Annotated in this window: 822 protein-coding genes, 2 tRNA genes, 17 pseudogenes, 1 riboswitch and 1 other annotated feature; of the genes and pseudogenes, 441 read left to right on the top strand and 400 right to left on the bottom strand. The window is 69.5% G+C overall.

Features of this window, described 5'->3' with window-relative positions; genetic code table 11:
* Positions 1-201: 201 nt before the first annotated feature.
* The 10 genes from rpmH (at position 202) to IM777_RS17030 (ending at position 7,633) form a co-directional block, all read left to right on the top strand.
* Complete coding sequence (rpmH, locus tag IM777_RS17075) at positions 202-339, top strand: 50S ribosomal protein L34 (RefSeq protein ID WP_071044216.1); 138 nt, start codon at positions 202-204, stop codon at positions 337-339.
* The gene (rnpA, locus tag IM777_RS17070; protein ID WP_390466724.1) at positions 278-682 is read left to right on the top strand and encodes a ribonuclease P protein component; all 405 of its coding nucleotides are present in this window, start codon (positions 278-280) and stop codon (positions 680-682) included. Before rpmH ends, rnpA begins: the two co-directional genes overlap by 62 nt.
* A complete protein-coding gene (gene yidD, locus IM777_RS17065) occupies positions 679-1,035 on the top strand; it encodes a membrane protein insertion efficiency factor YidD (RefSeq protein WP_194384127.1) in 357 nt (118 codons plus the stop codon). Before rnpA ends, yidD begins: the two co-directional genes overlap by 4 nt.
* An 8-nt stretch (positions 1,036-1,043) precedes the next feature.
* Positions 1,044-2,153: a membrane protein insertase YidC gene (yidC, locus tag IM777_RS17060; RefSeq protein WP_194384126.1), complete on the top strand. Its 1,110-nt coding sequence runs from the start codon at positions 1,044-1,046 to the stop codon at positions 2,151-2,153.
* 23 nt (positions 2,154-2,176) lie between these two features.
* Positions 2,177-2,692 carry a Jag family protein gene (locus tag IM777_RS17055; protein WP_194384125.1) on the top strand — a complete coding sequence of 172 codons (516 nt, stop codon included), beginning with the start codon at positions 2,177-2,179 and terminating at the stop codon, positions 2,690-2,692.
* A gap of 26 nt (positions 2,693-2,718) precedes the next feature.
* Positions 2,719-3,345 carry a 16S rRNA (guanine(527)-N(7))-methyltransferase RsmG gene (rsmG, locus tag IM777_RS17050; RefSeq protein WP_194384124.1) on the top strand — a complete coding sequence of 209 codons (627 nt, stop codon included), beginning with the start codon at positions 2,719-2,721 and terminating at the stop codon, positions 3,343-3,345.
* 502 nt (positions 3,346-3,847) lie between these two features.
* Positions 3,848-4,171: a GIY-YIG nuclease family protein gene (locus IM777_RS17045; RefSeq protein ID WP_194384123.1), complete on the top strand. Its 324-nt coding sequence runs from the start codon at positions 3,848-3,850 to the stop codon at positions 4,169-4,171.
* A gap of 1,129 nt (positions 4,172-5,300) precedes the next feature.
* Positions 5,301-6,239, top strand: coding sequence for a ParA family protein (locus IM777_RS17040; RefSeq protein ID WP_071044211.1), 939 nt, complete (start codon positions 5,301-5,303; stop codon positions 6,237-6,239).
* A complete protein-coding gene (locus IM777_RS17035) occupies positions 6,239-7,225 on the top strand; it encodes a ParB/RepB/Spo0J family partition protein (RefSeq protein WP_194384122.1) in 987 nt (328 codons plus the stop codon). Before IM777_RS17040 ends, IM777_RS17035 begins: the two co-directional genes overlap by 1 nt.
* A gap of 66 nt (positions 7,226-7,291) precedes the next feature.
* On the top strand, positions 7,292-7,633 hold the full coding sequence (locus tag IM777_RS17030; RefSeq protein ID WP_071044209.1) for a tryptophan synthase subunit alpha: 342 nt from the start codon (positions 7,292-7,294) through the stop codon (positions 7,631-7,633).
* An 86-nt stretch (positions 7,634-7,719) separates the two neighbouring features.
* Here the strand turns inward: IM777_RS17030 and trxA are convergent, their stop codons facing one another.
* The 4 genes from trxA to IM777_RS17010 all read right to left on the bottom strand — a co-directional run bounded on the left by trxA (position 7,720) and on the right by IM777_RS17010 (position 13,057).
* Complete coding sequence (trxA, locus tag IM777_RS17025; protein ID WP_194384121.1) at positions 7,720-8,043, bottom strand: thioredoxin; 324 nt, start codon at positions 8,041-8,043, stop codon at positions 7,720-7,722.
* Positions 8,044-8,080: 37 nt separating this feature from the next.
* Positions 8,081-9,109 (bottom strand): thioredoxin-disulfide reductase, encoded by a 1,029-nt coding sequence (gene trxB, locus IM777_RS17020; protein WP_194384120.1) that lies wholly within the window; start codon positions 9,107-9,109, stop codon positions 8,081-8,083.
* Between the two features lie 100 nt (positions 9,110-9,209).
* The gene (murJ, locus tag IM777_RS17015; RefSeq protein WP_194384119.1) at positions 9,210-10,829 is read right to left on the bottom strand and encodes a murein biosynthesis integral membrane protein MurJ; all 1,620 of its coding nucleotides are present in this window, start codon (positions 10,827-10,829) and stop codon (positions 9,210-9,212) included.
* Positions 10,826-13,057 carry a DUF6049 family protein gene (locus tag IM777_RS17010; RefSeq protein WP_083336456.1) on the bottom strand — a complete coding sequence of 744 codons (2,232 nt, stop codon included), beginning with the start codon at positions 13,055-13,057 and terminating at the stop codon, positions 10,826-10,828. Before IM777_RS17010 ends, murJ begins: the two co-directional genes overlap by 4 nt.
* A 121-nt stretch (positions 13,058-13,178) precedes the next feature.
* Here IM777_RS17010 and IM777_RS17005 point away from each other — a divergent pair, with 121 nt between their 5' ends.
* Both IM777_RS17005 and IM777_RS17000 read left to right on the top strand, forming a co-directional pair.
* Positions 13,179-14,696 (top strand): DUF7059 domain-containing protein, encoded by a 1,518-nt coding sequence (locus tag IM777_RS17005; RefSeq protein ID WP_071044206.1) that lies wholly within the window; start codon positions 13,179-13,181, stop codon positions 14,694-14,696.
* 35 nt (positions 14,697-14,731) lie between these two features.
* Positions 14,732-16,159: a CCA tRNA nucleotidyltransferase gene (locus IM777_RS17000; protein ID WP_071044205.1), complete on the top strand. Its 1,428-nt coding sequence runs from the start codon at positions 14,732-14,734 to the stop codon at positions 16,157-16,159.
* Between the two features lie 125 nt (positions 16,160-16,284).
* Here IM777_RS17000 and IM777_RS16995 read toward each other — a convergent pair whose 3' ends face one another.
* The gene (locus tag IM777_RS16995) at positions 16,285-17,328 is read right to left on the bottom strand and encodes an NAD(P)-dependent alcohol dehydrogenase (RefSeq protein WP_194384117.1); all 1,044 of its coding nucleotides are present in this window, start codon (positions 17,326-17,328) and stop codon (positions 16,285-16,287) included.
* A 133-nt stretch (positions 17,329-17,461) separates the two neighbouring features.
* On the opposite strand from IM777_RS16995, the gene IM777_RS16990 reads away from it, so the two are divergent.
* The 11 genes from IM777_RS16990 to IM777_RS16940 all read left to right on the top strand — a co-directional run bounded on the left by IM777_RS16990 (position 17,462) and on the right by IM777_RS16940 (position 29,969).
* Positions 17,462-18,775 (top strand): GAF domain-containing protein, encoded by a 1,314-nt coding sequence (locus IM777_RS16990; protein WP_194384116.1) that lies wholly within the window; start codon positions 17,462-17,464, stop codon positions 18,773-18,775.
* A 90-nt stretch (positions 18,776-18,865) separates the two neighbouring features.
* Positions 18,866-20,416: an acetaldehyde dehydrogenase ExaC gene (gene exaC, locus IM777_RS16985; RefSeq protein WP_071044202.1), complete on the top strand. Its 1,551-nt coding sequence runs from the start codon at positions 18,866-18,868 to the stop codon at positions 20,414-20,416.
* A 233-nt stretch (positions 20,417-20,649) separates the two neighbouring features.
* A complete protein-coding gene (locus IM777_RS16980; RefSeq protein ID WP_194384115.1) occupies positions 20,650-21,051 on the top strand; it encodes a DUF779 domain-containing protein in 402 nt (133 codons plus the stop codon).
* Between the two features lie 88 nt (positions 21,052-21,139).
* Complete coding sequence (locus IM777_RS16975; protein ID WP_194384114.1) at positions 21,140-22,372, top strand: ROK family transcriptional regulator; 1,233 nt, start codon at positions 21,140-21,142, stop codon at positions 22,370-22,372.
* A gap of 46 nt (positions 22,373-22,418) precedes the next feature.
* Positions 22,419-23,276, top strand: a complete 858-nt coding sequence (locus IM777_RS16970) for an ABC transporter permease (protein WP_083336468.1) — start codon at positions 22,419-22,421, stop codon at positions 23,274-23,276.
* The gene (locus tag IM777_RS16965) at positions 23,273-24,091 is read left to right on the top strand and encodes an ABC transporter ATP-binding protein (RefSeq protein WP_143003678.1); all 819 of its coding nucleotides are present in this window, start codon (positions 23,273-23,275) and stop codon (positions 24,089-24,091) included. The genes IM777_RS16970 and IM777_RS16965 overlap by 4 nt, the downstream gene beginning before the upstream one ends.
* A 20-nt stretch (positions 24,092-24,111) precedes the next feature.
* Complete coding sequence (locus tag IM777_RS16960; protein WP_071044198.1) at positions 24,112-25,131, top strand: aliphatic sulfonate ABC transporter substrate-binding protein; 1,020 nt, start codon at positions 24,112-24,114, stop codon at positions 25,129-25,131.
* A 7-nt stretch (positions 25,132-25,138) separates the two neighbouring features.
* Positions 25,139-26,656 (top strand): sulfatase family protein, encoded by a 1,518-nt coding sequence (locus tag IM777_RS16955; protein ID WP_194384113.1) that lies wholly within the window; start codon positions 25,139-25,141, stop codon positions 26,654-26,656.
* A 17-nt stretch (positions 26,657-26,673) separates the two neighbouring features.
* Positions 26,674-28,050: a sulfatase family protein gene (locus tag IM777_RS16950; protein ID WP_237673313.1), complete on the top strand. Its 1,377-nt coding sequence runs from the start codon at positions 26,674-26,676 to the stop codon at positions 28,048-28,050.
* Between the two features lie 31 nt (positions 28,051-28,081).
* Positions 28,082-28,711 carry a TMEM175 family protein gene (locus IM777_RS16945; protein WP_071044195.1) on the top strand — a complete coding sequence of 210 codons (630 nt, stop codon included), beginning with the start codon at positions 28,082-28,084 and terminating at the stop codon, positions 28,709-28,711.
* Between the two features lie 85 nt (positions 28,712-28,796).
* A complete protein-coding gene (locus tag IM777_RS16940) occupies positions 28,797-29,969 on the top strand; it encodes a mechanosensitive ion channel family protein (RefSeq protein WP_194384111.1) in 1,173 nt (390 codons plus the stop codon).
* On the opposite strand, the pseudogene IM777_RS16935 reads toward IM777_RS16940, so the two are convergent.
* A pseudogene (locus IM777_RS16935) lies at positions 29,946-30,572 on the bottom strand (hypothetical protein); the annotation flags it as partial. The gene IM777_RS16940 and the pseudogene IM777_RS16935 sit on opposite strands and share 24 nt — an antisense overlap.
* 247 nt (positions 30,573-30,819) lie before the next feature.
* Here IM777_RS16935 and rpsF point away from each other — a divergent pair.
* From rpsF to rplI, 4 genes are read left to right on the top strand one after another with little or no spacing between them, the layout of a single operon-like run.
* A complete protein-coding gene (rpsF, locus tag IM777_RS16930; protein WP_071044193.1) occupies positions 30,820-31,200 on the top strand; it encodes a 30S ribosomal protein S6 in 381 nt (126 codons plus the stop codon).
* A 5-nt stretch (positions 31,201-31,205) separates the two neighbouring features.
* Positions 31,206-31,709: a single-stranded DNA-binding protein gene (locus tag IM777_RS16925; RefSeq protein ID WP_194384110.1), complete on the top strand. Its 504-nt coding sequence runs from the start codon at positions 31,206-31,208 to the stop codon at positions 31,707-31,709.
* Positions 31,710-31,753: 44 nt separating this feature from the next.
* Positions 31,754-32,008 (top strand): 30S ribosomal protein S18, encoded by a 255-nt coding sequence (gene rpsR, locus IM777_RS16920; RefSeq protein WP_071044191.1) that lies wholly within the window; start codon positions 31,754-31,756, stop codon positions 32,006-32,008.
* Positions 32,009-32,018: 10 nt separating this feature from the next.
* Positions 32,019-32,471, top strand: coding sequence for a 50S ribosomal protein L9 (rplI, locus tag IM777_RS16915; protein ID WP_194384109.1), 453 nt, complete (start codon positions 32,019-32,021; stop codon positions 32,469-32,471).
* Between the two features lie 76 nt (positions 32,472-32,547).
* Here the strand turns inward: rplI and add (IM777_RS16910) are convergent, their stop codons facing one another.
* Complete coding sequence (gene add, locus IM777_RS16910; RefSeq protein ID WP_194384108.1) at positions 32,548-33,585, bottom strand: adenosine deaminase; 1,038 nt, start codon at positions 33,583-33,585, stop codon at positions 32,548-32,550.
* Between the two features lie 49 nt (positions 33,586-33,634).
* A complete protein-coding gene (locus IM777_RS16905) occupies positions 33,635-34,180 on the bottom strand; it encodes a helix-turn-helix domain-containing protein (RefSeq protein ID WP_194384107.1) in 546 nt (181 codons plus the stop codon).
* Positions 34,181-34,248: 68 nt separating this feature from the next.
* Here IM777_RS16905 and IM777_RS16900 point away from each other — a divergent pair, with 68 nt between their 5' ends.
* Entirely contained in the window at positions 34,249-35,622 is a 1,374-nt protein-coding gene (locus tag IM777_RS16900) for an NtaA/DmoA family FMN-dependent monooxygenase (protein WP_194384106.1), read from the top strand.
* Positions 35,623-35,679: 57 nt separating this feature from the next.
* Here IM777_RS16900 and IM777_RS17345 read toward each other — a convergent pair whose 3' ends face one another.
* Together IM777_RS17345 and IM777_RS16890 are read right to left on the bottom strand one after the other, a co-directional pair.
* Positions 35,680-37,182: a hypothetical protein gene (locus IM777_RS17345; protein WP_228480875.1), complete on the bottom strand. Its 1,503-nt coding sequence runs from the start codon at positions 37,180-37,182 to the stop codon at positions 35,680-35,682.
* Positions 37,183-37,271: 89 nt separating this feature from the next.
* On the bottom strand, positions 37,272-38,318 hold the full coding sequence (locus IM777_RS16890) for a hypothetical protein (protein ID WP_194384105.1): 1,047 nt from the start codon (positions 38,316-38,318) through the stop codon (positions 37,272-37,274).
* Positions 38,319-38,888: 570 nt separating this feature from the next.
* Between IM777_RS16890 and dnaB the strand changes: the two genes are divergently transcribed.
* The 3 genes from dnaB (at position 38,889) to IM777_RS16875 (ending at position 42,676) form a co-directional block, all read left to right on the top strand.
* Positions 38,889-40,256, top strand: a complete 1,368-nt coding sequence (gene dnaB / locus IM777_RS16885) for a replicative DNA helicase (RefSeq protein ID WP_071044187.1) — start codon at positions 38,889-38,891, stop codon at positions 40,254-40,256.
* A 234-nt stretch (positions 40,257-40,490) separates the two neighbouring features.
* The gene (locus IM777_RS16880; RefSeq protein ID WP_171024262.1) at positions 40,491-41,534 is read left to right on the top strand and encodes a helix-turn-helix domain-containing protein; all 1,044 of its coding nucleotides are present in this window, start codon (positions 40,491-40,493) and stop codon (positions 41,532-41,534) included.
* Positions 41,531-42,676: a hypothetical protein gene (locus IM777_RS16875; RefSeq protein WP_138174616.1), complete on the top strand. Its 1,146-nt coding sequence runs from the start codon at positions 41,531-41,533 to the stop codon at positions 42,674-42,676. Before IM777_RS16880 ends, IM777_RS16875 begins: the two co-directional genes overlap by 4 nt.
* On the opposite strand, the gene IM777_RS16870 is transcribed toward IM777_RS16875, so the two are convergent.
* From IM777_RS16870 to IM777_RS16860, 3 genes are all read right to left on the bottom strand, one after another.
* Complete coding sequence (locus IM777_RS16870) at positions 42,627-43,265, bottom strand: hypothetical protein (RefSeq protein WP_171024261.1); 639 nt, start codon at positions 43,263-43,265, stop codon at positions 42,627-42,629. The genes IM777_RS16875 and IM777_RS16870 overlap by 50 nt on opposite strands.
* Complete coding sequence (locus tag IM777_RS16865) at positions 43,255-43,581, bottom strand: MarR family transcriptional regulator (protein ID WP_138174612.1); 327 nt, start codon at positions 43,579-43,581, stop codon at positions 43,255-43,257. The genes IM777_RS16870 and IM777_RS16865 overlap by 11 nt, the downstream gene beginning before the upstream one ends.
* A 177-nt stretch (positions 43,582-43,758) precedes the next feature.
* Positions 43,759-44,082 (bottom strand): hypothetical protein, encoded by a 324-nt coding sequence (locus IM777_RS16860; protein ID WP_138174610.1) that lies wholly within the window; start codon positions 44,080-44,082, stop codon positions 43,759-43,761.
* A 314-nt stretch (positions 44,083-44,396) separates the two neighbouring features.
* Here IM777_RS16860 and IM777_RS16855 point away from each other — a divergent pair, with 314 nt between their 5' ends.
* From IM777_RS16855 to IM777_RS16830, 6 genes are all read left to right on the top strand, one after another.
* Positions 44,397-45,086 (top strand): TnsA-like heteromeric transposase endonuclease subunit, encoded by a 690-nt coding sequence (locus IM777_RS16855; protein WP_228480874.1) that lies wholly within the window; start codon positions 44,397-44,399, stop codon positions 45,084-45,086.
* Positions 45,083-45,394: a hypothetical protein gene (locus IM777_RS16850; RefSeq protein ID WP_138174608.1), complete on the top strand. Its 312-nt coding sequence runs from the start codon at positions 45,083-45,085 to the stop codon at positions 45,392-45,394. Before IM777_RS16855 ends, IM777_RS16850 begins: the two co-directional genes overlap by 4 nt.
* A 60-nt stretch (positions 45,395-45,454) precedes the next feature.
* Positions 45,455-47,590 (top strand): DDE-type integrase/transposase/recombinase, encoded by a 2,136-nt coding sequence (locus IM777_RS16845; protein WP_171024260.1) that lies wholly within the window; start codon positions 45,455-45,457, stop codon positions 47,588-47,590.
* Positions 47,587-48,744: an AAA family ATPase gene (locus IM777_RS16840; protein WP_138174604.1), complete on the top strand. Its 1,158-nt coding sequence runs from the start codon at positions 47,587-47,589 to the stop codon at positions 48,742-48,744. The genes IM777_RS16845 and IM777_RS16840 overlap by 4 nt, the downstream gene beginning before the upstream one ends.
* Positions 48,741-50,831: a TniQ family protein gene (locus tag IM777_RS16835; RefSeq protein WP_138174602.1), complete on the top strand. Its 2,091-nt coding sequence runs from the start codon at positions 48,741-48,743 to the stop codon at positions 50,829-50,831. The genes IM777_RS16840 and IM777_RS16835 overlap by 4 nt, the downstream gene beginning before the upstream one ends.
* A 252-nt stretch (positions 50,832-51,083) precedes the next feature.
* Positions 51,084-51,473 carry a hypothetical protein gene (locus IM777_RS16830; protein WP_175987719.1) on the top strand — a complete coding sequence of 130 codons (390 nt, stop codon included), beginning with the start codon at positions 51,084-51,086 and terminating at the stop codon, positions 51,471-51,473.
* 153 nt (positions 51,474-51,626) lie between these two features.
* Here IM777_RS16830 and IM777_RS17640 read toward each other — a convergent pair whose 3' ends face one another.
* From IM777_RS17640 to IM777_RS16805, 5 genes are all read right to left on the bottom strand, one after another.
* On the bottom strand, positions 51,627-52,262 hold the full coding sequence (locus IM777_RS17640; RefSeq protein ID WP_171024259.1) for a metallophosphoesterase: 636 nt from the start codon (positions 52,260-52,262) through the stop codon (positions 51,627-51,629).
* Between the two features lie 80 nt (positions 52,263-52,342).
* Positions 52,343-52,804, bottom strand: a complete 462-nt coding sequence (locus IM777_RS16820; RefSeq protein ID WP_138174597.1) for a zinc ABC transporter ATPase — start codon at positions 52,802-52,804, stop codon at positions 52,343-52,345.
* A 128-nt stretch (positions 52,805-52,932) separates the two neighbouring features.
* On the bottom strand, positions 52,933-54,138 hold the full coding sequence (locus IM777_RS16815; RefSeq protein WP_138174595.1) for a Wadjet anti-phage system protein JetD domain-containing protein: 1,206 nt from the start codon (positions 54,136-54,138) through the stop codon (positions 52,933-52,935).
* Positions 54,135-57,545, bottom strand: a complete 3,411-nt coding sequence (locus tag IM777_RS16810) for an ATP-binding protein (protein ID WP_138174593.1) — start codon at positions 57,543-57,545, stop codon at positions 54,135-54,137. Before IM777_RS16810 ends, IM777_RS16815 begins: the two co-directional genes overlap by 4 nt.
* Positions 57,545-57,844, bottom strand: a complete 300-nt coding sequence (locus IM777_RS16805; RefSeq protein ID WP_194384104.1) for a DUF4194 domain-containing protein — start codon at positions 57,842-57,844, stop codon at positions 57,545-57,547. Before IM777_RS16805 ends, IM777_RS16810 begins: the two co-directional genes overlap by 1 nt.
* Before the next feature lie 91 nt (positions 57,845-57,935).
* On the opposite strand from IM777_RS16805, the gene IM777_RS16800 reads away from it, so the two are divergent.
* Entirely contained in the window at positions 57,936-59,342 is a 1,407-nt protein-coding gene (locus IM777_RS16800; RefSeq protein ID WP_082157222.1) for an IS1380 family transposase, read from the top strand.
* 97 nt (positions 59,343-59,439) lie between these two features.
* On the opposite strand, the gene IM777_RS16795 is transcribed toward IM777_RS16800, so the two are convergent.
* The 3 genes from IM777_RS16795 to IM777_RS16785 all read right to left on the bottom strand — a co-directional run bounded on the left by IM777_RS16795 (position 59,440) and on the right by IM777_RS16785 (position 64,126).
* Positions 59,440-59,883, bottom strand: coding sequence for a DUF4194 domain-containing protein (locus IM777_RS16795; RefSeq protein WP_194384103.1), 444 nt, complete (start codon positions 59,881-59,883; stop codon positions 59,440-59,442).
* A complete protein-coding gene (locus tag IM777_RS16790; RefSeq protein WP_171024258.1) occupies positions 59,880-61,316 on the bottom strand; it encodes a DUF3375 family protein in 1,437 nt (478 codons plus the stop codon). The genes IM777_RS16795 and IM777_RS16790 overlap by 4 nt, the downstream gene beginning before the upstream one ends.
* 242 nt (positions 61,317-61,558) lie before the next feature.
* On the bottom strand, positions 61,559-64,126 hold the full coding sequence (locus IM777_RS16785) for an AAA family ATPase (protein WP_138174587.1): 2,568 nt from the start codon (positions 64,124-64,126) through the stop codon (positions 61,559-61,561).
* A 638-nt stretch (positions 64,127-64,764) separates the two neighbouring features.
* Here IM777_RS16785 and IM777_RS16780 point away from each other — a divergent pair.
* From IM777_RS16780 to IM777_RS16765, 4 genes are all read left to right on the top strand, one after another.
* A complete protein-coding gene (locus IM777_RS16780; RefSeq protein WP_138174582.1) occupies positions 64,765-65,784 on the top strand; it encodes a PIN domain-containing protein in 1,020 nt (339 codons plus the stop codon).
* A gap of 191 nt (positions 65,785-65,975) precedes the next feature.
* Positions 65,976-67,346 carry a hypothetical protein gene (locus tag IM777_RS16775; RefSeq protein ID WP_194384102.1) on the top strand — a complete coding sequence of 457 codons (1,371 nt, stop codon included), beginning with the start codon at positions 65,976-65,978 and terminating at the stop codon, positions 67,344-67,346.
* Between the two features lie 227 nt (positions 67,347-67,573).
* The gene (locus tag IM777_RS16770) at positions 67,574-68,089 is read left to right on the top strand and encodes an LD-carboxypeptidase (protein ID WP_138174578.1); all 516 of its coding nucleotides are present in this window, start codon (positions 67,574-67,576) and stop codon (positions 68,087-68,089) included.
* Positions 68,086-68,430: a hypothetical protein gene (locus IM777_RS16765; RefSeq protein ID WP_138174576.1), complete on the top strand. Its 345-nt coding sequence runs from the start codon at positions 68,086-68,088 to the stop codon at positions 68,428-68,430. The genes IM777_RS16770 and IM777_RS16765 overlap by 4 nt, the downstream gene beginning before the upstream one ends.
* 228 nt (positions 68,431-68,658) lie before the next feature.
* On the opposite strand, the gene IM777_RS16760 is transcribed toward IM777_RS16765, so the two are convergent.
* Positions 68,659-69,195, bottom strand: coding sequence for a CGNR zinc finger domain-containing protein (locus IM777_RS16760; protein WP_138174574.1), 537 nt, complete (start codon positions 69,193-69,195; stop codon positions 68,659-68,661).
* Between the two features lie 48 nt (positions 69,196-69,243).
* Here IM777_RS16760 and IM777_RS16755 point away from each other — a divergent pair, with 48 nt between their 5' ends.
* Together IM777_RS16755 and IM777_RS17335 are read left to right on the top strand one after the other, a co-directional pair.
* Positions 69,244-69,906 carry a LysE family translocator gene (locus IM777_RS16755; protein ID WP_228480872.1) on the top strand — a complete coding sequence of 221 codons (663 nt, stop codon included), beginning with the start codon at positions 69,244-69,246 and terminating at the stop codon, positions 69,904-69,906.
* A gap of 236 nt (positions 69,907-70,142) precedes the next feature.
* Complete coding sequence (locus IM777_RS17335; RefSeq protein ID WP_212743497.1) at positions 70,143-70,538, top strand: peroxiredoxin-like family protein; 396 nt, start codon at positions 70,143-70,145, stop codon at positions 70,536-70,538.
* A 722-nt stretch (positions 70,539-71,260) separates the two neighbouring features.
* Here the strand turns inward: IM777_RS17335 and IM777_RS16745 are convergent.
* On the bottom strand, positions 71,261-72,121 hold the full coding sequence (locus IM777_RS16745) for a sulfite exporter TauE/SafE family protein (RefSeq protein WP_228480871.1): 861 nt from the start codon (positions 72,119-72,121) through the stop codon (positions 71,261-71,263).
* Positions 72,122-72,184: 63 nt separating this feature from the next.
* Here IM777_RS16745 and IM777_RS16740 point away from each other — a divergent pair, with 63 nt between their 5' ends.
* The gene (locus IM777_RS16740) at positions 72,185-73,135 is read left to right on the top strand and encodes a LysR family transcriptional regulator (protein ID WP_138174572.1); all 951 of its coding nucleotides are present in this window, start codon (positions 72,185-72,187) and stop codon (positions 73,133-73,135) included.
* A gap of 481 nt (positions 73,136-73,616) precedes the next feature.
* Here the strand turns inward: IM777_RS16740 and IM777_RS17330 are convergent, their stop codons facing one another.
* The 4 genes from IM777_RS17330 to IM777_RS16725 all read right to left on the bottom strand — a co-directional run bounded on the left by IM777_RS17330 (position 73,617) and on the right by IM777_RS16725 (position 75,771).
* Positions 73,617-73,826 (bottom strand): hypothetical protein, encoded by a 210-nt coding sequence (locus tag IM777_RS17330; RefSeq protein ID WP_212743496.1) that lies wholly within the window; start codon positions 73,824-73,826, stop codon positions 73,617-73,619.
* Positions 73,827-73,844: 18 nt separating this feature from the next.
* Positions 73,845-74,024, bottom strand: a complete 180-nt coding sequence (locus tag IM777_RS17325; protein ID WP_212743495.1) for a hypothetical protein — start codon at positions 74,022-74,024, stop codon at positions 73,845-73,847.
* A 75-nt stretch (positions 74,025-74,099) separates the two neighbouring features.
* Complete coding sequence (locus IM777_RS16730; protein WP_138174570.1) at positions 74,100-74,711, bottom strand: LysE family translocator; 612 nt, start codon at positions 74,709-74,711, stop codon at positions 74,100-74,102.
* Positions 74,712-74,892: 181 nt separating this feature from the next.
* Complete coding sequence (locus IM777_RS16725; protein WP_138174568.1) at positions 74,893-75,771, bottom strand: AraC family transcriptional regulator; 879 nt, start codon at positions 75,769-75,771, stop codon at positions 74,893-74,895.
* A gap of 247 nt (positions 75,772-76,018) precedes the next feature.
* On the opposite strand from IM777_RS16725, the gene IM777_RS16720 reads away from it, so the two are divergent.
* The 3 genes from IM777_RS16720 to IM777_RS16710 are packed head-to-tail and all read left to right on the top strand — an operon-like array spanning position 76,019 to position 78,073.
* Positions 76,019-76,501 carry a GyrI-like domain-containing protein gene (locus IM777_RS16720; RefSeq protein WP_138174566.1) on the top strand — a complete coding sequence of 161 codons (483 nt, stop codon included), beginning with the start codon at positions 76,019-76,021 and terminating at the stop codon, positions 76,499-76,501.
* Positions 76,488-77,318 carry a TrmH family RNA methyltransferase gene (locus IM777_RS16715; protein WP_212743493.1) on the top strand — a complete coding sequence of 277 codons (831 nt, stop codon included), beginning with the start codon at positions 76,488-76,490 and terminating at the stop codon, positions 77,316-77,318. The genes IM777_RS16720 and IM777_RS16715 overlap by 14 nt, the downstream gene beginning before the upstream one ends.
* Positions 77,319-77,326: 8 nt before the next feature.
* Positions 77,327-78,073, top strand: coding sequence for an rRNA methyltransferase (locus tag IM777_RS16710; protein ID WP_175987716.1), 747 nt, complete (start codon positions 77,327-77,329; stop codon positions 78,071-78,073).
* Between the two features lie 516 nt (positions 78,074-78,589).
* Here the strand turns inward: IM777_RS16710 and IM777_RS16705 are convergent.
* The 7 genes from IM777_RS16705 to IM777_RS16675 are packed head-to-tail and all read right to left on the bottom strand — an operon-like array spanning position 78,590 to position 83,987.
* Entirely contained in the window at positions 78,590-79,423 is an 834-nt protein-coding gene (locus tag IM777_RS16705) for an aldo/keto reductase (RefSeq protein WP_194384101.1), read from the bottom strand.
* A 16-nt stretch (positions 79,424-79,439) separates the two neighbouring features.
* On the bottom strand, positions 79,440-80,219 hold the full coding sequence (locus IM777_RS16700) for an IclR family transcriptional regulator (protein ID WP_419538866.1): 780 nt from the start codon (positions 80,217-80,219) through the stop codon (positions 79,440-79,442).
* A 39-nt stretch (positions 80,220-80,258) separates the two neighbouring features.
* A complete protein-coding gene (locus tag IM777_RS16695) occupies positions 80,259-81,482 on the bottom strand; it encodes an NAD(P)/FAD-dependent oxidoreductase (protein ID WP_194384100.1) in 1,224 nt (407 codons plus the stop codon).
* A 1-nt stretch (position 81,483) separates the two neighbouring features.
* Positions 81,484-81,678 (bottom strand): ferredoxin, encoded by a 195-nt coding sequence (locus IM777_RS16690; protein WP_194384099.1) that lies wholly within the window; start codon positions 81,676-81,678, stop codon positions 81,484-81,486.
* A 13-nt stretch (positions 81,679-81,691) separates the two neighbouring features.
* Complete coding sequence (locus IM777_RS16685; protein ID WP_005050731.1) at positions 81,692-82,006, bottom strand: hypothetical protein; 315 nt, start codon at positions 82,004-82,006, stop codon at positions 81,692-81,694.
* Positions 82,003-82,596, bottom strand: coding sequence for a 3-phenylpropionate/cinnamic acid dioxygenase subunit beta (locus IM777_RS16680; RefSeq protein ID WP_194384098.1), 594 nt, complete (start codon positions 82,594-82,596; stop codon positions 82,003-82,005). Before IM777_RS16680 ends, IM777_RS16685 begins: the two co-directional genes overlap by 4 nt.
* Positions 82,593-83,987, bottom strand: coding sequence for a Rieske 2Fe-2S domain-containing protein (locus IM777_RS16675; protein ID WP_194384097.1), 1,395 nt, complete (start codon positions 83,985-83,987; stop codon positions 82,593-82,595). The genes IM777_RS16680 and IM777_RS16675 overlap by 4 nt, the downstream gene beginning before the upstream one ends.
* A gap of 145 nt (positions 83,988-84,132) precedes the next feature.
* Here IM777_RS16675 and phtC point away from each other — a divergent pair, with 145 nt between their 5' ends.
* On the top strand, positions 84,133-84,879 hold the full coding sequence (phtC, locus tag IM777_RS16670; protein WP_194384096.1) for a 3,4-dihydroxyphthalate decarboxylase: 747 nt from the start codon (positions 84,133-84,135) through the stop codon (positions 84,877-84,879).
* Positions 84,880-84,912: 33 nt separating this feature from the next.
* Here the strand turns inward: phtC and IM777_RS16665 are convergent, their stop codons facing one another.
* The 4 genes from IM777_RS16665 to IM777_RS16650 all read right to left on the bottom strand — a co-directional run bounded on the left by IM777_RS16665 (position 84,913) and on the right by IM777_RS16650 (position 88,113).
* On the bottom strand, positions 84,913-85,743 hold the full coding sequence (locus IM777_RS16665) for an alpha/beta fold hydrolase (protein ID WP_228481151.1): 831 nt from the start codon (positions 85,741-85,743) through the stop codon (positions 84,913-84,915).
* A gap of 80 nt (positions 85,744-85,823) precedes the next feature.
* Positions 85,824-86,537, bottom strand: coding sequence for an alpha/beta fold hydrolase (locus tag IM777_RS16660; protein ID WP_194384094.1), 714 nt, complete (start codon positions 86,535-86,537; stop codon positions 85,824-85,826).
* Between the two features lie 420 nt (positions 86,538-86,957).
* Entirely contained in the window at positions 86,958-87,137 is a 180-nt protein-coding gene (locus IM777_RS17320; protein WP_005050722.1) for a LysE family transporter, read from the bottom strand.
* 541 nt (positions 87,138-87,678) lie between these two features.
* Entirely contained in the window at positions 87,679-88,113 is a 435-nt protein-coding gene (locus IM777_RS16650) for a hypothetical protein (RefSeq protein ID WP_101305219.1), read from the bottom strand.
* Between the two features lie 482 nt (positions 88,114-88,595).
* Here IM777_RS16650 and IM777_RS16645 point away from each other — a divergent pair, with 482 nt between their 5' ends.
* From IM777_RS16645 to IM777_RS16630, 4 genes are all read left to right on the top strand, one after another.
* Positions 88,596-89,507 carry an alpha/beta hydrolase gene (locus IM777_RS16645; RefSeq protein WP_194384093.1) on the top strand — a complete coding sequence of 304 codons (912 nt, stop codon included), beginning with the start codon at positions 88,596-88,598 and terminating at the stop codon, positions 89,505-89,507.
* A gap of 41 nt (positions 89,508-89,548) precedes the next feature.
* Positions 89,549-91,162 carry a flavin-containing monooxygenase gene (locus IM777_RS16640; protein ID WP_194384092.1) on the top strand — a complete coding sequence of 538 codons (1,614 nt, stop codon included), beginning with the start codon at positions 89,549-89,551 and terminating at the stop codon, positions 91,160-91,162.
* A 50-nt stretch (positions 91,163-91,212) separates the two neighbouring features.
* A complete protein-coding gene (locus tag IM777_RS16635; RefSeq protein ID WP_228179554.1) occupies positions 91,213-91,668 on the top strand; it encodes an acyl-CoA thioesterase in 456 nt (151 codons plus the stop codon).
* 69 nt (positions 91,669-91,737) lie between these two features.
* A complete protein-coding gene (locus IM777_RS16630) occupies positions 91,738-93,453 on the top strand; it encodes a sigma-54-dependent Fis family transcriptional regulator (protein WP_135950163.1) in 1,716 nt (571 codons plus the stop codon).
* Positions 93,454-93,535: 82 nt separating this feature from the next.
* On the opposite strand, the gene IM777_RS16625 is transcribed toward IM777_RS16630, so the two are convergent.
* A complete protein-coding gene (locus IM777_RS16625) occupies positions 93,536-94,906 on the bottom strand; it encodes an NAD-dependent succinate-semialdehyde dehydrogenase (RefSeq protein ID WP_135950162.1) in 1,371 nt (456 codons plus the stop codon).
* A gap of 212 nt (positions 94,907-95,118) precedes the next feature.
* On the opposite strand from IM777_RS16625, the gene IM777_RS16620 reads away from it, so the two are divergent.
* The gene (locus IM777_RS16620) at positions 95,119-95,871 is read left to right on the top strand and encodes an enoyl-CoA hydratase/isomerase family protein (RefSeq protein WP_135950161.1); all 753 of its coding nucleotides are present in this window, start codon (positions 95,119-95,121) and stop codon (positions 95,869-95,871) included.
* The gene (locus IM777_RS16615) at positions 95,868-96,716 is read left to right on the top strand and encodes a 3-hydroxyacyl-CoA dehydrogenase family protein (protein ID WP_005054991.1); all 849 of its coding nucleotides are present in this window, start codon (positions 95,868-95,870) and stop codon (positions 96,714-96,716) included. Before IM777_RS16620 ends, IM777_RS16615 begins: the two co-directional genes overlap by 4 nt.
* 28 nt (positions 96,717-96,744) lie before the next feature.
* Here the strand turns inward: IM777_RS16615 and IM777_RS16610 are convergent, their stop codons facing one another.
* From IM777_RS16610 to IM777_RS16595, 4 genes and pseudogenes are all read right to left on the bottom strand, one after another.
* Positions 96,745-97,842: an alcohol dehydrogenase gene (locus IM777_RS16610; RefSeq protein WP_228480869.1), complete on the bottom strand. Its 1,098-nt coding sequence runs from the start codon at positions 97,840-97,842 to the stop codon at positions 96,745-96,747.
* A gap of 206 nt (positions 97,843-98,048) precedes the next feature.
* Positions 98,049-99,453: pseudogene (locus tag IM777_RS16605) on the bottom strand (IS1380 family transposase).
* 121 nt (positions 99,454-99,574) lie between these two features.
* Positions 99,575-100,474 carry a LysR family transcriptional regulator gene (locus IM777_RS16600; RefSeq protein ID WP_135950159.1) on the bottom strand — a complete coding sequence of 300 codons (900 nt, stop codon included), beginning with the start codon at positions 100,472-100,474 and terminating at the stop codon, positions 99,575-99,577.
* A 96-nt stretch (positions 100,475-100,570) separates the two neighbouring features.
* Positions 100,571-101,326: an SDR family NAD(P)-dependent oxidoreductase gene (locus IM777_RS16595; RefSeq protein WP_135950158.1), complete on the bottom strand. Its 756-nt coding sequence runs from the start codon at positions 101,324-101,326 to the stop codon at positions 100,571-100,573.
* A gap of 151 nt (positions 101,327-101,477) precedes the next feature.
* Between IM777_RS16595 and IM777_RS16590 the strand changes: the two genes are divergently transcribed.
* The 3 genes from IM777_RS16590 to IM777_RS16580 are packed head-to-tail and all read left to right on the top strand — an operon-like array spanning position 101,478 to position 105,212.
* Complete coding sequence (locus IM777_RS16590) at positions 101,478-102,800, top strand: CaiB/BaiF CoA transferase family protein (protein WP_228179441.1); 1,323 nt, start codon at positions 101,478-101,480, stop codon at positions 102,798-102,800.
* Between the two features lie 3 nt (positions 102,801-102,803).
* Positions 102,804-104,006 (top strand): acyl-CoA dehydrogenase family protein, encoded by a 1,203-nt coding sequence (locus IM777_RS16585; protein WP_194384091.1) that lies wholly within the window; start codon positions 102,804-102,806, stop codon positions 104,004-104,006.
* Positions 104,007-104,036: 30 nt separating this feature from the next.
* On the top strand, positions 104,037-105,212 hold the full coding sequence (locus IM777_RS16580; RefSeq protein WP_005055005.1) for a thiolase family protein: 1,176 nt from the start codon (positions 104,037-104,039) through the stop codon (positions 105,210-105,212).
* Between the two features lie 213 nt (positions 105,213-105,425).
* Here the strand turns inward: IM777_RS16580 and IM777_RS16575 are convergent, their stop codons facing one another.
* The gene (locus IM777_RS16575; RefSeq protein WP_046746337.1) at positions 105,426-106,661 is read right to left on the bottom strand and encodes an IS256 family transposase; all 1,236 of its coding nucleotides are present in this window, start codon (positions 106,659-106,661) and stop codon (positions 105,426-105,428) included.
* Between the two features lie 279 nt (positions 106,662-106,940).
* On the opposite strand from IM777_RS16575, the gene IM777_RS16565 reads away from it, so the two are divergent.
* Positions 106,941-108,337, top strand: a protein-coding gene (locus IM777_RS16565) for an IS3 family transposase (protein ID WP_370428832.1) whose coding sequence is annotated in 2 segments (ribosomal slippage) — positions 106,941-107,277 and positions 107,277-108,337 — 1,398 coding nt in all. Because the reading frame shifts where the segments join, the coding sequence is not laid out codon by codon here.
* Here the strand turns inward: IM777_RS16565 and IM777_RS16560 are convergent.
* The 7 genes and pseudogenes from IM777_RS16560 to IM777_RS16530 all read right to left on the bottom strand — a co-directional run bounded on the left by IM777_RS16560 (position 108,321) and on the right by IM777_RS16530 (position 114,649).
* Complete coding sequence (locus tag IM777_RS16560; protein WP_194384090.1) at positions 108,321-108,506, bottom strand: hypothetical protein; 186 nt, start codon at positions 108,504-108,506, stop codon at positions 108,321-108,323. The genes IM777_RS16565 and IM777_RS16560 overlap by 17 nt on opposite strands.
* Before the next feature lie 489 nt (positions 108,507-108,995).
* Complete coding sequence (locus IM777_RS16555; protein ID WP_194384089.1) at positions 108,996-110,063, bottom strand: IS110 family RNA-guided transposase; 1,068 nt, start codon at positions 110,061-110,063, stop codon at positions 108,996-108,998.
* A 471-nt stretch (positions 110,064-110,534) separates the two neighbouring features.
* Positions 110,535-110,780, bottom strand: a pseudogene (locus IM777_RS16550) (transposase); the annotation flags it as partial.
* Between the two features lie 59 nt (positions 110,781-110,839).
* The gene (locus tag IM777_RS16545) at positions 110,840-111,688 is read right to left on the bottom strand and encodes a hypothetical protein (protein ID WP_194384088.1); all 849 of its coding nucleotides are present in this window, start codon (positions 111,686-111,688) and stop codon (positions 110,840-110,842) included.
* Positions 111,667-112,332 carry a helix-turn-helix domain-containing protein gene (locus IM777_RS16540; RefSeq protein ID WP_194384087.1) on the bottom strand — a complete coding sequence of 222 codons (666 nt, stop codon included), beginning with the start codon at positions 112,330-112,332 and terminating at the stop codon, positions 111,667-111,669. The genes IM777_RS16545 and IM777_RS16540 overlap by 22 nt, the downstream gene beginning before the upstream one ends.
* Before the next feature lie 181 nt (positions 112,333-112,513).
* Positions 112,514-112,642, bottom strand: coding sequence for a helix-turn-helix domain-containing protein (locus IM777_RS17635; protein WP_194384086.1), 129 nt, complete (start codon positions 112,640-112,642; stop codon positions 112,514-112,516).
* A 339-nt stretch (positions 112,643-112,981) separates the two neighbouring features.
* Positions 112,982-114,649 (bottom strand): hypothetical protein, encoded by a 1,668-nt coding sequence (locus tag IM777_RS16530; RefSeq protein ID WP_194384085.1) that lies wholly within the window; start codon positions 114,647-114,649, stop codon positions 112,982-112,984.
* 473 nt (positions 114,650-115,122) lie between these two features.
* Here IM777_RS16530 and IM777_RS16525 point away from each other — a divergent pair.
* The 4 genes and pseudogenes from IM777_RS16525 to IM777_RS16510 form a co-directional block, all read left to right on the top strand.
* Positions 115,123-115,863: pseudogene (locus IM777_RS16525) on the top strand (aldehyde dehydrogenase family protein); the annotation flags it as partial.
* A 39-nt stretch (positions 115,864-115,902) separates the two neighbouring features.
* Positions 115,903-116,664 carry an SDR family NAD(P)-dependent oxidoreductase gene (locus IM777_RS16520; RefSeq protein ID WP_228480868.1) on the top strand — a complete coding sequence of 254 codons (762 nt, stop codon included), beginning with the start codon at positions 115,903-115,905 and terminating at the stop codon, positions 116,662-116,664.
* A 173-nt stretch (positions 116,665-116,837) separates the two neighbouring features.
* Positions 116,838-117,308 (top strand): helix-turn-helix domain-containing protein, encoded by a 471-nt coding sequence (locus IM777_RS16515; protein ID WP_194384083.1) that lies wholly within the window; start codon positions 116,838-116,840, stop codon positions 117,306-117,308.
* A gap of 132 nt (positions 117,309-117,440) precedes the next feature.
* Positions 117,441-118,023, top strand: a pseudogene (locus IM777_RS16510) (IS5 family transposase); the annotation flags it as partial.
* 91 nt (positions 118,024-118,114) lie between these two features.
* On the opposite strand, the gene IM777_RS16505 reads toward IM777_RS16510, so the two are convergent.
* The 3 genes and pseudogenes from IM777_RS16505 to IM777_RS16495 form a co-directional block, all read right to left on the bottom strand.
* The gene (locus IM777_RS16505) at positions 118,115-119,629 is read right to left on the bottom strand and encodes a carboxylesterase/lipase family protein (protein ID WP_194384082.1); all 1,515 of its coding nucleotides are present in this window, start codon (positions 119,627-119,629) and stop codon (positions 118,115-118,117) included.
* A 128-nt stretch (positions 119,630-119,757) separates the two neighbouring features.
* Positions 119,758-120,123, bottom strand: a pseudogene (locus IM777_RS16500) (IS110 family transposase); the annotation flags it as partial.
* A 368-nt stretch (positions 120,124-120,491) separates the two neighbouring features.
* On the bottom strand, positions 120,492-121,457 hold the full coding sequence (locus IM777_RS16495; protein WP_228481145.1) for an alpha/beta fold hydrolase: 966 nt from the start codon (positions 121,455-121,457) through the stop codon (positions 120,492-120,494).
* 296 nt (positions 121,458-121,753) lie between these two features.
* On the opposite strand from IM777_RS16495, the gene IM777_RS16485 reads away from it, so the two are divergent.
* The 4 genes from IM777_RS16485 (at position 121,754) to IM777_RS16470 (ending at position 125,151) form a co-directional block, all read left to right on the top strand.
* Positions 121,754-123,150 (top strand): IS3 family transposase gene (locus IM777_RS16485; RefSeq protein WP_370428832.1). Its coding sequence is split into 2 segments (ribosomal slippage): positions 121,754-122,090 and positions 122,090-123,150, totalling 1,398 coding nucleotides; the frame shifts between segments, so codons are not numbered across the junction.
* 91 nt (positions 123,151-123,241) lie between these two features.
* Positions 123,242-124,045: a polysaccharide deacetylase family protein gene (locus tag IM777_RS16480; protein ID WP_203225534.1), complete on the top strand. Its 804-nt coding sequence runs from the start codon at positions 123,242-123,244 to the stop codon at positions 124,043-124,045.
* On the top strand, positions 124,042-124,707 hold the full coding sequence (locus tag IM777_RS16475) for an N-carbamoylsarcosine amidohydrolase (RefSeq protein WP_005050795.1): 666 nt from the start codon (positions 124,042-124,044) through the stop codon (positions 124,705-124,707). Before IM777_RS16480 ends, IM777_RS16475 begins: the two co-directional genes overlap by 4 nt.
* A 51-nt stretch (positions 124,708-124,758) precedes the next feature.
* Complete coding sequence (locus tag IM777_RS16470) at positions 124,759-125,151, top strand: SDR family oxidoreductase (RefSeq protein ID WP_005050794.1); 393 nt, start codon at positions 124,759-124,761, stop codon at positions 125,149-125,151.
* 85 nt (positions 125,152-125,236) lie between these two features.
* Here IM777_RS16470 and IM777_RS16465 read toward each other — a convergent pair whose 3' ends face one another.
* Entirely contained in the window at positions 125,237-125,680 is a 444-nt protein-coding gene (locus IM777_RS16465; RefSeq protein WP_082157159.1) for an SDR family NAD(P)-dependent oxidoreductase, read from the bottom strand.
* On the opposite strand from IM777_RS16465, the gene IM777_RS16460 reads away from it, so the two are divergent.
* Positions 125,608-125,826 carry an Lsr2 family DNA-binding protein gene (locus IM777_RS16460; RefSeq protein ID WP_082157160.1) on the top strand — a complete coding sequence of 73 codons (219 nt, stop codon included), beginning with the start codon at positions 125,608-125,610 and terminating at the stop codon, positions 125,824-125,826. The genes IM777_RS16465 and IM777_RS16460 overlap by 73 nt on opposite strands.
* Before the next feature lie 5 nt (positions 125,827-125,831).
* Here the strand turns inward: IM777_RS16460 and IM777_RS16455 are convergent, their stop codons facing one another.
* Both IM777_RS16455 and IM777_RS16450 read right to left on the bottom strand, forming a co-directional pair.
* Positions 125,832-126,890 (bottom strand): nucleotidyl transferase AbiEii/AbiGii toxin family protein, encoded by a 1,059-nt coding sequence (locus tag IM777_RS16455; protein WP_005050776.1) that lies wholly within the window; start codon positions 126,888-126,890, stop codon positions 125,832-125,834.
* A complete protein-coding gene (locus IM777_RS16450) occupies positions 126,883-127,542 on the bottom strand; it encodes a type IV toxin-antitoxin system AbiEi family antitoxin domain-containing protein (protein ID WP_005050774.1) in 660 nt (219 codons plus the stop codon). Before IM777_RS16450 ends, IM777_RS16455 begins: the two co-directional genes overlap by 8 nt.
* Positions 127,543-127,694: 152 nt before the next feature.
* On the opposite strand from IM777_RS16450, the gene IM777_RS16445 reads away from it, so the two are divergent.
* Genes IM777_RS16445 through IM777_RS16425 form a run of 5 tightly spaced genes read left to right on the top strand, consistent with a single transcriptional unit; the run spans position 127,695 to position 130,350 of the window.
* Positions 127,695-128,579 (top strand): hypothetical protein, encoded by an 885-nt coding sequence (locus IM777_RS16445; RefSeq protein ID WP_005050771.1) that lies wholly within the window; start codon positions 127,695-127,697, stop codon positions 128,577-128,579.
* Complete coding sequence (locus IM777_RS16440; RefSeq protein ID WP_005050769.1) at positions 128,579-128,830, top strand: hypothetical protein; 252 nt, start codon at positions 128,579-128,581, stop codon at positions 128,828-128,830. The genes IM777_RS16445 and IM777_RS16440 overlap by 1 nt, the downstream gene beginning before the upstream one ends.
* A complete protein-coding gene (locus tag IM777_RS16435) occupies positions 128,823-129,125 on the top strand; it encodes a hypothetical protein (protein WP_005050767.1) in 303 nt (100 codons plus the stop codon). Before IM777_RS16440 ends, IM777_RS16435 begins: the two co-directional genes overlap by 8 nt.
* Positions 129,125-129,601, top strand: a complete 477-nt coding sequence (locus IM777_RS16430) for a hypothetical protein (RefSeq protein WP_005050765.1) — start codon at positions 129,125-129,127, stop codon at positions 129,599-129,601. Before IM777_RS16435 ends, IM777_RS16430 begins: the two co-directional genes overlap by 1 nt.
* Positions 129,598-130,350 (top strand): HNH endonuclease family protein, encoded by a 753-nt coding sequence (locus tag IM777_RS16425; protein WP_005050763.1) that lies wholly within the window; start codon positions 129,598-129,600, stop codon positions 130,348-130,350. The genes IM777_RS16430 and IM777_RS16425 overlap by 4 nt, the downstream gene beginning before the upstream one ends.
* A 5-nt stretch (positions 130,351-130,355) precedes the next feature.
* On the opposite strand, the gene IM777_RS16420 is transcribed toward IM777_RS16425, so the two are convergent.
* Entirely contained in the window at positions 130,356-130,889 is a 534-nt protein-coding gene (locus IM777_RS16420; protein WP_005050761.1) for a helix-turn-helix transcriptional regulator, read from the bottom strand.
* Positions 130,890-130,982: 93 nt separating this feature from the next.
* Between IM777_RS16420 and IM777_RS16415 the strand changes: the two genes are divergently transcribed.
* The 5 genes from IM777_RS16415 (at position 130,983) to IM777_RS16395 (ending at position 134,631) form a co-directional block, all read left to right on the top strand.
* Positions 130,983-131,219 (top strand): hypothetical protein, encoded by a 237-nt coding sequence (locus IM777_RS16415; RefSeq protein WP_043340519.1) that lies wholly within the window; start codon positions 130,983-130,985, stop codon positions 131,217-131,219.
* A 100-nt stretch (positions 131,220-131,319) separates the two neighbouring features.
* Positions 131,320-132,948 (top strand): hypothetical protein, encoded by a 1,629-nt coding sequence (locus tag IM777_RS16410; protein WP_005050756.1) that lies wholly within the window; start codon positions 131,320-131,322, stop codon positions 132,946-132,948.
* Positions 132,948-133,772, top strand: coding sequence for a hypothetical protein (locus IM777_RS16405; protein ID WP_047801722.1), 825 nt, complete (start codon positions 132,948-132,950; stop codon positions 133,770-133,772). Before IM777_RS16410 ends, IM777_RS16405 begins: the two co-directional genes overlap by 1 nt.
* A complete protein-coding gene (locus IM777_RS16400; protein WP_005050751.1) occupies positions 133,769-134,170 on the top strand; it encodes a hypothetical protein in 402 nt (133 codons plus the stop codon). The genes IM777_RS16405 and IM777_RS16400 overlap by 4 nt, the downstream gene beginning before the upstream one ends.
* Before the next feature lie 35 nt (positions 134,171-134,205).
* Positions 134,206-134,631, top strand: a complete 426-nt coding sequence (locus IM777_RS16395) for a hypothetical protein (RefSeq protein ID WP_005050749.1) — start codon at positions 134,206-134,208, stop codon at positions 134,629-134,631.
* Positions 134,632-134,899: 268 nt separating this feature from the next.
* On the opposite strand, the gene IM777_RS16390 is transcribed toward IM777_RS16395, so the two are convergent.
* The gene (locus tag IM777_RS16390) at positions 134,900-135,985 is read right to left on the bottom strand and encodes an SAM-dependent methyltransferase (protein ID WP_039712022.1); all 1,086 of its coding nucleotides are present in this window, start codon (positions 135,983-135,985) and stop codon (positions 134,900-134,902) included.
* Between IM777_RS16390 and IM777_RS16385 the strand changes: the two genes are divergently transcribed.
* Together IM777_RS16385 and IM777_RS17630 are read left to right on the top strand one after the other, a co-directional pair.
* On the top strand, positions 135,972-136,196 hold the full coding sequence (locus IM777_RS16385) for a hypothetical protein (RefSeq protein WP_039712023.1): 225 nt from the start codon (positions 135,972-135,974) through the stop codon (positions 136,194-136,196). The two genes, IM777_RS16390 and IM777_RS16385, sit on opposite strands and share 14 nt — an antisense overlap.
* A gap of 159 nt (positions 136,197-136,355) precedes the next feature.
* Positions 136,356-136,763 (top strand): AMP-binding enzyme, encoded by a 408-nt coding sequence (locus IM777_RS17630; RefSeq protein WP_005050745.1) that lies wholly within the window; start codon positions 136,356-136,358, stop codon positions 136,761-136,763.
* Here the strand turns inward: IM777_RS17630 and IM777_RS16375 are convergent.
* From IM777_RS16375 to IM777_RS16365, 3 genes are all read right to left on the bottom strand, one after another.
* The gene (locus tag IM777_RS16375; protein ID WP_005050743.1) at positions 136,684-137,238 is read right to left on the bottom strand and encodes a putative antibiotic biosynthesis monooxygenase; all 555 of its coding nucleotides are present in this window, start codon (positions 137,236-137,238) and stop codon (positions 136,684-136,686) included. The two genes, IM777_RS17630 and IM777_RS16375, sit on opposite strands and share 80 nt — an antisense overlap.
* A gap of 218 nt (positions 137,239-137,456) precedes the next feature.
* Positions 137,457-138,725, bottom strand: a complete 1,269-nt coding sequence (locus IM777_RS16370) for an IS256 family transposase (protein ID WP_194384080.1) — start codon at positions 138,723-138,725, stop codon at positions 137,457-137,459.
* Positions 138,726-139,249: 524 nt separating this feature from the next.
* The gene (locus IM777_RS16365) at positions 139,250-139,489 is read right to left on the bottom strand and encodes a hypothetical protein (protein WP_194384079.1); all 240 of its coding nucleotides are present in this window, start codon (positions 139,487-139,489) and stop codon (positions 139,250-139,252) included.
* A gap of 88 nt (positions 139,490-139,577) precedes the next feature.
* On the opposite strand from IM777_RS16365, the gene IM777_RS16360 reads away from it, so the two are divergent.
* Positions 139,578-140,360, top strand: a complete 783-nt coding sequence (locus tag IM777_RS16360) for an IclR family transcriptional regulator (RefSeq protein ID WP_039712028.1) — start codon at positions 139,578-139,580, stop codon at positions 140,358-140,360.
* A 99-nt stretch (positions 140,361-140,459) separates the two neighbouring features.
* On the opposite strand, the gene IM777_RS16355 is transcribed toward IM777_RS16360, so the two are convergent.
* Genes IM777_RS16355 through IM777_RS16330 form a run of 6 tightly spaced genes read right to left on the bottom strand, consistent with a single transcriptional unit; the run spans position 140,460 to position 145,090 of the window.
* Entirely contained in the window at positions 140,460-141,299 is an 840-nt protein-coding gene (locus tag IM777_RS16355; protein WP_005050739.1) for an aldo/keto reductase, read from the bottom strand.
* Complete coding sequence (locus tag IM777_RS16350; protein WP_062633832.1) at positions 141,296-142,534, bottom strand: NAD(P)/FAD-dependent oxidoreductase; 1,239 nt, start codon at positions 142,532-142,534, stop codon at positions 141,296-141,298. The genes IM777_RS16355 and IM777_RS16350 overlap by 4 nt, the downstream gene beginning before the upstream one ends.
* A 10-nt stretch (positions 142,535-142,544) precedes the next feature.
* A complete protein-coding gene (locus IM777_RS16345; RefSeq protein ID WP_062633830.1) occupies positions 142,545-142,739 on the bottom strand; it encodes a ferredoxin in 195 nt (64 codons plus the stop codon).
* On the bottom strand, positions 142,720-143,064 hold the full coding sequence (locus tag IM777_RS16340) for a hypothetical protein (RefSeq protein WP_085603657.1): 345 nt from the start codon (positions 143,062-143,064) through the stop codon (positions 142,720-142,722). The genes IM777_RS16345 and IM777_RS16340 overlap by 20 nt, the downstream gene beginning before the upstream one ends.
* Positions 143,061-143,651 carry a 3-phenylpropionate/cinnamic acid dioxygenase subunit beta gene (locus IM777_RS16335; protein ID WP_062633826.1) on the bottom strand — a complete coding sequence of 197 codons (591 nt, stop codon included), beginning with the start codon at positions 143,649-143,651 and terminating at the stop codon, positions 143,061-143,063. Before IM777_RS16335 ends, IM777_RS16340 begins: the two co-directional genes overlap by 4 nt.
* Positions 143,648-145,090: a Rieske 2Fe-2S domain-containing protein gene (locus tag IM777_RS16330; protein WP_228164524.1), complete on the bottom strand. Its 1,443-nt coding sequence runs from the start codon at positions 145,088-145,090 to the stop codon at positions 143,648-143,650. The genes IM777_RS16335 and IM777_RS16330 overlap by 4 nt, the downstream gene beginning before the upstream one ends.
* A gap of 265 nt (positions 145,091-145,355) precedes the next feature.
* Here IM777_RS16330 and IM777_RS16325 point away from each other — a divergent pair, with 265 nt between their 5' ends.
* The 16 genes from IM777_RS16325 (at position 145,356) to IM777_RS16245 (ending at position 161,971) form a co-directional block, all read left to right on the top strand.
* Positions 145,356-146,810 carry an aldehyde dehydrogenase family protein gene (locus IM777_RS16325; protein WP_062633835.1) on the top strand — a complete coding sequence of 485 codons (1,455 nt, stop codon included), beginning with the start codon at positions 145,356-145,358 and terminating at the stop codon, positions 146,808-146,810.
* Positions 146,811-147,101: 291 nt separating this feature from the next.
* Entirely contained in the window at positions 147,102-148,289 is a 1,188-nt protein-coding gene (locus IM777_RS16315; RefSeq protein WP_139833214.1) for a thiamine pyrophosphate-dependent enzyme, read from the top strand.
* Between the two features lie 95 nt (positions 148,290-148,384).
* The gene (locus IM777_RS16310; RefSeq protein WP_062633823.1) at positions 148,385-149,101 is read left to right on the top strand and encodes a class II aldolase/adducin family protein; all 717 of its coding nucleotides are present in this window, start codon (positions 148,385-148,387) and stop codon (positions 149,099-149,101) included.
* A gap of 498 nt (positions 149,102-149,599) precedes the next feature.
* Complete coding sequence (locus IM777_RS16305) at positions 149,600-149,809, top strand: heavy-metal-associated domain-containing protein (RefSeq protein WP_067119704.1); 210 nt, start codon at positions 149,600-149,602, stop codon at positions 149,807-149,809.
* A complete protein-coding gene (locus IM777_RS16300; protein WP_067119702.1) occupies positions 149,809-150,771 on the top strand; it encodes a heavy metal-binding domain-containing protein in 963 nt (320 codons plus the stop codon). Before IM777_RS16305 ends, IM777_RS16300 begins: the two co-directional genes overlap by 1 nt.
* Positions 150,772-150,806: 35 nt before the next feature.
* The gene (locus tag IM777_RS16295) at positions 150,807-153,080 is read left to right on the top strand and encodes a heavy metal translocating P-type ATPase (protein WP_067119698.1); all 2,274 of its coding nucleotides are present in this window, start codon (positions 150,807-150,809) and stop codon (positions 153,078-153,080) included.
* Positions 153,081-153,129: 49 nt separating this feature from the next.
* Entirely contained in the window at positions 153,130-153,372 is a 243-nt protein-coding gene (locus tag IM777_RS16290; protein ID WP_067119694.1) for a YHS domain-containing protein, read from the top strand.
* A 55-nt stretch (positions 153,373-153,427) separates the two neighbouring features.
* A complete protein-coding gene (locus IM777_RS16285) occupies positions 153,428-153,724 on the top strand; it encodes a metal-sensitive transcriptional regulator (protein WP_067119691.1) in 297 nt (98 codons plus the stop codon).
* Positions 153,725-153,779: 55 nt separating this feature from the next.
* The gene (locus tag IM777_RS16280; protein WP_067119688.1) at positions 153,780-154,931 is read left to right on the top strand and encodes an FAD-dependent oxidoreductase; all 1,152 of its coding nucleotides are present in this window, start codon (positions 153,780-153,782) and stop codon (positions 154,929-154,931) included.
* On the top strand, positions 154,928-156,175 hold the full coding sequence (locus IM777_RS16275; RefSeq protein WP_184214646.1) for an MFS transporter: 1,248 nt from the start codon (positions 154,928-154,930) through the stop codon (positions 156,173-156,175). The genes IM777_RS16280 and IM777_RS16275 overlap by 4 nt, the downstream gene beginning before the upstream one ends.
* Complete coding sequence (locus IM777_RS16270; RefSeq protein ID WP_101305190.1) at positions 156,172-157,692, top strand: multicopper oxidase family protein; 1,521 nt, start codon at positions 156,172-156,174, stop codon at positions 157,690-157,692. The genes IM777_RS16275 and IM777_RS16270 overlap by 4 nt, the downstream gene beginning before the upstream one ends.
* 143 nt (positions 157,693-157,835) lie before the next feature.
* Positions 157,836-158,048, top strand: a complete 213-nt coding sequence (locus IM777_RS16265; RefSeq protein WP_067121084.1) for a YHS domain-containing protein — start codon at positions 157,836-157,838, stop codon at positions 158,046-158,048.
* Between the two features lie 62 nt (positions 158,049-158,110).
* Positions 158,111-159,316 carry an FAD-dependent oxidoreductase gene (locus IM777_RS16260; protein ID WP_067121082.1) on the top strand — a complete coding sequence of 402 codons (1,206 nt, stop codon included), beginning with the start codon at positions 158,111-158,113 and terminating at the stop codon, positions 159,314-159,316.
* Between the two features lie 18 nt (positions 159,317-159,334).
* The gene (locus IM777_RS16255; RefSeq protein WP_067121080.1) at positions 159,335-161,509 is read left to right on the top strand and encodes a heavy metal translocating P-type ATPase; all 2,175 of its coding nucleotides are present in this window, start codon (positions 159,335-159,337) and stop codon (positions 161,507-161,509) included.
* Positions 161,510-161,527: 18 nt separating this feature from the next.
* Positions 161,528-161,842, top strand: coding sequence for a metal-sensitive transcriptional regulator (locus tag IM777_RS16250; protein ID WP_067121078.1), 315 nt, complete (start codon positions 161,528-161,530; stop codon positions 161,840-161,842).
* 58 nt (positions 161,843-161,900) lie between these two features.
* Positions 161,901-161,971: transfer RNA gene (locus IM777_RS16245), tRNA-Cys, on the top strand.
* Between the two features lie 29 nt (positions 161,972-162,000).
* Here the strand turns inward: IM777_RS16245 and IM777_RS16240 are convergent.
* The 3 genes from IM777_RS16240 to IM777_RS16230 all read right to left on the bottom strand — a co-directional run bounded on the left by IM777_RS16240 (position 162,001) and on the right by IM777_RS16230 (position 164,028).
* Positions 162,001-162,840, bottom strand: a complete 840-nt coding sequence (locus IM777_RS16240) for a F510_1955 family glycosylhydrolase (protein ID WP_082914452.1) — start codon at positions 162,838-162,840, stop codon at positions 162,001-162,003.
* A gap of 71 nt (positions 162,841-162,911) precedes the next feature.
* A complete protein-coding gene (locus IM777_RS16235) occupies positions 162,912-163,562 on the bottom strand; it encodes a DUF305 domain-containing protein (protein ID WP_473743250.1) in 651 nt (216 codons plus the stop codon).
* Between the two features lie 40 nt (positions 163,563-163,602).
* Positions 163,603-164,028, bottom strand: coding sequence for a DUF6153 family protein (locus IM777_RS16230; RefSeq protein ID WP_067121074.1), 426 nt, complete (start codon positions 164,026-164,028; stop codon positions 163,603-163,605).
* A 129-nt stretch (positions 164,029-164,157) separates the two neighbouring features.
* On the opposite strand from IM777_RS16230, the gene IM777_RS16225 reads away from it, so the two are divergent.
* Positions 164,158-164,544, top strand: a complete 387-nt coding sequence (locus tag IM777_RS16225) for a four-helix bundle copper-binding protein (RefSeq protein WP_067121088.1) — start codon at positions 164,158-164,160, stop codon at positions 164,542-164,544.
* 45 nt (positions 164,545-164,589) lie between these two features.
* On the opposite strand, the gene IM777_RS16220 is transcribed toward IM777_RS16225, so the two are convergent.
* On the bottom strand, positions 164,590-165,531 hold the full coding sequence (locus IM777_RS16220) for a cation diffusion facilitator family transporter (protein WP_067121073.1): 942 nt from the start codon (positions 165,529-165,531) through the stop codon (positions 164,590-164,592).
* 93 nt (positions 165,532-165,624) lie between these two features.
* Here IM777_RS16220 and IM777_RS16215 point away from each other — a divergent pair, with 93 nt between their 5' ends.
* From IM777_RS16215 to IM777_RS16205, 3 genes are read left to right on the top strand one after another with little or no spacing between them, the layout of a single operon-like run.
* Positions 165,625-166,230, top strand: a complete 606-nt coding sequence (locus IM777_RS16215; protein ID WP_067121071.1) for a TetR/AcrR family transcriptional regulator C-terminal domain-containing protein — start codon at positions 165,625-165,627, stop codon at positions 166,228-166,230.
* Positions 166,231-166,278: 48 nt separating this feature from the next.
* The gene (locus IM777_RS16210; protein WP_067121069.1) at positions 166,279-166,659 is read left to right on the top strand and encodes an ArsR/SmtB family transcription factor; all 381 of its coding nucleotides are present in this window, start codon (positions 166,279-166,281) and stop codon (positions 166,657-166,659) included.
* A complete protein-coding gene (locus tag IM777_RS16205; RefSeq protein ID WP_101305188.1) occupies positions 166,656-167,879 on the top strand; it encodes an MFS transporter in 1,224 nt (407 codons plus the stop codon). The genes IM777_RS16210 and IM777_RS16205 overlap by 4 nt, the downstream gene beginning before the upstream one ends.
* Positions 167,880-168,392: 513 nt before the next feature.
* Here the strand turns inward: IM777_RS16205 and IM777_RS16200 are convergent.
* On the bottom strand, positions 168,393-169,628 hold the full coding sequence (locus tag IM777_RS16200; protein WP_046746337.1) for an IS256 family transposase: 1,236 nt from the start codon (positions 169,626-169,628) through the stop codon (positions 168,393-168,395).
* A gap of 633 nt (positions 169,629-170,261) precedes the next feature.
* Between IM777_RS16200 and IM777_RS16195 the strand changes: the two genes are divergently transcribed.
* Both IM777_RS16195 and IM777_RS16190 read left to right on the top strand, forming a co-directional pair.
* Positions 170,262-172,016 carry a hypothetical protein gene (locus tag IM777_RS16195; protein WP_194384078.1) on the top strand — a complete coding sequence of 585 codons (1,755 nt, stop codon included), beginning with the start codon at positions 170,262-170,264 and terminating at the stop codon, positions 172,014-172,016.
* A 204-nt stretch (positions 172,017-172,220) separates the two neighbouring features.
* On the top strand, positions 172,221-173,342 hold the full coding sequence (locus IM777_RS16190) for a hypothetical protein (protein ID WP_194384077.1): 1,122 nt from the start codon (positions 172,221-172,223) through the stop codon (positions 173,340-173,342).
* Between the two features lie 165 nt (positions 173,343-173,507).
* Here the strand turns inward: IM777_RS16190 and IM777_RS16185 are convergent, their stop codons facing one another.
* The 5 genes from IM777_RS16185 to IM777_RS16165 all read right to left on the bottom strand — a co-directional run bounded on the left by IM777_RS16185 (position 173,508) and on the right by IM777_RS16165 (position 176,654).
* Complete coding sequence (locus IM777_RS16185; protein WP_194384076.1) at positions 173,508-174,065, bottom strand: DEAD/DEAH box helicase family protein; 558 nt, start codon at positions 174,063-174,065, stop codon at positions 173,508-173,510.
* 127 nt (positions 174,066-174,192) lie between these two features.
* Positions 174,193-174,951: a YidC/Oxa1 family membrane protein insertase gene (locus tag IM777_RS16180; protein WP_194384075.1), complete on the bottom strand. Its 759-nt coding sequence runs from the start codon at positions 174,949-174,951 to the stop codon at positions 174,193-174,195.
* Between the two features lie 103 nt (positions 174,952-175,054).
* Positions 175,055-175,333, bottom strand: a complete 279-nt coding sequence (locus IM777_RS16175; RefSeq protein ID WP_194384074.1) for a DUF6412 domain-containing protein — start codon at positions 175,331-175,333, stop codon at positions 175,055-175,057.
* Between the two features lie 80 nt (positions 175,334-175,413).
* A complete protein-coding gene (locus tag IM777_RS16170) occupies positions 175,414-175,776 on the bottom strand; it encodes a DUF2255 family protein (protein WP_194384073.1) in 363 nt (120 codons plus the stop codon).
* The gene (locus tag IM777_RS16165; RefSeq protein ID WP_194384072.1) at positions 175,773-176,654 is read right to left on the bottom strand and encodes a helix-turn-helix transcriptional regulator; all 882 of its coding nucleotides are present in this window, start codon (positions 176,652-176,654) and stop codon (positions 175,773-175,775) included. Before IM777_RS16165 ends, IM777_RS16170 begins: the two co-directional genes overlap by 4 nt.
* Positions 176,655-176,824: 170 nt before the next feature.
* Between IM777_RS16165 and IM777_RS16160 the strand changes: the two genes are divergently transcribed.
* Together IM777_RS16160 and IM777_RS16155 are read left to right on the top strand one after the other, a co-directional pair.
* The gene (locus IM777_RS16160; protein ID WP_071045274.1) at positions 176,825-177,679 is read left to right on the top strand and encodes an aldo/keto reductase; all 855 of its coding nucleotides are present in this window, start codon (positions 176,825-176,827) and stop codon (positions 177,677-177,679) included.
* Between the two features lie 44 nt (positions 177,680-177,723).
* Entirely contained in the window at positions 177,724-178,743 is a 1,020-nt protein-coding gene (locus tag IM777_RS16155) for an aldo/keto reductase (protein WP_071045273.1), read from the top strand.
* A gap of 55 nt (positions 178,744-178,798) precedes the next feature.
* Here IM777_RS16155 and IM777_RS16150 read toward each other — a convergent pair whose 3' ends face one another.
* The 3 genes from IM777_RS16150 to IM777_RS16140 all read right to left on the bottom strand — a co-directional run bounded on the left by IM777_RS16150 (position 178,799) and on the right by IM777_RS16140 (position 180,966).
* The gene (locus tag IM777_RS16150; RefSeq protein ID WP_194384070.1) at positions 178,799-179,848 is read right to left on the bottom strand and encodes a zinc-binding dehydrogenase; all 1,050 of its coding nucleotides are present in this window, start codon (positions 179,846-179,848) and stop codon (positions 178,799-178,801) included.
* A gap of 276 nt (positions 179,849-180,124) precedes the next feature.
* Positions 180,125-180,511 carry a hypothetical protein gene (locus tag IM777_RS16145; RefSeq protein ID WP_194384069.1) on the bottom strand — a complete coding sequence of 129 codons (387 nt, stop codon included), beginning with the start codon at positions 180,509-180,511 and terminating at the stop codon, positions 180,125-180,127.
* The gene (locus tag IM777_RS16140; RefSeq protein WP_194384068.1) at positions 180,508-180,966 is read right to left on the bottom strand and encodes a MarR family winged helix-turn-helix transcriptional regulator; all 459 of its coding nucleotides are present in this window, start codon (positions 180,964-180,966) and stop codon (positions 180,508-180,510) included. Before IM777_RS16140 ends, IM777_RS16145 begins: the two co-directional genes overlap by 4 nt.
* 134 nt (positions 180,967-181,100) lie before the next feature.
* Here IM777_RS16140 and IM777_RS16135 point away from each other — a divergent pair, with 134 nt between their 5' ends.
* Entirely contained in the window at positions 181,101-181,472 is a 372-nt protein-coding gene (locus IM777_RS16135; protein WP_194384067.1) for a DUF2834 domain-containing protein, read from the top strand.
* A 64-nt stretch (positions 181,473-181,536) separates the two neighbouring features.
* Entirely contained in the window at positions 181,537-182,145 is a 609-nt protein-coding gene (locus tag IM777_RS16130; RefSeq protein ID WP_194384066.1) for a LysE family translocator, read from the top strand.
* A gap of 25 nt (positions 182,146-182,170) precedes the next feature.
* Here the strand turns inward: IM777_RS16130 and IM777_RS16125 are convergent, their stop codons facing one another.
* The gene (locus IM777_RS16125) at positions 182,171-183,151 is read right to left on the bottom strand and encodes an endonuclease/exonuclease/phosphatase family protein (protein ID WP_194384065.1); all 981 of its coding nucleotides are present in this window, start codon (positions 183,149-183,151) and stop codon (positions 182,171-182,173) included.
* Positions 183,152-183,288: 137 nt separating this feature from the next.
* On the opposite strand from IM777_RS16125, the gene IM777_RS16120 reads away from it, so the two are divergent.
* Complete coding sequence (locus IM777_RS16120; protein WP_194384064.1) at positions 183,289-184,218, top strand: NAD(P)/FAD-dependent oxidoreductase; 930 nt, start codon at positions 183,289-183,291, stop codon at positions 184,216-184,218.
* 42 nt (positions 184,219-184,260) lie between these two features.
* Here IM777_RS16120 and IM777_RS16115 read toward each other — a convergent pair whose 3' ends face one another.
* The gene (locus IM777_RS16115; protein WP_194384063.1) at positions 184,261-184,764 is read right to left on the bottom strand and encodes an Lrp/AsnC family transcriptional regulator; all 504 of its coding nucleotides are present in this window, start codon (positions 184,762-184,764) and stop codon (positions 184,261-184,263) included.
* Between the two features lie 190 nt (positions 184,765-184,954).
* Here IM777_RS16115 and ald point away from each other — a divergent pair, with 190 nt between their 5' ends.
* From ald to IM777_RS16090, 5 genes are all read left to right on the top strand, one after another.
* The gene (ald, locus tag IM777_RS16110; protein ID WP_194384062.1) at positions 184,955-186,052 is read left to right on the top strand and encodes an alanine dehydrogenase; all 1,098 of its coding nucleotides are present in this window, start codon (positions 184,955-184,957) and stop codon (positions 186,050-186,052) included.
* Positions 186,053-186,650: 598 nt separating this feature from the next.
* On the top strand, positions 186,651-187,661 hold the full coding sequence (locus IM777_RS16105; protein WP_071045264.1) for an immunoglobulin domain-containing protein: 1,011 nt from the start codon (positions 186,651-186,653) through the stop codon (positions 187,659-187,661).
* A 137-nt stretch (positions 187,662-187,798) separates the two neighbouring features.
* Entirely contained in the window at positions 187,799-188,452 is a 654-nt protein-coding gene (locus tag IM777_RS16100; RefSeq protein ID WP_194384061.1) for a hypothetical protein, read from the top strand.
* Between the two features lie 237 nt (positions 188,453-188,689).
* Entirely contained in the window at positions 188,690-191,779 is a 3,090-nt protein-coding gene (locus IM777_RS16095; RefSeq protein WP_194384060.1) for an immunoglobulin-like domain-containing protein, read from the top strand.
* 165 nt (positions 191,780-191,944) lie between these two features.
* Positions 191,945-197,389 carry a glycoside hydrolase domain-containing protein gene (locus tag IM777_RS16090; RefSeq protein WP_194384059.1) on the top strand — a complete coding sequence of 1,815 codons (5,445 nt, stop codon included), beginning with the start codon at positions 191,945-191,947 and terminating at the stop codon, positions 197,387-197,389.
* 453 nt (positions 197,390-197,842) lie between these two features.
* On the opposite strand, the gene IM777_RS16085 is transcribed toward IM777_RS16090, so the two are convergent.
* Positions 197,843-198,979, bottom strand: a complete 1,137-nt coding sequence (locus tag IM777_RS16085) for a serine hydrolase domain-containing protein (protein ID WP_194384058.1) — start codon at positions 198,977-198,979, stop codon at positions 197,843-197,845.
* A 648-nt stretch (positions 198,980-199,627) separates the two neighbouring features.
* On the opposite strand from IM777_RS16085, the gene IM777_RS17625 reads away from it, so the two are divergent.
* Entirely contained in the window at positions 199,628-200,287 is a 660-nt protein-coding gene (locus tag IM777_RS17625; RefSeq protein ID WP_194384057.1) for an NAD(P)-dependent oxidoreductase, read from the top strand.
* Positions 200,288-200,464: 177 nt separating this feature from the next.
* Here IM777_RS17625 and IM777_RS17620 read toward each other — a convergent pair.
* Positions 200,465-201,403, bottom strand: a pseudogene (locus IM777_RS17620) (DUF4407 domain-containing protein); the annotation flags it as partial.
* A 469-nt stretch (positions 201,404-201,872) separates the two neighbouring features.
* Positions 201,873-202,868, bottom strand: coding sequence for a nucleoside hydrolase (locus IM777_RS16070; RefSeq protein WP_194384056.1), 996 nt, complete (start codon positions 202,866-202,868; stop codon positions 201,873-201,875).
* 196 nt (positions 202,869-203,064) lie between these two features.
* On the opposite strand from IM777_RS16070, the gene IM777_RS16065 reads away from it, so the two are divergent.
* Positions 203,065-204,108 (top strand): isopenicillin N synthase family dioxygenase, encoded by a 1,044-nt coding sequence (locus tag IM777_RS16065; protein WP_228480866.1) that lies wholly within the window; start codon positions 203,065-203,067, stop codon positions 204,106-204,108.
* A gap of 42 nt (positions 204,109-204,150) precedes the next feature.
* Here the strand turns inward: IM777_RS16065 and IM777_RS16060 are convergent, their stop codons facing one another.
* Together IM777_RS16060 and poxB are read right to left on the bottom strand one after the other, a co-directional pair.
* Positions 204,151-204,534 (bottom strand): hypothetical protein, encoded by a 384-nt coding sequence (locus tag IM777_RS16060; RefSeq protein WP_194384054.1) that lies wholly within the window; start codon positions 204,532-204,534, stop codon positions 204,151-204,153.
* Between the two features lie 70 nt (positions 204,535-204,604).
* The gene (gene poxB, locus IM777_RS16055) at positions 204,605-206,335 is read right to left on the bottom strand and encodes a ubiquinone-dependent pyruvate dehydrogenase (protein ID WP_194384053.1); all 1,731 of its coding nucleotides are present in this window, start codon (positions 206,333-206,335) and stop codon (positions 204,605-204,607) included.
* Positions 206,336-206,425: 90 nt separating this feature from the next.
* Between poxB and IM777_RS16050 the strand changes: the two genes are divergently transcribed.
* The 11 genes and pseudogenes from IM777_RS16050 to IM777_RS16000 all read left to right on the top strand — a co-directional run bounded on the left by IM777_RS16050 (position 206,426) and on the right by IM777_RS16000 (position 214,545).
* Positions 206,426-207,460, top strand: a complete 1,035-nt coding sequence (locus tag IM777_RS16050) for a zinc-dependent alcohol dehydrogenase family protein (RefSeq protein ID WP_194384052.1) — start codon at positions 206,426-206,428, stop codon at positions 207,458-207,460.
* On the top strand, positions 207,457-208,221 hold the full coding sequence (locus IM777_RS16045) for a YqjF family protein (RefSeq protein WP_194384051.1): 765 nt from the start codon (positions 207,457-207,459) through the stop codon (positions 208,219-208,221). Before IM777_RS16050 ends, IM777_RS16045 begins: the two co-directional genes overlap by 4 nt.
* A 292-nt stretch (positions 208,222-208,513) precedes the next feature.
* Positions 208,514-209,194 carry an HAD family hydrolase gene (locus IM777_RS16040; protein ID WP_228480865.1) on the top strand — a complete coding sequence of 227 codons (681 nt, stop codon included), beginning with the start codon at positions 208,514-208,516 and terminating at the stop codon, positions 209,192-209,194.
* Positions 209,195-209,227: 33 nt separating this feature from the next.
* A pseudogene (locus IM777_RS16035) lies at positions 209,228-209,398 on the top strand (phosphonate ABC transporter, permease protein PhnE); the annotation flags it as partial.
* Positions 209,376-210,239 carry a MurR/RpiR family transcriptional regulator gene (locus IM777_RS16030; RefSeq protein ID WP_228480864.1) on the top strand — a complete coding sequence of 288 codons (864 nt, stop codon included), beginning with the start codon at positions 209,376-209,378 and terminating at the stop codon, positions 210,237-210,239. The pseudogene IM777_RS16035 and the gene IM777_RS16030, both read left to right, overlap by 23 nt.
* Positions 210,240-210,278: 39 nt before the next feature.
* Complete coding sequence (locus tag IM777_RS16025) at positions 210,279-211,088, top strand: hypothetical protein (protein WP_194384047.1); 810 nt, start codon at positions 210,279-210,281, stop codon at positions 211,086-211,088.
* Positions 211,034-211,579 carry a copper resistance CopC family protein gene (locus IM777_RS16020; RefSeq protein ID WP_228480863.1) on the top strand — a complete coding sequence of 182 codons (546 nt, stop codon included), beginning with the start codon at positions 211,034-211,036 and terminating at the stop codon, positions 211,577-211,579. Before IM777_RS16025 ends, IM777_RS16020 begins: the two co-directional genes overlap by 55 nt.
* A gap of 32 nt (positions 211,580-211,611) precedes the next feature.
* Entirely contained in the window at positions 211,612-212,184 is a 573-nt protein-coding gene (locus tag IM777_RS16015) for a copper chaperone PCu(A)C (RefSeq protein WP_194384045.1), read from the top strand.
* The gene (locus tag IM777_RS16010) at positions 212,184-213,407 is read left to right on the top strand and encodes a Dyp-type peroxidase (RefSeq protein ID WP_194384044.1); all 1,224 of its coding nucleotides are present in this window, start codon (positions 212,184-212,186) and stop codon (positions 213,405-213,407) included. The genes IM777_RS16015 and IM777_RS16010 overlap by 1 nt, the downstream gene beginning before the upstream one ends.
* Positions 213,408-213,535: 128 nt before the next feature.
* Positions 213,536-214,231 (top strand): acyl-CoA synthetase, encoded by a 696-nt coding sequence (locus IM777_RS16005; RefSeq protein ID WP_194384043.1) that lies wholly within the window; start codon positions 213,536-213,538, stop codon positions 214,229-214,231.
* Positions 214,228-214,545, top strand: a complete 318-nt coding sequence (locus IM777_RS16000; protein WP_071045244.1) for an amino acid transporter — start codon at positions 214,228-214,230, stop codon at positions 214,543-214,545. The genes IM777_RS16005 and IM777_RS16000 overlap by 4 nt, the downstream gene beginning before the upstream one ends.
* Before the next feature lie 5 nt (positions 214,546-214,550).
* On the opposite strand, the gene purB is transcribed toward IM777_RS16000, so the two are convergent.
* The gene (purB, locus tag IM777_RS15995) at positions 214,551-215,933 is read right to left on the bottom strand and encodes an adenylosuccinate lyase (protein ID WP_194384042.1); all 1,383 of its coding nucleotides are present in this window, start codon (positions 215,931-215,933) and stop codon (positions 214,551-214,553) included.
* A gap of 36 nt (positions 215,934-215,969) precedes the next feature.
* On the bottom strand, positions 215,970-216,476 hold the full coding sequence (locus tag IM777_RS15990; protein WP_194384041.1) for a low molecular weight protein-tyrosine-phosphatase: 507 nt from the start codon (positions 216,474-216,476) through the stop codon (positions 215,970-215,972).
* A gap of 154 nt (positions 216,477-216,630) precedes the next feature.
* Between IM777_RS15990 and IM777_RS15985 the strand changes: the two genes are divergently transcribed.
* Both IM777_RS15985 and IM777_RS15980 read left to right on the top strand, forming a co-directional pair.
* Positions 216,631-216,924: a hypothetical protein gene (locus IM777_RS15985; RefSeq protein ID WP_194384040.1), complete on the top strand. Its 294-nt coding sequence runs from the start codon at positions 216,631-216,633 to the stop codon at positions 216,922-216,924.
* Between the two features lie 7 nt (positions 216,925-216,931).
* Positions 216,932-218,254, top strand: coding sequence for a serine/threonine-protein kinase (locus IM777_RS15980; RefSeq protein ID WP_194384039.1), 1,323 nt, complete (start codon positions 216,932-216,934; stop codon positions 218,252-218,254).
* A 12-nt stretch (positions 218,255-218,266) separates the two neighbouring features.
* Here IM777_RS15980 and IM777_RS15975 read toward each other — a convergent pair whose 3' ends face one another.
* The gene (locus tag IM777_RS15975; RefSeq protein WP_071045239.1) at positions 218,267-218,659 is read right to left on the bottom strand and encodes a phage holin family protein; all 393 of its coding nucleotides are present in this window, start codon (positions 218,657-218,659) and stop codon (positions 218,267-218,269) included.
* Positions 218,660-218,722: 63 nt separating this feature from the next.
* Here IM777_RS15975 and IM777_RS15970 point away from each other — a divergent pair, with 63 nt between their 5' ends.
* The 20 genes and pseudogenes from IM777_RS15970 (at position 218,723) to IM777_RS15880 (ending at position 237,409) form a co-directional block, all read left to right on the top strand.
* Positions 218,723-219,841: a histidinol-phosphate transaminase gene (locus IM777_RS15970; protein WP_194384038.1), complete on the top strand. Its 1,119-nt coding sequence runs from the start codon at positions 218,723-218,725 to the stop codon at positions 219,839-219,841.
* The gene (locus IM777_RS15965) at positions 219,838-220,992 is read left to right on the top strand and encodes a thiamine pyrophosphate-dependent dehydrogenase E1 component subunit alpha (RefSeq protein ID WP_194384037.1); all 1,155 of its coding nucleotides are present in this window, start codon (positions 219,838-219,840) and stop codon (positions 220,990-220,992) included. Before IM777_RS15970 ends, IM777_RS15965 begins: the two co-directional genes overlap by 4 nt.
* Positions 220,993-221,054: 62 nt before the next feature.
* A complete protein-coding gene (locus tag IM777_RS15960) occupies positions 221,055-222,020 on the top strand; it encodes an alpha-ketoacid dehydrogenase subunit beta (protein WP_071045290.1) in 966 nt (321 codons plus the stop codon).
* A gap of 22 nt (positions 222,021-222,042) precedes the next feature.
* On the top strand, positions 222,043-223,395 hold the full coding sequence (locus IM777_RS15955) for a dihydrolipoamide acetyltransferase family protein (RefSeq protein WP_194384035.1): 1,353 nt from the start codon (positions 222,043-222,045) through the stop codon (positions 223,393-223,395).
* 171 nt (positions 223,396-223,566) lie between these two features.
* Positions 223,567-224,559: a metal ABC transporter solute-binding protein, Zn/Mn family gene (locus IM777_RS15950; RefSeq protein ID WP_194384034.1), complete on the top strand. Its 993-nt coding sequence runs from the start codon at positions 223,567-223,569 to the stop codon at positions 224,557-224,559.
* Positions 224,556-225,362, top strand: coding sequence for a metal ABC transporter ATP-binding protein (locus IM777_RS15945; protein ID WP_194384033.1), 807 nt, complete (start codon positions 224,556-224,558; stop codon positions 225,360-225,362). The genes IM777_RS15950 and IM777_RS15945 overlap by 4 nt, the downstream gene beginning before the upstream one ends.
* Positions 225,359-226,225, top strand: coding sequence for a metal ABC transporter permease (locus tag IM777_RS15940; protein WP_194384032.1), 867 nt, complete (start codon positions 225,359-225,361; stop codon positions 226,223-226,225). The genes IM777_RS15945 and IM777_RS15940 overlap by 4 nt, the downstream gene beginning before the upstream one ends.
* A 44-nt stretch (positions 226,226-226,269) precedes the next feature.
* Positions 226,270-226,683, top strand: coding sequence for a Fur family transcriptional regulator (locus tag IM777_RS15935; RefSeq protein ID WP_071045233.1), 414 nt, complete (start codon positions 226,270-226,272; stop codon positions 226,681-226,683).
* A pseudogene (locus tag IM777_RS15930) lies at positions 226,670-227,702 on the top strand (permease). Before IM777_RS15935 ends, IM777_RS15930 begins: the two are co-directional and overlap by 14 nt.
* Positions 227,695-228,681, top strand: a complete 987-nt coding sequence (locus tag IM777_RS15925; RefSeq protein ID WP_194384031.1) for a TIGR03943 family putative permease subunit — start codon at positions 227,695-227,697, stop codon at positions 228,679-228,681. Before IM777_RS15930 ends, IM777_RS15925 begins: the two are co-directional and overlap by 8 nt.
* Positions 228,671-230,077: a hypothetical protein gene (locus IM777_RS15920; RefSeq protein ID WP_194384030.1), complete on the top strand. Its 1,407-nt coding sequence runs from the start codon at positions 228,671-228,673 to the stop codon at positions 230,075-230,077. Before IM777_RS15925 ends, IM777_RS15920 begins: the two co-directional genes overlap by 11 nt.
* Complete coding sequence (locus IM777_RS15915; protein WP_194385612.1) at positions 230,074-230,760, top strand: DNA-3-methyladenine glycosylase; 687 nt, start codon at positions 230,074-230,076, stop codon at positions 230,758-230,760. Before IM777_RS15920 ends, IM777_RS15915 begins: the two co-directional genes overlap by 4 nt.
* A gap of 166 nt (positions 230,761-230,926) precedes the next feature.
* Entirely contained in the window at positions 230,927-231,163 is a 237-nt protein-coding gene (gene rpmB / locus IM777_RS15910) for a 50S ribosomal protein L28 (RefSeq protein WP_071045229.1), read from the top strand.
* A complete protein-coding gene (gene rpmG, locus IM777_RS15905) occupies positions 231,163-231,333 on the top strand; it encodes a 50S ribosomal protein L33 (RefSeq protein ID WP_013584775.1) in 171 nt (56 codons plus the stop codon). Before rpmB ends, rpmG begins: the two co-directional genes overlap by 1 nt.
* A gap of 2 nt (positions 231,334-231,335) precedes the next feature.
* A complete protein-coding gene (gene rpsN / locus IM777_RS15900) occupies positions 231,336-231,641 on the top strand; it encodes a 30S ribosomal protein S14 (RefSeq protein ID WP_071045228.1) in 306 nt (101 codons plus the stop codon).
* A 428-nt stretch (positions 231,642-232,069) separates the two neighbouring features.
* A pseudogene (locus IM777_RS17475) lies at positions 232,070-232,756 on the top strand (alpha/beta hydrolase); the annotation flags it as partial.
* The gene (locus IM777_RS17470) at positions 232,639-233,193 is read left to right on the top strand and encodes an alpha/beta hydrolase fold domain-containing protein (protein WP_272872955.1); all 555 of its coding nucleotides are present in this window, start codon (positions 232,639-232,641) and stop codon (positions 233,191-233,193) included. The pseudogene IM777_RS17475 and the gene IM777_RS17470, both read left to right, overlap by 118 nt.
* A 248-nt stretch (positions 233,194-233,441) precedes the next feature.
* Positions 233,442-233,729 carry an HU family DNA-binding protein gene (locus IM777_RS15890; protein WP_071045226.1) on the top strand — a complete coding sequence of 96 codons (288 nt, stop codon included), beginning with the start codon at positions 233,442-233,444 and terminating at the stop codon, positions 233,727-233,729.
* An 87-nt stretch (positions 233,730-233,816) separates the two neighbouring features.
* A complete protein-coding gene (locus IM777_RS15885; RefSeq protein ID WP_228480862.1) occupies positions 233,817-235,802 on the top strand; it encodes a bifunctional copper resistance protein CopD/cytochrome c oxidase assembly protein in 1,986 nt (661 codons plus the stop codon).
* The gene (locus IM777_RS15880) at positions 235,799-237,409 is read left to right on the top strand and encodes a DHA2 family efflux MFS transporter permease subunit (protein WP_194384029.1); all 1,611 of its coding nucleotides are present in this window, start codon (positions 235,799-235,801) and stop codon (positions 237,407-237,409) included. Before IM777_RS15885 ends, IM777_RS15880 begins: the two co-directional genes overlap by 4 nt.
* 2 nt (positions 237,410-237,411) lie before the next feature.
* On the opposite strand, the gene IM777_RS15875 is transcribed toward IM777_RS15880, so the two are convergent.
* The gene (locus tag IM777_RS15875; protein WP_228480861.1) at positions 237,412-238,398 is read right to left on the bottom strand and encodes a hypothetical protein; all 987 of its coding nucleotides are present in this window, start codon (positions 238,396-238,398) and stop codon (positions 237,412-237,414) included.
* A 195-nt stretch (positions 238,399-238,593) separates the two neighbouring features.
* Between IM777_RS15875 and IM777_RS15870 the strand changes: the two genes are divergently transcribed.
* Positions 238,594-239,961: an ATP-dependent DNA helicase gene (locus IM777_RS15870; protein WP_071045222.1), complete on the top strand. Its 1,368-nt coding sequence runs from the start codon at positions 238,594-238,596 to the stop codon at positions 239,959-239,961.
* Between the two features lies 1 nt (position 239,962).
* Here IM777_RS15870 and IM777_RS15865 read toward each other — a convergent pair whose 3' ends face one another.
* Both IM777_RS15865 and IM777_RS15860 read right to left on the bottom strand, forming a co-directional pair.
* The gene (locus tag IM777_RS15865) at positions 239,963-240,616 is read right to left on the bottom strand and encodes a biliverdin-producing heme oxygenase (RefSeq protein WP_194384028.1); all 654 of its coding nucleotides are present in this window, start codon (positions 240,614-240,616) and stop codon (positions 239,963-239,965) included.
* Positions 240,617-240,676: 60 nt separating this feature from the next.
* Positions 240,677-240,988, bottom strand: coding sequence for a DUF2470 domain-containing protein (locus IM777_RS15860; protein ID WP_194384027.1), 312 nt, complete (start codon positions 240,986-240,988; stop codon positions 240,677-240,679).
* Positions 240,989-241,121: 133 nt separating this feature from the next.
* Between IM777_RS15860 and IM777_RS15855 the strand changes: the two genes are divergently transcribed.
* The 6 genes from IM777_RS15855 to ppsA all read left to right on the top strand — a co-directional run bounded on the left by IM777_RS15855 (position 241,122) and on the right by ppsA (position 249,748).
* Positions 241,122-242,357 carry a serine hydrolase domain-containing protein gene (locus IM777_RS15855; RefSeq protein ID WP_228480860.1) on the top strand — a complete coding sequence of 412 codons (1,236 nt, stop codon included), beginning with the start codon at positions 241,122-241,124 and terminating at the stop codon, positions 242,355-242,357.
* A gap of 7 nt (positions 242,358-242,364) precedes the next feature.
* Positions 242,365-243,315, top strand: a complete 951-nt coding sequence (locus tag IM777_RS15850; RefSeq protein WP_194384025.1) for an EamA family transporter — start codon at positions 242,365-242,367, stop codon at positions 243,313-243,315.
* 73 nt (positions 243,316-243,388) lie between these two features.
* Positions 243,389-245,182: a cellulase family glycosylhydrolase gene (locus tag IM777_RS15845; RefSeq protein ID WP_194384024.1), complete on the top strand. Its 1,794-nt coding sequence runs from the start codon at positions 243,389-243,391 to the stop codon at positions 245,180-245,182.
* Positions 245,183-245,375: 193 nt separating this feature from the next.
* Entirely contained in the window at positions 245,376-246,686 is a 1,311-nt protein-coding gene (locus IM777_RS15840) for an ISL3 family transposase (protein ID WP_194384023.1), read from the top strand.
* Positions 246,687-246,704: 18 nt separating this feature from the next.
* Positions 246,705-247,334, top strand: coding sequence for a kinase/pyrophosphorylase (locus IM777_RS15835; RefSeq protein WP_336510678.1), 630 nt, complete (start codon positions 246,705-246,707; stop codon positions 247,332-247,334).
* On the top strand, positions 247,331-249,748 hold the full coding sequence (ppsA, locus tag IM777_RS15830; RefSeq protein ID WP_194384022.1) for a phosphoenolpyruvate synthase: 2,418 nt from the start codon (positions 247,331-247,333) through the stop codon (positions 249,746-249,748). Before IM777_RS15835 ends, ppsA begins: the two co-directional genes overlap by 4 nt.
* Positions 249,749-249,776: 28 nt before the next feature.
* On the opposite strand, the gene IM777_RS15825 is transcribed toward ppsA, so the two are convergent.
* Positions 249,777-250,796, bottom strand: a complete 1,020-nt coding sequence (locus tag IM777_RS15825) for a zinc-dependent alcohol dehydrogenase (protein WP_194384021.1) — start codon at positions 250,794-250,796, stop codon at positions 249,777-249,779.
* 73 nt (positions 250,797-250,869) lie between these two features.
* Between IM777_RS15825 and IM777_RS15820 the strand changes: the two genes are divergently transcribed.
* The 3 genes from IM777_RS15820 (at position 250,870) to IM777_RS15810 (ending at position 253,070) form a co-directional block, all read left to right on the top strand.
* Complete coding sequence (locus tag IM777_RS15820) at positions 250,870-251,466, top strand: TetR family transcriptional regulator (protein ID WP_194384020.1); 597 nt, start codon at positions 250,870-250,872, stop codon at positions 251,464-251,466.
* 191 nt (positions 251,467-251,657) lie between these two features.
* Positions 251,658-251,942 carry a hypothetical protein gene (locus IM777_RS15815; RefSeq protein WP_194384019.1) on the top strand — a complete coding sequence of 95 codons (285 nt, stop codon included), beginning with the start codon at positions 251,658-251,660 and terminating at the stop codon, positions 251,940-251,942.
* Between the two features lie 39 nt (positions 251,943-251,981).
* On the top strand, positions 251,982-253,070 hold the full coding sequence (locus IM777_RS15810) for an HNH endonuclease signature motif containing protein (RefSeq protein ID WP_194384018.1): 1,089 nt from the start codon (positions 251,982-251,984) through the stop codon (positions 253,068-253,070).
* 108 nt (positions 253,071-253,178) lie between these two features.
* On the opposite strand, the gene IM777_RS15805 is transcribed toward IM777_RS15810, so the two are convergent.
* Positions 253,179-253,252 (bottom strand) — tRNA-Gly (locus IM777_RS15805).
* Between the two features lie 79 nt (positions 253,253-253,331).
* Here IM777_RS15805 and dcd point away from each other — a divergent pair.
* Positions 253,332-253,937 (top strand): dCTP deaminase, encoded by a 606-nt coding sequence (dcd, locus tag IM777_RS15800; protein WP_071045473.1) that lies wholly within the window; start codon positions 253,332-253,334, stop codon positions 253,935-253,937.
* 168 nt (positions 253,938-254,105) lie between these two features.
* Here the strand turns inward: dcd and IM777_RS15795 are convergent, their stop codons facing one another.
* The 3 genes from IM777_RS15795 to IM777_RS15785 form a co-directional block, all read right to left on the bottom strand.
* Positions 254,106-256,415: an alpha-galactosidase gene (locus IM777_RS15795; protein ID WP_194384017.1), complete on the bottom strand. Its 2,310-nt coding sequence runs from the start codon at positions 256,413-256,415 to the stop codon at positions 254,106-254,108.
* Entirely contained in the window at positions 256,373-257,419 is a 1,047-nt protein-coding gene (locus IM777_RS15790; protein ID WP_194384016.1) for a LacI family DNA-binding transcriptional regulator, read from the bottom strand. The genes IM777_RS15795 and IM777_RS15790 overlap by 43 nt, the downstream gene beginning before the upstream one ends.
* 179 nt (positions 257,420-257,598) lie before the next feature.
* Positions 257,599-258,228 carry a MarR family winged helix-turn-helix transcriptional regulator gene (locus tag IM777_RS15785; RefSeq protein ID WP_194384015.1) on the bottom strand — a complete coding sequence of 210 codons (630 nt, stop codon included), beginning with the start codon at positions 258,226-258,228 and terminating at the stop codon, positions 257,599-257,601.
* A 91-nt stretch (positions 258,229-258,319) separates the two neighbouring features.
* On the opposite strand from IM777_RS15785, the gene IM777_RS15780 reads away from it, so the two are divergent.
* Positions 258,320-258,913: a MarR family winged helix-turn-helix transcriptional regulator gene (locus tag IM777_RS15780; protein WP_194384014.1), complete on the top strand. Its 594-nt coding sequence runs from the start codon at positions 258,320-258,322 to the stop codon at positions 258,911-258,913.
* A gap of 183 nt (positions 258,914-259,096) precedes the next feature.
* The gene (locus IM777_RS15775; RefSeq protein WP_228481140.1) at positions 259,097-260,869 is read left to right on the top strand and encodes a BCCT family transporter; all 1,773 of its coding nucleotides are present in this window, start codon (positions 259,097-259,099) and stop codon (positions 260,867-260,869) included.
* Between the two features lie 18 nt (positions 260,870-260,887).
* On the opposite strand, the gene IM777_RS15770 is transcribed toward IM777_RS15775, so the two are convergent.
* On the bottom strand, positions 260,888-262,294 hold the full coding sequence (locus IM777_RS15770) for an MFS transporter (RefSeq protein WP_194384013.1): 1,407 nt from the start codon (positions 262,292-262,294) through the stop codon (positions 260,888-260,890).
* An 81-nt stretch (positions 262,295-262,375) separates the two neighbouring features.
* On the opposite strand from IM777_RS15770, the gene IM777_RS15765 reads away from it, so the two are divergent.
* Together IM777_RS15765 and IM777_RS15760 are read left to right on the top strand one after the other, a co-directional pair.
* Positions 262,376-262,864: a cation:proton antiporter regulatory subunit gene (locus tag IM777_RS15765; RefSeq protein WP_194384012.1), complete on the top strand. Its 489-nt coding sequence runs from the start codon at positions 262,376-262,378 to the stop codon at positions 262,862-262,864.
* Positions 262,865-262,871: 7 nt separating this feature from the next.
* Positions 262,872-264,062 carry a cation:proton antiporter gene (locus IM777_RS15760; RefSeq protein ID WP_194384011.1) on the top strand — a complete coding sequence of 397 codons (1,191 nt, stop codon included), beginning with the start codon at positions 262,872-262,874 and terminating at the stop codon, positions 264,060-264,062.
* A 6-nt stretch (positions 264,063-264,068) separates the two neighbouring features.
* Here the strand turns inward: IM777_RS15760 and IM777_RS15755 are convergent, their stop codons facing one another.
* Positions 264,069-264,872: a response regulator transcription factor gene (locus IM777_RS15755; protein WP_194384010.1), complete on the bottom strand. Its 804-nt coding sequence runs from the start codon at positions 264,870-264,872 to the stop codon at positions 264,069-264,071.
* A gap of 240 nt (positions 264,873-265,112) precedes the next feature.
* Between IM777_RS15755 and IM777_RS15750 the strand changes: the two genes are divergently transcribed.
* From IM777_RS15750 to IM777_RS15740, 3 genes are read left to right on the top strand one after another with little or no spacing between them, the layout of a single operon-like run.
* Complete coding sequence (locus IM777_RS15750) at positions 265,113-266,777, top strand: GspE/PulE family protein (RefSeq protein ID WP_194384009.1); 1,665 nt, start codon at positions 265,113-265,115, stop codon at positions 266,775-266,777.
* Positions 266,764-267,960 carry a type IV pilus twitching motility protein PilT gene (locus tag IM777_RS15745; protein WP_272872941.1) on the top strand — a complete coding sequence of 399 codons (1,197 nt, stop codon included), beginning with the start codon at positions 266,764-266,766 and terminating at the stop codon, positions 267,958-267,960. Before IM777_RS15750 ends, IM777_RS15745 begins: the two co-directional genes overlap by 14 nt.
* A 1-nt stretch (position 267,961) precedes the next feature.
* On the top strand, positions 267,962-269,188 hold the full coding sequence (locus IM777_RS15740) for a type II secretion system F family protein (protein WP_194384008.1): 1,227 nt from the start codon (positions 267,962-267,964) through the stop codon (positions 269,186-269,188).
* 30 nt (positions 269,189-269,218) lie between these two features.
* Here IM777_RS15740 and IM777_RS15735 read toward each other — a convergent pair whose 3' ends face one another.
* From IM777_RS15735 to IM777_RS17465, 8 genes are all read right to left on the bottom strand, one after another.
* Positions 269,219-269,878 (bottom strand): hypothetical protein, encoded by a 660-nt coding sequence (locus IM777_RS15735; RefSeq protein ID WP_194384007.1) that lies wholly within the window; start codon positions 269,876-269,878, stop codon positions 269,219-269,221.
* Between the two features lies 1 nt (position 269,879).
* Positions 269,880-270,527 (bottom strand): PilN domain-containing protein, encoded by a 648-nt coding sequence (locus IM777_RS15730; protein ID WP_194384006.1) that lies wholly within the window; start codon positions 270,525-270,527, stop codon positions 269,880-269,882.
* Positions 270,524-271,528, bottom strand: coding sequence for a type IV pilus biogenesis protein PilM (pilM, locus tag IM777_RS15725; protein WP_071045463.1), 1,005 nt, complete (start codon positions 271,526-271,528; stop codon positions 270,524-270,526). The genes IM777_RS15730 and pilM overlap by 4 nt, the downstream gene beginning before the upstream one ends.
* A gap of 8 nt (positions 271,529-271,536) precedes the next feature.
* Positions 271,537-272,358 (bottom strand): prepilin peptidase, encoded by an 822-nt coding sequence (locus IM777_RS17310; protein WP_228480858.1) that lies wholly within the window; start codon positions 272,356-272,358, stop codon positions 271,537-271,539.
* Complete coding sequence (locus tag IM777_RS17305) at positions 272,355-274,007, bottom strand: bactofilin family protein (RefSeq protein ID WP_228480857.1); 1,653 nt, start codon at positions 274,005-274,007, stop codon at positions 272,355-272,357. Before IM777_RS17305 ends, IM777_RS17310 begins: the two co-directional genes overlap by 4 nt.
* Complete coding sequence (locus IM777_RS15715; RefSeq protein ID WP_194384005.1) at positions 273,998-274,651, bottom strand: PilW family protein; 654 nt, start codon at positions 274,649-274,651, stop codon at positions 273,998-274,000. The genes IM777_RS17305 and IM777_RS15715 overlap by 10 nt, the downstream gene beginning before the upstream one ends.
* Positions 274,648-275,070: a type IV pilus modification PilV family protein gene (locus IM777_RS15710; RefSeq protein ID WP_194384004.1), complete on the bottom strand. Its 423-nt coding sequence runs from the start codon at positions 275,068-275,070 to the stop codon at positions 274,648-274,650. The genes IM777_RS15715 and IM777_RS15710 overlap by 4 nt, the downstream gene beginning before the upstream one ends.
* Positions 275,071-275,146: 76 nt before the next feature.
* Positions 275,147-275,566, bottom strand: a complete 420-nt coding sequence (locus IM777_RS17465; RefSeq protein WP_194384003.1) for a prepilin-type N-terminal cleavage/methylation domain-containing protein — start codon at positions 275,564-275,566, stop codon at positions 275,147-275,149.
* 273 nt (positions 275,567-275,839) lie between these two features.
* Here IM777_RS17465 and dnaK point away from each other — a divergent pair, with 273 nt between their 5' ends.
* The 6 genes from dnaK to IM777_RS15675 all read left to right on the top strand — a co-directional run bounded on the left by dnaK (position 275,840) and on the right by IM777_RS15675 (position 281,851).
* Entirely contained in the window at positions 275,840-277,711 is a 1,872-nt protein-coding gene (gene dnaK, locus IM777_RS15700; RefSeq protein ID WP_194384002.1) for a molecular chaperone DnaK, read from the top strand.
* Positions 277,712-277,713: 2 nt separating this feature from the next.
* Entirely contained in the window at positions 277,714-278,319 is a 606-nt protein-coding gene (locus IM777_RS15695) for a nucleotide exchange factor GrpE (protein ID WP_071045457.1), read from the top strand.
* 8 nt (positions 278,320-278,327) lie between these two features.
* The gene (locus IM777_RS15690; RefSeq protein WP_071045456.1) at positions 278,328-279,332 is read left to right on the top strand and encodes a DnaJ C-terminal domain-containing protein; all 1,005 of its coding nucleotides are present in this window, start codon (positions 278,328-278,330) and stop codon (positions 279,330-279,332) included.
* 131 nt (positions 279,333-279,463) lie between these two features.
* Positions 279,464-279,922 (top strand): heat shock protein transcriptional repressor HspR, encoded by a 459-nt coding sequence (locus tag IM777_RS15685; protein WP_071045455.1) that lies wholly within the window; start codon positions 279,464-279,466, stop codon positions 279,920-279,922.
* Between the two features lie 57 nt (positions 279,923-279,979).
* A complete protein-coding gene (locus IM777_RS15680; RefSeq protein ID WP_071045454.1) occupies positions 279,980-280,726 on the top strand; it encodes a potassium channel family protein in 747 nt (248 codons plus the stop codon).
* A gap of 9 nt (positions 280,727-280,735) precedes the next feature.
* On the top strand, positions 280,736-281,851 hold the full coding sequence (locus IM777_RS15675; RefSeq protein WP_228480856.1) for an AI-2E family transporter: 1,116 nt from the start codon (positions 280,736-280,738) through the stop codon (positions 281,849-281,851).
* 3 nt (positions 281,852-281,854) lie between these two features.
* On the opposite strand, the gene IM777_RS15670 is transcribed toward IM777_RS15675, so the two are convergent.
* From IM777_RS15670 to IM777_RS15660, 3 genes are all read right to left on the bottom strand, one after another.
* Positions 281,855-282,214: an SHOCT domain-containing protein gene (locus tag IM777_RS15670; RefSeq protein WP_071045453.1), complete on the bottom strand. Its 360-nt coding sequence runs from the start codon at positions 282,212-282,214 to the stop codon at positions 281,855-281,857.
* A gap of 18 nt (positions 282,215-282,232) precedes the next feature.
* Entirely contained in the window at positions 282,233-282,646 is a 414-nt protein-coding gene (locus tag IM777_RS15665; protein ID WP_071045452.1) for a DUF6325 family protein, read from the bottom strand.
* A gap of 81 nt (positions 282,647-282,727) precedes the next feature.
* Positions 282,728-283,387 carry a transaldolase family protein gene (locus IM777_RS15660; RefSeq protein ID WP_071045451.1) on the bottom strand — a complete coding sequence of 220 codons (660 nt, stop codon included), beginning with the start codon at positions 283,385-283,387 and terminating at the stop codon, positions 282,728-282,730.
* 89 nt (positions 283,388-283,476) lie between these two features.
* Here IM777_RS15660 and IM777_RS15655 point away from each other — a divergent pair, with 89 nt between their 5' ends.
* Genes IM777_RS15655 through IM777_RS15640 form a run of 4 tightly spaced genes read left to right on the top strand, consistent with a single transcriptional unit; the run spans position 283,477 to position 286,672 of the window.
* The gene (locus tag IM777_RS15655; RefSeq protein WP_194384001.1) at positions 283,477-284,448 is read left to right on the top strand and encodes a ribokinase; all 972 of its coding nucleotides are present in this window, start codon (positions 283,477-283,479) and stop codon (positions 284,446-284,448) included.
* The gene (gene rbsD, locus IM777_RS15650) at positions 284,445-284,849 is read left to right on the top strand and encodes a D-ribose pyranase (protein WP_194384000.1); all 405 of its coding nucleotides are present in this window, start codon (positions 284,445-284,447) and stop codon (positions 284,847-284,849) included. The genes IM777_RS15655 and rbsD overlap by 4 nt, the downstream gene beginning before the upstream one ends.
* Before the next feature lies 1 nt (position 284,850).
* Positions 284,851-285,642 carry a GntR family transcriptional regulator gene (locus IM777_RS15645; RefSeq protein WP_194383999.1) on the top strand — a complete coding sequence of 264 codons (792 nt, stop codon included), beginning with the start codon at positions 284,851-284,853 and terminating at the stop codon, positions 285,640-285,642.
* Positions 285,626-286,672 carry a LacI family DNA-binding transcriptional regulator gene (locus tag IM777_RS15640; RefSeq protein ID WP_194383998.1) on the top strand — a complete coding sequence of 349 codons (1,047 nt, stop codon included), beginning with the start codon at positions 285,626-285,628 and terminating at the stop codon, positions 286,670-286,672. Before IM777_RS15645 ends, IM777_RS15640 begins: the two co-directional genes overlap by 17 nt.
* A 58-nt stretch (positions 286,673-286,730) precedes the next feature.
* Here the strand turns inward: IM777_RS15640 and IM777_RS15635 are convergent, their stop codons facing one another.
* Positions 286,731-287,798 carry an FAD-dependent monooxygenase gene (locus IM777_RS15635; RefSeq protein ID WP_194383997.1) on the bottom strand — a complete coding sequence of 356 codons (1,068 nt, stop codon included), beginning with the start codon at positions 287,796-287,798 and terminating at the stop codon, positions 286,731-286,733.
* On the opposite strand from IM777_RS15635, the gene IM777_RS15630 reads away from it, so the two are divergent.
* Together IM777_RS15630 and IM777_RS15625 are read left to right on the top strand one after the other, a co-directional pair.
* Entirely contained in the window at positions 287,770-288,021 is a 252-nt protein-coding gene (locus IM777_RS15630) for a hypothetical protein (RefSeq protein ID WP_194383996.1), read from the top strand. The genes IM777_RS15635 and IM777_RS15630 overlap by 29 nt on opposite strands.
* 206 nt (positions 288,022-288,227) lie before the next feature.
* Entirely contained in the window at positions 288,228-289,862 is a 1,635-nt protein-coding gene (locus IM777_RS15625) for a fucose isomerase (protein WP_194383995.1), read from the top strand.
* 4 nt (positions 289,863-289,866) lie between these two features.
* Here the strand turns inward: IM777_RS15625 and IM777_RS15620 are convergent, their stop codons facing one another.
* Positions 289,867-290,736, bottom strand: coding sequence for a sugar phosphate isomerase/epimerase family protein (locus tag IM777_RS15620; protein ID WP_071045446.1), 870 nt, complete (start codon positions 290,734-290,736; stop codon positions 289,867-289,869).
* Between the two features lie 200 nt (positions 290,737-290,936).
* Here IM777_RS15620 and IM777_RS15615 point away from each other — a divergent pair, with 200 nt between their 5' ends.
* The 3 genes from IM777_RS15615 (at position 290,937) to IM777_RS15605 (ending at position 294,588) form a co-directional block, all read left to right on the top strand.
* The gene (locus tag IM777_RS15615) at positions 290,937-292,442 is read left to right on the top strand and encodes a sugar ABC transporter ATP-binding protein (protein ID WP_071045445.1); all 1,506 of its coding nucleotides are present in this window, start codon (positions 290,937-290,939) and stop codon (positions 292,440-292,442) included.
* Positions 292,439-293,473 (top strand): ABC transporter permease, encoded by a 1,035-nt coding sequence (locus IM777_RS15610; protein WP_083336607.1) that lies wholly within the window; start codon positions 292,439-292,441, stop codon positions 293,471-293,473. Before IM777_RS15615 ends, IM777_RS15610 begins: the two co-directional genes overlap by 4 nt.
* Before the next feature lie 125 nt (positions 293,474-293,598).
* Positions 293,599-294,588 (top strand): ABC transporter substrate-binding protein, encoded by a 990-nt coding sequence (locus IM777_RS15605; RefSeq protein ID WP_194383994.1) that lies wholly within the window; start codon positions 293,599-293,601, stop codon positions 294,586-294,588.
* Between the two features lie 100 nt (positions 294,589-294,688).
* Here IM777_RS15605 and IM777_RS15600 read toward each other — a convergent pair whose 3' ends face one another.
* The 7 genes from IM777_RS15600 to IM777_RS15570 all read right to left on the bottom strand — a co-directional run bounded on the left by IM777_RS15600 (position 294,689) and on the right by IM777_RS15570 (position 300,982).
* Positions 294,689-295,624: a phosphotriesterase family protein gene (locus IM777_RS15600; protein WP_194383993.1), complete on the bottom strand. Its 936-nt coding sequence runs from the start codon at positions 295,622-295,624 to the stop codon at positions 294,689-294,691.
* A complete protein-coding gene (locus IM777_RS15595) occupies positions 295,621-296,544 on the bottom strand; it encodes a shikimate dehydrogenase (protein ID WP_194383992.1) in 924 nt (307 codons plus the stop codon). The genes IM777_RS15600 and IM777_RS15595 overlap by 4 nt, the downstream gene beginning before the upstream one ends.
* Complete coding sequence (locus tag IM777_RS15590) at positions 296,541-297,197, bottom strand: bifunctional 4-hydroxy-2-oxoglutarate aldolase/2-dehydro-3-deoxy-phosphogluconate aldolase (RefSeq protein ID WP_194383991.1); 657 nt, start codon at positions 297,195-297,197, stop codon at positions 296,541-296,543. Before IM777_RS15590 ends, IM777_RS15595 begins: the two co-directional genes overlap by 4 nt.
* An 11-nt stretch (positions 297,198-297,208) precedes the next feature.
* The gene (locus tag IM777_RS15585; protein ID WP_194383990.1) at positions 297,209-298,162 is read right to left on the bottom strand and encodes a phosphoglycerate dehydrogenase; all 954 of its coding nucleotides are present in this window, start codon (positions 298,160-298,162) and stop codon (positions 297,209-297,211) included.
* Positions 298,162-299,649 (bottom strand): xylulokinase, encoded by a 1,488-nt coding sequence (gene xylB / locus IM777_RS15580; RefSeq protein ID WP_194383989.1) that lies wholly within the window; start codon positions 299,647-299,649, stop codon positions 298,162-298,164. Before xylB ends, IM777_RS15585 begins: the two co-directional genes overlap by 1 nt.
* A 7-nt stretch (positions 299,650-299,656) precedes the next feature.
* Positions 299,657-300,232: a glucose-6-phosphate isomerase family protein gene (locus IM777_RS15575; RefSeq protein ID WP_194383988.1), complete on the bottom strand. Its 576-nt coding sequence runs from the start codon at positions 300,230-300,232 to the stop codon at positions 299,657-299,659.
* Positions 300,233-300,295: 63 nt separating this feature from the next.
* Entirely contained in the window at positions 300,296-300,982 is a 687-nt protein-coding gene (locus tag IM777_RS15570) for a FadR/GntR family transcriptional regulator (protein WP_194383987.1), read from the bottom strand.
* 64 nt (positions 300,983-301,046) lie between these two features.
* Here IM777_RS15570 and IM777_RS15565 point away from each other — a divergent pair, with 64 nt between their 5' ends.
* Positions 301,047-301,886, top strand: coding sequence for an amidohydrolase family protein (locus IM777_RS15565; protein WP_194383986.1), 840 nt, complete (start codon positions 301,047-301,049; stop codon positions 301,884-301,886).
* A 46-nt stretch (positions 301,887-301,932) separates the two neighbouring features.
* Here the strand turns inward: IM777_RS15565 and IM777_RS15560 are convergent, their stop codons facing one another.
* Entirely contained in the window at positions 301,933-302,688 is a 756-nt protein-coding gene (locus tag IM777_RS15560) for an SDR family NAD(P)-dependent oxidoreductase (RefSeq protein ID WP_419538865.1), read from the bottom strand.
* Entirely contained in the window at positions 302,685-303,542 is an 858-nt protein-coding gene (locus tag IM777_RS15555) for a fumarylacetoacetate hydrolase family protein (protein ID WP_071045436.1), read from the bottom strand. The genes IM777_RS15560 and IM777_RS15555 overlap by 4 nt, the downstream gene beginning before the upstream one ends.
* A gap of 133 nt (positions 303,543-303,675) precedes the next feature.
* Here IM777_RS15555 and IM777_RS15550 point away from each other — a divergent pair, with 133 nt between their 5' ends.
* The 3 genes from IM777_RS15550 to IM777_RS15540 are packed head-to-tail and all read left to right on the top strand — an operon-like array spanning position 303,676 to position 306,358.
* Positions 303,676-304,965: an L-fuconate dehydratase gene (locus tag IM777_RS15550; protein WP_071045435.1), complete on the top strand. Its 1,290-nt coding sequence runs from the start codon at positions 303,676-303,678 to the stop codon at positions 304,963-304,965.
* Entirely contained in the window at positions 304,952-305,923 is a 972-nt protein-coding gene (locus IM777_RS15545; protein WP_071045434.1) for an aldo/keto reductase, read from the top strand. The genes IM777_RS15550 and IM777_RS15545 overlap by 14 nt, the downstream gene beginning before the upstream one ends.
* A gap of 15 nt (positions 305,924-305,938) precedes the next feature.
* Complete coding sequence (locus IM777_RS15540) at positions 305,939-306,358, top strand: RbsD/FucU family protein (protein WP_071045433.1); 420 nt, start codon at positions 305,939-305,941, stop codon at positions 306,356-306,358.
* A 21-nt stretch (positions 306,359-306,379) separates the two neighbouring features.
* Here IM777_RS15540 and IM777_RS15535 read toward each other — a convergent pair whose 3' ends face one another.
* Entirely contained in the window at positions 306,380-306,973 is a 594-nt protein-coding gene (locus tag IM777_RS15535) for a hypothetical protein (RefSeq protein ID WP_071045432.1), read from the bottom strand.
* Positions 306,974-307,163: 190 nt separating this feature from the next.
* On the opposite strand from IM777_RS15535, the gene IM777_RS15530 reads away from it, so the two are divergent.
* Together IM777_RS15530 and IM777_RS15525 are read left to right on the top strand one after the other, a co-directional pair.
* Positions 307,164-308,360 (top strand): glycosyltransferase, encoded by a 1,197-nt coding sequence (locus IM777_RS15530; RefSeq protein WP_071045431.1) that lies wholly within the window; start codon positions 307,164-307,166, stop codon positions 308,358-308,360.
* Positions 308,361-308,364: 4 nt separating this feature from the next.
* Positions 308,365-309,570 (top strand): glycosyltransferase family 4 protein, encoded by a 1,206-nt coding sequence (locus IM777_RS15525; RefSeq protein ID WP_071045430.1) that lies wholly within the window; start codon positions 308,365-308,367, stop codon positions 309,568-309,570.
* On the opposite strand, the gene IM777_RS15520 is transcribed toward IM777_RS15525, so the two are convergent.
* Positions 309,552-309,782, bottom strand: a complete 231-nt coding sequence (locus IM777_RS15520; protein ID WP_071045429.1) for a hypothetical protein — start codon at positions 309,780-309,782, stop codon at positions 309,552-309,554. The two genes, IM777_RS15525 and IM777_RS15520, sit on opposite strands and share 19 nt — an antisense overlap.
* Before the next feature lie 98 nt (positions 309,783-309,880).
* On the opposite strand from IM777_RS15520, the gene IM777_RS15515 reads away from it, so the two are divergent.
* From IM777_RS15515 to IM777_RS15490, 6 genes are all read left to right on the top strand, one after another.
* On the top strand, positions 309,881-310,873 hold the full coding sequence (locus tag IM777_RS15515) for a GlxA family transcriptional regulator (RefSeq protein WP_176759447.1): 993 nt from the start codon (positions 309,881-309,883) through the stop codon (positions 310,871-310,873).
* A gap of 45 nt (positions 310,874-310,918) precedes the next feature.
* Positions 310,919-311,317 carry a response regulator gene (locus tag IM777_RS15510; RefSeq protein ID WP_176759444.1) on the top strand — a complete coding sequence of 133 codons (399 nt, stop codon included), beginning with the start codon at positions 310,919-310,921 and terminating at the stop codon, positions 311,315-311,317.
* Positions 311,318-311,324: 7 nt separating this feature from the next.
* On the top strand, positions 311,325-311,681 hold the full coding sequence (locus tag IM777_RS15505; protein WP_071045426.1) for a response regulator: 357 nt from the start codon (positions 311,325-311,327) through the stop codon (positions 311,679-311,681).
* Positions 311,678-313,423, top strand: a complete 1,746-nt coding sequence (locus IM777_RS15500; RefSeq protein ID WP_071045425.1) for an ATP-binding protein — start codon at positions 311,678-311,680, stop codon at positions 313,421-313,423. Before IM777_RS15505 ends, IM777_RS15500 begins: the two co-directional genes overlap by 4 nt.
* 120 nt (positions 313,424-313,543) lie before the next feature.
* Positions 313,544-315,757, top strand: a complete 2,214-nt coding sequence (locus IM777_RS15495; protein WP_194383984.1) for an ATP-dependent Clp protease ATP-binding subunit — start codon at positions 313,544-313,546, stop codon at positions 315,755-315,757.
* A gap of 176 nt (positions 315,758-315,933) precedes the next feature.
* Positions 315,934-316,803 (top strand): UbiA family prenyltransferase, encoded by an 870-nt coding sequence (locus IM777_RS15490; protein WP_194383983.1) that lies wholly within the window; start codon positions 315,934-315,936, stop codon positions 316,801-316,803.
* Between the two features lie 72 nt (positions 316,804-316,875).
* Here the strand turns inward: IM777_RS15490 and IM777_RS15485 are convergent, their stop codons facing one another.
* The 4 genes from IM777_RS15485 to IM777_RS15470 are packed head-to-tail and all read right to left on the bottom strand — an operon-like array spanning position 316,876 to position 321,157.
* A complete protein-coding gene (locus IM777_RS15485; RefSeq protein WP_194383982.1) occupies positions 316,876-318,018 on the bottom strand; it encodes an FAD-dependent oxidoreductase in 1,143 nt (380 codons plus the stop codon).
* Positions 318,011-318,712, bottom strand: a complete 702-nt coding sequence (locus IM777_RS15480; RefSeq protein ID WP_194383981.1) for a methyltransferase domain-containing protein — start codon at positions 318,710-318,712, stop codon at positions 318,011-318,013. The genes IM777_RS15485 and IM777_RS15480 overlap by 8 nt, the downstream gene beginning before the upstream one ends.
* The gene (locus IM777_RS15475; RefSeq protein ID WP_194383980.1) at positions 318,709-319,812 is read right to left on the bottom strand and encodes a type III polyketide synthase; all 1,104 of its coding nucleotides are present in this window, start codon (positions 319,810-319,812) and stop codon (positions 318,709-318,711) included. Before IM777_RS15475 ends, IM777_RS15480 begins: the two co-directional genes overlap by 4 nt.
* Positions 319,813-319,864: 52 nt before the next feature.
* Positions 319,865-321,157: an MFS transporter gene (locus IM777_RS15470; protein ID WP_194383979.1), complete on the bottom strand. Its 1,293-nt coding sequence runs from the start codon at positions 321,155-321,157 to the stop codon at positions 319,865-319,867.
* A gap of 67 nt (positions 321,158-321,224) precedes the next feature.
* Here IM777_RS15470 and IM777_RS15465 point away from each other — a divergent pair, with 67 nt between their 5' ends.
* The gene (locus tag IM777_RS15465; RefSeq protein WP_194383978.1) at positions 321,225-321,791 is read left to right on the top strand and encodes an ArsR/SmtB family transcription factor; all 567 of its coding nucleotides are present in this window, start codon (positions 321,225-321,227) and stop codon (positions 321,789-321,791) included.
* A 51-nt stretch (positions 321,792-321,842) separates the two neighbouring features.
* On the opposite strand, the gene IM777_RS15460 is transcribed toward IM777_RS15465, so the two are convergent.
* Entirely contained in the window at positions 321,843-322,427 is a 585-nt protein-coding gene (locus IM777_RS15460) for a nitroreductase family protein (protein WP_194383977.1), read from the bottom strand.
* 102 nt (positions 322,428-322,529) lie between these two features.
* Between IM777_RS15460 and rraA the strand changes: the two genes are divergently transcribed.
* Together rraA and IM777_RS15450 are read left to right on the top strand one after the other, a co-directional pair.
* Positions 322,530-322,991, top strand: a complete 462-nt coding sequence (rraA, locus tag IM777_RS15455) for a ribonuclease E activity regulator RraA (protein WP_071045418.1) — start codon at positions 322,530-322,532, stop codon at positions 322,989-322,991.
* A 66-nt stretch (positions 322,992-323,057) separates the two neighbouring features.
* Positions 323,058-323,432 carry a VOC family protein gene (locus tag IM777_RS15450; RefSeq protein WP_194383976.1) on the top strand — a complete coding sequence of 125 codons (375 nt, stop codon included), beginning with the start codon at positions 323,058-323,060 and terminating at the stop codon, positions 323,430-323,432.
* A gap of 21 nt (positions 323,433-323,453) precedes the next feature.
* On the opposite strand, the gene IM777_RS15445 is transcribed toward IM777_RS15450, so the two are convergent.
* Positions 323,454-324,851, bottom strand: a complete 1,398-nt coding sequence (locus IM777_RS15445; protein ID WP_228480855.1) for a glucose-6-phosphate dehydrogenase — start codon at positions 324,849-324,851, stop codon at positions 323,454-323,456.
* 46 nt (positions 324,852-324,897) lie between these two features.
* Here IM777_RS15445 and IM777_RS15440 point away from each other — a divergent pair, with 46 nt between their 5' ends.
* A complete protein-coding gene (locus IM777_RS15440) occupies positions 324,898-326,691 on the top strand; it encodes a glycoside hydrolase family 15 protein (RefSeq protein ID WP_228480854.1) in 1,794 nt (597 codons plus the stop codon).
* Positions 326,692-327,281: 590 nt separating this feature from the next.
* Here the strand turns inward: IM777_RS15440 and IM777_RS15435 are convergent.
* The 4 genes from IM777_RS15435 to IM777_RS15420 form a co-directional block, all read right to left on the bottom strand.
* Positions 327,282-328,394, bottom strand: coding sequence for an ABC transporter permease (locus IM777_RS15435; protein WP_194383974.1), 1,113 nt, complete (start codon positions 328,392-328,394; stop codon positions 327,282-327,284).
* Positions 328,391-329,275, bottom strand: a complete 885-nt coding sequence (locus IM777_RS15430) for an ABC transporter ATP-binding protein (protein WP_194383973.1) — start codon at positions 329,273-329,275, stop codon at positions 328,391-328,393. The genes IM777_RS15435 and IM777_RS15430 overlap by 4 nt, the downstream gene beginning before the upstream one ends.
* Positions 329,276-329,384: 109 nt before the next feature.
* Positions 329,385-330,098 (bottom strand): response regulator, encoded by a 714-nt coding sequence (locus IM777_RS15425; protein ID WP_390178516.1) that lies wholly within the window; start codon positions 330,096-330,098, stop codon positions 329,385-329,387.
* A 32-nt stretch (positions 330,099-330,130) separates the two neighbouring features.
* The gene (locus IM777_RS15420; RefSeq protein WP_194383972.1) at positions 330,131-331,390 is read right to left on the bottom strand and encodes a sensor histidine kinase; all 1,260 of its coding nucleotides are present in this window, start codon (positions 331,388-331,390) and stop codon (positions 330,131-330,133) included.
* Positions 331,391-331,494: 104 nt separating this feature from the next.
* Between IM777_RS15420 and IM777_RS15415 the strand changes: the two genes are divergently transcribed.
* Positions 331,495-332,112 (top strand): hypothetical protein, encoded by a 618-nt coding sequence (locus IM777_RS15415; protein ID WP_228480853.1) that lies wholly within the window; start codon positions 331,495-331,497, stop codon positions 332,110-332,112.
* Between the two features lie 6 nt (positions 332,113-332,118).
* Here IM777_RS15415 and IM777_RS15410 read toward each other — a convergent pair whose 3' ends face one another.
* Together IM777_RS15410 and IM777_RS15405 are read right to left on the bottom strand one after the other, a co-directional pair.
* Positions 332,119-332,613, bottom strand: coding sequence for a PNPOx family protein (locus IM777_RS15410; RefSeq protein ID WP_071045412.1), 495 nt, complete (start codon positions 332,611-332,613; stop codon positions 332,119-332,121).
* Positions 332,614-332,661: 48 nt separating this feature from the next.
* Positions 332,662-333,501 (bottom strand): exodeoxyribonuclease III, encoded by an 840-nt coding sequence (locus IM777_RS15405; protein ID WP_194383971.1) that lies wholly within the window; start codon positions 333,499-333,501, stop codon positions 332,662-332,664.
* 46 nt (positions 333,502-333,547) lie between these two features.
* Here IM777_RS15405 and pyrE point away from each other — a divergent pair, with 46 nt between their 5' ends.
* Both pyrE and IM777_RS15395 read left to right on the top strand, forming a co-directional pair.
* Positions 333,548-334,126, top strand: coding sequence for an orotate phosphoribosyltransferase (pyrE, locus tag IM777_RS15400; protein ID WP_194383970.1), 579 nt, complete (start codon positions 333,548-333,550; stop codon positions 334,124-334,126).
* Between the two features lie 48 nt (positions 334,127-334,174).
* On the top strand, positions 334,175-335,254 hold the full coding sequence (locus IM777_RS15395; protein WP_194383969.1) for an alkene reductase: 1,080 nt from the start codon (positions 334,175-334,177) through the stop codon (positions 335,252-335,254).
* Positions 335,255-335,364: 110 nt separating this feature from the next.
* Here the strand turns inward: IM777_RS15395 and IM777_RS15390 are convergent, their stop codons facing one another.
* The 4 genes from IM777_RS15390 to IM777_RS15375 form a co-directional block, all read right to left on the bottom strand.
* Positions 335,365-335,937, bottom strand: coding sequence for a YdeI/OmpD-associated family protein (locus IM777_RS15390; RefSeq protein WP_194383968.1), 573 nt, complete (start codon positions 335,935-335,937; stop codon positions 335,365-335,367).
* A 178-nt stretch (positions 335,938-336,115) separates the two neighbouring features.
* Positions 336,116-336,961, bottom strand: a complete 846-nt coding sequence (locus IM777_RS15385; protein WP_194383967.1) for a carbohydrate ABC transporter permease — start codon at positions 336,959-336,961, stop codon at positions 336,116-336,118.
* Positions 336,954-337,871, bottom strand: a complete 918-nt coding sequence (locus IM777_RS15380) for a carbohydrate ABC transporter permease (RefSeq protein ID WP_228480852.1) — start codon at positions 337,869-337,871, stop codon at positions 336,954-336,956. The genes IM777_RS15385 and IM777_RS15380 overlap by 8 nt, the downstream gene beginning before the upstream one ends.
* Positions 337,864-339,189 carry an ABC transporter substrate-binding protein gene (locus IM777_RS15375; RefSeq protein WP_194383966.1) on the bottom strand — a complete coding sequence of 442 codons (1,326 nt, stop codon included), beginning with the start codon at positions 339,187-339,189 and terminating at the stop codon, positions 337,864-337,866. Before IM777_RS15375 ends, IM777_RS15380 begins: the two co-directional genes overlap by 8 nt.
* Before the next feature lie 221 nt (positions 339,190-339,410).
* On the opposite strand from IM777_RS15375, the gene IM777_RS15370 reads away from it, so the two are divergent.
* Genes IM777_RS15370 through IM777_RS15360 form a run of 3 tightly spaced genes read left to right on the top strand, consistent with a single transcriptional unit; the run spans position 339,411 to position 343,361 of the window.
* Positions 339,411-340,832, top strand: a complete 1,422-nt coding sequence (locus IM777_RS15370; protein WP_143003762.1) for an LLM class flavin-dependent oxidoreductase — start codon at positions 339,411-339,413, stop codon at positions 340,830-340,832.
* A 10-nt stretch (positions 340,833-340,842) separates the two neighbouring features.
* On the top strand, positions 340,843-342,072 hold the full coding sequence (locus IM777_RS15365; RefSeq protein WP_194383965.1) for an acyl-CoA dehydrogenase family protein: 1,230 nt from the start codon (positions 340,843-340,845) through the stop codon (positions 342,070-342,072).
* Positions 342,069-343,361 carry an acyl-CoA dehydrogenase family protein gene (locus IM777_RS15360; RefSeq protein ID WP_228480851.1) on the top strand — a complete coding sequence of 431 codons (1,293 nt, stop codon included), beginning with the start codon at positions 342,069-342,071 and terminating at the stop codon, positions 343,359-343,361. Before IM777_RS15365 ends, IM777_RS15360 begins: the two co-directional genes overlap by 4 nt.
* Here the strand turns inward: IM777_RS15360 and IM777_RS15355 are convergent.
* Positions 343,345-344,169 carry an HAD-IIA family hydrolase gene (locus IM777_RS15355; RefSeq protein ID WP_194383964.1) on the bottom strand — a complete coding sequence of 275 codons (825 nt, stop codon included), beginning with the start codon at positions 344,167-344,169 and terminating at the stop codon, positions 343,345-343,347. The two genes, IM777_RS15360 and IM777_RS15355, sit on opposite strands and share 17 nt — an antisense overlap.
* A gap of 105 nt (positions 344,170-344,274) precedes the next feature.
* On the opposite strand from IM777_RS15355, the gene IM777_RS15350 reads away from it, so the two are divergent.
* The gene (locus tag IM777_RS15350; protein ID WP_194383963.1) at positions 344,275-345,237 is read left to right on the top strand and encodes an SDR family NAD(P)-dependent oxidoreductase; all 963 of its coding nucleotides are present in this window, start codon (positions 344,275-344,277) and stop codon (positions 345,235-345,237) included.
* Here IM777_RS15350 and IM777_RS15345 read toward each other — a convergent pair.
* Both IM777_RS15345 and IM777_RS15340 read right to left on the bottom strand, forming a co-directional pair.
* Entirely contained in the window at positions 345,227-345,859 is a 633-nt protein-coding gene (locus IM777_RS15345) for a metal-dependent transcriptional regulator (RefSeq protein ID WP_194383962.1), read from the bottom strand. The two genes, IM777_RS15350 and IM777_RS15345, sit on opposite strands and share 11 nt — an antisense overlap.
* Positions 345,860-345,960: 101 nt before the next feature.
* The gene (locus IM777_RS15340) at positions 345,961-346,992 is read right to left on the bottom strand and encodes a DUF2332 domain-containing protein (protein WP_228480850.1); all 1,032 of its coding nucleotides are present in this window, start codon (positions 346,990-346,992) and stop codon (positions 345,961-345,963) included.
* Between the two features lie 500 nt (positions 346,993-347,492).
* Here IM777_RS15340 and IM777_RS15335 point away from each other — a divergent pair, with 500 nt between their 5' ends.
* Complete coding sequence (locus IM777_RS15335) at positions 347,493-348,152, top strand: TrmH family RNA methyltransferase (RefSeq protein WP_071045178.1); 660 nt, start codon at positions 347,493-347,495, stop codon at positions 348,150-348,152.
* Between the two features lie 21 nt (positions 348,153-348,173).
* Here the strand turns inward: IM777_RS15335 and IM777_RS15330 are convergent, their stop codons facing one another.
* On the bottom strand, positions 348,174-349,499 hold the full coding sequence (locus IM777_RS15330) for an MATE family efflux transporter (RefSeq protein ID WP_194383961.1): 1,326 nt from the start codon (positions 349,497-349,499) through the stop codon (positions 348,174-348,176).
* 93 nt (positions 349,500-349,592) lie between these two features.
* Here IM777_RS15330 and IM777_RS15325 point away from each other — a divergent pair, with 93 nt between their 5' ends.
* Together IM777_RS15325 and IM777_RS15320 are read left to right on the top strand one after the other, a co-directional pair.
* Positions 349,593-351,581 carry a M13 family metallopeptidase gene (locus IM777_RS15325; protein WP_194383960.1) on the top strand — a complete coding sequence of 663 codons (1,989 nt, stop codon included), beginning with the start codon at positions 349,593-349,595 and terminating at the stop codon, positions 351,579-351,581.
* A 30-nt stretch (positions 351,582-351,611) separates the two neighbouring features.
* A complete protein-coding gene (locus IM777_RS15320; protein WP_194383959.1) occupies positions 351,612-352,544 on the top strand; it encodes a serine hydrolase in 933 nt (310 codons plus the stop codon).
* Between the two features lie 19 nt (positions 352,545-352,563).
* Here IM777_RS15320 and purU read toward each other — a convergent pair whose 3' ends face one another.
* Positions 352,564-353,445, bottom strand: coding sequence for a formyltetrahydrofolate deformylase (purU, locus tag IM777_RS15315; protein WP_071045181.1), 882 nt, complete (start codon positions 353,443-353,445; stop codon positions 352,564-352,566).
* Between the two features lie 175 nt (positions 353,446-353,620).
* On the opposite strand from purU, the gene IM777_RS15310 reads away from it, so the two are divergent.
* The 3 genes from IM777_RS15310 (at position 353,621) to IM777_RS15300 (ending at position 357,239) form a co-directional block, all read left to right on the top strand.
* Positions 353,621-354,634 (top strand): sodium:calcium antiporter, encoded by a 1,014-nt coding sequence (locus IM777_RS15310; protein ID WP_228480849.1) that lies wholly within the window; start codon positions 353,621-353,623, stop codon positions 354,632-354,634.
* A 68-nt stretch (positions 354,635-354,702) separates the two neighbouring features.
* A complete protein-coding gene (locus tag IM777_RS15305) occupies positions 354,703-355,506 on the top strand; it encodes an SDR family NAD(P)-dependent oxidoreductase (protein WP_194383958.1) in 804 nt (267 codons plus the stop codon).
* A gap of 140 nt (positions 355,507-355,646) precedes the next feature.
* Positions 355,647-357,239 (top strand): catalase, encoded by a 1,593-nt coding sequence (locus tag IM777_RS15300; RefSeq protein WP_194383957.1) that lies wholly within the window; start codon positions 355,647-355,649, stop codon positions 357,237-357,239.
* 68 nt (positions 357,240-357,307) lie between these two features.
* Here the strand turns inward: IM777_RS15300 and IM777_RS15295 are convergent, their stop codons facing one another.
* From IM777_RS15295 to IM777_RS15285, 3 genes are all read right to left on the bottom strand, one after another.
* On the bottom strand, positions 357,308-358,438 hold the full coding sequence (locus tag IM777_RS15295; protein WP_194383956.1) for a PQQ-dependent sugar dehydrogenase: 1,131 nt from the start codon (positions 358,436-358,438) through the stop codon (positions 357,308-357,310).
* A gap of 88 nt (positions 358,439-358,526) precedes the next feature.
* The gene (locus IM777_RS15290; protein ID WP_194383955.1) at positions 358,527-360,047 is read right to left on the bottom strand and encodes a SulP family inorganic anion transporter; all 1,521 of its coding nucleotides are present in this window, start codon (positions 360,045-360,047) and stop codon (positions 358,527-358,529) included.
* A gap of 124 nt (positions 360,048-360,171) precedes the next feature.
* The gene (locus tag IM777_RS15285) at positions 360,172-361,509 is read right to left on the bottom strand and encodes a peptide synthetase (RefSeq protein ID WP_194383954.1); all 1,338 of its coding nucleotides are present in this window, start codon (positions 361,507-361,509) and stop codon (positions 360,172-360,174) included.
* A gap of 82 nt (positions 361,510-361,591) precedes the next feature.
* On the opposite strand from IM777_RS15285, the gene IM777_RS15280 reads away from it, so the two are divergent.
* From IM777_RS15280 to IM777_RS15270, 3 genes are read left to right on the top strand one after another with little or no spacing between them, the layout of a single operon-like run.
* Complete coding sequence (locus IM777_RS15280) at positions 361,592-362,377, top strand: alpha/beta fold hydrolase (RefSeq protein ID WP_071045186.1); 786 nt, start codon at positions 361,592-361,594, stop codon at positions 362,375-362,377.
* Positions 362,378-362,430: 53 nt separating this feature from the next.
* Positions 362,431-362,670, top strand: coding sequence for a DUF3072 domain-containing protein (locus tag IM777_RS15275; protein ID WP_071045187.1), 240 nt, complete (start codon positions 362,431-362,433; stop codon positions 362,668-362,670).
* 30 nt (positions 362,671-362,700) lie between these two features.
* Positions 362,701-363,420, top strand: coding sequence for a GNAT family N-acetyltransferase (locus IM777_RS15270; RefSeq protein WP_071045188.1), 720 nt, complete (start codon positions 362,701-362,703; stop codon positions 363,418-363,420).
* 36 nt (positions 363,421-363,456) lie between these two features.
* On the opposite strand, the gene IM777_RS15265 is transcribed toward IM777_RS15270, so the two are convergent.
* Together IM777_RS15265 and IM777_RS15260 are read right to left on the bottom strand one after the other, a co-directional pair.
* Complete coding sequence (locus IM777_RS15265; RefSeq protein ID WP_071045189.1) at positions 363,457-363,645, bottom strand: multidrug transporter; 189 nt, start codon at positions 363,643-363,645, stop codon at positions 363,457-363,459.
* Entirely contained in the window at positions 363,645-364,445 is an 801-nt protein-coding gene (locus IM777_RS15260; protein ID WP_194383953.1) for an SDR family oxidoreductase, read from the bottom strand. Before IM777_RS15260 ends, IM777_RS15265 begins: the two co-directional genes overlap by 1 nt.
* A gap of 115 nt (positions 364,446-364,560) precedes the next feature.
* Here IM777_RS15260 and menC point away from each other — a divergent pair, with 115 nt between their 5' ends.
* Together menC and IM777_RS15250 are read left to right on the top strand one after the other, a co-directional pair.
* Positions 364,561-365,694 carry an o-succinylbenzoate synthase gene (gene menC / locus IM777_RS15255; protein WP_194383952.1) on the top strand — a complete coding sequence of 378 codons (1,134 nt, stop codon included), beginning with the start codon at positions 364,561-364,563 and terminating at the stop codon, positions 365,692-365,694.
* A gap of 134 nt (positions 365,695-365,828) precedes the next feature.
* Positions 365,829-366,707 (top strand): hypothetical protein, encoded by an 879-nt coding sequence (locus tag IM777_RS15250; RefSeq protein ID WP_194383951.1) that lies wholly within the window; start codon positions 365,829-365,831, stop codon positions 366,705-366,707.
* Positions 366,708-366,826: 119 nt separating this feature from the next.
* Here IM777_RS15250 and IM777_RS15245 read toward each other — a convergent pair whose 3' ends face one another.
* Positions 366,827-369,430 (bottom strand): MMPL family transporter, encoded by a 2,604-nt coding sequence (locus IM777_RS15245; protein ID WP_194383950.1) that lies wholly within the window; start codon positions 369,428-369,430, stop codon positions 366,827-366,829.
* A gap of 82 nt (positions 369,431-369,512) precedes the next feature.
* Between IM777_RS15245 and IM777_RS15240 the strand changes: the two genes are divergently transcribed.
* Positions 369,513-370,100, top strand: a complete 588-nt coding sequence (locus tag IM777_RS15240) for a TetR/AcrR family transcriptional regulator (RefSeq protein ID WP_194383949.1) — start codon at positions 369,513-369,515, stop codon at positions 370,098-370,100.
* A gap of 105 nt (positions 370,101-370,205) precedes the next feature.
* Positions 370,206-371,594, top strand: a complete 1,389-nt coding sequence (locus IM777_RS15235) for a glycine--tRNA ligase (protein WP_194383948.1) — start codon at positions 370,206-370,208, stop codon at positions 371,592-371,594.
* A gap of 14 nt (positions 371,595-371,608) precedes the next feature.
* Here the strand turns inward: IM777_RS15235 and IM777_RS15230 are convergent, their stop codons facing one another.
* Complete coding sequence (locus IM777_RS15230) at positions 371,609-372,031, bottom strand: DUF1801 domain-containing protein (protein WP_194383947.1); 423 nt, start codon at positions 372,029-372,031, stop codon at positions 371,609-371,611.
* Entirely contained in the window at positions 372,028-372,594 is a 567-nt protein-coding gene (locus IM777_RS15225; protein ID WP_194383946.1) for an HhH-GPD-type base excision DNA repair protein, read from the bottom strand. Before IM777_RS15225 ends, IM777_RS15230 begins: the two co-directional genes overlap by 4 nt.
* Before the next feature lie 88 nt (positions 372,595-372,682).
* Between IM777_RS15225 and IM777_RS15220 the strand changes: the two genes are divergently transcribed.
* From IM777_RS15220 to IM777_RS15190, 7 genes are all read left to right on the top strand, one after another.
* Complete coding sequence (locus IM777_RS15220) at positions 372,683-373,126, top strand: helix-turn-helix domain-containing protein (protein ID WP_194383945.1); 444 nt, start codon at positions 372,683-372,685, stop codon at positions 373,124-373,126.
* Positions 373,123-373,473 (top strand): HepT-like ribonuclease domain-containing protein, encoded by a 351-nt coding sequence (locus IM777_RS15215; protein ID WP_194383944.1) that lies wholly within the window; start codon positions 373,123-373,125, stop codon positions 373,471-373,473. The genes IM777_RS15220 and IM777_RS15215 overlap by 4 nt, the downstream gene beginning before the upstream one ends.
* 138 nt (positions 373,474-373,611) lie before the next feature.
* Positions 373,612-373,944: a hypothetical protein gene (locus IM777_RS15210; protein WP_194383943.1), complete on the top strand. Its 333-nt coding sequence runs from the start codon at positions 373,612-373,614 to the stop codon at positions 373,942-373,944.
* Between the two features lie 11 nt (positions 373,945-373,955).
* On the top strand, positions 373,956-374,267 hold the full coding sequence (locus tag IM777_RS15205) for a pore-forming ESAT-6 family protein (protein WP_071045283.1): 312 nt from the start codon (positions 373,956-373,958) through the stop codon (positions 374,265-374,267).
* 16 nt (positions 374,268-374,283) lie between these two features.
* Positions 374,284-374,628 (top strand): DUF6507 family protein, encoded by a 345-nt coding sequence (locus IM777_RS15200; protein WP_194383942.1) that lies wholly within the window; start codon positions 374,284-374,286, stop codon positions 374,626-374,628.
* A complete protein-coding gene (locus tag IM777_RS15195) occupies positions 374,628-376,838 on the top strand; it encodes an ADP-ribosyltransferase (protein WP_194383941.1) in 2,211 nt (736 codons plus the stop codon). Before IM777_RS15200 ends, IM777_RS15195 begins: the two co-directional genes overlap by 1 nt.
* Positions 376,835-377,656 (top strand): ADP-ribosyltransferase family protein, encoded by an 822-nt coding sequence (locus IM777_RS15190; protein WP_194383940.1) that lies wholly within the window; start codon positions 376,835-376,837, stop codon positions 377,654-377,656. The genes IM777_RS15195 and IM777_RS15190 overlap by 4 nt, the downstream gene beginning before the upstream one ends.
* 27 nt (positions 377,657-377,683) lie before the next feature.
* On the opposite strand, the gene IM777_RS15185 is transcribed toward IM777_RS15190, so the two are convergent.
* Genes IM777_RS15185 through IM777_RS15155 form a run of 7 tightly spaced genes read right to left on the bottom strand, consistent with a single transcriptional unit; the run spans position 377,684 to position 386,318 of the window.
* The gene (locus tag IM777_RS15185; protein WP_194383939.1) at positions 377,684-378,064 is read right to left on the bottom strand and encodes a hypothetical protein; all 381 of its coding nucleotides are present in this window, start codon (positions 378,062-378,064) and stop codon (positions 377,684-377,686) included.
* The gene (eccCa, locus tag IM777_RS15180; RefSeq protein WP_194383938.1) at positions 378,054-382,076 is read right to left on the bottom strand and encodes a type VII secretion protein EccCa; all 4,023 of its coding nucleotides are present in this window, start codon (positions 382,074-382,076) and stop codon (positions 378,054-378,056) included. Before eccCa ends, IM777_RS15185 begins: the two co-directional genes overlap by 11 nt.
* Complete coding sequence (locus tag IM777_RS15175) at positions 382,073-382,849, bottom strand: hypothetical protein (protein ID WP_194383937.1); 777 nt, start codon at positions 382,847-382,849, stop codon at positions 382,073-382,075. Before IM777_RS15175 ends, eccCa begins: the two co-directional genes overlap by 4 nt.
* Complete coding sequence (locus IM777_RS15170) at positions 382,846-384,201, bottom strand: EsaB/YukD family protein (RefSeq protein WP_194383936.1); 1,356 nt, start codon at positions 384,199-384,201, stop codon at positions 382,846-382,848. The genes IM777_RS15175 and IM777_RS15170 overlap by 4 nt, the downstream gene beginning before the upstream one ends.
* The gene (locus tag IM777_RS15165; protein ID WP_194383935.1) at positions 384,198-384,464 is read right to left on the bottom strand and encodes a hypothetical protein; all 267 of its coding nucleotides are present in this window, start codon (positions 384,462-384,464) and stop codon (positions 384,198-384,200) included. The genes IM777_RS15170 and IM777_RS15165 overlap by 4 nt, the downstream gene beginning before the upstream one ends.
* Positions 384,448-385,551 (bottom strand): DUF6177 family protein, encoded by a 1,104-nt coding sequence (locus IM777_RS15160; protein WP_194383934.1) that lies wholly within the window; start codon positions 385,549-385,551, stop codon positions 384,448-384,450. The genes IM777_RS15165 and IM777_RS15160 overlap by 17 nt, the downstream gene beginning before the upstream one ends.
* Positions 385,548-386,318, bottom strand: coding sequence for an FHA domain-containing protein (locus IM777_RS15155; RefSeq protein ID WP_194383933.1), 771 nt, complete (start codon positions 386,316-386,318; stop codon positions 385,548-385,550). The genes IM777_RS15160 and IM777_RS15155 overlap by 4 nt, the downstream gene beginning before the upstream one ends.
* 110 nt (positions 386,319-386,428) lie before the next feature.
* On the opposite strand from IM777_RS15155, the gene hemG reads away from it, so the two are divergent.
* The 7 genes from hemG to IM777_RS15120 all read left to right on the top strand — a co-directional run bounded on the left by hemG (position 386,429) and on the right by IM777_RS15120 (position 391,778).
* Positions 386,429-387,901, top strand: coding sequence for a protoporphyrinogen oxidase (hemG, locus tag IM777_RS15150; RefSeq protein ID WP_228480848.1), 1,473 nt, complete (start codon positions 386,429-386,431; stop codon positions 387,899-387,901).
* A gap of 102 nt (positions 387,902-388,003) precedes the next feature.
* Positions 388,004-388,387, top strand: a complete 384-nt coding sequence (locus tag IM777_RS15145; protein ID WP_071045208.1) for a hypothetical protein — start codon at positions 388,004-388,006, stop codon at positions 388,385-388,387.
* 1 nt (position 388,388) lies between these two features.
* Positions 388,389-388,790 carry a phage holin family protein gene (locus IM777_RS15140; RefSeq protein WP_071045209.1) on the top strand — a complete coding sequence of 134 codons (402 nt, stop codon included), beginning with the start codon at positions 388,389-388,391 and terminating at the stop codon, positions 388,788-388,790.
* Positions 388,780-389,052: a hypothetical protein gene (locus IM777_RS15135; protein ID WP_071045210.1), complete on the top strand. Its 273-nt coding sequence runs from the start codon at positions 388,780-388,782 to the stop codon at positions 389,050-389,052. Before IM777_RS15140 ends, IM777_RS15135 begins: the two co-directional genes overlap by 11 nt.
* A gap of 178 nt (positions 389,053-389,230) precedes the next feature.
* A complete protein-coding gene (locus IM777_RS15130) occupies positions 389,231-390,025 on the top strand; it encodes a uroporphyrinogen-III synthase (protein WP_071045211.1) in 795 nt (264 codons plus the stop codon).
* A gap of 2 nt (positions 390,026-390,027) precedes the next feature.
* On the top strand, positions 390,028-391,035 hold the full coding sequence (gene cofD / locus IM777_RS15125; RefSeq protein ID WP_228480847.1) for a 2-phospho-L-lactate transferase: 1,008 nt from the start codon (positions 390,028-390,030) through the stop codon (positions 391,033-391,035).
* On the top strand, positions 391,035-391,778 hold the full coding sequence (locus IM777_RS15120) for a sulfite exporter TauE/SafE family protein (RefSeq protein WP_194385603.1): 744 nt from the start codon (positions 391,035-391,037) through the stop codon (positions 391,776-391,778). The genes cofD and IM777_RS15120 overlap by 1 nt, the downstream gene beginning before the upstream one ends.
* Positions 391,779-392,033: 255 nt before the next feature.
* On the opposite strand, the gene cofC is transcribed toward IM777_RS15120, so the two are convergent.
* From cofC to IM777_RS15060, 12 genes are all read right to left on the bottom strand, one after another.
* Complete coding sequence (cofC, locus tag IM777_RS15115) at positions 392,034-392,759, bottom strand: 2-phospho-L-lactate guanylyltransferase (protein WP_194383931.1); 726 nt, start codon at positions 392,757-392,759, stop codon at positions 392,034-392,036.
* 91 nt (positions 392,760-392,850) lie between these two features.
* A complete protein-coding gene (gene fgd / locus IM777_RS15110) occupies positions 392,851-393,870 on the bottom strand; it encodes a glucose-6-phosphate dehydrogenase (coenzyme-F420) (RefSeq protein ID WP_194383930.1) in 1,020 nt (339 codons plus the stop codon).
* On the bottom strand, positions 393,867-395,393 hold the full coding sequence (locus IM777_RS15105) for a flavin-containing monooxygenase (RefSeq protein WP_194383929.1): 1,527 nt from the start codon (positions 395,391-395,393) through the stop codon (positions 393,867-393,869). Before IM777_RS15105 ends, fgd begins: the two co-directional genes overlap by 4 nt.
* Entirely contained in the window at positions 395,390-397,831 is a 2,442-nt protein-coding gene (gene cofG, locus IM777_RS15100) for a 7,8-didemethyl-8-hydroxy-5-deazariboflavin synthase CofG (RefSeq protein ID WP_228480846.1), read from the bottom strand. The genes IM777_RS15105 and cofG overlap by 4 nt, the downstream gene beginning before the upstream one ends.
* Before the next feature lie 202 nt (positions 397,832-398,033).
* Complete coding sequence (locus IM777_RS15095) at positions 398,034-399,443, bottom strand: HNH endonuclease signature motif containing protein (protein WP_194383927.1); 1,410 nt, start codon at positions 399,441-399,443, stop codon at positions 398,034-398,036.
* Positions 399,444-400,050: 607 nt separating this feature from the next.
* A complete protein-coding gene (locus IM777_RS15090) occupies positions 400,051-400,431 on the bottom strand; it encodes a hypothetical protein (RefSeq protein WP_194383926.1) in 381 nt (126 codons plus the stop codon).
* Positions 400,432-400,753: 322 nt separating this feature from the next.
* The gene (locus tag IM777_RS15085; protein WP_194383925.1) at positions 400,754-401,554 is read right to left on the bottom strand and encodes a class E sortase; all 801 of its coding nucleotides are present in this window, start codon (positions 401,552-401,554) and stop codon (positions 400,754-400,756) included.
* A 78-nt stretch (positions 401,555-401,632) separates the two neighbouring features.
* Positions 401,633-402,052 carry a GntR family transcriptional regulator gene (locus IM777_RS15080; protein WP_194385602.1) on the bottom strand — a complete coding sequence of 140 codons (420 nt, stop codon included), beginning with the start codon at positions 402,050-402,052 and terminating at the stop codon, positions 401,633-401,635.
* A gap of 333 nt (positions 402,053-402,385) precedes the next feature.
* Positions 402,386-402,721, bottom strand: a complete 336-nt coding sequence (locus tag IM777_RS15075) for a YciI family protein (RefSeq protein ID WP_194383924.1) — start codon at positions 402,719-402,721, stop codon at positions 402,386-402,388.
* 335 nt (positions 402,722-403,056) lie between these two features.
* Positions 403,057-403,572 (bottom strand): hypothetical protein, encoded by a 516-nt coding sequence (locus tag IM777_RS15070; RefSeq protein ID WP_194383923.1) that lies wholly within the window; start codon positions 403,570-403,572, stop codon positions 403,057-403,059.
* A gap of 26 nt (positions 403,573-403,598) precedes the next feature.
* A complete protein-coding gene (locus IM777_RS15065; protein ID WP_194383922.1) occupies positions 403,599-404,171 on the bottom strand; it encodes a dihydrofolate reductase family protein in 573 nt (190 codons plus the stop codon).
* Positions 404,172-404,284: 113 nt separating this feature from the next.
* On the bottom strand, positions 404,285-405,151 hold the full coding sequence (locus IM777_RS15060) for an AraC family transcriptional regulator (protein WP_194383921.1): 867 nt from the start codon (positions 405,149-405,151) through the stop codon (positions 404,285-404,287).
* A 142-nt stretch (positions 405,152-405,293) separates the two neighbouring features.
* On the opposite strand from IM777_RS15060, the gene IM777_RS15055 reads away from it, so the two are divergent.
* From IM777_RS15055 to IM777_RS15035, 5 genes are read left to right on the top strand one after another with little or no spacing between them, the layout of a single operon-like run.
* The gene (locus tag IM777_RS15055; protein ID WP_071045478.1) at positions 405,294-405,731 is read left to right on the top strand and encodes a hypothetical protein; all 438 of its coding nucleotides are present in this window, start codon (positions 405,294-405,296) and stop codon (positions 405,729-405,731) included.
* Positions 405,732-405,763: 32 nt separating this feature from the next.
* The gene (locus IM777_RS15050; protein ID WP_194383920.1) at positions 405,764-406,843 is read left to right on the top strand and encodes an enoyl-CoA hydratase/isomerase family protein; all 1,080 of its coding nucleotides are present in this window, start codon (positions 405,764-405,766) and stop codon (positions 406,841-406,843) included.
* Between the two features lie 4 nt (positions 406,844-406,847).
* Positions 406,848-407,732 (top strand): LssY C-terminal domain-containing protein, encoded by an 885-nt coding sequence (locus IM777_RS15045; RefSeq protein ID WP_194383919.1) that lies wholly within the window; start codon positions 406,848-406,850, stop codon positions 407,730-407,732.
* On the top strand, positions 407,729-408,328 hold the full coding sequence (locus IM777_RS15040; RefSeq protein WP_071045481.1) for a hypothetical protein: 600 nt from the start codon (positions 407,729-407,731) through the stop codon (positions 408,326-408,328). The genes IM777_RS15045 and IM777_RS15040 overlap by 4 nt, the downstream gene beginning before the upstream one ends.
* Before the next feature lie 48 nt (positions 408,329-408,376).
* Positions 408,377-409,327, top strand: coding sequence for a J domain-containing protein (locus tag IM777_RS15035; RefSeq protein ID WP_194383918.1), 951 nt, complete (start codon positions 408,377-408,379; stop codon positions 409,325-409,327).
* A 12-nt stretch (positions 409,328-409,339) separates the two neighbouring features.
* Here IM777_RS15035 and IM777_RS15030 read toward each other — a convergent pair whose 3' ends face one another.
* Positions 409,340-410,881, bottom strand: coding sequence for a D-alanyl-D-alanine carboxypeptidase family protein (locus tag IM777_RS15030; protein WP_194383917.1), 1,542 nt, complete (start codon positions 410,879-410,881; stop codon positions 409,340-409,342).
* A gap of 39 nt (positions 410,882-410,920) precedes the next feature.
* Positions 410,921-411,031, top strand: a riboswitch (TPP riboswitch).
* Between IM777_RS15030 and IM777_RS15025 the strand changes: the two genes are divergently transcribed.
* The 3 genes from IM777_RS15025 (at position 411,024) to IM777_RS15010 (ending at position 414,111) form a co-directional block, all read left to right on the top strand.
* Positions 411,024-411,650, top strand: coding sequence for an ECF transporter S component (locus tag IM777_RS15025; RefSeq protein ID WP_071045484.1), 627 nt, complete (start codon positions 411,024-411,026; stop codon positions 411,648-411,650). Its footprint overlaps the riboswitch before it by 8 nt.
* Positions 411,650-413,335 (top strand): ABC transporter ATP-binding protein, encoded by a 1,686-nt coding sequence (locus IM777_RS17295; protein WP_228480845.1) that lies wholly within the window; start codon positions 411,650-411,652, stop codon positions 413,333-413,335. Before IM777_RS15025 ends, IM777_RS17295 begins: the two co-directional genes overlap by 1 nt.
* Entirely contained in the window at positions 413,332-414,111 is a 780-nt protein-coding gene (locus tag IM777_RS15010; protein WP_194383916.1) for an energy-coupling factor transporter transmembrane component T family protein, read from the top strand. The genes IM777_RS17295 and IM777_RS15010 overlap by 4 nt, the downstream gene beginning before the upstream one ends.
* Positions 414,112-414,290: 179 nt before the next feature.
* Here IM777_RS15010 and IM777_RS15005 read toward each other — a convergent pair whose 3' ends face one another.
* On the bottom strand, positions 414,291-415,025 hold the full coding sequence (locus IM777_RS15005) for an aminoglycoside 3'-phosphotransferase (RefSeq protein ID WP_194383915.1): 735 nt from the start codon (positions 415,023-415,025) through the stop codon (positions 414,291-414,293).
* A gap of 295 nt (positions 415,026-415,320) precedes the next feature.
* Between IM777_RS15005 and IM777_RS15000 the strand changes: the two genes are divergently transcribed.
* From IM777_RS15000 to IM777_RS14990, 3 genes are read left to right on the top strand one after another with little or no spacing between them, the layout of a single operon-like run.
* Entirely contained in the window at positions 415,321-416,082 is a 762-nt protein-coding gene (locus IM777_RS15000; protein WP_071046010.1) for an SDR family NAD(P)-dependent oxidoreductase, read from the top strand.
* Positions 416,083-416,126: 44 nt separating this feature from the next.
* Entirely contained in the window at positions 416,127-416,927 is an 801-nt protein-coding gene (locus IM777_RS14995) for an enoyl-CoA hydratase/isomerase family protein (protein ID WP_194383914.1), read from the top strand.
* Positions 416,924-417,760, top strand: a complete 837-nt coding sequence (locus IM777_RS14990) for an SDR family oxidoreductase (protein ID WP_194383913.1) — start codon at positions 416,924-416,926, stop codon at positions 417,758-417,760. The genes IM777_RS14995 and IM777_RS14990 overlap by 4 nt, the downstream gene beginning before the upstream one ends.
* A gap of 125 nt (positions 417,761-417,885) precedes the next feature.
* Here the strand turns inward: IM777_RS14990 and IM777_RS14985 are convergent, their stop codons facing one another.
* Together IM777_RS14985 and IM777_RS14980 are read right to left on the bottom strand one after the other, a co-directional pair.
* The gene (locus IM777_RS14985) at positions 417,886-418,350 is read right to left on the bottom strand and encodes a GNAT family N-acetyltransferase (protein ID WP_071046005.1); all 465 of its coding nucleotides are present in this window, start codon (positions 418,348-418,350) and stop codon (positions 417,886-417,888) included.
* A 201-nt stretch (positions 418,351-418,551) separates the two neighbouring features.
* Positions 418,552-419,388, bottom strand: coding sequence for a Cof-type HAD-IIB family hydrolase (locus IM777_RS14980; RefSeq protein ID WP_194383912.1), 837 nt, complete (start codon positions 419,386-419,388; stop codon positions 418,552-418,554).
* A 209-nt stretch (positions 419,389-419,597) separates the two neighbouring features.
* Between IM777_RS14980 and rlmN the strand changes: the two genes are divergently transcribed.
* Genes rlmN through IM777_RS14960 form a run of 4 tightly spaced genes read left to right on the top strand, consistent with a single transcriptional unit; the run spans position 419,598 to position 424,431 of the window.
* Positions 419,598-420,839, top strand: coding sequence for a dual-specificity RNA methyltransferase RlmN (gene rlmN / locus IM777_RS14975; RefSeq protein WP_194383911.1), 1,242 nt, complete (start codon positions 419,598-419,600; stop codon positions 420,837-420,839).
* Positions 420,840-420,851: 12 nt separating this feature from the next.
* The gene (locus IM777_RS14970; RefSeq protein ID WP_194383910.1) at positions 420,852-422,828 is read left to right on the top strand and encodes an ABC1 kinase family protein; all 1,977 of its coding nucleotides are present in this window, start codon (positions 420,852-420,854) and stop codon (positions 422,826-422,828) included.
* A 54-nt stretch (positions 422,829-422,882) separates the two neighbouring features.
* The gene (locus IM777_RS14965) at positions 422,883-423,896 is read left to right on the top strand and encodes an aldo/keto reductase family protein (protein WP_194383909.1); all 1,014 of its coding nucleotides are present in this window, start codon (positions 422,883-422,885) and stop codon (positions 423,894-423,896) included.
* A gap of 28 nt (positions 423,897-423,924) precedes the next feature.
* Positions 423,925-424,431 carry an NUDIX domain-containing protein gene (locus IM777_RS14960; protein ID WP_194383908.1) on the top strand — a complete coding sequence of 169 codons (507 nt, stop codon included), beginning with the start codon at positions 423,925-423,927 and terminating at the stop codon, positions 424,429-424,431.
* Between the two features lie 28 nt (positions 424,432-424,459).
* Here the strand turns inward: IM777_RS14960 and IM777_RS14955 are convergent, their stop codons facing one another.
* Positions 424,460-424,990: a ribonuclease H family protein gene (locus tag IM777_RS14955; RefSeq protein ID WP_071045995.1), complete on the bottom strand. Its 531-nt coding sequence runs from the start codon at positions 424,988-424,990 to the stop codon at positions 424,460-424,462.
* A 168-nt stretch (positions 424,991-425,158) separates the two neighbouring features.
* On the opposite strand from IM777_RS14955, the gene IM777_RS14950 reads away from it, so the two are divergent.
* From IM777_RS14950 to IM777_RS14930, 5 genes are read left to right on the top strand one after another with little or no spacing between them, the layout of a single operon-like run.
* The gene (locus tag IM777_RS14950; RefSeq protein WP_194385600.1) at positions 425,159-425,806 is read left to right on the top strand and encodes a GntR family transcriptional regulator; all 648 of its coding nucleotides are present in this window, start codon (positions 425,159-425,161) and stop codon (positions 425,804-425,806) included.
* Complete coding sequence (locus IM777_RS14945) at positions 425,803-427,329, top strand: MmgE/PrpD family protein (RefSeq protein ID WP_194383907.1); 1,527 nt, start codon at positions 425,803-425,805, stop codon at positions 427,327-427,329. The genes IM777_RS14950 and IM777_RS14945 overlap by 4 nt, the downstream gene beginning before the upstream one ends.
* A complete protein-coding gene (gene prpB, locus IM777_RS14940) occupies positions 427,329-428,228 on the top strand; it encodes a methylisocitrate lyase (protein ID WP_071045991.1) in 900 nt (299 codons plus the stop codon). The genes IM777_RS14945 and prpB overlap by 1 nt, the downstream gene beginning before the upstream one ends.
* Positions 428,229-428,269: 41 nt before the next feature.
* Positions 428,270-429,508, top strand: a complete 1,239-nt coding sequence (locus IM777_RS14935; RefSeq protein ID WP_390178513.1) for a bifunctional 2-methylcitrate synthase/citrate synthase — start codon at positions 428,270-428,272, stop codon at positions 429,506-429,508.
* Between the two features lie 37 nt (positions 429,509-429,545).
* Positions 429,546-430,724: a thiolase family protein gene (locus IM777_RS14930; RefSeq protein ID WP_194383905.1), complete on the top strand. Its 1,179-nt coding sequence runs from the start codon at positions 429,546-429,548 to the stop codon at positions 430,722-430,724.
* A 188-nt stretch (positions 430,725-430,912) separates the two neighbouring features.
* On the opposite strand, the gene IM777_RS14925 is transcribed toward IM777_RS14930, so the two are convergent.
* Positions 430,913-434,734, bottom strand: coding sequence for a choice-of-anchor I family protein (locus IM777_RS14925; protein ID WP_194383904.1), 3,822 nt, complete (start codon positions 434,732-434,734; stop codon positions 430,913-430,915).
* A 246-nt stretch (positions 434,735-434,980) separates the two neighbouring features.
* On the opposite strand from IM777_RS14925, the gene IM777_RS14920 reads away from it, so the two are divergent.
* From IM777_RS14920 to IM777_RS14910, 3 genes are read left to right on the top strand one after another with little or no spacing between them, the layout of a single operon-like run.
* Positions 434,981-436,165, top strand: a complete 1,185-nt coding sequence (locus IM777_RS14920; RefSeq protein ID WP_228481137.1) for an acyl-CoA dehydrogenase family protein — start codon at positions 434,981-434,983, stop codon at positions 436,163-436,165.
* Entirely contained in the window at positions 436,162-437,079 is a 918-nt protein-coding gene (mmsB, locus tag IM777_RS14915; RefSeq protein ID WP_194383903.1) for a 3-hydroxyisobutyrate dehydrogenase, read from the top strand. The genes IM777_RS14920 and mmsB overlap by 4 nt, the downstream gene beginning before the upstream one ends.
* The gene (locus tag IM777_RS14910) at positions 437,076-437,852 is read left to right on the top strand and encodes an enoyl-CoA hydratase (protein WP_071045983.1); all 777 of its coding nucleotides are present in this window, start codon (positions 437,076-437,078) and stop codon (positions 437,850-437,852) included. The genes mmsB and IM777_RS14910 overlap by 4 nt, the downstream gene beginning before the upstream one ends.
* Before the next feature lie 98 nt (positions 437,853-437,950).
* On the opposite strand, the gene IM777_RS14905 is transcribed toward IM777_RS14910, so the two are convergent.
* Complete coding sequence (locus IM777_RS14905) at positions 437,951-438,487, bottom strand: MarR family winged helix-turn-helix transcriptional regulator (RefSeq protein WP_071045981.1); 537 nt, start codon at positions 438,485-438,487, stop codon at positions 437,951-437,953.
* Between the two features lie 92 nt (positions 438,488-438,579).
* Here IM777_RS14905 and IM777_RS14900 point away from each other — a divergent pair, with 92 nt between their 5' ends.
* From IM777_RS14900 to IM777_RS14875, 6 genes are all read left to right on the top strand, one after another.
* Positions 438,580-439,356: an electron transfer flavoprotein subunit beta/FixA family protein gene (locus IM777_RS14900; RefSeq protein ID WP_194383902.1), complete on the top strand. Its 777-nt coding sequence runs from the start codon at positions 438,580-438,582 to the stop codon at positions 439,354-439,356.
* A 10-nt stretch (positions 439,357-439,366) separates the two neighbouring features.
* Positions 439,367-440,335 (top strand): electron transfer flavoprotein subunit alpha/FixB family protein, encoded by a 969-nt coding sequence (locus IM777_RS14895; protein ID WP_194383901.1) that lies wholly within the window; start codon positions 439,367-439,369, stop codon positions 440,333-440,335.
* A gap of 824 nt (positions 440,336-441,159) precedes the next feature.
* Positions 441,160-442,080 carry a cytochrome b/b6 domain-containing protein gene (locus IM777_RS17290; RefSeq protein WP_228480844.1) on the top strand — a complete coding sequence of 307 codons (921 nt, stop codon included), beginning with the start codon at positions 441,160-441,162 and terminating at the stop codon, positions 442,078-442,080.
* A gap of 88 nt (positions 442,081-442,168) precedes the next feature.
* The gene (locus IM777_RS14885; RefSeq protein ID WP_071045974.1) at positions 442,169-443,431 is read left to right on the top strand and encodes a sensor histidine kinase; all 1,263 of its coding nucleotides are present in this window, start codon (positions 442,169-442,171) and stop codon (positions 443,429-443,431) included.
* On the top strand, positions 443,419-444,105 hold the full coding sequence (locus IM777_RS14880) for a response regulator (protein WP_194383899.1): 687 nt from the start codon (positions 443,419-443,421) through the stop codon (positions 444,103-444,105). Before IM777_RS14885 ends, IM777_RS14880 begins: the two co-directional genes overlap by 13 nt.
* Entirely contained in the window at positions 444,102-444,965 is an 864-nt protein-coding gene (locus tag IM777_RS14875; protein ID WP_194383898.1) for a hypothetical protein, read from the top strand. Before IM777_RS14880 ends, IM777_RS14875 begins: the two co-directional genes overlap by 4 nt.
* 368 nt (positions 444,966-445,333) lie before the next feature.
* On the opposite strand, the gene cofE is transcribed toward IM777_RS14875, so the two are convergent.
* Positions 445,334-446,098 carry a coenzyme F420-0:L-glutamate ligase gene (cofE, locus tag IM777_RS14870; protein WP_194383897.1) on the bottom strand — a complete coding sequence of 255 codons (765 nt, stop codon included), beginning with the start codon at positions 446,096-446,098 and terminating at the stop codon, positions 445,334-445,336.
* A gap of 5 nt (positions 446,099-446,103) precedes the next feature.
* Entirely contained in the window at positions 446,104-446,610 is a 507-nt protein-coding gene (locus IM777_RS14865) for a GNAT family N-acetyltransferase (RefSeq protein WP_071045967.1), read from the bottom strand.
* Between the two features lie 197 nt (positions 446,611-446,807).
* On the opposite strand from IM777_RS14865, the gene IM777_RS14860 reads away from it, so the two are divergent.
* The 5 genes from IM777_RS14860 (at position 446,808) to rocD (ending at position 455,012) form a co-directional block, all read left to right on the top strand.
* Positions 446,808-447,368 (top strand): thioesterase family protein, encoded by a 561-nt coding sequence (locus tag IM777_RS14860; protein ID WP_194383896.1) that lies wholly within the window; start codon positions 446,808-446,810, stop codon positions 447,366-447,368.
* Between the two features lie 52 nt (positions 447,369-447,420).
* Complete coding sequence (locus tag IM777_RS14855) at positions 447,421-451,149, top strand: proline dehydrogenase family protein (protein ID WP_194383895.1); 3,729 nt, start codon at positions 447,421-447,423, stop codon at positions 451,147-451,149.
* Between the two features lie 183 nt (positions 451,150-451,332).
* The gene (locus IM777_RS14850; protein WP_194383894.1) at positions 451,333-452,577 is read left to right on the top strand and encodes an FAD-binding protein; all 1,245 of its coding nucleotides are present in this window, start codon (positions 451,333-451,335) and stop codon (positions 452,575-452,577) included.
* 321 nt (positions 452,578-452,898) lie between these two features.
* Positions 452,899-453,786: a dimethylargininase gene (ddaH, locus tag IM777_RS14845; RefSeq protein ID WP_194383893.1), complete on the top strand. Its 888-nt coding sequence runs from the start codon at positions 452,899-452,901 to the stop codon at positions 453,784-453,786.
* Positions 453,783-455,012 carry an ornithine--oxo-acid transaminase gene (rocD, locus tag IM777_RS14840; protein ID WP_194383892.1) on the top strand — a complete coding sequence of 410 codons (1,230 nt, stop codon included), beginning with the start codon at positions 453,783-453,785 and terminating at the stop codon, positions 455,010-455,012. The genes ddaH and rocD overlap by 4 nt, the downstream gene beginning before the upstream one ends.
* A gap of 51 nt (positions 455,013-455,063) precedes the next feature.
* Here the strand turns inward: rocD and IM777_RS14835 are convergent, their stop codons facing one another.
* On the bottom strand, positions 455,064-456,620 hold the full coding sequence (locus IM777_RS14835) for a molybdopterin-dependent oxidoreductase (RefSeq protein ID WP_228480843.1): 1,557 nt from the start codon (positions 456,618-456,620) through the stop codon (positions 455,064-455,066).
* A gap of 160 nt (positions 456,621-456,780) precedes the next feature.
* On the opposite strand from IM777_RS14835, the gene IM777_RS14830 reads away from it, so the two are divergent.
* The 4 genes from IM777_RS14830 (at position 456,781) to IM777_RS14815 (ending at position 460,835) form a co-directional block, all read left to right on the top strand.
* On the top strand, positions 456,781-458,547 hold the full coding sequence (locus IM777_RS14830; RefSeq protein WP_228480842.1) for a circularly permuted type 2 ATP-grasp protein: 1,767 nt from the start codon (positions 456,781-456,783) through the stop codon (positions 458,545-458,547).
* Positions 458,541-459,473 carry an alpha-E domain-containing protein gene (locus IM777_RS14825; RefSeq protein ID WP_071045031.1) on the top strand — a complete coding sequence of 311 codons (933 nt, stop codon included), beginning with the start codon at positions 458,541-458,543 and terminating at the stop codon, positions 459,471-459,473. Before IM777_RS14830 ends, IM777_RS14825 begins: the two co-directional genes overlap by 7 nt.
* The gene (locus IM777_RS14820; protein WP_071045030.1) at positions 459,470-460,315 is read left to right on the top strand and encodes a transglutaminase family protein; all 846 of its coding nucleotides are present in this window, start codon (positions 459,470-459,472) and stop codon (positions 460,313-460,315) included. The genes IM777_RS14825 and IM777_RS14820 overlap by 4 nt, the downstream gene beginning before the upstream one ends.
* Before the next feature lie 139 nt (positions 460,316-460,454).
* Positions 460,455-460,835 (top strand): hypothetical protein, encoded by a 381-nt coding sequence (locus tag IM777_RS14815; RefSeq protein ID WP_071045029.1) that lies wholly within the window; start codon positions 460,455-460,457, stop codon positions 460,833-460,835.
* A 168-nt stretch (positions 460,836-461,003) separates the two neighbouring features.
* Here IM777_RS14815 and IM777_RS14810 read toward each other — a convergent pair whose 3' ends face one another.
* The 4 genes and pseudogenes from IM777_RS14810 to tkt all read right to left on the bottom strand — a co-directional run bounded on the left by IM777_RS14810 (position 461,004) and on the right by tkt (position 465,529).
* Positions 461,004-462,008: a LacI family DNA-binding transcriptional regulator gene (locus IM777_RS14810; protein ID WP_071045028.1), complete on the bottom strand. Its 1,005-nt coding sequence runs from the start codon at positions 462,006-462,008 to the stop codon at positions 461,004-461,006.
* A 33-nt stretch (positions 462,009-462,041) separates the two neighbouring features.
* Positions 462,042-462,290, bottom strand: coding sequence for a carbohydrate ABC transporter permease (locus tag IM777_RS14805; protein ID WP_194383891.1), 249 nt, complete (start codon positions 462,288-462,290; stop codon positions 462,042-462,044).
* An 82-nt stretch (positions 462,291-462,372) separates the two neighbouring features.
* A complete protein-coding gene (locus IM777_RS14800; protein ID WP_228480841.1) occupies positions 462,373-463,437 on the bottom strand; it encodes an NAD(P)-dependent alcohol dehydrogenase in 1,065 nt (354 codons plus the stop codon).
* Positions 463,434-465,529, bottom strand: a pseudogene (gene tkt / locus IM777_RS14795) (transketolase). The gene IM777_RS14800 and the pseudogene tkt overlap by 4 nt, the downstream one beginning before the upstream one ends.
* 203 nt (positions 465,530-465,732) lie before the next feature.
* Here tkt and IM777_RS14790 point away from each other — a divergent pair.
* The 9 genes from IM777_RS14790 to IM777_RS14750 all read left to right on the top strand — a co-directional run bounded on the left by IM777_RS14790 (position 465,733) and on the right by IM777_RS14750 (position 475,045).
* Positions 465,733-466,764: a zinc-dependent alcohol dehydrogenase family protein gene (locus IM777_RS14790; RefSeq protein ID WP_194383890.1), complete on the top strand. Its 1,032-nt coding sequence runs from the start codon at positions 465,733-465,735 to the stop codon at positions 466,762-466,764.
* Positions 466,761-467,420: a DUF2291 family protein gene (locus IM777_RS14785; protein ID WP_228480840.1), complete on the top strand. Its 660-nt coding sequence runs from the start codon at positions 466,761-466,763 to the stop codon at positions 467,418-467,420. The genes IM777_RS14790 and IM777_RS14785 overlap by 4 nt, the downstream gene beginning before the upstream one ends.
* The gene (locus tag IM777_RS14780) at positions 467,417-468,946 is read left to right on the top strand and encodes a sugar ABC transporter ATP-binding protein (protein WP_194383889.1); all 1,530 of its coding nucleotides are present in this window, start codon (positions 467,417-467,419) and stop codon (positions 468,944-468,946) included. The genes IM777_RS14785 and IM777_RS14780 overlap by 4 nt, the downstream gene beginning before the upstream one ends.
* A 22-nt stretch (positions 468,947-468,968) precedes the next feature.
* Positions 468,969-470,105: an ABC transporter permease gene (locus tag IM777_RS14775; RefSeq protein WP_194383888.1), complete on the top strand. Its 1,137-nt coding sequence runs from the start codon at positions 468,969-468,971 to the stop codon at positions 470,103-470,105.
* A 53-nt stretch (positions 470,106-470,158) separates the two neighbouring features.
* On the top strand, positions 470,159-471,145 hold the full coding sequence (locus IM777_RS14770; protein WP_194383887.1) for a D-ribose ABC transporter substrate-binding protein: 987 nt from the start codon (positions 470,159-470,161) through the stop codon (positions 471,143-471,145).
* Positions 471,146-471,234: 89 nt separating this feature from the next.
* On the top strand, positions 471,235-472,947 hold the full coding sequence (locus IM777_RS14765) for a dihydroxyacetone kinase family protein (protein ID WP_194383886.1): 1,713 nt from the start codon (positions 471,235-471,237) through the stop codon (positions 472,945-472,947).
* A 20-nt stretch (positions 472,948-472,967) separates the two neighbouring features.
* Complete coding sequence (locus IM777_RS14760) at positions 472,968-473,441, top strand: ribose-5-phosphate isomerase (protein WP_194383885.1); 474 nt, start codon at positions 472,968-472,970, stop codon at positions 473,439-473,441.
* Positions 473,434-474,216 carry a triose-phosphate isomerase family protein gene (locus IM777_RS14755; RefSeq protein ID WP_194383884.1) on the top strand — a complete coding sequence of 261 codons (783 nt, stop codon included), beginning with the start codon at positions 473,434-473,436 and terminating at the stop codon, positions 474,214-474,216. Before IM777_RS14760 ends, IM777_RS14755 begins: the two co-directional genes overlap by 8 nt.
* 16 nt (positions 474,217-474,232) lie before the next feature.
* Entirely contained in the window at positions 474,233-475,045 is an 813-nt protein-coding gene (locus tag IM777_RS14750; RefSeq protein WP_194383883.1) for a DeoR/GlpR family DNA-binding transcription regulator, read from the top strand.
* 121 nt (positions 475,046-475,166) lie between these two features.
* Here the strand turns inward: IM777_RS14750 and IM777_RS14745 are convergent, their stop codons facing one another.
* The 5 genes from IM777_RS14745 to IM777_RS14725 all read right to left on the bottom strand — a co-directional run bounded on the left by IM777_RS14745 (position 475,167) and on the right by IM777_RS14725 (position 481,306).
* Positions 475,167-476,543, bottom strand: coding sequence for a rhamnulokinase (locus tag IM777_RS14745; protein WP_228481134.1), 1,377 nt, complete (start codon positions 476,541-476,543; stop codon positions 475,167-475,169).
* A gap of 232 nt (positions 476,544-476,775) precedes the next feature.
* Positions 476,776-478,812, bottom strand: a complete 2,037-nt coding sequence (locus IM777_RS14740; protein ID WP_194383881.1) for a bifunctional aldolase/short-chain dehydrogenase — start codon at positions 478,810-478,812, stop codon at positions 476,776-476,778.
* Between the two features lie 55 nt (positions 478,813-478,867).
* Positions 478,868-479,755, bottom strand: coding sequence for an alpha/beta hydrolase fold domain-containing protein (locus tag IM777_RS14735; protein ID WP_071045021.1), 888 nt, complete (start codon positions 479,753-479,755; stop codon positions 478,868-478,870).
* A 4-nt stretch (positions 479,756-479,759) separates the two neighbouring features.
* Positions 479,760-480,926, bottom strand: a complete 1,167-nt coding sequence (gene rhaI / locus IM777_RS14730; RefSeq protein ID WP_194383879.1) for an L-rhamnose isomerase — start codon at positions 480,924-480,926, stop codon at positions 479,760-479,762.
* Positions 480,923-481,306: an L-rhamnose mutarotase gene (locus IM777_RS14725; RefSeq protein WP_194383878.1), complete on the bottom strand. Its 384-nt coding sequence runs from the start codon at positions 481,304-481,306 to the stop codon at positions 480,923-480,925. The genes rhaI and IM777_RS14725 overlap by 4 nt, the downstream gene beginning before the upstream one ends.
* A gap of 255 nt (positions 481,307-481,561) precedes the next feature.
* On the opposite strand from IM777_RS14725, the gene IM777_RS14720 reads away from it, so the two are divergent.
* A complete protein-coding gene (locus IM777_RS14720; RefSeq protein WP_194383877.1) occupies positions 481,562-482,968 on the top strand; it encodes an IS1380 family transposase in 1,407 nt (468 codons plus the stop codon).
* Between the two features lie 477 nt (positions 482,969-483,445).
* Here the strand turns inward: IM777_RS14720 and IM777_RS14715 are convergent, their stop codons facing one another.
* The 6 genes and pseudogenes from IM777_RS14715 to IM777_RS14700 form a co-directional block, all read right to left on the bottom strand.
* Positions 483,446-486,271: an FAD-binding and (Fe-S)-binding domain-containing protein gene (locus IM777_RS14715; RefSeq protein WP_194383876.1), complete on the bottom strand. Its 2,826-nt coding sequence runs from the start codon at positions 486,269-486,271 to the stop codon at positions 483,446-483,448.
* Complete coding sequence (locus tag IM777_RS14710) at positions 486,268-487,560, bottom strand: four-carbon acid sugar kinase family protein (protein ID WP_194383875.1); 1,293 nt, start codon at positions 487,558-487,560, stop codon at positions 486,268-486,270. The genes IM777_RS14715 and IM777_RS14710 overlap by 4 nt, the downstream gene beginning before the upstream one ends.
* Positions 487,553-488,383: a RuBisCO large subunit C-terminal-like domain-containing protein gene (locus tag IM777_RS14705; protein ID WP_237673308.1), complete on the bottom strand. Its 831-nt coding sequence runs from the start codon at positions 488,381-488,383 to the stop codon at positions 487,553-487,555. Before IM777_RS14705 ends, IM777_RS14710 begins: the two co-directional genes overlap by 8 nt.
* Positions 488,383-488,808: a hypothetical protein gene (locus IM777_RS17285; protein ID WP_228480839.1), complete on the bottom strand. Its 426-nt coding sequence runs from the start codon at positions 488,806-488,808 to the stop codon at positions 488,383-488,385. The genes IM777_RS14705 and IM777_RS17285 overlap by 1 nt, the downstream gene beginning before the upstream one ends.
* Positions 488,809-488,813: 5 nt before the next feature.
* Positions 488,814-489,449 carry a glycoside hydrolase family 127 protein gene (locus IM777_RS17530; RefSeq protein WP_336510692.1) on the bottom strand — a complete coding sequence of 212 codons (636 nt, stop codon included), beginning with the start codon at positions 489,447-489,449 and terminating at the stop codon, positions 488,814-488,816.
* 48 nt (positions 489,450-489,497) lie between these two features.
* A pseudogene (locus IM777_RS14700) lies at positions 489,498-490,802 on the bottom strand (glycoside hydrolase family 127 protein); the annotation flags it as partial.
* Positions 490,803-490,916: 114 nt separating this feature from the next.
* Between IM777_RS14700 and IM777_RS14695 the strand changes: the two are divergent.
* Entirely contained in the window at positions 490,917-491,576 is a 660-nt protein-coding gene (locus tag IM777_RS14695; protein WP_194383874.1) for an aspartate/glutamate racemase family protein, read from the top strand.
* Between the two features lie 35 nt (positions 491,577-491,611).
* Here the strand turns inward: IM777_RS14695 and IM777_RS14690 are convergent, their stop codons facing one another.
* The 4 genes from IM777_RS14690 to IM777_RS14675 all read right to left on the bottom strand — a co-directional run bounded on the left by IM777_RS14690 (position 491,612) and on the right by IM777_RS14675 (position 500,857).
* Entirely contained in the window at positions 491,612-493,108 is a 1,497-nt protein-coding gene (locus tag IM777_RS14690) for an HNH endonuclease signature motif containing protein (protein ID WP_194383873.1), read from the bottom strand.
* Positions 493,109-493,151: 43 nt separating this feature from the next.
* Positions 493,152-496,814, bottom strand: a complete 3,663-nt coding sequence (locus IM777_RS14685; RefSeq protein WP_194383872.1) for a DUF5979 domain-containing protein — start codon at positions 496,812-496,814, stop codon at positions 493,152-493,154.
* 296 nt (positions 496,815-497,110) lie between these two features.
* Positions 497,111-499,729 carry an alpha-L-rhamnosidase gene (locus IM777_RS14680; RefSeq protein ID WP_194383871.1) on the bottom strand — a complete coding sequence of 873 codons (2,619 nt, stop codon included), beginning with the start codon at positions 499,727-499,729 and terminating at the stop codon, positions 497,111-497,113.
* A 144-nt stretch (positions 499,730-499,873) separates the two neighbouring features.
* Complete coding sequence (locus IM777_RS14675) at positions 499,874-500,857, bottom strand: sugar-binding transcriptional regulator (RefSeq protein WP_194383870.1); 984 nt, start codon at positions 500,855-500,857, stop codon at positions 499,874-499,876.
* 110 nt (positions 500,858-500,967) lie between these two features.
* Between IM777_RS14675 and IM777_RS14670 the strand changes: the two genes are divergently transcribed.
* From IM777_RS14670 to IM777_RS14660, 3 genes are read left to right on the top strand one after another with little or no spacing between them, the layout of a single operon-like run.
* Entirely contained in the window at positions 500,968-501,798 is an 831-nt protein-coding gene (locus IM777_RS14670) for an NAD-dependent epimerase/dehydratase family protein (protein WP_194383869.1), read from the top strand.
* 42 nt (positions 501,799-501,840) lie between these two features.
* Positions 501,841-502,860, top strand: coding sequence for a LacI family DNA-binding transcriptional regulator (locus IM777_RS14665; RefSeq protein WP_194383868.1), 1,020 nt, complete (start codon positions 501,841-501,843; stop codon positions 502,858-502,860).
* Positions 502,857-503,861 carry a LacI family DNA-binding transcriptional regulator gene (locus tag IM777_RS14660; RefSeq protein WP_071045009.1) on the top strand — a complete coding sequence of 335 codons (1,005 nt, stop codon included), beginning with the start codon at positions 502,857-502,859 and terminating at the stop codon, positions 503,859-503,861. The genes IM777_RS14665 and IM777_RS14660 overlap by 4 nt, the downstream gene beginning before the upstream one ends.
* A 22-nt stretch (positions 503,862-503,883) precedes the next feature.
* Here the strand turns inward: IM777_RS14660 and IM777_RS14655 are convergent, their stop codons facing one another.
* From IM777_RS14655 to IM777_RS14640, 4 genes are all read right to left on the bottom strand, one after another.
* Positions 503,884-504,795, bottom strand: coding sequence for a carbohydrate ABC transporter permease (locus IM777_RS14655; RefSeq protein ID WP_071045008.1), 912 nt, complete (start codon positions 504,793-504,795; stop codon positions 503,884-503,886).
* A 14-nt stretch (positions 504,796-504,809) separates the two neighbouring features.
* Positions 504,810-505,691, bottom strand: a complete 882-nt coding sequence (locus tag IM777_RS14650; RefSeq protein ID WP_071045007.1) for a carbohydrate ABC transporter permease — start codon at positions 505,689-505,691, stop codon at positions 504,810-504,812.
* A 126-nt stretch (positions 505,692-505,817) separates the two neighbouring features.
* Positions 505,818-507,140: an ABC transporter substrate-binding protein gene (locus tag IM777_RS14645; RefSeq protein WP_194383867.1), complete on the bottom strand. Its 1,323-nt coding sequence runs from the start codon at positions 507,138-507,140 to the stop codon at positions 505,818-505,820.
* Positions 507,141-507,271: 131 nt separating this feature from the next.
* Positions 507,272-508,573: an MGH1-like glycoside hydrolase domain-containing protein gene (locus IM777_RS14640; protein ID WP_194383866.1), complete on the bottom strand. Its 1,302-nt coding sequence runs from the start codon at positions 508,571-508,573 to the stop codon at positions 507,272-507,274.
* 121 nt (positions 508,574-508,694) lie between these two features.
* Here IM777_RS14640 and IM777_RS14635 point away from each other — a divergent pair, with 121 nt between their 5' ends.
* Both IM777_RS14635 and IM777_RS14630 read left to right on the top strand, forming a co-directional pair.
* Complete coding sequence (locus tag IM777_RS14635) at positions 508,695-509,747, top strand: nucleoside hydrolase (protein ID WP_194383865.1); 1,053 nt, start codon at positions 508,695-508,697, stop codon at positions 509,745-509,747.
* On the top strand, positions 509,744-511,204 hold the full coding sequence (locus tag IM777_RS14630) for a DUF1593 domain-containing protein (RefSeq protein WP_194383864.1): 1,461 nt from the start codon (positions 509,744-509,746) through the stop codon (positions 511,202-511,204). The genes IM777_RS14635 and IM777_RS14630 overlap by 4 nt, the downstream gene beginning before the upstream one ends.
* A gap of 52 nt (positions 511,205-511,256) precedes the next feature.
* Here IM777_RS14630 and IM777_RS14625 read toward each other — a convergent pair.
* The 10 genes and pseudogenes from IM777_RS14625 to IM777_RS14580 all read right to left on the bottom strand — a co-directional run.
* Positions 511,257-511,925: pseudogene (locus tag IM777_RS14625) on the bottom strand (IS30 family transposase); the annotation flags it as partial.
* A gap of 42 nt (positions 511,926-511,967) precedes the next feature.
* The gene (locus tag IM777_RS14620) at positions 511,968-513,314 is read right to left on the bottom strand and encodes an IS256 family transposase (RefSeq protein ID WP_228481089.1); all 1,347 of its coding nucleotides are present in this window, start codon (positions 513,312-513,314) and stop codon (positions 511,968-511,970) included.
* A complete protein-coding gene (locus IM777_RS17615; protein ID WP_194383863.1) occupies positions 513,251-513,820 on the bottom strand; it encodes a helix-turn-helix domain-containing protein in 570 nt (189 codons plus the stop codon). Before IM777_RS17615 ends, IM777_RS14620 begins: the two co-directional genes overlap by 64 nt.
* A gap of 248 nt (positions 513,821-514,068) precedes the next feature.
* Positions 514,069-516,843: an alpha-L-rhamnosidase gene (locus tag IM777_RS14610; RefSeq protein ID WP_194383862.1), complete on the bottom strand. Its 2,775-nt coding sequence runs from the start codon at positions 516,841-516,843 to the stop codon at positions 514,069-514,071.
* On the bottom strand, positions 516,840-518,348 hold the full coding sequence (locus IM777_RS14605; RefSeq protein WP_194383861.1) for a glycoside hydrolase family 43 protein: 1,509 nt from the start codon (positions 518,346-518,348) through the stop codon (positions 516,840-516,842). Before IM777_RS14605 ends, IM777_RS14610 begins: the two co-directional genes overlap by 4 nt.
* Positions 518,345-520,771 (bottom strand): beta-glucosidase family protein, encoded by a 2,427-nt coding sequence (locus tag IM777_RS14600; protein ID WP_194383860.1) that lies wholly within the window; start codon positions 520,769-520,771, stop codon positions 518,345-518,347. The genes IM777_RS14605 and IM777_RS14600 overlap by 4 nt, the downstream gene beginning before the upstream one ends.
* On the bottom strand, positions 520,768-521,613 hold the full coding sequence (locus tag IM777_RS14595; RefSeq protein ID WP_071045002.1) for an ATP-binding cassette domain-containing protein: 846 nt from the start codon (positions 521,611-521,613) through the stop codon (positions 520,768-520,770). Before IM777_RS14595 ends, IM777_RS14600 begins: the two co-directional genes overlap by 4 nt.
* The gene (locus tag IM777_RS14590) at positions 521,610-523,472 is read right to left on the bottom strand and encodes a dipeptide/oligopeptide/nickel ABC transporter permease/ATP-binding protein (protein WP_194383859.1); all 1,863 of its coding nucleotides are present in this window, start codon (positions 523,470-523,472) and stop codon (positions 521,610-521,612) included. Before IM777_RS14590 ends, IM777_RS14595 begins: the two co-directional genes overlap by 4 nt.
* Positions 523,469-524,410, bottom strand: coding sequence for an ABC transporter permease (locus tag IM777_RS14585; protein ID WP_071045000.1), 942 nt, complete (start codon positions 524,408-524,410; stop codon positions 523,469-523,471). The genes IM777_RS14590 and IM777_RS14585 overlap by 4 nt, the downstream gene beginning before the upstream one ends.
* A 62-nt stretch (positions 524,411-524,472) precedes the next feature.
* Positions 524,473-526,002 carry an ABC transporter substrate-binding protein gene (locus IM777_RS14580; protein WP_071044999.1) on the bottom strand — a complete coding sequence of 510 codons (1,530 nt, stop codon included), beginning with the start codon at positions 526,000-526,002 and terminating at the stop codon, positions 524,473-524,475.
* A 195-nt stretch (positions 526,003-526,197) separates the two neighbouring features.
* Here IM777_RS14580 and IM777_RS14575 point away from each other — a divergent pair, with 195 nt between their 5' ends.
* Both IM777_RS14575 and IM777_RS14570 read left to right on the top strand, forming a co-directional pair.
* Positions 526,198-526,866, top strand: a complete 669-nt coding sequence (locus IM777_RS14575; protein ID WP_071044998.1) for a TetR/AcrR family transcriptional regulator — start codon at positions 526,198-526,200, stop codon at positions 526,864-526,866.
* Entirely contained in the window at positions 526,863-529,283 is a 2,421-nt protein-coding gene (locus IM777_RS14570; protein WP_194383858.1) for a glycoside hydrolase family 2 TIM barrel-domain containing protein, read from the top strand. The genes IM777_RS14575 and IM777_RS14570 overlap by 4 nt, the downstream gene beginning before the upstream one ends.
* 135 nt (positions 529,284-529,418) lie before the next feature.
* On the opposite strand, the gene IM777_RS14565 is transcribed toward IM777_RS14570, so the two are convergent.
* Genes IM777_RS14565 through IM777_RS14535 form a run of 7 tightly spaced genes read right to left on the bottom strand, consistent with a single transcriptional unit; the run spans position 529,419 to position 536,566 of the window.
* Complete coding sequence (locus IM777_RS14565) at positions 529,419-531,143, bottom strand: D-apionate lactonase family protein (protein ID WP_194383857.1); 1,725 nt, start codon at positions 531,141-531,143, stop codon at positions 529,419-529,421.
* Positions 531,143-531,898 (bottom strand): SDR family NAD(P)-dependent oxidoreductase, encoded by a 756-nt coding sequence (locus IM777_RS14560; protein WP_071044995.1) that lies wholly within the window; start codon positions 531,896-531,898, stop codon positions 531,143-531,145. Before IM777_RS14560 ends, IM777_RS14565 begins: the two co-directional genes overlap by 1 nt.
* 23 nt (positions 531,899-531,921) lie before the next feature.
* Positions 531,922-532,794: a phosphogluconate dehydrogenase C-terminal domain-containing protein gene (locus IM777_RS14555; RefSeq protein WP_194383856.1), complete on the bottom strand. Its 873-nt coding sequence runs from the start codon at positions 532,792-532,794 to the stop codon at positions 531,922-531,924.
* A complete protein-coding gene (locus IM777_RS14550) occupies positions 532,791-533,585 on the bottom strand; it encodes a sugar phosphate isomerase/epimerase family protein (protein ID WP_194383855.1) in 795 nt (264 codons plus the stop codon). Before IM777_RS14550 ends, IM777_RS14555 begins: the two co-directional genes overlap by 4 nt.
* Positions 533,582-534,355: a triose-phosphate isomerase family protein gene (locus IM777_RS14545; protein ID WP_194383854.1), complete on the bottom strand. Its 774-nt coding sequence runs from the start codon at positions 534,353-534,355 to the stop codon at positions 533,582-533,584. The genes IM777_RS14550 and IM777_RS14545 overlap by 4 nt, the downstream gene beginning before the upstream one ends.
* Positions 534,355-534,831: a ribose-5-phosphate isomerase gene (locus IM777_RS14540; RefSeq protein ID WP_194383853.1), complete on the bottom strand. Its 477-nt coding sequence runs from the start codon at positions 534,829-534,831 to the stop codon at positions 534,355-534,357. The genes IM777_RS14545 and IM777_RS14540 overlap by 1 nt, the downstream gene beginning before the upstream one ends.
* 1 nt (position 534,832) lies before the next feature.
* Complete coding sequence (locus IM777_RS14535; protein ID WP_194383852.1) at positions 534,833-536,566, bottom strand: dihydroxyacetone kinase family protein; 1,734 nt, start codon at positions 536,564-536,566, stop codon at positions 534,833-534,835.
* Positions 536,567-536,695: 129 nt separating this feature from the next.
* Between IM777_RS14535 and IM777_RS14530 the strand changes: the two genes are divergently transcribed.
* A complete protein-coding gene (locus IM777_RS14530; RefSeq protein WP_071044989.1) occupies positions 536,696-537,424 on the top strand; it encodes a FadR/GntR family transcriptional regulator in 729 nt (242 codons plus the stop codon).
* Positions 537,425-537,522: 98 nt separating this feature from the next.
* The gene (locus IM777_RS14525) at positions 537,523-538,968 is read left to right on the top strand and encodes an MFS transporter (protein ID WP_176759430.1); all 1,446 of its coding nucleotides are present in this window, start codon (positions 537,523-537,525) and stop codon (positions 538,966-538,968) included.
* Here IM777_RS14525 and IM777_RS14520 read toward each other — a convergent pair.
* Both IM777_RS14520 and IM777_RS14515 read right to left on the bottom strand, forming a co-directional pair.
* Positions 538,907-540,313, bottom strand: coding sequence for an MFS transporter (locus tag IM777_RS14520; protein ID WP_194385594.1), 1,407 nt, complete (start codon positions 540,311-540,313; stop codon positions 538,907-538,909). The genes IM777_RS14525 and IM777_RS14520 overlap by 62 nt on opposite strands.
* Positions 540,314-540,315: 2 nt before the next feature.
* Positions 540,316-540,789, bottom strand: a complete 474-nt coding sequence (locus tag IM777_RS14515) for a MarR family winged helix-turn-helix transcriptional regulator (RefSeq protein WP_071044986.1) — start codon at positions 540,787-540,789, stop codon at positions 540,316-540,318.
* Positions 540,790-540,861: 72 nt separating this feature from the next.
* Between IM777_RS14515 and IM777_RS14510 the strand changes: the two genes are divergently transcribed.
* The gene (locus IM777_RS14510; RefSeq protein ID WP_194383851.1) at positions 540,862-541,710 is read left to right on the top strand and encodes an alpha/beta hydrolase; all 849 of its coding nucleotides are present in this window, start codon (positions 540,862-540,864) and stop codon (positions 541,708-541,710) included.
* Between the two features lie 18 nt (positions 541,711-541,728).
* Here IM777_RS14510 and IM777_RS14505 read toward each other — a convergent pair whose 3' ends face one another.
* The 3 genes from IM777_RS14505 to IM777_RS14495 form a co-directional block, all read right to left on the bottom strand.
* The gene (locus tag IM777_RS14505; RefSeq protein WP_194383850.1) at positions 541,729-543,183 is read right to left on the bottom strand and encodes a DEAD/DEAH box helicase; all 1,455 of its coding nucleotides are present in this window, start codon (positions 543,181-543,183) and stop codon (positions 541,729-541,731) included.
* Positions 543,184-543,389: 206 nt separating this feature from the next.
* Positions 543,390-544,868, bottom strand: a complete 1,479-nt coding sequence (locus IM777_RS14500) for a DHA2 family efflux MFS transporter permease subunit (RefSeq protein WP_194383849.1) — start codon at positions 544,866-544,868, stop codon at positions 543,390-543,392.
* The gene (locus tag IM777_RS14495) at positions 544,865-545,485 is read right to left on the bottom strand and encodes a PadR family transcriptional regulator (protein WP_071044982.1); all 621 of its coding nucleotides are present in this window, start codon (positions 545,483-545,485) and stop codon (positions 544,865-544,867) included. Before IM777_RS14495 ends, IM777_RS14500 begins: the two co-directional genes overlap by 4 nt.
* An 87-nt stretch (positions 545,486-545,572) precedes the next feature.
* On the opposite strand from IM777_RS14495, the gene IM777_RS14490 reads away from it, so the two are divergent.
* The 4 genes from IM777_RS14490 to IM777_RS14475 all read left to right on the top strand — a co-directional run bounded on the left by IM777_RS14490 (position 545,573) and on the right by IM777_RS14475 (position 550,011).
* On the top strand, positions 545,573-546,622 hold the full coding sequence (locus IM777_RS14490) for a lipoate-protein ligase LplAB (RefSeq protein ID WP_071044981.1): 1,050 nt from the start codon (positions 545,573-545,575) through the stop codon (positions 546,620-546,622).
* Entirely contained in the window at positions 546,619-547,743 is a 1,125-nt protein-coding gene (locus IM777_RS14485; RefSeq protein WP_228480838.1) for a DNA-methyltransferase, read from the top strand. Before IM777_RS14490 ends, IM777_RS14485 begins: the two co-directional genes overlap by 4 nt.
* Before the next feature lie 9 nt (positions 547,744-547,752).
* Positions 547,753-548,739: a TIGR03560 family F420-dependent LLM class oxidoreductase gene (locus IM777_RS14480; RefSeq protein WP_071044980.1), complete on the top strand. Its 987-nt coding sequence runs from the start codon at positions 547,753-547,755 to the stop codon at positions 548,737-548,739.
* A 417-nt stretch (positions 548,740-549,156) separates the two neighbouring features.
* Positions 549,157-550,011, top strand: coding sequence for a DUF559 domain-containing protein (locus IM777_RS14475; RefSeq protein WP_228480837.1), 855 nt, complete (start codon positions 549,157-549,159; stop codon positions 550,009-550,011).
* A 179-nt stretch (positions 550,012-550,190) separates the two neighbouring features.
* On the opposite strand, the gene IM777_RS14470 is transcribed toward IM777_RS14475, so the two are convergent.
* The 7 genes from IM777_RS14470 to galT all read right to left on the bottom strand — a co-directional run bounded on the left by IM777_RS14470 (position 550,191) and on the right by galT (position 556,502).
* The gene (locus tag IM777_RS14470; protein WP_194383848.1) at positions 550,191-551,669 is read right to left on the bottom strand and encodes a carboxylesterase/lipase family protein; all 1,479 of its coding nucleotides are present in this window, start codon (positions 551,667-551,669) and stop codon (positions 550,191-550,193) included.
* Positions 551,666-552,259: a TetR/AcrR family transcriptional regulator gene (locus IM777_RS14465; protein ID WP_194383847.1), complete on the bottom strand. Its 594-nt coding sequence runs from the start codon at positions 552,257-552,259 to the stop codon at positions 551,666-551,668. The genes IM777_RS14470 and IM777_RS14465 overlap by 4 nt, the downstream gene beginning before the upstream one ends.
* 76 nt (positions 552,260-552,335) lie before the next feature.
* Positions 552,336-552,677, bottom strand: coding sequence for a DUF202 domain-containing protein (locus tag IM777_RS14460; RefSeq protein ID WP_194383846.1), 342 nt, complete (start codon positions 552,675-552,677; stop codon positions 552,336-552,338).
* Positions 552,674-553,048 (bottom strand): YidH family protein, encoded by a 375-nt coding sequence (locus tag IM777_RS14455; protein ID WP_071044975.1) that lies wholly within the window; start codon positions 553,046-553,048, stop codon positions 552,674-552,676. Before IM777_RS14455 ends, IM777_RS14460 begins: the two co-directional genes overlap by 4 nt.
* Positions 553,049-553,132: 84 nt before the next feature.
* Entirely contained in the window at positions 553,133-553,984 is an 852-nt protein-coding gene (locus IM777_RS14450; RefSeq protein WP_071044974.1) for an alpha/beta fold hydrolase, read from the bottom strand.
* A gap of 146 nt (positions 553,985-554,130) precedes the next feature.
* On the bottom strand, positions 554,131-555,330 hold the full coding sequence (gene galK, locus IM777_RS14445; RefSeq protein WP_194383845.1) for a galactokinase: 1,200 nt from the start codon (positions 555,328-555,330) through the stop codon (positions 554,131-554,133).
* Positions 555,327-556,502: a galactose-1-phosphate uridylyltransferase gene (gene galT, locus IM777_RS14440; RefSeq protein ID WP_071044972.1), complete on the bottom strand. Its 1,176-nt coding sequence runs from the start codon at positions 556,500-556,502 to the stop codon at positions 555,327-555,329. The genes galK and galT overlap by 4 nt, the downstream gene beginning before the upstream one ends.
* A 126-nt stretch (positions 556,503-556,628) precedes the next feature.
* Between galT and IM777_RS14435 the strand changes: the two genes are divergently transcribed.
* From IM777_RS14435 to IM777_RS14420, 4 genes are all read left to right on the top strand, one after another.
* Entirely contained in the window at positions 556,629-557,687 is a 1,059-nt protein-coding gene (locus IM777_RS14435; RefSeq protein ID WP_194385591.1) for a LacI family DNA-binding transcriptional regulator, read from the top strand.
* Positions 557,688-557,792: 105 nt separating this feature from the next.
* A complete protein-coding gene (locus tag IM777_RS14430; protein ID WP_194383844.1) occupies positions 557,793-557,963 on the top strand; it encodes a hypothetical protein in 171 nt (56 codons plus the stop codon).
* 114 nt (positions 557,964-558,077) lie between these two features.
* Entirely contained in the window at positions 558,078-559,070 is a 993-nt protein-coding gene (locus IM777_RS14425; protein WP_194383843.1) for an IS481 family transposase, read from the top strand.
* A gap of 88 nt (positions 559,071-559,158) precedes the next feature.
* Positions 559,159-560,307, top strand: coding sequence for a glycerate kinase (locus IM777_RS14420; protein WP_194383842.1), 1,149 nt, complete (start codon positions 559,159-559,161; stop codon positions 560,305-560,307).
* An 860-nt stretch (positions 560,308-561,167) separates the two neighbouring features.
* Here IM777_RS14420 and IM777_RS14415 read toward each other — a convergent pair.
* The 24 genes from IM777_RS14415 to IM777_RS14305 all read right to left on the bottom strand — a co-directional run bounded on the left by IM777_RS14415 (position 561,168) and on the right by IM777_RS14305 (position 589,812).
* A complete protein-coding gene (locus tag IM777_RS14415) occupies positions 561,168-562,613 on the bottom strand; it encodes an aldehyde dehydrogenase (NADP(+)) (RefSeq protein ID WP_194383841.1) in 1,446 nt (481 codons plus the stop codon).
* Between the two features lie 26 nt (positions 562,614-562,639).
* A complete protein-coding gene (locus tag IM777_RS14410) occupies positions 562,640-563,755 on the bottom strand; it encodes a mandelate racemase/muconate lactonizing enzyme family protein (protein WP_228480836.1) in 1,116 nt (371 codons plus the stop codon).
* On the bottom strand, positions 563,752-564,651 hold the full coding sequence (locus IM777_RS14405; RefSeq protein ID WP_194385589.1) for a 5-dehydro-4-deoxyglucarate dehydratase: 900 nt from the start codon (positions 564,649-564,651) through the stop codon (positions 563,752-563,754). The genes IM777_RS14410 and IM777_RS14405 overlap by 4 nt, the downstream gene beginning before the upstream one ends.
* Positions 564,652-564,659: 8 nt before the next feature.
* On the bottom strand, positions 564,660-565,619 hold the full coding sequence (locus tag IM777_RS14400; protein ID WP_194383840.1) for an NAD-dependent epimerase/dehydratase family protein: 960 nt from the start codon (positions 565,617-565,619) through the stop codon (positions 564,660-564,662).
* Positions 565,616-566,962, bottom strand: a complete 1,347-nt coding sequence (locus IM777_RS14395) for a Gfo/Idh/MocA family protein (RefSeq protein ID WP_194383839.1) — start codon at positions 566,960-566,962, stop codon at positions 565,616-565,618. The genes IM777_RS14400 and IM777_RS14395 overlap by 4 nt, the downstream gene beginning before the upstream one ends.
* Positions 566,963-567,037: 75 nt before the next feature.
* A complete protein-coding gene (locus IM777_RS14390) occupies positions 567,038-568,039 on the bottom strand; it encodes a LacI family DNA-binding transcriptional regulator (RefSeq protein WP_194383838.1) in 1,002 nt (333 codons plus the stop codon).
* Between the two features lie 395 nt (positions 568,040-568,434).
* Positions 568,435-569,469 (bottom strand): LacI family DNA-binding transcriptional regulator, encoded by a 1,035-nt coding sequence (locus IM777_RS14385; RefSeq protein ID WP_071044964.1) that lies wholly within the window; start codon positions 569,467-569,469, stop codon positions 568,435-568,437.
* A gap of 32 nt (positions 569,470-569,501) precedes the next feature.
* A complete protein-coding gene (locus tag IM777_RS14380) occupies positions 569,502-570,431 on the bottom strand; it encodes a sugar phosphate isomerase/epimerase family protein (RefSeq protein ID WP_083336538.1) in 930 nt (309 codons plus the stop codon).
* Positions 570,377-571,687: a dihydrodipicolinate synthase family protein gene (locus tag IM777_RS14375; protein ID WP_071044962.1), complete on the bottom strand. Its 1,311-nt coding sequence runs from the start codon at positions 571,685-571,687 to the stop codon at positions 570,377-570,379. Before IM777_RS14375 ends, IM777_RS14380 begins: the two co-directional genes overlap by 55 nt.
* 3 nt (positions 571,688-571,690) lie before the next feature.
* The gene (locus tag IM777_RS14370; protein WP_071044961.1) at positions 571,691-572,902 is read right to left on the bottom strand and encodes a Gfo/Idh/MocA family protein; all 1,212 of its coding nucleotides are present in this window, start codon (positions 572,900-572,902) and stop codon (positions 571,691-571,693) included.
* A gap of 468 nt (positions 572,903-573,370) precedes the next feature.
* A complete protein-coding gene (arfA, locus tag IM777_RS14365) occupies positions 573,371-574,891 on the bottom strand; it encodes an arabinosylfuranosidase ArfA (protein ID WP_194383837.1) in 1,521 nt (506 codons plus the stop codon).
* A 68-nt stretch (positions 574,892-574,959) separates the two neighbouring features.
* Positions 574,960-575,898 (bottom strand): ABC transporter substrate-binding protein, encoded by a 939-nt coding sequence (locus IM777_RS14360; RefSeq protein ID WP_237673307.1) that lies wholly within the window; start codon positions 575,896-575,898, stop codon positions 574,960-574,962.
* Entirely contained in the window at positions 575,820-576,236 is a 417-nt protein-coding gene (locus tag IM777_RS17460; RefSeq protein ID WP_272872940.1) for an ABC transporter substrate-binding protein, read from the bottom strand. The genes IM777_RS14360 and IM777_RS17460 overlap by 79 nt, the downstream gene beginning before the upstream one ends.
* Before the next feature lie 10 nt (positions 576,237-576,246).
* Positions 576,247-578,316: a beta-galactosidase gene (locus IM777_RS14355; protein WP_228480835.1), complete on the bottom strand. Its 2,070-nt coding sequence runs from the start codon at positions 578,314-578,316 to the stop codon at positions 576,247-576,249.
* Between the two features lie 32 nt (positions 578,317-578,348).
* The gene (locus IM777_RS14350; protein WP_194383835.1) at positions 578,349-579,026 is read right to left on the bottom strand and encodes a hypothetical protein; all 678 of its coding nucleotides are present in this window, start codon (positions 579,024-579,026) and stop codon (positions 578,349-578,351) included.
* Between the two features lie 5 nt (positions 579,027-579,031).
* Positions 579,032-579,970, bottom strand: coding sequence for a carbohydrate ABC transporter permease (locus IM777_RS14345; protein WP_083336659.1), 939 nt, complete (start codon positions 579,968-579,970; stop codon positions 579,032-579,034).
* Positions 579,967-580,905: a carbohydrate ABC transporter permease gene (locus tag IM777_RS14340; protein WP_071045948.1), complete on the bottom strand. Its 939-nt coding sequence runs from the start codon at positions 580,903-580,905 to the stop codon at positions 579,967-579,969. The genes IM777_RS14345 and IM777_RS14340 overlap by 4 nt, the downstream gene beginning before the upstream one ends.
* Positions 580,906-581,033: 128 nt before the next feature.
* Entirely contained in the window at positions 581,034-582,332 is a 1,299-nt protein-coding gene (locus IM777_RS14335) for an ABC transporter substrate-binding protein (RefSeq protein WP_071045913.1), read from the bottom strand.
* A gap of 219 nt (positions 582,333-582,551) precedes the next feature.
* On the bottom strand, positions 582,552-583,853 hold the full coding sequence (locus IM777_RS14330) for a Gfo/Idh/MocA family oxidoreductase (RefSeq protein ID WP_194383834.1): 1,302 nt from the start codon (positions 583,851-583,853) through the stop codon (positions 582,552-582,554).
* A gap of 50 nt (positions 583,854-583,903) precedes the next feature.
* On the bottom strand, positions 583,904-584,659 hold the full coding sequence (locus IM777_RS14325) for a cupin domain-containing protein (protein ID WP_228480834.1): 756 nt from the start codon (positions 584,657-584,659) through the stop codon (positions 583,904-583,906).
* Entirely contained in the window at positions 584,656-585,555 is a 900-nt protein-coding gene (locus IM777_RS14320; protein ID WP_194383833.1) for a DUF6807 domain-containing protein, read from the bottom strand. Before IM777_RS14320 ends, IM777_RS14325 begins: the two co-directional genes overlap by 4 nt.
* Positions 585,552-586,670 (bottom strand): Gfo/Idh/MocA family protein, encoded by a 1,119-nt coding sequence (locus IM777_RS14315; protein ID WP_228480833.1) that lies wholly within the window; start codon positions 586,668-586,670, stop codon positions 585,552-585,554. The genes IM777_RS14320 and IM777_RS14315 overlap by 4 nt, the downstream gene beginning before the upstream one ends.
* Positions 586,671-586,698: 28 nt before the next feature.
* Entirely contained in the window at positions 586,699-588,474 is a 1,776-nt protein-coding gene (locus tag IM777_RS14310; protein ID WP_194383832.1) for an ABC transporter ATP-binding protein, read from the bottom strand.
* Positions 588,475-588,750: 276 nt separating this feature from the next.
* Positions 588,751-589,812 (bottom strand): LacI family DNA-binding transcriptional regulator, encoded by a 1,062-nt coding sequence (locus IM777_RS14305; RefSeq protein ID WP_228480832.1) that lies wholly within the window; start codon positions 589,810-589,812, stop codon positions 588,751-588,753.
* Between the two features lie 131 nt (positions 589,813-589,943).
* Here IM777_RS14305 and IM777_RS14300 point away from each other — a divergent pair, with 131 nt between their 5' ends.
* Positions 589,944-590,930, top strand: a complete 987-nt coding sequence (locus tag IM777_RS14300; RefSeq protein WP_194383831.1) for a serine hydrolase domain-containing protein — start codon at positions 589,944-589,946, stop codon at positions 590,928-590,930.
* 28 nt (positions 590,931-590,958) lie between these two features.
* Here IM777_RS14300 and pgm read toward each other — a convergent pair whose 3' ends face one another.
* Complete coding sequence (gene pgm, locus IM777_RS14295) at positions 590,959-592,602, bottom strand: phosphoglucomutase (alpha-D-glucose-1,6-bisphosphate-dependent) (RefSeq protein ID WP_194383830.1); 1,644 nt, start codon at positions 592,600-592,602, stop codon at positions 590,959-590,961.
* Positions 592,603-592,745: 143 nt separating this feature from the next.
* Between pgm and pheA the strand changes: the two genes are divergently transcribed.
* A complete protein-coding gene (pheA, locus tag IM777_RS14290; RefSeq protein ID WP_071045932.1) occupies positions 592,746-593,711 on the top strand; it encodes a prephenate dehydratase in 966 nt (321 codons plus the stop codon).
* 4 nt (positions 593,712-593,715) lie between these two features.
* Here pheA and IM777_RS14285 read toward each other — a convergent pair whose 3' ends face one another.
* Together IM777_RS14285 and IM777_RS14280 are read right to left on the bottom strand one after the other, a co-directional pair.
* Positions 593,716-594,234, bottom strand: a complete 519-nt coding sequence (locus IM777_RS14285) for a GNAT family N-acetyltransferase (protein ID WP_194383829.1) — start codon at positions 594,232-594,234, stop codon at positions 593,716-593,718.
* Positions 594,227-594,787, bottom strand: a complete 561-nt coding sequence (locus tag IM777_RS14280; RefSeq protein WP_194383828.1) for a hypothetical protein — start codon at positions 594,785-594,787, stop codon at positions 594,227-594,229. The genes IM777_RS14285 and IM777_RS14280 overlap by 8 nt, the downstream gene beginning before the upstream one ends.
* 229 nt (positions 594,788-595,016) lie before the next feature.
* Between IM777_RS14280 and IM777_RS14275 the strand changes: the two genes are divergently transcribed.
* Complete coding sequence (locus tag IM777_RS14275; RefSeq protein WP_228480831.1) at positions 595,017-595,595, top strand: 2-phosphosulfolactate phosphatase; 579 nt, start codon at positions 595,017-595,019, stop codon at positions 595,593-595,595.
* Here IM777_RS14275 and IM777_RS14270 read toward each other — a convergent pair.
* The 3 genes from IM777_RS14270 to IM777_RS14260 all read right to left on the bottom strand — a co-directional run bounded on the left by IM777_RS14270 (position 595,555) and on the right by IM777_RS14260 (position 597,765).
* Positions 595,555-596,043 (bottom strand): SprT-like domain-containing protein, encoded by a 489-nt coding sequence (locus IM777_RS14270; protein WP_194383826.1) that lies wholly within the window; start codon positions 596,041-596,043, stop codon positions 595,555-595,557. The genes IM777_RS14275 and IM777_RS14270 overlap by 41 nt on opposite strands.
* A 37-nt stretch (positions 596,044-596,080) precedes the next feature.
* Entirely contained in the window at positions 596,081-596,608 is a 528-nt protein-coding gene (locus IM777_RS14265) for a hypothetical protein (RefSeq protein ID WP_194383825.1), read from the bottom strand.
* 293 nt (positions 596,609-596,901) lie between these two features.
* Positions 596,902-597,765: a spermidine synthase gene (locus IM777_RS14260; protein ID WP_194383824.1), complete on the bottom strand. Its 864-nt coding sequence runs from the start codon at positions 597,763-597,765 to the stop codon at positions 596,902-596,904.
* A 52-nt stretch (positions 597,766-597,817) separates the two neighbouring features.
* On the opposite strand from IM777_RS14260, the gene IM777_RS14255 reads away from it, so the two are divergent.
* Both IM777_RS14255 and IM777_RS17280 read left to right on the top strand, forming a co-directional pair.
* A complete protein-coding gene (locus tag IM777_RS14255; protein ID WP_194383823.1) occupies positions 597,818-598,573 on the top strand; it encodes a 5-oxoprolinase subunit PxpA in 756 nt (251 codons plus the stop codon).
* Positions 598,570-600,816 (top strand): 5-oxoprolinase/urea amidolyase family protein, encoded by a 2,247-nt coding sequence (locus IM777_RS17280; RefSeq protein ID WP_272872939.1) that lies wholly within the window; start codon positions 598,570-598,572, stop codon positions 600,814-600,816. Before IM777_RS14255 ends, IM777_RS17280 begins: the two co-directional genes overlap by 4 nt.
* 7 nt (positions 600,817-600,823) lie before the next feature.
* On the opposite strand, the gene IM777_RS14240 is transcribed toward IM777_RS17280, so the two are convergent.
* Positions 600,824-603,445, bottom strand: coding sequence for a DUF4062 domain-containing protein (locus IM777_RS14240; protein WP_194383822.1), 2,622 nt, complete (start codon positions 603,443-603,445; stop codon positions 600,824-600,826).
* 248 nt (positions 603,446-603,693) lie between these two features.
* On the opposite strand from IM777_RS14240, the gene rpoB reads away from it, so the two are divergent.
* From rpoB to IM777_RS14225, 3 genes are all read left to right on the top strand, one after another.
* The gene (rpoB, locus tag IM777_RS14235) at positions 603,694-607,185 is read left to right on the top strand and encodes a DNA-directed RNA polymerase subunit beta (protein ID WP_194383821.1); all 3,492 of its coding nucleotides are present in this window, start codon (positions 603,694-603,696) and stop codon (positions 607,183-607,185) included.
* Positions 607,186-607,265: 80 nt separating this feature from the next.
* On the top strand, positions 607,266-611,138 hold the full coding sequence (rpoC, locus tag IM777_RS14230) for a DNA-directed RNA polymerase subunit beta' (protein WP_194383820.1): 3,873 nt from the start codon (positions 607,266-607,268) through the stop codon (positions 611,136-611,138).
* Between the two features lie 92 nt (positions 611,139-611,230).
* Positions 611,231-611,851, top strand: coding sequence for a hypothetical protein (locus IM777_RS14225; protein ID WP_194383819.1), 621 nt, complete (start codon positions 611,231-611,233; stop codon positions 611,849-611,851).
* Here IM777_RS14225 and IM777_RS14220 read toward each other — a convergent pair.
* Positions 611,848-612,468 carry a hypothetical protein gene (locus IM777_RS14220; RefSeq protein ID WP_194383818.1) on the bottom strand — a complete coding sequence of 207 codons (621 nt, stop codon included), beginning with the start codon at positions 612,466-612,468 and terminating at the stop codon, positions 611,848-611,850. The two genes, IM777_RS14225 and IM777_RS14220, sit on opposite strands and share 4 nt — an antisense overlap.
* A 150-nt stretch (positions 612,469-612,618) precedes the next feature.
* On the opposite strand from IM777_RS14220, the gene IM777_RS17455 reads away from it, so the two are divergent.
* The 38 genes from IM777_RS17455 (at position 612,619) to IM777_RS14030 (ending at position 647,468) form a co-directional block, all read left to right on the top strand.
* Positions 612,619-613,584 carry an ABC transporter gene (locus IM777_RS17455; protein ID WP_194383817.1) on the top strand — a complete coding sequence of 322 codons (966 nt, stop codon included), beginning with the start codon at positions 612,619-612,621 and terminating at the stop codon, positions 613,582-613,584.
* Positions 613,585-613,588: 4 nt separating this feature from the next.
* Entirely contained in the window at positions 613,589-614,092 is a 504-nt protein-coding gene (locus IM777_RS14210; RefSeq protein ID WP_228480830.1) for a hypothetical protein, read from the top strand.
* 53 nt (positions 614,093-614,145) lie between these two features.
* On the top strand, positions 614,146-614,799 hold the full coding sequence (locus IM777_RS14205; RefSeq protein WP_071044905.1) for a spermidine/putrescine ABC transporter substrate-binding protein: 654 nt from the start codon (positions 614,146-614,148) through the stop codon (positions 614,797-614,799).
* 108 nt (positions 614,800-614,907) lie between these two features.
* Positions 614,908-616,038 carry a serine/threonine-protein kinase gene (locus IM777_RS14200; protein ID WP_194383816.1) on the top strand — a complete coding sequence of 377 codons (1,131 nt, stop codon included), beginning with the start codon at positions 614,908-614,910 and terminating at the stop codon, positions 616,036-616,038.
* 1 nt (position 616,039) lies between these two features.
* Positions 616,040-621,988, top strand: coding sequence for an Ig-like domain-containing protein (locus IM777_RS14195; RefSeq protein ID WP_194383815.1), 5,949 nt, complete (start codon positions 616,040-616,042; stop codon positions 621,986-621,988).
* 21 nt (positions 621,989-622,009) lie between these two features.
* Positions 622,010-622,975, top strand: a complete 966-nt coding sequence (locus tag IM777_RS14190) for an AAA family ATPase (RefSeq protein ID WP_071044908.1) — start codon at positions 622,010-622,012, stop codon at positions 622,973-622,975.
* A complete protein-coding gene (locus IM777_RS14185; protein WP_194383814.1) occupies positions 622,972-624,354 on the top strand; it encodes a DUF58 domain-containing protein in 1,383 nt (460 codons plus the stop codon). The genes IM777_RS14190 and IM777_RS14185 overlap by 4 nt, the downstream gene beginning before the upstream one ends.
* Positions 624,351-626,837 carry a transglutaminase domain-containing protein gene (locus tag IM777_RS14180; protein WP_194383813.1) on the top strand — a complete coding sequence of 829 codons (2,487 nt, stop codon included), beginning with the start codon at positions 624,351-624,353 and terminating at the stop codon, positions 626,835-626,837. Before IM777_RS14185 ends, IM777_RS14180 begins: the two co-directional genes overlap by 4 nt.
* A complete protein-coding gene (locus tag IM777_RS14175) occupies positions 626,834-628,573 on the top strand; it encodes a DUF5684 domain-containing protein (protein ID WP_194383812.1) in 1,740 nt (579 codons plus the stop codon). Before IM777_RS14180 ends, IM777_RS14175 begins: the two co-directional genes overlap by 4 nt.
* Positions 628,570-629,079, top strand: coding sequence for a hypothetical protein (locus IM777_RS14170; protein ID WP_071044912.1), 510 nt, complete (start codon positions 628,570-628,572; stop codon positions 629,077-629,079). Before IM777_RS14175 ends, IM777_RS14170 begins: the two co-directional genes overlap by 4 nt.
* 292 nt (positions 629,080-629,371) lie before the next feature.
* On the top strand, positions 629,372-629,740 hold the full coding sequence (rpsL, locus tag IM777_RS14165) for a 30S ribosomal protein S12 (protein ID WP_071044913.1): 369 nt from the start codon (positions 629,372-629,374) through the stop codon (positions 629,738-629,740).
* Positions 629,741-629,745: 5 nt separating this feature from the next.
* Entirely contained in the window at positions 629,746-630,216 is a 471-nt protein-coding gene (gene rpsG, locus IM777_RS14160) for a 30S ribosomal protein S7 (RefSeq protein WP_050722490.1), read from the top strand.
* Positions 630,217-630,344: 128 nt separating this feature from the next.
* Positions 630,345-632,459, top strand: a complete 2,115-nt coding sequence (gene fusA / locus IM777_RS14155) for an elongation factor G (RefSeq protein ID WP_071044914.1) — start codon at positions 630,345-630,347, stop codon at positions 632,457-632,459.
* A 143-nt stretch (positions 632,460-632,602) separates the two neighbouring features.
* The gene (tuf, locus tag IM777_RS14150; RefSeq protein WP_071044915.1) at positions 632,603-633,796 is read left to right on the top strand and encodes an elongation factor Tu; all 1,194 of its coding nucleotides are present in this window, start codon (positions 632,603-632,605) and stop codon (positions 633,794-633,796) included.
* A gap of 587 nt (positions 633,797-634,383) precedes the next feature.
* Positions 634,384-634,692 (top strand): 30S ribosomal protein S10, encoded by a 309-nt coding sequence (gene rpsJ / locus IM777_RS14145; RefSeq protein WP_039403048.1) that lies wholly within the window; start codon positions 634,384-634,386, stop codon positions 634,690-634,692.
* 10 nt (positions 634,693-634,702) lie between these two features.
* Positions 634,703-635,362, top strand: a complete 660-nt coding sequence (rplC, locus tag IM777_RS14140; RefSeq protein WP_071044916.1) for a 50S ribosomal protein L3 — start codon at positions 634,703-634,705, stop codon at positions 635,360-635,362.
* Between the two features lie 4 nt (positions 635,363-635,366).
* Positions 635,367-636,029, top strand: coding sequence for a 50S ribosomal protein L4 (rplD, locus tag IM777_RS14135; RefSeq protein ID WP_071044917.1), 663 nt, complete (start codon positions 635,367-635,369; stop codon positions 636,027-636,029).
* Entirely contained in the window at positions 636,026-636,346 is a 321-nt protein-coding gene (rplW, locus tag IM777_RS14130) for a 50S ribosomal protein L23 (protein ID WP_194383811.1), read from the top strand. The genes rplD and rplW overlap by 4 nt, the downstream gene beginning before the upstream one ends.
* Before the next feature lie 25 nt (positions 636,347-636,371).
* Positions 636,372-637,211, top strand: coding sequence for a 50S ribosomal protein L2 (gene rplB, locus IM777_RS14125; RefSeq protein WP_194383810.1), 840 nt, complete (start codon positions 636,372-636,374; stop codon positions 637,209-637,211).
* Positions 637,212-637,224: 13 nt separating this feature from the next.
* Positions 637,225-637,506 carry a 30S ribosomal protein S19 gene (gene rpsS / locus IM777_RS14120; protein ID WP_045246805.1) on the top strand — a complete coding sequence of 94 codons (282 nt, stop codon included), beginning with the start codon at positions 637,225-637,227 and terminating at the stop codon, positions 637,504-637,506.
* 26 nt (positions 637,507-637,532) lie between these two features.
* Entirely contained in the window at positions 637,533-637,931 is a 399-nt protein-coding gene (rplV, locus tag IM777_RS14115) for a 50S ribosomal protein L22 (RefSeq protein WP_071044920.1), read from the top strand.
* The gene (gene rpsC / locus IM777_RS14110; RefSeq protein WP_071044921.1) at positions 637,931-638,677 is read left to right on the top strand and encodes a 30S ribosomal protein S3; all 747 of its coding nucleotides are present in this window, start codon (positions 637,931-637,933) and stop codon (positions 638,675-638,677) included. Before rplV ends, rpsC begins: the two co-directional genes overlap by 1 nt.
* Positions 638,677-639,096, top strand: a complete 420-nt coding sequence (gene rplP, locus IM777_RS14105; RefSeq protein ID WP_071044922.1) for a 50S ribosomal protein L16 — start codon at positions 638,677-638,679, stop codon at positions 639,094-639,096. The genes rpsC and rplP overlap by 1 nt, the downstream gene beginning before the upstream one ends.
* Positions 639,096-639,401, top strand: a complete 306-nt coding sequence (rpmC, locus tag IM777_RS14100) for a 50S ribosomal protein L29 (protein ID WP_194383809.1) — start codon at positions 639,096-639,098, stop codon at positions 639,399-639,401. Before rplP ends, rpmC begins: the two co-directional genes overlap by 1 nt.
* A complete protein-coding gene (gene rpsQ / locus IM777_RS17450; RefSeq protein WP_228480829.1) occupies positions 639,401-639,739 on the top strand; it encodes a 30S ribosomal protein S17 in 339 nt (112 codons plus the stop codon). The genes rpmC and rpsQ overlap by 1 nt, the downstream gene beginning before the upstream one ends.
* On the top strand, positions 639,736-640,104 hold the full coding sequence (rplN, locus tag IM777_RS14090; protein ID WP_071044924.1) for a 50S ribosomal protein L14: 369 nt from the start codon (positions 639,736-639,738) through the stop codon (positions 640,102-640,104). Before rpsQ ends, rplN begins: the two co-directional genes overlap by 4 nt.
* 2 nt (positions 640,105-640,106) lie before the next feature.
* Positions 640,107-640,454: a 50S ribosomal protein L24 gene (gene rplX / locus IM777_RS14085; protein WP_071044925.1), complete on the top strand. Its 348-nt coding sequence runs from the start codon at positions 640,107-640,109 to the stop codon at positions 640,452-640,454.
* 2 nt (positions 640,455-640,456) lie between these two features.
* Positions 640,457-641,074: a 50S ribosomal protein L5 gene (gene rplE / locus IM777_RS14080; protein ID WP_228480828.1), complete on the top strand. Its 618-nt coding sequence runs from the start codon at positions 640,457-640,459 to the stop codon at positions 641,072-641,074.
* Between the two features lie 97 nt (positions 641,075-641,171).
* Positions 641,172-641,570, top strand: coding sequence for a 30S ribosomal protein S8 (gene rpsH, locus IM777_RS14075; protein ID WP_071044927.1), 399 nt, complete (start codon positions 641,172-641,174; stop codon positions 641,568-641,570).
* A gap of 6 nt (positions 641,571-641,576) precedes the next feature.
* The gene (gene rplF, locus IM777_RS14070) at positions 641,577-642,113 is read left to right on the top strand and encodes a 50S ribosomal protein L6 (RefSeq protein ID WP_071044928.1); all 537 of its coding nucleotides are present in this window, start codon (positions 641,577-641,579) and stop codon (positions 642,111-642,113) included.
* Positions 642,114-642,115: 2 nt separating this feature from the next.
* Positions 642,116-642,475: a 50S ribosomal protein L18 gene (rplR, locus tag IM777_RS14065; RefSeq protein ID WP_194383808.1), complete on the top strand. Its 360-nt coding sequence runs from the start codon at positions 642,116-642,118 to the stop codon at positions 642,473-642,475.
* Positions 642,472-643,158, top strand: coding sequence for a 30S ribosomal protein S5 (rpsE, locus tag IM777_RS14060; RefSeq protein WP_071044930.1), 687 nt, complete (start codon positions 642,472-642,474; stop codon positions 643,156-643,158). Before rplR ends, rpsE begins: the two co-directional genes overlap by 4 nt.
* A complete protein-coding gene (rpmD, locus tag IM777_RS14055) occupies positions 643,158-643,343 on the top strand; it encodes a 50S ribosomal protein L30 (protein ID WP_023954062.1) in 186 nt (61 codons plus the stop codon). Before rpsE ends, rpmD begins: the two co-directional genes overlap by 1 nt.
* The gene (rplO, locus tag IM777_RS14050; RefSeq protein ID WP_194383807.1) at positions 643,343-643,894 is read left to right on the top strand and encodes a 50S ribosomal protein L15; all 552 of its coding nucleotides are present in this window, start codon (positions 643,343-643,345) and stop codon (positions 643,892-643,894) included. The genes rpmD and rplO overlap by 1 nt, the downstream gene beginning before the upstream one ends.
* A 100-nt stretch (positions 643,895-643,994) precedes the next feature.
* The gene (gene secY / locus IM777_RS14045) at positions 643,995-645,317 is read left to right on the top strand and encodes a preprotein translocase subunit SecY (protein ID WP_071044931.1); all 1,323 of its coding nucleotides are present in this window, start codon (positions 643,995-643,997) and stop codon (positions 645,315-645,317) included.
* Positions 645,314-645,919 (top strand): adenylate kinase, encoded by a 606-nt coding sequence (locus tag IM777_RS14040; protein ID WP_071044932.1) that lies wholly within the window; start codon positions 645,314-645,316, stop codon positions 645,917-645,919. Before secY ends, IM777_RS14040 begins: the two co-directional genes overlap by 4 nt.
* A 1-nt stretch (position 645,920) precedes the next feature.
* Positions 645,921-646,766 carry a type I methionyl aminopeptidase gene (gene map, locus IM777_RS14035; RefSeq protein ID WP_228480827.1) on the top strand — a complete coding sequence of 282 codons (846 nt, stop codon included), beginning with the start codon at positions 645,921-645,923 and terminating at the stop codon, positions 646,764-646,766.
* A gap of 15 nt (positions 646,767-646,781) precedes the next feature.
* Positions 646,782-647,468, top strand: coding sequence for a DsbA family protein (locus IM777_RS14030; protein WP_228480826.1), 687 nt, complete (start codon positions 646,782-646,784; stop codon positions 647,466-647,468).
* 120 nt (positions 647,469-647,588) lie between these two features.
* Here IM777_RS14030 and IM777_RS14025 read toward each other — a convergent pair whose 3' ends face one another.
* Complete coding sequence (locus tag IM777_RS14025; protein ID WP_194383806.1) at positions 647,589-648,563, bottom strand: hypothetical protein; 975 nt, start codon at positions 648,561-648,563, stop codon at positions 647,589-647,591.
* A gap of 408 nt (positions 648,564-648,971) precedes the next feature.
* Between IM777_RS14025 and infA the strand changes: the two genes are divergently transcribed.
* The 8 genes from infA (at position 648,972) to IM777_RS13985 (ending at position 654,353) form a co-directional block, all read left to right on the top strand.
* Complete coding sequence (gene infA / locus IM777_RS14020) at positions 648,972-649,193, top strand: translation initiation factor IF-1 (protein ID WP_028496510.1); 222 nt, start codon at positions 648,972-648,974, stop codon at positions 649,191-649,193.
* A 79-nt stretch (positions 649,194-649,272) separates the two neighbouring features.
* Positions 649,273-649,389 (top strand): 50S ribosomal protein L36, encoded by a 117-nt coding sequence (gene rpmJ / locus IM777_RS14015; RefSeq protein WP_055821300.1) that lies wholly within the window; start codon positions 649,273-649,275, stop codon positions 649,387-649,389.
* A gap of 130 nt (positions 649,390-649,519) precedes the next feature.
* Complete coding sequence (gene rpsM / locus IM777_RS14010; RefSeq protein WP_194383805.1) at positions 649,520-649,894, top strand: 30S ribosomal protein S13; 375 nt, start codon at positions 649,520-649,522, stop codon at positions 649,892-649,894.
* A gap of 31 nt (positions 649,895-649,925) precedes the next feature.
* Positions 649,926-650,324 carry a 30S ribosomal protein S11 gene (gene rpsK, locus IM777_RS14005; RefSeq protein ID WP_071044935.1) on the top strand — a complete coding sequence of 133 codons (399 nt, stop codon included), beginning with the start codon at positions 649,926-649,928 and terminating at the stop codon, positions 650,322-650,324.
* Positions 650,325-650,477: 153 nt separating this feature from the next.
* Positions 650,478-651,467, top strand: coding sequence for a DNA-directed RNA polymerase subunit alpha (locus IM777_RS14000; RefSeq protein ID WP_071044936.1), 990 nt, complete (start codon positions 650,478-650,480; stop codon positions 651,465-651,467).
* A 62-nt stretch (positions 651,468-651,529) separates the two neighbouring features.
* Positions 651,530-652,099, top strand: a complete 570-nt coding sequence (gene rplQ / locus IM777_RS13995) for a 50S ribosomal protein L17 (protein WP_071044937.1) — start codon at positions 651,530-651,532, stop codon at positions 652,097-652,099.
* Between the two features lie 116 nt (positions 652,100-652,215).
* Positions 652,216-653,241 carry a GNAT family N-acetyltransferase gene (locus IM777_RS13990; RefSeq protein WP_194383804.1) on the top strand — a complete coding sequence of 342 codons (1,026 nt, stop codon included), beginning with the start codon at positions 652,216-652,218 and terminating at the stop codon, positions 653,239-653,241.
* 71 nt (positions 653,242-653,312) lie between these two features.
* On the top strand, positions 653,313-654,353 hold the full coding sequence (locus IM777_RS13985) for a GNAT family N-acetyltransferase (protein ID WP_194383803.1): 1,041 nt from the start codon (positions 653,313-653,315) through the stop codon (positions 654,351-654,353).
* A 10-nt stretch (positions 654,354-654,363) separates the two neighbouring features.
* Here the strand turns inward: IM777_RS13985 and IM777_RS13980 are convergent, their stop codons facing one another.
* Positions 654,364-656,331 (bottom strand): acyltransferase family protein, encoded by a 1,968-nt coding sequence (locus IM777_RS13980; protein ID WP_194383802.1) that lies wholly within the window; start codon positions 656,329-656,331, stop codon positions 654,364-654,366.
* A gap of 107 nt (positions 656,332-656,438) precedes the next feature.
* On the opposite strand from IM777_RS13980, the gene truA reads away from it, so the two are divergent.
* Positions 656,439-657,284, top strand: a complete 846-nt coding sequence (gene truA / locus IM777_RS13975) for a tRNA pseudouridine(38-40) synthase TruA (RefSeq protein ID WP_194383801.1) — start codon at positions 656,439-656,441, stop codon at positions 657,282-657,284.
* Between the two features lie 8 nt (positions 657,285-657,292).
* Here truA and IM777_RS13970 read toward each other — a convergent pair whose 3' ends face one another.
* Positions 657,293-657,910, bottom strand: coding sequence for a hypothetical protein (locus IM777_RS13970; protein ID WP_071044942.1), 618 nt, complete (start codon positions 657,908-657,910; stop codon positions 657,293-657,295).
* A 76-nt stretch (positions 657,911-657,986) separates the two neighbouring features.
* Positions 657,987-658,148 carry a hypothetical protein gene (locus IM777_RS13965; RefSeq protein WP_194383800.1) on the bottom strand — a complete coding sequence of 54 codons (162 nt, stop codon included), beginning with the start codon at positions 658,146-658,148 and terminating at the stop codon, positions 657,987-657,989.
* Between IM777_RS13965 and IM777_RS13960 the strand changes: the two genes are divergently transcribed.
* Positions 658,126-658,851, top strand: coding sequence for a fructose 1,6-bisphosphatase (locus IM777_RS13960; protein ID WP_071044943.1), 726 nt, complete (start codon positions 658,126-658,128; stop codon positions 658,849-658,851). The two genes, IM777_RS13965 and IM777_RS13960, sit on opposite strands and share 23 nt — an antisense overlap.
* Positions 658,852-658,898: 47 nt before the next feature.
* On the top strand, positions 658,899-660,356 hold the full coding sequence (locus IM777_RS13955) for a glycosyltransferase family 2 protein (protein ID WP_071045038.1): 1,458 nt from the start codon (positions 658,899-658,901) through the stop codon (positions 660,354-660,356).
* 69 nt (positions 660,357-660,425) lie between these two features.
* Here IM777_RS13955 and IM777_RS13950 read toward each other — a convergent pair whose 3' ends face one another.
* Positions 660,426-661,487 carry a response regulator transcription factor gene (locus tag IM777_RS13950; RefSeq protein ID WP_194383799.1) on the bottom strand — a complete coding sequence of 354 codons (1,062 nt, stop codon included), beginning with the start codon at positions 661,485-661,487 and terminating at the stop codon, positions 660,426-660,428.
* A gap of 111 nt (positions 661,488-661,598) precedes the next feature.
* Positions 661,599-662,621, bottom strand: coding sequence for a glycoside hydrolase family 6 protein (locus tag IM777_RS13945; RefSeq protein WP_228480825.1), 1,023 nt, complete (start codon positions 662,619-662,621; stop codon positions 661,599-661,601).
* A gap of 114 nt (positions 662,622-662,735) precedes the next feature.
* Here IM777_RS13945 and IM777_RS13940 point away from each other — a divergent pair, with 114 nt between their 5' ends.
* On the top strand, positions 662,736-663,452 hold the full coding sequence (locus IM777_RS13940) for an endonuclease/exonuclease/phosphatase family protein (RefSeq protein WP_194383798.1): 717 nt from the start codon (positions 662,736-662,738) through the stop codon (positions 663,450-663,452).
* 16 nt (positions 663,453-663,468) lie between these two features.
* Here IM777_RS13940 and IM777_RS13935 read toward each other — a convergent pair whose 3' ends face one another.
* The 7 genes from IM777_RS13935 to IM777_RS13905 all read right to left on the bottom strand — a co-directional run bounded on the left by IM777_RS13935 (position 663,469) and on the right by IM777_RS13905 (position 671,482).
* Positions 663,469-664,014: an LPXTG cell wall anchor domain-containing protein gene (locus IM777_RS13935; RefSeq protein ID WP_071044946.1), complete on the bottom strand. Its 546-nt coding sequence runs from the start codon at positions 664,012-664,014 to the stop codon at positions 663,469-663,471.
* Positions 664,015-664,082: 68 nt separating this feature from the next.
* Positions 664,083-665,879: a DUF4012 domain-containing protein gene (locus IM777_RS13930; protein WP_228480824.1), complete on the bottom strand. Its 1,797-nt coding sequence runs from the start codon at positions 665,877-665,879 to the stop codon at positions 664,083-664,085.
* Positions 665,880-665,888: 9 nt separating this feature from the next.
* Positions 665,889-667,073, bottom strand: coding sequence for a hypothetical protein (locus IM777_RS13925; RefSeq protein ID WP_194383797.1), 1,185 nt, complete (start codon positions 667,071-667,073; stop codon positions 665,889-665,891).
* Positions 667,070-668,713 carry a sensor histidine kinase gene (locus tag IM777_RS13920; RefSeq protein WP_194383796.1) on the bottom strand — a complete coding sequence of 548 codons (1,644 nt, stop codon included), beginning with the start codon at positions 668,711-668,713 and terminating at the stop codon, positions 667,070-667,072. Before IM777_RS13920 ends, IM777_RS13925 begins: the two co-directional genes overlap by 4 nt.
* A 5-nt stretch (positions 668,714-668,718) precedes the next feature.
* Entirely contained in the window at positions 668,719-669,486 is a 768-nt protein-coding gene (locus IM777_RS13915) for a response regulator transcription factor (RefSeq protein WP_071044949.1), read from the bottom strand.
* Positions 669,487-669,636: 150 nt separating this feature from the next.
* Entirely contained in the window at positions 669,637-670,482 is an 846-nt protein-coding gene (locus IM777_RS13910; protein WP_228480823.1) for a hypothetical protein, read from the bottom strand.
* 298 nt (positions 670,483-670,780) lie between these two features.
* Positions 670,781-671,482, bottom strand: coding sequence for a hypothetical protein (locus tag IM777_RS13905; protein WP_194383794.1), 702 nt, complete (start codon positions 671,480-671,482; stop codon positions 670,781-670,783).
* Positions 671,483-671,729: 247 nt separating this feature from the next.
* On the opposite strand from IM777_RS13905, the gene IM777_RS13900 reads away from it, so the two are divergent.
* Positions 671,730-672,080, top strand: a complete 351-nt coding sequence (locus tag IM777_RS13900; protein WP_071044952.1) for a DUF7882 family protein — start codon at positions 671,730-671,732, stop codon at positions 672,078-672,080.
* A gap of 13 nt (positions 672,081-672,093) precedes the next feature.
* Here IM777_RS13900 and IM777_RS13895 read toward each other — a convergent pair whose 3' ends face one another.
* Positions 672,094-672,516: a hypothetical protein gene (locus IM777_RS13895; protein WP_194383793.1), complete on the bottom strand. Its 423-nt coding sequence runs from the start codon at positions 672,514-672,516 to the stop codon at positions 672,094-672,096.
* On the opposite strand from IM777_RS13895, the gene IM777_RS13890 reads away from it, so the two are divergent.
* Positions 672,503-673,351 carry a universal stress protein gene (locus IM777_RS13890; RefSeq protein WP_194383792.1) on the top strand — a complete coding sequence of 283 codons (849 nt, stop codon included), beginning with the start codon at positions 672,503-672,505 and terminating at the stop codon, positions 673,349-673,351. The genes IM777_RS13895 and IM777_RS13890 overlap by 14 nt on opposite strands.
* Before the next feature lie 32 nt (positions 673,352-673,383).
* On the opposite strand, the gene IM777_RS13885 is transcribed toward IM777_RS13890, so the two are convergent.
* The gene (locus IM777_RS13885; protein ID WP_194383791.1) at positions 673,384-675,108 is read right to left on the bottom strand and encodes an ATP-binding protein; all 1,725 of its coding nucleotides are present in this window, start codon (positions 675,106-675,108) and stop codon (positions 673,384-673,386) included.
* Between the two features lie 121 nt (positions 675,109-675,229).
* Here IM777_RS13885 and IM777_RS13880 point away from each other — a divergent pair, with 121 nt between their 5' ends.
* Both IM777_RS13880 and IM777_RS13875 read left to right on the top strand, forming a co-directional pair.
* Complete coding sequence (locus tag IM777_RS13880) at positions 675,230-675,595, top strand: response regulator transcription factor (protein WP_071044956.1); 366 nt, start codon at positions 675,230-675,232, stop codon at positions 675,593-675,595.
* Positions 675,596-675,997: 402 nt separating this feature from the next.
* Positions 675,998-676,534: a LacI family DNA-binding transcriptional regulator gene (locus tag IM777_RS13875; protein WP_071044957.1), complete on the top strand. Its 537-nt coding sequence runs from the start codon at positions 675,998-676,000 to the stop codon at positions 676,532-676,534.
* 9 nt (positions 676,535-676,543) lie between these two features.
* Here IM777_RS13875 and IM777_RS13870 read toward each other — a convergent pair whose 3' ends face one another.
* From IM777_RS13870 to IM777_RS13860, 3 genes are read right to left on the bottom strand one after another with little or no spacing between them, the layout of a single operon-like run.
* On the bottom strand, positions 676,544-677,245 hold the full coding sequence (locus IM777_RS13870; RefSeq protein ID WP_194383790.1) for an aspartate/glutamate racemase family protein: 702 nt from the start codon (positions 677,243-677,245) through the stop codon (positions 676,544-676,546).
* A 53-nt stretch (positions 677,246-677,298) separates the two neighbouring features.
* The gene (locus tag IM777_RS13865) at positions 677,299-678,117 is read right to left on the bottom strand and encodes a polyphosphate polymerase domain-containing protein (protein WP_194383789.1); all 819 of its coding nucleotides are present in this window, start codon (positions 678,115-678,117) and stop codon (positions 677,299-677,301) included.
* The gene (locus tag IM777_RS13860; protein WP_194383788.1) at positions 678,114-678,761 is read right to left on the bottom strand and encodes a DUF4956 domain-containing protein; all 648 of its coding nucleotides are present in this window, start codon (positions 678,759-678,761) and stop codon (positions 678,114-678,116) included. Before IM777_RS13860 ends, IM777_RS13865 begins: the two co-directional genes overlap by 4 nt.
* Positions 678,762-680,287: 1,526 nt before the next feature.
* Here IM777_RS13860 and IM777_RS13855 point away from each other — a divergent pair.
* Both IM777_RS13855 and IM777_RS13850 read left to right on the top strand, forming a co-directional pair.
* Complete coding sequence (locus IM777_RS13855; RefSeq protein ID WP_194385577.1) at positions 680,288-681,034, top strand: alpha/beta fold hydrolase; 747 nt, start codon at positions 680,288-680,290, stop codon at positions 681,032-681,034.
* A gap of 170 nt (positions 681,035-681,204) precedes the next feature.
* Complete coding sequence (locus IM777_RS13850; protein ID WP_194383787.1) at positions 681,205-681,810, top strand: hypothetical protein; 606 nt, start codon at positions 681,205-681,207, stop codon at positions 681,808-681,810.
* A 5-nt stretch (positions 681,811-681,815) separates the two neighbouring features.
* Here the strand turns inward: IM777_RS13850 and IM777_RS13845 are convergent, their stop codons facing one another.
* The 7 genes from IM777_RS13845 to IM777_RS13815 all read right to left on the bottom strand — a co-directional run bounded on the left by IM777_RS13845 (position 681,816) and on the right by IM777_RS13815 (position 688,081).
* The gene (locus tag IM777_RS13845; RefSeq protein WP_194383786.1) at positions 681,816-682,220 is read right to left on the bottom strand and encodes an alpha/beta fold hydrolase; all 405 of its coding nucleotides are present in this window, start codon (positions 682,218-682,220) and stop codon (positions 681,816-681,818) included.
* A gap of 244 nt (positions 682,221-682,464) precedes the next feature.
* Entirely contained in the window at positions 682,465-683,847 is a 1,383-nt protein-coding gene (locus tag IM777_RS13840) for an NtaA/DmoA family FMN-dependent monooxygenase (protein WP_194383785.1), read from the bottom strand.
* On the bottom strand, positions 683,844-685,205 hold the full coding sequence (locus tag IM777_RS13835) for an NtaA/DmoA family FMN-dependent monooxygenase (protein WP_194383784.1): 1,362 nt from the start codon (positions 685,203-685,205) through the stop codon (positions 683,844-683,846). Before IM777_RS13835 ends, IM777_RS13840 begins: the two co-directional genes overlap by 4 nt.
* Before the next feature lie 66 nt (positions 685,206-685,271).
* Positions 685,272-685,847 carry a TetR/AcrR family transcriptional regulator gene (locus IM777_RS13830; RefSeq protein ID WP_194383783.1) on the bottom strand — a complete coding sequence of 192 codons (576 nt, stop codon included), beginning with the start codon at positions 685,845-685,847 and terminating at the stop codon, positions 685,272-685,274.
* Positions 685,844-686,839, bottom strand: coding sequence for an adenosine deaminase (gene add / locus IM777_RS13825; protein WP_228480822.1), 996 nt, complete (start codon positions 686,837-686,839; stop codon positions 685,844-685,846). Before add (IM777_RS13825) ends, IM777_RS13830 begins: the two co-directional genes overlap by 4 nt.
* Positions 686,840-686,992: 153 nt before the next feature.
* Positions 686,993-687,520: a flavin reductase family protein gene (locus IM777_RS13820; protein WP_194383782.1), complete on the bottom strand. Its 528-nt coding sequence runs from the start codon at positions 687,518-687,520 to the stop codon at positions 686,993-686,995.
* Between the two features lie 21 nt (positions 687,521-687,541).
* Positions 687,542-688,081: an NADPH-dependent FMN reductase gene (locus IM777_RS13815; protein ID WP_194383781.1), complete on the bottom strand. Its 540-nt coding sequence runs from the start codon at positions 688,079-688,081 to the stop codon at positions 687,542-687,544.
* A gap of 408 nt (positions 688,082-688,489) precedes the next feature.
* Between IM777_RS13815 and IM777_RS13810 the strand changes: the two genes are divergently transcribed.
* Positions 688,490-689,038, top strand: a complete 549-nt coding sequence (locus IM777_RS13810; protein ID WP_194383780.1) for a flavin reductase family protein — start codon at positions 688,490-688,492, stop codon at positions 689,036-689,038.
* Positions 689,035-689,739: a riboflavin kinase gene (locus IM777_RS13805; RefSeq protein ID WP_194383779.1), complete on the top strand. Its 705-nt coding sequence runs from the start codon at positions 689,035-689,037 to the stop codon at positions 689,737-689,739. The genes IM777_RS13810 and IM777_RS13805 overlap by 4 nt, the downstream gene beginning before the upstream one ends.
* Before the next feature lie 25 nt (positions 689,740-689,764).
* On the opposite strand, the gene pgi is transcribed toward IM777_RS13805, so the two are convergent.
* Positions 689,765-691,444, bottom strand: a complete 1,680-nt coding sequence (gene pgi / locus IM777_RS13800) for a glucose-6-phosphate isomerase (RefSeq protein ID WP_194383778.1) — start codon at positions 691,442-691,444, stop codon at positions 689,765-689,767.
* 171 nt (positions 691,445-691,615) lie between these two features.
* The gene (locus IM777_RS13795; protein WP_194383777.1) at positions 691,616-692,458 is read right to left on the bottom strand and encodes a helix-turn-helix transcriptional regulator; all 843 of its coding nucleotides are present in this window, start codon (positions 692,456-692,458) and stop codon (positions 691,616-691,618) included.
* A gap of 100 nt (positions 692,459-692,558) precedes the next feature.
* On the opposite strand from IM777_RS13795, the gene IM777_RS13790 reads away from it, so the two are divergent.
* On the top strand, positions 692,559-693,320 hold the full coding sequence (locus IM777_RS13790) for an SDR family oxidoreductase (RefSeq protein ID WP_194383776.1): 762 nt from the start codon (positions 692,559-692,561) through the stop codon (positions 693,318-693,320).
* Positions 693,321-693,567: 247 nt separating this feature from the next.
* Here the strand turns inward: IM777_RS13790 and IM777_RS13785 are convergent, their stop codons facing one another.
* From IM777_RS13785 to IM777_RS13760, 6 genes are all read right to left on the bottom strand, one after another.
* Positions 693,568-694,680 (bottom strand): LacI family DNA-binding transcriptional regulator, encoded by a 1,113-nt coding sequence (locus tag IM777_RS13785; protein WP_194383775.1) that lies wholly within the window; start codon positions 694,678-694,680, stop codon positions 693,568-693,570.
* Positions 694,681-694,705: 25 nt separating this feature from the next.
* Positions 694,706-696,592 carry a glycoside hydrolase family 3 protein gene (locus IM777_RS13780; protein ID WP_194383774.1) on the bottom strand — a complete coding sequence of 629 codons (1,887 nt, stop codon included), beginning with the start codon at positions 696,590-696,592 and terminating at the stop codon, positions 694,706-694,708.
* Positions 696,593-696,654: 62 nt separating this feature from the next.
* Complete coding sequence (locus IM777_RS13775; protein ID WP_194383773.1) at positions 696,655-697,551, bottom strand: carbohydrate ABC transporter permease; 897 nt, start codon at positions 697,549-697,551, stop codon at positions 696,655-696,657.
* Between the two features lie 4 nt (positions 697,552-697,555).
* The gene (locus tag IM777_RS13770) at positions 697,556-698,512 is read right to left on the bottom strand and encodes a carbohydrate ABC transporter permease (protein WP_071045604.1); all 957 of its coding nucleotides are present in this window, start codon (positions 698,510-698,512) and stop codon (positions 697,556-697,558) included.
* A gap of 8 nt (positions 698,513-698,520) precedes the next feature.
* Complete coding sequence (locus tag IM777_RS13765) at positions 698,521-699,792, bottom strand: extracellular solute-binding protein (RefSeq protein WP_194383772.1); 1,272 nt, start codon at positions 699,790-699,792, stop codon at positions 698,521-698,523.
* 238 nt (positions 699,793-700,030) lie between these two features.
* On the bottom strand, positions 700,031-700,390 hold the full coding sequence (locus IM777_RS13760; RefSeq protein ID WP_194383771.1) for a hypothetical protein: 360 nt from the start codon (positions 700,388-700,390) through the stop codon (positions 700,031-700,033).
* 155 nt (positions 700,391-700,545) lie between these two features.
* Between IM777_RS13760 and IM777_RS13755 the strand changes: the two genes are divergently transcribed.
* Positions 700,546-701,982, top strand: a complete 1,437-nt coding sequence (locus tag IM777_RS13755; RefSeq protein ID WP_194383770.1) for a coiled-coil domain-containing protein — start codon at positions 700,546-700,548, stop codon at positions 701,980-701,982.
* 359 nt (positions 701,983-702,341) lie between these two features.
* Here the strand turns inward: IM777_RS13755 and IM777_RS13750 are convergent, their stop codons facing one another.
* Complete coding sequence (locus IM777_RS13750; protein ID WP_071045608.1) at positions 702,342-703,667, bottom strand: UDP-glucose dehydrogenase family protein; 1,326 nt, start codon at positions 703,665-703,667, stop codon at positions 702,342-702,344.
* Positions 703,668-703,725: 58 nt separating this feature from the next.
* Entirely contained in the window at positions 703,726-705,435 is a 1,710-nt protein-coding gene (locus IM777_RS13745) for a bifunctional NAD(P)/FAD-dependent oxidoreductase/class I SAM-dependent methyltransferase (RefSeq protein ID WP_228480821.1), read from the bottom strand.
* A gap of 76 nt (positions 705,436-705,511) precedes the next feature.
* Here IM777_RS13745 and IM777_RS13740 point away from each other — a divergent pair, with 76 nt between their 5' ends.
* Positions 705,512-706,066, top strand: a complete 555-nt coding sequence (locus IM777_RS13740) for a helix-turn-helix domain-containing protein (protein ID WP_071045609.1) — start codon at positions 705,512-705,514, stop codon at positions 706,064-706,066.
* A gap of 156 nt (positions 706,067-706,222) precedes the next feature.
* The gene (locus tag IM777_RS13735; RefSeq protein WP_194383769.1) at positions 706,223-706,672 is read left to right on the top strand and encodes a DUF805 domain-containing protein; all 450 of its coding nucleotides are present in this window, start codon (positions 706,223-706,225) and stop codon (positions 706,670-706,672) included.
* Between the two features lie 83 nt (positions 706,673-706,755).
* Here IM777_RS13735 and IM777_RS13730 read toward each other — a convergent pair whose 3' ends face one another.
* Entirely contained in the window at positions 706,756-706,911 is a 156-nt protein-coding gene (locus IM777_RS13730; RefSeq protein WP_176759454.1) for a hypothetical protein, read from the bottom strand.
* A gap of 123 nt (positions 706,912-707,034) precedes the next feature.
* On the opposite strand from IM777_RS13730, the gene IM777_RS13725 reads away from it, so the two are divergent.
* The 7 genes from IM777_RS13725 to IM777_RS13695 all read left to right on the top strand — a co-directional run bounded on the left by IM777_RS13725 (position 707,035) and on the right by IM777_RS13695 (position 714,511).
* Positions 707,035-707,952, top strand: a complete 918-nt coding sequence (locus IM777_RS13725; RefSeq protein ID WP_194383768.1) for an aldose 1-epimerase family protein — start codon at positions 707,035-707,037, stop codon at positions 707,950-707,952.
* Between the two features lie 317 nt (positions 707,953-708,269).
* A complete protein-coding gene (locus IM777_RS13720) occupies positions 708,270-709,343 on the top strand; it encodes an IS110 family RNA-guided transposase (protein ID WP_194383767.1) in 1,074 nt (357 codons plus the stop codon).
* Positions 709,344-709,414: 71 nt separating this feature from the next.
* A complete protein-coding gene (locus tag IM777_RS13715) occupies positions 709,415-710,017 on the top strand; it encodes a TetR-like C-terminal domain-containing protein (RefSeq protein ID WP_194383766.1) in 603 nt (200 codons plus the stop codon).
* Entirely contained in the window at positions 710,014-711,156 is a 1,143-nt protein-coding gene (locus IM777_RS13710; RefSeq protein ID WP_194383765.1) for a GDSL-type esterase/lipase family protein, read from the top strand. Before IM777_RS13715 ends, IM777_RS13710 begins: the two co-directional genes overlap by 4 nt.
* 276 nt (positions 711,157-711,432) lie before the next feature.
* Positions 711,433-711,753 carry a hypothetical protein gene (locus IM777_RS13705; protein ID WP_194383764.1) on the top strand — a complete coding sequence of 107 codons (321 nt, stop codon included), beginning with the start codon at positions 711,433-711,435 and terminating at the stop codon, positions 711,751-711,753.
* Between the two features lie 79 nt (positions 711,754-711,832).
* On the top strand, positions 711,833-712,396 hold the full coding sequence (locus IM777_RS13700; protein WP_228480820.1) for a VanZ family protein: 564 nt from the start codon (positions 711,833-711,835) through the stop codon (positions 712,394-712,396).
* A 387-nt stretch (positions 712,397-712,783) separates the two neighbouring features.
* Entirely contained in the window at positions 712,784-714,511 is a 1,728-nt protein-coding gene (locus tag IM777_RS13695; RefSeq protein WP_194383763.1) for a helix-turn-helix transcriptional regulator, read from the top strand.
* A 474-nt stretch (positions 714,512-714,985) separates the two neighbouring features.
* Here the strand turns inward: IM777_RS13695 and IM777_RS13690 are convergent, their stop codons facing one another.
* Positions 714,986-715,738, bottom strand: a complete 753-nt coding sequence (locus IM777_RS13690) for an alpha/beta fold hydrolase (protein WP_194383762.1) — start codon at positions 715,736-715,738, stop codon at positions 714,986-714,988.
* Positions 715,739-716,008: 270 nt separating this feature from the next.
* Here IM777_RS13690 and IM777_RS13685 point away from each other — a divergent pair, with 270 nt between their 5' ends.
* Complete coding sequence (locus tag IM777_RS13685; protein WP_194383761.1) at positions 716,009-717,445, top strand: PqqD family peptide modification chaperone; 1,437 nt, start codon at positions 716,009-716,011, stop codon at positions 717,443-717,445.
* Here the strand turns inward: IM777_RS13685 and IM777_RS13680 are convergent.
* From IM777_RS13680 to IM777_RS13635, 10 genes are all read right to left on the bottom strand, one after another.
* Positions 717,356-718,315, bottom strand: a complete 960-nt coding sequence (locus IM777_RS13680) for a nucleotidyltransferase family protein (RefSeq protein ID WP_194383760.1) — start codon at positions 718,313-718,315, stop codon at positions 717,356-717,358. The genes IM777_RS13685 and IM777_RS13680 overlap by 90 nt on opposite strands.
* A gap of 5 nt (positions 718,316-718,320) precedes the next feature.
* Positions 718,321-719,313, bottom strand: a complete 993-nt coding sequence (locus tag IM777_RS13675; protein ID WP_194383759.1) for a glycosyltransferase — start codon at positions 719,311-719,313, stop codon at positions 718,321-718,323.
* A gap of 17 nt (positions 719,314-719,330) precedes the next feature.
* Entirely contained in the window at positions 719,331-720,665 is a 1,335-nt protein-coding gene (locus IM777_RS13670; protein WP_194383758.1) for a wax ester/triacylglycerol synthase domain-containing protein, read from the bottom strand.
* Positions 720,666-720,674: 9 nt separating this feature from the next.
* Positions 720,675-721,331: a 4'-phosphopantetheinyl transferase superfamily protein gene (locus IM777_RS13665; protein ID WP_194383757.1), complete on the bottom strand. Its 657-nt coding sequence runs from the start codon at positions 721,329-721,331 to the stop codon at positions 720,675-720,677.
* A gap of 18 nt (positions 721,332-721,349) precedes the next feature.
* A complete protein-coding gene (locus IM777_RS13660; RefSeq protein ID WP_194383756.1) occupies positions 721,350-721,622 on the bottom strand; it encodes an acyl carrier protein in 273 nt (90 codons plus the stop codon).
* Between the two features lie 43 nt (positions 721,623-721,665).
* Entirely contained in the window at positions 721,666-723,384 is a 1,719-nt protein-coding gene (locus IM777_RS13655) for an AMP-binding protein (RefSeq protein WP_194383755.1), read from the bottom strand.
* Between the two features lie 99 nt (positions 723,385-723,483).
* Entirely contained in the window at positions 723,484-725,208 is a 1,725-nt protein-coding gene (locus IM777_RS13650) for a fatty acyl-AMP ligase (protein WP_194383754.1), read from the bottom strand.
* Positions 725,209-725,245: 37 nt separating this feature from the next.
* Positions 725,246-726,220, bottom strand: a complete 975-nt coding sequence (locus tag IM777_RS13645; RefSeq protein WP_194383753.1) for a glycosyltransferase family 2 protein — start codon at positions 726,218-726,220, stop codon at positions 725,246-725,248.
* The gene (locus tag IM777_RS17445) at positions 726,217-726,762 is read right to left on the bottom strand and encodes an acyltransferase (protein ID WP_272872938.1); all 546 of its coding nucleotides are present in this window, start codon (positions 726,760-726,762) and stop codon (positions 726,217-726,219) included. Before IM777_RS17445 ends, IM777_RS13645 begins: the two co-directional genes overlap by 4 nt.
* Entirely contained in the window at positions 726,759-727,727 is a 969-nt protein-coding gene (locus tag IM777_RS13635; protein WP_194383752.1) for a glycosyltransferase family 2 protein, read from the bottom strand. The genes IM777_RS17445 and IM777_RS13635 overlap by 4 nt, the downstream gene beginning before the upstream one ends.
* Positions 727,728-727,989: 262 nt before the next feature.
* Between IM777_RS13635 and IM777_RS13630 the strand changes: the two genes are divergently transcribed.
* The 4 genes from IM777_RS13630 to IM777_RS13615 are packed head-to-tail and all read left to right on the top strand — an operon-like array spanning position 727,990 to position 733,043.
* Positions 727,990-728,955, top strand: a complete 966-nt coding sequence (locus IM777_RS13630) for a hypothetical protein (protein WP_194383751.1) — start codon at positions 727,990-727,992, stop codon at positions 728,953-728,955.
* 10 nt (positions 728,956-728,965) lie between these two features.
* Complete coding sequence (locus IM777_RS13625) at positions 728,966-730,519, top strand: O-antigen ligase family protein (protein ID WP_194383750.1); 1,554 nt, start codon at positions 728,966-728,968, stop codon at positions 730,517-730,519.
* Complete coding sequence (locus tag IM777_RS13620) at positions 730,516-731,370, top strand: glycosyltransferase (protein WP_194383749.1); 855 nt, start codon at positions 730,516-730,518, stop codon at positions 731,368-731,370. The genes IM777_RS13625 and IM777_RS13620 overlap by 4 nt, the downstream gene beginning before the upstream one ends.
* The gene (locus tag IM777_RS13615) at positions 731,367-733,043 is read left to right on the top strand and encodes a lipopolysaccharide biosynthesis protein (protein ID WP_194383748.1); all 1,677 of its coding nucleotides are present in this window, start codon (positions 731,367-731,369) and stop codon (positions 733,041-733,043) included. Before IM777_RS13620 ends, IM777_RS13615 begins: the two co-directional genes overlap by 4 nt.
* 9 nt (positions 733,044-733,052) lie before the next feature.
* On the opposite strand, the gene IM777_RS13610 is transcribed toward IM777_RS13615, so the two are convergent.
* The 8 genes and pseudogenes from IM777_RS13610 to IM777_RS13575 form a co-directional block, all read right to left on the bottom strand.
* Positions 733,053-734,279, bottom strand: coding sequence for a hypothetical protein (locus IM777_RS13610; RefSeq protein ID WP_194383747.1), 1,227 nt, complete (start codon positions 734,277-734,279; stop codon positions 733,053-733,055).
* A gap of 8 nt (positions 734,280-734,287) precedes the next feature.
* Positions 734,288-735,265: a glycosyltransferase gene (locus tag IM777_RS13605; RefSeq protein WP_194383746.1), complete on the bottom strand. Its 978-nt coding sequence runs from the start codon at positions 735,263-735,265 to the stop codon at positions 734,288-734,290.
* 49 nt (positions 735,266-735,314) lie between these two features.
* A complete protein-coding gene (locus tag IM777_RS13600; protein ID WP_194383745.1) occupies positions 735,315-736,499 on the bottom strand; it encodes a glycosyltransferase in 1,185 nt (394 codons plus the stop codon).
* 55 nt (positions 736,500-736,554) lie between these two features.
* A pseudogene (locus tag IM777_RS17610) lies at positions 736,555-736,642 on the bottom strand (DapH/DapD/GlmU-related protein); the annotation flags it as partial.
* Positions 736,643-737,049: 407 nt separating this feature from the next.
* Complete coding sequence (locus IM777_RS13590; RefSeq protein ID WP_194383743.1) at positions 737,050-738,177, bottom strand: glycosyltransferase; 1,128 nt, start codon at positions 738,175-738,177, stop codon at positions 737,050-737,052.
* A gap of 144 nt (positions 738,178-738,321) precedes the next feature.
* Complete coding sequence (locus IM777_RS13585; RefSeq protein WP_194383742.1) at positions 738,322-739,392, bottom strand: alpha/beta hydrolase family protein; 1,071 nt, start codon at positions 739,390-739,392, stop codon at positions 738,322-738,324.
* A gap of 53 nt (positions 739,393-739,445) precedes the next feature.
* Positions 739,446-740,921, bottom strand: a complete 1,476-nt coding sequence (locus IM777_RS13580) for a tyrosine-protein kinase domain-containing protein (RefSeq protein WP_194383741.1) — start codon at positions 740,919-740,921, stop codon at positions 739,446-739,448.
* A gap of 46 nt (positions 740,922-740,967) precedes the next feature.
* Positions 740,968-741,108 (bottom strand): hypothetical protein, encoded by a 141-nt coding sequence (locus tag IM777_RS13575; protein WP_194383740.1) that lies wholly within the window; start codon positions 741,106-741,108, stop codon positions 740,968-740,970.
* A gap of 186 nt (positions 741,109-741,294) precedes the next feature.
* On the opposite strand from IM777_RS13575, the gene IM777_RS13570 reads away from it, so the two are divergent.
* Both IM777_RS13570 and IM777_RS13565 read left to right on the top strand, forming a co-directional pair.
* Complete coding sequence (locus IM777_RS13570; RefSeq protein ID WP_194383739.1) at positions 741,295-742,968, top strand: hypothetical protein; 1,674 nt, start codon at positions 741,295-741,297, stop codon at positions 742,966-742,968.
* A 120-nt stretch (positions 742,969-743,088) separates the two neighbouring features.
* The gene (locus IM777_RS13565; RefSeq protein ID WP_194383738.1) at positions 743,089-744,372 is read left to right on the top strand and encodes a hypothetical protein; all 1,284 of its coding nucleotides are present in this window, start codon (positions 743,089-743,091) and stop codon (positions 744,370-744,372) included.
* A 91-nt stretch (positions 744,373-744,463) separates the two neighbouring features.
* Here the strand turns inward: IM777_RS13565 and IM777_RS13560 are convergent, their stop codons facing one another.
* The 9 genes and pseudogenes from IM777_RS13560 to rfbA form a co-directional block, all read right to left on the bottom strand.
* Entirely contained in the window at positions 744,464-744,625 is a 162-nt protein-coding gene (locus IM777_RS13560; RefSeq protein WP_194383737.1) for a hypothetical protein, read from the bottom strand.
* A 163-nt stretch (positions 744,626-744,788) separates the two neighbouring features.
* Complete coding sequence (locus tag IM777_RS13555; RefSeq protein WP_194383736.1) at positions 744,789-745,523, bottom strand: hypothetical protein; 735 nt, start codon at positions 745,521-745,523, stop codon at positions 744,789-744,791.
* A gap of 327 nt (positions 745,524-745,850) precedes the next feature.
* Positions 745,851-747,284, bottom strand: coding sequence for an HNH endonuclease signature motif containing protein (locus IM777_RS13550; RefSeq protein ID WP_194383735.1), 1,434 nt, complete (start codon positions 747,282-747,284; stop codon positions 745,851-745,853).
* A gap of 272 nt (positions 747,285-747,556) precedes the next feature.
* Entirely contained in the window at positions 747,557-748,099 is a 543-nt protein-coding gene (locus IM777_RS13545; protein WP_194383734.1) for a hypothetical protein, read from the bottom strand.
* A 199-nt stretch (positions 748,100-748,298) separates the two neighbouring features.
* Positions 748,299-749,711 (bottom strand): sugar nucleotide-binding protein, encoded by a 1,413-nt coding sequence (locus IM777_RS13540; RefSeq protein WP_194383733.1) that lies wholly within the window; start codon positions 749,709-749,711, stop codon positions 748,299-748,301.
* 58 nt (positions 749,712-749,769) lie between these two features.
* Positions 749,770-750,543: a dTDP-glucose 4,6-dehydratase gene (locus IM777_RS13535; RefSeq protein WP_228480819.1), complete on the bottom strand. Its 774-nt coding sequence runs from the start codon at positions 750,541-750,543 to the stop codon at positions 749,770-749,772.
* Between the two features lie 31 nt (positions 750,544-750,574).
* Positions 750,575-751,920: pseudogene (locus IM777_RS13530) on the bottom strand (IS256 family transposase).
* A gap of 61 nt (positions 751,921-751,981) precedes the next feature.
* Positions 751,982-752,224: pseudogene (locus IM777_RS13525) on the bottom strand (NAD-dependent epimerase/dehydratase family protein); the annotation flags it as partial.
* Complete coding sequence (rfbA, locus tag IM777_RS13520; protein WP_194383732.1) at positions 752,221-753,093, bottom strand: glucose-1-phosphate thymidylyltransferase RfbA; 873 nt, start codon at positions 753,091-753,093, stop codon at positions 752,221-752,223. The gene rfbA and the pseudogene IM777_RS13525, both read right to left, overlap by 4 nt.
* 177 nt (positions 753,094-753,270) lie before the next feature.
* Between rfbA and IM777_RS13515 the strand changes: the two genes are divergently transcribed.
* The gene (locus IM777_RS13515) at positions 753,271-754,590 is read left to right on the top strand and encodes an ISL3 family transposase (protein ID WP_473743249.1); all 1,320 of its coding nucleotides are present in this window, start codon (positions 753,271-753,273) and stop codon (positions 754,588-754,590) included.
* Between the two features lie 143 nt (positions 754,591-754,733).
* Positions 754,734-756,053, top strand: coding sequence for an ISL3 family transposase (locus IM777_RS13510; RefSeq protein ID WP_473743249.1), 1,320 nt, complete (start codon positions 754,734-754,736; stop codon positions 756,051-756,053).
* On the opposite strand, the gene IM777_RS17265 is transcribed toward IM777_RS13510, so the two are convergent.
* The 12 genes from IM777_RS17265 to IM777_RS13450 all read right to left on the bottom strand — a co-directional run bounded on the left by IM777_RS17265 (position 756,008) and on the right by IM777_RS13450 (position 769,035).
* A complete protein-coding gene (locus IM777_RS17265) occupies positions 756,008-756,370 on the bottom strand; it encodes a transposase (RefSeq protein ID WP_228480818.1) in 363 nt (120 codons plus the stop codon). The two genes, IM777_RS13510 and IM777_RS17265, sit on opposite strands and share 46 nt — an antisense overlap.
* Positions 756,371-756,582: 212 nt before the next feature.
* The gene (locus IM777_RS13500; RefSeq protein WP_194383731.1) at positions 756,583-756,864 is read right to left on the bottom strand and encodes a Dabb family protein; all 282 of its coding nucleotides are present in this window, start codon (positions 756,862-756,864) and stop codon (positions 756,583-756,585) included.
* Positions 756,865-756,868: 4 nt separating this feature from the next.
* Positions 756,869-757,852 (bottom strand): GDP-L-fucose synthase family protein, encoded by a 984-nt coding sequence (locus tag IM777_RS13495; protein WP_194383730.1) that lies wholly within the window; start codon positions 757,850-757,852, stop codon positions 756,869-756,871.
* A complete protein-coding gene (gene gmd / locus IM777_RS13490; protein ID WP_194383729.1) occupies positions 757,849-758,898 on the bottom strand; it encodes a GDP-mannose 4,6-dehydratase in 1,050 nt (349 codons plus the stop codon). Before gmd ends, IM777_RS13495 begins: the two co-directional genes overlap by 4 nt.
* Before the next feature lie 44 nt (positions 758,899-758,942).
* Positions 758,943-760,166 carry a glycosyltransferase gene (locus IM777_RS13485; RefSeq protein ID WP_228480817.1) on the bottom strand — a complete coding sequence of 408 codons (1,224 nt, stop codon included), beginning with the start codon at positions 760,164-760,166 and terminating at the stop codon, positions 758,943-758,945.
* A 214-nt stretch (positions 760,167-760,380) separates the two neighbouring features.
* Positions 760,381-761,424 carry a polysaccharide pyruvyl transferase family protein gene (locus tag IM777_RS17605; protein ID WP_419538863.1) on the bottom strand — a complete coding sequence of 348 codons (1,044 nt, stop codon included), beginning with the start codon at positions 761,422-761,424 and terminating at the stop codon, positions 760,381-760,383.
* Positions 761,421-762,395: a glycosyltransferase gene (locus IM777_RS17600; RefSeq protein ID WP_194383727.1), complete on the bottom strand. Its 975-nt coding sequence runs from the start codon at positions 762,393-762,395 to the stop codon at positions 761,421-761,423. Before IM777_RS17600 ends, IM777_RS17605 begins: the two co-directional genes overlap by 4 nt.
* A gap of 3 nt (positions 762,396-762,398) precedes the next feature.
* Positions 762,399-763,493, bottom strand: a complete 1,095-nt coding sequence (locus IM777_RS13470; protein WP_194383726.1) for a polysaccharide pyruvyl transferase family protein — start codon at positions 763,491-763,493, stop codon at positions 762,399-762,401.
* Positions 763,490-764,734, bottom strand: a complete 1,245-nt coding sequence (locus tag IM777_RS13465; RefSeq protein ID WP_194383725.1) for a lipopolysaccharide biosynthesis protein — start codon at positions 764,732-764,734, stop codon at positions 763,490-763,492. Before IM777_RS13465 ends, IM777_RS13470 begins: the two co-directional genes overlap by 4 nt.
* Entirely contained in the window at positions 764,731-765,480 is a 750-nt protein-coding gene (locus IM777_RS13460) for an O-antigen ligase family protein (protein ID WP_194383724.1), read from the bottom strand. Before IM777_RS13460 ends, IM777_RS13465 begins: the two co-directional genes overlap by 4 nt.
* 524 nt (positions 765,481-766,004) lie before the next feature.
* Positions 766,005-766,850, bottom strand: a complete 846-nt coding sequence (locus IM777_RS13455) for a glycosyltransferase family 4 protein (RefSeq protein ID WP_194383723.1) — start codon at positions 766,848-766,850, stop codon at positions 766,005-766,007.
* Between the two features lie 700 nt (positions 766,851-767,550).
* Entirely contained in the window at positions 767,551-769,035 is a 1,485-nt protein-coding gene (locus IM777_RS13450) for a sugar transferase (protein ID WP_194383722.1), read from the bottom strand.
* A gap of 513 nt (positions 769,036-769,548) precedes the next feature.
* Between IM777_RS13450 and IM777_RS13445 the strand changes: the two genes are divergently transcribed.
* Positions 769,549-769,692: a hypothetical protein gene (locus IM777_RS13445; RefSeq protein WP_194383721.1), complete on the top strand. Its 144-nt coding sequence runs from the start codon at positions 769,549-769,551 to the stop codon at positions 769,690-769,692.
* A gap of 12 nt (positions 769,693-769,704) precedes the next feature.
* On the opposite strand, the gene IM777_RS13440 is transcribed toward IM777_RS13445, so the two are convergent.
* Positions 769,705-770,969 (bottom strand): IS3 family transposase gene (locus tag IM777_RS13440; RefSeq protein ID WP_228480816.1). Its coding sequence is split into 2 segments (ribosomal slippage): positions 769,705-770,666 and positions 770,666-770,969, totalling 1,266 coding nucleotides; the frame shifts between segments, so codons are not numbered across the junction.
* A gap of 55 nt (positions 770,970-771,024) precedes the next feature.
* On the opposite strand from IM777_RS13440, the gene IM777_RS13435 reads away from it, so the two are divergent.
* Positions 771,025-772,527 (top strand): sensor histidine kinase, encoded by a 1,503-nt coding sequence (locus IM777_RS13435; protein ID WP_194383720.1) that lies wholly within the window; start codon positions 771,025-771,027, stop codon positions 772,525-772,527.
* A gap of 368 nt (positions 772,528-772,895) precedes the next feature.
* Positions 772,896-774,389 carry an HNH endonuclease signature motif containing protein gene (locus IM777_RS13430; RefSeq protein ID WP_194383719.1) on the top strand — a complete coding sequence of 498 codons (1,494 nt, stop codon included), beginning with the start codon at positions 772,896-772,898 and terminating at the stop codon, positions 774,387-774,389.
* Between the two features lie 69 nt (positions 774,390-774,458).
* Here the strand turns inward: IM777_RS13430 and IM777_RS13425 are convergent.
* Positions 774,459-775,759 (bottom strand): IS3 family transposase gene (locus IM777_RS13425; RefSeq protein ID WP_390178949.1). Its coding sequence is split into 2 segments (ribosomal slippage): positions 774,459-775,480 and positions 775,480-775,759, totalling 1,302 coding nucleotides; the frame shifts between segments, so codons are not numbered across the junction.
* Positions 775,329-775,481, bottom strand: a sequence feature (AL1L pseudoknot). It overlaps the preceding gene by 153 nt.
* A 173-nt stretch (positions 775,760-775,932) precedes the next feature.
* On the opposite strand from IM777_RS13425, the gene IM777_RS13420 reads away from it, so the two are divergent.
* Positions 775,933-776,550, top strand: a complete 618-nt coding sequence (locus IM777_RS13420; RefSeq protein ID WP_194383717.1) for an alpha/beta fold hydrolase — start codon at positions 775,933-775,935, stop codon at positions 776,548-776,550.
* Here IM777_RS13420 and IM777_RS13415 read toward each other — a convergent pair.
* Positions 776,534-777,930, bottom strand: a protein-coding gene (locus IM777_RS13415; protein WP_370428832.1) for an IS3 family transposase whose coding sequence is annotated in 2 segments (ribosomal slippage) — positions 776,534-777,594 and positions 777,594-777,930 — 1,398 coding nt in all. Because the reading frame shifts where the segments join, the coding sequence is not laid out codon by codon here. The genes IM777_RS13420 and IM777_RS13415 overlap by 17 nt on opposite strands.
* A gap of 57 nt (positions 777,931-777,987) precedes the next feature.
* Here IM777_RS13415 and IM777_RS13405 point away from each other — a divergent pair.
* Positions 777,988-778,140, top strand: a complete 153-nt coding sequence (locus IM777_RS13405; protein WP_194383716.1) for a hypothetical protein — start codon at positions 777,988-777,990, stop codon at positions 778,138-778,140.
* Positions 778,141-778,159: 19 nt separating this feature from the next.
* Here IM777_RS13405 and IM777_RS13400 read toward each other — a convergent pair whose 3' ends face one another.
* The 4 genes from IM777_RS13400 to IM777_RS13385 all read right to left on the bottom strand — a co-directional run bounded on the left by IM777_RS13400 (position 778,160) and on the right by IM777_RS13385 (position 783,111).
* The gene (locus tag IM777_RS13400; protein WP_194385570.1) at positions 778,160-779,725 is read right to left on the bottom strand and encodes a sugar transferase; all 1,566 of its coding nucleotides are present in this window, start codon (positions 779,723-779,725) and stop codon (positions 778,160-778,162) included.
* A 323-nt stretch (positions 779,726-780,048) separates the two neighbouring features.
* On the bottom strand, positions 780,049-780,705 hold the full coding sequence (locus IM777_RS13395) for a DUF4760 domain-containing protein (protein ID WP_194383715.1): 657 nt from the start codon (positions 780,703-780,705) through the stop codon (positions 780,049-780,051).
* Positions 780,706-780,853: 148 nt separating this feature from the next.
* On the bottom strand, positions 780,854-781,597 hold the full coding sequence (locus IM777_RS13390; RefSeq protein ID WP_194383714.1) for a hypothetical protein: 744 nt from the start codon (positions 781,595-781,597) through the stop codon (positions 780,854-780,856).
* A 254-nt stretch (positions 781,598-781,851) separates the two neighbouring features.
* The gene (locus tag IM777_RS13385; RefSeq protein WP_194383713.1) at positions 781,852-783,111 is read right to left on the bottom strand and encodes a wax ester/triacylglycerol synthase domain-containing protein; all 1,260 of its coding nucleotides are present in this window, start codon (positions 783,109-783,111) and stop codon (positions 781,852-781,854) included.
* A gap of 194 nt (positions 783,112-783,305) precedes the next feature.
* Between IM777_RS13385 and IM777_RS13380 the strand changes: the two genes are divergently transcribed.
* Genes IM777_RS13380 through IM777_RS13365 form a run of 4 tightly spaced genes read left to right on the top strand, consistent with a single transcriptional unit; the run spans position 783,306 to position 788,228 of the window.
* The gene (locus IM777_RS13380; protein WP_228480813.1) at positions 783,306-785,018 is read left to right on the top strand and encodes a fatty acyl-AMP ligase; all 1,713 of its coding nucleotides are present in this window, start codon (positions 783,306-783,308) and stop codon (positions 785,016-785,018) included.
* The gene (locus IM777_RS13375) at positions 785,015-786,685 is read left to right on the top strand and encodes an acyl-CoA dehydrogenase family protein (protein WP_194383711.1); all 1,671 of its coding nucleotides are present in this window, start codon (positions 785,015-785,017) and stop codon (positions 786,683-786,685) included. The genes IM777_RS13380 and IM777_RS13375 overlap by 4 nt, the downstream gene beginning before the upstream one ends.
* Positions 786,682-787,977, top strand: coding sequence for an acyl-CoA/acyl-ACP dehydrogenase (locus IM777_RS13370; RefSeq protein WP_194383710.1), 1,296 nt, complete (start codon positions 786,682-786,684; stop codon positions 787,975-787,977). The genes IM777_RS13375 and IM777_RS13370 overlap by 4 nt, the downstream gene beginning before the upstream one ends.
* The gene (locus tag IM777_RS13365; protein WP_194383709.1) at positions 787,974-788,228 is read left to right on the top strand and encodes an acyl carrier protein; all 255 of its coding nucleotides are present in this window, start codon (positions 787,974-787,976) and stop codon (positions 788,226-788,228) included. The genes IM777_RS13370 and IM777_RS13365 overlap by 4 nt, the downstream gene beginning before the upstream one ends.
* Before the next feature lie 250 nt (positions 788,229-788,478).
* Here the strand turns inward: IM777_RS13365 and IM777_RS13360 are convergent, their stop codons facing one another.
* The 4 genes from IM777_RS13360 to IM777_RS13345 are packed head-to-tail and all read right to left on the bottom strand — an operon-like array spanning position 788,479 to position 793,482.
* Positions 788,479-789,780, bottom strand: a complete 1,302-nt coding sequence (locus tag IM777_RS13360) for an ABC transporter substrate-binding protein (protein ID WP_194383708.1) — start codon at positions 789,778-789,780, stop codon at positions 788,479-788,481.
* A gap of 23 nt (positions 789,781-789,803) precedes the next feature.
* Positions 789,804-791,810 carry a glycoside hydrolase family 43 protein gene (locus tag IM777_RS13355; protein WP_194383707.1) on the bottom strand — a complete coding sequence of 669 codons (2,007 nt, stop codon included), beginning with the start codon at positions 791,808-791,810 and terminating at the stop codon, positions 789,804-789,806.
* Positions 791,810-792,607 carry a carbohydrate ABC transporter permease gene (locus IM777_RS13350; protein WP_194383706.1) on the bottom strand — a complete coding sequence of 266 codons (798 nt, stop codon included), beginning with the start codon at positions 792,605-792,607 and terminating at the stop codon, positions 791,810-791,812. The genes IM777_RS13355 and IM777_RS13350 overlap by 1 nt, the downstream gene beginning before the upstream one ends.
* Before the next feature lie 2 nt (positions 792,608-792,609).
* Positions 792,610-793,482, bottom strand: a complete 873-nt coding sequence (locus IM777_RS13345) for a carbohydrate ABC transporter permease (protein ID WP_228480812.1) — start codon at positions 793,480-793,482, stop codon at positions 792,610-792,612.
* A gap of 152 nt (positions 793,483-793,634) precedes the next feature.
* Between IM777_RS13345 and IM777_RS13340 the strand changes: the two genes are divergently transcribed.
* From IM777_RS13340 to IM777_RS13330, 3 genes are all read left to right on the top strand, one after another.
* Entirely contained in the window at positions 793,635-794,648 is a 1,014-nt protein-coding gene (locus IM777_RS13340) for a LacI family DNA-binding transcriptional regulator (RefSeq protein WP_390178892.1), read from the top strand.
* 40 nt (positions 794,649-794,688) lie between these two features.
* Positions 794,689-796,176, top strand: a complete 1,488-nt coding sequence (locus IM777_RS13335) for a sulfatase family protein (RefSeq protein WP_194383704.1) — start codon at positions 794,689-794,691, stop codon at positions 796,174-796,176.
* A gap of 354 nt (positions 796,177-796,530) precedes the next feature.
* Positions 796,531-797,868, top strand: a complete 1,338-nt coding sequence (locus tag IM777_RS13330) for an HNH endonuclease signature motif containing protein (RefSeq protein ID WP_194383703.1) — start codon at positions 796,531-796,533, stop codon at positions 797,866-797,868.
* Between the two features lie 87 nt (positions 797,869-797,955).
* Here IM777_RS13330 and IM777_RS13325 read toward each other — a convergent pair whose 3' ends face one another.
* The 4 genes from IM777_RS13325 to IM777_RS13310 all read right to left on the bottom strand — a co-directional run bounded on the left by IM777_RS13325 (position 797,956) and on the right by IM777_RS13310 (position 799,628).
* The gene (locus IM777_RS13325; RefSeq protein WP_228480811.1) at positions 797,956-798,354 is read right to left on the bottom strand and encodes a type II toxin-antitoxin system VapC family toxin; all 399 of its coding nucleotides are present in this window, start codon (positions 798,352-798,354) and stop codon (positions 797,956-797,958) included.
* Entirely contained in the window at positions 798,351-798,605 is a 255-nt protein-coding gene (locus IM777_RS13320) for a type II toxin-antitoxin system VapB family antitoxin (protein WP_071045522.1), read from the bottom strand. Before IM777_RS13320 ends, IM777_RS13325 begins: the two co-directional genes overlap by 4 nt.
* 127 nt (positions 798,606-798,732) lie before the next feature.
* Complete coding sequence (locus IM777_RS13315; protein WP_071045523.1) at positions 798,733-799,311, bottom strand: hypothetical protein; 579 nt, start codon at positions 799,309-799,311, stop codon at positions 798,733-798,735.
* Positions 799,308-799,628: a hypothetical protein gene (locus tag IM777_RS13310; RefSeq protein ID WP_194383702.1), complete on the bottom strand. Its 321-nt coding sequence runs from the start codon at positions 799,626-799,628 to the stop codon at positions 799,308-799,310. Before IM777_RS13310 ends, IM777_RS13315 begins: the two co-directional genes overlap by 4 nt.
* A 79-nt stretch (positions 799,629-799,707) precedes the next feature.
* On the opposite strand from IM777_RS13310, the gene IM777_RS13305 reads away from it, so the two are divergent.
* Entirely contained in the window at positions 799,708-801,579 is a 1,872-nt protein-coding gene (locus tag IM777_RS13305) for a hypothetical protein (RefSeq protein WP_194383701.1), read from the top strand.
* A gap of 237 nt (positions 801,580-801,816) precedes the next feature.
* On the opposite strand, the gene IM777_RS13300 is transcribed toward IM777_RS13305, so the two are convergent.
* The 4 genes and pseudogenes from IM777_RS13300 to IM777_RS13290 all read right to left on the bottom strand — a co-directional run bounded on the left by IM777_RS13300 (position 801,817) and on the right by IM777_RS13290 (position 803,912).
* Positions 801,817-802,284, bottom strand: a complete 468-nt coding sequence (locus tag IM777_RS13300; protein WP_194383700.1) for a DUF805 domain-containing protein — start codon at positions 802,282-802,284, stop codon at positions 801,817-801,819.
* A 170-nt stretch (positions 802,285-802,454) separates the two neighbouring features.
* A complete protein-coding gene (locus IM777_RS17260) occupies positions 802,455-802,760 on the bottom strand; it encodes a HipA domain-containing protein (protein WP_228481223.1) in 306 nt (101 codons plus the stop codon).
* 97 nt (positions 802,761-802,857) lie between these two features.
* A pseudogene (locus IM777_RS13295) lies at positions 802,858-803,679 on the bottom strand (type II toxin-antitoxin system HipA family toxin); the annotation flags it as partial.
* Complete coding sequence (locus IM777_RS13290) at positions 803,676-803,912, bottom strand: helix-turn-helix domain-containing protein (protein ID WP_071045529.1); 237 nt, start codon at positions 803,910-803,912, stop codon at positions 803,676-803,678. The pseudogene IM777_RS13295 and the gene IM777_RS13290, both read right to left, overlap by 4 nt.
* Before the next feature lie 296 nt (positions 803,913-804,208).
* On the opposite strand from IM777_RS13290, the gene IM777_RS13285 reads away from it, so the two are divergent.
* Complete coding sequence (locus IM777_RS13285; protein ID WP_194383699.1) at positions 804,209-805,693, top strand: HNH endonuclease signature motif containing protein; 1,485 nt, start codon at positions 804,209-804,211, stop codon at positions 805,691-805,693.
* Between the two features lie 14 nt (positions 805,694-805,707).
* Here IM777_RS13285 and IM777_RS13280 read toward each other — a convergent pair whose 3' ends face one another.
* Positions 805,708-807,003, bottom strand: a complete 1,296-nt coding sequence (locus IM777_RS13280; RefSeq protein ID WP_194383698.1) for a cellulase-like family protein — start codon at positions 807,001-807,003, stop codon at positions 805,708-805,710.
* Complete coding sequence (locus IM777_RS13275) at positions 807,000-810,332, bottom strand: DUF5107 domain-containing protein (RefSeq protein ID WP_194383697.1); 3,333 nt, start codon at positions 810,330-810,332, stop codon at positions 807,000-807,002. The genes IM777_RS13280 and IM777_RS13275 overlap by 4 nt, the downstream gene beginning before the upstream one ends.
* A gap of 133 nt (positions 810,333-810,465) precedes the next feature.
* Between IM777_RS13275 and IM777_RS13270 the strand changes: the two genes are divergently transcribed.
* Positions 810,466-811,344 (top strand): AraC family transcriptional regulator, encoded by an 879-nt coding sequence (locus tag IM777_RS13270; protein ID WP_194383696.1) that lies wholly within the window; start codon positions 810,466-810,468, stop codon positions 811,342-811,344.
* 386 nt (positions 811,345-811,730) lie between these two features.
* Here the strand turns inward: IM777_RS13270 and IM777_RS13265 are convergent, their stop codons facing one another.
* From IM777_RS13265 to IM777_RS13250, 4 genes are all read right to left on the bottom strand, one after another.
* A complete protein-coding gene (locus IM777_RS13265; protein ID WP_071045534.1) occupies positions 811,731-812,621 on the bottom strand; it encodes a carbohydrate ABC transporter permease in 891 nt (296 codons plus the stop codon).
* On the bottom strand, positions 812,615-813,532 hold the full coding sequence (locus tag IM777_RS13260; protein ID WP_228480810.1) for a carbohydrate ABC transporter permease: 918 nt from the start codon (positions 813,530-813,532) through the stop codon (positions 812,615-812,617). The genes IM777_RS13265 and IM777_RS13260 overlap by 7 nt, the downstream gene beginning before the upstream one ends.
* An 82-nt stretch (positions 813,533-813,614) precedes the next feature.
* Positions 813,615-814,940: an ABC transporter substrate-binding protein gene (locus tag IM777_RS13255; RefSeq protein WP_194383694.1), complete on the bottom strand. Its 1,326-nt coding sequence runs from the start codon at positions 814,938-814,940 to the stop codon at positions 813,615-813,617.
* Positions 814,941-815,257: 317 nt separating this feature from the next.
* The gene (locus IM777_RS13250) at positions 815,258-816,004 is read right to left on the bottom strand and encodes a carboxypeptidase-like regulatory domain-containing protein (RefSeq protein WP_071045537.1); all 747 of its coding nucleotides are present in this window, start codon (positions 816,002-816,004) and stop codon (positions 815,258-815,260) included.
* Between the two features lie 204 nt (positions 816,005-816,208).
* On the opposite strand from IM777_RS13250, the gene IM777_RS13245 reads away from it, so the two are divergent.
* On the top strand, positions 816,209-818,656 hold the full coding sequence (locus IM777_RS13245) for a winged helix-turn-helix domain-containing protein (protein ID WP_194383693.1): 2,448 nt from the start codon (positions 816,209-816,211) through the stop codon (positions 818,654-818,656).
* Positions 818,657-818,843: 187 nt separating this feature from the next.
* On the opposite strand, the gene IM777_RS13240 is transcribed toward IM777_RS13245, so the two are convergent.
* Entirely contained in the window at positions 818,844-820,073 is a 1,230-nt protein-coding gene (locus tag IM777_RS13240; RefSeq protein WP_071045540.1) for an ROK family protein, read from the bottom strand.
* Positions 820,074-820,181: 108 nt separating this feature from the next.
* Here IM777_RS13240 and IM777_RS13235 point away from each other — a divergent pair, with 108 nt between their 5' ends.
* From IM777_RS13235 to IM777_RS13220, 4 genes are read left to right on the top strand one after another with little or no spacing between them, the layout of a single operon-like run.
* Entirely contained in the window at positions 820,182-821,513 is a 1,332-nt protein-coding gene (locus IM777_RS13235) for an ABC transporter substrate-binding protein (RefSeq protein ID WP_390178780.1), read from the top strand.
* Positions 821,510-822,424, top strand: a complete 915-nt coding sequence (locus IM777_RS13230) for a carbohydrate ABC transporter permease (protein WP_071045542.1) — start codon at positions 821,510-821,512, stop codon at positions 822,422-822,424. Before IM777_RS13235 ends, IM777_RS13230 begins: the two co-directional genes overlap by 4 nt.
* Positions 822,421-823,341, top strand: a complete 921-nt coding sequence (locus IM777_RS13225) for a carbohydrate ABC transporter permease (RefSeq protein WP_194383691.1) — start codon at positions 822,421-822,423, stop codon at positions 823,339-823,341. The genes IM777_RS13230 and IM777_RS13225 overlap by 4 nt, the downstream gene beginning before the upstream one ends.
* A gap of 47 nt (positions 823,342-823,388) precedes the next feature.
* Positions 823,389-825,089 (top strand): glycoside hydrolase family 13 protein, encoded by a 1,701-nt coding sequence (locus IM777_RS13220; RefSeq protein WP_228480809.1) that lies wholly within the window; start codon positions 823,389-823,391, stop codon positions 825,087-825,089.
* A gap of 27 nt (positions 825,090-825,116) precedes the next feature.
* On the opposite strand, the gene IM777_RS13215 is transcribed toward IM777_RS13220, so the two are convergent.
* Entirely contained in the window at positions 825,117-825,602 is a 486-nt protein-coding gene (locus IM777_RS13215) for a BLUF domain-containing protein (protein WP_071045543.1), read from the bottom strand.
* Complete coding sequence (locus IM777_RS13210; protein WP_071045544.1) at positions 825,599-825,874, bottom strand: hypothetical protein; 276 nt, start codon at positions 825,872-825,874, stop codon at positions 825,599-825,601. Before IM777_RS13210 ends, IM777_RS13215 begins: the two co-directional genes overlap by 4 nt.
* 107 nt (positions 825,875-825,981) lie before the next feature.
* Between IM777_RS13210 and IM777_RS13205 the strand changes: the two genes are divergently transcribed.
* The 3 genes from IM777_RS13205 (at position 825,982) to IM777_RS17520 (ending at position 827,138) form a co-directional block, all read left to right on the top strand.
* Entirely contained in the window at positions 825,982-826,236 is a 255-nt protein-coding gene (locus IM777_RS13205; protein ID WP_194383689.1) for a hypothetical protein, read from the top strand.
* 75 nt (positions 826,237-826,311) lie between these two features.
* Complete coding sequence (locus IM777_RS17525) at positions 826,312-826,815, top strand: tryptophan-rich sensory protein (protein ID WP_336510677.1); 504 nt, start codon at positions 826,312-826,314, stop codon at positions 826,813-826,815.
* Entirely contained in the window at positions 826,812-827,138 is a 327-nt protein-coding gene (locus IM777_RS17520; RefSeq protein ID WP_336510676.1) for a hypothetical protein, read from the top strand. Before IM777_RS17525 ends, IM777_RS17520 begins: the two co-directional genes overlap by 4 nt.
* Before the next feature lie 59 nt (positions 827,139-827,197).
* Here the strand turns inward: IM777_RS17520 and IM777_RS13195 are convergent, their stop codons facing one another.
* From IM777_RS13195 to IM777_RS13185, 3 genes are all read right to left on the bottom strand, one after another.
* Positions 827,198-828,139, bottom strand: a complete 942-nt coding sequence (locus IM777_RS13195) for a diacylglycerol/lipid kinase family protein (protein ID WP_194383688.1) — start codon at positions 828,137-828,139, stop codon at positions 827,198-827,200.
* A gap of 90 nt (positions 828,140-828,229) precedes the next feature.
* Positions 828,230-828,400: a CsbD family protein gene (locus IM777_RS13190; RefSeq protein WP_194383687.1), complete on the bottom strand. Its 171-nt coding sequence runs from the start codon at positions 828,398-828,400 to the stop codon at positions 828,230-828,232.
* Positions 828,401-828,672: 272 nt separating this feature from the next.
* Positions 828,673-828,984 (bottom strand): hypothetical protein, encoded by a 312-nt coding sequence (locus tag IM777_RS13185; RefSeq protein ID WP_194383686.1) that lies wholly within the window; start codon positions 828,982-828,984, stop codon positions 828,673-828,675.
* 104 nt (positions 828,985-829,088) lie between these two features.
* Here IM777_RS13185 and IM777_RS13180 point away from each other — a divergent pair, with 104 nt between their 5' ends.
* Together IM777_RS13180 and IM777_RS13175 are read left to right on the top strand one after the other, a co-directional pair.
* Entirely contained in the window at positions 829,089-829,484 is a 396-nt protein-coding gene (locus IM777_RS13180) for an ester cyclase (protein WP_194383685.1), read from the top strand.
* 32 nt (positions 829,485-829,516) lie between these two features.
* A complete protein-coding gene (locus IM777_RS13175; protein ID WP_194383684.1) occupies positions 829,517-831,340 on the top strand; it encodes a sensor histidine kinase in 1,824 nt (607 codons plus the stop codon).
* Here the strand turns inward: IM777_RS13175 and IM777_RS13170 are convergent.
* From IM777_RS13170 to IM777_RS13145, 6 genes are all read right to left on the bottom strand, one after another.
* Complete coding sequence (locus IM777_RS13170) at positions 831,297-832,568, bottom strand: MFS transporter (RefSeq protein WP_237673306.1); 1,272 nt, start codon at positions 832,566-832,568, stop codon at positions 831,297-831,299. The two genes, IM777_RS13175 and IM777_RS13170, sit on opposite strands and share 44 nt — an antisense overlap.
* A 38-nt stretch (positions 832,569-832,606) precedes the next feature.
* The gene (locus IM777_RS13165) at positions 832,607-833,074 is read right to left on the bottom strand and encodes a VanZ family protein (RefSeq protein ID WP_194383682.1); all 468 of its coding nucleotides are present in this window, start codon (positions 833,072-833,074) and stop codon (positions 832,607-832,609) included.
* Between the two features lie 64 nt (positions 833,075-833,138).
* A complete protein-coding gene (locus IM777_RS13160; protein WP_194383681.1) occupies positions 833,139-834,473 on the bottom strand; it encodes a HupE/UreJ family protein in 1,335 nt (444 codons plus the stop codon).
* Between the two features lie 65 nt (positions 834,474-834,538).
* The gene (locus IM777_RS13155; RefSeq protein ID WP_194383680.1) at positions 834,539-834,793 is read right to left on the bottom strand and encodes a DUF3500 domain-containing protein; all 255 of its coding nucleotides are present in this window, start codon (positions 834,791-834,793) and stop codon (positions 834,539-834,541) included.
* Complete coding sequence (locus IM777_RS13150; RefSeq protein WP_194383679.1) at positions 834,738-835,307, bottom strand: DUF3500 domain-containing protein; 570 nt, start codon at positions 835,305-835,307, stop codon at positions 834,738-834,740. The genes IM777_RS13155 and IM777_RS13150 overlap by 56 nt, the downstream gene beginning before the upstream one ends.
* 84 nt (positions 835,308-835,391) lie before the next feature.
* The gene (locus tag IM777_RS13145) at positions 835,392-835,796 is read right to left on the bottom strand and encodes a four-helix bundle copper-binding protein (protein WP_194383678.1); all 405 of its coding nucleotides are present in this window, start codon (positions 835,794-835,796) and stop codon (positions 835,392-835,394) included.
* Positions 835,797-835,906: 110 nt separating this feature from the next.
* On the opposite strand from IM777_RS13145, the gene IM777_RS13140 reads away from it, so the two are divergent.
* Entirely contained in the window at positions 835,907-836,209 is a 303-nt protein-coding gene (locus IM777_RS13140) for a YrhK family protein (RefSeq protein ID WP_194383677.1), read from the top strand.
* Positions 836,210-836,257: 48 nt separating this feature from the next.
* Here the strand turns inward: IM777_RS13140 and IM777_RS13135 are convergent, their stop codons facing one another.
* Both IM777_RS13135 and IM777_RS13130 read right to left on the bottom strand, forming a co-directional pair.
* The gene (locus IM777_RS13135) at positions 836,258-837,148 is read right to left on the bottom strand and encodes an SDR family oxidoreductase (protein ID WP_194383676.1); all 891 of its coding nucleotides are present in this window, start codon (positions 837,146-837,148) and stop codon (positions 836,258-836,260) included.
* Positions 837,149-837,159: 11 nt separating this feature from the next.
* Complete coding sequence (locus IM777_RS13130) at positions 837,160-837,711, bottom strand: Dps family protein (protein ID WP_071045554.1); 552 nt, start codon at positions 837,709-837,711, stop codon at positions 837,160-837,162.
* A gap of 192 nt (positions 837,712-837,903) precedes the next feature.
* Between IM777_RS13130 and IM777_RS13125 the strand changes: the two genes are divergently transcribed.
* From IM777_RS13125 to IM777_RS13105, 5 genes are all read left to right on the top strand, one after another.
* The gene (locus IM777_RS13125) at positions 837,904-839,727 is read left to right on the top strand and encodes a glycoside hydrolase family 15 protein (RefSeq protein ID WP_194383675.1); all 1,824 of its coding nucleotides are present in this window, start codon (positions 837,904-837,906) and stop codon (positions 839,725-839,727) included.
* The gene (locus IM777_RS13120; protein ID WP_194383674.1) at positions 839,717-840,676 is read left to right on the top strand and encodes an SMP-30/gluconolactonase/LRE family protein; all 960 of its coding nucleotides are present in this window, start codon (positions 839,717-839,719) and stop codon (positions 840,674-840,676) included. Before IM777_RS13125 ends, IM777_RS13120 begins: the two co-directional genes overlap by 11 nt.
* A gap of 32 nt (positions 840,677-840,708) precedes the next feature.
* Positions 840,709-841,509, top strand: coding sequence for an SDR family NAD(P)-dependent oxidoreductase (locus IM777_RS13115; RefSeq protein WP_194383673.1), 801 nt, complete (start codon positions 840,709-840,711; stop codon positions 841,507-841,509).
* Positions 841,510-841,519: 10 nt separating this feature from the next.
* Positions 841,520-842,716 carry an NAD(P)/FAD-dependent oxidoreductase gene (locus IM777_RS13110; protein WP_228480808.1) on the top strand — a complete coding sequence of 399 codons (1,197 nt, stop codon included), beginning with the start codon at positions 841,520-841,522 and terminating at the stop codon, positions 842,714-842,716.
* A 241-nt stretch (positions 842,717-842,957) separates the two neighbouring features.
* A complete protein-coding gene (locus IM777_RS13105) occupies positions 842,958-844,580 on the top strand; it encodes a sensor histidine kinase (protein ID WP_194383672.1) in 1,623 nt (540 codons plus the stop codon).
* A gap of 636 nt (positions 844,581-845,216) precedes the next feature.
* Here IM777_RS13105 and IM777_RS13100 read toward each other — a convergent pair.
* Positions 845,217-845,606, bottom strand: coding sequence for a DUF7882 family protein (locus IM777_RS13100; RefSeq protein ID WP_071045559.1), 390 nt, complete (start codon positions 845,604-845,606; stop codon positions 845,217-845,219).
* A gap of 118 nt (positions 845,607-845,724) precedes the next feature.
* Here IM777_RS13100 and IM777_RS13095 point away from each other — a divergent pair, with 118 nt between their 5' ends.
* The 3 genes from IM777_RS13095 (at position 845,725) to IM777_RS13085 (ending at position 848,364) form a co-directional block, all read left to right on the top strand.
* Positions 845,725-846,282 carry a MarR family winged helix-turn-helix transcriptional regulator gene (locus IM777_RS13095; protein WP_336510675.1) on the top strand — a complete coding sequence of 186 codons (558 nt, stop codon included), beginning with the start codon at positions 845,725-845,727 and terminating at the stop codon, positions 846,280-846,282.
* Positions 846,279-846,461, top strand: a complete 183-nt coding sequence (locus IM777_RS13090; RefSeq protein ID WP_071045560.1) for a hypothetical protein — start codon at positions 846,279-846,281, stop codon at positions 846,459-846,461. Before IM777_RS13095 ends, IM777_RS13090 begins: the two co-directional genes overlap by 4 nt.
* A 91-nt stretch (positions 846,462-846,552) precedes the next feature.
* Positions 846,553-848,364: a glycoside hydrolase family 35 protein gene (locus IM777_RS13085; RefSeq protein ID WP_194383671.1), complete on the top strand. Its 1,812-nt coding sequence runs from the start codon at positions 846,553-846,555 to the stop codon at positions 848,362-848,364.
* A gap of 18 nt (positions 848,365-848,382) precedes the next feature.
* Here the strand turns inward: IM777_RS13085 and IM777_RS13080 are convergent, their stop codons facing one another.
* The gene (locus IM777_RS13080) at positions 848,383-849,369 is read right to left on the bottom strand and encodes a TerC family protein (RefSeq protein WP_194383670.1); all 987 of its coding nucleotides are present in this window, start codon (positions 849,367-849,369) and stop codon (positions 848,383-848,385) included.
* 195 nt (positions 849,370-849,564) lie between these two features.
* Between IM777_RS13080 and IM777_RS13075 the strand changes: the two genes are divergently transcribed.
* Positions 849,565-850,563, top strand: coding sequence for an NADP-dependent oxidoreductase (locus IM777_RS13075; RefSeq protein ID WP_194383669.1), 999 nt, complete (start codon positions 849,565-849,567; stop codon positions 850,561-850,563).
* A gap of 20 nt (positions 850,564-850,583) precedes the next feature.
* Here the strand turns inward: IM777_RS13075 and IM777_RS13070 are convergent, their stop codons facing one another.
* The 3 genes from IM777_RS13070 to IM777_RS13060 are packed head-to-tail and all read right to left on the bottom strand — an operon-like array spanning position 850,584 to position 853,793.
* Positions 850,584-851,504: a hypothetical protein gene (locus IM777_RS13070; RefSeq protein WP_194383668.1), complete on the bottom strand. Its 921-nt coding sequence runs from the start codon at positions 851,502-851,504 to the stop codon at positions 850,584-850,586.
* Positions 851,505-851,510: 6 nt separating this feature from the next.
* A complete protein-coding gene (locus tag IM777_RS13065; protein WP_194383667.1) occupies positions 851,511-853,145 on the bottom strand; it encodes a tyrosine-protein kinase domain-containing protein in 1,635 nt (544 codons plus the stop codon).
* A 57-nt stretch (positions 853,146-853,202) separates the two neighbouring features.
* The gene (locus tag IM777_RS13060) at positions 853,203-853,793 is read right to left on the bottom strand and encodes an arsenate reductase/protein-tyrosine-phosphatase family protein (protein WP_194383666.1); all 591 of its coding nucleotides are present in this window, start codon (positions 853,791-853,793) and stop codon (positions 853,203-853,205) included.
* Positions 853,794-853,844: 51 nt separating this feature from the next.
* Here IM777_RS13060 and IM777_RS13055 point away from each other — a divergent pair, with 51 nt between their 5' ends.
* The 6 genes from IM777_RS13055 (at position 853,845) to glmM (ending at position 858,919) form a co-directional block, all read left to right on the top strand.
* Positions 853,845-854,663, top strand: coding sequence for a CPBP family intramembrane glutamic endopeptidase (locus IM777_RS13055; protein ID WP_228480807.1), 819 nt, complete (start codon positions 853,845-853,847; stop codon positions 854,661-854,663).
* A 221-nt stretch (positions 854,664-854,884) separates the two neighbouring features.
* Positions 854,885-855,415: an LPXTG cell wall anchor domain-containing protein gene (locus IM777_RS13050; RefSeq protein WP_071045565.1), complete on the top strand. Its 531-nt coding sequence runs from the start codon at positions 854,885-854,887 to the stop codon at positions 855,413-855,415.
* A gap of 119 nt (positions 855,416-855,534) precedes the next feature.
* The gene (locus tag IM777_RS13045) at positions 855,535-856,170 is read left to right on the top strand and encodes a CPBP family intramembrane glutamic endopeptidase (protein ID WP_194383665.1); all 636 of its coding nucleotides are present in this window, start codon (positions 855,535-855,537) and stop codon (positions 856,168-856,170) included.
* A gap of 420 nt (positions 856,171-856,590) precedes the next feature.
* The gene (gene rplM / locus IM777_RS13040) at positions 856,591-857,037 is read left to right on the top strand and encodes a 50S ribosomal protein L13 (protein WP_194383664.1); all 447 of its coding nucleotides are present in this window, start codon (positions 856,591-856,593) and stop codon (positions 857,035-857,037) included.
* A 26-nt stretch (positions 857,038-857,063) separates the two neighbouring features.
* A complete protein-coding gene (gene rpsI / locus IM777_RS13035) occupies positions 857,064-857,546 on the top strand; it encodes a 30S ribosomal protein S9 (RefSeq protein ID WP_071045568.1) in 483 nt (160 codons plus the stop codon).
* A gap of 17 nt (positions 857,547-857,563) precedes the next feature.
* Positions 857,564-858,919: a phosphoglucosamine mutase gene (gene glmM / locus IM777_RS13030; protein WP_071045569.1), complete on the top strand. Its 1,356-nt coding sequence runs from the start codon at positions 857,564-857,566 to the stop codon at positions 858,917-858,919.
* 143 nt (positions 858,920-859,062) lie between these two features.
* Here glmM and IM777_RS13025 read toward each other — a convergent pair whose 3' ends face one another.
* Both IM777_RS13025 and IM777_RS13020 read right to left on the bottom strand, forming a co-directional pair.
* Positions 859,063-859,350 (bottom strand): GIY-YIG nuclease family protein, encoded by a 288-nt coding sequence (locus tag IM777_RS13025; RefSeq protein WP_194383663.1) that lies wholly within the window; start codon positions 859,348-859,350, stop codon positions 859,063-859,065.
* A 229-nt stretch (positions 859,351-859,579) separates the two neighbouring features.
* Complete coding sequence (locus IM777_RS13020; RefSeq protein ID WP_194383662.1) at positions 859,580-860,314, bottom strand: TetR/AcrR family transcriptional regulator; 735 nt, start codon at positions 860,312-860,314, stop codon at positions 859,580-859,582.
* Positions 860,315-860,397: 83 nt separating this feature from the next.
* Between IM777_RS13020 and IM777_RS13015 the strand changes: the two genes are divergently transcribed.
* Positions 860,398-861,660 carry a S1C family serine protease gene (locus IM777_RS13015; protein WP_194383661.1) on the top strand — a complete coding sequence of 421 codons (1,263 nt, stop codon included), beginning with the start codon at positions 860,398-860,400 and terminating at the stop codon, positions 861,658-861,660.
* Between the two features lie 34 nt (positions 861,661-861,694).
* Here IM777_RS13015 and IM777_RS13010 read toward each other — a convergent pair whose 3' ends face one another.
* Positions 861,695-862,639, bottom strand: coding sequence for a Ppx/GppA phosphatase family protein (locus tag IM777_RS13010; protein WP_071045593.1), 945 nt, complete (start codon positions 862,637-862,639; stop codon positions 861,695-861,697).
* Between the two features lie 57 nt (positions 862,640-862,696).
* Here IM777_RS13010 and coaA point away from each other — a divergent pair, with 57 nt between their 5' ends.
* The 6 genes from coaA to tsaE all read left to right on the top strand — a co-directional run bounded on the left by coaA (position 862,697) and on the right by tsaE (position 870,176).
* Complete coding sequence (gene coaA / locus IM777_RS13005; RefSeq protein WP_071045573.1) at positions 862,697-863,653, top strand: type I pantothenate kinase; 957 nt, start codon at positions 862,697-862,699, stop codon at positions 863,651-863,653.
* Between the two features lie 201 nt (positions 863,654-863,854).
* Entirely contained in the window at positions 863,855-866,056 is a 2,202-nt protein-coding gene (locus IM777_RS13000; protein WP_194383660.1) for a S8 family serine peptidase, read from the top strand.
* 70 nt (positions 866,057-866,126) lie between these two features.
* Entirely contained in the window at positions 866,127-867,974 is a 1,848-nt protein-coding gene (gene glmS / locus IM777_RS12995; RefSeq protein ID WP_194383659.1) for a glutamine--fructose-6-phosphate transaminase (isomerizing), read from the top strand.
* Between the two features lie 191 nt (positions 867,975-868,165).
* Positions 868,166-868,555: a holo-ACP synthase gene (locus IM777_RS12990; RefSeq protein WP_194383658.1), complete on the top strand. Its 390-nt coding sequence runs from the start codon at positions 868,166-868,168 to the stop codon at positions 868,553-868,555.
* A gap of 20 nt (positions 868,556-868,575) precedes the next feature.
* Entirely contained in the window at positions 868,576-869,679 is a 1,104-nt protein-coding gene (gene alr, locus IM777_RS12985; protein ID WP_194385566.1) for an alanine racemase, read from the top strand.
* A 50-nt stretch (positions 869,680-869,729) separates the two neighbouring features.
* Positions 869,730-870,176 (top strand): tRNA (adenosine(37)-N6)-threonylcarbamoyltransferase complex ATPase subunit type 1 TsaE, encoded by a 447-nt coding sequence (tsaE, locus tag IM777_RS12980; protein ID WP_228481108.1) that lies wholly within the window; start codon positions 869,730-869,732, stop codon positions 870,174-870,176.
* Here the strand turns inward: tsaE and IM777_RS12975 are convergent.
* Positions 870,160-871,089 (bottom strand): alpha/beta fold hydrolase, encoded by a 930-nt coding sequence (locus IM777_RS12975; RefSeq protein WP_071045578.1) that lies wholly within the window; start codon positions 871,087-871,089, stop codon positions 870,160-870,162. The genes tsaE and IM777_RS12975 overlap by 17 nt on opposite strands.
* A gap of 74 nt (positions 871,090-871,163) precedes the next feature.
* Between IM777_RS12975 and tsaB the strand changes: the two genes are divergently transcribed.
* The 4 genes from tsaB to IM777_RS12955 are packed head-to-tail and all read left to right on the top strand — an operon-like array spanning position 871,164 to position 873,986.
* A complete protein-coding gene (tsaB, locus tag IM777_RS12970; RefSeq protein ID WP_194383657.1) occupies positions 871,164-871,811 on the top strand; it encodes a tRNA (adenosine(37)-N6)-threonylcarbamoyltransferase complex dimerization subunit type 1 TsaB in 648 nt (215 codons plus the stop codon).
* Positions 871,808-872,467: a ribosomal protein S18-alanine N-acetyltransferase gene (rimI, locus tag IM777_RS12965; RefSeq protein WP_228480806.1), complete on the top strand. Its 660-nt coding sequence runs from the start codon at positions 871,808-871,810 to the stop codon at positions 872,465-872,467. The genes tsaB and rimI overlap by 4 nt, the downstream gene beginning before the upstream one ends.
* A complete protein-coding gene (tsaD, locus tag IM777_RS12960; RefSeq protein ID WP_194385565.1) occupies positions 872,464-873,552 on the top strand; it encodes a tRNA (adenosine(37)-N6)-threonylcarbamoyltransferase complex transferase subunit TsaD in 1,089 nt (362 codons plus the stop codon). Before rimI ends, tsaD begins: the two co-directional genes overlap by 4 nt.
* Positions 873,549-873,986 (top strand): hypothetical protein, encoded by a 438-nt coding sequence (locus tag IM777_RS12955; RefSeq protein ID WP_194383656.1) that lies wholly within the window; start codon positions 873,549-873,551, stop codon positions 873,984-873,986. The genes tsaD and IM777_RS12955 overlap by 4 nt, the downstream gene beginning before the upstream one ends.
* A gap of 22 nt (positions 873,987-874,008) precedes the next feature.
* Here IM777_RS12955 and IM777_RS12950 read toward each other — a convergent pair whose 3' ends face one another.
* Positions 874,009-875,196 (bottom strand): class I SAM-dependent methyltransferase, encoded by a 1,188-nt coding sequence (locus tag IM777_RS12950; protein WP_194383655.1) that lies wholly within the window; start codon positions 875,194-875,196, stop codon positions 874,009-874,011.
* Positions 875,197-875,408: 212 nt separating this feature from the next.
* Here IM777_RS12950 and IM777_RS12945 point away from each other — a divergent pair, with 212 nt between their 5' ends.
* From IM777_RS12945 to IM777_RS12935, 3 genes are read left to right on the top strand one after another with little or no spacing between them, the layout of a single operon-like run.
* On the top strand, positions 875,409-876,479 hold the full coding sequence (locus IM777_RS12945) for a hypothetical protein (protein WP_194383654.1): 1,071 nt from the start codon (positions 875,409-875,411) through the stop codon (positions 876,477-876,479).
* A gap of 52 nt (positions 876,480-876,531) precedes the next feature.
* The gene (locus IM777_RS12940; protein ID WP_228480805.1) at positions 876,532-878,499 is read left to right on the top strand and encodes a dynamin family protein; all 1,968 of its coding nucleotides are present in this window, start codon (positions 876,532-876,534) and stop codon (positions 878,497-878,499) included.
* Positions 878,496-880,019 carry a dynamin family protein gene (locus tag IM777_RS12935; RefSeq protein WP_194383653.1) on the top strand — a complete coding sequence of 508 codons (1,524 nt, stop codon included), beginning with the start codon at positions 878,496-878,498 and terminating at the stop codon, positions 880,017-880,019. The genes IM777_RS12940 and IM777_RS12935 overlap by 4 nt, the downstream gene beginning before the upstream one ends.
* On the opposite strand, the gene IM777_RS12930 is transcribed toward IM777_RS12935, so the two are convergent.
* From IM777_RS12930 to IM777_RS12915, 4 genes are all read right to left on the bottom strand, one after another.
* Positions 879,948-880,619 (bottom strand): hypothetical protein, encoded by a 672-nt coding sequence (locus IM777_RS12930; RefSeq protein ID WP_071046024.1) that lies wholly within the window; start codon positions 880,617-880,619, stop codon positions 879,948-879,950. The genes IM777_RS12935 and IM777_RS12930 overlap by 72 nt on opposite strands.
* 97 nt (positions 880,620-880,716) lie before the next feature.
* The gene (locus IM777_RS12925) at positions 880,717-881,520 is read right to left on the bottom strand and encodes an IniB N-terminal domain-containing protein (RefSeq protein ID WP_194383652.1); all 804 of its coding nucleotides are present in this window, start codon (positions 881,518-881,520) and stop codon (positions 880,717-880,719) included.
* A 121-nt stretch (positions 881,521-881,641) separates the two neighbouring features.
* Positions 881,642-884,140 carry a LuxR C-terminal-related transcriptional regulator gene (locus IM777_RS12920; RefSeq protein WP_194383651.1) on the bottom strand — a complete coding sequence of 833 codons (2,499 nt, stop codon included), beginning with the start codon at positions 884,138-884,140 and terminating at the stop codon, positions 881,642-881,644.
* Between the two features lie 15 nt (positions 884,141-884,155).
* Entirely contained in the window at positions 884,156-886,177 is a 2,022-nt protein-coding gene (locus IM777_RS12915; RefSeq protein ID WP_194383650.1) for an Hsp70 family protein, read from the bottom strand.
* Positions 886,178-886,504: 327 nt separating this feature from the next.
* On the opposite strand from IM777_RS12915, the gene groES reads away from it, so the two are divergent.
* Both groES and rarD read left to right on the top strand, forming a co-directional pair.
* Positions 886,505-886,801 carry a co-chaperone GroES gene (gene groES, locus IM777_RS12910; RefSeq protein WP_071046031.1) on the top strand — a complete coding sequence of 99 codons (297 nt, stop codon included), beginning with the start codon at positions 886,505-886,507 and terminating at the stop codon, positions 886,799-886,801.
* 268 nt (positions 886,802-887,069) lie between these two features.
* Positions 887,070-887,963, top strand: coding sequence for an EamA family transporter RarD (gene rarD / locus IM777_RS12905; protein WP_228481106.1), 894 nt, complete (start codon positions 887,070-887,072; stop codon positions 887,961-887,963).
* A 9-nt stretch (positions 887,964-887,972) separates the two neighbouring features.
* Here rarD and IM777_RS12900 read toward each other — a convergent pair whose 3' ends face one another.
* The 4 genes from IM777_RS12900 to IM777_RS12885 all read right to left on the bottom strand — a co-directional run bounded on the left by IM777_RS12900 (position 887,973) and on the right by IM777_RS12885 (position 891,900).
* A complete protein-coding gene (locus IM777_RS12900) occupies positions 887,973-888,290 on the bottom strand; it encodes a metal-sensitive transcriptional regulator (RefSeq protein WP_194383648.1) in 318 nt (105 codons plus the stop codon).
* Complete coding sequence (locus tag IM777_RS12895; protein ID WP_194383647.1) at positions 888,287-890,506, bottom strand: heavy metal translocating P-type ATPase; 2,220 nt, start codon at positions 890,504-890,506, stop codon at positions 888,287-888,289. Before IM777_RS12895 ends, IM777_RS12900 begins: the two co-directional genes overlap by 4 nt.
* Complete coding sequence (locus IM777_RS12890) at positions 890,506-890,727, bottom strand: heavy-metal-associated domain-containing protein (protein ID WP_194383646.1); 222 nt, start codon at positions 890,725-890,727, stop codon at positions 890,506-890,508. The genes IM777_RS12895 and IM777_RS12890 overlap by 1 nt, the downstream gene beginning before the upstream one ends.
* A 99-nt stretch (positions 890,728-890,826) precedes the next feature.
* Complete coding sequence (locus IM777_RS12885) at positions 890,827-891,900, bottom strand: IS110 family RNA-guided transposase (RefSeq protein ID WP_194383645.1); 1,074 nt, start codon at positions 891,898-891,900, stop codon at positions 890,827-890,829.
* Positions 891,901-891,922 lie beyond the last annotated feature (22 nt).

Raw genomic sequence — 891,922 nt, 5'->3', positions numbered from 1 at the left:
CAAACTCCACTGTAGTTCCGGGCCGCGTGTCCTGACCAGCGGCTTCCCAGCCTTTGTGGATAATGTCGCTTTCGCGCGCGCAGGTTTGAGTCCTGAACGCTGTCGACGTATCCTTACTCAGTTGACTTATGCCCTCGCGGCAGTACTGATACCCCGTCCCCGGAAGAGCGTCCCGAGGACACCCCATCCGGAAGAGATCTCATGAGCAAGCGCACTTTCCAGCCCAACAACCGTCGTCGTGCCAAGAAGCACGGCTTCCGCGCCCGCATGCGCACCCGTGCCGGCCGTGCCATCCTCTCGGCTCGTCGCGCCAAGGGCCGCGACGCCCTCTCGGCCTGATCACACGGTGCTCGCGAGGCAGAACCGACTGACCCGCGGAGCGGAATACAAGGCCGTCGTCCGCCGGGGTGCGCGGTGCGCCGGGGCGAATTCCATCACCTACGTGGTCCAGTCGGGAGACGACAGGGCTGCGCGTTTCGGTTTCATCGTGAGCAAGCAGGTCGGTTCAGCCGTCGTCCGAAACACCGTGCGGCGACGGCTGAAGGCTGTCTGCGCGGGGGCGCTGACCGATGTCCGGCCCGGTGCTGACGTGGTCATCCGTGCGCTCCCGGGCTCGGCGAAGGCCGACTTCGCACAACTGCGTGACGAGGTCGCACGGTGCCTGGCGAGGCGGGCGGCATGAGTGTTCTGCCCTCGTATGCCGTCGGTGCCGGCCGTTGGACCGCATCCGATTCACTTCGTGCGATACCGCTTCTGCCCCGGAACGCCGCTCTGGCGTTGCTTCACGGCTACCGGGCGACCATCTCGCACACGTACGGTGACGTGTGCAAGTACTACCCCTCATGCACCGCCTACTCGGTGGCCGCGGTACAGCAGTACGGCGCCGTGGTGGGAAGTGCGATGACCGCCGCGCGCCTCGCGCGGTGCCACCCCTGGGCGAAGGGCGGCGTCGACGACGTGCCGCTTCGTGAGGACTTCCGTCACGACATCACCCCGCAGGGTTTCGTCGTTCCTGGCTCCACCGGAAAGGACTGATCCCGCGCATGGATCTTCTGAGCTTCGCTTCGTCGGCGACCGAGACATCGGGCGGCGGTGGTTTCGATCTGATCGGCACCATCCTCTGGCCCCTGAAGTGGCTGGTCGAGCTCGTGCTCGTCGCCTGGCACTGGCTGTTCACCGCGATGGGCCTGCCGGCAGCCGAGGGTCTCACGTGGGTGCTCTCGATCGTCGGTCTCGTGATCGTCGTGCGCTCGGCGATGATTCCGCTGTTCGTGCGGCAGATCAAGAGCCAGCGGAAGATGATGGAAATCGCCCCTGAACTGCGAAAAGTTCAGGAGAAGTACAAGGGAAAGCGCGATCAGCTCTCGCGGGAGGCGATGAGCCGGGAGACGATGGCGCTGTACAAGAAGCACGGCACCACTCCGGTGTCGAGCTGTCTGCCGCTCCTGGTGCAGATGCCGGTGTTCTTCGCGCTGTTCAGCGTGCTGAACGACGTCACACGGCACGCACAGGCCGGCATCGGCGGTGTGGGCCTGCTCAATGCGGAGCTGACACAGGAGTTCTACGACGCGAAGCTCTTCGGCGTCGCATCGCTCCACGAGACCCTGATCGACGCCATCAACTCGGGCAACACCACGGCGATCATCATCCTGGTGACCCTCGTGGTGCTCATGATCGCCTCGCAGTTCTTCACACAGCTCCAGATCATCTCGAAGAACCTCTCCCCCGAAGCCAAGACCGGCCAGGCGTACCAGATGCAGAAGATCATGCTGTACGTGCTGCCGTTCGCGTTCGTCTTCTCGGGCGTGTTCTTCCCGCTCGGTGTCGTCATCTACTGGTTCGTGTCGAACCTGTGGACGATGGGGCAGCAGTTCCTCGTCATCCGAGAGATGCCCACCCCCGGGTCGGACGCGGCGAAGGCCCGCGAGGAGCGGCTGGCCCGCAAGGGCAAGGCCATCGACTCCTCCGGCAAGGTGGTGTCGATGGAGAAGTACCAGGCGGAGCAGCAGCGTCTCGTCGAGGAGGCCGAGCGGGCCAAGGCCGCACAGCCCAAGCGGCAGCAGCCGGTCGGCAAGCAGCGGGCGAAGAAGCAGGCGCAGAAGCAGTCCGGACCGTCGGGCGGCAACGGCCCATCGGGTAACGCGAAGTCCTGATCACGGAACGACCCAGAGGAATGATGAGCAGCAACTCCGACACCGCCACCACGTCCGCTCCGGACCGCTCCCCCGCGACGGTCGAGCAGCTCGAGCAGGAGGGTGACGTCGCCGCAGACTTCATCGAGGAGCTCCTCGACATCGCCGACATCGACGGCGACCTCGGACTCGACGTACGGGCCGGGCGAGCATACGTCTCTGTCGAGGCTGAGGAAGAGGATGCCGTGCGCGTTCTGTCTGCGCCGGACACGGTGCAGGCTCTTCAGGAGCTGACGCGCATCGCGGTACAGAACAAGACAGGTCGGTTCTCCCGTCTCATCCTCGACATCGGCGGCTCCCGCGACGCGCGCCAGACGCAGCTGGAGCAGCTCGTGGATCGCGCTGTCGAGCGCCTGGATGAAGGTGCCTCACAGGCGTCCCTTCCCTCGATGTCCAGCTACGAGCGCAAGCTGGTGCACGACATCGTCGCGGAGCGCGGGCTGGTCTCGGAGTCGTACGGTGAGGGAGCGGACCGTCATACGGTCATCCGTCGCCACTGACGGTCGCCGTTTCACGTGAAACATCCATGACCGAACTGGAACCCGAACCGTCGGCTGCCGAGCCCTTGTTCGGCGATCGCATCGGCGCCGCCCGCGCCTTCACTGCCGCACTCGCTGTCCACGGCGAGGAGCGAGGGCTCATCGGACCGCTGGAACTGCCGCGCCTGTGGACGCGTCACATCCTGAACAGCGTGGTCGCCGCACCGCTGTTCTCCGGTCGCGTGGGAGACGTGGGCTCCGGGGCAGGCCTGCCCGGAGTTGTACTGGCGATCGCCCGCCCTGACGTGAAATGGGTGCTGATCGAGCCCATGGAGCGTCGCGTCGCGTGGCTGAACGAGCAGGTGGCAGCGCTGGGCCTCGACAACGTCGAGGTCGTTCGTGGTCGTGCGGAGGAGTGGGCGGATGGTCCGGTGCTCGACCAGGTGACGGCCCGCGCCGTGAGCGCCTTCCGTACACTGATCCCTCTCACCGCTCCCCTCGTCCGTGACGGTGGCGAGTTGATTCTGCTCAAGGGCGCGAACGCGTCGAACGAGATTGCGGCGGCTGAGAAGCAGATTCGTCGCTTCAAGCTGCGCGATGTGCGCGTGGAGACGGTGGGCGAGGGTGTCATCTCCGAACCGACGCGTGTGCTTCGCGCCACGGTCTCCCGCTGACACTCCGCGCCCGCCGATCGAGTAGCGCGCGCCGCGCGCGTATCGAGATCCCGGCCCCACCGGGTGCCGGTGTCGATACGCCGGCTCCACCGCCTACTCGACCACCGCACCGGAATCATCCCGCCGATCGAGTAGCGCACGAAGTGCGCGTACCGAGATCCCGCACAACCGGGTGCCGGTCTCGATACGCCGGCTCCACCGCCTACTCGACCACCATGATGCACCACCCGCCGATCGAGTAGCGCACGGAGTGCGCGTATCGAGATCTCGCCCCACCGGGTGCCGGTGTCGATACGCCGGCTCCACCGGCTACTCGACCACCGCACCGGAATCATCCCGCCGATCGAGTAGCGCACGAAGTGCGCGTACCGAGATCCCGCACAACCGCCGTGCCGAGGCCGTCCTCGTTGTCCGTCCCTCCCCGACGGCTTCATTGCGCACTTTCTCAACGGATGCGTGCATGGTCATCCCATCCCACCCCCGGCAGCGTCACGCTGGTGGTATGCCATACATGTACATCCTCGAATGCGCGGATCGCTCCTTCTACGTAGGGAGTACCCGTGACCTCGACCTGCGAGTCGCTCAGCACAACTTCGGGGAAGGCGCGGAGTACACATTCCACCGTCGCCCGGTGCGGTTGGTGTACTTCGAGGAATACGAACGGATGGATGATGCCTTCCTCCGCGAGAAGCAGGTGCAGGGCTGGGGTCGCGCGAAGCGCATCGCCCTGATCACCGGCCACGTGTCAGCGCTTTCTGCGCTGAGCAAGAAGAGTCGGTTCGCGGGTCGAGATGCCGCTGGCGAACAAGAGGTGGCTGGCGCGTGAGCGTTTCACGTGAAACGGATGCTCCGGATCCCGGTACGCGCTGCGCGCTACTCGACCGGCCGGGGGTGGTGCATCCCGGTGGTCGAGCATGCGGCGGAGCCGCCGTATCGAGACCCTCGGGGTTCGGGATCTCGATACGCGCACTGCGTGCGCCACTCGATCGGCGGGTGGCTCCTCCCGGTGGTCGAGTAGGTGGCGGAGCCGCCGTATCGAGACCCTCGCGATGTGGGATCTCGATACGCGCACTAGGTGCGCTACTCGATCACCGGGAAGGCGTTCCCAAAGGGCGTTTCACGTGAAACTAAACCTTGATGGGATGAAGGATCTCGGTACGCGCTGCGCGCTACTCGATCGGCGGGTGGCTCCCTCCGGCGGTCGAGTAGGTGGCGGAGCCGCCGTATCGAGACCCTCGGGGTTCGGGATCTCGGTACGCGCACTGCGTGCGCCACTCGATCACCGGGAAGGCGTTCCCAAACGGTGTTTCACGTGAAACTAAACCTTGATGGGATGAAGGATCTCGGTACGCGCTGCGCGCTACTCGATCGGCGGGTGGCTCCTCCCGGTGGTCGAGTAGGTGGCGGAGCCGCCGTATCGAGACCGGCGCGGTGGGAGGCACGATCTCGATAGGCGCACTCGCGTGCGCTACTCGATCGGCGGGAAGGCGTTCCCAAAGGGCGTTTCACGTGAAACGAGCCCGTGACGGCGGCTCGGATCTCGGTACGCGCTGCGCGCTACTCGATCGGCGGGTGGCTCCTCCCGGTGGTCGAGTAGGTGGCGGAGCCGCCGTATCGAGACCCTCGGGATTCGGGATCGGTACGCGCACTGCGTGCGCTACTCGATCGGCGGGAAGGTGTTCCCCGCTGGGCCGTTTCACGTGAAACGAGCCCGTGACGGCGGCTTGGATCTCGGTACGCGCTGCGCGCTACTCGATCGGCGGCGTGGCGCTTTCCGGTGGTCGAGTAGGCGGCGGATCCGCCGTATCGAGACCGGCGCGGTGGGAGGCACGATCTCGATAGGCGCACTCGCGTGCGCTACTCGATCGGCGGGAAGGGAGGTGGGCGGGTGGAGTCGGGGGTGCGGGTTAGAGTGGAGTGATGCTCGAACGAACGCGAAAGAGAGAGCGTTTCACGTGAAACAGCCCGATGAATCGGCCGCGGAATCCCCTTTCTCGTTCGACGACACTCCTCTCGCGCGCGAACTAGCTGATCTGTCCGCGCGCCGCCGCACTCTCGCGAGCGTCGACATCTCCCTGAGTGGCAACACCCGTGTGATCACGGTGTCGAACCAGAAGGGCGGGGTGGGCAAGACCACCAGCACCGTGAACCTGGCGGCGGCTCTCGCATCTATGGGGGCTCGCGTGCTCGTCATCGACCTCGACCCGCAGGGAAACGCGTCGACAGCTCTCGGCGTTCCCCATGACTCCGACACGCCGAGCGTCTACGACGTGCTCATCGACGACTTCCCCATCGCCGATATCGTGCAGAACAGCCCGGAGTCACCGAACCTCTTCTGCGCCCCCAGCACCATCCATCTCGCGGGCGCCGAGATCGAACTCGTCTCGCAGGTCGCGCGAGAGCATCGTCTCAAGACGGCGCTGGACACGTATCTGGCCGAACTCACCGAGCGACTCGACTTCGTCATCATCGACTGCCCACCGTCGCTCGGTCTGCTCACCATCAACGCCTTCACCGCTGCGCAGGAGCTCCTCATCCCGATCCAGTGCGAGTACTACGCACTCGAGGGTCTCAGCCAGCTGCTCGGCACGGTGCGGATGATCCAGAAGCACCTCAACACGGCGCTGTACCTCTCGACGATCATGCTGACGATGTACGACGGCCGCACACGCCTCGCGCAGCAGGTGGCGGAGGAAGTGCGGGAACACTTTCCCCGCGAGGTCCTGCGGACGATGATCCCGCGCTCGGTGCGCGTCTCGGAGGCGCCGAGCTTCGGCCAGACCGTCATCGCTTACGATGGACAGTCGGCCGGCGCCGTCGCCTACCGCGAAGCCGCGGTCGAGATCATCGGGCGAGACAAAGACAGTTCGGTATCGATCGAAGGGACACCCTGATGCCCAAGCGCACGGGACTCGGACGAGGCATCGGGGCTCTCATCCCCACCATCGAGGCGACGGAGGATCGCCCCTCCGACGTGTTCTTCCCCAAGTCGGCGACAGAGGATGACGCCCCCGCCTCGAGCACGGCCGACGTGGTCGACACAGCGGACGAATCTCACGAACTCGTGGCGGTGCCGGGTGCGCGGCTCGCACACGTGGATCCGCACGCAGTCGTGCCGAATCCGCGCCAGCCCCGCACCCACTTCGATCAGGACGACCTCGACGAACTGATCCACAGCGTTCGGGAATTCGGCGTCCTGCAGCCGGTCGTCGTCCGTGACACCGGGGGCGGAAGCTACGAGCTCATCATGGGTGAGCGCCGCACCCGAGCGGCCCGGGCCGCGGGACTCACCTCGATTCCTGCGATCATCCGGGAGACCGCCGACGAGCACCTGTTGCGGGATGCGCTCCTGGAGAACCTGCACCGGTCGGAGCTCAATCCCCTGGAAGAAGCCTCCGCCTATCAGCAGCTCCTCGACGACTTCGGCATCACCCAGGAGGAGCTCGCCACACGGATCGGTCGTTCCCGTCCGCAGATCAGCAACACGATCCGCCTGCTGAAGCTCCCCGTGCCGGTGCAGCAGCGCGTCGCCGCGGGGGTGCTCAGCGCCGGACATGCTCGCGCGATCCTCTCGCTCGACTCCCCCGAGTCCATGCAGAGGCTCTCCGACAAGATCGTGAACGAAGACCTCTCCGTGCGTGCCGCGGAGGCTGCGGCGAAGACCACGGACGCGACTGCCACCAAGAGCGTCAAGCCGCAGGCCGGTGCCCGCAAGGCCTACCTCGACGAGGTGGCCGAGCGACTGGGTGACCGCCTCAACACGCGCGTCAAAGTCAGCCTTGGTATGCGAAAAGGCCAGATCAGCATCGATTTCGCCAGCATCCAGGACCTGAACCGCATTCTCGATGACCTCGGCGAGAGCGGATACGGCGCGAACTAGAAGCCGATCTGTCCACAGGATGGCACGCACGATGCCCGTGTCGGACGCGCGGCGTACCCTGGATGGGTGACCCACGACGAGAGCACCCCGCGGCGAGCCAGTCTCGAACTGCTGCGCGCGGAGGCAGCGGACGAGTTGTCCGTGCTCGTCGATGAGCGTCTGCACGGCGGCGAAGACCCGTGGGACTTCATGGAAGACCTCCCGACCGTCGACGAACTCGTCGTGCTCACCTTGCGCGCGGAGAACATCGCCGCGAACGGCGGCGTCCGCCCCTCCCAGGCCCGGCACTACCGGGTGCTGCGGCAGATCGCTCTGGACTACCCGCCGCTGACCAAGGCGGTGTGGCGTCTGCTCGGCGAGGAGAAGCACCGACGGTGGGATGCCTCCGCCCACGCCGACGCATCCTGACGACCTTCCCGACCGACAACCCGGAACAGAACGAGACCCCGCCGGCCCGGAGGCCAGCGGGGTCTCGGCGTCTCACGACGCGCAGGTCACCTGAGGAACTCTGCGAGATCCTGCTCGAGAGCGAACTTGGGCTTCGCGCCGATGATGGTCGACTTGACCTCGCCGCCCTGGAAGACCTTCATCGCGGGGATGGACGTGATCTGGTACTTCATCGCGAGGTCGGGGTTCTCGTCGACATTCAGCTTCAGCACGGTGATCTTGTCGGAGTTCTCCGACTGGATCTCGTCGAGCACGGGCGAGACCATGCGACACGGGCCGCACCACTCAGCCCAGAAGTCCACGAGCACGGGGCCGTCGGCCTGCAGGACATCCTGCTCAAAGGTCGCCGACGTGGTCGCCTTGGCGGTCATTTCCACTCTCCTTCTCAGAATTCTTGCGTCTATCGGGTCAACGTGCGACGGCGGGGGAATGTTCCGCGGCCGCGAGGGGCTCCTCGTCATCCGCGCCCGGGCGGTCTTCGATCGGGTCGGCCGTGGCGTCGGGCGCGCCGGCTTCACCGAGCGATGCGAGGTAGTGCTCCACGTCGAGGGCGGCGACCGTTCCGCTGCCGGCCGCGGTGACGGCCTGGCGATAGGTGGGGTCGACGACATCACCGGCGGCGAAGATCCCGGGGACCGACGTGCGAGAGGAGCGACCGTCGACCCAGACGGTGCCAGCCTCGGTGAGGTCGAGCTTGCCGTGCACGAGGTGGGTGCGGGGGTCGTAGCCGATTGCGACGAACAGGCCCTGGAGCGCGAGCTCGCGGCGGCTGCCGTCGACGGTGTCCTCGAGCACGACGCCGGTGACGGCATCCTCGCCCAGCACGTCGACAACCTCGGCGTTCCACACGAACTCGATCTTGTCGTTCCTGAAGGCTCGCTCCTGCATGATCTTGGATGCGCGAAGCTCGTCGCGACGGTGGATGACGTAGACCTTCGACGCGAACTTCGTCAGGAACGTCGCCTCTTCGATTGCCGAGTCACCGCCTCCCACGACCGCGATCTCGCGCTCGCGGAAGAAGAACCCGTCGCACGTCGCGCAGTACGAGACGCCGCGCCCGGAGAGACGCTGCTCACCCTCGATGCCGATCTTGCGCGGGGCGGAGCCGGTCGCGAAGACGATCGAGTCTGCCTCGAAGGACTTTCCGCTGCCGAGCGTGACCTTCTTGCTGCGCCCGGCGACATCGAGGTCGACGACGTCGTCGTACAGCACCTCGGCGCCGAACTTCTCCGCCTGCTCCTGCATCTTCGCCATGAGCTCAGGACCCTGGATGCCTTCCGGGAACCCGGGGAAGTTCTCGACCTCGGTGGTGTTCATGAGCTCGCCACCGGCTTCGACCGAACTGGCGACGACGAGGGGTTCGAGGTTCGCACGCGCGGCATAGATCGCCGCCGTGTAACCCGCGGGACCCGAGCCGATGATGATGACCTGACGCACTGCGCCTCCTTCGTTGTTCTGCCAGCCGTGACAACACATGGTAACGGCCTGGAATTCCCCGCAGGTGAACGGCCCCGCGCCGGACGGGCAGCCGGTCGCGTCAGCGGCCGCCGGGGAGGAATCGCCGCACGAGGCCGAAGGCGCCGTGCAGCTCCGGGGCGCGCAGCACGGCGAGCATCCCCACATAGACGACGAGCACGCCGAGGCCGATGATCCCGGTGCCGACGGCGGCGAGGAGCGGGTTCGACGTCGTCCACCCGACGGGGCCTCCGAGAAGCAGATACACCCCCCACCCCGCGGCCGCCGCCGGGAGCGCGGCGAGAACGAATCGGCCGAGCGAGAGCATCCACTCCCCGACTCGCAGACCACCGAGCCGGCGCTGCAGCAGCCAGGTCGCGAGGATCACCTGCACCACGGAGGCGAGCGACTGCGTGAGGGCGACCGAGGACGCCAGCTGGGGGAGCGCGATCACGTCGGCGTCGACGAGGGCCCCCGAGACGAGCGCTCCCGTGACGACCAGGGCAACCTGCGCGAGGGTGAAAAGGAATGGCGTGCGGGTGTCGTCGTAGGCGTAGAACGTCCGCTGGATCACGAACAGCACGGCCAGCGGCACCAGGCACACGAGGAAGGCCAGAAGCACGGGCGCTGCCTGCAGGGCGCCGGCGGCGTCGGTGGTGAAGATGCGGCTCGCGGGCACCGCCGCGACGGCGAGGGCGGCGGTGGCGAGCACCACGAACAGCCCGAGGGTGCGGATGCTGCTGACGATGTCGTCGCGCACCTCGACATCGCGTCCGGCGGAGGCGTGCTCGCTGAGCCGCGTGTAGTAGGGCGTTCCGATCGACAGGACGATGATCGAATACGGCAGCATGAACAGCAGCCACGCGTTCTGGAAGGCGAAGACCGACGGACCGTCGCTCGAGGCCTCGGACAGCACCCGGGTCTGCACGAGTCCCGCGACCTGTCCGGCGAGCATCATGAGGAAGGTCCACCCGGCGAGGCGGCCGATCTGCGCGAGACCGACGCCCTTCCACCGGAAATCCGGCCGGACCCGCAGCCGGGCGGAGCGCCAGAACACCAGCAGAAGCGCCGCCTGCACCACGATGCCGGTCGTCGCCGTACCGGCCAGCAGTGCGATCATGTCGGGCGTCCAGCCGGCGACCTGTGTGACCGGACCGGAGAACAGAGCGATGAAGGCCAGGAAGCCGGCGATCGAGACGATGTTGTTGACGATCGGGGCCCACGTGAACGGACCGTAGACGCGTCTTGCGTTCAGCGTCTCGCCGACCAGCGCGTAGAGACCGTAGAAGAAGATCTGCGGCAGGCACCAATACGCGAAGGCGGTGGCCAATGCGGTCTGAGCCGGGGTGTAATCCGGCGCGTACAGCTGAACCAGCCACGGTGCGGCGGCGGTGGCGAGGGCCGTGGTGACCAGCAGGCCGACCGTGCCGAGCGTGAACAGCTTCGATACGAAGGCGCTGCCGCCGTCTGTGTGGGCTGCCGCCTTCACGATCTGCGGCACCACGACGGCGCTCAGCAGGCCCGCCGAGATGATCGCGTAGATGTTGTTGGGGAGCTGATTGGCGACGGCGAAGGCGTCGGCCGCAGCACTCGGCACCGAGCCGACGGCGGCGACCAGCACGACCGTGCGCAGGAGGCCGGTCAGTCGCGAGACCACGGTGCCCGCACCGATGAGCACGCTCGCGCGGCCGATGCCGCTCATCGATCGTCCTGCGGTGTCGCGGATGCCGCGTCTTCGGCGTCGTCCTCGTCAGCCTCGAGCGCCTCGCCCTCGCCGTCGCCGTCGGTCGCGGCGCGCCGGCGGTGGCGGATCGTCCGCACGAGGCCGATCACGAGGAGACCCCCGACGAGGAACGCCAGCACCGTGATGCCGATGCCCTCCCATTCGGCACGCACGTAGACCTCGGCGCGTTCGGTGGACCCGATCTGCACCCCCGCGGGACTGCGCAGATCGAGGGTGACATCGACCTCACCGTTGCCGATGCGCGCCTGCACGGGCACCTCGATGCGGGTGTTCGACGCGGGACTGGCCACCACGGTGACGGCGTCTTCCACGTCGAGGCGCAGATCCTCGGGCTGGGAGTAGAGGGTGAGGTTCACCGGGTACGGGAGGTCGTTGCGCACCCAGACGGGCAGTGTCGACGACGAGCCGAGCAGCTGGACGGTGCTCGGCGGGAGCAGCCCGACGGAATCGATCGTCTCGATCGTGCCCTGCCGCTGCGCCGAGACGACGGCGGGCCACGACTCGTCGCCGCGCCAGGCGGTGCCGAGCACCTGGAGGATCTCGTCACGGTTCGGTCCGGTCAGCAGCTCCGGGTCGTCGAGCACCGTGGCGAAGCGAGCGAGAGCGTCTTCGTCCGCGTGCATGTCCGCCGCGGCATATGCCCGATCTTCGTCGGGCACACCGGCGACGAGCTGCACCGGCGCCGGGTCGTGGGCGACCAGTCCGGCGAACGGGGATGCCGCGGTCGACGGCGCCTGCGTGGCGGCGAGAACCGCGGCGCGCAGGGCGAGACGAGAGCGCTCCGTCGACGCGCGGTCCACGGTGACCAGGAGCGGATCCTCCCCGGCGTCTTCGGCGGCGAAGTGCAGGTAGGCGCTCGCGGCGGCCAGCGGCGCCGCTCGGAGGGTGGTGTCGCTCTCGACCGAGGCGGCATTCAGCTCGCGGGAGATGTCGGTGTCGTACACCAGCAGCTGCGTGTCGGTGGCGGATGCGCGGGCCGGCACGGTCGCACCGGTGCCCGTCACGAGCGCGGACTCGGTCAGGATGAGCGCCGACGCGTCGTCGTCTCCGTTCGCCTCAGCCAGCGCATCCGCCACGAGGGAACCGCCGGTGCCGGTTGCGGGCCAGTACACGCGCTCGTGCGAGGCATCCACTGACAGGAGCTCCTCGAGCGAGGGGATCCCGAGGGTCTCCGGGTCGGTGTCGGTGTCGTCGGACGAGGACTCGGTCGGCGTCGGGGTGGCCGCCTCCGACGGCTCGACGGTCTGCTGCTCGACCGGTGCGGTGAAGTCCTCGTCGCGCATGAGAGCGGTGAGAGCGCCGGGTTCGAGGAGTGTCTCGAACCCGGCTTCCATCTGTGCCGCGACGTCGGCGTCGCCGTACTGCAGGGCGAACCGTGCGTTCGGGAGAGCGTCGAGCTCGGTGAGCCACGCGACGGCGGACTCGGGGGCGGAGGTTCCGAGGAGCCGGATCGACGCGAGGATCGCCGGATCGATCGCGAGCACGACCGGGGTGCCGGCCACCGCATCCAGCTGTGATGACAGCGACCCGCCTTCCGCGGTGAGCTCCTCGAGCTGCGCGGCCGTCAGCACCGGCGTGTCGATCGCCGGAGCGGTGATCGGGACCACGACGGTCAACGGGGTCACATCGCCGTCGTCGGGCACGGTCACCGCGCTTCGCACCTCGACCGAGTCGTCGCCCCGTGTGAAGGTCGCGGCGAGCGGGTACACACCCGGTTCGCGGTCGGCGAGAGCATCGTCGTCGGCGTCGATGGTCAGGCGCGCCGTCTGCTCCGCGCCGGAGAGGGTGGCGCCGAACGACGTCGTGCCGATCTCATCGGTCTGCGCCGACGAGTCCCCCGCGAGCCACGACGACAGTGAGGTGCGGCTGGCGAGGGCGTCGTCGGAGAGGCCGAGGGACACGTCGACGCCCTCGGCGGCTTCGAGCGTGCCGTTGTTCACGACGAACGACACCGTGAGGGAATCGCCCTCATCGACGATCCCGTTCCCCGCCGGTGCCATCGCGTAGGTGACCTCGCCGCTGAGCACCGGTGCGTCGGTCGCGTCGGGGTCGGGGTCGACGGGTGCCGCCCACGCGGTCGCCGGTGCGAGTGCGACGGCGCCCGCGAGCGCGGCTGCGGCCGCTGCGCGCAGGGTGCCGCGCCACGGGCGGTGAACGGCGCGCGAGAAGGAAGAGGTGTCGGTCATGGGGAACTCCCGTGCGACGCATGACCGCACGATCGGTGCGATTCTACGGTTCGCCCCTGCAGAGACCTGGGAGCCGAGCCGTGTGACGCCGCCCGCGGCCGCAACGCGGTTGAATGGGCGCGTGCTGCCTGAACCGGATGCCGCCACCTGCGCCGCCCTCGCCGATGACCTCCGCGGGGCCGGGTTCGCCTCGGAGAACCTGCGCGCAGCGTGGGGCGCTACCGCCGACGACGCGACCGGCCGGGAGCTGAGGGCCCCCGCGCTCCGCGCGCTCGGAGCCCGCACCGACCCGCTCGCCGTGCTGGGGCGCCTGCTCGTGCTCGGCGTGGCCCAGCCCGCCCCCGACGTCGCCGCTGCGCTGCCGACGTGCGGCGTCGACGGGCTGCGCCGCCTCGGCCTTGCGTCCGTCGCCGCCGGCCGTGTCTCGCCGGCGGCGCTCATCCGGCCTCATTCCTTCCAGGACGACGCCGGCGAGGGTGAGTGGTGGGTGGCGAGCGACCTCGACGAGATGGCGCTCGGCGGTCCGCTCCCCGAGGATCACGTGCTCGGCGTCGGCGGGGCGTCGCTCACGCTCGCGGCGATCCAGATGCCGACCCCCGCCCGCCGGGTGTTCGACCTCGGCACCGGATGCGGCATCCAGGCGCTGCGTGCCCGTCGCTTCGCGGACGGCGTCGTGGCCACCGACGTGTCCGAACGCGCGGTGCGCTTCACCCGCCTGAACGCGCTGCTGAACGGCTGCGACGGCATCGAGACACGGGTCGGCAGCCTCTTCGAGCCCGTCGTCGGCGAGCGGTTCGACCGGATCGTGTCGAACCCGCCGTTCGTCATCACGCCTCGCGCGGCGGGGGTTCCCTCCTACGACTACCGCGACGGCGGTCTCGTCGGCGACGCCCTCGTCGAGGCGGTCGTCGCCGGAGTCGGCGACGTGCTCGCGCCCGGCGGCGTCGCACAGTTCCTGGGCAACTGGGAGACGCGCGACGGCGTCGACGGGCTCGAGCGGATGCGCGCGTGGGTCGAGGCGTCGCCGGTGCCGCTGGATGCGTGGGTCGTCGAGCGCGAACAGCTCGACCCCCTCGCATACGCCGAGCTGTGGATCCGCGACGGTGGAACGGTGCCGACCAGCGATCGCTTCGGGGAGCTCCTCGCCGCGTGGCTCGACGACTTCGAGCGGCGCGGGGTGACGGCGATCGGCTTCGGATCCGTGCTTCTGCGCCGTGCCGAGGTGCCGACGCTGTCGCGTTACGAGCGCATCGGTACGGCGCCCGGCGGCGGTGGCCTGGGCGGGCACATCGCTGCCTGCCTCGCGGGTCACGACCGCATCGCCGAGCTCGATGACGAAGCCCTCGGCAGCCGGGTGCTGCGCAGCGCATCCGATGTGTCCGAGGCCCGTCATCATCGGCCCGGGGCCGAGGATCCGAGCGTGATCGAACTGCGTCAGGGCGGCGGATACGCGCGCGTGATCGAGGTCGATCCGGGCCTTGCCGCCCTCGTCGGTGCGTGCGACGGCGACCTCGCGGTCGGGGTGCTCATCGATGCGATCGCCCATCTCATGGAGGTGGATGCGCACAGCCTGCGCGATGATCTCCTCCCCCGGGTGCGCGAGCTGGTGCTCGCCGGGCTCCTCACCGTCGTCGACTGATCGGGCCCGCGAGTCGGATCGGTAGGCTCGAGCCCATGCTGAACATGGCCGAGGGTGTCGTGCGCCTCGGCGCGCTCGCCGAATCCCCGATCGTCGCGACGCTCGCCGACGCCTTCGCGAAAGCGGGCCGCGAGCTGGCGATCGTCGGGGGTCCGGTTCGCGACGCGCTGCTCGATCGCCCGGTTCACGACCTGGACTTCACCACCGACGCGCATCCGGACGAGATCCTGAAGATCGTCACGCCGATCAGCACGGCGCAGTGGGACGTCGGGCGTGAGTTCGGCACAATCGGTGCGCGCGTCGGCGGCGAGCAGGTCGAGGTGACCACCTACCGTGCCGACAGCTACGACGGCACCACCCGCAAGCCCGTCGTCGCTTTCGGCGACAGCCTCGAGGGCGACCTCGTGCGTCGCGACTTCACCGTGAACGCCATGGCCATGCGCGTTCCCGAGCGCACCCTGATCGACCCGACCGGTGGCGTCGAGGATCTCGTCGCCGGGCGTCTGCGCACCCCGATCGACCCGCGGGTGAGCTTCGGCGACGATCCGCTGCGCATGCTGCGCGCCGCGCGCTTCGCCTCGCAACTCGAGTTCGAGGTCGACCCCGCCACCACGGAGGCGATCACCGCCCTGCGCGAGACGCTGAGCATCGTCAGCCCCGAGCGCGTTCAGGGCGAGGTCGTGCGGCTGCTCGCAACCGACGACCCGGTGCGCGGCATCCGCCTTCTCGTCGACACCGGGCTCATGGGCGAATTCCTCCCCGAGGTGCCCGCGCTGCGGCTCGAGGTGGATGAGCACCATCACCACAAAGACGTCTACGAGCACTCGCTCACGGTGGTGAACCAGGCGATCGCGCTCGAGAAGACGCGGCGCCCGGATGCGGTCCCCGACGTCGCGCTGCGCCTCGCGGCCCTGCTGCACGACATCGGCAAGCCGGCCACGCGCCGGCTCGAACCCGGCGGCGGGGTGACCTTCCATCATCACGACGTCAAGGGTGCGAGGCTTGCCCGCAAGCGCCTGCGCGCGCTGCGCTTCGACGCGGCGACGACGGATGCGGTGTGCCTGCTCATCGAGCTGCATCTGCGGTTCTTCGGCTATGCCGAGGGGGCATGGACCGACTCCGCCGTGCGCCGCTACGTGCGTGATGCGGGCGATCAGCTGGAGCGGCTGCACATCCTGACGCGGGCGGATGTCACGACGCGGAACAAGCGGAAGGCGAACCGGCTGCGCAGCGCCTACGACGACATCGAGTCGCGGATCGCGGCCCTGCGGGAGCAGGAGCAGCTCGACGCGATCCGGCCGGACCTCGACGGCAACGACATTCAGCGCATCCTCGGCATTCCGCCGGGACGCGACGTGGGCGCCGCCTACCGGTTCCTGCTCGACCTGCGCCTCGACGAGGGCGTTCTCGGCGCGGACGAGGCCGAACGGCGCCTGCGCGCCTGGTGGGACGCGCGCGCCTGACGGCTGCGTTTCGTCTCGCTGCGCTCGCTCGACGACCGGCGGGCGACCGGGGGTGCGACCGGGGTGGGACGCCTCCTCCCGGTCGCCCCGCGAGGGAGCGGAGCGACCGAGACGAAAGGCGGGCGTCAGGAGCCGTTCGGCACGACGACGGCGCGACCGCGGACGGTGCCCTCGTGCAGCTTCGCGTACGCCTCGACGGCGTCGTCGATGCCGAAGCGCTCGACGTGCACGCCGACCGCGCCGGTGCGCGCGAGTTCGAGCACCTCCTTCAGCTCCGATCGCGTGCCCCAATACGGAGCGCGGACGGCGGCGCCCATCGGCGTCGAGAAGAAGCCCGTCGCAAGGGTGCCCCCGCCGATGCCGACGATGTGGATGTAGCCGTCGGTCGCGACGACGTCGCGGGCGAGGTCGAGCGTCGGCTGCGCGCCCACGAAGTCGAACACGGCCGACGCGCCCAGCCCGCCGGTGAGCTCCCGCACGCGCTCCGCGGCGTTCTCGTCCGAGATCACCGTGTGGTGCGCACCGACCTCCTTGGCGAGTTCGAGTTTCTCGTCGCTGACGTCGAGCGCGATCACGTTGGCGCCGCTGATGGCGCGGATGATCTGCACACCGACGTGGCCGAGGCCGCCCACGCCGATCACCACCGCCGTCGAGCCGGGGCGGAGCTTGTGCTCGGCGGCCTTGATCGCGTGATAGGGCGTGAGCCCTGCATCCGTCAGCGAGACCGTCTCGACCGGGTCGAGGTCGCCGAGCGGGGTCAGGTGCCGCTTGTCGTCGACGATGACGTATTCGGCCATGGCGCCGGGAGCGCCGAGGCCGGGAGGAGCGATGCCCATCTCGGCCGCGTGCGGGCAGTAGTTCTCCGCACCCTGGGAGCACGCGTGGCACTGGCCGCACCCCCACGGTCCGTAGATCGCGTACGACCCCCCGACCTCGATCCCCTCGACACCGTCGCCGAGCATGTCGACGACGCCCACGCCCTCGTGACCGAGGGTGAGGGGCAGGCCGTAGGTGTACTGGTCCTCGGGAAGGTCCATCACGAACCAGTCCGAGTGGCACAGACCGGCGGCGGTCACGCGCAGTCGGATCTGCCCGGGGCCGGGCTCGGGCGTGTCGATGTCGACGACTTCCGGTCCTTTTCCGATCTCGCGATATTGCACAGCTTTCATGGGTCCTCCTCATGCTCGGGGTCGAGGGACGGTTTCAGCCTGACACCGCCGGAATCGGCGCACCAGGGGGATGACCGGCGCCGTCATGCGACCTACACTGGCCCTACGCTCCCTCATCGCCGATCGGAGCAGGATGACTTCTGCGTGGTCGCGTCAGCGCGGGGTCTCGCCGGAGACATCCCGTCTGCTCATCGAGCGCGCCCATGAAGAACTCGTCGCCGGCAACCGGGGTGACACACGCCTCGCCGATGTGCGACCGCTCGTGCGGGACTCGTGGGAGCGTTCGCTGGCGAGTCTCGTCGGCGCCGAGGGACTCCCGCCGATGGCGCTGTCCCGCGAAGAGCTCGAGGAGTATCGCCGCGCGCATCCGCTCGCGACCGTGATGGACATGATCCGCGGACTCCTGCTGCCCGGCGAGGCGAGCGAGTCCGGTGTCGTCGTCGCCGTGGGAGACGCATCGGGCCGACTGCTGTGGGTGGAGGGCGACCTCGACATCCGTCGCCGCACCGGCGACATGGGCTTCGTCGAGGGCGCGAACTGGGCTGAGGATGCGGTGGGCACCGCCGCTCCCGGCACCGCCCTGCGGCTGGACCGGTCGGTGCAGATCCATGGTGCCGAGCATTACAACCGGCTCGTGCAGCCGTGGTCGTGCACGGCCGCGCCGTTGCACGACCCCGAGACGCGCCGTCTGCTCGGCGTGATCGACGTGACCGGTGGCGCCGAGGCCGTGACGCCGCAGGCGCAGCTCCTCGTGGACGCCGCCGCCCGCGCCATCGAGAGCGAGCTGCTCGTGGCGCGCCTGCGCCGGCGCGCCGAGGCCCCGAAGCGCCGGGCGAGCCGCCGCGCCCCCGTGCGCGCGACGCTCCGGGTGCTCGGCCGGGACCGCGCGGTGCTCGAGACCGGCGGCGCGAGCGACCCGACCGCATCCGTCCAGCTGAGCGCCCGTCACGCCGAGATCCTCCTGATGCTCGCCACCCACCGTGCGGGGCTGTCCGCCGAGAGGCTCGGCGAGCTCGTCTACGGCGACGGCGCGACCGAGTCGCTGCGCCCCGAGATGGTGCGGCTGCGCAGAGTGCTCGAGTCCGTCGCCCCGGCGCTGGTGCCGGCATCCCGCCCCTATCGACTCACCGTCGACCTCGACACCGACGCGCAGCACGTCGTCTCCCTTCTCGACCGCGGGGCCCACCGCGTCGCGCTCGCCGCCTACGCCGGCGCGGTGCTGCCGGACTCCGTGGCACCCGGAGTCGAGCAGGTGCGGGCGTCGGTGAGTGCGGCGCTGCGTGAGGCGCTCATCGAAGACGCGAGCGTGGATGTGCTGCTCGCCTACGCCGACACCGACGAGGCCGCCGATGACGCGGAGGTGCTGCGGCTGTGCCTGGAGCTCCTGCCGGCCCGCTCTCCCAAACGCGCCGGCCTCGTCGCGCGTCTGGATCGCCTCGCTCCCTGAGGGTGCAACCGGATGCAACGTAGCGCCGCCTAGCGTCGACGGCATCGCGCGACAGTGTTCGTCGCGCAGCCAGTCGAAGGAGACAGGACTATGACCATCGTTGAAGAAGGCGTCTCGAGCGTCTACGCGGCTCCGGGCCAGCGGGGAGCGCTCGCCGACTATCGCGCACGCTACGGCCACTACATCGGCGGGGAGTTCGTCGAGCCGGTCAAGGGGCAGTACTTCGAGAACATCTCGCCGGTCACGGGCAAGCCGTTCTGCGAGGTCGGACGGGGCACCGTCGAAGACGTCGACCGGGCCGTCGAGGTGGCGTGGAAGGCGTTCGAATCCTGGAAGCGCACCACGCCCGCCGACCGGGCCGTCATCCTCAACAAGATCGCCGACCGCATCGAAGAGAACCTCGAGAAGATCGCCGTCGCCGAGACGTGGGAGAACGGCAAGCCGGTGCGCGAGACGCTCGCCGCCGACATCCCGCTCGCTGTCGACCACTTCCGCTACTTCGCCGGTGTGCTGCGCGCTCAGGAGGGATCGCTCAGCCAGCTCGACGATGACACCGTGGCGTATCACTTCCATGAGCCGCTCGGCGTGGTCGGGCAGATCATCCCGTGGAACTTCCCGATCCTCATGGCGACGTGGAAGCTCGCCCCGGCGCTCGCCGCCGGCAACTGCGTCGTGCTGAAGCCCGCCGAGCAGACCCCGGCGAGCATCCTCTTCCTGTTCGAGATCATCGGCGACCTGCTGCCGGCGGGCGTCGTGAACATCGTCAACGGGTTCGGCATCGAAGCCGGTGCCCCCCTCGCGCAGCACAAGCGCATCCGCAAGGTCGCGTTCACGGGCGAGACCACCACCGGGCGCCTCATCATGCAGTACGCCTCGCAGAACCTCATCCCGGTGACCCTCGAGCTCGGGGGGAAGTCGGCGAACGTCTTCTTCGAGGACGTCGCGCGCGAGACCGACGACGCCTACTACGACAAGGCGCTCGAGGGCTTCACGATGTTCGCGCTGAACCAGGGCGAGGTGTGCACGTGCCCGTCGCGCGGGCTCATCCAGCGATCGATCTACGACCGGTTCCTCGGTGACAGCCTGGAGCGGGTCGGCAAGATCAAGCAGGGCAATCCGCTCGACCCAGACACGATGATCGGCGCCCAGGCGTCGAACGATCAGCTGGAGAAGATCCTCAGCTACATCGACATCGGCAAGGCCGGCGGTGCGAAGCTGCTCACCGGCGGCGAGCGGGTGGACCTCGGCGGCGACCTCAGCGAGGGCTACTACGTGGCGCCGACCGTGTTCGAGGGCACCAACGACATGCGGATCTTCCAGGAGGAGATCTTCGGACCGGTCGTCTCGGTCACGTCCTTCGACGACTTCGACGACGCGATCTCGATCGCCAACGACACCCTCTACGGGCTCGGTGCCGGGGTGTGGAGCCGTTCGGGTGACATCGCCTACAAGGCCGGCCGCGCCATCGAGGCCGGACGCGTCTGGACGAACACCTATCACCAGTACCCCGCCCACGCCGCCTTCGGCGGCTACAAGCAGTCGGGGATCGGCCGCGAGAACCACCTGAAGATGCTCGACCACTATCAGCAGACGAAGAACCTGCTCGTGTCGTACGCCGAAGGCGCGATGGGCTTCTTCTGAGCCACCCTCGCCACCCCCGGGTGTGCCCTGACTCAGGCTGAGCGGGCGGTGCGGGCCGCTTCCGGCCCCGTCCAGCCCCCTGGCCCTGAGTTAGGGCGCACCCATCCCCAACACCCGGCCACCGACGGCCGTGGACCGAGCCCGGCGGCACCTTCCGGTCGTTGACCGAGCCCGGCTCCCCCCGGTCGTTGAGCGAGCCGGAGGCGAGACGAAACGCACGAGAGGACGCACCGATGGATGACACGACGTACAGCCGGGTCGCGGTGACGGATGAGGCCGCCGGGTTGCTGCGCGAGCTCACGACCACCCACGGCCCGCTGATGTTCCACCAGTCGGGTGGATGCTGCGACGGCAGCGCACCCATGTGCTACCCCGTCGGGATGTTCCTGACCGGCCCGTCGGACGTGCATCTCGGCTCGCTCGAGGTCGGCCTGGACGACCCCATCGAGGTCTACATCTCGGAGGCGCAGTTCGAGTACTGGAAGTACACGCACATCACGATCGACGTGGTGCCCGGCCGTGGCGCCGGCTTCAGCGTGGAGGGCCCGACGGGCAAGCGGTTCATCATCCGGTCGCGGATGCTCGACGACGCCGAGCTCACCCACTTCGGATTGGGGCCGGCCGCCGCCGTGTGACCCTCTGTTCGGTCGGCTGTCGACCGAATGACCAAGTTTTTCTGTCGGAGTGTTGACGGAAAAATTCGGCGCTGACACGGTTGCTCTCATGTCGACGGCGACCGGTGTCCACGCCCTGGTGCGACGCACCCACGAGGAGCGCGTTCTCAGCGCGCTCCGCACCCACGGTGCGCTCAGCCGCAACGAGCTTGCGCGGCGCACGGGCCTGTCGCGCACGACGTTGTCGGAGATCGGTTCCGAACTCCTGCGTCGCGGCGCGATCGTCGTCGCCGACACCGACGCGGCGACGCGGTCCGGCAGCGGGCGACCGGCGGAGCGCCTCGCCCTTGACCCCGCCTCCGGTCAATTCCTCGGCGTCGACTTCGGCCACCGCCGGGTGCACGTGGCAGCCGCCGATGCGTCGCACGACGTGATCGCGCAGGCCGTCGACCGGTACCCCGAGGACACGCCCTGGGAGGAGCGGATCGAGCGCGCCTTCGCCCTCATCCAGCGCATGAGCGACGAGACCGGGGTGCACTTCGGCGCGCTGCAGGGCATCGGCATCGGTGTGCCCGGGCCGTACACGAATACCAACGGCGAGGTCCCGGCTGTCAGCTGGAAGAAGCTGCCGGCACCCGTCGGGGTCGACGTCGCCTTCTCGACGAGGTTCGGGGCGCCCGTCGTCGTCGACAACAACACGCGCCTAGCCGCCCTCGCCGAGGCGATCGCCGGCCCCGACGCCGTGGACAATCTCGTGTACCTGCGCCTGTCCGACGGCGTCGGCGGCGGGCTGGTCGTCGCGGGAAGGCTGGTCACCGGATCACGCGGCTTCGCCGGCGAGATCGGCCACATCACCGCCGACCCGCAGGGCATCCCGTGCCGGTGCGGCAAGCGGGGATGCCTCGAGACGGTCGCGTCCGCGTCCGCCATCCTGCGTGCGTGCCGCGACGCGGGAGCCGACGTCGACAGCATCGAGGCGCTGGGCCGCGCCGTCGCCAAGGGCGACCCCGTCGTCGACCGCGTGGTGCGCCAGGTGGGCACGACCATCGGGCACGTGCTCGGCGGTGTCGCGATGACCCTCAATCCGCGGGAGGTGGTCATCGGTGGCGAGATCGTCCACGCCGCCCCCGTGATCATCGAGCAGGCGGCGGCCACCCTGCGCTACGAGGTGTACTCGATCCCCACCGACCAGCCTCACATCGTGCGACCCGGGCAGCTTCGCGACACCGATGGAGCGCTCGGTGCGATCGCCGCGATCTTCCACCAGTCCCCGCTTCTCGCCGGCTATCCCGAGCCGTCGGGCCACTCATCCCCTGTGTCACAGCAAAGGAGCGCACCGTGACCCCCTCTCCCCGACCAGACCGAGGCTCCCGATGGAGGCGATGAAGATGACCGATGCGCAGGAGCAGGCCGCCGACCGCGCCGTCGCCTCCGGCGGCAACGCCACCACCGCGCTCGCGGTGCCCACCGGAGCGGGCCGCCCGCAGCGTCGGCGCCTCGGCAAGCGAACGAAGCTGATCATCCTCAACGCGATCTCGATCGTCGGCGGGATCGGCATCTGGTGGGTTCTGGCCCTCTCGGGATTCCAGCTGCCCACCCCGCCCGAGGTCGTCGAGCGCGCCGCGCAGCTGTGGAGTGCGGGCATCCTCCAGGAGGACATCCTCGCGAGCCTCGGCCGCGTGCTCAGCGGGTTCCTGCTCGGATCGGCGGTCGCGATCCCCGTCGGTTTCCTCATGGGCTGGTACACGGTCGCTCGCGGACTGTTCGAGCCGTGGATCCAGTTCTTCCGCACGATCCCGCCGCTCGCGCTGCTGCCCCTCGTGCTGGTGCTGCTCGGAATCGGCGAGATCCCCAAGATCGTGGTGATCTTCCTCGCCGCGTACCTCGCGTGCGTGATCTCCACGTACCAGGGCGTCGTGAGCGTCGACCGCACGCTCATCAACGCCGCCCGCGTGCTGGGCGCCAAGGACGGCACGATCTTCGCCCGCGTCGTCGTGCCCGCCTCGACCCCGTTCATCCTCGTCGGGATGCGCGTCGGGCTCGGATCCGCCTGGGCGACGCTGGTCGCGGCCGAACTGCTCGCGGCGCAGGCCGGTCTCGGCCGCCGCATGCAGGAGGCGCAGATCTACTACGACCTGGCGACGATCTTCGTCGGCATCGTCGTGATCGGAATCCTCGGCTTGGTGATGGACCGTCTGCTCCTGTTCGCCGAGACGAAGCTGACCGGATGGCAGGAGCGACGATGAGCACGGCAACCACGACCGCCAAGATCTCCGTGAGGGAGGTCAGCAAGACCTTCCCGCTCAAGGGCGAGGACTTCGTCGCCCTCGACCGGGTCAGTCTCGACATCGCCGACAACGAGTTCGTCACGGTCGTCGGACCGTCCGGATGCGGCAAGTCGACTCTCATGAACATCCTCGCCGGGCTCGAGGAGCCGAGCGGCGGTGAGGCCCTGGTCGATGGGCGCTCGGTGTCAGGACCCGGGCCTGAACGCGGGGTGATCTTCCAGCAGTACGCGCTCTTCCCGTGGCTGAGCGTGCGCAAGAACGTCGAGTTCGGCCTGAAGGTCGCGGGCGTTCCGAAGCGGGAGCGCCGCGAGCGGGCCGAGCACTTCATCGAGATGGTCGGCCTGCAGCAGTTCGCGGACGCGCTGCCGAAGATGCTCTCCGGGGGCATGAAGCAGCGCTGCGCCATCGCCCGCGCCTATGCGGTGAACCCGTCGATCCTGCTGATGGATGAGCCGTTCGGCGCGCTCGACGCGCTCACCCGGGTGCGCCTTCAGGAGCAGCTCCTCGACACGTGGAGCAAGGAGAAGCGCACGGTCATGTTCATCACGCACGACGTCGACGAGGCCGTCTTCCTCGCCAACCGCGTCATCGTCATGGCGGCGCGACCCGGACGCCTGTTCGACGTCGTCGACGTCGACCTTCCCTATCCGCGAACCGAAGAGGCGCGCCTGAGCCCGGAGTTCGCCGAGCTGCGCAACCGCGTGTGGCACGCCGTCTACCACCAGACCCCCGGTGAGTCCGGGACCTCGTCGACCGCGACCCGGTCGGCCTGACGATCAAGGAGATCACAGCAATGAGAAAGCACACGACACTCGCGGGCACCGTGGCCCTCGGCGTGACCGCTGCTCTGGCACTGGGCGGATGCGCCTCGGGTTCCACGACCGCCGGCTCTGAGCAGGCGGGGGCCGAAGAAGAGGTCATCAGCGTCAACTTCGGCTACATCCCCGACTTCAACGGCACCAGCCTGCTGGCCATCGCCGACGATCAGGGCTACTGGGAGGATCACGGACTCGAGGTCGAGACACCGTCGTTCACCAACGGTCCCCTGCAGATCCAGGCACTCGGCACCGGCGACTTGGACTTCGGCTACATCGGCCCGGGCGCGTTCTGGCTGCCGGCCAGCGGCGAGGCGAAGATCATCGCGATGAACACCCTGGGCCAGTCCGACCGCGTGGTCGCCCAGCCCGGCATCGACAGCATCGAGGAGCTCGCCGGCAAGACCGTCGCGGTGCCGGAGGGCACCTCGGGCGACATGATCCTCACGCTCGCGCTCGCCGAGGCGGGCATGACCAAGGACGACGTGGAGCTCGTGCCGATGGAGCCGTCGGCGATCGTCGCGGCGCTGTCGTCGGGTCAGGTGGATGCGGCGGGCCTGTGGTACCCCGCGCTCGCGACCGTGAAGGAGCAGGTGCCCGATCTTGTCGAGCTCGCCGAGAACTCCGACTTCGAAGACACCGTGGCCTTCCCGACGGCGTTCGTCGCGGGGAACGACGTGCTGGAGAACGAGCCCGAGAAGGTGGAGCGGGTGCTGCAGGCGCTGCGGGATGCGATGGTCTTCCGCTACGAGAACCCCGAAGAGGCCATCGCGCTGACCGCGGCCTACAACGCGCTCGCCGAAGAGGACGTCGCGGCGGACGCATCCAACAACAAGGTGCTCTCGCTCGAGGAGCTCGACTCGCTCACCCTCGACGGCACGGTCGACTCGTGGCTGAACGGCATGGTCGACTACTTCGTGGAGTCGGGCAAGCTCAGCGAACCGGTCGAGCCGGCGGAGTTCTACACGGGTGAGATGTTCGTCGAGGCGGGCGAGTAAGACGAACATGGCGCCGAGAAACATCCTCTTCCTGATGACCGACCAGCATCGGGCCGACACCCTCGGCTCGTACGGCAACGCCCTCGCGGCGACGCCGGTGCTCGATGAGCTCGCCGCGACCGGCACGCGATTCGACAGCTGGTACACACCCACCGCCATCTGCACCCCCGCGCGGGCGAGCCTGCTCACCGGGCAGGCGCCGTTCCGTCACCGCGTGCTCGCCAACCACGAGCGCAACGTGGGATATCTCGAGGACATCACCCCGGGAACGTTCACGTTCGTGGAGGCGCTGCGCGAGAAGGGGTACAACACCGGTCTCGTCGGCAAGTGGCACGCCGGCACGGAGAAGAACGCCGCGGACTTCGGGTTCGACGGTCCGGATCTTCCCGGGTGGCACAATCCGGTCGACAACGAGGACTATCTCGGCTTCCTGCGTGAGCGGAACCTTCCGCCCTACGCGATCAGCGACCGCATCCGCGGCACGCTGCCCAACGGTGGGCCGGGCAACCTGCTGGCTGCCCGGCTCCACCAGCCGGTGGAGGCGACGTTCGAGTACTACCTCGCGACGCGCACGATCGAGCTGCTCGAACGCTATGCGGCCGACGTCGATCGCGACGGCACGCCGTTCTTCCTCGAGCTGAGCTTCTTCGGCCCGCACCTGCCCTACATCGTGCCCGACGAGTTCTTCGACATGTTCGATCCCGCCGACGTCGAGCTGCCCAAGTCCGTGATCGAGACGTTCGAGGGAAAGCCCCCGGTGCAGCGCAACTACAGCGCCCACTGGACCTTCGACACCATGCCCATCGAGGTCACCCGCAAGCTGATCGCGGTCTACTGGGGATACGTCGCCCTCATCGATCAGCAGATCGGGCGGGTGATGGATGCGCTGCGCCGGCTCGGGCTCGTCGACGACACAGCCGTGTTCTTCACGTGCGACCACGGCGAGTTCACGGGTGCGCACCGCCTGCACGACAAGGGTCCGGCGATGTACGAGGACATCTACCGCACGCCGGGAATCGTGCGCGTGCCGGGGGCGCCCGCGGGTCAGGTGCGCGGGGAGTTCGTCTCGCTCGTCGATGCGACGGCGACGATCCTCGACATCGCCGGCATCGATCCGTCGCCCGCGGTGGACTCGCGCAGTCTGCTCCCGCTGGTGCACGGCGAGAGCCCGGAGTGGCCCGAGGAGATCGTGTGCGAGTTCCACGGACACCACTTCCCCTATCCGCAGCGCATGCTGCGCGAGCGCCGCTACAAGCTCGTCGTGAACCCCGACTCGGTCAATGAGCTCTACGACCTGCAGGTCGACCCCGACGAGTTGATCAACGTGTACGCGCATCCGGAGATGGCGGAGGTGCGCGGGCGCATGATGCGGCGGCTCTATGTCGCGCTGCGCGAGCGGGGCGACAACTTCTACCACTGGATGACGACCATGTACGACGTCGGAGAAGTCGACTACGATCCCACTCAGTCCGGTCTGGATGAGACGACGTACCAGGCGCCGTCGGCGGGGGCCCCCGTCTCGTGACGCGCCCCAACATCTGCGTGATCCTCACTGACGACCACGCAGCACACGCGATCGGCGCGTACGGATCGGTGGTCAACCGCACCCCGCGCATCGACGAGTTGGCCGACCACGGCGTCCGGTTCGACAACTGCTTCGCGACGAACTCGCTGTGCTCGCCGAGTCGAGCGTCCATCCTCACGGGCACCTACAGCCACGTCAACGGGGTGACGACGCTGGTGACGCCGATCGACGCGGGCCAGCCGACCTTCGTGTCGACGCTCAAGGCCGCGGGCTACCGCACCGCCATGGTCGGCAAGTGGCACATGGGCGACGGGGAGGGTCACGATCCGCAGGGCTTCGACTACTGGGATGTGCTCATCGAGCAGGGCGAGTACCACGACCCGCGGTTCCTCAGCGAGGACGGACTGCGGATCGAGCCCGGGTATGCGACCGACGTCATCACCGATCTCGCGCTGGGGTGGCTGGAGTCGCTCGAGGGCGACGCACCGTGGTGCGTGCTCATCTGGCACAAGGCACCTCATCGGCCATGGCAGCCTGCGCCGCGCCACGCTGAGCTCTACAGCGACCCCATCCCGGTCCCGGCGACGTGGGACGACGACTACAGCACCCGCACGTCGTCGGCCCGCCGCGCAGCAATGCGGATAGCCGAGCATCTCAACGCCGAAGACCTGAAGGTCGATCCGCCGGTCGGGATGACCTACGAGGAGGAGGCGCTCTGGAAGTACCAGCGCTACATGGAGGATTACCTCCGCTGCGTCGCGGCGGTGGATGAGAACGTCGGTCGCGTGACCGACTGGCTGCGCGCGCGCGGCGCGTTCGACGACACCGTGATGATGTACGCATCCGACCAGGGATTCTTTCTCGGTGATCACGGTTGGTTCGACAAGCGCCTCATGTACGAGGAGTCGATTCGCATGCCGATGATCCTGAGCTATCCCGCGCGCCTGGCGGCGGGATCGTACGACGGCATCGTCACGAACGTCGATGTCGCGCAGACCCTTCTGGACGCCGCCGGCGTGGCGGCGCCCGAGCGGATGCAGGGACGCAGCTTCCTCGAGCGGATGGCGTCGACCTCCGACCGGCCCGACGGGTTCTACTACCGGTACTGGGAACACGACGACGTGTTCCACCGCGCCCCCGCGCACTACGGATACCGAACGGAGCGCTACAAGATCGTCTACTACTACAACGACGGGCTCGGCCTCGCGGGAACCGGACCGTTCACCTACCCCGGGGAGTGGGAGCTGTTCGACCTCGCCGAAGACCCACAGGAGCTTCGCAACGTCGCCCACGATCAGGCTTACGCAGAGGTCTTTGTCGAGATGAGGAGCCGGTTGCGTCACGGGCAGCGCGCCGTTGCGGATGTCCCCCATCCGTCCGAGCCTTCGCTGTGACGATCGGCTGACGGGGCGCTACCGTGTGGGCATGGCGGGCACACGGGAACCGGTCGGACTTCCGACGGCGGAGCGGCTGAAGGCGTTCACCGATGCGGTCGTGGCCATCGCCATGACCCTCCTCATCCTGCCGCTCATGGAGAGCGTCAGCGATGCCGGCGCGGGATCCGGCTCCGTGGAGACGTGGCTGCGTGAGGAGTGGTCGGCTCTGGTCACCTTCGCGCTGAGCTTCGTGCTGATCGCGAACTTCTGGATCACGCATCACCGGCTGTTCAAGCGCGTGGACAGCGTCGACTCGTCGCTGCTCTGGCTGTCGGTGGCGTGGATGTTCACGATCGTCTGGCTGCCGGTGGCGACGGCGATAACGACGGCCTTCGACGACGATCCGCTCCAGGAGACCATCTACATCGGGTCTCTCGCGGTGACCTCCATCGTGCTGAACCTGACCCGGGTGTATCTGGCGCGGCATCCGATGCTGCACTCGGAGTCGAAGGACGACCTGCGCCGCGGTCTCGTGACGGGTTGGGTGATTACGGCGCTCTTCCTCGTGGCGCTCGCCGTCGCGCTCGTGGTGCCGGTGATCGGCTACTCCGCCCTGTTCCTGCTCTTCCTCACCCAGCCGATCAGCGCGTTCCTTGTCCGCCGCATCGGCGACGCCTGAGTGATCGGTCTGAGTATGCGCGACGATTTGGTCAGCGCCCTGGCCGCCTGCCTACCGTGGCAGACAGGCAACGGAAGGGAGTGGTGTGTTCCTCACCACCGATGACGGCAACCTCGGCGAGAACGTGACCGAGGTCCTCGAAGAGGGCTGGCGCACCTGGACCGGGTTCGGTATGGCCCTGGCGATCGCGGTCGGCATAGCTATCGGTGTCGCCATCGTGGTGGCGATCATCCTGTCCCTCGTCGGCAGGAGAATGCCGTGGGCTCTTGATCTTCATGCTCGTCTGGCGTGGCCGTTCCGCACGACGCTTCTGATCATCGCCGCCATCGTCGCGTGTATCGCCCTCCCCGGGGACGACCTGCGGCGCGGGGTGCAGCACACGCTCGCCATCGCGTTGATCGCCTCCGCCGCCTGGCTGCTGGCGCAGGTCTTCCTCTTCTTCGTCGACAGCGGCACCAAGCGCTACAAGCTCACCGAGAGCGACAGCTTCTCGGCGCGGAAGGCGCGCACGCAGCTGCAGATCATCCGCCGGCTCGTCGTCGCGGTGATCGTGATCTTCGCGCTGGGCGCCATTCTCATGACCTTCGACGAAGTGCGTGCGGTGGGAGCGAGCGTTCTCGCGTCGGCCGGCGTCGCCTCGATCGTCGCCGGTCTTGCCGCGCAGTCGATCCTCGGCAACCTGTTCGCCGGGGTGCAGCTCGCCTTCAGCGAGGCCATCCGCGTGGGCGACGTCGTCGTCGTGCAGGGCGAGTGGGGCAAGATCCGCGAGATCACCCTCAGCTACGTCGTGCTCGAGGTGTGGGATCAGCGCACCCTCGTGCTGCCGTGCACCTACTTCACCACGACCCCGTTCGAGAACTGGACCAAGCTCGGCAAGGCCCTGCTCGGCACGGTCTACTTCGACCTCGACTGGCGGGTCGACGTCGACGGGATGCGCGCGGAGCTCGATCGCGTGCTCGCCGAGACCGACCTGTGGGACGGAGTCGGCAGCGGCGTGGTCGTCACCGACGCGGTCGGCGGGCTCCTGCAGGTGCGCGTGATGGTCAGCGCCGCCGACTCCGACAAGATGTGGTCGCTGCGCTGCCTCGTGCGCGAGAAGCTCGCTGCGTGGGTGCGGCACGAGAATCCCGGGGCTCTCCCGCTTCAGCGGGTGCGGATGGACGAGCCGCCCGAGCCGATCGGCGTCTCCGCGGAGGAGCGCAATGCGCGTGACGCGTCGCGTCCCGGCGCGGCGCTACCGACCGAACAGCAGGGGTAGGACCCCGGTCAGCACCCACCACCCGAGCACGACGCCGACCAGCGCGATCGTCCACCAGCGCACACCCCGGCTGAGGCGGCGGCCGGGTGCGGCGACGCCGGGCGGAGGGCGCAGCATCCCCGTCGGCGCGTCGAACGGCACGGTCGCGGTCGCGCCGCCGGCGGGATCGTCGAAGCCCGCGGCGACGGTCGCCGGCGCATCGGCCGTGGCCGCACGGCTCTCGGCGCGAAGGCGATCGTCACGCCAGCGCTCCCACTGCGCGAGTTTGTCGAGCGTCGCCGCCACGGCACCGAACATCCACGCCCAGCTGGCCGGGTCGAGGGTCACCGCGTCGCGCTTGGTGTAGAGGAAGAGCCAGTCGTCGACGATCTCGACATCGAGGGCGGCGGCATTGTCGATGAACCGCGCCATGATGTCGGGCGTGAAGAGGTAGAGGGCGTCGGTCTCGTAGGCCTCGGGACAATACAGCGAGAAGTACCGGTCGAAGTCCCCTTCCAGGCTCAGCCGCTGCGATCTGGCGAAGGTGGAGGGCAGGTTCGAGCCGAACAGGCCGTTGTTGCTGGTGGCATCGAGCACGATGTGGGGCAGCGGCACATCGAGCTGCCGAAGGTGCCGAGGAAGACCAGCGTCGTCACCGCGAACACGATGGGCGAGCGTCGAACGACATGCGCCCACGCTACTCACGGTGAGACCTGCACCGCGGCAAGGATTCGGCCGGGGGAGCCCGATCGGCTACCATAGGAGGGTTGTCCGCGTGTTGCACCATGCCGCGCGCCGTGACGACGTGCAACACACCCTCCTGCTGATGGGAAATGCCCGTCAGCCGTTCTAGTCCGAAGGAGGTGGGTAAGTGACGCACCAGTACGAACTCATGGTGATTCTGGACCCCGAGGTCGACGAGCGCCAGGTCGCCCCGAACCTCGACAAGTTCCTGAAGGTCATCACGAACGATGGTGGCTCGATCGACAACGTCGACATCTGGGGCCGCCGCCGTCTGGCCTACGAGATCCAGAAGAAGACCGAGGGCATCTACGCCGTGGTCAACTTCACCGCGTCGAGCGAGGCCACTCAGGAGCTCGATCGTCAGCTGAAGCTCGACGAGCGCATCATGCGCACCAAGGTCCTGCGCGCTGAGGAGGCGATCGCTCTGGTCGCCGCCGAGCAGAAGCGCTCCGAGGAGAAGGCGGCCCGCAAGGCCGCTGCTCCCGCGAAGGCCAAGAAGGACGCGTAAGGCTTATGGCCGGTGAGACCGTCATCACCGTCGTCGGCAACCTGACCGCCGACCCGGAGCTGCGCTACACGCAGAACGGACTTCCCGTCGCGAACTTCACGATCGCGTCGACGCCGCGCACCTTCGACCGCCAGGCGAACGAGTGGAAGGACGGCGAAGCGCTGTTCCTCCGCGCGTCCTGCTGGCGCGACTTCGCCGAGCACGTGGCCGGTTCGATGACCAAGGGCATGCGCGTCATCGCCCAGGGTCGTCTGCGCCAGCGGTCCTACCAGGACCGCGAGGGCAACAACCGCACCGCGATCGAGCTCGAGGTCGATGAGATCGGCCCGTCGCTGCGCTACGCGACCGCCCAGGTCACCCGCACGCAGGGTGGCGGCGGCGGAGGCGGCGGCGGACAGTCCCGTCCGCAGGTGTCGGATGAGCCGTGGTCGACCCCCGGGTCGAACCAGGGCGGCGCCGACGCATGGAGCGCTCCCGGTACCTCGTACGGCGACGACACGCCGTTCTGATCGAGTACCGCAACCTGACTCAGATTCACACGTAAAGGAAAACCATGGCTGGAAAGTCGAGCGGCGACCGCCGCAAGACGCGGAAGGGCGCGAAGAACGCCGCTCCCGCGAAGTCGATCCGCGTGGGCGTCATCGATTACAAGGACGTCGCCACGCTTCGCAAGTTCATCTCCGAGCGCGGCAAGATCCGTGCCCGTCGTATCACCGGTGTCTCGGTGCAGGAGCAGCGTCTGATCGCCAAGGCGATCAAGAACGCGCGCGAAATGGCGCTCCTGCCTTACGCCGGCGCTGGCCGCTAAGGAGCATCCGATGGCAAAGCTGATTCTCACGAGCGAGGTCTCCGGGCTGGGTAGCGCCGGTGACGTTGTCGAGGTCAAGAACGGGTACGCCCGCAACTACCTCATTCCCCAGGGTTTCGCAGTGGCATGGAGCCGCGGTGGCGAGAAGCAGGTCGCGTCGATCCGCGCTGCTCGTGACGCCCGCGCGATCCACGACCACGAAGAGGCCGTGGCGCTGAAGACGGCCCTCGAGGCCGCCACCGTCAAGCTGTCGGTCAAGGCCGGCGCTGAGGGCCGCCTGTTCGGTTCGGTGAAGACCACCGACGTGGCCAACGCCGTGAAGGACGCCGGTCTCGGCGAGCTCGACAAGCGCAAGATTCACATCACGTCGCCGATCAAGTCGGTCGGCGAGCACGAGGCCACGGTTCGTCTGCGTGACGACCTGACCGCCGTGATCGCTCTCCAGGTGGTCGCCGCCAAGTAACGCGCCACAGCGCACACGCGAATGCCGCGGTTCATCACGAACCGCGGCATTCGCGTGTGCGGACTCCGGGATGGCGTCAGCCGCGCGTTCCGGTGAGCGCGAGCACGGCGGCGTCGAAGTCGGCGAGCAGGCGTTGCCGTCGGGTGTCGTCGCACCAGGCCGCTTCGAATCCCGCGCGAGCGATGCGGACGGCCCCGTCGACGTCGACGCCCATCGCGGGCAGCGCCACGGTGTACTCCCGAGCGATGTCGGTGTGGAACAGCGTGGTGTCGTCGGTCGCGAGGGTGACCACCAGCCCCGAACGAATCATCTGCGCGATGCGGTGATTCTCGTCGAAGTCCCACTGCGAGAGCATCCGGGTGGAGTGCGGGGTGCACGTGAAGGCCACACCGGACGCGCGGGCGTAGTCGAGGGTGTCCGGATCGTCGACGACGCGGTAGCCGTGATCGACGCGGTCGACGTGGAGGTGCTCGATCGCCTCATGCACGTGGGATGCCGGAGCCGTCATGGTCTCTCCGACGTGTGCGCTGCGACGCAGCCCGTTCGCTTCGGCCAACGCGTAGGCGGCGCGAAAGCGGAGCGGGTCTTCGGTGAGCTCGGGTGTCAGGTAGTCCTGACCGATGCCGAGCACGGCCGGGTGCGGGTGCGCGAGCATCGTCTGGACCATCTCGACCGCGGTCTGTGCCGGCAGGGAGCGGTTGATGGCGCAGATGATCCCGAAGCCCACACCGTACTCCCGTTCGGCGCGCTCGAAGCCGGAGACCAGGGCTTCGATGAGGTCGGGGTAGGGGATGTCGAGTTCGGCGAAGTTGTCGGGATTGACGAAGTACTCCCGGTACCGCAGATTGCCCGCGCGCACCGCATCCACGACGCTCTCGTAGGCGACCCGTGAGATGGATTCCGTCGTGCGGAGGACCTGCTGCGCGGCGTGGAACACGTCGAGGAAGTCGGGCAGCCCGCGGTACCGCAGCAGGTCGTCCATGTCGGTGGTCCGAAGCGGCACGTCGTGGGCGTCGGCGAGTTCCATCAGCGTCTCGACGCGCATCGTGGCGACGAAATGGCAGTGCAGTTCGGCCTTGGGAAGCAGGCGCAGGAAGTCGTTGTCGTCGAGCATGAGGGGTCGCTTTCCGGGGTCGGGGCGGCTGCTGGGGTCGGCCGCGTGGTCAGGTGGGGGAGACGAGCAGGAACTCCGCGTTCTGCACGGTCGCCCAGCGGTGCGGAATCTCGCTGTCGTACGTCAGGTACTCCCCAGCCGCAAGGGTCACGGGAGGGTGTTCGGGGCGCTGCAGCTCGACGACGCCGATGAGCACCTGGACGAACTCCGGACCGGCGTGGCGGAAGAATCCGCCATCGTCGTCTCCGACACGGCCGGTCACCCGATAGACGTGGAACTGCGCGTCCGCCCCGCCCGAGATGAGCCGCGCCCGGGAGTGCGCCGAGGCGTCGCCGACGCCGAAGTCGAGGGTCTGATCGAGTGAGGCGACCGGGGGCAGCATCCGCGACGCGGGGATCTCCAACGCGGCTGCCAGGGCGTAGACGGTCGTGAGGCTCGGCAGGATCTGACCGTTCTCGAGCTTGGACAGCATCGGCTGGGAGATGCCCGCGCGCGCTGCGAGAGCGCGCATCGATTCGCCGCGTGCCGTACGGCCGGCGCGGATGGCTTCGCCGATCGCCGCGGGAAGGTCCGGGGTGGGCGAGGATGCTTGCATCGCGTGATTCCTCTGAGTTATCGTGCTCGTGATTCCTACAAGTTATCACCCGCGACAGGACGGTGCACGTGACCAAGCAGATCATCCTCGGTGCGTTCGAGGAGTTCACGCCCAACTTCATCAGCAACGCGTGGCACCACCCGAAGAGCGACACCCGCGACTTCGCCACGCTTCCCTACTGGCAGCACATGGCCCGCGAGCTGGAGGCGGGAGGGTTCGACTTCCTGTTCCTCGCCGAAGCCCTCGGTTACCCGATGAGCGGTGACGACATTCCCGAGGTCGTCGTGCGCGAGGCGGTGCAGGTGCCCGTTCACGATCCGATGACCCTCGTCAGCGGCCTCGCCGCCACCGTCGACCGCCTCGGTTTCGTCGTCACCGCCTCGACGACCGCGCAGCAGCCCTACCTGAACGCGCGGACCTACACCTCGCTCGATCACCTCACCGCGGGACGCATCGCCTGGAACATCGTCACGAGCGACAACCAGGTCGCCCTCACGCGTCTGCTGGGCCTGCACGGCATCACCCCGCACGATGAGCGCTACCGTCGCGCGACCGAGTTCGTCGAGCTCAACCTGAAGCTGTGGGAGGGTGCGTGGGAGGACGACGCGGTCGTCTACGACAAGGCGACCCGGACGTATGCCGACCCCGAGAAGGTGCACCGCATCCGTCACGAGGGCGAGTACTTCCGGTACGACGGGTACTTCCCGGCGATCCCCAGTCCGCAACGGACGCCGCTGCTGCTGCAGGCGGGTACGTCGTCGGCGGGACGCGCCTTCGCCGGCCGATTCGCGGAGTGCGTGTTCATCCAGGATCGCGACCTCGACGTGGCCGCCCGGGTGGTCGCCGACCTGCGCGAGCGCGCCGTGGCCAATGGACGCCGCCCGCAGGACATCAAGGTCATCGATGCCGTCTCGATCATCGTCGGTGAGACGGAGGAGGAAGCCCAGCGGCTGCGCGCGGAACTCGACGCGACACCCTCGATGGAGGCCGCCGCCGCATTGTTCATGGGGTGGAGCGGTGTCGATCTCATGAGCTTCCCCCTCGACGCGACGCTCGCCGAGGTCAGCACCGAGGTGGGCAAGTCGATGCTGGGACTGTTCCAGCGCGGAGACGAGAGCCCGACCGTTCGGGAGATCCTGCAGCAGATCACGACGTCGATCGGCGGTATGCGGGTGACCGGAACCGCGCAGAGCGTGGCCGATCAGTTGCAGGAGATCGTCGACCGCACCGACATCGACGGATTCCTCATCGAGTACACCTACGGCGGCATCGCGACCTACCGCGACGTGATCGATCAGGTGGTGCCGCTGCTGCGTCAACGCGGGATGGTGCCGGAGGTGCCCCGCTCGGGCACCATGCGGGAACGGATCGTGGGGACGGGGCCGCGCCTGCCCGAATCCCACCCGGGCGCCGCGTACCGCTCGGTGCCCGCGCAGGCCTGAATCCGGTGGGTGTCGGAGCGAACGGCCCGACACCCACCGGATGGGTTCACGCGCGGGTCAGCCGATCGTCGCCCGGCGGCGTGCCAGCAGCAGACCGCCGAGGAGCATCAGCAGGCCGAGACCCGCAGCCCACGGCGTGACTCCCCCGCCCGTGGCGGCCAGCGCCACGGCGGTGCCCGTCGAGGCCGGCATCGCCGTGACCGTCACCGGGTCACCCGACGACGCCGGGGTCACCGGAGTCGAGGGGATGGCCGGATCGATGGGCGTGCTGGGGTCGGTGGGCGTGCCCGGGTCCGTCGGGTCGACTGGGTCCGTGGGGTCGACCGGGTCGGTCGGGTCGGTCGGGTCACCGGAGTTCCCCGGCGTGGAAGGCGACGTCGTCTCCGAGTCGCCGATGACCGAGATCGCGTTCCCGCCCACGGTGATCGGCAGTGAGATCGGCAGCAGCACCTGCGTGCCCCCGAGGATCGAGTCCGATCCGCCGGTGACCGCCTCGCCCCCGTTCGATCCCCCACCGGTGCCGGTGGTGGCGTTGGTGGACTGGCTGTCGCCGATGACGGAGATGGCGTTGCCGCCGACGGTCACGGGGATGTCGATGGGTGCGGTGACCTGAGTTCCACCGGCGACGCTGTCGTCTCCCGACGTGCTCGCCGCGGTGTGGTCCCCGCCGTTGCCGTTTTCGGTGGCGCCGGTGGACGCATCCGTCGACTCGCTGTCACCGAGCACCGAGATCGCGTTTCCGCCAACGGTGACCGGGAGGTCGAGCGGTGCGATGACCTGGGTGCCGCCGAGGAGGCTGTCGTCTCCGTTGGTGGTGCCTGCCGTGTCGCCGCTGCCGTTGCCGGTGGTGCCGGTGGTGGCGTCGGTGGATTCGCTGTCGCCGATGACGGAGATGGCGTTTTCGCCCACCGTCACGGGAACGTCCACCGGTGCGACGACCTGCGTGCCCCCGGTGACACTGTCGTCACCCGAGGTCATTGCCGCGGTGTGATCTCCGCTGGTGTCGTCGCCGGTGGTGCCGGCGGACGCATCCGTCGACTCGCTGTCACCGAGCACCGAGATCGCGTTTCCGCTTACCGTGACCGGCGCATCGACCGAGATGACACCCTGCGTGCCGCCCGCGACACTGTCATCCCCCGAGGTGGAGGCTTCGGGCGCCGGCTCCGACGAGCCGCCCGACGACGTCTCTGCGCCGTTGGAGTGGCTGTCACCGGCGACGGAGACGGCGTTGCCCGAGACGGTGACCGGCACCTCGACGGTGACGATCGCCTGCGCCCCGGCTGCGGCCCCGTCGTCTCCGGAGGTCGAAGCCGCCGGGGCGGGCGCAGGTGCCGCTGCGGGAGCCTGGGTGTCGGCGTCATCCGAGTGGGAATCACCGAGAACCGAGATGGCGTTGCCGGCCACGGTGACCGGTGCCTCCACGTCGAGGATGGCTTGGGTGCCCGAGAGCAGCCCGTCCTCTCCGGATGTGTCGGCGGCCTGGGCGACCCCGGCTCCGAGGAGGGAGATTCCCCCTCCGATGAGCACACCCCACAGGGCGCGCTTGATGATCGTGTGCATGACTATGACTCCTTGATTGAGGTATCGACAGCACGCCGGATGGCGTGCCGGATCGTCTGCCGCACGCGAAGAGGTGCGGCTCGATACCGTCAGTCAGGAGTCGAGTCGGTGGCGTAGATCGGCGCCCCGGGCAGAGCGTCGTCGACGAGCGTTCGCGGAGGGCCCGCGAGAAGTAGGCTGCGCCAGGTATCCCCGAGCATGCCCGCGATCGGCTGGGCACCCGACGCGGAAGCGACGCCTCCGTTGCCGCCGGCGGACACGGGCGAGCCGTACGGTGCCGTCGGAGAGGTCAGCAGACGCGCGGCGGCGGCACCGGCGACCGCGGCGGTACCCATCGCGGTGGCGATCGCAGAAGCCGCCCAGGAGCCGTCCTGGGCCCACCAGGCCGCTGTCATCGCGGCGGCGACACTCGCCACCGCCGCCACCGTAGACGCCTCCGCCGTGGCGGTGCCGACCGCGATCAGCTCAGAGACGGGCACCGCGGGAGCAGGCACCACGGGAGCCTCGAGATCGGGGATGGTGACGACCAGCGGCGGAGCAGGAGGTGCGACGGCGTCGCCGACGACCACGGTTCCGACGGTCGTGTCGATCGCGGTGGTGGTGTCGGTGATCGCTCCGGCGAGGCCAACCCCTTCGGCGACCTCACCGACGATCGGCACCTCGGAGACGAGGTCGACGACCGGGCTCGTGACGCCGGATACCGGGCCGGAGTTGACGACGGTCTCGACGGTTCCGGTGACCGCGCCGGTACCGGTGTCGACGACCTCGGTGGTGGCGGTCACGGTCTGCTTCACGGACTCGACGACCGGGGTCACGACCTCGGGAACGGCTTCGACGACGTCTGCGACCGGGGCGGGCGCCTGCTTCGCGATGGGTTCGGTGACCGTCTCCATGACCGGTGCCACGACGGTCGCGGCCGTATCGAGCGTCGTCTCCGCGACCTCGTCGACCGCGCCCGTCGCGCCCTCGACGACCGACGTGGCCGTGCCGAGCAGGCCTCCGTCGTCGTCTTCTGCGGCGCCCGCAGCGGGGATGTGCAGGAAGAATGCGGCGGCGGTCCAGAGAAGACCGAGCCCGAGGGCGAGCAGGAGGAGGCGCTGTGCGTGCGGCAGCATCCGTGCCGTCGATTCACGCATCAAGGTCACCCCCTTCGCGCCATCCCTGCTCCCCCCCCGGAGCGGCGTTGCTTGCGTCGGAGATGCCGCGGTGTGCCAGGCACGGTACTCCTGGGACGCGTACCTGTAAAGACCTTCGACGCGCGAAATCGGCGTGTCGTTCGATTGCGGAAACCACGGATTTGTGCACAGTCGCGCTTTGCGCGGCAACTCTCAACGCCAACTTCAAACACAATCTCTGTCCACAGCCCGTGGATAAAGAAAGACCAGCTCAGAAGCCATAAAAAAGTTTGAACTCACCCAGTGGTTGGGAGTTTTCCACAGGTGTTGTGCACACCCGTGTCCGAGTTGTTCTCACCCTTTCCACAGAGTTATCCACAGGCCGTTTTGCACGGGGGAGAACCTGTCTCTAGCGTGAAGTCCTGCCCATCGGGGGTGGGTGTGGATTCGTCAGCGCCGACGGCCGTGTCGGGGGTTCGTGCTCCCATCGGAACACGGGAACGGGTGCTGATCCGTTCGTCATGCCATCCCAGCGTGCGCGTCGTCCAACGGGCGGTGGTGGGGTGCTGAAGTCAATCTGGAGGGACGCCCGTGTCGATCGCCGACATCTCACCCGACCGACTTGGCGGACCCCGCGAGAACGAGCGCACGCCCCCTCATGACTTCCTCGCCGAGCAGAGCGCCCTGGGGGGCATGCTGCTGTCGAAGGATGCCGTCGCCGACGTCATCGAGACCCTCCGCGGCACCGACTTCTACGTGCCCAAGCATGAGCTGATCTTCGAGGCCATCCTCAGCCTCTACTCGCACGGTGAGCCCACCGATGTGGTCGCCGTCACCGACGAGCTCATCAAGACCGGCGAGCTGCAGCGGGCCGGTGGCGCCGACTACCTGCACACGCTCACCTCGATCGTGCCGACGGCGGCCAACGCCGGCTACTACGCCTCGATCGTCGCCGAGCGCGCCCTGCTCCGCCGACTGGTGGATGCGGGCACCCGCATCGTGCAGATGGGGTACGAGGGGCAGGGTGATCCCCTCGACCTGGTGAACAACGCGCAGGCCGAGATATACAACGTCTCGGGCGATGACACGGCCGAAGACTACGTTCCGCTGACGATCGCCGTCGACGCGGCGGTCGAGGAGATCGAGGCTGCGCGCGGTCGAGACGGTCAGATGACCGGCATCCCGACCGGGTTCTCGGGTCTCGACCAGCTGACCAACGGCCTGCACCCCGGGCAGATGATCATCATCGCCGCCCGCCCCGCGATGGGTAAGTCGACGCTCGCGCTCGACTTCGCCCGCGCCGCGGCGATCAAGCACGATATGCCCACGATCTTCTTCTCGCTCGAAATGGGGCGAAGCGAGATCGCGATGCGTCTCATGAGCGCCGAGGGTGCGATCCCGCTGCAGTCGATGCGCAAGGGAACCCTCGACAACCGCGACTGGACGACCATCGCCGCCACCCGCGGCAAGATCAACGACGCCCCGCTCTACATCGACGACAGCCCCAACATGACCCTCGTCGAGATCCGCGCGAAGTGCCGACGGCTGAAGCAGCGGGCGGGGCTGAAGATGGTCGTCATCGACTACCTGCAGCTGATGACGAGCGGTAAGCGTGTCGAGTCGCGCCAGCAGGAGGTCAGCGAGTTCTCGCGTGCGCTGAAGCTGCTCGCAAAGGAACTCGGTGTACCGGTGATCGCGCTGTCGCAGCTGAACCGTGGTCCGGAGCAGCGTCAAGACAAGAAGCCGGCCCTGAGCGACCTGCGTGAATCGGGATCGATCGAGCAAGACGCCGACATGGTGGTGCTGCTGCACCGCGAGGCCGCCTACGAGAAGGACAGCCCCCGCGCCGGCGAGGCTGACCTGATCGTCGCCAAGCACCGAAACGGCCCCACCGACACCATCACCGTCGCCTTCCAGGGCCACTTCTCCCGCTTTACCGACATGGCCCCCGAGGTCTGACGCAGCTGTAGGTTCCACGTGAAGATGGCCGTTTCTGTGTCAACTTGGCCCGCACTTGGCCATTCGGCCAAGTGCGGTGGATGGATTTGGCATCGACGTGATCGGGCGGCTCATCTCCGTCGACCCGGTCTGGCGTGGGGTCGCGGTCAGAGTGGGCTGTTCACATCCAACACGCGAGAATATTTCTGCACATGGATCGCGCGATTGTCGGAGGCGCTGACTAAGATGGGAGTCATGGCAGAGTTTGCTTCTGATCGCCGGACCGGCCGGGTGATGCTCGGCACGGTCCGAGTTGCGCGTGGGTGGACGCAGGGTGCGTTGTCCGAAGCCACGGGGATCTCGCAAGCGGTGCTGTCGAAGGCGGAATCCGGGCTGGTGGAGTTGGACCCCGACCGCCTGGAGAAGCTGAGCGGTGTGCTGCGTGTTCCACCGGTGCTGCTGACGGTCCCGGTGGATGAGGGAGCGGCGCCGTATGTGTTCCATCGCAAGCGCTCCACGTTGCCCCTGTCGGTGGCGAACCGGTTGCGGGCAGAACTGGAATTGCTGCACTTGCAAGTGACGGGGCTCGTCGCGGGAGACACGCCGGTGCGGCTGGTGCGGCACCCGCTTCCGCCCGATGGCTTCGATACTCCGGAGGAGATCGCGCAGGAGGTGCGTGCGTCGATCGGTATCGCGTCCGGTCCGCTGGAAGACCTCGTGCGCTCGCTGGAGGATGCCGGGGTTGTGGTGGTGAAGCGATCGTTGGGGTCGGAGCGGATCGATGCGATGGTGAGCTGGCCGGAAGGACAGCGACCAGTGGTGCTGCTGGGAGATCACATTCCGCCGGATCGGCAGCGGTTCTCGCTGGCGCATGAGCTTGCGCACGCGGTGATGCATCAGGTGCCGTCGGAGACGCAGGAGTCTGAGGCGGATCGGTTCGCGGCGGAGTTCTTGATGCCGGCGCAGGATGTGCGCATGGATCTGGCGGCGGCACCGGTGACGATCCCGGGCTTGGCACGGTTGAAGTCGAAGTGGCGGGTGTCGATCGCGGCGCTGCTGCGGCGTGCGGTGGATCTGGATGTGATCAGCGAGGGCCGTTACCGGCAGTTGAACATCGAGCTCTCCCGCGCCGGATATCGGAGCGTAGAGCCGGTAGCGATCGCCGAGGAACATCCTGGTCTGATCGACCGGGTGGTGCAGCAGCGGCTGAATGAGGGTGAGAGCGTCGCAGAGCTCGCGCGCGACGCGTTCCTGGTTCAGGACGAGTTCGAAGACCTTTACGTGAGGAGCGCAGCATGACCGATCGGGCCAACATCGAGGTGGTCGACAGCTCTCTGGTTTCGCGGACGACGCGTGAGTCGCTCGCCGGTGCCACGCTGGTCGAGCGCACTTTGGGCGGGCGAGTGTTCACGATGGCTGGCGGTGAGACGATGCAGACCGCCCCGCACGTGAACATGGAACACGGCGGCATGGTGTTGTCGGGGCCGACGGCTCTTCAGACCGCCTGGCGCCTGCGGGCGCGGCATCAGGATTTGGTTTTCCTTATCGAGCCGACTTCGGTGCTCGCTCCGGCGACGGCCGAGCGCCCGTTGATTATCGATGAACCGGTGGATGCGCTCATCGCGCCCACGGTGGAGGAGACTCTCCAGGCGCAGCGCGATGCAGGCGCGGCGGTCGCGGTGATCCCAGCGGGGTTTGTGGACGTCGCAGACCCGGGGGCGCTTAAGGCGGTCCTCGCGGCTGCGGACAATATCGACCGCGACGACGTGATCCTCCCGTTGGCCGTCCATCAGAAGTGGTCGACGCCGGATCACATCTCGCAGTTGATCGCGGTCGCCGCGCGGAGCCGTCATCCGGTGGCGTTGGCGCTGGGAGCGAAGGCGGGTGATCCTCTGAATCTCAAGGGGGCGCCGGAGTCGTATCGCCGGTTCTTCGGCGAGGTGAAGGGTGCGGTGCCGTGGCGGGCGGACTTCGCTGGCATCGATGCGTTCGCGTCCGGCGCTCGCGCGGCCGTGATCGGGCAGATCCCGAGCCTGCGGCGCCTGCCGGTGCCGGGCAGCCGACCGTACTCGAGTCGCCCTGGTGATCGCACGCCGCACGTGCTGATGCCGGAGCTGATGCGATTCGCCCGGTCCAGCGAGATGCACCTGAAGTGGTTCGCCAGCGCGACTCCGTGGCCGTGCCCGTGTCGCCACTGTGAGGGACGCGCGGTGGACTCGTTCACCGGCTCCGATGAGGATCGGCTCCGGGCTCACCTGCACAATCTGGCCGCGCTGGACGAGATCGCAGGTATCGTCACCTCGATGGGGACCTCTCAAGTGGCACGGTGGTGGAATCAGCGTCTGGCGGAGGCTGAAGCGGAGCATGTTCGGCTCGCCCAGCACACGGGTGTCATGATCTCGATGCCGCCGACACTTGCCCGGTGGCGGTCGCTGAGCTGAGCGCCTGGCCGTAGATGCGCTCAGCGAACAGCCAGGAGGCGCCAGTGAACCGGGCGGGCTGGAAGGGCGCCGACGCGGCGACGGTCCGCTCGCCGTTGGCGTCGGCCACCGTAACGCCGACACCGTAGAAGGTTGCTTCGAGCAACAATATCTCGTCGAGCCGTCCAGAGGGGACGACGAGTCGACGACGCCCGTAGGGGGCGAATGTCGTCGCCAACTGCAGGGTGCTGCGACGGAACGGGCCGAACACCGATATCAGCCGCACCGTCACGGGAGGCTCCGCTCTTCGGATGAGAGTGGACTGGCTGCGGGCGACGGCGCGCTCTTCGGCGAACCCGCAGCGGACGGCTCGCCGAGCCAGGCGCCGCTCGTACGCATCGAGGCCCGCGAGGGCGGTGGGCTGATCGACGGGGAGCGTCAGCAGGAACCGCAGAGTGTCCAGGTCTTGTACAGACCCCGCCGCGTTTGTGGCGCGGCGGCGCTGGATCTCCGGGAGGTGAAGCTCGAGGTCGACGTGGACGCGATGGGCACCGGTTTGCCAACTCACCCCGGACGTCCCGGCGACGGTCGTGGAGGGGCTAGCTGTCATAGGGGCCTCCGATGCCCAGGGTGTCAGTCACCTCGGACGTGAGTTGAGATGCCGCCTGCCATACGAGATGGTCGCGACGCTGGTAGGCGAGGGTGCGTTCTCCCTCGAGATGGCCCACGACCTCGATGAGGCCGGCGCGTTTGAGTCGTGCGAGCATGCCGTGCACGATGCTCCCGGCCAGGCCCGTGGCCCGTTCGATGGCGGGAGCGTTGAACGTTGCGTCCGGTGCCTGCGAGATCTGCCACATCACGGAAAGCATGTGCTCGCTGCCGAAGACCGCCTTCGACAGCTCGGCCGCGCGGGCAAGGGTTGGCACCTACCCAGTCTAGATCAAATTCAAGATTCATGAAACATGGAGAACGCACCAGTGTGTGCTCTGGACGCCGCACCTTGCGAATTCGGCAGCGGTGGCACGTGGTGGCGCGACGCACGTCGAACACGTCGCTCACCGGTCGTCGCGACCGAGCTGTGGGTCGATCCGGGGCGCCGTGGGTTAGCTGGCGGCTCGATGCTGCGGGATCTCGGGCGCAGCTTCGGCGTACTCGCGGGCGGCGCGCATGTAGGGGTTGTCGCGGACCTGGTACAGCGTGGTCTTCTCCCCGGGCACACGGCCCAGGTACTCGATGAAATGCCTGGACTTCAGCCTCTTGATGAGCGGGTGGATGATCCCGCCGGGCAGTCCGGTGGCGTCGATGATCTGCTTCGGGGAGAACGGTTCATCGCCGTGCCGGGTGATCTCGACCAGCACGGTGTGCATGTAGCTGTTCCCGAAGAGCGCTTTGGAGTCTTCGGGGGCAATCGGGTGGATCGCCGTCATGCTCCGAGTGTCTCATATGCGTCGGACGCCGCCGACTGGTCGGCGGAGGTTTGTTGTGTATCTGACAGGCGCAACATCGAGCTTGGTAGTGAATGTGACATTTACTAGTGATTAGCTGTTTAGTGATTTAGTACAAAGCTGCTCACTTCTTTCTGTGGCGTCGGTGAGTTCCGCTGCGCGGTCGCGGGGCAACAGCATGTGTTCATGCGCACGCACCGCTGTCAGGTTCCGACCGGGGACACGGGCGATGGTGAGCTGCGGGCCGGGGAGCCGGGTCGGGGATGATCGCGGTGGCGTCGACGATCCGGATCCGTATGATGCAGGATCACGTCGACGTCGTTTCGCTGCCGGATGCCCGGTTGGGGGTGTTCGCGGCGGCGGTGCCGTGGCGTGAGTTCCGCTGGTACCGCAAGCAGCGTCACTTCTCCGGCTCGTACTGGTCCGCGACGATGCAGGCGCCCGTGGGGTACGAGTCGCGGCTGGAGTACGCGAACCTGCTGCTGTGCGACTTCGACCCGCGAGTGGACTGGATCCTGTCCCAGCCGTTCCTGATGGAGGGCGACGATCACGGCACGACCCGCAGGCACATCCCGGACTATCTGATCTCGCACACAGACCGGTTGGTGTGCGTTGTCGATGTGAAGCCGGCGGCGAAGCTGCAGGTCCCGGCGGTGCGGGACTCGCTGGACTGGACGCGGCGGGAGGTCGAGGCGCATGGCTGGGAGTACCGGGTGTGCTCCGAGCCCGATCCGGTGCTGCTGGCGAATGTGCAGTTCCTCGCCGGGTACCGGCGCAGCTTCCAGTTCGATCCCGGGCAGGTCGATGCCGCGGCGACCGTGCTGGGAGCCGCTGTGACGTTCGGGGAAGCGGTGCGTGCCGTGACTCCGATCGCGGGAGAGCAGCGGTTCGCCCGTTCCCTCGTGCTGCACCTGCTGTGGACACAGCGTTTGCGCACGGACCTGTCCCACCTGTTGAGCACGACGAGCGTATTGGAGCTGACATGAGCGCACGAGACGACCTTCGACCTGGCACTCCCTCCCTGCTCTTCGAGGAGGCTGGCCCGGAGCGGTCGACGAGATCGGAGCGCGACCGCGAGGCCGACACGGCGCGAGCATGCGAGGCGCTGGGCATCCCCGTGGCCCTGCCGGTGCCCCCGCAGTCACCGAGAGCGGACAAGGAAGCGGCAGCCCAGCTGCTGCGCGCCGTTGAGGAGTACCTGCGGCAAGTGCTCGGTACGCGCGTCGTGCAGCCACCGGCGCGGCATCTTCGCGTGACGGCGGAGAGCGGCTCATCCCTCCGTGACACGGCCTGAGTCCCGGCACCCGATCCCCGACTACTCACTTTGAGAGGAAGCATGATGATGGATAGCTGGATGCTGCGACCTGGGATGGACTTCGTCTACGACGGGGAGGCGTGCACGGTCGCGGAGATCGCTGACGGGGCGGTGATCATCCGCGACCGCACGGGCCGGCACCGCCGACTCCGGATGGTCGACGTGCTGCGCCCCGCCGCCGAGGGCGGCAAGGCCCACATCCCTGGCCACACGCGGGAAAGGGATGCTACTCCGCTGGGGGTGCTGTGGGCGGACGCTACCGACTCCGCGAAGGCACGCACCATGGAGCGCGCCGACCACGTCCGCGAGGTGCTCACCGGATACAAGTCCGGCACTCCGCAGATCCCGCGGGAGGGTGAGCCGCGCCTGGAATACCACCCGCAGCACAGTCTGCGACAGCGGACTGCGGCGAAGGCGACCGAACTCGGGAAGGGCGAACGGACCGTGCGCCGCTGGGTGGCGCAGTACCGGGAGTCCGGGGAGGCGGGCCTGATGGACTACCGGTCCTCCCAAGCCGGAAACGCGCTGACCGGGTTCGACCCGCGGTGGATCGCTACCGCGCAGACGGTCCTGGATGAGCAGACCCCCGAAGCGAAGGTCTCCAAGAAGATCATCATCGACCGGATCAATGCACGCACCGAGCGCGTCCACGGCCCGGGGACAGTGAAGCGCCCCTCGCGCGCGAGCGCGTACAACGCGCTGGCTGAGCTGGATCGAGGCCGGGCCACATTCACCGGCCCCACCAAACGCAAACGGTCGACCGCGAACCGACCCTCCGCACCCTACGGGCGGTTGTCGGCGGTCCGGCCGGGCGAGTACGTGCTGATGGACACCACGCCGCTGAACGTGTTCGCCGTCGCCCCGGTGACCGGGAAATGGGTGTCAGCGGATCTCACGATCGCGATGGACCTGTACTCGCGGTGCATCCTCGGACTGCGGCTCACGCCGGGTTCGACGAAATCGATCGACGTCGCCGGCGTGCTGATGGAGGCGCTGCAACCGTTTGATACGCCCACGGATTGGGGCACGTCCGCTCGCTGGCCGTACCACGGTCTGCCCGACACGCTGCTGGTAGACCCGACCCGTACGAAGGTGTCCCGGTTCACCCGCGCCGGCATCCTGCCGGAGACGCTGGTCGTCGACCACGGCGCCGCCTACCTGTCGGAGCATCTCACCAGCGGGTGCGCCCGGTTGGGGATCTCGATCCAACCCGCCCGGATCTACCAGCCCACCGACAAGAGCCCCGTGGAACGATTCTTCCGCACCCTCGACGACCTGCTGCAAGAGCTGCCCGGCTACAAGGGCGCGGACGTCGCCGGACGCGGCGAGGACCCCGAAGCAGAGGCCGTCTACACGGTGCCGCAGCTGGAGCAGATCATCCGGGAATGGGTAGCCACCGTCTACCACCTTCGTCCCCACAGTTCGTTGGAGGATCCAAACCTGCCCGGGGTAAAGCTCAGCCCCGCGCAACGATACGAACAGGGCCTGGCTGTCGCGGGACAGCTGCGTCTGCCCACCGACCGGAACGTGCTGCTGGAGCTGCTGCCGGTGGTGAAGCGGCAGTTCAACCACTACGGGGTGGAGATCCACAAACTCCGCTACACCGGCGAGTCGGTCGCGAAGTACCGCAACCGGGCCCGGTCGATCCACCGCGACAAGGGTACGGAGTGGCCATTCTTCGTCAACCCCGACGACCTCACCAGAATCTACTTCCACGACCCCGAGGACCACACCTGGCACACCCTCGAATGGGAGCACAAGGGCAGCTTCGACACCCCGTTCAGCCTGGACGCGTTGGAGTACGCGAAGAAGATCGCAATCCGGCAGGGTCGCCCCTCCCAGGTTGACGACGTCGCCGCGCAGCTGCTGGAGGACTGGGGCGCCGGCCGTGGTCTGACGCCATCGGAGCGGCGGATGAGCGCCCGGATGGCCGCACAGCTGAACGACAAGGAACCGGACCCGGACGGGGTGTGGTCGCTACGCACCGTGCAACGGATGCTCGACGCGGAACTGACCGCCTCGTCTGATCTCGGAACCGAGCTCACCGGCTCCGTCCGCGACCCGCGCCGACGCGTCGACACGCCCGAGACCGGTGATGATGACGACGAGGACGACATCGACGAGCCCACCATCCGCGGCGACTACCACTTCGAACCGATGGAGATGCTCCGATGACCAGCCCGACGAGCGCCCCGCAGCAGCCGCCCCGCCAACGGAGCCTCTCCACCTACGAGGGCTGGACAGACTTCGCCGAACGGCCTCCCCGCGCTCGCCCTGAGGAGCTCTCGCGCGCCCAGCTGGAGTCGTTGCCTGCTCGCGATCGCGTCGTCTACGACTTGGAGCGGCGGGTGTGGCACGCGAACATCCTGCTGCGCACACGGCAGGTAGAGGACATCGAACTGCAGCTGGCGGACATCCTCGACTCCAACCTGCAGGACTCCGACCGGGTGAAGTCAGCCGCAGCGATCGACGCCCCGCCGGCGCTCGGGAAGTCGACCGTGGTGAACAACTTCGGCCGCGTGTTCCACCAGCAGCGGATCGCGGAGGCCGGGGGATGGCTGGACGCGGACAGGGACGTGCGGCACCTGCCGGTGTGTCATGTGACGCTGACGGGGCGGCTGACGATCAAGGGCCTGCACATGATGATCCTCGGCTTCTACGCCCACCCCGCCACCGCCGGCATCCTGCACCGCTCCATGGCCGGCCGGGACCTGGCCCGGGCGGCGGCGGAGTGCATCGAACGGCATGACACCCGGCTGGTGATCGTTGACGACCTGCACTTCTTGAACATGCGCACCCGCGACGGGGTCGAAGTCGCCAACCAGCTGAAGTGGCTCGCAAACGAATACAACGCGACGTTCTTGTTCGCCGGCGTCGCCCTCCGCGCCCGCGGCCTGGTGGGTGAAGGGGAGACCGGCCGGGAGGCGGCGATGGCGCAGACCTTCCGCCGATGGACCGTCCTCGGGCTCAGCCCCTTCACGCTTACCCACAAGAGGGGCAGGGAGGAGTGGGACCGGCTGCTATTCGGCGTCGAACAAGCTCTCGTCCTCACCGGTGCTCGCCCCGGGATGCTGGTCGACCTGTCCCGGTACCTGTTCGCCCGCACCACCGGCAACATCGGATCCCTCATGGACCTGATCCGTCGCGGCGCGTCCCGCGCGATCCGCACAGGGCGGGAGGTCATCGATCGGGAACTGCTCGACGACATCCGCATCGATGAGGGCGCGGAGACGGAGCGCCGCGAGCTTGAGGCGAAGCTGGATCAGCAGCTGCGAAACCACCAGGCACGCCGCCGCAAGAACCAGGACGGCGAGGCGGCCGCCGCATGACCACGACGTCGACGATTTCCTATGAGGTGCGGGTGCTGCCGTTTCGGGTGCGGCCGCTGCCTGATGAGCCGTTCGACTCTTGGCTGGAGAAGATGGCGGCCACCTATGGGGCGACGATGAACGAGATGGCCTGCGCGCTCGGCCTCATCGAGCAGCAGGAGGGTGTGGCGGTGTCGGCGACCGCGTGGATGGCGGACAGTTGGGCCACCGCGCTGACTGATGAGCAGGCGTCGCGGCTCGAGGCGTCGACGGGCATTCCGGCGGATCAGTTCCAGGAGATGACGAGAATGCGGTTCGCGCACCATGCGATCCGGTACACCCGGCGGGGGCGGATCAGTTCGCAATGCCCGGCGGCGGGGACCGCGGGACGCTACTGCCCGGAGTGCCTGGTCGATTCGGGTGGCCGGTGGCGGATGTCGTGGCAGTTCCCGTTCGGGTTCGCCTGTTTTCGCCACCGCCGCCTGCTCGTGGACCGGTGCCCCGTGTGTGATCGTCCTGCCCGGTACCGTGCCCACCCGCTCGCGCTTGTTCCCGTTCCTGGCCGGTGCCACAATCCCGTCCAAGGGCCGGGACGGGGCCCGCAAGCGAACCGGTGTCGGGCCGACCTCACGGCCGACCCGACCCGCACTCCAGTGTCGCGGGCGGTCCTGGATGCGCAGCGGGCGTTGATGCGGATCGTTTCCACCGGCGGGGCAGGGTTCGGGATCTATGCGGAGGCGCCGCAGCCGGCGGTCGCGGTGCTGGAAGACACTCGGTTGCTGTCCCGTACCGCCCGGCACGCGATTGCCGCCGGCGATCGCCTCGACATCAGTCCGCTTGGTGAGGAGCTCGTGGCGCTGTTTAGGGCGAGCGAGGATTGGACGACGGCAGTACGGGCACGACCGGATTCTGCCGTCGGGGCCGCCGTCGGCACCACCCTCGCCGTCACCGCACTGGCGAAGCCGGGCAGTGTCGCCGCGCTGCTGCAGGGGCGGCTGGCTCAGAGTTCGTCGTACACGGCGCACACGCCGCAACTGCAGACCCTGATCGCGGCCGCGCTGGGGCGTCGTCGCCGGCCGACGGTGTTCCTGCAGTCCGCACCACCGTCAGGGGTCAGCCCGGTCGAACGAGCGCGAAAGGTACCGGCACAGTTGTGGGGCGAGTGGATCACCCGGTACGCGCCGCAACGGGTCGGCAGTGAGGTGGTGGCGTCGGCGTTGGCGGCGGCGGTGGTGTTCACGGGCACGAGGCTCACACACTCCGCCGCTCTTGCATTGCTCGATCCGCAGGCGCCGGCCCGCCAGGTGACCCATGTGATGCGTGACCTCGGTCGCAGCTCTCATGACGTGGGCACCCTGCACGCGATCCTCCGGCTGGCCGCGTTCCTCGATACGCATGACGTGCCCGTTGACTACGCCCGACGTCGCGCCCTCGACTACAGCGGGATCCTCCTCGAATCCCAGTGGCAGGAGGTGTGCCGGGTGGCGGGGGTATCGGCTGGGGGTGGACGACGATGGCGTTTGGCCCGGGCGCTCCTGCACCGGACACTGTCGGGGAATCCGATCCATTCGATCCCGCCGGAGTGGGATCAGGCAGGGGTGACCGCGCCGGCCGTCGCCCGCTTCGCCGATGGACTGCCGTCAGCGGTGCGGACGGGACTCGACCAGCTCGCCGCGGACTTCCTTCTCGTCAACGGCATCGATGAGCCCGTCACATGGACACCCGAGCCTTCGGACGGTGTCCCGGACGCGCCTGCGGCGTGGGCGCGGAGCCGCCCAGCACGATCAACGGCCGCGGACGTGATGCCTCCCGATGTGTTAGCGCGGGCGTATGCGGCGGGGGCGTCGACGTACGAGATCGCCGCGGACGTGAACGTGTCCCGGCAGACCGTGGGCCGCATCCTCGCCGACACGGGCACCAAGTCGCGTCGCGGACGACCCCCCACCTTCACCCTCGATTCCGATTGGCTACGCGACCACTATGAGACGCAAGGGAGGACTATGGCACAGATCGCGCACCTTGCCGGATGCAGCGAGATGACCATCAACCGGCACCTGCACGCCGCCGGCATCACCGTCCGCCCCCGCGGGAAAGCAGGGACGTCATGACAACTGAGAAGCGAACCTCCCGTCGGCTGCAGCAAGCCGCCAGGGAACGCATGAAGGCGACCGGAGAGAAGTACACCACGGCACTGCAAGCACTCATCGATGCGGCGCCGTTGCCGAGCACATCCTCGCCGACCGCCCCACGCGAGACACTGACATCCTCCCCTGGCGAGGATCATCCTTCTGACGACGCCCGCGCCCCTGGCTGGGCTCGGCGGCGGTATATCTGGGATGACCGCTGAGGGGAGCTGCAGGGTGGTGTCGAACGACGGTGAAGTGTACGAGAAGCCGTGGTCGGCACCGCACCTCGTGCCGCTGTTCACTGAACTCACCGCTGATGAGACAGCGCCGGTGTGGGCGCGCCGCGCCGTGAGGTTCATCCACCGCCACACCCGCGAGCGTGGTCAGCCGCCGACCTTCCGTGAGGTGTTCGCGGAGCTCGCCGCCCACGACCCCGACGCCGCGGAGCGTCAGGAGGCGTGGTCTTCGGCGTCGGTGCGGTACCTGACGATGGTGCACTGGCGGCGTCGCGGATGGATCCGCTTCCGACGGGAACCGCGTACCCTCCGATCAGGTCCCGCGGCAGGCGAACTGTTTACACTCGGGCCCACGCGGTATACGCCGACGCGGAAGTCCCGCGCCTAGACAGTCCCCGGGGGCGAGTCGGGGTGGGCGGAGTCGAACGCGCCGAGGAGTTCTTCCAGCGCGACCCGTAGCTCGTTGTAGCCCATCGTGTAGAACAGCGCGTCGGAGTTTGAGGTTTCGCTGCCGTCGAGGTCGGTAATGGTCTGGCGGGCCTCACGGATTGCGATGTCGAGCCATGGTTCGGCGTCTGGGAGGCCGCGGATCCACGCGTCGATTTCGGTGAAGGGGACGGGCGTGTAGCCGTGGGCGTCGACGCCGACGTGGAACTGGTGCCCGTTCGGTCCGTGGTCGCGGGCGTGGGTGTAGGAGTGGGATCCCGTCGTCCCAGCGCGGTCGATGGGTGGTGTGCCGATCCGACTCCTGCGAGTCGCCCTTGTATGGGTAGTGAGAAGCGAGGATCCGATACCCGCGTCGGGTGCCTTCGATGACCTCCGGCAGAATCGTCCAACCGGCCGCTTCGTAGAGCGCCGCGAACCGTTCGATCGCCTTCTTCGACTGCGTCGCCGGTGACACCCGGTCGTGGTTTCCGGGGACCAGGAATCGGCGGCCGTGCAGTTGCGCGGTGATACCGATCGATTCCTCGATCGGGCCGAGCGCGACATCTCCGAGGTGGAGCACCACCTCTGTCGGACTGACCGTTTCGTTCCAGCGGCGGATGAGTTCAGCGTTCATCTCGTCGACCGTTGCGAACGGGCGATCCGCGAGTTCGCTGATCCGCGCGTGGCTGAAGTGGGTGTCCGCGGTGACGAAGTCGACCTGGTCGAAGTCGAACCGCGGATACAGGTTCACGACGACGCCCCTCTCGCAGGTGATCGGTGTCTCGCATGATCTGGTGTCTCTAGCGTGCCAGTAGGCGACGACAGGTATCGCTAGAGCTCGTCGAGATCGATCCCGAACTTCCGAGCGACATCGGCGAGCGGGACGTCCGGGCTGTCGGCGGGACGTTCCCGGGCGATGCGGGCGATCTCCTCCGCCTCGGCCGCGTCCTCCACCGCGGCGATCGCCGCCAGCTGCTCGACCAGCACCTCGACGGGCGTATCGTCGGCGGTCGCGCGGCGTCGGATCTCGGCGGCGGCGTGGCCGAGGGTGTACATCCGCTCCCACGGGTGGTCGCCGTGCCGGTCGATGGCGACAGTGTCGCGAGTGTAGCTGCGCTCGTCGCCGGGGACGAGCCAACTTTCGGTGCCGTCCGAGGTGCGGAAGAAGTCGACGTAGCAGTTCCCGCACGGCATCCGGTACACGCCTGGCTCGGTAGGTGCGGATTCGCTGCTCCGCGCGATCATGTCGCGGATGATCTGTTCCCAGTCGGTGTGGTCGTCTGTGTGCGGCACGGTGGTTCCCCTTCCAGCAGAACAGAGCAGTCTGTCATGCCGATGACGCGGTGTCCACGGCATCGGGGATCAGAGCCCGTCCACGTCGGGGTGTCCTCGAGGTGGTCTGGGATGGTGCCACACGAGCGCTAATCGAGGACAGCGGCCTGGTCGATCGCCAGGTTGATGGTGGTTTGCGCTGTGTGCCATGGAATGCGTTCTTGTTCGAGGCGGAGCGGCGGCTGTCCAGCGTCGAGATATTCCAGCGCGGCACGTTCATCTTGCGTGAGGACTGGTTCGGGTGGGTCTACGCGACCGCTCGGGTCGGCGTTCGCGAGTGGTTCGAACTCCCGGACAGTGTCGGCGTGCATGAGTAGGGAGGCGATCTCGGGCACCCTAGCCCGGGCACGCGACAGCAGTGTGATCCCGGCTCGATCGAGGTCTCCCCAGTACCAGGTGCGTGCGGACCGCAGCCATGGGAGCGCGTCGAGCACGTCGAGAAAGTTGCCAAGCGAATGAATCACTACAAGCCCTGCTCGGTCCTCTATTGGCGTCGCGGCCTCCTTGTTCTCGATGATCAGGACGTCATCGGGGGTGAGGGGGAGGCCGGCGACTTCTTCGACGGGTGCTCGGAGTTGGCGGATGCCGCCCACGAGTCGGCGGTCGGCGGGGTCGGCGAGGATGACGTCGACGTGGTTCGGCAGTCGCCGCAGTCCGAGTAGATCGAGGTCGTTGATGTCGAGTTCAGGGTCGACGGCTTCTGCGCCAAGATCAGCCACCCGGTTGGGGATGTCGGTTCGAAGCAGGCAGATGACGATCGCCTTGTGCCGTCCCAGCCACTTGGTGTGGAGACCTGTGACAGGGACTTGGCGGGCGGTGAGCCCGGATGCGGGGTTGTTGCGGAACCATTCCACGACGCGCAGGAGCAGTTCGAAGTCGTAATCGTCGAGGTCGACAATGCGGGGCAGGATCGGCCGCAGCTGGTCGGTGGAGACGTCGAGGTCTGCCAGTTGGGGGTAGCGGGAAATCGCGGTCTGCCAGTGGTTAGCGGTCGCGGGGTCGAGTCCAGCGAGCGCTGTTGGCCCAGGGATGTCGATGTGTGTGTAGACGACCTGAGCGCCAGCGGCCGTGCGGACGGTCGCGGTTCGCAGGCTGGTAGCGGGGTGCAGGTCGTGCCAGGCACGCCACGCATGTAGCCACGTCCGGACGGCCTCTTCTTGTGCGGGGATGGTTGACGCGGTGGGTGGCTGGAGGGGGAAGGTGATCTGTTCAGGGGAGGATTGTGTGAGCCAGGCGCGCCAGGACGACTTGTAGCGGGTGGTGATAAGACGTTCAACGTCTGCGGGGCTCCTCACGCGGCTTCCTCGATACTGAGCGCTTCGCTGATCGTCATCTCGAAGATGCGCACGCCCTGCGGGTTGGCTGGGTCGGAGTTGATGTATGCGACGGTTTCCACGTGGGACTCGAACGCCGTTGCCTTCTCACGCGGCGCGCCGATGATGAGCTGGAACCCGAGCGCGGACAAGGCGGCGAGGGCCCGTCCGGTGTAGTCGCTATCGGCTTTGACAAATCCTTCATCGAGCACGATCGACGCGTAGGTGGGAGGGGCGTCCGTTCCTTCGCCCAGCCGATATCTCAGGGCTGCGCCGAGGATGAATGCGATGAGTTCCTGCCCCTCCCCGCCGCTCATCCCGGAGACACCGTCGTGCACGATTTCGACGCCGTCGGCTCTCTTCTCGATTGCCTTGAACTCGACGTGTTCGCGCGCGTCGAATACGCGGCGACGCCAGCTCTCGCCGGTTCGGGTGAGGTCGTCGAGGAGGGCCAGTTTGCGGCGCAGCCGGTTGAAGTCGCGTTCGATCTTCTCCGCGTCGCGTTCGATGGATTGGTGGAGGGTGTTGCTGGTGTACTCCGAGATCGTGGAGCGGAACTCGTTGAGCTCACCGCTGGGTTTGTCGGAGACGTCGATCGTGAGGGTGGAGTCGACGCGGAACGCCACACGCTCGAGAACCCTATCGATGGGGGCGAGGCCTCGGACGATTGAGCGGCGATCGTCATCGATCTGGACGAGAAGTCCTCGCAGCTGTGTGTTCATGTCCTGGTCGACCTGCTCGAGCCAGCGTTGCTTGGTGCGGGGGAGGTCATCGGTGAGCAGCTGGTCGTGAATGGAGAGCAGCGCCGGCAGGCTGTCGATGCTCTCGTCGATTTCCCTCTGGTTTCGATCCTCCAGGCCGCGGAATGCACGGATGGTGGCGAGGACAGCGGTCTCGAGTGCTTCGCGTTCCTTCCTGAGTGAGACGAGCTGGTTCTGCAGATCCGTGGCCGCTTGCCCGTAGCTGGCTTCGATTGCCGCACGGAGCGCGCGACCCGTCGCCGTCGTGACATCGACGGGAGGTGCGAGGAATCCGAGTGTGCCGGTGGCCTCGCGTTCGTCGGCGTCCAACACGGCGGAGTCGTCGATGAGAAGAGATGACTCGTCTTCCAGGTCGACCAGCACTCCCCACGCTGCGTTCAGAGTCGTGAGCTTCGTCTCGATCTCGCGTGCGTGCAGCTCCGACTCGGTCATTTCTGTTCGCGCGTCGTCCAGTTGCTTCTGGAGTTCGGTGACTTCGGGGGTGTTGGCCTCGGCGATCTCCTCTTGGAGCTGTCGCACCTGGTCGGCTGCAGGTGCCGTATCGATGGATGACCAGTCGAGTTCTTCGAGGAGTGTCGTGAGGCGCTGTGCCCGATCGCGTGCGTCGTCGCGTGTGGCTTGAGCGGTGTTGGACGCGGCGTCAGCGGGTGCCAGTTCCGCGGTAAGCGACGCGAGGTTCTGCTCAAGGTCGCGGCGTAGATCGGCGGTGTCCCAGCCGATGAACGAGTACCTCTGTACCGAGTCGTCCTTCGCGAACCGTCCGAATGCTGCGGTGCGCATCCCTGCGCGGGTGACGGCGCCGTTGAGGTGTGACGCACGTTTGGTGTCCAGATCCGAGTCGCGTTCCACGAGCTGGTAGGAGAATCGGTCGACGAGCTCGTTGAGTACCCACGGGGCGAACGGTGAGTCCGCCAGTTCGACAATCGCCGGTACGGTGCCGGGTACCGGCTCGCGCTGAGAGCCCTGTTCGCGAACGGGAACGAGCGACACGTGCATCCGGGTGTCATGCTCATTGATGAATCGCCGAACGGTGATGAAGTGTTCCTGATCGACGACGAGATCCTTGGCGACGCCGCGCAGAACACTGAAGACGGCAGCCTCCCATGATTGGTGCTCGGCCTTGATCTGGATGAGTTCACCGAAGAAATGCAGCCGGTCCAGCGGCACGTTGGTAGCTGCGGCGATGTCGGCGCGCAGCTGAGCCGCCTCGGGAGAGATGTTGGATCGTCGGGAGCTGAGTTGATGCAGCTCGTGTGCGACCGACTTCCGTTGTCCGGCGATCATGCCCGCGCGGAGCACCGCAGCCTTGGCCTCGGCGTCAAGAGCGATCTGTTGGGTCTCCAGTTGGGTGCGCATATCGCTGAGGTCGTCCTGCAGAAGCAACAGATCACCCTGCGAGGCGGGCAGGGTGCGGTCGAACTCAGATAGGCGACGGGAGACGGCTGCGCGGTGAATGCCGATCCGGTCCAGGTTGTGCTGGGCGGTGTCGAGTTGGACCTTGAGGAGGGGTGCTTTGTCTCCGCCGGCCGAGGTGAGGCTGAGCAGGAGGTTGTCGAACGTTGTCTTCGCGTGTGTCCTTCGCGTGTTCGCTGCCTGCAGATCTTCGTTGGTCTCTGCCGTCGTCAGGCGATTGTCATCGATCCGTGCGCGCAACCAGTCGAGGAGCTTGTGGGCGTGCCAGATCCGTAGGCGCGCGGGGGTCCCTTCGGCCCGCTCCAAGAGGAGTGAAGTCTTGCGTGTGTGGTCTTTGCCCGCGTGCTGGTACTTCTCGGCGAGCTGAGGGAGGCGGGTGAGGGTCTCCAGCTGGCGTCGGGTGGCTTCGTACTCGTCATACAGACGTGACGCCTCTCGGTACGCCTCGAGCGCGGTTCCCCACCGGTCGAGCGCGAGCGGCTCGGTGAGCACAAACTCCTTGAACAGCGCGTTGATGTTGAAAATGCCTTTGGAGGCCTGGGCGCGGCGCAGCAGGTGCATGGCAAGGCGCTGGGATTCGTCGGACTTGCCCATCTCCATCACGGAGCGCATCTTCGCGTGGATCTTGCTCTGTGAGGAATCGACGAGATCACCGCGGCTGGTGTCGATCAGGCCGCTGAGCGTCGTCTTGGTCAGGGGCGATGAGCCGGAGCGGACACCGGTGAGCCCGTTCAGGCGGTCCAGGTCGAAGTCGCCGGAGACGAACCCGTAGATCGTATTCGCGTTGATCGCGTCGGCGCCGGTGGTGTCGCTGGCAACCCATGCGAGTCGAAACACCGTGACCCGTCGGCCATCGTCATGAGCCCACGTGATCGCAGCGCCGCTGGCGAACCCGTTTGTGCCGGGTGGACGCACGTAGGTGGTTGTGCCGGAGCGTCGGTTCTCGTCACGCCGCCGGTCAGTGAGCCCACGCGCGTACGTGTATACGGTGCGCTCGCGCTTCTGGCCTTTGTCGTCGCGTGCGGCCTGGTTGAACTCTTGCGGGTTGGGAAGGATGACCGAGGCCATCGCATCGAGCAGGGTGGACTTGCCGCGTCCGGACGGTCCGAGGATCGCGGTGCCGGCACGTTCGACATGCATGACCTGTAGGTCGGAGTATCCGCCCCAGTTCAGGACCTGGACCTTCTCGATGCGGAACTGCCCATTGATTAGCATCAGGACTCCTCGTCAAGGAGCTGGGCTGAGTTTTCGGTGCCATTCCCGTCATTTGCGGTGGCGCCTGCCCCGAGCCGGTATGCCGCTTCCAGCCGCGTCAGTTCATCGACACCGACAAGAGGTACCACGACTGGCGAGATCGTGTAGAGGTAGTCGGCGTCAGGGTCCTGGTTGAGCAGCCGCAGATCCTGCAGCTGCCGGATGGCGGCGGTGACGCGACGATCGAACTTCGCCTGGTCGCCGTCGTCATCCTGGCGGTAGGCGCTAAGCCTCGATCCACCGATGAGCTTGGGTGACAAGCGGGTGCCGTGACGCAGAAATGCCCCTCTGATCAGGAAGAATAGAGCTTGCTAAAGATTCTGTTCGACCGATCCGAGAGGCATCTCGTAGGTGCAATTCAAGCATGCTCCCGCTGCGGTGTCAGCGAAGTTCGATGACCCGAATCTTGTGTCGGCCGCAGGGCTGGTCCCGATGCTCCGCCTGGCCCGCACCGCAGGGCTCGATCAGCTCGCGCAGGTCCGGTTGACGGTCCCGTCGGATAAGGGCGCGAACGCGGGCAGCAAGGTGATGGCGCTGGTGGCGGGGATGCTCGCCGGGGCGGACTCGATCGACGACATGAACGTGCTTCGTCACGGCGGGATGGGCAGGTTGTTCGACCGGACGTATGCGCCGTCGACGCTGGGCTCGTTCCTGCGGGAGTTCCGGTTCGGGCACGTCCGCCAGCTCGACGCCGTCGCCTCCCGGACCCTGGTGAACGTCGCGCAATCCGCGCCGCTGCTGCGGGCGTCGAACGGCGAGCGGGTAATGGTGGATCTGGACGACACGATCATCGAAGTCCACGGATACCAGAAGCAGGGCGCGTCGTTCGGGTACTCCGGCGTCCGCGGCCTGAACGCCCTGTTCGCCACGGCGTCGACATCGCAGTCGGCGCCGGTGATCGTGGGGCAGCGGCTGCGGCAGGGGAAGACCGGTTCCCCGAAGGGTGCCGCACGGATCGTCGGCGACGCTCTCGCCACCCTCCGCCGCATGAACCCCGGGACCAGCGCCCGGCCGCTGCTGCGGGCAGACTCCGCGTTCTACGGTCACGCCACCATCGGCACGGCGATCAAGGCCGGCGCGGACGTATCGGTGACCGTCCGGATGGACCCCGCGGTGAAGGCGGCGATCGCGACGATCCCCGAGGATGTGTGGGAGATGATCGAGTACACCGACTCGATCCGTGACGAGGCCACCGGGCGACTGATCTCCAAAGCAGAAGTCGCCGAAGTGCCCTTCGTCGCGTTTCGGTCGAGGAAGATCGTTGAGCGGGTTGAAGGTCGTCTAGTGGTGCGGCGGATCCCGGACCTGAACCCGAAGCAGGTCGAGCAGCCGACACTGTTCGACATCTACCGGCACCACGCGTTCTTCACAACCACCGACAAGACAGTGATGGGCACCGTGGTGGCGGACAAGACCCACCGGGCACACGCGATCATCGAGCAAGTCCACGCCGACCTGAAGAGCGGCCCGCTCGCTCACCTGCCCTCCGGGGTGTTCACCGCGAACAGCGCCTGGCTCGTCCTCGCGGTGATCGCGTTCAACCTCACCCGCGCCGCCGGACTCATCGCCGACCACGCCGGCCGGCTCGCCAGAGCGACGACCGCGACGATCCGCCGCACTCTCATCTCCGTGCCCGCGCGGCTGGCGCGGTCCGCGCGCCGGGTCACACTGCACCTGCCCGAGGCCTGGCCCTGGCAGGCCCCGTTCGAGCAGCTCTTCACCGCGACGCACGCACCACCACCGGCCGCGACCAGCTGACCACCGCCGCGCCCGCGGCACGACCAAGGACCAAGTGGACGACCGGGATGCGACGCCCGGAACACACCCCTGCCCGCGGCGCATCATCTCGCACCGATCACGCCAGGACGGCCAGCCGAAGGCTCATCGGTGGATCGAGGCTAAGGAACTCGTCGATCTGAGCCCGGGTGACCACGACGAGCTCGTCCTGGGGGTCGGCGTGGGCGCACTCCTGGCAGAGAAAGATGAGCAGGAACGAGGCGTCGCGACTGAGCGGGCGATCTTTGCGGAGGATGCGGGGAGTGTCCTCCTCCATGATCTGCCGTTTGAATGCGACGCCGTGGTCGTGGTCGATCTCCAGTGTCAGGTAGAGATCTGCGAGGCGGCCGCGGATCTCTTCTTCATACCCACGCAGGATGTCCCACACGGCGCGATTCCTCGTCCGGGTGATGAACCGGTTCGTGAGAAGCACGACGAGCGCGCGGCGGGCACCGTCAGGGAAATCCTCGGGGGCGTCAGGCGCTAGCTCTCCTGTATCGGTGGTGCCGTGTCCGTCGCTCATTCGTGCTCACCGATCATGATGGGTGTGTCGAAGCGTAGATGGGGGAGCGCGACGTGGAGTGCACGTTCCTGCGCGGGCTGGAGTGCGACGCGATCTCTGATGTGGTCTGATACCTGGCCGTAGGTGATGGCTAGATCAAGGAGGGAGACGAGTGCTCCCAGCCGTCGGAAGTCTGGCGGCGTCGCGTCGAAGACTTCGCTGCCGGTCACCGCACCGCGCTCACGGATCAGCCGGTTCACGGTCCGGGCGACGACTCTCGGGCTCGTCCCAGCCGCCAGCCGCAACGCCTCACGATCCGCAGTCGGGAGGTCTGCGTGCGGCGAGATCGCGCGGACCTGAACCTCTTGAGGTCCCCGGTCGATCCAAAACTGGGTCTGGGAGATGTCGGTGGTGTCGATCGTTCCGATGCCGAGCACGTCGCTGTCGATCACCGCGGGGCCGGGGTGCCGTTCGACCCATTCGGCGCCGGCGCTGAGCGCCCGGTCAGCGAGGGCGAGGAGGCGCCGGTGCTTCTCGTGTGTGCTCCTGGTGAGGAAGCGCCGCAGTGACGAGGTCCATTTGACGTAGCTCTGCTGTACGCGAAGTTGCGCGGCGAGCAGGGTCGAGAACATCGTCTCGAGCTGCGCCCGCTCGGTCACAGTCATGTGCTCGCGGGCGAACTCCTGGGAGAGGATCTGATCGATGTCGTCCGGGATGGATTGGGCCTGCTTGGACGTCAACAGCCTCGAAAACCCTTGGTAGGAGCGGCCCTCGGGGGTGTCGCCGAGGAGGTCGTGCTCGTGGAGGTAGTCCTCGACGAGCTCTGCTTTGGTAGGACCGTCGGCCATCGCTCGTCGGGCGACTCGCTGGTGACGGTCCTCGACAAGGGTGCGCAGTTGCCGGAAGTCCGCAGGCAGCGTGCGGGTCATCGCCAAGATCTCACGCAGCTGCTGTTGCTGCTCCTCCACGGTAGACAGCCGGGTCCGACCAGACTTGATGTCGTCCCGCTGCTTCTTGAGCCGGGAGATCTCCCGATCGATCCGACGAACCTGCACGCGCCGGTCGGGGTTGGTCATATCCGCGAGCGTGTGGACGGCATGCGCGATGCTCTCTAACCGAGCCGTGGTGACAGTGGTTTCACCGTCGACGATCTCACGGACGAACTGCAGGGCTCGCAGCGAGTAGGCGGAGAGCCGGTATCGCAGGCGGCCAGCGTCCATCTCCGTTTCCAGCCACCGGTCCTCGACCCACTTTTTACAGTGCTCGGCGGGAGTACGATCTCCCGTCATGCTCGGCAAGGCGTCGATGGTCTCAGCGACCCGCTCATGGAACCACTCCGCGGAGACGGAACCATCGATGGTCCCCAGGTGGGTGGCGAACAGCGGCAGGACCCAGTCGCGACTGTATGCGCCGAGAAGACGAAGAGTCGGGTTGGTGTCGACGGCTTCAGCCAACTGCTGTGGTGTTGCTGTCAACGGGTCCCCCCTGCCGGCCTCAGGTGTCGCCAGTATCTCCTATACCGACGACACGGTGCCGCTTTGGCGGGCGGACGGGGGCTCGAGGAGGGCGAGGATGCGTGCGCCTGGGCACCCTCATCCGCCAGATGCCCTCGGCGGTATGTGGTCGGGGTCGGCAGCCCGGGGTACGTAGCGTTCTTGTCGAGGCCGGGGTCTCCTCCCACCCGAACGACGGCCAATCACGCGCCGGCGCTGAGGTACGCGGCTCTGGCCTCGCTCAACTCTGCCCAGTGCGCCTCGAGGCCGGCCAGAGTGGGGCTGACGTTCAGGGTGGGGAGCGGCTGGGAGTGTCCGTCGATGTAGCGGCAGGCTTCTTCGAACACGCGGTTCACAGTCTCGATAGCGGCAGGCAGGGCGGCCGTCTTGATGTTCGGTAGCGCGGTCATCCGCACGTTGGGCTGGTAACGCTGCGTCACCCCCTGCAGCAGCTCAGTTTCGGTGAACACCTCGCACCAGGCCCGGATCCAGTCGTAGCCGGTGCGTACGAGCGCGGCGCGCGCATCACCCTGCTGGGACTTGGCGGCCTGGATGGTCTCGTTGATGTTCTTCTTCAGATTGCTGATGCTGTCCCAGCGGGGCCCGGTAGCTCGGGTGACCTGCCCCTTGCCGTCCTCGTCGGTGATGTGGAAGTACGAGCATCGTTTGGACGCTGCCATCAGGTTCAGCAGTGTGGTGGCGAAGAAGATGTCGTGGGTGAACACGATCACCTGGGTCGTGTCGGCGAGTGCCGCGACACGCTGCGCGACCTCGTTGATGCGGCGATGATCGAGACTGGAGACCGGGTCGTCGAAGATCACCGGTGCGGTGATGCCGGCGAGGCGTGCTTCGGCGAGAAAGTCCGCCATCGCGAGAACCTTCTGCTCGCCCTCGGAGAGGACCTTCGACGGCTTGTGCTTGCCGGTGAGGACCTTGCGGCGGTGCGCTCGTCCCTGACGGCCCACGAACTCGACTTGAAGTTCGGGTGCACGGAGCGCGGTGCGTTCTTCGGCGAACAGCGCGTCGAAGCTTTCGTTGATCATCTGGTCGCTCGCGGTTTTGGCAAGGCCAGTGACCGCGCGTAGTAGCGCAGGCATGGGCTTGGCGAGCAGTGCGAGGCGGTCGGCTTGTTTCGCGTCGCGCACCTGTTGTTCGATGATCGCCCAGGACCGGGCGAGTTCGGCGGCAGCTTCGAGTTCGACCAGTTCCTTCTTCTTCTCAGCGAGTGTTTCCGCGCGCCGCGCGGCTTGTCCTCGCAGTTCCACCAGGGCGCCGCTGGTGGTCTCGAGTGCTTCGGTGAGGCCATCTGCGTCGGCGGCCACGTGAGCCAGGAGGTCGGCTGTGACGGGGGTGTTGTCGCGGAGGTGGTCAAGGAGCGCGGTGGCAGTGCTGAGCGTGCGTTCCAGCAGTGGCAAGAACACGGGCTGCGGGTTGCTCGTGGCGTGGTCGCGCGCGTAGGCGTCGACATCGCTGGTCCGGATGCCGAACACGGGTGAGGTCAGGGCGCTGAGCCGCCCCTTGGCGGCTTCGATGTCGCCGGCGATCTTTTCCTCGAGGAACTCGGAATACTTTCCGATCAGCGCCCGTGCCGGGTCACTGAGCGGTTGGCGGCAGTAGAGGCACCGGTCTGCGTCGTGCGCGTCGTGTGCGCTCAGGTGTGCTTCGTACTCCTCACCGGCCTGGATGAACCGGGTCCAGGTGTCGTCGGGGGCGGCGGGCAGGTCCGCCGCTTCGAACAGCGCCGCGCGGAAGGCTCGATACTCCTCCTGCAGGTACGCCAGGGCGGTGAGCTCGCTGCTGTACGTGGCGGGGCTGAACCGACCGAGAATCTGTGCGGCCGTGCTCGCCTCGGCTAGGACACGCTCGGCGCGTTGTTGCAGGGTGATCTCGGCGCTGATCGTGTCGGCCTCCAGCGCGGCCACGGTGCGGCGCAGTGTCCCGATGCGGGTATCAGCGTCGGTGTGGTGGTCGGCCATCGCCCTGAGCTGGTCCAGGTCTGTCGCGGCGCCGAGCGTCTCGATCAGCGGGTACACCGACGCCGCTCGCGGGAATCGGCCCAGCAGTCCTGTGGGGCCGGATCGCAGGTCGCTGATTGCCGCATCAATGCGGGCCTGGACGGCCTTGATTCCGGCGATGACGTGGTTGAACAAGGCAAGCGCGGCGGGGACGTACACATACTCGAGGTCTTCGTCGACATGGAAGCTCACCGATGGGCTGTCGAAGATCGAGATGCGCGTGAACGGGGCAACCCCCCGTTGCCCTGTCCAGGCGTACGTCTTCGCTTCCGCTCCGAGTTGGTAGCCGATCGTCGCGGACGGGGATTGCGGCGCCGTCGCCTCGATATCCCCGAGGATGACGTCCGCGGTGCGGCTGGCAGCAAGCGCTTTGAAGATTCTCGAGTACCCGGTCTTGCCGGTGCCGTTCTCACCGAACAGAATGGTGAGGCCCTGATGCGGTTCGATGACCCCACCACCGATCAGAGCGTTCACCCCCGCAACCTCTGACAGTGAGGTCACGGTCAAAGGTTCGAGCGCCTCGTCCTCCCCGTCGATCATCGCGAGCTGATCCTCGGTCGACAGTTCCCGGGCGTCCAGCGCCTTCTCTTGCCGGAACAGCGTGTACGCGTGGTCCTCTTCGTCGGAGTTGAGAGGGCCAGCTCCGGTGAGTACGACGCGCACGATGTACCGCACCCATTCGTCGGAACTGTTCGCCCACGCGCCAAGAAGCTGACGGGGGTCCACCCGTGTGTCCGCTTGCACCGCGTCCGTCATCGACCGACCTCCGTCGCGACAGCGGTGTCCATGGAACGCGCTGCTCACCGCCGACTCTATCGTCGCCCTGACAGGACGCCGAGCTGTGCGTCGCGCGGGCCGCTGGAGTTGGTGCGGGAGATGGGGCACGCTGATCGGATGACTGAACGAAACACCTGGCCACGCAACCGGTCGACGCTTCCTGGCGGTGGCCTGTCGACGCTTCCTGGTGGCGGCTTGTCCACCCTGCCGGGTGACGGGGCCTCTACGCTTCCCGGCGGTGGTCTGTCGACACTCCCAGGTGGTGGCCTGTCGACCCTTCCTGGTGGCGGTTTATCCACGCTCCCTGGTGGCGGTATGTCGACGCTTCCTGGCGGTGGTCTGTCGACGCTTCCCGGGGGCGGCTTGTCTACGCTTCCTGGCGGAGGTCTCTCCTCGCTGCCTGGGGGTGGGCTGTATGACGGTGCAGACCCGAACCCGTACCGCTCGAATCAGCCACCCATGACCCACTTCATCCCCTACCTCCGCCATCAGGGGCTGAACGATGTCGCCGATCTGCTGGCGCGTGCTCACGGGCTGAACCTGTAACGAATCACGAGCTCTGCTTCATCGGAGCGGCCCCACGTTCACCTTGACACTCCACCGGGTACCGTCGAGCTGTGTTCTTGCTGCTTGACGCCAACGTGATCGTCGGCAATCCGCTTCTGCGCGGGCGGCAGTGGGACGCCGTCGCGGATGCGGTCGCTTCCGAAGCGCTCGATCTTTATGTGCCCGAGCTTGCGGTCGATGAAGCCGTGGCACGGTACCGCGACAGTGCAGCATTGCGTGAACGCGAGGCGAAGAAGGCTCTCAAGACATGGCCGCCGAGGTCACGGGAACTCGTCCAGGAAGCCATCAACGCTTCAGAGTCCTTCGCCGCCGAGTACGAGAGTCTTCTGCGGGCGCGCCTCGAACAGATGGGTGCAGAGATCGTCGGCTACCCGGAGGTAGAGCATCGTGAGGTCGCGTTGCGGGCGATCTCACGGTCGGCACCGTTCGACAGGGAGGGCAACGGATACCGTGACGCGCTGCACTGGTACGTCTTTGTCGATCTGCTTCTCACGTGCGAACCCGAAGATCCGCACGCGTTTCTTCTGTCGGCTGACAAGCGTGCGTTCGGACCAGCGCGACGGCGCGAACTCTTGGCCGAGATCGAGAAACTCGATGTGGAGTGGGAGGTGAAGATCCTTGAAAGCATCTCCGATTTCAAGGTTCCCGGGCAGTTCCTCGATGACGAGGGCTCATTGGACTACGAGCAGGAGCGACAGCTTCACGACGCGGTACAGGATGCGGTGCTGGCAGGCGGAACACCCAAGGACTTCACTCACTCGCTGGCAGCGAAGACCGAGTTCGACGTTGCTGATGTGCTTGAAGTCTTGTTACTGGATGTGAACGTGGAAGGGGTGCAGATCGAGCGAAAGTCGCGCGATCTATGGATCAACTACACCGCCCAGGCAACGTGCCTCGTGAAGCTCGAGAGCGTCGAGATCCTCGACGAGGACGCCGGCGACTACGCCACCCATCGGGACACCGCCGTATGGGTCCTGGATCTCAGCGGCAATGCTTACTCGTCAGGGAACCGCATCGACGAGGTCGCCTCCCTGCGTCTCGACACCATCGAAGGAGACGCACCGGCATAGATCGAAGGAGACGCACCGGCATAGACAGTGGGCGGGTAGGAGCTACCTCGAGGGCCGCCGGCGCGGCCGCCGCTGTTCAGGTGGGGCGTGCATCTGATCGGCACTCGGCTGTCCTCGCTTTATGTCGGCGGCCTTCGCGGTTCGGCGGTGACGCTCGGCAAGTCATCATGGACTTCGTGTACCGACGCCGAGTGTTCGAGGTTGCAAATGAGCTCGGCGTTGACGTGCGCACCGTGCTCGACGCGCTGCGGAGCCTGGGTGAGGCGGAAGTGCGCCCTGAGGCGCAGCTGAGTGAGTCGCTCGCTCGCAAGGTGCGAGTGCATTTGAATGGTGGCGGGGCTGTGCCGGAGCGGCGGCGGGGTGTGGAGCCAGCGCGCCGCCGGTCGAGGTTTGCTCAAGGCATTCGGGAGCAGCATGACGACGCAATCCGTCGCGTCATCCCCACCATCGCGGCGGGCTTGACCGTTGCCGCTCGGCTGCCCGAGGGTAACGAAGTCATCGTCGCATTCCACAACCGTGACGCCGTCGCGCGGTACGGGTTCTGCACCCTGTCGGGCGGGCCGCTGCCACCCACTGTGCTCAACGCTTCGGATGCACGGAGGCTGTTGGCGCCGTTGCGGGACGTTGACCGCGACTATGTCGCTCGCGGGTGGACGCCACCCAATCTCTACATCGCCTTCGACCTCGCCCATCAACACGTCTGGCTAGGAAGGTCGCTGAAGACGATCGGGCATCCTGGTGAACGATTGGCTGCGGACTCGCTCGTGCGGGTGCCACCCCCTAGCGCCGGTGAACCGCCCCGCATCAACCCTCGCGCACAGCTCTTCACCGCCAACAAAGTGCCGTCCGTCGTCGCGGCGGTCGGCGAGGGGTCGGATCGTCCCGAAGAAGCGTTCCTCCTTCACGAAGAGCTTCTGCGTCTGGCTGTCGACAGCCTCGTCGACGCGGACGTTCTCGATCCGCTGCCCGTGCATATCAACGCGATCTGGTTCTTCGCGCGCCCGATCGTGATGCAGCGGGCGGGCGACAGCGACCGCCATGTCCGCGCGGTCTGGTACCGGCAGGGCGGCTCGATGTGGCGCATACGCACATACGTTGCTGGCGTTGCGGGATCCGGCGCGGTCAATGTCAAACAGGTCGGGCCGCAGCTGTCCGGCCGCGTGCCATTCGTCCCGGTCTGGGATGACACCCGACCGGAACAGAAACTGCTTGCCGCGGTGTGGGCGTTAATGGCCCAGGGCGGCATAACTGAGTCGGAACGCGTCACAGGCGTCGTCGTGCCCAGCGGCGAGCCGCAGGGCGAGCTGACGATCGTGCGCGTGCAAGCGGGCAGCGATCACGTATCCGTCTATCGAGAGGGGAGCGACGGCGAGCCGCCCGATCGTGCGGCCTGGTCGGTTCGCGGCCACTGGCGGCGACAGCCCTACCCCTCACTCGGGCTCGACGACGACGGCCACGTGCGCACCCGACTGATCTGGATCGCGTCGTATGTGAAGGGTTCCCACGGAGCACCAGTCGAACCCAAGGTAATCGTGGTCAGTTCAAGGCCGGGAGAGGCCTGAGGGCCGACACGACCGGCAGTTGAAGGTTCTCGATACGAGATGCCAATTCCACGAGGTCTTTCGAGCGAGTTGCGAATTGCAGTGTCGTGGGGACGTAATCGCCGCCGCCGCCGCTGCCCGCCGCCCGCCGCCGCTGGCGCGCCAGCCAAGGGGCCGCGTGTAGATACGCTCGAAGTGGGCGTATTCTCCGACGAACGGGGCCGCGGTGCGGGAGTCTGGTCTAATCGGTGGATGGTCGCAGCTTCGTTGAAGCCGTTCCCAAAGTCCGTCCGGGTGATCGTGTCGCCGTGATCTCGCCGGCATTCGCCGCCCCAGCGATTTCGCCCGTTCTCCACGAGCAAGCGATGCGGCGTCTGAAGGAGGCGACCGGGTTCATCCCGGTCGAGTACCCCACGACGCGGCAACTCGGCGCGAGCGCGGAAGCCCGTGCGGCAGACGTGAACGCGGTGTTCGCGGATCGGAGCATTCGCGCGGTGCTGGCCGCCATCGGTGGTGATGACCAGATCACTGTCATTCCGCACTTCGATGCCGCCGTGATCGCGGCGAACCCGAAGCCGTTCCTCGGGTACAGCGATAACACGAACCTGCACAACCTTCTTTGGAACCTCGGCGTGCGGAGCTTCTACGGTGGATCCGGTCGACCTCGTCTACCCGTTCACGGGGAGGTGGCTCGTGCAGAACAGTCCGGCGAACCACGACCGACTCTGACCAGTCGCTCGCCTGTGCGCATCACGGAAGCATGACGTCCCCGGTTCGGTTCACCGAGCTCGCTGGGTGGACGCCGCAGCCCTACCGCTCCGTGTTCGTCTGGGTCGCGTTCGAGGAGCGCCTCGTCGCGACCGGCGAGAGGTACGGTCCCGACGATCACGCGGGAGTCTGGACGGCGGACGGGTTCCTGTCGCGGTGGTCCAGTCGGCTCGTCGATCAGGGATGGGAATGGATGGCTCCGCTCATCCGCCGACTCGCGGACGGCGAGGACCCGGAGCACGTGCGCACGGACGCGCTCCATGAGTACGCCGCTCGCCACGACGGCGCGGAACCGAACGTGACCATCTGGAACCTGGGCGTCGACCGACTCCGGTGAGGGCGAGTCAGCCGCGTTGCCGCCCCGCTCGTGGAGCCACGGCATGCGACGTTGGTGCCGTACTTTCCCCGGCGTCGGCGCCTTCCTCGAGGAGGTCGAGAGGCGTAGTTCCGTTTCTGAGCGGGCCAGCGGGAGGCGACGATGCCGCTACCGGCGTGTGGGATCCGGTGCTGCTGGCGATGAGGCTCATTGCGATGTGGGTGGCCGGGCGTAGTCAGGTCTCCATGTTCACGCGTGTCGCGCGCGGTGCCGACGTACTGCAGCGCGGTTGGCGCAGCGGACGCTGCAGTACCGCTGGCGGCCGTTGCGCGTGACGTCTACCACGACGTTGTGGCACGGGTCACCCGGGACTTTGCCGGCGTCGCATCGGTGAAGGCGGTGCATTCCCCGCGTTGTCAGGTGGAGTGCGGTGCCGACGCTGATGACGGCCTCCAGCACATGCGGCAGGGCTTGGTCTTGGTCTCGATAGTGGAGGTGCCAGCCTTCATCATGGTGGTCGGTTAGGCGCGGGTAGGCGGCCGCCTCTGCGAGGTGTTGGTTGAGGAGGTCGGCGCGTCGTTGCGGCAAAGGTTCATCAACGACTTCGAGCCATCGGTCGATTACCCTGCGGACACCGGTGTAGTCGTCCGCTTGCGGATTCGCGAACGGCGTCTGCATCCCATAAGACTCCGCACGGTCGACAATGCCCGCTCGATCTTCGGGCCAGTCGTTTGCCAGTGACGCGGCGAGCAGGACCGCGTACTCGCCGTAAGGGTTGAGATGCATAAGGGCATTACATCACACTGGAACGTGAATCGTTGGAAGGAACTGACTATGACGGTGCTGGGTACTGGACTCCCGTGGGCCGCGGTCGGCGGGATGGGGTTGGCGGCGTTGGTGATGGTGCTCACGCCTGGGCCGAACATGATCTATCTCGTGTCGCGCAGTATCGCTCAGGGGCGAATCGCAGGTCTGGTCTCGCTGGCGGGGACGGGCGTGGGATTCCTCACCTACATGACGATGGCGAACCTGGGGCTCAGTGTCGTGTTCGTTGTGGTTCCGTGGCTCTACATCGGTCTGAAGGCCGCAGGAGTGCTGTACCTCGCCTGGCTCGCGTTCAAGACGTTCCGCCCAGGAGGGACAGGACTGTTCGAACCCGGACCGCTCACCCGCGATACGCACGGGAAGCTCTTCCGGATGGGGCTGTTTACCAACCTGCTGAATCCGAAGGCGGCGGTGATGTACCTGGCGATCATCCCGCAGTTCATCGACACATCGCACGGCAACCCGATTGCGCAGGGGTTCACGCTCGGCACAGTCCAGATCACTGTCAGCGTGATCGTCAACGCAGCAATCGTGCTGGCCGCCGGGACGATCGCAGGATTCATCGGAACCCGCCCGTCCTGGCTCAAGTGGCAGCGCCGCATCACCGGCAGCCTTCTTGCCGCGGTCGCCGTCATGCTGGCCAGGGAAGTTCCCCAGGCTGCCCGCGCGTAGACAACCTGCAGGTGGTCGCGCGCGTGTGGCCAGCGCGCCAGCCATCGCAGCGCCGATGTAACCTGAAATGGACGAATCCGTTCAACCGATTCGTTGCGACATCGACTGATCGCTCTCGCGGCACACGTCGTGAGTGCCACGTGCGCACGAGCGCCGACGACGGCAACCCCGTACATCAGAAGCCGAGGGCGTGGACAGCTGAGCGTGTATGTCAACGGCCGCAGAATGGGAGCGAGATGAACCTGCGGGAAGAGCTTCTGCGTGTCTACGAGGACGCGCGGTCCAACCGGTCCTCCGAGGAGAACGAGACGACGGATCGTGCGGCTGCGGAGCTCTTCGACGCCGGTACGGCAGACCGCGCGAAGGCCGTCGGAGATGTGGCGCCGGTGTTTTCTCTCCCCAGCGCCACTGGCGAAACGGTGACCTTGAGTGATCTGCTTGAGGATGGCCCCGTGGTGCTGAGCTTTTACCGAGGCAGCTGGTGCCCGTATTGCAATCTCGAGCTGCGGGCGCTTCAAGCGAACATCATGGAGTTCAAGGCGCGCAACGCGCGGCTCGTTGCGATCTCGCCGCAGGTGCCTGACGAGTCATTGTCGACCGCTGAGAAACACAGCCTCACTTTGACGTTCTGAGCGACGTGGGGGCCACTGTCTCCCAAAGCTACGGCCTGTCCTTCGTCATTCCTACGGAGCTGGCTGCGCTCTACGAGCGACGAGGTCACGATCTCATCCGTCGAAACGGTGGCGATGGTCGAACGCTTGTGATCCCCGCGACCTATGTGATCAGGCAGAGCGGGTCTATATCGTGGTCGTTCGTGGACAGCGACCACACCAGACGTGCGGAACCGCGGGACATCATCGCAGCGCTCGATGCGATCCGCTGACTGCTGCAGAGGCGACGGACGGAGGAGTCACGCGCCTCTCGTGCGACCGTGCGCGCTGCGACGCAACTCCCGGCTGGTTGTGGACGGAGATCGGTCATGCAGCGCGGCGATCTCCGTTGGCCGCGCACCTCGGCTCGCGAGATCGCGATCAGAACGCGCTCCTCTTCGAAAAGAAGCCTCGAGGAGATGGGGAGAAGCGAAAGCGGGCCAGGGCTGTGGCACGACCTTCACCGCGCTATCCTTGCGCCGCACCGCGGTGCCATCGCGCCGGGGGTACGCGGCCGTCCGCATCGCGCCGACCTCGCGGGCGGCGGCCGCCAGCGGCTGCACTGAGCGAGCAACTCCGTGAACCGGTTCCACGTCAACGAGTTCGGCCTACGCCCGGGGCCCGGACGGGCAGATCGATCGTCGCGTGCCGGGGTGATTCCGGCGCTGACATCTGGCTCGACCGTTCCTGCCGACCGAGGGTGGTCAATGGCTTAAGACCGTTGCCGTGACGGTGGTGATGCCGACGATGACGACGAACCCGCGGAACAGGCCTGCGGGGAGTCGTCTTGCGAACCTGCCGCCGACCAATCCTCCCAGGATCGAGCCGAGAGCAACGAGGGCGACGATGGGCCACGAGATCAGTTCTGGTGAGACGAAGATGAAGACCGTGGCGGCGATGATGTTGACCGCGGCGACGCTGGCGTTCTTCACGGCGTTGAGTTCTTGCATCAGCAACGTCGTCGTGATCCCGAGCAGGGCGACGAGGAGGATCCCCTGCGCTGCACTGAAGTAGCCACCATAAACTCCGAGCAGGAACGCGCCGACCACGGAGGCGACTTTCGAACCTCGGCGAGGGAATGGCGTCGCGTCGACGTCGTCGGTTGCCGCCACGCGGCCGATGCGGTTCTTGATGGCGGGTCCGCTGAGTACCAGAAGCGTACCGATACCAATCAGCCAAGGGATGACGGCAGCGAAGATGTCGGCGGACAAGTGCAGGAGGAGGAGCGCGCCGGTGACGCCGCCGGCGCTGGATGAGGGAAGCAGTAGGCGAGTAACGCGGTAGTGTGCGCGCAGCTCGCGTCGGTAGACGAATACCCCCGACAGGCTGCCGGGCACGATGCCGACCGTGTTCGCCATCGTCGCCGTCAACGGCGGAAACCCCAGCAGAACGAGGATGGGGAAGGACGCCAGTGTCCCCGCGCCTACGACGACGTTCAGACCTCCTGCAAGGAAGCCTGCGCCGACGACCGCCGCTCCTCGCAGAAGCGGCGCGATTTCTATCAGCACGTTGGCCTCCTCCTCGCCCGGGTCACAAGATGTCCCGGAGGCCTTCAAGGCTTCCAAAAGTGCGCTGGACGCAGGTTGATAGAATCGGAAGGGATGTACGCGAAATCCGAAAGCTAGTTCGTGGCGCCCAACTTGCGGGATCTGGAGCTGTTCGTCGCGATCATCGACGCCGGCTCGATCACGGCGGGCGCCCGCGCCGTGGGGGTCTCGCTGTCGTCGGCCAGCAGCCGGATCGCTCTACTGGAACGGCAAGAGCGAGTCGAGCTGTTGTCGCGTCGACGAGGTGGGATCGTGCCGACCACGGCCGGCACGACCCTGGCGATACATGCCCGTGCCCTTCTCGAACGTGCTGATGAACTGCGGCAGGCGATGGACGGGCTGCGCGGGGACTCTGCCCACGAGATCCGGCTCGCCAGCAACACATCAGCCGTCGATACCTTGACCGAGTTCCTGGCCGCGACTCTCGCACGATTCCCTACGATGCGGATCGCGGTGGTCGAGACAAGCAGCGTCGAGGTCGCGTCTCGGGTCCGCGAGGGGGGTGCTGACCTCGGGATCGTTTCCCTCCCACCGACGGGCGACGGTTTGATCGCTCGTGAGTTATGGGCGGATCCCCTTGTCGTCGTTCGTGGCTCGGTGTTCCGCGGAGACGACGTGGCTCCTTCCTTCGAGGAGGTGATGCGGGGGCCGCTGATCGGGTTGCCAGCGGCAAACCCGCTTCAGACACTCATCGACGAGCAGGCGCGCATCCTCGGTGTGTCACCGGCGTACCGCGTGCGGTTGCCAACCCTCAACGCGGTGTACGCCGTCGCCAGCACTGGGGCTGGCGCGGCGATCGTCCCGTATGGGACCGTCAGCCGCTCTCCCACACTGCCTGCTGCCATACATCCGGTGGCAGAGGAATGGGCCGACCGCCGCGCACTCCTCATCACTCGGTCTACCTACGTTCCGTCCCCCGCGCAGCAGGAGTTCATCGACGCGCTTCTGCGCTACCGGGATGAAGTCGATGTCACCGAGCCGCTCGGAGTCGTCATCCTCGGCTCGCCCCCTGAGCAAGCCCGCCGCGGGTAGCGAACCCGATACGAGATCCACCCCGGTCGGTGATAGAGCTGTACGCCAAGCTCGGAAAGGACCTCGGCACCAGTTAGTGAGCGTTGCCGAGCGTAACGACTCGCTGGCGCAGCGCGGCAAGATTCCGGCTGGCCCAAGCAACCCAGACCGCACCGAGAGCGTCTGTTACTGGAATGCAAGGTCGGCTACCGATCGGCGATCCTCCCCTCACCCCCTCCGAACGGGAGCAGATGCTCAGCGCACCGATGTTGTTGACGACCACGAGTGCATGGAACAACGCGCGTAGGCAGTCTGCCGTGGCCCGTGCCAATTCCACTCATCGTGGCCGGATTCATATCCGGAGCCCGCGACGATGATCGTGAAGCAAATGGCCGACACCACGAGCGCCACAATGACGGGCACGAGCGCCCTGAACTATCGATAACAACTCGTGGGCGCAGCGAGGACCCCGGCGTTCACGTCCGGCGCTGTCAGAGCTCGATCACGTACTTGACTCCGCGTGAGCGGCCGCCGGCGCCAAGCCGTCGGGCACGCGCGCGACGTGGGCACTGGTCACGAGAACCTTCTCCGCCCAGGTGCCGCTGCCACCGGGCAGGGGCGCCTCGTGGACGAGGTCGAACACGGCGATGGGAATCGCGTAAGCGAGTGAGACGGCGTTGCACAGGTCGACGAGCGGGTGGATCGAGGGCAATTCCCCGTCGCTCTTGAATCAGCGTGGCAGCGCTTCCGACGCGCACCGGTACTGGGTGGGTTTGAGTCCCATCTGACTGAATGCGCGCCGCCAGGCGACGATCTCGGGGAACTCGCTCTCCGGTCGTTCGGAGAGGCGCATGGAGGCCCGCTCGCGGAATGGTGCCGCGGTCGCCGAGACGTCCGCCGTGTCGGTCACGCCATCGAGGGTGAGTGTCGCGACGGCGAGCTGAGGGAAATGAGCGCGCAGCGCCGAGTCATGAACTGAGCTGCATCAGCGGGTTTCGAGGGCGAGACGGCCGGCGAGCAGCCCATACGTGCCCGCGAAGGTGCGACGCAGCCACGCCATGACCTTCGGGCGCGTGATGACCTGGTTGCGCATCCCCGCGGCGAACACCCCATACAGCGCAAACACGACGAACGTCAACGCCATAAACACAAGGCTGAGCCAGATCATGTGCCACGTGCCTTTCGCCTCGCCCGCGGGAACGAACTGAGGGAGGAACGCGAAGAAAAAGATGGTCAGCTTCGGATTAAGCAGGTTGATGAGCACGGCGGTACGGATGACCCGCCAGAACGAAACCGGGGCGGGGTTCGCGTCGCCGTCGATCATCGTCTTGTCGCGGAATGTCTGCCAGGCGAGGTAAAGCAGATAGGCGACACCGAGCCACTTGATCGTCTGGAACGCGATCGCGGAGGCATTCAGGATCGCGGCCAGTCCGGTGATCGCGGCCACCATGTGAGGGATGACCCCGAGGGTGCAGCCGAACGCCGCAATAATGCCAGCCTTTGCGCCGCGGGAGAGCCCAGCGGCGATCGAGTAGACGGCGCCGGTGCCGGGGGTGGCGACCACCACGAGGGTGGTCAGCAGGAATGCAATGCTCATCGTCGTCCTTCGAGAGTCGTTGCTTCCGCACAGTACCGCGTCCGCGTAATCCCGAAATACACGAGCGATCAGCCGAAGACGAGCGAATCGCCCAGATGGACACCGTGTAGACATTCGTCCGCGAGATCGGGATGGCATGAAGTCGCGCCCCTCGGGTAGCGAGGTCATGGTCGTGTCGCGGTTACACGTCATCACGCTGGCGGACGATCGGCAGCCACAACTCCGTCGTCGCGGAACGGAAGTCTTCAGCGCGATCGAGGATCGCGACGATCGAGGGGCCTGGTCGCAGCAGCCACGGGTTCGACGGAAACCACTCGGATGCCGATGCCGCATACGTCTCCTGCAGAGCCGCGGGATATGGTCCAGATGCCCGGAACACAGCCCACGTGCCGGCAGGAACCTCGATCACGTCGAGTCCTTCCGGCGTGGTCGTCGCGGCGTCCCGGGCAACGCCGTGCAGATAGGTCAGTGTGCTTCCCTCGGTGTAGTCGGAATCGACATCTGCGCTTATCTGAAGCAGTCCGTGAGGATCCGTGTTGCCGAGCGCCGTCAGTCGCGCGTGCTCGTGCGCCGGCAGAGAAGCGACGTGCGCTTGGATGTGAGGATTCGCGCTCCGGTGGATGAGCGGAACGCGTGCAGCATGGCCGACGAGCCGGAACGCGGGTCGATCCACGATACGCGTGTCCATCGACGTGGCGCCGTGGACAGTCAGTCGCAGCGTGAGTTGCGGCTGTGACCGAAGCGGGCCGCCGTTCGTCCGCACCTCGATAGGCGCCGCACCGTGGACCGCCCGGAACGCACGTCCGAATGCCTCGGCCGAGCCATAACCAAATCGAACCGCAACCTGGAGAAGCGGATCGCCCGCGATGACGTCGGCCGCGGCGACCGTCATCCGCCGACGCCGCACATACTCGGACAACGGCATGCCGACAAGCGATGCGAACATCCGCCGCAAGTGGTACTCCGTGGTGCCGAAGGAAGCAGCCAGCGCACCGATGTCGAGGTCGTCGGACAGATCCGCTTCGACGACCTCGATGAGCCTGTTGAGCTCACTGATCACACAAGCCTCCCTTCATTCCAATTCTGCTTGCCGGGGTGCAGTGGTTTGTCCGAACGTGCGACTCCGATCCGAGCGGGCCGGCTCGTGACGGCCGGCGACGTCCGACGACACGCAACACCACACACCATCAGGCGTCCCGGGCGCCTTCACCCGACTTGATCGGTCTCCAATTGTCGGGCGCTGGACCCGGCGTGACGAACACCCTGGAAATCGTCTCGCACCACGAGAGTCCAAGCTGAAGGGAAGCATGTTAGACGCCCGTATCGTCGAGCGGACGGCCTTCCGCCTGATCGGTTACGCCGCGTGCGTCCCGGTCGTGTCGGAATTCCGGAATCCTCATGTCGAGGCACACATCACGGCGCTGTCTGCGGAGAACGTGGAGCGGCTCCGAGCACTGGGCTGCTCGGAGCCCTCGGGTCTGCTTCAGGTGAGTACGGAGGTCGACGCCGACTACGCAGTGAACAGTCGGTTCACGTTCATGGTCGGTGTCGCCCTCGATGCGGCTCCGCCCGCACCTGAGCGCCTCGATGTGATCGAGGTTCCTGCCGGCAAATGGGCGGTGTTCCGCACGGGCGCTCCTTTTGCGTCGGCCTGGATGGACATTGTCAGCGAGTGGTTTCCGTCACACCCGTGGCGCCTGCGTCCGGGGCCGTCGATCGTCACTGAGCGCCGACCAGGCGAGCAGCGCGCCGCAACCGCCGAGGTCTGGATTCCCGTTGAACGCGCGTAAGCCAACTCTGCGCGTCTCCCGGCCGAACGCAAGATTCCAACAGTGGGAAGCTCTGCTCCACAACCGCAACAAGCGCCAGCGGGCCGGCGAGTTCATCGTGCAGGGTGTGCGCCCCATCAGCCTCGCACTCGAGCGGGGCTGGCCGATCCGCGCAGTCCTCTATGACGCGGATCGGCCGCTGTCGCGGTGGGGTGCACAGGTTATCGAAGGATCAGGAGGCGAGCGGGTAGCCGTCGCGGCTCAGCTGCTGCATCAGTTGAGCGACCAAGACGACGGCTCCCCCGAGCTGATCGCCGTAGCCGCCGTGCCGGACGATCAGCTGTCTCGCATACCTATGGGGCCGTCGTTCCTCGGGATGGCATTCGACCGCCCCTCCCTGCCCGGCAACATCGGCACGATCATCCGTTCATTGGATGCCTTCGGCGGGTCGGGCCTGATCGTCACCGGACACGGCGCAGATCCGTACGACCCCAGAGCCGTCCGCGCCTCCACTGGGTCGCTGTTCGCGGTGCCGGTGATCCGACAACCATCTCATCAACCACTGGTGACCTGGGTACGGGAGCAACGCGCTGCGGGCATCCCCCTCACGATCGTCGGAACCGACGAGAACGGGTCCGACGACATCGCCGACGTGGATCTGACAGGCCCCGTCCTGCTCGCGATCGGCAATGAGAACGCCGGACTCAGCGCGGGATGGCGCGATGCGTGCGATGTCGTCGCACGCATCCCCATCGGCGGCGCCGCCAGCTCGCTGAACGCTGCCAACGCGGCATCGATCGCTCTCTACGAGGCCGCGCGCCAGCGCGGACGGGCATAGGCACGCGAATGGCCTACCGCTACGCCGTCACGCGAGAGAGTTACGCCGACCTCTCCGGCGGCGTGCTCCACTCTGCCCCCGGGTTCCCCGCCTTCCCCGCACGCCTCGCCAGCGAGATGTTCCAGCGAGCATTGGCGCTCACCCCGAACCCCACCGCCCAGGTATGGGATCCATGCTGCGGCAGCGGCCACCTCCTCACCACTCTCACACTCCTGCATAGAGACAGAATCACCAGCGTCCTCGGCTCCGACGTCGATCACGCGGCGCTGGAACTCGCCCGGAAGAACCTCGCCCTTCTGAGCAAGCACGGCATGACCGCCCGCGCGAATGAACTGCAGGCCCGCGCCGAGCGCCTGAGCAAACCCGCCTACCTCGATGCCGCCGCCGCTGCACAGCGACTCGCTCGCCGGCTCGCGTCAGGCGACGGCTCATTCGACTACAACATCGCACCAGCCGACGTCTTCGACCCCGCACAACTCCGGCGCGCGTTGAACGGGCGACGCCCCAATGTCGTGGTCACCGATATCCCCTACGGCGAGCAGACAGCGTGGCACGGACCGGATGCTGCACGAGGCCTCGACGGCATGCTGAATTCGCTGGAAGAGGTACTCGACGAGGGAACCGTGATCGCAGTGACGACCCGCGCCCGCAAGGTGCGCCTAACCGGCCCCCGGCGACCTCTCGCATGGTTCCGAATCGGAAGCCGAGCAGTCATCCTCTGCCGCATCGCCAGCCGACTCCAGCATCGAGTTTGAATCTTCCGTGTAGCTCGTCAGCATTGTTCCTTCGGGCAGAAAATTCGTGGGGCTGCATAGAGCCCGGTTACAGCGTTGAGCACTGTCTTGGTTCCGACCGTACTGGCCGGCGACGTTGTTGGAAGCTAGCAGCGATTATCGCCCAAGCACCATCGGACCACGGATCAGATCGGCTACGCAGCGAAGTGTTCTTCGTAAAGGATCCCCTCACGGCCGAAGCGGCGTTTGCAGATCTTCCCGAAATGCGCGAGGGCGTCGACGCGATGGCAATCGGGCCGGGTGTCCTGTACTTCTCGCGGGTAGCCGCGCAAGCGACCAAGACCCGCGTTCAGCGCGTACTCGCTATGCCGATGTTTCAACAGATGACAGTCCGAACCTGGCGCGTAACTACACGGCTGCTCGAACTGCTCGACAACGGTTAGCCTCCGCACGCATCCCGAAATTGATCGTTTCCGGATTCGACGTGATCGCTCGGCCCCTGAAACTTGAAACGCGATCGAGTCGGGGAGAAACGCGCTAATGTCCGTTCTCTTTTGAGTCGGAATCTCGTGCCGCTGATTCACCGCGATCGAGGTTCCTCAGCTCCGCAAGGTCGTCGTGAGTGAGGTTGAAATCGAAGATCTGTGCGTTCTCCCGCAGCTGTCTGGGGTCGTCCGCGCGCGGAATCGGGACGATGTTGTGCTGCACATGCCACCGCAACAACACCTGCGCGGGGGTGCGACCGACCCGGTCTGCGATGTCTACCACGACGGGATGTGTGAGCAAGGGGCCTCCGCGCCCGAGCGGACTCCAGGCCTCGGTCACGATGCCCCACCGCTTGTGCAGATCACGGATATCGTCGCGCGCCAGGTCGGCACTCAGTTGGATCTGGTTGACGTCGGGCACGCGTCCGGTAGCGGCGACGATCCGTTCCAGATGTGGTCGTTTGAAGTTTGAGACGCCGATTGCTCCGACCCGCCCCTGCTCGACGAGTCTTACAAGACCCCGCCACGCCGCAACGTAGGTGTCGAGCCAAGGCACTGGCCAGTGAATGAGGAATAGATCGAGGTAGTCGAGCCCGGTCCGTCGGAGGCTCTCGTCATAGGCGCGCTGGACACCATCTACGCTGTGATTCTCCTTGTTGAACTTGCTGGTGACGAAGATCTCCTCGCGAGCGATCCCGCTCTCTCGGATCGCCGCGCCAACCGGTTCCTCGTTGAGGTACTTGTGAGACGTGTCGATCAGTCGATAGCCGATGTCGAGCGCCAGCGCGACCATCTCGTGCACCGCGTCGCCCTTGAGCGGCCACGTGCCGAGACCCAGACGCGGAATCGAGTGTCCGTGGAGGAGGGGGATCGGGGCGGGGTTCACTGGAGCACCCCCGTGATTAGCCCAACGCCTCGCTCAGCCGCATCGAGGCGTCCTTGAGTGCTCGCCCGAAGGTCGCGACTTTCGAGACCGGAAGACGATGGACTGGGGCAGCGAGGTTGATGGCGAGATTGATGCCTGCTGAGTTCGCGACCGAGACTGCGACCGATGCCACACCGTCCTCGCTCTCCTCGCGGTTCGTCGAGTAGCCCTGGCGCCGAACGGTTTCGAGTTCCTTCTCGAGGTCCGCAAGGGACTGAACGGTGTGCGAGGTCACCGCGGGGAGTGAGTCCGTTGGGAACAAGCGCCCGAGCTGTTCTGCCGGCAGGCTGGCAAGCATCGCCTTGCCGGTCGAGGTCGCGTACGCCGGGATCTCCCGTCCGAGGCGTGAGGCGACGCGGACTGCCGCCGCCGGCTCGGACGCCGCGATGAAGCGGACGTTCGCGCCTTCGAGGGTGCCGAGATGGCTCGTCTCGCCCATCGAGGAACTGAGATCCTCGAGGATCGGCTGCGCCAGGCGCGGAAGATCCATGCGCCGGAAAATTGAGAAGGCCACGCTCGTGAGTGTCGGACCCGGACCGTAGGTCTTCGTGCGCGGATCCTGACGGGCGAATCCGCGCCAGATGAGCATTGCGAGGATGCGGTGCGCCGTCGAAGACGCCACCCCGAGTTCGGCGCTGACGTCGGTCAGCCTTACCTCCTCCGTACGCTCGCCAAGAAGGAGGAGCAACCGCAGTGCGTTGTCCACTGACTCGATCGGGTATTGGGGCGCTACACCGTCGCCGGGCGATTTCTGCACAACAGAAATCGTATCCTCTTGTGGTCACGGGGACCATCCTCAGACCGCGGGCGTGACCGACCGCGCGCCGTCGCCGCTCAGGCGCGCCGCGACCTCGGCTCGATCGGTTCTCGTAGCCACCGCTCGCCGCGTGTTAACGAGCGCCCGCGGCCAGTTGACGACGAGCGCGCCGGTCAGCGAGTCGCCACTCTCCGAGTAGAGCACGGCGAAGCGCTGGTCCTCCTCGGACCCGATGATGACGATGTCGTCGGCGCCGGTGCGCCCGACCACCTGGATCTTCCAGTCGTACTGGTCGCTCCAGACATACTCGGTCGTGTCGTAGTCCTCGCAATCATCAGGGTGGACGATGTTGTGTGCGACGACGCGAGCCTGATCAACGGCATTGGTCCAATGTTCGAGGCGCAGCGAGACGTTGCGCGACGCACTCGCCCAACGTGCGATATCGCCGACGGCAAAGATCTCAGGATGCCCGATGGCCCGCAGCCCAGAGTCGCAGATCACCCCGTTGTCGAGTTCGATGCCGGAACCCTCGAGCCACTCCGTGTTGACCACAGCTCCGATACCGACGAGAGCTGCATCGGCCTCGATGATCTCGCCGCCATCGAGCACCACGCGCACCCCGTCTGCCGTCTGTTCGACGCCTTCGACTGTCCTTCCGAAGTACTCCTCGACGCCCTCATGCGCATACTTGCGGCTGAAGATCTGGCCGACCTCGGCATTGAGCACCCGCGACATCGGCGCCGGGAACGGGTCAACCATGCTGACCCGCACGCCCGCCGTGATCGCGGTCGCGGCAGCCTCACCCCCGATGAAGCCTGCGCCGATGACCACAAGGTGCCTCGCTGTGGCCAGCTCATCCCGCAAGCGCTCGGCATCGCCGCTGGTACGCAGCAAGTGAATATGCTCACCTTCACCCCACGGAGAGCGACGGGCGCGTGACCCGGTGGCGATCACGAGTGTGTCGTATGAGACGGCTGTACCGTCCGCGAGCGTCACAACCTGGCCTTCGAGGTCGACGGATGCCGCGGGCGTGCCGAAGATCGAGATGGCTCCGATCCCCCGCGTCTCGTGCTCGGAAAGAAGTTCGATCTCGTGTCGCGCCGTCTCACCGGTGAGGTACTTCTTCGAGAGCGGAGGTTTGTCGTAGGTGGGATGGCGCTCCTGGTCAATCAGGACGATCTCGCCCTCGAACCCCTCGCTTCGAAGAGCTTGGGCGGTCTTGAGCCCACCAACAGAGGCGCCGACGATGACGACCCGGGACACGTCAGTCCTCCACAACCAAGGCGGAGACGGGGCAGCTGCGCGCCGCCTCCTCTACTCGCTTGCGCTCACTGTCGGGCAGGTCCTCGCGCAGAACGATCACCAGGGCGTCGTCATCGAGGTCGAAGTAGTCGCCCGCGGCGACAACGCAATTGGCGTAGCCCTGACAGGCGCTGCGGTCTGCGATGATCCGTGCCATCGGTCTCTCCTTTCTACTGCGGTCGCATTTCGGGGAACATCGGCTGGTCAGGCCGCGCGATCATCTCGGAGAACGTCTGCGTGGTCTGCCAGGTGAGGGCCTCGAGCTCCATGGGGTCGATTGCGATCCACTGGCCAGTTTTCGGGGCGTCGATCAGAAGCCTCGTGCCGTTGTGAGTTTCCACACGGCGCACTTCGATCTCCGAAAACTCGTTGGCGATGACGAGCGGCTCCCCGACGGTGCGGGCAATAAGACGCTCGCGCTCCGCAGCCGCAGCCGCCGCGGCATCACGATCGACGTCGGCACCCTCCCAGTCGAGGCCGCTCACAGGAAGATCGCCAGGTTCTGGATGCGGAGCACCGACTCGTCCACCATGATCACCCGACGTGCCAGCTGCAGGTCGTCACCGACGCGACGCAATACATCCTCGCGGTGAGCGGAGATGATTGACGGCTCGTTGACGTCTCCCCGGCTGCGGAACAGCAGGACGGCGGAGTCGACGATGAGCTCGTCCTCGACCGAGGACAGGAACACACGCACGTTCGTCACGTAATGACGCAGGCGTGAGGGAGGGTCCTCCGTCCAAGCGTGTTCAGTCAGGAATCGCGCGACCCGGCGGCTGAGCGAGTACTTATTCTCGTCCCAGTGCGACATCCCCCTCGCCGTCGTGAAGGAAGACCCGAGAGCCGTCGTCTGACGCACCGGCATGATGTAGTGAATATCCTCTGTAAGCGTCTCAAGCCAGTGCTCGTACCGTTGCTCGTCGAGGGTGTAAGCCTCTTCAATCAACCAACGATGCGCCTCGAGATGCAGTTCGTCGGAGAACAATAGGGACCGCCCGACTCGATCGGCGCGCGTGGCGTGGGCGCCGAGAGGCGATTGCTCGGATATCTGGACACCGGTCTCGGTGTTCATCATGCGGGTGCCTCCCCGTTGTTGGTGATGCCTGTACCGATGCTCGCGACCTGCACCTCGACTTCGTCATCGGTGTCGAGGTAGTCGGCCCAGCGATCGAGCAGATGACGCTGGTTGTACTCGCCGTAACCAACGTGCGCGACGCCTGGACCGGCGAACTGTTCAGGAGTCAGCGCAGCGACGACCGGAGTGTCGTCTTTGAGAGTCCCCATCCGACTGTTGAGCAGGAGCCGTCGAGCCATCGAACCCTTGGCAGTCGTGGTCAGCGAGACCCAGTTCTCGACATCGTCCTGCTCGAACATTCCCGTGCTACCGAAGCACATCAGGTAGGCCTTGTACGAGAGATCCTTGAACTCCTCCGGCGCCTCGGCATCGACCGCGAACCAGGAGTAGACCTCCGTCTCGTTCTCGCTAATGGGCTGCCACGAACGGATCGAGATGAAGGGCAGCACGTCGTCCCCGTCCTCCACCTTCGGCCAGTTGTGCACGAAACTCATGTTCGGGAAGAGCGATGCCGCAGAGATCATGAACCCGTCACGGCCAATCACATCGAGCTGCTCAGGCGACCACTGCTCCTTCATCCGCTCGATCATCGCGTCGGGATATCCGACATAGCGCAGCCGCTCCTCGAGGCTGCCAGGCGGGAGCTTGTAGGTCGTGCCGCCGCCGTTGCCGGCCCAGTACGTGTTGCCGTCCTTGCGCTTCTCCGCCTTCGGCTCACGGAACAACCCGATCTCGACGACCGAGGTGTGGGTCTGGGGCGTGTGATACATGTCGCCGGCGAAGTTCTCGGCGCCGATCTTCCAGTTCGCCTTGACGCGCCACCGCTGCGGGCCACGCAGCTCGATGCCCTTGGCGCTCTGCCCGGTGTAGTAGTCGAGGTAGAACGCGAAGTCGCCGATGTATTCCCGCAGGGTCGGCGCGTTCGGGTCCATGCTGATGAAGATCAGACCGTTGTATGTGTCGAGGTTCGGCGCCGGGAGCAGTCGTGCACCCTTCTTGTTGAACCCTGCCTCACCCCCGTAGGCCTCCTCGTGGAACGGGAGGCCCATAATCCGGCCGTCGTTGCGGTATGACCACCCGTGGTAGGGGCAACGGAAGTGGGAGGCGTTGCCGACCTCGGCGCGGCACACCTGCATCCCGCGGTGCAGGCACATGTTGAAGTGCGCCCGAATCTCACCACTCTCATCGCGCACGACGATAAACGAGTCGTCGAGCACATGCCGCACCACGTAGTCACCGGGCTGAGGGATCTCGGATTCATGTCCGACGAAAATCCACGCGCGGCTGAAGAGCTTGCTCTTCTCCTGCTCGAAGATCTCCTCGTCGTTATAGATGTGCGCCGGGATCATGCCGCGCCGCACGTCCTCGAAGATCGTCGTCTTGCTCGCCATTGGGCCGCTGCTTCCTGATGTCAGAGTCCTATTCCGCGCCTTGAAGATGATGTCGGTCGAGACCGGTTTTCTTTAAGACAGAATCTGATTCTGCTAGATTTTCCAGGAATTCGCAATCGGAGATCACGCCTCGAAGGAGAAGTGGATGATGAACGACTACGTCGACGAACGCATGCTCGTCGCCAATGCTTGCCGCGTGCTCGCGGTCCGGGGGCTCGTGGACGACATCCTCGGGCACGTCAGCCTGCGGGTCGACGACGACACCGTCCTCATCCGAGCCCGCGGACCGCAGGAGCGAGGGCTGCGGTTCACCACCGCCGACGACATCCTCGCCGTGCCCCTTGAGGGATCGTTCGAGCTCGCCGGCGGGTACCGGGCGCCGAACGAGCTGTCTCTGCATCTTGAGCTGCTGCGCCGCAATCCTGCGGCTCGATCCGTCGTCCACGCGCATCCGCCGGCTGTCGTCGCGTTCTCGCTGACCGGACGGACGTTGCTACCGATTGTCGGTGCCTTCAACATCCCCGCTATGCGGATGGCGCGCGGCGGCATCCCCGCGCATTCCTCGTCTGCGCTGATCCGCAACCACGCACGCGCGACGGCCATGGCGGACGATTTCGGCACGCGGCCCGTCGGCATCCTGCGCGGTCACGGCCTCACCGCCGTCGGCGAGAGCGTCCCGCAGGCCGTCATCCGCGCGATCAATGTCGACAGCCTGGCTCGCGTGCACCTCGCCGTTCTGCAGGCAGGGGCCGAGCCTATGCCGATCGACGACGACGATCTCGCCGACCTGCCCGACCTGGGTGACGCATTCAACGACGGGCATCTCTGGCGATTCCTGCTGCAGGAACTTGCTGAGCAACGGCTCCTGCTGTACTCGGGCCATCAGAGATGACCGGCGCCCGGGTCGCGATCAGCTGCACCATCCTCACCGCCGCGGGCGTACATTTGGACCGAGCCACTCCGTTACAAGGTTGAGCACCGCATCGCTGTTCGACTCCTGCATCAGCATGTGGCCGTTGCCAGCCACGTTCGCTGCCGTCAACGCGACGAACCTGACATCGCCGCCTCGCTCGGCGAGCCAGTCAGCAGTCGCGCGGTCCGACTCGATCGGATGATCGGTGTCGTGGGTACCGACCATCACGAGGGTCGGTAGGCCGTCCAACTCCCTGTCGCCGATATGGACCTGCGCACCGCGAACGTTCTGCCGCTCGAGGAGGAGCCCGGCTGGGATTGGCACCAGCTGCGAACGGAGCTCGTCCAGGTGACCGGGTGGGAATTGCTCGCTTGCACCGACCAGCTTCGTCTCGATGAACTCTGATCCGGGATGCCACCAGCCGCGACGGGGAAGCCTCCAGGTGAGCGGGCGTCCCTGGACGACGATGTGATCGGCGTCCTCCTCCAGCACGGCGGGCTCGGGCTGGATGTCCCCGGGGGGAGCGGGTGCCAGCGCGACTAGGGCGATCAGTGAATCCCGATGGTGGAAAGCGACCCGATAACCGAAAGCGGCGGACATGGAGTGGACCACGAGGACGACCGGAACGCCGAGCGCAGCGATTAGCTCCACGATCGCGCCGGCGACCGCCGCCCCATCCAGCCGCGTGTCGGGGTCCCATGCGCCGCCAGCCGACAACCCAGGCCACGTCATCACGACCGCGCGGTATCCGGCTTCGGCGAGACGGGGCGCCCACCCGGGTCGCCCGCCGATCGCTCGACTCCAGCCATCGGGGCCCACCCCCCCGCCGTGAACGAGCAGCACCGTCGCACGGGCGGGGCCGCCGGGCAGCCATTCGGCGTAAGCGACGGTCCCAGCGGAAGTCGCGAAAGAGCGAAACGTCGTCACGACATAACGGAGACGATGGCTGCTGCCAGCTCCACCGGGCGCGTCAACATGGCCTGGTGGCTCCCCGGCGAGCTCGCGGTCGTCGGGTTCGTGAGCCGGTCTGCTGATGCGCGGTACAACTCCTGCGGCACAGCCCGATCCTCTTGCAGGAAGATGTAGCCGCTCGGCACGTCACCGGTGCCGGCCGACCGAAGACGGATCGGCTCGTCGAGCCAACCGCCAGGCGACGGCACCAGACGGGGCTCGACCTGCGCGTGAAGCTCCTCCGATCCGTCCTGCAAGAAAGCCGTCATGAATAGCTGCGGCGGGATCGGCACGCTCTGGTCGGGCGAGGATGCGGCTGTGCCACGGGCGAAATTCGCCAACTCGGTGGGGAGGATCGCATTGATCGACTCGCCGTCGGCGAGTACCCACGCGTCGATGAAGATCGCCTGCTCCACCTGCTCCGGCATCGCCTCAGCTACGAGCTGGATGATCGGGCCGCCGCCACTGTGGCCGACTACGACGAACCGGTCCCACCCCTTGTCGGCGATCCGGCCGATGAGATTGTCCGCCATGGTCGAGAGCGTGACACCTGCACGGTCGTCGTTGTCACCGTGACCCTGCAAGGTTGGGGCCCATACCTCGTGGCCTGCCTTCGTGAGCTCAGCGACAACGCCGTCCCACGCCCAACCACCCTGCCAACCTCCATGAACCAAGACGATGCGCATTCTGGAACTCCTTTGTTCACCGACGGCGGGTTCCGTCGGATGGAATCCCACTCTACCTAGCAGAATCTGTGCAGAACAACAGTCCTGTTCAATCCCTTCAGAAAGGGTCATTCGTACTCGTCGAGCTTCCGGAGGACGGTCTATCTGAGCGGCGTCTCACGGAGGTCCTGCAGCATGATCGCCCGGTTCAGGGGCGAGATGCATTGCGGGACCTCTCTGGCCAGCGTGACCGCCACTGCGCCGAGCGGGGTGCCGGATCCATGTGAGTCGCGTCGACACGAATCCGGAGATTGTGCCGGCGCCCAGCACGATGAGGGAGTTGACGATCATCCTGACGATGATCTGAACTCCGCCGAGAACGAATCCCTGAGCGGTCGTGTTTCCCTGCCCGTGATCTATGAACTGCGGGATGATCGCGAGTTACATGACAGCGGCCTTGGGGTTGAGCAGGTTGGTGACGAGCCCCATCCGGAACAGCTTCGACCGGGAGTCGCGCGCGTGGGATTGTGTCTCGAATAGCCCGTTGCCGCCGGGGCGCAGGGTTGCGGACGCCAGCCACGCGAGATAGAGCACTCCAGCGGCTGTCCCGGTCCAGCTCACCTTGACAGGGCTCTCAGGGGTGAGTGCTCGACCGGACGATCCCCCGCGGACTCGCCATGGAGCCACGGCCAAGGAATGCGGAGATCGAGGACGCCGGTCGCGCTGAGCAACACCGGGATGAGGAGAAGAGTGAGCCGCCCCGTCGGCGATCGCCCTCGCCTCTGAACGGCGCGGCTGCTCACTCGTTAACACACTCTAGGTCGATCTGCCTGCCGCAAGCGGGCATCTGAGTTGAGTCGGACCAACTGTAGGAAAATGCCATTTCGCGTGGAATCCTGGCCCTGAAACCGTTGCCAACTACCGTGGAATCGCGAGGGGTTCATGCCATCTCGAGCGGGAACCCACATCGTCGTCGAGGTCGTCGTTGCAGTGAGCTTCCGATGGTCGGCGACATGCGCGGGTTCGTCGCGGGGGCCTTCGATCTCGAACCCGCAGACACCGCAGCTATGCAGCCCGATGCCGTCGACGTCGTCCGAGGGGATGTACATCGTGGTGGGCTCTTCGCACATCAAGCAGCGCATGGTGTCTCCGTTCGTGATTGTCAGGTGATCGGTTGGACGGTGGCGGAGTATCCGCGGTGGGAGCCCCAGGCCGCGGCGATGCGGTCGGCAATGTCGCGGTCCTCGCCGAGGTATGGCCGGTATCTCTTGCCGCGAGGGTCGGTGATCACGACCTGGACGACGCCGGCGGGCTCGCGCACGGTGACCCTGGCGGCGGGGATCGGATATGCCTGGACGCGACCGGCGATGATGAAAGTCGGGTACAGGTCGCGTGCGAGCTCCGGGGCACGGAACACGTCGTGAACCCACGCCGTGATGGCGAGCGCGCCGGCGGGGCTGAACCCGATGAGGCGGGCGGGGAGTTGCTCGAGCCCGGCGCGGACGAAGTAGTGCTCGTCGACGAGGATCGGCGTCGGCGGGAGCAGGGTTTGCTCGTCGTGGGCGGGGTAGATGGTGAGGCTGGTGCGGCTGTTCATGAGGCGCTCGTTCATGCGGTGCGGCGGATGCCGGCGGCGATGATGTGGGCCTTGGTGGGCCGGGAGTAGAAGCCGAAGCTGTCGTCGTCGTCGGAAGCGGAGACGGTGGCGGTGAGTAGATCTTCGCCGTCCGGCGTGTGCTGCCGTCGCTCTCCGTGGAGATGGAATCCCGGCTGTCGGTCTCGTCCTGGCGACGGTCTTCACGCAGAGCGGCTGGGTCGGAGCAATGGCGGTGACCGCCGCGACTCTCGTCGTGGCGGCGCTGATCGTCTGGCACCGTGCCCGATCCGGTCTCGTTCGTGCGCTGGATCCTGATCATGCCGTGCGCCGGAGCCGATCTCTGTCGTGGTCACCGGGCAACCCGGGTGAGCTGTTCCAAATCGGCACAGCGCTGTGGCGGAATCCTCCCTGAGAGTAGAGCTCATCCACCGAGTGGTCGCCTCGTTCCTGCAGGCGCCGAGCATCAACGAAGGAGTTATGCGATGTCCTCGTCATCCACCGCGACCGCAGTCGTCCCGAGCGCCCTGCGTGATCTGTATCTGGGCTGGTCCGAGCTCATGGCCACTCACGAGCTGGACATGCGGCTGTTCCGCAGCATCTTCGATGAATGGCATCAGCCGACCATCGAACCGGAAGATGTCACCTACAAGGAGGAGACGGTCGGCGGCGTGCCCGGCATCTGGGCGTTCCCGGCCGGAGCCGATCGCTCCAAGGTCCTCCTCTACACGCACGGCGGCGGGTTCGCCGTCGGCTCTGCGGCCAGCCACCGGAAGCTCGCCGCGCACGTCGCGAAGGCGGCCGGGGTAACAGCGTTCGTGCTGGACTACCGTCGCGCGCCCGAGCACCCGCACCCCGCCCAGGTAGACGACGGGGTCGCGGCGTTCGAGGCCCTGCTGGAGCGGGGGGTCCACCCCGAGGACGTCACCACGATCGGCGACTCGGCGGGAGGCAATCTCGCCATCGCCATCCCGTTGGCGTTGAAGGCGAAGGGGCGGCCGCTGCCCGGGCACGTCATCGCGTTCTCCCCGTGGCTGGACATGGAGAACCGCGGCGCGACGCTGGTCACCAACGATGCGACCGACGCGCTGATCTCCGTGCCGCTCCTGGAGGGCATGATCGCCGGCGTGCTGGGGGCGACCACCAGCCCGTCGGCGCCGCTCGCGAACCCGCTCTACGCGGATTTCACCGGGTTCCCCCCGCTGTACGTCAACGCCGGTTCGGTCGAGTCGTTGGTCGACAATGCCATCCGCGTGGCAGAGCGCGCCAAGGGCGCCGGCGTTGACGTCACCCTGCATGTCGCCGAAGGACAGCAGCACGTCTACCCGTTCCTGGCTGGCCGCGACGCGGACGTCGACGCGGAGCTTGCGGCGATCGGCCAGTGGCTTCGCCACTGACCTGCAACACACCCCCGCTTATTCAACGAAGGAGTTGCACCATGACATCCACACAGACCACGGACTTCGACGCGATCGTCGTCGGCGCCGGTTTCGGCGGCATCTACCAGCTGCACACCCTGCGCGACAAGCTCGGCCTGCGCGTCCGCGGCTTCGAGAAGGGCGCCGGCATCGGAGGCACCTGGTACTGGAACCGGTATCCCGGCGCCATGTCCGACACGGAGAGCCCCTTCTACCGATACTCGTTCGATGACGAACTGCTGCAGGAGTGGGACTGGGCGCGAAAGTACATCGACCAGCCCGACATCCTCCGCTACCTTGAGACCGTCGTCGACCGGTACGACCTCCGCAAGGACTTCCGGCTGAACACCGAAGTCACGTCGATCGTCTTCGACGAAGCCACCAACACCTGGACGGTCGGCACCTCCGCCGGAGAGTCCTTCACGGCCCGATACGTGGTGACGGCGCTGGGACTGCTCGCAGCAACCAACATCCCCGACATCCCCGGGATCGACTCGTTTGAAGGCCGCCTCGTGCACACCGCGGAGTGGCCGGACGACCTGTCGATCGAGGGCAAGCGGGTGGGCGTCATCGGCACCGGCTCGACCGGAACCCAGTTCATCGTCGCCGCAGCCAAGCAGGTGTCGCACCTGACCGTGTTCCAGCGTTCCGCGCAATACAGCGTCCCCTCTGGCAACGGACCGGTCGAGCCGGGAGAGGTGGAGAACTACAAGTCCCGGTTCCCGGAGATCTGGGAGCAGGTCCGCAACTCGGGCGTCGCGTTCGGGTTCGAGGAGTCCACCGTCGCGGCCACCGATGTCGACGAGGCCGAGCGGGAGCGCGTGTTCCAGGCGGCATGGGACCGAGGCAACGGATTCTATTTCATGTTCGGCACGTTCAACGACATCGCTATCAACCCGGAGTCGAACGAGGCAGCCGCTGCGTTCATCCGCCGCAAGATCGCTGAGACGGTCAAGGATCCGGAGACGGCGCGATTGCTCACCCCGACCCAGCCGTATGCGAAGCGGCCGCTGTGCAACCAGGGCTACTACGACGTGTACAACCAGGACAACGTGAAGCTGGTGTCGATCAAGGAGAACCCGATCGTCGAGATCACCCCGCGAGGCGTGAAGACCGCGGACGGCGTGGAGCACGAGCTGGATGTGCTCGTGCTGGCTACCGGGTTCGACGCGGTCGACGGCAACTACCGCCGCATCGACATCCGCGGGCGCGGAGGGGTGAGCGTCGACGAGCACTGGGCCGACGCCCCGACCAGCTTCCTCGGCATCATGACGGCCGGATTCCCGAACATGTTCATGATCCTCGGCCCCAACGGGCCGTTCACCAACCTGGTGCCCAGCATCGAGGCGCAGGTCGAGTTCATCACGACCCTGGTCACCGAGGCGGAGCGGAGAGGCGGGCTCATCGAGGTGTCGCAGCAGGTCGAGGACGAATGGACCGAGACCTGCACGACGATCGCGAACTACACGCTGTTCCCCAAGACCGACTCGTGGATCTTCGGGGCGAACATCCCCGGCAAGAAGCACGCCGTGATGTTCTACCTCGGCGGCCTAGGCGCCTACCGCGGCCTCCTCTCGGAGATCCAGGCGAAGGACTTCGAAGGATTCAGCATCGGACAGCCCGTCCCGGCCTGATCGACGGTAACCGTAGGCCGGGAGTGTGCTTCCCGGCCTACGGTCGTCCTATGAGCGACTCCATGTCAGCAGACGTCACATTCCGGTCACGCCGCTGGGTCCGTCCCGAGGACCTGAACGCGCACGGCACCCTGTTCGGCGGCAGCCTGCTGCGCTGGATCGATGAAGAGGCCGCGATCTACGCCATCATCCAGCTCGGAAACTCCCGGGCGGTCACCAAGTACATCTCCGAGATCGACTTCGTCAGTTCCGCGCGACAAGGCGATCTGATCGAGATGGGACTGCGCGCCACCGCGTTCGGGCGCACCTCCCTCACGATGCGCGCCGAGGTGCGCAACATGATCACTCGTGAACGCATTCTCACGATCGAGAAGATCGTCTTCGTCGGCCTCGATGACCACGGCCAGCCCATTCCTCACGGCTACACCGACATCACCTACGAACGCGACCGGCTTCCCCACCACCATGGACTCATGCGCACAGAGGATAGATCCACAGCGGATTAGGTATTGGCGGGTTCCAATAGGGAGGCGGATACTGGGTGTGACCACTTGCAGTGACGCGAGGTCCCAGCTATGTCCATCGACACCTATTCCGCCGCGAGCGTGCGGCAGGCTCGTGAACGCCTTCTCGAAGCTGGCGTCGGCGCGCACGGTCTCACTCCCCGAACACTGAACGTCCCCCCGGTGATCGAGCGCAGTTGGCGTCGCTCGATCACCACCGGTGGCGGCTGCGATCCGACTGCGACTCCTGCTTACCACCCGTTCTCCGAACTGGCGGGACGCTTCCAGGACACCGCTGAGACCGTCCTGGCGCGATGGGCGGAATCACTCGCTGACATGCGTGTCGCGCTGCTGGTCAGCGACCGATCCGGACGGATCCTCGCCCGAAAGGTAGGCGACCCGAGCCACGCGAGACGGCTCGACAAGGTGTCCGCCGCCGAAGGATTCGAATTCTCGGAGTCCGCGCTGGGCACGAACGGACTCGGAACGGCGATGGAGGAAAGATCCGCAGTGTTCGTGCGCGGCGCCGAGCACGTCAACGACCGGCTGCAGACCCTAGCCTGCGCCGGCGCCCCCATCCACGACCCCCTCTCGCAGCGTGTCATCGGCTCGCTCGCCCTCGCCTCTCCAGTCGGGGCATCCCATCCCGCGATGCTCGCGATCGCGAAGCAGGCCGCTCGTGACCTCCAGGACGCGCTCCTGAACACCGCACCGCTGGAGTTGCAGGCGCTGCTGGCCCGGTTCGCGGGCGGCACCGCCGGCCACCGCGTGCTGGCCATCGGTCGAGGAGGCGTGCTCGCCTCGACGGGCGCGTTGCCGATGCTCTCGGCCGAGCGGCACGTGACGCTGTGGGACGAGTTGCAGGCTCACCATTGGCAGGGGGATGTCGCATCCGTCCTGCTCGCGGGTCGGCCGAGCACTGCCCGCCGCATCGTGAATCGGGCAGGCGAGAGCATCTACCTCGTTGAACTGCCCGAGGACGAGCCGACCGCAGCGCCGGAACCCACCCGACTCTCCCGCCTTGCCGCGCACCTCGACGTGCTCGGTCGCACCAGCGGGTGCATCGCGATCCACGGTCCCCGCGACAGCGGGAAGACGCTTCTCGCCCAGCTCTGGCTGCGCGAACGCGACCGCCACGACCCGGTCGTCATCGACGCCCCGGCGCTTCGGGAACCGGGGGCCGTGGTCACGGCGGTGCAGGCGCTGAGCACAGGCACGTCGGTGGTCGTCCGCAGCGTCGAGTCTTTGACCGACGCTGACTTCCCGGTCCTGCAGCAATTGGCCGGCGCGGCAGATCCCGTCCGGTCCGCCCGGGTGGTGTTCTGTGTCGCAGACGACCTGACTGGCGTCGTCTTCAGTTTCCTGGGCCGCCTGGGGCCGCGACTCGACCTCCCAGCGCTGCGCGATGACCCAGACCGTGTCATCGGCCTGGCCGTGAGACTCGCTCAGGAGCACTCGGTGACACTGAGCCCTGCTCTGCTGCAGGCGCTTTCCCGGTGGGACTGGCCTGGTGGCGCCTCGGAGCTGCGGGTTCTGATTGCCGCGATGGTGGCGTACCGCCCCGTCGGCACCGTCCTGGACGTCGACCTTCTGCCCGTCGAGATGCGCACACGTGCCCGCCAGCTGCGCGGCATCGCCGCATCCGAGTACCGGGCGATCGATGCGGCGCTGCGGGAGGCGGACGGAAACCGTTCGCGTGCAGCGGAGATCCTCGGTATCGGGCGCACGACGCTGTACCGGAAACTGCGCGCGTACGGTCTCGACGGGCAGAACACCCTGATCTCCTGAAAACAGCGCCCCCGCCTGCCGACCAGGGAGGCCTGGATTCGCAGTTGCGTACTCGGCGCGGCGGAGGCGTTACGCGGGGATATCAGGCGGGGGTTCGGATGAGCTTCTTGTTCGCGAACTCGTCCATGCCGTACCGGGCGAGCTCGCGTCCGATGCCGGAGCGCTTCACGCCGCCGAAGGGGAGGTCCGGTGCGCTGCGGCTGGTGCTGTTGATCCACACCATCCCGACCTCCAGTTCGCGGGCGATCTGCGCGGCCGCCAGAGGGTCCTGCGTGAAGACGCTGCTGGACAGCCCGAAGGGCGATTCGTTGGCCAGGGCGACCGCGGCCTGCGGGGAGGGCACCCGGTACACGACCGCGGTCGGTCCGAACAGCTCCTCCTCGTAGGCTCGCATCGGCGGGGTGACCCCGGTGAGCACGCTGGGCGGGTAGAAGGCGCCCTCTCGGCGTGCACCGGGGGCGATGTGCAGGGTGGCGCCCTTGGCGACCGCGTCCTCGACGAGCTCCTCGAGCTCCTTGCCGGCATCCGCGGACGCCAGCGGGCCGAGGAACGTGTCGGGGTCCGTGGGGTCGTCGGGGGTGATCTTCGTGATCGCGTCGATGAACTTCCGGGAGAACTCGTCGTAGACGGCATCCACGACGATGAACCGCTTGGATGCCGTGCACGCCTGGCCGCCGTTGGCGATGCGGCCGCGCACGCCGGCTGCCACGGCCGCGTCGACGTCAGCATCCTCCAGGACGATGAACGGGTCCGAGCCGCCCAGCTCGAGGACGACCTTCTTCATATGCCTGCCGGCCACCTCGCCGACAGCCGAGCCCGCCTTCTCGGAGCCGGTCAGCGACACCCCTTGCACGCGCGGGTCGGCGATGATGCCGGCGATCTGGCGGCTGTCTACGAACGCGTTGATGTACGCGTCGGCCGGAAGCCCGGCATCGTGGAGCACGCGTTCGATGGCGAGGGCGGACTGCGGGCAGTTGCGGGCGTGTTTGAGGATGATCGTGTTGCCCAGTGCGAGGTTGGGGGCGACAAACCGGGCCACCTGGTAGTACGGGTAGTTCCACGGCATGATCCCCAACAGCGGCCCGATCGGCTCGGTGCGGACGAGCGCTTCCCCTCCGCCGACGATGTCGAGGGTCTCGTCGGTGAGAAACGCTTCGGCGTGGTCGGCGTAGTACTGGTAGATCGAGGCGACCAGCTCGACTTCCCCGCGGGCCTGCGTGACGGGTTTGCCGACCTCGAGGGTCAGCAGCGCGCTCAGTTCATCGATGCGGTCCCGGTGCAGTTGCGCCGCGCGTGCCAGGATCCCCGTCCGTTCGGCGAGCGGCAGCTCCCGGTACCTGCGGTAGGCCGTGTGCGAGCGGGCGACGATGTCGGCCACGTCCGCATCGCCGATCACGGGGTACTCGGCGACCGTCTGGCCGGTGGCTGGGTTGATGGTCCGGTATGCACCCATCGTGGTCTCCTCGCTTCATTGCTGTCGTGCGTCTCTCGGGCCACGCCCGCCCAGATCGGCGGTCGTCTGGCGCGGTACTGCCCACTCAGCCTGTCGCGCCGTGGCCGAGTTCGTCCAATACCGATCCCGGCCGAGATTGATGACGATGGCGCATCAGATGTACGTGGATCGGGTATTGGACGCGCATTGATCGGTGATGGGAGGCTGGGACGGTGACCACTCTGATACTCCGCGAGGGCGCGGACCGGCTTCACGTCGAACTGAACCGTCCTGACGTGCGAAACGCGATCAACGACGACATGGTCGACGAACTTCACGCGGTATGCACGAGCCTGGAGCGAGAGCCCCGCATCCTGATTCTCACCGGAACCTCCACGCCCGAACGGGGTGTGTTCGCGGCTGGCGCAGACATCCGGCAGCTGCTCGAGCGCGGCCGCGACGAAGCGCTGGCCGGCATCAACTCCGGGCTGTTCACCCGTATCGCGCGGCTGCCTATGCCGGTGATCGCCGCGGTCGACGGGTTCGCGATCGGGGGCGGTGCGGAACTCGCGTACGCGGCCGACATCCGGATCGCGTCCACCCGCGCCGTGTTCGGCAACCCCGAGACGGCGATCGGAATCCTGGCCGCGGCCGGGGCGACCTGGCGGCTCGCCGAGCTGGTGGGGGAGCCGCTGGCCAAGGAGATCCTGTTCACGGGGCGCCGGCTGGACGCCGAGGAGGCGCTGCGGTGTGGGTTGGTGGCCTCGGTGCATGAACCCGACCAGTTAGCGGCCGCGGCGGATACCGTCGCCGATCGGATCGCTGGCCAGGATCCGCTCGCCCTCCGCCTCTCGAAGCGCGTGCTCGCTGCGCCGCGGGACGCCCACCCCCTTGTCGACGAACTCGCGCAGGCGATCCTGTTCGAGTCGGACGCCAAGACGCAGCTGATGACCCGATTCCTCAACCGTTCTCAGGAGACCCGATGATCACTGTTCCCTCCACCGTCGGCGTGATCGGGGGCGGCCGCATGGGCGCCGGTATCGCGCAAGTGTTCGCTCAGGCGGGCGCCCAGGTCACCGTGATCGAACGTGACCCGGCGGCGGCGGGCGCGGCCGCCGCGCGGTTGGCCGATGGGATCCGCAAGGCCGCGGAGCGGGATGCCTCGGTCGACGTCGACGCAATCGCCGGCCGCGTCGCGGCCAGCGCCGACTACGAGGCGCTGCGGAATGCCGAGCTCGTGATCGAAGCTGTCCCAGAGACATTCGCACTCAAGGTCGAGGCGATGCAGAGAGCAGAGGGGATCGTGGAGGAGTCGGCGTGGCTGGCCACGAATACCTCATCGTTGTCGGTGACAAGGCTCGCGGCGCAGCTGGCGAGGCCGGAGCGCGTGTGCGGACTGCACTTCTTCAATCCGGTGCCGCCCTCGTCACTCGTCGAGATCGTGCTGACGCCGTCGACCGACCCGGACCTGCGGCAACGGGCGGAGCAGTGGGTGACATCGCTGGGGAAGACCCCGATCGTCGTCAACGACGCGCCCGGCTTCGCGAGCTCCCGCCTGGGCGCGGCAATCGCGCTGGAAGCGATGCGGATGCTCGAAGAGGGGGTGGCCAGCGCTGAGGACATCGACACGGCGATGGTGCTGGGATACCGTCACGCGACAGGTCCGTTGCGCACCTCCGATCTTGTCGGGCTGGACGTGCGTCTCGGGATCGCCGAATACCTCTATGAGACGCTCGGCGAGCGGTTCGCCCCGCCGCAGATCCTCCGCGACAAGGTCGCGGCCGGGGAGCTGGGACGCAAGACGGGACGCGGCTTCTTCGACTACGCGTGAGTCGTGGCCGGCTGGACGCCCGGCGCGGTCACGCGCTGAGCACGATCCGGCCGGGCACGCCGCCCGCGGCGAGCCGGTCCAGCGCATCCTGCACCGCCGTCGCAGACAACTCCCCGTCGATGATCGGGAGATGCGGGAGCGCGCCGCGCCGCGCGAGCCCGACGAGCTCCTCGAGCTCGCCGAGGGACCCGACGAAGCTTCCGCGGATGGTGATGATCTTCAGAGTGAGCAACGCGGTGGGGATGACCAGCTCTCCGCCGAACAGCCCGACCTGAACCATCGTTCCGCCCTTGCGGAGCGCGGCGAACGCAGCGGGAGCTGTTGTGGAGTTGTTGACGAAGTCCACGATCGCCGCGACCGGCCCACCGGCGCCGGCGACGATGGCGGCGGCAAGGTCTTCCTGGCGGGCGGAGATCGTCGTGGTCGCTCCGAGCTGCCGCGCCAGTTCCAGATTGCGCTCCTGCAGGTCCACCGCGAGGACTGCTTCGTGGCCGAGCGCGCGCAGCGTGGCGATCGCCATCAACCCGACACCGCCGGCGCCTATCACCACGACCGGATCGGACGCGGTGGCCGGAAGGGCCTTGCGCGCGGCACTGTAGGCGGTCAGGCCGGAGCAGGCGAGAGTTGCGGCCCACCGCTCTTCGATCCCGGTGACGTCGAGGAGGTAACGGGGGTGCGGGACGAGGATAAACTCGGCATACCCGCCGTGGCGGGCGACGCCGAGGTTACGGGGCGAGGGGCACAGGTTCTCGTGACCTGCCTGGCATGCGTCGCAGGAGCCGTCGCCGATCCATGGGTAGACAAGGCGATGCTCACCCGGCGAGACCCCGTCGGCGTCGGGGCCGGCCGCTTCGACGACGCCGACGACCTCATGGCCGAGGACAAGCGGGTAGGTGACGCCCCGGTCGATCAGATTCAGACGCCCCCGGCTGCCGAGATCGTAGTACCCCTCACGCAGGTGCATGTCGGTGTGGCACACCCCGGACCGAACCACGCGCAGGAGGATTTCGGTGCCTTCGGGGGTCGGGGTCGGCAATTCCACATCGGTCACCGTGTGATCGTCTTGGAAGATCGCGAATGCGTGCATGGTTGTCCTCGCCGTTGATATACGCACAGTGGACTCCACGCTTCCACTTCGTTCTGATTCTCTCCAATACCAAATGGCAGGCGGATTGATACCTGGCGACCCTTAGCCTCGATCCACCGATGAGCCGTGGGTGTGCCGGGGCGGCATGATCGGGGCGCGGTGACGCGTCGAGGGCAGGGTTGAGTTCCGGGCGTCGCATCCCGGTCGTCCACTTGGTCCTCGGTCGTGCCGCGTTGCGGCGATGGTCAGGTGGTCACCGTTGGCGGTGGCGCGTGCGTGGCTGTGAAGAGCCGGTCGAACGCGGTCTGCCATGGCCAGGCCTCGGGCAGGTGCAGCGTGATTCGGCGCGCGGAGCGCGCCAGCCGTGCGGGGACGTGGATCAGGGTGCGGCGGATCGTCGCGGTCGTTGCTCTCGCGAGCCGTCCCGCTCGGTCGGCGACGAGACCGGCAGCGCGGGTGAGGTTGAATGCGATCACGGCGATGACGAGCCAGGCGCTGTTCGCGGTGAACACCCCGGAGGGCAGGTGCGCGAGCGGCCCCGCTTTGAGGTCGGCGTGGACCTGCTCGATGATCGCGTGACCGCGGTGGGTCTTGTCCGCGGCCACCGTGTCCATCACCTCCTTCGCTGTGGTGGTGAAGAACGCGTGATGCCGGTAGACGTCGAACAGGGTCGGCTGCTCCACCTGTCTCGGGTTCAGATCGGGGATGCGCCGCACCACCAACCGTCCGGCGACCTGTTCCGCCTTCTTCCTCGAGCGGAACGCGGTGAACGGGACCTCGGCGACCTCGGCTTTGGAGATCAGCTGCCCGGTGGTCTCGTCACGGATCGCGTCGGTGTACTCGATCATCTCCCACGCATCATCCGGGATGGTCGCGATCGCGGCCTTCACCGCCGGGTCCATCCTCACGGTCACCGACACGTCGGCGCCCGCCTTGATCGCGGTGCCGACGGTCGCGTGTCCGTAGAACGCGGAGTCCGCCCGCAGCAACGGCCTGGCCCCGGTCGCGGCGCGGGTGCGGCGCAGGGTGGCGAGAGCATCGCCGACGATCCGCGCGGCCCCCTTCGGGGACCCGGTCTTCCCTGCCGCAACCGCTGGGCCAGGATCACCGGCGCCGACGAGGTGGTCGATGCCGTGGCGAGGAGGGCGTTCAGCCCCGGACGCCGGAGTACCCGAAACCGGCGCCCTGCTTCTGGTATCCGTGGACCTCGATGATGGTGTCGTCCAGATCCACCATCACCCGCTCGCCATCGCCTGCTCGGAGCAGCGGCGCGTCGACAGCGAGATTCGCGAACACCCGGGAGGCGACGGCGTCGAGCTGGCGGACGTGTCCGAACCGGAACTCCCGCAGGAACGACCCGAGCGTCGACGGCGCATACGTCCGGTCGAACAACCGGCCCATTCCGCCATGGCGGAGCAGGTTCATGTCGTCGATCGAGTCCGCCCCGGCGAGCATGCCCGCGACCAGTGCCATCACCTTCGCACCCGCGTTGGCGCCCTTATCCGTCGGGACGCTCAACCGCTCACGCGCGAGCTCGTCCAACCCCGCGGAACGCGCCAGGCGGAGCATCGGCACCAGCCCCGCGGCCGACACGAGATTCGGATCATCGAACACCGCAGACACTGCGGCGGGGGCGTGCTTGAATTGCATCTACGAGATGCCTCTCCGACCAGACGAACAGAACCCTAAGCAAGCTCTATTCTTCCTGATCAGAGGGGCATTTCTACGTCACGACGCTCGCTCAACGCCCCGTCCATCGGTGGATCGAGGCTTAGTCCTGCGGCGTCGGGAGGACGGATTCGGACAACCGGAGCACGGCGTGCAAGGCACGGTCGTCGCTGTCGCGCAGCCACGCCATCCGCAGCTCGACAGGTGCGACGTCGTCGGTCAGGCGCAGGAAGCGCAAGTGCGGGTCGGCGATGCTGTCGATCACCGAGGACAGGGTCAATGAGCAGCCGATCTCGGCGGAGACGAGGGACATCAGCGTCCACGAGTCCGGTGCGTGCTGGACGACATCGGCGTTGAACCCGGCGGCTCTACTCATCTGTCGCAGCCGCTCCAGCAGCAACGTGCCGGTCTGCGGTTGGAGCGACACGAACGGCTCACCCTCGAACTGCGCGATCGACACGGCACCGGCGTCGGCTAGACGGTGGGTCTCCGGGACGGCGATGACGAGTTCCTCGACAGCGATCACGCGGGTGCGCACGGCGGCGGGAATGTGGTCCCACCTGCCGAGGGCGATGTCGATGTCGCCGCGGGTGAGCAGCTGCATCGCCGGTTGGGCGAAGTGCTGACTGAGCAGCTCGAGGTGGATGCCTGGGTGGTTCTGGTTGACTGCTCGGGCGAGCAATCCGACCATCACGTTGGAGGACGCACCCGCGTACGCCAGACGGACGTGACCGATCTCGCCCGTCCCGGCTGCGCGGGCGACCCTGCTCACCCGGTCCAGCGCGTCCAGGACCTCCTGGGCGGGGGCGACGAGGGCCTCGCCCACCGAGGTCAGCGTTACCTTGCGGGTGCTCCGCTCGAACAGCCGCGCACCCAACTCCCGCTCCAGCTGCTGGATGCCGCGGCTGATCGGCGGCTGCGCCATATGCAGGCGCTCGGCTGCCCGTCCGAAGTGCAGTTCCTCGGCGACGGCGAGGAAGGTGCGCAGCTGCTGCAGATCCATCCAGGGATTATTGCATAATCCGTACCGATGGAAGGTGGATTGGCATACAAGTCTGGATGAGTCGGCCGGGGTCGCGCAGACCCCGGCCGACCGAGATCACTGCGCGGTATAGCCGCCATCCACGACATACTCGGCGCCGGTGACGAAGGAAGCCTCGTCCGAGGCGAGGAAGAGTACGACGTTCGAGACTTCCTCGGGCTGGCCGGGCCGGTCGAGGATCGTCGTGGACAGCACGGCTTTCGTCGACTCCGGCGTCGCCAGCAGCCCCGTGGTCATGGGGGTGGCGATGACACCGGGATGCACAGAGTTCACCCGGATGCCGTACTTGGCCAGGTCCACCGCGCTGGCCTTGGTCAGCAGCCGGACGGCGCCCTTTGACGCCTCGTACGCGGCGGCGCTCGGTGCGCCGATGATGCCGTAGATCGACGAGATGTTCACGATCGATCCCCCGCCTGCGCGGACCAGAGCAGGCACCGCGGCCTTGGTGCCGAGGAAGACACCCTTGGCGTTGATGCGGAAGATGAGGTCCCACTCCTCCTCTGTGGTCTCCTCGACGGGCTTGAGGATGAGCACCCCCGCGTTGTTGACCAGAATGTCGAGCCGGCCGAAACGCTGCTCGGCTTCTGCCACGATCTCGTCCCACCTCGCCGCGATCGCGACATCCTGCTCCAGCCCCACGACCGTCCCGCCGTCACGGTTCGCTTCGGCGACGGTGTGCTCGAGCCCGGCCGAGTCGACGTCGGTGGCGAGGACGCTCGCCCCTTCCTGGGCGAGGCGGCGCACATGTGCGCGCCCCATCCCGTTCGCCGCGCCGGTGACGATCGCGACCTTGCCTGCAAGCCTGCTACCCATGGGTTCTCCTTAGCCTCATTGCTGATCACGCCCAGGCGCGGGCCGCTCCCGGCCCCATCGCCTCGACACCACCAGGGTGGCGTCGAAATGGGGAGCCTCGAGTGTGCCGTTCTGGAACAGCCCTCGTTTCATGAGATTAGAGCATCAATACGTGCCTGATCAGGTATTGGACGGACATAAACGGCTGCTGGGAGTCTGGACGAACACGACGACTGAGGTGTTCCCGATGATGAAGAGCTCGCTCCCGGATGGCCGGACGGTGCAGGACGTGGCCGGTGGTCCTTTCGAGGGTCTCCTGGTCGCGGATTTCGGCCGGGTACTCGCTGGCCCCTACTGCACGATGCTGCTCGCGGACCTCGGGGCGACGGTCATCAAGGTGGAGAGTCCGCTAGGGGACGAGACACGCAGCTACCGGCCACCGGAGTACCGAGGCGAGTCGACCTACTTCCTCTCCATTAACAGGAACAAGCAGTCTGTGGTGCTGGACTTCCGCAACCCCGATGACCTTGTCCTCGCACAGCGTCTCGCGGCCCGAGCCGATGTGGTCACAGAGAACTTCAAACCCGGCGGGCTCCGGCGATTCGGCTTGGACTACGAGTCCGTCAAGCGGGAGAACCCCAGTGTGATCTATGCGTCGATCACCGGCTTCGGTACCGCGGGAGGCGCGGGGCTCGCCGGCTACGACCTGCTCGCACAGGCGCTGTCTGGACTGATGAGCGTGACCGGCGCGCCGAACACGGAAGGGTTCCGCGCGGGCGTCGCGGTGTTCGATGTGATCACCGGGTTGCACACGTGCATCGCGATCACCTCCGCCCTTTACCACCGACAGCGCTCGGGAGAGGGACAGCACGTCGAACTGAACCTGCTGTCCTCCGCATTGTCGGGCATGGTCAACCAGACCGGCGGGTTTCTGCTGAGCGGGCAGTCTCCGACCCGGATGGGCAATGACCACCCCAGTATCTACCCCTACGCACCGTTTCGCACCCATGACGGGGAACTGGTGCTCGCGATCGGCAACGACGCGCAGTTCGCTACGTTCTGCGACGCCATCGGGCTGCCGCAGCTGGCCGCAGACACTCGCTTCGCGTCCAACGCAGACCGCAGCGCGCACCGAGACGCCCTGCGCCCGCTGCTGACAGCGCGGCTGGTCACCAAGACCGCATGGGAGTGGTTCGACATCTTCAGCCCGTTGCAGGTCCCGTGTGCGCCGGTCCTGGATGTCCGTGGAGGCGTCGAGTTCGCTGCGAAGATCGGCCTGGAGCCCAGCGTCGCGGCCGGCACCGGCGACCACGCGGTGCCCACCATTCGCAACCCCATAACGTTCTCCCGCACCCCCGCGAGTTACCGCGCCGCGCCTCCTGCACTCGACCAGGATGGCGAGGCGGTCCGACGGTGGCTGCAAGTCGCGGAAGACGATGAAGACCACGTCGGCGATCGGGTTACCGTCCCGGCGATTCGGAAAGAGGGACGCTGAGAGATGACGATCACGAAGGCGGCACATCCGGTGGATACGGACTTTTATCAGATCGGTGATCTTCTCGGCGACGACGACCGCAATCTCATCACACGTGTGCGCGGATTCGTGGATTCCGAGGTCCTGCCAGTTATCAACGAGTACTGGGAGTTAGCGGACTTCCCTTACCAGATCCTCCCCGCACTGGGCGAGCTGGGAATCGTGGGCACCGCGATCCAGGGCTACGGCTGTCCGGGACTGACCCGACTGCAGACCGGCCTCGTCGCGATGGAACTGTCTCGTGGAGACGGGAGTGTGAACACGCTCAATGCCGTGCACTCGGGACTTGCGATGGGCAGCATCGCGTTGCTCGGCGACGACGAGCAGAAGCAGCGCTGGCTGCCCGAAATGGCAGCCCTCCGCAAGCTCGGCGCGTTCGCGCTGACCGAGCCCGATCACGGCTCCGACTCCGTCGCCCTGGAGACCACTGCCCGCCGCGACGGGAGCGCGTATGTCATAGACGGTGCCAAACGGTGGATCGGGCTCGGACACGTTGCGGACCTCGTCATCATCTGGGCCCGCGACACAGCGGATGCCAAAGTGAAGGCATTCGTGCTCGAGAAAGGCGCTGACGGACAGTATCCCGAGGGGTACTCTGCGGAGGCGATCACCGGGAAGATCGCTAAGCGCGCGATCCAGCAGGCGCACATCGAGATCTCCGGACTGAGGATCCCTGCCGGGAACAAGCTGGCGAAGTCGACCTCATTCCGTGACGTCTCCGCGATCCTCAACCGCACCCGCAGCGCCGTCGCGTGGGAGGCGCTCGGGCACGCTCTCGCCGCGTACGAGGCAGCGGCGGTCTACGTCCAGGAACGTGTCCAGTTCGGCAAGCCCATCGCCAGCTTCCAGCTGGTGCAGAACAAGCTGGCCAACATGCTCGCCGATCTCACCGCGATGCAGTTGCTCTGCTTCCGCACAGCCACTCTGCAGGATGAAGGGCGACTGACGAACGAACAGGCCTCGCTCGCGAAGATGTTCACCGGCCAGCACGCGCGTGCACTCTGCCGGGATGCCCGCGACCTCCTCGGCGGCAACGGACTCCTTCTGGAGAACCACGTCGCCCGCCACCTCACCGACATGGAAGTCGTCCACACATATGAGGGGACCGACTTCATCCAGTCGCTCATCATCGGCCGCCAGATCACCGGAATATCGGCGTTCGCCTGACCCTCGGCCGACCACGGAAGGGAGCCCGCCATGACCGCGAGCTTTGTCTACGATGCTGTCCGCACCCCCTTCGGGCGGGCGGGTGGCGCGCTCAGCGGCATCCGGCCCGACGATCTCGCCGCAGTCGTCATGAAGGCGACCGTCGCGCGCATGGGCCTCGACCCCGCGCGCATCGATGACGTGATCTTCGGCGATGCGAACCAAGCAGGAGAGGACAACCGCGACGTCGCCCGTTTCGGGGCGCTGCTGGCAGGCTTCCCCACCAGTGTCACCGGCGTGACCGTCAACCGACTCTGCTCGTCGTCGCTGGAAGCGGTGATCCAGGCCGCCCGCGCTGTCGAGACCGGCGACGCCGGTCTCGTGCTCGCCGGCGGAGTGGAGTCGATGAGCCGGGCGCCGTTCATCGTGGAGAAGTCGCCGAGGCCGTGGCCGGCGGTCGGTAACCAGACACTGTGGAACACCTCCATCGGGTGGCGGATGACCAACCCGAAGCTGCCGAAGCAGTGGACCATCTCCAATGGAGAATCGGCGGAGAAGATCGCCCGAGAGTGGGGAATCTCCCGAGATGCCCAGGACGAGTTCGCCGTGCGCTCTCACCGGCTGGCAGCTAAAGCGTGGGCTGACGGGGTCTACGATGGCGAGATCGTGCACGTGCCAGGGGCCGACCTGGCACGCGACGAGGGCATCCGGGACGACACTTCCGTGGACAAGCTCGCCGGGCTTACTCCGCTGTTCGCGCGCGACGGCGAAGGCACCGTCACCGCCGGCAACTCCTCGCCGATCAACGACGGCGCTTCCGCCGTTCTGATCGCCGCGGAGGGTGCGCTGCCCGGCGAGCCACTCGCGCGGATTGCGGGACGCGGGGCGCATGGCGTCGATCCGCATCTGTTCCCGATCGCGCCGATCGAGGCGGCGAACAAGGCGCTCGCACGCGCCGGCCGGTCCTGGGCCGATGTCGACGTGGTCGAGCTCAACGAGGCGTTCGCTTCACAGTCGCTCGCATGCGTCGCCGGGTGGCCTGAACTTGATCCTGAGCGGGTCAACATCCACGGCGGAGCGCTGGCCATCGGCCATCCGCTGGGCGCTTCGGGGGGCCGCATTCTCGGGCATGCCGCGCATGAGCTTGCGCGACGCGGAGGCGGCGTCGCCGTCGTGGCGATCTGCATCGGCGTGGGTCAAGGCCTCGCCGTCGTGCTGGAACGGTGACAGTGAGACCGCGAGCATCCGTTCGTGGTGGGGTCATTGGCAGTCCCAGAGTCAACCGAAGCTTCAGCATTCCCCTCCGACGTTCTTCCTCGACGGTGAGATGCTCGAGCTCGGCCAGCTGCAGTGACCTCCAGCGCTCTCGCCGCCGTGACAGGGCCGCGTCCGTTTGAGTGGTGGTCTTTCGCTTCGTTGCGATGATCAGCTGTCGTTAGTTTAGGCGGCGGTGATCTCGGGGAGTATCACCGCCTCGTCGATGGTGGGGGTGGTCGCGGTGAGCTCGGTCATGGAGGCTTCGGAGAAGTAGCGGCGGTCGGCGGCTTCCCATTCGTCGTGTTGCTCGACGAGGACGGAGCCGGCCAGGCGGAGCAGGGCGGCGTTGTTCGGGAACACGCCAACGACGTCGGTGCGGCGCTTGATCTCCCGATTGAGGCGTTCCAGCGGGTTCGTGGACCAGATCTGTCGCCAATGCCGGGCGGGGAACGCTTTGAACGCGAGGATGTCGTCACGGGCGTCGGTGAGCATCACGGCGGTCTTGGGGTGGACGCGCTCGATCATGCGCACGACTTCGTCGAACTGGGCATCGATGTGCTCGGCGTCGGGTTGGGCGAAGATCGTGCGGATCACGCTGGCGACCATCTCCTGCCGGCCCTTCGGGAGGGCGGTCAGGACGTTGCGCATGAAGTGGACGCGGCAGCGCTGCCAGGCGGCGCCCTGCAACACGGTCGCTGCGGCCTTCTTCAGTCCGGCGTGGGCGTCGGAGATCACCAGCTTCACCCCGCCCAGACCTCGTGTCTTCAACGAGCGCAGGAACTGCTTCCAGAACTCCTCGGTCTCGCTGTCTCCGACATCGAAGCCCAGCACGACCCGCCGCCCGTCAGCGGCGACGCCGATCGCGACGACGACCGCCTGGGACACGACACGGTGGTCGATGCGGACCTTGCAGTAGGTCGCGTCGAGGAACACGTAGGGGTAGGCGATGTCAGACAGCGAGCGGTCGCGGAACGATGCGACCTCGGCGTCGAGCCCTTGGCAGATGCGGGACACCTCGGACTTCGAGATGCCAGTGTCAGCGCCGAGCGCTTTGACGAGGTCATCGACCTTCCGGGTTGAGACGCCGTGGAGGTAGGCCTCCATCACGACCGCGAACAAGGCTTGGTCGACCCGGCGGCGCCGCTCCAGCAGCGACGGGAAGAACGACCCCTGCCGCAACTTCGGGATCCGCAACTCCAGATCCCCAGCCGTGGTCGACAGCACCCGCGGCCGGGAACCGTTGCGGGTAGTCGTGCGCTCGCTCGTGCGCTCGTAGGGGGCGGCGCCGATGAATGCGGCTGTCTCCGCGTCGATCAGCTCCTGGTAGAGCCGCTCGGTCGCGGCTCGGATGCGGTCGGTGGTGCCGGTGAGCTTCAGTTCCCCGAGCAGCTCGAGGAGGGCAGACTGGTCAAGAGCCATCGTGCGGTGTCGTCTTTCTGTGTGAGTTCTTGGTCGTTCTCACTGACCATCGCACGATGGCTCACCCCGTCGCGGTCACGACGCCGCGGGCCCGAAAGACCACCACCCCGCGGGACTCCAGGCCCGGTAGCCGGGGAACGACTGGGCCCGGCCGGTGAAACCATGCGCCCACTCGGTGAGATCGTCCAGCCGCCCCCTGTGCGTCAGGATGGGGTGAGACACCAGCACTGCTGACCTTCGCACTGCACGGGGCGAGAACGGACCAATACTGAGATGACGATGACGGTTGCTGACGTCGGCACCGATGATGGGGCTATGGCTCCTCGTGCTGACCGGCCCAAGAGGCGGACGTTCACCGCCGAGTTCAAAGCGGCGATCCTGGCCGAGTACGACGCCGCGGACCGCTCTGGGCGTGGGGAGATCCTGCGCCGGGAGGGCCTGTACACCTCCCACATCATCGAGTGGCGCAAGGCCGCGGCCGCCGGCTCGCTGTCCGGGCTGGGCAGCAAGCCGCGGGACCGGCGCGAGCGGGAGCTGCAGGCGCTACGGGCCCGGGCGGAGAAGGCCGAGGCCGAGCTGGCCAAGACCAGGGCGGCGCTGGACCTGATGGGAAAAGCACACGCGCTCTTGGAGACGCTCTCCGAGAGCGCGGACAAGCCGCCGCGGTCGCCGCGGTGATCAACCCGGCCGTCGACGGGCTGGCCGAGCACGTCGGCACCGCGGCTGCGTGCGCGCTGCTGGGTCGCTCCCGCGCCAGTCACTACCGGGCCAAGAACCCGCCACCGCCACGTCCACGGACACCGCGGCCGGCACCGGCGAACAAGCTGTCCGCCGCCGAGCGGGCCCACGTGCTGGCCGTGTTGACCAGCCAGCGGTTCGCGGACAAGTCGGTCGCCCAGGTCTGGGCCACGCTGCTGGACGAGGGCACCTACCTGTGCTCGATGTCCACGATGCACCGGATCCTGCGCGAGCACGACATGGCCGGGGAACGGCGCCGGCAGGCGAGCCACCCGCCCCGGACCCGGCCCGAGCTCGTCGCGACGGCGCCGGGGCAGGTGTGGAGTTGGGACATCACAAAGCTCAAGGGGCCGGAGCGGGGCGTGTACTACGACCTGTACGTCGTGCTCGACATCTTCTCCAGGTTCGTCGTGGGCTGGACCATCGCGGCCCGCGAGGACGCCGAGATCGCCAAGAACCTGCTCGAGCACGCCATGGGCATCCATGGCGTGCCGGAGGCGATCCACGCCGACCGCGGGACCTCGATGACCTCCAAACCGGTCGCTCAGCTGCTCGTCGACCTCGGGGTGGCCAGGTCGCACTCCCGCCCGCACGTGTCGAACGACAACCCTTACAGCGAGGCGGCGTTCAAGACGCTGAAGTACGCCCCGGTCTTCCCCGAGCGCTTCGGGTCCCTGGCCGACGCCGGCGCGTTCGCCGAGCAGTTCTTCGCCTACTACAACCACGAGCACCGCCACTGCGGGATCGGGCTGCACACCCCCGCCAGCGTCCACTTCGGCACCGCCGGGCAGGTCCGCGCCCAGCGCCAGGCCACCCTGGACGCGGCCTACGCCGCCCGTCCCGAGCGCTTCGGCCACCGCCGACCCCAGGCGCCCAAGCTGCCCGAGGCCGCCTGGATCAACCAGCCCTCACAGGAGGCCCTCATACAGACCGCCTGACGGAATCTGTCTCACCCGCCTTGACACTTTCCGCCGACACGTCGGTCTTGCGACCCGGGATGTTCTTGGCCTGCTTCGCGTTGACCAGTTCCACGTTCAGAGTCTCATCCAGGAGGAAGAAGAAGGGCTTCCAGTAATCGCCCGTGGCTTCCATCGCGACCACGGTCACGGCGGCCTCTTCCAAGTTGTGACGTAGCCGCAAGATTTCATTCGTCGTCGCCCCGTACGTCGTGACTGTCTTGCTGAACGTACCGGCGCGGGCTCCTGGTATCCGAACACAGACCTTCGCGTCCCGTTGGAGATGTCGATTCCCGCAGCACGATCATGCACGATATCCATCTGCAGCTCCTCCGTCCTTCTTCGCTTCGCCCCACCGTCCGGTGGGGCGGGTGCCGCGGGAAGGGCGGGGAAAATGATTCAGGAATCTCCTAGTCGGGCTCATCAAGCCCAGGAAATGACAGGCTCGAGGCACCAATCCACGGTTCCCGTGGAAGCCCTCCACGCCACGCTCCTATACAGGCTCGAAGCACTAAGCATCAGCGGCGTCGACCGCGGCACCATCATCATCCGGCGCCGCCGAACCCAGCCACAAGCCCGTTTTCGACAACCACAACGACGCAGCGCGGCCCCGACGCTCCTATGAAGCTTCTATGTCTCGTCAACCCCCAGTTTGAGCGGCTGAGGCGGCGTTGAGGTGTCGATAGATGCTGCGGGCGAGGTAGCGCTTGAGGATGCGCCGGATTTCGCGGTCGGTCTTGCCTTCGGCGCGCCGCCGGTCGACGTAGGCGCGGGTGCCGGGGTCGTGGACCATTCGGACCATCGCAATGACGTTCAGCGCTCGGTTCAGCTGCCGGTCTCCGCCGCGGTTGAGTCGGTGTCGTGTGGTGTTGCCCGAGGATGCCGGGATGGGATTCACCCCCGCGAGAGCGGCGAACGCGGCTTCGTTGGTGACTCGGCCGGGGTGAGACCACGCGACGAGAGTTCTCGCTGCTGTGACAGGCCCGATGCCGGTCTTGTGGAGCAGTTCGGTGGCCGGGCTGGCTTGGACGAGCTCGCTGATGCGCGCCATGTTCTGATCGAGCTCGGCGTCGAGCTCGAGGATCCGTTTGGCCAGACGGATCGCCTCTGTCCGGGCGGTCGCGGCGGCGATGTGCTCGTCCCGCGTCCGCCAGCGCGCGACCTCAGCGATCCGGCGAGCACCGAGGGGGCGACGAACGTCGAGGCCGAGGTCAGTGATGCGGAGCAGGGCAGTGAGTGCGTTGACTGCTCGCGTGCGCTCACCGGCGAGCTCGTCGCGAGCGGTCAGGAGTATCTGCGTCGCGGCGCGCACGCCCTCGTCTTGGCGTGGGTTTCGGAGTTGATCGGTCGGCAGGGCGAGTACTGCGGCGGCGATCCGCTGCGCATCGATCGGGTCCGACTTGCCGACCCCTCGCCGACCACCGCTCATCCGGGCGGCCTCGACGACGCGGTAGCCGGTGTCGGTGACGTTGCGTGCCAGCTGTGCGCCGTAGCTGCCTGCCCCTTCGATCACCCAGAGCGGGTCGGCGACACCGCTGGCGCGACGCGCGGCCCAGGAGATCGCGCGGGAACGGCCCGCCGCGGTGTTCGGGAACGTTTCGGTCCCGAGGTGCTCACCTGCAGCCGTGAGGACGGCGTAGGTGTGGGTTCGGGCGTGGGTGTCCACGCCGATGATGAACGGATGAGTGTGCGCGACAATGGTGCTCACAGCGGTCCGGTCCTTTCCTTGAGATGGGCGATGACTCCGGTCGCTGACGACCGGCGCCGGCCCGGAAAGGGATCACTTCGGGGCATACCTGTGATGAGCCACGACCGCGAGGTCGGACATGCTTCTGATCAAGCCACCGAGGTGGGCCGGGAAGGCGCCGGTCACTCGCCGCGACCGGACAGTTCATAGGCAAGGCACCCCGAAGGGGCCAGGTTTGTCATGAGTCACGACCACGGCGAAGCGACCAACGCCAACCCTGCCAGCCAGTCCCGGACCAGCCGCCTCTAGATTCACAAGTTGTCAAGCGGCGATTTGGGCGTGTTGCTGTGTGGTGAGCCAGGCTCGGTGGTGGTTGAGGAATCGGGTGTCTCGGGTCGTGCCGCGTTCGATGAGCGAGGTCTTGCTGGTCGCGCAGTGGAGGCCGTCGGCGACGTCGGTGAGTGCTAGTCCGAGCCGCTTGCGTGCGGGTCGGATGTCGCTGCTGTTGGCCGCGGGTCGCGGGTTGGTGATGAGGTGGAATACCTGGCGGGCGATGGCTCGTTTGAGGCAGCGGAGGATGTCCTTCTTGGTCTTACCGGCGGCAGTGAGGCGGGCCGCGTAGGCGCGGGTATCGGGGTCGGTGGCGAGCCGGGCGATCGCGATCTTGTGTAGTGCGGAGTTCGCGGCCCGGTCCCCGCCCCGGTTGAGGCGGTGACGCGTCGTCTTGCCCGAGGAGGCCACCAGCTCGACGTCGTCGAGCGTGAAGGTTGCGGCGGCCTCCAGGGCGTGGGTGCTCGTCACATGCGCGGCGGGCGCGTGACCGGTTTCGACCCGCTCGCACTGTCTGCCTCGGTCTGCTCCCCGGGGTCGCCCTGGGCGGCGGCGTCCTGGGCGGCGGCCCCGGCGGCTTCGGCGCCGCCGCCGCCGTGGACAGCATCGAGAACTGCCGCCAGCGCGCGCTGACCGACCGCCCGGTCGATCTGGTCAAGGACCGCCCATGCCTCATGACCGGGGTCTGAGAGCTCAGTGACCGCGCGACGCAGATGCCTTCGGTCACCTGCGGTGAGCCTTCCCAGGTCAAGCACCCGGCGTCCGCCGGAGGAGGCGAGCAGGACGCCAAGGTCTTCCAGGTGACGCCCGGGGTCACGCTGGTCGACTTGGAACGCTGCAGCTTTCGCGATGAGCGCCGCCAGCTCGTCAGGCACGCTGATGCGCACGTGACGGGTCTGCCCTTGCAGGGCATACCAGTCGACGCGTGCGAGTGCCTGGCGGGCGCCGGGCACCTGAAGCACCTCACGCTGCGCCCACCGTGCGCGCACCTGCGTACCGACCATCACATCGACGATGTCGTCCTCTCGAACGAACCGGTGCAGGGGCCCACCGCCGACAGGTTCGAGAGGGCGGAAGCCGAGCTGCTGCAACGGCCCGGCGACTGCGCTGATCTGATGTACGCCCATGTTCATGAGGAGGTCAATGTCACCCGTCGGGCGCGGTGGGTTCACACCGGCACGGATCGCATGCGCGTGGACCATCAGCCCGCCGACGAGAACCCACGCTTTCGAGTCGGTGGCATCCGCGACTTCGAATACGAGGTTCCACGGGTGGATGTTGTCCGGGACGACGATCAGGTGTTCCGCGTCAGCCATTCCGCTCTCATCTGGTCAAGAGCTCGAACACCGGCGCTGTGCACGCGGGTCGGCGCGGCGCGCGCGCAGTCGACGGCGACCAGCGCCCTCTGCGCAATCCCTGTCGAAACCCACGTACTGCTGCCGGAGCTGGGTGTGTAGATAGCGACGTTCCCATTGAGGTCGTCGACGAGACCGGCGTCGTCGATGAGGTCCTCCAACGTGCAGCCGGTCAGGTAACCATGAAGCGTCGACGACTCGCCGACGAGACGCTCACCGAGGACATCAATCGCGCTCTCCCCCGTCAGGGACACCTGGTTTCGGACCAGACCAATGTTGCGGGTCGAGAATCCGCGGATCTCTATCGTTTGAGCGATCTTCCGCCACAGCTCGCCTGTCTCGGTCGTCATGATCCTGCGTTGCGTCTTCGCGTCCGCGCCGGTGCCGTAGGAGAGTGCGGCGATGACATACTTGACGGTCCGCTCGGACCACGGCCGGCCGTGTGGGAACCCGAGTCGGGCTCGCTCCTGAACGGATCCGAGGTCAACGATCCAATGGCCGGCCAGCTGCCGGCCGGTGAGCTCGCCGGAGCGGAGCATGTCGCGGACACGTTGGTCACTGACCTCCAGCCGCTTCGCGGCTTCACGGACAGCAATATCGACCATGTCAAAAACCTTTCGCGCTCGAAACGTTTATATCACCGACGTGCACGGTGCGTCCTGAGCGCGACGCGCGTCACGCACGAGGAGGCATCCCGCGGGTACGCGCGGGTCTGAGCGGCGGGCGCATAGTTCGCGCGCGCACCCAGCCTCGACGATCGCTACCCCGCGGCGCGCACGTCCCAGGTCAGCTCCAGCCCGAGCGCAGCAGCGACCTGAGTGATTGTGAGCAGCGCCGGGTAGGACTGCCCCGTTCGATCCGGCTGATCTTCCCCTGCGGGACACCACTGGCGGCTTCCAGCTCACGCTGCGTCATCCCTTGCGCACCGGCGCCTCCCTCAAAAGCGCCCCCAGGGAGGCCCTGTCGCTTGCTGGAAGGTGCGCAGGCAGCGGCGGCGGCGGCGGCGGCCACTGCAAGGACATCCAGCCCGGACCTTACCCGCACCGCTGGGAGGACGACAACGATGCTGCGCTCCGCAACGCCCCACCGACCTCTACACCGCGGGCCTGGAGCTCGACGCCACTGCGATGTCGGTCACCAACATTCTCGATCCTGCGGGCGCGAAGCGCGATGAGGTAGACAGTTCGCTGCTCAAGCTGCACGTCTGAGCGGATCTCGCCCTTAGTCAGTAACGCCCCGAGGTGTCGGCGTCAGTCAAGCGCAGCCTTCCGGGGCATAGATTGTAGGTACGTCACCCACGGTGATGTTTATGACGACGCCGTCTCTCACCCCGATGGACATGCCCCGGCCCGCGCCGTTCTCCACTTCGTAGAGCAGGAGGCCCATGTCCAGTCTGTGAGCGCGGGGCAAGACGGCGGGGTAGGCGCCCTCGACGTCAGCCTGTGAGGATCCCAGCTTGATCCCCTCGAGAGTTGCCGCTGGCACAGTCGCGGCGATGCCCGTCCGATAGTAGGAACCCAGGGAGATTGAGTTCAAGTCGCTGCTTCCCGGGCTGGGAAGGTTCATGTCGTGCGTCAGCACGCTCATCCCGTCGTAGATGGTGCCCTCGCCGAACCAACCGCCAGCTGCGCAGCCGCTCTCCCAGCGGCCGGTGTCCCCGGTGAATCCCGGGAGAGAGGACACGTCGTCCCACGTCGTGCTTCCCACCTTGAGCGGGCCGATTCCGTCCGCAGTGATTACCCACGGGATGACGTTGCGGATCACATCAACGCGTACAGTCCCCTGCCCTGTTATCTCGTTGAAGAGTCCTATGAAAGAGCCCGCGAATAGGGCGGGAATCGCGCCGATAAGTCCTAGGGCCAGCCGGATGGGGTAGGACGCCGCGGCAGCCGCTGTGCCCACGCACGCGAGCGTGATGCGAAGGAACTCCGCAGCCGTTGACGCATTGAACGTGTCCGCTGCCGCGACGCTTACGACGCCGGACAGGCAGTCGAGCTGACCCACCTTCTCCATGAACGCCGCGCCGCCGCCCAGCGGGTTGATGATAATCCCGATGAGGTTCAGCAGCACAGCCCCGATGACCATGCCCGCGTCCTGACGGGCTTCGAAATACTGGGGCGGGTCTGAGCTGCTGAACGAGAACTGGGCGGATGCTCCGCCGCCCATCGCAACTCCGCCGGACGGAGTCGGGATCCACCTGTTGACCAACTCGGTCAGAATGCCCTGGCCGTCCGGGCTTGCGACCGTCGTCCCGGTGACCTGTGGCGTGGATACCACGCGGTAGGGCATCACGCTGGCTGCATAGAGGTTGACGGTGATGGTGTCCCCGTCCAATGAGATGCACGGGTGGACCCAGCCGCGGTCGTCGATGCGGTATTCGAATGTCGAGGCGATGGTGACGGTCTCTCCCACGCAGTCTGGGGCTGGCATCTCGATTCCAAGCGACTGCATCACGAAGTCGCGAGCCTGGCTGAGGGCCTTGCCGAAATCCATCTGAATGGGCTGGAACAACGACAGGTGGTCCGTGGTGGCGGCGAGGACATCGCCGTCACGGGCCGTCTCGAGGAGCCCTACTGTGCCATCCTCCGACTCCGTCAGGATGAGCAGCGTCTGATCCGACGACCACTCCTCACCGGAGATAGCAGGCTCGTGAATCTCGAACCGCAGGTCGACGGGTTTTGCCGGCTGCAATCCATCGCCGAGGGTGAGCGAAATGGACTTGCCAAGCTCTGTCACTGTCGCTGCCAGGCCTCCGCCTGTCGCCTGGCCCACAAGCTCGAGGGTGACCTGGGTGCCCTCAGGTGCCACACCGCCAGTCCCGGTCGCGGTCACACCGTCCAGCGCCAGCTCGAAGCCGTCAGCGCCGACCGTGGTCGTCGCCCGATCTGGTGGCTGCGGCGTACAGGCGACGAGGGCAGACACGACCAGTGCTGCAATCGCAGTCGCCGTCAATGATCTGCGCATTGCGCCCCCCAACAAGACAGCTGCGGCCCCGCGCCCCCGAGCCTGTTCACGCTCATCGAACCACAGCAGATGCACTAGTAACAAGACGCGACAGGATGGCGTCCCACGTGCAGATCGCGGCTATGTGGCGCGATCTGCTCACGAGCGAGGACCGACCCGCCTGAATGACGATCGGTCGCGCACTCCGCAGCCCAGCCCTCCGCGCGAAACTACGTACCACGAAGCCCAGCATTGTTGCCGCTGAGGGACCGCCCTTCCTTCAATTCGTCTTGCGCTACGCTGGTGCCGACCCGAAGCCTGGGTATGCGGAAGGAGCTCGCCTCAAATCCGCCGCTCGGCGCATCGACGCGCGGGGCGGCGGCGTTCTACACGCGCCCGGCGCATACTGAGTTCGTGACGACGCCAACTGCCACCCGGTCGCCACCGGCCGGGCGATCATGGCGCGCGCGGCGGAGCGGATCATTCCGCTTACACTCGAGCTCGGTGGCAAGTCTCCGAACATCGTTTTCGCAGACGCTGACCTCGAAGCGGCAGCGGCCAGCGCCTATGCGGGGTTTACCTTCAAGTCAGGGCAGGTCTGCTCCGCCGGGACGCGCCTGCTCGTGCACGCCGACGTCCACGATCGTCTCATCGATCTGCTCACCGAGCGCGCCCGCGTTGCACGCGTCGGCCCTGGCATCCAGGATCTCGACATGGGGTCCATTGCCAACCGTGCCCAGTTCGATCGTGTCTCCGAGTATCTCGCCCTCGGACAGGCCGAGGGCGCGACCATCGCGGCGGGCGGCAGAACCCTCGACATGGGGGACGGCGGCCGAGGCCTGTTCGTGGCCCCCACGATCTTCACGGACGTGTCGAACAGCATGCGCATAGCCCGCGAGGAGATCTTCGGACCCGTTCTCTCGGTCATCCGCTTCTCCAGCGACGAGGAGGCGGTGGACATCGCGAACGACACTCCCTACGGCTTGGCCGCCGGGATCTGGACGCGGGACGTGTCCCGCGCCCACGCCGTTGCACGTCGCATCGACGCCGGTCAGGTCTACGTCAACGAGTACTTCGCCGGCGGCGTGGAGACGCCCTTCGGCGGGTTCAAATCCAGCGGCGTCGGCCGTGAGAAGGGCTTCGAGGCCCTCAAGCACTACACGCAGACCAAGACAATCACTGTTCGGCTCTGAACGCCGACGCATCCACCCCTTCCCAACAGGAGACCTCCCGTGAGATTGACTTCCAAAACCGCCCTCATCACCGGTGCCGGCAACGGCATGGGGCTTGCTGGCGCGCAACTGTTCGCAGCTGAGGGCGCCAACGTGCTCCTCACCGACGTCAATGAACCCGCGTTGGTCGCAGCAGTCGAATCGATCCGCAACGACGGCGGCTCGGCTGACTACATCGTGGCCGACGCCTCCAGCGAGGCCGACAACGACGCGGCGGTCGCCGCAGCCATTGACCGGTTCGGCGGACTGGACATCGTTTGGGCCAACGCCGGCATCCCGCAGACGTTCACGTCGATCACCGACACCACCGTGGAGCAGTTCGACCGGCTGATGGCGATTAATGCTCGCGGTCCGTGGCTCGCCGCCCGCTCGGCCAAGGCGGCGCTCGTGGAGCGCGGCGGGGGCTCCATCGTGATCACCGCCTCGCTGTCCGGCCTGAAGGCGCGCGCCGACCTCGCCGGCTATCAGTCGTCCAAGGGGGCTGCGGTGATGCTGACGCGCTCCCTGTCCCGAGAACTCGCGCCTTTCAACATTCGCGTGAACTCCGTGTGCCCGCTCGCCGCCAACACGCAGATGTGGGGGCAGTTCCTCGGAGAGGGGGCCGACATCGAGGCCGCCACCGCCGCAGCGACCGCCAATGTGCCACTTGGCCGTCTCACCGAGGCATCCGATGTCGCCTACGCCGCCCTGTTCCTCGCGGGCCCAGAGTCAGCATTCATCACGGGCGTGAACCTGCCGGTCGACGGCGGATCCCTGGCGTAGTCCGCGTCCGGACCCACCTAACCCAGGGAGCGTGTCTTCTCTTCGCCAGGCCGGTTGTGGATCACTTCACGATCAGCCAATGAGGGCGTCGCTAGTAGCGTGTCGCGTCTAATGTAACGGGTATTGCTGGTTGGCTTGTCTCGATTGATACTTGATCGGGAGGAGAGACTGTCATGCCGAGGCCGAAGGAACATGTCGTCACATTGACGGTTGCTGATCGGGTGAAGCTGACCCGGGTGATTTCGCGGGGCTCGAATCCTGCGCGGACGATCATGAGGGCCAGGATTCTGCTGGAGTTGGACGAGTCCGCTGGGCCGGTGTCGGATCGACGGGTGGTAGCCGAGCGAGTCGGGGCGTCGGAGGGCACAGTGTATCTGGTCGCGAAGCGGTTCACCGAGTCTCACGGGAACGTGGATGACGTGATCGGCCGCCGCAAGCGGGCCACGCCGCCGGTGCCGGCGAAGGTCACCGGAGACGTCGAGGCGCGAGTGATCGCGCTGGCGTGCACGAAACCACCGGCAGGGTTCGACCGGTGGTCGCTACGGTTGCTGGAGAAACATGTGCTGCTCACCGACGGGCTCCCGCCGCTGGATCACTCCACGATCGGTCGGACCCTGAAAAAGGGGGGCTTCGTCCTCATCTGAAGAAGTGCTGGACGATCCCGCCGCACGCGAACGGCGAGTTCGTCGCTCGGATGGAAGACGTGCTGGAGGTCTACCACCGTCCCTACGACCCGCAGGTGCCAGTCGTATGTATGGACGAGAAGCCCTACCAGCTCCCACCAGCACGGCACCAACCTGCCGCGCACCACAGGGGGCCGGTTCGAATTACATGAATCTGTTTGCTGAGCCGGACGATCATGCGGTTGGACGGTCCCGGGGCGGATTGAGCACCAAGATTCACGCCTTGGTTGATGGCAAAGGCAGGCCCTTGGTTCTGCTAGTCGCTCCGGGCCAGGGCGGGGACGCGCCGATGTTCGCCCACCTCATGAACCAGCTGAAGATCAACCGGGCGGGTCAGGGCAGACCCAGAACCCGCCCGGACCGCGTCCGCGGTGACAAGGCCTACTCCTCGAGAGCGATCCGAACCCACCTCCGCGACCGCGGTATTACCGCAGTCATCCCGCAACCGTCCGACCAGATTGGCCACCGAAAGCGACGAGGTTCCACCGGTGGCAGGCCGCCTGCCTTCGACAAAGAGGACTACAAGGGCCGAAATGTCGTCGAACGAAACTTCAACATCTTCAAGCAATGGCGGGCCCTGGCGACCCGCTATGACAAGCTCGCCCTGACTTACCGCGGCGGAGCAGTTCTCCGGGCAATCATCATCTGGCTGACAGCTTTAGGAGACACGCCCTAGCGAACGAGGAAGAATTCCTGCGCAGCGTTCGATCGTGTGAATCACGGGGCCGGGTAAGGATGAAAGCGGTGGCGGCGTCCTGGTTGGGCGTTCACCGGCCCAGCTCTTGATGTTGCAATAGCTCGAGGGCGCCGCAACTATCCGTCAGGGACAGTTCAAGCCGTTCCGATTCGGGGTAGCGCACCACAGGGTTCTCGCCGCCCCATATCTGTACCGACTGGTCTGGGCCCCACTGCGGCCATCCCGGGTTTCCGGTTGCGGCGAAGCGGGTCCATGCGCTGCGCATCCGGATGCCGGATTCGATCACTGAGTCAGTTGGCTCCGGGATCAGCGCTCCCATTCCGGTGTCCAGGGTGTTGAAGGTCAAGGGCAAGTCAATGGCGTGCGGGGAGCCCATGCCCCCTACCGGGTCGATGCACAGCTCGTAGACGAACACGTGTCCCCCGGCGTCGGCGGCGGCCATGGCAGCCTGCAGTGTAGGGGCGAGGAACAGGTAGTCGGTATTGACCTTTTCGTAGAGCTCCCCGGGTTCTGCTTGCGGCATAATGGCGCGGTAGCCGTCGGCGTCTCCGTTGGGTGCGAAGATGTGCAGGGCGGTGTCCGCTTCTTCCGTGGTGATGCTAAACCGCTTTTGTTGGGCGGTGAAAAGACGGTATTCGTCGCGGGTATGGCCGGTGATTATGGGTATTTCGCGGGCGGCGCCATTTCGAAGCGCCGTCCATGGGTCCTCCGGCATCGTGTCTCCGTCCACGATCGGCCCAAAGATCGGCCCAGACGACGAGGAAGTGTAGGCGAGGGTACCCCATTCGTCGGCGCGGTTTCCCATGGTGCTGATGACCAGCCGCGTTGCGTCGGCCAGCGTCTGAGGAGTCAACGTCGCAAGGGTGCGTGCATCTGCTGTTCCTTCGATGCCGGCTGCGGCGGCGACGGCCTGGGTGACCGAGTGCGCGAGTGGTGGGGAGAAGAACATCCGAGGAATACTCTGGGCGATGGCCCGATGGAACAGATTGCGGGCGCGTGGCATGGTTAGCAGGGCCAGGACACATCCGGCGCCTGCGGATTCTCCGAAGATTGTGACCTTTTGCGGGTCACCTCCGAAGCCGGCAATGTTGTCCCGCACCCATTCCAGTGCCGCGATCTGGTCGAGGATCCCGCGGTTGGAAACGGCGCCGTCGATCTGTCCGAAGCCGTCCACACCCATCCGGTAGTTCACGGTGACAACCAGGACGCCCTCGCGGACCAGTGCGGTCCCGTTGTACGCCCGTTCTGAACCTGCCCCGGCGAGGTAGGCTCCGCCGTGGAACCACACCATGACCGGCAATGCCTCTGGAGCTGCACTCGGGGCCCAGATGTTGAGGGTCAGACAGTCAGGTGCCGGATCGGTTGACGGCGGGATCTCCAAGCCAGGGAATTGCAGGCCCTGGGGCGCCGGGGGCCCGTACGAGGAGGCATCGCGAACAGAGCTCCATGGAGTAGGGGCCTGGGGCGGTGCGAATCGGTGCCGGCCCCAGGGCGGCGCGGCGTAGGGGATCCCGAGCCAACTGCGCACCCCGTCATCTTCACGGCCTTGGACTGGACCTGTTTGAGTTAGCACCGGGTTGAGCATGGAACCGACCTTTCATAATTTGCAGAGAATATTTCTGTATTCAAGAAAATGACTGAAAATGTGACGTTCGTCAACCCCTCTGACATGAAAATTAGGTGAGTGCGGTGGGGTGCGTGGGGTGAGCGGTGTTATCCGGTCTGTTGCAGGGGTTCGAGAATGACTTGATAGCCGAGGGATTCTAGTTGTCTGACGGCCCGGGCCATGGTTTTAACGGGTGTCTGCCGGGTGAAGTAGTCGGCGCCGGGGTCGTTGTAGAGTTCGCCGGTGGTGAGCATGTGCCACGCTGCGGTGAGGATGGAGTGTTCGACGGCGACGAGGGCTTTGGCGGGTCCGCGCCGGGAGGCAATGCGCCGGTATCTGGCACCGAGGTAGGTGTTCTTCGATTTCGCGCAGGACAGAGCAGCGATGCCCAGGGCACCTTTGAGGTACCGGTTGCCGGGCCGTGTTTTGGTGGATTTGACCCGTCCGGCGGATTCGTTGGATCCCGCGCTTGTGCTTCATCCGGCGCCTGCGCCGGGCCGGCCCGGCGCGCTGAGCGCAACCGGCACACCAGCCCGGGCAACAATTCCCTCAACCGGGTTCGTCCGGGGAGGACGGAGCCACGGGCGCCGCGATCTCTTTCACGGGCACATCACGCCCAGCCGAAAACCGCCGCTGTCTTCGGCCCCTCTCCCAGAGCCCACCGTGGTCGCCGGAAACCGGACACGAACAGGGGGGCCACTTCAAGAGATACAGGCCAGTTTGTCCGCGATCGCGGTGTTCGACTCGCACGCCGAAGCCAGCAGCACGATCTGGGCGCGCTGCGCCAATCCGGCACGGACTCGAAGACCCCGTCAAGCGGGATAGTTCCCCAGGATCACCATCAACGACGCGTCGCATAGCTGGCGCTGCGACGGCCTGCGTAGTCCGCCAGGATTCGAACGAAGTCCTCGGTTCGCTCCGCGAAGACGCAGTGGCCCGCGGTTCCCAGGATGTGCAGGCTCGTGGTCTCCGAGACGAGGGCGAGCTTCTGGTAGAAGGCGATGCCCAGGTCAACCGGCGCCGAGCGATCGTCGCGGCCCCAGACGACTTCGACGGGAATATTGACCTCGCCGGCGAAGAGGCGAGCGCGGATGTCGTCCTTCGCCGCCTGAAGACTCGGCTCCCAGTATTTCTTCTCAACCATCGGGTAGGTCTTGAGGGCGTTCTGGTGGTTCTCCTTGACGTACTTGGCGGCGGCCGCATTGATTTGTTCCTGCGGCACCGGGGTCACGTACAGCGCACGGAAGAAGGCTCCGCAGATCTCCTCCGGAGACGCGTCCGCCGGAAGCGAACGCGTGATCGCGTCGTAGAACTCAACGTCGCGGGACTTAGGGTCGGTGCCAGCGAGCGTCGCGCTCGACACGATGAAGAGACCTTTGGTCGACTCCGGCATGTCAAGAGCGAGCTTGCTCGCCAGCAGGCCACCGCGCGAGTGCCCGACCAGAATCATGTCCTCGAGTCCCAGAGCGTCGATGAAGCCCCTGGCGTGCTTGACCACCGCATCGAACGTCCACTCGGCATGCGTCGGCGCGAGGTCAGTCTCTCCCTGCCCCAGCTTGTCGAAGGTCACGACGCGGAAGCCCTTGTCGACCAGAGGAGCGATGACGGGAGCCCAACCATCCCCGTCGCCCGGCATGCTCATACCCGAGTGGCCACCGTGGATCAGGAGGATGACCGGACCCTCGCCCTGATCGATATAGCGCGTCCTGATTCCGCCGACGGATATGTAGTTCACGGACAGGTCTGTGTTCAACTCAAGCCTCCTGATCAAAGCAACTGGCTCGCCTATGGGGCGAGTATCTGCCATTTCTGTCACACAGAGAAGCCTTCTGTCAAGAGGGATCCGTGATTCAACGCCGGTGACAAGTTGAACGCCCGCGATCGCCGTCGACATCCCGGTCGTCGGTTGACGCTCGTTGTGCGCCAGCTGCTGATGGGGCCCGCCGAGCCCATCCCGATTGGTACGCCTTGGTTGACGTGAATACACGCCGATACAACAGCAACCACAACCGGCTGGCCCCTGTGCGTCAGGATGGGGTGAGACACCAGCACTGCTGACCTTCGCACTGCACGGGGCGAGAACGGACCAATACTGAGATGACGATGACGGTTGCTGACGTCGGCACCGATGATGGGGCTATGGCTCCTCGTGCTGACCGGCCCAAGAGGCGGACGTTCACCGCCGAGTTCAAAGCGGCGATCCTGGCCGAGTACGACGCCGCGGACCGCTCTGGGCGTGGGGAGATCCTGCGCCGGGAGGGCCTGTACACCTCCCACATCATCGAGTGGCGCAAGGCCGCGGCCGCCGGCTCGCTGTCCGGGCTGGGCAGCAAGCCGCGGGACCGGCGCGAGCGGGAGCTGCAGGCGCTACGGGCCCGGGCGGAGAAGGCCGAGGCCGAGCTGGCCAAGACCAGGGCGGCGCTGGACCTGATGGGAAAAGCACACGCGCTCTTGGAGACGCTCTCCGAGAGCGCGGACAAGCCGCCGCGGTCGCCGCGGTGATCAACCCGGCCGTCGACGGGCTGGCCGAGCACGTCGGCACCGCGGCTGCGTGCGCGCTGCTGGGTCGCTCCCGCGCCAGTCACTACCGGGCCAAGAACCCGCCACCGCCACGTCCACGGACACCGCGGCCGGCACCGGCGAACAAGCTGTCCGCCGCCGAGCGGGCCCACGTGCTGGCCGTGTTGACCAGCCAGCGGTTCGCGGACAAGTCGGTCGCCCAGGTCTGGGCCACGCTGCTGGACGAGGGCACCTACCTGTGCTCGATGTCCACGATGCACCGGATCCTGCGCGAGCACGACATGGCCGGGGAACGGCGCCGGCAGGCGAGCCACCCGCCCCGGACCCGGCCCGAGCTCGTCGCGACGGCGCCGGGGCAGGTGTGGAGTTGGGACATCACAAAGCTCAAGGGGCCGGAGCGGGGCGTGTACTACGACCTGTACGTCGTGCTCGACATCTTCTCCAGGTTCGTCGTGGGCTGGACCATCGCGGCCCGCGAGGACGCCGAGATCGCCAAGAACCTGCTCGAGCACGCCATGGGCATCCATGGCGTGCCGGAGGCGATCCACGCCGACCGCGGGACCTCGATGACCTCCAAACCGGTCGCTCAGCTGCTCGTCGACCTCGGGGTGGCCAGGTCGCACTCCCGCCCGCACGTGTCGAACGACAACCCTTACAGCGAGGCGGCGTTCAAGACGCTGAAGTACGCCCCGGTCTTCCCCGAGCGCTTCGGGTCCCTGGCCGACGCCGGCGCGTTCGCCGAGCAGTTCTTCGCCTACTACAACCACGAGCACCGCCACTGCGGGATCGGGCTGCACACCCCCGCCAGCGTCCACTTCGGCACCGCCGGGCAGGTCCGCGCCCAGCGCCAGGCCACCCTGGACGCGGCCTACGCCGCCCGTCCCGAGCGCTTCGGCCACCGCCGACCCCAGGCGCCCAAGCTGCCCGAGGCCGCCTGGATCAACCAGCCCTCACAGGAGGCCCTCATACAGACCGCCTGACGGAATCTGTCTCACCCGCCTTGACACTTTCCGCTTCGATTACAGCCCGATCACGGAGCGACCGACGATTTCGTGGCCGAATGGGGCCCGAGTGGCGTTCTATGTCGGGCTGAACATCGAGCACTATCAGATCGACAAGCCCTCCACGAGCATCTTCGGCGGTACCGCGATGCTGCAGCCGGATCCACTCAATTACGGCTGGCGCGATTACGGTCCGCGGGTAGGCCTGTGGCGGATGATCGAGAGCCTCGACCGACATGGAGTGCCCGCAAGTGTGCTTCTCAACTCCGACGTTTGTCGGCACTACCCCCAGATTCTCGAGGCAGGCCGGCAACGCGGCTGGGCGTGGCTCGCGCATGGCCGCGACAATTCCACCTTCCAAGCTGGAATGGGTGCTGACACGGAGCGCGCCTACCTTCAAGACGTGACGGATACAATCGCCTCCGCCACCGGAGTACGGCCGCGGGGCTGGCTTGGCCCGGCGCTCACAGAGACGTTCGAGACGCCGCGGATCCTTCGGGAGCTGGGGTATGACTACGTCCTGGACTGGACGAACGACGATCAGCCGTATCCGCTGAACGTCGACGGGATGTTCAGCGTTCCCTACACGATAGAACTCAACGATGTGACGATGTTCGTGAGTAAGAGCTATACCGGCCCGCAGTTCCTGGAAGCGGTGATCGACCAGTTCGATCAGCTCTATTCAGACTCCGAGCACTCGGGTCGCGTCATGTCGCTGCCGTTGCACCCGTTCATCGTCGGCCAGCCGTTCCGCCACCGCTACCTTGATCGGGCCCTCGAGCACATCACGTCTCACGATGGTGTCTGGGTGACGACGAGCGATGCCATCGCGGCGCACTATCAGTCGACGGGGAACAGGAGAGCCGATTCGTGACGAATACGGAGCTGATCGATGAGTACGCACGGCTGCGCGACGAGTTCAAGGCCAAGGGATTGGGCGGCCGGATCGGCTACGGCGAGAAGCCGGCGCTGCTGATCGTCGACTTGATCACCGGATTCACGGACAGCCGTTCGCCCCTGTCAGGCGAACTGGAGTCACAGCTGGCCGCCACCAATGCCTTACTCGTCCCCGCCCGTGAACTCGAGATCCCCATCTTCTTCTCGACGGTCGCGTACGACACCGAATTGCAGGAGGCGGGGCTCTGGATCAAGAAGATCCCGTCCAACCACCTGTTGGTGGAGGGCAGCGAATGGGTGGAGGTCGACAGCAGGCTGGGCCAGCTGCCCCACGAGATGACCCTGGTGAAGAAGTACGCATCCTGCTTCTTCGGAACTGATCTCGCCGCACGCTTGATCTCACGGGGTGTCGACACCATCATCATCGTCGGCTGCACCACCAGTGGGTGCGTGCGCGCCTCGGCGGTTGACGCCTGCTCCTACGGCTTCCACACCATCGTCGTCGAAGAGGCAGTCGGCGACCGGGCAGCCCTTCCGCACCTGGCCAGCCTCTTTGACATCGACGCGAAGTACGGCGATGTCGTCAGCCTCGACGACGCACGTGCTTACCTGCGGGGGCTTGCGCAACAGAACGATTGACTGCAGTAACGCCGTGGGGCCAACTTCCTCTGTGCGGAATATTGAACCGGCGTGCAGGCCGAGATCCCGCAGATGCTGGCGCAGGGCGGCGGATCCATCATCAACACCGCCTCGTCCCTCGGGCAGGTCGCCATCGCCCACCAGTCCGCCTACGTCACGTCGAAGCACGGCGTCATCGGCCTCACCCGAGCCGCCGCGGTGGAGTACTCCGACAAAGGCATCCGCGTGAACGCAGTGCTGCCCGGGGTGATCCAGACGCCAATGATAGACGCGCTGGAGGAGACCTACCCCGGCTTCAAGGACGCGCTGCTGACGAAGCACCCGATCGGCCGACTCGGCACGCCGCACGACATCGCCGAGATGGTCGCGTGGCTCGGTTCCGACGCGGCCGCCTTCGCGACCGGCGCGCAGTTCGCCGTCGACGGCGGGTACCTCGCGATTTAGACGAGGTGGCCACGACGGACGGGAGGCACGGTGTCAGCTGACACCGTGCCTCACGTCCGTCACCGGTCGCGCCGCGACCCGCGTGTCAGCCGTTCTTCGCGGCCAGTCGGTCCGTCTCGCTGTCGTTCCGCCACCCGGCGGTCGCGCCGCCGTCGACGCTGTAGTTCTGTCCGGTCACCCAAGAGGACTCGTCGGAGGCCAGGTAGAGCGGCATGTACGCGATGTCCTCGCCCGTGCCGGGGCGTTGAATGAGCGCGTTGCCGACCTGCCAGGCCTTGCCCTCCGCATCCACCGCCTTGTCCGTCGCCGGGGTGCTGACGAAGCCAGGCGAGATCGAGTTCGCGCGGACGCCGTAGCGGGCGCCCTCCGCAGCGAGCGACTTCGTCATCGCGATGACGCCGCCCTTCGCGGTGGTGTGCGCGACCTGGCGAGCGGCTCGATCCCGCGACCTTCGCGATCGACGGAAAGCAACTCGAGATCGATCTCGAGTTCGAGGCCTGGGCCAAGAGCGCGCGCCGCATCGGCGCAGCCACCCGGCGTCCGGCGAGGACGTCGCGGGGCGGACGGGCCGATCTCAACACGGTGCGTGAATGGGCCAGTCAGAACGGACACCAGGTCAGCGATCGCGGCAGGGTTCCCGCGTCCATCCTCGAGGCGTACGACGCGGCGCACTGACGCGGTCACTCCTGGGCTGAGCCGCGCGCTGCGCGCCAGTGCTCCGTGACGGGATAACCGGAGCGCACGTGCGCGCGCACGTGGACCTCCCCCGAAGGGGATCCGCTGCCGCCCGGCTCCGGCGGCGGAGGGTTCTGTGTCCAGCCTGAGCCAGGGACCCAGACCGTCCCCGGTTGCACGGGCGCGTCGGCGAGCGCGGGATCGATCAGCTGACGCGCGAGAGCCACGGCCTCACCCAGATCGGTGATCCCGCCGGCTGAGGGCGTGCCGGCCGCGAGCACCCGGTAGGGACCGTCCCAACCGTCCGGGACCGTGAACGTAGTGAACGAGTCGAGCTTTGACAGTGCACGCTTCGCGTCGATGGCCATCTGCAGCTCGCGCAGGTCGACGCGCTGCGTGCGTGCAATGGTGACGATGTCCACCAGGTCTTTCGCGCGGCTGCTGGGGCGGCCGTTGTAGGTGCTCATCGTCGCAGTGACCTTCTCCGCGACCTGATCGGAGATCGGGAACAGCCGGTAGGGGTGCGACGGGACCGGCCGCCCCAGCTGCAGCCGCGTCGACGGCTCGATCGTCTCGACGCGGCCGACCGGGGGAGGGCCGACGACCACGTCGATGGGGATGTCGGAGATCCTCCGGCCGGTGTTCGCGTCCAGACATGTGAACACCAGGCGCCGGGTCGCGACACCCGGCTGGTTCTCTCCTCGCCCGGTCGCACGGGCACGGGTGAGCTGGAACCGCACATGGTCGCCGAGATCACGCGCGGCTGCCTGCTCGAGCGCCTGCTGCGCGGCATCCAGATCGGCGGCGCCGGTCGAGGCCAGATCCAGGTCTTTCGTCGACCGTGACTTCGGCACCCGGGCGAGCATCGCCGTGCCGCCCTTGAGCAGCCACTCGGACTCTTCCCCCTCCGCAAAGACCCGGCTGAGGAAACGATCGTGCTGTGCCTGCACGATCTGCGCATTCACATCCAGCGCGCTCGCGCCGTCACCGGCTGCCTTCGTCGCGGCCGCCTTGATCGCCTGCGCAAGCCCCGTCCAGTCTTTGTAGCCGTCGGGCTCAGGCATCGGCCGGCACCACCGCGTCGACGCCCGCAAGAGCGAGCAGATCAGCCGCGAGCGCGGCACCCGAGGGGTACTTGTTGGGCTTGGCCAGCGGCTCCAGATACTCGGTCAGGCGGGCGGGGGAGAGCAGCTTTCCCGCGTCCGCGGCGTCGGCGAGCGCATCGGCGACGAGGGAGCGGTCGACCCACTGCTCGATCAGGTCGGCGATCGTGCGCTCGACGCTCATGGTCGGCATCCCGTCGACGGAGACCACCTCGGTGGGCGCGAGCTCGCGGGTGCGGAGCCGCACCCCGTCCAGGCGGGTACCGCGGCGGGTGGGAACGACGAACTCGAGTGGCCCGGGGAACCAGTCGCCGATGCCATGCAGCTGCGCGGCCGTCTGGCCTGCGGCGACGACGGGCGGGACGCCGGTGTCTGTGCGGGGACGGTCGGCGCCGCCGAGGGCGAGCCAGGTCGCGAGGATCGCCTCCTGCTCGTGCTCTGGCGCGCCGGCGAGGCGGTAGACGCCGCGCGCGACGCGGATGAGCGCGCCGCTGTTGGCGAGGCGCGTCAGGGTCGGGCGCGCCACGCCAGCCTCGAGCGCCTGGGCGGTGGTCACCAGGCCCCAACGCTGTGACGCGAGCTCGCCCAGACGAGCGAAAGTTGATCCTGCCATGCGCACAGTGTAGCGAGAAACCGCAACAAACGTTGTAGCTCGTTCAGATTGTCGACTTCGAGCCTCTGGGGCCACCCCTTAGCAGTGAGGGGGTTCCAAACCCTCGGGAACGGGTTATATTCGGGAATATAACCATCTGTGAGGAGGAGAAGATGCGGACCCACACCTGCCCGCCGGACCACAAGCACGGGCTGACCTCCACCTGCTACGTCGTCCACCTCTGCGGGTGCCGCGCCTGCATGGACGGCAACGCGCGCCGCCGCCGCGACCGCTACCGTCTCCTGGCCTACGGGCGATACCAGGACGCGCACCAACCCATCGAGCCGATCCGGCAGCACCTGCAGGCACTGGTCGACACCGGGATGATCCCCGAACGGATCGCCATCAGCGCCGGCGTCGGCGGCGCCACGGTCCGTCGCCTGCTCAACAGCGAGACGGCACGGTTCGTCACCGGCGCCACCGCCCGCAAACTCCTCGCAGTCACCCCCGACAGCAGCACTCTCGCCGCGCAGGGCCGAGTCAACGGCCGCGGCACCCGCCGGCGCCTCCAGGCTCTGGCCGCGATCGGATGGAACCACCACGAGATCGCACGCCGACTCGGCTACCCGCGCTGGAAGGTCAACAAGGCACTCGAAGGCGCCTACGTGGACATCCGTGTCCACGACGACATCGCCGCGCTCTACGACGAGCTCTGGGACCAGCAGCCCCCCACCCACACCCGAGCGCAGCGGGTCGGCCGCTCCTACGCACTCACGGTCGCACGCCGGCACGGCTGGCTGCCGCCGCTGGCCTGGGACGACATCGACACCGACCCGGCACCGCCCACAGCCGGGCAGGAACCCCTGCTCGACGAGATCGCGATCGAGCTCGCTCTCGCCGGCCAGAACGTCCGCCTCACCCGAGACGAGCGCCTCGAAGCCACCCGACGCGGGACCGAACGCGGACTCAGCCTCACCCAGCTCAGCGACCTGCTCGGCGTCGACGTCCGCACCATCGACCGCGACCGTGACGACCTCGGACTCCGGCAGGCCGCCTGATGAGCAAGACGCTCGACATCCTCGAAGCCGCCCTGCACGGCACCACCGCCGGCTACCTGGCCGGATGCCGCAGCAAGGGAGGATGCCCGAACCACGGCAACCGCCAGCTGCTCACCTGCACCGAAGCGGCCCGCGCCCGCCGCCACTACTTCTCGCTCGCCTCGCTCGAGGAGACCGAGCCGATCACCCGGCAGATGCTCCGCGACGCCAAGAACAGCCCCTTCGCACCGAAAGAAGCCGCAGATGTCTGACCAGCCGAACACCTTCACCATCGACTCCACCAAAGAGGGAGAGTGGCTGCGGGTCGTCCGCGCGCTCGGCGGCCATCGCTGGGCCCTGTCGCTGCGCTTCAACCCCCTCCCGCTGACTCAGCGAGGCGCCCGGCACACCCGGCCAACGCGGCAGCCCACACCCCACGCGGCAGCAGGCCACGGGCCGAACGCGAGACTGCACCTGCCCAGCTGCGCGATCTCCCCCCAGCTCGGCAACGGCCGCGGCGCCCACCTCAAGCAGATCCCCCACCTGGGCCGAACCGAGGAGCACTGATGACCGACATCGCCGTGCGCCTCCAGGAAGCCATGACCATCCAGACCGGCACACCCGTCACCGTCCGATGGAGCTTCCGCGAGTTCGCGCTCAACTGCACCCGCCGCGACGGCCGCCCCCTCACCCAACGGATGCACAGGCTCTTCCAGACGCTGCTCAACCGTGAAGCGCTCCGCGAGCTCACTCCAGGAGAAGACCCAACGATGGGATCCCGCGCAACCCTCATCGAGATCATCGACGACCTCGCCGTCAGCGCCGACCACCAAGGCGCCCGCGCGGCCGCGCTCGCCGAGGTCCTCCTCAGTGCCGGCATGTTCCACCTCGGCGACCAGCTCCGCCGCCAGAGCCACGCACTCTCAGAGCTCGACGCCGACGACGAAACCCTCGAGGTCATCGACGAGGCACGCACCCAGATCGCCCGAACCATACTGCTGCTCGACCAAGCCGACACCGCACAGGCAAAGGAGCGCAGATGAACCGACGCACCCGCCGCGCCAGCACAGCCCTCGCCGCGGTCGCAGCTCTCGCGCTCGGCTTCGGCGCCCACCAGCTGGGCATCACCTCCTGGATCGACACATGGACGCGCCCGCAGGCACCCGCCCCGGACCCGACCTACGACTACACCGCGCTCGCCGCAGTCGCGCAGGAGCTGCCGCTGATCGATCCCACCGAGGAGATTCCCGAGTATCGCCGCGCCACGTTCGGCGAGCGCTGGATCGACATCGAGGGAAACGGCTGCGATCAGCGAGACGATCTCCTCGCCGTCCAGCTGCAGGACGTCGTCCGTGACGGTTGCACGGTGCTCTCCGGCGTGCTCGACCCCGATCCGTACACGGGCACACGCATTGAGTTCGAGCACGACCGGATCGCCGCCCCTGGAGCCCCGGGAAGCTCCGGCGTCCAGATCGACCACATCGTCAGCCTTTCGGCGGCGCACGCCGGGGGCGCGTGGGCGTGGACCGAGCAGCAGCGCATTCAGTTCGCCAACTCGTTCGACAACATCGTCGCCGTCGATGGCAACACGAATGCGGCCAAGAACGACCACGGGCCAGCCCTGTGGCTGCCATCGAACGCCGACTACGTGTGCACCTACGTCGCCCGCTACACGGAGATCGTCGACACCTGGCACCTCGCGGTCGACGAAGCCGACCGCGGTGCGCTCGTGGACACGCTCTCAACCTGCGCTGCCCAGCAAGCCAGCGACGAGAGCGGGAGCATGTCGTGAAGCCGCTACGAACCCGCGTGGGATCTCGCCGCGCGCGCCTGACGCTTGGCCGCGCGAGCGCGGTCTACGACCTCGTTCGCATCCGTCGTGTCGACACCGAGGGTGCGCCTGATCACCTCGAGCTCGGCGTCGGTCCAGCGGGTGCGCCCTCGCATCCGCTCACCGAACGTGACGACGTTCAAGCCGAGCAGGTCGATCAGAGCCGCCTGCGTGGGAACCTCGGGCGCCCCCGCCCCGTCCGCGATCGCCGCCCGCAACCGCTCCGCGAAAGCCGCATCGCGCGCCAGTCCCGGCATCAGTCGCGGCCGGCGGCCGCGCTGCGAGGGCGCCCTGCGCGCGCGCTCCTGCGCGAATGCGTCGATCGCGGCCTCGTCGTAGAGCGGGGAGTTGCCTTCTATGGCAACCGGCTCGGGGAGCAGAGGACCCTCCTGGCCGGCTCTGCGCAGCTTGTTGCTGATGGAGCGCATCTTGTAGACCGCGACGACGGACACGCCGAGCTTCTCGGCGACGTCCGCCGTGGTGAGGTGCCGTCCGGTCATCAGCGCTCCTCTCAGCTGGATGAATATAACCACTTTCGCGGTTACGGCGCGCCGCGGCAACCAGACCCAACTTGGTTGGGGATGCTGGGGCGCATGGCTAACAAGGACGCGGACGCCATCCGTGAGGAGCTCCGTCGCATCGGCCAGCAGCTCGCGCAAGCGGACGAGCTGCGCGAACGCCGCGGCAAAGTCGTCGACGAGGCGCGCGCGGCCGAGCTGACCCAGCGAGAGATCGCCCTCCTGCTGGGGATGACCGAGGAAGGGCTGCGGAAGGCGCAGAAGTCCTACCACGGACGCGGGCGCTCTTACGGCGGCCGCCTCGCGTCCTAGCGACCCCGCCAGACCTTCATGGAGCGCCCGTCGACTGCGAAATCTGATTGCAATTTTCAAGCACTCTTGACTAATATAACCTGACGAATGAGGGGGTGAGATGGACGAGCTGAACTACCGACCCAAGCCGTGGACGCCGAAGGACGTGCCCACGATCTGGGTCGACCAGACCACCGGGCAAGGCGTCACCGACGCCGGCACGCCCGTTCGCCCCGTCATCGGCGAGCGCCGCAAGAACCCCAACCTGACGGACCTGCTCGACACGGCTGCCTCGTACGGCGCTAACCGCATCATGCTGACCGGGAAGCGCCCCGAGCCTGCGCCTGGCGTGCGGCACTGGCTGTACGTCCAGACCCCGAACTGGAAGCCCGGAGCCCACTGGGTCAACAACGGCCCGCCCACCGGTCGGTTCGAGCACGCGGTCACCGGCTTCAAGATCGAAGTCCGCACCGCGGAGGAGTGGTTCGGCGACGGGCCGCTGACCCCTGCCCAGGCTCGTCTGGCCTGGAACGTCACCGCGTCGATCATTCGCCACGCCGACGAGAACGCGCGCCTGTTCAACAGCCCTGCCGCCACCGGAACGAACCTGTGGGCGCTGTCGCTGCCGAAGAACATCAACCCCGTGCCGGTCGAAGACGACATCGCCCAGGAGATCCACTTCACCTCGGGCCTGCACCACTACGACCACCTGGTCGCGGGGGAGTCGTTCGCCAAGCACGAGGACTGCGTCCCGCTGATCGACCCGGCCAAGACGAAGAAGATCAGCGAGTTCGCCTACGTCGACGGCCGGTTCATGTTCGCCGGCGTCGGGCGCGAGCTCGGTATCGGCCCCGCGATCCGGCTGAACCAGGCCGCCGCGTACGAGCTGCTCGAGCAAGACCCCTACGCGCGCGCCCGCTTCCACGTGCGGTTCCGCGTCCCTCAGGGCTGGAACCACGTTGGCCTGCTCGGTGTGAAGCACCTGGACGTTCGCGAAGGCTGGTTCTATCCGAACCGGCCCGGAGCGGTGCACGACACCTGGGCCGACGGCAGCGAGATCCACGTCGCCCTCAAGCACGGGTGGGAGATCCGCCCTCACGAGGCCGTGGTGTTCCGCAAGGCCAAGCCTCTAGACACCTTCACCGAGCGCATGACGCGCGCCCGCGAGCGAGTCCAGCTGCAGGACGAGATGCACCCGGACCTGCGCCGCGCTGTGCTCGCCGCGCTGCGGAACATCATGCTGCACTCGATCGGTGCATTCGCCGCCGCGGGCCGCGACGAGACCCGCGTCGCCGCGTCGCCCGATGACGTCCCGCCCGAGTACAGGGCCAAGATGCTGCGACAGGGCAACCTCTGGATCTATCGCATCCCGTCGCGCCCGAACGACCGCACCCGAAGCTTCTACCACCCGGAGCTCGCCGCCCAGGTCTGGGGTCGCGCACGCGCTCGCGTCCTCCACGGCCCCAGCTCCCTCGGCGGCTACACCTCCGGTGCTCTCACGGTCGACCCCTCGACGCTCATCGGCATCCAGGGTGATGCGATCTACACGACCAAGCTGCCGGCGTGGTCCCTGCCGGACCGGTTCATCGGCGGCGGCGACGACGGCAAGACCGGGCGCCTGCGCCTGCAGGGCTACCTCAACGGATCCTTCATCACGCCGGAGACGCTGCGGCAGCGTGACGCGCTGAAAGCACGTGCCGAGCGGGCCGGCATCGCCAAGGCGCTCGAGCAGGCAGAGGAGAAGGGCTGATGGCTGACCAGCAGCGCACCGCCCAAGACCTCATCCGCGATCTGCGGCGCAAGGGCATCAGCACGGCCGAGATCGCCGAGGAGCTGCACCGCTCGCCTCGAATGGTCCGCAAGATCCTCAACGGCGAAACCAGCGGCGCCCTCTACCGCCAGGCGCTCCAGGAGCTCGCTGACACCGGACGCCTCACCCACGTCCCGCCGCGGCGCCGGCGCAAGGACGGCTCGATCGCCCCCGTGCGAGGCAAGGCCGGCGCCAAGCCCGTCATCCCCGAAGACCTCAGCGGCACCTACGTTGAGGGTCGCCAGGGTGGTCGGCTGCGCGTCGACGTGGCATACGCCACCGGGGGCGACCGGTACATCGAGATGCGCATCCCCAAGGGCCGCACCGCGAAGGGCCGCGAGCAGGCGAACGCCGAACTGATCAAGCAGGTCCGCAACGCCGCCAAGGGCCAGTCCCACGACAAGCAGAAGCAGATCACCGCCCACCTGACCTTCTCCAACGGCCGCGTGATGGAGGTCAACTCGTACAACGCCTCGACGATGCTCAAGCGCATCCACGAGAACGGCGGCGACGCCCTCGGCTGGTTCCGCGAAGAGTCGAAGAACCGATACGTGAACCTCGACACCAGCCGCGACACCATCACCGGCGTCACCCTCAACGTCGTCAGCACGGCCAAGACGACCGAGTACCAGAGGCAGGCCGAGCGCGGCCGCACTCGCCGCCCCCGCTCGCTGTCGCCGGCGGAGCTCATCAGCATGGAAGAGAAGCGGCGCATCGAGGAGCGCCGCGCTCGCCGCCGTGGAAACCGAGGAGGTGGTCAGTGACCATGGCCGCCCCGAAGAAGCCCACAGCTGCAGCGAAGCCCCGCGCACGCAAGGCCGCGCCCCCCGCTGAGGAAGTCACCAGCGACGTCGACCAGGCAGCGACGTCCGAAGCACCCGCACGCGCACCTCGCGCAAGCCAGAAGCCGGCAGCGGCGAGCGCGACGCCTCCTGAGTCGGCCGAGGCGGAGACGCCACCGCCGGCGAAGAAGAAGCGGGGGCCCTACAACGTCGTCTACGTCCAGAAGAAGCCCGTCTCGATCCGTCTCCCCGACGACGCGCTTGAACTGATGGACTGGGCCAAGCAGGATGCAGCCAGCCGCGGCGACCGCCTCACCAAGGACGAGATCGTCACCGTTGCGCTTCGCGCCTACTGGGGCCGCAAACGGCGCCGCGGGTAATGACCGTCTCCTGAGCTGCTGGCAGGGAAGTCGAGATGAGTGAAACTAACGGGCCGGCCGAGTTGCCGGTCTACTCGATCGCCGAGGCATTCGTGAAGCGATCCGGAATGTATATCGGGCAGCCCGTCACGTTCGAGCGAGTGCACACGTTCCTGCTCGGTTTCGAAACGGCGATGTTGTACGTTCGCGACGAGCTCGCGCGCGATCGCAATGCGTTTCAGCCCGTGGGCGTGCTCGGTCAGTTCCGGGAGCAGCTGCGATCCGAGGGGCGGCTCAGGTGGGACTCCTGGTCCCTGACGATCGTGGCGGAAGCGATCGGCTGGACTGGCGACGAGCCTCCGGCGATCGACGATCTGACCGAAGAGCAGCACCTCGAGGCAGTCCGGGACCTTCTCCCGTTGCTCGAGAAGGTCTTTGCCCTCCCCGCGGAGCTTGTCACCTCGCTCCGTGACTCCGCCTGAGAAGGGTAGGCACCCCACCGCTGTCGGTGTGTCGTCCCGCCCATCGAGTTCGAGAACGCGTTCTATGCTGTGCGGCGATGATCAACCTGACCGCCACCGTCCCGCTTGGACCGCTGACAGAACTTGTCGGACGATCCCTCTCGGCGACTGGGAGATGGGTCAACTCATCCGGTAGCGCCTACCTGTCATATCCATCACTCAGAGGATCCTGACCCGGACGAACGATCGCAGTCGCTCGAGGGCAAAGGACCCGTGCGGATGTCGCGCGTCACACCTCGACCTCGAACGGCAACTTTCGCAGTGTCGTCGCGGAAATCCCGGTGCTCTTGTACATCCGGGCGTGGGCGTACTGGATCTCCGGCAGCAGATCGATGCGGCCGATCGCCTCCAGCATGATCTCGTCGGCCTGACCGGTGAGATGACGCAGTTCGGGGATCGCGTACCCGCCCACGTACTTCCCGGAGTTGAGATCCCAGGAGCGCACGGCCGGCAGCGCCTCCTCGATCCTCTCGCCGAGCTCCACCAGAGCATCGAACGTGTCCTGCCCGTAAGCGTGCGGGGAGAATGGGATCTGCGACATCGTGCCCTTGGTGACGTTGAAGCAGTCGCCCGTGAACGTCCACCACAGGAACGCCAGCCGCGACGCCGCGATCGCGCTGGCCGCGAGCTGGTCCTTCCGGTTCTGAACGAACAGCTTCCCCTCGTTGAGGGGCACCGTGGCGTGCGTGGTCTTGTCGTAGGTGACCGGCGGCACCGTGTACGTGCTCAGGAAGTACGTGGCGGTCTTCTTGAAACCGACGGAGTAGTCGCTCACACGGACAAGCGGCGTCGAGGAGATCGTGCCCTTCGCAAGCAGCGTGTCGATCAGCTCGAACATCGCGTCGCTGCTGGCGCGCATCCAGTTCGGGGTCCGCGAGCCGGCGGGCCGAAGCGAATACCGCAGTGTCGCCATCAGATGCGGACGGAACGCCTCGATCCAGCTGTGGGTGAGCGTCGTGTGCAGCTCGGAGACGCTGCCATACCCGGCGGCGGTGATGATCGTGCTGCGCACCTTCACCTGGAACAGGGCAGCCGGGCGTTCCTGGAAGGTGCTCACCCAGATCGCATCGAACCGCCGCTCGTAGAACTTCCGCAGTGACTCGTCGCGATCGGCGAACTGGCTGCGGATGGGAACGATCAGGCTGAGCCGGCCATCCGGGCGCGTGATCTGCGCCGAGCGCTCGCAGCAGGAGGCGTAGATGTCGTCGACGTTGTCTGTCTCGAAGCCGGTGATGCGGTAGCTGAGCTCGCGCCGGTTGACGTAGGGTGGGTTGCCGATGACGACGTCGAAGCCGCCCTGATTGGGGTGTGACACGTCGCCCCGCACCGGCAAGAAGCGCGGCCCGTACAATGTCCAGCGCATCGAAAAACACCCCGCGACCTTCCGACTACCTCCGGACGTCTTCGAGTACATCAACCAGGCACGCGACGAAGCCGCGGCCCGTGGTGATCGCCTCACCAAAGACGAAGCGATCACCATGGCAGTCCGCGCGTTCTGGGGCGGCAAGCGCCAGCGCCGCCGCTGATCACCACACCGACATAACCGACGAAAAGAACTCTGGAGGCATCTGATGAGCCGTCGATCTATGCTCGAGCAGGAAACCGATCCGCTACACCCCGCGCGGATGCTACCGCGCACCTGAGACGAACGCGCGGTCCTTCACCGAGGATGGCTACATCTCGACATGATCAACCGAGGCAGCGAGAAGATTTCGTGCGAAGAGGTGGAGGACCTCGTCTACCGCTATGACAGCTTCGATCTAGCGGCCGCCGTCGCGATGCTCGACCCCGTGTTCAGCGAGCGGGTATGCGTCTACGTGAGTCTCAAGGAGGGCGGCCCGCTCGGGCTCGAACGGATCCGCGCCGCCATGGAGTCCGCCGGGGTGGCTAAGCATAAGCACCCCGAGCGGCTGATCGCCGTCGACGACATGCCCCTCACCAAGGTAGGCAAGATTGACAAGAGGGAGCGGAGAGGGCTTTGCCCGCCGCGACAGCGCCTAATGGGGCAGACGCTCAGCGCCCGCGCCGCCACGCGAGCCAGTGGCGGATGCTCTCCTCGAGCGCGTGCAATAGAGGCAACATCACCCAGATGACGCACGCGACGGTCAGTGGCGTCGTACATAGGATCTGGAGGTACGGCGGCAGGCCGGTCAGGAGCGGAGCGATGAAGTAGGCGTTGAACATGGCAGGCGGTACCAGCGCGATCCACACTAAAATCGCCGTCCACCACCGCGGGCGCGCGGGACCGGCCGTCGGGATTGCACCGGTGAGGGCGTCCGGAGTCAGTGGACGGGCCTGCCCGATCGTGAGCGGCACGGCCTGTTGCAGGTGCGCCTGCCGCTCCTTACTGTCCTCCCACCGGATGAGGTCATGGGGGGAAGCGAACGTGATCTCGACGACAACCTGGCGCCGGTGCCGTTCCGAGACTCGGACCTTCGACTCCCGGTAGCCGGGGAACGACTGGGCCCGGCCGGTGAAACCATGCGCCCACTCGGTGAGATCGTCCAGCCGCCCGGGGACGGCTGTGCGCGCCACCCGAGCCGTGACCGTGAGGTTATCTGGTTGCATGGTGTCCTCCCGGGGCAGAGGAAGCCCCGTCTCCCAGCGTATTGCGCCGATGACGCGGCACTGAACAGCTTCCGACCATCGGGGTCCGGATCAATAGCGCGAAATAGTGCTCTTCCGAGCAGTGGAGTGTCACCGCCACTGCCGCCTCACGCAGGATGGAAAGTTGAAGGTCAAGTCCCGTGGCGTGGTGTCACTTCGGTTGTTCCTGATGGGTGGGGTCAGGCGGTGAGGTAGAGCTCGGCGCGGGGTGTCTCGGTGTGCTCGTGGAGGGTGTGGATGAGCTTGCGCATGGAGATGTCGGAGAAGTAGCGGCGTTCGCCGTACTGCCATTCCTCGTGCTGCTCTTGCAGGACGGCGCCGATGAGCCGGGTGACGCTGTCGCGGTCGGGGAAGATCTGGACGACGTCGGCGCGACGTTTGATCTCGCGGTTCAGTCGCTCGATGGGGTTGTTCGACCAGATCTTCTGCCAATGCTCGCGTGGCATGACCGCGAACCCGGTGAGGTCTGCCTCGGCGGCGGCGAGCATGTCGGCGATCTCGGGGAACGACGAGCGGAGCCCGTCGGTCACGGCCCGGTATTGCGCGGTGACGGCTTCGGGGGTGGTTTGCGCGAAGATCGTGGTGATCATCGCGTTGACCGGCTTCGAGCGGGCCGATCCGAGTTTCTGGGTCACGTTTCGCGCGAAGTGGACGCGGCAACGCTGCCACCCGGACCCGGGCAGGATCGCCTTGACCGCGGCTTTCAGGCCGGCGTGCGCGTCGGATGTGACCAAGGCGACGCCGAGCGGGTCCGCGTCGGTCGCGACCTTCAACCCCCGGTCGCGCAGGCCGCGGAGGAACTCGGTCCAGAAGTCCGTGGTCTCCGCGTCGCCGAGCGCCATCCCGAGGATCTCCCGGCGGCCGTCACCGCTGACGCCGGTCGCGACGACGAGGGCTTGCGAGACGACGCGGCCGCGGACCCGGACGTCGAGGTAGGTGGCGTCGAGGAACAGATAGGGGAACCAGGTGTGATCGATGCGACGGTGCAGGAACTCCTGCACGGCCTCGTCGATCTCCCCGCAGATCCGGGACACCGTCGACCTCGAGATGCCGGTGTCGTTGCCCAACGCTCGGATCAGCTGGTCGACCTTCCGTGTGGAGACCCCATCGATCCAGGCCTGGCAGATCACCGCGTAGAGCGCTTTGTCGACCCGGCGGCGCGGGTGCAGCAAGCTGGGGAAGAACGACCCCTCCCGCAGCTTCGGGATCGCAAGGTCGACTTCCCCGGCCGGCGTCGCGAGGGTCTTCGGGCGGGTCCCGTTGCGGCGGGTGGTGCGCTCCGGGGTGCGCTCGTGCGGGGCCGCGCCGATCTTCATCGTCGCTTCCGCGTCGATCAGGTCTTGCAGGCCGGCCTGCAGCATCCGACGGAACACGTCCGAGTGGGCGAGGTCGGGATCGGCGAGGACTTCGCCGATCAAGGTCGTCAAGGCAGACTGGTACTGGGTCATCGTGGGATCACTTTCAGGGTTCTTGGCGGAACAACTGGTCTCCCACGATGGCCCTCACTTCGTCAACGACGACGAGGACCCTGTGGGAAGTGACACCACGCTATGGGACTCACCCAAGTTGAAAGACCTGGATCGACGGGGAGGTCATTTGCACGAGGCGTTTCGCTTGCTGCGGGAAGAAAGGCTCAAACGAGGCCGATACCATCGCCGAGCGACGGTGTATCACCCGGACGTAGAAGAGGTCGACCAGCTCTACGGTGTCCGGCTTCAGCTGGAGTCCTTAGGCGCGCGCCGGACGGTGGACGGATGCTGCGCTCCGAGATCGGCGCTTCGCGCGAGTACGGGACGCTAATGGATGCGGCGCTGGCAGTCGGTGACATGGGCGCCTGGCTGGTGGCGCACCACGCGTTCCTCCGCTGCTGCGTCGCGCGTGCAGACATCCCGTTGGGGCGGGTAGTGGACTCCTACCCGGAACGCTGCTTACACATCTATCAGTTGTGGCACCCGCAGTCGTTCGCCATCGCTCATCGCGAGTACGAGGCCGTCCTCGAGTCGATCGTCAGGCGTCCGACGCCCAGGGGATCGATCTGTCGCCGCTGGCGACCCACGAGTTCGCCTTCGACGATGCCGCCGCCGCCTTCGAGCAGTCCCGCGACGCGTCCAGCAGCCTGAAGGTCCTGCTCCGACCGTAGAGCGCCTGGGCCGTCGGGGCCGTCACAGGGAGCCACGCGGGCGGCGTGGGGTGGCACGGGCTGCAGTGGCACCGCGGAGACGATCCTCCCGCCTGTCGGGTCGGCATCGGAGCGCGCGGTGCAGGAGGAGCGCGCCCACGTTGCAAGTAAGCTTTCTGCCGTGCAGAATCGACAGCTCGGGTCGCCGGGCGATCCACCCCAGTATCCGATCGAGTCGGTCGACAACGCGCTGAAGCTGATCCTGCTGCTGGGTGAGGAGCACGAGCTGCGGCTCACGGACGCCGGTGCCCTCCTCGGGGTGGCGACCTCGACCGCGCACCGACTTCTCGCGATGCTGGCATGGCGCGGCTTCGTGCGGCAGAACCCGGTGACCAAGGCTTACGGCCCTGGCCCGGCGCTGACGACGGTGGCCTTCTCGGTGCTGCGCAGGATGGATGTCCCGAGACTGGCGCAGCCGATCCTCGAGGACCTCAGCGCCGCCCTCGGTGAGACCTGCCACCTGGGCACGCTCGAGGGCAACCATGTCCGATTCCTCGCCGTTGCCGAGCCCGATGTGGCCGTGCGCGTGGTTTCGAGACTGGGCAAGACCCTGCCGGCGCATTGCACCTCGACCGGCAAGGCGCTGCTTGCCGAGCTGAGCGACGAGCAGCTCTTCCGGCTGTACCCGGACGAGCAGCTCGAGATCGTCACACCGAACTCCATACGTTCCCGAGACGAACTCGTCGCCGAACTGGTTCGGACACGACTGGACGGTTATGCCGTGAATCGGCAGGAAAGCGAGGACGGCGTGGCGAGCGTCGCGGTCCCGGTCCACGTCTCGTCGGGACTGCGACTGGCGATCAACGCCTCCGCGCCCGTGCAGCGGTTACCGCCGGGCAAGGTCAAGTCCCTAGCGCGGTCACTGCAGGACGCCGCGATCCGCCTCGCCGAACTGTTGGGGTGAACCGGCCCGGGTCGTCGTAGCGCCCATGGATGCGCTGCGCACGCGAACACGCCGCTGATGAGCGTGGCTGCGGGAGCGACCGACCCGCCGCCGTGGGCCTCAGTGCCCGTTGGCCGGATCGTCCGGGTCGCGGGCGGCTTCTTCGCCTTGATCCAGCCCACTCAGCGTCGCCATATCCTCCGAGCTGAGCGTGAAATCGAAGACGTCGATGTTCTGCGCGAGATGCTTCTCATCGCCGGCGCGCGGGACGGGAACGATCCCTTCCTCGATGTGCCAGCGCAGTAGGACCTGTGCGGGCGACTTGTCATACTTCGACGCGATCGCGGTCACCGCGGGATCGGACAGCAGGGCTCCTCCGCGTCCGAGCGGGCTCCACGCCTCGGTCAGGATGCCGTGAGCGCGCTGGAAGCTGCGCTGTTCGACACGGGCGATGTCGACGCTGAGCTGGATCTGATCGACGTCGGGGACGACACCGGTCGCGTCGACGACGCGCTGAAGGTGGTGAGACTTGAAGTTGGAGACGCCGATCGCCTTCACTCGTCCCTCTTCGAGCAGTCTCACCAGACCCTTCCACGCTTCGACGTATCGGTCGAGGGCCGGAACCGGCCAATGGATCAGGAACAGATCGAGGTAGTCGACGCGAAGGGTCTTCAGCGATCGGTCGTACGCGCGCTGCACTCCCTCGACGCTGTGGTCCTCCTTGTTGAACTTGCTCGTGATGAAGACCTCGTCACGAGGGATGCCCGATGCACGCAGACCGGCACCGACGGCCTCCTCATTCGCGTACTTGTACGCCGTATCGAACAGGCGGTAACCGTAGCCGACCGCCTTCTCGACCATCGTTGCGCACTCGTCTCCCGTGAGTGGCCACGTGCCCACCCCGATTCGCGGGATGCGGTGACCGTGCAGGAGGGGGAGGGTGGTGTCGTCAGCTCTCATCGGGCGGCCGCCTTCGCCGGAGCCGTGCTCGAGGGCTCGAGGAGGGCGCGCAGCCGATGTATCAGCTCGTCCGCCTTCGCTCGCGAGGCGACCGAGCGGCGGGCGTCGACGAGGGCACGCGGCCAGTTCACGATGACGGCACCTTCGGCCTGCCCTTGGCTCTCGCCGTACACGACGGCGAAGCGGTCCTGCGCAGGGTCGCCCACCATCGTCCAGTGATCAGATCCGGTATGCCCGACGATCTGGATCTTCCAGTCGTACTGGTCGCTCCACACATACTCCGTCGGGTCGTAGCTGCGCAGGTCATCCGGGTGAGCGATGTTATGCGCGACAATCAGCGCCTGATCCGTCGCGCTCGTCCAGTGCTCCAACCGGATCGGGTCGGGATGCCGTCGGTTCATGAATCGTGCCACGTCGCCGATCGCATACACGTGGGAGACGCCGACGGCGGCAAGCGTGCCTTCGCAGACGACACCGTTATCCAGCGCGAGGCCCGACGACTCGAGCCACTCCGTGTTGACGACCGCTCCGATACCGAGCAGGACAGCGTCGACATCCAGCGTCGCGCCATCGGTGAGCGTGACCTGGACGCGGTCACCCGTGCGCTCGACGTTCTCGACGGAGACGCCGAAGCGTAGCTCAGCACCCTCCCTGCGGTACTTCTCCGCGAAGATACCGCCCACTTCCATATTCATCGCCCGGCCCATCGGAGCACCGATCGGTTCGATGATGGTGACCTTGACACCGGCCGCAAGCGCTGTGGCGGCCGCCTCGGCGCCGATGAATCCGGCGCCGACCACCGCGAGGTGGCGGCCCGGAACGAGCTCCTTGCGCAGCTCGTCGGCATCGGCGCGGGTACGCAGCACGTGGACGCCGGGAGTGGAAGCCCACGGGGTTCGGCGAGCTCGGGCACCCGTCGCGATGACGAGGATGTCGTAGGTCAGCTCGCTGCCGTCGGCGAGCGTCAGCGTCTTGCCGGCAGGATCCAGCTCGGTCGCGGCGACGCCGAAACGGGTCTCGACCCGCAGGCCTTCGAGCGCTTCCGCCGTCGTCAGCGCGATCTCCGGGTCGGATGCGGCGCCGCTGAGGTACTTCTTCGACAGCGGGGGACGGTCGTAGAGGGGATGGCTCTCCTGGTCCACCAGCGTGATCGCGCCGGTGAACCCCTCCGAACGAAGATTCTGTACGAGCTTGACTCCGGCGACGGAAGCACCGACGACGACGACGTGAGACATGCGAATCGGCTCAACCCTCGACAGACAGCGCCGAGACCGGGCAGCTTCGGGCGGCTTCCTCGACGCGAGTGCGCTCCGCGTCCGGCACCTCGAGCTGCAAGAGCACGACCTTGCCGTCGTCGTCGATGTCGAAGTAGTCTCCCGCGGCCACGACGCAGTTCGCGTAGCCCTGGCAGAGGGAGAGGTCAGCCTTCACCGTGGCCATGGTCATTCCTCGTTGATGATGGGTCGGGGTCGGGGAACACGGGCGCGTACGGCGACCCGATCATCGCTGAGAACGTCTGGACGGTCTGCCAGGTGAGCGCCTCCAGCTCGAGCGGGTCGAGTGCGATCCATTGTCCGGATTTCGGAGAGTCGATGAGCAGACGCGTCCCGTTGCGGGTCTCGACCCGGCTCACCGTGATCTCAGAGAACTCGTTGGCGATCGTGAGCGGCTCGCCGACGGTGCGCGCGACCAAACGTGCGCGCTCCTCGGCGGCGGCGATCGCGGCGGCCCGATCGACGTCGGCGCCTTCCCACTCCAGGGTCACAGGAAGATCGCCAGGTTCTGGGTGCGCAGCACCGACTCGTCGACGAGGATGACGCGGCGCGCGAGCTTGTACTCGCCTCCGACGTCACGGAACACATCCTCCCGGTGGGCGGAGATGATCGACGGCTCGTTCACGTCTCCTCGGCTGCGGAACAGCAGCATCGCGGAGTCGGCGAGCACCTCGCCGGGCACGTCGGTCTCGAACACCCGCACGTTGGTCACGAAGTGACGCAGCCGGGACGGAGGGTCCTCGGTCCAGGCATGCTCGGTAAGGAACCGTGCGACGCGCCGGCTGAGCGAGTACTTGTTCTCGTCCCAGTGCGCCATCCCGGGGGACGTGCTGAAGGGCGTGCCGAGTGCGGTGGTCACGCGGACGGGCATGACGTAGTGGATGTCTTCCGTCAGCATGTCCAGCCAGCTCTCATACCGCTGCTGGTCGAGAGTGTAGGCCTCTTCGACGAGCCAGCGATGGATCGTGGCGTGCAGCTCGCTCGTGAAGGGCAGGGACGAGCCCACCCGGTCGGCGAGGGTTGACGACTTGCGAAGCCGGGAGACTTCGGAAACTGCCTTGCCGGTCTCCTCGATCATCGGACCACCTTCTGACCATTGTTCGTGATGCCCGCAGGTCGGGGCTCGACATCCAGTGGCGGCTCGCCGCCGATCGACAGGGCACGGAAGTCGACGCCCTCGTACTCCGACTCCAGGTAGTCCGCCCAGCGGTGGAGCAGATGGCGCTGGTTGTACTCGCCGTAGCCCACGTGCGCGACGCCGGGGCCGGCGAACTGGTCGGGGCCGAGCGGCTCGACGACCGGCGATCCATCCTTGAGGATGCCCATGCGGCTGTTCAGGAGCAGGCGCCGCGCCATTGATCCCTTCGCCGTGTTCGTGAGCGAGACCCAGTTCTCCACGTCGTCCTGCTCGAACATGCCCGTCGACCCGAAGCACATCAGGTAGGCCTTGTACGACAGTGCCTTGAACTCCTCCGGAGCCTCAGCGTCGACCGCGAACCAGGAGTACACCTCGGTCTCGTCCTCGCTGATCGGAAGCCACGTCCGGATGGAGATGAACGGGAGCACGTCCTCGTCCGAACCCTCCTCGACCTTGGGCCAGTTGTGGACGAAGGACATGTTCGGGAAGAGCGAGGCCGCGGAGATCATGAACCCGTCGCGGCCGATGACATCGAGCTGCTCCTGAGACCAGGTCGCCTTCATCCGCTCGACCATCTCGTCCGGGTAGCCGACGTACCGCAGCCGCTCCTCGAGCGTGCCCGGCGGGAGCTTGTAGGTCGTGCCGCCTCCGTTGCCGGCCCAGTATGTGTTGCCGTCCTTGCGCTTCTCGGCCTTCGGCTCGCGGAACAGCCCGATCTCGACGACCGAGGTGTGCGTCTGGGGCGTGTGGTACATGTCGCCGGCGAAGTTCTCGGCGCCGATCTTCCAGTTCGCCTTGACGCGCCACCGCTGCGGGCCCCGGAGCTCGATGCCGCTGGGGCTCTGCCGGGTGTAGTAGTCGAGATAGAACTTGAAGTCGCCGATGTAGTCCTCGAGGCTCGGCGCATCCGGGTCCATGCTGATGAAGATCAGGCCGTTGTACATACCGAGGTTCGGCGCCGGCAGGAGCCGTGCGCCCTTTCGGCTGAACCCGGCCTCGCCGCCGTAGGCCTCCTCGTGGAAGGGGAGTCCGACGATGCGTCCGTCGTTGCGGTAGGACCACCCGTGGTACGGGCAGCGGAAGTGCGAGGCGTTCCCCATCTCGGCCCGGCAGACCTGCATGCCGCGATGCAGGCACATGTTGAAGTGGGCGCGGATCTCACCCTTCTCGTCGCGGACGATGATGAACGAGTCGTCGAGTATTCGCCGGACGACGTAGTCGCCGGCCTGAGGAATCTCGGACTCGTGGCCCACGAACAGCCAGGCGCGGCTGAAAAGGTTCTTTCGTTCGCGCGCGAAGATCTCCGCGTCGTTGTAGATGTACGCCGGTATCATTCCGCGACGGATCTCGTCGTAGATCGTCATGCTGGAAGTGCTCATCGTCGCGCCTATCCGTAGTGTAATGCTTCGACACCGCTCCGACGTCGCACGTCGAAGCGGGCCGAGGCATAGTTTCTGATGTGCAGAAATTGATTCTGCCACACACGCGCGCCTTACGTCAAGTGGGCCCGAGGAAGGCCTTCGCGGCCGCGCTCGGAGGAGGAGGCGATGCGTCGCGGCTGCGAGGACCATCCTCCCGTCCCAGAGGGTGGGCATGCTCCTCTGGAACACAGAAACCGCTTCTGCTGGAAACGAGGAGTCAATGATGAGCCCGTCGACCGATGTCGCAGACCGGGAATGGACCGTCACTCTCGATGGCAAGCCGTGGGCCAGTGCCGCGCGCTACGAGGTCGAGAACCCCACGACCGGGCGTCCCCTGACCTCCGCCCCCGACCTCTCCGAGGAGGAGGTCGGGCGCGCGGTGGCGGCGGCGCAGGCTGCGCAGCCGGCCTGGGGCGCGATGCCGCCCCGAGCCCGGGCCGCCGTGATCCGGCAACTCGCTGCGACGATCCGAGAGCACCGTGAGGAGCTCGCCACTCTCGACGCACTGGACGGCGGGTTCACCCTCTCGATGATGAGGGGCGATGTGGACGCGGCGGCGGAACTCATGGAGATCTTCGCCGACATGGCGCTCGACCTCGGTGGCCGGACGATTCCGGTGAGCACGAACCTCCACTACACCATGCAGGTGCCCTACGGAGTGGTCGCGCGTATCGGTGCGTTCAACCATCCCTTCTTCTTCGCGGCGGCGAAGGTCGCCGCGCCCCTCGTCGCCGGCAACGCCGTGGTCCTCAAGGCCCCGGACCAGACGCCGCTGTCTTCGTTGCGCCTGGCCGAGCTCGCGGTCGGGATCCTCCCGGACAATCTGTTGATCACCGTCAGCGGTCGCGGCGCGGTGACCGGACGCGCGCTGGTGCGTCATCCCGAGGTCCGCCGGATCGGTTTCATCGGGTCCACCGCGACGGGGCAATCGATCCAGCGGGATGCAGCCGAGACCGGAGTCAAGCACGTGTCGCTCGAACTGGGCGGAAAGAACGCTCAGATCGTCTTCGCCGACGCCGATTTGGAGGCGGCTGCGGCCGGTGCCGTCGCGGGTATGAACTTCACGTGGGTCGCCGGACAGAGCTGCGGCTCGACGAGCCGCCTGCTCGTGCACTCCTCGGTGGCCGACGAAGTGATCGGCCGGGTCGCCGAGCGCATGGCCGCGATCCGGGTGGGAGACCCGCTGGACCCGTCCGTGGACATGGGCCCGCTCGTGTCGGAGGCACAGTTCCAGAAGTCCATCAGCGCCATCGCCGAAGGCAGGAAGGCGGGTGCCACCGTGGCGACGGGCGGCGGCCGTCCCGCCGGCCTCGATGAGGGGTGGTTCGTCGAGCCGACGCTGCTCACCGGTGTCAGCCCCGGGTCGTTCGTCGAGCAGAACGAGATCTTCGGCCCCGTCCTCTCCGTCACCACCTTCGACGCCGACGAGGAGGCCGTACGGATCGCCAACGGCGTCCAGTACGGGCTCACCTCGAGCATCTGGACGCGCGACGTCACGCGCGCCCACGTCGTCGCCCGGCAGATCGAGGCCGGCTACATCCTCGTCAACAGTGGCAGCCGGCACTTCTGGGGACTGCCGTTCGGAGGGGTGAAGGCTTCGGGGATCGGCCGCGAGGAGTCCCTCGACGAACTGATCTCGTACACCGAGACGAAGACCGTGACCGTTCTGCTCTCGTAGGGGGGCAGCGCTGCGCGCTGTACGTCGTCGCAGCAAGCGCGGCGCGATCCATGCCGGCGGTGCTGGGAGGCGCTGTTCCCGTCAGCCTCGGGCAAACCCCGTCGAGGCGAAGGCCGCCTGCAGGGATGCCTGGGCGCCGAAAACGTTCCCCGGGCCATCACAGAGGCGACACAGCAGTACACGAAGTGGTCGGCTGAGATCCCCCGGGCGGAGCGGCTTCCGGAGTTCCTCGAGCGAGCGTTCCAGATCGCTTCCACCCCTCCCTACGGTCCGGTGCACCTCGGCATTCCGATGGACTTTCTGGAAGAGGAGATCGAGTTCACCCCGGGACCGGTGACCGAGTATCTGCATGAGGCGCTCGATCCGGATGCGGTAGAGCGTCTCGCCCAGATTCTCAGGACGGCGGCCAGTCCGGTCATCGTGGTGGGGACAGAGGTCGCGCGGTACGGTGCGATTGCCGCGCTGGAAAGGCTCTCCGACCTGGTGGACGCGTCCGTGCTCGGGGAGATCAAGGGCGCCGACCTCGCCTTCCCGAACACCAATCCGAGGTACGTCGGCAAGCTGACCGCATCGAGCCCTGCACTGGAGGGCGCAGACGTCGTCGTCCTCCTCGGCGCCGAGCTCACCGAGGGGCTGGCGATGCCCCTGCCGGATTTCGGTGACAGCCTCGTGGTGCAGGTCACCGTGGACCCGCTCGCTCTGCGCCGGCAGTACGCAGGTCAGGTCGGCATCCTCAGCCACCCCGGGCGCCTGCTCGATGCGGTCGCCGATCGCCTCGCTGAAGGCGGAGCGGTACCCGTGAGCTCGGGCGGGCGGGTGCGAGGGCTCAGAGAGCGCTGGGAAGCGGGCCGCGAAGCCTTGCGGTCGCGCCTGCTCGGCGAGGCTGATGGCGCGGTATCGGCGGCCCACATCGCGGACCTCATCCATCGCCTCGGCGGCTCCGAGACGATCGTCGTCAACCAGTGCGGATCCGCGGAGGGCTTCATCGACACACTCGTCGACTATGGCGCACCGTGGACGTATTTCGGCCTCTCGGGGAAGGCGAGTGCTCAGGGTTGGGGCGCGCCGGCGGCGGTCGGCATCCAGATGGCTCGTCCCGATCGTCGAGTGATCGCCGTCCTCGGCGATGGCGGGTTCATGTTCAACTCCACAGCGATCCACACCGCTGCCGCGTACGACGTTCCGGTCGTCTACCTCGTCCTCGACAACGGGGGCTGGCGGGACGTCGCGACCGTGACGGGAGCGATGGGCAGCTCGCTCGGAGAGCCCGGCGCAGAGGATGCGATGCGCTGGACCTTCCGGCCCCCGATCGACCACGCATCGTACGCCCGAAGCCTGGGACTGAAGTCTTGGCGGGCGTCCAACCCGGAGGAGCTCGAGAGCGCGTTCGCCGCCGCGTTCGCCGAGGATGGGCCGACGCTGATCCAGGTCGCGTCTGCGATGGGCGATGTCCGGGTCTTCGGGCAGGCGTTCGCGTGAGATGTCGAGCAGGAGTGACAGCGCCGTATACGGTGAGTGAGCCGCGTGTTCGGGCTGACAGCGACACGTACGTCTGCAGTAGGGAGCGATGAAGGATGTCAACTGGTGATCGACTAGGGGTTCGAGAGGATCTCGTCGATGCGAATCGCATTCTCGTCCGCCACGGCATCCTCGATGCTTTCGGCCACGTGAGCGTCCGTGACCCCGACGACCCGAGCAGGTTCCTCATCTCCAGAAACCTGGCCCCCGGCCTCGTCACGCCCGACGACATTCAGGTGATCGGATTGGACGGGACGACCGCGGACGACAGACCGAGCTATCTCGAACGATTCATCCACGGCGAGATCTACCGGGCACGCGCCGATGTCCAGGCCGTTGTCCACAGCCACTCCGCGTCGATGGTGCCCTTCAGCATCTCCAGGACGCCTCTGCAGGCGGTGTGGCACATGGCGGGCTTCCTCGGCGAAGCGGTCCCGGTCTTCGAGATCCGTGACAGCGTCGGGTCCTCCAGCGACCTGCTGATCCGCAGCGGTTCGCTCGGCGCGGACCTTGCTGCGACCCTCGGGGGCGCGGCGGTCGCACTCATGCGAGGACACGGATTCGTCGCCGTGGGCGACTCGATCCCGCAGGCGGTCGCCCGCGCGGTCTACGCGGACCTCAACGCCCGAGCACAGGTGACGGCCGGTCAGCTCGGCGGCTACACCGCCCTCACCGCAGAAGAGGGCGCCGCGGCCGCGGAATCCAACAACGGGCAGCTCACGAGGGCCTGGGAGATCTGGAGAGCCAACGCCAGGCGCGGGGAGAGCGTCTGAAAGCGCGCCTCCTCCAGGCGCGCTGAGCAAATCCGCCCGCTCGCGGCCGGCGCGTCATCGCGTCGGCGAAGCCGGCCGTTCGCCCCTGGTGGGGCGGTCCGGCATGCCGGCACACGCCGCCCGCGCCTAACGGCTCGCGCCATGTTGTGTATCTGACACACACAACAGTAGTAGGGGGGGTCGGACATTTGACGGGCCGGGTGTAGGGATTTTTCTAAAATGTCCATTTCGCAGATGAAGTGTCCACGTGGTGTCCATATGGACATTTCGGTCGGGTGGTTCGGGTGATCTCTCCTGCAGCAAGGGGATAGCTGCTGGGCGGGAGACGTAATTCACGCACAGGCGGCCGGTTCGAGGCGGTAGGTCTCACGCGATGCCACAAACAAATCTGAGCATGGACACCACGATTTCCTCAGTACTCCGGAATACCCTAGGGGGGTAGGGGTGTTAGGGTGGGTGTCGCCGATTCTGGCGCATCACCGACGGAAGGAAACCATCATGGCCACCAGCGAGTACCAGGTCACCGGCATGACGTGCGGACACTGCGAGATGTCCATCCGTGAAGAGGTCTCCCAGATCCCCGGCGTGGACGAGATCCAGGTGAGCGCCCAGACCGGCAAGCTCGTCGTGTCTTCCACCAGTGCTCTGGATGACGCCGCCGTGCTGGCCGCGGTCGACGAGGCTGGTTACTCCGCGGTGCGCGCCTGATGAACGCTGCGGGACGACTCAGCCTGTATGGCGCCGGCGTCGTCGTGGCTTTCGGCGGGGCGTTCGGCATCGCGGCAGCTGTCGTCCCGGACAGCGCCGTCGCCAACTGGACGGCCGCGGCTGACGACAGCTCGATGGCCGATCACGCCGGCATGACCGGCGAGGACACCGCCGAGACCGCCACCATCCCCGGCGTCTCCCTCTCCGGTTACGGATACGAACTCAGCCCGATCGCCGCGCCCACCGGAACGGGCGAGTCAGGCGAGTTGAGCTTCCAGATCCTCGACGCTGACGGGACTGCGCTGACCGCGTACGAGTCCTCGCATGAGAAGGACCTGCACCTGATCGTGGTGCGCACCGATGGAACCCAGTTCCGGCACGTGCACCCCACGCTCGACGAGGCCACCGGCACCTGGACGACCTCCTGGGAGTGGACCGAAGCCGGCAGCTACCGGATCTATGCCGACTTCGTGCCGGACGTCGCCGACGGCCCCGACAAGGTCACCCTGACCCGCACGGTCGACGTCGCGGGCGCGTTCACCCCGAACCCGGCGACCGCCACGTCGACGACAAGCGAGGTCGACGGGTACACGGTCACCCTCGATGGGGACCTGACCGCGGGGGAGAGCTCCGAGCTAACCTTGTCGGTCACCCGTGACGGGCAGCCAGTCACCACCCTGCAGCCGTACCTTGGGGCCTTCGGGCACCTCGTCGCGCTGCGCGATGGGGACCTGGCCTACCTGCACGTGCACGCCGAAGGCGACGACCCGCAGGACGGCGACACCGCCGGACCCGACATCCGATTCGCGGCCGAGGCGCCTACCACCGGCCGGTACCTGCTCTACCTCGACTTCCAGGTCGACGGGCAGGTCCACACCGCCGAGTTCGTCGTGGACGCCGGGCACGGCACCGGCGACACGGACACGGACGACACACACAGCGACACGGGCGACGGTCACTGACCGCCCCGCGGTGATCTGAGAGAAGAAGGAACACCATGAGCACCACAGCCCCCGCAGAACAGACCGCGGACTCCGCCGTCGAACTCCAGATCGGCGGGATGACCTGCGCCTCCTGCGCGATGCGGATCGAGAAAAAGCTGAACAAGCTCGACGGCGTCGCCGCCACGGTCAACTACGCCACCGAGAAGGCGAAGGTCACCATCCCCGCCGGATACGACCCGGCCCTGCTGATCGCCGAGGTCGAGAAGACCGGCTACAGCGCGGCGCTTCCGGCCCCGAAGAAGGCCAAGAACGACACCGCCGAGGGCGGGGACGCGGACGATGCCGACCCGGAGCTGACCAGCCTCCGCAATCGGCTCATCGTCTCCATCGTCCTGAGCGTCCCGGTCATCGCGATGGCGATGGTCCCCGCCCTGCAGTTCACCTACTGGCAGTGGGCGTCGTTGGCGCTGGCGGCGCCGGTCATCGTGTGGGCGGCGTTCCCGTTCCACAAGGCGGCGTGGGCGAACCTCAAGCACGGCACCGCGACGATGGACACGCTCATCTCGATGGGCACGACCGCCGCGTTCCTGTGGTCGCTGTACGCGCTGTTCTTCGGCACCGCCGGCACCCCCGGGATGACGCACCCGTTCGAGCTCACCCTCGCCCCCTCGGAAGGAGCCGCGAACATCTACCTCGAAGTCGCCGCCGGGGTGACGATGTTCATCCTCGCCGGCCGCTACTTCGAGAAGCGGTCCAAGCGTCAGGCCGGCGCCGCGCTGCGCGCGCTGCTCGAGCTCGGCGCGAAGGAAGTATCCGTGCTGCGCGACGGGGTGGAGACGAAGATCCCGGTCGAGGACCTGCAGGCGGGGGACGAGTTCATCGTCCGCCCGGGCGAGAAGATCGCCACCGACGGTGTCGTGGTTTCCGGCACGTCCGCCGTGGACGCCTCCATGCTCACCGGCGAATCCGTCCCGGTCGAGGTCGCCGAAGGCGACCCCGTCACCGGAGCCACGGTGAACGCCGGCGGACGCTTGGTAGTTCGCGCCACTCGGGTCGGCTCGGACACGCAGCTGGCGCAGATGGCCAAGCTCGTCGAGGACGCCCAGACCGGAAAGGCTGAGGTGCAGCGCCTGGCCGACAAGATCTCCGGCGTGTTCGTCCCGATTGCGATCCTCATCGCCGTCGTCGCGATGGGGGCATGGTTGGGTGCCGGGTTCCCTGTCGCTGCCGCGTTCACCGCCGCCGTCGCCGTGCTGGTCATCGCGTGCCCGTGCGCCCTGGGTCTTGCCACGCCGACCGCGCTGCTGGTCGGCACCGGCCGCGGCGCGCAGATGGGCATCCTGATCAAGGGCCCGGAAGTGCTGGAATCCACCCGCAAGGTCGACACCGTCGTGCTCGATAAGACCGGCACCGTCACCACCGGCAAGATGACCCTGGTCAACGTCGTCACCGAGCCGGGCACCGATGCGGACGAGCTACTCCGCCTCGCCGGTGCACTCGAAGACGCCTCCGAGCACCCCATCGCGCAGGCGATCGCGAAGGGCGCCACCCAGCAGACCGGCACCCTCCCCACCGTGGAAGGGTTCACGAACCTGGAAGGCAAGGGCGTGCAGGGTGTCGTCGACGGACACGCACTCATCGTCGGCCGGGAATCGCTGCTGGCCGAGTGGTCGCTGCGCCTGAGCGCCGAGGTTGCCGCCGCGAAGGCGCAGGCCGAAAGCGAAGGCAAGACCGTCGTCGCCGTCGGATGGGATGGTGCCGCTCGCGGCATCCTCATCGTCGCCGACACCGTCAAGCCGACCAGCAAGGAGGCCATCGCCCAGCTCAAGGCACTCGGCCTGACTCCGGTGCTGCTCACCGGCGACAACGAGGCGGTCGCCCGCCAGATCGCCGCCGAGGTCGGTATCGACCAGGTCATCGCCGAAGTCCTCCCGAAGGACAAGGTCGATGTCGTCACCCGCCTCCAAGGCGAGGGAAAGGTCGTCGCGATGGTCGGAGACGGTGTCAACGACGCCCCCGCGCTCGCGCAGGCCGACCTCGGCTTGGCGATGGGAACCGGCACCGACGTCGCGATCGAGGCCTCGGACATCACCCTGGTCCGCGGCGACCTGCGCAGCGCCGCTGACGCGATCCGGCTGTCCCGCAAGACCCTCGGCACTATCAAGACCAACCTGTTCTGGGCCTTCGCCTACAACACGGCCGCGATCCCGGTCGCAGCCCTCGGTCTCCTCAACCCGATGCTCGCCGGTGCCGCCATGGCACTGTCCAGCGTGTTCGTCGTGGGCAACAGCCTGCGTCTGCGCGGATTCAAGAGCATCGCCCGCTGACCGGGCAACCCGGCAGCACCTACCACCCACATCGGAAGGAACACCACCCATGTCCAGCTGTTGCAGCACCAGCGCCCCCGCCCCCGGCGGCCGTGAGAACCTCCTCGACGCCGCCGGTGGCGCCGACATGACCACCTGCCCCGTGATGGAGGGCACCCCGGTCAACAAGGCCACCGCCGTGGCGGCCGGCCTGTTCCGCGACTACGAGGGCGAGCGGTACTACTTCTGCTGCGCCGGCTGCGGTCCCGCGTTCGACGCGGACCCGGCCCGCTACGCCGCCGCCATGGCCTGAGCCTCACTCCCGGTGCCCACACACCCCGTGCGGGCACCGGGAGACCGGACCCTTCATGACCTCCACCATCGCGGCCGCCCGCGAACCGGGCTACATCACCGACCCCCGCACCTACCGGAACCGGCTGCGCCGTCTGGAAGGGCAGATTCGCGGGCTCACCGGGATGATCGAGCAGGAACGCCCCTGCATCGATACCCTCACCCAGATCTCCGCCACCCAACGCGCGCTCCAGGGTGTCGGTCTCGCCCTGCTGACGGACTACCTGCGCCACGCGCACGCCACCGGCACCCTCACCGACGACACCGTCCTTGATGCCGCCTCGACCGCGATCACCCAGCTGATCCGGTCCTGACCCTGCCCTCCTCGCAGCGCCGCGACCCCCGTACCCCGGAAGCGAACTGCACCTCATGCCCACCCACCATGTCCTCATCCTCGGGGCAGGAGCAGCCGGCGTCGCCGCCGCAACAGCCCTCGCCCGCCACGAGGACATCCACGTCACCCTGGTCGGCAGAACCCACGAGACCCCGTACATCCGGATGCACATCACCGGCGTCGCGTTCGGTCCCACCTTGCCCGAGACCATCCACGCGCCGCTCCCGCCCGTCACCGTGCTGGCAGACACCGCCACCCACCTCGACCCGATCAGCCGCATCGTGCACCTCGCCTCCGGCGCACAGTTGCGCTACGACGCGGTCATCATCGCCACCGGCAGCCGCCCGGACACCCTCACCCCGGGCCTGCCCGGGCGGCACACTCCCGCTGCACGGCACCAGGTCGTCACCCTGCACAGCATCCAGGACGCCCAACAGATCCGAGAACACCTCACCCGCACCGCCGGGCCGTCCCGGGTCGCGATCTACGGCGGCGGATTCACCGGCGCGGAGACCGCGTCCGCACTCCACGCCGCCGGACATCACGTCGCCCTCATCAGCCGCTCCCGCATCCCCGGGCGGGCCTCCTTCGGCGCGCAGATCGCCGCCCACATCACCGGCATCCATCGCGGCAAAATCACCACATTCCTGGGCCGCACGATCACCGCCGTCCGTGACAGGAGCCCGCTGCTGGGGATCACCCTGGATGACACCACCACGCTCTCCGCCGACCTGCTCATCACCGCCCTCGGCAACGCCCCCACCGCACCGGGACCGTTCTCTTCCGGGGTGCCTGTCGATGACCGGCTGCGGAGCACTGCCCCGCACGTGTACGCGGCCGGCAGCACCGCCATACACCGCGACGACCACCTCGGGATCTGGCGCCTGGATCACTGGGCCGACGCGGCCGCGCAAGGACAGCACGCCGCCGCCGCGGTGCTCCACGACCGCACCGGCGCCGCCGACCCGGGACCCTACCGTCCTCGTAGCTCCTACACGTCACTGATCCACGGCACCGCCATCACCGGCATCGGGTACACCATGACGCCCGCCACCGAAGGACAGGGCCCAGGACCCGGCACCCTCGTCACGCACACGCTCAACGGTGCTCTGGTGGGGGTGAGCGGTGTCGACGCGGTCGCCACCGTCCACGAAACCGCCCAGCACCTGCACGAGAGCGCCGCATGACCGCCGCCACCCCTGTGACCCCGGCCACTCGTGCCCGCGGCGGGTTCTGTCTCGCCGTGACCGGCACCGTCGTGCTAATGGCGGCCGCGTCGGCGCCTTCCCCGTTCTACCCGCAACTCACCGAGCAGCTCCAGCTGCCCCCGGTGGCCACCACTCTTATCTTCGCGATCTACGCCATCCCGCTGCTGCTCGCACTGCTGACGCTCGGGTCGCTTTCTGACCGGGTCGGGCGTCGCGGCATCCTCACCGTCGGATCGGTGGCCCTGTCGGTGAGCCTGCTGATGTTCTGGGCCGCCGATTCCTTCCTGCTGCTGCTCGCCGCCCGCGCCCTGCAAGGCCTGGCGGCGGGACTGCTGGTCCCGGTTCTGAACGCCATGATGGTCGACCACGAACCCTCCCGCTGGCTGGGGGCGGCCGCGCTGGCCAACACCGTGGCCCCCATGGCCGGTCTCGGGCTCGGGGCGCTCACCGCCGCTGGACTGCTGGACCTACCCGGCATCGACGCGGGCACCATCTTTCTGCTCCTCGCCGCGGTGTTCCCTCTCCTCGCCGCCACCGCCTGGACCATTCCCACCCCACCCGTCCTTCCCGGGGACGCGGGACCGGACCCACGGGCCCGGCGGGTCTCGGCGGCGACGCGGCGGCGGATCATCGTCTCGGTCGCCCCCGCCATCATCGCCGGGTGGGTCACCAACGGTCTGTTCCTCGCCCTGGGACCGGGGATCATCGCCACCCGGTTCCACGCCGACACCTACCTGCACCAGGCCGGGTCCATCATCATCCTCGCCGCGGCCGGGGTGGTCGCCGCCACCGCACTGCAGGGGGCCACCGCCCGGCGGATCAGCGTGTTCGGGGCCGTGTCTCTCGGCGCAGGCACCGTGCTCAGCCTCGCCGCGCTGGCCGTGCCAACTCTGCCCGGGTACCTCGCCAGTGTCGCGGTCGTGGGTGCCGGGTTCGGGACTGCCTTCATGGGCGCGATGCGCACCCTGCTGCCGCACGTCGACCCCGGGCAGCGCGCCACCGTTATGGCCGTGATCTACACGATCTCCTACCTCGCGATGTCCGTCCCCGTCGTGCTGGCCGGCTTCCTCGTCCCCGCTCTCACCCTCCCTGGAGCCGCGGCCGTGTTGGGGGGAGTGGTGGTGCTGCTCAGCATCACCGCCACCCTCACCCACCTGCGCACCCCCACGGAGCTCACACCGCCCGCCACGCAACATCGACCGAAAGGGACCCGCCGACCATGACCGCCCCCGCGCCCCGCCGTTCCCCCCACCTCACCCGGCGACGCTTCCTCGCCCTCGGCGCCACCGCCGCCGCGGTTGGAGCTCTGGCCGCCTGCACCCCCACCCCCGCCTGGGTCAGCCCGACGGGAGCGGCCGTCGACCGCACCGAACGGGGCCGTGGCGGCACCGGCCGCGTGGTCACCGCGACGCTGACGGCGGCGGCGGCGACCCTCGATCTGGCAGGAACACCCGCGTCCACGTTCTCCTACGGCAGCATCCCCGGGCCTGTCCTGCGCGTCCAGGCAGGAGACACCCTGCAGGCCACCCTGCGCAACACCCTCCCCGTCGACACGTCCGTGCACTGGCACGGCCTGGCACTCCGCAACGACATGGACGGCGTCCCCCCACTCACCCAGACCGCGACCCGCCCCGGCGAGTCGTTCCAATACGAGTTCATCGCCCCCGACCCCGGTACGCACTGGTTCCACCCGCACGTCGGCGCCCAGCTGGACACCGGCCTATACGGGGTGCTCATCGTCGAAGACCCGAATGAGCCGCTGCGCTACGACGACGAATGGGTCATCGTCCTCGACGACTGGCTGGACGGGGTCACCGCCACCCCCGACGCGGTGCTCGAGCAGCTGCGAGAAGGAATGGGCGACATGGGCGGGCACGGCGACATGTTCATGCGGATGGGGAACATGCTGATGGGCGCCGACTCCGACCTACTCGGCGGCGACGCCGGCGACGTGTACTACCCGCACTACCTGATCAACGGCAAACCCGCCGCCGACCCCGCCCAATTCACCGGCACGCCCGGCACGCGGGTACGGATCCGGCTGATCAACGCCGGCGGCGACACCGCGTTCCGCGTCGCCATCGGCGGGCACCGGCTGACCGTCACCCACACCGACGGGTTCCCCGTCGACCCGGTCGCTGCCGATAGCGTCCTGGTGGGAATGGGGGAACGCTACGACGTGATCGTCACCCTGGGCGACGGTGCGTTCCCCCTGGTGGCGGAGGCCGAAGGCAAGCGGGAACGCGGCTTCGCCATCATCCGCACCGGCAGCGGACAGGCGCCCACCCCGGACGCGGACATCGCCGAACTGGGCGAAGGCCGCGTCGTCGCGGTGGCGAGCATGCTCTTCGCCGCACCCGAGGTCACCCTCGACCGTCGTGACGTGGACCGCACCCTCGACCTCACCCTCACCGGCAGCATGGCCAATTACGACTGGGGGTTCAACGGCACCCAGTTCGACATGCACAACCCGTTGCGCGGCGCGCACGCACTGGTCGCGGGGGAACGGGTGCGGCTGCGGGTGACGAACGACACCGACATGTGGCACCCCTTCCACCTGCACGGCCACACCTATCAGCACGCCGGTGGCGGCCCCCGCAAAGACACCTCCATCGTGCTGCCGAACCAAACCCTCGACCTCGAGTTCGACGCCGACAACCCCGGCCAATGGATGACCCACTGCCACAACATCTACCACGGCGAAGCCGGGATGATGACCGTGCTCGCCTACCGCCCCTGAGCACCAGCAGTCCAGGGAATACACGCCACACCCCACCTGTTGTCATACCCGTACAGGGTATAGCCTGGAGGGGTTCGGACGCAGACAAACGAGGCAGCGACGACGGCTGCCGCCCCGGACCCACATCACGGAGAGCAACGGATATGAGCCACGACCATCACCACGAAGCACCCGCCGGCACCCCCGCCGATGACATCGTCACCTGCCCGGTGATGCCCGGCAGCACCGTCAGCAAGAGCACCGCGGAAGCCCAAGGCCTCTACCGGGACTACGACGGGCAGCGGTACTGGTTCTGCTGCTCCGCCTGCGGCCCCCTCTTCGACGCCGACCCCGCCAAGTACGCCACGGCCGCCTAACCGACCACAGGCCGGGGATACCGGTCACCAGCCCCCACATTCGCGAGACGCAAGGAGCAACATTGTCACCCCAGAAGGTCCTCATCCTGGGAGCCGGCGCCGCCGGCGCGGCCGCGGCGCGCGTTCTTCACGGTTCCGGCACGGTGAGCGTCACCCTCGTCGACCGCACCGGACAGGCCCCGTACAACCGCACCCTGGTCAACAAGGGGGTCGCGATCGGGCTGCTCACCCCGGAACAGGTCGTCACCCCCGGGGTGGAGGTCATAAGTGACACCGCGGTCGAGGTCGACCCACAGGGAAAGACCGTGCGGCTCGCATCCGGCCGGATCGAACCGTACGACGCGCTCCTCCTCGCCACCGGCAGCACCCCCCGCTTGCTGCCGGACACGCTGCCCGGCCTGACCGCCGCCACGGAGGCAGGACGGGTCACCACCCTGCACTCCCTGGAAGACGCGGTCGCCGTCCGCGACCTCCTGGGCACGCTTGGCCGCCCCGCGCAGATCGTCATCTCCGGTGCCGGTCTGGTCGCGGCCGAGACCGCCACGCTGCTCCGCGACCGTGGACATCAGGTCACCCTCCTCGCCCGCGCGACCACCCCCGGGGTCAGCGTGTTCGGCGCCGGCGCCGCGGAGCGCCTCGCCGCCGCGCACCGGGAGCACGTGGACGTCGCGTTCGGCCGCACCCTCACCGCCGTCACTGACACCGGCACACAGCTCGAGCTCGCCTTGGACGACACCACACAGCTGACGGCGGATCTGCTGATCATCGCCCACGGAACCACCCCGACCGGCCCCGCCCCTTGGGAAGACGGGGTCATCGTGGACGGGAAGCTGCGCACCGCCACCCCCGGCGTCTACAGCGCCGGCGGGGTCGCCGCACACTATGACACCACCCTGGGCGCCTGGCGCATCGATCACTGGTCGGACGCGGCCGCGCAGGGTGAACATGCCGCACGCACCATGCTCGCCGACCTCGGCGCCGGCACCCACCCGGGCGACTACCAGCCCCGCGCCCCCTTCACGGCAACCGTGCACGGCATGATGGTCGCCGGTGCCGGGATCACCGGGGGTCACACCTCCGCACGCATCGACACTACCGACCCGCTCCTGGTCGTCCACGAGCATGACGGTGTCCCCGTCGGGGTGCTCGGGCTGGACGCCGTGCCCGCGGTGTTCGGGTGGATGCCGAACCTTCATACTCCTGCCGCGACCGATCCGCAGGACCTCGCCTCCGCGGGAACCGCGACGGCAGACTCACACCAACGCTAGGCACAGGGAAGTGAACCGATGACTGACCCGCACGCACACCACACCGACCACCCCACCGGCAAGGCCGCCACCGCCACCGGGGGAGACACCCGCCACGGCGACCACACCCCCGAGCCGCCCACCCAGCACGACACCCACACCGGCCACGGCACGCAGGCCAGCCACGGGGACCACGCAGGTCACGATGGTGGTGGCCACGGCGGCGGGCACGGTGGGCACGGGGATCACGTCGGCCAGTTCCGGCGACTGTTCTGGATCAACCTGATCATCGCCGTCCCGGTCGTGGCGTTCTCCCCGATGTTCGCGATGATCCTCGGCTACACCGTCCCCGACTGGGCACTGTTCATCGCCCCCGTCCTCGGCACCGTCATGTACGCGTGGGGCGGGTGGCCGTTCCTGACCGGTGCGGTCAGCGAACTCCGCTCCCGCAAACCCGGCATGATGCTGCTGATCGGTCTGGCCATCACGGTCGCGTTCTTCGCGTCCTGGGGCGCCACCCTGGGCCTGCTGCACCACGAGCTGGAGTTCTGGTGGGAGCTGGCGCTGCTGATCGTGATCATGCTGCTCGGTCACTGGATCGAGATGCGCTCCCTCGCCCAGACCAGCTCCGCGCTGGACACCCTCGCGGCGCTGCTCCCGGATGAGGCAGAGCGCGTCGAAGGGGACCAGATCGTCAAGGTCTCACCCGCCGACCTGCAGGTCGGGGACGTGGTGGTGGTCCGCCCCGGCGGCAGCGTCCCCGCCGACGGGAAGATCGTCGACGGCCGCGCCGACATGGACGAGTCCATGGTCACCGGTGAATCCCGCCCCGTCGCCCGCGGCACTGGCGACCCCGTTACCGCGGGCACCGTCGCCACAGACTCCGGCCTTCGCGTGGAGGTCACCGCCACGGGGGATGAGACCACCCTCGCGGGTATTCAGCGGCTGGTCACGGAGGCACAGAACTCGTCCTCTCGGGCGCAGCGGATCGCCGACAAGGCGGCGGCGCTGCTGTTCTGGTTCGCGCTGGGCGCCGCCGCGATCACCGCGGTGGTGTGGACTGTCGTCGGCAATCCCGATGCGGCGGTCGTGCGCACCATCACCGTGCTGGTCATCGCCTGCCCGCACGCGCTGGGCCTGGCGATCCCGCTGGTGGTGTCCATCGCCACTGAGCGCGCCGCCCGTGGCGGGGTGTTGGTGAAGGACCGGCTCGCGCTCGAGAGCATGCGCACCGTCGACACCGTGCTGTTCGACAAGACCGGCACCCTCACCAAGGGCGAGCCCACCGTCTCCGCCGTGGAACCGGTCGGTGACCTGGACGCTGACCAGGTGCTCGCGATCGCCGCGGCGGCCGAGGCCGACAGTGAGCACCCGCTCGCTAGGGCCATCGTTCGCGCCGCGAAGGACAAGAACCTGACCCTGCCGAAGGCGACCGGGTTTTCCTCTTCCCCGGCGGTCGGTGTCACCGCGACCGTCGACGGTGCGGAGATCCGTGTCGGCGGTCCCCGTCTGCTCGAGGACGTCGGTGCCAGCGAGGTCGACACGGCGGACGCGTGGCGTAGCGAGGGCGCGATCATCCTGCACGTGACCCGGGACGGAAAAGTCATCGGCGGGCTCAAGCTCGCCGACGAGATCCGCCCCGAGTCCCGTGAAGCCGTCGATGCCCTGCACAAGCTGGGTGTCCAGGTGGTCATGATCACCGGCGACGCCGAAGCCGTCGCGAACGCCGTCGGCGCCGAGCTGGGCATCGACCGGGTCTTCGCGCACGTGCGCCCGGAGGACAAGTCCAGCAAGGTCGCCGAGCTGCAGAAGGAGGGCCGCAAGGTCGCGATGGTGGGCGACGGCGTCAACGACGCCCCCGCCCTCGCGCAGGCCGACGTCGGCATCGCGATCGGCGCCGGCACCGACGTCGCGATCGCGTCCGCCGGGGTCATCCTCGCGAGCTCCGACCCGCGCAGTGTGCTGTCGGTGATCCAGCTGTCGCGTGCGGCGTACCGGAAGATGAAGCAGAATCTGTGGTGGGCTGCCGGGTACAACCTGATCTCCGTGCCGCTCGCCGCCGGCGTGCTCGCCCCCATCGGGTTCGTCCTGCCGATGTCGATCGGTGCGATCCTGATGTCCCTGTCCACCGTCGTGGTCGCCCTGAACGCGCAGCTGCTGCGCCGCATCGACCTCAGCCCCGAAGCCAGCACCCGCGCAGCGCTGGACAGCTAAACCCGAAGGAACCCGGCCATGACCACACCCGCACCCGACACCGCTCACGCCCCCCACGGGTACATCACCGACAAAGACCGATACCTGAACCGGCTCAAGCGGATCGAAGGTCAAGCGCGGGGCATCTCGAAGATGGTCGATGAAGAGAAGTACTGCATCGACATCCTCACCCAGATCAGCGCTCTGACCAGCGCCCTGCAGGCCGTGGCCGTCGGGCTGCTTGACGACCACCTGAAACACTGCGTGCTCGACGCGGCGCGCATGGAGGGTGACCAGGCGGAGCAGAAGATCAAGGAAGCCAGCGACGCGATCGCCCGTCTGGTCCGGTCCTAACCGGACCAGACGGGCGATCCCACGCTGCTGCGTCCACGTCCCCGGTAAGGGGACACTCGGTGCCTTGGCCGAGCGGTCAGGCAACGGCCTGCAAAGCCGTCTAGACGGGTTCGACTCCCGTAGGCACCTCGCATACGGCCCGTCGCGTGCCCGGCGGGCTATCCGGGCAGAATCGTGATGCCGCTGGTCTCGTCGACGATCACGATGCGGCCCGCGGCGTCCATACCGACCGCCTGCACCCGGCCGTCCACGCGACCTGCCGGCTCCCAGCTCGCGGCACCGGCTCCGGTCACCCAAATCTGCCCATCGGTGCCGACACCGACCACCTGAGTCCGGTCGGCCGCAGCCCCCAACGTGTACAGCAGCGGCGCTTCGGGCCACGCCGCGAAGGACGCACCGCCGTCCGTGCTGATCTGCACACCCTCTTCGGTGGCCGCGATCACCCGTCCGCGACCGTCGACGGCGAGACTGGCCGCTACCAGATCCGCACCGGTAGGTTCCCAGGTCAGCCCGGCGTCGTCGCTGCGGATCACGTCGCTGACGTCCGTGGCGATGGCGTACACCGTGTCATCGGCGCCGGCGGCGAGGGCGTGGAAGTCTTTCTCCCCACCGAACACCACCGACTCCCAACTCACCCCTGCGTCGGTGCTGCGCATCACGCCCAGGTTCGGTGCCCCCCACTCGGCGGGGCTTCCGGGGCCGGGGTGACCGGACGCGATCAGTGTCTGCGAAGTGGCGGTGAGTCCCATCGCGTCGAAGCTGTCCGTGCTGACCCGGCCACCCCACTCCCCGGTGTCGGTGACCTCGTAGATGCCTTCATGCGTTCCCAGGAGAAGCTGGTCAGTGTCCGGGGCGACGACCACCGCGTGGACATGGCTCGGTACCCCGGTGCGCCCGTCCCCAGCCGGCGGCGACGTCGGAGTGTCCGCGCACCCCGCCAGCATCAGGAGGGCGGAAGCAGCGGCGCCCGCCGCCAGTGTCTTCGTATGGACGTGCATACGCGTACCTCCGCGTTCGAAGAGTGGGGGCACCGCGCATGGCAGCGGCGCCCCCACTCGACGGATCGGGCTCAGAGCTGGCCGAGCAGATCCTGCATGGTCTCGATCTCCGCGGACTGTGTATCGACCACGGCTTGCGCGAGCGCCAACGCGTCCGCGTTCTTCCCGTTGGCGAGTTCGGTCTCGGCCATCTCGATCGCCCCCTGGTGGTGGGCGATCATCTGCTCCAGGAACAGGGGTGCCGCCTCGGCCCCGGACGCCGACTCCAGCGCCGCCATGTCCTCGTCAGACATCATCCCGCCGCCGTGCTCCATCTCACCCATGTCCATGTCGTCACTGGACACGCCCCACTCGGCGAGCCATCCCTGCATCGTCTCGATCTCCGGCTGCTGGGCGTCCTTGATCTGCTGAGCCAGATCCAGCACCCGCTGATCAACGTCGCTCTTGGCGAGGATCATGTCGCTCATCTCGACGGCCTGCTCGTGATGCGGGATCATCATCATCGCGAACATCGAATCCGCCATGTTGAAGTCCGCCTCCGCCGATTCCGACGGGGCCGACGACGACCCACCATGATCCATTCCAGGCATGCTGCCTCCGTTGTCCGCGCAGCCGGCCAGGAACAGCACCGCTGCCAGCGGTACGGCCGCGACCGCTGCCAAACGCATCTTCTTGTTCATCATCAGTCCTCTCAAACACTCGTGAAACCCGCGTACGGGCAATGAACCTCACCCCCGCCCCAGAGGGCAGGGACAGTGCGTGTCACGTTCGGCTGATCGACAGCTCCAGGAGTGAGGGAGGCCGGTCCGGGGCCGGCCGGCACCGCGTCACCGGCGGACGCAATGCATGCCGCTCCCACACAGACGACCATGCGGCGCGGGGGACCAGCAGCACGAGGGCGGCTGCCAGCAACGCCAGCACGCACATCATCATCAGAACGTCATGGCCCCCGCTCGGGCTGCACGACGCGCACGCCTCCGCATCCTCATCGCCGGTCGCGGGCGCCGACGAGTGGTGAGGTGCCCCGCCCGGCATCTCGACATTCTCCGAGGTCGTAGGGGCGGTGTGTCCCGAGGAGATCGTGTGCATCCCCATCAACCCGACGATGACCGCTGCAGCGAAGCACACGGCAACCAGCCACCGCACCGGGTGCGGCAGCCGCAGGCGCAACGCGGACAGGCCGATCATCCCGTCCAGCCTACCGTCCGTACCATACCCCCGCACCGTAACCCAAGGGGGTCGCCGGCATCCGGAACAGCGACGTAACGTAACCCCCTCACCGATTCAAAGGAGAAGGCCGTGACCGTCACCGCCCAAATGTTCGACACCCACCCCCGAGCCAACGACATCGCCAACCGAGACGCGCTCCTGGCCTGTATCGACGCGTGCCTCGAGTGCGGCCAGGCTTGTACGACCTGCGCCGACGCCTGTCTCAGCGAGGAGATGGTCGCCGATCTGACCACCTGCATCCGTCTGAACCAGGATTGCGCCGACCTCTGCGACACCACCGCGCGCCTGCTCTCTCGCCACACCGGCACGGACACCACCGTGCTTCGTGCCGCGCTGGAGGCGTTGCGCGCAGCGTGCGCCGCATGCGCCGCCGAGTGCGACACCCACGCGGACATGCACGAGCACTGCCGGGTCTGCGCCGACGCCTGCCGCCGCTGTGAACAGGCCTGCACTAACCTGCTCGCGACGCTCTGACACCCTTCCTCCGCCGACCGCTACCGCGGCGCTGGGGGGCCCGGCTCAGCGGTGGCGGACAAGGGCTGGCTCGTCCTCGGTGAGGTGCGCGGTCTCGATCTGGAAGGTCGAGTGCTGAATCGACACCGGGAAGTGACCGGCCACGCATTCGCGTACCTCGTGCAACACCTCCGCGGCATGCCCGTCGGTGAAGCACTCATCCTCGACCACCACATGCGCGGTCAGGGTGGGCAGGCCAGTGGCGACCGTCGATGCGTGCAGGTCGTGCACGTCGGTGACGTGTTCGAGCTCAAGGATGTGCCGGCGTACCTCGTCCAAGTCGAGCCCGGCAGGGGTGAACTCCATGAGCACCCGGGTGGTGTCGCGCATCAAAATGATCGCGCGCGGCACGATCAGTCCCGCGATCAGGAGCCCTGCAATCGCGTCGGCCTGCTGGAACCCGGTCGTGGCGATCACAATCGCGGCCACGATCACCCCGAGCGAGCCGAGTGCATCGTTGATCACCTCCAGGAACGCTGCCCGCATATTGAAGTTCGCGCCGCGGCTCGAGGAGAGGATCACGATCGCGATCACATTCGCCGCGAGGCCGACGATGCCGAACACGAGCATCTCTCCCGCGGCGACCTCCGGCGGCTCGAACAGGCGTCGGATACCTTCGACGGCGGCGTAAGTGCCCACCACCAGCAGCAGTGCGGCCTGCCCGAGTGCGGCGATCACCTCGATGCGTCGGAATCCCCAGGTCCGCTTCGGATTAGCCGGCCGCAGCATCAGCGTCGCCGCGATCAGCGCGACCAGCAGACCGGACGCGTCGGTGATCGCGTGTGCGGTGTCCGTCAGCAGCGCCAGGCTGCCGGTGACGATGGAACCGATCGCCTGCGCGATCACGATCGTCGCCGTCAGGCCGAACGCGATCCACAGTCGTGCTCGGTGATCCCCGGGCGCTCCTGCCTCGGTAGTCGGTGCACCGTGGTTGTGACCCGCACCCATGTCCCACTCCTTACTTGGTCAGTGACCAATTTCCTTGATCGGTGACCAAGATACTACAGTGTTGGTCACTGACCAAGCTCGGAGGAGAGACCTGTGGCCGACCGACTATCCCGCCGCGACGTCATCCACGCCGCCTTGGCCCTGCTCGATCGCGGCGGGGCGGACGCCATCACCCTCCGTGGGATCGCCCGACATCTCGACGTTCACCTCAACTCGGTGTCGCTGCAGGTGGGGAGCAAAGCGCGCCTCTTCGACCTGATGGCAGACGCCATTCTCGGCGAGCTCTCCTTCGACGACCTCCCACACCCGCCGATCGACCGGGTCAAAGAGATCTTCCGCCGCTACCGCCAGGTCCTTCTGAACCACCGCGACGGCGCACATCTCGTCTCGGGTACGAGGGTCTCCGAAACCAACACCCTGCGGCTAGGGGAGGCGGTGATTGCCGCGCTGCTCGATGCCGGCGTCGACCCCGACCTCGCCGTCACCACCTTCTGGAGCCTCAACTACCTCGTGGTCGGACTCGTCCACGAAGAACAGACCACCCCCGAGGACGGCGCCCACCGCTTCGAGCAGGAACTCGCCGCACATTCGTTCCCCGCACTCACCAGCGTCCGCGATCTCTTCCTCGACGACAACGCCGCCGCACACCTTGAATTCGGCATGGACGCGCTCCTGCACCGCGCCCGCCACCTCGACTGAGCATCATCGTCAGCGGCGAGCCATCCCTCCATATGGAAGAATCTGCGTATGAATGCAGATAACGTGACATGCGGCCGCGACCCCGACAGCCTCTACGTAGAGCTCGCCGTCGAGGTCTTCGCGATGCTCGCTGACGCCACCCGCGTGCGGATCATCCTCGCGCTCGAGGGAGCCGGGGAGTTGTCCGTGAACCACATCGCCGACATCGTCGACAAGTCACCCGCCGCCGTCTCCCAGCATCTCGCCAAGCTGCGCCTGGCCCGTATGGTCACCACCCGACAAGACGGCACCCGCGTGTTCTACGCCCTCGCCGACGAACACGCGCGCCAGCTGGTCACGGACGCGATCTTCCAAGCCGAGCACTCCCTCGGTGGCGCCGCCCCGCACCACCACGCCGGAGCCGACGCCAGCCGCCCTGTGGCGCCATGATCACCGTCTTACGCAACGGCACCTACCGGGCGCTGTTCTTCGCCCAGGTCATCGCCCTTGTCGGCACCGGCCTGCTCACCGTTGCCCTCGGACTGCTCGCGTTCGAGATCGCCGGAGATGCCGCCGGATCGGTGCTCGGCACCGCGTTGACGATCAAGATGGTCGCCTACGTCGGCGTCGCACCCCTGGTTGCAGCGCTCGTGGACAGGCTCCCCAAGAAGGCCGTTCTGGTCGGCGCCGACGCCGTTCGACTCGCGATCGCGTTCACCCTGCCCTTCGTCCAGGACACCTGGCAGATCTACGTGCTCGTGTTCGTGCTGCAGTCCGCGTCCGCGACCTTCACCCCCGCCTTCCAATCACTCATCCCGAGCGTGCTGCCCGACCCCCAGCAGTACACTCGTGCCCTCGCGCTGTCACGCCTCGCCTACGATCTCGACTCGATCCTCAGCCCCGTCATCGCCGCAGCCCTACTTGCCGTGATCAGCTACAACAACCTGTTCGTGGGCACCGCCGTCGGCTTCGCCGCCTCCGCCACCCTCGTCCTCATCGCCCGCCTTCCCGCACACGTACCCGATGCGTCCACCGGCACGTTCTGGGAGCGGCTGCCAACCGGGCTGCGCGTGTTCGCCCGCACGCCCAGCCTCCGCTTCCTGATGGCCGCCAACGTGGTCGTCGCGGCCGGCACCGCTATCGTCCTGGTCAACTCCGTCGTCTACACCAAAGGCGTGTTCGACCTGGATGACACCGCCCTCGCCCTCGCCCTCGGCGCGTATGGGGTCGGTTCCCTGATCATTGCCCTCAACGTCCCGTGGATCGTCGACCGCATCGGTGTCTTGTGCGCCATGAGCATCGGTGCCTGGACGCTTGTTTCGGGTCTGATCGCGGCCATCGCGATGACGATTATCGCCACGACCACGGGAGAGGGCTGGTGGATGCTGCTTGCCACCTGGGCGTTGCTCGGTGCCAGTACCTCGCTGATTAACACCCCTTCGTCACGGCTTCTAGCCGACGCGTCCACCCCCGCTAACCGCAACCTGGTATACACCGCACAATTCGCACTTTCGCACGGCTGCTTTCTGGTTAGCTACCCGATCGCGGGCTGGCTCGGTGTCATTGGACTGCCCATCGCGGCTAGCGCGCTGCTCGGATTCGCCATCGTCGGCGTTACCGCCTTGGCTGTGCTGTACAAACCAGCAGGTACCGTCGTCACCACTCTGTAAACGATGAGCTGCGAGCACATGTTTCTGGCGGGTGTCGTCAGCTCGAACCGCGATGGACAACTCGAGGAGTAGACACACGCGTTGGACGCGGACACTTTAGCCGCGATTCCTCGGTCTCGTCGAGTCGTCGTGGACATCTCTGAGCGGTTCCTACACCGGGGGGTGGACACGGGAGCGCCCCGCCGGATCGTCTCGGCGGGGCGCTCGGGTGCAGCGTTATCGCGCCGTCCACCACCGCGGGCGCGCGGGACCGGCCGTCGGGATTGCACCGGTGAGGGCGTCCGGAGTCAGTGGACGGGCCTGCCCGATCGTGAGCGGCACGGCCTGTTGCAGGTGCGCCTGCCGCTCCTTACTGTCCTCCCACCGGATGAGGTCATGGGGGGAAGCGAACGTGATCTCGACGACAACCTGGCGCCGGTGCCGTTCCGAGACTCGGACCTTCGACTCCCGGTAGGGCCGCGTCCGTTTGAGTGGTGGTCTTTCGCTTCGTTGCGATGATCAGCTGTCGTTAGTTTAGGCGGCGGTGATCTCGGGGAGTATCACCGCCTCGTCGATGGTGGGGGTGGTCGCGGTGAGCTCGGTCATGGAGGCTTCGGAGAAGTAGCGGCGGTCGGCGGCTTCCCATTCGTCGTGTTGCTCGACGAGGACGGAGCCGGCCAGGCGGAGCAGGGCGGCGTTGTTCGGGAACACGCCAACGACGTCGGTGCGGCGCTTGATCTCCCGATTGAGGCGTTCCAGCGGGTTCGTGGACCAGATCTGTCGCCAATGCCGGGCGGGGAACGCTTTGAACGCGAGGATGTCGTCACGGGCGTCGGTGAGCATCACGGCGGTCTTGGGGTGGACGCGCTCGATCATGCGCACGACTTCGTCGAACTGGGCATCGATGTGCTCGGCGTCGGGTTGGGCGAAGATCGTGCGGATCACGCTGGCGACCATCTCCTGCCGGCCCTTCGGGAGGGCGGTCAGGACGTTGCGCATGAAGTGGACGCGGCAGCGCTGCCAGGCGGCGCCCTGCAACACGGTCGCTGCGGCCTTCTTCAGTCCGGCGTGGGCGTCGGAGATCACCAGCTTCACCCCGCCCAGACCTCGTGTCTTCAACGAGCGCAGGAACTGCTTCCAGAACTCCTCGGTCTCGCTGTCTCCGACATCGAAGCCCAGCACGACCCGCCGCCCGTCAGCGGCGACGCCGATCGCGACGACGACCGCCTGGGACACGACACGGTGGTCGATGCGGACCTTGCAGTAGGTCGCGTCGAGGAACACGTAGGGGTAGGCGATGTCAGACAGCGAGCGGTCGCGGAACGATGCGACCTCGGCGTCGAGCCCTTGGCAGATGCGGGACACCTCGGACTTCGAGATGCCAGTGTCAGCGCCGAGCGCTTTGACGAGGTCATCGACCTTCCGGGTTGAGACGCCGTGGAGGTAGGCCTCCATCACGACCGCGAACAAGGCTTGGTCGACCCGGCGGCGCCGCTCCAGCAGCGACGGGAAGAACGACCCCTGCCGCAACTTCGGGATCCGCAACTCCAGATCCCCAGCCGTGGTCGACAGCACCCGCGGCCGGGAACCGTTGCGGGTAGTCGTGCGCTCGCTCGTGCGCTCGTAGGGGGCGGCGCCGATGAATGCGGCTGTCTCCGCGTCGATCAGCTCCTGGTAGAGCCGCTCGGTCGCGGCTCGGATGCGGTCGGTGGTGCCGGTGAGCTTCAGTTCCCCGAGCAGCTCGAGGAGGGCAGACTGGTCAAGAGCCATCGTGCGGTGTCGTCTTTCTGTGTGAGTTCTTGGTCGTTCTCACTGACCATCGCACGATGGCTCACCCCGTCGCGGTCACGACGCCGCGGGCCCGAAAGACCACCACCCCGCGGGACTCCAGGCGTGACAGGCCGCTGACCAGACAGGGTCGGCGCGTCAGAGAGCGGTGTAGGAATCCGCCATTTCCCGTGGAATCCTGAGTCCGGGACCACCGCCAACTAGCGTGGAATCCCTGGGGTTATCCGCCATCTCGAGCGGGAACCTACAGCAGCGCCACGACTCCTGCGCGCAAAGGCCCCGGCAAGCGAGAGTCCACCCGGGCGGGGTTTGTGAGAATCCGACCCCTTGATGCGGTGACGTCGGAATTGAAGCGTGTCCGATCAAGAGAACGCTCGTTGAGGCACCGGCTTGCGTGCACGACGGCTGCGTCTGAATTGCAGGCCGCAACCGCGCGGTGGGCGACGGGACCTGGCCCGTGACGGCAATCGCGCACCGATCGGGCGACGACACGCTCGCCTTGACGAGGCTGTGCGTCATGATGTGGAGGTGGCCCAAGGAGACTCATTTCGTCGCCCCGATCTGCGCGCGTTGCCCCGGCTGGTTCCGCCGCCGGCGCCGTCTGCGGCGACTCCTATGCCCACGCACGCGGGCCCGCAGACACGGGCAGGCTTTAACGCATTCGATGAGGCATTCGTACGGTGCTACTCGTCCGCCGCCGAGGCGGCGACTCAGGCCCTGCGCGCCGCGCTGCCTGCGGTTGAGGACGGCGTTGTACTCGAAGGGGCGCCAGCGTTCGACTACATGATCGCGCTTCGCCAAGGGATTGTGACTGCTGCGACGGAAGTTGCCGCGGCCTACGACTCAGCGACATGGCTACATCTCATTCGTAGGCTCACCCCTCACGCTTTGACCTTCGCAGAATCAGGTACGACGGATACCCAAGGCGACTCGAGACAACGTATTGCGGAGAACCTTGTCGGCACCGCTCGCGGCGACAGGCTCGACGCGATGGCCGAAACCGTTCCGATCGCCGTCTCAGCGAAGTTGGCAAAGTTCATGGCGCTCGTCCGATTGGTCGACGAGCTAGAGGGCGCAATTCGCAGCGCTTCCAAAGGCGTCAAGTACAAGGTCCAGAGCACGCGCCGCCCTGCCGTCGTCGACAGCGACGCACTGCTCGATGCTCTCCACGAATTCGACGTCCGCACCTCCTGGTCTTCCGCTGACGATGAGATCCGTCTGAATAAGATCGACGTCGACTCGTTCGAGGGCGACCCGCCGATGCTCGTCGCATTCCGCTTCACGCACGGGTACGCGCTCGACGAGACCTGGGATGGACCTTACGCCGCTGCAGCGACAACCGAAGATGCCGTGCAGTTCACGGTCAGGGCCTTCACCACAGGGGACGAGAAGTACATGGTCCTCGAGCGGCACGATGTGCTCGCGTCGTTCGACAATCCTGCACGGGTCGTATCGCTGATTGTCTTCGGCAACACCCTCCTCCGGTGCGTCATGTTCGCCGACAACGACGCTGGACGGACTCTGCCCCGCCTTGGACTCATGTCGCTCCCAACAGAAGACCTGGAAGCACAAGTCGCGGCCGCCCTCGGAGATGTGGATGTTTCGAAGTGGTTGTCAGCCCATGGCCAAAGCAGCCTCACCCCGGGCGAGGTCATGGATCACGTCCAGGGCCTGTACGAAGCGGGTCGACGCAGCTTTCCTGGACCAGTCCTCCAGGACCACGAGGGAAGGACTCTGGTCGACGCGTGGGCGTACGCGTGGCACGTGACGCAGGGACTCAAACTGTCGCCGAGTGGAGGCCTGATATCGAATCTGACCGGGGCGCAATTCGAGCTCGTCGTCCAGGAGCTCATCGATGGAAGCGTTCTCGCTCCGTCCGCTGAGCTCCGCCCAATGCGCGGCAAGGAACTCCGCCTGAACGGATCGGTAGTAACCGACGCCGACGCTCTGCTCGTTGTCGGCACCAAGCTCTTCCTAATTTCCTGCAAGCGGTTCCTTACTGCCGTCGACTACCTCGCCGGCGAGCACGCCGCGGTGCGGAGTGGGACCGACCGGCTCAACAAGGCGCTGGATCAATGGCAGGACCGAATCGCCACGCTGACCAAGAACCCCGTCGGAGATAACTATGACTTCTCCGGCTACGAAATCGACGGGTTCGTGCTAATGCCAGAGCTGGTCTTCACACCGAGAAGCGACTCCCGTGAGTTGTTGCGACTCGGACACAATGACCTCTTCTTCACGCGGGCGGAGAGCTACAGCCAATTCGCTGCAACACTCGAAATGGCGAGTTGGCCGCCGGAGCCCAAAGCGCTACGAGCGGCCCGACTCGCCGAGGCCGGCGTTCGTCTCCCTCCACACGCCGCAGATTGAAGGGGCGACACTTCCACTTTCCGCCGCAACGTTTGGACTGCGCGCACGCTTGCCAACCGACATGCGCGCCGACGATAGCGGGCATGCCCCTGAAGGAAATCGAGAAGCGAGAGACCGCTTAGGAGTCGTTCGCTCCTCCACGCCAAGGTGGGCCAATATTTCCTGACGCTCAGTGGGACGCCACCACTCCAGTAATCTGGCGCGGTGAGTGGGGACCAGTCGAAATGGTACGACCGCCAGCTATCGGCGAATGTCGTCGGTGGCCTTATCGTCGCCGTAATCGTCTGGGGCGTCCCCGCGCTGATCTCTGAAGCAACGAAGGCCAACCTCCCGTTCTGGGCGTATCTTGTCGTCGCCGGGGTAGCCCTGCTGATCGGATCAGCGGTGATTCCGGTCTGGCGTCGAGCCACGTGGGGAAATGTGCAACGCTTCGCCAAGTGGGCGCTGGCCATTCGCCCCGTCACAGCGAAGCAGCGTGCAGCTCTCATCGGCGAGGGATACGAGAGCCACAAGGCCGAGATCGAGACCGAGCGTGAACGCGCTCGTCAACCGCGCTGGAGCGTGAGCGCGGAAGACCGTCTGATGGGCGACATGGCGCTCCACTGGCTTCACAACCACGGTTACGCGGGCTACGACGTACGCCTGACCGCTGACTCGTCTGAGTTCAGAACGGACGGCGAGGTGTTCTTTCGAGGCCAGTTCGGTGACGCGCGTCCTGGCGGGATCATCGGCAAGTACTTCCGCGGCGCACCGACCGAGAAGGGCCGCATGGATGGCGTTACGTTCACGGTGACGTGGCTCGACGGGCACGGCAACGACTACTCGCGACAGGTGTTCATGTCGCCTGAGGAGATTCGGAAGGGAACCGACAGCGCGGCAGAAGAGGCCAGGTCCGCTGGCTGGAAGGAGGGGTACGCACACGCGAAGGAGTTCTATGAGAACGCCATCGCGGAGGCCGAAGCGAGTCGGCTTGCGCCCATTCCACTGCCCGCACCGCGATGGATGGTCGCGCCGGAGAACACGGACGAGGAGGACGTGTACGTCTTGCGCAACTCGGTTCCTCGGAGTGTGGCGCGGGAGGTTCGACTTGACGCCGATCCGGACTTCAAGATCGTCGATGCTGGACATTGGCAGGACTTGTCCGGCACCGAGACGGGCGGCGCGTCTGGCACGTTCATGGGTGTCTTCACTCCGCAGGGAATCACCTTCGGCGTCAATCTGTCCGTCAAGTGGTTTGACGAGCACGGCAACCAACAGGTCGCGGTACTTTTCCTCCGTGGTCCGGACGAGACGAGCACGATCGTCAACACGACGCTTGTGATCTAGGCGGCGCTTCTCAACGCGGAGCGAACGCTGACCGCGGACGACCCCAGCCTCACGAATACGCCTCGCAGCCCAGGGCCTGACTCCATACGCCAGCGGCGTCTCACCTGTAGAACGCGCGCTGAGGTCCCCTTCTCGTGCCGCGCCCGTATAGGGATCGCCCGATCTTCAGGGGTGAGGGGGCGCCGGGGTTATGAGTTCCTCAAGGGCTGCGCGTCTCTGGTTCCGACCGCCGGTAACCTCGACGACGTTCATGGCGGCGCCGGCGATCTCTTCATCGGCGGCGAGATCCAGCAGCACGTCGTTCATCACCTCGCGCAACGGAAGGTCCTCGTCGGCAGGAGCGAAGATTCCGGCGCCGGTATCGAGAGGCAGGACGACGAGGAGATCAACATGTCGCATCGCCTCCCGGGTGATGTCGATCGACTGTTCGATGAGCTCCCGCGAAGCAGCTGCTCTGTTGAGTTCATCCAGCGCCAGCAGGTAGGCGAGGAAGTCGATCGGGCCGCGCTCGGCGATGAGGCTTTCCGTGGTCCCGTTCGGATGGAGCCGCGCGGCCGACAGGCGCAGTTGGGCGGCGAACAACACGGCACTCGGGCTGTCCCAGGCCTCGTCGACCAGCTCGAATGGATCTGGGAGCACGACGAACTCCGGGTGGCGAAGCGCGAAGTCGGACACGAGCGTGCTCTTCCCGCTCGCATGGGTCCCGGAAACGACGATCCGCATGTCGCGACTCTAGAACGACGCCATGGACGTTGCCCGCGCTGACCCCAATGCCCACGCGGACCTCTACCGAGCCATGCCCGTACGAGGATCCTGTCTGGACTTCGCGAACCATCCACGCCCGGGGCTCCTAACTCCGATGGCTGGAAGGCTCGAGGGGAAACCTGCGGCGCAGGATGAGTCTTTGGCCGAGGCTCCACGCGACCGTGACGAGAAGGTAGAGGCCGGCGGCGAGCGGAACGAGCATCGCCGCGACGGCGGTGCCGAACTGCAGGAGGCCTGCCATGCGCAGCATCCCCTCGCCGCCCGGTGTCGACGTCGACGCCGACGGATCCGGGCGCAGCAGCCGGCGGGTGAGCTCGGCAACCGCCGCGATCACCAGGATCACGATGCCGAAGACGGCGACGGCCGGTAGCGTCAGTGATCCGCTTCCAATCGATCCGATGAGGCTCGCGCCGAGCGGGACGCCGAAGAGGTCTTCGGTGAGCAGCTCGTTGGGGTGACCGGCGATGGCGTTGTGCAGGAACAGCGCGTAGATGATTCCGACGATCGGCGCCTGAATGAGCACCGGGGCGCACCCGGCGAACGGGGAAGCGTTCTCGTCGGCGTAGAGCTTCATCGTCTCGCGTTGCAGCCGCTCGCGGTCGTTCCTGTGTCGGCGTTGCAGCGCCTGGAGCTTCGGTGCCAGACGCGCGCGTGTCTGATCGGCTTTGGCCTGCGCGACACCCGTGGGGATCAGGATCGTCCGCACCACGAGCGTGAGGATGACGACGGCGACGGCGGCGGATAGCCCGCCCGTGACCGGTTGCAGCAGTGACGCCAACCCCATCATCACGGCGTATGCCGCGTCGAGGGTGGCCGAGAGGGGTGGGAAGGAGAAGAGGTCCATGATGTCCGTCCGGTGAGGTGAGAGGTGGTCGCAGAGCGGCCACGCCAGACATCGACGAACACAGACATCACCCCTGCAGAAGGGGTGGAGGAGCGTCGGGTGCTTACGCGGCCGAAGCCGCGATCCCCGGAGCGCGCGAACGCGGATGGCCCGCCGCATCCGGGTCACTCTGCGCCACCGTCGCCGAGACGCCGATGGCCCGAGCCGGACGGGCCAGGGAGGCTCGGATCGATCGGGGCGAACCCGCGGCTCGCAGCAGAACGATGACGACGACCGCCGCCAAGACCAGTGCCCACATCGGTGCCGAGCCGGCAGCGGACGCGCCGACCAGAGTCGAAGAAAAGAGCAGGACCTGCAGGAAGGACGTCAGAGCGTCGATCATCGCGCCGTCACCTCCCCGCTGGAATGCGCCCACCGTAGCACTCGCCGTGGCATCACTCGGCGATATCCCCGGCATCCTGGTCAGCGCGGAACGACCCGGAGTGTGGTCTGCTTCGCGGCGGGGCTGGTGATGGCCTGACTGGGGGAACCGGTGCCGTACTTGGCGAAGTAAGCGGCGTCGATCGCGGCATCCTGTGAGGAATCGAGCGTGTAGGTCACCTCGCGTGTGGTCGATCCCCATCGGAGGAATCCTTCGAAGTGCCGGGCGACGCCCTTGTACCACTCGCCAGCGGGGCCCTTCACGGACCGCAGGTAGAGGGTGTCGTCGACGACGACGTGCCACACGATCGTGAGGGTGCGCGACGACCCGTCGACGCGGCGCCCCGCGACGCGCACTTCATGGGCGCGGTCGAGTTCGCGCAGTTCGTCAGCGGTCCAGGTCACCGTGTCTTCTCCTGTGTGGTCGTGGGAGTGCCCTCGCGGGTGGCGGCCCAGGACGCCAGCATCCGAAGCGCGTCGGCCGACGGTGAGTCGGCGGGAGCGGTGTAGACGTTGAGGAAGAGTCCGGGTTCGCCGGGGAGTTCCATCGATTCGTAGTTGAGGTCGAGGTCGCCGACCACGGGGTGATGCAGCCGCTTGACGCCGGTGCGGTGGAACTTCACGTCGCGCGACGCCCATCGCTCGCGGAATGTCTCGCTGCGGGTCGACAGTTCTCCCACGAGTTGGATGAGGTCGGGGTCGTGGGGGTTGCGGCCGGCTTCCATTCGGAGCATGGATGCCGCGTCGTGCAGGATCTGGTCGTAGTCGCGCCAGAACTCCTTCGCGGTCGGGTTGAGGTAGGCGAATCGGGTGGTGTTGACGGGACGGTGCGGGTCGTCGAACACCGGTGAGTAGAGCGCGCGGCCGAGGGTGTTCGTCGCGATGATGTCGTGTCGAGCGTTGCGCACCCACGCGGGCGCGTCGGCCATCGCGTCGAGCACTTGCTGCACGGCGGGCCGCACGACGGTCGCCGACTTCCGTTTGCGGCGCGCGGCTGGTCCGGCGGCGCGGGCGAGGTCGAACAGGTACTGCCGCTCGGCGTCGTCGAGCTGCAGCGCGGTCGCGAGCGAGTCGAGCACACTCTCGGAGGCGCCGGCGAGGTTGCCTCGCTCGAGGCGTACGTAATAGTCGACCGACACCCCGGCGAGCATCGCGACCTCTTCACGGCGCAGCCCCGTGACGCGACGGTTGCCGCCGTAGACCGGCAGCCCCGCCTGCTCCGGCGTGAGCCGGCCACGGCGGGTGGCGAGGAACTCCTTGACCTCGGCTCGCATGTCTCCCATGTGGACCACGCTATGCCGCGGCGAGACGCGATGGGAGGCCCTGCCATTACCTCGCTCACCACATCGCGATGCACCAAGAAAGGGGTAACGCCGGGGCCTCCCTCCTGCCCGAGGGTCGGCGTACCGTCGCGGTCGTGACAGAAGAATTGACCCTCAACAGCGGCGTCCGCATGTCCGCACTCGGGCTCGGCGTGTTCCAAAGTGCACCCGAACAGACCGCTGCGGCCGTCGAGACGGCACTGCAGGTCGGCTACCGGCACATCGACACCGCCGCGGCCTACGCCAACGAGCGGCAGGTGGGCGAAGGCATCCGACGCTCCGGGATCGACCGCGCAGACGTCTTCATCGAGACCAAGGTGTGGCCATCCGACTACGGGTACGACGAGACCCTGCACGCGTGGGAGAAGTCCACCCGCAAGCTGGGCGTCGAGCAGCTGGACCTGCTCATCCTGCACCAGCAGGCCGCCAACCTCTTCGACCGCACGATCGCCGCTTACAGGGCGCTCGAGACGCTGCTCGCCGACGGGCGAGTACGGGCGATCGGCGTGAGCAACTTCACCCCCGCCGCGATCGACAGACTGATGGATGCCGCAACGGTCGTACCGGCGGTGAACCAGATCGAACTGCACCCGTATCACTCGCAGCCTGCCACGCAGAAGGCGGATGCGGCGCTGGGCATCGTGACCCAGGCCTGGTCGCCGATCGGCGGCATCACCTTCTACCCCGGCCCGTGGGGTGATGAGCGCCGCAACGTGATGCAGGACGACACCATCGCCGCGATCGCGGCCGCGCACGGCAAGACGCCCGCACAGGTGATGATCCGCTGGCACCTGCAACAGGGTCGTTCGGCGATCCCGAAATCCACGAACCCGGGTCGGATCGCCGAGAACTTCGACGTCTTCGACTTCGACCTCGCGTCTGACGAGCTCGCCCGCATCGACGCGCTCGACACGGGCCGCGAGAGCGGTCCTGACCCCGACCGTGAGTTCGGCGAAAAGACGCTGTTCCCGATCCCCGAAGACTGAAAGTACCGCGACGAATACCCCGGCAGGACCGAAGGAGATCAGAAGTGAAGTACCGCTCGCTTGGCCGCACCGGTGTGCAGGTCAGGCCACTGTGCCTCGGCACCATGATGTTCGGCCCCTGGGGCAACGACGATGAGGCGGATGCGATCCGCGTCATCCATCGCGCGCTCGAGGAGGGCATCAACTTCGTCGACACCGCCGACGTCTACTCCGCCGGTCGGTCGGAGGAGATCACCGGCAAGGCGCTGAAGGGCCGTCGCGACGACGTCGTGCTCGCGACGAAGTTCTTCATGCCGATGGACGCCGACGACCCGAACCGTCGCGGGGGATCACGGCGGTGGATCATCCGCGAGGTCGAGAACTCGCTGCGTCGTCTCGACACCGACTACATCGATCTGTACCAGGTGCACCGCCCCGACCCGCATGTCGACATCGAGGAGACTCTCGGCGCGCTCAGCGATCTCGTGCACCAGGGCAAGGTGCGCTACATCGGCTCGTCGTCGTTCTCCGGTTCGCAGATCGTCGAAGCCCAGTGGGCGTCCCGCGACCGCAACCTCGAGCGGTTCATCACCGAGCAGCCGCCTTACTCGATCCTCGTCCGCGGGATCGAAGAGGACGTGCTCGCGACCGTGCAGCGTTACGGCATGGGCACGCTCGTCTACAGTCCGCTCGCCGGCGGATGGCTGTCCGGACGGTGGCGCAAGGATGCCGTCGGCAAGCCGACCTCGGCCGCCCGGCCGGGCGTGCGGTTCGACATGAGCCTGCCCGAGAACCAACGCAAACTCGACATCGTCGAGGAGCTCGCCAGCCTTGCCGAAGCGAACGGGATGACGTTGATCGAGATGTCGATCGCCTGGGCGATCAACCACCCCGGCGTCACCGCGGCGATTGTCGGACCACGCACGATGGAGCAGCTCGAGTCCTACCTCCCCGCGGTCGAGCGCACCCTGCCGAGCGAGATCCTCGACCGGATCGACGAACTCGTCGCCCCGGGCGTCACGATCAACCCCGGTGACAACAGCTACGGTGCGCACGAACTGCTGCCGCACGCGCGCCGTCGCTGAGACAGGCTCGGCCGCCGGCGCCCGGGTCGCCGGCGGCCGAGAGTGGATGCTGAGGTCACACGGTGACCATGACCTTCAACGCCTCGCGGGCATCCATCGCGGCATAGCCCGCCGGCACCTCGTCGAGCGAGACGGTGCGGTCGAAGACGAGACCGGGGTTGATGACTCCGTCGAGCACCTGCTGTATCGCGGGCTCGAGATAGGCGCGCACCGGGGCCGGGCCGCCGGCCAGGCGCGCGTTCTTGCCGAACAGCGAGCCGAAGCCGACCCCGGCCTTCTCGTACTGGGGCACACCGACGCGCGAGATCACACCACCGGGGCGGACGATGCCGTACGCCTGCTCGTATGCGGGCATGTGGCCGACCGCCTCGAGCACAGCATGGCTGCCCTCACCGTCCGTGAGGTCCATAACCTTCGCAACGCCTTCGCCGCCGCGCTCGGCGACGACGTCGGTGGCGCCGAACTCGATGCCGAGATCGGTGCGCACCGTGTGACGGCCCATGAGGATGATCCGCTCGGCACCCATCTGCTTCGCGGCGAGCACTGCTCCCAGGCCCACGGCGCCATCCCCGATCACCGTGACCGACTGGCCAGGCTTCACGTCCGCCATGAAAGCCGCGTGGTACCCGGTGAGGTACACGTCCGACAGGGTCAGCAGCGAAGCCAGCAGACCCTCGTCGACGGTGTCGGGATCGACGCCGGGCACGACGACCAGAGATCCGTCGGCCTGGGGAACCCGGCCGTACTCGGCCTGCAGGCCGGCCGCGGCGGGGGTGCCGTACCAGCCGCCGTTTCTGCACGCCGTGTGCAAGCCCTCGCGACAGAACACGCAGGTGTTGTCGCTGAATGCGAACGGGACGATGACGAAGTCGCCCTTCTTCACGGTCCGGACCTCGGCGCCGATCTCCTCGACGACGCCGATGAGCTCGTGTCCCATCGAGGTGCCGTGCTCTGACGCGGCCATCGAGTGGTAGGGGTGCAGGTCGGAGCCGCAGATGCAGGTGCGGGTGGTGCGGACGATCGCGTCCGTCGGGAACTGGATGATCGGGTCGGCGACGTTCTCGATGCGAACATCACCGGCGCCGTACATGAGCGTGGCCTTCATAAAGTCTCTTCCTGTGACTCGGCGGTCGGATGCTGTGGGCCCCACCATCCGGTCTCCGGACGCGCGGCATCTCCGACCAATACCCACCCAATCGTCACACCCGCGGTCGCGGGAGTGACGCTTCGTACAGGTACCAGCAGTACCCCCTCTCGGGAGCGTGGGATCGGTGCCGGTATCGACGCCGACCACAGCCCGATCACGAGAATCGGCGTCGACCAGCCCCGCATGTCGCGGACCGTGCGCGGCTGACGGGACCGCGCTCCGGCAGGGTTATCGTCACGGGAGCGCGATCACGAGCGTGCAGGCGGCAAGCACAGCAGACGCCAGCGTGCCCATGATGCGCTCCGGACGGCTCCTCGATATGGCGTTGAGCACGACGCCGACGCCGAAGTACGCGAACAGCACCCAGGTCGCCATCTGTGCGACGGCGCCCGCATCGCCGAACACCCCGGCCTGCCACAGGAGGATCGCGGCGAATGCGGCGTAGAGGAGAATCGACACCGCGCTGCCGATCCGCAGGCGCCGAGGGAGGATGCGGTGCTGACCGCCCCAGACCAGGTGTCCGTACGGGCGGCCCAGCGCGACGAGGACCTGTAGCACGGCCAGCGCTGCGAGCACGACGATCGCCACCGTGGCCGCGACGACAGTCGCCGCTTCGCTCATCGCGTCGCCTCCACGCCATCGAGGTAGCGGGTGGCATTCGCGATCAGAGTGTCCAGCGCCGACTGCAGCGCGTCGAGGTCGACTCCGTCCTCCACGCCGTCGTCTTGGCTGGCCAGGCTCTCCCAGGCGGCAGCGAGCAGTCGTCTACCGGCAGGCGTCAGGCGCACGAGCTTGGCACGGCTGTCCGCGGCATCCGGTTCGATCGCGATGAGTCCTCGCGTGGAGAGGCCGCCGAGCTGCTGGGTCACGGCCGCGCGTGAGATGTCGAGCCCCCGCGCGATCTCGCTCTGTCGCGCCGGCTGAAGGGCGTCGATCGTGACAAGCGCAGCGAATGCCGAGATGCCGATGCCATGAGCGGGGCGGAGGTATGCGTCGGCGACGCGGTCCACGAGCGCTGTGGCGCGGTGAAGAGTCAGCGCAAGGTGTTGCGCCCGTCGGGTTTCGTCCTCTCTCATAGTTAAGTACTTAACAATATTGGATCGATCTTGTCAACGGACCTCCGTGGCGCCGCCTCTCGCCGCTACCTGTCGTCAGGACGCGCGGCCGCGGCATCCGTCGTCGTGACGGAGCCGACCGCCACACTGGGCGCATGACCCGTCACTGGACTCCGCTCGCCGTCGTCTACCTCGTTCTCGCGGTTGCCGGCCTCGTCGTCACCTGGACCTTCAACGCGATCGCGATCGCCGAGGGGAACGACTTCATCGGCGACCTCCTCTCGAGCGGCCCGGCGGTGTCGTCGATCACGAACGATCTGCTGTTTGTCGCCGTGGCCGGCAGCATCCTGATCATCGTCGAGTCGCGCCGGATCGGGATGCGCTTCGCTTGGTTGTACATCGTCGGCTCGGCGCTGACGGCGTTCGCGTTCACCTTTCCGCTGTGGCTCGCGATGCGCGAGCGCCGGCTCGCCGCCCGGCGTGCGGAGAGCGGTCGTGACGAAACGGCACCGGATGGCGCGGTGTGAGCCGGACACGTGGGCACTGTCCGCCGCACTACTGTGTCCGAAGAAGACTCCACAAAGGATCCCCATGAGCCTCGCCTTCCTCTTGACGACGCTGGTCGTGGTGGCTACCCCTGGCACCGGCGCCGTCTACACCGTCGCCGCGGGCCTGTCGCGGGGTGTCCGCGCCGGCATCGTGGCGGCCTTCGGGTGCACACTCGGCGTCATCCCTCACCTCATTGCCGCGATCACCGGCCTCGCGGTCTTGTTGCACGCATCCGCCGTCGCCTTCGAGGCCATCAAGTGGCTCGGTGTCGCGTACCTGCTCTATCTGGCCTGGCGCACCCTGCGCGACACCTCGACGATCGACCCGGATGTGAACGCCGCCCCGGTGTCGTCGTGGCGCGTCATCCGCACCGCTGTGCTCATCAACCTGCTCAACCCGAAGCTGACGATCTTCTTCTTCGCCTTCCTCCCCCAGTTCGTTCCGGCCCGCGCGGACGCCACCTGGCACATGGTCGGACTGAGCCTGATCTTCATGGCGGTGACCTTCATCGTCTTCGGGCTCTACGGTGCGTTCGCCGCGTCGGTTCGCACGCACGTGATCACGCGGCCGAGAGTGGTCGCCTGGTTGCGGCGCACGTTCGCGGCGACCTACGTGCTGCTTGCGGGGCGCCTCGCTATCGAGAGCCGCTAACGGCGTCTGCCCCCGTGGTCGCGCGTCACGCGCAGAGAGTCCACCGAGCGACGACAGCGCGATGGTCGCTGCCGTCGACGGCGTAACTGTGCCAGTCGGTAGGTGCGGCATCCCTCGCGAAGACGTGGTCGATCGCCGTGAACGCCGGCACCAATCTCCCCTCCGGCCAGGTGGGCCAGGGAATGGGACCGGCCGCTTCGGCGCCGGTGCGAAGTTCCGACGCCAGGCGACGAAGCGCCGGATGAGCGAACGAGGCGTTGAAATCACCGGCGACGATGAGTCGGTCGTCGGAGGTCTGATCCACCCACGCGGCCATGTCGTCGAGACCACTGAGCCAGCCGTTCGGTTGCCAGACCGGTGGCGGCGGATGCGCCGCGGCCAACCTCACGTCGACGTCTCCCGGCATCGTCGCCACGGCGCTGACCTGGTCGAACTCACTCCCGGGGACGTTCTCCTCCAGCGACAGCGGGTGGGCAGAGAGGATCACACTTCCGCTCGCCTGGCCCTGGGTGACCTCGCGGGTTCGGTAGGGCAACGCGTCGGCCAGGTCGTTCTGGATGCGCACCGCGTCGATGAGCGTTTCATTCGTCTCGAGCAGGACGACGGCATCCGGTCGACCGGTGCGGATGAGCTCGGACAGCGCGGCAGGATCGGCGCCCGAGAGCTTCGCGTTGAAGGACAACACGGTCAGGGGAGTTCCGGCCTCGCACACCTCTCCCTCGCGAATCGGGGTGAGGGTCGGGATGCCGCTGATCCCGGCGCCGATGACGAAGACCAACGCGGCCGCCCACAGTCGAAAGACCATCGACGTCAACGCGAACACCAGCAGGGCCACAGCTCCGAGCGGAACGAGCGCTTGAAGCACCGGAATGGCGGCCACTCCGCGAATCTCGAGATAGGGGAGCGCCGCAGCGAGGAGGGAGATCGTCGCCGCGACAGTCGTCCAGGTGATCACCTGGCGTCGGGTTCTGCGGCGGACGATGCGTCGTCCCTGCTCGCTGGCCATCGCCCTCATCCTGTCACTTGGATCCGTCACCCAGGTCTCCTACCCCGTGGCGTTCCCGGTCGCAGAAGACCAGCTCCGTCCGCTGTCGCGCTGATCGTGCCGCGCCTCGTTAGATCAGCACACGGAAGGATGGGCGTATGGCAGCGGATGTGACCGTCATCGGTGGGGGGATCTCGGGTCTCGCGTGCGCACGGGCGGCAACCGCCGCGGGACTCTCGGTGCGGGTTCTCGACCGGGGGCGCCGCGTCGGCGGCCGCCTGGCGAGCCGCACGCTCTGGGGGCGCCCCGTCGACCACGGCGCGTCGTACTTCGTCGTCGGCGACTCTGCGCCCTTCGAAGCGGTCGTCGCCGGGTGGCAGGAACGTGGACTTGCGCGCCCGTGGACCGACACGTTCGTCGTGATCGGCGCCGACGGGTCGCAGACGCAGAAGCCCGGGCCGATCCGCTGGGCCGCGCCGCGAGGTCTGCGATCGCTCGCGGCTGACCTTGCGGACGGCCTGGATGTGCACCTGGACCGCACGATCGAACGTGTCGAGCCCTACCGCGTCGACTGGCAGGATGCCGGTGAGGTCGTGCTCGCCATGCCCGGCCCGCAGGCGGCCCGCCTCACCGGCGCCGCACCCGGCGCCGACCTGGAGTGGGAGCCGGTCATCGCCGTCGCCCTGCGATGGGACCGCCGGCAGTGGCCGGGGGACCTGCACGGCGCGTTCGTCGACGAGCACCCCGACGTGTCCTTCATCGCCGACGACGGCGACCGCCGGGGCGACGCGGCGCCCGTGCTCGTGGTGCATACGACGGCACAGCGTGCGCGGCAGCATCTCGACGAGCCGGCGACCGCGGTCCCCGCTGTCGTCGCCGCCACCCGGCACCTGCTGGGCATCCACACCGAGCCCGAAGAGACCTTCGCCCACCGCTGGAGGTTCGCCCGACCCGCTCAGACGGCCGGTGCGTCGTACTTCCGCGGTCCCGGCCTGTCCGCATGCGGCGACGCGTGGGGCGACAGCCCGGCCGTCCGCACCGCGTGGAGCTCCGGTCACGCCCTCGGCCTCGCGCTCGCCGCCGCCTGACGCATCCCTCGCTCGGCGACGCGACTCCTCGGTCGCGAGGTCTCAGCGGAAGGATGCCGCAACGGCGTTGCGGTGGTATTCGAAGACGATGCTCGTGCGGGTCGTGGCGACCGACTGCTGCGCGGACAGGTGCTCAACGACGAACTCGCGCACTTCCGAGGCGTCCGCGACGGCGATGTGCACCATGAAGTCGTCGACGCCGCCGACGAAGAACAACTGGACGACCTGCGGCAGCTTGCGCACCTCGTCGGCGAACGCCACGATGCTGTCGTGGCGGGCGCCCGGGCGCAGCGCCACCCCGATCATGGCCTGCAGACCTCGGCCGAGTCGCTGGTGATCCACGCTGGCGTGGAAGCCGGTGATGATGCCGCGATCGACGAGGGAGCGCATCCGGGTGTGAGCCGTCGACGGGGCGACGCCCAGCGACGCGGCGAGGTCGGCGTTGGTGGTGCGGCCGTCGCGGGACAGGATCGCGATGATCTGCCTGTCGACGGCGTCGAGGTCGGCGACCTCTTTCACGCGGATGTCACGCTGCGGCCCGGGCATATCCGATCCTTTCGTCGGAGCCTGCGAAGATGCTTTCGTCGCACGGTCACCGATGTGCTCTTCGTGCCGCCCGTGCGGTCATTCGGTCACGCATCGCGGAAGTATCTTCGGAGGAAATCCCACTGTAACGAACATCCGGCGATCATCGAAGAGTACGGCCGTCCTTTCCTCGTCACTCAGGAGTAACGACATGCGCATCGGCATCCCCACGGAGATCAAGAACAACGAGAACCGCGTCGCGATCACCCCGGCCGGCGTCGACGAGCTCGCCCGCCGCGGGCACGAGGTGCTCGTGCAGGCCGGTGCGGGGGCGGGCTCGCGCATCGACGACGAGGACTATGCCGCCGCCGGCGCCGTGATCGTGCCGGACCCCGCCGAGGTCTGGGATGGCGCCGACCTGCTGGTGAAGGTGAAAGAGCCGATCGCCGCCGAGTATGCCCATCTCCGGCCCGACCTGACCCTGTTCACGTATCTGCACCTCGCCGCCGATCGCCCGCTCACCGATGCGATCGTCGCATCCGGTGCCACGGCCATCGCCTACGAGACGGTTCAGCTGCCCGACCGCTCGCTGCCGTTGCTGACACCCATGAGCGAGGTCGCCGGGCGGCTGTCGATCGCCGTCGGCTCGTACCACCTCATGAGCGCACAGGGTGGCCGCGGGATGCTGCTCGGTGGAGTCGCCGGCACCCGGCGCGCGCAGGTGGTCGTGATCGGTGGCGGAGTGGCCGGCGAGCACGCCGCCGCGAATGCGATCGGCCTCGGTGCGCAGGTCACCGTTCTCGACGTCAACCTGGCGCGACTGCGCGAGCTCGAGCACCGCTACGGCAACGCACTGCAGACCGGTGCGTCCACCCGCTACGCGATCGCCGAGGCCCTCCAGAGCGCCGACCTCGTGATCGGGTCGGTTCTGATCCCGGGCGCCGCGGCCCCCAAGCTCGTGACAGACGACATGGTCGCGGGCATGAAGCCCGGGTCTCTGCTCGTCGACATCGCGATCGACCAGGGTGGCTGCTTCGAGGGGTCGCACGCCACCACCCACGACGCACCGACGTTCCCCGTGCACGACGCGCTCTACTACTGCGTCGCCAACATGCCGGGCGCGGTCCCGGAGACCTCGACCCGCGCACTCACCAACGCCACGCTCCCATACGTCACAGCGCTCGCCGACCGGGGGTGGGATGCCGCGGCCGCAGCCGACCCGTCACTGGCGAAGGGCCTCAACGTGCGTGGCGGCGAGGTCGTCAACGCGGGGGTGGCGGCGGCGCTCGGCTACGCCCAGGCCGACTGACCCCGGGGAGGCGGGCCGAGGCCTGGCGGGGGTGGCGGCGGCGCTCGGCTACGCCCAGGCCGACTGACCCCGGGGAGGCGGGCCGAGGCCTGGCGGGGCTGGACGCGGATCGGGTGCGCCCGGGACACGGCCCGGCGTTCCGGGGGGTCCCCCTCGGCCGCCGTCGAGGCCGTGCGAGCCGCCAGGCGTAGCGGTTCAGAGCCGCCGAGTGTCGATGGTGACGGGGGTGACCCTCACCCCCGTGTCAGGGTGAGGGTCGATCGATGAATCTGCGCGAATCTCGGGAGGGGCATCGAAGGGTGGCGCCAGAGCCGACGAGTCCCGGATTTCCGCGGAAGCAGGCGCGGGAGCACCGCTTGTGAGCGTCGACCGGTCGAACGGTTCATGCAGCCTCGGGAGCCTCCGCGGGTATCGCACGACGAGACGGCTCTGTCGTCGTGCATAGGGTGGGCGCGGAGTCGGTGCCTCCGCGCCTCAACTCGCTGGGTCTCCTGCGTGTTGTTCGTGGGGATCGCGTGCGACTGGGCCGATCGGGTGATGTGGTCTGGCTGACGCGGCGCCCTCGTCCTGCTGTTTCGTTGTCGTTCGGAGGAAACCCATGGCCACACGACCCACGCGCACTCGTGCGAACACATCCCGCACAGCACGTGCGCTCGGCGCGATCGCAGGTGTGCTCGCCCTGACGTCGGCTGCCCTGGCCGTGCCGTCGGTCGCCGTCGCTGGCACCCGTGCGCCGGCCAATCCATCCACCGTCACGACCCAGGACGCCACGCCTGGTCCGGACGTGGGGGGAGCGCCGGAGATCACGAGCCAGCCGGTGGATCAGCAGGTTCCGGCGGGGCAGGATGCGACGTTCACGGCCAGCGCGAACCGGTATCTGGAGGTGCAGTGGTACGAGCTGACTTCCGAAGACGCGATCTTCCAGCCCATCGAAGGGGCAACCTCCCCGACCCTCACGTTGAGTGCGGTCACCCGGGATCAAAGCGGCACAGCGGTCCGCGCCGTGTTCGCCAACGGTCCGGGTGAGACCGCGACCCGGGCGGCGCTCCTCACCGTGCTGCCCAGCACCGACGAACCCACGCCAGGCCCGGAGGTGGGGAGTGCGCCGGAGATCACGAGTCAGCCGGTGGACCAGCAGGTTCCGGCGGGGCAGGATGCGACGTTCACGGCTGATGCGTCCCGGTACCTGGAGGTGCAGTGGTACGAGCTGACCTTCGAAGACGCCGTCTTCCAGCCCATCGAAGGAGCGACCTCCACAACGCTCACATTGAGCGCGGTCACGCAGGATGAGAGCGGCACTGCGGTGCGGGCGGTGTTCAGCAACGGCGCGGGAGAGACCGCAACCAGTCAGGCGCTCCTCACCGTCTTGCGTGACTCCGAGGAGCCGGCGCCCGAACCGGTGCCCACGGGGAGCCCAACCCCTGAACCAAGCGCAAGCAGCCCCGCCATGCCCGACGCGGGCGCTGACGACTCCACCCCGCCCACGACGAGCCTTGCCGCGACCGGATCCGAAACGCCGTGGCCTCTCGCCGGGATCGCAGGAGCACTCCTGATCACGGGAGCACTTGCCCTCCTGACCGCGCGACGCCGCAACAGAACACAGAGCTGACTGCGCTCACGCACGCGGGAGACGGCAACTTCCCGCGTGCGTCGAGGCGAAGGCGGATGAACGGTGAACGGCCACCGTTCATCCGCCCGTAACCCTCGCGTCAGCTCCTCGGCCCCGAACCAGGGTCTACTGACGCGGTGATGTTCCCTCGCGCCGCGATGATCCATTGCGGCGTCCTCGCCCTCGCCGGGGCGCTCGCGCTGTGCGGGTGCGCTGCAGCGGATCCCGACGCAGCTCCCGCCGCCGAGCCGGCCGGCGCGAGCACCGTCGTCCCGGAGCCTGGCCGAACCATCGAGGCGACACCGCCCGGCACGGCACCGGCGATGACCGGGTACCGCATCGCCGTGGTCCACCCGCCGACCGCTGAAGCAGACAGGCTGCTTCAGGGTGTGCTCGCCCTCGCGGATGACGCCGGCGCGAGCATCCAGACCTACGACGCGGCGTCGACGGCGGAGAGCGACGTCGCCCAGGCGTTGAGCGACGCGACCGCGGACCAGCCCGACCTCGTCGTGGGTGTGGGGGCGGATGTGGTCGACACGTTCTCATACGACACCGCCCAGATGCTCGACCAGCAGTTCCTCTTGATCGGGGCACAGCTGGCGGAGCCGACGCAGAACGTGACCGCCGTCATCTGGGAGGGCGCGACATCTCGCGGATCGGCGGCCGCCCCCGACGCCGACCTGTCCTCGGAGTCCGCGACCGTCGAGGTCGCCGAGCGCGCAACCGCGTCGGGGATGGCATCCATCCGCGACGGCGTCACCGGGGTCGTCCTCCATCTGTCAAGCCCGTAGGAGCGTTCCCAGCAAGCCGCGCAATCGATACCGGCCGTTCATCTTTCGTCCCCGCCCGGGTCACCCGACGCGACGAACGTGGGGCGGGCGCATCGCGCACATCCCCCTTTCGGTTGTGTTCCATCCCGTTTCCCCTGCCCAAGATTGGTGTGACCTTCCTTGCTCTCTCATGACGCTCTCCCGGCCCCGGCCGGAAACCCGCGCACGAGCCGCGTCTGGCGGCGCTACGCCGCCGGCGTGGCCCTCTGCTCCCTCACCGCGGCGTCGTTCGCCGCGACGGCTCTGCCCGCGGCGGCTGCCCCCGCGACGCAGACGGCCGTGACCGCCGCGGTCACCGGCATCGGCGTCGAGCCCGTGCGCATCCAGGCGGAGGACTACTCCACCGACAACGGCGGCGGTCTCAAGAAGGAGTCGAGCACCGACGCCACGGGTCAGTCGCTCGGCAACGTCGGCGGCACCTGGCCCGGCGGTGAGATCGTCTTCGACACGGTCTCGCTCGGAGCGGCCCCGCTGTCGACGCTGACCGTTCGCTACGTGAACAACTCCGGCCGCGTCGGTCAGAACGCGTCGCTGACCTTCTCCCTTGACGACACGAGTGCCGGCAGCGAACTCGTCACCGTTCCCCTCCCCGTGACCGGCGACAACTGGAACGCCTACGGCACGACGACCGTCGACCTGCCGATGGCCGTCTCGGGTGATCACAAGCTCATCGTGACGATGGATGCCGACACCGACTCGGGCCACCCCTACGTCGGCAACTTCGACTACTTCGAGTTCGGTCCCGAGGCGTTGCCCGACAGCTACCTCACCACCGACGACGAGTGGCGCTACTCCGACGACGGCACCGACCCGTCGGGTGACGGATCGCTCTCGTGGACCACCGCCGACTTCGACGACTCCGCCTGGAAGCAGGCGGCCGGCTCGTTCGGCTCCAAGCGCGGCGCGGCCGACCTCGGTGGCGGCTTCGTCGCCGACACCCTTGTGCAGTACGCGCAGACCGGTTCGTCGGACACGATCCCGACCTACCACTTCCGCAACGAGATCGAGATCTCCGCTGAGCAGCTCGCGCAGCTCGACGGCCTCGAGGGCACCATCACCTACGACGACGCCGTGCGCGTCTACGTGAACGGTGAGAAGGTCGCCGGATTCGTCGACGACCGCGTCGAGACCGCCGCGAACCAGAACCTCACCTACGCGGGCGCCAGCAACGGCAACCCCCTCACGAGCACCTTCACCATTCCGGCGGAGGCCCTCGAGGCGGGCGAGAACACCATCGCCGTCGCGCTCTACCAGGACCGCGAGTCCAGCAGCGACATCTACCTCGACGTGACCTCGCTCGTGCCGACCGTGACCGTGCCGGAACCCGACGAGGCGACGATCACCGACGTGGTGCTCGGCGTCGGAGCGACCGAATCCGAGCGCAACATCTCCTGGTACAGCGACATCGACACGGAGCAGGTGGCGCAGATCGCACCCGCGGCCGACGTCGACGGCGACACCTTCTCCGCATCCGCGACGACCATCGAGACCTCCAAGACCGGCGGCACCTCGAGCGGCGAGTACTTCCGCGACGCCTCGTTCACCGGCCTCGCCGAGAACACCGAGTACGCCTACCGCGTCGGCAGCGACGAGAAGGGCTGGTCGGATGTATACACCTTCCGCACCCAGGACTTCGACGGCGACTTCTCGTTCCTGTTCTTCGGCGACCCGCAGCTCGGTGCCTCCGGCAACGTGACCAGCGACGCCGCCGGCTGGGCCGACACGCTCGACATCGCAACGCAGAGCTACCCCGACGCCGAGCTGCTGTTCTCGGCCGGTGACCAGGTGGAGACGGCGCCGAACGAGCAGCAGTACGAGCTGTTCCTCGCGCCGGAGCAGATGCAGAGCATCCCGTTCGTCGCGACCAACGGCAACCACGACGTCGGTTCGAAGGCCTACGAGCAGCACTTCAACCTGCCCAACGAAGACCTCACGGCCGGTGCCGGTGGGCTCACCACGTCGGGTGGCGACTACTGGTTCATCTACAAGGATGTGCTGTTCATCAACATCAACTCCAACAGTCGCGACTACGACTCGCACAACGCGTTCATGGAGAAGGTCATCGCCGAGCAGGGAGAGAACGCCACCTGGCGCGTGCTCGCCTTCCACCACTCGATCTACTCGGTCGCATCGCACTACGACGACGGCGACATCGAAGACCGTCGCGCGCAGATGCCGTCGACGATCTCGGATCTCGGGTTCGACGTGGTGCTCATGGGCCACGACCACAACTACACCCGCAGTTACCTGGTCAAGGACGGCGAGCTCGCCGACGCGGCAGAGGTCGCCGGTCAGTCGATGATCGAGGCGAAGGACGGCGAGGTGCTGTACGTCACCGCCAACTCCGCCAGCGGCTCGAAGTACTACGACACGCAGGCCCCGGACGCCTGGTTCGCTTCGGTGATCAACCAGGAGAAGGTGCGCAACTACTCGGTGATCGAGGTCACCGACGACGAGATGACCCTGCGGACCCTGCGCAGCCAGGCCAACGGCTCGGCGATGCCGGTCAACAGCGTCGTCGACGAGGTCGTGCTCACGAAGGATGCCGCACCGGAGCTCACCGTTCCGGATGACGCGGAGATCACCGTCGGCGACGAGTTCGACGCCCTCGCGGGTGTGTCGGCCAGCGACAACGTCGACGGCGACCTCACCGACGAGATCTCGGTGGACGGCGCGGTCGACACCGCGACCGCCGGCAGCTACACGCTGACCTACACCGTCTCCGACGCCCGCGGCAACGAGACGGTCGCCACGCGCACCGTCACCGTGGTCGCCGACACTGAGGAGCCGGGCACTGAGGAGCCGGGCACTGAGGAGCCGGGCACCGAGGAGCCGGGCACCGAGCAGCCCGACTTCACGCCCAGCGCGCCCGTGACCGACGGCGCCGACCTGCCGGCCTCGCTCGAAGACGTGATCACCGCCACGCTCGACGGTCGCACCGTCTCGCTCAGCGGTCTCGCCGCGAACGAGTGGCACTTCGGCTACGTCTACTCCACGCCGACGGCGCTGGGCTGGATGGACGTGTCGGCGACCGGCACCGCAACGGTGACGCTGCCCGACTCGCTCGAGGCCGGCACGCACCGCATCGTGGTTCTCGACGCCGACGGCATGATCGTCGGCTGGACGGAGATCACGCTCGCCGCCGACGCCGCACCCGCAAGCGGCGGACTCGCCGCTACCGGTGGCGACCTCGCAGCGGGATGGGGCTTCGCCACCCTCGGCGCGCTCCTGCTCGCCGCCGGCGGGGCGCTGCTGATCGCACGACGCCGCGCAGCCGCCTCGCGCTGACGCCGGCTGCATCGGGGACCGGGCCCGCACCGCCCGGTCCCCGATGCACGGGCGCCTCCCCGCCCCTTCCCGCACCACCCCGCGCCTCGCCCCCGCATCCCCTCCCGAGCCTCACGCATCCCCCTTCCCGAGCCCCGCATCCCCCTGCCCTGGAGCCTTCCGCGCATGTCGCACACATCCCGTTCCCTCCGCTCCCTCTCCTCCGGCGTTCTCGCAGCGCTCGTCGGCGCCGCTCTGGTCGGGAATGCCGTCTTCGGGGCGGCCGTTGCGCCCGCGGTGGCCGCGCCGGTCGCATCCGCAGCCGCACCGACCGAGGGAACCGACTTCGCGGCGCTGGTGAACACCTTCGTGTCGACCGAAGACGACTTCGGCCAGGACCTGCCCGGCGCCGAGGCTCCGAACTCGATCATCAAGATCAACCCCATGACCACGCCGGGGCGGTCGCACAGCGGATACGACTACGCCGAGGACCAGATCGCCGGCTTCACGCACACGAACCTCAACGGCGTCGGCGGTTCCGGCGGCGGCGGTGACCTGCTGGTCGTGCCCACCTACGAGACCTACTCCGCGCGTCCTTCGTCGGGCACGTACGCGAAGACCTACAGCCACGACGCCGAGGAGGCCGAGCCCGGCTACTACGGCGTCGACCTGCAGACCTCGCGCGGCGCGATCCTCGCCGAGGCGACCGTCGACGTGCGCACCGGACAGGACCGGTTCACCTTCCCCGAGGCGGGAACCGCATCCGTCGTCGTGGACCTGCGAAACAACTTCACCAGTCGCCGCGACGCCTCCCTGACGACCTCGACCCTGTCGGACGGTCGCGCCGCACTGTCGGGCGAGTTCACCGGTCACTTCAACGGCTACGACTACCGCATGTACTACTACGCGGAGTCGACCGTCCCGGTCAGCTCGCTGCGCACGTGGGGGTCCTCGGGGGCGCTCGACACCACGGCGACCCGCACCGGCACCGACCTCGGCGCCGTGCTCGAGTTCGACGTGGATGCCGGTGAGCAGGTCGGACTCGAGGTCGCCATCTCCCCCATCAGCGCCGCACAGGCGCGCACCGACCTCGGCGTCGAGATGGGCGAACGCACCTTCGAGGAGGTCCGCGCCGACACCCACGCCGACTGGAACGCCATCCTCGGCCGTCTCGCGGTCACCGCATCCACCACGAGCGACCCCGACGGCGACCTGCAGCAGCTGTTCTACACGCACCTCTACCGCATGTTCGGCGCCCCGGTGAACGCCACCAGCACGAGCGGCACCTACCGCGGCCTCGACGGCGAGATCTACGCCGCCGACGGCTACATCCACTACGACGGCTGGGGATTCTGGGACGACTTCCGCAAGTACGAAGTGCTCGCGATCGGCTACCCCGAGGTCTTCCGCGACATGGCGCAGTCCATCGTCGACCTCTATGCGAGCTTTGCGAACACCGGCAGCGGGTCGCTGTCGAACCAGGTGCACTCGGTGCCGACCGTGCGCTTCGAGCGCGCCGCGGTCGTCGTCGCCGACGCCGTGGCCAAGGGCGCGCAGCTGAGAGGCCTCGAGGCGGCATGGCCCGCCCTGGTCTCGCAGTCGCAGGGTGGATACGCCGACGCCGGCAACGTGCAGCGCGGCTACATCGCGAACGAGGTCGACGACACCCTCGGCACCGCGTATGACGACTGGGCGCTCGCGACGATCGCCGACGCGCTCGGCAAGACCGCCGAAGCCGACGCCTACCGGCTGCGCGCGGCGAACTGGACGAACCTGTACAAGAGCGACGCGGTCACCCTCGCCGATGGCACGACGACTGGTCTGGTCTTCCCCAAGAACGCGGCCGGCGTGTGGGCGGATGTGAACCCCGAGCGCTTCGAGGCCGGCAACGTGTACCAGGGCACGCTGTGGCAGTACAACTGGTACGTCGCCCCCGACATGGGCGGGATGATCGAGAAGATGGGAGGCGCCGAGACCACCCTCGAGGCGCTGAGCTTCATGTTCGGCGAGCACGCTCCCGACGACGGCTCCCGGATGCTGCACGCCAACGCCAACGAGATCGATCTGCAGGCGCCCTATCTGTTCAACTACGTCGGCTCGCCCGCGCAGACCCAGCACTGGGTGCGCAGCATCTACACCGACGAGACTTGGAACCGCTACATCGCCACCGGCTCGACGCACGAGGCGCCGACCAACGGCGGCGAGTTCACCCCGCCCGTGAAGACGTCGGTCTACAGCAACTCGCCGCAGGGGTTCCTGCCGACGATGGACAACGACACCGGAACCATGTCATCGATGTTCGTCGCCGCCGCGATGGGACTGTTCCCCGTCGCCGCCGGGTCGGACGAGTACCAGATCGGCACGCCGTTCTTCGAGAACGTGCGGATCTCCTACGAATCGGGTCGCACGTTCGACATCTCCGCCGACGGTGTCTCGCCCGACGACTACTACATCCAGTCGGCGACCCTCAACGGCGAGAGCTTCGACCGCACGTGGGTCACCTACGACCAGCTCACCGGGGGCGGATCGCTGGCCTTCACGATGGGCGACACCGCCTCGGACTGGGCGGCCGACGGAGTGGCTCCCGCGTCGCTGAGCGACACCCTCCCGAGCTCGGTCTACAACCCGACCGGCGCCGTCGTGGTCTCCGAGCGCGAGTTCCGCTCCACCGCCGGCGACGGGTCGATCGAGAACACGGTGGCGCTGACCATCACCAACGGCACGTTCGCCGGGCGGAACGGTGACGATCTCGCCGCGAGCGGGGCGATCACCGCCTCCGGAGTTCCGGACGGCCTCACGCTGCGGGCGGAGCGCACCGGTGACCGCTCGGTGGATCTCATCCTCACCGGCAACGCGACGGCCTCGACGGAGTTCGACAGCATCGACGACCTCGTCGTGCAGGTGACCGACGCCGCGTTCAGCCGCACGCCGTCGACCGGCGCGCAGGAGTTCGTGTTCAAGGTGACCTTCACCGGCGCATCCCTCGCGGTCGATCGCACCACGGTGCTCGCCGCCGCCGACGGCACCGTCGACGCCACGGTCGGGCTCACCCTGCGCGGTGCGACCTTCGCCGGCGCCGACGGTCGCGACCTCGTCGCCGACGGTCTCGTGACCGTGCCGGGGCTGCCGGCCGGCGTCGCCGCCGCGTTCGTCAAGACCGGTGCCGCGACGGCCGACCTGCGCCTGACCGGGTCGATGGGGGATGCCGCCACGGCCGCCTTCGCGCTCGCCTTCACCGACGCCGCCCTCGAAGGAGCGGCCGCAGCCGCGCTGCGCGGTGACGGCGTCTCGGGGCTCGGAACGCTCACTCTCGCAATCGATCAGGAGTGGCGCCGTCAGCTGACCGAGGCGCTCGCCGATGCCGACCTGGTGGTGCGGGGTGCCTACTCGACGGCCTCGTTCGCCGCGTTCGACGAGGCGCGAGAGGCTGCCCGGTCCCTGCTCGCCGAGGACTCGGCGGGCGACGACGCGCTTCGCGCCGCGCTGGACCGGCTGGAACGCGCTGCGGACGACCTGCGGATCTCCCCGGCGACCGACCGGGTCGTGCTCGACGGCGTCGCCTACGCCGATGTCGCCTTCGACGACGACTTCTCGGTCGATCGACTGGCGGAGTACACCGCCTACGGCGACGCATCGGAGCCGGCCGCCGACCTCGCGGTCGATGCCGAAGAGGGCGTGCTGGAGGCCATATCCACCGACGGTCGCCGCTGGACGCACCTCGCCCTTCCGGCCGAGACGAGCGAGCCCTTCGCGCTCGTGGTCGAGCCGCGCGCCTTCGCCGGCACGGGTTCGGCGGAGGACAGCCTGTTCATCGGACTGACCGATGGGGTCGGCAACCGCGCGCACAGCTGGTTCAACAACACCCGCTCCGAGACCGGGTTCGACGTCGTCGTGGACGGTAGCGGACGGGATGTCGGCGCGGGCATCCAGGGCGGCGTCTCGTGGGAGCCGGGCGACCGCTTCGCGACGGTCGTCGACGACGGCCGGATCACCTCGTGGGTGGAGCGGAACGGCACCTGGTCCGAGCTGCGCAGCGGTTCGCTCGACGCCGTGCTGAGCGTCGACGAGCGTGCCGACTGGGCACCCACCGTGAGCCTGCGGCTCGACCCGGGCACCATCAGCCTCGACCGTGTGACGCTGCTGCAGGCCGACGACGACGCGCCGGTTCTTCCGACACGCGTCGAGGCGGAGGAGTTCACCTCGTCGAGCGGCGGCTCGCTCGTGGCCGAGGGCACGAGTCCGTCGGGCAACGTCGGCGGGACGTACGACGGCGGCGAACTGGTCTACGACGACGTCGCCTTCGGCACCGGCCCGCTCACGACGCTGACCGTGCGCACATCCACTCGCGACGAGCGCGTCGGGGCGAACCCGCGCCTGGAGTTCTACCTCGACGAGCAGACCGAGGAGAACCGGGTCGCGAGCGTCGCGCTTCCGAAGACCGGGGGCTGGGGGAACTACGTCACCACCACCGTGGACCTCGAACGCGAGGTGTCGGGACGCCACACGCTCATCGTCGTGATGCACTCCGACCCTGTCCCGGGGCAGGCCTATCAGTACGTGGCGAACTTCGACTGGTGGGAGTTCGCGCCGGACGAGCAGACGCCGCAGCCGGTGAATCGCGACGAGCTGCAGACGGCCGTGTCGTCGACATCCGAGCTCGTCGCTCAGGAGGAGCGGTTCCTCGCGATCGACTTCGCCGTGTTGGAACGGGCCGTCGCCGAGGCGGAGGCCGTGCTGGGCGACGAGGCGGCGACCCAGGCCGAGGTCGACGAGGCGCTCCGCGTGCTGCAGGCGGCGCAGGGGCAGCTCGAGTGGAAGGTCATCCGCGCTCTGCCGGTGCTCATCGCCGAGGCGGAGGCCGTGGACCGCTCCCCGTACACCGACGAGTCGCTCGGCCGCCTCGACGACGCTCTGGCGCAGGCACGCGCCGTCGCCGGAGGGTCGAGCTACGAGACGTACACCGCCGCGCACGACGCGCTGCGCGAGGCGCTCGCCGCACTCGAGCAGCCCGAGGAGCCGGGGACGGAGGAGCCCGGCACGGAAGAGCCGGGCACGGGGGAGCCTGGGACCGAGGAGCCTGGCGCGGGAGAGCCTGAGACGGAGCAGCCGGGCACGGAGGAGCCTGGGACCGAGGAGCCTGGCGCGGAACAGCCTGAGACGGAGGAGCCCGGGACGGAGGAGCCGGGCACGGAAGAGCCTGGGACCGACGGGCGACCGGGCTTCGTGCCGGCTGCTCCGACCGTTGACGGTGACGATCTGCCGCTCGTGTTCCGCGACGTCATCACCGTCTCCGTCGCGGGCCGCGACGTGACGGTCGGCGGTCTGGCCGCGGACGAATGGCACTTCGGATACGTCTACTCCGAGCCGCAGCCTCTCGGCTGGGCGCTCGCCGACGCTGACGGAGGCGCCACCCTCACGCTCCCCGCAGGCCTCGACGCCGGCGAGCACCGTCTCGCAATGCTCGACGCCGACGGCGAACTCGTTGGATGGGCCGAGTTCACCGTGGCGGATCTGCCGGTGACCGGAGGAGACGCGACGGCCGCGTGGGTGATCGGCGTTCTCGCGCTGGCCGGCATCGCGGGCGGAGTCGTGCTCGTGCGCCGCCGCTCCCGCGGAACCGCCGCGGAGTGACCAGCGTCCTGACGGGTGCCGGTCAGGCTGCTGCCCGTCCGGTCAGGGCGCTGCCCCGGTGCCGGTGAGGTCGCTGCCCATCCGGTCAGGCCGCTCCCCCGGTGCACCAACTCAGGCTGAGACGGCGGATTCGGTGCCGTGGCGGCGTCCAGAGGCCGTCCCAGCCTGAGTTCCGGCACGGGGCGGTTCGGATACCATCCGGACGCCGCCGGTGGACACGGACGGCGGGAGGCAACTGTTCACGTGGGCGGGTGCGACCAAACGGGGATCGGGTCGCGGGGTTGGTTCCGGCTCCTCCAGAGCCGTCGCGCCCGGTGCGGCGACCTCTCATGCACCAACTCAGGCTGTGCGGGCGGATTCGGTGCCGCAGCGGCATCCCAACACCGTCCCAGCCTGACTTAGGTCCGGCGGAAGGGTCGAAGGACGGAGGCGGCGACGCCTCGGGGCGACGGGTCAGTGAGGCGGAACCAGCTGCTGGAACTCGTTGAACATTGCCATCACCTGATCGTCGAGGTCGACCTGCGCCAGCAGGATGCCGATCGTGCCGTCGGGGTCGACGAAGAAGTCGGTGCCGAGGCCGCCCGACCAGCCGAACCGACCGGCGTGGTCGCCGCCGGTCTGCACGCCGACGCCGAAGCCCCACCCCATCTGGTCCCAGAAGCCGGGGAAGAAGCTGTCCGGCCGCTTGAGTGCGCCCGGGATACGATCGGATGTCATCAGCTTCAGCAGCTCCGCCGAAACCAGCGGCCCGTCACCGACCTCGGCTCCGTGGCTGAGTGCGCGGAGAAAGCGGGCGTAGTCCGCGACGGTGGACACGAGCTCTTCGTGGCTGACGTCGTGGGCGGGAGGTCCGGCGTAGAACCCGCCACCGGCGGGTTCGCTCTCGACCAGCACGTCGCCGTCGCGTCGGTAGGTCGCCGGCAGTCGGTGCGCGGATGCTGACGGGGTCCAGAATCCGGTGTCGACCATGCCGAGCGGGACGAGGAGGTCGTCACGCAGATGGTCGGGCGTGGAGCGGCCGACCACGCGGGAGATGAGGACGCCGAGAATGCCGAAGGAGTGGTGGTAGCGCCATCCCTCACCCGGGGCGAAGGCGAGCGGAAGGCTCGCCGCCCTTGCCAGCCACTCGTCGGCCCCGAGGCCGCTCGGCTGCGGACCTGCCTCGAGTCCTGTCTCGACCATGGCCTGGGCGAGAGGGGAATCGGTCGTCATCATGCCGTATCCGCTGGTGTTGGTGAGCAAGTGGCGCACGGTGATCGGCCGGGGCGATGGCCGCGTGTCGTCGAGCGGCGCGTCCGGATGCGACAGCACGACCGGGTCGGCGAGCTCCGGCAGCCATCGCGCCACGGGGTCGTCGAGCTTGATGAGCCCACGATCGACCAGCCGCAGCGCCGCGACGGTGGTGACGGGTTTGGTCATGGACTGGATGCGGAAGATCGCGTCGACGTCGAGGTCCGGTCCGCCGAGCGCGGACGCACCCACGGCGAGCGGTGCGGGGTCGGCACCCGGTGCGACAACGACGGCGACGGCTCCGGGAACGGTGCCGGTCGAGACGTGACGCGCCAGCAGCTGCTCGAGCGGGGAGGTCATGAGATCACCGTGCCACGCTGTCGCCGTCTGTGCACCAACTCGGCCTCCTGTGCGCCAACTCAGGCTGAGAGGGCGAAATTGGCGCCGCTGCGGGTGTCGAGGCCCGTCTCAGCCTGAATTGCTGCGCGAAGGCGTGCGCGAAACGGGGTGAAGGCGGTGTGAGGCCGACCGGCGGCGTGGTGAGACCGGCCGACGCCGGGGCGAGGGCGACCGGCGCCGTAGCGGAAGCCGCGTGACACCAACTCAGGCTGAGAGGGCGGATCGGGCGCCGCAGCGGCCGTTCGGGGCGGTTCCAGCCTGAGTTAGGGCAAGAAGGGCGGGGGTGAAGGCAGCGGCGAAGATCGGGCAACGGCGAAGACCTGGCGACGGCGACAGACGGGCGGGCCGGCGGACGCGAAGGTGGGACCCTGAAAGGCGGGCGTGCGCGAAGGAGGGCCGCACCGACCCGCGCCGACCCCCGCCGACCCGCGGCGACCCCCGCCGACCCGCGCCGACCCCCGCCGACCCGCGGCGACCCGCGGCGACCCGCGCCGACCCGCGTCGACCCGCGCCGGGCCCGTGCGGAATGCGTGACGCTGCCGACGGTGTTGCCCACGGTGTGAGCTGAGGCGTCCGCGCAGACGGCGGACGGGGAAAAGGACGGTACTCATGGCACGCATCACGGTTCTCGGCGGCAGCGGATACGCTGGAGCGGCGGTGGCCGCTGAGGCGGCGCGCCGCGGACACGAGGTCACGTCGGTCAGCCGCTCGACTCCCGACGCGTCGGCCGAGGGGATCGACCACGTGGCCGGAGACGCGCGCGACGCGCAGACACTGTCGAGCGTCGTGCAGGGCCGCGACGCCGTCGTGGTGGCCCTGTCGCCCCGCGGTGACATGGCAGGCGAGGTGGAGGATGTGCTGGAGCGCCTCCTGGACGAGGTCGCGGGCTCCGCGACGCGCGTGGGCTATATCGGCGGGGCGTCGTCTCTGCAGCTCGAAGAGGGCGGGCGGACACTTTGGGACGTCTCCCACGAGAACCTCCCCGCCGAGGTCAAGCCCGAGATCGAGACGGGTCTGCGCACCCTCGACATCCTGAAGCAGTCCCCGGAGTCGGTCGACTGGTTCTACGTCAGCCCGCCGTCGGACTTCGGCGCCTGGTTCGGCACGCCCTCGCGCGGGTCGTACGTGCTCGGCGGCGACGTTCTCCTCAAGGACGCCGACGGAGCCTCGACCATCTCCGCCGCCGACCTGGCGCTGGCGATCGTCGACGAGATCGAGCGCCCCGCCCACCGGCGTGCCCGCTTCACCGCCATCTGGGGTCCGGCCTGAGCGGCACCCCCGCTGCAGCTGACTACCCGGTCCCGGCGGTCGCGATGGATGCGCGCTCGGTCCACGTGCGCGCGGTGACGCGGTCGAGATCGACCTGGCGACGCATGGCCACGGGTCGCCGTAGCTGGTGAGCACCTTCACGATCACCGGCAGCAGCTCGATCATGAAGAACAGGCCCGCGATGAGCAGGTGCGCCCACCGGATCGCCGGTTCCTGCTCAGCCAGGCGCTCCATGGCGCTCATCTGGCTGAGCAGCCCCGTCGCACCCGCGTTGCCCGACGCGACGGACTCGGCCTGCTCGTTATATGCCGCCAGCGCCATGTCGTATTGCTCCCGGGCCACGGGCAGCTCGTCTTCGGCCTGCTGCTTGTTGATCTCGGATGCGCTCGCCGCGGCATCCGCGCTGGCTCCGTTCGCGGCGGTGAGGGCGTTCTGCGCCTCCAGCAGCTGGGCGGCCGTCTCGTCGTATGCCGCCTGTGCCGCGCTCAGCTGCGCCTCGGCGGCCTCGGAGCTCGATCCTTCGCCCGTGACGCCGGAGCATCCTTCGACCTCGCCGGCACCGGCGCCCGTCAGCTCGCACTGGTAGAGCAGGCGCGCCTCGTCGATGACCGCCTGCTTCTCGGCGAGCTGGGCGGTGAGCTGGTCGACCGTCGTCTGCGCGGCGGCCGCCTCGGCAGAGGTCGACGACGTGCCCGCGATAATGCCCGTCGCCGCCTGGTTCTCCAGTTCGGCGAGGCGCTCGCCGGCAGCGTCGAGCGCCTGCGCTTCGGGCCCGTCGGTGACCGCCGTCTGGTCCTCGAGGGCCTGCACCACGTTGGTCGCGTTCATCTCGCGCGTGATGTCGTTCTGGAAGATCTGCAGCACGAGCGGTTCCGCCACGACGACGCCGATCAGCGCCGCCATCACCACGCGCGGGAACGCGAGACCGAGCAGACGCCACGGATTGCGCGTGGAGGTCATCGTCGAGGTGAGGAACCGGTCGAGGTTGAAGATGATGAGGGCCCACACGATCGCCAGCGGCACGGCGATCCACACGATCACCTCTACGCCGGTCAGGAGCGCGAAGAACATCGACAGCGCCGAGACGACGGCGGTGCCGAGCAGCACGAAGAACATCTGCACGAAGCGCGGGGTCTCAGCCGGCACGTCGTCGAGGATGTCGCCGTCTGCGCCGCCGAGGATCGCCAGGCGTCGTGACAGCGGCATCCGGCGTCGGCGTCCGGCACGGGGACGGCGCCCCCGCGGCGCGACGTCGGGCTCCGGCTCGTCCGTCGCGGTGTCGTCGAGGACGACGGTCGGCTCCGTCGCGGTGCCGGCAGGGAGCGCGGATGCCGCCTCAGCGGCGCCGGTCTCCTGATCGACGTCGTCGCGCGCGGGCTTCAGGTCGGAGAGGTACTGGGGTTCGGCGTCATCGTCGACCGGGAACTCGATCTGGCCGTCGGAGCCGAACTGGCCGGGGCGATGAGCGGAATAGTTCACCGGGACACCCTGCACGTTCTCGCTATGGCCAGCCTGGGCGAACGCCGCATGCGACCCGCGGATCCGCCGGGCGCGGATCCGCCGGGCTCCGTGCCCGGCGCGCGCGTCACACCTCGACGGGAGCGTTCCGGCGCGCCGGCGCCGTGACCACGTCGAGAAGGTGCGGTCCGAGCGGGCGGTCGGTGCCCAGCACCATGCGTGTTCGCACTCCCGGGTGGTCGACGGCACCGAGGCGCTGCCCGCGCAGGTCGGCCACGGTCTGCCCGCGTCCGGGGCCGTCGGTCGTGTCGACGACGACGGGCACGCGCGGGGCGAGGGTCGGGATGACGCCGCCCGCGGCGATCGCCGCCGCCAGCGGATCGTGCAGCGCCGAGCTTCGCGTGCCGTAGGTGGGCAGGTAGAAGTCGAAGTAGAGGTCGAGGATCTCGCCGAGAGCGCGCGCGCCGGGAACATCCGATTCCAGCAGCCGCAGCCGGTCCGCCTCGTGCAGCACGTTCTCCATCGTGACATCCAGCGGCACGATCGTGAGGTCCCAGTCGGCCTCGACGACAGCGGCCGCCGCCTCCGGGTCGTTGCCGATGTTCGCCTCGGCAACCGGCGAGAGGTTTCCCGGGGCGAGCGCGGCGCCGCCCATGATCGTCACGGCGATCACGCGGGACGGCAGGGTCGGGTCCTCGCGCAGCGCCAGCGCGAGATTGGTGAGCGGTCCGATCGCGACGATGTGCAGGTCGCCGGCGTGCTCGTGCGACAGATCGATCAGCAGCCGGGCCGCCGATGCCGCCACCGGTTCGTGGGGCGAGGTCGGCAGGTCGACGTCGCCCACGCCGTTGACTCCGTGGATGTGCGGCACGCCGCCGTTGTACGTCTTGCGCAGGTGATCGCGCGCCCCGATCGCCACCGGAACCTCCGGCGCGCCGAGAAGGGCCAGCAGATCCAGGGAGTTGCGCGCGGCCTGCTCGCTGCTGGTGTTCCCGCTGACCGTTCCGATCCCGACCAGCCGCACCGCCGGCGACGACAACAGATAGGCAAGGGCGAGGGAATCGTCGACTCCGGTGTCGCAGTCGAGGAAGACGGGCATCGGGGCGGTGGCGGGGGCGTTCATCGGGAAGAACCTACCCGCGCCGGGGCGCGCGGACCGACTCGGGAGGAGCATCCGAGGCGAATCTTCACGCGCCCGAAACAGGCGGACGGCTAGCGTCGGATGACACGCACGGAAAGCGACGCCCTCCAGGGGTGGGGAAAGCCTGATGCGGCAACCCACCGCGGTCGCCCGGACCGCCCTCACCGAAGGAGTCACCATGACGTTCCACGTTCCCTCCGTCGACACCTCCGCCTATGTCACCGACGGCTCGCCCGAAGAGCGCTTGGCCGTCGCCGCAGCCATCGACCACGCGTGCCGCACGGTCGGGTTCATCCAGATTCACGGGCACGGCATCCCGCCCGAGATCATCGACGGCCTCACCGAGGCGATGGATGCGTTCTTCGCGCTCGATCTCGACGCGAAGAAGGGCTATCGCACGCCGCCGGAGATCAACCGCGGCTATTCGCCGCCGAAGTCCGAGTCGCTCAGCCTCTCCCTCGGTGTCGAGGCGGCGACGCGGATGAACGACTTCTTCGAGGCCTTCAACATCGGGGCGACCGCCGCCGACTACCCCGAGTCCGCGGATCTCCCTCAGCCCGACTACGCCGACAACGTGTGGCCGGATGTGCCGGACTTCGAGCAGAAGGTGCAGACGTACTTCGGGGAGGCCGCTCGCGTGGCCCGCACGATGACGAGCATCTTCGCCGACGCGCTGGGACTCGAACCGGACTTCTTCGCGGACCGCACCGGTCACTCGCTCGACGTCTTCCGCATGAACAACTACGCCCTTCCGCCCGGCACCGACGTGACCCTCGACGGCGACCTCACCGGCATGGGCGAGCACACCGACTACGGCATCGTCACGATCCTGTGGGCCGACCAGGTGCGCGGACTGCAGGTGCTCGGCGCCGACGGCTCGTGGAACGACGTGCAGCCCGAGGCCGGCGCGCTGCTGATCAACCTCGGCGACGTGACCGCGCGCCTGACCAACGAACGGTGGATGTCGACGCTGCACCGCGTGAAGCCTCCGGTGATCGACGGCACCATCGAGCGCCGCCGCAGCGCGGCGTTCTTCCACGACGGCGATGTCGACGCCGTCATCCGCACCCTTCCCTCGTGCATCGACGACGAGCATCCCGACCTGTACGAGCCGGTGACCGTCGGCGAGCACATCGCCGCCAAGCTCGCCGGCTCGCGAGCCGGCGTACGCAACGTGACAGCTGAACGCGAATCGGCGCGGGTGCTGGCCAGCAAGCGCTGACCTCGCCCGCCGCCGTCGGCGTATGCCGGCGGCGGCATCCGTTCAGATCGTCGCGGACTCGAGGAACAGCAGCGACATCGGAGCGACCATCAGCAGCCCGAGCACGGCGGCCACGATCGACCAGACGAACCTCGAGTGCCGGCGTGCACCGACGACGATGCCGATGATCGCGAGCACGAGGACGACGACGCCCAGCATCGCCAGCAGCGGGATGATGATGATGCCGAGCCACCAGATCGCGTTCATCTCCGGCACGAGCCCGATGAGGAAGACCGCGAGGGTCGGCAGCAGACCGATCGCGGCGACGATCACCGCGACGATGCCGAGCACGTCGCGCTTCCGCGCCGGCGGAGCGTCGACCGGTGTAGTCGGCTCGGTCGTCATGGGCCGCTCGGCCTCCGGGCCGGGTGCTGCGGGAGTGGTCATCGGGTTCCCCTCTGGTCGGATGAGATCCTAGGGCCCGGTGACCCGCGCCGCGCGCGTTCGCCCACGTGTGTCAGTGGAAGAGGCGGCGCCACACGTTCGTGTCGGCGAGGTCGAGCAGCTCATCCCCCCGCCCGGACATCACGGTGCGAAGCGCATACAGCGCGAAGCCCTTGGCCTGAGCGGCGCTGATCGACGGCGGGATCGACAGCTCCTGACGCGCGACCGCCACGTCGATGAGGGCCGGACCCGGTTCGGACAGGGCCCGCTCGAGGGCGCCGCGCAGCTGACCCGGCTCGTCGACGCGGATGCCGGTGATGCCGACCGACTCGGCGACGGCGGCGAAGTCGGGGTTGTCCAGCCCGGTGCCGAAGTTCAGGATGCCGGCCGCCTTCATCTCGACCTCGACGAAGTTCAGCGAGGAGTTGTTGTAGACGACGATCTTCACCGGCAGATCGTTCTGGCGAAGCGACAGCAGATCGCCCATGAGCATCGCGAGACCCCCGTCGCCGGCGAGGGCGATCACCTGCCGGTCTCGGTCGACTGCCTGCGCACCGAGCGCGTGCGAGAGGGCGTTGGCCATCGACCCGTGGGAGAAGGACCCGACGAGGCGGCGACCGGAATGGATGTGCAGATAGCGCGCCGCCCACGTCACCGGCGACCCGACGTCGGGCACGAACACCGCGTCGTCCGCGGCCATCTCGTCGATGAGGCGCGTGAGGAACTCCGGGTAGATCGACGTGTGTCCGTCGTCCGTGGCCAGCTCGTCGAGCTGCGCGCGCGTCTTGCCGTAGTGCTCGAGCGCCGAGCGGAGGTGATCGCTGTCGCGGCCGACGCGCAGCATCGGCAGCAGGGCGCGCGCGGTCTCGCCGACATCGCCGACGAGGCCGAGGTCGATCGGGGCGCGCCTGCCCAGCTGCTCACCGCGCACATCCACCTGGATGATCGTGGCGTCCTGCGGGTAGAACTGCCGGTAGGGCAGGTCGCTGCCGAGGATGAGCAGCGTGTCGCACTTCTCCATCGCCCGGTACCCCGACGCGAAGCCGAGAAGACCGGTCATCCCGACGTCGAAGGGGTTGTCGTGTTCGATGTGCTGCTTGCCGCGCAGGGCGTGCACGATCGGTGCCTGGAGCCGGTCCGCGAGCGCGACGACCTCTTCATGGGCACCCGCGACCCCGGCGCCGGCGAGGATCGTCACGGCGTCGCCGGCATCCAGCAGCTTCGCAGCGGCCTCGAGCTCGCTCTCGCCGGGAACGATGCGCGGCCGGGTCGCCTGAATGGCGGCCGCGGGGCGTCGCTCGGGCGCCTTCTCGAAGAAGATGTCGCCGGGCACGACGACGACGGCGACGCCGCGCTTCTCCACGGCCGTGCGCATCGCCGTCTCCAGCACCCACGGGAACTGAGCCGGGTCGGAGATGAGTTCGCAGTAGTCGCTGCACTCGCGGAACAGCTCCTGCGGGTGGGTCTCCTGGAAGTAGGTGGAGCCGATCTCGGACGACGGGATGTGCGAGGCGATCGCCAGCACCGGAACCCGGCTGCGGTGCGCGTCGAAAAGGCCGTTGATGAAGTGCAGGTTGCCGGGTCCGCAGCTTCCGGCGACGACGGCGAGCTCGCCGGTGATCTCCGCCTCCGCCGCCGCGGCGAACGCGGCCGCCTCCTCGTGCCGCACGTGCATCCAGGCGATGTCGCTGGTGCGCAGCGCATCCGTGAAGGCGTTCAGGGAGTCGCCGGGCAGGCCCCACACCCGTTCGACGCCGGCGCGCTCGAGGATCTCGACGGACTGATCGGCGATGGTCTGTGCCATGGTTCTCCTCGTCTCGGGCTGGTCCCACGGTATGCGCGGGGCGGTGCTCGCTCGCGAGGGGTCGACACCGGGCGGCGGTAGCGTGAGAATGTGCGCGCGCTGGTCATGGATGAGATCGCCGGACCGCTGTCGGTCCGAGACGTCGCCGCGCCGGCCGCCCCCGTGGGCGGAGTCGTCGTGGCGGTGAAGGCGACGGGGCTGTGCCGCAGCGACTGGCACGCCTGGGTCGGGCACGATGACATCGCCCTGCCGCACGTTCCCGGCCACGAGCTCGCCGGCGTGGTCGACGCCGTGGGCGCGGGCGTCGAACGCTGGAGGGTCGGCGACCGGGTCACCGTTCCGTTCGTGTGCGGATGCGGCCGGTGCACGTGGTGCCGCCGTGGCGACGCGCAGGTGTGCCCCGACCAGCAGCAGCCGGGGTTCACCCACTGGGGGTCGTTCGCCGAACGGGTGGCCCTGCACGCCGCGGACACGAATCTCGTCGCGATCCCCGACGACGTGTCCTTCGAGGCCGCCGCCGCGCTCGGGTGCCGCTTCGCCACCGCCTTCCGGGCCCTCACGGCACGTGCGCGCCTGTCCGCCGGGGAATGGGTCACGATCGTCGGCGCCGGCGGAGTGGGTCTGAGTGCCGTGATGATCGCCAAGGCGCTCGGCGCGCGGGTCGTCGCGGTCGACCGCAGCGAACGCGCGCGGCAGACCGCCGTGCGACTGGGCGCCGACCACGTCGTGCCGGCCGGCGACGATGTGCCGGCGCGCATTCGGTCGTTGACCGACGGCGGAAGCCACGTGTCGATGGATGCCGTCGGGTCGGAGCAGACCTGCGCCGATGCCGTGCTGTCGCTGCGCCGCCGCGGACGCCACGTGCAGGTCGGACTGCTGCCGAGCCCCACAGGTCTGTCGCCGGTGCCGATGGCGCGCGCGATCGCGTGGGAACTCGACGTTCTCGGCAGCCACGGCATGGCCGCCGTCGACTATCCGGCGATGCTGTCGCTCATCGAGCGCGGCGATCTGCGTCCGCAGGACCTCGTCGAAGCGGTCGTCTCGCTCGATGACGCCGCCGCCCTCCTGCCCGTGCTCGACCGGTCGTCGCCGGCCGGCATGACGCTGATCGACCCGAGCCGATGACCCGCTCCGACATGCCGCTGCTCGAGCCCGGCGCGCCCGCACTGCCCGGACGGGCACGGATCGCCCAGCGCTGGAGCCGTGCCGTGTTCCTGCACTGGCGGGTGGATTCCGACCGCATCCGGCCGCTGATGCCGGCCGGCGTCGAACCCGATGTGTTCGACGGGTCGGCCTGGATCGCCCTCGTCCCCTTCGTGCTGTCCGACTTCCGGTTCCTGCCCTTCGGGCCGGTGCCGCGCCTCGGCACCTTCTGCGAGATCAATGTCCGCACCTATGGCGTGGATGCCGCCGGAAGGCGCGGCGTCGTCTTCCAGACGCTCGAGGCCGAACACCTCCTCCCCGTGCTCACCGCGCGAGCCCTCTTCGGACTCCCCTACCGGTGGTCGCAGATCGGCATGCGCGATGAGCCCGGCGCGCTGGTGCGGGAGTTCCGCTCACGGCGTCGATCCTCGAGAGGACGACCCGGAGAACCGCGCACGCGCATACGCGTGGCGATCGGCGAGACCGCGGTAGACACGCCGCTGTCCCGCTTCCTCACCGCGCGATGGGGGTTCCATGAGCGGCATCTCGGCCGCACGATCTGGGCGGCGAACGAGCACGAGCCCTGGCCGCTCGTCGAGGCCGAGCTGCTCGCTCTCGACGACGACCTGCTCGCCGCGGCCGGATTCTCCGACCTCGCCGATCGAGCACCCGACTCCGTCCTCGCGATGCCGTTCGACCACCCGGGCCTGATCACGCGGTTCTCGGGCGCCCGCCGGGCCTGACACCGCCCCGACGCGCCGTTCCCGCGCCCACTCCGCGCCCCTACCGCGCCCGCTCAGCGCCGTTTCCGCGCCGGTACGTGGGTCCTCGCGTCAACAAAACAGGAGATCGGCGCCGTGGCGGCGGGGAACAGGGCCGATCACGCCTGGTCGCCGCGAAATCTCCTGTCTTGTCGACGGCGTGGGAGCCCATCCGCAGGCCTCGTAACCGGTTGTTCATCTGCCGGTGAGCATTCCGTCCATAATCGCGGTCTAACTTGGACGCTGCGTCCACATGGACGCGGAAGGGACCCACGTGACCGGCACCATCGTCTTCGACCTCGACGGAACGCTCGCCCTCGGCGACGGACCGATCGTCGCCTACGCCCGCTCCCTCGCCCGGGTCGCCGGTGACGGCTTCCTCACCACGGCCGAGGCGGAACTCGCCTCCTTCGCGGCGGGAGACTCGGGATACCGCGACGGGTACCACGCCGTCGGAACCGCCGCGGAGCACGCCGGCATCGCCTCCGACGACGTCAGCGCGGCCTACGAGACCAGCCGTGACGTGCTCGGCACCCCCGCGGCGCCGGTGGCACCCCCGGCCGGAATCGCCGACCTCCTGTGCGACCTCGCCGGCGACGCCCGGCTCGTGCTGGCGACCAATGCTCCCGACGCCGGCGTGCGGGAGCTCCTCGCCGACTGGGGCATCGCCGACCTCTTCTCGGCGATGCACTTCACCGTCGGCAAGCCGGACGGACTGTCGGCCGTGATCCGCGGCGCACTCGAGGACGGCCCCGTGCTCTCGATCGGCGACATCGCCGAGTTCGACCTGGCCCCCGCGGCGGCTCTCGGTGCCGACACGGCGCTCGTGGGCGCCACCTGCGACTCCTCGCCGTTCCCCGCAACGCTGCGCGGGCGCACGATCGCCGACCTCTCCGACGATCTTCGCGCCTGGACCGCCGCGGCGGCATCCGGCTCGTCTCCCGCTCACCGCTGAGAGGCCTGTCGCGAGTCACCCGGCCTGCTGCCCGGCATCGGCAACATGCTGTCGAACTACACCGACTACCGAGAGTGGGATACGGTCGGCATGCTCCTGATCGTCGTGGTCGCGGCCACGATGCTCATGGATGCGATCTCCGGCGCGATTCGCCGCCGGATCATGGAGGGAGCGGGCGCACGTGACCTGGGTCGGATCCTCTGACGCACCCCCGAGCGCGCGTGTCGCCGCCCTCGCCCCCTCGATGCAGCCCAGCGAGCGACGGGTCGCCGAGGCGATCGCCGCCGACATCGAGTCGGCCATCGACCGGTCGGCGCAGGAGGTCGCCGAGGCCGTCGGGGTGGGCCGTGCCACCGTCATCCGGACCGCGCAGACTCTCGGCTACGACGGCTATCCGCAGTTGCGGGTGGCCCTCGCCCGTGAGCTCGCACGCGGATCGGCGGCCCCCGCCGTGACGAGCGACGGCTCGATGCTCGGCGCGCTGCGGGCCGAGGTGGATGCCTTCAGTGCGCGCCTGCCGCAGACGGTCACCGCCCTCACCGACGACCAGCTCGAAGGCTTCGTCGGCGCCCTGGACGGCGCGACGCGAGTGCTGGTGGCCGCGAACGGCCTGTCCGCACCGCTCGGACTGGACATGGTGCTGCGCCTGACGGCCGCCGGACGCCCCTCAGAGTACCTGCCGGACACCCTCGGACAGGAGATCGCGGCCCGCCAACTCGGCGCGAGCGCCGTCTGCCTCGTCATCTCGGGGTCGGGGGTCAACCGTGCCACGCTCGCGGTCATGACCGCGGCGCGCGAGAGCGGCGCCCGCGTGATCGCGATCACCTCCTTCGCGCGGTCGGCGGTCGCCGAATCCGCCGACATCGCGCTCGTGATCCCCCCGGTGCGCGGATCCTTCCGCGAAGAGCTGGAGCACGCCTCCCGAGCGTCGCTCATGCTCGTCACCGAATCGGTCGTGGGCCTTCTGGTCGCGAGCCGCGGCGACCAGGGTCGCGACGCCCGTTCGGCCACCCTCTCCGTGCTGGGGCACTCGCTCGACGAGTGAGGACTCACCTCCCCCGGCGGAGGTGCGACAATGGGGACCATGCGTCAGTCACGGGCACCTCGGGTCGCTCGTGGTCTCGTCGCCGCATCCGTCGCGACATTCGTCGCGCTGCTGTCCCACGTCGCCGGTGGCGGTGCGATGCCCGGATGGCTCGGCATCGTCGTGCCGTGGGTGCTGTGGGTGTTCGTCTGCACCCTCTTGGCCGGTCGACGCCTCTCCGTCTTCCGCCTGTCGCTGTCGGTCACGCTCAGTCAGGTGCTCTTCCACGTGCTGTTCGTGCTCGGCGCGGCCGATGCCGGGGCGGTGACGGCCGGCGGCCACCACCACGGTGCGATCACGCTGGCGCCGCTGTCCGGCGAGACGACCGCCGCGTTGTATGCCGATGCCGCCATGTGGGGCTGGCACGTGCTCGCGGCCGTCGTCACGGTCGCGGCGCTGCACCGAGGCGAGCGGGTACTCGCCGCGCTGCGCACCCTGGCCGGCGAGCTGGTCGCGTGGTGGCGCCGGCGTCAGCCCGTCGCCGTGCTCTCCCCGGTTCCGGATGCGCCCCGCGCCCCTCTCTTCGTCGTTGCCCCGTCGGTCGACGACGCCCCCCGCCTGGCGCGCCCCTGCGGCGCCGCGGACCGCCCGCCCTCCGAGTGCTCTGACCACCGCCGTCGTCCGTTCCGGGCGACGGGTCGTTCGCGCTCGGCCGAGGCCGAGCGGAGTACTCGCGCACGATCGTGCGCAGAAGGGCGTCGTCGATGTTCCGCATCCGCACGCGCCTCGTCACGGCGGTTGCCGCGACGAGCATCGTGCTCGGATCCACCGTCGTCGTCGCGGCCCCCGCCGCCGCGCACGACGAACTGATCTCGAGCACCCCGGCCACGGACGAGCAGCTCGCCGTGGCTCCCGAGTCGGTGACGCTCACCTTCTCGGGTGAGATCCTCCCGATGGGGGCGGCCGTCGTCGTCGCCGACGCCGATGGCCATGACTGGGCCGACGGCGAGCCCGAACGGAGCGACAACGTCGTGACGATCGCGCTCGAGCCGGATATGCCGGAAGCGGGATACGAGGTGCGCTGGCGCGTCGTCTCCGAGGACGGCCATCCGATCAGCGGTCTCGTGCCGTTCACGATCGGTGATGCCGAGCCTCTCGAGCGGGCCGCGACCGACACGACCGCGAGTACGGGTGACAGCGTCGGCGACCCGGCGTCGTCGCAGAGTCAGAGCACACAGGAGAGCGCGGGCGCGATGCGTCTCGTGCTCATCGGCGCGGGTGGGGCGGCCGTCGCGGTCGCCGCCTTCGCGCTCATCTCCCTCACCCGCCGGCGAAAGGCCGGCACCGGCGACGAGTCGTGACCCGTCGCCATCGCACCCTGAAAGGCAATCCTGTGAACACAACCATCCGCACCACCTCTCGTTTCGGCGTGCTCCTGGCAGCGGGCGCACTTCTGCTCGCCGGCTGTGCGTCCACCTCGACGCCCGCCGCCGACACCGAGGCCGCCACCCAGGCGGACTCCTTCGCGATCAGCGACGCGTGGGTGAAGTCCGCCGAGTCCGGCATGTCGGCGGCCTTCGGGGAGTTGGAGAACTCCTCCGGCGAAGACATCACCGTCGTCGCCGCCTCGACGGAGGTCTCCCCGATGATCGAGCTGCACGAGACGGTCACCGACGAGACCGGGGAGATGGTCATGCAGCCGATCGACGGCGGCTTCGTCATCCCCGCCGAGGGCACCTACGCGCTCGAGCCCGGCGGCAGCCACATCATGCTGATGGGGCTCGAGCAGCCCATCGTGGCCGGCGAGGAGGTCACCTTCACGCTGACCTTCGCCGACGACTCGACGGTGGAGTTCACGGCCCCGGTGAAGGACTACTCGGGCGCCAACGAGAACTACGTCGGCGACGACTCCGAGATGGACATGGACATGGACGAGTCCGACACGAGCGGGTCGGACGACAGCTGATGGCCGCGCCCGACAAGGGCGCGGGCCGATCCGGCTCGACCCGGCGGCAGTTCCTCCTCGGGGGAGCTGTCGCCGGCGTCGGCGCCGCTGCCGCGATCGGCGCCGACCTGGCCCTCTCCCAGAACGACTCCCCGACCGCATCCGCCTCGGTGCCGCTGAACGGCGACACCGTGGTGCCCTTCTACGGAGCACATCAGGCCGGCGTCGACACCGACGCCCAGGCGCACGGCACCTTCGTGGGCCTGAGCCTGCACGACGACGTCGACCGCGACGGGCTCCGCCGTCTCATGCAGGTCCTCACCGATGATGCGTCGCGCCTGACGCAGGGCGAGGCGGCCCTCGCCGACTCCGAGCCCGAGATGGCCTCCCCGCCGGCGCGCCTCACGGTGACGTTCGGCTTCGGTCCCGGATTCGTCGCACGCGCGGGCGGGACCGGACCCGCCTGGCTCGCGCCGCTGCCCGCGTTCGGCATCGACAGGCTGCAGCCGGAGTTCAGCGACGGCGACCTGCTCATCCAATTCGCCGGCGACGACCCGACGACCGTCGCCCACGCCACGCGCATGCTGCTCAAGGATGCGCGCAGCTTCGCCGACGTAAAGTGGACGCAGCACGGCTTCCGTCGCGCCTACGGATCGGTCGCCCCCGGGACGACGATGCGCAACCTGTTCGGCCAGGTCGACGGCACGGCCAATCCGCAGCCGGGCACGAGTGAGTTCGACACCGTGGTGTGGAACACCGAGGGCTGGATGGCCGGCGGCACCGGCGCGGTCGTGCGCCGCATCCAGATGGACCTCGACACGTGGGACCAGCTCGATCGGCCCGGGCGGGAGCAGTCCGTCGGCCGCTATCTGTCCAACGGTGCGCCGCTGACGGGCACCGCGGAACACGACGAGCCCGACTTCGAAGCCACCACGGCCATCGGGTTCCCCGTGATCCCGGAGTTCTCGCACATGCGGCGGTCCCGACCCGACGACCCGACGCAGCGGATCTTCCGGCGCGCCTACAACTACGACGAGGCGCCCACCGGCGACCGGGTGTCGGACTCCGGGCTCATCTTCGTGTCGTTCCAGGCAGACGTCGAGAAGCAGTTCACGCCCATCCAGCGACGCCTCGACGAACTCGATCTGCTCAACGAATGGACGACGCCGATCGGTTCGGCCGTCTTCGCCGTGCCGCCGGGCTGCGCCGAGGGCGGATACATCGGAGAGACCCTCCTCGCCTGACGTTCTGGCTGCGCGGGATCGGGCAGGACTGATGCGTCCCGGACGGGCGTGGAGTACCCGCACAGGGGCGACGACCTAAACTGGACGCATCCGTCCTGTCCGTCAGGACCACCTCCACAGGAACCATCGTGACTTCATCTCCGTCTTCGCGCGCCTTCGACGTGCGCCACGTCCAGGTCGCGCGTGCGGTCTTCGCGGCGATCGCCGCGGTGATGATCACCTTCTCGAGCGACCACTCGGCCGCCGTGGGTCTCGCCGTCTTCAGCGGGTTCGCCCTCGCCACCGCCCTCGTGCACCTCGCCGCGGCGTGGCTGGTGTACCCGGCGGGCGCCCGGTGGCCCGCGGTGCTCCTCGGTCTGATCTCGGCCGCCGCCGGCATGGCCGCCGGCCTGCCGCCGTGGCGCACCACGACGCTCTTCTTCGTCATCGTGGTCGCGTGGGCGGTCCTCACGGGAGTGACCGAGCTCATCGCGGGCATCCGCGGCATGCGCGGCGGGGCAGGCAGCATCCCCACTCGCACCGAGTCCCGCGACGGCGTCGTCATCGGCGCGCTCACCCTCGTGTTCGCCGCAGCGACGCTGATCGTGTCGCCGGAGTATTCGCTCAGCTACACGATCGAGGAGGCCGGCACGTTCGAGCTGACCGGCACCATCATCGCCGTCGGCGTGCTGGGCTTCTACACCGCCATCGTTGCGGTGTACCTCGGCATCGCCGGAGCCAGCCCGCGGCCCAAGACTGCGCCCGCCGAGACGGCCGGATCCGACACCGCCGAGCAGGGTGCTGCCGAACAGGGCGCTGCAGAACAGAGGGGCGCCGACGCGTGACCGACAAGCCCACCCGCCGCGACCTGCTCAAGCCCGTTCAGCTTCTCGGGCTCGCCTTCGCCGCCGCCGCGTTCGCCGGGATCGTCGCGCTCGTGGCGATGGGGTTCTTCCAGGCGCTGCCGGCTGAGGACCACCAGCGCGCGATCGTCGTCGCGCTCGTGGTGGCGGGGGTGAGCTTCATCGCGACGCTTCTCATCGTCGCCCTGCTGCTGCTCGCGGTCGATCCGGCCGAGATGGAGAAGCCGATCGATCGCCCGGTACTTCTCCCCGACGAGGTCGACTCCGCGGGCGACGAGTCCCCCACCTCCTCCTGAGCCGTCTACGCGAGCGTGTCGACGAGGGACGACGCGAGCCCGGTGTAGCCGCCCGGGGTGAGCGCGATCAGGCGCTCCTTGGCGTCATCCCCGATGTCGAGACCCCGCACGAACTCGGCCAGCTCCGCCGCGCCTACGCGACGACCGCGCGTGAGCTCCTTGAGCAGCGCGTAGGGGTCGGAGATCTGCGATCGTCCGGCGGTGATCTCGGCGCGAACGACGGTCTGGATCGCCTCGGCCAGCACCTCCCAGTTGGCGTCGAGATCGGCATCCAGCATGTGCTGCGACAGCGAGATCTCGCCGAGCCCGCGCTCGAGGTTGTCGAGGGCGAGCAGCGAGTGCCCGAACGCGACGCCGATGTTGCGCTGCGTGGTCGAATCGGTGAGGTCGCGCTGCATGCGGCTGGTCACGAGGGTCTGGGCGAGCGTACCGAACAGGCCGCCGGAGATCTCGAGATTCGCCTCGGCGTTCTCGAAGCGGATCGGGTTGATCTTGTGCGGCATCGTCGAGGAGCCGGTTGCTCCGGCGACCGGGATCTGCGCGAAGAAGCCGAGCGAGATGTAGGTCCATGCGTCGGTCGCGAGATTGTGGAGGATGCCGCCCGCGTGCCGCACGCGGTCGTAGAGCTCGACCTGCCAGTCGTGCGACTCGATCTGCGTGGTGAGAACGTTGAAGCCGATGCCGAGGCCCTCGATGAACGAACGCGACAGCTCCGGCCAGTCGACGTCGGGCTCGGCGGCCAGGTGCGCGGACCACGTGCCGGTGGCACCGGAGAACTTCGCGAGGAAGTCGCCGCCCTCGATCTGATCCGCGACCCGCGCAAGACGCCATGCGAACACGGCGAGCTCCTTGCCCATCGTGGTCGGGGTGGCCGGCTGGCCGTGGGTGCGCGAGAGCATCGCGGCGTCGCGGTGCTCGACCGCGAGAGCCTCGAGCTTCGTGATCACCGCGCGGAGCTCGGGCAGCCACACCTGCGTCACCGCTCGCTGCACCGTCAGGGCATAGGCGGTGGAGTTGATGTCCTCGCTCGTGCAGGCGAAATGCGTGAGCTCGGCGATGCCGCCGAGATCGAGTCGGTCGAGCCGGTCGCGAACGAGGTATTCGACGGCCTTCACGTCGTGACGGGTGACCCGTTCCTTCTCGCCGAGCCAGGCGATCTCCTCGGCGCCGAAATCGATGTAAAGCGCGCGCAGGCTGCGCTTGGCCTCCTCATCCAGGGGTGACGTTCCGAACAGCGAACGGCCGGTGAGGGCGAGCAGCCACTCCACCTCCACCTCGACGCGCGCGCGGTTCAGGCCCGCCTCGGAGAGGAAATCGGAGAGCGGGGCCACGACGGCGCGGTAGCGGCCGTCGAGCGGGCTGAGGGGCTGGTCGGGCAGAGAGGTCACCGGAGACTCCCGTCGTCGCGCGTGAGGGGACCGGCGTCAGGACGCCGGTCTGATGGCGGGTTCGAGCTGCCGGAAGAGCGCCCGGCTCGCACCCTCGATCATAGTCAGCACGTCGTCGAACATCCCGGGGCCGGCGTAGTAGGGGTCGGGCACGTCGAGGGTCGGCGCATCCGTCTCGAACGACATCAGCAGCGCGAGCTTGTCGGTGTCGCCCTCGGTGCGGGCCCACTCGTGCAGGATGCGCTCATGGCTGCGGTCGAGCGCGACGATCAGGTCGTTGCGCTCGAAGTCCTCGCGGGTGAACTGCCGGGCACGGTGTCGCGATCCGTCGTAGCCCTTGCGCTCCAGGGCTTCCAGCGTGCGGTGATCGGCTCGCTCGCCGACGTGCCACTCCCCGGTTCCCGCGCTCGTCGAGACCACACGATCGCTCAGTCCGGCCGAATCCGCGAACCAGCGGAAGACGACATCGGCCATCGGGGAGCGGCAGATGTTGCCGGTGCAGACGAAGACGACGCGGAACGGTTCGTACTCGTTCGCGCTCATGATCCCCATTGTGCGTGCACCGGATGCGCTTCGCGCAAGAGGCGGATGCCGTCCGGCCGCTCTCCTCCTGCACAGGTCGCACCTGTCCCGCCTCCGTCCTCAGGCTCGCCGTCGCGGCTGCGACCGAGGCCGGACGCGGCCGCATCCTGAACGCATGCTCTTCACGTTCCCCTCCCCCGCCTCGACCATCTCGGGCGCCGACGTGGCAGCGGCCGAGCGCGCGGAACGGCGTCTCGCGCTCGCGGTCGAGCGCCTGCGGCAGGTCGAGACCGACGCCGTGCGGCTGGCCGAGGCGACGTCGTGGCGCTCCCGCGGCGGGCGGGAGTTCCGTGATGCCGCGCAACGCTGGTGCGACGACATCGCCGGCGCGGCCGCACAGGCCGACGTGCTGCGCGATGACGCGGCCCGGCAGGCGATGCGACTGCAGGATGAGGCGGAGTGGGGATGAGTGAGCGATGAGCGACGACCTCGACATCTCCGCCGGCGGCGCCGTCGCCGTCGACACCGACACCCTCCGTCACGCTGCGCGTGGCTTCGACGTGCTGCACGCCGACCTCGACGACGTCGATCGCTACCTGATGCTCGCCGCCGACGATCTGATGGTGGGCCCGGCGACGTCTCAGCGGCTCGGGGCGGAGATCGACGCGCTCCGGATGCGCACCGCGGAGCGGCGCGAGACGGCCGCCGAGGTCGCGCGAGCGCTCCGCGATGCTGCGGCCGTGTACGAGACCGTCGAACTGTGGGCGGAGCGCCGTGCGGCGGAGCTCGCGGGCGACGACGCGCGAGCCGGTCTGATCCAGCGTCGCCTGACGGCCCTTCACGGCGACCACCCCGACGCGGGGATCGGCGCCGCGATGCTCCTCATGCGTCACACGCTCACGTGGCCGAGCGACCTGGTCGCGCAGGCCCACACCACCGGCGCGCTGCTGAGTCCCTTCGGGGCGGCCGGGCTGTTCGTCGGCGGCCTCGCCGCGAGCGCGCACGGCACCGGCGCCGGCCGGGTGCCGGCATCCGCCCGCCTCACCGGAGCCCCGGCGTCGGTGGCCGTGCGTCGCACCGCGGCGTCGTCGCTGCCGGCACCGCGGTCGTTCGCCGACATCGCCGCGCGGATGCCGGCCGGGGCCGCGCAGGTGCGCATCGAGAAGTACACGTTCACCGGAGCACCCGCGCAGTATGTCGTCTACGTCGCGGGCACGCGGTCGTCGCAGCTCGGCGGCACCCAGCCCTTCGACAACCGCTCCAACCTGCAGCTCTACAGTCGGCAGCGGTCGGCCTCCTACGACGCGACCATCGCGGCGATGGGAGATGCCGGCATCCGGCCGGGAGACGTCGTGCACACCGCCGCGCACTCCCAGGCCGCCATGGTCACCTCGCACCTGGCGCTCGAGGGCACCTACGACGTGCGCACCGTCATGACCTTCGGCTCCCCCGTGCACGCCGACGTCGGCGACGACGTGCTGGCGGTCACCGTGCGGCACACCGATGATCCGGTGGCGGCGCTGTCGGGCGGGGGTTACGCGCAGGCGGTGGGCGCACCCGGAAGCGTCGTGGTCGAACGCAGCGCCGATCCCGACGCGGGGATCGACGATGTCACGATGCCCGCGCACCATATGTCCGCCTACGCCGAGACGGCGGCGTTGATCGATCAGAGCGACGATCCGCGCGTGGACGGCGTGCACGACCTGGTCGATGCGCTGGCCGAGGCGGACGGTGTCGAGGTGTTCGAGTACACCGCCCACCGCCGCTCCGACCGGTCCGCGGGAGGTGGCGGACAGTGAGCCGCGGTCGGCTCAGCCCTTGTCGCGAGGGCGCAGGATGATGCCGGCGATCCAGTTGATGAGCGAGATGACGATCGCCGCGACGATCCCCCACCAGAAGTCCTCGACCCGCAGGCCGAAGTTCCAGAATCCCGTGATCCAGGCGGTCAGCCACAGCAGGAAGCCGTTGATCACCAGGCCGATCAGGCCCAGCGTGAGGATGTAGATGGGGAAGGCGAGCACCTTGATCACGGTGCCGATGAGCGTGTTCACGAGCGCGAAGATCGCCGCGACCAGGAGCAGGGTGAGCACCAGCTGCAGCGTCTCGCCGGGCTCGAAGGGGATGACGCTCACACCGAGCACCGGAATGAGGGTGACGATCCAGATGGCGAACGCGTTGACGACGACTCGAAGCAGGAAGCCCATAGTGGCGACAGTCTCCCACGCGCGCACCTCGGTGCGACAGTGCGCGAGTCGTAGACTCGGGCCGTGACCGACGGATCCGACATCCCCGTGCGCGTGCGCGCCGACATCGCGGCGCTGCCCCCCTACAAGCAGGGGCGCCAGGCGGGGGCCGACGCCTACAAGCTCTCCAGCAACGAGAACCCGTTCGATCCCCTGCCGGGCGTCGTCGAGGTGCTGCGGGAGTCCGTCGGCGTCAACCGCTATCCGGATGCGGCGGCGACCCTGCTGCGCGAGCGCCTCGCCGCACGCTACGACGTCGATGTCTCGCGCGTGCACATCGGTGCCGGCAGCGTGTCGATCCTGGCCCAGCTCGTGCAGGCCGTCTCCACTCCGGGCGACGAGGTGATCTACGCGTGGCGCTCCTTCGAGGCCTATCCCTGGTTGACGGTGCTCGCCGGGGCGACCGGCGTGCAGGTCCCGGTGACCGACGACGCGCGTCATGACCTGGACGCGATGGCGGCGGCCGTCACCGCCCGCACGCGAGCTGTGCTCGTCTGCTCGCCGAACAACCCCACCGGGCCGGTCGTCACCCAGGCCGAGTTCGACGCGTTCGTCGCGCGGGTGCCCGATGACCTGCTCATCATCCTCGACGAGGCCTACGCCGAGTTCGTGACCGATCCCGACGCGGTCGACGGCACGCGTGTGCTCGCGACCGAGCGGCCCAACGTCGTGGTCTGCCGCACGTTCTCCAAGGCCTTCGGTCTCGCGGGACTCCGCGTCGGGTACGCCCTCGGCCACCCTCGGGTGCTCGATGCGGCCCGCAGCACCGCGATTCCGCTGTCGGTGACCGGGCAGTCCGAAGTTGCGGCGATCGCCAGCCTCGAGCTGGAGGACGAGCTCCGAGCGCGTGTCGCCGTGATCGGGGAACGGCGGGATCGCTTGGCCGCACAGCTGCGCGAGGTGGGGTGGCGGATTCCGCAGGCGCAGGGGAACTTCGTGTGGCTCCCTTCCGGTGACGCGTCGATGACGATCGCGGCGGCGTTCGAGGCAGCAGGCCTCATCGTGCGGCCCTTCGCCGGTGACGGCATCCGGATCTCCGTCGGCGAAGAGGAATCTGTGGACAAGGTCCTACGCATCGCGGAATCCGTTGTGCATGATCTCCCAGCGGGCCACCCCGGACGGCGGGCTAGCGTAGAACGGTGACCCCGCCCGAAGCGCCCGCACACGGCACGTCCGAACATCCCGACGTCGTACGCCTCCTCGACGCCGACGGCTCGCTCTCCCCGAGCGCCGCCGCCGAGGCCTATCTGCCCTACATCGAAGCGCTCGACGACGCCGATCTCAAGACCTTCTATCGCGACATGGCGGTGATCCGAGCCTTCGATCAGCAGGCGACGCATCTGCAGCGTCAGGGTCAGCTCGCGCTGTGGCCGCCGAGCTTCGGGCAGGAGGCCGCGCAGGTGGGATCCGCTCGGGCCGCCCGCGCGCAGGACCACCTCTTCCCCTCCTATCGGGAGCATGCCGTCTGCCGCATACGCGGAGTGGACCCCGTCGACATCATCCGTCTCATGCGGGGTCTCACGCACGGCGGATGGGATCCGGCCGACCCCAAGAACGGCAACACCCACATCTACACGCTGGTGCTCGGTGCGCAGGCGCTGCACGCGACCGGGCTGGCCATGGGCATGGTCTTCGACGGCCGAAGCGGCACCGGAGACCCCGACCGCGACGCGGCGGTGATCGTCTACTACGGCGACGGTGCGTCCAGCCAGGGCGACGTGCACGAGGCGATGGTCTTCGCAGCGAGCTACCGCACGCCCGAGGTCTTCTTCCTGCAGAACAACCACTGGGCCATCTCGGTGCCCGTCGCGACGCAGTCGCGCGCCCCGCTCGTCCAGCGCGGCACGGGATACGGCATCCCCAGCGTGCAGGTCGACGGCAACGACGTGCTCGCCAGCTACGCGGTCACGCGCCGGGCGCTCGACGAGGCGCGCGGCGGCGACGGTCCGCGTGCGATCGAGGCGCTCACCTACCGAATGGGTGCGCACACCACGAGCGACGACCCCACCAAGTACCGCACGTCCGACGAGGAGCAGTCCTGGGCGCGGCGCGACCCGATCGCGCGCATGCGCGCCTACCTGGAGGGCCGCGGCGCGTCCGCGGCGTTCTTCGCCGACGTCGAGGCGGAGTCGCGGGCGGTGGCCGACGACGCCCGCGTGCGCACGAATGCTCTCGGCGGAATAGACGCCGAAGCCATGTTCGCCCACGTGTATTCCGCCCCGCATCCGCTGATCGATGAGCAGCGTGCGTGGCTGGCGGCCTACGAAGCGACGTTCGAGGGGGAGACGCGATGAGCACGGATGCCGCGACGGCCACGCCCACGGCAACACCCGCAGCGAGCGAGACCACCGCGGTCATGCCGATCGCCAAGGCCCTCAACGCCGGCCTGCGCGCCGCGATGTCCGCGAGTGACCGCGTGCTGCTCATGGGCGAGGACATCGGCCGCCTCGGCGGCGTCTTCCGCGTGACGGAGGGGCTGCAGGCCGAGTTCGGCGAGCGTCGCGTGCTCGACACCCCGCTCGCCGAGTCCGGCATCGTCGGCACCGCGATCGGCCTGGCGATGGGCGGATTCCGACCGGTGATCGAGATCCAGTTCGACGGGTTCGTCTTCCCGGCGTTCGATCAGATCACGACGCAGCTGGCGAAGATCACCAACCGCCACGAGGGCGCCGTGCAGATGCCGGTCGTGATCCGCATCCCCTACGGCGGACACATCGGCGCGGTCGAGCACCACCAGGAATCGCCCGAAACCTACTTCGCCCACACGCCCGGGCTGCGCGTGGTGAGCCCGTCGACGCCGAACGACGCGTACTGGATGATCCAGGAGGCGATCGAATCGCCCGATCCCGTCGTCTTCCTCGAGCCGAAGGCACGCTACTGGCAGAAGGGCGAGGTCGATCTCACGGCTCCGGCCGTGCCGCTGCACGCCTCCCGTGTCGTGCGGCGCGGCACCGACGTCACCCTCGTCGGTCACGGCGCCATGGTGACGACGCTCCTGCAGGCGGCCGCTCTCGCGGAGTCCGAGGGGACCAGCTGCGAAGTGGTCGACGTGCGCTCGCTCTCGCCGGTCGACTACGGCCCCCTCCTCGACTCGGTGCGGCGCACCGGCCGCATGGTCTACGCGCAGGAGGCGCCCGGGTTCGTCAGCCTCGGATCGGAGATCGCGGCGACGGTGACCGAGAAGGCGTTCTACGCTCTCGAGGCGCCGGTGCTGCGCGTGTCGGGCTTCGACACGCCCTTCCCCGCGGCCAAGCTCGAAGGCGTCTACCTGCCCGATCCCGACCGCATCCTCGAGGCCGTCGACCGCGCCCTCGCCTACTGACCCGCCCCAGCAGAGGAACGCCATGAGCACGCAGACATTCGTCCTCCCCGACGTCGGGGAGGGTCTCACCGAGGCCGAGATCGTCTCGTGGCGCGTCTCTCCCGGCGACGAGATCGCCGTCAACGACGTGATCGTCGAGATCGAGACGGCCAAGTCGCTCGTCGAGCTCCCCTCGCCGTTCGCCGGTACCGTCGGCGATCTGCTCGTCGCCGAGGGCGACACCGTCGAGGTGGGTGCGGCGATCATCACCATTGCGGATGCCGCCTCCGGCGTCGACACCACCGTCGGGCGCTCGGAGCACGGGGAGGCCGCCGAGGCCCCGGAACCGGACGGATCGGGATCGGTCCTCGTCGGCTACGGCTCCGGCGGCCCCGTCCAGTCCCGGCGTCGGAAGCCCCCGGTGTCGGCCGCGGAGCGCATCACGTCGTCGGTCGGCGTGGTGGCCAAGCCGCCCATCCGCAAGCTCGCCCGCGACCTCGGGGTCGACCTCTCGGCCGTGACCCCGACCGGCGCTGCCGGCGAGGTGACCCGCGACGACGTCGTGGCGCACGCCTCGCAGGCGAGCGTCTTCCGCAACATCGAGACGCCCGCGTGGGGCGAGGTGCGCGAGGAGACGATCCCGGTCGCCGCCCCCGCACCGCCGGCCACGACCGCCGCGGTGTCGCCGGCGGATGACCGCGAGGAGACCATCCCGGTGCGCGGCGTGCGCAAGGCGACCGCGAGCGGCATGGTGCGCAGCGCCTACACCGCTCCGCACGTGTCGGTGTGGGTCGACGTCGACGCGACTCGCACGATGGAGCTCGTCAAGCGCCTCAAGGCCTCGCCCGAGTTCGCCGACACCAAGGTGTCGCCGCTGCTGATCATGGCCCGGGCCGTGGTGTGGGCCGTGCGCCGCACCCCGATGGTGAACGCCGCGTGGGTCGACACCGACGAGGGCGCCCAGATCCGCGTGCGTCACTTCGTGAACCTCGGCATCGCGGCGGCGACGCCGCGCGGGCTGCTGGTCCCCAACATCAAGGACGCGCAGGCGCTGTCGGTGCGCGAGACGGCGAAGGCGCTCGAGAAGCTGACGCTCACGGCGCGCGAGGGCAAGACGACCCCGGCCGACCAGCAGAACGGCACCATCACGATCACGAACATCGGCGTGTTCGGGGTCGACGCCGGAACGCCGATCATCAACCCCGGTGAGGTCGGCATCGTCGCCCTCGGAGCGATCCGGCAGAAGCCGTGGGTCGTCGACGGCGAGGTGCGGCCCCGGTGGGTCACGACCGTGTCGGGTTCGTTCGACCACCGTGTCGTCGACGGCGACCAGGTCTCCCGCTTCATCGCCGACATCGCCGCCGTCCTCGAGGAGCCCGCCCTCCTCGTCGAGTAGCCGCCGTTTCGCGTCCGGGCGCCCACGACCGGGCGTTCGGTTGCCGCTCGTTGTCGCTGTGGTGTGGGGATGCGGCATCCGGGGACAGGTGAACGGATCAGGGCAGGGATCGGCGCCAGGCACCTGCTCATGATTTTGGGAACGATTATCACTAGGCGTAGGATCTCCCCCATGCGTGACTCCCGAATCCTGCCCTCCGTCGGTATCGCAGCCGGCACCGTCCTCGTCCTCGCCGGATGCGGCTCCGCGGCCACCGAGCCGGCCGCCGACAGCGACGACACGATCGCCGTCGTCGCCTCGACCAACGTCTACGGCCAGATCGCCGAGCAGATCGGGGGAGACGCGGTCACCGTCACGTCGATCATCGACAGCTCCGCACAGGACCCCCATGAGTACGAGGGCAGCGCGCAGGATCAGCTTGTCGTCAGCGAGGCCGACATCATCATCGAGAACGGGGGCGGATACGACGCGTTCGTCGACGCGATGATCGAATCGAGCGGATCGGAAGCGCACGTCATCACCGCGGTCGAGTACTCGCACGACTACCCCGGCGAAGAGGCTGAGCACGACCACTCCGAAGAGGAGGAGGCCGAGGAGGAAGCGGCCGAAGAGGAGGAGCACGAGCACGAGCACATCGAGGGCTTCAACGAGCACGTCTGGTACGACCCTCACACGATGGAGCACGTCGCCGAGGCGATCGCCGAGGAGCTGAGCGAGCACGACCCGGAGCAGGCGGAGACGTACGAGGCCAACCTCGCCGCGTTCGTCGAAGAGATCGCGACCATCGAAGACGACCTCACCGCCGTCGCGACCGATCACGAGGGCGACGAGATCTTCGTGACCGAGCCGGTTCCGCTCTACCTGTCGTCGGCCGCCGGACTCGTAGGCGTCGCCCCCGAGGCCTTCACCGAGGCGGTCGAAGAGGGTCAGGATGTCGCGCCCGCGACCCTCCTGGAATCCCTCACGCTTCTCGAGTCGGGCGATGTGAGCCTCGTCATCGTCAACGCCCAGACCGGCGGTGCCGAGACCACGCAGATCATCGACGAGGCTGACGCGCAGGGCATTCCGGTGATCGAATTCTCCGAAACCCTCCCGGAGGGGGAGACTTATGTCTCGTGGATGCAGGCGAACGTCGCGGCGATGGCCGACGCTCTGACGGAGTGACGCCTCCGCTCCAGATCCGCGGCGCGGCGCTGCGGCGCGACGGCCGGGAACTGTGGGCGGGGCTCGACCTCGAGGTGCAGCCCGGCGAGCTGATCGCCGTGCTCGGACCGAGCGGCTCGGGCAAGACCACCCTGCTGCGGGCGATCCTCGGCCTCGAGCAGCTGAGCGAGGGCAGCGTGACCGCGCTCGGTGAGCCCGTGCGCGGGGCCGGCAACCGCCGGATCGGATACATCCCGCAGCAGCGTCCCCTGCCGCCCGAGACCGCCCTGCGCGCCCGCGACCTCGTCGCCCTCGGCGTCGACGGCCATCGGTTCGGGCTCCCGCTGCCCCGACGCGGTGACCGTGCTCGCGTCGACCGCCTCCTCGAGGCCGTCGGCGCCGGCGACTACGCCGACCGTCGCGTCGGGGAGCTCTCCGGCGGCGAGCAGCAGCGCCTGCGCGTCGGACAGGCGCTCGCCGACGATCCGCCCCTCCTTCTGTGCGATGAGCCCCTCACCAGCCTCGACCTCGCCAACCAGCGCGCGGTGATCGGTCTCATCGACCGGCATCGTCGCGCCACCGACGCGGCCGTGCTCTTCGTGACCCACGACATCAACCCGGTGCTCGACCGTGTCGACCGCATCCTCTACATCGCGAACGGCCGCTTCTCGCTCGGTCGCCCCGACGAGGTGCTCGAGTCGGCCACACTGACCCGCCTCTACGGCGCCCCCGTCTACGTGCTCAAGGCCGGCGGACGCCTCGTCGTCGTCGGCGCGCCCGATGCCGAGGAGCACCACCATCACCACGACGAGGCCGGCGCATGAACTGGGCTGACGTGTGGGACGCGATGTTCGGCGGGCTGCCGTACTACGGGCAGATCCTCGAGCTGGTGTGGAACTCCGTCGTCGCCGGCGCCGTGCTGGGGCTCGTCGGCGGCCTGATCGGCGTGTTCGTCATCCAGCGCGACATGGCCTTCGCCGTGCACGGCATCAGCGAACTGTCCTTCGCCGGGGCCGCCGCGTTCCTTCTCATCGGCCTCGACGTGGTCACGGGGTCGATCGTGGGATCCCTCGTGGCTGCGGCGCTGATCGGATGGCTCGGCGCCCGCGCGCGCGACCGCAACTCCATCATCGGCGTGCTCATGCCCTTCGGCCTCGGCCTCGGCATCCTCTTCCTGTCGCTCTACAGCGGCCGCAGCGCGAATCGGTTCAGCCTGCTCACCGGGCAGATCGTCTCCGTGCAGTCCGATCAGCTCGGCTGGCTCATCGGCATCGGGGCGCTTGTGATGCTCGGCCTGCTGCTCATCTGGCGACCCCTGCGGTTCGACTCCCTCGACCCGCAGGCCGCCGCCGCGCGGGGCGTGCCCACGACGGTCGTCTCGCTCGGCTTCATGCTCCTGCTCGGGCTGATCGTCGCCGTCGCGGTGCACATCATCGGCGCGCTCCTGGTGATGGCGCTGCTGGTCACTCCCGCCGCCGCCGCGATGCGCGTGGCCTCCGGCTCGCTCGCGGTGCCGGTGCTGTCGGCCGTCTTCGGGTTCGTCTCGGCCGTCGGCGGCATCCTGCTGGCGATCGCGGGCACCCTGCCGGTGAGCCCCTACATCACCACCATCTCGTTCGCCATCTATCTCGTCTGTCGCGTCGTCGGTCGCCGGCGGGGTCGCGTCACCCGCGAACGGTTCGCATAAGAATCGCCCGGGGCTTGCCCAGGCGCCGCGGGTAGACTCGCGGCATGGTCGAGCGCAACACCTGGCAGCGCGAGCGCGTGCGTGAGGCGCTCGGAGATTCCCCCGGATTCGTCAGCGCCCAGGCGCTGCACGCTCACCTTCGCGAGGAGAACACGGGCATCGGGCTGGCCACCGTCTATCGAGCACTGGCGGGCCTGGCCGCCAAGGGCGAGGCCGATTCCCTGCAGAGTCCCGAAGGAGAGAATCTCTACCGAGCCTGCGAATCGCCGGGCCATCACCATCATCTGATCTGCCGATCCTGCGGGCTGACCGTCGAGATCGCCGCGAGCGACGTCGAGACGTGGGCTCACGCGACCGCCTCGCAGCACGGCTTCACCCAGGCCGAGCACATCGTCGACATCTTCGGCCTGTGCGCCGCGTGCACGGCCGCCCAGGCGAACGAGCGTGCCGTCGACTGACACGCGCCGCCGCTCGGAGACTCTCCACGAGCCGTCGTCGACCGCCCGCGCGCTGGTGTGGGCGGGTGTCGGCGTGGCCGTGGTGCTGGCGCTGTTCGCCATCGACCTGCTGCTGCCGTCGCTCTACCCGCTCTCGCTTTCAACGCGCGCAAGATGGGCTGACCCTCGCGATCAGCGTGCTGATCGAGTCGCTGCCGTTCATCGCCCTGGGCGTCGTGCTCTCGATCGTGGTGCAGGTGTGGGTGCCGCCCGGCGTCATCGAGCGGTGGCTCCCGCGCGCGGCGTGGGCCCGTCGCGCCGTGCTGTCGCTGCTCGGGATGCTCATCCCCGTATGCGAGTGCGGGAATGTGCCGTTCGCGCGCGGGCTCCTGATGCGCGGGTTCAGCGTGCCCGAGACGATGACCTTCCTCATTGCGGCACCGATCGTGAACCCGATCGTCATCATCACGACGCACGCCGCGTTCGGATTCGACGACGGCATCCTCATCGCCCGCCTGGTCGGCGGCTACCTCATCGCGAACCTCATCGGATGGCTGTACAGCCTGCACCGCGACCCCGATGGCCTGCTCACGGAGCGCTTCCGCGAGACGTGCGAACTGGTCGCGCACGAGCCGGGCGGACGCGTCCGCCGCAGTCTCGCGCAGTTCGTCGTCGAGCTGCGGGCGGTGATGCCCGCCCTCATCATCGGCTCCGCGATCGCCGGGGCGGTGCAGGTGCTGGTGCCGCGGGAGACGCTGCTGGCGATCGGCTCCGACCCCGCCCTGTCGATCGTCGCGATGATCGCGCTGGCGATGGTGGTGTCGATCTGCTCCAACGTCGACTCGTTCTTCGCGCTGTCGTTCGCCTCCACCTTCACGCCGGGGTCCATCGTCGCGTTCCTGCTGGTCGGTCCGCTCGTCGACGTCAAGATGCTCGCGCTGCTGCGCACCACCTTCACCACCCGCACCCTCGCCGGCGTGGTCGTCGTGGTCGTTCTCAGCGCGTTCGCCATCGCGACGGGTGTGAATCTCTTTGCGTGACCTCGGAGCGCTCGGCACGCGCTGGCTCGGTGTCGGACTCGCGGCGATCATCGCCGTGGTCACCGTCTCCCTCGCCCTCACCGGCGACCTCGACCTCTACATCAACCCCGACTCGTCGTGGTTCGCGGTGTCGATGGCGGTGCTCCTGCTCGTCGGGGCGGCCGCCTCGTTCGCACTCCCCTTGGGCGCCGAAGCCGAGCACGGGCACGACCACGGTCCGCCGCCGTCCGAGCCCGCCCCCGGACCGCGCCGGCGCGATCCGGAGCCGGTGCCGGACGCGAGTGCAGCACCCGAGGCCTCCGGCGTCTCGACCCTCCAGGAAGCGGACGCGCGTCCGACCTCGCGCGCGCAGGCCCGCGCGGCTCGCGAGGCCGCCGCGATCCCCCAGCCGCCCCGCGAGCACGTCACTCCCGACGAGCCGCATTCGTCCGAGGCCGATCCGCACGACGCTCGTCCCCCTGCGCACCCCCACCACGCGCATCCGCTCGCCCTCGCCGCGTCGATCACCGGCGGCGCCATCGCGTCGGGCGTCGTGCTGCTGACGCTCGTCCTTCCCGCCACCTCGCTGTCTGCCGAGATGGCCCTCGCGCGAGACGTCGGCGTCACGCCGCTGTTCGCGGGTCAGGATGCGGTGACCCTCGCCGCATCCGGCGACACCTCGACCTTCGGCATCGGCGAGTGGGCGACGGTGTTCGCGACCTCCACCTCGCCGGAGACCTTCGACGGCCAGGAGGTGACCCTCACCGGATTCGTCGCCCCGACCGACGACGGCTTCGGCCTGACCCGCCTGGTCATCACCCACTGCGTCATCGACGCGCAGCCGGCCAGCGTGCCGATCGCCTCCGGGCAGGCGGCGCCCGAGGCGGGGCAGTGGGTCGAGGTCTCCGGCACCGTGCGGGCCGCGAGCGACGGCACCCTCACGGTCGATGCAGCCGAGGTGACCGCGATCGACGAGCCCGAGGACCCGTATGAGTACTGACAGGCCCGAGGTCGCGCGCCGGCGCCCGCTCGGCTTCGCGGCCGTCTTCGCGATCGTCGTCGCGACCCTCGTGGTGCTCGCCGCCGTCGGCGCCGCCGTGAGCGTCGCCCAGGGGCCGCGTGCGACCGACGTCGCGGTGGATCCCGAGGCCGCCGTGGAAGCATCCGGCACCCGCGTCATCTTCACGACGACCCAGTCGCTGCAGGAGGTCGACGCCTCGCAGGTGACGATCACCCCGGCGGTCCCGTTCGCGGTGGACACCTCGGGGCGCAGCGTCGGGGTGCGGTTCACCCTGCCGCTGTGGGATGAGACCGAGTACACCGTGACGATCGACGACGTGACCGGGTTGGGGGGCGGAGCCACCTCGACCCTCACCGAAACCTTCACGACCCCCGGCATCGACCTGTTCCTGCTGCAGCGCGGCGGCGAGAACGGCGACACGGTCTTCGTCACCGACCTCGACGGCGAGCAGGCGATCCCGGTGTTCACGCACCCGGCGATCGAGGACTTCCGCATCACCGCCGACCACCTGGTGTTCTCGGTGCGGGATGAGAACGATCAGTCGCAGCTGATCGTCACCGACCACGAGGGGCAGAACGAGCGCACGCTGGCCCTGCCGGGCGAGGGCACGATCTCCGACCTGCAGGCCGCCGACCGGGGCGATCGGATCGGCTACCTCTTCACCGACGCGGCGGTCGGCACCGACGGCGCCCTCGAGAGTGCGCTGTTCACGGCATCGGTCGACGACTCCGCCGCCGAGGAGGCGCCCGTGCAGGTCGCCGTCGAGGGGAGCGACGCGCGCGTCGATTCGTGGTCGTTCGTGCCCGACACCGACAGCGTGCTGTTCGTCGGGTTCGACAGCGCCCTGACGCTCACCGGGCCGACGGGGGAGAACCCGGCCTCGTTCGGACTGGCGAACGCGATCGCCGGCATCACCCCCGGCACGTCGGAGGCCGTCATCGATCGTCCGGAAGGATGGGTGGTGCTCGACCTCTCGACCGGTGACGAGACGCCCCTCGTCGCCTCGGCAGAAGACCTCGGCACCCTCAACGACGTGGAGCCTCTTCCCGGCGGCGGCACCCTGCGCACGACGTCCTTGCGCGACGAGGGCGGACAGCCCATCGCCACCACGATCGCGACCGTCGACGACGAGGGTGAGACCGCGATCGTGATGGATGTGCCCAACGAAGACACCGTTCTCCAGACGTGCGTGTCGCCCAGCGGGCGGTATGCGGCCGTGCTCATCGCCCCCGACGTCGTCTCGAACCGCTACGACGGGTATCTGCTCCCGCTGCCCGAGCGGGTCGAGACGCACATCCTCTCCCTCGCCGACAACGCGGAGATCGTGGCGCTCGCGGGGTTCGACGCGTCGTGGTGCCGGCTGCCGCCCGGATGAGCGGGGTCGGCGACGGACTGCGCCCCGCCGCGCGCGAGGACCTGCGCGCGCTCGCCGTGGACGTGGCGCCACGCCTGCTCGGCGGCGTGCTCGTGACCGACGTCGCCGAGGAGCGGGTGGTGGTGCGCATCACCGAGGTCGAGGCCTATCTCGGGCTCGGAACCGGCGACGTGCCCGATCCTGGCTCGCACGCGCGGATGGGTCTCACGGCGCGGAACGCCACGATGTGGGGCGAGCCGGGTCACCTCTACGTCTACCTCAGCCACGGCATCCACTCGTGCGTCAACGTCGTGGCCGCCCCCGCCGGCGGAGCCGGCGGCATCCTGCTGCGCGCCGGTGAGATCGTCGACGGTGAGGATGCTGCGCTCCGGCGCCGGACCGCCGGTCGCGGCGTCGTGCGCCGACCGCGTGACCTCGCCCGCGGTCCGGGTCGACTGGGCGACGCGGTTGGCCTGCGGCATCCGGTCCACGACGGGATCGACGCGATCGAGCCGGACGAGCGAGCCGGCGCGCGGGCCCGACTGTGGCTTCGCGAGGAGCCGCTCGCGGCGGTCGCCCGCGGTCCGCGCGTGGGAGTGGCCGGCGTCGCCGGCACCGCGGAGTATCCGTGGCGCTTCTGGATCGAGGGGGATCCGACCGTCTCCGCCTTCCGGTGGGGGAGGGGAGCGGCCGCCCTGTCGTAGCCGACACGCCCGACGTGCTAGGGTGGTTGTTTGTCTGCGCGCACTCCAGCGCGTAGTTCGCACCCCACACCATCGCTCGACCCGCAATCGGGACGGCTTCGGTGCGGGGCGCAGACAAGGGATCTTGGGTGGAGCCGTCCGGCTTCACGGTACAGAAGGAGACACCATGGCCGCAGTGTGCCAGGTGACCGGAGCGGTTCCCGGCTTCGGTCACAACATCAGCCACTCGCACCGACGGACGAAGCGCCGCTTCGACCCGAACGTGCAGAAGAAGACCTACTACGTTCCGTCGCTCGGTCGCAAGGTCACCCTGAACGTGTCCGCCAAGGGCATCAAGGTGATCGACGCGCGCGGTATCGAGTCGGTTGTGAAGGACCTCGTCGCGAAGGGTGTGAAGCTCTAATGGCGAAGAAGGCTCAGGACGTCCGTCCGATCATCAAGCTGCGTTCGACCGCGGGCACGGGATACACCTACGTCACGCGCAAGAACCGCCGCAACAACCCCGACCGTATCGTGCTGAAGAAGTACGACCCGGTGGTCCGCAAGCACGTCGATTTCCGAGAGGAGCGCTGATCATGGCCAAGAAGAGCAAGATCGCGCGCAACAAGCAGCGCCAGGAGGTCGTGGACCGCTACGCGGCGAAGCGCCTCGAGCTGAAGAAGCAGCTCGTCGACCCGACCTCGACCGACGAGCAGCGTGAGGAGGCCCGCGTGGGCCTGCAGAAGCTGCCGCGCAACGCATCGCCGGTGCGCCTGCGCAACCGCGACGTCATCGACGGTCGCCCGCGCGGACACCTGAAGAAGTTCGGCATCTCGCGCGTGCGCTTCCGCGACATGGCACACCGTGGGGAACTCCCCGGTGTGACGAAGTCGAGCTGGTAAGCGAGACGCGTTTCACGAAGGCCCGGATCCACCTGGATCCGGGCCTTCGTCATCCCCGCGGGCGGATCCCGCCGGTCGTCATCCCCGCGGGCGGATCCCGCCGGTCGTCATCCCCGCGGGCGGATCCCGCCGGTCGTATCCCCGCCGGCATCCGTTGGTCGTTCCTCGATCGCCGTGTGCCCTGTCTCAGGCTGACGGCGTCTGAATGCGGCTGAAAGGCCTGAATCGGGCTTCCCGCGAGACCCCAGCCTGAGTTCGTGCACGCGGGGGAGTGGTTCCGAGCGCGTACGGTGGGTCACAACGGACGCCTCAGGCGCCATGGACGCCTCGGGCACTATGGACGCCTCGGGTCACGACGGACGCCTCAGGCACCACGGGGGCCTCACCCGCCGACGAGGATTCCCGTCCACCGCCTCGAGGAGGCCACGATGCCGCTGGACCCCTTCTTCGCGGAGCGCCTGCGCGTGCATCGCCGCTACCTGCTCGGCAAGGCGTGGCACCGGGTGCGCGACGCCGTGCGAGGCCTCCTGCCTCCGCGAGACCCGGGTGTCCGTCCGAGACCCGGCGGCACGCGGCCCGGTCTCGGACGCAGGCCCCAGTCTCGACCCGCGCCGGCCCGTCCGAAGCGCCGCCGCGCGGCCCGAACGCCGGCATCCGCCCGCGCGAAGCACCGCCGCGCGGCCCTCGCATGGGACCGCACCGAGCTCGAGACGGTGGGCACGCCGGGGCCGGAGCTGCGCATCACCGAACACTACGTTCCGGTGCCGGGATTCCCCGACGTGAGGGTGCGCGTCTACCATCCGCCCCAGCACGAACGGCCCGTGCCCGGCGTGCTGGCGTTCTTCGGGGGAGCGTTCCGGATCGGCGGCATCGACTACCCCACGACGGATGCCGCCTTCCGGCGCCGCGCACACGATGCCGGCGTCGCGATCATCGCCGTCGACTACGCGCTGGCTCCCGAGCATCGGTACCCCACCCAGGTCGAGCAGGGGTACGCGTGCCTGGAGTGGCTCATCGCACACGCGGACGAGCTGGGCATCGACGCCGAGCGGATCGGCATCGCGGGCACCTCCGCGGGCGGCTCACTCGCGGCGGCCCTCACGCTGGTCAACCGGGACCGCGCGCGGCACCCGCTGCGGCTGCAGCTGCTCGAGGTGCCGGTCGTCGACCTCACCGGACGCCATCTCGACCTGCGCGCAACGTGGGCGCTCGGCATTCCGGCGCTCATCGCCCTGCGCGAGCTGCGCTCGGTCGCCTGCCGCGTCCCGCCGCGGCGCGCGAGCCGCTCGCCTCGCCCATACGAGCGGCGTCGCACCGCGGGCTGCCGCCCGCGGTCATCCTCACCGCCGAGTACGATCCGCTGCGCGGCCACGGTGACGCGTACGGCGCGGCGCTGCGACGCGACGGCGTCGCCGCGAGCGTCGTGCAGTACCGCGGCGGAACGCACGACACCGCGCTGTTCACCGGTGCGCTGCCGCTCGCGCGCCGGTGGCACGACGACGTCGTGGCGGCTCTGCGGTCCCTGCACACGCTCGAACCGCCCTCGGGGTGAGACACCGCGATTGCCGCGAGAAACCGCGCATCGCGGTGTTTCTCGAGCCGAGAAGGGTGTCTCACGCGTCACACGGGCCCCACGGAGGCCGCGACACGCCGGGTGACCCCCCTCTCGAGGCCCGAAATCCGCATGATTCCGCGGTTCGTGGGTATATTCGAGGCGGTCGTTCCGACCAAGCCGGGAGGCAGTCGCCGCTCGGTCCAAGAAACGAGAGGCGACGATCCGTCGCCTTGGAGGACACACATATGGCTGACAAGTCCATCACCAAGACCGAACTCGTCGCGAGCATCGCCAGCGCGACCGGCCAGAGCCAGTCCGCCGTCTCGAGCGTGCTCGACTCCCTCTTCGCCACCGTCTCGGAGGCCGTGGCCAAGGGCAACAAGGTCTCGATCCCCGGATGGCTGTCGTTCGAGCAGGTCGAGACCTCGGCTCGCACCGGCCGCAACCCGCAGACCGGCGAAGAGATCGCCATCCCCGCCGGCAAGCGCGTCAAGGTGACCGCCGGCTCGAAGCTGAAGGCTGCCGTCAAGTAACGACCGCGCCGAACCACACCGGAGGGGATGCCGCTGAGCGGCATCCCCTCCGGTCGTTCCCCAGCGGGAACGATCTACGCTTAGGGGGTGAGTCCCCGCGTGCTGCGGGCCGCCGGGCCCGTGATCCTCGTCGCGGCCGCGCTCCTGGCACTCGTCTGGGCGCTGGCCTACGGCGGTGGTGCAGCGCCCCTCATCCTCGGCGATGCGGGCCCCGTGGTGCGGTGGGGGATCCCGGTCGTCAAGCTCGCGGTCAACCTCGCGGCCGCCGGCATGGTCGGCACCCTCGTCGTGGCCTTGTACGCGCTGAAGGCGGGTGAGCGCGAGTTCGACGTGGCGCTCGATGCCGCATCGGTCTCGGCCGCGGTGTTCACCGTCGCCGCCGGCGCGAACGGCTTCCTCGTCTTCCTCGACTCGTTCAACGCGCAGCTGAGCCTCGGTCCCGAGTTCGGTGCCCAGCTCGGCCGTTTCCTCGTCGAGACCGAACTCGGCCGCGTGTGGCTGATCACCACCGTGCTCGGCGCCATCATCACGGTGCTCGCTTTCGCGGTGCGCTCGTGGACGCCGTCATTCCTGCTCGCGCTCCTCGCCCTCGCCGCGCTCGTGCCCATGGGCACGCAGGGGCACTCGGGCGAGCAGGCGAACCACAACCTCGCCGTGTCGTCCCTCGTGCTGCACATCATCGGCGCCGCCGTGTGGCTCGGGGGCCTGCTGCTCATGGTGCTCATCCGGCCGATCGTTCGCGGCGAGACCATGCGTCGGGCCATGCGGCGCTACTCCACGCTCGCCCTGGTGTCGTTCATCGTGGTCGCGATCTCGGGAACGGTGCGCGCCGCGATCGGCATCGGAGACCTCGGGGGCCTGCTGACCCCCTACGGCGTCATCGTGCTGGTCAAGGTCGTCGCCCTCGTGGCCATCGGCCTGCTGGGCGCGATCTACCGCAATCGCCTCATCGACCGCATGACGGATGCGACGCGCGGCGTGTTCTGGATGCTCATCGCCCTGGAACTCGCCTTCATGGGCATCGCCAGCGGCGCCGCATCCGCCCTCGCCCGCACCGCGCCGCCGACCGACAGCGGCATCCCGGAGGACGTGTCGCCGGCGTTCTACCTCACCGGCGACGAGCTGCCGGCGGAACTGCTGCCGAGCCGCTGGCTGACGGTGTGGGACATCGATGTGCTGTGGGCGTTCGCGGCCGGCTTCGGCCTGTTCTTCTACCTCGCCGGCGTGTGGCGCCTGCACCGGCGCGGCGACGCCTGGCCGATCTACCGCACCGTGATGTGGGTGTCGGGTCTGCTGCTGCTGGTGTGGGTCACGTGCGGAGCCCCGAACGCCTATCAGGATTACCTGTTCAGCGTGCACATGCTCGGCCACATGCTGCTGAGCATGGGCATTCCGGTGCTGCTGGTGGCGGGAGCGCCCGTGACGCTCGCGGCACGGGCCATCCGCAAACGCGACGACGGCACGCGCGGCGGGCGCGAGTGGATTCTGTGGATCGTGCACTCGCCGTACATGCGCGTGCTGACCAACCCCTTCGTCGCCGCCGGCCTGTTCGTGGTGTCGCTGTGGCTCTTCTACTACACCGACCTCTTCCGCTGGGCGCTGTACGACCACATCGGGCACGTGTGGATGGTCGCGCACTTCCTGCTCACCGGCTATCTCTTCGCGCTCACGCTCATCGGCGTCGACCCGGTGGCCTATCGGCTGCCGTATGCGGGACGACTGCTGCTGCTGGTCGGTGTCATGGCGATGCACGCGTTCTTCGGCGTCGCGATGATGATGCAGACCGGTCTCATGGCCTCGGAGTGGTACGGCGCGATGGGGCGCGCGTGGGGCCTTCCGCCGTTGGATGACCAGTACCTCGGCGGCGGCATCGCGTGGTCGGTGGGGGAGATCCCCACGCTCACGGTGGCGATCACGCTGGCGATCCAGTGGAGCCGCAGCGACGAGCGCATGCAGCGTCGACGCGACCGCGCCGCCGATCGCTCGGGCGATGCCGAGCTCGAGGAGTACAACGCACGTCTGGCCAAGCTCGCCGAACGCGACAAGCGCGCCGAGGAGGCCCTGCGTCGATGACCGATCACTACCGTCGGCGCTGGGTCGGCCTCGTCTTCATCAGCGTCGCGGTGTCGCTGATCATCGTCGATTCGACGATCGTCAACGTCGCCGTTCCCTCGATCGTCGAGGACCTCGGCATCTCGTCGACCGAGGTGCAGTGGGTGCAGGAGGCGTACACGCTGGTGTTCGCGTCGTTGCTGCTGCTGTTCGGCAGTCTCGCCGACCGCTTCGGACGCAAGCGCCTCATGCTCGTCGGGGTCGTCGTCTTCGCGGGTTCGTCCGTGCTGGCCGCGCTTGCGCCGACAGGTGAGCTGCTCATCCTCGCCCGCCTGGTGCAGGGCGTCGGCGGCGCCATGATCCTGCCGACGACCCTCTCGGTGATCAACGCCACCTTCCGCGGGCGCGAGCGGGGCATCGCGTTCGCGGTGTGGGGCTCGACGATCGGGGGCATGGCCGCCGTCGGGCCGCTTCTCGGCGGGTGGCTGACCACCGACTTCTCGTGGCGGTGGGCGTTCGGCATCAACATCCCGCTCGGGATCGCCGTGTTCATCGGAATCGCCCTCGCGGTGGCCGAATCGAAGGAGGCGCGCGCGAAGGGCATCGACGTGGTCGGTGCGGTGCTGTCGGTGCTGCTGTTCGGAGGACTCGTGTTCGGCCTCATCGAGGGCCGCACCTACGGCTGGTGGACCAGCGCCGAGCCGTTCACCCTCGGCGGCTTCACGTGGCCGTGGACGATCTCACCGGTGCCGGTCGCCTTCGTCATCTCCGCGCTCGCACTCGTCGGCTTCCTCTCGTGGGGGATCTCGCGCGGTCGCCGTGGGCGATCATCGCTGCTGGAGTTCTCGCTGTTCCGCATCCGATCGTTCTCGAACGGCAACATCGCCGCGCTGGTGATCGCGCTCGGCGAGTTCGGTCTCATCCTGTCGCTGCCGCTGTGGTTGCAGTTCGTGCTCGGCTTCGACGCCCTGCAGACCGGCCTGGTGCTGCTCGCGCTCGCCGTCGGTTCCTTCGTCGCCAGTGGCATCGCGGGGGCGACCAGCGGCCGCGTGGACCCGATCGTCATCGTGCGGTTCGGCATCGCCGCCGAGATCGTCGGCGTTGTGGCGGTCGCGGTCGTCATCGCTCCCGACGCGGTGTGGGGATGGCTGCTGCCGGCCCTGTTCGTCTACGGGATCGGGGTGGGCCTCGCGACCGCGCAGCTCACCGGCGTCATCCTGCAGGATGTTCCGGTCGACCTCTCCGGGCAGGGATCGGGCACGCAGTCGACCTCGCGCCAGGTCGGCTCGGCGCTCGGCATCGCCATCCTCGGCACGGTGCTGTTCACGTCCACCGGCGGCATCCTCTCGAACAGCCTCGACGATGCGGGCGTGCCCGAGGCGCAGCGGGATCAGATCGTCTCATCGGTCGTCGACAGCGCGGGTGCTGCCATCGCGGTGCTTGATGAGAACGATCCGTCCGGGGTGGCTGCGGTTGCCGCCAGAGCGGCGTTCTCCGACGGGACCCGGCTGTCGGCGCTCACCGCGGCAGGCTTCCTGATCGTCGGCCTCGGTGCCACGTTCGCGCTCGGCCGCGGCGCCCGGCGCGCCGAGCTCGTCGAGACCGACGCGGGCGGTGCCAGGGCCTGACGTCAGCCGGCGCCGACCACGATCGAGGCGCTGCCGTCGGGGAGCACGGTGATGGTACCGGTGACGAGGAACGGCACCTCTTCGCTGACGTCGCGGATGCTGCCGTCGAAGAACGACTGGATCTGCACGTCGATGCGGGCGACGGCCTCGGTCGCGGGGATCTTCCAGCTCGCTCCGTCGGGTTCGACCGTGACGGCGGGCTGCTCCGTGATCGACCAGGACGGCAGACCGACGATGCGATCGTCGACCGTGTAGCCGAACGGGCACGCCGTCGGCTGCAGCACCTCCTGCGTGGCGCACGCCGTGAGGAAGTCCTCGACGCGATCCTGCACGACCTCGACGAACTCCTCGGTCGGCTCGGCTGCGACGGTGACCGGCACCTCTGTCAGCGGGGCGTCGCTGAGCACCGCCACCCCGGGCGTCGCCGCGATCGCGGTGTCGACGGAGACCGAATAGAGGCCGGGGGAGAACACGAGCATCGAGATCGGCGCGGTGGGGTCGGCGTCCACGCCGTCGGGGGAGACCTGCCTCTTGTCGATCTCGAACCCGTTGACCGCGAACTCCATCGACCCCTCCACCGACAGGTCGATCACGGCGAGGGGGCTCGTGGCGAATGCCCAGGTCGGGGCGATGCCGATCCAGCCGGTGTGCTCGACCTCGAAAGTGACGGTGCCGGGAACGCCGCCGGCGTCGTATTCCGCGATGACCGTTGTGACCTCGCCGTCGGACACCTCCGACACGATCGAGACATCGCGCAGCGAGCCCATCGCCGCCGCGCGCAGGAGGGCGTCGGAGTCGGGTGTCTCGAGTCCCGCGGCCTGCAGCTCGGCGCTGTCGATCGCGACGCCGGGAACGGCGAGCGCCCCGGCGGCGTCGTTGTCGTGCAGCAGATGCAGGTAGTGACGCACGAATGCCGAGGGGCTGTAGAACTCGCGGTAGGCCAGCGTGGCGGCGACCGCGAGGCCGGCCAGCACGAGTGCGGTGATCACGATGATGACGGTCAGGTCGCGCCCGAGCCTTGCGCCCCGCGATCGGCGCCTGGCGGGCGCGCCCGATGCCGGAGGCGCATGCGACGCCTCCGGTGCGGCATCCGTCGCCCCCCGCTCCACTCCTCCAGTTTAGGAAAGTCCGCCTGACCGACCGCCCGATGCCGTCATGCGGTGTCGCATGGCTACCATGAACCGGTGACCACGCGCGCCCTCTCCCTCGAGCAGGAGTCGCTCTTCCGTCTCATCGAGGACACCCGCGAGCACGTGTTCGTCACCGGTCGCGCCGGCACCGGGAAGTCCACGCTGCTGCAGCACCTGGCGTGGAACACGTCCAAGCAGATCGCGGTCTGCGCACCGACGGGCGTTGCGGCGCTGAACGTCGAGGGTCAGACCATTCACTCGCTCTTCCGGTTGCCGATCGGTCTCATCGCCGACAGCGAGATCGACCAGTCCGATGCCACGCGCAAGATCCTGAACGCCATCGACACCCTCGTCATCGACGAGATCTCGATGGTCAATGCCGACCTCATGGATGGCATCGACCGCTCGCTGCGGCAGGCGCGGGGGCGCCGTGGTGAGCCGTTCGGCGGCGTGCAGATCGTCATGTTCGGCGACCCGTATCAGCTCGCGCCGGTGCCTCCGCGCGGCGACGAGCTGCGCTACATCCGGGATCACTACCGGTCGTTCTGGTTCTTCGACGCCAAGGTGTGGGTCGGCGATGTCGGCGGCGACGGGATCATCGACATCGGATCGCACGGCGCGCAGCTGCACGTGCGCGAGCTCGCCGAGATCCACCGTCAGGCCGATCCGGAGTTCAAGGCGATGCTGAACGCGGTGCGCCACGGCGTCGTCACCGCCGACATCGCCAAGATCCTCAACGACACGGGCGCGCGGACGCCGCCGGACCCCACGGCCGACGAGACACCGATCATCACGCTCGCCACGCGCAACGACATCGTGAACAACATCAACCGACGGCACCTCGATGCCCTGCCGGGACGATCGCAGACCGCGGCGGCGGACATCAACGGCGATTTCGGGCGCGGCGACGCGTATCCGGCCGACGCCGAGCTGAAGCTCAAGATCGGTGCGCAGGTGATGTTCCTGCGGAACGACACGGCGTCGTTCGGCGAGCCGCCGCGCTGGGTCAACGGCACGATCGGCACGGTGACGCGTATCGCCGGCGAGAACGTGCGGGTCGAGGTCGACGGCGAGGAGTTCGACGTCGAACCGGCCGTGTGGGAGAGGTTCCGCTACGCCTACGATCCCGCGTCGAAGTCACTCACTCGCGAGATCGTGGCCGAGTTCACCCAGTTCCCGCTGCGGCTCGCGTGGGCGGTCACCATCCACAAGTCGCAGGGAAAGACGTACGACCGGGCCGTCATCGATCTCGGCTCGGGCGCCTTCGCGCCTGGCCAGACCTATGTCGCGCTGTCGCGACTGACGTCACTCGACGGGCTGTACCTGTCGCGCCCGCTGCGGCCGAGCGACATCCGGGTGGATGAGGACGTGCGGCGATTCATGCGCGAGGTGCGCTCGGCCGGTGCGGCGAGTCCGCGGTGAGTCAGGCGATCGCCGCGGCTTTGGCGCGGGCGAGGTCCTCGAACAGCTCGGTGTTGAACCGGTAGGCGACCAGCACCTCGTCGATCACGCGCTCCTTCTCGGCGTCGTCCCACGGTGCGGCGTCGAGCTGCTCGCGGTAGACGTCCTTGAAGGCGTTCGGGTCGGCGATGTCTTCGAAGAGATAGAAGCCGACGCCGTTGGTCTCGAAGCCGAATCGGCGGCACATGAGCCGCCCGATGAACTGGCCGCCGGAGAGGTCGCCGAGGTAGCGCGTGTAGTGATGCGCGACGAAGCCGCCGGCCCACGTGGTGCCCACGAGGTTGATGCGCTCGACGTAGCGCTGCGTGGTCGGCAGCGGAGCGATCTTCTCGCGCCAGTCGGGTCCGATGAGGAACTCGAGGTCGGCCTCGAGAGCGGGAAGGCGCGTCAGCTTGTCGCTGATGAAGACCCTCGCCACCGGATCGTTGCGCATGCGGTCGGCGGCCGCTTCGAGCGCCTGGTAGATGAACCAGTGCTGCGCCGTGAGAGCGATGTAATCGTCGCGGGTGCCGTCGCCGCGCACGAGGTCGGCCATGAAGCCGGCGTGCTCGCTCGAAGCATGGGCCGTGCTGGACCGCTCGCGCAGGGCGCTGGAGAAGGAGATGACCTCGCTCATGTCGCCATTGTAGGGGAAGAGTTAGGTGAACCTAACCGTGGATTTCGAGACGGGTGCGCGTCAGGCGTGCGGTCGGGGCTCGACCCCGAGGCGGCGGCACGCTTCGTCATACAGCGCGACGACCTCGCGACGCACCTCGGGGCGTTCCGAGATCGTGCCGCCCGGCCACGGGATGCGCACCTCGGTGACCGTTCCCGCGGCGGAGGTGACCTCCCACACGCCGCCGTCGCCGTCGAAGCCGGTCATCGTGGCCGCGGCGATGTCGCGCTCGGGAGCGAACGCGCGGGTGATGAGCAGGTTGTCGTCGGTGTGATCGCCGTTCATGTGGCGGAGGATCGCGGTCTGGACGTCGGGATCGAAAACGTGAGTCACGGAGCATAGCGTAAGGGCGGATGCTCGCCGTGCTGTGACCGAGTCGTTACGTGCGTGTGTTTGAATTCAGAGGTCACCGGGGGGTGGGAAGTCGAAGAACATGTTGCGCCGCAGGATTCTGGGAGTCTCGGCGATGGCCGTTGCCGTCGCCCTGACCGCCTCGGCGTGCTCGGGCGGCGCCACCGTCGAGATCGACGTTCCCGCGCAGGTCGAGGGCGGGTTCACCGACGAGATCCAGCAGGAGCTGCAGGCGGCGGCCGAGCAGGCGATGGCGGCATCCGGTGCGACCGGCGCGATCGTCGGGGTCTGGGCACCGTGGAGCGGCTCGTGGGTGGCGGGTCTCGGAACGACCGGTCCGGACGGGGCCGCGGTGTCCGAGGATATGACCTTCCGTGCCAGTCGGGTGACCCGCGCGATGACGTGCGACGTGCTGTACGTGCTCGATGAGAAGGGCACGGTGTCCCTCGACGACAGCGTCACCGACTATGTCACCGGCGTGCCCGACCTCGAGGCCGTCACCCTGGAGATGCTGTGCGACGGCACATCGGGTGTCGGTTCGTACGAGCCCTACCTGAAAGCCGATTGGCTCGAGTTCCCCGGACGCGAGTGGGATCCCGCGTTCCTGGCCAGCTTCGGGCTATCCGATCGCAGCGATGCCGAGCCCGGCGCGACCTTCCGGGAGTCCGATGCCGGCTACGTTCTGCTCGGCCAGGCGCTGGAGAATGCGACGCGCATGTCGGCATCCGATCTCATCGCCGAGTACGTCACCGAGCCGCTCGAGCTGACCTCCACCGAGCTTCCGGGCGCGGCGCCCGCCGAGCCCGGTGCGAACCCGCTGCCCGGATACCAGTCGCTGCGGGGCGAAGAGGGTCTGAACTGCGCCGAACCGACCGACTACACGGAGTCGTCGTCGAGCATCGGGTTCACCGATTCCGGTGTGACCAGCTCGATTCAGGATCTCGGCCGCTACGCGCAGGCGCTCGCGACGGGTGCGCTGCTCCCCGATGACACGGAGCGCTTCGACGACGCCAAGCCGGCCTACGGTGATGCCCCGTCATGGCAGACGACGGCCGGGGGAGCCCGCATCACCGGCTCGCTCATCGGTCAGTTCGGCACGACCCTCGGCTATTCGACCGCGGCGTTCTCCGATCCCGACACCGGCCTGACCGTCGCCCTCGTGCTGAACAACTCCGCCGGCGGCGTGGCGTTCCCCGCATACCTCGCGTGGGAGCTCGCCGCGATCGCGTCGAAGGCGCCCGCTGCTTCCGGCCAGGAGGCACCGACCGCGGGGCTGCCGTGGACGGCGGAGCAGTTCCACGCGCAGATCGCCGATCGCGCGATCTGTCCGATACCCGACGCCGAAGGCTGACGCCTCGGTGAGCGTGCGCACCGGCAACGCCACCGCGGTGCTGCTGGTGATCACCGGCCTCGCCTGTCAGGAGATCGGCGCATCGTTCGCGGTGCTGCTGTTCCCGGAGGTCGGCCCCCTCGGCATGGTGATGCTGCGGCTGGTGTTCTCCGCGGTGCTGCTCTGGATCATCGCCCGGCCGGCCCTGCGCGGACACACGCGCGACGGGTGGGCGGCGGTGGTCGGCTTCGGTGTCGTGCTCGCCGTGATGAACGGGCTGTTCTATCTCGCGCTGGAGCGGCTGCCACTCGGCGTGACGGTCACGATCGAGGTGCTGGGTCCGCTCACGCTGTCGATCATTGCGAGCCGTCGCGCATCCGCGTGGCTGTGGGCGGCGATCGCCCTCATGGGTGTGGTCGCGCTCGGCGGAGGCGGATGGGAGCGCCTCGATCCGATCGGCGTGCTCTTCGCCCTCGGGGCCGCCGCGAGCTGGGCGTTCTACATCCTCGCCTCGGCGCGCGTCGGGCGGGGATTCCCGAAGCTCGAGGGGCTGACCCTGGCGATGACCGCGGGAGCAGTGATCGCGCTGCCGTTCGGCATCGCATCGGCCGGCGAGGCGCTGCTGCGGCCGGAGCTGCTCGGTCTCGGTGCCGCCGTCGCGCTGCTGTCGTCGACGATCCCCTACGCCTTCGAGCTCGTGGCGCTGCGCCGTCTGCCCGCGGCGGCGTTCGCGATCCTCATGAGCCTTGCGCCCGCCACCGCGGCCCTCGCCGGGTTCCTCCTTCTCGGTCAGCTTCTGTCCTGGCTCGAGGTCGTCGGGATCGGACTCGTGATCGTCGCAAGTATCGGTGCGGTGCAGACCGCACCGCGGTCGGAGGCGAACCCGAACGAGGACGCCGCTGCCGGCGAGCCGGCCGCGGACGGGCCTCATCCCCCCGCCGACCCCGCGCAGGAGCCGTTCACCGAACCGCTCGCCTGAGGAATTCACCCGCGCGAAACGGCGGACGCGCTACGGTGGTCTCTCGCTGGGGAGGGAAGCGGAGGGCGCATCGATGTCACAGCGGATCCCCACGCGCCTGCGTTCTCGCGCAAGCGCCCTTCTGGCCGCGGTCGCCCTCGTCGCCGGGTTCGGCGTCGTCTCGGCGCCCGCATCCGCCTCCGAGTCCGGCTGGCTGCACACCGACGGTGCACGCATCGTCACCGAGGCGGGAGAGGCGCACACCATCCGTGCCGTGTCCTGGTTCGGTCTCGAAACGTCCAACTGTGCGCCGCACGGCCTGTGGACGATCTCACTCGATGAGGGGCTGCAGACCATCGCGGGGCTGGGATTCAACGCGATCCGCCTGCCCTACGCCAACGAGTGCCTCACCGCATCGAGCACATCCTCCATCGACGCGAACGCCAATCCCGACCTCGTGGGCCTCACGCCGTTGCAGGTGATGGACGCGGTCATCGACCGCGCAAGCGCGTACGGGCTCGATGTGATCCTCGATCGCCACCGTCCGACCACCTCGGGACAGTCCTCGCTCTGGTACACCTCGGAGGTCGACGAACAGCAGTGGATCGACGATTGGGTGATGCTCGCCGAGCGCTACGCCGACGATCCGACGGTGATCGGCGCCGATCTGCACAACGAGCCCCACGACAGCGCGTGCTGGGGATGCGGCGACGCGAGCGTCGACTGGCCGGCTGCGGCAACGCGAGCCGGCAACGCGGTGCTCGCCGCGAACCCGAACCTGCTCATCATCGTGGAGGGTGTCGGTCGCGACGTCGACGGGAGCTGGACGTGGTGGGGCGGGGGCCTGCGCGGTGTCGCCGATGACCCGGTGGTGCTCGAGGTCGCCGATCGCGTCGTCTACTCGCCGCACGATTACCCGGCGTCGGTCGCGTGGCAGAACTGGTTCGGTGCGTCGGACTACCCGGACAACCTCACCTCGGTGTGGGACACCAACTGGGGCTATATCCAGAAGCAGGGCATCGCGCCGGTGCTGCTCGGCGAGTTCGGGACCAAGCTCGAGACCGACAGCGACCGGCTGTGGTTCGACGAGATCATCGCCTACCTCGACGAGAACGACATGAGCTTCGCCTTCTGGTCGTTCAACCCCAATTCGGGCGACACCGGCGGCATCGTCGCCGACGACTGGCGCACCCCGGAAGCCGACAAGGTCGCCGCCCTCGCGCCGTTGCTGGCCCAAAGCGTCGGGCCGGTCCCGACGCCCACCGTCTCGCCCAGCCCGAGCGCCACGCCGACGCCGACGCCCACGCCGACCCCGACCCCGACCCTCACGCCGACGTCGACCCCCACGCCGACCCCGACCCTCACGCCGATGCCGGCCCCCACGCCCACGGTGACGCCGGGCCCGGCTGCGCTGTCGGGATCGCTCGAGCCCACCAGCGTCTGGGGACAGGGTTACGTCGCGAATGTCGTGGTCACCGCGGCGTCGCACCAATCCGGGTGGACGGCGTCGTGGACCTCGCCGACAGCGACGGGGATCGTCAACGCGTGGGGCATGGACTGCTCCCTCGCCGGCAGCACGATCACGTGCGACGGTGCGGGGTGGGCCGCATCCCTCTCGCCGGGTCAGACGATGACGGTGGGGCTGCAGGTGGCCGCCACGTCGGCGCCCACGGTGTCGTCGTTCACCCTCGCGCCGCACTGGTCCGCGTCTCCCGCGGAACGCGACTCAGGCGGCGAGGGCCGCCTCGATGAGGCGCGCGGTCGCGGCGGCGCCGTCGGCACCCTCGTAGGCGTCGCGCACCTCGTCGGCCGCCAGACCGATGCCCGGGTCGGCGAGCACGTGCCGCACGGCGTCGAGGAAGGCCGGCGTGCCCGCATCCTTCCGTGACAGGGCGATCGCGTTGCCGCGGGACGCGCACGCCCGCACATGCCACGTCTGCTCGGGCTGCAGGCCCATCCCGACGAAAGGGGCTCTTCGCAGTTGAGGGTGTAGCCCGGGACCGCCGGCTGGTTCGCGGATAGGCGTCGAGGTCTTCCAGGATGGAAGTTCTCACACTCACCGACCGCCGGAAGACCTCGACTTGCACCACCCTACGTTCGCGACCCCTGACCTGACCACGTTCTGCCGTCTCGACGAGCTCGGCCTTCAAGCCGTCGGGCAGCTGCTTGAGCCTGATCGGGCGGTGCTGGAGTGCCGCGTCGTCGAGGACGACCCGTGGTGTCGGAAGTGCGGTGCGGAGGGCGTGCCGCGTGGCACGGTGACGCGGCCGCTGGCGCACGAGCCGTTCGGGCATCGGCCGACGACGCTGCTGGTCCGGGTGCGCCGCTACCGGTGCACGCACTGCCGCCGCACCTGGCGGCAGGACACGTCGAAGGCGGCAGCGCCGCGGGCGAAGATCTCCCGCGGCGGGATCGCGTGGGCACTCACCGCGATCGTCGTCGACCACCTCACCGTCACCCGCGCCGCAGCAGGGCTCGGGGTGTCCTGGCACACTGCGAACACCGCGATCATCGCCGAAGGCAAGCGTCGCCTGATCGACGACCCGGCGAGGTTCGCCGGGGTCACCACGATCGGTGTCGATGAGCACGTCTGGCGTCACACACGGTTTGGCGAGAAGTACGTGACGGTGATCATCGACCTCACCCCCGCGAGGAACAAGACGGGCCCGGCCAGGCTGCTGGACATGGTCGAGGGCCGCTCGAAGCAGGTGTTCAAGCAGTGGCTCGCCGCCCGACCCAAGGACTGGTCGAAGGCGATCGAGGTGGTCGCGATGGACGGGTTCAGCGGCTTCAAGACCGCCGCGGCCGAAGAGCTCCCCGACGCGGTCCCCGTGATGGACCCGTTCCACGTCGTCCGCCTCGCCGGCGACGCGCTCGACCGGACCCGGCAGCGCGTCCAGCAAGACACCCTCGGGCACCGCGGCCACGCCGGCGACCCGCTCTACGGGGTCCGCCGCACCCTCCACACCGGCGCGAGCTTCCTCACCGAGAAGCAGACCGCCCGCCTCGACGCGGTATTCGCCGCCGAGGAGCACGTCGAGGTCGAAGCGACCTGGGGCATCTACCAGCGCATCGTCGCCGCCTACCGCGAACCCGACAAGAACAAGGCGAAGGAGATGATGCGGGCGGTGATCGACTCTGTCAGCAACGGCGTCCCCGCGCTGCTCAAAGAGGTCCGTCGCCTCGGCCGCACGCTGAAGCAGCGCGCCGCGGACATCCTCGCGTTCTTCGACCGCCCCGGAACGAGCAACGGCCCAACGGAGGCCATCAACGGCCGGCTCGAGCACCTTCGCGGTTCCGCCCTCGGCTTCCGGAACCTCACGCACTACGTCGCCAGATCGCTCCTCGAAGCCGGCGGATTCAGACCGCTCCTACACTCTCATTCGCGATGAGCCACGAAAGGCACACCGGTGGCACAGGCGGTCTGCACCGTGCCCTGGCCGCCGTGGATGACGGCCGCGTCGACGAGCCCGCCCAACCGGTGTGCGGGCAGCAGATCGGTGACATGGATGTTCTCCGCCGAGACGCGCTCCGGGCAGTACCACGGGCTCGGGGACCTCGAGCAGTACTTCCGCCGCATGCGGGCCGTTGAGTACGCGATCGAACACGACGACGGCCAGAGCGGGCGCGACCTGGCGAGCGCCGATGTGATCATCGTCGCGCCCTCGCGGTGCGGGAAGACGCCGACGACGATGTACCTGGCCCTCCACTACGGGCTCCTTGTCGCGAACTATCCGCTCACTGACGACGACTTTCCGACCGACGGTCTGCCGCGCATCGTCGCCCCGCACGCAGACCGCTGCTTCGGGCTGACCACCACTCCGCTCCGTCTCAGCCAGGTGCGCCACGAGCGCCGCCCGAACTCCACCTACGCGAGCCTCGCCCAGTGCACGCTCGAGCTCCGCCGGGCCGAAGACCTCTACCGCCGCACGCACCTTCCGTTCCTCAGCTCCGCGACCCGCAGCGTCGAGGAGATGTCCGCCGTGATCCTGCAGTCCATGAATCTGCGCGACCGACCCCACGAAAGGCCCAGCCCATGACCAACATCCTGCGTTTCGACGAGATCGGCATGAACGACCTCGCCCAGGTGGGCGGCAAGAATGCGTCGCTCGGCGAGATGGTGTCTCACCTGGCGTCCGCGGGCATCCGGGTTCCCCCGGGCTTCGCCACGACCGCCGACGCCTTCGAGCGGTTTCTCGCCGAGGGCGAGCTCGACGCTCGCATCCGCGCCGCCGTCGAGGGCATCGATATCGACGACGTCGCGGCGCTCACCCACCTGGGCGCGCGTGTTCGTGCCTGGATAGAGGAGCAGCCGTTCCCCGCCGACCTCGAAGCCGACATCCGCTCGGCCTACGCGGACCTCGTCGCGGGTGAGTCCGATCCCACGGCGGTCACGTGGGCTGTTCGCTCCAGCGCCACCGCCGAAGACCTCCCCGACGCCTCGTTCGCCGGTCAGCAGGAGACGTTCCTCAACATCGGCGGCATCGAGAACATCCTGAGCGCGATCCGTCGTGTGTTCGCCTCGCTCTACAACGACCGAGCGATCGCTTACCGCGTGCACCACGGCTTCGACCACCACGACGTCGCCCTCTCGGCCGGAGTGCAGCGCATGGTGCGCTCCGACATCGGGGCCTCGGGCGTGATGTTCACCCTCGACACCGAGTCGGGCTTCGATGACGCGGTGTTCGTCACGAGCTCCTACGGCCTCGGCGAGGCGGTCGTGCAGGGCGCCGTCAACCCCGACGAGTTCTACGTCTACAAGCCGGGTCTGCGTGCCGGCCGCCCCGCGATCCTCAAGCGCAGCGTCGGTGAGAAGGCGATCGCCATGCGCTACGCGAACGGGCAGCACGTCGACGGCAGCACGGCTTTCGTCGAGGTGGATGCCGCCGAACGCTCGCGTTTCTCGATCACCGATGCGGAGGTGCAGGAGCTCGGCCGGATCGCCCTCGTCATCGAGGCCCATTACGGCCGCCCCATGGACATCGAGTGGGGCAAAGACGGCAACGACGGCCAGATTTACGTGCTGCAGGCGCGCCCCGAGACCGTCGTGTCGCGGAAATCCGCGAACGTGCTGAGCCGCTTTGTGCTCGCCGAGCGAAGTGCGGTGCTCGTCGAGGGGCGCGCGATCGGGCAGCGTATCGGCTCCGGCCGCGTGCGGGTGCTCACCTCGATCGACCAGATGCACGACTTCGCCCACGGCGACGTGCTGGTGGCCGACATGACCGATCCCGACTGGGAGCCGATCATGAAGCGCGCCTCGGCGATCATCACCGACCGCGGCGGACGCACCTGCCACGCCGCGATCATCGCCCGCGAGCTCGGCATCCCCGCCGTCGTCGGCACCGGCGTGGCCACCCATGCCTTGAAAGACGGCCAGGAGGTGACCGTCTCGTGCGCCGAGGGTGATGACGGTCTCGTGTACGACGGGCTCCTGCAGTTCGCCGAGGAGCAGACCGAGCTCGATCGGATGCCGGCGGCCCCCGTCAAGGTGATGATGAACGTCGGCACCCCCGACCAGGCGTTCGCCTTCTCGCGTCTGCCGCACGCGGGTGTGGGCCTGGCTCGGCTGGAGTTCATCATCAACCGTCAGATCGGCATCCACCCTCGGGCCCTGCTGGAACTCGACCGGCTCGACGGTGCGCTCGCCGAGGACATCCGGGAGCGCACCGCCGCGTATCCGTCGGCCAAGGAGTACTTCATCCAGCGCGTGGCCGAGGGCGTGTCCATGATCGCCGCTGCCTTCGCGCCGGAGCCGGTGATCGTGCGCCTGTCGGACTTCAAGTCGAACGAGTACGCCAACCTCATCGGGGGGTCGCTCTACGAGCCCGACGAAGAGAATCCGATGCTCGGATACCGCGGCGCCGCCCGCTACGTCTCTCCGGATTTCCGCGCGTGCTTCGACCTGGAGTGCGAGGCCCTGCGCCGGGTGCGCGATGACATGGGACTGACCAACGTGCAGATCATGGTGCCGTTCGTGCGAACGGTCGGCGAGGCGAAGGCCGTCGTCGACCTGCTCGCGCAGAACGACCTGCGCCGCGGCGAGAACGGGCTTCGCGTCGTCATGATGTGCGAACTGCCCGCCAACGCCGTGCTCGCAGAGCAATTCCTCGAGCACTTCGACGGGTTCTCGATCGGCTCCAACGACATGACGCAGCTGACCCTGGGGCTGGACCGCGACTCGTCTCTCATGGCATCAGCCTTCGACGAGCGCGATCCCGCCGTGCTGCACCTGCTCGGCACGGCCATCGACGCGTGTCGGCGACAGGGCAAGTACGTCGGCATCTGCGGACAGGGGCCGAGCGATCACCCGGACTTCGCGCAGTGGCTCGTCGGCCGCGGCATCCAGTCGCTCTCGCTCAACCCCGACACGGTCGTCGAGACCTGGCTCGCGCTCGCGGCGAACGACAGCCCCGGGGTCGAGACGCCTGCGCCGGCCTACGAGCACCAGTCGTAGCCCCGGGGGCATCGGTGCGGGCCACGGGTCAGTCGCCGAAGGTCACCACGACCTTGTCGGCTGCGCCCGGCGTCTTCGCCAGCTCCAGCGCCTCGAGCGCGCGCTCGAACGGGAGCACGTCGCTGATGATCTGCGCGTACTTCCTGGGATGCGCGATGATCGCGTCGGTGACCTCGAAGATCTCCGTGGGGTAGCCCATCGACATGCGGATGTCGATCTCGCTGCGCAGGATCTGCCCGAAGTCGACCGGAACGGGCTGCTTGTGCACCGCGGGGATGGTCAGCACGGCCCGGCTTTTCGCGCACGCGAAGACGGTCTCGAGCACGCTCGGCACGCCCGCGGCGTCGATGTAGATGTCGGTTGCGGCGTGCTGCTGGCGGCCGAACGGGTCCGCCTCGGCACCGTGCAGTTCCGCCAGGCGGGAGGCGACGTCCTCCTCGGCGGAGTTGATCACGGCGTCGGCTCCGATCGCGAGCGCCTTGTCGAGGCGGCCCGGCTGGATGTCGACGACGACCACGTGCGCGACGCCCTTGGACTTCAGCGACAGGAGCACGCCGAGCCCGACCGGGCCGGCACCGAAGACCGCGACCCGATCCCCCTCCGCAGCCCCGGAGCGGTTGACGGCGTGATGGGCGACGGCCATCGGCTCGTTGAGAGCCGCGACCTCCCAGGGAATGTCGTCGGGGATGACGCGCAGCTGCACCCCGGGCTGGAAGTCCTTCACGAGCACTGTCGGAGTCAGGGCGCCCTGCGCACCGCCGCTGCCCAGTAGTCCGTCTTGGAAACGCATCGTGTCGATCACGACGTGGTCGCCGACGTGGATGCCCTCGACCGCGGAGCCGACGGCCGTCACCTCCGCGGCGGGTTCGTGGCCAAGGGGGGTCGCGCCCTGGCGGGGCGGGATGCCGCCCACGTGCGTGTAGAAGGCGTCTGAGCCGCAGATGCCGCACGCCCTCACGGCGAGGAGCACATCGTTGGCGCCGACCTCGGGTTCGGCGACCTCCACCCAGGAGACGGTGTCGGGTCCCGTCACGTGCACTGACTTCATTGTTCGTCCTTTCGTCCGATGCGCGAATAACTGTACATAGTTCGGAAAATAAGACATAGGGGAAACTGGGGCGATGACCGCTCGTGGTCGCGGGCGTCCCCGCGAAAGCTCGCACGAAGAGATCCGCGACGTCGCCATCGAGCTCTTCCTCGCCCAGGGCTACGCGAAGACCTCGCTGAGTGAGGTCGCGCAGGCCGCGGGGATCAGCCGCACGACGCTCTTCTCCTACTTCCCGTCCAAACGAGACCTGCTGTGGAAGGACTTCGATCGACGCGCCGAGCGTGCCGCTGATGCGCTCGCCGACGAAGAGACGCCGGACTCGGTGGTCGACCTGATCCTGAGGGCGATCCTTCTCCATGCCCGATACGACGCCGCGGAGCGGGAGCAGCTCCAGCGTCGCCGCCGCGTCGTGGACCAGGACGAGGAGCTGCGTGCCTTCATGTCCTTGTCCGTCACGCAACTGACGGACCATCTGCGCGACGCGGCGGCCGCACGAGCGCCGGAGGTGGATTCGGGACTCGTCGACCTGCTCGCCCATGCCCTCGTTGCCGCTGCCGCGCACTGCACCGACGAATGGACGACGAGCGATATCGACGAGCCGCTGGATGCCTACGTTCGGCGCCGGATGGCCCCGATCGCCGACGGGCTGCGATCCGTCACGCCGCGGTAGCGGGCGCGTCGCCCCGAAGCGGTGCAACCGCTCCACTTGCGATGGTCGGGTGATCGCAATGGGATCGGATCACGTCTTCACATTTTCGTACTTGTGTATGAATTATTTGTCCCCATGCCCCGCATTACGTCGCATCAATGTCTGAAGTTGGTTCTACGCTCGAAGTAGTCGGGGATCGAGCGGGGGTTGTGATGGCGATCGACCAGCAGGGTGGGGCGGACCGGGTTCGCACGCGTGAGCTGGTTGCGGAGATCGCGGCGTTCGATGTGGCGGAGGCGCGGATTCAGGCGGAGCGTGAGCGGTTGTATGCCGAGGCGTATGACCTCGCCCAGCAGCAGACGGCACGGTTGCGGGATGCGTCGACGCGGGAGCGGGAGATGCCGCTGCGCGCGCGATGGCGGCGGAGCTTGCGGTGGCGAAGCGGGTCAGTGACCGCACGATGCAGACCCGCCTGTTCGACGCGCACCGCACCGTGACCCAGTTCCCGGCGGCGTGGGAGTCGTGGCGCGGGCCGGGTGTCCCGGGCACATGTGAAGGTGATCGTCGACACCGGTGCGGAGCTTGCCGACCCGGGGGCTCGAGAGAGCTACGAGCGGGACGTGCTGGGGTATGCGGAGACGACGTCTGCGGCGAGGGTGCGGTCGTATGCGGAGCAGGTCGCGGAGAACCTCAACCCTCTGTCGATGCAGGAACGTCACGATGATGCCGTGCTGGACCGACGCATCTGGGTGGAGGACCTGCGGGATGGGATGTCGATGCTCGGTGCGATCGGACCGTCCGTGGAGGTCCACGGGGTCTACGACCGGCTCACCCGGCAGGGGAAGACGATCAAAGCCGCCGACCGGGCGGCACGACGCAACACCACCGAGACGCGGACGGGCGACGACGAGGCATCGAAGGCGGACGGTGCCGACGTGGGGACGGGTGACGTCGATTCGGAGCCGAGTGTGTGGTTCGATGAGCGGACGCTGGATCAGATCCGCACCGACCTGCTGCTGGACATGATGCTCACCGCCTCCCCCTCCGTCGACCCGACCGGGGTCGAGGGTGGGTTGGGTGCGATCCGTGGGCACGTGCAGGTGACCGTCCCCGCGACCACGCTCGCGGGAACGACCCTGGGTGGGGCGCAGCTGAACGGGAAGTGCGCGGTGGATCCGGAGACGGCGAAGATCCTCGCCGGCAACGCCCCCGGTTTCGACCGGGTCTTCCTCGACCCCATCACCGGAACGGTGCTCGCCGTCGATCGACGCTTCGCGACACCGGCGCAGAAACGGTATCTGGTGGCGCGGGATATCCGGTGCCGGTTCCCCGGATGCCGCAGACCCGCCACCGAATGCGACATCGACCACCGCGAAGACTGGGCCCTCGGCGGTAAGACCGACGTCGAGAACATGGGCGCGTTCTGCGAAAGCCACCACGCGCTGAAACAAGCCGCCGGATGGACCGTCGTCCAAATGCCCGGCGGAAGACTTCACTTCACCGCACCCTCCGGCCTCGAATACGACGACGACCCACCACCACGAGTCATGTTCATGCCCGACGGGGTCGGCGGCCCGGGCGACGCGGACCCACCCGACCCAGAAGTCTGCCCAGCGCCTTTCTAGACAACCCGCTGTGCCGTGGGCGGATCAGGACGCCCGCAGGCGGATCGATGCCGACGGCATCCGTACGAGAGCCCTCCCGCACCACCGTCGGTGGCACGTGAGGGCTTGTGGAGGGGATGACGGGAATCGAACCCGCGCTGTCTGCTTGGGAAGCAGAAGTTCTACCATTGAACTACATCCCCGAGAGCGGAAAACCGCAGCATCCGACAGCATAACAAGGTCGGCGTCGAACGCTCGCACGCGGATCGCTAGGCTGATGCCGTGCTGCTTTCCGATCGCGATATCCGCGCAGAAGTCCACGCCGAACGCATCGGAATCGCCCCCTGGGATGCGCGGATGGTGCAGCCGTCCAGCGTCGACGTTCGCCTGGACCGGTACTTCCGGCTGTTCGACAACCACAAGTACCCGTTCATCGATCCCGCCGAAGACCAGCCCGACCTCACGCACCTGATCGAGGTCGCGCCGGATGAGCCGTTCATCCTGCATCCGGGAGAGTTCGCGCTCGGGTCGACGTTCGAGCAGGTCACCCTGCCCGACGATGTCGCAGCGCGTCTGGAGGGCAAGTCGTCGCTCGGCCGCCTGGGACTCCTCACCCACTCGACGGCCGGATTCATCGACCCGGGGTTCTCGGGCCACGTGACCCTCGAACTGTCCAACGTCGCGACCCTGCCGATCAAGCTGTGGCCGGGCATGAAGATCGGGCAGCTGTGCTTCTTCCGGCTCTCGTCGCCGACCGAGAACCCCTACGGCTCCGGCCCGTACGCCAACCGTTACCAGGGGCAGCGCGGACCGACCGCCTCGCGCTCGTTCCAGAACTTCCACCGATCCGATGTCGGCGTCACCGATGCGGGCTCCGCGGGTCGATGAGAATCCGCTTCGCTGCACCCCTTCCCCTCGGGATGAGAATCCTCTAACCTGAGTCGCGTCGGCAGTCGGAGGCCACGGAGTCGTCGCCTTCACGAACACCGATACCCGGGGTTTACCCCGCGGTCGCTGCGTCGTCGGGGGGCACAGCGGCGACCGCGGGACGCCCCGTCAACGGGCAACCGAGTCGATCGCCTCGACGTCGTAAAGCACGGTCGTGTCGGGGAACACCGCCGGATGCGTGAGGCCGACCCGCTCGAGGGTCCCGCCGGTGAAGACGGCACCCACGCTCGCAGCGACATCGTCGGCGGTGACCGCGGAGTGCGCGGCCATGTCACCCGCGCCGCCACCCCACCACGGTGGCGGCAGCATCCCGCCGAGACTTCCCGCCGGCAGTACCGGGCGCACCCGGTAGCGACGATCCGGATCGAGCCCGCGCAGGCGCACGCGCCCGTACATGCTCGTCACCGGCCGGTCGACCGAGGTGATCGCGAACAGCGCGCGGGAACGGTCCGCGTCGACCACGCCGTGACCGAACAGGGTCTCGTCACCGGTGTCGAGACGCACGATCGTGCCGGTGTGCAGCAGGTCACGCCACTGCTTGTAGAACGCCACCCAGGCTGTGAGCTGCGCGAACTCCGCCGCCGGGGCGTCGCGCAGATCCCACTCGATGCCCAAGTGACCGAACAGCGCGGTCGACGCGCGGTATTCCAGCGAGTGGCCCCGTCCGGTCGTATGCGAGACGCCTGACGCGATGTGCGCGCCCATCAGCTCGGGCGGCAGCAGCTGCTGGGTCCAGCGGTGCATGAGCTGGCGCTCGTGCGGGTCGATGCAGTCCGATGTCCAAACGCGGTCGGTGCGCTCGATCACCTCGAGGTCGATGCGCCCGCCACCCGAGGAGCACGACTCGATCTCGAGGCCCGGGAAGGTCGCCTTCAACTCGTCGACGAGCCGGTAGAAGGCGAGCGTCTGGGCGTGCACGACCGGTCGGCCGTCGATGCGGTCGGCCGCTTCGACGAGGTCGCGGTTGTGATCCCACTTGATGTACGAGATGTCGTACTCGCGCAGAATCGCGACCATCGCATCCCGGATGTGGTCGTAGCAGGCCGGGATCGCCAGGTTCAGCACCTGCTGGTGGCGGCTCGGAACCGGCAGCCGGTCGGGATCGGCGCTCATGATCCATTCCGGATGCGCCCGCGCCACGTCGGAGTCGAGGTTCACCATCTCGGGCTCGAACCACAGTCCGAACTGCATGCCGAGTCCGGTCACGTGGTCGACCAGTGGCCCGAGCCCGTCGGGCCAGACATCCGCAGACACCTGCCAGTCGCCGAGGCCGGAGGTGTCGTCGCGGCGGGATCCGAACCAGCCGTCGTCGAGCACGTAGCGCTCCACCCCGATCTCCGCTGCCCGGTCGGCGAGATCGATGAGTCCCGGCAGGGAGTGGTCGAAGTAGACCGCCTCCCACACGTTGAGGGTGACCGGGCGCGGCGACGACGGATGCTGCGGACGGGCCCGCAGATGCCGATGGAAACGCGCCGCGAGCTCGTCGAGCCCGTCGCCGTATGCGCCGTAGAGCCATGGCGACGTGTAAGACGCACCCGCGTCGAGGACGACCTCGCCGGGCAGCAGCAGTTCGCCGCCCCCGAGCATCTGCTCGCCGCTGAAGAGCCGCTCGGCGTAGTGCACGTGGTTGCCGCTCCACGCCGCGTGCACCGCCCACACCTCTCCCGAAGCGAAGTCGAATCCGGGCACCCCGGCGTGCAGCAGATAGGCCGAATCGGCGCCGGTGCGCCCTCGGCGGTTCTCGCGCGAGTGGATGCCGACACCGAGGTCGGTGCGCTGCGGTGTACGCTCACGCGCCCAGCGGCCGGCGAAGTCGAGCACCTCGCCGGCGATGGGCGGGATCGGCAGCGCCGGCGTGAGCGCATCGAGCGCGTAGTCGTCGGTGCCGAGATTGGTCAGCTCCGCTCGTGTGCGCACGAGTCCGCTGGGCAGCAGCTCCACGCGGAGCGTCAGCGCGAGGCCGGCTCTGGCGTCTTCGGCGCGCACGACGAGCTCCCCCGGCCCGGACTCGGTGTAGCCATCACGCACCGCGACGCCTCCGAGTGTGCGCTCGGTCACCCGGAATCGCGGCGACCACGCCGTGCCGCCGCGCGAACCGGATACGCCGGGACGGCCGGGCCATCCGCTCGACCCCTCGGGAAGGATCGCCACGCGCACCGGCTCGTCCACCTGGTTGAGGCCGACGGGGTTCACGCCGGCGTCGATGAGCGCGAACGCCTCCGGCTCATTCAGCTGTCCGGGGTCGGCGCCCCAGTGCGCGGTCGCCGGGAGCAGATCGCCGGAGAGGTCGAGCACGAGCGCGACGCCGGCGGCGCGCAGCGACACGGCGCGCCGCGGGAAGGCGGGGGAGGAGGAGGTCACGGAGGCCTTTCGCGTCAGGAATCGATCGGTCCTGCGACCGGGGGTGTGAGGGGGCATCCGCACGATTCCCGCACGACGAGGTCGACGGGAAACGCGTGATAGCGCGGGTCGGGGTCGGGATGCGCGACCAGCGCGAGCGCGAGATCGGCCATCTCGCGCACGGGCTGACGTGCTGAGGTGAGCGCCGGCCACGTGAAGTCGCCGGCGCCCGTGCCGTCGAAGCTCACGATCGGACACGCGCGCGGGATGTCGATGCCAGCCTCGAGGAGGGCGCGGAGCACGCCGATCGCCTGCGCATCGGAGCCGACGAAGAGCGCGTCGGGCAGTGCTCCGGTGTCGAGGAGGCGTCGTGCGGCGCGGTATCCGCCCGCGTTGCTCCAGTCGTCGACCGCGAGGGCGCCCGGCGTGACGCCGCGCGCCTTGGTTTCGCTGCGCCATCCGGCGAGGCGCGGATCGGGGCTGGCGAGACCGTCGGGGCCGATGACCATGCCGATGCGCCGGCGGCCGTGCACCTGTGCGAGATGGGCGACGGCGGCGCGGGCGCCGGAGGCGGCATCCGGACCGATCGTGTGATGACCGGCGACCGGACCGGCGCAGTCGAGCAGCACGGTGGTGGGATCCCGCGGGTTGGCAACGGCGGGCTCGGTGGTGGGAGGCCCCGAGCTCGCGAGCAGCAGGGCGTCGACCTGACGGTCGGACAGATCCGAGAGCAGGCGGCGTTCGGCGTCGCGATCGCCGTGCGACTCGGCGGTGAGCACGCCGAATCCGCGTTCGCGGGCGGCGCGGTCGATCTCACCGGCAAACTCGGCGAAGTAGGGGTTGAGCGTGTCCTGCAGCACGAGGCCGATGGTGCGGGTCGTGCCGAGATTGAGGGTGCGTGCCGCGTGGTTCGGCCGGTAGCCCAGGTCATCCATCGCCGCGCGCACGCGGGCCGCCGTCTCGGGCGCAACCGGACGCGGGCCGCCGTTCATGACGTAGCTCACGACGGCCGTGCTCACGCCCGCCGCACGCGCGACGTCGGCCCGGGTCACCCGGCGGCTGCGCGCCTCGTCCCGCCCCATCCGTCGCTCTCCCTCGCCCTGAATCCCTCGGCGAGCGCGAGTCTACCCGGGTAGACCGGCGCGGGAGGTCGCATCGCCCCCGCCGATGTCGGAGATTCAGCTCGATGTCGGACGATTTCGGGCGAATCCTCCGACATCGGCGCGATTCTCCGACATCGGCGGGGCGGGGTCGGGTGTCGTCAGGCGGTGGGGGCGCGGTCGGGGCGGGGGCCGTAGCCGGGGTGGCGCGGACCGAAGCCGTGGTGGCGGTTGCCGTCCCAGCCGTCACGGAATCCGCGACCGTGCCCGTCGCCGGAGCCGTGTCGGTATCCGCGACCGTGCCCGTCGCCGTGCCCGCGGCCGAAGCCGTGCCCGCGACCGAAGCGGCCGCGAGCGAAGTCGAACGAGTCGTCGTCGGCGCCGCCGAGCGAGCGGGTGAGGGCCTCGAGGCTGCGCACGGTCGTTTCGTAGTCCTGCTCGCCGACGGTCTCGACCAGGCGGGAGCGCACCTCGTCGATGATGCCCGCCAGACGCTGCTTCGCCTCGCGACCGGCGTCGGTGAGCGACAGGCTGCCGTCTCCGGCCTCCTCCACCCAGCCTCGGTCGGCGAGGTGGCGCAGGTGGCGTCCGCGTCCGTGGCCAGGGCCGCGGCCCTGGCGCGTGGGCCAGGGTGCGTCGATGGATCCGTCGATGACGTTCAGCAGCATCCAGTCGCGTCGTGTGACGTCTTCGGCCGCAAGGCGCCCGTCGATCTCTCGCGAGAGTGAAGCATCCAGCGCGCGCAGCCAGAAGCCGAGGGGGCGGGGTGTGGGTGTTTCGGGGGTGTTCATGGAAGTTCTCCTCAGATATATGTCATGTAACAACTACATGCATGGTGACATGCTTGTGTGGAACATGTCAAGAGACATGTAAATTCGAACCATGACCGATCCTCGGCCCGACGACCCCGCCGCCACGATCGCCGCCGCGCTCGCTCGCCTGCGGGGGCGGCGCTTCTCCCGGCCGCCGTGGGAGGGCGGTCGTCATCCTCACGGCCGGCACGGCAAGCCCGGGTCGCACGGCAAGCCCGGGTCGCACGGCAAGCCGGGCGTCGGCGAGCGGGGGCGCCCGGAGTGGCCGGGTTCGCACCCGCTCGCCGGACCCGGCCGATTCGGCGGTCCGGCGCGGGTGCGCATGCTCGACGTGCTCGCGAGCTCGCCGGAGCCGCTGGGCGTGAGCGAGCTCGCCGAGAGGATCGGTGTCGACCAGCCCCGTGCTTCGCGACTGGTGCAGCAGGGCGTGCAGGAGGGGATGGTCCGCCGCGAGGCGCATCCCGACGACGCACGTCGCACGCGCATCGCCCTGACAGAGGAGGGCGCCGCGATCGCGCGAAGTTTCCGGGGCGAGCGGACGGATGCGGTGCGCACCGCCCTGGCGGGCTTCACCGACGCCGAGCGCGTGGAACTCGCGCGCCTGCTCGGCAAGCTCGCCGACGCGTGGCCCGGGCCGGCGCCCGGCGAGAACCCTCGAGCATAGCCGCCGGCCGCGGCACACCACCATGACTTTCGGTCGTCCGGCGGGCGTCGATACCGTGGAGCGGTGAGCGAGAACCAGACGCGCGCCGATACGGCGCCTGACGACCCCGCGCCCGACGACCCGACCTCCTCTCCGACCGAAGAGACCGAGAACCTCCTCGACGTGAAGCCCGCCGAGGAGGATGTGACCAGCACCCTCGCCGCCGGGAAGGGAGTGCAGCCCTGGGTCTTCTGGCCCGCAGCGGGAGTCGTGATCGCCTTCAGCGCCTTCGCGATCCTCGCCCCCGGTGCGGCTGAAGATCTGTTCCTGGGCCTGCAGAACTCCATCGTCAACGGCTTCAGCTGGTACTACGTGCTGATCGCGGCGATCTTCGTCGCGGTCGCGATCGTCTTCGGGTTCTCCCGCTTCGGCGACATCAAGCTCGGTCGAGACAACGACGAGCCCGAGTTCTCCCTCGGCGCCTGGTTCTCCCTGCTGTTCGCCGCGGGCATGGGCATCGGCCTGGTCTTCTACGGCGTCAGCGAGCCGCTCAGCCACTTCATCTCGCCGCGACCCGGCGTGACCGGCGAGCCGCCGCAGCTCGCGCAGGCGGCGCTCACCCAGACGTACCTCCACTGGGGGGTCACGGCCTGGTCGATCTACGTCATCGTCGGACTCAGCCTCGCCTACGCCATCCACCGGCGCGGCCGGCCGATCTCGATCCGCTGGACGCTCGAGCCCGTCCTCGGGCGCAAGCGCGTCGAAGGACCCTGGGGTCATGCGATCGACGTCGTCGCCCTCGCCGGAACGCTCTTCGGTGTGGCGACCTCGCTCGGCCTCGGCGTGCTGCAGATCAGCGCGGGTCTCGACGCCGCCGGTATCGCCGAGCCCTCCGCGGGCCTGCAGGTGATCATCATCGGCGTCATCACGGTGTGCGTGCTCGCATCGGTGCTGTCCGGCGTCACCCGAGGCATGAAGTGGCTGTCCTCGACGAACCTGATCCTCGCCGGCCTGCTCCTGCTCTACATCCTGATCTTCGGGCAGACGGAGTACCTGCTGCGCGAGTGGGTGCAGTCGATCGGCTCCTACATCCAGAACTTCGTCGGCCTCTCCTTCACGGTGAGTGCCTTCCAGGGCACCGCCGGGGAGGACTGGCAGTCGTCGTGGACCTCGTTCTACTGGGGCTGGTGGATCTCGTGGGCGCCCTTCGTCGGCATCTTCATCGCCCGCATCTCCCGCGGGCGCACCGTGCGTCAGTTCGTGCTCGGCGTGATCGGCGTGCCGACCCTGCTCGGCATCCTGTGGTTCGCGGTGCTGGGCGGATCGGCCCTGTACCTCGAGCTCGACCAGCCGGGATCGATGACGACGGCCGACGGATCGGTGAACATCGAGGGGGCGATCTTCCAGCTCCTGGACTACTTCCCGGGCACGACGCTGCTCACGATCGGCGTGATGGTGCTCGTGGCGGTGTTCTTCATCACGTCGTCCGATTCCGGGGCGCTCGTGATGGGGATGATCGCCACCGGCGGCAATCAGGAGCCGGCGAAGTGGATCCGCACTTTCTTCACGCTCGTGACCGCGCTGCTCGCGATCGCGCTGCTGCTCACCGGCGGACTCACCGCCCTGCAGACGGCGGCGATCACGATCGCCCTGCCGTTCAGTGTCGTGATGCTGCTGATCTGCTGGTCGACGATCGTGGCGTTCCAACGCGAACGCCGCGCCTACGACCACGCGCAGCGCGCCGCCTTCGTCGAGCGCATCGGCGACTACTACGGCCTCGAGGTCGAGGAGCCCGACCAGCGCGGCGTGAGGTGGCCGCGCCTGCCGAAGTGGATGCATCGGCGCGCCGACAGCGGTGACGGGAACGGCGCAGGCACCGGCCGTGGCTCGGGAGCCTCGCCGGCGGAGCGCGTCGATCCGTCGGTCACCCAGATCGAGGCGTCTCGCAAGGACGTGGGAGCGTATCCGCCCGAGTGATCGGGGAGCAGGCCGTCGTCAGTCGATGACGGCCTGCTTCGCCTTCACCGGGATCATGAGGGCGAGCCCGGCCAGCAGCACGATGGTGATGCCGAGGATGCCCAGTCGGGTGTCGCCCGAGATCGCGACGAAGAGGGCGAACAGGCCCGGCGCCATGAACGACACGGCGCGGCCGGTGGTGGCATAGAGGCCGAAGATCTCGCCCTCGCGCCCCGGCGGCGTGATGCGGGCGAGGAACGACCGGCTCGCCGACTGCACCGGCCCGACGAAGGCGGTGAGGATGAGGCCGGTGATCCAGAAGCCGATCTGCGCAGTGCCGATGAAGAGCACCACCGTCCCCGTCGCGACGAGGCCGATGAGCGAGGCCATGATGACGTTCTTCGGTCCGAAGCGGTCGTCGAGGCGCCCGGCGAGGATCGTGGATGCGCCCGCGACGACGTTGGCGGCCACGGCGAAGTAGAGCACCTCGCTGGAGGAGAACCGGAACACCTGGGCGGCGATGATCGCGCCGAAGGTGAAGACGCCCGCGAGCCCGTCGCGGAAGACGGCGCTGGCCAGCAGGAACATCAGCACCTGCCGGTTGCCGTGCCAGAGCTTGGTGAGGGTGCCCCACAGCACCGCGTAGGAGCGGAAGAAGCCCACACGCACCCGGCGCTCGGCCGCCGGGATTTCGGGAACGCGCAGCAGCACGGGGATCGCGAAGATGCCGAACCACACCGCCGAGGCGACGATCGCGACGCGGATGTTGAGCCCGTCGTCGGTCGGGATGTCGAGCACACCCGCCGCCCCGTCGGCGCCGAAGCTCTGGATGAACAGCACGAGCAGCAGCAGGAGCAGCACGATGCCGCCGACGTAGCCCATGCCCCATCCGAAGCCCGACACGCGGCCCATGTTCTTCGGCGTCGACACCTGCACGAGCATGGCGTTGTAGTTGACCCCGGCGAACTCGAAGAAGACGTTCCCGACCGCGAGCAGCGTGGCTCCGAGGATGAGGTAGCCGGGTGTGCCCTCGACGAAGAACATCGCGGCCATGGCGCCGACGACCACGAGCGTGTTCACGCCGAGCCAGAACTTGCGGCGACCGCTCCCGTCGGAGCGCTGGCCGAGAACGGGGGCGAGCACGGCGATGAGGATGCCGGCGATCATGAGGGCGACGCCGACCACGCTGGCGTTGTTCGCCAGGGCGGCCACGAGCGCCGGATCGTCGTCGTTGCCTCCGGCGGCGTCGACGATGGCAGGGTCGACGAACAGGCTGCTGGCGAGGTAGGTGCTGAAGACGAACGTGGTCACGACCGCGTTGAAGGCCGCCGACCCCCAGTCCCACAGGGCCCACGCGAGCACACCGCGCCGGCGCGTGTCCGGTGCGTCGTCGGCCTGCGTCGTGGGATGTCCAGATTCCGGGGAGGGGCGGTCGGGATGCGGCATGTCGGTCACAGTATGACCTTTCGGTGAACGGCCGGTGCTCGGCGGCGAGCGGGGATCGCCTCATGATGCGAGGATGTGGCCATGCCCGTCAATGTCGAGCGCACCGAACTGCCGGGGATCGGCATCCGTCACGATGTCGAGACCGCGGCAGGGCGTCGCGTGTCGATCGTCACCTTCCGCGACGGGGGCCGCGAGCTCGCCGTCGCGGATCCCCATGATCCGGACCGCGCCGAGCTGTCGCTGGAGATTACCGACGACGAGGCCACCGCGCTGTCGGAGGTGCTCGGCGGCTCGGTCATCATGACCCAGCTCGCGGGCCTCCGCGACCAGGTCGACGGCCTGTCGACCTCGCAGATCCCGGTGCGGGCCGACTCGCCCTACGCCGGACGCCCCCTGGGCGCCACCCGCGCCCGCACCCTCACCCGATGTTCGATCGTCGCCGTCGTGCGCGCCGGCGGCGTCGTGCCGGCGCCCGGACCGGACGACGTGCTGAGTGTCGGCGACTCGCTCGTGGCGATCGGCACGGCGCGGGGCCTGGAGATGCTGGCCCGGATCATCGAGGGAAGCTGAGCACCCCATGGATCACGGCGCGCTCGTGCTCATCGAGCTCGGCGCGCTCCTGCTGGGCATCGCCCTTCTCGGCCGACTCGCCGGCCGGCTCGGCATCTCGCCGATCCCGCTGATCCTGCTCGGCGGCCTCGCGTTCGGCGAGGGCGGCCTGCTCCCGTTCGCCGCCGGGGAGGAGTTCATCGAGATCGGCGCCGAGATCGGCGTGGTGCTCCTGCTGCTCATGCTCGGGCTCGAATACACCGCGGATGAGCTCGTCGGCAGCCTGCGCACCTCCCGCCGCGCGGGGGTGATCGACATGCTGCTGAATGCCCTCCCGGGTGCGGCGTTCGCGCTGCTCCTGGGCTGGGGGCCGATCGCGGCGGTCGCGCTCGGCGGGATCACCTGGATCTCGTCGTCGGGCGTCGTGGCGAAGCTCCTGCAGGACCTCGGACGCCTCACCAACCGCGAGACTCCGGTCGTGCTGTCGATCCTCGTGATCGAGGACCTCGCGATGGCGTTCTACCTGCCGCTGCTGACCGCGCTGCTGCTGGGGCTGAGTCTCGGAGCGAGCGTGCTCACCGTCGTCATCGCGATCGCGGTGGTCGCCGTCATCCTGTTCGTGGCCCTGCGGCACGGGCACGTCGTGTCGCGGCTCGTCTCTTCGCGCAGCGCCGAAGTGCTCCTGCTGACGGTGCTGGGGGTGACCCTCATCGTGGCGGGCCTCGCCGCGCAGGCGAGCGTGTCGTCGGCGGTCGGCGCGTTCCTCGTCGGCATCGCGATCTCCGGCCCGGTCGCCCGGCACGCCCAGCAGATGCTCACCCCGCTGCGCGACCTGTTCGCGTCGGTGTTCTTCCTCTTCTTCGGGCTGTCCACCGACCCCGCCGACCTGCTGCCGATGCTCCTGCCCGCGCTCGCCCTGGCCGCCGTCACGATGGCGACGAAGCTCCTCACCGGCTATCTCGCGGCCCGTCGCAGCCGGATCGGCGAGGCCGGACGCTGGCGCGCTGGGTTCGCCCTCATGCCGAGAGGCGAGTTCTCGATCGTGATCGCCGGCCTCGCGATCGCTGCGGGCGTGGACCGGTCCCTCGCCGCGCTGGCGACCGCGTACGTGCTGATCACGATCATCGCCGGCCCCCTGCTGGCGCGCATCCCGGACACGAGGGCGTTCACCGCGTGGACGGCACGTCGACAGGGCGCTGGCCGCCCCACCCGCGCGTGAGCGGCGTCAGCCGACGGCGGAGAGGGGCTCGATGGTGCGCACGCGGGCGGTCGCCGGAGCCAGGCGGTAGCCGAGCCCCCGCACCGTCGCGATGCACTCCGGCGAGCGGGCGTCGTCTCCGAGCTTGCGACGGATGTTCATGATGTGCACCTCGACCGCGTGACGGTCGTGCTCGGTGATGTGCTGGCCGGGCAGCCCGTTGGTCTCGCGCAGCATGAGCGCGAGCGACGACTTGCTGAAGACCTGCTCCTTGGCGCGCACGAGCATGTGCAGGATGTCGAACTCCGACCGCGTCAGCTCGCACGCGCGGCCGCGCATCTCGACGCGACGCGAGTGCGGATGCATCCGCAGCGGTCCGTGCGTGAGCCACGCGCCCTCGTCCTGGCGCGGAGCTCCGGTGCTCGTCAGGCTGCGCGAGCGACGCAGCAGCGCATCGATGCGTGCGCGGAGCGCGTGGGGGCGGACCGGGCCGGCGAGGTAGTCGTCGGCGCCGGCGCGGAAGCCCTCGACCGTCGCGGACTCGGAATCGTCGTCGGACAGCATGATCACGAAGGCGTCGCTGAAGTCCCGGATGCGACGGACGGCTTCGAAGCCGTCGAGGCCCGCCAGGTCGGTCTGCACGATCACGAGGTCGGGGCGATGCTGCGCGGCCGCGTCGATTCCACTGAAGGCCGTCGCAGCGGAACGCACCCGGAAGCCCTGCTGCGACAGGCGGTCGGCCACCGCCTTGGCTCGATCGGCGCGACTGTCGATGACGAGGGCGGTCCGCGCGAACGGATCCGACAGGGGGTGAGTGGCGATGGGGCGCATGGGGGCCTTCGGCGTATGTGGGGGCGAACGTCGATACAGCTGGCGAGGCGTACGTGCAAGAAATTCTGTCTTTCATGAGTAACTTCTCATAAAACTCAGCTTTCACACAGTCCCCATCCGCCCCATAACTTCAGTTTTTCCTCAGGTCGACCGGCTTTGGCTCAGGAAAGGTCGCGGAAGTCGTGCCACGAGACGGCCGAGATCTAGCCTGGGTCGCCGGAGGAGAACGGGGGGAGAACCGTGCGGGGAATCGCGCAGACGCTCGTCCTCCTGGGATCCACGCGCGCCTCGACGCTCAGCGAGCTGCTCGCCGAACACGGTGAGGGCGACCGCTTCCTGCACGAGGTCGTCGCGCGCGAGATCGTCACCCCGTCACAGCTCGCCGAGGCGATCGCGCGCCAGACGGGCCACCGCTTCGTCGACATCACCGGACTGCAGCTCGAACCCGAGGTCGTCACGCTCGTGCCCGGCGGCCTCTGCCGGAAGTACGACGTGCTCCCCATCGGTCGCACGGCCGACCGGGTCGTGCTCGCCATGGCCAATCCCACCGACATCATCGCGCTCGACGACGTGTCCACCGTCACCGACCTGCAGGTGGAGCCGGTCGTCGTCGCGGCCGACGCGCTCCAGCTGGCGTTCCAGCGCTACGTGCGATCCGACGAGGAGCTCTCCGATCTGTCCGCCGAGCTGGAGGAGAGCGCGGCCACACACCTGTCGGCGACCGAGGTCGTCGACGATCAGGACAGCGATGCGCCGATCGTGCGGTTCGTGAACCTCCTCGTCACGCAGGCGATCGACGATCGCGCGAGCGACATCCACGTGGAGCCGGGCGAGTCCCACCTGACCGTGCGCTATCGCATCGACGGGGTGCTGCACGAGATGCAGCGGGCCGACCGCAACATCCAGGACGGCATCATCTCGCGGCTGAAGATCATGGCCTCCATCGACATCGCCGAGCGGCGCCGGCCGCAGGACGGCCGGCTGTCGGTCTCGCACGGCGGCCGCAAGGTCGATCTCCGCGTCGCGACGCTCCCCACGGTGTGGGGCGAGAAGATCGTGATGCGCATCCTCGACAACACCGCCGTCAGCCTCTCCCTCGCCGATCTGCGGATGGGCCGCGGCAATCTGACGCGCTTCCGCGGCGCCATCGAGCGGCCGCACGGCATGGTGCTCGTGACCGGGCCGACCGGATCGGGCAAGTCCACGACGCTCTACACGGCGCTGCGGGAGGTGTCGAACCCGCGCGTGAACGTCATCACGGTCGAGGATCCCGTCGAGTACCGCATGGCGGGGGTCAACCAGGTGCAGGTCAACGCCAAGGCCGGCCTGACGTTCCAGTCGGTGCTGCGCAGCATCCTGCGCTCCGACCCCGACATCGTGCTCGTGGGCGAGATCCGCGACAGTGAGACGGCCGTCATCTCCATCGAGGCAGCGCTCACCGGCCACCTCGTGCTCTCGACGCTGCACACGAACGACGCTCCGGGCGCCGTCGCGCGTCTCACCGAGATCGGCGCCGAGCCCTACCTCGTCGCCACCGCGTTGTCGGCGGTGGTCGCGCAGCGCCTCGCGCGGCGGCTGTGCTCGACCTGCCGGCAGCCCTATCGCGAGGACTCGGCGGTGCTCTCGCGCCTGGGTGTTCCGCACGATCCGACCGACGTGCCCGTGCTCTACGGCGCGCAGGGGTGCCCGGCGTGCTCCGGGACGGGCTATCGCGGACGCGTCGGCCTGCACGAGGTGATGGCGATGACCCCCGACCTGGAGGCGGCGGTGGTGCGCAGCGCATCCGGCGCCGACCTGCGGGAGCTCGCGCTCGCGCAGGGCATGACGAGCCTGCGGGCCGACGGGTGGTCGAAGGTGCTCGAAGGTCTCACCACGATCGAGGAGGTGCTGCGTGTCACGGTCTGAACTGCGGATGCGGTCAGGGGGCGGTGTCGCCGAAGACGCGCCCGAGCGGGTGCTGGAGGGGGTGCTCCGCACGGCCGCGACGATGGGGTCATCCGACATCCACTTCTCCGCCGACGCGCCGGCGCTCCACCGGCACGACGGACACCTCGTGCCGGTGCCGGGCTACGAGCACCCCATCCCGGGACCGGTGCTGCTCGACGCACTCGTGGGGATCATGTCCGCCGCGCACCGCGAGGGGTTCCACGCCACCGGCGATGTCGACCTCTCCCACACGGTGCCCGGGACCGGGCGGTTCCGCGTGAACGTGTTCCGCCAGCTCGGGCAGGTCGCGGCGGCCTTCCGTCTCATCGCGAGCCGCGCCTTCACCCTCGACGAGCTGGGCGCGCCGGCCATCGCCGGAGACCTCGCGCTGCGTCCGCGCGGGCTCGTGCTCGTGACCGGGCCGACCGGATCGGGCAAGTCGACGACCCTGACGGCCATGATCGACCTCATCAACCGCACCAAGCAGGATCACGTGGTGACGGTGGAGGATCCGATCGAGTTCGTGCACACGTCGCAGCGCTCGCTCATCCACCAGCGCGAGGTCGGCGCCGACACGACCTCCTTCGCCGAAGCGCTCCGCCGCGTGCTCCGGCAGGATCCCGACGTCATCCTCATCGGCGAGCTGCGCGACCCGGAGTCGATCTCGACCGCGCTCACCGCTGCCGAGACGGGCCACCTCGTGCTCTCCACCCTGCACACGCAGGGGGCGGCGAAGAGCATCAACCGCATCGTCGACGCGTTCCCCGCGCACCAGCAGAACCAGGTGCGCAGCCAGCTCGGCGACACGCTGCAGGGGGTCATCAGCCAGACGCTCCTGCCCAAGGCGCAGGGGGGAGGCCGCGTGATCGCGACCGAGGTGCTCGTGTCGACGCCGGCGGTGGCGAACCTCGTGCGCGAGAACCAGATCGCCCAGCTGTACAACGCGATGCAGGCCGGGGAGGGTCACGGCATGCACACGCTGGATCAGTCGCTGAAGACCCTCGTCGAATCGGGCGACGTCGCCGCCTCGCTCGCGCGTCACTACCTCACCGACCCGCATGCCCTCGACGGCGTGCGAGTGCGCCCGCGCGACTACGACGCCGAGGCGTGGCTCGGCGGAAACGCCGACCCCGCGCCGCCGTCGGACGACTGGATCCTGTGACATGCCGCTGGAGGAATATCGCTGGCGCGCGGCCACCGCCACCGGGGCGGAGGCGAAGGGGGTGCTCGAAGCGGCGAGCGAGAGCGCCGTCGTGGCGAAGCTCCGGGCGCAGGGGCTCGCTCCGCTCAGCGTCGTGGCGCAGTCCAAGACGGGGCTCAACCGCGACGTGACGATCCCCGGGTTCGAGCGCGGCGTCGCCACGAAGGACCTCGCGGTGTTCGCGCAGCAGTTCGCCGGACTCATCCAGGCGGGGCTCCCCCTCATGCGGGCGCTCGCCCTGCTCGCCGAGCAGACCCCCAACCGGCGGCTGGCGTCGGCGCTGACGGCGGTGCAGGTCGACATCGAGTCGGGGTCGTCGTTCTCCACCGCGCTCGCGGCGCATCCGAACGTCTTCCCGCCGCTGATGGTGAGCCTCGTGAGCGTCGGCGAGACCGGCGGCTTCCTCGCCGACTCGCTCGAGGCGATCTCGCGCAGCTACCAGGCCGACGTGAAGCTGCAGCAGAAGATCCGCTCCGCCATGACCTACCCGATCATCGTGCTCGTCATCGCGGTCGTCGGCGTCATCGCGATGATCACGTTCGTGGTGCCGGTGTTCGAGAACATGTTCGCGAGCATGGGCGGCGAGCTCCCGCTCCCGACGCAGATGCTCGTGACCCTGTCGCACAACATGGTGTGGATCCTGCCGCTGCTGGTCGTGCTCGCCGTGGCGGGGTGGATCTGGTACCAGCGCGTGAAGCACACCGACCGCTTCCGGGGCGTCGTCGATCCCTTCCGCCTGCGGATGCCGGTGTTCGGCTCCCTGGTGACGAAGATCGCCGTGGCGCGATTCGCCCGCAACCTGTCGATGATGCTCGGGGCCGGGGTGCCCCTCATGCAGGCCCTCGACCTCGTCGGCAGGGCGGCGAACAACAAGGCCATCGAAGACGCCCTGCGCAGCGTGCGCGAATCGGTGCGCCTCGGCCGGTCGTTCTCGGCGCCGCTCGCGCGCGCCGCCGTCTTTCCGCCGATGGTCAGCCAGATGGTGTCGGTCGGCGAGGAGTCGGGGTCGCTTCCGGACATGCTCGAGAACATCGCGGCGATGTACGAGGCCGAGGTCGACGCGGCATCCGAGCAGCTGACGAGCATGATCGAGCCGATCATGATGACGGTGCTCGGACTCCTCATCGGCGGCATGGTCGTCGCGCTCTACATGCCGATGTTCACGATGTACCAGCAGCTCGGTCAGTGACCGGGGCCGACCGCGGCGCGGCGGCGCGGATCAGGGTCGCGTGAAGACGAGGAGCGTCGCGCTGAGGCTCGCCCCGCCCTCGGCGCCCTCGGTGACGGAGGCCTGCGTCACCGCGACCAGGCGGGGGCCGGCGCGCAGCTCGTCGAGGATGCGCGTGGCGGCCTCGACCGTGGGCGCGGCCACCACGACGGTCACCGACGTCTGCTGAGGGCCGTCGCTCGCCGCGACGGGCGCCGGGGTGCTCGACTCGAGGGTGGTGCTCGGCCCGACGGCGGCGGAGGCGTCGTCGGTCTCGGCTGCCTCGTCTGCGGGCTGCGGTGCCGGAGTGGCGGCCTCGTCCGTGCGCACGGCGAAGGCCTCGCTGCTCGCGGGCGTCACCGAGGTGACCGAGCCGCCCTGCGCGGCGGCCGCGTCGATCGCAAGCAGGAGCACGTCGTCGACGCGCGCCTCGGCGGGGATCTCCGCGCGGAGGGTCGCGACCTGCGCCTCGAGGGCCGTCATGTCGGCGGACTGGGCGACCAGCGCATCCAGCACCCCCTGCTGCGAGCGGTTCTGCGCGGCGACCGCGCCGGCCTCGCCCGCCGTGCGGGTCGCCTGCGTGAACAGGGGGAGCGCGAACACGAGCACGGCGAGCACGAGGATCGCGAGGGTCGTGGCCGCGCCGATGAGGTTGACGAGCTGCTTGGTCATCTCACTCCTCGGCCGTGAAGGCGCCGGTGTACACGGACTGGTCGAGCGCGATGCGCAGGGTGTAGGTGAACACGCCGTCGGCGGCGGTCAGCGACTCGAGGTCGGCCGCGATCACCGCGGGGGCCTCCCGCAGGTCGCGGGTCGCCGCGACGAGGTCGATCGCGGCCGGCGTCTGAACGGTCACGGTGCCCGACATCCCGGTCGCAGACGTCGGGTCGGACCCCGCCACGGGCGCGGCGCCGGCATCGAGCGAGAAGCCGGTGATCGTCACCCCGGCCGGCAGGTGCGAGGCGATGAGCGCGACCGCGGGCGTCCACTCCAGGTCGCCGGCCATCGCATCGGCGCGCAGCGCCTGCAGGTCTCCGCGGGTCGCGAGCGCTTCGCTCACCTCCGACAGCTCCGCGATGCCGGTGAGGATCTGCTGGGTGCGGGCCTGCTCGAGGCCGAGCCGCACCGACGAGGCGACGTGATAGGCGGCGGCTCCGCCCACGAGCAGCGCCGAGACGGCGACGGCGGCGATGCCGACGACCATCCACGCGCGGGCGCGCGCCAGCATGTCGCGCCGTCGCATCTCGGACGGGGGCAGCAGGTCGACGCGGGGGAGGGAGCCGATGGGAAGCACAGGCTGCCGGGTGCGGCGCACGTTCACGAGACGCCGCCCTGCAGCAGCGCGGCCGTGCCGGTCAGGCGCGCGGCCGTTCCGACGGGCAGCGCGAGACCGGGAGCGGCCGGCACGAGATCGGAGACCGAGACCGGGGTGACCGGGGCGCCGGCGGCCGTCGCGATCGCCTCGACGAGTCGCGGATGCGCGGCGTGCGTCCCGGTCACGAAGGCGATGTCGATCGGCGCGGCGTTCGCACGGTCGCGGTAGAAGGCGACGGTGCTCCGCAGGCGCCCGACGAGGTCGATGAGCGCCGTCTGCACCGCGGGCGAGAGCGCGTCGCGCGCATCCGACTCGACCGTCGCGGCGCGGCGACGGCGAAGCGGCTCGGATGCGGGTGCCGGTTCGTCGGGGGGTGCCGCGTCGACGATGTCGAGCGGAACGACGCGCACGAATCTCGGCACCCCGTCGGTGGCGATGACGATGTGCGTGGTGTGCTCGCCGATGCCCACGAGGAGGCCGGTGCGGCCCGGCTCGACGAGGGTCGCGAGGGCGCGGGCGTAGCCGAAGGCGACGAGGTCGATCGACAGGGGGCGAAGGCGTGCCTTGTCGAGGGCGCCGACGAGCTCCTCCATGTGCTCGGCGACGGCGGCGACGAGCAGGCCGTGCACGCCACGGTCGTCCTGCGCGGTCGGCACGAAGTCGAGAACGGCCTGATCCACCGGCACGGGCAGGCGGTCCTGCACTTCGAACGGCAGCGCCTGGCGGATCTGCGCGGGGTTGGTGAGCTGGGTCGAGTGCTCCCGCACGAGGATGCGGCGGTTGCCGACGCCGAGCACGACGTTGCGCTGCGAGATGCGCGCCTCGGCCCACAGCCGTTGCAGGGCGACGGCGACCGCATCGCGATCGAGCACCTCGGAGTCCTTCGCCGCCCCCGGCGGCACCGGCACCTCGCCGGCCGCCACGACGGTCGGGGTGCGTCCGAGGCTCACCTCGATCGCGCGCACGCTCTCCTCGGTGATCTCCACCGCCACCTGCGTCTTCGGCATGATCGTCCTCACAGCTCCGGGTACAGGCCGGTGTAGGCGCGCGCGATCGCGTCGCCGGCGAGCACGCCGATCCAGGCGCCGACGATGATCCACGGGCCGAACGGGATGGCCGTGCGCCGACCGCCGCGGCGGCGCAGCAGCATCCCGACCCCGAACGCGCCGCCGGTCACGAACGCCGCGAACGCGCCGACGAGCAGCGGGCCCCATCCGAGCCACCCCAGCATCAGGCCCACGACGGCCGCGAGACGCACGTCGCCACCGCCCATGCCGTCGGGACGCACGAATCGGATCGCGGCGTAGAACGCCCACAGGGCCGCGGCGCCGACGAGCGCGCGCAGCAGGGATGCGCTGTCGGCGCCCAGCAGCACGGCGAGACCGAGGAGGGCCGCGCACACGATCAGGGCGGATCCGGTGATCGCGTGGGGGAGGCGGCGGGTATCGAGGTCGATGAGGGTGAGCACGATCCCCGAGGCCGCGAACCACAAATAGGCCGCGATGACGACGAGCGTGGCCGCGGGCGGACCGGGGAGGGCGAGAACGCCCCACGCGACGACGACGGCGAACACGATCGCGGTGAGCGCCTCGACGAGCGGGTAGCGCACCGGGATCGCCGCACGGCATCGCGCGCAGCGGCCGCGGAGGGCCAGCCATCCCAGCACCGGAACGTTCCGCCACCACCGCACCGGCTCGTCACACGTGGGACAGCGGCTCTCGCGCAGCAGCGAGATGCCGGCGGGCACGCGATAGGCGACGACGTTGAGGAACGAGCCGATGACGGCGCCGAAGACGCCGGCGCCGACGGAGACGAGGGTGAGGGCGAGCGGGGTCACGGGGATGCCACCTCCCGGCGCCACAGCACGTCGCCGAGCGCGTGCTCGCCGGTCTCGATGATCGTGGGCGTGCCGCCGTATCCGCCGTCGGGGGCGGGCTGACCGGGCAGGCTCATGAGCTCGCCCTTGATCGTGATCTGACCGCCGGAGTTGAACCCGTTCGTGTAGAGGGATCCGAGCAGCACGCCGCCGCCGGACACGGACAGGCGGCACGGGGTGTAGATGAGCGAGCGCACGCCGTCGAGGTTGGCGCCGTTGGTGTTGACGTTCGTGGCCGTCGCGCCGAGGGCGCACGAGGGCCTGCCGTCGGGCACGGTGTCTTCGGTGATGAAGTACACGCGGGGCGTCGCGCCCGTGGCGGCGGTCATGGTGAGGCCGGTCGTGTCGAACTTCTTCGCCAGGAGCACGACGTTCGAGGCCTTCAGCGCCGGTGCCGGATTGCCGCCCGCGTTGGAGGTGAGCTGGTCGCACGCGCGGCCGTCGATCACGACCGTGCCGGTGTAGTTCGCGAGGTCCTTCCATCCGCGGTTCCCGCCGCCGACCCACGTGCCGTCGACGCTCCACCCGGTGTGCTTGTTGTAGTAATCGCACGTGTCGGTCGCGTTGGTGCTGACGTTGCGCAGCGTCACGACGGTCGCACCCGGCCAGTCGGCGGCGCGGTACGTGTAGTCGAACCAGGCGGGGAGGCTCGGCGCGGGCACGGTCGGCACGTCGTCGGTCTGGATGGTCTCACCCTCGATGCGGCCGCCGTTGACCGACGGGGAGCTGCCGGTCGGCAGGGTCACGTCGCCCTCGATGACCCGGCTGTTGACGGTGACGGAGCCGTTCGCGATCACGTTCGTGTGCGCGCGGGCGCCGCTCCACAGCAGGTCGAGTGCCCCGTTGACGTGCACGGTCGAAAGCGGATCGTCGGCGTTCGCGCTGCCGATGCTGCTGTTGATCTTCGAGGTGCCGGTGCCTGCGGCGAGGATGTCGCCGAGCACCGTCGTCGCGCCGCCGTTGAACGTGACCGTTCCACCGGCGTAGATGTCGCCGCTGACGTTGCAGCCGTCGCTCGAGGTGACGTTGCCGCCCACCAGCAGGTTGCCGGGGATGCCGAGCCGGCAGCCGAACGTTCCCGTGACCGCGACCACCTGCGGCTCGTTGCCGCCGTGCGCGAGCAGGGTCACCTGGCCCATCGTCGAGGCGTCGTAGAGCACGAGGCCGACGGGGGTGAGCGACGGATCGACGGCCTCGATGGTCTCGGCGACGAGGGCGTAGACCGCCTGCACGGTCGCCGACGTGCCGTCGGCCGTGCCGGTGGCGGTGAGGGTCACCGTGCTGCCGTCGTCGGCGCACGCGAGGGATGCGGTATAGGCGGCGCCGGTGTCGAGCGCGCCGTCGGGCACGGTCGCGTCGCAAAGGTCGCCGCCCTTCGCGGCGGCGACCGCTTCGGCCATGCCGGCGTCGGCGGCGGCGCGCGCCTCGAGCGTGGCGCGGACGCCGCTCGTGGTGAGCGTCGTGTTCACGACGGCGCTGGAGAGCCCGACGGCGATGACGCCGAGCACGAGCGAGACGATCAGCACCGAGATGAGGGCCGCGCCCCGGTCGTCGTCGACGGCGCGGTCGCGGGTGCGGTCGCGGACGCGGTTCGGTCGGGTCACCAGCATCGGGCACCGCTTCCGTCGTCGCGGGCGCCGGCGACGGCCGACCCCGAGAGCGAGGTCGTGCTGCGCGCGTTCAGCTGCGGCTGCTCCGACGTGACGACCGTCAGGTTCCACGACAGATGGCGGTCGTCGAGGGTGAAGGGCGGCAGCGCCGTGCCGGCGGCATCCGTCGTGGGTTCGACGACGTCGACGAGGGCGCCCCACGTCGTCGCGGGGGCGGGCGCGGTCTGCGTGCCGGTGAGCGGGGCGGAGGTGTGGGTGCGGGCCTCGAGGTCGCCGTCGGCGCCGGGGCGGGTTCCGTCGGCGTCGGTCGTGGTGAGGTCGACGAGCGCCCACGCACGGCACTGCCAGCCGGTGTCGCCGGTGGCGACGCGGGCCCGCACGAGCGTGCCGCCGCCCGGGATGTTTTCCACGACGATCTCCGCGGCATTGCGGATGTCGGTCTGCAGCGACGTGCTGAGGGCCTGGGCGCGACCCGTGGCGAGGTCGAGGTCGCGGGTGGCGGCGGTGGCCTGCATCGTCGAGACGAACAGCGAGGCGATGAGGGTCAGCAGCATGCCGCCGACGAAGAGGGCGACGAGCAGCTCGACGAGACTGAGGCCCGCGTCGTCGGCGACCATCTCTCGCGTGGACGTGTCGGCGCTCATGGGGCCGTCACCACGATCTTGGTCGCCATCTCGACGACCGGGGAGCCGGGGTCGGCGTCAGCGTCCCGCACGGCGACGGTGACGGTCACGGCGGCCGGGTAGGAGGTCGGGCACGTGTCGATGGCGATGTCGGCGACGAATCCGGTGTCGGCGGCATCGGGAACGCCCGTCGCCGCGGCGTCGGCCAGTGCCGTGCACGAGTTGGCTGCGTCGTCGGGATGCGCCGCCCGCACATCCGCGAGCTGCCCCGCCGCGAACGACTGCGCCGACGCGCGGTCGCGGTTGCCGGCGCTCAGCACCGACGCCTGCAGGGCCAGGGGGAGGATCGCGACGGCGATGACGGCGAACAGCAGCATCGACACCACGACCTCGACGAGGCCGAAGCCCTCGTCGGAGCGGGTGTCGCGGGTGCCGGCCATGCCGGATCCTTTCCGGGAGATGCGGGATGGCCGGGCCGACGCCACGCGTCGACCCGGCCGAGGTGGAGTGGCTGGGTCAGCCCGCGGTGGGCGCAGCCACCGCGGGCGTCACGCTTCCGTCGAATGCTGGACCGGCATAGCCCGTTGCGGCACCCGTGTTGGCGCCGACGAAGAAGCTGCCGATCTCGATGGTCCCGGTCGCAGCCGTGCCGTCGGCGTTATAGATCACGACGTTCGTCCCGGTGAAGTTCCCAAAGTCCTGGTCTGCGACAGTGTCATCGCCTTCAGCGATTGCGGCCGCCACTTGCGAGGCGGCGTTCGCCGCGATCGAGTCGGCGGAACTCTGCTCGGCCTGTCCCTGGAGCCCCAGGAAGACCGGGACGGCAATGGCGGCGAGGACGCCGAGGATCACGACGACGACGATCAGTTCGATGAGCGAGAAGCCGGCGTCGCCGTTCTCCTTGCGACGCCGCAGGGCGGCGATGTAAGTGGTCATGCGAGTCTCCCTTAGCGGTGTCGAGGGTGCGGGAGGTCCCCGCGGCATCCACTGTCCCCAGCGCACCTCAGGTCTCCAATGCCCGGGCGTCAGGCGTTCCTCAGGTTTCCTTCAGCACCCAAACTTGAGCCAATGCATATCAACTTCATTTGACACCGCGAACCTCGCGGTCTACGCTTGAGTCGTCTCGGCTCAGGTCCCTGAGTCGACCCGTGACTTTCGGCAACAACCCGGGCCGCGCATCCGCTTCGGCCCCACCCAGAAGGAGAAGACATGCCCCGTGCTGTTGGAATCGACCTCGGTACGACGAACTCCGTCGTCAGCGTGCTGGAGGGCGGCGAGCCCAAGGTGATCGCGAACGCCGAGGGCTTCCGCACCACCCCCTCGGTGGTCGCCTACACCAAGGACGGCGAGGTGCTCGTCGGCGAGACCGCCAAGCGCCAGGCCGTCACCAACGTCGACCGCACCGTCTCCAGCGTCAAGCGCCACATGGGCACCGACTGGGGCTTCGACGTCGACGGCAAGAAGTGGACGCCGCAGGAGATCTCCGCGCGCATCCTCATGAAGCTCAAGCGCGACGCCGAGGAGTACCTCGGTGACACGGTGACCGACGCGGTCATCACCGTTCCCGCCTACTTCAACGACGCCGAGCGCCAGGCCACGAAGGAGGCCGGCGAGATCGCGGGCCTGAACGTGCTCCGCATCATCAACGAGCCGACCGCGGCCGCCCTCGCCTACGGCCTCGACAAGGGCCAGGAGGACGAGCTCATCCTCGTCTTCGACCTCGGTGGCGGAACGTTCGACGTCTCGCTGCTCGAGGTGGGCAAGGACGACGACTTCTCGACCATCCAGGTGCGCGCCACCTCGGGTGACAACCGCCTCGGCGGCGACGACTGGGACCAGCGCGTCGTGGACTACCTGATCAAGCAGTTCAAGGAGACCACCGGCGTCGACGTCTCGGGCGACAAGATCGCGCTGCAGCGCCTCAAGGAGGCCGCGGAGCAGGCGAAGAAGGAGCTCTCCAGCTCGTCGTCGACCTCGATCAACCTGCCCTACCTGTCGCTGACGGAGTCGGGCCCGGTGTCGCTGTCGGAGACGCTGTCGCGCGCCAAGTTCGAAGACCTCACCAAGGACCTCCTCGACCGCACCAAGAAGCCGTTCGAAGACGTCATCCGCGAGGCCGGCATCAAGGTCGCCGACATCGCCCACGTCGTGCTCGTCGGTGGCTCGACCCGCATGCCCGCGGTCGCCGAGCTGGTGAAGAAGGAGACCGGCAAGGACGCCAACAAGGGCGTCAACCCGGATGAGGTCGTCGCCGTCGGCGCCGCCCTGCAGGCCGGTGTCCTCAAGGGTGAGCGCAAGGACGTGCTGCTCATCGACGTCACCCCGCTGAGCCTCGGCATCGAGACCAAGGGCGGCATCATGACCAAGCTCATCGAGCGCAACACGGCTATCCCCACCAAGCGGAGCGAGACCTTCACGACCGCCGACGACAACCAGCCGTCGGTCGCGATCCAGGTCTTCCAGGGCGAGCGCGAGTTCACCCGCGACAACAAGCCGCTGGGCACCTTCGAGCTCACCGGCATCGCGCCGGCCCCGCGCGGCATCCCGCAGGTCGAGGTCACCTTCGACATCGACGCCAACGGCATCGTGCACGTGTCCGCGAAGGACAAGGGCACCGGCACCGAGCAGTCCATGACCATCACGGGCGGCTCGTCGCTGCCCAAGGAGGACATCGACCGCATGGTGCGCGAGGCCGAGGAGCACGCCGCCGAGGACAAGAAGCGCCGCGAGGCCGCCGAGGTGCGCAACCAGGCCGAGACCGCGTCGTACTCGGTCGAGAAGCTCATCTCCGACAACGCCGACAAGCTGCCCGAAGAGGTCAAGACCGAGGTGCAGGCCGACGTCGACGCCCTCAAGTCCGCGCTCGCCGGCGACGACGACGAGGCCGTGAAGACGGCTTTCGACAAGCTGAACCAGAGCCAGCAGAAGCTCGGCGAGGCGATCTACCAGTCGTCGCAGAACGAGCAGGCCGCCCCCGGCGCCGGCGCGTCGGAGGAGCAGGCATCGACGGAGTCCGATGAGGATGTCGTCGACGCCGAGGTCGTCGACGAGGACGAGGACAGCTCGGAGGAGAAGAAGTAACCATGCCCAAGGACTTCGAACCGGGACCCGACGAGGTCCCCGAGAACGAGGTCCCCGGCGACGAGGGGTCGGAGGCTCAGGCCTCCGACCCTCAGCCGGAGGATCCGGCCCTGACCGTCGACGACATCCTCGGTGCGGAGCAATCCGAAGACGCCGCCGGTGCCGACGCCGAGGACCAGGTGCTCGCCGACCTCGAGTCGCAGCTGCTGGGAGACCTCAAGCGCCTGCAGGCCGAGTACGCCAACTACCGCCGTCGCACCGAAGAGCAGCGCGAGGTCGAGATCGAGCGCGCCAAGGGCTCGGTCGCCAAGGGACTGCTGCCGGTGATCGACGACCTCGACCGCGCGGAGAAGCACGGCGACCTCAACGAGGGCACGCCCTTCGCCGCGATCGCCGAGAAGCTGCGCGGCGTCGTCGAGCGCATGGGCATCGAGCCCTACGGCGCCGCCGGCGAGGCGTTCGACCCCCAGCACCACGAGGCGATCTTCCAGGCACCCACCCCGGGCACCGAGACCCCGACGATCCTCGAGGTCGTCGAAGTCGGGTACCGCCTGGGCTCTGTCGAGCTGCGTCCGGCCAAGGTCGTCGTCGCCGTTCCGGCGGAGTAGGAGGACACGTGGCGAGTCAGGACTGGTTCGACAAGGACTTCTACAAGGTCCTCGGTGTCTCCAAGGAGGTCAGCGCCGCCGACCTCAAGAAGACCTACCGAAAGCTCGCGCGCACCTACCACCCCGATTCCAACCCGGGGGATGCCAAGGCCGAAGCGAAATTCAAGGAGATCAGCGAGGCGTACGCCGTGCTGAGCGATCCCGAGCAGCGCGAGGAGTACGACCAGATCCGGGCCATGGGCTCGGGCGCGCGCTTCACGGCTGGCGGATCCGGACAGGGTGGGGGCTTCGAGGACGTCTTCTCGAGATTCGGGCAGGGCCGTGGGGGCGGCGGCTACAGCAGCGCCGACTTCGACGACATCTTCTCGATGTTCAACCAGCAGCAGGGCGGTCGCGGTACCGGCTTCGGCTCCGGTCGATTCGGGCAGCCCTCCGGCGGGTTCCAGGGATTCGGCGGTCCGTCGCGCGGTGCGGATGTCACCGCGCGCACGACCATCGACTTCATCACCGCCACCAAGGGCGAGACCATCACCCTGCAGGGTGAGGACGGCAAGCCGTTCAAGGTGAAGATCCCCGCCGGTGTGCGCGACGGGCAGAAGATCCGCCTGCGCGGCCGCGGTCGCCCCTCGCCGGACGGCGGGGAATCGGGCGACATCGTCGTGCAGGTGACCGTGCGGCCGCATCCGGTGTTCACTCGAGACGGGCTGAACCTGCGCGTGACCGTGCCGGTGACCTTCACCGAGGCCACCCTCGGCGCCACGATCGAGGTGCCGACCCTCGGCGGAGACCCGGTGCGACTGCGGGTCGCGGCGGGCACCCCGTCGGGGCGCGTGCTGCGGGTCAAGGGTCGTGGCGTGCAGACGCAGAAGGGCACCGGCGACCTCCTGGCGGAGGTGCAGGTGGCGGTGCCGTCGCACCTGGATGACGCGGCCCGTGAGGCGCTCGCGGCGTATCAGGCGCTGGAGCCGAAGGAGAACCCGCGCGCGGACCTCATGGCGAAGGCGCGCACGTAGCGTTTCGTCTCGCTCCGCTCGCTCAACGACCGGTGGGGGTGACCGGTGGCCGCGGAGTACCTTGGGATCAACCTTTTCCGGTCGTTGAGCGACGAGCGGAGCGAGGAGACGAAACGGAACGAGGTGAGCACATGGTGGACCCCGACGAGATCGACGAGGACGCACCGATCCTCGCCATCGCCGGCGCCGCGGAGCTGGCGGGGATGCATCCGCAGACCCTGCGCCAGTACGACCGTCTCGGCCTCGTCGTGCCCGCCCGCACCCAGGGCGGGTCGCGCCGCTACTCGCTGCGGCACGTCGCGCAGCTGCGAGAGGTCGCGCGCATGTCGGCGGAGGGCATGAGTCTGCCGGCCATCGCGCGCATCCTCGAACTGGAGAACCGGGTGCGCGAGCTGCACCTGCGCGTGCGCGACCTCGAAGACCGCATGAAGAGCGAGCTCGAGCGACGCCCCGGTGCGCGCGTGTTCGCGGCCGGCGCGACCGGCTCGGTCATCTCGCTGCGCCACGGCACCCGCGTGCGTCGCGCCACCGAGGTCGTGCTGTGGCGTCCGCACCGCGCCCTGCCTCCCGCCGACGACACCGACTCGTGAGAGCCTGGGCGGCGAGGCTGCCGGTCAACGCCGGGCGGCGCTTCTAGGCTCGAACGCATGACGTTGGACCGGTGGCAGCAGATCACGAACTGGCCGCTGATCATCGCCTCGCTCGCCTTCATCGTCGCGTACTCGTGGCAGGTGATCGCCGACCTCGAGGGTGGCGAGTTCTCCCTCGCCCGGGCGATCATGTTCGCCACCTGGGTCGTGTTCGCGATCGACTACATCGTGCAGCTCTCCCTCGCCAAGCCGAAGGGCCGCTGGTTCCGCTCCCACCTGTTCGACCTGTGCGTCGTGGTGATCCCCGCCCTCCGCCCGCTGCGCCTGCTCAAGGCGCTCACCGTCATCCACGTGCTGCAGCGCACCGCCGGTGCGGCCCTCCGCGCACGCATCGCCGTCTACGGCGCGGGTGCCGCCCTCACCCTCATCTGGGTCGCCGCCCTCACGGTGCTCGAAGCCGAGCGCGACGCCCCGAACGCGAACATCACCTCGTTCGGCGACGCCCTGTGGTGGGCGTTCGTCACGATCACCACCGTCGGCTACGGCGACTACACGCCGGTCACCGCGTGGGGTCGGGTCATCGCGGTGCTGCTCATGACCGGCGGCATCGCCGTCGTCGGTGTCGTCTCGGCCACCTTCGCCTCGTGGGTGCTCGAGCGGGCCGCCGCCGGTGCGGATGACGCGGGCGAAGCCGCCACGCGCGGGCAGGTGCGCGCCCTCGCCGCCCAGATCGACGACCTCGGAACCCGCCTCGGCCGGCCGGGCGACGGCGCCGCATCCACCGACCGCCCGCCGAGCGCCTAGCCTGGCATCGTGAAGCGTCCCGCCCCCGCACCCGCCGCACCCGCGCCACCGGCGCTGTCGCCGTCGCTGCGGATCGTGATCGGACTCGCCGCGTCGGTGATCGTGCTCGTGGGGCTCTCGATCGGCCGCGATGTCGTCGGGCCGCTCGTGCTCGGCGCGGTCATCGTGATCATCTGCCAGCCGCTCGGCACGGCGCTGCGCCGCAGGGGATGGCCGCGATGGGCGGCCACCACCGCCGTGATCGTGCTCGGCTACCTCATCCTCGCCGTGCTCGCCGTCATGCTCGCCTTCGCCGGCGTGCAGTTCGGGCGGCTCGTGCAGGACTTCGCCGAAGATCTGCAGCGGACCGCCCTGGCCGTCGTGGAGTGGCTCCGCGGCCTCGGCCTCGACGACCAGATCGCCGCCGCGACGGCCTCGCTGCTCTCGCCGTCGACCCTGCTGACGATCGCGTCGTCGGTCGGGGGCAGCGTGCTCGGCGTGCTCACGGCGTTCTTCTTCGTGCTGGCCTACGTCATCTTCATGGCCGCCGACGCGTCGCGGTACTCGCGCGCCGAGACGGCGTTCGGCACCGGCATCCGACCGACCCTCGGGCGCTTCGCGGCCTACAACCGCAGCGTGCGCCGCTACTACGTCGTCAACGCCGCGTTCGGTCTCATCGTCGCCGTGATCGACGGGCTCGCGCTGTGGGCGCTCGGCATCCCGGCGCCGATGGTGTGGGCGATCCTCGCCTTCGTGACGAACTTCGTGCCGAACATCGGGTTCGTGCTCGGTCTCGTGCCCCCGGCGGTCCTCGCCCTCGTCGTCGGCGGCTGGCCGACGATGCTCGTCGTGATCGCGATCTACTGCGTCGTGAACGTCACCCTGCAGGTGCTCGTGCAGCCGAAGTTCGTCAGCGACGCGGTGAACCTGTCGTTGACGCTGAGCTTCTTCTCGGTCATCTTCTGGACCTTCATCATCGGGCCGCTGGGCGCCATCCTCTCCATTCCGCTCACCCTGCTGGTGCGCGCGCTCGTGCTCGAGGGCGACCCGAGCACGCGGTGGCTGCGCTGGCTGTCGGGGGATGTGGATGCGGCGATCCCCGCCGGTGAGGCACCGACGGGGATCGCGACGAAGAAGAAGCGGTGAGGCTCAGCCGAGGAGCTTGGCCTTCGCGGCGGCGAACTCGGCGTCGGAGAGCACACCGGCGTCTTTGAGCGCGGCGAGCTTCTGCAGCTCGGCGACGATGTCGACGCCGCCCGCCGCGGGGGCGGGGGCTGCGGGGGCGGCCGGCGCCGCCGCCTGCTGCTGGGCGACGGCCTGCTGGGCCGCCTGCTGCATCGCGGCCTGCTGCTGGGCGGCCTGATACTGCTGCTGCTCATACTCCGACTGCTGCTTGCGCTGGCGGTTGTTCGACATGGCGCCGCTGACGGCGCTGGCGGTGCCGGCGACGACGGCGGTGCGCGCGGCGAGACCGATCAGACCGGGACGGCCGACTCTGCGAATGGGCATGATGACTCCTTCTGCTTCTCAGGCCTCGTCGGCCAGATCCATGACGGCGTTGACGACGGGGGCCGGGATGCGCTCGGCGCTCAGCACGACGGCGCCGGCGCTGTCGAGGCGCTCGGCGAGCTCGCGCGCATAGCTGAGCTCGAGCGCGACCAGCAGCGCCGATCCTCCCGGCGGCACGAGCTCGGCGAGCTCGGCGATGTCCTCCTCGCCGGCGATGCCGACTTCGTGCAGCTCGAGCGCGAACTCGTCGGCCTCGACCTCGGTGACCGTGATGTCGCCGTCGTCGGACTTGGAGATCAGCACGAGATCGAGCAGACGCATCAGTCCGCTCTCGAGCAGGTCGGACAGGGCGGCCATCGTGCCGGCGTCGGGGCGCTCGCCCTCGAAGCCGACGAGGTAGAGCTCGACGGGGCCGTAACGGAACGCGGGCATGGTGCGCCTTTCTGACGAGGAAGGATCCTCGCTGAGGCTAGCGCGCCGACTCGGTCGAGGGTAGACCGACCGTGGCCGGAGCTACCCGCGGATGCGCCCGATGGCGCCCTCGAACTCCTCGGCCGAGCGGTCGCTGATGTCGTCGGTGAGCAGATCGAGGATCACCTGCGGCGCCGCGGTGAAGTGGGACACTCCCGCTCGGCGCAGCCCCACGATGTCGTCGGGAGACCGCAGGCTCGCCGCGAGCACATCCGTGTCGGCCCCGGCGCAGGCCGCCTGCATGTCGCCGATGAGGGCGTCGCCGTCGAGGCCGGCATCCCGCAGGCGTCCGAGGTAGGGCGCGAGGTAGCGCGCGCCGTAGGCCGCACCGGCCAGGGCCTGCGCGACGGAGTAGACCGCGGTGATGAGCACCGTCGTGTCCTCCTGCACGAGAGAGGTGACCGCGGCGAACCCCGCCCGGGTGGCGGGCACCTTCACGGCGACCCGGTCGCCGAAGCCCTTGATCCAGGCCGCGTTGGTGAGCATCTCCTCGGTCGTCGCCCCCCACGTCTGGAAGAAGACCTGGGAGGCGCCTTCGTCGACCCACCGCTGGTACAGATCGGGGAGGGCGTCGAGGGCATGCCCGCCGCGCTCGAGGATGGTCGGGTTGGTCGTCACGCCCGTGACGAGGCCGTCGCGCAGCAGCTCGCCGACGAGGGCGAGGTCGGCGCTGTCGACGTAGAGGACCGGAGCGGTGGTCATGTTTCTCCCTCGAACCTGTCGTTACAGGTGGAATCCCCGATAATGTAGCGGAGTGCTGACGGCGCAGTCAAAGAAACGCAGGTGGTGCCATGACCGATGACCAGCAGGCTCTCCCCGGGGTCGTCGTCGTGGGATCCGTCACGGCCGACCTCACCACGTTCTCGACGCGATTGCCCGTGCCCGGCGAGACGATCCTGGGCGACGACTTCACCCTCGTGCTCGGCGGCAAGGGCGCGAATCAGGTCGTCGCCGCGGGCCGCGCGGGCGCTGCAGCCAGCTTCGTCGCGTGCGTCGGCAGCGACCTCTTCCACGACATGATCATGGATGGTCTCGTCGACGCGGGCGTCGACGTGACGCACGTGCGCACCGTTCCCGGTCCGACCGGCATCGCGCACATCCGCGTCGATGCCTCGGCGCAGAACGACATCGTCATGGTGCCCCTCGCCAACGCCGCGCTCAGCGCCGGTCAGATCGACGCCGGGCTGGACGCGCTCGCCGGCAGGGCATCCGTGCTCCTCACGCAGCTGGAGATCCCCGCACCGCTTGCGATGCACGCCATTCGGGCCGGCAGTGAGCGCGGGCTCACCGTCGTGCTCGATCCGGCGCCGGCGTCGGCTCTTCCCGACGACATCTGGCGCCACGTCGATGTCGTGACGCCCAACGAGACCGAGGCGACGGTGATGACGGGCGTCGAGGTGACCGATGTCGCGAGTGCCGAGCGGGCGGGGCGCTGGTTCCTGGAACGCGGCGTCGGCGCCGCGGTCGTGACCCTCGCCGGAGCCGGTGCCCTGCTGGTCAGCTCCGACGGAGCGCGCCTGGTCCCACCGTTCCCCGTCGAGGCCGTCGACACCACCGCCGCCGGTGACGCGTTCTCCGGATACCTCGGCGCGGCGCTCGCGGAGGGCGCCACCCTCGACGAGGCCGTCGTGCGTGCCGCCGCGGCGGGCGCGCTGGCCGTCACGGTGCGAGGAGCCTCGCCGAGTCTGCCGACCCGGGAGCGCGTCGACGCGTTCCTCGCCGAACGCCCCGCGCCCGAGATCGTCGACGGGAGCCGCGCATGAGAAAGATTCCCTCCACCATCAACCCGGCCCTCTCGCGCGTCATCAGCGAGACCGGGCACACCGATCTCATCGTCGTGACCGACGCGGGACTGCCGATCCCGGTCGGCAGCGAGCGGATCGACCTCGCCTACCGTCCGGGGGAGCCGGCCTTCCTCGACGTTCTCGACACGGTGCTCGGCGAGATGGTGATCGAGGGCGCGACCGCGCCGGCGGAGATCGCCGAGCAGAGCCCCGCCATGCTCGCGGCGCTGCGCGAACGCCTCGAGCCGCTCGGCGTCGAGCTCGAACTCGTGCCGCACGTCGAGTTCAAGGCACGCACGCGGAGCGCCCGCGCCTTCGTGCGATCCGGAGAGTTCACGGCCTACGCCAACGTCATCCTCCACGCCGGGGTCGCGTACTGACATGACGACCGAACCGCCGCACGGCGACGCGATAGACCGCCGGTCCTCGTCTCCGATGTACGACCAGCTGTGCCGGCTGCTGCTCGCGCGCATCTCGCAGGGCAAGCTCAAGCCCGGCGATCTGCTTCCCGGCGAGATGCGGCTGTGCGAGCACTACGGCATCTCCCGCACCGTCGTGCGGCAGGCGCTGGCGCAGCTCGAACACGAGGGGGTCGTCGAGCGGGTCAAGGGGAAGGGCACGTTCGTGGCCCGCCCCAAGACGAGCGAGAGCCTCGTGCACACCCTGATGGGGCTCTACGAAGACGTCGAGCGCCGCGGCGGACACGTGCACAGCGATGTCATCCGGCACGAGCGCGAGGATGCCGCGGCCGATGTCGCCGAGGCGCTGGAGATCCCCGTCGGCGACTCCGTGATCGCCCTGGAGCGGCTGCGCTTCGTCGACGGCCAGCCGTGGTCGCTGTCGACGACATGGATGCCGGAGGCGGTGGGTGCCGTGACGCTCGGCGTCGACCTCGCCGACGCGTCGCTGTATCGCGTGCTCGCCGACAGCGGGATCGTCGCGGCCGAGGGCGTGCGTTCGGCCGAGGCGACGGTCGCCTCGCACGAGCAGGCGCGCCTGCTCGACCTCACCACCGGCGCCGCCCTGCTCCGCCTGCGCAGCGTCAGCCGCGACGCATCGGGGCGCCCGATCGAATTCTTCATCGCTCACCACCGTGGGGATCGGAGCCGGTTCGAGTTCGAACTCGCCTCCGACATCTCGCACGCCTCGCTCGTCCATGTCCACGCGGAGTAGGGCGCGCGCCGCGCGCGGCGCGGACGGCGGCGGTGCGGAGTCGGCGTTGTCGACGGCCACGATCTACGACGTCGCCAAGCGCGCGGGCGTCTCGCCCGCCACCGTGTCGCGCGTGTACAACGGCGTCGGGGTGTCACCGGCGAGGACCGAGGCCGTGCAGCGCGCCGCCCGCGAGCTGAAGTTCGTGCCCAACAGCACCGCGCGGAACCTCCGGACCGGCAGCGCGAACGCGATCGCGCTCGTGATCCCCGACATCGAGAACCCGTACTTCACCGAGACGGCGCGGGGCATCGAAGACGTCGCGTCGGCGGCGGGCTACTCGGTGATGCTCTGCAACTCCGACGGCGACATCGCCAAGGAGAGCACCTACCTCGGCATCGCCGCCTCCGCTCACATGGCCGGCGTCATCCTCGCGGCCGCCGGAGACGACACCGACGTGAGTGCGCTGCGTGCTGCCGGCCGGCCGATCATCGCCGTCGACCGTTCCGCGGGCGGCGGCGTCGACTCGGTGCTCATGGCCAACCGCGCGGCGGGGTACGCCGCGACGATCGATCTGCTGGATGCCGGCTATCGCTGGGTCGCCTGCATGGTCGGGGGGATGGCGATCGAGACGTCGCGGGAGCGCGCGCAGGGATGGCGAGACGCGATGGAGGAGCGCCTGGGCTCCGCCGATCCGGCGCTGCTGTACCCGACGACCTTCCATCTCGAGGGCGGCCGGGTCTCCATCGATGCGCTGCTGGCGGCGGAGAATCCTCCCGACGGCTTCGTCGCGGGGAACAACCTCATCGGCATGGGGGCGATCCAGCGCCTCGCGGAGCTCGGCACCCCGCCGCCGGCCTACGGCATGGCGGTCATCGGATCCCTTCCCTACACGATCATCTCGCCGTCGTCGGTGTCGATCGTGCGGCTGCCGGCGCGGGAGATGGGAATGACGGCGGCGCGGATGCTGCTGGACCGCCTCGCCGGCGACGACGCCCCGCCCCGCACCGTCGTGCTGGGCGGCGAGCTGCTCCCGCGCCTCGACTCGTGACCTCCGGGGCGGACGCAGGGCCAGGTCGCAAGACCCGCGTCGCCGCTTCGGACCGCCGTCACATGGCGACCAGCTGCGCGTTCCGCGACGCGATCGCCTCGGCGGTGGCGGGGAAGATCATCGGCACCCCGAACGCCTCCGTCTCGGTCTGGATCTTCTCCGCCGTCGGGCGGAAGCTGCGCTCGTACTCCGCGAAAGACCGATCGATGTCACCCCCGGCCACGACGAACGCGTCGTGCAGTGCGGTCGCGCCGAGGATCGCGACCGACCCGCCCATGCCCGCCGCCGGTGACGGGCAGTAGGCGGCGTCGCCGACCAGGGCCACGCGACCGGACGTCCACCGGGGAAGACGGATCTGGCTGAGCTTGTCGAAGGAGAAGTTGTCGGCGGTCAGTGCTGGCTCCAGCACCGTGGCGAACGGCTCGCCGGCGTCGGCGAAGTGCTCGCGGATGATCCTCTTCTGCTCCGCCATGTCGTGGTGGTCGTACGGGATCTCATCTTCGGAGCGGAACGCCAGCACGACGTCGGTCGTGTCGGCGTAGGAGTTCACCAGCAGCGTGCGGCCGGGGGTGTTCTGGATGCGCGTCGTCCACGACGGAATGAACGTGCCGTCGACCACGGTGACCGACATGTAGTTGTGCAGGAAGGTGCTGTACTCGCTCTCCGGCCCGAACCACAGTCGGCGCACGGTGGAGTGACTCCCGTCGCATCCCAGGACCATCGCGAAGTCTTCCTCGGGGCCGTTGCGGAAGGCGGCCCGCACGCCGTCCGCCGTCTCGGTCAGCGAGATGATCGAGTCGTCGAAGCGCACCTGCACGCCGTCGTCCAGCGCGCCGAAGAGGATCGCGAGCAGGTCGTCGCGGTGGATCTCCACATCGTCGTGCCGGTGGATCTCGTAGTCGTCGATCACGATGTTCTCGGCCGCGCTGTCCGGCTCGCGACGTGCGATGGGGGCGCCGTCGATGTCGGCGAACTCGGTCATGCGAGTGGGCAGCGCCTTCGCGCGGACGGCGTCGATCAGTCCCAGCCGGTCGGCGATCGCCATGGTGTCGCGGCGGAGGTCGATCGGCGTCCCGCCCTTCCGCACGTTCTCGACGATGGTGACGCGGATCGCCGCGGCGATCACCTCGACCGACCCGGACCTTCCGCCCCTCGTCGCCCGCGCGCACGCGAGCGTCCTCGTCACCGTCATCCAGGCCGTCACCGACAGGGTCGGAGCGGCCGTGCTCTCCGGCACGGATCTCGCCTCCCTCACCGAGCAGCTGCACATCGATGCGGATGTCGCGCTCGTCGACGCCGCCGAGAACTTCCGGGCGACCAAGCGCAGGATGTCGACGCAGACCCGCTGACGCGTCCGGCTGCGGGCCAGGCGGCGGCGCATGAGCTCGAAAATTCGGGGTCGCGATGAAATCGATTTCATCGTAGACTCTCTCCAGATCCCGCGACGAAGAGGAGGTCCGATGAACCGCGTGGGCAGCTCTCACTCGCGTGGCGCCGGAACCGGCGCCGTCGCGCACGCGCCGGCGGAACGCCCGCTCGCCACCGAAAGGACATCATGACCTCGTACGCCCTGCCCGTCGTGTCCACGCCGCCGGAAGCTCCGGCGCGAACGGCCTACCTCATCGCCAGCGGTGACCTGCGCGAGTCGGCGAACGCGGCCGGCTGGCCGACCCAGGCGGCGATGGAGGCGGATGTCACGGCGGCGCTGGAGAAGCTCGGGTGGAGCGTGGTCCGCGCCAACGACATCGACCCGGCGACCGGGCACGGCTTCATCTCCAGTCAGCGCATGGGGATGGAGGTCTTCCGCTCGATTCCGCGCGAGGCGCCGCTCATCGTCGCCGAGGCCGTCTGGCAGTACAGCCATCACGTGCTCGCCGGCCTGCGCACCCACCGAGGTCCGATCCTCACGGTCGCCAACTTCGCCGGAGACTGGCCGGGCCTGGTCGGCCTCCTCGGCCTCAACGCGGGCCTGACCAAGATGGGCACGCCCTATTCGACGCTCTGGTCGGTCGACTTCGCCGACGAGTGGTTCCTCGCGGGTCTCGAGGAGTGGACGCGCACCGGCACCGTCACCCACGACGCCTCCCACGTGCGAGCGCTCCCCGAGCTGCCCGCAACGCCCGAGGTCGAGCTCGGACGCGCGCTCGGCGATCAGCTGCTGGCCGAGAAGGCGATCATCGGCGTCTTCGACGAGGGCTGCATGGGCATGTACAACGCGATCTTCGACGACGAGCTGCTGAACGCGACCGGCATCTACAAGGAGCGCCTGTCGCAGTCGGCGCTGTACGCGGAGATGCTCCAGGTGACCGAAGCCGAGGCGGACGCGGCGTTCGACTGGCTCGTCGAGCGCGGCATGACCTTCCGCTTCGGCGACGACGCGGCCACCGAGCTCACCCGCGAGCAGGTGCAGTGGCAGATGAAGATGTACATCGCGGCGCTGCGGATCGCCGACGACTTCGGGCTGGATGCGGTCGGCATCCAGTACCAGCAGGGCCTGAAGGACCTGGTGCCGGCCTCGGACCTCGCCGAGGGCATCCTGAACTCCACCGAGCGCCCGCCGGTGCTCTCCCGCGACGGGTCCCGCGAACTGTTCGCCGGCCGCGCCTTCCCCCACTTCAACGAGGCCGACGAGGGCGTCGCCGTCGATGCGCTCGTGACCGACCGCGTGTGGACGGCGATGGGGCTCGTTCCCGACAACACCCTCCACGACGTGCGCTGGGGCGAGGAGTACGACGGCGAGTTCGTGTGGGTCTACGAGATCTCCGGCTCCGTGCCCGCGTCACACCTCGGCGGCTGGGACAAGGCGGAGGGCTGGCGGCAGGGGGATGTCTTCTTCCCCGCCGGCGGCGCCACGATCAACGGCGTCTCCAAGCCGGGCGAGATCGTGGTCTCGCGCGTCTTCATCGCCGACGGGATCCTGCAGGCAGACATCTTCCGCGCGAGCGTCGTGGAGCTTCCGGAGGAGGAGACGCAGCGTCGCAAGAACGCCACGAACCCGGAGTGGCCGATCGCGCACGTCGTGCTGCACGACGTCACGCGCGACCAGTTCATGGCCCGACACAAGGCGAACCACGCGCAGGTGGTCTACGCCCCCGACGCCGAGACGGCCGACCGCGCCCTCGCTGCGAAGGCCGCGATGTTCGACCGCATCGGCATCCGGGTGAACCTCGTCGGTCGTGTGGATCTGTGAGGCGTCAATGCATCTCGATCGTCTGAACGGCGCGCTGAGCGTCCCTGATGAAGCGGTTGGCGTGCGCCGCGAGGTCGTCGCTGTCCTCCCACAGGTTGCGCCAGATGCCGAGCGTGTTGCTCAGCTGGGCGCTCACGACGGCCGAGGAGAACGACTCGAACACGACGGGGCCGTCGTAGCCGATGCGATCCAGCGCCCGGAAGAAGTCGCCGAAGGCGACCGATCCGGTGCCGAGGTAGCCGCGGTGGCTCTCGCCGATGTGCACGTAGCCGAGGCGCGGGCCGGCGTCCAGCACGGGCTGGAAGAGGTCGGACTCCTCGATGTTCATGTGGTACGTGTCCAGGTGCACGCTCACGCGGTCGTCGCCGACGCCGTCGAGGTAGGCGAGCGCCCCGCGAGACGTGTTGAAGACGTTCGACTCGTAGCGGTTGACGACCTCGAGCGAAAGGCGGATGCCGCGCTCGGCGGCGGATGCCGCCAGTCGCGCGATCGCCGCCTGGCTCGCCGCCACGCCCTTCGTCGTCGGCGGAGTGAGGTACTTCTGCATCGCGGAGTAGATCACGCCGCACAGCACATCGCCGCCCATCGCGGCGACATGGTCGAGGCACTGCTCCAGCACCCGCTCTCCGGCCGCGACGACCGCCGCATCCTCGCTGGTCAGGTCGGTGGCCGCGGTGAGGCCGAGCGAGGCGGAGACGGCCAGGCCGGCATCGGCGATCATCCGGCCGGCGAGGGCGGAGTCGAAGCCGTCGGGATCCATCAGCGGGATCTCGATGAGATCGAAACCGGCGCGGGCCGTGCCCTCGACCGCGCGGCGCAGGCCGGCCTCGTCGAACTCTCCGGTGAAAACGAGACCATGGGCACCGATCTGCATGTCGTCCTCTCCCCCGAGGACGGCCGTCGTCCGCAGGTTGTGACGAAGATGTTATTACAGGTCTTCCCCCCGCGTCGGCGAGTAGATACATTTAGGTACAACTTGCGCTGCACGGCAGCGCGATGGAATATTGATCGGATGTTTACCGCCAGCGTGCGGAAGCACTCGATCGATCGGCCTTCGAAGAAGCAGGTGACACAGTGAGCGAGCCCATCCTCAGAGTCGAGGGGATCAGCAAGGGATTCCCCGGCGTCCAGGCCCTCAAGGACGTGCATCTGGAGGTGTACGCCGGCGAGGTTCTCGTGCTCGTCGGGGAGAACGGCGCGGGCAAGTCCACGCTGATGAAGATCCTCTCCGGGATCTACCAGCGCGACGAGGGCACGATCACCTTCGACGGCAAGGACGTCGAGCTGACCAGCCCGCTGCAGGCGCAGCAGCTCGGCATCACGATCATCCACCAGGAGATGAACCTGATGCCGGACCTCACCGTCGCGCAGAACATCTACATCGGGCGCGAGCCGCGCACGGGCCCGTTCGTCTCGGACACCAAGCTCAACGCCAAGGCGAAGGAGCTGCTGGAGCGGCTGAACATCCGGGTGGACCCCAAGCAGCCGGTCGGCGAGCTCACCGTGGCGAAGCAGCAGATGGTCGAGATCGCCAAGGCCCTCTCGTTCGACGCCAAGGTGCTCATCATGGATGAGCCGACGTCGGCGCTCACCGACAGTGAGACCGAGACGCTGTTCACCCTCATCGAAGACCTGAAGGCCCGCGGCACGGGGATCGTCTACATCTCGCACCGCATGGATGAGCTCAAGCGACTCGCCGACCGCGTCAGCGTGCTTCGCGACGGCACATACATCGGATCTCTGACGAAGTCGGAGATCGCGGTTCCGACCATCATCGAGATGATGGTCGGCCGCCAGATCGACGAGGGCGCGCGCCCGGAGGCGCGCGAGCACCTCGGCGATCCGGTCATCCTCGACGTGCAGAACCTCAGCACGAAGTCGCTCCTGAAAGACGTCTCCTTCCAGCTGCACAAGGGCGAGATCCTCGGTTTCGCCGGCCTCATGGGCGCCGGCCGCACCGAGACGGCGCGAGCGATCATCGGCGCCGACCCGCGCGACGGGGGAACCATCACCGTCGCCGGCAAGAAGGCGCGCATCCATCAGCCCGCTGACGCGGTCAAGCTCGGGGTCGGCTACCTCAGCGAGGACCGCAAGCTCCTGGGGCTCATGCTCGAGCAGGACGTCACCTTCAACACCGTGCTCGCCTCGCTCGGGTCGTACGCCAACGCCATCGGGTGGATGTCGGACGGCAAGGCCAAGCAGCAGACGAAGGACTACGTCAAGACGCTCCGCACCAAGACGCCGTCGGTCAACCAGGTCGTCAAGCTCCTCTCCGGAGGAAACCAGCAGAAGGTCGTCATCGCCCGGTGGCTGCTTCGCGACTGCGACGTGCTCATCTTCGACGAGCCGACCCGCGGCATCGACGTCGGAGCCAAGGAGGAGATCTACCGCGTGATGCAGGATCTCGCGGCATCCGGCAAGTCCATCATCGTCATCTCGTCGGAGCTCCCCGAGATCCTCCGCGTCGCCAACCGCATCGTCGTGATGGCGGGCGGCCGGATCACGGGCACCCTCCGCAACGAGGAAGCAAGTCAGGAAAAGATCATGCAGTTCGCCGCGCACGCGCAGGAGGAAGAATGAGCACCGACCAGAACCCGGGCCCGTCGACGACGACGGTGATCCAGAACGCGATCGACGAGAAGAGCTCGTCGGGCGGTTTCGTGGGCCTCATGAAGAGGCAGCTCCAGCAGTCGCTGGCGTTCGGAACCCTGATCATCCTGGTGATCTTCTTCTCGATCTTCGGGAACAACTTCTTCACCTGGAGCAACATCTCGGGCATCCTCCTGGCCACCTCGGTGATCGGGATCCTCGCCCTCGGAACGACGTTCGTCATCATCACCGGCGGCATCGACCTGTCGATCGGCACCGGCATGACCCTCGCCGCGGTGATGACGGGCGTGTTCATCACGAACATGGGTCTGCCCGTCTGGCTCGGCGTGCTCGGCGGCATCGGCACCGGCGTGCTGATGGGGCTGGTGAACGGCCTGAACATCACCTTCCTCGGGCTGCCGCCGTTCATCGCGACCCTCGCGATGATGATGATCGCGCAGGGGCTCGCGCTGGTGATCTCGGGCGTGCGCCCGATCTACTTCTCCGGCTCGGCGCCGGACTTCAACCAGATCGCGCTCGGCACCCTCGTCCCCGGCCTGCCCAACGCCGTGCTCATCACGCTCCTGCTCGCCGTGGTCGGCTACCTCGTGCTGAACCGCACCATCCTCGGCCGCTACACCTTCGCGATCGGGTCGAACGAGGAGGCGACGCGCCTGTCCGGCGTCAACACGCGCCGCTGGAAGATCCTCATCTACATGTTCGCCGGCGCCTTCACCGGCATCGCGGGCGTCGTGCTCGCGGCGCGACTGGACTCCGCTCAGCCGCAGCTGGGCGTGGGCTACGAGCTGCAGGCGATCGCGGCCGTGATCATCGGCGGCACCTCGCTGCTCGGCGGCCGCGGCTCGATCCTCGGCACCGTCATCGGTGCGCTCATCATGAGCGTGCTCATCAACGGTCTGCGCATCATGTCGATCCAGACGGAGTGGCAGAACGTCGTCGTGGGCATCGTGATCCTCATCGCGGTCTTCTTCGACTCCCTCCGCAACCGCACCTCCACCTGACCTCGCCGGCGGCGACCGTGCCCGTCGCCGGCTCAGCCGGACATCCGGCAGGAAACAACCCGAGGCACACAGCAACACTGTCCGCACCGACCGGGCGACCGGTCTCACACAACAATGGAGTTTCAATGAAGTACGGAAAGAAGGTCGCCTTCGCGGCCACCGTCGCGGCAGCGGCTCTCGCCTTCGCCGGATGCTCGAGCTCGGACGGCTCGTCCGGGGGCGAGGCCGGCGGCGACGGCGACTCGATGTACATCGCCATGATCTCGAAGGGCTTCCAGCACCAGTTCTGGCAGGCCGTCAAGCAGGGTGCCGAGGAGCGCGCCGCCGAACTCGGCGTCGAGATCACCTTCGAGGGCCCGGCCGCCGAGACCGAGGTCGACGCGCAGCTGCAGATGCTGCAGACGGCGATCGACAAGGACCCCGACGCGATCGCGTACGCCGCGCTCGACCCCGAGGCGTGCATCCCGCTGTACGAGAGCGCCGAAGCTGCCGGCATCCCGGTCGTCGAGTTCGACGCGCCCTGCGACAGCGACTACTCGCTGAGCCTGGCCGCGACCGACAGCATCGTGGCCGGCGGCATCGCGGCCGAGCACATGGCCGAGCTCATCGGCGGTGAGGGACAGGTCGCGATCGTCGGCCACAGCCAGATCAACTCGACCGGTGTCGAGCGCCGCGACGGCTTCGTGCAGGAGATCGAGGAGAACTACCCCGACATCGAGATCGTCGACATCCAGTACGGTGACGGCGACCACCTGAAGTCGGCCGACATCGCCAAGGCGATGATCGCCGCGTACCCCGACCTCAAGGGCATCTACGGCACCAACGAGGGTTCCGCGATCGGCGTCGTGAACGCCGTGAACGAGCTCGGTCTCGACCCCGGTGAGATCACGATCGTCGGCTTCGACTCCGGCGCCGCGCAGATCAACGCGATCAAGGACGGCACGATGGCCGGTGCCATCACGCAGGACCCGATCGGCATCGGCGCGACCGTCGTGCAGGCCGCCTACGACGCCGCGATGGGTGAGACGGTCGAGGGCTTCTACGACACCGGCTCGTACTGGTACGACGCCGACAACATCGACGACGAGGACATCGCCGCGGTCCTCTACGAGTAAGCCGCACCATCGAGAAGGGCTCCCGCCGCGGCGGGAGCCCTTCTTCGTGCGCCCGCGGTGGGGGAGGGGAATCGCGAATCGGCGCCGGCCGGTGTCGCGCTCAGGAGGACAGGGACAGCAGGCGCGCGGGGTTGTCGCGCAGCATCGTGTCGACAGCGTCCGCGCCGACACGCTCCCGCAGTCGCGGCACGTACCGCTCACCGAGGTAGCCGAGGCCGGGCATGCCGCCGTAGGCCAGATAGCGGGTGCGGCGCGCCACGTCGCCGCCGAGCACGATGCGCTCGCCCGCGCCCGCGTGGACCACCGCTTCGGTGAGGGTCAGGAGCTCGGCGTCGCTGCGGGTGCGGGGGCGGGCGAACCCGTCGTAGCCGAGGTAGGCGCCGCGTGCGGCCAGCGCCGCGTGGAGACCGGGATCGGGATCGCGGTCCGCGTGGGCGAGCACGACCCGGTCGGCGGCGACGCCCTGCTCGGCGAGCAGATCGAGCACCTCATGCGCGGCGGTGCAGAACTCCAGGTGCACCATGACCGGAGCACCCGTCTCGCGGTGCGCGGCGGCGACCGCGTCGAGCGTCGCGCGCTCGAAGGCCGTGATCCGCCAGTATCCGACCCCGCCCTTCAGCAGGCCCGCTCGCACGGATGTTCCGCCCGGACCCCGTGCGAGATCGTCGCCGTCGCACATGCCGGCGACGATCTCGCCGACGAAGCGGGCCGTCAGGCGATCGACGTCCCATGCGTGCAGCGGATGCTCGCCGGGATAGTGCGCTTCGCGGTGGCGTCCGGTGGTCGCGACGATGTGCAGGCCCGTCGCGGCGCTGATGCGGGCGATGCCCGCCGCGTCGCGTCCGAGGCCGAGCGGGGTCGCATCCACCATCGCCGCGAAGCCGCTGTCGCGCAGGGTCTCGGCCTCGCGGCCCGACCGCTCCTCGTCGTCCAGTTCGTCGCCGGGGAGGAGCGGCGAGATCTGGAACAGGTGCTCGTGGTAATTCGTGGGGCCGAGCTCGGCCGCCTCGATGTCGCCGAGCACCGTGCGGATCATCTCGTGGTCTCCGCGGCGGCGGCCAGCCGATCGACGATCTCGGGGGTGAGGGTCACGTCGAACACGTCGGCGACGACCTGGGACCAGCCGTGGATGAAGTACCGCCAGCCCTCGACGACGACGAGCTCCCGCGCATCCTGCTGAGCGAGGGCCTGGTGCCAGAACTCCCGGCTGCCCCGGTAGTTGAACTCCCATACGAAGGCGTTGCGGGGGAAGACCACGTCGTCGGGAAGCGGGGAGCCGGGGCGGTCCTTGCCGAGGCCGGTGGCGTTGGCGATGACCGACGCCGGCGGGAGCGCGGCGACGAGGGCGGCCGAATCCGCATCGTCGTCGACGCGGCGGTAGTCGATCAGGTCCGGGGGCGTTCCGCGCCTCTCGTGCACGGACCGCAGCTCGTCGAGGCTGCGGTCGTCGCGAGCGGTGACGATGATGCGGGCCGGGCGCTCGAACGCGGGCCGCTCGGCCAGTGCCCACGACAGGGCGGTTCCGGAACCGCCCGCGCCGAGGATGAGCACGTGGCCGCCGGTGGTGGCGAAGTGGTCGCGCGGAAGGAAGTCATCGAGCGCGAGCGCGACGGTCAGCGGATCCTTCGCCTGGCCGATCAGCCGGTCGCCCCGCTTGGAGATCGAGGAGATCTCGCTGCACGACACCGCGAAGGGGTCGAGGTCGTCGAACATGTCGGATGCCGCCGCGAAGACGTTCATCTTGTGCGTTGTCACCAGCGCGCCGCGATGGTGCTCGTCGTCGCGGATGCGGGCGACGAGGTCGCGGTACTGCTCGCGCGTGGCGTCCAGCGGAAGGTCGTGCCCGATGAGCCGATCGGTGGGGAGCCCGAGGATCTGCGCCCACAGCGGGAACACCTCGTTGATCGAGGACGAGCCGGTGCTCACCCCGACGAATCCCATGTAGTCGCCGGTCATGCCGCCTCACCCTCCTCGCGCACCCGCTGCAGCGCCGCGGCGAACAGCCGCGCGCGGCGCTCGATCTCCTCCATGTCTCCCGCCGCCAGCGCCGACCCGGGAACGAGGTCTCCGCCGGCTCCCACGGCGACCGCGCCGCCGGCGAACCACTCCGCGAGGTTGTCGGGGGTGACGCCGCCGGTCGGCATGAGGGGGATGCCGGGCAGCGGTGCGCGGAGCGCCCCGAGGTACGACGGGCCGAAGACCGATGCCGGGAAGATCTTCACCACGTCGGCGCCGTAGCCGCGCGCGAGCATGACCTCGCTGGGGGTCAGTGCGCCGGTCATCGTGACGAGCCCCGTGGCGGTCATCGCCGCCGAGAGCTCCGCGACCGAACCGGGACTGACGAGGAACTGAGCGCCCGCCTCCGCCGCTTCGTTGGCCTGTTCCGCGGTGGTGACCGTTCCCGCGCCGACGAGAGCGTCGTCGCCGTATCGTGCGCGCACCTGCGCGATCACCTCGGGGGCATCGGGCGTGCTGAAGGTCACCTCGATGCCGGTCACGCCGCCGCGCACGAGAGCATCGACCGCGTCGAGCGCTGTCGAAGCCGAGGGGGCGCGCAGCACGGCCAGCACGCCGGCTTCGCTCGTGGGGACCAGGGGATCGGTGGTCATGCGTCCTCGTTTCAGGTGCTCGTCACGGCGTAGGGCGCCGGTTCGCCGGCGAGCACGGCCAGAGCGTTCTCGAGGGCCATCGCCCCCATGTTGTCGACGGCCTGCGTTGTCTGCGCGGCCAGATGCGGTGTGATGACGACCCGGTCGGCCAGTGCGGCATCGAGCAGCGGGCTGTCGTGCCCGGCCGTGTCTCCGGTGAGCACGTCGGCGGCGTAGGCTCCGACGCGGCCGTCCGCGAGCGCCGCGGCGAGTGCCGGCTCGTCGACGAGATCGGGCCGAGCGCAGTTGACGATCACGGCGCCGCGGCGAAGGCGCGCGATGCGCTCCTCGTCGACGATCACCTGTCCGCCGGGCGCGTGCAGGGTGATCACATCCGCCTTCGCGAAGATCTCGTCGAGTGTCGCCGGCTCCGCGCCGGCACGTCGCACATCCTCTGCGGGCACGAACGGGTCGGTGGCGAGAACGTCGGACCCGAAGCCCTGCAGGCGTCGTGCGACGCCGCGTCCGATGCGCCCGAAGCCGACGATGCCGACCGTCGACGCGCCGAGTTCGCGGCCCCGTCGCACGGTCCAGTCGCCGGAGCGCACGCGGCGATCGCCGTCCACCGTCGACCGGAGTGCGGCCAGGGCCAGGCCGACGGTGTGGTCGGCGACGGCCTCGGCGTTGGCGCCCGGCGTGTTCGAGACCACGATGCCGCGCTCGGTGGCCGCGGCGACGTCGACGGCCTCGACCCCCACGCCGTAGCGGGCGATCACCACCAGCCGGGGTGCGAGGTCGAGGTGCTCGGTCGTGACGGGTCCGGTGCCGGCGATCCACGCATCGACGGTGGGGAGCACCTCGGCGAGGTCGTCGAGGGGATGGTGCGCCGGACCGCGCACGATCGTGTGCCCCGCCTCGGCTGCTCGGGCGTGCACGTCGAGGTCGCCGTCGCCGAACGATCGGCTGGTGACGAGGATGACGGCCATCAGGCTCCTTCGGTGAACCACGGCTCGAGCGCGTCGTACGCCGCGGAGAACCGTGCGTGCCGTTGCGCGTATGCGCTGTGGCGATGCGGATCGGGTGTGAATTCGGCGGTGACCTCGCTGAGCGAGCGCGCCGCCGAGAAGTCGGTGAGTCCGAGCCCCACGGCGCCGGTGACGGCCGCGCCCAGACTGTTCGCCTCGCTCACGATCGTCCGGCGCCGCACCGGCACGCCCCAGATGTCGGCGAGGATGCTGAGCCAGGCGTCGCTCTGGGCGCCGCCGCCCACGGCATCGATGCGATCGAGCGTCGCCCCGGCCGCGCGGAACGCCTGGATGCACGTGAGCAGGTTGAATCCGACCCCCTCGAGCACCGCACGCATCAGGTGGGCCCGAGTGTGATGGCGTGCGATGCCGACGAAGGCGCCGCGCGCATCCGGATTCCAGTACGGGGAGCGCTCACCCAGGAGGTAGGGGAGGAAGTACAGGCCGTCGGTGTCGACATCGCCGCCGGCGTCGGCCGTGAGGGCGGCGGTGTCGGGGCGCGTCGGGTCGGAGGACAGGGCCTCGGAGATCCATTGCACCGATGCGCCGCCGGCCTGCATCGTCGCGGTCGGCACGAAGCTCCCGGGCACGACATTGTCGAAGGTGAAGGTGCGGCGGTGCGGATCGTGGAGCGGCGCGTCGGTGGCGAACGAGATCCACGACGACGTGCCCAGGCACACGTAGGCGCCGTCTTCGGGGGCGACGATGCCGGAGCCGACGGCCGCCATCGGGCCGTCGCCCCCGCCCATCACGACGCGAACCTCGGCCGGCAGGCCCAGGGCATCGGCGGCATGCGGGGTGAGTGTGCCCATGACCGTCACGGAGTCGACGATCTCGGGGAAGAGCGAGGCATCGAGGCGTGCTGCGTCGAGCACGGCGCTCGACCAGGTTCCGGCGAGCTGGTCGTAGGCGTTCGTGCCGCTCGCGTCGGACCGATCGGTGGCCAGGCGCCCGGTGAGACGGAGGACGATGTAGTCCTTCGCGACGCAGAAACGGCGCACCCGCCGCCATACGTCGGGTTCGATGTCGCGCACCCACATGACTTTCTCGACCGAGTAGGTGGGGTTCAGCCGGTGGCCGAGCAGCCGGTAGGCCGGCTCGTCGCCGAGGGCGTCGCTCAGTTCGCGTTCCTGTGCCGCCGCGCGCGTGTCGGCCCAGATGATCGCCGGGCGCACGGGTCGCCCGTCGCCGTCGAGGAGCACGGCGCCCATCATCTGGCCGCTGACGACGAGGCCCGTCACCTCGGACGGCTGCACCTCGGCGCGCTCGACGAGCGATCGCGTCGCCGACACGACGGCGTCCCACCAGTGGCCGGGGTCCTGCTCGGCGATGCCGCCGGCGGCGAAGTGGGCGGGGTAGGAGACGGTGACGGATGCGAGCAGGCGGCCGGTGTCGTCGTGGAGAGACGCCTTGTTGCCGGTCGTTCCGAGATCGTGGGCGATGAGCACGGGAGAGTCACTCCCCGTACGGGCGCAGCTCGAATCCGCCCTCGGCGCGGAACGCACGCCGGCCCATGCCGTGCTCGAGGACCCAGCCGTAGTCGTGCCCCGCGCCGCCGGGATAGACGGCGAGGAACGCGTAGGCGTCATCGCCGGTGTTGACCGAGCGGTGGGCCCAGCCCGGCGGGATGTATCCGATCGTCCCCGGGGTCATGTCGAGCCAGGCGTGCTCGTCGCCGTCGAACATCAGCAGGCCGCCGGTGCCCTGCAGGGCGTAGTAGATCTCGCCCTGGTGGTCCGGATGCTGGTGGCCCTTGGTCATCCAGAGCTCGCCGCCGGTGGTGCCGGGCAGGATCGTCGTGATCGACTGCGGCAGCTCCCGCTCGATCTCGGGGACGGGGCTGCTGGAGACCGTGTAGACCACGGGGTCATCACCCTCGGCGGCGGTGCGCCAGGCGTCGTGGTCGCGGAAGAGACCTTCGAGGTCGCTCATGCGCCGCGTGAGCGTCGGTCCCTCGGGGGAGAGGGTCAGCCGGTCGGGGTCGAAATCGATCGCGAACGGCCGCAGCGGCGGGGTGCGGAAGGCAGGCATGAGTCCTCCTCGACGGTCCTGTAACTACAGGTGAGTGTAGCTGTCATTACAGGTGCCGTCCAGTCACTCGCCCCCGTGCGCTCCCGCCCGCCGGAGCCAGCGCTCGACGCCCGCCACGTGTGCGGTCGCCACGGCGGTCGCGAGAGCCACGTCGCCCTCGGCGATCGCGTCGACGATCGCGCGGTGCTCGGCCAGGGTGCGCGCGACGGCGCCGTCATCGGTCAGGCCGCGCCACACGCGAGCACGGACCGTCTGGCTGGTGAGGGAGTCGACGAGGCTCGCGAGGTACCGATTGCCCCCGATCACGACGATCATGCGGTGGAAGCGCAGGTCGTGGTCGACGAGCGTCTCGATGTCCTGCACGTCGGAGACCTTGTCGACCTCGGCCGTCAGGGCTTCGACGTCGGCGGGAGTCGCGCGCCGGGCGGCGAGTCCGGTCGCGTGCGACTCGAGGATGCGGCGCACCTGGAAGATCTCCAGCAGCGAGGTGTCGTCGTGGAGGTCGGCGAGGAAGGACACCGCGTCGAGGAGGAGTCCTGGCTCGAGGCTGGTGACGTACGTGCCGTCGCCGCGCCGCACGGCGAGCACGCCCATGACCTCGAGCGCCTTCACCGCCTCCCGCAGCGAGTTGCGGGAGAGCCCGAGGCGCTCGGACAGCTCCTTTTCGGGCGGGAGGCGGTCGCCCGGGGCGATCTCGCCGTCGACGATCATCGCCTTGATGCGCTCGATCGCGTCGTCGGTCAGGGCCATGTCGACATCGTAGGGCGAGACATCCTCCACGACGCCGACCGCGGTCCGCGCCACAATGGACGATGTGCGCCTCCTCGACAGTCATCTCCACCTCTGGGATCCGGATCACCTGCACTACGCGTGGCTGGAGGGCCCCCTGGCCGCGCGGCACGACGTCGCCGAACTGACCGCCGCGCTGCAGGATGCGCCCGCCGTATCCGAGCGCGCCTTCGTCTTCGTGCAGGCCGACTGCGCGCCGGAGCAGGCCGTCGACGAGGTCGACTGGGTCGTCGAGCGGGCGGGCGTCGCCGACATCCGCGGTGTCGTCGCCTTCGCGCCGGTCGAGCGCCCCTCCGACCTGGACGACGTGCTCGCGCGTCTCTGCAAGCGACCGCTCGTGCGAGGCATCCGACGTCTGCTGCAGGGCGAAGACCGCGGGTTCGCGCTCTCGCCGGAGTTCCTCGCCGGGGCGCACGCGATCGCGCGGGCCGGGCTCACCTTCGACGCGTGCGTGCGACACGATCAGCTGGCCGATGTCGTCGCGCTGGCCGACGCCGTGCCGGAGCTGACGATCGTGCTCGACCACCTCGGCAAACCCGATCTCTCCTCCGCCCCGGCCGCGCGGTGGATGGGGGACATCGCGGCGCTCGCCGCGCGGGAGAACACCGTCGCGAAGATCTCCGGTCTGCCGGCCGAAGCACGCGGGCCGTGGACGTCCGAGGGACTGCGGCCCTATCTCGACGTGGCGCTGGAGGCCTTCGGGCCCGAGCGGCTGATGTTCGGCGGGGACTGGCCGGTGTCGACGCCGTACGGACGGTGGGCGAGATTCGTCACGGAATGGTCGTCCCGACTCGATCCCGGCGATCGGGACGCCATCCTCTGGTCGACCGCCGAGCGCACCTACCGGCTTTCGGCGGCGGCCTGAGAGCGGCGGGGCGCATCCCGTGCGGGTCGCGCCCCGCCGCCCGCGGTCACGACGTCGGACGCAGCCGCAGCGGGCCCATCCCCCCGTCGACCTCGATCGCGGTGCCGGTGGTCGATCCGGCGCCCGGACTGACGAGGTAGTGCACGGCCTCGGCGACCTCGGCGGCGGAGACGAGACGCCCGTGGGGCTGGCGCGCCTCCAGCGCGGCGCGCTCGGCCTCGGGATCCGGCGCGCTCGCGAGCAGGCGTCCCACCCACGGGGTGTCGGCCGTGCCGGGGTTCACCGCGTTGACGCGGATGCCCTCACGCAGGTGGTCGGCGGCCATGGCGCGGGTGAGTGCGGCCACCGCCCCCTTCGACGCGCTGTACAGGGCGCGCTGCGGCAGGCCCGCGGTCGCCGCGATGGACGCCGTGTTGCAGATGGCCGCCGCGGGCGAGCGGCGCAGCCAGGGGAGGGCGGCGGCGCTGACGCGCGCGATGCCGGTGACGTTGATCGACAGCACGCGCGCCCATTCATCGTCGTCGTTCGCGGCGACATCGCCCTGTGCTCCGATGCCGGCGTTGTTGACGACGATGTCGATGCGGCCGAAGCGCTCGCCGACGGCCGCGATCGCGGCATCCACACTCGCTCGGTCCGACACGTCGGCGGTGAAGGCGGCGAAGCGCTCGTCGGCCCCCGTCGGATCGAGGTCGAGCACGGCCACGTGCGCGCCCGAGGCGTGCAGGCGCTCGGCGATCGCGGCGCCGATCCCCGACGCGCCGCCGGTGACGACCGCGACGAGGCCGTCGAGCACGCCGGTCACGACGCGGGCTCCCATGCCGTGAAGACCTGTCGCTGCCGGCCGAGTCCGTCGATCTCGATCTCGACGACGTCACCGGGGGCCAGGTACGGGAAGCGCCCCGACAGCGCCACGCCCTCCGGGGTCCCGGTGAGGATGAGGTCGCCCGGCTCGAGGGTCATGTACTGCGACAGCTGGTAGACGATCTCGTCGACCGGGAAGATCATGTCGGCGGTGTTCGAGTCCTGGCGCGGTTCCCCGTTGACGAAGCTGCGCAGGCTCAGGGCGTCGGGATCGACCTCGTCGGCGGTGACCAGCCACGGCCCGGTGGGGCTGAACCCGAAGGAGCACTTGCCCTTCGACCACTGGCCTCCCGAGACCTCGAGCTGGAACGTTCGCTCGGACACGTCGTTCGCGACGACGTAGCCGGCGATGTGCGCGCGGGCCTGGTCCCGGCTGTCGAGGTAGGCGGTGCGCGTGCCGATCACGACGCCGAGCTCGACCTCCCAGTCGGTCTTGACGCTGTCGCGCGGGATCATGACCTCGTCGTCCGGACCGACGACGGTGTTGGGGGTCTTGAGGAAGATGATCGGGATCTCCGGCGGCGCGGAACCCGACTCCGCCGCGTGGGCGGCGTAGTTCATCCCGACGCAGATGACGGCCGAGGGGCGGGCGATCGGTGCGCCGATGCGCAGACCGTCGACGTCGAGCTCGGGGAGCCGTCCGGCCTCGATGGCCGCGGACACACGCGATACGGGATCGGCGGCGAGGAAGTCCCCCGTGACATCGGATGTGAGGGGTCGCAGGTCGAGATGGCGATCTCCGTCGACGACGGTGGGGATCTCGTGGCCGACCGGCCCGAGGCGTGCGAATTTCATGAATCTCCCGTACGACAGTGTGCGGCCGCGCACGCGTCAGCGCCTGCGACCCTGGTGGCAATTGACAGTATAGACATCCGATGTTTACACTTCCAAGGTTCCCGCGGAAGCCGCGGCTCGAGGAGGAGTACCTGTGACCCGCATCGTCTCACTGGACACGACAGACATCCGCTTTCCCACGTCGCTCAGTCTCGACGGCTCCGACGCGATGAACCTCGACCCCGACTACTCCGCCGCCTACGTGCAGGTCGTCACCGACGCGGGCGAGGCCGGTCACGCGTTCGTCTTCACGATCGGCCGCGGCAACGACGTGCAGGTCGCCGCGATCGACGCGCTCGCCGGCCACCTCGTCGGGCAGGAGCTCGAACCCCTCCTCGAAGACATGGGCGCCACGTGGCGCGGGCTCATCGGCGACTCGCAGCTGCGCTGGCTCGGGCCCGAGAAGGGCGTCATGCACATGGCGATCGGCGCCGTCGTCAACGCCCTGTGGGACCTCAAGGCCAAGCGTGCGGGAATGCCGCTGTGGCGGCTCCTGTCGCGGATGACCCCCGAGGAGATCGTCGGGCTGGTCGACTTCCGCTACCTCACCAACGCCCTGACCCCCGACGAGGCGCTGGAGATCCTCCGCGGTGCCGAGGCGGGTCGCTCCGAGCGTGAGGCGGCCCTACTGGCCGACGGCTATCCCGCCTACACGACGAGCCCGGGCTGGCTCGGCTACTCCGACGAGAAGCTCACGCGCCTGTGCCGCGAGGCGATCGCCGAAGGATTCCCCCAGATCAAGCTCAAGGTCGGCGCCGATCTCGACGACGACGTGCGCCGCCTGCGCATCGCGCGCGAGGTCTGCGGGCCCGATTTCCCGATCGCCATCGACGCGAACCAGCGCTGGGAGGTCTCCGAGGCGATCGAGTGGGTGCGGGCGCTGGCGGAGTTCGACCTCGCGTGGATCGAGGAGCCGACGAGCCCCGACGACATCCTCGGTCACGCCGAGATCGCCCGCGGTGTCGCGCCGGTGCGCGTGGCCACGGGAGAGCACGCGCAGAACCGCATGATCTTCAAGCAGCTGCTCCAGGCCGAGGCGATCTCGGTCATGCAGATCGATGCGGTGCGCGTCGCGGGCGTCAACGAGAACGTCGCCAACCTCCTGCTGGCGGCGAAGTTCGGGGTTCCGGTCTGCCCGCACGCGGGCGGCGTGGGGCTCTGCGAAGCGGTGCAGCACCTGTCGATGTTCGACTTCGTCGCCGTCAGCGGCAGCCGGGACGGGCGGATGATCGAGTACGTGGATCATCTGCACGAGCACTTCATCACGCCCACCGACATCCGCCACGGCGCGTACATGCCGCCGCTCGCGCCGGGCGCCGGCATGGAGATGAAGGCCGAGAGCATCGCCACCTACACGTGGACGGGCGCGCATGTCGTCGCCTGAGCCGCGCACGCCGACGCTGACCCCGCTCGGCTACGGCGCCGCCAACGTCGGCAACCTCTTCCGCGCGATGAGCGACGATGACGCGTTCGCCATCCTCGAGGCGGCGTGGGAGAGCGGCATCCGCTACTTCGACACCGCGCCGCATTACGGGCTCGGGCTGTCCGAGCGCCGGCTGGGCGCGTTCCTTTCGACCAAGCCGCGCGACGAGTACGTGGTCTCCACGAAGGTCGGGCGCCTGCTGCGCCCGAACCCCGACGACGACGGCGGTCTCGACCTCGACCACGACTTCCACGTTCCGACGACGCTGCGCCGCGAGTGGGATGTCAGCGCCGACGGCATCCGCACGAGCATCTCCGAGTCGCTTCAGCGGATGGGGCTCGATCGCATCGACATGGTCTATCTGCACGACCCCGAGCGCCACGACCTCGACCTCGCCGTGGCCGAGGCGCTCCCCGCGCTCGAGCAGCTCCGCGCCGAGGGTGTCGTGCGGGCCGTCGGCATCGGCACGATGGTCGCCGACACCGTCGTGCGCGGCGTCGGCGCCGCCGACCTCGACGTCGTCATGATCGCCGGCCGCTACACGCTCCTGGAGCAGCCCGCCGCCGCCGAAGCGCTCCCCGCGTGTCATCGCAGCCGCACGGATGTGGTGGCGGCATCCGTGTTCAACTCCGGCCTGCTCGCGACCGCGAAGCCCTCGCGCGAGGGCCGCTACGAGTACGGCGGCGTGCCCGACGACGTGTGGGAGCGCCTGCAGCGCATCACGGCGATCGCCGCCGACTGGGAGGTGCCGCTGCCGGCGGCGGCCGTGCAGTTCCCGCTCCGAGACACTGCGGTGCGCTCCGTCGTGGTCGGGGGGAGTCGCCCGGCGCACCTGGTGCAGAATGCCGAGTACATGCGCCTGCCGGTGCCGGACGGGTTCTGGGCCGAGCTCGCCGACGCGGCGCTCATCCCCGCCTGAGCTGGAAGGAACGACATGCTCGAAGGAATCCACCCGCTGCTGTCGGGTGAACTGCTGCACCATCTGGACGACATGGGCCACTCCGACGCCGTCGTCATCGCCGACGCGCACTTTCCCGCCGCGGCCGTCGCGACGAGGCTCGTGAACCTCCCGGGTGCGACGACGCCCGACGTGCTGCGCGCGATCCGCACCGTCGTTCCGCTCGACGATGCCCCGTCGCTCGACCTCATGACCTCCGCCGACGGCACCGTGCTCGAGGTGCAGCGCGAGCTGATGGATGCCGCCGGCACGACGCCGGAGACGACGGCCTTCATCGATCGCTTCGCCTACTACGACGTCGCGCGCGCGGCGTTCCTCGTCATCCGCACCGGGGAGACGCGCACCTACGGCAACGCCGTGCTGCGCAAGGGGGTCGTCGGGCACCCTCGGCCGTAGCGGGCACGTGCCGCGACCCGTTCAGGCGGGGTCGATGCGCAGCACGCCGGCGGATTCGCCGACCGTCAGATCATCCGCCACCCGCACGGTGCGCGCGAGGTCGTCCATGGAGCCCATGACGGTGCCGAACCGCTCTCGGTCTCCGCAGACGCACGTGACGGTGACGAAGTGAGAGCCCGTGTCCCACGTGTAGGTGGCGAAGGGCGGCGTGCGCGGGTCGGGCGGCAGGGGCATCGCGAGCTTCTCGCCCATCCCGAGGAAGGGGCTGCGGAACGACTCGGTGTCGTCGTACTCCATGGGCATCATCGCGCGCGCGGCCCGCGCCTGAGCGGTCGCCTCCTGCACCTGCGCCATCGCCACGAGCAGGTCGGGGTCGCTCTTCCACACCCACACCAGCACGCGCCCGTTCGCGCGCTTCATCAGCAGCGGCGCCGCCTGGCTCATCGCCCATGCGAGGAAGCCGCTGCCGGGCCGGTCGACCGCGCCCGCCGCGCGGTTCGCCTGCGTCAGCAGCATGCGGATCGCGGCCTTGCGGTGCCGGCGCCCGCGGAATCCCAGTGACCCCGTCACGGGAACCCAGAGGTGCTCGTCGGCGTCAGCGTGCAGTCGCGGCATGCGCCCAGCGTACGGCGCGCGCCTGACAGGGCACTCGAGAGCGTGGCGACAAGGCGGGGCGCCGCTCCCGGATCGGACCGGGGTTCTTCGGTACAGTTGACGCGCGCGCGAACCGGTGCGATCCACCCGCGCCATCCTCCGCAGACAGCCGCTGCGCTCCGCCGCCGCACAGATAGGCAGCCCGCATCCCGTGACCGACCCCGCCACGCCCGATCCCCGCCGCCCCCTCACCGTCGTCATCGGCTGCGACACCTTCGCACCGGACATCAACGGGGCTGCCCGCTTCGCGGAGCGCCTGGCCGCCGGACTCGTCGGTCGCGGCCACGAGGTGCACGTCGTGGCCCCGAACCAGCGCTACCGACGTGCGGCGCCGGGCATCGAGACCGTCGAGGGCGTCCAGATGTGCGTGCACCGACTCCCCTCGGTGCGCTGGCCCCCGCACGACTGGCTGCGGTTCGTGTGGCCGTGGCGGTCGAAGCACTACGCCCGCCGTGTGCTCGACGAGGTCAAGCCCGACGTCGTGCACATCCAGTCCCACATCATCATCGGGCGCGGTCTCGCCTACGAGGCGAACCGCCGAGGGATCCCCGTCGTCGCGACCAATCACGTGATGGCCGAGAACATCCTCGACTTCACGGTGCTGCCGCAGCGGATCACCGACGCCGTCATCCGCTGGGCGTGGGGCGACGCGGAGCGCACCCTCTCCTCGACGCGCGCCGTGACGACGCCCACGCGCAAGGCGGCGGACTTCCTCGAGGCCACGATCGACGTGTCGGATGTCATCCCCGTCAGCTGCGGCATCGACAAGGGCAACTACACCCCCGACCTGAAGCCGCGCGCCGAGAACCGGGTGCTGTTCGTCGGACGCCTCACCAGCGAGAAGCAGATCGACGTCGTGCTGCGGGCGCTCGCCGCCCTCGACCCGGCGCTCCAGGCGGGCTTCGACATCGTCGGGGGCGGGGACCAGCGCAAGAGCCTCGAGAACCTCGTGCACGAGCTCGGGCTCGAGGATCGGGTCGTGTTCCACGGACACGTCTCCGACGAGGAGCTGCGGCGCCTGTACTCCCGGGCCAGCGTCTTCGCGATCGCCTCGATCGCCGAGCTGCAGTCGATCGCCACGATGGAGGCGATGGCCTCGGCGCTTCCCGTGGTCGCCGCCGACGCCGTGGCGCTGCCGCACCTCGTGCACCACGGCGAGAACGGCTACCTGTTCACCCCCGGCGACGTCGACGAACTCGCCGCTCGGCTGACCGACGTGCTCACCGCCGACGCCGATGAACGCCGACGGATGCAGCAGGCATCTCTCGACGGGGTGGCCGTGCACGACATCAACCGCACCCTCGACACCTTCGAAGCCCTCTACCGCGGCGAACCGCTCCCGGAGTGACGCCGTGCACGTGGTGATGTTCGGCGATCAGCACGTCGAATCGCTCGGTGGCGCGCAGGTCTCGATGCGCCTGCAGCGCGAGTTCCTCGAGCGAGCCGGGCACACCGTCACGATCGTCGCCCCCGCCCTCCACGGACGCCGGGCGGCGGCGGTCGCCCCCGACGACGCCTACGTCGACGTGCCGTCGATCCCGATAACGTTCGATCGCGAGTACTCGCTGTCCTGGCCCGGCGGTCGCACCGACCGCTGGGTGGATGACGCGCTGGCCGCGCGCCCGCCCGTCGACGTCGTGCACGTGCAGGCCGATTTCTGGGGAGCCTTCCTCGGACACCGCTACGCCGCCCGCCACGATCGTCCCGTCGTGCACACCATGCACAACCGCGTGGATGTCGGCATCGCCGCGACCACCCCCGCGCCGCGCGCCGTGCTGCGGCTCCTCGGCGGTTGGCAGCGGCGCGCGATCGGCTCGCGCACGCGCGGCGCCGACGGCTGGGCCTACCTCCGCCGATTCGCCGAGCGCGCGTCGGCCGTGACGGCGCCCTCGACGCACTTCGCGCGCCGCCTCGAGGCACACGGCGTCTCGCCGGCACGCGGCGAGGGCGTCGACGTCGTGTGGAACGGCATCCACGACGACCTCCTCGATGCCGTGCGCGCCGAGGCGCCGCCGGCTCCCGGCGGGCGACCGCGACTGGTGTGGCTCGGCCGGATGAGCCCCGAGAAGCGCCTGATGCCCTTCCTCGAGGCTCTGGCCTTCGCCCGGCCCGCCGCCGACGTCGAGATCATCGGCGGCGGTGGCCAGCTGCGCGCGGCGCAGCGGTTCGTCACGGCACACGGCCTGCACGCGCCGACCGGGACGAACGTCGGCTTCGCCGGACGACTGCCCTATGCCGAGACGCTGCGGCGCATCCATCGCGCCGATGCCGTCGTGCAGACCTCGATCGGGTTCGAGACCCAGGGGATGACGGTCTTCGAGGCGGCCAGCCTCGGCATACCCGCGATCGTGAGCGACCCCGACATCGGCGCGGAGCTCGGCGCCGGAAGGTGGGATGTCGCCGGTGCGTCGGTCGAAGCCCTCGGCGAGGCGCTCCGGCGGGCGGCGTCCGACATCGCCGCCGGCTCCGCCCCGGTCCCCGAGGAGCGGGTCGCGGCGGCCTTCCGCCAGTCCTCGCGCACCGCGGCGATGCTCGAGGTCTACGCCGGCGTGCTCTGACGCCCGCCGGCGAGACCGGGCCGCGCGACCGAGACCCGGCTGCGCGCACCGGTGTCTCGGACATTCGCCCGGGTCTCGTCGGCCGTGCTCTCGCGTTGCGGGATGCGTGGGGGGTCGGTCGGGATGCGGTGACGCGCGTCGGTGACGAGGGCGACGAGAGTCCCGGCGAGGCCGAGGGCGGCCAGGGCGGCGAAAGCGATGAGGATGACCATGGCAGAAAAGCTACGCCGAGCGGGAAAAAGACAGAAGTGGCAGAATGGACACACATCGGTGTAAAACTGCCATGACGTCCCCAATCCCGGAGGTCGAAGTGAGAACGGTCGCCTGTATCGTCCAGGACGGCTTCGCGCCGTTCGAATTCGGCGTCGCGTGCGAGGCCTTCGGGCTCGATCGCAGTCGCGACGGCATCCAGAACTTCGACTTCCGCGTGCTGGCACCCGACCCGGGAGTCGTGCAGTCCGGGATGGGCTTCTCGATCAACGTCGAGCACGATCTGTCGTTCGCCGCCGAGGCCGATCTGGTGATCGTCGCGCCGCTCCCGCGCGAGAAATGGGGCCGCACCGATGCGCGCGTGCTTGACGCGGTGCGTCAGGCCGACGCGCGGGGCGCGTGGCTGCTGAGCCTGTGCAGCGGCGCGTTCATCCTCGCCGAATCCGGCGTTCTCGACGGGCGCCGAGCCACCACGCACTGGATGTACACCGACACGATGATCGAGATGTACCCGCGCATCGACGTCGACCCCGACGTTCTCTACGTGCAGGATGGACGGATCATCACGAGCGCGGGCACGGCCGCGGGTCTCGACGCGAGCCTGCACCTGCTGCGACAGGAGCTCGGCGCCGAGGCCGCGAACACGATCGCGCGGCGCATGGTCGTGCCGCCGCAGCGCGACGGCGGCCAGGCCCAGTTCATCGACCATCCTCTCCCCGAAGTCGCCTCGCTGTCGCTGTCGGCGGTCACCGACTGGATGCTGGAGAACCTCGCGCTCGACTTGACCGTCGACCAACTCGCCGCCCGGGCTCACATGTCGCCGCGCACCTTCGCGCGGCGCTTCAAGGCCGATCACGGCACGACGCCCGCCGCATGGCTCGCGCGGCAGCGCGTCATCCACGCCCAGCGTCTGCTCGAGCGCACCGATCAGGGCCTGGACCGCATTGCCGAGGCGTGCGGATTCGGCTCCGCCGCGGTGCTGCGGCAGAACTTCTCCCGCATGCTCGGCGTGACCCCCACGGCCTACCGGGCGCGCTTCGCCTGCGTCGACGAGGCGGTCGCGGCGGTGGCGCCGTCGGTGCCGGCAGCCTGACGCGAGGGTCTTGGCGGACCGCCGCCTCCGCGTATCGTGACAGATGTGACTGACGAGCCGTTCCGCGTGATCGTCGTGGAGGACGATGAGGACGTCGCCCTCTATGTCCAGACGATCCTGCACCGTCGCCTGCCCTGTGAGGTGAAGGTGCTCGCCAGTGCGGACGGCTACGAAGCGCTCGAGTCGGAGTTCGATCCCGACGTCGTCATCACCGACCTGGAACTGCCGGGGCGCGGGGGCTTCGAGCTTCTCGGCGACATCCGTGCGCGGCGATCGGATCTCGCCGTGGTGATCATGACCGCTCACGCCGGCGGCGAGTACGCCGAGCGCGCACGACGCGAAGGCGCGAACGACTACCTCGCCAAGCCGCTGTCGTCGAAGGACTTGGTCGCGATCGTCGAACGTCTCGCGCGCGGCCGTCGCGAGCGTCCCGCTGTGGAATGATCCTGGGATGAGCGCTTCACCCGACGTGCTGGTGATCGACGATGTCGACGATCAGCGAGAGCTGCTTCGGACCCTCTTCACGCGCGCCGGATGCGACGTGCGCACGGCGGCCGGTACCGACGCCGCGGAGCCGCTCCTCGTGGAGAAGGCTCCCGACATCGCGGTCGTCGATCTGCTGCTCCGCGGACGAGACGATGGTTGGCGGGCGATGGACCGCGTTCGGGCCCTCGCCCCGGGAGCGAGGATCGTCATCTGCTCCGTGCTCGATCCGGCACAGTTCCCGACCGCAGACGCGCACCTGCCCAAGCCGTTCACCGCCGCGCAGGTGCGACGGGTCCTTGATCAGCTGAAGCCCTCCCGATGACGCCGACGGCGACCGCGCGCACGCCTGGCAGTGGTGCCGGCAGGCGCTCGCATCCGGGGCTGCTCCTGCTGCCCACCCTTCTGCTGGTCGTGCTCGCACTTCCGGCGGTGTGGCTGTTCGGAGCCGGTCAGATCACCGACCCGGTCGCGATGTGGTCGTCCGTGGTATGGCTCGCGCTCCTGGAAGTCGCGGCCGTCCTGGTCCCCTGGCACCGAGTGCGTCGCGACGGGGTGGCCGTCGTGCCGATCCTGGCCATTCTCGCGATCGGGCTCTTCCGCGTCGGAACCGGTGGCTCGGCGTCGATGTTCTCGGTCATCATCCTCCTCCCGATCGTCTGGGTCGCCACGCTCCCCGGCCGCCGCATGGTGGCCTTCGGGATCGGCGCGCTCGTCGTGGCTTTCCTCGGGCCCTACTTCTCCGGGCTGGAGGCCTGGGGCAACGGGCAACTCGTGCGCGTCGTCTTCGTCGCCGTGGTGATCGCGGCCGTCGCGATCGTCGTGAACGAGACCACGCGCTCGGCGAGGGCGCGATTGACAGAAGTGGCCGAACTCTCGGGCGAGCGTGCCCGGCTGCTCGAGGAGGCGGAGCGCGGCAGGACCGAGCTCGCCGCCGCTGCCGAGGGGCTTCGCGAATCCGAGGCATTCGCGAAGAGCATCTGGGAGGCGATGGACAACGAGGCCGTCATCGTCACCGACGAGCGGGGCCGCATCGTGGGGTGGGGGCCGGGGGCTGAGCTGCTCCTCGGCTACGACGTGGCCGACATCCTCGGCGGTGACGGAGCGCACAGCGGCGAGGAGGCCGTCGGCGACCTGTTCGTTCCCCGCACGGTGGGACTTCCTGCTGCCGACGACAGTGTCGCAGACGAAGCCGAGATCCTGCCGCGACTGGTCGAGATCGGTCGCTCTGCCGGTCAGGGCGAGGGTGACCTGCTCGTGCGCTCGGTCGACGGGGTGGAGATCCCGGTCTACCTCACATGCGCCGAGCGGCGCGTCGGCGACGAGAGGGTCGGCTACACCTTCGTTCTGCGCGACGCCCGTCACGCCAAGGAGATCACGCGCCTGAAGGACGAGTTCGTCGGCACGATCTCGCACGAGCTGCGCACGCCCCTCAGCTCCATCCTCGGCTATCTCGAGCTCGTGATCGAGGAGGAGGAGACCCTCTCCGAGGATCAGAAGCGGTTCATCGGGGTAGCGCAGCGCAATGCCAATCGCCTCCTCCAGCTGGTCGGCGACCTCCTGTTCATCGCGCAGGTGGAGGCGGGGAAGATTCCCCTGCGCCGCGAGAGCGTCGACATCGCGGCCATCGCGTCTGCTGCGGGCGAGTCGATCCTCCCCGTCGCCGAGCGTGCCGGCGTTGCCGTAGCCGTGCACGTGCCCGACGCGCCGCTGCATCTGCACGCGGACGGCCGCCGCATCGGCCAGTCCATCGACAATCTCGTCTCCAACGCCGTCAAGTTCACCCCGTCGGGCGGTTCGGTCACCATCGTCGTCGGTCGGGAGGACGGGCACGCCGTCGTCACCGTCACCGACACCGGGATGGGCATCGAGCCCGACGATCTCGAGCAGCTCAGCGAGCGGTTCTTCCGATCGAAGATGGCTACACGTCAGGCGATCAAGGGCGTCGGACTCGGCCTGTCGATCACGAAGGCGATCGTCACCGCTCACGACGGCACGATGTCCGCCACGAGCGCCGTCGGCGAGGGGACGCAGTTCCGCATCGCCCTCCCCGCGCGTCCGAACTGAGGGCGGCGGAACGAACCGTACCGGCCGGAGATCCGGTCGTTGCTCGCGTGCATCCACTTCCGGTGCTAAAGTTGAGCCAAGCAAACTCAACTTTGGAATCGACGTCAGGAGACGTGACACATGAACGCCACCCAGATGCCCGGGCAGGAGGAGCAGCAGAGCGCCCTCGAACAGTTCGGGATCAACCTCACCGACCGCGCGCGGCAGGGAAAGCTCGACCCGGTCATCGGCCGCGACTCCGAGATCCGTCGCGTCAGCCAGGTGCTCACGCGACGCACGAAGAACAACCCGGTGCTCATCGGGGAGCCCGGCGTCGGCAAGACCGCCGTCGTCGAGGGCCTCGCCCAGCGGATCGTCGCGGGCGACGTCGCCGAGTCGCTCAAGGACAAGGAGCTCATCACGCTCGACATCTCCGCGCTCGTGGCCGGGGCGATGTACCGCGGCCAGTTCGAGGAGCGGCTCAAGAGCGTCCTGAAGGAGATCACCGAGTCCGAGGGGCGCGTCATCACGTTCATCGACGAGCTCCACGTGCTCATGGGGGCCGGTGGCGGGGAGGGATCGGTCGCCGCGGCGAACATGCTCAAGCCCATGCTCGCCCGCGGCGAGCTGCGCCTGATCGGCGCGACCACGCTCAACGAGTACCGCGAGTTCATCGAAAAGGATGCCGCCCTCGAGCGCCGCTTCCAGCAGGTCTACGTCGGCGAGCCGTCGGTCGAGGACACCGTCGCCATCCTGCGCGGACTCAAGGAGCGCTACGAGGCGCACCACAAGGTCGCCATCGCCGACGGCGCGCTCGTGGCCGCCGCATCCCTGTCGCACCGCTACATCCCGAGCCGTCAGCTTCCCGACAAGGCCATCGACCTGATCGACGAGGCCGCGTCGCGGCTGCGGATGGAGATCGACTCCGCGCCGCTCGAGATCGACGAGCTGCGCCGCCACGTCGACCGCCTCAAGCTCGAGGAGCTCGCGCTGAAGAAGGAGAAGGACGACGCCGCCAAGGAGCGGCTCGCGGCCCTGCGCGCCGACCTCGCGGCCGAGGAGGCGAAGCTCGGCGAGCTGCAGTCGCGATGGGAGCGCGAGCGCGCCTCGCTCAACCGCGTCGGCGACCTCAAGACCCGCCTCGACGCCGCCCGCATGGAGGCCGAGCGCGCTCAGCGCGAGGGCAACCTCGAGCGCGCCTCGCGCCTGCTCTACGCCGAGATCCCGGCGCTCGAACGCGGCCTGCTCGAGGCCGAGCGCGAAGAGCCCGCCGGCGAGCGGATGGTCGGCGACCAGGTCACCGAGAACGACATCGCCGGCGTCATCGCGTCGTGGACCGGCATTCCCGTCGGACGCCTCATGCAGGGCGAGACCGAGAAGCTGCTGCACCTGGAGAAGGAGCTCGGCAAGCGGCTCATCGGGCAGAAGGATGCGGTCAAGGCCGTCTCGGATGCGGTGCGCCGCTCGCGCGCGGGCATCAGCGACCCGGACCGCCCGACCGGATCGTTCCTCTTCCTCGGCCCCACGGGCGTCGGAAAGACCGAGCTGGCCAAGGCCCTCGCCGAGTTCCTCTTCGACGACGAGCACGCCATGGTGCGCATCGACATGTCGGAGTACGGCGAGAAGCACTCGGTGTCGCGACTGGTCGGCGCCCCTCCCGGATACGTCGGCTACGAGCAGGGCGGGCAGCTCACCGAGGCCGTGCGCCGTCGGCCCTACTCCGTGGTCCTCCTGGATGAGGTCGAGAAGGCGCATCCCGAGGTCTTCGACGTGCTGCTGCAGGTGATGGACGACGGCCGCCTCACCGATGGGCAGGGTCGCACCGTCGACTTCAAGAACGTCATCCTGATCCTCACGTCCAACCTCGGCTCGCCCATCCTCATCGACCCGACCATCCCGCTCGAGCAGAAGCGCGAGCAGGTGCAGGGCCTCGTGCGCCAGGCGTTCAAGCCGGAGTTCGTGAACCGCCTCGATGACATCGTGATCTTCCAGGCGCTCACCGAAGACGACCTCGCGCAGATCGTGGAGCTCGCGGTCGACGCGCTGCAGCGCCGCCTGCGGGATCGTCGGCTGACGCTCGCGGTGACCCCCGACGCACGTGCGTGGCTCGCCGAGCGCGGGTACGACCCGATCTTCGGCGCGCGGCCGCTGCGGCGGCTCATCCAGTCCGAGGTGCAGGACCGTCTCGCGATGGCCCTGCTGTCGGGCCATGTGCGCGACGGCGACGTGGTGCGGGTCGACATGGCCGCCGACGGCTCGACCCTCGTGCTCACCAGCGACGGCCCCGCGACGGCCCCGGCCGCCGCCGAGCCCGACGAGGACGAGGTGATCGAGGCGGAGCTCCTCGACGACTGACGCCCGTGCCGCCGCGCCCCGGGCGGGTGCCGCGGTGAACAACGCAGGTGATTTCGCCGGAATCCGCGCCGCAGCCCCCTCTTGTCGGTCATGCGGCGCGGATCTCCTGTGTTGTCGACGCCGCGCGGGCGAGGCCGTGCGGCCGACGGGCGGTGCCGGGCCGGTAGCGTGCAGGCATGGGGGAGCGGCATCGACGGAGCGTGGCGGGAGTCGTCCGCGCGCTGTGGGGCTCCTCCCACCCCGGCCCGACGCTCGTCGTCACCGCCCTGGCGCTCGCCCTCGGTGCCGCGGCGGGCGTGCCGCCGGCGCACCTGGCCCTGCTGACGGCGGCGGTGTTCTTCGGGCAGCTCTCCGTCGGCATCTCCAACGACGTCATCGACCTTCCCCGCGACCGCGTCGTCGGGCGCACCGACAAGCCGCTCGCGCGCGGCGACGCGACGGCCGCCCAGGCCTGGACGGCCGCCTACGCGTGCCTCGCCCTCGCCGTCGGACTGTCCCTCGCGATCGGGTTCGGGATGCTCGCCGCCCACGCCCTCTTCCTCGCGGCGGCCTGGGCGTACAACGCCGGGCTCAAGGCGACGCCGGTCTCGATCGTTCCGTTCCTCGTCGGTTTCGGGGCCTTTCCCTCCCTCGCGCCGCTGTCCGCCCAGCCCCCGGCCCCCGCCGCACCGTGGGCGTGGATCGCCGGCGCGGCGCTCGGCGCCGCCATCCATCTGGTGAACGTGCTGCCCGACCTCGACGACGACGCCCGCACCGGGGTGCGGGGTCTGCCGCACATCCTCGGCGCCCGCGTCTCGACTCTGCTCGCCATCGGCGGGCTCTTCGTCGGTGCCGTCGCGACGCTGCTGGGTCCGGTCGGGGCGGATGCCGCCGCCATCCCGCCGCTGGGCTGGATCTTCTTCGGGGCTGCCCTCGCCCTCACCGCGGCGACGGTGGTCGTCGCGCTCTCACGCCCCCGCGCGCGTTTGCTGTTCTCGCTCGTCATGGCCGCCGCCCTGCTGCTCGCCGTGCAGCTGGTCGCGACCGGCGGGGCGCTCGCCGCCTGACTCCCCCCCCCGCATGGTCGCGCTGCCCGCGCTGCCTGCGCTGCCTGCGCTGCCGGCCGGGCCGGGGTCGCCTCAGGCGTCGGCGTCGAAGCCCATCGCGTAGGCGTGGGCGAGAACGAGGGATGCGGGTGTGGCCAGCAGGGCGCGCAGCGCGCCCGTGCGCAGGCGGTCGATGCGGCGCGAGGCGGGGCGCCCGAGCGCGGTGTTGCCGGCCGCGATCGCCGCGGACACGCGTGCCGATCGAACGCGCCGGCGCTCCCACGCGTCGAGGGTCGTCGGCGCGGTGCCCGTGCGCATCCACTTCGCCAGCAGCGGCGCGAGGGTCATCGCGTCGAGCAGACCCAGGTTCATGCCCTGCCCGCCGATCGGGCTCACCTCATGGGCGGTGTCGCCGACGGTGAGGATGCGGTCGCGGCGCATGCGCGGCGCGACCATCCTCCGCACGCCGAACGAGGTCGCCGCAGCCACGCCCTCGCCCGCCTGCGCCTCGCCGCGAACGGCCATCGCCTCGCGCAGGCGCGCGCCTCGCGTCGCGGCGGTGTCGGATGCGTGCGGGGCGGCGTCCCACGCGACGAACCGCCGCCGGCCGCCCGGCAGCGGAAACGACTCCAGCACGCCGGCGGCGTCGAGGTGCACAGCCGCGACCGAGGTGTCCGCGTCGATCGCGGCGGTCGCATCCGTCATCAGGTAGCGGTCCGGATACAAGCGCCGTGCGAGCGCGTCGGTGCGATAGACGACGTCGCGTCCGCCGGAGCCGGTCGCGACGACCACGACGCGTGCGTCGCGCTCGGTGATCCCCCCGGAGACGGCGGCGCGCACGCGCACGTGGTCCGGCGCCGGCAGCACCGCCGTGACGGTCGCCGAGCGCACCGGCTCAGGTGCGGCCTCTGCGAGCACGGCCTCGGTCGCCGCCTGCGGCAGTGTCGCGACGAATGGGAACCGGCGCGAGAGCCGGTCGAACCGCACCACGCCGAGCACGTCGCCTCGGGACCGCGCCTCGCCGCGCGTGACGCGTGCGGCGGAGGCGAGCACCCGCTCCGTGAGGCCCGACGGCTCGAGGGTGGCGAGCACCGGGGAGTGCACGCCGATCGCGCGTGTGCCGCCCCCGGCCGACGGGCGACGCTCGAGAAGCTCCACGTCGACACCGAGGCGCGACAGCTCGCCGGCCAGCAGCATCCCGACCGGCCCCGCGCCGACGACGATCACCTCACGCACGGCCCGACCCCTCGGCCAGCACCCGGAACGGCGCCGGTGTCGAGACCGTCCAGCGCCCCGGAACCGCGGCGAGGGTGGCGCGAAGCTCGGCCGGCGTGAAGCTGCGACGAATGGAGCGAAGTCCGTCGGTGCGCAGGAAGGTACCGGGCGCGAGCGGCGTGATGCCCACCGCATAGAGCCCGTAGGCGAGACGCCCGCGGGCGATGTCGCCGTGCAGCACGGGACCTCGGGCGAGCGACGCGGATGCCGCCACGACGGCGGGCAGAGCGTCGTCGAGGTGATGGAGCACGTGGTTGGAGACCACCGCGTCGAAGCGCTCTCCGCGCGCGACGAGCGCGGCCGCGTCGGCGCACACGAACGCCGCGTTCGGCGGCGCAGGCGTAGAGGTCGCCACCCGATGCGCCCGGGGGTCGGGATCGGCGCCGACGACGGTGACCGCGAGGCCGTCGCGCGCGGTGGCGGCGGCGAGCCGCCGCACCAGGTCGCCTCCGCCGCAGCCCAGGTCGAGCACGCGCGCGGGGCGCTCCAGGCCGCGGAGATACGACCGCAGGCGGGAGCGGTAGACGGTGCCCCAGCCGGACACGAGGCGGTTGACGAGGTCGAAGCGCCGCAGGGTCGCATCCAGTCGCACCGGATCGCAGGCGGGGTCGTCCATCAGCTCGCGCAGCGCCGTGTCGCGCGCGGCGAGCGTCATCGGGGGGTCCGCTTGGTCAGGCGGGCCGACTCGACCGTGAGGCCCGGCCCGAAGGCGAGCGCCCCGACCGTGCGACCGTCGGCGACGGCGTCGTCGGCGAGCTGGTCGCGCAGGATGAACAGCAGCGTCGCGCTGGACATGTTGCCGTAGGTCCGAAGCACATGCCGGGAGGCCTCGAGCGCCTGCGGGTCGAGATCCAGCCCGCTCTCGACGCGGTCGAGCACGCTGCGCCCGCCGGGATGCACCGCCCACGCGTCGACGCCGTCGAGCACCGGTCCCACGGCGTCGCGGATCTCGCGCCCGATGATGCGCGGCACCTCGGCGGACAGGATCATCTCGAACCCGTGGTCGCCGATCGTCCACGTCATGTCGGTCTCGCCCTCCGAGGTGAGGGTCGTCGCGAAATCCGCCAGCTCGAGGCCGCCCGCCCGACCGATCCCGGGCGCGCCGGTGACGATCGCCGCCCCCGCCCCGTCGCCGAAGACGGACGCCGCCACGATCTGCTGCGGATCATCGGAGACCCGGATGTGCAGCGAGCACAGCTCCGCGCACACGACGAGGACGACCGCGCCGGGGTCGGACCGGGCGAGCCGCTCGGCGACGCGCAGGGCGGGAAGGGCCGCGGCGCATCCGATGAACCCCAGGTGGTAGCGCTCGACATCGGGGCGCAGGTCGAGGTGGCGCACGAGACGGTAGTCGGGGCCGGGGGCGAAGAATCCGGTGCACGAGACGGTCACGACGTGCGTGATCTCGGATGCGGCCACCTGCGCGTCGGTCAGTGCGGCCCGTGCCGCCCGTGCGTAGAGTCCGGGCGCGTGCCGCACGTAGAGGTCGTTACGCTCGCCGGTCGTCGGCGCGTGCAGGGTGCCGGCGGCATCCCGGAACAGCGCCTCCGTCGGGTCGGCGGCCTGCCCGGATGCGAGTTGGGACAGCACGCTGTGGCGCGTCTCGATGTCGGCGGCGTCGAACGCGGCGTGGATGAGGCGCTGTGTGAGTCGGCTGGTTCCCGGCTGCGCGGCGAACATGTCGCGCACCTCGTCCTGCGTCAGACGCGCGGTCGGTACGGCGGTTCCGATCGCGACGATCCGGGGGGCGGCCATGTGGCCACTCTAGGCACGCCGCGCACCGCGTCGGGTCGCTTCGCCGGCGGGACTACCCGCGGGACGACCCGGCGGTGGGGGCATCGGGCAGGCGGCGGAGGCTCCAGAACGGACCGAACAGCACGAAGCCGGCGGCCAGAAGCTGCCCGATCGCGCCGATCCACATGGTCGGGATGACGCCGAGCCACGTGCCGAGCCCACCGGCGAGCAGTGCCGCCAGCGGCATGACGCCCCATACGATGAACCGCACCGAGGCATTCATGCGTCCGAGCAGGCGCGGCGGCGTGATCCGCTGCCGGAAGGTCACCTGGGTGATGTTGTACAGCAGCACCAGGAAGCTCAGCACGAACGACTGCACGACCAGCAGGGGGAAGGCGAAGGCCGGGGTGATCGCGGCGACCGGGAGCACGAGGGCGGCGAGGCTGCACCCGATGGCGCTGAGAGGGATGGCGCGGGCTTCGCCCACGCGCGCGACGATGTGCGGTGTCGCGATGGCGCCGAGGAGTCCGCCGACCGCGCCGAGGGAGAACACCACGCCCATCGCGGCGGGGGTGAAGCCCAGCTCGCGCAGCAGGAACAGGGGGAGGAGCGTCGTGGAGATGACGGCGAAGAAGTTCGACGTGGCGGTCGTGCCGACGATCCGCCGCAGGAGTCGCTCGCCGAAGACGAACTGCAGCCCCTCCCGGATCTCGTGCAGGATCGGCGCGCGGTCATCGGCGGCGCGCGGCTCCTCGCGGTCGCGCGTGAGCAGCAGCGCGACGACCGACACGGCGTACGTGCCTGCGGTCGCGAGCATCGCGACCGGGGCGGTGAGCACGCCGACGAGCCAGCCGCCGATGCCGGGGCCGGCGATGTTCGCGAGCTCGTAGGTGGCCTGCAGCTTGCCGTTCGCCTCGGCGATCTGCCGGGGTCGCACGAGCGACGGGACGATGCTCTGATACGACACGTCGAAGAAGACCGTCGCGACCCCGACCACGAACGCGATGGCGACCAGCTGCCAGATCTCCAGAATCCCGAGCATCCACAGCGCCGGCACCGCCGCGAGCGCGAGGGCGCGCACGACGTCGGCCGCGATCATGACGTGGCGCTTGCGCAGGCGGTCGATCCAGGCGCCGGCGGGCAGGCCCACCAGCAGGAAGGCGGCGACGTTGGCGGCGTTGAGCACGCCGATCTCGAACTCGGATGCGCCGAGCAGCAGCACGGCGAGCACCGGAACGGCCAGTTCGGTGATCTGCGCGCCGAACTGCGCGAGGGACTGACCGCTCCACAGGGTGAGGAAGTTCGCGTCGCGCCACAGCGAGGTCTTGGTGGCGGGGACGTCATCCACCCCGTCTGATTGGGACATGCCAATCAGTCTGAGGGGATAGATTGAGTTCTGTCAATCACTGCGGCGTGTCACGTACGGTGGAGGCGTGGAACGAGACGAGCAGCAGCAGGCCGAGTTCGCCGCGCGCGCCCTGAGTTCGCCGCTTCGCCTGCGCATCCTGCGTCTGTGCGGGTTCGACGCACGCACGAACAAGGAGCTCGCCGAGCTGCTGGATGTGAACCCCGGCACGATGCTGCACCACGTGCGCACGCTCGTGGAGGCGGGGATGCTCGCGCCCGAGCCGGAGCGTGCCGGGCGGCGCGGCGCGCGCGAGGTGCCGTACAAGGCGACGGGACTGTCGTGGCGCACATCGCTCGGCGCGAACCAGTCCGTCGTGCTGATCGAGACGATGCGGCAGCAGCTGGAGGGCGTCGATCCGGCGGACGTGCGCTTCACGTGGCTCGGACTGCGCCTGAACGCCGAGCACAAGGCGGAGCTGGACCGGCGCGTGTTCGAGCTGGCGATCGAGTTCAAGGAGCGCGGCCCCGATCCCGACGGCGACGCGTACTCGTTCGTCGCCGTGACACATCCCGACCTCAACCCCCGCCCGGACCAGCTGGCGCAGCGGATCGGCGTGACCGGCGATCAGGCCGGCCCCGCCCCGGCCCCCTGACCCAGCCGGGGCGGCCGGGGGTCACGGGAGGGTGACGCCAGCGGATGCGGGTCAGGCGTCGAGAAGGACCGAGGCGTCGAGGGCGCGACGCACGCGCGGGGCGTTCTCGCGCTGGCGGAGCTCCTCGGAGATGCCGGCGTGGGATCCGATGGTTCCGATGGCGATGATCGTGACCGGTTCGAGGTTCGCGCCGAGCTCGAAGGCCCGCGCGACGGCGTCGTGGTCGAAGCCGCCCATCTGGTGCGTGGCGAGTCCGGCCGCGTGCGCCTGCAGGCTGAAGTAGGCGGATGCCTGTCCGGTGTCGTACTCGGCCCACCGCTGCGGCGTGCCGTCATCGCGCGAGGTCTGGGCGACGAACACGACGAGGGCTGCGGCATCGCGCGCCCACGCCCTGTTGAAGCCGCCGAGGGTGTCGACGAGGGCGGCGTGCGGAGCGGATCCGCGGCGGGCCACGATGAAGCGCCACGGCTGGGAGTTGTTGGCCGACGGCGCCCAGCGGGCGGCCTCGAGGGCTCGGCGCAGCGCTGACTCGTCGAGCGGGGTGTCGGTGTCGAACACCCGCGTGCTCCATCGTTCGGCGATCACGTCGAGCACGGGGTGATCGGTGTCGGCGGTGCGGTCCTGCAGCAGGGTCATGGGAACTCCATTCTCGAAAGGATCCGGCGGGCCCCGTCGTCCGTCGCACTCCTGAAACAACATTCGCGCGAATTCATTCCCGCACGCCGGTAGCGTGGGCGCATGACCGCGACCGCCGATCTCTACGACGAGCGCGGAGACGCCCTCGCCTCCGTCTCCGTGCCGTTCCAGGACCTCGGCGGACGCCGCGCGTTCGAGGGCCCCATCCGCACGATCCGGTGCTTCCGCGACAACGGCCTGGTGAAGGATGTGCTGGCCACGCCGGGCGAGGGAGCCGTGCTCGTCGTCGACGGCGGCGGATCGCTGGAGTCGGCCCTCATGGGCGACATCATGGCCTCCTCGGCGGTCGAGAACGGATGGGCCGGCGTCATCGTCTACGGCGCGATCCGCGACCGCGACGTGCTCGCCACGCTCGACCTGGGCGTGAAAGCCCTCGGATCCAACCCGCGTAAGAGCGTCAAGGACGGCGTCGGCGAGGTCGACGTGCCCGTCGAGATCGGCGGGGTGGTCTTCACCCCCGGCAACCTCGTGTGGGCCGACGCCGACGGCATCCTCGTCTCCTGACGCACGCCGCCACTGGCGCTGAGGGCATCCGCGGGTGGATGCTTGCTTCGACGATTCGGAGGCCCCATGTTCCGCACCACAGACGCCTTCAGCGGGTTCGCCGTCGACGATCTCGACGCCGCGCGCACGTTCTACGGCGACACACTCCGCCTCACCGTGGAAGACAACGCGATGGGCTTCCTCACGCTTCGACTCGAATCCGGCGCGGCGATCTTCGTCTACGCCAAGGATGATCACGTGCCGGCGACCTTCACCATCCTGAACTTCCCCGTGCCCGACATCGACGCCGCGGTCGATGACCTCAACGCCCGCGGGGTCGACACCAGGATCTACCCCGACGTCGGCGACGAGAAGGGCATCGTGCGCGGCGGCGAGAACGGCCCGGACATCGCGTGGTTCCGGGACCCCGCGGGCAACGTGCTCGCGGTGCTCCACGCCTGAGTCGCGGCGGCTGCGCCCGCCTCAGTGCTTGAGCGGCGGGGTCGCGTGCGACGGCCAGCCGGTGGGGTTGGCCGCACCGGCCGGGTACTCGTCCAGCGGCACGTCGTCGGCGCGCCACGCGTCGATCACCGGCTGCACGATGCGCCAGCACTGCTCGGCCGCATCCCCGCGCACCGCGAGGGCGGCATCGCCGTCGAGGATGCTCGAGAGCACCTCGCCGTAGGCCCGGAGCGCGCCGGCGCCGAGGTCGGCGGTCAGGCCGATGCGCTCGAGTTCGAACGGGTCGTCGGCGCCGTTGACGTTGAGCTCGAGCGAGAGCACGTCGGGACCGAGGGAGAAGCGCATGACCGAGCCCGATGCATCCCCGGTGAGCCCCGTCGGCACGTGCCGCACCGGACGGAACTGCACGACGATCTCGCGCACCGGCTCGCCGATCGCCTTGCCCGATCGCAGCGTGAACGGTACGCCCGCCCAGCGCGCGGTGTCGACCGCGAAGGTCACCTCGGCGAGCGTCTCGGTGTGGCGCGACGGGTCCACGCCGGGCTCGTCGACGTAGGAGGGGAACGTCCGGTCCCCGATCGATCCGGCGGTGTAGCGCGCGCGCCGGGAGGCGGACGCGGGGTCGTCGTGCCACACGTGTGTCGCGCGCAGGGCCGCGCCGGTCGCATCCCGCAGATCGCGTTCGTCGAGGGATGCGGGTGCGGTCATCGCGAGGAAGGCCAGCACCTGCAGCAGGTGGCTCTGGATCATGTCGATCATCGCGCCGGCCTTGTCGTAGTAGCCCGCGCGTCCCTCGAGGCCGAGCGCCTCGTCGAAGCGCACGAGCACGCTCTCGACGTGCTCGGCGTTCCACACCGGCTCGATCACGCGGTTCGCGAAGCGCACGCCGAGCAGGTTCAGCAGCGTCGAGCGCCCCAGGAAGTGATCGACGCGGAAGATCTGATTCTCGGGGACGAGCTGCTCGAGCGTGCGGTTGAGCGCGTGCGCGCTGTCGGCATCCGTTCCGAAGGGCTTCTCGAGCGCCAGGATCGTGCCCTCGGGAAGGGTCACGTCGGCGAGGGCCTCGCACGCGCGGGCGGCGATCGCCGGCGGAACGGCGAAGTACAGCGCGAGGGGTCCGTCGACGCCGTGGACAAGGCGCTGCAGGTCATCCGCCTTGGTGATGTCGGCGCGCGTGTACGTGGTCTGATCGACCGCGGCGAAGGCGGCGTCGGCGTCACCGGCAGCGAACGAGGTCTTCACCACATCGCGCCAGTGCGTGTCGTCCCAGTCGTCCATACCGGCGCCGCGCAGGTGCACGTGGCGATCGGGTTCTCGGGTGAGGAGCTCGCCGAGGGCGGGCAGGAGCAGGCGGGAGGTGAGGTCTCCCGAGGCTCCGAGGATGAGCAGCGTCGTGGTCGCGGAGGTCACGGCGCCCACGATAGCGTCGAACCGCTGCCCACCACACTGCTCCCGGGAGGCTGCCGTGCCCGCACCCATCGAGGACTACGCTCTGCTCAGCGACTGCCGCACCGCGGCGCTCGTCTCGCGCGAGGGCAGCATCGACTGGTTCTGTCCGCCCCGCTACGACGCCGCCTCCGTCTTCGGTGCCCTTCTCGGTGACGAGGACCACGGCAGATGGATGCTTCGACCCGCCGACCCGCACGCGACGCCGACGCGCCGCTACGACGGTGACACCTTCACCCTCGTCACCCGATGGGAGAGCGTGGACGGTGTCGCCGAGGTGCACGAGTTCATGCCGATCGACGGCGACCGCACCGACATCGTGCGCCGCATCGTCGGCGTCTCGGGCGAGGTCGCCTTCGATCACGAGCTCGTGGTCCGGTTCGACTACGCGCGCTCCGTGCCGTGGGTGCGTCAGATCGGCGACGACGAAGCGCCCGCGCTGCTGGGGATCGCCGGACCCGACGCGGTCGTCGTGCGGGGTGCCCGCCTCCGCGCCGTCGACCACCGGCATCGCGGCACCGTGACGGTCGGGCCCGGCGACGAGGTCGATGTGACGCTGACGTGGTTCGCATCCCACCTGCCGACCCCGCCGCCGGTCGACGTCGACGCCGTCCGCGCGTCGACGCAGTCGTTCTGGGGCGACTTCGCCGAGACGATCGAGCACCACGGACCGCACCACGAGGAGGTCGTGCGGTCGCTGCTGGTGCTCCGGGCGCTCACCCACCTCGACACCGGCGGGATCGTCGCCGCGGCGACCACGTCGCTGCCCGAGGACTTCGGCGGGTCCCGCAACTGGGACTACCGCTATGTGTGGCTGCGCGACGCATCCCTCACCCTCGAGGCGCTGCTCGAGCACGGCTTCACGCGCATCGCGTTCCGCTGGCGGCGCTGGCTGCTGCGGGCGGTCGCCGGAGACCCCGCCGACGTGCAGATCATGTACGGCATCGCGGGGGAGCGGGAGCTGCCCGAGAGCGAGCTGACGAGCCTGCCCGGATACGAGGGGTCGGCGCCGGTGCGCCTCGGCAACGGTGCCTACACGCAGTTCCAGGCCGACGTGATCGGCGAGGTGATGGTCGCTCTCGAGGCGGCCCGCAACGCCGGCGTCGACGAGTCGGACTTCTCGTGGGCGCTGCAGAAGGCCCTGCTGGATCAGGTCGTGGAGTGGTTCGACCGACCCGACTGCGGCATCTGGGAGATCCGCGGCGAGGAGACGATGTTCACCCACTCGCGGGCGATGGTGTGGGCGGCGCTCGACCGTGGTGTGCGCGCCGTGAGGGAGACGGGGCTGCCGGGGGACGCATCCACGTGGGAGCTCCTGCGCGACCGGGTGCGCGAGGAGATCGACGCGAACGGCTTCGACGCGGAGCGAGGGCACTTCGTGCAGCATTACGGCTCGACGGAGGTCGACGCGTCGCTGCTGCTCCTGCCCCAGGTGGGCTTCTGCGACCACGACGACCCGCGCATGCTCGGCACCGTCGCCGAGATGGAGCGCACGCTCATGCGCGACGGCTTCCTGCTGCGCTACCGCACCGACAGCGGCGTCGACGGCCTCCCCGGCGACGAGCATCCCTTCCTCGCCTGCACGTTCTGGCTCGTCGAGCAGTACGCCAGCAGCGGCCGGCTCGACGACGCCGATGAGCTGATGAATCGGGCGTGCGCCGTCGCGAACGACGTCGGGCTGCTGTCGGAGGAGTACGACGTCGGGCGCGACCGCCACGCCGGGAACACCCCTCAGGCCCTGTCGCACCTCGCCCTCGTGCGCGCCGCGGATGCCCTCGTCGGCCACTCCGGTCGCGCCGCCTACCGCGTCTGACCCGCCCCCGCCTCGGCCGGACGCGCCGTCGCCCCGGGTCGGCGGACCCGTCGTCCTCCCGGACCCCCTTGTGCACCAATTCAGGCTGCGCGGTGACGAAGTAGCCGATTCCGGGCCCGGGGCCAGATTCGGCCGCGCCGAGCCTGAGTTGGTGCACACCGCGCGCGGGTCCGCTCCGCCCGGCCGCATCCCCGGCGCGGGGTCGGCGGGGACGGTGGGGACGGTGGGGTCAGCGGGGCGGGCAGGGCCGGTGGGGACGGCAGGGCTGGTGGGGACGGTGGGGCCGGCAGGGCCGGTGGGGAGGGCCGGGGGAGAACCTCCTGCGCGCCTCAGCCGCTCCGCCCGCCCCACCGCCCGTACACCCAGCCGCCGGCGCTGCCGCCTCCGCCGGCCCTGCCGCCTCCGCCCGCCCTGTCGGTCGCACACCACGTGCACCAATTCAGGCCCTGAGGGGACGAAGCGGCGCCGGGACCGGGATTCACCCGGGCCCGACGCCCGCCAGCCTGAGTACGTGCACGTGCACGTGCACGTGCGCCGCCGTCCGCCGCCCGCCGTCCGCCGCCGTCCGGCGTGCGCCGACCGCCCGCGCGTCAGCGGGAGAGGGCCTCGGAGAGCTTGACGCGGGCGCCCATGCGCAGCAGCGAGTTCTCGTAGATCTTCGCGGCGACGATGATCGCTCCGAGGCACGTGGCGATGAGGATCGCCAGCGACAGCAGCGGCTCCCACCACTGGGCCTCGCCGAGGAACATGCGCATGGGCATTCCCACCGGCGCCGAGAAGGGCACGTACGACATGATCCCGAGCACGACGGGGTTCTCGTAGAAGAAGATCACGAGGAAGTACGGCGCCATGATCAGCATCGTGAGCGGCGTGGTGGTCGAGCCGATGTCCTCCTGGCGCGAGACCATCGACGCGGCGGCGGCGAACAGCGTCGCCAGCAGCACGAAGCCGAAGAAGAAGAACACCGCGAACCAGGCGATCGGCGCCCCGAGGCCCTGCAGCAACTCGGACTGTCCCGTGACGGTCAGGCCCACCACGGCGATCGCCACGAGGATGAGGATCTCCCCCATCGCGAGGATCGTGTTCCCGATCACCTTTCCGGCCAGCAGCGAGCGCACCGGGATCGCCGAGATGAGCAGCTCGACCACGCGCGTCTGCTTCTCCTCGACCACCGATTGCGCGATGGTCCCGCCGAACAGGGATGCCGCCATGAGGAAGACCACGCCGAAACCGATGGCGGCGACGAACCCGAGCGCATCCGACCCGGCGTCGGGGTCGAGCAGCTCCACGGTGGGCAGCTGCGACAGGGAGAGCAGCAGATTGGTCGGCGGGCTGGATTCGGCGACGACCGTGAAGCCCGTCGGCGACGCGGAATCGCCCACGATGGCCGCGTCGACCTCGCCGGAGCTCACGAGCTCGCGCGCTTCGGCGTCGGATGCGGCGTCGGTCACGTCGACGCCGGGCACGTCCACGACGTACTGCTGTGCGTCGGACGTCACCGCGACGGGCGTGCCGGAGGTGTTCTGCGCGGTGAAGCCGCCCCACAGCACCAGCGCGAGCGCGCCCACGAAGAGGATCGCGAACGAGATGATGAAGGCCTTGCTGCGCAGCTTCGAGCCGATCTCCCGCTCGGCGACGAGCCAGACGCTCTGCGCCGTCGTGGGGCCGGCCGTCGTGGGGCCGGCGGTCGGGGTGGCGTTCACTGGATGACCTCCTTGAAGATCTGCGACAGGGTCGGATGCTGCGGGGCGAAGCTGGCGACGTCGCCCTGCGCGACGGCGCGGCGGAGCACCCGCTGGGCCGTCTCGTCGGAATCGGCGTCGAACACGGCGTAGCCGCCGTCGAAGTCGCGCACCTCGACGCCCTCTTCGTCGCGCAGCCACCCGGCGTCGCCGGTGGAGACGAGCTCGTAGCGGCGCTGCGCGTGGGCGGCCCGTAGCTCGTCGCGTGCGCCCTTGGCCCGGATGGTGCCGCCGGCGATGATGACGAGGTCGTCGCACAGCCGCTCGACGACGTCGAGCTGGTGCGAGCTGAACAGCACGGATGCGCCCGCGGCGGCCCGCTCCTGCAGGACGGCGGCGACCACTTCGACGGCGAGCGGGTCGAGACCCGAGAAGGGCTCGTCGAGGATGAGCACGTCGGGGTCGTGCACGAGGGCTGCGGCGATCTGTGCGCGCTGCTGGTTTCCGAGCGACAGCGTCTCGATGTTGTCGCCGAGGCGCTCGCCGAGACCGAGGTCTTCCAGCAGTGCACGCGCGCGCGATTCGGCGTCTGCCTTGCCGAAGCCGTGCAGGCGGGCGAGATAGACGATGTGCTCGAGCACCTTCATCTTCGGGTACAGGCCGCGCTCTTCGGGCATGTACCCGAACCGCCGTCGGTCGGCGGAGGTGACCGTCGCGCCGTCGAGCGTCACGGTTCCGGCGTCACCGCCGAGCACACCGAGCACGATGCGCATCGTGGTGGTCTTGCCGGCGCCGTTGCCGCCGACGAATCCGGTCAGGCGTCCGGCGGCGACGTCGAACGTGACGTCGTCGAGCACCCGGCGCTCGCCGTAGCTCTTGGTGAGGCCCTGCAGTCGCAGCATGTCGCGCTCCTTCCGGCGGAGATCTTCCACCGACACCGACGCTACAAACCCGGGCCGATGTGGACATCCCCCCGTGGGCGGGTCGTCGCCTCCGTCCCGGGGAGGAGGATCAGACCAGGCCGTGCCGGTGCGCGTAGACGACGGCCGCGACGCGGTCGCGGGCGCCGAGCTTCTGCAGCACGTTCGAGACGTGCGTCTTCACCGTCGCCTCGCCGATGTAGAGGCGCTGGGCGATCTCGGCATTGCTCAGCGCCTGCGCGACCAACCGCAGCACCTCGGCCTCGCGCTCGGTCAGCTCCGCCGCCGGCACGGCATCCGGCGTGCCCGCGACGCCGCCCGCACCGCCCGCGCCGGAGGAAGTGGATGCCGCCGACGCCGCCGCGGACGACGCTGCCGCGGGCGGTGCATCCGACGGCGTGGCGTCGGTGGCCGCATCCGTGCCCGCGAAGCGCGCGATCACGCGACGGGTCACCTCGGGGGCCAGCAGCGCGTCGCCCGAGGCGAGCACGCGCACGGCGTGCACGAGCTCCTCGGGGCCGGCGTTCTTGAGCACGAACCCGCTCGCTCCGGCCGACAGGGCGCGGAAGAGGTAGTCGTCGCGGTCGAAGGTGGTCACGATCACGATCGCCGGTCCGTCGGCGGCGCCCGCGACGATCCGTCGGGTGGCTTCGATGCCGTCCATGTCGGGCATCTGAACGTCCATGCAGATCACGTCGGGGTGCAGGGCGGATGCGGCGGCGATCGCCTCGGCGCCGGTGCCGGCCTCGCCGACGACGTCGATCTCTCCCGTCGCCTCGAGGATCATGCGGAACCCCGCGCGCATGACGGCGTGGTCGTCGACCAGCAGCACCCGGATCACGCGGCGACCTCCGCGGTGATGGGCACGTGCGCGCGCACGAGGAACCCGCCGCGCTCGCGGGGCGCGGCGGTGAGGGTGCCGCCGATCGCGGCCGCGCGCTCGCGCATCCCCACGATGCCGAGCCCGGAGCGCGGTGACAGGACGGTTCGTCCGGTGTTGGTGATCTCGAGCTCGACGCCGTCGTCGGTGTAGCGCAGCCGCACCTCGGCGGTGGCGCCGGGGCCGCCATGGCGGCGCGCGTTCGTGAGCGCCTCCTGGGCGATGCGATACAGGCTCACCTCGGTGACGGCGGTCAGCGGATGCGGTTCCCCGACCGTCGTGAGTGTCGTGGGCAGTCCGTGGTCGCGGGCGTGGGCGACGAGGTCGCCGAGGCCGGCGAGGGTGAGGGTGGAGCCGTCGACCGGCTCGGCGTCGTCGGTGCGGAGCGTCTCCAGCAGGTGCCGCAGTTCCGACAGGGCGCCGCGGGCGGAATCCTCCACTCCCGCGAGGGCGGCGCGGGCCGCGACGGGGTCGCGGTCGAGCACCGCGCGTGCGGCACCGGCCTGCACCCCCATCGCCGAGACGTGGTGGGCGACGACGTCGTGGAGTTCGCGGGCGATGCGCACCCGGTCGAGGGCGACCGCCTGCGCCGCCGTCACCTCGCGCTCGCGCTCGAGCTCACGTGTGCGCTGCTCGAGGGCGGTGCGCTGCTCGGCGGCGGTGAAGGCGCGCTCGCCCATGTAGTAGGCGCCGCCGAAGAAGGCGGCGTTGATGAGGAACTGCAGGATCATGAAGGCCGCGAAGGGCGAGAACAGTCCGGCTTGCGACAGCGCCTCGTCGGAGGGGTCGATCGCGGCGCGGAAGGTCGTGACGATCAGCCACACGAACATGCCGGCGATGATGCCCGTGCGCACGATCGTGGCTCGCCGGCGATCGACCAGCCACGCGCCGACGGTGTAGAAGCTCACGAAGATGGCGATGTTGCCGACGTAGACCTCGGGAATGCGGGCGGTCATGCCCACGAAGTACGTCACGGCGACGGCGATCGCGACCGTGGCGGGATAGCGCCGCCGCACCGCGAGCGGGGCGGTGAGGGCGAGCGCGTAGACGAGGCCCCACTCGGGGCCGGGGGCATCGCCGCCGAAGATCCCGGCGACGGAGTTCAGCGCGATGCTGAGCACGGCGGCGATGAACAGTCCCGCGGCGAGCCAGACATCTGACCGCAGCGATGCGCGGGTGGTCGCGCGCACACCGCGCGCGCTGTCGAGGGCGGACATTCCTCCACCGTACGGGCGGCATCGGCGGCGGACATCCCTCGGACGGCGGAGATCCCGCGGCGGGGCGGGATGTGCTGGTTGACTGTGCGGGGGAGGGGAGCCGGATGAACGACCGAACGCGTCGCCGCCGCGAGCATCGCGAGGCGTCGACGTCACGCCGTCAGGACGGCCGCGTCGGCGTCGCCATGGTCGGCATGGCGGTCGTCGTCTGGTGGCCCGCCTTCACCCTCGGCGCGTGGGGGGACCTGTTCTTCGACCAGCTGCTCGCCGTCTGGGCGGCCGCCACCGCGGCGTTCGTCTTCGTGCTCGTCGAGCGTCGCCCCGTCGGCGTGCGGCTGCTGCGCGCGTTCCTGCTGCTGCTTCCGAGCGTGTGGCTGGCGCTGATGTTCTTCATCAACGACGAGGAGGAGGACCTCTTCGTCTTCCTCATCGATCTCGGTGCGATCCTCGCTGTGCTGATCGGGCTGCCGTTCACCCTGTGGCTGCTCGTGCGGATCGTGTGGCCGGAGTTCGGCGACGCGACGCGCGTGAGCACGAAGTGGCTGATCGCGCTGGTCGTGGTCGGGGTGGCGGTGGCGTCGTTCCTGCTGGGCCTGAACCACAGGGCGTTCCTCACGTGCGAGGACTTCACCGAGAGCGGAAACTCCGCCCCGCTGGACTGCACGCCCGAACCGGAGGAGACGCCGGACCCCGCGCCGACGCCGACGACGTCGGCGGAATGAGCCCGGTCACGCGTGGCCGGATGAGGCGACGCGCAGCACGAGCGCGTCGGTGACCCCGAAGATCGCGATCGCCGCCCGATCCTTCTGCGCCATCGGCGTGGTCTCGATCGGCACCACCCGCGGATCGACGACCTCGATCTCCTCGCCGCGCGTGATCAGCGTCGCACCTCCCGCGGCGAGCACGTTCCGAAGCCACTGCGTGCCCGGGCCGTAGGGGATGGTGACGTAGAAGAGGTCGCCCTCCCGGTGCGTGCCGATGGGGGTCTCGTAGACCGTTCCCGACCTGCGGCCGCGGTGACGGATGATCGTCCACGGCGACTCCGTCGTGCCGGCGGTGCGCATCGCGCCGCGGTTCATCACGTCGCGCTGGATCACGCGGGCCGCCCGCAGCACGGACGGATTCTTGGTGCGGACGCCGACGACGAAGGCGGCCAGCACGGCGACGGCGCCCACGAGCGCAACGGTGAGGACGGAGAGCAGGACACGCGCGAGCGGCTTCATGCGACCAGCTTCCCGAGCCGTCCGCGGTGCCACAACCCCGGGAGCGTGTCAGAAGATCATCGGGCGGTCGTCGTCGTCCGCGCCGTCGAGGTCGAGATCGACGACGACCGGCACGTGATCGCTCGGCCCCTCGCCCTTGCGCTCGTCGCGATGGATGGATGCGCCGGTCACCGCGTCTGCGAAGGTCTCCGATCCGAGGATGAAGTCGATGCGCAGGCCCTCGTTGCGGGGGAAGCGGAGCCGCTTGTAGTCCCAGTACGTGTAGCCGGTGGGGATGAGCGGGCGCACCACGTCGACCACGCCCGCGGAGGTGAGGGACGCGAAGGCCTGCCGCTCCGGCGGCGACACGTGCGTGGAGAAGCCCGGCACGATCGTGGGGTCTCCGTTGTCGGCGTCGGTGGGCGCGATGTTGTAGTCGCCGACCAGCGCGAGGGGCAGGCCGGGGTCGGCCGCGAGCACGTCTCGCGTGTGCTTCTCGAGGGCGGCGAGCCAGTGCAGCTTGTAGTCGTAGTGCGGATCGCCGAGGCCCCGGCCGTTCGGCACGTACAGGCTCCAGACCCTGACGCCGCCCGTGGTCACGCCGATCGCGCGCGCCTCCTGCGGCGCATCCGGACCTTCGTGTCCTTTGGCGAACCCGGGCATGCCGTCGAACGCGGTCTCGACGTCGGTCATGGGTTCGCGGCTGGCCACGGCCACGCCGTTCCACTGCGAGAAGCCGTGTGCGCGCACCTCGAATCCGGCGGCTTCGAACGCCTCGTAGGGGAACTGCTCCTCCTTGCACTTGATCTCCTGCATCGCCAGCACGTCGATGTGCTCGCGGACGGCGAAGTCGACGATGCGGTCGACGCGGGCGCGGATCGAGTTGACGTTCCAGGTGGCCAGGCGCATGGATTCCAGCCTAGGCGCGCCCGCCGACTCTCCTAGACTCGACATCATGACCGCCGCCTCCACCGCAGACCTCGAGATCGACCGGCAGAACCTCATCGCGCTGATCAAGACCGAGGCCGTCTTCCACGGCGACTTCACCCTCTCCAGCGGCAAGAAGGCGTCGTACTACGTCGACATGCGAAAGCTCACGCTCGACCACCGCGCGGCGCCGGCGATCGGGCGCATCATGCTCGACCTCATCCGCGACATCGACGGCATCGTCGCGGTGGGTGGTCTGACGCTGGGGGCGGATCCGATCGCCAACGCCGTGATGCACGAGTCGGCCCGCACCGACGCGCCGCTCGACGCGTTCGTCGTGCGCAAGGAGCCGAAGGACCACGGGCGCGGCCGGCAGGTGGAGGGGGCGGACGTCGCGGGCAAGCGCGTCGTGGTCGTCGAAGACACCTCCACCACCGGTCAGTCGGCGCTCAAGGCGGTCGAGGCCCTGCGGCGAGAGGGCGCCGAGCCCGTCGCGGTCGCGGTCATCGTCGACCGCAAGACGGGTGCGCAGGCCGCGGTCGAGGCGGAAGGCCTGCAGTGGCTGGCCGCCGTCGATCTCGACGACCTGGGGCTCGCTCCGCAGTAGGTCCCGGCTCGGGAATACGGCACCGCGGTGGGGTCGTTGGCGGTCACCATGGATCTCTACTCTCCCGCGACCTTCGGATCGCTGCATCTGGCCAACCGCGTCGTGATGGCGCCGCTCACCCGCACCCGCGCCGGTGCCGACGGCGTGCCCACCGACGCGATGGTCGAGTACTACCGGCAGCGCGCCGGGCAGGGGCTCATCGTGAGCGAGGGAGTGTGGCCTGTCGCGGAGGGCATGTCCTACCCCGGCCAGCCGGGCATCGAGACGCCCGAGCAGATCGAGGGCTGGCGCCTGGTCGCCGACGCGGTGCATGCTGCCGGCGGCGTCATCGTCATGCAGCTGATGCACGGCGGTCGTGTCTCGCACACCGCGATCACCGGCACCGAGCGGATCGTCGCGCCGAGCGCCCTGCCGGCTCCAGGACAGACGCGAACGCCCGAGGGCAAGGTCGACATGCCCGTCCCGCACGCGCTGGAGACCGACGAGATCCCCGCCGTGATCGCGCAGTTCGCGCAGGCCGCACGCAACGCGGTCGCGGCCGGGTTCGACGGCGTCGAGGTGCACGGCGCGAACGGCTACCTCGTGCACGAATTCCTCTCGCCCGCCTCCAACGGGCGCGAAGACGCCTACGGGGGCTCGCCCAAGGCGCGTGCGCGTTTCGCCGTCGAGGTGACGGCAGCCGTCGCCGCCGCCATCGGCGCGGACCGTACCGGCATCCGCCTGTCGCCGCAGCACAACATCCAGGGCGTCCTCGAGACCGACGACGCCGACGCGCGCGCGACCTACGCCGCGCTCGCGGCGGGGCTCGCGCCCCTCGGGCTGGCGTTCGTCGACATCCTCCACGCCCACCCCCAGGGCGACCTCGTGCAGCGCATCCGCCGCAGCGTCGGTGCACCGGTGATCCTGAACTCCGGGTTCTCGTCTCCCACCACGCGGGAGGAGGCCGAGGCCCTCGTCGCCGAGGGCTGGGCCGACGCGGTCGGCGTGGGGCGCCCCGTCATCGCCAACCCCGACCTCGTGCACCGCTGGCAGCAGCGCGCCGACCTCAACGAACCGCGCCCCGAGCTCTTCTATGGCCGCACCGCCGAGGGGTACACCGACTACCCGGCGCTCGCCGCGGTCTCCTGACGCATCTCACTCGTCGCGGCGGCGGATCCAGACGACGATCCACGTGATGAGGGTGCCCAGCAGGATCACCGCGGAGCTTCCCAGCAGCAGAGTCTGTTCGAACTCGCTCATCAGGGGCGCCTTCCTTCCCGGGCGGCGGTGACGATGCTCGTGATGCGGGCCAGGCGCGTGGCAGGGCGCCGCGCCAGATCGACCTGAGCGATGCCGAACTTGCGCGCCGAGGGCGGGAATGCATCCCACGCGGCGCGAGCCGCCCCGTCGGCGTCGAGGGCGGCCGCGAGGTCGTCGGGCTCGCGGAGCGCCTCGGAGTTGTCCAGCACGCTCCACGATCCGTTCTCGCGCGCGACGGCGATTGCCCGCCGTCCGGCGTCGGTCATCTCGCCGGTGGCCTCGAGGTCGACCACGCGTGCCTTGTTCGTCGCCGCCCAGCCGCTGCGCGGCCGGCGCGGTGAGAACCACAGGCCCCCGAGGCGCTCGTCGAACGAGCGGGTGGGGCCGTCGATCCATCCGAAGCACAGCGCCTGCCGGATCGCGTCTTCATAGGCGACGACGGTGACGTCGGACCCAGGACGCGCGCGCACCAGCCACGCGCCGGTCGAGGTGGTGTGGTTCTCGACCAGCCACGCCCGCCACGCCACGGCGTCGGCCACGACCACGCGCTCCCCGTCGTCGAGTGCACCCATGCCGCTGACCCTACGCGCGCCCGCCGACGTCGCGTCCGAGTTCAGTCGCGTCGCCTGCGCCGCCCCATCCGCCGTTCATAACTCCGCAATATCGCTCGGTCACAGCCCCGACAACCCCCAGAGAGCGTCGCGACGCAGATTCTTGCGGAGTTGTGAACGACGAGGGGCGGGTGACGGCTCAGCGCACGGCGCCGGAGGTCAGCCCGCCGACGAGCCAGCGCTGGAAGAAGACGGCGGCAGCGAACACCGGCAGCACGCCGATGACGGATGCGGCGGCGATCTTGCCGAAATGGGGCGTGCGTTCGCCGTAGAACAGCGAGAGCACCACCGGGAGCGTCTGCGCGTCGGGGTTCTGCGTGAGGAAGGTCGCCAGCAGGAACTCGTTGTAGTTCAGCACCCCGACGATGATGCCGGTGGCCGCCAGCGCCGGAGCGACCAGCGGGGTCACGATCCACGTGAGCACCCGGAACGACCCGGCGCCGTCCAGCCGGGCGGCCTCCTCGATCTCGCTGGGGAGTTTCCGGAGGAACCCCTCGAGCAGCCAGATCGCGACCGGCACGTTCACCAGGGCGTACACGAGGGTGAGGCCCCACAGGGTGTTGTTGGCCCCGATCACGCGGAGCAGGGTGAACAGCGGCACGACCGCGACGATCGGCGGCAGCAGCCAGGGGCTCATCAGCGTGCCGGCGAGGGTGGTTCCACCGGTGCGGAACCGCACGATCGCCCAGGCTCCGGGCAGGGCGATCGCCAGGGTGAGGGTCGCGCCGCCGATAGCGGCCACGAGGGAGTTCCCGATGCCCTGCAGCAGGTCCGAGCCGGTCAGCACATCCACCCAGTTCGAGAACTGCGGGACGGCGGGCACGAGCACCCCCTGACCGGTCTCGTCCCGTCCCATGAGCGAGACCGACACGAGGTAGAGCAAGGGCGTCACGAAGAAGGCGAGGAGCACCGCGAGCACCACCGTGGCTGCTGCGCCGCGGGATCCGGTCGTGCGGCGTGGCCGGTCGAGGATGCGGTCACTCATGATTCACCTGCCATCGTCGAGCCACGAGAGCGACGGGGATGGTGACCGCCGTCACGAGCACGGCCAGAAGAAGCGTGATGACGGCCGCCTTGCCCACGTCGAACTCCCGCAGCGCCGCCTGGTAGATGAGATACGACGTGGTGGTCGTGGCCTGTCCGGGGCCGCCGGAGGTCATCATGAAGACCAGGTCGAACACCTTGAAGGCGAGCACCAGCCGGATGAAGAAGGCCGCCGCGACGACCCCGGAAACGGCGGGCAGGGTGATGTGGCGGAACGTGCCGAACCCGTGTGCGCCGTCAAGCGATGCGGCCTCGAGCGTCTGCGGGTCCTGGGCGAGGAGTGCCGTGAACACCAGCAGAGCCACGAGGGGCGTCCACTCCCAGACGTCGGCGACGGCGATCGCCGGGAGCGCCCACAGCGTCGACGACAGGGGCGCGATGGTCTCGGAGGGCAGCCCGATGAGTCCGAAGAGGGTCGCGAGGAGCCCGCCCCCGGGGTTGTAGATGAGCTTCCAGAGCGTGCCCACGATCACGGGAGGTGTGATGAGCGGGAGGAGGAGGAGCGTGCGCACGAGCGCCCCGCTCCGCACCGCGCCGTGGAGCGCGAGCGCCGCGACCACCCCGAGCACGACGCTCGCAGACGATACCGCCAGGGCGTATGCGAGGGTGCGCCACAGTGACGCGACGGCGTCGGCATCTGTGAGCACCTGCTCGAACGTGGCCGTGCCGACGAACTCCTGGAACGGCCTGCCGAGAGACGATTCCGTGAACGCGGCAGCCACGATGAACAGCAGCGGATACGCCCCGAGCACGAGCAGCGCGAGCACGCTCGGTGAGACGAACAGGCGGTGCGCCCACGCCGGCCCCCGAGGGAGGCGCCGTGGGCGCACCGTCGCGGATGCGTCAGCCAAGGAGCTCTTCCCACTCCGCCTGCGCGGCATCCAGTGCCTCCTGCGCGGTGACCTCACCCGCGACGAGCTTGGCGAGCTCGTCGGTGAGCACCTCGGCCGCCTGCGTGGCGTTCTTGCCGGTGGGCCAGGCGAGTGCGCCGTCGAGGGTGGCGCGGTTGACGCGCTGCAGGTCGGGATAGGCCTGTCCGTACGCCTCACTCTCGAGCGAGGAGATGCGGTTGGGGTCGATACCGGTCTGCGGGTCGGCGACGAGCAGTTCCTCGTTGATCTCGCTCGAGGCTGCCCACTGGATGAAGTCCCGCGCGAGCTCGGTCTTGTCGGTGTGGGCCGCGATCACCCAGGTGAACCCGGCCACGAGCGATGCGCGCGCCTGGGTGTTCTCCCCGCCGACGGGGAGCAGCGTGACGCCCCAGCCGTCGGCCACCGTGGAGTCGGGGTTGATCTGCGAGCCCACGCCGAGGTCGGTCCAGTTCTCGATGAACGCCGCGTTGCCCGCGTACCACGCGGAGTTGCCTTCGCCGAAGGCGGTCTCGGTGGGTGTGGGGTAGGCGGATTCCAGTGCGTCGGCCAGGGACTGCGCTGCCGCCACGGCCTCCGGGGAGTTGATCACGGGTGCGCCCGCGTCGTCGACGAACGCGCCACCGAACCCCGCAAGGCGGTTGGCGAAGCTCGCTCCCAGGATGAGCGGGGACTTCTGGCCGAAGATCACGTTGCCGTAGACGCCGTCGGCTCCCTCGTTCTCGGTGATCACGCGCGACTGCTCGACGTACTCGTCCCATGTCGCGGGCGGAGCGTCGAAGCCGTTCCGCTGCAGGATCTCGGTGTTGTAGAAGAGCACGTGGGTGTCGCCGTCGAACGGCAGCCCGTACCGGCGATCCTCCACCAGGGTGTACGGATCGTAGATCGAGGGGATGAAGTCGTCTTCGTCGGCGGCGGGGTCGCTCGCGATCCAGTCGGTGAGGTCCTGGATCGAGCCGGAGTCAGCCAGGTCTCCGATCGAGACGTACCAGGGCGCCGCAACGTCGATCGTGTTCGCGCCCGACTGCTGGTCGAGCGCCAGGGTGTTGCCGATCTCGTCGTAGGGGACGATCACCGGGTTGATGCGCACCCCCGTCTCGGCCTCGTAGCGCTCCGCGAGGAGGTCGGAGGCGCCCTCGTGCGATGAGATGAGCAGCACGGTCAGCTCCTGCTCGCCGGCAGCGTCCGATGCGTCGGCGTCGCCGCCGGCGCACGAGGCCAGCATGACCGCGGAGGCGGCGACGACGGTGGGGACGGCGAACCTGCGCAGCGTGCGTGCGCGGCGTGACGAATCGGACATGGCGAGCCTCTCGGATGGATGCGGTGCGCGGCGAGGGCCGCACGAGAGGACATTGTGGAGCGAGCGATACCGGCGCAGCATGCCCTCTCGTAAGACGGCGACATCGTGTGACGTCCTGTGTCGCAGCGTGTCGGCGTGTGTCGGGCTCGTCTCCCGTCGTGAGGGACCGTTGATAGCGTTCCCGCGGCGCGCCGCTTTCGGCGCAGGAAGGAAGGTGCCCGGTGACCAAGCCGATCATCCTCAACGCGTTCGAGATGAGCTGCGTGACCCACCAGGCGCCGGGCCTGTGGCGGCATCCCGACAACCGAGCGGACGAGTATCACCGCCTGGACTACTGGATCGACTTGGCGAAGCTGCTCGAACGAGGCGGTTTCGACGCGGTCTTCCTGGCTGACGTGCTCGGGGTGTACGACGTCTACCGCGACTCCGTCGCGCCCGCCCTGCGCGACGCCGCGCAGGTGCCCGTCGGGGATCCGCTGCTGCAGATCCCGGCGATGGCGGCGGTCACCGAGCGTCTCGGCTTCGGAGTGACGGTCGCGACGACGTACGCCCAGCCCTACGCGCTGGCGCGCACGCTCACGACGCTCGACCACTTCACCGGCGGCCGAATCGGCTGGAACGTCGTGACGTCCTACCTCGCCAGCGCCGCGCGCAACCTCGGACTCGGCGACCAGATCGCGCACGACGACCGCTATGGCATCGCCGACGAGTTCCTGGATGTCGTCTACAAGCTGTGGGAGGGATCGTGGGAAGACGGCGCCGTGCTCCGCGATCGTGACACCGGTGTCTTCACCGACCCCGAGAAGGTGCACCCGATCGACCATCGCGGTGAGCACTTCGACGTGCCCGGCATCCACCTCGGCGAGCCGTCGCCCCAGCGCACCCCCGTGATCTTCCAGGCGGGCGCGTCGCCCCGTGGGCAGGAGTTCGCCGCTCGCCACGGGGAGGCCATCTTCATCAACGGGCTTGCCCCCGAACTCACCCGCCGCACCACCGACGGCATCCGTGACAAGGCCCGCGCCGCCGGGCGCGATGGTGACGACGTGAAGATCCTCACCCTCGCCACCGTCATCGTCGCCGAGACGGACGAGCTCGCGAGAGCGAAGCGCGACGACTTTCGTCGGTACGTCTCGCTCGAGGGCTCTCTCGCTCTGTACGGCGGCTGGTCGGGGATCGACCTCGCCGCGCTCGACCCCGACGAGCCGCTCCGGTACGTCGATACGGATGCCGCCCGCTCCGCCCTGTCGATCTTCACCAAGGCCGACCCCACCCGCGAGTGGACACCGCGCGACATCGCCGAGTACGTCGGCATCGGCGGCATCGGCGCGGTCATCGTCGGAAGCCCGACCACCGTGGCCGACGAGCTGGAGAGATGGGTCGACGTCGGCGGGGTCGACGGATTCAACCTCGCCTACGTCATCACGCCCGGCACGTTCGAGGACATCGCCGAGCACCTCACGCCTGAGCTGCGTCGGCGGGGTCTTCTCGCCGCCGACGCCCGCCCCGGCGCCACGCTGCGCGAGCGGCTCTCCGGCAGCGCCGTGGTGCCCGAGTGGCACCCGGCGCACGCGTATCGGGGTGCGTTCGCCGGTTCGCGCACCGCCGCCGACGGCGGCGCATCCCTCGTTCCCACCACCGTCTGAGGAGAAACGCATGACCGCCACCACCAGCCTCGCCCCGCCCCGTACCCACTGGTCGGGCACCGCCACCGACGCGGAGCTCGCGCGATGGGATGCCGTGGCCGAGGCCGTCGCCGAGACGCTCGGCGCCGACGCCCTCGCCCGGGACCGCGCCAACGCGCAGCCGTTCGCCGAGGCTCGGCTGCTGCAGGATGCCGCTCTCACGACCCTGCTCGATCCCGTCGAGTTCGGCGGCGGCGGGGCCCAGTGGGAGACCGCCGCGAGGGTGGTGCGCATCATCGCCCGACGCGACGCCTCGATCGCGCAGCTGCTCGGATACCACTACATCAACGAGGCGAACATCGCGCTGGTCGCCGCGCCCGACGAGCGGGAGCGCTGGTTCCGCTCCTCGATCGACGGCCGCTGGATCTGGGGCGACTCGGTCAACCCGGTGGATCCGAACCTGACGCTCACGGTGGACGGCGACGGCTACCGCCTCGACGGCTTCAAGCGGTACTCCACCGGGTCGGGAGTCGGTGAGGCGCTGCTCATCAACGCTGTTGTCGAAGACGGCCCCGACGCGGGAGCGTTCGCCTACCTGGTGCTCCCCCATGGGCATCCCGGCGTCGAGCTCGTGGACGACTGGGACAACCTGGGCCAGCGGCTGTCGGCCAGCAACACCGTGACCTACCGAAACGTGCGCGTCGACCCGGAGCATGTTCTCGGGTTCGGCACCGACGAGCCGATCCAGAGCTTCGTGACACCCGGCATCCAGCTGATGTTCGGCAATCTCTACCTCGGAATCGCGGAGGGCGCGCTCGCGCAGGCGCGCGACCTGACCGTTGCGCGGCCGAACGCGTGGTTCCTGTCCGAGGCCTCCACCTACCGGGACGACCCGTTCGTCCGACGTCTCTATGGCGAGCTCGTGTCGAAGACGGCTGCGGTGTCGGCGCTCGCCGATCGGGTGAACCGCCGATTCGACGAGACCATCGCCCTCGGCGCCGACGTCTCCGCGAAGGACCGCGCACGACTTGCCGTCGAGGTCGCGCAGCTCAAGGTGGTCGCCAGCGACACCGCCACCGACGTCGCCCACCGCGTGTTCGAAGCGACCGGCACGAGTTCGACGGCGAGCCGCGTGGGTCTCGACCTGCACTGGCGCAACATCCGCACGCACTCCCTGCACGACCCGGTCGACTACAAGAAACTCGAAGTGGGAGCCCACTTTCTCACCGGTGCCGTCCAGCCGATCTCCCTGTACACGTGAACGGCCAGACGGTGGCGGCCCCTCTCCGCACGGATTTCACCGACCAGGTGTGGGCGGCGGTGCCGCGAGACCTCGAGGAACGGTTCCGCCCGACAGTGGAGCGCATCGCCGAGGAGGCGGCAGCTCGTGACCGCGGGCGAGATCTGCCGTTCGAGGCGGTGCGCGAGCTGCGCGACCTCGGCATCGGACGCGCGCGCGTCAGCGTCGAGGACGGCGGGCTCGGTACCGACTGGGCGAGCCTCACGCCGCTGCTGATCGCGATCGCGGCCGCCGACGCGAACGTGCCGCAGATCTTCCGCGGCCACTTCGCCCTCGTCGAGCAGGCGCTGACCACGACCGACCGCGGGTTCGGTGACCGGTGGATCCGGCGGGTGGTGGAGGGCGAGACCACCGGCAACGCGTGGAGCGAAGCATCCGGATCGACCACGTCACGCGCGGGCACCGAGCTGCGCGTCGACGTCGACGGCACCCTGCGGGTGCGTGGACGCAAGTTCTACACCACCGGTAGCATCTTCGCGGAATGGACCGACGCGGTCGCCCATCGTGTTGCGGACGGCGTCGATGTCGCGGTGCTCGTGCGGCTCGATCAGCCCGGGGTGAGCGTGAGCGACGACTGGGACGGATTCGGGCAGCGAGGCACGGGGACCGGCACCATCGTGTTCGATGACGCCGTTGTCGACGCCGCCGACGTGCTGCCGGTGGCCGAACGCTTCGGATACCAGACGGCGCTCTACCAGCTGGTGCTGCTGAGCGTGCTGGCGGGGATCGCGCATCGGGCGGTTTCCGATGCGGCGGATGCGGTGCGGTCGCGAGCGCGGGTGTACAGCCACGGAACGGCCGATCGCGCGCAGGACGACGTGCAGATCCAGGCTCTGATCGGTGAGCTCGCGGCCTCCGCCTACGCGGTCGAGTCGACGGTGCACGCCGTGGCAGGCGCCGTCGACGACGCCGTCGCCGCCGCGCGAGCGGTGCGCGACGACCCCGGTGACGAGGCGCTGCGAGAGCGCGCGCGGGCGGCCGACGCGATCGCGGAGATCCGGGCTGCACAGGCGCAGTCGTTCGCCACCGGTGCGGTGCAGACGATCGCATCGCGCCTGTTCGACGCGCTGGGTGCCTCATCCACGGCGCGCGGCGCGTCGCTCGACCGGCATTGGCGGAACGCCCGCACGGTCTCGAGCCACAATCCGGTGCTCTACAAGAACCGCTGGGTCGGCGCGTGGGTGCTCACCGGCGACCTGCCGCAGCCGCTCTGGGCGGTGGGGAGCCCGAGCGTCACAGCCCGTGGGTGACTTCGCCCTCGGGCATCTCGGCCTCGATCGGGTCGTCGGCGAGCAGTTCGGCGACGGAGTCCAGGATCTCGTCGGGGCGGAACGGATAGCGCTCGATCTCGGCGTCATCGGAGATGCCGGTGCGCACCAACACGGTGTGCAGGCCCGCTTCGATCCCCGCCACGACGTCGGTGTCCATCCGGTCGCCGATCATGCCGGTGTTCTCGGAGTGCGCGCCGATGCGGTTCAGGGCCGAGCGGAACATCATCGGGTTCGGCTTGCCGACGACATACGGCTCCTTGCCCGTCGCCTTGGAGATGAGGGCCGAGATCGCCCCGGTCGCCGGCAGCACGCCCTCGACCGAGGGGCCGGTCGCATCGGGGTTGGTGGCGATGAACCGGGCGCCACCGCGGATGAAGCGGATCGCCTTCGTGATCGCCTCGAAGGAGTAGTTGCGCGTCTCGCCGATCACCACGTAGTCCGGATCGGTCTCGGTCATGATGAACCCGGCCTCGTGGAGAGCGGTCGTCAGGCCCGCCTCGCCGATGACGAAGGCGCTGCCGCCCGGCATCTGCGAGCGCAGGAAGTCCGCGGTCGCGAGGGCGGAGGTCCAGATGGCCTCCTCGGGCACGACGAGACCGGATGCGCGCAGTCGCGCACTGAGGTCGCGCGGCGTGAAGATCGAATTGTTCGTGAGAACGAGAAACGGCACTCCGAGATCCCGCCACTGCTGGAGAAGCTCGGATGCGCCGGGGATGGGGGTGTTCTCATGGACGAGCACGCCGTCCATGTCGGTGAGCCAGCATTCGACCTCGTCACGGGTACGCATGGGCACAGCCTATGCGGCGCGGCCCGCGCTGTCCGACGAGAGGCCGACCGCGACGCGCCCGCGCGCCCCATTCCGCATCGGGCATGTGCGGCATAGGGTCGTCGTGTGAGTGGACCCGAGTGGCATCTCCCCGACCTCACCGGCCGGACGTACCTCGTCACGGGTTCCAACGCGGGTCTCGGCTACTTCTCGTGCGAGCACCTCGTGCGGGCCGGGGCGGACGTGATCATGTCGGCGCGCAATCCCGCTCGCCTCGCCGCGGCTCGCGCGGCCCTCTTCCGCCGGGTGCCCGAGGCTGCCGGACGCGATGCGGTCGAATCCCTCGTCATCGACACCAGCAACTCCGGCTCGCTGCGCGCCGCCGCCGCCACCCTCCGCAGCCGCGGTGCGCTCGACGGCGTGCTGCTGAATGCCGGCATCGTGCATCCGCCGAAACGGCGCACCCTCACGCGCGACGGCAACGAGCTCGTCTTCGCCACCAACGTGCTCGGCCATTTCGCGCTGGCCGGCGAGCTGCTTCCCGCGCTCGCCGCGGCAGGCGGACGCATGGTGTGGGTGGGGAGCATGTCGACCTCGATGTGGCGATACGACCCGGTCGACCCGCAGCTGTCCGAGGGCTACACGCCCTGGCGCGCCTACGTGCAGTCGAAGATCGCGACCAGCTCGCTCGGGTTCGAAGCCGACCGCCGCCTGCGCGGCGCCGACGTGGCGGTCGCGAGCGTCGTGGCGCATCCGGGCTACTCCACCAGCGGACGCACCGCCGGCATCCGCGGCGTGAACAATCCCTCCCGGCTGACGCGCTTCGCCGACAATATCCAGGCGCCCGTCACCCAGTCCAAGGAGGTCGGCGCGCAGCCCCTCGTGCACGCGCTGGCGGCATCCGATGTCGCCGGGGGCGAGTACTGGGGACCGCGCGCCCGGCTTCGGGGCGAGCCTCGACGCGGCACGTCGTCGCGCGTCACCCAGGACCGTGAGGTCGCCGCGCGCATCTGGGAGGTGTGCGAGCACGCGACCGGCGTCGCCTGGCCCTTCGCCAAAGCCGCCAAGACCAAGCGGCTCAGGCGCTGAGCCACACCGCCTGTCGCACGTCGTCGTCCAGCGCCGTCTCCGCGTCGCCGACCCGCACGCCGGCCGCCGTCACGGTGACCTCGGTGGCGACCGTCATCCCGGCCGCTTCGGCGACGCGCAGCACGTCGGCGTCGCGGTCGCTCACGCGCAGCACCCGGCCGGTGTGGCCGGCCGCCGCATCCGCGAGCAGCACGAACGGCTCGCGCACGACCGTTCCGTCGGCCCGCGGGATCGCGTCGCCGTGCGGGTCGAACAGCGGATGACCGAGGAGGTCGTCGATGCCGGCGAGAAGGCGGTCGCTGATCGCATGCTCGAGCACCTCGGCTTCGTCGTGCACCTCGTCCCACGCGTAGCCGAACTCGCGCACGAGCCACGTCTCGATGAGGCGGTGCCGGCGGATGATGGCGGCAGCGCGACGCTCGCCCGTCGCCGTCAACGAGACCGGACCGTACGGGCGGTGGGTCACCAGCCCGAGGCTCGCCAGCTTCTTCACCATCTCGGTCACGCTCGACGGGGCGAGGCCGAGCACGCCGGCCAGCTGGGACGGCGTCATGCGCTCGTCCTGCCACTCGGTGTGGTGGTAGATCGTCTTCAGGTAGTCGTCGACGGCGGGAGAGGCCACCGCTCCAGGCTACTCAGAGGATGTTTCCGGCGTCGTCACGCGCGGTGGCGTCGTCACGCGCGGTGGCGTCGTTACAGGCGGCGTCGTTACAGGTGGCGTTGTCACAGGAAGGGTCGCGTCTCGTAGACGCCACCGTGCTGTCCGGCGAGGGCCACGGCGCGCCCATCGACGGACTGGACGAATCGGTGGGCCGTGTCCGCACCGCCGGGAATCTGCGCGTCGACCTCGGGATACGTGCCGGCCGACTCGTTCGACAACCACACCACGCGTCGGCCCAGGCGCTCGCCGAGAGACAGCGCGAGGCTGGCGAAACGCGCACGCGAAGGTGTATCGAGGTAGAGGAGCACCGCGCTGTGGAACAGCACCAGCGTCGCGTCTGCGGGGGACTCGGCGGCGAGGGTCGTCACGCGCTCGAGCAGGTCGCCGGTGTCGACGCGCGGCGGATCCGCCGCGGCGATCGCGGCCGCTCCGCGCAGGCGGGCGACGCGCGCATCGTGATCGGGGCCCGGCCAGACGAGCGTGGCGAGCCACGCGACGGCGTCGGGGTCGGCGGGGTCGATCGGTGCCAGGTCCATGCCGGCGCGCCATTCGATGTGAGGCATGCGTGTGGGGGCATCCCGTGCGTCGTCGATACGGCACTCCAGCAGCACGGCGCTCGGGCCGCCCGCGGGGTGCAGGTCATGCACGCCGGCGGGAGAGAGGAACCGATACGAGTACCGGTCGGGGAGCAGGCACAGGCCGGCCGCTGCACCGACCTCGAGGAGGGCTACCGGGCCGTCAATGCGCGACAGCATCGGCAGCAGGGTCGCGCACCGCGCGACTTCGTTGGTCTGTGTGGCGCGGACCGACGCGGTGGCGAGGACCGCATCCCAGTTCTCGGCGAGCCACGATCGCCATCTCTCGTAGTCGTCGAGCGGGGCACCCTCCCAGCGCGCGGCCGCGAAGAGGAGATTCGCCTGCTGCAGGCGAGGTGGGAGGCGGCGGATGCGCGCGATCATCTCGAGGTCGGCAGCGATCCCGGCCGCCCAGTCCTCGTAGAGCGGCGACGTGCCGTGCGCCCACCGCCGCGCGAAGTCGTCGTAGTACGCGACGAGGCGGCCGGCGTCGTCGGGCATCGGTCGGGCGTGCACCATGGCCGCACCCTACGCCCGCGTCGTCCGCCGCGTCCGGTCCACCCGGCATCTCCCGGCCCGGTCCCACCGGCACCCCGCCCCGCCCCGCCCGCCGTTCCGCCGCCCGGTTCGCCGCCCTTCCGCCCCCCGTCCCGCCCCCGTTCCGCCCCCCGTTCCGCCCCGCATCGCGCACCGTGCACCAGCTCAGGCTGCGCGAGGCCGTTTGCCGCGATTCCCGCCCGGGAGGGGCCTCACCGAACCACCCAGCCTGAGTTGGTGCACGTCGGTGGGAGGAGGCGCGCGTCCCGGCGCCGCGTTGATCCCCCGTCCGCCTTCCGCTCACGGGCATTCCCGGTGCCGTCGACATTCCTGGGCGGCATCGTCCGGCATTGCCGGTCCCGCCCCGCATCGTGCACCAACTCAGGCTGCGCGAGGCCGTTTGCGGCGAATCCGGTCCGGGAAGGGTTTCCCCGGACCTCCCAGCCTGAGTTGGTGCACGTCGGCCGGGCTAGCCTTTCGGAGTGACAGAGCCGAGGAACGACGGCGGAACGGCCGCCGCGGATGAGCCGCAGACCGCGCACGGCGTCGGACCGTGGCCGGGCGGCGCGGCGGCGTGGCCCGACGACCCGCGGTACGACCGCGAGCTACTCGCCGATGGTGACCGCCGCAATGTGGTCGACGGCTACCGGTACTGGACGATGGATGCGATCGTCGCCGACCTCGACGCCCGGCGGCACCCGTTCCACGTCGCGATCGAGAACTGGCAGCACGACCTCAACATCGGCTCCATCGTGCGCAGCGCCAACGCGTTCCTCGCGGCGGAAGTGCACATCATCGGGCGCCGGCGGTGGAACCGCCGCGGCGCGATGGTCACCGACCGCTATCAGCACGTGCGTCACCACGACGACGTCGCCGCGTTCACCGCATGGGCGGTGGATGCGGGTCTGCCGATCGTCGCGGTCGACAACGTCGCGGGATCGCAGCCGGTCGACCGCGCCGAACTGCCCGAGGCGTGCGTGCTGCTGTTCGGGCAGGAGGGCCCCGGGCTGTCGCCCGAGGCCCTCGCCGCGGCATCCGGCGCCGTGCAGATCACCCAGTACGGCTCCACGCGCTCGATCAACGCGGGTGCTGCGGCCGCCGTCGTGATGTACGAGTGGTGCCGCCGCTACGCGGCCGGCTGATCGACCGCTCCGTCGCTTCCCTCACGCCCCGGCGGTGAGCCACGCCCGGCCGCGCACGCGCCAGCCGAGTGTGGCAAGGCGCGCGAGCATGAACACGCCGAAGAAGGCCACCGCCAACCACGCCAGCCCGGCTGCTCCTGCGAGCGACAAGACGTTCAGCGCCACGAGGACCGGAACGTAGGGGATGAGGTTCAACCCGCCCGCGATCGCGAGGTACCGTGCATCCCCGGCGCCCATGAGCACGCCGTCGAGCACGAACACCGCTCCGGCAACCGGCTGCGCGACGGCGAGCACGATGAGTGCCGGCTGCACGAGCGCCGCCAGCTGCGGATCCCCGGTGAAGACGAGCCCGATGACCCCGGAGGACGCCCCGATGACGAGCCCGACGAGCACCCCGAAGGCCACTCCCCATGCGAGCGTTCGCTGCAGGACCCGCCGCACTCCGGCCTCATCTGCGGCGCCGAGCCCCTTGCCGATGAGTGCCTGGGCGGCGATCGCGAGCGCGTCGAGGGCGAACGCGGCGGTGGAGAAGATGGTGAAGGCCACCTGCCACCCGGCGAGCTCCTCGGTGCCGAGCGTCGTGGCCACGGCGACGGTGGCGAGCAGCGCGACGCGCAGCGCGACGGTGCGCAGGAACAGCCACCCGCCGGAGCGGGCGCTGCCCGAGATTCCGTCGCGCTGCGGCCGCAGGCCCGCGCCGTGCCGGCGGGCGTGGCGGCCGATCACGACGACGTAGGCGGTCACCATGCCCCACTGCGCGAGCACAGTGCCGACGGCCGATCCGGCGATACCCCATCCGAGCCCGTAGATGAAGAAAGCGTTGAGCAGGGCGTTCGCGGCGAAGCCCAGGCCGGCGATCCACAACGGGGTGACGGTGTCCTGCAGGCCGCGCAGCAGGCCGGTCGCGGCGAAGACGATGAGCATCGCCGGCAGCCCCCACATCGAGATGCCGAGATAGGTCTCCGCATCGGCGGTGACCGCCTCCGTCGCGCCGAAGAGGCCGACGAGGAACGGCGTCGTCAGGTAGCCGGCGAGGGCCAGCAGCGCTCCGAGGCCGAGTGCGAGCCACATGCCGTCGATGCCCGCCGAGACCGCTCGCGTGGGATCGCCGGCGCCGAACCGGCGCGCGACGGCCGGCGTGGTCGAGTACGCGAGGAAGACCATGAGCCCGACGATCGTCTGCAGGATGGCCCCGGCGATGCCGAGCGCAGCCAGCGGGGTCGTGCCGAGATGGCCGACCAGTGCCGAATCGACGATGAGGAAGAGCGGCTCGGCGACCAGCGCACCGAGTGCGGGCACCGCAAGACGCAGGATGTCCCGGTTCAGGGTGTCGCGTGCGGTGGCCACGCTCCGAGCCTAGAGTCGCCCGCGGACACCCACGCGCCGTCCGACGGCCCAGACTCCGACCGACGACCCAGACTCGGTGCTTATCCTGTACGCATGACCGACGCCCCCGCATCCGGTCTCGCGCTCGACGAGCTCAGCGACGAGATCCGCCCGCAGGACGACCTGTTCCGTCACGTCAACGGATCGTGGCTGGACCGCACCGAGATCCCCGAGGACAAGGCCCGGTGGGGCGCGTTCCACCTGATCGCCGAACAGGCCGAGAAGGATGTGCGCGCCATCATCGAGGAGTCCCAGCGCGCCGACCCGGGCACCGAGGCCCGCAAGATCGGCGACATGTACTCCAGCTTCATGGATGTCGACCGCGTCAACGAGCTCGGCGCGAGCCCGCTGTCGGCGCAGCTGGCGATGGTCGATGAGGTGACGACGATCCCCGAGTTCCTCCGCGTCGTCGGCGTGCTCGAGCGTGACGGCGTCGGCGGCATCATCGATCTCTACGTCGAGCCCGATCCGGGCGATCCGCAGCGATACGTGCCGTTCGTGCTGCAGGGCGGCCTGTCGATGCCCGACGAGAGCTACTACCGCCTGGACAACTTCGCCGAGACCCGCACCGCCTTCCGCGCGCACGTCGAGCGCATCCTCGACCTCGCCGGTGTCGCCGGGGCCGCGGATGCCGCCGATCGCGTCTTCGCGCTCGAGACCGAGGTGGCCGCGCACCACTGGGACAACGTGCGCAGCCGCGACGCGGTCGCCACCTACAACCTGCGCACGTGGGACGAGACGGTCGGCCTCGCCGGCGCCGACCTGGTGCCGTGGCGCGAGGGCATCGCGCCGAACCATCCCGACGCCTTCGCCGAGGTCGTCGTGTCGCAGCCGAGCTTCCTGGAGGGTCTCGCCGGCCTGCTCGTCGAGGAACGCCTGGATGACTGGAAGGCGTGGCTGCGGTTCAAGATCGTGCACGCGGGAGCTGCGTTCCTCACCGACGCGTTCGTCGCCGAGAACTTCGCCTTCTACGGCACGCAGCTCACCGGCGTGCCGGTGAACCGGGAGCGCTGGAAGCGCGGCGTGAGCCTCACCGAGGCCGCGCTCGGCGAGGCGATCGGCAAGGTCTACGTCGAGCGCCACTTCCCGCCGCGGGCCAAGGCCGAGATGGACGACCTGGTCGCCAACCTGGTCGAGGCGTATCGCGAGAGCATCTCGTCGCTGGAATGGATGACGCCCGAGACGCGCGAGCGCGCCCTCGCCAAGCTCGCCGCGTTCACCCCCAAGATCGGCTACCCCGAGACCTGGAAGGACTACTCGTCGCTCGAGATCGACGCCGCCGACCTCGTCGGCAACGTGCGTCGCGCTCACGTGTGGGAGCACGACCGTCAGCTGTCGAAGGTCGGCCAGCCGATCGACCGCGACGAGTGGTACATGACCCCGCAGACGGTCAACGCCTACTACAACCCGCTGATGAACGAGATCGTCTTCCCTGCGGCGATCCTGCAGTATCCCTTCTTCGACGCGGACCGCGACGCGGCGGCGAACTACGGCGGCATCGGCGCGGTCATCGGTCATGAGATCGGTCACGGCTTCGACGACCAGGGCAGCCGCTTCGACGGCGACGGGTCGCTGCGGGACTGGTGGACGGATGCCGACCGCGCGGCCTTCGAGGAGCGCACGGCGGTGCTGATCGACCAGTACAACCACCTCGTGCCCCGAGGCCTCGCCGATGAGCACACCGTCAACGGTGCGCTCACGATCGGCGAGAACATCGGGGACCTCGGAGGTCTCGGCATCGCGATCAAGGCCTATGCCCTGTCGATCGCGAGCGACGACGCCGGCCCCGAGATCGCCGACGCCGCCCCCGTCATCGAGGGCTACACCGGCATCCAGCGGCTTCTCCTCAGCTGGGCCCAGGTGTGGCAGCAGAAGGGGCGCGATGCCGAGACCATCCGCCTGCTGACGATCGACCCGCACTCGCCCAACGAGTTCCGGTGCAATCAGATCGTGCGCAACATCGACGCGTTCTACGATGCGTTCGGGGTGACCGAGTCGGACGAGCTGTGGCTCGACCCCGACAAGCGCGTCACCATCTGGTGATCACGAGCCCGAGCAGAGAGGACACCGTTCGTGGGCACGCCCCCTGAGCCCAGGCGCGGCACCGAGGAGCCCCTTCGGAGTTCCCGTCGGATCAGACCCCACGACAGGCGACTGCCCCGCCGGGCAGCCGCCGGCCGTCGATCGTTCGCATCGACGCTCGCGGCGCTCGACGAGCTCGCCGAGTCGGGTGCGAAGGTCGCGGTGCGCGTGACCGACCTCGATCGCGGTGACGCGGTGCTCTCCGGCGACGACTTCATCACCCTGCCGATCGGCGGCCTCGGCGTCGTGCCGCTGCTCGTCGAGGTCGCGGCCGCATTCGACGACGGGCGCCTCGACCCCGCCGAGGTCGTCGATCGCACGAGCACCGATGGGGTGTCGGTGGCCGGTCTCTGGCACCACCTCGCCGCGCAGAGGTTCAGCCTCGGCGATCTCGCCGTGCTCGCCGCGTCGGCCGGTGACGCGCTGGCGGCCAATGTGCTGCTGGAGCGGGTCGGGCTCGAGGCGGTGCGCAACCGGCTGGGGCAGCTCGGGATGCCGCGCTCCGCGCTGCTCGACGGGTTCCGCGACAGCCGCGGTCCCGACGACGCGCCCCACGTGGCGCTCGGCACGGCGGCGGAGATGTCGGAGCTGTTCTCGGCCCTGGTGAACTCGTCGGCGGTGAACCCGTCGGTGAGTGCGCACGTCGCGGAGTGGTTGAGCCGCAACCACGATCTGTCGCTGGTCGCTTCGGCCACGGGCCTCGATCCGTTCGCGCACGACAACGACGACCACGGGCTGCTCTTCATCAACAAGACGGGTCGCGGCGCCGGGATCCGCGCCGAGGCGGGCGTGCTCGCCGGCCCGCGCGCGGGTGTCTCCTACGCGCTCATCGTGTGCTTCGACGACCTGTCGATCATGCACCGCTCACGGGCGCACGCGGCCTTCCGCGTGCTCGGCACCGACCTCATGGAGTACGTGTACTGAGGCCGCGGCGAGGGTGGGATCAGAAGACGATCGTGTGATTGCCCTGGCGGATGACGCGATCCTGCGCGTGCCACAGCACGGCACGGGAGAGCACCTGACGCTCGACGTCGGCGCCGCGCCGGGCGAGTTCGAGCGAGCTGTCGGCGTGGGTCACACGAACGGTGTCCTGCTCGATGATCGGACCCTCGTCGAGGTCGCTCGTGACGTAGTGCGAGGTGGCGCCGATGAGCTTGACGCCGCGCTCCTTGGCCTTCTTGTAGGGGTCGGCGCCGATGAAGGCGGGCAGGAACGAGTGATGGATGTTGATCACCGGCACACCGACCTTCTCGAGGAAGTCCCCCGACAAGATCTGCATGTAGCGGGCGAGCACGACGAAGTCGACGTTGCCGACGAGCAGCTCCAGGATCTTCTCCTCGGATTCGGACTTGTCCGGACCCGGCGCGGACGGCACGTGGAAGAACGGCACACCGAAGGTGCGCACGTCCTCGGCCGCCGTCGTGTGGTTGGACACGACCATCGGGATCGTCACGGGCAGCTCCCCGCGACGGTGGCGCCACAGAAGGTCGAGGAGGCAGTGGTCCTGCTTCGAGGCGAGGATCGCCATGCGCTTGGGGGTCGACTGGTCCGTCAGCGACCATCGCAGGTCGAATCCGCCGCCGAGCGTGCGCGCGAGGTCGTCCTCGATCATCGGCAGCGCCGCCGTGAGATCGGGCCGGTGGAAGACCACGCGCTGGAAGTAGTCGCCACCCGTCGGGTCGTCGGAGTACTGGTCGAACGCGACGATGTTGCCGTCGTGGCGGGTGATCAGGGCCGAGACGGCGGCGACGATTCCGGGTCGGTCGGTGCCGTGGACGATGAGACACGCGTGGTCGGGCAGAAGGTGGGGGCTGGGAGCGGCCATGCATCGATTCTGCCGTGTCCGCCGGTCGGGCGCGTGCGGGTCGGGCACGCTAGCACGGGCGCCGCCGCTGCGGGAGTCCGGGGTGAGGATGCGTCGCCGTCCGTATCCTCGACCGCAACCCGAGGGAAGAATCCCGCGACCCGAGGGCGGAAGACACCCGAGGGAGGAAGTCACCGTGCAACCGTGGCCGCTGTGGCCGAGCGTCATCGCCCTTGTCGCCGCCGTCGGCATCGTCGTCGTGGCCGGCTCGCGGCTGGCCCGCGCCGCCGATGAACTGGCAGACCGTACGGGACTCGGCGAGGCGGTCGCCGGCGCGGTGTTCCTCGGTGCGGTCACCTCCCTCCCCGGGATCGTCACGACCGCCACCGGCGCGCTCGAGGGCGACGCGGCCTTCGCCTTGGCGAATCCGATCGGCGGCATCGCCCTGCAGAGCGTCTGGCTCGCGATCGCCGATCTGCTGTATCGACGAGCGAATCTCGAGCACGCGGCGGCGTCGATCGAGAACCTCTTCCAGGCCGTCGTGCTCGTTGCGCTGCTCAGCCTGCCGGTCATCGCCTTCGCCACGCCGCAGCTGACGGTCGGCTGGATCCATCCGGTGACCGTTCTCATCCCGGTCTTCTACTTCTACGGTCTGCACCTGCAGCGCCGCATGCACCAGGCCCCGATGTGGACGCCGATCCGCACGCGTGAGACGCGCGACGACGAGGAGGGGCAGGAGCACAGCGGACCGCTCTCGCGCCTGTGGTTCACCTTCGCGGCGCTCGGGCTCGTCGTCGGCGTGACCGGGTGGGTCATCGGGCAGGCCGGCCTCGGGGTCATCGCGGCGACCGGATGGCCGAGCGGGGTCACCGGGTTCACGGTGACGACGGCGGTGACATCCCTCCCCGAGCTCATCGTGCTGATCTCCGCGATCCGCATCGGAGCCCTCACCCTGGGGGTCGCCAACATCATCGGCGGCAACGTCTTCGACGTGCTCACCCTCACCGTGGCCGACGCCTTCTTCCTCGACGGCACGATCTATGCCGCCGCCGGCGACGAGAGCCTCGTCCTCCTCGGTGGAACCCTCCTCATCACAGCCGTGCTCGCCGCAGGGCTCATCATCCGGGATCAGCGCGGCATCGGGTTCGAGGGGATCGGCATTCCCGCGATCTACGCCGGCACCATCGGCCTCGCACTGTTCGCGATCTGACCCTTATCCGACCGCCGCGCACGCGATAGCGTCGAGGGGAATCGGCACCTCGACACATGGGAGCAGGGATGAACATCGCAGGCAAGGTCTTCGTCGTCACGGGAGCGGGAAACGGCATCGGCCGCGAGGTCACCCTCCAGCTTCTGCGCTCCGGGGCCTCGGTCGCCGGCGTCGACCTGAACGCCGACGGGCTCGCCGAGACGGTGGCGCTCGCCGCGGCGGGCAACAGCCTGTCGACGCACACCGTGAACATCACCGACCGTGAGGCCGTCGAGGCGTTGCCGGCTGCCGTCGCCGACATCCACGGAGCGGTCGACGGCATCGTCAATGTCGCCGGCGTCATCCAGAAGTTCGTCAAGATCATCGACCTCCCCTACGAGGAGATCGAGAAGGTCATGACCGTGAACTTCTGGGGCACGCTCCACATGGTCAAGGCGTTCCTCCCGGTGCTGGTCGAGCGACCGGATGCCGCCATCGTCAACGTCGCGAGCATGGGAGCCTACGCCGCCGTGCCCGGTCAGGCCGTCTACGGCGCCTCGAAGGCCGCCGTCGGCCTGCTCACCGAAGCGCTCTACGCCGAACTCCAGGGCACGTCGGTCGCGGTGACGGCGATCTATCCCGGCGCGATCGGCACGAACATCGCGGCGAACTCCGGCGTGGTGATGGACATGCCCGACGGCGACGCGGCAGCATCCGCCCGCAAGACCACGACGCCGGCCGAAGCGGGTCGCGTGATCGTCGAGGCGATCGCGAAGGGCAGGTTCCGCGCGACGATCGGCAAGGACGCCGCGACGATGGACAAGCTGTCGCGGCTGAACCCCAAGTACGCCACCGAGCTCATCGCGAAGCAGATGGGCGATCTCCTCGGCTGACTGGGGAGGGTCGGCGCACTCGCGAAGAGCTGAGGCGACGGCATCCGTCAACCCCCCTTTCCGCGGTGAGTCGGAAGTGCTTCGCTGGATCGTGGGCGCATCCGCCCGGCAATCGCGATCCGCGAAGGAGAACCCATCCCATGCCTCAGCTTCCCGAGCCCACAGACGGCACCTCGGTCGCCCAGAATCCGTCTTCCGAGGCGGAGATCGGCTCGACCACCGACACCGGCGCGCCCGCGCCGAGTGATCGCAACAGCCTGACGGTCGGGGCCGACGGCCCGATCGTGCTGCACGACGTGCACTTCCTGAACCAGATGGCGCACTTCAACCGCGAGCGCATCCCGGAGCGCAACGTGCACGCGAAGGGCTCCGGTGCCTTCGGCGTCTTTGAGACCACCGGAGACGTCACCGCCTACACGAAGGCGGGGCTGTTCCAGCCCGGCACGAAGACCGAGATGCTCGCGCGGTTCTCGACCGTTGCCGGCGAGCAGGGCTCGCCCGACACGTGGCGCGACCCGCGCGGATTCGCGCTGAAGTTCTACACCGACGAGGGCAACTACGACCTCGTCGGCAACAACACCCCGATCTTCTTCATCCGCGACACGATGAAGTTCCCGCACTTCATCCGCTCGCAGAAGCGACGCGGCGGAAACGGCCTGCGCGACAACAACATGCAGTGGGACTTCTGGACCCTGAACCCGGAGTCCGCGCACCAGGTGACGTACCTCATGGGCGACCGCGGCATCCCCACCTCGTACCGGCAGATGAACGGCTACGGCTCGCACACCTACATGTGGGTGAACGAGGCCGGGGAGAAGTCGTGGGTGAAGTATCACTTCCACAGCGACCAGGGCGTGGCCGGCCTGACGGATCAGGATGCCACGCGCATCGCGGGGGAGGATGCGGACTTCCACCGCCGCGACCTGTACGACGCCATCGATCGCGGCGAGTTCCCGTCGTGGACGCTGTCGGTGCAGGTCATGCCGTATGAAGATGCCAAGACCTACCGCATCAACCCGTTCGACCTCACGAAGGTGTGGCCGCACGAGGACTATCCGCTCATCCCCGTCGGCACGATGACGCTGAACCGCAACCCGGAGAACTTCTTCGCCCAGATCGAGCAGGCCGCGTTCGAGCCGTCCGCGCTGGTGCCGGGCATCGGCTTCTCGCCCGACAAGATGCTGCTCGGCCGGGCGTTCGCCTACTCCGACACGCACCGGCACCGCATCGGCGCGAACTACCTGCAGCTGCCGGTGAACCGCCCGCGCGTCGAGGTCAACACCTATACGCAGGACGGGCCGATGGCCTACGAGCACCGCGGCGACGACCCGGTGTACGCGCCGAACTCCTTCGGCCGCGGCTACGCCGACAACGTCGGCGAGGTCGACCCCGGCTGGGAGGCCGACGGTGCGATGGTGCGGCAGGCTTACACGCTGCGTCCCGACGACGATGACTTCTCGCAGGCCGGGGCGCTCGTGCGCGACGTCTGGAACGACCAGCAGCGCGCCGCGTTCGTGAAGACCGTGGCCGGACACCTGCTCGGCGGCGTGACCGGCGACGTGCTCGAGCGGGCCTTCCAGTACTGGAAGAACGTCGATGCCACCACCGGGGCCGAGATCGAGAAGCTCGTGCGAGACGGTGCCGACCTAGGTGCGCCCGGAGCTCAGCCCGGCGCCGCGCAGGACGACGCCGATCAGCCGATCGTGGAGCCGAACACGCACGCCGACCGCTGAGCCGACACCGCCGGAAGCCCGGTCGCGCTCGCCGCGACCGGGCTTTCGCGTGCCCGCCGGGCGGCCCCTCAATCGCCCGTACGCGTGAGGGGCAGGGAGAGGATGCGGTCGTCGCCCTCGCGTGGGGATCCTCGGCCGTCGGTGTTGTTCGTGAGCACCCACAGGGTGCCATCGGGTGCGACGGTCACGTCGCGGATGCGTCCGTACTCGTCGCGAAGGAGCTGCTCGGACGTCTCGGGCGCGGAAGCGTCGATGGTGAACAACCGCTCGCCACCCAGTCCGGCGACGAAGACGGTGCCGCCGGTGACGGCCAGCCCGCTCGGGCTCGCCTCGTCGGGGTTCCACTGCTGCACGGGGTCGATGAAGCCCCGCTCCGCCCCGCCGGTGCCCTCCACCTCCGGCCATCCGTAATTCCCGCCCGGAACGATGATGTTCAGCTCGTCCCACGTGTCCTGTCCGAACTCGCTGGCGAACATCGTCCCGTCCGCGGCCCATCCGATGCCCTGCGGGTTGCGGTGCCCGAAGCTGTAGACGAGCGAGCCCTCGAAGGGATTGTCGGCCGGCGGGTCGCCGTCCGGCGTCATGCGCAGGATCTTCCCCGCGAGGCTGTCGACATTCTGCGCCGACGGGCGCCGGTCGGCGTCACCGGTGGTCGCGTAGAGCATGCCGTCCGGTCCGAAGGCGAGGCGCCCGCCGTTGTGGATGCGCGCGGCGGGAATTCCGTCGAGCACGGTCTCGTGGTCGCCGAGCGCGAGCGACCCCGGCGCCCCGGTGACGGCGAATCGATCGATACGGTTCTCGCCCGACCCGGTGGCGTAGGCGTAGAGCCGGTCCTGATCGTCGACGGCGAGCCCGAGCAGGCCACCCTCCCCGCCCGCGACCACGCCGCCGACCGTGCCGATCTCTCGGGTCGAGCCGTCGGCTGCTACCTCGAGGATGCGGCCGGTATCGCGCTCGGACACGAGGGGCGTGCCGTCGGAGGTGAAGGCGATCGACCAGGGGGCTGTGAGGCCGGTGGCGACCGTCTCGACCGAGCCCTCGAGGACGAGTCTTCCTTCGGGTGGCGGAGTGGTCGCGGCGGTGGGCGCCGATGTCACCGACGTCTGCGGTGTCGGCGGCGGACCGGCGGTGCAGGCGCTCAGGGCCACGGCGGCGGTGCCTGCCAGCAGCGCGGCGCGTGCCCGTCGGAATTCGACCATCGGTCCGCCTCCGCCCTCGTCCTCGACCGGAGCTTCACCCTACGTCGCGTGCGACCCGTCGAGGGCCGCTCGGTTCAGCGCAAGCTCCTCAGCCCTCGCCGCCGAGGTTGCCGGTCAGGCGCGCGTGCATCGCCGAGCTCGACTCGTTCATGCCCTCGATCACGACACGCTTGCCGTGGTTCTCGTACTTCGTCACGATCGCATCCAGGGCGGCGACGGTGGAGGCGTCCCAGACGTGCGAGCGCGACATGTCGATGACGACGTCGTCGGGATCGTCGGCGTACTCGAACTGCGTCGTCAGGTCGTTCGACGAGGCGAAGAACAGCTCGCCGTCGACGCGGTAGTGCGCGGTCGGCACCTCCGCATCCCGGTCCACCGTGCGCGTCACGGTGGTGAAGTGCGACACGCGCCGCGCGAAGATCACCATCGCGACCACGACCCCCAGCACGACACCGATCGCGAGGTTGTGGGTGATGACGACGGCGACGACGGTGGCGACCATCACGATCGTCTCGCCGATCGGCATGCGCTTGAGGGTGCCCGGGCGGATGGAGTGCCAGTCGAAGGTCGCGACCGAGACCATGACCATCACGGCCACGAGCGCCGCCATCGGGATGAGCCCCACGATGTCGCCGAGGCCCACGACGAGGATGAGCAGGAACACGCCCGCGAGGAAGGTCGAGATGCGGGTGCGGGCGCCGGAGGCCTTCACGTTGATCATCGTCTGGCCGATCATCGCGCACCCGCCCATGCCGCCGAAGACGCCCGACAGCACGTTCGCGGCGCCCTGGCCGAGAGCCTCGCGGGTCTTGTGGGAATGCGTGTCGGTGATGTCGTCGACGAGCTTGGCCGTCATGAGCGACTCCATCAGGCCGACGAGGGCCATCGCGAGGGCGTACGGGGCGATGATCGCGAATGTCTCACCGGTCAGCGGCACGTTCGGGATGATGAGCTCGGGCAGGCTGTCGGGCAGCTCGCCCTGGTCCGACACGGTCGGGACGGCGATGGCGAAGGTGACGGTGATGATTGTGAGGATGACGATCGCGACCAGGGGTGCGGGGATCGCCTTGGTCAGGCGCGGCATCCCGACGATGATCACCAGTCCCGCGATCACGAGCGGGTAGACCGGCCACGGCACGTCGATCAGGTGCGGAATCTGCGCGGTGAAGATGAGGATCGCCAGAGCGTTGACGAAGCCGACCATGACGCTGCGGGGGATGAAGCGCATGAGCTTGGCGACGCCCACCGCGCCGAGGACGACCTGGAAGACGCCGGCGAGGATCACGGTCGCGAGGAAGTAGTCCATGCCGTACTCGCGGGCGACCGGGGCGATCACGAGGGCGACGGCACCGGTCGCGGCGGTGATCATCGCGGGGCGTCCGCCGAGGAACGCGATGGCGACGGCCATCACGAACGACGAGAACAGCCCCACGCGCGGGTCGACCCCGGCGATGATCGAGAACGAGATCGCCTCGGGGATCAGGGCGAGGGCGACGACGAGACCGGCGAGCACCTCCCTGGTGAGGATGCGCGGACTGCGCAGCGCCTCGAGGACGGATGGGCGCGGTCGGTATCGGTCGGACGCGGTGGCGCGCGCGGCGGTGGCCATGGGATCTCCGGGAAGGCAGGAAGGCTCGAACGAGCCGGGCGGGCGCGCGCGGGAGGTGCAACGCGGCGTGGTTCCGGTCATCCAGGGTACGGGACGCGCCTGGACGCGTGCGTGCCGGACCGCGTCAGCCCACCTCGCCGACGAGTGCGGTCCTGTCGGGCAGGCGTGCGAGAAACCCCTCCGCGACGGCATCGAGCCACGCGCCGACGGAGGCGACGGCCTCATCGGTGTCGGGGTATCGGCACCGCAGATGCAGGCCGCGTCGGTTCACGACGAACCACACCATGACGTCGTCGCTCGCGGCGACCGCCGAGACGTACTGCGCGTCGAGGTCGTCGTCGAGCTCGACCGGCAGGCGCCGGGTGTCCAGCCACGACAGGGCGAACATGCCGCGCGGCACCTTCATGCCGCCGTAGGGCTCCAGGATCGGGGCGAGGGGATGCGACCCCAGGGTGATGGCCTCTTTGACGGATGCCGCGCACGCCGCGGGTGCGTCGTCGACGCATTCGAGCACCGAGTTGGTGATGAACCAGCCCGAGGAGTCGTGCCAGCGCGGCTCGTGCCGGCTGTGCACGGGGAACACGGCCCGCAGCGGGGCGTCCGCCACGCGGCGGGTCACTTCGGTCAGGGCCGACATCGCCAGCCCGATCGTGGACGTGCCCGCAGCCTTGGCCGCGCCGGCGAACGCGTCGTAGTCGATCGCATCCAGCACCTCGCGCACCTCGACGACCGGGAGGGCACCGGGCGCCGGGTCGCCGACCGGGAGAGGGAAGCGCGGCATCTCGCCCCCGCACACCTCGAGGATCTCCGCCCATCGGGCCGCGACCTTCTCGGGTGCCGGACCGCGATCTTCCAGCGCAGCGGTGTGCGCGGCGAACGGCGGGGCGTCCGGGAGGTCGTCGGCGCCCGCCTGCCCGGCAGCTGCGTCGAGGTAGGCGATGACATCCCGCGCCACCACCACGAGCGACCACATGTCGACGTGGGCGTGGTCGGCGCCGACGACGACGCACGGGCGCGGATCGTCGGCGGCGCCATCCGGTTCGATCACGCACAGGCGGTGGGACGGCGCCGCGAGCGGGCGGCAGGCGAGGTCGAACACCTCCCGCACGACTTCGCGGGTCGCGATCCCCTCGGGAACGTGATGCTCTTCCCAGGCGCCGTCGCCCAGCGTGATCTCGTGCAGCGTGGGCTCGCCGGCGTCGTCGAGGCCGAACACCGTGCGGAACGTGCCGTGCCGGTCGACCGCGCGCTCCCACGCGGCCGCGAGCGCATCGCGCGTGGTGCCCGGCGGCAGGCGCAGCGCGATCGACATCCAGGATCCCGGCCGGTCTCCGGCGCCGACGTGACGGCCCTGATCGAACGACACCGGCAGAGCGCGGCCACGGGGACCGACCGGGCGCAGGGCGTAGCTGTGCACCGCTCCGGGCGGAAGCGTGGCCTGCGCGATATTCGTGAGCCGCATCGCCCGTAGTGTAGAGGCCCGGTGTTTCGTTCCCGCGACGGCATGTCACAACCGGCGACGGTGCACCGGAGATGGAGGAACGGTGCCCACTCTCGAGGTTCCGCACGGGGCTGCGCTCGACTACGAGATCACCGGCGACGCCGGCCCGCTCGTGGTGCAGCTGCACGGCCTGACGTCATCCCGCGATCGTGACGCCCAGCTCGGGCTCGATCTCGCCCGCTCCCTGCGCGGCCATCGCGTGCTGCGGTACGACGCCCGCGGACACGGCGGATCCACCGGCGACCTCGATCCGAGGTCGTACCAGTGGAACCGCCTCGCGAAAGACCTCCTGGCCCTGCTCGACCACGTCGCGCCGGGAGAGCCCGTGCACGCCGTCGGGCCGTCGATGGGATCGGCGACCCTGCTGCATGCCGCGAAGAAGCATCCGGAGCGGTTCGCCAGTCTCACCCTGGTCGTGCCGCCGACCGCGTGGGAGACCCGGTCGGCGCAGACGCAGCTCTACCGCGCGAACGCGGCGCTCATCGAGAAGGAGGGCCTCGGGGTCTTCCACGCCAACCACACCGCGCCCGTGCCCCCGGCGCTGTCGGATGCGCCCTCGACGACGCCGACCGTGCCCGAGGACCTGCTTCCCACGGTGCTGCGCGGCGCGGCGAGCACCGACTTCCCGAGCGAGAAGGCGGTGTCGCGCATCACGACGCCGACGCTGATCCTCGCCTGGACGGGGGATGCGGCGCATCCGGTCTCCACCGCGAAGCGCTTGAAGAAGCTGCTGCCCGACGCGCGGCTGGTCATCGCGAGGACGCCCTACGGGATCATGGCCTGGCCGGGCCTGTTCGCCGAGCACGTCACGACGACGGACCCGCGCTGAGCCGGCACGTCAACCCCCGCCCCGGTGTCGGGACCGCTGCCTAGCATCGACCCATGGCACAGGCGAATGATGACCGTGAGATGCTCGGCGCCACCGACGACGGCGACACCGCCGCCGAGAAGGACCCGTCGACGTGGGTCACCGGCGACGAGCCGATGACCGCTCCCCAGCGCAGCTACCTCGACACCCTGGCGCGTGAGGCGGGCGAGGAGATTCCCGCTGACATCAGCAAGGCCGAGGCCTCGGAGCAGATCGATCGGCTGCAGCAGGAGACCGGGCGCTCACCGCAGTGAGCGCCTTGCCGCCCGCGTATCGTGGGCGGCATGATCGCGGAGCACGGGGAGACGTCGGCCGGGCTCGACATCCGGCCACTGGCGACCGTGGACGACGCGGTCGTCGCGAGTGAGGTGCTCGCGCGCGTGTGGGGCGGTGATCGCGCCGCGATGCCGCCGCAGCTGCTGCGCGCGATGGCCCATGCCGGGTCGTACACCGTGGGCATCTGGCGCGAAGCCGAGATGGTCGGTGCTTCGGTGGCTTTCTTCGGAGCGCCGCCCGAGCGCACGATGCACTCCCACATCACCGGCGTCCTGCCGGAGCATCAGGGGCGGGGCGTCGGTCGGCTGCTGAAGCAGCACCAGCGCGAATGGGCGCTCGCCCGCGATGTCGGCACGATCACCTGGACCTTCGATCCGCTCGTGCGTCGCAATGCCCACTTCAACTTCCGTGTTCTCGGCGTGCGCGCCGTCGAGTACCTGGTGAACCACTACGGCGCGATGGATGACGGCGTCAACCGCGGCGACGAGACGGACCGCATCCTCGTCGCGTGGGCGATCGCCTCGGCTCCCGCCCTCACTCCGCCCGATGACAGCGTCGTCGCCGCCGTGGAGGTGCCCGCCGACATCGAGACGCTCCGCCGCAGCGACCCCATTGCCGCGAGCGCCTGGCGTCTCCGGGTGCGCGAGCAGCTGCTGGCGCATCTGGCCGACGGGCTCGTCATCGGTGGGTTCGACGACGCCCGCGGCTACCTCCTCGTGCGTCCTTGACCGGCAGGCGCCCAACCGGTGGGACGAGGAGCCGGCTCAGTCTTCTTCCGGGACCTGCGGGCCCCCCGGCCGCACCTCGGCGTCGTCGCGCACGTCGATCCGCGTGATGCCGTCGTGCTCGGTGATCTCGATCCGCGGAGCCGCGTCGTCTTCCGTGGCCGCCGGCGCCGAGGTCAGCTGGTCGTGCCGCTTCTCCTCGGGGGTCATCTCGTCCGCTCCCGACATCAGATCCTCCATTCGTCGCTGTTCAGATGGGAGCCCGCCTGCGGTCCCATCTGAAGCATCCCACCGTCGACCACCCAGCTCGCGCCCGTCACATAGCTTGAGGCCGGCGAGGCGAGGAACGCGACCACCGCGGCGACCTCCTCGGGCGCACCCGGACGAGCCAGCGGGATGCCGGCGCGGTGGGTCTGCTCGGCGTCGCCGGCCTCCATGTCGTTGATCGGCGTCGCGATCTCGCCGGGTGCTACGGCGTTCGCGGTGATGCCGTGCGCTCCGAGCTCCTGCGCCATGACCTTCAGCAGGCCACCGAGGCCGTGCTTGGCGGCGACATACGGGGCGGACTCCACGCGCGGCTGATGCTCGTGCACGCTCGTGACGGCGATCAGGCGGCCGCCGGTGCGCTGCGTCGCCATCCTGCGAGCAGCCGCCTGCAGGGCGAGGAACGCGCCGTCGAGGTTGAGCGAGACGATGCTGCGCCACGTCGCCAGGTCGAGATCGAGGAACGGGCCCCCGTTGCCGCCGCCGGAGTTGTTCACGAAGACGTCGAGGCCGCCGAGCTCGTCGGCCATGCTGTCGATGTCGGCTTCCACCCGGTCGAGATCGGTCGCGTCGAACTGCCGCACATGCGCGCGGCGGCCGCGATCCCGCACACCCCGCGCGGTCTCCTCCGCACCGTCCTGGTCGCTGTGCCAGGTCACGACGACGTCGAGACCCGCGTCGGCGAGCGCCAGCGCGGTGGCCGCGCCGATGCCCGAGTCCGAGCCGGTCACGATCGCGCGTCGAGGATGGAATGTCGTCTGCATGGTGCCGACGCTACGACCCGAATCCGACGCGGGAGAGGGGCTTTACAGGCGTCCTGCCTGGCGTTAGACGCCGAACGCTCGACGACCGTCTGCGGTACCTCGCTAACGTGGGGGGATGCCGGTCACCCGCCCCGCAGCATCCGTCGACCTCGACGGATTCGAGCTGCGCGTGCTGCACATCCCGCTCGTCTCGCCGTTCACGACGTCGTTCGGCACCGAGACGGTTCGCGAGGTGATCGTCGTGCGCGCTCTCGCCGACGGGGTCGAGGGATGGGGTGAGATCGTCACGCAGCAGGCGCCGCTGTACTCGAGCGAGTACACCCAGGGCGCGTGGGATGTCGCGACGCGCTTCCTCATCCCGGCGCTGCTGGCCGAGCGAACCATCGCGCCGGAGCGGATCGCGAGCGTGCTCGAGCCCTTCGTCGGGCACCGGATGGCCAAGGCGGGGCTCGAGCTCGCCGTGCTCGACGCCGCCCTGCGGGGCGAAGGGCGTTCGTTCGGGTCCTACGCCGGTGCGGTCGCCGACCGGGTGCCCTCCGGGGTGTCGGTCGGCATTCAGCGCGACCCCACCGCCCTCGTCGAGACCGTTCGCGGATACCTCGACGACGGCTACGTGCGCATCAAGATCAAGATCAAACCCGGTCGCGACATCGACGACACCGCCGCGGTGCGCGAGGCGTTCGGCTCGATCCCCCTGCAGGTCGACGCCAACTCGGCCTACACCCTGGCCGACACGGACACCCTCGCGCAGCTCGACCGGTTCGACCTGCTGCTCATCGAGCAGCCGCTGCAGGAGGACGACCTGGTGGATCACGCCACCCTCGCCGGCAGCCTGTCGACGCCGGTCTGCCTCGACGAGTCGATCACCTCGCGCAAGGCCGCCGCCGACGCGCTCGCGCTCGGGTCGGCCGCGATCGTGAACATCAAGGCCGGGCGCGTGGGTGGCTATCTCGAGGCGATCGCCATCCACGACCTGTGCCGCGACGCCGACGTGCCGGTGTGGTGCGGCGGCATGCTCGAGACCGGCATCGGCCGGGCGGCGAACGCCGCGCTCGCCGCTCTGCCGGGCTTCACCCTTCCCGGTGACGTCTCCGCCGCTGACCGGTTCTACGCCCGCGACATCGTGACCGAACCCGCCGTGCTCGACGACGGGCACGTGCGCGTGCCGACCGGACCGGGCCTCGGTGTCGATATCGACCCCGATGCTCTCGACGCGTTCACCGTCGAGAAGGCCGTCATCCGCCCCTGACCCGGGCCCGGCCCGCCGCCCTCTTCCCGCTGCTTCGAGAGGATTTCCCTCCCCGAGAGGACGGATTCGCGAGCAGGATCCTCTGGAACGGCGATGTCCTCCCGAGGAGGGAGCGGCGGGCGTAGCGTGAGCGCATGCGAGGGGCGGCGCGGATGCGTGTGAGGCGACGCGCGCTGGTCGCGGCGTTCGCGCTCGCGGTGCTGACGGGGTGCGCCGGCGGCCCGACGGACGGATCCGGCGGGAGCGGCGAGCCGGAGCTGCGGGCGGCCCTGATCCAGCTGCGCGCGGACGTGGCGGAGCGGCACGCGCAGGTGCGAGTGGAGAACCTCTCCGGGGCAGCCGTGCGGATCGGTGAGGTCGCCGTCGTCGATCCGCGGTTCGTGGCGGATGCGGTCCGGCTCGTGGACCGGGGGAGCACGGTTCCCGCCGGGGGATCCATCGACATCCGGGTGCAGCTGCCTGCGGTCACGTGCGATATCGCATCGAGTGCGGATCCGTCGGTGCGCCTCGAGCTCATCGCCGACGGCACCTCTCGCGGCGTCACTCTTCCGATCGCGGATCCGCTCGGGTTCGCCGGTCCCCTCCACGACCGGGAGTGCCGGGCCGAGGCGCTCGCCGCCGCGGCCGACATCGCGTTCACGGGGTTCTCGCCGTCACCCTCGGGCGAACCGGCGCTGTTGCACATGGAGATCGTTGCGGTGGGCGACGGCGAGGCGGAAGTGACCGCGGTCCAGCAGACCAACCTGCTCACCTTCGGCGACGCCACCATCGACGGCGTGCTCCCGATCGGGGTGCTCGTGCAGCCGGGGAAGGAACCCACGACCCTCGACCTGCCGGTCGTCCCCACCCGCTGCGACGCTCACGCGGTGCAAGAGGACAAACGCGGCACGATCTTCGATGTGCGGGTCTCGGTGGCAGGGGAGTCCGGCGAGGTCGAGCTCTTCGTCGGCGACGCGCTGCGCGGCCGCATCCTCACGTGGGTCGCCGACTGGTGCGGGTTCAGCGAAAGCTGACCCCGCCGGCGGCCGTGAGCGGCGTGAACAACACAGGAGATTCGCGGGCCGGACGGCGCGTCAGGCGCCGTGACGAGCCCATGGCGCGCGGATCTCCTGTGTTGTCGACGGCGAAGGTGTCAGAGCTCGCCGCGCTCGCGGGCCTCGCGCCGTGTCAGCGGCTCGTCGCCGGCCGGTTCGTCACCGTCGGCCCAGGGGGCGTGGTGGGCGCGCTCGAGCTTGGCGCCCTCGACGTCGACGTTCGGGATGATCCGGTCGAGCCATCGGGGCAGCCACCAGGCCGAGCGGCCGAGCAGGTGCATGAGCGCGGGCATGAGCAGCATTCGCACGACGAAGGCGTCGAGCAGCACACCGAAGGCGAGACCGAACCCGATCGAGCGGATCATGGTCGACTCGGCGAAGATGAACCCGCCGAACACCGAGACCATGATCAGGCCCGCCGCCGTGACCACGGCGCGGCCGGCGCGAAGCCCCCGCATCACGGCGAGGCGGGCAGGGGCGCCGTGGACGAACGCCTCCCGCATGCCGGAGGACAGGAACAGCTGGTAGTCCATGGCGAGGCCGAAGAGGATGCCCACGAGCAGCACCGGCAGGAAGCTCAGGATGGGGCCGGTCGCGTGCAGGCCGATGATGTCGGCGCCCCAGCCCCACTGGAACACCGCGACGGTCGCGCCGTAGGTGGCGAACAGCGACAGGATGAACCCGCCCGTCGCGATGATCGGCACGAGCAGCGACCGGAACACCACGATCATGATGATCAGGGACAGTCCGACGACGACCGCGATGTACAGCGGCAGCACCGCGGCGAGGTTCTCGGAGATGTCGATGTTGATGGCGGCCTGGCCGGCCACGCCGAGTGCGTATTCGCCGTCGACGGGGGGCAGGGTGCGCAGGTCGCGCACGAGCTCCTCGGTCGACACCGAGCTCGGCCCGTCTTCGGGCACCACCTGGAACGCCGCCAGGGTGCCGTCATCCGATACGGCGATCGGTGCGACGGCGACGACGCCGTCGAGGTCGGACAGGGCGGTGGCGATGTCGAGCTGCGCCTGCAGCTCGGCCGTGTCGTCGAGGTCGCCGGGCAGCGTCGCCGATACGAGCAGCGTGCCGTTGACGCCGGCGCCGAACGCCTCCTCGGTGAGCGTGTACGCCTGGTAGGCGTACGACTCTTCGGGCTCGCTCGAGCCGTCGGGCAGTCCGACGCGCATCGACAGGGCCGGGATGGCGATCACCAGCAGCGCGATGATCGCACCGGCCGCCGTGAGCACGGCTCGCCACGTGCCCATGGGGGCGGCGCCGGAATCCTCGTGGTGGACGGTGCCGACCTTCGCCCGGGCGCGCCGGTTCAGCACGCGGGGACCGATGAGCCCGAGCAGCGCGGGCGTGAGCGTGACGGCGATCAGCACGGCGATGAGCACAGCGAACGCGCCGACGGTTCCCATGAGCCCGAGGAAGGGGATGCCGGTGATGTTCAGCGCCAGCAGCGCGATGATGACGGTGGAGCCGGCGAAGGTGACCGCGTTTCCCGCGGTGCCGTTGGCGAGTCCGATGGATTCGCGCATCTCCGCGCCCTCGAGCAGCTGTTTGCGGTGGCGGTTGATGATGAACAGCGAGTAGTCGATGCCGACCGCCAGCCCGAGCATGATGCCGAGCACCGGCGTGACGCTCGACATGTCCAGCACGCCGGACAGGGACAGGGCGGCAAGCACCGCGATGCCTACGCCGACGAGAGCGGTGACGATGGGCAGCGCTGCGGCGATGACCGTGCCGAGCATGACCAGCAGCACGACCGCGGCGATCGCGAGGCCCGCGATCTCTCCGACGCCGATCAGGTTCGGAACCGACTGGGCGAGGGTCGACGAGAAGGCGTACTCGACGCCGTCGATCGGATTCGCCTCGACGTAGGAGATCACGGCCTCCTTCGATGCGGCGTCGAGCTCCAGCAGCGGCACGTCGAACGAGACGTTCACCAGCGCGGTCGCGCCGTCCTCGGACACGACGCGGATGCCGTCCGAGAGCGCGAGCAGATCGGCGCCGAGCTCGAGCTGCTCCGCGCCCTCGACGAGATCGGCGCGACCCTCGTCGAGCTCGGCCTGCTGCGCGGCGATCTCCTCGCGGGCCGCGGCGAGCTGCTCCTGCTGGGCGTCGAGCTCGGCCTGCTGCGCATCGAGCGCGGCGATCTGCTCGGCGGGTGCGCCGGCGGCTTCGGCCTGTTCGCGAGCGGCGTCGAGCTGCTCGTGCCCGGCGTCGAGCTGCTCCTGCCCGGCTTCGAGGTCGTCGAGCGCGGCATCCAGCTGCTCCTGGCCGGCGTCGAGCTGCTCCTGGCCGTCCTCGATCTCGGCGCGACCGTCGACGATCTCCTGTTCGCGGTCCGCGCGCTCCTGCTCGGTCTCGAAGGGATCGACGACCTGCGCGACGTCGGGAAGGTCGGAGAGCCCCTCGGCGACGGCGGCGATGTCGGCCTGCTGGTCGGCGGTGAGGGCCTCGCCGTCCTCGGCGTGGTAGACGACCTGACCCGATGCGCCGGCATAATCCGGCAGCTCCTCGGCCAGCTCGTCGATCACCTCGCCCGATGCGGTGCCGGGCACGTCGAAGCTCGTCGCGAGGGTGCCGAAGCCGACGGCGAACGCGCCGCCGGCGAGCCCCAGGACCGCCGCCCACGCGACGATCACGATCCACGCGCGCTTCGCGGAGGCCTTGCCGAGCCGGTACAGCAGTTCTGCCATGATCACCTTTCGTGGCGGATGCGATCGGGAGCGACGACAGCATACGATACGAACCGTCTCGTAACCTGGATCGAGGATGACCGTGACAGACCGACGAGGTGGTGCGCCCCGCAGCGAGGCGGCGCGGCTGGCGATCCTCCGCGCGACGGCGCGGCTGTTCCTGGAGAAGGGCTTCGCGCAGCTGAGCATCGAGGGCATCGCCGCCGAGGCGGCCGTCGGCAAGCAGACGATCTACCGGTGGTGGCCGACCAAGAGCGACCTGGTCGCCGAGGCGCTCATCGAGGGCATGCTCATGCCCGAGCAGGTGGTGCCCCGCTTCGACGGCACGCTGCGCGACGACCTCGCACGGTGGATGCGCACGGTGCTGGCGTTCGTCGACGACCCGGAGCACGACGAGATGCTGAAGTCGCTCGTCGCCGCCGGCACGATCAACCCCGCCATCGGCGAGCGCGTGCGCGACAACCTCGGCGCCGACGCCGACCTCGTGCGACGACTCGAGCAGGGGGTGTCCGACGGAGAGCTTCCCGCGGAGGCCCCCATCGCGTCGATCGTGGAGCTTCTCATCGGTGCGATCGTGCTGCGGATCGTCGCACGCTCCGACGCCGACGACGGCGAAGCCGAACGCCTCGTCGACATCGTGCTCGGCCGGTACGCGCCCGGCCGCGCGTGAGCGCGACGGTGCGGTCGGCATCCGCTCATTAGAATCGGGGGATGCCGGCGTCGCCGGTTCCGCGCGATCGGCGCACACACCCCCAGAACGACCATTGGAGCCACCGTGGCCGAGCAGTCCCGTCTCGACAAAGTCATCGCCCTCGCCCGTCATCGCGGGTTCGTGTTCCAAGCGGGTGAGATCTACGGCGGGTCGCGGTCGGCATGGGACTATGGTCCCCTCGGCACGGAGCTGAAGGAGAACATCCGCCGCCAGTGGTGGCAGACCTTCGTGCGCGGCCGCGGCGACATGGTGGGGCTGGACTCCTCGATCATCCTCCCCAAGCGCGTGTGGGAGGCTTCTGGTCACGTGGCGACCTTCACCGACCCCCTGGTCGAGTGCCTGCAGTGCCACAAGCGCTTCCGCGCCGACAACCTCATCGAGGACTTCGAGGCGCGCAAGGGGCGCCCCGCCGAGAACGGCCTCGCCGACGTGCCGTGCCCGAATTGCGGCACCAAGGGGCGCTACACCGAGCCCAAGGCGTTTTCGGGCCTGGTCAAGACCTACCTCGGGGTCGTCGACGACGAGTCGGGCCTGCACTTCCTGCGCCCCGAGACGGCGCAGGGCATCTTCGTGAACTTCTCCAACGTGCTCACCGCCAGCCGCAAGAAGCCGCCGTTCGGCATCGGCCAGGTCGGCAAGGCGTTCCGCAACGAGATCACGCCGGGCAACTTCATCTTCCGCACCCGCGAGTTCGAGCAGATGGAGATCGAGTTCTTCACGGCTCCCGACGAGGCCGGCGAGTGGTTCGACCACTGGGTCGAGGCCTGCTGGAACTGGTTCATCGACCTCGGCGTGAGCGCCGACAACATGCGCCGGTTCGACGTGCCCGAGGAGGATCGCGCGCACTACTCCGCCGGCACGATCGACGTCGAGTACCGCTTCGGCTTCCCCGGCAAGGAATGGGGCGAGCTGATGGGTGTCGCCAACCGCACCGACTACGACCTGAAGAGCCACACCGAGGCGTCGGGACAGAGCCTGACGTTCTTCGACCAGGCCTCGGGTGAGAAGTACATCCCGTACGTCATCGAGCCGTCGTTCGGCCTGACCCGCGCGATGATGGCGTTCCTCGTCGACGCCTACCGCGAGGAGGAGGCGCCGAACGCCAAGGGCGGCACCGACACCCGCACGGTGCTGGGACTCGACCCGCGCCTGGCGCCGGTGAAGGTCGCGGTGCTGCCGCTGTCGCGCAACGAGAAGCTGTCGCCGCTGGCCCGCGAGGTCGCCGACCGCGTGCGCGCCCACGGCTGGAACACCGACTTCGACGACGCCGGCGCGATCGGTCGCCGCTATCGCCGCCAGGACGAGATCGGCACGCCGCTGTGCGTGACGGTCGACTTCGACTCGCTCGACGACCGCGCCGTCACGGTGCGCGACCGCGACACGATGGCGCAGGAGCGCGTCGCGCTCGACCAGCTCGACGCCTACCTCGCCGAGCGCCTCCGCGGCGCCTGACCGGCGGGTTCGCGTCAGTCGATGACGGTGATCTGCGCGTACTCGCCGCCGCCGCCCTCGGTGTAGGCGAGCGAGCGTTCCAGGATGCCGCGCAGCACGGCGTCATCGATCTGCTCGAGGTCCTTGATGTAGAGGCAGCCGACGCCGCTGGTGTGCGGGCCGAGATCGGCGAGGGCCCGCGCGTGAGCCTCGATCGAGTCGAGGTAGATCGTCGAGGCGGCCTTCCGCGGAGCGAAGGCCATGACGGGCATGTCGCCCTCGTTGCCGGTGGGGTAGCGGTAGTGGCAGCTGCCGAATCCGACGATCGTGCCCCACAGCTCGGGTTCGCGTCCGCTGATCTCGCGCATCATGTCGACGAGGGCGTGCGCGTCGCGCTGCCGCTTCGCCGGGACGACCTCCGCGATGAACGCCGCCACGCTTCCTCCGGTCTTCTTCACTTCTTCGCCTCCGCCTTCATCGCGCGCTTGTACTCCCGCACCCTCGTCAGCGACTCGGGGGATGTGATGTCGGCGACGCTCCGATACGAGCCCTCCTCGCCGTAGGATCCTGCGGCCTCACGCCAGCCGGCGCCGTCGTAGCCGTACTGCTTGCCGAGCAGCGCGAGGAAGATCTTCGCCTTCTGGTCGCCGAAGCCCGGTAGGGCCTTCAGGCGCTTCAGCACCGTCGCGCCATCGGGGTCGTCCTGCGTCCACAGTGCTGCGGCGTCGCCTCCCCAGTCGTCGGCGATGGTGCGGCAGAGCGCCTGCACGCGTCCGGCCATCGACCCGGGGAAGCGGTGCACCGCGGGCGGCTGCGAGAAGGCCGCGGCGAAGTCATCCGGATCGACGGCGGCCAGTGCCGCCGCGTCCGTCGTGCCGAGGCGCTGCTGGATCTTCAGTGGACCCGCGAAGGCGACTTCCATGGCCACCTGCTGATCGAGCAGCATCCCGATGAGGAGGGCGAGCGGGTCGTCGGAGAGCAGCCGGTCGGCGGCCGCGTCGTCGGTGATGCGAAGGTCCATGAACACAGTGTGACAGCGGCCTCGGGCACCGGGCCACATCGTCCGACCCCCCTTCCGCACCTTTCGAATGGGGTGATATCATGGCGATATGGGTGAGGCATTGCGGGACCGGCGCGAGCGAGCGGGGCTCAGCCAGGCACAGCTCGCCACGCGCACCGGTGTGGCGCAACCCAATATCGCCGCCTACGAGTCCGGCCGCCGGAAGCCGTCGGCGGCCATGCTCGATCGTCTGCAGGCCGCCATGCGCCCCTTGCCACATGAGGCGCTCGAGCAGAATCGCGAGAGAATCAAGGAGCTCGCCGCGGACTACGGACTGAGCAACGTTCGCGTCTTCGGATCCGCCATCAACGGCACAGATACGACGGACAGCGATCTCGATCTCCTCGTCACCCGGTCGTCCTCCGTCGGACTGTTGGCGATCGCCGAGTTCACGATCGCCGCTGAAGAGATGCTCGGCGTTCCTGTCGATGTCGTCACCGACGGCGCGCTTCCCCTCGACCATCCGATCCTCCGGTCAGCGGTGGCGGCGTGAAGGAGCGGGACCGGTGGGCGCTACGTGAGATCGTGCGATTGTGCGACGACGGCACACGACTCGCCGCGCGAGGCCGCGATTGGTACCTCTCGGACGATCTGAATACGCCGGGGCTCGCGGCCGAGTCGATCATCATCAAGATCGGTGAGAACGTTGCACGGTTGAGCGACGAGACGCTCCTCGCGAACCCGCAGGTCCCCTGGTCGAGCATCAAGCGAATGCGCGATCGGCTGGCGCACCACTATGAGGCGACGGATTACGACGCGGTGTGGGCGACGATCAACGTCGACCTGCCTCGCGTCGGCGCGGCAGTCAGGCCGCTCCTCGGCGACGTGACCGGTGACTGAACACCGTGTGACAGCGACCGTCGCGGCGTGAGACTTCTTTCATCTGGTCTTCCCGCGTCGAGGGGGCGGGTATTTTCGTATCGTTGTTTTTCGGATGCGTCCGAGTTGGGTCGGACGGAACGAGAGGTTGGGGGCGACATGAAGTTCGCGATGGGAGCAGACACCCTCGGGGTGCTGACGAAGTCCACGTCGGGATCGAGCGACGATCTGCAGGTGCTGGTGCGCCAGCTCTTCGAAGCGGCCGAGCCGCTCGAGGGGCGATTCCAGGGCGCGGGCCGGGCGGCGTTCGACCGCTTCAAGTCGCGCACCGATGTGATCTCGACCGAGCTGAAGGCATCCCTCGACGGCGTGCTCGGGGGCATCGGCGGCATGAACCGGTCCTTCCTCGAGGGGGAGGGCGCCATGGTCGACAGCACATCGAGCCTCGAAGGCGGCGCCTCGTTCGATGCCGCACGCTTCGGCGGACGGTGAGGGGCGGCATCATGGTGAATCAGAACGACCGCCGCGACTACGACATCGCGGCCTCGCAGAACGCGCAGGACAACTTCAACCGCGTCGCCGCGCAGCTCGAGGCGGTCATCGATCAGCACGACCGCGACGTGGCCGCCGCGATGGCCGACTACACCGCCGAGGGCGTGTCCGAAGACTACCGCGCCAAGGAGCAGCGGTGGAAGGCGGCCGCCGGCGAGGTGCGCACGATCATCACCACGCTGCGCACGTCGCTCGAGCGCAACGACGAGACGGCGCAGGAAGCGCTGCGCAAGGCGCGCGCGGCCGTCGAATCCATCGGCTGACCGGGTCGTCACGCACGTGACCACCTGGAGCATCGACCCGTCCGGCGTCGCCGGGGTCCTCACCGACGTGAACCCGCACGCCGAAGCCCTCGGCGAGGCGTTGAACGCGCTCGGAGCGCCTTTGGGCGCCGCCGTCACGGCCACGCAGTCCGGCGCGATCGCCGAGGCCGTGCAGTCCTACTTCGACACCGTCGAGTCGCCCCGTATCCAGGGCATGAGCGCCCGCATCAGCGCCGCCACCAGCGGTGTCGTGTCAGCGACCGAGGCCTACGTCACCGGAGACCTCACGATGGCCGCCGACGCGCAGGCAGCGAGCGTCGCCGCGATCACGCCCGCCTCCCTGCTGCTCGGGGCCGACTGATGCCGGCGGCGATCGACCCGGAACAGATCCCGGGCAGAGATCTCGACCCCGAGGCGATCGAGACCAACGCGGCGACGGTCACCTCGCTCGCGGGCACCGTGCGCGACACCGGCTCGCAGGTGCAGCTGTCGTGGCAGCGCATGGCCGGCGTCTACGAGGCCCCCGAGTCGGCGACCCTGCTGGGGCTGATGGATCCGGTCTCGAGCCAGGCGACCGCATCCGGCGACGGCATCGAGACGGTCGGCGGCGCGCTCACCGCCTTCGCCGCCGACGTGCGCCCGATCAAGGCGGAGCTGGATGCGCTGCGCCTGGAGGCGCAGACGTTCGCCGCCGAGATCTCCGGTGGCGTGAGCGTGCGCGAGCTGAACCCGGCCTGGGTGAGCACGCAGGGCTACCAGGGGTCGTGGAACGCGTACGGCGCGTACTCGTCGTCGTCGACGGGCGGCACCGCCACCGCGACGGAGGTCTCCCAGTACCGCACCGTCACGAAGGAGTGGCATGAGGTGCAGGAGTACGTCGACCGCAACAACGATCTGATCGCACGGGTCAATGCGCAGCAGGTGCTCCTGTGGGAGGCCGAGCGCACGTGCGCGAATGCGATCCGCGCGCTGTACTGCGCCGCGCCGTTGCGGGCGGCCACGAGCGAGGATGACGCGCTCGCCTACGGCATCGACGAGATCCCGGCCGGCACCGAGATGCCGTGGGGCGCCGAGGTGGAGCGCACCGAGGGGTGCGGCGAGGCGACCGTCAACGTCGTCTTCAAGGACTTCCTGTGGGAGGGCATCGCCGTCGGCGGCGTGTGGGGGACCGTCGAGGGCCTCGGCACGCTCGTGCTCGGCTACGACCCGTCGACGGGCGACTTCTTCTCCGGCGACGCCTACGGAGCGGCGTGGGGCAGCCTCGGTTCCCTCGCGCTGAGCGGGGTGATCGCGGCGACGCCGCCGCTGAACGTCCTGTTCGCGGTCGATGACGGGATGCGGCAGTTCGGCGGCGACGGATTCCTCCCGGACGAGGTCGCCGAGTTCAAGGACGGCCTGGACGAGACCGCGAAGAACACCGGCAAGGCGCTCATCGCATGGGACAAATGGGCGGATGACCCCGGCACGGCCCTCGGTGAGTCGGTCTTCAACGTCGGCACGATCCTCATTCCCGGCGGCGCCGCCGTCGCGGGTGTCAAGACGGCGGGCACGGCCGCGTCCGTGCTGTCGAAGATGGCGCGGTTCACCGACCTGATCGACCCGGGTGCATGGGCGGTGAACGGCGCGGTGCGCGTGGGCGGCCACGCCTTCTCCGGCGTCGGCGACCTCGCGGCGCGACTGGATTCACCGACCTTCAGCGGCCTCGACGTCGTCGACCTCGGCGACGATCTCGGCCAGCCGGCCGTGCTGCGCGCCGACACCGGCCAGACGGCGATGACCGCCCTCGTCGACGAGCTGGGCATCCACCCGGACGCGATCGTGGCGCGCGTCGACGACGGTGTGCCCGTGCTGGAGGCCCCCGGCGTACGGGTCGAGCTGCCCGAGGGTGCGTTCGGTGACGCGGCCCAGGCCGGTGATGACGTCGACCACCTGAGCGATACCGGCGATCCGGGCGCACCCGATCTCTCGGCGGACGAGCGCTATTCCCAAGCGATGGCAGTCGTCTCGGAGGGCGCGGTCACGTTCGCCGACGACGCAGCGGCGATCGAGTACGGACGAGCGGAATGGGCAGGAGTCGCCGACTCTCTGCCAGAGGATGTCGCGGATGCCGTCTACGATTACACGCGCGAAGTCCCCGGGGACTCCGGCATCACCTATCGCGAGATCAATGGCTCACTCCGTGGAGGGCCGATGAGCGAGGAGATCGCCCAACACGTGAGCAGGATTGATGAGGCGATGCGGGCGCATCCGCTGACCGAGGACGTCGTCGTGACCCGGGGGACGGGGACGGCGCACTGGTCGGTGCTTCCGCAGGATGCGGCGGGGACGACGTTCGATGAGAGCGCCTACCTCTCGACCTCGTTGGGGGACGCTGCAGATGCTTTCAGCGGGCAGGACGCGGTGCTTCATCTCCGTGTGCCAGAGGGCACGCCGGCTCTGTGGGTCGAAGCCGTTTCTGATTTCGGGGCGACGGAGCGGGAGCTCCTTCTCGGACGCGACCTCCGTTGGACGGCCGAAGACACGGTCTTCCGTGATGGACAATGGCATGTGTTCGGAAGCGTGGCGAAGTGATGGACGTCGACGACGTGCAGGGCCGGGCGGTCGCAGGTCCGCCCCGGTACAACGCCGCCCCGGCGGGGGCGGTGAAGGCTGCTGCTGTCGTTCGTGATGGGGCGACGGTCGGGTATCTCTACCTCGGGGTGGATGATGATGACTCCGCCGGCCTCGTCGCCACGCGTGCCGGAGACTTCCAGCCCGAGGGGTCGGGCTACTGGCTCACGAGGCTGCGCGACCTCAAGCAACGGGGAGTGCCCGCCTCTGCAGCCATCGAAGGGCTCCTCGGCGTCGAAGGGCCTGCACCCGCCGGAAGAGTCTCTCCCACCCTTGAGGAGTACCCCTCGAAGGCGGATCTGGAACGCTTCGTCAATCCGGAGAGCACGTCATCGTCACGCAGAGTGCGCTCGGCGTCACCTTCGCGTGACGAGATCGACGCCGCTCTCAGCGGGAAAGCGCCGATGACACCACCCATCCGCGATCGGGTCGCGCAGCTGGACGATGCTCTGGCGCGGAAGCCGACGCCGGAGGCGATCGTCGTGACGTTGACGGACAGGGGAGATGAGCGCTTCTCCCCGGGGCAGAGCATCCGCGAGTCGGGTTATCTCACGGCTCGGCTTCTGCCGGTGGACCGGACGGTCCCCGGGGTGCGATCGGTGGTCAGGTTGCGCGTGCCTCCAGGGATACCGGCTCTTTTCCAGCCGCCGCGTCAGCAGGGAGATTCGGGGATCCTTCTTCTCGCTCGGGGGATCGAGTGGCTCGTCGACGACGTGATTGATCTCCCGGGTCAGACAGCAGTCGTGGGACACGTGATCGAGGTGAGCCCGACGCGATGACGCGCGCGCCCGTCTGTTGTCCCAGCCTCAGAGCAGGGGATCGTGGTCGATGCGCGCGCCGAGCGATTCGGCGAGGGTGTCGAGCACGGCGATGCCGATGAGGCCGCCCGGCGTCCACGGGGTGTAGGCGTCGGTCCAGAACGCCGGCGTCGGCAGCGCGTCGAGCTTCCACCCTGGCCGCAGGCGTCGCGCCTCGGCGAGGCCGGCGAGCGGTCGGGGGCGCAGCACGGTGAGGACGAGGTCGCCGTCGGCGGAGACCGTCAGCGCCGCACCGGCATCGAGCGGCTGCAGCACGAAGTCCGGCGATTCCCCGGTGGCGCCGAGGCGGTCGCGCACGATGGCGACGGCGCGAGCGACGGCGTCCGCCCCGACCGGCTCCGGAGAGACGAGTGTCGAGCTACGAGGCATCCGGCTGCTCCCGTCGGCGGCGGCGCAGCGGCGGCGCATCGGTGGGTGGCGGTGTCTCGGTGGGAGACGGCTTCTGGGTCGGCGTCGGCGCGGGAGCGGCATCCGCCGGTGTCGGCGCGAAGTGCGCCACCTGCACGAGGGCGGCGTGGCGGCCGCGGCGCGCGATGCGCCCACGGCCGGCGATCATCGGCTCGGCGTAGAGCTTGGGCAGCAGCTGCCCCTCGGCCCGATCGCCCGACATGACGAGTGTCGTGCCGCCGGTGTCGCGGATGCCCTGCAGGGCGAGGTCGAACATCGCCCGCGACGCGCCCGCGACCGGGCGGCTGACGACGACGTTCAGGCGCAGGTCGCGCGCCGACGCCAGATACGGCAGCAACGGCCGCAGCGGCTCGACGCCGCCGGCGGCCAGCACGTCGAAGTCGTCGGCGACCACGAGGATGCGCGGTCCGGTGCCCGGCCCCTCGACCTGACGCTTCTCCAGCTCCTGCGCGATCGACTCCGCCAGCTGCCGGGCCATGCGCCCCGTCTTGGCATGCCCGCCGAGGTAGGCGTCGGGCACATCGTCGACGAGTTCCCCGCGGGTGTCCATGAGGGCGACGACGATCTCCTCCGGCGAGTGACGGTCGATCGCCCCGTGCACGATCCCGCGCAGCACCGTCGTCTTGCCGCAGCGACTGTCGCCGAGCACGAGCAGATGCGGATCGGTCGCGCCCAGCTCCAGCAGCTCCGGCTCCATCGTGTCCTGCCGCAGCCCGACCGGGATCGCGTCGGGTTCGGCGAAGGCGTCGGGCAGCTCGGCGGGGGCGAGATCGTCGGGCAGCAGGCGGATGGGCGCGGCCCCGGGCCCGCCCCACTCGGCCGCGCTGCGACGAGCGAGCGCCTCCAGCGCCTCGCCGACGTCGGCGGCGTCGACGTCGTCGAGCAGTGGCAGCGCCACCTGGGCGAGCAGCTTGTCGTCGGTGAGGATGCGACCGGGTTCGTCGGCGCGGAGGGTCGCGGAGAGCTTGCGCGCGATCTGCGAGTCGGCCGGGTCGTTCAGCCGCAGCTCGAGACGCGTGCCCACGAGGCTCTGCGCGTTCATCCGCAGCTCGTTGAATCGGGTCAGGGCGACGACCACGTGGATGCCGAAGCTTCCGCCGCGCTCCAGCAGCTGCGAGACGGCGCCGTCGAGGTCTTCGAAGTCGCCTCTCAGCGCGCCGAACCCGTCGATCAGCAGCACGACATCGGCCGAGGGGAGCTGCGGCAGGCGCCCGGCGGCATGGGCGGCGCGCATCTCCGCCAGCGAATCGAGGCCGTGATCGCGGAAGACGTGTTCGCGCACTGCGACCATCGCTGTGAGCTCCTCGACGAGCCGCTGGAGGCGTTCGCGGTGGCCGCGCGTGGCGATGCCGCCGACGTGCGGGAAGTGCTCCAGCCGTGACAGCCCCCCGCCGGTGAGGTCCATGCCGTAGATGCTCACCTCGCGGGGCGTGTGGGTGAGCGCGAGGGATGCCGCCAGCGTGCGCAGGAACGTCGATCGACCCGACTGCGGAGCGCCGGTGACCGCGACGTGCCCGCCGCTGCGCGAGAGATCGAGGTGCCAGGGCTCCTGGCGCTGTCGCGCGGGCTCGTCGATCACGCCGATCGGCGCCCGCAGGGTGCGATGCTCGTCGGCGCGGGAGAGCACGCTGCCGAGCGTGACCCGGGGCGGGAGCGGCGACAGCCACACCGGACGCGTGCGCTCGACGCCCTGCGCGAGCCGCGATGCGGCGACCTGCACGAGGGTGCGGCCCGTGGCGGGGCGATCCGGCTCGGTCGGCAGTTCGATCTCGGACTCTTCGGCGCCGGACGAGACGACGTCGTATGCGGGGAGCTCGCGGGCACGCGGAGCATCCACCACCTCCGGACCGTCGGAGGCGACCAGCTCCGGAACGGGACCCGAGACGAAGCCGGCGCGGAACCGCGTGTAGACCGAGGTATCGACCTTGAGGTAGCCGTAACCGGGGATGGCCGGCAGATGGAACGCGTCGGGGGTGTCGAGCACGACCGCGCTCTCCGACTCCGAGAACGTACGCAGGCCGATTCGGTACGACAGGTAGGTGTCGAGGCCCCGCAGCCGGCCCCCCTCGATGCGCTGACTCGACAGCAGCAGGTGCACGCCGATCGAGCGGCCGATGCGTCCGATCGTCAGCAGGAGCTCGACGAAGTCGGGCTCGGCGGTCAGGAGCTCGCCGAACTCGTCGATGACCAGGAACAGGTGCGGCAACGGCGGCAGGTCGGGGCGAGCCTCACGCAGCTGCCGGTAGTGCCCGATGGATGCGGCGTTGTCGGCCTCTTTGAGCAGGCGCTGGCGACGCACGACTTCGCCGTTGATGCTCGCGCGAGCGCGTTCGGTCAGCTGCGGGTCGTCGGCGAGGTTGTCGATGATGCCGGCCACGTGCGGGAGCCGGGCGAACGGGGCGAACGCGGCACCGCCCTTGTAGTCCACGAGGATCATCGACAGGTCGTCGGGGGAGTGGCTGAGAGCGAGTCCGAGGACGAGGGTGCGCAGCAGTTCGCTCTTGCCCGACCCGGTCGCGCCGATGCAGATGCCGTGTGGGCCCATGCCCAGCTGCGCGGACTCCTTGAGGTCGAGCATCACCGGCACGCCGCGGTCGTCGACCCCGATCGGCACGCGCAGGAAGTCAGCCGCCGACCTCGGCGTCCAGGCGGTGGTCGGCTCGAGCTGCTCGACGTCGCCGACGCCGAGCAGCTCGGTGACGTCGGGCACGTCGCCCGACTGCGCGTCGACCGCGCTCGTACGGGTCAGCCGCAGCGGGGCGAGCGGGCGGGCCACCGCCTCCAGCAGGGCCGTGCCGACCGCATCCACCGTCACGCCGCCGATCGTTTCGGTGCCTGCGCCGGGCGACTCGATCGTGGCGTCGTCGGCGTGTGCGGTGAGCCGGATCGAGACGGTGGCCGGCTCCTTCAGGCGATCGTCGACGAGATGCACGACGGTCACGCCGATGTCGGTGTAGTCCAGGGTCGCGTCGAGCCGGGGAAGGGTCGGCGCGGCGTCGGTGTCGGCATCCACGAACACGATGAGTCGCGCCGGCTTGCGGCGGCGCCCGGCACGTCGGGCGGCGGATGCGGTCGCGAGGCGGTCGCGCAGTTCGCCGCCGATGATCTGGAACAGGTCGGGCAGGCTCGGCGCGATGCGACGCACGCTGCCGGTCGCGGAATCGGCGGCAGCCGCCTGCACGTGCGGCAGCAGATCGAGTCCGCGCCACTGGCCGCGACGCTCGGCCGGCACGACGAGGGCCAGCTGCACGTCGTCGGGGGAGTGCAGCGCGGCGATCTGCGCGACGAGGGCGCGCGCGGCCGAGACGGTCAGGTCGCGATCCCCGACGAGCGAGACCTGGCCGCCGCGCTCCAGATCGATCACCGACGGCAGGGACGGAACGATCCCCGACAGGCGCACGAGCCTGTCGGCCGCGCCCTTCATGATCGGGTCGAACGGCTGCACCGGGTTCTGCTCGTCGGGCAGCCGCACCGGAAGCGCCCGCACGTCGGCCAGCCCCACCCGCACGCGCAGGAAGTCGGCGTCTCCCGGGCGACGTTCCCACCGCCGCGCGGCGTTCCCGGTCAGCTCGATGAGCGCCTGAGGATCCGGATGCTGCCGCCACATCGCCGTGCGGTGCTCGGCGGCACGCTCGGCCAGCCGGGCACGCGTGGTCTCGAGGTAGTCCAGGTACCGCTCTCGCTGCACCCGCCGCTGCCGAGCGGCGTTGCCCCGCGCGGTGAAGGCCATCGTGACGCCGCCGACGAGGGCGACCACGAGGATGACCGCGCCCACGACCACCATGATCGGGTTGTTGCGCAGCAGCACGATCATGGTGATCGACGACAGGCTGCCCACGATGGGAAGAAGCGACTGGATCGGGAACCCGCCCGCCGCTTCGGACATCGGCGGCGGTGGGGCCAGCACCAGCTCATCGGGGGCCTCGACCGGCTCGGTGATGCGGGCCGGACGGTGCACGATGCGGGTCGTCACGAGCGGTCTCCGGCCATCAGGTCGGCGCCGAGACCGAGCAGGGCGACGCGGGTGGCGAAACGCCGCGGTGCGGCGTCGCGGGTGAGATCGCCGTCGTGCGGGATGACGCTCACCGACGTCTCCTTCCGGGCGGCCACGATGCGTCCCGCTGTGCCGGTGCCGCCGCGGTCGACGAGCGCGACGACGACCCGCGGGCTCTCCGGCAGGGCCGACAGCCCCGGGGCGAGCGACACGGCGGCCTCCGCCGACGCGCGGTCGGCGTCGGCGACCAGCAGGACGGTGTCGCCGAGCGCCGCGCAGGGTGCCAGGTCGGTGGCGGGATGCCGCCGGCCGAAGTCCGTGACGACGACGTCGAAGAAGCGCGAGATCGGAGCGGCTTCGTCGAGCCACGCACCGACCGGGTCGGTGGCAGCGGCCGCGGGGGCGAGGCCGCGCGCACCCTCGAGCACGCGGGCGAGGTGCGCGGTCGCCTCGGCGCTCGTGCGGGGCGGTGCCGTGCGTGCGCGGTCGGGGTGGAGCCGCCAGTGCGCGGCCAGTGCGCCGTCCTCTGCGGCGTCGACGGCGAGCACGCGATCGCCGCGCGCCGCGGCGACGATCCGCACCAGGTGACGGGTGAGGGTGGTCGCGCCGGCCCCCGCTCCGAGCGAGATGACGCCGATCCGTCGGGCCGTCGACAGCGGCGTGGAGATCTCGCGCTGCCACTGCGGCAGCAGGGGGCGCCATCGTGCGGCACCGCCGAACAGCGCGGCCGGCAGCGGCGACAGGCGCGTCACGATCCGCCCCCGAACATGCCGAGCAGCTCCGCGTAGACGCCGAACACCCCGAACAGCAGCGGGAGGAGGGCGACCACGGCGAGCATCTCGAGGGCGTTGCCGAGTCCGCGGAGCCGAGCGCGGGTGTTCTCCCGCGGGGAGACCAGGGCGAGGACGGCGATCCCGGCGGCGGCGAGCAGGCACACGGCCACTCCCCACGCGCCGACGGGACCGCCGAGCAGGGCGAGCACCGCCGTCGCGCCGCCCAGCACGAGCGGCGACCAGAGCACCGCTGATGAGATCCGCAGCGGGAACGCCCGCGAGCGGAGCGCACCGGCGAGCGCGATCGCGAGGGCGAGCAGCGGACTCCACACCGGCGCGCCCAGGACGAGGGCCACGGTCGCGATCGTCGCGAACGCGCTCGTTATGGCCGTGCTCCACGTGAGCACGCTGTATGCGTCGTCGATGCGGTCTCGCGCCGTCGCGCGGTCGAGGCGCTCGCCCTCGGCGACGCGCTGATCGAGGCCCGTGAGGCCCGCGCTGCCCAGGGCGACCCACGGGAGCACGCCGGTGGCGAAGACCGCGACGACCCCGACCACCCCGACCGCTGCGGAGGTGCCGACACCCGCCACGAGCAGGGCGAGCACCAGAAGCGAGAGAAGGATCGCCATCACGCCGGCGGCGCCCGCGCCCACCCGCCGCAGACCGCCGCCGATCGCCACGGCGAGCACGGTGCCGAGCAGGGCGAGGCCCACCCCCGCTCCCGCGACCGCGGATGCGACCGGATCGACGTCACCCGAGACCTGCGCCGCGACGACGCCGGCGACGACGCCCGCGGGGAGGGCGCATCCGGCAGCCGCCGCCGCGACGAGCACGGCGGCGGACCGCATCCGCAGCAGTCCGAGCACCAGGGCGGCGGCGGTGACCACGACCGTGCCGCCGGCGAGCACGACCAGCGCGACCGTCGGTGAGGCGAACGGCGCGACGAGACCGGCGGTCGCGGTCGCGATCGCGGCGGCGACGCCGGCGAGTGCGAGGCGCGAGCGCTCGTCCCACCGGTCCGAGCGCCGCGCGTGCGCGTCGGTGGCGGCGTCGGTGAGATCGATGACGGCCGGAGGAGGCGGCGCGGCGTCGAGCCGCACGAGGGTCAGCGACGTGCCGTCGAGCAGGTCGAGCTCCTCGCTCGTGCGCGCGAGGTCGAGCTGCTCGCCGTCGGGGCGCACGAGCACGGCCGGGTGGGTAACGGTGCCGGTCGGCTCACCGAGCAGATCGAGGATGGTCGGCAGCACGACCCCGAGCGGCTCCGCCCGCGGCACGACGAGATCCGCACGGCGGGTGCGCCCGGCGACCGTGATGCGCGTGAACCCGGTCATCGGATCTCTCCTTCTGCGGTGGTCGAGGTGATGTCGGAATCGACGATCGACGCGGCATCGGCGCTGAGCAGCTGCGACACGTAGGACACCCCCACGCACGCGGCGCACGCGATCGCCGTGACGACGATCGACGCGATGAAGCGGCGCACGTTGTCGTTGACGGTGCGCCGTTCGTCGAGCGCGCCGTGGAGCAGGGCCGACCCCAGCCGCATCCGCTGGATCTTCGCCTGCTCGATGAGCACGACGTCACGCTGATCGGGCATCGTCTCCTCCTTCGGGGTCGGCTTCGCGCAGCGCCTGCGCGATCGCGGGATCGAGCTGAAGCAGCCGGGTCAGCGCGTCGGGCTCCGCGCCGCCGAGCACGCGGGCCAGGGTGTCCCAGCCGCCGCCTCGCGTGTCGCCGAGGCGAAACAGCAGCCCGGGCAGGCGCGGGCTCCCGACGCGTTCGCCGCCGGCATCGCGCACGACTGCGTCGGGCAGTCGGAGAGCGGCGACGGCGGGCGGCCCCAGCAGCAGAGCGAGCGGCTGCGGCGTCGCGGGGGCGCTGGCGCGGCGCGCGAGGTCGGGTGCCCCGATCGCCGCCATCGCCAGGGCGATCAGGGGCATGCCGTGACCGGCGGTCGCCCGCAGCGCGGCGGTCGCGTCGTCGGCGAGCGAACCGGCGCTGCGCGCGCCGGCGGAGCCTGCATCCACCCACGCCCGCGTGGTCTCCTCGAGACCCTCTCGGGTGCGCGCGATGCGGAGCGTCGCCAGCAGTGCCGTCTCGTCGGCGCGCCGGCCCGCCAGCGCCCACAGCGACTCGTCGGGCATGCGACGCCGTGTGCGCTCGGTCATGTCGTCGCGGCTCCATCGGGCTGCGAGCGGTTCGGTCGCGCCCCACGTCGCGAGGTCGATTCCGAGCGCGCCGGCGATGCCCTCCACGGCGCCGCCGAGACGCACGGGACGACTCACCCGGTGCCGCGTCGCGCCGGTGAACACGAGCTGCAGGTGCGATCGCACCGCACTCGCGAGGAAGCGCTCGTGAGCCGGACCGGGGGCGGAGCCCGTGAAGACGTCGCGGGGGGTCGCGAGCGGACGACCCGTGCGGGCGTCGAAGAAGGCTTCCTCGGTGCGCACCACCCAGGCTCCGCCCGTCGCCTCGAGCGCCGATGCCGCCGCCGGGGTCAGGCGGGTGTGGGCCGGCGTCACGACGAGCGTGCGCACCCCTTCGAGCGTCGCCCGGTGGAGCACGTCGCTGAGGCCGGTCCCGAGCGCGAGCACATCGCCGCGGTGCTCCCACGTGATGCACCCCGGCGAGACGGCGTCGACGAGGGGATGCGCCGCCCGCTCGCCCGTCGCATCGCCCGTCACGTCGGCAGACCGACGGTCAGGTCGCGGTCGCCGAGCTCCAGGCGTGCATCGGGTGGTAGCGGCGTGCGGTGGAACGGCACGAGCGGCACGCTGAGCTCGCCCCGCCGAACCGCGGTTCCGTTGAGCGAGCCGAGGTCGACCGCCCACACCTGCTCGCCGTCCCACTCCAGCCGCACGTGCGACTTCGACAGCGTGCGAGAGAGGTCGGGCCATTCGTAGGTGGCCGCGGGCGCGTCGGCGGGCGCCTCCGGATCGCGTCCGATGATCAGCGAGTCCGCGAGGGACAGCGTCTGGCCAGAGTCCAGGCGCACGGTGGCCGGTCGCACGAAGCGGCTGGGGCGGCGTGCGCGGTCGTTCACCTCGGGAAAGGCATACGGGGCGAACAGCGGCGACAGCGGGTCGCGGCCGCGGGAGAGATCCGTCGTGCGCAGGCGACGCCCGACCGCGGCGCCGATCAGGTCGCGCCCGGCCGGGGCGGCCGTCCGCACATCCACCGAGCGGGTGGATGCCACCGCGTGGCCGAGGCTCGATCCCCGCCGCGCGAGGAGCGCCACCCACACGACCAGCGCCGCTGCGGCCAGGAGCACGGCTGCGGCCGCAGCGCCGGGCGCGCCGATCACGGCGAGCACCACGCCGACGATCGCCGGGGCGACGACGGTGCTCGCGTCGACGGTCGTGCTCAGCGCCCGCTGCGATGACCGCGCCGGGACCGTGCCGACGAAGAGGTCCGTCGCGCGATCCCGTGCGGGGAGTTCCTGCAGATCCATCCGCCCCCTCCGGCGTGAAACCCTCCCATCCTAGGAGCGTGGCGCATCCGAAGCGGGGCTTGTCCACAGGTCGACATGCGAACCGGATCCGGGCGGGGGAGGATGGGGGAGTGACCCAGGAGTTCGACGAGCTGGTTTCCCACGCCCATGACACGCGCGTCGTGGTGGTCGGCGGCGGTATCGCGGGCCTCGTGGCCGCCCTCGAGTGCGCGAAGGTCGGGATGCGGGTGACGGTCCTCGACGGGGCCGACCGGCCGGGGGGAGCGATCCGCACCGCCGAGGTCGCCGGCATCCGGCTCGACACCGGTGCCGAGAGCTACGCCACTCGCGGTGGGACGGTGCACGCCCTCATCGATGAGCTCGGCCTCGCAGACCGGATCACGACACCCGACGCCGCCGGCGCGTGGCTCGTCGGGATCCCCGGCGTCGGTGCTGCTCCCCTGCCGAAAGGCGGTGTGCTCGGCATCCCGGCCAACCCGTGGGCGCCCGACGTGCGCCGCATCATCGGCTGGACCGGCGCCTGGCGCGCCTACCTCGACCGGCTGCGCCCGCCCCTGACGATCGGCCACGAGCACAGCCTCGGGCGCCTCGTGCGCACGCGCCTGGGGGCCAAGGTGCTCGATCGGCTCGTCTCGCCCGTCACCACGGGCGTGTACTCCGCGCGCCCCGACGACATCGACGCCGACGTGGCGGCACCGGGCCTCAACAACGCCCTCACCCGCACCGGGTCTCTCACGGGGGCCGTGGCCCAGATGCGGAGCGGGTCGGGGAGCCGGCCCGGAAGTGCGGTCGAAGGCCTCGCGGGCGGCATGTCGACGCTCGTCGACGCGCTCGTCGCGCGACTGCAAGAGCTGGATGCGACCGTCACTACGAGCGCGCAGGTCACCGCGGTCGCACGCGAAGGCGGAACGTGGCGCGTCGCTGTGGCGCGCGATGAGGCAGACGTCGAGGCCGACCTGCTGATCATGGCCGCGCCCGAGGACACCGCTCGGCGGCTGCTTGCCGCTACCGTGCCCGGACTCGCGCGCGAACTCGGCCCCGCGCCGGTCGTCGAGGTGGTCACGATGGTCCTCGACGCGCCGGCGCTTCATGCTGCACCGCGCGGCACCGGTGTGCTGACCGTGCCGGGCGCGTTCCGCGCCAAGGCGCTCACGCACTCCACGGCCAAGTGGTCGTGGGTGGCCGACGCCGCCGACGGGCGACACGTCGTGCGCGTCTCCTTCGGCGCGCAGGGCGAGCCTCCGGCGACGGAGGGGCTCGACGACACGGCCGCCGCCGCTCTCGCGCTGGCCGAGGCCTCGGCGATGCTCGGCGTCGAGCTGGAGCCCCGTGCTCTCCTCGGGGCCGTCCGCGAGCGCTACACCCAGTCCCAGCCCGGCGCCGCGCTCGGTCGTGCCGCCGAGGTCGCCGAGATGCGACGCACCGTCACCGCGACGCCCGGTCTCGCTGTCGTCGGGGCGTGGCTCGCCGGAGCCGGGCTCGCGCAGGTGGTGCCCGATGCTCGGCGCGAGACCGATCGCATCCGCCGCGCAGCCCTCTTCGGGAACGCCACCGAAACCGTCGAGGGTGACGCCACGGCGTAACGGAATCCGTCTCACCCGCCGATGTCAACCCAGGATGCCGACGCGGGCATACATCGCTACCCTGGAGTTGACCAGCATCTCCACCGATCGTGAGGAGACCCCATGAGGGGCAAGGTAGGACTCGTCATCGGACTGGCCGCGGGCTACGTCCTCGGCACACGCGCCGGCCGTGAGCGGTACGAGCAGATCAAGACCCAGGCCGACAAGCTGTGGAGCGCCGCGCCGGTGCAGAGCCAGGTCGACAAGGTGAAGGACTTCGCCAAGTCGAGCGCCGCGGCACTGCCCAGCACCGTGTGGGACACCGCGGTGAAGGTCACCAAGGCCGCCACCACCAAGGGCACCCCCGGGCAGCGTCTCGACGCAGCGCTGAAGACCGGCGAGAAGGCCGAGGGAGACCTCCAGAAGGCCGCGAAGGAGTCGGCGGAGGCCGTGAAGGACGCCGTCGACGACGGCGAGGTCACGGTCGAACCTCGCGGCGGGGCCTGAGATGTCGACGCCCCGTGGTTTCCGCGACCGCGCGGACGACAGTCTGCTGACCCTCCTCGGCGAGATCCCGGAACTCGTCCGGGCGCTCGTCATCGCCGAGGTCGACGCCGCCAAGGCGTGGCTCGCCCGCACGGCGAAGGACGGCGGCTGGGGGGCGCTGTGGATGGTCGCCGCGCTCTTCGTGCTGTTCTGGTCGGTTCCGGCCCTGGGTGCCTGGGCCATCGCCGGCCTGTCGTCGTGGTGGCCGGTGTGGCTGTCCGCACTCGTGGTGTTCTTCGCGATGGTGCTGATCGCGGTCGTGCTCGCCCTGTTGGGCGTGATGCGGTTCCGCCGGCTCGTGAAGCGCCAGAACCCCGTCCAGTCCATCGCCCAGGATGTGAAGGAAGTCCGCGATGAGCTCTAACGCTCCGCTGCCCCGCACGGCCGTGCCCCTCGGCATCACCGATCCCGTCGAGAGTGCCCGCGCCGAGTTGAAAGCCGCTCTGCTCGCGATCGAAGAGAAGGCGAACGTACCGCGTCGGGTGGCCGTTGCCACGGATCGCACGATCACCGATGCCCGGGCGTTCAGCCAGCGCAATCCCGCGGCCGCGGTCGCGATCGTCGTCGCCGGAGCCGCCGCGATCGGCGTCGGCGTGTGGGGCCTCGTTCGCCTCTACACCCGCTGATTCATCTCGGCGGTCCCGAGCACCGTTCCCGGCTTTCATCCAGCGGGGTATGCTCAGGACTGGCAGTGCAATGGTGCGATTGCTGCCGACGGTGCGAGCCCGAGACCCGGATTCGTTCCGCCCGTCGGTTGCTCGAACGCCCGGGCGGCCGACTCGTGCATCGACGAGAGCCTCCCGAATGAATCACACTTCACCGCAGCCCAAGCCCCTCACCGGATGGCGGCTGCTCGTGCCCCGCGGGGGACCGTGGGGCGACGGCGTCGCCGCGACGATCCGCCGCAGCGGCGGAACCCCGGTCATCGCGCCGCTCATCAACTTCGCGCCCTCGACCGATCAGGCGACGCTCGAGCAGTCGCTCGCCGACCTCGCCGACGGCGCCTTCGACTGGCTGACGGTCACGAGTGCCACCACGGTCGACGTGCTCTACGCCTACCACGCCAAGATCCCGGCCTCGACGAAGGTCGCCGCGGTCGGCGAAACGACGGCGGCCGCGCTCACCGCGGTCGGCTACAAGGTCGACCTCGTGCCGGAGCGCGACAACTCCGCTGCGGGCATGGCCGAGCAGATGATCGCCGCCGAACCTGAGCCGCGGCAGGTGCTCACCCTCCGCAGCGAGATCGCCAAGCCGGTGCTCACCCGCATGCTCGTGGAGGCCGGTCACCACGTGCGCAGCGTCGTCGCCTACCGGACCGTGGGTGTGCCCGCCTCCGACAAGGTCATCGGAGACGTGCGCACGGGCCGCATCAACGCGATCCTTGTCACCAGCGGGTCGGTTGCCGACCAGGTTCGCGAGCAGTTCGCGGTGATCCCGGAGACGACGATCATCGCGGCCATCGGGCCACGGACCGCGAAAGACGCCAAGCGCGCCGGTCTCCTCGTCGACGTGATCGCCGAGATGCAGTCGGTCGATTCCCTTCTCGCTGCCGTGTCCCGGTTCCCCCTTCCGCAACCGGCTGACGAATACGCCCCCTGAGCGTGGGGGTTCGGGGCGGCGGCACGCCGCGCATCGTAGTGCTCGCCGGCGGCGTCGGCGGGTCCAAGTTCGTCCTGGGCGCGCGGGAGGCGCTCCGGCGACGCGGCGTCGCCGCATCCGCCGATCACCTCACCGTGGTCGTCAACACCGGTGACGACCTGTGGCTGTCGGGTGTGCGCCTGCAGCCCGACGTCGACTCGATCACGTACGCGCTCGCCGGGGTCAACGACACCCAGCGCGGCTGGGGTCGTCAGGACGACTCCGAACGCGTGAACGCCGAGCTGCAGGCGTGGGGCGCCGGGTGGCCGTGGTTCACCCTGGGCGACCTGGACCTCGGCACCCACCTCGCGCGGACGGGATGGCTGCGCGACGGGGCGACGCCGACCCGAGTGCTGGAGCTGATGGCGGCCCGGTGGGATCTCGGCGCGCGCCTGCTGCCGATGACCGACGCCGAGGTCGACACGATCGTGACCGTCGACGAACCGGAGACGGGGCCGCGGCCGATGCACTTCCAGGAGTGGTGGACCCGGCACCGGGCCAGCCTGCGCCCGCTCGCCTTCGACAATCCCGGCATCGAAGCGGCTGCGCCGGCGCCCGGTGTCGCCGACGCGATCGCCGCCGCCGACGTCGTGCTCGTCGGCCCGTCGAACCCGGTCGTGTCGATCGGACCGATCCTGGCCGTTCCCGGCATCCGTTCGGCCCTGCGCCACACCGACGCACCGGTCGTCGGGGTCTCGCCGATCATCGGCGGCCGGGTCGTGCGCGGCATGGCCGACGTGTGTCTGACCGCGATCGGCGTGGAGACCTCGGCCGTCGGCGTCGCCGGACTGTACGGTGCGCGCAGCGGCGACGGCGTGCTGGATTCCTGGCTCGTCGCACAGGAGGACGCTGCCGCCGTCAACGCCGTCCGCGCGCTCGGACTCGACGCGCACGCCCGGCCGCTGTGGATGACCGACCCCGCGCGGTCGGCTGACATTGTCGACGCCGCGCTCGCCCTGGCCGGCGTGTGATCGTTCCCGACCTCGCCGTGTGGGCGTGGCTGCTGCTCGGCCTGTCGGCGTTCGTCGTCGGGGTGTCCAAGACGGCGATCCCCGGGGTGAACACGCTGTCGGTGGCGGTGTTCGCCGCCGTTCTGCCGGCTCGGGAATCGACCGGAACGCTGCTCGTCCTCCTCATCGTCGCCGACCTGTTCGCGATCGTGTCCTACCGGCGTGATGCGAACTGGAGGGCGCTGGTGCGGCTCGCGCCCGCCGTGCTGGTCGGTCTCGTGCTGGGTGCCGTCTTCCTCGCGGTGGCGAACGACGAGTGGGTCAGCCGGGTGATCGGTGTGATCCTGCTCGCCGTGGTCGCCTTCACTCTGCTGCGTCGCCGTTTTGCGCCCGTCGTCGCCGGCGCCGGCCCGCACCCGGTCGCCGCGGCCGGTTACGGCACGCTCGGCGGCTTCACGACGATGGTGGCCAACGCGGCGGGACCGGTGATGTCGATGTACTTCCTCGCGTCGCGTTTCGCCGTGAAGGAGTTCCTCGGCACTGCGGCGTGGTTCTTCTTCCTCGTGAACATCGCCAAGCTGCCCTTCTCCATCGGCCTCGGGATCATCACACCTGCGGGCCTGGTGCTCGACGCCATCCTCGTTCCGCTCGTCGTGGTCGGCGCTCTTCTCGGGCGCTGGTGGGCGAACCGCCTCGATCAGCGCCTCTTCGAGCGTCTGGTCATCGTCTTCACCATCGTCGGCGCCGTCTACCTCCTGTTCTGACCCGCCTCCGGCCGGGGCTGCCGGCCCCGACCCAGGCCCGTCTCCGTCACCCGATGTGCCGCCATCCCCAGGCCCGTTTCCGTCACCCCAATGTGCCCCAATTCAGGCTGTGGAGGTGTGCAAGAGCCCGGGAAGGCTGCCTGCGGCGCGCTGAGCCTGAGTTGCGGCACGCGGGGGCGGGGTGACAGACGTGACGGACGGACCGGGCCGGCGTGGCGGACGGACCGGCGTCGGCGTGCCGGCGGTGTGCGGCAGCTACAGCAGCGCGGCGGTGCGCGGGCCGACGCCGAGGGTCGCGGCAGTTTCCAGCTGCTCCGGTGTATCCACGTCTCGACGGACGGTCGAGTCGCGTGGGATGTCGAGCGCCGCGCACCCCATCTCGAGGTGACGCGCGAAGGATCCGTCGCCGAAGGCCGACGTCCATTCCTCCCCTGCCGTCGCGGTCACCAGCGTCGAGCCGGTGCCTTCGGCATCGGCGACCACGGCCCGCGGATGAGCGGTGGCGGCTTCGAGCGCCGCGGCGAGGTCGTCGGGCCGGAGCGCCGGAAGGTCGCCGAGAAGCGCGGCGCGATGTGCGTCCGTTCCCGCTGCCGCCATGCCGAGTGCGATCGCCGCGTCGAGGCCGCGAGCCTCCTCCTCGGCGACGAACCGAAGTCCGGGGATGTCGGCCGCGGCCAGCGGCAGCCCCGCGTCGTCGGTCACGACGAACACCTGCGCGACCACCGGGGACGAGGCCGCCGCGGCGATGGTATCCAGCGCGATCGCACGCGCCAGACCCTCACGCGACGCCCCGGATGCGAGTCGTGATTTCCCCCGTCGCGCGGGCTTCACCGGAATGACGACCTGCCACCGCTGAACCGCCGGCTCGTCCCCTCCCGCCGGGTCGCCCCCTCCCACCGGGTCGCCCCCACCCGCCGGCTCGTCCCCACCCGCCGGGTCATCTCCGACGCCGTGCACCAACTCAGGCTGTGCGGGGGTCATTCCGCCTCATCCGGGCCAACGGGGTGTCTCCAGCCTGAGTTCGTGCACGCGCACGCGCACGCGCGCCACGACGAAGCAGCCACGACGCGGGTCACGAGGCGTACTTCGCGCGCAGGCGCGGGAGGATCTCCGCCCCGTACATGCGCAGGAACTCGGCCTGGTCGTGGCCGGGGTCATGGAAGACGAGGTGCCGGAAGCCGAGTTCGATGTACTCCGAGATCCGCCCGACGTGCTCGTCGGGGTCGGTCGAGACGATGAAGCGCGAGGCCGCCCGCTCGATCGGCAGCTCGGCCGCACGCCGCTGCATCTCGATCGGATCGTGCACGTCGCGCTTCTCCTCGGGCGTGAGCGCGAGCGGGGCCCAGAACCGCGTCTTCTCGAGGGCGGTGTCGTGGTCGGGGTGATACGACACCTTCACCTCCATGAGGGTGTCGATCGCGTCGGATGCGCGCCCGGCCTTGCCGAGGCCGTCCGCCAGCGCGGGCAGCAGCGTATCGGTGTACAGCTCGCGCTTCTTGCCGCTGGTGGTGATGAACCCGTCCGCGATGCGTCCGGCGAGGCGGGTGGCGGCGGGTCCGGCGGCGCCGATGTAGATCGGCACGGGATGCTCGGCGCCGGGCCGGTCGTAGATGGTCGCGTCCTTCACGGAGTAGTAGGTCCCGTCGTACGTGACGCGTTCGTCGGCCCAGAGCTGCTGGATCATCAGGATCGCCTCCTTGAGGCGCTGGAACCGCTCCGGCGCGTCGGGCCACTCCAGCCCGAGCGTCACCTCGTTGAGCGCCTCGCCGGTGCCGACGCCGAGAACGACGCGGTCCGGGAACATCACCCCCAGCGTCGCGAAGGCCTGCGCGATAACGGCGGGGTGGTAACGGAAGCTCGGCGTCAGAACGGATGTGCCGATGAGCACCCGTTCGGTGCGGGCCCCGAGCGCCCCGAGCCATGGCAGGGCGGCGGGGGCGTGGCCGCCGTCGTGCATCCAGGGCTGGAAGTGGTCGGAGAGGAACACGGAGTCGAAGCCCATCTCCTCGGCCAGCACGCCGAACTCGACGAGTTCGCTCGGGCCGAACTGCTCGGACGATGCCTTGTAGCCGAAGCGCAGCGGAAAGGTCATGATGCTCCTCCTGGAAGGGGACGTGGGCGCAGCGTGGGGGCGGATGCGGTGGTCGCCGCAGCGGGTGCCGGGGCGAGGAACTCGGACCCGTCGGCGCGTGCGAGCCGGTCGCGGAAGGCCTCGACGGTGCCGGGCCACAAGAGCGTCAGGCGCCCGGACCGGGGGTCGACGTACCAGTTGCGACAGCCGCCGGTGATCCAGGGGGTGGATGCGGCGGCGCGGTCGATCTCGGCCGTGTAGGCCGCTTCGGCGGCCGGGTCCACCCGCAGCACGCCGCCGGCGACGCGTTCGCGGCGCGCGAGGGTGCGCACGGCGTACGCGGCCTGTTCCTCGAGCATGAGCACGGAGGAGTTGTGGCCGAGCGAGGCGTTGGGTCCGTTGAGCACGAAGAGATTGGGGAACCCGGCGACCACGGTCGAGGCGTACGAGGTCATCCCGCTGCTCCAGTGTTCGGCGAGGGTGCCGTCTTCACCGGTCACGAGGTCGGCGTACGGCTGCTGCGCCGAGGCGAACCCCGTTGCGAGCACCAGCGCATCCACCTCGTGTCGGGAGCCGTCGGCTGCGGTGAGAACATCGCCGTCGACGGCGTCGAGCGCGGCCGGAACGAGGGTGACCGCATCCGAGACCACCGCCGGATAGAACGCATCCGACAGCAGCACGCGCTTGCAGCCGAAGGCGTAGGCGGGGGTGAGGGCGTCGCGCAGCGCCGGGTCGGCGACCTGCGCGCTCAGGTGGTCGAGGGCTATGCCGCGCGCGAGGTCGGCGGCCGCGGCATCGCCGGAGCGTGAGGCGAACCGCGCCTCGCCCTCGGCATACAGCGTCGCTCGAAGGTCGGCGAGGGCTTCGGGATGCTGCGCGAAGCGTCGACGCTCGGCGGAGGAATACGCGCGCTCGCCGCGGGGCACGATCCACGCCGGCGTGCGCTGGAACAGGGTCACGTGCGCACCGCGGCGCACGAGTTCCGGCACGAGCTGCACGGCGCTCGCTCCGGTGCCGACGACGGCGATGCGGCGCCCCGCGACGGGAACGGAGTGGTCCCAGCGGGCGGAGTGGAACAGCGGCCCAGGGAACGTCTCGAGCCCGGTGATCTCGGGGATGAGCGGTTCCGTCAGGCGGCCGCACGCGATGGCGAGGGCATCGGCGATCACGGTGTCGCCGTCGGACGTGCTCACGCGCCAGGTCGACGAGTCGCGGTCCCACCGCGCGCCGGTCATGCCCGTCCGCAGACGGGTGCGGTCGGTCACGCCGGCGCGGTCGGCCACGTCGGCGAGGTAGCGGTGGATCTCGGCACCCGGCGCGAACACGCGGGACCAGTCCGGATGCGGGTGGTCGGCGAACCCGTACAGGTGCGAGGGCACGTCGCACGCGACGCCCGGGTAGGTGTTGTCGCGCCACGTGCCGCCGACGCTGTCGCCGCGCTCGAGGAGCACGAACGACTCCCGCCCGTCGCGGAGCAGGGCCAGCGCCATGCCGATTCCGGCGAAGCCCGCACCGACGATCGCGATCTCGACGCGCACGGTCATCGGATCCGGGTCTTCCGATTCGCCGGCGGTTCGCGGTAGTCGGTGGTGCGCTGGCGGAAGGGGCGGAAGAGCCGCGCGACGAGGGCAGCGGCATCCGGAACCGGCAGGTCCTGGCCGTGCTCGATGCCCGCTTCGGGCTTGACGCGTCCGTCGAGCAGAGTGCCGCCGAGATCGTCGGCACCCGACTGCAGCAGGATGGCGGCGGCCTCGCGGCCGACGCGGGGCCAGGGCGCCTGGATGTGCGAGATCGAGCCGGAGAGCATGAGGCGTGAGACGGCGACCATGGCTCGGTGCTCGTCGATCGCCGGGCGCCCGGCGACGAGCGCCACGCCGCCGCGCGGCCCGGGGAGGGGAATCGGGACGAACTCGCGGAACCCGCCTGTCGCGGACTGGATCTCGCGCAGGCGGCGCAGGTGGGTGATGCGCTCGCCGGCGGTCTCGACGTGTCCGTAGAAGAGCACCGACGTCGAGGAGAATCCCGCACGGTGCGCGGCGGTGATGCCCTCGACCCAGCGATCGGTCTCCAGGTCGGTTGGGGCGATCTCGGCGCGCACGCGTTCGCTCAGCACCTTCACGCCGGTGCCCGGCACGGTGTCGACGCCGGCGTCTTTCATCGCGGCTAGGGCGGCCGCGAGGCCGATGCCGGCGCGGTCGGCGAGGTCCCACACGTCTTGTGGGCGGTAGGCGTGCAGGTGCAGGTCGGGCCGCGTGGCCTTCACGGCTCGTGCGATGTCGAGGTAGGTGTCCGGGGAGACGTCGGCGGGCAGCATCCCCTGCACGCACAGCTCGGTCGCGCCGAGCTGCCACGCGTCGTCGGCGATGGCGGCGACGTCGGCAAGGTCGAACTGCGCCGGGTCGGCGGCATCCGGTGCGGTGCGGAACCCGCTGGAGGTCAGGTTGCGGTTGACGACCAGGCTCACGGCTTCGCCGACGGTGTAGCGACGCACGTCGTCTGCGGCAGCGGCGAGGGCGTCGAGGTCGGCGCCGGTCGCCCGCAGCAGGTCCTGCCACTCGCCGTCGTCGAGTGATCCGGCGTCTGCGGCGGCGCGTGAGATCAGTCTGCCGAGGTCTCCGGCGCGCGGGCCGTCGACTCCACCCTTTCCTGCCGAACCCACCTCTTCGCCGCGCTGGGAGGGCGTTGTCTCGGCGGAATCGGGGGGACTCGACGCTCCAGATGAGTCGCCCGGCCGCGGCGGACCCGGCACGGCGAGCCCCGTCGCCGGGTCGGTGACGGCAGCGACGGACGCGTGCATCGTGGGATCGAGCCACTCGTCGGGGTCGGCGATGAATTCCGGATGCGCCGTGAGACGCTCGCGCAGGTGGAACCCGAGGTCTTCGGTGGCCGTCGCGAGGTCGTCGAGGTGCGGCCAGGGGCGCTCCGGGTTGACGTGGTCGGCGGTGAGGGGGGAGACCCCGCCCCAGTCATCGGCGCCGGCGCGCACGAGGAGGGCGAACTCGGTCGTGTCGGAGAGGTTCGGCGGCACCTGCACCCGCATCCGGGGACCCAGCACGAGGCGGGCCGCGGCGACGGTGGCGACGTATTCGAGGAGGTCGGCGTCGGGCGCCGACCGCATGGCGGTGCGGGGCTTGGCGCGGAAGTTCTGCACGATCACCTCCTGCACGTGACCGTGGCGGGCATGGGCGTCGCGCAGGGCGATGAGCGACTCCGCCCGATCGCGAACGGTTTCGCCGATGCCGACGAGGATGCCGGTGGTGAACGGGATGCGGGCGCGCCCGGCATCCTCGATCACGCGCAGTCGCACGTCGGGGTCTTTATCGGGGGATCCGTAGTGCACCTGCCCGGGCTCTTCGTAGAGGCGGCGGGAGGTGGTTTCGAGCATCATGCCCATGGAGGGGGCGGTGGGGCGGAGCGTGCGGAGCTCGTCGGCGGTCATCACACCGGGGTTCAGGTGCGCGAGCATGCCGGTCTCGGCGGTGATGAGGCGGGCGATGTGGGCGACGTAGTCGAGTGTGGAGGCGAAGCCGTGGTCGTCGAGCCACGCGCGTGCTTCCGGCCAGCGCTCTTCGGGGCGGTCGCCGAGGGTGAGCAGGGCTTCCTTGCATCCGAGTGCCGCGCCCTGGCGCACGACCGAGAGCACCTGTTCGTCGCTCATGAACACGGGCTTGCGCTTCTTCAGGAGCTGGCCGGGGGTGTCGACGAAGATGCAGTAGTGGCATCGGTCGCGACAGAGGGTCGTGAGCGGCACGAACACCTTGCGCGAGTAGGTGATCACGCCGGGGCGGCCGGCGCTTTCGAGGCCGGCATCGCGCATGGTTCCGGCTGCTGTCAGCACGGCGTCGAGGTCGTCGCCGGCGGTGAGTAGCGTGACGACCTCGTCGACGGTGAGGTCGACCTCGGCTTCGGCGCGGGCGATCGCGCTCCGCACCGCTGGCGCACTCGCGGCCCCGGTGGTCCGGGAGGGTTCGAGCAGGGTCACCTCTCCAGTCTCGCACCGAGCGTCTGTGCCGGCTCGATCGACTGTTGCGGATCGGTCGACAGTGGGCTGCGTCGACGCGCGCCATCGTGACACACGCCATCTTCGAGACGCGCCGCGTCGACACGAGCCAGGCCGACACGAGCCAGGTCGGCGCGCGGCACCCTCGACGCGGTGGGATGCGGCGGGCGCGACGATGAGTTGCTCAGAAGGGCGCGGCGGATGCTTCTGCCGGGGGCGGGTCGGCATCTCCGGGCGTGCCGGGTGGGTCGGGCATGAACATGACCCGTGGTGGTGGGTCGTCGTCGTATTCCAGGCCGGAGGGTGCGGTGAAGTGGAGTCTTCCGCCGGGCATTTGGACGACGGTCCATCCGGCGGCTTGTTTCAGGGTGTGGTGGCTTTCGCAGAACGCGCCGAGGTTGTCGATGTCTGTTTTGCCGCCGAGGGCCCAGTCTTCGCGGTGGTCGATGTCGCATTCGGTGGCGGGTCTGCGGCATCCGGGGAACCGGCACCGGATGTCCCGCGCGACCAGGTACCGCTTCTGCGCGGGGGTGGCGAAGCGTCGGTCGACGGCGAGGACGGTTCCGGTGATGGGGTCGAGGAAGACCCGGTCGAAACCGGGGGCGTTGCCGGCGAGGATCTTCGCCGTCTCCGGGTCCACCGCGCACTTGCCGTTCAGCTGCGCCCCACCGGCGGTGGTTCCCGCGAGTGTGGTGGCGGGGACGGTCACCTGCACGTGCCCACGGATCGCACCCAACCCGCCCTCGACCCCGGTCGGGTCGACGGAGGGGGAGGCGGTGAGCAGCATGTCCAGCAGCAGGTCGGTGCGGATCTGATCCAGCGTCCGCTCATCGAACCACAAGCTCTCCGACGTGTAGTCTCCGTCGGCGCCGCATGAATCTTCCGGTTCGTCCGCCCCGAAACGTGCGCCAGCGCGCTCGGTGGTGTTGCGGCGTGCGGCGCGGTCGGCGGCTTTGATCGTCTTCCCTTGCCGGGTGAGCCGGTCGTAGACCCCGTGGACCTCCACGGACGGTCCGATCGTGCCGAGCATCGACATCCCATCCCGCAGGTCCTCCACCCAGATGCGTCGATCGAGCACGGCATCATCGTGACGTTCCTGCATGCTCTTCGGGTTGAGGTTCTCCGCGACCTGCTCCGCATACGACCGCACCCTCGCCGCAGAGGTGGTTTCGGCGTAGTCGAGCACGTCCCGCTCGTAACTCTCCCGAGCCCCCGGATCGGCAAGCTCCGCACCGGTGTCGACGATCACCTTCACATGTGCCCGGGACACCCGGCCCGCCCGCCACGACTCCCACGCCGCCGGGAACTGGGTCACCGTGCGGTGCGCTTCGAACAACCGGGTCTGCATCGTGCGGTCACTGACCCGCTTCGCCACAGCAAGCTCCGCCGCCATCGCCCGCAGCGGCATCTCCCGCTCCCGCGTCGAGGCATCCCGCAACCGTGCCGTCTGCTGCTGGGCGAGGTCATACGCCTCGGCATACAACCGCTCACGCTCCGCCTGAATCCGCGCCTCCGCCGCATCGAACGCCGCGATCTCCGCAACCAGCTCACGCGTGCGAACCCGGTCCGCCCCACCCTGCTGGTCGATCGCCATCACAACCCCCGCTCGATCTCCGACTACCCCCAAGCGTAGAACCAACCTCAGACATTGATGCGACGCAATGTGGGGCATGGGGGCAACTCATTCATACACAAGTACGAACCGATGAAGACGCGCCATTTGACCGACAACCTGCAGCCAGCGGCGAGTGTCAATCTGACGAGGGCGGCAGTGCGATCGGGCGGTGTCCTGGACCATCATCACGATCGCGGGACTGCTGGTACTTGCGGCCTAGCCACTCGCGGTCACCTGGCGTCCACGGAGTGAGTTCGGCTCCGCGCGGTCGCGTGCAACCTGCTGGGCCGAGTTCTCGAGCCGGGAGGTCGGCGGCGAGGCTACTCGTTGTCCTCACGCTGCGTGCTTGGCGAATCCCTCACATCCGCCTCGAACTGGCGTGGGTTTGAGAAAGCGAATGCGGGGTCGGAGAGGCGCCAGAGCGCGATGCCCATGCCGAAGCAGAAGCACGCGGCAATGAGGAACAGCGGCCAACCCGGTACCGGAGACACGGCGAAGGCTACGAACACGGGGCTAGCGACCCACACGGCCACCGCCCATCGCCGAATTCGTGATGTCCTGGGGTTCATCGGTTCTCGGGCGCCCGTCACCTTGAGTACCTGCCGAGTTCGTCGAGGCTCTCGACGCGGGTCGCCGATCGAGTCGTGGACACCAGGACGCTTGCGCCGGAGAGAGCGCCGACGGCACCGGCGACGATCGCACCGGTCCAGATCGGGTTCGGCCCGGTGTGGACGGTCGCTCCGGTCGTTGGGGATTCGAACACGCACGTTGCGCCGTAGGGGATGAAGGTGAGCTCCGTCCGGACATTCCATGAGGCCTCTCCGGGCGGTAAGCCGGAGGAGATACATCTCTCTGTGCCCAGGATGAGCGGCAGGAGCCCGAGGGCGAGGCTCAAGAGCAGGAGCCAGGTTCCGACGCTCAGCATCATGATGCCCGCGATGGTCGCTCGTGGCCGCGCGTCGTCCATTCGGGGACTCTACGCGTCGGACCCGAGTGTCATGCGCTTGCTGGATGTGACTTGCTCGTTCAGGGGGGTAACTGACTGTTGTCGAAGCCGTACCAAGACCACGCGGCAGCTGCGGCGCCGACACCGAGGGCCGCGAGGATCCAGAACGCGCGGCGTTGTCGCGAGATCCGGTCGGAGTCGTTGGTCAATGCATCGCTCCCGGGGTCGTTCCTCTTGCAGATCGGTGTGATTGCTCCGGCAGCATGGCCGCGAGGCCACACCTCCGTGTCTCTCGGCCGCCCGCCGCCCAGCGTAGGCGCGAGACCCGGCCCGACACCGTGCTTCAGCTGGTGGGTGGGCTGAGGGATGCGGGTTCGCCTTCTGATCGAGGCGTGTAGCTCTCGAAGATGCTGTATCCGACGATGCGTTCGGCGAGGGAGCCGATGGGGCTGCAGCTCGTCATGGTGAGGTACCGACCGCCGGCGGGCACGTCCGGTTTCTGGGGGACATCGAGGAGGATGTCGACCTGGGTGGGGACCACGTACTGGTGGTTCCGAAACCGGTAGGTGTACCAGCCGTTGGGCGCTTCGATGACGATTGCGTCGCCGACCTGCAACTCTGCGAGGCGGTTGAAGGGGGCACCGAAGGTGGTGCGGTGGCCGGCGAGGGCGAAGTTTCCGACCTGTCCCGGCATCTCTGAGCCGGGGTAGTGTCCGACGCGGACGGTGTCGAGGGTGCGGGCGCGGGAGGTGCCGCCGGCGACTTCGAAGACGTAGTCGGCCCCGAATCGCGGGATTCGTATGTTTGCGAACGTCTCCGCGTCGGCGGGTTGCTCGAGCAGTGGCGGCTCGACGGGAGCTGGTGTGCCTGCTGCGGGTCTGGGTGATGTCGTCGGATCGGCGTTTGGGGTGACGTATTCCTGGACCCATCGTTCGGAGAGTGCTTCTCCGTCGTTGCGGGCTTGTGCACCGTAGATCATGTCGCCGATCCAGAACTGCCAGGCGACGTAGAGCAATGCGACGACGCCGAGCGTGATCAGGAGCTCCCCGAGCACGCCCGCAAACGAGGGGCGGGGGTGGCGCGGCCTGCTGGGCGTGCGGTGGCCACGCCTGGTGGTGCCCGACTGATCTGTTTCGGTTTCCACGCGGCAATCCTGCCACTCGAACCCCGCCACCTGCCCGTCAGGAGAGCAGCCTCTCGTTGACCCGATCGGCTCCGAACGTCAGTCGTGCCAGATCGCGCGGAGGAGACGGATGGTGTCGTCGAGCGAGAGGTTGGCGTTGGCGCTTTCGGTGTTGAGATGGTGTGCGGCGTCGAGGACCGGGCGAGGCGTGGTGGTCGCGGTGGTCGCAACGCGGGTCCCGGCGCCGATACGGGTGACGAGGATGCCGTCTTTCTCGAGGGTGCGGTATTCCTTCGCGACGGTCCCAGGGGCGACTCCGAGGTCGTTGGCGAGTTGGCGGACGGAGGGAATGCGTTGGTCTGCGGCAAGTTGGTTCCGAACGATAGCCGCCTTCGTGAACGCGGGGCTCCCCGTTATGCTCGGCTCACTTGGTGCACTCTTCGCGGATGGGAATCGGCGGCCGTGGGCGGCTCTTCTTCCTGCACCGTTCCTGCCGCTGAAGGGGGTCCTGCTCGTCATCGGCGACCTGGAGGCCACACCCAACCTCGCCGAGCAGGTCGGGCAGAGACTTGCGGACAACATCGCGTTGTCTGTTCTCTTCTTCACCACCTACGTCGTTGGATTGATAGGCATGATCGCGCTGCCGATGATCGCGAGGCGGGAGGGCCGGGTTGGCCGATGGCGAGTCACCCTGAAGGGCGCTGTCATCGCACCCGCAGTCGTCGTCCTTGCGGGTGCAATGGGTGCATCTCTCGTCTGCGGATTCGGGTAGACGGCGGCGGCGCGGGAAGAAGAGGACGACGACCGTACCCCGCCGCCGATGCTCGCGTCAAAGACGCAGACCGCCGGCGCTCACTCCGCTGAAATGGGGTGAACCTCGACGAAGCCGTACAGGGGCGCGCGTCGCGCATAGCGCGCGGCCTCGTCCCGGTCGGTGCACTCCACCATGTAATAGCCGACGAGAGTTCCCGCCGCGTCGATGGGTGGATTCTCTGTGCGGTCGTCGCGGCTCGTGGATGACAACTCTGTTCTGATCGCGCGTGCCGCCTCGGAGTCAAACTGACCCGACGCGAGGAATACGCCGTCGCGCTTCAGGGACTCCTCGTACTCAGCCCATGCAGCATAATCCGCGGCTTGCTCACCCTCGGTGTAGCTGCCGTCGGACCGCATCAAGAGCATCGCTTTCATCGGGTCTCCCTCCAGACACGCTCACTGTCTCATCGGCAGACGAGAAAAACTAGCCCACGCCGTCCGGATCCGTCTGAACCTCCGAGGCAGCCGCAACTTCCCCCGCTGTGGCATTGGTAATGGATCGGGGCTGCGCCTCGCGGATGCGGAGCGCGGCGAGCGCGCCTGGCCGCGCTCAAGTCCGCTACCGGCGCGACGAGTCCGGACGATGCTGCTCGTCATGCACGGGAGACCGAGGACTGGGAGAGCACGGAACTGGCCGACGCTTCGTGACGTCGCCTGATCTCGACCGCCTCACAGGGGTCACCGGCGAGGTCTCGCCCACGTCTCTGCCGCTAGGCGCCGCGCAGCTCCTGTCTGTCAGATCGCCTCCGGAGGGCGTCTGCGATGGGGAGTGCTGCAGCCGCGATGAGCGCGACCGTGCTGAAGAGATAGAGAGCCGTCGACCACCCCGAGTGGTCGCCGCCGGAGACGAGGAATGTGTCCGCCACGGCCATTCCGGCCGGAAACGAGGCGATGAACAGAGCAGGGGCGCCCAGGGCGAGCATGGTGAGGTAGCCCAGGGCTGCGGCCACAGGCGTCGTCGCTCGGTTCCGCAGCAGAAGGGCGGCGAGCGCGAGCGCCAGGACGATTCCGCCGCCGAGCACGGTGAGGGTCAGCGGGATGCCGGGAGATTCGCCCGCTTGCGAGATTCCGCCGTAGATCTCGGACAGGCCCGCTCCGGGAACCGCCGCCAGCGGGTTCACTACCAAGATCTGCAACGCCGCGAGAACGGCGTAGAGGATGACCGTGCCACATCCGATCACCACCACCACCCACACGGGCGCCGGCTGCTTCGGGAGAACCCGCACAGCCGGAACCGAGCGCTCAGCGGACCTCACTCCTCCGCGCCCCGCACCGCGTACTCGGTGGTCACCCATCCGGAGCCGACATGGCTGGCGACCTGGGTCATGACGGTCTGTTCGAGATCGGATGGGGTGGGCCCGCGTCCGCTCCCGATCAGGCTGGGGATGTGACGAAGGCGCAGCACGTCGACCAGATCGGCCCGGAAGAGCGCATCCGTGAGTTGCAGGCTTCCCCACACGAGCAGATCGCCATCGGTCTCGTTGCGGAGTCGCACGTGCGTCTCGAGCGGATCTCCGGGTTCGACGATTCCCGGCGCATGGTCACCCCACGGCGCTGCTCCGATCGAACTGCTGACGATGTGCTTGGGGAGAGTGTTGATCGGCCCCGCGACGGGCTCGTCGCGGGGATCGACGTTCGGCCAGTACTCGACGAACATCTCATACGTCTTCCGTCCGAGCACGATCGCACCGACGTGCTCCAGCATCTCGAGCTGGTCTGAGTCGGTGCTGTCGATCGGCGCCGCGTCCATGAAACTCATCCCACCGTCGGAGTCCTGCACGAAACCGTCGGCGGTGATGATCTGCTCCACGATGATGCGACCCATGCGTCGACGCTAGGCGCGCCATCCCTGGTACGCCACCCCTGGCGCGTCAGGGATAGCCGAGGTCCCGGCGCGGCGTCCCATCGTGCGGACTCCTGCCGACCGCCCGCGCCGGATCAGCCGCGCTCGACGGGGAGCCAGAGCTCGCACGTGGCCGTGCTGAAGTCGGGCGCCCTGTCGAGCACCGAAACGATCGAGGGGCCCGGCCGCAGTCGCCACGGGTTCGACGGGAACCAGTCGGTCGCCGTCGCCGCCCAGGTGCGCTGCAGCTCGGCCGGGTAGGCGCCCTCGGAGCGGAACGCCGCCCACGTGCCGGCGGCAAGCTCGATCACGTCGAGATCGCTGGGCACGGCGACGTCGTCGCTCACCGCGACGCCGTGCAGATACGTCAGCTCGCTGCCCTCGGCGTAGTCCGCATCGACGTCGGCACTCACCTGCAGCAGGCCTGCCGGCTCCGTGTCGCCGAGCTCCTTCAGCCGCGCGTGCGCGGTCTCAGGTAGCCCGGCGATATGGGCCTGGATGTGCGGATTGACGCCCTCGTGAATGAGCGGCACGCGCACGGCGTGTCCGACGAGCCGGAAAGCGGGGCGATCGATGAGACGCGTGTCCATGGGGGTGTTCCCTTCGACGGTCAGGCGAAACCTGAGTTGCGGTTGCGTGCGAAGAGGAGCCGCGTGCCGGCGCACATCCGACGGTGAGACACGGTGGACCGAGCGGAACGCCCGGTTGAACGCCTCCGTCGAGCCGTAGCCCCAACGGACTGCCACCTCGAGCAGGTCGTCCGATCCGCGCAGGTCGGCCGCCGCGAGCGTCATGCGACGGCGTCGCACGTACTCCGACAGCGGCATGCCCGCCAACGACGAGAACATGCGACGCAGGTGATACTCCGTCGTTCCCCACGTGCGCGCGAGGCCGGCGACGTCGATCTCATCCGAGATGTTCGCTTCGATGTGCTCGACCAGACGGTTCAGTGATCCGATCACGGCTTCCTCCTTCGCTCCACAGCCTTCCGCGGCCGAACGAACCGCGCCCGACAATCGTGGCCCGATCGAGTCGTCTCGATTGTTGCCTGTCCGTGAGCAAAACGGTTCTGACGGGTCGGATGCCGCTGGCAGACTAGAGGGCATGGTCACGCTCCTGCTCGATTCGGCGCACCTCGAGGTCGCGCTGTCGGGCGCCGAACGTGCTCTGGCATTCCGCAAGGAGAACATCCGCGTGGACCGGTCGGCGATCGCGAAGGTGCAGTTGACGGAAGACCCGTGGCACTGGCTGCGCGGCGTCGCCCACCCCGGAACGTACGTGCGCGGCGTCATCGCGATGGGAACGTGGGAGTCGACCGGCGCGAAGGACTTCGCGATCGTGCGCCGTCGCCGCGCCGGCGTCGTGATCGACCTCGACGGCCACCCGGACTTCCAGCGTCTCGTGCTCACGACCCGTCACGGCATCGAACTCGTGCAGGCTCTGCGTCTCGACGCCGAGGACGAGCCCGCCGATGTCGTGACCCTCGCCGCGACCGGAGCGATCCCGACCGCCTCGGCCGAGGAACAGAACTCCGCAACCTGATCCGGGGTGGATGCGCGCGATAGCGTGAGGGGGTGAGTGAAACCACACCCGCCGCCGCTGCTGCAGGCGATGCCGACGTGCTCGTGCGGGTGCACGCTGCCCTCGGTCATCTCACGCTGAACCGGCCGCGGGCGATCAACGCGCTCACCCTCGAGATGGTGCGCCACCTCACCGACGCGCTGGACACCTGGCGCCACTCGCCCCACATCGACCTCGTACTCCTCGACGGCGCCGGTGATCGCGGACTGTGCGCGGGCGGCGACGTGCGGGGCCTCCGGGAACAGATCATCGCCGGGAACCCCGAGGCCACCGGGGAGTTCTTCCGGGCCGAGTACGCCCTCAACGCGGCGATCGCGGAGTACCCGGTGCCGATCGTCGCGTATGCCGACGGCATCACCATGGGCGGCGGCATCGGGCTCGCGGGCCACGCCCACATCCGGATCGTCACCGAACGCTCGCGCCTCGCCATGCCCGAGACCCGCATCGGCTTCACCCCCGACGTCGGCGGCAGCCTGCTTCTGGCGCGTGCGCCGGGTCGCCTCGGCGAGTACCTGGCGCTCACCGGCGCCACGATGACAGCCGCCGACGCCCTCTACGCCGGATTCGCCGATCACCTCGTGCCTTCGGTGCACCTCGGCCCGCTCTCCGAGGCGCTCGAGACCCGCGCCGACCCGGGGTCGCCGTCGGAGATCGTGCTGCTGTTCGACGACACCCCCGACACCTCCGCGCTCGAGCAGGCACGCGGATGGATCGACGACGCCTTCGCCGCCCCCACCGTCGCCGAGATCGTCGAACGGCTTCTCGCCAGCGAAGTGCCGGAAGCGCGGGAGACCGCCGCCACCCTCGGCGAGCTCTCCCCGACCTCGCTGACCGTCACGCTCGAAGCGGTGCGCCGTGCGCGGGGGCTCACCCTGCGGCAGGCGCTCGACCAGGAGTACCGCCTGGCCCAGTGGTTCGCCGTGACACAGCCCGACCTCGCCGAGGGCATCCGTGCGCAGCTGGTCGACAAGGACCGCTCGCCGCGCTGGAAGCCGGCATCCCTCGACGACCTCGCCCCCGACCTGGTCGACGAGGCGTTCTCGTTCGTTCCGTCCGCGCCGCTCTGGGGGTGACGCCATGGTCCGCCGACCCATCACCCGGCACCGTCGCCGATGGTCCATCGGGATCGCCGTCGACTGGTTCTTCTTCACGTTCGCGGGACTCGCTGCGATCTGGCTCGCCTACCTGAGCTTCACCGAATCGTTCAGCCTCGGATGGTGGGGCATCCTCGGCGTGCTCGCTTTCTGGGTGCTGCTGGCATACCTCGTCCTGCCGCGCCTGCATCGCATCCTCACGACGGTCTACGTGCCGGAGTACTTCATCGGCCGTGCCCGCACCAGCGACGGACTGCTCGGCGACCCCGTCAACCTCGCCTTCATGGGCGAGGGCGACCAGATCGAGGCCGCGCTGCGAACCGGCGGATGGACGCGCGCCGACGACGTCACCCTCGCGTCGTCGTGGCGCATCATCAGCTCGACGATGACCCGACGCAGCTACGAGCACGCCCCGGTCAGCCCGCTCTTCCTCTTCGGCCGCCAGCAGGACTTCGCCTACCAGCAGGAGGTCGACGGCAACCCCGGCCAGCGGCACCACGTGCGGTTCTGGCGGTGTCCGGACGGATGGCTGCTGCCCGGCGGCCGCCGCGTCGACTGGCTCGCCGCCGGCACCTTCGACACCTCCGTGGGCCTGTCGCTGTTCACCCTCCAGGTCACCCACAAGATCGACGCCGACACCGACATCGAGCGCGACCACATCGTCGCCACCGTCTCCGCCGACCCGCGTGTGCGGGTGGAGGTCATCGAGGACTTCTCCACGGGCTATCACGCGCGAAACGGCGGCGGCGACAGCATCCGCACCGACGGAGACCTGCCGATCGTCGACGTGCGCGGCGTGCCGGCCGCGCCAGACGCTGCGCCTGCGTCGGGCGCCGCGCCGGGGCCCGGAAGCGAGGTGACCGCATGAGCACACCGGAGTCCCCGCGCCCCTCGCCGCGCGACGTGCCCAAGCGTCACGCCTACGAACCGCCCGCGAGTCTCCTTCGCCGACCGGGCTTCGATCCGCACATGAAGCGCCCGCTCAGCACGCTGGCCGGGGGCATCCTCGTCATCCTCAGCGCCTTCGCCGCCGCGCTGTTCATCGCCGACGTCGCCCTGCGATGGTTCACCGACACCGCCGACGAGGTCGTGTGGATGCTCGGAGACAGCGTGACCCCGGACGCTCGCCTCGCGGGGCTGTATGCCTTCCTCGGCATCGGCGGATTCTTCGTGCTCGCCGAGCTCGTGCTCGCCGTCTTCGTGCTCCGGGGACGCAACGGCCCGCGCGTGATCGTCATGACCTACTCCACGATCACCATCTGCGCCTCGTTCGCGGGCTGGTGGGCCGGCGGACAGGACGTCACGTTCGAGACCAGCCTCATCTCGGTCGCGACGGACGTGCTCATCCTGCTCGCGCTGTCCTCGCAGGACGCCGCCGCCTATGCCCGCCGCTTCGAGGTGGTCGCCGATACCCCTGATGAGCCTCCGGCGAACCTGGGAGCCGGGCAAAGGGAATCTCAGTAGCCTGGATTCCTCACCGCCGCGCCCGCGACGGGAGGAGTGGGAGGCGCCGTGTTCGACAGTCCGCTGTCCGCGTCCGCCTACGATCTGCTCGGTGTGGACCCCGCCGCCGACGCCGAGACGCTCCGCCGGGCCTATCGCCTGAAGCTGCGGCAGTCGCATCCGGATGTCGGCGGGGATGCCGCCGTGTTCGTGCAGGTGCAGCGGGCGTGGGAGCTGGTCGGCACCGCCGACGCGCGCGCATCGTACGACCGCCGCAACGGGTTCGCCGACGCCGGCGAGCCGGGAGCGCCGTCATCCGAACCCGCTGCCGACGCCGAGAAGCCGGCGTGGAGCAGTCCCGCGCCGCCTCGCGCGAACGCGCGCCCCGACACGCGCCCCCGCGCCCGCAGCCACGGGCAGCCCGGCGGATGGCGCCGCGAGAAGTACCTCGAGCTCATCCGCGAATGGGTCGGCCGCGGCGTCGAGATCCCCGATCCGTACGCCCCGCACCTGGTGCGCTCGGCCCCCCACGAGGTGCGCCGGCTGCTCGCCGACGCGCTCGCCGAAGAGGCCACCGCCGTGACCGTCTCCGAGCTCGGCATGGGCTACACCGCGTGGCACGACATCGACGCGGGCCGGGCGAAGCTCGATCACATCGTGCTCGGGCCGAGTGGCCTCTACGGCATCCTCTCCGAGGACTTCGGCCGCCCGGTGCGCATCAAGCGCGGCGAGGTCGCCGACGTCGACGGCGGTCCGATCTCGACGCACGTCGCCGCGATGCGCACAGTCGGGCGCGCGGCGCGGGTGAAGTTCGGCGGGGCGATCGTCGTGCTTCCGGATGACGACGTCGAGCACGCCATGCAGGAGATCGGCAAGGTGCGCGGTGTGCCGACCGCCGTCGTGGGCCGGTCCGCGCTGTCGACCGTGCTGCGGCGGGGAATCACCGGCACCCGGCCGCTGGGCGGCACCGAGGTCTTCGAGATCCGCACGCGCCTGCAGGCCGCGGTGCGCTTCGCCTGACCTGAAGCCGGCTCAGCCGGCCAGGCCGAAGAGGTCGAGCGGATGCGTCAGCCGCCACCACGGGTCGGGGTCCTCGATGTCGTCGGCGAGCTCGAGCGTGACGGTGGTGGCGTCGAGGGGACCGCCCACCGACAGGGTCCCGACCACCTCGCCGTCGCCGCGCGCATCGTCGAGATCGTAGGACGCGTCGACGGTCGCGCTGCCCCCGTCCCACAGGATCACCGACGCGTCATCCGACACGACGATGTCGACATCCGACCCCCACAGCGTCGTGACGGCACCGGCCACCGTGCCGGCGGTCACCGACGGCTCCGGCTGAAGGTTCGCGACGGCCTGCTCGTACAGTGAGCGCGAGGCGTCGTCGCGTCCCTCGGCGTCGACCTCGCCGAGCACCGAGGCGTAGAGGCGCACGGTCGTGTCCCCGATCGCCACCTCTTCGGCCGACAGGAGGTTCCAGCTCTCGTCGAGCGTGCCGGTCTTCACGCCGATGACGCCCTCGTCCGCCAGCAGACTGTTGGTGTTCTCGACCAGGCCGGCTCCGGGCAGCTCGACCGAGCGCGTGGCCACGATCTCGGCGATCACCGGGTCGGCGAGAGCCCGGGAGGCGAGCGCCAGCAGCGATGCCGGATCTGCGGTGTTGCCCGGATCGATGCCGGTGGGTTCGACCACGGTGACCCCGTCGAGGCCGTGCTGGGCGAGCCAGGTGTTCGCGGCGTCGGCGAACAGGGCGTCCGAGGCCCAGATGCGGCTGGCGAGACGGTCGGCGTAGTTGTTCGCCGACCCGATGAGCATGCCCTGCAGCATCTGGTATTCCGTCAGTGTGCCGCCGACCGGCACATCCAGCGCCGACTCGTCGCGATAGCGGTACTCCCAGTACTCGGCGCTGTCTGCGGCCGAGAAGGAGTAGTCCGGACCCGACTCGCCGACCGCGAGCGGCATCCGGTCGAGCACGAGCAGTGCGGTCACGACCTTCGTGATGCTCGCCATCGGCACGACCGCGTCGGAGGAGGCGAGGGTCGACGAGATGCCCGCGACGGACACCGCGGATGACCCCGGCTCGGGCCACGACATCTCGAGCGGTGCGGATGCGATCGGCGCGACCTCGATCGGCGTGACCGTCGGGGCGACGGCGTGGAGCGGCCACAGGAGCGTCGTCGCGGCGTACGCGCCGACGACGAGCGCCGCTGCCGCGGTCGGCCACACGACGCCGGGGCGCCAGAGGCTCCGGCGCGGACGCTTCGCGAGCAGGTCGGCTCCGACCGAGGTGTACGACGTGGTCGCGGAGGACAGGTCCACCGGCGCCGCGGTGCGGGCGAGCGTGGCCGCGTCGACCCAGGCGAGCGCAGCCGTGGTCGGTCCCGTCGTGGGGGCGTCGGTCGGCTCCGCGGTGCCTTCGGGCTCCGTCGTGACGTCGGGCTCCACGGTGACGTCGGGCTCCACGGTGCCTTCGCGCTCCGTTGTGGCGTCGGCGGGCCGGGCGGACTCGGCCGCGGACGAGCCCCCGCGCTGCCGCAGCGACCGGCGCGTCGTCGGCGGTGCGTCCTCCACAGTCACCCCGCCAAACTATCGCGTCGCTCCCGCGTTATACTCATCGGCACACACCGCGGGAGTCCGACGAGTCGGGCTGAGAGGGAGCGAAACGCGCTTCGACCGCCGAACCTGATCCGGATCATGCCGGCGCAGGGAGGGAGTAATCATGCACGCGTCCACGCGCACGTCCACATCCGATTCCGTCACGACGGGCCGGTTCCGCTGGCGCATCGTCGACATCGTCGTCGCCAGCGTCATCGCCGTCGCCTGCGCCGGGATCTTCCTGGTCTGGAACGTCGCCTACGAGGGGCCGTCGTCCCTCCTCACCCCGCTGCTGCCGGGGGTGCAGGGCCTGCTCGCGGGCCCGTGGCTCATCGCCGGTGTGCTCGGCGGCCTCATCGTGCGCAAGCCCGGCGCCGCGCTCTACACCGAGACGGTCGCCGCGGTCATCTCGGCCCTCGTCGGCAACGCGTGGGGGCCGCTGACGATCGTGTCCGGCCTCGTGCAGGGTCTCGGCGCCGAGCTGATCTTCCTGGTCTTCGCCTACGCCGTGTGGCGTCTGCCGGTGGCCCTGCTCGCCGGGGCCGGTGCCGGTCTCGCGTGCGGCATCAACGATCGAATCCTCTGGTACCCCGGCGCCGACGTGCTGTTCACCACCGTCTACATCGCTTCCACCACGGTGTCCGGCGTCGTCATCGCCGGCCTCGGCGGCTGGCTGATCATGCGCGGCCTCGCCGCCACCGGTGCGCTCAGCCGCTTCGCCGCCGGGCGTGACGTCGCCCAGCGCGTGTAGTGGCCGCATCCGCGACACCCGCCGTCGAAGCGCAGGGGTGGGGATGGCGCTACGCCACGCGTCACGCGTGGGCGGTGCGGCAGACCAGCTTCCGGATCGACCCGGGCGAGCGCGTGCTGCTCCTCGGCGCATCGGGGTCGGGCAAGTCGACGCTGCTGCAGGGCATCGCCGGCGTGCTCGGCGGCGCGGACGAGGGGGAGCAGGAGGGTCGGCTGCGCGTGGCGGGGGCTGCGCCCGCCGCGCGCGGCGCATCCGGACTCGTGCTGCAGGACCCCGACGGCCAGACCGTGCTCGCCCGCGTCGGTGACGACGTCGCCTTCGGATGCGAGAACCTCGGGGTGCCGCGCGAGGAGATCTGGCCGCGGGTGCGGCATGCCCTCGACGCCGTGGGTCTCGACGTGCCCCTCGATCGCGCGGCGGCCGCGCTGTCGGGCGGGCAGAAGCAGCGTCTCGCGCTCGCCGGCGCCGTGGCGATGCGACCCGAGGTGCTGCTGCTCGACGAACCGACGGCGAATCTCGACCCGGCGGGCGTCGTGGAGGTGCGCGATGCCGTCGCACGCGCGCTCGACGCCACCGGGGCGACCCTCGTCGTGATCGAGCACCGCACCGACGTGTGGCTCCCGCTGGTCGACCGCATCATCGTGCTCGCCCCCGGTGAGGGCGTGGTCGCCGACGGTCCGCCGCACGACGTGCTCGGCCCCGCCGCATCCCGCCCGCCGAGCCCTTCCCGGCTGTCGAGTACACGGGAACTCGCCGAGCGCACGGGTTCTGGCCCGCGAGAGGCCGTGCACTCGGTGGAAAGTCGTGCACTCGATGCGGCGAAGGCTGGCGGCGCCGCGGGCGAAGCCGCGCGCGATAACGCCGCGAGGGGTGAGGATGCGGTGCCGCGGCGCGCGCGAGAGCTCGCGGCAGACGGGGTGTGGGTTCCGGGCGTGCCGCCGGCCTACCCGCCGGAGCCGATGGCACGCCCGGGCGAGGTGCTGCTCAGGGCGCGCGACCTCGTCGTCGCGCGTGTGCCGGGAACGCCGGTGGCCGGCCCGTTCGATATCGACGTGCGCGCCGGCGAGGTGCTCGGCGTCGTCGGGGCGAACGGTGCCGGAAAGTCCACGCTCGGTCTCACACTGGCGGGGCTCCTCCCGCCCGAGTCGGGTGTCGTCGAGGCCGCGGTGCATTTGGCCGCCGGCGCGACGCCACGACGACGGCGCGACGGCGCGAGCCGGCATCCGGTGCAGTGGTCCTCGCGCGCGCTGCTCACCCGCATCGGCGCCGTGCTGCAGGATCCGGAGCACCAGCTCCTCGCGCGGACGGTGCGGGAGGAGCTCGAGGTCGGCCCGCGCGCCCTCGGGCTGCCGGCCGATCGCATCGCCGAGCGCGTGGATGAGCTGCTCGAGCGCCTTCGCCTCGCGCCGCTCGCCGCCGCGAACCCCTACACGCTGTCCGGAGGTGAGAAGCGACGCCTCACCGTCGCGGCGGCCCTCGCGACCCGGCCGCGTGTGCTCGTGCTCGACGAACCCACGTTCGGGCAGGATGCGCGCACGTGGGCGGAACTCGTCGCGATCATCGCGCGGCTCCGCGACGGCGACGGCGACGATCCTCCCCTCGCGGTCGTCGCCGTCACGCACGACGCCGCGGTGCTCGAGGCGCTCCACGCCCGCCGGTTCGTCGTGGGCGGGGTGCGGGCATGAGTCCGAATGCCGGGCGCGGCGTCGTCGCGCGCCTGAACCCGGTCGCCAAGCTCGGTGCGGCCCTCGCGATCGCGCTGCCGCTCGTGGTGACGATCGATCCCGTCTCGGCGCTGGTGGCCCTGCTGCTCGAGCTTCCCCTCCTTCTGGCCGCGGGACTCCCGCCGCGCCAGTTCTGGCTGCGCACCCTGCCGCTGTGGATCGCCGCACCCGCCTCGGCGGTGACGATCGCGCTGTACGGTGCCGCGTCGGGGGAGGTCTACGTCGAGTGGCTGTTCGTGCGCATCAGTGAGGGATCGCTGATGCTGGCGCTCGCGACCTTCCTGCGGGTGCTCGCGATCGGGCTCCCGGCCGTGGTGCTGTTCGTCACCGTCGACCCCACCGACCTCGCCGACGGGCTGGCGCAGATCGTGCGCCTTCCGGCGCGGTTCGTGCTCGGAGCGCTCGCCGGCATGCGCATGCTCGGGCTCCTGACCGACGACTGGCGCGCGCTCGCTCTGGCTCGGCGTGCGCGCGGCGTTGCCGACACCGGCCGCCTCCGGCGCGGGTTCGGGATGGCGTTCGCGCTGTTCGTCCTGTCCATCCGGCGGGGTTCCTCGCTCGCCACCGCCATGGAGGCGCGGGCGTTCGGAGCCCCCGGCCCGCGCACGTGGGCGCGCGAGTCCCGCTTCGGCCGCGGCGACACCCTGCTGCTCCTCGCGGGCTTCGCCATCAGTGCGACGGCGCTCGCCGTCTCGATCGCCGTCGGCGCGTTCAATCCCATCCTCGGCCCCTCCTGACGCATCCACGCCCGCCGCCCGCCGTCGCGCGCATCCCCCCCCGGCCCCCGCGCGCATCCCCCCGGCCCCGCGCGCATCCACCCCGCCGAGAAACGCCGATCGGCCCGAGACACACCGCGTTGCGTGGTTTCTCGCGGCCGAAGTGGTTTCTCGCCGGGGTCGTTGTGTGCGAGCGTCGGTCAGGTCGCGTTCCAGAGCGACCGGTAATACGCCTGACGCTCGGGATCGGGCGCGACGCCATAGGCGTCGAGGAGCGTCGCCTCCCAACCCGGACCGTAGTTCCACTCCGTGCTCATCGCGGCGACGGCGATGTCGGCCCAGCGGTCGGCGACGCCGAGGGCACCGAGATCCACGTGTCCGGCGATCCGGCCTTCTCCGTCGAGGATCGTATTGGGGCTGCATGCATCGCCGTGGCACACGACCGCTCGATCGATCCGGGGCGCCTTCCGCAGATCAGCGGGCAGACGGATGCCGCGCCGCGCCGCGTTCGCCACGCGGGCCTCGACGCCCCAGTCGAACGGGCAGGAGTCGACCGGGAGAACGTCATGGAAAGCCCGCAAGCCACGGCCGATGGCCCGGACGGCGATCTCGCTGCGACCGGAGTCGATCGTCCACCGGGGCGCCACCGCGCTCTCGCCGGCAAGCGCGACCGTGACGAGCCACTCGTGATCCTCGTCGCCGCCGACCTCCAGAACCCGCGGCACCGGCACGAATCCGCCCGCCCACGCGAGCCGCTCGGCCTCCCCGGCCATCGAGCCCTCCTCGTTGCGCGGGCCGTACTTCACGTACCTGCCGTCATCCGCTCGGAACGTCACGCCGCCGACCCCGTTGCGCCACACCGGTGTGAGCGCGGCGTCGCCGGCGAGATCGCGCACGCGCGGCGGCACCGGCTCGCCGGCATCCGGGATCGACACGTGACCATCCTTCCGCCTTTGGCGTGCGAGAAACACCGTTCGACGCGAGAAACGCCGCGATGCGTGGTGTCTCGCGGCGGGGGTGGTTTCTCGGGGAGCCCGCGTGGGGCGGGATGCGCGGGGCGCGGGCGGGGTGCGCGGGGCGCGGGCGGGGCGGGGGCGATGGATGCGGTGGCCGGGGCGCGGGGGCTAGCCTGGGGATGACCGCGCGCGGTGGTGAGACGGCGTCTCACGTAGGCTGGAACTCGATGTCGCCGGTGGCGTTCGCCGCCGGCATCCGTTCGAAGGAGAACCGATGGAGCTCACGCACGCCTCCGCCCTCGTCACCGGGGGTGCGAGCGGACTCGGGCTCGCCACGGCGAAGCGGCTCGCCGCGGCGGGTGCGGCGGTCACGATCGTCGACCTGCCCTCGTCGCCCGGCGCCGATGTCGCGGCGGGCCTCGGCGGCACGTTCGCCGCGGCCGACGTGACCGACGCCGACCAGGTCGCCGCGGCCGTCCGCACCGCATCCGAAGCCGCCCCGCTGCGGGTCGTGGTCAACTGCGCCGGCATCGCCCCGCCGGCCAAGGTGCTCGACCGCGACGGCGCTCCGACGCCCCTCGACGCGTTCGAGCGGATCATCCGCATCAACCTCATCGGCACCTACAACGTGATCGCGCAGGCGTCGGCGGTCATCGCGAAGACCGAGCCGACCGCCTCTGGAGACCGCGGCGTCATCGTGGGCACCGCCAGCGTCGCCGCCTTCGACGGCCAGATCGGCCAGCCCGCCTATGCCGCCAGCAAGGGCGGCGTGCACGCCATGACCCTGCCGATCGCCCGCGAGCTCGCCCGCTACGGCATCCGCGTGTGCACGATCGCACCGGGCATCATGGAGACCCCGATGCTCGCCGGGCTTCCTCAGGCCGCGCAGGACTCCCTCGGTCAGCAGGTGCCCTACCCGCAGCGGCTCGGCCGCCCCGACGAGTACGCCGCGATGGTGATGTCCATCGTCGACAACGGATACCTCAACGGCGAGACCATCCGCCTCGACGGCGCGATCCGCATGGCGCCGCGCTGAGCCACCCCGGCCGCGTCGGCATCCGCACATATACAAGGAGCACGATGAGCGAATCGATCCTCATATCGGTCGAGCAGGGCGTCGCCCGGCTGACCTTCAACCGTCCGACGCGGCTGAACGCCATGGACTTCGAGATGGGCACGCGCTGGCGCGATCTCGCCCACCAGGTCACCGACGATCCGGCGGTCGAGGCGATCATCCTGGATGCGACCGGCCCCGCCTTCTGCGCCGGCGGCGACGTGATCATGATGGCGACCTCCGGCGCGACGGGGGAGCAGGTCACCGAGACCGCCCACGTGATCCACGACGGCATCCGCACCCTCGCGCACAGCGACAAGCCCATCGTCGCCGCCGTGCAGGGCGCGGTCGCCGGCGGCGGACTCGGCCTCATGCTCACCGCCGACTACGTCGTCGCCAGCGAGAAGGCGACCTTCGTCAGCAAGTACGCCAACATCGGCCTGACTCCCGACCTCGGTGTCTCGACGCTCCTTCCGGCGGCGATCGGTCAGCGCCGCGCCCTCCAGCTGCTGCTGCAGGATCGCACGGTCGATGCGGCCACCGCTCTCGAGTGGGGCCTCGTCGCCGAGGTCGTCGCCCCCGACGCGCTCGCCGACCGTGCCGCCGAGATCGCCCGGTTCTGGATGGCGGGCGCGACCGCCGCGTTCGGGCAGGCCACGCGCCTCGTCCGGGTCGGCGCCGAACGCGACCTCGCCGCCAATCTCGACGACGAAGCCCGCACGATCGGGGCGGCCTTCGCCACCGACGAATCGAAGACCCGGGTGGCCGCGTTCGCCGCATCCGCCCGCTCGTCCGCCCGCCCCACCACCGAAGGGACCGCACGATGACCGACGCACCGCTTGCCGGCAAGACCATCCTGATGTCGGGCGGCAGCCGCGGCATCGGCCTCGCGATCGCCGTGCGCGCCGCTCGCGACGGCGCCAACATCGCGCTGCTGGCGAAGACCGACACCCCGCATCCCAAGCTCGAGGGCACCGTGCACACCGCGGCTGAGCAGATCGAGGCTGCCGGCGGCCGGGCGCTCCCGCTGGTCGGCGACGTGCGGAACGACGACGACATCACCGAGGCCGTGCTGAAGACGCAGGGCGAGTTCGGCGGCATCGACATCGTCGTCAACAACGCCAGCGTCATCGACCTGTCCGGGTCGCTCGACCTGTCGGCCAAGAAGTACGACCTGATGCAAGACGTCAACGTGCGCGGCACCTTCATGCTCTCGCGCGCGGCGCTGCCGATGCTGAAGGATGCCGCCAACCCGCACATCCTGTCGCTGTCGCCGCCGCTGAACACCACGCCCCGCTGGCTCGGCGCCCACACCGGGTACTCGATGGCGAAGTTCGGCATGACGATGGCGACGCTCGGCATGGCGGCTGAATTCGCCGACGACGGCGTCGCGGCCAACACGCTATGGCCGGCGACGACGATCGCGACCGCCGCGGTGCAGTTCGCGCTCGGCGGTGAGCGCATGATGAAGGTCAGTCGCACGCCGGAGATCTACGCCGACGCCGCCTACGAAGTGCTGTGCCAGCCCTCGCGGGCGTACACGGGGCAGACGCTCATCGTCGAAGACGTGCTGCGCGCGGCCGGCGTGACCGATCTCTCCGCTTACGCCGCGACCCCCGGCACCCCCGACGAGGAGCTCTTCCCCGACATCTTCCTCTGACCCGCGCCCAGCGCATCCGCCCTCGACCGCGCCGACAAACGCCGAACCCCGCGAGAAACGCGGCGATGCGTGGTTTCTCGGCGCGATCGGTGTTTCTCGGTTCGGGGTGTGCGGCGTCGGCGGAGTCAGACGAGAGGCTTGCGGAGGAAGACCTGGGCAATGCCGTCGCCCTCGTCGACGCGCTGCGTCTCGCGATAGCCCTCGCGTTCGTACAGGCGCAGATTCGCCTCGCTGAGCGAGCCGGTGAACAGCTCCGCCGCGGTGGCGCCGGCCTCCCGACCGCGGCGCTCGACCGCCGTCAGCAGCGCCGTTCCGATCCCGTTCCCCTGCTGGTCGGGAGCGATGGAGATCCGCCCGATCAGCAGCAGGCCGCCATCCACACGGGCGCGCACGGCACCCACGATCCGCGACCCGTCGACCGCGACGCATCCCAGGTTCTCGGTCAGCTCGTGTTCGAGCTCCTCGAGGGTCTGCGTCAGCGGAGGCATGTCGGGGTCGCCGTAGATCAGGGCCTCCTGCACGAAGGCGGCGCGCTGCAGGGTCAGGACTTCTCCGGCGTCGGCGGGCCGGATCTCTCGCACGTCGGTCACGGCCTCGACGCTACGGCGTCGGCGGACGGAAGGGTGTGGGGTTGCGCTCGCGGGGTCAGGAGCTGCCGACAAACGCCGAACCGCGCGAGAAACGCCGCGATGCGTGGTTTCTCGCGGCGAACCGCGTTTCTCGGTGTGATGCGGGGGCGGTGCGGGCGGGGCGGTGCGGGGCGGTGCGGATGCGCGGCGCGCGGGCCCGCGTCAGATGAGGCCGTGGCGGCGGAAGGCATTTGCCACACCGTCGGCGGACACGCTCGTGGTCACATCGTCGGCGAGGGCCTTCAGCTCGTTGGGCGCGTTCCCCATCGCGATGCCGGTGCCGCACGCCTGGAACATCTCGACGTCGTTCCAGCTGTCGCCGACGCCGATCGCGTCGTCGCGACGGAGGCCGAGGTGCTCGAGCACCGTCTCGATGGCGGAGCCCTTGGTGACGCCGAGCATCCCGATCTCCCCGTTGGTGCCGCCCGGCAGCGGCATGCTTCCGGCCACCACGTGGAAGCGGTCGCCGAGCGCCGCGGTCGCCCGGTCGACGGTGGCTGGATCGTCGCTCACGAAGACCGCCTTCGCGATGGTGCCGAGATCGACCTCGGCGAGGTCGCCGAATCGCGGCGGTCGCTGGGGTGACGTCTGCGGCTCGTCGCCCGAGTGCGCGCCCTGCCACCGCGAGACGAAGGCGGCGATCATCTCACGCACGTGCGCCGAGGCGTACACGCCGTGGTTCGTCTGCAGGAAGTACGGAACGCCGGCCTCGGTGAACCACGTCTGCAGACGATCGACCGCACCCCGTGGCATGGGGCGGGCGACCACGACGTCATCGCCGCTGGTGGCATAGGAGCCGCCGTTCGTGATCGCGCCGTCGAAGCCGATCGCGGCGACGTCGGGATGGATGTCGCCGGCCGACCGCCCCGTGCACAGATACACGAGATGCCCCGCCGCGCGGGCGGCGCGCACGGCGTCGACGGTCGAGGCGGCGACGGTGCGGCCGTGGTCGAGGATCGTGCCGTCGACATCGAGGAAGGCGATCCGCCCCGTGCTCATCGTTCTCCCGCCCGGCCCCGCGGCGAGGCCCCCTCGACCCTACCCGGGCCGGGCGACGCGCTCGCCGTGAACAACACCGGAGATCCGGCGCCCCGCTGCCGGAGACGGGCCGAGGTCGGTGGCTGCCGCCCAGAATCTCCTGTCGAATTCACCGTGCGCGCGCGAGAGCCGAACAGGCAGTGTGCAGGTGCGTCCCCTACCCTCGGAGCATGCCCGAACAGCCGCCCGTGCGATCCACGACGCCGCCCGAGGCCGCCGCCGTGCGGCAGGTGCGCCCGAAGACCGAAGGGTGGTCGCAGAAGAAGGACGCCGAGGGGCGTCCGCTGCTGCAGTTCGCCAGCCCCAAGCGCGGCAAGCCGCCGGTGCACCTGGCCGACCTCACCGCCGAGCAGCGCGTGGAGAAGGTGAAGGAGCTCGGACTGCCCGGGTTCCGCGCCGCGCAGCTCGAGAAGCACTACTTCACGCACCACACAGCCGACCCCGACCGGATGACCGACCTGCCGGCGGCGAACCGCGAGGAATTCGTCACCGGGATGCTGCCGCCGCTGCTGAGCGAGGTGCGGCGCCTGACCACCGACCGCGGCGACACGATCAAGTTCCTGTGGAAACTGCACGACGGCGCCCTCGTCGAGTCGGTGCTGATGCGCTACCCGGGCCGCATCACACTGTGCGTGTCGAGCCAGGCCGGATGCGGCATGAACTGCCCGTTCTGCGCCACCGGCCAGGCCGGGCTCACCCGCAACATGTCTGCCGCCGAGATCGTCGATCAGGTCGTTCGCGCCAACGCCCTGATCCGCGCCGGCGAGCTCGGCGAGCCGGAGCATCCCGATGAGCGGGTCACCAACATCGTCTTCATGGGCATGGGGGAGCCGCTGGCGAACTATGCCCGCCTCATGCAGGCGGTGCGGGTGATGACCGATCAGAAGCACGGGCTCGGGATGAGCGCGCGCGGCATCACGGTCTCCACCGTGGGCCTGGTGCCGGCGATCACGAAGCTCGCGAAGGAGGAGATCCCCGTCACCTTCGCCCTCTCGCTCCACGCGCCCGACGACCAGCTGCGCGACGAGCTCATCCCGGTGAATTCCCGCTGGAAGGTCGACGAGGCTCTGGATGCCGCCCGGGCCTACTTCGACGCCACGGGGCGCCGCGTCTCGATCGAGTACGCGCTCATCAAGGACATGAACGACCATGCCTGGCGCGCCGACCTCCTGGCGGAGAAGCTCAACGCCCGCGGTCGCGGCTGGGTGCACGTCAACCCGATCCCGCTGAACCCCACGCCCGGCTCGGTCTGGACGTCGTCGGAGAAGCCGGTGCAGGCGGAATTCGTGCGGCGCCTGAACGCCGCCGGCATCCCCACCACCCTGCGCGACACCCGCGGCAAGGAGATCGACGGGGCCTGCGGTCAGCTGGTCGCGACGGAAGAAGACCAAGCGGCCGCCGCCGTCGGCTGACACACTGGCCTCATGTGGGCCTGGGTCGCATTCGTCCTGATCGCGCTGATCTTCACGGTCGCGGCCGCCTGGGTGAGCCGCCGTCTGCTCGACGGGCAGGTCGGGTGGATCCGCGCATCCCTCACCGCGCTGATCGTCTTCCTCGCGTGCCTGCCGCTGGCGACGTGGGCGATGCGCGAGACCGACGTGCTCGACCTCGACGACAACGTGACGGTGAGCGGCCCGATCGCGCTGGCCTTCCTCGCGCTCGTCGCGGGCTGGATCTTCGCGATCGTCGTCGTGGTCATCGTGACGCTCGAGTTCCTGTGGCCGTCGCATCGGGTGCGCAATCCGGTGGCGGCCATCAGGGATGCCTTCCGCCGGCGCGATCGCGCCCGCCGGTACGCGCAGATCCTCGCGATCGCCTCGCGTCACGGGCTCGGCGCGTTCCAGAACCGGCACGGCGGAGATGACGAGCTCGCCTCGGCTCTGGTCGCCGCGCTGAACGAGGCGGGCGTCACCTTCGTCAAGCTCGGGCAGGTGCTGTCCTCGCGGGAGGACGTGCTGCCGCGCGACCTGGTGGATGCGCTGTCGACGCTGCAGATGGATTCCACGCCGATCCCGTGGGCTGAGGCGGAGGCGGCGATCACGGCCGAGCTCGGCCGGCCGATCGACGAGGTCTTCGCCTCGATCGACCCGCAGCCGCTGGCGGCGGCGTCGGTCGCCCAGGTGCACACCGCGCGACTGCGCGGCGACGGCGAAGAACCCGGCGACGAGGTCGTCGTGAAGATCCAGCGCCCGCGCGCACGAGCGCAGGTGACGACGGATCTCGACATCCTCGAGCGCCTCGCGCGCACCGCCGAGGCCCGCACCGACTGGGCCCGCGACTACGGGGCGGTCGCTCTCGCGGCGGAGTTCTCCCGCGCGCTGAGCGACGAGCTCGACTACCGGGTCGAGGCGGCGGGCACCGAGATGCTGCGCGGCGCGATCGCGCGGTCGTCGTCCATGACCCTCGCCGTGCCGACCCTGTACGAGCCGTGGTGCACGAGCCGCATGATCGTGCAGCAGCGCATCACCGGCACGCCCTTCAGTCGCATCGCGACCGGCTCCCTCGATCCCGACGAGGCGCGCCGGCTCGCCGACGGCGTGCTCGAATCCGTCTTCGAGCAGATCGCGGTGCGCGGGGTCTTCCACGCCGATCTGCATCCGGGGAACCTCATCCTGCAGGACGACGGCACCGTCGCGCTCATCGACTTCGGCGCCGTCGGGGTGAGCGAGCGGAGCCTGCGCCGCATGCTCATCCCGCTGCTGTTGGCCCTGTCGGCGGATGACGACGTCGCCGCCACGAACGTCATCCTCCTCATGTGCGCGCCCGAGACCGGGACCGTCGACCACGTGGCGCTGCAGCACGACATCGGCGTCATCCTCACCCGCATGCAGAACGCCCAGGTCGACGAGAACATCTTCCGGGCGCTCGTGGACGTGCTGCGCCGCCATCGCCTGTCCATCCCGCCGTCGCTGCTGCTCGTGCTGCGCACGCTGTCATCGCTGGAGGGGACGCTCCGGCGCCTCGTTCCGGACTACGACATGGTCGGGCACGCCCTGGAGCGCGCACCGCACTTCGCGCGGGCGACGTTCGACCCGAAGAACGCCGCCCTCGGTGCGCAGGCGCACCTCATGCTCGCGGGCGAGGAGCTCCGTCGCCTGCCGCGGCGGTTCGAGAACGTCACCCGCTCGCTTGAGGACGGCACCTTCTCGGTGCGGCTGCGCTCCCTCGAAGGGTCCGGCGAGCGCGGGTGGCTCGAAGAGCAGCTGAACCGCTTCCTCGTGACCGTCGTCGGGGTGGCGCTGCTGGCCGTCGGCATCAGTCTGACCGTGTCCGGCGACGGCCCGATGCTCACCGGCAACGTCGGCGCCTTCCCCTTCCTCGGCAGTCTCGTGGGGCTCGGCGGGCTCCTCCTGCTCGTGCGCAGTCTGCGCCGCGCGCTGCGCCGACGCGACGGCGGATGACGCCGGTGGCGAACCCCCGCCGGAGTGTCCCCGGGCGCCGGTAGCGTGGTGTCCATGGTCAACTATCGCTACCTGGGCAACAGCGGCCTCAAGGTCTCCGAGATCACCTACGGCAACTGGGTCACCCACGGTTCGCAGGTCGAGAACGACGCCGCCGTGGAGACGGTCCACGCCGCTCTCGATGCGGGCATCACCACCTTCGACACCGCCGACGTCTACGCCGACGGCGCCGCCGAGAGCGTTCTCGGCGAGGCCATCAAGGGTCAGCGGCGCGCATCCCTCGAGATCTTCACCAAGGTCTACTTCCCGACCGGTCCGAAGGGGCCGAACGACACCGGCCTGAGTCGCAAGCACATCTTCGAGTCGATCGACGCCTCGCTGCAGCGCCTCGGCACCGACTACGTCGACCTCTATCAGGCACACCGCTTCGATGACGAGACGCCCATCGAGGAGACCTTCCAGGCCTTCGCCGACGTCGTCCGTCAGGGCAAGGCGCTGTACATCGGCGTCTCCGAGTGGACGGCGGAGCAGCTGCGCGAGGGCCACGCGCTGGCGAAGGAGCTCGGCGTCCAGCTCATCTCGAACCAGCCGCAGTACTCGGCGCTGTGGCGGGTGATCGAGGGCAAGGTCGTGCCGACCTCGCGCGCGCTCGGCATCTCGCAGATCGTGTGGTCGCCGATGGCGCAGGGCGTGCTGACCGGCAAGTACCTGCCCGGCCAGCCGGTGCCGGCCGGGTCGCGCGCGACCGACGAGAAGAGCGGCGCGAACTTCATCAAGCGCTTCCTGAACGACGACACGCTCACCGCGGTGCAGAAGCTGAAGCCCATCGCCGACGACCTCGGCCTCAGCATGGGGCAGCTCTCGATCGCGTGGGTGCTGCAGAACGACAACGTCGCCGCGGCCCTCGTCGGCGCGTCGCGTCCCGAGCAGATCGCCGACAACGTCAAGGCCTCCGGCGTCACCCTCGACGAGGGCGTGATGTCGGCCATCGACGAGGCGCTGAACGGTGTCGTCGAGGACGACGCCGAGATCACGTACGAGACCTCGCCCAAGAAGCGCCTGGTCTGAGTCGGACCGATCGAGGGCGGTGCGGGAGATGACGGTGCACAGTGCCGGACTCCTCCTGTACCGCCTTCGTCGTCCCGCCGACGGAACGGATCCCGGTACATCCGCCGTGGAGGTGCTGATCGCCCACATGGGCGGTCCGTTCTGGTCGGCGAAGGAGGCCGCCGCGTGGAGCATCCCGAAGGGCGAGTTCGACCCGGACGCCGAGGACGCGTGGGATGCGGCGGCGCGGGAGTTCCGAGAGGAGCTGGGCGTCGATCCGCCCGATGCTCCCGCCGCCGAACTCGGCACGTTCCCGTACTCGTCGGGAAAGCGCGTGACCGTGTTCGTCGCCGACGGAGACGGGTTCGCCGCCCCGAGCGACGGCTTCGGGGAATTCGAGATGGAGTGGCCGCCGCATTCGGGGCGCACGCAGCGTTTCCCCGAGGTCGACCGGGTCGAATGGGTCGGTGCAGATGTGGCGCGGGAGCGGCTCGTGAAGGGTCAGCGCCCCGCCCTCGACGCGCTGCTCGACCGGCTGGCGGACGCCGGCGCCTGAGAGCGCGTCTGTCGCGGATGCGGCGCGGTCAGCGACCGTTCTTCGGTGCGGTCGAGACGTCGATGCGGTCGTGCGACCCGAGCGAGGACCACGCGCTCGCCGTGCCCTTCGCGGCGTGCTCGGACGCGCGCACCGCCCGCTCGTCCGCCCAGGCGTTCAGCACGTGCCCCGAGTGGCCGCGCACGTGCTCGAGCACGACGTCGGGGAGTCCGGCGGCGCGCCGCGCATCGCGGGCGCGGATGAGCTGCTCGAGCAGGTCGACGTTCTTCGTGGGGGCGCCGGTCGAGGTCTTCCAGCCGCGGCGGCGGTGGCCGTCCATCCACTTCTGGTAGGTGTCGATCGCGTACCGAGAGTCGGCCTGCACGACGAGGTGAGCGACGTCGGCGTGGTCCTCGATGGCCTTGAGCAGTCCGGTGAGCTCGCCGATGTTGTTGGTGCCGGCGGGGATCGCTCCCGCCGCCCAGTGCCCGTCTTCGCCGACCCACGCCCATCCCGCAGGGCCGGGGTTGCCCTTGCAGGCCCCGTCGGTGGCGACGACATAGGGAGAGGGTTCAGTCACTCTCCCCACGCTACCTCGGGGCCGCGACCGCGCCGCACCGTCGTCCGTTCGGCGCAATCCCTGGTGCGTCATCCGTATACGCAAGGGGCCTCTTCCGTCGACTTCGCCCCTTGATGTCCCCTCAGTGTATACACTGAGGGGATGCGGGTGGGTGACGACGGAGTGCGGATGCGCGCGAGCGACCGTGCCTACGGCGCGCTGCTCGACGACATCCAGTCCGGCGCGCTCGCGCCCGGCGCCGTCCTCGGCGAGACCGAGCAGGCCGCGAGGCTGGGCGTATCCCGCACCCCGATGCGCGAGGCCCTCGCGCGACTGGCCGCCGACGGGCTGGTGGCCCAGCAGTCGCCCCGGGTCACCGTGGTCGCCGGCGTCGACGCCGACGACATCCGCGCCCTGTTCGAGGTGCGAAGGGCGTTGGAGGAGCAGGCGGCGCGGCTGGCCGCCGCACGCGGCGAACCACGGGTCTTCGCCGACCTGGCAGGCGCCTTCGCCGACATCGACGCGCACGCCGACCCCGACGCCTACACGCGCCTCATCGGCGACTTCGACCGCGCCCTCGACGCCGCGGTCGCGAACGACCACCTGACCTCTGCGCTGCGAACGGTGCGCACCCACCTCGTGCGCGTGCGACGACTGGCCCGCGATCGCCCGGCCCGGGTGCGCGCGTCGGTGACCGAGCACCGACTGATCGCCTCGGCGATCGCGCAGCGCGACGCCGACCTGGCCGCTCACGCGACGCACGTGCACCTCCACAACGCGCTCGAGGGCATCCTCGGCTCCCTTCCCGCCACCGTTTCTGAAAGGCTCGTCCCATGAGCGTCTTGCACCACACCCGTGTCCACCGCAGCGACGAGAACCTGGCGCGCGACGGACAGCTCGCGTGGCACATCGCGCAGGTCGCCGCCGACCCCGTCGAGGTCGACGACGAGACGCGCGACATGATCATCAACCGCATCATCGACAACGCCGCGGTCGCGGCGGCCTCGCTCAGCCGTCGCCCGGTCTCGGCCGCGCGCCAGCAGGCGCTCGATCACGCGGTCTCCATCAGCGGCGCGGGCGCGACGATCTTCGGATGCGCGCTCGAGCGCCGCTCGAGCCCGGAATGGGCGGCGTGGGCGAACGGGGTCGCCGTGCGCGAGCTGGACTACCACGACACCTTCCTGGCCGCGGACTACTCGCATCCCGGTGACAACATCCCGCCGATCCTCGCCGTCGCCCAGCACGTCGGCGCCGATGGCGCGGCGCTCGTGCGGGGCCTCGCGACCGGATACGAGATCCAGATCGACCTCGTGAAGGCGATCTGCCTGCACGAACACAAGATTGATCACGTCGCACACCTCGGCCCGTCGGCTGCCGCGGGAATCGGAACGCTGCTCGGCCTCGATGTCGACACGATCCACCAGGCCATCGGGCAGGCGCTGCACACCACCACCGCCACGCGTCAGTCGCGCAAGGGCGAGATCTCGACGTGGAAGGCGCACGCGCCCGCGTTCGCCGGGAAGATGGCGATCGAGGCCGTCGACCGTGCGATGCGAGGCGAGACCTCCCCCTCGCCGATCTACGAGGGGGAGGACGGGGTCATCGCCTGGATGCTCGACGGCCCCGACGCCTCGTACGACGTGCCGCTGCCGGGTGAGGGCGAGCCCAAGCGCGCCATCCTGGAGTCGTACACCAAGGAGCACTCGGCCGAGTACCAGGCGCAGGCGTGGATCGATCTGGCGCGCAAGCTTCACAGCGAGCGCCCGGAGCTCGCGGACCCCGCGAACGTCGAGGCGATCGTGCTGCACACCTCGCACCACACGCACACCGTGATCGGCTCGGGGGCCAACGATCCCCAGAAGTACGATCCGACGGCCTCGCGCGAGACGCTGGACCACTCGATTCCGTACATCTTCGCCGTCGCTCTGCAGGACGGCGGCTGGCACCACGTCGACTCCTACACGCCGGAGCGGGCCGGGCGCGAAGACACCGTGGCGCTGTGGCACAAGGTCTCCACCGCCGAAGACGAGGAGTGGACCCGGCGCTACCACTCGATCGACCCGGCCGAGAAGGCCTTCGGCGGGCGCGTGGTCATCACGCTCGCCGACGGCTCGACGGTCGAGGACGAGATCGCCGTCGCCGACGCCCACCCCCTCGGCGCGCGGCCGTTCGCCCGCGAGGACTACATCGCCAAGTTCCGCACGCTCGCCGAGCCGGTGCTCGAGGAGGCGGAGATCGAGCGCTTCCTCGGGCTGGTGCAGCGCCTTCCGGAGCTGACCGCCGATGAGGTGCGGCAGCTGTCGATCGTCGCCAAGCTCGGGGTGCTCGCCACCGCACCCGCCCCGAAGGGCCTCTTCTGATGCTGTACGCGCAGACGCCGCCGCACGAGAAGCGCCGCCTGTTCCGGGAACGCCTCGCCTCGGGTGAGCTCCTCCGGTTCCCGGGGGCCTTCAACCCGCTGAGCGCGCGACTGATCGAGCGCAAGGGCTTCGAGGGCGTGTACATCTCCGGCGCCGTGCTCTCCGCCGACCTCGGCCTCCCCGACATCGGCCTCACGACCCTCACCGAGGTGGCCGCGCGCGGCGCGCAGATCGCCCGCATGACCGAGCTGCCGGCGATCATCGACGCCGACACCGGATTCGGCGAGCCGATGAACGTCGCCCGCACGGTCCAGACGCTCGAAGACGCGGGCCTTTCCGGCACGCACATCGAGGATCAGGTCAATCCAAAGCGCTGCGGACACCTCGACGGCAAGAGCGTCGTCGATGACGACACGGCGATCAAGCGCATCCGCGCGGCCGTCGACGCGCGGCGCGATCCGAATTTCCTCATCATGGCGCGCACCGACATCCGCGCCGTCGAGGGGCTGGATGCCGCCACCGACCGCGCTCGCGCGCTCGTCGACGCCGGCGCCGACGCGATCTTCCCGGAGGCGATGCGCACGCTGGAGGAGTTCGCGGCGATGCGCGAGGCCGTGGACGTGCCGATCCTGGCGAACATGACCGAATTCGGGAAGTCCGACCTCTTCTCGGTCGACCAGCTCGCCTCCGTCGGGGTGAACATGGTCATCTGGCCGGTATCGCTGCTGCGGATGGCGATGGGTGCGGCATCCGATGCTCTCGATACGCTGGTCGACGAGGGGCATCTGACCTCGCAGCTGGGCAGCATGCAGCACCGCGCCGATCTCTACGACCTGATCGACTACGAGGGGTACAACCGCTTCGACCAGGACATCTTCACCTACCGCCCATCCCCTTGATCAGCCACACCATGTCCCACTTCCCGCTGCCATAGGCCTTCATGCCGACAGAAAGTGGGACACGCAGCCCGCAGGGACGACACGAAGGAGTGACCGTGACAGACATCCGAAAGGGACTCGTGGGCGTGGTCGCCGACGAGACCGCCATCTCGAAGGTGAACCCCGAGACCAACAGCCTCCTGTATCGCGGCTACCCGGTGCAGGAGCTCGCCGCCACGCAGCCGTTCGAGGCGGTCGCGTTCCTGCTGTGGAACGGGGAGCTCCCCACGGACGACCAGCTCGCCGAGCTCCGCTCCACCGAACGCGCGCACCGGGAGCTCGCCGACGACGTCCGAGCGGCGATCGACCTCGTGCCGCTCGACGCGCACCCGATGGACGAGGTGCGCACCGCCGTGAGCGTGATCGGCGCGCAGGATCTCGCCGGTCTCGGCTCGGTGATGGATGCCTCCGGCAGCGCCGAGGACAACCTCGTCCGCAGCATCCGGCTGTTCGCCGTGCTGCCGGCCATCGTCGCCTACGGTCAGCGTCGTCGTCGGGGCGAAGGTCTCATCGCCCCGCGTGACGACCTCGATTACGCGGCGAACTTCCTCTGGATGACCTTCGGCGAGGTGCCGGATGACGTCGTCGTCGACGCGTTCAACCGGTCGATGACCCTCTACGCCGAGCATTCGTTCAACGCCTCCACCTTCACCGCGCGGGTGATCGCGTCGACCCTGAGCGACCTGTACTCCGCCGTGACCGGCGCAGTCGGCGCCCTCAAGGGCCCGCTGCACGGCGGCGCGAACGAGGCGGTGCTGCACGTGTTCGACGAGATCGGCGACGCCGGAAACGTCTCGCCGTGGCTGGATGACGCCCTCGCCGGCAAGCGCAAGATCATGGGCTTCGGCCACCGTGTCTACAAGCGGGGCGACTCCCGCGTGCCGACCATGAAGGCCGCACTCGACTCCCTCGTGTCGCACTACGACCGCCCCGAGGTCGCCGCGCTCTACGACGCCCTCGAGACGGAGTTCATCGAGCGCAAGGGCATCTACCCGAACCTCGACTACCCGTCCGGGCCCGCTTACAACCTCATGGGCTTCGACACCCACACCTTCACGCCGCTGTTCGTCGCGGCGCGCGTCGTGGGCTGGACCGCGCACATCATGGAGCAGCAGGCCTCGAATGCGCTCATCCGTCCCCTGTCCGACTACAGCGGGCCGGATGAGCGACACGTGGCGGGGTACGTGCCCGACACCGCCGCCGTCGACGTCGCCGAGCGCCCCGAGGAGGCCGCGGGCTGATCTGTCCGGCGGCGACGCGGCGTGAGAGGATCGCGACATGCGATCCGCCGTCATCGTCGACGCCGTCCGCACTCCGTCGGGCCGGGGAAAGCCCGGCGGGGCGCTGAGCGGGGTCCACCCCGCCGACCTCGTCGGTATCGTGCTCACGGCGCTCCTCGAACGCAACGGACTCGAGTCCGCGCAGGTCGACGACGTCATCCTCGGATGCGTCAGCCAGCTCGGCGATCAGGCGATGAACATCGCGCGCCAGGCCGTGCTGTCCGCCGGATTCGACGAATCGGTTCCGGCCACGACGATCGACCGCCAGTGCGGGTCGAGCCAGCAGGCCGCGCACTTCGCCGCGCAGGGGGTGATCGCGGGCGCCTACGACGTCGTCATCGCGGGCGGTGTCGAATCGATGAGCCGGGTGCCGCTCGGATCGTCGACCGCCGGCGGCAGCGTGCCGGAAGGCATCCGTCGCCGCTACCCCGAGGGTCTCGTGGGCCAGGGGGTCTCGGCGGAGCTCATCGCCGACCGCTGGGAGCTCACGCGAGACGAGCTCGACGCCTTCGCCGCGGAGTCCCACCGGCGCGCCGCCGAGGCCTGGCGGCACGGGTGGTTCGATCGCCAGGTGACGCCCGTGCTCGCGGGCGGATCGGACGCGGTCGCTTTCGATGAGACGGTGCGCGAGGGCACGACGGCGCACGCGCTCGCCGGGCTGTCACCGGCGTTCCGCACCGACGAGCTCGCGGCGCGCTTTCCGCGGGTCGAGTGGCGCATCACCGCCGGCTCCTCCTCGCCGTTGACGGATGCCGCGTCGGCCGTGCTCATCATGGCGGAGGAGACGGCCGCGGCCCTCGGCCTCACACCGCGCGCCCGCTTCCACTCCTTCGCGGTCGTCGGCGACGATCCGCTGCTCATGCTGACCGGACCGATCCCGGCGACCCGCCGCATCCTCGACCGCAGCGGCCTGGCCCTTTCGGACATCGACGTGTTCGAGGTGAACGAAGCCTTCGCCTCGGTGCCGCTCGCGTGGCAGCGCGAGTTCGACGTCGATCCTGCGATCGTGAACCCGTGGGGCGGAGCGATCGCCCTCGGGCACGCCGTCGGCGCATCCGGCACGCGGCTGATGGCGACCCTCGTCGACGCGCTCGAGCAGCGCGGCGGCCGCTACGGCCTCCAGACCATGTGCGAGGGCGGCGGTCTCGCGAACGCCACGATCCTCGAACGCCTCTGACCTCCGCGGCCTCGCCCTCGAGAGGAGATCCCGCCTGCCGAGGTCGCGTATCGCCGTATCGATCCTCTCGGCGCGGGATCTCCTCTCGAGGGGCGGATGCGCGGGCAGGCCCTTCGCAGCGGCGGCGGGGGAGACGGCGACGGCCCCCGACCCCTTGTGGGGATCGAGGGCCGTCGGAGGGATGCGGGTTACGCGGTCTGACGACGCCGGATCGCGAAGGCGACACCGCCGGCGACGAGGAGGAACGCGCCGCTCAGGGCGATCCCCCACGGCAGCTCCGCGCCGGTGGCGGCCAGGGCGCCTTCCTCGACGACGTCGACACCGATCTCGATCGGGTCCTCACCGTCGGTGGTGATCACCAGGCGGTGCGCACCGAGCTCGAAGTCCGCCGGGATCTCGATCGAGAAGCGGATGCTGCCATCCGTGCTCGCCGCCGGGATGCCGGTGACCTCGATGGGGTCGCTGAACAGGGTGGCGGCGACCTGCTGGCCGGCCTCGAGGCCCGTCAGCGTGACGGTCAGTGTTCCGCCCTGCTCGACGCGGCCGTCGTTGCCGAGCGTCACCTCGGCCCAGTCCCCACCGGTCTGCTCGCCGGTGCCCGGGAGCTCCCCGCCCGGGTCGGTCGGCTCGGGAGCGGGGGTGCCGGTGCCGGGGTTCTCGCCCCCGGGGTTCTCCCCGCCGGGGTTCTCCGAACCGGCGACCATCGCGCGACCGAGCGGCGCCGGGTCGACGACGTCGAACGCCTCGAAGTAGGCGACGGTGGCCGTGAGGTCCACCTGCCCGGTGTCGGTGCGGTCGGTGCCCTCGGTGAACGCCGGGAACCCGTCTCCGCCGTTGGCGACGAAGGAGTTCGTGACGACGGTGAAGGTGTCATCGGCTGCGATCGGCTCGCCCTCGTAGAACATCTCGGTGATGTCGCCGGAGCGCGGGTCGGACTCGGTGTACTCGTAGGTGAACCCTTCGGAGACGCCGAGGTGCAGCTTCGGGCGGTCGCCCTCGGCCTTCCACTGGTCTTCGAGGATCTCCTCGATCTGCGCCCCCGTCAGGGTCATCGTCACGAGGGTGTTCGCGAAGGGCTGGACCTCGGCGGCTTCCTTGTAGGTGATGACGCCGTCAGGCGCGTAGGTGAGGTCGGCGCGCAGGCCGCCCGGGTTCATCAGGGCGATCTCGGCCGGGGTGCCGGCGTAGGACGGGTTGGACGTGGCCCAGAGGTACACGTCGGCCACCCAGTTGCCCATCGACGACTCCACGCCGCGGTCCGCTCCCGACGGTGTGCCGCCGCGAAGGATGTCGGCGCTGATCTTTCCGACGGGCACGGAGCCGACCTCGTCGGCCTCGGCGACCGCCGCGTCGACGATCGCCTGCACCTCGGCGTCGGGCTCGGCGAGTCCGGCGGTGAGGAACGTGGATGCCTGGATGGAGATCAGCTCCTCGGTCTGGGTGTCCCAGTCGATGTTCAGCAGGCCCATCGCTTTGCCGTACTCGGAGGCCTGGATGACCGGACGGGTGTTGCCGTCGGTCCCGTCGACGGCGACGTCGCACGCGTAGGTCTGGTGCGTGTGCGCCGAGACGATCGCGTCGATGTCGGCCGAGGCGCCGGTGGCGAGCGAGCCGAAGCCTGCCTGGTCGGCCGCGAGGGCCTCGCAGTCGCTCGTGGCCGCACCGGAGTGGGTGAGCAGGATCAGCACGTCGGTCTCGTCGGCGATCTGCGCGGCGACGCGGTTGGCCGCCTCGAGCTCGTCACCGAACTCGATCCCCTCGATCCCGGCCGGGTCGACCATGGTGGCGGTGTCCGGCGTGACGGTTCCGATGAACCCGATGTCGACCCCGTCGACCGTCTTGATCGCGTACTCCGGAAGCACCGCCAGGCCGGTCTCGCTGTCGTAGACGTTCGCGCCCAGGTTGTAGGGCAGCCCCGCCGCGATCTCCTCCTCGGTGACGGTGTCGTCGGTGTTCCCGCCGAATCGGGGGATCACCCGGTCGCTGAGATCGGCGAACCCGCGGTCGAACTCGTGGTTGCCGACAGCGCCGACATCCAGGCCCGCCTCGAGGAGCGCGTCGATCGAGGGGTTGTCCTGCTGCGAGAACGACGTGAACGTCGACGCGCCGATGTTGTCACCGGCCGAGACGAACAGGGTGTTCGGGTTACGGGTTTCGAAGTCCTCGACGATGCCGGCGAGCACGGCGGCGCCGGCCTCCCCGGACGAGCCCGCCTCGAGGCGCCCGTGGAAGTCGTTGATCGTGAGGATGTCGATCTCGGTGACGTTCGGGTTCCCCATCGCGTAGATGGTCGTGGTGCCGGACACCTCGTTGCCGACTGCCAGCAGCGGCTCGCCGATCGGCGACTGGGAGGCCGGGATGAACTCCAGACCCTCCGGGCCGAGGTCGCCGGCGCTCGAGAGCGTCGCCCGGTGGTCGGCGTTCTCGGGGTCGTAGTCGTCGATCGCATCCTCCACCGAGACCGAGAAGTCGCGGTTGTTGAGGTAGCTCATGTAGATCGCGTCCGCCGGGTCGGTGATGTCGTAGGTCATCACGCCGCCGACCCGCTCGAGGCCGATGAAGGCGTACGTGCGGTCACCCACGGTCCCGATCGCGAGGTTCTCCGGCTCCGGGCCCTTGTCCTCGCTGCGCCCCTCGAGGTTCGACTCGGTGTGGTTGGAGTTGAAGAACTCGGGAGCCGCCGCGGCGGTGACCTCTTCGAAGTCGCTGCCGGAGTCGAAGACGAGCTCGCCGTCGGTGGTCCAGATGGAGAAGGAGCGTCCGCCGAGCGTGTAGAGCTCGTCGAAGCAGGTGCCCTCGTCGTTCAGGCCCATGTCGGTCAGGACGTTCAGGCGACCGAGGTCTTCGTCTTCGAGCATCCCGGCGAGCGGGCTGGTCTCGCAGACGGCCGGCGCGTCGGTCTCGTCGACGTCGCCGAGGTCCTTCGCGCGCACGGCGTCGATGAACTCGCCCCACTCGCGGCTGTCGCCCTCGTTCGCGGTGACGAGGTAGGTCTGTCCGCCCACCTCGTAAGCCTCGATGCCGTCGGGCATGTAGACGCCGTAGAGCCCGTCGTAGGAGGCCTGGTTGTAGGTCGGCGCGTCCTCAGGGTCGCGGTCGCTCGCGTCGAGCGTTTCCACCGAGTAGTCCTTGAAGCCGAGAGGCCAGATGTCGGTGACCGTCGCCGAGGCCAGGTCGACGACGGCGACGGCGTTGGCCTCCTGCAGGGCGGCGTAGGCGGTGCCGTCGGCGATCGCGACGTACTCGGGCTCGAGGTTGCGGCTCACGCGGTTCGCCTCGAGTGCCGTCTCGCCCTGATCGGGCGCGGCCACGTCGGGTCCGAACACGCGCACGTCGGCGGGAAGGTTCTCCCCCTCGAAGGCGTCGAATCCCGCGGTGCGGACGGCGTCCTGTGCCGGCGCCGCCTTCTCGGCGGGCAGCGTGACGACGCCGATCGAACCCTCCGGGTCGACCGAGAAGTCGTCGGCGGGCTCGCCCTCGTTCGCGACGACCGCGTAGGTGCCGTCTTCCGAGATGGCGACCATGTCGGGGAGGGCGCCCACGGTGACCTCTCCGAGGATCGGCGAGGCGTCGCCGTCGGGCACGAAGTCCGCATCGAAGAACACCAGGCGTCCGGGCGCCGTCTTGTCCTCGTCCTCGAACGCGATCACCCCGAGGCCGTCCTCCCGCACGGCGAGCGAGTTGGCGACGCCCGCGCTGGAGATGTCGAACATCTTCGTCGGCGCCGACGGGTTGGCGGCGTCGAGAGCCTCGACCGTGCCGGCCTGCGCGTTCACGACGAACAGCCGGTCGCCGTAGGAGTGGACGATCTCGGCGGCGGAGGCATCGAAGATGCCGGTCTCATACGTGCCGATCGGCGTCAGCTCGAGCGTCGCGCTCTCGCTGGTGTCGGTGACGGGAGGATCGATCACGGCGGCGCCGGCCGCGCTGATCGGGACGAAGGCGAGCGCACAGGTCGCTGCTGCCGTGGTGGCAACGGCGACCGCGCGTCTGAACGTGGCTGAGGGCATGACCGTCCTGACGGGTGTCGGGTGTGCAGGGATACCCGTCAGGTCTATTGAGCGGCGGTAGCCGCCGGGTGAACGATCGGCGAACGCGAGCGAGCCTGATCGGCGTTCTCGTGGCGGAGTGCAACCGCTCGATGATTATCGGAAGGCCTGGGAATTATATGGATGTCCAGCTAAAATAGTCGAGATGCTCTGCGCGCGCCGTTGCTCGTGAGCGAAACCGATGAGATCGAAGGAGATCGCATGTCGATGAGCACGCAGTCGGTGGGGACGGGGTCGATGAACACGCCGTCGGTGAGCACTGCGGAGGAGCGCGCCGCCATCGTCGATGCGGTGCGGGACTTCGCCGCCGCCGAGATCGCTCCGCACGCTCTGGAGTGGGACGAGCGCAAGCACTTCCCGCGAGACGTGCTGCACCGCGCGGGCGAGCTCGGACTCGGGGGGATCACCGTGCGCGAGGACGCCGGCGGCTCCGCGCTGTCTCGCTCCGACGCCGTGCTGATCTTCGAGGAGCTCGCGGCGGCGGACCCGGCGGTCGCGGCCTACATCAGCATCCACAACATGGTGGCGTGGATGATCGACACCTACGGTTCGAGTGCGCAGCGCGAGCAGTGGCTGCCGCGTCTGACGGCGATGGCGGACCTCGGCGGGTACTGCCTCACCGAACCCGGGGCGGGATCGGATGCCGCCGCCATCACCACCAGCGCGATCCGCTCCGGCGACGAGTACGTGCTCACCGGTGTGAAGCAGTTCATCTCGGGCGGCGGCGTCGCATCCGTGTACGTCGTGATGGCGCGCACCGGCGAACCCGGCGCGCGCGGCATCAGCGCCTTCCTCGTCCCCGCCGATGCGGAGGGCATGTCCTACGGCGCTCCCGAGAAGAAGATGGGGTGGAACGCCCAGCCGACGGCGCAGGTCATCCTCGATGAGGTGCGCGTGCCCGCCTCGGCCATGCTCGGCGACGAGGGCCAGGGGTTCCGGATCGCGATGTCCGCGCTCGACGGGGGACGGGTGAGCATCGCCGCGTGTTCGCTCGGCGGCGCCCGCTCCGCCCTCGATCGTGCGACGCGCTACGTGCAGGAGCGCTTCACCTTCGGTGAGCCGCTCGCCGAGAAGCAGGCCGTCGTCTTCGCGCTCGCCGACATGGCCACTGATCTGCGGGCCGCGCGCGGCATGGTGCGCGATGCGGCGGCGGCGCTCGATGAGCGATCCGACGACGCGTCGATGCAGTGCGCCATGGCCAAGAGGTTCGCCACCGACGTCGGATTCCGCGTCGCGAACGACGCCCTGCAGCTGCACGGCGGGTACGGCTATCTGCACGACTACGGCATCGAGAAGATCGTGCGCGACCTGCGGGTGCACCAGATCCTCGAGGGCACGAACGAGATCATGCGCGTCATCATCGGACGCGAGCTGATCGGGGCCTCGCGATGAGGGTCGCGTTCCTCGGTCTCGGCCACATGGGCCTGCCGATGGCCCGCAACCTCGTCGGCGCCGGGCACGACGTCGTCGGGTTCGACGTGGTGGACGGCGCGCGGGAGGTGGCGCGCGCCTCCGGCCTGCGCGTCGTCGACTCGGCGACGGATGCGGTCGCCGACGCCGAGGTCGTCATCACGATGTTCGCCGCCGGTCACCAGGTCATCGACGCCTACCGCGGCGGTGCGGGGCGGCCGGGGCTGCTGGCCGCCGCCCCCGGCGGCATCCTCTTCGTCGACTGCTCCACGATCGCCGTCGACGAGGCCCGCGCCGCGCATGCTCTCGCCGAGGCCGCGGGGCTGCGCAGCGTCGACGCGCCCGTCTCGGGCGGGGTGGTCGGCGCCGAGAACGCGACGCTCACGTTCATGGTCGGCGGGTCGGATGCCGACGTCGACGCGGCACGGCCGCTGCTGGAGGTGATGGGTGCGCGCGTCGTGCACTGCGGCGGACCGGGACTCGGGCAGGCGGCGAAGGTGTGCAACAACATGATCCTCGCGGCGTCGCAGATCGTGGTGGCCGAAGCGTTCGTGCTGGGGGAGCGCCTCGGTCTGTCGCACCGGGCCCTGTTCGACGTCGCCGCTCACGCGTCGGGGCAGTGCTGGGCGCTGACCACCAACTGCCCGGTGCCCGGGCTCGTTCCGTCGAGCCCCGCGAACCGCGGCTTCGAGCCGGGATTCGCCGGCGCCCTGATGGACAAGGATCTCGGGCTCGCCGAGAAGGCCGTCGAGCTCACCGGTGTCGACGCGCGGATGGGCATGCTCGCCCGCACGATCTACCGTGAATTCGTCGACGGCGGTGGGGCCGGGCGCGATTTCTCGGGCATCATCGAGAGCGTCCGCGCCCCGTCCGACGATCCGAGGAGCACCGCATGATCGACTACGAGACCATCCGTTCCGACACGCGCGGCCGCGTCGGCTGGATCACCCTCCACCGTCCCGAGGCGCTCAACGCGCTCAACACGACGGTGATGCGCGAGGTCGTCGACGCCGCCACCCGCTTCGACGCCGACGAGCGCATCGGCGCCATCGTGCTGACCGGGTCGGAGAAGGCGTTCGCCGCCGGCGCCGACATCAAGGAGATGGCCGACAAGTCGGGCCTCGAGATGACGATGGACGATCACTTCGGCCAGTGGGCGCGCTTCGCGGCGGTGCGCACGCCGGTGATCGCCGCCGTCTCGGGATACGCCCTCGGCGGCGGATGCGAGCTCGCCATGATGTGCGATGTCATCCTCGCCGCCGACACCGCGAGATTCGGTCAGCCCGAGATCAACCTCGGCGTCATCCCCGGCATGGGCGGCACGCAGCGCCTGCTGCGCGCGATCGGCCCGTACAAGGCGGCCGAGCTCATCCTCACCGGTCGCACGATGGATGCTGCCGAGGCCGAGCGTTCCGGTCTCGTCTCACGTGTCGTGCCGGCCGCCGACCTGATCGAGGAGGCGGAGAAGACCGCGTCGACGATCGCCGAGAAGTCGCTGCCGTCGCTGTACGCCGCCAAGGCCGCCCTCGCCGCCGCGCAGGAGTCGTCGCTGGCGGAGGGGCTGCGCTACGAGAGGCAGGCCTTCGCCGCGCTCTTCGACACCGCCGACCAGAAGGAGGGCATGGCAGCCTTCCGCGAGAAGCGCCCGCCGCACTTCACCCACCGCTGATGCCGACCCGTTCATCCGCGAGACCCGGGCGCACCGCCGAGACCGGGGTGCGTGCGGCCGGGTCTCGGACGCCCGCCCGGGTCTGGATGCGCGGGAGCTCAGAGCGGGTCGGGCACCGGACGCGGGTCGGTGAAGTCGCCGGCGTCCTTGCGCATCCGCGCGATGATGCCGGCAAGCTCTTCGGCGTCGCCGTCGTCGAGACCGACGTTCTCGAACACCTCGGCGTTCAGCGCCACCGTCGCGCGCTCGACCACGTCGCGGCCGGCGTCGGTGAGCACGAGCATCGCGGCGCGTCCATCGACCGGGTGCGGCTCGCGGGCGGCGAGCTCGGCGCGCACGAGCCGGTCCACCGTGTTCGTGACGCTCGTGGGATGCACCTGCAGGCGCGCGATCGCGCTGGCCATCGGCATGCGCCCGTCGCGCGTGAAGGCGAGCAGCCGCAGCATCTCGTACCGCGCGAACGACAGGCCGAACGGCTTCAGCGCCGCATCGATGCGGGCCATGAGGATCTGCTGCGCGCGGATCACCGAGGTGACCACCGACATGCCGGTGGCGGCATCCGTCCAGCCGTGAGCCACCCACTGGCGCTTCGCCTCGGCGAGCGGGTCGATGGGCAGGGGGCGCTGTCGGGCCATCCTCCACCTCCGGGTCGTCGTCTCCACGCTAGCCCAGCGGGCCCGGCCGGTGGCGCGCGCATAGACTCGACACGACGAAGGAGCGGAGCCTGATGAAGATCGTGGTCCTGGTCAAGGAGGTCCCGGATACCTACGGTGACCGCGTGCTCGATCTCGAGACCGGCCTCGCGCAGCGCGACGCCGGGGACCGGGTTCTCGATGAGATCGGCGAACGGGCCCTCGAGGTCGCTCTCGCCCATGCCGATGCGTCGGGCGACGCCGAGGTCGTCCTGCTGTCGATGGCGCCGGATGCGGCGACGACGTCGCTGCGCCGAGGTCTCGCGATGGGGGCGGCATCCGCGGTGCAGGTCGTGGACGAGGGCCTCGTGGGCGCCGACCTCGGCCTCACCGCGCAGGTGCTCGCCGCAGCCCTGGACCGCATCGGATTCGATCTCGCGATCACCGGAAATCTCTCCACCGACGGCACCGGCGGCGTGCTGCCGGCGATGATCGCCGAACTGCTCGACGTCCCCGCCGCCACCGCGCTGACGAGTGTGCGGATCGGCGACGTGGAGGTCGCAGGTGTGCGCGCGAGCGACGCGGGGACCATGGAGGTGTCCGCGTCGCTCCCGGCGGTGATCTCGATCACCGAGGCGCTACCCGACCCGCGCATGGCGAATTTCAAGGGGATCATGGCCGCGAAGAAGAAGCCCTTCGAGACGCTGACCCTCGCGGATCTCGACATCGACCCGCTCGACGGGCGGTGGTCGCGATCGATCATGATCGGCATCGCCGAGAAGCCGCCCCGCGCGGCGGGGGTCAAGATCGTCGACGAGGGTGACGCGGGCGAGAAGCTCGCGGACTTCCTCGTCGAGAACCGGCTGGCATAGGAGCGACGACATGGCGGAATACGCGAAGGATGCGGTGCTGGTGCTCCTCGAGGCGACGCCCGCGGGCGAGCTGACGAAGTCGGCCGCGGGTCTGATCGGAGCCGCGTCGCAGGTCGGCACGCCGATCGCCGTCCTCGTCGGCGCGGAGAAGCTGGCGCACGATGCCGCGGCTCTCGGAGCCGGCACGGTGCTGGTCGCCCCGGCGGGCGAGGGACTCACGGTTCCGGCCGTCGACGCGCTGGCGGCGGCCGTCGAGCTGGTCGACCCGGATGCGGTCCTGACGGCCCACTCGATCGAAGGGCGCGAGGTCGCCGGGCGCCTCGCCGCCCGGCGTCGATCCGGCCTGTGCGTCGACGCCGTCGGTGTCTCGCGCGACGACGAAGGCGTGATCGCGCACCACTCGGTGTACGGCGGGTCGTACGACGTGGATGCGTCCGTCACGTGGGGTGCACCCATCATCACCGTGCGCCAGGGCTCGATCGAGGCGCGCGCCGATGCCGTCGCCGATCCGGTCATCGAGACGCTCGAGGTCGCTCCGTCGGGCCGGAAGGCGGCGACCGTCGGCGCCGTCGCCGAAGCCGCCGTCTCGTCGTCGCGACCGGAGCTGCGCGGCGCGGCCAAGGTCGTCTCGGGGGGTCGCGGGCTCGGCTCCGAAGAGAGGTTCGCCCTCGTCGAGCAGCTCGCCGACGCCCTCGGCGCCGCCGTCGGCGCCTCTCGGGCCGCGGTCGACGCGGGGTACGTGCCGGCGTCGTTCCAGGTCGGGCAGACCGGCGTATCGGTGTCGCCGCAGCTGTACATCGCCCTCGGAATCTCCGGCGCCATCCAGCACAAGGCCGGGATGCAGACGGCCAAGACGATCGTCGCGATCAACAAGGACGGCGACGCCCCGATCTTCGACATCGCCGACTTCGGCGTCGTCGGCGACCTCTTCACCATCGTGCCGCAGCTGATCGCGGCGCTCGAGGCGAAGCGGAAGTAGCGCGGATGGCGACCTACGCGCGCACCGTGCGGCAGGGGCTGCCGCGGCGGCCGAGCGGAGAGCCGTGGCCGCCCGTCGACGCCCCCGTTCCGTCCGTAAATGCGGTGCCGCCCGCCGACGCCCCCGTTCCGCAGTCGGTTTCTGCGGGTGTTTCGGGTGTGGATGCGTCGAATGTGACTGCGGAGCGGGATGTGGGGGTGCACGGTTCTGTTCCGCAGTCGGTTTCTGCGGGTGTTTCGGGTGTGGATGCGTCGAATGTGACTGCGGAGCGGGATGTGGGGTCCGCGGCGGCGTCGACGCTGCGCCGCGGCCTGCCGAGGGTGAAGGGCGGCGACCCGTGGCCGCCCGCCTCCGCTTCCGCCGCGGCATCGGCTGGCGCGGCGGCTTTGGGTCCGCAGACCACGGCGGCGGAACCGGTCGCGCCGACGGCCCGGCCGACCGAGCCCGCCGCGCCTGCCGCGCCTGCCGCGCCCGCCGCTCCGCAGTCAGAAGCTGCGGGTGTGGGCGCGCTTGACCCACAGAAAGTGACTGCGGAACGGGGTAGCCCGACTGCGGAACAGGGGAAGTCGGTGGGTGGCGGGGCTGTCCGCCGCGGGCTGCCGCGGGTTCGCGGTGGGGAGCCGTGGCCCCCGGCACCCGTCCGGCCGGCCCCCGCCGCGGTGGCGCCCGAGACGGATGCCACGCCGAGACCCGGCGGTGCACCCGAAACGCCGGCCGCCGCCGTGGCGGCGCGGGCCGACCTGACGCAGCCCCTGCCGTTCACGCGCACGGTGTGGCACGGGCGGGCGCCGCGGACGGCGCCGCCCGCATCCGAGCCCCGTCGCATGGGTCCCTTCACGCCGCTGCAGTGGGTCGGGGCGGTGGTCGTCGGCGGCATCGCCGTGGTCTACGCGGCCGCGATGCTCGTGCTGGCGATGCGGTGGCTCGCGAGCACCGAGCCGCTGCAGGCGTTCCTCACCGCGTTCCCGGGCGAGTACCACCTGCCGGAGGGGGCGCCGGTGGGTCTGCCCGCGTGGCTCGGATGGCAGCACTTCCTCAACACGTTCTTCATCCTGCTGATCATCCGCACCGGGTTGCGCGTGCGCACCGAGAAGCGGCCGACGGCGTTCTGGTCCCCGCGAAAGAACCGCAAGCGCAAGATCAGCCTGAACCTGTGGTTCCACCAGGCGCTCGACATCCTCTGGATCGCCAACGGCGTCGTGTTCGTCGTGCTGCTGTTCGTCACGGGTCAATGGATGCGGATCGTGCCGACCTCGTGGGAGGTGTTCCCCAACGCGCTGTCGGCCGGCATCCAGTACCTCACGCTCGACTGGCCCACCGAGAACGGGTGGGTGAACTACAACAGCCTGCAGCAGCTGGCGTACCTCAGCGTCGTCTTCATCGCGGCACCCCTGGCGATCGCCACGGGCGTGCGCATGTCAGGGGTGTGGCCGAAGAACGCCAAGACGCTCAACCGGGTGTATCCGGTGGAGTGGGCGCGCGCGGTGCACTTCCCGGTGATGCTCTACTTCGTGGCGTTCATCTTCGTGCACGTCGTGCTGGTCTTCGCCACCGGGGCGCTGCGCAACCTCAACCACATGTACGCCGCGCAGGGCTCGGCCGATCCGAACGCCTACGCCGACAACTGGACCGGGTTCTGGATCTTCGCCGCCTCGCTCGTGGTGATCGCTGCCGCCTGGGTCGCCGCACGCCCGCTCGTGCTGGCGCCCATCGCGCGCCTGTTCGGGTCGGTGTCGGGCCGCTGAGCGGAGCCGCGAACGGGGGATAACCCCCGGTCGGATCTCCGGATCCCTCGGGCGCGCGTCGCCGGGGGCCGGTCGTACCGTTGTCGACATGACCACTCCCGACTCCCCACCCGGACGCCGGCCGGCCGCACCGGCGATGATCGCCGGATCGCTCGCGCAGCTCGCCGCGCTCGGCGTGATCGGTCCCGCCGTCTTCACCGTGCTGTTCACCCTGCTGGGGGTCGGACTGGGCCTCGTGCCCCTTCTCGGCGTCGGCCTGCTGCTGCTCTACGTGCTCGTCTACGCGATGTACGCCACCGCGTGGCTCGAGTACGCCCGCGTCGACGGCCTCTACGGCCTGGAGCTGCCACCGGTCCGCGTCCGCCGCTCTTCGCGCCCCGGATTCGGCGGGTTCCTCCGCATGGTCTGGGCGCAGTTCACCGACCCGATCGTGTGGCGCGGCATCGCCAGCATCGCGGTCTCGACCGTCCTCGGTCTTCTCGTCGTCCCGCTCCTCACGGCCGTCATCGCGGGCATCGCCGGCGCCTTCGCACCGCTGTACGCGGGCGAGACCGTGCGTCTGTTCGGCATCGGACTCGACGTGGGGTCGGCCCTCGCCGTGCCCGTGGGCATCGTCGGGGCGCTCGCCGCATCCGCCGCCCTCGTGGGACTCGCCATCCTGCACGGGGTGCTCGGCCGGGCGATCCTCGTTCCCTCCCGGGAAGCGCAGCTCGCCCACGAAGCGCGACTCTCCCAGGAGCAGCGTGCCGGCGCGGTGCGATCGGCCGAGGTCGAGCGCACCCGGATCGAGCGCGATCTCCACGACGGCGTGCAGCCGAGACTGGTCTCGGTCGGGATGACGCTGGGCCTCGCCCAGCAGAAGGTCGACGTCGACCCGCAGGCCGCCAAGGAGCTGATCGCCGAGGCGCACACCTCGACGAAGGCCGCGATCACCGAGCTGCGCCAGCTCGCCCGCGGCATCCACACCTCGGTCCTCGACGACCGCGGACTCGACGCCGCCCTGTCGGCGCTCGCCGCCCGCTCGCCGGTGCCGGTCACCCTCGACGTGCGCGTTCCCGGCCGGTGCGGTCCGGCCGCCGAGGCCGCGGTGTACTTCGTCATCGCCGAGTCGCTCACCAACGCCGCCAAGCACTCTCGGGGGACCGAAGCGCGCGTGCTCGTGCGGCTGCGCGAGGAGGGCACGCTCTGGGCCCGCATCGAAGACAACGGCGTGGGCGGTGCCCGCGTCGTCGCCGGCGGCGGACTCGACGGCATCGCCAATCGCGTGCTCGGCGTCGGCGGCACGTTCCGCCTCGACAGTCCCGGCGGGGGCCCGACGACGGTGGAGGTGACGGTGCCATGCGCATCCTGATCTGCGAAGACTCCGCACTGCTGCGGGAGGGCCTGGTGCGCCTGCTCGCCGACGCCGGCCACGAGGTGGTCGCCGCCCTTTCCGACGCGACGCGGCTCGACGACACCGTCGTCGAGGTCTCGCCCGACCTGTGCATCCTCGACGTGCGGCTGCCGCCGACGCGGACCGACGAGGGCATCCGCGCCGCCCTGCGGCTGCGCGCCGCCGACCCGCAGCTGCCGGTGCTCGTGCTCTCGCAGTACGTCGAGGAGCGCTACGCCAGCGACCTCATCGCCGGCAAGGGAGGAGCCCTCGGCTACCTCCTGAAGGACCGCGTCGCCGACGTGGGCGAGTTCGTCGAGAGCGTCGAGCGGATCGGTGCCGGCGGCACCATCCTCGACCCCGAGGTCGTCGCGCAGCTGCTGTCGCGCCGCGCCCTCGACGAACGGATGAGCCGCCTCACCGACCGGGAGGCGAGCGTTCTCGCCCTCATCGCGGAGGGGAAGTCCAATCACGCGATCGCGCGCACCCTCTTCGTCAGCGAGGGCAGCGTCGAGAAGCACATCACCGCCGTCTTCCAGAAGCTCGACCTCGAACAGGACGAATCGGGGAACCGGCGCGTCCTGGCCGTGCTCGCCCACCTCGAGCACGGCGGCCCCGTCACCGGCGCCCCGCAGACAGGAGAACCGTCATGACCGACACCCTCACCCCACCGCCTGAGCAGCCGCCGGCCGCCCCTGCGCCGACCGCGCCGCCGTCGCGCACGCGCGCGTCGTCGACCGTCATCGCGATCCTCACGATCGCGTTCGGCGTGGTCGTGATCGTCGGGGCGCTGGTCGCGACGTCGTTCCGGGCCGTGGGCGCGGCGATGGTCGATGACGCATCGCACACCGCGGACGCGGTCGGCGTGCGCACCCTCGACGTCGACGTCACGGCCGCCGAGCTGCGCGTCGAATTCGCCGACGTCGACGAGGCGCGCCTCGACGTGTCGCGCGCAGCCGCCGCCGACCAATGGCGGCTCGAGCGCGACGGCGACCGCCTCGCCGTCTCGACCCCGGACGAGTTCTTCGGCATCCCGTGGCTCTTCGGCGGCAACGGCAGCGCCGTGCTGGTGCTGCCCGAGCGACTCGAAGGGGCCGGAATGGATGCGGCGCTGGACCTCGCCGCGGGACGCATCGTCGCGGACGCTGACTGGGGCGAGGTCGACGTGTCCGTCAGCGCCGGGGAGATCGACCTCGGCGGCACCGCCGACGGCGTCGTCGCCGACGTGAGCGCCGGCAAGATCGGGCTCGATGTGTCGGACGTGGCCGACGGGCGCTTCGACGTCAGCGCCGGGGAGATCGTCGCGCGACTCGGCGGGAGCGCCCCCGACGCCCTGCAGGTGTCGGTGAGCGCCGGATCCCTCCGCCTGGTCGTCCCCGACGACGTCTATGCCGTCGACGTCGACGTGTCGGCCGGTGAGGTGACCAACCGGCTGCAGACCTCGCCCGACGCCGCCCACCGCATCTCCGGAGACGTCTCCGCCGGCGACCTCCGCCTCATCCCCGGCAGCTGAGGGCCGCGCTCAGGCGCGCGCGGTCCCGCGGCCGGGAGGATATCCCGGCTGGAGAGGACGGATCCGCAACGAAGCGTCCTCTGGGAGCGGGATCTCCTCCTGAGGCGCACGCGGTTTGAGGCGCACGCTGAGGCCTCGGGGCCTCGGACCCGCGGCCGCATCCTGCCCGCGCCCCTGCCCGCGCCCGGATCCGGTCCGGCGCTCAAGAGGAGAACCCGGCTGGAGAGGACGGATCCGCAACGAAGCGTCCTCTCGGAGCGGGATCTCCTCTTGAGGCGCACACGGTTTGAGGCGCGCGCGGTGGCCTTGAGGTGGCGCGGGCCTCAGGGTGGCGCGGGCCCCAGGGTGACGGCAGCTGAGGGCCGCGCTCAGGCGCGCGCGGCGCGGCCGGCGGCGTACCCCTCGGCGTAGGCCTCGTCGGCGCCCTGCCGGAACATGTCGCGCTCGGCGGGGCGCACGATCGTGCGGGCGCCGGGCAGGTCGAGGTCGCCGACGAGGTCGGCGCGCCCCCGGACGACGGCGACGGGCAGCCCCGCGGCCTTGCCCTTGACGAGGTCGGCGGCACCCGCGATCTCGTCGGCGACGCACGGCATCGTCACCACGAGGGGTCGGCCTTCGGTGTCGGTGTGCCCGCGCAGGTCTTCGAACACGTGCACGCCGGCGGCGCCGATCGCGTGGTCGGTCTGACCCTCGCGCCATGCGCGGCCGAGCGTGTCGGTCACGAGCACGCCGATGCGGGCGCCGCAGCGCTCTCGCAGGCCGGACGCGATCGCGCGGGCCGAGGCGTCGGGGTCCGCGGGCAGCAGCAGCACCGTGCCATCGGGGGTGTTGGAGGCATCCACTCCGGCGGCGGCCGAGACGATGCCGAGGGGATTCTCCACGATGCGCGTCACGTGTCCGGTCGGGCTCGTGCGCGAGGCGACCAGTCGCACGGTCTGCTCGGTGATGGCGTCTTCGCGGTCGTCGGCATGCAGGATGCGGCCCTCGGCCTTGGACACGATCTTCGAGGTCACCACGACGATGTCGCCGTCGGCCAGCGGAACGCCGTGCGCGACGGCGTCGGCGATCAGGGCGACCAGATCGTCACCGGGTGAGACCTCGGGGATGCCCTCGAGGGCCCACGCCTGCAGCACGCCGGTCAGCGCACGAAGCGCACTTCGGTCAGCGTCTCACCGAGGAAGGGCTCGGTGTGGGTCGCGCCGTCGAGCGTGAAGCCGTTGCGGGTGTAGAAGCGGTGAGCGCGCGGGTTGTCCTCGGCGACCCAGAGATAGATCTCCTCGTCGGCGGGCACGACCGCGTCGAAGAGCTTCTGGCCGATGCCGGTGCCGTGCCACGCGTCGAGCAGGTAGATGAAGTACAGCTCGCGGTTGCGCACGGCATCCTTGTCGCGGGCGGGACCGGATCCGGCGAACCCGACGATCTCGCCCTCGACGAGTGCGGCGAACATCCGGAAGTCGTCGCCCTGCACGGCCCAGTGGGTCCAGAGTTCCGCCAGGCGTCGTGGCGACACCTTCTCCAGCGCGGCCTTGCTGATGAGGTGGTCATAGGTCTCGTGCCAGCAGGTCGCGTGCACTCGACCGAGGTCGACGGCATCCACGTCCCGGACCGGACGGACGACGATGTCGGTCTGCAGTTCGGCTTCCATGCGGTGACTCTACGCTCGGCCGCGCCCGGCCGGAAATCCGCCGGTGAACGCCGGGCGACGAGCACGGGAACGGATGCGCGCCGCGCGCAGGAACGGATGCGCGCCGCGCGAGAGCCGGATGCGCGCCGCGCGAGGGATTTGTGCCGTTCCGACAACCGGATCGCGCGGGACGTCGTGAATCGCTACCATCGGCGCTCGTGAATGTGTGGTGGCGCACCCTGCTGACGATCCTGCTCGCACGCCGGCGCATGCGCCGCGAGGGGGCCATGTCGCCGACGGCGGTCGGACGCATCCGCCTGACGACCCTGCCGACCGACATCGACATCCTGCAGCACATGAACAACGGCAGATACCTTTCGCTGTTCGACCTCGGGCGGTGGGACCTGCTCACCCGCACCGGGCTGCTCGGCGCGATGCGCCGGCACGGCTGGTACGCCGTCGTGTCGTCGGAGACGGTGACCTTCCGCAAGTCGCTGAACCTGTGGCAGCGATTCGACGTCGAGTCGCGGCTCATCGGGCACGACGACCGGGCGGTGTACCTCGAGCATCGCGCGGTGGTCGACGGCGAGGTCTATGCCCGTGCCGTCATCCGCGCCCGCATGATGAAGCGCAGCGGCGGCACCCTCTCCCACGAGGAGCTGTTCGGCGCGGTCGGCCGCCCCGAGGGCATCCCCGACGTCGATGCGTGGATCCATGACTGGGCGTCCGCCTCAGCCCTTCCCTCGACCCGTCGCGAGGCCCCCAGCATCTGGGGCTGAATCGCCCGGATCGCTCCTCGGCTCCGCGGGTGCGCCGACGTAGGCTTCGCGTATGTCCCAGCCCTCCCCGTCGCGAGTGTCTTCGGACAGTCTCACCGCCCGCGCCGTCGCGCTCGCCAAGCGCTGGACGCGCGAATCCGCGCAGGTCGAGACCGACCCGGCCGCCCAGCGGCTCGCGGGGGTGCTCAAGGACGCCAACGGGCTGCCGTTCACGATGGGCTTCGTCGACGGCGTCATGCGCCCGGAGAGCCTGGGTGCGGCCGCCTCGCGCCTCAACCGCATCGCGCCGCTCGTGCCCGAGTTCCTGCCGTGGTACCTGCGCGGCGCCGTGCGGGTCGGCGGTGCCGTCGCCCCGGTGCTGCCCGCGCCGGTCGTGCCGATCGCGCGCCGGGTGCTGCGGGAGATGGTGGGGCACCTGGTGGTGGATGCGCGCCCCGACAAGTTCGGTCCGGCCATCGAGCGGCTGCGCGAATCCGGGGCGCGGCTCAACCTGAATCTGCTCGGCGAGGCCGTTCTCGGCGAGGCCGAGGCGAAACGGCGGCTCGACGGCATCCACGACCTCATCCGTCGACCCGACGTCGACTACGTCTCGGTCAAGGTCTCCGCCATCGCGAGCCACATCTCGATGTGGGCCTTCGACGAGGTCGTCGACGCGGTCGTCGAACGCCTCCTGCCCCTCTACCTGTCGGCGGCCTCCGACGACACCTTCATCAATCTCGACATGGAGGAGTACCGCGACCTCGACCTGACCATCGCCGTCTTCACGCGCATCCTCGAAGACCCCCGCCTGGCCGGTCTCGAGGCCGGCATCGTGCTGCAGACCTACCTGCCGGATGCGCTGCCGGCGCTGCAGCAGCTCACTGCGTGGGCCCGGCAGCGCGTGGCCGCCGGGGGCGCGCGCATCAAGGTGCGGCTGGTGAAGGGCGCGAATCTCGCGATGGAGCGCGTCGACGCGGTGCTGCACGGGTGGGAGCTCGCCACCTACGACGCGAAGGTCGACACCGACGCGAACTACGTGCGGTGCCTCGATCACGCGCTGCGGCCGGAGAACACCGCCGCCGTGCGTCTCGGGGTCGCCGGGCACAACCTGTTCCACATCGCCTACGCGTGGCTGCTCGCCGGCGACCGCGGCGTCTCGGACGACCTCGAGATGGAGATGCTGCTGGGCATGGCCCAGGGGCAGGTGGCCGCGGTCGCCCAAGAGGTGGGACACGTGCTGCTCTATGTGCCCGTGGTGCGGCCGGATGAGTTCGACGTCGCGATCAGCTACCTGGTGCGGCGGCTGGAGGAGAACGCGTCGAGCGAGAACTTCCTGTCGGCGGCGTTCGAGATCGCCGAGGACTCCGAGCTGTTCGACCGCGAGCGCGACCGCTTTCTCGCATCGGTGGCTCGGGCCGCCGACCCGTCGCTACCGGCCGGGCCGAACCGCGCGCAGGATCGCGCTGCCCAGCCCGATGCCGACGACGCGCGCGCCGTCGCGGGCGGGGCCCGCGCCGTGCTGCGCGAACCGGAGCAGGCGCAGACCGGCACGCCCGCCGAGAGCGGGCTCACGCAGGCCGTCCTCGGCATCGCGCGCTCCTCCGGTGACGATGGCGACACCGACGCGACGCCCTTCGGCTCGTTCGGCGACGCCGTGCGGTTCGGCGGCGAGGCGTTCGTCGACACCGCCGTCTTCTCCGAGCGCGAACGTCGCACGCTGGCGCCCGCGGCCGGCGCGCCAGGGTTCGTCAACACGCCGGACTCCGACCCGGCGCTCGCAGCCAACCGGGCGTGGGCGGCCGACATCCTCGCCCGCGTCGCGACCTCGACCGCGGGGGAGAGCGTCGTCGCGGCATCCCGTGTGAACGACGAGGCCGACCTCGATCGCGCCGTGCAGGGCGTGCGGGATGCGGCGCGCGCGTGGGGTGCGCGCCCGGCCTCCGAGCGGGCGACCGTGCTCCAGGCCGCCGCGCGCGCCCTGGAGGCGCGGAGGGGGGAGCTCATCGAGGTCGCCGCCTCGGAGACGGGGAAGGTGTTCGCCGAGGCCGATGTCGAGGTCAGCGAAGCGGTCGACTTCGCGAACTACTACGCGGCGACCGCGCGCGAGCTCGACCGCGTGGGCGGCGCGCTGTTCCTGCCGTCGAGCGTCACCGTCGTCGCCCCGTCGTGGAACTTCCCGATCGCGATCCCCGCGGGCGGCGTGCTGGCCGCGCTCGCCGCCGGGTCGGGCGTCGTGTTCAAGCCCGCGCCGCCGTCGCGGCGCTGCGCGGCGGTCGTCGCCGAAGCGCTGTGGTCCGCCGGGGTGCCCCGTGACGTGCTCGCGTTCGTCGACATCGACGAGGCCGACCTCGGCCGACGACTCATCGCTCATCCCGACGTCGACCGCGTCATCCTCACCGGCTCGTGGGACACCGCCGCGCTGTTCCGCTCGTGGCGCCCCGATCTGCCGCTGCTGGCCGAGACGAGCGGCAAGAACGCCGTGATCGTCACGCCCTCCGCCGACCTCGACCTCGCCGCATCCGACCTCGTCAAGAGCGCCTTCGGTCATGCCGGTCAGAAGTGCTCGGCGGCGTCGCTGGCCATCCTCGTCGGCCCGGTCGGGCGGTCGAGGCGGTTCTCCCGGCAGCTCGTCGACGCGGTGCGATCGCTGCGCGTCGCGCCGCCGACGGATCCGCTCGCCGAGGTGGGCCCGGTCATCGAGAAGCCGCAGGGCAAGCTGGAGTGGGCGCTTTCGACCCTCGACGACGGCGAGCAGTGGCTCGTGGAGCCGACCCTGCTCGACGCCGGACCCGCATACGACGGTCGTCTGTGGACGCCGGGAGTGCGCGTCGGGGTGCAGCCGGGATCGCGCATGCATCTCGAGGAGTTCTTCGGGCCCGTGCTCGGCATCATGCACGCCGCGTCGCTCGAGGAGGCCATCGACCTCCAGAACGCCGTCGCGTACGGCCTGACAGCGGGCCTGCACACGCAGAGCCCCGACGACCTCGCCCGGTGGCTCGACGGCGTGCAGGCCGGCAATCTCTACGTCAACCGCGGCATCACGGGTGCGATCGTGCAGCGTCAGCCCTTCGGCGGGTGGAAGCGCTCGTCGGTCGGGCCGGGAGCGAAGGCGGGCGGACCGAACTACCTCATCGGGCTCGGCTCGTGGCGGCCGACCCCCGGTGGGGCCGGCTCGCAGACGCTCCACCTGAAGGGGCTCGACTCCCGCATCACCGCCGTCATCGAATCCGCCCAGCCGTCGCTGTCGTACGACGCCTTCGACTGGCTGCGTCGGGGTGCGCTGTCGGATGCGGTGGTGTGGAGTCGGGAGTTCGGCCAGGTGCGCGACGTGTCGGGGCTCGGCATCGAGCGGAACCTGTTCCGCTATCGCCCGGTCGACGTCGCGGTGCGGGCGGCGGGCGACGCGACCTGGCAGGCGCTGCTGCGCGTGATCGTCGCCGGCATCCGCTCCGGTTCGTCGATCACCGTCAGTGCGCCGGTGGGGCTGCCGGCCGAAGTGCGGCGCACGCTCGACGACCACGGCGTGACCGTCTACGTCGAGAGCGATGCGGAGTGGATCGGGCGGATGACCCTGCCGAACCGACCCCCTCGGGCGCGGCTGGTCGGAACCCGCGACTCCCTGCCGCCGCTGCACCGCGCGCTCGCCGAGGGGACGGGCGGCGATCCCGATCTCGCCGTGTACGACTCGGAGGTCACCACGGCCGGTCGCATCGAGCTGCTGCCCTTCCTGCACGAGCAGGCCGTCTCGATCACCGCCCACCGGTTCGGCAACCCCGACCCGTGGTCCGACGCGGTGATCTGACCCGCGGGGTGAAGGATCTCGGTCTGAGGCGGCCTCGCGGACCCCGTGCCGGCCGCCCGGATGTCGGAGAATCGCCCCGAGGTCGGAGGATTCGGCGCGGATTCTCCGACATCGGCGCGAATCTCCGACGGTGCGGTTTCGAAACAGCGGCGCCGCGTGTCGCAGGCATGCTGGAATGAGGGGATGAGCGAGCGCAACTGGGCCGGCAATGTCACCTACCGGGCGCGGCGCATCGCTGAACCCCGAAGCCTCGACGAGCTCGCTGCCATCGTCGTGGAGGAGCCCCGCGTGCGAGCCCTCGGCAGCCGCCACTCCTTCACCGACATCGCCGACACCGAGGGCGTGCTCGTCTCGCTCGCCCACCTGCCGGGCGAGGTCGAGGTGGATGCGGCCGCCGGCCTCGCGCGCGTGCCGGCCGGTCTCCGCCACGGCGACGTCGTGCCGGCCCTCGACGCCGCCGGTGTGGCACTCGCCAACCTCGCCTCGCTGCCGCACATCTCCGTCGCCGGTGCGGTGCAGACCGGGACGCACGGGTCCGGCGACCGGATCGGCACCCTGGGCACCCAGGTGACGGCGGTGGAACTCGTGACCGCCGAGGGGGAAACCCTCGTGCTGCGCCGCGGCGACGCCGACTTCGCCGGTGCCGTCGTGGGGCTCGGGGCACTCGGCGTGGTCACCCACCTGACCCTCGAGGTCGAGCCGGCGTACGAGATCGCGCAGACGGTGTTCGAAGGCGTCCGGTGGGACGACGTGCTGCCGGAGATCTCCGCCGTGACCGGCGCCGGCGACAGTGTGAGCATGTTCACGACGTGGCAGGACGCCGACGCGATCGGCCAGGTGTGGGTGAAGGCCCGCCCGGGGCACGCTGATCACGACGCGCTGCGCGCGCTCGGCGGGCGCGAGGCCGACGGGCCGCGGCATCCGCTGCCGGGCATCGACCCCGCCCCGTGCACCGTGCAGGGCGGCGAACCCGGTCCGTGGTTCGCGCGGTTGCCGCACTTCCGCCTCGAGTTCACTCCGTCGGCGGGCGACGAGCTGCAGAGCGAGTACCTCGTCGATCGCGCCGACGCCCCTGCGGCGATCGATGCGCTTCGCCGCCTCGCGCCGCGGATCGCCCCGGCGCTGCAGGTGTGCGAGGTGCGCACGATGGCGGCCGACGACCTGTGGCTGAGTGCCGCGTACGGCCGCGACACCGTCGGTCTGCACTTCACGTGGCGCCTCGACCCGAATGCCGTCGGTGCGGTGCTGCCGCTCATCGAGGAGGCGCTGCCGGACTCGGCGCGCCCGCACTGGGGCAAGGTCTTCGCGATGGATGCCGCGACCCTCGCCGCCCGCTACCCCCGCTGGCGGGACTTCACCGCGCTGCGGGACCGCCTCGACCCCGGCCGCCGCTTCGGCAACGCCTACCTCGCCGCCCTCGGCCTCTGACCGCATCCTCACCCGCCCCGGCCCACCCGGCCCCCGCTCCGCTCCGCCCCCCGCCCCCCGCCCCGCCGATGTCGGAGAATCGGCCGGATGTCGGAGGATTCGGCGCAGATCCTCCGACATCGGCGCGAATCTCCGACGACGACGCGTGCCGGATGCGCCCGTCCGGCGCGACCTCGGCGTGAATCTCCGACCGAGCGCGCATCGTGCCACAATGGACTCCGGCGTGCCCGGGCCGCCGCTTCTCCTCGTGCGATCCACGGCGGGGACAGGACCGCCGGGCCTCTGGACAGCGTCCGCCGCCCCCTTCACTGAGGAGCGAAGATGTCCACGCACCACACCGATTCGTCGAGCACCGCCGCCACCGAGCGCGTCGCGCAGCACCGCCGGTACCTGATGTGCCGCCCGGAGCACTTCACCGTCAGCTACACCATCAACCCGTGGATGGAGCCGGCGAAGCCCACCGACACGGCCAAGGCCGTGCGGCAGTGGCAGGCGCTGTACGACACCTACATCGAGCTGGGTCACGAGGTCGAGCTGATCGATCCGCTCGAGGGTCTGCCCGACATGGTCTACACGGCCAACGGCGGATTCGTGATCGACGGCGTCGCCTACGGGGCGAAGTTCCGCTTCGATGAGCGCGTGCCCGAGGGGCCGGCCTTCATGGACTGGTTCGGGCAGAACGGGTTCGAGGTCGTCGCGCCGCGCGAGGTCAACGAGGGCGAGGGCGATTTCCTGCTCGTCGGCGACACCATCCTCGCCGGCACCGGCTTCCGCTCGACCGGCGACAGCCACGGCGAGGTCGGCGAGGTCTTCGGCCGCGAGGTCGTCTCGCTCAACCTGGTCGACCCGCGCTTCTACCACCTCGACACCGCGATCGCCGTGCTCGACCCGGTGCAGGGCCCCGGCGGCGTCGACCACGCGAACATCGCGTACCTGCCGGGCGCCTTCGACGAGCCCAGTCGCTCGATCCTCGCCGAGCGGTATCCGGATGCGATCCGCGTTTCCGACGAGGACGGCGCTGTCTTCGGTCTCAACTCTGCCTCCGACGGCCGGAACGTCATCATCTCGCCGCGCGCGAAGGGCTTCGAGACCCAGCTGCGCGAACGCGGCTATCACCCGGTGCTCGTCGACCTGTCCGAGCTGCTGCTCGGCGGCGGCGGCATCAAGTGCTGCACCCTCGAACTGCGATCCAAGGAAACGCCGGTATGACCCCCGCCACCTCGCCCAGCCTCGACACCGCCACCATCCGCGTCATCGGCGCGGAGGACGAGCACCTCGCCCACAACTACAACCCGCTGCCGGTCGTGATCTCGCGCGGCGAGGGCGTGTGGGTCACCGACGTCGAAGGCAAGCGTTACCTCGACCTGCTCTCGGCGTACTCCGCGCTGAACTTCGGACACCTGCACCCGGCGCTCGTCGCCGTCGCGCAGGAGCAGCTGCAGCGCCTGACCCTCACGAGCCGCGCCTACCACAACGATCAGCTCGTCGAGTTCTCGTCGGGCCTGGCGAAGCTGTGCCGGAAAGACCTCGTGCTGCCCATGAACACCGGCGCCGAGGCCGTCGAGACGGGAATCAAGGTCGCCCGCGCGTGGGCGTACCGGGTGAAGGGCGTCAAGACGGATGCCGCCCGCATCGTCGTCGCGGGCGGCAACTTCCACGGGCGCACCACGACCATCGTGGGCTTCAGCGACGACCCGGATGCGCACGACGCGTTCGGTCCGTACGGTCCCGGCTTCGTGCAGGTGCCCTTCGGCGACGCCGAGGCGATCGCGGCGGCGATCGACGAGAACACCGCGGCCGTCCTCATCGAGCCCATCCAGGGCGAGGCCGGCGTCGTCATCCCGCCGGAAGGATTCCTCACCCGCGTGCGTGAGATCTGCACCGAGAAGAACGTGCTCTTCATCGCGGATGAGATCCAGTCCGGCCTCGGTCGCGTCGGCGAGACCTTCGCGTGCGACCGCGAGGGCGTCGTGCCCGACGTCTACCTGCTCGGCAAGGCGCTCGGCGGCGGCATCCTGCCCGTCTCGGCGGTCGTCGCCGACCGCGACGTGCTCGGGGTCATCAAGCCCGGCGAGCACGGCTCGACCTTCGGGGGCAACCCGCTCGCCGCCGCCGTCGGCGCCCGCGTGGTCGAGATGCTCGCCTCGGGGGAGTTCCAGACGCGCGCCAAGGCGCTCGGCGAGCACCTCGAGGCGAAGCTGCAGGGGCTGGTCGGGAACGGTGTCACCGCCGTGCGCGTGGCGGGCCTCTGGGCCGGCGTCGACATCGACCCGAGCGTCGGCAGTGGCCGCGAGGTGGCCGAGCGCCTGCTCGGGCGGGGTGTGCTGGTCAAGGACACGCACGGGGCGACGATCCGCATCGCCCCGCCGCTGACGATCCGCGCGACCGAGCTGGACTGGGCGATCGAGCAGCTGAAGGTCGTGCTCGCCGCCTGACGCGACCGACGACAACCGCATCACCCGCCGACACCGCGCCGCCCGCTGGGACTACGCCACCGACACCGGGACCTCGTGCCAGCCCGTGGCCCCGTCCGGGGCCGGTGGCGCCGACTCCGAGGTCTGGGTCTGGCCGTCGGCGCTGATGGCGCGGCACCGCAGGGTGTGCTCGCCGGGCTCGGCGCTCCACGGCAGACTCCACTGCACCCACGTGTCGTCGGAGATCGCGGCGGCGAGCGTCGCGGGCTGCCAGTCGCCGTCGTCGATCTGCACCTCGACGCCGTCGACGCCGGTGTGGGGCTGCCAGGCCATTCCGGCGATGACCGTCTCGCCGGCGGAGAGCTGCCGGCCGCGCCGCGGAACGTCGATGCGGGACTGCAGCTTGATCGGCCCGCGCTCGGACCAGCCGCGATCCGTCCAGTAGGCGGTCGCCTCGTCGAACCGGGTGACCTCGAGGTCGACGACCCACTTCGTCGCCGACACGTAGCCGTACAGGCCCGGCACCACCATGCGCACCGGGAACCCGTGTTCCGGCGGCAGCGGCTCGTCGTTCATCGCGACCGCGAGGATCGCGTCGCGGTCGTCGGTGAGGGCCTCCAGGGGCGTGCCGGCGGTGAAACCGTCCGACGAGCGCGAGAGCACCATGTCGGCGTCGCCGGTGGGCTTCGCGCGCGCGAGCAGCTCGCGGATGGGGTAGCCCAGCCACCGGGCATTGCCGATGAGCGATCCGCCGACCGCGTTCGACACGCACGACAGTGTCACCGTCGTCTCCACCAGCGGCAGGGCGAGCAGCTCGTCCCACGTGAGCACGACCTCCTCCTCCACCAGGCCGTGGATGCGCAGCTCCCAGTCCGCGGGATCGATCGACGGCACGATGATGGCCGTGTCGATGCGGTAGAACTCCGCGTTCGGGGTGATCACCGGCGCAAGGCCGTCGACGCCCAGCTCGGCGCCCGCCGGTACGGGCGGCGCGGTGGTGGCCGGTGCGGGGAGCACGACGGCGTCGCGCACGGTCGTGATCGCACGGGATCCGGCACGGGCCGCGTTGCCCGCCGCGACGGCGAGGGCCCCGCCGACCGCGGCGACGGCCGTCCAGGCGAAGAAGGCCCGGCGATTCGGCAGCTCGGAGGCGGTGTCGGTGCCTCTGCGCGGCGGCTTCGGGCGCAGCATCCCGACCAGCACGTGCAGCGTGCCGCCGGCGACGGCACCGGCCAGGATGCCGGGGAGGAAAGGCAGCGGGTCGCCGGTATCGCTGAGAAGGGCGGTGATCGCCGCGACCGCACCGAGGGCGACCGCGATGACCGCTCCGGCGGGCGGGCGCCGGAGCTCCGCCCACCCCGCCCACGCCGCCACGACCGCGAGCACGAGGGCGATGCCCACGGTGAGCGCGATCTTGTCGGCCGTGCCGAACCAGTCGATCGCGAGGTCTTTCGCCCAGGCGGGGGCGGCGTCGATCAGTGCGCCGCCGACCACCGCGAAGGGGCTGGATGCGGGAGCCGCCAGTGCCGCGGTGAGCTCGCCGGCGCCCGCGCCGAGCGTGGCGGCGGCGATACCGGCTGCTGCTGCGGCGGCGCCGGATCCCCTCGATGTTCGCACGGCCTCGGTCACCGTCTCAGGCTACGTCGGCCTGTACGTGGGCGCGCCGAGAGGAGGTGACGAATCGGTGACGGCTGCGCCGTGGTGGCGGCGCTCGAGCGCAAGGACTGAGCCCTCGTCAAGCCCCCGGGGGAAACAACACGGCAACACGTCGCGGGCTAGGGTGAAGCCCATGGGAGATCTCTTCGACGGCTACGGGTCCACCCAGACACCCCGGCGGACGCCTTCGGGGGTACCGGCCTTCGACGAGATGTTCGGCGACGTGACCACGTCGGGTGCTCCATCACGGTCGCGTGACGCCTACCGCGAGCTGCACCACGCGCTCGCGCAGATGACCCAGGAGGAGCTTCGCGGGCGCACCGAGTCGCTCGCCACCTCCTATCTCGCGCAGGGCGTGACCTTCGACTTCGCCGGAGAGGAGCGTCCGTTCCCGCTGGATGCGGTCCCGCGCGTGATCGACTACGACGAGTGGTCGAAGACCGAGGCCGGCATCAAGCAGCGCGTGCGCGCGCTCGAAGCGTTCCTCGATGACGCGTACGGGCACCAGCACTGCGTGCGCGACGGTGTGCTGCCGGCCGGTCTCATCGCCTCGTCGCAGTACTTCTACCGGCAGGCCGCGGGCATCCACTCCGCGAACGGCGTGCGCATCCAGGTGTCGGGCATCGACCTGATCCGCGACGAGCACGGCGAGATGCGCGTGCTCGAAGACAACGTGCGCGTGCCCTCGGGCGTCAGCTACGTCATCTCGAACCGTCGCGTGATGGCTCAGACGCTTCCCGAGCTGTTCGTGTCGATGCGGGTGCGGCCGGTCGGCGACTACCCGAACAAGCTGCTGGCGGCGCTGCGCGCATCCGCCCCGCCCGGAGTGGAGGAGCCCAACGTCGTGGTGCTCACCCCGGGTGTGTACAACTCGGCGTACTTCGAGCACACCCTGCTCGCCCGCCTCATGGGCGTCGAGCTCGTCGAGGGGCGCGACCTGCTGTGCATGGGCGGCAAGGTGTTCATGCGCACCACCCGCGGCCCCAAGCGCGTCGACGTGATCTACCGCCGGGTCGACGACGACTTCCTCGATCCGCTGCAGTTCCGCGCCGACTCGATGCTGGGCGCCCCGGGCCTCATGCTCGCGGCGCGGCTGGGCAACGTCACGATCGCCAACGCCGTCGGCAACGGCGTCGCCGACGACAAGCTGCTCTACACCTACGTGCCCGACCTGGTGCGCTACTACCTGGCGGAGGAGCCCATCCTCAAGAACGTCGACACGTGGCGGCTCGAGGAGCCCGACGCTCTCGAGGAGGTGCTCGACAGGCTCGACGAACTCGTCGTGAAGCCGGTCGACGGATCGGGCGGCAAGGGCCTCGTCGTCGGACCCGACGCCTCGCCGAGCGAACTCGACACGCTCCGCACGCGGTTGCGAGCGGATCCGCGCGGATGGATTGCCCAGCCTGTCGTGATGCTGTCGACCATCCCGACCCTCGTCGAAGACGGGATGCGCCCGCGTCACGCCGACCTGCGTCCGTTCGCGGTCAACGACGGCGAGGACATCTGGGTGCTTCCGGGAGGCCTGACGCGCGTCGCCCTCCCCGAGGGGCAGCTCGTGGTCAACTCCAGCCAGGGCGGCGGATCGAAGGACACGTGGGTCGTCGGCGGTTCGGCTCCGGCTCACGTCGAGTACGGGCAGGGCAGCGGCATGGGCGGACTGGTCGCCGACCAGGCCGCCGTGACGCAGTCGATCCCGATCATCTACGAAGACCACGACGAGCCCGACACGGCTCCGCAGGATCGCCCGCGTTCGCGCACCGAACAGGCCGAGCAGCAGCAGCAGACGAGCGTTTCGTCTCGCTCCGCTCGCTCAACGACCGGGGCTGGCGGGGGTCCGGTCGTCGGGCGAGGAGGGCAGCGACGAGACGATACGCGCGACGGAGGTGACGTCCGATGCTGAGTCGCATCGCAGAATCACTGTTCTGGATCGGGCGGTACATCGAGCGCAGCGACGGCACGGCGCGCATCCTCGAGGTGCACCTGCAGCTGCTGCTGGAGGATCCCTGGATCGACGAGGACACCGCGTGCCGGTCGCTGCTGAACGTCATGGGGTCTCTGCCGTCCGACACGACGACTCCCGTCACCCGCGACGATGTGCTGCAGCGTCTCGCGATCGACCGGATGAACCCCGCCTCGGTGGCCTACTCGCTCGGCGCCGCGCGCGAGAACGCCCGCCGTGCCCGCGAGATCGTCTCGAGCGAGCTGTGGGAGACGCTGAACACCACCAACTCCCGCATGCCGCGTCGGCTGCAGACCGACAAGGCCCACGACTTCTTCCAGTGGGTGCGTGAGCGCGCGTCGCTGGCCGTCGGGAGCGTCGACTCGTCGACCAGCCGAGACGAAGCGTGGCAGTTCTTCACGCTGGGCCGCAGCATCGAGCGCACCGACATGACCGCCCGGATGCTCGCCACCCGCTCGCTGACCGAAGCATCCGGTCCGTCGTGGACGACCATCCTGCGCTCGTGCGGCGCGTACGAGGCGTACCTCCGCACGTACCGCGGCATGCCGAGTGCCAGCAACGCGGCCGAGTTCCTGCTGCTGGACCGCCTGTTTCCCCGCTCGATCATCTTCTCCATCCAGCAGGCCGAGGAGTGCATGAGCGCGATCGATCCGCGTGCTGACCGGGTCGGGCATTCCAACCCGGTGCTGCGCGCGCTGGGGCGCATCCGGAACGACCTGGAGTACCGGCCGGTGAGCGAGATCCTGAGTGAGCTGCCGCTGCACATGGATCGTGTGCAGCGGGTGACCCGCGAGGCGTCGGAGGCGATCCGCAGTCGCTTCTTCCCGACGCACGCCGAGCCGAGCTGGATCGGGGAGACGTCATGAAGAGACTCCGCATCGAACACGAGACCGGCTTCTCCTATCCGGGCGATGTCTCGGCGTCGTACAACGAAGCGCGCATGCTGCCGGGATCGACCGACAGCCAGTTCGTGCTCAGTTCGTCGCTCGACATCGATCCGTCGACCTCGGTCAACCAGTACGTCGACTACTTCGGAACGCGTGTCGCGGCGTTCGACGTGCTGTCGCCGCACGGTGCGCTCACCATCACCGCTCGGTCGCTCGTCGAGGTGCGCGAGCGGCCGATCGAGCATCCCGACATCACGTGGGACGACCTGAAGCGGTCCACGAGCCGTTCCATCGAGACCGTCGAGCAGCTCACGCAGACGCGACGCACGATGCCGCATCCCGAGGTGGCGAGGCTCGCCGAGGGCATCGCCCAGCAGCACGAGAATCCGAGCGAGGCGGCGCACGCGATCGCGGTGGCCGTCGGTGACGCCGTCGAGTACATGAGCGGCATCACGAGCGTGCTCTCGACCGCGAGCGAGGCCTGGGAGGCGCGCAAGGGCGTGTGCCAGGACATCGCGCACATCACCCTCGGGGCACTGCGCTCGGTCGGGATCCCCGCCCGATACGTGTCGGGATACCTGCACCCGCGGCCGAACGCCGACGTCGGCGAGCCGGTGACGGGTGAGTCTCACGCGTGGGTGGAGTGGTACGCCGACCAGTGGCAGGGGTTCGACCCGACCAACAACATCGAGATCGGCGACCGGCACGTGCTCGTGGGCCGGGGTCGGGACTACAACGACGTCCCCCCGCTCCGCGGCGTCTATGCCGGCCCGTTCAAGAGCCAGCTGCACGTGAAGGTGACGATCACCCGCGAGTCCTGACCGCATCCGGCACCGTCGCGTGCGGGCGTCGGCGCCGCGCGCCCGCCCCGATGTCGGAAATCGGCGTCGATGTCGGAGGATTCAGCGCGGATTCTCCGACATCGGGTCGATGCTCCGACATCCGGGTGATGATCGGGGAGTGGACCACGACGCGAATCCGAGAGGCGGGATGCTCGTCGGCGTCTACCGGGCCGACGGTGGTCCGCTCGGGGAGCTGCGGTATGTGATCGGGCACATGCTCGGCACCGCGCACTGTGCACTCTGCGACATCACGCACACATGGCGGCGCAAGCCCGAGTGGGATGCGATGGTCGAGCGATTGGACGTGTCCATCGACCTGCGTCACCTGAACGAGATGGACGACGACGTCGCCGCCGCGGTCGCCGAGTACGGCGCGCCCGCGGTCTTCAGGCGAGCTGAAAACGGCCTCACTCTGCTTCTGGATGCGCACGAGCTCGACGCGGTCGGCGGATCGGTTGCCGGCTTCGAGCAGGCCCTCCGCGCCAAGGGCGTCGGCTGACCTCGCGGACGTCGGAGATTCGTGCCGATGTCGGAGAATTCGGGCGTCGATCCTCCGACCTCAGGCCGATTCTCCGACCTCGGCGTGGGTGGCGGGAGGCGCGGGGCTACGGATGGGTCGGGCTGCGGGAGGGGAGGCGCGGGGTAGAGGGGCGGGTGGATGCGCGGATCACGCCGACGGGGGAGCGGCGGTGGAGCGACGCGCCTCCAGACGCGGTTGGAAGACCACGTTGTGTTCGGGCGTGCGTCCTTCGATCAGCGCGTGGAGCCGGCTCCAGGCCAGTCCGCCGAGGATCTCGTGGGGCACGGATGCGGTGGTGAGGGTCGGGGTCATGAAGCGGGCGAACGGGATGTCGTCGAAGCCCGTCACCGAGATGTCGTCGGGTACCCGCAGACCACGTTCGCCCAGGCCGTGGACGACGCCGAGGCCGACGAGGTCGTTGAACGCGATGGCGGCCGTCGCGCGGGTTTTCACGAGCGCGTCGACCGCATCCATCCCGCTCGTGCTGGTTGCTCCGCCGGGAACGCGCTGCAGGGAAACGCCCTCGACGCTGCGCACGAAATCCTCCAGGCCGCGAAGGCGATTGTGGTTCGCGGAACCCTCGGGGCCCTCGATGTAGGCCAGGCGGCGGTGGCCCAGGGTGTAGAGGTGGCGCGCGATGTTCTCGAACCCGGTCCGCGAGTCCGCTGACAGCGTCGGCGCGTCGATGACGGTATTGGACCGGTTCGTCAGCACGACCGGGGCCAGATCCCGCACGGTCTGCGCGAGGGTGTCGTCTTCCATGCGAGGCGCGCACAGCACCAACGCGTCGCATCGGCGACGGATCTCCCCCGCGAGCAGCGGCTCGTCGTCGATGGATTCCGCGGAGTCGGCCACCAGCACGCGATAGCCGTCGTCTCCGGCAGCGAGGCTGAGGCCGGTGAGCACCGCCTGAAACACCGGGTTGGCCAGGTCGGGAACGAGAAAGCCGACCGCGCTCGTCTTGCCGCGGGCGAAACTGCGCGCCAGGTGATTCGGGGTGTAGCTGAGTTCGGTCGCGGCCGACCGGACGCGGTGCGCCGTCTCGACGTTCCCCCGGAACTGGTCGTTGAACACGCGGGACACGGTCGCGGGAGACACCCCGGCCCGTCGGGCGACGTCGGTGATCGTCACGGCGAGTCGGTCATTGCTCACGGGGCACCATCCTTCGGCACGCTGAATGGGAGACTACTTGATTCCGGATGTCGCGAATCCCTTGATCAGGTAGCGCTGACCGACGAGGAACACGATGAACAGGGGAACCAGAGAGACGACGGACATGGCGAACATCGATCCGTAATCCGAGGTCGACTGCGCGTCGATGAAGCCCTTCAGCGCGACCGACGCCGGGAAGGTCTCGGGGAGCCGGAGATAGATCAGCGGTGAGAAGAAGTCGCTCCAGGTCCAGATGAACGTGAAGATCGTCGCGGTCGCCACGACATCGGGAGGGGTGGGGTGCGTGGCGGGATGGTGACGGCCTGGCGCGGTCGCAGGCTCAGGTCGGGTGGGTGTGCAGCGGTCAGGGGCGGGTGGGTTCCACGATGGCCTTGATCGTCGAGGGGTCCGCGGTAGATTCCAGGGCACGCGCGACCTCGCTGAGGCCGAAGGTTGCGGTGACCATCGCATCCAGGTCGACGTGTCCTCCGGCGACGAGCGCGATCGCGGTTGGCCAGGTGTTGGCATAGCGGAAGACCCCGGTGACGATCAGCTCCCGGTTCTGGATGATCGTGATCGGCAGGGGCATCTCGGAAAGGCCCATGCCCACCAGGACGACCCTTCCCCCGGGCCGTACCGCCGTGATGCCCTCGCGCACGGCGGAATCGGCACCGGACGCGTCGACGAAGGCGTCAACGGTCGACACCTCGGGCGGAGGCGTTGCGCGTGGATCGAGGACCACGTGCGCACCGAAGCGGAGCGCCGTCTGGCGCCGCTCCGGTGCGAGATCCGACACGATCACCTCGGTGACGCCGAACGCGCGCGCGACCTGAACCAGGGCGATGCCGATCGGACCCGCACCGGCGATCAGGACGCGCGCCCCGGGGGAGAAGCACGCCTTCCGTGCCGTGGCGATCGCTACCGACAGCGGTTCCATCAGAGCGGCCGCGTGATCGCTGACCGAGTCGGGGATGCGGTGCGCGAAGTGGCTCTGGATCGTCACATACTCCCGGAAGGCGCCGTCGGTTCCGGGCACGGCGTAGAACCTCATGTGCGGGTCGAGGTTGTAGTCACCGCGCAGCGTCTCGGGCGAGGAGGGTGAAGGATGCTGCGGTTCGATCGACACCCTCTCGCCGACGCGCCCCGGATCGGTCGCGTCGCCCACGGCGACGATGGTCCCGCCCGACTCGTGCCCGAGCACGAGGGGATCGCTCGCCTTCCAGTCCCCGAGATGGCCGTCCCGATAGAAGTGCACGTCGGATCCGCAGACCCCCACGGCGGAGACGCGTACGAGGACCTCATCCGAGCGCGGGACCGGGACCGGTCGGTTCTGCGTCTCGATGTGTTCCGGCCGGATGAGCACGCTCGCCCTCATCGATGCCGGCGGTGCGACGGGAAGCGTTCCTCCGCGTGCGGTGGGGGTGCTCATGCGTTCTCCTCGAGGGTTTCGCGGGCGGCGGTGATGACGGCTTCGGTGGTGATGCCGAACTTGTCGAACAGGGTCTGGTAGTCGGCGGAGGCGCCGTAGTGCTCGATCGAGACGGACCGGCCGCGGTCGCCGACGATGCCGCGCCAGCCCAGGGCGAGTCCGGCTTCGACGGAGACGCGGGCGGTGATCGCGGTGGGAAGGACGCTCTCGCGGTAGTCGGCGTCCTGCTCGGCGAACCATTCCAGCGACGGGGCGGAGACGACGCGCACGCCCACGCCGTCGGCGGCGAGGGCTTCGCGGGCGGCGACGGCGAGCTGCACCTCGGACCCGGTTGCGATGATGATCACGTCGGGCGTGCCGTTCGGTGCTTCGGCGAGGACGTATGCGCCCTTCGCGGCGAGGTCGGCGGAGGCCAGGACGTCGCCGCTGGCTGCACCGTCACCGCGCTCGAAGGTGGGGATGTTCTGCCTGGTCAGGGCGATGCCGGAGGGGCCGGCGTGGCGGCGGAGCATCTCGTGCCAGATCACGGCGGTCTCGTTCGCATCGGCGGGGCGGAGCACGGCGAGGTTCGGGATGGCGCGCAGCGCGGTGAGCTGCTCGATCGGCTGGTGGGTGGGGCCGTCTTCTCCGAGGGCGACGGAGTCGTGGGTCCAGACGAAGATCGAGGGGATGTTCATCAGCGCGGCCAGACGCACCGCGGGGCGCATGTAGTCGCTGAAGATCAGGAACGTCCCGCCGAACGCGCGGGTGGGGCCGTGCAGCACGATGCCGTTGATGATGGCCGCCATCGCGTGCTCGCGGATGCCGAAGTGCAGCACCCGCCCGTACGGGTTGCCGTCCCACTCGTCGGTCGACCACTCGGACGGGATGAACGAGGCGGCGTTCTTGATGGTGGTGAGGTTCGATTCGGCGAGGTCGGCCGAGCCGCCCCACAGCTCGGGGAGCTTGTCGGCCAGGGCGTTGATGACCTGCCCCGACGCGGCACGGGTGGACACGTCCTTGCCCGCCTCGAACACCGGGAGCGCATCGGCGAGATCGGCGGGGAGCTCGCGGGCGTTGATGCGGTCCCACAGCGCCTTGCGCTCGGGGTGCGCGCCGGCCCACGCGTCGAACTTCTCCTGCCACGCCGCGCGCGCTTCTGCGCCACGTCGGCGAGTGAACGAGTGTGTTCGAGGACGTCGTCGGGCACCACGAAGGTCTGCTCCGGGTCCCACCCGAGCACCTCCTTCGTCGCCTTCAACTCGTCGTCGCCGAGCTTGGAGCCGTGGATCTTGCCGGTGTTCTGCTTGCCCGGCGAGGGCCACCCGATGATCGTCTTCAGCACGATGATCGACGGCTTCGACGTCTCGGCCTTCGCCGCCTCGAGGGCTGCGTGAAGCTCGGCGACGTCTTCGACGTACTCGCCCGTCTTCTTCCAATCCACCGTCTGCACATGCCAGCCGTACGCGGCGTAGCGGGCGGCGACGTCCTCGGTGAACGCGACGTCGGTGTCGTCCTCGATCGAGATCTGATTCGCGTCGTAGATGACCACGAGATTGCCGAGCTCCTGATGCCCGGCCAACGAAGACGCCTCGCTGGTGATGCCCTCCTGGATGTCCCCATCCGACGCGATCACATAGATGGTGTGATCGAACGGCGACTCACCCGGCGCAGCCTCCGGGTCGAACAGACCCCGCTCATACCGGGCCGCGTACGCGAACCCGACCGACGACGCCAGACCCTGACCCAGCGGCCCGGTCGTGATCTCCACACCATCGGTGTGACCGAACTCCGGGTGACCCGGGGTCTTCGACCCCCACGTCCGCAGCTCCTTCAGATCCTGCAGCTCCAACCCGAACCCACCCAGATACAGCTGGATGTACTGCGTCAACGACGAATGCCCCGCCGAAAGGATGAAACGATCACGACCCGGCCAGTGCACGTCCGCGGGGTCGTGGTTCATCACCCGCTGATACAGCAGGTACGCCGCCGGAGCGAGACTCATCGCCGTTCCCGGGTGACCATTGCCGACCTTCTCGACAGCATCCGCCGCCAACACGCGCACGGTGTCCACCGCGCGCCGATCGATCTCTTCCCAACGCAGTTCCGACACGGCGTCTCCTTTGATCGCTGCGAGGTCGCATCCGCTCACCTCGACACAAATGTTATAAACAGATGTTTCTTGTCACGTGAAAGCGTGTCAAGATCACACTTAACATCACACGGAGGAAGACCTCCGGCCCCATTCGAATGGGGAGAGCGCCGAGGCTCGGGAGCGTACCCGCGTCTTCGGTGACGACGAGTACGGGAGCAAAGATGCGCGCGATTGTCTTCACAGACGAAGGGGCCCTCGCCCTCGAGAACCGAGACCGGCCCGAGCCCGGTTACAAAGAGATCCTCATCCAGACGGCGGCCGTGGGGATCTGCGGGACGGACACTCATGTGTTCGACGGGGAGTTCGAGGGGACGATCTTCCCCCTCGTGCCCGGACACGAAGCGACCGGCACCATCGTCGCGCTCGGCGACGGCGTCAACTCCGGCGTCTTCGACTTCGCCGTCGGCGACCACGTGGCGGTGAACCCCAGCACCACGTGCGGCGAGTGCGAGTACTGTCTGAACGGCCATCAGAACCTCTGCCGGTTCTGGAACGGACTCGGCGTGGTGGCTTCGGACGGTGCATCCCAGGAGTACTTCACTGCGCCGGCGAGCAACGTCTACAAGCTCAAGCCCGAAACCGACCTCTATGAAGCCGCGCTCATCGAGCCCCTGGCGTGCGCCATCCGCGGCTGGGACGTGCTGCCCCGGCGACTCGGCGACCACGTGCTCGTCTACGGCGCCGGCACGATGGGATTGCTCATGGCGCAGCTGGCGACGAAGGCGGGCGCCGCCACCGTCACGATCATCGATCTGAATTCGGAGAGGCTCAAGACGGCGCAGGAGTGCGGCATCGCCCTCCGCTACACCTCGGCAGACGACGCCGACCGCGAGAAGTGGGACGTCGTGATCGACTGCACGGGAAACATCCGCGCGATCGAAGACGCGCTCACGCGCGTCAAGCCCGCAGGCTTCTTTCAGGACTTCGGTGTCGCACCGGCCGACAAGACCGCGCAGTTCTCTCCTTTCCGCGTCTATCGGGATGAGATCTCGATCGTCGGGACGATGGCGGTGCTGAACTCCTTCGGCCGCGCGGTCGAACTGTTCGAGGCCGGGGCGATCAACGCGACCGCGATGATCAGTCATTCCTTCACCCTCGACGACTACTCCCAGGCGCTGGAGATGTTCCGCAAGGGCGAAGGGCGCAAGCTCCAGATCCGTCCCAACGACACCGAGTCGCGGGTGCTCCTGTGAGCGACACGACCGCACGCGCGAAGGCAGGCCGCAGCGGCTCGTCGCGGAAAGCGATGTGGATCTGGATCGCTGTCGGGGTCCTCGTGGTCGTCGGCATGGCGCTCGGAACGCGGGTCGTCGCGGCGGATGATCCGCTGGCGCAGGGTGCCGTGGAATTCGACGCGGAGACCTTCGGCGCGGAGACCTTCCCGACCGTCCAGTCCGATATCGTCGCGCAGGCCGTGGAGGCACAGGAACTCGCCGAAGCTATCGCCGCCGACCCGGAGGCCGCCGCGGCGGAATACGCCGTCGAGAGTTCGGGGGGACCCGTCTTCAGCGTGACCTTCACCGGAGTCGTCGGAGAAGGGCAGTCCGGAATCTATGAGGTCGACGTCGAAGGAGTGCCGGACGATCTTCTGATCCGCCTACAGACCGGTCCGGCGATCAACGGCACCGAGCTGCGCGATGCGACCGGGGAGATCACGTTCGGGCAGTTCACCAACCAGATCGACTATCAGAATGCCGGGTCCGCGCTCAATGAGGAGATGAAGGCCGCCGTGCTGGCCGATATCGACTCGGAGGCGCTGACCGGCGAGACGATCACGGTCACCGGAGCGTTCACGCTCATCAACCCCGAGTCGTGGTTGGTGACCCCGGTGGAGGTGTCGGTGTCATGAGCCGTGAGGCCGACTACGACCACGTCGTGCTGGAAGCACGCGACATCGTCAAGACGTACGGCGGAACCCGCGCCCTCAAGGGGGTCAATTTCGAGATCCGGCGGGGGACCGTCACGACCCTCTTCGGAGAGAACGGCGCCGGCAAGTCCACCCTCATGAAGATCCTCTCCGGCGTGGAGCAGCCGACGTCGGGACAGATCGTCCTGGACGGGAAGCCGGTGACGTTCGCCTCCACCAACGAGGCCCGCGACCGGGGCATCTCGATCATCCATCAGGAGCTCAGCCTCGCGCCGAATCTCTCCGTGCGGGACAACATCTTCATGGGGAGGGAGATCCGCGGTCCTCTGGGCGTCGACTACGCCGAGGAGACGCGTCAGACGCAGGCGCTGCTCGATGAGATGCAGCTGCCGATCGCACCGGACACGCTCGTGCACGATCTGCGGGTCGGTCAACAGCAGATCGTCGAGATCGCCCGCGCCCTGTCGGTGAACTCCCGCATCCTGATCATGGACGAGCCGACGTCGGCTCTCGCCGCGGCAGAGGTGGAGGTGCTCTTCGGCATCATCCGCGATCTCCTCGCCCGCGGAGTCGCGATCGTGTACATCTCGCACCATCTCGAAGAAGCGCTCGAGGTCACCGACCACGCGGTGGTGCTCCGAGACGGCACGATGACGGCGCGCGACGAGCGAGCCAACATCGACCTCGAGTGGATCGTGCGGAACATGGTCGGCGAGAACTTCGATCTCGGGTCGCCACCGACCGGATACGAGTTCGGCAAGGCGATCCTGCAGGTCAGAGACCTCACCGTCGTCGACCCGGAGAACCCCGAGCGCGCGATCGTGAATCGGTTGAGTCTCGACGTGCGCAAGGGTGAGATCGTCTGCATCTACGGGCTGATGGGCGCCGGACGCACCGAGCTGCTCGAGGCGATCGCCGGAAAGGAAGAGGTCGCGGAGGGTGACGTTCTGCTGGACGGCGCGTCGCTGGCGCCACTGTCGATCGCCGAGCGCATCGACGCCGGCGTCGGGCTGGTCCCGGAGGACCGGCAGCGCGACGGCCTCGTCCAGACCTTCGATGTGGGGACGAATCTCACGCTGGCGAGTCTGACGCGGAGCCTCTCGCGCGGCATGCTCTCCCGTCGGCGCGAGAAGGAGCGGGCGCGGGATCTCATCCAGACCGTGACGGTCAAGACCTCCGGCCCGGATCAGCTGATCGGAGCGCTGTCCGGAGGCAACCAGCAGAAGGTCGTGATCGGCAAGATCATCGCCACCGAGCCTCGCGTCATGCTCCTCGACGAGCCCAGCCGAGGAATCGACGTCGGTGCGAAAGGCGAGGTCTTCCGACTCCTCGCCGATCGCGCACGAGACGGCCTCGCCGTCATCTACTCCACTTCAGAGGTGGGCGAGTGCCTCAGCATCGCCCACCGGATCATCGTGATGCGCCGCGGCCGGATCTCGGCAGAGTTCGGTCCCGACGCCACCAAGGACATGATCATGGCCGCCTCCGGCGAGTCCGTGGCCGCATAGAGAGTCCAGAACGGATCGGACAATGACGACGACAACCACCACCACCATCCTCGCCAAGCGCAAGGAATTCTCGCTGGCGAAGCTGCTCCTGGAGGGGCGGGCGTTCCTCGCTCTCATCCTCATCATCGTGGTGTTCTCCCTCCTCTCTCCCAACTACCTCACGGTGGAGAACCTGCTGATCATGGCGTCGCACGTCGCCATCTACGCACTGCTGGGCATGGGGATGCTCATGGTGATCCTCAACGGGGGCATCGACCTCTCGGTCGGGTCGACCCTCGGCTTCTCGGCCGTGATCGGAGGCTTCCTCCTGCAAGGGGTGCCGATCAACATCTTCGGCGTGATCCTCTTTCCGAGCGTTCCGGTGGTCGTCCTCCTGTCCGTCGGTGTCGGCGCGCTGGTCGGGCTCGTCAACGGCATCCTCGTCGCGCGATTCAAGGTGGCTCCGTTCGTGGCGACGCTCGGGATGCTCTACGTCGTGCGCGGACTCGCCCTCCTCATGACCAACGGACTGACGATCAACGACCTGGACGGCGATCCGGCTCTCGGGAACACCGGTTTCGCGTGGCTCGGATTCAACCGCATTCTGGGGATCCCGATCGGCGTCATCATCATGGGCATCGTCGCGATCGTGCTGGGCTACGTTCTCGGCCGCACGCGATTCGGCCGGTGGCTCTACGCCTCCGGGGGAAACGAGCGGGCAGCCGAGCTGTCCGGTGTCCCGGTCCGTCGTGTGAAGGTCTCGGTCTACGTGATCTCCGGCATGTGCGCCGCGGTCGCGGGCCTCATCCTGGCGTCGACGCTGACGAGCGCGAGCCCGACCGCGGGAAACACCTACGAGCTCACGGCGATCGCTGCCGTGGTGATCGGCGGCGCCGCCCTCTCCGGCGGCCGCGGCAACATCCGGGGAACGCTGCTCGGAGCCTTCGTGATCGGCTTCCTCGCCGACGGGCTCGTGATCGTGGGGGTCTCCGCCTACTGGCAGATGGTCTTCATGGGAGCGGTCATCGTCGTGGCGGTCCTGCTGAACACCCTGCAGTACGGTCGCCGGCGCCGCCCGGCCGCACCCTCGAACCCGGCGTCGCCCCCGTCCCCGACGGGTCCGTCGGCGCCGTCCTCGTCGGGAGAGGCCCAGCCGGCCACCGCCGGACGCTCCTCCTGACCGCACCATCCCGGCATCGAGCACGCTGTCGGGTCACCAAGAAAGGACGATCCATGTTTCGCAAGAAGGTCATCGCCGCCCTCGCTGCGGGTGCACTCGCGCTGGGCGTGAGCGCATGCTCTTCCGGAGAACCGGCCGATTCATCGGGCGCGGCGGAGGAGGGTGAGGCCGGTGGTCTCATCACGATCATCGTGAACGATCCCGCCAACCCCTACTGGAAGACCGAGGGCGACGTTGCGCAGGCGACCGCGGAAGAGCTCGGATACGAAGCGACGGTCGGAGCCCACAACGGCGACACCAACACGGAGAACTCGCTGATCGACACGGCGATCTCGAACCAGTCCGCCGCAATCATCCTCGACCCGGCGAACGCCGACGGCTCCGTCGCCGCCGTGCAGAAGGCCACGGATGCCGGCATCCCGGTGTTCCTGGTCAACGCGGAGATCAACGAGTCGGGAATCGCGCTGGCCCAGCTCGTCTCCAACAACTCGCAGGGTGCCGCCATCGGAGCTCAGGAGTGGGTTGCGCAGATGGAGGAGGCGGGCAACTACGTGGAGCTGTTCGGCGCACCGTCGGACAACAACGCGCAGACGCGATCGAATGGGTTCTCGACCGTCATCACGCAATACCCCGATCTCGTCGAGGTCGGTGAAGAGGTCGCCAACTGGGACCGCACCGAGGGACGGAACAAGATGCAGGCCCTCATGCAGGCCAACTCCGACATCAACGGCGTGATCTCCGGAAACGACGAGATGGCTCTGGGCGCGATCGCTGCGCTTCAGGAGGCGGGCCAGCTCGACGGCGTGGTCGTCGGCGGCTTCGACGGTTCTCCCGACGCCGTCGCCGCGGTCGAGGCCGGAGAGATGGCCTACACCGTCCTGCAGCCGGTGGCTGTCTTCTCCGAGGAGGCAGTGCGGCTCGCGGACGAGTACATCCGCACCGGTGAGGCCCCCGAGACCGAGAAGCAGTCCTTCGACTGCATCCTCATCACCGCCGACAACGTCGCGAACATGACGGGGCCCTTCACCTACTCCGGCTGAGCCGGATCCGGACCGGTCGCGCGCTCCCGCGCGGCCCGTGGGGGCGGTGCCCGCCGGCATCCGCCCCCACACCACGAACGAAAGACATCATGAGCTACGTCCTCAACACTTCCGAAGGCTTCGCCGACGAATCCGCCGCGGGCTTCGTCTCCGTGCATCGATCACTGGTGCGACGGGTTCCGGGCGGCGTCGCACGCCGCACCCGGACGCCTGCCGGAAACGTCGCCGTCGTCATCGGCGGCGGCTCCGGTCACTACCCCGCCTTCGCGGGCCTCGTCGGCGAGGGTCTTGCTCACGCAGCTGCCATGGGGAATGTCTTCGCCTCGCCGAGCACCCAGCAGATCTGCTCCGTCGCCCGGTCGGTCGCCACGGATGCCGGTGTGCTGCTGTCATACGGCAACTACGCCGGAGACGTGCTGAACTTCGACCTCGCGCAGCAGCGACTGATCGACGAGGGAATCCCCTGCCGCACCGTGAGGGTGACCGATGACGTCTGCAGCGCGCCTTCCAGCGAGGCGCACAAGAGGCGCGGGATCGCCGGCGACCTGGCGGTGTTCCGGGCAGCCGGCTGGGCGTCGGCGCAGGGGTTCGATCTCGACACGGTCGCCGGCATCGCCGCGCGTGCCAATGCGCGCACTCGTTCTCTCGGCGTCGCCTTCTCGGGCTGTACCTTGCCGGGAGCCGACGCTCCGCTCTTCACGGTGCCAGAGGGCCAGATGGCCGTGGGTATGGGCATCCACGGGGAACCGGGACTCGAGGTGCGACCGCTCGGAACGGCAGATGAGATCGCGCGACTCCTCGTCGAGGGTCTGCTCGCCGATGCGCCGGACGATCACGGCACGCGCGTCGCCGTCATCGTCAACGGCCTCGGCTCCGTGAAGGCGGAGGAGCTGTTCGTCGTGTACGGCGCGGTGGAGCGGCTCCTGGACGAGGCGGGGCTCATCGTCATCGAGCCGGAGGTGGGCGAGTACGCCACGAGCTTCGAGATGGCGGGGGTCTCCCTCACCCTGACGTGGCTCGACGAGGAACTCGAAGCGGCATGGCGCTCGCCCGCCTACACGCCCGCGTACCGCAAGGGTGCCGTCGAGACGTCCGGCACCGAGGCCGTCCTCGAGAATGACGCGGCGATCGAGCAGTCGATCGCCGCGGGAACCGCTGAATCCGCTGAGGCGGGTGTACGGGTGGTCGCCGCGATCGCCGCCATCAAGGCGGTCATCGACCGTGAGGCGGACGAGCTGGGGCGTCTGGACGCCGTTGCCGGCGACGGTGACCATGGCATCGGAATGCAGCGCGGAGTGCGCGCGGCCGATGAAGCAGCGCGGGCGGCGTCGGAGAGCAGTGCCGGCGCGGGGGCGGTGCTGATCGCCGCGGGTGACGCGTGGGCCGACAAGGCCGGCGGCACATCCGGTGCCCTCTGGGGGGCGGCTCTCCGAGCGCTGGGGGCCACCATCGGCGATGTGTCCGCCCCGGCCGCCACCACCGTGGCAGCAGGTATCGAGGCTGCCCGCAAGGCGGTACAGGACTACGGGGGAGCCGAAGAGGGAGACAAGACCCTCGTCGATGCGCTGGTGCCGTTCGCGCACGAGCTGGCGGAGCAGACGGCGGAAGGTGCTGATCTGTTGACCGCATGGCGCCGCGCCGCGGGGGCCGCGACGGACGCCGCTCACCGCACGGCCGACCTGATTCCGCGCGTGGGGCGCGCGCGCCCGCACACGGAGAAGAGCCTCGGCACGCCCGACCCCGGCGCGATTTCGCTCGCCCTGGCCGTCACCGCCGTCGCCGACACGCTCGGCGATCACTGAGACCCGTCGAAAGGAATCCCATGCCTGAGAAGTGGCGCATCGTCGTCGGCTGTGACGACGCCGGATACGAGTACAAGGAGCAGCTGAAGGCCGACCTCGAGGCGGACCCGCGCGTCGCGTCCGTCGTCGACGTCGGTGTCGATGCCGACGGACACACGGCGTACCCGAAGGTCGCGGTCGCCGCCGCCGAGCGCATCCGTGACGGCGCAGCCGATCGCGCGCTCCTCGTGTGCGGCACCGGCCTCGGTGTGGCCATCGCTGCGAACAAGGTCGACGGCGTCCGTGCCGTCACCGCGCATGACGGCTTCAGCGTCGAGCGGGCCGTGCTCAGCAACAACGCCCAGGTGCTGGCCTTCGGCCAGCGCGTCATCGGCCTCGAGCTTGCTCGACGACTCGCACGCGAGTGGCTCGGCTACGTCTTCGACGAGACATCGCCGTCTGCTGCGAAGGTGGCCGCGATCAACGCCTACGAGCAGACGGGTACCTGTGGATGAGCCCGGCGCCGCAGCCTCCGCGCGACCCGTTCCGCGTGTTCTGGGGGTGAGCCTCAAGTCGTATCTGGGGGTGGAGCAATCGCGGCGGTGGGCGGCCGAGATCGCGCGGATCGCGCGCACGCATGCCGCCGTGCGATGCGGTGCCGTGGAGGTGTTCGTGCTCCCCTCACTCCCGGCGTTCCCGGGCGTGAGAGATGCACTGGTCAGGACGAAGGTGCGCGTCGGTGCACAGGACTTGCACACCGACGACCGTGGGGCGCACACCGGTGCCGTGAGCGGTGCAGATCTGCACGAGATCGGGTGCCGTCTCGTCGAGATCGGGCATGCCGAGCGTCGCACCGTCTTCGGCGAGGGCCCGGATGTCGCGCGCGCGAAGATGCGGGCCGCCGTGCGGAATCAGCTCACGCCGGTTCTGTGCATCGGCGAGCCCGAACGATCCGATCCCGCCGCGGCGGCTTCGCGCTGTCTCGAGCAGGTCCGGTCCATCCTGGCGGGTGTCGGCGAGATGACGGAGCTGCTCGTGGCCTACGAGCCCGAATGGGCGATCGGCCGACCGACACCCGCGCCGCCGGCCTACGTCCGTGAGGTCGCCGCGTTCCTGCGCGCCGGCATCACTCGAACCGGCGGAGGGACGCGACTGATCTACGGCGGAAGCGCCCAGCGAGGAACCCTCACCGAACTCTCCGGAGCGGTCGACGGGCTCTTCCTCGGTCGTTTCGCACACGACCCGGCGTCGTTCGCGGGCATCCTCGATGAGGCCGCCGCGCTATCGTGAGCTTGCAGGAGGAACGATGACCACCCCCGAGGGAGCTGCGGAGCCGAGCTCGCGGCAGGACCGCCAGGCTGCGCGTCAGAAGGCGATCACCGAGGCGGTCATGGCGGCGGGCGTCATACGTATCGAGCAGCTCGCGGAGCAGTTCGGCATCAGCGTCATGACCGTCCACCGAGATCTCGACGAGCTGGCGAGTCTGGGACTACTTCGGAAGAGCCGCGGAGTGGCGACGGCGATGGCCACGCCACTGGTCGAGTCGAGCGCCGTCTATCGCTCCAATCGCCAATCCGAGGAGAAGGAGGCGATCGCTCTCGCGGCGATGGACTTCATCGACCCCGGACAGGCGATCATGCTCGATGACAGCACGACCGTCATGCACATGGTCCCCCACCTGGTCGCGAAGAGGCCGCTGACGGTCATCACGAACACGCTCACCATCATGGAAGAGCTCCGAGGTGCCAACGACATAACGATGCTGGGGCTCGGCGGGCAGTACTACAACTGGTGCAGCGCCTTCATGGGGCGGATGACGACGTCGGCGATCGAGGCGATGCGCGCAGACGTCTTCCTCATGTCCACCGCCGCGGTCTCGGATGACATCGCCTTCCACCAGTCACTTGAGACTGTCGATGTGAAGGGGGCGATGTTCGAGGTCGCCAGTCGCCGCATCCTTCTCGTCGACCACACGAAGTTCGAGAAGCGCGCCCTCCACGCACTCTTCCCTCTGCGTCGGTTCGATGCGGTCATCGTCGACGCCGCAATGCCGAAGTCGGAGGTCGATCGGCTCCGCGACTCCGGGGTGAACATCGTGGTCGCGCGTCGCCAGCGCTGACGTCGTCGTCGGCGTCGTCGGAGATTCGCGCCGATGTCGGAGGATCCGGGCTGCATCCTCCGACATCGGGCCGATTCTCCGACATCCGGGGGCGGATGCCGGCGCGGCGCGGCGAGTCGGGTCAGGCCTGGGGGGTGAAGCGGCGCGGGGAGAAGGCGGATGCGACGACGGTGCGCAGCTGTTCCAGCGACGCGTCCGCGCCGAACCAGCCCTGGGCGCGCGCCTGAACCAGCACGTTGCCGATGGCCGTGGCTTCGACGGGTCCGGCGAGCACCGGCATTCCCGCACGGTCTGCGGTGCGCTGGCAGAGGAGGCGGTTGAGCGAACCGCCGCCGACGATGTGGATGGTCTCGACGTCGCGTCCGGCGAGGCGGGCGGCGTCGCGCACCGCACCGGCGAAGGCTTCGGCGAGGCTCTCGACGATCGCGCGCGCGAACGCCGCGCGCGTGGCGGGCACCGGACGGTCATGCTCGCGATACCAGTCCGCGATGCGCGCGGGCAGATCGCCCGGCGCCATGAACCGCGGGTCGTTCGCGTCGAAGAGGGCGACGGATGACGCCGGCACCTCGCCGGCGTCGGCCAGCAGCGTCGGCAGGTCGATGGGCTCACCAGACTCGCGCTCCCACTGCCGCACGGACTCGCTCAGCAGCCACAGCCCCATGACGTTGTGGAGGAACCGGACGCGGCCGTCGACCCCGCCCTCGTTCGTGAAGTTCGCCTCACGCGCGGAATCGGAGGTGACGGCGCTTTCGAGTTCCAGGCCGACGAGCCCCCAGGTGCCGCACGAGATGTACGCCGCGGTCGACGGATCGGTCATCGGAACGGCCACGACCGCCGACGCGGTGTCGTGCGACCCGACCGCGACGACGTCGAGCTCGGCACCGATCTCGGACGCCATCGCGGGGCGCAGGCGCCCGAGGGATGCGCCCGGGTCGACGAGGTCGGCGAAGAGGGCCCGGTCGAATCCCAGGGTGCCCATCAGGTCGGTGTCCCACGCTCCGTCGGTGACGCTGAGGAGGCCGGTGGTCGACGCGTTCGTGCGCTCGGCGGCGCGCACGCCGGTGAGCTGGAAGGCGAGCGCATCCGGCACCAGCAGGAGCGCATCCGCACCGCTCAGCGCGTCACCTTCGGCGGCGAGCTGGTAGAGCGTGTTGAACGGCAGGAACTGCAGGCCGTTGCGCCGGTAGAGATCCGCGGACGGCACCTTCGCGTGCACGGACTCGACACCGCTCTCGGTGCGCTCGTCGCGGTAGTGGAAGGGCTCGCCCAGCATCCGGTCGCCGCGGAACAGGGCGTAATCGACCGCCCACGAGTCGATGCCGACGCTTGCGATGCCGGCTTCGGCGCGCACCGCATCGGCGAGACCGCGCAGTGCGTGGGCGTGAAGCGCGGTGAGGTCCCAGTGGAGACCGGATGCGAGACGGACACCGCCGTTGGGGAAGCGCGCGACCTGCTCGAGCGCGAGGGTGCCTGCGGAGGCGTCCACGCGCCCGATCATGACGCGTCCGCTGGTGGCTCCGAGGTCGACCGCGGCGACCGCGCCGCCGGTCACGCGGCGGCTCCGTGGCGGCGGGCGGGATGCGTTTCGTCTCGGCGCTGCGCTGCTCGCTCAACGACCGGCAAGGCCTGGACCTGGTCTCGGTCGTTGAGCGAGCGGAGCGAGACGAAACGCTGGTGCCGGTCGTTGAGCGAGCGGAGCGAGACGAAACGCGCCGGGGTCGACGCGGACGTCATCGCAGGAACGCGGCGGCGACGCCGGAGTCGACCGGGATGTGCAGGCCCGTCGTGCGGGAGAGCTCGGGCCCGGTGAGCACGTAGACCGCGTCGGCGACGTTCTCGGGCACGACCTCGCGCTTGAGGATCGTGCGGTTGGCGTAGAACTGGCCGAGGTCCTCTTCGGCGACGCCGTAGGTGGCGGCACGGTTCGCGCCCCACCCGGAGGCGAAGATGCCCGATCCGCGGACGACGCCGTCGGGGTTGATCCCGTTCACGCGCACGCCGTGCTCGCCGAGCTCGACCGCGAGAAGTCGCACCTGGTGCGCCTGGTCGGCCTTGGTCGCGGAGTAGGCGATGTTGTTCGGGCCTGCGAACACGGAGTTCTTCGACGAGATGTAGATGATGTCGCCGCCGAGCTTCTGAGCGATGAGGATGCGCGCCGCGGCCTTCGACACCAGGAAGGAGCCCTTGGCCATGACATCGTGCTGCAGGTCCCAGTCCTTCTCGGTGGTCTCCAGCAGCGGCTTCGACAGCGACAGTCCGGCGTTGTTGACCACGAGGTCGACGCCGCCGAAGGCGAGCACCGCTTCGTCGAACGCGGCCTGGATCGCGTCGGCCTCGGCGACGTTGGCGGCCACGCCGATCGCGACGTCGGTGCTGCCGAGCTCCGCGGCGGCGGCCTGCGCCTTCTCGAGGTCGAGATCCGCGACGATCACGCACGCGCCCTCGGCAGCCAGACGGGTCGCGATGGCCTTGCCGATGCCGGATGCGGCGCCGGTGACGAACGCGACGCGGCCCTGGTGGCTCTTGGGCTTCGGCATGCGCTGCAGCTTGGCCTCTTCGAGGGCCCAGTACTCGATGCGGAACTTCTCCGCATCCGAGATCGGGGAGTAGGTCGACAGGGCCTCGGCGCCGCGCATCACGTTGATGGCGTTGATGTAGAACTCGCCCGCGACGCGCGCGGTCTGCTTGTTCGCGCCGAACGAGAACATCCCGACGCCCGGGACGAGCACGATGAGCGGGTCGGCGCCGCGGATCGCGGGTGACTCGGCGTCGGCGTGGGCCTCGTAGTAGGCGGTGTAGTCGGCGCGGTACTCCTCGTGCAGCTCGCCCAGGCGCGCGATGGCAGCGTCGACGGATGCGTCGGCAGGCAGGTCGAGGATCATCGGCTTGACCTTGGTGCGCAGGAAGTGGTCGGGGCAGCTCGTGCCGAGCTCGGCGAGGGCGGGTGCCTTCTCGGACGCGAGGAACTCCAGCACGACGTCGGCGTCGGTGAAATGCCCGACCATCGGCTTGTCGTGCGAGGCGATGCCGCGGATGGTCGGAGCCAGCGCGGCGGCCTTCGCGCGTCGCTCGGCCTCGGGCAGGGCGCCGAAGCCGGCGCGCTCGGCGCCGAAGGGCGCATCCGCACCGTGCTCGGCGATGTAGGCCGCGGCGGTGTCGATGATCCACAGCGAGTTCTTCTCGGACTCCTCGGAGGTGTCGCCCCACGCGGTGATGCCGTGGCCGCCGAGGATGCAGCCGACCGCCTGCGGGTTCTTCGCCTTGATCTCCGCGATGTCCAGCCCCAGCTGGAAGCCGGGGCGACGCCACGGTACCCACACGACCTTGTCGCCGAAGATGGTCGCCGTCAGCTGCTCGCCGTCGGCGGCGGTGGCGATCGCGATGCCCGAATCCGGGTGCAGGTGGTCGACGTGGGCGGCGTCGACCAGGCCGTGCATCGCCGTGTCGATCGAGGGAGCAGCGCCGCCCTTGCCGAACAGGCAGTGGTCGAAGGCCGCGACCATCTCATCCTCGCGCTCGAGGCCGGGGTAGACGTTCACGAGCGAGCGCATGCGGTCCAGGCGCAGCACCGCGAGACCCTTCTCCTGCAGCGTGCCGAGGTCGCCGCCGGACCCCTTCACCCACAGCAGCTCGACCGGCTCACCGGTGACCGGGTCGATCTCGGTGCCCTTTGCCGAGGTGTTCCCCCCGGCGTAGTTCGTGTTCTTCGGGTCGGCGCCCAAGCGGTTGGAACGGGCGATCAGGTCGGCCGCGGCGGGATTCGTCATGACGTTTCCTTCGTAGGGATCGTTCGGCTGCGGTTCCGCAGTCGTGAAGTGCGGGTTACGGGGTCGTCGCATCCGCAGAAAGCGACTGCGGAGCGCTGGTCGTGGGAGTCGTGCGGGTGGGGCGGGGATCGGGATCGGGATCGTGCGAGGCAAGGGCCAGGATGCGCGCGGCGAAGCGCTCGATCGACGGTTGCGCGGCTCCCTCTTCCGGGCGGTTGAGGTGCCCGTGCTGGGTGCCCGGCTCGGTGGAGCAGGCGACGTCGACGCGGGCGGCTCGCAGGGTCTGGGCGAACGCCTCGCCCGAGACGCGCAGTTCGTCGACCTCGTCGTTGATCATGATCGTGGGCGGGAAGCCGGCGAGCTCCGCTGCCGACGCCAGGCCGGGCGCGGCGTAGACATCGGCGGTCGACACCGGTGCGCCGAGGTAGTTCTCGTACATCGCGCTCACGACGTCGGGTCCGAATCTGTCGGCGTCGGGCTCGGCGTCGAGAGCTGCGCGCAACGCGTCGTCGGGCGCGGGTTGCACGGGGTGCAGCGTCGGATAGGCGAGCACAAGGAGCGGGGGTGTCTCGCCGCCGGCGTGCAGGGTCTTGAGGGTGGCCCCGGTGGCGAGATTCGCGCCCGCGCTCGCGCCGCCGAGCGCCCACGGGCCGGTCGTCAGATCGGATGCGGCCGCCCACGCGTACGCGAAGGCGACCTCCTCGCGCGCGACCGGGTACCGGAACGGCGGCGCCAGCCGATAGTCCACCGACACGACCGCGATGCCGAGCTCGGCGAACGCGCGCGCGACCCCGTCGGCCTCGGGCATGTCGAGGTCGCCGTGGGCGAACCCACCGCCGTGCGCCCACACCAGGCCGGCGGCTGCCGGTGCGGCGGGGACGTAGGTGCGCACGCGCAGCGGGCCGTGGGGCCCGTCGAGCACGCGGTCGGCGACGGTGGTCATCGGATCAGGCGCCCCAGCCGGCCTGCGTGCCGCCGACCCGCTCGGCGACGATCTTCTGCTGATACCCCGAGGCGGCATAGGCGGCCATCGGGTCGGCCGGCAGTCCCCGCGACTCGCGCCACTGCGCGAGCGCCGGACGCACGTCGGTGTAGAACGCATCCATGAACACGGCGTTGGCGGCGAGCACGTCGTTCGCGGCCTGCGCGGCGTCGAGGGCCTCCCGGTCGACGAGGAGCGCCCGGGCGGTCATCTCCTGCACGTTGAGAACGGAGCGGATCTGGCCGGGGATCTTGTCCTCGATGTTGTGGCACTGATCGAGCATGAAGGCCACGTCGGGGTTGTTCAGTCCCCCGCCGCGGATGACCTCGAACAGGATGCGGAACAGCTGGAAGGGGTCGGCTGCGCCGACGATCAGGTCGTCGTCGGCATAGAAGCGGGAGTTGAAGTCGAACGAGCCGAGCTTGCCGAGGCGCAGCAGCTGCATGACGATGAACTCGATGTTGGTGCCGGGCGCGTGGTGGCCGGTGTCGAGGCACACCATCGCCTTGTCGCCGAGCGTCGCGACCTGGGCGTACGAGGTTCCCCAGTCCGGAACATCGGTGTGGTAGAACGACGGCTCGAAGAACTTGTACTCCAGCACCAGGCGCTGGTCGTCGCCGAGGCGCGCGTAGATCTTCTGCAGCGAGTCGTTCAGGCGGTCCTGCCGGGCGCGCATGTCCATCTGGCCGGGATAGTTCGATCCCTCGGCGAGCCAGATCTTGAGGTCACGCGACCCGGTCGCATCCATGATGTCGATGCACTCGAGGTGGTGGTCGACCGCCTTCTGGCGGATGCGGTCGTCGTGGTGGGTGAGGGCGCCGAACTTGTAGTCCTCGTCCTGGAACGTATTGGAGTTGACCGTTCCGAGAGTGACCCCGAGGTCTTCGGCGTAGGAGCGCAGCTCGGCGTAGTCGTCGACGGTGTCCCACGGGATGTGGAGGGCGACCGACGGCGCCAGCGCGGTGTGCTTGTTGACCTGCGCGGCGTCGGCGATCTTCTCGCGCGGGTCGCGCGGCGTGCCTTCGGTGGTCCACACGCGGAAGCGGGTGCCGGAGTTGCCGAACGCCCAGCTGGGCAGCTCGATGCCCTGGCCTTCGAGCTGGGTGAGGATGTCGTCGGACAGCGTCGTCATGATGCAGTGCCTTCTTCGGTCGGAGCCGTGCCGGTGGCAGCGAGCTGGTCGTGCAGGTTGAAGATCTCGGTGAGGGGGGTGGCGGCCTGGTCGGGGCGACCGGAGAGGTCGACGAAGAATCGGGACATGTCGGCCTCCCATCGCGCGGCGACCTCGCTGCCGGCGAGGTAGGCCTGCGCCGCGTCGTCGTCGTCGGTCTCGTAGTAGCCCACGAGGCGGCCGCCCTCGGCGAGGAAGAGGGAGTAGTTGCGGCGCCCGGCGGCGGCGATCTCGACGAGCATCTCGGGCCAGACCGGAGAATGGCGGGCGATGTACTCGTCGAGGAGCTCGGGCTTGATCTGCAGTTCGAAGCAGACCCGCGTCGGGGTGTGGCTCGTCATCGAGTAGCGCTCCTCAGGCGTCTATGAATCGATTCAACGATAAGCCAGTGCCGCGTGATGCGCAAGTCCGCCGGAGGGTAGGCGTTGCGGGGCGGAGGCATGTCCCACTTTCGGTCGGCATGGCGGCTCTTAGCCTCGATCCACCGATGGGCGGGGGCGCTGAGCGAGCGTCGTGACGTAGAAATGCCCCTCTGATCAGGAAGAATAGAGCTTGTCTAAGGCCCCTATTCACCCGATCCGAGAGGCATCTCGTAGATGCAATTCAAGCACGCTCCTGCTGGGGTGTCCGCGGTGTTCGACGATCCGAATCTCGTGTCGGCCGCGGGGCTGGTGCCGATGCTCCGTCTGGCGCGTTCCGCGGGGCTGGACGAGCTCGCGCGTGAGCGGTTGAGCGTCCCGGCGGACAAGGGCGCCAACGCGGGTGCGAAGGTGATGGCACTGGTCGCGGGCATGCTCGCCGGGGCGGACTCGATCGACGACATGAACCTGCTCCGCCATGGCGGAATTGGCCGGTTGTTCGACCGGACGTATGCGCCGTCGACGCTCGGGTCGTTCCTGCGGGAGTTCCGGTTCGGACACGTCCGCCAGCTCGACGCCGTCGCCTCCCGGGTGTTCGCGAATCTCGCTGTCAACGCGCCGCTGCTCCGAGCAGGCGATGGCGAGCGGGTGATGGTCGATCTTGACGACACGATCATCGAGGTCCACGGATACCAGAAGCAGGGCGCCGGTTTCGGATACTCCGGCGTCCGCGGCCTGAACGCCCTCCTCGCCACGGCATCGACCACCTCGTCGGCGCCGGTAATCCTCGGGCAGCGGCTGCGGCAAGGGAAGACCGGGTCCCCGAAGGGGGCCGCACGGATCGTCGGCGATGCTCTGGCGACCCTGCGCCGCACCGGTGTCGCCGCAGGGACTCGGCCGCTGCTGCGGGCGGACTCCGCGTTCTACGGACACGCGACCGTCGGCACCGCGATCACAGCCGGCGCCGACGTGTCGGTGACCGTCAGGATGGACCCCGCAGTGAAGGCCGCGATCGCGACCATCCCCGATGACGCGTGGACGATGATCGAGTACACCGACTCGATCCGTGACGAGACCACCGGGCAGCTGATCTCCAAAGCCGAAGTCGCCGAGGTCCCGTTCACTGCGTTCCGATCGAGGAAGAAGGCCGAACAGGTCGCAGGACGGTTGGTGGTGCGCCGGGTCCCCGACCTGAACCCGCGACAGGTGCAGCAGCCGACGCTGTTCGACGTCTGGCGGCATCACGCGTTCTTCACCACCACAGCGAAGGACGTGATGGACACGGTGGCCGCGGACAAGACGCACCGCGGTCACGCGATCATCGAGCAAGTCCACGCCGACCTCAAAGCGGGGCCGCTCGCGCACCTGCCCTCCGGGGTGTTCACCGCGAACAGCGCCTGGCTGGTGCTCGCCGTGATCGCATTCAACCTCACCCGGACCGCTGGGGTCATCGCCGACCGGGTGGGACGGCTCGCGAGAGCAACGACCGCGACGATCCGCCGCACCCTGATCAACGTCCCCGCACGGCTGGCACGCTCCGCGCGCCGGATCACGCTCCACCTGCCCGAGGCCTGGCCCTGGGAGCACGCGTTCACACAACTCTTCAAGATCACGCACGCACCACCGCCAACGGTAACCACCTGACCATCGCCGCAACGCGGCACGACCGAGGACCACGTGGACGACCGGGATGCGACGCCCGGAACTCAACCCTGCCCTCGACACGTCACCGCGCACCGATCATGCCGCCCCGGCGCAACTACGGCTCATCGGTGGATCGAGGCTTAGGGACAGAAAGTGGGACATGGCGGAGGGCAGGTGGGCAAGTGGATGCCGAGAGGCGGGCGATGGATGCCTCTCCCGCGGCATGTCCCACTTATTGACGCCATGGCGGCTGTTGAGGACAGAAAGTGGGACATACCGCGGTGGGCGGATGCTGCGGGGCGGCATCATGTCCCACTTTCGGTTGGTATGGCCACTCTTGAGGACAGAAAGTGGGACATACCGCGGTGGGCGGATGCTGCGGGGCGGCATCATGTCCCACTTTCGGTTGGTATGGCCACTCTTGAGGACAGAAAGTGGGACATGCCGCGGTGGGAGTAGCTGGCCAGCGGGTGCGGCTCAGCGGGTGGCCTCTTCGAGGAGCTCCAGGATGTGGCGGTAGCCGACGCCGGTGGCGCGGGTCATGCCGAGCTCGCACGTGCGGTTGCAGGAGGCGTGGGCGTCGCCGGCCAGGGCGGCGACCTCGGCCGCCTCGGCGGCGGTGGCCGATGCGGTCAGTTCGGGATGCAGCATGCCGCGGTCGCCCGCGAACGCACAGCACCCCCACGCGTCCGGGGTGACGACCTCGTCGGCCACGCGCTCGGCGATCCGGCCGAGTGCGTCGTTCAGTCCCATCTGGGTGGAAGAGCAGGTCGGATGCAGCACCAGGCGTGACGCGACGTGCGACGCCGCAGGCAGGCGCGGCAGCACCTCGCGGTCGACGAAGGCGACCGCATCCTCCACCGTGGCGTCGAGGCGGGCGCCCGCGAGCAGGTGCGCGAAGCCCTCGGTGCAGCTGGACGCGTCGCTGACGATCGGCAGTCCGGCCGCAACGGCGGTGCGCACGGCGTCGACGACCCGCCTCTGCATCACGTCGCGCCCGCGCGGGAATCCCTTCGACGTCCATGGCGTGCTGCAGCACAGCGCCTCGATGTCGTCGGGCACGGTTGCGGCGATCCCCGCGCGGGTGAGCAATGCGGTGAACGCGGCGCTCGCACCCGCACCGCCGCCCGCACCGCCGAACATGCTGCCGACGCACGCCGGCAGGTACACCGCGACCGGCTCGGCGCCGGCCGCTCCGACGTGGCGCCCGAGTATCCGCCGCGCGCGGCCGCCCGCGGGAAGCTCGGCCGAGTAGCGCGGCACCGTGTCGGAGCCGGCGACGGCGCGCGTGGCATCCGTCACCGCCGTCACCGCACCGGCGGGTGCGGCGTCGGCCAGCGTCAGCGCACCGGAGCCCACGCGCGTGACCGCTCCCCAGCTGCGCGCGGCGGCGGTCCATCCGGTCTCGAGAATGCGGCTGCGGTTCTCGGTGCGAAGGCGCTTGACGAGGGAGCCGGTGTCGATGAGCACGGGGCACGCCGTCGCGCACATGCCGTCGGCGGCACAGGTCTGCAGGCCCTCGTAGGCGTAGTCGCGTTCCAGCTCGCGCCGCAGGTCGTGATCGCCGGATGCCCTCGCCCGCTCCATCGCGCGGCGCGTGACGATGCGCTGGCGCGGCGTGAGCGTGAGGTCCTTCGACGGGCACACCGGCTCGCAGTAGCCGCACTCGACGCACCGGTCGGCCTCGGCCTCGATCGACGGCGTGAGCTTGATGTGGCGCACGTGGGCGTCGGGGTCGTCGTCGATGATCACGCCGGGGTTGAGGATGCCGGCGGGATCGCACAGGCGCTTGAGCTCGCGCATGACGTCGTAGAGCTCGTCGCCGTACTGCCGTCGCACGTACGGGGCCATCGCGCGTCCGGTGCCGTGTTCGGCCTTGAGGTTGCCGCCAGCGGCCAGTACCAGGTCGACCATGTCGTCGGTGAACCCGGTGAGGCGGTCGAGCTGCTCGTCGGTCTCGAACCGGTCGGTGAGCATGAAGTGGATGTTGCCGTCCTTCGCGTGTCCGAAGATCACGCTGTCGCGATAGGCGTAGCGGGAGAACAGCTCCTGCAGTGAAGCGCACGTCTCGGCGAGGGTGGGGACGGGGACGACGACGTCTTCGAGGAGTGCCGTCGTGCCGCTTGCGCGAGCGCCGGCGACCGACGCGTAGAGGCCCTTGCGGAGCTTCCAGGCGCGGGCACGGATGGCCGCGTCGGTCGATAGGGGCGCCGGTGCGCGCAGCGGCTCGGCGCCGAGCGCGCGGTCGCCGACTGCGACGAGGCGGGCGAGGGCGTCGGCCTCGAACGCCTGGTACTCCACGAGCAGGGCGGCGTGGCGGTGCACGTCGAACCCGACGATCTGCGGTGGCGCGTCGGCGAGAGCCTGACCGACGCGCAGCGAGGTCGCATCCATCAACTCGACGGTGGCGGCGCCGGTGTCCACGAGAGCCGGGAGGGCGCGGGTCGCGGCGTCGAGGTCGTCGAAGACGGCGAGGGCGGTGGCGGTGTGAGGCCGGATCGGCACCGTGCGGAAGGTGGCCTCCGCGACGAACGCGAGGGTGCCCTCGCTGCCGATCACGAGGTGCGCGAGCAGGTCGGCGGGGCGATCGTGGTCGAGGAAGGCGTTGACGCCGTAGCCGATGGTGTTCTTCATCGCGAACTGGCGGCGGATGAGCTCTACCGTCGCGGGGTTCTCGGCGACTCGTCGCCTCAGCCGCAGCAGCCCGTCGACGAGGCCGGGTTCGGCGCGCTGCAGCGCCTCGTCGGCGTCGGGTGCGCCCGAATCGACCCGTGTGCCCGAGGGGAGCACGAACACCATCGACTCGAGGGTGCGGTAGGTGTTCTCGGTCGTGCCGCAGGCCATGCCGCTGGAGTTGTTGTTGACGACCCCGCCGATCGTGCAGGCGGCCTCGCTGGCGGGGTCGGGACCGAGCCGGTATCCGTGGCGCGCGAGGCGGGCGTTGACCTGACGCACGGTGGCGCCCGGCTGCACGCGCACGCGCCGGCCGTCGTCGAGCACGTCGATGCGGCGGAATCCGCGGCGCACGTCGACGAGCAGTCCGTCACCGGCGCTCTGTCCCGACAGGCTCGTGCCGCCCGATCGGAAGGTGACGGGGCGGCGCAGCGTCGACGCGGTTCGCAGCAGCCGAGCGACCTCGGTCGCGTCCGCCGCGGTCACCACCGCTTCCGGGGTGAGCAGATAGTGGGATGCGTCGCTCGCCTGGGCGACGCGGTCGATGGCTCGCGTGCTGAGGCGTGCGGGATCGTCGAGTTCCGCGGCGAGGCGGGAGAGGCCGGTGTCGGCGGAGGTTGCGGCCGTCATCGACTGCCGGCCTCGGACTCGCCCAGCCGGCGCACCTCGTCGAAGAGGTCGACGCCGCCGACCTGGCCTCCCTTCAGCAGGAGTTCCACGCCGTCGACGGCGGGGTCGTCGGCGTGGGCGCGCAGCAGCACGATGTTGCCGACCGGGTTCGCCGCGATCGACAGCGACCGCACGCCCAGCAGCGTCGTGATGCGACTGGAGGTGTCGCCACCGCACACGATCACCCGAGACGCGGCGCCCGCGTCGAGCACAGCCGCCACGATGTGGGCGCCGGCACGGGCGAGCGCGTGCAGCGGGTCGGCGTCGTCGAGGCGGAGGTGGTCGGACCGGAAGGCGACGCTGCGTCCGGCGCCGAGCGCGGTGATCGTGCGCGCGATCGCGGCGTCGCGGTCGGCGGCATCCAACGGCAGGGTCTCGACGAGCCAGCCGGCGTCGGCGGCGGCATCCATCTGGCGACGGGTCTGGGTCGACCGGCTGCCCGAGACGGCGAGCACGGGCCCGCGTGCCGGGGTGGCGGCCGGCGGCGGCGACTCCCGACCCGGGCGTGCCGTGGCGACGGCGAGACTCAGCCCGCCTGACCCGACGGCGAACACCGGCGTCTCGAGCGCCGCGATGGCGCGGCCGACGAGGGCGAGGTGGGCGGCGTCGGCGGCGTCGAGCACCGTCGCCGCGGCGGGGGAGGCCGCGAGGGCGGCCATCACCGCCGCCGACGAGGTGTAGCGGGTGAACGGGATCCCGTCGATCGGGAGGGTCGTCTGTCGCGACAGGTGGCGGGCGAGATCGGATTCGGTCATGGGCGTCGACGGGTGCGTCGACATCGTCGGCTGCCGGTCGAGGCGGTGCACGACGCCGTCTTCGGCTGCGAAGTGGTGCCCGAAGACGGTGTAGCGTCCGAAGTCCGGCTGGGCGAACAGCAGCGGGACGGGGCCGTCGCCGACGACGTCGCGGGCGATCTCGATCACGCGTCCGATGCTTCCGACGTCGGGGGAGGAGTCGGCGGTCGAGCAGGCCTTGTACTGCACGAGGGGCGGATGCAGCGCCGCAAGGGCCGTCAGCGCCGGGCGCACTTCGGCGTCGAGCGCCTCGCGCGGCAGAGACCGGGCGATTCCGGCGATGCCCACCACGTCGACGGTCGCGGCCGCCTCACGCAGCGCGTCGTCGTCGGGAAGGCCGACGAACAGCCGTCCGCTCCAGCCGGCGCGCGCGAACTGGAGGAGGGCGTCGACGCTGCCGGTGAAGTCGTCGCCGTAGAACCCGGCGCGCGGCGCGGCGCCGGCGGCCTCAGACACGAGCGGCCCCGAACGCCTCCGTCGCGCGGCGCAGGGCGGCGGAGCGCTCGAGGGCCGTCTCGACGCTCTCGCCCGCTGCCGCCGACGCCCACGCCTCGCGCATGCTCGCCACGCCGGCGCGCGCACCGTCGGGGTGCCCGTGGATGCCGCCGCCGGCGAGCACGAGCAGATCGGTGGTCCCCGTCTCGGCATAGGTGGCGTGCGCGAGGCCGCCCCACTGCCCCGAGGAGAGCACGGGCACGGTGGATTCGAGGCCGAGGAGGGGCTCCCGGACGGCGGCGATCGCATCGAGCACCTGCGCGTCGGTCTCGTAGAACTTGTTGGAGATGCCGTTGGTGTGCAGGTGGTCCGCGCCCGAGAGGCGTGCGATCTTCTGCCACGCGCGGAAGCCGATGCCCAGCTGTTCGGATCGGCTGATCGACCCGAACATGGCGCGGTGCCCGTGGATGGGCAGCTGCGAGCGGCGGCGGATGTATTCGAGGCCGGGCAGACCGACGAGGTTCACGCACACCATGATGCAGGTGCCGCCGGCGGCGAGCACGAGATCGTGGTTGGCTTCGAGCCGGTCGATGTCGTCGGTGATGTTGAACGCGTACATCGGCTTGACGCCGGTGCGATCGGCGTGGCGTTCGAGCACCGGCATCACCGCCGCGACCCGCTCCCGCAGCGGGGCCTGGGGGCCGTTGCCCTGCAGCTCGTCATCCTTGATGAAGTCGACGCCGGCCGCGGCGAGATCGCCCACGAGGTCGGCGAGGTCGGCCGGGGAGAGCCCGATGCTGGGCTTGACGATCGTGCCGATCATGGCGCCGTCGGGGCGGGACATCAGTCGTCGGGTGCCGGCGACGCCGAACTGCGGCCGGCGTAGCGCTCGGCGAACGCCGGAGGCAGGTCGAGGTCGACGAGCTTGATCGCCGACAGCTGCTTGATCTCGAACAGGTTCCCCGCGACGGCGGCCAGCAGGTTCGGCAGCGAGGGCCCGAAGTTCTCCAGGGGGAAGCGGATGCGCAGCCGAGCGCGTCGCCGCGTGGCCGGGTCTCCCACCGACCCGGGCAGCGGTGATGCGCCGGTCAGCGGGATCTCCTCGAGCGATTCGACCTGGGCCGCGAACCGCGCGCGCAGATCGTCGGACTCGCGCTCCACCCGCACGAAGGTGCCGGTCGACTGCTCGCCCGCGAGCACCTCGGCGGCATGCTCCAGCGGCAGGGAGGTCTCGATGATGTAGGTCGCGATGACGTGCGGCGCGGTCATGGTGCTCACCACACCACCGGCAGCCATACCGACATCTCGCCCGGCCCGCGGTTGCTCCACGCGTAGTACGGGATGAGGCGCGCGCCCGCCGTTCGCACGGTGGCGTCGTCGAGGTCGGCGTAGAGGGTGTCGTCGGGGCGGGGGAGCACGGCGATCTCGGTATCGAGTGCGATGACGCGGTGCCCGGCGATCTCGGCCTGGACCGGTGAGAGCTCCGTGCCACGGCGAAGGGCGGCCTGCTCGAGCATCACGCCCTCGGGAAGGTCGTGGCTCTCCAGCGCGTAGACGACCGGGCCGCGCTGCACGGCCACCTGGTTCGTCACCTCCTCGGCGAGGCGGTGCGCGCGCAGGAGCCGCACCGGCATGGGCAGGTCGAGCACGATCTCGTCGCCGGCCGACCACGCGCGCTCGATGCGGGTGTAGGAGGACGGGGCGCTCACCGGGACCGGTTCGCCGTTGACCGTGAGCGTCGCATCCGACGACCATCCCGGAATGCGGAGGTGCAGCGGCACGGTGCCGGTCGCTTCGCGCACGGTGAAGACGATGCGCCCATCCCACGGGTAGTCGGAGTGCTCGTCGAGCGCCAGCATCCGGCCCTCCTCGAAAGGAACGTCGATGCGGGATCCCCCGTACTGGTGCACGAACAGACCGTCCGGTGACACCGAGGCGATGCGCTCGTGCAGCCGCGAGAGTGTGCGGGCGATGTTCGGCGGGCAGCAGAAGCAGCTGAGGTAGCGTGCCCGCCCGCGCGCGTCGGAGGCGGGAGGCTCGGGCACCGGGTGGAGGGCGGTGTCGCCCGCGCGCCGCAGCGGGAAGGGGAGACCGCGCACCTGGCGCAGCGGGTTGGTGTAGAAGTAGGTCGTGCCGTCGAGGCCGATGGTGGACAGCAGCGAGTTGAAGGCGATGCGCTCGATGACGTCGGCGTATCGCGCGTCGGGCTCGAGGGCGAGCATCCGCTCGGACCAGAAGATCATGCCGATCTGCGCACACGATTCGTTGTGGGCGGTCGTGTTCGGCAGCTGGAAGGGGCGCCCGTACGCCTGGTGCACCCGGCTGATCTCGCTCTGCCAGGGGTAGCCGTCGGGCGAGGCGCCGTCGTAGAGGGCGCCTCATCCGCCGGTGATGTAGAGCTTGGTGTCGACGACGTCGTTCCAGAGGCGCTCGAGCACCGACGTCAGACGCTCATCGCCGGTCTCGGCGACGAGGTCGGCGAGACCCGCGTAGAGATAGTTGGCACGAACCGCGTGACCGGCGACGGCGGTCTGCTCGTGCACCGGGATGCGGTCCTGATTGTCGTCGCCGCCCTCCTCGAACTCGTCGCGCACGCGCAGGAAGTCCTCGGCCAGGCGCAGGTGCTGCTCGTCGCCGGTGACGCGGTGGAGTTCGATCGCGGCCATGTAGTGCGACGGGCAGATCGCGCTGCGGGCGAGCTCCACGGGCTTGTCGGTGGCGAGGCTCTGCAGGAATCGTGCCGCGTTCTTGGCCGCGTTCAGTAGAGTCTCGCTGCCGGTGACCTCGTAGTGGCGCACGGCGGCGGTGATGAGGTGGCCGAGGTTGTAGGTCTCGAAGTTGAAGCGATCGGCGAGGGCGACGACCTGCTGCCGGTGGCGTTCCGAGATCGCCGTGGGGGTGTGGAGGTATCCGTCCTCACGCTGCACGGAGGCGATGAGGGCCGCGATGTCTTCCAGCTGCCGTTCGACCTCGGCATCGGGATGAAGCTCGAGCTGCGCGACGGCGGATTCGAACCACTTGTAGGTGTCTCCGTCCATGAACGGCGGACCCTGGTGCTCGCCGTCTTCGAGTCCGGCGGCGATCCGGAAGTTCGTCAGGCCGGGGCTGATCGCCGGGTCACGGAGCATGTCCCACATCGAGGGGACGGTCACCTCGTGCGTGCGCTGCGCGATGCCGGCCCAGAAGCCGCTCGACCAGCGCGCGTTCTCCGCCGTGAGCGGATGCAGCGGGGCGTGGGTGCGCAGGGGAGTGGTCGCCGACATTGGCAGGTCCTTTCGCATCAACGTGGTCACAGGCTAACCTGGGTGTGCAACTTCTCGCAACGCTGCATGGATATTCATCCAGCCGTGGACTCCATCGAAGGGGATGATCGACACATGTCCGAATCCACACGGGTCGCCTTTCTGCACACCGGCGCGGTGGTGATCGCGCCCGTCGCCGAACTCGCACGCGAGTTCCTTCCGGGTGTGGACACCGTGAACTATCTCGACGACCGTATCGTCGCCGACCTGCGCGACGAGAGCCGGGCCGCGGGAGTTGCGGCGCGGGTCGCCGAGCTGGTGCGTGCGGCGAAGACGGCCGGGGCGGATGCGGTGATGCTCACCTGCTCGTCGATCTCGCAGCTGGCCGTTACGACGGCGGACGAGGTCGGCATCCCCGTGCTGCGCATCGACGAGGCGATGGCCGACGAGGCGGTCGCGACGGGGGATCGCATCGCCGTGCTGGCCACGTTGCCCACGACGCTCGAGCCCACGCTGGCACTGATCGGTGAGCGCGCCGCCCTCGCGGGAGCGAGGCCGACGGTCGTCAGCGAGGTGATCGACGGCGCCTTCGCCGCGGTGTCCGGCGGCGATCGCGCGTCGCACGACCGTCTGGTCGCCGACGCGATCACCCGCGTCGCCGCCGATGCCGACGTCGTCGTGCTCGCTCAGGCCTCGATGGCGTCGGCTGCGGATGCGGCGCACGTCGACGTTCCGGTGCTCACGAGTCTGCGCCCGGGCATCCAGCGCCTGCGCGACATCGTCACGCGCAGCTAGGTACTCCGGGTGAAGGGATGGGGTGCGCGGGCGGGCTATCCGGTGTCGGCTCGCGCGCGGGCGGGACTGCCGCGACGGGGTGAGCGACTCGGAGCCGCGTGGCCTGGGGCTTTCGATGCCGGTCGGAAACGTCGCTGCGGATCCCACCAGGCGGGACCGCGCACGTGCGGCACACCGTCTCGCATGACGATCTCCCACCCCGATCGCTCCAGCGTGCGGTGGTGGAAGAAACACAGCGGCACGCCGTTGTCGACGTGGGTCGGGCCGCCCCGGGCGTGCTCGTCGACGTGGTGCACCTCGCACCAGCGCGCGGGCACCGGGCATCCGGGAATGATGCACGATCCGTCGCGCGCGATGATCGCCCGCCGCTGGGCCGCGCTGAAGATGCGGCCGCTGAAGCCGAGGTCGATGATCTTGCCCCTCGGGTCGTGCACGACGCGCTGCACCGTTCCGCCGCACGCCACCTGGTGGGCGACCGCGACCGGCACTGCGCCGATGCCGTCGATATGGGCGGCGCGACCCGCGGCTAGATCCTCAGCGCTCACCGAAACGACCAGCGTGGGTGCCGCGCCACCGATCGTGGGAGCGTCGGCGGCTCGCGCCGCGATGCCGAGCGCAACGGCGAATGCATCGTGCTGGCGCTGCGACACCGTGCGGTCGTCGTGTACGGCCGGCTCTTCGGCGGATCGTTCCGCCGCGTCGTCGGTGAAGCGCGGTCCCGGCGCGCGCTCCGGACCGTGCGGATTCAACACGGCGTCGATGAGTATCTGCAACTGCCCGGCCACCTCGGGCAGGAGCTCGCCGCGCACCGGAATAAGACCGTCGCGCCCGCGTACACCGACCCACAGCCCACGGTCGCGGAGCGCGCGCTCCTCGAAGGGCGCGGCACCGTCTTGATCGAGGCGGTCGACGAGGGCATCGGCGAGCGTGCGCAGTTCCCACGCGTCCATCGGAGGATGCTCCGCGGGCGCATCGGTCACGGGCTCGCCGTGCTCGTCGAGGTCGTCGGAACGGATGCCGCGCGCGGCCGCGGCGAGAACGCGATCTGCCAGGTGCATTCCCGCCGGGTCGATACGAGCCGACGCCGCGCGCAGGCGCGCCGTGGCGGCCACGACTCCGGCGGCCGACACGGCGCCGTCGCGCATCGCCGCCCGCATGGCGGGGAACGCACCGGGCAGGGGCTCGCCCGAGGTCAGGGACACCTCGTGCGGGAACGCCGCAGCCGCCGCGGTCCACACGCCCGCCTGCTTCTTGTCGCACCGGGTCGTGCGGCGCAGCAGGTCGCCCACGTTCGCGCAGCCGAGCCGGGTGGTCAGCTTCTCGTCGTGACCGCCGGTCGAGGCCGACTGAGCCTGAACGGTGGAGGCCACGATCAGCGCATCGACCTGGCGGGACACGTCGCCGAGCACCTGCAGCACGCCGAGAAGTTCGCCGTCGGTGGCGGCACCGGCGACCAACTCGTCGGAGGCGCCGGGCACGAGCGCGCTGAGCCGATCCTTCAGATCGGTCAGGGTGTCGAGCGCTTCGAGCATGCCTCCATTATCGAACATACCTCCGACATCGCCCGGCGACCGCTCACGCCATCCGCCGCCGCACGACGAGCCCCGCGCCGATCGCCACGGCGATCACCGCCAGCACCGGAAGGAGGGGGATCACCCCCGAGCCGCCGGTCACCGGAAGCGCGCCCGGAGCGGCCGTGTTGACGAGCGAGAAGGCGAGTGTCGCGCCGGCATCCACCGTCGTCGTCACCCAGCCGTCCGCGTCCGGGGTCAGCTCCTCGCCGTCGATGCTCCACGTCGCTGCACCCCAAGCCACGCCCTCGACGGACGGCGGTGCGAGCTCGCGCAGCCGCACGGTCGCGCCGGCGGGCACATCCACCACCTCGACCGTCTCGCCCGCCGCCACCTGCGACGTCTGCGCCTCGCCGTCGTCGACGATGTACTCGATCGTGAAGGCGGTGTCGGTAGGCACCTCGGATGCGGCTCCGCCGGTGAGCGTCTTCGTCACCGTGAACCCTCCGGTCGGCTCGGTCGACGCGGTGTTCGTCATGACCAGGGCGAGCGGTTCCGGATCGCCGTCCACGCGTAAGGCCACGAGTCCGCCCGGGGTCGTCGGCACCGGCTCGCCCGCGGCGGTCCAGGACACGGCGCCCCACTCGACACCGTCGATCTCAGGGAGATCCCCTTCGCGCAGCTCCACCGTCGAACCGACCGGCAGATACGGCGACACCGCCGGCGCACCGATGCCGGCGTTCAACGGATCCTGCGACTGCAGGCCGAGCCACCACTCGACCGGGAACGTGGTGTCGGCCGGCACGAGGTCCGCGGCGTCACCGCTGACCGCCTTCTCCACCGAGAAGCGGGCGAGCTCGGACACGGAGTTCACCAGCTCCCGCTCCGCCACGACGCCTGGTCGCACAAGCAGGAAGGCGGAGGGGTTCCAGGTCGCCTCGGCCCACGCGTAGTTCGGCGGTAGCGCCGAGGCGTCGGGCTCGACCTCGGCCAGGCGCACCGCCGTGCCCACCGGGAACTGCACCGGCTCGCCGTCGACGGTCGGTCCCGCCGGGGTTCCGTCGGCGGGAACCTCGATCGAGCCCGTCGCGATGCCCGCGAAGGGCTGATACGCCGTGTACTCGACGGTGAAGGATCCGGCGAGCACATCTCCGGGGTCGATGCCCGCGAAGCGCTTGACCACCTGGAAGGTGCTCGTGCGCAGGGTCGCGGAGTTGGTGAGCGTCGCGGTCGCGACGGGCTCGTCGTCGCCGACGATGACGAGCGGCTCCGGGGAGACGACGGGGTCTCCCCAGTCGATCCATCCCACACCGGGAGGTGTCTGCTCGACGAAGGTGACCTCGGTCCCGACCGGGAATGTGACCGGCTGCCCCTCGTCATCGAGCGGCGAGACCGCTGTGCCGTCGGCCGGAAGGCGCACGGTGCCGGTGACGACATCGCCGAGCGGCGTCTGTGCAGTCCACGCGACGGCGAAGCCGATGGTGGCGGGAAGGTTCGCGCCGTCGATGCCGGCGAAGGCCTTGCTGAGGGCGAAAGTGCCTTCCTGCAGGGTGTTCGAGATCTCGATGACGATGTCGCCGCTCTCGGCGATCGGGATCTCGACGATCGCGCCGTCGAGCGGACCGGCGCCCTCGAAGTTCTCGGGGGTGAACGTCTGCGGTTCGCCGTCGTCGGTCGTGACGGTGAAGGTCGGCAGCTCCCACGCGTCCGCGTCGGTCGGACTCCCGTCGAGCGTCGGCACGAGCTCGGCGAGGGCGATCGCATCGGCGTCGGTCTCGAGGTCGTCGAGCGTCTCGGGATCGCCCACGGGCAGGTCGCGCGTCGTGCGTTCCCCGGCCGGATCGGTGTTGTAGCTGACCTCGTAGCCGAACCGATCGTCGGCGGCGTCTCCGCTGGCTGACTTCACCAGGGTGACCGTGCGGTCGGCGGATTCGGGGGTGAGGAGATTCACGAGCGAGACGGCGACCGTCGACGTGTCGTCGATCTCGAACGTCGCCGAGGGGTCCCAGCTCGCGCCGGTCCAGTCGTACCCGGGAGGCGGCGTGACGCCGGACAGGTCTTCGTCCAGCGATATCTCGGTGCCGACGGGGAAGTCCTGTCCGACGGGCGCGGGCGTTCCGTCCAGCGGAACCTCGAGCGTGCCCTCGGCGATCTGCTCGCCGCCGAACGACGCCGTCCATGTCACCGGCACCGTGCCGGCCGGCGGCGCCGGGGTCGACCCGTCGGTGGTCTGCACCGACTTCGTCACCTCGAACGTGCCGACGAGAGCGGTCGCGGTGTTGGTGACGACGATGTCCGCGGTGCCGGTGCCGACGGTGATGCTGTCGGGCGCGATCGTCGGCGAGCCCCATTCATAGCCGGGGACCGACGGCGGGGCGATCTCGTCGAAGACGATCTCGGTGCCGATCGGGAACTGCTCGCCGGGGTCGACCCAGCCCCCGTCTGCCGGCACGTCGAGGGATCCGGTGAGCTCGGTTCCGTCGGGCTCGGTGGCGGTCCATGACACGGTGAACGTCGTCCCTGCGGGCAGGTCGTCCTCGGCGATGCCCTCGAGCGCCTTCTGCACCCGGAACGAGCCGCTGTCCGCCGCGCACGCGATCTCGCCGGCGAAGAGGAACGAGTGCACCTCGCCGCCCTCGAGCACGACGTTCTGACCGATCACCTGCCCGTCCAGCGGTGCCGCGTCGACGGTGACGTTCGCGTTCGGCGCGTAGATGGATCCGTCGATCCGGCCCTCGGCGGCGGTAACCGAGACGTCGCCGGTGAGCGCCGAGAGGTCCCAGAAGGTGTACGGCGAGTAGGTGCCCTGCGGGTCGATGCGCAGGCCGACGACGTCGGTGGTGCCGGCGGGAACGCGAATGATCAGCGGATTCGCGGCACCCGGAGTCGGACCGGCGGAGAACTGCAGCAGCGCCGCACCGGCGATCTCGCTGTAGTCGACGACGTTCGGTCGATCGGCGCTGAGCGGCTCGAGCACTTTGCGCGAACCGGCGTCTTCGGCCACGCCGACCGGATAGCCGAGGTCCAGGGTGGGATCGGCGATCTCATCGAGACACGCGGCGGCCTGGTCGTAGTCGGCCTGACGGTTCGCCTCCACGTAGTCGGCGACGGCGGTGGCAGACGTGTCGGCCGTGTAGATGCTGCCGTCGCCCGCTGCCGAGGCGGGGGGAGCGGCATCCTCGGGGTAGACCTGAGCGGTCGCGTCGATGAGCGGCGTCTGGTCGGGGTTGGCCGGGTTCGTGTTCAGCCGCAGCCAGTCGGCGCGCGTGAAGGCCTGGAACGGTCCGTCGCGCTGCACCATCTTGAGGTCGCCCTGCAGAGACGGGTCCGACGTGCCGGCACTCGTGATCGCGAGGATGCCGCCGCTGCCGGGACTGTACTCGCCGACGAGCAGCCGCGTCGGGTCGCCGTCGACGGTCGGCAGCGTGTAGTCGGCCGTTCCGGCGGCGACGTGGATGATCGTGTACTGCCCGTCGCCCGGCTTGGTGGCGACGCCCCCGGCCGCGAGACTGCCCTCGGTCTCGTCGTTGCCCATCGTGAGGTCTTCGCGGGCGTAGACGGTGAAGCCGCCGTTCAACGCGAACGGGTTGAAGGTGTCGGGGTATGCCGCCTGAGCCGGCGCCGGCGGCGCTGCGGCGGTCGCGACGGTGGCGCCGGTGGCGACGAGGGCGGTCGCGACCGCGCCGGCCACGATCGAGCGGATGCGGGACCGAGCGGTGTGAGGCATGGCGTCCTTCGAGGTGTCGCGCATCCCTCGGTGCACGGGAGCGTCGTCGCGACGACGGTACCGCAGCGGTCTCGATACCGGAACCCTGGGCGGCACGAGACCGGGCCCGGCGTCCGAGACCCGCACGCTTACGGAGGAGAAACGCCTTCCAGAGGACCAGGAGCCCGGAATCGACCTCTGGAGGCCTGATCTCCTCTCCTGTGCCGGTTGCAGGCGCCGGCGACCTGCCGAGGAGACGCTCGCCGGCGTTGAGCATGACCCGGGGCACCCCGACGCGGATCAGGCGGCGACGCGGATCAGGCGGGGGCCGCGACCGTGGCGGGAGCGACGAGCGCCACCGTGCGCGGGTGCGTTCCGTGGCCGACCGTCTCCGGCGCGGCGCCGGGCAGGTCGATCACCGCCGTCGCCCCGACCGGAACCGTCATCTCGGCGTGCAGCAGATCGCCGTCGATGCGCCACGCGATAGCCGTCTCGCCGTAGGGCGTGAGGTGGCGCGCGCTCGCCGAGGTGAGCCCGCCGCCGGGGCGCGGGGCGAAGCGGATGCGCCGATACCCCGCGGCGTCCGGCGCCAGGCCTGCGACCACCCGGTGGAGCCAGTCGGCCACCGCTCCCAGCGCGTAGTGGTTGAAGGAGGTCATCGCGCCGGGGTTGACCGTGCCGTCGGGAAGCATCGAGTCCCATCGCTCCCACACCGTCGTGGCTCCCTTGCCGACCTGGTACAGCCAGGAGGGGCACTCCTTCTCCAGCAGCACCGCGTACGCCGTGTCCAGCTCACCCGCTCCGGAGAGGGCGTCCGAGACGAGCGGTGTGCCGACGAAGCCGGTGGAGATGCGGTTCTGCGCCGCGCGCACGAGTTCGCCGAGGCGTCGTCCCGCCGCCTCGCGGCGGGGCGCATCCGGGATGAGGTCGAACGCGAGCGCGAGCGCGTAGGCGGTCTGGGCGTCGCTGGTCATGCGACCGTCGGGCAGTACGTAGGCGTCGGCGAAGGCCGCATCCACCTCGTCGGCGAGGCGGGCGTAGTGCGCGGTTGCCGTCTCGTCGCCGAGGAGCGCCGCCATCCACGACGCGATGCGCGCCGATCGGGCGAAGTAGGCCGTCGCGACCAGGTAGCGATCGGTCTGCGCATCCGCGGGATCCTCCGGCGGCGCGGCGGGATCGAGCCAGTCGCCGAGCTGGAAGCCCTCGTTCCACAGCCGGTCTTCGCCGGCGAGCTTCTCGACGAGGTCGACCCAGCGTCGCGCGCTGTCGAACTGCCGCTGCACGACGCCGGCGTCGTCGAAGCGCTGATAGAGGGTCCACGGCAGGATCGTCGCCACATCGCCCCACGCGGCACCCGGCCGGATGGGGGTCCACATGCGGTGCGACGGGATGACCGGCACGTACCAGGGCACCGTGCCGTCGGGCAGCTGATCGGCTTCGACGTCGCGCAGCCATCCACTGAGCATGCCCGAGACGTCGTAGAGGAACGACGCGGTGGGGCCGAAGACCTGGATGTCGCCGGTCCAGCCGGCGCGCTCGTCGCGCTGCGGACAGTCGGTGGGGATGTCGACGAAGTTTCCGCGCATCCCCCACACCACGTTGTCGTGCAGCTTCTGGACGTCGGGGTCAGAGGCGGAGAACCACCCGGTGCGCTCGAGGTCGGTGTGCAGAACGCGGGCGACGAGGGCGCCGGCGGCGACATCGGCGTCGAAGTCGCCCGGCCACCCGTCGACCTCGACGTACCGGAAGCCGTGGAAGGTGAACCGGGGCTCCCATTCCTCCACGCTGCGCCCGGCGAGGGTGTAGTGGTCGCTCGAGCGCGCCGAGCGCAGCGGACGTGTGTAGATCTCGCCGTCCTGCAGCACCTCGGCGGTGCGCAGGCGCACGGTCGCGCCGGCCGGCCCGGAAACGCGCAGGCGCACGCGGCCCGCGACGTTCTGTCCGAAGTCGAGGATGCGGGCGCCGCTCGGCGAGGTGAGCACCTCGACCGGCCGCCGCTCCTCGGTGCAGCGCACGGGAGGGGCGGTGGGTGCCACGAGGGTCGCCGGGTCACGCCAGCGCACCGCGGCCTGCTCCCAGGCGGAGTCGTCGAAGCCGGGGGAGCTCCATCCGTCGTGCTCGAGCCGCGCGTCGTAGTCTTCGCCGTCGTAAATGCCGGAGCGCAGGATCGGCGAGGCGGCGGTGCGCCACGTGCTGTCCGTCGCGATCGTCTCGCGACGGCCGTCGGCGTAGGTGATCTCGAGCTGTCCGAGGAAGGAGAGGTCCTCGCCGAAGACGTTGCGGAAGCCCTCGTACCAGCCGACGCGTCCGCGATACCAGCCGTCGCCCAGCCACGCGCCGATGGCGTTCTCTCCCGGTGCGAGAAGGTCGGTGACGTCGTAGGTGTAATACCGCAGGCGCGAGTCGTAGGAGGTCCACCCCGGGGAGAGGGTGTCGTCGCCGACGCGGCGGCCGTTGAGTTCGGCCTCGTAGAGTCCGTGCGCTGAGGCGTAGAGGCGTGCTCGCACGACCTCGCCGTCGACGGTGAACGAGCGGCGCACCAGCGACGGACGCCGCTCGTCGGACTCGCGCGGCTCGAGCCGACGTGCGCCGACGGGTCGGGCGGTCCAGTCCGTCGGCTCGAGAAGGCCCGCCTCGACCGTGCGGGCCGGTGAGGGATCGCTCCAGAGGCCGTCGGCGCCGGCGATCTGCACGCGCACGACGGCGCGCTCGCGAGAGGCGAGAGGCGACTCGGGCCACGGCACGAGAACCTGATCGTCGCCCGCGACCTCGTGCGCGCGGCTGCCGGACTCGCGCTCGATGAGCAGGCGGTAGGAGTTCTGCGTCCATCCGGTCGGCGCGTCGCTGATGCGCCAGGAGATGCGCGGAGCTGCCTCGCCGATCCCGAGCGGATCGCGATGGTGCTCGATGCGGGGTGCCGCGACAGTGACGTTCATGGATCCTCTGTGATTCGTAACGTTTCAAGCTCGCAGGCCGCGTCATCGACGACGTCCACCATTCGCGAGTTGGTACGTTTCAATATAACGGACGAAAGTGCGCGCGTCGACGAAGCCCGCCGTCGCTGCGTCACGCGGTCGGGCTCAAGCGCCCTCGATGAGGTCGCGTGCGGTGTGCACGTCGGTGAGGAGAACGGTGACCCAGCCGCCGGCGAGCGCTCCCCGGATCGGTTCACGCTTGTGGGGTCCGCCGGCGACGCCGATGCGGCGAGGGATGCGGCGGAACTCCTCGGCGGGAATGGAGATCGTCCGCTCGTCGAGAGGCCCATGGATGACCGAGCCGTCCGCGCGGAACACGCGGTGGCAGATGTCACCGACCGCGCCGTCGGCGAGGAGCGCCTCGAGCTCGCCCGGGCCGTACGCGTTCCCGCTGTCGGCGAGGAGGGCGGACGGTCGGACATCTCCGATACCGACCACCGCCGTCGTCAGTTCCCGCCACTGCGCGGTGACGGCTGCCAGACCGGGGTCTTCCAAGAGGCGTTCGCGCAGGCTCGCATCGGCGACCACGCCGGGGGCCTGGACGTAGGACGGGACGGCGCCGATCAGGCGCGCCAGGTCTCCCGCCAGGCGGTGCGACTGCGCCTGGGCCTCGCTCGAGCCCCGTCCTCCGAGGAGTTGCACGATGTGACCGCCGATCGGGGTGCGCAGCGGTCGCATGCGATCCACCGTCGCGAGGAGGGTGCGGCTCCACGAGGAGATCCCGATGCGCTCGCCGGCGGCGAACGTCTCCTCGAGGTAGGAGGCTGCGGCGCTGCCGATTCCGCCCATGACAGCGGCGGCATCGTCGCGGTCGGCGTCCTCGATATCGACGACGACCGCTTCATCCAGCCCGAAAGTCGTCTCCAGGCGAGCCTCGAGGTCGGGGTGCAGTCCCGGGGCGATCGAGACGATGGTGCGGATGATCCCCAGGTCCTCGGCACGCTTGAGCGATCGCGAGACCTTCGCCTGGGAGATCCCGAGGGTCTCTGCGATCTGGGCCTGGCGGATGCCGCGCTCGTGATACATCACCGCCACCTTGGTCAACTGGCGGAGATGGACATCGAGCGACGAGCCGTAGTGCGCCGACATGATCCTCCCGGCTTGCAAGTTTATTCGCAGCCGCGCTCGCTGCGGTGTGGGCTGGCGCGCTAGAATTGTGACGTTTCAACAGCAGGCGATGCCGGGACGAGGGAGTCGGGATGATCATCGGGGTTACCGGAAGCGGCGGAAAGCTCGGGCGGGCCACCGTCGAACGCCTGCGCTCCGACGGTCACGAGGTCGTCGGCTTCGACCTGCAAGGGCCGGCGGGTGTCGGCTTCACGCGCGTGGATTTCACCGACTACGGCCAGACCCTGGACGCCTTCCTCGGCGTGACCGCCCGCCACGGCGGACTCGACGCCATCGTGCACCTGGCGGCGATCCCCGTGAACGGACTCGTGCCCGACGCGGCCGCCTTCGACAACAACATGTCCGTGAGCTTCCACGTGCTCTTCGCCGCCCACCGCGCGGGGATCCGCACCATCGTCTCCGCGTCGAGCATCACCGCCATGGGATTCCCCTTCGATCAGGCCCCGCCGGCGCTCCCCGTGGACGAGACCTTCACCCGCGCGCACAACACCTATGGGCTGGGCAAGGTCGCCGAGGAGGCGATTGCCGCACAGATCGTCGGGTGGGCGCCGGGGACCTCCATCACGGCGCTGCGGTTCACGAACGTCGTCGCCGCCGACGAGTACGACACCTTCGACCGCGCGGGCGAGCCCGATTACCGCCGCGACCTCCTCGGGTCCTGGATCGATGCGCGCGACGGTGCCGAAGCGGTCGCCCTCGCTCTCGCCGACGCCCGACCGGGGTTCGAGGTCTACAACGTCGCGGCCCCGGAATCGGGCTGCGCCATGCCCTCACGCGAGCTCGCCGCACGGTGGTTCCCCGGCACGCCGGTCGCCGATGACCTGGGGGAGCACGAATCCCTCATGTCGACGAGGAAGATCCGCGACCGGCTCGGCTTCGCCGCGCGTCACGACTGGCGCTGATCGGCTACTGTCGTGCCACGGCCTACGTCGCGAGGGGAGCGCATGTCACGACCGGGCATCCGCGACGTCGCGGTCGCTGCCGATGTGGCGATCGGCACCGTCTCGAACTACCTGAACCACCCCGAGCGGGTCTCGCCGGAGAAGTCCGCGCGCATCCGCGCGGCGATCGACTCTCTGGGATTCGTGCCGAGTATCGCCGGTCGCCAGCTTCGTCTCGGGGTGAGCACGCTGCTCGGCTACATGGTGCCCGACGTCAGCAATCCGCACTTCGCCGAGATCGCGGAGGGCGTCGAGATGCACGCAGACGCGCGCGGCGTCTCGGTGCTCATCGCGAACTCCCACCGCAGCCGGGAGCGTGAGGACGCCTACCTCCACGTCTTCGAACAGCACCAGGTGCGAGGGCTGATCGTCGCCTCCCATCAGCCGATCGAGGAGCGGCTCGCGCAGGTGCGCGAACGCGGCACGCCGTCCGTGCTCGTGGGCCAGCGGGCCCGGTTCGCCACCCAGCCGTCGGTGTCGATCGACGACGTGTCCGGCGGTCACCAGGCGCTGCAGCACCTCATCGACATCGGGTGTCGTCGCATCGCCTTCGTCGGGGGCCCCCTGACCGTGCCGCAGATCGCCGACCGCATCGCCGGCGCCAGCAGCGCCGCCCGCACCGCGGCCGTCTCGCTCGAGGTGATCGACATGCCCGATCGCACGATTCCCGGTGGTCGCGAGGTCGGCAGGATGATCGCCGCACGGCCGCCCGCCGAACGTCCGCACGGCGTCTTCGCCGCCAACGATCTGCTGGGCCTGGGCATCCTCCACGAGCTGTCGGCCGCGGGCGTCGACGTGCCGCGGGAGCTCGCCCTGGTCGGGTTCGACGACACCCAGTTCGGTGAGGCGTCGCTCATCCCGCTGAGCAGCATTCGCGGTCGGCACGAGGGGTTCGGCGAAGCCATCGTCGATCTGCTGTTCGACGCGATCGCCCGGGGCGGCAAGCCCGTCCCTGACCCGCACAAGGTCTTCGCCCCCGACCTCGTCGTGCGTACCAGCAGCGCGGGATTCGTGAGGCCATGAGCGTCAGCATCAAGGAAGTCGCCGCAGCTGCGGGGGTGTCGGTGGGCACCGTGTCGAATGTGCTGAATCGCCCGGAGAAGGTGGCCGAGAGCACCGTCAGGCGCGTGACGGCGGCGATCGACGAGCTCGGCTTCGTGCGCAACGACGCCGCGCGGCAGCTGCGCGCCGGCCGCAGCCGCAGCATCGGCCTCGTCGTGCTCGACGCCGCGAACCCGTTCTTCGCCGACGTCGCCCGCGGCGCCGAGGATCGTGCCGGAGAGGCGGGCATGGTCGTGCTGCTGGGCAACACCGACGAGGCGCCCGCACGCGAGGACGCCTACCTCGACCTCTTCCGCGAGCAGCGGGTGAACGGGGTTCTGATCACCCCGGCCGGCGACGACATCCCGAAGCTCGAGAGACTGCGCACCGCGGGCATCCCCGTCGTGCTCGTGGACCACGACGCACCCGGATCGGGTCTCGCGTCCGTCGCGGTCGACGACGTCGAAGGTGGCTATCTCGCCGTCGCGCACCTTCTCGCACAGGGTCGCCGACGTGTCGTCTTCGTCGGTGGATCGCCCTCGATCCGCCAGGTCGCAGACCGGCTCGAGGGTGCCCGCCGAGCGGTGCGCGAGGTGCCGGAGGCGACGCTCGAGACGGTGGAGGTCGCAGCCCTCACCGTGCTTCAGGGTCGTGCGGCCGGTGAGCGCATCGTGGCGATGGCCGCGGGCGACCGGCCGGACGCCGTCTTCGCCGCCAACGACCTGCTCGCGGTCGGACTCCTTCAGGCCTTCGCCCTGATGTCGGACATCCGCGTACCGGGCGACATCGCCCTCATCGGATACGACGACATCGACTTCGCGTCGGCCACCGTCGTGCCGCTGAGTTCGATCCGTCAACCGGCGTCGGCCATCGGGCGTACCGCCGTCGAACTCCTCCTGCGCGAGATCGAGGGCGCTGCCGACGGGGAGCGGATCATCCGCTACCGGCCCGAACTCGTCGTCCGTGCGAGCTCGGCCCCCTGATCCGTCGAGACGAGCGGTCGGGTCAGCCCTTCACCGCGCCGGCTGCGAGCCCCTTCATGATCCGCTGATTCAGGAAGAGGTAGAGCACGAGGATGCCGAAGGTCGTGATGCAGATCGCGGCGAACAGCGGACCGTAGTTGATCGCGCCGTACTCGCCGGAGAAGTTCAACAGACCGACCTGGATCGTGTTCAGGCTCTTCTTGCCGCCGAAGATCAGGGCGATGAGCAGGTCGTTCCAGATGAGGAAGAACTGCACGATCGCGACGGTGACCACGGCGTTGCGCATCATCGGGAAGCCGATCGAGAAGAATGCGCGGATCATCGACGCGCCGTCGATGGTGGCCGCCTCGAAGATCTCGCGCGGGATCGCACGGAAGAACGTCGCCATCATGAACACCGTCAGCGGCAGCCCGCTGGCGGTGTAGATGAGGATCATCGGCAGGTAGGAGTTGTTCACGCCGAGGGCGTAGAACATGTTGAACAGCGGCAGCACGATCATCTGCAGCGGGATCATGATGCCCGCCAGGAACAGCAGCAGGATGCCGCCGCGGCCCTTGAACACGAGCACCTCGAGCGCGAAGCCCGCCGCCGTGCCGAGCAGCACGATGAGGGCGAGTGAGGGCAGCGTGACGATCACCGAGTTGGTGATCGTGGTGGACAGGTTGCCCGTCTCCCATGCGGTGATGTAGTTCGACCATTCCCACACCTCGGGGAACGTGTAGGAGGGGTTGTTGAGGAAGTCGGCGTTCGACTTGAACGAGTTGATGACCATCCACAGCAGCGGATAGGCGGTCACCACCACGAGGAAGGCGATCGTCAACCAGGCGGGCAGTCGTCGGAGCACGTGGCGGACGCGTTCGGCGGGCGTGCGCCGGTGGGGCTGGAACGCGCGGGGTGTGGGCACCGCGGTCGTCTGGGCGTCGAGTGTCGTCATCGTCGGTGCTCCTTTCAGACCGTGTTGTCGCGGCGCGACGAGCGGAAGATGGCCAGGGTCAGGATGAGGCACATGATCGTCAGCAGGAGTGCGATCGTGGAGCCGTATCCGAAGTCGCTGAACTGGAACGCGGTGCGGTACATGTACAGCGTGAGCGGGGTCGTCGAATTGCCCGGGCCTCCGCCGGTGAGGGCGAAGACGGAGTCGAAGACCTTGATCGTGCCGTTGATGGAGAAGATGAACGACGCGAACAGAATGGGCAGCGACATGGGCAGCACGATGTTGCGCAGCAGGCTCCAGGTCTTGGCTCCGTCGATGCGCGCGGATTCGATGATGTCGTCGGGGATGTCGAGCAGGCCCGAGAAGATGAGCACGCCGTAGAAGCCGACCGAACGCCAGACGTCCATGATGACGATCACGACGAATGCCGTGTCGCCGGCGCCCAGCCAGTCGATGCCGGAGAGTCCGACGTTCACGAGCAGCTCATTGACGAGGCCGTCGGACGGAGCCGACTGGAAGAGCTTCTGGTAGAGGATCGCGATGGCGACGGTGGGCAGCACGACCGGGAAGAAGACGAGCGTGCGAACCACCACCGACGACTTCTTGAGGACGAAGTGATACAGCAGCGCGAGTCCGTATCCGACCACCACCTGCAGGGCGGTGACGAGGAACGCGTACTTGAGGGTGAACCACAGGGCGTCCAGCACGTACGGGTCGCGGAAGAGTCTTTCGAAGTTCGACAGCCCCGTGAAGCTGAAGCCTTCGAGGATGCCGCCGGTGAAGAAGGTGAGGCCGAACGACCAGAAGACCGGAACGACGATGATGAGGGTGTACACCACCAGTGCCGGGGTGAGCAGAAGCAGGATGGCTCTGCGGTCGCCGAGGACGGACTTCATCTCGTACGGCCTTTCGTGTTCGGGGGGGGGGGGGGGGGGCTGTGACGGATCCTGCCGGAACGACGGGCCGACGGGGGGAAGCCTCCCGGTGCGTCCGGAATGTCGGGCGCACCGGGAGGGCGGTGATCAGCCCTCGTCGAGAGCCGTCTGGACGAGGTTCATGAACTCGTCCGCCGAGAGCTGGCCGGTCACCAGCAGCGCCGCGTTGGTCGACGAGACGTTCGATGCCTTGGCGTTGAACAGTGCCTCGAACCACAGCACGCTGTCGGTCGCGGTGGAGATGGTGTCGGCGATCTCCTGCGAGATGGCGGGCAGCTCGACCTCTTCATCGGCGATGAAGCCGGTGATCTGGCCCTGCTTGAGGGCCTCGTCGCCGTAGCCGGAGGCGATGCATTCGAGCCACGCGCCGACGCTGTTGTCAGCCGAGTAGGTGGAGGCGTTGAAGGTGGCGGGCAGGCCGACGTTCGACGGGTACTCCTCGATCGAGCCGGCGCCGCCGGAGACGGTGGGGAACGGGAAAAATCCGACGTTGTCGGCGCCGATCGCGTTGCCCTCGCCGTTGATGTTGCCCAGCAGCCAGCTGCCCATGTACATCATCGCGGCGTTGCCGGTGAGGAACTCGTTGGTCGCGGCGTCGTAGTCGAGGGAGGCGACATTGTCGCCGAAGTAGCCGTCGGCTCCGAGGTCGGCGACGGCCTGGGCGGCGGCGACGTACTCGGGGTCGGTGAGCTTGGCGTCTCCGTCGGCGACCTTCTGCATCGCGTCGGGGCCGAGATCGCGGAAGATGTACCCGCTGATGAGGCGGGTCAGCGGCCAGCCCTGCTCGCCCGAGGCGGCGAGGGGGGTGTAGCCGGCGGCAGCCGCTTCGGCGGATACGGCGAGCAGGTCGTCCCAGGTCTCGGGGATCTCCCAGCCGTTCTCTTCGAAGACGGCCTTGTTGTACCAGATGCCCTCGATGTTGTACTGGAAGGGCAGGAAGTTGAAGGCCCCGCCGTAAAGCTTCTCGATGGTCGAGACCGCTCCCTCGGCGATCTTGTCCCGCACACCCAGCTCGGTGAGGGCCTCGTCGAAGTCGACGAGGTAGCCGGCGTCCCAGAGCTTCTGACCCTCCGCGGGGTTTCCGCCGGCCGAGAACATCGGCGGCAGGCTGTCCTGGGTGGCGAGCAGCTGCACCTGGGCGTCGAGCTCGGCCTGGGGGATGGAGTTGATCTCGAGCGGGGCGGCCTCGTTGGCGTCGGCGCACACGCCGCCGTCGGCGAGGGCCTGCAGCACCGGCTCGGTGGTGGTGTTCTCGGCGTTCTTCAGGAACTCGAGCGTTTCGGGGTTGCTCGCTTCCCCTCCGCCGTTGTCACCGGCCGCGCAGCCGGTGAGGATGAGGGCACTGACGCCGGCGACGGCAGCGAGGCTTCTCAGCGGGGTTCGGGTACCCCGGCGCGTTGCTGTGGACACGTTTCCTCCTTGAAAGGTGACATCGTCTTTGAGACGTTTCAATATGATGCTAGGTCACTGTTCGGCGGGCTGTCAACGTCGCGGGGCCGTGTTACTGAAACGTCACAATATGTTCGCATGCCGCGCTGCGCTCAGAACTCTGCGACGGCGCGACGGCCCTCGAGGAAAGCGATCATGTTGAGGACGAGGAAGTTCCAGTTCTGGAATCCGTGCGTGATGATCGGGTCGCCGTTATCGGGGTTGTAGTACTCGTGGAGTGATCCGTTGGCGTCAAGATCCTGGCCGAACAGGCGCACCGTCTTCTCCGCGAGCTCGCGGGCGTCGTCGAGGTAGCGGTACCGCACGAGGCCGCGGAAGGTGAGGTAGTTGCTGATGCCCCATACGGGGCCCAGCCAGTTGGAGGGGTTGTTCGAGGCGCGCAGGTCGTACATCTTCTCCAACCGCGAGAGCGTGCGGATGCCGTAGGGGGCGCGGAAGGTGCGGTCGTCGCGGTAGCGCTCGACCATGCGGGCGGCCTGTTCGGCGGTGGCGATGCCCGCCCACATCGGCAGGAAACTCGACCAGTTGTCGATTCGCAGCGGAAGGGAAGACCAGTGCCGCGGAGCTCCGCGATGGAGCCAGTCGTCGGCGTCGATCGGCCGAAGGGTGAGATCGACGCTGTAGAACGTGCCGTCGCGCTCATCCCAGGCGTGGCGGTGCAGGGCGTCCGCGAGGTCGCTCGCACGGCCACGCCAACGGTTCGCGGAGTCGAGGTCACCGGTCTGCTCGAGCAGGTAACCGAAGGCGAGGAACTCCCGGTACAGCAGGGCGTTGAGGTAGACCGCCGCGGTGCTCGCGTCGGGCCGGTAGTACACCGAGGGGTCGTTGTCGACGCCGACGGCGAAGTCGGTCTGCCAGTAGGCCAATCCCGTCTCGGTGTGCACGTGGCTCTCGACGTACCGTTCCAGGAAGCGGGTGATGGCGGACAGATGCGGCCGCGCCCACTCCGCCGAGCCCGTGCGCTGCGACAGCATCGCCGCGTGCTGAGCGAGCACCGGCTTGTGCATGTTCTGCCGGAATCCGCCCTCCCGGCCCGCGTCGCCGTGGGTCAGCGACCCTTTCGGGCTCAGCTGGATCGGCATCACGCCGTCTTCGTCGCTGTGCTCGAGGAAGTTCACGATGGCGCCGCGTTCGTACTCGAAGTAGTGCCCGACGCGATCGGTGTCGACCTCGACCTGCCCGAGGGCGATGCTGATCGTCCAGGAATCCCAGTCCCACAGCGCATCGGAGTACAGGGGCGAGTGCGGGCTCGAGGGAACGATGTACGGGTGCTGAAGCACGCCCCCCGGTTCTCGTGTCATCTCCGAGGCGTGGGCGTGGATGTAGTCGGTGAGCAGGGGGATCCATCGTTCGAGCATCGTCGTCTCTCCGTGTCGGGGCGTGCGGCTGCGCACGTCCGCTCATTCTTGCGCGAACGAGTGAAAGCTTTCAACCGGTTGACCGCACCGCGCAGGCGGAAAACCGGTCAACCGGTGGTACTCTCGGAGGGCGTTGACGCACGACGAGAGGCCGACGATGACCCGCATTCCCGCCGCTGATCGGATCACGCCGCCCGCCGCGCCGACCTGGCGACTGGGCGAGGCGCCGTGGCGGACGCTGCCGCCGGCCGCGGGTCCGCACGCGCGGGTGATCATCGACAACGACTTCTCCGGCGACCCGGACGATCTGTACCAGCTCGTGCATCATCTCCTCTCGCCCGGTGTCGACATCCGCGCCGTCGTCGCGTCACGCCTGCGCGACGGCGACCCGTTCGACCCCTCCGGTCGGGCGGCCGAGAACGCCGAGACGATCGTGCGCGACGTGTTCGGACGCATGGGGCTCCTCTCGACCGACGTGATCCACCGCGGATCGAACGAGGCGCTCGCCGACACCGCCACCCCTCGACCGTCGGCGGCTGTCGACGCCATCATCGCGGAGGCGATGCGCGAAGACGTCGCCTCGCCCCTGTATTACGTCGCCGGCGGCGGCCTCACCGACCTCGCATCGGCGCTGCTGACCGAGCCGGCGATCGCGCAGCGCATGACCCTCATCTGGATCGGCGGAGAGGAGCACGAGGGACTCGCCGTGCCGCCGCCGAACGCGATGGAGACCGAGTACAACCTCCTCATCGACGTCGTCGCCGGTCAGGTCGTGTTCGGTCACTCCGCGATTCCGATCTGGCAGGTTCCGCGCGACGTCTACCGGCAGTGCCTCGTCTCCGACGCGGAGCTGCGGCGACGGGTGGCCACGGCGGGCCCGCTCGGGCGATACCTCTATGACGAGATCGCCGCGATCGTCGAGATGGCGGGATCGTTCCTCGGTGGGGCATCCGAGACCTACGCCCTCGGCGACTCGCCCCTCGTGCTGCTCACTGCGCTGCAGTCCCTGTTCGAACCCGACCCGTCATCGAGCCGGTACGTCGAAAGGCCGACTCCGGCTCTCGATGACCACGGATCGTATGTGGCGGTCACCGGCGCGCGACCCATGCGCGTGTACACGCAGGTCGACACGCGCATGATGTTCGAGGACATGTTCGTCAAGCTCGCCGAGTTCGCCGAATGGCGGGATGCCGCGCAGGGCGTCGCATGAGCGGTCGCGTCCGCACGATCGTCACCGCCGACCCCGAGCTCGACGACCTCAATTCCCTGCTGCGCCTGCTGCTCTACACGAACGACATCGACCTGCAGGGTCTCGTCTACGCGAGCAGCCGCTTCCACTGGCGCGGCGACGGCGCCGGCACGACATTCTTCCTGCCCGACCGCGAATACGCCGAACCGCAGACCTCGTGGCGGTGGGCGCCCGGCGAGCGATTCATCCATGACGCCGTCGAGGCCTACGCCGAGGCGTACCCGAATCTCGCCGTCCACGACGACCGATACCCGTCCCCCGACGCGCTCCGCGGGATCATCCGCTTCGGCAACGTCGATTTCGAGGGGGACATGTCCGCGGACACCCCCGGCTCTCGCCTGATCGCCGACGCGCTGCTCGACGACGACCCGCGCCCGGTGCACATCCAGCTGTGGGCGGGACCGGCCACGCTCGCCCGCGCACTCCGCTCGATCGAGGAGCGGTACGCCGAGACCCCCGCGTGGCCGCAAGTGCGCGCATCCGTCTCCCGCCGCGCGATCGTGACGAAGTTCGCATCGCAGGATGCCACCTACGACGACTACATCCTCCCCGTCTGGCCCGACATCCGCGTGACCGAGGCCGCTGCGATGGCGTGGGGATACCTGATCCGCGAGACCATCCGCGACGAGGACCGCCCCCTGCTGGCGGCGGAATGGATGCGCGAGAACGTCACGAGCGCCGGCACGCTCGGCGCGCTCTACCGGGTGTGGGGCGACGGACGCCAGATGGTGCCCGGCGACCCGACCGACTACTTCCACCTCTCGGGGCGCTCGGCCGAGGAACTCCGCGCCGACGGCTACCGGGTGTGGATGCCGCCGCAGCCCGCCGGGGAGTGGATCTCCGAGGGCGACACGACCACGATGCTGAACCTGCTCGTGCCGGGACTGCGGGCGGGGGAGCACCCCTCCTACGGCGGGTGGGGCGGGCGGGCGGAGCGCACCGACATCGGACCCGACACGTGGGCAACGGTCGACGCGCGCATCTTCGGAGGTGGCGATGAGGCCGACGAGCACTCGGTCACGCGATGGTTCGCCGACGCGCAGGCGGACTTCGCCGCGCGCCTGCGCTGGTCGATCACGCCGGATGCCGGTTCCGCGAACCACCACCCGCGCATCGAGATCGACGGCGCCGCCGATCGGAAGGCAGCGCCGGGGGAGAGTGTCGAGCTGCTCGCCCGGGCGACCGATCCCGACGGAGACCGCGTCGACGTGCACTGGTGGGTCTTCGACGACGCCGGAACCTGCCGTCGCGCGGAGCTCGAGGCGGGGGACTCACCCGAGGGTGAGGCCCGCGCGCGCGTGCGCATCCCGGCCGATGCCGAGCCCGGCGCCACGGTGCACGTGATCGCCGAGGCCCGTGATCGGCATCCGACCCACCCTCTCGCGAGCTGGCAGCGCGTCATTCTCACCGTCCGCTGACCCGGCCTCCAGAGGAGATTCCGCGCGGGGAGGACGCCGGAGCGGGGCGGATTCAGCCGGTCAGTGCAACACCGTTGCTTGTTGGGTTCGAGAGTAGCTTCTGGAGGGCTTCGGCGGGTGTGGCCCAGTTCAGGGTCTTTCGGGGTCTGGCGTTGAGTTGCGCGGCGACGTAGTCGAGGTAGTCGGCGGTGTAGCCAGCGAGGTCGGTGCCCTTGGGGAAGTACTGTCTGAGGAGGCCGTTGGTGTTCTCGTTGCTGCCGCGTTGCCAGGGTGAGTGGGGGTCGCAGAAGAACACCCCGTCGCGCAAGTCCAGGCTGGCTGTTACGCGTTCATGGGCGGCCATTTCGCTTCCTTGGTCCCAGGTGATCGAGCGGCGCAGATGCTCGGGGAGCAGTGTCATCTGGGTGATCATCTGGTCGGCGACTGTCTCAGCGTCACGACGGTGGGGCAGGTGCAGCAGGATTACGAACCGGGTGGCGCGTTCGACCAGGGTGCCGATCTGGGATAGACCGTCCTTCCCGATGATCAGGTCGCCTTCCCAGTGGCCGGGAACGGCACGGTCATCGACTTCTGCTGGCCGGTCGCTGATCATCACCATCCCGGGGATCTTTTTCCCCGAAGCTGCAGCAGCCTGCCGTTGCGTGCGGGCGCGGGGCTTGCGGGTCGTGCGTCCGGAACGCAGGTGGCGGGTCAGTTCGTTGCGGAGCTCGCCCCGGCCCTGGGGCTTGTCAAGTCTTCTGTGTAAGCGGGTTGGTGTTGGTGGTTAGAGGTAGGGGGTGATGCGGTCGGGGTAGGCGAGTGCGAGTTGTTCGAGGGCTTGTTTCCAGTTCGTGGTCACGTTGCCCTCGATGAGTCGGCCGGAAGCTTTTCGCTGGCTGGAGGGGCGCCCGCGTTCCTTCTCGCGTTCTCGGGCGCGCTTGTCTTCGATGTCGCAGATCGCCAGCCAGAGCAGCTTGACCGCGGCGGCGTCGTTGGGAAAGTGACCCCGCGATTTCGTCACTTTCCGCAGCTGGTAGTTCAGCGACTCGATCGCGTTGGTGGTGTAGATCACGCGGCGCAGCTCGGGCGGGAACGCCAGGAACGGGGTGAACCGGTCCCAGGCGTCCTGGAACGTCTTCACCGCCGAGGGGTAGCGGCGGCCGAGCTCGGAGTCGCTGAACGCCTCGAGCGCTTCGAGCGCGGCGTCCTCGTTCACCGCGGTGTAAATCGGTTTCAGCGCGGCGGCGACGGCTTTGCGGTCTTTGTAGTTCACGAACCGCATCGCCGCGCGGATCAGGTGGACCACGCAGGTCTGCACGGTCGCTTGCGGCCACGTCGCCGCGACCGCCTCGGGAAATCCGGTGAGCCCGTCGGTGCAGACGATCAGCACGTCGCGGATGCCACGGTTGGCAAGCTCGGCGCAGACCGATGCCCAGAACTTCGCGCCTTCGGTGGCCTGCACCCAGATACCCAGGACGTGCTTGATCCCGTCCATGTCGACCCCGACGGCGATATGCGCGGCCTTGTTGCGCACGTGACCGCCGTCACGGATCTTCACGATGATCGCGTCGAGATAGATCACCGGATACAACGCTTCCAATGGGCGGGTCTGCCACGCGAGGACCTCGTCGGCGACCTGGTCGGTGATCTTCGAGATCGTCTCATGGCTGAGCTCGGTGCCGATCGTGTTCGCGAGATGATGCTGGATATCGCGGATGGTCATCCCGCCGGCATAGAGCGAGATGATCATCCCGTCCAGCCCATCCAGCCGGCGCTGCCCCTTCGGGACGAGCATCGGGGTGAACGACCCGTTCCGATCCCGCGGGACCGATAGGTCGATCTCACCGATCTCGGTCGACACCGTCTTCGGCGTCGTGCCGTTGCGGGAGTTCGGATACAGCGACGCTTCCGCATCACCACGCTCGTACCCGACGTGCTCGGTCAGCTCCGCGTCCAGGCCCCGCTCCAGCGCGGCCTTCAGCATGCCACCGAGCAGCCCCTGATCGCCCGTCAGCGGGGTGCCGGCATCGATCTTCGCGAAGATCTCATCCATCGCACCCGACGACTTCAACTGATCAGCGAGCTCCTTCTGCCGACGCCTGCGCTCCTCGCGCTCCGGACTGATAGCCATGGTCTCCATGATGTTCTCCTTCGAGGTGAACCCCACTCACACAGACCATCTGACACCCCCCGGCCCTGCACGAACAGAGACCGGTAGATCGCCTCATGCGAAATGCGCATGCCTTCATCATCGGGGAAGTCCACCCTCAGCCGGTGACTGACCTGCTCCGGTGAACACCCCAGCCTCAGGCGCCGCTCCACCTCGACCCGCAACCGGTCATCCAGCGCGAGTTTGGAGGGCTTCGGGCGCACCATCCGCTTGTCCGCTCGGAACTGCGCGGTCGACGGTGAATACGACGGCGCCCGCAACGCGGGACGTGTGGTCCAGCGAGGTCGATAGCGGGGCGTCTTGCCCCGGTTCCGGTTCAGCTCCCGCATCACCGTCGATGGGGCACGGCCGATCACGCGAGCGATCTCCCGTATCGACTCCCCACGCGCTACCCCTACCGCAATCCGCTCACGATCAAGGATCGAGAGGAATCGACCCGATGGTTCAGAAAGAGACAGCGGCGCCATCCCGCCAGCATCCCGGAACCACCTCTCCGCACCCTGCCGCGACGCACCCGCAGCAACCGCCGCATCCTTCGTCGACAACCCCGCCGCGATCCCACACCAGAACCGCCGCCTCACCACCCGCAACACCTCTCACTCGAGGTGTTGCACTGACCCCCTGAACTCACCCGGCGTGTCGATCCTCTCGAGACCGGATCTCCTCTCGAAGCGTCGGGTGATCCGGTGCCGAGCCGACGAGTTCCGAGCCAGGGTCAGGCGGTGGCGGCGCGGATCGCAGCGTCGACCTCGGCGAGAACGTGCGGCGGCGTGAACATCAGAGCCGTCGACAGGGCTCGACGCGTGCCCCACACCGTTCCCGTGCGCACCGCATCCACCCGTTCGGGCGCGTGCTCGGAGAGGGTGTCGAGCAGGGCCCGGTAGGCGCGCGGGTCGTCGATGACGTCGGCGAGCATCGCGTCGAGTCCGGGTAGAGCCGGATGCTGCCGCGGCGCCGCGGCGGCGACGCGCCACTCGTGGGAACCGGATGCGACCTCCCGCGCGGCTCCGTCGCCCAGATCGACCTCGGCGACGGTATTGGCCGGGACGACGGCCGACACCACGATCTCGTCGCCCTCGCGCCGCCACGCCACGGCAGCCTCGCCATAGGGCGTGAGGTGCCGGGTCGACGCGTGCTCGAGTGCGGGGAGAGGGCGCGGAGCGATGCGCAGCCTGCGGTACCCGGGCGCCGCCGGAGCGAGCCCGGCCACCGAGCGGTGCAGCCAGTCGGCCACCGCACCCAGCGCGTAGTGGTTGAACGAGGTCATCTCCCCGGGGTTGATCGACCCGTCGGGCAGCATGGAATCCCAGCGCTCCCACACGGTCGTCGCTCCCATCGTCACCGGGTAGAGCCACGAGGGACACTCCGTCTGCAGCAGCAGGCGTTCGGCGACGTCCAGGTGCCCGGCCTCGGTGAGAGCATCGGTGACAAGGGGCGTGCCGACGAAGCCCGTGCCGATGCGGTAGCCGCCCTCGCGCACGAGGTCGGCGAGCCGCGCCGCGAGTCTCGTGCGCAGCGCCGGGTCGGTCACCAGGTCGAATTCCAGCGCGAGGGCATACGCCGTCGGGGCGTCGTCCATCATGCGCCCGGCCGGTGTGACGTACTCGGCGACGAACGCGCTGCGGGATGCGTCGGCGAGCCGGGCGTATCGGTCCCGATCCGCTTCGTGGCCCAGCAGGTCGGCCGCCTCGGCGACGCGTCGCAGCGAGCGGGCGAGATAGGCCGAGGCGACGATGTCGCCCGATACCTTGGCCGCCCCGGGGTCATCCGGCGGGGCGGAGGGGTCGAGCCAGTCGCCCAGCTGCATGCGACCGGTCCAGAGCCCCGACCCGTCGGTGTCGGCCAGCACCGCCTCGATCCAGCCGAGCATCGAGGAATACTGTGCGGCGACGACGCCCGCATCTCCGAAGCGCTCGTGGAGCACGTCGGGCACGACCGTCGCGGCGTCTCCCCAGGCCGCCGTCGGGCCGCCGGGCCCGAAGGCGGGCAGAGCCGCGGGCACGACCAGCGGCACCGAGCCGTCGGCGGTGCGCGCCTGCTCGTAGGCCAGGTCCCGCAGCCAGGAGGTGAGGAATCCGTCGCAGTCGTACAGGTAGCTCGCGGTCGGGGCGAAGACCTGGATGTCGCCGGTCCAGCCGAGGCGTTCGTCGCGCTGCGGGCAGTCCGTCGGGATGGACAGGAAGTTGCCGCGCATGCCCCATACGACGTTCTCGTGCAGGCGGTTGAGCTCGGCGTGCGACGAGTCGAACCATCCGGTGCGGCGCATGTCGGTGTGCAGCACGACCGCCTCGACGTCGTCGGGAGAGACATCGGTGCCGGTGATCTCCGCGTAGCGGAAGCCGTAGAAGCTGAAGCGCGATTCCAGCACGTCGTCGCCGCCGGACAGATCGAAGGTGGCGGTCGCGGCGGCGTTGCGAAGCGGTCGGATGCCGAGCTCGCCGTCTTCGAGCACCTCGGCGTGACGCACGACGAGCCGGGCGTCGCGGTCGCCCCTCACCCGGATCCGCACGCGGCCGACGAGGTTCTGTCCGAAGTCGAGGATGCGGCCGCCTGTCGCCGAGACGACGACCTCTGCGACGGGCAGCGTCTGCGTGCGCCGCACCGGCGCTGCGATGCGGGCTTCGGGAACGGGCACGCTCTCATATCCGGGCTTCGCGGCGGCACCGACGCGCACGGGCGCCCAGCTCGTCGCGGAGCGCCGGAGATCCTGGTGCTCTCCGGCGTAGATCCCGCTGTCCACCACGGGCCCCCCGGCCGCCTCCCATGACGCGTCGGTCGCGGCGACCGTGCGCACCGTCCCGTCGAGGCCGGTCACCCGAACCTGGGCGAGGAAGGCCGGCTGCGACCCGTAGAGCCGGTCGGTGAAGGTGAAGAAGCCGTACTTCTCGGTGTACCAGGCGCCGGCCACCGTGGCGGCGAGCTCGTTCTCGCCCGGGTGCACGAGGGCGGTGACGTCGACCGTCTCATGCACCAGCCGGTCGCGGTAGGCCGTCCATCCCGGCGCGAGGACGTCGTCGGACACGGGTGAGCCGTTCACGCGCGGCTCCGCGACACCGAGCGCCGTCCACAGCAGCTCCGCCCGTGCGATGTCATCGCCGAGGGTGAAGCGCGTGCGCGCTTCGAACGGCTGCGCCTCGCGGGTGGGGGATGCCAGCCCGACGGGTTCGGCGATCCACTCGTCCGCAGCGAGGAATCCCGCTACGAGGGTGACGGCGGTGCTCCAGGCCGTGGTCGCCCCGGCCGTTGAGTGCACGCGCACGGCGACGTCACGGCGCTCGCCGGCCGCCAGCGGGGAGAAGGGCCAGGCGACGAGCACGCTCTCGGCCGTTTCGAGGACCACGGTGTCGGTGCCGTCGGTGAGCTCCGCCGAGCGCTGCCGCCATCCGTCCGGCGCATCCGTGATCTGCCAGGTCAGTCGCGGCGTCGCCGTCGCGACGAGTGGGACGTCATCCCGCAGCTCCGCCCGCAGACAAGCGGTCGCACCCGTCATCCGTCGTGCCCCTCCGCCTCCCACGACGATACGGCGACCCGGCCGGCGACCGCGTAGACGCCGATGACCCGGCCGGTGAACGACTCGGTCACCTCGCTCGACAGGAATCGTCCGTCGATGCGCGCGAGATCCACGCGGGTCCCGTCGACGGTCGCCGCCAGGTGGAACTCATCGCTCGTGGTCACCATGGCGGCACCGGCCTGTGGCGGTCGGGACCCGAGGTGGAGGTCGATGACGTCCGACGCCGCGGCCGCCGACCACTCCTGCAGCAGCCCGCCGATGTGGGCGCGCGCGGTGACCGATTCCCCGTCGGCCTCGATCTCGATGAAGAATCGCTCGTCGTATCGCACGGCGAGTCCACCGGTGCCGTCGGAGACGTCGATGCGAACCGTCACCTCGTTCGTGAGGTGCTCCTGACGGCGCCCGACGAACACCGGCTGGGAATCGGCGAGGGTCGAGCCGTCGGCGGTCAACACGAGACGGTTCCCGTCCCGATGCGACACGTCTTCGGGGAGCCGGCGCACGGCCATCCACTCCGCGTCCAGCGGAGCGGAGAAGTCGATGTCGACGCGCGTGCCGGGGCGCGGGTTCAGCTCGACGGGAGCGATGCTCGGCCACCCGTCCTGCCACGTGACCGGGGTCACGAAGGTCTCACGGCCCAGCGCCGAGAAGGCTCGGGTTCCGCTGCGCGGGCGCACGCCGAGCAGCACGCACAGCCACTGTCCGTCGGGGCCGACGACGAGATCGCCGTGGCCGGTGTTCTGGATGGGCCGCGGCGTCGACCGTGCCGAGACGAGGGGATTGCGCGGAGCGCCCTCGAAGGGTCCTTCCGGGCTGTCGCCGCGAGCGATGCTGATGCCATGCCCGCGCTCCGTACCGCCCTCGGCGATCATCAGGTACCAGGAGCCGTCGATCTCGTAGAGGTGAGGAGCTTCGGGGAACATCAGCCCGGTGCCCGACCACAGCGACCGCGGCGCCTCGAGGGCAGTGTGGGTGTCGAGGTCGACGCGCACCTGCTGGATCCCCAGGTGAGTCGGTGCATTCGGGTTCAGGTCGCCCGAGAGGAGCAGGCCGGAGAAGGTGATGTAGCAGGTGCCGTCGGCGTCCCACGCGATGTCGGGGTCGATGCCGAACACGCTCTCCGAGCCGTCGGCCATCACGATCAGATCGCCGTCCGACCACGGCCCCGCCGCGTCTTCGGCGGTGAAGTGCAGCATCCCACGGCCCATCGCGTCGGTTATCACGAGGTGGAACCGGCCGTCGTGGTGGCGGATCGTGGGGGCCCACGCGCCGCCGCCGGTCGGGACCGACTCGACACCGAGCTGACCCGCCCGGGTGGCGACGTGGCCGATCAGCTCCCACGTCACGAAGTCCCTCGAGCGGTGGATGGGGATGCCCGGCAGGTATTCGAACGTGCTGGTCGCGATGTAGTACCACCCGTCGACCGCGACGACACTCGGATCGGGGTGGAACCCGTTGATCAGGGGGTTGTGAAGCGTTGTCATGCGTTGATGCTCCAATCCAGCTCGAGGTTCGACGCCGCAACGGACGCGCCGATCCGCAGGGTGTACGTGCCGGGCTCGACCTGCCAGCCGGCGCCGTTCCAGTGGGCGAAGCGGCGGGCGGGCAGCGCGATACGGGCTGTCACCGTCGCGCCGGCCGCAGCGCGCACGACGCCGTACCCGACCAGCCAGCGCACCGGACGCTCGACCGACGAGTCGGCGCGCTCGGCGTAGACCTGCACGACCTGCTTGCCGGCGCGGGCGCCGGTGTTCGCGATGGTGACCTCGAGCGCGTCGCCGTCGCGCTGCGCCGCGCCCCACGACCACGTCGTGTAGCCCAGGCCGTGTCCGAACGGGAACGCCGGAGCGGCCGCATCCTTCAGCCACGCCCGGTAGCCGATGTGGATCCCCTCCTCGTACCGCAGAATGCCGTCGGTCGGAGTGACGGCGGTGACGGGGACGTCGGCCAGGGCAGCGGGCCAACTGGTGGGGAGCCGTCCGCCGGGCTCGGCGGTGCCGGTGAGCACGTCGGCCAGGGCGGCGCCGAACTCCTGGCCACCGAAGTAGCCCTGCACGATCGCGGCGACATCGGCGGCCCACGGCAGTTCGACCGGTGAGCCGGCGTTGACGACGACCACGGTCGGCGTGCCCGTGGCGGCCACCGCGCGCACCAGATCGTCCTGACGACCGGGAAGGGCCAGGTCGGTGCGGTCGTAGCCCTCCGATTCCACCTTCGAGTTCGTGCCGACGACGACCACGGCGACCTCGGCGTCGTCCGCCGAAGCGACCGCACGGGCGATGAGCTCGTCGGGGTCGGTGCGCTCCGGGGCGATCCCGAGCGTGACGGACAGGGCGCCGCTGAGCGCGCTCTCGACCTCGTTCACGCGCAATTCCAGCCGGATGCGGCGGGCGACGCCCTGCTCCACGGGCACCGTCGCGGTCAGCGACGGCGGGTTGAGGAAGGCCGCGCCGAGGTCGGTGCCCTCGATCACGGGCGCCTCGTCGAGAACCGTCTCGCCGTCGACCTGCAGGACACCGCGATTGGCGCCGGCGAAGCCCAGCTCGACCTCGCCGGTCTCGTCGGCGACGAAGTCCGCCTCGAGCACGACGCGTCGGCTCGCCGCGATCGGGGCGTCGCCGCCGAACCACACCAGGGCGGTCGAGCGGCGGTCCTCGGCGAACAGCTCCGCCCCGTGAGCGTCGAAGAAGCTCACCCGCACTCCGGGCGCACCGGTCACGGGGTTCGCGATCTGCTCGAGCGGGATCTCCGCCACACCTTCCTGCACCACGGCCCCGATCTCGTACGAGACCTCGGCGTTCGCGAAGGCGGTGCGGATGCCCTCGAGCGGCGTCACGATCTGCTCGGGCAGCACGGTCGCGCTGCCGCCGCCCTGCGTGCGCGCTTCGAGAGCGTTGTGACCGATCACGGCGATGCGAGACAGCGCCGGGGACAGCGGAAGGGACCCGTCGTTCGCCAGCAGCACGGTTCCCTCGACGGCGGCCTCGCGCGCGAACGCGCGGGCGTCCACCGGATTCGGCGTGACAGCGGCATCCGCCCCGAGCGCCCCGACGCGCTCGGCAAGCAGCAGCAGCCGCAGCACCTTGCGGTCGAGGTCGGATTCGGACACGCCGCCCTCGCGCACGGCGTCGACGAGCCCGGCCCACGCCGGCGCGGGACCGGGCATCGCGAGATCCTGCGAGGCGGCGACCGCGTCGAGTGACCGCACGGCCGTCCAGTCGCTGATCACAACGCCATCGAAGCCCCACTCGGAGTTCAGCGGCGTCTCGAGCAGGTCGTTCTCGGTCATGGTCACGCCGCGCACCGAGTTGTACGCGCTCATGATCGTCCACGCGCCGGCGTCGGCGACCGCGCGCTCGAACGGCGCGAGGTACAGCTCGCGCAGCGGGCGGTCATCGAGCTGCACGTCGACGGTGAAGCGGTCGGTCTCCGAGTCGTTCGCGACGTAGTGCTTCGGGCAGGCGGCGACGCCGTTGTCCTGCAGGCCGCGCACGTAGGCGGCGGCGAGTCCCGACGTGAGCTCGGGGTCTTCGCTGAAGCACTCGAAGTGGCGTCCGCCGAGAGGCGAGCGGTGCAGGTTGATCGTCGGGCCGAGCACGACGTCGACGTCTTTCCGGCGCGCCTCGGATGCCGCGGCGGCGCCGTACCGGTACGCGAGCGCGTCGTCCCACGAGGCCGCGAGAGCCGACCCCGAAGGCAGGTTGAGCGAGGGCTCGCGCTCATCCCAGCGGGGACCGCGCACGCCGGCGGGGCCGTCGGAGAGCGTCATCGCGCGCAGGCCGATCCTCGGCAGCGGAACCGTCGTCCAGAAGTCCGCGCCCTGCACGAGCGCCGCCTTCTCCTCGAGGGTGAGCTGCTGCAGCAGCGGCACGAGATGATCGACCTCGGTGGTGGCGGGGGCAGTCATGCGGCTTCTCCTTCGGCCTGGGCGCGCAGAGCGGCGCGTTCGTGGCGACGCTGCTCCTGCTTGTCGGGATCGGGCAGCGGGGCGGCCATGAACAGGCGCTGGGTGTAGGGGTGCTGCGGGTGCGAGGTCACCTGGTCGCCGTCGCCGTTCTCGACGATCTCGCCGTGATACATCACCGCGACGCGGTGGCTGATGTGGCGAACGACGGCGAGGTCGTGGGTGATGAACAGGTAGGCGACGCCGGTGCGCTCCTGGATCTCGATGAAGAGGTCGAGCACGCGTGCCTGGGTGGACAGGTCGAGCGCGGAGACCGGTTCGTCGCACACGATGAGCTTCGGGTCGAGCGCGAGGGCGCGCGCGATGGCGATGCGCTGCCGCTGGCCACCGGAGAACTCCCGGGGCAGCCGTGAGCGCGCCCCGTCCGGAAGGCCGACGCGGTCGAGGAGGTCTCGCACGCGCGTCTTGGCCTCCCTGGCGGAGGTGCCCCGGGCGGTGAGCGGTTCCGACAGGATCTGCTCGATCGTCATCGCGGGGTTCAGCGAGGAGTACGGGTCCTGGAAGACGACCTGGATCTCGCTGGAGAGCTCGCGTCGCTCGCCGCGGGAGAGGTGGCCGATGTCGCGGCCGGCATAACGGACGGACCCCTCGGTGACCGGAGCGAGCCCGAGCAGCGCGCGACCGAGGGTGGTCTTGCCCGACCCGGATTCGCCGACCAGGCCCACCGTCTCGCCGGGCCGGATGTCGAGCGAGACGCCCTTCAGGGCGCGGAACGGCTTGGCGCGGAACCCCTTGCCGGGATACTCCACGACGAGGTCCTTCACATCCAGCAGCGGCGCGGTCATGCCCGGCCTCCTTCCTGACGGGAGGCGTAGGCCGGCCGGGCGGGGCCCTCGTCGAGGATCGCGTCGAGGAGCGACTGCGTGTAGGGGTGGGACGGGGAGCCGAGGATCGTGCGCACCGGGCCGGACTCGACGAACAGGCCCTGCTGCATCACGGTCACGCGGTCGCAGAGATCGGCGACCACGCCGAAGTTGTGGGTGACCAGCAGCATGGCCATTCCACGCTCCTTCTGCAGGTCGCGCAGAAGGTCGAGGACCTCGGCCTGCACGGTCACATCCAGAGCCGTGGTCGGCTCGTCGGCGATGATCAGGTCGGGATCGGTCGACACGGCGCCCGCGATCAGCACACGCTGCGCCATGCCGCCCGACACCTCGAACGGGTAGGCGTCGAAGGTGCGCTGCGGGTTCGGGATGCCGACCCGGTCGAGCAGGCTGAGTGCGCGCTCGGTGGCGTCCTTCTTGGACATCCCGAGGCCGACCCGGAGCGGCTCGACCAGCTGGCTGCCGATCGTGAACGACGGGTCCAGGTTCGACATCGGCTCCTGGGGGATGTAGCCCATGCGCGTCCCGCGCAGCGCCGTGTACTGCTTCTCCGAGGCTGCGGTCAGGTCGCTGCCATCGAAGTCGATGCGCCCGCCCGACACGTGACCGCCGCGGGGGAGCAGTCCGAGCACGCTGAACGCGGTCTGGGTCTTGCCCGATCCCGACTCGCCGATCAGACCGTGCACCTCGCCGGCCCGGATCTTCAGGCTCACGCCGTGCACGACCTCGACGACGGATCCATCCGATTGGTCGTACGCGACGTGGAGGTCGTCGACCGCAAGCAGCGTGCGACCGGGGGTGTCGTCATCGTGCACGATGGTCTCGCCGCCGACCGGGATGGGGCCGGAGTCCTCCAGTGCGAGGTCACCACCCGAGGTGGAGATCGACGTCGTCACCGCCGCGATGGAGGTCGTCGCGCCTGTCACGGCGCGGCGACGCCGACGTCGGACGGGGATGGTCCGCTCGAGCTCATCGCGCATCGCGTTCGCCAGGAGGGTCAGTGCGATACACGTGAGGGCGATCGCGAGCGCGGGCCAGAGCATCAGCAGTGGTGCGCGGTAGATGCTCTGGAACGCGTCGTTGAGCATCTGCCCCCACGTCGGCACCGAGAGGTCGCCGAGTCCGAGGAATTCCAGGCCCGCCTGAATCGCGATGGTGATGCCGGCCACGATCGCCGACTGGATGATGATCGGCGCGCGCACGACCGAGAAGACGTGCCGGCCGATGATGCGCATGTCGCTGAGGCCTGCGACGCGGGCGGCGTCGACATAGAGCTCGCTCCGCACGGCATTCACCGATGCGTAGACCAGGCGGAAGTAGGCCGGCGAGATGAGCACGCCGAAGACGAGCATCGCGATCCACACCGACGGGCCGACGACCGCCTGAACGGCCAGCAGCACGATGATCCCGGGAAGCGCCATGAACAGCGAGGTGACCCACGAGGCGACGGTGTCGAACCATCCGTGGAAGTACCCCGCGATGAGGCCCGAGACCACGCCGATGATCAGGGAGGTGATCAGGGCGACGAGCGAGGCGGCGACGGAGACCTGCGTGGCCGCGAGCAGCCGGGAGAAGACGTCGCGACCGGCGCTGTCGTTGCCGAGGAGGTGCTCGGGCGAGGGTGGCGCGAGGATCAGCGACAGGGATGCTTGGTTGGGGTCGTAGGGGGCGAGGAGGGGGCCGAAGACGGCCACCAGCGCGACGAGCGCGAGGAAGACGAGCGATGCCACGGCGAGCGGTCGGCGCAGCAGTCGCCGCATGATGTGGGCGTTCCCGGTGCCGCGGGTCGGTACGGTCTGCGGGGTGTCGATGGCGGTCATGACAGTCGCACCTTCGGGTTGAGAGCGGCCTGCGCGAGGTCGATGAGGAGATTGACGACGACGACGATCACCGCCGTGGCGACGACGACCCCCATCACCACGGGGATGTCGCCGGAGCTGGTGGCCGAGACGGTCAGCTGGCCGATGCCGGGCAGGGCGAAGACCTGTTCGACGATCACGGCGCCGCCGAGGAGGCCGACGAACTGCACCGCCAGCACCGCGAGGGCGGGGCCGCCGGCGTTGCGCAGCACGTGCTTGTAGACGACGCGGTTCGTGCTGAGGCCTCGGGCGCGGAGTGTGCGCACGTAGTCACGAGACGTGGCGTCGATCACGGATCCGCGGACCTGCTGCGCCACCGCCGCGATCGCGCTCAACGAGAGCGCCGCGATGGGCAGGGTGACCGAGGAGAGCCACCCGGTGAAGGACTCCCCGATGGGGACGTATCCGGTGGCGCGGAACCATCCGAGGTCGATGGCGAACCACAGCACGAGGTAGAGGGCGATGAGGAAGCCCGGCACGGCGAAGCCGACGACGGCGATGAACTGCACCACCCCGTCGACCCAGCCGCCGCGGCGGGCGGCGAGGACGCCCAGCACGACTGAGACGACGGCCGCGACGATCGTCGTGCCCACCACGAGCGTGAGGGTCACCGCGAGACGGCTCGACAGGCTTGCCGTGACCGGCTGGCTCGTGAACCACGACACCCCGAAGTCGCCGGTGAGCGCCGAGGTGAGCCAGTTGCCGTACTGCACGATCAGCGGCTGGTCGAGACCGAGCTGCTGAGCCCGGAGGGCGACGACCTCCTCGGAGGCGTTCTGGCCCATGATCCGGCGGGCGATGTCGCCGCCGCCCGCGTAGAGCAGGCTGAAGGCGACCGCCGAGACCGCGACGATGAGCACCAGGCCGGCGAGCAGGCGCCGGACGATGAAGGTGAGCATGCTGAGCGTCCTTGACAGTGTGATTCCCGGGGCCCGCCCGCATGGGCGGACCCCGGAGGTGATCAGTTGGCGGGGTAGATGTCGTAGATGGCCGGGTAGGTGTTGGTCGGCAGCATCTCGACGACGGTGTCCGCGTCGGACGGGAAGTTGCCCTGCACGCGGTACAGCGGCGCGAACCACGCCTGCTCGACCAGGTAGCGGTTCAGCTCCGCCGCGACCTCGTCCTGCGTGGCCTGGTCACCGAATTGGAACTCCTCGATCCACGCGTCCACCTGGTCGTCCTGGTAGCCGAACGGGTTGAAGATGGCGGTGGGCGAGACCATGAATTGGATGAGCTGCCAGTCGGGGTTCTGCTCCAGCGGGATGTAGCCCGCGGGGAACTTCGGCGCCAGGAAGTCGGCGATGAAGTTGCTTCCCGGATCGGTGTACTCCACGGTGATGCCGATGTCGGCCAGGGCCTGCTCGTGCAGCGTGTAGGTGGTCGCGCCCAGCTGGGCGGAGTTCGGCAGCGACAGCGTGAAGCCGTCGGCATAGCCGGCTTCTGCCATCAGCTCGCGCGCCTTCTCGGGGTCGTATCCGTAGTAGTCGTCCAGCTCCGGGTCGTAGGCCGCCGAGCTCTCGGGGAACATCTGGCCGGTGACGGTGCCGTAGCCGCTCTCCAGCGCCTGCAGGAGACCCTCGCGGTCGAATGCGTAGTTGATGGCCTGACGCACACGCACATCGCCGAGGGCTTCGTTCATCTCGCCCGCGCGGTCCATCAGCAGAATGCTGGCGACGTCGAGCTCGTTGGAGTTGATGGTCCAGCCGGCTCCCTCGATCTCGGCGAGGTTCTCGCTGCTGAACACCTTGACGGCGTTGGCCTCGCCGGCGCGAATCGCGTTCAGCTGGGCCGTGGCGTCGCCGAGCACGTTGATCACCAGCTCGTCGTAATGCTGCACATCCGGGTTCCAGTAGTCCGGGTTCGCGGTGTAGCGATAGCTCGTCCCCGGCACCGAGGCGGCGGCGTCGTAGATGTAGGGGCCGGAGCCGATCGGGTTGGTGGCCAGGTCTCCGGCGGCGATGGCCTCGCTCGAGGCGACGAGGCCGGCATCGCGCGTGAGGTAGTTCAGCATCGACGGGTCGGGTGCGACGAGGTTGATCGCCACGGTGCCGGCGTCGACCGCCTCGAACGTGTCGACGTTCGCGAAGTACGACGCGTCGGGCGAGGTGCCGTCCTTGAAGCGCTGCAGGTTCTCGACGACCACGTCGGCGGTCATCTCGCTGCCGTCACTGAAGGTGACGTCGTCGCGCAGGGTGAGGGTGAGGACGGTGTTGTCTTCGTTGTACTCCCACGCGGTCGCGAGCCAGGGCTCGATCGTTCCCTCGGGGGTCGCGACCAGAAGCGTGTCGTACATCGCCTGGTAGTACGGCGAGCGGTTGCCCCACTCGGCACCGGACGGATCGAGGGTCAACGGCTCGATCGCCGCGCCCAGCGTGAGTGTTCCACCGCTCGCGTCACCGCCGTTCCCGGAGTCCGAGCCTCCGCCCGAGCATCCGGTCAGTGCGAGTGCCGCGATGGCGAATGTGGCTGCTGTGGCCTTCCATCGGAACATCCTTGGTCCCCTTCGGGTCGTGGCGATTCCCCTGTGGATCGCCGGGTTGTCTGCGACCGTAACAGTAATTCCGAGCGCACACTAGGTTTTTGGCCTAAAAAACTAGCGGTCGCTAGGAATTCGTTATAGAACGGTACCGAAGGGACCTCGACACGGCGCCGAGGAGGGCGCTGAGGCCGGGGATACGGTGGTCAGATGACGAACGCGAAGACGGCGGCGCCGCCGCGCAAACGCCGCGGCGAGTACGCGAAATCGGAGGCGACGCGTGCCGCGATCCTCGACGCGGCTCTCGCCGTCTTCGCAGAGTCGGGGTACCGAGCGGGGTCCCTGCGCGAGATCGCACAGCGCGTCGGCATGAGCGAAGCGGGCCTGCTTCACCACTTCAAGAACAAGAGCGAACTGTTGATGGCTGTGCTGGACCGTCGCGACGAACACGCTTTCGACATCACGAGATTCAACGAGGTCGACGGGATCGAGCGGCTTCGAGGTCTCGTGCGCCTCGCCGCCTACAACGCCTCCGTACCGGGGGTCGTCGAGCTCTACTGCACGCTGTCGGCCGAGGCCACCTCGGCCGATCATCCCGCCCACGCGTACTTCCTCAACCGCTACGAGTGGACGCGGCGCGAGGTGACCCGCTCGTTCGATCAGATCGCGGAGGAGGGCCGGCTGTCCTCGGCGACGACGCCGACCGCTGCGGCGATCGCGACGATCTCGCTCATGGACGGCCTGCAGGTGCAGTGGCTGCTGGATCGCACCGTGGTCGACATGGCAGACGAACTCGCCCGCTACTTCCGCACCATCGTGAGCGGATTCGATCTCGAGTCGCTCGAATCGTTCCTCGACGGAAAGGTCCCCGCCGAATGATCCGCACGTCCTTCCCCGGTTCCTGGACGGTCGGACCGAAGCTCGGCGCCTTCGAGCGGCCCGATGCCTCGACCGCCCCGCGACCGGTCCGGCTTCCCCATGACGCCCTGCGGGACCTCGCCCGTGACCCGCGCACGGAGCAGGGGGTCCACGCCGGCTACATCCCGGGCGGCGTCTTCGAGTACGCCGTCGAGTTCGACGCCCCCGCCGAGTGGCGCGAGAAGACGGTGCTCGTCGAATTCGAGGCCGTCTACCGCGACGCCGTCGTCTGCGTGAACGGCGACTTCGCCGCCCACCACGCCGGCGGATACTCCGCCTTCACCGTCTCCCTGGACGGACACCTCCGATTCGGGGAGACCAACCGTCTCACCGTCGAGGCGCGCGTGCACAAGGACAGCCGCTGGTACACCGGCGCCGGCATCTACCGACCCGTGCACCTCGTCGTCGCCGACCCGGTTCACATCGTCCTCGACGGGGTCCGCGCCGAGGCGGCAGACGTGGATGCGGAGCGGGCGATGCTCGCGCTGTCGACCGATGTCGTCAACACCACGCGGCGCACGCGCACCACGCGGGTCGCGTGGGAGGTGCACGATCCGCGCGGGGTCTCGGTCGCCGCCGTCTCGGTGCCGCTCACGCTGGCGCCCGGCGAGACCGGCACGGCTCGCGCCCGTGTGGCCGTGCTCCATCCGCAGCTGTGGGGTCCGGAGTCGCCGCACCTCTACACCGTGGACACGACGCTCGACGACGAGACCGACGGTGCGCGCCTGGACCGGGCCAGCGTCGTCACCGGCATCCGCACCCTTCAGCTGGATCCGCTCCGGGGTCTGCGCATCAACGGCGCGCGCGTCGACCTTCGGGGAGCCTGCGTGCACCACGACAACGGCGTCCTCGGCGCGGCAGGTGACGCCGCGGCGGAGGACCGCCGCATCCGGCGATTGAAGGACGCCGGGTTCAACGCGATCCGCAGTGCGCACAACCCCGCCTCGCGAGCGGTGCTCGAAGCCTGCGATCGCCACGGCATGCTCGTGATGGACGAGCTCACCGACGTCTGGACCCGCTCGAAGACCGCCTTCGACTCGTCTCTCGCCTTTCCGTCGACCTGGCGCGAGGAGGTGGCGGCTCTGGTCGCGAAGGACCGCGCCCACCCGAGCGTGATCATGTACTCGATCGGCAACGAGATCCTCGAACTCGGCCGTCCCCTCGGCGCGGCGTGGGGCCGTCGCATCGCGGAGGAGTTCCGTTCGCTCGATCCGTCGCGGTACGTCACGAACGGGATCAACGGCATCATCGCCAACCTCGACGCGGTCGCCGAGTCGATGGCTGCCGCCGAGGAGGACGCGGCCGATCCGAACACGATGATGGCCAACATGGGCGCACAGATGGCCGCGGCGAACGCCTCGGAGGCGATCTCCCGCTCGATCGAGGAGTCTGCCTCCGTGCTCGATGTGGTCGGCTTCAATTACGCCGACTCCCGCTACCGGCAGGATGCCCACGATCACCCGCACCGGGTGATCGTGGGGTCGGAGACCTTTCCCGATCGCATCGCCGAGCTGTGGCGCCTGGTCACCGAGCTTCCGCACGTCATCGGGGACTTCACCTGGACCGGGTGGGACTACATCGGCGAGGCGGGGATCGGGCGCGTCGACTACACCGACGTCGACGGCTACGTGCCGACCGGCACCGCCGGCCCCTACCCCTATCTGCTGGCCGACTGCGGAGACATCGACATCACCGGGCACCGGCTTCCGGCGTCGTTCTACCGCGAGATCGCCTTCGGGCTGCGTCGCGATCCCTACATCGCCGTCCACCGCCCGCAGCACCACGGTCGCCCGACGGCCAAGACGCCGTGGTCATGGGATGACGTGGTCGCGAGCTGGTCGTGGGACGCGCCGCAGGGCGCACCGGTGACGGTCGACGTCTACGCCGACGCCGACGAAGTGGAGCTGCTCCTCGACGGGCGGTCGCTCGGGCTCGAGCCGGTCGGCCGGGTGCGAGACCTCGTGGCGAGGTTCGAGGTCGGCTATGCGCCCGGGGAGCTCACCGCGGTAGCCCGCCGTGAGGGGACCGTCATCGGCACGCACGCCCTGGCATCCGCAAGCGGTGACGTCAAGCTGCATGTCGATATGGAGGAGGAGATCCTCGCGGGTCCGCTGTCCTTCGTCGACATCTCGCTCGCCGACGGAGCGGGGATCGTTCCGTGCGATCGGGATGTGCGCGTGACGGTCGAGGTGACCGGCGCCGCGGAGATCGCGGGACTCGGAACCGGTCGCGCGCGTACGGAGGAGGGCTTCGCCGGGCCGTCCTGCACGACCTTCGACGGGCGCGCCCTCGCGGTCGTCCGCCGCGTGGGCGAGGGTCCGGTCTCGGTGTCGGTCGCCGCGGACGGCTTCACCCCGGTCGATATCTCCCTGCCCTGACGTGTACACGGAAGGTGCGCAGACTGGCGGTGGTCACGCGCCTGAAGAGGAGGTCCCGCCTGGAGAGGATCTGCGGACGGCGTTCCGTCCTCGGCAGCCGTGATCTCCTCCGCGCGGGCGCGTCAGGATGCCGGATTAGGATGCCGCGGTTCGGCGCCACGAGAGCGCCGGCACCGTGACGGCGGCGTCGCCGACGCGCACCACGCGGTCGGCGGCATCCAGATTCGCGACGACGACCTCTCCGGCCTCGACATCGCGGATCGCCCACACGAGGCCATCTGCGGTTCCGCCCGTCGCGACGACGCGGCCCTGAAGCGCGGCCAGCATCTCGATCGCCTCGGTCACCGGCCGTGAGGAGCCGTCGGCGCGGAACACCCCGCGCGGCCCCCATTCCTCGAAGTAGGCGAGTGTCGCGACGCCGGGCGCGGTGAAGGCCGCTGCGCTCGCGAGCGTCCAGGCCGCGAGCTCGGGCGCATCCATCCGGGGGTCGGCGGCATCCAGCAGCGCCGGCCCGTAGCCGTCGCGCAGGTCGCCGTGGGCGGACATCGGCGGTGGAGTGGTCGCCACGTCGTTGACATGCGGTCGCAGCGAGATCGGCCCGATGTGCACGGCGCCGCCGCCGGCGATCTCGACGGTCTGCTCGGCGACCAGGCGCTGCATGGCGACCGCTTCGGTCAGCTGCGCCGTGCTGAGGCTGTGGAACAGCGGTGTGCTGCTGAAGACGATGCCGTCCAGCCCTTCGGGGAGCCGATGCTGCTCGCGGTTGAGCTCGGTGAAGTGCGATCGCACCCCGCCGGCGAGGAACGCGGTGATCCCGGCGTCGCGCAGCGCAGCCCTCACGAGCGCGACGGCGGCCGTGTCCGACACGAGCCGCGCGTCGCCCGTCGGCCAGAACGCCGTGACACGGGCGAGGTCGAGGCCGGCGAGCTCACCCGCCGCGGCCTCGATGAGGAGCGGCTCGGCATCGGCGAGGATGAAGCGCACGTCGAGCGGCCGGTCCGACGCCGCCGCACGATCGAGCGCCGCCCGCCATGTCGGCGAGGCGAGGTCGAGTTCGACGAGGCTTGCGGCCCACGGGATCGCCGGCAGCTGCGGAGCCGGATCCGGTGCCGTCGACGCCGACACGGCCAGGAGCGGCATCCTGACCGGATCGCCCAGCATCACGACGTCGCGGTCGGGGCGTGCGGATTCACCGGGGCCCGAGGTGACGGAGACGGTGACGGCCTGCGAGACGGTCTCCCCCTCGGCGAGTCGGTACGGAAAGGGCAGCGAGAGCGGCCGGCTGTAGGTCTTGAACGACGCATCGGTCCAGTTGCGCTGGTCCTCCATCTCGAACACGTCGCCGTGGAACCGCAACGCCACGTCGCCGCCGCGACCCTCCCACGACAGTCCCGCGATGTCGAAGGCCGGCTGATGCGGGCTGATTCTCACCGGGAAGGCACTCGCCTCGGACGAGCCGTCGGTGTGGTCTATCCGCATCGCGGCACCGGCGAGCGTGGCCGGGTGCAGCACGACGAGGCCCGTGCGGTTGGTCTCGAAGTCGGCGGCCGCGCGCAGGTCGAGGGCGACGGTCACCGTGTCGCCGGCGGCATCCACCCGCACCTGGCCGGTCAGGTCGGCGCCGAGTTCGCGGGTGTGAACCCGGATCGTGAGCCCGCCCTCGCGCTCGATCACCTCGTCGACGGTGAGCGCCGCCGTGTCCCAGTCGCGATCGCGGACCACGGCGCGCACCGAGCGCAGCACGACGGCGCCGTCGACGGCGAGGTCGGCGATCTCGTCGCCGCGCAGCTCGGCGCTCCAGCGCCCGCTCGTCCACGCGCGGGAGGTCTCGGCCCACAGCGCGCTCAGCGACGAGGCCATCAGAGCGAGGTCATGCCGCCGTCGACCTGGAAGGTCGCGCCGGTGGCGAACGCGCCGTCGTCGCTGGCGAGGTAGACCATGATCCCCGCGACGTCGTCCGGAGTGCCGGCCCGTCCGATGGGGATGCGCGAGACGATCGCCGCGCGGGACTCCGGGTCGTCGCTGATGGCGGCGACGAGCGGTGTCTCGGTGTAGGCGGGCTGCACCGTGTTCACGCGGATGCCGCGATCGGCATACGCCGCCGCGACGGTGCGGCCGAGGCCGTGCATCCCGGCCTTCGACGCGCTGTACGCGGTGAAGTCCTTGCCCTCGCCGTTGATCGCGGTGGGGCTTCCGGTGAGGATGATCGACCCGCCGCCGTGGGCGAGCATCGTGCGCACCGCGTGCTTGACCGTGAGGAAGGTGCCGGTGAGGTTGATGTCGACCGTGCGACGCCAGACCTCGAGGTCGAGGTCGGCGATGGGCGCGTCCTGCCCGAACAGCTGCACGCCGGCGTTGGCGACGACCACATCCGGTGCCCAGCCGTCGGCTTCCACCGCGGCGAACGCGGATGAGACGGCGGCCTCGTCGGAGATGTCCATCGTGACGGCGCGGGCGCGGTCGCCGATCTCCGCGGCCGCGGCTGCGGCGCCGTCGCCGTTGCGGTCGGCGACGATGACCCGCGCGCCCTCGCGGGCGAATCGCTGCGCGACGGCCAGCCCGATGCCGAGCGCGCCTCCGGTGATCAGCGCGGTCTTTCCCTCGAGTCGAGTCATGGTGCTCCTCAGTATGTCGGCGGTCAGCGCTGGATGCGGTCGAGGTGCAGCATGCGCGCCAGGTTCTTGTCGAGCTCGTCGTCGCGGAAGATCTTCTTCCAGTCGTCCTTGATGATCGACTCGCGGCCGTAGTCCATCGCGATCAGGCACGCGTCGCTGAACGGGTTGTCGCCGCGCAGGCCGTTGGCCAGAGCGACCTGGGTGTGCCCGTAGAGGATGCTCCGCGCGGCTGCTTCCGGCACGCCCATGGTGTGGATCGCCTCGTCGAGGGCCTCGTTCAGCAGCGACCCGATCATGCAGGCGACGGTCTCGACGAGAGTCGGCTCGAGCTGGGCGAGCTGCTTGACGGTGACGAAGTGCACGTCGATGACGGGAGCGTAGATCGCGCGGACGGTCGCCTCGACGATCTCCCGGTGCGCGGGGTCGTCGCTCTCGACGGCGGCGATCGCGTCCTGCGGGGCGGCGATGCCGCCGAAGGTGTCGGCCCACTCCTCCTTGGTCGTGCGCTCCAGGAACACCGACGGGTGGCAGGGGTGCGCGACGGCCTGGACGACGTCGTCGCGCGTGGTGAGCAGCCCCGCGTATGCGGCGGCGGGGTCGAGCGTCAGCACGATCGCCCCGGCCTTCATCTGCGGCACGAGGTCGGCGGTGACGGGCCCGAGGGCGAGGTCGGGCACGGCGAGCACGACGATGTCGGCGTCGGCGACGGCGGTCGCGGCATCCGACAGCTCGCGGCCCGCGTCGAGGGTGCGCTGCTGCCCCGCGGGTGAGGTCTCGACGTACCAGACGGTGTGGTCGGTGCGGACGAGGTTGTTGGACACGCGCATGCCCATCTTGCCGCCCGCGCCGATGACGGCGATCTTGTACGTGGTCGTGGTCTCGGCGGTGGTGCTCATGACGTGCTCCTCAGGTAGTCGACGGTGTTGCGGGTCCATTCCCGCTCGGTTCGGATGGTGGTCTCGGCGTCGCCCTGCCAGGACAGCCAGTGCTCGACGATCTCGTTGACGCCTCGCGCGCGCGGGCCGACGGTCTCCAGCAGGTGCGCATAGTCGTGCAAGCCCTCACCCATGCGGGCTCCGCCGTAGGTGAATCCGACCCAGCCGGCCTGGCGTGCGAAGGCGAAGTCCTTCACGTGCACGTTCTTCACCCACGGCGCCGTCGCCTCGACGCAGGCGCGGGGGGACTCCAGCCGCGCGACGACGTTCGCCGGATCGAGGCAGATCCGGAGGCGGTCGCTGTCGACGCGCTCGATGAGCCCGATGAGGTCGGCGGTCGGGAGCTGCTCGTACGTCTCGAGCGCGAGGGTCACGCCGGCGGCTTCGTAGTCCGGGATCGCTGCCCGCAGCGCGCTCTCCGCCTCGGCGAGCGTCGGGCGCGTCGTGGGTCCGTTCACCATGCTCCGCACCAGCCGGGCATCGAAGACATCGGCGAGCTCGAGGAAGCGCGAGAGGCGATCGGGTTCGATGCCCTTGGTGCCCAGCTCGATCGCGACGCCGAGGTCGCGCGCGGCGGCTGCCGCGTCGGCGAGGTCGCGCGCGGTCATCGACTCCAGCGGGGCGTAGTCGCAGATCTGGAACAGCTCGACGCCCATCTCGCGAGTCGCTTCGAGAGCGTCGACGAGCGACAGCGGAGCGGGCACCCGATCGGAGTGCTGCCAGAAGAAGGCGTACGTGCCCAGGCCGATCACGACGCGCTCCGGGCATCGGCGAGGGCGGCGGCTTCGTCGATCACGGCGAGCAGGTTGTCCGGATCGTGGGCGAAGCGGCCGAGGAAGAGGCCGTCCGCTGCGCCGTCGAGGCGGGCGAGGAGGCCGGGCCCGGCGGATCCGCCGTAGATGACGACGCTCCCGGCGCGGCCCGCGTCGGCGTCGATCGCGCCGCGCAGGGCGCGCGTGACGGTCGCGATGTGGTCGTCGGGTGCGGGCTCGGTGGCGCCGATCGCCCAGACCGGCTCGTAGGCGACGACGACCGGTCCGGCCGGAACGCCCTCGAGGTCCGCGGCGAGCTGGTCGAGATTGGCGGAGGCCGCGTCGGCGCCGCTCATGCGGGCATCCTCGCCGATGCAGAGCACGGGGGTGATGCCGTGCTCGAGCGACGCGGCGGCCTTGCTCGCCGTGACCTCGTCGGTCTCGCCGAAGAGCCGCCGGCGCTCGGCGTGGCCGATCTCCGCGACCTGAACCCCGACCTCGGCGAGTTCGGCGGCGGTGATCTCACCCGTGAACGCGCCCGGCGGGTGGGCGGAGACATCCTGCGCCCCGACGAGCACCGGGGTCTCCGCGAACGCTTCGATCGCAGCCGGGATCTGCAGGTAGGTGGGGATGACGAAGAATCGCACCCGACCGTCGGCGATCCCCGGGTGGGCCTGCAGTCGCGGTGCGACCTCGGCGAACCAGGCGCGCGCGCGGGCGTTGCCGAAGTAGGTCTTCAGGCTCACACCGACGGTGACGGGTGCGGTCATCAGCAGGATCCGGTCTGCTCGTACGCGCCGATGACGGCGACCTTCTCGGCGGAGGCCGAGCTCGGATCGAAGCGGTAGGTGAGCCACTCGCGCACGAGACGGCGGGCGAGCTCGATGCCGACCACGCGCTGCCCCATCGTGAGCACCTGAGCATCGTTGGAGAGCACGCCGCGCTCGACGGAGAACGAGTCGTGGGCGGTGACGGCGCGGATGCCGGCGACCTTGTTGGCGGCGATCGCGACACCGAGGCCCGTGCCGCAGATCAGCAGGGCCCGGTCCGCCTCGCCGCGCGCGACGCGCTCCGCGGCTTCGATCGCGACCTTGGGGTAGGGGGTGTGGCCGTCGGCATCGACGCCGACATCCACCACCGACGCGACGCCGGGGTTCTGGTCGAGGTCCTTCTTGAGGATCTCCTTGTAGTCGTAGCCGGCGTCGTCGCAGCCGATGATCAGGCGCAGCGGTGTGGTGTCGGACATGTCAGTTCTCCTCGGGGGTCGGATCGGCGAGCATCGCGCCCACCGCGCTGGCGATCAGGGCGAGCGAGTGCGCACCCGGGTCGGGGGTTCCCACGCTGTGCTCGCCGTGCGTGCGCGCACGGCCCATGCGGGGGAGGAGGTCGGCCGTCGCAGCGGCGGCCTCGGTCGACGCCTTCGCGGCAGCCGTCCACGCGGCGGCGAGGTCGCGCGAGGCGACCTGTGCGGTGAGCGTCTCGGCGAAGGGAACGAGGGCATCGACGAGGGTCTTGTCGCCGACCTCGGCCTTGCCGTAGGCCATCACGCCGCGAGCGGCCGCATCCACCCCGCGCGCGACGGCGGTCGGCTCGGGTGCGCCGGCGTCGCCGAGCTCGGTGGCGATCGACGACAGGATCACGCCCCACAGCGCGCCCGAGGTGCCGCCGGCCCGATCGGACCACGCATCGGCGGCGCGCTCGAGCGTCGTGCGGGCCCCGGCGCCGGCGGTGACGGCGTTCGTGGCGGCGGCGAGGGCGGCGTGCGAGCCGCGCTGCATGCCGATGCCGTGGTCGCCGTCGCCGGCGACGGAGTCCATCCGGCCGAGTTCGTCGACGTGGGTGTCGATCGTGTCGACGAGGGTCCGAAGCGCCGTGCGGACGAGCCGGGCGGCCCGTCGCGAGGCGTCGTCGGCGTCGGGGATGGCGTCGATGTCGCCGTCGGCGACCTCAGCCGCGTCGGCCTGGGCGACGGGACCCACCGAGCCGCGCCGGTAGGCGGGGGTGTCGACCGGCGTCTCCCAGAGGCCGGCGAGCTCGTCATCGAGCCAGAAGAGGGTGAGCGAGGTGCCGGCCATGTCGAACGACGTGCAGTACTCGCCCACGTGCGGGTCGACGACCTCGACCCCGGCGTCTTCGAGCAGCCGGGCGATGCGCCGGTACACGACGAACATCTCCTCGTACTTCAGCGATCCGAGCCCGTTGAGGATCGGGACCACGCGCGCTCCCGGCACCGTCACGCCGTCGGGGATCTCGCCGAGCAGGCGAGAGACGAGGAGGTCGGCGAGCTCGTCGGCGGTGGGGATCGCCGCCTCGTCCACCCCGGGTTCGCCGTGGATGCCGAGGCCGATCGCCATGCGTCCCTCGGGCACGGTGAACAGAGGTGCGCCGGCACCGGGGAGGGTGCACCCGCTGAAGGCGACGCCGAACGAGCGGGTGCGGGCGTTGGCGTGGGCGGCGATGCGTGCGACCTCGCCGAGATCGGCGCCGGCCTCCGCCGCAGCGGCCGCGCTGCGGAAGACGGTGAGGTCCCCGGCGATCCCGCGACGCTTGTGCGCCTCGGCCGCGGGGGCGCTGGCGACGTCGTCGGTGACCGTGACGGTCTCGCATCGGATGCCCTCGGCGCGCAGGCGCTCCTGCGCCGCGTCGAAGTTGAGCACGTCGCCGGCGTAGTTGCCGTAGCTGAAGAAGACGCCGCCGCCGGCATCCGCTGCCTTCGCCACCGCGTACACCTGCTGCGTCGACGGCGAGGCGAACAGGTTGCCCATCGCCGCGCCGTGCGCGAGACCCGGACCGACCAACCCGCCGAAGGCGGGGTAGTGCCCCGAGCCGCCGCCGACGACCACGGCCACCTGGCCGGCGGGGACGACCGTGCTGCGCACGACCCCGCCGGTCACGCGTCGCACCGAGCGGCCATTGGCGGCGACGAAGCCGTCGATCATCTCGTCGGCGAAGTCGGCCGGATCGTTCCACAGTCGCGTCATTGCGGCTCCTCACAGCGATGATCGATGCGCGGGTGCGCAACCCCCATCTTCCACAACCGGTTGACCAATTGCAAACAACCGGTGGACCAATCTTCGCCCACGATGATCGGACCGGATAGGTTGATCACCATGCCCGCCTACTCCGACGACCGCTCGGCCGCGATCGCATCGGCGCTCGCCGCCGTGCCCGCCGGCTCGCCGGTGTCGGAGGTCGCGCGGCGCCTGCTCGACCTGTTCACGAGCGGATCCATCGCGGCCGGCACGCGGCTCCCGCCGGAGCGCCACCTCGCGGCGACTCTCGAGGTCGGCCGCTCCGCCGTGCGCGAGGCGCTCGCAGCGCTCGAGATCCTCGGCATCGTCGACGTGCGTCCCGGTTCGGGCACCTACCTGCGTGGAACGGCCAGCGAGCTGCTGCCGCAGACGCTGCGGTGGGGGCTGCTGATCGGCGAGCGGAACACCGCCGAGCTGCTCGAGCTGCGCTCGGGCCTGGAGATCTTCGTCGCTCGCCTGGCGGCCGGGCGGGTCGACGAGAGCTCCCTGGCCGGCATGCGCGCAACGGTCGATCGGATGCGCGCGTCGGTCGACGATCTTCGGGCCTTCGCCGCGGCGGACCGCGATTTCCACCTCGCCCTCGCCGCCGCGGCCGGGAACGGCGTGCTGGTCGATCAGCTCGACGTCGCGCGCTCCCTCCTGCGGGTCTACGCCGACCGGGCGGTCCACGACGCCGACGCGGCTCGCGTGGCGGTCCAGGAGCACGCCACGATCCTCGCAGCTCTCGAGCGCGCCGACGCCGACGCCGCTGCGTCGGCCATGGCGCTGCACATGGCGACGGCCTCCGCGCGCCTCGCAGACGCCTGAATCGTCGCCGCCCGGCGGAGCCTGCCGCTCCGGGTGTTCACGCGGCATTCAGGTGTCGTATCCCTCGCCGGCCATGTCCCGCCGGAAAGATGCCGGGCATGCGCGAGCACACCGCCCTGAGGTTCCTCGACGGGCTGAGGTTCGGGCCGATGCACCGCCGCGTGTGGTGGCTGTCGGCGATGGGCATCATGCTCGACGGCTTCGATTTCTTCATCATCGGCGTCGCCTCGCCGCTCATCGTCGCGCAGTGGAGCATCACGCCCTTCGAGACGGGTCTGCTCACGAGCGCCGCCGTCCTCGGGGCGATCGTGGGAGCAGCCGTCATGGGGCCGCTGTCGGATCGGATCGGCCGCAAGATCGCCTTCCGAATCGATCTGGCCATGTTCGTCGTGTTCTCGCTGGCGTCGGCCTTCGCCCCCGACATCTGGTGGCTCATCGCCTTCCGCTTCCTTCTCGGCGTCGGAATCGGCGCCGACTACCCGATCGCCGCCAGCTACGTGTCCGAGATCTCTCCCCGCCGGCTGCGGCCGCGGCTGCTCATCGGCGCCTTCAGCTTCCAGGCGGTCGGTCAGCTCCTGGGGGCCCTCGTGGGATTGGCCGTGCTGCTGCTCGACCCGCACCCGGAGGCGTGGCGGTGGATGCTCGCCGCCGGCGTCGTTCCGGCCACCGCGGTCGTGATCCTGCGGCGCGTGGTGCCGGAGAGCCCCATGTGGCTGGCGTCGCAGGCGAAGTATCTCGAAGCGGCCGCCGCGCTGTCCCGGTTCGCGGGGCGGACGGTCGCGGTCAGCGAGATCCACGACAGGTCCCCGTCGGAGGGCCACGCGGTGCTCGTCGCCGCGACCCGCACCGTGCCGTCCGCTCGCCGTGGCGCCCTCTTCTCCGCTCGGCACCGAGCCGCCACCGTGCTGACGAGTGCGCCCTGGTTCCTCATGGACATCGCGACCTACGGCGTCGGCGTGTTCACGCCGACGATCCTCGCCGCACTCGCGCTCGGATCCGCCGCGAACACCCCTTACATCGCCGACGACATCGTCTCGACCGAGGGGGCCGCGGTGCTCGACATCTTCCTCGTCGTCGGTTTCGCGGCGGCGATCCTCCTCGTGCGCCGACTCGGTCTGGTCGCCATGCAGTCCGTAGGCTTCTTCGTCATGGCTGGGGCGCTCGTCGTTCTCGGCGCGACCGAACTGATGGCGCAGTCACCGCTTCAGCTCGCGATCGTCTTCCTCGCCTTCGCGGCGTTCAACCTGTTCATGAACGCCGGACCCAACGCGACCACCTTCGCGATGCCGACCGCCGTCTTCCCCGTCGAGGTGCGCGGTGCCGGCGCCGGCTTCGCGGCCGCTGCCGGCAAGGCGGGCGCAGCGGTGGGAACGTTCTTCTTCCCGCAGCTCCAGGCCGGGATCGGACTGTTCGGAACGCTGTCGATCATCGCCGCCGGCTGTGCCGTGGCGGGCGTCGTCACGATCGTGCTGCGGCGCCTGGTCAGTCCGCGTGAGGTCGTGCCGGACGCGCCGGGCGGCGCGGCGCCGGTTCCGGTCGGCTGACCGCGCGGCCGCGCCGCGGGGCCGCACGGCCGTCTGTCAGCGGGATGGGCGTCGTCTGGGCGATCGGCTCGCTGAACTCCTCCGGCGTCGGCCGCACCACGGACAGTGGGCGGGTCTCGTCGATCGTGAGGCGGAAACGGCGAGCCTCGTGGCGGTGCACACGACCCGACGACAGCAGCCAGACGAGGCCGATCGAGAAGGCGACCACGCCGGCTCCCGCTCCGACGAGAATGCCCACGCGCGGGCCGAACGCGTCGACGACCGCGCCGACGATGGGTGCGCCGAACGGCATGCCGCCCATGAGCACCGCCATGTAGAGCGCGAGCACCCGGCCGCGCAGGGCCGGCTCCGTCGTCGTCTGCACGTAGCCGTTGGCCGTCGTGAGCATCGTCACGATCGAGAACCCGAGGAACATGAGCGTGATGGCATACGCCCAGTACACGGGCATGTAGGCGCCCACCGCCGCGGAGACGGCGAACAGCCCGACACCGAACAGGATGATGCGGAAGCGGGCGCGGTCGCGGCGCGCGGCCAGCAGCGCGCCCGTCAGGGAGCCCACGGCGAGGATCGAGCTCAGGAGACCGAAGCCGTCGGCCTCCTGGCCGAACTCGATCGCCATCGTGGAGGCGTAGATGGGGAAGTTCATGCCGAACGCGCCGATGATGAACACGATCACGAACGTCACCAGCAGATCGCTGCGGCGCGCGACGTAGCGGAAGCCGTCGGCCAGGCGCGCCCGGCCCTGGGCCTTCGCGCGCGGGACCAGTTCATCGGGGCGGATGATCGCGAGCGCGGCGATCATCCCGACGAAGGTCAGGGCGTTGATGACGAACACCCAGCCGGTGCCGACCGCGACGATCACGACGCCCGCGACGGCGGGGCCCAGCATGCGGGCGGAGTTGAAGGATGCCGCGTTCAGCGCGATCGCGTTCGAGGCGTTCTCGCGGGCGACGAGGTCGGAGACGAACGCCTGCCGGGTGGGGTTGTCGAACGCGGCGACGATGCCGAGCACCAGCGCGAAGCCGTACATCAGCGGCAGCGACATCGCCCCGACCAGAATGAGGAGGCCGATCGCGCCGCCGAGCAGCATGAGGGCCCCCTGCGTGATCATCAGCAGGCGCCGCCGGTCGAACCGGTCGGCGACCCATCCGGTCACCCCCACCAGCAGCAGCGGCGGACCGAACTGCAGCGCCATGGTGACCCCCATCGCGCCGGCGTCGTTGTCGGTGAGCACGGTCAGCACCACCCAGCTGAGGGCGGTCGCCTGCATCCACTGGCCCACGTTCGACACCAGGGCGCCGATGAACCACACGCGGTAGTTGAAGACCGAGAAGGAACGGAACATGCTCATCGTGCGGCCAGCTCCTTCATGATCTCGGATGCGGCCGCGAGCGTGCGCCGCTGCGCGGGGGTGAGTGAGGCGAGGCCGTGATCGAGCCACGCGTCGCGCCGGCGCACGGTCTCATCGACGACGTCGCGTCCGGGGCCGGTGAGGGCGATGTTGACCTTGCGGCGGTCGGTCTCATCCGCGGTGCGGCTGAGAAATCCGAGCTCTTCGAGGCAGTTCACGGTGCGGTTCATCGACGGAGCCGTCACGCGCTCGCGCTCGGCCAGCTCGCTCAGCGTGTGCGGGCCGTGGACCTTGAGCGCGGCGAGCACGGCGAACTGGCCGTCGCTCATGCTGTCGATCGCGCGTTCTGCGCGGAGGCGTCGGGCCAAGCGGAAGGTCGCCATGCGGAAGTCGGCGGCGGAGATGTCGCGTTCGAGTTCGTCGGCGTGAACGGCTGCTGGGGCGGTGGTGGGTGTTTCGGGAGAGTCCATGCGGTTCTTTAGCATAGCTCATTAGTCCTGCTAAAGGAATGTCGGCGGACGTGATGCGCCTAGACTCGGCCCATGCCCGAGTTCATCGACGCACACGGGGTCGCGATCGTCTACGACGTGCACGCCGCCCGCACGCCGGCCCGCGGAGTCGTGCAGCTGCTGCACGGCGTCGGCGAGCACGCCGGCCGCTACGCCGCCCTCATCGAGGCGCTCACCGCCGACGGTTTCACCGTGTACGCCGACGATCACCGCGGGCACGGCCGCACCGGCCTCCGTCAGCACGGCGGCTCCGGCAAGCTCGGCCGCCTCGGCAAGGGCGGGCATCGCGCCGCCGTCGACGCGCTGTGGCGGTTCACGCGGCTCATCCGTGACGAGAACCCCGATCTGCCGCTGGTTCTGCTCGGCCACTCGTGGGGGTCGTTCCTCGCGCAGAAGCTCGTCAATGCGCATCCCACCGCCTACGACGGTCTGGTGCTGTCGGGTTCCGCGCTGCCGTGGCCCGGCACCCTCAACTCCGGCCCGCTGAACAAGCCGTGGAGCGGTCCGGATGCGACCGGCGTCGAGTGGCTCTCGTCCGACCCCGCGACCGGCGCCGCGTTCCTCGACGATCCGCTCACCACGGCCACGCCGATGCTGCAGCTGTTCGGTCCCTGGAACACCCTCCAGGTGCTGTCGCGGCCGAAGCGCGGTCTGGCGCGCGACATTCCGACACTGATGCTGGTCGGGAGCGAGGACACCGTGGGGGGGCCGAAGAGCGTGCATCGCCTGGCGGATGCCTACCGGCGTCGGTCGGGGTTCGGCGATGTCACGACACTGGTCTACCCCGGCATCCGCCACGAGGTCTTCAACGACGTGGCCCAGGCCGAGGTGCGAGCCGACCTCTCGGCATGGCTCGACGCGCGCTTCCCCGTGCGGGTCTGACGCGCGTCGAGCCGCCGATCAGTTCGCGACGTTGCCGCCGCGCGCCGCGCCCGAGCGTGCGCGCCCGCCGCGGCGCGACCGGCGCCGACGGTTCGACGGCGCTTCGGCCGGGTTGTGCGCCGCGGCCGACCCCTGGGCGCCCGCCCGCTGACGCTGACCGTGCACGGCGCCGCCGTGGCCGGCCGCGGGCTTGTCGCCGCGAGCCGAGCGGCTCTGGCCGCCCGCGCGCTTCTGGCCGCCACCGGACTGCTTCTGTCCACCGGTCGATGCGACCGGAGGGGCGGGCTTTACCGCGGGGGCGGACTCCCCGACGAGCTCGGCGACGGTCGCGTGCGCGGCGTCGACCGGCTCCAGGGCCGCCGTGATCTGCGCCTTCCGCAGCAGGTCCTTCACCTCGCGGCGCTGCGCCTCGAGCGCGATCGTCACGACCACGCCGTCGGCACCCGCGCGTGCGGTGCGGCCGGAGCGGTGCAGGTACGACTTGTGCTCCACGGGCGGGTCGACGTGCACGACGAGCTCCACGCCGTCGACGTGCACGCCGCGTGCGGCGACGTCGGTGGCGACGAGCACGCGCACGCCGCCGGCATCCGGGTTCGCGCCGAAGGCGGCGAGGTTGCGCTCGCGCGCGTTCTGCGACAGGTTGCCGTGCAGGTCGACGGCGGGAATGCCGGCCGCGGTGAGCTGCTTGGCGAGCTTCTTCGCCTGGTGCTTGGTGCGGGTGAACAGGATGCGGCGGCCGTATCCCGAGGCGATGCGGCGCACGAGGGCGTTCTTGGCCTCGGCGTCGGCCGCGACGAAGACGCGGTGGATCATCGTGCCCTCGGGCACCGAGGACTCGTCGACGGAGTGACGCACCTCGTTCTGGAGGAACTTCGACACGAGGGTGTCGACGCCACGGTCGAGGGTGGCCGAGAAGAGCATGCGCTGACCACCCTGCGGCGTGGCCTTGAGGATGCGGGTCACGCCGGGCAGGAATCCGAGGTCGGCCATGTGGTCGGCTTCGTCGAGCACCGTGACCTCGATGCGGTCGAGCTTGACGATGCCCTGCTGCATGAGGTCCTCGAGGCGACCGGGGCAGGCCACGACGATGTCGACGCCGGCGCGGATCGCGTCGGCCTGCGGACGCTGGCTGACGCCGCCGAAGACGGTGGTGACCGTCAGGCCGGTCGCATCGGCGAGGGGCTTGATGGTCGCCGCGATCTGCGAGGCGAGCTCGCGCGTGGGGGCGAGGACCAGTCCGCGCGGGTGCCCGCCGGTGCGGCGGGCGGCGTTCGCGCCGGAGAGGCGCGCGACCATCGGAAGCGAGAACGCGATCGTCTTGCCGCTGCCGGTGCGGCCGCGGCCGAGCACGTCACGGCCAGCGAGGGCGTCGGGCAGGGTGTCGCGCTGGATCGGGAACGGCTCGGTCACGCCGCGCGAGGCGAGGGAGGAGGCGAGGGTCTCGGGCACGCCGAGAGCGAGGAAGGAGGACATGGGGGAGTGCTTTCTGACAGAGCGCGGCACGCGAGAAGTCGCGGGGCGCGGGGTGGGCGACGGCGCGGGATCGCGCATCGGTTCGCCGATCGAGAAGAAGTCGCGGCTCGGGAGGCCGGAAAGCGTATCGTCGACGCAGCGGCAGGAAGCCGCACCACGACGGTAGCACGCCGACGCTCGAGGCGGCTGGGAGGCCCGTTCCGTGGCTATCGGGTGCGCAGGTGATCCGGGCGCCGGAGGAAGCAGACGGCCACGACGCCGAGCGCCATGACCGCGGCGGGAAGCAGCATCGACTGGGCCATCGCGGTGGCGAACGGGCCGGCCAGGTCGGCGGGGAGCTCGGTGGCGGCGGCGACGTCACCCGCAGCCGATCCGGCGGGCAGCTGTGCTTCGAGGCTCAGCTGCATCATCGCCGCGATCGACGATGATCCGAGCACCGATCCCACGGTGCGGGTGGTGTTGTAGATCCCGGCGCCCGCCCCCGCCTGATGGCGCGGAAGATCGCGGGTGGCCGTCGTCGCGAGCGGTCCCCACATGCCCGCGTTGCCGATCCCCATCATCGCCGCCGGGATGAGGAACGCCCAGACCGGCGTGTCCATGTTCATGAGCGCGGCATACAACACGAGGGCGCCCGTGACCGTCAGCAGTCCCGGCACCAGGAGAGCGCGCGGATCGACGCGGTCGAGCAGGCGTCCGGCCAACGGGGAGAGCACGCCGGCGAACACGGCTGTCGGCACGAGCAGCAGGGCCGCCTGCGTCGGCGAGAGTCCCCGGGCGAGCTGGATGAAGAACATCAGTGGCAGCGACATGCTCGTGACGGTGAACCCGACGATGGCGACTCCGGCGCTGGCGAGCGCGAAGTTGCGATCGCCGAACAGTCCCAGCGGCACGAGGGGCTCGCCCCGTGTGAGCTTCTGCTGCCAGAGGAACAGCCCGAGCACGACGACACCGGCGCCGATCATCACCCACACCCACGGCGCCCAGTCATACGCCTCACCCTCCTGAAGCCCGAAGACGATGAGGAACAGTGCGGTGGCGCTCAGGACGACGCCGACCACGTCGAAGCGGTGCGGCTGCCTGCCGAGGTCGGGCACGAGCATCCATGCCAGAACGAACCCGACGATGCCGACGGGGATGTTGATGAAGAAGATCCACTCCCACCCGAGGCCGTCGACGAGGAAGCCGCCCGCCAACGGGCCGACGAGCATCGCGACGCCGGATGTTCCGCCCCACAGCCCCATCGCCGCGCCGCGCTGACCGGCCGGGAAGGTGCGGGTGATCACCGCCATCGTCTGCGGGGTCATCATCGACGCGCCCAGCCCCTGCACCGCGCGGAACGCGATGAGCGCGCCGAGCGTCGGCGACAGGCCGCACGCGAGGGACGCCAGGGTGAACAGCGCGAGACCGCTCAGGTAGATGCTCTTCGGGCCGAACCGGTCGCCGAGGCGTCCGGTGATGAGCAGCGGCACGGCGTACGCGAGCAGGTAGGCGCTGGTGACCCACACGACGTTGTCGAGGTTGGCGGTGCCCGGGTCGAGGGCGGCCTTGATGGCCGGGTTCGCGACGGCGACGATGGTGGTGTCGACGAGGATCATGAAGAACCCGATGATCAGCGCCCACAGCGCCGGCCACGGGCTCCGGGGGCGTGTGTCGACTGCGCCGGTTCGTGCGTGGGTCTGGGTCATTCGCGCGCCGCCTTCCGCTGAGCGAGATAGTGATCGCTCTTTTTGCCGGCGGCGGCGTGGCCCCAGGGCAGCTGCGGATTCTGCAGGCGTCCCAGGAAGTCCGCCAGCCAGATCGTCTCGGCCACGCACAGGGCCCGTTCGCGGTCGTCCTCGACGAGGAACTGCTCGTCGACGGGAACCCGCCGGGCGGCGGCGAGGCTCTCCTCCAGTTCCGCGAGGTCCTGCGTGAGCCGTGCGAGCCGGCGCGTCAGCAGATCCCGCACCTCATCGCGCGGCAGGTTGTGGGCCTCGGACAGGGCGATCCGGAAGTCGCCGGGACGATCGATCCGCTCGAGCTCGTCCCGCAGCCACGATCGCATCGCGTCGCCGCCGGAGGGCAGGAGCGTGTACGTGGTGCGCTCCGGCCGATTCCCCTCGCGGTCGACGCCGACCTCGGCGATCAGACCGTCGCGCTGCAGTCGCGCGACGGTGTGGTACATCGTCCCGTTGGTCACGCTGAGCATGCGGTCGTCGTGTCGCTGCTTCATCAGGCGCAGCATCTCGTACGGATGCATGTCGTCCTCATCGAGGAGGGCGAGCACCATCAGGCTCAGCGGCGTCAGTCGGCGCGCGGTCATGAATACTCCGAATCGATTAGCCCATATGGACTATATCGGACGAGCCGTCCTCGCGGGCCGACGGCCGGGCGCCGTAGGCTGGCACCCGTGCACGGCGAATACAAGGTCCCCGGCGGAAAGCTCGTCGTCGTCGACCTCGAGGTGGTCGACGGCCGCATCAGCGGATTCCATCTCGCAGGCGATTTCTTCCTCGAGCCCGACACGGCGCTCGACGACATCGACGCCGCCGTCAACGGGCTCCCGGCCGAGACGGATGCGGCCGCCATCGCCGCGGCGGTTCGGGGCGCCCTGCCGCAGGGGGCCCAGCTGCTCGGCTTCACCCCGGAGGCGGTCGGCACGGCGGTGCGCCGCGCGCTGGTCACGGCTCCCGGCTGGAAGGACTTCGACTGGGAGGTCGTGCACGAGCCGCCCGTCTCGCCGCGCATGAACCTCGCGCTCGACGAGGTGCTCACCACGCGTGTCGGCGACGGGCGCCGTCGCCCCACGCTGCGGCTGTGGGAGTGGAACGAGTCGGCCGTCGTCATCGGATCGTTCCAGTCGTTCCGCAACGAGGTCGACCCCGAGGGGGCCGTGCGCCACGGCTTCGATGTCGTGCGGCGCATCTCCGGCGGCGGGGCGATGCTGATGGGCGCCGGATCGATCGTGACCTACTCGCTCTACGTGCCCGCCACGCTCGTGGCCGGCATGACCTTCGCCGACTCGTACGCCTTCCTCGACGACTGGGTGCTGCAGGCGCTGCGCGGCATGGGGGTCGAGGCGACCTACCAGCCGCTCAACGACATCGCCTCGCCGCAGGGCAAGATCGGCGGCGCCGCCCAGAAGCGGCTGGCCAACGGCGGCGTGCTCCACCACGCCACGCTCTCCTACGACATGGACGGCGCGGTGCTCACCGACGTGCTGCGCATCGGGCGGGAGAAGCTCAGCGACAAGGGAACCGTCTCGGCCGCCAAGCGCGTCGATCCCCTCCGGCGGCAGACGGGTCTGTCGCGCGAGCAGATCCTGGAACGCCTCGCATCCACCTTCACCAGCCTCTACGGCGCCGATCGGGGCACGATCAGCGCGGAGGAGTACGCCGAGGCCGAGAAGCTCGTGGCGTCGAAGTTCGCCACCGACGCGTGGCTGCACCGGGTGCCGTGACCGCCGAAGAGGACGGACCGGGAGAGGTCGTCATCCACCACGGCGACAATCTCGAGGTGGCACGCGGGCTCGAATCGGGCGCCTACACGCTCGTCTATCTCGACCCGCCGTTCAACACCGGCCGCGCCCAGCGTCGTGCCGTCGAGACCGCCGTCTGGCGCATCGCAGAGCCGCCCGACGCCGCCGCGCCGTCGCCCGATGCCGCCGCGGCCTCGCCCGATGCCGGCGCGGACGCCGACGCCGCCGCGGCCTCGCCCGATGCCGGCGCGCTCTCGCCCGATGCCGATGGTCCGTCGTTCACAACTCCTCAAGATCGGCACGTAGAGGCTCCCTCCGGGGCCGAATCGCCGCACCAGGGCGCGGTTCCGAGGAGTTCTGAACGGCGCGAGGAGCCGCCGGTGGTCCGGCGCGGCTTCCACGGACGAGAGTACGAGCGCCTCCGCGGCGACCTGCGAGCCTACGACGATCGGTTCGACGACTACTGGGGCTGGCTCGAGCCGCGGCTGGGGGAGGCCTGGCGGCTCCTCGCCGACGACGGCACGCTCTACCTGCACCTGGACTACCGCGAGGCGCACTACGCCAAAGTGCTGATGGACGCGCTCTTCGGCCGCGAGCGGTTCCTCAACGAGCTGATCTGGGCCTACGACTACGGGGCGAAATCCCGGCGCCGGTGGCCCACCAAGCACGACACGATCCTCGTGTACGTCAAGAACCCGGCGACCTACTGGTTCGACTCCGACGCGGTCGACCGGGAGCCCTACATGGCGCCGGGGCTCGTGACGCCGGAGAAGGCCGCCCGGGGGAAGCTCCCCACCGACGTCTGGTGGCACACGATCGTCCCGACCACGGGCCGCGAGAAGACCGGCTACCCGACACAGAAGCCCGAGGGCATCCTCCGTCGCATCGTGCAGGCCTCCAGCCGGCCCGGGGACCGCGTACTCGACCTCTTCGCCGGTAGCGGCACCACCGGCGCGGTCGCCTCGGCGCTCGGCCGCCGCGCAGACCTCGTCGACGCCAACCCCGACGCGATCGCGGTGATGGCGGCCCGCATCCCGCACGCCCGCGTCGACGTCGGGAGCGATTCCACGCGGGGCGAGACGGCGGTGGAGGTCGCCCCCTAGGCTGAGCGGGTGCGATTCGGAATCTTCATCCCGCAGGGCTGGCGTCACGACCTCGTCGACATCGAGCCGACCGATCAATGGCGTGTGATGTGCGCCCTGGCGCAGCGCGCCGACGCCGCGGCGTGGGAGTCGCTGTGGGTCTACGACCACTTCCACACCGTGCCGGTGCCGACCGACGAGGCCACCCACGAGGCGTGGACGCTCATGTCGGCCTTCGGTGCGGCCACCGACCGCATCCGTCTCGGCCAGATGTGCACGTGCATGGGCTACCGCAACCCCGCCTACCTGGCGAAGGTCGCCGCCACCGTCGACCACGTGTCGGCCGGACGCACCGAGATGGGGATCGGCGGCGGCTGGTACGAGCACGAATGGACCGCGTACGGCTACGGCTTCCCGCGCATCGGCGAGCGACTCGGGATGCTGCGCGAGGGCGTCGAGATCATGCGCCAGGCCTGGACGACCGGCACGGCCACACTCGCCGGGAAGCACTACCAGGTCGACGGCGCGATCGTGCGGCCGCTGCCCGTGCAGGACGGCGGCATCCCGATGTGGATCGCCGGCAGCGGCGAGAAGGTGACGCTGCGCATCGCGGCGGAATACGCCTCGTACACGAACTTCGCCGGCAGCCTCGAGGAGTTCGACCACAAGGACGCGGTGCTCCGTGGTCACTGCGACGACATCGGTCGCGACCAGGCGGAGATCGTCCGCAGCTCGAATTTCAACACGATCGTGGGGGAGACCGAGGCGGAGGCGTCCGAGCGGCTCGCCGCCGTCGTCGCCCGCGTGCGGCCGTACATCGGCGCCGAACGTGCCGACGCGCTCGAGCAGGAGTATCTCGCCTCGCCCGGCTTCGGCACGGTCGAGCAGGTGGCCGAGCGCCTCGCCGAGCGCGGGCGGCACGGTCTCGGCTACGCCATCCACTACTTCCCCGAGGCCGCCTACGACACCTCCGGCATGGACCTCTTCGAGCGCCACGTCATCCCGTCCCTCGCCTGACCCGCTCCGCCGGCGGGCGTGCAGGCGAGGGTCGGTGCCGCGGCCGCCGGTGAACAACACAGGAGATCCGCGCGCAACACCCGCTGAGAGCCACCGGCAGCCCGGAATCCGACTGTTTCTCCTGTCTTGTTCACACCATGTGGCCTGCGTCGCGTCGCCGCTCGCCTGCACCCGACCCGGATACTCCTCTCGTGACGAGACGCGGGCGCGCTGCGCTCCGCCGGTGAACAACACAGGAGATCCGCGCGGTGTGGCCGCTATCCGGGCGCCCACGGCCCTTTCCCCGTCGTTTCTCCTGTGCTGTTCACCGGAGGCGGCCGCGGCCACTTCTCCTCCCCGGCTCGGCAGTTGCCGCATCGATCCACAGGGTGGTCGCGACTTGCCCGGACGTCTGCGGCATCCGGGCACGGTTGGCCGATGGCCAGACATGCCGAACCCGCCCCGCTTCTCGCCCGTCGCCGCGATCTGCGCGAGGAAGGCGTCACGGATCGCGACCTCGCGCGAGCCGTGACGGCGGGCACGCTCCTGCACCCGCGACGAAACGCCTATCTTCCGATGGGCGTGCCCGTCGACACGGTGGACGCGGTGAGCATCGGGGGCCTGTTGACGTGCACGTCCGAGCTGCGTCGCGCCGGCGTCTTCGTGATGGAGCGCGCCGATCTCGACGTTCATCTTCCGGAGCACGCCTCCCGTGTGCCCGGGATATCCCGGCCGGTGCGGCGTCACTGGGGGCGGTTGGTCCGTCGCCCACACCCGTGCGCCACCTCCGTCGAACCGCTCGACGCGGTCGCGTGCGCGGTGAGGTGCCAGAGTCCTCGCGCGGCGATCGCCTCGATCGACTCGGCGCTGCAGCGGGGGTATGTGCACCGCGACGACCTGCGGGAACTGTTCGGCGCGCTCGCCGGGAGGTACACGGCCCTACTGCCCCTGGTCGACGGCAGAGCTGAGTCGGGACCGGAGACACTGGTGCGGCTGATCCTTCGGGCCCTCGGCCTGCGTTACGAGGTGCAGGTCCGGATCACCGGCGTCGGGCGGGTCGACTTCCTCGTCGACGGGTGGCTCATCATCGAGTGCGACAGCGAGGAGTTCCACTCCGATTGGGAGGCGCAGCGCCGCGACCGTCGTCGGGATCAGGCGGCTGCCGCGCGTGGCTTCGCGGTGTATCGGCCGATCGCGGAAGACATCATGTGGGGACCGGAGGAGGTGGTCGCAGCCATCCGCGGACTCTTCTCGGGCACCGCCGGAGGCGCTCTGTCGCGGCGCGTTGCGTGAACAACACCGGAGATCTGTGGCGCGTCGGCCCTGTGGAGGCCAGGAGCGCGGGATTCGCCCGGAATCTCCTGCGTTGTTGACGCGCGCGGCGGCGTTGTCTACGCGCGAGGCGGCGTTGTCGACGTGGGAGGCGGAGTCACACGCGCCGAGTCACAGGAGACTGGTCAGCACGCGACGGGTCACACGAGCGGGGCGACGGAGCGGTAGCCGTCGGCAATCACCCCGGGCAGCGGCCCTGACCCGCCGAAGACGCGGGTGGTGCCGGGCGCCTCCGACCATGGTCGCCACCCCGGGTCTCCCGTGCGGGCGAAGGCGGCGGCGCTGTCGTGCACCGCGGCCGCGAGGGCCCGCGGCGGAGCCTCGCCGGCGATCGCGGCGACCCGCTCCGCGGAGAGCACGTCAAACCAGAAGGGCACGTCGAGACAGTGCAGCGCCCAACCCTTCGTCGGCGACACCCACGAGAACCGGTAGGCCCACGTCGGGGCGGGCGCGCCCTCCCGCGCCTGCGCGACGCGCGCCACGAGCGACCGGAAGACGACATCGCCGAGGTATCGGCCGAGGACCGCGGCCGTGCCTCGGCGGCGCTGCTCGGCGTTCGCCGCGAGGTAGTCGCGGCGCCGCCCCCGCTCGACGCCGAGCAGTCCCAGGGCGATACCCGCCGGCACCACGCGAAGGGGCCGTCGCGCCCGGTCGGTGATGAAGGTCATCTCGTCATCGACCGCGCCGATCACCAGCGGGATGTCGTCTCCCGCGCCGTCGCGGATCGCATCCACCGTGGGTCGTTCGATGAGTTCACCGTCGACGGCGGGTCCCCACGACAGCGCGTCGTCGACGAGCGCCCGGAGCGCCTCGAGTCTCGAGCCGGACTCCGGTCTCGCTGCCCGACGCTCGAGGGCGGGGAGATCCTCGCGCGGCACGGCACCGAATCCCTCCCGCGTGGCGGGCACGCCGGCGAGGTGTGCGATCCTCGCCGACAGTGAGCGTGCCGTCTCGGGCGAGACGTCGGCGAGGGCGGGCGACATCGCCCACGCCGCGCGGAACAGTCCGCGTGCGGCGGGGAGCGCGAGCAGGGTGAGCACGGCTCCGCCGCCGGCAGACTGGCCCGCGAGCGTCACGCGGTCGGGGTCGCCGCCGAACGCGGCGATGTTCTCCCGCACCCACTCCAGCGCGGCGACCCAGTCCCGCACCCCGCGATTCGCCGGGGCGCCCGGAACATGCCCGAACCCGTCGAACCCGAGCCGGTACGACAGGGTCACCGTGACGACACCGTCGCGCGCGAAGGCCGCGCCGTCGTACCAGGCGCTCGCGGGCGACCCCGAGACGTACCCGCCGCCGTGGATGTAGACGATGACCGGCAGGTGGTCGCCACCAGGCGCGGGTGTGAAGACGTTCACCGACAGGATGTCCTCTCCCGCGATCGCCGGTTCCGGGATGAGCGTCTCGCCGCCGTCGATCCGCTGCGGGGTCGCGCCGAATCCGGTCGCGTCGCGCTCGCCGTCCCAGGGCGTACGCGGCACGGGCGCGGCGAACCGCAGGTCGCCCACCGGCGGCTCGGCGTACGGAATGCCGAGGAAGGCCGCCGAACGGATGCCGTCGACGTCGCGCCACCGGCCGCGCACGCGGCCTGCGGAGGTATCGGCGACCGGATCGGCGCTCACGTCGCATCCTCCCTGGGCGGCACGAGGATGTCGAGGAGCGCGCCGGTCGCGGCGGCCATGTCGAGGTCGGGCTCGAGCATCCACTGCAGCTGCAGGCCGTCGGCAACCGCCTGCAGCAGGCGCCCGGCTGTCTCCGGGTCGACGCGCGGGTCGAGGCGATCCTCGATGGCCTCGGCGAGGGTCTCTCGCAGGCGCCTGTTCCGCTCGATGAAGTAGTCGTGCGCCGGGTGCTCCGCGTCCGCGGCGTCGACGGACAGCGCGGCGAACAGGTGCACCAGTCCCGGCACGCGCTGGTTGTGGCGGATGACGCCGACCCAGCCCTCGCGCATGGCGTCGTCGTGCGTCCGGTCGCCGGTCGCGGCGCCGAGCGCGGCATTGTCGAGCTCGTCGCGCTTGCGGAGGATCTCCGTGAACAGCTGCTCCTTCGTGCCGAAGTAGTGCAGGAGCCCGGCCTGGCTGAGGCCGACGGCCTCGGCCAGGTCTTTGACGGATGTGCGACGGAACCCCTCGCGCGCGATCACGTCGAGGGCTCGCTCGAGGATCTCCTCCCGCTTCGCCACGCCCTTCGCGTAGGAACCTCTTCGTGCCATGGGAGAAGTAAACCGAACAATGCTCGAACCTCAAAGCCAAATGTCGTATGGCTTATGTGTCTGCTCGCGTGCCGGGTCAGAGACGGGATGCGGCGATGCCGACGACATACACGGCGCACGCCGTGCCGATGGTCACCAGGGCTCCGAGCATGAGAACCAGCGCCGCCCCGTCGGTCGGCAGCTCGCCGTCGGTGCTCAGGGCCTGGTGCGCCCGGCGATAGCGGTGCCCGGCGGCGACGTAGGCGGCGATGGCCATGACCAGCCCCACCACCCCGAAGGCGATCGCGGCGACCCCGAGGATCTCGGCGGCGAAGCGCACCGAGACGAGGCTCGCGACCGCGAGGGCCAGGCACGTGCGACGCCACGACAGGAGCGTCCGCTCGGGCTGCAGGCCGGGGTCGAACGGGCGGTCGGTCACCGCAGCTCCAGCACGAAGCCGGCGAGCACGAGGCCGACGGCGACCACGACGCCCACGACGATGATCAGGGCGGTCGCGGGCGCGGGCAGGGCGCTGCTGCGACGGAGCGCGCGTTCGGTGCGGGCCCAGCTCAGCCATGCGTGCACGGCGGCCAGCAGGCCCAGGAGCACGAAGATCAGGGCGGCGGCGAGGCGGAAGCCGGTGTTCTCGGGAAGTTCGAGAGCCTCGAGCGCGACCCCGCCGGCCATGAGGGCGAGGGCCGTGCGCACCCACGCGAGAAAGGTGCGCTCGTTGGCGAGACTGAACCGCGGGTCGGGTTCGTCGCCCTCGCGGTAGACGGATGCGGGGAATCGTCGGGGGGTCTCGCTCACGCCGTCCTCCTGGTGCGGGTCGGTGGCTCACCCAGGCTACTCCGGCGCCGCCGCGCCCCCGTGCGCCGCGGCGGCGGCGGAGATTCACACCGACAGGAACGCCGAGAGAGCCTCGTTCACTTGGTCGGCGTGGGTCCACAGCAGGCCGTGCGGTGCCCCTTCGAGCTCGACGTACGTCGCCTGTGGCAGGAGATCCCGCAGCCGTCGGGCCGACGCGTCGATGGGCACGACGTTGTCGGCGGTGCCGTGCACGATCAGGCACGGGATGCCGCTCGCGGCCACTTCGGCGATGTCGGCGCGGAAGTCGGTCGGCCACGTCAGCGTCGCATCGGCGATCGCGACGTTGCCCGCGTGCGCGGCCACCTGCACGTTCGCGTCGACGGCGTCTTGCGAGATGCGCCGGTCGAGGTTCTCCTCGAGGTTGTAGAAGCCCTCGAAGAACCCGCGCACGAAGGCGAAGCGGTCATCCCTCACCTGTGCGCGCAGGTCGTCGAAGAACCCCTGCGGCCCCGCGCCGTCGGGGTTGTCGTCGGTGGCGAGCAGGTAGGGGAGGATGCCGCTGAGCAGCCCGGCCTTGGCGACGCGGTCGGCGCCGTAGCGGCCCAGGTAGCGGGCGATCTCGCCGGTGCCCATGGAGAAGCCGAGGAGCACGGCGTCGCGAAGGTCCAGCTCTTCCATGAGTGCGTGGAGGTCGGCGGCGTACGTGTCGTAGTCGGCGCCGGAGGCGGTCTTCGTGGATGCCCCGAAGCCGCGCCGGTCGTAGGCGATGACGCGGTAGCCGGCATCCAGCAGCGGATACTGCTGCCGGGCCCACGACTCCCCGTTCAGCGGATAGCCGTGGATGAGCACGACCGGTGTTCCGGTGCTCGGTCCCTGGTCGGTGTAGTGGAGCTCGACGTCGACCGAGTTCTCGGTCCCGACGGTGATGTACGCCACGTGCGGTCGCCCTTCTCGCTGCGCTCCCGGGATGCCGGGGCGGACCGGAGTGTCCGATCCGCCGTCGACGCTACGGCCGGCGACACGTGCGAGCCAGGGCTTGACCGTCCGCGATGCGCGTGGTGGGGTACGGCCGCTGCGAGGCCTCAGGCGTCGCGGCCGGCGCCGGCGGCGGCGGTGACAGAGAACACGTGAGGGTCGGCGAAGCCGCGAGCGGCGAACGCACGCCGCACGGCGTCGGTCACGTCGGCGACCTTCTCGCGCGAGACCAGGGCGATCGCGGCCCCGCCGAACCCGCCGCCGGTCATGCGGGCGCCGATCGCGCCGGCGGCCAGCGCGGCATCCACCGCGGTGTCGAGCTCGGGCACCGAGATCTCGAAGTCGTCTCGCATCGACGCGTGCGAGGCGACGAGGAGCTCGCCGATCGCGGTGGGTCCGGCATCCCGCAGCACCGCCACGGTGTCCAGCACGCGCTGGTTCTCGGTCACGATGTGGCGCACGCGGCGGAACGTCACCTCGTCGACGCGCTCGGCCACCCGCGGCAGGTCGTCGACCGAGACGTCGCGGAGCGCCGCGACCTCCATCGCCGCGGCCCCGCGCTCGCAGGCGGCACGGCGCTCGCCGTAGCCGCCGGTGGCGTGGGAGTGCTTCACGCCGGTGTCCATCACGACGAGCTCGAGGTCGGCGGCGTCGAACCCGAGGTCGACGACCTCGGTGGCGAGCGTGCGGCAGTCCAGGAAGATGGCCGCGTCGGCTTCGCCCAGCATCGAGGCCATCTGATCCATGATCCCGGTGGGTGCTCCCACCGCATCATTTTCGGCGGTGCGTCCGGCCCGGGCGAGGGCGACCCGGTCGAGATCGAGCCCCCACGTGTCGGCGAGCGCGGTCGCCGTTGCCCCCTCGATCGCCGCGGACGACGACAGGCCCGCGCCCACCGGCACATCGGACGAGAAGGCCAGGTCGGCGCCGGTGACGTCGGTCGCGGCGGTTCCGGATGCGGCGAGCAGCGCCCACGCGACACCGAGCGGGTACCGGGCCCACTCCGGCACCTCGTCGCGACGCGCGGGGAACAGGGCCTCGAGTTCGGCGACCGGCACCTCGACCAGCACCGGGTCGACCTCCGACACGACCCGCAGCACGCCGTCGGTGCGTGGAGCCACCGCGACGTGCGTGCGGAAGGGGATGGCGAAGGGCAGCACGAAGCCGTCGTTGTAGTCGGTGTGCTCGCCGATGAGGTTCACTCGGCCCGGCGCCGACCACGTTCCCACCGGCTCGGCTCCGGTCAGCTCGCGGAAGAGCTCGCGTGCCTGCCGGGCGGTGTCGGATGCGGGTTCGGGCGAGGTCACAGGGACACCTCCGGGATGGATGCGACGGCCTCGCGCAGGCGGTCGGCGGCGGTTTCGGGCGGGATGTCGCCGATCCAGGCCCCCATGGCGGCCTCGGATCCGGCGAGGTACTTCAGCTTGTCGGCGGCGCGGCGCGGGGAGGTCAGCTGCAGGTGCAGGCGCGCCGTGTCGCGTCCGACGGCGACCGGGGCCTGGTGCCACGCGGCGATGTACGGCGTGGGGGTGTCGTACAGGGTGTCGACGCCGCGGAGCAGACGCAGGTAGACCGTCGCGAGTTCGTCGCGCTCGGCATCCGTCAGCTCGGTGAAGTCGGCGGCATGGCGCCGGGGTGCGAGGTGCAGTTCGATCGGCCAGCGCGCCGCGAAGGGCACGTAGGCGAGCCAGTGCTCGGCTTCGAGCACGACGCGGGGACCGGCCGCCTCGAACGCGACGATGCGCGCGAACAGGTCGTCGCCCTCGCGGGCGATCGAGCGCAGCAGCGACTGGGTGCGGGGAGTGATGTACGGATAGGAGTAGATCTGACCGTGCGGGTGCTGAAGGGTGACCCCGATCTCTTCGCCGCGGTTCTCGAACGGAAACACCTGCGCGATGCCGGGCAGGGAGGAGAGCGCGGCGGTGCGATCGGCCCACGCCTCGATGACGGTGCGGGCGCGTGTGGCGCTCTGGGTGCCGAACGACCCCGCGTGCTCGGGGCTGAAGCACACGACCTCGCAGCGTCCGACCGACGTGCGGGTGCGGCCGAGCCCCGGAGCGTCGAGGTCGTCGAGGCTCTGCGGCGCATCGTCGGCTGCGGGTGCGTCGCCGGTGGCGCGGGCCAGGGCCGGGCCGAACGAGGGCGACTTGTTCTCGAACACCGCGACGTCGTAGACGGAGGGCACCTCCGACGGGTTGGTCGCGGTCTGCGGGGCGAGCGGATCGAGGTGCGCCGGCGGCAGGAACGCGCGGTTCTGACGTGCCGCGGCGATCGAGACCCAGTCGCCGGTGAGCACATCCCGCCGCATCGTCGCGGTGGCGGGGCGCGCATCCAGGGTGCGGGCGTCAATGGCGCGCTCGGCCGGCAGCGACGTGTCCGGGTCGTCGAAGTAGATCAGCTCGCGGCCGTCGGCGAGGCGGGTGGCCCGCTTGACGACGCCGCCGGACAGCTCGGCCGTGAAGAACTCAGGTGTGTTCACGTCAACACGGTACCTGGAGGGGTGTGTTAGCGTCAACATGCCTGCGTTGTTCACCCGATGACGCGGGTCGGTGCGAGAGGGGAACGCATGCCGAGGCGGATCGCGGGACAGGTGCGGCGGGTCTCGATGGCTGACGTGGCCGCGCGCGCCGGCGTCTCCGGACAGACGGTCTCGCGCGTGGTCAACGGCAGCCCGCGGGTGGATCCGGCGACGCGGGCGCGCGTCGAGGCGGCGATGGCCGAGCTGGGCTACCGGCCGCATCGCGCGGCACGTGCGCTGCGCACCGGTCGCACCCACACCATCGGGCTCGTGGTGTCGACCCTCGCCACGGTCGGCAACTCGCGCATGCTGCAAGCGGTCTCGGATGCGGCCGCGTCCCGGGGCCTCGCCCTCGTCGTGGTCACGCTGCACGCCGAGGTCGACGGCGGCATCGCGTCGGCCTTCGAGCGGCTCGAGGACCAGGGCGTCGACGGTGTAGTCGTGCTGAACGAGGCGACCCTCCTCGCACGGGACGTCGCACCGCCGGAGGGCCTGCGGCTGGTCGTCGTCGACGCGCCCGCGGAGGATGCGGCGGGGCCGGGGAGTTCCGCACATCCCGCCACCGCCTCGCCGCGGAACGGTCGGCCGGGTGCCGGGCAGGCGGGTGCCGGGCAGGCGGGTGCCGGGCGCACCGGTACCGCGCAGACCGACCATGCCGGCGGCGCGCGGGCGGCGACACGGCACCTCATCGCGCTCGGTCATACGCGCATCCGTCACCTCGCCGGTCCGCTGGGCAGCTACGCGGCGGCCGAGCGCGAGCGCGGTTGGCGCGAGGCGCTCGAGAATGCGGGGCTCGAGGTCGCGGAGCCGCTGCGCGGTGCGTGGACGTCGGGCGCCGGCCACACCGCCGCGGCACTGCTTGACGACGCCGCGACGGCGGTGTTCTGCGCGAACGACCAAATGGCGCTCGGGATGCTCCGGGGCCTCGCCGAGCGGGGGCTCGACGTTCCCGCGGACGTGAGCGTGGTCGGATTCGACGACGTGCCGGACGCCCGGGACTACCGGCCGCCGCTGACGACCGTGCGGCAGGACTTCGACGCGCTCGGCGAGGCTGCCGTATCGGCCCTCGTCGATGATTCGTCCGGGGGTGGCGCGGTCATCCCGGCCCAGCTCGTCGAACGGGTCAGCACGGCACCTCGACGGTGACCGCGTGTGCCGCGTCGCGCGGCCGCTGACTCCGCTGGGAGGCGGAGGCGGAGGATCCGACGGGCGGGGGATGCGGCGGGAGCGTCCTCGCGGGACGATCGATGCATGACGCGTTCATCCCTCACGCCCGGTACCGTCGTCGCAACGCCTCGCGGGGAGGGGGAGGTCATCGACGTTCGAGCGACGCCATCGGGGAAGTTCGTCGTCGGGGTCGAGATCGAGACCGGCGAGGTCGTCCATGTGACGGGGGGCACCGCGCGGCCGGTCGACGCCTAGTTGTGATGTCCAGGGACGTTGCTACGTGAATCGCGAGTGATTTGCTGACGGGCGAGGGCCTCCCGTTGTGAAGTGGAGCTGTCTAGGAACCGCTTCGTGCAACAGGAGGCCCTCGTGTCCCACGCTAATGCTGCTCTCACGCCCCGCGCACGGCTCAGGCTCGCGCGATTGATCGTCGAGGATCGGTGGCCGGCGACGGCCGCCGCAAAGATGTTCATGGTGTCGCCGATCACCGCTCGTAAGTGGGCCGCCCGGTTCCGTGCCGAGGGCGCCGCCGGGATGACCGATCGGCCCAGTCGGCCCCGGTCGATGCCGAGCAAGACACCAGCGCGGACGGTCAAGCAGATCGTGCGGTTGCGGTGGCGGCGTCGCCTGGGTCCAGCGCAGATCTCGGAGGAGCTCCAGATCCCGGCCTCGACGGTCCACGCGGTGCTGGTCCGGTGCCGGATCAGTCGGCTCAGCCATATCGACCGGGTCACGGGCGAGCCGATCCGCCGCTACGAGCACGACCATCCCGGTTCACTGCTGCACGTCGACGTCACGAAGTTCGGCAACATTCCTGACGGCGGCGGATGGCGATACGTCGGCAAGCAGCAGGGCGACCGGAACCGCGAGACCACGGCGAAGCGCACCGGGAAACGGAGGGGCTACGAACCCAACGTCGGGACCGCGTTCCTCCACACCGTCGTTGATGACCACTCGCGTGTTGCCTACGTCGAGATCTGCCCCGACGAGAAGGCCGTCACCGCGATCGGCGTGCTCGAGCGCGCCGTCGCGTGGTTCGCCGACCGCGGCGTGACTGTCGAACGGGTGCTCTCGGACAACGGGTCGGCCTACAAGTCGTTCGCCTGGCGAGACGCCTGCGCTGGGCTGGGCATCACGCACAAACGGACGCGGCCCTACCGACCGCAGACGAACGGCAAGATCGAGCGATTCCACCGCACCCTCGCCGATGGGTGGGCTTACGCCCGGTTCTACCGATCCGACTCTGAGCGTCGCGAAGCGCTACCAGGCTGGGTCCACTTCTACAATCACCACAGGCGCCACTCCGCAATCGGAGCCCCGCCCCTCACCAGACTCAACAACCTGCCTGGACATCACACCTAGTCGCTTCGTCCTTTCGAGTGGAATACGCTTTCCGTGGGATGCTCCACCGGAGTCCATCCCATCGCGACCGCGTCGACGAAGGAGTGGCATGACCGGAGCGACCGAGGGCCGTCCTCCAGGCACCGTGGTGCTCGCGGTGGACTCGTTCAAAGGCTCGATCGCCGCAGACGCCGCCGCTGACGCGCTTGAAGCGGGGTGGCACCACGTGCGACCGGGCGACCGGATCGTGCACCGGCCGATGGCGGACGGCGGCGAAGGCACCGTCGCCGCCTTCGCGGCGGCCGTGCCCGGGGCGACGCTCATGCCCGTGACGGTCGATGGACCGGAGGGCGCGCCCGTCGAGGCGCACTGGCTGCTGCTTCCGCCGACCGCCGACGCCGACGCCGACGCCGGCACCGGGGTCGTCGAACTCGCCGGCACCTCGGGCATCGAGCTGCTGGGAACGCCCCCGCGACTCCGGCCGCTCGACGCCGACACACGCGGCTTCGGGCAGGCGATCGCCGCCGCGCTCGACCACGGCGTCTCGCGGTTGGTCCTCGGGATCGGTTCGAGCGCGTCGACGGACGCGGGGGTGGGGATGCTCGCCGCGCTCGGCGCGCGCGTGCTCGACGTCGACGGCGCGCCCGTCGCTCCCGGTGCGCGCGGACTCGGCGATGTGGCCGAGGTCGATCTGTCGGGTCTCGCCCCGCTTCCAGCCGGCGGCGTCCGTGTGTTGAGCGACGTCACGCATCCGCTGACGGGCCCGCGGGGAGCGGCAGCCGTCTTCGGTCCGCAGAAGGGTCTGGGTGGGGACGACATCCCGGCTGTGGATGCAGCGCTCGCCCGCCTCGCCGACCTCGTCGGGGTCGACCCGGACGCACCCGGTTCGGGTGCCGCCGGCGGTACCGGCTTCGCCCTGCGCCTGTGGGGCGGCGATCTCGTTCCCGGCGCCGAAGAGGTCGCCGAGCTCATCCGGCTCGCCGACGCGATCGGCGGCGCCGCCGTCGTCGTCACGGGCGAGGGCGCATTCGACGGCCAGTCGGCCGCCGGCAAGGTGCCGTCCCGGGTGCACCACCTGGCGGCGGTTGCCGGCGTGCCCGCGATGCTCGTCGCCGGCCGCATCTCGCCCGAGGCCGACACCTCGGCCTTCGCCGCCACCGCGTCGCTGACCGACCTGGCGGGAACGCCGGAGGCGGCCATGGCCGACCCCGCGACGTGGCTCGCGCAAGCCGGCGCCGCCCTCGCCGCATCCCTCTGACCTTCCTCCGTCCACCCGACCTCCTCCGCCTCTGACCCCGCCGCCTGCCCGCCCCCGGTCGCCCCGACCTCCCTCCGCCCGCGTGCTGGTGCCTAACTCAGGCTGAGGAGGTCCAGATGCGGCCTGGTATCGATTTCCCGGCCCGGTGAGTGCCATCCAGCCTGAGTTGGCGCACGTCGCCGGTCAGGCCGCCCGACAACTCACACCTCGTGCGGGCGTCGGCGTCTTTGCCGTCTGTCCCCTGGCGCGGCACCGGATGGTCGACTCGATGCCGCACCGGAGTCTCACCCCACCGTGTGCACCAATTCAGGCTCGGGGAGTTCGGGTACGGCCGAGAGGTCGGAATTCCGGCGGCTCGTGGTCCCCCAGCCTGAGTTGGTGCCCGTCGCCCGTCGAGACGCCGACAGGTGACACCACGTGCGGGGGTTCGGCGCCTTCTGTCGTCTGTCGCCCGGTGAGGCAAGGTCTCGACTCGATGCCGCCCCGGTGTCACACCCGACGTGTGCACCAACTCAGGATGGAGGAGCCCGGGTACGGCCGGGAGGCCTGGAATCCGGGCCGTTCGGTTCGCCCAGCCTGAGTTGGGGCACGACGTGAGCGGAGACGCGGCCCCCACCATCGCCGGGGCCACCGCCCGGCCGCAGCCTATCGTCGCCGGCCCGCGCCGCCCGGCCGCAGCCCGTCGTTGCCAGCCCGCGGCGTCACCGCCCCACCGTCGCCGGAGCCCCGCGGCCCACCGGAGCCCCGCGGCCCGCCGGAGCCCCGTGGCTCGCCGGAGCCCCAGCCTCGCCGGAGCCCCCCACGTCACTTCCCCACCGTCGCCGGAGCCCCGCGGCCCACCGGAGCCCGGCGGCACCGCGTCAGGGGAGGGTGAGGATGCCGTTCCGGCGGTGCGGGAGCGACGGGAAGGCGTCGTCGCGCAGCACCGGGGGCAGCAGACGCTGCGGGGCGTCCTGGAAGACGATCGGCCGCAGGAACCGGCGGATCGCCGTCGCGCCGACCGAGGTGTGCAGCGAGGTGGTCGCCGGCCACGGACCGCCGTGCTGCTGCGCCCACGTCACCGCCACGCCGGTTGGCCAGCCGGCGAACAGCACGCGTCCGGCCTTGCGCTGCAGCACCTCGAGCACGTCGTCGACGGCGTCGTCGTCCTCGGCGTGCAGGGTGGCCGTGAGGCTGCCCGGCACCGCCTCCAGGGCACGCTGCAGCGCGGCGTCGTCGGCGTACTCGACCAGCAGCGTCACGGGGCCGAAGCACTCCTCGAGCAGCGTCTCGGGCCGATCCGCGACGGCGGCGGCGTCGGTCCTCAGCACGACCGGCTGCGCGGTGCCCTCGGCCTGTTCGGCCGATCCGGCGACGACCGAGACCGACGGGTCGGCCTCGAGGTGCGCGAGACCGGACGGGAACGCCGCGGTGATGCGATCGGTAAGCAGCGGCCCACCGGATGCGCCCGGAACGAGGCGCGCGACGAGCTCGTCGAAGCCGGATCCGGTCGGGACGAACACCACACCCGGCTTGGTGCAGAACTGCCCGACTCCGAGCGTGAACGAGGCGACCAGGCCCTGCGCGAGCGCCTCACCGCGCCGCGCGACGGCGGCCGGGGTGAGAACCACGGGATTGACGCTGCCGAGCTCGCCGTAGAAGGGGATGGGGTCCTCTCGCCCGGTCGCCAGGTCGAACAGGGCGCGTCCGCCGCCCAGCGAGCCGGTGAACCCGGCGGCCTGGATCGAGGGATGCTGCACGAGGGCGTTGCCGGCTTCGCGGCCCTCGACGAGACCGAGCGAGCCCGCGGGTGCTCCCGCCGCTTCCAGGGCCGCGGCGACGATCTCGGCGGTGCGCTCGGACAGGCGGGGATGGCCGGAGTGCGCCTTCACGACCACGGGGTTCCCGGCCGCGAGGGCCGAGGCGGTGTCGCCGCCGGCGACGGAGAACGCGAAGGGGAAGTTCGAGGCCGAGAACACCGCCACCGGGCCGACGCCGGTGAGCATCCGTCGCAGTTCGGGGCGCGGCGGGGTGGCGGCGCCGTCGGCGTCGTCGATCGTGATCTCGAGGTACGAGCCCTCCTCGACGACGCTCGCGAACAGGCGCAGCTGGCCGGTCGTGCGCCCGACCTCGCCGCGCAGGCGGGTCTCGCCGAGGCGGGTCTCCTCGTCGGCGATCGCGACGAGCTCGTCGGCGTGCGCGTCGAGTGCGTCGGCTGCGGCGCGCAGCCAGCGGGCGCGGTCGTCGGCCGACGAGGTGCGCCACGCCGGCGCGGCCTCCGCGGCGGCGGACACGAGGCGGTCGAGGTCGGTGATGCTGGTGCTCATGATTGCTCCCGAGTGGTCGCAGGCGGTCAGGTGAAGCGGATGCCGAGCCCGACATGGTCGGTCTCGGTGAGGGCGCCGTTGTGGATGCGGACGGGCGAGGGGTCCCGCAGGGCGTTGAGCTCGCCGAAGCCGGCGTCTTCGACGTCTTCGACGAGCGGATCCGTCACGCCGGGGACACCGCGCAGGCACAGCGCCAGCTGTCCCGAGAGCTCCGGCAGCAGGTGCGGATGCACGGCGGCACCGTACTCGGCCGCGACGGCGGCGATCCCCAGAAACGGCGTGATGCCGCCGACGCGCACGACGTTCGGCTGCACGATCTGGGCGGCTCCGGTGCGCAGGAAGTCGTCGAAGCGGAAGACGTTGTGCAGATTCTCGCCCACGGCGATCGGGATGCGGCTGGAGGCCGCCAGACGCTCGGACAGCGCGATGTGCCCGGCCAGGTCGTCGGCGCGCAGCGGCTCCTCGATCCACGCCGGCGCCACCTCGGCGAGCACCTCGAGGTTCCGCGTCGCGCGGTCGAGGTCCCAGCGCTGATTCGCGTCGATCATGAGCGCGCGGTCGGGCCCGAGTACCTCGCGCACCGCACGCATGCGGTCGAGGTCCTCCGCGACGTCGGGCTTGCCGACCTTGACCTTCACGGCGTCGAAGCCGGCATCCACCCACCGTCGCGCCTGGGCGACGAGATCGTCGATCGGGTAATGCAGGTTCACGCCGGAGCCGTAGGCGCGGGCGCTGCGACGCTGCCCGCCGAGGAACCCGGTGAGCGACGTGCCCCGCTCGCGCGCCGCCGCATCCCACAGCGCGAGGTTGAGCCCGGCCATCGCGATGGTGGTGACCCCGCCGCCGCCGGCCTCGTGGAGGTGCTGCCACAGCGCCAGGGACTCCGAACCCGGGTCTGCCGAACGCCCGCGGGCGAAGGCGGCGACGTCGTTCGCGAGCATCGCGTGCACCGCTTCCGCGCCGATCTGCGGCGTCCACGAGAAGCCCCAGCCCTCCGCTCCGTCCGAGCGCACCACGTGCGTCTCGACGACACCGACGGAGGTGACTTCGGCGCCCCACGGGCGCGTCAGCGGCACCCGGATCAGCCGGGTCTCGAAGGTCGCGACGGTCGGATGCTCCTCCGCCGCAGCGACCGCGGTCACAGCAGGGCCCGTCCGGCCTCGAGGATCTCGGCCAGGCGCTCCTCCTGGGCGGGCGAGGGGTCGACGAGCGGGGCGCGCACGCCGCCGACCGGCATCCCCGACAGCCGCAGGCCCGTCTTGATGAGAGAGACGCCGAAGCCGGGGGTCTCGTCGCGCAGCGCGACGAGCGGGCGGAAGAACCCGTCGAGCAGCTGCAGGCGACGGTCCTCGTCACCGGCGATGTACGCACGGTAGTGGGCGGCGGCGACCTCGGGGATCATCGCGAACGCCGCCGAGGAATACAGCGGCACGCCGATGCCGCGGTACGCCCCCTGGGTGAGCTCGGCGGTGAGCAGGCCGTTGAAGAAGGCGAAATCGTCGCGGCCCTCCTCCGCGACCGCGCGCACGATCAGCTGCGCCGTGCCGATGTCGCCGGCCCCGTCCTTGAAGCCGATGACCTTGGGATTGCGCGCGAGGTGCCGCATCGCATCGACGGAGTACTGCGCGTTGGCGCGGTGGTAGACGACGACGGGCAGATCGGATGCCGCCGCGATCGCCTCGACGTAGGCGATCAGGCCCGCCTGCGGTCCGCCGACGAGGTACGGCGGGAGGACGAGGAGCGCGTCGGCTCCCGCATCCGCAGCCGCGCGTGCGACCCCGATCGCGTGGCCGAGCGGACCGCCGGCACCGGCGACGACGGGAACGCGCCCGGCGACCGTCTCGACCGTGGACCGCACGACCTGCGCGGCCTCATCCGTCGACAGGGCGTGGAACTCGCCCGTGCCGCACGCCGGGAACACCCCGCCCGGGCCGTGCTCCATCGTGGTGCCGACGTGGCGCCGCAGCAGCTCGTCGTCGACGCGGTCGTCGGCGTCGAAGGGCGTGACGGGGAAGAAGAGGATGCCGTCGAAGGCGATTCCGGTGCTCACGCGGCGGTGTCCTTTCGGGAGTCGGGGGACGATCCCGCGGCGCGGGCGTCCGTGGCGGCGAGTTCGTCGCGCCAGGTGCGGGTGGGGCGCCATCCGATCAGGCGCGCGGCCTTCGCGCTCGTGAACGCCGGGGTCGTGCCGACAAGGCCCGCCGCGACCTCCTCGGTTCCGGGGTGGAAGCGCGGCACGAGATCGCACAGCGGTTCGCGAGCGAGCGCGTCATCGGCGCCGACGAAGAAGGTCTCGGCGTTCGGGATGTCGCCCATCGCGGCCAGGAGCACGTCGACGAAGGCGGCGACGTCGCGGGCGTCGACGTAGTTGAACACGGCCGGCGCCGACAGCGCCGGATCGTCGAGGCGCTCGCGCACGGTGTGCCCCTGCTGCGTGAGGGCTCCCTCCCACTCCTCCGGCGCGATGACGTAACACGGCCGGAACGCCGCGAACCGCGTCGCGTCGCCGGTCTGGCGCGCGAGCATCGCCGCGGTCTGCTCGGCGAGCAGCTTCGACAGGGCGTAGGCGTTCCACGGCCGGGGCGGCGTGGACTCGTCGAGGGGCATCGACGGCGGCACCCATCCGGTGGGGGATCCGTAGCCGAGCACGGTGGGGCTCGACGCGGTGACGATCCGCGGCACACCGGCGGTGACGGCCGCGGACATCGTGTTCAGGGCGAGCGCGGCGTTCGTGCGCAGGATGACGTCTTCGGGTGCGCTGAAGGGCACGGCGATCGCGGCGAGGTGCACGAGCGCGTCGGCCCGCGCATCCGCCACCGCCGCGGCTGCGGCGTGGGCGTCGGTGAGGTCGACGGCCGCCTGCGTGACCGCGTCCCGCGAGGTCAGCTCGACCGCATCCGAGACCTCACGATCGAGCGAGACGATCTCGTGTCCGGCATCAGCCAGACCGGCCACGAGCGAGCGCCCGAGCCGGCCGGCGCCACCGGTGACGACGATGCGCGTCACGCCGGCACCGACTCCGGGCTCGCGGCGAGGAAGCGGATGCCGAGGTCGGCCACACGCACCGGCATGCCCGTCGCGAGCGACCGGTTGCCGGCGATGCCGACCGAGATGGAACGCACACCGTCGCGCCAGTCGGCGGGACGCTGCAGCGGGTCATCGCCCGGCCCCTCGAAGACGTCGGCCAGGAGCAGACGGTCGCCGCCGCCGTGCCCGCCCGCGAGGTTCTCGATCTCGACCTCGGTCGCGGCCTCCCAGTGACGCTGCACAAGGAGGCGCTCGCCTTCGGGCCGCAGGGATCCGGACGAGCCGGCGTCGACCGCGCTCGGGTCGAGCACCGGATGCAGGCCCTCGTCGGCCAGCACGGCGCCGCGCTCGACGACCTCGAGCTCGACGCGCCCCTTCGTGCCGTTCACCGCCACGCGGTAGCCCTCCCAGGGAGCGTGCGCGTTGAGGGAGTAGCTGAGGGTCGCGCCCGAGGCGTAGTCGACCACGAGCGCGAGATTGTCCTCGATGGTGATCCCCTCGCCGAACACGTCGCGGTCGCGCAGGTATCCGTCGTGCTCCTCGGCATCGAAGTACAGGGCCTTGAGGTTCGCGTCGGCCCGCAGGTCGAGTTCGAAGGCGCCGGCGTCGTCGTGGCTTCCGCGCGGAGCGCGTGCGCCGAGCCCGCGCGCGTCGGCGTTCTCCGCACCGTAGAAGCGCAGCCCGCCCGACGCGTAGACGCGGGTGGGGACGGACCGGAGCCACCAGTTGACGAGATCGAAGTGGTGGCTGGACTTGTGCACGAGCAGGCCGCCGGAGTGCTCCTTCTCGCGGTGCCAGCGGCGGAAGTAGTCCGCGCCGTGCTTGGTGTCGAGCATCCAGGAGAAGTCGATCGAGGTGATCTCCCCGATCGTGCCCTCCTGCAGGATCTGCCGCAGCGCACTGTTGCGCGGGGAGTAGCGGTAGTTGAAGGTGATGACCACGTCGCGTCCGGTGCGGTCGATCGCATCCTCGATCGCGGCGGCGCTGGCGGCGTCGATCGTGAGGGGCTTCTCGACGACGACGTCGGCACCGGCATCCAGCGACCGCACGATGAGCTCGGCGTGCAGGTCGTCGCGCGCGCAGACGATCACGCGGTCCACCTGTTCTGCGGCGATCATCTCCTCCAGGCGATCGGGGGAGTAGATCAGCGGCGCGGGCTTGCCGCTCTCGGCGACGCGGTCGGCGTGGAACTGCGCACGCACCGGGTTCGGCTCGAGGATCGCCACGAGCGAGGCGCGGTCGGCGTAGGTCGTCGTGATCGCGTCGACGTACATCTGGGCGCGCGCGCCGGCGCCGGCGAGTGCGTAGCGGAGGTGGGTCATCGATGGCTCCTCAGGAAACGTTTTCTCAGTGTAACACGCGTGGCCGTGCTCCTATGCGGTGGATGCTGCGGCCGCTCAGGACGGGGCGGGTCCCGTGCTCTCGCGCAGCGCGACGACGGGGCGGAGCCAGTGCGCGGCGGGCTCCGCCGGAGCGCCGGTGAGCAGATCCTGCATGGCCTCCCACGCGCGTGCGCCGAGGTCTTCGGCCGGCACCGCCGCGGTGGTGAGGGTGGGCGAGGTCCAGCGCGAGAACGGGATGTCGTCGAACCCGGTCACCGAGAGGTCTTCGGGGATGCGCACGCCATCGCGTCGCAGCACTCCCATGACTCCCATGGCGACGAGGTCGTTGTAGGCCAGCACGGCGGTCGCGCCCGAGGCGCGCACCTCCGGCGCGACCCGCGCACCGCTGTCGACGTCGACCCCGCACGGGAGCTGCGTGATCTCCACCTCGGCGTGCGCGCCGGCGAACGCGGTGATCGCGTCGACGCGCGCGGCGTTCGATGCGCTGCGCGGATTGCCGGAGAGGAAGACGTAGCGACGGTGACCGAGGCCGTGCAGGTGGGTGAGGATCTCCGCGAAGGCGGACCGGTAATCCGCCCCGACCACGGGAGCTCCGTCGACGTCGCGGTTGACGACGACCACCGGTGACAGCTCGCGCAGCGACGCCGCGAGGGCGTCGTCATCCATGCGCGGCGCGCACAGCACGACGCCGTCGGTGCGGCGTCGGGTCGTGAGGGCGAGCACCCGCTCCTGGTCGACCGATTCGGCGGAGTCGGCGACGAGCACGTGGTAGCCCGCGGTTCCGGCCGCGCGGCTGAGTCCGCGCAGGATCTCCTGGAACGTCGGGTTGCCGAGATCGGGCACGACCACGGCGATCGTCTGGGTGCGGCCGAGGACGAGGCTGCGGGCGAGGGGGCTGGCGGAGTAGTCGAGCTCGGCAGCCGCGGCGCGCACGCGCTCGGCCATGGCCGGGTCGACGGTGACATTGCCGTTGAGCACGCGTGACACGGTCGACAGCGACACCTCCGCCTTCGCGGCGACGTCGGCGATGGTCACCCGTTTCGGTGGGCGCGGCATGCGGCCTCCTCTCGCTCGCGCCACTCTATCCGCCCGGGAAACGTTCTCCCATGTCGGCGGCGGCGGCCGGCCGTGAACAGCACAGGAGATTCGGCGCGCAGCAGGCCTGTCGGCGCGGCTTCAGCCCGATTCGACGCGGATCTCCTGTGTTGTTCACCGCGGAGACGCCTCGCCAGGTAGCTCGGGCAGCGGGCGGCAGAGGTCGATGCAGGCGAGAGCGGGCAGCGGCGAGTGGCGGCTCGCCGGGTGGGCCGCGGACAACACAGGAGATTCCGGTCGGGGCGCAGTGTGTCGGCAGGTTTCAGCTCCCGGGCGCCGCGGATCTCCTGTGTTGTTCACCGGGGCTGACGGTGTCGACGAGCTGGTGGCGCCGGGGAGGTCAGGCGCCGGCGGGGTCAGGGGCGGGGTGGCGTGCTGCCGCGCACGACCACCTCGACGGGCAGGGGCGGCTGGGAGGCGTCCCACTCCTCGTCGACGGTGGCGTGCAGCGCGCGGTAGCCGAGCTCATCGAGCGGCACATGCGCGGTCGTGAGGCCGGGCCGGATGTCGCGGCCGGTGGCGATGTCGTCGAAGCCGGCGACGGCGATGTCGGCGCCGACCTCGCGCCCGGCATCCCGCACCGCCGACATCACGCCGATCGCGACGACGTCGCTGATGCCGAAGATGACCGTGCCCGGGGGCACCTCATCGTGCAGGAGCGCCTCGGTGGCGGCGTACCCGGCGTCGCGGGTGAAGCCGCCGCGAACGACGCTGCGGATGCGCCCGCCGGCACCGGTGAAGCCGTGGGTGAACCCCGCGATGCGGTCATCGGAGGTCTGGATGCCCTCGCGCGCGCCGACGATGACCGCCTCGCGGTAGCCGAGTTGGCGCAGGCGTGCGCCGAGCGCGCGGGCCCCGCCACGGTTGTCGACGGCGACCGAGCGGATGCTGTCGGGTGCCGGACCGAGCATGACGACCCGTCCGCCCATGCCCCGGAACGCCTCGAGCTCGGGGTCGAGCCCCGCGGCGTCGGGGCCGGTCGTTCGGGAGGCGGCCAGGATCAGGCCCCGCGGGCGCTGACCGCGCAGCGCGCGGACGAGCGAGACCTCGCGCGCCGGGTCGCGCTCGGTGATGGCGATCGTGACGACCAGGCCCGCCTCGTCGGCGCCGCGTGCCACACCCGAGGCGAGTTGGCCGAAGTAGGGGTCGGCGATGTCGGCGACGAGCAGGGCGACGACGGCGGAGGTGCCGCGTGCCGTCGCCTGCGCGGAGAGGTTCGCCGTGTAGCCGAGGCGCTCAGCGGCCGCCTCCACCTTCTCGCGGTAGCTCTCGGCGACCTTGCGCGTGGAGCCGTTCAGCACCCGGGAGGCCGTCGCCAACGACACCCCTGCCTCGCGGGCCACGTCGTGCAGGGTGGCCGCGCTGCGGGCGGTCGAGGGTGTTCGGGTCACGTGCAGGATTCTAGGGGCTCGCCCGCGCGGGATCAGGCGGGAACGACCGCGGGAAGGTGCGGCGTGACGGCAGCCGTGAAGCCGTCGGAGGTGCGTCGCACGGCTTCGGCCGGGTCGGTCGCCCACACGTCGGCGTTGAAGATCTCCACCTCGATGTCGCCGGTGTACCCGGCATCCACGACGGCGCGGGTCATCGGCCCGAAGTCGATGACGCCGTCGCCCGGGTAGTGCCGGCTCAGCAGCACGTCGGCCGGGAGCGGCGTCTTCCAGTCGCACACCTGATACGTCGCGATGCGTCCCTCGCGACCGGCGCGTTCGATCTGCGGGAGCACATCCGGGTCCCACCAGATGTGGAAGGTGTCGATGGTCACGCCCACCACGGACGGGTCGAAGTCGTGCGCGATGTCGAGCGCCTGGCCGAGCGTCGACACGACGCAGCGGTCGGAGGCGTACATCGGATGCAGCGGCTCGATCGCGAGGGTGACGCCCGCTTCGGCGGCGTGCGGAGCGAGCTCGCCGATGGCATCTCGCACGCGCTCGCGGGCGCCGATGAGGTCTCGGGAGCCCTCGGGCAGACCGCCGGCGACGAGCACCAGCACCGCGGTGGATCCCTCGGCGCCCGCCGCGGCGAGCGTGGCGGCCTCCTCGACGGCGACGCGGTTGTCGTCGAGGGATGCGCGGCGGGCGGGGCCCTCGGGCATCGTGAAGAAGCCGGACCGGCAGTGTGTCGTGAAGCGCAGCCCGGAGTCGGCGAGCATCGACGCGGCCGTGGTGAGGCCCACCTCCTGCACCGGTTCGCGCCACAGCCCGATCGCGGGGACGCCCGCACCGGATGTGGCCGCGAGCGCCGTGGCGAGGTCGGCGTGCTTGAGGGTGCCCTGGTTGATCGACAGGCGCGGATCGACGCTCACGCGATCACCCCCGGAACGTCGACGCCGTTCAGGCGCAGCATCCCGTGCCATCGGATGGCGGCCAGCTCGGGCCGCTCCAAGGCGCCGGAGGCGTTGGCGAGCTCGACGATGCGGGACAGGTGCGGCAGGCTGCGCGCGGAGTGGAGCCCGCCGACCATCTGGAAGGCCGGCTGGTGGCCGTTCAGCCACGACAGGAACGCGACCCCGGTCTTGTAGTAGAACGTCGGCGCGGCGAAGACCTGGCGGCTGAGCTCCTCGGTGGGCTCGAGGATCTCGCGGTATCGAGCGCCGTCGCCGGCGTCGAGCGCCTGGATCGCGGCGGAGGCGACCGGGGTGATCGCCGCGAACGCGCCGAGGAGCGCGTCGGAGTATCCGCGTTTCGTCTCGGCCGCCCCGGCCGATGCCTCTCCGGCCCGCCCGTCTCCGGCCTCCCCGGTCGTTGAGCGAGCAGAGCCAGACGAAACGTCGCCCGTCGCAACGTCCGGCATGTCCGTCCCGCCGATGAGGCCGACGTAGTTGAAGTCGTCGCCGGTGAACATGCGCACGCTCTCGGGGAGGCGCTCTCGCACCGACACCTCGGCGTCGGCGTCGAGCAGGCTCATCTTCACCCCGGCGACCTTGTCGGTGTTCTCGCCGATGATCTCCAGGAGCACCTCGGACGCCTCGCGCCAGTCGGCCGACCCGCTTGTACTGAGCTTGGTCGAAGTGAAGTACCCCTCGAGGGTCGGGTCGAACGCGGTGCCGAGCCAGTGCAGCACGACCGGCACCTGCGCCGCGCCGAGCACCTCGCGGTACACGCGGCGGTAGTCCTCGGCCGAGGATGCGGCGCGCGCCAGATGGCGCGACGCCATCAGCACGGGAGCGGCGCCCTGCTCCTCGGTGAAGGCCAGCTGAGACCGGTACGCGTCGATCACCTGGTCGAGGGAGATGTGCTCGTCCTCGACGTGATCGGTGTTGACGCCGACGACGACCGATCCGCCCTCTTCGCGCGCGGTCTGCGCCGTTCGCGCGATGAGTTCGCGCACCGCGGCGGCGTCGAGCCCCATGTTCCGCTGGGCGGTGTCCATCGCGTCGGCGACGCCGAGGCCCCAGGAGTAGACCGAGCGGCGGAAGGCGAGCGTCGCATCCCAGTCGATCTCGGCGGGCCGCCCCGGGGTGTTGTCGGCGTGCACCAGCGGCACGACGTGCGCGGCCGCGTACGCGAGGCGGCTGCGCAGCGGCGTTGTGGGCTTGGTGAATCCGGATGCTTCGCGCAGCGCGACCTGCGAGGTCGACCCGGCGGCATCGAGCAGAGTGAGGTGGGTCATACGTCAGTCCAGGCTCAGGGCGGGCAGCTCGACCTTGCGGCCCTCGCGGCTGGATTCCAGGCCGGCCTCGGCGAGGAGCACGCCGCGTGCGCCGGAGAGCAGGTCGAACGCGTAGTCGGTGCCGAGCACGTACGACTCCAGGAACTCCTCCCACTGCTGGCGGAAGCCGTTCTGGAACACGTCGTTCGTCGGAACGGCGGCCCAGTCCGCGTCGTAGTCGTGGTCGTCGGCGAGGTCGGGATTCCACACCGGCTTCGGGGTGGCGTTGCGGTGCTGGATCTTGGCGCCGAACAGGCCCACAACGGCCGAGCCGTGGGTGCCGTCGACGTGGAACTCGACCAGCTCGTCCCGGTTGACCCGCACGGTCCACGACGAGTTGATCTGCGCGACGATGTTTCCGTGCTCGGGGTCGCCTTCGAGCTCGAAGATGCCGTAGGCGGCGTCTTCCGCGGTGGCGGTGTAGTGCTCGCCGTTCTCGTCCCAGCGGTCGGCGATGTGCACGGCCGCCTGGGCGTAGACGCTCTTGACCTCGCCGAACAGGTTCTCCATGACGTAGTTCCAGTGCGGGAACATGTCGACGATGATGCCGCCGCCGTCTTCGGTGCGATAGTTCCAGCTCGGACGCTGCGCGGGCTGCCAGTCGCCTTCGAAGACCCAGTATCCGAATTCGCCGCGCACCGAGAGGATGCGGCCGAAGAAGCCCGAATCGATGAGGCGCTTCAGCTTCTGCAGGCCCGGGAGGTAGAGCTTGTCGTGCACGACGCCGGTCTTCACGCCGGCTGCCGCGGCGAGCTTGGCCAGCTCGAGTGCTTCGGCCGCGGTCTCTGCGGTCGGCTTCTCGGTGTAGATGGTCTTGCCGGCCGCGATCGCCTTGCGGAGAGCCGCCGAACGCGCCTTGGTGACGAGGAAGTCGGCGTAGATCTCCCAGCGGGGGTCGGCGAGGGCCGCGTCGAGGTCGGTGGTGTAGTCCTCGATGCCGTGCTTGTCGGCGAGGTCGGCGAGCTTCGCCTCGCTGCGGCCGACCAGCAGCGGCTTGACCGTGACCTTCGTGCCGTCGGAGAGCACGATGCCGCCCTGGTCGCGGATCGCGAGGATCGAGCGCACCAGGTGCTGCCGATACCCCATGCGTCCGGAGACGCCGTTCATGATGATGCCGATCTCGCGGACGGCCGGGCGGACCTCGGCCTGGGGCGGGGCGATCGTGGTGTCGGTCATGCGGTCCTTCTCTCTCGTATCCGGCGACGTCACGGTCGCGGAAAAGCCGGGGAACCCCGAGGGGTAAACGCTTTCCCCAGTGTGCCACGCCCCTGTCTGCCACGCAAGCGCTTTCCCGTGCGTGGCCACGCCGCCCCGCGCGCCCGCCCGGCCCGCACCGCCGCCGCACGGCGCCCCCGCCGCCGCCGCACGCCGCGCGGCGCTCGCACGGCGCCGGCCCGCACCGCCGCCGCCCACCCCGGCGCCGTCCCAGGCCGCCCACCCCGGCCCGCACGGCCGCACGGCGCCGGCCCGCACCGCCGCCGCACGCTGCCCACGCCACGAGAGTCGCTCTGCAGTCACTTTGTGCGGGTGCGTGGCCTCTCCACCCACACAAAGTGACTGCGGGAGGGCGGGGTGAGGTGACTGCGGAGGGTGGGATGGGTGACTGCGGAGCGGGGCGAGGTCGGCCGGAATACGGCCGGTCGCTCAGCTCAGGCGGATGCATCCCCACGACACCGCGGGAAGGGGAATGCGCAGGGTCGTGTCCTCGATTGTTGCCTCCAGTGCCGTGATGCCGACCCGCTCGGGGCTCTCCAGGGTGTTGGCGGCGTAGATGTCGTCGTCGTGCAGCAGGTGCGCCTCGTCGATGGCCATCTCGCGGCCCAGGTCGCCGAGGAGCGGCCGCAGGTCGACCGACAGGGTCGTGGGCTCGGCCGTGGACCGGTTGACGACGAAGAGCGACACACCGTCGTCGTCGATCGTCGCGACGGCGTTCACGGTTGCCACCTCGCCCAGCGCGGGACTCGTGAAGGTCGGTGCCGACACCGGAACGCGCACCGCGCGCCCCTGCGCCCAGCGCGAGGTGAGCGAGAAGGGGAAGAACGTGGTCTGGCGCCACGCCGGGCCCCCGGGCTCGGTCATGATCGGAGCGATGACGTTCACCAACTGCGCCAGGGATGCGGAGCGCACGCGGTCCGCGTGCTGGAGCAGGGTGATCATCAGGTCGCCGAACACCACGCCGTCCAGAACGCTGTAGCGGTCTTCGAGCAGGCGCGGAGCGACCGGCCATCCCTTCTCCTCGGGCTTGTCGTTCTGCCCGCCGTCGTCATCGTGGAGGTACCAGACGTTCCACTCGTCGAAGGAGATCATGATGCGCTTGTCGCTCTTCTTCGCCGCCGCGACCGCGTCTGCCGTGGTCACGACCGACTCGATGAACCTCGCCATGTCGACGCTCGACGCGAGGAACTCCTGCGCGTCGCCGTTCCGCTCTTGGTAGTACGCGTGGCAGGAGATGAAGTCGACGTCGTCGAGGGTGTGCTCCAGCACGGTGCGCTCCCACGAGCCGAAGGTCGGCATCGACCGCGCCGACGAGCCGCAGACGACCAGTTGCAGTCCCGGATCGATCATGCGCATCGCCTTGGCCGTCTGGGAGGCGAGCTTGCCGTAGTCGTCGGCGTTCTTGTGACCGATCTGCCACGGTCCGTCCATCTCGTTGCCGAGGCACCACATCCTCACGCCGAACGGCTCCGGATGCCCATTCGCCGCCCGCCGGTCGGTCCATGCCGTCTGTGCGTCGACGTTGGCGTATTCGAGCAGGTCGAGCGCCTCCTGGGTGCCCCGGGTGCCGAGGTTGACGGCGAGCACGAGGTCGCTGCCGACGAGCTCGAGCCACGCGGCGAATTCGTGCAGGCCCACCTCGTTCGTCTCGGTGGAGTGCCACGCGAGGTCGAGGCGGCGGGGTCGTTCGTCGACGGGGCCGATGCCGTCTTCCCAGCGGTATCCCGACACGAAGTTGCCGCCCGGGTAGCGGATGGTGCTGACGCCCAGTTCGCGCACGAGCTCGATGACGTCCCGCCGGAAGCCGTCGGCTCCGGCTGCGGGATGACCCGGCTCGTGGATGCCGTCGTAGATGTGGCGGCCGAGGTGCTCGACGAACCCGCCGAACAGGCGACGGTCGATGTCGGCGATCTCGTGATGGGGATCGAGGCGGGCGGCGGCGACGGCCATGGTTCCTCCGGGGATGGTCGGGGAGATGTCTGGTGGGGATGAGGCAGAGCCCCGCCCCCACCAGGGGTTCACTCGAGGATGACGTCGGCCTCGGTGAAGAAGCGGTCCACCGCCTCGTCGACCGTGATCGTCCCGAGCCCGAGCTCCTTGCCGACGTCCCAGAACGTCTGCTCGAGCGAGCCGTATCCGATCACGGGCACGGGCGGGGCTTCGCCCACGCGGTCCGCCACCGACTCGATGTAGTCGGCGACCTGCTTGTCGACGCCTTCGAGCGTCGTGCCCGCGAGCTTGCTCGACGAGGCCGGGAATCCGAGGGTGGTGCCGAAGATCTCGCCGGCTTCGGGGCTGTTGACGACGTAGTCGAGGAAGATCGCCGACGCCTCGGGGTGGTCGGTGTTCGACGCGATGGCCATCTGCAGACCGCCCTGCTGGTAGAGGTCCTTCGAGCCCTCGACGGCGGTCGGGGGCGCGACGATCGAGATCGACTCGGCGCCGGAGTCCGCGAGATAGCCGCCCAGGAAGTTGCTCCAGCTCATCTCGCTCGCCGTCAGGCCGGCCCCGAAACCGGACACGGGGCTGATCGCCTCGAGCTCGACCTGCGGAACGGTCACGCCGTCGCGGATGTCGTCGCCGGAGGCCCAGAAGTCGCGCAGCTCATCCTCGGTGAAGCCGAGCTCGCCGTCCTCGGTGTAGAGGTTTCCGCCGTTCGCCCGGAGAACCAGTTCGAACACCTGGATCCGCTGGGTGTAGTCGGTGCCGCCGTAGACCGTGCCGTCGGTCGCATCGGTGACCCCGGCCATCCACTCGTCGAACGCGTCGAAGGTGGAGCCGCCTTCCGGGGCGGCGATGTCGTACTCGGCCAGCACGTCGTCGTTCACGAAATTCGCCCACATGCTGTATCCGGTCGGCAGGGAGTACTGCACGTCGTTCAGGCGACCCGTGCCGAGCAGGGCGTCGTCGAAGGTGGAGAAGTCGATGTAGTCCGACACCTCGCCGAGATCGAGCACGTGGCCGGGCTCGGCGACTGCCGCAGATAGCTGTCGGAGAACTGGAAGACGTCGGGAAGGCCCCCGCCGGCCACTTCGGTCTGCCGCTTCTCCCAGTAGCTGGGGAAGTCGGTGAAGGTCGTGTTCACCGTGATGTTCGGATGCTCGGTCTGGAACGCCTCGATCAGCTGGTTGTAGCGGTCGGCGCGATCGTCGTTGCCCCAGAAGGCGAAGGTGAGCGTCACGTCGGCGTCGGGGTCGTACTCTCCCGAGCTCCCGCCATCGCCCGCGCACGAGGCGAGGGTGAGGGCGGCGGCGGAAACGACGGCGGCGGTGACGACGAATCGAAGGTGTCTCATGGTGGTCCTGTCAGGAGGAGAGGGATGCGAGGGCGCCGTTCGCGTCGGACGGCGCGGGCGAGGGATGCGCCGGGATGGGCGCGAAGGCGAAGACGACCTGCTGCGGTGACAGTGCGGTGCGTCCGAGGGCGGCGCCGGTTTCGGCGTCGCTGCCGTTCAGGGAGACCGTGACGGTCTCGTCGGAATGGTTGATCACGGTGACGAGGGCGCCGCGACGCGCGACCTCGACGCCCGCGGGGAGGTCGTCGATGACCGGTCGCACGCCGCGGTCGGCGACGAGGCGGCCGACGATCGCGTCGACACCGGCGGCGTCGGGCATCGTGGCGACGTACCACGCGGCGCCGTCGCCGTGGCGTTGACGGGTCACCGCCGGTCGCGCCGCGTTCGGACCGTCGTCGAAGGTCGCGATCACCTCGGCGGTCTCGGCGTGGACGGCCTCGGCGACGAGCGTGCCGCGAGCGGCACAGCCGTCGAGCGTGAACGACACCGTCTCGGGCTCGCCGTCGCCGACCGCACCGAGCGCGCCGACGCCCGTGCCGCTCGCGGGAGGGCCCGCCAGTGCTCCGAAGTCCTCGTAGCGGATGCCGAGTGCGGCGCCGAGGCGCGTGAGGAACCCGCCGTCGCAGAACTGGTCGTGCTCGTCGACGATGTCGCTGAAGGGTCCGGTGAGCAGCGTTCCACCGGCTCGCGCGAACCGGTCGAGCGCGGCTGCTCCCTCCTCGCGCAGCAGGTAGAGGGCGGGCGCCAAGACCACCTCGTACCCGCGCTCCGCCTCCTCGGGCCCGATGATGTCGACCATGATGCCGCGGCGATGGAGTGCGCCGTACCACTCCAGGGCAACGGCGAGGTAGTCGATCCGGAAGGGATGGTCGCGCTCCTCGACCGCCCACCAGTTCTCCCAGTCGAAGACCAGCGCGACCCGCGCATCCGAGCCCGGTGCCGGCAGCTCGCCGAGCTCGCGCAGGCGCTCGCCGAGGGAGACGACCTCGCGCCACGTGCGGGTGCGCGTGCCGGCGTGGGGGAGCATCGCCGAGTGGAACTTCTCGCTGCCGGCGCGGGACTGCCGCCACTGGAAGAACATGATGCCGTCGGCGCCGCGCCCGATCGACTGCGCGGTCTCGGCCGCGAGCGCCCCCGCGGCCTTGCCGGGGTTCGCCGGGCGCCAGTTCACGGCATCGGTGGCCTGCTCCCACAGCAGCCACGGCACGCCGGGCTTGAGCGAGCGCACGAGGTCGCGCTGGAACGCCGAATCGCGCACACGCGTGGGATGCGCCGGGTCGGGATAGCAGTCGTCGGCGATGACGTCCATGTGCGGCGCCCACCGGCGATAGTCCGCCGGCTTGAACGGGCCCATGAAGTTCGTCGTGATCGGCTGCGTCGCGCCCGCCTGCAGCAGGATGCGCCGCTCCGCCAGGTAGCACTCCAGCAGCATGTCGGAGGTGAACCGGCGGAAGTCGAGCATCGACGACGGATTGTGGCTGTAGGGCGCCAGCCGCGGAGGGAAGACCTCGTCGAACGTGCTGTACCGCTGCGACCAGAAGTTCGTGCCCCACGCCGCGTTGAGCGCGTCGACGGTGCCGTACTTCTCGCGCAGCCAGCGACGGTACGCATCCCGCGCGGCATCGGAGAAGTCCATCCAGAGGTGGCAGCCGAACTCGTTTCCGACGTGCCACATCACCACCGCCGGGTGGTCGACGTAGCGCTCGGCGATGCGTCGCACCAGCTCACCGGCGAGGCGTCGGTAGACAGGGGAGGAGGGTGCGAAGTGCTGCCGGCTTCCCGGCCAGTACGACGCGCCGGATTCGTCTGCGGGCAGCGTCTCGGGGTAGTTCGCGCTCACCCACGGCGGCGGCGAGGCCGTTGCCGTGGCGAGGTTCACGGCGATGCCGCCGGCGTGCAGGGTGTCGATGACCCGGTCGAGCCAGGCGAAGTCCCACACGTCTTCGGCGGGCTGGATGCGCGACCAGGCGAAGATGCCGAGGCTCACGATGTTCACGCCCGCCTCGTTCATGCGGCGGACGTCGTCTTCCCAGACCTCTTCGGGCCACTGGTCGGGGTTGTAGTCGGCGCCGTACAGCACGCATGACTCCTTCGAGGATGGGGGTGGAGGCTTCAGCCGGCGTGGCGCCGCGGGCGCTCGGGAACGGCGACCACGGCCAGTGCGGCGCATCCGAGGGCGGGGATCACGAGGGGCACGAGCGCCCACGTGACGATGACGACGAACGCGGCGGTCGCGGCCAGGTAGAGCGCTCCCGGCACGTCGTGGCGCACAAGCGAGGGGACCGCGCCGATCGCGCCGCGCCATCCGGTCTCCGGCGTCCACGCCCCCGCGGCGGTGAGCACGGCGATCGCGAGGGCGGCCAGGCCGGCCCATCCGACCACGGCGATGACCGGGCCGCCCGGCAGGGCGCCCGACGCGGCCAGGTCGATGTCGAGCACGAACAGGCCGGTGAGCACGAGCACGGCGAGGCCCAGGAGCGCGCCGCCGGCGAGTCCGCGGCGCACATCCGACCAGAACGCCGACAGCGGCGAGCCCTCGGCGCGCACGAACCGCCGCAGATGACGGATGCCGGCGGCCAGCGCGACGGGCAGGGTGATGACCGGCACCGCCACCAGCGTGACGAGCAGACCCGTCATGAGCACCTCGCCGAGCAGGCCGAACTTCGCCGTGGCACCCGGGAAGCGGGCGGGAGCGCGCTCGTCGAGCGTCGGCCCGCTCCCGTCGCGGTCTCCGCGACGGGCGGCCCTCAGCTCGCGACGCTCCCGCGCCCGCTCCGACGATGTGGTCATGGGCGTCAGCCTTTCAGGCCTTGGGTGGCGACGCCGTCGACGAGGAAGCGTTGGAAGACGATGAAGAAGATCAGGATCGGCACCAGCGCGAGGAACGATGCGGTGACCGTGGCGCCGTAGTCGCTGGTGGAGGTCTGGTCGTTCCAGAGGCGCAGCGCGATCGGGAGGGGGTAGTTCTCGGGGCTGGTGAGGTAGATGAGGGGGCCGAGGAAGTCGTTCCAGGACCAGATGAAGGAGAAGATCGCGCAGGTGATGAGGGCGGGTTTGATCAGCGGGACGATGATGGCCCAGAAGATGCGGAGGTGTCCGGCGCCGTCGATGCGGGCGGCTTCGTCCATGTCGCGGGGCATCTGTCGCATGAACTGGACGAGCAGGAAGACGAAGAACGCTTCGGTGGCGAGGAATTTCGGCAGGACCAGCGGCCAGAAGGTGTCGATCATGTCGAGGGTGTTGAACAGCAGGTACTGGGGGATGATCACGACGTGGAACGGCAGCAGCAGGGTGCCGATCATCGCGGCGAAGAGGATCCCGAGGCCTTTGAACTGCACGCGGGCGAAGGCGTAGGCGGCGAGGGCGGAGCTGAGGACGGTGCCGATGACGGCGAGGGTGGCCAGCACGAGGGAGTTCCAGAAGAACTTCCACATCGGGATGCCGGCGATGCCTTCCATGACGGTGAGGTAGTTGCCCACGGTGGGGTTCTCGGGGAGGATGCCGGGGTTCTGGCCGAACTCGGAGGTCGGCTTGAACGTCGCGAACAGCAGCCACACCAGCGGGTAGAGCACGACCGCGGTGATGACGATGAGGACCGTGAACCAGATGATGGTCTGCCAGGTCTTCCGCTTGACCTTGCGGCGGCGGGGCGGGGTGCGGTCGGGGAGGTCTTCTTCGATGTCCTGCTGTTCGAGGACCTGGACGGCCGGTTCGCCGAAGCTCTGCGTGCTCATCGGTTGTCTCCCGAGTAGTGGACCCAGTTCTTCTGGGTGCGGAAAAGGATCACGGCGATGATGGCGACGACGACCAGCAGCACCCAGGCGATCGCGGCGGCGTAGCCGTACTGGCCGTCGGAGAAGCCGCGCTTGTAGAGGTAGAGGGTGATGAAGTTCGTCATGCCGGCGGGGCCGCCGGTGCCGTTGGAGATGATGTAGGCCGAGGCGAACACCTGGAACGCGCCGATGATGCCCAGCAGCAGGTTGAAGAAGATCACCGGGGAGAGCATCGGCATGGTGACCGCGCGGAAGCGGTGCCAGGGTCCGGCGCCATCCATCTCGGCGGCTTCGTAGAGCTCTTTCGGGATCTGCTTGAGACCGGCGAGGAAGATGACCATCGTCGCGCCGAACTGCCACACCGCGAGGATGATCATCGCCGGGAGCACCAGCGAGGGGTTGCCGATCCAGGAGCCGAGGTTGATGCCGAAGAAGCTGAGGAAGTTGTCGACCGGGCCCTCGCCGGCGAACATCGCCCGCCACACAATCGCGACCGAGACCGACGCGCCGATCAGCGACGGGGCGTAGAACGCCGAGCGGAAGAACGCCGCCCCGCGGTCGCGGTAGTTCAGCAGCATCGCGACCGCGAGAGCGGCGGCGAGCATGATCGGGGTTCCCACCAGCACGTACACGAGGGTGATCTGTGCGGACTGGATGAACTGCGGGTCGTTGGTGAACAGCCGGATGTAGTTGTCGAAACCGACCCACCGGGGCGGCTGGAAGATGCTGTACCGGGTGAAGGAGAGGTACAGCGAGTAGACCATCGGGATGATCGTGAGCCCGAAGAACCCGATCAGCCAGGGCAGCAGGAACCCGTACCCGGCAAGGGTCTCCTTGCGCTGACGACGCTTCTGACCCGGACGAGTCGCCTCGTTCTCAGCCCGCCGACGCTGCATCAGCGAACGCCGCGAACTCTTTCCCGTGACGATCACTCTCGTCGCTGTCGTACTCACTGCTCACTCCATCCACAGAGGGGAAACGATGGGCGGGGGCCCGGCCGTGGCGGCCGGACCCCCGGCGTGTGTCACGCGTTGTTGCTGAGGACCACGTCCATCTCGGTGAAGAAGCGGTCGACCGCTTCGTCGACGGTGATGGTTCCGAAGCCGAGCTCCTGCCCGATCACACGGAACTCCTCCTCCAGGGTGCCGTAGCCGACGATCGGCACCGGCGGGGCGTCGCCCAGGCGGTCCTGGATCGAGACCTCGTAGTCGGCGATCTGCTGGCTCAGCGGGTCGAGCTCGGCGGCGGCGAGGGCCGTCTCCGAGGCGGGCAGGCCGCGGTTGGTGCCGAAGATCTCACCCGACTGGGGCGAGTTCACCAGGAAGTTCACCAGGGTCGCAGCGGCCTCGGGGTGCTCGGTGTTCGCGCCGATGGTGTGGAGCATCGAGGGCTTGAGGTAGAGGTCCTGCGCCCCCTCGACGGTGATCGGCGGGGCGATCAGCCCGAGCTCGGTGTAGTCCTCGCCCAGCTCGCCGAGGTAGCCGGCTCCGAAGTTGTCCCACGTCAGTTCGCTGGCCGTCTCGCCGGCGCCGAATCCGGAGGTGGGGAAGAGCTCCTCGAGGCGCTGCGACGAGATGACGGCGCCCGAGTCGATGAGCTCCTGGCCGTCCTCCCAGAACTGCGCGAGGCGCGCCTCGTCGAAGCCGGGCTCGCCGTCCTCGGTGAACAGGGCGCTTCCCTCGGCGCGCAGCTGGATCTCGAAGTTCTGGATGCGCCCGGCGTAGTCCGAGCCGCCGTAGACATCGCCGCCGCTGGCGTCGGTCACCTCGCCCATCCACGCGCTGTAGTCATCCCACGTGCCGCCGGCGAACTCGTCCACGCCGACCTGCTCGAGCAACTGGGGGTTGGTGTACATGCCCCACGCGTTGGTCGACGTCGCGATGCCGTACGTGGTGCCGCCGACGACGCCGATGTCGAGGATGTTCTGCGGGATCGGGTCGGTCTCGATGATGCCGCCCAGGAACGGGTCGAGATCGAGCAGCAGGCCGTTCTCGGAGTACTGGCGGAGGTACGAGTAGTCGAACTGCATGACGTCGGGCAGGTTGCCGCCCGCGGCTTCGGTCTGACGACGCTCCCAGAAGGCGGGGAAGTCGAGGAACGAGGAGTTCACCGTGATGTTCGGGTACTCCTCCTCGAACGCCGCGATGACCTCGTTGTAGAGCTCGGCGCGCACGTCGTTGCCCCAGAAGGCGAGGTCGAGCGTGACCTCCTCGTTCGGGTCCATCGTGTCGGCGGGCTCGGATCCTCCCGAGCAGCCGGCCAGGACGAGTCCCGCGCCGGTCGCCAGCGCGACGGCGGCCATGGTCCGCTTCTTGCTGAACATCCTTGTCCTCTCTTCGAACGCCTGTGTTCTCTCACCAAGACGCTCGTTGTCCGTTGATGCGGTGTCGGCACGTTCCCTGTTGCAGGTGGTGCGGGATGGGAAAGCGCTTGCCTGATACCGTAGGCTACGGAAAAACGTTTCGCAAGCGGGGTCGCGGAAAAACCTTTGAACGATTCATAACGGTCGGATCACAAACCCGGCCCGTCGCGTCTCGAAGGGTCAGCGCACGCAGACCAGCACGTCGTCGACGACGTGCAGGCGCGCACGCTGCACGGAACTGCGTCGATGCAGGTCGTCGGAGGCGTCGGCGATCTCGGATCCGTCCCACCACGGGTGGGAGAAGAAGTAGATCCACGCCGCGTCGTCGCCGTCGGCGAGGGCCATCGCGTGGCGTCCGATCTGCAGGCCGGATTCCGGGGGTCCGACCGTGTCGAGGAGGAGCCCCTCCTGCCGCTCCCACACGACCGCATCGGCCGAGCGGTGCACGGCGAGCCCGCGCCACTCGTCGGTGAGCATCCACCACCATCCGCCGAGATCGATCACGATCTCCAGCGACCGTGCCGGCGCATCGGCGGTCGGCGGGAGCGGCCCGCCGGCGCGCAACGCGGTGAAGACGTCGTGCAGCAGGGGCGCATGACCGCTCGGGATCTCACGCGACGGCAGCTCCCACGTGGCCGCCTCGTGCTCGAACCCGGGCGCCGGGGTGATCGCCCAGTTCTCGTGACCGTGGCCGTAGAGGTGGTCGACCGTCACGGTGGCCTTCTGCGTGTCGATGCGGATCGAGCTGGTCTGGCGCGGGGAGACCGTGCTCGCGACGACCTGCGCGACGGTGCCGCCGGCGAAGCGAACCGTGGCGGTGGACGCGTCTTCGGTCTCGGTCTCGCGGTCCAGCCGCCACATCCGCGCCTCGACGCTCGCCCAATCGCCGAGCAGGAACGCCAGCAGGTCGAGCTGATGGATGCCGTGCCCGAGCGTGGTGCCCCCGCCCTCCGTGCTCCACCTGCCGCGCCACGGCACGGCGAAGTAGTCCGCGTCGCGGAACCACAGCGTCTGGCACTGGGCGATCAGCGGGCGGCCGAGGGCGCCGCTGTCGAGGAGGTGCTTCACGTGCGCGGCGGCGGTGCCGGTGCGCTGCTGGAAGACCACCGCGAGGCGCCGATCGGCTGCGTCGGCGGCGCGCCGCATGTCGTCGAGCTCGTCGAGGCTCGGTGCGGGGGGCTTCTCGACCACCACGTGCGCTCCGGCCGCGAACGCCGCGAGCGCCTGCTCCCGGTGCACCGCCGGGGGCGTGCAGATCAGTACGACGTCGGGATGCTCACTCGTCAGCAGGGCCTCGAGGTCGTCGTGAACGGCCGGAACGTCGTGCATCTCCGCGAACGCGCGGGCGGCCTCGGCGGAGAGGTCGGTCACCGCCACCAGCCGGGCGGCGGGGTCGGCGGCGACGGCCTCCGCGTGCAGGCGGGCGACGTTGCCGGTGCCCACCAGGGCGCACCGCAGAACGCGGTCGGGGTCGGTGGTCATGAGCTCTCCTCCATGGGAAGACGTTCGGGGTCGGCGGGGGACGGAGGGGGTCAGCCCGCGGGCCATCGCCAGGTCTGCAGGCGCCCGCACATCCCGAACCCCCGCGGGCCGGGGGTCGGCTCGGCGCGCACCACGGCCGCGTCGGACATCAGGCCGGGGCTGCCCTCGGCGAGGGCAGCGAGCTGGTCACGCGTGCGCTCCGTCTCGGCGACCACGGTGCGCGTCCACTGCTGCTGCCACTGCGCGACGCGGGGCTGCACGAGCTTCGCGGCGCGGCGGTGGAACTCCGCGTACGCCTCCGGTCCCCGGTCGCGGATCTGCGCGCGCAGCAGCCCGTAGCCCTCGAGGGCGAGGTCGCGGCGGCGACGCGCGGCCGAGGCCCGCACATCGGGGTCGCCGTCGGGAAGGGTTGCGGCGGCGGCGTAGGCGTCGGGATCGTCGAGGACGTCGGGCGGAAAGGTGAGCACCGCATCCCCCGCCTCGGGGAGGCCCGCATTCTGCATGACCACGACCAGGCGCAGATCGCCGCGGTTCACCAGCCGGTGCACGGTCCCGGGCGAGAAGTGGACGACCTCCCCGGGAGCGAGCGGATGGATGGCCGCGCCGGCGTGCGAGAGGGTGTGCACCTCGCCGGTGCCGCCGGTGACCACATAGCCCTCGCTCGAGGCCGTATGCAGGTGCGGCGAGCCGCCCGCCAGCCCGTCGGCGCCCTCGGTGTCGTAGACGCACAGGTCGCTCACCGCGACTCCGCCGGGGAAGAGGGGCGGTACGCGGATCGGCCCGGTGAGGGGGTGACCCGCGGTCACGGTGCCAGCTCCGTCGCGATCGCGCGGGCCTCGTCCTGATCCCACATGCGGTCGCCGAAGACGTATCGGTGCGCGAGGGTGATCTCGGTGTCGGGCGCGAAGGCGATGTGCTCGTCGAACGACGGCGAGGGGCTGAGCACCGGGAACGGCTCGGTGCGCACGAACCACTTCACTGGAGGCGGCGCCGACGACCGCCCGGCGTAGCAGAGCACCGTGCCCCCGCCGTCCACGTCGTCGTGCTGGCCGGAGAAGGCGACCCACGGCGCCTCGGCGCCCATGAGCGCGCCAGGATCGGAGGTGACGGGCGAGGTCACCGTCCCCCCGGTCCACGCCCGTGGCATCCGCAGGAAGAAGCCCGTGTAGCCGGCGTTCGGTCGCCCCTGCGTGGTGGGACTGCCGAGTTCGAGGGTTCCGCCGCTGACGTTGTGCAGCGTCGTCTCGAAATCGAGGACCCACAGGCCCCGCTCGCGGTCGACGCCGCCGAAGCGGTGCGTGCGCCGCTCGGTGATCCACTCCCGGCCGGCCTGGGTGATCCACGTGAGGTCTTCGCGGAACGAGACCTCGTCGCCGGCGGTGCGCATCGCGGTGAAGCCGTCATGGCGCATGCGGCCGACGTTGTCGCGAGCGACGTAGCCCTCGCCGTCGATGTAGGTCGGGCCGCCCCAGAAGTTCTCGCCCGAGACATGCGTCCACGTGAACTGCAGTCCCTTGTGCCAGCGGTGGTCCCACGGGCGGAAGCCGGTGAGCAGCCCACCATCGAGGGCGCGGATCGGATGCAGGTAGGGCTTGGGTCCCTCGAAGGCCGGCGCATCGGCGTCGAAGACGTAGGTCGCGATCTCGACCGTGTCGGCGGTCACTCTCAGCCGGGTGTCCTCGCGCGTGATCATGAGCGTCATGCCGCGGTCTCCTTCACCGGCGCCCAGGGCGCCCCGTCGCCGTCCATCCGGGTCATGAAGGCATCGTCGCCCGAGATCTCGCCCGCCGCCACCCGCACGCCGCGGAAGGCCGAGGCGTAGGTCGCCGCGGCGAATTCCAGCGTGCGTCGCGCATCCACGATCGACACCTCCGGTTCGCCGCCGTCGGCGAGGGCGTCGATGATCGCCGCGAGCTGCAGGCGGTGCCCGCTCACGACGTCGTCGTCGCCGGCGCCCGTGTGCCACAGATCGGCGAGGTGCTCGTGGCCGGGAGCGGGGGTGAACCTCCAGTCGGCATCGGTGTAGCCGTAGAGGTGCTCGAGTTCCACCGTCGCGAAGGCGAAGTCCACGCGCAGCCGCGTGGTCTCTCGCGGCGACACGACCGAATTGACGACGGTGGCCAGGGCGCCGTTGTCGAACCGGGCGAGCACGAGCGACACGTCCTCGGTGTCGGTCGGCCGCGACTGCCGTGCCGCCATGGCCGACACCTCCGACCACGGCCCCAGGATGCTCAGCAGCAGGTCGAACTGGTGGATGCCGTGCCCCATCGTCGGCCCGCCGCCCTCGGTGTCCCAGCGCCCGCGCCACGGCACGGCGAAGTACTCGTCGGGGCGGTGCCAGAGCGTCTCGCACGTCGCCACCAGCGGGCGTCCGAGCACGCCGTCGGCGACGAGCCGGCGCAGCCGCAGCGCCGCCGCGCCGAACCGGTGCTGGTAGACCGTGAGAACCGGAACCCCGGTCGCGTCGCTGACGGCGGCAAGCTCGTCGACCTCGGCGAGGCTGAGGGCGGTGGGCTTCTCCACGAGCACCGGCACCCCCGCCCGCATCGCCGCGATCGCCAGGGGCGCGTGGGTCTGCGGCGGTGTGCACACCGAGACGATGTCGAGGTCCGCGGCGGCGAGCAGCTCATCCGCGGTTGTGTAGGTCGCCGGCGCACCGAAGCGATCCGCGAACTCGACCGCGCGCGCAGGGTCGAGGTCGGCGACGCCGACGAGGGTGATCCGGGGGGCGAGCTCGGCGATCGCGGTCGCGTGGGCCTGGGCGATGGCGCCGGCGCCGATGATGCCGGCCCGCAGCGGTGGGGATGCGGTGGTCACGAAGACTCCTCCTCGAGTCGGTGTCGGTTCAGATCGACCCGGCCTGCGTGAGGTGCAGGTCGGCGTAGCGGCCCTCGAGATCGAGCAGCTCGGCGTGATTGCCCTGCTCGACGATGCGTCCGCGTTCGAGCACGACGATGCGGTCCGCCTGGCGGATGGTCGACAGCCGGTGGGCCACGATGAGGGTGGTGCGCCCGGCCATGAGGCGACCGAGCGCCTCCTTCACCAGCTGCTCCGACTCGGGGTCCAGCGCGCTCGTGGCTTCGTCCAGGAGCAGGATGCGCGGGTCGCGGATGAGCGCCCGGGCGATCGCGAGGCGCTGACGCTGGCCGCCCGACAGGCGCGCACCGCGCTCGCCCACGAGGGTGTCCAAGCCGTGCGTCTGCGCCTGCACGAACTCCAGGGCGTTCGCGTCGGCGAGCGCCTGCAGGATCAGCTCTTCGGAGACGTCGTCGAGGCCGTATCCGATGTTCTCGCGGATCGTCCCCTCGAACAGCACCGATTCCTGCGGCACCACCGATACGAACCGGCGCGCGGTGCGCAGGTCGAGCTCCTGCATGTCCACGCCGTCGAGCAGGATGCGCCCACCCGTGGGGCGCAGGAAGCCCAGCACGAGGTTCAGCATCGTCGACTTGCCTGATCCGCTGGATCCGACGAAGGCGACGGTCTGCCCCGCGGGGATGCCCAGGTCGACCTCGTGCAGGGAGTCCTCGTCGGCGCCGGGGTAGCGGTGCGACACCTGCGCCAGGGTGATCTCGCCGCGGACGGCGTCGACGGGGCGCTTGCCCTCGTTCATCTCGAGGTCGGGCTCCTGCATGACCTCGGCGATCGATCGCACCGATTCCAGCCCGCGGGCGCCCACCGGGATCAGCATGAGCAGCTGGGTCAGCCCCTGGGTCAGGAGCGTGAAGTAGGTCGACAGCAGCACCACCTCACCGGGGGTGATCGGGAGGAACCCGGTCAGGGCGAAGACTGCCGCCAGCACGAGGCAGCCGACTCCGAGGAGCTGCATCGCCACCCACGAGATCGAGGCGACGTGTCCGTTGAGCATGTCGAGGTTGAGGCCGGCGCGCCGCACGCCGTCTGCGCCGGTCGCCACGCGCGTGACGGCGGTGCGCTCGAGGCCGTGCGCGCGGGTCACCGGCATGAGCGAGGCCATTTCGCCCACGCGCGCCGAGAGCACCTCCACCTCGCGTCGGAACAGCTCGTTGCGGCTGCGCGAGCGCTTGCGCAGGCCGTAGCGGATGCCGATCGCGATCGGCACGGCGAGTGCGTACACGGGAAGAAACTGCGGCACCGCGATCGCGGTCATCGCGAGGGCCCCGATCATGACCATCGTCGCCGACAGCAGCGGGTGGGTCACCTGCTGCAGCATCAGCTCGACGTTCTCGACGTCGCGCACCACCTTGGTCTGCACGATCGAGGAGCTGACGCGGGAGTGGTATCCGATCGACAGACTCTGCAGGCGCTGCGCGAGAGCGTTGCGCAGATCGGCGCCGGTGTCGCGCACCACGGTCATGAACTGCCGCGTGTAGAGGATGTGGTTGGGGTAGTTCTGAGCGAGGAGCACCACCGCCAGCAGGAACCACCACAACACGGCGGAGACGTCGCCGCCGTCGGCGACGATGTCGATGATCGCGGCGGTGATCACCGGCAGGAACCACAGCGGGATCTCCTTGAGGGCGAACGCGAGAACCGCCACGAGCATCCGCCACGGGCGTCGCAGCAGCAGCCGGAGCACCGACCGGGTCGGGCGCTGGCCGTCGATGGCGTCCGACAGGTCGGGAAGCGTTTTCCGAGACATCGTGTCCATGGTAGCGCCGATGCTGCGCGCCGTCACCGGCGGATGCGCCGCGGTCGCTGTTGCTCCGCGGTCGCTGTTGCTCCGCGGTCGCTGTTGCTCCGCGGTCGCTGTTGCTCCGCGGTCGCTGTTGCTCCGCGGTCGCTGTTGCTCCGCGGTCGCTGTTGCTCCGCGGTCGCTTTTTGCGGGTGCGTGGCCTCGTCACCCGCACGAAGTGACTGCGGAGCAGGGTGGCGGGTGCGGCCGTCGACGCGGCGCGCTGGGAGATTCCCGGGAGCGTCAGCCTGCCGTGACGAGCGCCCCGGTCGTCGACGCGCGCACGACGAGCTCGGGTTCGAACAGCACCGTCGCACCGTCGCGCTCGTCGCCGGCGATGCGGGCGATGAGCAGCTCCGCGGCGCGACGCCCCATCTCGCGCGCCGGCTGACGCACCGAGGTGAGGGGCACCGCCGCGACGGAGGCGAACTCGATGTCGTCGTAGCCGACGACGGCGATGTCCTCGGGCACCCGCACACCCGATGCGATGAGCCCGAACACGATGCCGCACGCGAGGTGGTCGTTGGCGGCGACGATCCCGTCGGGGCGGCGATCGGTGGGCGCGGCGGCGATGCGCTCGCCGAGTTCCCGGCCGAGCTGCGCCGTCGTGCGCGCCGACCAGACGACCTCGAGTGTCGCGTCGGGATGCGCGGCGACCGCCGCTCTCGCCCCCTCGAGGCGCTCGCGCACCTGTCGCACCTCCTCGCGCGCGCCGACGAAGGCGAGTCGGCGGCGGCCGGATTCCAGCAGGTGATCGGCCGAGAGTCGGCCGCCGGCGACGTCGTCGAAGGAGACGGCGGGCAGCGCGCCCTCGTCGTCGACCGCATCCACCAGCACGACCGGGATGCCCCGCGCGCGCAGGTGCGAGATCGACTCGCCCGGAGCGCCGTAGGGGGAGACCAGCACGCCCTCGACCTGCACGCGCTCGAACAGGCGCAGGTGCTCGCGCTCCTTCTCGGCGTCGTCGTCGTCGTTGCCGACGAGGATGCGATACCCCGATGCGGCGGCGGCCTCCTCGGCACCGGCGACCATCGCGGCGAAGAACGGGTTGGCGATGTTGATCACCGTCATGCCGAGCATCCCGCTGCGCCCGGCGCGCAGCTGCTGAGCGGCCTGGAGCGGCACGTAGCCGAGGTCGTCCGCCGCCTGGCGCACGCGTGCGACCAGCTCGTCGCGCACCCGCTCCGGGCGGTTCAGGGCGTTCGAGACGGTGCTGATCGACACGCCCGCGCGCTCGGCGACATCGCGGATGCCCACTCGCTTCATCGCGTCCTCGTGATTCCGCCGGGCTCGTTCGTCCGGCATCCCCATGGTAGGCGTTTTCCAGAAAAACGTTTCGCATCTGTCCGCCGGTCGGAGAATCGCGTCGATGTCGGAGGATTCGGCCGGTATTCTCCGACCGACGCGCGATTCTCCGACGATCAGGAACGGACACCATGACCGAGACGTACTCCGCCGCCTTCGACTGGGCCCGCCGACAGGTCGACACCGGGGCGCTGCCCACCGCGGTGCTCGGGGTCGCCGACCGGTCCGGCATCGTCGCCCTCGACGCCTTCGGCGCCACCGACGGGCGCCCGGCACGTGTCGACGACCACTACTTCCTGTGGTCGATCACGAAGGTGCTCGTCGGACTCACCGCGGCGCGAGCGGTCGAGCGTGGCCTGCTCACCCCGCAGACCCCGCTGGCCGAGGCGCTGCCGTCCTTCGGGCAGGGACGAGAGGATGCGGTGCTCCTGCGTCACCTCGTCTCGCACACCGCCGGCATCCCCGAGCCGGCGCTCGACGTGCGCGGTGGCCTCCGCGACGCCCTCCTGGCGCCGGGGCGGGACTTCGCCGCCGGCACGGCGTCACGCTATTCGTCCGTCGCCTTCGACGGTGTCGCCGCGATGATCGAGCACGCCGCCGGCGCGCCGTGGGAGGCGCTGCTGGGGGAGTGGGCCTCGGCGGTCGGCGCCGACGGGGTGACCCTCGACACGGACTGCGAACCGCACGCGGTGCCGGATGCCGCCGAGAAGGGCGTGGACATGGCGGCCTTCGCGGCCCTCCGTCACCCCGGCGCCGGCGCCATGGCCCGCGCCGGCGACCTGCTCGCGATCGGATCGTCCCTGCTGCGTCAGGGCGAGGGGATCGTCTCGCCGGTCACCCTCGACATGATGCGCCGGCCGATCACCGGCGCCATCCCGCGCCTCGAGCCGTATCCCGTCGAGCGCGGCCAGGACTGGGGCTTCACGTGGAATCTCCGCACCCGCGCGCCGGGCCTGCTGGACCGCGACGTCTACGGGCACGGCGGATGGGCGGGCACCGAATTCTGGATGCATCCGACCCTCGGCGTCGCCTACGTGCTGCTCACCAACCGTGCCGAGCGCCCCACGGTCGACACCGACCGTCTCGACAACGCCGTCGCCGCAGCCGCATCCCGCTGACACCGAGCCGATCTGTGGCGACGACGCGTCAGGCGTCGCCGAGCGCCGCGGTGATCACCGTGCGCGCCTCATCCTGCACCTGTCGCAGGTGCTCCTCGCCACGGAGCGACTCGGCGTAGAGCTTGTAGACGTCTTCGGTGCCCGACGGGCGGGCGGCGAACCACGCGCTGCCGGTCTGCACCTTCAGGCCGCCGATCGCCGCACCGTTGCCCGGGGCGTGCGAGAGCTTGGCCGTGATCGGCTCGCCGGCGAGCTCCGTGGCGGTCACCGACTCGGGCGCGAGCTTGCCGAGGGCGGCCTTCTGCTCGGGCGTGGCCGGCGCGTCCACGCGCTGATAGACGGATGCGCCGTACTCGGCCTCCAGCTCCGCGTACCGCTGCGACGGGGTCTTGCCCGTCACCGCCAGGATCTCCGCGGCGAGCAGGCACAGCAGGATGCCGTCCTTGTCGGTGGTCCACACCGTCCCGTCGGTGCGCAGGAACGAGGCGCCCGCGGACTCCTCGCCGCCGAACGCGACGGAGCCGTCGAGCAGTCCCGGCACGAACCACTTGAAACCGACCGGCACCTCGAGCAGGGTGCGTCCGAGAGCCGCGGCGACCTTGTCGATGATCATCGATGACACCAGCGTCTTGCCCACGGCGGCATCCGCGGGCCAGTCCGGCCGGTGGGAGTAGAGGTAGTCGATCGCGACGGCGAGGTAGTGGTTGGGGTTCATGAGCCCCGCGTCGGGGGTGACGATGCCGTGGCGGTCGGCATCGGCGTCGTTCCCGGTGAGGATGTCGTACTCGTCCCGGCGTGCGACGAGTGAGGCCATCGCCGACGGCGACGACGGGTCCATCCGGATCTTCTCGTCCCAGTCGAGCGTCATGAAGCGCCAGGTCGGATCGACGTCGGGGTTGACCACGGTCAGGTCGAGGCCGTAGACCTCGGCGATGAGGGCCCAGTAGTCCACGGATGCGCCGCCGAGCGGATCGGCGCCGATGCGCACTCCGGCGGAGCGGATGGCCTCGACGTCGATGATGCCGGCGAGGTCGCGCACGTACGCGTCGCGGAAGTCGTACTCGCCGATCGTGGACTCGTCGAGGTCCTTGAACGGCGTGCGGCGAACGCCGTCGAGGCCGGCGGCGATGAGGTCGTTCGCGCGGTTCGCGATCCATCCCGTCGCGTCGGTGTCGGCCGGGCCGCCGTGCGGCGGGTTGTACTTGAAGCCGCCGTCGCGGGGCGGGTTGTGGCTCGGGGTCACCACGATGCCGTCGGCCCGGGCGGGGTCGGATGCATCGCGCCCGGCGTTGTGCACGAGGATCGCGTGGCTGAGTGCCGGCGTGGGCACCCACGAGTCGCGGGAATCGCGTCGCACGTCGACGCCGTTGGCGACGAGCACTTCCACGGCGGTGCGCTCGGCGGGCAGCGACAGCCCGTGCGTGTCGCGGCCGAGGAACAGCGGACCGGCGATCCCCTGAGCCGTGCGGTAGTCGACGATCGCCTGCGTCGTGGCGAGGATGTGGTCCTCGTTGAAGCTGGTCGACAGCGACGATCCCCGGTGGCCGCTCGTGCCGAAGGCCACGCGCTGCGCGGGAACCGACGCGTCGGGTTTGCGGTCGTAGTAGGCGGCCAGCAGCTCGTCGATGTCGATGAGGTCAGAGGGTTCGGCGGGCGTTCCTGCGCGACTCATGGGTCCTAGTCTGCCCTGTCGGAGGCCGACGGGCACCCGCGAGGTCGCCGTGTGTTCCCTCGCGCCCGCGTCCGCGTGCGCTCGGGGCCCATCGCTACCGCGGGCGCTCGCCGGGCAGGCCGGAACATCTAGGCTGGGTGCCCGTGAGCACCGCGATCTCCGAAACCTCCGCCGAGCCCCGGCACTACAGCTACCTCGGGCCCGCCGGAACCTTCACCGAGGCCGCCCTGGCGCAGGTGCCCGAGGCCCGCGGTCAGCGGTGGCGATCGGTCCACAACGTCGGTGAGGCGCTCGCCGACGTCGTCGAGGGGCGCTCGCACGCGGCGATGATCGCGATCGAGAACTCCGTCGACGGCGGCGTCTCCACCGCCCAGGACGCCCTCGCCACCATCCCCGGACTCCGGATCATCGGCGAGTACCTCGTGCCGGTGGACTTCGTGCTCGTCGCGCGACCCGGAACCAGCCTCGAACACGTGAAGCTCGTCTCGGCGCACCCGGTCGCCTACGCGCAGTGCCTGCAGTGGCTCACGCGCACCCTTCCCGCACACGCTCACATCCCGGCCGCCAGCAATGTCGCCAGTGCCCTCGGCATCCTCGAGGGAACGAGCGACGCGGATGCGGCCATCGCCCCGCCCGGCATCCTCGACCACCACGAGCTCGACCTGCTCGCCGAGAAGATCGGCGACAACGAGAACGCCGTCACGCGCTTCGTGCTGGTCGGCCGCACCGTCGCACCGCCGCCCGCGACCGGCGCCGACAAGACCTCCCTCATCGTGGAGCTGCCCGACGACCACCCCGGGGCGCTGCTGGAGATGCTCGAGCAGTTCGCCACCCGCGGCATCAACCTGTCGCTGCTGGCCTCACGCCCGATCGGCGACTCGCTCGGCCGCTACCGGTTCGTCATCGATGCCGACGGGCACATCCAGGACGAGCGCATGGCCGACGCCCTCATGGGACTGCGACGCTTCAGCCCCAAGGTGATCTTCCTCGGCTCCTATCCGCGCGCGGACCGCTCGATCGTGCGGTACTCCAACCGCTACGCCGACGACGTCTTCGTCGAGGCCCGGGACTGGCTGCGGGGGCTGCTTTCGGGCGAGCCCGGCGTCTGACCGGTCAGGCGAGCGTGCCGCCGCGCACGAGGCGCACCTCGCGGATCGCGGCGCCGTCGACCGTGTGCGTCTTGACCGCGCCATCCGGATCGAACCCGTGCCGGCGGTAGAAGGCCCGGGCGCGAGGATTGTCCTCGAGCACCCACAGCGATGCCGGATCGTCGCCGAGGGCGGCATCCATGAGCATGTCGCTCGCGCCGGTGCCGTAGTCGGCCTCGAGCACGTACACGGCGTAGAGCTCGCGGCGCCCGGCGACCGCGTCGTCGTCGCGGCATCGGCCCGCCGAGGCGAATCCGATCACGTCGCCGGCGAGCTCGGCGACCCAGACGTCGCCGGCTTCCCCGTCGATCTCGCCGGCCAGGATGCGGCGCCAGGTCTCGGCGCGCGCGGCGACATCCATGCCGTCGAGCACCTCGTCGGGGATCCGGCCGGCATACGCCTCGCGCCAGCTCGTCACGTGCACCGCCGCGATGGCGGCGGCATCCGTCGACCGAGCGCGGCGCACGGTGTAGGCCTCAGTCAACACCCGCCCCCTCTGTCGGGTCGGTGGCGAGGTCGAGATCGTCGGCGGTGTCGGTCGTGTCGGCCGCCGGGTCGTGCGCCCACGACGACGCCAGCGCGCGGATGCGGGCCCCGCGCCACTGCCAGATGGCCCACAGTACCGGCCACAGCAGCGCCGCCCCGGGCCCGTCGAAGACGAGCCGGTCGCGCCACAGGGTGCGGGTGGGGTCGCCGGGGGCCGGCGAGACCGCCATCTGGTGGTCCCACACGTCGAGGAAGGCGAGCGGCCCCGTCAGCGGGATGCCGCTGTCGCGGAAGATGCGCACGGCGCCGCCCGGCTCATCCACGTGACGGTGGCTGACGTGGATGAGCTGGCGCCCCAGCGGCATCGGTCCGCTCTCGAGGCTCACCGGCACGTCGTCGCCCTCCTCCCACTGCGTCGGCAACCCGGACGGGACGACGGGCGACATCGACACCATCGGGCCGTACAGCTCCGCGACCGCGCGCGGCGAGTGCAGGGCGCGCCACGCGGCGTCGGGGTCGCAGTCGATGACGAGCTTCAGCAGAACGCGCATGCTCCATCGTGTCATCGTGCGACACCGCTGGCGCAAGGGCGGATGCATCCGCCCGCTCCGCCGCGCACCGCTTCGGTCGCCGGCGGATGTCGCCATTCGGCCGCGATGCGACATCCACCGGCAAGCGAACGCACCGGATGCGGCATCCGCTGCCAGGCGAATCGCGCGCACGTTTCGCGGTGTGACGCCCGGGCCGCGCACCCGGCGCGCTCGCCGTAGGCTTCTGCGGGTGAGTACGCCGTTCGACCAGCAGCGCTATCAGGTCCGTCACGAGTGGGGGAGTGCGGGATTCGCGCGCCTCGCTCCCGCCGACGTGGTGGTGGTCGTCTCCGTCCTGGGTGAGCACGACGCCGTCCCGATCGCGGATGCCGCTCTCGCGGCGGGGTCGATCGTCCTGCTGGGCGGGCTGCGCAACGCGACGGCTGTGGCATCGGCGATCGCCGACGAGCAGGCGCGCCGGGGAGCGCGCACGAGCGTCTCGATCGTCTCGGCGGGGGAGGAGACCCCGCACGGCGTGCGCTTCGCCGTCGAGGACCAGTTCGGCGCCGGCGCCGTCATCGACGCTCTGGGGAACCGGGGGATCGACCACACGTCGCCCGAGGCTGCCGCAGCCGCCGAGTCGTATCGCGGGCTGGCACGCGCCGTGCGACACCTGCTCACCGCCGGCGGGACCGGACAGCGTCTGGTCGCCGAGGGTCGTCGTGCCGACGTGCTGCGCGCCGCAGAACTCGACGCGAGCGACGACCCGGGCCGCTACGGGCCGTCGATCAGCGCGGCGTCATCGCCGCAAGCCGTGTCGCAGGGGTGATCTCCCGCCGGTTCCACGTCAGCAGGTGACGCTCGTCGAACCGCGGCGCGCATCGTGCGCATGAGGTCGGACGCGATGCCCGACGATGACGGTAGGCCACATGCCCGGCCGGACACACCCCGACCCAGGGGGCGAGTTCGACGGCGGTCTCGCCGCGATGGGTCGTGCCGCCGACGTAGCCGAGGCCGCGGGCGATCGACTTCCACCTCGGTCCGTGGCCGGCCGTCGCCCCCGCCAGGGCATGGGCGACCTCGTGCAGGAGCGTCTGATGGTTGGTGTCGTCGTCGTAGCGGGCCGACAGGTAGCGCGACACGGTGATGCGCCGCCGCGTGTAGTCGCACTGACCGGCGCGGCGCTTGGCGTTGTCGAAGCCGAACGTCCACGACGAGTCGAGGTGCGACGAGATCAACGCCTCCGCCCACTGGCGTACGCGATGCGGTTCTGACATGCCGGAAGAGTAGAACAGACCTACGACACTGCGGCGATCAGCTCGCGACCGCGGTCTGCGCGCGCCGGCGGTCGCAGAGATCGATCGCCAGCAGCACGGTCTGCAGCTGCGACTCCGGGGCGCCGGATTCCTGACGCAGGAAGAGCGCGCGCTTGAAGTCCTTGCGGGCCTCCTCGAACTCCGCGGCGTCGAAATTCACCTTGCCGCGATGCTGGAGGGCGAAGGCCGCGATCGCGGCCCATCCCTGCCCTTCGGCCTCTTCGGCGCACGTCGTGAGCTCCTGCTCGGCGGCGGCGTAGGCTCCGCGCGCCTGCACGACCGTGGCATGCAGGATGCGGGCGCGCAGGAGATCCTTGCGGGTGCCGGCCATCCGCGCGAAGCGCACGGCGTGCTCCGACAGGGTGAGGGCGTCGTCGGTCTCGCCGAGTACCTTCAGCAGCCACACGCGTTCGAGCATCGACACGAGGCTGCGCTGATCGCCGAGCTCGGCCAGGCGCTCCTTGCACTGGGCAGGGTCGACGATCTCCCGCAGCGTGTCGGGGTCGTATCCGTGGATGAAGCTCACCGTCGACTCCCTTCGCGTGCGGCTCGCCTCCTCAGTGTGCCCTCCCGCGCCGTCGGTTCCGGGTGGCCACGCCGACAGGCGGCATCCCGTGTGCGCGGATGCGTCGTTCCGTCTCGCTCCGCTCACTCCGCGCCGCCGCGTCCGAGCACCCCAGCGGCGTTCCGCAGTCCGAGCACCCCAGCGGCGTTCCGCAGTCCGACACCCCAGCGGCGTTCCGCAGTCAGGATGTGTGGGTGCGGCACCGGGGTCAGCGCGTGTTGTGACTGCGGAGCGTGGGGTGTCGGCGGAGCTGGTCAGCGCTCGAACAGCTTCGAAGACGGCTTCGGCGACGGCACGGCGTCGGCGTCGGTCGCGGGCCGCGCTCCGCGGACGAACTCCTCGATCTCGGCCCCCTCGGCGACCTTCGCCGGATGCGGTCCCGCCGCCATCAGGCGCGGCAGCCACGCCGTCGGCAGCGGCGACGCCGAGGCCGCGACGACGAGGTTGCCGAATCGTCGCCCCTTGAGGGTCTGCACCTCGGCGAGCACGATGACGTTCGCGAGCACTTCGCGCACCGTCGCGACCTGCCGACGCGCGAAGGCGAGTCCCGCGCCGTCGGCGACGTTGACCAGCAGCACGCCGTCGGGACCCAGAAGACGCGCGGCGGCGGCGTAGAACTCGACCGACGTCAGGTGCGCGGGAATCTGCGCGCCGGCGTAGACGTCAGCCACCAGCACGTCGACCTGGCCGACCAGTCCCGCGGGAAACCGGCCGAGCGCCTGGCGCGCATCCCCGATCCGCACGCGGATGGAGGCGCCGCGCGGCAGCGGCAGCCGCTCGCGTACGAGGGCGATCAGCTCGGGCTCGAGTTCGACGACCTGCTGGCGGGAGCCGGGCCGCGTCGCGTCGATGTAGCGGGGGAGGGTCATGGCGCCGGCGCCGAGGTGCACCGCGGTGAGCGGCTGCCCGGGCAGCTTCAGCCGGTCGATCACGGCGGCCATCCGCGCGACGTACTCGAAGTGCAGATGCGTCGGGTCGTCGAGGTCGACGTGCGACTGCGGGGTCCCGTCGACGACGAGTTCGTAGCCCGATGTATAGGGCGACGGTTCGACGGATGCGAGCGCCCCGTCGCCCAGGCGCACCGGCGGTTCGGTGTGCTCATTGCGCGCGCGGGCCATGTTCCCAGCTTGCCCGATGCCCGGCTGCGAGTGCCGCCGGTACCGTGAGGACATGTCCGCCATCGACCTGAACGCCGACCTCGGCGAGACCGTCGACGGGGTGCCGACCGCCGACGACGAAGCGATGTTCGCCGTCGTGTCCAGCGCCTCCGTCGCGTGCGGCGGCCACGCCGGCGATGCGGCATCCATGCACGAATCGGTCACCCGGGCGGCGCGGTACGGCGTCGCCGTTGGGGCGCATCCGTCTTACCCCGACCGCGCCGGTTTCGGCCGGTCAGCCCTGACGCTGACGGAGGTCGAGCTGCGCGCCACGCTCGACGAGCAGCTCGAGGCGCTCGCCGCGGCGGGCGGGGACATCCGCTACGTGAAGCCGCATGGCGCGCTCTACCACGCCGTCACCGCCGACGCTGCGACCGCCCGCGTCGTCGCCGCCGCCGTGCGGCGACTTGCCGATCGTCTCGGTCGCGAGCTGCCGCTCCTCGGTCTCGGCGGTGCCGGCAGCCGCGCCGCCGAGGAGGCCGGCCTGCCGTTCGTGCGCGAGGCGTTCCTCGATCGCGGCTACCTCGCGGACGGCGGCCTCGTGCCGCGCGGCGAGGCAGGCGCTCTCCTCGACGATCCTGATCTGGTCGCGCGCCGCGCGGTCCGCCTGGCGATCGACGGGGTCGTGGATGCCGTCGACGGCCACATGCTCGCCGTCGACGCGGCCTCGATGTGCCTGCACGGCGACAGCCCCGCCGCGGTGGCGATGGCGCGAGCGGTGCGCACGGCGCTCGATGCCGCCGGGGTGAACGTGAGGGCGCCGTGGTGAAGGGGGCATCGTCCGGTGAGTCGTGGCGCATCCTGCCGATGGGTGAGCGAGCGCTGCTGATCGAGGCCCCGGGGCTCTCCGAGGTGCTGGACCTGCACGCGGCGCTCGTCGCCGCGTCGCCGGATGGCGTGGTCGACGTGGTACCCGCCGCCCGCACGGTGCTCGTGCACGTGGACCCGGCGATCCTGTCTCTCGCGTCGGCGCGCGCGTGGATCGACCGTGCGCTGACGGGTGACGTGCGGCGCATCCCGTCGGAACGTGTCGAGGCGCAGACCGTCGAACTCGCCGTGCGGTACGACGGTGCCGACCTCGCTGACACCGCTGCGGTGCTCGGCATCTCGCCAGACGAGCTGGTGCGCCGCCACGCTGCCGCGACGTGGAGCGTGGCGTTCACCGGATTCGCGCCCGGCTTCGGCTATCTCGTGAGCGACGCGTGGTCGTTCGACGTGCCGCGTCTGGAGTCCCCGCGCACACGCGTTCCGGCCGGGTCGGTGGGCCTGGCCGCCGGCTTCACCGGCGCTTACCCGCGCGATACGCCAGGCGGATGGCGCCTCATCGGCACGACCGACGCGCCCCTCTTCGACCCGGCCGCGGCCCAGCCCGCCCTTCTCGCGCCGGGCACCCGCGTCCGTTTCGTCCCCGTCCCTTCCACCCCGCCGAAATCCCTTGCTTCCCCCGCCTCGGCTTCCCCCGCCTCCGCCTCTTCGACGGCGTCCCCGGCTTCTCCGGCCTCCGTCTCTTCGACGGCGTCCCCGGCTTCTCCGGACTCCGTCTCTCCGGCCTCCGTTTCGAGTCCTAATTCAGGCTGGGCGCCGCCGGCACCCGCCGAGAACCCCGGTTCACCACCGTCCGCCCCGACGCAGCCTGAGTCAGGGCACACGTCGGGCGGAAGCCCGGCCGCGGACGCCGTCCTGAGCGACGCCGCGGCCTCGGAGGCAGGTGCCGCCACGCAGCCGGGTGTCGCCACCGTTTCGAGCCGTAACTCAGGCTGGAAGACGTCGCCGCCCGCCGGAGACGCCGGAACGCGGCCGCCGGTGCCCGCTCAGCCTGAGTTGGGGCACACGACTCCCGGTGCCGAACCCGGTACCGGTACCCAATCCAGGGCCGGGACCGCGGCCGGTACCGAACACAGGACCGCACCCGGCGCCGGGACCGCACCCGGGGCCGGTGCCGAACCCGGTACCGGTACCCAATCCAGGGCCGGGACCGCACCCGGTACCGAACACAGGACCGCACCCGGCGCCGGGACCGCACCCGGGGCCGGTGCCGAACCCGGTACCGGTACCCAATCCAGGGCCGGGACCGCGGCCGGTACCGAACACAGGACCGAACCCGGTGCCGAAGCCGCGCCCGGAACCGCACCCGCCGGCGCCGGCCGGGGGATCGAGGTGATCGAGGCGGGGCTGCTCGCGACCGTTCAGGACCTCGGACGCCCGGGTCACGCGGCCCTCGGCGTTGCCCGCTCGGGTGCACTCGACCGGGCGGCGCTGCGCGCGGGCAACCGGCTCGTCGGCAATCCCGAGGGTGCCGCCGGCATCGAGATCACGATGGGCGGATTCCGGGCCCGTGCAGCGGCGCGGCTGTGGTTCGCGGTCACCGGCGCGTGGGGACCGGTGACGCTCGACGGGCGTCCGGTCGACCCCTACACGGCGCACGAATGGCCCGCCGGCGCCGAGCTGCACGTGGACTGGGCCGAGCACGGCGTCCGCGCGATGCTCGCGGTGCGCGGCGGCGTCGCGGGTCCGCGTGTGCTCGGATCCCGCAGCACCGACGTCATGGCGGGGCTCGGACCCGATCGTCTCGCGGCCGGCGCGCACGTCGAGGTGGGGCCCGATCCGGCCGCGCCGGTTCCCGTCGCGCCCACGGCCACGTGGGGCGCACCGCCCGACGAGATCGAGCTCCGTCTGGCTCCCGCGCCTCGGTCCGACTGGTTCGACGACGACGCACGCGTCGCCCTGTTCGACGGGGAGTGGACCGTCGCCGCCGACGCCGACCGGGTCGGCGTGCGACTGGACGGCCCCGTGCTGACGCGGCGCCGCGCCGGCGAGCTGCCGAGCGAGGGGATGGTGCCCGGTGCTCTCCAGGTGGCCCCGACCGGACGACCCACCGTGCTGCTGGCCGACGACCCGGTCACCGGCGGCTACCCGGTGATCGCGGTGGTGGCGGATGCCGATCTCGACCTGCTCGCACAGGCGCGCCCGGGCTCCCGGATCCGCTTCCGGCACGTGCGCCACGCGGGCTGACGCCGCGTCACCACACCGCGAGCGTGTCGGCGAGGATGGCCCGGTCCGAGGGTGGGAGAGCGCACGCGACCGCCTCGGCGAGACTCAACGACGCGCCGCGGTGCTCGCCCGCCGCGACCTCCTCCGGCGCTGCCGCGCGCGCCGCATCCAGCGACAGTGAATGCACGGTGAAGGCCTCGACGTCGAAGACGCCGATCCGGTGACGGATAGCGGCCGCGGCGGCCGAAAGCTCGCCGGCTCGTTCGGCGTCGCCACGTGCGGCCGCGATGGCGCAAAGGCCCTCGAGGCCGTAGGCGACGCCCTCTTCGTGATGCAGGCGCACAGCGTCGACCAGGGTGCGGCGGAACACCCCCTCGGCCTGGTCGGTCTCTCCCCGCACGAGCAGGAGCCGACCGATCTGATTTCCGGCGATTGACCCTGTGAAGCGGTCGCCGCCGCGCTCGGCGATGTCGGCGGCGCGCTCGAAATGGTCGATGGCCCCGTCGAGGGAATGTCGGAGCCATGCCACGCGGCCCAGGGATACCTGGCTGATCGCCTCGCCCCACCCGTTGCCGAGCTGCCGCAGGGATGCCACAGCCTCGGTCAGCTCCCGCTCGGCGGCATCGAGATCGGGGTCGGGCAGCTGCACGCGCGCCGTCGCTCGCGCAGCGACCGCCATCGCCGCTGCGTCCTCGTCGCCGCTTTCGGTGAACAGGCGCACGCATTCGGCGAGACCGGCGACGACCTCCGGTGCCGGGCGCTGCCACATCTCGCCCCAGAGCGCGAAGAACCAGGCCACCGCCCGGGTGTGCGGGCTGATCGGCTGCTGCTTGTCGAGGAGCTCGAGCATCCACATGCGCACGCCTGCGAACAACCCCATGATCCACCAGTAGATGAGCAGGCTCCAGGCGAGGTCGGCGGCGTCATCCAGTCGGTCGATGTAGACGAGGTGACGGACGGCCGCCCGCAGGTTCGACAGTTCGATGCCGAGAAGTCCCAGGGCTGCGGTCTGACCGGCTCCCCGCAGATCCGGCGCCACACGCGCGGCCAGGGCCACGTAGTGGTCGGCGTGACGCTCGCGCATCAGATCGGCGTCGCCGCGCTCCTTCAGTCGCGCGAGCGAGTACTCGCGCACGATGGACAGCAAGGACAGCACGACACGGCCGCCGATGGCGACGCGGCGCACCAGCGAGGCGTCGACGAGAGCGGCGATCGCGTCGATCTCCTCGCCCTCCCAGCTGCGCCCCGCCCCGATCGCCTCGACCGCTTCGATACCGAACCGCGGGCCGAAGACGCCGAGATCCTCCAGGAGAGCGCGCTGCGCAGGGGCGAGCAGGTCGACACTCCAGTCCAGCGTCGCGCGGAGGGTGCGGTGGCGGTCCGGCATGTCGCGCACCGTCGCGCTCAACACCGGCAGGCGTCGCTCGAGTCGTTGAGCCATGACCTGCGGCGTGAGCAGGCGCGCCTTGGCGGCGGCCAGCTCGATCGCCAGTGGCAGCCCGTCCAGACGGCGGCAGATGTCGATCACGGCGGCGGCGTTGTCCTCGGTCAGAGCGAAGCCCGGGTCGGCGGCGCGAGCGCGATCGACGAACAGCGCGCAGGCGTCGCACGTCTCCGCGCGGGACAGCGTGCTCACCGTGCCGGCGTCCGGGAACGGCAGCGAATCGACGTCGTAGACGCGCTCGCCCCGAATGCGCAGCACGACTCTGCTGGAGACCAGGAAGCGGGCGCTCGGGGCGGCCGCGGACAGTCTCACGAGCGCCGGAGCGGCATCGACGATCTGCTCGAAGTTGTCGAGCACGACGAGCACTCGTCTGGACTCCAGCGACCGCGAGATGCGATCCTCCAGCGGTGCCTCGCCGTTGTCGCGGATGCCCAGTGCGTAGCCGATCGTCGGCAGCAGCAGGGCTGGTTCCAGCACACCTTCGAGGGCGACGAAGTAGACGCCGTCGGGGAAGAGGTCTTCGCAGGCTCTGGCGGTCTCGGTCGCGAGGCGGCTCTTGCCGATCCCGCCCGGGCCGATCAGGCTGAGCACGCGGTCGGACCCCTCCGCGAGCAAGCAGCGCAACCGTGCGATGTCATCGTCCCGGCCGATCGTCGTCGTCGCGGGGGCGGGCACGCGCGAGAGCAGGGCCGCGGTGGCGGCCTCCGTGCCGGTACCCGCCTCCTGCGACTGCGCGAAGCGCTCGGCGAGCAGGGTGGCGAGGTCTGCCGCGATCTGCTCCTCGAGATCGGCTGGGTCGTCGAAGGGCAGGTAGGCGGCGGTGTTGTCGTCGCGGATGCGTTCCAGCAGGCGATTCAGGCGTTCGTCCCGGTGATCAGCGGATTTGACGTAGATCAGCTTGGGCAGAGTGGGCGGGGAGAGGTTGTACTCGTCTTCGAGTCCGGACACGTCCTCTCCCGGTGCCACCCAGCCGTAACTGGCGTGATAGATCCCGACGAAGACGTCGCTCTGGGCGAGATAGGAGCGATAAAGGGTGCGGGGTGGATGCGGTCGGGCGCCGAGCTCGAACATCACCGGCGCCAGGCGCAGACGCTCGATGGCTGCGCGGGCGGCACGGCGCTCGCCCTGCAGCTCGCGCAGGGTCGAACTCACGAACACCCGTATCCGCTGGTCAGGCGTGCGGATGACGGGCGAACCCCCAGTCATGAGCGGTTTATACCCCACCGGACGGGCCGGGTCAAGGATCGGCTGGACATGGCGCGTCGCGGGGCGTATAGTGAGTCTTTGCGCTTTGGATTCCCCCTGCCCTCATATGGTGGTCGGCGGTGTCCGTGTGCCCCCGCTTCACGAGATCGACACGAAGCGGCGTGCGGCTCGCGGACTTCGGGGACGACTGAGCACTCCACCTGACGACAAGGAAACAGGCCCCGCCCGGGCCCACGGAGGTAATCCCCTTGGCTGCTGCGAGCAACGCATCCACCACCACCCCCAAGAACGGACGCGGAGCTTCCCGTCTCTCGTTCGCCAAAGTCTCCGACACGCTGACGGTCCCCGACCTGCTGGCGCTGCAGACCGAGTCCTTCGACTGGCTGGTCGGCAACGAGGCGTGGCGCGACCGCCTCGCCGAGGCGCAGGCCGCGGGCCGCACCGACGTCGCCCTGCAGAGCGGTCTCGAGGAGATCTTCGAGGAGATCTCGCCGATCGAGGACCTCTCCGAGACGATGCAGCTGTCGTTCACGAACCCCTACCTCGAGCCCGAGAAGTACTCCATCGAGGAGTGCAAGGAGCGCGGCAAGACGTACGCTGCCCCGCTCTACGTCGAGGCCGAGTTCATGAACCACCAGACCGGTGAGATCAAGACCCAGACGGTCTTCATGGGCGACTTCCCGCTCCAGACCGACAAGGGCACGTTCATCATCAACGGCACCGAGCGCGTCGTCGTCTCGCAGCTGGTTCGCTCGCCGGGCGTCTACTTCGACAAGACCCCCGACAAGACCAGTGACAAGGACATCGTCTCGGCCCGCGTCATCCCGTCGCGCGGCGCCTGGCTCGAGTTCGAGATCGACAAGCGCGACCAGGTCGGCGTGCGCATCGACCGCAAGCGCAAGCAGTCGGTCACCGTCTTCCTGAAGGCCCTCGGCCTCACCAGCGAAGACATCCTGAACGAGTTCGCCGGCTTCACCTCGATCGAGGAGACGCTCGAGAAGGACACCATCCTCACCAAGGAGGATGCGCTCCGCGACATCTACCGCAAGCTCCGTCCGGGTGAGCAGGTCGCCGCCGAGGCCGCTCGTGCGCTGCTGGACAACTTCTACTTCAACCCGAAGCGGTACGACCTCGCCAAGGTGGGTCGCTACAAGATCAACCGCAAGCTGGGCCTCGAGGGCGAGCTGACCGACTCGGTGCTGACCGTCGACGACATCGTCGCGACGATCAAGTACCTGGTCCGCCTGCACCGCGGCGACACGACCTTCACCGGCACCCGCGCCGGCAACGAGGTCGAGATCCGCATGGACGTCGACGACATCGACAACTTCGGCAACCGCCGCATCCGCGCGGTCGGCGAGCTCATCCAGAACCAGGTCCGCACCGGTCTGTCCCGCATGGAGCGCGTCGTCCGCGAGCGAATGACCACGCAGGACATCGAGGCGATCACGCCGCAGACCCTGATCAACGTGCGCCCCGTCGTCGCCGCGATCAAGGAGTTCTTCGGCACCTCGCAGCTGTCGCAGTTCATGGATCAGAACAACCCGCTCGCGGGCCTGACCCACAAGCGCCGTCTGTCGGCCCTCGGCCCCGGCGGCCTCTCCCGTGAGCGCGCCGGCGTCGAGGTGCGCGACGTGCACCCCTCGCACTACGGCCGCATGTGCCCGATCGAGACGCCGGAAGGCCCGAACATCGGCCTCATCGGCTCGCTCGCCTCGTTCGCGCGCATCAACGCGTTCGGCTTCATCGAGACGCCGTACCGCAAGGTCGAGAACGGCCGCGTCACCGACGATATCCAGTACCTCACCGCCGCGGAGGAGGAAGACTTCATCGTCGCCCAGGCCAACGCGCCGCTGAAGTCCGACGGTCACTTCGAGGAGACCCGCGTCCTCGCCCGCTCGAAGGGCGGCGAGGTCGAGCTCGTGCCCGCCGAGGACATCGGCTACATGGATGTCTCGCCGCGCCAGATGGTGTCGGTCGCGACCTCGCTCATCCCGTTCCTCGAGCACGACGACGCCAACCGCGCCCTCATGGGTGCGAACATGCAGCGTCAGGCCGTGCCGCTGCTGCGCAGCGACTCGCCCCTGGTCGGCACCGGCATGGAGGGCTACGCCGCCGTCGACGCCGGAGACGTCATCACCGCGCAGAAGCCGGGTGTGGTCATGGAGGTCTCGGCCGACGTCGTGACCGTGCAGCTCGACGAGGGCGGCACGCAGGACTACTACCTGCGCAAGTTCGACCGCTCCAACCAGGGCACCAGCTACAACCAGCGCGTCGTCGTCTCCGCGGGTGACCGCATCGAGGCCGGCGAGGTCATCGCCGACGGTCCCGCGACCGAGAACGGCGAGCTGGCGCTCGGCAAGAACCTCCTCGTGGCGTTCATGACGTGGGAGGGTCACAACTTCGAGGATGCGATCATCCTCAGCCAGGACCTGGTGAAGGAAGACACCCTCTCCTCGATCCACATCGAGGAGTACGAGGTCGACGCCCGCGACACCAAGCTCGGCAAGGAGGAGATCACCCGTGACCTCCCCAACGTGAGCCCCGACCTGCTGAAGGACCTCGACGAGCGCGGCATCATCCGCATCGGCGCCGAGGTGCGTCCCGGCGACATCCTCGTCGGCAAGGTCACGCCCAAGGGTGAGACGGAGCTCTCGGCCGAGGAGCGCCTGCTCCGCGCGATCTTCAACGAGAAGAGCCGCGAGGTGCGCGACACGTCGCTGAAGGTTCCCCACGGTGAGCAGGGCACGATCATCGCCGTCAAGGAGTTCGACGCCGAGGAGGGCGACGACGAGCTGGGCTCGGGCGTCAACCGCCGCGTCGTGGTCTACATCGCCCAGAAGCGCAAGATCACCGAGGGCGACAAGCTCGCCGGCCGCCACGGCAACAAGGGCGTCATCGCGAAGATCCTCCCCGTCGAGGACATGCCGTTCCTGCCGGACGGCACCCCGGTGGACATCGTGCTGAACCCTCTCGGCATCCCCGGTCGAATGAACTTCGGCCAGGTGCTGGAACTGCACCTCGGATGGATCGCCAAGCAGGGCTGGAAGGTCGAGGGCACCCCCGAGTGGGCCGCCCAGCTGCCGGAGCAGGCCCGCGAGGCCGCCCCGGGCACGAAGGTCGCCACCCCGGTGTTCGACGGCGCCTTCGAGTCGGAGCTCGTCGGTCTGCTCGACTCGACGCTGCCCAACCGCGACGGCGACCGCATGATCGACTCCAGCGGAAAGACGCAGCTGTTCGACGGTCGCTCGGGCGAGCCGTTCCCGGCACCGATCTCCGTCGGCTACATGTACATCCTGAAGCTGCACCACCTCGTCGACGACAAGATCCACGCGCGTTCGACGGGTCCGTACTCGATGATCACCCAGCAGCCGCTCGGTGGCAAGGCGCAGTTCGGCGGTCAGCGCTTCGGTGAGATGGAGGTGTGGGCCCTCGAGGCCTACGGCGCCGCGTACGCGCTGCAGGAGCTCCTCACGATCAAGTCCGACGACATCCTCGGCCGCGTCAAGGTGTACGAGTCGATCGTCAAGGGCGAGAACATCCAGGAGCCCGGCATCCCCGAGTCCTTCAAGGTGCTCATGAAGGAGATGCAGTCGCTCTGCCTGAACGTCGAGGTGCTCTCGGCGGACGGCACGGCGGTCAACCTCCGTGACACCGATGACGACGCCTTCCGCGCAGCGGAGGAGCTCGGCATCAACATCTCCACCCGGTTCGAGTCTTCGTCGATCGACGAGATCTGACCCGCGGCATCCGACCCACTGATCTCGATACGCCGCGTCGCGGCTACTCGATCACCGGAATCTCACAGGAGTAAACACACGTGCTCGACGCAACAACTTTTGACGAGCTTCGCATCGGCCTGGCCACCGCCGACGACATCCGTCGCTGGTCCTACGGCGAGGTCAAGAAGCCCGAGACCATCAACTACCGCACCCTGAAGCCCGAGAAGGACGGTCTGTTCGGCGAGCAGATCTTCGGACCCAGCCGCGACTGGGAGTGCTCGTGCGGCAAGTACAAGCGCGTCCGCTTCAAGGGCATCGTCTGCGAGCGCTGCGGCGTGGAGGTCACCAAGTCCTCCGTGCGTCGCGAGCGGATGGGCCACATCGAACTGGCCGCCCCGGTCACTCACATCTGGTACTTCAAGGGCGTGCCCTCGCGCCTGGGCTACCTGCTCGACATGGCGCCGAAGGACCTCGAGAAGGTCATCTACTTCGCCGCCTACATGGTGATCTCGGTCGACGAGGAGGCGCGTCACCGCGACCTCCCCACGCATGAGAACAACCTCCGCCTGGAGATGAAGAACCTCGGCGACCGTCGGGATGCGCGCATCGCGACCCGGCTGCAGAAGCTGGAGGAGGAGCTCGCCTCGCTCGAGGAGGAGGGCGCCAAGGCCGACCAGAAGAAGAAGGTCAAGGACGCCGCCGAGAAGGAGATGACCTCGATCCGCAAGAACGCGGACGACTCCATCGCCAAGCTCGAGCGCGTGTGGGAGGAATTCCGCACGCTGGAGGTCGGCTCGCTCAAGGGCGAGGACGAGATCTTCCACGAGCTGCAGGACCGCTTCGGGCAGTACTTCGAGGCGCACATGGGTGCCGAGTCGATCCAGCGCCGCCTGTCGGCGTTCGACCTGCGTGCCGAGGCTGAGAGCCTGCACCTGCAGATCGCCGAGGGCAAGGGCCAGCGCAAGATCCGCGCGATCAAGCGCCTGAAGGTCGTCAACTCCTTCCTGCAGACGGGCATGAACCCGTCGGCGATGGTGCTGGATGTCGTCCCGGTCATCCCGCCGGAGCTCCGCCCGATGGTTCAGCTCGACGGCGGCCGCTTCGCGACCTCCGACCTGAACGACCTGTACCGCCGCGTGATCAACCGCAACAACCGCCTCCGTCGCCTGATCGACCTCGGTGCACCCGAGATCATCGTCAACAACGAGAAGCGGATGCTGCAGGAGGCCGTCGACGCGCTGTTCGACAACGGTCGTCGCGGCCGCCCCGTCACCGGCACCGGCAACCGCGCCCTGAAGTCCCTCAGCGACATGCTGAAGGGAAAGCAGGGGCGCTTCCGCCAGAATCTGCTCGGAAAGCGCGTGGACTACTCGGGCCGTTCGGTCATCGTCGTGGGGCCGCGCCTGCAGCTGCACCAGTGCGGTCTGCCCAAGCAGATGGCGCTGGAGCTGTTCAAGCCGTTCGTCATCAAGCGCCTGATCGACCTCGGTCACTCGCAGAACATCAAGGCCGCCAAGCGTGCCGTCGAGCGCTACCGCCCCGAGGTCTGGGACGTGCTCGAGGAGATCATCCGTGAGCGTCCGGTTCTGCTGAACCGTGCCCCCACGCTGCACCGCCTCGGCATCCAGGCCTTCGAGCCGCAGCTCGTCGAGGGCAAGGCCATCCAGCTCCACCCGCTCGTGTGCGCGGCGTTCAACGCCGACTTCGACGGCGACCAGATGGCCGTGCACCTGCCGCTGTCGGTCGAGGCGCAGGCCGAGGCCCGCGTGCTGATGCTCGCGTCGAACAACATCCTGAAGCCGTCGGACGGTCGCCCGGTGACCCTGCCCTCGCAGGACATGATCATCGGTCTGCACCACCTGACCACGGTCATCGAGGGTGCGACCGGCGAAGGCCGCGTCTTCGGCTCGGTCTCCGAGGCGATCATGGCCAAGGACGAGGGCACCCTCGACCTGCAGGCCAAGGTGCGCATCCGGGTTCCGGGGCTGACGTTCCTCGAGGGCGAAGCGCCCGAGGGCTACGACCGTCACGGGCTGCTGGATGCCTCGCTCGGCCAGGCGATCTTCAACGACGCCCTGCCCAAGGGCTACCCGTTCGTGCGCGAGCAGGCCGACAAGGGCAAGCTGTCGCAGATCGTGAACAAGCTCGCCGAGGAGTACCCCAAGGTGGAGGTCGCCGCGACCCTCGACCGCATCAAGGACGCCGGCTTCTACTGGGCCACGCGTTCGGGTGTGACGGTCGCGCTGAGCGACATCCTCACCCCGCCGGAGAAGCGCGAGATCGTCGCCAAGCACGAGAAGCAGGCCGCCAAGGCGCAGTCGCAGTTCGAGAAGGGCCTCATCACCGACGCCGAGCGTCGTCAGGAGCTCATCCAGATCTGGACCGAGGCGACCGACGAGGTGCAGAAGGCGATGCGCGCGCACTTCCCGGAGAGCAACACCATCAACCGCATGGTGTCCTCGGGTGCACGTGGTAACTGGCTGCAGATCCGCAATATCGCGGGTATGCGTGGCCTGGTGAACAACCCCAAGGGTGAGATCATCCCGCGCCCGATCATCTCCTCGTACCGCGAGGGCCTGTCGGTGGCGGAGTACTTCATCGCCACGCACGGTGCCCGCAAGGGCCTGGCCGACACCGCCCTCCGCACCGCGGACTCCGGTTACCTCACGCGTCGCCTCGTCGACGTCTCGCAGGATGTCATCATCCGCGAAGAGGACTGCGGCACGAACAAGGGTCTGGAGTTCGTCATCGCAGCCGCCGATTCCGACGGCGAGCTCGTGCGCGACCCGAACGTCGAGAACTCGGTGTTCGCCCGCACCCTGGCCGTCGACGCGGTCGATGCGAAGGGCGCGGTCGTGCTCGAGGCGGGTTCGGATGTCGGCGACCCCGAGATCAACCAGCTCATCGCGGCCGGTGTCGAGAGCATCAAGGTGCGCTCGGTGCTGACCTGCGATTCCGCGGTCGGTGTCTGCGCGCAGTGCTACGGCCGTTCGCTGGCCACCGGCTCGCTGGTGGACATCGGCGAGGCCGTCGGCATCATCGCGGCCCAGTCGATCGGTGAGCCCGGTACCCAGCTGACGATGCGCACCTTCCACACGGGTGGTTCGGCGTCGGCGGATGACATCACGCAGGGTCTGCCCCGCGTGCAGGAGCTGTTCGAGGCGCGTACCCCGAAGGGTGCCTCGCCGATCGCCGAGTCCGACGGACGCATCACGATCGACGAGACCGAGAAGAGCAAGAAGGTCATCCTCACGCCCGACAACGGCGACGAGCCGCACGTCTACCCGGTGCTCAAGCGCGCGACGCTGCTCGTCGAAGACGGCCAGCATGTCACCGTCGGTCAGCCCCTCCAGGTCGGCACGCTCGACCCGAAGGAGATCATGCGCGTGCAGGGTGCCCGCGAGGTGCAGAAGTACCTCGTCGGCGGCGTGCAGGGCGTGTACCGCTCGCAGGGTGTGCCGATCCACGACAAGCACATCGAGGTCATCGTGCGCCAGATGCTGCGGAAGGTCACCGTGGTCGACCACGGCGACACCCCGCTGCTGCCCGGTGAGATGGTCGACTTCAAGCGGTACCAGCAGATCAACCGTGAGGCCGTGACCCAGGGTCAGCGTCCCGCTTCGGGCCGCCCGGAGCTCATGGGTATCACCAAGGCGTCGCTCGCGACCGAGTCGTGGCTGTCGGCCGCGTCGTTCCAGGAGACGACGCGCGTGCTGACGCAGGCTGCGATGGAGGGCAAGAGCGACCCGCTGGTGGGCCTGAAGGAGAACGTGATCATCGGAAAGCTGATCCCGGCCGGCACGGGGCTCGCGAAGTACCGCAACGTGACGGTCGAGGCCACCGAAGAGGCGAAGAGCGAGCGGTACCCCAACCGTATCTTCGCGTCGGACGGTGCCTACAGCGACACCGACCTGAGCTACGTCGACTTCGACAGCTTCTCCACGGACGACTTCAGCGGCAACTACAACTGAGCTGAATCCACGAACGACGACGGGCCCCGGCAATGCCGGGGCCCGTCGTCGTTCCGACGTACGGTGGAAGGCGCGACGGAAGGGGTCGACGGATGGCGCGCACGGGCGGACGGAGCCTGTGGCTCGCCGTACCCATCGGGATGATCTGCCTCGCCGTGGTCGGTGCGCTCGGGTGGCTCGCCGCCCCGCAGGTTCCCGGCGTCGTGGGATTCATCGGCGATGCCCTCCGGTTCGGCAGTGCTCAGAACGTGCAGGCCGAGCCGACGGTGCCCCCTGCCGAGGTCATCACGGCCGAGGACTTCTCCGACATCGACTGCCGCGCGCTCTACGCCGACGACCTGTGGGCCGAGCTCGTGTGGAGTCCGGACGCCCTGCTGTCGCAGACCGGCGCCGCGCCCGTCACGGCGGTGGAGGGGCTGAACGATCTGCTGGCACCCGTCGTGGCCGTCACGTGCGGATGGCGCTCGGAGTACGGCACCATCACGACGACGCTCGCGACCGTCGCCGACGACGCGGTGACCGTCGCCGACGCGGCCCTGCGCGGACAGGGCTTCACGTGCGACACCACCGAGACGTCGCTCACGTGCTCGCGCACCGCATCCGGCGAGGTCGAAGTGCACCGCATCCGTGACGGGGTGTGGGTGGCGAGCCGGGAGAGCGCGTGGCATCCCGAGGACTACGCCGCGCGGGTCGCCGACCAGGTCTGGGGTTAGTCCTCGCCCCAGATCGAGGTGATCACCGAGGAGGTGTAGCCGGTCGGGGCGAGGTTGGAGTACCGGGTGTCGATCATCAGGTCGGCACGCCAGAACAGGGTGCGCCCATCGGTGACCGGATAGTCCGGGTTGTCCCACGTCTTCTCGCACCGCGTGCCCCCGTCGGGGGTGTAGCACGTGAACCCCTCGTCTTCGACGAGCGCGTTGAGCTGCTCGAGGGCGGGGTCGCGCGAGAGAGTCTCGATGGTCGTGACGAGGCTCGTCGTATCCGCCGCCGGGTCGCCCCAGATGCAGATGAGCGACCCGTCGGCCTGTACGCCGCTCGGCCCGAACGCGGGGTCGTTCAGCGGGATGCCGTACAGCTGCGCACGCACCTCGTCGTTCAGCAGGGACTCGCAGTCGCTCGGCACCGCCGCGGCGGGCTCGACCGTCGGTGTCGGGGTCGCGCCGGGCGTCATCGACTCGATCGGCGACGGCAGGCCGGACGGGTCTTTCGCGCTGACGGTCGGATCGGGCGTCGGCGTGTCGGCCGGGTCCGGAGCGCACCCGGCGAGGGCGGCGGCGACCAGCACGGATGCCGCCGCCAGGGCGGCGCGGGAAGCGTGGCGGCGCAGCATGATGACACCCTAATCCGATGCCGTGACGCGTGGGAGGCATCCGGGACGAATCCGGTGCCGCAACGCCCGGCACGCCTGCGGGCCCCACGCGCATCCCCGCGATATCTTCGCAACTGCGGGGATCGTCCCCGCGTGAGGAGTGCGATCACGATGAGTGACCCCAAGTCGTCGTACGGGGAGCCGGTCGAAGAGCCCGGCCCGGTGGATGACGTGGTCGGACAGGCCAACGCCGGTCTCGCCGACGCCGAGGCCGCCCGTCGCGAGGAAGCCGCCGCGCAGGCCGCCGCCGACCCCGATCCCCAGGAGCCCGCCGCCGAGCCGACATCGACGGAGACCGCCGAGCCGGTGACCCGCGAGCCGGTCTCGGACGAGCCCGCCGCCACGGCCTATGACGCGCCCGTCGATGAGACGGTCGTCGCCGCCGACGAGCCGTCGTACACCGAGCGGACCTACGACGTCCCCTCGTGGGCCGAGGAGCCCGCCGCCCAGCCGGCGGACGCCGGACCCGCCCACGCGGAACCCGCCTACGTCGCGCCCGCCGCCAGCCCGCAGCCGATCTTCGTTCAGGCACCCGAAGCCCCCCGCCCGCGCGGGAACCGTGCCGCCGCCGGCGCCATCGGCGTGCTCGCCGCTCTCACCTTCGCCGTGCTGTACCTCGCGGCGTGGCTCGGTTTCGGCGCCATCGAGGGGTCGGTCACCGCCGAGACGATCGGCACCGATGCGCTCGAGGCGCTCGCCACGGCATCCCTGTGGGTGCCTGTCGTCGTCTTCTTCCTGTCGTTCTGGCTGCTGGGCGCCATCATCAACCGCGGTCGGTGGGGTGCGTGGGTGATCTTCGGCCTGCTGGTGGGTCTGGCGTCCTACGGCGGTCACATCCTCGGGCAGCTCTTCCAGGCGCCGTTCTGGCTGCTGACCGCCCGTGAGGGCGCGGCCCTCGTCGAGGAGCAGGTGCTCGCCCCGCTGGCGATCGTCGCCTTCGTCCTCGGCCGCGAACTGACCATCTGGTACGGCGCGTGGGTCGCATCGCGCGGCAAGCGCGTCACCGAGCTCAACACCGAGGCGCAGCGCGAGTACGAGCGCACCCTCGAGGCGGGACCCCAACTGGTCCGCCCGTAAGACCGTGACCGCGACGCCCGGCGCACCGGACCCCTCCGCCTCCGGCGGGGGACCCGTGCGACCGGGCGTCGCCGTCGTCTTCGCCACCGTCGGCGACCTCGCGCTGCTCATCTTCGGGCTCGGCATGACGAGCCTGGTCACCGACGAGTCCGTGATCGCGATGCCCGGCCTCGGTCAGGCGCCCGGGGCGGTGGCCGTCGCCGCGTCGATCGCCGCATTCGCTCTGACGCTGCTGACCGTCGTGCGCCGACCGCATCCCTCGTACATGTCGTCGCTGTGGATCGCCGCCGCAACGGGGCTCGCCTATCTCGCCGGCATGTGGATCACGCTGGTGATCACCGGGTCGGGACTCGGGGCGGCGTCGGCGGTGGCCGGTCGCGTGGCCACGACCTGGTTCGGGCTCGTCATCATCGCCGCGGCGCTCGGGGCGGCGTGGGCGGGTATCGCGCTCGTGCGCACGCGCGCATCCCGCCCCCACTGGTCGTGGGAGGACGAGGACGACGCATGAATCCGGAGGGCGCAAACCCCGTCGGATCGGGGACGGACGGCTACCGTGGAGGGGTGGAGCGGTCGCTCGAGACGCAGGTGAGCCAGGCGGTGGACGCCTGGCTGCGCTGGCTGCCCCGCTGGGAGCCGGCGACCCACCGCGGCCGCGTCGCGCCGTGTCGGCGCTGCTTCGGATCTCCGGTGCTGTCTGCGGCCGGCCTCGGTGCGGACGTGCCCCACGGCGTGCAGCACGGCCTCTCCACCCGGGTCAAGACGATCGTCGACCACACCGTCGCCGACTACACCGCGCGGAACCTCCCCATGCTGCAGGCGGAGCTCGACCAGCAGGCCGCACGCAACCGCGCCCGCAGCTACCGGCCCGCCGAAGACCTCGACCCCGAGTTCGAGGGATTGCCGCTCGACCCGGATCCGGTGCCCGGGGCGCCCTTCCTCTTCACCATCGCCGGGCTCGCGGAGGAGGCCGACGCCGACGTTCCGGCGCTGCCGCCGCTGACGGACGAGGCGAAGGCGGCGCTGCGCCAGGAGGTCGGGCTGGCCGACGACTACGCGAACATGGTGGGCCGAGAGGTGTGCTCGATCCTCCTGCACCACCGGTTGCGCATCCAGGCGGCCGTCGCCGAGCTCGTCGAGCCGCAGATCGCCGCGATGCTCGAGGAGCTCACCCGCTCCCTCGACGCCCCCTTCGACGATCCGCCGCCGCTGACCTGAGCCCTGCGTCGGGCGGGTTGAGCCCTGCGCCGAGGCGGGATGCGCGGTGCGAGCAGGTCTGCTTGTTAGCATGGGCGGGCTTGCGCCAGGGCAACAGGGGGAGGAACGGTGGCCGCACGCCTGCCTTCTGCGCCGCCGATACTCCCGGGGCTCGCCTACATCCGTCCCCTCGGCTCGGGCGGCTTCGCCGACGTCTTCCTCTACGAGCAGGACATGCCCCGGCGCGACGTCGCGGTCAAGGTGCTGCCGAGCGACGTGCGAGAAGCAGACCTGCGCCGCATGTTCAACGCCGAGGCCGACGTGCTCGCGCGGCTGTCGGCGCATCCGTCGATCGTGACCGTGTACCAGGCGGGCATCTCCGCCGACGGCAGGCCGTTCATCGTGATGGAGTTCTGCCCCGGGTCGCTGTCGCAGCGCTACCGCGTCGAGCGGATGCCGGTGACCGAGGTGCTCTCGATCGGGGTGCGGATGGCCTCCGCGTTGGAATCGGCCCACCGCGCGGGGCTGGTGCACCGCGACGTGAAGCCCAGCAACATCCTGGTCACGACCTTCGGCACCCCGGTGCTGGCCGACTTCGGCATCTCGTCGTCGCTCATCGGCACGCAGGCCGACGAGGTGCTCGCGATGTCGATTCCGTGGTCGGCGCCGGAGGTGGTCGCGGAGGAGACGGCCGGCACGATCTCGAGCGAGGTCTGGAGTCTGGGCGCCACCGTCTACTCGCTGCTGGCCGGCCGCAGCCCCTTCGAACGTCGTGAACGCGGCCAGAACTCCAAGGATCTGCTGCGCCGTCGCATCGCCCGAGCGTCGTACACGCCCATCCCGCGCACCGATGTTCCGGATGCGCTGCAAGACGTGCTCGCGCGGTCGATGAGTCGTATTCCGGCACAGCGATATGCCTCGGCGCGTGAGTTCGCCGAGGCGCTGCAGTCGGTGCAGGAATCGCTCGGGGTGTCGCCGACGCCGCTGGAGGTCCCGGCGTCGGAGTGGGCGCCGGGCGCTGACCCGATCGACTTCGCCGACAGCGCGCTGCGCGGGCCGGCCCGGTCGCGCATCGAGCGGGAGGTGCGCCGCAAGACCGCGCCGCGCACGGGCGTCGCCTCGCTCGCACGCGATGAGGACACCGAGTTCACGTCGCCCGAGCGGGCCCGACAGCGGATGCTGCCGTGGGCCGTCGCGGTGGCGGCGCTCGTGGGCGCGGTCGGCGTCGTCGCATCCTTGCTGATCGCGGGGGTGATCTGACGTGCGGCGCCGCACTCTGGTCGGCATCGTCGCGGGCGTCGCCGCCGCGGGCGTCGTGCTCACGGCCGGCATCGTCTGGCCGGGTCTGGACGCGCAGGAGACCCCCGAGGTCGACGCGTCCGTGTGGGCGCTGCAGACGGGCGAGGGGTCGCGCTACGCCCGCGTGAACACCGCGATCGGCGAACTGGACACGGTGCGCACCGTGTCGAATCCGAGCGAGGTCACCCAGAACGCCGGCGGGGCGTTCCTGTTCACCGACAGCTGGTCGAAGGTCACGCCCATCGACGGCGCACAGCCGGTCGATCTGGACGACGAGACGGTGCGGGCGTCGCCGTCGACTCCGGCCGGCACGACGGTCGTTTCCACCGCCGGAGACTACGTCGCCTATCTCACCGACGCCGGCACCGTGTTCGCGGGCGAGATCGCAGGCGACGCGGTGCAGCTCGACCCGTTCGCGGCGGGCGATGACGATGCGCCCTACACCGCCGACGCGATCGCCGTCGCCGACGACGGCACCCTGTTCGCCTACTCCGCCGGCGACGGGTCGGTGCTGCGGTGGGACATCCCCGCGGGCCGGTCCGAAGTCCGCGACCCGATCGACGCCGGCGACCTCGCGCAGCCGCTGATGACGGCAGCGGGGGAGTCGTGGGTGCTCGTCGATGCCGACACCGGAACGGTGTGGCGACAGGGCGTGGCCGAGCCGGTCACGGTCGACGTGGCAGGCTCCGTGGTGGTCGGACGCGCCGCGGCCGAGGGCGACTCCGTCTACGTCGCCGACGAGACGGCGCTCGTGCGCATCCCCGTCGACGGATCCGCCCCCGACACGGAGCGCGCCGGCACGTCGGTGCTCGGCCTGCCCGCCGAGCCGGTGACCGTCGATGGCGAGGTGTACGCCGCGTGGCTGCCGCAGGGGACCGCGGGCGGTCTGCTCTGGAGTTCCGCCGACGGCGAGACGCCGCTCGACTACGCCGGCGAGACGCTCGGGGAGCAGCGGCGGCCGGAATTCGTCGTGGGGCAGGGGGCGGTGATCCTCAACGAGACCCGCAGCGGATGGGTGTGGACCGTTCCCGACGGCGGGCTGGTCGCGTCGAGTCAGAACTGGGCGCTCGATGACCGGGTGAATCCGGATGCCGAGCCGAGCGACGAGCAGCTCGCGGTGCAGGTCGACCCCCGCCCGCCGATCGCAGAGCCCGATGCGTTCGGCGTGCGCGCGGGTGCGCTGACGGCCCTGCCGGTGCTGCTGAACGACCACGACCCGAATGAGGACGTGCTCGCGATCGCCGCCGCGTCGGTCACGGGGCTCGACCCCGCCTTCGGCGTCGTCGGCATCACCGACGACGGGCAACGGCTCACGGTGCAGACCGAGCCCGGCGCGAGCGGCTCGGCGACGTTCTCGTACGCCGTGACCGACGGGACCGCCGACGACGGGCTCGCATCCGAACCTGCCACCGTGACGCTCACCGTGGCAGCGCCCGAGGCGCAGACCGCGCCGCGCTGGTGCGGGGTCGAGGGGTGCCTGGTGACGTGGCCCGCCCCGGAGGTCGCGCGAGGCGGCACGGTCACCGTCCCGGTGCTGCCGGGATGGGTCGACCCCGAGGGCGATCCGCTGCTGCTGCTGTCGGTGGAGAACCCGAGCGGCGTCGGCAACGTCGCGGCGACACCCGCCGGAGAGGTCGTCTACCAGCACGACGACGACGGCGGCGGCACGGAGGAGCTCATCGAACTGATCGTGACCGTCGCCGACACGGCGGGGGCCACGGCCGCGAAGTCGCTCATGGTGCGCGTCTCGCCGCAGCCGCTCCTGGCGGCGCAGTCCTTCGCGGTGATCGACTCGATCGACGCCGCGACGAGCGTCGACGTGATCGACCACGTGACCGGCACGGCCGGGGCCATCTCGCTCGAGTCGGTGCGCGTGCTCGACGACGCCGCAGCCACGGCGACCGTCGTCGGCGGGTCCACGACGTTCGACGTGGCCGCCGAGGAGCCCGGCACCTACCGGGTGGATTACACGGTCACCGACGGCGACAGCTCCGCCACCGCCACGGCGCGCATCACCCTGCTCGCCGCCGACGCGCCGGCCGATCTCGCGACCGCTCCGGTCGTCGCGTTCGTCCACCCGCAGGAGGATGCGACCCTCGACGTCTTCGCGGCGGTGTCCAACCCCACGCGCCGGGTGCTGCTGCTCAGCGACGTCGAGGCGCGCCCCGACGAGGGGGCGAGCCTCAGCGTCGACGGCGTCGGACAGAACTATCTGCGCGTCTCCGGAACGACGGCCACGGGCGAAGCGGGCCGGCTGGGCACCGTGACCTATACGGTGAGCGACGGCACCCAGGACGGCGGCGCCTCAGTCAGAGGCGAGGCCACCGTCTACCTGCTGCCGCCCGCGCCGGAACTGGCCCCGATCGCGGTGGATGACGCCGTCGTCGTGCGCACGGGCGCGCAGGTGGACATCCCCGTGCTCGAGAACGACGTCGCCCCCTCGGGCGGGCGTCCGGTGTTGAATCCGGCGTCGGTCGTGTCGTCGACCGGTGACGCCCTGGCCTTCGCCTCCGCCGATCGCCTGCGATACTTGGCGCCGGACGAACCCGGCAGCTACACCGTGGAGTACGCCGCCTATCTCACGGGCGCGCCGAGCCTCGAGGACACCGCGACGGTGCGCATCGAGGTGCTCGACTCCGACGCCAACCGGGCCCCGTCGGCCGACACGCTCGAAGCCCGGGTGCTCAGCGGCGAGAGCACCCGCATCGCCTTCGACGGCTTCGGGATGGATCCGGACGGCGACGTCGTGCGGCTCGATGCGGTCATCGCGCAGCCGGCGTCGGGTGTGGCGACCGTCTCGGCCGACGGCACGGCGCTGGTGTACTCCAGCGTCGCCGGCGACAGCGGGCAGGACGAGTTCCGCTACCGGGTCGTGGACGAGTTCGGCGAGACCGGCGAGGGAACCGTGCGCGTGGGCGTGCTCGACTCGGAGGCCAATCCGAGCCCGATCACGTTCACCGACTACGTGCAGGTGCAGGTCGGCGCCCAGAACGTCGTGCGCGTGGATCCCGTCGCGAACGACATCGACCCCACCGGGGGGGAGCTGGAGGTCACCGCCGTGCGCCCGGATCAGCCCACGGCGCTGGCCGACGGATCGATCAACCCCGAGTACACGCGGCTGGACGCGCTGGTGGATGTCGCGGGAGAGCGCACGCTCGTCGTCGAGGCGGGCGAGCAGGTCGGCACGATGTCGTTCCTCTACGACGTGGCCTCGTCGTCGGGAAACACCGGTCGGGGCCTGGTCGTGGTCAAGGTCGTGCGCGACGCCGTGCCCGACTACCCGGTCGTCGACGACACGGTGCTCACCGTCGAGACCCGTGACGACTTCGCCGACGGGGTGGATGTGCTCGCGGGGAAGACCGTCTGGTCCGGCGGCGACGTCGGCGAGCTCGAGGTCGGTCTCTGGGGCGAGGTCGATGACGTCGAGGTGGAGGGGGCGTCCCTTCGGGGCGAGCTCCCGGAGCGCACCCGCATCATCCCGTTCTCGGTCACGGGCGAGGGCGCCTCGGGGGAGGTCACCACCTACGCGTTCCTGCGGGTGCCCGGCGACGACGACATCGAGCTGGCGCTGCGCGCCGGAGTGCCGGCGCCGGAGGTGACCGAGCTGGAGTCGGTCACGTTCGATCTCGCCGATCACGTCGCGCTCCCGCGCGGCGCCTCGCTCGAGGTGGGCGACGACGTGCGCGCCGCCGGTGCGCGGGCCGAGGCGGCCTGCCGGGCGGCGTCGGGGACCGAGGTGACGTACGACGCGGGTGCCGGTGCCCCCTTCTCCGATGCGTGCCAGGTGCCGGTCCGGATGGTCGGCCAGCAGGAGTGGACCTACCTCTCGGTCCCCATCACCATCGTCGCCCTCGACCCGCAGCCGGAGCTCGCCCCGGCGTCGCTCACGGTCGGCCCCGGCGAGACCGAGGCGTTCGACCTGCGCGAGATGACCTCGTGGCAGCTGCGCGAGGACTGGGCCGGCATCTCGTACGCCGTCTCCAGCGAGGGTCGGGCCTTCGAGATCGCCCTGTCGGGGTCGACGCTGTCGATCACGGGCGCCGACGATGCGGTGCCCGGCGGCCAGGAAGCCGTGGTGGTGTCGGTCACGAGCCACCCGGGCGTGGCGTCGGCGCGCCTGCTGCTGCGGGTCGGGGCGGCGCCTTCCACGCTTCCCCGCGGCGGGTCGGTGACGCAGCAGTGCTCGCAGGCCTCCGGCGGGCAGTGCACGATCGACGTCGTGGGCGCCGGGGGAGAGGTCAACCCCCTGCCGGGCACGCCGCTCGAGGTCGTGGGCGTCGCCCCGACGGGCGCGTGCACGGGCGTCACCTTCGCGGTCGCGGATGCCTCGAGTGTGGTCGCGTCGTGGTCGAGCGACGCTCCCGGCGCCACGTGCTCGGCGTCTTTCGCGGTTCGCGACGCTCAGGGGCGCGTGTCGGCGGGTGAGCGCAACGGCGCGCTGCTGCTGGATCTGCAGGGATACCCTCGGGCGCCGGCGTCGGTGACGCAGACCGCGTATGCGGACGGTCGCATCACCCTGCGCGTCGATCCGGGCGCCGCCCGACAGGCCTACCCCTCGCTCACGGGCTTCGTCATCCGAAGCGGTGGTCAGGTGGTGGCGCGGTGCGGGGCCGATGGCACGTGCCCGGCGATCTCCGCGCCCAACGGCGAGCAGCGGGTCTACGAGGCGCGCGCGGTCAACGGCGTCGGCGAGTCCCGCAGCGCGGTGGGAACGACCGCGTGGGCCTACGACCCGCCGCCGGCGCCCGACGCCGTCTCCGCGGCTCCGGTCGCCACCGCGTCGGGCGAGGGTGGTGTCATCCGGCTGGAGATCACCGGCATCGACACCGCCGAGACCGGCAGTCTGCGCCTCACGAGCCCGTCCGGCGACGAGTCGACCGTGTCCGTGTCGCGATGGGACACGCGCGTCACCGTGCCGGAGTACCGCATCGGCACGAACGCCGCATCCACGGTCACGGTCACCCCGCTGTCGCGCTTCGACGTGCCGCCCGGCCTCGGCGGCAGCGCATCCGGCTCGTCGGTGACGGTCGCCGCGAACGGCGTCGGCGCGCCGCGGAACGCCCAGCTGACGCTGACGGCGACCAACAATGGCGATGGCACGGCCACGATCGTCGCCACCGGCAGCGCGACCGTCAACGGCCAGGGGTCGAGTCTGCGGTACGACATCGTCGAGGCGGGCAGGTTCTGCCGGCCCGACGACGACGGCGCCCGCGCGGAATTCGAGGTGGACGACGGCGAGGAGTACTCCTACGACATGTGCGTGACCTCGACGTACGGCGGGCGGTCCTTCGGCGAGGTCACCGTCACCAAGGCGGTGTACGCCGTGCAGGACGACGACGCGCCGCGGGGGTACACCTTCGTCGTCGACGCCCGCCCCGACGTCACCTCCAATCGCGCCGAGTGGCGCATCCGCGATCTGCCCACCTCCGACGAGGACCCGCCGCGCTTCAACGCGGCCGAGTTCTCCGGCGGTCCGCCGACGAGCGTCTTCGACGGCGACCCGGGCATCCGGGTGCGCTACGTGCACCAATGGCGCGGCCCGACCACAGACTGGGCGGGCGTCACGTCGCGCGCGGGGAGTGCGCCTTACCAGGTGCAGGCGACATGGTCGGTGACCTCTTGTGTCGGCGGCGGCACGCTCCAGCGCACGAGCTCGTCGTCGAACGCCCCGGGCGGCGGCACGGCCGCGATCACCTTCGGCAACGGATCGCTGCGCTACTTCGACGCCGAGAACAATCCGCTGCCGCACGAGGCGGGAACCTGGCAGGTGCCGGTCGGCGCGGCGTACGTCGAAGGCATCTCGGTGACGGTGGACTGGAGCGCGCAGGGATGGGGACTCCGCAACGCCCAGACGACCTTCGCCGCGACCTGTCAGCCCGGCGAAGCGCCGTCGGAGCCCCCGGCCGGCTGAGGCCCGAACGAACGAGGAACGATGACCATCACGCAGGAACAGGCCACCTGGTTCGCCCAGACCTTCGCGCAGATCGCCGACAACGTCGAGCGCGCGGTGCTGGGCAAGCGCCACGTGGTCGAACTGGTGCTCACCGCGATGCTCAGCGACGGACACGTGCTGCTGGAGGATGTGCCCGGTACCGGCAAGACCTCGCTCGCCCGCGCCATCGCGCAGTCGGTGCAGGGCACCAACACGCGCATCCAGTTCACGCCGGACCTGCTTCCCGGCGACATCACCGGCATCAGCGTGTACGACCAGAAGCAGGGCGTGTTCGAGTTCCACGCGGGACCGATCTTCGCCAACATCGTGCTCGCCGACGAGATCAACCGTGCGAGCCCGAAGACGCAGGCGGCGCTCCTGGAGGTCATGGAGGAGGGGCACGTCACCATCGACGGCGTGAGCCGTGCCGTGGGGGTGCCGTTCCTGGTGCTGGCGACCCAGAACCCGGTCGAGCAGGCCGGCACCTACCGGCTTCCGGAAGCCCAGCTGGACCGCTTCCTCATGCGCACCTCGCTCGGCTACCCCGACCACGCTGCCACGGTGCGCATCCTCGACGGCGCGGCCATCGCCACCGAAGAGCTCCACCCGATCATCACCCCCCAGGCGCTGGTCGGCATGGCCGACCTGGCCGCCACCGTGTACGCCGACGCTCTCGTGCTCGACTACATCGCACGCCTCGTGGACGCGACGCGCTCGGCCGACGAGGTGCGCCTGGGCGTGAGCATCCGCGGGGCCCTCGCCCTCACGCGCGCGTCCCGCGCACGCGCCGCCGCGCAGGGGCGCACCTTCGTCACGCCCGACGACGTCAAGGCGCTCGCCGTGCCGGTGCTCGCGCATCGCCTGATCCTGCACGCCGAGGCCGAGTTCGACGGTGTCACCCCGGAAGCCGTGGTCGGCCAGGTGCTGCTGGATGTCGAACCGCCCACGCGACGCGAGGCGGTATGACGCCCACCGACTCCCGACTGACCCGCACATCCACCCGCGGCGACACCGCCGGCGGGTCGACGACGTTCGGCGCGACCGGCACGCACGTGTCGGGCACGCGACGCGATCGGGCGCTCGTCGGTGCGGTCGTGGGGCTCACGCGCGTGACCCGCGTGGTCGTGGCGGCCGTCGCCCAGGCGGCGCGGTGGTCCGCGCGCACCGTGCGTCCGGCGGGCGTGCTCGTGGTCGTCGCCGCGACCGTCGGCCTGGTCTTCGGCCTCGTCTTCGGGTGGGTGGAATGGCTGGTGGCCGCCGTCATCGCGCTCGTGCTGCTCGCGACGGCCGTGCCGTTCCTCTTCGGGGCGCGCTCCTACGCCGTGGATCTCTCCCTCGCGCACGAGCGCGCCGTCGCGGGATCGGCCGTCGCCGGCGCGATCGGCGTGCGCAACACCGGCCCGCGTACGACGCTCCCCGGGCGCCTGGACATCCCCGTGGGGGAGGGCCTGGTCGAGGTGGAGGTGCCGCTGCTGCGGCCCGGTCACGCGGTGGACGACCCGCTGGAGCTTCCCGACCTGCGCCGCGGGATCGTCTCGGTCGGGCCCGCCACGACCGTGCGGGCGGACCCCCTCGGCCTGCTGCGACGCGAACACGCCTTCCCCGACGTGCACGACCTGTACGTGCATCCGCGCACCGTGGCCCTCCCGTCCACGAGCGCCGGGCTCATCCGCGACCTCGAGGGTTTCCCGACGCGGCGGCTCGTGGATGCCGACATGGCCTTCCACGCCATCCGCGAATACGCGCCGGGCGACAGTCGCCGGCAGGTGCACTGGAAGTCCACCGCCAAGACCGGGCGGCTCATGGTGCGGCAGTACGAGGAGACCCGGCGATCGCGCATGGCCGTCATCCTCGCGATCGCGCAGGACGAATACGCCGATGCCGACGAGTTCGAGCTCGCCGTCTCGTGCGCGGCCTCCATCGGCCTGCGGGCGGTCCGTGACGCGCGGGAGGTCGACATCGTGGCCGGCGGCGACGTGCCGCGGGTGATCCGCGGTCGCCTGCGCGCCGTGCAGCGCGTGCCGGCGGTGTCCCCGCGTGGGATGCTCGACGGCTTCAGCGGGATCGACCTTCTCGAGACGACGATGCCGGTCGGCGAGGTGTGCCGTGTGGCGGGGGAGTCGGGCGAGCGCCTGTCGATCGCGTTCGTGGTGACCGGTTCCCGCGTGCCGCTGTCGCGCCTGCGTCAGGCCGCGCTGCACTTCCCCGCCGATGCGACGGTCGTCGGGGTGCGCTGCGACGAACGGGCGCACCCGCGCATGCAGGCCGTCAGCGGCATGACGGTGCTCACCGTCGGCACGATCGACGACCTCGCCGGCCTCCTCGTCCGCGGGGCGACCGCGTGAGCGGCTCGAGCGCCGCGGCGCGCCCGGCACGGCAGCCGGTCGGCGGTCCGGGACGATTCCTCGCGGGCGCCGCCTTCACGCTCGCGATCGTCGTGATCGCCGCGACCGCGGCTTGGCCGGTGTACGCGGCACCGCACTTCCTCGTGGTCGTCGCCGCCGGAGCCGCGATCGGCGCCGCCGTGGCGGTGTGCGCGCAGCGGTTCGGGTGGGGCGGATGGATCGTCGCGGCGATCCTGATCGGTGCCCTGTTCGCGGTCGGCGTCGTCGTCGCCGCTCCGACGCGGCTGTCCGATATCGCCCAGTTGCCGCTCGCGTTCGGTGATGTCCTCACCGGAGCCGTGTTCGGGTGGAAGGACCTGCTGACCGTCGATCTGCCCGTAGGGTCGTACCGCAACCTGCTGGTGCCGGCGCTGGTGGTCTTCCTCGGCGGAACGTGCGCGATGCTGCTGCTGTCCTGGCGGCGCGATGCACGCGCGTACGCCGCCGTGCCCGTCGGGCTGGCGATGGTCGGATTCGGCCTGCTCTTCGGGCGCACGACCGTGAGCGAGACCCTCGTGATGGGCCCGGTCGCGCTGCCGGCTCCCGTGGAGACCGCGGTGGGGGCGTCGGCTCTCACGGCCGCGCTGCTGTGGCTCGTCTGGCGCGGGCGCGCCCAGCGTGCCGGCGCCCTCGAGCGTGCCGGTCGAGCGCGCGTGACGCGCCGCGCCGCCAGCGGATCTGCGGCACGGGCCTGGACGGCCGCCGGGATGCTCACCCTCGCCGTGATCGTCGCCGTCGCGGTCGTCCCGCTCGGCGCGCAGGGGCTGAACCGCGACGTGCTGCGCAGCCTCACCGCACCCGAGATCGACCTGTCCGCCGAGATCAGTCCGCTCGCGGCATATCGGGCCTCGTTCGACGACGAGCGCTACGACGACGTGCTCTTCACCGTCGACGTCGAAGAGGGTGAGGTCGACCGCATCCGCATCGCCACCCTCGACGGGTACGACGGTGAGGTCTACCGCACCGAGCCGGAGACGCGCTTCGTGCGCGTTCCGTCCACCCGTGCGGCGGAGCCGGGTGAGAGCGCCGTCCTCGAGGTCGGCATCGCGGATCTCGGAAGCGTGTGGATGCCGACGGCCGGCGATCTCGTCGAGGTCGCCTTCGTCGGCGAGCGTGCGAGCGCCCTCGCCGACGGGTTCTACTACAGCGCCGACGACGCCGCGGGCGTCCAGACCGCCGGCGGCGGGCTTCGCGCCGGTGACGGCTATCGCCTCGTCGCTTCGGTGGCCGAGACCGTCGACCCGGCGGCGATGACCGCACCCGGCACGACGCCCGCGGTTGAGGCGCCGGAGAGCCTGCGCACGTGGGTCGAGGAGCACCGCACCGGATCGGACGGTGCGGCGCTCGTGGGACTGATCGACCTGCTGCGCGACCGCGGATACCTCAGCCACGGGCTCACCGAGCCGGAAGCGGGTTCGCGGTGGGTCGAGGACCTCGTCGACTACCGGTTCCAGCCCGCCGCTGCAGGCCACTCCCTCGCTCGCATCGATCAGATGTTCACGCGCCTGCTGCAGCGCGAGTCCGACCCCCAGGCCGTCGCCGCCGACAACTTCGTCGCCGCGGTCGGCGACGACGAGCAGTTCGCCGTCGCCGCGGCCCTCATCGCCGAGGAGCTGGGCTTCCCCGCCCGCGTCGTCGTCGGCACACGACTCCAGTCCGAGGACGACTCCGCGTCGGTGTGCGACGACGGTGTGTGCACCGCGGGCGATCTCGCCGCGTGGGTGGAGGTGCAGACCGCCACCGGGGCGTGGGTGCCGATGGACACCACGCCCCAGCACACGCGCTCGCCGAACCTGGACACGACCGAGCAGCGTGACCCCGAGAACGTCACCGACGTGCGCCCCGACGCCGTCGAGGAGGTCGTGCCGCCGGATCCCACCCAGCAGGATGACGCCGCCGCCCGCGACGACGAGGACCGCGCCGGGCTCGATCTGGCGTGGCTGTGGCCGGTCCTCCGGACGACGTCGATCGTGCTCCTGATCGCGCTGCTTCTGCTCGGCCCCTTCGCGGCCGTCATCGCCGCGAAGGCCGCGCGCCGGCGCGGACGACGCCGCGCCCCCACGCCGGCGGAGCGGATCGCCGGCGGGTGGGACGAGATCGTCGACGCGGCCGCCGATGCCCGCCGCGAGGCGCCCGGTGCCCGCACCCGGGTCGAGGTGGCCGAGCTCTGGGAGCTGCCCGACGGCGGTCGGATCGCGGCGGCCGCCGATGCCGCGACCTTCTCCGGACGCGGCGCGACCCCCGACGAGGCCGAGAGCTTCTGGCGCGACGTCGACGCGCGGCGACGCGCGCTGCGCACCGAGCGGGGTGTGTGGCGCGCGCTCGCGGCATCCGTTTCTCTGAGATCATTCATGCGTCAGGCCGCCCCGGCGGGCGGCCGCCGCCGACGTCTCGCCGAAAGGGGGGAGCGCGGCTCGCCCCGGCGAGCGCGCACCGCACCATGAACACCGACTCCACCGCACTCGTCGCCGTCACGGCGACCTCGCTCGTGGTCAGCGTGCTGCTCTACGTGTGGACGGCCATCGCGCTGTCGGCGCTGTTCCGCAAGTCCGGGGAAGCGGCCTGGAAGGGCTGGGTGCCGGTCTACAACCTCGGCGTCCTCTTCCAGCTCGCCGGCTACCCGTGGTGGAGCGTGCTGCTCATCCTTCTGCCTGTGGCCGGTCCCGTGATCGTGTTCGTGGTGTTCGTGCTCGCCGCTCACCGGGTGGGTCGCGCGTTCGGCTACGGCGGCGGAATGACCGTGCTCGCGGTGCTGCTGCCGCCGGTCTGGGCGACGGTGCTGGGCTTCGGCTCCGCCCGCTGGATCGGGGCCGATGACGCCGGTGCGCCGCGACGCCGTACCCACGGCGATGTGGCCGACCCGGTCTACGCCCGCGGCTTCGACGGGACACCCGCATCGTTCGGCGTCGCCGAGGAGGCGGCCGAGAGTCAGGACGGCGAGCGCCCCGCCGCGGCGGGCCTGGCCGGCTGGGCGCCCACGCGCGCACCGGAGCAGCCACCGGCCGACGCCGCATCGACGCCGGCCGCCGAGACGTCCGAGGCGCGGTCTCCTTTCGCGGACTGGTGGCCGGAAGTGCTCGATGAGGACCCCGACACCGACTCGGCCGTCGACGATCCCGTGCCCGGCGCCCTGCTCGATGAGAAGCCGTCGGGCGATGACGATGACGATGACGATGACGGTGGCGCGGCCGCCCCGCCGCCGCCCGTCACGGCCGCGCCCGTCATCGCGCCACCGCGCCCGGCCGACCTCCCCGGGGTCGATTCCGCGGCGGAGCCGGCGGTCGAGGATCGTGAGGAGGTGCCGCCGCCGCTGCGCCGGTCGACGGCGCGCCCGGCCTGGAACGGCTTCGACCTCAGCGTGCCGGGGGAGTTCACCGGCGAGGTCACCGACGCCGTGCCCGGGGCTCCGGCCCCGATCTCCGCCGTGCCGTCCGCGCCCGTCGTGGACGAGTCCCATCCGCCCGTGCCGCCCGAGCGCCCCGCCCCGCGTGAGTTCGTCGAACCGTCCGTGCCGCCCGAGCCCGCCGAACCGGCGGCGTCGCCCGAGAACGCCGAGCCCGCCGCGCCCGGCGAGCCGACATCCTCGCCCGCCGTCCCCCCGGCACCGCCGGCTGCGCCCACCCCGCCGCCCGTGACCCGTGCTCCCGCCGTCGCGCGCGATGCCGCCGCCCCCTCGTCGTCCGACGACGACGCGTTCCCCGACGACGGTGGGGTCTCCGCCATCGTGGGAGCGCCCGTGGCGGGCTCCCCGCTGTCGGCTCGATCCTCGGTGTCCGCGCGCTTCGCCGACGTCAGCCGTGACGAGGAGCTCGCCGACCACACGATCGTCACGCGACGTCGCCGCACCGGCTGGGTGCTGGTGGCCCCCGACGGGGAGCGCATCCCCCTCAGCGAGGAAGTCGCGATCGTCGGGCGCCGGCCGAGCGTCGATGCGGCCTTCCCGCAGGCGCAGCTGATCACCGTCGGCGACCCGACCCGCACCGTCTCCAAGACGCACGCCCGGCTCGAGCTGCGCGGTGACGTGTGGGCCGTGGTCGACCTCGACTCGACCAACGGCGTCGTGCTCATCGCCGACAACGAGGACGAGACGGACGTGGAGCCGGGTGCGGTCACCCGCCTCACCCCCCGCTTCCTGCTCGGCGACGCCGAGCTCCGCCTCGAGGAGGCCGCCGCCTCGTGACCGGCGATCCGCACGACGACGTCGATCCCGACGAGGCGACTCGGATCTCGCGCCGCGAGCGCGCCGGGTCCGGCGACAGCGCGGAAGACGTGACGGCCCGCTCGCGACGACGGGATCCGGAGCCGCCGACCCAGCTCGCGCGACGACGGATCGACGACGCGCCGACGGCACCTGCGGCCGAGCGGCGGCGTCGCCCCGACGCGACGACCGTCCGCGTGCGCGGCTCCCGCGCCGCAGACCCCGCGATCACGGCCGAACGACCGCTCGTGCGCACCGCAGCCGTACCGGACGGCGCCTTCGACCCGGTCGCGCCGCGAACCGCCGAGCCGTTCGTGGCGCGCCGCAGCCCGGCGTCGGCCCGTCGTCCGCAAGGGCCCGCCCCGGACCGCGCCGCCCGCTCGCGCGAGCGACGCCGCGGTCGGCGCCGGGCGTTCCTGCTCCTCGCCGGGATCGGGGTGGGCGTGGTCCTCGCCGCCGGCGCCCTGGTGCTTCTTCTGCTCTTGTGAGGCCGCGGGCGGATCCGACACTCGTTTGACCCCCCTCGGTGCCAGCGCGTATCATGGATCGGGTGTGCGTCCGCGCGCGCCGTCTGCCGTGTCTCGGCATGCCAGACGGGTCCGCGAGGTCGCCTCATCCCGGGAACGGTCTGCGAACAGGCCACCCCCACGGCATATCCGACAACGCGTGCAGCACGATTGTTCTGCACGTCGGATCTGTGGTGAAACCACGAACGCTGTCACCGTGCAGCACCTGTGCGACGGCTCCGGCCCCGCGCAGCGAAACGAGAGTAGAGAGAACGTGCCAACCATTCAGCAGTTGGTTCGCAAGGGCCGCAGCCCCAAGGTCGCCAAGACCAAGGCTCCGGCGCTGAAGGCGAACCCGCAGCAGGCGGGCGTGTGCACCCGCGTGTACACCACCACACCGAAGAAGCCGAACTCGGCGATGCGCAAGGTCGCCCGTGTCAAGCTCCGCAACGGCACCGAGGTCACCGCGTACATCCCCGGTGAGGGCCACAACCTGCAGGAGCACTCGCTGGTGCTCGTGCGCGGCGGTCGTGTCAAGGACCTCCCCGGTGTGCGTTACAAGATCGTTCGCGGCGCCCTGGACACCCAGGCCGTCAAGAATCGCAAGCAGGCCCGTAGCCGCTACGGCGCGAAGAAGGGTTGAGTTAGATGCCTCGTAAGGGACCCGCCCCGAAGCGCCCCGTCGTCAACGACCCGGTCTACGGTGCACCGATCGTCAGCCAGCTGGTGAACAAGATCCTCGTCGACGGCAAGAAGTCCCTCGCCGAGTCGATCGTGTACAACGCCCTCCGCGGCGTCGAGGCCAAGAACGGCCAGGACGCGGTCGCCACGCTGAAGAAGGCCCTCGACAACGTGCGTCCGACCCTCGAGGTCAAGAGCCGCCGCGTCGGCGGGTCGACCTACCAGGTGCCGGTCGAGGTCAAGCCGCACCGCGCGAACACCCTCGCGCTGCGCTGGCTCGTCAGCTACGCCAAGGGTCGTCGTGAGAAGACGATGACCGAGCGCCTCCAGAACGAGATCCTGGATGCCTCGAACGGCCTGGGTGCCGCGGTCAAGCGTCGTGAGGACACCCACAAGATGGCCGAGTCGAACCGGGCATTCGCGCACTACCGCTGGTAACCCGCGCTCCGCGTCGCCGCGTTTCGACTCGCGGCTTCGCCGCTCGCTCAACGACCGGAACCCACGGTCGTTGAGCGAGCAGCGCGAGACGAAACGCATCCATCCGTCACTACACGTAAGGACACCCCGTGGCACAAGACGTGCTCACCGACCTCAAGAAGGTCCGCAACATCGGCATCATGGCGCACATCGATGCCGGCAAGACGACGACGACCGAGCGCATCCTGTTCTACACGGGCGTCAATCACAAGATCGGCGAGACGCACGACGGCGCTGCCACCACCGACTGGATGGAGCAGGAGCAGGAGCGCGGCATCACGATCACCTCCGCTGCGGTGACGTGCTTCTGGGAGGGCAACCAGGTCAACATCATCGACACCCCCGGGCACGTCGACTTCACGGTCGAGGTGGAGCGCTCGCTCCGCGTGCTCGACGGTGCCGTCGCCGTCTTCGACGGCAAAGAGGGCGTGGAGCCCCAGTCGGAGACCGTGTGGCGTCAGGCCGACAAGTACAACGTCCCCCGCATCTGCTTCGTCAACAAGATGGACAAGCTGGGTGCTGACTTCTACTTCACCGTCGACACGATCGTCAGCCGCCTGAAGGCGAAGCCGCTCGTGCTGCAGCTGCCCATCGGAGCCGAGAACGACTTCGTCGGCGTCGTCGACCTCATCTACAAGCGCGCCCTGGTGTGGCCCGGCGACGCCAAGGGCGACGTGACCATGGGCGCCAAGTACGAGATCGAAGAGATCCCGGCAGACATGGTCGACAAGGTCGAGGAGTACCGCGAGAAGCTGCTCGAGGCCGTCGCCGAGTCCGACGACGCGCTGCTGGAGAAGTACTTCGGCGGCGAGGAGCTCACCCCCGAGGAGATCAAGGGCGCGATCCGCAAGCTCACCATCGCCGGCGAGGCGTACCCGGTGCTCTGCGGCTCGGCGTTCAAGAACCGCGGTGTGCAGCCGATGCTCGACGCGACGGTGGACTACCTCCCCTCGCCCCTGGACGTGCCCGCCATCGAGGCGCACGACCCCAAGGACGAAGAGAAGATCATCGAGCGTCACGCCGACCGCGACGAGCCCTTCGCGGCCCTCGCGTTCAAGGTCGTCTCGCACCCCTTCTTCGGTCGCCTGACCTACATCCGCGTCTACTCGGGACACCTGGACTCCGGCTCGGCGGTCGTGAACTCGACCAAGAGCAAGAAGGAGCGCGTCGGGAAGATCTTCCAGATGCACGCCAACAAGGAGAACCCGGTCGACTCGGTCACCGCCGGTCACATCTACGCCGTGATCGGTCTGAAGGACACCACCACCGGTGACACCCTTTCGGACTCCGACAGCCAGGTCGTGCTCGAGTCGATGACCTTCCCGGAGCCCGTCATCGAGGTCGCCATCGAGCCGAAGACGAAGGCCGACCAGGAGAAGCTCTCGCTGGCCATCCAGAAGCTCGCCGAAGAGGACCCGACGTTCCGCGTCGAGCTCAACGCCGAGACCGGTCAGACCGTCATCAAGGGCATGGGCGAGCTGCACCTGGACATCCTCGTGGATCGCATGAAGCGCGAGTTCAAGGTCGAGGCGAACGTCGGAAAGCCCCAGGTGGCCTACCGCGAGACGCTCAAGAAGACCGTCGACAAGCACGACTACACCCACAAGAAGCAGACCGGTGGTTCGGGTCAATTCGCCAAGATCCAGTTCGGCCTCGCGCCCATGGAGGTCGAGGGCGACAAGATCTACGAGTTCGAGAACAAGGTCACCGGTGGTCGCATCCCCCGCGAGTACATCCCCTCGGTGGATGCGGGCTTCCAGGACGCGATGAACGTCGGTATCCTCGCCGGGTACCCGATGGTCGGTGTGAAGGCGACCCTCCTCGACGGCGCATCCCACGATGTCGACTCGTCGGAGATGGCGTTCAAGATCGCCGGTTCGATGGGCTTCAAGGAGGCCGCCCGCAAGGCCGGCCCCGTGATCCTCGAGCCGGTCATGGCCGTCGAGGTGCGTACTCCGGAGGAGTACATGGGCGACGTCATCGGCGACCTGAACTCGCGTCGTGGACAGATCCAGTCGATGGAAGACGCCGCCGGCGTCAAGGTGGTGCGCGCGAGCGTGCCGCTGTCGGAGATGTTCGGATACATCGGCGACCTGCGCTCGAAGACCTCGGGCCGCGCCGTGTACTCGATGGAGTTCGAGAGCTACGCCGAGGTTCCCAAGGCCGTGGCCGAGGAGATCATCCAGAAGAACAAGGGCGAGTAGCCCTGCTTCCGGGGCCGTCACGGCGGCCCCGGAAGCTCGCAAACTGAATACAGACCCGTCTATTAGACTGACAACCATCCCCGTAGACGACCGGTCGCAATCCAGCGCCCGGAAGATCTACACGACGTCCTGAGGAGGACCCAGTGGCTAAGGCCAAGTTCGAGCGGACCAAGCCGCACGTGAACATCGGAACGATCGGTCACGTCGACCACGGCAAGACCACGCTCACCGCGGCGATCTCGAAGACGCTCGCCGACAAGTACCCGTCGGCCACCAACGTGCAGCGCGACTTCGCGTCGATCGACTCGGCGCCCGAGGAGCGCCAGCGCGGCATCACGATCAACATCTCGCACGTCGAGTACGAAACCCCGAAGCGCCACTACGCTCACGTGGACGCCCCGGGTCACGCCGACTACATCAAGAACATGATCACCGGTGCCGCCCAGATGGACGGCGCGATCCTCGTGGTCGCCGCCACCGACGGCCCGATGGCCCAGACGCGCGAGCACGTGCTGCTGGCCAAGCAGGTCGGCGTGCCCTACCTGGTGGTCGCGCTCAACAAGGCCGACATGGTCGACGACGAGGAGATCCTGGAGCTCGTCGAGCTCGAGGTCCGCGAGCTCCTGTCGAGCCAGGACTTCGACGGTGACAACGCCCCCGTGGTGCAGGTCTCCGGTCTGAAGGCGCTCGAGGGCGACGACAAGTGGGTCCAGTCGGTCCTCGACCTCATGGAGGCCGTCGACGAGAACGTGCCCGACCCGGTGCGCGACAAGGACAAGCCGTTCCTGATGCCGATCGAGGACGTCTTCACGATCACCGGTCGTGGAACCGTCGTCACCGGCCGTGCCGAGCGCGGCACCCTGGCCATCAACTCCGAGGTCGAGATCGTGGGTCTGCGCCCGACGCAGAAGACGATCGTCACCGGTATCGAGATGTTCCACAAGCAGCTCGACGAGGCCTGGGCCGGCGAGAACTGTGGTCTGCTCCTGCGCGGCACCAAGCGTGACGACGTCGAGCGCGGCCAGGTCGTCGTGAAGCCCGGTTCGGTCACCCCGCACACGAACTTCGAGGGCACCGCCTACATCCTCTCCAAGGACGAGGGTGGGCGTCACAACCCGTTCTTCACGAACTACCGCCCGCAGTTCTACTTCCGCACCACCGACGTCACCGGCGTCATCACGCTGCCCGAGGGCACCGAGATGGTCATGCCCGGCGACACCACCGACATGACGGTCGAGCTCATCCAGCCGATCGCCATGGAGGAAGGCCTCGGCTACGCCATCCGCGAGGGTGGCCGCACCGTCGGTGCCGGCACCGTCACCAAGATCCTGAAGTGAGCCGTGCCGGGTCAATGCGCGCATAGCGCGCGTTGACGCGGCGGCGGCTCAGATCGAGTAGCCGCCGTCAGGCGGCGTATCGAGATCTCCTCGCGAGATCTCCACTCGAGATCCACGAAGCCCCCGGGGGAAACCTCGGGGGCTTCGTCGTGTCCGTACCGGCGCTCTCCGGCGTGTCGTTCCTGGGAGTCGACCCAGCGCGACACGCCCGGGTTTGCGTGGGATGTCGACCCGCGGCTAAGCTAGTCAGGTTCCACATTCCGGCGTGCGCTTCTGTGCGCCGCCGGATCACTGCCAGGGCAGTGCATAGGCGGGGCGTCGAACTCTTCGAGCCAGACGCGCGAGGACCTAGGCCGCGGGCAGCAGAACGCCACACCGACACCTCCTCGAACGGGATGCACTCCCGTGCGTGCGAGTGCCGGCCGGACACCCGATGTCCGGATTGACATCAGAACAGCGGTGCAGCAGAACCCGCGAGAGCGGGACGAAAGTGCCAGGGCGCGAAAGCGCCGTGTGCGTCCGATGCCTGCGCTGTGCCCCGCAAGGGGAACACCGCGGTAAGACGCGAGAAAGAGAGTGAGCAGACAATGGCGGGACAGAAGATCCGCATTCGCCTGAAGTCGTACGACCACGCAGGTCTCGACTCCTCGGCGCGCAAGATCGTCGACACCGTGACCCGTGCGGGCGCGACGGTCGTGGGCCCGGTGCCCCTCCCGACCGAGAAGAACGTCGTGTGCGTCATCCGGTCGCCCCACAAGTACAAGGACAGCCGCGAGCACTTCGAGATGCGCACCCACAAGCGTCTGATCGACATCGTCGACCCGACGCCCAAGGCCGTCGACTCGCTGATGCGCCTCGACCTGCCGGCCGACGTCAACATCGAGATCAAGCTCTGAGGTCCGATCCATGGCTGACATCAACACCAAGGTTTCCAAGGGCCTGCTGGGCACCAAGCTCGGCATGACCCAGGTCTGGGACGCGGACGGCAAGCTCGTCCCCGTCACCGTCATCGAGGTGGCCCCCAACGTGGTCACCCAGGTCCGCTCGGTCGAGAAGGACGGCTACAGCGCCGTCCAGATCGCCGCGGGCCAGATCGATCCCCGCAAGGTCAACCAGCCCCTCACGGCCCACTTCGAGGCCGCGGGCGTGACCCCGCGTCGCCACCTGACCGAGATCCGCACCGCGGACGCCGCTGACTACTCACTCGGTCAGGAGCTCACGGTGGACGGCGTCTTCGCGTCGGGCCAGCTGGTCGACGTCGTCGGCACCAGCAAGGGCAAGGGCACCGCGGGTGTCATGAAGCGCCACAACTTCAAGGGCGTCTCCGCTTCGCACGGTGCGCACCGCAACCACCGCAAGCCCGGTTCGATCGGCGCCTCGGCGACCCCGAGCCGCGTCTTCAAGGGCATGCGCATGGCCGGCCGCATGGGCGGCGAGCGCGTGACCGTCCTCAACCTCACGGTGCACGCCGTCGACGCCGAGAAGGGCCTGCTGCTCGTCAAGGGCGCCGTCCCCGGCGCGCGTGGCCGCACCGTCTACGTCCGCAACGCAGTGAAGGGTGCCTGATCTCATGGCCGACTCGACTCTCGCGCTCGACGTCCGCAGCGCCGACGGCAAGAACGCCGGTTCGGTTGAGCTTCCCGCCGCGCTGTTCGACGTCAAGACGAACATCCCGCTGATCCACCAGGTCGTCGTCGCGCAGCGCGCGGCGGCTCGCCAGGGCACCCACTCGACCAAGCGTCGCGGTGAGGTCTCCGGCGCCGGCCGCAAGCCCTTCAAGCAGAAGGGCACCGGTAACGCCCGCCAGGGTTCGATCCGTGCGCCGCACATGACCGGTGGTGGCATCGTCCACGGGCCGAAGCCGCGCGACTACGCGCAGCGCACCCCCAAGAAGATGATCGCCGCCGCCCTCCTCGGCGCCCTGAGCGACCGTGCCCGCGGCGAGCGTCTCCACATCGTGGAGGCCTTCGGCACCGAGAACGGCCCGTCGGCCAAGGCCGCCGCGTCGGTCCTCACCGGCCTCGGCGCCACCAAGAACGTGCTCGTGGTCGTGGACCGCGACGACGAGCGCAGCATCCTGAGCGTGCGCAACCTCGCGTTCGTCCACGTGCTGTCGTTCGACCAGCTGAACGCCTACGACGTGCTCGTCTCCGACGACATCGTCTTCACCAAGGCCGCCTACGACGCCTTCGTCGCGTCCAAGAGCGCCGCCACAGAGGAGGTCTCGGCATGACCACGGAGAACGTCCTGCAGACGGCATCCAACAAGGACCCGCGCGACATCATCCTGAAGCCGGTCGTCTCGGAGAAGAGCTACGGGCTCATCGACGAGGGCAAGTACACCTTCCTGGTGGACCCCCGCGCCTCGAAGACCGAGATCAAGGCCGCGATCGAGAAGATCTTCGGCGTGAAGGTCGCTGGCGTCAACACGATCAACCGCGTCGGCAAGGCCCGTCGCACCCGCTTCGGCACCGGCAAGCGCAAGGACACCAAGCGCGCCATCGTCACGCTGAAGTCGGGTTCCATCGACATCTTCACGGCAGTCAACTGACGGTCGGGTAAGGGACGAGAGAATCATGGCTATTCGCAAGTACAAGCCGACGACCCCCGGTCGCCGCGGCTCGTCGGTGGCCGACTTCGCGGAGATCACCCGATCGACGCCCGAGAAGTCGCTGCTCCGTCCGCTGGCCAAGACCGGTGGACGCAACAACCAGGGCCGCATCACCACCCGCCACATCGGCGGTGGGCACAAGCGCCAGTACCGCGTGATCGACTTCCGTCGCAACGACAAGGACGGCATCGACGCGAAGGTCGCTCACATCGAGTACGACCCCAACCGCACCGCGCGCATCGCACTGCTGCACTTCGCCGACGGTGAGAAGCGCTACATCCTGGCGCCCGCCAAGCTCAAGCAGGGCGACATCGTCGAGTCGGGTGCCGGCGCGGACATCAAGCCGGGCAACAACCTGCCGCTGCGCAACATCCCCACCGGTACGGTGATCCACGCGATCGAGCTCCGTCCCGGCGGCGGCGCGAAGATGGCACGCTCGGCCGGCGCCTCGGTGCGTCTGGTCGCCAAGGACGGCCCGTACGCGCAGCTGCGTCTGCCCTCGGGCGAGATCCGCAACGTCGACGCGCGCTGCCGCGCCACCATCGGCGAGGTCGGCAACGCCGAGCAGTCGAACATCAACTGGGGCAAGGCCGGCCGCAAGCGCTGGAAGGGCGTCCGCCCGACCGTCCGCGGTGTCGCGATGAACCCGGTCGACCACCCGCACGGTGGTGGTGAGGGCAAGACCTCCGGTGGTCGCAACCCCGTCAGCCCGTGGGGCCAGCCGGAGGGTCGCACCCGCCACCCCAACAAGGAAAGCGACAAGTACATCGTCCGTCGTCGCACCGCCGGCAAGAAGCGCAAGTAGGTAGGAACAGAAGATGCCACGCAGTCTCAAGAAGGGCCCCTTCGTCGACGAGCACCTGCTTCGCAAGGTCGTGTCGCAGAACGAGGCGGGTTCGAAGAACGTCATCAAGACCTGGTCGCGTCGCTCGATGATCATCCCGGCCATGCTGGGCCACACGATCGCCGTGCACGACGGTCGCAAGCACATCCCCGTGTTCGTGACCGAGACCATGGTCGGCCACAAGCTGGGCGAGTTCGCGCCCACCCGCACCTTCCGCGGCCACGAGAAGGACGACAAGAAGGGCCGCCGCCGCTGACGCGGGGGCGCTGAGAGGAGAGAGAAATGGTGGAGTCCATCGCCCGCGTGCGACACATCCGCGTGACCCCTCAGAAGGCTCGTCGTGTCGTTGCCCTCATCAAGGGCAAGCAGGCCGAGGAGGCCCTGGCCATCCTCAAGTTCGCGCCGCAGGGTGCGAGCGAGCCGATCTACAAGCTCGTCGCCTCGGCGATCGCGAACGCTCGCGTGAAGGCCGACAAGGACGGCGAGTACCTGGATGACCAGGACCTGTACGTGAAGAACGCGTACGTGGACGAGGGCACGACGCTCAAGCGTTTCCAGCCCCGTGCCCAGGGTCGCGCATTCCAGATCAAGAAGCGCACGAGCCACATCACGGTCGTGCTGTCGACGCCCGAGGTCGCCGAGACCGCGCCGGCTGCCAACTCGAAGAAGGCGAGCAAGTAATGGGACAGAAAGTCAACCCGTACGGCTTCCGCCTCGGCATCACCACCGACCACGTGTCGCGGTGGTTCTCCGACTCGACGAAGCCCGGCCAGCGCTACGCCGACTACGTCGCCGAGGACATCAAGATCCGTCAGCTGCTGCAGAAGCAGCTCGACCGTGCCGGCGTGAGCAACATCGAGATCGAGCGCACGCGTGACCGCGTCCGCGTCGACATCCACACCGCCCGTCCGGGCATCGTGATCGGCCGCCGCGGCGCCGAGGCCGAGCGCATCCGCGGCGACCTCGAGAAGCTCACCGGCAAGCAGATCCAGCTGAACATCCTCGAGGTGAAGAACCCCGAGACCGACGCTCAGCTGGTCGCCCAGGGCATCGCCGAGCAGCTTGCCGCTCGCGTGGCCTTCCGCCGCGCGATGCGCAAGGGCCTGCAGGGCGCGCAGCGCGCCGGCGCCAAGGGTGTCCGCATCCAGGTGTCGGGCCGCCTCGGCGGCGCCGAGATGAGCCGCTCCGAGTTCTACCGCGAAGGCCGTGTGCCGCTGCACACCCTCCGCGCGAACATCGACTACGGCTTCTACGAGGCCAAGACCACCTTCGGCCGCATCGGCGTGAAGGTCTGGATCTACAAGGGCGATCTCACCAACAAGGAACTGGCGCGCGAGCAGGCGGCTCAGAAGCCGTCGCGCGAGCGCGGTGACCGCCGCCGTGGCCCCCGCAGCGAGGCCCCGGTCGCAGAAGGAGCGTCGGCGTAATGCTCATCCCCCGCAAGGTCAAGTACCGCAAGCAGCACCACCCCAAGCGCGGTGGCCAGGCCACCGGTGGCACCAAGGTGTCGTTCGGTGAGTTCGGCATCCAGGCGCTGACCCCCGCCTACGTGACCAACCGTCAGATCGAGTCCGCTCGTATCGCCATGACGCGTCACATCAAGCGTGGCGGAAAGGTGTGGATCAACATCTACCCCGACCGACCGCTGACCAAGAAGCCCGCCGAGACCCGCATGGGTTCCGGTAAGGGTTCGCCGGAATGGTGGGTCGCAAACGTCAAGCCGGGCCGGGTCCTCTTCGAGGTCTCGGGCGTCAACGAGGAACTCGCTCGTGAGGCGCTGACCCGCGCAATCCACAAGCTGCCCCTGAAGGCACGCATCATCAAGCGCGAGGAGGGCGACGCGTAATGGCGATCGGCACCAAGACGCTCGCGACCAGCGAGCTGGACACGTTCGAAGACCAGCGCCTCGTCGAGGAGCTGCGCAAGGCCAAGGAAGAGCTGTTCAACCTGCGCTTCCAGTCGGCCACCGGGCAGCTGGAGAGCCACGGCCGCATCCGTGCGGTCAAGCGCGACATCGCGCGGCTCTACACCGTGATCCGCGAGCGCGAGCTCGGCATCCGTGCCACGCCCGCGCCGGTGGAGACGAAGGCGAAGAAGAGCAAGGCCAAGAAGGCGGACGCCGCCGAGGCCGCGAAGGAAGAGGCTGAGTGATGGCCACCACGAAGAAGGCAGCTGCCGAGGCCGCGGAGCAGGTTCCCGGCCACGAGCACGCCGAGCACGACGTGCGTGACGCCGACGCCCGCGGGTACCGCAAGGCCCGCCGCGGCTACGTCGTCAGCGACAAGATGGACAAGACCATCGTCGTCGAGGTCGAGGACCGCGTGAAGCACCCGCTCTACGGCAAGGTCATGCGCCGCACCTCGAAGGTGAAGGCGCACGATGAGGCCAACACCGCCGGCATCGGTGATCTCGTCGTCATCAACGAGACCCGTCCGCTGAGCGCGACCAAGCGCTGGCGTCTCGTCGAGATCCTGGAGAAGGCAAAGTGATTCAGAACGAGTCCCGGCTGAAGGTCGCCGACAACACCGGCGCCAAGGAGCTGCTGACCATCCGCGTCCTCGGTGGCTCGAACCGCCGCTACGCGGGCCTCGGCGACACCATCGTCGCCACGGTCAAGGACGCCATCCCCGGCGGAAACGTCAAGAAGGGTGATGTCGTCAAGGCCGTCGTCGTCCGCACCGTCAAGCACACCCGTCGTCCCGACGGGTCGTACATCAAGTTCGACGAGAACGCCGCCGTCATCCTGAAGAACGACGGGGAGCCCCGCGGCACCCGCATCTTCGGACCGGTCGGCCGTGAGCTTCGCGACAAGAAGTTCATGAAGATCGTCTCGCTCGCCCCGGAGGTCATCTGATCATGGCGAACATCAAGAAGGGCGACCTGGTTCAGGTCATCTCTGGTACGAAGGACAACCGCGGCAAGCAGGGCAAGGTCCTCGAGGTGCTCACCGAGCAGGACCGCGTCATCGTCGAGGGCGTGAACTTCGTCACCAAGCACACCCGCGTGGGCCAGTCCCAGCGCGGCACCAAGACGGGCGGCATCGAAACGATGGAAGCCCCGATCCACATCTCCAACGTCGCCGTCGTCGACCCCGAGACCAAGAAGCCGACCCGCGTCGGCCACCGCGTCGAGGAGCAGGTCAAGGACGGCGTGAAGCGCACGGTCCGCGTGCGCTACGCGAAGAAGTCAGGCAAGGACCTCTGAACATGAGCACCGCCATTGACGCGCAGGCTGGCCCTGCGGCCGAAGGCTCGCTTTCGGCACGTGTCCAGCCGCGCCTGAAGCAGAAGTACAACGCCGAGATCAAGAAGGCCCTGCAGGAAGAGTTCGGCTACGCGAACGTCATGCAGATCCCCGGTCTCGTGAAGGTCGTCGTGAACACCGGTGTCGGCGAGGCAGCTCGCGACAGCAAGGTGATCGATGGTGCGGTCGAGGACCTCACCAAGATCACCGGCCAGAAGCCGGTCGTCACCAAGGCCCGCAAGTCCATCGCGCAGTTCAAGCTGCGCGAGGGCCAGGCCATCGGCGCGCACGTCACCCTTCGCGGCGACCGTGCGTGGGAGTTCGTGGACCGCCTGGTCAACCTCGCGCTGCCCCGCATCCGCGACTTCCGCGGTCTGTCGGGCAAGCAGTTCGACGGCAACGGCAACTACACCTTCGGGCTCCAGGAGCAGTCGGTGTTCCACGAGATCGACCAGGACCGCATCGACCGCGTGCGCGGCTTCGACATCACGGTCGTCACCTCCGCGGGGACCGACGCCGAGGGCCGGGCGCTGCTGCGTCACCTCGGCTTCCCGTTCCGCGCGGACGACGCTCAGGCGTGACCTACCCCGTGGGCCCGGGACTTCCGGGCCCACACCCCACCACAGGTCGGCCGTCGTGTAACGGCGTACGAAACCTGGTGACAGAAAGAAGCAATCCATGACGATGACAGACCCGGTCGCAGACATGCTGACCCGTCTGCGCAACGCGAACTCGGCGCACCACGACTCCGTGTCGCTGCCGAGCTCGAAGCTCAAGACCCACATCGCCGAGATCCTCAAGCAGGAGGGCTACATCTCCGGCTGGGACGTCGAAGACGCCCGCGTCGGCCAGACCCTGACCCTCACGCTGAAGTACGGCCCCAACCGCGAGCGTTCGATCGCGGGCATCAAGCGCGTGTCCAAGCCCGGTCTGCGCGTCTACGCGAAGTCGACCGAGATCCCCACGGTGCTCGGCGGCCTCGGCGTTGCCATCCTGTCCACCTCCTCCGGTCTTCTCACCGACCGGCAGGCCGAGTCGAAGGGCGTGGGTGGGGAAGTCCTCGCCTACGTGTGGTGATCTGACATGTCGCGAATCGGACGTCTTCCCATCGACATCCCCACCGGAGTGACCGTTTCGGTCGACGGCCGCGCCGTCGCCGTCAAGGGCCCCAAGGGCGAGCTGAGCATCACCGTCGCCCGGCCCATCGAGGTCTCCGTCGAGGACAACCAGGTCGTCGTGACCCGTCCCGACGACGAGCGCGAGTCGCGGTCGCTCCACGGCCTGACCCGCACGCTCATCAACAACAACATCATCGGTGTCACCCAGGGCTACACCAAGGGCCTCGAGGTCGTCGGCACGGGCTACCGCGTGCAGCAGAAGGGCTCGAACATCGAGTTCGCCCTCGGCTTCTCCCACCCCGTGCTGGTCGAGCCGCCGGCTGGCATCACGTTCACGGTCGAAGGCAACAACAAGGTCACCGTGAGCGGCATCGACAAGCAGGCCGTCGGCGAGACGGCTGCCAACATCCGCAAGATCCGCAAGCCCGAGCCCTACAAGGGCAAGGGTGTGCGCTACGCGGGCGAGGTCGTCCGCCGCAAGGCCGGAAAGGCTGGTAAGTAAGCATGGCTGTGAAGTCGAAGAACGTCGCCCGTGCGCGTCGTCACGCCCGCCTTCGCAAGAAGATCGTCGGCACCGAGCTGCGGCCGCGTCTGGTCGTGACCCGTTCGGCACGTCACGTGTTCGTCCAGGTCGTCGACGACGCCAAGGGTCACACCGTCGCGTCGGCGTCCACGCTCGAAGCGGACATGCGCTCGTTCGACGGTGACAAGACCGCCAAGGCGCGCAAGGTCGGCGAGCTCGTCGCCGAGCGCGCGAAGGCCGCCGGTGTCGAGGAAGTCGTGTTCGACCGTGGCGGCAACCGCTACGCCGGCCGCGTCGCCGCGATCGCCGACGGTGCCCGCGAGGGAGGGCTGAACCTGTGAGTGACAACAAGGAGACCGAAGTGACCGCCACCGAGCAGGCCGCGCCCGAGCAGGCCGCCGCCGAGGCGCCGAACGAGCGCGAGCCGCGCGAAGGCCGCCGCGGCGGTCGCGAGCGCAACAACAACCGCGACCGCGGTGCGCGCGACCGGGGCGACAACCAGTTCCTCGAGCGCGTCGTCACCATCAACCGCGTCTCGAAGGTCGTCAAGGGTGGTCGTCGCTTCAGCTTCACCGCGCTCGTCGTCGTCGGCGACGGCAACGGAGTGGTCGGCGTCGGCTACGGCAAGGCCCGCGAGGTGCCCCTGGCGATCTCGAAGGGCGTCGAAGAGGCCAAGCGCAACTTCTTCCGCGTTCCCCGTTCGGCCTCGACCATCCCGCACCCGGTGCAGGGTGAGGCCGCCGCGGGCGTCGTGCTGCTGCGTCCGGCCGCCGCGGGTACCGGTGTCATCGCCGGTGGTCCGGTGCGCGCCGTGCTCGAGTGCGCCGGCATCCACGACGTGCTGTCGAAGTCGCTCGGCTCGTCGAACACGATCAACATCGTCCACGCGACTGTGGAGGCGCTGAAGCAGCTCGAGGAGCCCCGCGCGGTCGCCGCGCGTCGTGGCCTCGAGTTCGACCAGGTCGCCCCCGCCCGTCTCGTGCGTGCGGAGGCCGAGGCCACCGCTGCGAAGGCTGGTGCATGATGGCCGCACGTCTGAAGGTGACCCAGGTCAAGTCCAAGGTGAGCGAGAAGCAGAACCAGCGTGACACGCTGCGCAGCCTCGGTCTGAAGCGGATCGGCGACTCGGTCGTCCGTCCCGACGACGCGCAGACGCGCGGTTACGTCAAGACCGTCGCCCACCTCGTGAAGGTTGAGGAGATCGACTGATGGCTGAGAACGACAAGGCCGAAGCCGACAAGGCTCCGGCGAAGAAGGCGGCGACCAAGCCCGCCGCGAAGAAGTCCGCGAAGCCCGCCGAGACCGAGGCCGCTGCCTCGCGCCCCGGCGTGCTCAAGGTGCACCACCTGCGTCCGGTCCCCGGCGCCCACACCGCCAAGACCCGTGTGGGTCGCGGTGAGGGCTCGAAGGGTAAGACCGCCGGCCGTGGAACCAAGGGCACGAAGGCGCGCTACCAGGTGCGTCCCGGCTTCGAGGGTGGCCAGATGCCGCTGCACATGCGCACCCCGAAGCTGCGCGGGTTCAAGAACCCGTTCCGCGTGGAGTACCAGGTCGTGAACCTGAGCAAGCTCGCGGAGCTCTACCCCGAGGGCGGCGACGTCACCGTGAGCGACCTCGTCGCCAAGGGTGCCGTCCGCAAGAACGAGAAGGTCAAGGTGCTCGGCACCGGCGACATCTCGGTCGCCCTGACCGTCGAGGTCGACAAGGTCTCGGGTTCTGCCGAGCAGAAGATCGTCGCCGCAGGCGGTTCGATCAAGTAAGTCCCTGACGGGGGCCGGAGATCACTCCGGCCCCCGTTCGGCTACCCTGGGTAACGGCGCGCCTGTGTGCCGCCGCGCATTCCCACCTGGAGGCATCGTCTTGTTCAGCGCCATCGCGCGGGTCTTCCGCACTCCCGACCTGCGGCGGAAGATCGCGTTCACCCTCGCGATCATCGCCATCTATCGTCTGGGAGCGCACATACCGGCCCCGTTCGTGGACTTCCCGAACATCCAGGAGTGTCTCCAGATCACCGGGACGACCGAGGGTCTGCTGTCGCTGGTGAACCTGTTCTCCGGCGGCGCGCTGCTGCAGCTCTCCATCTTCGCGCTGGGCGTCATGCCCTACATCACTGCGACGATCATCGTGCAGCTGCTGCGCGTGGTCATCCCGCACTTCGAGACCCTCTACAAGGAGGGCCAGTCGGGTCAGGCCAAGCTCACGCAGTACACGCGCTACCTCACCATCGCGCTCGCGCTGCTGCAGTCCACGACCCTCGTCACCGTCGCCCGCAGCGGTCAGCTGTTCGGCGTGACCGACGTCGCCGCGTGCCAGCAGGTGCTCACCAACGACGTGTGGTGGGCTCAGCTGCTCGTCATCATCACCATGACCGCCGGCACCGGCCTGATCATGTGGTTCGCCGAGCTCGTCACCGAGCGCGGCATCGGCAACGGCATGTCGCTGCTCATCTTCACCTCGATCGCGGCGGCCTTCCCGGCATCGATGTGGGCGATCGCGACCTCGCAGGGGTTCGAGATCTTCCTGCTCGTGCTGGCCGTGGGCATCGTGGTGGTCGCGCTCGTGGTCTTCGTCGAGCAGTCGCAGCGGCGCATCCCCGTGCAGTACGCCAAGCGCATGGTGGGCCGGCGCACCTACGGCGGCACCAACACCTACATCCCGATCAAGGTGAACATGGCCGGCGTGGTGCCCGTCATCTTCGCCTCGTCGCTGCTGTACATCCCCGCGCTGATCGCGCAGTTCAACCAGCCCCAGGCCGGGCAGGAAGCCGCCCCGTGGGTGGCGTGGATCGCGCAGTACTTCACGACGGGTGACTCGCCGATCTACATGGCGACCTACTTCCTCCTCATCGTCGGGTTCACCTACTTCTACGTCGCGATCACCTTCAACCCGGTTGATGTGGCCGACAACATGAAGAAGTACGGCGGGTTCATCCCCGGCATCCGCGCGGGGCGCCCCACGGCCGAGTACCTCGACTACGTGCTCACGCGCATCACCCTGCCGGGATCGATCTACCTGGGTCTGATCGCGCTGCTGCCGCTGATCGCGCTCGCGACAGTCGGGGCGAACCAGAACTTCCCGTTCGGCGGCGCGTCGATCCTCATCATCGTCGGTGTGGGTCTCGAGACCGTGAAGCAGATCGACGCTCAGCTTCAGCAGCGTCATTACGAAGGGCTCCTCCGATGACGGATCAGACCGCTCGTCTTCTCATCGTGGGGCCCCAGGGCTCCGGCAAGGGCACGCAGGGCGTGCGCATCGCCGACGCCTTCGGGGTCCCGGCGATCTCGACCGGAGACATGTTCCGCGCGGCCGTCGCCGCCGGGTCCGACCTGGGCAACCAGGTGAAGGCGCTGATCGAAGCGGGCAACCTCGTTCCCGATGAGCTCACCAGCGCCGTCGTGGCCGAGCGCCTCGGCCAGGACGACGCGGCGAACGGATTCCTGCTCGACGGGTACCCCCGCAACCTCGGCCAGGTCGCCGACCTCGACGCGTTCCTCGCCGCGCGCGACGAGAAGATCGACGCCGTCATCGAGCTGAACGTGCCCCGCGAGGAGAGCATCTCGCGGCTGACGCAGCGTGCTCGGGAGCAGGGGCGCACCGATGACACCGAAGAGGTCATCGCCAACCGCCTCGGCATCTACGAGCGCGAGACCGCTCCGATCCTCGACGTCTACCGCGAGCGCGACGTCGTCGACACGATCGACGGCGTCGGCACGCTCGACGAGATCACCGAGCGGATCGTGGCGGCTCTCGAAGCGCGCGGTCTCGCGCGCCGCGCCCTGGCCTGACGTGTCGCCGTCGCTCCTCCCCGGTCGCCGCTCCCTCTACAAGACCCCGGCGCAGCTGCGCTCGATGATCGAGCCCGGCCGCATCACCGCCGACGCCCTGGCCGCCGTCCGGTCGCTCATCGGACCGGGCGTGACCACCGCGGAGCTGGATGCGGCCGCATCCGAGGTGATCACCTCCCGCGGGGCGAAGTCGAACTTCCAGATGGTCCGCGGATACCGTCACACCATCTGCGCCTCCGTGAACGAGCAGGTCGTCCACGGCATCCCCGGCGACCGCGTGCTGCAGCCCGGTGACATCGTGTCGGTCGACGCCGGCGCCGAGTACCGCGGCTGGAACGGGGACTCCGCCTTCACCGTGGTGCTTCCCGACCCCGACCGTCCCGAGGTCGTGGCCGCTCGCGAAGAGCTGTCGCGGGTGACGCGGGGGTCGCTGTGGGCCGGGATCGCCGCCCTGTCGACCGCGACGCACATCGGCGAGATCGGCGCCGCCATCCAGGCCTACATCGAGGCGCAGGGCGAGTACGGCATCCTGCGCGAGTACGTCGGGCATGGCATCGGTCGCAAGATGCACGAGTCGCCGTCGGTGTTCAACTACCGCGTCGCCGACCCCGGGCCGGAGGTGCGCCCGGGGCTCGTGCTCGCGATCGAGCCGATGGTCGTCGCCGGCAGCGATGTCACGTTCGTCGAAGACGACGGCTGGACGGTCTCGACGGTCGACGGCATGGCCGGTTCACATTGGGAACATAGCGTCGCCGTGCATGATGGCGGAGTCTGGGTGCTCACCGCGCCCGACGGCGGTGCGGAGGGCCTCGCGCCGTTCGGCGTCACGCCCCGAGAGATCGCATAGGAAGAGGAACACAGCATGATGGCAGCGAACGCGAAGCAGACGAACTGGTTCGCCGTCTGGGTCAGTGTCGTGGTCGTCGCGGTGCTGGTCGTCGTGACCGTGCTGGTGGTGTGGATGAACAACGCCGCCACCGATCCCGGTGAGCCCCCGCAGGGCTCCGGCATCGACCAGGAGACCGGTGCGGTCGTCGTCGGTGACGGCGAGCAGTCGATGGACACGTACATCGACTTCATGTGTCCCATCTGCGGTCAGTTCGAAGAGGCCTACGGCGACGCCATCCTCGAGCTCGTGGACGACGGCACGATCACGCTCAACATCCACCCCATCTCGATCCTCGACCGCTATTCGCAGGGAACCGAGTACTCGACGCGTGCGGCGAACGCGATGTACTGCGTCGCCGAGGCGGACCCCGACGCGGCCGTGCCGTTCATGCAGGCGATGTTCGCGGGACAGCCGACCGAGAACACCGAGGGCCTGACCGACGAGGAGATCCTCGCGATGGCCGAGGGTGCCGGCGTCACCGGCATCGACACGTGCGTCACCGAGGGCGAGTACAGCGACTACGTCACCGCGATGACGCAGGAGACCCCGATCCAGCCCGGCAACTCCGGCATCGCAACCCCGACGATCGAGGTCAACGGCGAGGTCATCGCCAACTCCGAGCTTCCCGAGCCCGACAACCTGGCCTCCCTCTTCACCTGACCCGCGCATCCCGCCCCGCGCCTGCGGGCGCCGTGGCGCCGACAAACCCCGAATGCCCCGAGAAACCACGCATCGCCTGGTGTCTCGGGGCGTTCGGTGTTTCTCGAGGCGGGTGCTGCTTCACGGATGGCGGCCGTCGGGCCGGCGCGCCCGGAGCGTCGCGAGCATGACGGTCTGCTCCGGCCGCTCGGCGCGCAGCCCCGCGGCGTGGAGCTTGCGCCGAAGCGGTGTCACCGCGAGTGCGTCGGCCCGGTCCCAGCGGGCGAAACCGTCGCACTGGCGCCGGAGCCTGTCTTCGCGTTGCTTCTCGGCGACGATGCCGCGCACGGCGTCTCGGGAGTCCTCAGCGGCGTACTTGTCGTACCCGTCGGATTCGCCGATCACCCGTGCCCGCGGGAAGAAGAAGTCGACGCGGTCATCGAAGCCCTCGCTCGAAAACCACCGCTGAAGCTCGGGTGCCTCGAAGCCCGTCCATTCGATGACCGCGCGGCTGATCGATTCTGCGGGCGACTCGGCCTGCGGATCTGCGCGGTCCACCGCCCACAGCGCCTGCGCGCGGCGGCGCGGGTTCGCTGCCGTCTCCGCGAGCGCGCGGAGATGAGCCTGACTCGTCGCGTTCGCGAGGGATGGCGCGATCGCCGCGTCGGCGACCGCGAGTGCGAAGGCCGGCGTGAGCACGCGAAGCAGATCGAGCGCGGTGTCGGCCACCGAGGTGACGCTGATCACCCCGCTGCGGATCATCTTCGGATCTTCGCTCGTGTGGACGACGACATCGCCGAAGCGCCGGGAGCGCGTCCGGTCGGGGTCGTAGGTGTGGAGGTCGCGCGGCTCCCCGAAGATCGGCAGGCCGAGCAGCGCCGCGGCTGATTCGAAGGCGAAGATCGTGTCCGGGCGGCGAGCCGCCACCGCATGCACCCGTGCGAGATAGCGCTCCCAGGGAGCGAGGTCCTGCCAGAGTCGCCGATCCGCGTAGACGCCCGTGCGAACGCGCACGAAGCCCGCGTCGCCGCGTGCGCGCAACCGCCCGGCGTCGAGTTGTCGCACGGCATGGAGCGGGATGGGGGACGGGCGCAGCAACGAGATCGGAGACGGCATGACCAGACCCTTTCGCGCGCGCTGGCTCCGACGTCGCGCGAAGCGCACCGCCGTGGAAACCCCACCCGGCGAGCGTGGCTGTGGAGGAGCACCGAGAAACGCAGAACGGCGCGAGACATCGCGCAATGCGGTGTTTGTCGTGCGGAAGGGTGTTTCTCGACGAGGTGGGATGCGGGGGCGAGCGGGAGCAGAGCGGGCGCGCGGGCCGGGTTCAGGGGGTGGGAGGATAGCGGCTAGTTGTGCGCGGAGGCAATACCACGTATGCTCGTTCTTTGGTGCGTTGCGCCCATCGCGGCGTGTCCGCGCACCGAACCCATCACCGCAGACCGACCGGCTGCACGGGGCGCCGAACGGCCATGGCCGTGACGCTGCTCCGAGCGCGCGGACTGCACGAGCGATAGTGAGTTTATGGCGAAGAAAGACGGTGTCATCGAGATCGAGGGCGTCATCTCCGAGGCTCTGCCCAACGCGATGTTCCGCGTCGAGCTGACCAACGGGCACAAGGTGCTGGCCACGATCTCCGGAAAGATGCGGCAGAACTACATCCGCATCATCCCCGAGGACCGCGTCGTCGTCGAACTCAGCCCGTACGACCTCACCCGAGGTCGGATCGTGTACCGCTACCGCTGAGCCGGTCGAGAAGTAACGGCCCGGAGGGCGGCACCATCCGCGCGCCGAGGCACGAAGACAGCGAACAAGGAAAAGAACAATGAAGGTCAACCCGAGCGTCAAGCCGATCTGCGACCACTGCAAGGTCATCCGTCGCAACGGCCGCGTCATGGTCATCTGCAAGTCCAACCCGCGCCACAAGCAGCGCCAGGGTTGAGACAGCACCACCCACGTACAACTGAACACACCTTCGGCAGGATCAGAACCGCTTCGGCGGGGACACCTCGGGGCGGAGGCCCGGGCACCGATCCTGCTCCACACCTCCACGACACTCCTTTGGAGACGACATGGCACGTCTGGCCGGAGTCGACATCCCGCGCGACAAGCGCGTGGTGATCGCTCTCACGTACATCTACGGCATCGGCCGTACCCGCTCCGCCGAGATCCTCGCTTCGACCGAGATCAACGGCGACATCCGCGTCAAGGACCTCACCGACGACCAGCTGGTGGCACTCCGCGACTTCATCGAGGGCACCTACAAGGTCGAGGGTGACCTCCGCCGCGAGGTGGCCGCCGACATCCGCCGCAAGGTCGAGATCGGCTCCTACGAGGGCCTGCGTCACCGCCGCGGCCTGCCCGTGCGCGGACAGCGCACCAAGACCAACGCGCGCACCCGCAAGGGCCCGAAGCGCACCGTCGCCGGTAAGAAGAAGGCCCGCTAAGGCGCGCTGCAAGGTTTAGAGGAGAACACTCATGGCACAGGCCAAGACCGCTGCGCGCAAGCCGCGCCGCAAGGAGAAGAAGAACATCGCGCTGGGCCAGGCCCACATCAAGTCGACGTTCAACAACACGATCGTCTCGATCACCGACCCGTCGGGCGCTGTCATCAGCTGGGCGTCCTCCGGCGGCGTGGGCTTCAAGGGCTCGCGCAAGTCGACCCCGTATGCCGCGGGCATGGCCGCCGAGGCCGCCGCGCGCCAGGCGCAGGACCACGGCGTCAAGAAGGTCGACGTCTTCGTGAAGGGCCCGGGTTCGGGCCGCGAGACCGCGATCCGCTCGCTGCAGGCCGCCGGCCTCGAGGTGGGGTCCATCCAGGACGTCACCCCGCAGGCGCACAACGGCTGCCGCCCGCCCAAGCGTCGCCGCGTCTGAGTTTGCCGCACCCGGGTAGGTGCGTGGGTCCGCCCGCGCACCGACCCGGGATTCGGTCGTTTCACGACGGGATGCCTCGGCAGTCCGTCCCACAACTCAACAACTCAACCAGCAAGTGTCATATAGCGGGCACTTAGCCGAAAGGAACACATCGTGCTCATCGCACAGCGTCCCACCCTGAACGAGGAGAAGATCGGGGAGTTCCGCAGCCGATTCGTCATCGAGCCGCTCGAGCCCGGCTTCGGTTACACGATCGGCAACGCGCTGCGTCGCAGCCTCCTCTCGTCGATCCCCGGCGCAGCCGTCACGGGCATCCGCATCGACGGCGTCCTGCACGAGTTCAGCACCATCCCGGGTGTGAAGGAGGATGTCACCGAGATCATCCTGAACATCAAGCAGCTGGTCGTCTCCAGCGAGCGCGACGAGCCCATCACGGCCTACCTGCGCAAGACCGGCTCCGGTGAGGTCACCGCCGCCGACATCTCGGCGCCGGCCGGCGTCGAGGTGCACAACCCCGAGCTGGTCATCGCCACGCTGAACGACACCGCCAAGTTCGAGCTCGAGCTCACCATCGAGCGCGGCCGCGGCTACGTCTCGGCGAACCAGAACCGCAACGAGTACGCCGAGGCCGGCCAGATCCCGGTCGACTCGATCTACTCGCCGGTGCTCAAGGTCAGCTACCGCGTCGACGCCACCCGTGCCGGGGAGCGCACCGACTTCGACAAGCTGGTCCTGGATGTCGAGACGAAGCCCTCGATCGCCCCGCGTGACGCGGTCGCGTCGGCCGGTCGCACCCTCACCGAGCTGTTCGGTCTCGCCCGCGAGCTGAACGTCGAGGCCGAGGGCATCGAGATCGGCCCGGCGCCGGTCGCGGAGGTCGCCTCGAACGAGCTGTCGATGCCGATCGAGGACCTCGATCTGTCGGTGCGTTCGTACAACTGCCTGAAGCGCGAAGGCATCAACACGGTCTCGGAGCTGGTCGCCCTCTCGGAGACGCAGCTGATGAACATCCGCAACTTCGGTCAGAAGTCGGTCGACGAGGTGCGCGACAAGCTCGTCTCGCTCGGCCTCTCGCTCAAGGACTCGGTCCCCGGGTTCGACGGCGCCCACTTCTACGCCGGCTACGACGAAGAGAACGCCTGAGCCACGCGGAGCCGTACCGGCATCCGTCTTCGACCGACTTTCCCACCTGGAGTAACTGAGAAATGCCCAAGCCCACGAAGGGTCCCCGCCTCGGAGGCGGCCCCGCACACGAGCGCCTGCTGCTTGCGAACCTCGCTGCGGCGCTGTTCACCCACAAGTCGATCCAGACCACCGAGACCAAGGCGAAGCGCCTGCGTCCGCTGGCCGAGCGTCTGATCACGTTCGCCAAGCGCGGCGACCTGCACGCCCGTCGTCGCGTGCAGTCGATCATCGGTGACAAGGAAGTCGTGCACGTCCTGTTCGCCGAGATCGCGCCGCTGGTCGCCGAGCGTGAGGGCGGATACACCCGCATCACCAAGGTCGGCAACCGCAAGGGCGACAACGCGCCGATGGCCGTGATCGAGCTCGTTCTCGAGCCGGTCACGCCGAAGGCGAAGAGCACCAAGCGTCGCTCCGAGCCCGCGGAAGAGGCGGCCCCCGTCGCCGAGGAGACCCCGGCCGAGGAGTCCGCGGCCGAGGAGACCCCGGCTGAGGATGCTCCGGCCGAGGAGTCCGCCGACGCCGGTGCCGAGTCGACCGAGGAGGGCGAGGCCGCGGAGGCCGCCGCCGAGGACGCCGACACCACGAAGTGACCTGCTGCCGGCCCGCCCGGCACCTGCGGAACGCCCGCGACCCGTCCGGGTCGCGGGCGTTGCGCATGACGGCGCCGGTTTGACCGGCCCCGGGGGGACCCGCGTACCGTAGGAAGGTGGCCGATCAGACTCTGAACCACCGTGTGACCGCTCCCGAGACCCTCGCCCCCGCCGCGCATCCCGACGTGGCATGGCGATCCCCGACCCCTGACGACATCGACGACATCCACGCCGCTCTCGTCGCCGCCGACGAAGTCGACCATCCGACGTGGGCGTTCGCCCGCGGCGACGTGGAGGACTGGTTCGACCTGCCCCAGACGACCCGCGACGACCTGCTGGTGGGCGAGACGCCCGATGGTCGCATCGTCGCCGTCGGTGCCGCGATCAAGCAGGAGGACACCTCGCTCGAGGTGCGCGTGAGCCTGCAGGGCGCGGTCGTGCCCGAGATGCGGCGACGCGGCCTGGGCAGTGCCGTTGGCCGCTGGCAGTACGACCGCGCCCTGCAGCTCCTCGCCGCCGAGACGGATGCGACCGTCGACGGGGTGATCGAGCAGTACGTGCACGAGGACGACCCGGGAGCCGCGGTTATCGCCGGCGGTCTGGGGATGACGGTGGGACGCTGGTTCGTCGTCATGGAGCGCGACCTCACCGAGCCGGTCTTCGATGTGGAGGGCGATGTCGAACCGGGCGTCGACCTCGTTCCCCTCGCCGCAGACCGCGTCGACGACGTGCGCCTGGCCCGCAACGACGCGTTCCGGGACCACTGGGGGAGCGTGCCGTACTCGGAGGAGTACTGGAACGCCTTCACGGGCTCGGAGCACTTCAGCCTCGACCTGTCGACGGTCGCACTCATCGACGGCGAAGTCGCCGCGTTCTGCCTCGTGACCGTCAACGAGGACAACTGGGAGCGCCGCGGACTGCCCTACGCCTACATCGAGTACATCGGCGTCGTGCGCGCGCATCGCGGCAAGGGACTCGCGCCGCGGGTGATCCGCCGCACGCTCCGGGCGATGGCCGCCGCGGAGCTCAAGGCGACGCAGCTGGATGTGGACACCGACAGCCCGACCGGCGCCAACACGCTCTACGAGAGCCTCGGCTTCGTCGAGCGCGATCGCGAGCAGGTCTTCACGCGCCACTTCTGAGCCTCCCCCGCAGCGCTGCTGCCTCCGGAGGGCGCCGTGAGGGCGTCCTGCGCGCCGACTAGAGTGTGCGGGTGACCGAGACACCCACCGGGTCGGATGCGCCGCTCAGCGCGCGCGTGACGGCTCCGGAGATCCTGCCCCACCCGTCGCACCCCGACGTGGCCGTATGGCGCGGGGCGACCGCGGCCGACATCGACGCGATCCACGCCGTCGTCGCCGCGGCCGACCGCGTGGACCACCCCACCTGGGTGACGCCACGGGAGGATATCGCCGACACGTTCGATCTCGCCGGTGTCGACCATCTCACCGACACGGCGCTGGGCTTCGCCGCCGACGGCACCCCGGTTGCGGTCGGGTCGGCGATCCGCCATCCCGACACCTCCGAGAAGGTGAAGGTGCACCTCGACGGTGCCGTGCATCCGCAGTGGCGTCGACGGGGGATCGGCGGCGCCCTGATGACGTGGCAGCATGCCCGCGCCCGCCAGCTTCTCGCGGCCTCCGACCTCACCCTGCCCGGCGAGGTGCACGTGTACGTGCACGACGGCAACGACGGCGCCGTCGTGCTCGCCGAGCGGCTCGGGATGACCACCGAGCGGTGGTTCACCACGATGGTGCGCGACATGGCGCATCCGATCTCCGAGCCGGTCGCGCTCGAGGGGGTGCGGATGCTCGCGTTCGCCCCGGAGTGGGACGAGGCGACACGCGTCGCCCGCAACGACGCGTTCCGCGACCACTGGGGGAGCCTTCCGACGCCGCCCGAGCGGTGGGCGCAGTTCACCGGCGGACGGTTCCTGCGCGCGGACCTGTCGACGCTCGCCGTCGTCGACGGGCGCGTCGTGGCCTTCTGCCTCGCGTCGGTGAACGAGGACGACTGGGTGACGCTCGGAGCGTCGAACGCGTACATCGACCTCATCGGCGTCGTGCGCGACAGCCGCGGTCGCGGGCTCGCCCCGCGCGTGATCGCCCGCACCCTGCGCGCGATCGCCGGAGCCGGGCTCGCCAAGGCCGTGCTCGATGTGGACACGGCGAGCCCTACCGGTGCGAACACGCTCTACGAGGGTCTCGGCTTCGTCCCGACCGAGCGCGATCGCGTGCTCGTCGCGCGGATGTGAGCTCGCGCCGCTACTGCGGCACCGGCAGACGGCTGTCGCGATGCTCGTCGCGGAAGGCGCGGAGCTCCTCGCCGTAGCGGCGCATGGCGCGTTCGTACTCGGCCCCGTCGACACCGGTCGCCACGGCGTCGGCGTACACGTCGCCACCGGGGCGCCCGGGGTGGATGCGGTCGCCCGCGAGCAGATCGACGTGCCGGTCGATCGCCCGGCTCCAATCGGCGACGCTCACGTCGGAGCGGTCATCGGCGAATGCGCGCAGGGTGTCGTTGACCTGGGGGATCCACTCGCGGGGCGCATAGGCGTTGACGAGCACGATCCTGCGGTCGGGACCCGCGATCGCCGCCATCTCGTCGAGCGTCTCGCGGTCGACCGGGCCGTTGGTGCCCAGCCCGATCACGACGACGGAGCGGAGGCGCCCTTCGTCCTCGAGCGTGCGCAGGATGCCCGGCCCCGCCCACGCGGAGCGCGACTCGGCCGCATCCACCTCGATTCCCGGGAACCGCTCCAGCAGGGAGGGAGCGGAAGCGAGCATGACCGAGTCGCCGACGGCGGTGATCTCGTCGCCCCGCACGGGGGTGGGGGAGGGACTCGGGGCCGTGGCGTCGGATGCCTCCACGGGCGCGGGCGAGGTCTCCGCGGGTGCAGGGGTCGGCGAGGCGGCGGCCGTCTCGGCGGCGAGAGCGGCGGCGCCGGCTTCGACGACGGACTGACCGGAGGAGACCGCGGGTGCCGCGGCGACGGCCGCGCCCGCGCCCGCGACGAGGGCGGCGCCGGTGGCGAGACCTGCGAGCGCGGTCGCGCGCCGCGCCGCCCGGGCACGCAGCGCCGCACGCACGCGCCGGGCGCAGCCGCGGAAGCCGAACCGGCGCACCGGCGTCTCCACCCAGCGGTACGACGCCTCCGCCAGCGCGAGGGTCGACACGAGGACGAGAGCGCCGACGCCGATCGGCACCCCCGCCTCCGGGCCGGTGCCGGTGGTGGCGGCGACGAGGAGCACGAGCAGCGGCCAGTGCCACAGGTAGATGCCGTAGGACCGGTCGCCGAGCCAGCGCAGCGGGATGGCATCGAGCGCCCGGCCGAGGCGGGAGCCGGGCCAGACGCCGGCGAGAATCACCATCGCGGCGCACACGCTCGCAGCCAGGAGGGCGCCGGGGAAGGTCGCCGTCGTGTCTCCGGCGGGAATCGAGGCGATGGCAAGGATGCCGATCAGCCCGGCGACGCCGAGCGCGGACACCGTGGCGCGCGCACCCCCGGATCGTGCCCACGCCGGCAGGTCGCCGACGCCGAGGCGACGCAGCAGCGGCGCCATGCCGAACGCGAGAGCGACGCCGAGCAGCAGACCGAACGCGTGCGTGTCGGTGCCGAAGTACGCGCGCGTGAGGTCGCCGCCGGAGGCGACGACGGCGCCCATCCACATCGCAGATGCCGTCGCCGCGACGAGGGCGGTGATCACCCGCGCCCAGGACCGGGGGAGCATCAGGAACAGCGGCAGCACGATCGGCCACAGCAGGTAGAACTGCTCTTCGACGGCGAGCGACCACATGTTGCGGAACAGCTCCGGGGTCGTGGCGGCGAAATAGCCGTCGCCACCGGAGAGCGCGACCCAGTTGTAGCTGAAGGTGAAGGCTCCGACGATCTGCGCGCCCAGCCGCACGAGCACGTCGCCGCCGATCATCCACGCCGCGCTCGCGCAGGCGATGACGACTAGGGTGAGGGCCGGCAGCAGGCGTCGGGCGCGTCGGCGCCAGAAATCGACGAGCGAGATGCGTCCGGTGCTGCGGTGCTCGCGCAGCAGCAGGGTCGTGATGAGGAAGCCGCTGATGACGAAGAACACGTCGACGCCGACGAAACCCCCGGGGACGAGCGCGCCGGGAAAGAGGTGGTAGAGCACGACCAGGGCGACGGCGACGGCACGCAGACCGTCGAGGCCCGCGTAGCGCGTGGGCGTCGCGGCGGGGTGCTGCGCTGGAGAGGTCATCGGTCCGGGGGAGGAGGGGGAAGAGGGGGCGACACGTCAGTGTACGACTCCCGTGCGGGAACTCCCCGAGCATCCGCCGGAAGGGCCGCCCGACATAGGCTGGAGCGGTGCGCATCCGTCTCGACATCGCCTATGACGGCACGCACTTCCGCGGCTGGGCGCGCCAGCCCGCGCATCGCACCGTTCAGGGAGAGATCGAAGACGCACTCGCGCGCGTGATCGGTGGCACCCCGCGACTGGTCGTCGCCGGGCGCACCGATGCCGGGGTGCACGCCTCCGGTCAGGTGGCCCACGTGGACCTCGATGCGGCTCAGACGGAGCGGATGCTGTCGCGCCGCGCCCGCGCCCCCCACGCCGATCCGGTCGAGGCGCTGGCCGCGCGCGTGCGCGGCGTGCTGGGCGCCTATGCGGATGTGACCGTGCACGCCTCCCGCGTGGCGCCGGAGGGATTCGACGCCCGCTTCTCCGCGGTCTGGCGGCGCTACGCATATCGCCTGACCGATGCGCGTGCGGGATACGACCCGCTCGAACGGCTCCGCACCACGACCGTGCGCGGCGAGCTGGATGTCGAGGCCATGGACGAGGCGGCGCGGTCGCTGATCGGCCTGCACGACTTCGCGGCGTACTGCAAGCCGCGGGATGAGGCGACGACGATCCGCACGCTCCTGGAGTTCGACTGGCACCGCGACACCGCCGGGGTGCTGGTGGCCAACGTCAAGGCGGACGCGTTCTGCCACAGCATGGTGCGCGCCCTCGTGGGCGGATGCGTCGCCGTCGGCGAGGGCCGTCTGACCGCCGGTGACCTGGCGGAGATCCGTGACCGGCTCCTGCGGGTTCCCGACGTGAAGGTGCTCGCCGCGCGCGGCCTCACCCTCACCGAGGTCGGGTATCCGGCCGACGACCTGCTCGCGGCGCGCGCCGCGCAGACCCGCAACCGCCGCGACCGGGACTGACCCGGGTTCTACTCGCCGGGCTGGAAGATGGCGACGGTGAGCGTGTCGCTCGCGGTCTGCTTGGCGTACTCCTTCGACGTGGGAGTCGTCTGCACGAGGAAGTCGTAGGTGAACTGGAGCTGCACGGCGGCGGTGTCCGCGGGCACGGCGCCGACGTTGAAGGTCTGCGAGTAGCTGTACGGCGAGAGCACGAGGTAGCCGGGCGAGACGGCGGAAGTGTCGGTCTGCGGATCGAGGGCGTCGATCGTCACGCCGTCGGCATCGAGGGCGACGGCGACCATCGATGCGCTCTGCAGGTACACCTTCTGGCCGTCGTCAGGGGTGACCTCGGTGACCATCGAGATGCTCACGGGCTTCACCGCCTCCGCGGTCCACAGGTCCATCGACAGCGTCGACCAGTAGTCCACGGTCGCGGTGACGGCACCGGCGACGAGCTCGCGCTGCGTCGAACCGCTCGAGAGGTCGTTCGGCACCGGCGCGGGTGCCGGGGAGGCGGAGGTGCGGGTGGGGGTCGGGGTGGCGTCGCCGCCGTCGCCGTATTCCCACGGCGCGGGGCCGCATCCGGCGAGAGCCAGGGCGAGAGCCGCGGCCGCCGTCGCCGTGCCGACGCGTCGTGCTGTTCCCATGTGCCCTCCCGGCTCCGTGTGCTCCCCAGCTTACGAGAGCCGCGACGCCCGCCGACCGAGGGTAGAGGCGCGAGCCTCAAGGCTCGCTCAAGACAAGCTCAAGAACCTCAAGACGCGTGATCGGCGTGGTTGCCTGTGTGTTGTCGCGGGGAATCCCCGAGACGCCGCCGGGGACCCGAAGCCCGGCGGCACCCCTGAACCTGGAGCGGAACATCGTGAGCATCTCGTCGTCGGCCACGCGTCGCATCCTCGCCGTCGGCGCAGCCTTCGGGCTCGCCGTCTCCCTCGCCGGCTGTTCGCAGCTGGCCGAGGTGTTCAACGGGCTGCAGCAGCAGCCGGGCGTCGCGGAGGAGCCGGTCGCCTACGCGAGCCCCACGCCGCTGACGACCGAGGACATCGCCTTCGACTCGCTGTTCACCTATGACGGCTCCGTCGCCCTCTCGACCGACGTCGCCGATCAGCTCGAGCTGCGTCTGGAGGTGTGGGCTGCGAATCCGAAACGGACGAACGAGTGGGATTCCACGACCCCGAAGACGTTCGGCTTCGCCGTCAACGTCTACGACAACTACGTGGACGAGAAGGCCGTGCTCACACAGAAGCGACGCGTGTACATCTCGTCGATCTCGATCACCTCGCAGACCGCGCAGACGTCGGGCCAGGTGCAGAACCCGTTCCAGTTCAGCTCCGACCCGCGCACGCTCGTGCCGACGGACACCCTGCGCTCGGACCGGGGTCTGCTGCTGAACAGTTACCAGGGCGGTCTGCTCGTGCCCGAGACGACCATCAACCAGCTGCCCGCGGACACGTACGGCATCACGCTGGAATTCGCGATGACGATCGCCGTGGAGGGCGTCGCCGACGACGACACGTCGTTCTCTCAGCAGACCGTGTACCAGTACCTGCCGATCGCGATATCCTCCGACGCAACGACCGAAGAGTGACCGGCGTGAGGGAGATCACCATGACGGACGTCAACAGCCCCCGGCAGATGACACCGCACGCCGTCCACGCGCCCGATTCCATCCTGCCGCGCGAGCCCCGTGCCGAGTCCGAGCCCGGCTTCGCCGACGACTTCTCGGCGGTGCTGGAGAACACCACCGGCCACCGGTCGACCATCGGATGCATCATTCCGGCGTACAACGAGGAAGAGTCGATCGCCGACGTCATCCAGTCGCTCCTCGCCCAGACGCGGGTGCCGGATGTGATCCACGTCGTCGTCAACAACACCTCCGATGCCACGGTGCGCATCGCGTCAGAGTTCGCCGGCGCCCACGAACTCGAGACCGAGATGGGCGAGCAGTTCACCGAGGTCTTCGTGCACGACATCGGCAAGAACCCCGACAAGAAGGTCGGCGCCCTCAACTACGGCTACTCGCTCGTGGAGGGCTACGACTACCTGCTCGGGGTGGACGGCGACACCACCGCCGATTCGCGCGCGGTGGAGTACCTGGAGACCGAGGCGGTGTCGGACTCGCGCATCGGCGGCATCTCCGCGATCTACTCGATCGACGACCGGCCCATCAAGGGCCTCATCGGCAAGTTCCTCATCGCCGGTCAGCGCACCCAGTTCGCGGCGTTCAACCTGCAGAACCTGCTGCGCGGGCGCAACATGGCCGTGCTGGGCGGACAGTTCTCGATCTTCTCCACCAACGCCCTTCGCGAGGTGATGCGTCAGAACCACCAGTCGACGCCGTGGGTCAAGGACAGCGAAGTGGAGGACTCGCTGCTGTCCCTGCAGATCAAGAGCGCCGGGTACCTCACCAAGATCAGCCCGTTCTCGCGGGCCGACGTCGGCGGCATGACCACGCTGCGCGGCTACGACGCCCAGCAGGTGAAGTGGACCTACGGTGCCATCGAGCTCATGTGGCCCGGCCAGCGCGGCGACACGAAGGGCCAGCCGTTCCACCCGAACCTGCGCCTGCGCTGGTTCGAGAACTTCGGCATGCTCACGAACCTCTTCGTGCGCGTCGCGTTCATCACCCTGCTGGCGGCGTCGCTGTCGATCAACGCGTTCGTCTTCTCGGCATGGTGGCTGATCCCGGTGCTCATGGCCGTGCTGCTGAACCTGCGCATCGCCTACACGATGGAGAACCGCAATTCGCGGGACGTGATGTTCGCCGGGCTCGTCTTCCCCGCCGAGATCTTCATGTGGATCCGGCTGAGCCACTTCCTGCGATCGTGGACCCGCTTCCTGTCGCGCAAGAAGGTCGACAACTGGGCGATGCAGGCCAAGGCGGAGAAGGGTGGCGGCAGCACCCACTGGATCCCGCTCATCCTGCTCGTGGCCGTGTTCGTCGCCCTCGCGGTGATCTGGTCGATGCTCGACCCGGTGGTGCAGTCGACGATCCTGTGGATCGGGTGGCCGATCGTGGGTGTCGTGACCGTCATCCAGACGCTGCTGATGTTCTTCAAGCTCATCCGCCGCCACCAGGGCTACAAGGTGTGAGGGCGACAGGGTGTGACGGATGACGCGAAGAACGGCTCCGCTCGTGCGGGGCCGTTCTTCGCGTCGGCGTCAGTTCGAGGCGGTCAGTTCGCTGGTCATGCGGTAGCCGACGCCGCGCACCGTCTCGATGTAGCGCGGATTGTTCGGGTTGTCGCCGAGCTTGCGGCGGAGGTTCGTCATGTGGGCCTCGATGGCGCGCTTGTCGGCCTCGCCGACGAAATACGACGTCACGTAGGACTCGCCGCGCAGCACCAGGGTCAGGTCGGCCTTGCTCCGCACGCGACGCTTGGACTCCATGAGCGTGGCGAGCAGGTCGAACTCGGTGCGCGTGAGCTCCAGCTGATCGCCGCCGACGACCACGACGCGGCTGTCGGGATTGACCTGCAGGTCGCGGTGGGTCATCACCGAGGGGCCCGCGAGTTCGACCGCGCCGCCGTGCGTGGCGCGTTCGATGTCGGTGCCGGGGGCGGGGCGCTCGGGCTCCGCCGCGTTCCACTGCGGCGGGGCGTCGGCGCCAGGCGGCAGGCGGTAGGTCGCGGGGTCGCCCGGGGTCTGTGCGATCTCGGGCCGTGGCGCGTCGTAGCCGTTCCGGTGCGAACCGTCGGTCCCCTCGCCGACCGCCGGGGCGACGCCCCAGCCGGAGTCGCCGTCGTATCCGGGAGGCTGTGCGCCGCGCGACGTGTTGCGGCCGCCGGGGAACGACGGACCGACCGAGTCCTGCCGGGGCGCCGCCGGGGCGGGGGCGCCCTGCCGGGGGCGACGCAGCATGGCGTCGATGCGCGCACGGAATTCGCGCGGACGGAAGGGCTTGATGATGTACTCGTCGGCGCCCGAGCCGAGCCCGAGCACGACGTCGGCCTCATCCTCGAGCCCGGTGAGCATGATGATGTAGGTGTCGCTCTGCGAGCGGATGCGGCGCGCGGCTTCGAACCCGTCGATCCCCGGCATGTTCACGTCGAGGGTGGTGATCAGCGGCCGATACGACATGACCGCGCGGACGCCGTCGATCCCGTTGCCGACGGACACCGTCGAGAACCCGGCCGCCTCGAGCACCTCGCGGAGGAGATGGCGGATGTCCGGGTCGTCCTCGACGATGACGGCGGTCTTGAGGTCGAGCGATGGGTCGGTCATCGGCGAAGCTCCGGCTCGGGGAAGGGTGCGGACCAGGGGAGGCGACAGTGCAAGATTCTGCCTTCCGGTCATGCTACACAGTGCGCGCGGGGCGCTGCGCGCAGCGGGCGGTCAGCGAACGTCGCGGGTGAGCTCGACCGCCGCTTCGGGCCACCACACGCCGGCGGCGGGACCGCCGTTGCACGTGCCGTCGCTCTCGCCGGGCGGCTTGACCCAGAGGTTGGTGTCGACAACCTCGTCGCCGAGGGTTCCGCCCGGCTCACCCACCAGCCGGCCGGAGGGATTGCACCAGTCGCCGTTGGAGCCCGCGCCGGAGCGCGATGTGTCGATGATCGCGTGGGAGCCGCCGAGAAGGTCCGACAGCTCGTGCGCGTAGGCGAACTCCTCGGTGGAGTGGTTGTAGTTGGAGACGTTGGTGGCGAACCCGCGGATGGCGTCGCTGCGGTCCACGGCCTCGATGAGGGCGGCCATGTCGGCGGCGGGGAGCCAGTTGGAGTGTCCGCCGTCGACGTAGATCCAGGTGTTCGTGCCGGTCAGTCGATCGATGGCGTTGCGCAGCTGACGGACGCGTTCCTCGACGTTGCCGCACTCGGGTGCCAGTGCCAGGCTGTCCGGCTCGAGGATGACGATCTTCTGCACGTCGGGTGCCGCATCCAGGCCGCGCGCGATCTCGTCGATCCAGGTGGCGTAGTCCTCTTCGACCAGTCCGCCCGCGGAGTAGCTGCCGCAGTCGCGTCCGGGCAGGCCGTAGACCGCGACGGAGAGCGCCGTACCCGTGTCGCGGGCCTCGGACGCGAGGTTCGACACGCGCGCGGTCGCGGTGCCGATCGGATCCTCCTCCGGCGTGAGCCAGTAGGTGGTGGGCTGCTCGGAGAGGTAGGCGGTCGCCTCGTACTCCGCGGAGCCCGCGGTGAGGTCGTCGAGCGCACGGGCGGCCTTGGACTCCTCCGGGGCAACGACGGTCGTTCCGACGGCGGGCGGTCTGGCGGACAGGGTCTGCACTCCCCACGTGATGAGCGAACCGATCCCGGCGAGGATCGCCAGGGTGACGACGGCGGCGAGGCCCAGCAGCGTGAACAGCAGCCACCGCGGCATCCCGAACCGTCGCCGCACGGGTGCCGGACGTACAGTCACGACTCGATGCTATCCCGAGCCGGTGTCACCCGAACGCGCGGCACCTACGGGTCGGCTATGGGATCACCGGATGAGCGCCGGTCGGCCGGGGAGCGGGAATAGGCTGGCGGCACCATGAAGGTCATCTCCTACAACCTGCGCAAGCACCGGGCCGCCGGCGAGCTGGCCCATCTCGTCGAGCACCACGGCGCCGACGTGCTGTGCCTGCAGGAGTACGACACCCGCGAGATCCCCCCAACGATCGGCGGCCTGAGGCTGGCCGACGCGACGCAGCGGAACCGGCTGGGGCTCGCGGTGTACTACCGGGAGAACTCCTACCGCGCGGTCGACGTGCGCTCGCTCGCCCTGAAGAAGTCCCTCCACGACATGGTGCTCAAGCCCGCCGAGGAGCGCCTGCTCGGCGTTCGCCTCCACGACATCGACGACGGGCACGAATTCATCGTGGCGTCGTTCCACGCCGCACCGTTGACCGCGTTGAACTCCCTCAGGCGCCATCAGATCCGTACCGCGCTGACCGAGCTGACCTCGCTCGGCGAGGGTCTGCCCGCTCTCATGGTCGGTGACTACAACTACCCCGTCTTCAAGGAGAACCTCGGGCAGAAGGTGCGCGAACAGGGCTACGAGCTGAGTCTCAGCGACGCGCGGACCTACACGCGGTACCGGTTCTTCCGCGGACACTACGACTTCGCCACGTCGATCGGCTTCCGCGTCGACAAGGTGCGCACGCTGCCGCAGGGGCGGTCGGACCACCTCCCGATCCTCGTCACGGCGCATCCCACCGTCGGCGGCGCTTCCGCGTCGGCGGCGCGCACCTTCGCCGCGGAGTCCTGACGCGGCCTGTGGGGGATCAGGAGTTGCGGTCGCGGGAGCGGCGCACGCCGGCGACGATCGCCAGCACGGCGCCGGCTGCCAGCAGCGCTCCGCCGCCGATCCACACGATCGCCAGCGACGACTGGTCGAGTCCGGTGGTGGGAAGGCCCTCGGCCGTCGTGATGCTTGCGGCGGCGGTGCCGCCGGCGGAGGTCGGCGAGACGGCGGCGATGTTGTAGGTTCCGCTCGCGTTGGCGGGAAGGGTGATGCGGACGGCCTCCAGCGCGCCTTCCGAGGTGGACGTGAATCCAGCGCTGGCGGTGCTGATGGCCATGCGGATCATGCCGAAGGTGCTGTCGGCGCCGTTCTCTCCCGTCACGGTGACGGTGACCGGCTCCTCTGCTGAGAACGTGCCGCCCGAGCACGCGAAGGTCACGGTGCTGCCGGCGGTCATCGTGGCGGGGCTGGTCGTGCAGGAACCGGCCGGCGGATAGATCGTCGAGGCGCTCGCCGCGCTCGGTGCAGCGACCGCGGCGATCGAGATGGCAGCGGCGATGAGGAGGCGGGTGATCCGGCGAGTCATGGGGGGTCCCTCGTGGCGGCGAGTGAAGCGCGTGGCGACGGGGACGTGTCCTCCCCTTGGCGGGAAGTCTAAGCGGGCGGGCACGTGGCGACAACTCGGGTGCTCTCGCCGATGCGGGGGGTTGACACCGCCTCGACCGTCGGTGCACCGGGTTCACTCGGTCGCGCGGTGACGAACACGCTCGCCTGCTCGCCGGATTCCAGGTCGAGTTCGAATGTGAGCACGCGCCTGCCGTCGTGGGTTCCGCCGCCGAATCCGACGTCGCCGTCGATCTCGGCGTCGACGAGGTCCCAGCCCTCCGGCAGGTAGAGGTAGCCGACGGTCCGTGCGGTGCCGGCGGGCACGCCGAATCCGCCGCCGCCGGTGATGTAGCGGGGCAGGCTGTCGGCGCCGGGGGCGGTGTTGGTGATGGTCACCCCGAGGGTCGCCTCGCCCTGCGCGTCTCCGGCGTCGTCGATCATGCACGTGTCCCAGCCGACGACGGTGTCGGCGGTGACGTAGTAGTCCATCTTCGAGCCCGTGCCGTCGTTGAGGAACACCCCGAACCGGGCCGTGTCGTCGTCGGTCACGGGCAGTCCGCCGGCGAGCGTGGTGTCGGCCAGGAGCTCCTGGTCCTCCTCGTGGTCGCTCCACAGGAGCAGTCGGTGCTCGTCGCCGGCCCGGGTGAGGGCGGAGAGGAGGGCCGCGGGGTCCGCGCCTCCGCCGGCGACGGCTTCGAACACGGCTGCGGCGGCGGCGGCGAAGAAGGCGTCCTGCTCGGCGGGGACCTCGTAGCGGAAGTAGACCTCGTTCAGCAGCAGGTCCACCGCGTTGTCGGCGGTGAGCTCGTCGCCGGTGGGGAGAGTCACCGGACCGGTCGCCTCGAGCAGGTACGACAGCGCGACGGGGTCGACGGCGATGACCCCGTCGACCGTCTCGCCGGTCTCGCGTTCCCACATCTCCTGCGCGAGTGCACCCGACAGCGCGAAGTCGGGAACCTGTGTGACGTTCTGGATGTACCGGCCGGGCCGGGTGCCGTAGATGCCGAGCACCTCCTCGTCGAGGGGGAGCACGGCATCGTCGTAGCGCGGGAAGTCGCTCGAGGAAGCCTGGGCCTGGAGCGACAGGGCTCCGCCGTCGGTGCGGATGGCCGCCACCGCGCCGGTGATCCCCCCGAGGGAGCGCCACTCGGCGTTGTTCTGGAAGAGCAGCAGGTAGGTGCGCGGTCCGTCGGCGCCGAGCATGGCCGGCAGCAGTGCGGTGGCGCGCGCGACGGCGCCCGCGCCGTCGCGGGTCTCGGCCAGGAGGGCGGACAGTTCGCGCACCGCGGTGCGCACCGGCGTCACCAGGGGGTCGCGGTCGATCGCGGAGACGGTGTCGGCGGCGTCGACGAGCTCCGCGGTGCCCGCGGCGGCGGCATCCTGGATCTCCGTGAACGGCGTGAGGTCGATGCGTCCGTCCTGAGGGCGCAGCGAATCGACGTCGAACGACCCGGCGACCTCGACCAGGGGGGTCAGGGCCGACCCGGCGACGTCGTCGACCGCTGCGGTCATCGTCGACACGGCCGCGAGCTGCGGGCCCACCCACGGCAGATGCTCGGCCGCGCTCCACACCGGGTCGGCGGTGAGGCCGCGAGCGGCAGAGGTGTCGTCGGCGATCTCGGCGATCGCATCGGCGGCCGTCGCCGGATCGGTCAGCTGATCGCGTGCGAGGGCGGCCGTGGTCTGCGCATCGCGGAGGTGACCGTAGGCCAGGAAGCCGCGCACGCCCACCCACGCGGCCGCGATGATCGCCAGCAGGAGCAGCCCGCCGAGGACGGCCGCGAACACCGTTCCCGCCACCCGGACGGCGTGCGGGAGAACGGGCGACGAGGGCGGGGAAGTCACGCTGACACTCTAGGGGGCCGGCGGTGTGGAGCCGCTGTGGGTCGAGCCCTTCTCGATCGCGGGGAAGGCCGATCGCCGCGCATTCCCGACGCGGTACCAGCCGTCGCCGCCGGCGGCGCGCGCCTCTGCTTCGGCAGAGGCCGCGGCGGCGATGAGCGCTTCGAGATCGAAGCCGACCTCGCGGACCGGCGCCCATCCGATGCTGGCCGACAGCTGCGTGGCCAGCGGCTGCTCCGGCCGCATGGTGCCCAGGCGTCGCAGGAACGCGCGCATGTGCTCGCGGACCTCGTTTTCAGAGCGCGCGACGAGGATGACGAGCGACCCCGGACCGGCGCCCGGGCCGATGTCGGACTCGGCGGGGAAGGTGGCGCGTGCATCCGCGATCAGGCGCTCCATGGTCGCGGTGAACGCACCCTCGCCCGCGGCGGCACGGATGTCGCCGACATCGTCGAGGGTCATCGTCAGCAGCGACCACGCCGTGTCGTCACGGTCCTCGGCGCGGGCGAGGCGGTCCTGCATCACGCGTCGCAGGTCGTTCCCGCGTCGGCTGAGGCCGTCGTCGCGGTTCTCGGACAGGAAGAGCAGCGACACCAGTGCGCAGATCATGTAGACGATCATCGCGACCGCGTTGATCGTGCGGACCAGTACGAGGTCGCCGCCGCCGGCCGGATCGGTCGCGATCGTGACGACCGCGACGAGCGCTCCGAGCAGCGTGTACACGCCCGAGACGAGGGTGAGCGGCAGGAGCATCCCTCCGCCGCGGTCGGGGCGTCGGAAGAGCTCCCACGCGGTCAGCCCCGCCACGAGCGACGACGCGAAGTAGAGCAGCGCGAACCCGGTGCTGTACCCGGGCGTGCCGGCGAGCACCACGAGCACGCTGGCTGACACCAGAGCCTGCAGCGGCGCGATCCAGGCGAAGGACGCCGCGCCCCGGGCGGCGCGCAGGCCGCTCCAGATGAACGCCGGCGCGCCCAGCATGAAACCGAGTGCGGCCACGCGGGCGGACTCCTGCGTCGCCGCCTCGGCGCTGATCGAGGCATAGGAGGTGATCATCGCGAGCACGAACGCCATCGACCACAGCGCGGTGGCCGCCGAGGGTCGGCGCAGGAATCCCAGACCGATCATCAGGGCCGTCGCGAGGGTCGCGACGGTGGCTTGACTGATTCCGAGGTTCAGGGCGACGGCAGAGTTCACGCGGTGTCCTCCGGGAGGGTGATGGTGACGGTGGTGCCGCGTCCGACGGTGCTCTCGACGCGGATGGTGCCGCCGTGGGCCTCGGCGATGGCCTTGGCGATCCCCATGCCGAGTCCCGAGCCGGGGAGGCCGCTGCCCACGGCCTCCTGGGCGCGGAAGTAGTCGTCGAACAGGTGCGGGATGTCCTCCTCGGCGATGCCGAGGCCGCTGTCGCTGATCGACACCTCGATCTGCTGGTCGTGCGTACGGGCGGCGACGCGGATGGTGCCGCCGTTCGGCGTGTACTTCACGGCGTTGCTGAGGATGTTGTCGATGAGCTGACGCAGGCGGAAGGCGTCGCCGGCCAGGCGGAAGGTGCCGGCGATGTCGAGGGTGAGCGACTGGTCGCGGGTGCGCGCGGCGGCCGAGAACGACGTGACGGACTCGCGCAGCAGCGACACGAGGGAGACCGGCTCGTGCGGCACCGACGTGTCGCGATCGGTGGTGAGGATGCTCGAGATGAGGGCGAGCATCCGCTCGGCAGCCCGGTCGATCGTGTCGAGGCGTCCGGTCTGCTCGGGGGTGAGGTTGTCGTCGTCGCGCATGAGGTCGACATTGCCGAGCATGACGGTGATGGGGGTGCGCAGCTCGTGGGAGACCACCGCGGCCAGGTTCTCGCGTCCGCGCCGCTCCTGGGTGAGCTCGGTGACGTCCTGGACCATGAGCAGCGTGCTGGGGCTCTCATCGCCCACCGGAGGCAGCGGCCGCGTCGAGACGGACACCGCACGCCACTGCCCCGTGGTGTCGAACACCCAGCCGCGCTCGCCGTCGAGATGCTCGCCGCGGGCAGCGCGATGCACGGGCCGCTCGTCGGCGGAGAGCGCCCGACCGCGCTGCGACTCGTAGTCGACCGTGCGAGGGGGCTGCGTCGGATCGTCGGGGTCGATGCCGTAGAGGGTGAGGTAGGCGGCGTTGGGCGAGACGAGGTCGCCGTTGGGGGTCACCCGCGCGATGGCGATCGGCACGCCGTCGAACATCTGGGTGGCGCGCTCCTGCTGCGCCGACACGCGGGCGAGGGTGCGCTGGGTCCTGTCGGCCTGGCTGCGCAGGAGGGACTTCATGGCCGTCGTGCGGCGCGACATCTGGCGGAAGAGCACCCCGAGGAACGCCAGACACAGCACGACGATCGCGAACCGCAGGGTGATGCTCGAGGTCGCTCCCGCCCCGACCGCCTCGAAGAGGATGACGGCGGAGATGAGCGCGAAGGCGGCCCCGAGCCACCTCGCCGGGAAGTGCGTGGCGATCCACGCCACCGGGAAGCACCAGAGGAACTCCAGCCGCAGCTCACCGCCCTGCGACATCACCCCGACGGCGAAGGTGTCCACCAATGGCACGGCCACCACCGCGTCGCGCGAGACGCGATCCCACGGGATGAACATCACCGCGGCGCTGATGAGGATCAGCATCGTCGCGCCGACGATGAGGGGCGGCTCGGTGAGCCGGTCGCGGTCGAGCGTCGTGATCACCAGCATGATCACCACGACCGCCGCGGCCAGCACGAGCTGCCACAGCCAGATCGACCGTGTGCGCGTGCTGACGGCGCGCTTCGACCCGGCGGGGGTCGTGCGCGCGGCAGCGGACGTGTCGCCGGGCCCCCGCATGCCGCCTACCCGGCTGCCGCCGCGGAGGCGTCGCCGTCGGCTTCGGTGAGGCGATAGCCCACGCCTCGCACCGTCTCGATGTAGCGCGGTGCGGCCGAGCTGTCGCCGAGCTTGCGGCGCAGGTTGGTGATGTGCGCTTCGACGGCGCGCTCGTCGGCGTCGCTGACGTAGGTGTCCTCGGTGGGGTCGCCGCGCAGCATGCGAGCCAGTTCGGCCTTGCTGCGCACGCGGCGCCGCGTGCGCAGCAGAGCCGCCAGCAGGTCGAACTCGCTGCGGGTCAGGCCCGGGTCGTCGGTGCCGAGGGAGACCATCCGGCTGTCGGCATCGAGGGTGACGTCGCGGTGCGCGAGCAGCTCGACCGGTGCGGCCACAGCGTTCGGCGCCGCCTTCTCCTGCCGCTCGAGGCGGCGGGCGAGGGCATCGATGCGGGCGCGCAGTTCGCGGGGACGGAACGGCTTGGCGATGTAGTCGTCGGCGCCGGCGCTCAGGCCGAGAACGGCGTCGACCTCGTCGGCGCGCCCGGAGATGATGAACATGTAGGCGTCGGACGCCGCACGGATGCGGCGCGCGGCTTCGAAGCCGTCGATCCCGGGGATGGAGATGTCGATGGTGATGGCATCGGGGTCGCGTTCGACGACGGCGCGTACGCCCTCCTCGCCGTCGGCGACGGGCACCGCCTCGAAGCCGGCGCCCACGAACACCTCCGCGATCACGGCGCGCATGTCGGGGTCGTCCTCGATGATCACCGCGGTACGGCGGTCGGCTGTCGTCATCTCTCGCCTCCCCCGCTGGAACTCACGATCCGAACCTGGCCGCATCCCCATCCGCGGCGTGGCTGAATTGTCTCACATTCCTTGCGCTCATCTTGCGGTACTCACTTCCGACCGTGTCGTGTGCGGGCTCGATCGCCGCCTGCCGCGCGATCACGCTCGGATCGCCGGATCGGGATCGTTCCACCACTGCACCGTCTGAAGCACCCAGAAGGCGAGGAAGAGCGTGAGGGCGGCGACCTCGCACACGAGCACCGGAGGCAGGCCGGCGTCGTACCCGGTCGCGGTGATCACTCCGTAGGCGATGCCGGTCACCACCAGGAGCGCCGCGATGGCGATGTAGCCGGCGCGCATCCACGGGGCGACGGGGTCGGCGCGCGTGGTCGCCGCGAGCACGGCGACGGCGGCGATCAGTGCGAAGAAGACCAGCGTCCCGATAGGATGCGCCCAGCGGGCGAACGCTTCAGGCTCCGTCCACGCCGTCGCCGCGACCGCGGTGAGCACGGCCGCGGCGGCGCCGATGCTGATCCCTGCGCCGATCCGGTCGGTGCTCCTCGCCGCGGTGAGGACGATGGCGATGGCCACGGCCATCGCACCGATGACGACGTAGGTCGCGACGGACGTGCCGGTCTCGAGCGCGGTGCCCGACGCCGGCGGGGTCGTCGGCACGAGCGCGATGAGCGGGGCGAACAGCGCCGCTGCGTCGAGGAGCGCCCGGGACGGACCGCGCCCCGACAGGGCGAACAGCGCGAGGGAGGCTGCGATCAGGGCACCGACGAACACGTCGCGAGCGGGGGAGTAGTAGTACGCGCTCACGGAAGGCAGAACGCCCACCGTGGTGCTCGCCGAGGCGACGGCCGTGAAGATCGCGACGACGGTCGCGGCGGTGCCGATGCGGAGGTAGCGGTAGGTGCGCTGCGACGAGGTGGCGGTGGGCGCGGCGGCGGCCAGGACGGACGTTCTGCGCGCGACGATCGAGACCGTGCGCCGACTCCCCATGCGCCGCACGGTAGCACGGCGGTGCGTCGTGTTCGATCGCGTCGCACCAGCGGGCCCTGCGGTCGCGGAGGGGTGAGAATCCTCTCATCGGCGGTCGCGCGAACCGCATGATCACGCGGATCGCTCGGTCTTGTCCCCCGAACGGATGACAGACGCATCCGCGCCTTGCGACGTATCGTCGTCGACGAAGCATCTCCCCGCTGATGCGGACCGGCGGACTTCGGGTATCCGACCGCTCCATTCGAAAGCGGAAGAGCGACCCCGGCGACCCCAGTGCCGGGGTCGCTGTCCGTTTGGGTCAGGCCGTCACGGCGTCGAGGAGATGACCCGCAGGCTCGCATGGGTCCTTCTCGACCGATCCCGGTTCGTCCTCGACGCCGCTCGGCGGAGCGTCGGCGCCGCTCGGCGCGTCCGCATCCGCCTCGGTCGACGGGACCTCCACCGGGGCATCGTCGCTCGACTCCGGCTCCTCAGCGGCGAGCTCATCCCCCGGGTCGCTGTCGCCGTCGCTGCCCGCGTCTGCCTCGTTGTCCGCGGGCTCCTCCTCTTCCTGAACGGCTTCGTCCTCTTCCGGAGGGGCTTCCTCGTCTGCCTCCTCCTCGGCGGGTGGAGGTGCGGGTGACGGATCGGCCGTCGCCGGCGCAGCCGGCGGCGGAGAAGCCGGACGCGGCGACGTCGGAGTCGGAGGATCCGGAGTCGCCACGGAATCGCGCGAATCGGCTTCTCGTTCGCCGATGGGCGCCGTGTCCGAACGCTCCGGGGGCAGGGGATCGGGAGCGGGAGGCGGCGTGGGATCGGTCGGGGCCGGATCGGCGGCGGGCGGACGGTCCTCTGCCACGCCCTCGACGGTCGCATCGATCTCGCCGTCGATGTCGATACCCGCCGTCGCGTCGTACTCGGTGGCGCCGTCGGCGAGCGACCAGCATCCGGGGAGCATGAGGGCGCCGCCGACGACGATCGCGGGAAGGCCGAACAGCCTTCGCCGTCGTCGTGACATCACGCGCACACCACTCCGCAGATCGGGAGGACGGCTCCGCATCGCGAGTCGGGGTGTCGCCGCGGCGTCCTCGATCCGCTCACGCTATCGAAGCCGCGCGCGCTCGGCCACCCCGGGGCCGACGAATGCGGGTGAGATCCCTCTCATCGGGGTGCCGGTCGCGTGCATGAGAGGTAGGGTTTGACCTATCGGCGTCAGTTCTCGCGTAGCCGGTCTCTGCAACCTCCGCGAGGCGAAGGGATGTCATCCCATGGGCCACCTCTACTACGGCAATCTGCCCGATCCCATCGAGTTCCCCGATCGCCTGCTCGCGCACCTCAAGGTCGTCATCGCGACCAAGCTCCGTCGTCACGAGAGCTTCACCATGTCGTGGCGCAACGCCGCCGACGACGAGGGCGGGCGATCGACTCTCTGGATCGAACCGTCGATCCCGCTGCGCTTCGTCTTCGGATCGGCCGCTCCGGAACCGCTGCACGCCCCGACGCTCAGCGAACTGGCGAACCGCGCCAGCTCCACGGCCGGGCTCACCGTCGACCTCGACGCGGTCATCCCGTTCGACGTGGATTCCGGGAAGGTCGCCCCTCCGGTCGCCATCCCCTAGGCCGGCTCGGCGCTCAGCGGCCGCGCGCGAGCGCATCCCAGTTCACGTCGATCGTTCCCGGGTGCGTACGCGAGATGCGCGCGGGGAGTGTCGCACCCGCACGGGGCCAGTGTCGGCGGTCGACGACGACGGCGGTCTCGACGATCGCCTCGGCGACGTCGTCGCCGGTCGCGCGCAGGCGCAGGCGGCACTCCTGGTAGCGAGCGCGGCCGTCGGGCTCGGACACCGTCAGCACGGTCACCGTGCCGCGGGCGGCCCCGGCCATCGGATCGCCGGTGAGCTTCTCCAGCTGTTCCGCGGCGTCATCCACCCAGTCCTCCATGTCGTCGAGTGTGCCACGTCGCGGGATGTGCCACGCCGCCGCCGTCGATAGCATCGGCGTGACGGTGCCGCGGACGGCGGTGCGGAAGGGGGCGGGTCCGATGACCGAACGCATCGTGGTGGCGGTGACCGAGTCCGCGTCGACCGAGGAGGCCGTGACCTGGGCCGCGACCCGCGCCGCGGCCCGTGAGGCGCGGCTCACGCTCGTCGCGACCTCGCCGGAACGGGCCGATGACGAGGCGGTGCCGACCGCGCGCATCCTGCTCGAGGCCGAGGCGGCGCGCGTGCGCGAGATCGTCGATCGCCTCGGAGTCCCCGTCGACGTGGATGCGCAGACGGTGACGGGGGATCTCGCCCACGGGCTCGTGGCGATGTCCGAGGACGCGACGCTGGTCGTGCTCGGACACGACCACGCCGACCACCACGACGCTCTCGTGCGTCATGTCGTCTCCGGCGCGCACAGCGCCGTCGCCGTCGTGCCGCACGGCTCGGTCGTTGGCCGACACGGCGTCGTGGTCGGCATCGACGACTCGGATGTGACGCCGGCGGCCGTCGCGTTCGCGGCCGACGAGGCCCTGAGCCGCGGGGAGCCGCTCATCGCCGTCAGCGCGTGGCTGCCGGTGCCCGTATCCGGAGATCTCACCGGCAGCGGCGACTACCTGATCGGCTCGGCGGACCCCGCCGGCCTCACCCCGATCGACCTCGGCCCGGTCGCGACCGAGCGCGTTGAGCGTGCCCTCGCGCGGGTGCGTGCGGCGCATCCCGAGCTGCAGGTGCACACGCGGGTCGAGGAAGCCGACGCCGCGCAGCTGCTCACCGACCTGGCACGGGATGCCGCACTGCTCGTCGTCGGCACGCACGGCCGCGGCGCGCTCGCCCGCTTCTTCCTCGGCTCGGTCTCGACGTCGGTGCTCGAGGATCCGACCTCACCGACGATCGCGGTGCGCTGAGACGACGCGCTCGAGCCGCACGCGAGCGGGGATCATCGCGCTCCTGCCTCGGCGTGCTGCGGAACCGCGGGGAACGCGAGCGTCGCCCGCACGCCGCCGTGCTCCGGCGAGGTGAGGTCGACGCGGCCGCCGTTGCGCTCGGCGAGCTCGCGGACGATCGCGAGCCCCAAGCCGGTGCCGGGGGTGTTCTGCGTCTCGGCGTCGGGTGCGCGGTAGAACCGGTCGAAGGCCCGTGCGAGGGTGGCCGGCGACATCCCGGGTCCGGTGTCGGTGACGGTGAAGACCACCTCGCCGTCCACGCGCGACGCTTCCACGAGCACCCTCCCGCCTTCCGGAGTGAACTTCACCGCGTTGGACACGAGGTTTCCGAGGGCCCGCAGGGCGTCGCCGCGGTCGACGCGCATCACGGCGTCGGCCGGTGCAGCGTGGGCGAGGTCGAGTCGGCGGGCCATCGCCAGCGGTTCGTGGGTGCAGAGAACGTCGGCGATCAGATCCGGTGCGGCCACGTCGACGGGGGTGAGCGCGCTCGGCGCGGCTTCGCCGTGGCCGAGGGCGAGAAGATCTTCGACGAGATCGCTGAGGCGCTTCGCGTTGCGGTGGATGATCTCGATCCAGTCCCGCTCGGGGGTGGCCGCCTCCGACTCGCGGAGCAGATCGCTGTAGCCGAGGATGCTCGTGATCGGGGTGCGCAGCTCGTGGCTGGTCGTGGCGACGAAATCCTGCCGCTGACGTTCCAGTTCGAGTCGGTCGGCGAGGGCGGCGGCGCGTTCGCGCTGCACCTCGGCCTGTGCACGGGTCAGTTCGAGGGCGGCGGTCGCCCGGGCGAGGGTCTCGTAGCGCGCGGAGGACAGGAGCACCGTGAGCGCGGCGAGCGAGGTCATGAACACGACCGTGACGGCGGCGGTTTCCAGCGGACTGTTCGCCCGGTCGGCGAAAGCCCCCTCGCCCAGGATGGTGAGCACGAGCACGATCACGGCGGTGGCGAGCGCCTGCGGGTATACCACCCGGAGCGGGAAGCGCAGCACCGCCCACGTGAACAGACCGAAGATGAGGAAGGCTCCCGGCAGGCTGGTCAGCGCCGTGAACGTGATCGCGATCAGTCCGGCCAGGAGCAGGGTCTGCGCGGCGATCTCCGCCCGGCTCACCCGCGTGGCCACGGCGGGCGGGAGAAGGGCGAACGGAGCGATCAGGAGGATCGCGGCGCAGTGCGAAACGCTCGCGAAGATACCCGGCAGCGGTGACCAGGCGCCGCTCACGACCGCGGCGGTGACGCCCACGATGACGCCCGTCGAGGCCGATCCGATGACGGCGGCGAGGGCGAAGTAGAGGGCGGCGTGCGCCGAGTCGAGCTGGAATCGGCGTCCGGTCGTGATCGGGAAATGCGCCCGTCGCGCGGTGATGCGGGTGCGCTGAGCGAGCAGCTCGACGACGAGGGCGGCTTCCAGCGCGTTCGCGGCACCGTAGATGAGCGACAGCGTCGCGTCGCGACCGGCGAGCGCGTTGGCGATCGTCGTGACGACGAAGATGACGACGACCGCGATCCACCGTTGACGCGGCGCCGCCTTCAGTGCGAACCATACCGAGAAGCCGGCGGCCGGCCACCACACCGCCAGGGGGGTGCCGGGCACGGAGAACGAGACCCCGAGGAGCGCGAGGGCGAGGATCCCCACGGCCGCGACGATCCACAGCCATGCCGGCGTCTGCGGACGCTCGGCGCGTGTCCGCGTCAGGCGCGTGTCGGGGGTCAAGCGCTCCACGGTCAGAGGGTAGCGGCGATTATGGGTCATCTTCGGCATTGGGATCAAGGGCGATGTGCCGCAGTCGAGGATTCGCCTCGCGCCGGGTAGGTTGAACAGACGCCCGCCAGGGAGGTGTCGCATGGCTCAGGTGCTGATCGTCGAGGATGACGAAGACGTCGCATCGCTCGTCCGCGACGTGCTCGCGCGCGACGGATACGACATCCGGGTGGGGCGCGACGGCGGCGAGGGGCTCGAGCTCGCCCGCGCCCAGCATCCCGATCTGGTTCTCCTCGATTGGATGATGCCCGTCAAGACCGGCATCGAGGTGTGCGAGGAGCTGCGCTCCGATGTCGACTTCGCCACGACGCGAATCGTGATGCTCACGGCGCGGCGAACCGACGAGGACCGGGCGCGGGCTCTGGCCGCGGGCGCGGACGACTATCTCGTGAAGCCCTTCCTGCCGCGAGAGCTGCGCACGCGCATCGCTGCGATCCTCTCCTCCTGACCGCCGGGTGGATGCGCCCTCACCGCCGGCCGGCGGGATGCGTGACGGTCATGCCGGCATGTTCGTCACGGTGAATGCGATGAGGCCGGCCACCGCGAGGGCGATGACGATCATGGCCCACACCGGCAGGCCTCCCACCTCCTGGCGATACCAGGGCGTGAGCACGCGGGAGCGGTGACGAGAGTGGCGCGAACGGCGAGCATGCATCGGTAATCCCCCAGGATCAAGTGGCGTCTCGAGCGGCTTCCCCCGCGACCCGCGTCCGCTCGTCGGCGATGTTAGCGACCCAACGTTTCCATCCCGATACATTCGCGCATCCGCTCGGGAGATCTTGCGCAAACCTCCGGCCATCCCCGCCCTGCCGCCAGACCGGGCTTTCTGGCCCCGGGCTAGAATCCGGTCATGGCCGGTCAACGACGAAAGGCTACGCTCCAGGACATCGCCGACATCGTCGGGATGAGCCGGATGTCGATCTCGCGCATCCTCAACGGGAAGCAGCAGACCTCGCCGGAGCAGGAGGAGCGCATCCGTGAGGCGATCGCGGCCACCGGCTACCGGCTGAACCGCGCTGCCCGCGCGCTGCGTCAGGGGCGCATCCTGCCCACGATCGGTCTCGTCGTTCCGGCCTTCGCCGACCCCGCGTGCGCGGCTGTGGCGGAGGCGGTCGCCGAGGTCGCCGACGAGCACGGCGCCCTGCTCGTCGTGGTGCGCGCCGGTGGAGAGGCGGTCGCGATCCGCGCGGGGGTGGACGCGTTGATCTCCCGCAACGTCGACGGGGTCCTGCTCTGCGGACCGAGCCCCGACATCGATGTCTGGGCCGAGGACGCCGACCGCCCGGTGCTCGCGATGGCCGCCGCGTCGGCGTCGCGCGATGAGCTCGTCGCCTCGGCGAGGTCCGCCGCGGGCGAACTCTTCGCCCGCATCGACGGCGAGAGGTGATTCGCCCGGTCAGGAGCCGTCGGCGCCGAGTGCGAAGGCGACCGCGGCGTCGACGTGCAGGGCCGTCGTCGGGAAGACCGGCACCGGGCTGTCGGCGCGTGTGACGAGCAGCTCGATCTCGGTGCAGCCGAGGATGATTCCGTCCGCGCCCGCCTCATGCAGTCGTGCCATCACGTCGCGATACCGCCCGCGCGCGTCGTCGGTCACGACGCCGTGCACGAGTTCGCCGTAGATGATGTCGTGCACGGTGCGGCGATCCTCTTCGTTCGGAACGAGGGCGCGGATGCCGCGCGAGGCCAGGCGGTCGCGGTAGAACGGCTGCTCCATCGTGAACGCCGTTCCGAGCAGGCCGACGGTGTGCAACCCGGCCGCGGCGATCGCGTCGGCGGTCGTATCGGCGATGTGCAGGAACGGGATGTCGATGGCCGCTTCGATGTCGTCCGCGACGATGTGCATCGTGTTGGTGCACAGCACGATCAGGTCGGCGCCCGCATCCTGCAGCCTGCGTGCGCGGGTGGACAGGATCCGCGCCGTTGCGCCCCAGTCGCCCGCGGCCTGCAGGGTCTCGATCTCGGCGAAGTCGAGGGAGTCGAGCAGGATGCGTGCGGAGTGATAGCCGCCGAGGCGATCGCGCATGCGCTCATTGGCGAGGCGGTACCACTCCAGCGACGATTCCCAGCTCATCCCGCCGAGCACGCCGATCGTCTTCACGCGCCGAGTCTACGAGCGCCGGGGCCGCGGTGGCGCAGGGCGGTCAGTCTGTGTCACGCCGGGACGGAGGCGGTACCGGGCGCGATGCCCCGTGCGATGGTTCCGTGGCGGAAATGCCGACTCAGCGCCCGGTGCCACGGGTTGGCGGGAAGGTCCGGGTGCAGCGCGGCCATCCCGGTGCCGTACTTCGACACCTTCGCGGGGCGGTGGCCCTGTCGCCACAGCGTGCGGTCGAGCGCGCCGGCACGCTGCCCGGACTTCGTCTCGACGATCACGGACGACGGCAGCTGCAGGACCGCGCCGTCGGCGGCGATCCACGTGAGCTCGGTGTCGATCGTCGCCCGCGAGGGGTCGCCGCCCGGCGTCGCCGGGAGCAGCACCGTGGCGCGGCGGTATCGAGTGACGAGCGTCGGCTGCAGCCTCTCGGCCAGGCGCGCCGCGCCGGGAATCCCGGCATCGGCGAGGAGGTCGGTGGCGTACGCGACCGCTTCGTCGTCGAGTTCGTCGCCGGTGACTGGCACCCGGTCCTTGACGGTGGCGGCGCGTGCACCTCGGGTCTTCACCTCGAGGAACGATCCGCCCGAATCGAGATACGTGCGCGCGCGCACCTTGAATCGACGTCGGCGTCCGCGCACGGCGCCGTAGAAGCTGTCGAGGGTGGGCGTGTCGAAGTACTGCGAGGCGTAGCGGAGCGCGTTCTCTCCGCCGATGTCCAGGACTTCGCTGCCGGTGGGGAGGGCATGCAGCACCGCCGACAGGTCGCGGGCCGGAACGATGTACTTGCGGTCGACGCGTGTCTGCAGCTGCGCCTGGGCGTTGAGTTCGTCGAGGCTCACGGTGCGCAGGCCGCCGAGTGCGGCGAGGGCGTTCATCGGGCCACCTGCCAGGTGTGGGCGACCGTGTCGGGCGCGCTGTCGCGCTCCGAGGGCGTGGAGCTGTCATGCGTGCTGCGGCGACGCGGCGAGGCTCCGCGGCGGGGGAGGGCGTACCGCACGTTTACCGTGGTGGTGTCGGAGACGAGGTCGAGTCCGCGCACGGTGACGCGCTGCACGGGTGTGCCGAGGAGTGTCTCGACGGCCGCTCGGGCGTCATCCTCATTCGGGTAGGCCCGATCGAGCACGAGCGTCTGCTCGCGCGAGCGACGCAGCACGAGGGGGCTGTCGACGATCGCGATCACGCCGACGATCAGCGCCGTGAGGCCGATCGCACTCCATGTGGCCGCGCCCGACAGGCCCGCGATCAGACCGAGGGCGAGGGCGGCGAGGTAGTAGGCGATCTCGCTCTGCTCGATCTCGCGGGACCGCAGGCGGATGATCGACAGCACGCCGAACAGTCCGAGGCCGAGGCCGGCGGTGACGGTCGAGTCGGTGAGCACCATCGACACCGCGAGCACGCCGACGTTGACGCCGACGAAGGCGATGGCGAGGTCTCGTCGCCGGTGTCGGGGGTAGTAGACGGCGAACGCCAGGACGGCGATCGCGATGAGATCGAGGGCGATGACGGTGACCAGTTCCACGGGTTGCTCCTGACGGGTGGTGTCGGAGTTCCAGAGAACGCCGCCCGCCTATGCAGGTGCTATGGGAGACCTCGGGCGGGGTTACGAATCGGTAACGCGACCCGAACGCGCCGGTGAACGGCGGATCGCGTCTGCCGGTGGGGCCGCCCGTGTCAGTTGCACCAGAGCCGTCCGCCGAGCGTCGGCGCCGGTGCCGGCCGGCGTTCGTGTCGGTGACGGGCGGGCGCACGGGTGTCGGCCCCTGGGGCGGCCTCGATGGCATCCGCCTCCGCCTCCGCGTCCGCTTCGGTATCTGCGTCGCGTCCGCTTCGGTGTCTGCGTCTGCGTCGGTGTCGGTGTCCGTGTCCGTGTCCCCGTCTGCGTCGGTGTCGGTGTCCGTGTCCGTGTTGGCGTTGGCGTCGGCGGTTCTGCGTCCCGCGTGGAGGGGCACTAACTCAGGCCGAGCGGAACGGTGAGGCCGACTTTGGGTCGTTTCGCGACGTTGTCACTCCTGCAGCCTGAGTTGGGGTACGCGAGAGCCCGCGGCGTGGCCGCGGTTACGGTTCGGGCGCCTCGGGGTCGAGGGACGGGGCCTCGTGCGGCCTGCGTGGCGGCCGATGTCTGCGTGACTGCCGATGGTGGGGCGGCAGTGGGCTTCCGCGTTGGAGTGCGAGTCGGAGTCGTTGCACTAACTCAGGCTGGCGGGCGCGGCGATGCCGGATTCGGGCCGATTCGCGGCGTCGGCACTCTCTCAGCCTGAATTGGGACACGCGGGCGCTGCGGCACCGCGGGCCGGTGAACGGTTCGGCGGGTCTTCGGGTCTTCGGGTCTTCGGGTCTTCGGGCCTCCGGGTCTCCGGGTTTCAGACCTCGGCGTCGTGCCGCCTGGCGCGGCCGCCAGAGGGTGGGGCGGCGTCGGGGCGGATCTGGAGTTGTGGTACTAACTCAGGCTGAAGAGGACGGTGAGGCCTGAGTGGCGGCGTTTCGCGGCGTCTTCACTCCTGCAGCCTGAGTTACGGCACGCCGAGGCGGCGGCAGCGGGGCGGCGGGCTGGGGCTGTGGCACTAACTCAGGCTGAGGAGGACGGTGAGGCCTGATTGGTGGCGTTTCGCGGCGTCTTCACTCCTGCAGCCTGAGTTACGGCACGCCGAGGCGGCGGCAGCGGGGCCGGGCTGTAGCGGGGCGAGGCTGCGGCACGGAGACGGCGGGACCGGGGCTGCGGGGCGGGCGGCGGCAGCGTGGCGGGACCGGGGCGGCGGGCCGGGGCTGCGAGGCGGCGGCGGCGGGGCGACGGGGCGGCGGGGCGGGACGGAACCCCGGATGCGGGTTCGAGAGGTTTAGGGGTTCCCCCGGAAGCGCGGGGGACGTCCCGGTGTGAGACTCGATGTACCAGACGACGCACCGGGCACAACTGGGGGAGCCCGGAAGCGGCCGGCGGGATCTGTCGCTTGTCCCGCCGGCGTCTGGGGCCCGGAACGTGTTCGGCGCGAGAATGGATGCGTGAGTGCCGCGACTTCGCTGACCGACGTGCCCGCCCCGACCTTCGTGATGTCCGAGGACGGCTTCCGCCTCGCCACGTACACCTGGGGTGAAGAGGGGCAGCCGACGGTGATGCTCGTGCACGGGTTCGCCTCGAGCACGCGGGACAATTGGGTGAACACCGGCTGGGTGCGCGACCTCACCAGCGACGGATTCCGCGTTCTCGCCCTCGACCAGCGCGGCCACGGGGCCAGCGACAAGCCCCACGAGTCGCGTGAGTATGCGCTCGCGGCCCTCGCCCGCGACGTCGAGACGGTCCTCGACACCTACCTCGTCGACACCGTCGCGTACGTCGGCTACTCCCTCGGCGCTCGTGTCGGCTGGGAGGTCGCTCGGGATCTTCCGGGGCGGATCGAGCGGGTGGTGCTGGGCGGCGTTCCCGACGGGGTGCCGCTGAGCAGGCTCGACCTCGATCAGGCGCGGGCCTACGTGCGCGAGGGTGCAGCGGTGACGGATGAGCGCACGCAGCAGTACATCGGCCTGATCGAACGGGTCGGCGGCAACGACCTCGAGGCTCTGCTCGCGATCGCCGAGGGGCTGCGCGCCTCGGGCGCCGCCGACCCGGACCCGACGGCGGCGCCCACCCAGCCCGTGCTGATCGCGACCGGCTCCCGCGACGCCATCCTCGAGGGCTCGAAGGCGCTCGCCGCCGCGTGCCCGCAGGGCCGGTTCGTCGAGATCCCGAACCGTCATCACTTCAACGCGCCGGGCTCGCGGGATTTCCGCGCCGCCGCGCGCGAGTTCCTCGCCGGCTGATTCGCCGAGATCCCCCCGCACGCGAAACGCTCCGGACGCGCGTCGGTAGATGCACGCCCCACTCCGGTGGCCGCATCATGGGCGGTTCCTCCATGGCCGGCGGCTGCCCGCAGACGTAGTTTCGGCAGGTACCTGCCCCTTCGGGGGTCTGCGATGTTCCGGGAGGATCGATGCCGATCAACAGCCGTCTGCAGGGCCTGCGCGACCACACGCCAGAGGAGCGCCGACGGCGGGTCGTGGAGGGAGCGGGGCTGCCGGCCGACGCGCTGGATCCCCTCGGCATCGGCGGTGGCCTCACCCTCGAACAGGCCGATCACATGATCGAGAACGTCGTGGGGACCATGGCGATCCCGGTGGGCGTCGCCACGAACTTCCACATCGACGGGATCGACCGGCTCGTGCCGATGGCCACCGAGGAGCCGAGCGTGGTGGCCGCCGCCTCCAACGCGGCGCGCATGGCGCGCGGGCACGGCGGCTTCCGCACCTCGCACACCGGCGACGTGATGGCCGCGCAGATCCAGATCCTCGACGCGGTCGATCCCGAGGGCGTGCGGATGCGCGTGCTCGAGGCCCGCGACGAGCTCGTCGCCCTCGCCAACGACCAGGACCCGGTCCTGGTGCAGTTCGGCGGCGGCGCGCGGGACGTGACCGCGCGGGTGGTCTCCACGCGCGTCGGTCCCCAGGTGATCGTGCACCTGCACGTCGGCCGCACGATCGTGACCGCCCTCGATCCCGACGACGCGGTGCTGGCGACGGCCGAGGTCGGATGGGCCTGACGGCCTCAGCGCGGCACATGCTGCGCGAGCGCATCCGCCCCCAGGCTCAGTACGCGCTCGGGATGCTCGATCGCGGCGGTCTGGGCCATCATTCCGCCCATCGAGTGCCCGATGAGGTGCGCGGCGGGGATGTCGAGCGCATCCAGCACGCGCAGCACGTCTTCGGCCATGTCGGAGAGGTCGTAGCCGCCGTCGATGTCTTCGTCGCCGCCGAAACGCTGCGACAGCCCGGTGTCGCGGTTGTCCAGGCGCACGACGCGGAAGCCTTCCGCGACGAGCAGCGCGACGAGCCGGTCGTCCCAGCTGATCAGCTGCGCGCCGCCCCCGGAGATGAGTACGATCGCCGGATCCGCCGGATTCCCCTCGATCTCGAAGTAGATCGAGACATCGTCGACGGTGGTGTACGGCATGCGTCGAATCTACCCAGCCTCGCCACCCCGCGGAACGTGCTGCCACCCCATGCCTTCGTCCGGCATATGTGCTCGCGGCACAGTGGGCGCGGGGGCAGTGGGCGCAGGGGCGACTCCGCGACGCAGCCCTTTCCACCGAGCCACCCCCTTTTCGCCGAGCCACCCCTTTCCGCCGCGACGAAACGGGGCCGTTCGGCGGGAAAGGGCCGGTTCGGATGCGGCCGTGCCGTCGCCGGCTCGGGACTCAGTCCGCCAGCACCGGATGCTCCGCGCCGAGGCGGTCGTGGCCGGGGCGCTCGGTCACGCGGGAGCGGAGGGTGTTCCCCGGAACGCCCGCGCGCAGCCGGCCGCGCTCGCGCAGGATCGGCATCACGAGGCGGCCGAAGTCCTCGAGGTCGGCCGGCTCGAACACCGGTTCGAGGAGGAATCCGTCGAGGTCGGTCTCGGCGGCCAGGCGCTCGATGCCGTCGGCGACCTGCACCGGGTCTCCGACGAGCCGGAAGCCGCGCGTGCCGCGGCCGCGCAGCTGGTCGAGGATCTCCCGCACCGTGGGGGCGTTCTCGCCGAGGAAGCGCTCGATGTTGCTCGTTCCCATCTGCCCGACCGGGCCGCCCTGCTCGAGCACCTGGTGCAGCGTCTTGTCGGGGTCGAGGGCGAGCAGGTCGATGCCGGTGTTGCCGGCGTAGAGGGATGCGACGATCTCGTCCGTCTGCATCGCGTCGAACTCCGCCTCATAGCGTTGCGCATCGGCCTCGGTCTCGCCGACGAAGACGGTGAGCCCGGCCATGAGCTTCACGGCCCGCGGGTCGCGTCCGCGGTCGGCGGCGAGCCGGCGGATGTCGGCGACGGCGGCGGCCGTGCGCGCGGGCGTCGTGGCCTGCACGAACACGCACTCGGCGTTGCGCGCGGCGAAGGCGCGTCCGGCGGGGGAGGTTCCGGCCTGGAACAGCACCGGCGTGCGCTGCGGCGACGGCGGGGCCCCGAAGTAGCCGCGCGAGCGGTAGTGCTCGCCCTCGAAGACGATCGGATGCACGCCCTCGCGCCGCGCATAGACCCCGGCGTCGCGGTCCATGATGCGGGCGTCGTCATCCCACCCCTGCTCCCACAGCCGTGCGGCGAGTTCCACGTACTCGGCCGCCATCGCGTAGCGCGTGTCGTGCGGCACGATCTCGTCCTGTCCGAACACGTCGGCGACGGCGTTCTGCGAGGCGCCGGTGACGATGTTCCACCCGACGCGACCGCCGGTGAGGTGGTCGAGGGTCGCGAAGCGGCGCGCGAGCTGAGCCGGATGCTCGAGGCCGGTCGACATGGTCACGACGAACCCGAGGGTGTCGGTGTGCTGGGCGAGAAGCGGGAGCAGGTAGTCGGGGTCGATCGCGGAGAAGTTGATGCCCTTGGTCGCCGCGATCTCGGGCAGGTCGCCGTCCACGAGCGGGTAGCCGTAGCCGCCGGCGAAGAAGAGGAAGTCGAAGCCGGCGTCTTCGAGCACGCGCGCGATGTGGATCCAGTGCTGCGGGTCGAGGAAGTCGGCGCTGCGGCTGCGCGGATGCGCCCAGCTGAACGTGCCGCCCACCTGCGGTGCGGTCACTTCGAACACGCCGAAGTGCAGGGTCTTCGCGTCGGTCATGCGTGCACCGCCACCCGTCGATGCGCCGCCCCCGGATGGGTGTCGGCCAGGCGCGGCCCCGCACCGAGCAGCCGCTCTCGCAGGGTCACCTTGGGGTTCTCAGCGGCGACGAGTCCGCGCGTGCGCAGTTCGGGCATGACGAGGTCGAGGAAGGAGTCGAAGGTGCCGGTGTGGTCGGGCTGCACGAGGAACCCGTCGGCGCCGGTGTCCGCGATGGCGCGCTCGGCCGCGTCGACGACCTCCGCCGGGGTGCCGACGAACGGCGTGCCCATGACGGAGTTGCGCTGGAACTCCTCCAGGATCTCGCGCACCGTCGGCGCATCCGGACCGGTGAAGCGCTCGATGTTCGTGCGTCCGGTCTGCGAGCTCGACACCGCAGCGGGGTCGAGCGGCCGGCCGGGGTCCATGCCGGACAGATCCAGCCCGGTGTAGAACGCGTACGCGGCCGCGGCGTCGTCGAGCGAGCGCGCCTCGGTGACCCGTCGCTGGATATCGCGCGCGCCCTCCGCGGTCTCGGCGACGATGAACGTGCCCGCGATGAGGCACGTGACCGACTCCGGGTCGCGGCCGTAGCCCTCGGCGCGGCGGCGGATGTCGGTGATCTGGGAAGCCATCGCCGGGATCTCGGCGGCGAGGAACACCGCCTCGGCGTAGCGGGCGGCGAGGTCGCGTCCGGGCGAGGATGTGCCCGCCTGGAACAGCAGCGGTGTGCGCTGCGGTCCGGGCGGCACCGTCAGCAGGCCCTTGGCGTCGAAGTGCGGCCCGTGGTGCTCGATCTCGCGCACCTTGTCGGGGTCGGCGAAGACGCCGCGCTCGCGGTCGAGGGCGAGGCCGTCGTCATCCCACGACCCCTCCCACAGTTTCAGCGACAGGTCGACGTGGTCGGCCGCGATCTCGTAGCGCTTGTCGTGGTCGGTCAGCGGGATGCCGAACAGGCGCGCGGACGCGTTCTGACCGGCGCCGGTGACGATGTTCCAGCCGATGCGTCCGCGCGTGAGGTGGTCGAGCGTCGCGAGCTTGCGGGCGACCATCGGGGGCTTCTCGACCATCGTCGAGAGGGTGACGGCGAGACCCAGGCGGTCGGTCACGGCGGCGAGGGCGGGGAGGATCGCCATCGGGTCGGCCTTCGGGAACTGGATGGCTCCGCGGATCGCCGCCGCCGGCACGGCATCGTCGACGATCGGGTATCCGTAGTCATCGGCGAGGAACAGGAAGTCCACGCCGGCTTGTTCGCAGCGCCGTGCCATCGTGACCCAGTACTCCAGGTCGAGGTAGTCCGTCGACCGGTTCTCGGGCAGCTTCCACATGCCCATCGGGCCTGCGCTCTGGAACATGCCGAGCTTCCACGGTGCCGCCATCCGACTCTCCTCCGACCTGAGTGAACTGAACGGTTCACACTGTAGGCGGCGATTGTTTCGGCGAGGTCACCGGCGGGTCAGAAGCGCGTGCACCGTGGCGCGGTTCGCCGCGCGAAGCTCGTCGGGATCGACGCCGGTGAGGGTGAGGAACTGCAGGCCGCGCCAGAGGCCGACCAGCTGCGTCGCCGCGACGCGGGCGTCGTCGGCGCCGAAACCGTCGCGCCGCAGCACCTCGGCGGTCGCGTCGATCCACTCGTGCGCGATGCGGTCGGTGAAGGCGTCCCAGCCGTCGCGGTCGCGCATCGCGGTGCCGAACTGCTGGAAGAACAGGCGCAGGAACGGGTGGTTCTCGGGCGCGGAGAGGTCTTCCCACACCGCCAGCAGGCGCTGTTCGATCGAACCGTCGCCGGCGAGGCGGGCGAACATGTCGCGCAGGCGGGGAAAGCGCTCGAACGCCGCCTGGGCGGCCTCATCCAGCAGTCCCTGCTTGGAGCCGAAGTAGTACAGCACCATGCGGTTGTTCGACCCGATGCCGCGCGCGATCGCGCTGAGGCTCATGTCGATCACGCCCTCGCGCAGGATGAGGTCGGTCGCGAGCCCGAGCAGCCGCGCGCGCTCCGGGCTGTCGCCGGCGTCGTTCACGCGAGCCAGGCGTCGATGGCGGACCTCGCGCGCGCCTTCGTCTCGTCATCGGCGAGGGTGGTCTCGATCGAGGTCCACGCGCACGCGGCGAGCTGCTCGTCGGTCATGCCGAGTTCGCGCCGGCACAGCTCGTACTCGTCGAGGATGTCGGGGCCGAACAGGATCGGGTCGTCGGCGTTGATCGAGCAGCGCACGCCCGCATCCAGCAGGCCCACGAGCGGATGCGCGGCCATGTCGTCGACCACCTCGAGCAGCAGGTTCGAGGTGGGGCACACATCCAGCGGGATGCCGCGGTCGGCCAGTTCCGCCACGAGCGCCGGGTCCTCCGCCGAACGGACGCCGTGCAGGATGCGGTCGGCCTGAAGGGCACCCAGGGCGTCGCGGATCGACTCCGGGCCCACGAGCTCGCCGGCGTGCGGCGTGGACTGGAGCCCGGCGGCCTTGGCGAGGGCGAACGGCTCGGCGAAGTCGCCGGCGGGGTAGCCGCGCTCCTCGTTGGCGAGCCCGAGGGAGACCACGCCGTCGCCGGCGCGCGCGGCGGCCGCACGAGCGATCACCATGGCTTCATCGAGATCGCGCATCCGGTCGATGGTCGGCATGAGTCCGAAGGCGACGCCGTGTGCCGCCGACGCGGCGCGGGCCAGCGCGATGAGTTCGTTCAGCGCCGCCTCGACGGTGCCGTAGCGTTCGGCGTAGAACTGCGGGCTCACGGCGAGTTCGAGGTAGGCGACGCCCTGCGCCGCCTGATCGGCGAAGATCTCATCGGTCAGGATGCCCAGATGGTCGGGGTGGTCGAGCGAGGCCAGGAGGCTGCGATACGTCGCGCTGAATTGGGTGAAGCCGGCGAAGCCGGTCGTCGGCGTCACCTCGATGCCGAGCTTCTGCGACAGTCGCGTGAGCGTCGCCGGGCGCATCGCCGCCTCCATGTGGAGGTGGAGGTGTCCCTTGGGGAGAGCGCGCAGGTCGCGCGCGGCGGGGGCGGGAGTGGTCACGGGATGCTCCTGGGATCGGCGGAGTGAATCGAACGGTTCACACCCTACGGCCGCGATGTTTCCGCGACGTGTCCGGCGTGCCCCGCCCCGACACACGACGAGGGCGCCCCGACTGCGGTCGGGACGCCCTCTGATCGCGCCGGGTGGATGAGGTCACCCGGCGAGCTGTTCGAGCTCCCGCAGGTGGCGGTAGGCGCCCTTGAAATAGAGGAGGGGCTCGGTGTCGCGCTCGTGCCATTCGGCCGGGCTCATCTCGACGACCTTGCCGATCACGATGAGGTGGTCGCCCGCCTCGTGCTCGGCCCAGATCTCGCAGTCGACCCACATGAGGGTGTCGGCGATGACCGGGTTGCCGGATGCCGCCGGGCTCCAGTCGATGCCGGCCCACTTGTCGGTGCCCTTGCGGGCGAACTGGTTCGAGACGGCGTGCTGATCATGGGCGAGCACGTTGACGGCGAACTTGCCGTCTGCGGCGATCCGCGGATACGTGGTCGACGTCTTCATGACGCTGAACGACACCAGCGGCGGGTCGACGGACACCGAGTAGAACGACTGGCAGGTGAAGCCGATGGGCGCGCCGTCTTCGATGCCGGAGACGATGGTGATGCCCGAGGCGTAGTGGCCGAGCGTGTCGCGGAAGCGGCGCGCGTCGATGGCCGTGGGCGGGGTGGGGTGAGACATGAATCCTCCGTCGGCCGTCGTTCAGGCGGTCACGGGCGCGTCGGCCGTCGCGGCGGCGACGGTGGCCAGGCGGTTGAGATTGCTGCGGTACTCGGCGGCGGCGTTAGCGACGACCTCGTCGAGCTTGTCCATCTGGCTGAGGGCCAGGTAGAAGCCGCGTCCGGGAACGGTCGCGCCGAGCTCCACCAGGAGCGGTGAGAGCGTGAAGGTCGGGCCCATCGCGTGGGTGAAGTCGGCGCCGGTGTGCACCGGGATCGCCGTGACGCCGGCGAGGCCGTTCGCGGGGTATCGATCGAGGAAGGCCTTGAGGAGGCCGGTGTAGGTCGCCTTGTAGGTCGGCGACGCGAACACCACCAGGTCGCTCTCGGCGACCTGCGTGTTCAGGGCGGACATCTTCTCCGACGGCCACGCGAAGATCTCATCCACGTGGTCGGCGAGGTCGATGACCTCGAGTTCGTACGAGCCGGGGCTCAGCAGGTGGGAGACCAGAAGCTCGGCCACCTTGCGGGTGCGGGATGCCGGCTTGGGGTTGCCGACGACGACCATGACTTTCAACGACATATGTTGCTCACATCCGTACCGGTTGAGGGGGAACGGAGAGTGCCGTGACTCCACGTAGCGCAGGGGCTGTGGGGCGCACGAGACCTCCACACGCATCCAGGTTCTTTTGGCCCGGAGCGCCCGCAACGGCTTACGCTGCGAGACCGATTCTGCCACCGTCGTGTTTCCGGAGTGTGTCGAAGGTCACGGATCGTCACACGACGCGCGCAATACGCCGTTTACATCCGTGTGACCGACGGGCAATGCGCCCGGCGCACACTGGATCTCGCAGCGTAAGCCGCTGCGGACCCTCTCGGGACACAAGACCCCGGGGGCAAGCATCGGGTCTGGAAACGGACCGCGTTCGTTGCGTGCCGCCGATCGACCCGTGCTCACCAACCGAGCGACGTCGTCGAAAGGGAGTCCGTCATGACCCTGCTGTACCCGGAAGTATCCGAGAGCACGCGCGTGCTCGATGTGCCCACTCACGACCCCGACCATGTGCGCGGGGCGATGGGAAGGTTCCCGACCGGCGTGGTCGCGCTCTGCGCCATCGTCGACGGCGTGCCCGTCGGGATGGTCGCCTCGTCGTTCTCCGTCGGCGCGTCGTACAGCCCGCCGATGGTGATGTTCTCGGTGCAGAACTCCTCCACGACCTGGCCGATCCTCCGTCGAGCCGTGCGGATCGGGGTCAGCGTGCTCGGATCGCACCAGTCCGACTCCTGCATGCAGCTCGCGTCGCGCAGCCGCGACCGCTTCGACGGGCTGGCGACGACCGTGACCGACGACGGTGCCGTGCTGATCGACGGCGCGGCGATGTGGTTCGACTGCGACGTCTACAGCTGCGCTCCGGCAGGAGACCACTCGGTCGTCGTGATGCGGGTGCACACCATGAACATCGACGACGCGGGTGCGCCGCTGATCTATCACGAGCGCAGGTTCCACGGGCTGGCCGTGATCGACGGAGGTCGCGCGTGACCCCGGAGGAGCTGCGCGTGCTGGCGGATCCTGCCGAGGCGGCGATGGTGCACTCCGTCGGTGGGGCCCCGGCCGTCATCGGCACGGTCATCCACGGCGATCAGCGCGGGCGCGAACTGGGCTTCCCGACCGCGAACCTCGCGCTCGCATCCGACGACCGCATCGAGGACGGCGTCTGGGCCGCCGACGTCTACGTCGGCAACGTGCGCCACATCGCCGCCGCCTCGATCGGCCGCCGCCCCACGTTCTACGCCGCCGGAGGCGTGCGCCTGCTCGAACCGTTCCTGCTGGATTTCGACGGCGACCTCTACGGTCGAACGATCGTCGTGCACCTGCGCGAGCGGATCCGTCCGCAGCGGCGGTTCGCCAGCGCGGTCGCGCTCATCCAGCAGATGCGTCGCGATGTCGAGGACGTTCGCCGGTGGGCGCAGACGGCGCGTTCGCGACCGCTTCGCGCACGCGCGGCGCTGCCCGCGGGCGCCGCATCACGATCACCGCAGCGGCATGGGGCGCGGGACGCCCAGCGGCGCCGCCTCATCGAAGCCGCGGTGCAGCAGGAGCTCGCCGCCGGCGCCGTCATCTCGCACGAGCGGATCGCCGCCGTGTCCGGCGTGCCGGTCGGCTACCTCCGGTGGCTGCTCCCGTCGATCGACGACCTGCGCGCGGTGGCTCGCGAGGTCACGGTGCCGTACCCCCGCTGAGCGGTCCTGGGCGGCGCCAAGCGGATCAGGAGCGGTGCGTGCGGTAATACTCCAGCAGGGCGCGGGTGGATGCATCCTGCGCGGCGATCGCATCCTCGTCGCCCTCGATCGCGGGGGCGATCTGCAGCGCGAGCTGCTTGCCGAGCTCGACCCCCCACTGGTCGAAGGAGTTGATGCCCCAGATCACGCCCTGCGTGAACGTGATGTGCTCGTACAGAGCGACCAGCTCGCCGAGCACGCGCGGGGTGAGCGCCGGCGCGAAGATCGACGTGGTCGGCCGGTTGCCGGCGAAGGTGCGGGCGGCCACGAGCGCACCCGTCGTGCCCTCGGCCTCGACTTCCTCGGCGTTCTTGCCGAACGCGAGCGCCTTGGTCTGCGCGAGGAAGTTCGACAGGAACAGTCCGTGAACGTCGCGGCCGTCGTCCTGAAGCGGGTAGGCGGGGTTCGCGAAGGCGATGAAGTCAGCCGGGATGAGGCGGGTGCCCTGGTGGATGAGCTGGTAGAACGCGTGCTGTCCGTTGGTGCCCGGTTCGCCCCAGAACACCTCGCCGGTGTCGGTGGTGACGGGCGTGCCGTCCCAGCGCACGGACTTTCCGTTGGATTCCATGGTGAGCTGCTGCAGGTACGCGGCGAAGCGGCTGAGCTGCTGGGCATAGGGGAGCACGGCGTGCGACTGGGCGCCGAGGAAGTTGACGTACCAGACGTTCAGGAGCCCCATGAGCACCGGCACGTTCTCGGCGAGCGGCGTCGAGCCGACGTGCTCGTCGACGGCGTGGAAGCCCGCGAGCAGCTCGCGGAAGACCTCCGGGCCGAACTCGATCATGAGCGACAGGCCGATGGCCGAGTCGACCGAGTAGCGGCCGCCGACCCAGTCCCAGAACCCGAAGGCGTTGTCGGTGTCGATGCCGAAGTCGGCGACCTTGGGCAGGGCGGTCGAGACCGCGACGAAGTGGTGGGCCACTGCGTCGGTCTTCGCCGCATCCGACCCGTCGATGGCGCCGGCTGCCTCGAGCCCCGCCCACAGCCAATCTCGCGCGAGCCGGGCGTTGGTGAGGGTCTCGAGCGTGGTGAAGGTCTTCGAGGCGACGATGAAGAGGGTCGTCTCGGGGTCGAGCCCCTTGGTCTTCTGGGCCATGTCGGTCGGGTCGATGTTCGACACGAACCGAGCCTGGATGCCGGCATCGGCATATGGCTCCAGCGCGGCCGAGATCATCACCGGGCCGAGATCCGAGCCGCCGATGCCGATGTTGACGATATGGGTGACCTTCTTGCCGGTCACGCCCTTCCATTCCCCGCTGCGTACGCGGTCGGCGAAGGCCGCCATGCGCGAGAGCACCTCCTGCACGTCGTCGTCGACGTTCTGTCCGTCGACGACGAGCGCGGGCTCGGAGCCGGCCGGGCGACGCAGGGCGGTGTGCAGCACCGCACGATCCTCTGTCGTATTGATGTGCTCGCCGGCGCGCATCGCGGCGTAGCGCTCGGCGACACCGGTCTGTTCGGCGAGCTTCACGAGCGAGGCGAGGATCTCGTCGGTGACGAGGTTCTTCGACAGGTCGACGTGCAGGTCGGCGAGCGGGAAGCTGAGCTTTCCGACACGGTCATCGTCGGCGGCGAACCAGCCGCGCAGATCGGGGTCGAACGAAGCGCGGTGGGCGTCGAGCTCAGCCCACGCGGAGGTGCCGGTCGGATCGATGGGAGCAGTCACGCCCCTACCGTAGCGCGGCGGCTCGGTCGTGGTCGGCCGAACGTCACCGGTTCGCAACTCCTCAAGAATCGGGCGGGAAGCGCCACAGCCGCGCCGCACGGCGCTTCGGCTGCCCACTTTGAGGAGTTGCGAACACGCGCATCCGGCATGGGGTCGCTCGCCTCCGCGGCGTCACGCGCCGAAGGACTGCGTGCCGACGACGGAGAGCAGGCGGATCTTCTCGCCGTCGTCGCCGCCGGGCTCCGGAGTGAGCACCAGCAGGGCCTGCGAACGGTCCTCGGTGAACAGCACCTGACAGTCGACCTCGATGGCCCCGACCTCCGGGTGCAGCACCGTCTTGTGATCGGCGAAGCGCCGCGCCACCACCTGCTGCTCCCACAGCTCGCGGAACTCCGCGCTGCGCGAGGTGAGCTCCGCCGCGAGTTCCCCCGCCAGGGAGCGGACGCCCATCTCGCCCACGGCGGCACGCAGGCCTGACACGAGTGCGCGGCTCTGCTGCGGGTGGTAGCTCTCGGGGTAGTGCGCGCGAGCATCCCCGGGTCCGGTGAACCACCGATACGCCTCGTACCGGTTCCACCCGGTCTCGGCCACGTGATCGCCGAAGAGCGCCACAGCCAGCGCATTCTGCTCGAGCGTCTCGCCGAGGGTCGAGATGATGAGCGCCGGGGTGTCCTCGAGTCGGTCGAACACGCGCCGGAGCGCCGGGGAGACATAGGCGGATGCGGTGCGCCGGTCGGGCGCGGCATGCCCGGCCACGCGGAACAGGTAGTCGCGCTCATCGGCGGTCACACGCAGCGCGCGGGCGAGGGCGGCGAGCATCTGCGTGCTCGGCTGCGGACCGCGCCGCTGCTCGAGCCGCGTGTAGTAATCGGTCGACATCGTGGCCAGCTGCGCGACCTCCTCGCGACGCAGCCCCGGGGCGCGCCGCCGCGCGCCGGCACCCAACCCGACATCGGCCGGCTGCAGCGTCTCCCGGTGCCGGCGCAGGAACTCCGCGAGCGCATCCCGATCCATGTCCTCATCCTTCCTCGCGCCACCGGCTCCATCCAGGGATCGTCGATCCCCCGATGAGCGCTCTCTGGTCGGCCCCGACCGGCCGGCGAAAACTCGTCCCATGCGAATGAGCGGAAACACCATCTTCATCCCCGGCGCGACGAGCGGCATCGGGCTGGCCCTCGCCGAACGATTCCACGCGGCCGGCAACACCGTGATCGTCGGCGGTCGCCGCCGGCACCTGCTCGACGAGATCGCCGCCGCCCACCCCGGCATCGACGCCGTCGAAATCGACACGGCCGACGCCGCCTCCATCGCGGCAGCGTGCGCGGATGTCATCGCGCGGCATCCCGACCTCGACGTCGTGATCGCGATGGCCGGCATCATGCGCGCCGAGGACTGGACCCACCCAGACGGCTTCGTCTCCTCGGCCGAGCAGATCGTCACCACGAACGTGCTCGGCCCCATCCGGCTGATCGGCGCCCTCATCGAGCACCTGCGTGCCCAGCCGGATGCGACGATCATGACCGTCTCGTCGGGCCTCGCCTTCGCGCCGCTGCGCGCGACGCCGAGCTACAACGCCTCGAAGGCGGCCATCCACATGCTGAGCGAGTCGCTGCGCCTGCAGCTTGCGGGCACATCGGTGCGCATCGTCGAGCTCGAACCGCCGGCGGTCGCCACCGACCTCATGCCCGGTCAGCGGCAGAGCCCGATCGCGATGCCCCTCGCGGAGTTCGTCGACGAGGTCATGTCGATCCTCGAGGCGGAGCCGGATGTCACCGAGGTGCAGGTCGAGCGCGTGAAACACCTGCGATACGGCGAGCAGCGCGGCGACTACGCCGACGTGGTGGCGACGCTGAACGCCACAGATCCGCACGCCTGACCCGCGCAGCCCGCTGCGCAGCTGCCCCCCCCGCTGTTCGCAACTCCTCAAGAATCGGGCCGGAAGCGCCACAGCCGCGCCGCGCGGCCGTTCGGCTGCCCACTCTTGAGGAGTTGTGAACGCGCGCACAGGGCAACCCGCGCGGCACCCGCGCCGGCGCGCGCCGCGCGCACCAGGCCACCCGCCCCGGACTTCCGCCCCCGGCACCCGCAGCCGCTCCCGGCCACCCCTCTCGCGACGCGCGGGCTCAGCCGCAGCCGCAGCTGCCGCCGAGCTGGAGGGCGACGGCGACGGTCACCGTGCGGGGCGCGATCGAGCCGTCGCCCGGGTCGGTGAGCAGCAGATGGGCGGCGAGGCGGCCCATGAGCTCCATCGGCTGCCGCACCGTGGTGAGCGTGGGGGTGGATGTGCGCGTGGCCTGGATGCCGTCGAACCCGGCGATCAGCACGTCGCGCGGCGCCTCGACACCCCGCTCGCGCAGCGCATCGATGACCGCCAGCGCGGTCTGGTCGGTCGCGCAGACGAGCGCGTCCGGAAGCGACCCGGCATCGGCCCGCTCGAGCAGGGCGGTGAAGACGGGGTCGACGCCGACGTCCACCGGGTCGACCAGTTCGCCGGTCACCTCCGCGTGAGAAACCACCGCGGCGTCGAAGGCGTCGCGGCGCTGGCGGGGATCCCAGCCGTCGGCCGCGCCCACCCACCCGAGGCTGCGCGCGCCGTGCACGGTGACGAGGTGGTCGACGAGCGAACGGATGCCGCCGACGTTGTCGGCGAGCACGTGGTGCCCCGGCCCGCCGGCGCTGGAGACCATCACCACCGGCACCGAGGAGCTCAGCGCGGCCGTCGGAGCCAGGCCGACGTGGCCGGGGAGGATGGCGAGCCCGTCGACCTGACCGGCGGTCTCGGCGATCTCGTTCGGCCCGGTGCCGCCGCGTCGCAGCAGCACCCCGGTGGTGTTGCGGCGGCATTCCAGCACGAACCCGCGCTGCACCTCGTCCACGTAGAGCGGGAAGACCTTCGGCTCGCTGGCGCGCGCGTCTTCGGCGGCATCCCACTCCAGAACGGGTGCGCCGAGGTCGAGCGTCGACAGATCGACGAGACCCTCGTCGGCGGCCGGCGTTCCGGGTGCGACGTCGAGCAGCAGGTCGAACAGGTGCAGCCCAAGCACCCCGGTGCGGCCCCGGGCGAGGTTGCGCGCGGAGCCGCTCGGCACGTACCCGATCTCGCGCGCCGCCTGCAGCACGACCTCGCGCGTCTCCGCACGCACTTTGTCGGGGCGGCGGAACGCGAACGACACGGTCGCGATCGACACGCCGGCCCGCTCCGCGACGTCGTAGACGGTCGGTCGGCTCGTGGGCATGTGCTCCTCGCTCTCCTGGGAGATCCTACTGACGCGCCGCCACCGGCTCCGGGGCCGCCGCCACCGGAGCCGGCGCCACCGGACGCAGGCCGAAACCGCGCGGGAAGACGGGGTCGGCGGTGCCGTCGGGAACATCCGTCGCCGACGCGCGCACCGCATCCATCGACCGGGGGATCTCCACCGGCAGCACGCCACGCGGCGGGATGCGGCCCGACAGGGCCGCGAGCACGGCCTCGTCGGAACTGCCGTAGTCGGCGACGAGGGCGGATGCGACCGGCAGCAGCGGGGTGAGCACGGCCGGGCGATCGAGGTTCACGACGATCACGAGCGGCACCTGATCGGCGATGCACGCGAGACGCACGGCGAGTCCGGGCGGGAACTCCAGCGACCCCTGGTGGAACCACTTCTCCAGGAACAGGTCGTCGCGCGGGTCGAAGGGCGCCCCGATCCGCACGATCGCGACATCCGCCTCCTCGGGCCGCACGGCGCGCTCGCCGTACGCGGCGACGGCATGATCGGCGAGGCCCTCGGCGTAGATCCGCGCGCCGGGTGCGGCGAACAGCGGCAGCGTCTCCTCCCGGTCGACGAGCACCGTGACCGACTCCGCCTGGGCCCGGGTGCCGGCCTCTCGGAAGGCGGCGTTGCCGACGATGCGCTCCGCGGCGTCTTCGTCGACGTAGGGATCGTCGAACAGGCCGAGCTGGAACTTCACCAGCAAGATGCGCCGCACCGACGCATCCAGGCGCTCCTCGGCGACGGCTCCCGAGCGCACGAGGTCCAGCAGCAGGTCCACGCACTCCTCGCCGCCGAACTGGTCGACGCCGGCATCGAGCAGCATGCGCATGCGCCCCGTCGCGTCGAGGTGCTCGACACCCCACGCGCGGGCGGGGAGCACCTGGTCGCCGACGTGGTTGTCGTTGACGAGCTCCCAGTCGGTGACCACGACGCCGTCGAAGCCGAGCTCCTCCCGCAGCAGGTCGGTGACGATCTGCCGGTTGTAGGCGAACCCGACCTCGTCGATCGGCCGCCCGTCGCGCTCGAGGCCGACCGGCATGCCGTAGTACGGCATCATCCCCGCCGTGCCGCGGCGGATCGCCTCGCGGAACGGCGCGAGGTGGTACTCGAACATCCCGCCCGGGTAGTCCTGCTCGCGGCCGTACGGGAAGTGCGCGTCTTCGCCGTCGCGCTGGGGTCCGCCGCCGGGGAAGTGCTTCGTCGTGCACGCGACCGACTCCGGCCCGAGCGCGTCGCCTTGGAAGCCCTCCAGATACGCGGCGGTGATCTGCGATACGCGCTCGGCGTCGTAGCCGAACGTCTGCGCCTGGCGTCCCCAGCGGGGCTCGGTCGGCAGGTCGATCTGCGGGTGCAGCGCCGCACGGATGCCGACGGCGCAGTACTCCTGCCGGGCGACGTCGGCGAAGGTGCGGATGACCTCGAGGTCGTCGAGGGCAGCGAGGCCCATCGGCTCCGGCCACTGCGAGAAGGGCCCGGCCGAGAAGGCGACCCCGGTGTTCTCGACGAACGCGTGGCGCGGGTCGGTGCTGATCGTCACGGGGATGCCGTGCGGCGTCTGCTCGGCCAGCCGCTGCAGGTTGTTGCTCCAGCGGGCGCCGGCCCGTGCGGTCGGGATGTGGTGCACGTTGAAGTGGCTCATCCCCTTGCCGAGGATCACCGTCGAGGTCGGCGACTTCGAGATCGCTCCGGGGGTCTCGAGCAGATCGCCGTCGTCGCCGAGCTCGATGACCGTCTGGAACATCAGGCCCGCCTTCTCCTCGAGCGACAGGCGCGCGAGGAGGTCGGCGGTGCGTTCTTCCGGCGTGAGGCGAGGGTCCTCGTAGGGGTCCATCACCCCGTTGCCGTTGAGGTCGCGGAACCGGGTGCCGTCGGGTGCGGTCGAGAGGGTGGGCTGCATCGGAAGGGCTCCAGAGAGGGGTCTCGGGTCGGAAACAGGGATGCGCGGCGCGGCCGGGCCGGTCACTTCAGGCCCGTGGTCGCGACGCCGCGGATGAACCAGCGCTGCAGGAACACGAACAGCACGATGATCGGGGTGATCACCAGCACGGACCCTGCCAGCAGCAGCCCGTAGTTCGTGGCGTTCTGCCCGGTCGAGTACAGCGACAGGGCCACCGGGAGGGTGTACATCTCCTCGGTCTGGGCGGCCACGAGCGGCCACAGGAAGTTGTTCCACGAAGACAGGAACGTGAGGATGCCGAGGGTCGCGAGCGGCGGCCCGCACAGCGGCATGACGATGCGCGTGAAGATGCGCCACTCGCCCGCCCCGTCCAGGCGCGCCGCCTCCAGCAGCGGCTCGGGGATGCCGAGCATGAACTGGCGCATGAGGAACACGCCCACCGGGGCGGTGACGAACGGGAGGATCAGCGCCGGGTAGGTGTTCACCAGGCCGAGCGAGGAGACCATCACGAACAGCGGCACGAAGGTCACCACGCCCGGCACCATGAGGGTCACCATCACCAGCAGGAACAGCAGCCGCTTGCCGGGGAACTCCATCTTCGCGAGCGCGTATCCGACCATCGAGCAGAACACGAGGTTGCCGAGCACGGTGAACACGGCGACGATCGCGCTGTTGGCGAAGAACTGCCAGAAATCCAGCGGCCCGAACCAGGCCGCGAAGTTCTCCAGCGTCGGGTTCTGCGGCAGCCATGTCGGCGGCCGCTGCAGGATCTCGCCCTGTGTCTTCAGCGAGCCGAGCAGCATCCACACGAACGGGATGAGCCACAGCACCAGCCCCACGGTGAGCACCGTGTAGGTGAGGGCGCGGGGTCCGAAGCCGCGGCGCCTGCGCCGGCGGGGCGGGGTGGGGGATGCGGCCGCGGCGGCATCCACGGGACGGTCGAGGACGGTCGTCGTCATCGGTTCAGTCCTTCGATCGGAGCAGGCGGAACTGCAGCAGGCTCAGCAGGGCGATCGCGAGGAAGAGCACGTAGCTGGCCGCCGAGGCGAGGCCGTACTCGCCGAATCCGAACTGCTGGTAGGTGTAGTAGGCGACCGAGAGGGTCGAGTCGAGGGGGCCGCCGCGGGTCATCACGAACGCCTCCTCGAAGAACTGCAGGTAGCCGACCGAGATGAGCACGGCACCCAGCAGCAGGGTGGGGCGCAGCAGCGGCAGGGTCACCGACACGAGGCGTCGCCACGCGGATGCGCCGTCCATCGTCGCCGCCTCGTTGACGTCTTCGGGCACGGCCTGCAGGCCCGCGAGGAAGATGATCATGAGGGTGCCGACGTTGCGCCACACCGCCATGACGATGAGCGAGGGCAGGGCCCACGTGGTGTCGTTCAGCCAGTTGGGGCCCTCGATGCCCACGAGTGCGAGGGCGGAGTTGAGCAGTCCGTCGGGCAGCAGGATGTAGCGCCAGACCACGGCGACGGCGACGATGCTCGTGACGACCGGGGCGTAGTAGCCGACGCGGAAGAACGACACGATCTTGCCGCGACCGCTGTTGAGCGCGAGCGCCAGGGCGAGGGCGACGACCATCGTCAGCGGGATGCCGACGAGCACGAACACCGCCGTCACGCGCATCGAGGTGAGGAACCGCGGATCCTGGAAGAGGGTGAGGTACTGCTCGAACCACACGACGTTCACCGCGAACGGGCTCTGGATGTCGCGTGAGGTGAAGTCGGTGAACGACATCGCGAACGACCCGATGATCGGGAAGAGCATGAACACCGCGAAGACGGCGACGAAGGGGAGTGCGAAGCCCCATGCGATGAGGGCCTGACGCTTGCGCTGCCGATCGTGCAGCCCGCCCTTGCGGGTTCCCGGGCTCCCGGAGCCCGTGCGGGCCCCGGGAGCGACGAGTGTCGAGGTCGACATGGGTCAGGTCACTCCAGGCCGATGGCGTCGGCGTCGGCGTCGGCCTGAAGGGTGGCGAGCACGCCGGCGATGTCGCCGTCGCCGCGGCGGAGCTGTTCGAGGGCCTGGTCGCCCTTCGCGGCCACCTGCACCCAGCTGGTGGTCACCGGCGGGGCCTTGGCGGTCTCGAGCTGCGTGCCGAAGGTCTCGAGGCTGGCGTCGTCGGCGAGCGCCGGGTCGTCCCAGGCCGGCTGCGCGGCGGGGAGGTCACCGGTGGCCTCGTAGAACGCGACCTGCGTCTCGGGCTGGCTCAGCCAGTCGACGAGCTTCCATGCCGACTCGGCGTTGTCGCTGCCGTCGAAGACGACGAGGTTCGCGCCGCCACTGAACGACACCGACTCCTCGTCGGCCGGCAGCACCGCGGTGGCGTACTGGTCGGCGAACTCCTCACCGGCGGCCAGCTCCAGCGAGCCGCGCAGGAAGGGACCCTCCACGACCATCGGGGAGACGCCGGAGACGAACTCCGACTCCGTCGCGCCCGAGGAGAAGTCGGCGTTCGGGTCGGCAAGCCCCTCGTCGAAGAAGCTCTGGTAGTACTCCAGCCCCTCCGCCATCTCGGGGGTGTCGAGGGTCCACGACTCTCCGTCGGTGAGCTCCGCGCCGGCCGACCACGGCATCCACATCGACCCCTGGAACGAGTCCGCGCCCGCGGGCAGGCGGATGCCCCACTCGCTGCCGGCCTCGGTCTGCAGGTCGGTGGCCATCTGCTTCAGCTCGTCCCACGTGGTCGGGGCTTCGTCCCATCCGGCCTCGGCGGCGAGGTCGGTGCGGTAGTAGAGCACGCGCGTGTCGACGTACCACGGCACACCGGCGGCGCGCTCGTCGAACTCGGTCGTGCTGACGGCGCCGGGGAAGAAGTCGGCGGTGTCGATCGCGTCGGGGACGGTGGCGAACGCGTCGCCGAAGTCGGCCATCCACGTCGAGCCCATCATGGCGACATCCGGTGTCGTGCCGCCCGCGATGGCGGTCTGGAACTTGTTGTGCGCGGCATCCCAGGGAATGGCGGTGACGTCGACCGTCGCGTCGGGGTTCGCCTCTTCGAACGCCGCGACGAAGTCGGGAAGCGCCTCGCCCTCGGCGCCCATCGCCCACACGGTGATGGTGCCTTCGGCGGGGCTGTCGTCGAGGGTGACGGCCTCGGACGGGCCGGAGGCGGTGTCGTCCGCGCGTCCGCACGCGGTGAGGGTGAGGGATGCGGCGGTGAGCACCGCGACACCCCCGAGAGCGGTCTTGAGCTTCACGTGTTCCTCCTTGAATCGGGCTGATCCGGCTGTGGATCTATGCGCATAGATTGCGATGGCTCCCAGGAGTCTAAGCGCATAGATTGCGATCTACAACCCTCATGCGAATAGGGCGAGGTTTACAACTCCTCAACAACCGACGTGAATGCGCGTTTTGGGCGCCCTCAGGTCGATACCCGGTCCGGAGAGGAGGAGTTATGAACGCGCGCGGTGTGGGTGCGACGCGTTGGGTGCCCGCCTAAGAGCGGAAGTAGCGGCTGGCGGAGCTGGTGTAGAGCAGCAGCAGTCCGATCAGCGGAAGCACCGATCCGAAGATTCCCGCGAACAGCCCCTCGCCGGTGAAGATGCCGATGATCTCGAGGGCGATGTTGATGACGAAGACGACGGTGGCGATGATGCGGGCCGTGTTGTTGCCGCGCCACAGGCCGACACCGACGGCGAGGGTGACGACGCCGACGACGAGGCTGATCCAGGCGAGCAGCGCCGACGGGGTGATGAGCAGTCCGCCGAGGATGCCGAAGATCGCTCCGATGATCTGGAAGAACCCGATCAGCCAGGCGACGATTGCGACGAGGGTGACTCCGAGAGGACGGCTCATGCCTCACACGCTAGCGGGGCCGTGTCGGGTTCGCACGTGCGGGCTCTGCGGCATCTCATAGGAATCTCCCCGGGCGAAGAGCGGGTCGATGAGGCAGGGTGGAGGGGTCGGCTCGCCGGCCGGCATCCTCCCCATTCCTCGCTGGAAGGTTCCGCATGTCCGACGACGTCCGACACGATGCATTCGATGAGCTTCTGTCTTCGCAGAGCGACCAGGGCGGCGGGTCGGGTGAGGGCGGCAACGCGTTCACCGTGGCGTTCCGCGGGTACGAACGCCGCGAGGTCGACGACGCCATCGGGGAGTTGACGGCGCGCGTGCAGCGCTATCAGAACGAGCTCGCCGCCACCGAGCAGTCGCGCCGCGACTCGCTCGACGAGATGCGTGCGCAGCAGCAGGCCGAGATCGAGAAGCTCGTCTCAGACAACGCCGCGGCCCTCGACAAGCTGCGCTCGGAGCAGCAGGAGGCGCACGCCCAGCTCGAAGCCGATCTCGCCGCCGCGACCGCGCAGCTTGGTGAGGCCGAGACGAAGGTGACGGCGCTCACCGCGGAACTCGCCGGCACCCCGGTCGAAGAGGGCGTCGCGAACGACCGCGAGCAGTTCGAGGCCGTGCTGCGCGTGGCCGAGGAGCAGGCGAGCCTGCTGATCCGCAACGCCGCGTCGCAGGCCGAGCGCCTGCTCGAAGCCGCACGCGAGCAGGCGGAGGGTGTTCGGTCGGAGGCGAAGAACGACGCCGCGACGATCGTCGAGAAAGCGCAGCACGACTCGGATCAGAACCGGCTGCGCATCGACACGGAGTACACCGCGCACGAGGCGCGCCTCGAGCGGGAGGCGGCGCACGCGACGGAGAAGGTGCTGCAGGCCGAGCGCGAGGCGGAGGCCATTCGATCCGAGGCAGAGAAGGGTGCGGCGGCGCTGCGGGCGATGGTGACCCGCGAGACGACCGACATGCGCACCGAGGCCGAGGCGGCCGTGCGGGAGATGAACGCGCGCGTGCTCGAGTTCGAGGAGACCCTGACGCGGCGCCAGGACGACGCCCAGCAGGAGTTCCTCGTGCTCCACAACCAGGCCGTCTCGCACGCCGAGCGGATCACGTCCGACGCGAACGCACAGGTGGCGGCATCCCTCGAGCACGCCCAGCGCATCTCGAACAAGGCCGAGGACTACGAGCGGCTCATGCGCGCGCAGGCGCAGCAGATCGACGCCGACGCGCGGGTGAAGGCGCAGCAGACCATCGACCGGGCGCGCGAGAAGGCGCAGAAGATCGTCGACACCGTCACCGGACACAGCAACGATGTGCTGCGCGACGCCGAAGACCGTGCCCGGCAGCTGCGCTGGCAGCAGCAGCAGATGACGAGCTTCATGGCCGAGGTGCGCGAGCTCATCCGCCCCGACGGCCTCAAGGTCGCGGATCCGGCCCCGTCCGGGGATTCGGGAGACGCCGAGGCGTCGCGGAGCGTCGAGCGGTCGGGCACCGTCGAGGTGTCGGAGGCGTCTGACGAGCCCGCGGATGACGATCCCGCCGCCGGCGACGAGGGGCCCGGTTCCGGCGAGTCGAAGACGAAGGGCGCTGCTTCCGGCGCGTCGAGGTGACGTGAGGGCGGAGTCGCGCGGCTGACGTGCCCCAACTCAGGCTGAGAAGGTCTTACCGGCTCGCATTCGGCCCGGCAGGCCTTCGCGCCCTGAGTAAGGGCACGCGGGTGGTGGTTGCCCACGCCCAACCTGGGCGTCGTGCCGGTGGCCATGTCGATGCCGCCGGTGCTTTGGGTCGGGTGCCGGCTCACCCGCGGATCCGGCCCTAACTCAGGCTCAGCGAGTGCCTGAGGTTTCCCAGATGGCGCTTTACGTCGTTGGAGCCTGAGTTGGGGCACATGGACAGGGGAAACGGCTCCGTCCGCCCGGGGGTCGGCGGCGGGCGCCGGCGGCGAAGGCCGTCGTCCGCGGGCGTCGCGTCAGGGGCGGCCCATGCCGTGGTATTCGAAGCCGGCCCCTCGCCAGGCGGTGGCGTCGAGGCAGTTGCGGCCGTCGATGACGACCTTGCCGGTGACGAGGGTGGCGGCGTGGGCGGGGTCGAGGTCGCGGCGCCATTCGTCCCATTCGGTGACGACGATGACGGCGTCGGCGCCGGTGAGGGCCTGGTCGCGGTCTTCGACGTAGTCGAGTTGGGGGTGGATGCGGCGGGCGTTCTCGATCGCGGCGGGGTCGGTGACGGTGACCTTCGCGCCGAGGCCGTGCAGGCGCACGGCGACGTCGAGGGCGGGGGAGTCGCGGATGTCGTCGGAGTGGGGTTTGAACGCGGCGCCGAGGACGGTGACGTTCTTGTTGTAGACGGTGCCGCCGAGGGCGGTGACGGTGAGGTCGACGGCGCGGTCGCGGCGGCGGAGGTTGATCGCGTCGACCTCGCGGAGGAACGCGACCGATTCGCCCTTGCCGAGTTCTTCGGCGCGGGCGCTGAATGCACGGATGTCCTTCGGGAGGCAGCCGCCGCCGAAGCCGATGCCGGCGCCGAGGAACTTGCGGCCGATGCGGGCGTCGTGGCCGATCGCGTCGGCGAGGGTGGTGACGTCGGCGCCGGTGACTTCGGCGATCTCGGCCATCGCGTTGATGAAGCTGATCTTCGTGGCCAGGAACGCGTTGGCGGAGACCTTCACGAGCTCCGCGGTGGCGTAGTCGGTGACGATGAACGGCGTGTTCTTGGCGATGGCGGTGTGGTACACCTCGCGGAGCACATCGGCGCAGCGTTCTCCCTCGGGGGTGGGATGACCGTTCTCGGACGGAACGCCGGCGACGAGCCGGTCGGGGTCGACGGTGTCCTGCACGGCCCAGCCTTCGCGGAGGAACTCGGGATTCCACACCAGCGTCGCACCGGTCTCGGCGACACGGCCGGCGAGGTTCGCGGCGGTGCCGACCGGCACGGTCGACTTCCCCGCGACGAGGTCGCCCTCGGACAGGTAGGGGAGCAGGCCGTCGACGGCCGCGTTGACGTAGGTGAGGTCGGCGGCGTATCCGCCGGCCTGCTGCGGCGTGCCGACACCGATGAAGTGCACCTTCGCGCCCTGCGCGGCGGCCATGTCGGTCGTGAACGACAGGCGTCCGGACGAGATGCCCTCGGTGAGGATCTCCTGCAGGCCCGGCTCGAAGAACGGCGCGTCACCCTTCGACAGCGACGCGATCTTCCGCTCATCGACATCGATCCCGACCACCTCGTGACCGATCGAGGCCATCGCCGCCGCGTGCACCGCACCCAGGTACCCGCACCCGATCACCGAAAGACGCATGAAACCCCCATGAGAGAAGACAGACACTCTGTCTTACCAGACAGACGTTTCCACTCTGTCACGGCGCTCGCACGGCGCGGAGCACCACATCCTCCACGTGGTGGCCGCTGGCGGCTCCGGCCGGTCGCGGCCGCGTCTCGCGCACCTCGATGCGCCAGCCGCCGTCGGCCGCGAGTGCAGTGGCGATCTCGTCGACGCCGACGTACGCCGCCGGATCGAAGATGCGCGTGTGCGCCGCCGGATCGCTCTGCTCGAGCGCCCACGACGGCTCGTGTGCGACGACCAGCAGCGTTCCTCCCGGTGCGACGGCACCGAGCAGCGCCTGCAGGCCGCGGCCCTCGGGTGTGCGGGCGAAGGATCCGTACTGCAGCGAGACGAGGTCGTACTCCTCCGCGCCGTAGGGGTGGATGCTGTTCGCATCCGCGTGCACGGTGCGCACGTCGAGCCCGCGGCGCGCGGCTTCCTCCTCGACCCGCCCGAGGGCGCGGGAGGAGACGTCGGATGCGGTCACGTGCCATCCCCGCTCGGCGAGCCACAGCGCATCCGCTCCTTCGCCGGTGCCGACGTCGAGCGCTCGACCGGGGACGAGGTCGGATGCGTCGGCGACCAGCGTGCCGTTGGGGTTGCCGCTCCAGACGCGCTCGCCGCCGTAGCGATCGTCCCATTCGACCTCCACGCCGGAGGGGCGGGCGCCCGAGGCCAGATCGTCGCCGGCGAGGCTGAAGGCGATCTGCGCGCCGACGAGGCTGCCGTTCGCCGCGGCGGGCAGCACCTGCAGGCTCGGGTCGGCGACGTTGCCCGCGGCGAAGACGCCGTCGACGGCGGTGCGGCCCGTGGCATCCACCGCGAGCGTCTCGCCGAGACCGCTGGGGTGGGGTGTCGCCTGCAGGCCGAGGCCGGTGAGCATGCCGGTCCGGGCATGAAAGCGCGATCCCACGAGCACGGCGTCGGCGGCGAGCATCCGGCCATCGACGAGCTCTATCCCGAGGGCGCCGTCGGCGTCGGCGACGCGCGACACCGCGGTCTCGACGACGGGAACCCCCGAGGCGGCGAGAGTCTGCAGGGCGTCGCGATCGATGCCGGCGCCATCGTGCACGACGACGGTGAGCCGGTCGGTGAGGTGCCGCATGAGCGGGGTCGGATGCAGCCCCATCGGCGTCGTCACGATCTGCACCACCCGGCGGTCGCGCACCTCCCAGCCGTGGCAGAAGGGGCAGTGGATGACCTCGCGTCCCCACCGCTCGCGCAGCCCGTCGATCTCGGGCAGCTCGTCGGTCAGGCCGGATGCGACGAGCACCCGTCGCGCCAGCAGCGCGCTGCCGCCGGAGAGCTCGAGGCGGAAGAGGTCGCCGTCGCGCCGCACATCGAGCACGCGCCCGGACAGAACTTCGCCGCCGTACGAGCGGACTTCCTCGCGGCCGATCGCGCGCAGCTCGGCCGGCGGTGCGCCCTCGCGCCCGAGGTAGCTGTGCATGTGCGCGGCGGGGGCGTTGCGTGCCGTGTCGTCGTCGACGACGATGACCGACCGGCGCTGGCGGGCGAGCTGCAGCGCGCCGGCAAGGCCGGCGGCCGACCCGCCGATCACGGCGACGTCGCAGCGGCGCGTCATGGCGGGCGGCGTGTGCGCGGCGGCACTGTGCGCGGGTGGGGTGTGTGCGGCGGCACCCTCTGCAGGCCGGGTGTGCGCGGCGGCACTGACCGCGGGTGGGGTGTGTGCGGGCGGCGTGTGTGCGGCGGCGCCGGTGTGCGGATCGTGGTCGTGGCCCATGTCGACAGCGTAGGCTCGCCTGGCGGATTCCGGATGCCCGCTTGCACAATTCGCAAGGGCGGCGCATACTGATCCCATGGTGACCGCAGACGTCGAGAAGCTCGCCCGTGCTCGCCTGCGCAGCATCCGCACCACCCTCGGCTACTCGCTCGACGAGATCGCGGCGCGGAGCAATCTCAGCGCGTCGACGATCAGTCGCATCGAGACCGGCAAGCGCACGCTGAGTCTGGATGTGCTGGTGCCGCTCGCCGGCGCGCTGCAGGTGAGTCTGGATGCCCTCTTCCACGCCGATGACGATGACGACGTCGTGATCCGTCCCACGCAGCATCGCTCCGGCAGCCGCACGACGTGGGCGCTGAATCGCGTCGACGGGCGCACGATGGCGATGAAGATGCGGCTGGAACCCGAAGCCGCCCTGCCCGCTCCGCGGGTGCATCCGGGATACGACTGGTTCCTCGTGCTGGAGGGTCGCGTGCTGCTGCAGCTGGGGGAGCGGCGGATCGAGGTCGGCGAGGGTGAGGCGGCGGAGTTCTCGACGATGACGCCCCACGCGATGACGGCGCTCGACGCCCCGGCAGAGCTCGTCATGGTGTTCGACCGCGAGGGCCAGCGCGCGCATCTGCACCGCTGAGTCGTGTCGGGAGGTCGCGTGCCGGGACGTCGCGTGCCGGCAACGCCGAATTCGTGTTGGGTCGCGTCACAATCCTGCGAGTCGGCCCACGTGTCGGGCACAGTAGGGATGCCGCCCGATTGGGCGGATCCGCATCCGATCTCTTGGGGGATATCCGTGACCAACGTTCCCGCCTCGCCTTCGCTGTCGCAGCCGCTCTACGGTGCGTCGTTCGGGCAGGCCTTCACGCGCTTCTGGAAGAAGTACGCGACCTTCAGCGGCCGCGCGAGCCGCAGCGAGTTCTGGTGGTGGTACCTCGCGAACATCATCATCGTGACGGTGCTCTACATCATCACCGCGATCGGCGGCTTCGCCGGGGCGAGCATCGACTCGGCCACCGGTGCGTCGGCGCCCGGCCCGCTGTTCGGTGTGGGGATCGCACTGCTGGTCATCTGGTGGCTCGCGATCATCGTGCCGACCCTGGCGCTCTCGTGGCGCCGTCTGCACGACACGAATCGTTCGGGCCTGTTCTGGTTCCTCGGGTTCATTCCGGTCGTCGGCGGCATCATCCTGCTGGTGCTGTTCGTGCTCGACAGCGACCCGGCCGGAGCGCGCTTCGACGCCTGATCCTCGCCCAGCCGCAATGCGGGCCCGTCACCCCGGTGGGTGGCGGGCCCGCATTGCGTTCTGCAGCGGGCACCCGGGTGCGGTCAGTCCTCGCCGCGGTCGTCGACCGTGGCCTCTTCGGCGGCATCCATCGCGGCTTCGCCCTCTTCCGGCGACTCCGAGCCGGCGCCGCGGGTGCCCTCGTTCGGACCGGGCGCGGCGCTGTCGTCGTGGCGGTTCGTCGATTCTTCTGTCGTCATCGTGACTGTTCCCCTTTCGTCCTCGTCTACTCAAGAGGCTGCGCGGCCGAGCGTGCAGGGGGTTGCGGATGTCGGGGAGACGTGGTGGGTCGTTCGGCCGGCGCGAGCCCTAGGCTGGGCGCCGTGACCGACATCCTGGGAGAACAGTTCGTGCTCGACGACGGCGCGGTGCGCGTCGAGGTGAGTGCGCTCGCCGCCGTGCTGCGGGAGGTGCGGGTGCGCGGCATCCGGATCACCGAGACCGTCGACCCGAGCGGGCTGCCGCCGAAGGGGTGCGGCATCGTGCTGTCGCCGTGGCCGAATCGCGTTGCGGATGCGCGCTGGCAGCTGAACGGCGCGACGCAGCAGCTCGACGTGACGGATGTCGCGCGCGGCGGTGCCATCCACGGTCTGCTGCGCAACACGGCCTACACGCTGCGTGAGCGCACGGATCGGTCGCTCACGCTCGCCGCGATGATCCATCCGCAGCACGGCTGGCCGTTGCTGCTCGAGTCGTGGGTGACATACGCGCTGGACGGCGACGGTGTGGCCGTGACGCACGGCGTGCGCAATCACGCGGATGCGCCGGCCCCGTGGGCCGTCGGCGCGCATCCCTACTTCCGCGTCGGCGAGGTGTCGACGGATGAGCTGACGCTGCGGGTCGACGCCGGTGTTCGTCTCGAGCTCGACGAGCGCCTCAATCCGGTCGCGGAGCGGGATGTGACCGCGGGCGAATTCGATCTGCGCGGTGGGCGTTCGCTCCACGGTGCCGATCTGAACGTCGCCTACGGGCGACTCGCGAATCGCGACACCCGGGGGACGATCGCGCGGCTGGAAGCGCCGGACGGTGCGGCGACGGAGGTGTGGGCCGATCCGGAGTTCGGGTGGTTGCAGGTGTTCACGCCCGCCGATTTCCCCGGCGCCGACGGTGTCGGTCGCGCGGTGGCGCTCGAGCCGATGTCCGCGCCGCCGAATGCCCTGAACTCCGGCATCGATCTGATCTGGCTCGCCCCCGGCGAGACTCGCGAACTCACCTGGGGCGCTCGCCACCTCCCCGCCTGACCCGCCCCGCCCGCCGCCTCTCCCGGCCGTTGAGCGAGCACCCGCGCCCACCGGTCGTTGAGCGAGCGAAGCGAGACGAAACGGTGAGGATGGGTGTGGGCTTTTGGTTGCTGGTGCTGGCTTGAGACGAAACCGACGCCGTGTGGTTGTCCTTCGCGCGATCTGTCGCGCTGGTTGCCGGGAGTTCATGCCCTTGCTCGGGTGGCCGAGCCGGGCGGGAGTGACTTGATAGGACCCTGCAAGAGGCTCATCACCGTTTTGTCCGCCCGGCCCGGTGAAGTCATCCAACTCACATCGTGATTGGAGACAAGACCAGCATGACTGGCGCTACCAGCATCACCCCCGCCCTCGATCTCACGCAACTGGTCGTCGGTGTCGACACGCATCAACGCACCCATCACGCCGCGGTCGTGGACTCCGCCGGCAGGCTGCTTGCATCAGAGGCCTTCCCCGCGTCCGCGAGCGGATACGCGCAGCTGACCGGCTGGGCGAACCGGTTCGGGAACGTGTCGGTGTTCGGTGTCGAATCGACCGGTTCCTACGGGGCGGGGCTGACAAGGCATCTCCTCGCCGCCGGGTATCCGGTGAACGAGGTGAACCGGCCCGACAAGACCACCAGAGCACATCACGGCAAATCGGACCCGATCGACGCGGAAGCGGCCGCTCGGGCCGTCCTGTCGGGCCGAGCGACCGCTTCCCCGAAGATCACCACCGGGATCGTGGAGACCGTTCGGATGCTCAAAGTCAGTCGCGACGGGGCGGTCAAAGCCCGCACCGCCGCATACTCGCAACTGCGAGACCTGATCACCACCGCCCCCGACGAGCTCCGCGACGCGCTCCTCCCACTGACCGCATCGGCCCGAGTGAGCAAGGCCATCACGCTACGCCCCGACACCACCCGTCTCCACGAAACCCCCCACGCTGCCCGCTACGCGCTCCGCACCATCGGCCGACGCATCCGCGACCTCGATACCGAGATCACCACCACCGACCGCACCCTGGACACCCTCATCGCCGACACCGTCCCCACCCTGGTCTCCCACACCCAGATCGGCACACAGACCGCCGCGACCCTCCTGGTCTGCGCCGGCGAGAACCTCGACCGGTTCGGAAACGAAGCAGCCTTCGCGAAACTCACCGGCACCGCACCACTGCCGGCATCCTCCGGCAAAACCCGACGCATGCGCCTCAACCGCGGCGGCGACAGACAAGCCAACCGGGCCCTCCACCTCATCGCCGTCGGCCGACTACGCTCCGCCCCCCGCACCCGCGACTACGCCACCCGCCGAGCAGCCAAAGGACTCACCACCCGAGACATCCTCCGATGCCTCAAACGCGCCATCGCCAGAGAAACCTACAACGCCCTCAAAACCGACCTACTCACCACTTGACAGCTATAGGACCGTCGCGGGCCTTCCCTGCATTAGCACCCGTATTACCTAAAGCATGTAGGTTAACGCGTATGCCCCGCGCGAACCTCTCCCGAGCCGCCGTCGTCGACGCCGCCGCACGCCTCGCCGACCGCGACGGCGCGGCGGCGGTGACGGTGTCGTCGGTCGCCCGCGAGGTCGGCGTCAAGCCGGCGAGCCTCTACGAGCACGTCGCCGGTCTCTCGGCACTCCTCGACGGCGCGCACGTGCTCGCGCTCGGTGAGCTCGCGGCGGCGGTGGCGGATGCCGTCGCCGGCCTCGCCGGAGCCGACGCCCTCCGCGCCTTCGCCGACGCGCACCGCGCATACGCGACCGCGCATCCGGGGCGATGGGAGCTCCTGCAACGTGTCGCGAGCCCGTCCACGGTGGCCTCCTCAGAGGCCGCGCGCGTCGGATCGCTGACCCTCGCGACGCTCCGCGGCTATCCCATGCCCGACGACCAGCGCGTGCACGCCGCCCGCTTCGTGGGAGCGACGATCAACGGCTACCTCGCGCTCACGCGCAACGACGCGTTCTCCCATCGCGCCGAGCCCACCGATGCCTCGTGGCGCGCTGCCGTCGACGCTCTCGACCGGGCCCTCTCGACCTGGCCGACCGAACGCATCCACCCGAGCGACCCGGAGAACACCGCATGATCAGCCACCCGCTCACCCTCGACATCGTGCGCGGCGCCGCGGAGCTCGCCCCGGATGCTCAGGGCGTGGCGGTGCACCGCCTCCCGCGTGCGGTGCGTGAGCGGTTCCCCGACCCGCTGCTGCTCGACCGCGAGTCGCAGCCGTCCGGGGTGCGCGTCGCCTTCGAGACGACCGGATCCCGCGTCGCCCTGACCCTCCACACCACCCGCGCGGTCTTTCGCGGTCTCGACCGCTCCCGCGGCGTCGTCGACGTGTTCGTCGACGGTGCGCTCCACGCGCGAGAGGAGCTGACCGGAGGGGATGTGGTCGAGACCGACCTGACCACCGGCGCCCGCGATCATCGCGACGGTGCGCCGCACACGGTGACCGTCGATCTGCCCGACGGCGCATCGACGGTGGAGTTCTGGCTGCCGCACAACGAGACCGTGCGCCTCGTCGACCTGCACGTCGACGCGCCGATCGCGCCGGCGCGAACCGACGGCGTGCGGCGATGGGTCCACCACGGCAGCTCGATCAGCCACGGCTCCAACGCGACGGCGCCGAGCGAGATCTGGCCGGCCGTCGCGGCCCGCGCCGCGGACGGCGTGGAGCTGACCAACCTCGGCTTCGGCGGCAGTGCGATGGTCGATCCCTTCATGGCGCGCGTCATCCGCGACACCCCGGCAGACGTGATCAGCGTCAAGCTCGGCGTCAACGTCGTGAACGGCGACGTCATGCGGCTGCGCTCGTTCGTGCCCGCCGTGCACGGCTTCCTCGACACCATTCGCGACGGCCATCCCGATACTCCGCTCCTGGTGATCTCGCCGCTGCATTGCGCGATCCATGAGGCCACGCCCGGTCCGGGGGCATTCGATCCGGATGCCCTCGCCGCCGGCGGCGTGCGCTTCACCGCGACCGGTGACCCGTCCGAGGTCGCCGCTGGTCGACTGACGCTCGAGGTCATCCGGGACGCGCTGCGCGAGGTCGCCTCGCGCCGCTCCGACGACGCGAACCTGACCTTCGTCGACGGCCTCGAGCTCTTCGGCGCGGCCGACGAAGAACGGCTTCCGCTGCCGGACGCGCTGCACCCCGGCCGGGAAGCCCACCGTCTCATCGGCGAGCGTCTCGCCCCGTACCTCGCGCGGCACCTCGCGCTGTAACCGGCGACAGCCGCATCGAAGCCGGGCGGTAGCCAGCGGTCGTCGTTCACAACTCCTCAAGATCGCGCGTCGGCCCTGCCGAATCGGCGGCAAGACCGCGCGGATGCAGCGGGCGTGAGGAGTTGTGAACGTGCAACCGCGCTGAGGCCGGGTGCCCAGTCCTGGGCGAGGGCGGAGCTACTCCCTCGATCCGGAATTCACAACCCCCGGCCTCCGGTCGAAGCCACGCGGCACAGTAGGAACATGCGATGCATCACCTACGCCGGAGAGTCGGTCATGACCAGTGACGACGTCGCAGAGGTGCTTGTCACCCTCACGGCCGCGATCGCCAGCCACCGGGAGGCTGAGGCCGCACGGATCCCGATCGTGCGCGAGGACGGGTCCGTGGCGCAGGCCGATCTCGTGATCGGGGTCGGCAACGACGTGCTGTCGGCTCCCATCGACTGGGACGGCGACGAGCCGGACTTCTCGGAGGCGGCCGCCACCATGCGCCGCCACCGCCATTACCCCGACCAGGAGCGTGCCGGGGTCTCGTATGCGGCACCGCATGAAGAGGTCGGTTGGGACCCCGACCTGGAGGGCTGGTCCGACTCCTGACGCGGATCTCGTCCCGCGCGACCGGCCTCGGTCGTAACGCCGCCGCAACACCATGGGCGACGGCGCCGGGCATGATGGGATGATGCCCGAGCAGCCACCACCGCAACGCCCGGGCATCGCTGCGCCGCCGCGCCGAACCGAGATCGCCGTGCCGCCGCGACCCCCGCTGCCGCCCGATCGCCGGCCGTCGCAGGAATCGCCGACACCGCCCACGCACGACGCCCCGGCGACCGTCAGCGCGGCCCCGCGTGAGCGTTCGATCGCGGCGTGGATTCTCGGCGCCTACCTGGTCGCCCTCACCCTCATCGCCTTCTGGCCGTCGCCCGTGGATGCGGGCGCCGGCCCGCTCATCCGCCTCATCACCCGGGTGGCGCCGATGCTCACATATGCCCGCCTCGAGTTCGGTGCGAACATCCTGCTGTTCGTCCCGCTCGGGGTGCTGCTGACGCTCATCTTGCGCGATCGCGCTCTCGTGCTGCCGATCGCGATCGTCCTGACGCTCGCGATCGAGAGCGTGCAGGGTGTTCTGCTCGATCGCCGCACGCCCAGCGAGCTCGACATGGTCGCCAACACTGCCGGCGCCTGCATCGGACTGCTCGCCGTCGCGGTGTGGCAGTGGTGGCGTCGTCGACCGGCGTCCTGAGGCGTCGGCGCGCGGTCACCGACCGCGGGTCGGGATGCGCCGCTGACCGTCGGTGACGAGAGCGCGCACCGTGGCGATGATGCCGGCGGCGGAAAGCGTTCCGAACAGGGCCAGTATGAGCATGGTGTCGCCTCCTCGATGGCAGTGGACTGCTTGCATCGAGTAGACCTCATAATTGGACCGCCTGTCGCGATCCAATAGAGATCGCCTGGCCCGATCTGGCGTCCGGCCGAGCAACGGTTCCGCTGCGTGTCATGACGTGCCGTCCATCGCTCCGCAGTCACTTAGTGCGGGTGTGGGGGCGGGACGACCCGCAGGTTGTGACTGCGGAGCAGGAGGGGGCGCTGGATCGATCTGCGTCGTCTGCACAAGGCTCCTCCGGGGACGGTGCCGCTGGGGCCAGAATGTATCCATCCCGCAAAGACAGGACACGCCATGCCCGCACCTTCGCCCCACGACCGCGTCTGGGCGTCGTGGGTGCGCGGAGATGCGGCAGGCGCGATCACCGTCGCCCTGCAGCACGCGGCGGACGTTCGGATGCTGCGGGCGGCCTGCGCGATGGCGCTGCGCAGCCACCGGGTGGACCTGCTCATGTCTCACATCGATGACATCTCCGCGCTCGATGCGGGCGTGGAGCGCGACGGCGTGCTGGCGAGTGTGCTCGTGGGGGAGGGTCGCATCGACGAGGCGGCGTTGGTTGTGCTGGCGATCAGCCCCGACGAGATCGCCGCCACAGACGACCGCCCCATCGCGAGCGCGACATCGCTGCGCAGCGCGGCGATCGCCTACGTCGCACTCGGCGCGATCGCCTCCGGTGCGTGGGTGGTGGCAGCGCGGTGCCTCGCGGCGGTTCGCGCCCTTCTCGATGCCGAGTCGGCCGACGCTGACGATGAGATCGGGCGCTTCGACCTGCTCGGAATGGCGGCCATGGTCGAAGCTCACACCGGCACGGAGAACGAGGCCGTTGTCGCTCTCGAGTCCGCGCTGGCGCCATTGCGCAGCCGCAACCTCCTCTCCAGCGAACATGCCTTGGCGCTCATCGCCCTCGGTGACGTCAATCACCTGCACGGATCGCTCGAACGCGCCGCTGTCAATCTGTCCCGCGGCGCTCGCCTGACGGCCGCTTCGCGACCGGGCTTCATCAGCCATGCGCGTGTGCTGCTCGCGTTCATCCGGATTCGGCAGGGCCGATGGGCGGATGCCGCGGTCGAGGTGGAGCGCCTGGGTGAGCCGAACGAGACGATCGAACGGGACTGGATCCGCACCCAGATCCTCGCCGTGCGCGGATTGCTGCGGGTGGTGACGGGCGATCTGGATGCGGGCGCGGCCGACCTTCGCGAGGCGCGTGCGCTCGCCGAAACAACGCCGAGCAACCTTGCTGCGATGGTGATGCTGCATGCGCGCATCGTCGAGGCGGTCACCCGGGGAGATTGGGATGGGCTGCAGCACGCGCTGGACGACTCGGAGGAGCCCGGATACCGGCATCCGTATCGAGACGGGGAGTGGCGGGTTCTCACCTTGGTCGCCGCCTGGAACCGACGCAGCTTCGCCGATTTTCGCCGTCGCCTGACCGACTGGGCGCTGACCAGCGATGCGGTGGACGACCCGTACTACTGGGCATGTGCGAGCCTCGCGGCGGAGTTCGAGCAGCGTCATTCGGATGCGCTGGCGGCGGCGGAGCGCGCGCTGACCGTGCTCGGCCCCGCGCAGGACCCGATGGGTCAGGTGTGGGTGCTCATGGTGGTCGGCCGCTACTTCGTCCGGTACGGCGATGAGGGCTCACCGGATCCGGACCGCGCGCGGGAGGTGTGGGACCGCGTGATCGCTCAGCTACGGGGGCTCGGCGCGTTGGCGCTCGCCGAGCGGTGCGAACGCATCGTGGATCGGATGATGGCCCGGTTCGAACGGGAGCGCGCCGCGCATCCGCTTGCCTCGCTCACCCCCCAGCAGGTACGCATCGCCCGTGCGGTCGCTCAGGGGTACACCAGCGACGAGATCGCCGCGATCGAGTTCCTTTCCAAGCGCACGATCGACTACCACGTCACGAACATCGTCGTGCGGCTCGGGCTCTCGAGCCGCCGTGAGATCGCCCGCGTGATCGACGCAGCGGACTGACACGACGACTGTCATTCGATACGAGTGAGCCGGCGCGGCCGGATTCATAGACTTCACGCGACGGTACCCGACGGTCACTGACCAAGGACGCCCACAGGGGGCGGGCGACATCGTTGCGCGTGCGTCTCGGGTCAACGGCTGGGGGGCGACCCGAGACGCGTGCGCGCTCTCGGACGCGGTGCGTTGTGTCGCGTGGCGCGTGCATCGTGTGTCGCGCGCGTCGGGCATCGCGCGTCTCGCGTCGCGCATCGAGTGTCGCGTGTCGCGGGTCGCGTGTCGTGTGCATCGCATGTCGTGTGCACAACTCCTCAAGAACGCGCGGGTCGGCCGTCACCTCGCCGGATGCGCGGCCCGGTTCGCGCAAGTTTGAGGAGTTGTGAACACGTGGGCCCGGACACGCGCCGTCTAGCGGCGCGCGCCCCCGATCGACCCGCCGTCGGCAGCTGGGCGAACGCCCTCCGCATGCGGCTCCCGTCAGAGGGCTGCGAACAGCTGGCGGAGGGTCTCGTCGGGGCGGTCGCGGTGAGGGGAGTGGCCGGCGTTCTCGACGACCGACATCGTGATGTGCGGGTTGGTGCAGACCTCGGCGGCGAGATCTCCAGTGAAGATCGAGAAGACGGCGGGGTCGGCGCCGATGATATGGGTCGGGATGCGCAGGGCAGCAGCCGCGGCGCGCGCATCCCAGTCCGGGTTCTGGATGTCGGTCTCGGCGACCGCCCACCGGCTGACCTGGCGTGACGAGAGCGCTTTGAGCTCGAGGTCCTGCTCGTGCCACCGCGGATTGTTTCGGCGCACGTCGTCGACCGTCACGTCCATGAAGGCCTCGTCCTGGCTGGAGCGCACCGCGCCGCGCTCGCCGTCGGTGATCCGCAGGCCGGGGTCGATGAGTACGAGGCGGCGCGTCCAGGTGGGGTTGTCGGCGGCCGCGAGCGTGACCGCAGCCCCGCCGAGCGAATGACCGATCACGAGGTCCCACGGTTCATCGTCGTCGGGATGCGCGATCGCGACGTCTGCCGCATAGGCGGCGAGGGTGTAGTCGAGCGCTCGCGGCGCGGTGCCGTGGCCGCGCAGATCGACGGCGCTCGCCCTCCATCCGGCGTCGGCGAGGGCGACACCGAATCGCCACATGAGTGCTCCGTTGGAGCCGAGGCCGTGCACGAGCAATGCCCGCGCGGGGGCACGCGGATCTCCCCAGCTCAGGCGGGGGAGGGTGACAGGTGTGACCACGGCCTCATCCTAGGGCGTGCATCACGCGGGCCGGTGGGTGTGCAACTGCCGCCAGCCCCGCCGAGCGTTGCGTAGCAGGCGACGCGGTTCACGACTCCTCAAATCCGCGTCGGCCCGGAGGTCACAGCCGCTGCCAGGCAGCTGTCACGCCACGATTTGAGGAGTTGTGAACGCGAACGAGCCCGGCCAGGGCGCCCTTGCCGGCGAATACCCGGCGCGGCCGCGGTGGCGGTCGGGCCCGGGGTGGCGCGCCCGATACACTCCGGAACCGTGGAGCGCTCGCTGGTCGTCGATGCCCTCGGGCGCCGTGTGCGGATCGACGGTCATGCCTGCGACCGCGAGCAGTGGCAACTGGTCGAGCGGTGCTGGCGCGACGCGGTGGCCCCGCCGGGCCCGGCCGACGCGCACGTGCAGGCGGTGCCGACGGGCGAACCGAACAGTTGGCTCTCGGTCCTCGCCGGCGAGGTCACCCGCGTGGCGCTGCAGCTGAACCGAGGTCGGCTGTGGATGCTGCATGCCGCCGGCATCGCCGCCGAGGACGGGCGTGTGATCGCGCTCGTCGGCCCCTCGGGACGGGGCAAGACGACAGCTTGCCAGGCGGCGGGCGCGGCATTCGAGTACGTCTCCGACGAAGTCGTGGCCATCGATGCCGACGGGCGCGTGTGGGCGTACCGCAAGCCGCTTTCGGTCAAGGAGCCGGAGCGTGCCGCGAAGTCGCAATGGGCCCCGACCGACCTCGGGCTGAGAGTGCGAGAACGTCCACTTCGGCTCGGGCGCATCGTCGTCCTCGATCGGATCGACGGGGCAGCGTCGGCCGGGGGCACGCCGCGCGTCGAGGCGATGGATCTCGGCGACGCCTTGACCGACCTCGTGGCGCAGTCGAGCTTCCTCGCCGACCTTCCTGCGCCGTTGCGCACGATCGCGTCGCACGTGGCGGCGACCGCCGGCGTCGTGCGCGCGACCTACGCCGATGCCCGCGAGCTCAGCGACGTGTGGGGTGAAGTCCTCCCGGCGGCGACAGCGACAGGGGCCGCGGTCGGCGCCGCACCAGCCGGTACGAAACTCGTCGAACCGCCCCTCGTGGCGGCACCCCCGCCTGAGGTGGCTCCGGAGCCGTACGCGCGCTCGCCTCACCTCGATGCGGTCGGCCTCTCCTCTCCCGACCGCATCGCGGTGCTCCGGCGCGACGACGACACCGACGGCGAGGACGCCGGCGGTGAGGCTGTCGTCCATGTTCTCGCGGGGGTCGCCCCGACGCTCTGGCGGCACGCGTCCGGGGCGTCCATGGAGACGCTGCGCGCCAGCGCCGTCGGTCTGCACGGCACGCCCCCGTCGGACGATGCTGCGACTCTCGTCGCATCGGCCGTGAGAGAGCTCGAGGAGGCGGGGCTGCTGCAGCGTGGGGCCGCGCACTGGGCTGTGGCGCCGGATGTGTCGTGGACCGGAGCAGACGACGTCGTCGCCTGCTCGCTGCGGGACGACCGCGCCCCCGTCGCTCTGCAAGGTTCGGCGGCAGTCATCTGGCGTGCGCTCGCCGAGGGTGGGACGGAGGCGGAGATCTGCGAACGCGTGATCTCCGTGTCGCAGCCGACGAGTGATGACGTGCCCGCGCAGGTCTCAGCGTTCCTCCGCGACCTGCTCACGCGAGGGTTGGCGTCCGTCGATGGAGGGATGCGACACCGCCCATCCGAGCGCACGGGAGAGTGACCGGGCGCTGCGTCCCCAGCGCCGCACGCGGGCGAGCATGATGTCGGCCCAACGGTCGCGGACGCCGGGACGATGGCGCAGCATGTCCTCGCGGCTCGGCCAGATGGCCCGCCACATGACGCGCAGGCGATCGAGGCCTCGGGCGCGCCGCCAGGCGGTCCACCACAGCAGCGCCGGCGTCTGCGCGCCGCGCACCTTGTCGCGCCAGTCGTCGAGCCCGGGCGCCGACCGCTCCTGCGCTGAAGGCACGATGTCGACCCCCCACGCGCGCAGCTCCGTCTCGAGCGTCACCGCGCATCCCGTGGCGTGCGCGAGAAAGACGAGGTCGTCGCGCTGCGTTCCCGTGAGCGGTGACTGCCGCAGATGCGCCAGGTCGCGCTGGTGACGCGGATTCTGCGGACCGCCCCGCAACGCGTGAAGAGCGGTGATCAGCCGATTCGCCGCGGCATCGGGCACCTGACAGACCCGGTGTGCGAACGCCTCCTCGGCGCGACGATGCCATAGCAGGTCGAAGACGGTGAGCGGGTCGGCGAGGAAGCCGGGAAAGTGGTGATGGATGTCGATCGACTGCGGCCATCCCGGGTGCCGCACCGTGCGCGAGTGGGTCGTGAAGCGCGCACTCGCGAAGGTGTCGGGGAACTGCTGCCACCCCGCCGCCTCGGCGAGGGCGTGGAAGTCGTCGTAGCGATCGGGGCTGACCAGGACGTCGACGTCACCGGACAGGTGGGGCGGCCGGAGGCCCTGGCGTTCGAGCGTGGGTCCCTTGAGGAGCAGGATGCGGATGCGGTAGCCGTCGGCGATCCGCTGCATCGACGCGTGACCGAGGTCGATCGCGTCGCGCAGCTGGATGGGAACGGGGCCCGGGCTCACGTGCGTCACCGCCCGCCGGCAGCCCGCACGACATCGGTGGCGGCACCGTCGTGCGGATGGGAGCGCGCGGTGCGCGCCCGCCGGTACCCCCGCATGATGAGCGCCCGGCGCAGCAGCCGGGTGGCGGCATCCTGCAGGCGCCACACGCGCAGGAACCCGCTGATCCGGTAGACCCCGACGACCGCAGCCTGGACCACACCGCCGCTGTCCCGGGCGGCGATCCGCCGCTGCATCTCACCGAGCAGGCGGGGGTACGACGGCGGTATCGTCACCATCGGTGCGAGCTGACCGGGTCGCTCGCCCCAGCGATCCTCGAGGTCGGAGACGGCCTGCCCGCGTACCTCGCACTCGACCATGTAGGCGACCAGGCCCCGCGCGTGGTGATGCGTCGCACGTGCGCCGTCGTCGAAGACCGCCGTGGCTCCGATGCGCGCAAGACGCAGGCCGAGGTCGAGGTCTTCGTTGTAGTCCAGCCGTTGAGAGGGCAGGAACGACTCCGCGGCCAGGTACAGCGAGCGAGGCAGCGAGACGTTCCCTCCCCACAGGGATCCCAGGATGGTGTCGGAGTCGCCGCGGCGCCATCCGGCGACCTGCGTCTCGTAGTCGCGCGCGTAGAGGGCGGTGGGGGCCTGGTCTGCTCCACGTCGGTGGGGCAGAGCGACCGGCATGTACCCCTGCAGCACCCGCGCGCCGCCTCCGGCATGGAATCGCCGATGGTGCGCGACGAAGTCCCGCGCGGGAACCACGTCGTCGTCGACGGCGACCACCACGTCTCCGCGGGCGCGCTCGAGCCCGGCGATGCGGGCGCGGGCGAGGCCGAGATTTTCCGTCAGCTCCACGATCTCGAGGGTGTCGTCGGAGGGAGGGAGCTCGTCGCGCCAACCCTCGTGCGGACCGTCGAGCACGACGACGATCTGATCGGCGCCCTGAACGCGGTACTCGCGGATGAGCGGCGGAAGACGGTGCAGCCGCCGGTACGACGGGAGCACGACCGTCACGGTCGGCGCGTTCGGGTTCACGCGACCGGGCGACCGGGGTCGGGGAGTCCGGTCATGAGCTCGTACATGCGCCCGACGGTCTGCTCGACGTCGGCACTCGTGGACATGTTGGCTCCGATGAACAGCCGGCCGTTGTACATGATGCCGGCGGCGGCGAGACTGTCCGTTCCGAGGCTCGCCGGGAACGGTGCGACATCGAGGATCTTCGCGCCCGCGAAGAAGCGCGGTCGGGAGACCCACGGCAGCAGCGTGCTGTAGCCGATCGGAAGACCAGGTGCCGCAGGGTAGGGCTTGTCGTCGTCGCGCTCCTCGACCTGACGATGGATCGCTCGGACGGTCGCGGCGAGATCGGCGTCGGCATCACCGGAGACCGACATGTCGCGCACGTGGTTGCGGATGTGCGACGCGGCCGACGAGTGGAACGACACCGGGAACCGCAGACTCACCACGCGCTGCTCGCCCGGCCACGCTCCCACCATGGCCGCGGCCTGAAGATCGCTGAGGGTGCCGCCGTGCTCCCGGGCGCGGCGACCGGCGAGCCCGGCATCGAGCGCGCGATACGCCGAGTGGCGCGGAGGCAGTGCCGCGCGGCGCGCGGCCTCGCCGCCTCGCCCATAGCGCAGCGGCAGCAGCAGTCGCGCCCCGACCCGACGGATCCGCCGCAACACCGGGCGGCTCCAGTAGGAGCGCCACGCTGCGCCGAGCGAACCCTCGCGGTGCCACCACTGCTCGAGCGCGAGCCCGGGCAGATGCCAGGCGCGCGCCGGCTGCACGGCAGCGAAAGGATCGCGCGGTTCGGGAAACGGCTCGTCGGCTCTTGCCTGGGTCACGGTGGAGAACAGGCGCATCCCGGACAGCCCATCCGTCATGGCGTGGTGGAACATCATCCCGACCGCGACGCGACCGTCGGTCAGGGCGGTGATCCGGATCCGCCAGAGCGGATGCCGCAGCGAGAAGACCGGATCCTCGGCACCGGAGAGGCGCCGCAGGTCTGCGGTGGCGGGATCCACAGCAGCGTCGGAGAACACGAGGTGGCGATCGAGATCGAAGTCGTCGTCGGGCACCCAGGCCGGCGGTGTCAGCCCCAGGAAAGAGCGCTGCAGGCGAAGGCGGAAAGACTCGGTGCTCGCGACGGCGCCCTGCACGAAGGCGCGGATCCGTACTCGATCGAGGGAGCCGTCGGGGCGCAGCAGCGGGCCTCCCTCGGCGATCAGCAGGCCGGGGGTCTGCATGTTCTCGAACGAGATGTGGTTGGAGACGTAGCCCTCCTCCCAGATCTGCATGAACTCGGCGTGCGGCCGGGTCAGCCGCACGGGTGCGATCTCATCGCTCGCGGTCACAGTCGTCGACATCGGTACTCCTCAGGAAGCCAGGCGCGGCTCGGTCACGGTTCGAACGGTCAGCGGGGATCCCGTGAGAACCGATCCCGCGCTCCGCAGAATCAGGGGGATGGCGACGATGCCGCTGGCGTCGGCGACCGCGATGTGGCACACCGCCTCGGCGTCGTCGGGTGCGGGCGCGGCGGATACCTCGAGCGTGCGGAAGTCGCGGCCGAGCCCCTCGCCGGTCGCCTTCGCGGCCGCCTCCTTGGCGGTCCAGGTCGGAGCCAGCCAACGCCGTCGCGCGAGTGAGTCGAGACTCTCGGAGCGTGCCGCTTCGGCTGGAGAGCACATGCGCCGACGCAGGGCCCGGGAATCGAATGCGGTGAACGGTGCCGCTTCGACATCGGCGCCGATCCCGTCACCGGCCCCGACCGCGACGAGCAGAACGTCACCGCTGTGCGACACGGAGAAGTCGGCGTCGAGCCCTCGAAGTCGGGGCTTCTCGCCGCCCGATCCCCGATCGATCCCGCGCCAGCGCAGTCCGAGCTCGCGTGTCACCATGTCTTCGACCCACCGTTCGGCGATGTGCGTCAGTTCCCGGCGCGGCGCGTCGCAGCGCCCGAGCACCCAGTGCACGGCGCGTTCGCGCACGTGCACGATGCCTCTCTTCGGCGGCGCATCGGTGTCTCGCGACATGGTCAGCGGCAGGGTTCCTCAGCCGGCCGCGACCCGCGCGGCGAGCCCTTCGCCGAGTTCACCAAGCGTGGCGAACTCGCCGAAGAAGGTCGGATCGACGGCGACGGCGTACGTGTCTTCGATGTCGCCGCAGAGCGTGAGTACGTAGATCGAGTCCAGGCCGAGCTCGGTCAGGGGCGCATCGGGGGTGATGTTCGCGGGATCGACCTGGTCGTAGAAGGTGATCCTGTCGATGAGCCAGGATGTCATCGACGACACAGCATCGGTGGGAGCGGTCGTGGTGTCGGACATGTTCTCTCCTTGCATTCGTAGGGTGCGGGCTGGTCGCTCGCGGTCAGATGGCTGCCGGGGCTGGGGATTCCAGACCGACGGCGTGCAGGTAGGGCATCGCGCCCGAAGCGACGAGCCCGCGCGCCGGAGCACGGCGCACCTTCCCGGTCGGGGTGCGGGGCACGCCTCCGGCCGACACGAGCCCGATCGCGATCGCGGGCAGGGAGAAGCGCATGACGAGTTCGTCTTCGAGACGCTCGAGGAGCGTCTCGACCGGTTCCCCGGCCAGCTCCGGGTCGTACTCGATCACGAGGGCGATGCGCTGGCCGGTCTCCAGCTCGAACGCCGCTCCGACACCGAGCGCCGGTGACAGCGCGGCTGCGGCGGACTCGATGTCCTGGGGGTGGATGTTGCGTCCGCGCAGGATGATGACGTCCTTCAGGCGACCGGTCACGTAGAGCTCGCCATCGACGATCGTGCCCAGGTCTCCGCTGCGCACGTACGAACCGTCGTCATTCGGCAGCGTGAAGCCGAAGGTCTCGGCCGTCGCGTCGGGACGGCGGAAGTATCCCGGGGAGACCGCGGGGGAGGAGATCCAGATCTCGCCCAGCACGCCGTCGGGGAGCGCCTCGAGGGTGTCCGGATCGACGATCGTGACGCGGGTCTCAGCGCTCGGGACACCGCACGAGATGAGTTCGACGGCGTCCTCCGCAGTCGACGGAACGAACTCTCCCGTGGCGAGGCGGTCGGCGTCGACGTGGCTGACGGTGTACGGCACCCCCAGCGGCTTCGAGGTGATGAACATCGCCTCGGTCATCCCGAACGCGGGCGCGACCGTCGTCGGGTCGAGCCCTGTCGAGGCGAAGCGCTCCGCGAAGGCGGCGACCGTTGTCGGTCGCACCGGCTCGCTGCCCGAGACGAAGCATCGCACGGTCGACAGGTCGAGGTCGGCAACCTGCGCGTCGGTTGCGAACTTGACGCACAGATCGAAGGCGAAGTTGCCGGCCAGGGTGAGCGTCGCACGGTGCGTGGACATGAGCTGCAGCCACGACATCGGTCGGCGTTGGAACTGCTCGGTCGTGGTGAGCACGACCTTCCCGCCGTTCACCGCCGGCACGAGCACCTGCATCATCAGGCCCATCGCGTGATGCAGCGGCAGCCAGCCCACGAGCGTGGAGGTCTCGTCCGCGGCGATGAGCTCCGCCGCCGCGTCCGCCGTCGCGCGAAGGGCGCGGTGCGTTCCCATCACACCCTTCGGATCGCCGGTCGATCCCGAGGTGAAGAACAGCCAGGCGATCGCGTCGGCGTCGATCGCGGGCGGCATCCACGCGTCGGCGTCTCCCGCCTCGAGCAGCTCGCTGAGGACGGCGATCGGGATGTCGATGTCGGCCGATGCCAGCACGGGGGCCAGGGTCTCGTCGGTGACGATGACGGCAGCTCCCGCCGCACGAGAGATGGCACCGACACGCTCGGCGACCATCGCGGGCGGCAGACCGTATCCTGCGACCGCGGTCGGGACGAAGGCTGCGCCGGCGTAGAGCGCCCCGAAAAGGGCGTCGACCCATCCCAGTCCCGGGCTCAGCGCGATGACGACGCGATCCCCGACACCGATGCCCTGCCCGGTCAGTGCCTGCGCGACGGCGCGGGAGCGTCGATCGAGGTCGCCGTATCCGCGGAACTCCGACGTGTCGAGGCTCGGGTGGAAGAGGATGCCGCGATCGTCGCCGTGCGCGGCCGCGGTGGCCTGCAGGCAGTCGTGGGCGAGAACCGGCGGAAGTGACATGCTCCGGACTCCTTCGTGATGGATGATGAGCGGTGGCGGGTGGGTGACCTGCCGGGCCGGAGGTCGCTGGGATGTGGGGTCTCCGGCCCGGCAGTCTCGTCAGGCGGGAGTGAGCACTGGGCGGAACCCTGACGAGTAGAGAGGGCGCAGCGTGCCGGACTCGATCTGCGAGCGCGTGGGCATGCGGCGCACCTTGCCGGTGGGAGTGCGGGGGAGGGTGCCCTCCGCGACGAACGCGACAGCGAGCGACGGGAGCGAGCTGCGTGCCATGAGCGTCTCTCGCACGCGTGGGCCGAGAGTGTCGATGCTCTCCGGGGTCTCGGCGAGGGCATCCTCGCTCACCTCGAGCACGACACCGACGACCGAGGGGTGCCCGGTGAGCTCGAACGCGGCGCCGATGCCGACCGCGGGCGAGACCGTGCGGGCGGCGGCCTCGATGTCCTGCGGGTACAGGTTGCGACCCCGCACGATGATCATCTCCTTCAGGCGGCCCGTCACGAACAGCTCGCCGTCGAGGATCGCGGCGAGGTCGCCGGTGCGCATGAAAGCGCCGTCGTAGCCGGTCAGGGCGTGACCGAAGGTCTCGGCGGTCGCGTCGGGTCGACGGAAGTATCCGGGGGAGACCATCGGGGACGCGACCCAGATCTCTCCGACGATGCCGTCCGGCACCGGCTGCAGCGTCTCGGGGTCGACGATCACGACCTGCGTCTGGCTGGTGGGGCGACCGCACGAGACCCACTCGACGGTGCCCTCGCCGTCGGCGGGCACGAGCTGACCGTTCTCGAGTCGTTCGGCGTCGAAGCGCCGTATCATCAGGTCGTCGTCGGGGAACTTGCCGGAGATCATGTTCGCCTCGGTCATGCCCATGACCGGTGCCACCATCTGCTCGGTCACCCCGGTCGAGCCGAACCGATCGAGGAAGGCGTGGAGCGTCTCGGGGCGCACGGGCTCCGAGCCCGAGAAGAGCACCTTCAGGCTGCTGAGGTCGAGTTCGGCGATCTGCTCGTCGGTGGCGAGCTGGGTGACCAGGGCGAAGGCGAAGTTGCCGGCGGCGCTCATGGTGCCGCGATGCCGGCTGATCAGCTGCAGCCAGAGGATGGGACGGCGCTGGAACTGCTCGGTGTTGGTCGCGACCGCTTGCGCGCCGTTGACCGCCGGGATGATGACCTGCATCATCAGCCCCATGATGTGGTGCATCGGCGCCCAGCCGACCAGCGTCGCCCGCGGACTGCTGTCCCACAGGTCCTTCGCGGCATCGGCGGTCCCGATCACGGTCGAGTGCGTCGCGATGACGCCCTTGGGATCCCCGGTCGACCCCGACGTGTACAGGAGGTAGGCGATCGCGTCGCCGTCGAGTGCCGGCATCGACCACGCGTCCGCGTCGCCGTCAGCGAGGAGATCTTCGAGGAGGAGCACCTTCATCTCGAGCGCATCGGCGTCGATGCGCTCGAGCACGCCGGCGTCGGTGATGAACACCGTGGCCTCGGCCGCGCGGGCCATCCCGGCGATGCGTTCTCCGATGACCGCACCGGTGCCGTAGCCGGCGACGGGAGCGGGGATGAAGGCCATCCCGGCGTACAAGGCGCCCCACGCCGCATCCGCCCATTCGAGTCCGGTGGACAGCCCGATCACGGCCATGTCGCCGATCCCGTGCCCGCGCGCGGTGAGCGCCTGCGCGACGGTGCGGGCGTTGCGGTCGAGGTCGCGGTAGCTGCGGCGACGGGACGAGTCGGGCGTGTCGTAGTAGAGGATCCCATGGGAGTCGCCGACGGTACTCGCGGTGTGACGGAGCGCGTCGACGAGCGTGGGGTGCGGAGCGGTCATCATCGTCATCTTTCGGTCGGGTGGTGCCGGATGGGTCTCACGTCGGTGTGGCGGCGGTGCGGTGTGTTCGTGACGGATCTTCGGGTGCGGAGGGAAGCCCGAACACGGTGCTGCGCGCGCGGGGGTACCCGTCGCGCCAGTCGCCCCGGCGCCGCCACACCTCATCCCAGGTGGGGTTTCGGCGGCGCAGCAGCGCGCCGAGTTCGAGGAATCGGATGCCCATCTCGCGCGCTGGCGTCGGCCACGACGTGCGGAGCACCGTGGCCTTGCCGGCCATCACCATGCACATCTTGCGTCCGCTCGAAGACGTCGACCCGCCGACGGCGTGCACGATGGTCGCGGACGGCACGATGACGGGGTGCAGTCCGCGCGCGCGGGCCCGGTGCGAGAAGTCGGCGTCTTCGCCGTAGAGGAAGAAGCGCTCGTCCATTCCCCCCAGCTGCTCCCAGGTCGTGCGTGTCGTCAGGAGCAGGCATCCGGTGATGATCGGCACTTCGCGCACCGTGTCGCGCTGCCAGTGCCCGAGCGATTCGGGATCGAAGACGCGGGATCGCTTGAAGACGGTCGACAGGCCGGTCGCAAAGCACAGAAGCGACCACAGCGACATGGCCCCCCAGCACGAGCTCGGGTCGGTGGTTCCGTCCGGGCGCAGCGTGCGACCGCCGTAGACGCCGAAGAGGGGGTGGGTGCGTGCGAACGCGACGAGGTCGTCGACCGCGCCGGGGAGCACCTCGGTGTCCGGGTTGAGGAGCACGACGTACTCGGCGGTGGAGCGGCGTACGCCGAGGTTGACGCCCGCCGCGAAGCCGAGGTTCTCGCCGGCGTCCACGACGGTGATGTCGGGGAACTCCCGCCGCAGGGCGCTCGCGCTGCCGTCGGATGATCCGTTGTCGACGACGACGACTTCGAGCGGGGTCTCGGTGTTCTCGCGCAGCGTGCGGACGGCGGTCGCCGTCTCGACCCGCGTGTTGTAGTTGACGACGATCACGGCCGCCTGTGCGCCGCCGTTCATGCCGCGTCCTCGATGGGCTCGATGCCGCCGCGCCACCCCAGCACGCGCGCGGGGACGCCGCCGACGATGGCGGCGGCCGGGACGTCTTTGGTCACGACCGCGCCGGCGGCGACGATCGCGCCGTCGCCGATGGTCACCCCCGCGACGACGACGGTGTTCGCACCGAGCCAGACGTCGCGCCCGATCGTGATGTCGCGCTCGATCTTCGGCTGGTCCATGACGAACTCGTCGGGGTCGGTTCGGTAGTTCGATGCCGTGAGGGTGACGTGCGGCGCGAGCAGGCACTTCTCGCCGAGGGTGATGCGTCCGGTGGCGTTCCCCGCCCAGATGATGCTGTGCTCCCCGATGTGCGTGCCTGCGCCGAGACGGATGCGTTCGGCGTTGCGGAACGAGACGTTGGGCGCGAAGCTGACCTCGGCGCCGCGGTCGAGCAGTCTCACCTGCTGAACGTGCGAGTACGCGGCGAAGTGAAGCAGCCGGAACGCCTGTGCATACGTGCGGGGATCGACGAGCGATCTCAGCACTCCGGACACCTTGCTCACGACCCCACCTCCTCTGTTCGGACGCCCGCACAGCTCGCGGGAACGGCTTCCGGCGGATCGGTGTCGACGAGGTTCTCGCCGTCGACCGGGCGCCGTCGCGCCGCGAAGAACCCGGCGAGGAGTCCCGCCACATAGGCCCGCTGGGCCGCGCGACCTCGTCGTGTGCGCGCGCGGCGGAAGGATCCGACCGCCGCGCGGCGGATCACGATGCCGAGAAGCGTCCAGCTGCTCCCGGGGTGCGTGCGGCGCCACTTCGCGAGCATCGCGCCGAGCCCGCGCCCGTAGGCGGCGTTGAGAATGGTGTAGTCGTCGTCGTCTCGCGTGTTGACGTGTGTCACGGCGGCGGCCGACACGCGCACGAGCCGCCCCCCGGTGAGGATGCGGCAGAACATGTCCAGGTCCTCCGCGCCGCCGAAGCGCCGGCCGGCGCCCAGAACGGGGTCGAACCCTCCCGATGCGAGCACGCTGTCCCGCCGGAACGCCATCAGTGCGCCGTGCCCGGCATCCAGACCGTCCGCGACGCGGGTGAGAACGTCGACGGTCGGCGGGGTTGCTGCGGATCGGTCGTCGTGGTCGCGGAGGCGTCCGGTGACGCCGACGGTGGCGGCGTCGGCGAACGGCGCGATCAGCGGCGAGAGGAATCCCGGATCCACCACGCAGTCGTCGTCGGTGAACACCACGATCGGACGATCTGCGGCAGCAAGCCCCAGGTTCCGTGCGATCGAGAGGCCGGGGACGTCGGAGCGGATGTATCGGACACCGGCAGCCTCGGCCACGTCTCGGGTGGATGTGGTGGTCGATGCCGAATCGACCACGACGATCTCGGCGCTGCGCGTCGCCCGCAGGATCGCGGCGAGCGCCGCCGCGAGCATCTCGGCGCGGTCGCGAGTGCACACGACGATCGTCACGTCGGATGCCGTCGGTGACGCTCCACGCGTCGCCGAGGCTTGGAGAGAGTTCTCCACCCCAGTGTCCTTCCCCCAGAAAAGGTCAACGGCACCGGTTTTTCCCCAGCGGCGCCGTTGTCGCGACTCACATTCGCGGGTTTCGGCGCCGGTTGCAAGCGCCAGCGGGGCTGTGCGATCGCTCTTCCCACCGTGTTAACACGGACGCAACACAGCGGTGGGAAAGTTGTCGAGCGGCCCGGCACTGCGCCGCCTCCGTGCCGGTCCCTGGGGAATTTCGGACCGTCATGGAGCTGAACTCAGGGGGAGAGTGACGGTGCCCATGGAACAACCTACGTATCTGCGGCGACTGCTGAACCAGAAGGTTCTGCTCATCATCGGGTTCGTCGTCGCTGTGGCGGCCGGCCTGCTGGCGGGGTTCACCGTCGAGGACGGCCAGATCGAGCCGCGAGCGGACCGCTCCTATATGGCGTCGTCGACCGTGCTGCTGACGTCCCCGCAGCCGGACTACTTCCAGGTCGAGATCCCGGGGGAGACGACCGCGCTGCCCCAGTCCGACGATCCGGAGGCGCAGGAGGTCGTCGTGCAGGACCCGACGCCGATCAACCTGTCCGACAGCGCGATCATCCTCGCCTACATGGCCTCCAGTGACGAGGTGGCCGCCGAGGTCGCCGCACGCACCGGCGACTTCGAAGACGGCGAGGGGATCTCGGCGGTACGCCGCACCACCCAGCCTGCCGGTGACGAGCAGTTCGGGGGGCGTCTGACCCTGCCGATCATCGACATCGTCGGCGTCGCCACCTCGGCCGAGCGGGCGGAGGAGATCGCCGCCGTGGCGACCACCGTCTTCGGCGAGATGGTCCTCGCCCAGCAGGAGGAGTGGGGCGTGGCCGAAGACATCCGGCTGAGTCTCGACGAGCTGAACGCCCCCGTCGCGGGCGATCCGGAGGGCGGAAACCCCGCCATCCCGGTGGTCGTCGTGACCGTCGGCGTGTTCCTGCTGTTCGTCGCGCTCGCCCTCATCATCGAGGCCGTTCGCGATCGCCGTCGGCGTCGGACCGGATCCGACGAGGACGACGTGAACGATGACGCCGGCGCTGACGACGAGGACGATGTGCCTCACGAACACGCGGATGAGGTGCCCGAACCCGTCGAAGAGCGTCAGAAGGAGCTCGTCGGGGCAGGTTCGGCCGAAGCGGAGGCCGCTCCGCGCTCTCGCCGTCGCCGGTCGGCTCACGACGACTTCGATGAGCTGCTGAACCGGGACGACGCCGCTTCGCGCGCGTAGGGGGCCTTCGGTGTCGGTCGACTCTCAGACCACCGCGCACTCGTTCACGCCGAGCACTCCGAAGCGGGGCACCAGGCCCTGGGACGTCGTGCTCGCGGTAGCGGTCGGAGCGGTCGTGATCGTGGCGGTGCTCTTCCTCGATCCGCTCATCATCGGCGGGGTGCTGCTCGTCGTCGCGGGACTGTTCGTGGTGCGCCGCGGCTTCTTCAACTGGACCACGATGCTCTTCGTGCTCACGGCGGTCGTGCTCTTCGTCCCGATTCGTCGCTACGCCCTCCCGATCCAGGTGGGCTTCGCCCTCGAGCCGTACCGGGTGCTCATCGCCGGCCTGCTCATCGCGCTCGCCGTCTCGATCTTCCGGCGAGGGGCCTCGTCTCTCAAGCCGGTCGTGTGGGGGTGGCCCATCGCGATCTTCCTGTGGGCGATGTTCGCCTCGCTCATGGTCAACGCCGTGACCCTCACGGAGACCGAACTCATCTCGGGCGGCTTCGCGAACATCTTCCAGCTCGCCTTCCTGCTGTCGGTGATCGTGCTGACGCGTCAAATGCTCTCGACGGAGCTCGTGACGATGATCCTGCTCAACGTCATCGTCTTCGCCGGTGCGTTCGTCGGCTTCTTCGCCTTCGTCGAGCGCCTGACGCGGCAGAACATCTTCCTCATGCTCCACCAGTTCCTGCCGCTGACGATCCTGCGCGACGACGCCGAATCGCTCCGCGCCGGCGGGGGGAGGGCGTACGCCTCGTCGCAGCATCCGATCGCCCTCGCGGTGCTGTTCTGCATGATCATTCCGATCGCGATCTACCTGATGAAATTCAGCCCGTGGCCGCGGTTCGCCTTCACCCGCAAGCTCGTCTACACGGCGGCGATCGGCGCGATGCTGGTCGGGATGCTCTCCGCGGTCTCACGCACGGGCGTCGTCACCCTCGGGGTGATGTTCCTCTTCCTCCTGGTGTTCCGGCCGAAGCTCGCCGGGATCCTCATGGTGATCGGACTGCCGCTGCTGGTGGTGGTGGGCCTCGTCCTGCCGCAGCTGGTCGAGACGATGGTGCTGTCGCTGTTCGATATCGAGGGGGTCATCGCCTCGCAGCTGACGAGCCCCGGAATGGCCGGGCAGGGGCGATTGGCCGACCTTCCCGATGCCTTCGACGAGTTCGCGCAGTATCCGCTCGCGGGCACCGGCGTCGGAAGCCGCATCGTCGTGGGCGACGACGCGAACGCCCAGATTCTCGACAACCAGTGGCTCGGAACGCTGCTGGAAGCCGGCGTGCTCGGCATCGTCGGTCTGGTGGCCCTGTTCGTCTGGCCGGTCTTCGTGATGATGCGCTTCACGCTTCGCTCGTCCGCGCCCGAGAGTCGTCGCTTCCTCACGTTCGCGATCGCCACATCGGCCGTCGGATATGCCACGGCGATGTTCTTCTACGACGCCTTCGCCTTCATGCAGACGCTGCTGCTGCTGAGCATCCTCTACGGGGTCGCGGCGTGGGCCATGACCGAGGGCAAGGACACGTGGGAGGCGACGAAGACCCGCGACGCGACGGTGTTCGAGGCTCGGGTCGCCGGATGACCGCGCTGAGCGTCGTGATCCCGGCGCACGACGAGGAGGCGGTCATCGCCCGCGTGCTGCGCGGGCTTCTCGATTCCGCCGTCGACGACATCGATGTGATCGTCGCGGCCAACGGCTGCTCCGACGAGACGGTGTCGCGAGCGCTCGCCGTCGACCCCCGCGTGCGCGTGGTCGAGACCGGCTCGGCGTCGAAGATCGCCGCACTCAACCTCGGGAGCGACGCCGTCGTGCGCTATCCGGTGGCGTTCGTCGACGCCGACGTGCGGGTCTCGGGCGAAGACCTGGCGACGCTTGCCGCCCGCCTCGAGGCCGACGCGACGCTCTTCGTGGCGGCGCCGGCCATGCAGGTGACCCCGTCTCGCTCGTGGTGGGTGCGACAGTACTACCGGGTGTGGGCGCTCACCGACTACCGGGCGAGCGGGCACATCGGATCCGGCGTCTACATGCTGACCGCGGCGGCGCGAAGCCGCTTCGACCGCTTTCCGGATGTGATCGCCGACGACCTCTTCATCCAGCGGCTGTTCGCTCCGGAGGAGCGGCTGACTCCGCGCGACCTCGACTTCTGCGTCGACGCGCCCGCGACGGTGCGTGCTCTCATCGGACGGAACACGCGGATCGCGGCGGGCAACCGCCAGCTCGCCGAGAGCTTCCCGGATCTCGCGCCGCCGCCGGGATCGACCGGTGCGAGGGCGCTCGTGGGCCGTGTGTGGCGGCGTCCGGGCCTCTGGGTCGGCTTCGCCGTGTACGCCGGCGTCTACCTGACCGCGCACCGACGAGCGCGAAGACTCCTCGCCCGTCGTGCCGAGATCGCCTGGACGCGGGATGACACCACGCGCGTGGGTGCGGCATGAGCACGGCGAATCTCGCGCAGAAGGCGAGCCGGGGCATCCTCCTGACGATGGGGGGGCTGTGGGGTCGAGCGGGACTCCAGATGATCTCGACGATCGTGCTGGCCAGGCTGCTCACCCCGGCGGACTTCGGTCTGATCGCGATGGTCGGCGCCGTGATGGGGATCGCGGAGCTCGTGCGCGATTTCGGCATGACCGGCGCGATCATCCAAGCGCAGAACCTCAGCGAACGCGTGTGGCGGAGCCTGCTGTGGCTGTCCGCGGCGATCGGCATGGTGCTCGCCGGCATCGTCGCGCTGTGCGCGCCCCTGATCGCGGCGCTCTACAACGAGCCGCGACTGGTGCAGATCACGCTGCTGATGGCGCCGGGCGTCTTTCTCAGCGGGCTCGTGATGCCTCTGCAGGCGAGGGCGACGAAAGAGCTGCGCTTCGGCACGCTCGCCTCGCTCGATGTCTCCACGATGGCGTTCGGCGTGGTCGTCGGCATCGTCACGGCGTTCCTCGGGTGGGGGTTCTGGGCGCTCGTGGCCATGGCCGGCGCCCAGTTCGTCGTGCGGCTGGTGGTGCTGTGGGCGATCGTGCGACCGCGGTTCGGCCCGCCCCGCATCGTCAAGGAGACGTGGCCCCTGCTCGGCACCGGCGGCAGCATCTTCGGGGCGGAGCTCCTCGGCTACGCCGAGAAGAACCTCGACAACGTCATCATCGGCGCCACTCTCGGTCCGACCGCTCTCGGCCAGTACTCCCGCGCCTATGCGCTGTTCCTGCTGCCCCTGCAGCAGATGAACGGTCCGCTCGGGCGCGTCGCGCTGCCGGTGCTGAGCACCCTCCGCGACGAGGGCGAGCGCTATCGTCGCTACATCCGCAGCGCCGCGCTCGTGATCGGATATCTGACGCTTCCGACCTACGCGATCGCCGCGGGTGTCGCGCAGCCTCTCGTGCTCCTGCTGCTCGGTCCGGGTTGGTCGACGGCCGCGACGATCTTCACCCTCCTCGCCATCGCCGGGTTCGCGCAGGCGATCGGGCGCCTGCGAACCTGGATCTACATCTCGCTCGGGCACTCGCACCGTCAGTTCGTCTACGACCTCGTCGCCCGGCCGCTCATCATCGCCGGCTACGTGTTCGGCATCTGGTGGGGCGGCCTGAACGGCCTGGTCATCACGTACGGGGTGATGAGCCTGCTGCTGCTCGTTCCCGGATTCGCCTTCGCGATCCGCGGCACCTTCGTGCGCGGCAGCGACATCGTGCTGCCGATCCTCCGCCCGGCCGTCATGGCGATGGTCGCGTTCGTCGCGTCGTACTTCGTCTCGCGGCTGGTGCCGAGCCCGGTGGCGATCCTCGAGATCCTGGTCGGATGCGGTGCCGCTCTCGTGTGCGTCGCCCCGCTGTTCCTCCTTCCGGGCTATCGCCGCGACGTCGCGCGCATCCTCGAGTTCGTGGGGCGCGTGCGCGCGCCGAAGACGCCGAAGCAGCAGGAGGAGGCGGAGGCGATCCTCGAGGAGGAGCTCGAGCCGATCGAGCCGCAGACCTTCGCCGAGGCGGCGGAGAGTGAGCCGCTGCGGCGGGAGCCGGAGGGCCGTGCCCACCCGCGGCCCGGGGAACCGACCGCACCGTCCGCATCGACGGCAGCGTCCGGTGCCGGCCTCCTGCGCCGGGACCTGCGCAGCCGCGACCGGTGAGGGCGGCCGCTACCAGGTCCAGATGCCGGCGAGCGTGGCGTCGTCGTAGTCGGGGATGTCCTGCCGGGACATGATGTCGTTCGCGCTCCACGCCGAGATGCCCGTGTCGACGCTCCAGGCTCCGCTCTGGCTCGGCTGCTGCGAGTCGACGGGTTGGTAGCTGAGCGTGCTGTTCTCCACGACCGTGAACCCCATGCGCCCGACGGCGCCGGCGACGATGGAGTCCGTGAGGCGCACGTCGCGGCATCCGCCCGAGAAGGCGTTCGGCGTGCCCTCGTAGTCGCCGGGCTGCAAAGGGTAGATGCGCCACGGGAGCTGTTCGCCGAGGATCATGCAGTGCTCGTACTCCGCGCTCACGAGCTGGTCGTGCAGCAGCATCGCGGCGTTCGACGAGCCGTAGTCGACGCAGTCCACGCTGAGGAACGGGCCGAACTCGCCGTCGCCGGTTCCCTCCAGCTGCACCGTGTCGCAGTGCGCGTCGCTGTCGGCGGGCTTCACCGACGGTCCGAACACGCACCCGTAGCGGCTGATGTTCGTCATGGCGTACGACTCGGTCGGGCGGATGCCGACGGTGTCTTCCGGGTTCTGCCGGAATCCGAGCACGAGCTCGTAGAAGGCCAGTGCATCGCCGCCTCGGGTGATGTTCGCCGATGCGAACCGACTCCAGCCGAGCTGCATGTTCGTGCACTGCGTGAGGGCGAAGCTGCCGGCGCTGACGAAGCCGAACAGGGAGAGGCGGGAGCACTGATCGAAGCGGATGCCGACGTCGGCGATCGTGATCGAGCCGAAGCCGTCTCGGGGGCAGATGAGCACGTTGCGGGTCCACTCGGGGTCGCCGAATCCGCCGAGGGCGGGGCGTGCGGATGACGTGGCACCGTCTCCCGGGAGACTTCCGGAGGCGACACGGATGATGACCCCCTCGGCCACCTGCTGCGGCGTGAGCCCCTGCAGCTGTCGGCCGATGTCGACCCAGTCGCACTCCGCCTCGAGTTCGTGCATCGCCGTGTCGCCGAGCCACGGCAGCTCGTCGGGATAGTGCGTTCCGTTCGGCCCGAAGGTCGCGGTCGTCCCCGGGCGGCTGCTGCCGCTCGGCAGCGGCGTCGGTGACGACGCGAGGGGCGTGGGCGAGACGACGACCCGCGGGTCCATCGGGGCGCACGCGGTCACGGCGGCGCCGACGGCAAGGAGCATGCCACCCCTGAGGAAGGTGCGTCGGTCGAGGTTCCCGGAATCCATCGGCCTCCTCAGCCGCCCACGCGGGCGCGGCCGGTGGGGAGCAGCGAGAACGGCGGCGGGGTCGTCACCCGCACGGAGCGCTGCGCCGCCTCGACGATGTCGTCGCGGGTCAGCGCATCCGGAAGCCGCAGGGTGGCCAGTCCGCGCCGATCGAGCTCCCGCGCCACCTGCATCTGGTGCCCGTCGATGTGCTCGTGCTGCTCGGCGCGTCGCGGCAGGAGGATCGGGTGCTTGCCTGCCTCGAGGGCGGTGAGCGCCGCCCCGACGCCGGCATGCGTGAGAACGACGTCGGCGTCTCGGATCGCGGCCTTCAGCTCCGCGTGCGGCACGCCGATGCGGGCATCGATGTCGAGTCCGGCCACATCGGCGTCGCCGGTCTGCCAGAGCACCTCGTCCATGTCGGCCACGAGCGGCACGATCGCCTCGATCATCGCGGTGAAGGGGTATCCCTCCTGCGTTCCGACGGAGACGACGGCCCGTCGCGGCGTCCGCGGTGTCACCTCGCGGGGTCCCGGCTCGTACTCGTCGAAGATCGACCCGCGGTACTGCCACTTCTCGTCGGCCCACGCCGGGTACTGGGTGTAGGTCTTGATGCGCGGCACACGCGCGATGATCTTCCCCGTCATCGACGGTCCGTCGGCGCGCGCGGCGCTTTCGATGTAGTGGGTGGGGATGCCCCGCATCGCCGCCTGCGGCAGGAAGGCGACAGCGGGACTCGACCCCGTGCTCACCGCCTCGACGAAGTGGTGATGGCGGAAGACCGACCCCGACATCGCGACGAGCTTGGCGAAGTTCTTGCCGTCGCGCGGGGCCGTGAACGGCGCATAGATGACGCGGCGGCCCTCGAGCAGTGACTCGCTGAGCGCGTTGCGGAAGGTCACCCACACCTGGTTCTCGGGCAGGTAGCCCAGGCGTTCGGCGAATCCGGCGAGTTGGCGCAGATGGCCGCCGCCGGAACAGACGAGCAAGACGTCCCCAGTACTCATTGTGAAACCCCCAGAGTTTCGTGCCCCGACATGGTCGGAGCGGTTGTGATCAGCCGCCCAGGAGCGACAGGATCTCTCGATGTCGCGCCGTCCACGCATTGGCTGCGATGTACGACGCTCTCGCCGGTTCTTCCTGGAGCCCGATTCCCAGTGCGGGATCCAGCAGGTCGACGAAGTCGGATACGGATTCGGCCAGGAGCACTCGGTCTCCGAGGCCGCGGACGGGGCGCAGGTCGGTGGCGAGCACCGGCCTGCCGGCGGCGAGGTATTCGTACACCTTGAGCGGGCTCATGGCCTCGGTCAGCGGCGTGCGCCGGTGGGCGAGAAGTGTCAGCTCCACGTTGCGGAGCACGGCCACGACCTCGTGCCGTCGCACTTCACCGCGGATGTGGATGTTGGGTCGGCCGCGCAGCGAGCGGATGTACGTCGGATCGGGCACCGGGCCGATGAGCACGATGTGCAGATCGGGTCGGGCGACGGCGAGGGTCTCGAGCCCGTCGATGTCGAGGCGGGAATCGAGGGTGCCGAGGTAGGCCGCGCGGGGGCCGGGGATGCGGGTGAGCCAGTCCGGAGTCGTCGGCTGCGGACCCAGCCACTCTCGGGGCTCGATTCCGTTGGGCACGACGCGATGCGGTCCCGTCGGCTCGATGCGGTCGATGATCTCCTGCGAGACGGCGGCGACCGCGCGCCCGCTGGCGGCGATGCGGCGGTAGGCCTCGCGGTACGCCGGCCAGTAACGGCGTCTCGCGGGGGAGCTCAGCCAGTCGTCGCGGGCGTAGTAGAGCGCGCCGCCGGTCCAGTCGAGGTCGGTGAAGCCGCCGACGAGGGGACTGGCCGTCACGAACGCCGGCTGCTCGAGTTGGGCAGCCTCCGCCGCGCGCCGCACGATGCGCTCGTAGTCCCGGTACACCGCGGCCACGTCATCGACGTGCACCGGATCGGCGCGCGCGATGCGCATCGGGCTGACGTGCCGGAACTTGTCGGTCTCGCGCGCCCGGTGGCGGATGTCGACGAGCGCTCGCACCCAGCTGGTGATCCACGAGCGGAAGGGATCGGCGACGAGCACACGACGCACCTCGGGGCTGTCGATGAGCGTCGACACCAGGCGATCGGGCGGGCGCATCATCCCGCGCTTGTGTGCGTCGGCGTAGGACTCGTACGAGAACGTGAAGACGAAGTCGCGCGCCCGGTGGGACATGCCGGGCGGGAGGGGAGAGGATGCGGCGAGCGTCACGGCAGACTCCTGAGGATTCGTGCGGGAGTTCCGGCGGCGACGGTGCGGTCGGGGATGTCTCGAGTGACGACGCTGTTGGCTCCGATGACACTGCCGGCACCGATGGTGACGCCGGGCATGACGACGCAGTTCTGCCCGAGCCACGCGCCTCGCTTGATTCGCACGGGGGCGACGCGGGAGAGGGGCTGGTCGCGGATGAACGCGTCGGGGTCGTCGAAGCCGTGCGAGTGGTCGGAGATGTAGCAGCCGCGCGCCATCGCGACCCCCTCTTCGATGTCGATGCGCTCCACCCCCGATATCGAGGTCTGATTCATGCGCACGCGGTCGCCGATGACGATGTTCGGTCCGGGTGCTCGCTGCTCGGGAACGATGAGCCACGACCCGGCGCCGATGAGCACGCGGTCGCCGACGGCCACGTTCGCCACACCGGACAAGCGTGTGGGGAGCAGGATGCGGGATGCGGGTCCGAAACTCGCGAAGCCGCCCGCCGCGAGCTTGCTGAAGACGAGGTCTCTGGTGCGCTGCGCCGTCAGCAGCAGGTCGAGGGCGGTCATCGCGCCGGCTCCGGATCGTCGGCGCTGCTCATCGTCTGGAACTCCTCGACGGCCGGGTCGACGGGCCGCCCGGCGAGGACGGCGTGGGTGATGGCGACCAGCCGTGCGATGTAGTCGGCCTCCCCGAGACCGCGATGGCGGGGGACGGAGGCGTCCTCCCGGGCGCCCTCGCGCGTGAGCACGGCGATCGCGGCGGTGAACGCGTCGAGGTCGCCGCGGGGGACGAGCGTGCTGTGCACGCTGCCGTCGAGGTATTCGTCGATGCCTCCGGCGTCCGTGGCCACCACGGGCACACCCGCGGACAGGGCTTCGATCGCGACGGTGCAGCCGGAGGCGTGCCGGTTCGCGTGGAGCGGCAGGGCGACCACGGTCGCCGAGCGATACAGGCTGCGGAGCAGGTCGGCCTGCCGAAGGCTTCGAACGGTGACGTTGGGTGCCCAGTCGAGGGCGCGCACCTCATCCGACAGTGAGATGACATCGACGGCCACGCCGGGCATCGCGCGCGCGACGCCGGCCATGAGGTCCCAGTCGCGGTGCCGGTCGTTGCCGACCACCACGACGCGAGGCTCGGCACGTTCGCCCGGCTCGCCCGCGTCGGCGAAGTGGGTACCGAAGGGAACGCGCAGCACCGTGCGGCCGGGCGCGAGGTGCTGGGCGTCGTCGCGGTTGATGCGGCTCAGCACGATCTCGACGGCGTGCCGGCGAAGCAGGTGGCGGAAGAAGCGGGTGCGGATGCCGGACAGCTCGGGCCACAGGTCCCACAGCCAGACCGACTGCGCGATGCTCGCCGCGCGATATCGGTGAGGTCGCAGCAGCTTGAGGAGGGCGACGGCGAGGTGCTCCCGCTCGGTGTGCGTCCACACCGCGTCGGCCCGGGCGATCGCGTCTCGGTTGCGCCACACGTGGATGAAGTCGAACCCGAGCACGCGTTTCACGGTCATGCGCCACCACCGGGCCGTGGCGCCCTCGATGCGGTCGGTCGACCACTCCAGGTCGAAGGCCGACTCGGCGAGGTGGTATCCGTACGGCGTTCTGTCCGCGACCTCACCGCGCCGATGGCGCTCTTCCCAGGCGTTCGGATTCAGTCCGTACCGAACGATCACCGCAACACGCGGCCGATCCATATGCGCCTCCCCACTGGCACAAGAAAGCGATGCTTCCCCAAGCAGCATCGCTGCGTTCACTGTAGACCGCTGAGCGCAGGGGGAACCTGTTCGTCACGTGATCGTTTCATGACGGACATGTGACGGATTTCTGCCCCCGCAGAGTCAGCGCAGCACGGCGTCGAAAGCAGCGACGATGATGTCGTCTCCCTCGCTGCGGCGCGGCTCGAGGTGGTGGTCGCCCCCGTCGAGAACCACGACCTCGGCGGTGCCGCCCGTGGCCGTCCACGCATCGGCGGTCTGTTGCGCCCACGTCGCGGGAGCGACGTCGTCGGCCGATCCGTGCAGCAGCAGCAAGGGCGCGGTCGCTCGGTCGAAGAACGTGGCCGGTGAGATGTCGGCCCAGTACTCCGGGTCCTCGGCCGGCAGGCCGATGCCCTCGGCGGCGAGTTCGTCCGCGAGGTCGGGGTCGTCTTCGGCGACCTGACCCAGGGCCTCACCGAGGTCGGATGCCGGTGCGCTCATCGCGATGACCAGGTCCGACGCGCCCGGCGAGATCACGGCCGCATCCAGAGCGAGAAGACCGCCGAGGGAATGCCCCAGCAGACCGACGGCATCGGGATCCACGCCGTCGATCTGCCCGCTTCGGGCGATCTCGAGCGCGTTCACGACATCGAGCGCCATGCCCCAGTCGAGCACCGTCGACCAGCCGAAGCCCGGATCGATGGTGAGGTTCGCCGCGGTGTCGGCCGAATCGGATCCGGCATAGCCGCGCATGTCGGTGGCGAAGACGGCGAATCCGGCGTCGAGCAGCGCTCGCTGTTCCGGGACGAGATCGCGCCCGGTCTCGTAGTCCTCCGGGTCGACGCTGCCGTGCACCACGACGACGATCGGAACCGGTCCGTCCGCGTCGGGGATGCGGAGCACGCCGGTGACGTTCGCGCCGCCACTGTCGTATGACACCTGCACCGCGCTCTCCCCGCCGACGGTCTCAGCCGGTTCACCCACGACGAGGTCGGGTGTCGAGCGCTCGCTGTCGATGAGCGTCCGCACACTGCTCGTGTCGACGGGCGGCGTCGTCGGTGCGCTGCTCAGCGTCGGCGTGGGCTCGGGTGGCGGGGTGTCCGCGCACCCGGCCAGAGTCATCACGCTCATCACCGCCCCCACGACGATCGCCCCGCGGACAGCGGTGGCGGGGAATCGCCGCGACCGGCGGCGGAGAGACGTCGGCTGCACAGGGCCGACAGTACCCCCGGGTGGACGGGGCGCCGCCGTCCGTCACATGACGTTTACACGCCGGGGCGGCGATTCGAGCGCGGTGCGGCGCCACCCACCCCACTGACGACCGTCCAGCCGTGGGGAGCTGCTGACGCGTTCTCGGGCTCGGTGCCGGTCGCCGGGGCGTAGCCGTAGTAGTCCTGCGCGCCGCGCCGCCGCGGCATCTTGTTGAGCACGACGCCGAGCACCCGGCCGTTGACGCGCGAGATGTTCTCGAGGGACTTCTCCAGCATCTCGAACGTGCTGCGTCCAGCCGACACGACCACGAGGGCGCCGTCGGTCGATGCGCTCAGCACGGCGGCGTCACTGACGAGAAGGGTCGGTGGGGTGTCGATGATGACCAGCCCGTGCGTGGTGAGCATCTCGACGAGCTCCCGCATGCGCTGGGAGCCGAGAACCTCGCTCGGGTTCGGCGGGATGCGCCCGGCCGGCAGCACGAGCAGGTTGCGATCGGCGCCGACGGTGTGGGCGACATCCTGCACGCGCGCCCGGCCGGAGAGCACGTCGGTGAGGCCGGCGCCCTCGGGCAGGCCGAACAGACTCGCGACGACGGGGCGTCGCAGGTCGGCGTCGACGAAGGCGACGCGCTCGCCGGCGGCGGCGAGGCTCATGGCGAGGTTGGCGGCGGTCGTCGACTTGCCGTCACCGGGGAGGGGACTGGTCACCACGATCGAGCGCGGTGGGTTGTCGACGTCCATGAAGCGCAGGTTGGTGCGCAGTTCGCGCATCGCCTCGGTGAGCGCCGTGCGGGGTGCGCGGGCGTCGGGTGTGGCGAACGAGAGCACCTCGCGGTGATTGTCGAGGTCGCGCTCGAGGGGGAGGGTGCCCACCACGGATGCGTCGGTTTCGCGCTCGATGTCGTCGGCCGATCGCACGCGGCGGTCGAGCACGCTGCGCAGCACTGCATACCCGATGCCGAGGGCGAGGCCGATGAGGCCGCCGAGGGCGACGTTGAGTTCGATGTTCGGCGACGATGGCGAGGTCGGGAGCACGGCGGAGTCGCCGGGGATGAGGGTGACGGCGGCGGATCCGGGGGTGCCGTCGCCCTCGATCTGGTCGATCGCGGCGGTCATTCCGCGGATCCAGGCCTCGGCGAGATCGCGGGCCGCCTCGGGGGACGAGGCCGTGGCGTCGACGTGGATGACGACGGTGTCGAGCGGGTTCGAGACGTCGATGCGGTGCACGAGCGATTCCGGGGCCGTCTCCAGCCCGAGCTCGTCGATCGCATACTCCGCGACGACCCGCCACGTGCCCATGTCGAGGTATGAGGTGACCTTGCTGCGGGCGAGCTGGTCGCCGACGAGCGGCGATCCACCGCCGGAACTCTGTGCGTACTCCTGTGCGGTGACGTACCCGCTGGTGCTCGCGGTGTACATGCGCGGCTGAAGGAGGCTCCACCCGAGCGCGACGGCGAGTCCGAGGATCGTCAGCAGCGCGACGCCCATCCAGTGCGCGCGCAGAATGCGCAGGTAGTCACGGAGTTCCACGAGTCCCCATTCGTGTTTTCCGGCACTCTAGCGTGCCGAACGTGACTCAGCGGGATGCGGACTCGGCCCAGTCGTCGAGCTCGCGCTCGCGGAGCGCGTCGATGTCGAGTCGTCGCACGATGCCCGTGGCGACGGCGGCGAGCACGGCGAGAGTCAGCAGTACGGCGATCACGGTTCCCTTTCGCATCACGGCCTCCGTGCCGGATGGATGAGAGCGACGGTACAACGCCTTGCCGGCTGTGCCGCCCGTCCACGCGGGGCGCGAGGTGAACGGGATGGAGCTGGCACGGCCTCCAGCATACGTGGTGATTCCTGGATGCCTGCCACGCCTGTCGCGGGCTCGTCAAGGTAAATTCGGCGTTTCACCGGGAGAATGTGCCGAGTTCTGACGCAGTGTTCCTCTAGGGTTTCGCGTGCAGCACCTACATCCGACGACCGATTTGGGGCGATCGTGGAACTGTCAGGCATCGGTATGGACCGACGCACACTCTTGAAAGCCGGCGCCTGGGCGGCACCGGTCATCGTCTCGACGACGGTCGTTCCGGCGATGACGGTCTCACCCACCGTGACACCGTCCACCGTATCGGTGGACACTGTCGGGGAGTATCCCGCGTTGCGCGTCGAAACGGTTGAGGGTGTCGCTCTTCCGGCCGGCACCTACATCTTCTCCGCAGCTGGGTTCGGTCCGACGGCCGAGACCGTGCTCACCGACCCGGTTCTGCCCGGAAGCATGGAGTACGAGGGCTCCGACGTGGTCGTCGTGCTGGGGGAGGGCAATGCCCTTACGTCTTTCGCCGTGTATGTCGTGACGAGCGTGCTCGGCAGCGACGTCGACCGCACCGCGACCCTGACCGCGTCCCTTCCGGCGGAGGCCGGCGGCGGCGGCGCGACCGTCGAGCTCTTCGAGCCAGCGCCTCAGCTGAACGCGCCGAGCGGCTTCTTCGGCCCCGACGGCTCCCACTGGCCAGCCCGCACCCCGTGGGTGCACGACGCGTTCGATTCGGTTGTCGAGGTCGACCCCGACTGGGGTCAGATCGGCGCGGCGATCGCCGCCGCGGACCCGACGAGCAAGGTCAAGGTCCTCGTGCGCCCCGGCACCTTCGCTGCCGGCGGTGGTTCGGGCTCCACGAGGGCCGGTGATCTCCACGACGTCGGTTCGGTGGGCCGCGATTGGCGCGTTCTGGTCACCCCGCGCGACGGCTGGGGTTCTGTGGCCGGCGTCGGAACGATCGCCGACGGCGCCGGCTATGCGATCGTGAACCTTGCCGGCGTCGCGATGATCGGGTTTGATTTCCGTGCGACGGGCGTGCTGGTGCGCAACTGCCGGGACTTCGCCATCGGCTGGTCCACCTTCGGCCGTCTGAACGCCACGTCCAACGCCCACGACGGGCTGTCCGATGTCGAGATGGTCGAATGCGTGCTGCCCGACCTCACTGACAACGGCGTAGACCGGATGGCCGTGCGTGTGGCAAACGACTACTCCGCCTCCGGCGTGAGTATGCGCGGCTGTTACGTGGCACCGGCCTACAAGGTGGCAGGCTCCTCGGCGCACTGCGACACGCTTCAGACAAGCCGGTCGTCCGGTGCGGGCAACGTGAGTGGCATCAGCATCGAGGATTCGGTCCTCTTCGCGTCGAGTTCCGCGGTGGTCATGGCTGAGCACACGCAAGACGTGTCGATGATTCGCAGCGCCTTCGTCGGTGGCCTTCGGGGTACCGGCCGCTATCCGATCGCGGACGGTCTTCATCTCATCGAGGGGGAGAACACCCTGTGGGGGCAACCGGCCTCCCAGGGAGACCTCGTGACAGGTGTGACGGCGAGCGAGGGTCTGGTTCTCGGTTCCATCCGCGAGTCGTGGCAGTTCGACAGCGTGACCGGTACCGTCACGACCGACGTGACTCCGCCGACGCCGTCAACCGGCTCGTTCGTCGTCGATAACGCGACATACGGCGATCAGGACGTTGTCCTCGGCCAGGAGTGGTACGACGCGAACTGCCCGCTGCCCGACGCGGCGCGGCTCACGCAGATCTGGTCCGCCCTGGCCTGATCGGGCTCAGCCGGCGGTCCTCGAGCACGTTCGCGCAAAACTTCCTTGTCCCACCAGCCCCACTGGTGTACTCCTTTTCCCAACAGTGTTCGACGACGAGTTGGGGCGATCGTGGAATCGATGAAGAGTGAATGGGGTCGGCGCGACGTTTTCCGCGCCGCATTGCTGGCCGTGCCGGCCTTCGCCGTCGCGCAGACGATGATGCCGGGTCGCGCGAGCGCGACGACGATCGATCCGTCGTGTGAGGTGCCGGCGGATCCCGTGCCGACACCCGCGCCGGAGGCGCCGGCTTCGGCGACGGGCGCTTACGGCCCGGCCGGATCGCACTGGCCGGCGCGCACGCCTGAGCCAGGCGGCGCCTTCGACCTCGTCGTCGAGGTGGAGCCGAACTGGTGGACCATCCAGAACGCCATCGCCGACGCCATCCAGCAGCAGCCGCAGGGCAAGATCAAGATCGCGGTGAAGCCGGGAGTGTTCGATTACGGCTACGGTGCGGGCTCGACCGACTACGGCGTGCTTCACGGCATCAACGCGGGCGGACGCACGTGGCGCGTGCTGGTCGTGCCGCGCGATGGCTGGGGCACGGTCACCGCGAGCGGCACGATCGCTCAAGCGTCCAGCCGCGGCTACGCGTTCGTGAACGTTTCGGGGATCTCGGTCGTGGGCTTCGACTTCAGCGGTCAAGCGGTGCTCGTGCGAGACGCTCAGGACTTCGCGCTGGCATGGTCGACGGTCGGTCAGCTGAACATCACCGCCAACAACGCCAACACGAGCGGGGTCGAGTTCGTCGAGTGCGTGCTGCCGGATCAGGTCGATGACGACACGGATCGCATGGCGTTCCGCATCGCCAACAACTACTCCATCGACGGCGTCTCGCTTCTCGGATGCTACGTCGCGCCGGCCTACAAGGCCGCGGGATCGAGCTCGCACTGCGACACATTCCAGGCGAGCCGATCGAGCGGGAGTGGCGGCATCCGAAACCTTCGTTTCGAGGACAGCGTGTTCTTCCAATCCAGCTCGCAGGTGCTGATGATGGAGCACACGAGCGGAGTGAGCCTCGCGCATTCCGCTTTCATCGGCGGGCTGCGGGGCACCGGGCGCTACCCGATCGGTGCCGGGCGACATGTGATGACGGCGCAGAACACGCTGTGGGGAAAGACGACGGATCCGGTCACCAATGCGACGGCGTCGGACAGCTTCATCGCCGGGTCGATCCGCGGATGGAACTTCGCGAGCGCATCGAACACGGTGGTCTCGCACAACCCGCCCACGCCCGCGTCGGGCGAGTTCACGGTCGACGACACGTATGCGGCCGCGGACGAGCCGCTGCCGCAGAGCTGGTACGACGCGAACTGTCCGATGCCCGATGCGGCGAGGCTTGCCACCATCTGGGCGGCCCTCTGACGAGAACACGAAACCCCCGGAGGAATCCGGGGGTCTCGCGCGTGGGCACCGTGTTGGGACGGAGCCACGGCTTGGCGGGGCGACGTTGCCGTCAGCTCGGAATGTTCAGGACGGTGTAGCCGACAAGCGCGGCCACGACCGGCACGATCACGATCATCGCCCACACCGGCAGTCCGCCGACCTCATAGCGCCACCACGGCGTCAGCGGTCGAGACTGCCGCGGCGCATACAGCGTGCGTCGGCGAGCGTTCATGATCCCCCCAGATTGGTGAACGTTCCAGCGTGGCGGCTCAGAGCGCCCGCACCTTCGAGGCTAGCCAGCAGGTGGGCCGTCGGTCGATGCCAGACGGCCCACACCGGCGATTCCTCGACGTTCGTTGTGTGATTGCTGCGTAAAGCGCGATCGTTACCGCGCCTCAGACCCGTCGGTGACGACGCAGCCACACTCCCGTCCCGACAGCCACGGCGCCGAGCGCGGCGAGGCCGAGGGTCCACCCGATCACGCCGCCCGTCGCCGGGAGCTGTCCGGTGGCTGCCGCCGGGGTTGCTGTCGGGTCGGGTGCCGGTGCGTCCGTCGGTGATCCGGTCGGTGTCGGTGACGGTGTGACGGTGGGCGTGGGGGTCGGACTCGGAGGCGCGGGCGTCGGAGACGGCGTGATCGTCGGTGTCGGTGTCGGTGTCGGTGTCGGTGTCGGTGTCGGTGTCGGTGTCGGTGTCGGGTCGTCGCATCCGATGACGGTGACGCGCGGATCAGCGATGGTCATCTCGCCGGTCGTCCAGTCCGGCTCTCGGTCGCCGTCTTCGTGGAAGCCCCAGGCGATGGCCGTCGCGCTGGCTGCGAGTTCGCACGTGCACCCGGGAATCTCGTGGTAGTAGGTGCGGCTCTCGCCCGCGTCGTACTTCGTGGGACCCCACCGCTTCACGGTGCTGCCGTACGACAGCTCGGCGACCCCCCAAGCGGTGACGGACGACAGATTCTGCGAGACGATCGTCGCGGTCGGTGTGTCCTTATCTGTGAAGTCCAGCACCACCGACACCGAGCCGGAGAGGCTGTCTGCGTTGGCCGCTGTGATGGACCAGGTGCTGATCCCGCCGATCACCAACGCTCCCGCGATCCCAGCCGACAGCAGACGTCGTTGTTTCGTCTTCATGAGTCCCCAACCTCGTATGACGCGGACAACATCACTGCCCGATGCTCCCCCAATGAATGCACCGAACTCCGCTGCCCAACTCTGGAACGTTATCGGTCACGCGACCCCGTCGGGTTACCGCCGCGTTTCCAACGAATTAAGGAGGCAGCAGGAAGTCGTCTGAAGTGCAGCGGACGTGCGCGGCAGGTGCTCGCGGGCCGGTTTTCGGCCGGGCATGAGCATTGACTCAGGCGTGTCTGGCGTGACCGCGCGCCCGCCCGCTTGGGCGCGCGGTCACGTTACTGGTGCGGTTGCCTCGCCGCAGACCGCCGAGGACGGACGGGTTGCCTAGAAGGGCGCGGCGGGCGCTTCTGCCTCGGGCGGGTCCGCGTCGCCGGGAGCGCCGATCCGGTCGGGCATGAACATCACTCGGGGTGGTGGGTCCTCCACGTATTCCAGCCCCGAAGGTGCGGTGAAGTGCAGTCTCCCGCCGGGCATCTGCACCACGGTCCAGCCGGCGGCTTGTTTCAGGGTGTGGTGGCTCTCGCAGAACGCGCCCAGGTTCTCGACGTCGGTCTTGCCGCCGAGGGCCCAGTCTTCGCGATGGTCGATGTCGCAGTCCATTGCAGGTCTGCGGCACCCGGGGAATCGGCATCGGATATCCCGCGCCACCAGATACCTCCGCTGAGCCGGTGTGGCGAAGCGACGGTCGACGGCGAGGACGACCCCGGTGATCGGGTCGAGGAACACCCGATCGAAGTCGGGGGCGTTTCCGGCGAGGATCTTCGCCGTCTCCGGGTCCACCGCGCATTTGCCGTTCAGCTGCGCTCCTCCCAGGGTCGTTCCCGCGAGTGTCGTGGCGGGGACGGTGACCTGCACATGTCCGCGGATCGCGCCGAGCCCGCCCTCGACAACGCCACGGGTCGGGTCGACCGAGGGCGATGCGGTGAGCAGCATGTCCAGCAGCACATCGGTGCGGATCTGATTCAGCGACCGCTCATCGAACCACAAGTCCTCTTGGACGGGCGCCTCACCCTCGACGGTGGGCGCGGTGTCGTCATCGCACGGAATTTCGGGAGCGGCTCCGCAAGCGCCTTCGCGCTCAGTGGCTTCACGTCTGGCGGCCCGGTCGGCGGCCTTGATCGCCTTTCCCTGCCGGGTCAACCGGTCATAGATCCCATGCACCGCCACGCTCGGCCCGATCACCCCGAGCATTGACATGCCGTCTCGAAGGTCGTCGACCCAGATGCGTCGATCGAGCACGGCGTCGTCGTGCCGCTCCTGGATCGACCGAGGGTTGAGGTTCTCCGCGACCTGCTCCGCATACGACCGCACCCTCGCCGGAGACGTCGTCTCGGCGTAGGCCAATACATCGTGCTCGAAGGCGCCTCGCGCGGCGCTGTCGTCGAGTTCACGGCCGGTGTCGACGATCACCGCGGTGTGCGCTCGGGAGATGCGCCCTTCGTGCAGCGCATTCCAGGAGTCGGGGAAGTCGTTGACGAGACGGTGTGCGTCGTAGAGATGCGTCTGCATCGTGCGGTCGTTCATCCTCGACGCGACCGCGAGTTCCGCGGCCATCGCGCGTAGCGGCATCTCGCGTTCTTTCGCCGACGTTGAGCGCAAGCGTTCCGTCTGCTCGACGGTAAACGCGTAGGCCTCGGCCAAGATTGCGGAGGTCTTCGCTGCTGCGGTGGCCTCCTCGGCTCGAGCCGCCGTCAGACGGCGCACGAACGCTGCGGTGCGCTGCGCGGTCTCAGATGACTCGTCGCCGGGAGAGAACATATCGGTACCCAACCTCGTCTACGGCTGAACGAGACGGCACGCTCGTCCAGTGATACGACGACAATGGGCACTTTGTCGTTACGTCCGAGTTTAGTACAAAGATTCGATACCGTCAAGGCGAATTGGGAGAAATGGTCTAGCGCTTTTTCCGCCTGACGAAGGATCGCTTCGTGACGGACCTCCTATGCCGTACCGTCGGGCGCGTCTTCGACGACGCGGGGATCTGCTTCCGCGGTTTCGTCTCGTCGGATTCGGACTCCGGTTCGGTTTCGTCAGGGTTCGGGTCGGACATCGACGACTCCTTCGATCTTGACCGTGGTCACGTCGGTGTCTTCCTCGCCGGTCAGGATTCCGGTCACCGTGCCGACGCCCGAGATCGTCCACGCGAGGATCAGCGCGACGAGTCCGCGGGTGAGCCAGGCGTGCGCGCCCTTCAGGTGATCGCTGTCGCCGTCATAGGAGGTCATGCGGCTGAGAAGGATCGATCGGCGCAACGAGAGGTCGTCGCCATCTGCGTATGTGTCCAGCAGTGCTGCGACGTCAGGTTCCTCGCCGACGCTCGACCGCGCCGCGACGAGGCCAAACACCGCCGCGAGGAGGTACGCCGCGAGGCTGATGCCGCTCAGCCACCCGATGCCCGACGCCGTGACCAGCTCGGTGCCGCCGAGCACACCACTCGCGCCGATGAGCACCGCCGCGCGCGTCTGCAGGCCGGTGGCCTTTGCAGCGAGCGTGTCTTCCTGCCGCTTGATCTCCGCCTCCGCGAGTGCGATCTGCGAGGGTCGAAGATCGTCGATCCGGTCAGGAAGGCCCATGGCCGTGCCGGTCTCGAAGCCCGAGAAGCAGGATGATCGCCTTCACGGTTGCATCTTGGCACAGCAGTTCCGTTCCGTCGACGGCCCGAGAATCTCGTCTGCGAGCCGTTGCTGCCAAGACCGAGTTGAGGAACGACAGGGTGTCAAGACGACGTGAGAGCGGTCACCAGTTGGATTCTCATATCCGAGCCCTGATGCTTCAGGTCTGCAGGTAGGTCTCTAGCGAGGTGACCGCGTCTGTCGGAGCAAAGCCGGTCGCCGATAGTCGCGCCACGCATAGTCCGCTGTTGGCTGGTCGCGGCGCCACGGGCGTGGTCACTTTGGCGTAGTACTGGCTCGTTGTCGTCGGGGTGACGCGGTCGGGGTCGTGGCCGGTGATCTCGAAGACACGTCGCGCGATCTCGTACCAGGTCATCGGCTCGCCGGTGTTCGTGACGTTGTACGTTCCGTACTCGGGCCGCACCGCCAGGAGGTGGTGGATGGCGGCCGCGAGCGTCGAGGCGAAGGTGAGCCGGCCCCGCTGGTCGTCGACCACCGCGGGGTTCACACCGCGTTCTGCCAGAGACGCCATGGTTCGGACGAAGTTGCCGCCATCGCCGACGACCCAGCTGGTGCGGATGATAAAGTGGCGCGGCACCGTAGCGACGATGGCGTCGCCAGCCGCTTTCGTCTGTCCGTAGACGCCGAGCGGGGCGACCGGACTCTCTTCGTCGTAGTCGCCTTCTTGAGTGCCGTCAAAGACGTAGTCGCTCGAGATATGCACGAGTGTGATCCCGTGCGCGGTGGCGATGTGAGCGAGCTCGGCCACGGCCGTGACATTGACGACCCATGCGGCGCGTCGGCCGTCGGCGGTCTCGGAGGTGTCAACGGCCGAGAAGGCCGCCGCGTTGACGATCGTGTCGTACTGCTTCCACGGCCGTGCGTGCGCGAGCGACGTCGGCACACCGAGTTCGATGTCGGCTCTGGTTGCGAATTCGACGTCGGGTCGTTCGCCCCACAGGTTCCGGAGTGCCCGGCCGACCTGCCCGTTCGCGCCGAGCACGAGCGTCTTCTTCGGCGGGATGGGGGTCACGTCGGCCAGGCGGGGGTGGTTCTTGTCCTTCTCGGACAGTTCGGCTTGATCGAGGGGGATGGGCCAGTCGATCCCAATGGTTTCGTCGGCGAGGTTGAGGAAGGCGTATTCGGCGGTGGGGGACCAGTGGTCGTTGACGAGGTAGGTGTACGCCGTGTCGGGTTCGAGGGTTTGGTAGGAGTTCCCGACCCCGCGGGGAACGAAGATCGCGCGGGAGGGGTCGAGTTCGGTGGTGAACACGGCCCCGTAGGTGGGGCCTTCGCGCAGGTCGACCCAGGCGCCGAAGATGCGGCCGGTGGCGACGGAGACGAACTTGTCCCACGGTTCGGCGTGGATCCCGCGGGTGGTGCCGGCCTTGTCGTTGAAGGAGATGTTGTTCTGCACCGGCCCGAAATCCGGCAGCCCGGCAGCGGTCATCTTCTCCCGCTGCCAGTTCTCTTTGAACCACCCCCGCGAATCCCCGTGCACAGGCAGGTCGAACACCACCAGCCCCGGGATGGGGGTCTCGGTGCGGGTGAGGGCTTTACCAAACTGCGTCATGGAGTCCTTCGGGCCGGAGCCGGTCGTTGAGCGAGCGAAGCGAGACGAAACGTGGCCGCTACTGCCCCCGGGTGGCGTAGAACGCTTCAACACCGTCTTTCGCGGGTGCCCACCAGGCTTCGTTGTTCCGGTACCAGTCGATGGTCGCGGCCAACCCGGCTTCGAAGTCGGAGTACTTCGGTGTCCAGCCGAGTTCGGTGCGCAGGCGTGTGGAGTCGATCGCGTAACGGAGGTCGTGTCCGGCCCGGTCGGTGACGTGATCGTACGCGTCGGCGGGTTCGCCCATCAACTGCAGGATGAGTTCGACGACGGTCTTGTTGTTCTTCTCCCCGTCCGCCCCGATGAGGTACGTCTGCCCCATCTCACCCTTGTCGAGGATGGTGAGGACGGCGGAGGAGTGGTCGTCGGCGTGGATCCAGTCCCGCACGTTCTCACCCTTGCCGTAGAGCTTGGGGCGGATGCCGCGGATCACATTCGTGATCTGCCGGGGGATGAACTTCTCCACATGCTGGAACGGCCCATAGTTGTTCGAACAGTTCGAGATCGTCGCCTGCACCCCGAACGACCGCACCCACGCCCGCACCAACAAGTCCGACCCCGCCTTCGTTGACGAGTACGGGGAGGACGGGTTGTAGGGGGTGGTCTCGGTGAACCGTTCCGGGTCGTCCAGTTCCAGATCCCCGTAGACCTCGTCGGTGGAGATGTGATGGAACCGAACCTCATGCTTCCGGGCTGCTTCCAGCAGCGTGTAGGTGCCGATGATGTTGGTGTCCAGGAACGGGCGCGGGTTATCAAGACTGTTGTCGTTGTGCGACTCCGCCGGGCTTGTCAAGTCTTCTGTGTAAGCGGGTTGGTGTTGGTGGTTAGAGGTAGGGGGTGATGCGGTCGGGGTAGGCGAGTGCGAGTTGTTCGAGGGCTTGTTTCCAGTTCGTGGTCACGTTGCCCTCGATGAGTCGGCCGGAAGCTTTTCGCTGGCTGGAGGGGCGCCCGCGTTCCTTCTCGCGTTCTCGGGCGCGCTTGTCTTCGATGTCGCAGATCGCCAGCCAGAGCAGCTTGACCGCGGCGGCGTCGTTGGGAAAGTGACCCCGCGATTTCGTCACTTTCCGCAGCTGGTAGTTCAGCGACTCGATCGCGTTGGTGGTGTAGATCACGCGGCGCAGCTCGGGCGGGAACGCCAGGAACGGGGTGAACCGGTCCCAGGCGTCCTGGAACGTCTTCACCGCCGAGGGGTAGCGGCGGCCGAGCTCGGAGTCGCTGAACGCCTCGAGCGCTTCGAGCGCGGCGTCCTCGTTCACCGCGGTGTAAATCGGTTTCAGCGCGGCGGCGACGGCTTTGCGGTCTTTGTAGTTCACGAACCGCATCGCCGCGCGGATCAGTGGACCACGCAGGTCTGCACGGTCGCTTGCGGCCACGTCGCCGCGACCGCCTCGGGAAATCCGGTGAGCCCGTCGGTGCAGACGATCAGCACGTCGCGGATGCCACGGTTGGCAAGCTCGGCGCAGACCGATGCCCAGAACTTCGCGCCTTCGGTGGCCTGCACCCAGATACCCAGGACGTGCTTGATCCCGTCCATGTCGACCCCGACGGCGATATGCGCGGCCTTGTTGCGCACGTGACCGCCGTCACGGATCTTCACGATGATCGCGTCGAGATAGATCACCGGATACAACGCTTCCAATGGGCGGGTCTGCCACGCGAGGACCTCGTCGGCGACCTGGTCGGTGATCTTCGAGATCGTCTCATGGCTGAGCTCGGTGCCGATCGTGTTCGCGAGATGATGCTGGATATCGCGGATGGTCATCCCGCCGGCATAGAGCGAGATGATCATCCCGTCCAGCCCATCCAGCCGGCGCTGCCCCTTCGGGACGAGCATCGGGGTGAACGACCCGTTCCGATCCCGCGGGACCGATAGGTCGATCTCACCGATCTCGGTCGACACCGTCTTCGGCGTCGTGCCGTTGCGGGAGTTCGGATACAGCGACGCTTCCGCATCACCACGCTCGTACCCGACGTGCTCGGTCAGCTCCGCGTCCAGGCCCCGCTCCAGCGCGGCCTTCAGCATGCCACCGAGCAGCCCCTGATCGCCCGTCAGCGGGGTGCCGGCATCGATCTTCGCGAAGATCTCATCCATCGCACCCGACGACTTCAACTGATCAGCGAGCTCCTTCTGCCGACGCCTGCGCTCCTCGCGCTCCGGACTGATAGCCATGGTCTCCATGATGTTCTCCTTCGAGGTGAACCCCACTCACACAGACCATCTGACACCCCCACTCCGCCGCGTAGTGCACCACCGCATCCGTCTCGGCGAACAGCTCATCCACCAGGCCGGCGTCGGTGACGTCGCCCTTCACAAACCGAAACCGATCCTCCGGGAGACCGTCCAGAGAGGCGAGGTTCCCGGCGTAGGTGAGCGCGTCCAACACCGTCACCTCATGATCGGTATGGGCCAGGACGTGGTGGACGAAGTTGGAGCCGATGAACCCGGCACCCCCGGTGACCAGCAACCGCATCAGCGATCCCCCCGCTCCAGCAATTCCAGCAAGTACGCCCCGTACCCGGACTTCTTCAACGCCACCCCACGCTCAGCAAGCTGCTCATCGGTGAGGAACCCCCGCCGCCACCCGATCTCCTCCGGACACCCGATCTTCAACCCCGTGCGCCGCTCGATCGTCCGCACATACTCGGCGGCGTCGAGCATGTCGTTGAACGTTCCGGTATCCAGCCACGCCGTCCCCCGGGGGAGCACCTGCACCTGCAGCTTCCCTGCCTCCAGGTAGGCCCGGTTCACATCCGTGATCTCCAACTCACCCCGCGCCGACGGCTCGAGGTTCCGGGCGATCTCCACCACGTCGTTGTCGTAGAAGTACAGGCCCGGGATCGCATAGTTCGACCGCGGCTGCACGGGCTTCTCCTCGAGACTGACGGCCCGGCCGGTGTCGTCGAACTCCACCACCCCGTACGCCGATGGCTCCGCCACCCAGTACGCGAACACCGCCCCACCGTCGATGTCGGCGAACCGGGACAACTGCGACCCCAACCCCGGCCCGTACAGCAGGTTGTCGCCGAGCACGAGCGCGACAGTGTCGTCGCCGATGAAGTCCGCACCGATGGTGAACGCCTGCGCCAACCCATCCGGCGACGGCTGCACCGCAAGCGAAATCGAGATCCCAAACTGCGATCCATCACCCAGCAACCGTTCAAACGCTGCGGCATCATGCGGGGTCGTGATCACAAGGATCTCGTCGATCCCGGCCAGCATCAGTGTCGAAAGGGGGTAGTACACCATGGGCTTGTCATAGACGGGAACCAGCTGCTTCGACGCCCCCAGCGTCACAGGATGCAACCGTGTACCCGACCCGCCCGCGAGGATGATCCCCTTCACGCCCGCTCCTTCGATCGGTCTGGTCTCTCACTTCTAGCAGAGCTCTGTGTCACCCAGATTTCCGGCTCTTCGGACATCCGGTGGGGTGAGCGTGCCCGGGCCGTGATTCGGCGGTAGGGGTCGAGGTCCCCGAGGATCAGAAGCGCTAACAAACTGATCCACCCCGAGGACCTCGACGTGCTTCACCCTACTTCGGGGTGCGCTGACGCGCGCCCCGCCGACTGTCCGTGTGCCCGCTGCGACCTGCTGCTCGGCCTCGACGGCGTCCATGTCGAGCACGTCCAGCGTGGCGGCGGTGTCCTCGTCGTGACGGTCTCGACGCCAGCGTCCCCGACGGGGTGCCCTGGGTGTGGCGTGCTCGCGACCGGGCGTGGCCGGCGCCTTCGGGTGCTGCATGACGTGCCCGGCGTGACCCGGGTGCGGGTGGTGTGGCGGCAACGCATCTGGCGGTGCGGTGAGGCTGCCTGTCCGCGGAAGACGTTCGTGGAGCAGGTCCCGTCGCTGGTCGCGCCGCGCGGATCGATCACCAAGCGCGCCGTCACGTGGGCGATCGGGCAGCTGCGCCGCGAGCACGCCACCATCCAAGGACTCGCCCGGCAGCTCGGGACGTCGTGGAAGACGGTGTGGCGGGCCGTCGAACCCGAGCTCGTCAAGCTCGCGGCGGACGAGTCCCGGTTTGAGAACGTCACCAGCCTCGGCGTCGACGAGCATGTCTGGCATCACGTCGACCCGCGCCGGCGGGGGCCGAAGGAGCTGACCGGGATGGTCGACCTCACCCGCGACAGCCAAGGAAAGACGCGGGCCAGGCTGCTGGATCTGGTGCCCGGCCGGTCCGGGAAGGCTTACTCGACCTGGCTCGGTGAACGCGGCGACGCGTTCCGGAAGCAGGTGAAGGTCGCCGCGCTGGACCCGTTCGCCGGATACAAGACCGCGATCGACGACAAGCTCGACGACGCCGTCGCGGTCCTCGACGCGTTCCACGTAGTCATGCTCGGCACCGCCGCCGTCGACGAGGTCCGCCGTCGCGTCCAGCAAGACACCCTCGGCCACCGCGGCCGCAAGGGCGACCCGCTCTACGGAGTGCAGACAATCCTCCGCGCCGGGGTCGAGAACCTCACCGAGAAGCAGCGGGAGAGGCTGACCGCGGCGATGGAAGCCGACCCCGCGCACGACGAGGTGTTCGTCGCCTGGCAGTGCGCGCAGCAGCTCCGCTCCGCCTACCACCACGATGACCTGGCCGCCGGGCGGCGGATCGCGGAGAAGGTCGTCGACACGTTCCACACCTGCCCGATCCCCGAGATCGCGCGTCTGGGCCGCACCCTCCGCCGGTGGCGTGACGCGTTCCTGGCGTACTTCACCACGAGCCGGTCATCCAACGGCGGCACCGAGGCGATCAACGGGATCATCGAGCTGCACCGACGCCTCGCTCGCGGCTACCGCAACCGGGAGAACTACCGGCTCCGCATGCTCCTCGCCGCCGGCGGGCTCACCCACTGACCCCCACCGGATGTCCGAAGAGCCAGATTGGCTCTTCGGACATCCGGTGGGGTGAGCGTGCCCGGGCCGTGATTCGGCGGTAGGGGTCGAGGTCCCCGAGGATCAGAAGCGCTAACAAACTGATCCACCCCGAGGACCTCGACGTGCTTCACCCTACTTCGGGGTGCGCTGACGCGCGCCCCGCCGACTGTCCGTGTGCCCGCTGCGACCTGCTGCTCGGCCTCGACGGCGTCCATGTCGAGCACGTCCAGCGTGGCGGCGGTGTCCTCGTCGTGACGGTCTCGACGCCAGCGTCCCCGACGGGGTGCCCTGGGTGTGGCGTGCTCGCGACCGGGCGTGGCCGGCGCCTTCGGGTGCTGCATGACGTGCCCGGCGTGACCCGGGTGCGGGTGGTGTGGCGGCAACGCATCTGGCGGTGCGGTGAGGCTGCCTGTCCGCGGAAGACGTTCGTGGAGCAGGTCCCGTCGCTGGTCGCGCCGCGCGGATCGATCACCAAGCGCGCCGTCACGTGGGCGATCGGGCAGCTGCGCCGCGAGCACGCCACCATCCAAGGACTCGCCCGGCAGCTCGGGACGTCGTGGAAGACGGTGTGGCGGGCCGTCGAACCCGAGCTCGTCAAGCTCGCGGCGGACGAGTCCCGGTTTGAGAACGTCACCAGCCTCGGCGTCGACGAGCATGTCTGGCATCACGTCGACCCGCGCCGGCGGGGGCCGAAGGAGCTGACCGGGATGGTCGACCTCACCCGCGACAGCCAAGGAAAGACGCGGGCCAGGCTGCTGGATCTGGTGCCCGGCCGGTCCGGGAAGGCTTACTCGACCTGGCTCGGTGAACGCGGCGACGCGTTCCGGAAGCAGGTGAAGGTCGCCGCGCTGGACCCGTTCGCCGGATACAAGACCGCGATCGACGACAAGCTCGACGACGCCGTCGCGGTCCTCGACGCGTTCCACGTAGTCATGCTCGGCACCGCCGCCGTCGACGAGGTCCGCCGTCGCGTCCAGCAAGACACCCTCGGCCACCGCGGCCGCAAGGGCGACCCGCTCTACGGAGTGCAGACAATCCTCCGCGCCGGGGTCGAGAACCTCACCGAGAAGCAGCGGGAGAGGCTGACCGCGGCGATGGAAGCCGACCCCGCGCACGACGAGGTGTTCGTCGCCTGGCAGTGCGCGCAGCAGCTCCGCTCCGCCTACCACCACGATGACCTGGCCGCCGGGCGGCGGATCGCGGAGAAGGTCGTCGACACGTTCCACACCTGCCCGATCCCCGAGATCGCGCGTCTGGGCCGCACCCTCCGCCGGTGGCGTGACGCGTTCCTGGCGTACTTCACCACGAGCCGGTCATCCAACGGCGGCACCGAGGCGATCAACGGGATCATCGAGCTGCACCGACGCCTCGCTCGCGGCTACCGCAACCGGGAGAACTACCGGCTCCGCATGCTCCTCGCCGCCGGCGGGCTCACCCACTGACCCCCACCGGATGTCCGAAGAGCCCCTTTTCCCGGCAGGTTCGCCTGCGACAGATACGCCGCCGCACGACGGAGGACCTCGTTCTCCTGCTCGAGGAGCCGGTTCCGCTTCTTCAGCTCACGGATCTCCGCGGCCTCGGTCCGCGACTGACCGGGCTTGGCACCTTCGTCGATGTCGGCGCGACGCATCCACTTCTGCAGCGTCATGGGGTGGACCCCGAAGTCTTTCGCGATCTGCTCGATCGTGACTCCGGGCTCGCGGTTCCTCGCGACACGCACGACGTCGTCACGGAACTCGGACGGGTAGGGCTTGGGCACAGCAACATCCTTCCAGGCCCACCCTGCGGGCAAGCCAGATCAGATGTCACCTATCCGTGCAGCAGTCCCGTCGGCCTGTCGTTCATTGCCGAGCTCGATGGTGGGCCCACCGCTCGGAACGAGGCGCTCGACTTCCACTTCGTTGATGCCGCGCGCCTCCCTGAACCGATGTGGCCGGGTTCGGTGAAGCTCATCGAACTGCTCCTCGGCGACTACTCCTCGTAGTCGCCGACCCACCAGTCCGCGATCTCCGACATCGTCTGAGCGGCGGTCGCATGCGCCGGGTCCGCGCGGAATCGCTCGAACGCTTCGCGAGACTCGAACGTCGCATCTTCGACGACGATGCGACCCTTGCGCTCATCGAGCGAGCGAGTGGTCATCCACGACACAACGCCCGGGAAAAGCACGAAGCTCTGCAGCGTGTCGATCACTGCGTCGACGTACGCATCGCTGACGTGGTCATGGATGCGAAACAGCACGACGTGCCGGAACACGGCTTCACTCGCGCAGGGTGTCGACGTGCTCGCGGTACCAGGCGACCGTGCGCTCCAGGCCTTCCTGCAGCGAGATCTTCGACGTCCACCCGGCTTCGGCAAGCTTCGAGACGTCGAGGAGCTTCTGCGGGGTGCCGTCGGGCTTCGACGTGTCCCACTCGGTGTCACCGGTGAAACCAGTCACATCGCCGATGATCTCCGCGATCTCTTTGATCGTCACGTCGGACCCGGTGCCGACGTTGACTTGGTCGGGTCCGTCGTAGTGCTCCATGAGGTGCAGGCAGGCGTCGGCCATGTCATCGGCGTGCAGGAACTCGCGACGCGGGCTGCCCGTGCCCCAGTTCGTCACCGACGACGCTCGCATCTTCGCTGCCTCGTCGTAGCGACGGATGAGCGCCGGTAGCACGTGCGAGCCCTTGGGGGAGAAGTTGTCGTTCGGGCCGTAGAGGTTCGTCGGCATCGCCGAGATCCACGGCAGGCCGTACTGGCGGCGCACCGCCTGGGTCTGCAGGATGCCGGCGATCTTCGCGATCGCGTACGCGTCGTTGGTCGGCTCGAGGTGGCCGGTGAGGAGCGAGTCTTCCCGGATGGGCTGCTCGGCGAACTTCGGGTAGATGCACGACGAGCCGAGGAACAGCACGCGCTCGACGTCGTTCGTGAGGGCGGCGTCGAGCACGTTGACCTGGATCCGCATGTTGTCGCTCAGGAAGTCGACCGGGTAGGTGCTGTTGGCCATGATCCCGCCGACCTTCGCCGCGGCGAGCACGACGTACTTGGGCTTAGCCTCGGCCATATAGCCGAAGACCTCGTCGCGGTCTTTGAGGTCCAGTTCGGCGGAGGTCTTCCCGACGATGTTCTCGAAACCCGACGACTCGAGCTTGCGCACGATCGCCGATCCGACCAGTCCGCGGTGTCCGGCAACGTAGAACGTCGCGTCGCGATCAAGTTCACCCGGTGCGTACTCGACGCCGTCGATGGCCGTGGTCATCGTGCCGCCGCGACCGCGTCGGCCGTGCCCCACGAGGCGAGCTTAACCGTGTCGATCCACTCCGGGCCCTCTTCCAACGCCTTGACATCGGCGTCAACCATGAGCTTGGCGAGTTCCTTCCCATCGATCGTGGGAACCCAGCCAAGCTTCTCGCCGGCCTTCGTCGGGTCGCCGATGAGCGCGTCGACCTCGGTGGGGCGCAGGTAGCGCTCGTCGAACTTCACGAACTCCTGCCAGTCGAGCCCGACGTGACCGAACGAGGTCTCCAGGAAGTCCTTGATGGTGTAGCCGACACCGGTTGCGAGCACGAAGTCCTCCGGCTCGTCGGCCTGCAGCATGCGCCACATGCCCTCGACGTACTCGGCGGCGTAACCCCAGTCGCGGATCGACTCGAGGTTTCCGAGGTAGATGTCCTTCTGCACGCCGGCCTTGATGCGGGCAACAGCACGCGTGATCTTGCGGGTGACGAACGTCTCACCGCGTCGCGGGGACTCGTGGTTGAACAGGATCCCGTTGACCGCGAACATGTCGTACGCCTCGCGGTAGTTCTTGGTGATCCAGTAGCTGTAGAGCTTGGCGGCCGCGTAGGGCGAGCGCGGGTAGAACGGCGTCTCCTCGTTCTGCGGGGGAGGAGTGGCGCCGTAGAGCTCTGACGTGGACGCCTGGTAGTACCGCGTGGAGATGCCTGACAAGCGCACCGCCTCTAGAAGGCGGATCGTCCCTGTGCCGGTGGTGTCAGCGGTGTGCTCCGGTTCATCGAACGAGACGCGCACGTGCGACTGCGCGGCGAGGTTGTAGACCTCGTCGGGGTTGATCTGCGCCATCAGTGTCACAAGACGCGCGCCGTCGCTGAGGTCCCCGTAGTGAAGGAACAGCTTCGCATCGGGGTCGTGCGGATCGGTGTAGAGGTGGTCGATCCGCGAGGTGTTGAATGTAGAGGCTCGGCGGATGATGCCGTGAACCTCGTAACCCTTCGACAGCAGGAGCTCCGCGAGGTAAGAGCCGTCCTGGCCGGTGATGCCGGTGATGAGTGCGCGCTTGGACAAGCTGTTTCTCCCTGCGGTTCTTGTCGTCGATGGGCTAGCGGTTGCTACTTCGATCCATCGCCATCGATGAGCCGCGAGAGAAGAGTAGCGAATCGATCGATCGCGAATGTTTCGTCCAGCACAGTTTCTCGATACCGGCGTCCGTTTGATCCGAGCCTGGTGCTCTCACCGGGGTCATCGGCGAGGGCGACGGCGGCGTCCAGGAGTGCTGCCGGATCTCCCGCGCGGACGACGATGCCGGCTTCGGCCGCCCTGATCTCATCGGCCGTGATGCCACGAAGATCTGTGGCGGCCACGACGGGATTTCCGGTCGAGAAGTACGACGTGAGCTTGCTTGGCACCGCCATCTCTGAGACACCGACCTTCTCGTTGACGAGCAACACGTCAGCGGCCGCGAGTGCATCGGCGAATTCTGCATCGGGGAGCGGGTCGATGAACTGCAGCGTCGGAATGTGGGCACCCTCGGCAAGCAAGCGAGCGTGCTCGGCACCGTTCCCGAGCAGCACAAAACGTACCTTCGCGCCAGTGTCATGCGCGAGCTGTGCGGCGTCGAGCACGTTGTCCAGGCCTTGCTTGATGCCCATGTTCCCCGCATGCAGCACGACGGTCTCGTCGCCCCATCCGAGGCGGGCGCGTGCCGCTTCACGATCGACGTCGGCGGCAGGCGGGAGATGCGTCCAGTTGCGAACAACGACGACCCTGGTGGGATCGACGCCAAAGTCTTGGATGACCCGCTGGGCGAAGCGCTCGTGTATCACCACGACCCGGTCTGCTCGGCGCAGCAGCCAGCCCTCAGTCCGCTTGATGACCCGCCCCGCGCGCCCGGAACCCTGACCCGTTTCAGAAAGGCCGAGCCAGTACAGGTCTTGCACCCACACAACGAGCGGAGTCCCTCGATGAAGCAGGCGCATGCGGATGGCGGCTAACGCCGACGAAAAGAGAGCCGGAGACACCGCTACGACGGCCTGAGGGCGCCGCCATCGAGCGAACGCGAGCCGACCGCCGAAGCTCACTTCGGACAGCAGGCGGCGCATGCTCGTCGGCCGAGGGGGCACGTAGTGCCGCAACCGGCGGACGAGCACTCCACCCAGATGTTCCCTGCGCGACCACTGCCCGTAGCCTGGCTTAACACGCCACTCCGGATAATGAGGGTGCGTCGTGACCACGTGGGTCCGATACCCGCGCTCCGCGAGGCCTCGAGCCATCGCGCCGGTGTAAGGGGAGATGCCGGTCGGTTCGGGGGGGTAGTTGATGCCTATGAACAGCACACTTGCTGGCGGTGAAGTCACAACTAACAGCACCTCTTCGTTCTTTCCGCGGTCGCGTTCCAGTGTTCGGATCGGCGGTCCGTCGTCAGCCGGGCAATGATGGAGTAGATGATGCCCGCCGCGGACGCCATCCCGTGCGAGAGACCTCGCGCCTCGCTTGCAACCGCCCGGCGCGCAACGATGGAAGCTTCCGTTAGAGCCTCACTCATCGGCATTAGTCGGCCACATATTCGTCAAGCAACTCGAGGTGTCGCGATGCCTGAGCGTCCAACCCCTCGGTGGTGATCGCATCACGAAGCGATCTAACGCGCCCTCCGTGGGACAGCGCGTCAACGAGCGGGCCGAGCCGCGCGCCGCTATCTACCGCGAGGGCGGCTAGATCAAGTTCACGGTGAAGCGCGACCGTCTTTCCCCGCCCCTTGAACGAAATGAATGGGACACCCAGACCCGCGGCCGTCATACCGACATGCAATTTATCCGATATAAGCAGATCAAGTTTCGCCAATTCGTTGACGAAGTCGTCCAATCGTTGGTAACGGACCGTTTGAGAACCGAGAGGTGCCCACTCATAGGTGGCGCGAAAGTGGTCACTATGGGTTATGAGCGAGACGATCTCGCTATTGTTAGGGATGGACCTTCTGACAGCGGCGAGTGCTTCGCCTGCGTGTCGTCTATTGAGGTTTACGCCGATCCTAAATGGCCTATCGCTAGGAGCAGAAAGCGCTTCTTCCGTGCGGATTCCGCGGGCGCTCCGGACCGAGAAGAGAATGTCGGGAACATACTCATAAGTCTTCGAGAACTTTGACTTCATCAAAGCTACGTCATCATGGAGTCGGACCGTCCCATGGGGGGCGGCCGCAGAGGAAAAGAGTTGCCTTCGACTGCCGTCAATGAGTGGACGAGCAATTCCGTCGCTTCCGATGGATATAGGCACTACGCGAGCCCCGGGTGTTCGCTCGACAAAACGACAAAGGTCAGAAAACTCGCGCTCTACAGTGCGCGAAGCAGAACTGACGTAGCGCCTTATTCGATGAGAATTCGACAGCATGGCGCCGCCACCTATTACAACAGTCTTTCCGTGCCAACGGCGAAGGTCAGGAACCGGTGCCGCGCCGACTTGCTCGGCGAGCAGGGGATTTGATGTTACGAGGCTTACGTCGTGCCCACGGCGCGACAAGTGATCTACAAAAATCCGGGCCATCATGTCGTCACCGAAGTTGCCGTGACTGTAAGAGCCCCAGACGGCGATGCTAGTCAACTCAAAATGCCAATCTTGTCTTTTACCGAACTTGGATTCACGCGAGAGAACAGCCGGCGTGCGCGAGATATAGGTGACATTGAGACCATGTGTCTAAACCACCACCGGTCCGCCGTGCGCCAGGCGTAGACAAAACTCGGGTGTGAGAGCGGCCACTCTATGAGCTCGCGTGGCGCGACGTGATACTTGCTGGCCCTAGTAGTGTGGGTGCTCCCGGCGCCAAAGCCGATGTTGCGGATGAGATTCTTCGAGGGGCAGACGCATAGCCCGCTCTGCAACAGGCAGGACAGCAGCCAACGTGAAGCCCATGCTGAGTCGTTGGGATTCTTCCGTTGCGCGTCCCATGTCCTCCTGAAAAAGCTCAGCGCACTTCTATCGGTGACCGCCTCGGAGAGGGCGGCGCCCGTCACTGTCGCATCGGAGCTCAGCTGGCCCAAGCTGTGATCGTAGTGACGCCAAGCACGCCTCCACGTCCCCCACCCCCAGATGTGCACGAACTGAGAAAAGTAGTAACTGTCCTGATAGCTTGAACGGAGATTATCAGGCAAGAACTGATCCCCACTCACCATCATTACTCGCTCGTCATTAGCGAACCGCGTGAGCATCTCGGTCATAAATTTGAAGAAGTCGGGGGACGGTAGGCAATCATCTTCGAGGATGATCACGGAACTACCCTGGTCCCCCAGTGCCCACTCGATGGCGGTCGGAATAGCGCGAGCGAGTCCTATATTCTCGGGCTCCAACCGTACGTGAACACGCGGCTTTCCAGCGCTCCATTTAGTAACCCAGCTTCGCACCTCCCTCACTGCTCTTAACTCAGCATCCCGCCCGTCGCGGGCGTTGTCTAAGAGCACGTAAATATCGCCGTCACTATATTTTTCGGTCGCTTCCAGCACCTCCCGAAGGGGCAGCAGTCGTCGAAATCCAATGACGACCACAGGTGTCGTTGCGGTTATTGCTGTTGACTGCATGCTTTAGATTTTGCTCTCACTCTGCGTGGACGGCGCGCCGTCGCGGAAATTGCTCCGAAATAATTCCCATTGGCTTGAAATCCGCACTCGAGCATCGTCCCGTTGACTAAGGGCGCGAGAGACTGCGGCGTCGTTCAAGCGCTCTTGCCATTCTGTAGTCGACATACCCGGTGTTAGGTGAATTGGGGTTACCCACGGCTCGAGAGTGCGCAACAACTTCAAGTCCTTATCCGACATTGTGCTGATTATAGCCCCCTGTGCGAGGCCAAAAAGGGCGGCATGTAGGCGGTTGGTGATTACGAGTACGCATTCGCTATATGCGTCCTTGACACGCTGGGTCTGGGTGGTGTGGTCTCGAGCCCCCCAAGCGACGTGTTCAATACCCAAAGTTTTGGCGAGGTTTTCGTGATGAGCGTCATCTCGTCTAACTTGAGTTACGATCTTGAACTCCCAACCAGCACGACGACCGCTCGAAACGAGTCCTTCAATTTCCTTCAGCCGTGGCGCTGCATCGTGTCGAAAAGACAAACCGATGACGCGGGGCATCTCAGAGTATCTTCCCGGGTTAGCGAATGCGAGGTCAGGTGCCACGATCATTGATTTGCCGAGTACGTGGACAGACTCGAAGTCGCGTACTACCGCCGCGTCGAGCTTACTCACTAGCAATCGTTCGACTGCCTTGGATATTTTCCCTGTCCCCCGGAAGGCGCGTCCGAATGTAGCGGCTCTTCCGCCGGAAATGCGGATTGCGAATACATTGAGTAAGTTCATGATTGACTTGACAACCGCACGTGCTCCGCCGAGACGTTGTGGCCCCGGCGCAAACATGAGATTGGCGTTTCGCAACATACAAGATCGAATCAGCAGTAGCTGGAAGCGGAAGGCGCTCGCAATGTAACGAGTGCGAGGTGAATCCAGTGCCTCGATGTATTCGACGGGCATACTTCCTGTGTAGGCAACAACGTTGCAGTCCGTTTCATGAAGCCAACGAAGCATCACTGCGCGAATCTCGATGTCGCCCAAATTGTCCTCTTGGGCGGCGACACTGCAAAAAAAATCCATGGGCCTCTGGGTATTCTTCGTGGAGATGGGACTCATTCTTTTTCCTGGGGCTCAAAGTTCAATGTGATGTACCGGATTATGAGCAACGCCATCTGCACGATGTAGGCAACTCCGAGAGCTATCGCTCCGCCAACGGCACCCAAGCTCGCCCCTCCAAGTGCCACGCCCGCTAGGCAGACTCCCGTCATGATGAACGCAACATTGCTTACGTATCGCGCGTGCCCCGACCCTTGTAGTACGGCTCCGAGCAGTGATGCGATGCCGGCGGGAATGAGCCCGATCGCCGTTAGCTGAAGTGTGACTGTGGCTCCTCGATAGTCGTTGCCGAGCAGCGCCGGAACCACGTAGGGAGCTACTATCGCCACGCTCACGAAAAGGATGGTGATGCCGCTGGCTGCTCCAGCGATGAGCAAAGCAAGCGACCTGCGATCCTTTGATCCTGTTCGACTCGCGACCGGTAGGAGCACGATTGAGAGGGACGTCGGTAGCATTCGAAGCGGTCCCGTCACTCGGGAGGCGACCCCGAAAAAGCCCGCCTGGGCGGGTGACATAGAGAACGCGGCGACCGTTGTGTCCAGGTTTCGAAGCTGGGTGGCGATGGAGTTCATCCAGTAGTGGCGAGAGCGTCGCAGCACCACTGCATAGCGTCGTCTTCGCGGACCCTCGAAACGCCTGCGGGCGACGTGGGCGCCAACATACATCCGCGAGAAGATCCATGACGCAACCGCGGCGAAGAGAGCTGCGATCCCGAAGCTCAGTAATGGTGGCGCGCCCGCTCCGGTGGTCAGTGCGAGGAAGATGGCAGCCGTAGCGATCCGGCGACCGACGAGATTGAGTGTATTGACTCGTGCATCGCCGTCAGCGATGGCGACGCCTAGCCAGGCATCAGCGCTCCGCTCGGCCGCCATGGATAGCGCGAGCGGAAGTAGTGCGAAGAATGCTTCGTCAATCCATGCTCCAAGGGAGATGAACGCAGCGAGCAGTACGCCGCCAAAGGCGTAGGTTGTCGCTTCATTTAGCCGGAGGGCAACGAGGACGTTGGGATCGTCTGTTCTAATCGCGCGATGTCGGACCACATAGGTTGCCAGACCCAAGCCCGAGACGGTCTGTGCCACGATGAGCGCACCCTGGGTCGCCGCAAACAAACCGAACTCTTGTGGGGATATTGCTCGTGCTAGGAGAACGACAACTAGCGCCTGCACTAAGGCGGCTAGTAGACGCCCGCCAGAAACCCAGCCAAACTGCGAGGCGACTGTCGAGAAACGGAAGGCGGTCATCTAGATCGAGCTCCGGCGGAATGAAGGAGCGATGATCCTCGCTCTGCTCTGTGTCCCATCGTAACCTTCTTGGGGGGACGCCCCAGGGTTGCCCAGGCCACGATCACAGGCAGCCAGTAGTAGATCTGCTCGAAGAACGCCGACGTCAGCCCGAAGCTCAGCATGACGGCGATGACGCCAGTGGCGAGGGCATGTTGTCTCGTGCGAAAAGCGGTTAGGACGGCGAAAATTGCTGCGACGAGGATCGCCGCGAACGCGGCACCTAGGAGAATTCCCCCCTGATACCAGCCGCGTAGCACAAAATTGTGGACAACCGTGCCCAGTTCGATGGCGGCCGCATTAGTCTCGCCTAACCCTTTGCCGAGGAAGGGATCCCGTTCGATCGAGTCCCATGCTGCGTTGTATGTCTGAATACGGATGTCGAGAGTACTGATGTTTTCGGTTTGGCCAGTGACTTGGTAGAACCTCTGGACTGGTCCACGTAAGGACTCTGGCACGAGTGGACTTGACAGAACCCACCCGAGTAGCAGCGCAACTACGAGGCCGAGGAGTATGAGCCGTACGACACGAAATCCGTGAGCATAGAGCAGGATAATCACACCGAGCAATGCCGCTGCCATCGAACTGAGGCTCCCGGTAGTAATTAGCCCGAGTACGTTTATAGTCAAGATGGCGGCCGCTAGCGGCACCGGCGCGACATTCTTAAGGAGAGCATATGTACAAATGAGGATTGCGATGGCGGACATGACACCCAGGACATTCGGGTGATCGGCGAGTCCCGATGACCGTCCGTTGGCCTGGAAGGTTCCGCCGACAGAGAGCCCAAACGATTGCAAGATTCCCGCGAATGCGGAAACGGTTTGTGACGTGAGAAAGGCTGCGGCTGCAAACTTCGGTAGGTGAGGGGTGCGATTGAGCATGCCTCTCGCGGCGAAGGGGGCTAGTGCAAATAGAAGAAACAGTCTCGCTCCGGTGCTAAAGGAGTCATCCGCACCTGGCGCGCCTCCTGATGTAACAACGGCCGTTAGAGAAGCGTAGGCAGCGAAGGCCCATACTCCCCAGTATCTGGTGAGTTGGAGAATCCCTAGAATGGTGGCAACGGCGATCGTTGCGATTGCGAGCCCTGACCAGGCCACAGCCAGCTGCGCAGGCAAGCTTCTATAGATCGGTACCCCGATTGCGAGGGCTACCCAGGCGAGCGTTGCGAACAACGCTCCTAGGGGAACCTTTTTCAGGTGAGTTCGGGTGAAACGGTTTGTCTTCGTTTGCATCATGTCAGGTCGCCAGTAGCGTGAGCGACGTCTCGCGAGTCTGGATTCCAAGTTCCGGACGCGAGGAAGGAAATGAGATGATCTACGGCGTCGTATGACTCCTGGAGACACAGATTGAAAGCTCGCTGGGGTTTGAGGCGGCTTGTGTCGGTCTCCAGCCAAGCGCAACATTCCTCGATCCAAGGACCACTGATATCGGCTATCTTGCCTACATCATCCGTGACAATTTCATCGATCGCGCCCTGGCGGAGTGCGAAAATCGGAAGGTTCGCTGACATTGCTTCGTACAGGACAAGCGGCGCCGCTTCGTTTTCGTACTGAGAGAGAAACACGAATCGGTCGACTGACCTGAAGAATTCTTGCTTCCTATCGCCGGTGACCCGCCCCCAATACTTGAACGAGTCACCAAACTCTCGCTCCGCATCCTCGACAGCTCGGCCAGCCGCTTCGTCATCGACGGGCCCCGCAATGTGGAGAGTGACGTCGTGCCCGGTTTCACGAAACTTGCGAACGAGGTCGACCACGCGCATGGTGCCTTTTGCTGCAGTAAGGTTGCTCAAGAAGCCGATGGAGAACCTCTGAGCCGCAGTGTCGTGCGGGGGTGCGACCGGATCCACTAGGCCCGAATTGTTCACTGTGACGGTTTGTGTCACGCCGTACGACGCTTCGATCGATCGTGACATGTCGCGCGTGAGGCCGATGTGAACGGCGGCTTTCCCCGCCACTCTGGCCAGTACTCGAGCCCGCAAAACGCGTCTGCTTACGTGAGCAAAGGTGTGGTGGTGAAGCGCGATACGACGCTTTCGAAGCCTCGCAGCGAGCACGAGTGCGGTGGTCAGCCACATACCCCAGCCAGCGTTCACGGAGATATACGCTGCTGCGCCAGGGGGAGCAATGCACATTGCCGACAACGCTCGCGAAAAGCGCAACGTCTTCGTCGCCCACCGCTGTGTTAGCCGCCCCACGCCCTCCGAGGTGTCCATGAGTGTCACGGATAGTCCTGCCTGGCGAAACGCGACTACCAGCGACTGGGTGGCGAGTGCCTGTCCGTGCGCGGGCGGAGGCACGGGTCCGCAGACCAGCACCTGCTTCTCGATGGCGTCTTGGGGAAGTTTGTTCGCTCTTGCGGCCGTGAGGGGTAGCTGATTTGTCAATGTGCGTTCTCCCGCAGTGTGACTACGTCTGGCGCGGCTGTGGGCGGAGCCTCGCGTAGGAAGACAGTCGTTACCGTCGCCCGCGAGACGTCAAGGTGAACGCCCATATCCAGGGAAAGCGAGGCGCGGCGGCTATCGCGGCGTAGCCAAGAAGCTAACCGCGTTGGTCCGATGCGATCAACAAGGGGGCTGTGCCGCCCGTGTTTTTGCGCGGGGAGCCAGCCCAAGCGAGCGAGTAGCAGTGCCTCCCTGAGAAACCCAGCATGCGAGGCTACCGTTTCAGGCGATGGCCGACGAGCGACTCTGTTCGAGAGGCTGCGGGGCGCGTGGTGCCCGCCCAACCGGCATGCTAGGCCCTGCACTCGGGTTGAACTGGCGCGGCGACCAGACATCAGGCCGCCGTCTGCCCGGGGCTCAACACCGCACGAGCTGTCCTTGCGACGATGGCGACATCCGTGAGCAACGACCAGTTCTCCACGTAGGAGAGATCAAGGCGCACGGTGTCTTCCCACGACAGGGTCGACCGTCCGCTGACCTGCCAGAGGCCGGTGATGCCTGGCTTCACGATAAAACGGCGGTGCACGTGATCGGCGTATTGCGCGACCTCTGAGGGGAGGGGCGGTCGCGGACCGACCAGCGACATAGACCCGCCGATCACGTTGAACAGCTGCGGGAGCTCGTCGAGGCTGAACTTGCGCATGATCCGCCCGATGGGCGTCACGCGAGGGTCGTTCTGCATCTTGAAGAGCACTTCGTTGCCGGCGTCGCGCTGCTGCTCGGCGAGCTTCTCGAGCAACTCCTCGGCATTGACCACCATCGAGCGGAACTTGATCATGGTGAACTCTTTGCCACGAATCCCGACGCGGGTCTGGCGGAAGAACACGGGACCCTCGCTCGACAGCCGAACTGTGATGGCAAGGAAGGCGAGCAGCGGGCTGAGAACGATCACGCCGAGCACGCTGGCGACGAGGTCAACCATGCGCTTGAGGAAGAGCTGTCCCTTGGTGAAGCGAGGCGTCTCAACGTGGATCAGGGGAAGGCCCGCGACCGGCCGCGTGTGAAGACGGGGGCCGGCGATGTCGACAATGCTCGGCGCGAGCACGAGGTGTTGCTTGCCTGCTTCGAGGCGCCATGAGATCTGCTTGACCTTGTCGGGAGGCAGCTCGTCGGTGCTCGTGACGGCGACGGTGTCGGCGCCGGTCGTGGCGAGCGCGGATTCGACGTCGTCTATCCCCCCGAGAACCGGGAGCGATCCGTTGCGGAGGGTGAGCGCGCGACCGTGCGAGGTGGTGCAGGCACCCACCACGGCATAGCCGGCTGATGGCATTCGTTCCAGTTCGCGCGCGATCTGGGTGACGGAGTCAGGAGAGCCGACGAGGAGCACTCGCGCGGAGTACTCGTTCATCGAGCGGTGAGCGATCAGCCACTGCCTCCACATCCACCGCGAGAAGACGAGCACGAGGATTCCGGCGGGGAGGCTGAGGAGGAGGTAACCGCGAGCCACCTCGATTCTCAGCAAGAAAGCCGTGATTGCGATGAAGCCGAAGAGGGTGAGGCTCGCGTTCGCGACCCGCACATACTCAGCCGTTCCAGTGCCGATCACCCGCTCGCTGCGGGAGTCGATCAGGCTGAGTGCCCACATCCAGAGCACGACGAGGCCGGCAGAGAACATCCAGTAGGAGACGTCCGTGATGGCGGCGTTCTCGTGGATCGCCAGGTCGACGTTGCCCGTGCCGAACCACACGATCTGCGCACCGAAGACGACCCAGATGAGAACGAACAGGTCGCTCACGAGCAGGCGACGCGAGAACCGCTTGCGCCAGTTGCGCTGCTTCGGCGACGGGCGAGCCGTCTGCGCAGCCGTGACTGCGCTCATAGGTGCTGCTGCTGCATCTGTCGACGTCATTGTCGTGTCGCCATCAAGAATCGACACGATTGCCTTTCACTTCTGGTTCTCCCCAACAGAACGAAGTGCCCCCCTGATGAGACGGATCTCATCCGGTGACAACTCGTCGAGCATAGCGGGATACACGCGTGCATCCAGGACGGGGAGGGTGGGTGCAGTCAGAAGTTAACGTGATCGACGCATTTTTGTCTGTCCCCTCTTTGGGGGATACGCCGGTGCATCGAGGGGCGGCGTGGGGCGTTTCGTCTCGCCTTCGGCTCGCTCAACGACCGGGGTGGCGCGGTAGGCGGGTGGGCGTTTCGTCTCGCCTTCGGCTCGCTCAGCGACCGGGGGCGGGCGGAGTGAGCGTTTCGTCTCGCTTTGCTCGCTCAACGACCAAAGGCGGGCCGATGCGCGTGTGTATTGTGATTGATACGAGCGTGTATCGAGGGGACGTCTCGTGCCGCGGGTAGCGCCCGAGGCAGCGCGGACGATGGGGAATCGATGCCTTGGGCCACTGATGCGCGAGACGCGAGGTGGCGCCGGAGCGTCTTCGTGCGCGCACAGCTGCCCTTTCTCCTGGGCGTCGGGTTCGTCTACGTGGCGCTCCTGGTTTCTGTGCCGCCGGTTGAAGCGCCCTGGGTCTGATGGAGACTCGCGCTATTTGATTCCGACCAGCTGTTCGCGGTCGGCTTGGACAGCATAGAACGCGTTCTCGAACTCGACGGGCGGGACATCGTTGAGGTGGCCGTGGAGCCGTTGCGTGTTGTGCCAGTGCACCCAGCCGAGCGTCGCCAGCTCGAGGTCCTCGACCGTCTTCCACGGCCCCGATCGTGCCGGTCCGCGGACGAGTTCGGCCTTGTAGTAGCCGTTCACGGTCTCGGCCAGGGCGTTGTCATAGCTGTCGCCGACGGTTCCGATCGAGGGTGTCGCGCCGATCTCCGCGAGCCGTTCGCCGTAGCGAATGGAGGTGAATTGAGAGCCCGCGTCGCTGTGACAGCGCAGATCCTCGTGGTGGGTGCCTCGTGACCAGCGGGCCATCTCGACCGCGTCGAGCACCATCTCGGTGCGCATGTGCGACGCGACCCGCCACCCGACGATCATCCTGCTGAACGCGTCGATGATGAAGCACACGTAGGCGACGCCAGCCCACGTCGGCACGAACGTCAGATCGGTGACCCAGAGCCGGTTCGGTGCGGTCGCGGTGAACTCCCGCTTGACGAGGTCCGGGTGCCGCGCCGAGGCCGGATCGGGACGGGTGGTCTTGACCCGCTTCGACCGTCTCGCGCCCTCGATACCCGCGTTGCGCATCAACCGGCCGGTCTGGTCCCGGCCGATCATGATGCCCGCGCGACGGGCAGCCTTCCACAGCTTGCGGATCCCGTAGACGCGATAGTTGCTCTCCCAGAGCCCGACCAGCAGCGGGATCAGCTCTTCGTCCCGCACGGCGCGGGCGGACGGGGCGCGGGTCTTGGCGGCGTAGTAGCTGCTCGGAGCCACCTGCAGCAGTCTGCAGATGAGCTCGACCCCGAGCCGGCGACCGTCGATCAGGTCGTCCTTGTTCGCGTCGATGAACGCGACTACTTGCGGTAGTGGCGGTCGAGCTCCGCCCCGAAGAAAGTCGCGGCCCGCTTGAGCACCTCGTTGGCCCGGCGCAGCTCGCGGACCTCCTGCTCCAGCTCCCGCACCCGAGCCGCCTCGCCGGTGCTCACGCCCGGGGCGACGCCGTCGTCGATGTCGGCCTGCTTCACCCAGGTCCGCACCGATTCGACCCCATATCCGAGCTGGGTCGCGACACGTTGCACGGTCCCTTGCGTGACTCCGAGCTCGGCACGCAGCGTCCTCACCATCCGCACCGCGGCGGCCTTCTCCTCGCTCGAGTAGCGACGTGTCGTCGGCTTCCCCACAGCCTGTTCCTTCGGCATAACTCCATCCTCGTTTCCAAGGTCAGGAGTCTCCAACAAACTCAGGGCGCTTCAGGTGCTGAACTCGCCCTTGCTGCAGACAGCGCTCGCGCTGGCGCTGGTCGCATCCCTGGCAAGCTTCGTGGCCCCCTGGGAGCGCATCGCGCGAGGGTGGCTCACCGTCATCCCTGCGATCGACATCGTCGCCGTCGCCCTCATGCGGTCTGAACTGGTCACCGTTGTTCCGTCGGCCGGAATGCTCTCGATCTTCCCCATCCTCTGGCTCGCCTATGGCTTCGCCTGGTACGCGATCTTCGGTGCCGTCGCCGGCGCCGCGTTCATCGCCGCGTTCACCTTCGCGGCGCAGGGCATCGTGCCGACGACGGCTCTCGAGTGGGTGAACGTCATCACCCTGCCGGCGCTCATCATCGGTGTTGCCGTGGTGGTGAACATTGCGGCCTCTCGGCTGCGAAGGAGTGCGCGCCTGGCTGCCGATGCCCAGCGTGAACAGCAGCGGGCGCTGCGCGAGGCACTCGACAGCCAGATCCTCACCCGTGACGTGCTGAACACCGTCAACGCTGCCGTCGCCTTCTACGACGCCACCGGTGAGCTCACCATGGCGAACGAGCTCGCGAAAGACTTCGCGCGGCGCGCGGGGTTCCAGCTCGACCGGCCGCCCTTCGCCGGTGACCGGGTGCTCGCCGCCGATCGAGCCACCCCCGTTGCCCCCTCTGACCAGATCATCCCCGCCGCGCTGCGCGGAGAAGAGCTCGACGAGCGCATGGAGTGGGTCGGCCCGCCCGGTGAGCAGGCGGCGATTCTCGCCTCCTCTCGACGCATCACACGAGAGGACGGCCGGCTTCTCGGCAACGTCATCGTCGCGTATGACGTCAGCGAGCTCGCGCACGCCGCTGAGATCCGCGAGCAGTTCTTGCGCACCGTGTCACACGAACTGCGCACGCCGATGACGGGCATCCGCGGCTTTCTCGACCTCGCCGACGACGCCGTCGAGCCCCACCAGGCGAAACTGCGCGAGCACCTCGCGATCGTGCGCCGTCGGTCTGACGATCTCATGGACCGCATCCGTGAGCTGCTGTCGGCGGGAGCCGCATCCGATCCGCTCCGCCCCCGGCAGACCGACCTGAGCGCGCTCATCTCCGAGGCCATCGATTCGGTCGCTTCGAAGGCGCACGAGCGGGGCCATGCCATCGAGCAGACCGGTGACTGGGATGTCGTGTGGCGGATCGACGCGGGACGCGTGCGCCAGGCGGTGCGGGAGCTGCTCACGAACGCGGTGAAATTCTCTGCTCCGGGGACCCCGATCGGGATCGCTGTCCACCCGGCGCGCGATGAGGTGCGGGTGGCGGTGACCAGCCGCGGTCCGACCATCCCGCTTGCGGAGCGGGTGCGGCTGTTCGACCGGTTCTACCGCACCCCCTACGCCACCGCGAACGCCATTCAGGGATTCGGCATCGGGCTGACGCTCGTTCACGACGCGATCACCGCGCACGGGGGAGCGGTTCGGGCCGACAGCGCCGACGGAGTCACGACGTTTGAAGTGACGATTCCGTGCGGGTAGGGGAGAGGTGTTCGAGCGCTCGTGGCTGCGGTCAGGTGACGGGATCGCTGGTTGCGGCCGCGGAATGGCGTTGCTCGATGCAGTCGAGGTGACTTGGCGGATGGGCGTCGAGTGCACGGAGTGGCGACCGTCTGGGGGCGACAATAGGCGGCGCGCTTCGGTGGCGGACTTGTTGCCGAGTGGGGGCGATACGGCTTGGTCGACGGCGCCTTGAGGCATGCGCACGTGGGGAAAGGGGTGGCTCGGCGGGAAACGGGCTGGCTCGAGAAGAAGATGGTCGATTTCCCGTACAGTCAGTGGTTTTTCGGGGTGAGATGTCGGTGGCCCTCCCTAGGCTCGAAGTAGTCAGAGATCGAACCGGGGGCGTGATGAGCGACGAGCAGCAGCGGGAGGCAGATGCTTCCCGCACGCGGGAACTCGTCGCTGAAGCTGCCCGGTTCCGGGCTCTCGCGGCGTACGCGTTGGCGGAGCTGGAGCGGACGCATGCTGACGCGTATGCGTTGACCCAGGAGCAGATGTCGCGGTTGCGTGATGCGTCGACGCGGGAGCGGGAGATGCCTTTGCGGTCGATGGCCGCGGAGCTTGCCGTGGATGCGAGGGTGAGTGATCGCACGTTGCAGACGCAGCTGTTCGAGGCGCACCGGACGGTGACGCAGTTTCAGGGGTCGTGGGAGGCGTGGCGTGAGGGTCGGGTGTCCCGTGCGCATGTGCGGGTGATCGTCGATGCCGGCGCGGATCTTTCCGACGATGAGGTGCGTGCCGCGTACGAGGGTGAAGTGCTTGCGTACGCGGAGAAGTCGTCTGCGGGGCGCGTGAGGCCGTTTGCGGAGCAGGTGGCGGAGAAGCACAACCCGAAGAGCATGCAGGAGCGCCATGATGAGGCGGTGCTGGACCGGCGGGTGTGGGTCGAGGACCTGCGCGACGGGATGTCGATGCTGGGTGTGATCGGGCCGTCGGTGGAGGTGCACGGCGTGCATGATCGGCTGACCCGTCAGGGGAAGGCGATCAAGGCCGCCGACCGTGCGGTGCGGCGCGAAGCAGCCGCGCGTGCCGCTGCCGAAGGTGACACCGCCGCCGGACGCGACGCCAGGCAGTTGGAGCCTTCGCGCGTCGCCGGCGAGATGACGGCGACGGACGCGGGCGCGAGTTTCGGACTGGCCGAGCCGGGGGAGTCGTGCCGGGTCGACGGAAGCGACGCGACAGAAAACCTGTGGTTCGACGAGCGGACGCTGGATCAGATCCGCACCGACGTGCTGCTGGACATGATGCTGACCTCCTCGCCGTCGGTTGACCCGACCAGCAGCGCGGTCGAGGGCGGGTTGGGTGCGATCCGAGCGCACGTGCAGGTGACGGTGCCGGCTACTACGCTCGCGGGAACCACGACCGGTGGCGCGGAGCTCGACGGGAAGTGCGCGGTGGACCCCGAAACGGCGAAGATCCTTGCGGGTAATGTTCCGAGTTTCGATCGGGTGTTTCTGGATCCGGTCACCGGGGCGGTGCTCGCGGTTGATCGCCGGTTCGTGACGGCGGAGCAGAAGCGGTATCTGGTTGCGCGGGATATCCGGTGCCGGTTCCCCGGGTGCCGACGGCCCGCGCGGGATTGCGACTGGGACCACCGGGAAGACTGGGCGCTGGGTGGCAAGACCGACGTCGACAATGTCGGGGCGTTCTGCAAACGGCATCACACGATGAAACAGGCCGCCGGGTGGACGGTCGTGCAAGAACCGGGTGGAAGGTTGCGGTTCACCGCGCCCTCCGGGTTGGAATACGTCGACGATCCACCACCGCGGGTGGTGTTTATGCCCGACCCGCCACCGCTATCGGGTTCTGATCCGACCGATGAGGTCGCTATACCGTTCTGACCGCGTGGTCAGTGAGCAGGTGCGTGCGGCGGGACGTTTTGAAGCGCCCCGGGTTTCGTGGAGGCTCGGTTAGTTGGTTCCGGCCCCGGCGGGGACGTGTTCTTGAGCGTATTCGACCGCTGCCTGGGATGCCCAGTGGACGGCCTCTGCTTCGACGGGCGGGGTCATCCCGATCTCGCCGTGAAGGCGTCGGTGGTTGTACCAGTCGATGTACTCCGCGACGGCGATCTCGACATCGCGGATCGATGCCCAGCCGCCCTTCGGGCGCATGACCGGGTTGCGGATGCACTCGGCTTTGAACAGCGAGTTCAGCGCCTCGGCCATCGCGTTGTCGCACGAATCGCCCTTGGAGCCGACGCTGGCGACCGCGTCGGCTTCGGCGAGGCGTTCGGTGTAGCGGATGGCTCGATATTGAACTCCGCGGTCGGAGTGGTGGATCAGTCCGGACACGTCCTGGCCGGCGCGCTGCCGTTCCCACAAGCCCATGTCCAGTGCGTCGAGAGCGAGATCGGTGCGCATGCTCGTGGAGACCTGCCAGCCCACGACGCGGCGGCTGAACACGTCCAGGACGAACGCGGCGTAGACCCAGCCGGCGTGGGTGCGGATGTAGGTCAGATCTGCGACCCAGAGCTGGTTCGGCGCGGTCGCTTCGAAGCGCCGCTCCACCAGGTCCAGCGGCCGCTCCGTCTCCGCACCGTCGCCGAACGTCGTGCGGCGGGACTTGTCGCGCCGGATCCCTTGGATCCCTTCCTGCCGCATCAGCCGCTCGACCGTGCAGCGGGCCACTTCCACGCCCTGCCGATTCAGTTCGGCGTGGATCTTCCGCACCCCGTAGACGCCAAGGTTCGCCTTATGCGTGACCCGGATGTCGACGGTCAGTGCCGCGTCCCTGACCGCCCTCGCCGACGGCGGGCGGACCTTGGCGGCGTAGTAGGTGCTCGGGGCGATCTGCATACCCGCGTCACGCAGGACACGACAGATCGGCTCGACCCCGAACCGGTCGCGGTGCCCGTCGATGTACTCGACGAGCACCGCGGTGGGCACCTCGGCTACTTCAGCTTGCGGTCGAGCTCCGCCGCCGCGAAAAAAGCCGACGCGGTCTTGAGGATCTCGTTCGCGCGACGCAGCTCCCGCACCTCGCGCTCGAGGTCCGCGATCCGCTGCGCGTCCGCGGTCGTCGTGCCCGGCGCGATGCCGTCGTCGACCTCGGCCTGCCGCACCCAGGTCCGTAACGCTTCCGGATGGATCCCGAGCTGGTCCGCAATCCGCTTGATCGCGCCGACCCTCGACTCAGGATCTCGACGCGCGTCCAACGCCATCCGCATCGCCCGATCCTTCAGCTCCTCGCTGTACTTCCGTGGTGCTGCCATGACTCCCATCCTTCACAGGTTTGAGAGCCTCCATCACACCCGGGGCGCTTCATTTCGTCTCGCTTCGCTCGCTCAACGACCGGGGCGGGGAGGCGAACCGCTCAACGGCCGGGGGAGGCTAGCTACCCGCTCGACGACCGGGTGCGGCGACGGGATCGAGGACAATAGCTCCCATGACGACCTGGGTGCTGGTGCACGGCACGCCGCTGACGCCTGAGATCTGGGCTCCGGTTGCCGTGCACCTTGATGGCACCGTGATCACGCCGGACTGCACACGCGTGCCCGACCGGCGCGCGACAGCGGAGCTCGCTGCCGATGTCGCCGCGCACCTGCCGCGCGAAGAGACCGTGCACCTGGTGGGCCACTCCTTCGGCGGCCAGATCGCAATCGACCTGGCGCTGACCCATCCCCACGCGGTGCGATCGCTCACCATCCTCTGCAGTCGCGATACACCCGTGCCTGCCTTCGCCGACCTGGCGGACCATGTGCGGGCCGGCGACGTGCCCGAGGTCTCGAGCACGCTCGAACGATGGTTCACTGCCGATGAGCTCGCTGCCGCAGGCGCGGCCGTGCAGAGCGCGCGACGGGCGCTCGCGGTGGCGACGGCTCATCCGGCGAACTGGGCTCACGCGCTGCAGGCGATCGCAGAATACGACCGGTCCGAGCGGGTGGGGGAGCTGCGCATGCCCGTTTTCCTGCACGCCGCAGGTCACGACGGGGTGTCCACGCCCGACGCCATGCCGGAAAGTGTCAAGGCGGGTGAGACAGATTCCGTCAGGCGGTCTGTATGAGGGCCTCCTGTGAGGGCTGGTTGATCCAGGCGGCCTCGGGCAGCTTGGGCGCCTGGGGTCGGCGGTGGCCGAAGCGCTCGGGACGGGCGGCGTAGGCCGCGTCCAGGGTGGCCTGGCGCTGGGCGCGGACCTGCCCGGCGGTGCCGAAGTGGACGCTGGCGGGGGTGTGCAGCCCGATCCCGCAGTGGCGGTGCTCGTGGTTGTAGTAGGCGAAGAACTGCTCGGCGAACGCGCCGGCGTCGGCCAGGGACCCGAAGCGCTCGGGGAAGACCGGGGCGTACTTCAGCGTCTTGAACGCCGCCTCGCTGTAAGGGTTGTCGTTCGACACGTGCGGGCGGGAGTGCGACCTGGCCACCCCGAGGTCGACGAGCAGCTGAGCGACCGGTTTGGAGGTCATCGAGGTCCCGCGGTCGGCGTGGATCGCCTCCGGCACGCCATGGATGCCCATGGCGTGCTCGAGCAGGTTCTTGGCGATCTCGGCGTCCTCGCGGGCCGCGATGGTCCAGCCCACGACGAACCTGGAGAAGATGTCGAGCACGACGTACAGGTCGTAGTACACGCCCCGCTCCGGCCCCTTGAGCTTTGTGATGTCCCAACTCCACACCTGCCCCGGCGCCGTCGCGACGAGCTCGGGCCGGGTCCGGGGCGGGTGGCTCGCCTGCCGGCGCCGTTCCCCGGCCATGTCGTGCTCGCGCAGGATCCGGTGCATCGTGGACATCGAGCACAGGTAGGTGCCCTCGTCCAGCAGCGTGGCCCAGACCTGGGCGACCGACTTGTCCGCGAACCGCTGGCTGGTCAACACGGCCAGCACGTGGGCCCGCTCGGCGGCGGACAGCTTGTTCGCCGGTGCCGGCCGCGGTGTCCGTGGACGTGGCGGTGGCGGGTTCTTGGCCCGGTAGTGACTGGCGCGGGAGCGACCCAGCAGCGCGCACGCAGCCGCGGTGCCGACGTGCTCGGCCAGCCCGTCGACGGCCGGGTTGATCACCGCGGCGACCGCGGCGGCTTGTCCGCGCTCTCGGAGAGCGTCTCCAAGAGCGCGTGTGCTTTTCCCATCAGGTCCAGCGCCGCCCTGGTCTTGGCCAGCTCGGCCTCGGCCTTCTCCGCCCGGGCCCGTAGCGCCTGCAGCTCCCGCTCGCGCCGGTCCCGCGGCTTGCTGCCCAGCCCGGACAGCGAGCCGGCGGCCGCGGCCTTGCGCCACTCGATGATGTGGGAGGTGTACAGGCCCTCCCGGCGCAGGATCTCCCCACGCCCAGAGCGGTCCGCGGCGTCGTACTCGGCCAGGATCGCCGCTTTGAACTCGGCGGTGAACGTCCGCCTCTTGGGCCGGTCAGCACGAGGAGCCATAGCCCCATCATCGGTGCCGACGTCAGCAACCGTCATCGTCATCTCAGTATTGGTCCGTTCTCGCCCCGTGCAGTGCGAAGGTCAGCAGTGCTGGTGTCTCACCCCATCCTGACGCACAGGGTGCGGGCGTTCGCCGGTCGCATCCCGGGTGCCACCCTGACCGTGCACGACGAATGGGCGCACATGTCGCCGTTCGTCGACCCGGCAGCTTGTGCACGCATGATGAGTGACGCCGTCCAGCCCTGAGCGGCGGCAAGCCGCGCGGTCAGGAGGCCGTTTCGCCCGGGCTCACGACCGCCTTCGCGGTCTTCAGCAGGATCGCGATGTCACCGAGCAGCGACCAGTTCTCGACGTAGGAGAGGTCCAGGCGCACCGACTCCTCCCACGACAGCGTCGACCGTCCGCTCACCTGCCACAGACCGGTGATGCCGGGCTTCGCGAGGAAGCGGCGGTGAACGTGGTCGGCATACTGTGCGACCTCGGCCGGAAGCGGGGGGCGCGGCCCCACGAGTGACATGGAGCCGCCGATCACGTTGAACAGCTGCGGCAGCTCGTCGAGGCTGAACTTGCGCATGACCTTGCCGACCGCGGTGACCCGGGGGTCATCCGTCATCTTGAACAGCACCTCGTTGCCCGAATCGCGCTGCTGGCGGGCGAGGTTTTCGAGCATGTCTTCGGCGTTGACGACCATCGACCGGAACTTCAGCATCGTGAACTCGCGACCCCGCAGGCCGATGCGGGTCTGCCGGAACAGCACCGGACCCTGGCTCGACAGCCGCACCGTGATGGCGAGGAACGCCAGCACCGGACTCAGCGCGATCACCCCCAGAATGCTCGCGACGAGATCGACCATGCGCTTCAGGAACAGCTGACCCTTGCTGAACCGCGGCGTCTCCACGTGGATGAGCGGGAGACCCGCCACCGGACGCGTGTGCAGGCGGGGCCCGGCGATGTCGATGATGCTCGGCGCGAGCACGAGATGCTGACGGCCGGCCTCGAGGCTCCACGAGATCTGCTTCACCTTGTCCGGCGGCAGATCGTCGGTGCTGGTCACCGCGACCGTATCTGCTCCGGTTGCCGCGATCGCTCGGTCGACGGCGTTGACCGAACCCATCACCGGAATGTCGGTGCCCGCGATCGTCGAGGCCACCGCCGCGTTCGGAACACACGCGCCGACGACGAGATACCCCGCAGCCGGCGTGCGCTGCAGTTCGTGGGCGATCTGCGTGACCGACTGCGCCGAGCCGACGAGCAGCACCCTCGCGGAGTACTCCTTCATCGCCCGTCGCGCGATGAGCCAGTGCCGCCACAGCCAGCGCTCGAGCACCAGCATGAGCACACCCGCCGGAAGGCTCAGCAGCAGGTAGCCGCGCGCGACTTCGATACCGAGCAGGAACGCCGCGATCGCGATGAAGCCGAACAGCGTCAGGCTCGCGTTCGCCACCCGGATGTATTCGGTCGTGCCGTGGCCGATCACGCGGTCGCTGCGGGAGTCGATGAGGGTCAGCGCCCACATCCACGCCAGCACCAGTCCGGTCGAGAAGAGCCAGTACGACACCGCACTGATCGCGGCGTTCTCGTGGATGGCGAGATCGACGTTGCCGGTGCCGAACCACACCAGCTGCGCGCCGAACACCACCCAGACCAGCACGAACAGGTCGCTGAACCACAGTCGTCGCGCGTAGTGCGTGCGCCAGCGCGACGCCGACGTCGGCGAGGGGTGCGCTGCGTCGGCCGTCGCGGCCGGCGTTTGAGCCCCCTGCCCGGGCGCACCGATGGACGGTGTATCCGGCGACGTCGTTGTCGTGTCGTTTTCTATCGTCGACACGATGTGCCTTCCATTTCGATCTCCCCAGGAACGAAATGCATCGGCGAAGAGCGAACTCAACGACGGTGCACGTGGACAGCTTAGGGAGCGGACTGTGTCGCGCGGGTTACGTTTTGCCCCGGGACCTGCTCGTCAGACTGGGGGTAGCGCTCTGGGGTGTGCATGCCTCAGAATCGCTGCACGTGAACTCGCCTGTGAACGACCTCCGAAATCGGGCCGTTCGGGGTACGATCAGGTAAGTTCGAACCTCTGTCTGGGAAGAAGGAAGCTATGAGCAAGCGATTCGAAGAAGAGGACGTCGACTGAGACGTCCTTCGCCCTGACTCTCAAGGTTGGCGCCGCAGAGACTCCAATCTCTCGGCGTCAACTTCTTTGTATCGGATCTGCATCGCCAGCTTTTCCAACGCCACGTACGCCTTCTCCTGGCGGCGTTGCGGCTCCGGGTGCGTACGACGGAGAACGATGTACGGTTCGAATCGCTCGAAGGTGCGCTTGATGATCGTGCCGCCGGCGTCCACCAGCACCGCGCGTCGGTAGACGCCCAACTCCACGCCCACGGCAAGTCGTTCAAGCCCGTTCAAGACCGCGACGGCGGCGTGAACGAGATTGGCTCGCTCCGTATCGGTGAAGAGCGGGGGCGCCGTTCCGCGGCGCACGATCACTCCCAGGATGCGGATCGGCCGCGTCGGAAGCTCGGAACTCCCGTGTGCGAGGGCCTGCGCCTGAGCGGAGGTCAATTCGCGCGGGCCGAGCATCTTCGAGATCAGCTTGCGCTCGGCGACGGTGTCGTCAGACCACTTGGTCCAGGCTTCGAGCGTCGCCTGGCGGCGGGTCGCACGCCAATTCATCCACGTGGCGAACGTGACGGTCACTAACGATGCCAAGGCTATGACGGCGCCGGCAAGAGCCGCGTGCTCCCGAGCGAAGGCCACATGCGGAGACAGGTCGACATCGCGCAACAGAAGCGCGATGATGGCGGCCATCGCCGCAGCGAGGAGCACGGAAAGCACGTGTACCGCTTTGATCTTTCGCAGGAATCCCCAGTTCACAGACCGTGTTTATCACGAGCGCAGACGTGACTGTGCGCACAATCCCCGGGACGAGAACAGTCGGGACCGCCGCACTACCGGGTCACGACGCGCCAAACGCAGGCTGCGTACGCCGGCTGCGCCGGATCGGATCGGCGATCGCCGCCGGCAGGCGCTTCGCGTCGACGTTGATGCGCACGAGGTAGACCACGACGAGCGAGAGCACCACCATCTCGCCGAAGTCCTCGATGAACCCGAGCGAACGGTCGAGGAGGCGGATGTCGAGGAAGAACGAGTGCACGATGTCGACCAGCACGGCGAACACCAGCAGGGTCGCCACCAGCAGCACGAGCGTTCGATGGATGAGCCGCGTGCGCGCATCCGCTTTCACGTAGGCGATGACGATCGGCGTCGCGAACACCAGCAGGGCGACACCCGAGACCGCCAGCTCGCCGAAGGACTGCGGCCCGATGGGCCCGATGCCGAACGCCCACGGCTGCATCGCGTAGACGAAGCCGACGATCTCGTGCACCATGAACGCGTCATCGACGAAGAAGTACAGGAACAGCGGGATCCACGCGACCACCGACCAGCTGCGGCGCGCGACGGCGAACATCGCCAGCAGCACCACCACCCACAGGTACTTCACGTACTGATAGGCCTCGCCGTAGCTGCCGTCCATATCGACGCGCAGCACGTTGGGCGCATCCCACCCGACCATCACCACCACGTGGATGAGCCCGAGTGCCACATCGACACCGAGCACCATCGCGGCGATCAGCACCACCGAGCGCTGATTGCGGAACAGCCATTTACCTTCGTGCGCGAGCGCGGTGAAGACAGACATCCGTGGACCTCCCCAGTGGTCCTCGCGGTGCCGACTCCCGCATGCTGCTTCGCACGGAGGCGACGCCTGACGATCATCGTTTGCCGGGGAGTCTAGAACCGTTCACCGACGGTTCAGGATTTGTTTACCTGGCGGTAACCGGTGAGGCTGCGTTTCGTCTCGCCTTCGGCTCGCTCAACGACCGGGAGGCGTGCGGTGGTGCGTTTCGTCTCGCCTTCGGCGCGCTTAACGACCGGGGGCGGCGTGCGGCTCGCTCAACGACCGGGGGGTGCGTTGGTGAGGAAGGTGGCGAGGCTGTCGAGGAGGGGAGGGAGCCGGGTCGACTGCTGGGTCGTCGCCGTTACGGTGAGGCGACCGTCGTAGAAGATCGCGAACATCGACAGCTCGTCGTGCGGCAGCGACGCGGGGAGCACGATCACCTCATCGACCGCTGCGCCCAGCACGAACCGGGTGCGCGAGACCCACGGCACGAGTGTTGCGTAGCCGATCTCTCGTGCTTTCTCGGGCAGTCTGGTCGTGCCGGCGCGGGCATCGGCCAGCTGCCGCTTCACCGTGGTGACGAGATCAGCGGAGGAGCCCGCGCGATCGCCGTGGATCGCCGCATCGGCAACACGATTGCGGCTGCCCTCGGTCGGCTTGCGCAGCACCGGAACGCGCACCCGCACCGGCCCGCCCTCCACGGCGCCGGCATGGATCGCTGCGGCCACGATGAGGTCGTTCATCGTTCCATCGAGTTGGGTGGCCGTCTCCTGCACGATGCTCGCGTCGAGCGTGCGGTGCCCGGAGTGCGTGGTCACCGCTCGTGCCGGGCGATCCCTGAGGCGTCGGGTGACCCGTGCAGCCACGCGCCGCGCGCGCCGGAGCGCCGGCTTGCGCAGACACGCCCGCACGCGACCGCGCATGTCCGGCGACGCACGCCACCAGGTCGTCCACGCGAGCAGGGGGAGTTCGATCGACCCGGCCGGGCGCTCGTCACGGAAGAGGGGCTCGCCGGGGTCGGGGGCGGCATCCGCCTTCGATGTCGTCAGCGCGCGCAGGAAGGTGAGCGTGCGCAGCGCATCGCCGCCGGCGTGATGCATGAGGATGCCGAGCGCGACGCGACCGTCGGTGAGGGGCGTCACCTGCAGACGCCACAGCGGCTTGCCGCTCTCGAGGGGGCCCTCACCCCACCCGATGAGGGTGCGGAGGTTGTCGTCGGTCAGCGCCGTCTCGGTGCCGAAGCGCACGTGATCGTCGATGCGGATGCCGGCCGGCACCCACGCCGGCGGCGTGAGGCCGAGGAATGAGCGCTGCAGCCTCAGGTGGGCGTAGGGGACCGCCTTCGTCGCGGACCGGACCCACGCGGTGATCGCCGGCTGGTCGAGGGATCCGTCTGACCGGCGCAGCCGGCCGCCCTTGAGCACGGCGATGCCCTGCATGTGCATCGAGACGAAGGTTTCGGTCGTGCCGACGTAGCCCTCCTCCCACACCTGCATGAATTCGGCGTGCGGGCGTCGTGCGGACCGTCGTGTCATGTGCGTTCCCCCTCCGCGGATGCGCACACTGTGACAGCAGGTTGTTGCGATCGTGTGAACACCTGCGCACACCACTTCCCGCGCGTGACGGCAGGCGCTTAGCATGCCGTCATTGGCCGACGGCGCCCAGCTGAATGACGAGTCACGCGAATCTGGGGGTCGCAATGATCGTTCCGGCAACATATCTCGATGCCATGCAGGCCACCGCGGCGCGCGCCGGTGACGCCCGCGGCATCCGCTTCTACACCGATGAGAAGACCTCGGTGCGTCGGGGCTACGCCGAACTCGACGAGCGGGCGCGGGCCCGGGCGGTCGAGCTGATGCGTCTGGGATTCGGCGTCGGAGACGTCGCCGTGCTCGGCTTCGAACCGGGCCTCGGGTTCGCGGAGTCGGTGTACGCCGCCCTCTACGCCGGCATGACGATCGCGCCGGTTCCCGTCACGGTCGGGCGCAACCCGCGCGGTGTGATCGAGCGGATTCAGACGATCACCGCCGACTCCGGAGCGCGCCTCGTGCTGACCGATGCCGCCGCGCGGCCGCTGTTCGACGAGGCCGACCTCGGGTCGGTGCTGGTGCGGGAACTGGGTGAGCCCGACCTCTCGATGGCTGCGTCGTGGACGGCGCCGGAGATCACCGCGGACAGCATCGCTCTGCTGCAGTACACATCCGGATCGACCGGTGTGCCGAAGGGTGTCGTCGTCACGCACGGCAACCTCGTCGCGAACGAAGAGGCGATCGGGGCGACCGTGCACGACGGACCCGATGCCGTCTGGGTGGGGTGGCTGCCGCACTACCACGATATGGGGCTGATCGGCCTGCTCCTGCGGCCCATCTATTCCGGGGTCGACTCCATCCTCACCTCGCCCTCGCGCTTTCTGCGTCGCCCGCTGATGTGGCTGCGCCTCATCGCGAAGCATCGTGGCACCTTCACCGTCGCTCCCGACTTCGCCTACCGCCTGTGCGCGCAGGTGGTCACCGACGAGCAGCTCGCCGAACTCGACCTGTCGTCGCTGACACACATCGTCACCGGCGCCGAGCCGATCAAGACGTCGACGGTCGAGGCGTTCACGAGTCGGTTCGCCGCCGCGGGTCTCGATCCCGCGGCGATGATCCCCGCCTACGGCATGGCCGAGACGACGCTCATCATCTCGGCCGCGTCCGGCCGCGAGGTGCGCTCGCTGTCGGCCGATCTCGGGGGGATCGAGCGTGGTGACCTGCTGCCGGCGGTCGATGACCGATCGGTCGACCTCGTGCTGTGTGGGCCGCCCGTGCCCGGGTCGACCGTCGCGATCGTCGACCCGGCCACCTGCACACCGGTTCCTGACGGTCGCATCGGGGAGATCTGGGTCAGCGGTCCAAGCGTGACCCAGGGCTATTGGGGGCGCCCCGATGCGACCGCCGAGGTATACGGCTTCCACCTGCCGGGCATCGACGATCCGTTCCTCCGCACGGGGGACCTCGGCGCGATGATCGAGGGCGAGGTCGTCGTCGCCGGTCGGCTGAAAGACCTGATCATCTCGCACGGACGGAACGTCTTTCCGCAGGATGTCGAAGCCACCGCATCCGCCGTCGTCGGCACCGACCCGTCGTGTCTCAGCGCCGCGTTCGCGCTCGACGAGCATCAGCCCACCGAGGTGGGCGTCGCGGTGGAGGTCGACCCGCGCACGCTCGCGAGTGGAGACGCCGACGCGCTCGTGCGCGACGTGCGCCGTGCCGTCATGAGCGAGTTCGGTCTGCCGAGCGTCGGGATCGCCCTGCTGCGCAAGGGCACGCTGCCGCGCACCACGAGCGGCAAGATCCAGCGGCGTCGTGCGCGTGCGGAGCTGCTTGCCGGCGACCTCACGCTTGCGGCGGTCGACGGGATCACCGTCGACGGGGAACGAGCGCTCGATGTGCCGGTGACATGAACGCGACCGTCGAGACCGCGACGCCGGTGATCGTGGATGCCTACGGTCGCGCGGCGGAGTTGGATGCGTACCTCGGCGATCCCGCGGACCCCGGTGGGCGGATGCCGCTCGCGGTGACGCTCCAGCGTGACCACGACCGCGCGTTCCCCGCCGAAGCCGTCTCGGCGCTCGACGCGTGGGGGCTGCCGCGGCACTACGTGCCCGAGGCATTCGGCGGCGGTCTGCGCGACGTCTTCGAGCTCTTACTTCTCATGCGCACCGTCGCCGCGCGCGATCTGACGGTCGCCGTCGGACACGGCAAGACCGTGCTCGGGGCGATCAGCGCCTGGGCGGCCGCCGACGACAGCGCGACGCACATGGCGCAGATCGTCGGTGGGGGTGATGCTGTGTCGTGGGGGCTTACCGAGAAGGACCGGGGGAGTGACCTCGCCGCGTCGCAGACGGGCGCCGTCGCGACAGGCGGAGGAATTCGCCTCGACGGCCACAAGTGGCCGATCGGAAACGCCACGCGGGGCCGCGCGATCACCGTGCTCGCCCGCACCGAGGACAAACCCGGCCCGCGAGCGCTGTCGCTCGTGCTCGTCGACAAGACCGAGGTCGACCCGGGGACGCTGTCGTACCGTGCGCGGCGGCCGCTGCACGGCATCCGCGGGGCCGACATCAGCGGCATCGACTTCGCCGGCACCATCGTCTCCGCGGACCGGCGGGTCGGTGCGCCCGGTCAGGGCATCGAGATCGTGCTGAAGAGCCTGCAGGTCACGCGCACTCTCTGCGCGGCGCTGTCGCTCGGCGCGGGCGATCAGGCCCTCGAGCACCTCGCGGCTGCCGGTGTCGACGCGGCGGTCATCGCTCGAGGTGCCGCCGATCTGCTTCTTGCGGAGGCGGTGGCCTTCGCCGGTGCACGTCTGTTCCACGTCGCACCGGGCGAGATGGCGCTGACGAGCGCGTTCGTGAAGGTGCTCGTTCCCGACCTCGTCGACGGCGTCATCCGCGACGGTTCGCCCGCTCTGGGTGTCGCCGCGCTGCTGGAGGACGGATCGGGCGCGGCGTGGGAGAAGGTGGCGCGCGACGCGAAGGTGGTGAGCATCTTCGACGGCAACTCCGTGGTCAATCTCAACGTCGTCATCAACGAGTTGCCCAACATCGCGCGCGGAGTCGACGAGGAAGCGGGCGACGTCGACGCATTCGCGTTCGATCGGGATGCGGGCGCGTTCGACATGTCTGGTCTGCGCTTGGTCACCCGGCGGGGGTCGCGCCTGCTGCGCTCGCTGCCCGATCTCGTCGAACGGCTCGACGACGGGCGTGCCCATCCCGAGGCGGTGCAGATTGCGCGGGCCCTTGTGGGGGTCTGGCGCGAGCTTGCCGTGCGCGTGCATGAGACAGAGCGCGCGGCGCGTCCGCCGGTGGCGCAGTTTGCGCTCGCCGAGCAGGTCACGTCGGTGTTCGCCGGCGCCGCAGCGATCGCCGTCTTCGTCGCCAATCGGGATCACGCGAGCGGCGACGCATGGAACGGCGACCTCTGGCTGCGCGCCGCGCTCGCGCGCGTCACGGGGCGGCTCGCCATCGACATCGGCACGTTGCCCGCCGCCGAGCTGCAGCAGCTCGCCGTCGGCGGATCGATCAGCCTTCTTCCGGAGTGGCGCGCACAGGGTCGAGGTGGCGCATGACGGTCGTCTCCTCGAGCGCGCACGAGGTCGCGGGGGTCGTGGTGGCCTCTCGCCTCGAGACGGCGCTCGGTGACCCGCGCACCGATGCCGGCCTCATCCGCTTCGCCGATGTCGTCGCCTCGGAGGACATCACGCGGGTGACGCCCGAGGTGCGGCGCGCAGTGCTCGACGATCACGGTCTCGCGTTCGAGCTCGTGCCCGAGATGTGGGGAGGGGCGGGTGGCGGACCGTCGGAGGTCGCTGCGCAGCTGCGGGCGCTGTTCCGCCGCGATGCGGCGGCCGGAGCGGAACTCGGCGGACTTGCCGCGTTGGCCGCGGCCGGCGTGTGGACGCAACCCGCCGCGGGACTCGTGGCCCGGGAGCTGCTGTCGCTGCGTCCTATCGCCGTCGCGGTGGAGGCCGGCGAGATCGCTTCCGATCCGCAGACGGTCGCTTGGCGCGTGAGCGGTGTCCTCCCGCTCGTCGCCGTTCCGCTGGAGTCTCGGTGCGTCGTCGTGCGCAGGGGAGCGGCCGCCACGCTGATCGGGCTCGACGGCGCGCTCGCCGTCGTCACGCCGCGGTCGACGACGGGGCTGCGCGGTCTGCGGTTCTGTGCGCTCGAGCTGCGCGACGCCCCGGTTCTCGCCACCTGGAACGTCGACCCCGCCGGTGACGACCAGGCGCAGGCGATGCTCGCATCGGCCTGGTGCGGCACCGTCGACACCGCGCTGCGGCTGGCGGTCCCGTATGCCCGAGGCAGGGCGCTGTACGGCGGTGCCGTCTGGGATCTTCCGCACGCGCGAGGGCTCGTGGCGGGGGCTTTCGCGGACCTCCTGCTCGCCGACGCGATCGCCGCCGCCGCACTCGCCGGGCGGCACGTCTCGGCTCTCGAACTCGTGCCGACGCTGCTCGGCGACGCCATGCGCGCGCTCTCCGTGCTCTTCGGTTCGACGTTCTTCGCGCGGGTCGAGCCGTATGAACTCGTCGAGACCCTCGTGCGGGATGTGACGAGCATGCGACTGATCTCAACTCCCCGTCACCGGATGTCGACGGCGACACCTGGTGACGGGGTCGAGCTCTTCGAGGAAGCAGCGGAGTCCCTCGAAAAGGCAGCGGCGGGTGCGCCAGCGCCCCTGCGCCGGGCCGTGCGTGATCGGCTGGCGGCGCGACGCGCCGGCCGGCGCGACGCGTTGCAGGCCGACGCGATCGAGCACCTCGCCACGGAGGTGGATCGCCGAGCCGCCGCAGACACATCCCTGACCTTCGACAACAGCGGGGTGTTCGCATCCCGAACAGAAAGGACGACGACATGAGCGTCACCGAAACCGGAGCGGCTGTCGAGAACTGGCTCGCGGGCCGTATCGTCGCCTACGGCAAGAAGGATGCCGGCGACTTCACCCTCGACACCGACTTCTCCGACATCGGGCTCGACTCCGTGTACGCGCTCACCCTCTGCGGCGACATCGAAGACGAGTACGGCATCGAGATCGACCCCGAGCTGATGTGGGACCACTCCAGCATCCGATCGCTCGCCGGAGCGCTCCGGGAGCTCGGCGCGGTCTGACGGGCCAAGAGCATGGGCCAGTCGGCCCGTCTGTTAAGGGCGAGATGCGCGCGATGAAGGACGACGAGCAGACTCCCACGAGCGGTGGGGCGACCGCACCGGCCGTCACCTCGGGAAGTCCACCTCCGGACCGGCGCTGAGCAACGCCCGGAGGCGGCGACGTGGTTCGTGCCGTCGCCACCACCTCGTGAGACAGCGCGATCCGCCGGGGACGGCTGGCCCCCGGCGGATCGCGACGTCTGCTCGGACGTCAGTCGTTGAGCGTCGCCAGCTCCGACGCGGGGTCGGCTCCATCGGCGATGTTCTGCAGCACGACACCGAGATCGGTCTCGAGAGAGTCGTTGCCCGGCGAGACCAGCTTGCGGGGATACTCGCTCGCCTGCATCGTCTCGGTAACCAGCGCCACGCTTTCCTGCGCCAACTCGCTCTCACCTTCCTTGAGCTCAACGTCGACGTCGGTGGCGACCGGGAAGCCCTGCAGACGGTTGACCCAGATCTGCTGACCGGCACCGACGGCCATGAACTCGACGAATGTCGCCGCGGCCTCCTGCTTGGCCTCATCGATGTCGCCGCTCACGGCGATGGCGAAATCGACGCCCGACGTCGCACCGGCATCCGTCTCACCGAGCGTGGGGAACGGGGCCATACCGATCGCATCGCCCTCGACCTCGCTACCCGGCACCTCGGGGCTCGTCGAGAGGGTGGCTCCGACATGCCATGAGCCGGTCGGCATGCCCAGGGCGCGCCGCGCCAGGAAATAGTCGTCACGAGCAGACGGGTAGGTCGTCGTCGTGGTCGCTCCGTCCTGGAAGATTCCATCGGCGAACAGGCTCTGCCAGACTTCGGCGGCGGCGACGAGGCTGTCGGAGTCCCAGGGGATGTCCCCGCTCGCGGCCCGGTAGATGTCGCCGCCTTCGCCGAACTGATTGCTGAGCCAGACGAAGAAGTCGGCGCTGTGCCACGTGTCGCCTGCACCCATCGCCATCGGTGCGATGCCCGCCTCGCGAGCCGCCTCGCTCATCTCCAGCAACGAGTCGTAGTCGGTCGGCAGCGACAGTCCGAGTTCTTCGAACAGCGTCTGGTTGTAGAGGTAGAACTGCATGCCGGCGGTGAGCAGGGGTACGGCTGCGAGAGTGCCGTCGGTGGTGGTGGTCTGCTCCAGAGCGCCCTCGCTCACCCCATCGATCCATCCGGCGGCGTAGTCGTCGACCGGGAGAGCGAACTCTGCATAATCGTCGAACGACGACCCGACCTGCACGCCGTAAAGGTCGGGAGTCTCGCCGGCGAGGATCGCATTGTCGAGGTTCGTGAGATAGGACGCGTAGTCCTCGTCACGGGAGAACTCGATGTCGATGTCGGGGTTCTCCTCCTCGAACGCCTCGATGATCTCACTCCACTGGTCCTGCGTGGGCAGCCAGGAACTGAAGGTAAGGGTGACGGTGCCTCCGGTATCGGCATCGCCGCCCGAGCTGCCGCAGCCGGCCAGCGCGAGCGCCCCCGTGGCGGCTAACGCGATCGCGGAGAGTGTGCGGGTACGCAGTGCTGTTTTCATCGATGTGCTCCTTTGCAAGGTGATCATTGGATGGATGGGGTCGGATGGGCCGTCCACTCGTACCGAGTGAGACCTGCCCCGGTGAGCTCGATGCGCTGCCGCGATGAGGCGGAGTCGTCGAAGGTCAGAGGATGGATTCGTCGCCCGACCTGCACGAGGGCCTGTCGACCCTGCCGGGTGCTGCGCACCGCGACGCCCGCTGCGTCGGTGAAGGGCGGGTCCATCGGGTAGCGCTGCGAGGCGTCGCCGGGTCGCAAGAGGGTGTATGCGTCCGCTTCCACCAGCAGACGCACCGCTTCGGCCCCCCACGGTGCGAAGAGCACGCGGCTCCCCGGCGTCGGCAGGGCGAACTCGTGCACCATCGCTGACGACGAATCGCTGTCGCCCTCGAGGACGACGCTGCGTCCGGGGGGTGCGACAAGCCCGGTTGCTCCCGGGTCGCGGCGCGGCTGAACGGAGAACACGTGCCCCGCGTGATCGAGGTCTTGGCCCCAGAGGTCCATGTGGCCGGTGAAGGAGAAGGCGGAGAACTCGGTAGCTGTGCGCTCCGACACGAGGCCGAACCGCGCAGCGATCTCCGGCACCGGGAATGCCAGTGTCGTCGAATCACCGACACGAACCTCGACGCGGTCGAACATTCGGCGAACCTGCAGCTGCTGCCACCGGTCAAGCCGTGCCCGGCGCAACTCGGTGCGGGCGATCACGGTGCCGACGCCGCGGAGCCAGCGTCGTGCGATCAGCTGCGACGTCGCCGCATCCGCCAGCACCTCGACGACGTCATCGTCTCCGTTGGCGGCGACGACCACGCCCGCTCGGGCGCCGCGATCGGAGATCTCGACGCGCATCCACACCTCGGCGACGTACGCTGACGCGGCCGCCGATGTCTCGAGGCGCGTGCGCTCGGCAGCAGTTGTGCAGACGCGATCGTCCGCGAGGTGCACGCGTCCTTCTCGCACGTCCCAGCGAGCATCGAGCTCGGCGCCGGAGAAATCGTCGGAGACCTGGGGTCGTGCCGGAGCGTCGAGCTCCGTGGAACCCGGGCCGGTGGTGATCAGGCATCGCGTGGTGTGCAGCAGCGGATCGATGCGCATCGTGCGCTGTTCGACCTGAGGGTCGAGCGGATCCGCGGCATCCCGCCCGTGGTAGACGATCCAGTCGTCGACGAGGTTCGGGGCGCGCACGACGGAGTTGTGCCCCGTGCCTTCGACGTCGCCGTTGCGACGCATGAGCGGGGCATATTCGTGATCGTTCGGATGCTTGCGCCACACCAGGTCGTGGGGTGCGCCGTCGAGGACGGCGCCAGCCTGACCGATGAAGTAGTCGGGGCGCTCGTACGCGTTGCCCGAGTAGGTGAGATACGCGCGGTCGCCTCGAGTGAGGTACGTCGCACCCTCGATGGTGTACCAGTCGCGACCATCGCCGAACCTGTCGTGCTCGAAGACCTCCTGTTCGAGGGAGGGGCGTACGATCACGCGGGGCCGACCCTCGAGGCGATCGAAGTCGAGCAGGCGATCGGCGACGATCGACGTGCCGACGTACTCGTCGTCGAGGCCCGTGACGTCGTTCGTCGAATAGAACATGACGTACCCGCCCTCACCGTCGGGCACGACATGCGGATCGATCGAGAACGTGTCGAAGAACTGGGTGACCAGCGTGAACGGACCCGTTGGATGGTGGCTCGTGGCCAGTTGCAGCACCTCGTCGTGCGGGTCGGTCGACCCGGCGGGTCTGCTCGAGACATAGAGGTAGAAGACGCCGTCGACGTAGATCGTGCACGGTGCCCAGTAATGAGTGCGGCCCGGCACCTGCAGCGCCGCCCCGACGCGCGTCCAGGACACGAGATCACTCGAGACGCTCACGTTCACCTGCGTCTCGCCCGTCGAGTAGCAGTAGTAGAGCCCGCGGTAGCGCAGCACGAACGGGTCGGGGTCGGTGCGGGCGATGCCATCGGAATACCCCAGCGGGTTGCGGTATCGCTCGGCTGTCACCATCGTTCGGTCCTTCGGTTCGGTGTCGACGGGCGTCGTCATCAGCTCTTCACCGCGCCTGCGGTCACGCCGGCCTGCAGGTAGCGCTGGCTGACCAGGTAGACGATGACGGAGGGGATCGTCATCAGGATGAGACCGGCGTAGAGCTGAGAGATCTGCTCCTGGCTCATTCGGTCGTCCTGCAGGAGGGATATCGCCTGGGTCACCGGGAACAGCTCCGGCGAGGACAGCAGCAGATTCGGCAGCAGGTACTCGTTCCACGAGTAGACGAAGGCGAGGACCCCCACGGTCGCCAGGGTGGGCCCGCTCAGGGGAAGGAGCACGCGCCACCAGACGGCGAAGGAGTTGCATCCATCGAGGGTGGCGGCCTCAATTAGCTCGTCGGGGAGAGCGTCGAAGTGGTTGCGCATGAGCAGAATCATCATCAGCGCGTTGAAAGCGATGAGCGGGATGATGACGCCGACGTAGGTGTTGCGCAGTTCGAGCGTGTTGATCGTGAAGAAGAGGGGAGTCACCACGGCAGCGACGGGGACGGCGAGGCAGGCGAGAAGGAGTCGATAGATCACCTCGCGGCCGCGGAACTGCATCTTGGAGAACGCATAGCCCGCCAGTGCCGAAATGAGCATGATCACGAGCGCCGAGACGCCGGCCATGAGAAAGCTGTTGCCGATCGCCGACCAGTAGTCGAATGACTCGTGAGTGAGGACGACGGCGTAGTTGTTCCATCCACCCACCGAGATCGACATGTAGACGGCGACGCCGATCGGGTAGAGCCACAAGGCGGCGAGCGCCCCCAGGGCGGCGTACATGGCTACGCGTGCCAGGATCTGCTTTCGCATCGTCACTTCCTCCGTCCGCTCACGCGCATCTGCACCAGTGAGAGAAGGAAGGCGAGCAGGAGGATGACCATCCCAATCGCGGAGGCGTAGCCGGCTTCCCTGTTGGAACGCTCCTGATACAGGTAGGTCGAGAGAAACTGCGTCGAGTCACCGGGGCCTCCACCTGTGGTCAGCCACACGATGTCGAAGGTCTTCAGGGCACCGACGATGCCGAGGATGATGAGCACACTCGTCGTCCCGCGCAGCGACGGGATCGTGATGGACCACAGACGGCGCCACCATCCCGCTCCGTCGAGCGTGGCGGCCTCGTACAGCTCATCGGGGATGGACATGAGACCCGCGAAGTAGATCATCATCGAGAAGCCCATCCACTGGAAGATGTTGATCACGATGATCGACCAGAGCCCGAGGTCACGGCCGAGCCATTCGATCACCTCACCCTGGCCGAGCAGCCCGAGCGCGCGAAGCGACTCGTTGAGCGACCCGAAGTTCGTCTCGAGCATGTACCGGAAGACCGTGGCGATGATCGCGGGTGCCATGGCGATCGGAAGGAAGAAGAGTGCCTTGAAGAAGTTGCTCCCGGGAAGCCGCTCTTTCGCGATCACCGCGACCAGGAGACCGAGCACCGCCTGGATGAAAACGGTCGCGACCATGAAGACGAGTGTGTTGCGCAGCGCCGTCCAGAACGTTCGGTCGGACAGCAGAGCCGCATAGTTGTCGAGCCCGACGAAGTTCATCCGGGTGAGGCCGTTCCAGTCGGTCAGGCTCGCCCAGGTGTTGAAGCCGATGCTGAAGTAGATCAACACCCCCGAAATGACGACGACGGGGAGGATGTAGAGGTACGGCACGTACCGCCCGCCCAGTGTCTTCATCATGCTCCTTCGCCATTAATTCAACGTTGAACTACTTGCCCGACGGGACATCGAGAAGTCATCGGGTTGACGAGATCGTGACATAGTTCAGCGTTGAACGCAAGCGGCCGTTTCGGGCTATGGTGGGCCTCGTAGAGCATGACGGGAGGGCGATGATGGCTCGTGTGACATTGGCGGACGTTGCCGCCGTCGTGGGCGTCAGCGCGAAGACGGTCTCGAACGTCGTCAACGGCACGGGGTGGGTCAGCGACGACATGCGCGCACGCATCCTTGCCGCCATCCGCGAACTGGACTATCGGCCCAACCTCGCTGCGCGTCAGCTGCGCGGCGGATCGAGCGGTCTGCTCGCCCTCGCCGTTCCCGATCTTCGCGAACCGTACTTCGCCGAATTCGCGGCGCAGTTCGTCGCGACGGCCCAGGAGCGACGCCAGACGGTGCTGATCGCCCAGACCGGCGGCGACCGCGCCGCAGAAATGGCATTCGCTGAGGCTGAGGGGATGCCGGCGCTCGACGGGCTGGTTCTGAGCCCTCTCTCCATCACAAAGGCTGACCTCGAAGAACGTCGCTCACGCACCCCGATGGTTGTCGTCGGTGAGCACGGCCGCGCTGTCGTCCCGGCCGGCATCACACACGTCGGCATCGACAATGTCGCCGCCGCGCACGCCGCGACGGACTATCTGATATCGCGCGGGCGCACGCGGATCGCGGCGGTGGGCGTCCAGCACGAGGGGTCGACGGCGACCTCCCGTCAGCGATTCGTCGGCTACCGTCAGGCGCTCGCCGGAGCCGGTATCCCGCTCCTCGAACCGCTGCTCTGCCCGGTCGGGCCGTTCAACCGCGCAGAAGGATCGCGAGCCGTCGACGCGCTGATCGAGCGCGGTGCGGCCTTCGACGCACTCATGTGCTTCAACGACACGCTCGCGCTCGGCGCGCTGTACTCACTCGGAGCCCACGGCGTCGCCGTTCCGCGCGATGTCGATGTCATCGGATTCGACGACATCGAGGAGGGGCGCTTCTCTATCCCTCCCTTCGCCACCGTCGACTCGGGGGTGGAAGCGGCGTCGAGGATGATCCTCGATCTCCTTGCGGCACCCGCCGAGCTCCCGGGCGGTCACCATGAAGTGCCGTTCCGCCTCATGCGATGCGAGGGAGAGCGGATCCGAGCATGATCAGCATCCATCCCGTCCCCGGAAGGCGCGCAACTCCCGTATGACCAACATTCTCTTCCTCATGACCGACCAGCACACCCAGTCGACGTTGGGCAGTTACGGCAACGAGGTGGTGCGCACGCCGCACCTCGATCGCCTCGCCGCCACGGGCACCCGGTTCGCCGAGACATTCACCCCAACGGCGATCTGCACGCCTGCGCGGGCCAGCCTGCTCACCGGTGCCGCCCCCTTTCGGCACAAGCTGCTGGCCAACTATGAGCGGAACGTGGGCTACCTCGAAGATCTCGCGGACGGCCAGTTCACCTTCGCGGAGGACCTGAGGGCGGCGGGGTACAACCTGGGCCTCCTTGGGAAGTGGCACGGCGGTGTTCGCAAACAGGCCTCCTCGTACGGCTTCGAAGGGCCCCACTTCGAAGGCTGGCACAACCCCGTCGATCATCCCGACTACCTCGCCTATCTCGCCGAGCGCGGGCTTCCCGCGTACGCGATCAGCGACAAGGTGAGAGGGACGACGCCGAACGGTTCCGAGGGCAATCTTCTCGCCGCGCGACTCCATCAACCGCTCGAGGCGACGTTCGAGCATTACCTCGCCGATCGCACGATCGAGATGCTGGAGCGCTTCGCCGCGGGTTCTGACGGTCACGAGCCCGCCCCGTTTTTCCTTGCCACCCACTTCTTCGGTCCGCACCTGCCGTACATCCTGCCGGACGAGTTCTTCGACATGTACGATCCCGACCTCGTCGAACTGCCGGTCTCGGTCGCGGAGACGTTCGAGAACAAGCCCCCTGTGCAGGCGAACTACTGCGGGCTGTGGACATTCGACACCCTCAGCGAAGAGACGAGTCGCAAGCTCATCGCCGCGTACTGGGGCTACATCACGATGATCGACCACGAGATCGGCCGCATCCTCGACGCCGTCGACCGGCTCGGGCTGACGGATTCGACGGCCGTCATGATGACCGCCGACCATGGGGAATTCACCGGGGCTCATCGACTTCACGACAAGGGTCCCGCGATGTATGAGGAGGTCTACCGCATCCCGGGACTCATTCGCCTGCCCGGTGAGCCGGCCGGGCAGGTGCGGGAGGAGTTCGTCTCGCTCACCGACTTCACCGCGACGATCCTCGACATCGCCGGCCGTGACACTGCGCCGGCCGTGGACAGCCGATCGCTCCTCCCGCTGGTTCGCGGCGACCACCCGGAGTGGGCCGAGAGCATCCTCTGCGAGTACCACGGTCACCACTTCCCGTATCCGCAGCGAATGCTCCGCACCCGCACGCACAAGCTCGTCGTCAATCCGGAGTCGGTCAACGAGCTCTATGACCTGCTGCGCGATCCGCACGAACTGGTGAACCGCATCGACGATGACGCCTACGCCGACACGCGATCGCAGCTGATGCGTGAGCTGTACCGGCAGCTCCGCGCGCGCGGTGACAACTTCTACCACTGGATGACTCCGATGTTCGACATCGGCGGCGGTGACTTCGATGCGACGCTGTCCTCCTTCGAGCCCGCGAAGGCGCAGTGAACGGGAGGCGTCGGCAGTCTTGAAGCGACCGCTGGGGTCGGCCTCAGCGGCGACCGTCTGTCATCTCGGACGCAGTCGGACGCAGTCGGAGGTGTGCGCCGAGGCTGAGACACGTGTCGGCTGAGGCCCGTCCGTGGTCGGGATGTCCGCGGACGAGGACGGTGCGGATGGCGCACGTCGCGCCACGAGCCCACTCGCCGTCAATGAACGGTTGCGCGCGAGGTCGCCACGAGGACAGCGTCTCTTCTTCACGAATTGAGAGCATGTCCCACTAAGTGTCGTATATATGTTCTACCCTCGAGGTAGTCAGAAATCGACGCGGGGGCTGCGATGACGAAAGAGGATCGGCGGAAGTTGGACGCCGCTCGCACGCGTGAACTGGTCGCTGAGGCACGTCGGCTGCGGGTGGTGATTGCGGCTGCGGAGGCGGAGTTGGCGCGGACGCATGCTGACGCGTACGAGCTGGCGCAGGAGCAGATGTCGCGGTTGCGTGATGCGTCGACGCGGGAGCGGGAGATGCCTTTGCGGTCGATGGCCGCGGAGCTGGCCGTGGATGCGAGGGTGAGTGATCGCACGTTGCAGACGCAGTTGTTCGAGGCGCACCGCACGGTGACGCAGTTCGGGCCGTCGTGGGAGGCGTGGCGTGAGGGGCGGGTGTCTCGTGCGCATGTGCGGGTGGTCGTCGATGCCGGCGCGGATCTTTCCGACGATGAGGTGCGTGCCGCGTACGAAGCCGAGGTGCTCGCTTACGCGGAGACGACCTCCGCCGGGCGCGTGAGGCCGTTTGCGGAGCAGGTGGCGGATAAGCACAACCCGAAGTCGATGCAGGAGCGGCACGATGAGGCGGTGCTGGACCGGCGGGTGTGGGTGGAAGACCTTCGCGACGGAATGTCGATGCTGGGGGTGATCGGGCCGTCGGTGGAGGTGCATGGTGTGCATGACCGGCTGACCCGGCAGGGGAAGGCGATCAAGGCCGCCGATCGCGCGGTGCGCCGGGAAGCTGCCGAGCGCGATGCCGCTGGGGAGCCCGAGGAGCGAGAGTCGGACAGCGTCTGGTTCGATGAGCGGACGCTGGATCAGATCCGCACCGACGTGCTGTTGGACATGATGCTGACCTCCTCACCGTCGGTTGACCCGACCGCGGTCGAGGGTGGGTTGGGTGCGATCCGAGCTCACGTGCAGGTGACGGTGCCGGCGACAACGCTCGCAGGAACCACCACCGGTGGGGCGGAGCTGGACGGGAAGTGCGCGGTGGACCCCGAAACGGCGAAGATCCTTGCGGGCAACGTTCCGAGCTTCGACCGGGTGTTCCTCGACCCCGTCACCGGTGCCGTGCTGGCGGTTGATCGCCGGTTCGTGACGGCGGAGCAGAAGCGGTACCTGGTGGCGCGGGATATCCGGTGCCGGTTCCCCGGGTGCCGACGCCCCGCCCGGGATTGCGACTGGGATCACCGGGAAGACTGGGCGCTGGGCGGCAAGACCGACGTCGACAATGTCGGGGCGTTCTGCAAACGACACCACACGATGAAACAGGCAGCCGGGTGGACGGTCGTGCAAGAACCGGGTGGCAGGTTGCGGTTCACCGCGCCCTCCGGGTTGAAGTACACCGACGATCCACCACCGCGCGTCGTGTTCATGCCCGACCCGCCACCGGCTCAGGACCCAGCCGATGAGGTCGTCGCGCCGTTCTGACCCGGGAGGTCAGCGGGTAGATGCGCGACCGGACGTTTCGTCTCACTCCGCTCGCTCGACGACCCGGCTAGGCGGGTTCGAGTCCGGTCAGAGGACCGGCGCGATATCGGTCTGCCTGAAGCCGTCGCCCTTGAAAAGCAGCGGGGCGCCCAAGTGTCGAGCGAGCGCGTAGGAGTAGCAGTCGCCAAGGTTGAGTGCGGCGGTATGGCGCCCTTTGCCGAAGCGGCGCCACGCGGCCGACGCGATCGACGCCTGCGTGGCATCGAGCGGAACGATGCGGATGCGCGTCTCCCGCAGCACGGCCGCGAGGTCTTGCGCGGCAGCACTGCCCTGGCGTGCTTCGGCGACGATCGTGGCCTCGACCAGCGTCGCAGCGCTGACACACGCGTCGCCGGTGTTCGCAGCGAGTGCGCGGGCGAAGGGGAGGGCGTCGCGCTCGCCGAGCACGATCGCCATGAGCGCCGAGGTGTCGACGGCGATGGTCACGTGGGCAGTCCGGCTTCGTCGTAGCCGAGGATCTCATCCGTGGTTCGGTCGTCGAGCGTCTCGCGTTCTCGCGCTCGCGCGATGATGCTCTCGAGCTCGGCGAGCACCTCGGGCGCGGTGTCTCGCGCCTGTACCCGTGCAAGGCGCTCGGCGAACGCGGCGCGTGCGGCGACGGTGATGCTCTCACCGGTGGCGGCGGCGAGCGCCCGGGCGAGGCGGTCGGCCTCCGGGTCTTTGATGTTGAGCGCCATATCCGCATACTATCTCGCGAGGAAGAAAGGTGGACGTAAAGGAAGAAAGCCTCGCCGCTCCGACGTCCTCGCCGTCGTGACGCATAGGCCACGACGCCCGGCTGATCGCATCACGCGGCAGCCGTCGTCACGTGGCGGCGCACGGCACGATGCGCAGCTCGCCGTCGACCACGACCGGTGCCGTGCCCTCGATGCGCACGAGACCGTCATCGGTGACGAGGCACGTGGTGGCGCCGGAACCGGTCGCCGGCGCGAACCACGTCACCACCACCGCCGTCCCAAGGCTCGCCGTGCCGACAAGTGTGGCGATGACCGCCGCAGTGAGCAATCGACGTGCGCGCGAGACCTCTGCGCGCACTGCCGCGTTCCAGTCCTCGTACGCGCCATCCACCTTCTGCTGATCGGCGCGACGCGACAGCTCGTCGTCGCCGAACGGATTTCCGTGCGCCGCAGCGTAGGCGCAGAAGACGCCGGTGCCCACGGCCACAGCACCGACGATCATCAGCGCGATGATCGTGAACTGGGTGGACGCGGGAGCCTTCGTGAAGGTCTCGGCACCCTTCACGACCACGGCCGTGGTCAGCACCCCGGTGACCGCAGCGAGACCCGGGATCCACTTCTCGGCGCGCGTGCGCACACGCGCCAGCTCGCCGGCGCGGTGGTCCTGCAGCTGCTTGAGGGCAGCGAGATCATGCGGGGCGGTCACGGCGCCCCCTCTCGAGGGACACGCACGAGGAAGGTGCGACCGCACGTCGGCTGGTGGTCCTTGCCGTGCGGACCACCGCAGCTGCACGCCGCGATGAACTCCCTCGTCGTCGGCCCGCTGTCTGTGTCGGCGTCGCTGTCGGCTGTATCGCTATCGGCACCGAGGAGCGGTGGGCCATACGCGGGCCCGAGACACCACGGACAGGGGCCGCTTCCGGCGACGTGGCCGGCAGCATCCGCGGTGAAGGTCCATCCGGAGGGGAGGTCGACCTCGAGAGGCGGCCCGGGCACGTAGGGCGTCGTCAGGTCGTGCGCCATGGGAACCCTCCGCTCCGCGTGTGCTGGAACCATAGCGGAGGCCGGCGCGTTCGCGACAGAGGCGCGATACCGTCGTCGGGTGAGCAGCCGTCGCCCGAAGAACCGTCGTCCGCAGCAGCGGCGCAGCCCGCGCCCTCCGTCGCCCGCCGGCGCATCCTTCGGGCTCGGTCGGCCGCCGGAGCCGCTCGAGCCGCCGGAGCCCGCGGCCGACACCGGAATGCTCGTGCTTGAGACCGAGGTCGCCAAGACGCTCGCCTCGCCGCATCCGGTCGACCTGCTGATCTACGCCAGCACGTTGCTGGCGGGCATCCCGTCGGCGGACGAGCCTTCGCCGTTCGAGAAGCGACCCGACGACGACGTCGACCTGCCGAGCGTGGACGAGCTGATCGTCATGTTCCGCGAGGCGGCGCGGATGCCGACCGACGCGCTCCTGCTCGTGCTGACACGGCTCGCCGGCGACGAGGTGAGGCAGCGCCGTGTCGATCGGGAGGTCGCCGCGCGGCGGCATCCCTTCCCGTCCTGGCTGACGCGGCTGGATGAGATCCGCCCGGTGCGGGCCGTGCAGATGGGGCACGTGCTGGGTGACGGCGAGAACGTCGCGCTCGGAGTGCACCTGCCGGCGGGCGATATGACGGTGCTCGTCTACGTCGACCACAACATGGGCACGGTGGTCAAAGACGCGTTTGTCATCGACGCGCCGATCGCCGAAGTCGTCGCCCACCTCGACAGCCTGCTGGGCGCGGAGTCGCCGGGCGAGACCTTCACGCGTGAGATCACGCTGGCCGACGCGCGGGCGAAGATCGACGACGCGGTGCGGTTCGGGCGCATCACGTATCCACCGTTCGAGACCGAGACGTGGCCGGCGGTGCGTCCGCTCGTCGAGTGGATGCTGCGCCTTCTGCCCGCCGGTGGCAGTGGGTACGCAACGGAGGAGATCGAGAGCGACCAGATCGAGGCGCTCGCCGAGCGGATCATGGCCTCTCCGCACGGGCGCGGCCTGCGCAGGAGGAAGGGCTCGGACGATGCCGACATCGTCGAGACGCTGCTGTGGCTCGGGGCGCAGCAGCTGGGCGGAGACCCGCTGCGGTGGTCGCCGGTCACGGTTGAGATCGCGCTGCTCGACCTGGTGCCGCGCAAGATCGTCGCCGACGCGGCTTATCTGCGGCGGGTGCCCGAGGTGATGCGGCACGTGGTGACGTTCGCGCACGCTGAGCGCAGCATCCCCGAGCACCTGACCACCGCCACCATTGCAGCCGTCGACGAGTTCGAGCCGCAGTACCTCGACGCGATCTCGTCGCCGCGACGACAGGGGCCCGAAGCGCTTCTCGAGCAGATGGGGATGCTGCCGCCGCTCGACGGCGCTGCCGACGACGATGCGGAGTTCCCCTCGTTCGACGACGCGGACGTGTCGTTCTTCATCGAGCTCGTCGAGAGCGCCGTCGGCGGACCCGAGGCCATGGAGGCGCTGGATGACACACCGCTGCCCGACGAGCCGCTCGACCTCACGGGCACTGCCGACGACGTGGGCGAGCGGGTGCGCGGCGTGGGCGCACTCGCGGACGACGCCGTGGCGAATCTCTTCGCGGATGACGCGAGGCGAACGGAGCTGCGCACGGCCGCGCGGCGGATCCTCGCGCGGATCGCGGCCGCCGACCCAGCGATCTTTCGCCGCAGATCCAGCGATGCGGCAGCCGCGGCCGCCGTGCTGTGGATCGCCGGATCGGTCAACGACGCCTTTCGGGCCTCGCGCGGAGGGGTGACCGTGAGCGCGATGATGTCCGCGTTGGGCTTGAAGGGGTCGCCGTCGCAGCGGGCGCAGCCGATGCTCCGGGCCCTGGGCGTGCCGGTGCCCGAGGACTGGAGCAGGTCGCTCGGAGACCCGCTGCTCCTCGTCTCGGACAGGCGCCGCACACTGCGCGAACGGTGGGAGTCGCTGCAGGCGATGAGCTGAGGGCACTTGCCGGGAAGGGGCATCGGTGCGACGGCGATAGAACTCATCCGTCGCGACCGCTCTCCTGGCTCGTCCCGGCCATTTTCTCGTCGACGCCGCCAGCGCACTGCGCGGCCGCGCGCATTCCCGGCGCCACCTGCGTCATGCGGGTGCTCTGATACCGGCTGGCTCGGGACCCGCGGCCCCCGCCACGCGAGGCTGACCACCCCACCGATCTCCTGATACTCCGGCGGGCGATCAAGCTGGCTGCGGGTTCGCGTCGAAACGCGATCCTCCGGGACGTTGCGAGAGCAGGGTGAAGACAAGCAGAACCATGGCACCGGCGAGCGGGATGAAGACAATGAAGAACCATGCCCCGGATCGGTCGACGTCGTGGAGCCGGCGCCAGGTGAGGGCGAGAGCCGGCAAGAGTGTGCCGAGGGTGTAGATGAGGAAGAGGGCTCCGGTGACAGTCGTGATCGGGGATGTCGGGCCGGGTGAGAACGGCGAGAGAAGGTTCACGGAGACCGTGTCGAATTCCTCGCCGGCGAGACTGCCTGTGAGGTTGAAGGCGACAACGACCAGGAAGTTCGCCAGAACCCACCACCAGTACTCGCTTCGGCTCGCCCGGCCACTGAAGGTGGCGTACTTGGCGAAGAACCGCATGACGGCTTGGGGAAAGGTTGCGCCGTACAGCGGCGCTGCGAGGGCCTTCTTGTCGGTCATCTCGGGTCCTCTCGTCGGCACGCCAGTCGCCCACGATAGTTCCCAGCGCACGAGAGAGACATGTCATCTGAGCGGCGAGCGAAGACCGACTCCCACCTGCATCGCTTTCTCCGCCGGCGGTGACGCATCGCATCGTGACGCCCCGGTGCTCCGCCGCGCGTGGGCCGCGGTCAGGGTGCCTCGCCGACGCGATGACCCGTGATGAGGTTCCCGACGTACGTCCGAACGCGGTCGTGCAGATGAGATGCCGCACCGTCGAGCGGGGTCTCCGCATCGATCAGGGCACGGAGCTCATCGAGCGTGGATTCGACCACGCGGTCGGCGCGGCGGACGCCCCACGTCGATGCTTCGGCGACGAGGTCGGCCGCCGTCAGTCGCGCGTGCACGTACTGACCGTTGACGGCCAGCGCGACGCGCCCATCCACATCCATCCGGTGGGCCATCGGAACGACGTCGTACGCCGGTGCCAGCGTCACGTCGCCGTCTCTTGCGTGCAGCAGGGCGAGGTTCTTCGTGCAGGTCGAGGTTGCCGACCGCGACGGTGAGCACCAGCATCCGTGCGAGCGTGTGAAGATCGTCGGAGCGCGCATGTCGCGCCAGCACGTCCGCCACGCGGGCAAGGCTGACGACGCCGCCGATCTCCTGATACTTCTGGTTCCCGGCCGCTCCGAGCGCCTGGCTGAAGTCCTCCTGGTGGATGCGGGTGCCGGTCGCTCGATCGAAGCGTTCGACGACAAGGGTCGGCAGGCCATCGAACGACGTGACGTGTGTGTCGAACGCGGCGAGCTGCAGCCCGCGAGCCAGGCGCGCTCCATACTCCTCGTCGAAGATGACGGTCGGCAGCTGGGAAAGCTGCGGTTTGAGAATGTGCGTCGAGGGGAAGCCGCCGGTGACGCGGGCCCAGCCGTCGTCGGTCCGCGCGAGTACGACCTTCGGTTGAACGCCTCCGAGCGACGACTTTCCGGCGAGGGGGTCGTTGCCGAGCGGTGCGGAGATCGGGTCTTCGAGCAGTCGCCTGATCTGCGCCGCATCGACCGGGATGGCGCGCCCGGTAGGGGGCTCGGTCGGGTCATCGACATCCCAGATCTGGAGGGCTCCTGCGACGTCGCGGCCGTATGCCGCGAGGAAGGCCGGCACATCGCCACGCCGGAGCCCGCGGCGAGAGAGCATGTGCTCGAGCTGGTCGCCCTCGGGCAGCAGCTCGGCGAACCAGTTGCGACGGCGGCCCGCATGATGACGGGGCGGGCGAGGCGATAGGGGCACCGCCGTCGACAGAACGCGGCTGTTCGTGCCGAACCGGGCCATCGCGTCGCGGGAGATCTCGATGTCGAAGGTCCGCGCGTCGCCGACGAGGTGTCCGATCACCTCGTCGTACAGCTCGACGGCGAGTCTCATTCGTCTTCGGGGGGCAGCTCGGCGGACAGTTCGACACCGGTCGCGCGGAGGAGATCGAACACCTTGCGCATGTATATCGTCGGCTTGCCCGATTCGATCTCGCTCACGGATCGCTGCGACAGCCCGAGCTGGTCGGCGAGAGCGGTCTGCGAGAGGCCCCGCGCAAGGCGCGCCTGCTGAATCACGAGGCCGATGTCGCTCGGCGATTGGATGCGGGTTCGTGCCGTCGACATGGCGCCTTCCTTGCTTCGGGTGATGCTGTCTGCGGCCCCGCGCTATGCGGATTTCCGGATACCTTCGGCCTATTACATTTTCCGGATAGGAAGCGGGTATGTCAATATCCGGATAAGGGTGGCGGCGGAGCGGGGTGGCTTTCGGCGCTCGCTGGTGGGGAAAGGGGTGGCTCGGCGGGAAACGGGCTGGCTCGAGAAGAAGTTTGTCGATTTCCCGTACGGTCGGCGGTTTTTCGGGTGGAATGTCGGTGGCCCTCCCTAGTCTCGAAGTAGTCGGAGATCGAACCGGGGGCGTGATGAGCGACGAGAAGCAGCGGGAGGCAGATGCCCTCCGCACGCGGGAACTCGTCGCCGAGGCACGTCGGCTCCGGGTGATGATTGCTGCTGCGGAGGCGGAGTTGGCGCGGACGCATGCTGACGCGTATGCGTTGACCCAGGAGCAGATGGCGCGGTTGCGTGATGCGTCGACGCGGGAGCGGGAGATGCCGTTGCGGTCGATGGCGGCGGAGCTCGCGGTCGACGCTCGGGTGAGTGATCGCACGCTGCAGACGCAGCTGTTCGAAGCGCACCGTACGATGACGGAGTTTCAGGCGTCGTGGGAGGCGTGGCGTGAGGGGCGGGTGTCTCGCGCGCATGTGCGGGTGATCGTCGATGCCGGAGCGGATCTTTCCGACGATGAGGCGCGTGCCGCGTATGAGGCTGAGGTGCTCGCTTACGCGGAGAAGACGTCTGCTGGGCGTGTGAGGTCGTTTGCGGAGCAGGTGGTGGAGAAGCACAACCCGAAGACCATGCAGGAGCGCCACGATGTAGCGGTCCTGGACCGGCGGGTGTGGGTCGAGGATCTCCGTGACGGGATGTCGATGCTGGGTGTGATTGGGCCGTCGGTGGAGGTGCGCGGGGTGCATGATCGGCTGACCCGGCAGGGGAAGGCCATCAAGGCCGCCGACCGTGCGGTCCGGCGCGAAGCAGCCGCGCGTGCCGCTGCCGACACCGCCGCCGCCGCCGGACGCGACGCCAAGCAGCCGGACCCTCCGCAAGGCGACGGCGAGATAGCGGCGACGGACGTGGGCGTGAGTTTCGGACTGGCCGAGCCAGGGGAGTCGTGCGCGGCGGGCGGAAGCGACGCGACGGAGAACCTGTGGTTCGATGAGCGGACGCTGGATCAGATCCGCACCGACGTGCTGTTGGACATGATGCTGACCTCCTCACCGTCGGTTGACCCGACCGCGGTCGAGGGTGGGTTGGGTGCGATCCGAGCTCACGTGCAGGTGACGGTGCCGGCGACAACGCTCGCGGGAACCACGACCGGTGGGGCGGAGCTGGACGGGAAGTGCGCGGTGGACCCCGAAACGGCGAAGATCCTTGCGGGCAATGTCCCCAGCTTCGACCGGGTGTTCCTCGACCCCGTCACCGGTGCCGTGCTCGCGGTTGATCGCCGGTTCGTGACGGCGGAGCAGAAGCGGTACCTGGTGGCGCGGGATATCCGGTGCCGGTTCCCCGGGTGCCGACGGCCCGCGCGGGATTGCGACTGGGATCACCGGGAAGACTGGGCGCTGGGTGGAAAGACCGACGTCGACAATGTCGGGGCGTTCTGCAAACGACACCACACGATGAAACAGGCAGCCGGGTGGACGGTCGTGCAAGAACCCGGCGGAAGGTTGCGGTTCACCGCGCCCTCCGGGTTGGAATACATCGACGGTCCACCACCGCGGGTGGTGTTCATGCCCGACCCACCACCACCGGGCTTTGATCCGACCGGTGAGGCCGTCGCACCGTTCTGACCCTGGAATCGGGGTCAGGCGGTGAGGATGCGCTCGTTCACCTCGCGCTGCCAGTCGCGCAGCTGCCACATCGGGTGATGCGGGGCCGCGTTCGAGCAGAGCACCAGGCCCCACACGCCGTGCTCCAACGCGGTGTCGATGCCGTGCTCGGCGAGAGAGCGACCAATCGGCCCCTCTTCGAACGTGCCGTGCAGGGGCGTATACCCGACCCACCCCTCGCCCACGACCGCCGGCACATCCTGCCAGCGCGCCCACGCGGCGATCGCGATCGTGCGTGACTCGATCTCGCGTCGCATCACCTCGTCGAACCGCGGATAGTGCTTCTCGAGCCATGCATCCCACAGCGCGGGATCCAGTTGGTCATACCCGTAGAACATCTGATCGGTCACGACCGTCGCGCGGTATTTCCACTCGGCTGCCCGCCCGTACGCTGCGACCGACGGGGCGTCGGAACGCAGCATCCGCTCGAACGCCTCGTTCGGAAAGACCGCACTGCCCTCGGAGCGGATATCGACCAGCCTCTGCAGCTCGTCGAGTACCCCGTAGCTGTACACGTGGAACTGTGCCGCACCGAGTCCGGCGGGCACGCGGTGCATCGCCAGGTGGGGAGGCTTGCCGTAGCTGGCTGTGACGAGCAGATCAGGATGCGCCGCGCGCAGGCGCGCGACCTCGGCGGCGCCGCCGTCTTCGAGCGCTGGGAGGATCGAGAAGTCCACCTCGTTGTGCAGCTCGACCATCGCGATGCGGTCGCGGTGACCGGCGTCGGTGAGCTCTCCCAGGAGGCGATCCCACGCATCGGCCAGCAAGCGGTAGCGGTCGGCGAGACGAACGGCGTCGATGGCGTCGAACCACGCCGACGACGCCGCGAAGGCTGGGGACTGCTGGTACTCCCAGCTCGCGAGGAGCACCACAAGGCCGTGCCGCTCGGCCGCATCGAACAGCTCGAGCAGGCGTGCGCGTACATCAATCTCGTAGCCGCCTGGGGCGTCATACCACCGGGTGCGCTGTCCGAAGAAGCCTCCGGCGGGTGAGACGCCCATTCCCTCGATGGTGATCGTGCTGTCCAGACCCAGCCCGCCGGCGATGAGCAGCGGTGCCGCACAGATGCGCACGGCGTTGTAACCGAGGGAGGCGGCGTCGGCCATGGCTGCGTCGATGTCGGCGTACGGCTCACCCCCTCCGGCGCGGGTGTACCAGGAGAAATCCCACAGGGTGATCGTCAGCCGCTGGGGGAGGTGGGCGGGAACGGGTCCGGTCAGCGCCGTCTCGTCGCGGGCGACGGATCCTGCGCCGAGATAGCGCTCGGTCATGCGGATGCCTCCTGTCGATTCGTCTCGAGTGCGGCGGCCCGCGTGAGGGCGCGACCGCGGGTGGCCAGCTCGTCGAGCTCGTCGGCAGTACGCCGTCGCGCGGCGGCGGTGCCGGTGTCGAAGACCGTCAGCTCGGGCAGGGAGGTCGCGAAGTAGTCGACCGCGTCGGGGGCCTCGTGCAGCGCCTGTGCGCGCTCGCCGAGCACACGCCATGCGGCCTCTGCCGCATCGGCATCACCAAGGCGAAGGTGCGCGATCCCGCGCCAGAACGTGAGCGCATCGGCTGGCCGCTCGGCGACCGCGAGCGGCGTCGGCGCTACCGCGCTCGCCCACGTGGCGCGCGCGGCATCCGCGGCGCCCTGGGCCGCACGCACATCGCCGAGAAGCACGATGCGCTCGAGCGCCGGTTCCGCGGGGTGGCGACCCTCGCCGAGATGCGCCGGCACGGAGAGCGTGAGCAGCTGTGCAGCCTCGACGAGCGCGTCGGGGGTGCCGTCGGCGAGGAGCGCACGCGCCTGGGCGCAGATCGCCCGGTCGAAGGCTGCGATCACGCGACCCTCGCCGCCTTCGAACGGGCGGAACTCGCGCGAGGTGAGCACCCGCCACGCCTCCCAGATGCGGTCGAGGTCGAGCAGCAGGGACACGTGCCGCAGCGCGAGGTCATCCCGAGTGCCGATGAGAGGGGCGTGCTCGTTGAGCAGGGCGAGGCGGGCACCCGCATCGAGGCCGCGTCGCTCCGCCAGCAGGTCGCGTTCGAGCACGAGGCGGGCATCGGCGCGCAGATGCAGGGCGTGACGCAGCGCCGCGTCGGCGCCTTCGTCGTCGCCGGTCGCGGCGACCCGCGCCAGCGCAAGGTTCCGCCACATGACAGGGTCGGTCGAACCCGCATCTGCGGCGGTCTGCAGTGCTGTGACCGCGTCGGTGTGTCGCCCGGCGTCGAGGAGCCACATGCCGAGCAGTCCCGCGGCGGTCGCGTCCGTGCTGTCAGCGCGTACGGCTGCGCGGAGCGCGTCGTACTGCTCTAGTCCGGCGGGGAACGCCAGCGATGCGTCGGCGGCCGCTCCCGCGCGCCGCTCGGCGCTCGCGGCTGCAGGCTCTCCGGCACGGTCGAGCCAAAGCGCGCGCAGGTAATGACGCAGCGGGCCCGCCCGTCCGGCCGCCGGTGTGCTCGACGCGGGCGCCTCGGTTGCCGCCAGCGCGACATCCAGGCGCGCCGCGCGTTCGAACTCCGCCCCGACGTCGAGCGCGGTGCGCTCATCGAGCGGGGTGAGGGAGTCGGCCTCCGGCGCCTCGTCGGCGGTGCCGGGCGCCGGCGCGGCGAGTGCGCGCACCAGCGCAGCGGATGCGGCATCGAGCGGGTCGTCCCGGTGCAGGTGCCTCGCGAGCGCGAGCGCGCCCATGGCGTCCGGATCCGCCAGGGCGACGAGGCGCCGCGCCTCGGGCACAGCGCCGGCCGTCTCGGCAAGGTAGCGCGCGTCGACGGAGCGCCCGGCGCGCAGCGCGATGCGGGCCCGCGCGAGAGCAGAGGGAACGGACCACGCCGCGTTCCACCCGGCGCGGGCGAACGCGCGGTCGGCGGCAGCGTCATCGCCGAGGCGCTCGTGCACGAGGCCGAGCAGGTACAGCGGCTCGCCGTCGCGCGGGCTGAGGTTACGCGCGGTCGCCCGGCTGACGGCGGTCTGGAGTGCCTCGAGCGCAAGCGCGTACTCGCCGCGGCGGAGGTGCCATGCGCCGAGAGCGGTGGCGGCGCGGGTGTCACCCGGGTCACGCCGGAGCGCCTCGCGCAGGTAGGGGAGGGCATCGCGCGTCGGGTGCCGATACTGCTGCAGGTGCGTCGCGGTGACCAGAAGCTCATCGGTCGAGGCGATCTCGGTAGGCGCCGAGGGCTCGGTCGCCACCCACGGCTCCCCGTGGGTCGAGTCACGCGCCCGCCACTCGACCAGCACGACGTCGCCGTGGCGCAGCGTCACACGATCGACGTCGGCGGAGCACGCCGATCGTGCATCGACCACCTGCACGAGGGGCGTGGCGGGGGAGAGCGTGCCGCTCCACTGCCACACCTCGTCTTCGCCGATGGCGGCCGACACCGTGAGCCCGTCGTAGGCGCGGGTGACTGCGACGCCGATCCGCGTGCCGCCGGGCTTCGCATCCACGGAGATCGCCGCATCCGTCGTCGCCTGTCGCACGGGGCCCGTTCGATGGATCGGGTACCAGTACTGACGGAAGCGCTTGGTCTCACCGGGCAGCAGCCAGGCGAAGTCGGGCTGATTGTCGGTGAAGACACCGGCCATGAGCTCGACGTAAGGACCGTCGGTGTCGGTCAGCTGCGCATCCCATGCGCGGCCGATCTCGCCGTCCCCCCAGGTCCACTGCTTCTTGCCGGGCGAGATCGCCGGATCGGCCCAGTGCACGAAGCCGGCGTCGGCGGCGTGATCGTATCCGCCGAAGAACGCGTCGTCGGTGTCGGTGATCATGTACGACGTGGGCACGGGAATGTTGCTGTACACATCGATGCGGTCGGCGTCGGCGCGCTGCGCGGCCAGCGCCGGGTAGTCCACGCCGTAGTACGGCCGATCCGCTCGCGGGAACGCCGATATCGCGCGTCGCGCGTGATCTGCGACGTAGGCCACGTCGTCGGGGAAGAATGACTGGTACCGCTCGTGGGAGGCCGCGGCGACGTTCGCCCACCACAGGAAGGTCTGCGTCCCATCGGTGCGGTTGTGCAGGTGCACGTCGGCTTCGATGAGGGACGAGCCCGGCCGCACGCGGATGCCGTGCGTTCCGCGCATCCGCTGCAGGGGATCGAGATCGCTGTGCCAGACCACGACCGCGCCGTCGTCTTCGCGCTCGATGCGTGCATCCACCGGCAGGAACGTCGCCGGGCGATGGTGCTGCGGCCAGTTAAACTCCACGCCGCCCGAGATCCACGGGCCGGCGAGGCCCACCAAGGCCGGTTTGATGACGTTGTTGCGGTAGAAGAAGTCGTAGCCGGCGACCTTGTCGAACCCGATGTGGATGCGCCCGCCGATCTCGGGGAGCAGCATCAGCCGCACGTAGGCGTTCTCGAGGTGGATCGCGTTCCACCGCCGCGGCTTCTTCTCCGCCGAGACCGCGTCGATCATCGGCAGCGGGTACACCCGCCCGCTCGAGCCCTGATAGACCCTGCGATCCAGGAACAGTGGGTAGGGGTCGGGGTCGCCCGGTTCGTACGTGTCAATCCACACCGGCTCACTCCAGCAGGCGACGCCGCCGTCGGCGAGGATCGCGGCCTGGTCGGCGGGGGCGTCGGGCAGCAGGATGCGGCTCGGGGCGTCGTCGTTCCGTGTCACCCGTGAACGCTAACCCGCCTGGAACGGGTGCCACCATGGTCGAAGGGCGCTCCGACCTGGACGATCCGCTGGCCCGGATCCGTTGCGGCCTCCATCTGCCCCGGGCTTGGCGCGTCGGTGCGACAATGGCGCGATGGACGCGGGACACGTCGAACGGCCCGACGGGTTCGAGCACCAGATGCTCAGCGTGGTGCCTCGCCCGCTGGTGGAAGCGTCGCTCGCGCGTGGGGTCACCCGCCGCATGACAGTGACCGATGCCGGGTACTTTCCCCGCGCGGAGCATCACGGTCGCCATCGCCCGAGCGGTATTCCCGAGACGATCGTCATCGTGTGTGTCGCCGGCGCGGGATGGGTCGACGTCTCGGGCGTTCGCACGCGGGTGGGGAGTTCGACGGCGATCGTCATCCCGGCGGGCACTCCGCACGCCTACGGCGCGGCGGGCGACGACCCCTGGACCATCTGGTGGTGTCACGCACGGGGAACCGATGTCGCGGAGCTCGTCGACGCGTGCGGCGTCGACGGCGGACACGTCACTCTGTCGCTGCGGAGCGTGGAGAGGGCGACCGCGCTGCTGGATGAGATCTCCCGCTCTCTCGCGCGCGACACCACCCCCGCGCGGCTCGTGGCGACATCCGGCATGGCCTGGCGCCTGTTCACGCAGCTCGCCGTCGACCGGCGCCTGGCCGTCGATGGCACGCCGCTCGAACGCGCGATGCGCTACCTCGAGGAGCGGATCGACGGGCGGGTGCAGGTTCCGGAGCTGGCGGCGATGGTGGGGCTGTCGCCCTCGCACCTGGCCGCGCTGTTCCGCGACGCCACCGGGGGAGGAGTGCTTGCCCACCACAATGCGCTGAAGATGGCGCGGGCACGCGTGCTGTTGGACACGACCGACATGACGGTCGCCGAAGTCGGTCGCGCGACGGGCTTCGACGACGCCTTCTACTTCTCCCGGCAGTTCCGGCGCGTGCACGGCGTAAGCCCCCGCGCCTACCGCGAGCACCGCAAGGGCTGATCCATCGCGTCTCGTCCCGCGCGATGGCTTGCCCGCGCCGCCGCGTCGCTCCGCCCCGCCCGGCCCGCGCCGCCGCCCCACTCTGCCGCGTCGCTCCGCCCCGTGATGCCTTTCCCGCTCCGCCCCGTGATGCCTTTCCCGCTTCGCCCCGCTCTGCCCCCCTCTGCCCCGTGATGCCTTTCCCGCTCCGCAGTCACTTTTTGTGGGTTCTCGTGGAGATGACCCGCGGAAAGTGACTGCGAAACAGACCCGACCCGCGGAACGGACCAGACCGGCGTGACTGCGGGACGGACCAGACCGGCGTGACTGCGGAACGGGCGAGTGCGGAACAGACCCGACCCGCAAAGAGTGACTGCGGAACGGGCGAGTGCGGGACGGCAGCGAGGTCAGCCCTTCGTGGCGCCAGCGGTGAGGTCGGCCCGCCAGAACCTCTGCATCGCGACCATGAGGACCACCAGGAGCACCGCCGACACCGCGGATCCGGTCACCACGAGCTGATAGAACATCGGATCGCGCTGGGTCTGAGAGTTCCAGAGGGTCAAGCCCAGGGTGACGGGGAACGTCTTCGTATCGTTGAGCATCACAAGAGGCAGCAGGTAGTTGTTCCAGATGGTCACGAACTGGAACAGGAAGATCGTCACCAGTGCCGGGCTCATCATGCGCACGGCCATCGTCGCGAAGATGCGCAGGTCGCCGGCACCGTCAATGCGCGCGGCTTCGATGATCTCGTCGGGCACGCTCGCATTGGCGTGGATGCGCGCGAGATACACCCCGAACGGGCTCACCATGCTCGGCAGCAGCACGGCCCAGTACGTACCGGTGAGACCCACGGTGTTCAAGAGGAAGTACAGAGGAAGGGCGATCACGGTCGCCGGCACGAGCACGCCGCCGAGGATCGTCGAGAAGAGGGCCTCTCGGCCCCAGAAGGAGTATTTCGCGATCGCGTATCCGCATGCCGCCGACAGCACCATCGCCACCAGCGCGCCGGCGCCCGAGTAGAGGATGCTGTTGAGCACCCAGCGCGTGAAGATGCCGCCGTCCTGTGTGAACAGCGTCACGAGGTTCTCCCACGCCTGCGGGCTATCGGAGAACCACAGGCCGAACGAGCTGAAGAGGTCGCCCGGCGATTTCGTGGCCGCCACCAGCACCCATACCAGCGGCAGCAGGAAGTAGATCGTCGCGACGACGAGGACGACGTTGACGGCAGTCGCACCGCTGACGGTGCCCTCCCGACCGCCACGACGGCGGCGCGGTGCCGACACTTGCGTGGTCACCATGCGCGGTTCCCCTTCCGGTTGACCAGGCGGAGGAATCCGAACGAGAACACGAACCCGATGAGTGCGACGATGACCGCCATCGCCGCCGCGAGATTCGGGTTGCCCTGTGCGAACGCCTGGTTGTAGGCCGCCATGTTGGGGGTGAAGGTAGAGTTGATCGCCGTCGTGAGTGGAGCGAGCACGAGGGGCTCGACGAACAGCTGCAGCGTGCCGATGATCGTGAAGACGGTCACGAGGATGATCGAGGGCCGTACCAGCGGCAGCTTGATGTTCCATATGATCGACCAGGCCGACGCGCCGTCCATTCGGGCCGCTTCATAGAGCTCGGTGGGGATCGCATCGAGCGCGGCGAGCAGAATGACCATGTTGTAGCCGGCGAAACCCCACAGGGCGATGTTCGCGATCGCGAACAGCACGTTGCCGCTGGACAGCGGATCGACGTCGAGGCCGAGGCTCGACAGCACCTGCAGCACGGGGCTCGTGGCCGGCACGTACAGGAAGCCCCACAGCAGGGTGGCGATGACGCCCGGCACTCCGTAGGGCGCGAAGTAAAGCACGCGGAAGAAGCGCGGTGCACGTGCGCGGCCGCTGTCGATCAGCAGGGCGAGTGAGAGGGCGGTGAACACCATGAGTGGTACTTCGATGACCGAGAACACCAGCAGGCGACCCAGGCTCGCGAGAAACGCGGGATCGTCGAACGCGCGAGCGTAATTCTCGACGAAGACGAACACCGTCTCCGGCGCCCCGAGTCCGAGCCCGGAGTTGCGGGTGGCGAACATGCTCTGGACGAGCGCGAAGACGATGGGCGCGACGAAGAACAGTACGAACATGACGACGAACGGGAGAACGAGAACCCACAGCGCCGTGCGTGGACGCGCGCGGCGGCGGGTGATTGAGGGTGCCGTGGTCACGGAGAGCCCTTCGATCGGAGGGGTCGGGGAGGGATGGCGGGAGGGGCGGGCGCCGGGGAAGCGCCCGCCCCTCCCGGCGGTGTCAGTCGATGGCGATGCCGCGCTCTTCGAGCGCATTCACCATGTCGAGTTGCGTCTGCTCGTACGCCTCCGGCAGCGGTGTGCCGGCATCGACGGCGGCCTTGACGTTGTCGGTGAGCGAGGCGAACAGCGTTGACGACAGCGGCGGCCACACCCACGACGTGTCGACGTTCGCGTCGGACTCGGCGAAGACATCCCAGATGTCCTGGCCGCCGTAGAAGTCGAACACCTCCGGGTCGTCCTGGAGCGCCTCGATTTGGCTCGTGTCGGCGATCGCGGGCCATCCGGCGCCCACGTTGGTGAGGATGTTCACGCTCTCCGGGTCGGAGTTCAGCCACAGGGCGAACTCCGCGGCCGCCTCTGGGTTGTCCGATCCCTTGAGCACTGCACTCGCCGAGCCTCCGGCCCACGTGGCCGAGACGCTCTCGCCGGCCTCCCACTGCGGCATCGCGCCCACACGCCAGTCGCCGGCGGTGTCGGGGGCGGTGCCGCGCAGGATCGCGTCGGCCCACGAACCCGAGATCCATGTGACGACGTTGCCGTTCTGCATGTCGGCGTTCCACTCGTTGGAGAAGTCCGCCTCGATCTTCACGAGGTCTTCGTCAAGGAGCTTCTGCCAGAACTCCGCGACGGTCATCGTGTCTTCGCCGTCGATGTCGACCGTCCATGCGTCGCCCTCGATGCCGAACCACGTCGCGCCGCCCTGCTGGGCAAGGCCGATCAGCCACGGCGCCTGGTTGAAGGCGAAGGCGGTGATGTAGCGGTCCGGGTTGGACGCGCGGATGACCTTCGCGGCCTCGTAATACTCGTCCCACGTCTCGGGGTAGGCGATCCCGAGCTCGTCGAAGATGTCGGCGCGGTAGAACTGGCCGAGCGGGCCGGAGGCCTGCGGCACGGCGTAGACACGGTCGTTGAACTCGCCGGTCTGCCACTGCCACGGCACGAACAGGTCCTCCGAGTCGCTCACGTAGTCGGTGATGTCTTCGAGCGCGTCGTTGATGAGGAAGTCGGGGATGGCGTCGTAGCCGAGCTGGACCACATCCGCGGGGTTGCCCGCCTGAACGGCGGACAGCATGGTGGCGTAACCGCCGTCCGGGCCAGCGGTGATCGTCTCGAGCGTCACTTCGATGTCGTCGTGCGACGCGTTGAACGCGTCGACGGCACGATCGATGTTCGGCACCCACGACTGGAAGGTGATCTGCGCGGGATCGTCGGCGGTGTCGCCGCCATTCCCCGATCCCGAGCAGCCGGCGACCGCCAGCGAGAGCACCGCGGCGCCGGCGACGATGCCTGCGACGCGTTGTCGGGAATGAGAAGTGATGGACATACATGCTCCCTTGCGATGCGGACGAGACGTCCTCGTCTGTTCTGGTGCGCACCGAGACTATGGGCGTGAAGGGGGCCTGCCACATGGGCGAACCTGTGTCAGACCTGGACGATTCCGCGGGTCTGGAGAGGAGGTGAGTGGGTCGGGCTGTCGCTCGCACGACTCGCTCGACGATCGGGGCGGTGCGATGGGGCTTGCGTGCCGGTTTGACGAGCCCATGCGGTGAACAACGCAGGAGATTCGGGGACTCCGAGGCTCCCGCCGCGGGTCTGCGACGGTTTCGTCGGCAGATCTCCTGCGTTGTTGACGGGGTCGTGTCAGCCGGTGGCGACCAGGGGCGGCGCTGCGACGACAGTGACAGTGATCGATGCGGTGCGGCCGCTCTCGCCGATGAGGACAACCTCGTGGCTGCCCGGGGTCGTGTCGGAGGGCACGGCGATCGTGCCGGAGAGGGCGCCCGCGTCATCGGCGGCGAGGGTGCCGAGGCTCACCGGCGTCGAGTGCAGTTCGACCTCGACCTGCTCTTTCCCGAGGAAGCCTTCGGCGTCGAGCTGCAGGCTCTCGCCGGCGGTCACCGTCTGTCGATCCAGGCGGAGGCTCACGTTCGACAGCGACATCTCGACGTCGACGGTCGTGGTCAGCCCGATCCGCACCTGGGCGGTTCGCGTCACGGTTTCGAATCCCGCCAGCGAGAAGGTGAAGGTGTACTGGCCGGGAGCAAGCTCACGCAGGTGAAAGGCGCCGTTGGCTTGCGTGACGGTTTCCTGTCTCACGCCCGGCTGCGTCGGCTCGGCGACCACGGCCACTCCGGGCAGCGCGGCTCCGGATGCGGCGATCACGACCGACCCGCGCACGTCTCCCGTCTGAAGGTTCTCGTCCGAGGGTGCGGAGGTGGCGGACGGTGCCGGGGTCGTCGCGGGGGAGGAGCTCGACCCCGGGCTGGGGACGGTCTCGGCCGAGGCCACCGAGGTGCCGATGAGCGCCGCGAATGCGGCGGTGACAAGGGCGGCGATCAGTGCCGTGAAGCGGGAGCGGAGTGGTGTTCGACGCGCGGGCGTGGCCACAGGCGGATCCTTCAGTCGGGTGCGGAGAAGTTCCCCAACGCTATCGCCTCACCCTCGTGTCGGCCCCGGCGAGGGTGAGGCGCGCGCTTCGGGGATCACCCTCGCGGTGTTCGACGCGGGCTTCCCCCACGTGGAGCGCAATAGAGTGTCAGCAAGGTCCGCGGCACCCGAATCCGTGGGAATCCACTCCAGCGGAGGATGTCGTTGACGAACACCGTTCCGGGGCTCGACGCCCGGCCGCTTCGCCACGCACCGCCCCGCCGCCGGCCGCACACGCTGCAGCGGCCACGCGTGGAGGACGCGATCGAGCGCAGCGTTCATGCGAACCGCATCACCGTGGTGTGCGCCCCCAGCGGATTCGGCAAGACATCCGCGGTCGGCGGGTGGAGCGCGCAGCACCCCGGCCGGGTCGCGTGGCTGTCCCTCGGGTCATGGGATGACGAGCCCGCGCGTCTGGGTGGGCGGGTCGTCCGCGCCCTCCACGCGCTCGCCGCATCCGAACCGCGGCTCGGTGCCGTCGCCGGCGTCGACCCCGCCGAGATCGACAAGCCCGTCGTCTTCGACGCCCTCCAGGATGCGCTGGACGCCCTCGACGAGCCGGTGCACCTCGTCATCGACGATGCTCACCGCGCGGGTGACGCCCTCGCCGAGGGGCTGCTCGGTGCGCTCATCGAGTCCGGTTCCGACCGGCTGCGGCTGATCGTCGTCGGCACCGGCGGCGTCGACGCGAGACTGTCCCGGTGGATCGCGGGAGTACCGGACGCCCTCATCGGCGACGATCAGCTCGCCTTCGACGTCGACGAGATCGCCCGCGTGCTGGCCGACGACGACGGTAGGGAAGCCCCCGACGCGCAGGCGGTGTTCGCCTCGACCCGCGGATGGCCGATCGCGGTGCAGTTCATCCGCTTCGCCGGCCGGGCTGGTCGTGACGGCGACGGCATGGGGGTCGAGGCCTTTCTGCGCGACTACGTTCGCGACAACGTCTTCCGCGACCTTCCGGACGAGCTGCGCCAGCTCATTCTGGAGACGGCCGTGTGCAAGGAGCTCACCGTGCCACTCGCGGAGGCGGTGACCGGCCGCGCGGACGCGGGAGCGCTGCTGTCGCGCGCGTTGCGAATGGGCCTGTTCCTCGACGCCTTCGACGGTGGAGAGGCCACGATCTATCGGTGGCATCCCCTGTTCGCGCGGCTGTGTCGAGCCATCTCGGACGAAGAGGATCCCGGGCGCAACGAACGATCGCACCGCGCCGCCGCACGTCATCTCGAGCAGGATGACGCGTTCGCGGCGATCTTCCACTGGCGGCTGGCCGATGATCCGCGCGCCATCGTTCGGGTGATCACCGAACGGTGGGTGCGCATCGTGATCGGAGCCGACGCGGCAGCGCTCGACCGCATCTGCGCGGCCCTCCCCGCACCCCACCAGAACGACCCCGCGATCCTCCTGGTGCGCGCGTGCGTGCACGACGTGCTGGGGGCACCTCATGCTGCCCGGACCTTCCTCGCGCAGGCGGTCGCCGTCGCCGGCGACGAACCCGACCGGCGTGGGCGGGCCGCCTTGCTGTTCCTGGTGGGCTGGGCGGGCATGCGGCACCGGCTCACTCCGCGCAAGACCATCGACCATCTGCGCACCGCGGCACGCGAAGCGGATGCGCTCGGCGACGACGTACTGGCCGCTCGCGCGCGCCGGCTGCTGGCATTCGTGCTGGCCTGGGCCGGTGCCCTTCGCGACGCCCGCGGTGTGCTCGAGGAGCTCGGCGAGGCCGCCGACGATACCCGACCTTGGCTGGCTTCCGGCGGCGGCGCCGTGACGGTCGCTGCGGGGATGATCGCGTACTGGGCCGATGACCACGAGGCGGCGGTGCGCGATCTGCGTCGGGCGCTCGCGGGAGAGCGGGCGGCGTCGTCGTTTCGCGGCGTCGCCGGCGTCATGCTCGCCCTCGTCGCCGCGCGCTCGGGCGACGACGTCGCGACCGCACGGGCGGTGCTCGAGCTCGACGCGCTCCCGGGTGGCGACCGCCAGGGGGTGTCGTGGGGAGCCTTCCGGGCGATGGCCGACGCGGCGCTCGCCGACGCCGAGGGGCGCGCGTCCGAGGCGCTGGCGATCGCGCGCAGCCATCGGTCGGGCGATCTACCCCTGGTCAGCGTGGTCTTCGCGGAGCTCATCCGGCGTTCGGGCGACGCGCCGCGCGCACTGGAGATGCTGCGTTCGCTGGGGCCCTATCGCGAGGTGTCGTACGTGCGCTGCGCGACGCTTCTGACGGCGGCGCTCGTGCACGCCGAACGAGGCGCTCACCGGCTCGCCCACGAGTACGGCGAGCAGGCGCTGGAGATCGGCACGAGAGAAGGGCTGGCGCGACTGTTCGTGGGCGCGGAGCCCGCCATGCGCGACCTGCTCCGTGCGCACCTCGCACGGGGGACCGACTACGAGGATCTCGCCGCCCGAGGGGCGCGCGATGTCTCGGCGTCGGGCCCCGTTGCGACCCTGTCGCCGCGTGAGCGCGCGGTTCTGGACCTCTTGGGCACGAGCCGGTCGGCGAGTGAGATCGCCGACGCGCTGCAGCTGAGTGTCAACACGCTGAAGACGCACACCCGCTCCATCTACCGCAAGCTCGGGGTCAACTCCCGGCGGGAGGCGGTGCGCGCCGCGCGCTGAGCCGCCGCGCCTCGGTCTCACCCCGCCGCCGCCCGCGCCTCACCCCACGACGCGAGCGGGCCGCGGGTCGCCCCCTTAGTGTCGACGACGGTCGCCTTCGAGGGACGGCCGCGGCCGTCTCACCCGCGTTGGGGGCTGGTGAGCCCGCCGCGGCCGCCGCTGGATCGGCCGGGACGCCGACGCCAGGTCAGGCGTGAGCGCGAAGAGGCCACACGTCGAGTGCGTGCCGGCGCGCCGACGCCGACGCGGCGGCGACGGCGCCGCGGGCGACGACCTCGGCACCCAGGCTCGAGACCACGAGGTCGGGCGCGGGGAGATCCAGTCCCGTCGGCAATGCTCGCCGGGCGGAGGCCACCACCGTCTCGATTCCCGAGGCGATGGCACCCGACACGAGAACACGCTGGGGATCGAACATGCTCCCCAGCACGCTGACGATCTCGGCGAGGATCGTGCCGACCTGCTCGGCGATCGACACGGCGGCGGGATCCCCGTCTGCGGCGAGGGCGAGCACCGTTCGCGCGTCAAGCTGGTTCGGATCGACGGCGGCCAGGGCGCTGCCTTCCGCCGCCTCGCCGCGCTCGATCGCGTCGGCGGCGAGGCGAGCGATTCGCACGCCGAGCCCGTCGGCACCGCCCACGCCGAGCACGTGGTCGAACGCCACCATCTCGCCGACCCCGCCGTGGGCGCCGCGCAGCAGCCGGCCGTCGACGACGATCCCCGCCCCCAGCCTTTCCCCGGCCAGCAGCGTCACGTAGTCGTCGCACCCGACCGCACCGCCGGTCGCGCCCTCGGCTATCGCGGCGAGGGATGCATCGTTGTCGACCCTCACCAGCGGCGCCCAGGACAGCTCGTCGACGAGGTCCGGGTTCATTCGCGCCCAGAAGCCGTTGCGGTGCTGCGGTGACCGTCCGGCGGCATCGACCGGGGCGGGCACGCCGATGCACAGCGAGATCACGTCGTCGCGATCTCGGCCGGCGGCGGCCAGTGCCTCGTCGATGAGGGCGGAGATGAGGTGTCGGCGCCCGTGAGCGTCATCGCCGTCGACCGCGAGGGTGGTGCGGCGGTGGAGGAGGGTCTGTGATCGAAGGTCGGTGACGGTGACGGCGACGTGGGAATTGCCCGCATCCACCCCGACGAGAACGGCCGCGTCGTCGCGGAGGGCGAAGCGACGAGCGGGTCGCCCCTTGCGGTAGTCGCCCGCCTCGCGCGCGTTGGGGAGCTCGGAGACCAGGTCGAGTTCGCGCAGCGCCTCCAACGCTTCGATCGTCGTCGACCGGGTGAGACCGGTCGCCAGCATGGCGTCGGTGGCGGTGAAGTCGGCCGAGTCCCATGCGTAGCGGAAGACGGCATCCAGGCTGGCCGGTCGCGACGCCGTATCGCCGGCGGCGAGCCGCGCCTGAGCGGAGGGTGGGGACATGCCTCTTGACCTTTCGGGATGACTCTTGCCATACTGCCGTAACGGGCTTGATTTTTCGAGTAAATCTAATCAGCGATGATTTTGGAACCGTTCCAATGGAGGACGACGGTGTCACAGAGGACGACGACAGGGCTGCGGATCGCCGCGGCAGCGACCGTGGCGGTGACCAGCGCCGCGTTGCTGGCAGGATGCTCGAGCGACGGGCGCGAGACGATCCGCTTCACCTTCAGCAAACGAGAGGCGCTCGATTTCATGGGCGCACTCGTCCAGGACTACAACGCCTCGCAGGATGACGTGCGCGTGGAGATGGACACCTCCGGCGTCGATGTCGTCTCGGCGAGCTTCGTGCGCGGAAACCCGCCCGACATCATGCTCGCCAACTACAACTACGAGGTGGCCCGCTTCGTGCAGCGCTGCGCACTCAGCGACCTCTCGGGCACCGAGGCCGCCGCCGGCATCCGCGACGATCTGCAGCCGCTCATGGACCAGTACGGCGCGTGCCCGGGGCGCACGAGCGCGCTGCCCTACTCGGTGATGGCCGCGTCCGTCATCTACAACCTCGAGATCTTCGATGATCTCGGTCTCGAGGTCCCCGAGACGTGGGACGAGCTGCTCGAGGTCTGCCAGCGGCTGCAGGACGAGGGGGTCACCCCGTTCTATGCGACGTTCAAAGACGACTGGACCGTCGGGCAGGGCTGGTACGACTACTCGGTGGGCGGCTCGATCGAGGTCATCGAGTTCTTCGACGACCTCGCGGCGGAGGGGGCCGACGTCGGCCCGAATTCACCGGTGTCGTTCCAGGCGGACTTCGCCGACCCGATGGACCGGATGCTGCAGCTGACGAGCGAGTACGTGAACCCCGACGCCGCCAGCCGCGGCTACGGCGACGGCAACCTCGCCTTCGCGCAGGGTGAGGCGGCAATGTATCTGCAGGGACCGTGGGCGCTGGGGGAGATCGCCAAGACCTCGCCCGATCTCGACGTCGGCACCTTCCCGCTGCCGATGACCGACGACCCGGACGACCTCGCGGTGCGGGTGAACATGGACCTGGCCGCCATGATCCCCGAGGGGTCGCAGCACCAGGAGGCCGCGCGAGACTTTCTCGAGTTCCTGTATCAGCCGCAGAACATCGAGGCCTACAACGCGTCGCAGCTCGGCTTCACGCCCACCGACGACGCCGCGCCGCCGAGCGACCCCCGCATCGCCGGTATGCAGGAGTACTACGACGGCGGTCAGGTCTACCAGGGGCCATCGGTGCTCGTGCCCAAGACGATCCCCGTCTTCAACTACGCCCAGGCCATGGTGCTCGGGTCGGCGCCCTCGGCGATCCTCGCCACCATGGACGAGGACTGGTCGCGTCTGGCGTTCCGTCAGCCGGCACCCGTCGTCGACGAATCCGACGCCCGTGCGCAGACCGAGACGAAGGAGTCCGGACGATGAGCGCCACCTCCACCCTGCTCACCGGGGCCGATCGACGGGGCCGCCGGAACAGCCGCCGCGTCGAGCCGATCTACTACCTGTTCCTGCTGCCGACGCTGGCGCTTTTCACCCTGGCCATCACGGTGCCGGCGATCACCGGCATCTTCTTCAGCTTCACCGACTCCATCGGGATCGGGGAGTGGAGCTTCATCGGCTTCACCAACTACATCGCCATGTTCGGCGACCCTGCGATCCTGCAGAGCTACCTGTTCACCATCGGCTTCTCCATCGCCACGGTGATCGTCGTGAACGTCGTGGCGTTCCTCCTCGCGGTCGGCCTGACCTCTCGGGTTCGGCTGCGGATGGGGCTGCGAGCGGTGTTCGTGATCCCGATGGTGATCTCGGGCATCATCATCGCCTACGTCTTCAACTTCCTCTTCTCCAACTCGCTGCCCTCGATCGGCGCCGCCGTCGGCATCCCGGCGCTGGAGACGAGCCTGCTCGCCAATCCCGACCTCGCATGGGTCGCGATCGTCATCGTCACCGCATGGCAGGCGATCCCCGGCACCCTTCTCATCTACATCGCCGGGCTGCTGTCGGTGCCCGGCGACGTCTACGAGGCCGCCGACCTGGATGGTGCATCCAAGACGCAGCAGCTGCTGCGCATCACGCTCCCGCTTGTGGCCGGATACGTCGTCATCAACGTGATCCTCGGATTCAAGGGGTTCTTGAACGCGTACGACATCATCGTCGGGCTCACCAACGGCGGTCCGGGCACCGCCACCCGCAGCGTCGCGATGACCATCATCGCGGGCTTCAACGGCGGCGACTACGCCTATCAGATGGCCAACGCGACCATCTTCTTCCTCGTCGCCGTGCTCATCTCCCTCTTCCAACTCTCCCTCACGCGGGGAAGGAACCAGCTCTCATGACCACGCAGCCGGCGCTCTCCTTCGAGCAAGCAGACGTCTCCCTCCGCCGCACCGACCGTGGCGCCGCGCGCGACGCGGTCCGCCCGAAGGAGCGCAAAGAGAAGGTCAACTGGTCCGGAACGGTCATCCTGCTGCTGTGCAGCGTCACGGTTCTCCTGCCGCTGTACGTGACGGTGACCATGGCGCTGAAGACGACCGGACAGGCCGTCGACGGCAACGCCTTCTCGCTGCCGTCGCCGATCAGCTTCGACGGCTTCGTCGAAGCGTGGACCCTCACCCGCTTCCCCGTCGGTGCCGCCATGTCGGTGCTCGTGACGGCCGGCACGGTGGCCGCCACGATCGTGCTCGCCGCGTTCGCGTCGTACGCCATCGTGCGCAACTGGGAGCGGCGGCTGTTCCGCTACTCGTTCTTCTACCTGCTGGCGGCGATGTTCATCCCCTTCCCGGTCGTGGCTCTGCCGCAGATCCAGCTGACCGGTCGCCTCGGCCTGGACAACCCGTTCGGGGTCATCCTGCTGGCCACGATGTTCCAGCTGAGCTTCAGCGTGCTGCTGTTCACCGCGTTCCTGCGCTCGATCCCGATCGAACTCGAAGAGAGCGCGCGCATCGACGGCGCGACCACGTGGCAGACCTTCTGGAAGCTGATCTTCCCGCTGCTGGCACCGATGAGCGCCACCGTCGGCATCTTCGCCTTCCTGTACGCGTGGAACGACTTCATGATGCCCTCGCTCATCATCTCCGACCCGGCGCTGCAGACGCTGCCGGTGCGACAGAACCTCTTCCAGACCCAGTTCAGCAACAACTACAACGTGTCGTTCGCGTCGTACCTCATGGCGATGGCGCCGGCGATCGTCGCCTACCTCTTCGCCCAGCGATGGGTCATGGCCGGCGTCACCCAGGGGGCAGTCAAGGGCTGACCGGCCCGACGCCCCGTTCCGCACCCCAGACCCCGAAAGGACTCACCTTGTCACTGTCTCCGACCGCCGAAGACGTCCGCCTCGACGGCAGCACCGCGCCGTGGTGGCGTCAGGCCGCGGTGTACCAGATCTACCCGCGCAGCTTCGCCGACACCGACGGCGACGGGCTGGGCGACATCCCGGGCGTCACGTCGCGAGCGGACTACCTGGCCGCTCTCGGCATCGACGCGGTCTGGCTCAGCCCGTTCTATCCGTCCGACCTCGCCGACGGGGGCTACGACGTCGCCGACTATCGCGACGTCGACCCGCGGCTGGGAACGCTGGAGGACTTCGACCGCATGCTGGTCGCTCTTCACGAGCGGGGCATCAGGGTCGTCGTCGACATCGTGCCGAACCACACGTCCGACCGACACGCCTGGTTCCAGGAGGCGCTGGCGGCGGGCCGGGGATCGGCGGCGCGTGAGCGATACATCTTCCGCGAGGGGAGCGGACCGGATGGGTCGGAACCGCCCACCGATTGGGTCTCGGTCTTCGGGGGGTCTGCCTGGGAGCGGGTCGCCGACGGCCAGTGGTACCTGCACAACTTCGCCCGCGAGCAGCCGGACCTGAACTGGGACCATCCGCAGGTGCGCGACGACTTCGTCACCACACTGCGCTTCTGGTCCGACCGCGGTGTCGACGGCTTCCGCATCGACGTCGCCCACATGCTCACGAAAGACCTCACCGAGCCGCTCCCCTCCAAGGACGAGCTCGCCCTCATCCCGCAGGACGGCAACCACCCGCTCATCGACCGCGACGACGTCCACGAGATCTACGCCCAGTGGCGCGAGGTGTTCGACTCCTACGATCCGCCGCGCACCGCCGTCGCCGAGGCGTGGGTGCACCCGTCGCGCATCCACCTGTACGCCCGCCCCGAGAGCCTCGGCCAGGCGTTCAACTTCGACTTGCTCGAAGCGGACTTCGACGCCCGGAGCTTCCGGTCGATCATCACCGAGAATCTCGCGCTTGCCGCCGGGTCGGGGTCGTCGAGCACCTGGGTGCTGTCGAATCATGACGTCGTCCGGCACGCGACGCGGTACGGGCTGGTCACGCCGACAGCCGACACCGGGATGCCGACGCGTCACGGCGGTCAGTGGCTGATCGACGGGGGAGCCGAAGAAGGGCTCGACCGTGAGCGGGGACTGCGTCGCGCCCGTGCGGCGACGGCGTTCATCCTCGGGCTTCCCGGGTCGACCTACCTCTACCAGGGCGAGGAGCTCGGCCTGCATGAGGTCGCCGACATTCCCGCCGGGCAGCGCCAGGATCCGACGTACTTCCGTACCCACGGGGCCGAGATCGGCCGAGACGGATGCCGGGTGCCGCTACCGTGGACCGCGGAAGGTGCCTCGCTCGGTTTCGGTGACGCCGCACCGCACCTGCCGCAGCCGGAGTGGTTTGCACAGCACGCGGTCTCGAGGGAGGAAGCGGATCCCGACTCGACTCTCCACTTCTACCGCCGGGCGCTCGCGCTGCGGCATGCGCTGCAGACCGACGAAGGCCTCACCTGGATCGAAACCGGTCGCGACGATGTGCTGCACATCGCGCGGCCGAACGGGTGGCAGGTGGTGACGAACTTCGGCGGCGAGCCCTACGCGCTCACCACCGAGGCCGCCGACGAGGTCGTGCTCGCGAGCGGGGCGACGCCCGACGGCGTGGTCGCGGGGGAGACGACGGTGTGGATCGCGACGGGGGACGCCCTGCCTGCGTGAGCGGGGGTGGCGGATGTGGCGGCCGCGTCAGGCCGCCTCATCCGCCCCAGACGCAGAGCGGACCCGGAACCAGAGGCTGATCTCGCGCACCGCGCGCATGATGCGGGTGCTCTCGGCCGAGGCGTCGAGATCGGCGAACGTGTCGCGGAAGCCGTCGGGCAGCGCCGTGCGCGGTGTCGACATCGGCTGGAAGCCCATGCTCCAGTCGGAGAATTCGCGCGCCTCGATCGGTTCGTCGAGGATGACGCTCATGTCGGTGTGGCGCGGATCCGCCCGGATCTCATCCGCCAGATCGTGCACCGCACCGCTCGCGCCCTCGAGGATCTGTACGAACTGGCCCTCGCGGTACAGCAGCATCCCGGTCACGTCGAGGCGGGCATTGTTTTCCCGAGCGCGAGTGAGGATGCCGTGAAGGGCGGCATCATCCAGCGGCGCGGTCGCCGTGCTGATGTAGACGAGCGAGATGAGCTGGTCGCTGTCCGGCGTCGACGGAGTCGCTTCCGGCGGAGTCATACGGCCGCCTCGAGGGGTGCGTCGGTGTGGTGGTCGATGAGCACTCTCATCGCCTCGAGACGTTCCGTCGCGGCGCCCACACGCTGCGACCGTCCGTTGAAGACGAGGTAGGTGCCGTCGGCTTCGCGGTCGAGGTATCCGAGGAACACCCCGTCGCGGTTGGCCACGTAGAAGCCCTCCTCGACGCGCGACCACGCGATCCCGTAGCCGCGTCGCTGAGGAGCGGGGAGGTCTCGGACAGGCGGGCGGGAGGAGATCCGGCGATCGGGCATGCATCCATGCTCGCTTGGAACGTCGTCCGGTGACGGCCCTTGCGTCGCGGCGGAACTTGTGCCATCCCGGTGGGCGTGTTGTCGTCGCCCGCACGTAGAGTCATGCCGTGAGTGACTTCGAGGGGCTGCCGCTTCCCACCGCCGAGGAGAAGGAGGTGTCGTTCCTCTCGCGCCGAGGTAACGAAGTGATTCTCCGTCTGATCGACACGGACCGGTTCGAGGTGAAGGTCACCGAGCATCCCGACTACACGGCGGTCCTCACACGGCACGCGCCCGATGACTTCGAGCTGCAGCCCGTTCGCGACGTCGACGGGGTCGCCGACGACGGCATCACGGCGCACGAGCTCTGGGAGAGGTTCTGACGAACGTGCATCCGGCGGGCGCCCGTCGTCGGAAGACACTGATGACCGCATGCGTCGCAACCTTGGAGGTAGACCGTGTCCACGTCGACGACGACTCGAACCGATCCCACCACGCGCGGGCGTGACCTCGCCCGGCAGATCATCATCCTCGTCAGCTCCGTGCTGGCGATCATCGCGGCCTTCATCGGGTCGGGGGCGTTCTTCGGAACCCCGATCCAAGAGGCCGCCGGCGGTTTCCTCGACGCTGACTCGACCCTCACCGCCCCAGGAACGGGAGCGTTCCGCATCTGGAGCGTCATCTACACCGGCATGCTCGCGTACGCGATATGGCAGGCGCTGCCCGCGCAACGCCACGACACCCGCCAGCGCATCGGCTGGTGGGTCGCGGCATCCCTGATTCTCAATGCGGTGTGGATCGGCGTCGTGCAGGCCGACCTGCTGTACCTCAGCCTGCCGGTCATCGTGCTGCTGCTGGTCGTGCTGTGCCGCATCTTCGTCACCCTGCGCCGCACCGCGCCGAAGAACCGGGTCGAGGTTGTGGTCGCCACGGGGCCATCGGGCTGTATCTCGGATGGGTGATCATCGCGACCGTTGCGAATGCCACCGCGATCCTCGTCGCCGCCGGGTTCGACGGGTTCGGCATCGCTCCCGAGATCTGGTCGTCGCTGGTGCTGGCCGCCGCCGCAGCGGTCGGCATCGCGCTGGGGTTCTGGGGCGGCGGCCGTATCGCGCCGGCGCTGTCACTCAGCTGGGGGATCGCGTGGGTCGCCGTCGCCCGATTCACCGACGAGCCGTACTCGCCGGCGACCGGTGTCGCCGCGATCGTCGCGGTGGCGCTCATCGTCATCGCCACGCTGTTCGCGCGCTTCCGCCACGCCCGTCGCGCACACGCCGATCGCTGAGCGAGCCCCGTTTCGTCTCGTCGCTGCGCTCCTCGCTCAACGAACGGGGGTGGCGGCGGTCAGCGCACGCGGAGGGCGCCGGGTTGCATCGACACCCGGAAGGCGCGGGCCTCGCCGATCTCCTCGCCGTCGATCTGGAACACGCGAGGCGCCGGCAGTGACACGTGGATGCTGTGGGCGCGGCCGTGCGTGATGTCGTCCGTGTCCGTCGAGCCGTCGTCATCGTCGCGGCGGATCATGCGACCCAGATTGCTGTCCCACAGCATCGTCGTGAGAGTTCCCAGCCAGGGGGCGAGCCCATCCGCGCTCAGCATCAGGAAATCGAGCTCGCCGTCGCCCGGGTCGGCATCAGGCAGCAGGGCGAAACCCGCCTGCAAGGTGCCGCAGTTGCCGATGAGCAGGGTGTGCCCGGTCTCGTCACGACCGGGCTCGTCGTCCACGGTGAGTTCGAACGAGACCAGGTCGCTGGCGCGGAGCGCCCGCCCGAGGGATTCCACGTACGCCAACCAGCCGGCCTTGCTCTTCAGCCCCTCATCGGTCTCGGCGATCATGTTCGCGTCGATGCCGAATCCGATCATCACCACGAAGGCGTGCCGCTCCGCCCCCTCGGCCAGATCGACCTCGACCCACCCGACGTCGATGCCGCGTGGCGTGCCGGTCGCGGCTCGCTCCACGGCGGCCGGCACGTTCCGCAGCGGCACGTCGAGGTTGCGGGCGAGCAGGTTTCCGGTGCCGAGAGGAACGAGACCGAGGTCGACGTCGGCCCGCACATCCGCGAGATGCTCGGCCACCGCGCGCACCGTGCCATCGCCGCCCGCCACGATGACCACCTCGGGCGCCGTTGCCAGAGCCTGGGCCGCGACGCCCTGGCCGGGGTCGTCCACGGTCGTCTCGAACCACGCGATCTCGTCAGCGTCGAAGACGCGCAGCAGTGGCTCTTCGAGCGTCTCCCGGTCGGTCTTCGATGGATTCCACACCATGGCGGCGCGCACAGCACTCATATGGCGAGCGTAGGGGTATCGATGAGCATGTCTGTCCTCACACGAATGCCCCGTCGATCGACGGGGCATTCGGTCGGGATCGCAGGCGCCTTACTTGAAGGCATCCTTCACGTTCTCGCCGGCCTTCTTCAGGTTGGCCTTGGTCTGGTCGGCCTGGCCTTCGCGCTCGAGGCTTTCGTCGTCGGTGCTCTTGCCGGCCGCCTCCTTGCCCTTGCCCTGAAGGTCTTCGGCGGCGTTGCTGATCTTGTCGTCAAGTCCCATGACGGCTCCTTTCGACGTGGTGTCACCGCGACGCTACGCTCGGACACCGCCGCGGAGAGGGGCCTCGTCAAGTGCGGCGATCTCTGCTAGTGATCGGCCGCACGAGGCCTGGCCGTCACCGTCGAGACGCGTTATCGTGCGCAACGAGATCGTCCCTTCCCTCTCCGGTTGGGCGGGAGGGAAGGGACGGTCGCACCCGTGGGGTGCTTGCATCAACGCTAGCGCCGCTCGCCTGAGATTGTCCCCCGAAAGGGGGACATGATCGCCGGGTGTCAGATGCCGTCGATCGCGCTGCGACCGTCGTGTCCGCCGTCGAACAGTCCGCCCCACGGCGTGTCCGTGTCGCCCGTGTCACGGCTGTCGTAGGGCACCGTCTCCACGGTCAGGGCGATCCGCTCGCGGCCCGTCATGAACAGGCTCACCGTGCGGTTGCCGACGACGACGAAGGTCACAAATCCTCCGCCGTCCTTGATCGCCGTCGCGATCCGGTGTTGCAGGTCCTCGAGGTCTTGATCCTGCGCGAGGCGGAACGGATCATCGCCCAGCGTGAGAGTGCTGCGAACCATCGTCTTGGCGTCGGTCATGGTCAGCCATGCTAGTCCGGCCATATCCGCGGCACGGTGGGGGTGTCGGCGCTGGTGGAGGGTCGCTACCATACCGACCAGATGGGCCGGGATGAGGGCGCGTGATGGCAGACATAGGTGCGACGGTCGCGGCGGATTCGGACGCGGCGCGTCGCAACGCCGAGGTCGTGCAGCGATTCTTCGACGTCGTCCTCACGCCACCGCACGACCTCGACCGGATCGACGACCTCATCGCCGACGACTTCGTCGATCGCACTCCCGACGACGGCGACACGACGCGCGCGGGAGTCATGGCGAAACTGGCAGCGCTGTTCACCCAGGATCCGGCCGCGTCGTTCGCGCTCGAGGCGCTGGTCGCCGCCGGCGACGGTGTGGCCGCGTTCTCGGTGCTGCGCACGGGCGGCGCGGCGACGCGTTTCGCCGACCTGTATGTGCTGCGGGATGGGCGGATCGCCGAGCACCGGCACGTGGTCGAACCGCTGAGCGGGGCGCTTCGCTAACGTAAGGGGTACCCGCTTGGAAGGTCACCCGAATGCCTTACCCCGAGCTCCTCTCCGCACGCGTGCGTCTCGCCGGCGAAACGCGTGTCCGTCGTGCCCGGAGAGCAGTGGCGATCTGGGCGGATGCGGTCTCCGGCGGCGCGTTCTTCAACCGCTGGAGCACAGGGCTGTCGTTCGTCCTCGCGACGTTCGTGGGCGTGCCGACCCTCGACAACGCCTCGCTCGAGGGTTACGCGAAAGCCGTCGTGGTCGCGGCGCTCGGCTGGGTCGTGCTGGCCGTGCTGCTCGTGCCCGCGGCGATCGCTGAACGCCGCATCCGTGCGCGTGCGGCGCGGGGCATGACGGTGGTCGCCGCGCTCCTGCTCGTGACCTGCATCCGGACCCCGCTGAACGACTGGCTCGGGGTGCAGCTGTGGGGTCTGAGCAGCGCCGGCCACTTCGGCCCCCGCACGGTGACCAACCTCATCTCCGCCATCGTGCTGTTCTCGCTCGTCGCCGTGACCCACGCACAGTATGCCGAACGCCGCGCTACGAGCGCCCGCCTGCGCAATGCCCTCGCGACGATGCAGGTGCGCCTCTCCCGTGCCCGCCAACAGGTCGCGCTCACGCGGCAGACGCTCGGTGACACCGCCGGCCGGCTGCGTGCGGAGCGCGACCGCATGCTCGCGGGACCGCTCGATTTCGACGCCGTCCGCTCCTACGCCGACGAGGTGCGCTCGAGCAGCCACGCGCTCGAGCGCCTCGCCGTCGAGGTCGCCGAGGCGATATCCGAGCCGGAGGTCATCGACACGACCGTGCGGGTGCGGCGCTCGCTGTCGGAGCGACTCGTCGCGACCCCCTGGCTCGTCGTGGCGATGGTCTACGTCATCGGCACCCTTCCGTTCTCGCTCGCGGCGGGCGGTCTGCCGGTGGTGGTGCTCGGGATGCTCGGGGTCGCCGCGATCGATCTGGCCGCTGGAGCCGTGGTGCGGTGGGTCATCCCGGACCGGCAGGGTCCGCTGCGCCCCATCCTCTTCGTCGCGGTCTGGACGGCGGCCGGCGTTGCGGTCGCTGCCCTCTCGCTCACGCTCCTGCCCGACATCGGCGTCGTGGGACTCGTCGGCGTCATCGCCGTCCCGGGGCTCGTGATCGTCCTCTCCCTCTGCATCGACGCGGTGCGCCAGGCGCGCGCCGTGGCGCGACGGGCCGAGACGCTCCTCGCCGATGTCGCGCGTGACCTCGCCGAGGAGACGGCCCGCGCTCACGACCCGCTGCCCCGGGCGGTGAGTCTGCTGCACGGCCGGGTGCAAGGACGCTGCGTGGTGCTCGCCGCGCACGTCGACGAGGGCCACGTGCGGGAGAGGCACCTGGCGGACTTTCGACGCGAGACCGACGACGCTTTCGATCGCATGCTCGGTGTCGAGGACCGTGAGCACCCCGCCGCGACCCGGGTCGGCGAGCTCGGGGATGCGGGTGCGGGCCCGATCGAGCGCATCCTCGGTGCCTGGGGTGCCGTGCTGGAGGTCACCGTGAAGACCTCCGACGGCGCAGCCATCGCGATGATGGATGCCGACATCGCGCGGCAGGTGGTCGAGGTCGTCAACGAGGCGCTCGTGAACGCGGTCAAGCATTCCGGCGCGCGGTCGGCCGTCGTCGACCTCGATGTGGCCGACGACGGCCGGATGCGCGTGCGTGCCATCTCCAACGGTCGGCTGCGCGAGCAGGCGAGTCGAGCCGAGGGCCTCGGCACGCGGGGCGTCGATGTGACGGTCACGCAGTCCGGTGACGACGTGGTCTTCGACGCCCTGCTGCCGGAGGCCTCAGGCCACGGTGTCAGGCGGTCGCGCGCTCCCGAGTCTGCTCCGGTGCAGCGTTGAGGGAGCGGTGCAGCGTCTCGGGCAGGAAGGCGATGCCGATGATGCCGATCACGCTCAGCGCGACGAGGTAGCCGGCGACGAGCCAGGGTGCGCCGCCGGCGGCACCGACGAGGGCGGCCGCGACGAGGGGAGCGGTGCCGCCGACGAGCGCGGCCGGGATCTCGCGCGAGATCGCGATGCCGCTCCAGCGCACCCGCGTCGGGAACAGCTCGGCCAGCATCGCCGCAGAGACGCCGATCGTCGCGCCCTGGATGATCGCCAGCCCCAGCACGAGCGCGAGGCCCACGAGCCACGAATCCTCGGTCTGGAACAGCAGGAACATCGGGAAGGCGAACAGCACCGCGAAGATCGCCGCGCCCATCAGCACCGGCTTGCGGCCGATGCGGTCGGCGAGGCGGCCGAACAGCAGCGTCGCCGGGATGGTCAGCAGCTCGGCGACGACCACGCCGATGAGCGCGTGGGTCGCGTCGACCGACAGCGTGCCGGTCGTGTACGAGATGGACCAGGTCTGCACGACGTACACCCACGGCAGGATGAAGACGAACAGTGCCATGCCGGCGAGCAGGTAGCGCCAGTGGGTACGGACGGCCTCGGTCAGCGGCGCGCGCTGCACGGTGCCCTCGCGCTCGGCGGTCTCGAAAGCGGCGGTCTCCTTCACCCGCAGGCGGAAGTACAGGGCGAACGCGACGATGACGATGCTCGCGATGAACGGGATGCGCCATCCCCACGCCTGGAACTGCTCCAGCGGCATGACGGCGGTGATGATCGCGAAGGCCGTCGTCGCCAGCGCCATCCCGACGTACACCGACGCGCCGGGGAAGCCGGCCGTCCACGCACGGTTGGTCGACGGCGCCGATTCGCTGGCCATCGTCATCGCCCCGGCGAACTCCGCACCGGCCCCGGCGCCCTGGAACAGGCGCATGAGGATGAGCAGGATCGGCGCCCGGATGCCGATCTGCTCGCCGGTGGGCAGCAGACCGATGAGGGTCGTGGCGGTGCCCATCATCAGGAGCGTCGCCAGCAGGGTCGCCTTGCGGCCGATGCGGTCGCCGAAGTGGGCGAAGATGAGGCCGCCGATCGGACGCACCGCGAACCCGACGGCGAACGTCGCGAACGCGCTCAGGATGCCGGCGAGATCGCCCGCTCCCGGGAAGAAGAGCGGTGCGAACACGAGCGCCGACGCCAGCCCGTACAGGGTGAAGTCGTACCACTCGATGATGGTTCCCACCGAACTGCCGATGACGGCCCGCCGGCGCTGGAGCTCCATCACACTCGGGCGGATGCCGGTCCCTGACGCAGGCGGCGACCCATCCATCTCGCGACCGCGACGGCGGCCAGCCCGAGCATCGCACCCAGCGCGTTGGCCACGAGGTCGCGAGGATGCGAGATCCGGCTCTCGAGCGGGATCTGCACCACCTCGATGAACACCGTCAGCGCGAGCGGCGCCAGCACGCGCATCCCGCCGCGGAGAAGAAGTGCGCTGAAGACCCCGGCGGGTAGGAACATCACGACGTTGGCGACGATCTCGGCCGACGGGCCGTCGACCCATGCCGCCGTGTCGAGCCACGCGGCGGGGTTGAGCACGCCGAGAGGCGTCTCATTCGTCTCGGTCACCCAGGGCAGGGGGCGCACCGTCAGCCACAGCACGGCCGCGAGGTACGCGGTGGCCAGGGCGGCGATGATCGGCAGGGTCGCGCCGCTGCGTGGCGTCGCACGGATCGTCGATGTGCTCACGAGGGCTCCTGTCGTCGCGTCGTCTCGTCACCATACGAGCGGTCTGGGCCGTCATCCGTGAGCTTCAGCCAGCCCTGAGGACACTCCCGGTCTCCACAGGGGCCGCGCATCGGCGGTCGACAAGATGGCGACCGCGCGCACGCACCACCGTGAGGGCGGCGGCCACCCACAGCGCGCCGGCGATCCACGGGCTCAGCGCACCGATCCCATCCGCGATCGTCGCGATGGCGTTCGCGACGCCGAGGCGGTCGAGAACCCACCCGATCGCCGCGAGGGCGATGAGGCCGGCGGCGACGATCCGCAGCGGCGTGTAGACGCGCGTTCGGGCGAGCACGACCAGCGGCGGCAGCACGAGGGCGACGACCGCGAGCTGCATGAGCTCGATCACGAGGTTGAAGCCCAGCAGGCTCAGCATCAGCTGCCAGCCGGTCAGATCGAGAGCCGTGAGCGTGAGCGAGAAGGCCATCCCGTGGATGAGCCCGAAAAGCGCGGCCACGAGCGCTTCCCGCCCGGGGAAGATCGGACGGATGGCATGGACGGCGGCGACGATGATGCTCGCCGAGATGAGCGCCTCGACCAGCGGCACCGGCACCGGCAGCCCGAGGGTGCCCAACGCCAGCGTCACCGAATGGCCGATGGTGAACGCGATCGTGACGCCCAGGATGCGCCGGACGGTCGTGCGCACCGGTGCGTTGCCGCGCCAGCGCCCGGCGGCCGCGAGGAGGGGTGCGGGGAGGAGGAGGGTCAGCAGGAACAGCTGATGGTCGGTGCCCTCGGCGATGTGCGACAGGCCGAGGCCGACCATGCCGGTGAATCCCTGCCACAGGCTGCCGTCGTCGAGGTCGATCGGCAACGGCGAGACCGTCCCGGTGACGGTGTCGACCTGAATGGTGCCGAGGTCGCGGGTCGATTCGAATTCGCCCGTGACCCAGTCGTTCTGCAGAGTCACGAAGATGTCGGCGGTGACCACCTGATGGATGATCGCGTCGTAGGCCAGCACGAAGCTGCGGGCGTCGGCCGCCGTCGGAGCGGTCAGCTCCGCCGTCGCGGTCACCGCGAGGAAGGCGCCGGTACCCCACTGCTCCACGTCTGCCAGGGCGATGTCCGCGACCGCCACATCCCACGAGCCGGAATCCGACGTCGCGGCGATGTGCTCCTCGAGGTAGGCCTCGACGGCGTCGGCGGTGTCGGCGTCGATCACCGCTCCGGCGTCATCGGGCACGTCGATGCCGGAGGCGAGCTCGAGGTCGGCCGCGGGAAGCGTCAGGGCGGCCGTCACGCCATCGTCGTGGGCGTCGAGGGCGATGACCGTCGAGGGTACGACATGGGCCGATGCCGGGGCCGCGACGACGAACACACCGACGAGGGCGACGAACATGCCCGCGATCAGCGGGATCATGCGGCGACCGAGCCCGCGGCCCCGTGTGGGGGGAGGCACGGGACCGCGGGCGATCTGGGGGTGGGTCACGAGGTGAGCCCGCCGTAGTCGTTCTGCTTGTCGCGCCACACCGCGTGGGGATGCGCGCCGGAGAGCACGATGCCGTTCTGCATCGAGAACTCGATCCACACCGACGGGCCGTCGATGCGGATGTAGTCGCCGACGGCGTCCATCGCGGTGCCGCCCGAGAAGGCGACGTAGGTCTCATCCAGCTCGGCCTCGTACTCACGTTCCCGAGTCCGACGGGGTGCCGAGGAACGCGACGAAGAACTGACCCTCACCGTAGTCCGACCCGCCGCCGTTGTCGGCGAGGTAGTCGTCGCCGGCGAGGTGCTGCACGATCTCGTCGAAGCCCTCGTTCTCGGCCGAACCGGTCACCGCGCGCAGGAGATCCTCCAGGGCGGTCCACTGCTCGTCGGTCAGGCTGTCGGTCTGCAGGCCGACGCGGCCGCCCGACGAACTCTGCGCGCCCGGGCCACCGCCGGCCAGCAGGGCATTGGGGAAGTTCGACCAGTTGGCGGCGTTGTCGAAGGTGTACTCCTGGAAGAGCGACGCCTGCTGATCCGCGTCGAGGGTCGCCGCGAACGCCTCGGCCAGCGCGACGACGTCCGTCGTCGCTTCGGCGGTCGCGCTCGGCGTGCTCTCGGCCGTTGTCGTCGGCTCGGCGGTTTCGGTGCTCGTCGTCTCAGCGGTGCACCCGGCGAGGGCGAGGCCGACGGTGACCAGCGTCGCTGTTCCGATCGCGGCGGGGGTGCGGGTGATCGCCCGTCGTCGGGGCATTGCGGATTTCTGCATGCCCGCGACGGTAGGCGTCGCCGTGATGTCGATCCCCAGAGAAATCTGTGCTCAACCTATGAGACCGAGCCGCCGCGTGCGGCGTCAGAGAGCGGCGAGCAGGTCGGTGCAGGCCTGCTCGCAGCGCCGGCACGACTCCGCGCACACGCGGCAGTGGTCGTGCATGTCGGCATGGCTGCCGCACTCGGCAGCGCACGCGGCGCACGCCGTGCGGCAGGCCTCGAGTACGGCCCGCACGACGGCGAGGTCGGGCTGGGTCTGTCGAGCCAGCACGGTCGACGTCGCAGCGCAGATGTCCGCGCAGTCGGAGTTGAGGCGGATGCAGCCGACCAGGTCGGCCACCATCTCTTCGCCGAGGCAGGCATCCGCGCACACGGTGCACACCTGCGCGCACTCCACGCACGCCTCGAGGCAGCGGCGCACGAGCTCGCTCGTGTCGCCGCCGTCCACCTGCGGGTGGGAGGACCACATCTGGTCGATCACCGTCATCGTCTTCTCCTCGCTTGTCGGGTCCGGGTCGATCTGACCAGCCCAACAGACCTCGTCAGGATGCGGCACCGGGTTGACAGAGCGATCGGGCTCGCCGAGATGATGGTCTGATGACCTCAGCGAGCCGCCGCGACCGCAACACCGACATCGACGTCCCGGTGGGACGTGACGAACTCGTCATCCGCAACCGCTACGAGACCCTCAGCATTGTCAACGACGTGCTCATCGGCGTGCTGTTCGTGGTGGGGAGCGTGCTGTTCCTCTGGGAGTCGACGTCGATCGTCGCCACATGGTTCTTCATCGCCGGCAGCGTGCAGTTCCTCGTGCGACCGGGCATCCGTCTGGCCCGCAGGGTGCACCTGAAGCGGTTCGGCGCGGGCCGTGACCGCACCGACCAAGTCGGAGACTATTGACACGGCGAAGGCCCCGCCGGAGCGGGGCCTTCGCGACGTGAGGCGCGGTCAGTGGATGGGCACGCCGCCGGTGACCGCGATCGTCTCGCCCACGACGTAGCTCGACTCCTGCGATGCGAGGAAGACGAACGCCGGCGCGAGTTCGACCGGCTGGCCGGCCCGCCCCATCGGGGTCTGCTCGCCGAAGTGCTCGATCTTCTCGTTCGGCACGTACGCCGGCTGCAGGGGCGTCCACACCGGGCCCGGGGCCACGCCGTTCACCCGGATGCCGCGCCCGATGAGCTGCTGTGCGAGCGCCCGGGTCCAGTTGGCGATCCCGGCCTTCGACACGGCGTACTCCGCGAGCGACGGCGAGGGCTGGAAGCCCTGCTCGCTCGAGGTCGTGATCACCGCGGCTCCGGCCGGCAGGTGGGGTGAGGCTGCCTTGGTCAGCCAGAACAGCGGATAGATGTTGGCCTTCATGACGTGGTCGAGCGTGTGCGTGTCGAAGTCGTCGATGCTGTCCACCGTCGGCATCGCGCCGGCGTTGATCACCAGGATGTCGATGCCGCCGAGCTCCCCGACGGTCTTCGCCACCACGTCGACGTTCGTCTGCTCGTCCTGCAGGTCGCCGGGGAGAAGGAGGGCCTTGCGCCCCTCCTTCTCGATGAGCGCCGCGACCTCCTCGGCCTGCTTCTGCTCCTCGGGCAGGTAGCTCAGTGCCACGTCGGCACCTTCCCGGGCGTAGGCGATGGCGACCGCGCGGCCGATGCCGGAGTCGGCTCCGGTCACGAGTGCCCTGCGACCCGGAAGTCGGCCCGTGCCGACATAGCTCTGCTCGCCATGGTCGGGAGCAGGGTCCATCGCGTGGACCGTTCCGGGCGCGCCCTGCTGCTGCGGCGGGAAGGGCGGACGCGGGAACTGCGTGGTCGGGTCCTGCATCGTGTACATGTTCGCCATGACGACTCCCGTCAACGCTTCTTCGGAACGCGATTCTCGGCGCTGACCATCCAGGCCAGCTGCTCGAGACGCTCGAGCACCTCGTGGAGGAGATCCGCGGTCGTGGGGTCTTCCTCGTCGATGCCGTCGTGCACATCGCGGACCGTGCCGGTGACCGCATCCAGTCGCTCGGTCATGAGGTCGATGACTTCCGCGGTGTCGATCTCGCCCTGCGGGAACTCCGGCAAGGTGGTCGTCTCGGCGATCACGTCGCTGCGACCGTCCGGGAGCGCGTGGAGGGCGCGCATGCGCTCGGCGATCGTGTCGGTGAACTCCCGTGCGGCGTCGATGATCTCGTCGAGCTGCAGGTGGGTGTCGCGGAAGTTCTTGCCGACGACGTTCCAGTGGGCCTGCTTGCCCTGCAGCGACAGTTCGATCAGATCGACCATCACCTTCTGCATGCTCTCGCTGAGCTGCTTCGACGCGGTGAAGCCCTTCTCCGCGTTCTGCTCGTCCGTCAGTCCTGCACCCGAGCCGCCGCGGGCGGGGCGGCGCTTGTTCTTCGTCGAGGTCGAATCGGCCATGGGAAACCTCCCTTTCGTGAGGAATGAACGGGAGAGACGCTAGGCCCCGTGCCGGGGTGCGCGAACGGGCTTGCAGGATCGGGCATCGGTTGCTACTTTCCCCGCGCCGCGCAACGCGGCGGCGCGTACTCCGAAGCGGGCGATGATGCAAGCCTCCGTCGACGGTCGGGTTCGGTTCCTAGCGTGGGGCCCATGCACGACACCTCGCCGGACCGCCCCGCGCCGGCTCCGGGCGTCGACCTGCGCACCTACGCGCCGATCGGCGACGGGCGCACGGTCGCCCTCGTCGGCCGCAACGGGCGCGTCGATTGGATGCCGTTGCCCAACCTCGACTCCACGCCGGTGTTCGCCCGCCTGATCGATGACGTCACCGGCGGGTGCATCGACCTGGAACCCGTCGAGGCCTACACCGTTCGCCGCCGCTACGTCGCGAACACCAACGTGCTCGTCACGACGTTCGACACCGCATCCGGTCGAGCCCGTGTCACCGACACGATGGTCACCGGCGTCGCCGGCCGCCTCCCGTGGGCCGAGCTCGCCCGCCGCATCGACGGCGTGAGGGGGACGGTGGAGTTCGCGTGGGCCGTGACCCCCGGCACCCGGCTGCAGACCGCGGGGCCGTGGCTGGAGCACGTGCGGGATCGGCGCATCCTGCGCGTGGGTGCGACCTCCCTCGCCGTCGACGGCGAGAACCACGACCCCTCCGATGCCGACGACATCGACGGGCGTCCGGCGATCTCCGGCCGCTTCACGACCGGCGAGGGATCCCGCCACCTGCTGGTCATCTCGGCCACCGACGGCGAGCCGCTGCACTTCCCGGTGCCCGGAAACGTGCAGCGAGGCATCGATCGCACCGTCGATCAGTGGCGCCTGTGGTCGCGCGAATTCGGCTACAGCGGCCCGTGGGCGGGCGACGTGCAGCGCAGCGCCCTCGCCTTGAAGCTCCTCGTCTACGCTCCCACCGGCGCCATCGCGGCGGCGGCGACGACCTCGCTCCCCGAGAGCGCACGCGGCGGCAAGAACTGGGAGTACCGGCTCGCGTGGGTGCGCGACCTCGCCTACACCGCCCGTGCGCTGGTGCGGTTCGGGCTGCGGGAGGAGACGCACGCGTCGATCTCGTGGCTCGTGCGCACCATCCGCGAGCAAGGGCCCGACCTGCACGTGATGTACGACCTGCGCGGCGGCATCATCGACGGCACGCAGACCTTCGACGTGGCCGGATGGCGCGGCATCGGCCCGGTCGTCGCCGGAAACCCCGCCAACGACCAGCTGCAGCTCGGCGTCTACGGCGACCTCTTCTCGATCTGTCGCACCTACGTCGACGCCGGCAACGTGCTCGACACCGCGACCGGCCGGCTCCTCGCGAACATGGCGGACCGCACCTGCGACGTGTGGCGCAATCCCGACTCGGGCATGTGGGAGCTCGACGACGTGCAGCACTACACGTCGTCGAAGATGGGCTGCTGGCAGGCGCTCCGCGACGCGGTGCACCTGGCCGAGGCCGGCGTGATCCCCGGCTCGCCCGGGCGGTGGCGTACCGAGATGGCCCTCATCGAGGGGTGGGTGCACGAACACGGCTGGTCCGACGACGTCGGTGCGTACGTCATGCATCCCGGCACATCGGATCTCGACGCGTCGGTGCTGCTGCACGCCGAGAGCGGGTTCGACCGCGGCGAGCGGATGTCGCGCACCATCGACCGGCTGACCGCCGAGCTCGGTGCCGGCCCGCTGCTGTATCGCTACACGGGAATGGACCGCGAAGAGCACACCTTCGTCGCGTGCGCGTTCTGGCGCGCGAGCGCGCTCGCCTGCGTCGGACGCCACGAGGAGGCGCTCGCCGCGATGGACGACCTGGTCTCCCGCGGCAACGACGTCGGCATCTTCGCGGAGATGATCTCCGAGGACGACGGAGCCTTCTGGGGGAACCTTCCGCAGGCGCTCAGCCACCTCGCGCTCATCAACGCCGCTCTCACGATGGAGCAGCTCATCCCCGCGGAGGTGCTCGGTGACCGCTGAGATCCGGGGTGAGGTCGAGGTGTTCCGATCGCTGAGGTCGGTGCTCGTGGAGAGCATCTTCTGGGATGACCGCACGGGCGAGGTCGTGTGGGTGGACATCACCGCCGGAACCCTGCACCGCGGCCACCTCGACGGTGCGGTGGACGGCTCGGACGACGTCGTCGTCGCGCTCCCGGCGCCGGTGAGCGCCGTGCAACCCGCGCAGGGCGGGGGCTTCGTCGCGGCGCTGAAGGATCGCGTCGTGCTGCTCGGGCCCGGCGGCACCGTGGTGGATGAGCTCGCGAGCGTGACGCATGCCCATGGCGGCATCCGGTTCAACGAGGGCAAGGTCGACCCGTACGGGCGGTTCGTCGTCGGCGCGATGGACGTCACCGTGGGCGACCCCGATGCCGGTCTGTATCTCGTCGACGCCGACGGCCGGCTCGACGTGCTGCTCGGGGGATTCGGGGTGGCCAACGGGTTCGAGTGGTCCGACGACGCACGCGAGATGTACGTCACCGACACCGCGACGCAGACGGTGTACCGCGGGTCGTATGCCGCGGGTGCCGATCCGCTCGGCGAGCTGGAGCCGTTCCTGGTCGGGCACGCCTCCGACGGGCTCGCCCTCGACACCGACGGGCGGTTCTGGAACGGCGTGTACGGCGGGGGCGAGGTGCTCTGCTGGTCGCCGGACGGCGAGGTCCTCGCGCGCATCCCGATGCCGGCGCCGAACGTGACGTCGGTCGCCTTTGCGGGCCCGGATCGCGACCAGCTGCTCGTCGGCACGGCGCGCGAGAACCTCACGGAGGAGGATCTCGAGGCGTCGCCGCTGAGCGGATCGATCCTGCGGATCCGCACCCGCGCGACCGGGCGCCCCGTGCACACCTTCGGCGCCCCGATCCCTGAGCGAGCGGAGCCCGTTCCGGTCGTTGAGCGAGCGGAGCGAGACGAAACGCACCCCGCACCCTGACCTGCCACACCATCGACAGAAAGGCATTCGACATGGACCTTGGAATCACCGGCAAGAAGGCCCTCATCACCGGCGGAGACTCCGGCATCGGCTGGGAGACGGCGCGCATGCTCCTCGCCGAAGGCGCGATCGTCGTGCTGAGCGACAAGGATCAGGCCTCCCTCGACGAGGCTGCGGCGAAACTCGACGCACCCGACGGGGCGCTCTTCGCCTACGCCGCCGACGTCACCGACACCGCTGACCTGGCCGAGCTGCACCGCAAGACCTCGGCGGCGGTCGGCGCCATCGACATCCTCGTCCAGTCGGCCGGGGTCACCGGCGCGCAGGGCCTGTTCCACGAGATCGACGACGAGGGGTGGACCTCCACCATCGACATCGACCTCCACGGACCTGTGCGTCTCGTGCGCGAATTCCTCCCGGATCTCCGCACGGGCGGATGGGGCCGGCTGATCTTCCTCGCGTCGGAGGATGCGGTGCAGCCCTACGACGACGAGCTCCCGTACTGCGCGGCCAAGGCCGGCATCCTCGCCCTGGCGAAGGGCCTTTCGCGCTCGTACGCCCGGGAGGGGCTGCTCGTGAACGCGGTGTCGCCCGCGTTCATCCACACGCCCATGACCGACGCGATGATGGAGAAGCGCTCCACGGAGCTCGGCACGTCGTTCGACGAGGCCATCACGTCGTTCCTCGACGAGGAGCGTCCCTACATGGAGCTGAAGCGCCGCGGTGAGCCCGCCGAGGTCGCCGCCGTGATCGCCTTCCTGTGCTCCGAGCACGCGTCGTTCGTCAACGGCGCGAACTACCGGGTCGACTCCGGCTCGGTCGCCACGATCTGAGGAGGTACCCATGGGCGATGACATCCAGACCTACGACTACCTGATCATCGGCGGCGGGATGGTCGCCGACGCGGCCGCGCGCGGCATCCGCGAGCGCGACACCGCCGGCACCATCGGCATCCTCAGCGCCGACTCCGATGAGCCGTACACGCGGCCGGCGCTGTCGAAGAAGCTGTGGACCGATCCGGACTTCACCTGGGACCAGGTGCCGCTGAACACCGTCGCCGACACGGGCGCCGAGCTGCGCCTGAACACCCTGGTCACCCGCATCGACCGGTTCTCGCGAGCCGTAGAGACCGACGACGGGGAGCTCGTCGGCTACCGGCGCCTGCTGCTCGCGACCGGGTCGACGCCGCGCACGATCCCGGCGCCCGAGGGCGATGACCGCATCCTCGCGTTCCGCTCCGCCGAGGACTACCGGCGCCTGCGCGAACTCGCCGGACGGGTCGGGCGCATCATCGTCATCGGCGGCGGATACATCGGCACCGAGATCGCCGCGGCGCTCGCACAGAACGGCGTCGAGACCGAACTCGTCTTCCCCGACGCGACGCTCGGCGCCTCGCAGTTCCCGCCCGCGCTCGCCGAGCGCTACGAGAAGCTGTTCGTCGACGGCGGAGTCGAACTCCAGCCCGGGCGGCGCGTCGAAGAGATCCGCGCCGAGGGCAACGTGCTGCACGCCGTGCTCGACGACGGGCAGGAGCGCGCCGGCGATGCGGTCGTGATCGGGCTCGGCGTCGATCCGGTCGTCGACCTCGCGGTGGCGGCGGAGCTCGCCATCGACGACGGCGTGCTGGTCGACGAGCACCTTCTCACCAACGACCGCTCCATCTGGGCCGCGGGTGACATCGCCGAGTACCCTGATCCGATCCTCGGGCGCACGCGGGTCGAGCACGTCGATAACGCGAACGAGATGGGGGAGGCCGTGGGGCGGTCGATGGCGGGTGAGGAGACGCCGTATTCGCACACGCCGTACTTCTATTCGCAGGTATTCGGCACGCGCTGGGAGGCCGTGGGCACTGTCGACGCCTCGTGCGACCCGCTGACAGTAGACCTCGGCGACGACCGCGCGGTCGTGTACTACCGCGACGAGTCCGGCGCGCCGGTGGGCGTGCTGCTGTGGAACGTCGAGGATGCCCGCGACCTCGCGCGCGCGGTGCTCGTGGACCGGGAGACCTCAGAGGAAGCGCTGCGCGCCCGCATCCGCTGACGGCTCGTTTCGTCTCGCTCCGCTCGCTCAACGACCGGGATGGTGGCGTCGTTTCGTCTCGCTCCGCTCGCTCAACGACCGGGGGCGGCCGCCTCTCTCGGTCGTTGAGCGAGGAGCGCAGCGACGAGACGAAACGGGGGTGGGGTGGCGCCTCTCGGTCGTTCAGCGAGGAGCGCAGCGACGAGGCGAAACGGGGCGTAGAGGCTGGGAAATCGGAACGTTTCACGACAGAGTGGTCGCTATGCACCCGCTGCCCGACGATCGTGACGTGCGGTGGCGCTTCCGCGCGCTGGCGCGCGGGCAGTTGCCCTTCCTCCTCGCGGTGCTCTACCTCGTCGTCGCGCTCGCCGTCGCGGCACCGCAGCTGCTGGGCGCGGCCTGGGTCGACCTCGGCTTCGGGATCATCGTCGTCGCCACCATCGCCGGGATCGCGATCCCGTGGGAGCGGATCGCCACCTGCTGGCTCGCGACCGTGCCCCTTCTCGACATCGTCGCCGTGGGGTTCCTCCGAATCGACCTGATCGCCTCCTTCGGCTGGGTCGGCGGACTCGCGCTCCTGCCGATCCTCTGGCTCGCCTACGGATTCGCCTGGTACGCGATCTTCGGTGCCGTCATCGGGGCGATCTTCATCACGCTGCTGCCGTACCTGGTCGACCAGGCGCCGCCGGAGACCGCGCAGGAATGGTTCAACGTGCTCGGTCTTCCGATGCTCAGCGTCGGGACCGGCATCGTCGCGATGCTCGCCTCGCAGCGCCTCCGGCGGAGCGCGCGGGCGACGCGCGAGGCGCTGCGGGCGTCGCGCGACGGGGAGATCCTGCTCGGCGACGTGCTCAACACGGTCAACGCGGCGATCGTGCACTTCGACGCCGACGGTCGACTCGTCGCCGCCAACGGCCACGCGGCGCGCATAGCATCGCTCGCGGGCATCGACCTCGCGGCGCCACCGTACCTCGCCAACGCCGTCTTCGACGCCGATCGCGTCACTCCCGTGCCGCCCGAGCAGCAGATCGTGCCACGCGCCCTGCGCGGTGAGGAGCTCGACGACGGCATCTCGTGGATCGGCCCACCCGGCCAGCAGACGGCGGTCGTCGCCTCGGCCCGACGCGTACGTCGTGACAACGGCGACCTCCTCGGTACAGTCTTCATCGCCTACGACGTCACCGAGATCGCGCACGCGGCTGAACTGCGCGAGCAGTTCCTCGAGACCGTTTCCCATGAACTGCGCACCCCGATGACCGGCATCCTCGGATTCCTCGACCTTCTCGAAGAGGAGACGCCGCCCGATGCCGACAAGCAGCGTGAGTATCTCGCCGTCGTCCGTCGTCGCAGCGCCGACCTGATGGACCGCATCCGGGAGATGCTCGCCGCTGCCGAGTCCGACGCGCCCCTCCGACTCGGCAGGGTGGATGTCGCCGCGCTCGTGGACCGTGCCGTCGCCGTCGTCGAAGACGCCCACCCCGAGGCGGGACGCCGCATCACTGCGACGGCGCCGCAGGAGGTGCTTGCCACCGTGGACGGTGCCCGCCTCAGTCAGGCGGTGCGGGAACTGCTGGTGAACGCGGTGAAGTTCGGTGACCCGGGAACACCGATCGCCGTCGAGCTCGCCGTCGACGGTGACCACGCCCGCATCGCCGTCGCGAACACCGGGCCGGACATCTTGCCCGAGGAGCAGACGCGACTCTACGACCGCTTCTACCGAACCCCGCAGGCGACGTCGCGGGCTATCCAAGGGTTCGGGCTCGGGCTCACCGTCGTCGCCGCCACAGCGCACGCGCACGGGGGAGAGGTGCACGTCGCGAGCGGCTCCGGTCGCACCGTCTTCACGCTCGAGGTGCCGATCGCACCCGCGCCACCGTCGACGTGAATCGAGCGGTCGGGGGACGCCGGGCAGCGGGCAGATTGCTAGCGCGATTCGATCGACCCGTCAAGGCCCTCTTGCCTGCGCGTGGGCGGGCGGATGATTGACGAGCAGGGCACGAAACGATCTCCATCGGCAGTTCGGGACGTCGCCGGCGCATCCGATTCTCTCCCAGTGCTCGGATGACGGCGACGAATCTGCCGCCTGCGGGAAGCCGTGGTCAGCGACCTTGGGGAAGGCACGCGCACATCACGGATTCCGGGCTCCTCGTCATCGGGTAGGCGAGGAGCCCCTCCGTGCGCGCATCGGGAAGGGTGATCCCCTCGGTGCCGCTGCTGGGGGGAGGGGGTGGCGACGTCGCCGAGGGGACCACCACCCAAACGCCGGCCATCCCCAGAGTTGGGCACGGGTTTGGCGAGAACCGCTCCGCCGTGGTGCGCGGCGGAGAGTGCGAGGTTCGGGCGATCGACAATCTATCGAGTTCGCGGGCCGCCATCAATACGTTCGTGTATCTCGTTTTCGCCGATCGGGGCCGCGTGGGGGCGGTAGACGAAAGCGGCCGGCGCGGGGAGTGGGGGAACTCCGCCGCGCCGGCCCGGAGGGGCAGCCGAAATCAGGGTGCCCCGGCGTCAGGTCGAGGTGTCAGGCTGCGACCGTGGTGCGGGCGCGCACCGGGGTGCGCCGTGCCGCGGGGCGCATCTGCGCCGGCGCGGGGGTTTCGGTGACGGAGGGGATCTCGTCGTCGACGTCGACGGTGAGGCCGGCCGAGGAGTTGGCCATCTCGGCCATGTGCTTCAAGACGGGCTGGTTCAGCTTCTCCGGCTCCGCCGAGTCGAAGACGAAGCGGAGCGGAATGGCCGGCTGCAGCCACAGCGTCGTGCGCCCGGGCTGCTGCCCCTGGCCGTGCTTCCACGACAGGGTGAAGCTCTCGCCTCGGCGCAGCTTGGTGCCGACGATCACCTTGATGTGAGCAAGGAGACGGTCGGGGAGCTCGATCGGATCGACGGCGTTCGAGTAATAAAGGTGTCCCATGAGATTCCCCTCCAGGCTCGTGTGGATTACTATGTGAGTAACTCTTACGTATTTTTACTAGTTTGTCTAGTTACTTCGCAAGGAAGGACCCGATCGGTCGCACGGAGAGGAGGAAGCGGTGAAGACAGCACGAGACATCGAGCGGAGCGAATCCGCTCCCGTCCGACCAGCGGTGAGATCGACGGTGGACCTCGCCGGGTACTGGTACGAAGCCGACCTCGCCGAAGCCAGAGCGCGGTCTCGAGCGGTGCTGGAGGCGCTGCGTCTGTATCGCGCCGCCGAGATGGCGATGCGGCGGCGCACGCGCGAGTCCATGGCGATGGGCGAGAACGAGCTTCTCGTCCTCAGGTACCTCATCCGCAAGGGCGACGCCCTGGTGCGGCCCGTCGAACTCGCGACGTATCTCGGGGTGTCGACGGCATCGATGACCGCTCTGCTGGACCGGCTGGAGAAGTCCGGACACATCACGCGGGTCGCCAATCCCGAGGACCGGCGCAGCATCTTCGTGCGCGCGACCGCGGTGACCGATGACGAAGTGCGCGGCACGCTCGGTGAGATGCACGAGCGGATGTACGCCGCCGTCGAGGGCATGACCGCCGCGCAGGCCGATGCCGTGATCGGATTCCTCACACGCATGTCCGCGGCGGTCGACGGCGTGGCGGTGGAGGCGCGGTGATCTACGTGCTCGTCGGAGGACCGCGCGACGGCCAGTACGTCGACGACGTGCCGCGCGGCTACCGTCCCGACCCGGCGGAGGCCTCCGGTTCGCCATACGACGCGATCGAGGGGTTCGATCTCATCCGGGCCGTGTGGTTCCAGTCCGACCCGGCTCGACTTCGCGCGCTTCTGGACTGACCTCGCGGCGGTATCCGCTCGGCGGCGATGAATCGATATGATCGCCGGGGCCGCGGCGTCCGCCTCGTCGCGCGGGAGGCACCACACAGCGATGACGACGTTCGAGATCGGCGACACCGACTTCCTGCTCGACGGTGAACCCCACCGCATCCTCTCGGGCACCATTCACTACTTCCGCGTGCACCCCGACCAGTGGCGTGACCGCGTGCGCAAGGCGCGTCTCATGGGGCTGAACACCATCGAGACGTACATCGCCTGGAACGCCCACGAACCGGTGCGCGGCAGGTGGGACCAGACCGGAGCACTCGACGTCGGTGCCTTCCTGGACATCGTCGCCGACGAGGGGATGCACGCCATCGTGCGGCCCGGCCCCTACATCTGCGCCGAGTGGCAGAACGGCGGCCTGCCGCTATGGCTCACCCGGATGCGCGATGTGCGGCCGCGTTCGAGCGACCCCCGCTACCTGGAGCCGGTGGTGGGCTACCTGCGGCGCGTCTACGACATCGTCACGCCCCGGCAGATCGACCGCGACGGCACGGTCGTGCTTGTGCAGATCGAGAACGAATACGGCGCCTACGGCAGCGACGAGGCCTACCTCGCCGAGCTGGTGCGGATCACGCGCGAGGCCGGGATCACCGTGCCGCTGACCACCGTCGATCAGCCGCAGCCGCACATGCTGCGGGGCGGAAGCACCCCCGGCGCGCACCTGACGGCGTCGTTCGGGTCGCGCAGCGCCGAACGCCTCGCGACACTGCGCCGGCACCAGCCCACGGGCCCGCTGATGTGCTCCGAGTTCTGGAACGGCTGGTTCGACTGGTGGGGCGGTGTGCATCACACCACCGCCACCGCCGCGAGCGCGCACGACCTCGACGAACTGCTCGCCGCGGGAGCATCCGTGAATCTCTACATGTTCCACGGCGGCACCAACTTCGGCGCAACCGCGGGTGCGAACGACAAGGGTCGTTACAAGCCTCTGGTCACGTCGTACGACTACGACGCACCCCTGGATGAGAGCGGTCATCCGACGGAGAAGTATCACGCGTTCCGCGAGGTGATCTCCCGGTATGCGCCGGTTCCCGACGAGCTGCCGCCGGCGCGTCCGGCCGCGCCGGAGATGACGGTGGCGCTCGCTCCGGCCGGCGTGCGGATGCCGTGGATCGACCCGGTGGCGTCGGCGCAGAGCGTGAGGCCGTTGACCTTCGACGAGGTCGACGCGCTGACGCCGGTCGTCGCCTACGAGACGGTCCTGCCCGATGACGCGTTCCTCGACGCCGACGCACTGCCGCTCGTGTTCGACGAGGTGCGCGACCTCGCGTGGGTGTCGGTCGACGACCGCCCGGTCGGACGCATCTCCCGCACGCTCGGAGAGCGGGCGCTGGCGATCCCGGCCGGCCGCCGCCTGCGCGTCGTGGTCGAGGACCAGGGACGCGTGAACTACGGATCGCGTCTCGGCGAGGCGAAGGGGCTCATCGGCTCGGCCCGCCTCGGGGCGACCGAGCTGACCGGATGGACCGCCACCGCCGTCGATGTCGACGCGCTCGCGTCCGCGGCCGCATCCTCGTTCCTCGTCGGGGCGGAGGCGGGCGATGTCGCCGCGTCCGTTTCGCCCGGTGAGGCGGGTGCGGCATCGCTGGCCGGACCGATCGTGCTCGTGGGAGAGTTCGACGCCGTGGGCGGGGTCGACCTGTTCCTGGACACCGCCACGTGGGGCAAGGGATTCGCGTTCGTGAACGGATTTCCGCTCGGTCGCTACTGGCAGGTCGGCCCGCAGCGCACCCTGTATGTGCCGGGATCGGTCGTGCGGAACGGCCGGAACGTCATCGTCGTCATCGAGTGGGAGCAGGTGGTCGCCGCTGAGGCGCGTTTCGTCGCCGAGCCCGGCCTCGGTCCGCTGGAGGAGTGACGACGCCGGCGGTGCGGGTCACCCCGCGTCGATCTCGGCGCGGCGGTCGGCGCGGGTCTTCAGCAGGCTCGCCGCCGTCGCCACCGCGATCGTCGTGCCGATGAACACCAGGGAGAGCCAGATGGGGATCTCCGGCGCCCACTCGACGCCCTCACCGCCGTTGATGAACGGCAGCTCGTTGACGTGGAGCGCGTGCAGCAGCAGCTTCACGCCGATGAAGCCCAGGATCACCGCCAGCCCCTGCGCCAAGTAGACCAGGCGCTCGAGCAGGCCGCCGATGAGGAAGTACAGCTGGCGCAGCCCCATCAGGGCGAAGGCGTTCGCGGTGAACACGATGTACGCCTCTTCGGTCAGCCCGTAGATGGCGGGGATCGAGTCGACCGCGAAGATCAGGTCGATGAAGCCGATCGCGACGATGGTGAGGAACATCGGCGTGACGAAGCGGCGCCCGTCCTTGACGACGGTGAGGCGATCCCCGTCGTAGGCGTCGCTGACCGGAAGGTGGCGCCGCACGAAGGTCATGAAGCGCCCGTTGGCGGGGTCGTGGTCGTCGCCGGCGAACGCCTGGCGGTAGGCGAGCACCAGCAGCAGGGCGCCGAAGAGGTAGAAGATCCACGAGAAGTTCGCGATGAGGCCCGCCCCGATCGCGATGAACGCCCCGCGCAGGATGAGGGCGATGACGATCCCGATCATCAGCACCTTCTGCTGGTAGATCTTCGGCACCGCGAAGCTCGTCATCAGCAGCAGGAAGACGAACAGGTTGTCGATCGACAGGGCCTTCTCGGTCAGGTACCCGGCGAAGTACTCGCCGCCGTACGTCCAGCCCGCCACGGCGCCCAGGCCCACGCCGAACAGCAGCGCAAGACCGATGTAGAACGCCGACCAGCGCGCGGCTTCGCCGATCGAGGGCTCGTGAGGCTTTCGCACGTGGGCGTAGAACTCGTACACGAAGAACGCGACGGTCACCGCGAGGGTGATGATCCAGACGAGCGGAGTGACGGACATGGGGGCTCCAGACGAGAGACGACGGCTGACGGGCCAAGGTCTCTTCCGGTCCGATCGGACCCGGTGGATGCGGAACGCACCGTCGCGTCCGTCATGACGCACCCACCGCAGACGGGAGTACTCCCCTTGCGTCCGACCATCATACGGGTGCATCCGGTCGCGGGCGTCATCCGGAATACCTCTGCGGAGGTCGCCATGAGAACCAAGAAGTCTCCCACCGCATTCGCCTACCGCTACACCCGCTACGGGGACGCCGACGTGCTCGCGCGGCATTCGTTCCCGCTGCCGGGGCCCGGCCCCGACGAGGTGAGCGTCGAGGTCATCGCCGCGGGCATCAACCACATGGAGGTGTTCCTGCGCAACGGCCGCGAGGAGACCTGGGCCGACGACCCCTGGCCGCGCGGCTCGGGAAGCGACTTCGCGGGTATCGTGACCGCGGTCGGCGAGAACGTGTCGTCGATCCGCGTCGGTGCGGATGTGATCGGCCACGTGCGCACCGGCGCCCATGCCAGCCATCTCAACGTTCCGGCGGACCGGGTCGTGCCCAAGCCCGGCGGCGTGGACTGGGAGACGGCCGGCGGACTCTACCTCGCTGGTGCGACCGCGCTGGAGATGCTCGAGGACCTGAGGATCGGGCCCGACGACACGCTGGTGGTCACCGCCGCCGCCGGCGGCGTGGGAAGCATCCAGGTGCAGCTCGCGGCGCATCGGGGCGCGCGCGTGATCGGCACGTGCGGTTCCCGCAACTTCGACTACCTGCGACAGATCGGCATCACGCCGGTCGAGTACGGACTCGGCATCGTCGAGCACATCGAGAAGGCCGCTCGCGGCGCGAGGGTCACGGCCTACATCGACAACTTCGGCAAAGAGACCGAAGACGTCGCCGGAGCGCTGGGCGTGCCCGCCGAGCGGTATCGCTCCAGCGAGGACCGGCGCGAGGTCGAACTCGCGCTGCTGCGCGATGACCCCGACTCCGTGGCGCACGGCACCGAGCGGCTGCGGCAGATCACCCGTCTGGCCGGTATCGGCGCCTTCCGGCTCCTCGTCTCAGGTCTCTATCCGATCGAGGACATCGTCGAGGCCTACGAAGACCTGCACAAGCTCCACTCGCGGGGAAAGGTCGTCCTCGCTGCGCATCCGGTCACGACCGCTCGCACCCTGCGTGCCCGCGAGTTGCACGAGTCGATGCCCTGACCGGCGACGGATGCGTCCGGTCAGCCGCTGATGGTCGTGAGTGTCTTGCCCGCCCACACCGCGGTGCCCTCGCCGGTGACGGCGATGGCCGTCGGTGCGGTCACGTCGGCCTCGTCGGCGCATCCCGCGGCGGCCGGCTGTGCGGGGTCGGCGCCGGCGAAGCGGGTCAGCGCGATGCCGGCGCAGTCGGCGGCGACCCCCGCCACGATGACGTCGGCTCCGTCGACGGCGACAGCGGCGGCGCCATCGGTCTCGAGCGTCGCCCAGGTCACTCCGTCGGGGTCGAGCACCCAGGCCTGCGCGTCGCACACCAGCGCCACCACGTCACCGGCGGCGCGAAGGCCGCGTGCGTCGGCGCACGGCGCGTCGATCGCACCCGACGGCAATTCCACCACTCCGGCGTCGGCGGGGGAGATGTAGCGCGCCGCCGACAGCACGAGATCGTCGTACGGCTCCCAGAACGCCCCCTGCGTGAAGGTGCGCCAGCCCTGGGTCTCGCAGCCCTCGCCCACGGCGACGACCATCTCCGCCTCGGTCTCGGCGAACGCGTCGAGTGCCGCCACCGCGGTGATGTCCCGGTAGCGGCCGGTCACATCCGTCCACGACTGACCGCCGTCGTCGGATCGTTCCACGAGCGGCTCATCGCCCCCGCAGATCCCCGCGGTGGAACGCCACCAGGCGCCGGAGCCGATCGACAGGAAGCGATCGTCCTCACGCGCGGCGACGGCGACGTCGGGCGAGGTCTCGGTCGGCGTCGGAGACGCGGACTCCACGCCGAGGCTGAACGTGGGGACCGGCGCCGCGCTCTGAGCGCCGCCGTCCGGGTTGGCCCGGTCGTACGCGATGTAGGCGACGGCGCCGACGACGATCGCGAGTACGACGACGAGCGCGACCGCGCCCCACTGGGCACCCGCCGGCGTGCCCGATCTTCCCCCGGCCATCGCAGGCTACGGGGCGGACGGGCGCCAGGCGGAGTCATCCTCCGGCGCTTGCTCGGGCGCGGCGTTCGCGGCCTCGGCGCGCGTGGCCGGAACCGGGGGCGTGGCCGTCGATCGGCGGCGCGGCGCGGCATCGGCGGTGGCATCCGGCGCGGTCTGGTCGGCGGCATCCGGTGCCGCGAGCCCGAAGAAGCTCTCGTCCATCGGAGCCGCCTCGGTCTCGGGCTCGACGGGAGCGGGACCGGGGGTACGGCGCGTGCCGCGCTTCTTCTCGGGCTGCTCGCGGTAGCCGTACCCGTAGCCGTATCCGGCGCCGTAGGCGTAGTACGAGTCCGGGCCGCGCGTCGGGACCATGGTCAGCGCGACACCGGCGATCTTCGCCCCGACCGTGCCGAGGGCGTCGACCGCGCCGCCGAGCTGGTGGCGGTTCGTGCGTCCGGCGGCGACGATCACGATCGCGCCCGATGTGGATTTGGCGAGGATGGCGCCGTCGGTCACCGGCAGGAGCGGCGGCGCGTCGCACAGCACCACGTCGAAGTCGCGCTCCAGCACGCTGAGGAGGGTCTCCATCTGCTTCGATCCGAGCAGCTCGCTCGGGTTCGGCGGGATCTTCCCGGCCGGCAGCACGTACATGCTGCGGTGACCCCACGGCAGCATGACGTCGCCCACCCGCGCCCGGCCGATCAGCACGTCGGTCAGGCCCGCGCCGCCCTCGATGCCGAGGTACTCGGCGACCTTCGGCTTGCGCAGGTCGGTGTCGAGCAGCGCGACGCGCTTGCCGGCATCCGCGAGGGCGATCGCCAGGTTGATGGTCGTGGTCGACTTGCCCTCGCTGGGCACGCTCGAGGTCACGACGAAGCTCGAGCGGCCCTCCATGTCGAGGAACTGCAGGTTCGTGCGCATGGTGCGGAACGACTCCGCGCGCGGGCTGAGCGGGTCGGCGTGCACGATGAGCGGACGCTCTTTCGCCTTCGGGTCGAAGGCGATGGCGCCGATCAGGGGCGTGTCGGTGACCAGCTCGACGTCGCGCGGCGTGCGGATGCGCGTGTCGACGACCGAGCGGAGCACGGCGACACCGACGCCGATGGCCAGGCCCACCAGGGCGCCGAGCGCGAGGTTCAGCGGCACGTTGGGGCTCGAGGGGCTGAGCGGCGGGATGGCGTCTTCGACGCGCGTGAGGCGCACCGGACTCGTCTCGGCACCGGTTGTGTTCTCGATCGACTCGACCGCCGACGACAGGCTCGCGCCGAGCGCGTTGGCGATGTTCGCCGCCAGCACCGGGTCGGGATCGGTGACGGTGATCGTCACCAGCTGCGTATTGAGCGGGTTCGAGGCGGCGACCTTCGACGACAGGGAGTCCGACGTGACACCGAGGCCGAGCTCCGCGATCACGGGGTTCGTGACGATGGGCTTGGTGACCAGTTCGGCGTAGGTGGTCATGCGGGACTGCGTGAAGTTCGCGCCCTGCTGCAGCTCAGACACGCTGAATCCCGACTGCGTCGACACGAAGACGGTGCTCGAGGCCTCGTACTGCGGTTCGCGGGTGAGGGAGTACGCGGCGGCGGTGCCGACGCCCAGGAGCGTCGCGATCACGATGATCAGCCAGTTCTTGCGCAGAATGCGGATGTAATCGGTGAGCTCCATACTGGCGCCAATCCTGCCACAGCCGTTGTTACAGCCGATGACGCGGCGTGAGTCGATTCATGACGGGGCAGCCAGCCGCACGACGCGCACGACGGCGTCGATCGCGGGAACGAGCTGTGCCGCCGACCGCTGGTACACGCTCCACTCCTGCCGGTAAGGGTCGACGACGTCGTCGTCGTTCGGGTCGGGCGGTGGGGGGATGAGGCCGCGCCGCGCCGACAGCACCTCGGCCGCGGCCCGCAGTCGCTGGCCGGCGTCGGTTCCTGCGGCCGCAGCGGCGGCAAGCAGGTCGTCGTCGGAGGTGACGGCGGAGAGACGGGCGAACTCGCGCGCGGTGAAGGTGTGACGCAGCCGCGAGGGGGCGAGTTCGGCGATCTCGCGGCGGTGCTCGCGGGTCATCGTGATGATGAGGTCGGGGGAGGCGAGGTGCGCCTCGTGCAGGAACCGCGACCGGTGCGACGCGGAGACCTCCGCCGGCACTCCCAGGTGCTGCGCGAGGTAGGCGGCCTCCCGTGTCATCTCGGCGGCGGGCAGTCCTCGCGTGCCGGCGCTCGTCACTGTGGCGCCGGGCAGGCGCGTCTGCAGCAGCTGCGCCGCGAGCGGGGAACGACAGATGTTGCCCGTGCAGACGGTGATGAGCTCGACCAACCAAGTCTCCTCGCGTACCTCAGATCCGGGCGGCCCCGGTAGCGTGTTCGCGTGCCCGCCCACTCTAGCGACGACACCGCGTCGACCGCCGCGCTCATCGAGGAGCTCCCGGCTCCCGACGGAGAGCCCACGCGGCGGAGCCGTTCGCGCCGTCGCGAGCGCCGCACCGACTGGCGGCTGGGGGGACGAACGGTCCGTCGGTGGCGGGAGTGGGTCCTGGCCGCCGCGCTCGCCGGCCTCGGTGTCGGCGTGCTCGCGGCGACCGCCGCATCCCTTCTCTGGCCGACGGCGTGGGGGTCGGCGGCGGCCATGGCGCTGCTGTGGCTCGGCATGCTCGCGCCCGTCGTGTTCGCGCTCACCCGCTCGCGCCCGGTCGGCCTGCTGCGCCTGCGCACTGTCGATCTGCTCTTCGGTGTGGCGCTCGGGCTGATGCTTCGGCTGTTGCAGGGATGGCTCGCCGCCGCAACCGGCGGCGACGAGGCCTTCCCTCAGCTGGAGCGGCTCGGCGGGCAGCTGCCGGACGGGTGGGTGTTCACCGACGTCGTCGCGCCGGTCGTCGTCGCCCCGCTGGTGGAGGAGTTCTTCTTCCGCGCGGTCGTGCTCGTCGCGCTCTACACGGTGCTTCGTCGCCCGTGCGGGAAAGCTGTCGCGGGGACCGCGGCGGTGCTGTTCTCGAGCGGGCTGTTCGTCGTGGTGCACGGGCTGCTCGGCGAGCTCGCCGTCGACCAGGTGGTGTCGATCGGGCTGCTGGGCCTCGTGTGCGGCGCTCTCGTGATGCTCACCGGGCGCATCTGGGCCGCCGTGCTCACCCACGCGGTCTTCAATGCGGCGTGGGTGGCCTTGGCCCTCGCGGGCACCGCGCTGGGGTGAATTCGCGGTCTGCGCAGACCCGCCGCCGGCACATTCGTTTACAGGACGTTTACGCAGCGAGTTTGGTCAGCGGGTTACCAGGCTCTAGCCTTGAGGTACATGAGGGGGTAGCCTCTCGTATACACAGCAGTCACACAGGTAACTTCAGCCACTCGTCGGGCGGGGGTCTGCAGGCCGCTTCCTCGAGAATATTGCCGCTACTCGGAACTGTTGGGAGTCCCGTGTTCAAGAAGTCTTTCGCTGCGCTCGCTATCGCCGGCGCGCTCGTCCTCGGTGGTTCAGCCGCCGCAACCGCCTACACCCCGTCGGGTGGCGCCGTCTCCGACCCGGTCATCGCGCCGGGCCAGTCGACCATCATCACCTTCACGGGCCTCGAAGCCTACGACCAGGTCGTCTTCACCATCACCGGCCCGTCAGGCGCTTCGCTCACCTCGATCGCCTACGCCGCATCGGGTGACACCGTCTACTCGGTCACCAAGGATGTCGTCGACGGCTCCGCTTCCGCCACCTTCACCGGTGGTGGCGCCGGAACCTACGAGGTCGTCCTCACCGACACCGACGGCAACGTCATCGCGACCACCGAGATCACCGTGACCGCCGACAGTGACTCCGACTCGGACTCGGGTGAGCTGCCGGCCACCGGTGGCGACGTCCCGATGGGCGCCATCTGGCTCGGTATCGGCGCCGTCGGCCTCGGCGGCATCGCCGTGACCGCTGCGGCTGCTCGCCGTCGCGCCTCGCAGAACAGCTGACGCTCTCTTCGAGCGACACCATGACGGAAGTCCCGGGTTCACGCCCGGGACTTCCGTCATTTCGTTTTGACCGCCCGTGGTCGGCGCTCGGGGTCGCCGGCGCGGGGTTGATCGCGACGGTGATCGTGATCGCTCTGTCATCGTCCTGGCGAACTGCGCTCACGGGGTGGCCGGCGTGGGCGGTGTCGCTGGTGGACATCGTGCTCATCAATGCGCCGATGGCGCTCGCCGTCTTCGGCGCCGCTCGCATCGGCGCCTCCCGCTCGGAGGGGCTCAGCGCGCGCGGAAGGATCGAGACGCGCGGGATCGACGTGCTGCTCGGTCTGTCGCTCGCGGTGATGATGCGCGGGCTCGTCGAGCTCATCGTGCCGACGACGGGCAGTCTCGGCGGAGCAACGCTGGATGCGGACGCCCTCGAGACCCTTGTCGGCGTCGCCGTGCTCATCGTGGGCTACGTCGCCGTGTCGCCGATCGTCGAGGAGTTGTTCTTCCGCGGCCTCATCCAGCGCGCGATGACGCAGATCGGCGGGGGAGTGTGGCTCGCCCGGATCGCTGCGATCGCCGTGACCACGGCCCTGTTCGTCTTTCTGCACGTGGGTGCGATCGGGGTGACGCCGACGTGGGCGATCCTCGTCGCCGGGGTGACGGTGGGCATCGGGTGCGGTTCTCTGGCGGCCGCGACCGGCCGCCTCACCGCGGCGGTCGTCGCGCACCTGGGCTTCAACGCGAGCGGTGTCATCCTGCTCCTCGTGTAAGTCATGCTGGAATCTTGCGGGCGCGTTGCGCAACCGCCCTTGATTACGCCGTTGTCCGCGCGTTGAATGACAGTGTCGGATTGCTGCTGGGGAAGGTTGCAACTCCTGACATACACCCCAATCGCTGTTGACTGGGTTCAGCGGCTCGGGGGCGCCGCGAGGCGCGTCGAGTCGCCCCATCTTCCGGGGGTCGACGGCGGCAGGGTTGCGCCCAACCGCAACCCTGCCGACCTCGGCTCGGTGAGTGTTTTGCCGATCCGCTCGCCATGCCGTAGTGTGGACCCTTGGTGTCTGCGCCCTGCTGGCGCGGCACCGCGAACGTGAGCCCTCCACCGGCCTGTTCACCCGGCATCCGCCGCGGAACGACCACCGGAGCGGGATTCACGAACCTCTCCGTTCGATCAAGAAAGCAGCACTATTGTGACGCGCACGTACACCCCCAAGGCTGGCGAAGCTCAGCGCGAGTGGCTCGTCATCGACGCCACCGACGTCGTTCTCGGCCGCCTCGCCTCCCACGCCGCGGCCCTGCTCCGCGGCAAGCACAAGCCGACCTTCGCTCCCCACGTCGACATGGGCGACTTCGTCGTCATCGTCAACGCGGACAAGGTGGCCCTCACCGGTCAGAAGCTCCAGAAGAAGATGGCCTACCGCCACTCGGGCTACCCGGGCGGTCTGAAGGCCGTGTCGTACGAGGAGCTTCTCGAGAAGAACCCCGTCCGCGCCGTCGAGAAGGCCGTGCGCGGAATGCTCCCCAAGAACAGCCTGGGCCGCCAGCAGCTGTCGAAGCTCAAGGTGTACGCCGGCGCAGAGCACCCGCACGCCGCGCAGCAGCCCCAGACGTACACCCTCGACCAGGTCGCCCAGTAAGCGCCGCCTCAGACAAGGACACACTCGTGGCGAACATCCAGGACACCGCAGACATCTCCAACTTCTCGACCGAGACCCCGGCCGACGAGGCCGTCGTGGCCACCGAGCGCCCCGTGCTCTCGGTCCCCGGCGCCGCCGTCGGTCGCCGCAAGCAGGCCATCGCCCGCGTGCGGCTGATCCCCGGCTCGGGAACCCTCACCATCAACGGCCGTGCGTTCGAGGACTACTTCCCGAACAAGCTGCACCAGCAGCTGGTCACCGACCCGTTCACCCTCCTCGGCCTCGAGGGCGGCTACGACGTCATCGCGCGCATCCACGGCGGCGGCCCCTCGGGCCAGGCCGGTGCGCTCCGCCTCGGCATCGCCCGTGCGCTGAACGAGATCGACGCCGAGAACAACCGTCCGGCGCTGAAGAAGGCCGGCTTCCTCTCCCGTGACGCGCGCGTCAAGGAGCGCAAGAAGGCGGGACTCAAGAAGGCCCGCAAGGCGCCGCAGTACTCGAAGCGCTGATCGAGCAACCGTCCTCCATGCCGATCTTCGGTACGGACGGGGTGCGGGGGCTGGCCAACGGCCCCCTCACCGCCGATCTCGCTCTCTCCCTGGCCCAGGCGACCGCGGTCGTCCTGGGCCAGGGTCGTACGGCGGACGCGCGACGCGCGGCCGGCAAGCGCCTCACCGCGGTGGTCGCCCGCGACCCGCGCGTGTCGGGTGAGTTCCTCACCGCCGCCGTCTCGGCCGGTCTCGCCTCATCGGGCGTCGACGTGCTCGACGCCGGCGTGCTGCCCACGCCGGCCGCGGCGTTCCTCATCGCCGACACCGACGCCGCCTTCGGCGTGATGGTCTCCGCCTCGCACAACCCGGCACCCGACAACGGCATCAAGATCTTCGCCCGAGGCGGTGTCAAGCTCCCCGATGTGGTCGAGCAGCGCATCGAGGCGGCCATGGACGGCCCCAAGCTGCAGCCGACCGGCGGCGGCGTCGGCCGCATCCGCCGGTTCGCCGACGCGGAAGACCGCTACATCGTGCATCTGCTGGGCTCGCTTCCGCATCGCCTCGAGGGTCTCCACGTCGTGCTGGACTGCGCGCACGGTGCGGCATCCGGCGTCTCACCCGAGACCTTCTCCGATGCCGGGGCGACGGTCACGGTGATCGGTGCCGACCCCGACGGACTCAACATCAACGACGGCGTCGGCTCGACGCACCTCGACGCGCTCCGGGCGGAGGTCGTGCGCCTCGGCGCCGACCTGGGGATCGCCCACGACGGCGACGCCGACCGGTGCCTGGCCGTCGACGCCGACGGCACGGTCGTCGACGGCGACCAGATCATGGCGATCCTGGCCGTGGCGATGAAGCAGCGCGGCCATCTCGCGCAGGACACGCTGGTGGCCACGGTCATGAGCAACCTCGGCCTGCACCGTGCAATGGCCGAGCACGGCATCCGGGTCGAGCAGACCGCGGTCGGCGACCGCTACGTGCTGGAGAGGATGAACGCCGGCGGTTACTCCCTCGGCGGCGAGCAGTCCGGTCACGTCATCATGAGCGAATACGCCACGACCGGCGACGGGCTGCTGACCGGCCTCCACCTCGCCGCGGAGATGGCGCACCGCAAGGCCACGCTCGCGGAGCTCGCATCGGTCATGACGGTGTACCCGCAGGTGCTCGTGAACGTGAAGGATGTGGACCGCTCGCGGGTCGGGGATCCCGTCGTCGCGCAGGCGGTCGTCGACGCCGAGCGCGCGCTCGGCGAGTCGGGTCGCGTGCTGCTGCGCGCATCCGGAACCGAGGCGCTCGTGCGGGTGATGGTGGAGGCGGCGTCGGAGGATGACGCGCGCTCGCACGCCGACGCCCTCGCGTCGGTGGTCGCCGAGCGTCTCGCTCTCTGACCCGTTTCGTCTCGCTTCGCTCGCTCAACGACCGGCAGGGGCGCTTCGCTCGCTCAACGACCGGGGCCGGGGAGGTGGGGTACCCCTTCCGGTCGTTGAGCGAGGGAGCGGAGTGACCGAGACGAAACGCGGGCCGGCCCCGGCTATCCGCCGCCGCGCCCTCGCGAACTCCAGCCGCGCACGGCGTCGAGGCCGCCGTCGATGAACGCCTGGCGTTTCGCGTGGCTCCATCCCTGAATACGCTTCTCCCACAGGAAGGCGTCGTCGATCCGCGCGAACTCGCCGCTCCACGCGAGCTCGACGGGGAGTCGGCGGGAGGTGTACGCGGCGCCCATGCCGGCCTGGTGCTGCGTGACGCGCCGGTCGAGGTCGCGGGTGCTTCCGACGTAGAACGTGCCGTCGGCGCATCGGAGGATGTAGAGGAACCCCATCGGGTGACCGTAGCGGCGGTGCCGACGGCGGTGTTCGTCTGTGCCGCGGATCTGTGGGCGTGTGCGCGGGGCCACGGGGTGGGGAGGGCGTTTCGTCTCGCTTCGCTCGCTCAACGACCGGCAGGGGCGCTTCGCTCGCTCAACGACCGGGGCCGGGGAGGTGGGGTACCCCTTCCGGTCGTTGAGCGAGGGAGCGGAGCGACCGAGACGAAACGCGGGCCGGCCCCGGCTATCCGCCGCCGTCCTCATCGGCGAAGAGCAGGCCGATCTCGGCCGTTCGCGCGGCGACGAGGGCCGAGATCCCGGCCGTATCCTCGCCCGCGATGACCGCGGCGATCGATGCGGTCTCCCACGTCTCGAGCACGATCCTCGCCAGGGTCGCAGAAGCGATGCGCGGCGAGAGACCGTAGGCGCGGAGCGCGAGACCGAGGATGTCGGCGATCTGCGCCAGCGTGCGCTCTTTGAACGTGCGGTAGGCCTCGGCGATCGCCGGGTCGCGCATGGCGCGGATGCGCACCTCCGCCATCAGCAGCACGCCGGTGCGGTCCTCGGTCGCCATGTCCGCGATCGCGCGCACCACGTCGGCGGGGTCGGCGGGCATCGGCGCCGCCGCGGACGCATCGCCGAAGGCGTGCGCGAAGCCCGCTGCCCGCCGCATCCGATCGTTCGTGACCTTCTCGATGAGTTCGAGGAACAGGTCGTCCTTGGAGGCGAAGTTGGAGTAGAAGGCCCCGCGGCTGAAGTGCGCCTGGGCGCAGATCGCCTCGACCGTCGCCGCGTCGATCCCGACCTCGGCAAACACCTCGTACGCGGCGCCCAGGACCCGATTGCGCGTCGCTTCGCGCCCCGTGCCGTCGACGGAGACATACGAAGTCCGGCTCCCCTCCCGACGTTGCTGTTCCAACCTATCCCGGCTGCGAGGGACGGTCGCGGCGACGATGCCGTCAGACTCGAGCCGGCACACATAGGCAACGCTGAAGCGCGCCAGGGTTCCCGCATGAGCGGGGTTGGTGTCCTAGGGGCAACACCTCGAAAGGACGGCACCCCATGGACGAGAACCTCTCCACCGCACAGCAGACCTCGCAGCAGGAGGCTGATGCGACGACCGTCGCACGGCCCTGGTACCGACGGCCGGTGATCGTCGCCTGCGCAGGTGTGGCGGTGGCGACCCTGGCGACGACCGCCGTGGTCGGGGTGACAGCGACCGCTTCCGCCGCATCCGACACGACGCAGACCGTCGCCGCAGCGCCCGCCGTGCCGCAGGCGCCGTCGTGGGGCGGCGGTGGCCGCGACGGGAGCGGATACGGCGACGACAGCCAGACATCCGGTACGACCACCTCCGTCAGCGAGGCGACCGAGGCGAACGACGATGAGTCGACCGGTGTCGTGATCATCGAGACGGTTCTCGGATACAGCGAGGCAGCCGCTGCGGGAAGCGGAATCGTGCTGACCGAGGACGGCCTCATCCTCACGAACAACCACGTCATCGACGGCGCGACCGAGATCTCGGTGACGATCGCGACCACCGGAGAGACCTATGCCGCCACGCTCGTGGGAACCTCCGAGGACTCCGACGTCGCCCTGCTGCAGCTGGAGGGGGCGTCAGGGCTGGAGGTCGCCGCCATCGACGACGACGACGAGACCGTCGGAGAGGCCGTCACCGCGGTCGGCAACGCCGAGGGCGGCGGCGTGCTGATGGCCGCGGACGGCGAGATCACCGCCCTCGAGTCGTCGGTGACGACCGCGTCGTCGGGCACGACCGCGGGTGAGACGCTCTACGGCATGATCGAGGTGCTCGCCGACGTGGTCTCGGGCGACTCCGGCGGAGCGCTGCTCGACGACGAGGGTGAGGTGATCGGGATGACCACCGCCGCGTCGGTCGGCGGCGTCGTCACCGTCGGGTACGCGGTTCCGATCGAGGATGCGCTGGCCATCGTCGAGCAGATCCTCGCCGGTGACGAATCCGACGGCGTGACCGTGGGGTACTCCGCGTTCCTCGGCGTGCAGACCGCCGCGGCCACCAGCACCGGCTACGGCGGCTACGGCGGGTCGGGGTCGGGCTCGACCCAGACGACGACGACGTCCGGCGCGACCATCGCCGGCGTGATCGCGGGCACTCCGGCCGCCGACGCAGGCCTGGCCGCGGGCGACACGATCACCGCGGTCGACGGCACGGCGGTGGCCGACACCACGGAGCTCGCCGAGGTCCTCGCCGGCTACGACCCGGGTGAGATCGTCACGATCACGTGGACCGACTCCTCCGGCGCGACGCAGTCGGCGAGCGTGACCCTGATCGAGGGTCCGGCCTGATCGCGGTCGGCCTGATCGCCCGGCCACACCGGTGTCACACCGCGGGGGCGCTCCATGACAGCGACTCGATGTAGCGCAGCAGGACGCCCTCGCGGAGAGCCCACGGCGACACCTCCAGCTCGTCGACCTCCATCACCTTCATGGCCTGGTGGAGCACGACGGCGGCCGCGACGATCTGCAGGGTGCGGTCGGCGGTGATACCGGGCAGCTCCTGTCGGGCGTCGGCGGGGATGCGCGCCAGGCGCGGGATCCAGGCCTTCAGCGCCTGTCGCGGCAGCACCATCCGCTCGGTGCCCGACCATCCGGCCATGGGATAGCCGGCGAGCTTGGCGAGCGACCGGATCGCCTTCGACGACCCGACCACATGATCGGGCCGGGGGAGCGAGGTGAAGGTGTCGGCGAGCGGTTCGAGCTTCTTCTTCGCGTGCTTGCGGAGCCGGTCCACCGCGTCTTCGCCGGGCGGGTCGTCGGGCATGTACCGGAGGGTCATCCGGCCCGCTCCGAGCGGCACCGATGCGGCCGCATCCGGAAGCTCGTCGCCGCCGGCCGCGATCTCGAGCGATCCGCCGCCGATGTCGAACAGCAGGATCTGTCCGGCCGACCATCCGAACCACCGGCGCACGGCGAGAAACGTGTAGCGGGCCTCGGTCTCGCCGCCCAGCACCTGCAGCGGCTGGTCGAGCGCCTCTTCGATCGCCTGGATGACGGCGGGGCCGTTGGCCGCTTCGCGCACCGCGGAGGTGGCGGTGGCCAGCAGCTCGGCGACGTTCTCGGCGGCTGCCATCTCGCGCGCCTCGCGCACCGCGGTCACGAGCGCCTCGACGCCTTCGGGCCGGATGGCGCCGTCGTCGTCGAGGTAGCGCATGAGGCGCAGCACGGTACGCTGCGAGGTCGTGGCGAGAGGACGGCCGCCCGGGCTCACATCCGCCACCAGCAGATGGACGGTGTTCGAACCGATGTCGAGGACTCCCAGGCGCACGTCGCCAGCGTACCGACGCGGCGGGTCCGGGCGCACCGCATGGATACGATGGGGCGGATGTCGATCGACGACCAGGTGACACCGCAGACCCCCGCGCTCTCGCTGTATCGCGAGATCGAGCGCGACGAGTGGGCCCGGATGGCGGGCGGACTGGCCCAGCCGCTGACGGAGACCGAGGTCGTGCAGATCCGCGGCATCGGCGACCGTCTGAGCCTCACCGAGGTCGCGGAGGTCTACCTGCCGCTCAGTCGGCTGCTGTCGCTCTACGCCAGTTCCACCAAGGCCCTCGGCGTGGACACGAGCACGTTCCTCGGCGAGCAGGACTCCACGACGCCCTTCGTCGTCGGGGTCGCCGGGTCGGTCGCGGTCGGCAAGTCGACCATCGCCCGGCTGCTGCGCGAACTGATGAGCCGCTGGCCCGGCACACCGCGCGTCGAGCTCGTCACCACCGACGGATTCCTCTACCCGAACGCCGAGCTGGAGCGGCGGGGTCTGATGGATCGCAAGGGTTTCCCGGAGTCCTACGACCGGCGCGCCCTGGTGCGTTTCCTCACCGAGGTGAAGTCGGGAGCCGACGAGGTGCGGGCGCCCTTCTACTCGCACATGCGTTACGACATCGTCCCGGATGCGCACGTCACCGTGCGCCGCCCCGACGTCGTCATCGTCGAGGGCCTGAACGTGCTGCAGCCGCCGCCCGCGCCCAATGATGTCGCGGTGAGCGACCTGTTCGACTTCTCGATCTACGTCGATGCCGCTCCCGACGACATCGAGCAGTGGTTCGTGCACCGCTTCCTCGCGCTGCGCGAGGCGGCGTTCAGCAACCCGAACTCGTTCTTCAACCGGTTCGCGCAGATTCCCGACGAGGAGGCCGTTCCGCGCGCCCTCGGGTACTGGCGCGACATCAACCTCCCGAACCTCGTCGAGAACGTTCTTCCCACGCGACACCGCGCGAGCCTCGTGCTCAAGAAGGCCGCCGATCACGCGGTTTCCAGCGTGCTGCTGCGCAAGCTCTGACCCGCGCGGCGACGCTTCGAGAGGAGAACACGCCTCAAGAGGAGGCGTAGCGAGAATCCGACCTCTGGTGGCGGGATCTCCTCCTCAGGGACCGAACCCGGCCCGCCGTGGGTGATGCGACCGCGTCCTGGTCGATTGGCGTTCGCTCACAGGTTTCTGCCAGGTTGGAAGGACCCGACGAAGACCTTCCCCCGGAGAACTGTGTTTCGAGCTGCCCGCAGCGTCGCGCTCGCCGCTGCCCTCATCATCCTTCCCGGCGCCGCGCCTCTCGCTTCGCCGGCCGCCGATGCGGCGGAGGAGACGCTTCCACCGCCTTCTCTCGCCGACCAGCTGGCCGATGCCGCGCAGGCCGGAGCGAGCGGAGCCGAAGAACTGGCCGACGCCGTCGGTCTGCCCGCGACCGGGCCGGGCAGTCTGCAGGTGGACGACGAGGGGCGGGTCTCGGCGACGCTGACGTTCGCGACGCGCCCGAGCGCTGAACAGATCGACGCGGTGCGGCAGCTCGCGCGGGTCGATCGCGTGTACCGTCTCAGCCCGTCGGTCGCCGTCGCTGTGTCACCCGCTCAGCTGTCGGCACTGGCCGCGCTCCCTGGCGTGGTGGCGGTCGCGCCCGACCTGCGTGCGGCCGTCGGCACGTCATCGTCGTCCGCCGCCGCGCGACCCGCGACCGCGGCCGCCGAGAGCTGCCGCAGCGTCCCGGTCGACGCCGACGAGCCGCTGAAGACGGCCCTCGCGCGCGACGCCTTCGACGTCGATGGCAGCGGCGTGACGGTCGGCATCCTGTCCGATTCGTACGCCACCTCTGCCACGGCGACCACCACCCCCGCGGAGGACGTTTCGGCCGGCGTGCTCCCCGGACCCGGCAACCCATGCGGATACGACACGCCCGTCGAGGTTCTCGCAGACCACCCGGGCGGCAGCGACGAGGGACGCGGGATGGCGCAGATCGTGCACGGCATCGCGCCCGGGGCGCGCATTCTGTTCGCGTCCGGGTTCGGCGGGATGATCGACATGGCCGAGAACATCCTCGCGCTCGCCGACGCGGGCGCGGACATCATCGTCGACGACATCAGCTACGTCACCGAACCCCACTTCCAGCAGGGAATCGTCTCGTCGGCCATCGAGATGGTCAAGGCGGACGGTGTGGCGTACTACACCTCGGCGGGCAACGCGAACGCCGTCGGCGCGGACGGCACACCGAGCGAGGGCCTTCCCATCGCCGGATGGCAGGCGCCCGAGTACCGCGGCGTGGCCTGCCCGGAGTGGGTGTGGGTGCCTGAGGAGGTCGTCGCCTACGACTGTCTCGACTTCGACCCGGGAGACGGCGTCGACCCCGTGCAGAGCGTCGGACTGCTCGCGACGCCGTCGGCGCCGACCTTCGCCCTCGGCTGGGGGGAGCCGCAGGGCGCGGTCGCATCCCACTTCTCGCTGCAGCTGTACTCGGATGACCCCGTGCCCGCCCTCGTCGCGGCGGGCGTCACACCGGACCCGCAGGTGCCGATGGAGATGCTGACGGTCAGCCCCGTGCCGACGGACGGGAAGTACGGCTTCGTCGTCGTGCGCGATCTCACCGGTGACGTCGCCCCGCCACCTGCCGTCTGGATCGGCACCTTCGGGAACGGCACGGCGCTCGCGTGGCGCGAATACGACCGCGATGCCGGCGGTGACCTCGTCGGAGCTGTCATCAACGGCCACAACGGGGACGGCTCCGGCGTGAGCGTCGCCGCCGCGGCGTGGGACTACCCGTGGGAGCCGGAGTCCTTCAGCTCGCCCGGGCCGGGCACCATCCTCTTCGAGCCCTACGACCCGTACGGGCCGCCGTCCGCGGCCTACCCCGAGCCGATGACCGTGGCCGCACCGCAGATCACCGGGGTCGACGGGGAGCGGACGAGCTTCTTCGAATCGCCCTTCGACGAGGACGGCGAGGTGGTCTACCGCTTCTACGGCACGTCGGCCGCCGCCCCGAGCGTCGCCGCGGTGCACGCCCTCGCCCTCGAGTACGCTCCCGGCGCCTCTCCGGCCGACATCCTGACGGCGACCGAGGCCACGGCGGCCGAGATGAACAATCCCTACTGGCGAGTGATGCCCGACGCGCACGTCTACGGCGCCGGACTCGCTGACGCCCACGCCCTGCTGGCAGCTCTGCCCGACCCGACACCGACGCCCGAGCCGACACCGACGCCCGAGCCGACCTCGCCGGAGCCGACGCCCGAGCCGACCTCGTCGCAGACCGCCGCGCCCTCGCCTGCGGCGGCGTCCGACCCGCCGTCAGCCGAGCCGGCACGGCTCGCGGCCTCCGGATCGACCCCACCGCTGTCGGCGGCTTTCCTGGCTGCCCTCCTGATCGCCGGCGGTGTCGCGATCACGTGGACTCGACGCACGAGGCGTCGCCGATCGCCCTGACCCGGCGTGTTCCGCCCGCGGGGTTCAGTACCGGGCGGGGCGCCAGGCGGCGCAGATTACGATGGAGCCCATGTGTGGAATCGTCGGATACGTGGGCCCGCGGCAGAGCCAGGCCATCCTCTTGGCAGGCCTGTCGCGACTGGAGTACCGCGGATACGACTCCGCCGGCATCGCCGTGATCGACGGCGCCGGTGCGCTCGACATGCGCAAGCGCGCCGGCAAGCTGCAGGTGCTGCGAGACGACCTCGTCGGGCACCCGATGACCGACGGCACCACGGGCATCGGCCACACCCGATGGGCGACCCACGGCGGTCCCACCGACCAGAACGCGCATCCGCATCTCGCCGATGACGACAAGCTCGCCGTGATCCACAACGGCATCATCGAGAACTTCGGCGAGCTCCGCGCCGAACTCGACGGGCACCCGTTCCGGAGCGAGACCGACACCGAGGTCGCCGCCGTGCTGCTCGGCCGCGCCTATGCCGCGAACGGCGGAGACCTCGTCGCCGCGTTCCGCACGGTCGTCGCCCGCCTCGAGGGGGCCTTCACCCTGCTCGCGATGCACCAGGACCACCCCGGCCTCGTCGTCGGCGCGCGCCGCAACTCGCCGCTGGTGATCGGCCTCGGCGAGGGGGAGAACTTCCTCGGCTCCGACGTCGCCGCTTTCGTCGAGCACACGCGCGACGCCCTCGCGATCGGCCAGGACCAGATCGTCGCGATCACCCCGGCGGGCGTGGAGGTGACCGACTTCTTCGGCGCCCCCGTGGAGGTCGAGCCGTTCGAGGTGACGTGGGATGCGAACGCCGCCGACAAGGGCGGTTGGTCGTCGTTCATGGCCAAGGAGGTCTCCGAGGAGCCCGAGGCCGTCGCGAACACGCTGCGCGGGCGGATCCGCGACGGTGCCGTCGCCATCCCCGAGCTCGAGGGACTCGACGACCTCTTCCAGGACATCTCCCGCGTGATCGTGGTCGCCTGCGGCACCGCCTCCTATGCGGGCATGGTGGCCAAGTACGCCATCGAGCAGTGGGCGCGCGTGCCGGTCGACGTCGAGCTCGCCCACGAGTTCCGCTACCGCGATCCGGTCATCGGCCCCGACACCCTCGTCGTGTCGATCAGCCAGTCGGGCGAGACGATGGACACGCTCATGGCGGTGAAGTTCGCCCGCGAGCGCGGCGCGAAGACGCTGTCGATCTGCAACACGCAGGGCGCCACCATCCCGCGGGAATCCGACGCGATCGTCTACACGCACGCGGGACCGGAGGTCGCGGTGGCCTCGACGAAGGCTTTCGTCGCCCAGATCACCGCCCTCTATCTGCTCGCCCTCCACATCGGACAGGTGCGCGGTGCGATCTCCGCCGATGAGGTCGCCGCGCAGATCGAGGAGTTCGAGGCCGTTCCCGGCAAGATCCGTCGCATCCTCGAGACGGAGCAGGAGCGCATCGAGCAGTTCGCGTACTGGATGGCCGACACCCGATCGGTGCTCTTCCTCGGCCGCCATGTCGGCTACCCGATCGCGCTCGAGGGGGCGCTGAAGCTCAAGGAGCTCGCCTACATCCACGCGGAGGGTTTCGCCGCCGGGGAGCTCAAGCATGGCCCGATCGCCCTCATCGAGCCCGGTCAGCCGGTGTTCGTGCTCGTGCCGTCGCCGCGCCACTCGGCGCTCCTGCATGCGAAGGTCGTCTCGAACATCGAGGAGATCCGCGCGCGCGGTGCCCGCGTGATCGCCGTCGCCGAAGAAGGCGACGCGGCCGTGCTCCCGACGGCCGACGAGGTGCTGCGCATCCCCCTCGCCGGGCCCCTGTTCGAGCCGTTGCTGTCGGTCGTGCCGTTGCACATCTTCGCCATGGGCCTGTCGACGGCGAAGGGACTCGACGTCGATCAGCCGCGGAACCTCGCCAAGTCGGTCACCGTGGAGTGAGTGCACGCCACCTGCGGTGAACAACGCAGGAGATCCGCGCCGAATCGGGCAGGACAGGGTCGAATCCGCCCGCGTGGCGACCGATCTCCTGTGTTGTTCACGGCCCGGGCCGGTGCCCGACCCTCGGCAGCGGCCGCGATAGGCTGGCGGGCGTCGTCGGACGCCGCATCGGACGATGGAGGGAGCGCCGCATGATCGTCGGAATCGGCGTCGACCTCGTCGACATCGCCCGCTTCGAGCGAACGATCGCGCGCACGCCCCGGCTGCTCGCGCGGCTCTTCTCGCCCGCCGAGCAGGCGCTCAAGCCGCGATCGCTCGCGGCGCGCTATGCCGCGAAGGAGGCGCTGATCAAAGCGCTCGGCGGGTCGGACGGCGTGCACTGGACCGACATCGAAGTCACCCGCGAGCAATCGGGGCGGCCATGGTTCGCCCTGTCGGGGAGCACCGCCGCCGTCGTCGCCGACCGCGGCATCGCGACCCTCCACCTGTCGATGTCCCACGACGCCGGGTTCGCCGTCGCCTACGTCGTCGCCGATGGTGCCGGCACGCCCGCCGCCGGCACAGGAGGGGACACCGCGTGAGAGGCATCCACCACGGCGACATGCGCGAGGCGACGATCGACCTCGACGCGATCACCGCGAATGTGCGGCACCTGCGCGCCCTCACCGGCGTTCCCGTGATCGCCGTGGTGAAGGCGGACGGATACGGCCACGGCGCCCCGCGCGTCGCGGCCGCCGCGCTCGAGGGCGGCGCGTCGCGGCTGGCTGTCGCCGACGTCGACGAAGCCCTCGCTCTGCGCCGCGCCGGGGTGGATGCACCGCTGCTGGCGTGGCTGCACGCGCCCGGCGCGTGGTTTGCGGAGGCCGCTGCGGCGGGGATCGAGATAGGCGTCTCCCGCATGGACCAGCTCGTCGCGGCAGCGGATGCGGCCACGGCCGGCCGCCCCACCGCAGTGCACCTGAAGCTCGAGACCGGCCTCGGCCGCAACGGCATCGCCCCCGCCGACTACCGAGTCGTCTTCGCCGAGGCAGCGCGCCTGGAGCGCATCGGACGCGTTCGGGTGGTCGGTGTCTTCAGCCACCTCTCCAATGCGTCGCCCGAAGCGGACCGCGCCGCGCTGGACGTGTTCGAACGGGGTGTCGCCGAGGCCGCATCCCTCGGCCTCACCCCGCACATCCGCCACCTCGCCGCGACGAATGCGGCCATCGCCCTGCCCGAGACGCGGCTCGACGCCGTGCGCATCGGCATCGGACTCTACGGCTTGTCGCCCTTCGACGACCGCTCCTCGGCCGACCTGGGGCTGCGCCCGGCGATGACGCTGCGCGCCCGCGTCGCGGCGGTGCGCCGGGTGGATGCCGGGCACGGCGTCTCCTACGGCTACGACTACGTCGCCCCGCGCGAGACGACGCTCGCGCTCATCCCGCTCGGCTACGCCGACGGCGTGCCGCGCCAGGCCTCGGGACGGGGGCCGGTGACGATCGGCGGTGCACGGTTCCCCGTGGCCGGCCGCATCGCGATGGATCAGTTCGTCGTCGACGTCGGAGAGCATCCCGTCTCCGTCGGCGACGAGGCGGTGCTGTTCGGCGACCCGACCCTGGGCGTCCCGTCCGCCGACGAATGGGGCGAGGCGGCCGGAACCATCAACTACGAGATCGTCACGCGCATCGGACGGCGCGTGCCGCGCGTGTACGGGAGCGCCCGGTGACCGGCCTCGACGCGATCGTCGGTGCCCGGGAGCTGACCACGCCGGCCGACATGCACGCGTTCGGTGTCGAGATCGGTCGGATGCTGTCGGCGGGCGACCTCGTGGTGCTCACCGGTCCGCTCGGGGCCGGCAAGACCACACTCACGCGCGGGATCGCCGAGGGGCTCGGCGTGCGGGGACCGGTACAGAGCCCGACCTTCGTGCTCGCCCGCACGCATCCGTCGCTCGTCGGCGGCGCGCCGCTCGTGCACGTGGACGCCTATCGGCTCGGATCCGCTGCGGAGCTCGACGACCTCGACATCGACCTGGACTCCTCGGTGGTGATCGTCGAGTGGGGTCGCGGCATGGTCGACGGCCTGCGCGAGAGCTGGTGGGAGATCGAGCTCGACCGCGAGTGGCACGGCCGGGGCGTCGACACCGCGTGCGGCGTGACCGCGCGCGAGGCCGACCTCGATGCCGACTCACCGCGGATCGCGACCGTCACCCGCCGCCCCTGATCGCCTCGATCGCGTCGAGCACCGCGTCGGGGCGCTCGACGTGCGGGAAGTGTCCCGTGCCGGAGGCGGTGCGCACGCGAAGCTGAGGGATGCGCGCGGCGAGAGCGACATCGTCGCGCGGCGACGCGAACACATCGCGCGGACCTCGGACGACCTGCACGGGACAGCGGACGACGCTCCACGTATCCTCGTCGTAACCCGCGAGCATCCGAGCCGCGCGGGCGAAGGCCGTCGGACGCACCTCGGTGCGGAACGCGGCGACCACGCTCGGGTCCACGCGCGCGGAGAAGAGCGGCCGCGTCAGCAGCGGCAGCAGCCCTGCGGCCGCGACGCCCTCGACGATGGCGGCGCCGCCCGGACCGAACGCGGAGAGCGCCCGCATGACGGCGAGCATCCCCGCGAAGCCGGGCAGCCGCATCCCGCCGCGCAGCGGATGCCGGATCGCGTCTATGACGCTCGCGCCCGTGGGGGCGACGAGAACGACGCCCACGGTCGGACCGGGCGCTCGCGCGGCGAGGTCGAGCGCGACGACGCCGCCGAGCGAGTGACCCGCGACGATCCAGTCGTCGTATCCGAGGGAACGCACGAGGTCGGCGATGGCGTGCGAGACGTCTTCGACGTGCAGCGCGGGATCCAGCTCCCCGCTGTCGCCCCACCCCGGCAGGTCGACGGCGACCACGTTCTCCAGGGTGCGGCCGGTGTCTCGCGCGTACGCGGCGAGCGGGGTCCAGGTCGTCCATGTGCCGGCGGCGCCGTGCAGCAGCACGGTCGCAGTTCCGCCGGTGCGGCGCCCGGCGCGCACGGTGAGATCGCCGACGGCGGTCGGGATCACGACGGTGCGCCATCCTGACCCCGCGGGATCGTCCGAGAGCGGCGGCGTGCCGCCCTCGCGCACGTACCGGGGGAGGTGCATGCGTGTTGTTCGTCGTCGGGGCGCGGATCGGATGGGCGAGCAGGCCACGGCCGGCTCCGATTACGCTGGAAGGCGTGATTCTGGGCATCGACACGTCGATCGGCACCGCGGTGGCGGTGATCGAGCCCGACGGCGTCGTACGCGCCCAACTCGACAGCGGCGACCCGCGCGGGCACGCCGAGGTGATCGGCGATCACGTCGCGCGCGTCCTGGCGGAGTCGGAGATCACGAGCGCCGACGTCACCCATGTCGCCGCGGGTATGGGCCCCGGGCCCTTCACCGGCCTGCGCGTGGGCATCGCCGCCGCCCGCGCCTTCGCGCTCGGCCGCGGCATCCCGCTCATCCCCGTCGTCAGTCACGATGCCGTCGCCCTCGACCGCATGCTGATGGCGGCCATGACCGGCGCCGACGAGGAGCGCTTCGCCGTCGTCACCGACGCCCGCCGTCGCGAGTTCGCGTTCACCGTCTACGAGGGCCTCGACGATGACGGCCTCCCCGTGCGCGTGGCCGATCCGGCTCTCGCGCCGCGCGACGAGCTCGATGCCGCGCTCGCCGCGCACGGCGCCCGCCGACTCGACGCCGGTTCGGTACCCGCCGCGATGCTGGCTCTCGCCGCCGGTCGTGCCGTCGCGGCCGGCCGCCGGATCGCCGCGGACGACGCCCTCTATCTGCGCTCTCCGGATGTCACCGCACCCACCGCGCCGAAGCGGGTGATCGCGTGAGACTGCGCACCGGAGACGTCGACGACCTCGAGGCGATCATGGCGCTCGAGCGGGCGTCCTTCGCCGGCGACGCCTGGAGCGAGACCGCCATGCGGGCAGAGCTGGCCTCCCCCCACAACCACTACGTCGTGGCGGAGCAGGCAGGTCGCCTGATCGGCTACGCGGGGCTGCGCGCCCCGTCGGGCGCGACGGACGCCGACGTGCAGACCATCGCCCTCGACAAGACGTTCCGCGGCCGCGGCCGTGGCCGAATGCTGTTCCGCGCCCTTCTTCAGGAGGCGGCGGAGCGCGGCGTGCGCGAGGTCTTCCTCGATGTGCGGGCCGACAATCCGGCCGCCCAGCGCCTCTACGCCTCGGAGGGGTTCATCGAGATCGGCCGCCGCCCGAACTACTACCCGGACGGCAATGTCGACGCCATCGTGATGCGCCTGGACGTGCCCGGATGGGCCGCGTCGCGCGCATCCCTCTCCCCGATGTCGGAGAATCTCGCCGATGTCGGACAATCCCGGCAAAATCCTCCGACATCGGCGCGAATCTCCGACAAACCGGGCTCGGCCGGGGCCGGGGCAGGGGCTGGAGCAGGGGCAGGGGCCGGGGCCGGAGCCGGGGCTGCGGCCGGGGCGGGGACTGCGGCAGAGGCGGGGGCGTGCACGTGAACCGACGCGAGCCGCTGGTGCTCGGCATCGAGACCAGCTGCGACGAGACCGGCATCGGCATCGTGCGCGGCCGCACCCTTCTGTCGAACACGATCGCGTCGTCGATGGATGAGCACGCCCGCTACGGCGGGGTCGTGCCCGAGGTCGCCGCCCGCGCGCACCTCGAGGCGCTGCAGCCGGCCATCGAGGCGGCGCTCGCCGAGGCGCGGGTGTCCCTCGCCGACCTGGATGCGGTGGCGGTCACGAGCGGTCCGGGGCTGGCGGGTGCGCTCATGGTCGGGGTGGGCGCGGCCAAGGCGCTCGCGGTATCGCTCGACCGTCCGCTTTACGCCGTCAATCACCTCGTCGGGCACATCGCTGCCGACATCCTGGATGCGGATGCTCCGCCGCTGGAGTACCCCACGGTGGCGCTGCTCGTCTCCGGCGGGCACACGTCGCTGCTGCTGGTACGCGACCTCACCACCGACGTCGAGCTGCTGGGCGAGACCGTCGACGACGCCGCGGGGGAGGCCTTCGACAAGGTCGCGCGTCTGCTCGGCCTGCCCTACCCCGGAGGGCCGGAGATCGACCGCGCCGCCGCGACGGGGGATCCCACTGCCATCCGCTTCCCCCGAGGCCTGTCCCGCGCGAGCGACATGGCGTCGCACCGATACGACTTCTCGTTCTCCGGCCTGAAGACGGCCGTCGCGCGGTGGACGGAGCAGGCCCGTGCCGCCGGGGAGGATGTGCCCGTCGCCGACGTGGCCGCGAGCTTCCGCGAGGCCGTCGTCGACGTGCTCGTGACGAAGGCGCTCGCCGCGTGCGAGGCGTACGGCGTGCCGCGCCTCCTGCTCGGTGGCGGGGTGATCGCGAACCGCCGCCTGCGCGAGGTCGCCCTCGCGCGCGCCGAAGCCGCCGGCGTCGCGGTGCGCATCCCTCCGCTGTCGCTGTGCACCGACAACGGTGCGATGATCGCGGCGCTCGCGAGCGAACTCATCATGTCGGGGCGCCGACCCTCGACTCTCGCGTTCGGCGCCGATTCGACGCTGCCGGTCACCGAGATCCAGGTGGCCGAGCGTCCTGCCGAACGGACGGACGCCGCATGACCCCTGATGCGACCGACGACCCGCAGGGGCAGGATCTCGCCCCCGTCTCCGGAGAGTCACGCATGCCCGGCGAGCACCGGGGCGGCTTCTCGCGGCTGCCCACGGGGCCGCTCGGCATCACCGAGATGTCGGCGCCGACCGATCCGTCCGAGGCGCCGAGCACCGACTCGTGGGCGATGCCCGCGCCGCCGCTGCGCAGCGCGTTCGCGGCCTGGGCGCTCGGCATCGCGATCGCGGGCCTGCTCGCATCGTTCTTCGTCGGATGGGCGTTCCCCCTCGGCCTGATCGCGATCGTCGTCTCGGTCATGGCGTTGCGCCGGCCCACCGAGGACCGCGCGATGGCGGTGTGGGCGATCTGCATCGCCTCGGGGTCGGTCGTCTACAGCGCGGGCTGGCTCGTCTTCGCCGCTTACAGCGCGAACCTGTTCAGCTGATCGCGCCCCCGTCGACCGGGCGTCACACGCGATCTGCGAGGATCGCCCGCCGCGTGTCGCCGACGCGCGTGAGCACGAGCGTCGCTGCCGCGTCGCCGCGCAGCTTGAGCTTGGTCCGCAGCGCCGCCGGGTCCACGTCGACTCCGCGCTTCTTGATCTCCAGTCGGCCGATCGCGCGGGAGCGGAGCTCCCGCGCGAGCGCCTTGGTGTCGCTCGGCAGCTCCTCACGCACGCGGAACGACGAGACGAAGGGGCTCGTGAGCGCCGCATCCGAGGTGAGATAGGCGATCCGCGGATCGAGAGTGCCCGCCTCGAGCGAGCGGGCGACATCGCCGATGAGACGAGCTCGGATGACCGCCCCGTCGGGCTCGTGCAGGTAGGCGCCGAGCTCCCGCGGCGCCGCATCCTCGGCATCGGCGCCGGCGGTGATCTCCCACGCGTGTTCGCCGCGGGTCACGAGCGCGGCTCGGCGCACGCCCGGCCGTGCGAGCTCTCGAGTCCACAGCACCAACTCCACCGTCGACCCGTCGGCGCTGACCCACTGCGCCTCGACGTCGTCGGGGATGCGGTCCCGGTCCAGTCCCGGTCCGAGCTTCACACCCACCGGTCGTCTGCGGGCGATGTCGAACACCCAGTCCAGCGACGGCGACCATTCGTCGGCGTTCGTGCGGGAGGTCTCTCCTCGGCCGGGCGTGCGGCGGGCAGGGTCGAGCCAGATGCCGTCGGCGCGCGTGAGGTCGGATGCTTCGGCGCGGCCGTGCGCGACGGTGACGGCGTCGCCGAACGAAGCGAGGTTGTAGGCGGCGATCGCCGCGGTGATCTCATCCGCGTCCACCGCGTCGACCGACAGGCCGAGCCCGGCGAACCCGAGCGCGTCACCGCCGATGCCGCACCCCAGGTCGGCGACGCGCGTCAGGCCCCCGGCTCGAAACCGCCCGGCGTGCAGCGACGCGATCGACATGCGCGTGGCCTGTTCCAGGCCCGCGCGCGTGAACAGCATGCGCTGGGCGAGGTCGCCGAACTTCGCTTCGGCCTTCGTGCGCAGCCGCGCCTGACCCACGAGCGCCGACACGAGGTCGGGGGAGTGGCCGGCCGCGCGCAGGGCGGACACCTGCCGCGCGACGTCGTCGGAGGTGCGCACCGCGGGCATCCCGGCGAGCATCCGCAGCCCGTCGGCGGTGAGCAGGGCAGTCAGTTCCGACGATTCCATTCGATCCAGCGTAGGTGCTCGTTCGCCGCGCCCCGAGCGGGCCGATCCCGGACGCGGAAGCCCCCGAACCCCGGACGTGAACCCCGAACCCCGAATCAGACCCCTAGGGGATCCCCGGAAGTCTCCGGGGGTATCCCGGATGTCGTGACGCGCGATCGGACGGACTATTGATCCGCAAGGCCGCCGAAGGCTTCATCGAAGGGACTGGGACAATGGCTACTGGGAACGACTTCAACGACGGAATCATCGTCGACGACACGCTCAACGACAACAACGTCGGCGTCAACGAGAACGAGATCCTGTCGAACAACACCGACAACTCCGACAACTCGACCAACGACTCGGGTAATTCGTCGACCGACGGGAACTTCTCGGACAATTTCTCCGGGAACACCGACAACTCGGACAACTCGACGAACACCGCGGTCCTGACCGACGCGTCCGACAACTCGGACAACTCCATCAACGACTCGGGTAATTCGTCGACCGACGGGAACTTCTCGGACAACTTCTCCGGGAACACCGACAACTCGGACAACTCCGACAACTCGGACAACTCCGACAACTCGGACAACTCCGTGGATGTGGACGTCGCCGTCGACGCCCGTGACCAGTCGGACAACTCCACCAACGATTCCTTCAACGACGAGGACTCGTACAACGACTACGAGGATTCCTACAACAAGGACTCCTACAACGACACCGACATCGACATCGACAACTCGACGAACCTCGACGACGACTCGGTGACGGTTGGCGTGCGCCAGTACAACACCGGCTTCGGTGACCTCCACGTCGGCGGCCTCGCCGGCGCGGGCGCCGCTGCTGCGGCCGCCGGCTCGCTGCACCTCGAGATCGACAATCGTGCGACGCAGGTCGACCAGTCGGTCAACCAGGCGATCAGCGCCGGCGGGAACGTCACCCAGGGCTTCGCCAACGGGGCCGTCGTCAACACCGGCGACTGGGGGGCCGCTGCGGGCGACGACGCTTCGGTGTCGAACACTGAGACGACGATCTCCACTGGCGACATCCTGATCGGGAACACGACGGTCGAGACCCACGTCGCCGACTCGTTCAACGACTCCTCCACCAACACGTGGACCGAGTACGAGCTCGAGATCGACGACTCGTTCAACGACTTCTCGGACCACACCGATGTCGAGGTAAAGATCGAGGACTCGTTCAACGAGTTCGACTCCGACGTCGACAACGACTGGGAGTGGGAGAACAACGGCAACATCTTCTCCGACGGCTCGGCCGTCATCGACGACATCGACATCTGATCATCGTCTGACACGAACTTCGCCCGGTCGCCTCTCGAGGCGGCCGGGCGAGGTGCGTCACGGCCCCGATCCGCCCTATCCCTGTCCGGCGGATCGGGATAGCGTGGGCCCGGGGACAGTTTTCAAGGGGGAATGCGTGAGCGACGACATCGCCAAGCGAGACGATCAGACCGCCAACGAGCCGACGATGGTGTCGCCGCAGACCGGAAGGCAGCTGGTCGCGCTCGTCGACAATGTCGAGTCGCTCGCGGCCGCCACCGGTCGTGCCGATCTGGCCGAGCGGCTGGACAACACCCGCAAGCGGCTGCAGGACCCGAACGTGCGGGTCATCGTGGTCGGGGAGTTCAAGAAGGGCAAGAGCAAGCTCATCAACGCCCTCGTCAACGCCCCGGTGTGCCCCGTGGACGACGATGTGGCCACGAGCGTCCCCACCGCGGTGGGTTTCGCCGAGACGCCCCGGGCATGGGTCGTGCAGCAGAAGGGCGACCAGCCGGGCGTCGTCGAGCAGATCGACATCCCTCTCGAAGCGCTCGCCGACTACGTCTCCGAGCGCGGCAACCCCAGCAACGAGCAGAAGCTGCTGTCGGCCGAGGTCGTTCTGCCCCGCGAATTGCTGCGCGGCGGGCTGCGGCTGGTCGACTCGCCGGGCGTCGGCGGGCTCGACTCCACCAACGCGCTGACCACGCTTGCGGCGCTGTCGTCGGCGCATGCCGTGCTGCTCGTGTCGGATGCGTCGCAGGAGTACACCGAGCCCGAGGTGCAGTTCCTGCGCCACGCCATGCGCGTGTCGCCGAACGTGGCGGCGGTGCTGTCGAAGACGGACCTCTACCCGCAGTGGCGCGACATCGAGCGCATCGACCGCTCGCACCTGGGCGACGTCGGCGAGGTGCCGATCTTCTCCGTCTCCAGCGATCTGCGGCTGCTCGCCGCCGAGCACCACGATCGCGAACTGAACGACGAATCGGGTTTCCCTCAGCTCGTCCACCATCTTCGCGGCGAAGTCCTGGCACATGCCGAAGTGGTTCATGCCCGGAGCGCGGTCCACGACGTCGTGTCGGTCGTGGACCAGATGGAGGTCTCGCTCACCTCCGAGCTGAACGCCATCCTGCATCCCGAGGACACCCCGCGCATGATCGCGCAGCTCGAAGACGCCAAGGCGCGGGCCGACGAGTTCCGGGGACGCTCGTCCAAGTGGCAGACGACCCTGAACGACGGCGTCGCCGACCTCATCTCCGACATGGAGCACGATCTGCGCGACCGCCTGCGGCGGGTGCAGCGCGAGGCGGAGGCATCCATCGACGAGGGCGATCCGGGCCCGATCTGGGAGCAGATCACCGAGTGGATCGATCAGCGCATCAACGCGGCGGTGTCGGAGACGTTCGTGTGGACCGACGAGCGCTCGCGCTGGCTGTGCGAAGAGGTCGCGGAGCAGTTCTTCGAGGGACAGACCGAGATTCCGCTGTTCGCTGTCGGCGACACCGAGGGCGTGCTCGATCCCGTCGACCGGATCGCCGGCGTCGACTCCGGTCAGATGGGTGCGGCCGAGAAGATCTTCATCGGCGTGCGCGGTTCCTACGGCGGCGTTCTCATGGTCGGTCTCGCGACCGGCCTCATCGGACTGTCGCTCATCAACCCGCTGTCGCTCCTGGCCGGTGTGCTCGTGGGCCGCCGCGCCTACCGAGAAGACATGACCAACCGGCTCGCGCGCCGTCGCTTCGAGGCAAAGACGGTCGTGCGCCGCCACATCGAAGAGGTCATCTTCCAGGTCGGCAAGCAGCTCAGGGACCGTCTGCGCCTCGTGCAGCGTGCGGCGCGCGACCACTTCGGCGGCATGGCCGACGAACTGCACCGCTCGCTCGGTGAAGCGGTGCTGGCCGCCAAGCAGGCCGCTTCGACGTACGCCAGCGGCCGGGACAATCGGGTCAGGGAGCTGCAGACGCAGATCCAGCAGCTCGAAACGCTCAAGCGGAAGATCCCCGCGATCGCGCCCGTCAGGCAGCTCGAGGCGGCGCGCTCGTGAGCACGCCGTTGCGCGACGACGCCGCGCGGCTGCTCGACACCGCGCGGGCCCGCTACGCCGACGACGCCGAGGCGACCGCGCGCCTGGACGAGTTGAGCCGTCGCCTGCACGAGCCGCTGCGTCTGGCGCTGGCGGGCATGGTCAAGGCCGGCAAGTCCACCCTCCTGAACGCGATGCTGGGGGAGCGGATCGCTCCCACCGACGCCGGCGAGTGCACGCGCGTGGTCACCTGGTACCGGTATGCCGCGACCCCCTCGGTCACCCTCCATCGCCGCGACGGCGAGCAGCAGCGCCTGCCGATCCGTCGCGAGCGAGGGCGCCTGATCTTCGACCTCGGCGAGACCTCGGCCGACGATGTCGACTGGATCGACGTCGGCTGGCCCTCGAGCGGGCTCCGGTCGCTCATCCTCATCGACACTCCTGGCATCGCCTCGCTGTCGCAAGACGTCTCGGCGCGCTCGACGACGTTCCTCGTGCCCGAGGCGAGGCCCTCGGCGGCCGACGCGATCATCTATCTGATGCGGCACCTGCATGCCTCGGACATGAAGTTCCTCGAGTCCTTCCGTGACACGGCGGCCGGTCAGTCTCAGACGGTGAACGCGGTCGCGGTCCTCTCGCGCGCCGACGAGATCGGCTCCGGCCGCATCGACTCGATCCTCTCCGCGAACAAGGTCGCCCGGCGCTACGAACTCGACGGGGAGCTCGCCTCGCTCGCCCTGGGCGTCATCCCCGTCGCGGGGCTGCTCGCCGAGAGCGCCCGCACCCTTCGCGAAGACGAGTATGCGGCCTTCAAGGAACTCGCCGCCCTCCCGCGCGAGGATCGGGAGAAGCTGCTCATCTCGGCGGACCGCTTCGTGCGGCCCTCGCCGGCGACGACCCTCACCGAAGCGGCCCGCCGCGCTCTCCTCGCCCGGTTCGGCATCTTCGGCGTGCGCCTGGCGACCGCGCTGCTGCGCCGATCCACGCCGACTTCGACCGACTTCGCCGAGATGCTCGTGCAGCAGAGTGGTCTGAACGAGTTGCAGCAGTTCGTCCGCGAGCAGTTCCGCACGCGCGCAGCAACGCTGAAGATCCGGGGCGTGCTCGACGGCCTGGAACGCGTGCTCGCGGATTTCCCCCGAGACGACGTCGACGAGGTGCGTGGGGGCATCGAACGCATCCGCGCCACCGCTCACAGCCTGCGTGAGCTCTCGGCGCTCGCGCGGGCGCGCGCCGACGGGCTGCCGCTGGCACCGAGCGACGCCGCCGAGGCGGAGCGGATCATCGGTGGCAAGGGGACCGGCCCGACGGTACGGCTGGGTGTCGGCGATGACGCCACCGACGAGGAGATGCGGGCCGAGGTCGACCGGCTGCTGGACCGGTGGCGCGCGCTCGGCCAGTCGCCGTTGACCGAACGCAGCGCCGTCGAGGTCTGTCGCGTGGTGACCCGCAGCCTGGAGGAGATCGCCTCAGTACTCCCCGCTGTCGCCGGAACGCCGCACGTCGTGCTTGCGGGCGGTCCAGGAGAGGGCGCCGCGTAGCGTGCTGAGCAGCAGCGCCAGCACGGCGAATCCGGCTTCGCCGATGAAGAGCTGACGCAGCATCGAACCGTACTCGCCGCCCCCCACGAGCTCGAGCGCGATGAGGAAGGCGACCACCTGCATGATGACGGTCGCGAACTGCCACCAGCGCGCTCCGGGCTTGCGGCTGGAGAACGACACGAGCAGCACGATCTGCATGAGCACGAGTGCGACGATGATCGCGAACACCGACCAGTAGACGATGTCGGCCGCGGCCTCGTATGTCTCCGTCGTGCGGTCTGCGCTGACCGCTTCGATGGCCTCGATGATCAGCGGGAGCTGGTCCTCGCGGATGACGAAGTAGAAGACCACGGTGACGGCGCCGAAAGCGAGGCTCAGGACCCACAGGAACTGACTCAGGCGAACTGAGAACGGCGGCGGTGCCTTCGTGAGGACCGGAGCGCTGTTGCCGCTGGAGAGCGTGGGGCGCTCCGGTGCGTTCCGTGGGGGCTTCGGCGGCGCGGAACGCGGGGCAGACGCCGGCTGCTGCTGCGCCGGCGCGGGTAGCGGAGGGCGCGGCGGGATCTCCTGGCGGGCGGGTGACGTCGATGTCTGCGACACGGTGGGCTCCGGTTTCCGAGATACCTCACCCGCCCGCCGTGACGGGGTCTCGGCGGGCGGGTGAGGGGTCTTGCGATCTGGGGACACGAGGCGGGCCTTACGGCTGCTCTTCGAGTTCCATCTCCATCGGCGCCTCGACGTAGTCGGCGGAGGAGTCGGCCTCCCAGGTGTCTTCGGTCTCCACCGGGGGAGCTTCGACGGCCACGGTGTTCTCCACGGCGACGTCGCCGCCGATGTCGCCGTTGTTGACCGCGACCTGCGTGTTGTCCACCTCGGTCTCGGTGTCGTTGAACGACTCCTCCACCTCGACATCGACATCGGTCTCCGTCGATCCGTCGTTGAAGGACTCGTCGACGTCGGCCTCGACCTCCGTGTCGGTGTTGGTCGAGGAGTCGTTGAACGATCCGTCGACGTCGACGTCGGTGGTCTCGTTGCCGATCGCGATGTCGCCGGTCTCGATGTCGGTGGTCGACGTGTCGACGCTGGCGGTCTCACCGGCGGCGGCTCCGCCGTCGCCGCTGTTGACGATCGCCTCGTTGTCGAAGATCTGGTTCACGTCGCCGTTGGCCCAGATGTTCTGATTCACCGACTGGTCGACGATCGTCGCGCGGTTGTCGATCGTGAACGACTGGGTGATCGTGTTGATCTCCTCGACCGGCGTGGGCTTGGGCCCAGGCGGGTGGGGATGCGGGTGGGGGTTCGGGTGCGGGTGCACGTCGGGCCGGTCGACCACGACCGGGGCGACGGCGCGCACGTCGTCGGCGCACACGTCCGACAGGCCGTTCGAGGCGAGCGTCCCTTCCGGGTCCTGTTCGAACTCCGCTGCGGCCTCCGGGTCGCGCAGAAGGCTAAGGATGAATTCGATCAATGCATCGGCGATGGTCGCCAGCGGAGTGGTCATGGTGTCTCTCCCGTCGTTTCGAGACTCGTTCTCGAGGCTATGCAGGTCTGCGAGGTTCGGAATCGGGGGTAACCCCGAAAGATTCTGAGGGCGCTTAGGGATCTGCGCGTGAGGTCGGGGGTCATCGTCCGGCCCCTTCCGTCGTGCTCATCGCCACGCGCAGTTTCGCCAGCAGATCCGACCGCGACGTGGCAGCCAGCCGCCGGCGGATCTGTCCGATGTGGTGCTCCGCAGTACGCGGTGAGATGAACAGCTCTGCTCCGATTTCGGCGTACGTCCGGCCCTGCAGCACCAGCTGGGCGATCTCGTGTTCGCGCTCGCTGAGACCGGTGTTCGCGGAGGTGGGAACCGGGCCTGTTGCCGGTTCGCCCGAGGGTGCCGTCTCGCGCGGGTGCAGCTCCCGCGCGCACGCCAGCAGCCGCGCCCCGACCTTCTTGTCCTTGCTGCGACGGGCTCCGTGTCCGGCGAGGCGTGCGCCGTCCCACGCGAGTCCGACCGTGGAAAGACCCCGGGCGGCCGCTTCCACCGCGTCGGGGTCGACGGTGCCGGCGAGGATGGCCGTCCACGCTCGCCCGGCCTGCGCCATGCGGGCGGCGAGCGGGTTGCGGCGGGCGGCGGTGACGAGTGCTTTGGCGTGCGGTGCGAGGTCGTCGGGGCGATTCTCGAGGATGCCGCGCTGAATGCCCGCCCAGTGCAGCGCCGTCGCCCACACCGACGGCTCACCGAGCCGGTCGACGAGGGCGAGTGCGTCGCGGAAGGCCGGCTGCATCCATTCGGCGTCGCCGAGGCGGGCCGAGACGATCACCAGTTCGCTCAGCGGCAGCAGCATGTACAGGTCGGGTTCGACACGGCGCACCCGGCTCTTGAGCGAGTCCCAGGCGGATCCGAGCGCGGCGACGTCGTCGTAGCGCCGAGCGAGTTCGACCGTGACGGCCGCGGCGATGACGTCGTCGCGGGCCGAGAGCACGGCGCCGTCGGCGGTCGCCGCGGCCAGCGAGCGTCGCGCCTCGGCGACCTGCTCGCGCTGCACGGCGATCCACGCGTTCCACAGCAGCAGGCGCGGACGCCAGCGGCGGCAGTGCGCGGTGTGGGTGAGGGCGTCGGTGATCACCGTGTGGGCGAGATCCAGGTCCCCGATCCCGATCGCGGCGGTCGCGGCGATGACGGCCGGAAGCTCGGGCGTCGGCGAGGTGTCCCGGGCGGCGCACGACAGGTCGGCCGCGCGGCGAAGGTCATCCACAGCCTCGCGGGGGCTGTCATCGGAGAGCGTGGCGCGCAGGCCGCGATCCAGCAGATCGAGCGCGACCCCCCGGGCAGACGGGGCCGCCGGTGCCGTCGCATCCGCTGTGCCCGTGGAGAGGTCGCGCTCGACGAGTCTGCCGGCGCCGGCGGCGGCGACGAGTGCGCGCGTGCGACCGGGCGCCGACGCCGGCGGCATCGCACGGTACGTGTCGTGTGCGATCGACATCATCCCGCGGTCGGCCCATGTCGTCGCGAGCGTGTCGGCGGCGAGGTCGTGGTCCGGGTGAGCGCGGTCGATCCCCACGCCGCCGAGGAGCAGTCCGGCCCCGTCGCCGTCCCCGGCGGCCCACAGGGCGTGCGCGTGCGCGGCGGCGATCTCGGATTCCGGCACGCCGCACGCGACGGCGCGCTCGAAGAGTGCGGCCGCGAGCGCCGGCTGGCAGGCGATCTCGGCGCGTGCGCGTTCGGCGATCGCGTTGCCGAGCGCGGAGTCGACGATCCCGTCGAGACTCGCGGCCAGGTCGGAGCCCGGCACGAGGTCGAGCGAGCCGTGCCAGATCAGATCGATGAGCACGTCGATCGACGTGCTGGCCCGGGCCGCGTCGGCCACGAGCGGGAGGGGGCGTCCGTTGGCCGTGAGCAGTCCCTCGGCATGGCCCTCTGCGATGATCTCCGCGGCGTCGGCGGTCTCGGCACCGGCGTGACGCGCGCCGAGGCTGAGGGTCTCGATGCGGCGGCGAACGGCCGGCGAGACCGTCTCGAGCCGGTGCTGGACCCGGCGGCGCACGACGCGTGCGAGCTCGCGGTGCTCGGGGTCGTCGCTGCAGTCCTGGAGGTCGTGCGCCTCGACGCACGCGGCCACCAGCCACGCGGTGCCGCCGCTGATGTCGAGGATGTGCTGCGCGCACGCCGCATCCGCCGACAGCAGATCGGTGCGCACCTCGGCGAGCGTCACCTCGCCCAGCAGCAGGGGCGGACTGTCGTGCTCGACCACGCGGGTGATCTCCACCAGCGCCGGCGGTGCCGGCCACGTGCGGTAGGCGATGACGAGGCCCGCGTCGGGTCGATGCGCGCGTTCGAGGAGTGTTCCGAGCGCCTTCTCGTCGAGCTCCTGCGCGTCGTCGACGAGGAGGGTCACGTCGTCGTCGACGGGATCGGTGCTATCGCGCGCCGACCACAGGTGGGTCGGCCGGCCGTCTCGGTCGAGCCGACCGCGCAGGTAGGCGAGCGCATCCGTCTTGCCCGAGCCGGCACCCCCGACGATCGCTGCGCGCAGTGGGGGTCTGCGCGTGACGAGGTCGTCGAGGGCGCCGAGCGCGTGGGCAGCCCGGGGAAGCATCTCTACCGTCGGATCGGTGGTCTCGGTGAGCCTGTTCACTATCGCCCCCGCACGCTACTCAGCCGTCACCGTCGTATCGGACGGGCTGGGGCTGGGCGACGTGGGGGGAGTCGTCTCGGTCTGCGTTTCTGAGGGCGCGGGGTCGGGTGCCGTCGAGGTCGACGCGGTGGGTTCCGGCTCGCTCGTCGGCTCGGGCTCCTGCGTCGGGGTCGTCTGATCCGGCGTCGGGTCGGTCGTCGGCGACGGGTCCGTCGTCGGCTCGGTCGGGGTCGGGTCCGGCTCCTGCGTCGGAGTGGTCGACGGTGTCGAGGGCGAGGGCGTCGACGGGGTGGTCGGCGTCGGTGTCGATGTGGTCGGAGGCGTCGACGGCGTGGTCGTCGACCCGCCGGATCCGGACGAGCCGGTCGATCCGGTGGAGCCGCTGGACCCGGACGAACCGCTCGAGCCCGACGACCCGCTCGACCCCGTCGATCCGCTGGATCCCGAGGACTTCGGCGGCGCCGACTTCGACGGCGACGTGCGCCCCTGCGTGGCACTCGAGGAGGAGGACGATGACTTCGGTGTGGTGCGGGTGTTGTGCACCATCGGGTTGCTGCGCGGTGTGGTCCAGCCGCCGGTGTCCGCCTTCGGCCGGGGCGCGGCCTTGACCGCATCGGCAGCACCCGGTTCCTCACCGGCCGCCTCGGGCTCACTCGTCTCGCTGACCGCCTGCGAGGACGCGGTCAGCTCCATGCCGAGCCACTCGCTCAGCGACTGCTGGCTCGAGCCGGCGGCGAGGGTGCTGTTGCCGAGTCCGGTCGCGTTCGCGAGCACGAGGCCGCTCGCGAGCACGAGCGCGCCCGCTGCGGACGCCGCGATCGGGATCGCCCGAGACCGGCGAGCGGGAAGCGGCGTGGGTGCCTCGGCGACATCGGCCGCCTCGGCGACGGGGGCGTCGTCGACCAGTGCCGCGGCGGACCCGGCCGGCAGCAGGGCGAGACCCGCGCCGATCTCGGCGGCCGGTGCGATGGCCCGCGCTGCGCCGAGGGCGATCGAGGACTTCGGATCGGCATCGATCGCGATCGGACGGTCGAAGCGCTCGGAGAGCATCTGCGCGACGAGCGGGATGCGAGATGATCCGCCGACGAGCAGGATGCTCTCGACGTCGTCGGGAGTGAGACCGGCGGCTTCGAGCGTGTCTTCGAGCGTGTCGGCCGTGCGCTCCACCGACGGCGCGATCATGTCCTCGAACTCCGCACGGGTCAGGCGAACGCTCGCCGCGCCCGTGGGCAGGAGCACCGGGATCGTCACGTCGGAGTCGAACGAGAGCGCCTCCTTGGCGTCGACGCACTCCCGGCGCAGCTGCGACAGCGCCAGCCGCATGTCGGCGTCGTCGGACTGCAGGTCGGCTGCGGTCACGCCCGCAGCGCGGAGCACGTGGCGGAGCACCTCGTCGTCGAAGTCGGCGCCACCGAGGTCGTCGATTCCCGACGCGCTGCCGAGGGGCGCGAACCCGCCGTCGTCGGACTTGCGGAGGATGACGGAGTCGAACGTGCCGCCGCCGAGGTCGTAGACGGCGAGCGAGCGGCCCGGCTCCAGAACCCGGCCGGCTTCGTACTGCCGTGCGGCCGCTTCGGGTTCGGTGATCAGCGACACCTCGCCGACCTCGGCGCGGCCCAGCGCGGTGCGGATCAGGCCCAGCCGGTGGGAGCCCCACCCGGTCGGGTGGGTGAGCATGGTGCCCTCGGGTGACGAGCCCTCGCGCTCGACGACGGCCTCGATGACCGAGGCGACGGTGTGCGCATAGAGCTGCTCGGGCGGAAGAGTCCGCCCCGCCACCGACAGCGGAACGTCGTCGCCGATGCTGCGCTTGAACTCGCGCACGAGCCGCTCGGGCTGGCTGATGCCGCGTCGTTCGGCGGCGTCTCCGAAGAGCAGGCCGTCAGCGGTGACGAACACCGATGACGGAGCACTGTCGGTGCTGCGTCCGAGCGGAAAGCTTCGGGTGTCGAGTGTGGTGTCGGGAGCGGACCGTGCGGTCGCTGCCGCCGTCCTGCTCGTACCGACGTCGATACCCAGAAAATACGCCGTTGCCATGATCCCCCCACGGATCGGGCGCGAGCTGGCGAGAGCTCGTGATTACCCCAGTTGTTCCCAGTGTCCCAGTGCAGCAGACGAGGAGCGATCACGGTGGCGAACGCCGTCGTCTGCATCCGATGCCAGGTCACCCAGCTGACCCGGTCTCGGTGTTGTCATCGTACACACACATGAGGGGAGACGGCCAGGGCCGTGCTGATACGTGTCGATCGTAAATCTGGCACTCGCGTTGCAAGAGTGCCAGCGCTTCCCTAGACTTGCGTTAGCACTCTCACTCCGAGTTTGCTAACGAGTCTTGACGTCTCATAGGAAAGCAGAGGTAGACCCGTGTCGGTTTCCATCAAGCCGCTCGAGGACCGCATCGTCATCACGCAGGTCGAGGCCGAGCAGACCACGTCCAGCGGTCTGGTCATCCCCGACACCGCCAAGGAGAAGCCCCAGGAGGGCGAGGTCGTGGCGGTCGGTCCCGGTCGCATCGACGACAACGGCAACCGTGTCCCGGTCGACGTCGCCGTCGGCGACCGCGTGATCTACAGCAAGTACGGCGGTACCGAGGTCAAGTTCGGTGCCGATGAGTACCTCGTGCTGTCGGCGCGCGACGTTCTGGCGGTCGTCGTCCGCTGAGACACCCCGCTTGACGAAGGGCTCGGATGCTTCGGCATCCGAGCCCTTTTCGCTGCCGCAACCGGGCGCGGCAGGTCGGGACTACGATGAACCGGTGAACCTCGACGCGCCCGAGCCCCCCGGGGGAGCCGGCGACGCCGACGAGGCAGCACGAGACGCCCCCGACCTGGGGGAGACCGCGCTCGTGACCGCGGGCGTCGGCGTTCCGTCGTCCGCCGACGCAGGCGCCTCGCCGCCGGACGCCTCGCGAGAGCGAGCGTGGGGCGGCGTGTACACGTTCGTCGCGTACCTCCTGTGGGGGTTCCTGCCGCTGTACTTCCTCGCGCTCGCACCCACCGGGCCGTGGGAGGTCGTCGCGTGGCGCATCCTGCTGTCGCTGGTGTTCTGCGCGATGCTGCTGACCGTCACGCGCACGTGGCCTCGGCTGGTGGCGATCCTCCGGCAGCGACGTCTCGTCGGCTGGACGGTGGTGGCGGGCCTGCTCATCTACGTCAACTGGCAGGTGTTCCTCATCGCGACCCTGACCGGGCACGTGATCGAGACGAGTCTCGGATACTTCATCAATCCGATCCTGACCGTGCTCCTGGGCGTCCTCATCCTCCGGGAGCGGCTGCGTGTCACGCAGTGGATCGCGCTCGGCATCGCGGCCGCCGCGGTCGGGGTGATCGTGGCGGGCTACGGTGCGTTCCCGTGGATCGCACTGTCGCTGGCGACATCCTTCGGACTGTACGGGCTCGTCAAGAAGCAGATCGGCCCCTCCGTCGACGCGGTGAGCGGGCTCACGCTCGAATCGCTCTGGCTCACCCCGGTCGCCATCATCCAGCTGATCGCGGTGGGGGTGACGGCCGGTCTCACACTCGGCACGGCCGGAGCCGTGCACACCGTGCTGCTGCTTCTGGCGGGGGTGATGACGGCGACGCCCCTGCTGCTGTTCGCCGCGGGCGCGCGCCGGGTTCCGCTGACCGTCATCGGCCTCCTGCAGTTCGTCGCCCCCATCCTGCAGTTCACGATCGGGGTGTGGATCCTGCAGGAGCCCATGCCGCCGGAGCGCTGGATCGGCTTCGCGCTGGTCTGGGCGGCGCTGGTGATCCTGTCGGCGGACTCCGTGTCGGCCGCGCGCCGGTCGCGCCGCACGGTGTCGGACGTGGCCGACCTCACGTAACGGAGCGCGTCACCGCACGAGGCGCGCGATGGCCTGCGATGCCTCCGCGATCTTCTCCTCGGCCTCGGGGCCTCCGGCTCGCGCGGCGTCGACCACGCAGTGACGCAGGTGGTCGTCGAGGAGCCCCAGCGCCACGGTCTCCAGCGCGCTGGTGAGGGCGCTGATCTGCGTCAGGATGTCGATGCAGTAGCGCTCATCCTCGACCATCGTGCGGATGCCGCGCGCCTGCCCCTCGATCCGCTTCAGGCGATTGAGGTAGCGGGCCTTGTCGCTGATGTAGCCGTGGTGGGCGTGCGCGCCGTCGGTGATCGGGGCGGTGTCGGTCATCGGGACTCCTTCGGTGTCGGTGCGGTCGCGCGGAAGCGGCGCAGCAGCAGGCTGTTGCCGACGACGAAGACGCTGGAGAACGCCATCGCGGCCCCGGCGATCATCGGGTTCAGCAGGCCCAGGGCGGCCAGGGGGATCGCGGCGGTGTTGTAGGCGAACGCCCAGAACAGATTGGTCTTGATCGTACGCAGGGTCGCGCGCGACAGTCGCAGCGCGTCGACGGCGGCGAGCAGGTCTCCGCGAACCAGGGTGAGATCGGATGCGGCGATCGCGGCATCGGTCCCGGTGCCCATGGCGATGCCGAGGTCGGCCTGCGCGAGGGCGGCGGCATCGTTGACCCCGTCGCCGACCATCGCGACGACCCGTCCCTCGCTCTGAAGCGCGTTGATCGTGTCGACCTTGCCTTCCGGCAGGACCCCGGCTGAGACACGCTCGATGCCCACCTCGGCGGCGACGCGTCGAGCAACGGACTCGCCGTCGCCGGTGAGCAGCACCGGCTCGAGGCCGAGCGCGCGCAGGCGCTGCACCGCCTCCGCGCTGGTGGGCTTCACGCCGTCGGCGAGCGAGATGGCGCCGCGGGCCGCGCCATCCCATGCCACGTGCACGGTCGTGAGGCCCTCGGTGTCTGTCTCGATCGGTGTGACCGCCCAGGAGCGCAGGAACGACGCGCTGCCCACCAGCACCGCACGTCCGTCGACGACGGCCGAGACGCCGGACCCGGCGGTCGCCCGGAACGCATCGATCATCGGGAGCGGTCCGTTCCGCCGGCCGGCCGCGACGATCGCCAGGGCGAGCGGGTGCTCGGAGGCGTCTTCCACGGCGGCGGCGACGCGGAGCACCTCGTCGGCGTCCTCCCCGGTCGCTGCCGTGACGTCGATGACCGACATGCGTCCGGTGGTCACGGTGCCCGTCTTGTCGAGCGCGATGGTGTCGACCCGGCGGGTCGACTCGAGCACCTCGGGGCCGGTGATGAGAATGCCGAGCTGGGCGCCGCGGCCGGTGCCGACCATGAGGGCGGTCGGGGTGGCGAGTCCGAGCGCGCAGGGGCAGGCGATGATGAGCACCGCCACGGCGGCCGTGAACGCGGCCTGCGCGGAGCCGCCGAGCACGAGCCACGCGACGAGGGTGATGACCGAGATCCCGATCACGACCGGAACGAACACCGCCGACACCCGGTCGGCCAGGCGCTGCACATCCGCTTTGCGAGATTGCGCGTCCTCGACGAGGCGCGCCATCTGGGCCAGCTGCGTGTCCGACCCCACGCGCGTCGCCTTCACCACCAGGCGCCCACCCGTGTTGAGGGTCGCGCCGACGACCGCGTCGCCGGGGGAGACGTCGACCGGCACCGACTCTCCGGTGACGAGGGCGGCGTCGATGCTGCTGGTGCCCGAGGTCACGACCCCGTCCGTCGCCACCTTCTCACCGGGACGCACGATGAATTCGTCGCCGACCCGAAGGGACGTGATCGGCACGCGCATCTCGACGCCGTCGCGCAGCACAGCGGCGTCCTTGGCGCCGAGCTGCAGGAGGGTTCGCAGGGCGTCGCCGGACCGCCGCTTGGCACGGACTTCGGCGAAGCGGCCCGCGAGGAGGAACATCGTCACGCCCGCTGCGACCTCGAGGTAGACCGCCGGTCCGCTCGACGCGCTGAACCAGACGAAGCCGTGCGTCATGCCGATCATGCCCGCGTCGGTGAACAGCAGCGCGTACAGCGACCACAGTGTCGCGGCGGTCACCCCGAGCGAGATCAGGGTGTCCATGGTCGCCGCGCCGTGCCGCAGATTGATCACTGCGGCACGGTGGAACGGCCATGCCGCCCACGTCACCACGGGGAGCGCAAGAGCAAGCGAGGCCCACTGCCATCCCGGAAACTGCCATGCCGGCACCATCGACAGCGCGATGACGGGCACGGCCAGGGCGATCGCGACGAGGAGCCGCGTGCGCAGCGCGTGCGCATCCGCGTCATCGGGGGATCGCTCGGGCGCCGGCACCGACGCGTCGTAGCCGGTGCGCTGCACTTCGGCGATGAGCGCTTCGGGCGTGAGACCGGATGCCGACTCGACGTGCGCGCGTTCGGTGGCGTAGTTGACCGACGCCGTGACGCCGTCGAGGCGGTTGAGGCGCTTCTCGATGCGGGCGGCGCACGACGCACACGTCATGCCCTGGATGTCGAGGTCGACGCGCGAGGGCGCGGCCTCGGCGGCCGACGCGGACATCAGGCGCGGACCGCGGAGTAGCCGGCCTCGTCGACCGCGGCGATCACATCGGCATCGGCCGGGACGGCGCCGTCGGTGGCGATCGTGAGTCGCCCCGACGCCGCGCTCACGTCGACGCGGGTCACGCCCGGCACGCGCGAGACTTCGTCGGTGACGGCGCGCTCGCAGTGCCCGCAGGTCATGCCCGTCACGAGGTAGTCGATGGTGGTCTCGGCGCTCATGGTGCCTCCTGTCGCGGTCGTTCGCCGGAGATGCCGGCTGTTGATGGAACACGATACCCCCTGTGGGTATTCCGCGGGTCTGCGACGGTCCTATAGCTGTCAAGTGGTGAGTAGGTCGGTTTTGAGGGCGTTGTAGGTTTCTCTGGCGATGGCGCGTTTGAGGCATCGGAGGATGTCTCGGGTGGTGAGTCCTTCGGCTGCTCGGCGGGTGGCGTAGTCGCGGGTGCGGGGGGCGGAGCGTAGTCGGCCGACGGCGATGAGGTGGAGGGCCCGGTTGGCTTGTCTGTCGCCGCCGCGGTTGAGGCGCATGCGTCGGGTTTTGCCGGAGGATGCCGGCAGTGGTGCGGTGCCGGTGAGTTTCGCGAAGGCTGCTTCGTTTCCGAACCGGTCGAGGTTCTCGCCGGCGCAGACCAGGAGGGTCGCGGCGGTCTGTGTGCCGATCTGGGTGTGGGAGACCAGGGTGGGGACGGTGTCGGCGATGAGGGTGTCCAGGGTGCGGTCGGTGGTGGTGATCTCGGTATCGAGGTCGCGGATGCGTCGGCCGATGGTGCGGAGCGCGTAGCGGGCAGCGTGGGGGGTTTCGTGGAGACGGGTGGTGTCGGGGCGTAGCGTGATGGCCTTGCTCACTCGGGCCGATGCGGTCAGTGGGAGGAGCGCGTCGCGGAGCTCGTCGGGGGCGGTGGTGATCAGGTCTCGCAGTTGCGAGTATGCGGCGGTGCGGGCTTTGACCGCCCCGTCGCGACTGACTTTGAGCATCCGAACGGTCTCCACGATCCCGGTGGTGATCTTCGGGGAAGCGGTCGCTCGGCCCGACAGGACGGCCCGAGCGGCCGCTTCCGCGTCGATCGGGTCCGATTTGCCGTGATGTGCTCTGGTGGTCTTGTCGGGCCGGTTCACCTCGTTCACCGGATACCCGGCGGCGAGGAGATGCCTTGTCAGCCCCGCCCCGTAGGAACCGGTCGATTCGACACCGAACACCGACACGTTCCCGAACCGGTTCGCCCAGCCGGTCAGCTGCGCGTATCCGCTCGCGGACGCGGGGAAGGCCTCTGATGCAAGCAGCCTGCCGGCGGAGTCCACGACCGCGGCGTGATGGGTGCGTTGATGCGTGTCGACACCGACGACCAGTTGCGTGAGATCGAGGGCGGGGGTGATGCTGGTAGCGCCAGTCATGCTGGTCTTGTCTCCAATCACG

The organism is Microbacterium luteum, from assembly GCF_015277875.1.
GTDB lineage: Bacteria > Actinomycetota > Actinomycetes > Actinomycetales > Microbacteriaceae > Microbacterium > Microbacterium luteum.
Note: the sequence above shows the minus strand (reverse complement) of the source record. Positions and strands in the feature narration are given on the sequence as shown.

Coding starts and splice junctions, on each gene's coding strand:
- rpmH (WP_071044216.1), top strand. CDS start 202: ATGAGCAAGCGCACTTTCCAGCCCAACAACCGTCGTCGTGCCAAGAAG.
- yidD (WP_194384127.1), top strand. CDS start 679: ATGAGTGTTCTGCCCTCGTATGCCGTCGGTGCCGGCCGTTGGACCGCA.
- yidC (WP_194384126.1), top strand. CDS start 1,044: ATGGATCTTCTGAGCTTCGCTTCGTCGGCGACCGAGACATCGGGCGGC.
- IM777_RS17055 (WP_194384125.1), top strand. CDS start 2,177: ATGAGCAGCAACTCCGACACCGCCACCACGTCCGCTCCGGACCGCTCC.
- rsmG (WP_194384124.1), top strand. CDS start 2,719: ATGACCGAACTGGAACCCGAACCGTCGGCTGCCGAGCCCTTGTTCGGC.
- IM777_RS17045 (WP_194384123.1), top strand. CDS start 3,848: ATGCCATACATGTACATCCTCGAATGCGCGGATCGCTCCTTCTACGTA.
- IM777_RS17035 (WP_194384122.1), top strand. CDS start 6,239: ATGCCCAAGCGCACGGGACTCGGACGAGGCATCGGGGCTCTCATCCCC.
- trxA (WP_194384121.1), bottom strand. CDS start 8,043: ATGACCGCCAAGGCGACCACGTCGGCGACCTTTGAGCAGGATGTCCTG.
- murJ (WP_194384119.1), bottom strand. CDS start 10,829: ATGAGCGGCATCGGCCGCGCGAGCGTGCTCATCGGTGCGGGCACCGTG.
- IM777_RS17010 (WP_083336456.1), bottom strand. CDS start 13,057: ATGACCGACACCTCTTCCTTCTCGCGCGCCGTTCACCGCCCGTGGCGC.
- IM777_RS17000 (WP_071044205.1), top strand. CDS start 14,732: ATGCTGAACATGGCCGAGGGTGTCGTGCGCCTCGGCGCGCTCGCCGAA.
- IM777_RS16995 (WP_194384117.1), bottom strand. CDS start 17,328: ATGAAAGCTGTGCAATATCGCGAGATCGGAAAAGGACCGGAAGTCGTC.
- IM777_RS16990 (WP_194384116.1), top strand. CDS start 17,462: ATGACTTCTGCGTGGTCGCGTCAGCGCGGGGTCTCGCCGGAGACATCC.
- exaC (WP_071044202.1), top strand. CDS start 18,866: ATGACCATCGTTGAAGAAGGCGTCTCGAGCGTCTACGCGGCTCCGGGC.
- IM777_RS16980 (WP_194384115.1), top strand. CDS start 20,650: ATGGATGACACGACGTACAGCCGGGTCGCGGTGACGGATGAGGCCGCC.
- IM777_RS16975 (WP_194384114.1), top strand. CDS start 21,140: ATGTCGACGGCGACCGGTGTCCACGCCCTGGTGCGACGCACCCACGAG.
- IM777_RS16970 (WP_083336468.1), top strand. CDS start 22,419: ATGACCGATGCGCAGGAGCAGGCCGCCGACCGCGCCGTCGCCTCCGGC.
- IM777_RS16965 (WP_143003678.1), top strand. CDS start 23,273: ATGAGCACGGCAACCACGACCGCCAAGATCTCCGTGAGGGAGGTCAGC.
- IM777_RS16960 (WP_071044198.1), top strand. CDS start 24,112: ATGAGAAAGCACACGACACTCGCGGGCACCGTGGCCCTCGGCGTGACC.
- IM777_RS16955 (WP_194384113.1), top strand. CDS start 25,139: ATGGCGCCGAGAAACATCCTCTTCCTGATGACCGACCAGCATCGGGCC.
- IM777_RS16945 (WP_071044195.1), top strand. CDS start 28,082: ATGGCGGGCACACGGGAACCGGTCGGACTTCCGACGGCGGAGCGGCTG.
- IM777_RS16925 (WP_194384110.1), top strand. CDS start 31,206: ATGGCCGGTGAGACCGTCATCACCGTCGTCGGCAACCTGACCGCCGAC.
- rpsR (WP_071044191.1), top strand. CDS start 31,754: ATGGCTGGAAAGTCGAGCGGCGACCGCCGCAAGACGCGGAAGGGCGCG.
- rplI (WP_194384109.1), top strand. CDS start 32,019: ATGGCAAAGCTGATTCTCACGAGCGAGGTCTCCGGGCTGGGTAGCGCC.
- add (WP_194384108.1), bottom strand. CDS start 33,585: ATGCTCGACGACAACGACTTCCTGCGCCTGCTTCCCAAGGCCGAACTG.
- IM777_RS16905 (WP_194384107.1), bottom strand. CDS start 34,180: ATGCAAGCATCCTCGCCCACCCCGGACCTTCCCGCGGCGATCGGCGAA.
- IM777_RS17345 (WP_228480875.1), bottom strand. CDS start 37,182: ATGCACACGATCATCAAGCGCGCCCTGTGGGGTGTGCTCATCGGAGGG.
- IM777_RS16890 (WP_194384105.1), bottom strand. CDS start 38,318: ATGCGTGAATCGACGGCACGGATGCTGCCGCACGCACAGCGCCTCCTC.
- IM777_RS16880 (WP_171024262.1), top strand. CDS start 40,491: ATGGCAGAGTTTGCTTCTGATCGCCGGACCGGCCGGGTGATGCTCGGC.
- IM777_RS16875 (WP_138174616.1), top strand. CDS start 41,531: ATGACCGATCGGGCCAACATCGAGGTGGTCGACAGCTCTCTGGTTTCG.
- IM777_RS16870 (WP_171024261.1), bottom strand. CDS start 43,265: ATGACAGCTAGCCCCTCCACGACCGTCGCCGGGACGTCCGGGGTGAGT.
- IM777_RS16860 (WP_138174610.1), bottom strand. CDS start 44,082: ATGACGGCGATCCACCCGATTGCCCCCGAAGACTCCAAAGCGCTCTTC.
- IM777_RS16855 (WP_228480874.1), top strand. CDS start 44,397: ATGATGCAGGATCACGTCGACGTCGTTTCGCTGCCGGATGCCCGGTTG.
- IM777_RS16850 (WP_138174608.1), top strand. CDS start 45,083: ATGAGCGCACGAGACGACCTTCGACCTGGCACTCCCTCCCTGCTCTTC.
- IM777_RS16845 (WP_171024260.1), top strand. CDS start 45,455: ATGCTGCGACCTGGGATGGACTTCGTCTACGACGGGGAGGCGTGCACG.
- IM777_RS16840 (WP_138174604.1), top strand. CDS start 47,587: ATGACCAGCCCGACGAGCGCCCCGCAGCAGCCGCCCCGCCAACGGAGC.
- IM777_RS16835 (WP_138174602.1), top strand. CDS start 48,741: ATGACCACGACGTCGACGATTTCCTATGAGGTGCGGGTGCTGCCGTTT.
- IM777_RS16810 (WP_138174593.1), bottom strand. CDS start 57,545: ATGCTAATCAATGGGCAGTTCCGCATCGAGAAGGTCCAGGTCCTGAAC.
- IM777_RS16795 (WP_194384103.1), bottom strand. CDS start 59,883: ATGAGCGACGGACACGGCACCACCGATACAGGAGAGCTAGCGCCTGAC.
- IM777_RS16785 (WP_138174587.1), bottom strand. CDS start 64,126: ATGACGGACGCGGTGCAAGCGGACACACGGGTGGACCCCCGTCAGCTT.
- IM777_RS16765 (WP_138174576.1), top strand. CDS start 68,086: ATGACGTCCCCGGTTCGGTTCACCGAGCTCGCTGGGTGGACGCCGCAG.
- IM777_RS16760 (WP_138174574.1), bottom strand. CDS start 69,195: ATGCATCTCAACCCTTACGGCGAGTACGCGGTCCTGCTCGCCGCGTCA.
- IM777_RS16755 (WP_228480872.1), top strand. CDS start 69,244: ATGACGGTGCTGGGTACTGGACTCCCGTGGGCCGCGGTCGGCGGGATG.
- IM777_RS17335 (WP_212743497.1), top strand. CDS start 70,143: ATGAACCTGCGGGAAGAGCTTCTGCGTGTCTACGAGGACGCGCGGTCC.
- IM777_RS16730 (WP_138174570.1), bottom strand. CDS start 74,711: ATGAGCATTGCATTCCTGCTGACCACCCTCGTGGTGGTCGCCACCCCC.
- IM777_RS16720 (WP_138174566.1), top strand. CDS start 76,019: ATGTTAGACGCCCGTATCGTCGAGCGGACGGCCTTCCGCCTGATCGGT.
- IM777_RS16710 (WP_175987716.1), top strand. CDS start 77,327: ATGGCCTACCGCTACGCCGTCACGCGAGAGAGTTACGCCGACCTCTCC.
- IM777_RS16690 (WP_194384099.1), bottom strand. CDS start 81,678: ATGGCACGGATCATCGCAGACCGCAGCGCCTGTCAGGGCTACGCCAAT.
- IM777_RS16680 (WP_194384098.1), bottom strand. CDS start 82,596: ATGATGAACACCGAGACCGGTGTCCAGATATCCGAGCAATCGCCTCTC.
- IM777_RS16675 (WP_194384097.1), bottom strand. CDS start 83,987: ATGGCGAGCAAGACGACGATCTTCGAGGACGTGCGGCGCGGCATGATC.
- phtC (WP_194384096.1), top strand. CDS start 84,133: ATGATGAACGACTACGTCGACGAACGCATGCTCGTCGCCAATGCTTGC.
- IM777_RS16660 (WP_194384094.1), bottom strand. CDS start 86,537: ATGCGCATCGTCTTGGTTCATGGAGGTTGGCAGGGTGGTTGGGCGTGG.
- IM777_RS16650 (WP_101305219.1), bottom strand. CDS start 88,113: ATGAACAGCCGCACCAGCCTCACCATCTACCCCGCCCACGACGAGCAA.
- IM777_RS16645 (WP_194384093.1), top strand. CDS start 88,596: ATGTCCTCGTCATCCACCGCGACCGCAGTCGTCCCGAGCGCCCTGCGT.
- IM777_RS16640 (WP_194384092.1), top strand. CDS start 89,549: ATGACATCCACACAGACCACGGACTTCGACGCGATCGTCGTCGGCGCC.
- IM777_RS16635 (WP_228179554.1), top strand. CDS start 91,213: ATGAGCGACTCCATGTCAGCAGACGTCACATTCCGGTCACGCCGCTGG.
- IM777_RS16630 (WP_135950163.1), top strand. CDS start 91,738: ATGTCCATCGACACCTATTCCGCCGCGAGCGTGCGGCAGGCTCGTGAA.
- IM777_RS16625 (WP_135950162.1), bottom strand. CDS start 94,906: ATGGGTGCATACCGGACCATCAACCCAGCCACCGGCCAGACGGTCGCC.
- IM777_RS16615 (WP_005054991.1), top strand. CDS start 95,868: ATGATCACTGTTCCCTCCACCGTCGGCGTGATCGGGGGCGGCCGCATG.
- IM777_RS16600 (WP_135950159.1), bottom strand. CDS start 100,474: ATGGATCTGCAGCAGCTGCGCACCTTCCTCGCCGTCGCCGAGGAACTG.
- IM777_RS16595 (WP_135950158.1), bottom strand. CDS start 101,326: ATGGGTAGCAGGCTTGCAGGCAAGGTCGCGATCGTCACCGGCGCGGCG.
- IM777_RS16585 (WP_194384091.1), top strand. CDS start 102,804: ATGACGATCACGAAGGCGGCACATCCGGTGGATACGGACTTTTATCAG.
- IM777_RS16580 (WP_005055005.1), top strand. CDS start 104,037: ATGACCGCGAGCTTTGTCTACGATGCTGTCCGCACCCCCTTCGGGCGG.
- IM777_RS16575 (WP_046746337.1), bottom strand. CDS start 106,661: ATGGCTCTTGACCAGTCTGCCCTCCTCGAGCTGCTCGGGGAACTGAAG.
- IM777_RS16545 (WP_194384088.1), bottom strand. CDS start 111,688: ATGGCTGACGCGGAACACCTGATCGTCGTCCCGGACAACATCCACCCG.
- IM777_RS16540 (WP_194384087.1), bottom strand. CDS start 112,332: ATGGTCGATATTGCTGTCCGTGAAGCCGCGAAGCGGCTGGAGGTCAGT.
- IM777_RS17635 (WP_194384086.1), bottom strand. CDS start 112,642: ATGACGCAGCGTGAGCTGGAAGCCGCCAGTGGTGTCCCGCAGGGGAAG.
- IM777_RS16515 (WP_194384083.1), top strand. CDS start 116,838: ATGCCGAGGCCGAAGGAACATGTCGTCACATTGACGGTTGCTGATCGG.
- IM777_RS16505 (WP_194384082.1), bottom strand. CDS start 119,629: ATGCTCAACCCGGTGCTAACTCAAACAGGTCCAGTCCAAGGCCGTGAA.
- IM777_RS16495 (WP_228481145.1), bottom strand. CDS start 121,457: ATGGCAGATACTCGCCCCATAGGCGAGCCAGTTGCTTTGATCAGGAGG.
- IM777_RS16455 (WP_005050776.1), bottom strand. CDS start 126,890: ATGCCTGAGCCCGACGGCTACAAAGACTGGACGGGGCTTGCGCAGGCG.
- IM777_RS16450 (WP_005050774.1), bottom strand. CDS start 127,542: ATGGCAGGATCAACTTTCGCTCGTCTGGGCGAGCTCGCGTCACAGCGT.
- IM777_RS16445 (WP_005050771.1), top strand. CDS start 127,695: ATGCGGACCCACACCTGCCCGCCGGACCACAAGCACGGGCTGACCTCC.
- IM777_RS16440 (WP_005050769.1), top strand. CDS start 128,579: ATGAGCAAGACGCTCGACATCCTCGAAGCCGCCCTGCACGGCACCACC.
- IM777_RS16435 (WP_005050767.1), top strand. CDS start 128,823: ATGTCTGACCAGCCGAACACCTTCACCATCGACTCCACCAAAGAGGGA.
- IM777_RS16430 (WP_005050765.1), top strand. CDS start 129,125: ATGACCGACATCGCCGTGCGCCTCCAGGAAGCCATGACCATCCAGACC.
- IM777_RS16425 (WP_005050763.1), top strand. CDS start 129,598: ATGAACCGACGCACCCGCCGCGCCAGCACAGCCCTCGCCGCGGTCGCA.
- IM777_RS16420 (WP_005050761.1), bottom strand. CDS start 130,889: ATGACCGGACGGCACCTCACCACGGCGGACGTCGCCGAGAAGCTCGGC.
- IM777_RS16415 (WP_043340519.1), top strand. CDS start 130,983: ATGGCTAACAAGGACGCGGACGCCATCCGTGAGGAGCTCCGTCGCATC.
- IM777_RS16410 (WP_005050756.1), top strand. CDS start 131,320: ATGGACGAGCTGAACTACCGACCCAAGCCGTGGACGCCGAAGGACGTG.
- IM777_RS16405 (WP_047801722.1), top strand. CDS start 132,948: ATGGCTGACCAGCAGCGCACCGCCCAAGACCTCATCCGCGATCTGCGG.
- IM777_RS16395 (WP_005050749.1), top strand. CDS start 134,206: ATGAGTGAAACTAACGGGCCGGCCGAGTTGCCGGTCTACTCGATCGCC.
- IM777_RS17630 (WP_005050745.1), top strand. CDS start 136,356: ATGATCAACCGAGGCAGCGAGAAGATTTCGTGCGAAGAGGTGGAGGAC.
- IM777_RS16375 (WP_005050743.1), bottom strand. CDS start 137,238: ATGCAACCAGATAACCTCACGGTCACGGCTCGGGTGGCGCGCACAGCC.
- IM777_RS16370 (WP_194384080.1), bottom strand. CDS start 138,725: ATGACCCAGTACCAGTCTGCCTTGACGACCTTGATCGGCGAAGTCCTC.
- IM777_RS16355 (WP_005050739.1), bottom strand. CDS start 141,299: ATGAGAGCTGACGACACCACCCTCCCCCTCCTGCACGGTCACCGCATC.
- IM777_RS16350 (WP_062633832.1), bottom strand. CDS start 142,534: ATGTCTCACGTCGTCGTCGTCGGTGCTTCCGTCGCCGGAGTCAAGCTC.
- IM777_RS16345 (WP_062633830.1), bottom strand. CDS start 142,739: ATGGCCACGGTGAAGGCTGACCTCTCCCTCTGCCAGGGCTACGCGAAC.
- IM777_RS16335 (WP_062633826.1), bottom strand. CDS start 143,651: ATGATCGAGGAGACCGGCAAGGCAGTTTCCGAAGTCTCCCGGCTTCGC.
- IM777_RS16330 (WP_228164524.1), bottom strand. CDS start 145,090: ATGAGCACTTCCAGCATGACGATCTACGACGAGATCCGTCGCGGAATG.
- IM777_RS16325 (WP_062633835.1), top strand. CDS start 145,356: ATGAGCCCGTCGACCGATGTCGCAGACCGGGAATGGACCGTCACTCTC.
- IM777_RS16315 (WP_139833214.1), top strand. CDS start 147,102: ATGGACTTTCTGGAAGAGGAGATCGAGTTCACCCCGGGACCGGTGACC.
- IM777_RS16310 (WP_062633823.1), top strand. CDS start 148,385: ATGTCAACTGGTGATCGACTAGGGGTTCGAGAGGATCTCGTCGATGCG.
- IM777_RS16305 (WP_067119704.1), top strand. CDS start 149,600: ATGGCCACCAGCGAGTACCAGGTCACCGGCATGACGTGCGGACACTGC.
- IM777_RS16300 (WP_067119702.1), top strand. CDS start 149,809: ATGAACGCTGCGGGACGACTCAGCCTGTATGGCGCCGGCGTCGTCGTG.
- IM777_RS16295 (WP_067119698.1), top strand. CDS start 150,807: ATGAGCACCACAGCCCCCGCAGAACAGACCGCGGACTCCGCCGTCGAA.
- IM777_RS16290 (WP_067119694.1), top strand. CDS start 153,130: ATGTCCAGCTGTTGCAGCACCAGCGCCCCCGCCCCCGGCGGCCGTGAG.
- IM777_RS16285 (WP_067119691.1), top strand. CDS start 153,428: ATGACCTCCACCATCGCGGCCGCCCGCGAACCGGGCTACATCACCGAC.
- IM777_RS16280 (WP_067119688.1), top strand. CDS start 153,780: ATGCCCACCCACCATGTCCTCATCCTCGGGGCAGGAGCAGCCGGCGTC.
- IM777_RS16275 (WP_184214646.1), top strand. CDS start 154,928: ATGACCGCCGCCACCCCTGTGACCCCGGCCACTCGTGCCCGCGGCGGG.
- IM777_RS16270 (WP_101305190.1), top strand. CDS start 156,172: ATGACCGCCCCCGCGCCCCGCCGTTCCCCCCACCTCACCCGGCGACGC.
- IM777_RS16265 (WP_067121084.1), top strand. CDS start 157,836: ATGAGCCACGACCATCACCACGAAGCACCCGCCGGCACCCCCGCCGAT.
- IM777_RS16255 (WP_067121080.1), top strand. CDS start 159,335: ATGACTGACCCGCACGCACACCACACCGACCACCCCACCGGCAAGGCC.
- IM777_RS16250 (WP_067121078.1), top strand. CDS start 161,528: ATGACCACACCCGCACCCGACACCGCTCACGCCCCCCACGGGTACATC.
- IM777_RS16240 (WP_082914452.1), bottom strand. CDS start 162,840: ATGCACGTCCATACGAAGACACTGGCGGCGGGCGCCGCTGCTTCCGCC.
- IM777_RS16230 (WP_067121074.1), bottom strand. CDS start 164,028: ATGATCGGCCTGTCCGCGTTGCGCCTGCGGCTGCCGCACCCGGTGCGG.
- IM777_RS16225 (WP_067121088.1), top strand. CDS start 164,158: ATGTTCGACACCCACCCCCGAGCCAACGACATCGCCAACCGAGACGCG.
- IM777_RS16220 (WP_067121073.1), bottom strand. CDS start 165,531: ATGGGTGCGGGTCACAACCACGGTGCACCGACTACCGAGGCAGGAGCG.
- IM777_RS16210 (WP_067121069.1), top strand. CDS start 166,279: ATGAATGCAGATAACGTGACATGCGGCCGCGACCCCGACAGCCTCTAC.
- IM777_RS16205 (WP_101305188.1), top strand. CDS start 166,656: ATGATCACCGTCTTACGCAACGGCACCTACCGGGCGCTGTTCTTCGCC.
- IM777_RS16200 (WP_046746337.1), bottom strand. CDS start 169,628: ATGGCTCTTGACCAGTCTGCCCTCCTCGAGCTGCTCGGGGAACTGAAG.
- IM777_RS16195 (WP_194384078.1), top strand. CDS start 170,262: ATGCCCACGCACGCGGGCCCGCAGACACGGGCAGGCTTTAACGCATTC.
- IM777_RS16185 (WP_194384076.1), bottom strand. CDS start 174,065: ATGCGGATCGTCGTTTCCGGGACCCATGCGAGCGGGAAGAGCACGCTC.
- IM777_RS16180 (WP_194384075.1), bottom strand. CDS start 174,951: ATGGACCTCTTCTCCTTCCCACCCCTCTCGGCCACCCTCGACGCGGCA.
- IM777_RS16175 (WP_194384074.1), bottom strand. CDS start 175,333: ATGATCGACGCTCTGACGTCCTTCCTGCAGGTCCTGCTCTTTTCTTCG.
- IM777_RS16165 (WP_194384072.1), bottom strand. CDS start 176,654: ATGGGAGACATGCGAGCCGAGGTCAAGGAGTTCCTCGCCACCCGCCGT.
- IM777_RS16160 (WP_071045274.1), top strand. CDS start 176,825: ATGTCCGCACTCGGGCTCGGCGTGTTCCAAAGTGCACCCGAACAGACC.
- IM777_RS16150 (WP_194384070.1), bottom strand. CDS start 179,848: ATGAAGGCCACGCTCATGTACGGCGCCGGTGATGTTCGCATCGAGAAC.
- IM777_RS16145 (WP_194384069.1), bottom strand. CDS start 180,511: ATGAGCGAAGCGGCGACTGTCGTCGCGGCCACGGTGGCGATCGTCGTG.
- IM777_RS16140 (WP_194384068.1), bottom strand. CDS start 180,966: ATGAGAGAGGACGAAACCCGACGGGCGCAACACCTTGCGCTGACTCTT.
- IM777_RS16135 (WP_194384067.1), top strand. CDS start 181,101: ATGACCCGTCACTGGACTCCGCTCGCCGTCGTCTACCTCGTTCTCGCG.
- IM777_RS16130 (WP_194384066.1), top strand. CDS start 181,537: ATGAGCCTCGCCTTCCTCTTGACGACGCTGGTCGTGGTGGCTACCCCT.
- IM777_RS16125 (WP_194384065.1), bottom strand. CDS start 183,151: ATGGCCAGCGAGCAGGGACGACGCATCGTCCGCCGCAGAACCCGACGC.
- IM777_RS16120 (WP_194384064.1), top strand. CDS start 183,289: ATGGCAGCGGATGTGACCGTCATCGGTGGGGGGATCTCGGGTCTCGCG.
- IM777_RS16115 (WP_194384063.1), bottom strand. CDS start 184,764: ATGCCCGGGCCGCAGCGTGACATCCGCGTGAAAGAGGTCGCCGACCTC.
- ald (WP_194384062.1), top strand. CDS start 184,955: ATGCGCATCGGCATCCCCACGGAGATCAAGAACAACGAGAACCGCGTC.
- IM777_RS16105 (WP_071045264.1), top strand. CDS start 186,651: ATGGCCACACGACCCACGCGCACTCGTGCGAACACATCCCGCACAGCA.
- IM777_RS16090 (WP_194384059.1), top strand. CDS start 191,945: ATGTCGCACACATCCCGTTCCCTCCGCTCCCTCTCCTCCGGCGTTCTC.
- IM777_RS16085 (WP_194384058.1), bottom strand. CDS start 198,979: ATGACCTCCCCGCTCGAGCAGCTGCTGGCGCGTCACGTCTCGACCGGC.
- IM777_RS17625 (WP_194384057.1), top strand. CDS start 199,628: ATGGCACGCATCACGGTTCTCGGCGGCAGCGGATACGCTGGAGCGGCG.
- IM777_RS16070 (WP_194384056.1), bottom strand. CDS start 202,868: ATGAACGCCCCCGCCACCGCCCCGATGCCCGTCTTCCTCGACTGCGAC.
- IM777_RS16065 (WP_228480866.1), top strand. CDS start 203,065: ATGACGTTCCACGTTCCCTCCGTCGACACCTCCGCCTATGTCACCGAC.
- IM777_RS16060 (WP_194384054.1), bottom strand. CDS start 204,534: ATGACCACTCCCGCAGCACCCGGCCCGGAGGCCGAGCGGCCCATGACG.
- poxB (WP_194384053.1), bottom strand. CDS start 206,335: ATGGCACAGACCATCGCCGATCAGTCCGTCGAGATCCTCGAGCGCGCC.
- IM777_RS16045 (WP_194384051.1), top strand. CDS start 207,457: ATGACCCGCTCCGACATGCCGCTGCTCGAGCCCGGCGCGCCCGCACTG.
- IM777_RS16025 (WP_194384047.1), top strand. CDS start 210,279: ATGCGTCAGTCACGGGCACCTCGGGTCGCTCGTGGTCTCGTCGCCGCA.
- IM777_RS16010 (WP_194384044.1), top strand. CDS start 212,184: ATGGCCGCGCCCGACAAGGGCGCGGGCCGATCCGGCTCGACCCGGCGG.
- IM777_RS15990 (WP_194384041.1), bottom strand. CDS start 216,476: ATGAGCGCGAACGAGTACGAACCGTTCCGCGTCGTCTTCGTCTGCACC.
- IM777_RS15985 (WP_194384040.1), top strand. CDS start 216,631: ATGCTCTTCACGTTCCCCTCCCCCGCCTCGACCATCTCGGGCGCCGAC.
- IM777_RS15980 (WP_194384039.1), top strand. CDS start 216,932: ATGAGCGACGACCTCGACATCTCCGCCGGCGGCGCCGTCGCCGTCGAC.
- IM777_RS15975 (WP_071045239.1), bottom strand. CDS start 218,659: ATGGGCTTCCTGCTTCGAGTCGTCGTCAACGCGTTCGCCATCTGGATC.
- IM777_RS15960 (WP_071045290.1), top strand. CDS start 221,055: ATGCCGATCGCCAAGGCCCTCAACGCCGGCCTGCGCGCCGCGATGTCC.
- IM777_RS15955 (WP_194384035.1), top strand. CDS start 222,043: ATGAGCACGCAGACATTCGTCCTCCCCGACGTCGGGGAGGGTCTCACC.
- IM777_RS15950 (WP_194384034.1), top strand. CDS start 223,567: ATGCGTGACTCCCGAATCCTGCCCTCCGTCGGTATCGCAGCCGGCACC.
- IM777_RS15940 (WP_194384032.1), top strand. CDS start 225,359: ATGAACTGGGCTGACGTGTGGGACGCGATGTTCGGCGGGCTGCCGTAC.
- IM777_RS15935 (WP_071045233.1), top strand. CDS start 226,270: ATGGTCGAGCGCAACACCTGGCAGCGCGAGCGCGTGCGTGAGGCGCTC.
- IM777_RS15920 (WP_194384030.1), top strand. CDS start 228,671: ATGAGTACTGACAGGCCCGAGGTCGCGCGCCGGCGCCCGCTCGGCTTC.
- IM777_RS15915 (WP_194385612.1), top strand. CDS start 230,074: ATGAGCGGGGTCGGCGACGGACTGCGCCCCGCCGCGCGCGAGGACCTG.
- rpmB (WP_071045229.1), top strand. CDS start 230,927: ATGGCCGCAGTGTGCCAGGTGACCGGAGCGGTTCCCGGCTTCGGTCAC.
- rpmG (WP_013584775.1), top strand. CDS start 231,163: ATGGCGAAGAAGGCTCAGGACGTCCGTCCGATCATCAAGCTGCGTTCG.
- rpsN (WP_071045228.1), top strand. CDS start 231,336: ATGGCCAAGAAGAGCAAGATCGCGCGCAACAAGCAGCGCCAGGAGGTC.
- IM777_RS15890 (WP_071045226.1), top strand. CDS start 233,442: ATGGCTGACAAGTCCATCACCAAGACCGAACTCGTCGCGAGCATCGCC.
- IM777_RS15880 (WP_194384029.1), top strand. CDS start 235,799: ATGACCGATCACTACCGTCGGCGCTGGGTCGGCCTCGTCTTCATCAGC.
- IM777_RS15865 (WP_194384028.1), bottom strand. CDS start 240,616: ATGAGCGAGGTCATCTCCTTCTCCAGCGCCCTGCGCGAGCGGTCCAGC.
- IM777_RS15855 (WP_228480860.1), top strand. CDS start 241,122: ATGGCCGTTGCCGTCGCCCTGACCGCCTCGGCGTGCTCGGGCGGCGCC.
- IM777_RS15845 (WP_194384024.1), top strand. CDS start 243,389: ATGTCACAGCGGATCCCCACGCGCCTGCGTTCTCGCGCAAGCGCCCTT.
- ppsA (WP_194384022.1), top strand. CDS start 247,331: ATGACCAACATCCTGCGTTTCGACGAGATCGGCATGAACGACCTCGCC.
- IM777_RS15825 (WP_194384021.1), bottom strand. CDS start 250,796: ATGAAGTCAGTGCACGTGACGGGACCCGACACCGTCTCCTGGGTGGAG.
- IM777_RS15820 (WP_194384020.1), top strand. CDS start 250,870: ATGACCGCTCGTGGTCGCGGGCGTCCCCGCGAAAGCTCGCACGAAGAG.
- IM777_RS15815 (WP_194384019.1), top strand. CDS start 251,658: ATGGCGATCGACCAGCAGGGTGGGGCGGACCGGGTTCGCACGCGTGAG.
- IM777_RS15795 (WP_194384017.1), bottom strand. CDS start 256,415: ATGCCCCCTCACACCCCCGGTCGCAGGACCGATCGATTCCTGACGCGA.
- IM777_RS15790 (WP_194384016.1), bottom strand. CDS start 257,419: ATGGGGCGGGACGAGGCGCGCAGCCGCCGGGTGACCCGGGCCGACGTC.
- IM777_RS15785 (WP_194384015.1), bottom strand. CDS start 258,228: ATGAACACCCCCGAAACACCCACACCCCGCCCCCTCGGCTTCTGGCTG.
- IM777_RS15780 (WP_194384014.1), top strand. CDS start 258,320: ATGACCGATCCTCGGCCCGACGACCCCGCCGCCACGATCGCCGCCGCG.
- IM777_RS15770 (WP_194384013.1), bottom strand. CDS start 262,294: ATGCCGCATCCCGACCGCCCCTCCCCGGAATCTGGACATCCCACGACG.
- IM777_RS15765 (WP_194384012.1), top strand. CDS start 262,376: ATGCCCGTCAATGTCGAGCGCACCGAACTGCCGGGGATCGGCATCCGT.
- IM777_RS15760 (WP_194384011.1), top strand. CDS start 262,872: ATGGATCACGGCGCGCTCGTGCTCATCGAGCTCGGCGCGCTCCTGCTG.
- IM777_RS15755 (WP_194384010.1), bottom strand. CDS start 264,872: ATGCGCCCCATCGCCACTCACCCCCTGTCGGATCCGTTCGCGCGGACC.
- IM777_RS15740 (WP_194384008.1), top strand. CDS start 267,962: ATGCCGCTGGAGGAATATCGCTGGCGCGCGGCCACCGCCACCGGGGCG.
- IM777_RS15735 (WP_194384007.1), bottom strand. CDS start 269,878: ATGACCAAGCAGCTCGTCAACCTCATCGGCGCGGCCACGACCCTCGCG.
- pilM (WP_071045463.1), bottom strand. CDS start 271,528: ATGCCGAAGACGCAGGTGGCGGTGGAGATCACCGAGGAGAGCGTGCGC.
- IM777_RS17305 (WP_228480857.1), bottom strand. CDS start 274,007: ATGCTGGTGACCCGACCGAACCGCGTCCGCGACCGCACCCGCGACCGC.
- IM777_RS15715 (WP_194384005.1), bottom strand. CDS start 274,651: ATGAGCGCCGACACGTCCACGCGAGAGATGGTCGCCGACGACGCGGGC.
- IM777_RS15710 (WP_194384004.1), bottom strand. CDS start 275,070: ATGGCCGGCACCCGCGACACCCGCTCCGACGAGGGCTTCGGCCTCGTC.
- IM777_RS17465 (WP_194384003.1), bottom strand. CDS start 275,566: ATGACCACTTACATCGCCGCCCTGCGGCGTCGCAAGGAGAACGGCGAC.
- dnaK (WP_194384002.1), top strand. CDS start 275,840: ATGCCCCGTGCTGTTGGAATCGACCTCGGTACGACGAACTCCGTCGTC.
- IM777_RS15695 (WP_071045457.1), top strand. CDS start 277,714: ATGCCCAAGGACTTCGAACCGGGACCCGACGAGGTCCCCGAGAACGAG.
- IM777_RS15685 (WP_071045455.1), top strand. CDS start 279,464: ATGGTGGACCCCGACGAGATCGACGAGGACGCACCGATCCTCGCCATC.
- IM777_RS15680 (WP_071045454.1), top strand. CDS start 279,980: ATGACGTTGGACCGGTGGCAGCAGATCACGAACTGGCCGCTGATCATC.
- IM777_RS15670 (WP_071045453.1), bottom strand. CDS start 282,214: ATGCCCATTCGCAGAGTCGGCCGTCCCGGTCTGATCGGTCTCGCCGCG.
- IM777_RS15665 (WP_071045452.1), bottom strand. CDS start 282,646: ATGCCCGCGTTCCGTTACGGCCCCGTCGAGCTCTACCTCGTCGGCTTC.
- IM777_RS15660 (WP_071045451.1), bottom strand. CDS start 283,387: ATGACCACCGCTCCGGTCCTCTACGTCGACAGCGCCGACCTCGCCCTC.
- IM777_RS15655 (WP_194384001.1), top strand. CDS start 283,477: ATGACCGATGACCAGCAGGCTCTCCCCGGGGTCGTCGTCGTGGGATCC.
- rbsD (WP_194384000.1), top strand. CDS start 284,445: ATGAGAAAGATTCCCTCCACCATCAACCCGGCCCTCTCGCGCGTCATC.
- IM777_RS15645 (WP_194383999.1), top strand. CDS start 284,851: ATGACGACCGAACCGCCGCACGGCGACGCGATAGACCGCCGGTCCTCG.
- IM777_RS15640 (WP_194383998.1), top strand. CDS start 285,626: ATGTCCACGCGGAGTAGGGCGCGCGCCGCGCGCGGCGCGGACGGCGGC.
- IM777_RS15630 (WP_194383996.1), top strand. CDS start 287,770: ATGGTGACGCGGATCGCCGCGGCGATCACCTCGACCGACCCGGACCTT.
- IM777_RS15625 (WP_194383995.1), top strand. CDS start 288,228: ATGACCTCGTACGCCCTGCCCGTCGTGTCCACGCCGCCGGAAGCTCCG.
- IM777_RS15620 (WP_071045446.1), bottom strand. CDS start 290,736: ATGCAGATCGGTGCCCATGGTCTCGTTTTCACCGGAGAGTTCGACGAG.
- IM777_RS15610 (WP_083336607.1), top strand. CDS start 292,439: ATGAGCACCGACCAGAACCCGGGCCCGTCGACGACGACGGTGATCCAG.
- IM777_RS15605 (WP_194383994.1), top strand. CDS start 293,599: ATGAAGTACGGAAAGAAGGTCGCCTTCGCGGCCACCGTCGCGGCAGCG.
- IM777_RS15600 (WP_194383993.1), bottom strand. CDS start 295,624: ATGATCCGCACGGTGCTCGGCGACATCGAGGCGGCCGAGCTCGGCCCC.
- IM777_RS15595 (WP_194383992.1), bottom strand. CDS start 296,544: ATGACCGGCGACTACATGGGATTCGTCGGGGTGAGCACCGGCTCGTCC.
- IM777_RS15590 (WP_194383991.1), bottom strand. CDS start 297,197: ATGACCACCGATCCCCTGGTCCCCACGAGCGAAGCCGGCGTGCTGGCC.
- IM777_RS15585 (WP_194383990.1), bottom strand. CDS start 298,162: ATGGCCGTCATCCTCGTCACCAGCCGATCGTTCGGCGACGGCGACCTC.
- IM777_RS15575 (WP_194383988.1), bottom strand. CDS start 300,232: ATGCCTGCCTTCCGCACCCCGCCGCTGCGGCCGTTCGCGATCGATTTC.
- IM777_RS15570 (WP_194383987.1), bottom strand. CDS start 300,982: ATGGCCCTGACCGACGACGCGATCGAGCGCATCAAGGCGATGATCGTC.
- IM777_RS15555 (WP_071045436.1), bottom strand. CDS start 303,542: ATGAAATTCGCACGCCTCGGGCCGGTCGGCCACGAGATCCCCACCGTC.
- IM777_RS15545 (WP_071045434.1), top strand. CDS start 304,952: ATGTCGTCGCCTGAGCCGCGCACGCCGACGCTGACCCCGCTCGGCTAC.
- IM777_RS15540 (WP_071045433.1), top strand. CDS start 305,939: ATGCTCGAAGGAATCCACCCGCTGCTGTCGGGTGAACTGCTGCACCAT.
- IM777_RS15535 (WP_071045432.1), bottom strand. CDS start 306,973: ATGCCGCGACTGCACGCTGACGCCGACGAGCACCTCTGGGTTCCCGTG.
- IM777_RS15520 (WP_071045429.1), bottom strand. CDS start 309,782: ATGGTCATCCTCATCGCTTTCGCCGCCCTGGCCGCCCTCGGCCTCGCC.
- IM777_RS15505 (WP_071045426.1), top strand. CDS start 311,325: ATGAGCGCTTCACCCGACGTGCTGGTGATCGACGATGTCGACGATCAG.
- IM777_RS15500 (WP_071045425.1), top strand. CDS start 311,678: ATGACGCCGACGGCGACCGCGCGCACGCCTGGCAGTGGTGCCGGCAGG.
- IM777_RS15495 (WP_194383984.1), top strand. CDS start 313,544: ATGAACGCCACCCAGATGCCCGGGCAGGAGGAGCAGCAGAGCGCCCTC.
- IM777_RS15490 (WP_194383983.1), top strand. CDS start 315,934: ATGGGGGAGCGGCATCGACGGAGCGTGGCGGGAGTCGTCCGCGCGCTG.
- IM777_RS15480 (WP_194383981.1), bottom strand. CDS start 318,712: ATGACGCTCGCCGCGCGCGACACGGCGCTGCGCGAGCTGATGGACGAC.
- IM777_RS15475 (WP_194383980.1), bottom strand. CDS start 319,812: ATGGCCGCCCCCCGGATCGTCGCGATCGGAACCGCCGTACCGACCGCG.
- IM777_RS15470 (WP_194383979.1), bottom strand. CDS start 321,157: ATGTCCCAATCAGACGGGGTGGATGACGTCCCCGCCACCAAGACCTCG.
- IM777_RS15460 (WP_194383977.1), bottom strand. CDS start 322,427: ATGACCCTGCTGCAGGACCGCACCGCCGACACCGATCACCCCGTGCTC.
- rraA (WP_071045418.1), top strand. CDS start 322,530: ATGACCGCGACCGCCGATCTCTACGACGAGCGCGGAGACGCCCTCGCC.
- IM777_RS15450 (WP_194383976.1), top strand. CDS start 323,058: ATGTTCCGCACCACAGACGCCTTCAGCGGGTTCGCCGTCGACGATCTC.
- IM777_RS15430 (WP_194383973.1), bottom strand. CDS start 329,275: ATGCTGCGACTGCAGGGCCTCACCAAGAGCTACGGCGAGCGCCGGGTG.
- IM777_RS15425 (WP_390178516.1), bottom strand. CDS start 330,098: ATGCGCGCGGGGTTCCGCATGATCCTCGAGGCGACGGGAGAGATCGAC.
- IM777_RS15420 (WP_194383972.1), bottom strand. CDS start 331,390: ATGTCCGCCCTCGACAGCGCGCGCGGTGTGCGCGCGACCACCCGCGCA.
- IM777_RS15415 (WP_228480853.1), top strand. CDS start 331,495: ATGAACGACCGAACGCGTCGCCGCCGCGAGCATCGCGAGGCGTCGACG.
- IM777_RS15410 (WP_071045412.1), bottom strand. CDS start 332,613: ATGAAGCCGCTCGCGCGTGTCCTGCTCTCCGTCCTCACCGTTGCGCTC.
- IM777_RS15405 (WP_194383971.1), bottom strand. CDS start 333,501: ATGCGCCTGGCCACCTGGAACGTCAACTCGATCCGCGCCCGCGTCGAC.
- pyrE (WP_194383970.1), top strand. CDS start 333,548: ATGACCGCCGCCTCCACCGCAGACCTCGAGATCGACCGGCAGAACCTC.
- IM777_RS15395 (WP_194383969.1), top strand. CDS start 334,175: ATGGATCTCTACTCTCCCGCGACCTTCGGATCGCTGCATCTGGCCAAC.
- IM777_RS15390 (WP_194383968.1), bottom strand. CDS start 335,937: ATGGGTGCACTCGACGACGGGGAGCGCGTGGTCGTGGCCGACGCCGTG.
- IM777_RS15385 (WP_194383967.1), bottom strand. CDS start 336,961: ATGAGTGACCGCATCCTCGACCGGCCACGCCGCACGACCGGATCCCGC.
- IM777_RS15375 (WP_194383966.1), bottom strand. CDS start 339,189: ATGTCCGATTCGTCACGCCGCGCACGCACGCTGCGCAGGTTCGCCGTC.
- IM777_RS15365 (WP_194383965.1), top strand. CDS start 340,843: ATGACCGCCACCACCAGCCTCGCCCCGCCCCGTACCCACTGGTCGGGC.
- IM777_RS15355 (WP_194383964.1), bottom strand. CDS start 344,169: ATGCGTACCCGTGACGAGGTCGAATGCTGGCTCACCGACATGGACGGC.
- IM777_RS15340 (WP_228480850.1), bottom strand. CDS start 346,992: ATGGTGCACGCCCGACCGATGCCCGACGACGCCGGCCGCCTCGTCGCG.
- IM777_RS15325 (WP_194383960.1), top strand. CDS start 349,593: ATGACCGACGCCCCCGCATCCGGTCTCGCGCTCGACGAGCTCAGCGAC.
- purU (WP_071045181.1), bottom strand. CDS start 353,445: ATGGCCGCTCCCAGCCCCCACCTTCTGCCCGACCACGCGTGTCTCATC.
- IM777_RS15305 (WP_194383958.1), top strand. CDS start 354,703: ATGAACATCGCAGGCAAGGTCTTCGTCGTCACGGGAGCGGGAAACGGC.
- IM777_RS15300 (WP_194383957.1), top strand. CDS start 355,647: ATGCCTCAGCTTCCCGAGCCCACAGACGGCACCTCGGTCGCCCAGAAT.
- IM777_RS15295 (WP_194383956.1), bottom strand. CDS start 358,438: ATGGTCGAATTCCGACGGGCACGCGCCGCGCTGCTGGCAGGCACCGCC.
- IM777_RS15290 (WP_194383955.1), bottom strand. CDS start 360,047: ATGGCCACCGCCGCGCGCGCCACCGCGTCCGACCGATACCGACCGCGC.
- IM777_RS15285 (WP_194383954.1), bottom strand. CDS start 361,509: ATGCGGCTCACGAATATCGCGCAGGCCACGCTTCCGCCCGGAGCGGTG.
- IM777_RS15275 (WP_071045187.1), top strand. CDS start 362,431: ATGGCACAGGCGAATGATGACCGTGAGATGCTCGGCGCCACCGACGAC.
- IM777_RS15270 (WP_071045188.1), top strand. CDS start 362,701: ATGATCGCGGAGCACGGGGAGACGTCGGCCGGGCTCGACATCCGGCCA.
- IM777_RS15265 (WP_071045189.1), bottom strand. CDS start 363,645: ATGTCGGGAGCGGACGAGATGACCCCCGAGGAGAAGCGGCACGACCAG.
- IM777_RS15260 (WP_194383953.1), bottom strand. CDS start 364,445: ATGCAGACGACATTCCATCCTCGACGCGCGATCGTGACCGGCTCGGAC.
- menC (WP_194383952.1), top strand. CDS start 364,561: ATGCCGGTCACCCGCCCCGCAGCATCCGTCGACCTCGACGGATTCGAG.
- IM777_RS15250 (WP_194383951.1), top strand. CDS start 365,829: ATGCGAGGGGCGGCGCGGATGCGTGTGAGGCGACGCGCGCTGGTCGCG.
- IM777_RS15245 (WP_194383950.1), bottom strand. CDS start 369,430: ATGGCAGAACTGCTGTACCGGCTCGGCAAGGCCTCCGCGAAGCGCGCG.
- IM777_RS15225 (WP_194383946.1), bottom strand. CDS start 372,594: ATGGACCTTCGCATCACCGACGACGCGGCCGCCGACCGGCTGCTCTCC.
- IM777_RS15220 (WP_194383945.1), top strand. CDS start 372,683: ATGGGTGAGGCATTGCGGGACCGGCGCGAGCGAGCGGGGCTCAGCCAG.
- IM777_RS15210 (WP_194383943.1), top strand. CDS start 373,612: ATGAAGTTCGCGATGGGAGCAGACACCCTCGGGGTGCTGACGAAGTCC.
- IM777_RS15205 (WP_071045283.1), top strand. CDS start 373,956: ATGGTGAATCAGAACGACCGCCGCGACTACGACATCGCGGCCTCGCAG.
- IM777_RS15195 (WP_194383941.1), top strand. CDS start 374,628: ATGCCGGCGGCGATCGACCCGGAACAGATCCCGGGCAGAGATCTCGAC.
- IM777_RS15185 (WP_194383939.1), bottom strand. CDS start 378,064: ATGCCTCGTAGCTCGACACTCGTCTCTCCGGAGCCGGTCGGGGCGGAC.
- IM777_RS15170 (WP_194383936.1), bottom strand. CDS start 384,201: ATGACCGGGTTCACGCGCATCACGGTCGCCGGGCGCACCCGCCGTGCG.
- IM777_RS15165 (WP_194383935.1), bottom strand. CDS start 384,464: ATGCCCGATCAGCGTGACGTCGTGCTCATCGAGCAGGCGAAGATCCAG.
- IM777_RS15155 (WP_194383933.1), bottom strand. CDS start 386,318: ATGGATCTGCAGGAACTCCCCGCACGGGATCGCGCGACGGACCTCTTC.
- IM777_RS15145 (WP_071045208.1), top strand. CDS start 388,004: ATGAGGGGCAAGGTAGGACTCGTCATCGGACTGGCCGCGGGCTACGTC.
- IM777_RS15140 (WP_071045209.1), top strand. CDS start 388,389: ATGTCGACGCCCCGTGGTTTCCGCGACCGCGCGGACGACAGTCTGCTG.
- IM777_RS15135 (WP_071045210.1), top strand. CDS start 388,780: ATGAGCTCTAACGCTCCGCTGCCCCGCACGGCCGTGCCCCTCGGCATC.
- IM777_RS15130 (WP_071045211.1), top strand. CDS start 389,231: ATGAATCACACTTCACCGCAGCCCAAGCCCCTCACCGGATGGCGGCTG.
- cofC (WP_194383931.1), bottom strand. CDS start 392,759: ATGACCCCCGCACAGCCTGAGTTGGTGCACGGCGTCGGAGATGACCCG.
- fgd (WP_194383930.1), bottom strand. CDS start 393,870: ATGACCTTTCCGCTGCGCTTCGGCTACAAGGCATCGTCCGAGCAGTTC.
- IM777_RS15105 (WP_194383929.1), bottom strand. CDS start 395,393: ATGACCGTGCGCGTCGAGATCGCGATCGTCGGTGCGGGCTTCGCCGGA.
- IM777_RS15095 (WP_194383927.1), bottom strand. CDS start 399,443: ATGGCGATCGACCAGCAGGGTGGGGCGGACCGGGTTCGCACGCGTGAG.
- IM777_RS15090 (WP_194383926.1), bottom strand. CDS start 400,431: ATGGACGACGCGCGGCCACGAGCGACCATCGCGGGCATCATGATGCTG.
- IM777_RS15080 (WP_194385602.1), bottom strand. CDS start 402,052: ATGACGAGCAGGACCCCCTTCAGCGGCAGGAACGGTGCAGGAAGAAGA.
- IM777_RS15075 (WP_194383924.1), bottom strand. CDS start 402,721: ATGAAAGCGATGCTCTTGATGCGGTCCGACGGCAGCTACACCGAGGGT.
- IM777_RS15065 (WP_194383922.1), bottom strand. CDS start 404,171: ATGGGTCGCATCATCGTGGAGCAGATCATCACCGCCGACGGTTTCGTG.
- IM777_RS15055 (WP_071045478.1), top strand. CDS start 405,294: ATGGTCACGCTCCTGCTCGATTCGGCGCACCTCGAGGTCGCGCTGTCG.
- IM777_RS15045 (WP_194383919.1), top strand. CDS start 406,848: ATGGTCCGCCGACCCATCACCCGGCACCGTCGCCGATGGTCCATCGGG.
- IM777_RS15040 (WP_071045481.1), top strand. CDS start 407,729: ATGAGCACACCGGAGTCCCCGCGCCCCTCGCCGCGCGACGTGCCCAAG.
- IM777_RS15025 (WP_071045484.1), top strand. CDS start 411,024: ATGCACGCGTCCACGCGCACGTCCACATCCGATTCCGTCACGACGGGC.
- IM777_RS15010 (WP_194383916.1), top strand. CDS start 413,332: ATGAGTCCGAATGCCGGGCGCGGCGTCGTCGCGCGCCTGAACCCGGTC.
- IM777_RS15000 (WP_071046010.1), top strand. CDS start 415,321: ATGGAGCTCACGCACGCCTCCGCCCTCGTCACCGGGGGTGCGAGCGGA.
- IM777_RS14995 (WP_194383914.1), top strand. CDS start 416,127: ATGAGCGAATCGATCCTCATATCGGTCGAGCAGGGCGTCGCCCGGCTG.
- IM777_RS14990 (WP_194383913.1), top strand. CDS start 416,924: ATGACCGACGCACCGCTTGCCGGCAAGACCATCCTGATGTCGGGCGGC.
- IM777_RS14980 (WP_194383912.1), bottom strand. CDS start 419,388: ATGAGCACGGGGCGGATCGCCTTCCTCGATGTCGACGGCACGATCCTC.
- rlmN (WP_194383911.1), top strand. CDS start 419,598: ATGCCCGAACAGCCGCCCGTGCGATCCACGACGCCGCCCGAGGCCGCC.
- IM777_RS14970 (WP_194383910.1), top strand. CDS start 420,852: ATGTGGGCCTGGGTCGCATTCGTCCTGATCGCGCTGATCTTCACGGTC.
- IM777_RS14965 (WP_194383909.1), top strand. CDS start 422,883: ATGGTCAACTATCGCTACCTGGGCAACAGCGGCCTCAAGGTCTCCGAG.
- IM777_RS14960 (WP_194383908.1), top strand. CDS start 423,925: ATGACGGTGCACAGTGCCGGACTCCTCCTGTACCGCCTTCGTCGTCCC.
- IM777_RS14950 (WP_194385600.1), top strand. CDS start 425,159: ATGCGCGCGAGCGACCGTGCCTACGGCGCGCTGCTCGACGACATCCAG.
- IM777_RS14945 (WP_194383907.1), top strand. CDS start 425,803: ATGAGCGTCTTGCACCACACCCGTGTCCACCGCAGCGACGAGAACCTG.
- prpB (WP_071045991.1), top strand. CDS start 427,329: ATGCTGTACGCGCAGACGCCGCCGCACGAGAAGCGCCGCCTGTTCCGG.
- IM777_RS14935 (WP_390178513.1), top strand. CDS start 428,270: ATGCCGACAGAAAGTGGGACACGCAGCCCGCAGGGACGACACGAAGGA.
- IM777_RS14930 (WP_194383905.1), top strand. CDS start 429,546: ATGCGATCCGCCGTCATCGTCGACGCCGTCCGCACTCCGTCGGGCCGG.
- IM777_RS14925 (WP_194383904.1), bottom strand. CDS start 434,734: ATGCCCTCAGCCACGTTCAGACGCGCGGTCGCCGTTGCCACCACGGCA.
- IM777_RS14920 (WP_228481137.1), top strand. CDS start 434,981: ATGAGCACGCAGTCGGTGGGGACGGGGTCGATGAACACGCCGTCGGTG.
- mmsB (WP_194383903.1), top strand. CDS start 436,162: ATGAGGGTCGCGTTCCTCGGTCTCGGCCACATGGGCCTGCCGATGGCC.
- IM777_RS14910 (WP_071045983.1), top strand. CDS start 437,076: ATGATCGACTACGAGACCATCCGTTCCGACACGCGCGGCCGCGTCGGC.
- IM777_RS14905 (WP_071045981.1), bottom strand. CDS start 438,487: ATGGCCCGACAGCGCCCCCTGCCCATCGACCCGCTCGCCGAGGCGAAG.
- IM777_RS14900 (WP_194383902.1), top strand. CDS start 438,580: ATGAAGATCGTGGTCCTGGTCAAGGAGGTCCCGGATACCTACGGTGAC.
- IM777_RS14895 (WP_194383901.1), top strand. CDS start 439,367: ATGGCGGAATACGCGAAGGATGCGGTGCTGGTGCTCCTCGAGGCGACG.
- IM777_RS17290 (WP_228480844.1), top strand. CDS start 441,160: ATGGGTCCCTTCACGCCGCTGCAGTGGGTCGGGGCGGTGGTCGTCGGC.
- IM777_RS14885 (WP_071045974.1), top strand. CDS start 442,169: ATGACCACTCCCGACTCCCCACCCGGACGCCGGCCGGCCGCACCGGCG.
- IM777_RS14880 (WP_194383899.1), top strand. CDS start 443,419: ATGCGCATCCTGATCTGCGAAGACTCCGCACTGCTGCGGGAGGGCCTG.
- IM777_RS14875 (WP_194383898.1), top strand. CDS start 444,102: ATGACCGACACCCTCACCCCACCGCCTGAGCAGCCGCCGGCCGCCCCT.
- IM777_RS14865 (WP_071045967.1), bottom strand. CDS start 446,610: ATGGAAGCCGAACTGCAGACCGACATCGTCGTCCGTCCGGTCCGGGAC.
- IM777_RS14855 (WP_194383895.1), top strand. CDS start 447,421: ATGTCCCAGCCCTCCCCGTCGCGAGTGTCTTCGGACAGTCTCACCGCC.
- IM777_RS14850 (WP_194383894.1), top strand. CDS start 451,333: ATGAGCGAGCGCAACTGGGCCGGCAATGTCACCTACCGGGCGCGGCGC.
- ddaH (WP_194383893.1), top strand. CDS start 452,899: ATGTCCACGCACCACACCGATTCGTCGAGCACCGCCGCCACCGAGCGC.
- rocD (WP_194383892.1), top strand. CDS start 453,783: ATGACCCCCGCCACCTCGCCCAGCCTCGACACCGCCACCATCCGCGTC.
- IM777_RS14830 (WP_228480842.1), top strand. CDS start 456,781: ATGGGAGATCTCTTCGACGGCTACGGGTCCACCCAGACACCCCGGCGG.
- IM777_RS14825 (WP_071045031.1), top strand. CDS start 458,541: ATGCTGAGTCGCATCGCAGAATCACTGTTCTGGATCGGGCGGTACATC.
- IM777_RS14820 (WP_071045030.1), top strand. CDS start 459,470: ATGAAGAGACTCCGCATCGAACACGAGACCGGCTTCTCCTATCCGGGC.
- IM777_RS14800 (WP_228480841.1), bottom strand. CDS start 463,437: ATGAGCACCCCCACCGCACGCGGAGGAACGCTTCCCGTCGCACCGCCG.
- IM777_RS14790 (WP_194383890.1), top strand. CDS start 465,733: ATGCGCGCGATTGTCTTCACAGACGAAGGGGCCCTCGCCCTCGAGAAC.
- IM777_RS14780 (WP_194383889.1), top strand. CDS start 467,417: ATGAGCCGTGAGGCCGACTACGACCACGTCGTGCTGGAAGCACGCGAC.
- IM777_RS14775 (WP_194383888.1), top strand. CDS start 468,969: ATGACGACGACAACCACCACCACCATCCTCGCCAAGCGCAAGGAATTC.
- IM777_RS14770 (WP_194383887.1), top strand. CDS start 470,159: ATGTTTCGCAAGAAGGTCATCGCCGCCCTCGCTGCGGGTGCACTCGCG.
- IM777_RS14765 (WP_194383886.1), top strand. CDS start 471,235: ATGAGCTACGTCCTCAACACTTCCGAAGGCTTCGCCGACGAATCCGCC.
- IM777_RS14760 (WP_194383885.1), top strand. CDS start 472,968: ATGCCTGAGAAGTGGCGCATCGTCGTCGGCTGTGACGACGCCGGATAC.
- IM777_RS14750 (WP_194383883.1), top strand. CDS start 474,233: ATGACCACCCCCGAGGGAGCTGCGGAGCCGAGCTCGCGGCAGGACCGC.
- IM777_RS14745 (WP_228481134.1), bottom strand. CDS start 476,543: ATGATCGGGCGCGTGGACGCCTCCGCAGGCACCCTCGCGCTCGAGCAG.
- IM777_RS14740 (WP_194383881.1), bottom strand. CDS start 478,812: ATGACGAATCCCGCCGCGGCCGACCTGATCGCCCGTTCCAACCGCTTG.
- IM777_RS14735 (WP_071045021.1), bottom strand. CDS start 479,755: ATGACCACCGTCGCCGACCGCGTGCTCGACGGGCCCCACGGCCCGCTG.
- rhaI (WP_194383879.1), bottom strand. CDS start 480,926: ATGACGACGCTGTCCGACGACATCCTCACCCAGCTCGAAGGCCAGGGC.
- IM777_RS14725 (WP_194383878.1), bottom strand. CDS start 481,306: ATGACGAGCCACACCCCGACGCGGGTCTGCTTCGAACTGCAGATCAAG.
- IM777_RS14720 (WP_194383877.1), top strand. CDS start 481,562: ATGCAATTCAAGCACGCTCCTGCTGGGGTGTCCGCGGTGTTCGACGAT.
- IM777_RS14715 (WP_194383876.1), bottom strand. CDS start 486,271: ATGACGGCCGCAACCTCCGCCGACACCGGCCTCTCCCGCCTCGCCGCG.
- IM777_RS14705 (WP_237673308.1), bottom strand. CDS start 488,383: ATGTCCCGCCCCGACGGCGCCATGATCGGCACGATCGTCAAGCCCAGC.
- IM777_RS17285 (WP_228480839.1), bottom strand. CDS start 488,808: ATGACCGCGCCGCACGTCATCGCGACCTACATCATCGAGACCTCCCTG.
- IM777_RS14695 (WP_194383874.1), top strand. CDS start 490,917: ATGTCCGAATCCACACGGGTCGCCTTTCTGCACACCGGCGCGGTGGTG.
- IM777_RS14690 (WP_194383873.1), bottom strand. CDS start 493,108: ATGCTCGAAGCGCTCGACACCCTGACCGATCTGAAGGATCGGCTCAGC.
- IM777_RS14685 (WP_194383872.1), bottom strand. CDS start 496,814: ATGCCTCACACCGCTCGGTCCCGCATCCGCTCGATCGTGGCCGGCGCG.
- IM777_RS14680 (WP_194383871.1), bottom strand. CDS start 499,729: ATGAACGTCACTGTCGCGGCACCCCGCATCGAGCACCATCGCGATCCG.
- IM777_RS14675 (WP_194383870.1), bottom strand. CDS start 500,857: ATGTCGGCGCACTACGGCTCGTCGCTCGATGTCCATCTCCGCCAGTTG.
- IM777_RS14670 (WP_194383869.1), top strand. CDS start 500,968: ATGATCATCGGGGTTACCGGAAGCGGCGGAAAGCTCGGGCGGGCCACC.
- IM777_RS14665 (WP_194383868.1), top strand. CDS start 501,841: ATGTCACGACCGGGCATCCGCGACGTCGCGGTCGCTGCCGATGTGGCG.
- IM777_RS14660 (WP_071045009.1), top strand. CDS start 502,857: ATGAGCGTCAGCATCAAGGAAGTCGCCGCAGCTGCGGGGGTGTCGGTG.
- IM777_RS14655 (WP_071045008.1), bottom strand. CDS start 504,795: ATGACGACACTCGACGCCCAGACGACCGCGGTGCCCACACCCCGCGCG.
- IM777_RS14650 (WP_071045007.1), bottom strand. CDS start 505,691: ATGAAGTCCGTCCTCGGCGACCGCAGAGCCATCCTGCTTCTGCTCACC.
- IM777_RS14635 (WP_194383865.1), top strand. CDS start 508,695: ATGACCCGCATTCCCGCCGCTGATCGGATCACGCCGCCCGCCGCGCCG.
- IM777_RS14630 (WP_194383864.1), top strand. CDS start 509,744: ATGAGCGGTCGCGTCCGCACGATCGTCACCGCCGACCCCGAGCTCGAC.
- IM777_RS14620 (WP_228481089.1), bottom strand. CDS start 513,314: ATGGCTATCAGTCCGGAGCGCGAGGAGCGCAGGCGTCGGCAGAAGGAG.
- IM777_RS17615 (WP_194383863.1), bottom strand. CDS start 513,820: ATGGCGCCGCTGTCTCTTTCTGAACCATCGGGTCGATTCCTCTCGATC.
- IM777_RS14610 (WP_194383862.1), bottom strand. CDS start 516,843: ATGACGGGTGCGACCGCTTGTCTGCGGGCGGAGCTGCGGGATGACGTC.
- IM777_RS14605 (WP_194383861.1), bottom strand. CDS start 518,348: ATGACAACGCTTCACAACCCCCTGATCAACGGGTTCCACCCCGATCCG.
- IM777_RS14600 (WP_194383860.1), bottom strand. CDS start 520,771: ATGACTGCCCCCGCCACCACCGAGGTCGATCATCTCGTGCCGCTGCTG.
- IM777_RS14595 (WP_071045002.1), bottom strand. CDS start 521,613: ATGACCGCGCCGCTGCTGGATGTGAAGGACCTCGTCGTGGAGTATCCC.
- IM777_RS14590 (WP_194383859.1), bottom strand. CDS start 523,472: ATGACCGCCATCGACACCCCGCAGACCGTACCGACCCGCGGCACCGGG.
- IM777_RS14585 (WP_071045000.1), bottom strand. CDS start 524,410: ATGCTCACCTTCATCGTCCGGCGCCTGCTCGCCGGCCTGGTGCTCATC.
- IM777_RS14580 (WP_071044999.1), bottom strand. CDS start 526,002: ATGTTCCGATGGAAGGCCACAGCAGCCACATTCGCCATCGCGGCACTC.
- IM777_RS14575 (WP_071044998.1), top strand. CDS start 526,198: ATGACGAACGCGAAGACGGCGGCGCCGCCGCGCAAACGCCGCGGCGAG.
- IM777_RS14570 (WP_194383858.1), top strand. CDS start 526,863: ATGATCCGCACGTCCTTCCCCGGTTCCTGGACGGTCGGACCGAAGCTC.
- IM777_RS14565 (WP_194383857.1), bottom strand. CDS start 531,143: ATGGCCTCGTCGCTGAGCGCGCTGTGGGCCGAGACCTCCCGCGCGTGG.
- IM777_RS14560 (WP_071044995.1), bottom strand. CDS start 531,898: ATGACTCGACTCGAGGGAAAGACCGCGCTGATCACCGGAGGCGCGCTC.
- IM777_RS14555 (WP_194383856.1), bottom strand. CDS start 532,794: ATGAGCACCACCGCCGAGACCACGACCACGTACAAGATCGCCGTCATC.
- IM777_RS14545 (WP_194383854.1), bottom strand. CDS start 534,355: ATGACCGCACCCGTCACCGTCGGTGTGAGCCTGAAGACCTACTTCGGC.
- IM777_RS14540 (WP_194383853.1), bottom strand. CDS start 534,831: ATGTCCGACACCACACCGCTGCGCCTGATCATCGGCTGCGACGACGCC.
- IM777_RS14535 (WP_194383852.1), bottom strand. CDS start 536,566: ATGACGCGACTGTGGAACGATCCGGCCGACTTCGCCGACGAGATGATC.
- IM777_RS14530 (WP_071044989.1), top strand. CDS start 536,696: ATGCCCGCCTACTCCGACGACCGCTCGGCCGCGATCGCATCGGCGCTC.
- IM777_RS14525 (WP_176759430.1), top strand. CDS start 537,523: ATGCGCGAGCACACCGCCCTGAGGTTCCTCGACGGGCTGAGGTTCGGG.
- IM777_RS14520 (WP_194385594.1), bottom strand. CDS start 540,313: ATGTTCCGTTCCTTCTCGGTCTTCAACTACCGCGTGTGGTTCATCGGC.
- IM777_RS14515 (WP_071044986.1), bottom strand. CDS start 540,789: ATGGACTCTCCCGAAACACCCACCACCGCCCCAGCAGCCGTTCACGCC.
- IM777_RS14510 (WP_194383851.1), top strand. CDS start 540,862: ATGCCCGAGTTCATCGACGCACACGGGGTCGCGATCGTCTACGACGTG.
- IM777_RS14505 (WP_194383850.1), bottom strand. CDS start 543,183: ATGTCCTCCTTCCTCGCTCTCGGCGTGCCCGAGACCCTCGCCTCCTCC.
- IM777_RS14500 (WP_194383849.1), bottom strand. CDS start 544,868: ATGACCCAGACCCACGCACGAACCGGCGCAGTCGACACACGCCCCCGG.
- IM777_RS14495 (WP_071044982.1), bottom strand. CDS start 545,485: ATGACCGCGCGCCGACTGACGCCGCTGAGCCTGATGGTGCTCGCCCTC.
- IM777_RS14475 (WP_228480837.1), top strand. CDS start 549,157: ATGGCCAGACATGCCGAACCCGCCCCGCTTCTCGCCCGTCGCCGCGAT.
- IM777_RS14465 (WP_194383847.1), bottom strand. CDS start 552,259: ATGGCACGAAGAGGTTCCTACGCGAAGGGCGTGGCGAAGCGGGAGGAG.
- IM777_RS14435 (WP_194385591.1), top strand. CDS start 556,629: ATGGCTGACGTGGCCGCGCGCGCCGGCGTCTCCGGACAGACGGTCTCG.
- IM777_RS14430 (WP_194383844.1), top strand. CDS start 557,793: ATGACGCGTTCATCCCTCACGCCCGGTACCGTCGTCGCAACGCCTCGC.
- IM777_RS14420 (WP_194383842.1), top strand. CDS start 559,159: ATGACCGGAGCGACCGAGGGCCGTCCTCCAGGCACCGTGGTGCTCGCG.
- IM777_RS14415 (WP_194383841.1), bottom strand. CDS start 562,613: ATGAGCACCAGCATCACCGACCTCGACCGCCTCGTGTCCGCCGCCGCG.
- IM777_RS14395 (WP_194383839.1), bottom strand. CDS start 566,962: ATGACCCACCTCCGCTACGCACTCGCCGGCGCCGGCGCGCGCGCCCAG.
- IM777_RS14390 (WP_194383838.1), bottom strand. CDS start 568,039: ATGCCGCGCCCACCGAAACGGGTGACCATCGCCGACGTCGCCGCGAAG.
- IM777_RS14380 (WP_083336538.1), bottom strand. CDS start 570,431: ATGGCACGGGATGCTGCGCCTGAACGGCGTCGACGTTCCGGGGGTGAT.
- IM777_RS14375 (WP_071044962.1), bottom strand. CDS start 571,687: ATGACCCACCTCACTCTGCTCGATGCCGCCGGGTCGACCTCGCAGGTC.
- IM777_RS14370 (WP_071044961.1), bottom strand. CDS start 572,902: ATGACCGACACCACGATCGCCCCGCCCCAGGCCGAGGTCCGCCCGGCC.
- arfA (WP_194383837.1), bottom strand. CDS start 574,891: ATGGCCGTCGCCGCCGCCCGCCTCGATCCCCATCACGAGATCGCCGAC.
- IM777_RS17460 (WP_272872940.1), bottom strand. CDS start 576,236: ATGAGACACCTTCGATTCGTCGTCACCGCCGCCGTCGTTTCCGCCGCC.
- IM777_RS14350 (WP_194383835.1), bottom strand. CDS start 579,026: ATGACCACATCGTCGGAGCGGGCGCGGGAGCGTCGCGAGCTGAGGGCC.
- IM777_RS14345 (WP_083336659.1), bottom strand. CDS start 579,970: ATGAGCACGCAGAGCTTCGGCGAACCGGCCGTCCAGGTCCTCGAACAG.
- IM777_RS14340 (WP_071045948.1), bottom strand. CDS start 580,905: ATGCAGCGTCGGCGGGCTGAGAACGAGGCGACTCGTCCGGGTCAGAAG.
- IM777_RS14335 (WP_071045913.1), bottom strand. CDS start 582,332: ATGTTCAGCAAGAAGCGGACCATGGCCGCCGTCGCGCTGGCGACCGGC.
- IM777_RS14330 (WP_194383834.1), bottom strand. CDS start 583,853: ATGACCACCGACCCCGACCGCGTTCTGCGGTGCGCCCTGGTGGGCACC.
- IM777_RS14320 (WP_194383833.1), bottom strand. CDS start 585,555: ATGACGCTCATGATCACGCGCGAGGACACCCGGCTGAGAGTGACCGCC.
- IM777_RS14310 (WP_194383832.1), bottom strand. CDS start 588,474: ATGTCTCGGAAAACGCTTCCCGACCTGTCGGACGCCATCGACGGCCAG.
- IM777_RS14305 (WP_228480832.1), bottom strand. CDS start 589,812: ATGCCGGACGAACGAGCCCGGCGGAATCACGAGGACGCGATGAAGCGA.
- IM777_RS14300 (WP_194383831.1), top strand. CDS start 589,944: ATGACCGAGACGTACTCCGCCGCCTTCGACTGGGCCCGCCGACAGGTC.
- pgm (WP_194383830.1), bottom strand. CDS start 592,602: ATGAGTCGCGCAGGAACGCCCGCCGAACCCTCTGACCTCATCGACATC.
- IM777_RS14280 (WP_194383828.1), bottom strand. CDS start 594,787: ATGCGCGTTCTGCTGAAGCTCGTCATCGACTGCGACCCCGACGCCGCG.
- IM777_RS14270 (WP_194383826.1), bottom strand. CDS start 596,043: ATGTCAGAACCGCATCGCGTACGCCAGTGGGCGGAGGCGTTGATCTCG.
- IM777_RS14260 (WP_194383824.1), bottom strand. CDS start 597,765: ATGGCCCGCGCGCGCAATGAGCACACCGAACCGCCGGTGCGCCTGGGC.
- IM777_RS14255 (WP_194383823.1), top strand. CDS start 597,818: ATGTCCGCCATCGACCTGAACGCCGACCTCGGCGAGACCGTCGACGGG.
- IM777_RS14240 (WP_194383822.1), bottom strand. CDS start 603,445: ATGACTGGGGGTTCGCCCGTCATCCGCACGCCTGACCAGCGGATACGG.
- IM777_RS14225 (WP_194383819.1), top strand. CDS start 611,231: ATGGCGCGCACGGGCGGACGGAGCCTGTGGCTCGCCGTACCCATCGGG.
- IM777_RS14220 (WP_194383818.1), bottom strand. CDS start 612,468: ATGCTGCGCCGCCACGCTTCCCGCGCCGCCCTGGCGGCGGCATCCGTG.
- IM777_RS17455 (WP_194383817.1), top strand. CDS start 612,619: ATGAGTGACCCCAAGTCGTCGTACGGGGAGCCGGTCGAAGAGCCCGGC.
- IM777_RS14190 (WP_071044908.1), top strand. CDS start 622,010: ATGACCATCACGCAGGAACAGGCCACCTGGTTCGCCCAGACCTTCGCG.
- IM777_RS14185 (WP_194383814.1), top strand. CDS start 622,972: ATGACGCCCACCGACTCCCGACTGACCCGCACATCCACCCGCGGCGAC.
- IM777_RS14175 (WP_194383812.1), top strand. CDS start 626,834: ATGAACACCGACTCCACCGCACTCGTCGCCGTCACGGCGACCTCGCTC.
- rpsG (WP_050722490.1), top strand. CDS start 629,746: ATGCCTCGTAAGGGACCCGCCCCGAAGCGCCCCGTCGTCAACGACCCG.
- rpsJ (WP_039403048.1), top strand. CDS start 634,384: ATGGCGGGACAGAAGATCCGCATTCGCCTGAAGTCGTACGACCACGCA.
- rplC (WP_071044916.1), top strand. CDS start 634,703: ATGGCTGACATCAACACCAAGGTTTCCAAGGGCCTGCTGGGCACCAAG.
- rplD (WP_071044917.1), top strand. CDS start 635,367: ATGGCCGACTCGACTCTCGCGCTCGACGTCCGCAGCGCCGACGGCAAG.
- rplW (WP_194383811.1), top strand. CDS start 636,026: ATGACCACGGAGAACGTCCTGCAGACGGCATCCAACAAGGACCCGCGC.
- rplB (WP_194383810.1), top strand. CDS start 636,372: ATGGCTATTCGCAAGTACAAGCCGACGACCCCCGGTCGCCGCGGCTCG.
- rpsS (WP_045246805.1), top strand. CDS start 637,225: ATGCCACGCAGTCTCAAGAAGGGCCCCTTCGTCGACGAGCACCTGCTT.
- rplV (WP_071044920.1), top strand. CDS start 637,533: ATGGTGGAGTCCATCGCCCGCGTGCGACACATCCGCGTGACCCCTCAG.
- rpsC (WP_071044921.1), top strand. CDS start 637,931: ATGGGACAGAAAGTCAACCCGTACGGCTTCCGCCTCGGCATCACCACC.
- rplP (WP_071044922.1), top strand. CDS start 638,677: ATGCTCATCCCCCGCAAGGTCAAGTACCGCAAGCAGCACCACCCCAAG.
- rpmC (WP_194383809.1), top strand. CDS start 639,096: ATGGCGATCGGCACCAAGACGCTCGCGACCAGCGAGCTGGACACGTTC.
- rpsQ (WP_228480829.1), top strand. CDS start 639,401: ATGGCCACCACGAAGAAGGCAGCTGCCGAGGCCGCGGAGCAGGTTCCC.
- rplX (WP_071044925.1), top strand. CDS start 640,107: ATGGCGAACATCAAGAAGGGCGACCTGGTTCAGGTCATCTCTGGTACG.
- rplE (WP_228480828.1), top strand. CDS start 640,457: ATGAGCACCGCCATTGACGCGCAGGCTGGCCCTGCGGCCGAAGGCTCG.
- rpsH (WP_071044927.1), top strand. CDS start 641,172: ATGACGATGACAGACCCGGTCGCAGACATGCTGACCCGTCTGCGCAAC.
- rplF (WP_071044928.1), top strand. CDS start 641,577: ATGTCGCGAATCGGACGTCTTCCCATCGACATCCCCACCGGAGTGACC.
- rplR (WP_194383808.1), top strand. CDS start 642,116: ATGGCTGTGAAGTCGAAGAACGTCGCCCGTGCGCGTCGTCACGCCCGC.
- rpmD (WP_023954062.1), top strand. CDS start 643,158: ATGGCCGCACGTCTGAAGGTGACCCAGGTCAAGTCCAAGGTGAGCGAG.
- rplO (WP_194383807.1), top strand. CDS start 643,343: ATGGCTGAGAACGACAAGGCCGAAGCCGACAAGGCTCCGGCGAAGAAG.
- IM777_RS14040 (WP_071044932.1), top strand. CDS start 645,314: ATGACGGATCAGACCGCTCGTCTTCTCATCGTGGGGCCCCAGGGCTCC.
- IM777_RS14030 (WP_228480826.1), top strand. CDS start 646,782: ATGATGGCAGCGAACGCGAAGCAGACGAACTGGTTCGCCGTCTGGGTC.
- IM777_RS14025 (WP_194383806.1), bottom strand. CDS start 648,563: ATGCCGTCTCCGATCTCGTTGCTGCGCCCGTCCCCCATCCCGCTCCAT.
- infA (WP_028496510.1), top strand. CDS start 648,972: ATGGCGAAGAAAGACGGTGTCATCGAGATCGAGGGCGTCATCTCCGAG.
- rpmJ (WP_055821300.1), top strand. CDS start 649,273: ATGAAGGTCAACCCGAGCGTCAAGCCGATCTGCGACCACTGCAAGGTC.
- rpsM (WP_194383805.1), top strand. CDS start 649,520: ATGGCACGTCTGGCCGGAGTCGACATCCCGCGCGACAAGCGCGTGGTG.
- rpsK (WP_071044935.1), top strand. CDS start 649,926: ATGGCACAGGCCAAGACCGCTGCGCGCAAGCCGCGCCGCAAGGAGAAG.
- rplQ (WP_071044937.1), top strand. CDS start 651,530: ATGCCCAAGCCCACGAAGGGTCCCCGCCTCGGAGGCGGCCCCGCACAC.
- IM777_RS13980 (WP_194383802.1), bottom strand. CDS start 656,331: ATGACCTCTCCAGCGCAGCACCCCGCCGCGACGCCCACGCGCTACGCG.
- IM777_RS13970 (WP_071044942.1), bottom strand. CDS start 657,910: ATGGGAACAGCACGACGCGTCGGCACGGCGACGGCGGCCGCGGCTCTC.
- IM777_RS13955 (WP_071045038.1), top strand. CDS start 658,899: ATGACACCGCACGCCGTCCACGCGCCCGATTCCATCCTGCCGCGCGAG.
- IM777_RS13950 (WP_194383799.1), bottom strand. CDS start 661,487: ATGACCGACCCATCGCTCGACCTCAAGACCGCCGTCATCGTCGAGGAC.
- IM777_RS13940 (WP_194383798.1), top strand. CDS start 662,736: ATGAAGGTCATCTCCTACAACCTGCGCAAGCACCGGGCCGCCGGCGAG.
- IM777_RS13935 (WP_071044946.1), bottom strand. CDS start 664,014: ATGACTCGCCGGATCACCCGCCTCCTCATCGCCGCTGCCATCTCGATC.
- IM777_RS13920 (WP_194383796.1), bottom strand. CDS start 668,713: ATGCGGGGGCCCGGCGACACGTCCGCTGCCGCGCGCACGACCCCCGCC.
- IM777_RS13915 (WP_071044949.1), bottom strand. CDS start 669,486: ATGACGACAGCCGACCGCCGTACCGCGGTGATCATCGAGGACGACCCC.
- IM777_RS13910 (WP_228480823.1), bottom strand. CDS start 670,482: ATGGGGAGTCGGCGCACGGTCTCGATCGTCGCGCGCAGAACGTCCGTC.
- IM777_RS13900 (WP_071044952.1), top strand. CDS start 671,730: ATGGGCCACCTCTACTACGGCAATCTGCCCGATCCCATCGAGTTCCCC.
- IM777_RS13890 (WP_194383792.1), top strand. CDS start 672,503: ATGACCGAACGCATCGTGGTGGCGGTGACCGAGTCCGCGTCGACCGAG.
- IM777_RS13895 (WP_194383793.1), bottom strand. CDS start 672,516: ATGCGTTCGGTCATCGGACCCGCCCCCTTCCGCACCGCCGTCCGCGGC.
- IM777_RS13880 (WP_071044956.1), top strand. CDS start 675,230: ATGGCTCAGGTGCTGATCGTCGAGGATGACGAAGACGTCGCATCGCTC.
- IM777_RS13875 (WP_071044957.1), top strand. CDS start 675,998: ATGGCCGGTCAACGACGAAAGGCTACGCTCCAGGACATCGCCGACATC.
- IM777_RS13865 (WP_194383789.1), bottom strand. CDS start 678,117: ATGAACGCCCTCGCCGCACTCGGCGGCCTGCGCACCGTGAGCCTCGAC.
- IM777_RS13855 (WP_194385577.1), top strand. CDS start 680,288: ATGTCCGAGGACGGCTTCCGCCTCGCCACGTACACCTGGGGTGAAGAG.
- IM777_RS13850 (WP_194383787.1), top strand. CDS start 681,205: ATGCCGATCAACAGCCGTCTGCAGGGCCTGCGCGACCACACGCCAGAG.
- IM777_RS13845 (WP_194383786.1), bottom strand. CDS start 682,220: ATGCCGTACACCACCGTCGACGATGTCTCGATCTACTTCGAGATCGAG.
- IM777_RS13840 (WP_194383785.1), bottom strand. CDS start 683,847: ATGACCGACGCGAAGACCCTGCACTTCGGCGTGTTCGAAGTGACCGCA.
- IM777_RS13835 (WP_194383784.1), bottom strand. CDS start 685,205: ATGGCGGCACCGTGGAAGCTCGGCATGTTCCAGAGCGCAGGCCCGATG.
- IM777_RS13820 (WP_194383782.1), bottom strand. CDS start 687,520: ATGTCTCACCCCACCCCGCCCACGGCCATCGACGCGCGCCGCTTCCGC.
- IM777_RS13815 (WP_194383781.1), bottom strand. CDS start 688,081: ATGTCGTTGAAAGTCATGGTCGTCGTCGGCAACCCCAAGCCGGCATCC.
- IM777_RS13810 (WP_194383780.1), top strand. CDS start 688,490: ATGACCCTGCTGTACCCGGAAGTATCCGAGAGCACGCGCGTGCTCGAT.
- IM777_RS13795 (WP_194383777.1), bottom strand. CDS start 692,458: ATGGATCGGGATGCGCTCGCGGAGTTCCTGCGCCGGCACCGGGAGACG.
- IM777_RS13790 (WP_194383776.1), top strand. CDS start 692,559: ATGCGAATGAGCGGAAACACCATCTTCATCCCCGGCGCGACGAGCGGC.
- IM777_RS13785 (WP_194383775.1), bottom strand. CDS start 694,680: ATGCCCACGAGCCGACCGACCGTCTACGACGTCGCGGAGCGGGCCGGC.
- IM777_RS13780 (WP_194383774.1), bottom strand. CDS start 696,592: ATGCAGCCCACCCTCTCGACCGCACCCGACGGCACCCGGTTCCGCGAC.
- IM777_RS13775 (WP_194383773.1), bottom strand. CDS start 697,551: ATGACGACGACCGTCCTCGACCGTCCCGTGGATGCCGCCGCGGCCGCA.
- IM777_RS13770 (WP_071045604.1), bottom strand. CDS start 698,512: ATGTCGACCTCGACACTCGTCGCTCCCGGGGCCCGCACGGGCTCCGGG.
- IM777_RS13760 (WP_194383771.1), bottom strand. CDS start 700,390: ATGAGCCGTCCTCTCGGAGTCACCCTCGTCGCAATCGTCGCCTGGCTG.
- IM777_RS13755 (WP_194383770.1), top strand. CDS start 700,546: ATGTCCGACGACGTCCGACACGATGCATTCGATGAGCTTCTGTCTTCG.
- IM777_RS13750 (WP_071045608.1), bottom strand. CDS start 703,667: ATGCGTCTTTCGGTGATCGGGTGCGGGTACCTGGGTGCGGTGCACGCG.
- IM777_RS13745 (WP_228480821.1), bottom strand. CDS start 705,435: ATGGGCCACGACCACGATCCGCACACCGGCGCCGCCGCACACACGCCG.
- IM777_RS13740 (WP_071045609.1), top strand. CDS start 705,512: ATGGTGACCGCAGACGTCGAGAAGCTCGCCCGTGCTCGCCTGCGCAGC.
- IM777_RS13730 (WP_176759454.1), bottom strand. CDS start 706,911: ATGACGACAGAAGAATCGACGAACCGCCACGACGACAGCGCCGCGCCC.
- IM777_RS13720 (WP_194383767.1), top strand. CDS start 708,270: ATGACTGGCGCTACCAGCATCACCCCCGCCCTCGATCTCACGCAACTG.
- IM777_RS13715 (WP_194383766.1), top strand. CDS start 709,415: ATGCCCCGCGCGAACCTCTCCCGAGCCGCCGTCGTCGACGCCGCCGCA.
- IM777_RS13710 (WP_194383765.1), top strand. CDS start 710,014: ATGATCAGCCACCCGCTCACCCTCGACATCGTGCGCGGCGCCGCGGAG.
- IM777_RS13705 (WP_194383764.1), top strand. CDS start 711,433: ATGACCAGTGACGACGTCGCAGAGGTGCTTGTCACCCTCACGGCCGCG.
- IM777_RS13700 (WP_228480820.1), top strand. CDS start 711,833: ATGATGCCCGAGCAGCCACCACCGCAACGCCCGGGCATCGCTGCGCCG.
- IM777_RS13670 (WP_194383758.1), bottom strand. CDS start 720,665: ATGTCGACGACTGTGACCGCGAGCGATGAGATCGCACCCGTGCGGCTG.
- IM777_RS13665 (WP_194383757.1), bottom strand. CDS start 721,331: ATGTCGCGAGACACCGATGCGCCGCCGAAGAGAGGCATCGTGCACGTG.
- IM777_RS13660 (WP_194383756.1), bottom strand. CDS start 721,622: ATGTCCGACACCACGACCGCTCCCACCGATGCTGTGTCGTCGATGACA.
- IM777_RS13655 (WP_194383755.1), bottom strand. CDS start 723,384: ATGTCACTTCCGCCGGTTCTCGCCCACGACTGCCTGCAGGCCACCGCG.
- IM777_RS13650 (WP_194383754.1), bottom strand. CDS start 725,208: ATGACCGCTCCGCACCCCACGCTCGTCGACGCGCTCCGTCACACCGCG.
- IM777_RS13645 (WP_194383753.1), bottom strand. CDS start 726,220: ATGAACGGCGGCGCACAGGCGGCCGTGATCGTCGTCAACTACAACACG.
- IM777_RS13630 (WP_194383751.1), top strand. CDS start 727,990: ATGGAACAACCTACGTATCTGCGGCGACTGCTGAACCAGAAGGTTCTG.
- IM777_RS13620 (WP_194383749.1), top strand. CDS start 730,516: ATGACCGCGCTGAGCGTCGTGATCCCGGCGCACGACGAGGAGGCGGTC.
- IM777_RS13615 (WP_194383748.1), top strand. CDS start 731,367: ATGAGCACGGCGAATCTCGCGCAGAAGGCGAGCCGGGGCATCCTCCTG.
- IM777_RS13610 (WP_194383747.1), bottom strand. CDS start 734,279: ATGGATTCCGGGAACCTCGACCGACGCACCTTCCTCAGGGGTGGCATG.
- IM777_RS13605 (WP_194383746.1), bottom strand. CDS start 735,265: ATGAGTACTGGGGACGTCTTGCTCGTCTGTTCCGGCGGCGGCCATCTG.
- IM777_RS13590 (WP_194383743.1), bottom strand. CDS start 738,177: ATGGATCGGCCGCGTGTTGCGGTGATCGTTCGGTACGGACTGAATCCG.
- IM777_RS13575 (WP_194383740.1), bottom strand. CDS start 741,108: ATGCGAAAGGGAACCGTGATCGCCGTACTGCTGACTCTCGCCGTGCTC.
- IM777_RS13570 (WP_194383739.1), top strand. CDS start 741,295: ATGTGCCGAGTTCTGACGCAGTGTTCCTCTAGGGTTTCGCGTGCAGCA.
- IM777_RS13565 (WP_194383738.1), top strand. CDS start 743,089: ATGAAGAGTGAATGGGGTCGGCGCGACGTTTTCCGCGCCGCATTGCTG.
- IM777_RS13560 (WP_194383737.1), bottom strand. CDS start 744,625: ATGAACGCTCGCCGACGCACGCTGTATGCGCCGCGGCAGTCTCGACCG.
- IM777_RS13555 (WP_194383736.1), bottom strand. CDS start 745,523: ATGAAGACGAAACAACGACGTCTGCTGTCGGCTGGGATCGCGGGAGCG.
- IM777_RS13550 (WP_194383735.1), bottom strand. CDS start 747,284: ATGTTCTCTCCCGGCGACGAGTCATCTGAGACCGCGCAGCGCACCGCA.
- IM777_RS13545 (WP_194383734.1), bottom strand. CDS start 748,099: ATGGGCCTTCCTGACCGGATCGACGATCTTCGACCCTCGCAGATCGCA.
- IM777_RS13540 (WP_194383733.1), bottom strand. CDS start 749,711: ATGACGCAGTTTGGTAAAGCCCTCACCCGCACCGAGACCCCCATCCCG.
- IM777_RS13495 (WP_194383730.1), bottom strand. CDS start 757,852: ATGACCACGGCCATCGACGGCGTCGAGTACGCACCGGGTGAACTTGAT.
- IM777_RS17600 (WP_194383727.1), bottom strand. CDS start 762,395: ATGCAGTCAACAGCAATAACCGCAACGACACCTGTGGTCGTCATTGGA.
- IM777_RS13470 (WP_194383726.1), bottom strand. CDS start 763,493: ATGAGTCCCATCTCCACGAAGAATACCCAGAGGCCCATGGATTTTTTT.
- IM777_RS13465 (WP_194383725.1), bottom strand. CDS start 764,734: ATGACCGCCTTCCGTTTCTCGACAGTCGCCTCGCAGTTTGGCTGGGTT.
- IM777_RS13460 (WP_194383724.1), bottom strand. CDS start 765,480: ATGTCCGCCATCGCAATCCTCATTTGTACATATGCTCTCCTTAAGAAT.
- IM777_RS13455 (WP_194383723.1), bottom strand. CDS start 766,850: ATGTGGCTGACCACCGCACTCGTGCTCGCTGCGAGGCTTCGAAAGCGT.
- IM777_RS13450 (WP_194383722.1), bottom strand. CDS start 769,035: ATGAGCGCAGTCACGGCTGCGCAGACGGCTCGCCCGTCGCCGAAGCAG.
- IM777_RS13445 (WP_194383721.1), top strand. CDS start 769,549: ATGCCTTGGGCCACTGATGCGCGAGACGCGAGGTGGCGCCGGAGCGTC.
- IM777_RS13430 (WP_194383719.1), top strand. CDS start 772,896: ATGAGCGACGAGCAGCAGCGGGAGGCAGATGCTTCCCGCACGCGGGAA.
- IM777_RS13420 (WP_194383717.1), top strand. CDS start 775,933: ATGACGACCTGGGTGCTGGTGCACGGCACGCCGCTGACGCCTGAGATC.
- IM777_RS13395 (WP_194383715.1), bottom strand. CDS start 780,705: ATGGCCGCCATCATCGCGCTTCTGTTGCGCGATGTCGACCTGTCTCCG.
- IM777_RS13390 (WP_194383714.1), bottom strand. CDS start 781,597: ATGTCTGTCTTCACCGCGCTCGCGCACGAAGGTAAATGGCTGTTCCGC.
- IM777_RS13385 (WP_194383713.1), bottom strand. CDS start 783,111: ATGACACGACGGTCCGCACGACGCCCGCACGCCGAATTCATGCAGGTG.
- IM777_RS13380 (WP_228480813.1), top strand. CDS start 783,306: ATGCAGGCCACCGCGGCGCGCGCCGGTGACGCCCGCGGCATCCGCTTC.
- IM777_RS13375 (WP_194383711.1), top strand. CDS start 785,015: ATGAACGCGACCGTCGAGACCGCGACGCCGGTGATCGTGGATGCCTAC.
- IM777_RS13370 (WP_194383710.1), top strand. CDS start 786,682: ATGACGGTCGTCTCCTCGAGCGCGCACGAGGTCGCGGGGGTCGTGGTG.
- IM777_RS13365 (WP_194383709.1), top strand. CDS start 787,974: ATGAGCGTCACCGAAACCGGAGCGGCTGTCGAGAACTGGCTCGCGGGC.
- IM777_RS13360 (WP_194383708.1), bottom strand. CDS start 789,780: ATGAAAACAGCACTGCGTACCCGCACACTCTCCGCGATCGCGTTAGCC.
- IM777_RS13355 (WP_194383707.1), bottom strand. CDS start 791,810: ATGACGACGCCCGTCGACACCGAACCGAAGGACCGAACGATGGTGACA.
- IM777_RS13350 (WP_194383706.1), bottom strand. CDS start 792,607: ATGCGAAAGCAGATCCTGGCACGCGTAGCCATGTACGCCGCCCTGGGG.
- IM777_RS13345 (WP_228480812.1), bottom strand. CDS start 793,482: ATGATGAAGACACTGGGCGGGCGGTACGTGCCGTACCTCTACATCCTC.
- IM777_RS13340 (WP_390178892.1), top strand. CDS start 793,635: ATGGCTCGTGTGACATTGGCGGACGTTGCCGCCGTCGTGGGCGTCAGC.
- IM777_RS13335 (WP_194383704.1), top strand. CDS start 794,689: ATGACCAACATTCTCTTCCTCATGACCGACCAGCACACCCAGTCGACG.
- IM777_RS13320 (WP_071045522.1), bottom strand. CDS start 798,605: ATGGCGCTCAACATCAAAGACCCGGAGGCCGACCGCCTCGCCCGGGCG.
- IM777_RS13310 (WP_194383702.1), bottom strand. CDS start 799,628: ATGGCGCACGACCTGACGACGCCCTACGTGCCCGGGCCGCCTCTCGAG.
- IM777_RS13300 (WP_194383700.1), bottom strand. CDS start 802,284: ATGACCGACAAGAAGGCCCTCGCAGCGCCGCTGTACGGCGCAACCTTT.
- IM777_RS13290 (WP_071045529.1), bottom strand. CDS start 803,912: ATGTCGACGGCACGAACCCGCATCCAATCGCCGAGCGACATCGGCCTC.
- IM777_RS13285 (WP_194383699.1), top strand. CDS start 804,209: ATGAGCGACGAGAAGCAGCGGGAGGCAGATGCCCTCCGCACGCGGGAA.
- IM777_RS13280 (WP_194383698.1), bottom strand. CDS start 807,003: ATGACCGAGCGCTATCTCGGCGCAGGATCCGTCGCCCGCGACGAGACG.
- IM777_RS13270 (WP_194383696.1), top strand. CDS start 810,466: ATGGACGCGGGACACGTCGAACGGCCCGACGGGTTCGAGCACCAGATG.
- IM777_RS13265 (WP_071045534.1), bottom strand. CDS start 812,621: ATGGTGACCACGCAAGTGTCGGCACCGCGCCGCCGTCGTGGCGGTCGG.
- IM777_RS13255 (WP_194383694.1), bottom strand. CDS start 814,940: ATGTCCATCACTTCTCATTCCCGACAACGCGTCGCAGGCATCGTCGCC.
- IM777_RS13240 (WP_071045540.1), bottom strand. CDS start 820,073: ATGTCCCCACCCTCCGCTCAGGCGCGGCTCGCCGCCGGCGATACGGCG.
- IM777_RS13230 (WP_071045542.1), top strand. CDS start 821,510: ATGAGCGCCACCTCCACCCTGCTCACCGGGGCCGATCGACGGGGCCGC.
- IM777_RS13225 (WP_194383691.1), top strand. CDS start 822,421: ATGACCACGCAGCCGGCGCTCTCCTTCGAGCAAGCAGACGTCTCCCTC.
- IM777_RS13215 (WP_071045543.1), bottom strand. CDS start 825,602: ATGACTCCGCCGGAAGCGACTCCGTCGACGCCGGACAGCGACCAGCTC.
- IM777_RS13210 (WP_071045544.1), bottom strand. CDS start 825,874: ATGCCCGATCGCCGGATCTCCTCCCGCCCGCCTGTCCGAGACCTCCCC.
- IM777_RS13195 (WP_194383688.1), bottom strand. CDS start 828,139: ATGAGTGCTGTGCGCGCCGCCATGGTGTGGAATCCATCGAAGACCGAC.
- IM777_RS13190 (WP_194383687.1), bottom strand. CDS start 828,400: ATGGGACTTGACGACAAGATCAGCAACGCCGCCGAAGACCTTCAGGGC.
- IM777_RS13185 (WP_194383686.1), bottom strand. CDS start 828,984: ATGACCGACGCCAAGACGATGGTTCGCAGCACTCTCACGCTGGGCGAT.
- IM777_RS13180 (WP_194383685.1), top strand. CDS start 829,089: ATGGCAGACATAGGTGCGACGGTCGCGGCGGATTCGGACGCGGCGCGT.
- IM777_RS13175 (WP_194383684.1), top strand. CDS start 829,517: ATGCCTTACCCCGAGCTCCTCTCCGCACGCGTGCGTCTCGCCGGCGAA.
- IM777_RS13160 (WP_194383681.1), bottom strand. CDS start 834,473: ATGATCCCGCTGATCGCGGGCATGTTCGTCGCCCTCGTCGGTGTGTTC.
- IM777_RS13150 (WP_194383679.1), bottom strand. CDS start 835,307: ATGCAGAAATCCGCAATGCCCCGACGACGGGCGATCACCCGCACCCCC.
- IM777_RS13145 (WP_194383678.1), bottom strand. CDS start 835,796: ATGACGGTGATCGACCAGATGTGGTCCTCCCACCCGCAGGTGGACGGC.
- IM777_RS13140 (WP_194383677.1), top strand. CDS start 835,907: ATGACCTCAGCGAGCCGCCGCGACCGCAACACCGACATCGACGTCCCG.
- IM777_RS13135 (WP_194383676.1), bottom strand. CDS start 837,148: ATGGCGAACATGTACACGATGCAGGACCCGACCACGCAGTTCCCGCGT.
- IM777_RS13130 (WP_071045554.1), bottom strand. CDS start 837,711: ATGGCCGATTCGACCTCGACGAAGAACAAGCGCCGCCCCGCCCGCGGC.
- IM777_RS13125 (WP_194383675.1), top strand. CDS start 837,904: ATGCACGACACCTCGCCGGACCGCCCCGCGCCGGCTCCGGGCGTCGAC.
- IM777_RS13115 (WP_194383673.1), top strand. CDS start 840,709: ATGGACCTTGGAATCACCGGCAAGAAGGCCCTCATCACCGGCGGAGAC.
- IM777_RS13110 (WP_228480808.1), top strand. CDS start 841,520: ATGGGCGATGACATCCAGACCTACGACTACCTGATCATCGGCGGCGGG.
- IM777_RS13105 (WP_194383672.1), top strand. CDS start 842,958: ATGCACCCGCTGCCCGACGATCGTGACGTGCGGTGGCGCTTCCGCGCG.
- IM777_RS13100 (WP_071045559.1), bottom strand. CDS start 845,606: ATGGGACACCTTTATTACTCGAACGCCGTCGATCCGATCGAGCTCCCC.
- IM777_RS13085 (WP_194383671.1), top strand. CDS start 846,553: ATGACGACGTTCGAGATCGGCGACACCGACTTCCTGCTCGACGGTGAA.
- IM777_RS13080 (WP_194383670.1), bottom strand. CDS start 849,369: ATGTCCGTCACTCCGCTCGTCTGGATCATCACCCTCGCGGTGACCGTC.
- IM777_RS13075 (WP_194383669.1), top strand. CDS start 849,565: ATGAGAACCAAGAAGTCTCCCACCGCATTCGCCTACCGCTACACCCGC.
- IM777_RS13070 (WP_194383668.1), bottom strand. CDS start 851,504: ATGGCCGGGGGAAGATCGGGCACGCCGGCGGGTGCCCAGTGGGGCGCG.
- IM777_RS13065 (WP_194383667.1), bottom strand. CDS start 853,145: ATGGAGCTCACCGATTACATCCGCATTCTGCGCAAGAACTGGCTGATC.
- glmM (WP_071045569.1), top strand. CDS start 857,564: ATGCCGATCTTCGGTACGGACGGGGTGCGGGGGCTGGCCAACGGCCCC.
- IM777_RS13025 (WP_194383663.1), bottom strand. CDS start 859,350: ATGGGGTTCCTCTACATCCTCCGATGCGCCGACGGCACGTTCTACGTC.
- IM777_RS13015 (WP_194383661.1), top strand. CDS start 860,398: ATGGACGAGAACCTCTCCACCGCACAGCAGACCTCGCAGCAGGAGGCT.
- coaA (WP_071045573.1), top strand. CDS start 862,697: ATGTCGATCGACGACCAGGTGACACCGCAGACCCCCGCGCTCTCGCTG.
- glmS (WP_194383659.1), top strand. CDS start 866,127: ATGTGTGGAATCGTCGGATACGTGGGCCCGCGGCAGAGCCAGGCCATC.
- IM777_RS12990 (WP_194383658.1), top strand. CDS start 868,166: ATGATCGTCGGAATCGGCGTCGACCTCGTCGACATCGCCCGCTTCGAG.
- alr (WP_194385566.1), top strand. CDS start 868,576: ATGCGCGAGGCGACGATCGACCTCGACGCGATCACCGCGAATGTGCGG.
- tsaE (WP_228481108.1), top strand. CDS start 869,730: ATGCACGCGTTCGGTGTCGAGATCGGTCGGATGCTGTCGGCGGGCGAC.
- IM777_RS12975 (WP_071045578.1), bottom strand. CDS start 871,089: ATGCACCTCCCCCGGTACGTGCGCGAGGGCGGCACGCCGCCGCTCTCG.
- IM777_RS12955 (WP_194383656.1), top strand. CDS start 873,549: ATGACCCCTGATGCGACCGACGACCCGCAGGGGCAGGATCTCGCCCCC.
- IM777_RS12950 (WP_194383655.1), bottom strand. CDS start 875,196: ATGGAATCGTCGGAACTGACTGCCCTGCTCACCGCCGACGGGCTGCGG.
- IM777_RS12945 (WP_194383654.1), top strand. CDS start 875,409: ATGGCTACTGGGAACGACTTCAACGACGGAATCATCGTCGACGACACG.
- IM777_RS12925 (WP_194383652.1), bottom strand. CDS start 881,520: ATGACCACTCCGCTGGCGACCATCGCCGATGCATTGATCGAATTCATC.
- IM777_RS12915 (WP_194383650.1), bottom strand. CDS start 886,177: ATGGCAACGGCGTATTTTCTGGGTATCGACGTCGGTACGAGCAGGACG.
- IM777_RS12900 (WP_194383648.1), bottom strand. CDS start 888,290: ATGACCGACACCGCCCCGATCACCGACGGCGCGCACGCCCACCACGGC.
- IM777_RS12895 (WP_194383647.1), bottom strand. CDS start 890,506: ATGTCCGCGTCGGCCGCCGAGGCCGCGCCCTCGCGCGTCGACCTCGAC.
- IM777_RS12890 (WP_194383646.1), bottom strand. CDS start 890,727: ATGAGCGCCGAGACCACCATCGACTACCTCGTGACGGGCATGACCTGC.
- IM777_RS12885 (WP_194383645.1), bottom strand. CDS start 891,900: ATGACTGGCGCTACCAGCATCACCCCCGCCCTCGATCTCACGCAACTG.